Here is a 922746-nt window from a genome sequence, read left to right as displayed (position 1 = left end):
CTCGCAGCGCGCACAGCACTAACAAAAACCAGCCGGCACCGGTGAGAGTAAAGCTTTCGAACATCGAATCGACGGCGAGTGTTACCAGCACCAGGGGAGTCCAGGCATAAACAATCGAACGCCGGATGCTGGCTACCAGCCACGAGCGCACGAGTGCAATGCCGCCCAGCAGCAAAAAGAGTACAAGACCGGCGGCGCCCAGCTGCAGCAGAGTGTCGAAGTAGGCGTTGAGGGCTGAGGCGTGCCGGTCATCGGTGAAGTAGTTGATGGCGTTGAGTGGGTATTGGCCGGTCTGCCACGGCCCGTACCAGCCCCAGCCGTGGATGGGGCGTTTCTGCCAGTAGTCCAACAGCACATTCCACAGGTCGGCTCGGGTAGAGAAGTCTGACCCGGCGTCGAGCATCCGGATGATGGGGTGGCGCAGCACAAAGGCGACGATGAGACCCAGGGTCGTAACGATCGCTATCGTCCACTGCCAGCGGGGCCGGGTAGCGGTATCGGCGCGCCGTACGAGTGAGAGCGCAATAGTGGCGACACCCACGGCAACGGCCAGCACGAGCACGGTGGGCGAGGCCGACATGACGGCTAATAGCCCCGCCAGCACCACCGAGGGAACAGCAATAGCCTGCGGTACCGATAGCGTGCGTCGCTCGACTTCAAAGGTGATCACGGCGATCACCGCAATGAACCCCAGCATGTTACGGCTGCCAAAAATTCCCTGCAGCGGACCACCGAAAGCGAGGTTACCTTCAATGGCAAGAAACGTGATCGGCATGTCAATGAGAAGGCCCGAGAAAATTTCCATGCCGAGCGATATCGCCAGCATCCAGCGCAGGGCATCGCCCAGCGCCCGCACCGTTTGCAGGGTGTCTCGAATGTGCCCGACCACGATGGCGAGTATGGCTACGCCGACGAGGGCGCACCAGCCCTGGAACGATTTGCCGGCACCGGTCGACCACAGGGCGCTGGCGAGCGCCCAAACAACAAAGAACAGCAGCGTCGTGGGAGCGAGCCGCAAGAGTGTGAGTTCTTCGCGGCGCACGACCAGGATAAGAACCCCGATAACGCACAGGGCTGCTTCGGCGGCCAGGAGCGTCGGTAAACCCGACATGCTTTCGATGGCAAAAGAGCCAAGGATCGTCAGCATGACCGCGAGGGTGTAGGCCCGGGCCATCTCGACGGAGGCCAGCAGGCGTGTGAGCGCGACGGATGCGGCGGTCACGGCATCCTTATCGTTACTCGGCCATGCACGGGCAAAGCTGCGGCCTCACCAAAATCGGGGCTCATGAGTGGCACAGATTTGAGTTTAAAAGACAGCAGAACAACCAGTTGCCAGCCCCACAGCATTGCCGGCCCCGACTCGGTGAGCCCCTGCACGAGCAGAGCGACGACGATGAGGATCGGAGCTAGCGCGAGCGGAGAGTACGCGCGCTGTGCGTGGAGATCCCAGCGTGGGCGGTCGGTGGCAAAGAACCAGGATCGCCACGTGAGCGCAACCAGGGTAATGCCGAGCAGGATGACGCCCAGTGCACCCAGTTGCAGGCGGGTGTCGAGCCATATGGAGTGCGCGTGAATAACGGTAATGCCGTGGTCGGTAATCCAGCCGTCAAAACCGGGGTCCCACGGTACCCACGGCGAAGAGAAGCCGTGGCCAAAGAAGGGCCGTTCTACCGCGCGTTCGGCAACGGCGTTCCAGATGGCGCTTCTTCCGGTGAGGCTGTCATCGCGCCCGAGCAGTGCGGCCAGCGGCGAAAAAGCCAGCGTGGCGGCAATGACTCCGAGCAGCGCGCTGCAGGCAACTACGAGGCCGCGCCGCCAGCGTGCTGTCGCGTCGGCAGCGGTGCGCAAAAAGACGACGGCCGCAGCCGTGACCACAACGGCGACCAGGCACACCCACGCGGTGGCTGAGCCCGAGCGAACAAAGAGAAAGCCGGCCAGCACAATTCCTGCGCCGACGGGGGTGCGCATACGTGCGTGCCGTACAAAGAGCAGCGCAAACACAATGAGTGCTATCAGGCACAGCATTGCCAAGAGATTGGAGTTGCCGACAACGCCTTGAATGCGGCCGCCGTGCAGCAGGTTGCCGCGCACCCAGTACCAGTGGGGGTCGATGGGGCCGTCGGGAAAGTCAGAGAAGAAGGGAAGAACCGGATGCCGCACGACAGCCGCCACCCACAGTTCGAGTCCGAGCGATGCGATCAAAATGATCGTCAGGGCGGTCGCCATGGCGCGAATGATTTCTTCCCAGCTCACGAGCGCGGCGATGATGATTCCGGATGCAGCCATGGCTGCCTGTACTGGCCATGTCAACAGCGTGGCTTCGGGCCAGGCCGACCAGAGCAGCGAGATGAGGCCGAGCGCAGTCAGCGCCAGTGCTGTCCAGGGCAGCCGGCGCCAGCGAAACGCACGGGGGCCGGTGCGAATAAGCGCGGTGATGCCGGTGGCCACAAGGGCGAGAAGAAGCAGTGCACCGGTGGCGAGAGCGCCGACGGGGCCGGCAAGGTTGTAGAGGGCCGAGTGCGCGAAGGCCGCAATGAACACCAGTACGATCAGCGCGCGCAGGGCGATACGCCCCGTTGACTCCCGCACGGGAGCCCGCGGAGGATCGAATACGGCGATTCGCGAATGCTGCACCACGTACCCCAGGCTACCTGCCGCTTCGACCCGCCGCGGTCGAACTTACCCACGGTTGGCCAGCGAACACCATAGGCTGGCGGCATGCTGCATGCGGTAACGAATGTGCCTCGCGATTACGCCTGGGGTGACACGGAGCTTATTGCGCGCCTGCAGGGGCGCGAGCCTTCGGGGAAGCCGGAGGCCGAGGTGTGGTTTGGTGATCACCCTGGTGACCCTGCTGATCTTGCCGATGGGCGCGATTTACGGGCAGTTACGGGGGGTTCGCTGCCGTACCTGCTCAAGCTTTTGGCTGCGGGTTCGCCGCTGTCGATTCAGGTGCATCCGAATCTGCAGCAGGCGCGTGAGGGTTTTGCTCGCGAAGCACACCTCGAGGCCGATGACCCCACACGCAATTACCGCGACGATAACCACAAGCCCGAGCTGATTGTGGCGCTCAGCGATTCTTTTGAGGCTCTGTGTGGTTTGCGTCCGCTGGAGGACACCCGCCGTATTCTTTCTGCTCTGCCGCAGACCCCGGGCGTACAGGCGCTCGCGGCCGTGCTGAACGGTAACGACCCGGTTCGTGCCGCGTTGCGCTGGGTTCTGGCTGAGGCATCCGAGTCGGAGGTTGCCAGCGTTCATGAGGCGCTGGCAAGCGCTGATCTCGAGCAGTGGGATGCCCCGGATGCTGCAGATGTCGTGGCCCTGCGCTCGATTGCCGCGCACTATCCCGGTGATCGCGGCGTTATTGTGGCGCTCATGATGAACCGTGTGGTGCTTTCACGCGGCGAAGGATTGTTCTTGGGCGCGGGCAATGTGCATGCGTATTTGTCAGGCCTGGGCGTAGAAATTATGTCGGCCAGCGACAATGTGCTCCGTGGCGGGCTTACCCCCAAGCGCATTGATGTGGACGAGTTGCTGTCGATTGTTGATCCGACTCCGCTGCATGTTGATGTGCAAGATGCGGAGTCGGCCGCGGTGCAGGTGTACCGTATTCCGGTCGACGATTTTGCGCTGCGGAGAATCACGGTCGGTGAACAGAAGCACACCGTGATGGTGCATGCGCCGGCCATGGTGTTGGCGACGGCGGGTTCGGTTGTTGTGAGCGGAAACGATGGCGTGGAGCATCCGGTTGCCGTAGGCACTGCCGTTATGGCCGACGGTGATGAAACAGAGCTTGTGCTGTCGGGCTCGGGCGAGGTGTTTATTGCCGAGCCGGGTGGCGCTGTGAGACTCGGTATCGACGGCTAAGACACCCGGTTGCACGGCCGCGGGCACCCTTGCTGCGACACGCCGAAGGCGTCATGAAGCTTCAAGACGTACTTGAGGGTTTATCCTCTGCGACTTGACCCCAGCGAATGACACGAGTGTAATTAGTTGTGCCCGAGGGGGGGCAGACAGGGGTGAGATCGACTATGACGGAATACCGTTCGAATGTTCCGGACAACTGGTTCGTCGATCCGGTGAACCTGGGGGTACCGGGAGTACGGCAGAGCGAAGAAGACAGTGTTTTAGCCTGGCAGGCCGATGCTCTGTGCGCTCAAACTGATCCGGAGGCATTCTTCCCAGAAAAAGGTGGCTCAACACGCGATGCAAAACGCATCTGTTCTGCATGTGAGGTGCGTGATGAATGCCTCGAATATGCACTCAACAATGATGAGCGTTTTGGCATCTGGGGTGGCCTGAGCGAAAGAGAGCGTCGCAAACTCAAGCGCCGTGCCAGCTAGCGGGCACACCGGTGACACGGGAATGACAAACTGCGGCGAGGTTTCGCACGTGTCGACCCTCTGCCGCTTAGGCTGACCACGTCATGCCAGCTCGAGTTCACGCCATCATCGTCACCCGCACCAGTGCAACATCACTGGCGCGCCTTCTACGCACGGTCGATGCGGTAACGCAGCAGACCCGTAAACCCGACGCCATTACGGTCGTCGTATGTGGGGCAGCCGATGCCGTGCGCTCGAGCCCCACGATTGCCGCCGCCGTCGAAGGCATCATTGGTGCCCGCAGCACCACAACACTCACCACGGCGTTCTCGCTGGCCTACCCTCGCACTGCCGACGCCGATGTATGGCTACTCACCGACGACGCCGTACCCGAACCCCACGCTCTTGCCGTGCTGAGCGGCGCACTCGAGCGCTCGCCGTCGGCCGCTGCCGCAGCGCCCAAGCTTCTCGATGGCTCCGACACCGGAACCATTGCCTCCTTCGGTCAGAGTATGACCCGCTACGGACGCACCGTCGATCTGGCCCACGGCAGGCTTGACCAGGGCCAGCGCGATGGCATCGATGACACCCTCGGCTCTGACATCCGGGGTCTGCTGGTTCGCGGGGCCGACAAAAAGACACTGCTTCCGGATGCTGCGCTCCACGGCGCCGACGAAGGCCTTGACCTGGGTGTGCGTGCACGCCTGGCAGGAAAACGTGTCACGCTGGCAGCGGGTGCACGCATCGGTGTGGCATTAGAGACCCCGCAGGGTTCTGCCGCGCGGGCCTACGATGTGCGCCGATCACAGCTGCACCGACGGCTAGCGTATGCCCCTGCGTTCGCCGTGTTTGTGCACTGGCTGAGCCTGCCGCTGCTGGCACTGTGGCGAAGCATTGTGCACCTGATCGCGAAACGTCCGGCCGAGGTTATTCCGGAATGGTCGGCGGCCGTGGCAACCATGGTGAGTATTCCGAGTGTGGTGCGGGCTCGAGCGCGCATCAAACAGCACCGCACAGTCGGCTGGCACAGCGTCGCACCACTGCGCGTGAGCCGGGCGGAGCAAAAACAGCTGCTCGACGACGCCACCGACCACCCCGAAGCTGTCTCGGAGCTCGGTTTTCTCTCGGGTGGCGGCGCCTGGGCCGTGCTGACCGCCCTCGTCGTGAGTGTTTCGGCCTTCTTTTCACTGCTTGCCTGGCCGGCCGTCGGCGGCGGCGCACTCTTACCCCTCCGCAACACTGTTGCGGCGCTGTGGCGTGATGCCGCCTTCGGTGTACGCGGCGAAGGACTGCACCTGTTCGGCCCGGCTGATCCGTTTTCTGCCGTGGTCGCCATGCTCGGCACCTTCTCGGCGGCCACCCCCTCGTATGCCCTGATCGTGCTGTGGGTGTTCTCACTGCCACTGGCAATGCTCGGTGCCTGGTTTGCGGCAACACGGTTCACCAGCAGCAGCGGGCTGCGCATCGTTGCCGCTGCCGCCTGGACTCTCAGCCCCACATTTATTGCGGCACTCATCACCGGCCGCCCCGCAGCTGTGCTTGTGCACCTGCTGCTGCCCTGGCTTTTTCACACCGTGCTCGTCGCCCATCGTTCATGGGGGGCTGCCGGGGCAGCCTCGCTTCTTGCGGCAGCCGTTGCCGCATGCGCGCCGTCGCTCGTGCCCGCGCTTCTCCTGCTGTGGATCGTCGCTATCGTCATCGCAGCCGTCGGGCGCACATGGCGCGGAATCATGCGCGTGCTCTGGCTCATCGTGCCCACGATCGCCGCCTTCGTGCCACTGACTATCTACCAGCTGCGCAACGGCACCGCATGGTCACTGCTGGCCGACCCGGGCTTGACCGTGGTAGGAGCAGTGGCCTCGGCGGATCCGACCGGCAGGCAACAGATACTTGCCGGATACCCGCTCGGCAACAGCGGCGGCTGGCCAGAGATTATTGGCGCAGCAACGCCGTGGGCCCTGTGGTTGGCAGCCCCGCTGGCCGTGGTGGCGCTTGCCGGAGTCTTTAGCCAGCGGTGGGTTGCCGCAACAGTAGGGCTCGTGGTTGCGGCATCCGGGCTCGTTACTGCCCTCGCAGCGCCCTCGATCGCTGTCGCCGCCGACCAGTCCCAGCCGGTGGCACTGTGGCCCGGTAGCGGGCTGAGCCTTGCCTGGGCGGGCGCGATCGCGGCGGCCACTATTGCGCTGCACAACACGGCGGTTTCCGTGTGGTTGCGGCGTGGAGCAGCGACGGTGGTCGTTGTGGCGCTCGTGGCTACTGCGGTGCCAGGGCTCACAGCACTTATGCGTGGCACCAGCGATCTGCGCAACGGCCCCGCCAGCACGCTACCCGCCTACATCAGCGCGCACGGTGCAGGCGAGCAGAACATCGGAACCCTGCTTCTCGCCCCGCAAGACGAGGGCGACCTCTACGCGACGGTTATCTGGGGGTCAAGTCGCACGCTGGGTGCCCAGAGCACGCTGCGAGTAACGCCTGCCACAACTCCCGACACGGTGTTGGCAACCCTCGCGGTCGACCTCGTTTCGGGGCGCGATTTTGCCGCTGCCGAGCAGCTAGCAGACCATGCGCTCGAGTTCGTGCTGCTAGAAACACCGGCAGAAAGCGAAACAGAACAGGCCCGAGCGCTGCGCCTGCAAAGCATCGCGGCGCTCGACCGCCGCGCAGGCTTCGTGCGCGTGGGTGAAACCGCCAAGGGCGTGCTGTGGCGTGTCGACCATGAGGTTCAGCCGCGCCCGGCGGCCACGACGGCCCAGGCGCGGACAGCAACCACCGTGGTCACACTGCAACTGGTGGTGCTGGCCATTGCGCTGCTGCTGGCGGTGCCCACGCGAGCATCACGGCGTGCTGCGCGAGGCCGATCACGCATTGTGGGCGTGCGTTCGACACCCGTGATGGCGGCTCCCGAGCCGGATGCTGCGCGGGTGCCCGAGCCGGATGCTGCGCCGCTACCCGAACCGGATGCTATGCCGGAGCCCGAGCCCGCCGCTGAGTTGGCCGCCGCGCTGGAGCCCGAACCGACCGGTGATCCCGAACCGACGGACGACCCTGAACCGACGGACGGCAAGGAGCAGCAGTGAGAAAGCGCACCGGCACCACTATTGTCGCGACCAGCATTCGCGCTGTTGTGGGCGTTGTGATCGTCGGCGCTCTCGGCGTGGGGGGCGTGGCTGCCGCACAATCACCGTGGCCCCGGCTGCAGAGTGTGCCGACCCCGATCACGGTGGAGTCGGCGGCTGCCGATATGGTGGTGGCGTGTGCGGGCCCGCTCGTTGCTATGGGGCGCGACGCCGCAAACCCGACAGAGCTCACGGTTGCGGCGCAAGCGCAGATGACGGTGGGCGCTGAGGGAAGCGTGGATGAATCGGGTCTCATTACTTCGGCGCATTTGGCTGACTCGTCGTGGCCGTTGTACCGCGTTGATCGTTCCGATACCGATGCCATGCTGGGTGCTGCACAGTCGGCAACGATCTCGGCCGACGACCTTAAAGGTTTTGCGGCCTCTGCATGTCGCACGCCGCAGCTGGAGTCATGGATTGTGGGCGGGGCCACCGACCTGGGCACGAGTGATGTGCTGATGATCACGAACCCCGCCGAGGTTTCGGCGTCTGTCTCGCTGTCGATGTATGGCGTGAATGGTCGATCCACCCTGCCTCGCATCGCAGTGCCGGCCCGCACCCAGATCAGTGTTCCCCTCGCGGCAGGCGTCGCGGGCGAGAGCAGCCCGGTCGTGCGCATCACCGCCACGGGTGCTCCTGTGCAGGCGTCTCTGCAGTCGAGTCTTATCCGCACGCTCGATCCCAGTGGCATCGATGTACAAGACGCCACGGGTGCTCCTCGTACCCAGCAGTCGCTTCTGGGCGTACGCGTGATGAGTGAGCCGATCGATAACGCACCCAATGTGATTGTGCGTGTTCTTGTGCCCGACCGCGAGGCAAGTGACGGAGCAGAAGAGACGGATCCGGCAATTGTCGAGGGTGACGTACCCACCGTGCCCCTCACGATAGTTGTGCGCGATGCCGTCACCAACGACCCGGTAGGGGTGGCCCTTGATGTTGCGGTAACACCGGGGATGCCTGCAGAGATTGGTATTCCTTCGCTGGGCGCGGGCTACTACAGCATCGACGTTTCTAGCGCACAGCCGGCCGTTGCCGCGGTGTGGCAGGCAACAACACAGGCCCGGGGCATGGACTTCGCCTGGATGACGGCGGCACCCGTCATCGAAAACCCCACCGTGGTGGCCGTTCCGGCGGGCCCCGCACCACAGCTTCATATTCGTGCGGCGACAGCCAAAGAAACAGTCGTCACTCTGACACCGCTCGATGGCGGACAACCTATCGAGGCAACAATAGAGGGCAATGGCTCGGCGCTGATTCCTGTGACCGATCGCACCAGCTACGTGCTAGAGAGCAGCGAACCCGTCATGGCGGCTGTCACGATGTCGGCGACCTCGGCGCTAGCCGGGTGGCCCATCTGGCCGCAGCAGGAACGCGCAGAACCCGTCCGCGTGTACTCCTGAGCCCCGGCGCGACTTGCCGCGCAGGCTCAGTGGTCGTGGTCGCCGAAGGGTGGAATACCCAGATCCCACGGGTTTCTGCCGGCGTACTCGGCCGCGGCACGAAAAACGGCGCCCTCTATAGCAAAGCGGCGATGAAGCTCATCATCATGGCCCGGAATGAGTAGTCGCTCGATGGGAATACGAAACAGCACAATTCGACGTGCTTCGGTATCGATATGCCAGCGCGGAATGCCGCGTGGATCATGCATGGTGGGCATCATGGCCACTTCGAACTGCACATCGCGAAGCTCGGGCCACGCGCCACGCAGATATTCCACGGCCGTGGTCACCGTCATATCAAAAACTTCCATGCGGCCGTCAATAGCGGGCAGCGGAGGGCGAACCACAGGGCTGCGTCCTACGCGGCCATGACGGCCGTGACGAGAAAGCCGCGGTGCAGCACGACGCGAAGAACGACGGCGAGGCATGCAGGCAGTCTAATCGATGCCCTAGGCTGAGCACGATGCACGCACGTCTCTGCTCAAAGGTCGGGTGTAACCGTGAAGCGTTTGCAACGCTCACCTACGATTACCACGACAAAATGGCGGCACTGGGCCCGCTGGGCGCAGCCGGCTATCCGCATGCCCACGACCTGTGCTTTTGGCACTGTCACCGCATGACGGTGCCCGCTGGATGGGTCATTGAGCGGCACGAGAGCGTGCGCCAAGCACTCGACGCAACAGTGGCAGAGACCGACCCACCAGCTCTGGAAGAATAGCCGTATGCTCACGACAGCCGACTACGCGATTGCCGACATCACCCTCGCCGAGGCAGGACGCCACCAACTGCGCCTCGCCGAAAACGAAATGCCGGGCCTTATGGCACTGCGCGAAGAGTTTGGTGACAGCCAGCCACTGCGCGGGGCGCGCATTGCCGGGTCGTTGCATATGACGGTGCAAACCGCTGTGCTCATCGAAACTCTTGTGGCACTGGGGGCCGAGGTGCGCTGGGCCAGCTGCAATATTTTCTCCACGCAAGATGAAGCAGCAGCCGCTGTCGTAGTGGGCGTGAACGGCACGGTCGATAACCCGCAGGGCGTGCCCGTCTTCGCCTGGAAGGGCGAAACCCTCGAAGAGTACTGGGACTGCACAGCACGCATCTTTGACTGGTCGGCATCGGGTCACGAGGGTCCCAACATGATTCTCGACGACGGCGGTGACGCCACGCTTCTCGTTCACACCGGTGCGCGGTACGAAAAAGAGGGCGCTGTTCCAGGCCCCGAAAGTGCGCAATCGCACGAGCACGGCATTATTTTGCAGCTGTTGCGCACGAGCCTGGCCGATGACTCACAGCGGTGGACTCGTGTGGCATCCGGAATCCTGGGCGTGACAGAAGAGACCACAACGGGTGTGCACCGCCTGTATGAACTGGCTGCACAGCAGCAGCTGCTGTTTCCGGCGATCAACGTCAACGACTCCGTCACCAAGTCGAAATTCGATAATAAATACGGCATCCGTCATTCACTTCCCGACGGCCTCAACCGCGCCACCGATGTTCTCATCGGTGGCAAAGTCGCGTTCGTGTGCGGATACGGTGATGTGGGTAAGGGCGCGGCAGAAGCATTACGCGGCCAGGGCGCACGGGTGATCGTGAGTGAAGTCGACCCCATCTGTGCACTGCAGGCTGCCATGGACGGCTACCAGGTTGCGCGACTAGAAGATGTAGCATCCGGCGTCGATATTGTCGTCACCGGAACAGGCAACCGCGACGTCGTCACCGTCGACCACATGCTGGCGCTCAAACATCAGGCGATCGTAGCCAATGTTGGCCACTTCGATAACGAGATAGATATGGCCGGGCTCGAAAACCTTGCCGGTGCCAGCGCGATCGAGATCAAACCGCAGGTGCACGAATGGCGCCTCCCCACGGGCCGCAGCATTCTCGTGCTCAGCGAGGGACGACTGATGAACCTCGGCAATGCCACGGGGCACCCCTCCTTTGTCATGAGCGCCTCGTTTACCAATCAGGTGCTGGCACAGATCGAACTCTTCGCCCACCGCAGCAGTTACAGCCTGGGTGTGCACACGCTGCCCAAGGTTCTCGACGAAAAGGTCGCCCGCCTACACCTCGATGCCCTCGGTGTTCAACTGACCGAACTTACTGCGTCGCAGGCCGCGTACATCGGGGTGCCCGTGGAAGGGCCGTACAAGCTCGGCCACTACCGCTACTGAGCGTGCTGCGTCGTCGTGAACGATTCCGAATCGGGGACTCCCAGCGTCGCGCGGGCGAGCCGTTCCGCACGGGCATCCGCCACCATAAGACCGCGATACTCACGCTGCTGACGCACCGCCGCGATAGCCATCAGGGTCAGCTCCGGATGCCCCTCGGGCAGCGGAAACACGTATGGTGCCGCCTCGTTCACAAGCTCGGTAGCAATACGAAAGCGTGACGCAGGCGTCAGCGTGTGAGCGTGCGAAAGAAACTGGTTCACGCGGCGGGCGAGCCGGTCGGGCATACGCGCCACATCGGCAATCTCAGCCCAACCGGCCAGTTCGGAAGGCACCATACGAACAGCAACATTGACAGCGGGAGTACGTGTGCGCTGGCTATATGTTCCTGCCACCAGGTCGCCTAGGCGCTGCGAACGGGCCGAGAAGATAGCGGTCAGAAGAGCAATAGCACCCACGGTCATATAGGTTTCGAGCACACCCACCAGTGCGCGGATAAAAGCGTGCCGAAAACCAATAGCTCCGCCGTCCATACGCACAATGCGGCCGCCCACTGCCAGTTTTCCGATACTGCGCCCGCGAGAAAGCGTTTCGATGGTCACCGGAATAACGACGAGAATAAAAACGAGCATCGTAATCATCGCAATAGACTGCACACCCGAACTGCTGTAAGCCAGCGGTGTCCAGTTGAACAGTACGTACAGTGTGACCGCGAAAATTGCGACCGAGATGAGAACATCCAGCAGCGCGCCCAGTGTGCGCATGAATACACCCAGCGGCTGAGAGTCGATCGCGACGGCTTCGCCCGACAGCATCTCCTGCTCATGGGTTTCTACGACAGACATGAGTACAGTAAATCAGGTGGACGCTGATGCTTTAACCGCTGCACACCAGCACGAGTGGAAACGACTCGACGAACTCAGTCGTGCGCGCACGCTCGACGGAGAAGCCGTCGACGAAATGATCCTGCGGTATCGCGCAGCATCCGCCGACCTAGCCGAATTGAAAACCTCGGTGGGAGATTCCCCACAGGGCACATACCTGTCGACAATTCTGGCCCGCACACGACTGCGCATCACAGGAACATCCGACAGCTTCTTCGCGCAGATTCCACGCTTCTTTGTCGACCAGCTTCCGGCCGCGCTCTACCGTATTCGCTGGACAACACTGGCCATGGCCGCGCTGTTCTTTGCCGTCATGCTCACCGTCGCACTGTGGGTGGCATCCGATCCTGCACTCGTCGCCTCACTCGGCCCCGCCGACCTCCTCGAAGAATACGCAGAAGAATCGTTTACCGGGTACTACACCGACAACCCCGCCGCCGTATTTGCCGGCATGGTGTGGACCAACAACGCGTGGATCGCGCTGCAATGTGTTCTCTTTGGTATCACCGGCATTTTTCCTATCAGCGTCATCGTGCAAAATGCGGTGGGTGTGGGAACAGCAGCGGCCATCATGATTGCCCACGGCCGTGCCGACGTCCTTGTGCTTCACCTTCTGCCGCACGGCATGCTCGAACTCACCTGTATTTTTGTTGCTGCCGCAGCCGGTTTTCGCATCTTTTGGGCATGGGTCGCCCCCGGTGGTCGCCCCCGATCCACAGCACTGGCAGAAGAAGGACGCGCTCTGGCAACCGTGGCGATCGGTCTCGTGTTTGCTCTCGCACTGGCCGGACTCGTAGAAGGCTTCGTGACCGGCTGGTCACTGCCATGGCCCATCAAAATCGGCATCGGAGCGCTTGCTCTCGGAGTCTTCTTGGCCTACATGCTGGTGATGGGCCGCCGTGCCTACTACCGCGGTTTTACCGGTGACCTCACAGAATACGAGGCCGGCACAAGCCAGCTATACGCCGGATAGCGGCGGCGTAGGCTGCGTCGCATCCGGTAAGCGTCCGAGAAGCGGTGCGCACGCCCACCCAGCCGCAACCGCACCCAGCAGCGGGAAAACAATAAATGCCCACACCTGCATGATCGGCCCAAGACCACCGTATATCGCGGTCGCCAGCGAACGCGCCGGGTTGAGAGAGGCGCCATCGATCGGGATCATCACCAGATGCGCAAGCATCACCATCGTTCCCACAGCGACGGGAACCACAACGGCGGCAACAGACGAGCGGTGAGCAGAAACAAACACCAGCACAAGCAGCCCCGAGACGACAACCTCGGCGATGATCACGGCAGGAAGCTCAAAACCGGCGGGGGAGTACTCGCCCCAACCATTACTGGCAAAACCCGCATCTTGTAGCTGGGTCAACAAATTATCGCGACCGAAAGTGCCCACGAGTGTAAGGAGCGTTGCCGCCACAGCAGCACCCACGAGCTGAGCGACGACATAGGCCGGAACATCGCGCCACGGCAATTTTGCTGCGGCCGCTGCGCCCACCGACAGTACCGGTGTGAAATGACCACCCGAAATCGCACCAAAAGCGAACGACGAGACGACAAAAGCACCACCGAAAGCAACCGCGATAATGAGTGCGACCAGCATGGGGTGCGCGGTCTCCGTATGCAACGCCGGAATGAACAGCGCTGTGCCCACACCCACAGCAACGACTAGAAAAGAACCCAGACCCTCGGCCGCTAAGCGCACGCTCAACGGAGGACGCTGCATCGACACATTCGTTGTCACTGGTTTCCTCCCCAGAAAAACCTCTCGCACTCATCATCGAAGGTGCAGGCTGCGCAATGCCAAGGCGCGCCGCGATCAGACCGAGCAGAAGCCGAGCAGAACCACGTTGAGCACAAACAACGGGGGCCGGATGCAAGCATCCGGCCCCCTTTGTCTTTACCTCAGCGCCGACGGCGACACACGAATGGAGGATATGTGTCGCGTCGGCCGAGGCAAAGCTGTCGACATCGCGGTGTCAGGCGCCAACCCGAGCGCGAACGGCGTCTGCGGTGCCCTGGTCGATCTGGCCCCAGTACCACAGGAAGCGCTCTTTAATGCGGTCAAGAGTGAGGTTGCTGTACTGGCCCACGAGGGTGTCCACCAGACGAGCGCGCTGCTCGTCGTCCATGACCTCGCGGATGAGCGTACCCGGCTGACCGAAGTCGTCGTCTTCAGCATGCAGAGTATATGCCGAACGAACCAGTTCGCCATCCGACTCCCAGCTGGCCTCAACACCGGCCTGCGGATCAGCCTCAGGACCACCCTCGGCGCCGAACGAGTTCGGCGTGTAGACGCGGTGCTCGGCCGGGTTGAAGTGGTACTGCATCTGACCCTCGTGCATGTAGTTGTGCACCTTAGCAGCGTGCGGCTGGTTGACCGGCAGCTGGTTAAAGTTAGCGCCAATACGGTGGCGCTGTGCGTCGTTGTACGAGAACACGCGCGCCATCAGCATCTTGTCGGGCGAAATACCCGTGCCAGGAACCTGGTTGCCGGGCGAGAAAGCAGCCTGCTCGATCTCGGCGAAGAAGTTCTGCGGGTTGCGGTTGAGCGTGAACGTACCCACCTTGATGCGAGGGTAGTCCTTCTTCGACCAGGTCTTGGTGAGGTCGAAGGGGTTGAAGCGATAGGTCTTGGCGTCTTCGTACGGCATGATCTGCACGTAAACATCCCACGACGGGTAGTCGCCGCGAGAGATGGCTTCGAAGAGGTCGCGACGGTAGTAGTCGGCGTCTTCACCAGCGATCCGCTCGGCCTCGGCGGCATCCATGCGCTCGACGCCCTGCTGCGAAAGGAAGTGGTACTTGACCCAGAAGCGCTCACCCTCTGCGTTGAACCACTGATAGGTGTGAGAGCCGTAACCATTCATGTGGCGCCAGCTGCGGGAAAGACCACGGTCACCCATAATGTAGGTCACCTGGTGGGCCGACTCGGGCGAGAGAGTCCAGAAGTCCCACTGCATATCGGCGTCACGTAGACCCGAGTCGCCCAGACGCTTTTGCGAGTGGATGAAGTCGGGAAACTTGATGGCGTCGCGCAAGAAGAACGTGGGGGTGTTGTTACCCACGATGTCGAGGTTGCCCTCGGTCGTGTAAAAACGCAGCGAGAAGCCACGCACGTCACGCCAGGTGTCGGGCGAACCCTGCTCGCCGGCAACCGACGAGAAACGAATGAGGGTTTCACTCTTCGCGCCGGGCTGGAACACAGCCGCACGGGTGTACTGCGAAACATCCTCGGTGACTTCGAACTCACCAAAGGCTCCGGCGCCCTTGGCGTGCGGGTTGCGCTCGGGTACGCGCTCGCGGTTGAACGAGGCGAGCTTCTCGACCAGGTAACGGTCGTGTAGTGCCGTGATGCCGTTAGCGCCAACAGTCAATGAGTGGGCGTCGCTGGCGACCGGGGTGCCGGTCTGGGTTGTTGTGGCGGGTTTTTCAGCCATGTTTCTTCCTTTCGCAGTCGGAGCAAAGAGCACGGTAGGTCACGGCAGCTTCAAGAATGCGCATGCCGTGATCATGGTCGGGTTGCAGACAGGGAGCGGCGCCGATGGCGCAGGCTACGTCTTCTACGCGGCCGCACTCCACACACTGCAAGTGGTGATGGTTATCGTCGGCGTACTGCAGTTCATACAGGGCGCTGCCGATATCGGGCAGGTTGACCCGGCGAACGATACCTGCGGTGCGTAAGTCACTGAGCACGCTGTGCACGGTGGGGAGGGCAATGCCGGGCACAGCTTCGCGGACGGCCGTAAAAACAGCGTCGGCCGAAGCGTGGGGGTGCTGTCGCAGTGCCTCGATAATGGCCACCCGCTGTGCTGTTACGCGCAGACCAGCACTGTGCAGCCTTTCGGTGCTGGGAAATGCCGGAGCCGCAGTGGCCTCGGGTGAAGTGGTCATGCCACCATTCTAGCTTATTCTGAATGATTCACAAAAACGAAGCTTTATCTTTTATGAGCGATTCACCTATAAGCGGCCGGCTGCCTTGAGCGCCAGGTAACGATCGGCAATGCGTGGGGGGAGCAGTTCCGCATCGGCCGCCAGAGGCTCGGCGCCGGCCCGTCGAACAGCATCCGCCACCTGCTCAGCATCAAGCACAGCCTTTTCTGCCGCCGCCGCAAGATAAATCTCGTCGATGCTGTCGATCGACGTGCGCAGGCGATTCACCTCGGTGTCGGTCACCGAGCCCACAAGCACCGTTGTTGACCGATTCACTTGCGGGAAAGCACCCAAAAAGCTTCGAGCGCTTTCGGGGGCATCCTGTGCGGTGAGAACAACCAGAAGAGACGGTCGCGTCGTCAGTGTGCGAGTGGCAGCAAACGCCGCTTTCCAATCAGTGTCGATGAGGTTGGCGTGCACGGGGGCCATGGCGTCAGAGATCGCCGGTAAAAGGCCCGCGCCGTCGATTCCCGTCACGCGACCGCGCACTGCGCGGTCAAAGAGGAGCAGGTGAACATGGTCACCGGCTCGCGAGGCAAGCGCAGCAAGAAGCAGCGCCGCCTCGTACGCAGCGTCGAGGCGCGTACCATCACCGACACGGGCGGCGGCAGTACGACCCGTATCGATCAGGATCACGACGTGACGATCGCGTTCGGGCCGCCACGTGCGCAACATTGTCGTCGTGGCGCGGGCCGTTGCACGCCAGTCGATAGAGCGCACATCATCGCCGCGCACGTACTCCCGTAGCGAGTCGAATTCGGTGCCCTGACCCCGCACATTAATACTCGTGTTGCCATCGAGTTCGCGCAGGCGAGCCAGACGCGAGGGTAGGTGTTTGCGAGCGTGAAACGGCGGTAGTACCCGGATGCCACCGGCTATCGTGTGCTGCGCTTGGCGGCCCGCGATCCCTAAGGGACCCAAGGATCGAACGGCCACGAAATCGCTGCGAAGCTCGCCGCGTCGCCGCGGCTGCAACGGAAAACTGGTACGGCGTCTTTCGCCTGCAGGAACATCGATGCGCAGCGGCGCAGGTGGAGCCCCCGCCGTGGGTTGCCACGCATCACGCAGATAGCCACGCAGGTGACGCCGCCCCGTATTGTGTACGGCCACGCTTGTTTCGGTAAGCGCACCTAGTCGAGCACGTGCCGGAACCCGTCGCGAAACTCGCAGCTGTGTCAGATTTGCCGCCCGTGCGATATCCACCGCGCCCACCGCCAGGCACAGCCCCAGCCATACGACAAAAACTATCCATGGAGGAACCCCCGCGGCGCCAAAAAGAGCGATAGGGATGGCTCCCGCGGCGACGAGAATAACGAAACGGCCGGTGACGAACACTTTAGATCGGTACTCGCGTTTGCTGCACGACCGAAGACAAGACCGCGTCGGCGGTGATGGCTTCCATCTCGGCATCCGGTTGCAGTTGCAGGCGATGACGCCACACCGGAACAAGCATGGTCTGCACGTGATCGGGTGTGACGGCGGTAGAACCACTGAGCCAGGCCCATGCCTTTGCTGCCGCCAACAGCGCCGTGGCCGCACGCGGGCTTGCGCCCAACTGCACGGACGGCGAGTGTCTGCTGGCGCGGGCAAGATCGACAACGTAGCCGAGTACCTCGTCGGTCACCGAGACAGCATCGACGGCTTCTTGCGCCGCCCGTATTTCTTCTGCTGTCACAACAGCGCTCAGATCACTCAGCGCACGGGGCGAGAAGCCATCGGCGTGGCGGCGCAAAACAGCCACCTCGGATTCGCGGTCGGGCATATCGACGACGAGCTTCAACAAAAATCGGTCGAGCTGTGCCTCGGGCAGCTGGTAGGTGCCCTCGTGCTCGATGGGGTTTTGTGTGGCGGCCACAAGAAATGGATCGGGCAGACTGTGGGTGCCGCCGTCGGTCGACACCTGGCGTTCTTCCATAGCCTCGAGCAGCGCGGCCTGCGTCTTTGGGGGAGTACGGTTAATTTCGTCGGCCAGCAAAATATGTGTGAATACCGGGCCACGACGAAACTCAAATTCGCCGGAGCGGGCATCGTAAATCAACGATCCCGTGACGTCACCGGGCATGAGGTCGGGCGTAAACTGCACGCGCGTTGTGTCCAGCCCCAGCGCACGCGAAAAAGAGCGCACGACAAGAGTCTTAGCCACACCGGGAACTCCCTCGAGCAGCACGTGACCTCGCGCGAGTAGTGCTACCAGCAGGCCCGTGATCGTGCCACCCTGCCCGACAACGGCCTTCTCAACCTCGTCGCGCACCCGGTGCATCGCAGCACGCAGTGCATCGGTGCCGGATGCCGCTGACTGCTGCTGCGCACTGGCTGGTGCTGCCCCGCTCGGTGCGACACCGCCCGGTGCTGCCGCGCCCGGTGCTGCAGCCGCCGCGGGGCCAGACCCGGGAGTCGGAGGCGGGGGCGGAGCTGCGGGGGAGGGGGCCGTAGCCGGTGGCGGGGCGGAGTCGTGGTGATTGTTCACGATGTGCTCCTCTCGGTGGAGTCGGTCTGGTGTTGTGGCCGAGTAAGCCCTCGCGCTGAGTGGTCGACGGCCTGCTCGAGGTCGGCGAGGGCGCGCGCGAAGTCAACAAGTTCGGCGTTGGTTGTGGGTAGGTCATCGGCGAGTAGCCTGCGTGCCAGCTCGCGGGGTGTGTGTGCGCGGTCGGCGGCGGCGTCGGCAATCACGTGCGGCGAGGCCGACCCGGGCAGCGATAGCCGACGGCTGAGGCGGGCGTGTGCACCTCGGCGCAGCGCCGCAGCGGCATGCTCGGCGTCACGGGAACGAGCCGTCAACCGTGCTCTGCCATGCATGGTTTCGGATGCCCGCACCACAACGGGCAGTTTTTCGGGCACAAGGGGACCAAAACGGCGGCCTCGCCAGAATCCGGCGGCAGCGAGGGCAGTCAGCAGCATAATGATGCCGGGCGTTACCCACCGGGGCGTGAGCGTACCGAGCGTGACGGGTTCATTCTCTGCCAGGTCGGTGTCGCTCAGCGAGGGCACGTACCACACCACATGCGGGTGCTGACCTAGCAGCGCAAGCGCGAGTGCAGCATTGTGGTCGTCGGAGAGGTAGTCGTTGGTAAATAGGCGTGCGGCGTCGAGCATGCTGATGCGCTGAGTGCCGTTGTCGGCGGTGAGGAGACCGGCAGCTTCGTCGTCAACGTAGCATCCGGTAACCCCGTCGGCCGGCGTGAACCCGTGGGTAAACTGCAGCTGCGTTACCGAGCGAAGTTCGGGCCGTTCGCAGGCGTTGAATGTCGTTTTTTGTGGTGCTGTGGCCAGCTCGCCCAGGGTGAATAGCCGCAGGAGGCGACTGCTTCCGCTGAGGATAACAACCTCGCTGGCTGTATCTGCCATGGCCGTCACCGCATCGTCGCTGAGTGCAAAGGGATCATTGAAAACCAGTGTGCTGGAGTCGTCTACGGCGCTGGCGATTTTGCGATGATCACGAACGACGGTCACGTCAATACCCTCGTCTTTCAGCAGTGTGACGAGTGCACGCGTGCCGTTTGGGCCGTAACTGTCGGGGTCAAAGCCGTTATGTGCGCGCGGGGCGTCAACGGCAAACATGGTTCCCACCACGGCCACAGCAAGTACGAGTACAACCAGCACCCCCCATCCGAGCGTGCTGCGCAGACGACCGGGCTGGCGGCGAATAGTCGACGGTGCTACGCCCTGGGCCGAATCGTTGTCGTGCATTACCAGGCTCATGCGACAAGCTCCGGATGCAGCGACTGCAGCCGAACATCAAGTTCCCGCAGCATTTCTGCGTGCTGGCGCGTGGCCGGGCGGCGCAGGTATCGAACGTCGTCAAAAACTGTCGCAGCCATGGTGAGTGCGCGGGCCTCATCGGGGAAGGGCACGCTCGCTTCGCGCGCAATCGCCTGCGCTGTCGCACCGGGGGAAGGGGTGATGAGGTCGCGTTCGATGAGGTCGCGCGCCAGAGCCCTGTACCGGTGGGCTACTGCGTCGTCCCACTGGGCGTTCTTCTCCGCTGCGGCCGCGGCATCCCGCAGTTCCGCTGCTGTTCGCGTGTCATCGCCGAGGAGCGGTGGTGCCGTACGGCGGGTGCGGCGGAAGGTTCGTCCGGGACGCCCCCACACGATGATGATGACAATCACTGCAATGACGACCACGGCGGCGAGGATGAGAAAGAGAAGGTTGCCGACCCCCGCGCCATCGGAGGGTTGAAAAATCTTCAGAATGAATTCGACGACGGTGCGCGAGATTCGATCAAAAAACGTCGGCTCGGCTGCAGCGTAGGCGCTCTTAGTAAGTTCTTGTTCGGCGAGCCGCTGGGCTTCGTCTCCGTCGGGAATAAGCGGCGCGTTGATCTCGATGATCATGCACTACCTGCTGGCGGTGGCGTGGGTGGTGCTGGCGGCGCCGGTGGTGCCGGTGGCGCAGCCGGTGCCGGAGGTGTCACGGGAGCGCTCGCGGGAGGCGTGCCATAGGAAGGCCCTGCATAGGGCGCGCCCGTGTAAGGAGGCATGCCCTGCGGCTGCGCAGACGGTGGTCCCACGGGGTAGCCGTATTCGGTACCGGGATTGTGGTAGCCGGGAGGCGCGTAATACGTGATGCTGCTGGCCGCTGCTACGCGCGGTGGCGGTACTTTACCGACGGCGCGTTCTGCGACATAGGCGAAGGGGTCACCGAGGTCGTCGGTGGGGTTGCCGCTGTGGCGCCGCTCGACAAATGCCATGAGTGTCTGGTCGAGGCCTTCGTAGCGCATACGCGCGTCGGTGTAGAGAAACACGGATGCTGTTGCTCGCACGATAATCGATATTGATTCGACGATGACCGCGAGAATCTGTGCAACAAACATCATGATGATCGTGGCGACGATAGAACCGTTGACGTCGCCGCCGGTCGGCATCGTAACCGGGATGACCAGAGAACTGAGAAGCGACAGCGGTGTTGTCACGATCTGAGCAATCGTGCTCATGATGATTGCGATAACGGCCGAGACGCCGAACGTGAACCACCAGCGGCGGTTGGTCAAGCGCCAGGAGCGGCGTAGACCATCGCGAACGGTTGCTTTTTCGAGAACGATGACGGCCGGCGTGAGCGAAATTTTGGTGCCGATCCACAGCGCGACAAAAACTGTGGCGACGATGGTGAAGAAAAACAGCAGACTGCCGATGAATATGCCCGCCGAGCTGTCGCTCGCGGTGATAGAGAAGCCAACGATGAGCAGCGGGATTCCTGCTGCAAGAAGAACGAGCACAAACATGGCGGCTATCTGCAAGAAGCTCAGTCCAATGAGCCGCCACGCAACGGGCTTGACGCGGCGCCACAGTACGCCGAGCGTCAACTTGTCGCCGACAATCGCAGCCCCCGCGTCAGCGGCAACCACTCCCTGAACGATGGCCGTAAAAATGACGGAAATAATCGACAGTGCAAAGGCAACAAGCGCCATGAGAACCGCGCTGCCAATGATGATCGTTAAAAAGTCGTCGGATGCAGGGCTTACGCGGTCAAGTCGTGAGACAAGAAGTACGGTGACTCCGGCAATGACAGCGAGCATGACGACCGTGATGACCAACTGCACCACCACAGCAAAACCAAACAGAACCTTGGGGTTGCGTCGCAGCGCCGAAAAGGCTCGCCCCAAAATAGTGCCAAAGCTCAGCGGGCGCAGGGGAATAATGCCCGGCCGGGGCGCGGGTGTCCAGGTGGAATTGCTCACGGATGCTCCTCATTCCCTGTGGGTTTCACGTGTGCGGTCTCCATCGTGTCATACACTCATGCATGCTTCCCTAAGGAATCCACCTCGGTGAAGTACTCTGGAACGCACGCGCGTTTATTTCTCTAGTAAACCGCGCGTGTAAGCGAGTGAAGGACGGCTACGCACAATGACCTCACGAATTCTCGTGGTCGATGACGACACTGCGTTGGCAGAAATGATCGGCATCGTTTTACGAACAGAAGGCTTTGAGCCGTTGTTTTGTGCAGATGGCGCGGTCGCGGTCGATCAGTGGCGCACCCACCGCCCCGATCTTGTACTGCTTGACCTCATGCTGCCGGGTATGGATGGCATTGAAATCTGCTCGCGTATTCGTGCAGAGTCGGGTGTTCCCATCATTATGCTCACGGCCCGTAGCGATACCGCCGATGTCGTTCGTGGCCTCGAAGTGGGTGCCGACGACTATATGGTCAAGCCGTTTAATCCGAAAGAACTCGTCGCGCGAATTCGTACGCGCTTGCGCCCCACACCGCAGTCAACGAGCGAAATCTTGCGTGTGGGAGATTTGCAGATCGATGTTGACGCGCATGAAGTGCGACGAGGCAGCACCACGATTTCTCTGACACCGCTGGAGTTTCAGCTGCTGGTGGCTCTTGCCCAAAAGCCACAGCAGGTTTTTACCCGTGAAATGCTTCTGGAACAGGTGTGGGGATACCACTACAAGGCCGACACACGTCTCGTGAATGTGCATGTGCAGCGCTTGCGCGCCAAGGTCGAGCAAGATCCTGACAATCCCCGCGTAGTGATGACCGTGCGCGGAGTCGGTTACCGCGCCGGTACAGCCGGATAGGCCGCACATGTCGACAGCCGACGTCGGCGTTACCCGCGCCGTATGGGCGCACAAGTGGCGAACCTGGAACGATTCGTTCGCCGGACTCTGGCGCGGCTCGTTGCGGTTTCGCACCCTCGCGGCAACTCTGGCGCTCACGTCGCTCGCCATCATCATCACATGCGTCGTTATGGCGCTCGCTATCCAGGGCAACCTGTGGGAGTCCCGCAAGGGCCAGGTTTTAGAAGACGCACACCGTGCCGTCAATGCTGCGCAGGCTACCTTTTTGTCGGCCGAGGTGCGGGGTGACCGCACGGCTGTTCACGCCCTTATTCGCAGTGTCAGCAGCGACCTAGAGGCCGTGTCGTCGTCGGACATGATTGCCGTGTTGCGCACCGACGACACTCCCTCTGCCATTGCGCCGCCCGGTTTTTACACGGGGCCACTCACCGACGACATGATTTCTCCGGCACTGCGCCGACTGGTTTCTTCCACGCCCGACCGCCAGTGGTGGCAATCGATGGGGGTACCGGATGCAGCGGGAGCACAGCATCCGGCAATAATCGTCGGGCAGCAGATTATGGTGCCCGAAGCCGGGGCCTACGAACTCTACATTGTGTATGACTTGGCCGACACTGAGGCGACGCTGCAGCAGGTGCAAAAGATTTTGTGGGCGGCCGGCATCGTGCTGGTGGCAATCATTGCGGGCATTGCCTGGTTTGCCCTGCGTTCTGTCGTCTCTCCAGTAACCCAGGCTGCAGAGACGAGTGCCCGATTTGCTGCAGGAGACCTCACCGTACGACTGCCCGTTCAGGGCGAAGACGAACTGGCAACCCTGGCGCGATCCTTTAACGCGATGGCCGACAGTATTGAAGCGCAGATCAAAGAACTCGGCGAGCTTTCGCTCGTGCAGCAGCGTTTTGTTTCTGACGTCTCACACGAACTGCGCACCCCCCTGACGACGATCCGGCTGGCCGCTGACATGCTCAACGACCAGCGTGACACCTTCGATGCGACCACGGCGCGCACAGCAGAACTGCTTTTTGCCCAGGTGCAAAGGTTCGACACGATGCTCGCCGACCTGCTGGAAATTAGCCGCTACGACGCTGGCTCTGTCCAGCTTGAACAGGAGCCAACAAGCCTGGCGCAACTGGCTGAAGACATGGTTGAACAGCTCCAGCCGCTCGCTGAGCAGCACGCGACCGAACTGCGCCTGCTGGCACCGGGAGGCCACACGCCCGTCGACATGGATCCGCGACGGGTGCGGCGTATTCTGCGTAACCTCATTGGCAACGCAATCGAACACGGTGAGGGGCATCCGGTTGTCATAACAGTCGACAGCAACCCACACGCGGTAGCCGTAGGTGTGCGCGACTTTGGTCTCGGTATGCGCGCTGAAGACTCGCAGCGCGTATTTGACCGGTTCTGGCGGGCCGACCCCTCGCGCAAAAGAACGATTGGCGGAACGGGCCTGGGGCTTTCCATTGCACAGGGCGATGCGCGGCTTCATGGCGGTGTCTTATCGGTGTGGTCGGAGCTGGGCGTAGGAACCCACTTTGTGCTCACCCTGCCCCGCGGCACCGATTACGTGACAGGGCCGTCGCCCATTGCCGTTGAACCCGTTGAGGCACTGGCCGACATCGGCGAGGCCACCGAACCCATCACGGTGCTGTACCGCGATGCGCAGCGCTCATACACACAAGCGGAGGGGGAGCAATGACCGCCAGGGCAAGCGTTCGACCTCTGGCCCGCGCACGCCGTGTGGCAGCGCGAATGCTGATGCTCCTCGCCGCCGTGAGCCTGGCGGTTGCGTGCGCAAGTCTGCCGGTGAGCGGCGACGTACGCCCCGGTTTGAGCGCCAATGAAACACGCTCGGGTGCCGACCGCGTATGGGTTGTCGATGGGCCTGTAGAAGGAGCAGACCCCGAACGCATCGTGCAGGGCTTTATTGACGCAGCGGTCAGCCCCGCCGACAACTGGGCGATTGCGCGCGAATTTCTCACCGCCGACTTTGCTGAGGCATGGAAGCCACTGGCCGCGGTAACGGTCGATACGGCGGTGGGTGATCGGCGATTTACCGACACAGACCCGGATGCCGGCGACAGCGCCGATACGGCCGGCGTCCGCCTCGAACTCACACAGACCGCTGCCGTCGACGACGCCGGTGTGTACTCGGCGGTTTCGGGAGCTGACCGCAGCGCCGAAGTATTTTTTGAGCTGGAACGCGACGACAACGACCAGTGGCGCATCGCGCAGGCACCCGACGGCATTCTGTTAGACATCCAGGCGTTCTCTTCAGGAGACATTGTCAGCGCCTATGCACTGCAGTATTTTGATGCCACCTGGACACATCTGGTGCCCGATGTGCGCTGGCTGCCTAAACGCAAAAATACGCCCACGCGTATTGTGCAAGAACTTGTCGCTGGTGATCCTGCGGCATGGTTAGCGACGAGTGTGCGAACGGCGTTTCCTGAAGACGTGGGCCTGGCAAAAGACTCGGTGCTGGTGGAGGGGCAGGTGGCGCATGTCGAGCTGACGGCGTCGGCGCTGACGCTCGACGGCACAACCCTGGCGCGCATGCGCACGCAGATGGAGCGCAGCCTGATTTCGGCCGGTGTGCTCGAGGTGCAAATGACGGTGCGTGGCAGTGAATTGGATGCCGGGCTGGCGACGGTAAAAGAGGCGACGGTTGATAACCGTGCGCTCGTGTTAACCGACGACCAATTTGGTTATGTGATCGGCGGCGACATCACTGAAATTCCTGGATTGAGCGACCAGATTGTCAATTTCGAGGAGCCGCTGTCGTCAGTGATTGTGCAGTCCGACCAGTCACAGGCCGTCGTGCAAACCGACGAGGGCACGGTGTATCTGGTGGGGCAGGGGCGTATTGACGAGGTTGATGACCGACCGGGGCTGATCGCACCCACCGTTGATCCATTTGGCTATATCTGGACAGTGCCGGCTTACGACCCGACCGCTATGACTGCGTGGAACCCCGTGTTGAGCCCCACCGACGTCAACGCTTTTACCGATGCCTCGGCCGTAACCCATATGGCAGTGAGCCCCGATGGTGCACGAGTAGCCGCGGTGATCACGGTCGGCACCATCCATCAGGTGGTTGTGGCAGGGGTGCTGCGCGATGAACGCAACGCTCCGATTGGCCTCGGCCCGGCAACAACTGTGGCCACCCTTGTTGACCCCGCGGTGGACCTGATGTGGCGTGATGCGACGTCACTGGGCGTGCTCACACGCAGTGCCGATGAGGTTGGGGCGCTACTGTCGCTCCCCGTGGGTGGCCCGGGGGCAGCGTTGGGCGTGCCTGATGGCGCCGTGCGTGTCGCGGCAGGGAGCCCGGCAACGGCCGTGCGGCTGCTGGGAGAAAATGGCACGCTGTGGTTGCGGTCAGGGCCGATTTGGCAGTCGGAGTCGACCGGCATCCGGCTCTTGGGTCAGTCATTGCTTGATGGTTAGGTGCGCGCTGTCCGGGGTGTCGATTCCTTCACAGTAGGCGGTGCCGCTGTGTTTGCTGATTTTTGTGACGATTGACGGCGTCCTGTGACGCTTGCACGGCACGCTGGAAAAATGGCAGAGCACAACCGAGTGGTCGACGAGATAGCAGCGTTTGTTTTGGGTGCACACTGCGCCGGATGCCGCGCGCCGCACACCCTGCTGTGTGTCGCGTGCCGTGCCCGGCTGGCGCCCCGTGTGCACCGTATGCGTACCAGTGACGGCATCGAGGTGGTTGCTGCGCTGCCGTTCTCCGGTGTGGCAGCACGCATTGTGCGGGCCATCAAGCAGGAGGGCAGAACGGGTCTTGTGCACGCGTGTATGCCAGCGCTGCACGTCGCCCGCGCCGCAGCGTGCACGAATGGTGCTGTGTTTGTTCCCATCCCCACCCGTTACGCATCGTTTGTGCGGCGCGGATACCGTGTGCCGCATCTGCTTGTACGCCGCATGGGAAATCGACCTGTCTCGCTGTTGCGCACGGTAGGCCGGGTTGCTGATCAGCGCGGCCTTAACCGGGCGCAGCGAAGTAGCAATGTGCACGGCAGTATGGTCGCACGGTCTCGCGGACACGGCGACGTGATTGTTGTCGATGATGTTGTCACAACCGGGGCCACGATTGATGAGGCAGCGCGGGCGTTGGAGCACGCCGGGTACCGGGTACGTGCCGCCGTCGTACTGGCTGCTACACCACGAGAAGACGACACGGCAGCCACAGAAGGTGACAGAGAGCCTGTGAGGGGACTACGGTAGGTTTTCACAAGGCGACCACGGTCCGCCCTTGGCCGGTCGGACCGGGACAAGGAGGTCACGGATGGAAACGAACATTACGGGTGTCGGAGTAAGCATCTCCGATCGGTTCCGCACGGTGGTTGAGGAGAAAGTAGCGCGAATAGAGCAGTTAGCAACCCGCGCGCAACGCCTCGATATTAAAGTTACTCACCGCGCCTACCGTAACGGTCGCATGGAAGACGAAACGGTCGAGTTGACGCTTGTTGGCCGTGGTCCTGTGATCCGCGCCGAAGCACGTGATTCCGATAAATTTGCGGCATTTGATACGGCAATCGATAAGCTCACCGAGCAACTGCGGCGCGCAAAAGGTAAACGTGTGGGCGGTCGCAACCATCCGCGCGGAGCCCATTTTGAAAAGGGCAGTGGCGCGCTCTCGGGCATCGACGTGCAGCCCGCGCCCATTGACGTCTTACAGGCCGTGGCTACGGGTAGTGTCCCTGTAGCGGATGAGGCCGATGACGTCTATACACCCGTGGTTATTCGCACGAAGGAGTTTGACCCCGAGTGGATGACGGTAGAAGAAGCCGTTGACCGGATGGAACTGGTCGGGCACGACTTCTTCCTTTTCATCGACGTGCGCACTGACTACCCGAGCGTGGTTTACCGACGCAAGGGCTGGGACTACGGTGTCATTTCTTTGACGGCCACAGCACCACCCGAGGCGCTGGCCTCATAACATTCAGCACGACAGAGCGCGTCACCTCGAGCAGGTGGCGCGCTCTTGCGTTAGTCGAACAGTTTGCCAGCGCTGCGGCGAGGTCGGCCGTGGCTGTTTCGCCCAACTCGCTCCCAAAAACCAGCCATGAAGTGATTTTACGGTTGGAATTGCGTGGCCGCGTCGACGGTGGTGGCCGCAGCCTTTGTGGGGCGGCCGCGTTTGGGGCGCTCGGCACTCAGCGCGAGTCCGGCGGTGTGGTCGGGTAACTGCTGCAGGCGTTCGGCGATGCGGTCAAGAAAGCGCACTTCGGCTTCGGCCGCGCAAATCTTGGCCTCGGTGATGAGGGCGCTCGCCACGGCTTCGGGGGTGGGGTCGGCTTCAGCATCCGGATGCCGCAGAGCCTGCAGCGCGCGCACATGGTGCAGCGAAGCATGGCGCTGCGTGCGAATGATTTCGGTGACGTCGACACCCGGAAGAGTCGTGGCCATGGCTATTTTGATGGCTAATTCATCGCGTGTGGAGCGTTCGTGCGGGCGCGGTGTTGTCAGCCACTGACGTACGTCGGTCGAACCGGCGGGCGTGATGCGCCAATATACGTGTCCGTGTTCGTCGGTGTCGCCGCGGGTGACGAGGCCGTCGCGTTCGAGTCGTTCCAGAGTGTTGTAAATCTGGCCGACGTTGAGCGGCCATACCGATCCGGTGCGGCGGTCGAATTCGCTGCGTAACTGGTAGCCGTAGCAGGGGCCCTGGTCGAGAATGGCCAGCAAGCTCTGGCGAACAGACATGCACAAGCCTTTCGATGAGTGCGGGGGCGCGGTGTTGCTGTGAGTATAGACACAAGCGCGTCACCGGTTATCGACGGGGCCGCTATTGAGCATCCGGATGCTGCGCAAAAACGGTATGGCCTGTTCGCGAGTGGCGGATTATGCACACTCACATACAACACGCATGCCCAGCGCCGGTAGCATGGCAGAGGCGTCCGACGCGCGTACGCGCGGATGCTGCGATTTCACGCACCGATAGGGAGAAGAGTTCCGTGGCGAATCTTGTTGAGAAGCTGCTGCGCGCGGGAGAAGGGCGCATCTTGCGCCGACTCAACCAGGTTGTCAAAGCTGTGGGCGCGCTCGAAGAAGACTTTGAGAAGCTCAGCGACGACGATTTGCGCAACGAGACCACCGCACTACGTGCCCGCTATGACAAGGGCGAGACGCTGGATCAGCTCATGCCCGAGGCCTTTGCGGCCGTGCGTGAAGCAGCAAAGCGAACGCTGGGTATGCGGGCTTACGATGTGCAGATTATGGGTGGCGCAGCGCTGCACCTGGGCAATATCGCCGAGATGAAAACCGGTGAAGGAAAAACCCTGGTTGCGACCCTTCCTGCCTATCTGAATGCGATCGCCGGCAAGGGCGTGCACGTTATTACGGTCAACGACTATCTTGCCTCGTATCAGTCCGAACTCATGGGCCGTGTGTATCGTGCGCTGGGGATGACCACCGGCGTGATTGTTTCGGGGCAGAACCCGCAGGTTCGTCGAGAACAGTACGAAGCCGACATCACCTATGGCACCAACAACGAGTTTGGTTTCGACTACCTGCGCGACAACATGGCGTGGCGAAAAGAAGATCTCGTTCAGCGTGACCACTTCTTTGCCATTGTCGACGAGGTTGACTCGATTCTTATCGATGAGGCCCGTACGCCGCTGATCATTTCTGGGCCTTCTTCGGGCGAAGCGAACCGCTGGTTCACCGAATTTGCCAAGATCGTGCGCACGCTCGAAGCGGGGGTCGACTACGAGGTCGATGAGAAGAAGCGCACAGTGGGTGTGCTCGAACCCGGAATCGAAAAGGTCGAAGACTACCTCGGGATCGACAACCTGTATGAGTCGGCGAACACGCCGCTTATCTCGTTCCTCAATAACTCGATCAAGGCTATTGCGCTGTTTAAGCGTGACACCGACTATGTCGTGATGAACGACGAGGTCATGATCGTCGATGAGCACACAGGCCGTATTCTTGTGGGCCGACGCTATAACGAGGGTATTCACCAGGCCATCGAGGCAAAAGAGGGTGTTCCGGTTAAGGCCGAGAACCAGACCCTTGCCACGGTGACTCTGCAGAACTACTTCCGTCTCTACGACAAACTCGCCGGTATGACCGGTACCGCCGAAACCGAGGCGGGCGAATTCATGTCGACATACGATCTCGGTGTCGTACAGATTCCCACGAATAAGCCGATGATCCGCATCGATCAGCCCGATCTGGTGTACAAGAACGAAACGGCCAAATTTGCTCAGGTCGTGGAAGACATCGCGCAGCGACACGAGAAGGGTCAGCCCGTTCTTGTCGGTACTGTCAGCGTTGAAAAGAGCGAGTATCTGTCTCGCCTGCTGGCAAAACGTGGCATTCGACACGAGGTTCTCAACGCAAAAAACAATGCGCGCGAGGCCGAGATTGTGGCCCGAGCGGGGCGCCGGGGTGCTGTGACGGTTGCCACCAACATGGCTGGTCGAGGTACCGACATCATGCTCGGTGGCAACGCGGAGTTCTTGGCCGTGCAAGAACTCAAGAGTCAGGGTCTTGACCCGGTAGAAACTCCCGAGGAGTACGAGGCCGCGTGGGACACCACGTATGAGACCATGAAAGAAAAGGTCGCCGAAGAGGGCCGCGATGTCGCCGAAGCCGGAGGCCTGTATGTGCTGGGCACCGAGCGGCACGAATCACGTCGCATCGACAACCAGTTGCGCGGTCGTTCTGGGCGTCAGGGAGACCCGGGCGAGAGCCGGTTCTACCTGAGCTTGACCGATGACCTTATGCGCCTGTTCCAGTCAGCCGCTGTTGAGGCGATCCTTTCTCGCGCCAACTTCCCCGACGATGTGCCGATCGAATCGCGCCTCGTGTCGGGTGCAATCCGTAGTGCGCAGAACCAGGTCGAAGCGCGTAACGCCGAAATGCGGAAGAACGTTCTGAAATACGACGACGTGCTCAACCGTCAGCGTGAGGCGATTTACACGGACCGCCGTCAGATTCTCCAGGGCGATGACATCGCCGATCGCGTACAGCACTTTGTCGAAGACGCGCTTGTGGCCATCGTCGACGACCACACGGGCCGCGGTCACACGGAAAGCTGGGACTTCGACGCCCTGTGGACCGAGCTCAAGACGCTGTACCCGGTGGGCGTGACAATCGAAGAGGTTGTTGCCGAGGCCGGTGGCCGTAAGGGGGCAATCTCTGCCGAGGGGCTGAAACGTGAGCTCATTTCAGATGCCCGTATCGCCTACGAAACCCGAGAAGAAAAGCTTGGCGAAGAAGCGATGCGCGAGCTGGAGCGCCGCGTTGTCTTGCAGGTTCTTGACCGCCGCTGGCGTGACCACCTCTATGAGATGGACTACCTGAAAGACGGTATTGGCCTGCGTGCGATGGCGCAGCGAGACCCCCTGGTGGAATACCAGCGCGAAGGCTACGCCCTGTTCCAAAGCATGATGGACCAGATTAAAGAAGAGTCCGTCGGCTACCTGTTCAACCTTGAAGTCGAGGTGCGCCAGGCCGAGGGAGACAACGGTACTCCCGAGGTCGAGGCCAAGGGGCTCGTGAGCGACGGAGGCGACCAGAGGCTGCAGTATTCTGCACCCAATGACGCCGGTGAGATCGAAGTGCGCAATGACCGCGGGCAAGTGCAGCAGGCTGCAACAGCGCGCATGCGTCAGGCCAACGCCGCGCAAGCCCAGAGTCAGGCACCCGCTGCTGCCGAGCAGCCAGCGGCCCGTGGGGCTTTCGGACAACGCGTCGAAGGCACCGAAGACGCAGCGCCCATGAACCGTGCCCAGCGCCGCGCACAGAACCGACGCGGCTAACACCAGTACCGCAAAATCGTTCTGGCGGGTCATGGCCTAATACGATGGGGCCATGACCCGTCATTTCGATCAATCAGCCAAGCTAAAAAATGTTCTCTACGAGATTCGCGGCAACGCGCTCGCAGAGGCGGCGCGGCTGGAGGCCGACGGGTACGCGGTACTGAAGCTGAACACGGGCAACCCCGCAACTTTCGGCTTTGAGGCACCGCACCAAATCGTGCGCGACATGCTAGAAACACTGCCGACCGCGCACGGCTACAGCGACAGCCGAGGCATCATTTCGGCGCGCCGCGCGATTGTGAGCCGTTACGAACAAACCCCCGGGTTTCCTCACGTTGACCCCGATGATGTGTTCTTGGGCAACGGTGTTTCGGAACTCATCACGATGGTGATGCAGGCACTTCTTAATGAGGGCGACGAAGTTCTTATTCCCGCGCCCGACTACCCGCTGTGGACGGCCATGACCAGCCTCGCCGGTGGCACTCCCGTGCACTACCTGTGCGATGAAGAACAGGGATGGGAACCCAACCTCGAAGACATTCGCGAAAAAATTACTCCGCAGACGAAAGCTATCGTCATCATCAACCCCAATAACCCGACGGGGGCGGTGTACTCGCGTGAGACACTCGAGGGGCTCGTTCAGATTGCGCGCGAGCATGAGTTGTTGCTGCTCTCCGACGAAATTTACGACCGCATCTTGTATGACGATGCCCAACACATTCCAACGGCAACCCTTGCCCCCGACCTGCTGTGCCTGACTTTCAACGGTCTGTCTAAAACGTACCGCGTCGCCGGTTACCGTTCCGGGTGGCTCGTGATCACGGGCCCGCAAGACCACGCACACGGTTTTCTCGAGGGCATCATGCTGTTGGCGTCAACGCGGCTGTGCCCTAATGTGCCCGCACAGCATGCGGTCCAAGCAGCACTATCGGGAGTGCAGTCGATCGACGCCCTCATCGCGCCGTCAGGCAGACTGCACCAGCAGCGCGACGCCGCGTGGCAGGGGCTTGAGGCAATACCGGGCGTCTCCTGCGTCAAACCACAGGGTGCGCTCTATGCATTCCCGCGGCTTGATCCGAATGTGCATGAGATTCACGACGATCACAAACTTATTTACGACCTTCTCGTTGCCGAGCACATTTTGTTAGTGCAGGGCACCGGCTTCAACTGGCCGAACCCCGACCACCTGCGCGTTGTTACCCTGCCTGAACCACGGGTTATCACCGAAGCAATTGAACGACTCGGCAACTTTCTTTCTAGCTATCGTCAATGACTGCGCGACGCCGCGTCGTGGGCCGCTAAACGCCTCGCGACGCGGCGCATAGCTGCCACGAGCGCAGACTTTGCTGCGACGTCGCTGAGCGGACGCGCATGCAGGAGAGCAGCATCCGCAGCCTTCGGATCATCGGGGAGAAACTGCACGTCGCGAACACCGGCAAACCGCTCGAGCGATCGACGAATTTGGCCGCGGGCATCAAGACCAAGAGCCGACGACCGTAGGCGATTGACCAGCACTGTCGTGGGCGTGTGCGTGGCCAGGGCGCGCAGCTCGGCGTGGCCACGCAAAAACCGCGCTATACCCAGCGGATCAGCCGAAGCAACAGCAACAATATGGTCGGCCTGTTCTAGTGCACTTCGGGCGGCCGCGTTACGGCGCGGCACCTCGATATCGCTCATGAGCTCTTCGTCTGCCTCGAGCGGTGAGGCGATATCAACCACAATGTCGTCGGCCCAACCACGGCAAATATCCAACGTCTTTTTCAGCCGATCCGCCGATATCTCTGGCCAGCGCGAAGGACGATTGAGCCCCACCAGAACATCAAAACTGCCCCGATTGGTCTCAAAAACCTCGGCCAACCGAGTCAATTCATCGTCGTCCAGCGACCCTAGTTCTGCGCGGCGACACGCAGCGGCAATACCCGGGCCATCATCGATGAGCCCCAGCAGCAGAGCGATGGCAGGCGCGTGCGTATCGGCGTCGATCATAACCACGCGCCGGTCTCGTTCGCACAGCTGCGCCGCAAGCTCAATAGCAACTGTGGAAGAACCGGCAGCACCTTCCGCACCCCACACCGCCACGACCCGGCCCTGCGGAGCCCTCTCTGTTTTCGCTATCGCTGGCCCACCGGTGTCGAGGGCGTCCAAGACATCCCAGGCCGTCGCATCCGCCGGTAGAGGCGGTACGAGGCCTCGCCTGCGCGCACGGCGCAGTTCGGCGTCTCCGCCACCGATCAGCACGAGGCGTGTGCCCGCACGATCGCAGGCATCGATGAGGTCGGTCGTGAGAACCCCGCGTTCAGCCGTGAGAACGAGTGCATCGGCACCGCGAGGAAGGCGGACAGGCGGCAGCACAGCATCCGGAGCCACTTGCGCAACGATCTCAACGCCCTCGGCTTCGAGATCGGCAGCCATCGTCTCGGCACGCTCGCGCACGGCCAGAGCAATACGCATCATGATGCCCCGCCCGCAGGAACAACCCACAGCGCCGATCCCGCAGAGATCGCGGCAAGTACCCCAGGAATATCGCTGCGGTCAATGGCCAGCTCGATGCTGGCTCGTGACGAGCCCATCACAGACGACTCGCGGTTGACAGTAGAAACAACGGCCTCCGACACCAAAATCCGAGGCGCCTCGGCAGGGTCATCGCGCTGTGCAGGCGGCGTATGCCACACCTCGACGGCACTGCCCGCGGTAATGGTGCGCGAAATATCGACGGCGCTTTCGACAACAATCATGGTGCGCTGCCCGTCGTCAGCCTTCGCTGTTGCTGCTTGAGGGACGAGCTCACCCTTATCAAGCGTGCGAGTTGCCACCAGGTCTCCGGTGAGCTGTTCGGGCGACAAATATTGTCCGGCCACGGCACCCAATGAAACGTCGACCACCCGAAAATCCTGCGACTTCAACGACTCGCCCGCCACGATTGTTCGGGAAGCCTGAAGCATAGGGATGGTTGTTCGCGCTGAAGAAACCACGAACCATACGGCTGCTATTGACACCACGACCAGAGCAATACCAACGAAAAATCGCACATCATTCCATGCCCGGCGACGGGCTTTCGGGGGGAGGGCCATGTCCACATCGTCACAGAACTCGCGGCAAGCCCAGCGAAGTTATCCACAGCCAGCGACAGAAGAAGACGCGAGGCCCCTGCATGGGGAGAATGGGGTTATGCCCCAAGACTCAGCGGCCCCGGCCCGATATCTAGCGCCAGCCCAAGTGGCCGAGCTGCTCAGTATCGACGTCGACGAGGTAGTTGCCCTCGTGATGGAAGGGCGCTTGCGCGGAGCACGGTTGGGGTCGCCTGCCCGATGGCGAGTAGAGGCCGCCAGCCTCGATGAATACATCGCTGAGCAGGCAGAAGAAAGCCGGCGCATGGCGCTGTGGCACGAGGCAAACGCAGCAAGTTTTCCGGAGCTGTGGGGGCCACCCGCCGTCAGCACGGCCATGCACCTGTAGGTCAGTCGCCGTTACAGCAGCGGGGCAATCGCCTGGGCGGTCGTCGACAGCGCGGCAATGGCTGTCAAAGGAACAACTCGAAAACCTCGCACAGCGTTCGCGCGCCGCGGCTCAGAAAGATCATGCAGTGCAAGATCAAGGTGATCAGCGCCGGCTCGATCAACCGTGCCTGTCAATACCAGCCCCGTTCGCAGCCGCAGTGTGAGCGCACAGCGGCGTCGTGCAAGGTCGCGCAGTACAAACCCCAGAGTCATACGATCCCGCACAGCCGAAGCAGTACCCGTGGATCGCATACTCGATAAAAGTTCTCCATGGCGCATGTGCCAGATCACATCGCCAGCGAGCGGCACAACCTTCAATACCGACCCCCATGCGGGTGCCGAGTTCGTCATGACCAGCGCAGCCCAGTCGGCACCCACGCCGTGCACAACTCCGGTGATGACCGTGCCGTCTTCCAGGGTTGCCGAGATCTCGGCCTCGCGCCGAGCCAACTCGGAAAGACGTTCCTTCAGAGTGAGTCTCGCGATACGGACCCGCTCGGATTCGGCTTCTAGCGCCGCGCGCTCGGCCTCCCAGCCCGAAGCCAGCTGGTCTTCTAAGTCGTCAAAAAGGCCGTCCCAATCCACATAAGCGAGCGTAGGCGAGTCACGCCACCCGTGCGTACGTGTTATCCACATAGTCGCCAGCGAGGCCCGTGGCGAGCTTGAGCGCTGTGGTCTACTTCCTTCAAGGTTCCACGCTCGTCGATTGTCCCCCGAATCGAAAGTGCTCACAATGAGACCGCTCGTTGATTTTGCTCCCCAACACACGCCCACCAGCGACCTGCCCGACCCCACAGCGCTTCTGCAGAGCCTGACCCGAGGAGTGCTCGAGGTGCTCGCCGGCGTGCGTGAAGTAGATCAGCTCGCACGCTGGTTTACCGAAGACGCCTATCGCTCCATGCTCACTCGCGCCAATTTAGCCGCGCGCGCTCGCAGCGCACGCGGTGTCGTGCCCCAGCGCCTCACCTGCAGCATTCTCAGCACTCGCTGGTCAGCGCCCGCTGACGGCGTTGTCGAAGCGGCTGTTATCGTCGCCACCCCCGCGCGGGCGCGTGCCGTTGCGATCCGACTCGAGGGCATTGATCGGCGCTGGCGAGCGACCACGCTGGCCGTACTGTAGTCGCCGGGCAGCGTTGCATCCGGAACCCGTGCTGGTGACGTGTACATAAGCATGCCGCGCACGCTCTAGGCTGGCAGGGTGTCGACGCTCAGTGATCTTGTACATGCCGAAGGACTCCTCAACGACGCTGATGTGGAATGGCTGCATCGGCTATCGGGTGATGGACAACTGCTGGCAGACCTCGCATCAGCAGACATCGTCGTGTGGATAGCAACAGCCGATGGCTCTTTTGTTGCGGGAGCCCATGCGCGGCCCAGCGGAGCCGCGACGCTCTTCTACCGCGATATTGTCGGAGAACCCGTGCGCCCGCAGTGGCGCACACAGGTGCAAAATGCCTATGAAAGCGGCACAATCGTGGATAACTCCACGCCCGACTGGTTTGAAGAAACTCCCACGCGGGTGAGGGCTGTGCCGATCATTCGTGAACGTGCCGTCGACGGTGAACAGGCGCGAGTCATTGGCGTACTCACACGGCACACCAACCTCGGTGAAGCCCGTGCGCCATCACGACAGCAAATTTCATTCAACGAGTGTGCCGACGACCTTTTCGACATGGTGGCATCCGGTGAATTTCCCGATATGACCGCGCCCACTTCGCCCCGGAGAGGTGCTCCTCGCGCATCCGACGGTCTTGTACGCATCGACGTCGACGGTATGGTCACCTTTGCCAGCCCGAATGCGCTGTCGGCATTCAGCCGACTCGGGTTTGACGATGAGCTTGAGGGCGAGTCGCTGGTAGAAGTGGTGACCGAGATTATTCCCGCCACCCATCAGGTCGACGAGTCGCTGCCCGTTGTCGTTACGGGCCGAGCGCCCTGGCGCACCGACCTGGAGGCACGCGGAGTCACTGTTTCGCTGCGTGCCATTCCACTGCGCGATCATGGCACGCGCATCGGCGCAATTTTGCTTTGCCGCGATGTCTCTGAGGTGCGACACCAAGAGCAAGAACTCATCACCAAAGACGCCACTATTCGCGAGATTCACCACCGGGTGAAAAACAACCTGCAAACGGTCGCGTCGCTGCTGCGCATTCAAGCGCGACGCACCCACTCCGAAGAGGCGCGCGAAGCACTCACACAGGCCATGCGCCGAGTAGCCTCGATCGCGCTCGTGCACGACACCCTGTCGGAGGGGTTGGCGCAAAAAGTTGACTTCGACGAGGTCTTCGACCGTGTGCTCCAGCTTGTCGCAGAGGTGGCGGCATCACCCACCACGCGGGCACAGACACACTCAGAGGGGCGTTTCGGCGTGCTGCCGAGTGAATACGCGACACCCCTCGCACTCGCGCTCACTGAGGTGGTTACCAACGCTGTCGAACACGGCCTTGCCGGGCAGGAAGGGTTCGTGACCATCAATGCCGACCGCACGGATGACCATCTGCGCGTTACCGTTAGTGACTCTGGCCACGGCCTTCCCGAGGGCCGGGTAGGGCAGGGGCTTGGCACACAGATTGTGCGCACGCTGATTCATGGCGAACTCGGCGGCACCATTCAGTGGAAGGGTGCCGAGGGCGAAGGTACGCAGGTAACCATCGACATTCCGCTGCGATGGATGAACAGCGCCTAGTGTTTGGCCGTGTGACCGACACTCGTGCGATCGGCACATGCAACAGCCCGGAGCACATGCTCCGGGCTGTTAACACGAGTTATGAAGCGCGGCGAGCACGCGCAGCGCGACGCTTAAGAGCGCGGCGCTCGTCTTCAGAGAGCCCACCCCATACACCGGAGTCTTGGTTGGTCTCCAGTGCATACTGCAGACACACCTCGGTGACCGTGCATCGTGCGCACACGGCTTTTGCCTTCTCAATCTGGTCGACGGCAGGGCCTGTGTTGCCGACAGGGAAGAACAGTTCGGGGTCGACTGTTAGGCAGGCGGCTTTGTCACGCCAGTCCATAAGGAAGCTCCTCGGGTGGTTTTTTGTAGTCCTGCGCAGTTGCGCGGGCGTTATGGGTGCACGGTGTGTTCACCCTGTTGCGAGCAGATACTCGCCCCACGCCGCTGTGGGAGCACATGGCCGTGACTTATTCTCATACATGGAACACCGGGAATCAAGGGTTTGTTCATAAACCTTGCAAAATAGTTTTACCAGGAGGACACCGTGCCCGCATCCATCGCGTCTCGAGCCGCGGCCTATCTGCTCATCGCAGAGGGGGTTGCCGTCGCGACGTTGACGATTATGGAAGCCCGAAAACTCTTCGCTGGCGAAGCCACTTCACTGACCACGGCGCTGGCACTTATTGCCCTCACCCTCGTGGGTACGGTTGCGTTATTTGCCTTCGGAATCGCGGTATTACGCGGCGGATCCTGGGGGCGCTCCGGCGGAATCGTTCTTCAACTGCTGGGCTTGGGGCTGGTGCTCAGTGCGCTGTCTCTTCGTCCACTGCCCATCACGTTCATGCTCGCCATCGGCGTTCCGGCCGCCATTACCCTCGTGCTGCTATTAGCCGCAGTGCGCGCGAGCGGGCGCCCGAGTGGAGAAGACCACCTCGACGGCGAAGCATAAACTCTCAGGAGAAAGTCAGCTATCGAGCCCAACGAGTTTACGGATCCGGGCGACATGGCCGGTCGCTTTTACGTTGTAGAGTGCGTGCTCCACAGCACCATCTTCGTCGATAACGAAGGTGGAGCGGATGACACCCTCGACCTTCTTGCCATAGTTCATCTTCTCGCCCCATGTGCCGTAGGCCGAGTGCACGGCGTGATCGGGGTCACTCAGCAGCGGGAATGTGAGACCGTCGCGCTCACGGAAGCGGGCAAGCTTCGCGGGTTCGTCGCGAGAAATACCGAGCACGGTGTATCCGGCGCCCTGGAGTGCATCGAGGCTGTCCCGAAAGTCGCAGGCCTGCGTCGTGCATCCGGGAGTCATAGCCGCCGGGTAGAAGTAGATGATGACGCGCTTACCCCGAAGCTCCGAGAGCGATACCGATTTTTCGGTGTCGTCGAGCAGAGTGAAGTCGGGGGCAACAGAACCGGTTTCCAAGCGCGCGTTAGTCATACCATCAGCCTAACGGTGAGAAGTACGGGTTAGCTGCTGCGTTCGTTAAAGGTGTCGAGCAGGCGCTGCAGCGAGTCGAGGCGGGCTTGCTGAGCCTGACTGAGCTCACCGGCGGCACGGGCCTCATTGAGAGCGCAGTCGTTGGCGTTCACCAGATGCGTGCATCCGCGGGGACAGTTCTTCGCAATCGCTGCGAGGTCGGGGTATCCGCTGAGCAAATGCGTCGGGTCGACGTGCCCGAGACCGAAAGAACGAACACCCGGCGTATCGATCACCCAGCCCGAACCCGTGGCCGAACGGTAGCGCAGTGACACCGTTGATGACGAGGTGTGCCGGCCCCTCCCTGTTACCTGATTCACGTGGCCGGTGGCCCGCTCGGCGCCGGGCACGAGAGCATTCACAAGAGTCGATTTGCCCACGCCGGAATGGCCCACAAACACGGTGGAGTGGCCGATGAGGTGCTCGCCAATGTCGTGCAGTGGCACGTGCCCGCGCCCACTGGTAAACACTGTCAGGTCGAGGCCATCGAAGTGCGCAAGAAAATCGCTGGGGTCAGCGAGGTCGGTTTTTGTAACGACCAGAAGGGGCCGGATGCCGGCATCCAACGCTGCAATGAGGTATCGGTCAACCAGTCGCGCGCGGGGTTCAGGGTCGGCTGCCGCGACCACCACGAGCATTTGGTCGGCGTTGGCAACGATGACCCTCTCGACCTGATCGGTATCGTCAGCGCTGCGTCGCAGCAGCGAAGTGCGCTCAATAATGCTCACGATGCGCCCCAGCGTGCCTGCTTCTCCCGAGGTGTCACCGACGACGCGCACCCGATCGCCGGTGACAATCGGGGTGCGGTGGAGTTCGCGTGCGCGGGCTGCGGTAATGAAACGTTCGTCATCGGCATCTTCAGCCATGAGCACGGAATAGCGGCCGCGGTCAACCCCGACGATGCGCCCCTCTTGGGCGTCTTCATGGGCGGGGCGACGCTTTGTACGTGGGCGGTTGGCTTTCGGATTAGGACGAACACGGATGAGGTCTTCGTCAAACTCGTCGTATTCGTTGTCGTCGTCGGCCAACCAGCTCACGCGAATGTTCTCCTTACTGCCTGTTACTGGCCTGCAGCGGTTGCGGCCATGGCCTGCCACAGCTGCGCGAACTCGGGCAGCGTTTTTGCGGTTGTGCCAATGTCGTCGACCGTGACACCCGGCACACCCAGGCCCACGAGCGCGCCTGTTGTTGCCATACGGTGGTCGTGTTGCGCTTGCCACGTGCCGCCGTGGAGCGGACGAGGAATAATGCGCAGGCCGTCATCCAACTCTTCTGCTTCGCCACCCAGGGCACGAATATTGGTGACGAGCGCGGCGAGGCGATCGGTCTCGTGGAGTCGCGTGTGTCCGATACCGACGAGCGTTGAAGGGCCATCGGCAAACACCGCGAGCCCGGCCAGTGTGGGCGAGAGCTCGCTGGCTGCCGAGAGATCGAGATCAACAGCCCGGATGCGGTCGCTACCGTGCACCGTGAGCACACCGTTGTTGCGTTCAATGCGCGCACCGTAGGCACGCAGGAGCTCGGGCAGCAGTGCCCCCGGTTGCGTGGAGCGCGTGGGCCAGCGCGGTACCGATACCTGACCGCCGGTGACCAGCGCGGCTGCCAAGAACGGTGCGGCGTTTGAGAGGTCGGGTTCGATGACGATCGATTTTGCGCGAGGGGTGCCCGATTGAATAACCCATTCGTAGGGAGAGGGACGCTCGATGCGCACGCCCCGGCGACTGAGCGCCTCGACGGTCATATCGATGTGCGGAAGGCTGGGCAGGCGGTCACCAGTGTGGATGAGGTGAAGCCCCACGTCAAAGCGCGGCGCGCACAGGAGCAATCCCGAGACGAACTGGCTGGAGGTAGAGGCATCAACTTCGACCCGGCCGCCGCGAATTTGGCCGCGTCCGCGAACCGTGAACGGCAGCGACCAGCGACCTTCATCATCAACATCGACACCGAGATCGCGCAGCGCCGAAATAATGGCGCCCATGGGGCGGTGCAGCGCGGTTTCATGCGCGGTGATTAGTACGTCGTCGTCGGCAAGACCGGCCAGCGGGGCAACGAACCGCATGACGGTTCCGGCTTGACCGCAGTCAACGGTGCCTCCGCCTCGCAGGGGTGCGGGAGTGATGTGCCAGTCTGGCCCATATTCACTGTCTCCATCGACCTCGTCAATGCCCACCCCCAGTGCACGAAGAGCATCGACCATTCGCTGGGAGTCATCCGAATGCAGTGGAGCGTGCAGCGTGCCGGGGCCATCGGCGATGGCGGCAAGGATGAGTTCCCGGTTCGTCAGCGACTTAGAACCGGGGATAGAAACGGTCGCATTGACCGGGGCAGCGGCCGCGGGGGTTGAGTAGCCGTCAACCGGCGCGGGGGAATATTGGTGGGCAGTCATCGGTTTCTACCCTAGTGAACCCTGAGCGTACCCGTACTGATTTGGTGACAAGCCATAACAGGTGACACCGCGGGGCACGGTTGGCAGACGCTTGTGGCGGAGAAGAAAGGAGTGCCCGGTATGACAGCTGTGTTGCGTACGCGACCACTGATCGATGATCACGGCACTGCCGAAGACGATGCGGGCGCTCTAGACTGGCCGGTAATGGATGAGACGCTCACCGCTGATGACCATGCTCGGCGGGAATTCGAAGAACAAGCCATCCCGTACATGGATCAACTGTACGCGGCGGCGATGCGCATGGCCAGAAACCCGGCAGATGCCGCTGATCTGGTGCAAGAGACGTTTGTGAAGGCCTATGGTTCGTGGGGTTCATTCACGCAGGGCACGAATTTGAAGGCGTGGCTGTACCGAATCCTCACCAATACGTACATCAATATTTATCGTAAAAAGCAGCGCGAGCCATTTCAGGGTGCGATCGACGAACTCGAAGACTGGCAGTTGGGTGGCGCCGAGTCGACAACGGCGACCAGTAGTCGCTCGGCGGAGGCCGAAGCTATTGACCGGATGCCGGCGACGGCGGTGAAAGAAGCACTGCAGTCGATTCCCGAAGACTTTCGGCTCGCCGTGTACCTGGCCGATGTTGAAGGCTTCCCGTACCAAGAGATCGCCGAGATCATGAAAACCCCCATCGGCACCGTTATGAGTCGCCTGCACCGTGGCAGGCGGTTACTCCGGGAGCTGCTGGCAGACTATGCCGCCGAGCGAGGAATTGCCGCGGCCGAACCAAGGAGCACCACATGAGCGACTGCGGATGCGAGAAAGCTCGCCGCGATCTCGAAGAGTACTTACGCAATGAAGTGTGTAAAACCGAGCACGCCGATATTCGAGCACATCTAGAAAATTGCCCGTCGTGCCGTGACGAGGCGCTCGTTGCCACAACACTGACCGAGGTTATTTCGCGCGCCTGTAAAGAGACGGCTCCCGAAGAATTGCGTGACCAGGTGCTTGCACGCCTGCGCGAGGTGCAGGCCACGAAACACTAGGTAACGGCGGATCGGGTGGCTGGGGCCGGAGTGGGGCGGTTGTTAGGCTGGTCGAATGAGCAGCTCGACATCGCAGCAGCATCCGGTAGACCCTACAACTTTCGCTCGCCTCGCCGAGCAGAACCTCATATACAGACTCATAGATTCTGCGAATCCCGATGATCTGCGTGCTTTTATGCGCGCTGATGCCCGAGGATTCCTCGATGAAGAACCGACCGACAAAGAACTTTCGTCGTATGCCCCAGTAACTGCCGCGCGCCGCAACATCGGAGTATTTGATTCGGATGCCGCTGCGGGCGACCTACCCGTTGCCACGGTCAACTCATGGGTGACCCCTATGACCGTCCCCGGCGGGGAGATTCCACTGTGGGCTATTAGCTCCGTAACAGTTGCGGCGACCCGGCGGCGCCGTGGTATTGCCCGCGGTCTTTTGGAGGGCGAGCTGCGCGCAGCGGCGGCGGCCGGTATTGCTGTCGCGGGTTTAACGGTCTCCGAGGCCACGATTTATCGCCGCTATGGTTTTGCGTCGGCGGTTCCAGTAGCAGAGATTACCGTCGACACACAGCGGGCCGGCTGGATTGGACCGACAGACAACGGCGTACGCCTCGACTATGGCACCCCCGACGATCTTGCAGCCACGCTCAGTGACCTTCATGAGAAAGAACGCACGCAGCGTTCCGGACAAATCGCCGGGTGGGAAGGTCGTTGGCAGCAGTTCTCTGGCGCCGACGAAACGGTCAAAAACGCGCGCTCTCTTCGGGGCGTCATTGCCCGCGATGCCTCAGGAGAGGCATCCGGAGTCATGACCTACACGCTCGAAGAGGTCGCCGGAACATTCCGTTTCGAAATGCGCATTCGACACATTTCGGCGTTGACGCCCGAGGCACTACGCAGCCTGTGGCAGTTTGCTGTGCAGCACGACCTCGTCATTCGTGTGCACGCCGATCAGCGCCCCGTGGATGACCCACTGCCCTGGCTGGTTGCCGACCAGCGAGCCGTCACCGTGCGAGTGCATGATCACGGATGGTTGCGGGTACTCGACGTGCCGGCTGCACTGCAAGCACGAAGCTATCGCGCACCCCTGAATGTGACGATCAAGGTGACCGACTCGCTGGGCTTTGCCGAGGGCACATGGAATGTTTCGGTGACCGATGGTGCGGCCACCGTCGTGCCGGCCAGCGTCACCGATGCGGAAGCTGATGTGCGGCTTGACGCGCCGGCACTGGCGGCACTGTATGCCGGAGGAGTGAGCGCTCTTCGCCTGCGAGCAGCCGGGCACCTGCACGCCACGTACGAGGTTGCTGCCGCCGTCGACGACGCGTTCCGTGCGGTTCCTGCGCCCGTCCTGGGCATCTGGTACTAGAAGGCTTGCATGCTCGCCCAGCGCTGAGCACAACAACGGGTGGTGGCGATGATCTTTTATGATCGTCGCCACCACCCGTTCGTGTACTTCGAAGGGTTTACAGCGTCAGTGCCTGCTTAATAAGCTCGGCCTGCTCGACAGCGTGTACCTTCGATGAGCCCGTCGCGGGAGAAGCCGAGGCCGGGCGGGCAATAGCACGCACCTGGCGAGGGCCGTCGGTCTCCAGGAACGTGAGCGCCAAGAACGGCCAGGCACCCTGATTCTCGGGTTCTTCTTGCACCCACACGATCTCTGCATTCGGGTAGGTGTCGGTGATCGCCTTGATTTCATCGATGGGTGTTGGGTATAGCTGCTCAACACGCACGAGTGCAATCTGTGGGTTCGGGTTTTTCTCCAGCTCTGAACGCAGATCCCAGTGAACCTTGCCGGAGTGCAGAATCACTCGCTGCACAGCGTTGCGGTCAAGGCCGCGATCGTCATCAAACACCGGCTCGAAACGGCCCTGCGTGAAGTCTTCTACCGAGCTGGTCGCGCCGCGCAGGCGCAGCATCGCCTTGGGGGTAAAGACAACGAGAGGCTTGCGGGGGCGCGCATACGCCTGACGACGCAGCAGGTGGAAGTATGACGCGGGTGTGGAAGGCCGCGCAACAATCATGTTTTCCTGTGCACACAGCTGCAAGAAGCGCTCGATGCGGGCCGACGAGTGGTCGGGTCCTTGGCCTTCGTAACCGTGCGGCAGAAGCAGCACGACGCTGGATTGCTGGCCCCATTTCTGTTCGGCCGAAGATACATATTCGTCAATGACCGACTGTGCGCCGTTGGCGAAGTCGCCAAACTGCGCCTCCCAGAGTACGAGCGACTCGGGTGACTCAAAGGAGTAACCGTATTCAAACGCCATCGCTGCGTACTCGCTCAGCAGCGAGTCATACACGAAGAATCGTGCCTGGTTGGCGCTGAGGTTACTCAGTGGCAGCCACTCTTGACCATTTGCGCGGTCGTGCAAAACAGCGTGACGCTGCACGAAAGTACCGCGGCGTGAATCTTGCCCGGCAAGACGCACGGGGGTGCCTTCGACCAGCAGCGAACCGAATGCAAGGAGTTCGCCGAAGCCCCAGTCGATATTGCCCTTACGGCTCATATCGACGCGGCGGTCGAGCTGCTGTTGCAGCTTGGAGTGCACCGTGAAGCCTTCGGGTTTATTGGCGTGGGCATCCCCAATAAGGTGGATGACCTCGAGTGGCACACCGGTGACATCGGGTGCACCGGTCTGCGCATCGACGGTGTCGAGCTCGGGCGCGATCGGGGTCGCCCCGGTCTCGGCCGCGTGAGTCTCCGCAAATGCGATCTCGAGGCGATTCTGGAAGTCGGCCTTCGCCTGCTCGTATTCTTCTTTTGTGATGTCGCCACGACCCACAAGCGCCTCGGTGTACAGGCTTCGCACCGAGCGCTTCGCCTGAATCAGGTCGGTCATCAGCGGTTGTGTCATCGATGGGTCATCGCCCTCGTTGTGCCCGCGTCGACGGTAGCAAATGAGGTCAATCACGACATCCGAGTGGAAGCGTTCGCGGTACTCAAAAGCAAGCTGTGCCACGTGCACAACCGCTTCGGGGTCATCACCGTTTACATGGAAGATGGGTGCTTGGATCGTTTTTGCCACGTCGGTGGCGTACACAGAGGTACGCGCATCGGTGGGCGTGGTGGTGAAACCAACCTGGTTGTTGACGACGACGTGCACGGTGCCACCGGTGCGGTATCCGCGCAGCTGCGACATCTGCAATGTTTCGACAACAACACCCTGCCCGGCAAAAGCGGCGTCACCGTGCACAAGAATCGGCAGCCACGTGAATGTTCCGATAGGTTTGCGGTCTTGTTTCGCGCGAACAATGCCCTCGACAACACCATCGACTGTTTCGAGGTGTGAAGGGTTGGCAGCCAAATAGACGGGCAGTTCTGCACCATCCTGGGCGACGAATGTTCCCTCGGTGCCGAGGTGGTACTTGACGTCTCCTGAGCCGCGCTGGTTGCCAGGGGCAGTGGAACCCTCAAACTCGCGGAAAACCTGACCATAGGTTTTCCCGGCGATATTCGTTAGAACGTTGAGGCGACCACGGTGTGCCATACCGATCGCTGCGCCATCCAAGCCCGCCTGCGCTGCTCCCTGCAGAATCTCATCGAGCAGGGGAATGAGAGACTCTCCGCCCTCGAGTGAGAAGCGTTTTTGACCGACGTACTTGGTCTGCAAGAACGTCTCAAACGCTTCGGCCTCGTTGAGCTTGCGAAGAATACGCAGCTGCTCTTCATGGCCGGGCTTGACGTATTTAACCTCGACCTTTTCTTGGAACCAGCGGCGCTGCTCGGGGTCTTGAATGTGCATGTACTCAATGCCGAGCGTGCGGCAGTACGAGTCGCGCAAGACCCCGAGAATATCGCGGAGCTTCATGGTGCGCTTGCCACCAAATCCGTTGGTGACGAATTCGCGGTCGAGGTCCCAGAAGGTGAGGCCGTGTGACTCGATTTCGAGGTCGGGGTGCGAACGCTGCACGTATTCCAGCGGATCGATATCGGCCATGAGGTGGCCGCGTACGCGGAACGAGTTAATGAGTTCTTGCACACGCGTTGTCTTGTCGACGCGCTCGGCAACATCAACAGCGATATCGCCCGCCCACTGAATGGGGGCGTAGGGGATGCGCAGTGCACGGAAGATGTCTTCGTAGAACTCACGCTGACCAATGAGGAGTTCGTGCACCTTCTTGAGGAACTCACCTGAGCCCGCACCTTGAATGACGCGGTGGTCGTAGGTGCTGGTCAACGTGATGGTTTTGCCGATTCCGAGAGAGTTGAGCGTTTTCTCGTTCGCGCCCTGGAACTCTGCGGGATATTCGAGTGCTCCGGCTCCGATAATGCAGCCCTGTCCGCTCATGAGCCGCGGCACCGAGTGCACGGTGCCGATGCCACCGGGGTTGGTGAGCGAAATGGTTGTGCCCTGGAAGTCGCCGGCCGTGAGCTTGTTTGCCCGGGCGCGGGTAACCAGGTCTTCGTAGGCTGCCAGGTATTCCGTGAACGTCATCGTGTCGGCACGCTTGATGCTGGGCACCATGAGAGCGCGTGTGCCATCGGGTTTAGGGATGTCGATGGCGATGCCGAGATTGACGTGGGCCGGTGCTACGACCGACGGCTTGCCGTCAACCTCTGCGTAAAAGACGTTCTGGCTGGGGAAGTTCGTGAGAGCCTGAATGATCGCCCAACCGATGAGGTGGGTGAAGCTGACTTTTCCGCCGCGCGTACGTGCCATGTGGTTATTGATGACGATCCGGTTATCGATCATCAGCTTGGCGGGAATCGTGCGAACACTCGTTGCTGTGGGGACCGTGAGCGACTGGTCCATGTTTTTTGCAAGAGTCTTGCTCATTCCGCGCAGCGGCGTCACAACGTCGCCCGACTCTTCTTCTTCGTCGGTAGCGTCTTGTTTACCGTCGGGGACCTGAGCCGGGATGGGCGCCTGGGCCGCGGGTTTATTGGTGGTGCGCGCTACCGGCTGTGCGCCGATAACAGGGATCGGGGCGGTAACGGGGTGCGCGGTCGCGCTGCCGTTTCCGGATGCTGGTGCTGGTGACGCGGCGTCCTCGGGTTTGTAATTTTCGAGGATGGGCCACCATTCTTTATCGACGGAGTTACGGTCGGCTTTGAACTGCTGGTAGAGCTCGTCGACGAGCCACGAGTTCGCTCCGAACTCTTCGTCGTTAGATGCGCCGATGCCGGTCAGCTGGCTGGACACTCTTGTTCGCCCTCTTTCGTCGCTGAAGGGAGCATGCCGGCGGGTCTGTTCCCGCTCCTGTTCACACTCAGAACACAAGCCTAATGCCTTCAACGCCGTGAAGATGCATGTGAGCTTTGTACGGACAGCGGCGCGTGGTGTCGGGGAGAGGCGATAGCGTGAAGCATATGGACTTCATTGGTGCAGCCCCGACTGTTGACTTGACGTATTCTGACGTGTTTTTGGTGCCGCGCCGCTCGGCGCTCACGAGTCGTCTCGACGTTGATTTGTCGCCGAGAGACGGCACTCCGGCGACACTGCCGTTGGTGGCGTCGAATATGAATTCGGTGACGGGGCCGCGTCTTGCTGCGGTGCTGGCTCGGCGCGGAGGCATTGCGGTGCTTCCGCAAGACTCGGGGTTGCAAGAATTAGCCACGGCAATTACGCAGGTTAAGCAGCATCCGGTGCGGTGGGACACCCCCATGATTTTTGCTGAATCGGCGACGGTAGCGCAGGCGCGCGCCGTGGTGCCTGCGGTGCCGGGGTTTGGTGTTGTGGTGATCCGCGATGCGGGTTTCCCTCTCGGAGGGCAGGGCGCGGTGAGTTTTGCGCCTCATGGTCGGGCGCATGATTCCGAGTCGGTGCGTATTGCCGCAGGCGATGTTGTGGGTGTGGTGATGGCCGAGCGGCTGGCGACGGCGCTTCCGGATGCCACGCTGGGTGCGCTCGTGCATGAGGTGTCGGCGTCGCTGGAGGCCGAGGCGATCAGCGAGGGGCGCGAAGCTTTTGACACGCTGCATGCACTGGACGCCGAGATGGTGTGCGTTGTTGACCGCGGTTTTTTGGTGGGCACGCTGACCGCACGCAGTGCTCTGCGCAGCACGCTGTATCGACCCGCTCTCGACACTGAGGGTCGCTTGGCGGTGGGCGCTGCCGTGGGCATTAACGGTGATGTCGCGGCGAAGGCACGCGCGCTCGTGCAGGCCGGTGTTGACGTATTGGTTGTTGATACCGCGCACGGACACCAGGAGTCGATGGTGCGCGCGGTGGGGACGGTTGCCGAGCTTGACCTGGGTGTGCCTATCGCGGCGGGCAATGTGGTAACCGCAGAGGGGGCTCATGATCTGGTGGAGGCGGGCGCCACGATTGTGAAGGTGGGTGTGGGCCCGGGTGCCATGTGCACGACGCGCATGATGACGGCGGTGGGCCGGCCACAGTTTTCTGCCGTGCTCGATACGGCGCGGGCAGCTCGAGAGCATGGCGCGCATGTGTGGGCCGATGGAGGCGTTAAGTATCCGCGGGATGTGGCCCTTGCCCTGGCCGCGGGTGCCTCATCGGTCATGGTGGGCTCGTGGTTTGCTGGCACGGTGGAGGCCCCGGGAAGCATTCAGACCGATGCTGACGGGCGCGTGTACAAAGAGTCGTGGGGGATGGCATCGACGAAGGCAGTGCAGGAGCGGTTTGCGCGGCTGGATGCCTTTGACCGTGCCCGAAAAGAGCTCTTTGCCGAGGGCATCTCTTCTTCGCGCATTTATCTTGATCCGCTGCGCCCCGGGGTAGAAGACCTGCTCGATATGATCACCTCGGGTGTGCGTTCTTCGATGACGTATGCGGGTGCGGCCAGTCTCGCCGAGTTCCACGAGCGCGCCCACGTGGGTGTGCAGTCTGCCGCGGGTTATGAAGAGGGCAAGGCACTGGCTGTCAGCTGGTAGCCGGATGCTGCGCAACGACCCTGCGCGCGTGAAGGTTTTTTGCGGACAATCAGGCTACAATCATGCCCACAATGGACGACCCCCCTTCTTGTAGTACTTCGCCCCACAGTTTCTGTATTTTTCAGGCTCAGGATGTGTCATGAGCACCTGGATCTTGCTGAGTGTGGGGCTGCTGCTCACTATTGGCACTGGCCTGTTCGTTGCCAGTGAATTTGCCCTCGTCAATCTTGACCGTGCCGATGTTGAGGCGCGCAAGGCGCGAGGCGAGACTCGACTGTCACTGACTATTGAGGCGTTGAAGATCACATCGACGCACCTTTCGTCAGCACAGCTGGGAATTACTCTCACAACGCTGTTGACAGGCTTCACGATGGAGCCCGCGCTGACACGGTTGCTGTCGCCCGTGCTGGCATCGTGGGGTGTGCCCGAACCGGTGGTTCCTGCTGTGTCGGTCGTAGTTGCTGTGACGCTGGCGACGTTTTTGTCGATGGTGCTGGGCGAACTGGTACCGAAGAACTTCGCTTTAGCGCTGCCGCTTGCCACGGCCAAAGTGGTGATTCCTTTTCAGACGGCTTTTACGTTTGTGTTTAAACCTGCCGTCGTGGCGATGAACAGTAGCGCCAATGCCGTGCTGCGCGCCGTGGGTATTGAGCCGAAAGAAGAACTGTCCGGCGCGCGGTCGGCCGAAGAGCTGTCGTCGCTTGTGCGACGGTCAGCATCGGCCGGAATGCTCGAAGAAGACACAGCGACCCTGCTGGATCGCAGCATCAGTTTTGCCCGGCTGACAGCCGGCGATGTGATGACCGCTCGGCCCGCAATGCACGCGCTCCCGGCCGCGGATTCTGTTGCCGAGGTTATAACGCTCGCACGTCGCACAGGACTCAGCCGTTTTCCGGTGTACGACGAAGACTGGGACGACATTACCGGTGTCGTGCACGTGAAATCAGCGGTGGCCGTACCGCGTGATCGGCGAACCGAGGTTCCTGCCGGAGCGATCGCCACCGAACCCCTGCGGGTTCCTGAGACCGTCCACCTCGACACCCTGGTCGCTGAGCTTCGTTCACGTGGCTACCAGATGGCCATCGTGGTCGACGAATACGGCGGTACCGCGGGGCTTGTCACTCTCGAAGATCTTGTCGAAGAAATTGTGGGCGAGGTCTCCGACGAACACGACCGCTCCCGCGCGGGGATTGTGCGCAGCGGCGACTCGGTGATCTTTCAGGGCGGTCTGCGCCCCGATGAACTGCTGCGACTGGCCGGTGTTGCGGTGCCGGAGGGCGATGTATACGACACGGTCGGCGGCTTTATTATGTCAACCCTGGAACGCGTGCCGATGACGGGCGATGAGGTGGTTGTTGACACCGGCGTGTTGAGCGTTGTGCGCATGGACGGACGCCGCGTTGACCGCATCCGGTTTACTCCTCACCCTCAAGAAGAAACCGTCGGCGACAGCGAGGTGGCACGATGAGCCCCTGGATGGGCCTGGTATGGCTGGTCATTCTGCTGGTTATCAACGCGTTTTTTGTGGCCGCCGAGTTCGCTGTGATTTCGGCGCGGCGCTCGCAGATTGAGCCGCGGGCCGAAGAGGGCTCTCGCGCGGCCCGCACGGCGCTGTATGCCATGGAACATGCAACGCTCATGCTGGCAACATCGCAGCTGGGTATTACGGTGTGTTCACTCGTGATTTTGAATGTGTCAGAACCGGCGATCCATCACCTTATGCAAACGCCGCTGCAAGCATGGGGTGCCCCGGATGCTGTTGTAGCATCGGTCTCTTTTGCCGTGGCGCTCATTGTTGTTTCGGCACTGCACGTGATTTTTGGCGAGATGGTTCCCAAGAATATGGCGTTTTCTGTGCCCGACCGTGCTGTTTTGGTGTTGGCGACGCCGCTCGTGTGGCTGTCGAAGCTGCTGCATCCGGTGATTTGGCTGCTCAACACGATGGCCAACGGTGTTTTGCTGCTGTTTCGCGTGCAGCCGCGTAACGAGGCAGCGTCGGCGTTCACTATCGGCGAGGTGGCCACGATTGTTGACCAGTCGCGGCGTGAAGGTGTGCTGACCGATACGGCGGGCACGGTAGCGGCGGCGGTGGAATTTACCGATAAAAAGGCGCGCGATATTGCTGTGAGTCTTTCGGAGCTTGTGACTGTGGCCGAAAATGTGACGGCAGAAGACATTGAACGCGCGGTTTCGCGCCACGGTTTCTCGCGGTATGTCGTGGTCGATGGCGAAGGTGTGCCGGTCGGTTACGTGCATTTGAAAGATGTTTTGCGCGATGTTGAAGATCCGCTCAGCGAGCCTGTGCCGCTGCCATCCAAGCGCATTCACCACCTGATTCCCGTGCAAGAAGACACTGATCTTGAAGACGCGCTGGCGATTATGCGCCGAGCAGGCAGGCATCTCGCCCGAGTGCGTAATGCTCAGGGTGAAACAACGGCCGTGCTGTTTTTGGAAGACATTATTGAAGAGCTGATCGGTGAGGTGCAAGATGCCACGGCTCGCCGATTTGGTCGCTAAGTGCACAGGCATCGGCCAGGCGTCGGGGGTTGCCACTAGCGTAAAGGCATGACACTTTCGCAGCCGCATCAGTGCACGATAGCCTCGACCCGGATGCTGCTGCGCGCACCGACACCCGCCGACGACAAGTATTCGCGGGGCGTGGTCGGAATCCGCACGGGTTCACACAGGTACCCGGGTGCTGCAGTTATAGGGGTTGAGGGTGCGTGGCGGTCGGGCGTCGGAATGGTGCGCTATGTGGGCGAGGCTGCCGGCGAAGTATTGGCGCGCCGGCCCGAAACGGTGATCGGCACGGGACGATGCGAAGCCTGGGTGGTGGGTTCGGGCACGGATGCCGCCGAGCGATCGGCGAACGACACCGCGCAGTTGCAGCAACTCATGAGCGGGCACGCGCCCGTGGTCGTTGATGCGGGGGCCATCGACCTCGGCGTTCAGGCTGCCCTGCGCGGCGACGGCGCACCCCTCGTGTTCACGCCGCACGCAGGAGAATTCGCACGCCTGTGCGCGGCACAAAGCTGGACCGACTGCCAACTACCATCCGCAGAGAATGCATCGGCTGCATCACCTTCTGCGGTGCTCGCACAGCGGGCACAGGTCGTCGCGCGCGCTGCGGAACGCCTGCAACAGACCGTTGTGCTGAAGGGGTATTCCACGCTGATTGCCGCGCCCGGCGAGCACGTTTACTGTGTGGAATCGGCGACACCATGGCTGGCGGTGGCCGGGGCCGGAGACGTACTGGGTGGCGTTATAGGAGCGGTAATTGCGCAGCATCCGGATGCCGCTGTGCATGACGCTGCGGCGGCCGCCGTATGGTTGCACGGTCATGCTGCTCGTATAGCAGCGGGTGTGGCGGGCACCGATGCAGGAATTGGCCGACCGATTGTGGCGATGGATGTTGCCGAAGCGCTACCGTACGCGGTACACGAGGTGCTCACGCATGACGCAGAGTGAGCCCGTAACTCGGCGGTGGCGGGTGGTTGACGCGCGGTGGAATGCTGCTGCTCTGTGGCTGCTGTTTGTTGGGGCGCACGCTGTCGTGGCGGTGCTTGCCTGGGGAGTGCCGGGCGACGCCATGCACGATGTGTATGGCGTGTATGAGCCCTGGGTGCGTGATGCCGTCACGGGCGGCACCATCGTGGGAATTGATGAGCGCTGGGTGTACCCGCACCTGGCCATGCTGCCGATGCTTGTGGCGGGCGGCCTCGCGCAACTACTGGGCGCACTACTGCCCGCGCTTGGCCCTGCCGTTGCCTATGCGTGGGCGTGGGCGGGGTTGGTGACAATTCTTGACTGTGTCGCTTTTGCGCTGCTCATGGGCAGGCCATCGTCATCGATCGTGCTGCTCACTGTGCATCGTCGCCACGCGGCAGCACTCGTGTGGGCGCTGTCGTTTGCCGCTCTGGGGCCGGTAGGCATGTATCGCATTGACGCGATTGCAGTGCCTCTAGCCGTTATGGCGTCGCTGGCCCTTGTGCGGCATCCGGTACTTGCCGGTGTGCTTTTTGCGGTGGGTGCGTGGATAAAAATTTGGCCCGGCGCGGTGGCTCTTGCCGCAGTTGCGGTGCTGCGGGACCGGTGGCGGGTGCTGGTTGGAGCCGTGAGCGTGACCGGCGCCGTGATGCTGGCGATTGTCGGAATCGGGGGAGGATCGCACCTGCTCGGTTTTGTGGCCGACCAGGGAGAACGTGGCCTGCAAATTGAGTCGGTCGCAGCGACACCGTTTTTGTGGCTGGCTGCCCGAGGCCAGGCTGAGATTCATTTCTCGTTTGAAATATTGACGTTTGAAGTGACGGGCCCCGGCACTGCGGCTGCTTCGGCACTGCTGAACCCGCTGCTGATTGTCGCGGTGGCAGCAATTGTTGCGGTCGCCATAGTGTGCGCGAAACGCAGTGGTGATGCGACCGCGCTGGTTGCACCAACCGCATTGGCCTTGGTGGCCGCGCTGATTGTTGCGAATAAGGTGGGGTCGCCACAGTTTCATACCTGGCTGGTTGTGCCCACCATGATGGTGGTGGCGCTGCGCACCCCGGGGTACCGGATGCTAGCAGCCATGGTGATTACTGCCACTGCGCTCACCTTTGTGATCTACCCGCTGTCGTATGCGTGGCTTACCGCAGCTGTACCCTGGGCCGTTGCCATCGTGACGCTGCGCAACCTGCTGCTGGTGGCTGTGCTCGCAGTGGCCGTGCGGGGAATACACGCCACCTACCGGCAGGCTCTTTAAGCTTGTGGTAGCCCTATCAGGAGGATGAATATGCTCGTTGCTTTTTCTGTTGCACCCTCGGGAACCGGCCGTGCCGACGGCTCTGTACACGATGCCGTGGCCGCAGCCGTGAAGATTGTGCGAGACTCCGGCCTGCCCAACCGCACCTCAAGCATGTTCACTGAGCTCGAAGGCACATGGGACGAAGTTTTTGATGTTATTCGCCGCGCCACCGACGCCGTCGCCCCCTTCGGCTCACGTATTTCGCTCGTCATCAAAGCCGATATTCGCCCCGGCTACGAAGGCGAAATCGACGGCAAGATCGAGCGGCTCGAGAAGGCCGTCGGTGAGGTGGTTAGCTGAGCGCCGTCAGTACAGCATCCGAAAGTTCGGGCCAGAGTGGTTTCGCCCAGGCGCCAAAGTTTCGGTCGGTGAGGGCAACACAGCCGACCTGCGCCTGCGGGTCAACCCACAAGAACGTGCCGCTCTGCCCAAAATGGCCGAAGGTGGAGGCAGAGTTGTTCGCGCCCGTCCAATGCGGGGTTTTATTGCCGCGTAGCTCAAACCCGAGCCCCCAATCGTTGGGGCGCTGCGTGCCATAGCCGGGCAGCATTCCGTCAAGCCCCGGAAAAACGACCGTCGTTGCTTCGCTCAGAGTCTGCTCGGCAACAACAGTGGGCTGTTGCAATTCGGCCACAAAACGTGCCAGATCACTCACGGTTGACGTACCGGCAGCGGCAGCCGAGCCATCGAGAGAACTACCGGTCATTCCCAGCGGTTGAAAAAGTGCCTCCTCCATATAGGTGGCGAAAGGAATACCCGAACGCTCGTGCAGTGTGTGGGCGAGCACATCAAACCCGCGATTCGAGTAAATTCGGCGCTCGCCGGGCCGTGCCCACACCCGGTCCTCAGAAAAATCGAGCCCTGAAGCATGAGCCAGTAGGTGCCGAACCGTTGAGCCTTCTGGCCCCGCAGCGTCATCCAGTTCACACACACCCTCTTCCACGGCGACGAGCGCGGCAAAAGCCGACAGCGGTTTCGTGACGGAAGCCAAAGCAAAACGCCGCTGGGTGTCGCCATACTGAGCGAGCACCGTGCCATTGGCCGCAACGACGGCGGCAGCAGCATTATCAACGGGCCATTCTGCGATGCGGCCAAGTGCTGCTTCGAGCTGTTGTGTGGTCATGGATCCTCTCTCGCCTCGCAGGCATCCTCCCACATTTGGGTGTGGACGGCCGTAGGGTAAACACATGACGCAGCAGCCGGTGAGGGCCGGAACCACGGTTGTTATCCGGCAGGCTCCTGACGCCACAGCGATCGAGGTCTTGCTGCTGCTTCGCCCCGCTCGCGGATCATTCGCGAACGCCTGGGTTTTTCCGGGCGGAAAAGTGGAGACAAGCGACGGGCATGCGACAAACCCCGAGAACGAATTACTCAGCGCGCAGGCGGCCGCGCGTCGAGAAACCGTCGAGGAGTGCGGGCTTGTGCTGCACGACCTCGTACCGCTGTCGCGATGGATTCCGCCGATGGGTATTTCGCCGCGTATTCACACATGGTTCTTTCTTGCCCAGCATCCGGAAGCCGGCCACGCACAGCAGCAGCTCACCCTCGCCGCCGACGAAATTGTTGATGCTGTATGGCTCAGCCCGCAGACAGCACTTGACCAGCATGCGGCGGGGCAGTTGACATTGTTTCCGCCCACGTGGGTGACGCTGGCGAACCTGCGCGACTATACGAGCGTCAACGAAGCGCTCCGCAGCACACAGGCGCGGTACACGACACAGGGGATCGAGACCTTCACGACCGTGGCATTACCCGCACCGAACAGAACGCTTGTGTGGGAGGGCGACCATGAGCACACGAGCGGCAAAGATAATAATGCTCGGCACCGGCTCGACTACGAAACGCTGCCGTGGCGGTACGTCCGCACGCACCATCCGTAGCCTTCGCAGAGACCGCCGCTAGCCTCCGAGACTCCCGGATACCGTGTTTCCGGATGCTTCGCGACCAAGCAGCGCCTGTTTTACCGCGGTTCCCCACGCAAAACCGCCGAGTGAACCGTCGGCGCGCAGCACGCGGTGACAGGGAACGAACAGCGCCGGAGCGTTGCGAGCACACACGGATGCTGCGGGCCGCACGGCGCCCGGTTGCCCCAGCTGCACAGCGAACTCGGTATAGCTCAGGGGCCGCCCGGCGGGAATGTCGCGCAGCGCTGCCCAACCTCGCTGTTGCAGAGCGGTACCGTACTGCACAACAGGAATGGCCAACGGCGCATCGTGAGCGCCGGCATAGTACGCGCGCACCGCGGCGATAGCGGCACCCGCGTTGCCCAGTTCATCTGCGTCACCGGGGGCATCTGCGTCACCGGGGGCACCCGTTTCTGCCAGCTGTGCTGGGCGGTGCGCTGCTGCGATGCGGTGCAGCACGGCTTCGGGGTCGCTGCTCCAGCCCGATGCCAGTACAGCACCGGCGTCATCGACAATGACGGTGAAGGGCCCGTCGGGGGTGTCGATAGTGGTGAAAGTTGCCGTGGTCACCGCATTCTCCTCGTCGTCTGGTGCTGCTATTCACCGGGTTCTGCGCTCAGCAGGCGCTGCAGGTGCATGCCCACCTCATCGGTTTCGATGAGAAAACCATCGTGCCCGAAATCGCTCGTGACAACAACGGCTTCTTTGCCATCGAGTGTGTTGTGCACGCCCCGCGCGATACGGTGCTGCCCGTCAACAGGGAATAGTCGGTCGGTGTCGATACCGAGCACAAGCGTTGTGGCCGTCACCTGCTTTAACGCGTCTTCGACACCGCCACGCCCGCGACCAACGTCATGCGAATTCATCGCCTCAACCAGGGTGATGTAGCTGTTGGCGTCAAAGCGGCGCGTGAACTTATTTCCATGAAAATCGAGGTAGCTTTCGACCGCAAAACGGCCGCCGTGGCCCAGCGGAGAAAGATCGGACTGCCACGACCGCTGAAAACGCTGATTCAACTCCACCGGGCTGCGATAGTTCAGCAGAGCCATGCGACGGGCCAGCGCAAGCCCACGGTGCGGGCCATCGCCAATGACGGCATCGTAATACTCACCACCGGCAAACCGCGGATCCATGCGCACCGTTTCGAGCTGCACAAAGTTCATCGCCAGCTGGTCGGCGGTGGTTACCGGCGGAGACGAAAGAATAGCCAGCCGCGCCACCCGTTCAGGGTGAGTCACTGCCCACTCCAGAGCGTGCATACCACCCATAGAGCCGCCAATAATGGCAGCCCAGCGGTTAATTTCTAGTGCATCGGCCAGCAACACCTGAGCTGCCACCTGATCGCGCACTGTCAGATACGGAAAACGCGAAGCCCACTCATAGCCGTCGGGCGCAATGCTCGCGGGGCCCGTCGACCCCTGGCACCCGCCCAGAATATTCGGTGCAATGACAAACCACTGGTCGGTATCAATGGGGCATCCGGGCCCGATCATGCCCGACCACCACCCGGCCGTCGGGTGCCCCGGGCCTGCCTCGCCGACAACATGGCTGTCGCCCGTGAGCGCATGGCAAATGAGTACCGCATTATCGCGGGCGGCGTTCAGTTCTCCCCAAGTTTCGTAAGCCATCCGGATGCCGGGAAGCTCCCCGTCGTTTTCGGTACGAAACACACCAAAAGTAGCGAATTTTCGCTCGCCTGCGGGGTCGCCATCACGCCATGCTCCTGTCGCCGGTGGGCGCGCTCGCAGGAGCCGTACGTCGGCCTCGGTTACGCGTGCCGAGGGCACACTGTCTTCTGAGGTCGTCTGCCAGTCCATGCTTCCATTCTCTCCACTCCACGAGGAAGAGTCGGCCAGATTACGTTCGACGTGTCGGCAGGAGAACAAAAACGCCGGATGCTCTGCGCCACACGGGCACGGAGCATCCGGCAGTAAAGCAGCTTAGACGCGTGCTGATTCAGCGGCTGCACGAGCGGCAGCCAGCGCGTTTTCGAGGTCGGCTTTGAGGTCTTCGACGTTTTCGAGTCCGACCGACAGTCGCACGAGGCCCGGAGTGACACCGGCCGAGAGTTGATCTTCGGGCGAGAGCTGGGAGTGGGTGGTCGATGCCGGGTGAATCACGAGCGAGCGTACGTCACCAATGTTGGCGAGGTGGCTGAACAGTTCAAGGTTGTTGACGAATGCACGACCGGCTTCAACACCGCCCTTGAGCTCGAACGATACGACGGCGCCGACACCCTTGGGGGAGTAGCGCTGGGCTGCTTCGTACCAGGGCGACGAGGGCAGGCCTGAGTAGTTGACCGACGCAATGTCGTCGTGGTTTTCGAGCCACTCGGCGATGTGCTGCGTGTTCTCAACATGACGTTCGATGCGCAGAGACAGGGTTTCAACGCCCTGAATGAGGTTCCAGGCGCTCTGCGGCGAAATGGCCGAGCCAAGGTCGCGCAGTAGCTGCACGCGCGCCTTGATGATGTAGGCGAGCCCGTCGCCGACGGCGGTGGTGTAGCTGGCGCCGTGGTACGAGGGGTCGGGTTCGGTAAGGCCGGGGAACTTGTCGACGTGCTGCGACCAGGGGAAGGTGCCGCCGTCAATAATGACGCCACCGATCGTGGTGCCGTGGCCGCCCAAGAACTTGGTAACCGAGTGGGTAACGATGTCGGCACCGTGCTCGAAGGGGCGGATGAGGTACGGGGTGGCAATCGTGTTGTCAACAATCAGGGGCACGTTGTTTTCGTGCGCGATGTCGGCAATCGTACGAATGTCGAGCACGTTGATCTTGGGGTTGCCAATGGTCTCGGCAAAGAACAGTTTGGTGTTGGGGCGTACGGCCCGACGCCACTCTTCGGGGTCGTCTTGGTTCTCCACAAAAGTAACCTCAACGCCGAGCTTTGCCAGCGTGTATTTGAAGAGGTTGTAGGTGCCGCCGTAGATGGCGCTGGAAGCAACAAAGTGGTCGCCGGCGCTGGCGATGTTGAGAATCGCGAAGGTCGATGCGGCCTGACCACTGGCAAGCACGAGTGCGCCCGTACCGCCCTCGAGTGCGGCGAGGCGCTGCTCGAGCACGTCTTGCGTGGGGTTCTGAATGCGGGTGTAGATGTTGCCGAACTCGGCCAGCGCGAAGAGGTTGGCTGCGTGGTCGGCGTTATCGAACACGTACGACGTGGTCTGGTAGATGGGTGTTGCGCGCGACTTTGTTGTGGGGTCGGGGGCAGCGCCCGAGTGGATCTGTTTGGTCTCAAAGCGCCAGTTGTCGGCAGCAGACATGATTTCTCCCCTGGTGAAAAAGGTAGTCAAAGGTGTGTGTGAAAAACGCCGGGTGGGTGCGGGTAATGGTTCGAGCCTACGGAACTCTTGCTTTGTCAACAACGAATGGGAAATGTTACGTAACACGCGCGAGCACGTGGTGCGTGCGCGAGCACCCATACCGTCGTACGGTGGGAGACATGGTTAATAGGCGTGCCGTGGTAACCGGGGCAAGTTCGGGAATCGGTGCAGCGACCGTGCGGGCGTTGCGCAGCAGTGGATGGGATGTCGTGGGGGTTGCCCGTAGGGTCGATCGCCTCGAGCAACTCGCTGAAGAAACCGGCGCCGTCGCAGCACCCTGCGATCTCACAGATCCGGACGCCGTTGCGAACCTGGCCGACACTCTCTCCGCCAGCGGCCCGGTGCATGCTCTTGTGCACGTCGCCGGTGGGGCGCGCGGTACCGATCGCGTCGAAGACGGGGTGCCCGATGACTGGCAGTGGATGTTTGAGGCCAATGTGCTTTCGACTCAGCTGCTCATCGCCGAGTTTTTGCCGCTGCTTCGCGAGGCGGCGGCAGCGAGTGGTCACGCCGACACGCTGTTTGTTACGTCGACGGCAGCGCAGGTGGCATACCCCGGCGGCGGCGGATATAACGCGGCCAAGGCAGGACAGTCGATGGTTGTGCATGCGCTGCGGCAGGAACTCAATGGCGAACCGCTGCGGGTAATCGAGGTCGCACCCGGCATGGTGCATACAGAAGAGTTCACGCTTAACCGCCTGGGCGGTGACCAGGGTGCCGCCGACGCCGTCTACGAGGGTGTTGACGCCCCGCTGGTCGCCGACGACGTCGCCGGAGTCATTGCCTATGCGCTGAACGCCCCCGGGCACGTCAACCTCGACCTTGTCACGATGCGGCCTGTTGCACAGTCGGCCCAGCACCTCTTAGCACGTGGTCCGCTGCGTGTGGTCACCGAGGAGTAACAGTGCCGGGCCAGAGCCTGAAGCAGCTGGCGGATAACGGCGTTATTGATTCTTCGTGGGTGCCGGTGCTGCAACCGGTTGCGACCACTATTGCGCAGCTGGGCGACCGGCTGCGAGCAGAGCAGGACGCCGGGCGCCGCTATGCGCCCACGGGGCACAACGTGCTGCGGGCCTTTCGCCAGCCTTTTTCTGCCGTGCGGGTGTTGATTCTGGGGCAAGACCCCTATCCCACCCCGGGGCACGCGGTGGGGCTGTCATTTTCGGTGCATCCCGAGGTGCAACCGCTGCCGCGCAGTCTCAACAATATTTATCGCGAACTGCACGATGACCTCGGTATTTCTCCGGCTGGCCACGGTGATCTTTCTGCATGGACAGAACAGGGGGTGCTGCTGCTCAACCGTGTTTTGACCGTTCAAGAAAGAGCCGCGGGTTCCCACCGGGGTTGGGGATGGGAAGAAGTGACCGGATGCGCCGTGCAGGCGCTCGCTTCTCGCGGTATGCCGCTCGTTGCTGTGCTGTGGGGCAATGACGCCCGCGCAGCCGTGAGCCTTTTGGGCACGACCGCAACGGTTTCTTCGGCGCACCCATCACCCCTGTCAGCGCACCGCGGATTTTTCGGATCCCGCCCATTTTCTCGCGTCAACGACCTCTTGCGCCAGCAGTCCGCTCCGCCTGTGGATTGGCAATTGCCGGCCATCAATCTGGGCTAAGGTGACCCGGGAGATATCCGTCTCATAGCAAACGCACCCACTGCAACGACTGCACATGTGGCAAGGACAGGGAAGTTCGAAACGTCATGGCGCTTGATTTTGACCGCTATCCGCAAAAACCCCACGGAGGCACGCTCGTCGACCAGGTCGTACCGGCCGACCGGCGCGAAGCCGAGATTACACGGGCCCGGTCGCTGCCCAGCATCCGGGTCGATCTTGAAGCAATCATCACGATTGAGATGATTGCTACCGGTGTATTGTCGCCGGCGCGCGGATTTATGAATGAGGCCGACTATCTCTCGGTTCTTGAAAAAGGGCGGCTGGCCGACGGCACAGTGTGGCCTGTTCCCTTGAGCTTTGCGCCCATCGGTAAGGTCAACTCCGACATCATCGCGGGGCTTTCGGTCGGCGATGACATTGCGCTCACCGACAGCAATAACGATCCGGTGGCCATTCTCGCTATCGAAGACATCTTTGCTTATGACCGAGATTTTCGTGCCGAAAAGCTGTTCGGAACCACCGACCGCAATCACCCCGGCGTCGACTCGATCTATCGCCGCATGGGTGAAACAGCGCTCGGTGGCACACTGCACCTGCTCAATCGCGTCGACTGGGGCCCCTTCGAGGGTCTGCGCCGCGAGCCGAAAGACACCTGGCGGCTGTTCTACGAAGAGAAGAAGTTTGGCTCGGTCGCAGGTTTTATTACGGGGGCCAACCCGCTGCACCGCGGCCACGAATACATCCACCGCAATGCGCTCGAAGAGGTTGATGGGCTGTTCTTGCAACCGCTGGTTGAAATGGCCAAGCGCGAGTACGTGCGCCACGAGTACCGCATCCGCGGCTACCAAAACGTCATGGAGCAGTACTATCCCACCGACCGGTCGATTCTGTCGCCGCTGCGCGTCACCTACATTTTTGCCGGACCGCGCGAAGCCATTTTGCACGCGCTCATCATGAAAAATTACGGGTGCACGCACGCGCTCATCGGTCGTGACCATGCCGGAATTGGCGATTATTACGACAAGTACGCCAGCCACTCCATCTTCGATGACTACAGTCACGAAGAACTCGGGATTGACGTGCGGCTCTTTCACGAAGTGTTCTACGACGCCCGCGCATCCATTCACGCCACCGCACGCACAACCGCTAGCGACGACGTGCGCTATCGGCTCAATATTTCGGGCACCGGCATTCGAGAGCTGCTGCGCTACGGCTACATGCCGCCCAAAGAAATCGTTCGCCCCGAATCAGCGTTGGCCGCTATTCAAGGGATCCAGCCCAAGGGTGTCGACGAAGACGGGCGTGCCACGATCGACCCCATCGGCAAGGTTATTAAGAGCATGTTCCCCTTCTACCTGGAGTACACGCGCCTGGGTGGTGAACGCCGTGCGAGACCGCTCACGGTAGAAGAACTGACGCTCGACGACCTTGAAGCGGTCATTCGCGATGTGCGTGAGCACGCTGCTCTCATCTATCAAGATGTGTACGACGAATACAGTGCTGTGCTCGACCACAACCGGGCACTGCAACCTGCGTGGCGTGAAGAAGCCCGCGAGGGGCTGCGGGCCAAACAAGAGCAGTTGGTCAACGAGCTCGAACAAAAACTCAATCAGGCACCCGAAACCGCGTCGGATGAGTTCATGTATCAGGACCGCGACGAGGCCGAGCGTGAACTGGCCGCAGCGCGACGTCTGCTGGCCGAGATTCCCGGATGCCTCGAGCCCGACGCTCTCGCTGCACGCACCTGGAACAGCATGCCGTACCGTCGATACCGCGGAGCTGATGACGACGAGTAGACGGGGTTAGCGAGGAATAGTCGGAACGGCCGACAGGAGTCGCTGCGTATAGGCCTGTTGTGGGTTGAGCAGCACACTGTCGACCGTTCCGCGTTCGACGATGTGGCCGTCTTTCATCACGGCCACCGTGTCACACAGACTCTGCACAACACCGATGTCGTGCGAGACGATCACCAGCGTCATGTTGTCGTCGCGACGCAGCTGACGAATCAGGTCGAGCACGAGAGCGCGCACTGTTACGTCGAGGGCCGAGAGCGGTTCATCACCGATAAGAATGCGTGGCCGATGCACGATGGCCCGTGCCAGCGCAATACGCTGCCGTTGTCCACCCGAAAATTCGTGGGGGTAGCGCTGTGCCATATCGGCGTCGAGGCCCACCGTCTGCAAAACTTCGAGCACTCGCGCATCATGACTACCCTCTACTCCGAGCGCGCGCAGTGGCTGCCCGATACTGCGGGCAACAGTCATGCGCGGGTCGAGCGAAGCATAGGGGTCTTGAAACACAATGCCGGTTTCGCGGCGTAGCCAGTGCAATTCACGTGCCGAAGCACGCGCCTGTACAGGCCGACCCGCCACCTCGACCGTACCTGTTGTGGGGGTGTCTAAGCCCAGCAGCAGCCGAACAAGGGTCGATTTACCCGAGCCTGACTCGCCGACGACACCGAGCGCTTCGCCTGCATTGACGGAAAGATCGGTGGGGTGCAGTGCCACAGTTGATCGGCGCGGGTGAAACAGCGTGCGGCGGGGGAGCGGAAACTCTCGACCCAGCCCGACGGCGCGAATAATGCTCATAGTCCGGCCCCCTCAGCACCCGTGCTGTCGCTCGGCTTCCACAGCGTCGCAACCGCATCGCGCAGTAGTCCCTGCGTGATGGGCGATTGCGGGTCATGCAATAGCTGCTCGACCGAACCGGCCTCGGCAACCCGACCGTGTTCAAGAACAATCGCGTGTGTAGCCACCTGCGAGAGCACAGCCAGATCGTGCGTAATAAATAGCAGCGACATCCCCTCGCTATCAACAAGCGACAGAAGCAGCTGCAAAACCTCGGCCTGAATCGTGACATCCAGTGCCGTTGTTGGTTCATCAGCGATCAACAGTTGCGGGTGTGCCGCCAGGGCCATCGCAATCGCCACCCGCTGACGCTGCCCGCCAGAAAGCTGGTGCGGGTATCGCGTGACGATCGTTTCTGGGTTGCTCAGGCGCACACGACGGGCTTCTTCGAGCGCTCGTGTGCGAGCCTGGGATCGCGGCATCCGGTGATGAATACGTACGGATTCGGCAATCTGTCTACCCACCGTGCGAATGGGGTTGAGCGCTGTCTGCGGTTCCTGAAAAACCATACCGATTTCGCGCCCGCGCACCTGCGCCAATGCGTGGTCAGACAGCGTCAATAGTTCTCGATCATTCCACCGGATGCTGCCCGATACGTGCGCGCTCGCGGGCAACAGCCCCATGATGGCGAGCGCTGTTAACGATTTTCCTGACCCCGACTCTCCGATGATGCCCACGCGGGCGCCGTCGGGAACCGAGAACGACACCGCATCGACCACTGTGCGTGTGCCGAAGCGGATGGTGAGGTCAGAGACTTCGAGGCTCATGCGACCACCCCCGGAAGAGGTACGGGAGGTTCGGTGTCGGTGTGTGGTGATGCGTCGTTGGATTGCAGCGTGGGGTCGGTGGCTTCACGGAGGGCGTCGCCGAGCAGGTTGAGAGAGAGCACCGTGATGGTGATGGCGAGACCGGGCCACACAACGGAAAGCGGGTGCACCCGGATGTATCCCTGCAAGTCGGACAGCAAAATACCCCACGATGGGTCGACGACAGAGGCCCCAAAACCTAAGTACGACAGGCTCGCTTCGGCAAGCACGGCAACAGCCATCGCCCACGATAGTTGCACAGTGAAAACCGGTGCGACATTGGGCAGAAGGTGCTGAAACAGAATGCCGGTGCGGCCAAGACCCGAGGCACGCGCGGCAACAATAAAGTCGCTCTGCTGCACGCGGCGAAGTTCGGGGCGAGTGACGCGGGCAATATTGACCCCGAAACCGATACCGACGGCCCAGATCACCACCCACAGTGAGCCGCCCCAGATGGCAGAGATCATCATGGCGATGATGAGCACAGGAAAGGCAATGAGAATATCGACAAACACTGCGACGGTTTCACGCATCCAGCGTGGGGTTAACGCTCCCAGCGCGGCAAGACTGATACCGACGAGCGTTGCCACAATTCCTGCTCCTGCCGCAACAAAAATAGTCGTTTGCGCGCCCGCCATGATGAGGCTCAGAATGTCTCGCCCCGAACCATCCGTGCCCAAAACATGGGGCCATGACGGCCCTACCCAGCGGCGCGACACACTCGTTTCTTGCGGATTAAACGGAGTCCACACGGTGGAGAGCACGGCAACAACGCCGATAAAAACAACGACAAGGGCACTCCAGCGCCCGATCCGGATGCTCCACAGCGCACGAATCCACGCCGGTAGGCGGCCCGTACGCGCCTGCAGTTTTTGTGGCTGCGTCATGTTGCCTCCCGCTGACGGGGATCGATCGCGTGGTGTACGAGATCGACGAGGAATCCGATCACGAGCACGAATCCTGTGAGGACTAAGAGCTCACTCTGCACCTTCACTAGGTCTCGGTTGCCGACGTCGGTCACCAGCATCCGGCCGATACCGGGCAGTGAGAAGAGCTGCTCAATCACGACCGAGCCGACGACGATTCCGGCCACCTGGAGACCGAGCACGGTGATGATCGAGAGCCCAACCGCCGGGATACCGTGAGTGATGAGAGCGCGTCGGCGTGTGAGTCCTTTTGCGGCCGCTGTGCGAACAAAATCTTGTGAGGCTGCCTGCAGAGTGGCGCTGCGCACAAAACGCAGTAGCATAGCGCCCTCGACGATTCCGATCGTCAGCGCGGGCAGTATGAGTGCACGCAGTGCCAGCCCCGGCTGCGCCCAGCCGCTGCGTGGAAACCCCTGTGCTGGCAGAAGACCCAGCCACACAGCAAACACGACGACAAGCATCATGCCCGCCCAAATGACGGGTACGGCGGCAAGAAATTGTGCCCCGACACTGATGGCGGTACCGGTGCGCTTGCCACGGAGCATGGCCGAGACAATGCCGAACGGTAGCGCGATAAGAAGAGCAATCGTGAGCGCCATCAGGCCGAGCGGAACCGTGATTTGCGCCTTCGTCGCAATCTCTTGAGCTACCGGCACCCCGGTGAGCATCGACTTGCCGAGGTCGCCCACGAACACGCCGCTCATCCACGACGTGTACTGGGTGAGCAGCGGTTGATGAAGCCCCAGTGATTCGCGCAGCGCCGCAATTTGCTGCGGCGTTGCCTGTTCTCCGGCAAGAATCTGTGCAACATCTCCGGGAAAGACCCGCAGTACGGCAAAGATTATGATGCTCGACACGAGGAGCCCCGCCAGCAGCAGGGCCCCTCGGGTCAGAACGTAACGAATCACGGCCAGGTTCTTTTATCGGTCGTGGCTGGACTGTTACTCCGAGACGGTGACGCCACGAAGGTCGAGTCGCGCATTAATGCTGCCGGTGGGGAAGCCCGAAACCTCGGGGCGTACTGCTGAGGTGATCATCCAGTCGTACAGCCAGTCGGCCGCGTGATCTTCTGACACCAGGCGGGCTGCTTCTGCCAGCAGGGCCTCGGACTTTGTGACATCCGGTTCACTGCGCGACTGCTGATACAGCTCTTGCACCTTCGGGTTGTCGTAGCCGAAATAGTAGGTGGGGTCGGTAAAGTTCGAAAAATCACGCGGTTCAACATGCACAACAAAACTCAAGTCATAGTCGTGTTTACTGTAGACGGTGTCGAGCCAGGTAGAAAACTCCACTGCGCGCACCTTCAATTCCACGCCTACTTTCGCGTAGTCAGAGACCAGCATCTGCGGAATCGTCGTCGAATAAAAGTTGGGGATTGTGAGCGTGAGCGACAGGTTCTCGGCCCCGGCCTCGGTGAGGAGCTCTTGCGCTCGTTTCGGGTCGTGTGGTGCGACAGCAGAGAGGTCTTCGTAGCCGGGGTCGAGGGCAGGGATCGGGCCATACAGTGTTGTGCCGAAGCTGACAGTCTCGGTGCCGAGGGCTTCAATCAGACCCTCGTGATCAACGGCGAGGCGCAGTGCCTCGCGCACACGCTTGTCATCGAGCGGGGCACGAACGTTGTTAAACGCAAGGGTGCCCTTGTCGGTTGTGCGTCCCTGTACGAGCGTGAACTCACCGGTTTGTTCGATCTGCGAAGCAAGCTCGGGTTCGACGCGGGTCAGCACGTCGAGCGTGCCATCGATGGCGGCGTTGACCCCCGCGGTCGGGTCGGGAATGTACTCAAAGACGATCTCTGCCACACCGGCCGGCTCGCCCCAGTATTCTTCTGCCCGGTCAAACGTGATCGCTGCACCCTTGTTCCAACTCGAGAGCGTGAAGGGCCCCGAGCCGTTTTCGGCCGTTTTCATATCGGTCTTGTCGCCCTTGGCAAAAACGAGACCGGCGCGGCCGGTGAGTGCGAAAAGAAAGTTTTGGTCGGGTTCACTCAGGGTGATCGTAACGGTTGTGGCATCCGGGGCAGCTATCGAGGCCACAGAAGAAAAGTCGCTGTGTCCCTTGATTGTTTCATCGTCTTTTACAGCCTGGAACGATGCCAGCACATCGGCCGAGGTGAGCGCCGCACCGCTGTGAAAACTGAGTTCATCGCGCAGCGTGAACGTGTAGACCAGGCCGTCTTCTGAGACCTCATAGTCGTCGGCAAGCCGCGGCACGATCGAGTTATCGGGTGTGCGCGTGACGAGCCCCTCATAAATGTTGTCGATAAGAATTTGTTCGAGCGCAGCACCCGAAGTGTGACGGATATCAAGGTTGTCGGGTTCTGCGACAAGACCCACGGTGAGTGTGGCGTCGGGATTCACCTCGCCCGTCACAGCCTGGGTGGGGGTGGGCTCGGCAGAGCCCGAACAACCGGTCAGGGCTATTGCCGAAGCGGCGATGACAGCGAACAGCGCAAGGCCTCGGGGGTGGCGGATCATGCGGACTCGTTTCTCGTGAACAAAAAGGCAGGGGAAACAACAGGGGTTGGTGCGCTACTGCGCTGTGGGGTTACCGGATGCTGTGGGGTCACCGGATGCTGCGGGGCTACCGGATGCTTCAGGTGTGTACCGCGCTCGTACAAGAGCGGCTAACTCGTTGTATGCCGTCTCTTGTGCGTTGTGGGTGGCATCCAGTGCCGTGACGATGGCTCGTGGCACTCGTCGGGCAAACTCGGCGGCGTCGTCGGGAGTAACAAAGCCGTGCAGGGCGCGAACCAGGGTGATAGGAGCGCGCACGGCTGCTAGGTCGTGCCAGCCCTGTTCGCTCAGCAGTGCAGGAACATCGTCGTTCTGGTTGTCGAGTGCCTGGGCTGCGATATGGGCAAAGTGATGCTTCCACTCAACACGGCCGTCATCGCGCACACGCGTGTTCAAAAAAACTCCGCGTTCGGTGTCGGCGTGGCTGCCGCCCAGACCAAACTGCATGGCTTTATTGACGAGTTCTTCGCGTGAAGCAAAATCGGTGGGCCCGGCAAAGAACTGCCGCAGCATGGCGGGGCCGGCGCTCATGTCGACACCGGGAGTGATGTCGACGATCACAAGCTGTGCAACAAATTCCGGATGCCGCGCAGCCAGCGCTGCCGCCGCGAGGCCACCCAGTGAGTGCCCCACAAAAATCTGGGGTCGTGTGGTCCACGCGCGGCAGGCCTGGGCGATGTCATCGGCAAGGGTTGTGGGGGAGTAGTTGGCGTCGCTGCGCCACGAAGAGTCACCGTGCCCGGCCAGATCGATGGCGAGGGCAGGAAGCCCGAGTGAGAGGATGGTGGCGTCCCACGTGTGGGCGTTGAGCCCCGCGCCGTGTAAAAACAGTGCGACAGGTTCTTCAACGCCAAAGCGCAGGGCAGAGAGTTCGCGGCCGTCGGCGAGTGTGAGGTGTACACGAGCAACCGTCGGCGATTCGACCCCCAGCGCAGCAGCCTGGGCGTCGAGGTAGGAGAACTCGGTGGTCTCATTGGTCACGCACTTATTGTGCTCTGAATCAGGGGTAATAGGGAAATGCCAAAACAAAGTGCCAAGGAATTGGCGGTAATAATTGGGCAAACCGATTAGTTTACTCAGCAATTTTTGGGCAATATGATTTTGCGAGTCGTGTAGCGCGTGCAGTCGCCGGGGTAGTGCAGGAGTTGTTCTCGTGCGCGATTCGGCGCAAGAGTGAGGTTAGGCATGCCTATGTAAGTGGTACTATGGCTTCATCATGAACTCGATTGCCGCACCTCTCACGCCGCGCGCTCGCCGTCGTTCTCGCAATGCGACGGTGCAGCACCTTATTGCAGCCGATGAACACTCCTTCGCTCCGCTGCAGGCACTTTTGGCCACACTGCCACTGTGCAGCACGGGACGTATCTTCATTGAGGTGCCCGATCAATCAGCAATCGTGCCCATTGACGCCCCTGCACGCATGACGGTCACGTGGTTGACGCGCGACTCGCGTAGCGGCCAGCCAGGGAGCGGTAAACGCTGCCGCCGAGGCATGGCACTTACCCGTGCAGTAACAGCCTGGGCCAATGAAATGTTCGTGGCCGAGCACGACGCGGCAGAGTCGAGCACGCACATTACGCTGATGGGCGGTTATGTTTCGACCGCCGACATTACCGAGCATCTTGTCGACAACATGGGCGTTGACGCCGCAGTTATCGATACTCCCGCCGAATTCGGCATCTTGCCCCGCCACTGATTCGTTGCTGTCTACGCGCTATCAGCGACGCGGCAGATAGTAGCCGTCTTCGAGCCCCGCTTCGATTTCGAAACGGTTCGTGAGCGGATTGCGACCGGCAAAAAGATACATGATGGGTAGCATCATGCCGTAGCGCAGCCACTGAATTTTGTGCACTCGTTCGTGGTTGAGTACTCGGTCGTCGGGTTCGGTGTCGCCGGTGAGAAAGCATGCGCCCACACAGACACCGCCACGGGCATGTGTCCACGATGGCATGCCTCGAAAGATCCAGAGTCCGGCGCGACGTTCAATGCGCCCCGTGCTCCACAGGGCGCCCCACGCCCACCCGACAGCAGTGGCCCACAGGAATCCGGCACGGCTGAGCGGCGAACGCAGCAAGAAGCTGGGCATTCGGCGATCACGGCGTCGCCCCTCGGCAAGAATAACGGCCGCGCGTTCTTCAATCACGCGTCGATGCGCACCGGTGAGCGCAGAACGGTGTGTCATGCCAATGCTCCGATCAAGCGCAGAATCGAGCCCAGGTCATTCACCGCGTCGAGGGGTGAGGCAGGAGCAAAACCAGCAAGGCATGCGCCCGCTAGCGAGGTGTGTTCTCGTACGGTACGCAGCGCGGTGGCCAGCTCGCTGGGGGATGCCCCAAAGGGCGCAGGGGTAAAGACGCCCGAGAGCGATGAGGGATCAAGCACATCGACATCGATGTGCACGAACACGCGGGTTGCTCCGGTGCGTGCAACGGCCTGTGCCAGGCTGGCGGGGTCAGCGAGCTGATCGACGCCAACCGACGTCATTCGCTCTCTCAGTTGTGCGTCATCGTTTTCGGCTGATCGGGCACCCACGAGGATCACTTTTTCCGGGGCTATGCCGGGCGTTGCGGCCAGTGGCATCTTTTCGTCGGCCAGCATGGCGCGTACCGCCATATCGGTGAAGGCTCCCGAGACTGAGGTGGTGGGTGAGCAGAGCCCCGGCTGTGCGCTGCACCACAGCAGTGCTGTGTCGTCGGGGTCGACTGCGAGGGCCGACAGTACGGCGGGCGAAATACCGCTGTCACCGCCGATGACGACGGCATGGTCTTCCGGATGCCGCTGCAGAGTCTCGTGCAATGAATCAATAAGAACGTCGCGAACGCGCTGAAGCGAACTGAGCCTTTGCACGCCACTGTCGAGGGCATCGCCTGCTTCGAGTGGTACGTCGAGCACCTGAGTGCGAGCGCGCGGAAGATCGCCAGCGATTGCTGAAGCACCGTCGGCTAACAGCATGGCTCGTGGCGCAGAAGAACCCTGCCACTGGGGAACCACAACAAACTGTGCCATGAAAACCTCGCGTCATCGTCGTCGCGCTACGAAAGGGGATGGGTGGGCGGGCTTTTATAGGCCCGCCCATCACATTATTCTTCGATCGCTGCGGGAGGGTTGCCCGACTTGAGGGCAGCAAGTCGCAGTTCGACTTCGCTGAGTTCGCCCATGTCGTCGAGGCTTTCAAACTGGGCGTCGAGTGTAGACGCAGCAATTTCTGCCTTGCCCTGCGCGAGGGCTTCTTGACGGCGAATCTTGTCTTCGAAGCGACCAATTTCGCTGGTTGGGTCAAGAACATTAATCGACTTGACTGCGTCTTGTACACGGTTCTGCGCTTCGGCAACCTTGGCGCGTGCCAGCAGTTCACTGCGCTTTGACTTCAGCTCTTCGAGCTTCTGCTTCATACCGTTCAAGCCCGACTTCAGCTTGTCGACAATCTCGGTCTGTGCAGCGATCTGAGGTTGTGCCGACGATGCCTCGCGTTCCGAACCGATCTGGCGCTGGAGCGCGATTTTCGCAAGGTTGTCGAACTTGTCGGCGTCGGCAGTGTTACCGAGTCCGCGCAGTTCATCAGCCTTCGTGCTGGCGGCAATAGCCTTACGCCCCCATTCAGCGGCGGCCTGTACGTCTTCTTGGTGGTCACGTTCGAGCAGGCGCAGGTTGCCGATCGTTTCGGCAATGGCCGACTCGGCGTCGGCGATGTTGTTGGTGTAGTCGCGAACGAGCTGGTCGAGCATCTTCTGCGGGTCTTCTGCCGAGTCGAGAAGCGCGTTGATATTTGCCCTCATGAGGGTCGAGATACGACCGAAGATGGACTGCTTAGCCATGGGGTGGTCCTTTCCGTGAACCGAAGGTGTAACAACATTACGTAATAGGGATAAAGACAAGAAGAGCGTCAGCGGTTAGAAACGACCACCTCCTGGTCGTCCTCTGCTGCCACCAAAACTTGAAGGGCCTAGGCCACCGCTGCGGCGCCCGCCCGATGACCGCCACCCTGAGGAGCTACTGCGCGAAGAACCGCGGCGTGACGACCGGCCAGAACTCATGCCACCGGCGATGATGCCGCCAATGATGCCGCCAAGAATATCGCCGCCGACCGAGCCGCTCCTGCGCTGTCGTCGCGGTGCACCCCAGCCTCCTGCCATTCCTTGACCACCCCAGCCTGCGCCGGCCATCCCCTGGCCGCTCCAGCCGCCGACGCTGCCGAACTCGGCCTGCGCACTAATCGTTGCTTGCTGAGCCAGGTTGAGTGCACGCTGTGCGTGCGCGAGCGCCGAGGGCGGGTCGCTCAGCTGAAGGGCTGTGGCCTGCTGCAGCGACGCTTGGGCCTGGGAGAGCCGCGTGCGAGCAGTCGGGCCTAATACCCCTCGACGGGTGGCGATGTAGTCATTCGCCGTGGCCAGCTCGGCCTGAGCCTGGGCCATGGTTCCTGCCAGTTGTTGCTCGGCGCGAGCAATCTGTTCCTGCTCTGTGCGGACCCGAGCCACAATGTCGTCGATGCGCGTGTTGACGGCGGTCAGCGTCTCGAGGGTCTGTTGGGGTCGGCGCAGCGGCGAAGCAAGCTCTGCGCGTGCGCGGTCAACTTCGGCTTTGGTGCTGCTCATCACCGACGCCAGCCGCCCATCGGTATCGGGCAGGCTTGCGGCGAGTGCAAGGTCGTTGGTGATATCGGCAATAAGGTCGTGCGCCTGCTGTTCTGTGATCGCCAGATCGCGTCCTAGTGTGCCGATGGCGTGGCTGAGCTGCTCGCCCTGCGCAATCGCCTGCTCGGCCGTCCGAATAGCGAAGGCTGCCTGGGCGCGCTTACCTTTTGTGAGTAGCGTCGTCGCGCGACTAATTTCCGTGTCTGCGAGCGCAAGACGACTGCGGGCCTGCTCGGCGTTATCGGCGACTGTTGAAAGAGCACTCTGGTCATAGTTCTCATGCAGGCGCTGCAGATCATGCGGCGCCTGAGCCACAACCGCCTCGGCTTTTTCTCGCTGCGTTATGAGCTGCTGCAGTGCTTCGTCAGCACCCTGTTCCAGCTTGCGCAATTCATCGAATGCTGCCACATTCTCGTCGAGAATTTCATCGGCCTGCTCGCACAGTTCGATAATGGCGATGTGCCATGCGCGCCGCTGTTCGTCGGTGTCAGGAATCTCGTCATCAAGTTTTTGTCGATAGTCGAAAGCCTCGTCAACTTTTTCTTGCGCCGCAGCGATCACCTCAGAAAAACGCTGTGTGGCCTGATCGCCAAACTGGGCTGCGGCAAAGCCGAGGTCTTCGCGGCTGCCGACAATGTGATCGTCCATAGCAACAAGAGCACGCGCTGCTTCGCGTTCAAGTTCTTCATCACTGGTGTGCGCGAAGCGGCCGTCAGGCCCGCCAGCATGGGGAGTGAGTTTCTGCTGCGCAGGCCGCCGGCGCTTTTGCATAATGATCGCGACGACGATGATGATTCCGCCCACCACCAGCAGGCCGAGAAGAGCTCCCCAGGCTCCGCCACCCTCACCAGAGCCACTGCCCGTGGCACCAGCACGACTACCGGCAAGTCCATCGGCGGTAGCAATAATTGCTTCGCCCCATTCTCCCTGCGATAGCAGCGGGGCAATCGAGCGTTCCACCTCGCCGACACGGTCATAGGAAACCGGGCCGTCACTGTGCGCAGAAATGTAATAGTTGCGGCCCTCAACCGCAATGGCAAGCAGGTACTGATGCGTGCCAAGACCGTTATCGGCAGCGACAGCGTCGGCCCACTCCTGGGCATCACCGGGGTCGGTGAAGTCATCAACGAGCACAACGAAAAGGCTCATCGTGCCGTCGCTGTGAAGGTCGTTGAGTCGCTGCTCAGCAGAATCTTTTTCTGTCGCCGAGAGCACGTTTACCGTGTCGGTGATGAAGCCAGAACTGAGTGTGACAGGGCCTATAGCCGCCGCGGGAATCGCTGCCAGCGAAAGCAGCAGCACCACGGCTGCTGCAACTGCCAACCGGATGCCGTGCACCAACGTTAAAGCCCGTGTCATGCGTGCTCCCTCCGAACGCCGCTAACCCTGACGAGTCTATGCGTATCTTTCGACAGGGGAAAAAATTTTGATCGCGCCTGTGGAGGGCTTCCCGGCCAATGTCAGCGGATGCTTTTAAGGTGGAAGGGTGTGGAACGACAGGTACGGAAACGACGTGCTCGCCGACGGCTGGCGCGAGCGCGGCCGCAAGAAAATTGCGCAGGTCGCTGCCGATCGCGACCTGGTGGTTGAAGTAGCCAGTGACGGATTTTGCGGAGCCATCACGCGCATAGAAGCCGGGCATGTTGAATTAGAAGACCGCCGCGGTCGTCGCCGAATGTTCCCCATGGGGAGCGGTTTCCTGATCGATGGTGATCCGGTGCAGCTGGTTGCGCCCGCTGCCTCACAGCAGTCACGCCGTCGCACAGCATCCGGGTCATTTGCTGTTGAGCAGGCACGGGCGCGTATGGCGCTACCCAGCCGCATACTTGTCGAGGGGCGGCACGATGCCGAACTCGTCGAAAAAGTGTGGGGAGACGACCTGCGGCATGAGGGTGTTGTCGTCGAATATTTGCAGGGCATTGACCTGCTCGATTCCCTGCTCGTCGAAGCCCCGCCCGGGCCACGCCGACGCTATGGCGTGCTGGTTGACCACCTGGTTCCTGGCTCGAAAGAATCACGCATAGCTCAAGCGATTGCGCAGGGGCCGCACGGTGAGCACGTATTGATGGTGGGACACCCCTATGTCGACGTGTGGCAGTGCATTACCCCCACTGCCGTCGGTATTGCCGCGTGGCCCACTATTCCTCGCGGGCAAGACTGGAAAACTGGGATTTGCCGGGCATTCGGTTGGCCCCATGAATCCCAGGCCGACATTGCGCGGGCCTGGCAATTTTTGCTGTCAAAAGTCACCACCTTTCGCGATATTGAGCCGTCTTTGCTGGGCCGAGTAGAAGAGCTCATCGACTTCGTCACGGCTCCAACGGCAGCGCAATAGCCCACGCGCAGCAGCGAGGCTGGCGACGGTACGCTGGACGAATGCCTGAACCCCGTACTTTCCGTGATGAACCCGTGTCGTTTGTGCGCCGCAGTGGTCGTATGTCACAGGCGCAAGAGCGTGCTTTTGCCGAGCTTGCCGAGGCGTATCTGCTGGATCTGCCTCGCGCCGAAGCATGGACTTCGGTGCATCCGGATGCACGGCTCGACGTGGCCGCCGAGTATGGGCGTCGTGCGCCGCTCACCGTCGAAATCGGGTCGGGTCAGGGACACGCGATTGTTGCGGCCGCGTCCGCGCATCCTGAGCGCGATTTTCTTGCGGTTGAAGTCTTTCGGGCGGGCCTTGCCCGCACCATGCTCGATGCTGATCGTGCGGGTGCGAAGAATCTGCGGCTGGCAGAGGCGAATGCACCCGAGGTACTAGAAACCTTTCTTCCCGCCGGTGCCATAGATGAACTGTGGATCTTCTTTCCCGACCCCTGGCATAAGAAAAAGCACACGAAGCGGCGCATGGTCCGTGATGGTTTTCCGGGCATGGCAGCCCGTGCGCTGGCCGCCGACGGGATCGTGCGACTGGCCACCGATTGGGAAGACTATGCGCTGCAGATGCGCGAGGTGTTCGATAGCGACCCCGCTTTTGAGCGCGGCTTCGACGGCGAGTGGGCACCGCGTTTTGATGGCCGTGTCATGACGGCTTTTGAACGTAAAGGCAAAGAAAAAGGCCGTGCTATTCGCGATCTCACGTATCGTCGTCGCGTCTAGCACGGCCGTACAAAGGTGGCCTTTGTCGCCAGCAGCCCTATGCAGCCGCCAACAGTTCGCGCCACAGCTCGCCGATACCGGCCAGTACCGGGTCGGCCGCAATCGAGCTGCCGGGGTGTGAATTCAGGCGCACAAAAGCCCGCACTCCGTTGGCCGAGAGTTCGGTGAGTGCTGTCATTCCGCGGCGGTCCGAGCACACCACGCTGGCCACAGCCGCACCATCGATCGCCGTATCTTCGCGAGCGGAGTCGGTGCATCCGCCCATATCGTGGTCGAGGTGTGCAGAGTCGGGTCCTGCGGTGGCATCCGGTAGCACCTTGACGATCACCGCTCCGCGCTGCAGTACAGCCTTGCAGCCCACCTCGTCATCGAAAGCGATTGTTTTTGTGACGGGGGAGTCGACGGTCTGCTCGAGCGTTGCCGAGGCATCCAGGGCAGCACACAGTTCGGCCGACGTTGCCGAGGCCAGGGTTATGGGCGTGGCAGGCTTTTCGGGTTCGGGTGTGGCCTCGGGTGACGGCGATTCTGCGGCATCCGGGGCACTTGTTTCTACCGGAGCCGTCGGCTCGGGACTGGGCGCAGGTTCGGGGGCACATGCGGCAAGCACAAGCGCGGCAGGTAGAAGCAGTGCCGCTAGTGCGCGCGCCGCGCGGCGATGTGTCTGTGAGCTAGTCATGATTACTCGGAGATGTTCCAGCGCCAGCCCTTGGCACTGCCGCGCCGGCTGATCATCGGGGCGTCATAAACAATCTGGTCAATGGCGGCGTCGGCTTCGGTCGCGGCGAAGAGCTGGCAGGCCGTGACGGTCTCACCTGCTGCAAGCTTTTCTGCGTCGTCGCGCGTGAACATGTCGCATCCGGCGATCACGTCGTCCGAAAGAATTCCCGGCCGCACTGTTGCGATCTCGACCTTGTCGACACCCTGCGCTGCCCACTTGTAGTCGCTCAGGGTATACACGTCTCCTGCGTCGTAGTCACCTTCTGCCATGGTCGCGTCGAAAGTCACAAAGAACAGGGTGCCGGAGGCATATTCATCGGGCAGGCCGACCTCGTCGTTGTGTTCGGCGACGGTCGCGGTTTCGACCGAGGTCACCGTGATGTCGAGCGTGCCATCGGTGTCAAACGAACCGCTGCTGTCGACGGGTACAGACAGCGGTGCACCCAGTTCGGCAGTGCGTGCCGTGTCGGCACCGCATCCGGTGATGGTGACGGCAGCCACAGCAAGCAGGCTGACGGCGCTCCATTGGCGCAAACGCATAAGAATCCCTCCGGGGATCACACGAAGACGCACACTAAACGAGCGGCCAGTGACAGCAACGCGAGTGCGTCGCCGCTGACGGAAAATAAAAAAAGAGGGGCATCGGATGCTGCGGCCTAATCCAGCGCGCACACAAACGTTGTCCTCATTAACGCAAACACAGGATGATTGCAGTGCCCCCGACACGATTCGAACGTGCGACCTACGGTACCGGAAACCGGCGCTCTATCCACTGAGCTACGGAGGCGTACCGGTTGACTTTATCACTGACATCCTGGGAACGACGACCCGGCGTCGCTGGCGCGTCGGCAAGCGCTCTAGACTGGTGATCCTATGAACCCTGAAGCCCTTGCCGCCGCCATTTTTGCCGTTCTTGCCCCGCTTGTACAGCAGCGCCGACCGGACGAGCCAGTGGGTGTCACCGCGGCCGATATCGTTTTGGAGCGGCCGCGTAATCGTGACCACGGTGACTGGGCGACAAATATTGCTATGCGCCTGGCGAAACCCCTGGGACTGCCGCCCCGTGAATTGGCCGAACAGATCGCCGAACAGTTGCGTGCCACTGAGGGTATCTCGGGCGTTGAAGTGGCCGGCCCTGGCTTTATCAACATTCGACTCGATGCTGCAGCAGCGGGTGCTCTCGCTCGCACAATCGTCGAGGCCGGTGCTGGCTACGGTGCTAACCAGTCGCAGCAGGGTGTTTCGGTTAACGTCGAGTTCGTGAGTGCCAACCCGACGGGGCCTTTGCACATGGCGCACACGCGGTGGGCGGCTCTGGGCGACGCAGTGGTGCGACTCTTGTTGGCCAGTGGTGCCGATGCGGTGCGGGAGTATTACATCAACGATGCCGGTGCGCAGATGGGACGTTTTGCGCGGTCAGTGCTGGCGGCTATCCATAACGAGCCGCTGCCAGAAGATGGCTATCCGGGTGAATACATTCACGTTCTTGCCGAGCGGGTTGTGAAGGCGCGCCCCGACTTGTTTGACGTTGACCGGGTCGAACAGCTGCGGGTGACCGAAGAGCTCGCCTACGAGTATCAGCTTGCTGAGATTCGTGACTCGCTGCAGCGGTTTAATGTTCCTTTCGAGGTGTGGTTTTCAGAAAAGACCCTGCACGCGCCCGGTGCTGATGGTGGCCCGAGCCTTATTGCGCAGGCCATTGAGCGTCTGCGTGAGCAGGGTCATGTTTATGAGGCCGACGACGCCGTGTGGGTACGCACAACGACATTTGGCGACGATAAAGACCGTGTTGTGCGTCGCTCGAATGGCGAATACACCTACTTTGCCGCCGATGCCGCGTACTACCTGAGCAAGGGCGACCGCGGCTTTGGCAAAAAGATCTATCTGCTCGGTGCCGATCACCACGGTTATGTGCACCGTCTCAAAGCCCTCGCCGGTGCTGCGGGTGATAACCCCGACACTGACATCGAAGTTCTCATCGGTCAGATGGTGTCGATTAACGGTGCACGTCTGTCAAAGCGCGCCGGCAACATCATCGAGATGGACGACATTCTCGAATGGCTGGGCACCGATGCGCTGCGGTATTCACTCGCACGCTACCCTGCCGATTCACCGCTCGACCTCGATCCCGATCTGCTGCGCAAGCGTACCAACGACAACCCTGTTTTTTATGTGCAGTATGCGCACGCCCGCACTCACAACGCAGCGCGCAATGCCACCGATAGCGGTGTTGACCGATCAGTGTTCGAGCCGCAGACGCTCACGCACGAGACCGAATCGGCGCTGCTCGGTGCGCTACAAGAGTTCCCCCGCATTGTGGCCTTTGCGGCGCAGATGCGCGAACCGCACCGGGTTGCCCGCTACCTCGAAGAACTCGCGGGGCTGTATCACCGCTGGTACGACAACTGCCGCATTATTCCGCTCGGCGATGCGCCCATCGAGCCTGTGCATCACACCCGGCTGTGGCTCAACGACGCCACGGGTCAGGTGCTGCGCAACGGCCTCGACCTGCTGGGTGTTCGTGCACCGGAGCGTATGTGAGCGCAGCGATCGACGGGCACGAAGCATCCGGTTGGGGTGCCTCGCAACAGCCGGATGCCGCGCGGCGGCGTCGCTGGCCGTGGGTGCTGGCAATCGTGCTCGTCACCGTGGTGGCCGCGGCCGTTGTTGGTGAGTTGGTGGCGCGCGCGGCCGTAGAACGGACGATTCGCAGCGAGATTATCAACGCTCTTGACCTTCCCGACGATCAGCAACTGCAGATTGACATGGCCCCTGTGACACTGCTGCAATTGGCATCTGGGCACCTGCGCGACCTGCGTGTCGAGTCAGACAGCGTGACCGTCGGCCCGTTTACGGGGGCTGCAGCGGCATCGGCCGAGAGTGTTCCTCTGCGCGGCGGCACGGTGATGGGTGCCGAATTTTCGGTGCGCGCCGACAGCGAACAGCTGCTCGATCTTGTTCGTGATGGTGCTGAGCTTCCTATTGTTACCGACATCACTCTGGCCGATGAGCTCGTAACGGCAGCCGGAAGCATCGACGTTTGGGGCGCATCGATCCCTGTGTCATTGTCGTTCTCACCCGGTGCCGACAGCGGAGATGTCACCATCACCCCGGTTTCAGCGACGCTCGGCAGCGTAACGATCGACGCCGCAGCAATTCAGGAACGTCTCGGATCAACTCTCGGTGCTGCCGTAGCCACACAAAACGTGTGTATTGCCGACCGTATACCGGCCGGCATTGAGTTGGCGAAGCTGTCGGTAGAACAAGACAGCATCCAGGCATCTTTTACCGTAAACCCCGCGATTGCCGATGACGAGCGCCTGCGCGAACCGGGGACGTGTGAGAAGTAAATATCGTGTTGTGTCGGTGTGCTCTAGTATTTTGAGAGCCCGGCTGCATCCCCCTTTCCTGTGATTGGTGATCTGTGAACTCTGCCCTGCCTGTCGAACCGCTTGCTCCGGCCTGGTTAAGAGTCCCCGAAGACCCTAATTCTCTTGCCGCGCGGGTGTGGCCGCATTCTGCGCAGCGCGACACCGATGGTCAACTACACATTGGTGGTGTGGGTACTACGGCCCTTGCTGAAGAGTTCGGCACGCCGCTGTACGTGCTCGACGAGAACGAACTGCGCACGCGCGCCCGCACGGTGCGCGAAGCCTTCGATTCCGCGACGCAGCGACATGGCACGCGCGCACGTGTTTATTACGCCGGTAAGGCTCTTCTGACAACCGAGGTTGTTCGCTGGGTAACCGAGGAGGGCCTCGGTGTCGACGTTTGTAGTCGCGGTGAACTCGAGGTTGCGCTCGCAGCGGGCGCCGATGCGTCGCGAATGGGTTTTCACGGCAACAATAAGAGTGTCGCCGACCTTGAACGGGCCGTCGAGGTAGGAATCGGCAGCATTATTGTCGATAGCCACGACGAGATTGAACGGCTCGCGGCCATCACGCAGCAGCGGGGCGTGCAGCAGCGCGTGCTCGTGCGTGTGGTGAGCGGTGTGCATGCGCAAACCCACGATTTCTTGGCGACGGCGCACGAAGACCAAAAGTTTGGTTTTGCTCCGGATGCCGCCCGCCAGGCCGTCACGCGCATTCGCCAGATCGACGGTCTTGATTTTGTGGGCCTGCACTGTCATATCGGTTCACAGATTTTTGGGTCAGCGGGTTTTGCGGAGTCGGCCCGGCGCATGGTGCAGTTGCACGCCGAGTTGCTTACGGGCGGCGATATTCCGCTGCTAAACCTGGGCGGTGGTTTTGGTATCGCCTATACGTCGGTGGACGAACCCGAAGATTTTACGGTGTTGGCCGAGCAGATTGTTGACGCGGTCGCGCAGCAGTGTCAGGCGCGGGGCATCCGGATGCCGGAACTGGCGTTTGAACCCGGACGCTGTATCTCGGGGCCCGCAGGGGTCACCCTGTATCGGGTGGGTACAACAAAATCGGTGGCACTGGGGGAGCGCAGGCATCGACTCTACGTCAGTGTCGACGGCGGAATGAGCGACAATGCCCGCCCGAGCCTGTATGGCGCTCAGTATTCTGCACGCGTGGCATCGCGGCGCAGCAGCGCAGTACCCGCACTGGCGCGGGTGGTTGGTTCACACTGTGAATCGGGCGACATCGTGGTCGATAACGAGTATGTGCCCGCCGATATAGCTGCGGGCGACACGCTGGCTGTGCCGGCGACGGGCGCCTACTGTTTTTCTCTTGCCAGCAACTACAACTACATGCCGCGGCCCGCGGTTGTTGCCGTTCGTGACGGACACGCGCGCGTGATTGTGCGCGGTGAGACTATTACTGACGTGCTTGCACGTGACACGGGCATTGCCCACGGAGCCGGCGCTGCCGCCGGAGAAGGAGAACAATGACGCAGCAACGCACACTCCGCGTCGCCCTACTGGGTGCCGGTTCGGTCGGATCACAGGTGGCTCGTTTGCTTTTGGAGCACTCCGATGAACTGGCTGACCGCAGCGGTGCACGGCTCGAATTGGCGGGCATTTTGGTGCGCGATCTCGAGGCGCAGCGTGATGTCGAGCTTCCGGCAGAACTGCTCACCACTCAGGCCGACGAGCTCATTGCCGGTGCTGACATTGTTATTGAACTCATGGGTGGTATGGAGCCTGCTCGCACCCATATTCTTGCTGCGTTGCAGTCGGGCGCGGATGTCGTCACGGGCAATAAGGCGCTGCTGGCCACGCATGGTCCTGAGCTTTATGAGGCGGCCGATCAGGTGGGCGCTACCGTTTCGTATGAGGCTGCGGTTGCTGGGGCTATTCCTATTGTGCGACCCCTGCGTGATTCCCTCGCGGGTGATCGCATCATGCGCATTTTCGGGATTGTTAACGGCAGCACGAACTACATTCTTGACCGCATGGATCGCGACGGACTGAGCGCCGAAGAGGCCCAGCAGATCGCCACCGATCTCGGTTATCTCGAAGCCGACCCCACGCTTGACCTTGAGGGTTTTGATGCGGCGCAGAAGGCTGCAATTTTGGCGAGCTTGGCATTCCATACTCCCGTGTCGATCGATGACGTGTACCGCGAAGGAATCGGTTCGGTGACGGCCGACATGATCGCCGATGCCCACCGTGCCGGATACGTGATCAAGCTGCTGGCGGTGTGCGAGCGCATGATCACATCGTCGAAGGCACCGGATGCTGGCGCTGTCACCGCCGATGGCGATGCTATTTCTGTTCGCGTGTACCCCGCCCTCATTTCTCGCGAACATCCCCTCGCGAGCGTGCACGGTGGCAATAACGCCGTGTTTGTGGAGTCAGAGGCAGCAGGCCCACTGATGTTCTATGGTGCTGGTGCGGGCGGTATTCAAACAGCATCGGCTGTTTTGGGTGATGTTGTTTCGGCCGCTCGCCGTCATATCGCCGGCGGTGTGGGCGTGGGTGAGTCCACGCGAGCGAATCTGCCCATTACACCGATCGGACAGGTTACGACGCGCTACCACATTACGATCGAGGTTGCCGACCAGCCGGGTGTTTTGGCTACGGTGGCGGGCATTCTCAGTGAGCGCGGTGTTTCGGTGGCCACGGTCGAGCAGAAGGCCGTGGTCGATGCCGAGGGCACTGCTCGTCTTGTGATCGGCACCCACAGCGCGCGAGAAGACGCTCTGCAGGCAACCGTGCAGGCTCTCGAAGCGCTCGATGTTGTCGAGCAGGTGTCTTCGGTACTGCGTGTCGAGGGTGCTGCATGACGCTCGGCCGCACGGTTGCCGTGCACGTGCCGGCCACCAGCGCTAACCTGGGGCCGGGGTTTGACACTCTGGGCCTCGCGCTCAGTCTTTACGACGAATTAACCGTCACAGAGATAGAGCCCGGCCGCTGTGATATTGCCGTTCAGGGGTCTGGGGCCGATGAGATTTCTCGCGGCCCCGATAACCTCGTTGTGCAGTCAGCCCGGCGTGCTTTTGAGCATGTCGGCGAACCTTTTCCTGGTTTGCGGATTCGCGCTACGAACGGAGTGCCGCACGGCCGGGGGCTCGGGTCTTCGGCCGCCGCCGTGGCCGCGGGGCTTTTGGCCGCTCGCGGACTCATGCGGCCCGAAGTCGCCCTGAGCGACGATGATCTACTGACCCTGGCAACAGAAATTGAGGGTCACCCCGATAACGTTGCGCCGGCTCTGTTTGGTGGGCTGACCATTGCGTGGATGCACGATGGTCGCCCAGCGATGAAGAAACTGCTCGTGCACCGTGGTGTATCGCCGCTGGTGTTTATTCCCGACTACACGATGTCTACGGCTGTTGCGCGCACTCTCGCACCCGTACAGGTGCCCCGTGAAGACGCCGTGTTTAATGTTTCGCGGTCAGCGCTGCTGATTGCTGCGCTCACACAAAGCCCGGAACTGCTCCTGGCGGCAACAGAAGACAAACTGCACCAAAACTATCGGGCGCAGGCGATGCCACCCACGAGCGCGCTCATTGCGCGTTTGCGGGCAGCGGGACATGCAGCGGTTGTTTCTGGTGCGGGGCCCAGCGTGTTAGTGCTCGCTGACGGCCCGGGCGAGAGGCTCGATGCTGTGGCTATCGCCGAATCGGCGAACGACGCGCGCTGGCAAGCGCATATGCTCGCCGTCGATGTCAGAGGTGGTAGAGTAAGAGACATCACGGAGGATTCCACGCCACTGGCGTGATCTGGACCTTCGTCGCATTTCTGCGAATCCCCGCACTCCGGGTAATTGGCTATTGGTGTGTGTTTCTTGCGCATCTTTGTGTGGTCATTCCCGATGTTTATGGTGCGGTGGGAGACATTCCCCGATAAATCAAGGAGAACTCGTGGATCCTCTCTTCGAGACCACCGATGCACCGTCGACCCCAGCAGCGACGACCGCTGCTTCTGCGGCTGACGGCTCATCAACCACCCCCGACAGTGCCGAACAGGCACCGACCACGCCCGCACGCAAGCGTGCACCACGGCGTGCAACAACAGCCTCTGCCGCCGCTCGCGCGGAAGCGTCGACAACCGACGCCGATAGTGAGCCCACAGAAAAACCAGCAGCGACGACCGCTAAGAAGTCATCAGCGGCCGCAGACAAGACAGACCCTGCTGCCGCGCCGGTAGCAGAGTCAGCGGAGCCCGCAGCAGCACCCGCTCGCAAGCGTGCACCGCGCCGTGCAACCTCAGCCGAAACAAAGACCGCCGCACCGGAGACACCGGCGGCAGATACCGCGGATGAGTCTGCCAGCGACAGCGCCGATAAAACAGCAGAGGCACCGGCCGCAGCTAAGCGTCCGGTTCGTAAACGCACCACCAAAAAGACGGATGAGGCCGCTGCCGAATCAACGGCTGACGCAGCATCCGACAATAAAGACGCGGTGGCCGACAAAGCCGAGGCCGCCCCGAAAGCCGACAACCAATCTTCGGGCGACAGCGATAAATCCGCCGAAACAGATAAGTCGGCCGACAGCGACAAGGCGGCGGAGAAGCCGGCTGCCAAGCGTAAACCTGCTGCCAAGCGCACCACCAAATCGTCGGCCAAAAAGACTGCCGAGGCCGAAGGCCAGACAGACGCTGAAGGCCACAGTGCGGCATCCGAAAAAAATGATTCTGCCGACAGTGGCACAAAAGAAACAGCAGCAGACAACGACAACGCTGCAGGGTCTCAAGAAGCCAAAGAGCGCGAAAGCGCGGCAGACACTGACAAATCAGATGAGCAGTCAGACAACATCCACGATGGCAACCGCGGGCGTAACCGTAACCGCAGCCGCAGCCGTAATCGCAACAGCGATAACGGTTCGTCATCCGACGACGACCAGCACGGCGGCAACACGCGCACCCGGCAGCGCAACAAGCGCCGTAATAACTCCACGTCTGACGAATTTGAGCCCGAGATTGGCGCAGACGATGTTCTGATTCCCATCGCGGGAATCCTGGACGTACTCGACAACTACGCTTTTGTGCGCACAACCGGATACTTGGCAGGCACCAGCGACGTGTACGTTTCGCTCGGCCAGGTCAAGAAATACCACCTGCGCAAGGGCGATGCGATCGTTGGAGCCATCAAGCAGCCCCGCGAAGGCGAGCAGCACGGGCGTCAAAAATACAACGCGCTCGTCAAGGTCGACTCCATCAACGGACTCTCGGTCGATGACGCAGCATCGCGCGTTGACTTCAACAACCTCACCCCGCTGTACCCGCAAGAGCGTCTGCGGCTCGAGACAGCGCCAGAAAAACTCACGCAGCGCATCATCGACCTGGTGGCCCCGATCGGTAAAGGCCAGCGCGGGCTTATTGTTGCACCCCCCAAGGCGGGTAAGACGATCGTGCTGCAGCAGATTGCCAACGCCATCGCGCACAACAACCCCGAAGCCCACCTCATGGTCGTTCTCGTCGACGAACGACCCGAAGAGGTCACGGACATGCAACGCAGCGTCAAGGGTGAAGTCATCGCATCGACGTTTGACCGCCCCGCAGAAGACCACACCACCGTCGCCGAACTCGCTATTGAGCGAGCGAAGCGCCTGGTAGAACTCGGACGCGACGTCGTCGTGCTGCTCGACTCGATCACACGCCTCGGCCGCGCGTACAACATTTCGGCGCCGGCATCCGGTCGCGTACTCACCGGTGGTGTCGACGCCTCGGCACTGTACCCACCCAAGCGATTCTTTGGTGCGGCACGCAATATTGAAAACGGTGGATCGCTCACGATTCTTGCCACAGCCCTGGTAGAAACCGGCTCGAAAATGGACGAAGTTATTTTCGAAGAGTTCAAGGGAACCGGCAACAGTGAACTGCGCTTGTCTCGCCAACTGGCAGACAAACGAATCTTCCCCGCGGTTGACATCAACGCCTCCAGCACACGGCGTGAAGAAATGTTGCTGTCTGCCGACGAGGTCAAGATTACGTGGAAGCTTCGTCGCGCCCTTGCCGGACTCGACCCGCAGCAGGCCCTCGAGGTTGTGCTGGGCAAGCTAAAAGAAACGGGCTCTAACGTAGAGTTCCTCGTGCAGATGCAAAAATCAATCCCCACTCCGGGAGGCACGGGACACGAAAACAGCATCCGCTGATGAGCAACGTGAAGGTTTCTAATGTTTGAGTCGGTGCAGGGCCTCCTCGACGAACATCGCGAGATCGAGAAACAGCTCTCTGATCCCGAGGTGCACGCCGACGCAGCGCGAGCAAAAAGAATCAACCGTCGGTATGCCGAGCTCAACCGGATCGTGCGTGCCCACGACGAGTGGGTAACAGCCGGAGACGACCTCGAAGCAGCACAAGAATTGGCAGGCGAAGACGAAGCATTCGCCGAAGAAATTCCTGCGTTGCAGCAGCGGTGGGAGCAGGCGCAGGAGCGACTCCGACGCCTGCTCATTCCGCGCGACCCAGATGATGCTCGTGACGTGATCATGGAGATCAAAGCCGGTGAGGGCGGCGCTGAGAGTGCACTGTTTGCCGCCGACCTGCTGCGCATGTATGTGCAGTACGCAGCATCAAAAGGCTGGAAGACCGAGCTTCTTGAGCGGAACGAATCCGACCTGGGCGGGTACAAAGACGTTCAGGTGGCTATTAAAGGATCATCCGCCGACCCCTCACAGGGCGTGTGGGCTCATCTGAAGTATGAAGGCGGCGTGCACCGCGTGCAGCGAGTACCGGCAACGGAGTCGCAGGGCCGCATTCACACCTCAACCACGGGTGTTCTCGTGTTCCCGGAGGTCGACGAGCCCGACGAAATTGAGATCAGCCAGAACGACCTCAAAATCGATGTGTACCGCTCATCCGGTCCTGGCGGACAGTCCGTGAACACCACCGACTCTGCTGTTCGCATCACCCACGTACCCACCGGAATCGTTGTATCAATGCAGAACGAGAAGTCACAGCTGCAAAACCGAGAAGCCGGTATGCGCGTGCTTCGGGCACGACTGCTGGCCAAGCAGCAGGAAGAACGTGAAGCGGCGGCATCCGATGTCCGCCGATCACAGATTCGTGGGATGGACCGATCGGAACGTATTCGCACGTACAACTTTCCCGAGAACCGTATTGCCGATCATCGCACCGGATTCAAGGCATACAACCTGGACCAGGTGATGGACGGCGCCCTCGAGCCCCTTATCGAGTCGGCCATTCATGCCGATGAAGAAGCACGTCTGGCAGCGCTCGGGCACGACGAATAGGCTTCGCACTGACGCACTGACGCACTGACGCGCTGACGCGCCGGCGTCGATGTGCGTTAAATGACGTACTCGGGTGCGGTAAGAAGTGCCCGTGTGTCATCATCCTGCGTGCGCTGACGCGGTTTGGCCGGCACACCCACCAGAATGCTGTCGGCCGGGGCATCCTTGGTAACAACGGCATTGGCCCCAATGACGCTGCGGTCGCCCACCGAAATGGGGCCGAGTACCTTGGCCCCCGCGCCCACGGCGACGCCATCACCGAGAGTCGGATGCCGTTTGCCGCTTGTACGGGTGCGGCCACCGAGGGTCACGCCGTGGTACAGCATCACGTCATCACCGATTTCGGCGGTTTCGCCAATGACGATGCCCATACCGTGGTCGATAAAAAACCGTCGCCCAATGCGGGCTCCCGGATGGATTTCAATACCCGTGAGCATGCGTGTGATCGTTGCTCCTGCGCGGGCAATAAACCGTAGACGGCGACGCCACAGCGCGTGCCACAGCCGGTGTGCCCAGATGGCGTGCAAACCGGGATACAGCACGATTAACTCGAGGTAGTTGCGTGCGGCAGGATCACGCAACCGCGCGGCCGCGAGGTCTTCTCGCAGCCGCGCGTACACCATTCGTACAGCACTCACAGTAGTGATCTACCAATCGCGCAGGTCTTCGAAAAGCGCTGTCGACACGTACCGTTCACCCGTGTCAGGGGCAACGACAACAATCGTCTTTCCGGCATTTTCTGGCCGTGCAGCAACCTGCAAAGCTGCGTGCACCGCGGCACCGCTCGACATGCCCACGAGCAGGCCCTCGCGGGAGGCCAGCTCGCGCGCTACCCGAATCGAGTCGTCGTATTCGACGGCGACGACCTCGTCGAGCACACTGCGGTCAAGAACCTCGGGCACAAAGTTCGGGCCAATGCCCTGAATACGGTGAGGGCCAGGGTGCCCTTCGGTGAGCACAGGGGAGTCTTTCGGCTCGACGGCAATGACCTGAATGTCGGAGCGGGTTTCTTTCAGCACCTGCCCGGTACCCGTAACGGTGCCGCCCGTGCCCACACCAGCGATAAAGATGTCGACGTTGCCATCGGTGTCGCGCAGAATTTCTTGCGCGGTTGTCTCGCGGTGAATGCGCGGGTTTGCTTCGTTTTCAAACTGACGCACCCACACGGCTCCGGGGGTGTCGGCCACAATCTGCTCGGTGACTTCAATTGCACCCGACATGCCCTTGTGAGGGTCCGTGAGCACAACCTCGGCGCCAAAAGCCTTCAGCAATACTCGACGCTCTTTCGACATCGAGGCTGGCATCGTCAAGATCACACGGTAGCCGCGTGCCGCGCCCACCATAGCGAGGGCAATACCGGTGTTACCACTGGTTGACTCAACAATTGTGCCGCCCGGTTGCAGAGCACCCGCTTTTTCTGCCGCATCGACCATGGCAATGCCAATGCGGTCTTTGACGCTGCCCGCCGGATTATAGGCTTCGACTTTAACCAGCACGGTGGCGTCGAGCCCCTCGGTGATGCGGTTGAGACGCACAAGGGGAGTGTTGCCAAATGCGCTGGTGATATCGGAGTGGATTCCGGGCATGGGAAAGCCTTTCGGGGTTAAACTGCCAAGCCTGTGCATCATGCACAAAGTGCAGGGTGCATGCCCAGCCTAAACGCATGGGCGGTGTCGCGGCGCGAGTATGACGCCGATGGTCAATGCTCACTACGCTGGACTACTGTGCCGGATGCTTCGTATACCTATTCCACTGTGCTCTCTGACGCGGCCGATACTTTATCCGCAGCGGGCATCACCGATGCGATGGTCGATGCCGAACTTCTTCTCGGGTTTGTGACGGGACTGAGCCGCGGGGGAGTCGCCGCTGCCGCTATTCGCCGCGACACGTTAGACGCAGCCGCTCACGCGCAGTTTGTGCAGCTTGTTCATCGCCGTGCCGAGCGCGTTCCGCTGCAGCATCTCACCGGTCAGGCGCCTTTTCGTAACCTGGTGCTGTCGGTGGGACCCGGTGTTTTTGTACCGCGCCCCGAGACCGAGGGGGTGGCCCAGTTAGCGATCGATGCGCTGTTGGCTGCAGCACAGCCGACACCTATTGCTATTGACCTGGGCGCCGGTTCGGGTGCGATAGCTGCCGCGATGGCAACAGAGGTACCGCACGCACGGGTGTTTGCCGTCGAACTTTCTGAACAGGCACTGACCTGGGCGCGGCGCAACACGGCCGGCATTCACAACCTCACCCTCATCCACGGCGACCTGGGTGAAGCCTGTTCCGATATTGCAGGGCAGGCTGCGGTGGTTATTTCTAATCCACCGTATGTTCCGGATGCCGCCATCCCACGTGATCCCGAAGTGCGGCTGCACGACCCGCATATGGCACTGTACGGCGGGGCCGACGGCCTCGACATCGTGCGTGTCATTAGTCAACGGGCGCTGCAGCTGCTGCATCCGGGGGGTCTTGTCGTGCTCGAGCATGCCGAGGTGCAGGGTGCAGCTATTCGGGAACTGCTGAGTGCCGATGGGTGGGTGCAAACAGCCACTCATCAAGACCTGACCCGGCGTGATCGTGCCACCACGGCTATCAAACCGGTATAGCACGTGACCTGGCAGCGAAATGATGCGCGTGCCGCGTAGACTAAACGGGTCATGTCCTCTGTCTTCGACTGTCGCGCCCCCGAGGGTCTCCTCGCTGGAATGCGCCATGCCCGCCAAACCCTCGCCCGCGGAGAACTCGTCGTGCTTCCCACCGACACCGTTTATGGTGTTGCCGCCGATGCTTTTACTCCCGCAGCCGTCCAACGGCTCCTCGACGCGAAGGGCCGTGGCAGGCATCAACCACCGCCCGTACTGGTACCGGGCAGAGCGACACTCGGTGCGCTTGTCGAAGCCGTACCCGAGCCGGTAGAGCGCCTCGTCGAAGAGTTCTGGCCTGGTGCTCTCACGATCGTGCTACCAGCCCAGCAGTCGCTCGTGTGGGATCTGGGTGAGACCCGTGGCACAGTGGCCGTACGCATGCCGGCACAGCCGATGACGCTGGAACTGCTCGAAGAGACGGGCCCGCTCGCAGTGTCAAGCGCAAATCTCTCGGGCGAACCCGCGGCGCTCACCATCGACGACGCCCAGCGGATGCTGGGTGACAGCGTCGATGTCTATCTTGATCACGGGCCCAGCACCACCGGTATCGCCTCAACAATTATTGATGCCACCTCTCTCGTGCGCGCGGGTGACGACGACGCTCGCGTTCGCATCCTGCGCGAGGGCGCCATACCGCGGTCGGAACTCGTGCGCGTGCTGGGTGAATTGCTCGAAGTTCCGGACGATTCGGCGTGAAGCAGTATCTGTTCATCATCATCCTGACAGCGGCTGTCACGTTCGCTCTGACATGGGCAGTGTGGCAGCTCAGCTTGCGATTCCGGCTGTATCCCGGCATCCGGGAGCGTGATGTACACACCACTCCCACCCCCCGACTGGGTGGGGTGGCCATTTTTTTGGGAATGGTGGCCGCGCTGACTGTTTCTGCCGCGAACCCATTTTTTGGCAGCGTGTGGGTACGACCGCAAACCATGTGGGCTGTGCTGGGTGCGGCCGCTCTTATTTGCGTCGTGGGCGTCATCGACGACCTGTTCGACCTCGACTGGATGATTAAGCTCGGCGCGCAGTTCGTTGCTGCCGGGCTTATTACCGTCGTCGGAGGGCTGCAGATTCTGTCGCTGCCCATCGGCGAACTGGTCGTTGGGTCGAGCTGGGTCAGCATTGGGCTGACGACGCTCGCGATCGTCGTCGTGATGAACGCTGTAAATTTCATTGACGGTCTTGACGGCCTCGTAGCAGGCGTCTGCCTGATCGCCAACGGGGTGTTCTTCGCGTACTCCTATATTTTGTCGCGAGACACAGGTCAGTCGAGCTATTTCAACCTGGCATCACTGTTGGCAGCGGTGCTCGTGGGGGCATGTCTCGGGTTTTTACCGCTCAATTGGAGCCCCGCGAAGCTCTTCATGGGCGATTCGGGAGCCCTTGTGCTGGGGCTCCTGATGGCGACCTCGGCGGTAGCGATAACGGGGCAGATGAACCCCGCCATGCTCAACCCCGAACAGTTTGGGCGCTCGCAAATGCTGGGTGCCTTCATACCGATTCTTTTGCCCGTTGCCGTCGTCATTCTGCCACTGCTTGATTTCGGGCTGGCCGTGCTGCGGCGCATGCGGGCAGGAAAATCACCGTTCGCTCCGGATCGCCAGCATTTACACCACCGGATGCTTGACCTTGGCCACCGTGATCGCGATGCGGTCGTCATCTTCTACGCCTGGACCGCCGTCATCTCTTTGGCGGTCCTGTTGATGTATATCGGTACCAGCAGCGAATGGCCCGGCGACTACCTCTTCGGTGCACTTTTCGCCGTGGTGGGCATTGCCGCCTGCCTTGTAGTCACCCTTAATCCGCATCGGCGCGCAGCGCGCGCTGCTTCGAATGGAGAACATCAGTGACCGAGAAGGTTCAGCTCTCGAGCACCCCTGTGCTGCACACCACGCTGCGCTGGGGGGCCATTATCGGGGGAGTGGTGATTGTGCTGGCCGGGGCGACGGGATGGATTGTCGCGGAGTCGGCCGGTATGTGGAGCGGCGTTATCGGTGCCAGCGTGGGCGTGCTGTTTCCTGCCTTCACCGCGATCAGCATCGTTATTGCTAACCGCTGGTACGGCACGCCGACCTACCTCACGACCTTTTTTGCGATCGTGCTCGGGTTCTGGCTACTGAAATTTCTCATCGTGCTCGTGCTACTGCTGTCGTTGCAGAGCGTGTCATGGATCGTGCCGATAGTTTTCTTCTTTTCTCTTGTGGGTGCGGCCATCGCATCACTGGTCGTCGACCTGGTTGTTTTGCAGCGGATGCGGCTGCCTGCGGTCTCGGATATTACTCTTCCCGCGGTCAACCCCGAAGAGGAACAGGAGCAGAACCCGTGATGCGTTCACGAACGGCCTTAACCTTTGATAGGGTGGATCCCGGCCTTGTGGTCAGTGTTCGGCGGGAGCGCTGATGCGCTGCAAGGAGTACCCCTCACCTTTCACCGCGTTCCACCCTCGACGCAAGAAGCTGGAGCCAACCCGTTGACTCACGTGAAAATGTTCCTCACGGCTGCCTCTGAGATTGAGTTCCACCCACCGTCAATGGGTGACTTTTTCCCTCCGGTGCTATTCCTGGAGGGCACGCCCTTCGCTTTCACCCGTATCAACCTCGCACAGGTCATCGCGACTGTTGTGCTGATCATCGTTCTCTTGATCGGTACCCGGCGACTATCTGTTGTTCCCACGCGGGGTCAGAGCCTTATTGAGTTTTTCTTCGGGTTCGTACGCGACCAGATCGCTTTCCAGGTTTTAGGAGAACGCGACGGTAAGCGGTTCCTCCCGCTGCTGACTGCCATGTTCATGGGCATTCTGTTCATGAACCTCACGGGTGTCATACCGTTCATCAACATCGCAGGTACCGCCGTTGCTGGGGTGCCGATCATGTTGGCGGTTGTCTCGTATATCGCCTTTATCTATGCGGGAATCAAGAAGCACGGTGGGTTGAAGTACCTCAAGCTCTCTCTCGTTCCCAGTGGTGTGCCGATCTACCTCGTGCCCATCATTGCCGTGGTCGAACTGATCTCGACATTCATTGCTCGTCCGGTCTCCCTGTTCTTGCGACTCCTGCTGAACATGATGGTCGGACACATGATGCTCGTGCTGTTCTTCTCGGCAACACACTTCTTCCTGTTGAGCATGAACTGGTTCACGCCTCTCGCCGCGGGCACCTTTGCCCTAAGCATGGCGTTTACTCTCTTCGAGATTTTCGTTTATCTTCTTCAGGCCTATGTCTTCACTATCCTCACCGCGGTTTACATTCAGCTCTCAGTAGCGGACGAGCACTAATCGGGTCTCCAAGCGGAGCCCCGATCCAAGAAAGGAAAACACACAAGTGGACGCAACTACGGTTCTTGCCGCCATCGAAGGAAACATCGCCACGGTCGGTTACGGCCTGGCAGCCATTGGTCCTGCGATCGGCCTGGGCGTCATGATCGGAAAGACCATTGAAGCAACGGCACGTCAGCCCGAGCTTGCTGGCCGTCTGCAGACCACCATGTTTATTGGTGTTGCATTCATCGAGATCCTCGCGCTCATCGGTATCGCCACGCCGTTTATCTTCAACGCTATTTGATCCTCGAGCACGACTGAGACTAAGGAGGCAGCGTGAGCACCACGCTTGTCACTCTGGCGGCCGAAGAGCTGGGTAACCCACTTCTTCCGTCCGACTATGACATCATCTGGTCCAGCGTGTGCTTCATCATCATCTTCCTCGTTGTGTGGAAGGTGGCACTGCCGCGGTTGACTACTATTCTCGATGCACGTTCGGCCGCAATCGAGGGCAACATTGCCAAGGCAGATGAAGCGCAGAAGCAGGCAGAGGCAGCGCTTGAGGAGTACACAAAGCAGCTCGCTGAGGCCCGTGCTGAAGCAGGACAGATTCGCGATGCCGCCCGTGAGGATGGCAAGAAGATCGTCGCAGAAGCCAAAGAAGCGGCAACTTCTGAAGCTGCACGGGTGACCTCTGCAGCCCAGACGCAAATCGAGGCAGAACGTCAGGCGGCTCTGGTGTCGCTGCGCTCTGAGGTTGGCACGCTCGCCATTGACCTCGCGGGCGGCGTTGTTCAAGAGACGCTTACCGATGACTCGCGCGCTGCCGCGGTGGTCGACCGTTTCCTGGCTGATCTCGAGGCGGCCAAGTAATGGGTAGCGCGACCACTCAGGCACTTGCGACGTCGGCCCAGGCTCTCGCTGCAACACAGGGGATTACGGTCGGCGTCGGCGGTGAGCTCTTTGCTGCTGCACGCTTGATCGACAGCTCGGTGCAGTTGAGCGGCGCGCTCGTCGACCCTTCTGTGCCCGCTCAGGCTCGGCAGGATGTCGTCGGCAAGATTTTTGCCACGGTATCTGAGCAGGCCCGAGAGGCACTTCGTGTCGCAGCAGCACAGCGCTGGTCGCGGCCATCCGATCTGATCGATGGCATCGAAGAGCTTGCCATTCGTGCTGTTGCTATTGGCGCAAACGACACCGACCTTGAGGGAGAACTGTTCGCAGTTTCTCGCACGGTCGCCGAGAACCCCGACCTCGAACTGGCTCTGGGTAGTCGTATCGGCAATGACGAGGCGAAAGCTCAGCTGGCACAGAGTATTTTTGGCGCAGCGACGAGCCCGGCAACGGCGCTCATCGTTTCGTCACTGGTGCAGCACCCTCGCGGTCGTCGGGTCCGGCAACTTTTGAGCCGGGCGATCCACATCATCGCTACTCAGCGCGAGCACGTTATCGCAACTGTGCACACCGCTGTACCCCTCGGCGATGCTCAGCACAAGCGGCTGAGCGAAGCCTTGCACAAGCGATATGGCACGAACGTCTCGCTGAACATCGTCATCGACCCCTCAGTCGTCGGAGGCCTGCGCGTACAGGTTGCCGATGACGTCATCGACGGCAGCATCTCCGCGCGGCTTGCCGACCTCCGACAGAAGCTCGCGGGCTAACAGGACTTCGCGCGGCTTACCCGCGCAGACCCTCATCAGATATTTAAGGGAAGACAATGGCAGAACTATCGATCAGCCCCGACGTCATCCGTGACGCGCTGAAGGACTTCGCCGCTGCATACGAGCCTTCGGGTGCTTCGGCAACGGAGGTCGGCACCGTCATCGACGCCGCCGACGGTATCGCGCACGTTGAAGGCCTGCCGGGCGTTATGGCCAACGAACTGGTGACCTTCGCTGACGGCACGAAGGGCCTCGCCCTCAACCTCGATGAACACGAAATTGGTGTTGTTGTTCTTGGCGACTTCACCGGTATCGAGGCCGGTCAGCAAGTAACCCGCACCGGCGAAGTGCTCTCGGTACCCGTCGGCGACGGTTACCTGGGCCGTGTGGTCGACCCACTGGGTAACCCCATCGATGGCCTCGGCGAAATTGCTTCGGAAGGCGTGCGTGCCCTCGAACTGCAGGCGCCCGGCGTTATGCAGCGTAAGAGTGTTCACGAACCGCTGCAGACCGGCATGAAAGCCATTGACGCAATGATCCCCGTCGGCCGCGGACAGCGTCAGCTGATCATCGGTGACCGCCAGACCGGTAAAACCGCGATCGCCATCGACACGATCATCAACCAGAAAGAAAACTGGGAGTCGGGCGACACCAACAAGCAGGTTCGCTGCATCTATGTCGCTATCGGTCAGAAGGGTTCGACCATCGCCGCCGTCAAGGGCGCGCTGGAAGAAGCCGGTGCCATGGAGTACACAACCATCGTTGCGGCTCCGGCATCCGACCCTGCCGGTTTCAAGTACCTGGCACCGTACACCGGCTCGGCCATCGGTCAGCACTGGATGTACGACAGCAAGCACGTGCTTGTCATCTTCGACGACCTCTCTAAGCAGGCAGAGGCCTACCGTGCCGTCTCGCTGCTTCTGCGTCGTCCGCCGGGCCGTGAAGCGTACCCCGGTGACGTGTTCTATCTGCACTCACGTCTCCTTGAGCGCTGTGCAAAGCTCTCCGATGAGCTGGGTGCAGGATCGATGACCGGCCTTCCGATCATCGAGACCAAGGCCAACGACGTCTCGGCCTACATCCCGACCAACGTGATTTCGATCACCGATGGTCAGATCTTCCTGCAGTCCGACCTCTTCAACGCCAACCAGCGTCCCGCCGTCGACGTGGGTATTTCGGTTTCGCGTGTGGGTGGAGACGCCCAGGTCAAGTCGATCAAGAAGGTCTCGGGTACGCTCAAGCTCGAACTGGCGCAGTACCGCTCGCTCGAAGCTTTTGCCATGTTCGCCAGCGACCTCGATGCAGCATCGCGGCGCCAGCTGGCACGCGGTGCACGACTGACCGAACTGCTCAAGCAGCCGCAGTACTCGCCGTACCCGGTCGAAGACCAGGTTGTCTCCATTTGGGCGGGCACCAATGGCAAGCTCGACACGATCGAGGTCGAAGACGTCTTGCGCTTCGAACGCGAACTGCTCGACTACCTGCGTCGCAACACGAAGGTACTCGACACACTGCGCGAAACCAACGTTCTCGACGACGACACCGTCGCCGAGCTCGAAAAGCACACCGATGCATTCATCCTGGAATTCGCAGGCGGTAAGGGTCAGGCTCTCGGAGCCCCGGGTAACGAAGAACACTCGGCAGCCGACGCCGAAGACGTCAACCAGGAGAAGATCGTCAAGGGCCGTCGCGGCTGATCGCGCGGATAACGAATAATGGGCGCTCAACTCAGGGTCTACAAGCAGAAGATTAGTTCTGCTCAGACGACCAAGAAGATTACGAAGGCGATGGAGCTCATCGCAGCTTCGCGTATTCAGAAGGCGATGGCGCGTGTTCGCGCGTCAACACCTTTTGCGCGTGCTGTGACCCGGGCTGTATCGGCCGTAGCCACCTACTCGAACGTTGATCATCCGCTGACCCGGGAACCCGAGACAGTCCGGCGCTCTGCCGTTGTGATTTTCTCGAGCGACCGTGGTCTGGCTGGGGCTTTCAACTCGCAGATCCTGCGTGAAGGGCTCGAACTTGCGGAGCTCATTCGTTCCGAAGGTAAAGAACCGGTGTTCTACCTCGTCGGAAGAAAAGCCGTCGGCTACTTCCAATTCCGCAGCATTGCATCCGCTGCGGAGTGGACGGGCGACACCGATACTCCGCAGTTCCGTACGGCCGAAGAAATTTCGGCAACACTGTTGGAAGCCTTCGACCGTGGCGGAGAAGACGGCGGCGTCGACGAGATCCACCTTGTCTACAACCGCTTTGTCAGCATGATGACTCAGCAGCCCGAAACGGTGCGTTTGCTGCCGCTGGAGATCGCCGAATCCGACGAGACGGATGCAGCAGCTCCCGTATACCCGCTGTACGACTTCGAGCCGGATGCTGACACCGTGCTGGATGCCATTCTGCCGGTGTACATCCAGAGCCGAGTATTCAATGCACTGCTCCAGTCGTCTGCCGCTAAGCAGGCAGCGACGCAGAAGGCGATGAAGTCGGCCAGTGACAACGCTGACAAGCTCATCACCGACTACACCCGCCTGCGCAACAACGCTCGCCAGGCAGAGATTACGCAGCAGATCGCCGAGATCGTCGGCGGTGCCGACGCACTCGCGTCGAGCAAGTAGACCATCACGAAAGAGACGAAGAAATGACCCCTACCGCTACGGCCGAACAGGCCACCACCGCGGTCGTCGGGCGCGTTGCACGCGTCAACGGGCCGGTCGTGGACATCGAGTTTCCGCACGATGCGATTCCCGACATCTACAACGCGCTCAAGACGACGATCACCATCGGCGACGACTCGAACGAAATCACCCTCGAGGTTGCCCAGCACCTGGGCGACGACCTCGTACGTGCCATCGCACTGAAGCCAACGGACGGCATCGTTCGCGGGCAAGACGTACGTGACACGGGTGCGCCGATTTCTGTCCCCGTCGGGGATGTCACCAAGGGCCGCGTCTTTGACGTGACCGGTGAGATTCTCAACGCTGAGCCCGGTGAGCAGATTGAAATCACCGAACGCTGGCCCATTCACCGCAAGGCTCCCAGCTTCGACCAGCTGGAGTCCAAGACTCAGCTGTTTGAAACCGGTATTAAGTCGATCGACCTTCTGACGCCCTATGTTCAGGGTGGAAAGATCGGTCTGTTCGGTGGAGCCGGTGTGGGTAAGACGGTTCTTATCCAGGAGATGATCCAGCGAGTCGCGCAGGACCACGGTGGTGTTTCGGTATTCGCCGGTGTCGGCGAGCGTACCCGAGAGGGTAACGACCTCATCCACGAGATGGACGAAGCAGGCGTCTTCGACAAGACTGCGCTCGTCTTCGGACAGATGGACGAACCGCCGGGCACCCGTCTGCGCGTGGCGCTGTCAGCGCTCACGATGGCTGAATACTTCCGTGATGTGCAGAAGCAGGACGTGCTGTTGTTCATCGACAACATCTTCCGCTTCACGCAGGCAGGTTCTGAAGTATCAACGCTTCTGGGCCGTATGCCCTCGGCGGTGGGCTACCAGCCCAACCTGGCCGACGAAATGGGTATCCTCCAGGAGCGCATCACGTCGACGCGTGGTCACTCGATTACGTCACTGCAGGCCATTTATGTTCCTGCCGACGACTACACCGACCCCGCACCCGCAACGACGTTCGCGCACCTTGACGCAACGACCGAGCTGTCGCGTGAAATTGCATCGAAGGGTCTGTACCCTGCGATCGACCCGCTAACCTCGACCTCACGCATTATGGACCCTCGTTACTTAGGTGAGGACCACTACCGCGTGGCGACAACGGTGAAACAGATTCTGCAGAAGAACAAAGAGCTGCAAGAGATCATCGCAATTCTGGGTGTTGACGAGCTGTCAGAAGAAGACAAGATCGTTGTTTCGCGGGCACGTCGCATCGAACAGTTCCTGTCGCAAAACACCTACATGGCCAAGAAGTTCACGGGTGTCGAGGGATCAACAGTCCCGCTGAAAGACACCATCGAATCGTTCGACGCGATCGCTCGCGGTGACTTCGACCACGTTGCAGAACAGGCCTTCTTCAACGTCGGCCCCATCTCTGATGTCGAAGAGAAGTGGGCGCAGATTCAGAAGGAGAACGCATAACCATGGCTCTGCAGGTCAGCCTCGTGTCGGCCGATGCCGAAGTTTGGACCGGGAAAGCAACGCTTGTCGTCGCCAAAACGGTCGAAGGCGAAATCGGAATCATGGCCGGTCACGAACCGATGCTCGCAATCCTCGCCCAGGGTGAAGTTCGAATCACTCAGGAAGATGGCTCGAAAGTGCTCGCAAACGCACAGGACGGCTTTCTTTCGATGGAAGGCGACGAACTGACCATCGTGGCAGGGCACGCGGCACTCAGCGTTTAGCTTCGTCGGCAAGGGCGAGGAAGTTCCTAGGAGCTTCCTCGCCCTTGCTGCGTCTATGGGGGTCTTATGACAATGACAATCCTTTTACCGCCGTCGGAAACAAAACACCCGGGCGGCAATGACCCCGCCTGGCCCATCAACACCTGGGCGCTACCCTCACTCACACCACTGCGCCAACAAACTACCGATGCCCTCATCAACCTGAGTAGCAATCACGACGAGGCGCTGCGCACACTCAAGCTCGGACCGAAGAAAATCGGCGAGATTGAAAAGAACGCGCAGCTAAAACACGCGCCCACCATGCCCGCCATCGATCGCTATACGGGAGTGCTCTACGACGTGCTCGAGGCATCAACGCTCGACGACACGGCGCGCGAATGGTTGCGAGACCACGTGCTCGTCCACACGGCTCCGTGGGGCCCGATCGGCGCTCTCGACGGCATACCCGACTACAGGATGAGTGCGACAACGACTCTGCCGGGGGTAGGGCCACTGCGCCGAGCATGGTCGCAGTACGTGACAGCGGCGCTCGAAGCGCAGCATCCGGAATTCATTATTGATATGCGCTCAGAGGCCTATGTGCGGCTTGGCCCCGTGCCAACAACAACACACCACGTGTATGTGCACGTCGTCACCGAAACGGACGACGGCACGGTGCGAGCACTCAACCATTTCAATAAAAAGGCAAAGGGAGAGCTTGTGCGCGCCCTCGCACAAGAACAGGCGAATATTGCAACCGCAGATGAGTTGATGAGGGTTGCTCACACGCTCGGATACGTGATTCGCGCAACGCCCGAGAAAAACAGAGTGCAGCTGGTGGCTGTTGCTCCGTGACGACACGGGCTAGGGTGAATAAGGCACGGCGTGGAGGAAGTCGTGCCCAAGCAAACCCGACCCGGAGGGTCTCGTATGGATGACTATTACGCATTCAATGCGGCGTTTATTATCGGCATGGTCGTGCTGTGGTTCGTAATCGCAGCCGCTGGTTACGTGCTGTCATCGCTGTTTTTGATGAAGATTTTTGATAAGGCTGGTGTGCAGGGTAAGTGGCGCGCCTGGGTGCCGCTGTACAACATGATGATTTTCACCAAGCTGGGCGACTTGAGCCCCTGGCTTGTGCTGATTGCTATCGGGGCCAGCGCTGTGCTGGGTTGGATCCCGGTTATCGGTCAGCTCATCATGCTGTCGATGGCCGTTGTGGCAGCTATGGCTGCATGGCGCGTCGGCCTGAAGCTGCAAAAAGAGCCGGTGTGGGTAGTGCTTTATGTGCTGCTGAGCATCGTGTGGCTCGGTATTGCCGCCTACGACAAGTCGCGCTGGAACCCCAACATTGCCCCGGCCCCATGGGCAAACAATGGCTTCCTCGCCGACCGCACAGTATGGGACGGCGTGCCCCAGCAGCCCAGCGCTGTCGGAGCACCGCAGCAGGCGAACCCGGGCTACCCCCAGGGTTACCAGGCTCCCGGCCAGCCCGGTGGCTACCCGCAGGCTCCCCAGGGATACCAGCCCCCGGCGCAGCAGCCCGGTGGCTACCCGCAGGCACAGCCTCCCGCACAGCCTCCCGTGCCCCCGGCCCCTCCGGCAAACGGTGGAACCCCGCCGGTACCGCCCACGAATGGTGGTAACCCGCCCACCCCGCCGGCACCTCCCGCGCCTCCCGCGCCCGGTGCCTAAGAAGTAGCCGCAGGCCCTCGATGAATTTCATCGGGGGCCTGCGCCGTTGTACGCCATAGGGGCCCATGACGCGGTAGCGTGGAGGGATGATGGGTCATGAACGTCGGGTCGGGCAGTCGGGGCTAGTGGTTTCGGCAGTGGGCCTGGGATGCAATAACTTTGGTCGCGCCGGCACCGCCACGGAATCTCTGCAGGGTACACGGGCAGTGCTCGATGCTGCGATCGACAGCGGCGTGGTCTTTCTCGACACCGCCGATATGTACGGTCGTGACCCAGGTCTCAGCGAAACGCTGATGGGTGAGGCCCTGGAAGGCCGCCGTGACAGCGTCGTGCTCGCCACCAAGTTCGGCCATGAGCGCGATATGGAATACAACTTTCCTGCCGGGCGAGGCTCGCGTCGCTACGTGCGCCGGGCCGTTGAGGAGTCGCTGCGTCGTCTTCGCACGGACTGGATTGACCTGTATCAGCTGCATTTGCCTGATCCTCAAACACCGATCGCCGAGACTATTGATGCTCTCGACGAACTCGTCAACGAAGGCAAAATCCGCTATTACGGGCACTCAAACTTCACCGGCTGGCAGATTGCTGAAGCAGAGTTCACGGCACGGTCGCGTTCGACGGGCCGTTTTATCTCGGCACAGAACCACTACTCGTTACTGGCTCGCGGGGCAGAACGCGAAGTTCTTCCGGCATCCGAACGGTATGGCCTGGGTTTCTTCCCGTTCTTCCCGCTGTACAACGGCCTGCTGACAGGAAAGTTCACTCGTGAAGGCGGCCCCGCTGGCAGTCGCATTATGTCGACCCGCTCACACCTGTGGGAGCAGGCGCCCTGGGATGCGCTCGATGCCTATCGTGACTTCTGTGATGAACGCGGCATCACAATGCTCGAAGCCACGTTTGGCTGGTTGCTGGCGCAACCCGCCGTAGCAAGCGTGATTGCGGGCGCAACATCGCCCGAACAGGTGTCCGCTAATGCACGCGCCGGACAAGCCTGGTCGCCAACCGAAGAAGATCTGGCGATAATAGACGGGTTCTTCCCCTTGCCGGAAGACCCGGCCGCATAGTGAGTGGTTTATATTCGCAGCGGCTGAAGAAGCAGCGCTGCGCGCGCACGTTGGCAATCAGGGAGGCCCGAGGTGCATGAGGCAATACAGGTGAACCATCGCGATGTCACCCTGGGAACCGGCGACGCCGTGCGGCTGAGCTGGGCAGCCACCACCGACCGCGGTCGGCGCCGCGAGAATAATCAGGATGCATTTCTCGCCGAATATCCACTTTTTATCGTCGCCGACGGAATGGGCGGGCATGCCGGTGGTGAGGTGGCCAGCCAAAGCACAGTTGCTCGTATGCATGAACTCGTCGCGCAGGGTCTTGTCGATGGCGCTGGCGTAGAAGCGGCAATTAGTCGTGCAGTAGACGACATTATGCAGCATCCGGAAGCAACCGATGAGGGCACCGGAACAACCCTGACCGGCGTTTTCTTGCGCGCAGAAGATGCCCGATGGACATCGCTCAATATTGGTGACTCGCGTGTCTATCTCATGCGCGATGGCGCTCTGGCACAGGTAACGACCGATCACTCGGTTGTTCAAGAACTCATTGCGTCGGGTCGCCTGAGCCCAGAAGAAGCCGAAGCGCACCCGTACAGCAACGTGATCACGCGCGCTGTGGGCGTCACCGAGGTGTCACCGCCCGACTACCGCGAGATTGAGGTACGTGTCGGTGACCGTTTCGTTGTGTGTTCGGACGGGCTAACAAAAGAGCTCACCGACTATGGAATTCTTCATTTTCTTACGGAGAATGCCCAGGCCTCGGCTGCTGTAGAAGCCATGCTGACGGCAGCTCTCGAAAACGGCGGTCGCGACAACGTCACGCTCATCATTGTTGATGTGCTCGAGGCCACCTCGGAGCAGTCGCAGGGCGACATCGATGCTGCTGCCGCAACGGTTGACCCCGATCAGACGGCCGATTCCTCCCCGAACGAGGGATAAGAAGAGTTATTCTCGTCAGCTGTTTTTTGCCGGCGTGTACGGCGGCAAAGCAACAGACTGACAGACATGCACACTGACCCTGCCGATCCGCTCGTATTACCCGACGAACCTTCGCCGCCCAGTAAACGAGCGTTACCCATGGCAGGTGCTGTGGTTCCGGTGATCTCTGGTGTTGTGCTGTTGTTGGTGACGGGCTCACTATTCGCGCTGTGCTTTGCAGCTCTGGGGCCGGCGATGATGGGCGCATCACTCATCGATTCTCGTCGGCAGCGACGCCGCGAACAGCGTGAGTCGGCCCGTGAATACGAAGAAGCATGGCGGCGAACAACCCGGCAGTGGCAACAGCATCAACAGCGGGAACAAGACACGCGTCTGCGAGAGGCACCGGATGCTGCACTGTGCCTGGCCGATCCTCCGCTGCGTGGCATGCTCCTTGACGCTTCGACTGTGGTTACTGTTGCGCGCGGCACAGACCGCAGCCGCATCCGGTTGAGCGGTGGCACGGGGGAGCGGGCAGAGAAATTTCGTGAGCAGGCCGCAACCATTACGGGTGTGCCACTGGTTGTATCGCTCGGAAGTGGAATCGCTATTCGCGGATGCGGGGCCGTGACACAGGCCGTGTTGCGCGCAATCGTCGCCCAGTTGTGCCTACGATTCGGCGTGCGTGCACTGGCTGTGATTGGTGAGCCTGAGCACCTCGAACAGTGGGGGATCCACGCACTGCCGCATGCAGCCCACGCACGTTCGGGTGTATGGCGCGTGGGAGTGAGCGCGGGTGCAATCATAGGGCGCGCAGATAGCAGCATCGTGCTGCTGGATGAAGACGACAAGGTTCCTGAGGGTGTCTCGGTGGTGATCGACTGCAACGATCCGACATCCGCCGTCATCAGACACGGTGAACAGACCATGCGGGGCGAAGTAGAAGGAATATCACGCCAACAGATCGCTGTGCTCGCACAGCAGCTGGCACGCCACGACGACGGTGTCGTCGCAATGCCCGAGCGCATCGCGCTGCATGAGCTGGATCAACCCGCACTGTATTCCGACGGTCTCCTCGCGGCGATCGGCGGAGACGGAGCACACACGGCGGCTGTCGACCTGGTCGAAGACGGACCCCATGCGATTGTTACCGGCGTCACAGGAGCGGGTAAGAGTGAGCTCCTAGTCAGCTGGGTAAGCGCGCTCGCGACGGCCTATTCTCCGGAACAACTGCATTTTGTACTCGCCGATTTCAAGGGCGGTACTGCGTTTGACCCGCTGAAACAGCTACCGCACGTTGCCGCAGTGATGACCGATCTCGACGCAGAAGAAGCGGAGCGCGGCGTGCACAGTCTTCGTGCCGAACTGCGCAGGCGAGAACAACATCTCGCCGACCGAGGAGCACGGTCGATTGCCGACCCGAAGAGCGAACTCGCCCGCCTCGTCATCATCGTTGACGAGTTTGCTGCGCTGCTGAACGAACACCCCACCCTCGCCGAAGTGTTCACCGATATTGCCGCGCGCGGCCGTGCACTGGGCATGCATCTGATCATCGGAACACAGCGAGCAACAGGCGTCGTCCGTGACGCTCTCGCCGCCAACTGTCCGTTACGAATCACGCTGCGAGTCACTGACGCCGCCGATTCTCGCCTCATGATTGGTTCTGATGCTGCGGCCGAGCTATCGGGAGAAAGCGGTGCCCGAGGCCTTGCACTCATGCGGCGGCCTCGCGACGCAGAGCCGGTGCTGTTTCGAGTCGCTCTCACCGCAGAGTCGGATCTGCGCCGCATTGCCGCCCAGTACCCGGATGCCACTCGTGCGACGAGCCCCTGGCAGCCGCCGCTGCCGACCGAGGTCACTCTCGCCCAGCTGCGTGCTGCAGCACGCGGGCCGGGTCACGGTGGGGAATCGCAGATTCACCTGGCACTGATCGATGATCCCCAGCGTCAGCGCCGTGACGTGTTGAGCATTACCCCGGGCCGAGACCGCGGCATGATGATTGTTGGGGGAGCAGCTAGCGGTAAAACAACAGCAGTGCAGATGCTTGTCGACCAGTACCCGCACACGCTGGTCATCCCCGCCGATGAGGAACAGGCATGGTCGATCGTGCACGAGCTGGCGGCAGGAGAACGACCAGCAGCCCCGCTCATTGTGTGCGACGACATGGACGCACGGCTGGCAGCATTTCCGCCCGAATATAGCCAGGTGTGGGTCGAGAACTGGGAACGCATCGTTCGCTCGGCAGGCGCTTGGGGCAGCACAATCGTGTGCACAGCCACGCGACTGTCGGGCGGTACAACGAAGGTTGCCGACCTCTTACCGCGACGCGCGCTTTTGGCGCTGCCCAACCGCCACGATCATGTGGCAGCGGGAGGTGACTCCGCGCAGTACATCCCGCATCGCCCGGCCGGTCGGCTCAGTATCGACGGGTACTTCGCTCAGGTCGCATACCCCGATACCGATCACCGTGCGCGGTCGCATCCGACGCCAGCGTCGCCAACGAACGAACCTGCCTGGCAACCGTCAGCACGGCTGACCGTCGTTATCACACAGCGTCAAGAACTTACCGCCGCAGCATTGCGCCAGGCATGGCCGCAGCATCCGGTACTCACCCTCACCGACGTTCTTGCGCAGCACGATCCCCTCGCATTCACGCCGCAGACCGGTCCCGACCTGCCCGCGGGGGCCATTATTGTCGGCGAGGCAGAAGGCTGGCAGCGATCATGGCAGCTGTGGCAACATGCCCGCGGTGTGGCCGATATTGTGGTGCTGCCCGAGTGCACGACAGAGCTACGGACACTCGTCGGATGGCGTGGTCTTGCTCCCTACCTGCGGCCGCACGCCGGCCGTGCATGGCTCGTTACCGGCGGCCAAGACCCCCAGCGCATCGTCATTGCGGCTCTTGCGCCGCAACGGGCCGCTCCCGCCGAAACTGCGGCGTGGGCGCGGCACGAATGGGCGTAGACGATCGCGATTCGCGCGGCGGAGCCTGGCGGCACGACCCGGGCCACTAAGCCAGGGCAGCACCCGGGCGAATCATGCCGACCGTACGGCCGCCACCCTCGACCTCCAGCGGCAACACGGCGACGAGCTCCGACAAAGCCTTTTCATCAATCGCACCAGCCTGCGCCAACAGTGTTGCGGCAACCACGGTCGAAGCCCGCGGCGAACCATCGAGCATCTTCAATGCCACGGTTGTTCCATCCGGGGCCACCATGGTCATCACACCCTCAGCACCACCCTTAGCAAAAACCCCCAGGTGTTCAATCGCCTGCGTATCCGCTCGCCCCGGGCCGTCAATAGCCCACGGGTTCTCGCGAACGGCACGAACGAGCGCACCCGCGGTGCGATGCAGCGCAAAAGGCGAACGCTCCGAAGCCCCGCCCACACGGTGAATACCGTGCGCCAAAGCCTCCAAGCTCATAGCGTAAACAGGAGCACCGCAGCCATCGACTGCCGTTGCGACGACCTTATTGGCCGTCAAACGCTCCATTACTTCACGAATGTGCACCTGCAATGGGTGCTCACGATCGAGGTAGCCGCGCGTTGGCCACCCCGTCGCAACGCAGGCGTGAAGCATGGCGGCGTGCTTACCGGAGCAGTTCATGCGCACACGAGCAGGAGCACCGTGATCACGCACCAGTTCGTCTCGCGTCGCGGAGTCACTCGGCCACGCGGGCGGGCACTCCAGGTCGTCTTCTGTCAGGCCTGCACTCTGCAAAACTTCGCGTACAACGGTCACATGCCGGTCTGTTCCAGCGTGGCTGGCCGTGGCCATCGCTAACTGCTCACCCTCAAGTTCGGCACCGGCCGTGACACAGGCAATCGCCTGAAACGGTTTCAGGGTCGACCGGGGCAGGATGGGGGCGTCGGTAGGGCCTAGCTGGCGAACAACCTCACCATCGCTAGAAAGAACCAGCGCAGTACCGGCATGGCGCGACTCAATAAAACCGCTGCGTTCGACAACGGCCAATTCCACAGCGTCGGCAACAGAGAGCGTCTCGAGCATCCTGCCAGCCTAGCGCTGTGAACCGTCATATCCGCACTGGCACTCCTCCGAGGGGCCTGCGACGATAGAACCATGGCATGGGGGGAACATCATTACGCGCTCACCGCAACGTGGACGGGTAACAAGGGAACGGGTACGAGCGGCTACCGCGATTATTCGCGAGACATCACGGTGAGAATCGACGGCAAACCCGACAGCTACGGTTCAGCTGATCGCGTGTTTCACGGCGACGCCGAACGCTGGAATCCCGAAGACCACCTTCTCGCAGCGCTCAGCCAGTGTCATCTGCTGTCGTATCTTCACGTGTGCGTGCGAGAACAAATTATCGTGACCGCCTATCACGACCGTGCTGCCGCCGTTCTCCAGCAAGACAATAACGGCGGCGGTGCGATCACCGAGGTCATTTTGCGCCCGCACGTGACCGTCGCCGATGCCGCCATGATGGAGGCGGCCCTGCATGCCCACGAGCAAGCACAAAAATTATGCTTTATTGCGAACTCCGTCGCGTTTCCGGTGCGGCACGAAGCGACGGTAAGTACGGCGGATGCTGCGCAGCGCAGCATCCGGTAATTGTTAGCGCAGCCTCGCAGCCTACAGGCGTTCGCGTGGCAAGACCTGCTTGATGCGGTCGACCGTGCCCTGCGCAGGAACCTCGTTATAGCTACCGGCTAGTTCTTGCCCCGAGAGAGCGTGAATTGCCGCCATGATCTCGTCGGTGGCCTGCCTGCGTGCCCGCCCCGATGTGGCCGGGCCGTGGCCGGAGAGGTCGAGTGGCTCGCCGAACTTGACGGTCACGCGCTGGCGCAACGACGGCATTCGAGCACCCTTCGGCATAACTTTGTCGGTGCCAATAAGCCCGACGGGAACAACGGGGGCACCGGTTTGCAATGCGAGAAAAGCAACACCCGTGCGCCCTTTATAGAGGCGACCGTCGCTAGAGCGCGTGCCTTCCGGATACAGCGCAACAGCCAGACCCTCATCGATGAGTCGCCGCTGCTGATCCAGGGCGTCAAGGGCCGCCTGCCCGGCGCCGCGCCGGACGGGGATAGCGCCGATCGATTCGAAAAAGGTGCGCTTAAGCCATCCGCGAAAACCTTTGCCCTCGAAATAGCTTGATTTTGCGAGAAAGTGCACGGGTCTCGGCGCAGCGACCGGGATAGCAATCGAGTCGATAAACGAGAGGTGATTGCTGGCCACTATGACGCCGCCGCTGCGTGGCACGTTTTCTTTACCCTCGACGCGAGGTCGGTATACCAGGCGAGCCAGAGGGCTAATGGCCATCCGCCCGAGTCGGTACGTAGCGCCCGCTCGATGCACCTGTGTAGGTGCATCGGGGGTGGAGTTTGCGGGGTCGGTGCTGGTCACTCTTCGAGGGTAGTGGAGGATTCATACCTGCTTGGGCATGCCGCGTTCAGTGTTAGCCAAGGCGCGTAGAGGAAGATAGCTGTATCCCGTTTTTACTTTTTTGAGGTTTATTGTGCGTTTACGCCCCCTAACGGCACTCAGTGCCGTGGCCATTTCTGCTCTGCTGCTGACCGGATGCTCCGGCAGTGCCGACCCCGAACCCGACCCCACTGCCGATGCGAATGCTGACGCAGCCGACAGTCAGTGTCTGCTTGATGCGCAGCCCAGCGAGGCATCCGATGCGGTCACCGTGGAAGGCAGCGGTAACGATGCAGTTGTCTCCCTTCCCAGTGATTACGCGATCGACGATATAGCCCGCACGGTTGTTAACGAGGGTGACGGCGACGACGTGCACGCTGGTGACCTCGTTACCGTGCACTTCTCGATTGTTGACGCTGCCGACGGCAGTGTTCTTGATTCGAGCGACCGTGATGGCGAAGACGCATTGCCGATGCTGCTCGACCCGCAAAACTCTTCACTCTTTGTTGCCGCGCTAGAATGCCAGCCGCTGGGTAGCAGTGTTGTGTTGGCGTTGCCGAGCTCCGCTCTTGGTGGCGGTGACACCTCGCTCGTGGTGTACGCCGAGTCGGTCGAGAAGCTTCCGACGATCGCGCAGGGCACCCCGGTTGACCCGGTAGAGGGCATGCCCACCGTCGAGCTTGATGATGACGGTGCGCCCACCATCACCATTCCCGACGCCGACGCACCGACAGAAACGCAGATCGCTGTGCTGCAGCAGGGAGACGGTGCAGAAGTTGCTCCCGGCGACCTTGTCGCAGTGCAGTACCGCGGTGTGAAGTGGAGCGATGGCAGCGAGTTTGACTCCACATGGAGCCGCGGTGGCACGCCCACCCAGCTCCCGACCACCGGTGTCGTCACCGGTTTCCGTAAGGCGCTGGAAGGCCAAAAGGTAGGCTCGCAGGTGCTTGTCGCTATGCCGCCTGCCGAGGGCTACGGTGAACAAGAGGGCCACGAGCTGCAAAACGAAACTCTCGTTTTTGTTGTTGACATTGTGGCAACGGCGCCTATCGCACAGTAGTGGGTGATGTGTGGCATCCGGAATAGACAGTTGTTTCCGGATGCCACGCCCATCGCCCCGTAGGCTGGGCGCATGCGTCGCATCATCGTTCTTGGTTCTACTGGTTCTATTGGCACCCAGGCACTCGAAGTTATCCGGGCTCATCCGCGCCGGTTTCGACTGGTGGGTTTAGCCGCCGGAACAAATCGCGAGCAGGTGCAGCAGCAGGCTGAGCAGTTCTATGTCGAGCACACGGCGCTCGGTGCGAGCGAGGCGGAACAGCTGGTGCGCGACGTCGACGCCGATATTGTGCTCAACGCCATTACCGGCTCTATTGGCCTGGGCAGCACTCTGGCAGCCCTGGAGAGTGGCCGCACACTGGCGCTCGCCAATAAAGAGTCGCTGATTGTGGGTGGCGACCTGGTCACCGCGGCGGCACAAGAGGGGCAGATTGTGCCCGTGGACTCTGAGCACTCCGCTATTGCTCAGGCGATGCGTTCGGGCGGTGCGGGCGAAGTGCGGCGCCTCGTTGTCACTGCATCCGGCGGGCCGTTTCGTGGGCGTAGTCGGGAAGAACTCGCCAACGTCACCCCCGAACAGGCTCTGGCGCACCCGACGTGGAACATGGGGCCCATGGTGACCACCAACTCGGCGACGCTGGTGAACAAGGGGCTCGAAGTCATCGAAGCCCATCTGCTGTTTGGTACGCCGTACGACCAGATCGACGTTGTTGTGCATCCGCAGTCGATCGTGCATTCGATGGTCGAGTTTGTCGATGGTTCGACGATCGCCCAGGCATCGCCGCCCGATATGCGGCTGCCCATTTCGTTGGCATTGGACTGGCCCGACCGGGTGGGGGGAGTGGGCGTGCCGCTGGATTGGACACAGGCCACCAGCTGGACGTTCGAACCGGTCGACAACGAAGCCTTCCCGGCAATCACGCTCGCAAAACGAGTGGGGCGTGCGGGGGGCACCTATCCGGCTGTCTATAACGCCGCCAATGAGCAGGCCGTGCACGCTTTTCATGCGGGACGACTGCCGTTTTTGGGGATTGTTGACACGATCGAGCGGGTGGTTGGTGCGCACGAAGAGCCGGGCGAACTCACCGTCGAGGTGCTGAACGACGTCGAAACGTGGGCGCGCGCAGAGGCCGATCGCGTTATCGCTGAACGGCAATAGCAGGCCTCGTTGAGTTGTCGCGGCGTCGAATCGGCGGCTCTGAGAATATTCGAGGGTAAAGACGACTAACGTGTCAGCGTGGAGATGATGCTGTACATCGGTGGTCTGCTGTTCATGCTTGTGGGCTTAGCGGTATCCATCGCGTTGCACGAAGTTGGTCACCTTGTGCCGGCCAAACTTTTTGGCGTGCACGTGGGCCAGTACATGATCGGTTTTGGTCCGCGGCTGTGGTCGCGCCGCTGGGGAAGCACCGAGTATGGCGTAAAAGCTTTACCACTCGGCGGATATATTTCCATGGCCGGCATGTACCCGGCGACGGCGGATGGCGAAAAAGCGACGGGGATGTTTCGCACCCTCGTACAAGATGCTCGCGATGCTAATAACGAAACAATCGTCGACGACAATCGAGTTTTTTACCGGCTTTCCACCCTGAAACGCATCATCATCATGCTCGGTGGGCCGATCATGAACCTTGTTTTGGCGGTCGTTATTTTTACCGTGCTGCTCTCGGGCGTTGGTTTGCAGCAGGCTACGACGACCGTGTCGGCGGTGGCTGAATGTGTGCTGCCTGCCACTTCGCGGTCACAAACGTGTTCTGCTGATGATCCGGTTTCACCTGCCGCGCAGGCGGGCCTTCTCCCCGGAGACACAATCATCAGTGTGGGCGGTGAACCGGTCGCTACTTTCGCTGAGGCCAGCAGTATTGTACAGCGGTCACCGGATGCTGCTCTTGCACTGGTTGTTGAGCGCGGCGGCGAACAGCTCACGCTGACGCTCACACCGATCGCAGCGCAGCGCCCCGCTGTCGATGCCGACGGGTTAGCCGTGGTTGACGATAATGGCGATCCGGTCATGGCGACGGTGGGCTACGCGGGCATGACCTCGCAGGTCGAGTACGTGCGTCAGCCGATTCTCTCGGGCAGCCAGATGGCATGGGAAAACGCTGTCGCAGTGGGGCAGATTGTGGTGACGCTACCGCAGCGCCTGTGGGATGTCGGCGCGTCGCTGGTGACCGGTGGCGAGCGCGACCCCAACGGACCCCTGAGCGTTGTGGGCGTTGGCCGTATTGCCGGAGAGGTAGCGGCCACCGATGCTCCCGTGCTCAACCGGTTTGTGGTGATGCTCGGACTTTTGGGGTCGCTCAATATTGCGCTGTTCGTGTTTAACCTCATACCGTTACTGCCGTTGGACGGCGGTCACATTGCCGTGGCGCTGTGGGACGGCGTGCGTCGTGCCTGGGCCACACTGCGACGAGCGCCCGCACCGCGCCCGGTCGATGCCACCAAACTTGTTCCTATCACGGTGGTTGTTGCCGTGGCGCTGGTGGCGATGGGCGGGCTGCTGTTGATTGCCGACCTCATCAACCCGGTACGTATTTTCGGTTAGCTACTACTTACCTGTTTGCGGCTCGGCAAGGGCGTGGGCAACGAGACGCTCGAGCGTGGTGATGCCATCGTGAGAAAGAATCGACTCCAGGTGTCCCTGCACTGACGCGAAGTGGTTGCCGCGGAGCGCGTACACGTCACCGGTGACAGGATCGGCCGATACTTCGGCATCCGGAACCTGGGTCGTGCCCTGCGGTACTCGCGCCGTGAACGTGTTGTAGAAGCCGATCGACGCGTCGTGCTCAAAGATCGGCACCGTTTTTTGCACACCCTGGTGCGGTTCATCCAGCGGCTGCAGGTCGATGCCGAGGGTATCGGCCAGAATCTGGTGGCTGAGGCACACGGCAAGCAGCGCACGGCCGGCTTCGCGGCGACGCGCAACAACCTGTTGCATCCGGCTGATACGCGCAGAAGAATGATCGCGCGGGTCGCCAGGGCCAGGTCCTGCAATGACGAGGTCGGCCTGGTCGATCTGCGCGTCGGTGACGGCGTGCCAGTCAACAACCTCGGCCGTGCAGCCCAGGTGACGCAGCTGGTGGGCGAGCATGGTGGTAAAGCGATCTTCTGCGTCGATGACGAGCGCGTGCACCCCAACAAAGGGTGTGTGGTGGGCGGCATCGGTTTGCGGGGTGATCCAAAAATCGGCCAGGCGAGCGTTGCGCGAAGAAAGAAGAGCGGCGATCTCGGGGTCGTTTACCAGATCGTGCTCGGCAGCATCCGGGGCATCCGGATCACTGGCGGGGGTCGCAACAGCGCGATCAACAGCACCAATCGCGCCCAACACTCCCGCAGCTTTTCCGTGCGTCTCACTCACTTCTCCGTGCGGATCAGAATGCCGCACGAGCGTTGCTCCCACGGGTACGCGCAGTGTGTTGTTCTTGAGGTAGGCGGTGCGAATAAGAATGGGTGCGTCGAGATCGTATTCACCCCCGGATGCTGGTGTAAACAGCGCTGCCACGCCGGAATAGTAGCCGCGCGGTTCGGTTTCGTAGCGTTCGATGACGGTGCACGCGTTTTGCATGGGGGAGCCGGTCACGGTGGGGGCAAACATCGTTTCGCGCAGCACATCACGCGGATCCAGCTTGCTGCGGCCACTCAGCATGTACTCGGTGTGCGTGAGCCGTGACATGCGCTTGAGGTGGGGCCCCGTGATACGACCGCCATCGGAGCACACCGCACTCATCATCTTGAGTTCTTCGTCGACCACCATAAAGAGTTCTTCGGTCTCTTTTGTCGACGACAAAAACTCCGACAGCGCCTCTTTTGTCACACCCTCGGCCGGGTGCCGGAAGGTGCCCGAAATGGGGTTCATGGTCACGCTGCCGCCACGCTGCACAACGTGTGCTTCGGGGCTGGCGCCTACAGCGATGAGGCCGGGGGTGAGCACGGCAAAGGTCCAGTAGGCACCGCGCTCGTGCTCGAGAAGAGCGTGGAACCAGGTCAGTGCTGCCAGGCGTTCATCGGCGTCGATGCGCGCGGTAAAGTCGCGGCGAATAACAAAGTTGGCACCCTCGCCACGCCCAATTTCGTCGCGGATGACCTTCGACACGACGGCTGCATAGTCGTCATCGCTCACATCGAAGCCGGCATCGTGCAGGGCGATGGGTTCGGAGGGAAGATCGCTCAGCGCGCTCTGGCGTGCGTAGGTGTACCGTTCGTCGACAATAATGCAGCGCAGTGGCGCGCCGTCATCCGCGGCGGTGAAGCCACGTTCGCGTACCTGACGGTAGGGCACCATCGCAAAGATTTCTTTGCCGAGATCCAGCGGAATATCGGCTAATAGATCAACGTCGCGCACGTTCCCGGTGAGTACTTCGATGGGGGATGAGCCTGAGCGGGCCAGCAGAACAAGGGCCTGCTCGGGGTCGTGGGCGAGCGCCAGCACATCGTTGCTGCTGATGGCGGGGGCTGTGGCGTCGGTCATCGGGAATCTCCTGCGGGGTAGAACCGGTGCGGCACAAGACAACGAAGACCGCCCCGGAAGGCGGTCTGTGTTTCGTGGGTACGCGAACTCACCGCCTAGGAGGCGGGCCACCAGATGCGGGTCGCGGTCATGCGCTGAAACTATCACATACCGCGCTTCCAGCCTTACTGCAGTTGCACGCTAGTACTCTTAGAACGTGTCTGCTGTGAATCTGGGGATGCCCCGAATCCCCGAAACGCTTGCCCCCCGCCGCAAGAGCCGCCAAATCAAGGTCGGCAAAGTTCTTGTGGGCGGAGGTGCTCCTGTCAGTGTGCAGTCTATGACGACCACGCCCACGACCGATATCAATGGCACTCTGCAGCAAATTGCCGAGTTGACAGCATCCGGTTGTGAAATTGTGCGCGTTGCGGTGCCGACTCAAGACGACGCCGATGTGCTGCACATTATTGCCAAAAAGAGCCAGATTCCGGTGATTGCTGATATTCACTTTCAGCCGCGCTATATTTATGCCGCGATCGATGCTGGGTGTGCTGCCGTGCGGGTCAACCCCGGCAATATTCGTGAGTTTGATGGCAATGTGGGCGCGATTGCTAAGGCTGCGGCCGAGGCCGATGTATCGCTGCGTATTGGTGTGAATGCGGGTTCGCTCGATAAGCGTCTGCTCGAAAAATATGGTCGCCCCACGGCAGAAGCCCTCGTAGAGAGCGCGGTGTGGGAGGCCTCGCTGTTCGAAGAGCACGGTTTTCATGACTTTAAAATTTCGGTCAAGCACCACGATCCCGTTGTTATGGTCAAGGCATACCGGATGCTGGCCGAGCGCGGTGACTGGCCGTTACACCTGGGTGTCACCGAGGCTGGCCCTGCTTTCCAGGGCACGATTAAGTCGGCGACAGCCTTCGGTATTTTGCTCGCCGAGGGCATTGGCGACACGATTCGTGTTTCTTTGTCGGCACCTCCTGCAGAAGAAGTCAAGGTCGGCCACCAGATTCTGCAGTCGTTGAATCTGCGTGAACGCAAACTCGAGATTGTTTCGTGCCCCTCGTGTGGCCGTGCGCAAGTAGATGTGTATGAATTGGCTAACTCGGTCACGGAAGGGTTGAAAGACCTCACGGTGCCGCTGCGTGTTGCTGTTATGGGCTGTGTTGTTAACGGGCCAGGAGAGGCGCGTGAAGCCGATCTGGGTGTTGCCAGCGGTAACGGCAAGGGTCAGATTTTTGTGAAGGGCAAGGTTATTAAAACAGTGCCCGAGAACGAGATTGTGGCCACGCTCATTGAAGAGGCCAACCGTATTGCCGAAGAGATGGGGCTAGAAGCCGGCCTTGGTTCGGCGGAGGTTGTGACCGGCTAGCACCGAGAACGCGTACGTGTTTTCCACATAACGCTTTTTGTGCATTCTGGTGCATGCATGTCGACATTAGCGTCGTTCGCGACGGTGCTGCTGGGGGCGTAAAGCATGGCCCGTCATCCGTGGGGAAACAACTGCAAGGATGACAGAGGAGTCACCATGAAGCGTTTCCGTTCACTCGCGGTTGTGCTGGCGGTCGCCGCCGGCACGATCGTAGGAGGGGCGATGGCCACCAGTGCCAGTGCCCACGGTTGGATTACTGATCCGGGTAGTAGACAGCACCACTGTGCTGAAAGAGCTACCTCGTTTGACTGCGGTGCTATTAAGTATGAACCGCAGAGCGTGGAAGCACCCAAGGGTTCGATGCTGTGTAGCGGCGGCAATGACCAGTTCCGCATTCTCGACGACAATTCGCGGGCGTGGCCTCGTACCACGATCAACTCGACCACGACGTTTACGTGGAACATCACAGCGCGTCACGCCACAAGCACGTGGGAGTATTTCGTTGATGGTCAACTCTTTAAGACCTTCAATGACAACGGCGCACGCCCACCAGCAACCGTGACCCACACTCTGGAAGGGCTCCCTGCGGGCGATCACACGATTTTTGCTCGCTGGAACATTGCCGACACCGGTAATGCTTTCTACAACTGCATTGACGTGCGCGTAGGTTCGGGCGGCCAGCCCGACCCCGATCCCACACCCACACCGGACCCGACCACGGATCCGGATCCTGACCCCGAGCCCGGCGAGTGCACTGCAGCCGCCTGGGACAGCGGCACCGTATACACCGGTGGACAAACAGTCAGCCACGATGGCGTGGAGTACCGCGCCGCCTGGTGGACGCTGGGGGAAACCCCCGGCACCACAAGTGAGTGGGGTGTGTGGAAAGAAGTGGGAGCCTGCTAGACGCGATAGTTGAGAGGTAAACACCGGGGAGGCCTGCATGCGCGCGGGCCTCCCTTCTTACGTTTACGGTGCCCTCCGGCATCCGGTCGTTATCTCTACGTAATATCCACATGCATATAAAAACTCTGACTGAGTGGGGGCAAACGGCAGTTAGCCTCGCACAGATGGTTTCGCTGGGGAGAGACATACGAAACCGTCTTTCATGGGAAAAGGAAATGACAGGAGTCACAATGAAGCGTTTCCGTTCAATGGCTGTGGTGGTGGCAGTTGCTGCCGGCCTCCTCGCCGGCGGAGCAATGGCGACCAGCGCCAGCGCCCACGGTTGGGTTACCGACCCGGGTAGCCGACAGGACCACTGTTCAACGGGGGCAACCTCGTTCGACTGTGGTGGCATCAAGTACGAGCCGCAGAGCGTTGAAGCCCCGAAGGGCTCCATGCTGTGCAGCGGTGGCAACGAAGGCTTCGCGATCCTCGACGATGACTCGCGCCCCTGGCCTCGCACCACGATCGACTCGACCACGACCTTTACGTGGAAGATCACCGCGCGTCACTCAACCACCTCGTGGGAGTACTTCGTCGACGGTGAGCGGTTCAAGACGTACTACGACAACGGCAAGCGTCCCGAGGCTACCGTTCAGCACACCCTGCAGAACCTTCCTGCGGGCGACCACACGATCCTCGCACGCTGGACCATCGACGACACCATCAACGCGTTCTACAGCTGCATTGATGTGACCGTCGGCGAGGGCGGCAGCGTTACCCCCACGCCCGACCCCACCACCGACCCTGAGCCCACTCCCGACCCTGAGCCCACCACGGGCCCTGTCGAGGAATGCGACGCTGTTGCATGGAACTCGGGCACTATCTACACCGGTGGCGAGAAAGTTAGCCACGACGGTGTTGAGTACCGCGCCGCATGGTGGACCCTGGGTGAAACACCCGGCACCACCGGTGAATGGGGCGTGTGGAAAGAACTGGGCGAGTGCGCCTAAGCTGTCTCGCACCTAGTGCCGGGGCGTAACTGACTCTTGTCATTGCACCCGACACGAAGCGAAGGGGGTCGTGTTTACGAACACGACCCCCTTCTCACTGCCCACAAACAGCGCGCGCTAAGCAGGCGAAAAAGTGACGCGACCCGAAGCGATCGTGGCGCTTTCGAGACGCAGTCTGACGAGCGTTCCCGGGTCTGCCCCTTCGGGAACAGGTGCCCGAGCCGTGACCGCAGGGTCGGCAATCTGGATGGTTGCTTCACCGTCTCCATTGCGCGCCCGCAGGACCGTGGCAGTAAAAACCGTGCCGACTAACGGCGCCAAAACAGCGGCTTCGACACGGTCGACCGTCGCGGCGTTCAACTGACCCGACCGCGACGACGACTGCTGCATCAGCGTGGGTAGCTCGGCAAGACTCTCGCGGGCCCACTCCGGCACCGCTCGATCCTCGGCGATAGCCAGGCAGATCGTCAGAGTCCAACGATCAACAAGTCGACGCAGGGGAGCGGTGGCATGGGCATAGGGTGCACCAATCGCCGCCTGCATGGTTTCTTCGGGCAGGTCGCCATCAAAAGCGTGATAACCCGCGCCACGAAACAGTGCGCTCGCGGCATCCAGAATGGGCAGGGTGCTCGGATCTCGACGATCAAGCTCGCGCAAGTATCGGCCATAGCGGCCCTCGGTCCACGGATTACCCAGCGCGACAGTCTGCCGTCGGAACGTCTCAAACGCTTCATCATCGGGCTGCGGCATGGTGCGCAACACACCAATTTTTGCTTCGAGCATCATCTCTGCGGCGGCCATGCCCGTCAACAGAGACAGCTGCGCGTTCCAGTCTTCTATCGGCAGCGGACGACGCCGCCGAATGCTGTACACACCGTTGCCTTTAACAACTTCGTTATCGGGCAGATTCAAGCTCGCGCCACCACGGGCAGCCTCGCGGTCAATCCGCAAGCGTCCGATCCGCGGCAGCAGGGCGGCAGCAGAATCTTCACCGCGTTCCAGTCGATCCTGCTCGGTCTCGTAATCGAGCTTGGCGCGCGACCGGATGAGCGCACGCTGCAACTGTGTTGCGGCGAGGGCGCCATCAGAATCCAGTTGGAATGTCCAGACAAGCGCGGGGCGATCAGCATCCGGAAGTAGCGAAGCTTTACCCTCGCTGAGGCTGAGCGGATGCAGCGGAATCGAACCATCCGCCGCGTAGAGGGTTTGACCACGCTCGCGGGCGGCATGATCCAGCACCGAGCCGGCAGTGACAAAGCCGGGCACATCGGCAATCGCGTAGCGCACCGTGTAGCCGCGCGCAGCTTCTTCCAGATGAAAAGCCTGATCAAGGTCCATAGATCCGGCTGGATCAAGCGTGACAAAAGGAATATCGCGCAGGTCGAGTTCGGGAGCCGGAGCACTCGCCTGCTCGGCCTCCCGTAGCACCTCGGCGCTGAACGGGGTTTCATAGGGTTCGCGTAGCTCGGCCAATGCCTGGGCGAGTTCGCTCTGTGCAGCAGATTCAGAAATATGCGATCGGCGCTGTGGCATGTCGGCCAGCTTACGCACGTCACAACGGTCGTCATATTCGTGACCACGCGTGAGCATCACTAGACTTGGCACGTGGTCACCCGTCTTTCGCAACTCTTTGTCCGTACTCTTCGTGAAGACCCGGCCGAGGCCGAGGTCACCAGCCACCGCCTGCTTGTGCGCGCCGGATATATTCGCCGCCAGGCAGCCGGCGTATTCGCGTGGCTGCCGCTCGGGCTACGGGTACGCCGACGCATTGAACAGGTGGTGCGCGAAGAGATGGAAGCCGCCGGTGCGCAAGAGGTGCATTTTCCTGCCCTCATGCCGCGGGAGCCCTACCAGGCCACGGGCCGGTGGGAAGAATACGGCGAGCTGCTGTTTCGATTGAAAGACCGCAAGGGCGGCGACTATCTTCTCGCGCCCACGCACGAAGAAGCTTTTACCCTCATGGTGAAAGACCTGTATTCGTCGTACAAAGATCTGCCGCTGACCATTTATCAGATCCAAGACAAGTACCGTGACGAGGCGCGTCCGCGTGCCGGTCTTCTTCGCGGTCGCGAGTTCAGCATGAAAGATGCCTACTCGTTTGACATCGACGACGAAGGCCTCAATGTTTCTTATCAGGCACAGCGCGACGCCTATGAGCGTATTTTTCAGCGTCTGGGCATGGAATACGTCATTGTGCAGGCCGACGCGGGTGCCATGGGTGGTTCGCGCAGCGAAGAATTCTTGCACCCGACGCCCATCGGTGAAGACACCTTTGTACGCTCCGCAGGCGGTTACGCCGCCAACGTTGAGGCATACACAACGCCTGCTCCCGATGCCCTACCCATCGACAGCGCAGGGGCCCCCACGATTTTTGATTCACCGGATGCTGCCACCATCGACACCCTCGTGGCACAGGCCGCGACCGTGATCGACGGTGGGTGCACGGCCGCCGACACGCTCAAAAACGTGGTGCTCAAACTCACGTACCCCGATGAGACCACCGAGCTGGTTGTTGTCGGTATTCCCGGAGATCGCGACGTGGAAGAAAAACGCGCCGAAGTTGCTTTCGCACCGGCCGAAGTGTCGGCGGCGACCGACGATGACTTTGCCGCGCACCCCGCACTCGTTCGCGGATATATCGGGCCGTGGAGCGCACAGGGCCCGGTCCTGGGAGAAAAATCGACCAGTGGCATCCGGTACCTGGTTGATCCGCGGGTAGTGACCGGTACATCATGGGTTACCGGCGCGAATGAACACGAAAAGCACGCCTATAACGTGGTTGCCGGACGCGACTTTACCGCCGATGGCACGGTAGAGGTTGCGACCGTTCGCGACGGCGATGAGGCTCCTGACGGTTCGGGCCCCGTCACACTGGCTCGCGGTATGGAAATTGGGCACGTTTTTCAGCTCGGCCGCAAATATGCCGAAGCCCTGGGTCTGCAGGTGCTCGACCGCAACGGCAAACTCGCCACCGTCACCATGGGGTCGTACGGCATTGGTATCACTCGAATTCTTGCGGCGATCGCCGAGCTTAATAGCGACGACCGCGGCCTTATCTGGCCAGCGCAGATTGCGCCGTTCGACGTGCACGTCGTTGCCACGGGCAAAGACGAGCTTGCCTATCAGTTGGCCGAAAAACTGGTGACACAGCTCGAAACAACCGGGCGCGATGTGCTGTACGACGACCGCCCCAAGGTTTCCCCCGGCGTGAAGTTTGGCGATGCCGAACTGCTCGGCGTGCCCACGATCGTTATCGTCGGGCGCGGTGCAGCCGATGGCCAGGTTGAACTGTGGAACCGCAGCACCGGCGACCGTCAGACGATCGCCGCCGACGACCTTCTCGGGCAGCTGGGTTAGCAGCAGCGTGACACCCGCATCCGCAGAACCGCAGCCCGGCGATAACGCATCGGCGGGGTGCGGTTGCGGCTGCCAAGCCCCGTCGCGAGCGACCCCGCTAACGCTGTCGACGACCACACCGCGCGGTGAAGAAAACAGTGGCGTCCGGCACGCTGACGAAACCGAGCCCGCAGCAGGCGCGGCAGAACACGGCATTGAGCAGGCACAGATTCCTGACGGAAGCTTTGTGATGGGAGACTCCTCGGGCGATCGCAACCCTGCAGACGGAGAAGTGCCGCGTCACGAGGTCATTATTTCGTCGTTCCAGATCGACGCCACAACCGTCACCAACACCGCCTTTGCTCGTTTTGTTGCCGCGACCGGTTACCGTACCGAAGCCGAAGAGTTTGGCTACTCGGCCGTGTTTCATCTGGCACTTCAAGCACCAGAAAGCGACATTGTGGGGGTGCCGCCGGGCACACCCTGGTGGTACGGAGTGCGCGGCGCTGACTGGCAGCATCCGGGGGGAAAAAATTCTTCCCTCGACGGACTCGACGACCACCCCGTCGTACACATCAGCTGGAACGACGCCCAGGCCTACTGCGCGTGGGCGGGGCGACGCCTACCGACCGAGGCGGAGTGGGAATATGCGGCCCGAGGCGGACTCGAAGGCGCAAAGTACCCGTGGGGTAACGCCGAGGTCGATGAGGGCGGCTGGCGCGCCAACATTTTTCAGGGCGAATTTCCGGCCCGCAACACACAGGAAGACGGCTGGCTGACCACGGCACCCGTTCGCACGTTTGACCGCAACGGGTACGGCCTGTGGCAAATGGTGGGCAACGTGTGGGAATGGTGCGCTGACTGGTTTGACCCGCGCTACTACGGGCAGTCTCCCGACAGAAATCCGCAGGGCCCGCCACAGGGAGCCGCGCGTGTGCTGCGCGGCGGCAGCTATCTGTGCCACGACTCGTATTGCAACCGTTACCGCAACGCGGCGCGCTCGCAGAACACTCCCGATTCATCGATGGGTAACGCAGGGTTTCGCACCGTATCGCTGTAGTTCACTCCGGGATCGTGGCTGGTGGCGTATGTTGCCGCAGAATCATGTCAGGCTAGAGGCATGACCGATGTGACACTGTCTGATGACGTCCGCGCTGGTATTGACGAGCTTCTTTCCGAGGCCGACGTTCAAGAAAACCGCGCCTTGATTTCCCGGATGCTGCACACAGCCATTGCCATGGGGCAAGACCCAACGGCACGGCTTGACGCCAAGATCGCATCGGCGGCGCTGTCGGAAATGCGCGATGCTTTTCGCCTGTTCGCGCCGTTTTCTGAGGTGCCGAAGGCCACTATTTTTGGTTCGGCCCGAACGCAAGAGGATGACCCGCTGTACCGTCAGGCTCACGATGTGGCGCAGTCGCTGTCGCGTGCTGGGTGGATGGTGGTGACCGGTGCTGGCCCCGGCATTATGCAGGCGGGTGCCGAGGGTGCTGGTGGTGATATGTCGATTGGCGTGTCGATTCGCTTGCCCTTTGAAGAGAAACCCAATGACATCATTGCCGGTGAATCGCATGTTGTCTCGATGAAGTATTTCTTTACCCGCAAGCTCATGCTCATGAAAGAGTCGCGCGGATTCGTCTGTTTGCCGGGTGGTTTTGGCACGATGGACGAAATGTTCGAACTGCTCACACTGCAGCAGACCGGTAAGGCAGAACCCATGCCGATCGTGCTGCTCGATCGCGTCGGCGGTACGTACTGGCAGGCGCTGGATGCCTACGTGCGCGAGCACCTGGCCGGTGGCGGTTACATTGCCGAAGACGACATGGATCGCGTGCTCATCACCGATTCCGTCGATGAAGCGGTGGCCGAGGTGCTGGGCTTCTGGCACAACTATGATTCGCTGCGCTGGGTGGGTGATCAGCTGGTCCTACGGCTTAAGCACACACCCACCGATAACGAAATCACGGCGTTGAACGACCAGTTCGGCGATCTTGCGGTAACCGGCGGTATCACGCGCACCGAGCCTCTCGCGCCCGAGAAGAGTGACAACGACCTGCTGCACTTGCCGCGCATCATGCTGCAACTGAATCAGTTCCGGGTCGGGAGCCTGCACCGACTGGTGCGGGCGATCAACGCTCTGCCTTCTGCGCGATAAATCGTTGCGTCGTGGGCGTGATGAAACGCCGCGCGTAGATCGGTAGAGTTTCCGGTAATCTATTCGGATGCCTGTGCCACAGTTGCGGCACGGGTGAGAGCTGAATACGGAGGCGCCATGGACATCGATCTTTCGCTGCTACGCACAATCGAGCGCGAGAAAGAGATTCCCTTTGAGGAACTCATCACGATTATCGAGCAGGCGATCCTCACGGCCTACACGAAACACACGTCGGCTGAGGGCACGACTGCGGACGCCTCTGTGCGCGTCGATCTTGATCATCGCACGGGCCACGTGGCTGTCGTTCGGACTCTGACCGATGACGAGGGCGCGGTGATTGGCGAAGAAACCGTCACTCCCGCCGACTTTGGTCGCATCGCAGCCTTTGCTGCCAAGCAGGTGGTAACCCAGCGGCTGCGCGATATCGCTGATGACGCGGTGCTGGGTGAGTTCCGAGGGCGCGAGGGCGACATTGTTGCCGGAGTTGTGCAGCAGGGGCCTAATCCACGCATGATTCACGTCGACCTGGGCTCGGTGGAGGCCATTCTTCCACCAGAAGAGCAGGTGCCCGGCGAAGAGTACTCGCATGGTTCACGCATCCGGGTGTATGTCACTTCGGTGGCGAAGGGGATGAAGGGTCCGTCGATTACAGTTTCGCGGACTCACCCTGGTCTCGTGCGCAAGCTGTTTGCTCTCGAGGTCCCTGAGATCAACTCGGAGCTCGTCGAGATTGTTTCGCTGGCACGTGAGGCTGGTCATCGCACCAAGATTGCTGTGCGAGCACATGACCCCTCGATCAACGCTAAGGGTGCGTGCATCGGTGAGATGGGGCGCCGCGTGCGTGCTGTGACCGAAGAGCTTTCGGGTGAAAAGATCGACATCGTCGACCATGATCCCGATTTGGCGACCTTTGTGGCCAATGCGCTGTCGCCGGCAAAGGTGACCTCGGCTTTTGTACTCGATGAGGCAACAAAAGCTGTACGAGCGCTCGTGCCCGATTATCAGCTGTCTTTGGCCATCGGCAAAGAGGGCCAAAATGCCCGACTGGCGGCAAAACTGACGGGGGCCAAGATCGATATTCAGCCCGACAGCATCCTCGACTGATACGCGGCGGCGATGGGGTTCATCGCCGAACTGTCAGGCGCGGAGGTGTAAGATGGAACCTGTACGAACGTGCGTTGGCTGTCGTATGCCCGCATCTCGGTCTGCTCTGCTCAGAGTGGTTGTCAAAGATTCCACCCTCGTCCTCGACGAGGGTGCGTCAATGCCGGGACGCGGTGCATGGGTACATCCCACGCATGACTGTACGGATGCTGCACTGCAGCGCCGTGCATTTGCCCGTGCGCTTCGCGTGCCCGTCACTACGGACACGCAGACCCTCGAGAAACGGCTGAACGGCTATGGAAACAAAGTGAACGGCTCGAAATGAGACCCGTCCGCAACTAGATGGTCTGCCCTGCCTGGGCCGACCGACCCAGACAGGAGAATTGTGGCTGCCAAACCACGTGTGCACGAAGTTGCCGCCGAATTCGGCGTCGACAGCAAGCTTGCGCTTGCCAAATTGAAAGAGCTCGGCGAGTTCGTCAAGAGTCCTTCGTCGACTATTGAGCCTCCCGTAGCGCGCCGTCTGCGCGCCGCGATCCAGGCCGAGATCGATTCGCGTCCTGCGTCGAACGACGATAAGGGCAAGACCGAGGCTAAAGCTAAGGCCCCAGCAGCATCGGCTGCTAAGGGTTCTGCAGCGCCGAAGCCCGGGCCGAAGCCCGGCCCCAAGCCTGCCCCCGCATCGTCGGCTGCTCCCGCAGCACCGGCATCCGAGACTGCTCCCGCTGAGGCTGCAGCAGAACGTGCTGCGAAAGCGGATGCTGCACCTGCAGCACCCTCCGCTGCGCCGTCGACCGGGCCTCGTCCCGGGGCACCTCGTCCTGGTGGGAGTGCACCCAAGCCGGGTGCTTCGGCTCCCAAACCGGGTGCAAGTGCGCCGAAACCTGGGCCTAAGCCTGGTCCGAAACCTGGGCCTCGTCCGGGGAACAATCCCTTTGCGTCACAGCAGGGGATGGGTCAGCGCCCGGCTGGGCCTCGTCCGGGTAACAACCCCTTTGCTTCACAGCAGGGGATGGGTCAGCGGCCCACGCCCGGCAATATTCCTCGTCCGCAGGCTCCGCGCCCCGGGGCGCCTCGTCCGGGTGCACCTCGCCCCGGAGCAGGTCGTCCGGGTGGTGGCGGCGGTCGCGGTGGTCAGGGCCGTTCGAATGCTCCGTACCAACAGCGTCCGGGGGCTCCCGGTCGCGGTGGCCCTGGTGCTGGTGGCGGCGGCGGTTTCCCTGGTCGTCCCGGGGGTGGCTTCGCAGGTCGTCCCGGCGGCGGTGGCCGTGGTCGCGGGCCCGGCGGTGGTACCGCGGGTGCCTTCGGAAAGGGAGGCGGCAAGAGCCGGCAGCGCAAGTCGCGTCGCGCCAAGCGCCAAGAATTCGAGATGCGCGATGCGCCGATCGTTGGCGGCGTCAATGTGCAAAAGGGTAATGGCGAGATCATCCGCATGCGTCGCGGTGCTTCCATTTCCGATTTCGCAGACAAGATTGAAACGCTCACGGGCTACACCGTGCAGCCCGGCACCCTGGTAACGATTCTGTTTAACCTGGGCGAAATGGCTACCGCTACTGAGTCTCTCGACGAAGCAACGTTCGAGGTTCTTGGTGCAGAGCTGGGCTACAAGGTGCAAATTGTCTCGCCAGAAGACGAAGACAAGGAGCTCTTGGAGGGCTTCGGGCTCAACCTTGAAGAAGAGCTTGACGCCGAAAGCGAAGACGACCTTGAGATTCGTCCGCCCGTCGTGACTGTGATGGGTCACGTTGACCACGGTAAGACTCGTCTTCTTGACGCTGTTCGTAAGACCAACGTTATTGAGGGCGAAGCCGGTGGCATTACCCAGCACATCGGTGCGTACCAGATTTGGACGCAGCACGAGGGTGTTGACCGGGCACTGACATTTATTGACACCCCGGGTCACGAAGCGTTTACCGCTATGCGTGCTCGTGGTGCGCAGGTGACAGACATCGCCATTCTGGTCGTGGCTGCCGACGACGGAATCATGCCGCAGACGGTCGAGGCGCTTAACCACGCTCAAGCCGCCGGTGTGCCCGTGGTTGTGGCTGTGAACAAGGTTGACAAGCCCACGGCAAACCCCGACAAGGTTCGTCAGCAGCTCACGGAGTACGGAGTTGTCGCGGAGGAGTACGGCGGTGACGTTATGTTCGTCAATGTCTCTGCCCGCGAAGGCACCGGTATTCAAGAGCTTCTTGACGCCGTGCTGCTCACGGCCGACGCAGGTCTTGACCTGACCGCTAACCCCAATAAGGCTGCACGAGGTATAGCCATTGAGGCCAAGCTCGATAAGGGTCGCGGTTCTGTTGCTACCGTGCTGATTCAGTCCGGAACTCTCCGTATTGGTGACGCCATTGTGGCAGGAACCGCCTATGGTCGTGTCCGCGCCATGATTGACGAAAATGGCGACGCCGTTGAAGAAGCGGCTCCTTCGCGCCCCGTGCAGGTGCAGGGTCTCAACTCTGTGCCGCGTGCCGGTGATGTCTTTATCGTGACCGACGAAGACCGCACAGCACGTCAGATCGCTGAGAAGCGTGAAGCCGCCGAGCGTAATGCGCAGCTGGCCAAGGCGCGCAAGCGTATTTCGCTGGAGGACTTCACTCGTGCGCTGGAAGAGGGCAAGGTCGAAACGCTCAACCTCATCCTCAAGGGCGACGTCTCTGGTGCTGTCGAGGCACTGGAAGAGTCTCTTTTGAAGATCGAGGTCGACGATTCGGTTCAGTTGCGCATCATTCACCGCGCCGTGGGTGCTATTACCGAGAGCGACGTGAACCTGGCAACGATCGACAACGCGATCATTGTGGGCTTCAACGTGCGCCCCGACACCAAGGCGCGCGAGGCAGCTGCCCGCGAAGGTGTCGATGTGCGCTTCTACTCGGTGATTTACTCCGCTATCGACGAGATCGAACAGTCGCTGAAGGGTCTGCTCAAGCCAGAGTACGAAGAGGTTCAGTCGGGTGTTGCCGAGATTCGCGAGGTGTTCCGTTCTTCCAAGTACGGCAACATCGCCGGATGTGTTGTGCGCAGCGGTACCATCACACGAAACTCGAAGGCCCGCGTCATCCGCGATGGTGTCGTTATCGCTGACGCGCTGGCGATTGATTCGCTCCGTCGCTTCAAAGACGACGTCACCGAAGTTCGTACCGACTTTGAGTGTGGTATTGGCCTCGGCAAATACAACGACATTCAAATCGGTGACGAGATCGAAACCATCGAAATGGTCGAGAAGCCGCGCACCTAAGCGCAGCGGATCGCAGCAGGTTAGGAGAGATCATGGCCGGAGAACGGCAGGCACGGCTAGCCGACCGCATCCGGGTCATCCTCGCGGAGCGACTCGATAAGGGTCTGCGTGACCCTCGTCTGGGTTATGTGACGATCACTGATGTGCGTGTAACAGGAGACCTGCAGCATGCATCGGTGTTTTACACGGTTCTCGGAACCGAGGAGGAGCGCACGGCCAGTGCTGCCGCGCTCACCTCGGCCACGGGAATGCTGCGCTCCGAGGTTGGTCGTCAGCTCAATGTGCGTCTCGTGCCCACGCTGGAATTTATTCCGGATGCTGTGCCCGAGATCGCCGGGCACATTGCTGAGCTGTTGCAGCAAGCGCGAGAGCGCGACGCCGCTGTTGCCGGTCTTGCTGCATCGGCACAGTACGCCGGAGGCGACGATCCGTATAAGCGCGACGACGATAGCGACCGTGCTGATACGACCGAAGAGTAGCTTCTGATTCGTTAGGCCGGTGCCGCCTCACTCGACGGGTGAGGCGGCACCGGCTTTTTTCATCATGGTTTTTGACACAGAGCGACGCATACGAACTTACTTTGTAAACACTGCTAACATTTCCGTAGCGAACAACGACGTACGGGAGGAACGGTGTCGGCCACATTTGCAGTACCTCGCTCGACTTTGCTTTCCGCACCTCGCTATGACGCATTGAGCTCTCTCGCCGAGGTGCAAGAAGCGCTTGTGCGCGCCGATTTGATCGTTGCCCCGGCGGTTGTCACACGCTTGGCCGCCGTCTGCCAGGGAGACGCCGCCATCGTCATTGAATTGGCGCAGCGCCTCCATCGATCACAGCGCTGGGGTCTGCGTGCTCTTCCTGATCCACTGCCGCTTGTACCCGCTATTTCTCAGCGTTTCGCTGACGTGCATCTCGACGAAGAATCACACCGGATTCTGCTCGCTGCCGCCGTGTGTGTGGATGATCGTTTGGATGTGCTCCTCGAACTTTCGGGGCTCACGGCCGAGCAGCTTCTGCAGTCTCCCGTGAGCACGATGTTGACGTTTGTGGCCGCACGATTTGCCTTTAGTGACCCGTTGGCGCGCATCTGGATTCACGAGAACGCTGCGATCGCTGAGCGTACCCGTGTGCATGCCGCGCTTGCTCAGGTCTATGCGCGCGCGGGGGAGCGCACTCGTCATCTGTGGCATCACTGTCTGAGCACTCTGGCCGGAGATGCGGGCGTGACGGATGCTCTGCTGAGTCAATCGCGCCGTGCACTGCGGCGCGGCGACGCCGATATTGCCTATGCGATGGCGCGGGAAGCGGCTAGCCACGCTGATGCGCAGCGACTGCCCCTGGCGCGAGCTATTGCGGGGCGCGCAGCAGTTGGCGGCGGATGGCTTGACGACGCGATGGACTGGTTGGAGCCTGCGCTGACTGACGGCACCATGGCGGTGCGTGAGCTGGCGCTTCCGGCGTATGTGATCGCCTCGACGATGCGGCGCGGAGCCGTGCCCTCGGCCGAGATTGAACGATTCCGTCGCGACATCACCGAAGAGTTGCAGTGGGGTGTGTGGGGAAGGGCAACGGGTCTTGCCGCTGCACTCAGCGCCGAACGCGGTCTGCGCAGTGAGAGCCGCCAGTGGCTCGCGAAAGTGCGAGAGGCTGATGCGCGCAGTCGTGCCGGAGGTGTGCTGCGCACCTCTGCCGAAGCGTGGACGGCACTGTTCACCGGCGAAGAGGTTGATGTGCCGGGCGATGCCCCCACCGTGTCTGTTATCTGCCGAGGCTTACGGACGGGGCTGCACAATCGCCCCCATGAGGGCCTTGCTGCTCTTGCTCGCGATCTGGAAAACAGCGAAGAAGGCGAAGACGGACTGTTTTGCGGGTTCTCGCGAACACCCGTTGTGCGGGCGTATCGGGCTCTTGCTCGTGTGCTGTTACACACGTGGAGCGGCGACCTTACACAGGCCCGCCAAACGCTCGACGCCGCCGCGACCGACCTCCCCCTCGCTCTGCCATTTGCCGGCCTTGCCGTACCACTGGCGCGGCGTCTAGAAATCATGATGGATGGCCGCTGCGGTGCTCTCTCGGAGTCGATGAGCGCCACGGTTGCCGCCGGAGGCGTGCTAGCGCGACTCATGGAACGCGGAATGGAAGCGTATCTGCGCGGCGACGTTGACGACGCCGCCGCCCATGTGCAGCTGTGGACCGAGCGTTCGGCCTCACGGCAGAGCCTGGGTATTCCTACCCTCGACGAGGTGGGCCCACTTCACCCGCCCCGCGACGTCGAACCACCCGAAGCACGCCATGCTCACGAACTGCGTCGCCGTGTTCGTTCCGTGCGAGAGAATATCGGGTTCACGGAATACGAAACGATTGTCGACGAGGCGCGCAGCATCCGGTCACCGCTGGAACGCGGGCGAATTGAAGCGCTCCTGGGTGCTATGTGCGTGAGCCGCGGCGACACCGTCACCGGCCGTAAGCATTTGCGTGCAGGAGAAGCACTGTTGGGTGCCGCCGGTGCCACGGCCTGGCAAGAGGCAGTGCAGGCCCGGCTCGCGCGTTTAGGCGAGCACCTGGCCGAGGCCGCGCGGGAACCCACCGTGCCCATCGCCGTTGTCACGGCCGCCGACCCTCTTGCCCACTGCCGGGCTGCGTGGGAGCCCGTGCTTACCTCGAGAGAACTATCGGTTGCCATGCTCGTGGCAGAGGGGTGCACAAACAGGCAGATTGCCGAAAAACTTTTGGTTTCTGTACGCACCGTCGAAGTGCATATTGGCCGACTGTTTACGAAACTGGGTGTGCGTAGCCGCGGAGAACTGACGGCCCTGGCTCACCGCACAAATCAGCATATTTAGTCGCTGTTTGCTGCCATAGGCAGCCGTGCCCTGCCGTCGATCAGTTCGATAAGGCCATCCTGCGCGAGCGAATGCAGCGCCCTTAAACGCTGCGCGTCATCGGGCCACTCCGCGATAACGGCACTCTCTGGCTGATCATGACCATCGCTCTCGCGCAGCTGTTTTAACACGGCGCCGCGTGCCTGACGGTCGGAACCCTCGTAGCGCGCCTGGCGGGGGCGGCGATCACCCGTGTCAGGAAAACCGGCCGCTCGCCACGTGCAACAGTCGCTCAACGGGCACTGCTCACACCAGGCCGTTCGGGCCGTACACACCAGGGCTCCCAGCTCCATGAGCGCCGCGTTTACGGTGACCGACCGGGCAGTATCGTCGGGCAGCAGCGCGGCCATGTCATCGTGATCACGGCGGCGAGCGGCATCCGGGTGTGCCTTACCGTGCACAGCACGCGCAATAACGCGGCGAATATTAATATCGACTACCGGATGCCGCTGCCCATACGCAAACACGGCGACGGCGCGGGCCGTGTAATCGCCCACGCCGGGCAGCGCCAGCAGGTCATCGATGTGTTCCGGAACCACGCCGGCATGCTGATCGCGAATGGTAACCGCAGCCTGCTGCAAACGCAGTGCCCGACGCGGGTACCCTAAATTTGACCACTGGCGTAAAACATCGGCCGGGCGCGCCGCTGCCAGATCAGTGGGCGTCGGCCACAGAGCAAGCCAGTCGTGAAGCGCCGGTACGACGCGAGCGACGGGAGTCTGTTGCAGCATTGTCTCGCTGACCAGCACGCCCCACGCGCCAAAACGCGCATGAAACTCTGCCGACCGCCATGGTAAATCTCGCGCAGCACGCTCAAACCACGGGGCTAGGCGTGCATACAGCGAAGACGCAGATAGGTCACGAGCACTCACGTCACCAGCCTAGGCTGGAGCAATGGCATCATCCGGTATTCTGCTCGTCGATAAACCTGGCGGTCTCACCAGTCACGACGTTGTTGCCCGCGTACGCCGCGCTTTCGGAACCCGCAAAGTTGGTCATGCCGGAACGCTGGATCCGATGGCAACCGGGCTTCTCGTGATCGGCATCGAGGGTGCCACGCGACTGTTGACGTTTATCGTCGGCGCAACAAAGACCTATCATGCAACAATCTTGCTTGGACGAACCACCACGACAGACGATGCCGATGGCGATATTACGGGGCAGGCGGATGCGGCCCAGCTGCGGCGCGTAACGGCGGAAGCTATTTCGAGTGGCATCCGGGCTCTCACGGGCACTATTAAGCAGGTGCCCAGTGCTGTCTCGGCGATCAAGGTCGACGGACGCCGCGCTTATGATCGGGTGCGCGCCGGAGAAAACGTGAAACTGGCCGCGCGTGAAGTCACCGTGGCGCGTTTCGAGATCATCGACAAACGGGTGACCGATACACACATCGAAGTCGATGTAGAAGTCGACTGCTCTTCAGGCACCTATATTCGGGCACTTGCTCGAGATCTCGGAGAAACACTGGGTGTTGGTGGCCATCTCACACGTCTGCGACGCACACACGTCGGCCCTTTTGCGGTTGCCCACGCACGCTCTGTCGATGACCTTGCCGACGCACCATTGCTGACGCCGGCCGAAGCGGCCGCCGCCATCATGCCGAGCTTTGCGGCAACCGAAGAAGAAGCACGCGACCTTCGGCACGGTAAACGGCTCGTCGGGTACGCTCAGCAGGCACCGCAGTTACCGGCAGCAGCCATCGACCCGAGCGGGCACCTGATTGGCATTCTCGAACGGCGCGGAAGCGATCTGAAAAGCAGCATGAACATGCCGGAGGAGGCACCATGATCATGGCGTTTACGGTCATCCAACTGGTGATCGCCATTGCGGGCGGACTCTTTGCCCTTATCGCAGGGCTCGCAGGCCGGCGCCCCAGCGACTACACGGTGGGGGCTCTCGCGCTCGTCGAACTGCTGTTAATCGTGCAGGTTGTTATCGCCATTATTGCCCCCATGGTCGGCAACACTGCCACCGGCAGCCTGCTCGAATACTGGGTGTATCTTGTTTCGGCCGTTCTGCTGCCACTGGCCGGTGTGGCCTGGGCACTCATCGAGCGCAGCCGCTGGAGTACCGTGATCATGGGTGTTGTGGCGCTCTCGGTGGCCGTTATGCTGTGGCGCATGCAGGTCATCTGGGACGGTACGGCAACCGTGCTCGTCGGCGCTTAGGATAGAAGCGCTATGAGCACAGCGCCAACACCCACACACAGCCCGACACCAGCATCCGGAGTGCCTGTCGAACCTCGTCGCCGGATGACGGGAATCGGTCGAGTACTGGTGATTGTGTACACCGTCATGGCGCTGGCATCAACCGGGCGTTCTTTTGTGCAGATCGCTGAACGATACGACGAAGCACCCCTTGCCTACACGCTCTCGGCGGCGGCAGCGGTTGTGTATATTGTTGCCACGGTGGCGCTCGTTTTGTCGAACCGCACCGGCTGGTACATCGTCGCGTGGATCGCGATCGTATTCGAGCTCGCTGGTGTGCTCGTGATCGGAACCCTCAGCATCACTCACCCCGATCTCTTCCAACACCCCACGGTGTGGTCGGTGTTCGGCAACGGATACGTGTTCATACCGCTTGTGCTCCCCGTGCTCGGACTGTGGTGGCTCATAACCCATCGGAGCCGGCAGTCATGATCACACTGCGTTCACCCCAAGAAGTTCCCGACAACTATGGGCCTACGGTCATCGCAATCGGCAAGTTCGACGGCGTGCACCTGGGGCATCAGGCTGTGCTGCGTCACGCGATAGAACGCGCGCACGATAACGGTATGAAAGCTGTCGCCGTCACCTTCGACCGCAACCCGCTGCAGACCCTCAACCCCGCACAGTGCCCACCCGCGATTGGTTCGCTCGATAATAAGCTCACCCTTCTTGCCGAGGCAGGAGTCGACGCCACACTCGTGCTCACCTTCGACCAGGAACTAGCGGCGCTCTCGGCCGACGACTTTATTACACGCATTCTTATCGACGCTCTACGCGCCCAGCACATTTTTGTCGGAGCCGACTTCCGGTTCGGACACGGAGGCAAAGGCACCCCCGAACTGCTGCGCGAACGCGGAACCGACAGCGGCTTCACCGTGACTATCGTCGACGACGTTTATCGAGACGGAACAGAACGACGCATTTCGTCGAGCTGGATCAGAGAACTCATTAATACCGGTGATGTCTCCCAGGCCCACCAGCTGCTCGGGCGACCCTACAGCGTTGACGGCCCGGTCGTGCAGGGTATGCAGCGCGGACGCGAACTTGGTTTTCCGACCGCAAACCTGCCCACTATCCACGACCTGTGTCTGCCGGCAGACGGCGTGTACGCGGGATGGCTCATCGACCACGCCGATGGCGTGCGCCGGCAAGCAGCAATTTCTATTGGCACCAACCCGACTTTCGATGATGTGCTGGAGAGACAGGTCGAAGCCCACATTATTGACAGCGAATGGATCGACCTTTACGGCCACCAGGTCACGATCGAGTTCACTCAGAGGCTGCGTGGAATGGTCGCCTTCGAAGGCATAGAGGCACTGCGTATCACCATGGCCGACGACGTACGACGTACGCGAGAAATACTTGCGGCTGGCACACAGCAGTAAGAATGCTCTAAACTGGAGGTTGCTTTTTCAATCGCTCGATGCCGTTCGGCACCGCTGAGAAAGCAACACCCGCCAGTCCCGGTCCTACCGCCCGCGGGTAACCACCACAGAAAGCGCTTGATTCGTACCAGTTTCAAGCCAGGCTCAGGAGGAGCATGCCGACCACGGCGACCACCGCTCGACGGAAGAAGAATAGCCGTCGCGATGACGAGGCCCCACTCATTCCGATCCTCGCGCGCAAAGTGCGCGAGATCGAAGCAAAAGCACAGCGCGGAAAGCTCGGGCCCACCAACCGCGTCAAATTTCAAGTCATCGCTTTTCTCGTGCGAGAAGAACGCGCACGCGTCAAAACAGACACGGCAATCACAGAAAACACCCGAGCAGAACTGCTCAAGCGCCTCGACGGCATCGCGACAATCCTCGCGAAAACCGCAGCCCGCGACACCTCACTTATCCAACTGCTCGAAGCCGACCAGGCTGCAAGCCCCGTTGCACAGCGCATGCGCCGTGACTGGCTCATAGAATCGGGCGCTGAATTACCACCCGAAGAGCTGGTCATCACCGACCGGGCACCCGTCGTGCACACCGAAGTCGTACCGGCCGCACTAGCAGAGCGCCAGGTCACACCGCCATCTATTGAATCGCGGCTCATGGCCAATCCGTTCTTGGAGCCCGACCTCACCCCGCGCTCCACCAGCACGCCACGGCGTCGGCTCGACAGCTGGGAACTCATGGGGCCGCTGTACAAGGCATTCGAAAGCGGTGCCGGTGGCTCTGCCGCCAGCATGGAACTGCCTCCGCTCCCTGAATACGACCACGTTTCTCCGCGCGGCCTGGAAATGATGGTTCACCAGTCACGCCTCGTTGAAGCGGTTCGCGCAGGGCACCGATCGTTTTTGCTTGCCGATGAACCGGGCCTAGGAAAAACAGCCCAGTCGGTGCTCGCAGCATCCGTAGCCAACGCCTACCCACTGCTGGTTGTCGTACCCAATGTGGTCAAAATGAACTGGGCCCGCGAGGTCGAACGCTGGACACCGCAGCGACGAGCAACCGTTATTCACGGCGATGGCGACACTATCGATGCATTCGCTGACGTCTTTATCGTCAACTACGAAATACTTGACCGACACCTCTCGTGGCTCGGCAACATTGGCCTGCGCGGAATGGTGGTTGACGAAGCCCACTTCATCAAAAACCTCACCTCTCAGAGGTCGCAGAACGTGCTCGCGCTCGCCGGCCGAATCCGAGAAAACATGCCGGGCGGACAACCATTACTCATGGCACTGACCGGTACACCACTGATCAACGACGTAGAAGACTTCGACGCGATCTGGCGGTTCCTGGGCTGGAGCACGGGCGAAAAACCCACGGCACAGTTAATGGACCGGCTGGAAGCCACCGGTTACACGCCGGCCGATAAATCGTTCTATCCGGCGGCACGCGACGCGGTTATTTCGATGGGAATCGTGCGGCGCAAAAAGAAGGATGTCGCCGCCGACCTGCCCGACAAACTCATCGCCGACCTACCGGTCGAACTCGACGACGACTACGGCCGGAGCATTCGCGACGCCGAACGCGAACTGGGCGAACGCCTAGCCGCGCACTACCACCGCATCATCACAGCGCGCGGTACGAGCGGACGAGCAGCACTGTTCGAACCCGGTGAAATCGACGAAGATATCGTTCGCCTCGTCGCACAGAACGAGCTCGAGCTATCGCGTGCAGCCGGCACCTCGGGCGACAACGTTTTCACCATGGTGCGAAAAATCGGTCAGGCCAAAGCACAACTGGCAGCCGACTACGCCGCACAACTGCAAAGATCCGTCGGTAAAGTGGTGTTCTTCGCCAAGCACATCGACGTTATGGATCAGGCAGAAGCCCACTTTGCGGCATCCGGAATCCGCGCAGTATCCATTCGTGGTGACCAAAACTCCACCGCGCGTCAAGAAGCCATCGACGCGTTTAACGGCGATGAAGAAGTGGGTATCGCGGTGTGTTCTTTGACAGCTGCCGGAGTCGGGGTCAACCTGCAGGCAGCATCGAACGTGGTGCTGGCGGAACTCAGCTGGACCGCGGCCGAACAAACACAGGCGATCGACCGCGTTCACCGCATCGGGCAAGACGAACCCGTCACCGCCTGGCGTATCATTGCGGCCCATACGATCGACGCCCGCATCGCTGAACTGATCGACCAAAAGCAAGGTTTAGCGGCCCGCGCACTCGACGGTGAAGCCGTCGACGACACCGACACCGACTCGGTACAGCTCGGTGCGCTCATGCATGTGCTTCGAGAAGCATTGCGCCCAACAGTCGACTAGTCTCTTACCAGGCAACGTCGCCGCGCTCACACCCCCCTAAACAGCAAGGACGACCCATGAAAATCGGTATCCTCACCAGCGGCGGCGACTGCCCCGGCCTCAACGCGGTGATCCGCGGAATCGTGCTCAAAGGCACCACCACGTACGATCTCGAATTTGTGGGAATACGTGATGGCTGGCGCGGTGTGGTTGACGGCGACTTTTTTCCCCTGTCGCGCCACGAAGTAAAGGGCCTCGCAAAGGTCGGCGGCACCATCCTCGGAACCAGCCGCACGAACCCCTACGAGGGACCGCGCGGTGGTGCCGAAAACATTGCCCGAACGCTAGAAAAGCACGGCATTGACGGCATCGTTGCTATCGGTGGCGAAGGCACACTGGCTGCAGCAGACCGGCTCGCCCGCGACGGCATCAATGTGATCGGTGTGCCGAAAACGATCGACAACGACCTTCGAGCTACCGACTACTCCTTCGGTTTCGATACGGCGGTGAACATTGCCACCGACGCTATGGACCGTCTGCGCACGACAGGAGATTCGCATCAGCGGTGCATGGTCGCTGAAGTGATGGGGCGTCATGTGGGCTGGATCGCTCTGCACGCCGGTATGGCCGCGGGAGCACACGCCATTTGTATCCCCGAAGTGCCCATGTCGATCGAAGAAGTCTGCGCCTATGTCACCAGCGCACACGATCGGGGTCGTGCGCCGCTCGTTGTCGTATCCGAAGGTTTCACACTCACCGGTATGGATGAGGCCTACAGCGACAAAGGCCTTGACGCTTTCAACCGACCGCGGCTGGGCGGCATCAGTGAACTTCTTGCCCCGCAGATCGAAAAGATCACGGGCATCGAAACCCGCTCCACGGTGCTCGGCCACATCCAGCGCGGCGGGTCGCCCTCAGGTTTTGACCGGGTACTGGCCACCCGCCTCGCCCTGCACACGGCCGATGCCCTTGTTGAGCAAGACTGGGGTCAGATGGTGGCGCTGCGTGGAACCGATATCGTGCGGGTTCCTTTCGCCGAGGCGCTGGGTGAACTCAACACCGTGCCGCGCGAACGTTACGACGAAGCCTCGGCGCTGTTTGGCTAATACGCCGCCGATGGCACGACGACGAGCTTTCCCGCAGGCACACGAATCGGTGGCCTGCGGGAAGCCGTGATTAGGCGTCGGTGAGCCCGAGCCGATCGAGCATCCAGGCAAGCTCGTAGGCACGCTCGCGCCACGCGTTGTAGCGTCCGCTGACCCCGCCGTGGCCCGCCGCCATTTCACATTTGAGCAGCACGTGCTCGGCGCCGGCGTCGCGCAGTCGCGCAACCCATTTGGCGGGCTCCACGTAGAGAACGCGCGTGTCGTTGATCGAGGTCACGGCCAGAATGGGCGGATACGGGGCCCCATCACGCACGTTTTCGTACGGTGTGTACGACTTCATGTATTCGTACACTTCGGCGTCGTGCAGGGGGTCGCCCCATTCGTCCCATTCGACAACGGTGAGCGGAAGCGAGGGGTCGAGAATAGACGTGAGGGCGTCGACAAAGGGCACGACGGCGATAATCCCTGCGAACAGTTCGGGCGCAAGGTTGGCCACGGCCCCCATGAGTAGCCCACCGGCGCTACCACCCTCGGCAACCATCATCGTGGGTGCGGTAACTCCTGTGTCGACCAGGTGGCGAGCGCACGAAACAAAGTCGGTGAAGGTGTTGCGTTTGTGCAGCATTTTGCCGTGGTCGTACCATTGGCGGCCCATTTCACCGCCGCCGCGAACATGCGCAACGGCGAAGATTGCTCCGCGGTCGAGCTCAGAAAGTCGCATGGGCGAGAACGCCGGGTCAATTGAGTGCTCGTATGAGCCGTACCCGTAGAGGTGCAGTGGTCGGGGCCCGGCAGATGCGCCACCTGTTCCGGATGCCACACCCGGGTCGCCATACGACTTTTTCCACACCAGCGAGATAGGCACCTTGGTGCCGTCGTCGGCCGTGGCCCACTCACGGCGCTGCCCGTAGTCGTCGGGATTGTAGCCGCCGAGCACGATCTGTTGCTTGCGCACGTGCCGGGCTCCGGTGGCGGGTTCGAGTTCGAGCACGGTGCTCGGAGTGGTGAACGACCCGTATCCCATGCGCAGGAATGGCGAATGCCATTCGGGGTTGCTGCTAAAACCGGCCGAGTAGAGCGGTTCGTCAAACTCGATTTCGCTCACCGTGCCGTCGCTATACGACAAGATTCCTGCGCGTTGCAGACCTTCATGGCGGTATTCGACGGTCGCGTAGTCGCGGAAGCAGTCGATGTCGAGCAGACGCTGACCGGGCGTATGGGGGAGTACGACGCTGGGGTTGCGCTGCGGGTCACTGGCGTCGACGCGCACCAGTTCGAAGTCTTGCGCGTTGTCGTTGTGCAGAATGTACAGCACATCGCGGCCGTCGATAACGGCATGATCGGCGGTGTATTCAACCCCATCTTTCCGTGGCCACACCACTCGCGCCGGCGATGTGAGGTCGTTGGCGTCGATCAGGTGTTCTTCTGCCGTGATTTTCGACCCGACGTACACGATCAGGTACCGACGGCTGCGCGTGTATCCGGCACCCAGCCAAAAGCGATCATCGGGCTCATGAAAGAGCCGGATGTCGTCTGCCGTGCTGGTTCCTAGAGTGTGAAGCCAGAGGGTGTCGGGCCGCCAGGCTTCATCCCGGGTCGTGTACAGAATTCCTGTGCCGTCGACCGTGAAGAATGCCTGCGACGTGTTACGGATGATGTCGGTAAAGCTTTCACCCGTGACGAGGTCGCGGGCGTGCACGGTGTACAACTCGTCGCCCGAGGTGTCGGTTGACCACAGCATCCGGTTACCGTCGTCACTGATGTCGAAGGCGCCGAGCGCGAAGAATTCGTGGCCTTCCGCTTCGACATTGTTGTCGAGAAGAATTTCTTCGCCGTCGACGGGTTTGTCGGCCTCGAGCACCGGCGGGGTCCAGTCGTCGGCATCGCGAACGGCGGTGCGGCACTGGATACCGTACTGGGCACCCTCTTGTGTGCGACCGTAATACCACCAGTCGCCGCGGCGGGCGGGTACCGAGAGGTCGGTTTCTTGAATGCGCGAGCGCATTTCGGTAAATAGCTGGTCGCGCAGTGGCTCGAGGTGCTGCGTCTGTGCCTCGGTATATGCATTTTCGGCCTCGAGGTGAGCAACGACTTCGGGGTTTTCTTTGTCTCGCAACCAATCGTAGGGATCGCGGAACACGTCATTGTGGTGCGTGCGAATATGCGGTTTTTGTGCGGCGCGGGGTGCTGGTGGCAAAGACTGCGTCATGCCTCTACGGTAGTCGATCTGAGTTGACCGAAGCGGGATCGAGTGGAAGAATCCAGAGGGGCCGTTACTGGATTATGAACCCACGGTGAACTCTTCGTTCGTCACGCCGATATCATCGGCATTATTCCCGTTCCCTCTCTCGAAAGTGCACGGTGGAGACAGCAGCCCTCGTTGTCGTGCTTGTCATCGGACTAGCGTTATTTTTCGACTTCACTAATGGTTTTCACGATACGGCGAACGCTATGGCGACGCCTATCGCTACGGGTGCTTTAAAGCCCAAGACAGCGGTCACACTGGCCGCGATCCTCAACCTGGTTGGCGCGTTTTTGTCGACGGAGGTTTCTAAGACAGTGTCGGGTGGAATCGTGCGCGAGGATCAAATCGCGCATGAGATCCTCCCGTCGCTCATCTTTGCCGGTCTTATCGGTGCCATCACCTGGAACATGCTCACCTGGCTTCTCGGTCTGCCTTCGAGTTCTTCCCACGCTCTGTTTGGTGGACTCATTGGCGCGACGCTGGTGGGCGTTGGTCTGAGCGGTATTGACTTTGGTGTGGTGCTGTCGAAGGTTATTCTTCCGGCACTCATTGCGCCGTTGACGGCCGGGCTTATTGCTTTCGTCGCAACAAAAATTGCCTACGGCGTCACACGACGCTATGACGGCAAACCCGATGGCCGCGACGGTTTTCGGTGGGGTCAAATTTTGACGTCGTCGCTGGTGGCGCTGGCGCATGGCACGAACGATGCACAGAAGACGATGGGCGTGATCACTCTCGCGCTGATCACCGTCGGCTGGCAGTCGGGCGCACACCATGAGCCGCAGCTGTGGGTGATTGTTTCGTGTGCCGTCACTATTGCCCTGGGCACCTACCTGGGCGGTTGGCGCATTATTCGCACGCTGGGTAAAGGGCTCACCGAGGTGAAACCGGCGCAGGGCTTCTCGGCCGAGGCATCAACGTCTGCGACCATTCTTGCTTCGAGCGCACTGGGTTTTGCCCTGTCGACCACGCAGGTGGCGTCGGGCTCGGTCATTGGTTCGGGGCTGGGTCGTCGCGGCTCAACAGTGCGCTGGGGTACAGCCGGCCGAATCGCAATTGGCTGGGTTCTTACTCTTCCGGCGGCAGGACTCGTCGGTGGCTTTGCTGCGCTTCTTGTCGTCTGGTGGGGCTCGTGGGGTATCGGCATCGATGCGGTGCTGGCTGTCGCGGTGATCGTGGGGCTCTACCTGCGTTCACGCAGAAACGCTGTCACCGCACACAATGCTTTCAGTGATGTTGCGGCTTCTGGTCATGCGGTTGATGTTCCGGATGCACCACCGCCCACGCCGCGCCAGGCGCGAGCGATTCGTGCACGAGAAGAAGCACGCCGCCGGGCGGAAGAAAAAGAGGCTGCGCGCAAAGCAGCGAAAGAACGCAAAGACGCGAAGAAAAAATCGAGCGACGCGAAAAAGAAAACCAACGACGCGAAGAAAAAGTCGAAGAAAACGACCGCAGCCGTGCCTGTTCAGCCCGCACCCGACGCGTCGGCACCGCCGGAGAACATCACCGTTGAGGTACCCGTCGATGCCGCACCCGCGCAGCATGATTCGAGCGAGGAGCAGCAGCAATGACCATAGTTATTGACTGGGCAGCGTTCGTCAACGTCTTGGTGACCGCTCTCGCCGGTGCCACACTTCTCGTGACTTTTTATGCACTGGGGTTGCGCCTGCTGGTTCGCTCCGGCCGCGCACCAGTGGTAACGCCGGCCGAGTTCACCGACGCCATCACCGTTATTACGCCCAAAGAAGCCAAGAAGGCTGCCAAGGCGGCGGCAAAGGCCGCTAAGAAGAGCCCTCTCACCGAGGCGCAGAAGAAGTTTGCATTTGTGTGTGCCCTGGCCTGTTTTGCGCTGTGTGCAGCGGCGGTTATCGGCGGCATTCTCGTTATTGTGCTGCACCACTGACCGGCGTGTCTCGGTGCGCGTCGGTGGGTGTCGGTGCCTGCCTCTAGGCTGGCGGTATGGCGCAGCATCCGGTGAACTTTGGGCAGTATCCGTTGCCGACGCACACGATTGTGCACCTGAGCGACACGCATTTGCTTGCCGGCGGAGCACTGCTCGGCGGCCGCTATGACACCCGGGCCCGCCTGCAAGCGACGGTGGCAGCAATGCGCCGGATGCAGCTGCGCCCCGATGCCCTCGTTATTACCGGTGATCTCACCGACCTCGCCGAACCCGCAGCCTACGCCGATCTACGCAGCATTCTTGAACCGCTTGCGGCCGAATGGAATGCGCCACTGGTGTGGGTCGCGGGTAACCACGACGAACGCCCCGCACTGCACGAGCACCTGCTCGATGGCGAACCATCGCTTCGCCCCGTGACGGGCGTGTGGAATCTTTCTGGCCTGCGGCTCGTGGCCGTCGATACCAGCGTGCCCGGCTGGCATCACGGCGAAATCGATGACGACCAGCGGGAGTGGTTAGCGCAGGTTCTGCAGCATCCGGCACCACACGGCACTATTCTTGCCATGCATCACCCACCGGTACCGAGCCATATTCCGTTCTTCGACGTGCTCGAGCTACGTAACCAGCAGGCGCTCGCCGAAGTTGTGCGCGGCAGTGATGTGCGCGCCATACTGGCGGGGCACCTGCACTACTCCACTTTTTCGACGTTCGCAGGCATACCGGTGAGCGTGGCCTCTGCATCGTGTTACACGATGAATCTTTCACGCCCCGCATATGAGGTGAATGGGATGGATAGTGCGCAGGCTTTTCAGCTTGTTCATGTGCGGCCCGAAACGATTACTCACTCGGTGGTTCCGGCGGCAGAAACAGAGACGGCAGAAGTGTTTACGTCCGAGTGGGTCGAGAACATGGCGCGGTTGAGCGAGCAGGAACGCTTAGAAGCTTTCTCCCGCAAGAGGTAAGGGGCATTCTGCTCGGTAGACTGGGGGCATCCCCCCTCATCTATCAGCCACGACCCACGAGGATGTGACATGGCCGCCGAGGCGCCTGCAAGTACACGTACAGAAACCGATTCGATTGGGAGCATGGAGATTCCGGTCGATGCGTATTGGGGGGTGCATACGGCGCGTGCTGCCGAGAACTTTCCCATTACCAAGCGCCCGATTTCTGTTTACCCTGATCTTGTTCGAGCGTTGGCGATGGTCAAACAGGCCAGCGCGCGCGCAAATAAGCAGATTGGCGTGCTGGATGCCGAGCGTGCCGATCTGATCGATGCCGCATCGCAGCGCGTTATCGACGGCGAGTTTCACGAACAGTTCATCGTCGGGGTCATTCAGGGCGGTGCAGGCACCTCGACCAATATGAACGCGAACGAGGTGATCACCAACATTGCCCTCGAGATGGCGGGACACACCAAGGGCGACTATTCGTATTTGCACCCGATCGATCACACTAACCGCAGCCAATCCACCAACGACGTTTATCCCACAGCAATTAAAGTGGGCCTTTCGCTCAACCTGCACGACCTGCTCGACGAGCTCAACCTGTTGCGTGGTTCGTTTCTGACGAAGGCGACCGAGTTTCACGACATTTTGAAGGTGGGGCGCACGCAGCTGCAAGACGCTGTTCCTATGACGCTCGGCCAAGAGTTTCACGGTTTTGCCACGACGCTGAGCGAAGACCACAAGCGGCTCACCGAGAACGCATCGCTGCTGTTTGAAATCAATATGGGTGCGACCGCCATCGGTACCGGCATCACCACGCATCCCGACTACGCGGGCGCTGTGCTGCATCACCTGCGCGAGATCTCGGGGCTCGACCTGAAGACCGCCTCAGACCTGGTCGAATCAACGAGCGATACCGGGTCTTTTATGTCGTTCTCGTCGTCGCTGAAGCGCAATGCGATCAAGCTGTCGAAGATTTGTAACGACCTGCGCCTGCTGTCGTCGGGCCCACAGGCGGGCCTGGGCGAAATTAACCTGCCGGCAAAGCAGGCTGGTTCGTCGATTATGCCGGGCAAGGTGAATCCTGTTATTCCCGAGGTCGTGAACCAGGTGGCTTTTGCTGTGGCTGGTTCTGACATGACCGTGACAATGGCGGTCGAAAGCGGTCAGCTGCAGTTGAACGCTTTCGAACCGGTGATTGCCCACTCGATTTTCCAGTCGATCACGTGGATGCGGCAGGCGATGTGGACGCTGCGAGTCAACTGTGTCGACGGCATCACCGCCAACCGTGACCGCCTGGGGGCCATGGTTGGCTCATCGGTGGGAGTGATCACGGCGCTGACGCCATTTATTGGCTACGCGGCTTCGGCGGCACTAGCAAAAACGGCACTGTTGACGCACCGCAACGTTGCCGATCTGGTTGTTGAAGCCGGTCTTATGGAGCGCGACGAAGTGATGAAGCAGCTCTCGCCCGCGCGGCTTTCGGGCCTCGAAACAGCAACCGCGGCGATCCCGATCATCTCGGCCGAAGACCTCCCAGAGTAATCCGAGAAAACGGAGCATTCGAACGGAGTCACGGAACGGGCGTGATTGTCACGTGCACAGACGCCCGCACCGGACTCCGTTCGATGACCACCGCACGTTGTGGGGTGACGTACAGCACGGAGAGTCCGCGCGCTGTGCTACTCGTCGAGAATTCGGCAGTGGGTGGTGAGTTCGCCGATTCCGTCGATGCCGACGGTCACGGTTGAGCGGTCACGAAGAAAGATTTGCGGTTCACGTGAGTATCCGGCGCCGCCGGGGCTGCCGGTCGAGATGAGGGTTCCGGGCAGCAGTGTGATCGACTGCGAAAGGTGCGCGATGAGTGTCGCAACGGTGCGCACCATGTGGTCGGTGGAGGAATCTTGCACGGTGTGTCCGTCGATCACTGTCCAAATGTGCAGGTCTTGAGGGTTGGGGATTTCATCAGCTGTGACGACAACGGGGCCTGTCGGGGTAAAGCCGTCAAAAGACTTGCAGCGCGACCATTGCGCTTCGGCAAATTGAATATCGCGTGCCGTGATGTCGTTCACCACCGTGTAGCCCCACACGTGGTCGAGTGCGGTGTCGGGCGCGACGTCTTTTGCGGGAGCACCAATAATGACGCCGAGTTCTGCCTCGTAGTCGACCGATTCGCTGAGCGAACGCGGCCAAGAAATCGTTTGTTCATGCCCCGCAAGCGAATTGGGCCACAGGGTGAACACGGTGGGTGCGGCATCGGTTTTTAAGCCGAGCTCACTGGAGTGTGCTGCATAGTTGAGCCCGACGGCAATAATCGCGGGTGGTGCCAGCACAGCCGAGGCATAGGCGACGTCGTCGAGAGAGATCTTCGCGCGCTCGGGGGCTTCGGATGCCGCGTGTCGTACCTGTGCCAGCAGGGTGTCACCGCCCTGTATGAGTTGCTGCAGAGTTGAAGGGGCGTCGGGAAAGAGCGAGTTAACAACAATCGCGCCTGTGTCATCGATGACGGCCAGGCTTGCTGTTGAATCTTCGCTGCGGCGAAGGTGAGCAAAGCGCATGCTTCCACGCTACCCGGCTGCCGCGTTTGGTGGCTTAGGCTCGTGGATATGACTGTGGGCACGCCCTATCACCAACCGTTTCATGACCCAGCTTCGCAGGGTGGCGCCGTTGACCCGTGGGGGCGTGGGATGCAGCAACCCGTTCAGCAGCCGCAGCAGGCCATCGCACCGCTACCTGTTCCCGTGCGACGTGGTCGTTCGGCCCCGATCTGGGTGTTCGGTGTGCTCATCTTTTTACTGCTGGGAATCATCGGCTACTTTCTTACCTTCTTGGGCGCTGCAGCATCGATCGTGGGGCTTTTTGCCGCACTGATTCCGCTGGCAATTGTGATTTGTGGGGCCCTCGTTATTGACCGCTGGGAGCCGGAGCCGTGGAGTCTGCGCCTGCTGGCCCTCGGGTGGGGTGGGGTTGTTGCCGTGGGTATGGCGCTGATCGCGAGCCTGGCAACAAGTTTTGTTTTTGGGGCCCTGCCCGGCTACGAAGCCATGATGAGTATTGTGCAAGCGCCGATCGTTGAAGAGGTGGGCAAGGGGCTCGGCCTGCTGGTCATTTTTCTCATTGCCCGCCGTACTTTCGATGGCCCGATCGATGGCGTCGTTTATGGGGCGCTGATTGGCGCGGGTTTTGCGTTCGTCGAAAACATTCAATATTTTGCGGTGAGCATTATTGATGGCGGTGCTGTGCAACTCGGCATGACATTTGTATTGCGAGGCCTGCTTTCGCCTTTTGCCCATGCCATGTTTACCGCTGTTACGGGAGCCCTCATGGGAATCGCTGCGCGACGCCATGGCACAGCGGGAGCGGTTTTTGTTAGCGGGCTGCTCGGTCTTGCCGGCGCCATTGCGCTGCATATGTTTTGGAACTGGTCGGCAACATTTGGCTCATTTTTTGCGTTGTATTTCACGCTGCAGGTGCCGCTGTTCGTTGGTTTTATTGTGACGATCGTTCTTCTGCGTCGAGAAGAAGAACGTGCGACGCTGAAGAACTTTGCTGTGTATTCTGCGGCGGGTTGGTTTACTCCCGAAGAGGTCGCCATGCTGGCAACACCCACGGGCCGCCGTGCGGGAATGCAGTGGGCGGCGCATTTACGTGGTGACCGTCGTCCGCTGATGCGCACATTCATTCGCGACGCCACCGCATTGGCGAGCGTGCGGCAGCGCATAGTTAATGGCAGCGACCGGTTGGCTCCTGCCGATGAGCAGGCGTTACTGATCAGAATGACGGCAACCCGGGCACAGTTGCTGGCACCGTAGTACGAGCGGGCGTCGTAGCAAGAACAGACTCAGCGCCCGGTGCCGCGGCGATGCCTGCGTGTCTTCCGGGCGCTGAGTTGATCTAGTTCTGACTCTACGCCTGGTTTTTGTGGTGTCAAGACCTATTTTTGTTCGCTGTTGGCGCGCGCCGATACGTTGACCGATGCGTGCTGCTCGGGTTGGATAGAACGCATGACTGAGCGTACGAAGCCTGAATTTGATGCCCCCGAGGGTCCGGCCCCCAGCGAGCTTGTCGTTCGCGACATCATTGCCGGTACGGGCGAAGAAGCAAAGCCCGGCGACACGGTCACGGTGCACTATGCCGGGGTCGAGTATGACTCTGGCGAAGAGTTTGACTCATCGTGGGGCCGTGGCGAGACTATTCAGTTCCCTCTGCGGGGTCTGATTCAGGGATGGCAAGAGGGTATTCCCGGCATGAAGGTGGGCGGTCGACGCGAACTGGTCGTGCCTCCGCACCTCGCATATGGGCCAGCAGGCTCGGGACATTTCCTCAGTGGTAAAACACTTATTTTCATTATTGACCTGGTGGGGGTCGGCGCCTGAGCGCAATAGCCACAGGATCCCGGATGCCGCGCAGCATCCGGGATCTTTATTTTTCGGTCACCACACGGGAATATATGCGAGTGCATGCAAGTTGAGCCCTGTAGATCGCCGCACACGCGGCCTATGCACGCAAGGAGAAAATTCGTATGACCACCATTGACGTTCCTGGTTACCGCCCCGGCACCTGGGTTCTCGACCCCAAGCACAGCGAAGTGACCTTCAGCGTTCGCCACATGATGATCTCGAAGGTGCGCGGCACATTCGGAGTAAAAAGCGCAACCGTGTCGGCACCCGAGAACCCCTTAGAAGCACGCGTGCAAGCCAGCGTAGATGTGACATCGGTCGACACCAACGATGCCAACCGTGACGCCCACCTGCTCTCCGCCGACTTCTTTGACGCCGAAAACTATCCCACGATGGAGTTTGTTTCTACCGGTGCGCGCATCGAAGGTGATGACTTTATTGTCGACGGCGACTTGACGATTCGTGGCATCACCAAACCCGTTAGCTTTGAGCTCGAGTTCGGTGGTTTTGGGTCTGACCCCTACGGCAACTACAAAGCAGGAGCCTCAGCAACGACCGTTATTAACCGCGAAGACTTTGGTCTTACCTGGAACGCAGCTCTCGAGACCGGCGGTGTTCTCGTGGGCAAAGAAATCACGATCACGCTCGACCTGCAGGGTGCTCTTGAGAGGGAGCCCGAACTGGCCTCGTAGCACGCTGCCCGTGCGCTGCCGCCGATCCTGCCCGTTTTTATGGCGCGGGGTCGGCGGCGTCGTATTCGCGAAAGCGGGGTGTCAGCCGCGTGAGGAATGCCGCGAGGCCAATGACCAGTAGTCCGCCAAGAAGTGGCGGAAACCACAGTGCTGTCGCGGTCGCAAGGGCACCGGCATAGAGGGCCCCTACGCGGGGGCCGCCGGCCACCACAACAATAAACACCCCCTGTAGTCGGCCCCGCATGGTGTCGGGTACGGCCGCCTGCATCATCGTGTTGCGATAGATCGAGCTGACATTATCGGCCGCACCCGAGAGCGCAAGAGCCACACATGCAGCCGCGATGAGCACAATATTCGGTTGGGTTTCGGATGCCGGGGGAGCCCAGAGTCCGAGCAGAACGACAACCCCAAACAGCGCAATGGCCGCGCCGTATGCCTGTACGGCGCGCTGAATGCCGCGGCCGTGCCAGCGGTACTGCACAATACGGCCCGATAGCAGGCTCGATAGGAATGTTCCCACCGCTACGGATGCCGTGAGCAGGCCCGTTGTCACGGCTCCACCGCCGAGCAGTATCGTGCCGAGGGCGGGAAAGAGCGCGAGGGGCTGGCCAAAGGTCATGGCGCAAATATCGAGCAGATACTGCATGCGAATATTGGCGGCGCTGCGAAGAAACTTCCAGCCGTCGATGAGTGATGCAAGACCCGGGCGCACAATGGTGCCTTCGGGTCGTAGTGGGGGAAGCGTCCAGAGCCCCAGGAACATTGCGAGCATGAGGAGCACATCGATCGAGTAGGTCCAGCCGTACCCCGTTGCGGCAACGAGCAATCCGGCGGCAGCGGGGCCGACCATGACGGTGAGGCCGAAAGTGACGCCGTTCAGAGCAGAGGCTGAAGCCAGTAGCGAGGTAGGAATCAGCCGCGGCACGATCGCTGTGCGCGTGGCCATACCGACAGAGTTTGCTGCGGCCGTGATCATGCTCAGGGCATAGAGCCACCAGATGCTGACAAATCCGGTCCAGGTGAGCGTCGCTAGCAGGAGCGTGGATGAAAAGGCGATGGTGGCTGCGATGAGCGCGAGACGTCGACGGTCAAAAGCGTCGGCGAGCATTCCGCCGTAGAGCCCGGCCAAAATCATGGGAATGAGTCCGGCGAAGGCGATCATCGATACGGCAAAGGTGCTTCCCGTGAGGGCGAAAACATGCAGCATGACCGTGACGATCGTCAGCTGACCGCCGATTCCAGCTAATGACGAGCCGATCCACATGCGGGCGAAGGCGGGGCTTTCTCGCAGGGGGCGAAGGTCGATGAGCAGGCCCCGGGCAGGGCTCACAAGCCCTTCCTGTGACAGTGGTGCATACCTAGAGGTTATCGCTGATAGACTCGTTAGGTTGCCGTTTGATCGGCCGCGGATGAAGAGAGCCCACACAGAAGGTGCAGGGCGCCGCGCAACGGACGAAAGGGGATCGGTTCTATGGCACTGGAAGCAGACGTCAAGAAGGCGATCATTGAAGAGTACGCGACGCACCCCGGTGACACCGGTTCCCCCGAGGTGCAGGTTGCAATGCTGACGCAGCGCATCAAAGACCTCACCGAGCACCTGAAAGACCACAAGCACGACCACCACTCGCGCCGTGGCCTTTTCTTGCTCGTTGGTCAGCGCCGTCGTCTGCTCGGCTACCTCCAGGACGTCGACATCGAGCGCTACCGTGCGCTGATCGACAAACTCGGACTCCGCCGCTAAGCAGCGCAATTTGCGTTCAATCGCGCAAAACATTCTTGAGAAGGCCGCCCCAGGTGTGGGGCGGCCTTCTGGTTTTTGTCGTGCAGATTTTGTGCTGCGGGAATATTCTCAGCGGCCACTCGTTACAGTAGATGTATTCACATGAATGAAACATCGTGTGCGGTGTTCCCGCTCACAGAACAGGGAGAGCACGGTGAACAGTCAACCCCAAACCGGTGGGATGCAGTTCGGCATTATGTCGGTCAGCGACATCACACGCGACCCAGTGACGGGCGTAACACCGAGTGAGGCCGAACGCATTCGCAACACGGTGACAATCGCCAAGCACGCAGAAGAGGTGGGGCTTGATGTTTTTGCCATTGGCGAGCACCACAACCCGCCGTTTTGGTCGTCGAGCCCAACGACCGCTCTGGCGTACATTGCTGCGCAGACAGAGCGTCTGATTGTCTCGACGTCAACGACGCTTATCACAACGAACGACCCGGTAAAGATCGCCGAAGACTACGCGATGCTGCAGCATCTGAGTGATGGCCGGATGGACCTGATGATGGGTCGCGGCAACACGGGGCCGGTGTATCCGTGGTTCGGTAAAGACATTCGCCAGGGGCTGCCGCTCGCGATCGAAAACTACGCGCTGCTGCACCGGTTGTGGCGTGAAGACGTGGTCGACTGGGAAGGCCAGTTTCGTACGCCTCTGCAGGGATTCACTTCGACTCCGCGTCCGCTCGACGGTGTTGCGCCTTTTGTGTGGCACGGTTCGATTCGCACGCCCGAGATTGCCGAGCAGGCGGCGTATTACGGTGATGGTTTCTTTGCGAACAATATTTTCTGGCCCAAGGAGCACTACCAGCGTCTGATTGAGCTGTATCGTCAACGTTTTGCTCACTATGGGCATGGCACACCGGAGCAGGCGATTGTTGGTCTGGGCGGGCAAGCATTCATCCGCCCTCGTTCGCAAGATGCTGTCAATGAGTTCCGACCCTATTTCGATAACGCTCCCGTTTATGGCAATGGTCCTGCTATGGAAGACTTCACCGAGATGACTCCGCTGGTGGTGGGTTCACCGCAGCAGGTGATTGACCGTTATGCCGCTATGCGTGAGCATTTCGGGCACTATCAGCGTCAACTTTTCTTGATGGACCACGCGGGTCTTCCGCTGAAGATCGTGCTTGAACAGCTTGACCTGTTGGGCGGCGAGGTCGTGCCTGTTTTGCGGCGCGAGATGGCTGCGGATCGCCCCGCGAGTGTTCCGGATGCTCCGACCCACCAGGCGCGTGTGCAGGCTGTGTTTGGTGATGGACCAACGCGTCAGGCTCGCCCGGGCGCTAATCGCGGCGACAACTTGACGGCTGGTTCGCCGTATCAGGATGGCGGTATTTTTGGGCCGCAGGCCGCAGCCGATGACACAGTGAAGGAGAAGTGACATGACAACGCGGAAGCTAGCGGTGGTTTCGGCAGGGCTGTCGAATCCTTCATCGACCCGGATGCTTGCCGACCGTCTTGCTGCGGCAACCGTGGCCGAACTAGACGATCTTGTGGGTGCTGAGCCGGTGACGGTAGAGACGATTGAGTTGCGTGATCTGGCGCACGACATTACCGATAATCTGCTGACGGGGTTTGCCCGGCCGGCGCTGGAGGCTGCGCTAAAAGCTGTGGCTTCGGCGGATGGTCTGATCGTGGTGACACCGATTTTTTCGACGAGCTACTCGGGGCTGTTCAAGTCGTTTGTCGACGTTATTGACCGTGAGGCACTGACGGGTATGCCGGTCTTGATCGGCGCGAACGCTGGTACGGCACGGCATTCTCTTGCTATCGACTACGCCATTCGGCCGTTGTTTACCTATCTGCATGCTGCGCCGGTGTCGACGGGGGTGTTCGCGGCGTCGTCTGACTGGGGTGCCGATGCCGATACGGTTGCTCCGTTGAGTGCCCGTGTGCAGCGGGGGGCTGCCGAGCTTGCTGCCGCGATGGTGGGCGCGCATTCGCGTCGGCCGGTGGCTGATCCTTACGATCCGGCGACGTATGCGCAGCCGGGCCGGTCGTTTGAGCACATGCTGGGTGGTTTCTCGGGCGCCTAGGTTTTCCAACTGTCGAGTGTTGTCAGCAGTGCGTGCGTGGTCGCTTCTGGGGCGTCCCACGTGAGCATGTGGCCGGCACCGGCAATGACCTGTTCGCTGATTCCTTCTGCCGTGGCCCACCGGGACATGGCTGTAGCGATGTTTCCGGTGCGGTCGTCGGCGCCGCGAATGAGCGCGAGGGGCACGGGAGTGCGGTACCCCGGGTCGGGTGTTATCAGTGACACGGTGGCTTTCCACACGTCGATAAACGTGCGTTTAGGCATGCGCGCAAAGAGCTCTTCGGTTTTTTCGATCGCCGTGGCAGTGCTTGCCGAGGCGCGGGCCATAACCCTGGGTAGTGCGCGTGCCGGAACAGCACGGAGTGCGGGTGAAGCAAGTTTCAGCGCCCAGCGTTCGAAGGCTGATAGTGGCCCGGTGTTCCAGGTTGCGTCGAGCACAATGATGCCGCCTACTCGCTGAGGGTGGTGGCGTACGAGCGACTGGGCGAGGTTGCCGCCCAGTGAGTGCCCCACCACGATCGGGCGCGTGAGGCGGCATTCATCGAGGAGCGCGAGTAGGTCGTCGCGTGCGTTGTCGGCGGTAAATGGGGTGTTCCGGATGCTGACTGACTGACCATGTTCACGCATGTCCCAGGTGATTACACGGTAGCCGCATTCACTCAGTGCGGCTGCTTGTTCGTCGAACATAGAGTGATCGACACCGGCGCCGTGCGTGAAAACTATCGGGCGACCGTCGCCGCCCGAGTCGGAGAAAGAAATCGTGGCGGTGGGGCGGCGCAGCACATGCTCGACGGAAGCCATTTACCGACTATATTGCAGAGTCGCTAGCGTAAGAGCATGAGAATTGCGGTGGCGGGTGGTAGTGGAAAAGTCGGTGCTGAGGTGGTGCGGGTTGCTCACGAACGGGGCTGGGATACGCGTGTTCTCTCGCGCAGTGCAGGCGTTGATGTGCGAACCGGTGCGGGTTTGGCAGAGGCTGTTGCCGGATGCAGCGCCGTGATCGATGTGCTCGGTGTTGCAACGTTGAACGCTCGCCTGGCTGAAGAATTTTTTCTTACGACAACGAAGAATCTGCTGGCGGCAGAAGAGTCGGCGGGTGTGACTCACCATATAACGCTGTCGATCGTGGGGGTCGACCGCGCCCCCTATGGCTATTACGGCGCAAAGCTTGCTCAAGAACGCGCGGTAGAAGCATCGCCTGTCGCGTGGACGCTGCAGCGAACAACACAGTTTCACGATTTTGCGGAGCAGATGTTTCACCGCATGGGGCTGGGGGTGTTGCATCCGGTGCCGCGGATGCGCACACAACCCGTTGATGTGCATGAGGTCGCGGTGCGTCTTATTGATGCGGTAGATAATGGTCCGGTGGGGCGGGCGCGTGATCTTGCGGGGCCGCACGAAGAAGATTTAGGCACCATGATGCGCGCCTGGGCGCGGCATCGGGGCTACCGCGCGTTGATGCCGCGAGTGCCGTTACCCGGCGCTTTTGGTCGCGCCATGCGCAATGGCGACGTACTGCCGGGAAGTGACACCGATATCGGTGCGGTGAGCTTTGCTCAGTGGCTTGCCCGCCAGCCTCACAGCTAGTACCAGCCGACGTCTTCGGAGTGCTGCCAGGCAGCGCAGGGGGTGCCATACACGGTGCTGATGTAGCTCAAACCCCAGTCGATCTGCGTGCGACCGTTTGTGCGCCAGTCGGCTCCGGCCGATGCCATCTTTTCTCCCGGTAGTGCCTGCGGAATTCCGTAAGCACCGCTGTACGGGTTTTCGGCATCGGCCCGCCACCCCGACTCGCGATTCCACAACCACACAAGACAATCAAACTGGCCGCCACCCCAGCCGTAAGCGCCGATGGCACCGCGCGCATAGGCCTGCGCTGCCGCCGGATCAACAATTACATCACCCGGGCCAGGGTTGGGTGCGGGGTCGGGGGAGGGCTCCGGTTGAGGTGCTGGAGGATCGGCAGGCTGTGGCGCATCCGGATGCTGCTGCCCACCGCCATCGTTCTCATCGTCATCGATGTTCTGCCCAATCCACCACAGACGCTCCAACTCGGCCGTTGTGTTGTTGAGCACAGCCAACTGCTCATACATGGTGGCGATGCGGCCGTTGAGATCGGCAACAGTCGCGGCCTCTGTTTCCAGCGCCGTCTGCGCCTGTGCCGCGGCCCTTTCGGCCTCGGCCGCTAAACGGTCATATTCGGCGCGTGCTGCCTCAGCCTGGTCATTGAGTGAAGCAGCAACATCGTGCGTCACCCGGGCATCGCGATACAGGTTGCTCCAGGTGGCACTGATGCGGTCCCAACGGCCCAGATCAGCCAGCAGGTCGTCGGGGTTGGAGGCAGTCAACACCCGCACACCCGTGGGCGCGGCAGCCTCGCTGCGGTAACGCTGTGCTGCCACAGCACCTATACCCGTTGTAACATCGGCGGCGCGGTCGGCAGCCTCATCGCGTGATTGCCCCAGCGCGTTTACTGTTGCTTCAGCACGGTCAGCGTCATCGCGCGCCTGTGTGGCCATGCGCTCGGCCTGCTGCGCGGCAACGGAAACTGTTGCTGCCTTCTGCTGTGCTGTCTCGAGAGCCGTGTGAATAGCTGCCACCTGTTGCTCGGCTGCATGCTCATCGGCACGAGCCTGCTCCACTTCTTCCCACGTGGGATAGTCGTCGGCCGCTGCCGACGCGGGGCTCACACCGGCCACCAGCACAGCCGCCACAGCGACAGAGCACAGCGCACCGCGCGTTAACTTTTTGCGTCCCCAGAGCATAGTTTTACGGTAGTCGCCCCGCGGCCTGCCTGCCACATCGATCAAAAAAATGCCGGATGACAGGGAATTGTGCGATGACGCTGATAGGGTTCACAGTAGGAGCGGTCAACGCAGAAGCTGGTCTCCTGTGGTGGGTTCCTCGACACACGGTCGGGTGATCTTCTACTGGTGGCCAGCACCGGCAGCGGGCGCAAGAAAAACCCGCATGCTTCCCTCTGTTTTTTACTGCTCCTTCACGATGCTCGCGCCCACACGGGGTGCGAGCCTAAACAAAGAAGGAGAGACCTCTTGGAAGGTCCAGAAATCACGGCAACAGAAGCCGTACTTGATAACGGCCGTTTTGGCACCCGTACCGTCCGTTTCGAAACCGGACGCCTCGCACAGCAGGCCCAGGGAGCAGTCGCTGCCTACCTCGACGACGAAACTATGCTGCTGTCGGCGACAAGCGCCAGCAAGCACCCGCGTGAAGGCTTTGACTTCTTTCCGCTGACCGTCGACGTAGAAGAGCGCTCCTACGCCGCAGGCAAGATTCCGGGCTCGTTCTTCCGCCGCGAGGGTCGCCCCTCTACCGAGGCGATCCTGGTCTGCCGTCTGATCGACCGTCCGCTGCGCCCGTCGTTCGTCGACGGCTTACGTAACGAAGTGCAGATTGTCATCACCGTGCTGTCTATCGCACCCGGTGAGTACTACGACGCACTCGCTATCAACGCGGCATCCGCGTCGACCCAGATTTCGGGTCTGCCGTTCTCGGGTCCCATCGCTGGTGTGCGCATGGTGCTCATCCCCGGCCAGGGCGAACACGACGACCAGTGGGTTGTCTTCCCCAACGCCGAACAGGTAGACCAGGCAGTCTTCGACCTCGTTGTCGCCGGCCGCGTTGTTACCAAGGCTGATGGCACAGAAGACGTAGCCATCATGATGGTCGAAGCAGAAGCAACCGAGCACAGCTGGGAACTCATCAAGGCCGGTGCCACCAAACCCAACGAAGACATCGTTGCGGCAGGTCTGGAAGCCTCCAAGCCCTTCATCCGTCAGCTGGTGCAGGCACAGGCCGAGATGGCTGCTTCCGCCTCGAAAGAACCCGGCATTTACCCCGTGTTCCCGCCGTACGCCGACGAGGTTTACAACTTCGTGGCCGAGCGCGCCGAGAACGAACTCGTCTCGATCTACCAGATCGGCGACAAAGTTGAGCGTCAGAACGCCGACGACGCCGTTAAGGAGCGCGTCAAGGCTGAGGTTGCTGCGGCTGTTGAAGAAGGCAAGCTTCCTGACAGCGCAGCAGCAGAGTTCTCGAACGCCTACAAGGCAGTAACCAAGAAGATCGTTCGCGGTCGCATTCTCACCGAGGGTGCCCGCATCGACGGCCGCGGCCTGGCAGACATTCGTGCGCTCGACGCCGAAGTTCAGGTCATCCCGCGCGTGCACGGATCAGCCATCTTCCAGCGTGGTGAAACGCAGATTCTGGGTGTTACCACGCTCAACATGCTCAAGATGGAGCAGCAGATCGACTCGCTGTCACCCATCACCAGCAAGCGCTACATGCACCACTACAACTTCCCGCCCTACTCGACCGGTGAAACCGGCCGCGTAGGAAGCCCGAAGCGCCGCGAGATTGGCCATGGTTTCTTGGCCGAGCGCGCACTGGTGCCGGTGCTCCCGACGCGCGAAGAGTTCCCATACGCTATTCGTCAGGTTTCTGAGGCGCTCAGCTCGAACGGCTCGACATCGATGGGATCGGTCTGTGCATCGACGCTGTCGCTGCTCAACGCCGGTGTTCCGCTGCGCGCCGCTGTTGCAGGTATCGCGATGGGTCTTGTCTCGGACGAGGTCGACGGTCAGACTCGTTACGCGGCACTCACCGACATCCTCGGTGCAGAAGACGCGCTCGGCGACATGGACTTCAAGGTTGCCGGTACGAGCGAGTTCATTACCGCCATCCAGCTGGACACCAAGCTCGACGGCATTCCTTCTGAGGTGCTGACGGGCGCGCTGACGCAGGCGAAGGAGGCACGCTTGACCATCCTCAACGTGCTCAACGCCGCCATCGACACGCCTGATGAGATGGCGCCGACCGCGCCGCGCGTGATCAGTGTGCAGATTCCCGTCGACAAGATCGGTGAACTGATCGGCCCCAAGGGCAAGACGATCAACTCGATTCAAGACGAGACCGGCGCACAGATCTCGATCGAAGAAGACGGCACCGTGTACATTGGCGCGACCGATGGTCCTTCGGCCGAGGCAGCTCGTGCACAGGTCAACGCCATCGCCAACCCCACCAACCCTGAAGTGGGCGAGCAGTTCTTGGGCACGGTGGTGAAGATCGCCAGCTTTGGTGCCTTCGTCTCGCTGCTGCCCGGCAAGGACGGCCTGCTGCACATCAGCGAGGTACGTAAGCTGACCGGTGGCAAGCGCGTAGAGAACGTCGAAGACGTTCTGAACGTTGGCCAGAAGATTCTTGTCAAGATCACCAAGATCGACGATCGCGGCAAGCTGTCGCTCGAGCCTGTGCTCGAAGAGGCCGAGGCTGCCGACGAGGTTGCTGCAGCAGAGTAGTAGCGAATTTCAGAACCCGCTTGTCCTCCAAATGGGGGACAAGCGGGTTCTTTTTGCAAACTGAAACGGCAAGCGTTACCAAAATGTCATAGAAAAGCCGAGAAATAGGGCAGAGCCACCTATCTCGTCACCTACGCTCGAATTACGTGCTCAATGGTGCAACCATTGTGCGGCGTATAGGGGGTGGGGTATATGCGTAGTTCTGGTGTAGGCACAGTCGAAGGTCCAGCACAGACGCCAACGCGCGCGCAAAAAGGCCCAACACCCGCATCCGAAATCACGCAGAACCGCGATGCCGACTCAGTGTGGCAGCACCCGTCAGCACCCATACCCGTGCAGGGACCCGGCATCGGCTCGAGGCTGCGAGTCTCGCTGGGCCAGAGCGCGCATCGAATATTTCCACTCATTTTGGGTGGTGCAGAATTCGGTTGGAATACCGACACAGCAATGAGTCACCGCATTCTCGACCGGTATGCCGAGTTTGGCGGCAATATGGTGCACACCTCCGACGGCTTCTCCGGTGGCCGTAGCGAGTACATCATCGGCGAGTGGCTGGCCCAGCGCCGCCTACGCGATGACATCGTTGTTGCTGCGCGCGTAGGCACCCACCCCGATAATCCGGGACTCGGGCCTGTTAACCTGGTGCGCGCGGTCGAAGCGACCCTGACCCGCATGAACATCGACACCATCGACGTGCTGTACCTGCATGCGAAAGACGACGCCACCGCGCTCGACGACACGTTGGCGACCGCAGAGTGGCTGGTCGAAGCAGGTAAGGTGCGCACGATTGGCGTGCGTGGTTTTGACGCCGTTCGACTGGTCGAAGCCCGCATCCTGGCATCGGCAGGATACCCGCTGATCGAGGTTCTTGATGCCCCGTATAACCTGTTGCGTCGGGCAGCGTTTGACGGCGACCTACGCCTCGTTGCGGCTGCGCAATCACTGGCCGTTACGCCCTCGCATGCACTGGAACACGGTTTTCTGGCGGGTCACCACCGCACACGCGCCGACACACGGCAGGGCGCGCGAGGTCTGCAACTGCGTGAACACGTCAACCGGCGCGGCCTCAAAACTCTGAAAGCGCTCGATGCGATTGCCCACGACGTGCAGGCCACTCCCGCGGCGGTCGCCGTCGCGTGGCTGCTGCACCAGCGCACGATCACTGCACCCATCGTTAACGCTCGCAGCGTCGAACACGTTGACGAGCTTATGAAGGGCGTCGGTATCGACCTCACGCGGGCACACATGAGCGACCTCCAGCGCGCAAGCGCCTAAGCGCAGCACTGCGGACCGCGACATTTTGAGTCATACGGGCTGCTGTGTGGCGTGCGTGCCGTAGGGTAGAAGAACGTGAGCAGACGAAGTGAGCAGCAGTGACGCACTACATTTATCTGGTTCGGCACGGCGAGCATCAAGACGCCGAGCATGGTTTGGTTGACGGCCCTCTTTCGCCTCGGGGTATTCGTCAGGCTGAGCACATTGCCGACCGGCTTTCGGGGCTCCCACTGGATACGGTGTGGCATTCTCCGCTGCTGCGTGCAGCCGAGACCGCCCGTGCCATCGCTGAGCGGCTTCCCGCCGTTGACCCCATGCCGTCAGCATTGCTGTTTGACTGTGTGCCGACGGGTATGACCGAAGATACCCCCGCAGCATACGAACCATTTTTTGGTTCGATTTCGGATGCCGAGATCGAGGCCGGGCGCGCGCAGATGGCCGACGCTGTCAATGAGTTTCTGCAGCGTAAACAGGGCGAAGTGCATGAGGTGCTCATCACCCACAACTTTGTGATCGCGTGGTTTGTTCGTGAGGTTCTAGGAGCCCCCGACTGGCGTTGGATGACGCTTAATCAGGCCAACTGTGGTTTGACGGTGATCGCGCAAAAGCCCGGTCGGCCATGGTCGTTGTTGACGCACAATGATCTGGGCCATCTGCCGATGGAATTGCGCACCGGTATGCCCGACCCCATTCCCGCCTAAGCAGGCCGGCGCCGTCTACAGCTGTTTGCGATACCAGCGGGTGGCATTGCTGTTGTCGTTATAGGGTTCGGTCGGTTCAAAACCGGCACGGTCATACAGGGCGCCCGCTGCCGTGAGTGTGTGATGGGTGTCGAGCACGAGTTCTGTCGCCTGCCAGGCGCGGGCCCTCTGCTCGAGGTGGTCGAGGAGGTCACGGCCGATATGTGCGCCGCGAAAATTCGGGTCGACAAACAGATGCTTGACCTCAAAGCGCACGGTAGGTGCTTCAGCAGCAAGACTTCGGATGCCGCCACACCCAACAACGCGCTCGTCGTCGGTCGTTGCCACAACAAACACTCCGTGCGGCGGTGTGAACACAGCAGGGTCGGGACGGGCTGGCCGATAGGTGCCGCCGGGGAAGGCCGCCGCCCGCACAGAGAAATAGTCATCGAGAATGCGGACAGCAGCAGCATCCGTCACCGGAACATCGCGGAACTGAACCATGAGCAAAACGTACTGCCGAATGGTTCACGGCGTTGACACCACGCGCCGACGGGCACGGTATGCGGCAAGAAGACACCGTATGCCGCGGGCGGAATAGACTGGTTACATGACGACACGTGTGGCCCTCGTGGGTGGTACCGGCAAACTTGGTTCGATTATTCGCGACGTTGTTGCCGAGACACCGGGGTTCGACATTGCGTCGGTGCTGACTTCGAGCAGCGATCTATCAGAGCTCTCGGGTGCCGACCTGGTTGTTGATGCCTCCACCCCGGCGGTCAGTATTGATGTTGTGCGCACCGCCATCGACCAGGGTGTTAACGTGCTCGTGGGCACGTCGGGATGGTCGGCAGAACGCATAGCTCTCGTGCGCCCGCTTGTTGAAGCTGCCGGTACCGGTGCGGTCTTTATTCCTAATTTCTCGCTTGGTTCTGCGCTGGGCACGGCACTGGCGGCCCTGACTGCACCGTTTTATTCTTCCATCGAAATTATCGAAACACACCGCGATACGAAGATTGATTCTCCCAGCGGAACCGCGGTGCGCACCGCAGAACTCATCACCCAGGCACGCAGTGGACAAGAACCCGTCGACACACCGTACGTTGATCAAGAAGCCCGCGGAGAAGTTGTTGCAGGAGTGCCCATCCACTCGCTTCGCCGCCCGGGCGTTATTGCCCAGCAGCAGGTACTGCTTTCGGGTCCGGGCGAAACCCTGTCGATTGTGCACGACACTTTTGATTCCGCGCAGGCGTATAGCCCCGGCATCCGGCTCTCTTTGCCTTTTGCCCGCGATGCGCGCGGCGTGACGGTGGGACTGGAGAACATCATCGATCTTGGACTGCAGCGGCGCGCATGATGTCACGAATAAGCGTCGCGATCATCGCCGTCTGCCTGCTGCTGTATATCGGTGCGGTGGGTTGGCTGGCATTCATTATGTTTCGCGTCGCCCAGCCCGTCTCTATTGCGATGGGCGCAGGACTCATTGTTATCGCCGCAATCGGAGCCTGGGCACTGTGGCGAGAAATAGTGTTCGGTATGCAATCGACCCGCATAGCGCAGCAGCTCGATAGCGAAGGAGGTATGCCCTCCACCGATGCGCCCTTATCGCCGACGGGGCGCCTCGCACCTGCCGATGCAGAACCGCTCGTACAGCAGCTGCGAGAAGAAGTCGACCGGATGCCACAGCAGTGGCGTGCGCACCTGCGGCTCGGCATCGCTCTTGATGCCGCGGGCCGTCGCCGCGAGGCGCGCGGCAGCATAGTTACGGCCACCCGCCTGTATCGCACAGAGAGCGCGAAAGAGACGTAGTGGCCGTAACCGCGAGAACGTAAAACCTAGGCGAGCGTGGCCTCGAGGGTAATGTCAATACCCGCGAGAGCCTGCGACACGGGGCAGCCGGCCTTTGCTTCTTCAGCAAAGCGCTGGAACTCCTCGGCCGAGAGGCCAGGAACACTGGCGTTTACGTTGAGGTGGCTCCCGGTGATTCCCTCACCGGGATTGAACGTAACGGATGCCGTGGTGTCGACGCGCTCCGGGGGAGTGCCGTTGCCAGCCAGGGCGTGCGAGAGAGCCATGCTGAAGCACGAAGAGTGTGCGGCAGCGATGAGTTCTTCGGGGGTGAGGGTGGCTTCAGCACCCTCGGAACGTGCCTTCCAGTTCATCGGAAAAGTACCGCCGCCAGAAGATGAGAACGCGACTGTTCCCGATCCCTCGGTCAAACTCCCCGTCCAGGTGGCAGCGGCTTCACTCGTTACAGCCATAATTTTCTCCTCATCGTTGCGGAAACAAATACGCAGCATCCGACAGAGAGGACGCTGAATGTCAGCCTACCTAACTGCGCCCCGCCGGGTATCGTGGCAGGCATGAGTGCCACCACAATTGCCACACCCTATGAAGACCTCCTTCGCGAGGTGCTCGAACACGGCACCCACAAGGGTGACCGCACCGGCACGGGCACCCGCAGTGTCTTTGGGCGGCAGATCCGATTTGATCTTGACGAAGGGTTCCCCCTCGTGACAACAAAACGGGTGCACTTTAAGTCGATCGCCTATGAACTGCTGTGGTTTCTCCGGGGCGAATCGAATGTGCAGTGGCTGCAAGAAAACGGCGTGCGCATCTGGAATGAATGGGCTGATGCCGATGGCGAGCTCGGGCCCGTGTACGGCGTGCAGTGGCGCTCATGGCCCACGGCAGACGGCGCAGCGATCGACCAGATCACCGAGGTCGTTGACGCTATTCGTCGCGACCCCGACTCGAGGCGCCTGATCGTATCGGCCTGGAACCCTGCCGATATTCCGGCGATGGCACTCGCACCGTGTCACGCGCTGTTTCAGTTTTATGTTGCCGATGGCAAGCTCTCCTGCCAGCTCTACCAGCGCAGCGCCGACCTCTTTTTGGGCGTGCCATTCAACATCGCCTCCTATGCGCTTTTGACACTCATGGTTGCACAGCAAACCGGCCTTGAACCCGGCGACTTTGTGTGGACCGGCGGCGACTGCCACATTTACGACAACCACGTTGATCAGGTGCGCGAGCAGCTCTCACGCACACCATTTCCGGCACCCCGCATGATTTTTGCTCGCCAACCTGCGTCGATCCTCGACTACGAGTACAGCGACTTTGTGCTCGAAAACTACCAGCACCACCCGACCATCACAGCGGCGGTTGCTGTATGAGTCTGATCGGCCTGATCTGGGCACAGGCACACGGCGGCGTTATCGGTGCCGACGGAGGAATGCCCTGGCACGTGCCCGAAGACCTCGCCCACTTTAAACAGACCACGCTCGGTAGCCCCGTGGTGATGGGCCGCCGCACGTGGGAGTCCCTACCGCCAGCGTTTCGGCCCCTGCCGGGGCGCCGCAACATTGTCGTCACTCGCAACAGCGAGTGGGCTGACGAAGGTGCAGAAACGGCGCCATCGATGGACGACGCACTGGCGCAGGCCGCAGCCGATAGCCCCGACACAATATGGGTGATTGGCGGGGGAGAAATATTCCGTCAAGTGCTACCGCACGCCACTATCGCGAGCGTGACAGAGCTCGACCTCGCAGTCACGGGTGCCGACACATTCGCACCGGCCCTTGACGACTTTACCGTGAGCGATGAAGGCCCGTGGCAGACGTCGCGCACCGGCATCCGGTATCGATTTTTAACCTACCAACGCTGACCGGGGAGGAACCCTGTATGCCCATTGCCCTGATCACCGGAGCTTCTGCTGGCCTTGGTGCGGAGTTTTCGCGCCAGCTAGCGGCCCGCGGCGCCGACCTCGTGCTCGTTGCACGCCAGCGTGAACCGTTAGAAGAGTTTGCTCAAGAACTGCGCCAGCAGCACGGAGTCGCCGTAGAACTCATCACCGCCGATCTTGCAGAACCCGATCAGGTAGCCACCGTCGTTGAGCGTCTGCACAACACCGACGAACCCGTTGACCTTCTCGTCAACAATGCCGGTTTTGGTTTGCCGCTGCAGTTTGCCGACAACAATATTGACGATGAAGTGCGGCACCTGCGCGTACACGTCGAGGCCTCCATGCGACTCATGCACGCGGCGCTGGCAACCATGCGGGGGCGGGGCGGAAGAATCATCAACGTCGCCTCGGTGGCCGGCTTTATCTCGCGGTCCACCTACTCGGCCTGCAAATCGTGGCTGATTGGGTTCAGCCAGTGGGCCAACTCCGAATACGCCGCCGATAACGTTAGCGTCACCGCCGTATGCCCCGGGTTTACCCACACGTCGTTCCACGAGCGCATGGGGCTGGCGCCTGGCGAAGAGGGGATCCCCACATTCATGTGGCTCCAGGCTCCCGCAGTCGTGCGGGAGGGTCTGCGCGACGCATCTCTGGGACGCGCTGTATCAATCCCCTCGTGGCGGTACAAAGCCATCGTGGCACTGACAAAACTGATGCCACGGTCACTGGCTGCTCGAGCCGCCCGCCGCGGGCGCGTATAAGTGGCATCCGACAGAATGCACACACCCCGCGAACCTTCGCCGGTGCAACGCGATACGCTGAGAAGCATGACCAAGACCGCGAACCCTTTCGGACAGGTACTCGTTGCGCTCGTTACCCCTATGACAGCAGACGGCGAAGTAGATTGGCCCGCGGTAGAAAAACACGTCGAAGCGTGTGTGAGCGACGGCGCCGATGGCATCGTGGTGACGGGCACGACGGGTGAGACTTCTACTCTGACCGACCCCGAAAAGATTCGCCTCGTTGAGGTCGCTAAAGACGTCGCGGGCGACCGCGCAAAGATTATTACGGGTGGTGGCTCGAACGAGACCGCTCACGCGATTGAGCTGTATCGCGCCAGCGAGAAGGCCGGTGCCGACGGCATCATGATCGTCACGCCCTATTACAACAAGCCCACGCAGGCCGGTATTCTCACCCACTTCCGGCTCGTTGCCGATGCCACCGATCTGCCCGTCATTCTGTACGACATTCCGGGCCGCACGGGTGTTCCCATCCAGTACGAAACGATTCTGCGCCTGGCGAACCACCCCAATATCCTTGCGATCAAAGATGCCAAGGGCGACTTCAGCGAGGTTAGTCGGGTGCTCAATCAGACCGACCTCATGTACTTCTCCGGCGATGACGCCAATGTGCTGCCGCACCTGGCTATTGGGGCCACAGGAATGATTGGCGTTACCGCGAACATTACGGCTGCTCCGTACCGCACGATTATCGATGCCGTGAACCGCGGAGACCTAGCAGCTGCGACAGCCGAGCATCGCCGACTCGAGCCACTGGTGCGTGCGGTCATGACGCATGTGCCCGGTACGGTCTCGGCGAAATATATTCTTCACGGTCTCGGCCGCATCGGTAGCCCCCGCGTGCGTCTTCCGCTGGTGGGTCCTGAAGAATCAGAAGCAGCAGTGATTGAAGAAGACCTCGCGCTGGTGCACAACGTGCCTGGCGCTGACTTTTCTAACTTCCGGCCCGACCGCAATGCGGCAGCCGGCGGCGCACTTCCTAAGGTGCCCGGAACGACGCGATAACAACCGCAGGAGCGGACACATTCACGGGCAATTGCGGCCCGATTGAGGGAGGAACCATGTCAATTCCGATCGCAGCGCCCGAGCCGCTGACCGACGGCACTTTACGAGTCACACCGCTGGGAGGGCTCGGCGAAGTCGGTCGCAACATGACCGTTTTTGAGTTTGACGGCAAACTCTTGATCGTCGACTGTGGCGTTCTCTTTCCCGAAGAGCACCAGCCCGGAGTCGACCTCATTCTGCCCGACTTCGAGCCGATCAAAGACCGGCTCGACGACATTGTTGGAGTCGTGCTGACGCACGGTCACGAAGACCACATCGGCGCTGTGCCGTACCTGCTGCGGCTCAAGCAAGACATCCCGTTGATCGGGTCGAGCCTGACTCTGGCGCTCGTCGAGGCGAAGCTGAAAGAGCATCGCATCAAGTCGTATTCGCTCACGGTAAAAGAAGGCGATAACGAAGAACTCGGGCCTTTCCAGCTTGAGTTTATTGCGGTCAACCACTCGATTCCGGATGCCTTGGCCGTGGCGATTCGCACGCCTGCGGGCCTTGTTCTCGCTACCGGTGACTTCAAGATGGACCAGTTGCCGCTCGACGGCCGACTCACCGATTTGCGTGCATTTTCCCGCTTGGGCGAAGAAGGAATTGATCTCTTCCTGGTGGACTCCACCAACGCCGATATTCCTGGCTTCACCCCGCTGGAGAGGTCGATCGGGCCTGTACTAGAGCAGGTTATTGCGCAGGCGCCGCGCCGCGTGATTGTGGCAAGCTTTGCCAGCCACGTTCACCGCGTACAGCAGGTGCTCGACGCTGCTCATGCACACGGGCGCCGCGTGGCGCTTCTCGGGCGCAGCATGGTGCGCAATATGACGATTGCAGCCGACCTGGGCTATCTCCATGTTCCCGACAATGTGCTGATCGACTACCGCAAGGCGCGCGACCTCCCCGATGACAAGATCGTTTATATGTCGACGGGTTCTCAGGGTGAGCCCATGGCTGTGCTGAGCCGAATGGCCAATCTCGACCATGCGATTGAACCGGGGCCGGGCGACACGGTGATTTTGGCTTCGAGCCTGATTCCTGGCAACGAGAACGCTGTTTATCGCGTGATTGACGGGCTCACGCGGCTCGGTGCCGATGTTGTGCACAAGGCGAACGCGCAGGTGCACGTTTCTGGTCATGCTGCTGCTGGCGAGCTGCTGTACTGCTACAACATTTTGAAACCGAAGAACGTTTTGCCAATTCACGGTGAATACCGTCACCTGATCGCGAATGCCAAGCTCGCGCAAGACACCGGAATTCCGCAGGAGCGAACCCTGATCGCCGATAACGGTACGGTCATCGATCTGAAAGACGGCGACGCACGCATTGTCGGTCAGCTCGACCTGGGCTTCGTGTACGTCGATGGCTCCACCGTGGGTGAGATCACCGATGCCGATCTGAAAGATCGTCGCATCCTGGGGGAAGAGGGCTTCATCTCTGTGATCGTTGTTGTCGATCCCTCCACCGGGTCCATCGTTTCGGGGCCGGAGATTCACGCTCGTGGCGTTGCCGAGGATGATGCGGTCTTTGACGATGTTGTGCCGAAGATCACGGCGGCGTTGAAAGAGGCCGTCGGTAACGGTGTGCGCGATAACCATGCGCTTTCGCAGGTGGTTCGTCGCACGATTGGTCGCTGGGTCAACCAGAAGTTGCGCCGCCGCCCCATGATTGTGCCGATGATTATCGAAGCGTGATTGCAGGCAACTGTTTCGGTCGAGAGCACGATTGTACGGTGAAATATCGGGGTTTTCCGCGTGGGTCCGCACAATGTCAGACGAGCGTCGTAGCGTGGGAGCATGGCTAGGAGTACGAACGCGCCCGCGAAGGGGCGCACAGCAGCGAAGTCGTCTGCGCGCACTCCTTCCTCTCGTGCGCGTAAACCGGCTCCTGCGCCGAAGAAATATGTCGATGAGCTCGAAAGGCCCCCTGTTGTGGCTCGCGCCTGGTTGGGCCTTGCACACGCCACGGGTGGGCTTTTTCGTGCCTTTGGCCCCGAGACTTTAGAAAAAGATCAGCGTCGCGACGGACTACCGTTCTTTCTTGTGCTGTTGGCCGTTGTCGGCGTGGTTGTCGAGTGGTTTTTAATCGGCAACCACATCGCGGCGCTCGTGAGTGCATACTCCTTTGGCGGTCTTGTTGGGCGCGTCGCCTTTGTGCTCCCTGTTCTCCTCATCATGCTGGCGGGGTGGCTGTTTCGTCACCCACCGACGGTGAACGACAACGGCCGTATCGGTATCGGCTTTGGTCTCCTCATTCTTGCCGTCGCTGGTTTTTGCCATGTGATCGCCGGTGAACAGGCCGGGGGAGTCCGGGTGCAGCCGCGCTCGGGAATGCCGGCGCTGAGCCAGGCCGGTGGCCTCTTTGGGTGGATGATCGGTGAACCACTGGCATTTTTGACGCCGCTTGTGGCGTGCATCGTGCTCGGTCTTTTTGCGCTGTTGAGCGTGCTTATTATCACCAAGACACCGCCTAATCGCATCGGCCGCCGCCTGGGTGAGCTTTATGACTGGATGTTTGGTGCCGATCGCACGGCAGACAAAGAATCGCGCGAGGCCGCCGATGCTGCAAGCGTAGGCGAGGATGCCGATGCCGAAACCGATGCCGACGAATCGGTGCCGTGGTGGCGGCGTAATCGCACGGGACGAGAAGAAGACCCGGATGCCGGTGCTCTGGGGTCCGACGATCTGACAGCGCTTCTGCCCGCAGACGGCACGGTCGACGGCGATACCCCTGCGTATGACCAGGCCGTGATTGTGAGCCATTCGGCAGAAGATCCGGCCGAGGCCGCAACAGAGATTCTTGACGATGTTCGTGCTGTGGCCGATTCGCTGTCGGACCAAAAATCAACGGCCCTGCTTGACGATGGCCCGACGGGTGAGCAGCCGGAGCTTCCTGGCCTTGATGGTTTTGGCACCGTTGGCCCGGGCGCCTCGGGTATGCAGGCGCCGTCGACGCCGTACAGTTTGCCGCCAAGTTCTACTCTGAGCGAGGGGCCACCCGCTGTTGCTCATTCGGAGGCGAACGATCACATCGTTGAGCAGATCACGAGTGTTCTGACGCAGTTCAAGGTTGATGCGAAGGTCACCGGCTTTTCGCGCGGCCCCACAGTGACGCAGTATGAGGTCGAAGTGGGTCGTGGTGTGAAGGTTGAGAAGATCACACAGCTGACCAACAATATTGCGTACGCCGTGGCGTCAAACGATGTGCGTATTCTGTCGCCCATACCGGGTAAGAGCGCGATCGGTATTGAGATTCCGAATAGCGACCGCGAAAAGGTTGCGCTGGGCGATGTTTTGCGGTCACCTGCCGCGCATAAGAGTACGCACCCCCTCACTATTGGCGTCGGTAAAGACGTGGGCGGCAACTTTGTTGTGGCGAACCTCGCCAAGATGCCCCACCTTCTCGTGGCAGGATCAACCGGATCGGGTAAATCGAGTTTCGTGAACTCGATGATCACAAGCCTGTTGATGAGGGCGCGGCCCGCCGATGTGCGCATGGTGCTGATCGACCCGAAACGGGTAGAGCTGACGAGCTATACCGGCGTTCCGCACCTCATCACACCCATCATCACGAACCCAAAAAAGGCCGCCGAGGCCCTGCAGTGGGTCGTGAAAGAGATGGATATGCGCTACGACGACCTCGCGTCGTTTGGCTTCCGTCATATTGACGACTTCAATAAAGCTGTTCGCAACGGCGAAGTCAAGCTTCCGGAAGGAAGCGAGCGTGTGCTTAAGCCCTATCCCTACCTGCTGATCGTGGTTGATGAGCTCGCCGATCTCATGATGGTGGCACCGCGCGATGTCGAAGACTCGATTGTGCGCATTACCCAGCTGGCCCGGGCTAGCGGCATCCACCTGGTGCTGGCAACGCAGCGCCCCAGCGTTGACGTCGTCACCGGCCTTATTAAAGCGAACGTACCCTCTCGCCTCGCCTTTGCGGTCACCAGTGTGACCGATAGCCGAGTCATTCTCGACAGCGCCGGGGCCGATAAACTCATCGGTCAGGGTGATGCGCTGTTCTCTCCCATGGGCACCTCCAAGCCGTTCCGCTTACAAGGAGCGTGGGTAGAAGAGAGCGAAATCGACGCCGTCGTCAAGCACGTGACGAGGCAAGCACAGCCGGAATACCGCGCGGATGTGCAAGAGGCGATAGAACCGAAGAAGCGCGAAATCGATGAAGACATCGGTGACGACCTCGAAGTGCTCCTTGCCGCCGCCGAGCTCATTGTCTCGACGCAGTTCGGCTCTACCTCCATGCTGCAGCGTAAGCTGCGCGTAGGGTTTGCCAAGGCTGGTCGCCTCATGGACCTTCTGGAGTCGCGCGAAATAGTTGGCCCCTCTGAGGGTTCCAAGGCACGCGATGTACTGGTGGGTGCCGAGCAACTCCCCGCCGTCTTGGCACGACTACGCGGCGAAGACGTACCGGGGGAGGCGGCTTCGCCACGACCGGCATCCGGGGTTGAAGACGCAGCCCATGACCCGGTTGAGCAGCAGTATGAGGGGCTTCCCGTTGTCGAATCGGATGACGACGGTGAAGAAGACGCCTGGGGTCTTACCGGGCGTGACTGACTAGAGGAAAGCACATGACAGTGCCACGCTGGCTGCCCAACGCCATCACAATCGCTCGAATTTTCTGTGCCCCCGCAGTGCTGTGGTTGCTGCTGGCGGATGCTTCCGCCGGCGGCGTGCTGCGATGGTGGGCGGCTGTGCTCTTTATCGTCGCCATCGCCACCGACGGTGTGGATGGCTATCTTGCTCGCAAATATGATCTGGTGAGCGACGCCGGAAAACTCCTTGATCCCATCGCCGATAAGGCTCTGACAGGAGTCGCATTTGTGGGGTTGTCGATCCTGGCCGAATTGCCCTGGTGGGTGACCGGTCTTGTGCTTATTCGCGAGCTCGGTATTACAGTGCACCGGCTGGTGGTCGCCAGCGACCACGTGGTGGCTGCGGCATGGATGGGTAAGCTGAAAACGGTTGCGCAGGCCGTGGCACTATCGCTTGCGCTCCTTCCTCTTCCTGCCCTTGTGGGGTCGTGGATGGTTATCGTCAATATCGTCACGATGACGATAGCCGTGGTGCTGACGGTGGCGAGCGGGATCGATTACGTTGTCGCCGAGGTTCGGGGCGCAAAGAACGATCGGACGGCGAATGACTAGCCCGGTCGACCTGGTCGCTCGCCTGCGACAGCGCGGATGGCAATTGGCCACGGCAGAGTCTCTGACCGGTGGGGCACTGTGCTCCACTATCGTCTCGGTGCCGGGGGCGTCTCAGGTGTTGGTGGGCGGGGTCGTGGCCTATGCGACCGAGATTAAGCAGCACCTCTTGCGCGTTGACCCGGGGCTTCTTCGAGAACACGGGCCGGTGCACGCCGATGTTGCCCGACAAATGGCCGAAAACGTGGGTGCTGTTCTGGCTCCGGATGCCGCTGTTACACCTGTTGGTCTATCGACCACGGGTATCGCCGGGCCAGACTCGCCCGATGGTCAGCCTGTTGGCACGGTGTATATCGGTGTGAGTACAGCGAATGACACGATTGTGCGCCGATTTCTCTTCGAAGGCGATCGTGCCAGCATCCGGCAACAGAGTGTCGACGCGGCCATTGCGTTGGCTCAGGAACATTGCTGATCGGGGAATAGAAGCGTGCCGACTGAAGTTGAGTCGAGTGTGCTCACATTTAATGCACAGGTGAAGAACGTACATTGGAAGAGTCGGAAAAGGGTTAGACTAACCGTCCGACCGGAATCGAATCTGACTAATATTCGGAGCGAACGAGAGGGGAGGTTCCCATGATCCTGGTAAGGCAAGAAATCGGTGATGTACTGCGGGACTTCCGTCTGCAAAAGGGGCGCACGCTGAGGCAGGTGGCTAGTAAAGCGTCAGTGGCGCTGGGCTATCTGAGCGAGGTGGAGCGCGGGCAGAAGGAGGCCTCCAGCGAGATCCTTGCTTCGGTTGCCGAGGCGCTCGATGTGCCCATTTCGACCATCATGCGTGAGGTTGGTGATCGCATTTCGGTGCTCGAGGGCCTGCACGTTATTCCCGATGTTGTGCCCGACGACCTCGTTGCCTCGGTTGAGCCCGAGCTGTCGCTGCGCTAACCGCATCGGTCTTTAATGCGCCGCAGTGAGTTTCTTCGTGCTGTAGAAGACGAGTTCGGCTCTCGGGCACGGTTTGTCACGGCTGATCTCAGTCTTGGGGCACTTCGCGGCCTTACGGCCGACGAAGCCATGCGTGAGGGCATTGACCCGCGTGTTATCTGGACTGCCCTGTGTGATGAGGCTGAGGTGCCTGCTCACCGTCGATATGGTGTGGGCAGAATTGAGCCCGCCCGGTAGCGTGGCACTCGGTGACGTTATTCGAAACTTTGTCGCGGCGTGTCTTCGAAAGTGTGTTCGATAGCGGCGTAGTGTTATCCACAGGTGGCGCAAAGCCAATGTTTATCCACAGTGACGACTTCTGCCGCTGAAATGTCAGAGGTCGAATCTAGTGTGATGGGCATGGCAGCACGCCACACGCCTTGTCGATATCTCTGCTGAAACCGGCAGTGCTCGACAGCCTATAGGCGGCCGATAAACACACTAAAGGAGCACCCTCCATGGCATCACCCACTAACCGCGAAAAAGCGCTGGAGTCTGCTCTTGCGCAGATCGACCGCCAGTTCGGTAAGGGTTCCGTTATGCGTCTCGGAAGCGACGAGCGCGCACCCGTCGAAGTTATCCCTACCGGCTCGATCGCCCTCGATGTGGCACTGGGTGTGGGCGGCCTGCCCCGGGGGCGAATTATCGAAATCTATGGGCCAGAGTCATCGGGTAAAACCACGCTGACGCTGCATGCGATCGCCAACGTGCAAAAAGCGGGTGGCATTGCTGCCTTCGTCGATGCGGAGCACGCGCTGGATCCTGACTACGCCAAGAAGCTCGGTGTTGATATCGATCAGTTGCTTGTGTCGCAGCCCGATACAGGTGAGCAGGCTCTCGAGATTGCCGACATGCTGATTCGCTCTGGAGCGATCGACCTGGTTGTCATTGACTCGGTTGCGGCGCTTGTTCCGCGCGCCGAAATCGAGGGAGAAATGGGCGACTCGCACGTGGGCCTTCAGGCTCGCCTAATGTCGCAGGCGCTGCGAAAGATTACCGGTGGCCTCAACCAGACAAAGACCTCGGCCATCTTTATTAACCAGCTGCGTGAAAAAATTGGCGTGTTCTTTGGTTCACCCGAGACCACAGCCGGTGGTAAAGCACTCAAGTTCTATTCATCGGTCAGACTCGATATTCGTCGGATCGAGACCCTCAAAGACGGGACCGAAGCGGTTGGTAACCGCACGCGCGTGAAGGTCGTAAAGAACAAGATGGCCCCGCCATTCAAGCAGGCAGAGTTCGACATCCTTTACGGCACGGGAATCTCTCGCGAAGGAAGCCTCATCGACTTTGGCGTGGAGCACGGCATCGTAAAGAAATCGGGCTCGTGGTACACCTACGACGGTGATCAGCTGGGTCAGGGTAAAGAAAACGCCCGCAATTTCCTGCTTAAAAATGTCGACATTGCTCTAGACATCGAGACAAAAATTAAACAGAAGCTGGGCATTGGTGGCCTGAGCGAAGCCGATGCTCCCGCCGACGAACTGGCAGAGCGTAGGCCTGCGTGAGTATGAACGAGCGGAATGATGGGGGCGAGGCTCTCGCTCCCATCATTCCCATATTCGGGCGCACGTCGAGCACAAAAGAGGCCGGCGACGAACAGGCCGGCACTCCCAGCAGCCGGCACCCCGCAGCACGCGCTGTGCGGCTTAGCCGCTCTATCGCCGATATCGCCCCGACAGCGGCGACAGAGGACGATACAGAGTCGGGTGATGCTGAGGCTCTCGATGCTGACTCTCATGACACTGCGGCTATTGACGCTGATCAGGCGCATGCGGTTCTTGTTAAAAAGCTTCGCGGCCGTCAGCTTTCGGTCAGCGAGGCGACGCGGGTATTGAACGACCTGGGTGCTGCTCAGACCACAATTGAAGAGGTGATTGTCGACTTTATTGAACGGCGATACCTCGACGACTATGGGTTAGCGCGAACCCTTGTGGCAGCGGGCATCGAAAGAAAACATCAGGGGCGACGCGCCCTTGCTCAGACACTGAAGCAGAGAGGCTTATCGCACGAGGTCATTGACGAAGTGCTCGAAGAAACGGGCGATGACGAAGCTGCCCGAGCACTCCAGTACGCACAAGAAAAGGCTCGTTCGCTCAGCCGCTACGACGACGAGGTTGCGCTACGCCGACTCGTCGGTCAACTCGCTCGCCGTGGCTACAGCGGGGGTATTGCGGTTTCGGCTGCAAAACAGGCACTCGCGCATAACGCAGCATCCGGTGGCGTACGGTTCGAGCCCAGCTAGAGCGGCGTAGAGTCATCTGACTGTATACAGCGCTTATTCTGCAAACCAACCGTAGAATGGCATGCATCATGACTTCTCCAGCCAGTGAACCGACGATCATCGCGCCTTCGCCCGCCGCGTTGACGAACGACGGCAGGCCGCGTACCTACGAAGTACGCACCTTCGGGTGCCAGATGAACGTGCACGACTCCGAACGACTCTCCGGATCTCTCGAGAGCGCCGGATACATCCGTGCTGACGACGACAATGACGCCGACGTCATCATCATCAACACGTGCGCCGTGCGGGACAACGCCGCCGGCAAACTGTATGGCACGCTCGGCCACCTCAAATCGCGGAAAGACAAACACGAGGGCATGCAGATCGCCGTCGGCGGTTGTCTCGCGCAGATGGACCGCCAGGCTGTCATTGACAAAGCACCCTGGGTCGACGTGGTTTTCGGCACCCACAACATGGGCTCCCTTCCCGGCCTGCTTGAACGCGCACGGCACAACGGAGAAGCAGAGCTCGAAATTCTCGAATCGCTCGAAGTGTTTCCGTCAACACTGCCCACCCGCCGAGACTCAGCGCACAGCGCCTGGGTGTCGATCTCGGTTGGTTGTAACAACACGTGCACGTTCTGCATTGTGCCGAGCCTGCGAGGGAAAGAAAAAGATCGCCGACCCGGAGACATCCTCAACGAGATTCGGCTGCTTGTCGAAGACGGTGCCATCGAAGTGACTTTGCTGGGCCAAAACGTTAACTCGTACGGAGTTGAGTTTGGTGACCGGCAGGCGTTCAGCAAACTTCTGCGCGCTGCAGGAACCATTGAGGGCCTGGAAAGAATTCGCTTTACGAGCCCGCACCCGGCCGCGTTCACCGACGACGTGATCGAAGCGATGGCAGAAACACCCACGGTTATGCCCCAGCTGCACATGCCACTGCAGTCGGGCAGCGACCGCATTCTGCGGGCTATGCGCCGCTCATACCGCAGCGATAAGTACCTGGGGATTCTCGACAAAGTGCGTGAACGCATTCCGTATGCAGCGATTACCACCGACATCATCGTCGGTTTTCCCGGTGAAACCGAAGAAGACTTTGAAGACACCATGCGCGTTGTCGAACAGGCTCGTTTTGCCAGCGCCTACACGTTCCAATACTCCATTCGTGAAGGCACCCCCGCCGCCACCATGGACGACCAGGTGCCCAAAGAGGTCGTACAAGAACGCTACGAACGACTTCTCGCACTGCAAGAACGCATCAGCGTTGAAGAAAACCACAAACAGGTGGGCCGCGAAGTCGACGTACTCGTCTCGGCCGGTGAAGGCAAGAAAGACGCCGCCACCCACCGGCTTACCGGCCGTGCTGAAGACAACCGGCTCGTGCACTTTCAGGTGCCCGAAAACTCACCGCGCCCGCGACCGGGCGATGTCGTGACGGTAACGATCACGCACGCAGCTCCCTTCCACCTGCTGGCCGACGACCCCACCGGGGCACCGCTGCGCATTCGCCGCACCCGCGGTGGCGACGCTTGGGACCGCGCGCAGGCAGAAAGCTGTAGCGTGCCCGAGCCCGGATCAGCGGGGCCACGCCCCGTCGCGCTGGGGCTTCCTTCTCTGCGCACTCAGGCGTGACCGTGCCCGCACGGGCCAACACCGGCTCACGGCGGGTATGGGCGGTCATCGGGGCCACAGGTACCGGTAAGAGCGATCTGGCCGTGCGGCTCGCCGAACATCTGCGCAGCACAGGCAACCCGGCACAGATCGTCAACAGCGATGCCATGCAGTTCTACCGCGGCATGGACATCGGTACAGCGAAGCTGTCGATGCGCGAACGTCGCGGAATACCGCACCACCTCTTTGATGTGCGCGATGTGTCAGAAGAGGCCGCCGTGGCCTGGTACCAGCCTCTTGCACGAACCACCATTGACAAGATTCACCAAAGCGGTGGCGACGCAATCGTCGTTGGAGGTTCGGGACTTTACGTCTCGAGCGCCATCTATAACTTTCGTTTTCCGCCCCGCGACGCCGCGGCTCGTGCACACTGGGAACAGCAGCTTGCCGAGTGCGGCCCCGGGGTGCTCTACGCCGAGCTGCAGAAGCAAGACCCAGCGACGGCCGAACGCATCGACCCTCGTAACGTTCGCCGCCTCATACGTGCACTCGAGGTGCTCGCACAGGGCCAAAAAACGCACGGTGCTGCACTGCCGCAGCATCCGGAACCCTGGTATCCCATGACCACGATCATTGGTCTGCATGTAGAACGCGCCGAGCTTGTACAGCGGCTCGATGAGCGCGTGCGCCGCATCTGGCGCGACGGCATTGTTGAAGAAACAGCACGCTTGCGCACTCTCGGGCTCGAGCAGGGAGTGACCGCGAGTCGCGCAATCGGCTACGCCCAGGCGCTCGCACAGCTTGACGGACACATGACACAGGACGAAGCAATAACGCTCACCCAAACACTCACACGTCGCTATGCGCGACGCCAGGTGTCGTGGTTCCGGCGGTATCCCGGCATCCGGTGGCATGAGCCAACCGTTGCACCAGAAACTCTCGTGTCAGAAGCAGCCGACGAAGCTTCGTAGACTGACAGCATGGTGGCTTTTAGCAAAGGACACGGCGGCGGCAGCGACTTTATCGTCATCGCCGACCCCGAGGGGCAACTCGAACTCACACAGGCTCAAGTGCAGGCACTCTGCCACCGTAAATACGGTGTCGGGGCCGATGGAGTACTCCGGCTTGTGCGCACGAATGCCACCGTTGAAGGCCAAGCGCTCGCGGCTGAAGAGCCCGACGCGGAATGGTTTATGGATTCGCGCAGCGCTGACGGCACAGCAACCGCTATGTCGGGCGACGGTATTCGGGTAGCAGCCCACTATCTTTTGGCCGCAAGCCTCGCCCGCGCCGAAAATGGGCGCACACTGCCGATCGCCACGCGCGCCGGCATTCGTGATGTTGCACCCAGCGCGACCGGATACAACGTTGACCTTGGCCGCTGGCGTATGACAGAGGGCGAACCCCTCGCAAAAGCCGATGGTCTCGATGTGCCACGGCCCGGCCTCGCACTCACGGTCGACGGCCCGCACATTGTTGTTGCCCTGGCTTCGAAGGCCGAACTCGACAGCATCGACTTGGCTCGGCCTCCGGCGCTGTCCGTCGACCCCGACCCCACGACAAGTATTGAGTTTGTGGTACCGCACGACCCGCTGGTCAAAGACGGGGTCGGGCACGTGAGTATGCGGGTATTCGAGCGGGGTGCAGGCGAAACCCTGGGTGGCGGTGCCGGAGCCGCGGCAGCAGCGCTGGCGGTGCGGCACTGGGCGGGTGCTTCAGCACCGGATCACTGGCGTATCGAAACACCCGGCGGCGTGCTTGCTGTGCGCATGTTCCCCACCGAAGAGGGCGAACATGTGGCACTGTCCGGACCGGCGCAGCTCGTTTTTCACGGCGAGGTTGACCTCGGCTAGTTAATTTGCCGGATGCTGCTTAGCCAGCAGGACGCGAAAACCACGCGAGGTGGCTGCACGCTGCACGGTAAAAGTGGGCATGGTGGCGGCGAGCCAGCGTTGCAGAGAGTCGGATCCGAGGTTTCGGGCTACGACCAGCCAGGCGTCGCCGCCGGGCTCGATGCGGGGCATCCAGTGTTCGAGCATGGCGTGCAGCACATTTTTTCCGACGCGGATCGGTGGGTTCGAACGGATGCTGCGAAAAAGCACGTCGGCAGGTACGTCGTCGGGGTGGACGGCCCGAATGTTTTCGAGTTCGAGAGCGCTGGCGTTACGCCGCACAAGATCGAGGGCTCGTTCGTTGACGTCAACGGCCCATAGCGTAGCATCCGGTGACCGCAGTGCGATATCGATGCTGATCGGGCCCCACCCGCAGCCGAGGTCGAGAATATTGCCGTGGGGCGGTGGCGGGGGAGTGTTGCCGAGAAGAACAGCGGTTCCGGTGTCAAGGTGTTCGGGACTAAACACACCACCGGCAGTGGTCACTTCGAGTTCGCGTTCAGCGAGCGTGACACGTATGCGGCGCAGGTTTTCGGGGCTTGCCGGAGACGCCGTGAAGTAATGATCAGAGCCCATGGGTCGAGCGTAGTCGACAGCACGACTATGGTTAAGGCACTCCGGATGCTTGGAGCCGAACGAAAGGTGCGGATGACGCAGTCAACGCAGCATAGCGACAGTTTTGACGACGACAACGAGACCGAAGACGCAATGAAGCGGATTCTGGCCGCGGGGCAGGAGCGTGTGCGCACACGTGTGTTCGGCGAAGACCGGGCACAGGCGTTGCAGCACGATGATACGGCTGCGCATAGCGATGCCGACGGTGATCAGTGGGATCTCGATGAGCGCCATGCGCTGCGAAGAATTTCAGGTCTCTCTACCGAGCTCGAAGATGTTAGCGATGTGGAGTATCGGCAGCTACGGCTAGAAAATGTTGTGCTGATCGGTGTTTATCCGCAGGGGGCTGAAGAAGAGGCCGAGAATTCGTTGCGGGAGCTTGCCGCGCTGACAGAAACGGCGGGCGCTCAGGTGCTCGATGGTGTGTTGCAGCGTCGCCCGCACCCCGACCCGGCAACCTATCTCGGGCGAGGTAAAGCAGAAGAGCTGCGTGATCTGGTGGCGACGCTCGGCGCCGACACGATTGTTGCCGACAGTGAACTGGCACCCAGTCAGCGCCGTGCACTCGAAGACGTGGTCAAGGTTAAGGTGATTGACCGCACGACGGTGATTCTCGATATTTTCAGTCAGCACGCGAAGAGTCGTGAGGGTAAGGCGCAGGTCGAGCTGGCGCAGCTGGAATACTTACTGCCGCGGTTGCGCGGCTGGGGTGAGTCGATGAGCCGGCAAGCCGGTGGGCAGGTTGGTGCGGCCGGGGCCGGGATGGGCTCGCGCGGTCCGGGTGAGACGAAGATCGAACTCGACCGTCGTAGAATTCGCACCCGTATGGCACAGCTGCGTCGCCAGATTCGTAGTTTTGGCCCTGCGCGCGATGCGAAGCGTGCCGAGCGTCGGCGTAACACCATTCCTTCTGTAGCGATCGCCGGGTATACAAACGCCGGAAAGTCGAGTCTGCTTAATCGGCTCACGGGCGCGGGCGTGCTCGTGCAGAACGCGCTGTTTGCCACGCTCGACGCCACGGTGCGACGGGCAGAGACATCCGATGGCCGCGTCTACACACTGACCGACACGGTCGGTTTTGTGCGCAGTTTGCCGCACGAGTTGGTGGAGGCGTTTCGGTCGACGCTGGAAGAGGTGGCCGAGTCTGACGTGATTGTGCACGTTGTTGATGCGGCGCATCCCGATCCCGCAAGCCAATTGCAGACCGTGCGCGATGTGATCGGCGATGTTGGCGCGCGTGACCTGCCCGAGATCGTGGTGTTCAACAAGGTTGATCTTGTCGACGACAGTGAGCGCATGGTGCTGCGCGGTCTTGTTCCGGATGCCGTATTTGTGTCGTCGCGCACGGGTGAAGGCATTGATGCGTTGCGTGACGTGATCGAGCAAACCCTGCCGCAGCCCGCTGTCGAGTTGAGCGCTCTCGTACCGTACGACCGCGGCGACCTTGTGGCTGCGATCCACGAAACAGGAATGCTGTTCTCGTCGGAGCACCGGGAGACGGGCACTTTTGTACACGCGCGTGTCTCGGAGCGGCTGGCAGCAGACCTCGCGGAGTTTATCGTCGCTCCCTAGAGATAACTTGCCGTTACTGCGCGATGAAGCGGGCTTCCACCGTGGCGGAAACGATGATGTCTTCGGGTTCGAGCTCGAACTGAGGTGCTGTGGAAGCGCCAACGGCACTGGCCCGTGCACTCATCATACGGGGCTCGTGTCGAGGTTCGTTCCGCGAGAGAAGGCCAGTGTCGGCGATTTCTTGTGCTGTCACGGTTGTGAGCCCGAGGGCGCGAGCGTAAGCCTCGGCGCGCACAATCGCGACTGCGACGGAGCGCGTAGCGACCTCGCGTTCAACTTCTTCGCGGGTGGTTTCGGTGAGTGACCACTGCACAGAATAGATGGTGATGCCATCCCGAACGCTCACTTCGCTGATCCATGTAGAGAGCTCAGTAGCGTCACGAAAAACGACCGTGAACTCTACGGTTGCCGTATACACCACGGGCAGCCGCTTGCCCTCGTTATTCCATGGGCGTTCAGCTCGAACTGTGACATGTGAACTCGACCAGCGCTCGAACCCTTCCGTGTTTTCTCGCTGCTGAAGGCTATCGATGACGGGTGCTGCCCAGTTGTGCGCACGTGCTACGGCATCGGCGCGTTCATGGTGTTCGCTGCGCACCGCCAGATGCACGGTTGCTCGTTCGGGCGCATGCCGCGTTTCATGTTCACCGCGCACGGTGATTATTACTTCTTTCGTCATGAAAGCGACTCTACGGCAGGTGTGGTTCTTGCATGCACACAGCGGAACCGGAAAAATGCTCGATTTCTGCGGCGCGCTCTGGTACTGTCCAGTACTAATCCCAGTGGGGACATTGTGGGAGTGGGGGGACGCCGTCACGGCCAGACGGTGTGCCAGACATCGTTGCAAGGGCCTCTCAACAACGAAAGTAGATCACCAGACATGAGTGAAACCACACAGCAGATCGAGCGCCGCACGGTATTGAGGGGCGCTGTTTGGTCGGCTCCCGTTATTGCCGCTGCCGTAGCTATGCCCATGGCATCTGCATCGACCAACAATGCCGGTGTCACATGGACTGACAGCACGACGTCCCTCGCGGATCTCCGGCTTCTTGATTCCGACACCGTGCTTACCGCGAACGTCTTGCCGACTCTACCGACGGAATACACGATCACTAACGGCGAAGGTGCCATTTCTGCTGCCGCAACGGTCTCGATTCGTGTAGGACGACCTTCGGGCATAAACCTGCCGGTTGGGCGCGCACGCGGCTTTGGCGTGTACTCGGTCGATGGTGTTGTTACTCCGCCGAGCGAGCGTTCCGTGCAGTACGAGAGCGCGCCTCTGATTGGCGATGTTGGCTTCCCCATCACCAACTGGACCGGCACACGTAACGTGTCGATCTCTTCGAACGGTGCCCTTGTGGTTCCTGTCGAATTCGGTCTGACCGGCACGAACTCGGGTATTACTGTGCAGCTGCTCAGTAACTTCCCGGTCACGCTCACCGTCGACTTTGGTGACGGAGCCGCATACACAGCCTCATCAAACATCTCGGTACCTATCGGCGCTGGAGTCCTGTAGCAGCCTCACCGCGGAGGCAAACGTCTGCACGTTTGCCTCCGCGGAATAGCTTCGCGAGCGAATTCGTTGTATCCTGTGATGCTGCGATGCGTAGCATCCGGTTGATAATTCCACAGAGTGACAGCGGTCTCTTCGCACGAAGACCACGGGGCTGATCGGTTTCGACAGCGCCTGTGAATCTACGAGAAGCGGGCCGAGGATGCAGGGTTATCTCGTGAACGCTCCCTGTAAACCAATAGTTGCCAATTCAAAGCGCAACGACTTCGCCCTCGCTGCATAAGCGAGCCCGATAGTCCGTCAGACCGTATGTGATTCCGGTACGGATCCTGGCGTCATTGAGGGATCTTGCTGCGTGGTGGCGTCTGGACGCCACGCGGGACTTTTCCCAGACTGGGCCTGTCAACTTAGGTGTCTGTGACAAAGGTTGGGGCCAAGCAGAACGCTCGCACAGACTGCGCCCGGAGAAGGCGTGGAGACTCAGCGCTGGACGGGGGTTCGATTCCCCCCAGCTCCACTGATCGCTGTCACAGTGTTAAACCCCCGCGTTCCCTTACGAGAGTAGGGAACGCGGGGGTTTCTTTTTTGTTCCGGTGCCTGTGGATAACTGCCGTTTGCCCACACTTTGCCCACATTTGAAAACAGAGTGAGTGCTCGCTGGGGCTGTTTCGTGTGGTTATGCGATGTCTTCGAGGGCTTGTAGCGCGTTGGTGGCTGCTGCGCCTGCACGGTCGTGGAGGCGTGCTGCGACGTCGTCGAGGTCGTCGTCGAAGAGGTCGGCGTAGGTGTCGAGGGTCATGGATGCTGACTTGTGTCCGAGCATCCGCTGAACGGCTTTGACGTTTGCGCCGGAGCTGATTGCGAGTGATGCGGCGGTGTGTCGTAGGTCGTGTGGTGTGAGGCGTTCGAGTCCGGCGGCTTTGATGGCTTTCGCGAACCAGGAGTTTGCGTCTTCGTCGGTTTTCGCTCGGCGTAGGTAGTTGCCGGATGCGTCGGAGAATACGAGTGCGTTTTTTGGTTTGCCTTCGCATTGGGTTTCGAGCGCTTTTGTGAGGAATGCCGGGTAGGGGACTGTTCGTTTCTCCCACGTTTTTGGTGCGCCGACTTCGATGTTGCCGTCGACTTCGACGGCTGCGCGGTTGATGTGGAGTCGACGGCGCAGCTGGTTGATGTCGGAGACGCGGAGGCCGACTGCTTCGGACCACCGGATGCCGCAGTATGCGAGTACGAGCACGAGGGTTGCGTGCGTGTGGTTTTTGGTGGCGGAGGCGAGTCGGATGACTTCGTCGTCGGTGAGGTATCGGCGTTGTTTTTTCGAAATCTTTTGGGGGAGGTTGCGGGCTCCACGTGCAGGGTTCTTGGGTATGCGCCGGTCACGTACGGCACCATCGAGTATCCCGGCGAGCACGCCGAGTGCGCGCAGGACGACGGTCGCGGAGCGTGGCCCGCGGGTATTACGGCGTTCGCGAGAGCGTGCCGTGATGGCTGTGCCCGCAGACATTTCGGTGATCCATGCTTCGACCGCTGATGGTTTGATATCGCCGATTTGGGTTGTGCCCCAGCGCGGTTTGACGTGCACGCGCCATGCGACTTCGAGGGAGTGGTAAGAGGAGGGTTTGAGGTTCTTTTTTGTTTTGAGCCACGCTTCGCCCAGCACACCGACGGTGATCCTTGCCGCTTGTGGGTCGATGTATTCGCCGCTGGCTTTTGAGACGGTGATCGAGGCGAGAAACAGTTGGGCTTCTTTCTTGGTCTTGAATCCGCGTTTGTCAGTCTGGGACTTATCGGGTTTGCGATATCGGACGCGGTAGCGTTTGCCTGCTGCTGTGTCGTATGCGGTGATGGAGCCTGCCATGGTTATGCCACTTCGAGTCGGTGTGCAAATTGTCCGACGCCCATGCGTGGTGCGACGTACACGGACGTGTCGGTGCGGAGGAGCGCTTCACGGTAAACGAGCACGAGTTCTGTTGAGACGCGCAGGTCGTGTGCCATTGAGGGAACATGCCCGTCTCGGATGTGTTCGGCTTCGGCGTAGTCGCTCGGGCTGATTAGGGCGTGTGCGGCCCAATCTTGTGCTGCGGTCTCCTGGCGTGCGCGCAGTATGCGATCAGTGGTTGGGTGGTGCCCGAGTTGGTGGTGGCCAATTTCGTGCGCCAGGACGGAACGTAGGCTGCGCTGTGACATGCCCGGGGTTAGTCGGATGATGTGTTCGTCAGGGTAGTAGCCGGACACGTGCGCTCCGTGGTATTCGATGACTCGGAGTCCTAATTGGTCGGCGAGATCCCACATCTCGTTGTCCAGCCCCATCGCTGTTCCACCCCTTACTTAGGCGCCGTCGAAGTCGGCGTCCGTCTCCTGCGGCTGTTCGTTGATGCTCTCATTAGCGACCATCGGCAGATCGTGAGCGCCGAATGATGCGTGGATGACATCGCCCGGAGGCGTGTCGAGCGCCAAGCGAGTGCGGCGCGCGAGCTCGATCATGAGCGTCTTACCGGTCCATCCGCTAACGAGCATGGCAAGTGCATCAATGTCTTCGGTGTCAAGTGGGCGGCGACCATTGGCGCGCTCTGATACGTAGCCGTCATTGCGATCGAGTTTCTTCGCGATTTGCAAGTTGGTGATCCCGTTGGCGCGCATGAAGCCTTTGTATTCGGCGGCGAATGCGGCAGCGAAGTCGCTGAGGGGTCGGTAACGGTCAGCCATGCCCGAAAGTCTTGCATATGCGCTAGACGCTAGTCAATAGCAAGAATCAACTGGAAACTAGCCATTGCATATGCAAGACTCTTGCACATGCAAGACGCACAGACTCTGGCCGAGAAGGCGATCCGCCTCCACCTGGCCGCACGCAACAAGAACCAGGCATGGCTCGCCGCACAGCTCGGAGAGTCCACGTTCTGGGTGGGTCGCCGACTGAATGGAGCGATCGCTTTCAAGATCACCGACCTCGAGCGCATCGCGGCGCTGTTCGGTCGCACAGTCGACGAGCTGCTTACGGATGCAGACAAGATCCCCACTGGTCCACAGGCGGTGGCGTCATGAGCAGCATCTTCACGGGACCTGTGCCGACGATCATCGGCGCCACGGTTTACGCGCTCAACCGAACCTTTGGTCTCGCCCCAGCGCGCGATGCAGGGTCGCCCGAGATCGTCGTCGAGGTGATCGATGGCTACAGCGGCCTTATCAAGACCAACGCCGGAAAGGTCTACTCGAATGGCGACTTCGGCATCCTGCGATTCGCTGAGGCGGTGGCGTCGTGAGTAACGTCACCGCCATATCAAGCACACCCACACCAGAGAGCGTGTGGCTTTCACCAGAGCAGGTCTGTGACCTCATCCCCGGGATGACCGTCACCCTGCTGCAGCGAATGCGTGACACCGGTAAAGGGCCACGGTATGCGAAGCCGTCACCGAAAACGGTCGTCTATTCCCGGGCCGACGTCGACGCATATGTGCGCTCAACGCTCGTGCCTACCCGGGAGCAGGCATGAACGGTTTTCGCGTGGTTATCGCGTGGGCCGCATTGGTGTTGGCGCTGCTGTGTCTGGTGCTTGTGGTCGTGTCTTTGCGGGCGAATGGGGTGCTGCTTTTGGGTACGGGTTTCGTTGCGGTTTTTGTGTGGGCCGTGGGTGGGTTCACGCGTGATTTTTGGTCTCGCTAAGTAGCGAAGGGGAATGGGAATGAGTTTTACAGCAAGTAATGGGGTGGTTCTCTCGGGCTATGGTACGCGGCTCGCAGATGTCGGTTGGGCGAAGCTGCCAGCCATTCATGAAGCGCGGAAAGAGATGTATCAGCTGCTGCGTGACAAGGAGCTCGGTCGGTGGCGGTGGCCGGAAAGCTCCCGCTACGTCGTCTATTACCACGACTCACACGCCGACGTGCTCGATGAGGTCAGCGGGCGTATTCGTTCTTATACGCGTTCCGAAGCCTACGCAGTATCGAATTCCGACAGCAGGCAAGCAGCCAGGGCGTATTTCGAGGCGCATCGCCAGAAGATCCCGGCGACCGCTGAATACATAACGTGGCTCGATGACGGCGTCTCCCAATATGCGCGGCGGGCTCCCTCGGGATGGTGGATCGCAAAAGTCACCGAGGGTGAGTTTGTTTCCGAGCACGAGCTTTTAGACCAGGTTGGCGCGTCGGAGATCACCGTGCTGCAGGTGACGTCATGACCGCGCCCAGGCACATCGAATCAATCCCTACCGTCACACAACCACTTGATATTCCAGAGCCTGAACAGCCGATGCCGACCGTGTGGTTTGTCGCCGCAACGGTGGCCGGTGTTGTCGCAGCTGTGACATTGATCGTCGGTCTGGTGATCGCGTGAAAGTCTCATTTTTCGTTCCCGGGATACCAGTTCCTCAAGGGTCTATGACAGGCCGGGTACAGGGCAAACGGGCCGTGATCTATGCGAGCAACGAGAAGAAGCTGCGCCCATGGCGGGAGGCAGTAACGCGGATGGCTCGCGCGTCGTGGCTGGATCGCACGCAATTGGAAGGGCCGGTGCGTCTGGATGCCGTGTTCGTGTTCGCCCGTCCAGCGACTGTGAAGCGGCGACTGCCGTCTGTCTTCCCCGATTTGGACAAGCTCGTCCGCGCGGTCGGCGATGGGGTCACAGAGGCAGGGATTTGGAAGGACGACGGCCAGGTGATCCGGATCGTCGCGGAGAAGGTTTACGGCGCTGCGCCCGGAGTGCATGTGTCGGTTTCAGAAATGTCGGCAGATGTGCCGACGCGAGGCGAGCGCCTGCTCGCAGGAATGGGGAAGTAATCATGGCTGAGATCATGCCTGCGTCGTTCAAGAACGGCGTACCGAAAGCTGAACGTAACGGCATGTTCGGTAACGAATCGCAGCTGATTGAACTTGCGAGAGCAAGTAAGCGCGTGACCGCGATCGTAACCTATTCGGTTCCGTCTGTGGTGCATGACGAGATCGCTGATGAACGTCGGCCCGTGCTCGCGATTGAGCATATTGAGCCGTTGTTCAATGCGGAGCGGGCGTCAGCCGCGGAGGATCTGCGTGATGCCGAGTTCAAGGCGCGGACGGGTGCGGATGCGCTCGATCTCGACAGTCTCGACGACGAGGGTGATGAGTGATGGCTGTTCAAACATATCTACCGCAAGTGTTGATTGACCTTGAGGGCCGTGCGGGCGCGTCGGATCAAGACCGTGAAGCGTGGCTTGCTGAACGACGTGCAGGGATTACAGCGACAGAAGTACGTGACCTGTACCACGGCAAGATCAGGCAGCAAGATCTGATCGATTTGAAGCTTGGCCGCAAGACCGACACGTTCACCGGCAACGCCTACACGACATGGGGAACAGTCCGTGAACCGGTGATTGCGGAGCAGCTGCGCGGTGAAGGGTTCGAATCCGAATCGCGCGTGTTCCACCATCCGGATAATTCGCGTCATCTGGCGTCGCCTGACGGTATTCAGGTGACGTGGGACGAAGCGCTCTGGGTGCTCGAGATCAAAACAGCCGGCTATGACTTGCCTCCCGGATCGAAGGCTTTGGACGAGAAGGGCTACGTGGCTCAGGTCCAGTGGGTCATGTGGGTGATCGGTGCTGTCAAGTGTCGGTTCGTTGTTGAAGAACGTCATCCGGAGCAGGGCGCGGTTGAGGGCGAGTTGCCGTTCGTTGCTGGCCCGTTGCACCGTCACTGGATCGAACGTGACGACCAGCTGATCGCGGAGCTGATCACGGTTGCTGACGAGTTCCTCGCTGAGCTGGATCGGCAGCGGGAGGATGGGCCGCCTGAGATTGATGAAGAGGTCGACACTCACGCGGTGAATTATCTGCGGGGTCTTGCTGCCGAGAAGGAGGGCAAGGCGCTGAAAGAGAAGTCCTATAAGGCGCTTGTCGCGGCTGGGGTGTCTCAAGAATCGCCGCTGGCTCGGGTGACGTATAGCCCAGGGAAACCTGCGGGTGAGTTCACGGAAGACGTGATTGATCTGGACGCGGCCGAGAAGGCATTGCCGAAGGAGGCGGCGCAGCTTGAGCGGGCGAAGGCGCGGGTGGTGAAGCTGCAGGCCGCGTGGGATCAGCTCGCAAACGGCTTCACGAAGACAGTCACGACAGTGACGAGGGGTACGGCGGCACGGGTGACCGTAACTGCCGGTAAAGCGACAAAGGAGCAGAAGAAGTGAGTACGGCAGTTGCAACGCGCGAGGGTGCGGGGACGAACCTCGTTATCGCATCGGATCAGACGTTTTTCAACGACGCGCAGCGTGCGGCGCTGGTGCAGATGGGCCTTGGGGATGCGCCACGGGGCGACATCGAAGCGTTCTTCCACCAAGCGAAACGTTCAGGGCTGGACCCGTTCGCGCGACAGATCTACATGATTGGCCGTCGGTCGAAGCAAGGCAACCAGTGGGTGACGAAGTACACGATCCAGACGTCGATTGACGGATTCCGGGTCATCCGGGACCGCAAGGGCACGTTCCGTGGGATGGAAGAGCACTGGTGTGGGCCTGACGGGGTATGGCGGGAAGTGTGGCTCGAGGAGGGGCCTCCTGCTGCGGCACGGATCACTCTTTATCTGGATGGGTTTGTGAAGCCTGTGACCGCTGTTGCTCGGTATGACGAGTACGTGCCGTTGAAAGATAATCGGCCAACCGGACAGTGGGGCAAGATGCCTGCGTTGATGACGTCGAAGGTTGCTGAGGCGCTTGCTTTACGGAAGGCGTATCCACAGGACTATTCGGGTCTGTATACGAGTGATGAGATGGCGCAGGCCGATCGTGGTGACGTTGCGCCTGAGGCCGTTCCGGTGCCGGTCGTTACGCAGGAGGCCGCTCAGCCTGCTGGTGATGGGTTGGAGCGTCGTCGGCCGTCGCGTGATTGGTTGAAGGATGCTGCTGCGGCGCCGACGCAGGCCGCGCTCGGGGATGTGTTCCATGCGGCTCAGGATGCGGGTGATCTGAATGTGGCTGTCCGTAACCCTGTGACGGGTGAGGGGCATCCGGAGTTCATTGCGCTGGGGGCGTATTTGCGTGGTCTTAAGGGGTCGAAACCTGTTGAAGATGTGGTTGATGCCGAGGTTGTTGAAGAGCCGGTGAAGTCGTGGCCGGTAGCTGATATCCCGAACGGTGTCGAATCATGAGCGTCCGGATCGATCACGCCGCGTCGGCGCTGGGGCACATGGCGAACGCCGTAAAAGTGGCGAACAGCGGTGGTCGCGAGAGCGCACGCATTGAGCTTCAGATGGCGCAGATAGATGCGCTGCTGGCGCAGGTAGAACAGATGCGCATCGCGAATCTCATCGCGCTTGCCGGACTCCCGGACATCAACGGGTTCGAGAACGAAACCCATGACGCCGCCACCGAAGCGCTTATGGCGGGTCTCCTGGGCTCAAGGACGGTGCCAGCGGTTGCGGGGTATGGGCTGGCTGGGGGCTTTGAGCACGTGTTCATCCGCTCCGAGATCCGGGAAGCGCTGGGCCTGTCATGAGCACCCCGGTGACTTCTATCCCGCGTGATGAACAGGAGACCACGATCTCGTGGGGTCGTGATGACGAGCATGTGAGCATCTACACATCGAACAGAACACACCTGGATCGGTTGCGGAAGCTTAGTTCGGATCGCGATTACGTGAATGAAGTGCGTGGTGGCACTACCTGGGGCGAGTTCGAGGTGAACGCGGATTCTTTCAAGTTGTTTAGTGCGATCCGTGCGAAACGAACGCTAACACCGGAACAGCGTGCGGCTGCGGGGAAACGTTTGGCTGCTGCGAGGGCTGTGGTATGAGTCCCCTTGAGCGCTTCCTCGCGCGCCTCGGCATCACCCCGCTCGACCGCAACAATGAGCTGCACGCTCGATTGTGGGAAGCGCTCAAGGACACCGGCCACGAAACGCACATGGAGCGGCTGATCCTCACCCGCGGTGTGCTGTCTCGTGCACACGAAGACGCAGCGCTCGCAGTAGGCAAAACACGTGCCCTGTATGAGACGAAGCTACGCACGGTGAAGCGGGCGCAGACCGACGCAGGGAAAAGCGGGGTCGCTGCGACAGCTGTTGCTGAAGCTGAAGCGCAGCACTACCGGAATCAGATGCATGAAGCAGAAGCGTGGTGGCGCGGTGTGAAAGAGCATTTGCGGACGGTCGATAAAGACATTGACAAGACGCGCTCGGATCTGGTGGATGCCAGGCAGATGCGTGCAGCGGAAACGTATGGAGGACAACCATGAGCACCCTGCTCGATGAAGAAACGGTCCTGACCGAGCAGCTCGATGAACAGCCGCCATGTGAGGTCGCTGAATCGGACGGCGCGGTAGTAGCTGTGTTATGTCGTGGATGTCGGCACACGATTCTGCTGTGTCGCTCACATTGCGCCAAGGTGCTGGCCGCGTTAGCGCGAAGGCTGCTTGAGCGCCCGCTGAAGTGTAAGCACTGCGGACACGTGTCGCGTTCGCTACACGAGACGATCGAAGTGGTGGACCTGTGATGGCCGCTAAAGGATTCAGCACTTCGACGGTGCACCGGATTGTGGCTCGTGATCGTGGGGCGTGTGTGCGCTGCGGGCTGCTCGTCGCTCACTTGCCGCGCGGTGTCGCATGGTCGGTGCACCACAGGCGTGCACGTGGTGCCGGGGGCACGTCTGTTGTGTGGGTGAACGCGGCATCGAACGGGGTCGTGCTGTGCGGCTCGGGCACGACGGGCTGTCACGGCTGGGTGGAGTCGCATCAGCGTGAGGCGATGACTGCGGGGTGGGTGGTGTCGATGAATGGGCGGCTGCGGGCTGACGAGGTCGTGGTGCGCCACCGGGTATTGGGTGTCGGGTATTTGACGGATGACGGGGGATGGGTGCCGGTCGTTGAGGGGCCGACTCCGGAGAGTTGGGAAGGAGAAGCAGCATGAGCATGCAGACAGAAGGACAGAAGCCGCTCAGTCCGTTCGAGCGAGTGGCGCTCGAGCTTACGAAGGACACCGCTGCCTATGCGGCAGCGCGATCACTCGGGGCTGTGCTGCACGAGGCGTGCAAGCGGATCGCGCACAAGGGCGGCGATCTGCCTTTCGACAGCGTCATGGCTGAGGTCTATGCCGAGGTGTTGCGCCGCGAGGGATGGGTGGACGCAGAGCCTGGGCAGTTCACAGAGGCAAGCTTCCCCGTGGCGGTGACGTGGCCATGAGTGTCAAAGTGACGAACTGGGTCTGGCATGACCCACGCTGCGCCGATCTCCGAGGCAACACCGCTATGGCGATGCTCGCTCTCGCAGACATTGCAGACGATGACGGGCATGTGGTTTTCGCTCGTGGCCGGTCGAGGTCGCAGGAGGCGCTGGCAGCGAAGGCCAGGATGTCGGTGGCGACGTGGCGGCGAGTAACTGAGGCTCTGGTGTCTGATGGGCTGCTCGAGGTTTCTCGGGCATCACAGACCTCGGAGAATGAGTACCGAATCTTGGTGACCGCTCAGCCTGAGCGGTCGGATTTGAGCGGTCAGAACGGCGATTTTGAGCGGTCACACCGCTCACCCATGAGCGGTCACACCTCTTATATACATAGTTACGTAAATACAGACGTGTCGGAAGTCGCTGACGCGCCTCTCCGAGACGACGTCGTAGCTCTTCTCGATCTGCTGGATGAAGAGATTATCCGCAACGGCGGCAAAGCGCCTGCGCGGTCGAAGAAGAACATCGACGCAGCACGGCTGTTGCTTGACCGTGATGGCAAGACAGTCGAACAGGTGTCAGCGGCTATCCGTTGGTGCCAGGCGGATGAGTTCTGGCGGTCGAACATTTTGAGCATGTCGAAGCTGCGGCAGCAGTACGACCGGCTGCGGCTGCAGGCATCACGGTCGCGGCGCATGTCTGGTCTTGATCTTGGGCGTGCAGCCGATGCATTGCTCGCAGAAGAAGAGACCCGTGCGTTGGAGGTGGCGTCGTGATCGCCCGTGAAGCGAACGTGCTGCTGACGAAGATCAACGCCCGTGACAAGTTCCCTCGCTGGTCGACTCCGGAGGAGATGGCGTTCGCCGCTCGAGAGTGGGCGGAAGACCTTGAGCATGTTGCTTTGGGTGACGCTGTTGCGGCAGTGCGTCAGCATTACGCGGTGTCGTCGGAGCGGATCACGGTCAGTGACCTGTTGGATGCGTGTCCTGTGCGTGATTCGTCGTGGGCGGGAAACATCACCGAGCAGCGTCTCGCGGCCGAAGCAGCGGGGCGACGGGCTCTCACTCCGGAGGTGGATGGTGTCTGACGCGGAGCAGTCTGTGCTGGGGGCGATCATGCTTTCCCGCAACGCGATGATCGAGGTCGCGGAGATCCTACTGCCCGCCGATTTCGGGGCGCCGATGCACGAGACGATCTTTGCTGCCGCGCTGCAGCTGCTGGACGCGGATGCGCCGACTGATGTGGTCGCTGTCACGGACGCACTGATCAAAACGGGCGAGTTGACCGGGAACCTGACGGCGGAGTATCTGCACCAGCTGACGGATACTGTCCCGACCGCGGCGAACGCCGGCTACTACGCGAAGATCGTCGAGTCTGCTGCTATTCGGCGCCGGGTGCGGGCTGGGATCGACAAGGCGACCGGTGTTGTGGCGGATGAGACCATCCCTGCCGAAGACATCGTGGAGATGGTACGGGCTGCGTTCGATGATGTGGATGCGGCCACGTCGCGCGGTGTGGAGTCGATCGGGGACTGGTACATGGACTTCCTCACATCGTTGGAAGAGAAGCCGTCCTACACACCGACCCCCTGGTACGACCTGAACCAGATGATCTTCGGTGTTCGTGACGGCGGCATGTATGTGATTGCCGCGGCCACAGGCGGCGGTAAGTCCGTGATGGCTATCCAGATCGGCGCAGCGCTGGCACAGCGTCGACCAGTGCTCTACGTCTCGCTTGAGATGGATCGCACAGAGGTCGCTGGCCGCTTAGCAGCCGCCACCGGGCAGGTGTTCTTGGGCGCGATCAACCGCCACCAGTTAGGGAAGACGGAGTGGGAAGCGCTGGCCAAGCACAGGCCCACGATCGAAACGCTGCCGTTGGTGATCGTCGGGTCGGATGAGGTGTCTACGATCCCGCAGCTGAAAGCGAAGGTCAGGGCGACCGCGCGGCGGTACAAGCGGAACCCTGTGGTGATTGTTGATTACCTGCAGCTGCTCACGTCGCATGAGCGGGTGGAGAACCGTCAGCAGGAGGTTGCCGGGTTCTCTCGGGCGTTGAAGCTGGCTGCTCAGCAGTGGCGTGTGCCGGTCATTGCGTTGTCGCAGCTGCGGCGGCCTCAGAGTGGGCCGAAGAAGGCACAGCCGCCGTCGATGCATGACCTTCGTGAGTCAGGGCAGATCGAGAACGACTCGGACGTGATTCTTCTTCTTGACCGAAAACCGGTAGCGGGGGCTGCAGATGAGTTGAAGGTCATCGTGGCGAAGAACAGGCAGGGACAGACGGGTGAGGTGGGTCTGGTTTTCCAGGGCCAGTTCGCGCGGGTGTTGTCGAAATATCAGGTGAATGAACATATCGATTTTGGGAGGAAAGCATCATGAGTGTGAAGACGATCGTGGGCCGTTTGGGTCGTGCCCCGGAAGTGCGCGCTACAAGCTCGGGCAAGCAGGTTGTGTCGTTCAGCGTTGCTGAGACGAAGCGGAAGTTTGACCGTGACCGGAACGAGTGGGTGGATGATTTCACGATCTGGCATGACATGGAGTCGTGGCGCAACGTGAACGCGATCGCTGCCCTCGGTCAGGGTGCGTTGGTGATTGTGCACGGCGAAGAACGGGATGCGTCATATACGCATCGGGAGACCGGGAATACGGTGCGCCGCATGGTGGTGCGTGCCGAGACTGTCGGGGAGGTCGTTAAAGACACTCACAATGGCGGCCAGCAGGCTACAGGTGACTCGTGGGCGACCTCAAACAGTCACGAAGCACCCGAACCGCAGGAGGCCGGTTTCGAGACGTGGGGGAGTGATACGCCGTGGTGATCGAACAAGACGTTATCGAGTTCGTTGCGGCCGCTGATTGGACGGATGACTGTCGGGTGCGGGTGGAGTTGAAGAAGCGTGTGGCGACGTTGACGATCAGTCAGGCACGCGCGCTCGCGGACGAGATTACGGCTGCCGCAACGGAGGCAGAGAAAGCGGCGGAGTCAGCCGGGTGGGTGTCATGAGGTCCCATTCAGAAGTCACATGTATCTGTCGGAATCAGCACCCCGAGTATAGAGACCCGTCAAAGCACGTGTGCACGATACAGGTAGAGGCTAACCAAAGTTACTCGTGGATGCTGCCGGCATCTTGGATGTGTTCCGATGAAAGTGCCTCATCGAAATGTGTCTTCGTTTTCTTTGTATTTCGCCGGATCCGCACGTGTAACGCGCCATCTGGTCCTACGGGGCCAATCTGGCGACGGCGAAAATACCGATATAGGGGTATTAACCTCGCCAAAAATGACGGTTGCGCCTCTCTGCTCTGTTCTACCTGTCTATCGCGCAAACGTCCTGCAGCGAGTGCGGTCCAGGTCACATGGAGCCATCGAGAATCCGCCGAGTCGATATATACGATCACTAGCCAGACTGAACTTGGCTCACACGGCGCGACTTGTATATCGACGGTTCGACCGGCCGGGAACGCGCCGCCGGGCACCTTGTTATTGACAGTCAAGCGTGATGTTCCGACCAGAAATGTCCCAATTATCGTTGCCGATGTAGTACCGACATTTGCTAAACGCACGAGGTGTGCAATTGGGCGGTTGTTTTGTAAGACCTCTCCCGCATATTTGAAAGACCACATCACCGTGGTCAGTGACCTGGACTTCTCGACTCTGTCAAGAATCCCCAGAACAAGAGTTGATACAGCGGCGATGAGGGTGAGGGCGACTGCGATGTCTTGCCACTTGAAGGAGTGCAGGAAGTCCATGCACTTCACTCTAGGGACACCAGCATGACGTTTCGAATGCAGTCATGGTCGTCGTCGCGTGCTGAGTGGACGGCGATGGACGAGGGTCCTGCCAAGAGCGTGTGGAAGCCTCGCCGCACCCGCGAGGAGGCTGTACACAAGTGCATCGAATGGACCGGCGCGATCCTGATTCCGGCGATGCGCGTCATCGATCTCGATACCGGAACGGTTATCTGGCAAGACACCTCCCGCTACCCAGAAGGTGGGGAACGGATCGTGCCGGATTGGGCCGCGGTGTTGTATGAACAGGTGCGAGCCGAGAACCGTCGTCGCGCCGAGGCCAACCGGTGCGAGTGCGGGATGCCTTGGGGGTCGATGGCATGTCGGGATAACCACGCCGGCGGAATCCCGCCAAATCGCGCAGCCGAACAAGAGGCTCCTGCCGATGATGGAGTGTTGTTCTTTCTCGCGGAGGAGTCGTCGTGAGCCGTTCGAAGACGCTTGCGGTCGCTGACCGTGTCCATCACCCATCCCTCCACCCGAATCGTGGGTATTGCGGGACGACAGACAACCGCCACCAAGCGGCTGACTGGGCGAATGTCACCTGTCCCAATTGCCTAGCCGCACGACGAGCAGACGAGGAGACCAGATGATGGATGCACTCTTCACAATGTTCGACTTCGCTGAGCCGAAGCCCCGCTATGCCGACGACTGTTTCTACTGTCACCAGGACGCAAACGGTGAGTGGACAAGCCTCGAGCACCATAGCGAGAACCACGTGCCACTCACGTGCGATGTGTGCGGCGACACCGACCCGAACCGACTGCTGTTTGAAATGTCTCACGGCATCACCCTCGGCGGCTCGTGGGATCGGGGCAAGCTCGTCTGCGTCCGCCTCGACCTGAATTTGAACCACTGGCGTTACGCGATGTTCCACGGAATCAAAGAACCCGTGTCACCAGCTGGCGATCTGTGTCTCCGGTTGGGGTGGCGGTTCGGCCCCGACGGGTACGCAATCGCACCCGAAGGGTGGCCGTCTGGTGACGTCGATTCGAACGATCCGATTGTGAGAACAACACCATGAATCCGATGGCTGTGTCAACGGAGAGCATGCTCACCCCACAACCATGGATGCGAGATGCGCTCTGCGCCGAAACAGATCCCGAAGCCTTCTTCGCAGAGAAAGGCGAATCCGTCACACCCGCACGCACAATCTGCGCCAGCTGCACCGTACAACCCGAATGCCTCACCTACGCGCTAGAAACCCGTCAACAGTACGGCATCTGGGGAGGCCTCACAGCACGCGAACGTGCAGACATGCGACGCCGCATGAAGAAGGAGGCAGCATGATCACCGCATACGAGATCGCCGACGTCGAACAGAAGCAGTGGACTCAGCAGCTTGAGTTCCATCTCGACCTAATCCCGAAACTGCTCGGCGCGATGCTCGACCTCGCAGCACCTGATGTGCGTGCAACCCAACTGGATCAGCCGAGGGTGACCGGTGGTGGGTATCGTGCGACTGTTCCTGTGACTGATGAGGGGGCAGGGGCCGACGCAACCTATCTGTGGTCGCTGTTCGCTGATTACACGCTGGCTGTGGCTGAGTGGCTGGGTGTTGATGCTGTCGTGCCAGACCGGTGCCCGGACACATCACAGGCCGCGTTTGGGGCAGCCCTTGTGGTTGTTGACACGCTGATCCGTCACGCGCATTTGATCTATGTGCATCGTGAGCTTGAGGGGTTTGAGCGGGAGATGTGTCGGGAGATTCGTCGGTTGCAGCGGCGTTATCTGCCTGCTCATGAGGGTGTGCAGCAGCATGCTCGAACGTGTGTTTTGTGTGGTGCGGTGAAGGCTGTCCGGGTGGTGTGGGCGGATGGGGTGGGTGGTTCACCGAGGCCGCGCATGGTGGCCGTTTGTCGGGTGTGTGGGAAGGAGTACACAGAACAGGAGCGCAGCGACCCGCGAGAGCGCTCTGAGTACGTTGCGGCGAGCAAGGCAGAGAGGGCGATGGCCGAATGGCGACCGAGCACCAACCACGAGAACGGGAGCGAGTAATGAGCGATACGCCGAGATTAGACCTCACTACCGATACGGCGAAGCGAGACGCCGCTGCCGCGCTTCCCGCGCTCATCCTGGGGAGCGCACTGGGGAGCCGTGCTGCGTCGCAAATGGGTGGACAGATTTTAGGGCAAATAATTTCTGATGCCCTCGCTCCCAGCTTTGCTGCACTCGGGCGGCTGCGCGCCACCAACCACGAGAACAGGAGTGAGACATGACTAGGTTAGAACCGGCAGAAAAAATAGAACGCACTGTGGGGACGGAGCGGCACCCAATTCAGCACATTGCGCGCGCAGTTAGTAGCGAACAACGTGTCTACATTATGCACTCTGAGCAATGCAAAACAAGCAGTATCGATCTGCGGGACTGCCCGTATTCTCGGGCGCTGGATAACGGGATCGACGTTGGCGAATGGGCTGGGTCTGAGGATCAAGCTGTCACTGTTGCCATCGGAGAGGAACGACTGGCGCCAGTTTCTCCCGCCAGTAACGGGAGCGAGCAATGAAGAACTGGTTGTACCAGCTCGTTGTAAGGACGTGGCTAGGTGACTGGCTCGGTTTGGTGTCGCCGTCTGGACTCAAGCGCCGGACGCAGAAGGCGAGAGACTAATGCGCTCCGACAAGCGCCGTGCTGGACGCGTGATCCGACGAGCACGCCAACGTGAAGCACGCACCCTCCGTGGGCTCACTCTCATAGCGGTAGGAGGCATCAACGCAGCCCAGGCGATAGCTGGCATGAGTGCCGCGTTCGCATCGTTCAGTCACGGCATCGAATGGGCACGACGTGCAGAAGAGACAGGAAGCCCACCCGATGGCTGAGTACCTCACCTACCGTGAAGCAGCGAAACGAGTCCGCCGCAGCGTCCGATCGATCAACCGGTGGCGTCGCGGCGGAATGCCCATGGAGTGGGCGAAGCGAGACGGGCAGCGAGTCCGCGTCGTCCGCGAGGACATCCTCCTCAAATGGTGGCGGGAACGACTCACTGCATGGCCTCCACACCAGTACCGGATGCGCAAAATGCTCACATCGCATCCACCACCAGACAACGACACGCCGTAATGCTTAACAATTGCCAACGAGTACTGTCATACCGCAAAGTAATGATCAGACAGGAATGACAGAAGCGCCCAGAGCAGGTTCAAACCCTAGCGGGCGCTTCGTCGTTTCCTGTGGGGCCCAACCCTTCGGGCGGCTGGCCCGTTCCCAGACCGGCCGCCCACCTCAAAGGCTTACTTCGACTCAGCGACCTTCTCAACCGTGACCACGTGAGCGGACGCCACCGCGTACGTCTTCACCTCACCCTCCCCGTAGAAGATGAAGTAGTCGCCCTCGTGGCGAAACTTCACGGCTTCCACCGTCGTACTGAACACCGCGTTGATACCGTCGTTGATCTTGAACTGAGCCATGTGTCACTCCCATCGTCTGGTCGAACCCAGCGCTCGACACTTAGTCCATCATGACGAGCACCTACGACATCGGACTCTGTTGATCACCCCTTGTACTTCGGGTTCGGTTTACGGAACGTCACCGTCGTCGCCCGAGTAAACGCCGTCTTCGTCTCAGACACCACTTCGTATCCGTCGTTCAGCATCTTCTCCATGTACTTCCGACCGGGACGGTCGCTGACAACAAAGTTTTTCACGACCACAATGTACGGATCTCTCTTGCTAGCCATGCCCGCACAATAGCGTGCAGCACGCATCAGCACTAGAGGAGGTGACACGTGCGAACTCTTACCCACCCGAAAAAACACCAACAGATCACTGTTCCTAACGAAGTTGTCGAGTCGTATGTCTCGCATGGATCGGTGGCCACTACGGCCTAACTCAAAGCTTCGCTACTCTCAAGGTGTGAGGGACGCATCCTATTGGGCAACGATTTTGCAGATTGTTCCTGTGTTTATGCTCGCGCTTGTTGTCGAAGGCCGTTTTTTCGCATCCAAGCGAGCGCGAAAGCAGCAGTTCCAACGCACGTTCATGACTCGAACCGCATATGCCATTCTGTTCACCTTCAGCTGTATAGCAATGCTGATTGTCTTTGTGATTGCACTAGAAGGCGCGCAGGGACAACCGTTGACGCAGTTACAGACTCAGATCGCAGAAACGTCCCTACTTACCGGTGTTACGGGGGCCTTCACTCTCCCAGGACTGGACCTGTCGGGAGCGCTATTAGTGGAGGCTGTTGTCCGTCTGCACCGGAAAATGCCATATTCCAAATTCAGCCGTGATGCACGGTTCCGCAAGCGCCGCCGTGACGAGGCCGATGCCCTGGAGCGAGAGCTCCGAACGGTTCAGCTGTCCGCGCGCATCAACATCTCCCGTGCTTGGGTGCGGAACTACCAGTGTCTCCGCGAAGACCCGTCGAATCCGGCGACAGTCGCTAGGTTTGAGGCAAATAGGGCAGAACTGAACTACCTCACGCGAATCGCCAACGAACGTAGTGCACGCATTGAACAGGAGATAGCCCGTCTACAGAGAAAACTCGCCGAACCCCGTCAAGTCCTCGAGCATCACGAGCTTGACAGACTTCGGATGATACTGAAAGACGCATCGGGCTAGTCAGACAACCAGGGTACGGGCTCAAGTCTCTGCGTGGACTCGGTCATCCGCCGACAAGCTCACCACCCAGCACGGACTGCAGCTCAGCACCAATGGTCGAATTGATCACCCAGTTCTCCCCAACAAGAAGAGCATTCTCGGAGAAACCCATAATCTCATCCGCCCGCTGCTGCGCAGCTGCACTGTCAGAAAACATCATGAGAACAGCAGTGTCGCTACATACACCGGAAGCCACAGCGTCCTTAACTTTGTCCGTCTGCTCCCAGTTACACACCATCCCGGCATCGACAGCCGCATCAACCAGCTGGTCAATCGTCGTGATCTTCCCTAGCCCGGTGGGTTCTTCTGAACCACCCGGCACGGAGCATCCGGTCAGTACGAGCAAAATGACGAGGGCAGCGGAAGAAAACAGTCGGCGCATAACCACAGAGTAGCGCTGGCCTGCGCCGTTACCACCCACGGATAACCAATCAGACTCGTGCGCGCCTCAATAGCACGGTGTGCTTCCCACCGACGTTGTACTTCTTAATGTCTTTAGACACAATTTCCCACCCGTCAGCAATGTACGGCTCAAGCTTCTTCTCTACGTTCGTACGTCCGTGCACAAGATCCACCTGTGAGAACTTTAATGTTTTCGTCTCGTAGCCCGACACTCCACGCGGAGATGCTGCGCGTGCCTTCAACGCTCGATCGTCTGCACGCCGCTGCGCCTCATTCTCCCGCTCGTCATCTGGCACACGTATCGCACGCCTCCGCGCAGCCTCTGCCGCCGACGAATGGTATTCCTCCCGGTCACGCTTGAGCTTCGCACTGCTGTACCCCGCATATGCAATAAAACCAACGACAAGCACAGCAATGACGATGACTACCCACATGGCGCCCTCCTCAGCCCCCGGAATGCCTCATCGTACCGCGCCGATATTCCCGACATGGTGCTCGCTCCCCCACAGACCCGCGACCAGCGAAGGGGCCACCGTGAACACACCACACCCACGCACCCAACGCAACGAACACCTACGCCAACGCCACCGCACAATCATCGCCCGCACCAAACCACCATGCGCAATCTGCGGCAAACCCATCGACTACACCCTCCACTGGCCAGACCCATGGTGCTACGTCGTCGACCACATCAAACCCATCCACCACGGCGGCACAGACACACTCAACAACAAACAACCCGCACACAACCATTGCAACTCAAAGAAGAGAGCACGCAAACACGCACCAATCATCAAACGCTCAGGCAGCCTCAAATAAACACACCCCACAACCCACACAAACCCCACCACCCAGGGGGAGGCCCCCCACACGCACCCACGAAGGGTCTCCGGGGCTTGCGTTGGTCTCTCCCCGACTTTTTTCTTTTCTCGTCTTTGTGTTTGGTTTCGTTTGTTTGGGGGTGGGGTCGTGGCTGTTTGCGTGTCGTGTGGTGGTGATATTGGGTCGGCTGATCGGCGGCGCCGGTATTGCTCTGTTGAGTGTCGTTCTCGCGGAAAGTCGCGGGTTTCGTTGTCGGGTATGAGTCTGGTTGAGGCGGTCGAGTCGGGCTCGTATCTGGATATTTTGAAGGCGCAGCGTCGGGAGATAGTGAACGCGTTGCCCACGGAAAAAGGGCCGGCGAAAGCTGCGTTACATCGGCAGTTGGCTCAGTTGTCTAAGGAGATTGAATCTCTGACACGGACGCCGGGTGAGCAGGATGCCGGGGGCGCGAATGTCGATGACGAAGAGTTCGACCCGGAAGCTATCTGATGTAGCTCGGCATGTTGTTTATCCGAAGGGGATCGTCAAGACGGCGTGGCCGCGGGTTGTGGCTCAGTGTCGTTTGATGGGGGTCGAGTTTGATGAGTGGCAGCACGGTATCGGGTCGCTTGCTCTCGGGTTGAAGCGTGACGGTAAGTATGCGGCGACTGTTGGTGGTGTCGTGTTGTCGATTCCTCGGCAGGTGGGTAAGACGTTCCTTGTCGGGATGATCATTATCGCGCTGTGTACGTTGTTTCCGAATATGACGGTGCTGTGGACTGCGCACCGTCAGAAAACGTCGGATATGACGTTCAAGAATATGCAGGCGCTCGTGACCAGGCCGAAGGTTCGTCGGTTTCTTGCTCCGAACCGTAACGACGGTATTCGTACGGCCAATGGTCAACAGGAGATCCTGTTCCGTAACGGCAGCGTGATTATGTTTGGTGCCCGTGAAGGTGGATTTGGTCGTGGCTTCGATGAAGTTGATGTAGAGGTTTTTGACGAAGCGCAGATTCTGTCAGAGAAGGCGCTCGAGGACATGGTGGCCGCTGCGAACCAGTCGCGGCAAAAGTCGGGTGCGTTGCTGTTTTTCATGGGGACGCCACCGCGGCCGTCTGATGCGGGTGAGGAGTTCTCTAGTCGTCGCGATAAGGCGTTGGCGGTGAAGCCGCATGAGCAAGTCGTCGGCGTTGGTGGGAAGTCGGTGTATGTCGAGTTTTCGGCCGATGATGATGCTGACCCGGACGACCCCGAGCAGTGGGCTGTAGCGAATCCGTCGTATCCGGAGCGGACGCCGCGTGAGTCGATTGAGCGGTTGCGGGAGCAGCTGACGAACGATGATTCGTTTAAGCGTGAGGCTCTCGGGATTTGGGATGCTGCTGACACTGGCCGGGTTATTGACGAGGATTCATGGGCTCGAGTGGCTGACGAAGCATCGATGGCTATAGAGCGTTTGTCGCTTGGTATCGATGTTGCGCCTGGGCGTAAAACTGCGTGTGTGTTCCTTGCGGGTCAGCGTGCTGATGGCCGGTGGCATGTCGAGATGGACGACCACCGTCGCGGGGTTGATTGGGTGATCCCGTGGGTCAAGGAGCGTGTGTCGAAGAACCGGCTGTATTCGGTCGTGGCTGATGAAATGTCAGGTCTGGTGGAGAAGCGGCGTGGCCGCTATTACCTGACTGGCACAGAGATTCTGGTGACCTTGGCTGCGGCTGAAGGCCGAGATATGGCGATCGCGTCAGCAAAGTTTTATGACGCTGTGATCGGTGAGACGCTGCGCCACACTGATCAGCCCCAAATGAACGTGGCTCTTGCGCAAGCCTCCAAGCGTCCTCTCGCTGGGGGCTGGGCGTGGAATCGTCGCGACGAGTCTTCAGATATCACTCCTGTTGTGGCGGCGACGCTCGCCTTGTGGGGTGCGCAGAGCACGAATGTTAAACAGCCGACTGCACCGGTAGAGGATGCGGCGGCGATCATTTTTTGACCAAGGGGGTGCGGTGTGAACGAACTGGCCCACCTGCGCGGGTTCACGGATGACGAGCAACGCGAGATCGGGATGCTTGTTGCCCAGTTGAAGGCGAGGAGCCGACGCAACATGTTGCGGTCGTCGTTCTATGACGGGAAGAATGCAGTCCGGGATATTGGACTAACGATCCCAGATTCTTATCTGAACATCGGTTTGGCGTTGGGTTGGGCGGCGAAGGGAGTTGATGGGCTCGCCCGACGTTGCAACCTGAATGGATTCGTCGATAAGGGCGGTGCTGACCTTGCTGCGCTGGGGCTTGACGAGTTGGTCGAGTCGAACTACCTCTTTTCCGAGTTGTCGCAGGCGCGTACTGATTCTTTGATTCACGGAGTCTCGTATCTCATTGGTTCCCGAGGCGATGTAGATCGGGACGAACCGAAAGCGCTGGTAACAGCAAAGAGCGCTCTCGACGGTACTGGGGAATGGGACGTTCGCGCGCGCCGATTGCGGTCGTTCTTCTCCGTCAGTGAGCGACAGGGGCGGGACATAGTCGCGTTTACCCTTTACATACGCGGCCTCACCGTATCAGCGCGTCTTGACGGTACTAGGTGGGAAATTGAGCGGGCAACGCCGACGTTTGATGTTCCGGTTGAGCCGTTGGTGTATAAGCCGCGGCAGTCACGTCGTATGGGGAAGTCTCGGATTACTCGGCCGGTCATGTCTGCCCAGATGGCTGCACTTCGTGCGTTGCTGCGTGTCGAAGCACATATGGACATTTATGCGATTCCGCGTCTTGTTGTTCTTGGGGCGCGGGAGGGGATGTTCAAGAACGCTGATGGCTCGCAGAAGGCTGCCTGGCAGGTTGTTTTCGGGCGTGTGCTCGGACTGCCTGACACTACGGACAGCAGTGTGGAAAATCAGCGGGCTGATGTGCAGCAGTTTGCAGCTGAATCGCCGAAACCTCACTTGGATCAGTTGAGTATGCTCGCGAAGCTAGTTGCTCGTGAAACTGACTTGCCTGATACAGATTTCGCGCTCGAAAACCTGGCGAACCCACCATCAGAGGGTTCATATGTGTCGTCTCGGGAAAACCTTTTGGCTGAGGCTGAGGGTGCGATGGATGACTGGGCAATGCCGATCCGTCGGACGGTTCAGCGTGGCCTGGCCACATTGAACGACTACGACACAGTGCCGAACGAATTTCTTTCGATCGACACGAAGTGGCGTTCTCCGATGCATTTGTCCCGGTCCGCTGAGGCGGATGCGGGAGCAAAACAGGTTGGGGCCGTGCCGTGGCTGGCTGAAACACGCATTGGACTTGAGCTTCTCGGTCTGACAACGCAGCAGATTGATCAGGCGCTCAATGAGCGGCAAGCCGGATTCGGGCGCAGTCTTGTGTCGGCTTTAGTGAATCGAGGTCGCAATGGTGACCGTCTTGCAATCGAAACAGTTGTTCGAAACGACAATCACGGAGGCTGAGACGGATCTCATCGGCATGCTGGCCGATGCAGGGCCTCAGCGATTGCTGATCCAACAGTTGATGCCAGAAATCATTATGTCGCTGAGTACGGCGACAGCGGCACTTGCTGTCGATCTGTACGACGCCGAACGAGCCCGTCAGGGTGCGGCTGGCCGTTATTTTGCTGTCGCGACGGTGAACGATCGTGGACACACTCTAGAGAACGCACTTGGTTGGGCATTCCAGGACGACACAGGTGCTCGATTGCGCACCGTGATCCGATCGGAGCTAGGTCGCCCATATCGGGACACGATCATCCACAACCGGCGCCGGGACCCTGCGTCAGTGGGGTGGAAGCGGATCACAACGGGTGGTTGCGGATTCTGCCGTGGGTTAGCGGCTCGTGGTGCCGTGTATCGACAGAGCACGGCGCACTTCGCGGCGCACGACAACTGCATGTGTACCGTCGCGCCAGTCTTTCGCGGCGGAGAGATCGGTCCTGAGGCTGACGTTATGCAGTACATGGCGTCAGGTCGGACGCGCACAGCTGCCGAGAAGGCGCGGATCAATGGTTGGGCGTCTTTGTACGCAGTCAAGTAAGGCTTCCTGCCGTGGTGGCAGGCCGAACCCGACGGCTTCGGGGTGTCCTACTCGGGACGGAAACGGGGATCAGAAATGAACACGATTGGGGCTTTCGGGCTTGGATCTGCACCGGGCTGGCACCGGCCATGGCTGCGTTACGTCGACGTAGTGGACGGCGCTGGGGGTGGTGGGGCATCTGGCGGCGAGAAGACGTTCACGCAGGCCGAGCTTGACCAGATTGTTTCTAGCCGGTTGGCAAAGCAGGAGCGTGAAAAGTTCGGAGATTACGCCGATCTGAAAGCGAAAGCTGAAGGCGCGAAGACGGTAGAGCAGCAGCTTGCCGATTTGACCGCAAAACATGAGGCCGCAGAACTGCGGGCTCTGCAATCGGACGTGGCAACACGCTACAAGGTGTCCGCCGAGGATCGTGACCTGTTCATGACAGGTACGGACAAGGCAACTCTCGAAGCGCAGGCTAAACGTCTTTCTGAGCGGGCGCATGAAAAGCGCCGAAGCGGTGATGTCGCCCCTTTGGAGGGCGCACCGTCAAATACCGGTAGCGGCGACGACAAGATGCGTGAGTTTACGCGTCAACTCTTCAACCGCCAAGACTAAGGAGTAACGAAAATGGTCTCTCTTCTGACCACCGGGGAGCTCAACCTTCCCGACCACATCATTGATCCTTGGCTGACTAAGGTCAAAGCCGGATCAACCATTGCGGCGCTGTCGAATGCGATCCCGATGAAGTTCGGAAAGTCGACTGCAACGACTCTTGACATCGGCGAGGCCGAGTATGTCGGTGAAGGTGCCAATAAGGGCCCATCCGACATCACCAAGAAGATCGCTTCGATCAATCCTTACAAGTTCCACAAGACGGTCCGTTGGACGGACGAAGTTAAGTGGGCGGACGAGGAGTACCAGTTAGGCGTCGTCGCTCAGATTCTCGAGCAAATCCAGCCTGCGCTTGCGCGAGCTTTGGATTATTCGGGCTATCACGGCATTAACCCGACAGGCGGTGCACCTGTCGCGGCGATGACTGATCGTATCGCTGGGGGCAGCAACGTTGTTACCGTCGGGTCAGGTAAGGCGTATGAGTACATCGACGCAGCTGACACTCTGGTGCTCGCTGCTGGTTATGTGCCTTCGGGCATCGCTCTCGCACCTTCGCTGGCTGCCCGGTTTGCGACGGCTCGTGCGGTGCAGACCGAACAGAAGCTGTACCCCGGCTTCCGTCTTGACGTTGCGCCGTCGGAGCTCGAAGGCCACCGTGCCTCGGTGTCTCGTACGGTCTCGGCGGTCGGTGTCGCCGCAACTCCGACCAACGTTGAAGGCGTCGTTGGTGACTTCGACTCCTTCGGTTGGGGTGTGCAGCGTTCGATTGGTCTGCGGATGATCGAATACGGCGACCCGGATGGGCAGGGCGACCTGCAGCGCAACAACCAAGTGGCGTTCCGTGCCGAGATTGTTTACGGCTGGGGTATCGCGGATGAGAAAGCATTCGCCGTACTCAAGAGTTCGGGATCGGGCGACTGATGGTCGATCGCGTGAACGAATCCGGGGTGCGCGTGTCGGTCTCCGACGAGATCGCCGCGCGCCTCGGCATCGGATGGATTGCCCCGACCGACGTGAAGTCGGAATCCGAGATACCGGGGAAAACGGACTCCTCGGAAGATCCGGAGACTGCGGATGCTTCCGAATCCGACGAGATCGAAGAAACCGACGTGAAGTCGGAATCCGAGATACCGGAGGTTCCTGAAAAACCAAAGCGCAGCCGGTCGAACAAGTCGACCAAATAGTCGAGAGGGGCGGCCATGAGCGATGTCACACCAGAAATGATTGCGGTAGCACTCGGTCAGGCCGCCCCGCTCGAAAATTCGCCACAGTGGAAACAGTGGCAAATGTGGATCAAAGATGCCGAGATGCTTATTGAAGCTCGACGTGTCGAGCTGGACGCAACCGCGCCGGCTCCGGAAAAGATTGACTATGTCGTACGCGAAGCTGTTGTCAGCCATGTGCGGAAACCTGATGATGCAACACACGTGACAACACAAGTCGATGACGGCATGACGTCGAAGTCATATAAATCGTCGAAGGGCCGCGTGACCATTGTCGACGAATGGTGGGCGCTGCTGGGACTCGTGGACGAGTCACAGGCGTTCTCGGTCGATACCGCGCCCGATTCTCGCCGTGTTCATGCTGCGACCTGCTCTTTACGGTTCGGTGCGACGTATTGTTCGTGCGGCACTGATATTGCAGGTCGTCCGATCTTTGAGGACGTGCTATGAGCCTCGGAAGTGATATTGAGGCTGAACTGCCCGCGTTGAGGGCTGAGGCCGAATCGCGGATGACGGAGACGGTCGAATTCTTCACTGTCACGCCGGGGCACGATCCGGTGACACTGAAAGCCATCAAGATCGAGACGGTCCTTAAAACTAGTGTTCGTGCTCGTGTGAAGGCTGCGAAGCGTGATGCGCGTGACGTTGCTGTCGGCGGGCAAACGCCTGTGCTGTCACAGACGGTGCTGTCCGTGCCTGTCGGGTCACACAAGACGGCCCCATCCGAATGGGTGCGGGTTACCGCGTCGACGGCGGATGACGGGCTCGTGGGGACGACGTATCGGGTAGCGGATTATCCGACTCTCGGGCAGGTGACCGCATGGCGGTGCCCTATAGAGCAGACATCGTAAGGAGCCGTCATGGAGTTTGATTTCTCTGAGGTCGATGAACTTATCGCAGACCTCGGCGCGGCTGAAGGAAAGATGGCCATGAACGTTGCTAAAGCGGTCGAGGTCACCGCCCGCCATGTTAAAGATGGGTGGCAAGAAAAGGCTGCACGAACCGGTCTCACGGATTATGCGTCGACGGTCGACTACGACGTCGAACATCACGAACGTGGTGTCGAAGCAGAGATCGGCCCGAACCTTTCCCGGCGTCCTGCACATGCCCCGTTCGGTCTCGTGGAGAGGGGTGGGTCTGGTGTGTTCTCGGCACCGCAGCATGCGGGGCGTGACGCGCTTGAGGACGCGAAAACGGATTTCGTTCAGGGCATTTTGAAGGCCGGGACGGATGCACTGTCATGATCGCCGAACATATGGCGGGGCTGCGTGCCTGTCTTGAAACTGTTGTGCCAGTGCACGATTCGGCTCTGGTCACACCGCATGACGAGTTCGTTCAAGAGGGTTACATCGTTATGTTTCCGTCGACGCCGAAAGATCGAGTCGAACGGTACACAGCCGATCGGGTGTCGGATGGGCCAGCTGACTTCGATGTCGACATAAAAGTGTGCGGGGTCACTCCCGGGCAAGTGATCGCAATACTCGACCGAATACGCACTGTCTTTCTGGGCAGTGCGTTTGTTGTTCCCGGGCGTGCAGTTTCGGGGCGGCAGGTCGAGGGCGGTGGCGTGGTTCGTCGCGACACGTCGTTGAAACCTGGCATCTACTACGCCGATGTTGGGCTGCTGTTCACCTCAAGGAGGGGCTGATGGCTGATCAGGTACGAGTCCGCTCGAAGAACGGGCCGAAACGTGTTTATTGGGTGCCGCGCCGATTGGTCGAGCGGTTCCCTGACCGATATGTGCTCGTAAAGAAGAGCACCCCTAAGGAGGGGGACAAGAATGAATGAGCCAGTCCAGATGGGACAGTCGGCGGCCGGTCACGGCATTGTGATCTTGGCGCCGTTTGACTCTGTCGAAGACCCGAGCAAACCGACTGTTGCCGAGCTGTCGGCGTCGGGGAACATCCGTATCACCTATGGGCTGATGCGTGACGGTTTCCGGCATGAGCCAACGATCAACAAGGTCACGGTGGGTCGGTACACGATGGCGCAGGATTTGTCGTATGAGGGCACGATCACTGAGTCGTTGACTATGAAGTATCCGTACAACCGTCAGACGCCCACGGAAGCGGAACTTGCTCTCGGCGAAAAGGGTGTCGATTACTACGTGTTCCAGCTGCTCGGGTATCCGAATGACCACGAGATCACAGCTGGCGACAAGATCAACACGGTCACGCCGATCCGTACGGCGACGTCGGTTGATGTGCCGGACGAGTCTAACGATTCCAACAGTGAGCTGCAGAAGCAGATGGTGCCGGACATCATCGGCCAGGTGCTGCGTGAAGTTGAGGTTGTCAGCGCTTAAGACCGCCTGGGGTGGGCTCTCCTGCCTGCCCACCCCAGGTTTCACGTAGGGCAGGACACACAGTCTTCAGGCGGGAGAAACAGATGAGTAGGGTTCAGGCGCTTATCGCGGCGCAAAAGCAGAAGCACGAGAACGTTAAACCGACAATTGTTGAGATCAGGTTCGGCGATGAACTTGTGGATATCCGATTTTGGCCGCTCACGGGGCAGCAGTGGCGTGATCTGACTGCACGGCATCCGTACCGGCCTGACAGTGAGTTTGATAACGCTCTGGGTTACAACCTTGCCGGCGTACTCGTGGGGTATCCGACGGCGACAGAGCAGTCGCGCGTATATCTGGTTGATGGTGACAATGCAGAACAGCTGAGTCCGGATGACTGGGCCGACATGTGTGCCGTGTTGGACGGGCCCGAGTTGCAGAAGCTTGAGCACACGATCTGGGCGATGCACGAATATGACCGTGCCCAAGAGACGGTCGCGGCGGGAAAAGCCCGAGCGGGCGAGCGGCAGAAGAAGCAGCATTAGCCCGCGAGCTTGGTGTCACCGTCCGGGAACTCAACGGATGGGCACCTGCACAGGTCACTTGGGGTCCGGACGGTGAACTGATCTCGATCGTCACAGTGGAGCCCCGTTTTACGCCTGCCGAGGTTGAGTTGTTGTTGGCATCGCGTCGTGCCGAGCAAGTGCCGCGTGGCGCGCATGGTTTCACGATTGCGGAGGCGACTGATCCGAAGAATCAGTATGCGTTCAAGGTCACGTCGGTGGTTGATTATGCCGAGCGAGCGAAGCACTGGGCGATTAAAGAGCATGAAGAGCGGTTTGGGGAGAACTCGGGGTCGGAGTATCGCCTGTGGCGTACCGAGCTAGCTACTCCGACAGTTCTTTAAACGATTTCTTCAAGCTGATCGACATGATCCAGAACACGGCGGCGAACACGAGCCCAATGATCGCCATCACCGGCTCTGCGGCCATTAGACCGACGAGGCCGACGCCGACTGCGATTAGTGCGAGCACGCCAAAAAAGATCATCACGCCGAACGTGAACTTTTTACTCATACCCGGATCGTAGCGGGAATAGGGGGTGGTCGTGTGGCTGATGAGCGCGTAACCACCGTCCGACTAAGCGCAAAAGTCAACGAGTACATCGAAGGACTGCGACAGGCCCGCCAGGAGACCGAGCGCCTCAACGCGGAAGCCAAAGCTGTCGCGGAGCGCAAAGAGGCTTTCAAACAGTTGGGCCAGGTGATGGTTGGCATCGGCGGCGTGATGACTGCTGTCGCTGTGAGTGTCGCTAAAACCGGTATTGAGTACAACACGCTGCAACAGCGCACACGCGCAGCACTATCGACCCTTCTGGGTGGTGCACGTGCCGCGAATGCTCAGATGGACAAGCTCGATGAGTTCGCACGTACGTCCCCGTTCGCTAAGCAGACGTTTATTACGGCTCAGCAGCAGATGCTCGCGTTTGGTATCGAGGCGCGGAAGGTTGTCCCTTATCTTGACGCAATCCAGGATGCTGTGGCGGCTGCCGGTGGGTCGAACAAGGAGATCGCGGAGATCGCGTTCATCATGTCGCAGATCAGCGCTGCTTCGAAGATCACCGCAACGGATCTCATGCAGCTTGGTCAACGTGGTGTGAACGCTGCTGAGTTGATCGGCTCGCAGATGGGTATGACAGGTGCCGAGATCCGCGCGTCGATCACTGCAGGTACGCTCGACGCGGATGCTGCTCTCGACGCTCTAGCTGCGGGTATGAAGGAGCGTTTTGCTGGCGCGGCCGCGAACGTGAAGCTCACCTTCGAAGGTGCTATTGATCGTGTACGTGCCGCGTGGCGTGACATGTCCGCTGACTTGATGAAGCCGATCGTGAACCCTGAAGGCGGGGGAGTGCTGGTTGACCTGCTCAATTGGACAGCCGACGTCATGCGAAACATGCAGAAGCTACCTGAGCCGATTAAGAACGTGATGGGGTTGACGTTTGCTCTCGTCGGAGTTTTTGCACTCGTGGGTGGAACAGCGATTCTCGCGATCCCGAAGGTTGTGGCTTTCAACGCTGCTTTAGCGACTCTGGGTATTACTGGGGCGTCGGTACGGTCACGGCTCTCGGGCATTACTGGGTTCCTTGGTGGGCCGTGGGGTATCGCATTGCTGGCTGCCACTGCGTTAGTAATTACTTTCAACAAGGCGATTGAAGCTGGGGTGCCTACGCAGGCGAAGATCATTAATGCGATCAAGACCACTCGGAGCAGCGTTGATGGACTGAAGTCTGCGTTCGAGCGCGGGAAATTAGAAACAACCTGGGCTGGTGACTATGCGCGGGAACTGGAGAATCTGCCGGAGCTTCTGGATAGGGCTGCTGGTGCTGGTTGGCGGTGGGCTGAGCTCACGTTCCAACAACAAGGTGCACTGGATTCGCTGAGTAAGTATGGTGATGCGCTTGCGGAGGTTGCGAACACCGACCTGCCTATGGCGCAGCTTCGGTTTCGTGAACTCGCTGACGCGTACGGGCTGAACGAAGCGCAGATGATGCAGCTGCTTGACGAGATGCCCGCGTTCCGTGACGCGCTGGTGGGTGTTGCAACCGAGATCGGGTTAACGGCTGATGATTCCACCCTGTTGGGTCTCGCGCTTGGCAAGATTGGTCCGGGGGCGGATGACGCTGCTGGTGCGTTAGCGAAGGTCGAAGAGGCTGCGGGGAATGCCGAGGATGCGCTCACTGAAGCATCGCGAGCGCTGCGTGATTTGAGTGATGCATCCATCCAGGTTGGTGCGTCGCATGACCGGGCTCTGTCGTCGATCAACGCGATGGTTGAGGCGGCGAAGGTCGAGGGTGTCACGCTTGATGGCACAAATGATGCATCGATCCGGTTCCGTGATTCAGTGCGTGATGTCGAGCAGCGTCACCGAGATAGTGCAGAAGCGATTATCGAAAACGGTGGTGCTCTCGAGGATGCGCAGGCTGAGTGGGAGGCTGGCCGGGAGAAAGTCATCGAGATGGCAGAATCTCTCGGTTTGTCTCGGGATGAGGCTGTTGCTTGGGCGGAGACCAGTACTACGAAGGCGACCGAGGTGGCGTCTCACTTGAAGAAGGTGAAGACGGCATGGGATGCGCTTGAGGAACAGAAGCGGTTGAAGCTTGAGGCCGAGACGAAGGCTGCTCAGAGCGCAATTGATCTCTTTGTTGAGCGTAATGATGGTCGCACTGTTTCTATTTATGCGAACACTATTGGGTTCAATGATGCGACCGGCTACCGTCAGCCGGGTATGCCCGGGTCTACTAACAATGAACGTGGCGGTTTTTACGCGTACGCGAATGGTGGCATTGTTCGGAACCTGCGTTCGGGTATTTATCCAGGCGGGGCTGAGATCCATAAGTTCGCTGAGAAGTCGTTGCCGTGGGAGGCCTATATTTCTCCGAAGCCGGATGAGCGGGAACGCAATTTCGGTGTTTGGCAGACCGCTGGTCAGTTACTTGGTTTCTTGCAGAAGGAGAAGCCGTCGGCGCCGGTGTCACTTGATGGGGTCGCTATTAGTGGTCGGCTCGATTTGGGTAACGGTTTGGTCGGGTTCATTGACGGTCGGATAGAAGAAGCGTTTCCGTCTCAGGGTGGGCTGATTTCTGAGGTTGGCCACTAATTTCGGATGCATGCGTGACCCCCTTTCTGGGGGTCTTTCTCGTTAAAGGGGGTCTCGCATGGTGGACTACCGTCACCCGTCTACGAGCGTCGCGACGCTAATTATTCGTGATGAAGACGGCTATGTGTCTTTCTGGATTGAGGTCGACGACTCGCCTGCGACAAATACTGGTGATGCTGGCTGGTCGGGTCGTGTCAACGGCACGAATGTTTCCGGTCGGTATTCGTGGCCTGCCGCATCGGGGAAGGTTGTCCGCCAGATTGCTGGGCGGTGGACGGTCACTAAGACCCAGGATGTGACTTTCGCTATCGCGGCGACAGGCACCCAAGGGCTGGGTGGGCCGACGAGCTTTACGCAGCGGATTACGCGGGCGGTGCCTGGTACGCCGTCTGGGTTGTCTCCTGTATGGCAGTCGGACAAGCAGATCTATATGACGTGGGTGCGTAATGGAACCTACACGGGTTTTATTGTGCAGCGTCGGACCGATGGTGGCGCGTGGCAGACGATCGCGACTGTCGCGGGCTCTGCAAATAGCTACACGGACAAATCGACGGGGGCGAATCGTCGGTACGAGTATCGTGTGGCGGCGACGAATGCGGCTGGTCAGTCTGGCTGGTCGAATGTTGGGACGGTGTATACGACACCTGCGGTGCCGACTGGTGTGACTGCGGTGCGTCAAGGCTCAGGCATTCTCGTGGATGCTTCGGGGAAGCCGCCGTATGCGACCGCGTTTGATGTTCGTGATGGTGATTCTGTGGTGGCGTCGGATGTGACGCTTCCATGGGTGCACACGAGTCCGGATCCTGCTGTGCCGCATACGTATCGTGTGCGTGCGAAGCGTGGAACTCTTGTGTCGGGGTGGTCGGATGCTTCCAATACGGTGCAGCTGATTGCTCGGCCTAATGCGCCTGCGAGTTTGTCGCCGAATGGTGTGGCCCAGTTGGGTGTGCCGTGGGTGCGGTTTTCGTGGCAGCATAATCCGGTCGATTCGGCTGAGCAGACGGCTTTTGAGTTGCGGTATCGGCCTGTGGGTGGGTCGTGGGTGACTGTTTCGGGCGGGTCGGGGAACTCTTATGCGTCGGCGTTTGTGCCTGATGTGTATGAGTGGCAGGTGCGTACGAAGGGTGCGCACCCGGACTGGTCGCCGTGGTCGGTTGTGGCGACGGTGGATGTGATTGATCGTCCTGGTGTTGCTGTTACTCAGCCTGTTGGCGTGTGGTCGTCGTCGGTGTTGTCGGTTGAGTGGACGTATTTTCAGGCTCAGTCGCGGCCGCAGTCGTCGTGGCAGGTGGAGTTGTTGGACTCTGCTTTGGTTGTGGTGGAGTCTCGGTCTGGTCAGGGGTCGGGGTCGGCTGTGTCGTTTGGTCGTCGGCTTGTGCCGGGGTCGTGGACGGTGCGTGCGCGTGCGGCGTCTGGTGATGTGTGGTCGGAGTGGGCTGAGGTTCCGTTTACTGTCGTGTTTGATCCGCCTGCGCCGCCGTCGCTGGATGCGGTGTGGGATGAGTCGCAGGGCGGTGTGCCGATCACTGTGGGGTCTGGTGACCCTGACGTGTCGGTGCCGGGTGTGACGAACTTGCTCACAAACCCTCGTTTTGTCGCATCAGGAGCACGAGTAGAGGTCTATCGGAACCGGATCAAAAACCCACAGTCCACCCTTGCAGCGCGTAATGCTGTGTGGGGAACGGGCGGCGCGGGGACGGTGGGAACGGTCGGTTCTGGCGCTGATCTGACGTTTACGCAAACGTGGACAACCGCGCCGACTGGCGGGGATGCGAAGACAGACATTATTTGGGGTTCGGGCGCATATGTTGTGCCGGTAACGCCGGGTGAAACTCTGTCGTTCCAGGTGGATGCTGCGCGCGCGTTGGGCGGGCAAGCTCGGTTGACGCTCGCGTGGGATACCTCGTCAGGAACGTTTATTCAGTTGGTGCGGAGTGCTGACACCGTTGTGTCCACGGATTGGCGTAACCCGACGATGCTCACGGTCGGTGGTGTCGCACCTGCGAATGCGGGACGTGTTCGCCTGTCGGTGGACATGGTGGGTGCTGTGCAGTCGGGTGACACGTTGTATTCCCGTAAGCCGCGCATGAATGGTCGTCCGTACTCGGATGGTGGCTTCTCACCTATTGAGGGTGTACAGGCAGCATGGGCCGGGCCGGTCAACGAGAGTGAGTCAACGTTGCACGGGTTCGCGCCACGAAACGTGTCAGGTGGCAATGGTCGGTTCTTAGTGTCCGGTAATGAGCTGGTTCGGATCATTTCAACCGGTAACACGAACGATGTTGCGGCGGGCGCTTCGTTACCGATTGAGGGGTTTACTGTCGGTCAGGTTTATACAGTGCTGGCAACGTTGCATGTACCGGAAGGGCTCGCGGCGGAGGGTTCGTATGCGTCGGATCGGTATCCGCGTGCGATCTATATGCTCGGTGATCGTGCAACGTCGGTGCGTGCACCGGATGGGCCAGGTACGTATGATCTGCGGCTAGTGTTCACGGCTAAGCCGTCACATGATCCAAGCGTTCGACTTGGCGGTGGGGGCGGGGCATGGGGCGATGCTGTTGTCTGGTCAAACCCAACGGTTGTGGAAGGCGAATACACAGGCCCAGCATTCAACGGCTCTACGGGCACTGTCTTCATAGACGGTATCCCGCGCCGCACCATCTGGGACGGGCCAGAAGACGCCTCCACATCATCCACCACCGATTTCCCTCCCACTGTCCAAGTGATCGTGGAACGGTCAATCACCGGTGGAGACACATGGGAGCCAGTAGCCGAAATCACTGAGGCCACCACCCTCATCGATTGGGAATCCCTGTCGTATGGCGTGACTCTATATAGAGCCACCGCAGCCACGATCGAGGGCGCAACAACAAGCACCACCGTCGAAGTGAATGCACGATCAGACGCGATCTGGCTATCGTGCGGGTCGAACTACGAGATGACCGCACGTCTCCCACACGACCCAGTGCCGCAGATATCGGGTGGTCGTGAGCGAGTGTCCCGTGAATGGGCAGGCCGGAAATATCCGGTGTCATATCACGGGGAAATGCTGGCTCATGCAGTGACGATGACCGGCAAAATCACTGACCGTGACATTGGGGCTCCGGGAACTGAGACTGCAGACATCCACCGGCTGATGGAGATCGTCCAGGCAGAAACTGACCAGTTCTTGCTGCGGATACCGGCCTACGGGCGGGTGTACGGGGGCATCAGTTCCGTGTCGATGCCTCGCCTGCTGTCGACTCACCACCCCGAAGGTTTCAACGGGTGGTGGCGATACTCGTTCACGATCACTGAGGCGGTGAGGCCGTGAGGATATGGTCATACGAACTCCTTGACCACCTCGACCAGTCCCTAGGGATGCTCGACGGGGTGACCGGAGGGCGAGGCGAGATCGTCGCCCAATCGCCACTAGGTGGTTCGGCGTCGATCTCCCTGGATCACAGGCAAGACATCGATTGGATGTCACATCGTGTGCGCGTGATCTTCACAGAAACCGATCAGGAGCCCGGTCCGTGGTGGGAAGTTGACGCCGCCGACCGGGCTCCTCGCACAGTACAGTCTTTCGCCTGGGGCACCTATCTGCTCACGTCTCCAAAAGAAAAGCACACGCCGTTCCACCTCGGTTACGACGTCGGATTGCTCACGAAGATGAGCATCCTCCATGAAGACACTGTGGAAGGACGCTACTCTCTCGCTGAGAGCACGCCGATCATCCCCGCAGTAGTCGAGCTGATCCGGTCGACTGGGGAAGCACGCATCGCCGTCACACCCTCCGATGCCGTACTGACGGCAGGGATGACGTGGGAAGCAGGTGAAACCAAGCTCCGGATCATCAACGACCTGCTGCAGGCGGCAGGCTATTGGAGCCTATGGTGTGACGGCAGCGGCCAGTTCCGGGTGGAGCCATATGTTGATCCGAGCCTGCGTCCGGTCGCGTTCACTTTTGAGCATGGCGAACGGTCGCTGCATCTTCCTGACTGGGATCGGGAACAAGACCATACCTCTGTGCCGAACCGGTTCCTCGCGGTCGGTGTCGGCGACGAAGAGCACGAACCGCTCGTCGGTGTCGCAACGAACGAGAACCCTAACTCCCCGTACTCGTTCCAAGCACGTGGTCGATGGATCACCGCGAAAGAAGAGGGTGTCGAAGGAGAGGCGCAAGACGAGTTTGATGCGTATGCGGAGCGGAAACTACGGGACGCGATGAATCCAGTGTCGCGACTGCGTGTCAGTCACGATCTGATGCAGTTGAACCCGAATGATCTTGTCGCGTTCACCCCGGAGGACCAACGTCAACGGCTCGCGACCGTGCAACGCATGTCCACGTCTTTCACGTTCGATGCAGTGATTGCTGCGGAGTGGAGGCAAGTCAATGACTAGACCTGCACGCCCCCTGGTGAATCTCATCGCAGAGACAAGAAAGCTCGCCGCCGATGCACCCGTGGTGCGGTGGGCGACGGTAACGCAGCCGTCCCCGCTCCGTATCCGTATGGACGGTGACGCTGATCCAATGCTGATCACTCCACAGTCGCTCGTGTCTGGCTTGACGGTTGGCGCACGCGTGCTGTGTGTGGAGCAACATCGTCGGATGATCGTCGTAGGCACACGCATGGACATTGGCCGGTCGGATGCGTCGGGCGTTGCACTGTCGGGCGCGAACGATGGCAGTGCAGCCCCTGTGTATTGGGATGCCGGCGTCACAGTCACACTGCCTACTGGCCGGTTCGACGCGCCACCAATTGTGACGGTCACGCCGGAAAGGTCCGCGCAAGTGCTCTCGGCGAACCTCATCGCTCGGACGGCTACTAGCTTCGTGGTGCGCACGATCCGTTTTGGTGCAGCCGTATCGGCAGGCACACAACTGTTGTGGCATGCAGTGCCGGATGAAGGGGCGTAATGGACGAACCGAACCTGATCGAAGTTGAAGTCACCTGCACGTGCCCGGGCTGCCCGAATGAGGGTGCCGTGCTCGTGGTGCTTGTGAATGCTGATTGTCCTGCCGTGATGTGCGGGCCGTGTGGTGAATGGATCATCGCACCGCCTGCCGAGCCTGAGTGAAGGAGTGTTGATGCGGTATCCGAATGGGCGTATCCCGGTCAGCTTGCTAGTACGCAGGCCGGCTGCGGGGAAGAGCTTTTGTCTCATGATGCCCGGCACAGCGGTCAAACATGACCGGCTCGTGAAGCTTGCGCGGGCCCGATTCAACGGGTGGGAGCCTGTCGTGTCTGGCCCTGATGACGCATATAGGACGTATGCGGTGCAGGAGCACTATTACCGGACGTTTCCCCCGGGTATGGCCGCATGGCCTGGCACAAGCTCGCACGGCGGTTCATATGAGGGCGAAGAGTGCGGTGCCGTCGACTACGGCAACTGGGGCCAGGTGGGGAAACAGCCGTGGTACCAGCTGCTCAGAGACGCCGGGTTTGAACCCGGCTTTTTTGATGGCCAATACGGGCGGCCAGTCGAACCCTGGCACGCGATCGACCGTACACCGTGGCATGTGCCGGCGGCACCGAAGCCGAGACCACCGATCGATATAGAAGATGAGGACACCATGACTCGCACATTCATCCAAGAATCACGCCAAGGCTCGAAATATGAGTTGCTACGGGACGGCACCAAGCGGCTTATCCCGACGCCGGAATGGAACGCTATCCGCTCCCTCGAGGCAGAAGCCAAAACTCGCGGTCAAGAGTTTCAAGTGGTCGTCGCCACAGTCACGGCAGCGGATCTGAAAAAGATCCCGACCTACAAGTGATAATCATGCGTTGGCTACAGCGCGCGTGGGAATCGATCACCGAACCGCGTCATCTTAAAGTCGCTTACCTCGCGATCTACAGTGTCGTGCTCGCTACGGGTGTTGCGACATTGCTTGATCCGCCACGGTCGATCGAGGGACAGCTCGGCGCAGTGCTCACCGTCGTATGGTCGGTGTTTCTCATCGTCGGCGGGTTCGGTGGCATGCTCACAGTTCTGCCTGGCTGGTGGTGGGCCGAGCGTCTCTCGATCATCCTCGCACTCGGGGGCGTCACCATCTACGGCACTGTCGTGATCAGCCTGCACCTCACCGCCGAGGGGTCACGCCTCACACAGCTAGGCATGATCGCGCTCGCGGTATCTACCTTTGTCGTCCGATGGGTGCTTATCCGTACATACAGCTTTGAGCCACGTCGGGGGTGACCAATGGAGCCCGCGCAGCTGATCACGCTGATCCTGTCGTCTGGTCTCGTATCTGGGGTCGCAGTAAAGCTCCTGGACTGGGTGCGGGATGCCCGTGCTGGGCAGCTACAGAAAAGACGTGCCGAGGTCGACCGAGCCCTGAAAGAGCGCGACCGGGCGAAGGACCGCGCCGAATCGGCTGAGGCAGCCGAAGACATGCAAGCACGGCGTGTGCGCATCGTCGAAGAATCGCTTGCCGTGCATCGTCGCGTCATCATCGACGCGCCTTGTCTCGGCCCCGACTATCTACCCATCTACCCTTACCGAAAGGAGTAGCCCCATGGTTACTTTCACACTCGACCCTGCACTCATCGTGCAGCTGCTCATCTCCACCGTTCTACCGCTCGCAGTTGGGCTGGTGACCAAGACCATCACACGCCCGGGCACCAAAGCAGTACTGCTCGCGTTGCTTTCTCTGGCCACGTCGATGCTGACGGCGTTCGCTGATGCGCTCGCATCCGGCACCGTCTACGACATCGGTCTCGGTCTGCTTCTCGCGTTACCGACGTTCCTTGTCGCGGTGGGTATGCATTACGGCATCTGGAAACCCATCGGCGCATCCACGCGGGCGCAGCAGCTGTTCGACAAGAACACGATCACAGTTCGCGAAGCACGATAACTATCAACACATAGAGCCCCTCACCTAGCCACACGGCCGGGTGAGGGGCTCTTTTTGTTGTTTACTGGTGGCCTTTGCGCCACCGTCGAACCATCGACGCAGACACACCGGACGCGTTGTTCCTCGTCGTGAACACCGCCTTCGTTGTTCTGGATACTTATGTGGCTAGGATCATCGATATGCCCCGGTATGATCAAGCCTCACGATGTAGTGGTGCCGCCGAAGTAGTTTTCCGCTGGTATGGAAATCCTCAGTGTGAGTCAAGTGCAGATAACGTTGAAGCGGCAGTAAGCGCCCTGATGGGGGCAATTTCAGGTAACGGACGAATCTGGAATCCGTGGAATGAGACCATGGCTCGACGTGAGTTCCGGTCGCGGATCGTCAAAGCTAGCCAAGGCGCTCTAGTCCCGGTCGATCATGTAAAGCCTGTAGACATCCGTAATCCTCCGCCGATGTATGAGATCCGCTGGCAGGATGTCGCCGTCGCTGAACTGGAGCCCGGCGGTAGCCAGCGCTTCCGGCAAGTGCTGGTGCGAATGTACCACTCGGAACCCTATGAGGTTCCGTCTCACTTTATCGGTCATCACGCGCACGAGAAGGACGTCACTGTAGTTGATATCAATGCACAACAGAACGAGGAGATCGCGACTGCTGTCGGCTGGTACGAGCACGGTCGTGCTTCACGATGGGGAATTGCTGGATATCCCTGTTCAGTATAGAGTTCGATCTATGGCGGAAGCGGATGGAGTAGACGTCACGCACCTCGAACAGCTCGCGGACTCGCTGATCGAGTCCCACGACGCGCTACTCGAGGCGTTGATCAGACTGCGCGAAAAGCATAATCTGTCACAAAACGACATTGCAGAGCGCATGGGGGTCAGCCTTCCGACCGTGATAGCGTTTGAGCGCTATGACGCAAACCCCAAACTGAGCACGATCCGTCGGTACGCACTGGCAGTCGGCGCGAGTATTTCGCATAGTGTCTCTGACGCCTGCTGTGACGTTTCCGAGAGTCGGTTCGACTCAATTATTGGAAACGGCGATCGTTGGCGGGCAGGAACTCGGCGCAGTCCTGCCAAGTGGCCTGCCGGCGCAGTGAATGGTCAGGCGCGTGTCGTCGCCTAAACAAATAGTGACCGATGTACATCAGATGGTGGAAGCCACCTCACTGAGCAGCATCGAGTACTTCAAGATGCATGCGGAACGCGATCTTAGTTTCTCTCCGGATGCCCCCGTCGAGGTGTCTCCGAGTTACATTCTCACGGTCGACTTTCAACCGGATGGCGAGAGGTTTCGGGTTCTGTTTGAGACTGATATTGAGACTACAGCCGGTCACATCTCTTGCGGAGTCGCTGCAGAGTATGCCCATCCATCAGTCATTTTGCGTCAAGCGTCGGGGGAAGCTATTAGCGAGTTCGTGAATAACGTCGCGCTGATGCATCTGATCCCCTACGTGCGCAACGGCGTCGCAGATATCACTCAGCGAGTCTTCGAGGCTCCTTTACTGATGCCGATCTTCCAGCGTGGTGAGCTTAACTTTGATGTTCTCGCGTCGCTCCCTAAGCTGGACGCCTAGAACGCTGGTTAGGTGAACGCATAAGGTTCCACGAGAACAGTTTCGGTGAATCCTTGGTGTGGCCTCCGTGCGCAACGGCATTGGCGCGATATGGACGCCAGAACATCGGGGTTACTGCTCGTGGTCATCAATATTGCTTTTATCATGTTGGCGGCGATCAGCAGTCTGCTGATGTGCTGTGTCGTCATCCCGTGGAAAGTTCCGCAGGCCATATTGTTAAAGCTGCCATGCACCACGCCCGTTCGTCTTCCCTATTATCGGAAAGAGTCGTGCTCGAGGTCCTCGCGGCTACGTTCTAACGCCATTTATCCGGTCGCTTGAAGGTGCGCGCGCCGACGCGGAACTCGTCTGGCAGTTGCATGCTCGTTAGCTTGCCCGGGTCGATAGGGAAGGACGCCGGCAGGAGTTTGCGAAGGTGGTTTGACTGACGCTTAGGTGGGAAAGCCGCAGTAACGAATAGCTGTGGGTTGATCTTTTGTGCGGCGACGACGGCCGGTACCATGTCGCTGTCGGCAGAAACAACAATCGCCGTGTCCATGTTCTGAAGTGCTGCGTCCGTGAGGATGGATGTCGCGATGTTGACGTCTGTCTCTTTTTCCTCATAGCGAGGGTGTTTCTTGCCGCAAGTGCAGATGAGCGGTCGTTTCTTCTGGTATCTGCCCCAAACTGGACGGAACGTATGGGGATATTTATGCTCAAGCGCCGCTACGTAATGTGCCTGTCTGCTCTGTGCTTCCGGTTCGTTGAGCACCGCTGCAGTGAAGTATTTCACACGCACCAGATCTTGTCGGGGACGGAAGCTCCCGGCAAGTTGGACGAGATCGAGCCATAGGGTGCTGTGCCCGAACTTATCGTGCATGCCATGGTAGAGGTTGAATCCGTCAACATAGACGATCATGCGATCACGAGAGGGTTCGGCAACTGGGTCCATGCCTATACCGTAGCGACACGCGCGAACCTTAGTGTTGCACGTAGGGAGCGTTATGCGTAGCATTGTGCTACCTCACCTGGTTGTCCCACTCCAGCCAGGCCCGGCGGCCCCACTTTAGGGGCCGTCTTTGTTTTCGCTTGCGATGTTCTTGACACATGGAGTGGACGAGTTGCTGAATGTAGCCACTCGTTTCAAGTCGGAGCAAATGAAACGCTACTGTTCGTGAAGGACCGACGATAATGTCGCGCGGCTTCCCCGCTGCTTCAGTTTGCCCACATTTTGCCCACAGGTACTCATATCTAGGGGTAGTTTTCGGGGGTTCACGGTGTCTATCCGTGCCTGTAAAGACGCGGGTTTAACATAATCACCGGTCCATGGATAGAATTCGATTCCCCCCAGCTCCACTGATCGCTGTCACAATAGTGAACCCCCGCGTTCCCTTACGAGAGTAGGGGACGCGGGGGTTTCTTTGAATCGGGCGTCTACAGATCTCTGTTGTGAACGTTGGGACCGCGGCAAAGTCTGACTCAGCAGGCACTCTTCTATGTATGTTCCTGCGAGGCTGCAACAAAAGGGAGAAGGCGATGAGTAGGTTTCCGATCACGGTGAGTGGTACCGCATCGTCGGTGCTTGCGTGGTCAGATGAGACAGATATCGAAACCGCCGCTTTGCAGCAGTTGCGGGATGTTTCTCAGTTGCCAGGTCTCCACGGTTTGCGGGTGATGCCCGATGTGCACTTCGGTAAAGGCGCCACGGTGGGCTCGGTCATCGCTATGGAGCAGGCCTTGGCTCCGGCGGCCGTGGGGGTCGATATTGGTTGCGGCGTGAATGCCGTCAAGACATCATTGATGCTCAACGATCTTGCCGCCGCCGATTTACGACAGCTTCGCAGCCGGTTCGAAGCCGTGGTTCCTGTGGGGTTTGCTGCGCACGATCCCCGCAGAGATAGTCGTGATGCGCTGCCCGCGGCATCCGGATTCACCGAATTTTGGTCGCGGTTTGGCGACCTCCATGCACCGGTCGCCAACCAAGAGACTCGAGCTGCTCTTTCGCTGGGTACTCTCGGCAGCGGTAACCACTTCATCGAACTGTGCACCGATTCGAGCGGCTACGTGTGGATCACACTGCATTCAGGGTCGCGCGGAATCGGCAACCAGATCGCCCACCACCACATGGGCGTCGCGAGAGATTTACCGTCGAATGCCGACCTGCCCGATCACCTTCGTGAACTGAGCCTGTTCTATCGCGGCACGACCGAAATGGAACAGTATCTGCATGATCTTCGATGGGCGCAAGAGTACGCTATGCGGTCGCGCACGATCATGATGGAACTGATCAAACGCGAACTGCTGGTACATATGGGTGACCGCGTCGAGGTGCAATTCGCCGATGAGATCAACTGTCACCACAACTATGTCGCCGAAGAGATCATCGATGGTAGGTCGATGATTGTGACGCGAAAAGGGGCGATCAGCGCAAAAGAAGGTGAACTGGCTCTTATTCCAGGAAGTATGGCTACGGGGTCGTACATTGTGCGCGGAAAAGGAAACCCGGCCTCGTTCCAATCAGCGTCACACGGTGCCGGACGTCGGATGTCACGCAATCAGGCTCGAAAAAACTACACGGTTGATGATGTACAGCGCACGATGGCAGGCATCGAGGCGCGCACCGACGCCGGTGTGATCGACGAAATCAGCCTCGCCTATAAAAACCTTGACGACGTTGTTGAGGCACAGCGCGACCTGGTCCAGGTGATCGAAAAACTTGAACCGATACTTAACGTGAAGGGATGAGAACCTGAACGCAATGATCACGTCGAATGCATCAGCACCGTGTATTGTGGCTGTCCCACACAGAGAAGGGGACACAATGGGAATCTTCGATGACGCTAAAGAAACGATCGGCGAAGCCGCCAAGCAGGCCGGACGTGCAGTAGATGACGCTGTTGACCGTGTGAAAGACAAAGCCGACGAAGTGAAAGCAGAAGCCGACGTGAAGAAGGCTGAAGCCGAACGTGACAGTGTGAAGAAACGCAACGAAGCGAAAGAAGACCTGCGCGACTAACCTCAGCACAGCAAAAGACCGGCATCCCACGGGAGCCGGTCTTTTGCTGTATTAGGCGAGCGAGGCCACTACTGTTTGCTGAGTTTTGAACGGATAAACCCGAAAATCACCGTGACAACAAACAGGATGATTCCCACCCACGCGAGCCACAGCAGTCCTTTCACCACGAAACCGAGGATTGAAAGAACCGCCCACAGCACTAAAAGAAAAATAATGAATCCGACCATGGCGACACACTATGCCGACACGGCCGTAAACAAAAGGGGGTTGCGTTAACTCGGTCGGTCTTCCCACCGTAGTGAGAAGACCGACCCTTGTAGTAGCTAATTATCAAATGATGCTGCGGTTTTCTGCCTTAGCTTTCCGTGCTTCTTTAACGAAGGCACGAACAATAACCGTGAGCGTACCCGCTACGATCACAGGCCAGATCAGCACATAGGTCGTCAAAGCGACTGTTGATGCATCCATGATTGTTCCTTTCTGTGTAGCGAGGTTATTTACCGGTAGTGACGTCGACGTCGGCGTTGTCGACCAGGTCGGTTGCTTCGGCGACGACGCCGGCGGCAGCTGCAGCATCCGGAGCCTTTTTGCTTTCGGATGCCGGATCGAAGTCGCCCGTGCGTTCTTTAATGACATCGAAGTCGAAACGCTGCTTGCTGGGCAGGGTAAGCGCGACGCACACGATAGTCGACACGGCGTAGGCGATGAGCGAGCCCGACAGCACTGGGTAGGTGTGCAGGAATCCGATCGCGAACGGCGCCGAGGCGACGATCGAAACGATACCTACGGTCAACGCAACACGCTTTCCGAAGAAACCGAACGCCATAAGACCCAACACGACACCGATACCGATCGTCGACAGGATGTCGGAGGCGATAGCGACACCACCCTCGAGTGCGATCCACTCGAACCGTACGGGCAGGAATGCCAGCAGCGCCACAGCAACCGAGACCGAGAAGGCCAGGTTGGTAACGCGGTTCCAGTAGAAGCTCGAAATGACGGGGAACACGAGCGCGCCCCACAGTGCACCAACAAACACGAGCAGGTCGAGAATGTTGAAGTGTGATCCGGCAAAGTAGAGGCCGGCGACCATTGCCACAATCATGGTGATGCGGCCAACGAGCACCATCGTGCGCGGGTTTGCCTTCTTTTTGCCGGCAATGTTCTGACCATAAATGTCGGCCATAACAATCGACGACAGTGCCGTGAGGTCGGCGTCGGCAGTTGACGACAGCGAACCGATAATCATCACGAAGAACACGCACAGCAGCAGCGGCGGCAGGTAGGTGGCTGCCATCTGCGGAATCAGGTTGTTGACGTCGCCATCAAGAGGGGTGATACCGGCGTACAGGGCGATAACGCCGAGCATGCCGATACCAATAATGGTTGCCCCGTACCCGAATGTTGCCGTGATGAATGTCTTCTTGATGAGGTCTTCACGCACAGCAAAAAGACGCTGGGCAATGGTCTGGTTACCGATCGCATACGCCAGCACAGCTGCAATATACGGAGCACCCTGGTTAAAGAATGCATCCGAAGAGAAGAAGTTCGCCTGCTGCGGAGTGAGGTTGTGGGCACCGGTTTCGAACAGTGACGGACCACCGGCAGCAAAGAACACGATCGGGATGATCACGATGACCGCACCGAGCATGGCGCATACCTGCGCGAAGTCGGTGAGTACTGAGGCGCGGAAACCCGACCACAGCGTGTACAGCAGCACACCGGCACCGATCGCGAGGATTCCCTGCGTGAAGGTAAACGGTGACAGTAGCGAAATCAGCGCGCCACCGGCGATGAGGTTCGAGGTGAGGCTGATGACACTACCGAGCACGTTCGAACCCGCCAGCATCATCTGGCTCGAACGGCCGTGGCGAGCAAACATGACCTCGGCAATCGTGTGCGCGCGTGGTGCTACCTGGCGAATGCGTCGACCAAAGGGGTAGATCAACAGAATCATGAGCGCGCCCCATAGTCCGTAGTGGATGGGGCCCGAGATTCCATAGGTGTAACCGGATGTCGCTGAGGCATACATTGACGACGCCCAGATCCAGGTGGCTGTCATCGAGGCTGCAGAAATTCCGAACCCGATGCGGCCACCGCCGGTCATATAACCGTCGGCGTTTTCTTTGCGTTTACGGATACGCAAAGACATATAAAGGCTGCCGCCGAAGAACAGCAGAATAAGCAGAACCGTAATCGGCCCGCCCAGTTGTTGAAGATTATCCACGTTGTCTCTTTCTTCTCGTTGGCACCGGCTTCGGTGCCGGGTCACAGGGAAAGAAAGAAGACGCTAACGGTTAGGCAAAACGCCTTTGAGTGGCGCTTGTGGGAGCGCCGATAACAGTGGAGTGTGCGGGAGTGTCGTGGCGTACGAAAACGTCACGGGGTTCCTTTCGTGAAGTGGGCACACGCGCAGCCATCGCTTCCGCGCCGCTCGGGTAACGACGCGCGTATGCGCAGTCACCGGGGGAGTGACCGCGCGTAACCGTGAACGCACAACCCTCCACAACGACGCGGCAGTGTCGTGCTCATTCGGGCATTCTCATGCCCAGAGAAGCATCATCACAGGGATGCGGTGGGAGCCGTGCGGACTCCCGGTCCGCTCTTTCACCTTAGCGAGGTGACAGGGCAAGTCAAATATTCCGGATGCTGGATCCAAATGCGCGTGCCCGGGTCGTGCGTTATCCGTCACCCGGGTCGATATTTTCTGGCCGTAGTGGCGCTGCTCTCCCGGTCGCACGGTTCTCATGCCTAATATCGAGGGCTACAGCAGGCAATCGAAAGGTAGGTGAATCGGGTGAGTAAAGAAACTCAACCTCAGGTCGCCGTATGGTTTTTTGTGGCTGCGACTTTTGTGTTCGCGTCGACAAGCCTCTTCTTTCCTGACGCGGAGACCTGGCTGCGCATTACGACGGTCGTCGCTGGCCTCGTGCTCGTGGTGTTGGGCGGAATCCAGCTGAGCCGCGAGTTCGCGCAACGCAAGAAATAGTCCGCGCAACAGAAAATCTGCGCAACAGATGACATAACCGGTAGTGGTGCACCCCCCGGGGCTCGAACCCGGAACCCACTGATTAAGAGTCAGTTGCTCTGCCATTGAGCTAGAGGTGCAGTGCCAGGAAAGAAGAAGTTCTTGTCTGGCCGAGGAACAACATTACCAGGTGATCGTCAGCATGTGAAATCGAGTGGAAGGGCTGTGAACGGGTATCCTGGACTCGTGCCAAAAACCCCTGTTTCTGCTGATGTTTCCGGTGCTGCGCCGGTGCGGGATGCGGCTGCGGTGCGCGCCGATCGTGAGTTTGCTCTGCGGCTGGCCGATGCGGCCGATCAGCAGTCTCTGCCGCGGTTCGATGCGGCCGACCTTGACGTCTCGGTGAAGGCAGATCACTCATTTGTGACCGATGCCGATTTGGCCACCGAACGCGCTATCCGTGAGCTGATAGCGAGTGAGCGGCCCGACGACGGAATCTTTGGTGAAGAGTTTGGTGTCGAGGGCTCATCGGCGCGCCAGTGGATTATTGACCCGATCGATGGCACGTCGAACTTTTTGCGGGGTGTTCCTCTGTGGGGCACGATGATTGCGCTCGCCGTCGATGATCAACCCCTTGTTGGTGTTGTTTCAATGCCGGCACTGCGCCGCCGTTGGTGGGGGGCGGTGGGAATAGGCGCTGCGACGACAGATGCGGGGCAGGAGCGCAGCATCCGGGTGTCAGAGGTTTCTTCGCTCGATAACGCGAGCGTGAGTTTTCAGAGCATCGCACAGTGGGATGAAGCGGGTAAAACCGACGAACTTCTTGCCCTAAGCCGTCGCGTATGGCGCGACCGCGGCTACGGCGACGTTTTTGCGTACATGATGCTCGCCGAAGGGCGACTCGAGATGGTTGCCGAGTTTGATGTGAAGCCCTACGACATCGCTGCCGCTGCCGCGATTGTGCACGCTGCCGGAGGCAGGCTCACCGCCTTTGACGGCGCCAATACTCTTGCCGCCGGTTCTTCACTGGCAACCAACAGTATTTTGCACGACGATTTTCTTAGCCTCTTCCACAACAACTCGACCGGTTCGAGTTGATTCGCCCACGACAGATAAGGACAGCGATGGCCCCCCGCTCGCTCGCCCGACTCCTGCCCGCCATCACCATCACGGCCGCCATGCTGCTGCTCGCCGGCTGCAGCGACACACAACCTCCCGCTTCAGACGCAGAAACCGCCGCTCCCGTGGTCGACCCCACCGAGCAGCCCAATAGTCCTGATGAGACAGACACCGACGCCAACAGCGACGACGAACCTGCTCCGGATGCTACCGAGCAGCGTGACTGTGAATCGCTGGTCACCGCTGGTACCGTCACCGCCCTCACCGATGCCGGATGGAGCGTTGTGCAAAAAGAGTTTCGTATTCTCGGCAAGCCCGTCAAAGACGGTATCGAGTGCATGTGGGGCAACTATGATGTTCCCTCCGACCACGTGCAGGTATACGGGTGGGCGCCCATGAGCGCCTCAGAAGCCCGCGACCACCAAGAGGGTTTGCGTGCGGCAGGCTGGCAGCGAGAAGAAGACCCACGCGGAATCATTCTCACCGCCGACCCAAACTATTCCATGTCGGTCGACGAAGACGGCTACGGCATGACCTACCTGTTTCGCGACAACGACGTGATTTTCGCCGACACCCGGCAGGGGCTCCTGCTGATTCAGACGCCCTAGCCTGCTAGTGGCGTGCCCGGGCAATGCGTGTGGATAGTTCGTGCGCATGGGTCATGAGCGTGCGACCAAGCATGGTCTGCCGGTCGGCACCGAAACGAAACTCCACACCCGTTAGGCTCAACGCCCATTCGGGTTGCCCATCGCGATCAAAAACAGCGGCACCCATACCCCAGCTGCCCTCAACAATGAGCCCCGGGTTGACAGCAAAACCGCGCGACTGTGTCTCACGCAGCCGGGCACGCAGGGGAGTGGTGGCGTGGGCTGACCCCCAGCGCTGCGGAATCTCGGGATGCCGCGCCAGGTAGGCATCCACATCGTGGTCAGGCAGAAACGCCAATATTGCGATTCCTGCGCTGGCGACACCCAGCGGAAAACGCACCCCCTCGCTGAGCACAAAAGAGCGGATCGGAAACGACCCCTCTTCCCGCAGCAGACACACGGTCTCATCGGCTCGACGCACCGACAAAAATGCGCTCTCTTCTGTTGCTACCGCCAGCGACCGCACAATATCGCGCGCAATCTCGGTGACGTCGTAGCGCGCGGCGGCGACTGTGCCCATCAGATAGAGCTCGGGGCCCGGCATCCAGCGCGATGTTGCCGTGTCTTGGTCGACCAAGCCCTCTGCGCGCAGGGCACTGAGTAACCGATGCGCTGTCGAACGGCTGAGCTGGGCCGTCTGGGCAAGGTGCTGCAGCGCAGCCCCGTCACTACCGGATGCTGTGACCAGGCGTAGCAGGTGAGCGGCGCGTGATACTGCCTGAGCGCCGGGCACGGTACGACGAGCACGCTGATGTTCCACAATGTGGACGCTACCGGCCTGGGCGACCATATCGCAAGCGCGACCATTGCGTGAGGAGCAGGGGAGGCGGATGCTAGAGAGTAACGACTCACCACAAAGGAGTGCAGCGTGATTGATAAACAGTGGGCCAGTGCCGAGCAGGCTGTGGCCGATATCGCCGATGGCTCAACCCTTGCCGTAGGTGGTTTTGGTCTCTCGGGTAACCCCATGGCGCTTATTGAAGCTTTGCTTGCCCAGGGCACGAAAGATCTCAGCATCGTCAGTAACAACTGCGGTGTTGACGACTGGGGTCTGGGAATATTGCTCGGCGCGCGTCGCATCCGAAAAATGACGTCGTCGTATGTGGGTGAAAACAGAGAATTTGAGCGACAGTTTTTGACCGGTGAACTCGAACTCGAACTCACACCCCAGGGCACGCTGGCTGAGAAGCTTCGTGCCGGTGGCGCAGGAATCGCCGCGTTTTATACCCAGACGGGTGTGGGCACACAGGTGTCGGAGGGCGGATTGCCGCGCCGCTACCATGCCGACGGATCGATCGATATAGCGTCACCGCAAAAAGAAGTGCGATCGTTCTCGGTTGCCGGTGAGACCCGCGAATTCGTCTTAGAAGAGGCCATCACAACCGATTTTGCCTTCGTGCATGCCGCCGTAGGAGACCGCCACGGCAACCTCGTCTTTAATAAGGCCGCGCGCAACTTTAACCCGCTCGCGGCCATGGCTGGCCGCATCTGCATTGCCCAGGTTGAGCAACTGGTTGAACCCGGCGACATCGACCCCGACCACGTACACCTGCCCGGTGTTTTTGTGCACCGCGTCGTCGAAGTGGGCCCCGACATCGAAAAACGCATTGAGCGGCGCACCGTTGTCGCCACGACGACAGAAGGAGCCTGACATGGCACGCACACGCGATCAGATGGCAGCGCGGGCCGCAGCCGAACTCAGCGACGGCTCATACGTCAACCTGGGAATTGGCCTGCCTACCCTCGTGCCCAACTATGTGCCCGAAGGTGTGACCGTCGTCTTGCAGTCTGAAAACGGCATCCTGGGGGTGGGACCCTACCCGCAGGCCGACGACATCGACGCCGACCTCATCAACGCCGGCAAAGAAACCGTGACAACGCTTCCCGGCGCCGCATTTTTTGACTCGGCACTCAGCTTCGGCATGATCCGCGGCGGCAAAATCGACGCAGCAATTCTTGGCGCCATGCAGGTTTCTGCCACCGGCGACCTGGCCAACTGGATGATTCCCGGAAAAATGGTCAAGGGCCCCGGCGGAGCCATGGACCTCGTGCACGGAGCCGGGCGCGTGATCGTACTCATGGAACACGTAGCCAAAGACGGCTCCTACAAGATCGTGAACGACTGCTCACTGCCCCTCACCGGCAAGCGTGTTGTCCACCGAATTATTACCGACCTCGCCGTTATCGACGTGACCGACGAAGGCCTCGTACTGGTAGAAACAGCACCCGGCGTGAGCGTTGACGACGTCATCGCCGCCACCGAACCACCCCTCCGAGTGGCCGACGACGTGAAGGAGCAAGCATGAACGACATCGTTATTGTGGCGGCAGCCCGCACCCCGCAGGGGCGACTGAAAGGCCAACTGGCCGGATTCACCGCACCACAACTGGGCACCTTCGCCATCCGCGGCGCACTCGAACAAGCAGCCATCGACCCCACCGACATTGATGCCGTCATTATGGGACAGGTGCTCGCCGCAGGCTCGGGTCAAAACGCTGCCCGACAGGCTGCGATCGGTGCCGGTATCGAATGGGACACCCCCGCACACTCCGTGAACAAAGTGTGCCTCTCGGGCCTCACCGCCATTATCGACGCGGCCCGCATGATTCGCTGCGGCGACGCCACCACCGTCATCGCCGGTGGCATGGAATCCATGACCCGAGCCCCGCACCTGCTCATGGGTTCACGCAACGGCTGGACGTACGGCAGCGTCGAAGTAATCGACCACATGGCCTACGACGGCCTCACCGACGCCTACGATAACGAGAGTATGGGGGCCTCTACCGAGCGGCACAACGCCCGCTACGAACTCACACGCGATATGCAAGACCAGGTTGCAGCCCTCTCGCACCAGCGTGCAGCCGCCGCCACAGAAGCCGGCATCTTTGAAGCAGAAATCGTGCCCATCGAAGTAGCACAGCGGCGAGGCCCCGCCGTCACCATCGTCACCGACGAAGGTATCCGGCCCGACACCACCGTCGAAACACTCGCACAACTGCGCCCCGCGTTTGCCGAAGGTGGCAGCATGACAGCCGGCAACTCGTCACAAATCTCCGACGGCGCATCCGCCGTCATCGTCACCACCCGTGACAACGCCGAAAACCGCGGCTGGCCCATCCTTGCCACCATCGGAGCCAACGGTCAAACGGCCGGCCCCGACAACTCACTGCAGGCACAGCCCGCCCGGGCCATCGACGAAGCATGCCGCAAACACGGCATCAACCCCAGCGACCTCGACCTCGTCGAAATCAACGAGGCATTCGGCGCTGTCGTTGCGCGCTCGCAGCAAGAGCTGGGTCTCAGCGAAGACATCGTCAACATCCACGGCGGCGGAATCGCGATCGGCCACCCCATCGGCGCGAGCGGCAACCGACTCGTCGTGCACATGGCTCACGAGCTGGTGCGACGAGGAAGCGGCACCGTCGCCGTAGGACTCTGCGGTGGAGGCGGCCAGGGAGAGGCCCTTATTCTGTACCGCTAAGTATCGAGCCAAAGGTGAGGGTGCGGCATCCGGGGCTGTTATATTCCGGATGCTGCGTCACCATTACCGATTGCGGTAGCGGCTCGCCGTACGACCCTTCTTTGCGGCCTTCTGCGTTTTTGATTCACGCTTGGCCATCTTTTTTGCCTCTTTGAGCTGCTTGTCGGCAACGGGGGAGTCGAGCGGAACCATAACGCCCTGTTCGTCGCGGCGCATATCAACAATCGTGCCGATAGCCAGCGCAAGAGTGATCGCCCAGCTGAGCCACGCAAGAACTGCGCGCCAGGTGATCGGGGCATCACGGGTGCCCTTCAACAGTGAATACCCTGCCGTGATTGCTCCGATAAGGCCGGTGCCGAAGAGGTAACGCATGACCCCACGCTACCCGCATATGGTGCGCAGGTGCACCCTTTGCTCAGTGTTGCGCATTACGATGGTCGAGATGCTGTGAGCATCATTTCGTCGTGCATCTACCGGCCGTCGCCTTTGTGACGGACAGCGGCGGCACCTCACCACCGCGGTGGCGGATGGAGCCATGACACCTCATTCTTTCAATTCTGCGGGTGAGCCTGCACCCAAGCTCATATCTATTGCGGGCGTTCCCTATTTTGTGATCGCCTTTATGGCGCGCTTGCCGTTCGCCATGATGGTTGTGGGCGTGCTCACTCTTGCGGTCACGGCGCGGGGTTCGATCGCGCTGGGCGGTCTTACATCGGCAGCAGTCGGTGTAGGTACGGCACTCTTTGGCCCGCTTCTGGGGGCTGCAGCCGACAGGTTTGGGCAGCGGCCCGTGCTGGTGATTGCTGCCGTGCTGAACGGCACTTTTCTTGTGCTGTTCTGTTTCGTTTCTTACAGTGCGCTGCCGGATGCCGCTCTGCTACTTTCTGCCGCGGCTATCGGTGCGACCGCGCCTCAGGTGGCACCCATGTCGCGGTCGCGCCTGGTGATGATGATCACCGAGCAGATGCCGAAAGAGCGCCATAGCCGCACGATCGGCTCGATGATGGCGTATGAGTCGGCCGCCGACGAAACCGTTTTTGTTTTCGGGCCGTTTATTGTGGGACTGCTGGCATCGTTTTTGTCGCCGTGGGCTCCGCTGGTTATCGGCGCTGTGCTGACCGTTATTTTTGTGGGTGCTTTTGCGCTGCACCCGAGCGGGAGCCATATTTCTGCGGATCGGGATGCCGCAGGGCAAGCACCGTCGTCGGTGCGCGAACTTTTTCGCGCCCGACTCATGGTTGTTGTTGTGGGTATGCTCGCCGTCGGCTTCTTTTTTGGCACGATGCTCACGGCACTTACCTCGTTTATGGATGACCGTGGGGCACCCGAACAGGCCGGTCTTCTTTACGGTGTGATGGGCATCGGTTCGGCTGCGCTTGCTCTGGGAGTTGCGCTCTTGCCCGCACGGTTTAGTCTTCGGGCACGCTGGCTCGTGTTCTCGGGCATTCTGTTTGGTGGCACGCTCCTTTTGCCCGTGGTGCATTCGGTGCCCACCATGCTGGCCGCGCTCGCCGTGATGGGTATCGGTATTGGTCCCACTCTTGTCACGCAGTTTTCTTTTGGTGCTGCGCACAGTCCGCGGGGGCGTTCTGCCACGGTCATGACCATGCTCGGCTCGAGCATTATTGTGGGGCAGTCGGCGGGAGCAGCAGCTGCCGGTGAGGTGGCAGGCACGTGGGGTACGGCTCCTGCGCTGCTTTTACCGCTCGCTGCGGGCGCGGTAGCACTGCTGAGCGGTGTTGTGAATGCGCTACTTAATCGGCCACAAACGGGCATCGTCGCACAATCTCGATAACCTTAGGGTGACTTCTGTCCGTTCGGCCCGCTCAGCGGGTAGAGAAGAGGAGCCCCATGGATCAAGCGGAGTTCGTTGTTGTTGCGAATCGCCTGCCGGTCGACCGCATCATTGAGCCCGATGGTTCTTCACACTGGCGTACTTCTCCGGGCGGGCTCGTTGCAGCGCTCGAACCCGTTATGCAGGCCGTCGATGGTGCATGGGTGGGTTGGCCCGGCCAGGCCGATGTTGCCCTCGATCCTTTTGTTGCCGATGATATTCGTCTTATTCCCGTGACGCTCAGCGAACAAGAGGTCGCCGAGTATTACGAGGGTTTTTCGAACGACACGATCTGGCCGCTGTATCACGACGTTATTTCACCGCCCCAGTTTCATCGTGAATGGTGGGATGCCTTCACCACCGTCAACCGTCGCTTTGCTGAAGCCGCGGCTGCGGCCGTCGTGCCCAACGGCACCGTCTGGGTGCACGACTATCAGCTGCAGCTTGTGCCGCAAATGCTGCGTGAGCTTCGTCTCGATGTCACGATTGGCTATTTTCACCACATTCCTTTTCCGGCCGACGGCCTGTACGCGCAGTTACCGTGGCGCAAACAGGTGCTGCAGGGTCTTTTGGGCGCCGATGTTTTGGGCTTTCAACGGCCCACGGATGCCACGAACTTTCTTAATGCTGTTCGTCGGCGTCTGCGCTACGAGGTTAAATCGTCAACCGTTTCTGTTCCGGCCGACGAAGAAACCGGGGTGCCTGCACATGCGGCGGTTGCCCGGGCCTTCCCGATCTCGATCGATACCGAGCCGTATCGCACACTGGCTGATGATCCCGCCATCCAGGCCCGTGCGGCAGAGATTCGGCAGAGCCTTGGTGATCCAACAACTATCTTGTTGGGAGTAGACCGACTCGACTACACGAAGGGCATCCGCCACCGGCTCAAGGCCTATGGCGAGTTGCTTGATCAGCAGCGCATCGAAGGCGAAGAGGTCACGCTCATTCAGGTGGCAAGCCCCAGTCGTGAGCGCGTTGACGCCTATGTGCACCTGCGCGACGAGATTGAACTGACCGTCAGCCGCATTAATGGCGACCACGACACCGTCAGCCACTCGGCTATTCGCTATCTGCACCAGGGTTTTCCTCGCGAAGAGATGGCGGCGCTGTACCTTGCCGCCGATGTCATGCTCGTCACCTCTCTGCGCGACGGTATGAATCTTGTGGCCAAGGAGTACATTGCAACTCGCCGCGATTCGACCGGAGTGCTCGTGCTCAGTGAATTTACGGGCGCTGCCGATGAACTCAAACAGGCACTCCTGGTCAACCCGCACGACATCGAAGGTCTGAAAGACACCATGGTGCAGGCCATCGAGATGCCGCGCGCCGAGCAAACAAAGCGCATGCGGGCACTGCGTAAGCGCGTTTTTGAGCACGATGTTCAAGCGTGGTCGCACGCATTTATGACGGCGCTGGCCGCTGCCCGTGAAAACCAGTAAAATAAGGAGTTTGAGCACCATGACACGCACGTGGGATGCCCAGCATCCGGATGCTGCTATAGCTGCCATTGCCGAGACCGAACGACTGCTCATCGCACTCGATTTTGATGGCACAGCCTCGCACCTGGTGGCCGAACCTATGGCCGCCCGAGCACTACCGGCAGTGAGTGAGCAGGTGAGGCGCTTAGCGGCGCTCCCCGACACGATCGTCGCCTACGTTTCGGGGCGCAGCCTCGTGCACCTGCGTGAAATCGCTGAACACGATGATGCTTCTCCGGTCGTGCTGGCCGGATCCCACGGGGCCGAATACTGGCTGCCCGGCGTAGGTGACGTACCTGTTGACCACAGCGATGACGATGAACAGCTGCGTCAACGTATCGTGGCCGATGCGGCCGAAGCCGTGGCACCCTTTAGCGGCGTTGTGCTCGAAGAGAAAACGTACGGCATCGGTATTCACGGCCGTCGCACCGACCACGAAACTGAGGAGCGGGCTTTCGCTGCCGTCGACGCCTTCATGGCCGAACGTGCTCCTCAGTGGCGCAGGCGCACGGGCGACCGCATTCTCGAATTCTCGTCACGCCACGAAGGCAAAAACGTGGCGATCGACGAACTCAAGAAACGCTTCGCGCCCACCGCGGTGCTTTTCGCCGGAGACGACGTGACCGACGAAGACGCCCTCGCCGTGCTGGGGGCGGCCGATCTTGGCATCCGGGTGGGGGAGGGCAACACGCATGCTGCGGTGCGCGTGCGCAACCCCGAGCAGATGGCAGAGGTGCTCGCTGCCCTCGCTACCATGCGGGCAGGCACACGGGAATAGACTGCCAGTATGCCTTTTACGCCGCTTTGTGATGCCGCGCGCTCACGTTCTGTGCGACGAGGCCCGCAACGTGTATTACGCTGGAGGTACGGGTTTTTCGTGGGCGGCACAACCAGCACCGAAAAAACCCACCGAGCCACCGAGGTTCAGCACGACGATGCTAAGAATTTCGTGAGCGATGGTGATCTGATACGGGTCGATATCGCGGCTCGCACTCTCGAGCTACTCATCGATGAGAGCGAGCTGGGTGAGTCAACGTCTTTATGCTCACCATATTCTCCGCGCTGCACCCGAAGCGTTTCTCCCTTCACTCTTTATTGTGTGTATTCCCATTCACCACTAGCAAGGAAGACTCATGGTTGCTGATCCTGCCTCGGCCGTGCCCCGGCCCCCGGCGCGCCCCGCATCCGCCCCCGAGATGACAGGAGCGCAAGCTGTCGTGCGGACGCTCGAGCTTCTCGGTGTCACCGACGTCTTCGGCATTCCCGGCGGCGCCATTATGCCGGTGTACGACCCGCTTCTTGACGACCAGTCGGTGCGGCATATTCTCGTGCGCCACGAGCAGGGCGCAGGCCACGCGGCCGAGGGCTATGCATCAGCCACGGGGCGCACAGGCGTTGCGCTGGCTACCTCGGGCCCGGGGGCAACCAACCTCGTCACCGCCATTGCCGACGCCTATATGGATTCGGTACCACTGGTGTGCATTACCGGTCAGGTGTTTAGTCACCTGATGGGTACGGATGCCTTCCAAGAGGCCGACATCGTGGGAATCACGATGCCCATCACCAAGCATTCGTTCTTGGTACGCCGTGCCGAAGACATCCCTGGCGCACTGGCAGCCGCATTCGAAATCGCCGGCACAGGCCGCCCCGGCCCCGTGCTGGTAGACATCACAAAAGACGCCCAGCAAGCCACGGTGCCATTTGTCTGGCCAGCCAAGTTTGATCTGCCGGGGTATCGCCCCGTGACAAAAGCACACGGCAAACAGATTCAGGCTGCCGCGACCATGCTCGCCGAAGCCAAGAAACCGGTTCTCTATGTGGGTGGCGGTGTGATTCGCGGCCGAGCATCAGAAGAACTCAAGGCTTTTGCCGAATCGACCGGTGCACCTGTTGTTACTACGCTCATGGCCCGCGGCGCATTTCCCGACTCGCACCCGCAGCAGTTGGGTATGCCAGGCATGCACGGCACGGTTCCGGCGGTGTTGGCGCTGCAGGAGTCGGATCTGATCGTTGCCCTCGGTGCACGCTTTGACGACCGCGTGACTGGTAAGTCAGAGTTTTTCGCACCGAACGCTAAAGTCGTGCACGTCGATATTGACCCGGCCGAGATCTCTAAGATTCGCACGGCCGATGTGCCGATTGTGGGCGACCTGCGCGATGTGCTTGTTGACCTCGACACCGCCTATCGCAGCACGATCATCGACACCAAGCCCGACATTGCTGACTGGTGGTCGTACCTCGACGGGCTCCGTAATGAATTCCCGCTCGGCTATACCCCCACCGAAGACGGCCTGTTGGCTCCGCAGTATGTTATTCAACGTATTGGTGAACTCACGGGGCCCGAAGCCATCTACGCGGCAGGTGTTGGTCAGCACCAGATGTGGGCGGCGCAGTTCATTAAATATGAGCGCCCTAACTCGTGGCTGAACTCGGGCGGTGCCGGAACCATGGGGTATTCGGTTCCCGCGGCTATGGGAGCCAAGGTTGCTGAGCCCGACCGCGTGGTGTGGTCGATTGACGGCGACGGATGCTTCCAGATGACCAATCAGGAGCTCGCGACGTGTGCGATCAATAACATTCCCATCAAGGTCGCCATCATTAACAACTCTTCACTGGGCATGGTGCGTCAGTGGCAGACACTGTTTATGGGTGGCCGCCACTCAAACACCGACCTCAACACGGGTCACGACACGGTCGGTATTCCCGACTTCGTCAAACTTGCTGAAGCCTATGGCTGTCTGGCAATTCGCGTCGAAAAAGAAGAAGACGTCGACGCGGCCATCCTCAAAGCGCTCGAAACAAACGATCGCCCCGTGGTGATTGATTTCGTTGTCAGCGCCGACGCGATGGTGTGGCCGATGGTGCCGCAGGGTGTCAGCAACAGCTACGTGCAATATGCGCGCGATCACGCGCCCGAGTTTGATGAGGAGATCTAAGCCATGACTTCCCACGTGCTGAGCATGCTGGTAGAAGACCGCCCCGGTCTTCTCACCCGCGTGGCAGGCCTCTTTGCCCGCCGCGGCTTTAACATTGAATCGTTGGCGGTCGGTGTCACCGAGGTTCCCGGACTTTCACGCATCACCGTTGTGGTCGATGTAGAAGGCCAACCGTTGGAGCAGGTCACCAAGCAGCTGAACAAGCTGGTGAACGTGATCAAAATCGTGGAGCTCGATCCGGCAGCGTCCGTGCAGCGTGAACACATGCTCATCAAGGTGCGCACCGATAACGCGACACGCTCCAATGTGCTCGAGGTCGTCAACCTTTTCCGTGCTTCGGTGGTTGACTACACCGCAGACGCCCTGGTTGTTGAAGTAACCGGCGACAAGGGCAAGGTTCAGGCGCTGCTTCGTGCACTCGAGCCCTTCGGAATTAAAGAACTCGCGCAGTCGGGCCTGCTCGCCATCGGGCGCGGCAGCAAGAGTATTACTGAGCGCATCCTGCGCAACTAACCCCCGTTCGTTTCGGTCCTCTCCGGGCCGACCCCACACCGCAATCAAGGAGAGAAACAACAGTGAGCACCGAGATCTTCTACGACGACGACGCCGATCTGTCGATCATTCAGGGCAAAAAGGTCGCCATCGTCGGCTATGGCTCGCAGGGCCACGCCCACGCTATGAACCTGCGCGACTCGGGTGTTGAGGTGACTATTGCCCTGAAAGAGGGCTCGAAGTCGATTGCCAAGGCTGAAGAGGCTGGTTTTTCGGTGAAGTCAGTGGCGGATGCTGCTGAGTGGGCCGACCTCATCATGATCCTGGCACCCGACCAGCACCAGCGCACCATTTTTAACGAGTCGATCAAAGACAAACTGACGCCGGGTAAGACCCTTGCTTTTGCCCACGGCTTCAACATTCGCTTTGGCTACATCGAAGCACCCGAGGGCGTTGACGTGATTCTTGTTGCGCCCAAGGCTCCTGGCCACACAGTGCGCCGCGAGTTTGTTGCAGGTCGTGGGATTCCCGACATCATCGCGGTAGAAAGCGATGCGACCGGTAACGCCTGGGCAACGGCGCTGTCGTACGCGAAGGCCATTGGTGGCACGCGCGCCGGAGTCATCAAGACCACGTTCACCGAAGAGACCGAGACCGACCTCTTTGGCGAGCAGGCTGTGCTCTGCGGTGGCATGAGCCACCTGGTGCAGGCTGGTTTCGAGACCCTGGTTGAGGCGGGTTACCAGCCGCAGATTGCCTACTTCGAGGTGCTGCACGAGCTCAAGCTCATCGTTGACCTCATGTGGGAGGGCGGCATTGCCAAGCAGCGCTGGTCGATTTCTGACACCGCCGAGTTTGGTGACTATGTGTCGGGCCCGCGTGTGATCGACGAAAGCGTGAAGGAGCGCATGCAGGGTGTTCTGGCTGACATTCAGTCGGGTGCTTTTGCCAAGCGTTTCATTGACGACCAGGACAACGGTGGTGCCGAGTTCCTCGAGCTTCGTAAGAAGGAAGAGGGCCACCCCATCGAGACGACCGGTCGCGAACTGCGCGCACTGTTTGCTTGGCAGCAGCAAGACGAAGACTACGTCGAAGGTACTGCAGCACGCTAAGTGATGCGTTTTTGTGAGTGGCGGGTGTTTCTGCGGAAGCACCCGCCACAAGCTTTTTATTGCAGAGGCACGCCGCGCTTAGCGCAGTGATTCTACGTGGGCACCCAGCGCTATACCCGCTGCACCCGCTGCAGGAAAGGTGTCATCCCAGTCGTTCACTTCTACCGTCATCTGTTCTGACAGCGTCGGCGTTGATGATTCCAGCGCGGCGAGGAATGCGGGGGCGATCACCGGCCAGTATCCGGTTGTTCTGCCGGTGATACGTACGGTGGTGATTCCGAGCAGGGTTGCCACGGCACCCACGCCGTGCCCGACTATTGCTGCTCGCTCTTGCAAAATGGATGATGCCGGATGCTGCGCGTCAATCCCGAACGGTGGCAGGCCTCCGGGGCATGCCGCGTCGAGTTCATACCAGCCGAATACGGTTTGCATGCAGCCTTTGTTGCCGCAGCCGCACGGCGCTCCCTCGGGGTCGAGTGATGTGTGACCAAATTCTGTGCTGTCGCGTGTGATGCCCTGCATGACGCGACGCCCGGTCACGATGCTCATGCCGATTCCTTCGTCGAGATGCAGGAGAAGAAAGTCGTCGGCGATCGAGGTGGCGAATGCCAGTTCGCGGGTGGCCAACGCGATCACGTCGTTCACCAGGTAGGCGCGCAGGCCGGTGGCGGCGGCGAGTTCGTGGCCAATGGCTCTTCCGGTCCATCCCATAACGACCGAGAGCAAAACTACGCCGCGCTGCGGGTCGGTGGCGCCCGATATGGCGATGCCGATCGCGAGTGCGGGCAAGTGCGTGAGCTCGTGACGCAGCTGCTGGATGCCTTCGACGATGGGGTCGAGGGGGTCGGTGGTGGGAGCAAAGGTGAGGTTGCGGCTGCCGATAATGATGCCATCGATCGTGACTGCCGTGATAAGAGCTGATCCGTGGTGCACAGAAACACCGATGAGATAGCCGCGGTCGGGAACAACTTCGAGCGGGATACTGGGTCGGCCGTGGCCGCTGGTGTCAGGGGTTCCCTCGCGAACAAAACCGTGGTCGATAAGCTTTTTTACCTGCGTTCCCACCGTGGCAGGAACAATACCGAGGGCCGTGGCAACGCTGCGGCGGCTGCATCCGGGGGAGCGTAAGATTTCGCTCAGAATGCGACTACGGCTGGATGACGCCGAAGAGGGTCTGGCTGCGTCCATGCGACTCCTTTGTTTGATGGCCTGCTCGGATGCTACTGCACGGTGCTTATTCCTTGGGCTCATCCCTCGAGCTAATTCTTGTGCTGACTTGGGATGTACAGTTTCACAACCATCTATTAGTATGGGGGTAAATTTACTGCGCACATAACTCATAGCGTGAATGTTATGAAGCGTAGATGTCGGTGTTGTGAGGAGTAAGGCGATGTACGCACAGGTCACTGCGAAAGATGGCGCAGCTACCGTTGGCATTGACATCGGCGGTACAAAGATTGCCGTGCTCGTGGTGGCGAACACCGGAAAAATTCTGGCTCGTGGCAGTGTGCCCACGCCTGCCCAGGAGGGCGGCGCAGCCATCGCTGACGCGGTTGCTGATCTGGTGCACCGACTGGTTGCCCATGCAGGGGTAGCAGTCTCGGGTGCTGGGGTTGGCTCGGCCGGTGTATTCGACCGCAGCGGCACGGTTCGCGCCGGATCCGACTCGTTTCGCGAATGGGTTGGTTTCGCACTCGGGTGCGAACTCGAACTGCGGCTGGGGGTTCCCGTGCATGTCGAGAACGACGTCAACGCGTTTTTGTTGGGCGAGGCTACACAGCACTCCGACGACGACCTCTTTGGCATTATGCTCGGCACGGGTGTGGGCGGGGCAATGATTCTGGGCGGTCAACTGCGCCAGGGCATGAACGGCGGAGCCGGTGAAATCGGCCACACGCCGGGCTTTGGCGACTTGCCGTGCACCTGCGGTCAGAGTGGTCATCTGGAAACCATCGCGGCGGGCCGTGCCATTGCACACCGCTACGCCATGCGTACCGAGCGTCAGCTGACGACTCCCGAGATCGCGCAGGCGGCACGCGCGGGCGACCGTGATGCGCAGCGGGTGTTTGACGATGCAGGTCGTGGCCTCGCTGTAGCTAGCGTTATGGTCGCTACTCTCCTCGACATTCCGCGCGTCATTGTTGGGGGCGGAGTGGCGGCGGCCTGGGACCTACTGCAGCCTGCCATCGACGACACACTAGTCACTGATTTTCCCGTTACGGGAGAACCGCTTTCGATTGAGCGGGCAATTGTGGGCACCGACGCTGTGGCGCTGGGGGCAGCTTCGGCTGTTCGCCGCATGCCGGTGCTCGTAGCCGCATAGTCCGTAGGGGTACGGATACGGCGGCAGAGAACAGGGGCCCGCGGCACGTACTGTGCGGCGGGCCCCTGTATCGTGGCTGCTATTTAGTCCTGCTGTTCGGCATCGTCGCCGGTGTCGTCGGCAGGCGCCTGGTCGTCGCCATCTTCGGAGTCGACTTCGGCGTCGTCGCCCGTGGTGTCGTCAGCGGGTGCTTCGAGCCCAGCCTTTACAGCGTCGACCTGCTCTTGCGTGTAACCACAGTGCTTCGTCGCCTCCGACTCCCACTTCTTCGTGAGCCGGTCTTTACCCTCGGCATGCGCTTCGGCAACGGTTCCTACATAGATCTGGCCGTCTGCTGACTCCTTGTTGACGTCGGGCACGGCTTCGCACACGTGGAATACCGAACCGCTCTTGGTCCAGTACACCTCGTCCTGGCCGGTCAGCTGCTGAATAATGTTTTGCTCTTCGCTGTACTGTTCGACCGACGGAGGGTTCCAGTCGGCACTCAAAAGAGCGGCAGCCACAGCCACAACTACACCGATAGAGCCCGCGATTGCTTTTTGCTTGCCATCCATGTTCTTGTTCGTAAAGATCAGGATGATCAGCGGCAGGAAAGCAATAATCGCAATGATGACGCCCAGTTGATTCTGCACCCAGAACCGCACGGGTTCTTTTCGCGACGCCGGGTCGAGGTCGTTTGCCTTCTTCCACAGCAGTGCGCCCCCCACCGCAAGCGCGCCGATAACGACGATGAGCGCGATCAGCGTAATAAGTAGTGCGGTAGTGAAGGGGTCTTGGCGCAGCAGCCAGAAAATAGCGAATGCTTCGCCCGCAATGGCTACGACCCATAGCGCAGCAGCGATCCAGCGCAGTTTTGTTGCCTGTGCTTTTGCCTCAGGGCTTGCGCTCCATGTGGGGGTAGCTTCGGCGGTACTCGATGCCGTACCCGTCGAGTTCTTCGCCTTGCTGGTCGCCGCGTTGCTGGCGCGTACGATCTTCTTGCGTTGTTCGGCCACGTTGTTCCTCTTTCTTGGTGCCTGGCCATGAGCCTAGTGGGCTTCGACGACACGCCGCTACAATCGTGGTCGGTGCGGGGATAGATGATGCATTCACACCTGGTATCTGTACCGGTGGTGGGTACGCTAGGGGAATGAGCTCCGATAGTAACGACGACGCTCTCCAGTGGGAGGGCGACGAAGAGGCTGCCCCGTCGCTGCCGACGGGATGGCGGGCCGTGGGCAAGGGTAGTGAGCGGGTTGAGCACGAGACTGATGTCGAGCCTGCGGTGGTCACTGCGCAGCATCCGGATGCTGGTGATCACGACACCGTTGTTGACGATTCTGAGCCTGCGCCGCCGATAAGCACCGCCGGTCTTGTGGGGCTGGGCGTTGTGTCGGGCGTCTATTTGCTGTTCGCGGTGGGGTGGCTCATCGGCGGTGTGCGGTTGCGCGCGGTTGCGCAGCTGATCGTAAATGACGCGATGTTTACTCCGTGGCTGTGGTTGGCCGTTGCTGCACCGTTTTTGTGGTTTGCTGCCGCATGGTTGTTGACTCGTCGGCAGCGGTGGTGGGTTCGCGCACTGGCTTTGGTGGCGGGCATTGTTGTTATGGTGCCGTGGCCGTTTGTGATGGTGGGGGCGATTGGCGTATGAGCGAGGCAGTGGAAACCGGTCGTCAGCACCGTGCGGCACCCACGTGGGTGCGCATTGGAATCGTAGGGCTCTTTGGGCTGTTCTATGCCTATGCCGTATGGAACACGATTGCCGAGATCATCTCGGTTTCACAGATGGGTTTGAGTGGCACGGGGTGGGCTCTGCTGATTTTTGCGGCTGTTTTTCCGCTCATCATATTTACCGCCGCTGGTTCTTTGGGCTGGAAGCGGCCCGTGAGTGAGCTCGCTGTTGCACTGCTTGCCGGCTTGGGCGTTGTCGCTGTGTTTTGGTTGAACATGGTGGCGTATTTGGCAACGAATTTGCAGGTTTTCTTGCAGTAATTATCGAAATCTGCGTCGTTGCGCCCTGAAGCCTCCGCTAGAGTGGCAGTGATCGCGCCCCGACGGTGTGCGGCGCATCGGCCCTCTCGGTCTCACCTGCCCTATCGCGTCGCCCCGAAGGAATCATTGTGCCCGCAACCCCTGCGCCGAAGCCCGTTGTTCTGATTGCCGAAGAACTTTCGCCCGCCACCATCGAAGCACTTGGTCCTGACTTTGATGTGCGTCATGTTGATGGCACCGATAGAGAAGCGCTGTTTGCGGCCCTGGCCGAAGCGCATGCCGTGCTTATTCGTTCGGCGACTCGTATGGACGACGAAGCGCTGGGGCATGCTGCTCAGTTGAAGGTTGTTGCTCGTGCCGGTGTGGGGCTCGATAACGTCGATATTGCCGCTGCAACGCGCCGCGGTGTCATGGTGGTCAATGCACCGACCTCGAACATTATTTCTGCTGCCGAACTGACCGTGGGTCACATTGTGAGCCTGGCACGTCATATTCCACAGGCGAATGCTTCGCTTTCTGCGGGGGAGTGGAAGCGCAGCAGCTTTACCGGCACCGAGCTGTTTGAAAAAACCGTGGGCATTGTGGGCCTTGGGCGTATTGGTGCGCTCGTTGCTGCGCGTCTTGCCGGTTTCGATGTTCGTATTGTGGCGTACGACCCCTATGTCACCAGTGCGCGGGCGCAGCAGCTTGGTGTACAGCTGGTGTCGCTCGAAGAGCTGGTGGCCGAGGCCGACTTCCTCACGATTCACATGCCGAAGACCCCAGAAACTACGGGCATGATTGGTGCGGCACAGTTGAAGGCTATGAAGAAGAGCGCATATGTCGTCAACGTTGCCCGTGGTGGTCTTATTGACGAGCAGGCGCTGTATGAGGCTCTGCAGGCAGGTGAAATTGCCGGTGCTGGTCTTGACGTGTTCTCTTCTGAGCCCCCGCACGATTCGCCATTGCCCGCGCTGCCCAACGTTATTGTGACCCCGCACCTGGGCGCCAGTACTGCTGAGGCGCAAGAGAAAGCCGGGGTCTCGGTGGCCCGCTCGGTGCGTTTGGCGCTGGGTGGCGATCTTGTTCCGGATGCTGTGAACGTGGCCGGCGGCATTATCGATCCTTATGTACGCCCGGGTATTGCTCTTGTTGAAAAGCTTGGGCAGGTGTTCTCAGCCCTGTCGAAAGCGCCGCTTACCAGCCTTGACGTTGAGGTGCACGGCGAGCTCAATGACTACGACGTAAGCGTATTGAAGCTCGCGGCTCTTAAGGGCGTTTTTAGCGCGATCGTGAGCCAGACGGTGTCGTATGTGAATGCGCCGCTCTTGGCGGAGCAGCGCGGTGTTGCCGTGCGCCTGCTGAAAGACGACGTGAGCGAAGAGTACCGCAACGTTATTACGCTGCGCGGTGCACTATCGGATGGCACGCAGCTATCGGTGTCGGGCACGTTGACCGGGCCGAAGCAGATCGAGAAGCTCGTGGGCATCAACGAGTATGCGCTGGAGTTGCCGCTCGAGACGCACCACGTTGTGATGGTCTACGACGACCGCCCCGGCATTGTGGCGGTGTACGGCCAGAAGTTTGGTGAAGCAGGCATCAACATTGCTGGTATGCAGATTGCACGCCAGGGCGAAGGCGGTAAGGCGCTGAGCATCTTGACGTTGGATTCGCCGGCGAGCGACGACCTGCTCGAGCAGGTGCGTGAGGCGCTCGATGGCGACCTCTTTGCGCGGATTCAGATCACCGAGGTCTAAACGGCAGCGGCTGAGCCTGTAGCCTCTGAGGGCGCGCTGCTTGTTTGCACGAGTGCGATGAGCGCGTCGAGTTCATGCCCGCGGGGCACGGGGCCGCCCAGGTTTCCGGCGTCGAGCGCGTTGTTAAAGTACAGACCGTCGCTCACGAGCATGACGAGGGCGAGGGCTGCTTCGTCGCGCACATGCGGGCGAATGGTATCGGCCCAGCGTGCGCGCACTCGCCGCAGTGCTTCAGCGGCGCTTTCGTCTCCGCCCTGTGCCAGGCGCGTCACAGCGATGAAGCAGCGGTCGAGCGGGTGTTCGAGCGGATTGTCGTTGATGACCGAGGTGCGCAGGTAATAAGCAACGACGCCTTCGGGTGCTGTGTTCATGGCCGTGACGTCGGCTTCTAGCTGGTCGTCAAGACGCTGAATGAGCCCTGCGACGAGGTCGTCTTTTGAGGCAAAGTGGTAGAGCAGGCCGCCTTTAGAGACATCGGCTGCTCGAGCCGTGGCGTCGAGGGTGGCTGCTCTTTCGCCCTCGTCGATGAGGATGACCTCGTAGGCGTCGAGGACGCGTTCTCGTGCGTGGGGTGGGCGTGCCATAGTGCTCCGTTCGGGGTAGGAGAGGCATCCGGATTCTAGCGAAGCTGTGCTCAGCGTGCGCTCAGCTATCTTCCTGTTACTATACCAACCAGACGGTTTAGTTACTGGGTATTTTGTGTGTGCCCATCGATGTCTTTCGAACACGCATACACCGCCCCGCACCACAGGAGACACAGCTATGGCCCGCACCGGGGCTATTCCCATTCTTGAAACAGACGCACCACGCGCCGGAGCCAAAGCCTGGTTCGCGCTCGCGGTACTCATGCTGCCCGTGCTTCTGGTGTCGATCGACAACACGGTGTTGAGCTTTGCGCTGCCCGAAATCTCGCTCGCCCTTGATCCCACGGGTGCCGAGCAACTCTGGATCATCGACGTCTACCCGCTCGTGCTTGCCGGGCTTTTAGTCACCATGGGCACGCTGGGTGACCGCTTTGGACGACGCCGGATGCTGCTGATAGGCGCCACAGGCTTCGCCGCGGTATCAGCACTTGCAGCCTTCGCCTCAACAGCCCTGCTGCTGATTGCCGCTCGCGCTCTGCTCGGCTTTTTTGGTGCCATGCTCATGCCCTCGACCATGTCGCTGCTGCGCTCTATCTTTACCAACCGCGACCAGAGGCGCATGGCGATTGCGGTGTGGGCGGCCGGTTTTTCTGCCGGAGCCGCACTCGGCCCCATCGTGGGTGGGTTCTTGCTGGAGCACTTTTGGTGGGGCTCGGTGTTTTTGATGTCGGTGCCGGTGCTGGTGCCGCTGCTGATCTTTGCTCCCATGCTTGTGCCTGAAAGCCGTGACCCGAACCCGGGGCGCATCGATACGCCGAGCATTCTGTTGTCGATGCTGGCCATGATCCCCGTCGTCTACGCGATTAAGTCGATCGCGGTGGACGGACCCACCATGATGGCTGCACTGTGGGCAGTGGGCGGAGTGGTGATGGGCGTGCTGTTTGTGCGCCGTCAGCGACGCATTACCGACCCCATGCTCGATATGGAGCTTTTTCGCCGCGGCGCGTTCTCGGGAGCCATCCTGGTTAATCTGCTGAGCGTTGTGGCGCTGGTCGGGTTCTTGTATTACGTGTCGCAGCATTTGCAGCTGGTATTGGGGCTCTCGCCCATGGTGGCGGGGCTGGCGCTCGTGCCGGGCATGGTCGCGATGATTATTGCGGGCCTTGCGATCGTGCCCATTTCGCGCCGTGTGTCACCGCACATTCTGATTCCCGTGTCACTGATTTTGTCGGTGCTCGGATACGTGATCGTTGCTGTCAGCACACAGACATCGGCGCTTGTGGCGCTGATCGTGGCGTTCGTAGCCCTCGGTATCGGAATCGGTGCGGCCGAAACGGTGTCGAATGAGCTCATTTTGAGCACGGCACCCGCTAACAAAGCAGGCGCTGCCAGCGCTGTTTCTGAGACGGCCTACGAGGTGGGCGCAGTGTTGGGAACAACGGTGCTCGGTGGAATCATCACCGCGTTTTATCGGAGCGCTCTCGTGTTGCCCACCGAATTGTCTCCGGATGCTGCGGCAGCAGCACGCGAAACACTCGCCGGCGCTTACACCGTTGTGCATGGCCTGCCACAACCGCTGGCCGATCAGGTGTGGGCGGCGGCAACCGGCGCCTTTGAATCGGGCGTTATGGTCACATCATTCATTGGTGCAGGGCTGGTTGTGCTGGCGGGTGTGGTTGCTGCCGCTACGCTGAAAGAGCGCACGCCCACGTCGTAACAGGGTGCAGCGCTTGTTGATCTGAGCAAGGAGAACCATGTCGCGTGTGGTGAAGCTGGCCGTTATTCCTGGTGATGGCATTGGCCCCGAAGTTATTGCCGAGGCAGAGAAAGTGCTCGAGGCGGCGACCGCCGGCACCGGCACGGCATTTGAACGCACCCACTTTTCACTCGGAGCCGGGCGCTACCTCGAAACCGGCGACACCCTCACCAACGACGACCTGGCCGCCATTAAAACCCACGACGCGATCCTCCTGGGTGCCGTGGGCGGCCAACCCGGCGACCCACGTCTACACAACGCCAACATCGAACGCGGCCTGCTGCTACGCCTGCGCTTCGAACTCGACCACTACGTGAACCTGCGGCCATCGAAGCTCTACAGCGGAGCCCCTGGACCCCTGCGCGAACCCGGCGATATCGACTTCGTCGTGGTTCGTGAAGGCACAGAAGGGCCGTACGTGGGCAACGGCGGCGCGATACGCCGTGGCACAGCCAACGAAATCGCCAACGAGACCTCGGTCAACACCGCCTTCGGAGTCGAACGCGTCGTGCGCTACGCCTTCGAACTAGCAGAACGCCGCAATAAGAAACTGACTCTCGTGCACAAGACCAACGTGCTCGTGCATGCCGGGGGCATGTGGAAACGCATCGTCGACGAGGTAGCTGCGGAGCATCCGGAAGTCGCCGTAGACTATTTGCACGTCGACGCGGCGACGATCTTCTTGGTCACAAACCCGTCACGCTTTGACGTCATCGTCACCGACAACCTTTTTGGCGACATTCTTACCGACCTGGCCGGAGCAGTAACCGGCGGGATCGGACTAGCCGCATCGGGCAACATCAACCCCACAGGCGCCTTTCCCTCGATGTTTGAGCCCGTACACGGATCAGCTCCCGACATCGCAGGACAACACAAGGCCGACCCGACCGCAGCAATCCTGTCGATCTCGTTACTGCTTGACCACCTCGGTTTGCACGATGCCGCAACAGCGGTAGCCACGGCCGTAGAAGCCGATATTGCCGAGCGTGGCACAGCACCACGAACAACAACCGAAATTGGTTCGGCTATCGCCGCCCGACTATAACGACGCAGCAGGCGTAGGCTGAGAGCGCGCACCGCCGCGCACGAAGAAACGGAACACCACATGACCACCACCGAGGCCCCGGCACCGCTCGACTTTGCCGTCACAAAAAATCTGGTCGCTACACCACCACAGCAGCGCGAAGAAATCTTGCACAACCCCGGATTCGGCACGCACTTTACCGATCATATGGTCGACATTTGCTGGTCGCAGAAGGGCGGCTGGCACCGGCCTCGCGTGCAACCCTACGGCCCGATTTCGCTCGACCCCGCCGCCGCCGTGCTGCACTATGGCCAAGAGATTTTTGAGGGCATTAAGGCCTACCGGCATGCCGATGGCTCGATCTACACCTTCCGGCCCGAACAAAACGCACTACGCTTTCAGCACAGTGCCCGGCGCCTGGCACTGCCCGAACTGCCCGTCGAATACTTTCTGCAGTCGCTGCGCGAACTGATTGCCGTCGACGGAGCGTGGGTGCCCTCGGGCGATGACCAGAGCCTGTACCTGCGGCCCTTCATGTTCGCTAAAGAAGCATTCCTCGGGGTGCGCCCCGCACACAAAGTGGCGTACTACCTGATTGCCTCACCCGCAGGCGCCTACTTTAGTGGCGGAGTAAAACCGGTCAGCATCTGGTTGTCAGAAAAATATGCGCGTGCCGGGCGAGGAGGCACCGGAACAGCAAAAACAGGTGGCAACTATGCCTCCAGCCTGCTGCCACAGGCAGAAGCCGCGGCACAGGGCTGCGACCAGGTGGTATTTCTTGACGCCGACCGCAACATCGAAGAACTCGGCGGCATGAACGTTGTCTTCGTCTACAAAGACGGCCGCATCGTCACCCCCGAATCCGACAGCATTCTCGACGGCATCACCCGCAACTCGCTGCTGCAACTAGCCGCCGACCGTGGCTACACGGTTGAGCGACGCCACGTCTCGCTCGACGAATGGCGCTCGGGTGTGGCATCCGGAGACATCGTCGAAGTGTTTGCGTGCGGAACGGCAGCCGTCGTGACCCCCATTGGTGTGCTGAAGGGCGAAGGTTTCGAGCTGCAGCAACCCACCGGCGAACTCGCGCTGTCGCTGCGCCAAGAGCTGACCGATATTCAATACGGCCGCGGTGACGACCGGCACGGCTGGCTATACCGACTCGACGCGTAGAACGAGGCTGATCACGTGAAAATCGCACGTTTCAACCACGACGATGGTATTCACTACGGCATCGTCGACGACAACGACCTCGTCGTCTTGGCCGCAGACCCCATGTTTGCAGGGTTCGAAACCACCGGCACCCGCGTGCCACTGGCCGACGCAGCGCTTCTCGCGCCCGTGATTCCGCGGTCAAAAGTGGTGTGCGTCGGAAAGAACTACCACGACCATGCCCGTGAAATGGGCGGCGAAGCACCCGCCGAACCACTGCTGTTTATCAAACCCAACACGGCAGTCATCGGCCCCGGCGACACCATCGTGCGACCAACCCTCTCGGAACGCACCGAGTACGAAGGCGAACTGGCCGTCGTGATCGGTCGGATCGCCAAAAACGTGGCCGCCGACAACGCCCTCGATTATGTGTTCGGCTACACGATCGGAAACGACATCACAGCGCGCGACCTGCAGCGCAGCGACGGCCAGTGGACAAGAGCCAAAGGCTTCGACACGTTTTGCCCCCTCGGGCCCGTGATCGAAACCGAGTTCGACCTCGCCACCGCACGCTTACGCACACGCCTCAACGACACCGTCACGCAAGACGCACCCCTCACCGACATGATCCACTCCGTCGCCGACATCATCGCCTACGCCTCGGCCGTATTCACACTGCTACCCGGCGACGTCATCATGACGGGCACCCCCGCGGGCGTCGGCGGCTTCGTTGCGGGAGATGTGATCGAAGTCGAGATCGACGGCATCGGCACACTGCGAAACCCCGTGCGTGACGCGCTGCCGTCGCCATGACCACGACGCAAACCTCCGATGCTCCAGGAGCAGCAGATACAGCCGCGGTTGCTGTGATCCAGCGACGCACCGTGCGCATCCTCGCCCTCGGGCAGGTGCTCGGCGGTATAGCCTTCGGATCGACCGTCTCGCTCGGAGCACTGCTGGCCGCAAAAATATCCGGCGATGATGCACTGTCGGGCCTAGCAACAGCATCCGTCACCCTCGGCGCAGCCCTGTGCGCCATACCACTGGCCCGCTTCGCCGCCCGCTACGGCCGCCGTCGATCCCTCACGCTCGGAAACCTACTCGCGCTCATTGGCGTCGGCATCGTCATTACCGCGGCCTCGGTGTCGAGCTTTGCCACATTACTCATCGGCATCATCCTCATCGGCATGGGCAATGCCGGCAACCTGCAATCACGCTTCGCCGCCACCGACCTCGCCGCACCCGAACACCGCGGGCGCGACCTCTCGATCGTCGTCTGGTCAACAACGGTCGGGGGAGTAGCCGGACCTTTTTTGCTGACACCCGGTGAAAACCTCGGCAGACTCATCGGCATGCCCGAATACACGGGCTCGTACCTGTTCTCGCTCGTCGCGCAATCACTCGCCCTCACGCTCTACCTCATCGCCCTGCGACCCGACCCACTGCTCACCGCTCTACGCCTCGCCAGCCAACCCGAAGCGCACAGTACGAAAACTAGCACCACAGCCGGCGCCGCCATCGTGGAAGGCACCGACCGACCCGCCGCCGCCCGCTACGCCATCGTCGCCGTCGCAGGATCACACGCAGTCATGGCCTCCGTCATGGCCATGACACCCATCCACCTCGCCCACATGGCCGCCGACACCACCAACCACGCAACATCCAGCGACGTCACAACCCTCGTCGGCGTGACCATCGGACTCCACGTCGCCGGAATGTATGGACTCTCGCCACTATTCGGCATGCTCGCCGACCGCTGGGGACGCATCCGGGTCGTCATGCTCGGGCAAGCCGTGCTCACCGCCTCACTACTGTGCGCGATCGTTGGCGGGCAGCATCCGGCGGGAGTCATGGCCGCCCTCATCTTGCTGGGCCTCGGCTGGAGCGCCGCGACCGTTGCCGGAGCAGCACTGCTCACCGAATCATCGACCGTGCACCAACGGCCCCGACGGCAGGGCATCAGCGACTCACTCATGAGCCTGACCGCCGCACTCGGAGCAGCAGGAGCAGGCATTGTGCTCACCGGCTGGGGTTACGCAGGCCTTAGTGCGATTGCGCTCGCCGTGGTTGCCGTGATCGTGGTGCTCGCTCCGGTAGCCGCACGGGCACGGGCACGCGTAGCTGATGAGCGCCGCATAGCCGACTAGACTCGTAGACGCTATGGCTACTCCTGATCCTCGTACGACAACGGCAACCGGTTCTGACGTCAGGGTGCGTTTTTGCCCCTCGCCCACAGGAACCCCGCACGTTGGTCTCATTCGCACCGCGCTGTTCAACTGGGCTTATGCCCGCCACCACGGCGGCAAGATGGTGTTTCGTATTGAAGACACCGATGCCGCGCGCGACAGCGAAGAAAGCTACGAGCAACTGCTCGATGCGCTGCGGTGGCTCGAGATTGACTGGGACGAAGGTGTTGAGGTGGGCGGCCCGCACGCGCCGTACCGGCAGTCGCAGCGGCACGATATTTACCGTGAAGTGATCGACAAGCTCATGGCTACCGGGGCGCTGTACGAGAGCTATTCGACGGCCGAAGAGATCGATGCTCGTAACGAAGCCAATGGTCGCGCGAAGCAGCTGGGTTACGACAATTACGATCGTGATCTGACCGACGACCAGAAGGCAGCATTCCGAGCCGAGGGTCGCAAGCCTGCGCTGCGGTTGCGGGTGCCCGACGAAGACGTCACCTATGTTGACCTCATTCGTGGCGAAGTGACTTTTCCGGCCGGGTCTTTTCCCGACTTTGTTGTGGTGCGCCCCAACGGCATTCCTCTCTACACATTTGTGAACCCTGTCGACGATGCACTTATGGGTGTGACGCATGTGCTGCGCGGTGAAGACCTCATGCCGTCGACGGCACGCCAGCTGGCTCTGTATGCGGCGCTGATCGGCGCGGGTGTGACCACGTTTATTCCCCGCTTCGGGCACATGCCGCTCGTGCTGGGCGATGGCAATAGGAAACTGTCGAAGCGTGACCCGCGGGCCGACTTGTTCTTGCAGCGTGAGAAGGGCATGATTCCCGAGGGGCTGCTCAACTATTTGGCTCTTCTGGGCTGGTCGATTGCGGCCGACCGCGACGTGTTTTCGCGCGACGAGCTGGTTGAGGCGTTTCGCATTGAAGACGTCAACCCGAACCCGGCTCGTTTTGACCAGAAAAAAGCGGAGTCGATTAACGGCGACCACATCCGGATGCTGGAGCCCAGCGATTTCGCTGCCCGCATTACTCCGTACCTGCAGGCCGCCGGTGTCGTGGGGGAGCAGGTTACCGAGCGTGAGCAGCAGCTGATTACGGCGGTTGCCCCGCTCATCCAGGAGCGCCTTCCTGTTTTGAGTGATGCTCCAGGACTCGTGAGCTTTCTGTTTGCCGACGACATCACACCGGATGCTGATGCGCTGAAGGTGTTGCCCGACAACACGGCCGACGTACTTGCTGCCTCGGTTGCCGCACTCGAACCGCTCGCTGCCGACGCATTCACAGCCGAAGGCATCAAGCAGGCGCTGTCGAGCGCACTCATTGACGACATGGGCCTGAAACCACGTATCGCCTTTGGTCCACCGCGCGTGGCCATTACGGGCCGTCGTGTTTCGCCACCCCTGTTCGAGTCGATGGAACTGCTCGGTAAAGACGAATCGCTGCGCCGGTTGCGCGGGTTGCAGGTATAGCCGCAGCCGCGGACCGCGAGTAGTGTGGACCTCTCGGAACCAGTGGAGGTCTGTCATGAGTTCATCACGCAACGCGGTGCAGTCGGTCACCGAATTTGATCTTGCCCGCTATCTCGGCCTGTGGTTCGAGATTGGTCGACTACCGCTGCGCTTTGAAGACGACGGAGCACGCGACGTGACGGCACACTATTCGCTCAACGACGACGGCACCGTGCGAGTAGATAATCGTTGCATCGATGCATCCGGAGATGCTGTGCAAGCAGAGGGTAAGGCAGAAGCCGACCCTGATCATGCGGGGCGACTGCGTGTAACGTTCTTGCCGGCAGCGCTACAGTGGATTCCCTTTACCGAAGCCGACTATTGGGTGCTGCGCATTGACAGCAACTATCAGCACGCGCTCGTCGGCACCCCTGATAACAAGCACCTGTGGTTGCTGAGTCGCGAGCCATCTATGCCTGCGGAGCTCGAACAGTCATTTCTTTCGACAGCCCGGATGCAGGGATACAACCTCGACCACTGGATTCGACCCGAACAGTCAGGAAGCACCGTCGAAATAGCGTAGGCGCACCGTATTCCACGGCGGCACGAAGCGGCGCGCGCGGGAGCCCGCGTCGGTTTTGCTCACGCACTGATGTCGGCTAAGCTTGTCTCTCGGTGCACGGCTGCGGCTGATGCCCATGGGGTATGGTGTAATTGGCAACACGGCTGATTCTGGTTCAGTTGTTCTTGGTTCGAGTCCAGGTACCCCAGCAAGATTGAAACCCCCGGTTGACCGGGGGTTTTCTTGTTTCTACTCGGGTTCAGCGTGCTGTCTCTTTTCTTCTTCTCTTCCGCGACCGGACGCAACACGCCGTTGCCACTTGATGCTTCGCGGCATGTCGCGTCCGGTGGCGATGGGGTGCACGCACTGGCCCTGCGCCACCGGGCACAACACGCCGTTGCCACTTGATGTTTCGCGGCATGTCGTGTCCGGTCGCGGTGGGGCGCACGCACTGGCCCTGCGCCACCGGGCACAACACGCCGTTGCCACTTGATGTTTCGCGGCATGTCGTGTCCGGTCGCGGTGGGGCGCACGCACTGGCCCTGCGCCACCGGGCACAACACGCCGCATCCGGGTGTATCGATACGGCATGTTGTGACCGGCGGCGCCAGAGGTGGCGCAGTGACCGGCTGTGCCAAAGAGAACACAGTGACCGGCCGCGCCAAAGGCAACACGGGAACCCGCTGCTGATGCGGGTACAGCCGTGCCGCGCAGTGCAGCCACCTTCGGTGTCCACAAACGCCGGATACCTGGCATAGTCATGAGAGGAATGACAGGGGCAGATATGCAACAACACCGCAGGGCGTGGGGGAGAAGCTTGTCGGTGGTTGTGCTTGCGGCCGCGGCAATGATGCTGGCGTCGTGTCTTCCCGAACCTATCGAGGCGCCCCGGCCACCGACGGCGACGCAGGTCGCGCACGATACATCACGAACGACGCCGTCTCCGACACCTTCTTCGTCCCCGGATGCGACACTGATTTCGGTCACCGATGGCGACACCATTGTTACGAGTGACGGCATCGTAAGAATCATTGGGATCGATGCACCCGAACGTGGCGAGTGTGGTTATCGGGCGGCTACCGATGCGATTCGTGCGCTTATTGCCGTGGGCGATCCGGTGGTTTTGGAGCATCCGGAGGGTCAGAATGATCGCGACCGTTACGACCGGATGCTGCGCTACGTCGCCGCACACGATGGCACCGACATTGGTCTCATGCAGCTGGAGGCGGGTAATGCGGTCGCGCGGTATGACTCGCTCGACGGCTATCCGCGGCATCCGAAGCAAGAAGAGTATCGAGCCGTAGAGAAGGCCAGACTCGACTCGAGCGGCCGGGTGGTCACCGCCGAGTGTGCCCTGGCTGTCTCAGCAACACCCACGCCCGCTGCCTCGGCAACAGCAAGCCCGACACCGACACCGACACCGGTAGCGACTGCGTATACCGAACCGTGGTACATGAAATATCCCTCGTGCGCGGCGCTCAAACGTAACACCGTGGGTGATCCGACAGGCCCGTTCAACCGTGATGATCCAGCCGAAGCCGACATTTACGACTGGTTTCAATACGGTACTGGGTTTCGTGGCGACGGAGACTTCGACGGGCTCGCCTGTGAGTAAGTAGCGTGATGTCTGTCTGAAGGATGCCGCCAGCCGATTGCCGGAGCGCAAAAATATGGTTAGCCTAACCTTAGCTACGTGTTTTTTGTGGATGTTCCACGAGCGACAGAAGGCGGTAGAAATGGCGAAACGAGGAATGGTCGGGGTCATTATGCGTGCCTATGGAGCGCGTGATCATAACGCGACGGTCACCCGCACCGAAATGCTCGCCCCGCACTTTGTCCGCGTACACCTGCATTCACCGACCCTGTTGGAATCGGCAGCCGTCGCACCGGCGGCCTTCTTACGGTTCTGGTTTCCTGACCAGGCCAATCCCGATCACGAGTATCAACGCGGATACACCGTCTCTCATGTTGACGCAGCCACCGGCAACTTTGCGATTGACATGCTGCTGCACACGCCCGAAGGGCCTGCGTCAGCCTGGGCGCGCCGAGCGAAACCCGGAATGAATGTGCAGGTCACGCCATTCGGGTCGACACACTTCGCACCGCCCGTCGATGAACCCCGCGGCTACCTACTCATCGGCGATGCCGCAGCAACCCCGGCGATCAACGCCATTATTGCCGCCGTGCCTGCGCAGACGCCCATCCGGTTGTATCTGGAACAGCACAGCAGTAACGACCGGATGCTTCCCCTGGCCGATCACCCGCAGTTGCAGACGCACTGGGTGGCACGCGACGGCGAAGCTTCACTTGCCGGGGTCATAGAGAATCGTGACTGGACCGGCTGGTATGTGTGGGCGACACCCGAATCGGGCAGCCTCAAGCATGTGCGTAAAAAGCTACGTGACCAGGGCGGATTCTCTCGGAGCCACAGGCATCTACAGGCGTACTGGTATTACGGACGAGCCTTCGGTAAACATCGCTCACTCGCCACAGAAAACGAGCAGACGGAATCGGGAAAGATACATATACACGATGAGGCATAGGCACTGCCGTACCGTGAAAGAAACACGAGGCAACCGCCGAGAATGTTTCACCCAGGCCAATGACGGCCAGCCACAGAAAAGACGCGTCTATCTCAACTCTTACTGCTGACACAGTCAGCACGCTCGGACCCATCCGCCAAACGTACGCTCGAAAAGAAGACTTTCCCTCGGTGGGGCGAGCATTCGTGCAACTGTCACAGGTTGTGCAAGAAACAGGGTTGCTGCGGCGCACGCCGCTGTTCTACCTCGGCACCGGCCTCGCCCTCGCTCTTGGCTTTGGGGGAGCAATAACCGGGTTCATCCTGTTCGGTCACAGTTGGTATCAACTGCTGATCGCAGCAGCCCTCGGCATTCTTTTCACACAGGTAGCGTTTCTCGCGCACGAGGCGGGTCACCGCCAAATTCTTTCCGGCGGGCCGAACAACGACCGCCTCGCACGCATTCTCGCGGCCGCAGTAGTCGGCATCAGCTACTCCTGGTGGGACTCCAAACACAGCCGCCACCACGCCAACCCCAACCGGGTCAACAAAGACCCCGATATTGAGGTTGACACGATCTCGTTTCTTGACGAAGACGCAGCTCAGGCCCGTGGCATCCGGAGACTCATTACCCGCAAACAGGGTTGGCTGTTTTTTCCGCTGCTCACGCTCGAAGGTCTCAACCTGCACGCCCACAGTTTCCGCTACCTTGTTCGGCGCGAACCCGTCAAGGCTCGCTGGACAGAAATCGGCATGATTACGCTGCGTTTTGCGCTCGTATTCACGCCCATTTTCCTTCTGCTTCCTCTCGGAATGGCATTCGCTTTTACCGGCGTCATGCTCGCGGTCTTTGGTGTTTACATGGGTGCATCATTCGCCCCCAACCACAAAGGAATGCCGGTTATCGCGCCTGAAGCGCGCCTTGATTTCTTTACCAAACAGGTGCGCACCTCACGCAATATTCGTGGCGGCTGGTGGGCCACAATCCTCATGGGTGGCCTGAACTACCAGATCGAGCACCACCTCTTTCCAAGCATGGCGCGCCCCCACCTGGCAAAGACACGCGAGATCGTCCGCGACTACTGTGCAGCACACGACATCCCGTACACCGAAACTTCGCTGTGGAAGTCGTACGCCATCGTCATCAACTACCTCAACCGGGTAGGGCTTGCGGCGCGCGACCCCTTCGACTGCCCCATGGTTTCGGAGTACCGCCGCGGGTAGTCTGCGTCGGCGAGCTAGCCTCAGTCGAGTGGGGTTGCCGAAGACAGGATAATTGCCGAAAGGCGCACGTTTTCATGTGAATCATGCGTCTTTCGGCAATTGTGCATCTTTCGGTAACTTTTTCGGCCCGCGCACCATATTTGGCCCGCGCACCATATCGTCGAGCGTTTTATCGGGGCGCAGGCCGCGCCACACCGGCTGTCGAAAATGGCCACCGTCAGTTAAACCCTTCGACGTCACCTCCCCAATCAGTTCGAGGCGCACCCAATGGGCGTCACGGCGAATATCGGCCGGTACGCCATGCAGCGCAGCATCCGGCGCAGTGCTGTGTGCGGCATCCGGATGCAACGACTCCAGACGCGTACGCAGGGTGCGGCGCTCGTCCGCGCTAAACCCCGTCCCTACCCGACCCCGGTAGCACCACGCGCCGTCTACCCACTGCGCCAACAGCAGTGAGGCGAAACCGCGCGGGTCTGCCTCACTATCGCGCCATCCGGCGATAACGACCTCGTCGGTGTTGATGAGCGGAAACTTTAACCACTCGGCCGAACGCTCGCCCGACAGGTACGTGCTTGCGCGGCGCTTTGCCACAACGCCCTCCAGCCGCAGTTCTCTGCTCGTCTCTATGGCGTCTGTGGCCGAACCTTCTGCGGCATCCGGAACAGCCACCGGCACACCTCGTCGCGGCTCGATCAGTTGCGCGAGTAGTTCGCGGCGCTGCGTATAGGAGAGCGCACGGCAGTCGCGTCCGTTAATGCTCAGCACATCGAACGCCAAAAAAGATACGGGCGCCGCCTGCCGCGCACCGTCAATGGCGGCCCGGTCGGTAACACCAAAGCGATGCTGCAGACGACTAAAACTGGGTGCACCACCGGCGTCGAGCGCCACAATTTCGCCGTCGAGCACCGCCTGATCAGCAGCGACGACCGAAGGAACCGCGGCGAGCTCCGGATAGGTGTCGGTAACATCAGCACCCGACCGTGTGCGCACCGTGCACCGTTCGCCGTCGAGAGAAACGATCGCACGAATGCCATCCCACTTCATCTCGAACGCCCACTCGTCAGCATCAAGATGGTGAAGGCGAGAAAGGGGAGCGCGCACGGTGAGCATCGGTGTGAAGGGTGCAGAAACGCTGCGGGGGCGGGGCGGTGCTGAGTGGGTGGTATCCGGCATTTGCGCATTCGCTTGCGGTTGCTTGCCGTGCGCTGGCTGCTGCTCAGCCATGAGATGGATCATCCACCGCGGCTTGCCGTTCTGTTCACCTGCGCGAAACAGCGCGAAACGGCGCGTGCCTCCCAGGCCCCCATCGGGTTGCCCGGTGAGCGTGGCGATAACCTCATCGTCACGCCACTTCTCGAGCTTGTACGTGCCGGAATCCCAGATGCGAACCTCACCGCCGCCATATTCTCCTTTCGGAATACTGCCCTCAAAATGGCGGTATGACATGGGGTGATCTTCGGTCGGTACAGCTAGATGATTCACTTTCGTGTCGGTAGGTACGCCCTTGGGAAGCGCCCAACTCACGAGCACACCCTCATGCTCGAGCCGAAAGTCCCAGTGCAGGCGGCGTGCATCGTGCCGCTGGATCACGAAGATGGGTGCACGCGCTGGGTCGTCCTCCGCATCATCGTCGCGGGCACCCGGTTGCGGAACAGGCTCAGGCGTGCGGTCGGCACGACGCTTTGACCGGTAGGTGCTCAGCCGGTCGGCAGCATCCGGAGCATTTTTGTCGTGATAAAGCTCGGTGAGTGGGTCGCCGCGGCGCGCAACACGATCAAGCACCTCATGAAATTCCAGGTGGCGCACATGCGGCGAGGCCAGTTCGCGCCAAGTGCGCGGCGTTGCCACTGTCGGGGTCGCACGGCCACGGAGCGAATACGGTGCGACGGTTGTTTTTGCGGCGTTGTTTTGGCTCCAGTCAATAAATACGCGCCCGCCGCGCACGTCGCGCTTCATCGAGCTCGTCACAAGATCGGGGTGGTCTGCCTCTAACGCCCGCGCCAATTCATGTGCCACGGCCGACGACTGCTGCGACGACTGCGTGCCGTCGAGCGCCGCATACAAATGGATTCCCTTACTACCACTGGTGACCGGCACGGTCGTCAACCCCATATCCGCCAGAATGTCACGCACCATAAACGCAACCTGAGCACAGTCACGCAGCGTCACGCCCTCGCCGGGATCAAGATCGAAAACCAGGCGATCCGGATGCTGCGGACGACCGGCGTCGTCGAACCTCCACTGCGGCACGTGAATCTCTAGCGCCGCTAACTGCGCAAGCCACACGAGGGTTGCCTCATCATTGACGAGCGGATAAGTGTTGACGTGATCTTTATGCTCAATTTCGGCGGTCGAGACCCATTCGGGAGCCGAGTCGCCAATGTCTTTCTGAAAAAAGAACGACCCCTGCCCTTCGTCGCCCACACCATTGGGCCACCGTTTGCGCGTCGCCGCACGATCACGACAGTGCGGCAGCATGGTCGGCGCGATAGCGCTGTAGTAGCCGATAACGTCTGCTTTGGTCGTACCGGTCTGGGGGTAAAGCACCTTATCTAAGTTCGAGACCCGGATGCTGCGCCCACCAGCCCGCACGCTCTGCTCTTGCTTAGCCATCACTACATGATTGTCCGGATGCCCCGCAACCGGTAGCCCTTTGACACCGTGGTGAGTTGTACTGTAACCATGAGAGCTATTTGGACCGGAGCGATCTCGTTCGGGCTTGTCAACGTGCCTGTCAAGCTCTACAGCGCCACCGAAGACCACGATGTTTCCTTGCACCAGGTGCACGACGCTGACGGCGGCCGTATTCATTACGAGCGTCGCTGTGAAGTGTGTGGGCGTGTTACTCCTTACGAGCACATCGATAAAGCGTTCGTTGATGGTGACGAGACGATCGTGCTCACCCGCGACGACCTGGCGTCGATTCCGCAGGAGCGGGACCGCGAAATATCGGTTGCCGAGTTTGTGCCCAGTGACCAGATCGATCCGCTTCTTTTTGACCGCAGCTACTATCTTGAGCCCACCGGAAAAACAACCAAAGCGTATGTTTTGCTGCGTCAAACGCTCGAGAAAACCGACCGCACAGCCATCGTTGAATTTGCGTTGCGACAAAAAACACGGCTGGCTGCACTGCGCGTGCGTGGAAAAGTGCTCGTGCTCCAAACTCTTTTATGGCCCGACGAAGTTCGTACTGCCGATTTCCCGGTGCTCGACCAGACCACGCGCATCACAGCAAAAGAAATGCAGTTGTCGGCAGCGCTCGTCAAAAGCTTCTCCGACGACTTCGAACCCGAACGCTTCACCGACGAATACCAAGAACAACTGCGCAAGCTGATCGACGCCAAACGCAGCGCCGGGGGAGCTATCGACACAGAATCAACTTTCGGTGAAGCAGAAGACGAGGGCGGCGAAGTGATCGACCTCATGGAGGCACTCAAGCAGAGTGTGCAGCGCAGCCGCGCCACCAAGAAGCGGGCTGCTGGGTCGCGCCGCTGACGCGCGGTGCTTTTCGCTACCGCTTTGCCGAGAACAGGAGAATTTTTGCCGAGAATAGGAAAGTTTTTGCTGAGAACAGGAAAATTGCCGAAAACAGGAAAATTGCCGACAACAGGATGTTTGACGCGAAATCATGCGCCATTCGGCAATTTTCCTGTTCCCGGCAACCCTGCAACCTGGCAACCTGGCAACCTGGCAACCCGGCAACCCGGCAACTCGAGAATGTCGCGCACTTCGCTGCGTTGATCGCAAACGAAGATATTGCAGAGAACGGCTACAACATCGTCGTTTCCACTTAGGTTCAGTGGGAAGACATACGTGAGGTCCTTGACATTACCGAGCTGAATGTTGAGATTGCTGAACTATCTGAGAGTTGGCGTGAGAACATCTCGATGCTCGTGCGCAACATCTATGAGCACGTTGAGCATAGCCTCGAGGCAACTAGTAAGTATTTCTTACAGGTTCGCCAAGAAGAGTCCTGCACGGTTCGACGTGAAGTCAGTCACTAAGTGCGATTCGACGAGCGCACGTCAAAAGTATTTGGACAAGTGGCGCCGGAGCGGCTCATCGACTACGTAGATGTATGTTCCATAAATTCCCCTCGTCAGGAGAACGACATAAATATTGCGAACATACGTAAGCAGGTCTTCGTCGGAGTAACTGATACCGCGTTTAGGGTTGTTCTCGCGTCCCTTTTTGTCGTAGTACTCATCGCGATCAAAAACGATGCACTGTTTTTCAGGGTCGTAACGAATGTCTTTCCCGATGATGACGCCGGCGTAGTTCAAGTCGTACCCCTGCACGGTGTGAATTGATCCAACCTCACCGCTTGATCCAGGGGAGTTGATCCAGTCACGCTGCGTCGAGTTCCAGCACATGCGCTCCCCGTCGAGCTCAATATCGAAGGAGCTCTTATCAGTCTTGCTGTGCCATGGCCACGCGTAACCCGCGACAATCCGGGCGAGACCATGATCTTCTTCCCGCTGATGTATCTCGCGACGCATCTCGGCGAAGTTCGTAAAGAATTGCAGATCGTAATCGCTGAAATGCTCGCGCACAGTCGGTGGATCGTCGCTAAGAACGGCTCGAATGTAACCGACATAGTCTTGCTCTGCGGCGATGCGCATCTGAGAACGCAGCGGGTAGAGCCGACCGCTTTCTGAAGCTTCAGACAACAGAGCGTTTGTTGTTGTCGTGGATAGATCCGCCGGGCGTACACTCTGCCCGGTGTCGAGCATGAGGATCGTGTGTGTGCTCTGCTTACGAATCCAGTCCAACTGAGTGAGATTCGGGTCATCAACGCCGAAAAGCTTCTTGTTGATATCGGCGAACTTCTTGTTGAGTGGGCCGGATGGTTGATTAGCGCGCTGGTTTAACCGATGCGCTTCATCCACAATGAGCAGATCGAATGGTTTATCGGCTTCACCAACGCCGAATGGAGTGAAGACTGAACTCTTATGCAAACCAGGAGTTAAGTCAAATACTTTGGAAATTGATTCGCGGAGCGATTGTTGTGGGACGACGATACCTACCCGTAGTGGCGCGAGAAGTTCTGCATATCCGGGAGTAAAGAAGTCACTGAAGATTGAATCGCTCTCCAGCGGTTCCTCTGGATTATGTCTGCGGATGTCCTCCAACAGTTTCAAGAGATAGATCCCGACTACAGTTTTTCCGGTTCCCGGATTTCCTTGCACGACGACTGTACTAGGGGTTCCACTTTCAATGTCGGAGAACAGCCCCTCTAAGATGTCTTCGATGGCGATGGCCTGATCGTGATTTAGCGCCTTAAACGGTGAGAGCTTGAATAGGTCACTGTTGATAATCTCAGGCAGAGATCGCTGGAACAGATGCTCATGTGTACGAAGTTTCTCAAATACTGCGTCGAAAGTCTTCTTATACATCTCTCTGTTGTAATAGTCGGCATCGGTGATACCTGCGTTGTGATTAAGCACTTGCAGGTGGCCGTCGCCAGAAAACATGCGAATGAGAAAAGACTCAAGATCGAGACAGGCCGATTTATTGAACGTTTCGTCTAAGACAACGCGTACCCAGCGGAGGTTTTTCTTCTCGTGAGAATCGAGATGTTGACGTATGCGTCCTTCAGCGTTGAGCGACTCGCCAACATACACCTCGTTTTCGTTGTTGAGCACGTACACGACTGGCCAGTTCCGATGCTTCGGACTAGCTGAGCCCCAAGCGCGGATATGGTCAGTGGCAAACGGGAACCGTTCTAACTCAAAGGCGGTCATATTTGTCACTCCGACCGCGCGCCTTTTCGACCGGGTATTTTTCACGCGTGAGAGCGAGTTTTTCCAGGACAATTGCGTTCGGCTCAAGACCAAGGTGATCAGCGAGTAGCAAACAGTAAGTGAGTACATCTGCTAGCTCATGCTTGGCAGAATCGACATCTGCGTCGCCCCACTGAAAACACTCCAATAGTTCACCGGCTTCGATACTGATGCTCTTAGCCAGATTTTCAGCGGAATGGAACTGTTGCCAGTTACGTTCTGCAACGAAATCGCGCAGGGCGTCACGAACGAGTTTCTCCGTCATAGCTATAAAGCTATCAATCACCAAGACCATTCTCTGCTCGCACCCACCGATGTTCACTTGAACGTTGAGGTTAAAAACCTCTTACGGCCATACCCCGGCATTGTCGAGGTGTTGCTGGCGTCGATTGCTCAATCGCACATGTCGGACCGCATTGTGGTGTCGTCTTTTCACCACAGACTCTTGCGCGAACTACGCGAGCAAGACAGGCAAGTAGCCCTCGCGGCTCTGTACGCTGACGGCCTCATTGACCCGTGGGTGTACATGGAGCGGATCGGGGTTTCAGAGGTGCATCCGCATTAGTCTTCACTGGCTGAACCCGGCATTATTGAGGGCTTTCACAAAGCCGGAATGACAATGCGCGCGTGGACCGTGGATGACCCCGCAACCTGGGTCACGCTCATTAATTCTGGCGTTCACGGCATCATCACCAATCTTCCGGTCGAGGCGTTGGAAACCCGTACACTCGTGAAGACCACCGGTTAGCAGCGCCCGATACTTTTCTGGTGCAGGTATCCGGGTGAGAGAGGGGAAGGTCGATGCCTGATCTCGACACCGAATATCCACGCGGTTCAGGGATGAAGCCTGCTATTGACGCGGCGGCATGGGCCATTCTGGGCCCGGCACTTCGCGGCGAGCCGTCACCCATCGCGCGCACTGATACGACTTGGACGGCCGCCGCGGCGAAGTCGCTGCGTGAGGCCATTGTGGAAAGATATAGCACCGCTCTCCGTTGGCTCATGCCAGTTAGTCGTAAATTGAGAGTCCGCATCGTTGGTGTTGGACTGAAAGCGTGGCCTTCGGAAGCCTGTCGGCTCCAGGTGACCAGTTGCTTAGCTAAGAATGAGACAGGATGATCACCATGGTGGTTCCTTCGCAGTCGGTATTGCGTGACTATATTCTCCGGGCATTAATTGCGCTTGGAGGAAGCGCAACGAAGCGCGATGTGTTGACGTGGATTGATAACGCTTTCGGCGAAACCTTCACAGACGAAGATCGACAAAGCGTACATTCCCGAAACGAGCCTAAATGGGAGAACCAGGTGGCATGGGTTCGACATCAGATGGTGGACGCTGGATTGATCGCGCCGTTCAGTGCGGGGAAGTCAGAACGCGGCCTCTGGGCGTTGACGGAAAATGGGTGGGCTGCTGCAGCTGAGATCGTATCCGTAGACGAGAGCAGTCAAAGTGCTCAAATACCCAGTGTCTCAGGTGAGGAGTGGGGGCGCACACGCGGCCGAGCCAAGCATGCGGTGGGCGGGCGCGCATGGCTCATTCGTCCAGGACAGGGCGGCAGCACGCTCGCCAAAACATGGCGCCGTGAATCATTCGTCTCGCTTTCTGCACAGAACCTCTCCATCGATACCGAAACGGCAACCGAGACCGATATCCGCGAGGCAGTCGATTCTGGGTACCCCCATCTTGACTACGCGCAACGCCTGCAGATCACGCAGGCTGCACAAGCCTTTATTGTGCGCATGAGCGCCGACGATATTGTGCTCACCGTGTCGGACGATCACGCGTGGATCGGGACACTCGTGGGCGAACCGTACGAGAGTACTCATGAACAGTCCATGCTGCGCAGAAGCGTCGACTGGCTCGCCGAGCCTGTTGCACGCGCCGACCTACCCGTTCCGGTGCCCGGGCTGCTCGACAAACCAGGCGACGTCGTCGACCTGACTATCGCTATCGACGCGCTCGCAGCGCTCGCGGCCGCTTTTACCGATACAGCTGACGACATCGATGCCGACTCGCTGCAGGTTGCCAGCTCAGTGATGATTCCGGATGCTTCCGACAGTCTCGCCGCCGACCTTTTCATGCCGCGTGCCGTGCTGCAGGAGTGGCTCGACGTGCTGGCCGATCGCCGACAGATGGTGTTCTACGGCCCGCCCGGAACGGGTAAGACGTTTGTGGCGGAAGCTCTCGGGCGACACATCGTGGGCACCGAGACAGACCGAGTGCAAACCGTGCAGTTTCACCCTTCGTACTCGTATGAGGATTTCTTTGAGGGGCTTCGGCCGGTGGTAGAAAACGGCAATCTAACCTATAGCGTCGTGCCAGGACCGCTGCGAAAATTGGTTGCTGAGGCGACGACACCCGGTAATGAGTCGCAGGCGTATGTTTTGATCATCGACGAGATGAATCGTGCCAACCTGGCCAAAGTGTTTGGCGAGTTGTACTACCTGCTGGAGTACCGTGACCAGGCGATTAGTCTGCAATACAGCCCTAGCAAAGACTTCCGGTTGCCGAAGAACCTCTTCATCATCGGAACAATGAACACTCTCGACCGTTCGATCGCTATGGTCGATGCCGCGATTCGGCGGCGGTTTCCGTTCGTTGAGTTGCATCCGTCGATAGAACCGGTATCGGGTGTGCTCGACGCGTACCTTTCTGCGCAGGGAAGCACACGCTACCGCGCGCGCCTGCTGGCGGCATTGAATGAGGGTATTGACGAACGCGATCTTCAGGTCGGACCGTCGTATCTGATGACGTCGTCGGCGGCGACGCAACCGGGTCTGGAACGTATCTGGAAATACGATATTTTGCCGTTGCTCGACGACCACTTCTACGGCAGGATCACGCCCGAGCAAGTGCGGGCACAGTTTGGGTTAGCAGCGCTCTCGCGCAAGGCTCGCAGGGGAGAGCCGAGATTAACAGACGATGGTGATGCGGTTGAGTTCGGCAGAGAACACGAGCGCGTGAGTGACGAAGGGCTCGCCGACATCTCGTGACACACATTCGACGATTTACGCTTCGCGAGTCGTTTGAACCGTTCGCGCTTCCTCTCACGGAAGCCCAGCTGCATGCGCTCAAAACAAGCCAACTGGTGAAAGTAGTGAGTGCTGGTAGTGAGGCTGTGTTGCAGTCGAACGGGCGGGTCGGTGCAGTACGCGTCGGCGACCTGCAGATCGAGGTATGGCCGAAGCAGAAAGTGAAACTCTCCCACCTTATTTTTATGCTCGGCTATGCGACCGATCCCGGTTTTCGTTCCGACGTTGTTGAGGCAGAAGAGTATGACGAACTCTGGCCGCTGCTCGCAGAATCGTTAGCACGGCAGACCGAACAAGCACTTCTGGCCGGCGTACTGCAGGGATATGAGACGAAAGAAGAATCTTCGCTGGTCGTACGCGGCCGAATTCGAGTAGTTGACCAGTTGCGCCAGCATCCGGGTCATATCTGGCCCATCGAGATCAGCTACGACGAATACATGGCCGACATTCCCGAGAATCGCATCGTACGCACGGCGTTACGGCGAATGCGAGCCGTGCCACGTCTGAACCCAGCATTGGCATCGCGACTAGCGCATCTCGATAACCGACTAGACGGGGTGTCGGTATTGCGGCCAGGGCTGCGTCTACCATCGTGGCGACCTAGCCGAATGAACGCCCGGTATGTTTCGGCGCTGCGCTTAGCCGAATTGGTTTTGCGCAACATGTCGGCACAGGTGGGCGACGACGGGGTAGAAATAGCGTCATTCGTGGTCGAGATGTGGCGCGTGTTCGAAGATTTTGTCACGGCAGCATTGCGTGAGGCTATTGCCGCGCACGGAAGGCGGGCTGAGTCGCAACGAGAATGGCTTTTTGATACCGACCGCACCGACAACCGTGCGCGCATCGCCATGTCGATCGATCTTTTGGAGTACGACGGTCAGCGTCCTGTCATGGTGTACGACGCCAAATATAAGGCAGCCTCTAACACCGGACGCTACGCAAACGCCGATCTCTACCAAATGCTGGCCTACTGCACGACAGTGGGCCTCGAACGAGCGGTATTGGTGTATGCACAGGGCGGTGATCCCGTCGACAGACGCGTGATGAACTCTGCTGTCACGATTCGAGAATGGCCACTTGACCTTTCGGCTTCTCCAGACGAAATGTTGAGATCTATGTGGCGGGCCGTTGCCGGTGCCTCACAGCCTCTGGCACGAGTATCGGCGTCGAGAAACGAAACCGGTTTCACGCATGCGTAGCGGTGCTCGGCGCCATGCCGGTTTAGGCTCGTTACAGTCTGTTGACGAAGACTTCTTTGAATGATGGCGGCTATGGAAACAAAATATCTTGACGGTGAGCGTGGCCGCTTGGCGTGGGATGAGCACGGTGAAGGCCCGGTCGTCATTGTTGCCCACGGAATGGCGCGGAGCCGTCGAGCCGATCGACAGTACCCGCCGCTGTGGGACGACATGGCTGAGTCGGGGTTTCGGGTGGTTAGCTACGATGCACACGGCCATGGTGAATCGAGCTCGCGCGCTGTAGAGCACGATTTTCGTTGGCCTCAGTTAGCTCACGACCTTCTAGCGCTTGCCGACGCGGTATCGCCCAGCGAACCCGTGTATGCCGTCGGTACGTCGATGGGCACGGGTACTATCGTGCACGCACTCACTCAACGCCCCGAGCGCTTTCGCTCCGTAACCCTCGCTGCCCCGCCAACTGCGTGGAGCACTCGGCCTGCACAAGCTCGCGTATACCGCACGATCGCCAGTGACGTCGCCACGAAAACAGAGACCGAGTTTCACCAGGAATGGGTCTCGGGCCCGCGCGCCCCCATTTTTACTGAAGCACCTCCCAGCATCGTGCCGCACGTGGCTTTCGACCTCATCGCCACCATGATGCATGGGTGCGCCAATAGCGACCTGCCCGCGCCAGAGCTGGTGGCACAGATCACAGTGCCCGCGCTCATTCTCGCCTGGGCTACCGACCCCGCCCACCCGCTGTCGACGGCGCAAGAGCTTGCGCGACTCATGCCGCACGCCACCATGCGTGTGGCAGAAACGCTCGAAGCCATCAGCGCGTGGCCTGCGCAAGCCGCCCAGTTTTTCGGCCGCGTCGCGAGCTGATATTCAGGCGCTGAACAGGTCCGCGGTGCGCGCTGTCGCCTACGAGCTAACGCAGGCATGAAATCGATTGCAAGATCAGCGCGAAATGGGTACTGTGTCGGAGACGCTCCGTTATCTACGACACGAGGAAGTGCACGAATGTCTGATCTGAAATCACTTGCTGCATTGCGTTCCGTTCGCACGCGGTCTATTTCACCTGAGAACTTCGATGGCTCTGCCGGTGGAGGAGGCCGCGCAACGGAAGGAACCGGGGCCGACTGCGCGCGCGACCTCGGCCAGGGGTGGAAAATCTCGCCGAGCGTCGACATCAAGGCCGGTGAAACATTTGACCTCGCCAATATCGATGAGCCTGGCGTCATCACACATATCTGGATCACGACGCACACCGACAACTGGCGCACACTCATACTGCGCGCCTACTGGGATGGCTCGGACGAGCCCGCCGTCGAAGTGCCATACGGCGACTTCTTTTGTAATGGCTGGGGCGTGTTCTCGCAGGTCAACTCGCAAATGATCGCCGCCAACCCTCACGGCGGTTTCAACTCCTACTGGCCAATGCCTTTCCGCGAGGGTGCCAAGCTCACGATTGAAAACACCTCGACCGTCGATGCCCGTGTTTACTACCAAATCACCTACGAAACCGGTGGTGACTACAGCAACGACGCATACTTTCATGCGCAGTGGCGCCGTTCCAACCCCCTCGAAGACCGCACCCCGCACGTCATTGTCGAAGGCATTGAAGGTCAGGGCCACTACGTCGGCACCTATATCGCGTGGGGGGTGAACTCCAACGGCTGGTGGGGTGAAGGCGAAATTAAGTTCTACATGGATGACGACACCGACTACCCGACCATTTGCGGAACCGGCACCGAAGACTACTTTGGTGGCGCCTGGAACTTCGATATTCCGGGTCAGGGATATACCGAATTTTCTACCCCGTACCTCGGCATGCCACAGGTGATCCGACCCGATGGCCTCTACGTGAGCCAGCAACGCTTCGGGATGTACAGGTGGCACGTGACCGACCCGATCCACTTCGCCACAGGGCTCCCCAAGGTAGACATTCAGGCTCTTGGTTGGCGCAGTGGATGGCGTTATCTGCCCTTGCGTGACGATATCGCCTCGACTGCCGTGTTTTACCTTGATCGCCCCACAGCCAAGCGGCCGTCTACACCGTCGGCCGACGATATGGAGGTACACCTAGGTAGTGCCGCTGTTCCCGACATTGGTGCCACACCACCACGCGCGCCGCAAGGCGAATAATGGCTTACGCCACCTACCCTTCTCTGGCCGGCCGCCTCGTCGTCGTCACCGGCGGCGGGCGCGGTATCGGCCTGCGAACCGTGCGACGGTTCGTCGAGCAGGGAAGCCGTGTCGTGGTGCTCGACCTGGCGATGACCGACAATTATTCCGATGTTGAGTTTATGAGGGTTGATGTGACGGATGCCGCTGCTGTGGCATCCGTCACATCCGACATCGTCACTCGCTGGGGCGCCCCAGATGTGGTGCTCAACGCCGCCGGAATCGTGCGATCAGCCAGCGCTGAAGAGATGACACCCGACGACTGGCAGCGCGTGGTCGACATCGACCTTTCGGGCACGTTCTATGTGTGTCAAGCGTTCGGCCGATACATGCTCGAAGCGGGGCGCGGCTCGATCATAAATATCGCCTCTATGAGTGGCAGCGTCAGCAACTTTCCCCAAAAACAGGTGAGCTATAACGCTGCGAAAGCCGGGGTTGTGCACCTGACCAAAACACTCGCGGGGGAGTGGGCCGACCGCGGCGTGCGCGTGAACAGCGTCTCGCCTGGTTATATCGGCACCGACCTCACCGCCCAGGTGCTTACCGACGACCCTCAACTCGGTACTATCTGGCAAGAACGCACCCCTATGGGGCGCATTGGCACACCTGATGAGGTTGCATCAGTGGTGCTCTTTCTGGCCTCTGACGATGCCAGTTTTATGACCGGCTCAGACGTTATTGCCGACGGCGGCTACACGGTGTGGTGAGCAATGGTGAACGCGCGTCTTGTTGCGGCATCCGGAGCCCTCATCGTCGGCTCACTCGTTCTGGGTGGCTGCACTGGGTCACCTACGCCACTGACCGTCGCCCATATCGACAACGCCCCCTCAGCGATCGGCATTTCTGACGGCGACCTGTGGCCGAACTGCTGGTCAGATGACGACGCGCTCTACACCGCCAACGGTGACGGCGCCGGGTTTGGCGATGAATTCAGCGACATCGTGATGAACCGAGTCACCGGCACTCCCACCAATAACGACCTCGACGGCGAAGCCCTCGCCTATGGTGACGACCTGGGCCAAGTGTGGTCGGGTGAAGGGTTTACCCGCAAACCCACCGGGATGCTGTGCATCGACGGCGCGCTGTACCTCGCTGTGCAAGACCTTGGCCCCGACTTTAACGAAGCGCCCGCATCGACCATCGCACGCAGTGACGACCACGGAAACACATGGGAGTGGAACGACACAGCGCCGATGTTCGACAACGGAGTCTTCACCACCATATGGTTCGCCGATTACGGAAAAGACGCCCAGCACCGCCCCGACGATGCATACGTATACGCCTACGGACTCGATGGGAATTGGCGTGACTCCTATACCGACATAGCACCCGACCCGACCGAACTGTTCCTGGCACGCGCCCCGGTCGATTCCATACAAGATGCCGCCACGTGGCAGTTCTATGCGGGCAACCCAGGCGACCCAACCCCTGCCTGGACGACCGACATCGTGCAGAAACAACCCGTGCTCATCGACGACCGGCGCGCCCACGGTATGAGTGTCTTATCGCAAGGTGGCGTAACGTACCTACCCAAACACGACCGCTACCTCTACACCTCGTGGACTGAGTTCACCTTCGAGTTCTACGAAGCTCCGCAGCCATGGGGCCCTTGGCAGAGCATTCTGTCGGAAGACTTCGGCGAATACCCGTGGACCGGCGAACGCATCGGCGGTTACGGAACAACCGTGCCATCAAAATATGTCTCCGACGACGAATCCATCGTCTGGGTGCAATCGAACGTGTGCCCGTGTGCCCCAGCAGGAGTCACATCGTACTGGTTCGGGCTACGAGAAATGAGGCTCGGTGATGAATGAGCAGCATCCGGTTATTGATGGTGTGCCGATAAGTTTGTCTCCGGATGCTCTTCGTCTGCGCGTCGCCCACGTCGACCAGGCCAATACCGTGCTCACCGCCAGTGATGGCGACTTATGGCCGTCAGCGTGGGCTTCCGACGGTGCACTGTATGCAGCCGCGGGTGATGGAACAGGATTTGCTCGCCACAACTGGAGCGACATTCTCGTCAACCGCATCGACGGAACGCCCGACACGGGCCTCGTCGGCGAACGCCTGGCCGACGGCGATGCTGTTGCGCCCATCTGGGATTCGAGTCGGTTTAACCGCAAACCCACTGGCATGGTGTGTGTCAATCTCGACGGCAAAGACGTGTTGTTTTTGGCGGTACAAGACCTCTGCTGCGACGGTACGGCCGACATGTTTAATGAGGCACATGCTGCGACCATTGTGCGCAGCGATGACCAAGGACGCACCTGGACCTGGGGCGGAAACCCTATGTTTTCTGACCATGTTTTCACGACCGTCATGTTTCTTGACCTCGGGCAGGCTAACGGCAACTCTGCCTGGGTATACGCGTTCGGCATCGATGGCAACTGGCGCACGTCGTTCTCGAAGAAAGTTGCTGATCCTACGGCGCTCTACCTGGGCCGTGTTCGCGCCGAAAACGTACAAGATATTGCTGCGTGGGAGTTCTATGCCGGCACCGCCACCGATGGCACCCCGCAGTGGAGCAGCAGCATCGACCATAAGCGGCCCGTACTGGTCGACGAACGTCGCTTTTATCCCACACCGGCATTCGGTATGACCGCGCATAACTTCACCTGTATCGCTCAGGGATCAGTGGTCTGGAACCCTGGGCTCGGCAGATACATCTATTCAACGTGGAGCGAATACACCTTCGAATTCTTCGAAGCACCCGTGCCGTGGGGGCCGTGGCGGCATCTGCACAGTCACGACTTCGGGCACTTCCCGTGGCACGGTCCGCGATCGCCACTCGCCAAACACGGCGGATATGCTCCCACGATTCCGTCGAAGTTTATTTCTGTCGACGGCACAGAAATGTGGCTGCAAAGCAATTGGTTCGTGCCCGCTTCATCACGTGGCGGACGCGCCTACTGCTTTGGCTTGCGTCGCATACGCTTTGAACCGGGTACCGACGTTGAAGCCGTAGCATCCGGAAACCTTGCGCTCGACGGAGCATCGCCCGTGGTCTCTCGAGTGCGTGAGGGGCAAGAAAGCGTGCTCAATGACAACGACCGCACTATCGCCGAAGACTCAGCCTTCGGGCCCGGCAGCGGAGAAGACGTGTGGGGTTATGAGTGGGCATCACCACGGCGGATGTCGCGCGTTGTTTACGTGCCGGGCGGTCAAGACTCGCTCGGCGGCTGGTTTGCTGAGGGACCGCGTGTCGAAGCCCGCATCGACGGCCAGTGGCACCCTGTTACCGGTCTCACCTGCGAACCGGCATACCCCCATGACTTCACAGCACTAGAACACGACGAGTACACATTCACATTCGACACCATCGTTGCCGACGGTATTCGCCTCATTGGTGAACCGGGCGGCCCCATGCGTTTTACCTCTATCGCCGAACTCGAAGTGTGGCCATAGTGCCGGGAACCTAGTGCGGCTGTTTGGCCAAACCGAGGTCTTTGATGACCTTCTCGATTTTCTGGTTGGCCTCGGCCATGGCTTCGTCGATGTCTCCGCCGAGCATGGCTTTTTCTAGCGCGGTGCCGACCGCCAAGCTCACCTGCCAGTCGTAGGTTGGTTCGAGAATCGCGGTTGCTGTTGATTCGGTCAACACGTCATAAAACGGATTCACTGAACTGTCATCACCGGCGGCTAGTGCTTCATCAACCGAAATTCGGGGTGAGAGCTTGGTGTACATGGTGCCGGTGAAGTACGCCTTTGGCACGTCGATGTCGCCCGCCAGCATCCAACCGATGGCATCCGATGCTTCGGCAACATGCTGTGACCGGGCGTCAACGCCAATGGTCCATCCGCCGAGAGTTGAAGTCGTTCGGGTCGTGTCGCCGTCGACTGTCGGCATCGGGGCAACACGAAGCTTTCCGACCATATCGTCGTAGTCGGCAAGCAACTGGCTAATAGCCCACGAGCCGGCGGCCATCATGGCAAGTTTGCCTTGACCCAGGGGAGTGGCATCACCGTACGCCGAGAGAGCCTGTTTGGCGATGATCTTTTTTGCGTAGAGATCTTGATAGAACTCAAACAACGGCTTGTAATCGTCGGTTACGGTGGCTTGTGACCAGTCATCGGAGATAGCTAAATGCCCGGTCGTACCTTTTTGCGCACCCCATGTTGACCACGAGAGTTCGACAGCGTTCTGTGCTATTTGAAACGGTATCGTCTTTGCATCGGTGGCTTGTAATGTTTCGCCCGCTTCGATGAGTTCTGCCCAGGTGGTGGGCGGAGAGTCGGGGTCGAGGCCTGCTGCGGTAAAGAGGTCTTCACGATAGAACAGCAGCGCACTGGGCTCGTAATAGAGCGGATAGGCGTACTGCTTGCCTTCTACCGTCACCGCGTCGAGGAATCGCGGGTCAAGGTCGTCCCATGCTGCCGCGTCAATGTGCTCGGTGATTGGCGCGAGCTGTTGGTTGCGCGCATTCATGGGTACGGCCGAGTAGTTCATGGTGTACATGTCTGGCGCTTTACCAGCGGCCTGCGCTGCTTTCAGCTTCTGATCCCACGCATCGCCGGGCACGACCGTGAGTTCGACACGAATACCGTCTTGAGACTTGTTGTAGTCATCGACAGCCTTCTTGAACCACGCATTGTCTTCGTTTGAAAACTTGTTTTGCCAGAAGGTGACGGTGATGCGGCCATCGTCGGCGGGGGCCCCGCCGCCACTTCCGCACGCAGTAACAGCGCCGAGCGATCCGACAACGCCAATGACCAGAATCATTTTTGTAAGCCTGCGCATGTTACTTCAGCCCCGCCATCTTGATGTTGCCGATGATCTGGCGCTGGAAGATCAGGAACAAGATGATCACCGGAGCAGCTGCCAACACCGAGCCGGCCATGAGCAAACCCAGCTCGGTGCTGCGCTCTGAACGGAACGTCGCCAGATACTGCTGCACAACGAACCTCTCCGGCGTTGTGATCGTCATGATGGGCCATACGTACGAGTTCCAGTACGCCAAGAATGCGGTAATTCCCATCACAATGAACGGTGGCTTCGATAGGGGCAAGAATATGCGCACGAAGATCGCGAATCGACCGCAGCCGTCAAGCATTGCTGCTTCTTCAAGACTGGCGGGGATGTTCAGATAGAACTGGCGAATAAAGAAAACGGATGCCGCGGCAGCAGCGCCGGGCAGAACCAGAACGGCGAGGGTATCGAGCATTGACAATCGTGTAACGACGATGAAGCTCGTCAACAAAATTGTCATACCCGGAATAAACATGGTCGTAATAACGAGCACCCACATGGTGCGCTTGAACCGGAATTCGAGACGAGCGAACGCGTAGGCGGCGAAAGAGTTGATCGTCAAACTCAGCGTGGTAAAAAGTACGGCGCCGAGGAAGGTCCACAGCATCGTGCGCGAAAATGTGGGATCTGCGAGAATCTGCGCATAGTTTTCCCATCGCCACACTTCGGGAAAGAACTGGAACGGCGTTTGGATAACCTCAGTCTTCGATTTGAAACCGGCAATGACCATCCACGCCAGCGGGAAGAGCGCAGCGAGGATGAAAATGAGCCCGACTACTGTCTTTCCTGCCAGTGCCAGCCAGCCCCCGGTTGTGCGGGGCAGACGGCTACGCCGCGTGGGTTCTTTTCCGGCAAGAACAATGCGTGTGGTTTCGCCCTGCAAAATGGCCATTAGTCCACCAGCCTCTCGGAGTTGACGAACTTAAACACCAGCGCCGAGACTGACCCGAGCACCACGAACAGCAACAGTGCCGCAGCGATCGAGTAGCCGACGTTAATGTCGTTACGGAAATGGTTGAAGATAAAGAGGTTGGGCAGCGTGGTTGAGTCAAGCGGGCCACCGCCGGTCATCACCAGGGGTAGTTCGAACTGTTGGATCGCTGCTACAAAACCGGTTACGAGCAGATACAAGAAAACGTTCTTCATCTGCGGGATTGTGATGTAGAGGGTCTTCTGCCACCAACCTGCGCCCTCCATGGCCGCAGCCTCGTAATACTCATTGGGGATATCGACCATCGCGGCGACCATGATCAGTGATGTCAGCCCCATTCCGAGCCAGATGGCCGGTACGGCGATCGCCAGGAGAGCCCATGCGGGGTCACCAATCCACGCGATGGGGTCGATTCCGAACGCACCGAGTACGGCGTTGAGCAGACCGCCCGAGTAGTTATAGATGAGCACGAAGATGATCGAGGTGATCACCGCCGAGATGATGGTTGGCAGATAGATGCTCACTTTAAGAATGCTCGCGAAGCGACGAGACACGGCAACAACGAGGCTCGAAAAAAGATATGCCAATACGAGCATAGGCGGCACGGTCATAAGCACGAACATGAAACCGCGACCGATCGTGGCGGTAAAGAGCGGATCGGTGAGCACATCGGTGAAGTTCTTCCAGCCGACAAACTCCGGATCTTTATAAAAGCTCCAGTCGTGAAACGAAAGATACCCGGCATATATCGCCGGCCAAATGACGAAGATGCCCAGCAACACCACAACCGGTGTCAGCATAAGAAAGGCGAGCTTCGTGTCGCGATAACGAAATTGCGTGTGCCGTTTGCGCGTGTGAGAACGCGCGGTCGATTCGACCGTAGTCATCGTGGTTCCTGCCGTCTTCGTGAAGGGAGATGTCGGGGGCCGGGATCATCGGCCCCCGACATAAGGCGATCAGTTCTTCGGAGCCTTGTCAGGCAGGTTCTCGCGATCGATCACGGTCTGGATTGCTTTCTCAGCGGTGGCAATCGCAGCATCCGGTGACGTTGCGCCCTTCATGACCGACTCCATCGCTGTCCCTACAGCCAGCGACACATCCCACGGGTAGGTGGGCTCGGGAATCGAGGTGGGAATGATCTCGTTGACGACAATGTCTGACCATGGAGCATCCGCAGCGGCTTCGTCGTCGGCGACGGCGTCTTGCACAGCGGTGCGAACGGGAACCTTGGTGAACTGTGTCTCGACGAAGAACGGCACGAGTACTTCCGGATCCCCGGCCAGCACCCAGGTCATGAAGTCCGCAGCTGCCTGAGCATTCTGCGTCTTCGCGTCGATAACCCAGCGGAAGTTACCGAGGGTCGTAGCACCGCGACCATCGGCGTCTTCTGAGTTCACGAATGCGCCAACGCCGGTGTTCGTGAGCATGTCAGGGTAGTCCGAACCAATCTCTGACATCATCCATGAACCCGACACCTTGAACGCGACCTTCTGTTCGCCGAAGTCTTTACCTTCAACATAGGCAGCCAGGGCTTGCTTGGGCATATAGCCTTCGTCCCACAACTGCTTGTAGCGATCCATGAGGTTCTTGTAGCCGTCGTCGTTGATGTTTGGCTTTGTCCAGTCATCCGACAGGGCAGTGTGGCCGGCAAAGTTCCACTGTTGACCCACTGTCGACCAAGCGAACGTCGGGGCATCGGATGCTGGAGAGATGCAGTATTGGCCCTTATCGAGTGTGGGCTGAATCTTGGCGCAGGCTGCCATGAGGTCGTCCCATGTCTCGGGGCCGTTGGCGGAATCTACGCCAGCATTATCGAGCATCTCTTTGTTCCAGAACAGCACCGTTTGCGGCTCGAGCAGCAGTGGATACGCGTAGTACGTTCCATCGATCTGCGAGATCGGCTGCGCCTGCTCGATAATCTCGTCGAGCTTGTCTTGCGGCACGATGTCGTTGAGTGCATGCAGCTGACCGGCGTTCACGGCGTCGTTAATGCTCGCCGAGAAGGTATAAATGTCGGGTGCCTTACCGGCGGCCTGGGCAGCCTTCATCTTTTGATCCCACGCGTCGGCGGGAATCTCGGTGTCGACAACCTTGATTTTGTCTTGCGCCTCGTTGAATTTCTTTACGACATCGGCGTACCACTCGTTCTCCACGGGGGTGAAGGTGCGGTGCCAGAACTCAATTGTGGTCACGCCATCGGCGTTTTGTTTGCCATCGTCGGCACTCTGACCCGGTGTGCTTGAGCCGCAGCCAGCTAGCATGCCTGCCGCAGTAAGAGCACCAAGTGCAGAGAGAACGATGCGCCTCTTCTTTGATGTGTTGATTGCCATGGGTTCCTCCTCAGGAACACGACTCTTCGTCGAATCGGGCTGTGATCGGCTGGTGCCGGGTCTTGGTTGAACGAAGCAAGTGCCGGTTTAACCAAGTAGACGACACGTTAGACGAAATCGATTTCAAGCACAAGGGACGCGGCTGCAGAGGCTGAAAAACCCCTGCAGCCGCGCACTGATTAAGCGTCGCGCTGACGGCGTCGCAAAACAGTGAGTGCCACGCCCGCAATGAGCAAGAGCGCTCCGGCGCCAAGTGGTGCAATCAAAGCCGCACCGTCGGCACCCGTGGTAGCGAGCGGGTCGCCGCCGGGGGAGTCACCAGAGTCGTCGGGGTCAGACGGACCAGGGGTAACCGGCCCGGGTGTGGCATCCGGGTCTGGATCATCCGTGGGCTCGGGCGTCACCTCGGGGTCGGTCGGTTCTGGTGTGGGCTCCGGCGTCGGCTCAGGGTCGGGTGCCGAGGAGTTGGGATCAGCCTTGACCACGGCGAGGTCGTCAATCTGCACCCAGCGGTCGCCCTCAAGATCGGTACCCACGAACGCTTCTACCGTTGTAGCCGTGCCCGAGTTGAACGTGATCTCAAAACGCTGATACGGAACAACGTGTTCAAACGTCGTCGAACCGAGCATTTGTGCTCCAGGGCCCACCTCACGCACGCCGAACGTGCCCACAGCAGGAGTGCCACCGGTAACGACAAAACCCGAGAAAACATACTCGGTGTTCGGTTCGACCGGTACCGGCTGGTGCACGTCGATCGTGCCTACATTGTTACGCATCCACGCCTGGCGGCTGCCCGCATACGCCCAGGCATAGTTGGTGTCGATGCCACAGTTGCCATTGCACGCCCACGGCTCTTGCATTTCGGCGCTGCGCTCAAAGCTGGAGTTCACGATGAGGTTGGGGTTAATGAGCGACCCGTCTTCATCCAGCTGCACGCGAATGAGGAACACGTTGTATGGATCCCACTGAGACATAGCGATGTAGAGATCGGGCCCTGACGACCACGGGTGGATGTAGCCGCCGTAAAGACCGGGGTAGTCATACGAGTTTGCTACGCCCTCGCCTTCTGTCCACGGGCCTTCCGGGTTGTCGGCCGTGCGCAGCAGCATTGTGCCGTCGGCCTTGCCGTCGAGTGTGACCATGAGCCACTTACCGGTGTACTCGTTGTATAGCACCGAGAGCTCAGAGTTCATGGGCGGCACAATTTCGGCGGCCTCAGAGCCATCACCAGCGATCCAGTCGGTGCCATCCCAATAGCGCCATGCAGCCTTATCGAGCATGTCGGCTTCGGCAACGCGGGCCACATGCACGGCACCGAGGCGTCCGTTGGGCGTGCCAAACATGTAAACAAAGCCGTCACGTTTTTCGAACGCAACCATCTGGAACGGATGCTGGTTCTGGCCGTCTTCCCATGTGGGGCCCGTTGAGGTGTTCTCCCACGTGGGGCCATCGGTGTGGTTCCACGTCTCACCGTTGTCGTCCGAGTAGGCGATGCGGCTGAAGTTGGTGTCCCATTGACCTGCCGGACCCCACTGCTTCACCGACATAAATGCCATGTACTGGCGGTCACCGATGGCAACTCCCGCGGTGGGGATAGTTGTGTGTTCGTCGCCGGGAATCTTCTTCGAGGGAATGAGTTCGCCAGCGTGGCCTGGCTCATCTTCGACGGCAGAATCGAATGTCATGCCGTCGCTGAGATCGGTGTCGGTAGAGCGCAGCAAGACGTTCGAACGCCAGTCGCCACCGCCTCCGCCGGGTCCCGACCAGTTGCCGAAGGTATCGCCGAGGGCTGTGAGAATTTCTCCTTTGCCGTTGTCCCACATGATGCCGAGGTCGGTGCCGGTGACGCGCCATTTCTCGGCGGTGTCTGTTGTGGCCGATGCGCCCGTCATCTGAGCAATCATGACGGCGGGCGATGGCGGTAGTGGCTCGGGGTCATCAGCCATGGCAGGAGCACCGCTGACTCCCAAGGCTGCGAACGCGACTATCGCGCTAAGCGCACCAGAGACCCGGGCTCGCGCCGTGCCTCTCGGTGATCGGGTAACTGCAGAATCCACTGTGATCCTTTCGCTGTGCCGCGCCCACCCGCACGCGTGAGGCGGGTAGGTGAGCGAGGAACGTTGGGCGCTCGGGAGACATCTCTGTCTCCCGAGCATTATGAAACCGATTTCATGTCAGGATAAGGAGCAAGGTTTATTCCGTCAAGACTCTGAGGGAGAACTTATGTCACGCCACTCGTTGTCCGACGACGTTGTCGAGGCGACTACACAAGGCCACTGGCTCCGACCCAGCGGTCACACGCCAGGGGAGCCTCGATGGGGCCATGCCCGCGGGATGCAGGTGGGTATTCACCCCATCCCCGGCCCACGAGGTTTATTGCGTATTTTCACGCCCTATCTGGATCATCCTCGCGATCGCCTGGTCAACTTCATAGCCGTTGAACCGATCCCTGAGGGCGTTTCAGAGCGCGGTTATTCGGAGCTCGAACCCAGCACCCTCGATGCACAGCAGCAGGGCAAGCGATTCTGGTCGGCCTATTCACAAGAGGCCGCCCGCACACCAAGCGACCCGCTTTCGCCGTCCGAAGGTGTTGTCGAAACCATTGACGGCGTCGAGCACCTCACGGTATGGATTGGGGTTGAGCCGTTCGACAACGGCGCGGATGTGTGTGTGCGCGTACGTTTTCGCCATGATCGCCCACACGAGGTCGAGGTCGCTGGTTTTCGACATGACACATCGGTGCCGCTGCGCAACCTCGTACTCACCGCAACGATGGGCAACTGGGCGCGCCTGCGATTGCTCGAGCTCGAGCACAGAACCGTGCATCCGAAGCAACTGTGGCCCGACTTCTCTGGCACAGGGTTCACTCAACACGCTCGCTTTGGGCTCAACGAGCTTCGTCGCGAGGGCGATACCGCCGTCGTCAGTGCTATAGGCGACGAAGACGACCCGATGAACGTGCAGTATTCGGCAGACACCGCACAACACTGGCACTTTCTTGGTCAGCGTGCGCGTCAAACCTGGCGCGTTGATAACCCGCATCCGCAACTGCAAGTGCTGGTCAACGCGCGCTGGTCATACTGGGCGAGCGCTTCCGAAATTCCCGGTGGCCCCTCATTCGAAAACTTCGAAATCGTTGAACCGTTTCGTCAAGGCGCCGCATACCGATTCGCCATCGACCCTCTCGACTAACGACGCCGGTGTCGTTGCTCTCTAGCATCCGGATGCTACACAGCAACGACACGCGACGCCGAGCGTTTAGTTGAACTTCAGCGCTGGCCGCTTGAAGTCGGGCGCGTGCGGCTGTTCGACCTGCTCTCGGTATGAGCGAGGAGTAAGGCCGAACGAGACCAGTTCACGAGCACGCTGAGGGTAGCCAAAAACGGCGGGTAGCGAACCGGCTCGCAACTCTTGCAAGGCTTCGGCACGAACCTGCGAATTGGGGTGAACGAAACCGGTGGGTTCGTAGTGAAAAAGGTTCCAGCACCAGGCCTGTGCGTCTCCGCGCGTAAAACCCGCCCATGGTCCGTCGGGTACAACGTCGGTAGCATCTGGTGCAGAAAGCGCTTCTTCGACGAGTTTCCACCCGGCCGCGCGCTCGTCAGCAGGGCGCGACTCTTCTTTGCGTTTGAGGGTGGTCTCGGTTTCTTTTGACACCGACTGCAGGCGATCCCGCAGCTCATCGAAGGTGAGCGTCTCGCCCTCAGCATCACCCTTAAATGCCACCGGCGGGTGCTTGGTGAGAAACGCCGCCACCGCCTTCGCTACGGCCATACCCATGTTTGGGGAGAGCGGAAACCGGTCGGCGACCGCGAGTCCGAGCTCATTGGGCCAGAAGTCAGTGCGGAACTTAAAATAAGAAGCAGACATAAAAACTGCCCCTCTCTGGGGCAGAGCCCCATCGAAACTTGCATCACGAGGATTCGTGAGCCCGTTCTTCCCCTGGGACACCCGGGAATCGATGGATTCGGGTTGTCGCGTGACTAGCCAGGTACTTAGCGTCACGACTCTTGAACGTGAGAATGACTGTAGCACAGTCGGTACGAGGTGCGACCTAACGCTGAGTATTCGCCGGCCAATCATCGATCCTGCTCATAGCGCCATCAGGTGCACGATGCCGGTGGCGGCGAAGTCGACCGCGTGGAGGCCGTCCGGCGAAGCGTGCAACGTAGTCGGGCGAGCAAGAAGCGTGCAACGCAGCCGCGCCACCAAGAAACATGCTGTTGGGGTGCGCCGCTGATGCGCGCTACTTTTTGCTGCGACGAGCGCTACTGCTTTGCCGAGAACAGGAAAATTGCCGAGCGCAGGACGTTTGACGCGAAATCATGTGTTGCTCGGCAATTTTCCTGTTTCCGGCAACCGGGCACCCCGGCACCCCGGGCACCCCGGCACCCCGGGCACCCCGGCACCCCGTGCAACCCTGCAACCCGGCAACCCCGGCAACCCGGCAAACCCGGCACCCCGGTTCCTAACTCACCGGCACGCGCACGCCGGGAAGAGCCCACGCCGCGAAGGCCGGGCCGGGCGCAGTGAGCACGGCGCTTCCGTCGGTGGAGGAGGCGAGTGTGGCTTGACCGTAGAGCAGCGTGGCGGCACCAGCATCCGGAATCGCCGAAGCAGCAATGGCAATATCGGCGTCGCCTCGCGTGGCTAGTACCAGTACTGTTTCTTGCGGTGACTCGCGTACGAAGACCATCGACTCGTTATCGACGTAAATCCAGCGCAACCCGCCGGTGCTGAGGGATGTGTGTTCCCGGCGCAGCGCGATGAGCTCGCGGTAGGTGTTGAGGCGTTCGGCCACGCCGGGTTCGTTTTCGGTGCCCCACGGCATGGGGGTGCGACTGGCTTCACCGTCGGCACCGAGTTCACCGAATTCGTCGCCCGCAAAGACCACGGGTACGCCCGGCAGGGTCATTGCGAGTCCGACAGCGACAGGCACGGTGCCTTCTGCGGCGACGGTCGCAAAGCGCCCCGTGTCGTGTGTGTCGAGGGCCTGCATGTTGCCCAGCCGCACCCGCCACGGAATTCCCGCGGTAAATCGCGTGATCGCCGCCACCACGTCGGCGGCAGAATAGTGCGGAATGGTGCCGATCGGTTGGCCAAAGAACCAGGGTTCTGTGCAGGTTTCTCCTTCGGCATTCACCCACGGCTCGTAGGTTCCTGACTGCAACCAGCCCCACACGGGCCGAGTGAAAGATGGGTAGGTCATGGCGCCGTGCCATCCGTCGCCCTGCAGGTCGCTCGCGGCATCGTTGGTTGATTCGCCCAGCAGCGCGGCATCCGGATTCAACTCGTACATGGTTTCGCGAAACAGGTTGCGGACCTCGGCGTTGAGGTCGATATCGCCGTACCGGCCGGTCATATTTGCCACGTCTATGCGCCAGCCGTCGATAGAAAACGGGGGCTTGAGCCACTGGGCGACGACAGAGTTCTCGCCGGTCACAAATTTTTCGCGCAGCTGCGGCGAGGCCCAATCAAACTTGGGTAGTGAGCGGGCGCCGAGCCACGATACATAGTCGGTGTTGGTGTCGTTGGTGAAGTAGTAAAACGACGCGGTTTCGGCGTCGGGGTTGCCGTATGCCTGCTGGAACCATTCGTGTCCGTCTCCGGAGTGGTTGCTGGTGAGGTCACCAATAATCCGGATGCCGCGTGCATGCGCTTGTTCGATCAGGCGAATGTAGGCTTCGTCGCCGCCCAACAGAGGGTCGACCGTATCGAAACGTGAAGCGTCGTAGCGGTGGTTAGAGCGGGCAGGAAAAATGGGGGTGACATAGAGCAGGTTCACCCCGAGTGCAGCAAGGTGGTCGAGCCGTTCGATGATGCCGGGGATATCGCCGCCATAAAACTGTTGCGACCGGCCGGGCATGGCAGGCTCGACAGGGTCGTCCCATGCGGCGGCAATGGCCCAGTCGGGTACCGGGTGCTGGTCGGCTTCGGCCGAACGCGCAAAACGATCGGGGAACACTTGATACATGACGCTCTCATGTAGCCATGCCGGGGGTGCCGGATGCGCCACAAGAGCGAAATCGTCGTAGTCGAGGGTTTCGCCGCTGTGAACACCGGACTGGTTCACCCACACGACCGAATCGTCGTCACGCACCACGACAAAACGGTACCCATGACGCCGATTGCGTACTGTGATGGGCGCTTGCCACCATTGCCAGGCGTCGATGGCTCCGAGGTTTTCGGCCGTACTCCATTCCGGCTCGTGGTCGGGGTTTGACCGGGTGCGTACCGCCTTCACCGGTCCGAACTCTGCAGGTATGCGCAGCCGGACCATCACGGTTTCACCGAGTTCGGGTGCCTGGTTCGACACATATAGCGGCGAGCCGTCGTGATGAGGTAAGAGCATCGTCATCGTTATTTCACGCTTCCTGCGGTGAGTCCGCCCACAATGTATTTCTGCAGCGACAAGAACAGTGCCACGGGCAAGATCGCCGCGAGCACGGCACCGGCGGCAAACACACTCCAGTTCTTGGAGAACTCGTCAGAGACAAACTTGTACAAGCCGACCGCGAGAGTCTGCTTATCGGGGTCGATCAGAATAACGCTTGCGAGAATAAATTCGCTGCTGGTGCCGATAAAACTCAGCAGTCCAACGACGGCCAGAATGGGTGCGACCAGCCGCAGAATGATCGTAAAGAAAATACGAGCGTGCCCGGCGCCGTCGATTTTCGCGGCCTCGTCGATCGAGGCTGGAACCGTGTTAAAGAACCCGTACATGAGGTAGGTGTTGGCACCGAGCGCGCCACCGAGATACACCATGATGAGGCCGATCTGCGAGTTGAGACCGATCGCGGGAAAGATGTCGCCAATCGTGACCATGAGCAAAAAGATGGCGACCATGGCCAACATTTGCGGAAACATTTGAATAACCAGCAGGGCAGTGAGGCTAAAACGACGGCCAGTGAACCGCATGCGCGAAAAAGAATACGCAGCTAGCGCCCCCAGCAGCACAGTTCCTGCCGCAGTGATGAGCCCGATCACGAGCGTATTGACAAACCACGCGCCATACGGGTGCCGCGGAGTAGTAAAGAGTGTCACATAGCTGTCGATATTGAAGTTGCTAAACAGCGAATTAGCGGTCAGCAGCGTACCACCCGGGTTGAGTGAGGCCGAGACAACATAGAGCAGCGGAAACAGCGCGAATGCGCCGACCACGATGCCGACAATGTGACGCCAACCGGTTTCTTTGAAGTACTTGGAGAAACGGCGACGCGGTGGCTTGGTTGCATCCGGACCACCGGAGTTTCGCGTGATGATCGCAATCGTTGACTGCGGCTGAGTCGTGCTCATATCAGTTCAACTCCTCAAGCGCCTTGGTCTGGCGGAATGCGACGACCGAAATCGTAGCGACGAGCAAGAAAATAATGATCGAGAAGGCGCTCGCCAACCCGTAGTCAGACTTTGATCCGACGAAGGCAACCTTGTAAACCATCGTGATCAAAATGTCGGTGGAACCCACATTGACACCGGCTGAGGCGTCACGCGGTCCGCCACCGGTGAGCATGTAGATAAGGCTGAAGTTGTTGAAGTTAAACGCAAACGACGAGATCAACAGTGGGGCCACCGAGACGAGCAGTAGTGGCAGTTTGATTGCGCGGAAGATCTGCCACGTGCTGGCTCCGTCGACGCGGGCTGCCTCTTGAACATCTTCGGGGAGTGCCTGCAACGCGCCGGTACAGATTAAGAACATGTACGGAAAACCAAGCCACAGGTTCACCAGCAGAATGGAGAACTTGGCGAGCCATTCGTTGGTGAGCCAGGGGATATCGGCACCACCGAAGAGTACGACGTTTAAGAAACCAAACTCCTGGTTCATCATGCCCGCCCAGACCAGCGCCGACAAGAAGCCGGGGAAGGCGTAGGGCAAGATCATGAGCACGCGGTAATACTTTTTCGACTTCATGCGTGGGTCATTAAAAACGATCGCAATAAAAAGCCCGAGAGCAAAACAGGTGAAGACTGAGAAGAACGCGAAAACGAAGGTCCACGTGAGTACGGCAAAGAAGGGGCCGCGGATGGACTGTTCGGTAAAAGCACGCACAAAGTTGTCGGCACCCACCGTGATTTTCCAGCCGGGCATGAGTTCGCGGCCGTCATCGGCGGTGAACGCGCCCGTGCCGATATCTGAGTACACAACGCCTGTGCGTGTGTCGGTCATCGTGCCCGCTGCCTCGTCGTAGACGAGCTTCGACACATACACGTAGGCCTGCGAGCCGTCGGGTGTGCGCAGAACGCCGTCGTTGGGGTCGTCGCTGAGGGGCACAGCGATGTCGGCGATGGCTTTCTGGTTGCTGACAATGTCAGAAAAGCCCAGCGACGTAAAGCCAGGCACTGCAACCGCTTTGCCGCCATCAATATCAGCATTCGAGACCCGCTCGAGCGGCCGTTCGTCGCCGCCCAAAAAGACTTCGCCGTCGGGGTCGGTGACGAGGAATGAGAATTCGCCCAGTTGCTCAACAATTGTTAAACCGTAGGCGGGGGAGTCGGGTACGCGCTCTTGCGCAGAAAGCATAAGCGAGTTGACAGCACTGTCTTTATCGCTGTTGTGTCCTGTGCCGTAGTTGGTAAAGGCGACATAGCCGGTATAGATCGCCGCAAAAACTTGAAAGACGAAGAGGAAAATGAGGCCAGGCAGCAAATATTTCGCCGGTAGTTTGCCGCGACTAAAGTAAATCCAGGTGGCAAACGCAGCGACCGCGAGCACAATAATGGCAGGCACAAGCTGGTCGCTGCGAAACAGCACGAATGCCGCATACAGTGCGAGGGCGTCGATCAGGCCCACGAGCACAATTTTTGTCAGCACCATTTTCCAGCCACCGCTGGCGGCATCGGCCATCGCGGCAGCACGTCGCTGGCGGCCTGACGGCGGCGTTACTGAAGCTGGTGCTTCGGGGTTGATTGTCATGGGCTTACCTCACGCAGTTGATCGGCCAAAAATGTTGCGGGGTGGCATCTGCAGCATCCGGATGCCACCCCACAGCACTACCTATTCGATAGCCGCCTGAATATCGGCGGTCATCTTGGCCCACAGGCCTGCGGGGTCGCTCGCGCCGTTAATGATGGCGGCCTCGGTGACGCCCCAGTACTCCCACACGGCACCCATCTCGGGAATGCTCGGCATCGGCACGGCGTTTGCGCCCACCTCACCAAAGCCCGCGGTGATCGGGTCGGAGGCAACAGCTGCTTCGAACGCACTCGTGAGCGCGGGTGCACGGCCACCGACCTCGTACAGTGCTTTCTGCACCTCTTCGCTGCCGATGTAGTTCACCATGAATTCGTTTGCGGCCAGGCGGTTCTCGCTTTCGGCGCTCAAGAAGAAGCCCTGTACACCAGCGAAAGGCTGTGCGTCGTCACCACCGGCCGAGGGGATCGGGTCGACAGCGATGGAAAGGCCGGCGGCAACAGCATCCGGAGCATTCCACGGCCCCGTCAAGAAGTACGGTGACTTACCCGCGAGGAAGTTTTCTTTTGCCAGGTCACCGGTGATGTTGGTGTTAAAAACACCTGCCTTGCCCTGCTCGCCGAGCCACTCGGCAAAAGCTGTGCCGCCGTCGTTGCCGATCTGCAGATCGGTGGCGTCGTAGCCGTCGGGGCCGCTACCGAAAACGGGTGCGCCGAACGAGGTCTGGAACGGGTACAGGTGGTACGGGTCGGCTTCTTCGGGGTCGAGTCCGACAAGGAATGCGTAGTCGGTTCCGGATGCCTTGCCTTTGGCGACCATGTCGTCAAAATCGGTGGCTGCTTCGGCAACCAGGTCGGTGTTGCGCAGCAGCGCAATGTTTTCGATGGCGTACGGGACGCCGTAAACCTGGCCGTCGTAGCTCCACGCGTCGACAGCAACCTGCTCAAAGTCGCCCTTGCGGTCGCCGAGTTCGACGGGTGCGACTACACCGTTGGTGGCAAGAACCCCGAGCCAGTCGTGCGCGCCCACCGCAATATCGGGACCCTCGCCCGTGGGAACCTGCTGCACGAACTGGTCGCGAATTTCGCCAAACTCTTTTTGTACCAGGGTGACTTTTACGCCCGTATCTTGTGTGAAAGCATCGGCGGCGTCTTCGAGAACGCCCGCCCGGTCGGCGTCGACCCAGACCGTGATTTGTCCAGAAAAGTCGGCGCCGTTTTGTGCATCGTTGTCGGGTGCTGGCTCGCCCGAGTTGCCGCTTGAGCACCCTGCCAGGGCCAGCGACGAAATAGCGGCGATAGCGCCCAGTGTTGCAATCTTCCTCTTGTTCACCCTCATTGGTGTGCCTCTCATTGCAGTCGTTAGTGCATTGCTCGAGAGCCGAGGCTAACCGCCGTTGGCTCGCTGCTGCCTACATGCTGTAAGCGCTTACAGTATGCATGGTGAGGCCTGTGACGCGCAACGGTTTTTGTCGCCGATACCAATCTGTGACCTTGGCGGGGGGCATCCGGGAGCCGTTGCTTGACTGCGCTGTTGCGCTGCTGCGCTGTTGCCGAGAACAGCAAAATTGCCGAATATCGGATGAAACCGGCCGAATCATCCTGTTCTCGGCAATTTGGTAGTTTTCGGCAACGGAACTGGGGCGGCAGGATGGACTGCCTAGCCCCTGTCGCTGCAGGTCGATCGTTACTGCTGCGCGGTTAAATGAGTGAGAATCCGCCGTCGCTGGTCATAACCTGCCCAACTATCCACGAACCTTCGCTACTCACAAGCCAACCGACAAGGTTGGCGGGATCCGTGGGTTGCCCGTATCGGCCAAATGGAGTTGATGCTCGATATTCCTCCAGCGCATCAAGCGACCGGTCGGTCGTTTCGGGATCCATGTATCCGGTATTCACAGGCCCGGGATTGATCGTATTGAGCACAATCCCTAGTTGCAGCAGCTCCGCCGCAACTGTTGCGGTTACCCCTGCCAGCGCGGCTTTGCTCGCAGCATACGCGACCTCGCCCACCATTGGACCATGCAATTGCCCTGATGTTAGCCAGATAACGTGCCCGGTTGGTTGAGAAAACTGCTCCGTCTTCGTGATCTTTTCACCCGGATGCCGCGGACTATCGCCGTCGTGTACACCGGCCTTCCTCCGTGCAAACTCGCTCGTGAGTAAGAGGGTGGCTCGTGTATTAACGCTCCAGTGTGTATCAAGGCGCGACGGGGTCATATCGAGAATGCTTCCATCGGTTCCACTCACCGCCTGATTACAAACAAGGATCTCAATAGTTCCGGTGAGTGTTGTTGCACGCTCGATGACCGCGGTCACAGAAGCGGAGTCAGAAAGGTCGGCGGAGACGTCAGTAAAAGTAGCGCCGTCGACCTGTGCCGACCGTAGTTCGGCGCGCACAGCGTCTAGCTGATCACCTCCCCACGGCTGCTGACGGTCATGATCTGCAAAGTGATGGATGCACAGGTTCGCGCCAAGCGTGGCCAGTCGGCGGGCAACAGCAAAACCGATGCCGCGTCGGCGCGAAACACCCGTAACAAGCGCTGTTTTTCCTAGAAGAGGCAGATCGTCATAGTTCATGAGGGTTCCAACCTATCTAGTCCGCTTTACTTGCGGGCAGGTGCGCTAGCGTTGTGGAGAGTCGCACCTGCGTCATCCGGAGGAAATAATGAGCTCGCCCGTGCGTGATGACGAGAAGGCTCGTTACCGTGACGAACCGTCCGTGCTGACGGCGTTAAAGTCGCCGCGGATACTGACGCGTGAGGCGTTGGCCGGTCTCGTAGTGGCCCTGGCTCTTATTCCTGAGGCGATCTCGTTTTCGATCATTGCGGGTGTCGACCCGAAGGTGGGTCTTTTTTCGTCGTTCATTATGGCGATCACGATCGCATTTGTGGGTGGCCGACCGGCAATGATTTCCGCCGCGACGGGTGCTGTCGCGCTCGTTATTGCGCCGGTTGCTCGTGAACATGGCATGGACTATTTCATTGCCACGGTGCTGCTTGCCGGGGTTTTTCAGATTCTGTTGGCTGCTTTTGGTGTGGCAAAGCTGGTTCGTTTCATTCCCCGCAGTGTGATGGTCGGTTTTGTTAATGCTTTAGCGATCCTCATTTTTATTGCACAGTTACCGCACCTGATCGACGTGCCATGGATCGTATATCTGCTTGTGGCACTGGGGCTGGCGATTATGGCGTTCACCCCTCGAATAACGAAGGTTGTTCCGCCGCCGCTCATTGCGATCGTTATCGTGACGACTATCGTCATCGTTTTTGCCGTCAACGTGCCCACGGTGGGTGATCAGGGTGAACTGCCACGCAGCCTGCCGGAGCTGTTCATTCCGCAAATCCCACTCACGTGGGACACCTTTGCCACGATTGCGCCCTATGCGTTGGGGGTTGCGCTCGTCGGGCTGATGGAATCGCTCATGACCGCGAAACTGGTCGATGACATCACCGACACCCGCTCGAATAAGACACGCGAAAGTTGGGGGCAGGGCGTTGCCAATATTGCATCCGGGCTCTTCGGTGGCATGGGTGGCTGCGCGATGATCGGTCAGACGATGATCAACGTTAAAGTTTCGGGCGCCCGCACCCGAATTTCTACTTTTCTTGCTGGGCTGTTCCTGCTCATTTTGGTTGTTGTTCTTGGCGACCTTGTTGCCATTATTCCGATGGCGGTGCTTGTTGCAGTGATGATTATGGTGACCGTGGGCACCTTCGACTGGCACTCCATCAAGCCGTCAACGCTCAAGCGTCTTCCTAAGAGCGAAACGTTCGTTATGGTGTCGACGGTCGCTGTGGTGATCGCCACCAATAACCTTGCCATTGGGGTTGTTGTGGGCGTGTTTGTCGCCTCGGTTTTGTTTGTGCGTCGCGTCGCGCATTTTGTGAATGTTGAGCGAACAGTGGTGAACCGTGACGGACATGATGTCGCCCACTATGTGGTCAGCGGCGAACTGTTTTTCGCCTCCAGTAACGACATCACGACGCTGTTTGAATACAGTGACGACCCCGATGTCGTGGTCATTGACCTCACTCATTCGCACGTGTGGGATGCCTCTTCTGTTGCTGCTCTCGATGCGATCGTGACCAAATACGGCCGCTATGGCAAGAGGGTCGAATGGGTGGGTATGAATGATTTCACTTCGGCTTTTCATGGTCGCCTCACGGGCACGCTGGGTGCCGAGTAGTACGCACCCACGACTGGCATCCGGATGCCGTTGCTTGCCGCTGCGGGACTGTGCTGCTGCGCTGTTGCCGAGAACAGCAAAATTGCCGAATGGAGGATGAAACCGGCCGAATCATCCTGTTCTCGGCAATTTGGTAGTTTTCGGCAACGGAACTGGGGCGGCAGGACGGAATGCAGAGGGCTAGGCGCGCCGAGTCGAAGTCGATACGCTGAAATGACTGCTCGCTTGCTGCCCGTGTTGTGCAGCTCTGAGCTGAGAGGAAAGGCAGCATGTCGACGATGACGGCGGGCCTGTACCGCTGGGCGTTCGCGGCCGGGGCGATCATGGCGTTGAGTGTGGGTGGGTGTGCAGGCGCGGGTGAGGCTTCGCCGAGTGACACGCCAACACCGGCCGCAGAAACAGTGCCGACTGAAACTGCGCCGCGTGACACGACAGAACAAACACCGGATGCTGTGCCCCAGGCATCCGGCGATGATAGTGACGCGGGTTGTCAAAACGTCATGTTTGACGATGCGGCAGAAATACCGGCGATCTTGGCAGAGAACGATGTTCCGTTTTATCCGTGCACACACAAAATGACTGGTGTGCAGGCAGACGACCCGCTTTTTGTGGGTGAGTTTGTTACCGAACATGAGTTGACGATTGTCAACATGGTGGTTCGTGACCAGTTTGAGGCTTCGGGGTGGGAGATCGTTGACCGAACCGTAGACGGACAAAACACGGTCAACCAGGCCCGCAAAGACGGCCTTTTTCTGGTGCTGGTGGTTGGCCCCGAACGCACGGATGACTTTATAACGAGCCTGCATTACACGCTTCGACGAGAATAGAAGAGCACACATCGTGCCCGTTCGACCCAGAGAGAGTATGCATGGCCCATAAATATGACGACTTCAATGAGTCGGTTGTTGCTAAGTTTCGTGCCAATAACGGGGTAGTTCAGGGGTGGGGCGATGGTCTGCTTCTCGTGCACCATCGTGGCGCGAAGAGCGGAATTGAACGCATCAGCCCGGCAATGAGCCTGCGCGACGACGATGGGTCGTGGCTGATTGCGGCGTCAGCGGCGGGTGCTGCGAAGCATCCGGCCTGGTATTTCAATCTCAGGGCCAACCCCGACACGGTTGTTGAAGCGGCGGGTGAGGGAGAAGTGGCTGTGCACGTGACCGAACTCGAGGGCACTGAACGTGACGCCGCCTGGGCGCGGTTTGAACAGTTGAGTCCTGGGTTTGCGCAATACCAGTCGCGTACCGAGCGCACGATTCCGGTATTACGGTTGCAGCGACGGTAACAGCTCGCTGCGCTATCCGATGATTCCGGCGCCGTCGCGCCGCTCGAACACTAACTGGGTTTCGGTGGCGCGAACGACATCGTGCACGGTGATGCGTTCGAGCACAATATCGCGCAGTGATGCGGCGTCACGCACGGCCACGTGCACAAGAAAGTCGTCGGCACCGGCAATATGAAAAACCTGCAGTACGCCGCGGGTTTGGGTCAGGGAGTCAAACAGCGCGTTCACGGCAGTCTTATTGTGGCTGCCGAGGCGAACACGAATGACTGCCTCGGTCGGTACTCCGAGGGCTGCAAGGTTGAATTGTACGCGCGTGCCCACGATGACGCCGCGTTCGCGCAGCAGACGCAGGCGGTAGGCGCAGGTTGATTCGGGAATGCCCAGGCGTTGCGCGAGGGTGCGCACCGTGGCATCCGGATGCTGCGCATAGGCCGCCAACAGTGCCACATCGGTCGTGTCGAGTGCGACGGTTTCGTGAGGTGGTCGAGTCATCGTGCTCCCGCGGCGAGAGGTTTGCTTGGTCAACAATGTGCACCAGATAGTGCGCACTGTTATTGCGAGAATAACAATCAGTATGCCGATGATTCGTAAAAAACGTAACCAAGATCGCTACTTTATGGTGGGGCATGCACAGTAGAGATATGGCCGACAACCCTCTTCACCCCGACACTCTTGCCGTGCATGCCGGACGCGCTGATTTTGCTGAACTGGGTGTGCATGCCTCGCCCATCGATCTGTCGTCAACAAACCCGCTGCCCGATATCGAGCACGGCGGCGACTCGTATGAGTCAATGGCCACCGGCGGGCACCCATTGGCCATGGGTGGCAACGTGTACGGCCGACTCTGGAATCCGACGGTTGCCCGTTTTGAACAGGCCTTGGCAGAACTTGAGTACGCCGAAACTTCTGTAGCGTTCAGTTCGGGAATGGCGGCGGTGACGGCGGCGATTCTCGCGCACACGACATCCGTGGGTAAAAAACACGTGTTGGCGGTGCGGCCACTCTACGGCGGCACCGACCACCTGCTCGACTCAGGCCTACTGGGGGCAGAGGTCACCTTCTGCGACGCCGATGAGGTGGGAGCCCACGTGCGTGACGAGACCGGGCTCATTGTTATTGAAACACCGGCAAACCCCACACTCGACCTCGTCGATATCGCAGCCGTCGTGGGGCAGGCAGGCAGCGTTCCGGTGCTGGTCGACAACACTTTTGCGACGCCTGTGCTACAAAATCCGCTCGACCTGGGCGCAACCATGTCGCTGCACAGTGCAACAAAATACATTGGCGGCCACGGTGACGTGATCGCCGGTGTTATCGCGTGCACCGAAGAAACAGCTATCAGGCTGCGCAGTGTGCGTGCGATTACGGGTGCCGTGCTGCATCCGCTCGCCGCCTATCTTTTGCATCGCGGGCTTGCCACTTTGCCGTTGCGAATGCGGGCACAACAAGAAAATGCTGTTCGTCTGGCGGAATGGCTCAGCACTCACCCGGGTGTCTCTGCCGTGCGTTTTCCTGGCATCGACGGCGACCCACAGGGGATTATGCAACGCCAAATGCGGGGTCCGGGCGCCATGGTGTCGGCGCATCTGCACGGCGGCTATGAGGCCGCAGCCCACGTCGCGACGAACGTGAAGCTCTTTACGCATGCCGTTTCGCTCGGCGGGGTTGACTCATTAGTGCAGCATCCGGCATCGCTCACGCACCGCCCCGTCGCTCCCGAAGCGCGGCCCGGGGCAGACCTGGTGCGGTTGTCGATTGGCCTCGAAAATATCGACGACCTTATTGCCGACCTCGATCAGGCACTGCGCCGCTAGCCGCTACGGTTCCGGAGGCCCGGGTTCGCCTAGGCGACCGTGGTTACGGTGCCGCTGGTGAGGTTCACCAGTTCGTCAAACGTCATGGGCATGACCGAACTGGGTGTGCCGCCTGCTGTCCAAATTTGTTCATAGGTGCGCAGGTGTTCGTCGACCAGTGTTGTGAGAGGTACCGGATGCCCCACAGGGGCCACCCCACCAATCGCCTGGCCGGTTGCAGCCCGCACTTCGTCGGGCGTAGCCATGCGCACTTCATTTGCCTGCACCGCCGCCGCAATAACGTCGGTATTGGCACGGTGATCACCGCTAGTCATCACCAGCAGGGGAGCACCATCGGCCATAAATACGAGACTGTTAGCGATAGCACCCACGGTGCAGCCTAGCGCTGCCGCAGCAAGTTTCGCGGTGCGTGCAGAATCAGGCAATACGCGCACCTGCGAAGAAAGACCGGCTTTTGTCACCTGCTCTTGTACTTGCCGACTACGTTCGGGAAGGGTAGGGGCTTCAGAACTCACGGGGCTCCTCTCTGAGCACACTGTTGTGGCCGCGATTCTCGGACCACGATTGTTCCATTATCCACAATGCGTGAAACGATAGATTTATGTCTTCAGCGAATCTAGCGCGCGACGAAACAGCGGCACGTTCCGCACAGGTGTCACTGCGCAGCATCCGGGTTGAGCTTGATCTGACAACAGCAACCGACCCGCAACAGCCGGGATTTCGTTCGGTCACAGCCCTCGAGATTGACAGCACAACTGACACCACGTGGGTCGACTTTATTGGCTTGGCAGTTAACGAAGTGACCGTTAACGGCACGCCCCGGCCGGTGGAATGGGACGGAGCCCGCATCGCCCTCACCGGTGTTTCTGGCGTCAGTACGGTTGTTATCGACGCGACAGCCGCCTACAGCCGTTCGGGCGAGGGCATGCACCGATTCATTGACCCGGTCGACAATCGGACTTATCTGTACACACAGTACGAACCCGCCGACTCACGGCGGGTGATGGCCTGCTTTGAGCAGCCCGATATGAAGGCACCCATCACATTTACTGTGCACGCACCCAGCGGTTGGCACGTGCTGTCGAACCAGAGCGCGAGCACCACCGACGTCAACGGCGCAACCCAAACCGTACAGTTTGCTCCCACGCTGCCCATTTCGAGCTACATCACCTGCATTTGCGCGGGCCCCTACCATCGGGTCGATGCCAGCCATACGGTGGGGGAGCAGACTATCGATCTCGGCGTGCTGTGCCGCGCATCGCTGGCCGAACACCTCGACGCAGAAGAAATACTTAACGTCACACGCCAGGGCCTCGACTACTTTACGAACGCGTTTGACTACGACTATCCGTGGGGCAAATACGACCAAATTTTTGTTCCCGAATATAATCTCGGCGCCATGGAAAACCCGGGGCTCGTCACGTTTACCGAAGCCTACGTTTTTCGGGGTGCCGCCACCGAAGCACAGCGTGAAGCACGTGCCAACACGATCCTTCACGAGATGGCCCACATGTGGTTTGGTGACCTCGTCACCATGAAATGGTGGGACGACCTGTGGCTCAAAGAATCGTTCGCCGACTATATGGGCGCACACGTCTCGGCAGCAGCAACCCGGTTCACCGAGGCTTGGGTGAGCTTTGCTAACCGCCGCAAAGAATGGGCGTATACGCAAGACCAACTGCCCACAACGCACCCGATCATTGCCGACATCACCGACCTCGAAGCCGCAAAACTCAACTTTGATGGCATCACCTACGCCAAGGGCGCATCGGTGTTGAAACAGCTCGTAGCGTTCGTGGGCGAAGACGCATTTTTTGCTGGCGCACGCACCTATTTTCGGGCGCACGAGTTTGGTACAGCCACGCTCAATGATCTGCTCGTCGAACTGGAACAGGCATCCGGTCGCTCCCTGCGCGAATGGGCCGAAGCGTGGCTGCAACGCTCGGGGGTGAGCACCCTGCACCTCGAAACCGGCACCGACGGCGGTCTTGTGCTGTGCCAAACCGACCCGCGGCCGCACCGCCTACGCCTGGGCCGCTATGCGCTGAGCGATGGCCGGATCGTGCACCAAAACACGCTCGACCTCGACATCGATGCCGAACGCACGCCGATCGACGCCGAGCCTGCCGACCTGCTGCTGATCAACGAGGGCGACCTCACCTACGCCAAAGTGCGCCTCGGCGACCGCTCGCTTGACACGGTCGAACAGGCACTGTCGACACTCGACGACACGCTGGCACGTGGAATTATCTGGTCGTCGCTATGGAACGCCACGCGCGACGGCGAACTCTCGGTCGCCCGTTACCTGCGCATCGTGGCGGCCCACGCACCGGCCGAAACCCACGTCGGAATTCTCGATGGCGTGCTCAACCACGCCGCCTATGCTGCACGCGAATACCTCGCCGACGCCGCAACAGCCCTCGCCCGCGCCGACTGGCTCGAAGCCGTCTACCGGGCGCTGCAGGGTGCCGAGGCAGGCAGCGGCCAGCAGCTGGTGTGGGCGCGGGCACTTGCCCATGCCGCCGCCTACAGCGACGGCCACATCCACGACATCCGTGGCTGGCTCGACGGCACAACTCCAGCGCCGGAGGGACTACCGCTCGATGCCGACCTGCGCTGGGCACTGTGGACGGCGCTCGCAGCCCGCGGGGCTGCTGGCGACGCAGAAGCACAGGCCGAATTGCAGCGTGATAACACCGCGAGTGGCCGTATTGCTTACCGCCGGATGCTGGCCGCCCAGCCGCTGCACGAGGTGCGTGACGCTGCGGTCGAGACCGCATGGACCGACACAACACTCAGCAACAATGAGCTCGACGCCGTCATCGCAGGATTCATGGCCGGTGGGCGCCGCGACCTGATTTCGCGTCATGACGCACGCTATTTCGAGTCCATCGCCGAGGTGTGGAACACCCGCAGCATTGAGATTGCGCGCCGGCTTGTGCTGGGGCTTTTCCCGAACAGCGACTCAACAACCCTCGTCGATACGTGGCTCGAGTTGCATCCGGATGCCCCCGCAGCCCTGCGCCGTCTCATTATTGAGCAGCGTGATCACCTGCATCGCAAAATTCGTGTGCGGGCCGCGCAGCCGGGTGTTGCCGTGCCCGAGGTGGGGTAGCGCTGGGGGAGTGCCGGATGCTGCGCCGCGGGCCTATTCGATTTCGACGGCGTCGCCCGCATCGAGGTCATAAAATTGGCCGCCGTTGTGTTCGGTAGCCCAGCGGAGCCGTTCGCGGTGCATAGGTTTTCCATGTCCGACAGCGTCGCGTCGTGTGTGCCGAAGGCGTGGCGGGGTGCGACGGCGAGCACAAAATCGATCGCTTCGCCGATTTTTAGCCAGGGTGCGCCGAGGGGTGCAGCCAGCAGTGTCACGTCGATTCCTTCCGGGATCGCATACGAGTCGCCGGGGTAATACAGCTGGTCATCGACGAGAACGCCCACGTTTTCGACCACGGGAATCGACGAGTGAATAATGCAGTGTTCGCCACCAAAAAATGTCAGCGTAAAGTCGCCGACCTGGTGCGTGTCGCCTGCAGCTACCGGATGCATCCGAAAATCGGGCGCCTGCTGCACCACCGATTGCGGCGCATAAATCGGCACGCCGGGGGCTGTGGTGCGCAGCTGGTCGAGGTGTCCGGGAGTCCAATGATCGGGATGCTCGTGCGTGATCACAATGCCCACAAGGTTGTCGACACCGGACAGCGGTGGCGTGAACGCTCCCGGGTCGATGATGAGCGTTTGGCTGTTTTTCTGTACGCGGAGGGCCGCGTGTTCGTGTTTGGTGACGCGCATGGGTCGAGTCAACTCTGTAGAACGCTGGGCGGCAAGCATCCGGGGTGCTGGTGGCGTGTCGGTGGAGGCGACACTCCCGGATGCTGCTCGCACAGCATCGATTTTGTGCGATTGCGTGCCCGTGTCATAATTATCTCTGTCGCTGCGAGCGTTCGCGCGATAAAAGTATGCGGCCCCATCGTATAGCGGCCTAGTACGCCGCCCTCTCACGGCGGTAACGCGGGTTCGAATCCCGCTGGGGTCACCAACAAGAAAACCCCCGCTCAGGCGGGGGTTTTCGCATTCCTGCTTTCGGACGCTATGAGGCGCTACGCGGCTTTTGGCAACAGATTGGCAACATCCGATTGCATCGCTGCTTGGTCGAGCGCCGTGGCAACACTGTCGAGGTCGTCATCGAACAGGTCGGCGTACACGTCGAGGGTCACAGCGGCCGAGGCGTGCCCGAGCATGCGCTGCACCGCCTTGACGTTCGCCCCGGCGCTGACCGCGAGCGATGCGGCGGTGTGCCGTAGTTCGTGGGGCGTGAGTCCTTTGAGGCCGATTGCGGTTGCGGCAGTGTCGAACCAGCCGACGCGGTAGACGTGGTTGCGCAGCCAGGTGCCGGTGCGGATGCCGTAGAACACGGGAGCGTCGGCGTCGCGTCCTGCGATCTGTGCACGGAGCAGGCGGACGAGGAACGCAGGGATCGGGATGCTCCGGTGCTCGTAGTCCTTCGGCGGCTCGATGCGCTGGTAGCCCTTGTCGGCGACGACGGTCTGTTCGACGGTTAGGCGCGGGTGTTTCGCGTCGAGGTCGAGGTCGCAGATTCGCAGTCCGGAGAGTTCGCCCCAGCGCAGGCCGCAGTACGCGAGGGTGAGCACGACCAAGCCGTACCCGTAGTCTCGACCGTCTTTCATTTCGTCAATGGCCTGGGCGAGCGCCGCGACCTGATCGTGCGATAGATACCGCTTGCGCGTCTTCGTCGGCTTGGGGAGTTTGAGGCGGGCGGCGGGGTTCGACGGCAGGCGCTCGTCCTCGACCGCGAACCGTAGCGCTCCTGAAAGTACATTGACGATCTTTCGCACTGTCGCGGGAGCGCCTGGCAGTGCGGATGCCCATTCCTGTACTCGGAGCCGGGTGAGGTTGCCGATCGGGATGCTACCGAGTTCGGGCGTGATGTGCTTGTCGATGATGTTCTCGACACGGCTGCGCGTGGTTGCCCGCAGATCGCCTCGGGCGGCGAGCCAGGTCTGGAGCCAGTCGGCTACGGTGACCCTCGCCAGCGAGGGATCGAGGTAGCGACCTTGGGCGATGTTGACCTCGGTCGTCGCCAGGAACAGCTCAGCGGCCTTCTTCGTCGTGAAGCCGCGCTTCTGGGTCTGCTTCTTGTCGGGTCGGCGATAGAGGGCACGGTAACGACGCCCTTTCGTCGTCTCATACGCCTCGATGCTGCCCATGATGCTGTCGCCTACTTCTCCAGCCCGGCGAGTCGCTGCACGTCGATGCGACGGTAGACACGCTTGTGCTGGGTGAGCCGAATCGGCTCCACCGGCGACGTGCCCGCGAGAGCGAGGGTGCGCAGCGTCGTGCGATGGATACCGAGCAGTGCGGCGGTCTCTTCCTCGGAGTAGAACAGCGGGGCACGCTGGTGCTCGTCTGTGGGTGCGGTGCTCTGGCCCATCGTGTCCTCCGATCTAGCTCAGATGGTAGCTGCTATGGCAGCGAGTGTCTTAGATTAGATCACAACACGCCGATAACAGCAAGTGTTTTAGTTGCTCGTGTTGCTCGCTAGAATCGGGACATGCCCACATCCTCCGGTCATCGCCCCGGCGACCAGTCCTATGACGGACTGCTCGTGCCGGACGACCTGCCCGACGGGTGGCACCTGCCCGACCGCTTTCCGGGGGAGCGGGCCGAGGATGCGAGCGCGTTTCTTGATGAAGCGCTCGGCTATAACGATCAGGTCGTGACTGCCGAGGATCGGCAGGCGCAGCTCGACTCGGAGCAGAATGAGACGATCGACGGCCGGTGGCGTTACATCGAGCATGCAGCGACCGCGACTCGCGTGTTCATTCGGCTCCAGCGTCAGCAGTTCGCGGTGCCGGAGGAAGTGAAGATCACGGGCGTCGTGTACCTTCCGTGGCGACCTGGTGATCCCATCTCCAGTCAAGACCTTCGTGCGTTGCCGACCGCTCGTATCGAGGCGGCGATCAACGAGCGGCTGTTCGCTATGAAACGGACAGTGACGATCACGGGCGGAAAGATCGTGCTGCCGTCTGGCCGGAAGATCAGCGAGCGCGATCTGCTCAAACCGCTTGGAAACCCGAAGCAGACGCCGGACTTCTACGAACTCGTCGCGCTCCAGTACGGCAAGCTCTCATCCCAGGGCGATGAAGCTCCGGCGGTCACCATGGCGAAGATCAATGATGTTGCTCACGCCACGGCGCAGGGCTGGCTCGTTCGCACCCGCGCTCGCGGGCTGCTGCCTCCCGGTCGCCGGGGATAGCTCGCTGCGCAGGCCGCTCAGAGATCCTTGAGCCGTTGTCGCCAGTACCCAGGGCGGCGGCGCTCGTGCGCGTACGCAACGACGATGACCTCGTCGTCTCGAACGAAGTAGATGATGCCGTACGGGAACACGTCGGTGCCCTTGCGTCGAAGACGAGGGATGCGCTGGCGACCGCGATAGAGCGGCGCGGAATCCGGCCATTCCCTGATGAAGTCCACGCCGTTATCGAGGTCATCGCCGAGACGGTCGCCGAGTCCTGCTTCCTGGTCGTCATACCAGGCGAGGGCATCCAGATACTCTTCGCGAGCGGCCGGATGCTCGCGCCAGCGCAACGCGCTCACTTGCGGCGAGCCGCCAGCATTGCTCGGGCCATGCGTCGAGTCTCTTCGCCATCGACGAGTTCGACCTTGCCGGTCAGAATCTCATCCACCCGAAGGTCGATCTCTTCATCCCACGCGGCATCGACTTCGGCCTGCTCCGTGTCGCTGATCTGCTGGAGCGCGAGCGCGGCAATCTCGCGCTCATCGGCAGAGAGGGTTCGACCCTCTGCGATGTAGTCTGCGAGCTTCGGCGTCATGCCCAAAGTCTACCGCTGAGGCCTGACGTTCGGGGGAAAGCTCGCTACAGCCTCGGCACGTCGTTGTGCGGGCCAGTGCGACGACGACTTTCGCTGAGAAGATCGTGGGAAGCGTGGAGCTTGCGCGCTCGGGCCTCTCGGGCGAGCCGTGCCCGTTCTGCGGCCTCGCGCTGGGCACTGATCCGGGCGGCGGCGTCCTGCACGGACATGCCTCGCAAAGTGGCTGCCTCTTGTCGTGCTGTTGCGGCAGTGCGGTGGGCGTTGGCGGCTTCTCGGTCGGGGTGGGTGAACTCGTAGCGCAGCGGGTCGCGTCGTACTTGTTCGGCTCCGAAGATGTCGGCGTGGAGCGCGCGGCGTTCGCTGCGGTGTCGCTTGTCCATCTCCTCCCCGGCAGTACGGGCCGCTTGGGCGTGCTGTTCGGCTTCGATCACGCGAGGGTCGCTGGCGGCGACCCGTTCTGCTGCGCGTGAGGCCCAGCCGGTGAGCGTGTCGGCGTCGTCAGGTGTTGTGCCCCAATGGTCTGCGAGACGGCCGCGACTCTTGCCCGCGAGTGTGGCGGCGGCCTGGTGGTCTTTGCGTGCGCCGCGTCTTCCAAACCTTCCTGCTGCGTTGAGCTTTCTCTGTGCGGCTGTCTCTTGGTCGAGCGCGGCCAGGTGCTCGGCGCCTTCCTCCAAGGCGGCCACCGTGAGCGGTTCCTGCACCTCGGCGCGCACTCGAACTGCCGCCTCCGTCACGGACTGGATGACGGCGGCTTGCTCATCCTTCTCCGCCTGCTGGTGCTCGTGCTGCTGGTCGAGGCGCGCGCCGACGCGCTCCCACCACGCGGCGCGGTGCTCGGCCTTCTCCGCATCCTGGATGAGTTGCGCGACGCAGGTGTTCACGAGCTTCACCGGGCCAGCGTCAACGAGACCCCGCACGGCCTCCGCTGCGCGCTCGGTCGCATCGGCGAGGCCGCGGTCGGCGTGGTCGCGTTCCATCGCGTCGATGAACTGCGCCCTCGCCTCAGCGCGGCTCTCCGCGATGACGTGCAGGGCGTTCTCGCCCCTACCTCTCGTCATGCCGACATACACCGCCGCACCGTTGATGCCGTCGCTGAGGATCGTGTGCGAAGCGGGTGCGGTGACGCCTTGCACTCCGTAGGCGGTCGCTGCATAGGACAGGTGCGCGTGCTCGCTGACGTATTCGGCGGGCAGGTGTCGCGTGTGCTCCCGTTTACGTTCGTCGTTGGCGTCGCGCATCCAGACCGACCCGTCGGGTTCGACGCGTTGCACGATCCACTGCTGCCGGTTCGCCACACCCAGCGCAGTGTCGTTGCGACGAGTCTGGATCAGATCGCCCGCACCGATGCTCAGCCCATCACTGCCCGTCGTCGGGGCAGTGTCATCGACCAGGCCGCGAGCGATCCGCTCATCCCGGATGCGCTCATTCAACCGCGCCGCCTCCTCGTTGCCAACGACAGTGATCGTCTCGCCGTCGCGGGCATTTTGCGCGATGTGTTCTTGCAGTTCGTCGCCGTCTGCGTGCAATCGGATCAGGCCGAACCGGTCGAGCTGGTCGAACACGTCGCCAGGGTTGCGGCGGTCACGCATGCGCACGGTGAGGTCGGCATAGTCCGGGTCGGTGAAGCGATGCACCTCGGCCATGTCGAAGGTACGACCCCGAATCTGCGCCGCCATGTCGAGAACGCCACCGCGACCAACAGCGGCGAGCTGCGCGCGGTCGCCCACGAGCGCGACCGTTGCGCCCGCTTCTGCGGCAACGGTGAACAGTGCGAGGGCTGCGTCTTGGTCGAGCATCCCGGCCTCGTCGACCACGATCCGATCCCCGCGCCGCAACGCAGAGCCCGTTGGCGGTCCGGTGAACGTCGTACCCGTCGTCGGATCAGTCGCTCCCGGTGTGATTCGCGTCCATACGCCGTCCTCGTTCCACCGATAGCCATGCGCGTGCACGAGAGCGGCAACCGATGCGGCGGGCACGCCGAGTTCCTGCTGCGCAACGTCGGCGGCGCGCTTGGTCGGCGCAACGACGCGCACGCGCCTGCCGTGATCGTTCGCGGCGGCGATCGCCGTGGCAAGCATCGTGGTCTTCCCCGCACCCGCTGCGCCTTCCACGATCACCAGCGGATCGGTCGATGCGACTGCTGCGGCCGCATCGAGTTGACCGGCGTCGAGACGCTGCCCGAGTCGTGCAGCGATGTGCGACACGTCACGATAGCGCTGCTCGTTCTTCGGCAGGCGGACGGTGAGCAGGTCGCGCAACTCGCTCTCGACCTGCACCACGCGCAACGATGTGAGATGCGCCACATGCTCCGGTGCGGCTGCGCCGGTCGGCAGGATCGAGAAGCAGTCCTCGAGTGCGAGCGCCGTCGACAGTGCGATCAGCTCCCGCAGCTCTTCGCGGGTAGCGCGCACGCCGTGCCCGGTGATAATCCGGGTGGCATGCTCCTGCACATCGTGGCGCGTCCACGCCGATGATCCGGCGGCGCAGCGATCCAGCGCGCGCGACGCAATCTGCTGCACCGAGAGTTCGTTGGATCGCGTCGGCGCGCTGACGAGCTTGCGGGTGAGGGGTTCGAGGTCGTAGCCGGCCTCTCGGAGCTCGGTCAGCCATTCGGCTTCTTCGCGGGTCGTGGTCGGCTTCTTCGCGGGTCGCTCGAACGCCCACGCCTTCGCCGTCAGCCGGGAGGACACCACTGGCCCCATTGTCTCGCCTGGATGCGCGGCCTCCCATTCGGCTTCGAGCCGTTCCAGGTTCTTCCGCACCTGTGCGCCGCGCTTGCTCATCAGCGCGTTGAACGGCTCCAACTCCGTCACCTCTCCCGTTACCGGGTCAAGGGTGAGGTCGTGTCTGTTGAGCACCGTCGCAAGCTCAGGGCTGGCGGCGATCACGGCAGACCCGAGCGCCCGGATCGCGCTCTGTTGCTTGAACATCGCCGCCGTATCCAACGCCCGCCACGCACCTGCAGCCCAAACCCTGGTGCCTACCTGCATATGGATGTGGCGGTGCGGGTCACCTGCGCGGGAAGTGCGGTGCGTGATCCCGACGACCTGCATGCGCTCGATTGGCGCGACTTCCTGCTGCCCGCGCGGGCCGACGCGCGTCACCGAGTGCTGAGAGAGCCACCGCTGAATCTCCGACAGCGCGCCCTGCTGCGCCGCGTCCAGGGCCTCGGACACTTCGGGGTGGAGGGCAGCGGCGATGGAGAGCGACTTCGGGGTATTGATGACCATCTCTGCGAACCGAGGCGAGCCTTGACGATCCGACCCCGCAAGCCGTGGCCTGCCCATTCGTTCTTGGGTGTCGGGGTTGATCCAGTCCACCCAGCCCGCATAGTCCTCAGCGCTGAGTGGACGGACGATCGCCTCACCGGACGCGTCGAGCACGGCGTAAGAGATGCCGGTGGCGTCGCTAAGGTAGTAGTCGTCCGCTCGGGAGCGGTCGGACTCGACATAGCGCATGGCATCGGCTCCGGTGCCCCGGAACAGAACCACGCCGCCATGCATCCCGACTCCTATCTAAGATGACTGCTGGCATCGTAGCATACGTCCATTCAAGAAAGATTGCTCAGCGGTGGACAGTGTTGAAGTGAGCGGTCATGTACTTGTTAGAAGGTTTTGTTGGGGAGGTGGGTCCATGGACGATGACGAGTTCGAAGCGCGGCTTCGAAGGTCGGCTCCGACGGCGAGGGTGCCTCTAGGTTTGGCCGAGCATCGTGCTCGCATTCTTGCTGAGGCTCGGGCGCGTCGCTGGCGACGGCTGCGGGTCTTGGGCGCGGGGACAGCGGTGTCGGTGCTTCTGGTCGGCGGTGGAGCCACCGCGATTGCAGGAAACGGCAACGAAACCCCCTGGGGTTGGGTTGCCGACAACGTGTTCTCCATCGAACGAGAATCCGCTCCCATCTGCTTCCAGGGGATGCGGGTCATGCTTGATGGTGTGGCTGATGACTCCGAGATGGCGCAGGATGCTCGCCAGATCGTCGGAGACATGAATCTTGAGGAGGTCGATACTGCGGCGGCGGAAGCAGAGATCAGGAGGCAGAATGCCGAAGAGCCTGATGGCTCCCTCGCCGAGATGAGCGACGCGCAGATCAAGCAAGACGCACTACATCAGATCGTCGCTAACACGCTCTTCGCCGAGCTAGAGGCACGGGGGTATGACCTTGTTCCTGGAGCTTGGGTGAGCTTGCAGTCCACCACTGAGTGCGCTGATGAGTAGACACAGAGTGCTGTTTGATGAGGTGATTCGCGAGAACGAGGATGATCTTCTCCGCTACTTCCAACGGCGGCTGACAAACAGTGCTGATGCGGCAGAGGCATTCGGGGAGTTCCTTCTCACGGCGTGGAAGATCAGCCGAAGAATGCCTACTGATCGCGTCGAGGCGCGGATGTGGTTGTTCGGTGTGGCCCACAAAGTGCTGTCGACCGCACGGCGCACGCTCGCGCGTCGTTCTGCTGCCCTTGAACGGTTCATGGGTGAAATGAGCACCGTAGAGCAGTCGCCTCCTGATGATTCGAGCTTCGAGATTCGTGATGCGATCAACCGGCTTGCTGACGCCGACGCAGAACTGGTCCGATTGGTCTATTGGGATGGCTTGCGTTCTCACGAGGCAGCCGCGGCTTTGGGTATAAACCCCTCCACAGCCCGGTCGCGACTCTCGAAGGCGAAGCAGCAGCTGCGCGCCGCTTTGGAGGCGCCTGACCCTGAGCTCATCCGCTCTCGGGGCCCAGACTGACCGCACGCCCAGACGTAACCCTGTCGCGTCGCTCGCGGCCACGTGCATTTTCTACTTAGGCATTGCCAACGACCCGGAACTCCAGCATTGACTTGCAGGTTCCAGTGCGTCGTATCCACAGCACCGTCGATTGGTGCTGCCCAAAACAAAGCTCACTTCACACATTCTCAGGAGAGATGATGCAGGGAAAAGGGAAACTCGGGATGTTAGTGCTGCTCGCCGTCCTCGGTGGGAGCGTTCTCGCTGGATGCAGTTCAGGATCAAGTTCAGCCCCGATCACCTATGAACCGGGCGAACTCAGTGGCACGGAGCAGGACTTCGCAAGCGAGATGGCAGCGTGTTTGAAGGAGTCCGGTTGGGAGGTCGAAGTGCGCCCGGACAACTCGTACGGCATCACTCTTCAGGAAGGGCAAGAAGCTGCGTACGATGCGGCCGATGCTGCGTGCTCAGAGAGCCTCGGGTTTGACAAGCAGCCGGAGCCTCTCACTGATGCGCAGAAGAAGCGCCTCTACGAGGGGCTCGTGTCTCTCACAGCGTGCCTCCGTAACGAGGGTCATGAGGTGCAGGACGTCCCGAGCGAACAAGCCTTTCTCGATGATGCCATGTTCGACCCGTACGGCGAGCTCCGCGATCCCCGACGGTCCGACGCGCTCAGCGACGACGAGTACTACGCACTACTCAAGACCTGCCCTCAACCATGACACAGCAGAATGGGAACAAGCATGAGCAAGCGGAAGTCGACGCGTTGACGACACTGAAAAGCGCTCGGCGGTACCGATGGCAAGGTGCCGTGCTCGGTGCTGTAATCGCGGCTGTCCTCGCTGGTGCTGGCGTGTGGGCGGGGCTCACGGTGCTGCAACCGGCGGAGGATCCGCTTGCGGCAAAGCAATACACCTACGTTGAAGTGTCTGAGGGCGAGGTTAGTTCTCAACTCGCGCTGAACACGATCGCACAATGGCGCACACAGCCGGTGGGCGAGAACCGTGCCGCAGGGGTTGTGACTTCGGTCAACATTACTGCCGGTGATGAGGTGAACGTCGGCAGCACGTTGTATTCAGTGAATCTGCGGCCCGTCGTCATCGGTCAGGGGTCCATACCTGCTTTCCGTGCCATCGGTGAAGGCGCTGAGGGGCCCGACGTGACGCAGCTTCAGGAGATGCTTGGCGCGCTCGGCTTTTACCACTACGCCGCGGATGGCAAGGCGGAAGGCGGAACCGTGTCCGCGATCCGTGCGTGGCAAGAATCGCTCGGTCTGGAGCAGACCGGGCAAGTGGACTTAGGCGATGTGGTATTCGTGCCAAGCCTCCCGGCCCGGATCGCGCTCGACACAGAGCACGTCGCCACGGGCAACACACTCAACGGCGGGGAACCCGTCATACGCGGCCTATCGAGCACCCCAGCTTTCACACTGCCTGTCACCGATGCGCAGGCGGCAATGATTCCGACCGGCACTCGGGTCGAACTGACATCCCCGGAGGGCAACACCTGGACGGCCTTTTCTGCGGATCAGGAGCGTGACAAAGAAACCGAAGCGCTCACCGTCACCCTCCGCGGTATGGACGGCGCATCGATCTGCGGTGATGGCTGCGGGCAGATACCCGTATCCGGGCAGGCACAGTTGGTCTCCCGAATCATCACCGTCGAACCGGTCACTGGACTGGTCGTGCCCTCCGCGGCCCTGGTTACCGACGCGAACGGCGACACCATGCTCATTGATGCGAACGACAAACGGCATCCCGTCACCGTCATTGCCGCCGCAAAGGGCATGTCTGTGATCGAAGGTGTGGACGCGGGCCTGCGTGTGCGCGTACCGGCTGAGACATCGGATAAGAAGCCGTGACGGGTGAGGAAGGGGAGCTTCTGCTGGAGGCAGACCAGATCACCTTCGAATACACCCCCGGCACCCGAGTTCTCGATACCTGGTCGGCACAGTTCTTCGCGGGCACGACGACCGCGCTCACCGGAAGATCAGGGCGAGGAAAGTCCACGCTGCTATATCTGCTAGGACTCATGCTGAACCCCACATCAGGGAACGTCATTGTCGACGGGGAAACAACCGCCCATCTCCGTGATGCTGATCGGGCCAGGCTCCGCGCGAACAAGTTCGGCTTCGTGTTCCAGGACGCCGCCCTTGACTCAACTCGCACCGTCATGGACAACATCACCGAGACCGCCCTCTACCGGCCAGGGAAACGATCGGCACTCTACCCCCGAGCAGAAGAACTCCTCGACAAGTTCGGCGTGAAGCTGCCTGCTCACCGTAAGCCAGGACAGGTCTCAGGAGGACAAGCGCAACGCATTGCTCTGTGCCGCGCGCTCCTCACCGAGCCGATGATCCTCCTCGCTGACGAACCCACTGGAAACCTCGACCCCGACAGCACCAAAGTCGTCGTCGCCGCGCTGCGCGAACATGCTCACACGGGTGCAGCCGTCATCGTGGTCACCCACTCCTCAGATGTCGCCGCGGCCTGCGACCGAGAAATCGTCCTATGATCCTCAAGACAATCCGTGAAGCCCTGCTATCCGCACGCTCTCAACCCGTCGCCTCAATCGTCACCTTGCTGACGATCGCTGGGATGATCCTCGCAGTCATGCTCACCACAGGCCGCACCGTCGGAGCCGAACAGCAAGTTCTCGGCTCCATCGACTCCGCAGGCACCCGATCGATCACTGTCCGCGCCGACCCCGCCTCGGGCATCACGACCAGCGTTCTCGACCGTCTCTCCGCTATCGAAGGCATCGAATGGGCAACAGCCTTCGCAACCACGGTCGACGCGACCAACAGCGAAGTACGCGACGGAACCCGCGTACCCACCAGGATCACCTACGGACACCACCTCGACCTGCTCGGTATCCCGTCCTCGATCTCCGCCGCCGAACCGCATGGCTACGCCTCACACAGAGCACTCGAACAACTCGGAATGATCGACAACACCGGAGCAATCACCCTCACCACCGGTCCCACCTACAGCATCGTCGGGCAGATCCAGCCGCCGGACTTCCTTACATCGTTCGAACCCCTCGTGCTCTTGCCCGCCTCCGACTGGGACGGGACCGAGAACGTCGCACTCATCATCGTCATCGCCAAGACCCCTGAACTGGTCGCACCCATCGCAGAAATTCTCGGCACCGTCCTCGCCGCAGAAGACCCATCCCAGGTGCAGATTCACACCAGCGAAGCCCTCGCCGAACTCCGCGGACTAATCCAAAACCAACTCGGCTCGTTCTCACGCGGACTCGTCCTCGCCCTCATGGGCCTCACCGGAACACTCGTCGCGATCCTCTTGTATGGCCTCGTCATGATGCGCCGGAAAGACTTCGGACGCCGCCGAGCACTCGGCGCAACACGCACCCAAATAGTCACCCTCCTCCTCATCCAGACAACCTTCCTCGCCGTCATCGGCATCACCGCAGGAACAGCGATCTCCGCCGCTCTCCTCATAGCCGCACACGACCCGCTCCCCGGACTCGCGTTCTCCGCAGCCCTCGCGACACTCACCCTCATCACCACCCTCGTCGCAGCCCTCATCCCAGCCCTCATCGCCAGCCGACGAGAACCCATCCGCGAACTCAGAATCGCGTAGTCCCCACTCGATGTGCCACACACTGCCTGGCCGCGAGGTGACGGGGACTATAAGACCGGCGCTCGGACTGAACGGGGTGGACTGCCTCGCGCGTCCCTTATCCTCCGCCATTGAAGGGCGGCAACGTGGCAACATTCTGGCAACGAACGCTGGCGACAAGGCCTTCCGCGTCGCACTCCACGCACGCAGAACCCTTGTAAACACGGGTCGAAACGAGGACAGTCACGCCGTTTCGGGGGAGCCGATTCCCCTCTCACGGCGGTAACGCGGGTTCGAATCCCGCTGGGGTCACATCGTGAAAGCCTCCGGATTTCCGGAGGCTTTCGTTGTTTCCCGCCGCGTTGTCGGTGCCTGGCGTTACTGCGTGTCGTGCCTGGTCGTTGTGGTGGTTGCGGCGGACTGACGTTTGCGATGGCGTTGCGCGTTGACGCGGTTCGCGCATGCGACGGAGCAGTATCGTCGTGATTGGTTGCGGGACTGGTCAAGGTAGTAGTCGTCGCACCGGTCGGCGGAGCAACGCTTGAGTGACGTCCACGTGTCGTCATCAATGAGTGCGGCAAGGCTTGCGGCGGCTTTCACCGTCATCTTGGCTACTGCATCGGCGTTGGTGCTGTGCAGGTGTAGGCCCCATCGTCCGTTCGCATCTGCAGACAGTGCCGGAGCGGCAGCGGCGTTGCGGAGTAACCCGTTGAGTATGTCGCTCGCTTCGGCAAGACCTGGCGCATCCAGTGCGGCTCGCAGTCGTGAGCACAGGTGAGCGACATTTGGGTCATCGGGGCTGGCCGGGGGCTCTTTTGGTATCACCGGCGCTCCCTGGCGAGCATTACTCACGCTGTTCGCCAGAGTGAGAGCAAGTTCGATGCCCTCATCGAAGTAGGTGGCCAATGATCGCATGGCTCGATGGTAGCGTAAGTGGCGTAACTGTTTTTGCCACTGACGGAGATGCGAATGCTTGTTGACCTCGAAACCGATGACCCTCGCTGGGACGAGGCACTGCCGGTCCTGCAAGAACTACGTACCGCACTCACTCCTGAGCTGCTTCACCAGGTGCTCACCGAAGGCGCACCGCAGGGTCTGCGATTCTCTGCCTGGTACGACGACGGGCGTTGTGTTGCGGTCGCAGGCTGGCGAGTCGTTGCCAACACCAGTGCGATCCGTAAGTTCTACGTCGACGACCTGTCGACAGCTCGGAGCAATCGATCACGCGGCTACGGTGCCGCGTTACTAGATGCCTTGACCAGCCGCGCCCGTGAGCTCGGCTGCTATCTCATCGAGCTTGACTCCGGCACTCAACGTCACGAAGCACACCGTTTCTACCTGCGCGAGCGAATGAACATCAACGCCTTCCATTTCAGCAAGGCGTTGTGACTCGGTGGCCGTGATGTCTCCGTCATGGCAAAGGCCGGCCTCTTCGGCGTCTGCCGCATCGACTGGGGCTTGCTCGCTGTCAGCTATGTAGCTGGCACCCTCACCCGGCGCGGCCGGTCACGACACGCCGTGGCGGTGCGCCACTGTACGGCGTGTCGTGACCGGCCGCGTTGTCGGTGCCTGGCGTTACGGCGTGTCGTGCCCGGTCGTCGAGCCGGTCGTCCCGACCGAGGCGCCCGTGGCCGTCGAGCTGGTCATCTCGCCCGAGGTGTTCGCGCCACCCGACGCACCCGCGCCACCCGCACCACCTACCGCCCGCTGGCGTTTGCGGCGTCGTGCTCGCACGACGAGCCAGACGAGGGTCCACACGATGGCGATGGGGATGAGCCAGGGGAGTGCGAAGCCGAGGGCGACGACGAGTCCGTTGAGGGTGGCGATGACGGTGTTCCAGCCGGTGGCGAGGCCGTTGGTGAAGCCGATGGGGTCGGCGGTGGCGGGGGTGCTGGTGCGGTTGAGTTCGACGGTGAGCGTTGACATGGCTACTTGGTCGCTCAGTGCTTTCAGTTGTTGTTCGTACGATTCGAGTTCGGCTTGCCGTTGGGCGAGTACCGATTCTGCTTCGACGAGGTCGGCGACGCTGCCCGATTGCGCCATGAGTTCAGTGAGTCGTTCGACCGATGCTCGTGCAGAATCAACCCGGGCTTGCAGGTCGATGCTCTGCATGGTGACGTCTTCTCGTTCGATCGACGACGAGGTCACGGTGCCAATGTCGCCGAGCGCCCCGGTGGTGCTTGTCATGCTGGTGGCGGGAATGCGGATGGTGATCCAGCCGCTGACCACTTCGGCGTCGGCATCCGGCACTGTTGCGCGGGAGTCACGTGAGGCAATCCGCTGTGCTTCTACGTAGCCGCCCTGTTCCTGTGCAAGTGCGGCGATGGTTTCGGCGCTGGCGGCAATGTCGTCAACGCGCAGTGTGACGGTTCCTGTTGTGATGATTTGGCGTTCGGCGGCGATATCGCTGGCCATGTCGGCGCCCATGTCGGCGGTGCCATCGGCAGCTCGCGATTCCTCCGAAGAGCTACGGGGTGGCACGGCGTAGTCTCCCGCCGAATCACTGCTGCTCAACGACATGCTGTTCATGACGATCGCCGGCGAGATGACAGCGCCCACAACAAAGGCTGCTGCGACCCCCAGGCCAACGGCCCATCCGCGCATGCGTCGACGGGGGCGACGCCCGGTCGCAACGTGCTGCGACCCAGTCATACGTCGTGCTGCGTCATCCGATGCGTCGATGCGCGCAAAAATGTTGTCTTCCATTGTTCGAATGCGTTCCTCATGGAGTTCGGGCAGAGCAGGGGCAGCATTACCGGGTATGGGTGCCGGCGTGGGTGTGCTGCCGGAGTGTGGTGTGCCGGATGCAGCAGTCATGGTGTCTCCGTCTCGTTGACCGTGGTCTCGTTGACCTTTTCGCGTAGGCGGCTGCGTACGCGCGAGAGGCGGTTGCGAACCTGCCCGTGGGTGAGTTGCAGAGTGTCGGCGGCGGCATCGTACGAGTAGCCTTCGCAGGCGCACAGCACAAAGATCTGCTGGTCGATATCGCTGAATCCGCGCAGTTCATCGATGATGCGTTCGGCCCAGTCGCGTGTGATAACGAGATCTGCGACATCAATGCTGTCGGCGAGTTCGTCGTCAACGGACTGTTCATTCTCGCGGGTGCGTGCGCGCTGCCGCATCCGGTTGGCAGTATGAAACCGACATATTGTTGCCAGCCACGGCAACAGTGAGTCGCCCGAAAGAAGGAGCCCTGGCAGTTTTCGCCACGCGGTGACAAAGGTCTCTTGAACGATTTCTTCGGCATCGGCGGGGGTTCGCACAATGCCGTACGCAATCCAGTACACCGGTGTGACATGCGCGCGGTAGAGCAGACGAAACGCCTGTTGGTCGCCGGATGCTGCACGCGTGACAAGTTCGGCATCGGTTGTCGTGGGTGGCATGGGGGTCCTCCTCAGCCTCTCACTTGTTAAGTGTCGGTACCCACGGAATCGTCTCAGATGTTCTCGAACTTTCTACAAAACCCTGTAACATCGTGCAGGCGAGGGGGAGTATCCCACACACATCGCACCCGTCATCACGGTGACCGTCGGAGGCCACCCGGGTGCGTGCCGCAGAAATGCGGGGGAGAGACTTTCGGTCACTATCGACCGCTCGAAAGGCCCCCGTGCATATTCCTCTCTGGTTCGAGATCACGGCTTATGTCGTGCTCAGCCTCATCCTTATTGGCGATCTTTTATTGGTCCGGATGCGGCCCCACATTCCTTCCACCCGAGAATCCACACTCTGGGTCGTCTTTTATGTCACACTCGCGGTGCTTTTTGCCGGGGCACTGTGGTGGGTGACCGATGTCGGCACGGCAGGAGAATTTCTCACTGGTTGGGCACTGGAATACAGCCTGTCGATCGACAACCTGTTCGTGTTCATTTTGATCATGGCGCAGTTCTCGGTGCCTCGACGCCTGCAACAAAACGTGCTCATGATCGGTATTTTGATCGCGCTGGTATTGCGTGGGCTGTTCATTATTGCCGGGGTCGCGATCATCGAGCACTTCTCGCCGGTGTTCTATATTTTTGGTGCGTTCTTAGTGTGGACCGCTATTCGACAGGTACTACCCGAAAAAGACGACGATGTCGAAAAGCAGAGCCTGATGGTTCGAGTGCTGCGCAGGTTTGTGCCGATCGCTGATTCTTATGACGGTAACCGGATGCGAACATCGGTCGACGGTGTTCGCATGTTCACGCCGCTCGTGCTGGTGTTCGTCACGATCGGCGTGACCGATCTGATGTTCGCGATCGACTCGATCCCCGCGATCTTTAGCATCACGCAGGATGGCTTCATTGTTTTCACCGCGAACATTTTTGCGCTGATGGGTCTTCGGCAGCTGTACTTTTTGCTCGGCAATCTGCTCGACAAGCTGCGATACCTCTCTTATGGCATCGCGGTGATCCTCGGATTTATCGGGATCAAATTGATTTTGCACGCTATGCACGTGAACGAACTGCCGTTTATTAACGGTGGTGAATCTATTGAGTGGGCACCCGAGATTCCGCTGTGGTTGTCGCTCGGTGTCATCGTGGTGGCGATGGTGGGGGCGACCGGAGCGAGTCTTATTGCCTCACAGCGTGACCAGAAGCGTGACAAAGCAGGGTCGCCGACAGGTGTAGACTGACGCGCATGCAGGCGGTGGCGCTTCTCCTTAGCAGCCGCGACGAGACCTCGATTAGGTAGGCCATCCTCGTCGCGGAGTTCCGCATGGGCCGTCCGCCGAATCTTTGGAGAAAGCGACAGATGACCACTGACGTAAATGCTGCACCGTCTCGCCCTCGTACCCTGGCAGAAAAACTATGGGACGACCACCTTGTTGTTAAGGGCGAAGACGGACAACCGGATCTGATTTATATTGACCTGCATCTTGTGCACGAGGTCACCAGCCCGCAGGCTTTTGATGGTCTGCGCGCCGAGGGGCGTCCGCTGCGTCGTACCGATCTCACGATTGCTACAGAAGACCACAACACACCCACGCTCGATATCGACAAGCCCATCGCCGACCTCACCAGTCGTACACAGATAGAAACGCTGCGTCGCAACGCAGAAGAGTTCGGTGTTCGGCTGCATCCACTCGGTGATGTCGAGCAGGGCATTGTGCACGTGATGGGCCCGCAGCTGGGCTTGACCATGCCCGGCATTACCGTGGTGTGTGGCGACTCGCACACGTCGACACACGGTGCTTTTGGTGCGATGGCCTTCGGCATTGGTACGAGCGAGGTCGAGCATGTCATGGCCACGCAGACACTGCCGCTGAAACCGTTTAAGACGATGGCCATCAACGTTGACGGCGAACTCAAGCCCGGCGTCACCGCAAAAGACATCATTTTGGCTGTGATCGCCAAGATCGGCACGGGCGGCGGCCAGGGATACGTGCTCGAGTACCGCGGCAGCGCCATTCGCGCCCTCTCGATGGAGGGGCGCATGACGATCTGCAATATGTCGATCGAGGCTGGCGCCCGCGCCGGTATGGTTGCACCCGACGAAACAACCTTTGAGTATGTCAAGGGGCGCCCGCATGCACCGAAGGGTGCCGACTGGGATGAAGCGGTTGCCTACTGGCGCACGCTGCCCACCGATGAAGGCGCGGTTTTTGACGCCGAAGTGTTCATCGACGCCAATGAGCTCGAGCCTTTTGTCACGTGGGGCACGAACCCGGGCCAGGGCCGTTCGTTGTCGTCGAGCGTGCCGCATCCGGAAGAATTTTCTGACCCGAATGCACAGGCTGCCGCCCAGCGCGCGCTCGAATATATGGACCTTGCTCCCGGCACGCCGCTGAAAGACATTGCGGTCGACGCGGTGTTTATGGGGTCGTGCACCAACAGCCGCATAGAAGACCTGCGCGCATTCGCCTCGATCATTGAGGGCCGCAAGAAAGCCGACGGCGTTCGCGTCATGGTCGTACCAGGGTCTGCCCGGGTGCGTCTTGAAGCTGAAGCCGAGGGCATCGATAAGATCGTGACCGATTTCGGTGCCGAATGGCGTTTCGCAGGCTGCTCGATGTGTCTAGGGATGAACCCCGACCAGTTGGCTCCCGGCGAGCGCTGCGCATCCACATCGAACCGAAACTTTGAGGGACGCCAGGGCAAGGGTGGCCGCACGCACCTGGTCTCGCCGCTGGTTGCCGCCGCTACCGCTGTGCGAGGCACGCTATCGAGCCCGAGCGACCTGGAGGGGAGCATCTGATGGAAAAGTTCACAACACACACGGGTGTGGCTGCACCGTTGAAGAGATCGAACGTCGACACCGACCAGATCATCCCGGCTGTTTACCTCAAGCGCGTAACCAAAACCGGTTTTGACGACGCGCTGTTCTCGGCGTGGCGTCAAGATCCCGATTTTGTGCTCAATCACGACGCATTTCGCCATGCGAGCGTGCTTGTTGCCGGGCCTGACTTCGGTACCGGATCAAGCCGGGAACATGCCGTGTGGGCACTGCGTGACTATGGGTTCCGGGTTGTGCTCAGCCCGCGCTTCGCCGATATTTTTCGCGGAAACTCCGGCAAGCAGGGGCTGCTCACCGGCGTCATCACAGAAGACGACCTCGAAGCGATCTGGGCAGTCATTGATGCCGAGCCGGGTGTCGAGATGACGGTTGATCTTGTTGAGCGCACAGCAACCATCGGAAGCCTCCAGGTGCCCTTCGAAATCGATGACTACACTAGGTGGCGGCTCCTCGAGGGGCTCGATGACATCGGGCTCACGCTGCGCAACGAAGAAGCAATCGCGCAGTTCGAGGCCCGCCGCGCACCGTGGCGGCCACGTACACTGCCTGTGGCGTGAGCAAGGGGAAAGAATTGTTCCCCCGCGGCACAACCGCGATCCCCTGATGAAGTGAGGCCCTTGTATGACGACAACCGCGCGCGAAACCCGTTCCGGAGCCGTCTCAGCACCGCGAGGTGACGTACTAACGATCCGTGGAGGCCGACCCCTCGACGGGCGAGTAGATGTCAAAGGTGCGAAGAACCTAGCCACAAAAGCGATGGTGGCGACGCTGCTCGGTGAGACCGTCAGCACGCTGCGCGATGTGCCGGCCATCAGCGATGTCGCCGTTGTGCGCTCGCTTCTTGAGGTACACGGTGTGCGAGTGAGCGACGGCGACGAACCGGGCGCTCTGGTCTTTGACCCGAGTGATGTCGAATCGGCCCACTTTGAGCAGATCGATGCGCATGCGGGTGCCTCACGTATCCCGATTCTTTTCTGTGGCCCGTTGCTGCACCGTCTGGGTCAGGCGTTTATTCCTGACCTGGGCGGATGCCGCATTGGTGACCGCCCGATTGACTTTCACCTCGACGCGCTGCGCAAATTTGGTGCCGTGGTCGAGAAGCTTCCCAGCGGCATCCGTCTCTCAGCACCTGATGGCCTGCGCGGGGCGAACATCCACCTGCCATACCCGAGCGTGGGTGCTACCGAGCAGGTACTGCTGACCGCCGTGCGTGCAAAGGGCGAGACAGAGCTGCGTAACGCGGCCATCGAACCCGAAATCATGGACCTCATCGCGGTGCTGCAAAAAATGGGCGCGATTATTTCTTATGAGCCCAACCGCGTGATTCTTATCGAGGGTGTCGAAACGTTGCGCGGCTACGACCATCGTTCGATTTTTGATCGCAACGAGGCAGCGTCGTGGGCAAGCGCGGCACTGGCCACCGACGGCGAGATTTTTGTGGGCGGCGCACGCCAGCAAGAAATGCTCACGTTCTTGAACGTGTTCCGCAAGGCGGGCGGCTGGTTCGATGTGCAAGAAGACGGCATTCTCTTCCGCCGCGAAGGCGAGTTGCATCCGGTGATTGTCGAAACCGATGTGCACCCCGGATTCATGACCGACTGGCAGCAGCCGCTGGTGGTTGCGCTCACCCAGGCACATGGTCGATCGATTGTGCACGAAACTGTGTATGAGAACCGCATGGGCTTTACCGACGCACTCGTCAAGATGGGTGCCGATATTGTTGTTCACCCGCATGGCCTGCAAGATGGCCCTCGTCGTGTGCCGCGCCGTGACCTGGAACAGGCCGCTGTTATTACGGGGCCCACACCGCTGCACGGAGCAAACATTGTTGTTCCCGACCTGCGGGGTGGTTACAGCCACGTGATTGCCGCACTTACAGCGCAGGGAGAATCAACCGTATCGGGCGTTGATATTTTGAGCCGCGGCTATGAAAAGTTCCTCGACAAACTCGAAGTCTTAGGCGCCGACTTCGACGTCATCGGATAAGCCATGCCGGCCTGGTCATCCGAAAAGGCCCGGCCGGGGTTGTTTTGGCCTCTGGCAGCCCTCGTCGTTCCTCCTGTATCACTGCTTGCCCGCATCGAGCGCGGTGGTGCTGAGCATCTGCCCCGGAAGGGTGCATTTGTGCTCGCGCCCAACCACTACTCTGAGTTTGATCCGTTGATCGTTGCTGTCGCCGTATGGAAAATGGGGCGGCTGCCGCGGTTCATGGCTAAAGAGAGTCTGTTTCGCGTTCCCGTGGTCGGCTGGGTGCTCAAGCACACCGGAATGGTGCCTGTGGCACGCAGTGCTTCGGCCAGCAGTGCCCGGCAGACTCTGCAGCAGTCAGAAGAACTGGTCAAGCACGGCCGCGGCGTCATTGTGTATCCGGAAGGGTCGCTCACACGCGATCCCGACCTGTGGCCTATGCGTGGAAAGTCGGGGGCCGTACGTTTGGCTCTCGAGGGAAATATTCCGCTGATCCCCATGGCCCAGTGGGGAACCCAGCAGATCATGGGCCGATATGGCAAGGGCATAAAGCTGTGGCCATGGCGGCGCCGCGTGCAGGTGCTTGTCGGCCCACCGGTCAACATCGACGACCTGCGGGGCCGCGGTAACGATCGTGCTGTTATTAATGAGGCCACAGAGCGGTTGATGACGGCGATTACTGCTCTTCTGGAAGAATTGCGTGAAGAAAAAGCGCCGCCCGTGCGCTGGAACCCTCATGACCACGGCCAGAAGGAGACCGGACGCCTTGAGCCGTAGAGTATCTTCCGCAAAACAGCGCGTCACCGTTATCGGTGCCGGCAGCTGGGGCACGACCTTTGGCAAGATACTGGCCGACGGCGGCGCCCAGGTGACCATGTGGGCCAGACGGCCCGAGCAGGCACAAGAAATTGCCGAGGCCAAAAGAAACTCGCAGTATCTGCCGGGTATCAACCTGCCTCGAACCATGACGGCCACCCACCACCTGGCACAGGCACTCGACAGCGCCGACCAGATATATCTGTCGGTGCCCAGCCAGTCGCTGCGAGAAAATCTGAAGGCGCTGCGACCGATTCTCTCAGCCAGCGATGCCCCCATCATCAGCCTCATGAAGGGTGTCGAGCGGCGCACAGGGCAGCGAATGAGTCAGGTTATTGAGCAGGAGCTCCGCTGCGACCCAGCGCGTATAGCGGTAGCATCCGGTCCCAACTTGGCTCTCGAGATCGCCCGCGAGCAGCCCACCGCCGCGGTGATTTCTTCGCACGACCTCGAAACAGCCGAGCTCGTCGCGCGAACCGTGCGCAACAACTATTTTCGTAGCTTTGTGAACACCGATGTTCCCGGCACAGAATTTGGTGGCGTGCTCAAAAACTTGATTGCGGTAGCTATCGGCATCGTCGATGGCGTGGGCTATGGCGAGAACACCAAGGCCGCGATTATTACCCGCGGGCTCGTAGAAATGACCGACTTTGCTGTGGCCTACGGTGCGCAGCCCGAAACCATGCACGGCCTCGCAGGACTCGGCGACCTTATTGCCACGTGCCAATCGCCCCTGAGCCGAAACAATACGGCCGGGCGGCTCTTGGGGCAGGGATACAGCTACCAAGACGTGGTCAAACAAATGCACCAGACCGCAGAAGGGCTGGCGTCTGTGGCGCCCATCTTGCAGCTGGCGCACGAGGCCGACGTACACATGCCTATTGTTGAACAGGTAAAAATGGTGCTCGATGGCACTCTTCCTCCGCGCGACATTGCGCCGCATCTGACGACCGACGACGACACCCCGCAGGGTGAGAGGACCAACAATGGACAAGCAAGCGGTGGTAGTGCTCTTCGGCGGGCGTTCCAGCGAACACTCGATCAGTTCCGCAACGGCGGGCGGGGTACTGCGGGCCATTAACCGCGACCGCTACCGGGTGATACCCGTCGGCATCACCCGCGAAGGGGCTTTTGTTCTCGAAGAAGACAACCCCGACAAGTTTCCGCTCGACGCAGAACACCTGCCCGAAGTCGTCGACAACGGCACGCGTGTGCTGTGGCCTGAGCCGGGCGGCGAAGCAACCCTGCGGGTGATAGCCACCGACAACACCGTGCGGTCGCTGGGCCCGATCGACGTTGTTCTTCCGCTGCTGCACGGCACCCACGGTGAAGACGGCACCATCCAGGGCTTTTTCGACACGCTCGGTATCGCCTATGCCGGTGGGGGAGTACTCGACTCGGCGCTGTGTCTCGACAAACACTTTATGAAGATGGCTCTGCAGGCCGAGGGTATTGCCGTGGCACCGTGGGTGACCGTGCGTGCGCAGGAATGGGAAGACGACCCGGATGCCGTGCGCGCGGCGACCGTGCAGCTTGATCTGCCGGTTTTCGTGAAACCTGCCCGCGCAGGTTCGAGCGTGGGTGTTTCGCGCGTGAGCGGGCTTGCCGAACTTGATGAGGCACTGCGTATCGCTTTTGCTGAAGACGACAAGGTGCTGATCGAAACAGGGATCACGGGCCGTGAGATCGAGGTCGCGATTCTTGAGACTGCAGAGGGCGTGCGGGCCTCGGTACCGGGCGAGATTGTGCTGACCGAGCGCGGTTTTTACGACTTTGAGGGCAAATATCTTGGTGGTGACGGCGTTGATGTCGTGTGCCCCGCTTCACTCGCTCGCGAAGAGGCCGAGGCGATTCAGCGGATTGGTGTTGCAGCGTTTCACGCCGTTGATGGTCGTGGCTTGGCTCGCGTCGACATGTTTCTCACACCCGAGGGCACGCTCATCGTCAATGAGCTGAACACGATGCCCGGGTTCACACCGATTTCTATGTACCCGAAGTGCTGGGTGGCATCCGGCCTGAGCTACACCGACCTGATTACCGAACTTATTCAGACGGGGCTTCGTCGGCAGCAATACAGCGCGCATCGGTAGGCAGCCGACCGACAGCAGACGTGAGCCGGTCGAGCACCGAGTCGGCGCTGATAACGCTCGAGTTCACCGTTACCTGCACGGCAGGAGTACGCCCATACGTGGTGATGCGCAGCCATGGCCGATCTTCGGAGTCAACCAGCCAGTCAACACCACCAAATGTGACGCACTGCAGAGTGCTGGGCCCGGGCGGTTCGACACCGCAGCGCAGGTATACCGACTCGGGGTCGCCCCAGGCGCCCGTGGCTTGTGCGTTGGTCCAGCGCCGCTGTTGCGGTTCTGATCCGCCCACGCTCTCAAAAGATTTGGGTAGGCGCACCGACACTTCGGCGCACAGGGGATTGTTGGCATCGGCGGCAGGTTCGAGCGCAACGGTACCGGCGCCGCATCCGGTAAGAATGGTGGCGGCAGCAAGCACAAGGCCGATCAGGCCATAGCGACGAAAACGGGGCATGCATCCAGGCTACCTTTGGTGCATGACCCATTCTGCATCGCCCGACGACCCGCGGCTCAGTGAGATCTCTGAGGGCACCGTTTTGCGTACGATTTTGCAGAGAACACCGGATGCCGCTGCCGCGCTGATTGGCCCGGGCGATGACGCAGCACTCATCTCGGCAGCTTCGGGCGCGGTTGTTGCCACGACCGATACTCTCGTGCACGGCCCTGATTTTCGGCTCTCGTGGTCCAGTGGTTTCGATCTGGGGTGGAAGGCGGCCGCCGTCAACCTTGCTGATGTTGCGGCGATGGGCGCGCGGCCGACTGCGCTGCTGGTGGCATTGGCGGTGCCGGGCGAGATTCGGTTGTCGTTTGTGGCACAGCTCGCTGATGGACTGCGCGAGGCCTGCGCGGCGCTGGCTCCCGGATGCTCGGTGGTGGGCGGCGACCTTACGATCTCGGACACTCTCATGATCGCTGTGACGGCGCTCGGCGACCTTGAGGGGCGTGCGGCTGTTACTCGGGGTGGTGCTCAGGCCGGTGATGCCGTGGCACTGTGTGGCGACATGGGAGTGGCGGCTGAGGGACTGCGGCTGCTTTTTGAACGGTATGGTCGGGCGCAGCATCCGGGATCTTTAGACGACGCAGAGTGGACGACCGACGAACTGCGGGCGGTCATGGCACAGCTGCGGCCCGATCCGCCCATCGCTGCGGGACCGCATGCGGCACGGGCGGGGGCGACAGCCATGATGGATGTCTCGGACGGCCTGGCGCTGGATGCACATCGGCTCGCCGAGGCCTCGCACGTGACGATCAACTTTGACAGCGCGGCTCTGGGGCCGCAACCGCAGCGTGCCCTGGCGGGCGGCGAAGATCACGCACTGCTGGCCACTTTTGCTCCGGATGCTGTGCCCGACGGTTTTCGTGTGATCGGCCGGGTGCGTGAACGCGGCGAACACGGCATTCTGTGCGACGGTGCGCCGATTGATGCCGCCGGGTGGGATCCCTATCGCGACGCGGAATCGGCGGAGTCGACGGGCAGCACGGGGTCGACGGGAAGCACGGAGTCGACGGGAAGCACGGCGTCGACGCGCGGCTGAGCCCACCACAGGGCCGTGTCGCCATACGATCGGTGGCGATATTTTTCGAGCCCCGCGGCGTCCCATTCGGGTTCTGCAGCTCGCGAGGCACGCTCAATAATCACCAGCGCATCGGGCGAGAGCAGGGGAGACAGCGCCACGAGGTCACCGGCCAGGTCGGTGTCAGAAATATCGTACGGCGGGTCGCAAAACACGAGGTCGTAAGGGCCGGTGGCACGGCCCAAAAAGCCGCGCACCGAGCTCTCATGCACGTGTGCGGCATCCGGTGCTTGCAGTGCGCGAGTAACAAGACGCATGTTTTCTCGAGCGATACCGGCCGCTGCCCGCGCTTTTTCGACCATGTCGATGCTGGCAGCGCCACGGCTGAGGGTTTCTAAAGCGAGGGCTCCCGAACCCGCATAAAGATCGAGCACCCGCGCGCCGTCAATAATGTTTTCTGTTTCTAAAGAAGCAAAAAGTGACTCACGAACCCGGTCGCTGGTCGGCCTGGTGCCCGCTTTGGGTACGCGTAACCGGATGCCACCTGCCCGCCCAGCAATGATTCTTGTCACGGCAACACACTAGCCGCTCACGGGACGGACGGTGGTGCGGGCTGCGGTGTCGGGGCTCGTGCCTAGACTTTGTTTATGCCCATTGGTCTGGATGACAACCTTGCTGCGGTCATTGGCGTTAAACCTGCCCAGACTCTCGAGCGCGCTTTTGGCATGCACGACGTTGGCGACCTGCTGGCGCATTATCCGCGCCGTTACGCGAGCCGTGGTGAACTCACCCCCATATTTGATCTGCCGGTAGGAGAACAGGCGACCATTGTTGCCGAGGTGGTATCGGCGTCGATTCGTGAAATGCGTCAGCGGCGCGGGGCCATGCTCGAGGTGACGATTGGTGACGGCCGAGGGCGGATGAACCTCACGTTTTTTGGCAAGAGCCGGTACGCCCTCGAATGGCGTGTGAATGAGCTTCGCCCGGGCAGGCGCGGTGTTTTCTCGGGCAAGGTGGGCAAATATCGTGACAGCCTGCAGTTTGCGCACCCGCAGTACGAACTCTTTGACGACGAAGAATCGGCCCGCACCCACGCCGACGAAGCGGTCATAACACCCATACCGCTCTATCCGGCCACGTCGACCATCGCCAGTTGGCAGCTGCAGAAAATTATTGGTGACGTGCTGGATCGCCTCGGCGACGTGCCCGACCCGCTGCCGCCGGATATTCGCCGCGAGCACCGGATGCTGCAGGCCCGCGCCGCGCTCGAAGCGATCCACCGGCCCCGCACCCGAGACGACATATCACCGGCCATTCGTACGCTGCGTATGCACGAGGCGCTCGTGTTGCAGACGGCGCTACTGCAGCAGCGAGCAGACGTGCAGGCACTTGCCGCACGGGCGCGGCCCGCGGCATCCGGTGGTCTTCTCGAACAGTTCGACCACGCACTGGCATTTACTCTCACGCCCGACCAGCAGCAGGTGGGTGCAACGATCGCTGCCGACCTGGTGGGCGATTCACCCATGAACAGGCTTGTGCAGGGCGAGGTGGGCTCGGGTAAAACACTTGTGGCTGTGCGCGCCATGCTGCAGGTGGCTGAGTCGGGCGGTCAGGCAGCACTCATCGCACCGACCGAAGTGTTAGCGGCCCAACATTTGCGTTCCATTACCCGAATGCTGGGGCCCAACCTTTCTGCCGAACTCATGCCCACTCTGCTCACCGGCCAGTTGTCGGCAGCCGATCGGCGCAGGGCGGCACTGCGCGTTGCCGCAGGCCAATCCCGCATCGTGATCGGTACGCACGCACTGCTGGGCGAGCGCACAACATTCGCCGATCTGGCGCTTGTTGTGGTCGACGAACAGCACCGGTTTGGTGTGGAGCAGCGCGAGGCACTGCGAGCCAAAGGCAAAAACCCGCACGTTCTTGTGCTCACCGCCACCCCGATTCCGCGCACCGTTGCGATGACGGTGTTCGGTGACCTCGACACGTCGGTGATCCGCACCCTGCCTGCTGGGCGCGCCGGCATACAAACATTTGTCGCGCCGCTGGCGGAGCATCCGGCATGGTTTGTGCGGGTGTGGGAGCGCGCGGCAGAAGAAATAGCGCAGGGCCGCCAAGTTTTCGCCGTGTGCGCGGCGATCGACACCGACAAAAACTTGCGAGAAGAAAACTCTGACCCCGTCGTCGATAGCGACGCAGCCGGTGAAGAAACTGAGGGGCGAAAGGGGCCTCGCTGGGGTGTGGTTCAGCTACTCGAATTGCTCTCGACGCACCCCGTGCTGGGCAAGCACCGTCTTGCCGCACTGCACGGCAGCATGACATCGGACGAAAAAGACGCCGTTATGCAGTCCTTTGCGCGCGGCGAGATTGATCTCGTCGTGGCAACCACCGTGATCGAGGTGGGTGTTGACGTGCCCAACGCCTCGACCATGATCGTGATGGACGCCGACCGCTTTGGCGTATCGCAACTGCACCAGCTGCGCGGTCGCGTCGGTCGCGGCAGTGTTCCGGGTCTATGCCTTCTGGTGACCGAGGCCGAAACGGGTAGCCCCGCACGAGAACGTGTCGATGCCGTGGCTGGCACAACAGATGGTTTTGCGCTCGCCGAGGTTGATCTCGAACTGCGCGGCGAGGGCGATGTTTTAGGGGCTGCACAGGCCGGAGCCCGGTCGTCACTCAAGCTTTTGCGCGTGGTAAAAGACGCCGATGTCATTGAGCAGGCGCGAACACTTGCCGAACACATTCTTACCGGCGACCCTGAGCTTCGCGAGCACACCGGGCTGGCCCTGGCGATTGCGCGCCGGGTGAGCGAAGCCGATCGTGCGGCGCTGGCAAAAAACTAGATTGTTCCGGATGCTGCTTTTCGACGACGTTCGTGTGTGCAGTTTTCTGGTGTGCGGCCAGTACAAAGAAACTCGGCGATAGGGTGGGTGGCATGAGTAGTCGGATCGCCGTTGTCCCGGGGTCTTTTGACCCGCCCACGCTGGGTCACCTCGACGTGATTCGTCGCGCAGCGGCGCTGTACGACGAACTGCACGTACTCGTGGTGCATAACCCTGACAAGGCAGCGATGCTGCCGATTGCCCAGCGCCTGACGCTGCTCGAAGAATCGATTGCTCAGGCCGGAGTGGCCGGCAACATTATTGTCGGTTCGTGGAGCATGGGTTTGTTGGTCGACTATGCCCGTGACGTTAATGCCGGGGTGCTGGTAAAAGGCATTCGCTCGCAGATTGATGTGTCGTATGAGTCACCCATGGCGATTGTGAACAAGCATCTGGCCGATATCGAGACCGTATTTTTGCTTACCGACCCGGCACACGCCATGGTTTCCAGTTCTCTTGTGCGGCAGGTTGCGGCACTCGGCGGCGATGTCTCGGCGTTTGTGCCTACCGTCGTAGCTGAGTTTCTCGACACCGGTGCACGCGATATCTAATCGCTCACTCAGGCGCCGCTCAGCGGCAGCGCCGATAGGATGACGTGGTGAAGAACCGACTGAATGGCCCATTTGTTGTGCCTGTGCGCGAGATCGTGCGGCTTCCTGGCCAGATGCGGGAGCACGAACTCTCGGTACCCATTCGTGAACGCTGGGGCGAAGGCATTGTTTCGGTAGAACAGGGAACAACCGTTGATGTCGACGTACGTTTAGAGTCCGTCCACGAAGGTATTCTCGCTACCGGCGAAGCCGATACTCGTTACGATGGCGAGTGCGGGCGATGCCTGCGTGCCGTGTCTGAGCCTGTCGAAGTCGAATTCCAAGAACTTTTCGCATATCCTGGAGAAGAAGCGAGTGACTTCGAGGTTCAAGACGACCACGTGGATCTTGAAACTCTTGTCCGGGATGCGGTCGTATTATCGCTCCCGTTTCAACCGGTGTGCGAGCCGGATTGCCCCGGTCTCGATCCTGAGACCGGTGAGCGTTTCGATTCGTCCGCTAGCAAGGAGACCGCGGCACCCATCGATCCTCGATGGAGCGCGCTCCAGCAGATTATTGACCAAGGGAGCACGGCAGAAGACCGTGACTCCACCAACACAGAAGGTAGTTAGGCATGGCCGGTAACCCCCCGAAGCGCAAGCTTTCACGCTCGAACACTCGCTCGCGTCGCGCGCAGTGGAAGGCCGAAGCGCCTGCACTGGTAAAGACCGTGGAGAACGGCAAGGTTGTTTACAGCCGTCCCCACCAGGCAAAGGTGGTCACTGACTCGCAGGGCACTGAGCTGTTCCTCGAGTACAAGGGCCGCAAAGTCGCCGACATCTAAGCGACACACGCGACCATGACCGACGTCTCAGGGGAAGGCGCCGGGCTGTCTGAGCGACTCGGTGTCGATATCGATGCCGAGTTGCTTTCGCGTGCCCTCACTCATCGCTCCTTTGCGTATGAGAACGGCGGTATTCCGCACAACGAACGTCTCGAGTTTCTGGGAGACTCAGTGCTCGGGCAAGCGGTAACCGTCATGCTGTACACCACCCAACCCGATCTGGACGAGGGCGAGTTAGCGAAGCGCCGCGCCAGCGTTGTTTCTACCGTGGCGCTGGCCGAGGCTGCCCGCGGTATTGGGCTTGGTGAGTACCTGTTACTGGGCCGCGGTGAAGAACAGACCGGCGGCCGCGATAAAGACTCCATCTTGGCCGACACGATGGAGGCCGTTATTGGTGCTGTCTATTTGTCGGCCGGGCAAGATGCTGCCACCGACCTGGTTTTGCGGTTGACTCAACCGCTGTTAGAAGATCCGGAACGGTATGGCGCTGCTATTGACCCCAAGACGAGTCTGCAAGAGATTGCTGCTCGTTTAAGTTTTGACCCGCCGCGCTATTCGGTGCAGTCGTCGGGCCCCGATCATGATCGTCGGTTTACGGCGACGGTTGTTGTGGGTGACCTATCGCAGACGGGCGTGGGAACAAGTAAGAAGACAGCAGAAATGGCTGCGGCTCTGAGCGCATGGCATGTGCTGAGCGACCGTGCCTGAGCTTCCTGAAGTTGAGGTTGTTCGCCTTGGGTTAGCGCCCGCACTGGTGGGAGCGACCATAACTGCGGTGAGCGTTTTTGATGAGCGGTCACTGAAACGCCATGTTGGCCCCGCTGCTGATTTTGTTGAGCGCCTTGAGGGTGCCGATATTGACGCGGTGGTTCGACGAGGCAAATTTTTGTGGATGCCGATTCGGGGCCGGGCTGAAGCGATCGTTGGCCATTTGGGGATGAGCGGGCAGTTACTGTTGCGCATGCCCGATGTGCACGGCGATAAGCATGAGCGTATTCGGCTGGATATTCGGCATCCGGACCATGATCGTTTAAGCATTGTTTTTGCTGACCAGCGTATTTTTGGGTCGCTCGCTGTTGATGCTCTTGTTGAGACCGGTGATGGTTGGGCGGCAGGGCACGGTTCGGCATCGACACTTGTGCCCACGCAGGTGGCGCACATTGCGCGGGACGCTCTTGACCCTGGCTTTGATGACGACGCGTGGGTCGCGGCGGTTCGGCGACGCCGCAGCGCCATCAAACGCGTGCTACTTGACCAGACTCTGGTGAGCGGCATCGGCAACATTTATGCCGACGAAGCACTGTGGGCGGCACGTATTCACCCCGAAACCGAAGCACAACATCTAACGCCGAGGGCACTGCGACGCCTGCTCGCCGAAGTACGAGCCGTGCTTCATAAAGCACTCGCCGAGGGCGGCACCAGCTTCGACGCCCAATACGTGAACGTGAATGGCGAGGCCGGTTATTTTGCGCACTCGCTCAATGCCTATGGCCGCGGGGGAGAGCCGTGCCCGCGCTGCGGGTCTTCGATCAAGCGCGTCCCGTTTGCGGGGCGGTCGTCCCATTTCTGCACGAGGTGTCAGCGACGGCGGTGATGGTTTTGGGAGCGAGGGGCGTGTGCTGAGCATGGAGCTGCTCGCCTGGTCCCCAACGTGACTCATCATCGGTGACATTGGATTTGAACACGCGAAGATAATACGGCTGCAACGATCATTCTCTCGTTCCGAACCATTGTGTTCATCTTGTACAACTAGTACCATTTAGGCATGACTTCCGTGACGCTTTCCCAGTTCCGCAAGCAGCAGAGCGACTACATTGCGGCTGCGCAGCGTGAACCCGTTGAAATTACATCTCGTGGCGTGGGGCGTCGCGCGGTGGTGGTGTCGCCGGAATTTTATGATCGTGCGATCGAAGCACTGGAAGACCTCGCGGACATTCGTGCGGCTGAGGTGGCACGGGGTGAACCCGCCATCTCGTTCGATGATCTTGTTGACGAGCTCGGGCTGTAGCAGAGCTGTCGATGGCGTATCGCATCACCATCACTTCTTCGGCCGCGAAGGTCTTTCGTAAGATGCATCCGCAAGCAGCGAAGCGGCTTAAAGAAGCGATCTTTGCGCTTGCTGATGAGCCGCGCCCTGCCGGGAGTCTGAAGTTGAGTGGTGGCGCTGGTGAAATGCGCATCCGCGTTGGTGACTACCGCATCGTGTACGAGATTGTTGACGATGAATTGATCCTTCTCGTTCTGCGCGTCGGGCACCGTCGTGAGATCTATCGTTGAAACGAGCGTTGACCTTGTATCGATTGCTGGGCTACTGAGATTCGGGCATGGGACATGTCGCAAGCGATTAACATGTCATTCCCTTTCGAGGGTGACTGGCTGGTTCAGCACAGCCCTGCGAACCGCGTGCCGAGTCACGGTACTGAATTGTTCGCCTCGTCGTATGCAATTGACTTCGTTCCTGTATCGCGCAGGCGTACTGCGCCCTTCACAATTCGCTCGATGTTCCGTTCAGAGAGCCCGGAGCTGTTCCCTGGGTTCGGTCGCCCTATCCTCGCGCCCGTAGAGGGCATAGTCGTCGCAGCCCATGATTGTGAACCCGACCACGACGCGTATCGCGGGCTGCCATCGATCAGGTACGCGTTGACGCAGCGGCGGCGGGTTGCAGCGGGGTGGTCAGCGCTCGCGGGTAATCACATTTTCATCGCTCACGAGGGCGCGGTCGTGGCGCTGTGCCATTTGCATCAGGGTTCTGCGACTGTGAGGCCGGGCCAGCGTGTGCAACGGGGCGACGTAGTTGGGCACTGCGGGAACTCGGGCAATAGCACTGAGCCGCATGTTCATGTGCAAGCGTTCAGAGGAGATGATGTTCGAGGTGCAAACGCTGTGCCTCTGCTGTTCAACGGGGTGCTCCCTCAAAATGGGGATATCGTCACAGGTCTTCTTCCCGGATAGCGAGAACCGGAGCCGTCATTCGCCGCTCCTGAACCAAGAGCGGTCATGTTCGGACACTGCCGGGTGTCAACATAGATAACTGTGGGAGTTGACTACTTCGCACATTCCCTCAACGCCTATGGACGCGGGGGAGAGACGTGCCCGCGCTGCGGTGCTTCAATCAAGCGCGTCCCGTTTGCTGGGAGGTCGTCCCATTTCTGTCCGAGCTGCCAGCGGCGGCGGCGAGACGTGTTGATAACTTCGTTCGACTTTACCAATTATTGGCATACTCGCCCCATGGCAACCAATACCTCGGTCAGCTTGGATGACCATTTCACGGAATTCGTCGCACGGGAGGTCGAGAGCGGGCGTTACCGGTCTGCGAGCGAGGTGGTGCACGCGGGGTTGAGACTGCTCGAAGATCGCGAAACTCAGATGCGGGCTCTGCGAGAAGCGCTCGTTGCCGGCGAAGCGGGTGGTGTCCCCGAGCCGTTTGATTTCGACGAATTCATTGCCGCGAAGAAATCGTGAGCATTCATCCGTATCTTGCATCAGTGAATGGATCCGAGTAAACACTTCTAGCGTTCAGTGCAGTATCGGTTGCATCCGAATATGAACGTGTCTAAGTGCTGTTCATGAACCGGTCGTCACATTTTGCCCGCGGCGCCAGCGAGAGCGCACTTCGTCGTCGCCGGTTCGACGGTTACCGCTGGAACACCAGCAGTGCGTCGGCGACAAGATCGTGGGGGAGTCGGTCCCAGTTGATTTCTACGGTGCCGACCGCGGTCAGGTGACGACTGAGTACATCATGGCAGGCCTGGATGAGCCGGGTCGTGTGGTTCATGTGGTGGATGTCGGCGACATTCCACACCACATATCCGCCCGGTTTCACAGCCCGCGCGCACTGGGCTGCGACCAGACCGAGCTCGGCAAGGTAGCGATCATAATCGCCGCCGTCAGTTTCGTAGGCCATCAGCGGGTCGGCCTCGTGGTGCGTTGCCGTCATGTACGGCGGGGAACAAAGAACCAGGTCAATACCGGCATCCGGAACATTATTAATCAGCCGCAACAGTTCGCGGGCGTCGCCCTCAACAACCCGAGCCTGCGGCACACGCGCGGCAATATATTCCACACGTTCGGGTAGCAGCTCGATCCCGAGAGCGCGACGGCCGAGAGCGACGGCTCGTGCCAGTGTCGTACCAAACCCGGCGAACGGGTCGAACACCACGCCACCGACTGGGCTACACGCGTGAATGACCTCGTCGACCACCGACTGCAGCATGTGCACGCTCTCGTCCGCTCCCGGCGGGTGCTCGTGAACAAACTGTGCATGCGTGGCATCGAGCCGAGCAGGCAAAGGTAAGGGCATGAGTCGAAGCGTACAGTGCGAGTGCGTCTATCCATCGTTCACGCCCCGCATCGGGTGGTGCATGATAGTTCGTGGCAGCCGCCAGACCTCAGGGAGGAACACGCTGTGACCATGCCATCCGACCTCGCAGGTCCACCGCACGAACGCACTCCTATACCCGAGAGTCTGCGAGGGGCACTCGAGTCGTGGGGCCTGGGCTCTGCTCACCTGCGCCCGGTGTGGCAAAACAGCATGGGCGGGTTGACATTTGCGGTCGCGCCGGGTGGTGCGCAGCATCCGGTTGACTATTACGCAAAATGGAATCCGCTCACCACGGGCGAGTCACTAGCAGACGAAGCAGAACGACTGGCATGGCTTGCTGGAAAGCATCCGGCTCCGCAGGTTGTGGCATTGACTTCGGATGCCGCAGGCGAAGTGCTACTCACCCATGCCCTGGCCGGTGACTCTGCTGTCTCTGCGCGGTGGCAGCACGAACCAGAAACGGCACTGCGTGCACTAGGGCACGGCCTGAGACAGCTGCACGAGGTCGCAATCGACCAGTGCCCTTACAGTTGGCGAGTCGAAGAACGGCAGCGTCACGCCACAACCACAGCAGTGGTGGGGGCCGAACCTCCCAGCATCGACAAGCTCGTGCTGTGCCAGGGCGACCCGTGCGCACCCAATACTCTGATCGACCCCGAGGGGGAATTTCTGGCACACGTTGATCTTGCGCGGCTCGGAGTCGCAGACCGTTGGGCCGACCTGGCAGTGATGTCGATGTCGCTCGAATGGAACTATCGCGACTACGACGAACAAGTATTTTGGGACGCCTACGGAATCGACCCCGATCGTGAACGCCTCGCCTACTACCGTGACCTGTGGAACGCGGAGGAATGACACGCTGCTCAGCCATAGTCAGCACTTCGGCGCTCGCAGCCCGTGCCTGGGTGCGGGTTACCGCACGGGGCGAGCGACCTCACAGATGATGGTTGACAGCACCTGCGGGTTGGTGAAAGGAATATCGTGCGCCGACCCGGGGACCACAACGAGACGACTATTCTTCGCTGCTTCGTGCGTGGCCCGTGCGGAGCGCACCATGAGGCCCCGTTCTTTCTCGCCCACGACGACACGCACAGCCCCAGGGTATGCGCTCCAACCATCGGGAATCACGAAACGGATATTCTCGCCGACACTGTTGACAACCGTTTCGCTCGAAAGGCGACCGCTATCGCGAACGTACTCATCGATGAGTGCGGCCGGGACTGCAAGTGCCTGCGCTTGCGCCCGAGCGAACCAACGGAACCTGGCGAGGGGGAGGAAGATTTTTATGAGCGCGAGCGTTGCCCGCGGCATCCGGGTGGGGATCGTTTCGCCGCTGACAATCACCGCGCTCTTAACAAGCTGGGGAAAACTGCTCGCAAGAGATAGTGCAAGCTGTGCTCCTAACGAAAACCCGACCACATGAACGCCATCCGGATGCGCCGCTCGTATCCACTGCGCGAGTTCGTGCGTGGTCGAGTCGTGACTGCGATAGGTTTCGTGTGCGCGTGCGCCGTGCCCCGGCAGGTCGAGCATGACCGGTGTGATCGACGGGTCGAGAAAACCCGTGAGCGGCCTCCACATCCAGCAAGAAACACCTCCGCCATGCAAAAAGAGCACGGGAGACGCTGCGGGATCAGAGGAGGGTTGCACATTCGTGACCCTACCGGAAGCCTGCGTTACCGTGACCGCGACGATGGTGGCCATAGTGTGGCGGTTCCAGCGTGCTAGTGCTCGCCGACAAGCGATGCCAGACGTGTGCTAAATGCTTCGGGGTGGGTGACAAACCCGGTGTGGTCGCCCGGAAAGAGTACCGGATGCCGCCCGAGCAGCCGGCACAGGGCTCTGCTTGTGCGGTCGCACTCTTGCCCTGTGGAATCTTCGCCAATTCCAACCTCGATGCGCATTGTTACCGTGCGTTCTTGCAGGACTGCCACATCGGGATGCCACCATGTCGACGGGCGTAATTCCCGCGCAAACCAGTAGTGTTCATCGGCGACGTCTTGCGGATCCCGCTCACCACCGAACATGTGCTCGACGGCTTCCGGGGGTACCGGAATGTTGGCAGTGGCGAAAAACATTCTCCACGCGCCGATGATGTCTCCGGCAAGGTACCGCTCGCACATTTGCTGGGTCGTGCGCCGCAGATCGTCGCGATCGTCAAGAAGTTCATTCAGCGGTGGCTCGTGAGCTACCACGGCGCGCAGCAGGTCGGGGTGAGACTGAGCAAGCGCTAATGCGGTTACTGCTCCGCCACTCGAACCGAATACTGCCGCACGGCCACGGTCAACATGCTCGATCAGGCGGGCAAGATCGTTCGCACGTAGTTCTGGGGTCGAGTCGATGCTGCGGTCTTTCACAGTGCTGTGCCGGATTCCGCGCGGGTCTAGCGTGAGAACACTGTGCTCGTGCGAGAGCAGATCGGCAAGTGGCGCGAAAGGTTCAGCGTGCATGGGCGACCCCACCAAAACGATAACGGGGCCTTCACCGCGTAACTCGTAGTACAGCGTGCCATCTGGCGTTTCTACTGAATTGGTGATGCGAGGGGTGGCACTGCGTGATGGTTGATAGGGCACTGGCTCTCCGACCTTTAGACTGTACGGTCTAGTCTAAATAAGCCTAGGGGTCGTATTCCCATAATGTCAACGGCAAGCGAGCGTAAAGGAAGAAACCGAATGTCGTCACACCTACGTGAACGCAAACGCGATGCGATTCTCGATGCCGCACGAACCGTATTTTTTTCTAACGGCTACCTCGGCACCTCAATGGACGCAATCGCAGCGGCTGCAACCGTCTCAAAACAGACCGTCTACAACCATTTCGGCGATAAACGATCGCTATTCGAGCAGCTTCTTGCGCGGGATATGGGACAGTCCGACCACACAGTGCAGACCCTGGTAGACCAGGTGGATGCTGCAGCCCCGCTACAGAGTCAGCTGGTGCAGATCGCGCACGTGTACCTTCGCTCGGTGCTGCAACCGCACCTCTTGCGTCTTCGGCGTCTCGTTATTGGCGAAGCCGAGAGGTTCCCTGAACTTGCCGTCGCCTGGCATAAAAACGGACCGGAACAGGCCTACGCAATGTTCTCCCAGCTATTCTCGCGGCTGATTGATCACGGAGTTTTGCGTATCGATGACGTGAACGCAGCCGCTGAGCAGTTCAACTGGCTCATTCTTTCTGTGCCGCTTAACCGGGCAATGGCCTATGTTGACGAGCCCATGCCTCCGGCCGATGCGGAAATCGACACGATTGTGCAGTCGGCAGTGCTGGTTTTTCTCGCGGCATACAGCACGAGCCACAGTGCCTCGCGGGGGACTAACTCTCGTCAAACGTGAGAGCCGTAAGCGCATCGTCGTTGAGCTCCAGCACCAGATGAGGGTGCAGCCGCCGCAAAAAGTCGTCATCGTGGCTCACGACAATAACCGCGCCACGATAGGCGGCAAGCGCATCGAGAAGCTGATCGACAGTCTCCAGGTCGAGGTTGTTGGTCGGCTCATCAAAGACGAGAAGCTCCGGCGTGGGGTCTGCCAGCAGCATCCGGGCAAGCGACACGCGAAAACGTTCTCCACCCGAGAGGTCGGCAAGCCGCCGGTGAGCTTTGTCTCCCCGCAGCAAAAAACGTGCCAGCTGGTTCGTTACCTCACGGTCAGGCATGTGTGGGGCCACCGACTTCACGGCCTCGTAGGCTGTTACCGAGTCGTCTTCGCCGCTCACGCTCTGCGCAATATGAGCCACCCGCTCGGTATGCAAACGCGACGCCGATCGCACGCGGTCGCCGGTTGCGGGGTGGGCAGCTAGCTGTTCCTGGCCGAGAAGATGCGACAGCAACGTTGTCTTGCCGCTGCCATTCGCGCCCACCAACGCTACTGTTTCCGCACCCTGCAGCACCCACGTATGGTTGCCATCACCCAGTTCGGCGATGCGCCGCGACGCAGAAATCTGGGGATCCGGCAGCTCAATATGCAGTGATGTGTCGGCACGCACGACCGCTTCAGCATCGGCGAGTGACGAGCGCGCCAACAACTCTTTCTGCTGCGCTTGGCCACGCAGTTTTCCGGCAGAAACCTGGGCCTCCTGCCCGCGCAGCTTCATGATCATGCGGGGTCTGCGCTTGTTCTCAAAGTCGTTTCGCGCATAGCGGGCACGGCGCGCCAGCTTTGTTTCCGCATCGATCCGCTGCTGCTTCTCGTGCGTCAGCGACTTTCTTGCCTCACTCGCCGCAGCCCGCGCGGCTTGCTGTTGTATCTCGAGCCAATCGCGCCACGCATCGTAGGGGCCGCCAAAAGTGGTGATAGAGCCGTCATAAAGCTCGGCCGTTTCATCCATCAGGTTGAGCAGCGTGGCATCATGCGACACCACGATGAGTGTTCCGCGCCAGGCCGCCACTAGGTTGTAGACGGCCGCACGCGCTGCACGATCAAGATTGTTGGTCGGCTCATCGAGCAGCGTTATGGCAGCCCGCTGCATCCGGATGCCGGTGAGCGCGGCGAGCATCGCTTCGCCACCCGAGAGTTCACCAACAGTACGGTCGAGCATGGTCGGCGCCAACCCCACCGCCGCGAGGGCAGCGTGGCTGCGTGCTTCGATATCCCAATCGTCACCGATCGCCTCAAAATGGGCATCGGAGACATCACCCGCGGTCACCGCACGCACTGCGTCGAGAGCAGCCGATACACCCAGCAACTCCGACACCCGGGCGTCGGCCGCGGCAGTGATGGTTTGCGGCAGATAAGCAACTGTGCTGCCGGCGAGGTCTGTGCCGTCAGCAATGATGGTGCCGTCGGTGGGCTGAAGTTTTCCGGATGCTAGCCGCAGCAGTGTGCTCTTGCCTGAACCGTTGCGCCCAACAAGGCCCGTGCGCCCGGCCGAAAATGAGCCCGATACTTCGGTGAGTGCCGCGGTGCCATCGGGCCAGGTAAAACTAACGCGATCGAAAGTGAGCGTAGACAAAGTTTCTCCAAGATCAGAACAGGAATGCACTGATCTCAGAAGCACGTGCCCAGGAGTGTTCCCGGTCGCAAAGTATCGACGAGTCAGCGCGTATTACGCGAGTGCGTCGATGGTCTTCACCGGAAGGACTCCGTTCATGAGGGACAAGGCTGTGAAACTCTAACAGAATCTCGCGCGCTTTTGGTTCGTAGGTACGAGGGATTTACGTGATTCACCGGCATACTGAAACTATGACTGAGGGCTTTCACCCGTATCCGAGGGCTGTGCGTCGCTATGCGACCGAGCGCTATCCTCTCAAAGGCAAGGCCTATGCTGCGTCAATTTTCATCGCATTTATCGGCGCATATTCGTCGTGGGTAAACGTCGAGCAGGGGAATCGGTTGCCTGCACTCGTCGTACTCTGGCTTACCGCCACACTTTCTATCGGCGGCATAGGCGTTGGCCGCATGAACCGAAAACCGCGGAGCAAGTTTCGCTACATTAACGCGATCGTCATGACCCGCGCCGAAAAACCGCCGCTCGACTCGTGGGTGTACCTGGCGCAAATGCGGCGCTTGCCTGTCCCCATTCTCATCAGCGCAGGGCTCTTTGTTGTTGCCATGCTGGTTGTCGGTGTTTACGGTGTTTTGCAACTCATCGGAGTCTTCCCGCCGCTTAACCCCGACGCTTCATTCATGAACAGACTGGGCGCCACTGTCATTGCTCTAGCACTGATGGGCGCTGGCGGCTGGCTGCTGTGGCTTAACCTTGCGGTTGCTTGGCGCAACGGCCGGGTTGCGGCCGCCCCGAGCGGTATTGCTTTAGGCGTCAACGGTGTAGCTTTACACATGCCATCGCGCGATGCTGAAGTGCGTTGGGAACACATTCGCTCGGTCGGTTCAACAACGAGTAGCGGCAAGCGCCCCCTCCTCATTTTGGTTATTCAGACGGCTCCCGAGGCGGGTCTGCCCGGTAACGTTCTTATGATCGGGGCCGACAAGTTTGTCGTACCGATGGACGCCCTGCATTCTGCCCTGCAGTGGTATTTTGCTCATCCGCACCTGCGGTGGGAACTCGACAGCACGGTTGGCCGCGACCGCCTCGACGGTTGGCGGAAGGACGCCATCGAACTGCAAGCGACAGAGAAAACGTCGATTGTGCGTCGCGCACTGCAGTAAGAAGGCGCGCGGTGCAGTAAACAGGTCGCGTAACGGTAACCCGCATACCGCCGTCTAGCGGCGCACGCGAGAACGCGACTTGGCCACACTGCTCAGGGTCACGCGTACGGGTGTACCCAGGTAGAGGCCCAGAGAGACCCCTGCGGCAAGCCCGATGCCAACCGTGGTCGCTAAAACGAGCGGTGTTGTGCCAACGAGCAGGCTTTCGGCCGAGCCATCCGAGTCCATAAGACCGAGCAGCCCTCGAAATACGGCGAGCCCGGGCACGAGCGGAACAATGGCCGCTGTTGTTACCGCAACCGACGGCACATGCAAGCGGTGCGCCACCAGAATGCCCGCAAAACTTGCCAGCAGCGCTGCGACCGCGCTGGCTGCTGCCGCATGAAAACTCAAAGCTATAAGGCCGCTGTATGTTGAGATCGCGATGAGGCTGAGCGCTGCGCTTACAGCAACGATTCGCAGCCCTGCGCCGTTGAACACGGCAACAGCGATAGCAACTATTGCCGCGCCGCCCAGCTGTGCAGGCAGTGGACCGAGGGGAATAGGGTCAATGGGCGACATCATTCCAAAGCCAAGAACACGCGCGAGTTCGAGACCGATAAGAATACCGAGCACAACGCCGATCGTTTGCATGGTGAGGTCAAGAATTCTGCCGCTGGCCGTGAGCGCGAATCCGTCGATCGCGTCTTGTGCAGCACCGACGACGGTGAGACCGGCGAGCATCAGCACGATTCCGGCCGCAACAATAATCGATGGTCGGATGCCAACAAAAGGCGCAATTCCCGCTGCTCCCAGCGCTGCCACGACCGTGGCGACGACGGTCGTGACGAATGCGCCGGCAATCTGACTAAAAAACGAGGGCACTCGTAGTCGCGCAAGACCGGCCTGTACCAGCGCGGCGGCCAAAGCGGCAAGAAAGCTCAGCCCAATAATGACGAGAGAGGCATTGAACATTAGCGCGACACCGGCGGCCAAAAGTGCCTGCGAAACAATGACGACCGGCATCCGGTAAAGAAAAGGAGTACGCCGGATGCTGCGAAATTGCGCTCGGGCGGCATCAAGCTCGAGCCCGCCCGTGATGTCAACAAGTAGGGCCTGCAGTCGCTGCAGTTTGGCGTGATCGGGCGAGGCGACTCGCACAACCCGGAGCATGGTGGTGGGGCGAGCCTCGTCGCCGTGATGATACGACGCTGTAATGGAGTTGTAGGTCACATCGACGTGAACTCCCGACAGGTGATAGGCGCTGGTGACCGAGGTGATGGCATAGGTTACATCGTGTGCAGAAGCACCCACGGTAAACATTGCTTCGCCAATGCGCATGGCAAGGTCAAGAATTTTGACCGTCAGTGCGTCGGAAATCACCGGGAGAGCCTCGGTGGGTGCAACGCGCGAAGGGTCACTGCGTAGCACGCTGTGCACGCTAGCGATCAGACGGTGATGGCGGTGAGCAAACATGGATTCCTGCGGGGGAGAGGGTCGTTGACCGTAACTTATCAGTCACTCGTCTGCACGTAGCACCGCCGCAGCAGAACGCTGTGAGGGGCTGCGACGACGACCCGTCGCAGCCCCTCACAGAACTTCAATTCATTACGCGTCGCGGCGCTTGAATACGAACAGCGCCGGAACAACCGTGGCGACAGCCCACACAACCATTGCGATCACAGCCGTGAGATAGCTGACGCCGGAAGGCCCCTCGGTCGAAAGGTCGGCGAGCGATGACACACCCACCGACAGCGTGTTGCCCAGGTCAGTAGGAAAGTAGGGGGCGATGGTGGGCACCCACTCCCAACTGGTCATCAGCAGCATCGACAGCACGATGGGGGCAACAAAAACCACACCCACCACGATTCCGATGGCCGCTGCGGTGCTGCGCAACAGTGCCGCGCAACCGTAGGCAAACAGCGTCAGCAGTGTGAGATAGCCGATCATGCCCACAAGACCCGAGACAACACGGGCGGAGACGAGTTCAGCAGCGGCATCCGGAGCAAAAATCAGTGATGCGATGAGCGCCGCAGCAACGATGAGCACGGCCGTGACCAGAGTGACAGCGATCAGCACCAGGCCCTTGGCAACAAAAACGCTGCCACGTCGCGGCGCACTCACGAGCGTCGACTGAATGAGTCCGCTGGAATACTCATTGGAGATCACCAGCACACCCAAAATGCCAAAAATGAGCGCGAGGAAAGGCAACGAAACAGTTGTCGCCATCATCAGATACTGCTGAAGCTCTTCGCTCGTACGGCTAGCGGCATCCGACTCGAGCATTTCACGCGACCACATCAGTGCAAGCAGAAAACCCAAACCAATACCGGTTGCCAGGCTTGCCGCGAGCACCCACCGGATGCTGCGCAGCGAAAAAATCTTGATGAACTCTGACCGCACAAGCCCGCCCAGCGTGACACCGCGGCCCGGCTGGCTGTTGCGCGTGGTTGCGCGCAGGGGAGCAGAGGATTCTGTAACAGTTGTCGTAGTCATCATCGTCGTCCTAGTTCTGTGCGGCAGGGGTCTCGGAGTCGGCAGCCGAATATTCGACTGTCCCCTGGGTGAGTGAAAGATAGGCGGCCTCTAACTGGCCCACATGCGGGGTCAGTTCATGCAGTTCAACACCGTGCTGGAAAGCGAGTGATCCCAACACCGGCGCGGTGACGCCGCGCACCGCGAACCCGTGGTCGGTGGTGTGTTCGATGATCGCGTCAGGAACCTGCTGCATCACGACCGAGGCGAGCCGTGCGGCATCCGGTGAGCTAATCGACACCGACGACTGTGTTTGTGCCTGCAACAGATCGCTCAGGGGAGCGTCGGCAATAATTTCACCCTGCGCAATAACAATCACGTGGTCGGCGATCTGTGCCATCTCGCTCATCAGATGGCTCGACAGCAGCACAGTGCGGCCCTCGTCGGCAAGCCCACGCAAAAGACTGCGCACCCACATCACGCCGTCAACATCGAGTCCGTTGACCGGCTCATCAAGAATCAGCACACGCGGGTCACCCAGCAGCGCGGCAGCGATTCCCAGCCGCTGCCCCATACCGAGCGAGAATCCGCCGACGCGTTTGCCCGCCACAGGAGTAAGCCCCGTCAGCTCGAGGACCTCATCAATCCGGCTCTCGGGAATACGGTGTGTGGCGGCAATAGCCCGCAGGTGGCTGCGAGCGCTCCGACCCGGATGCACCCCTTTAGCGTCGAGCAGTGCACCGACCTCGTGCAGTGGCGCGCGCAGTGAAGCATAGGCCTGTCCGTTGATGGTGACGTTGCCGGATTGGGGGCGGTCAAGGCCGACAATCATGCGCATGGTGGTTGATTTACCTGCACCGTTGGGGCCGAGAAAGCCTGTTACTTTACCGGGTTGCACGGTAAATGATGCGTTGTTGACGGCGACCTTGTGGCCGTAGGTTTTGGTTAAACCCTGGGCGGTAATCATGAGAACTCCTTGATGGAATCGGTAAAAGCGAGCGCTAAAAAGTGTGAGTGGCAGTGTGGGTCAGTGGGCGAACTCCCGAGCAATGAGGGGGCGCGTGGCGACGGTGCCGAGCCATACGAGGGCAATTCCTGCAGTAACCACCGCTGCGATCGTAGCCAGTGATAGTGGGGCAACGATGAGAGTGATGCCCAGGAGTGGGAACACCATGAGCGCTGCGCACAGGGCGGAGCCGAGGGATGTGATGAGTAGGGGTGACATGACGGCACGGCGGCGGGCGCGCATCACGGTTTCTGCGGGAACGCCGAGGGCATGCAGGCTCTGGTGCAGCTCACGCTGATCAAGAACTTCGGATGCCTGTGTTACGCCTACCGATGCAGCAACCATGAGGAAGGAACCCACGAGTGTGATGATCAGCCCCGTGCGCATATCGCTGACGAGGGCAAGATCTTCGGGTGTTGCGAAGTCGGATTCGACAAGGTTCATGAGAGCCACTCCCGTGCCGGCGAATACGGCCATAAAGCTTGCCATGGCGATGCCTCCCACTTGACGCCATGCGGCCTTGGGGTCGTCGGTAATCACTCGGGCTGCCAGCATCCGGTCGACGGTTTTTGCTCGGCGTGCTTTGCGCTGGGCAGTAACTTTGAGAACCCATGGCCCCACGACCGAGAGCACAGCGAGTACTCCGGCGAAGAGGCCGCCAAGAATAGCGGCGGTGGTGACGGGGGTGGCGATTGCAGGGACGAGTTTGGCGAGAACAAAAGCCAGCACGAGTGCTACGAAAGTGAAGGTGGCACGGTGTTTGCTCAGCGGCATTGCCATTTGGCGGGTGCGTACACCCAGTGGCGAGATGGCTACGCGGCGCAACGCAACCACGGCACTGATGGCGGCAAGTGCAATGGTCGCCACGGAGATACCGATCAGCATGAGGGGTGGAAGGATGACGGCCGAAGCCCCCAGCGCGCTGCCGCGAAAAGGAATGAGACCGACGAGGGGTACAAGAACAAAGTAGAGCCCGATACCCACGAAGACGCCCAGTGCCGCGATGAGCGTTGATTCGATTACTGCTGCAGCGGCCACACCGCCAGGGGTAACACCGAGCAGTCGCAGGGTTGAGAGGCGTTCGTCGCGGCGGCGTGCGGACAGCCGTGCGGCGGCACCTCCCAGTGTGCTGAGGGGAACAATCAACAGGGCTAAAGCGACTGAGGCGAGCACCTGATAGAGCAGGGCATAGTCGTCGGTCCAGGTCCAAAAGGTTTGCGCACCACCAACAACGGTAAGTACGAGCGCTGTGACCAGTGCAAAAGCGGTGGCAGGAATGATGACCGTGCTACGTGAGCCCGCTCCAGGTCGCAAAAGCATCCGCATGGTTGCCGCGTTCATGCTGCCACCTCGTGAGACTCGACCCGGCCATCACGCATCTGTACGGCGCGGTCACACTGTGCCGCAACCTGCGGGTCGTGTGTTACGACGACAAGAGTGCGTCCCTGCCCCGTGGTTGACCACAGCAGCGCGTTCATAACATCTGTCGAAGTGTGTGAGTCCAGGGCGCCTGTCGGTTCGTCGGCAAAAACAATGCTTGCACCGGTCACCTGTGCGCGTGCGATAGCTACCCGCTGGGCCTGGCCACCCGAAAGCTCACCGATCCGGCGCTCCTCCATACCCACCAACCCCAAACTGTGCAGCCAGCCCGAAGCGTGCGCCATCGCTGCAGCACGCGACGTGCCATTAATCATGAGCGCCAGCGCCACGTTCTCTACGGCCGTCAGTTCAGGAATCAGCAGACCCTGCTGAAAAACAAACCCCAAACGCTCACGCCGTAAACGCGAACGGTCGGCCTCGTTCAGCGCCGTCACCTCTATTGGGCCCGTGGGACCAGAAAAAGTTACGCGACCAGCATCCGGAGTAATAATTCCCGCCAGCACATGCAGGAGCGTCGTTTTGCCCGAACCAGAAGCGCCCATGATAGCCACAGACTCACCCGCGGCAACCGACACATCAACACCGGCAAGAGCCTGCGTTGAACCATAAGCCTGAAAAAGCCCCTCGGCCACCAGAACCGGGGCAGTTGTGAAATCGTTCATACATCTAGCATCTGCAGCGCGCGCCCGGCCGTCATCGCCCCACAGAATGATCACGGCCCACCCGGCGTCATCCCAGCGGATGATTCCGGCCCTCCCGCCCGCCACTACAAGAAAACGCGTCTATTCCGCTAGCGTGGGATACGTGAAACCCCACGCCACCGTCACGCCACACGAGGTGCCTCCATGCACCTGAAAAGCCTGACACTCAAAGGGTTCAAATCGTTCGCCCAACCCACCAGTTTTGTATTCGAACCCGGCGTCACATGCATTGTCGGACCCAACGGGTCGGGAAAATCGAATGTTGTCGACGCACTCGCCTGGGTCATGGGCGAACAGGGCGTGAAAACCCTGCGCGGCGGCAAAATGGAAGACGTCATCTTCGCCGGCACCTCGACCCGCGGCCCACTGGGCCGAGCAGAAGTACAGCTCACCATTGACAACAGCGACGGTGCACTCCCGATCGAATACGCCGAAGTCACCATCAGCCGCACACTCTTTCGCAACGGCACCAGTGAATACGCCATCAACGGACAAAACTGCCGACTCCTCGACGTACAAGAACTCCTCAGCGACTCCGGCCTCGGCCGCGAAATGCACGTCATCGTCGGCCAAGGACGCCTCGACAACGTACTACAAGCAACCCCAGAAGACCGCCGCGGCTTTATCGAAGAAGCCGCAGGAATACTCAAACACCGCCGCCGCAAAGAAAAAACACTCCGCAAACTCCAGGCGATGGAAACCAACCTCACCCGCCTCAGCGACCTCGCCGGAGAAATACGGCGACAACTAAAACCCCTCGGCAAACAGGCACAAATCGCTCGCGAAGCACAAACCATCGCTGCCATTGTGCGAGACGCAAAAGCACGCCTGTACGCCGACGACATCGTTGCACTGCGCTCAGCACTTGCCGACCACACCCGCACAGAACAAGAACGACACTCCGAACGACTCGTACTCAGCGACCAACTCGACGGCATCAAACGAGAAATCACACGCCACGAAACAGAACAAAACAGCGCCGCCGTCGACCAGGCACGCTCCATCAGCTTCAGCCTCGAACAAGCCCAAGAACGCATGCGAGGCCTCTACACCCTCGCCAATCAAAAACTCGCACTCCTCGGCAACGACGACGACACCACCGTCACCATCACCGTCACCCAGGCCACCATCGACGAAGCCCGCAACGACATCACCGCGATCACCGACGGACTCGGCAACGCACAAGAAGCCGCCCACCAGGCCAGCCGCGAACTGCTCCATGCCCGCGCCGAACTCGACGCCCTCGACGCCGACATCGCCGAGCAAAGCGCCCTCGTCTCGGCCCACGAGATGCGCATCACCACCCTGCGCGGAAACGCCGAAGCAGCAGCATCCGCGCTCGCAGCCATACGCGGCGGCGTACTGCGACAAGAAAACGCCCTCGAAGCCGCACACGCACGCCGCCGAGAAGCATCCGAAGCTCTCGACGCCATGCAAGACACAGAGGCGCCCCAGGGCACCTCAGAAGAACACGCAACAGCCTACGAAAACGCGCAAAAACAGGTACAACTCAACGAAACAGCACTAGAAACCGTTCGCGAACAACTCCACGCAGCCGAACGCGAACTCGATGCCCTCACCGCAAAAGCAGCCGCGCTCAGCAGCGCCATAGCCGTCACCGGAGGAGCAGCCAAACTCGCACAAACCCGAGCCACAGGCATCGAAGGACTCGTCGGCGACGCCATCCACGTCACCGCCGGATACGAAGCAGCCATCGCCGCCGCCCTCGGCCCACTCACAGAAGGCCTCCTCGTCACCACAAGCGACACCGCCTACGACATTGCCGCATCGCTGAACGACAGCGAATACGGCACTGTCGACATTGTCGTCGCCCAGCCCCACCACAACCGCCCGCACGACGACGCCGCGCTACCCGCCCAATGCCGCTCCGCACGCGACGTAACACAGGCCCCCGAAGGCATACTCGCCATCCTCGACCACATCGTCATCGCCGACGACCTTGAACACGCCCGACACGTCTTCACCACGCTCGAGAGCACCGGCAGCAACATCACCGTCGTCACCCGCCAAGGAGAAGTCGTCACCGCCACGACACTGCGCGCAGGCGCTGGAGGAGAACGCTCACGCCTCGAACTCGTCGCCGAACGCGACGCAGCCGAAGAACGAAAACTCCAGCTCACACAGACCGCACAAAACCTCCGCACCGAACGCGACGAACACAGCCGCAACCTCGATCGCGCCCGCACCACCGCCCGCGAAGCATTAAACACACTACGACAACACGACGCAGCGCTCGCCGCCTACGCCGAACAGCTCAACCGCGTCACCGTCAAACACGAATCGGCAGTCGCCGAATGCGAGCGGCTACAAACCGCGCTCGACCAGGCACAATCCACCGTCGCTGAAGCACAAGCAAAAGCAACCCAGGCAAAAACAGAACTCGAAACAGCCGAAGCAGAACCACGACCACAACTCGACGCCTCCGCACGAGACGGACTGCTCGAGGCCCTCGACCGCGCACGCGAAACAGAAGTACAGGCACGACTCGAAGTCGAAACGCTCCGCGAACGCATTCGCGCTGCCGAAGCCCGCGTGGCAACACTTGAACGCCAACGCGAACAAGAAAAAGAAGCCGCAGCACAGGCCGCACGCCGTGCCGTCATCCGACGCGCACAGCGCGAAACAGCCGCATCCGTCGCCGAAGAACTACCCCGCGTGCTCGACTCCCTAGACCGCTCCGTCGCAGAAGCACGAATAGCGCTCGCAGAAGCCGAAGCGGCTCGCAGCGAACATAACGAACAGCTCATCACCCTGCGCGCACAAGAAACACAGGTGCGCGAACGGCTGACAGCGCTCACCGAGAGCGTGCACGGGCTTGAACTGCAAATTCATGAGAAGAAGCTGCACCTGACCGGCGTGCTCGAACGAGCCGCATCCGAACTTGCCCTCGACGAAGACATACTCATTGCTGAATATGGCCCCGATCAACCCGTGCCCGTCGACGACGAATCCACGACGAACGAACCCCATGCCGACGACGATGCCGGTGAAAGTGACCCGGCAACGCAGCCCTATGATCGCGCGCAACAAAAGAAGCGCCTGGCGGCCGCTGAGCGCAAACTAGCCCAGCTGGGGCGCGTTAACCCGCTCGCCCTCGAAGAGTTCGCAGCACTTGAACAGCGGCACGCGTTTTTGACTGAGCAGCTTGCCGACCTGACAAAGACTCGCGAAGACTTGCTGACGATCATCGCCGAACTTGACGAGCGTATGCAAACAATCTTTGTTTCTGCATTCGAAGACACCAGGCAGGCGTTCTCCGAAGTCTTTCCCGTATTGTTTCCCGGTGGCTCCGGCAGCATTTCTCTCACCAACCCCGACGACCTGCTCACCACCGGAATCGAAGTGGCGGTTCGTCCAGTCGGTAAAAAAATTGAGCGCCTCTCGTTGCTGTCAGGAGGCGAACGCTCTCTTGCCGCAGTGGCTCTACTCGTCGCGATCTTCAAGGCGCGGCCCAGCCCCTTCTATATTCTCGACGAGGTCGAGGCGGCGCTCGACGACGCCAACCTCGGGCGACTCCTGGCCGTGTTTGAGCAGCTGCGCGAGAGCTCACAGCTGCTCATCATCACCCACCAAAAACGCACGATGGAGATCGCCGACGCGCTCTACGGTGTATCCATGCGCCAAGACGGTGTCTCGGCCGTTGTGGGGCAGCGGGTAGGCGATCGTGCAGCTTCATAAACTCACGAGCGCCTAAACTGGAGCCATGGCGGAAAAGTGGTCACTCGGGCGCACACTGCGCGGAATGTTCGTCAAACCCACAATCGACGAAGAAACGTGGGACGACCTGGAAACGGCACTCATCACGGCCGACTTCGGCCCCGATGTGACCGAAAAAGTTATTACCGACCTGCAAGAAAAAGTTGAGCGTTACCGCACGACGGATCCGCACGACCTGCACCGGATGCTGCGCGAAACACTAGAAGAACATTTTGCGCGTTTTGACACAACACTCAAGCTGTCAGAACGGCCCGCCGTCGTGCTTGTTGTGGGCGTCAATGGGGTGGGAAAAACAACCACGATCGGTAAATTCACCAAGTTCCTTCGAGGCTATGAGCGCAGCGTGGTTGTCGGCGCAGCCGATACATTTCGTGCCGCGGCCGTCGAACAGCTTGCCACCTGGGCACAGCGAGCCGGGGCAGCGATTGTGCGGCCGCAACAGGAAGGCCAAGATCCGGCATCCGTAGCCTTCCAAACCGTCGACTATGCCAAACAGCACGGCATCGAGATCGCGATTATCGATACCGCTGGCCGCCTACACACAAAAGGTGGGCTTATGGACGAGCTCGCCAAAATACGTCGCGTGGTAGAAAAACAGGCACCCATTAGCGAGGTGCTTCTCGTTCTTGATGCCACAACCGGTCAGAACGGTGTTGTGCAGGCCGAAGCATTCCTCGAACACGCGGGCGTGACCGGTCTCGTGCTCACAAAACTTGATGGTTCCGCCAAGGGCGGTTTCGTGCTTTCTGTGCAGGAACGCACCGGTATTCCGGTGAAGCTGCTCGGTATGGGTGAGGGCATTAACGACCTCACCGGCTTTACCCCGCACGTGTTTGTGCAATCGTTACTGGCCGAGAAGTAGCGGGCTCTTTCGCGCAGCGGCAACTGCTGGTTTTATAGAATTATGGCAATTGAGCACGACTACTTCGGAGTACTGACCGCGGGGCCCGACGGCTCAATTTTTTGGACCGACGAGGTTGAGTTCGGTGATCACGTTGTGACTGTTGACCTCACAGCACCCGACGAAGATGCCGTGGTCGCCGAAGCGCTCGATCTTGCGGCAGCACTCATTACCGGCATTGAAAACATCGATATGGCAGCACGTCGTGCCATGCTTGCCGAGATTGATGACCGCACGAGCGAAGTGACCGAGTTTGTTTTGCAGCAGCAAGAAGAACTCGGCGAAGACCTCTACGATTTTCTCGTTGACATTAGCGGTGACGACGCCGTAGATATTATTCGTTCGCTACGCATGCTCACAATGACGATTCTTGCCGACGAACACGACGGCAGCGATGCCTTTGCGGTGCTCGAATATTTGCTCGACCAAGATAGCGACGAGAGCACACTGCTCGTCAACTTCTCGGCTGACGGCAGTGTGCTCTCGGTCGTGAGCTCTGAATAAGCGGCTCTGAATAAAAGCGCGCGCGGCTCGCTATACGGCTTGCGCAAACCCCTCGTCGATACTGTCGGCAATGTGCGCGAGGTGCTCAGGAATCGGCAGCCCCTTCGAGAGCATCGACTGTGCCCACAACCTTCCGGCACGGTACGACGAACGCACGAGCGGGCCAGAAAGCACGCCCAGAAAACCGATGCGCTCGGCCTCTTCTTTAAACTCGACGAACTCCTGCGGCTTCACCCAGCGCGCCACCGGAAGGTGTCGGGGCGAGGGGCGCAGGTATTGCGTGATCGTGACGATGTCGCATCCGGCGTCGTACAGATCGTGCAGAGCCTGCGTTACCTCTTCGGGCTCTTCACCCATACCCAAAATCAGGTTCGACTTCGTGATGAGCCCCGCCTGCCGCGCCTGCGTGAGCACACCGAGTGAGCGGTCGTAGCTGAACGCCGGGCGCACCCGCTTGAAAATTCTCGGCACCGTCTCGACGTTGTGGGCAAAAACCTCGGGGCGTGACGAGAACACTTCACCAAGCTGAGCGGGATCGCCGTTAAAATCGGTGGCGAGCAACTCAACCCCCGTATTGGGGTTAAGCTCGTGAATCTTGCGCACTGTTTCGGCATTCAGCCACGCGCCACCATCCGGAAGATCATCGCGCGCGACACATGTGACCGTGGCATAGCGCAGCTGCATCTGCTGCACACTCTCAGCCACACGACGCGGTTCGTCTGTATCGTATTCTGCCGGTTTGCCCGTGTCGATCTGGCAAAAGTCACAGCGTCGGGTGCACTGTGAACCGCCGATCAGGAACGTTGCTTCGCGGTCTTCCCAGCACTCGTAAATATTGGGACAGCCTGCCTCTTGGCACACCGTGTGTAACCCCTCGTTCTTCACGAGCGAATGCAGAGCCTGGTATTCGGGCCCCATTTTCGCTTTCGTGCGAATCCACTCGGGCTTGCGCTCGATCGGCGTCTGCGCGTTGCGAATTTCTAGCCGCAGTAGCTTGCGACCCTCGGGTGCAGTGCTCATGCTGCCTCCTGTACAGAGTAAGCGGCGCGAAAGGCCGTAGAAACAGAATCGATAAGGTCACGGGGTGCTACGTCGTTGCCGGTTACTTCGCTCACGGTCGTCACACCGGCGTCGGTAATTCCGCACGGGATGATTCCGTCAAAGCCTCGTAGCGTGTTGTTGCAGTTGATGGCGAAGCCGTGCATAGTGACACCGCGCTGAACCCGAACACCAATGGCCGCCACTTTGTCTTCAGACAGCGGGCGTCGTACCCACACGCCGCTGCGGCCGCTGATCTGGTAGCCATCCACACCCCACGGGCGCAGAACCTCGATGAGGAGAGTTTCGAGGCGTCGCACATGCGCAACCACGTCGATCGGTTCGTGCAACCGAAAAATGGGGTAGCCGACCAGCTGCCCGGGGCCGTGCCACGTAATTTTGCCGCCACGATCAACATCGATCACTTCTGTGCCGTCACGCGGTCGTTCGTGGTCTTCGGTGCGTTTACCTGCGGTATAAACCGGATTGTGTTCGAGGAGAATGAGCGTGTCTTTGCGTTGCCCGCTCACAATTTCTGCGTGGATGCGGCGCTGGAGATCCCATCCGTCACGGTAAGAAACGAAATACGGATCAAGTCCAGCCACCTGGATATCGAGCATGCGTGGCCCTTCGTGGGGGATTATTGGATGCAGTCTAATAATATGCATGAGTCTTCGAGGTATCGCAATTACACGCGGTGTGGGTACGGTAAAGACATGTCTGCTGACATCCGTGCCGGGCGCCCTCGCGTGTCATCCCGCGAAACCCTCGCAGAAGCCGCCTGTGAGTTGTTTCTCGAACAGGGGTACGAAGCAACATCGGTAGCCGATATTGCCCAGCGAGTCGGTGTGAGCCGGTCGAGCTTTTTTAACTACTTCGACTCAAAATCACACGTGCTGTGGGCTGCGTTTGACGAACGACTCGACGACGCAATAACACGGTTGCGAGCGCTGCCTACTCCGGCAACTGTTGACGACGTGAGCACGGTGCTGCGTGCAGCGGTTGCGGGATTCACTCCCGACGCGCTCGCATTGGCGATGCGCAACGCTGCGGCCATGGGTCTTGAAGAAGAACTGCGATACGAATCAGCGGTGCGCCATGCTCGTCTTGCCGGTGTTGTGGCACAGGTTATTCGCGCCAGCGGCGGCGAATCGCTGATTGCTGAGGTGAGCGCGGCCGCATTAGCCGCGACCGTCACGGCAGCCCTGTGGCAGTGGGCCGCCGAGGGCGCGGGCGTGACCGATCTCGAGAGCCTGGTGACGCGAGCACTGTCAGCTGCGGCTGCGCTTACCTGGTAACAGCCGATTCCGGATGCGGCTGCCCGGTCGGCACCGTAACTACGCGCCGTGACTGTAACGCCACGCGGTGTCACCACAGGCGAAGACCTCGCGTAAACTCGAAGCCACCATGGCTACTTTTGGAACCCTTTCTGATCGCCTCACCGAAACCTTCCGCAATCTGCGGACAAAAGGAAAGCTGAGCGCGGCTGACGTTGACGGTACTGTTCGCGAGATTCGGCGTGCCCTGCTCGACGCCGACGTTGCGCTGCCGGTGGTGAAAGAGTTCACTGCCACCGTGCGCGAGCGGGCTCTGGGTGAAGAAGTGAGCCGTGCGCTAAACCCGGCGCAGCAGGTCGTGCAGATAGTTAACGATGAACTCGTCGGCATTCTTGGTGGCGAGCAGCGGCGTCTAGAGTTCTCGAAGACTCCGCCGACGGTGATTATGCTGGCCGGGCTGCAAGGGTCGGGTAAAACAACATTTGCCGGCAAGCTTGCCAAGCAGCTACGTGGCGAAGGTCACACTCCGCTGCTGGTTGCCTGCGACCTTCAGCGGCCCAATGCGGTTAACCAGCTTTCTGTTGTGGCAGAGCAGGCAGGCGCAACGATTTTTGCGCCCGAGCCAGGCAATGGTGTGGGCGACCCCGTGCGGGTTGCTCGTGACGGTGTCGAGCATGCCCGCAGGCAACAGCACGATGTTGTCATCATTGACACCGCTGGCCGCCTGGGTGTCGACGAAGAACTTATGCGGCAGGCATCCGATATTCGCCGTGCTGTGTCACCCGACGAAGTGCTCTTCGTTATTGACGCCATGATTGGTCAAGACGCCGTCAACACCGCCAAAGCTTTCCAAGAGGGTGTTGACTTTACCGGCGTTGTGTTGTCGAAGCTCGATGGTGACGCCCACGGTGGTGCCGCGCTTTCTGTTGCGTCGGTCACCGGCCGACCGATTATTTTTGCGTCCACGGGCGAGACCCTCGACGACCTCGAGCCTTTCTACCCCGACCGCATGGCGAGCCGTATCCTCGACCTTGGTGATGTGCTCACGCTGATTGAGCAGGCACAGCAGGCGTTTGACGAAGAAGAAGCCGCCAAGGTTGCCGAGAAACTGGCGACGGAAACCTTCACGCTAGAAGATTTTCTTGACCAGATGCAGCAGCTGAAAAAGATGGGCTCCATGAAAAAGATGCTCGGCATGCTGCCGGGTATGGGGCAAATGAAGCAGCAGCTCGACGACTTTGATGACCGCGAGATTGATCGCACCGAGGCGATTATCCGCTCGATGACTCCGGCCGAGCGCCGCAATCCGAAGCTGCTGAATGGGTCGCGTCGTCTGCGTATTGCTCAGGGTTCGGGCATGACCGTCACCGACGTTAACCAGCTGGTGGCGCGCTTTGAGCAGGCCGCGAAGATGATGAAAACCGTTGCGCGGGGCGGAACCCCACAGATTCCGGGTATGGGTCCCATGCCGGGGATGGGTAAGCCCGGGGCTTCGGCAAAACGCAAGGGTAAAGGCAAAGGAAAAGCCAAGAGTGGCTCGCGATCGGGTAACCCCGCAAAGCGGGCTGCCGAGAACGCGGGTCTCGCGGTCAACAACACCCAGGCCACCGGGTCGGGCTTTGGTCTCGGCGCGGCGAAAGAACCCAGCGAGGCCGACCTTGCCGAAATCCAGAAGCTCTTCGGCAAGGGCTAAACCACGCCCGCGTTACTGCGGCGCCCGTTACTGTGATGACGCCGCGGTAACTTCGTCGACCGTGACGCCATGGTAGCGGCATAGCTGGTCGACGACGAGACCTATTTCTTCGTCGACGCGGTCAGCATCCCAGTCGAGTGCAACCGCCATGGCTTCGGCGACCGCGCGGAGAGTGGCGGCATCCGTATGGCCAGTGAACGCCAGGTCTGTGCGGCGAAAGATGATGTCACCGATGTGTCGTGCATCTTCGTGGTCGATCATCCACAGAACTTCGCGGGTCGAGAGCGTATCGCCCAGCAGGGGAGCATCATCGCCCTCGGCGAGAAACTCTCCTACATGCGCGGCACGCGTGCCATAACGCTCCAGCAGCACATGACCGCGAGGCGTATCGCCTACCGTCTCGTTAAGCCACTGACGTCGGCGGCGCGGCGTGCGCGGAAAGCCGTTGCCGCCACCAATACGCACGCCCTTTGTGCTGCAGCGGCGCGGCGCCCCGAGTTCTTCGAGTACACGGTCAGCCAGGCTTTCGCCGAGCGCCCGGAACGTGGTCCATTTACCGCCCACGAGGCTGAGGACAGGGGGAGTGCCGGCATCGTGTCGATGCTCGATCCGGTAGTCACGCGACACAAAGCCCGGCGCGGTGTCGTCATGATGCGGGAGTGGGCGAATGCCCGAGAACCGATAGACGATCTGCGAACGGTCGACTTCGATGGCCGGAAACACGTGCCCGATGAGATCAAAAAAGTAGTCGATTTCTTCTTCGGTGCACACGGCGGGTTCGCGCGGGTCAGCATTGATGTCGGTTGTTCCGACCAGCACACGCCCCTTCAGCGGATAAATCAGCACGATGCGGCCATCCGAGTGTTCGAAGAATATTTCGCGCCCCGCCGTTGCCTCTAAGAGCTCTGGATGATCCAAAACAATGTGCGAACCCTTTGTGCCACCCATAAATGCTGTCGGCGTGCCGAGAGCCTCATTAGTGATATCTGTCCAGGGGCCGGACGCATTAACAACAATGTCTGTGCCGACGGTAAAGCGTTCGCCCGACTCGTGGTCGAGTAACTCCACGCCGTCGCTCGAAAGCCCCACGGCCTCGACATAGTTGAGTGCGACACCACCAGCACGGCGGCCATCGTGCAGCACATCGAGCGCGAGCCGTTCGGGGTCGTGCGCCGAGGCATCGTAATAAGTGGCCGTGTACTTGACCCGCGGGTCGAGCTTCGGCAGCTGTCGCAGCGACTTTTCGTGTCCGACAAAGTGATGCCGAGGCACTGTTCCACCATCGCGCGAGAACGTGTCGTACAGCACAAGGCCGGTCTTAATGAGCAGAGCACCGCGCTCACGCGGTTTTCCTTGCCCGTGGGTCAAGAAACGCAGTGGGGCCGAGAGAATGCCCGAAAAAGTGGAGTAGATGGGAATCGTCGTGCGAAGGGGGCGCACATAGTGGGGTGCTGTGCGCAGCAGGTCGTTGCGCTCCTGTACCGACTCTTTTACCAGCCGGAATTCGCCATTTTCCAGGTACCGGATGCCGCCGTGAATCATGTGGCTCGAGGCCGATGACGCACCCGAAGCAAAGTCGGCGCGCTCGACGAGCAGCACGTCGATGCCCTGCATCGCCAGGTCGCGGAATGCTGCAATGCCGTTAATACCGCCGCCGATAATGACGACGCGCGCGTGACTACTCTCGCGCACTCGTGCGACGGATTCTCTCTGTGTTGTCTGTGCCACTGTGTCGTCCCCTTCTTGCCCTCTCGGGAAAACTAGCAGGAAGAACTGCACATTCCAGCTACGCCGCTGCAATCTGCAGCATCCGGAATCTATGCTGGCACAGAGCGCCTTTGCTTGCGCGTGGAGCCAGCCCGCTAGGAGAACTGATGTACATCGTTGCTATCGACCAGGGAACAACCAGCACCCGCGCGATCATTTTTGATCAGTCCGGAAAAGCGGTCGGGTCGAGCCAGCGTGAACACGAACAAATTTTTCCTCACGCAGGATGGGTCGAGCACGATGCCAACGAAATCTGGTCGCACACGCGAGAGGTCATCGACCGAGCCGTGGACGACGCACGGGTGTCTGCGAGCGACATTGCCGGGATCGGTATAACGAACCAGCGTGAAACAACCGTCGTGTGGGAAAAATCGACGGGCCAGCCGATTGCTCCAGCACTCGTCTGGCAGGACACCCGCACGCAACCACTCATTGACCGTTTGGCCGACGACGGCGGAAGCAACCGATTTGCTGACATTACCGGTCTACCGCTGGCCGCATACTTTTCGGCCTCAAAAATTCACTGGATTTTAGAAAACATCGACGGCGCCCGCGAACGCGCAGAACGCGGCGAGCTTCTTTTCGGCACGATCGATACCTGGTTGCTGTGGAATCTGACCGGTGGTGCCGACGGCGGCGTGCACGCCACGGATGTCACCAATGCCAGCCGCACACTTCTCATGAATCTGCGCACACTCGACTGGGACCAGAAGATGCTCGACATTTTTGGTGTTCCGCGTGCGATGCTGCCGCACATTCGTTCGTCGTCTGAAGAATACGGTGTTGTTCGCGGTACAGCTCTCGACGGTATTCCCGTGGCGGCTATTCTCGGTGATCAACAGGCGGCCACATTTGGCCAGGTCGGTTTTTCGCAGGGCGAATCAAAAAACACGTATGGCACCGGCAATTTTCTGCTGGTCAACACCGGTGAAGACATTGTTGCTAGCAGCAACGGGCTCATCACCACGGTCGCGTACCAACTAGAAGACGAACCCGCACGCTATGCGCTGGAGGGCTCAATCGCTGTGAGTGGTTCCCTCGTGCAGTGGCTGCGCGACAACCTCGGAATCATTGCGCACTCACCCGAGGTGGAAGAGCTTGCACTGACCGTTGACGATAACGGGGGAGTAGTGATTGTGCCGGCGTTTTCTGGCCTCTTCGCCCCGTACTGGCGCCCCGATGCCCGCGGAGCAATTATGGGGCTCACCCGCTACGCCGATAAAGGACACATTGCGCGCGCAGCATTGGAATCGGTCGCATTGCAGTCGCGTGATGTTATCGACGCTGCCGTGGCCGATACCCAGGTACCTATTTCTGAGCTGCGCGTTGATGGCGGCATGGTGGGCAACAGTACGTTGATGCAGTTTCAGGCTGATGTTCTGGGTGTTCCGGTGGTGCGGCCCGCGATTATCGAAACAACAGCCCTCGGGGCAGCCTATGCTGCCGGGCTCGCTGTGGGCGTGTGGAAAGACCGTGACGAGTTGCGCGGCATGTGGCGTGAAGACCGCCGGTGGGAGCCCCAGATCACCGACGCTGAGCGCACGACCATCATGGCGCGCTGGCATAAAGCTGTCGAGCGCACGTTCGACTGGGTTGATGCTGACGCGACGGAGTAGTCTCGGCCGTTACGGTGCTGAGCGCACGGCCGAGTGCGGACCCGACCGAAACTCGTTGATCAGATGCGCAACAACACGCCGAAGATCACCGTCTTCTGCGGCCACCGCCAATTGCCGTTGGTAACTCGCACCGTCACGCACAATGTCGGCAATACCGCGAAACTCCTGGTCACAGCCCAGGTCAGTGGCAACAGAGGCAAGGTCGGCAACAAGCATCCGGATATGTTCAGCCACCGGATGCTGCGTCCCACGCCGGTCAACAATCACTGTGGCGTCGAGCCCGTATCGCGCCGCCCGCCACTTATTTTCACGGTGATACCACGGCTGCAGAGGCTGCAGCGTTTCACCCGCATCGAGACGACGAGAAAGATGCTCGACAAGAACTTGAACGAGCGCAGCAATCGACGCGAGCTCGGGCAGTGTCGATAGGCCGTCACACGCACGAACCTCAATCGTGCCCCACCGCGGGGCGGGGCGGATATCCCACCGAATTTCGGTGGCATCGGCGACAATACCTGCCGTCACCATGTCGTCGAGGTAGTTTTCGAAATCTGCCCACGATTCCAGGGTCCACGGTAAACCTGCGGTGGGCAGTTGTTGAAAAACGAGCGCTCTATTGGATGCGTATCCGGTGCGTTCTCCCGCCCAAAACGGGCTCGACGCAGCGAGAGCCTGCAGATGCGGCAAATATGTGGAGAGCGCGTTGACGAGAGGAATCACTTTGCGGCGATCTTCTACGCCAATATGCACGTGAATACCCCAGATCATCATGTTGCGCCCCCACCACTGGGTGCGATCAATCATGGTGTGATAGCGCGAATGTTCACTGACATCTTGCTGATACCACTGTGCAAAAGGGTGGCTTCCGGCCGAGAGTAGTTCCACCCCGATGGGGTCGGTTGCAGCTCGAACCTCGCGAATAGCCTGGGCAACATCGTCGATCGCTTGGCTGACGGTCGCGCCGACCCCACTGGTAACTTCGATCGTGTTGGTGAGCAGCTCACCCGTGACCGTATGTCGACTGTGCTGCGAGGCGGCCTCCAGCTCGCTCAGCAGTTCAGGAGCTCGCCCCACAAGCTCACCGGTGCGCGGATCAGCCAGCATCACTTCCCACTCGACACCCACGGTTGATCGAGCAGACTCGGCAAAGGTAATGGCCACGTGCACAGTTTGGCATGCTCAGTGGCTCGATATTCTTTCGACACGTTCACCGTGAGCACCCTCACTGGTCGCAGGCACAGAAATGTTCTGGCAGAATAGAAGGCTGGACGGCGCGCTCGACCCTCTATCTGGCGTGTCCGGCCTCCTCAGAGCTCCCGCCGGATGTGCACCCCACTCTCCAGGCGTTACAGTTCATCCGCTTTAACCACATCATTCAGGAGAATCGTGGCTGTCAAGATCCGTCTCAAGCGCTTCGGAAAAATCCGTGCGCCTTACTACCGCATCGTTGTGGCCGACTCGCGCACCAAGCGTGATGGTCGCGTGATCGAAGAGATCGGCAAGTACCACCCCACAGAAGAGCCCTCGTTCATTGAGGTCAACTCTGAGCGCGCACAGTACTGGCTTTCGGTCGGCGCACAGCCGAGCGAGCAGGTCCTTGCTCTGCTGAAGCTCACCGGCGACTGGGGCACCTTCAAGGGTGAGAAAGACGCAAAGTCGACGGTGAAGACCGCCGAAGCTAAAGAGGCTTTCGAGGCCGACACCGCAAAGAAGTCGGTTATCAAGCCCAAGGCTGAGAAAAAGGAAGAAGCCCCTGCAGAAGAGGCTTCGACCGAGGCAGCTGACGCGGAGGCCCCTGAGGCCGCCGCTGACGCCGAGTAGTCTGCCGTGCTGGCCGCCGCGCTCGAACACATCGTCAAAGGGATCGTTGATAACCCCGACGATGTCAGCATCACAGAATCATCGTCATCTCGAGGTGAACTCCTCGAGATTCGAGTGCACCCTGATGACCGGGGTCGCGTGATTGGGCGCGGTGGCCGTACCGCAAAGGCTCTGCGCACACTCATCAGTGCTCTTGCCGACGGGCGTCGCGTTCGCGTCGATGTCACGGACGACTAAGTTGGCAGGGCAGGAACGCAGCGGAACCCGCAACCAGTTGCGCGTAGGGCGTCTGGTAAAAGCCCACGGGCTCAAAGGCGGGCTCAAGCTTGAGCTGTACACCGATGACCCCCAGCGACGGTTTGTCTCCGGGGCAGAGTTTACGCTTCAGGTTCCTGAAGCCTCGCCGTGGCACGGTAAAACAGTCGTCGTTCGTGAGTACCGCGTCATGAATGGTCACTCCGTCGTGTTCTTCCGCGACGTTGACGACCGCAACGACGCGGAAACGCTCGTGAAAGCCATCCTGTGGGTTGATCACACAGGAGACGAAGAACCCGAAGACGACGCCTGGTACGACCACCAGCTCGTCGGTCTCGAGGTTGAGCGTGAAGGCGTTGTCGTCGGTCGCGTGAGCCGCGTTGATCATTTGCCTGCGCAAGACCTGCTGATTGTTCAGGTCGACGACCGCGAGGTGATGGTCCCCTTTGTAAAAGCGATCGTTCCGCGCGTCGACGTGAAAGCCGGGCGCGTTGTGGTCACACCACCCGAAGGTCTCTTCGAAGAGATCGATGCAGCCGGCGACTAAGCCCGGCTACGATCAACGCATGCGCATCGACATCGTTTCTATCTTCCCCTCATATTTTGACGGGTTGACGCTGTCACTGTTAGGCCGCGCACAAGACAGCGGGCTTTTGCAGCTACGTACGCACGACCTTCGTGACTGGACGCACGATCGCCACCGTACAGTCGACGATACGCCGTATGGCGGCGGTGCAGGCATGGTGATGAAACCCGAACCGTGGGCACAGGCGCTCGACGCTCTTACGGCGAATGCTGAGCAGCATCCGACAATCATCTTTCCTTCTCCGGCCGGAGAAGTGTTTACGCAAGAAAAAGCTCGAGAGCTCGCTAGCACGCAGCACCTCATCTTTGGATGTGGGCGTTACGAAGGCATCGACGAGAGAGTATTCGACTATGCCTCTTCACTCGGCTCTGTGCGGTTGATGAGCCTGGGCGACTACGTGCTTAACGGCGGAGAAGTTGCCTCGATGGCCATGATCGAGGCCATAGTTCGGCTCATTCCCGGCGTCGTCGGCAACCCCGACAGCCTGGTCGAAGAGTCACACGAAGACGGACTACTCGAGTATCCGTCATACACGAAACCCAGCACCTGGCGAGACCGCCCCGTGCCCGAGGTTTTGCTGAGCGGCAATCATGCTGCGATTGCCGCCTGGCGCCGCGAACAGCAGTGGGAACGAACCCGCACTCGGCGCCCCGACCTTATCGACGGTGCTGCCAGCGATCAGTAGCCGCTAGTTCACCCCGAGAAACGAGCGGTCCGTCAGAATAATCGGGCCATCAGCGGTCACAGCTACAGTGTGCTCGGAGTGCGCACCACGAGACCCGTCGGCACTGCGCAGCGTCCAGCCGTCGGCGTCGGTGCGCAGCTTGTCAGTCGATGCTAAAAACCATGGCTCGATAGCAAACACCAGCCCCTCGCGCAGCGGAAATCCGCGTCCTGCGCGGCCATTATTGGGGATGTGAGGGTCGCCATGCATCTCGCGTCCTACACCATGTCCACCAAAGTCAGTGTTGATTGTGTAGCCCTCGCCGTGGGCAACCTCCGCAATTGCGGCAGAGATATCGCCGATACGCTTGCCCACCGTCACCTGTTCGATGGCGGCTGCCAGAGCGCGTTCTGTTGTATCGATGAGGCGGAGATCTTCGTCTCGGGCAGTGCCGACGACGAACGACACCGCAGAGTCAGAAACCCAACCGTCTATCGCCACAGCGAAATCAAGGGTCACAAGGTCGCCATCGCGCAGGTTGTAGTCGTGGGGTAGGCCGTGGAGGACAGCGTCGTTAATAGACGTGCAGATGACCTTGCCGAAGGGGCCATTGCCAAAAGACGGTGCGTAGTCGATGTAGCACGAAGTTGCACCCGCGCGACGAATGAGGTCATGCGCCCGACGATCAATATCCAACAGGTTTGTACCGACCCGGGTGTCTTCGCGAAGAGTCGCCAGGGTCTCTGCGACAAACCGGCCGGCCGCGCGCATCTGCTCAATCTCGGCCGGGGTGCGCAATTCGATCATTAGGGTGTCCTCTCGTCGTGTCTATTCTCTCGTACGTGTACGTGAGCGATTGCTCACAGCGAAAACAAGAGTCAGGGCGTCATCAAGGGCGTACCATCAGGACATGGTGGTCAGACAAGGTTTTTATCGCTGGATGCTACCGGCAGCGTTCCTGTTGCCGCTGTGGTTACTCGTAGGTTCCGCTATTTTTCGCGCCAGCGGGTGGGCGTTCATCTCGGTTCTTTTCATTGCTCTGCCCACAGTATTTTTTGGGCAGTTGGCGGTAACGCTGCTGGTTCGTTCTCGTCCTACGGTGCGAAGCTGGCGAGCCCTGTCATGGCCAGACGTCGTCATCATTGGCCTCTGGCATGCGTTGATCATCGCGCTGGGGTTTTATCCTCGCGGAGCGTTTGCGTTCCTCTTCTTTGCCGCAGCGCTGATGGGTGCCGCAGTCATCGTGTGTTCCATCGTGCAGTTGAGTCGTGAAGGGCGGGCGGTATGGAGTATCAACGCTGCCCGTTGGAATAGCGCTGGCGGGCAGCATCCGGAAACCTATGATGCTTCGTCAGACGACGGCGCTTCGGCCGGACGCGGCCCTCGGCATGATCGAGTGATTCGGCCCGACGTCATCATCATCGACGAAAACCGTCGTCGCCAGCCCAGCAATTAATTTTCTTCAACAGCCACCAGTCACTTTGCTGTTGCGCGCTTATTCGTGGCAGAATAGACGCTTGTGCCGGTGAAGGCTCTGCCTCAGGGGAGTCCTGCCAACGCTGAACGTTGCGCGGCACACTCAAACCTTATTCCTTTATACCTATGCACCCGACCTGTGGCGAGTGCAGAGAGAGACGATCATGCAGATCCTCGACGCCGTCGACGCGGCTTCACTCCGTTCCGAAGTTCCCGAGTTTGGCCCCGGTGACACCGTCAAGGTGCACGTCAACATTACTGAGGGTAACCGCTCGCGTGTTCAGATCTTCCAGGGTGTTGTGCTCGGTCGCCAGGGTGATGGCGTACGCGAGACCTTCACCGTCCGCAAGATCAGCTTCCAGGTGGGCGTTGAGCGTATGTTCCCCGTGCACAGCCCATCGGTAGAGCGCATCGAAGTTGTTTCCCGCGGTGATGTACGCCGCGCCAAGCTGTACTACCTGCGCAACCTGCACGGCAAGAAAGCCAAGATCCGCGAGAAGCGCGAAAACTAAGTTCACGACTGTTCACCACCCCGGGGCGAGATGCTCCGGGGTGGTGTCTTTTTCTCTAGCCAAAAAATGTGCGACTCTGGTAGTACCGCCACGAGGCGGCACGGCCCCTCGTGAAGGACGACGAATGAGCAAAGAGCCCGCATATCGCGCTGCTGATGGTATGGGTGTTCCAGTATCGCGGAGCAAAGGGTTGCTCTCGTTTCTGCGCGATATCGTCGTCGTTATTTTGATAGCCCTTGTCGTATCGTTCCTCGTGAAAACGTTCCTGGTTCGGAGCTTCTTCATTCCCTCCGGGTCGATGGAAGACACTCTTGCCGTTGACGACCGCATCCTGGTTGACGAGCTCACACCGCGTTTCACCGGTTACGACCGTGGCGACGTTGTTGTTTTTCGAGATCCTGGTGGCTGGTTGCCGCAAATATCGCCGCCGTCGCGGTCACCGCTCGCTGATGGTTTTGACCGGTTTTTGACCGTGATTGGCTTGAGCGCTGCTGATTCGGACGAGCACCTGGTTAAGCGCATCATCGGGCTTCCGGGCGACCACGTGGAGTGCTGTAACTCTCTCGGTCAGATCACCGTTAACGGCTCACCCATTGACGAGTCGGCGTACATCAAACTTCCATCCGACTCAGCACCAGCCTCCGCGTTGGAGTTCGACGTTGTTGTTCCCGACAATGCGTTGTGGGTGCTCGGCGATAACCGCAACCGTTCACAAGACTCGCGTTATCACCAAGAGGAACCTGGTGCAGGGTTCGTGCCGTTAGAAAACGTGGTGGGCCGATCCTTCATCATTACGTGGCCATTCGAGCGGTGGAGCACGATCGACAGCCACCCCGAGGTCTTCAATAGCGTGCGAGACGCTACGACGAACGACGACGGTGAATGATGGCAGTGGTAGAGCCGACACTGCAGTTAGAACACCGGATGCTGCACACCTATAGTCACCTCATTGCGCTTGACGAGGTCGGTCGCGGCGCGCTTGCGGGGCCGGTTGCTGTGGGTGCCGTTGTGGTCGACCGGAGGTGCGCGCAGTTGCCCATTCCGCAGGGCCTGCGGGATTCGAAGCTTGTGCCTCTTAAGCAGCGAGATGCGGTTGCGCAGCGCGCACAAGACTGGGTGGTGGGGTTTGCTGTGGGGCGGGCAGAGGCCCCAGAAATTGATGAGGTCGGGATCATCCGCGCCCTGGGCTTAGCTGCTTCGCGTGCCATCAGCGCCGTTGTTATGCATGTGGCTGATTCTGACGGTGTGGGTGTTTTGCTCGATGGCACGCACGATTATTTGTCGAGCGTTCACCCAGAAAAAATGAACGTGCATACCGTGGCAAAGGGCGACCGTGATTGCGCATCGATTTCGGCCGCATCGATTGTGGCTAAGGTCACTCGTGATGCAGTTATGGCGAGCCTCCACGATGAATACCCGGCTTACGACTGGCAAAGCAATAAAGGGTATGCGAGTGCCCATCATCGTGCTGCGATTCGCGGTCTGGGGCTTACCCCGTACCATCGCGCCTCGTGGACGATTCGTGATGCACCGGCACTCTTTTAAACCACTCATAACGAGCCGCTGTTCGCTGGCGGGGAATCGGTCTGCAATTGCGACGGCAGACTCATAGGATGGAGGCACCATGGACGACGATGCTTTCGAGGACTACGACCGCGAGCTAGAACTGGCTCTGTATCGCGAATACCGCGATGTTGTCGGGCAATTCCAGTATGTGATCGAGACGGAGCGCCGTTTCTATCTGGCCAATGACGTCAGTATTGTGCGGCGTGACACCGAGGCAGATTTTTATTTCGAAGTCACCATGGGCGACGTATGGGTGTGGGACATCTATCGTGCAGACCGTTTTGTGAAGGCTGTGCGCGTCATCACCTACAAAGACGTCAATATCGAAGAGTTGTCTCGTCGGGAGTTTGAGCTTCCGCAAGAGTTGTCACTCGACGGAGAATAGCTCGACGGAGAATAAGACGCGGGGGGCGTCTGCGCGACACCGCACTCATTGAGCGATTCCTGCACGACGACGCCACAATGTGCGTTATCCGCAGATGGTGGAGAAAACACTCGAGACCTTCGATAACAGTCCGCGCGAAGCGGCAGTGTTGTGCGCATGGCACACAAAGACGACCTGGGTCGCGCGGGTGAACAGCGAGCTCGTCACTATCTTCTCGAGTGCGGATACCGCATCCTTGACCACAATTGGCGATGCTCTCTCGGTGAGATCGACATCGTGGCCCAGCGCGGAACCGCACTGGCTTTTATTGAGGTTAAGACGCGTTCATCGCTCGATTTTGGTCACCCGTTCGAGGCGATTACCGAACCCAAAAAGCAACGGTTGTGGCGCCTCGCGCATGAGTGGGTAAAGCAGCATCCGGATGCCGCACGTGGGCGATCACTCCGTGTGCACGCCATCGGAATAACCGGCCGTGACCCCTGGGCGGGCACGCTCGAGCACCTGGAAGACGTGCGATGACCACCGCGCGTACGTGGACCGTCGCCGTGACCGGGATCGTCGGAAACATGATCGAGGTCGAAGCGAATCTCTCTTCGCAAACACCCGGTTTCTTCTTGATCGGCCTTGCCGATAAGGCACTCAGTGAAGCCGTCAGCCGCGTGCAGAATGCCTGCCAAAACAGCGGTATGCAGCTGCCGCGACGCCGATTGACGGTGAATCTGTCGCCGGCCAGTTTGCCTAAACACGGGGCAGGGCTCGATTTATCGATCGCGATCGCAGCGCTTGCGACCGAACATCAGCTCGACCAACGCAGTGCGGCGAGCACGGTACACCTGGGAGAACTGGGTCTCGATGGCCGCGTTCGCCCTGTTGCGGGAGTTCTGCCGGCGGTGCAGGTAGCGCGAGATGCCGGTTTTTCACGCGTGGTGGTGCCCTGGGCCAATAGAAAAGAAGCAGAGCTCGTTGACGGCGTCACTGTGCACGCTGTGAAGAGCCTTGCCGAGGCGGCTGTTCTGCACGGTGCATCCGTGGCACCGGCAGACGTCACTCCGGTTGACCACGCGGGTGTCGCCGCCGCACCATCACAGGCAGCAGAGCTTGCCGACGTGGTAGGGCAGGCCGATGCCGTAGAAGCTTTGATTGTCGCCGCTGCTGGCGGTCACAACATGTTGCTGTCTGGCCCGCCAGGAGCCGGTAAGACGATGCTTGCTCGACGACTGCCGGCTGTCTTGCCGCCTCTGAGTGATGAAGAAGCGCTCGAGGCAACGTCGGTGCGCTCTATCAGTGGCGAGCCCGTTACGGCGCTTGATAGAGATCGCCCGTTTGTTGCTCCCCATCATGGAGCATCTCTGGCGGCGCTGGTTGGGGGAGGATCACGTACTATTCGGCCCGGAGCGATCGTGCGTGCTCACCGCGGAGTGCTATTTCTCGATGAGGCCGCCGAATTCACCCGTTCTGCTCTTGATGCCCTGCGTCAACCACTGGAGGCCGGGCATATTGAGATTCATCGTGCAGGTTTTACCGCGGCCTTTCCGGCGCGTTTTCAACTGATCCTTGCCACAAACCCCTGCCCCTGCGGAGCCTATGGGGTGGTGGGCGAAGAGTGCCTGTGCACGCCCATGGCGGTACGCCGCTATGCGTCACGGCTTTCCGGGCCGCTGCGTGACCGTATCGATATTGAGTTGCACGTGCGCCGCGTGCCAGCAGCCATGGTTACGCAGCCGGCATCGGGCACAACAACGACCGCGCAGGCGGCGGCGAAGGTCGTGCTGGCACGCGATCGATCGCGTTTTCGTTTGCGAGACACGCCGTGGCAGGTGAACGCTGATGTGCCAGGAACCTGGCTGCGGCGACCCGATAACGCTATCCCTGCGCAGGCACGAGCGCCGCTCGATATCGCTCTGCAACGGGGGCTGTTGACTCTGCGCAGCTACGACCGCATTGTGCGGCTGGCGTGGTCGATTGCCGACCTTGATGCGGCCGACATTCCCACGATCGATCACGTCGGCCGAGCACTGTTTTTCAAGAAGGGTTTACACACATGATTCATGACTACCTCACCCGTGCAGATGCACAGCAGTGGGCTTCTGAGCTGCGCCCCGATCGAGACGCTGCAACGGTATTGGCACGAATAGCGTGGAGCGTGATCACCGAACCGGGTGACGGCGTTGCAGGAACCCTCATCGCCCACCTCGGACCTGTCGAAGCGCTACGTGTCGCGGCGGGGGTACAGGCTTTGCCCGATGCGCTCCCGGCTGCTCGTGACACTCTGGTAGAAGCGCAAAAACGCTGGCGACTTCGGCTCGATAGGAATACGCTGTGCGATGCAGTCGCCGCGGCGAATAGGCTCAAGGTCGGCGTGCTGTTTCCTGATGACCCGCTGTGGCCGAAAGCGCTCGATGACCTGGGAAACCATGCACCGCACATGCTGTGGCTTCGTGGCAACCGCGAAGTCCTCACCGCACAGACCTCCATTGCGATTGTGGGGGCACGGGCTGCTACACGCTATGGCGAACATGCGGCAGCAGAGATCGCCGGAGACCTGGCCTCTTCAGGCATCACCGTCGTGTCCGGAGGTGCTTACGGTATCGACGGTGTTGCCCATCGCGCCACACTGGGTGTCGACGGACAAACTGTCGCTTTTCTGGCCGGCGGAGTCGACCGTCTCTACCCTGCAGGCCACAGTCAGCTGCTCGAGAGAATCGCCGCTACAGGAGTACTCGTGAGCGAGGTGCCGTGCGGTACCGCACCGACAAAATGGCGGTTCCTCGCCCGCAATCGTTTGATCGGAGCAGCCAGCAACGCCACGGTCGTGATCGAAGCGGGTCAACGCAGCGGATCTCTCAATACTGCCGGACACGCAGCAACACTGGGTCGACCTCTCGGTGCCGTTCCTGGCCCGATTACTTCGGCTGCCTCTGCCGGGTGCCACCGGCTCCTACGAGAGTACGACGCAGCGTGCATACGGCATGCGGCCGATGCCCGTGAGCTACTGGGCCTGAGTGAAGCATCCGGACCCATCACGACACTGACTGACAAAGACGTTCTGCGTCTCACCGACGCATTAAGTTCGCGGTCACCGCGCACGACCGAAGATCTTGCTCGGCGTTCGGGCCTGGCGGTGGCTCGCATACAGACGCTTCTGGGGCTTCTGCTCATGCAAGGAGTGGTTGCGGAGTCACACAACGGCTGGAGGCGACTGCCAACGTAAGTGCGGGTAGCATCCGGAAGCATAGTGCGGGTCGCACCTCGACACTTAGTGCGACAGCGGCGAGGCTTCCGGATGCTGCGGGTGCCCACGCGCACACTAGAACCATGAGCATCACCGCGGCCATCGAGCACTACCTCGACTATGTGGCAACGGTGCGCCGACTCTCACCCGCCACGGTGCGCGCCTATCGTTCTGACCTGAATGATTTTCAGGCGAGTCTTGCCGACGAAGATCTCGACAGCATTGATATTGAGCACCTGCGTGACTGGCTGTGGAAGGCCACGCAGCGAGGCGATGCCCGCTCAACACTGGCTCGCAGAACTGCATCCGTGCGCTCTTTCTTTGCGTGGGCTCACGAAAATAATCACACTGCGCACGACCCCAGCCTGCGGTTGGTTGCGCCCCGCAAAAGCCGGACGCTTCCCACCGTGGCTTCTGCCGCAAGCATCACCGAGCTCTTTACCCAGCTGCAGCTGACAGCGACTCAGGGGGACCCCATTGCGTTGCGCGACCACGCTGTCATGGAACTGCTCTATGGCGCTGGTATTCGAGTCTCTGAACTGTGCAGCATAACTGTTGACGACCTCGACCTGGATCGCTGCACCGCACGTGTGCACGGAAAAGGCAACAAAGACCGCGTTGTTCCGTTCGGGATTCCGGCTCGAGACGCCGTCAGTGCGTATCTGCGGCGTGGGCGACCCGTGCTTGCTGCACGGGCACGTGAGAATTCAGTGGCATCCGGAGCCACCGTTTTTTTGGGTGCACGAGGCGGAGCACTCAACCCACGCGCGGTACACACACTCGTGTCGCGGCTGCTCGGCCCCATTATTGGTGAAGAAAACGTGGGAGCGCATGCGCTGCGGCACTCGGCGGCAACGCACCTGCTTGACGGGGGAGCCGACCTGAGAACAGTGCAAGAGATCCTTGGCCACTCGAGCCTGGGCACGACACAGATTTACACTCATGTGTCGGCCGAGCGTCTCGAAGCCGCATATCGACTCGCCCACCCTCGCGCCTAGCCTGCCCCGCTGCAGCATGGCAGTAACACGGCACGCGGTACATCACCGAACAGCAGCATGGGGTTAACGTAAACGCCGTGCCACCGCACCCCAACATGCAGTGATCCCGCAGATGCATGCCCGCCAGTGGCGAGGGTCCCTACCTGTTCGCCGGCACGTACCGACGACCCTGCCGGATGCTGCGAAAGAACCGGTTCGAGGGTAAACACGACTCCGTCGCCCGTGTCGATCGTTACCAGTGGCCGGTCAACTACCACGCCGCTAAACGCGACTGTGCCGCCGATTGGCGCACGCACCTCGGTCTCGAACGACGCCCCGATATCGACACCACGATGGCCCGGGCCATACTCGTGAGCAGGAGCAATAAATTCACGTACAATCTCACGGGCATCGGAGACTGGCCACGTGGCGCGCGGCCACTCCTGCTCTGTACCTTTACGCCCAATACCCACACTCTCTGTGCCCACACTCTCCGCCATGGCCTGTTCGGCGCGTGCTGGCGTCGCGCCCATGAGCCAGGCGAGCACGATAACCACGACCACAAACATGCTCACCCGGATGCCTGTGCTCCTGCGGTCACCGCGTTCTTCACCCGTTCTCATCCTCATAGGCCCATCGTGCCGAGTGCCGGGTTGCCGGGAGTGGACGCACAGGCTGCTGGTGCAGCATCCGGGGATAACTGTTTTATGAAACACGGCGGGGAGGAATGAGCAGCCTTCGGTGGAGACTGCCGATGATGGCGCAGATGCCGGTGCAGATTCTCAGGTATGTGGTGAAGAGAGGTCGCCGCACGCTGGTAGACTTGAGGCGCATCCCCCATGGGATGACTACGCGTGCCCATAGCGGTTATCCGTGACATTTACTCCCCGCGGTCCCTTTTATTAGGGCGGGAGTGTGTCGGGCACCAGGATCACCGGTTTCTGCCGGTACAACAACCCAGAGGGCGCTGAGGCGCCAGAATAAGGAGACGACCATGGCAGTGGTCACTATCCGTCAGCTGCTCGACGCTGGCGTTCACTTCGGTCACCAGACCCGTCGCTGGAACCCGAAAGTCAAGCGCTTCATTCTTGCGGAGCGTAGCGGCAGCCACATCATTGACCTGCAGCAGTCGCTCGGTTACATCGAAAAGGCCTACGACTTCGTGAAAGAGACCGTCGCACACGGTGGCACGATTCTCTTCGTCGGTACCAAAAAGCAGGCTCAAGAAGTACTGGCAGAGCAGGCCGCTCGCGTGGGTCAGCCCTACGTGAACCAGCGCTGGCTCGGTGGTCTGCTGACCAACTTCTCGACCGTGTCGAAGCGTCTGGCACGCATGAAAGAGCTCGAAGAACTCAACTTCGATGACCCCGCAGCAAGCGGCTTCACCAAGAAAGAACTGCTGCTGAAGAAGCGCGAGCTCGACAAACTGCACAAGTCGCTCGGTGGTATCCGTAGCCTCACGCGCACACCATCCGCCATCTGGGTTGTCGACGCCAAACGCGAGCACCTCGCTATCGACGAGGCGAAGAAACTCGGCATCCCGGTGATCGGTATTCTCGACACTAACGCCGACCCCGACGACTTCCAGTACCCGATCCCCGGTAACGACGACGCTATTCGTTCGGTATCGCTGCTCACGCGCATCATTGCTGACGCAGCGGCCGAAGGCCTGCAGCAGAAGCACAACCCCGAGGGCGACGCCGAGCCGCTGGCCGAGTGGGAACGTGAACTGCTCGAACAGGGTGGCGAAAAAGCTCCGGCTACGGAAGAAAAGACTGAAACAGCAACCGAGGCAGCAGAAGCTGCTGAGGCTCCCGCTGACACCGCAGCTGAGACCGTGGAGGCACCGGCTGCCGAGGCACCCGCTGCTGAAGCGCCTGCCACCGACGCAAAATAATCCCGCGTACATCGCAAACAGACATACGAAGCAAGGAGCCACGACACATGGCCAACTTCACTATTGCTGACATTAAAGCTCTGCGTGAGCAGCTCGGCACCGGTATGGTCGACACAAAAAAGGCCCTCGAAGAAGCCGATGGCGACCTCGAAAAGGCAACAGAGATTCTTCGCCTCAAGGGCGCAAAGGGTAACGCCAAGCGCGCTGACCGCTCGACCAGCGAGGGACTCGTCGTCGCTCGCGAGAGCGATGGCGCTGTGACGCTGCTCGAACTCGCGTGCGAGACCGACTTCGTCGCGAAGAACGAACGGTTCATCGCACTGGCCGAAAAGGTCGTCGACGCTGCCGCTGCTGCAGGAGCCGACAACGTAGAAGCCGCGCTGGCCGCAGCATCCGGAAACCAGACTGTTGGCGAACTGATCTCTGATGAGGCCGCCATCATCGGTGAAAAGGTAGAACTACGCCGTGTTCGCACGGTCAAGGGTGACGCCACGCAGGTGTACCTGCACCGCACGAGCAAAGACCTGCCGCCGCAGATCGGTGTGGTTGTTGCCTACTCCGGTGACGACGCAGAGACCGCGCGCAGCATTGCACAGCACATCTCATTCGCCAACCCTTCGTACCTGACTCGTGACGACGTTCCCGAGGCAGACGTAGCGAAAGAACGCGACATCGTTACGGAAATTTCGCGTAACGAGGGCAAGCCCGAAGCAGCATTGCCCAAGATCGTTGAAGGCCGTATCACCGGCTACTTCAAGCAGGTTGCGCTTCTTGAGCAGGACTACGCGAAAGACAACAAGCTCAGCGTTGCCCAGGTAACCAAAGACGCAGGTATTGAAGTCACCGACTTCGCCCGCTTCAAGGTTGGAGCCTGACAGTGAATGAAGGGGTTCGGATCTCGCGATCCGAACCCCTTCATTGTGCCTACGGGCGCTATGTTGAATGCGAGGAGAGGAATCGCCCATGACCAAGAAGAGCCAACGTCGAGTCGTTCTCAAACTTTCCGGTGAAGCATTCGGTGGAGGGCAACTCGGCGTAAACCCCGATGTTGTGAGCCAAATCGCCCGTGATATTGCAGCAGCCGTCGACCGGGTGCAAGTGGCTGTTGTCGTCGGAGGCGGCAACTTCTTTCGCGGTGCAGAACTCAGCCAGCGAGGTATGGACCGCGGGCGGGCCGACTACATGGGAATGCTCGGCACAGTCATGAATGCACTGGCACTGCAAGACTTTCTTGAACAGGCTGGCGCAGAACCACGAGTGCAGTCCGCTATTTCCATGACCCAGGTTGCGGAGCAGTACATTCCGTTGCGAGCTGAGCGGCACATGGAAAAGGGACGAGTAGTCATCTTTGGTGCCGGCGCCGGACTGCCGTATTTCTCTACCGACACGGTTGCTGCCCAGCGCGCTCTAGAAATCAACGCCGATGAAGTGCTCGTAGCAAAAAACGGTGTCGACGCCGTATACACGGCCGACCCGAATAAAGACGCGAGCGCCACTCGAATCGAAAAAGTTACGTACCGAGAAGCTCTTCAGCGTGACCTACGGGTGGTTGATTCGACTGCATTCAGCCTGTGCATGGACAACAGCATGGATATGCGCGTGTTCGGAATGGAGCCAGGTGGCAACATTACCCGGGCGCTGCTCGGCGAGCAGATAGGTACTTTGGTTACCGCCTGAGTGCCACGACGGCGGGTCACCGGGGAGCTTTCAGCGAGCTGGTGACCGTGCCCATTAGAATTGTTGCAACACTTTCAAAGCTAAGGAGCCACCGTGATCGCGGATGTCCTGTCAGAGACCGCTACTCGAATGACCCGGGCTGTCGAGGCAGCGAAAGAAGACTTTGCCACAGTGCGCACGGGGCGCGCTAACCCTCAAATGTTTCAAAAACTCATGGTTGAGTATTACGGGACTCCCACCCCGCTGGCACAGCTTGCGTCGCTGGCCAACCAGGAAGCACGCACGCTGATCATCACTCCGTACGACAAATCAGCGTTGAAAGACATCGAGCAGGCCATCCGAGACATGCCAAACCTCGGCGTCAACCCCACGAACGACGGCAACCTGGTTCGTGTGACCATGCCGGAACTGACCGAAGAGCGTCGCAAAGAGTATGTGAAACTCGTGAAGTCGAAGGGCGAAGACGCGCGTGTGCACGTGCGCGGTATTCGTCGCAAGTCAAAAGACGAGCTTGATGCCCTCAAAAACGAGGTTGGCGAAGATGAAGTCGCACGCGGTGAAAAGGAACTTGATGCGTTGACTCGTCAACACATTGACCTGATCGACGAGGCACTCAAGCGCAAAGAGGCCGAGCTTCTCGAGGTATAAGCTATGTCCGCATTCGAGGGGGGCGACGGCGGTGATAGCCGCCCCTTAACCCGCCGTGAGATGCGTCTGCTGCGGGAAGGGACCGCAGCAGAACAGCAGCATCCTTCCGAGCCGGAACAGCTGCCATCCGACGATGATCCTGCGGTCATATTCGGTTCGGTCTTATCGGAAGTAGATGAGACCGATGATGCTCGCCACGATGGCGCTCGTCTGAGCGGCCAGTGGCATGTTGCGCGCACAGAAATTGAGTCGCACGTCTCCCACGCCAGGGATCAGCTCGATCAGGCCAATGAGCGCATCAAGGCGCGCGCCGGTCGCAACCTCATCGGTGCGATAGCTATCGGACTCCTCATCGGAGCACTTGTGCTGGCATCGTTGCTGATCGTCAAATGGGCCTTCGTTGTCTTTGCCCTGTTGGCGGCAGGCCTTGCTGTTTATGAACTTGCCATCGCGCTGCGTGGCGGTGGGCGCAAGATTGATCTTGTGCCGCAGCTTCTCGCCGCAGCACAGCTTATTATCGCCGGCTACTTTGCCGATGCGTGGCTGGTGTGGGTTTCGCTATTCACGGCCATCATGATCGTGCTGGTGTGTCGAATCATCGGGCAAATGATCGCTGGCGACGGGCGAACATATGGTGATGTGCTGTCCGACCTATTGGTGGGCAGCTTCATTCAGGTATATGTCCCGTTTTTGGCCGCTCTGGCGATGATTCTGCTGAGGCAAGACGGCGGTGAACTGTGGATTCTCACGTTTCTTGCCGTTGTTGTCGCCGCCGATACGGCCGCATATGCCTCGGGTCTTCTGTTTGGGCGTGGCGGCAAGCATCCGATGGCACCAAAAATTAGCCCGAAAAAGACCTGGGAAGGTTTTGCTGGGGCTGTCGTCGGCTCGGTTATCGTGGGCGTCATATTGAGCGTATTTCTCCTCCACCTGCCCTGGTGGGCAGGGATCATCGTGGGAATCGTGTTGGTATGCACGGCAACGATGGGAGACCTGTGCGAATCGCTCATCAAGCGCGATCTAGGAATTAAAGATATGAGCTCGTTCTTGCCTGGACACGGCGGTGTTCTCGACCGGCTCGACAGCATTTTGCCTTCGGCTGCCGGTGCGCTCATGCTCTTCTTTGCCCTGTCATCATTGGCGGTGGCATGAGCGTGACGGAACAGCAGCGAGTACGACGCAGTGGACGACTATTTCCCGTGACCGAGAAGCGAGCTCGCGGCTACGAGCCCACTGAGGTGGAAGACTTCTTGCGGCGGGCACGGGCGAGCTTTGATGAACGCGATGGCGCCGTGACTTCTGCCGATATTCGTTCGGCTTCTTTTCGGATGGTTCGTCGTGGATATCAGCCCGAAGCGGTCGATGCAGCTCTGACGAGGATCGAAGACGCGCTCGCACAGCGTGAACGCAGCGCAGCGATTGCACAGCGCGGTGCGAGGGCGTGGGTGGATGATGCACGCAGCACCGCGCAGGTTATTGTGGAGCACTTGCAGCGTCCTGCGGGGGCACGCTTCGCACGCACCGGAATATTGGGTTACGGATACGACCGCGCCGAAGTTGACCATGTGTGTGAACGCATCACCGCTTTTCTTCGTGACGGCGAAGAGATCACGGCAGAACAGCTGCGTTCTGCCGCCTTTCGAATGAAGCTGCGCGGCTATCGAGAAGAACAGGTAGACGCACTTATCGATGCAACGATCGACGTTGTTTTGGCCGTGAAATGATGTTCTCGGTGAATTCTCACACTCATTCACGAGGTCGCGGGCTACAATGGCTGACATTGTGACACCGGATAACGACTTGATCTTAAAGGCGAAGCACACTCTTTCTGCTTCGCTGCGCGGTACTTCTACCGCAAAATCACAGACCGGCGCAGCCGCAAATTCGCGGCACCAGCCCCGTCGTCGTGCGACAGGAATTCTGGCCGGTCTTGCGGTAATGGGCTTCTCTGCGGCAATCATTGCCCCAACCGGCCTGGCACTTGCTGGTTCATCAAGCACCGCAACAGCAGCCGATGCAACGACAGCTTTTAGCGTTGCCAGTAACGAGGTTCAATCTCTCAAAATTTCGGTCGAGGGGTCGTCGGCAGAACCACTTGCACGCGGCACCTTCGAAGTGTACGTGCCGCCGCCCCCCGAACCCGAGCCCAAACCTGCTTCTGCCGACAGCGACGACAGTGGCTCGGATAGTGGCGGTGGAGACGTGGGTCCGGTCTACTATGACGGCGGCGGTGATCCTGCAGCGTGGATGGCTGCAGCAGGAATTGCTTCGTCCGACTGGGGATACGTCGACTACATCGCTACTCGCGAGAGTGGGTGGAACCCCAACGCAACCAACCCGTCTTCAGGAGCGTGCGGGTTGATTCAGGCTCTGCCGTGTTCCAAGGTTCCCGGCAACGGTTACGATCCTGTCGATAATCTTCGCTGGGCGAATGGTTATGCCATGGAACGCTACGGCAGTTGGTACGACGCCTACGTGTTCTGGGTTAACAACAGTTGGTGGTAAACCACTGTCATGGCTCGCTCGTCTCGTCGTCGTCGCGGTCAGCGGCGACCCCATGACCACGTTGACGAATCTCTGGACCGGCTCATTGCCGGGTGGAAACGTACCGAGATTCGCCGAGGGACAGAGTGGTGGGTGCAGCCGCTGAGCGCAGCGCAGGCTCATAAGGAATACACCTGCCCTGGCTGCACTCGTATGATCGTGGCGGGAACAGCGCACGTCGTTACCTGGCGTGCTGATGGAGTGCTCGGCGATGAAGCTGACCTTGCAGCACGCCGCCACTGGCACACACACTGCTGGAATATTCCGTAGGCCGGGGCTCAGAGCTCGTTCATGCGGGGGATGAGCACCTGCCGGTAAATTATCAGCACGCTCGCGGCCACAGGAATAGCGATCAGCGCCCCCAGTAGGCCCAACAGTGCACCGCCCGAAAGGGCTGCGATCACAACAACAGCGCCGGGAACAGACACCGCTCGACTCATGACGCGGGGCGACAAGAAGTACGCTTCGACCTGCATGTAGACCAGGTAGTAGATGGCGGCAACGAGCGCCGTCGTTGGCGAGCCGAGCCCCGGAACGAGACACAGAAGCACAATGAGAGTTGAGCCCGTCAGTGTTCCGACGAGCGGAATAAGCGAAAAGAAGAATGCGATAACCGCCAGCACGGCGGGAAACGGTGCGCTGATGATCGATAGGAAGATCATGCTGAGTACGCCGTTAATGACACCCATCGTGACCTGTCCGATGACGTAGTAGCCCACGGAATCGCTGATCTGCTCGGCAAGGTCGATAAATCGTTCACGCTTAGACGAGGGCACGAGCTGGTAGACCGAGCCTTTGAGCGACGGAATAGCTGCGGTGAAATAGATCGTCAGGATGAGCACGATGAATGCTCCCGCGAGACCGCCGAGCACCGCCCAGCCGACAGTGAGAAGACCCTGGCCAATCGAGCCACTAATCTGCGTAACGTTCTGGGTGAGCCATTCCTCAAACGATGTAAAGACCACGTCGACCTGTAGCTGCGGAAAAGCCTCTGTTAGCCATGCTTTGAGATCGTCGATGGCGGTGCCGCGATTAACGATCGTTGTCACCTGCACGAAAAGTTGTGAGATCTGATCGATCAGCACGGGCAGAACGATGAGTACGACGCCGCTAAAGAGTGCAAGCACACCCAAAATTGTGACGAGCACCGCTGCCCACCGTGGTAACTTGCGCCGCTCTAACCAGCTGACAAGGGGGTCAAGGCCCAGCGCAAGAAAGAGAGCTGTTCCAACGTAAAGCAGGATCGTGGAGAGTGCGTCGACGCTGCCGATGAGTAAAACACCGAGCCCGACACCGAGGGTGGCGATCAGCGCGGTGCGAAACGGGTTGTGGATCTTCATCGAGGTTGTCTCCCTACGTCTCCATAAGTATGGATTGTGAGGGGCACGAGCAGCGAATGAATCGCGGTTTATTGCATTCGTGGTTAATCTTCAGGTGCTTTTCGCTAATCTGAAATGTCGAGCGAAGACCCGGGAGCCCCCTTCCCGGCCGCAAGAGGAGACTATTCGTGCGTTTTGTCTGGGCCATCGTGGCCTTTGTGCTGGCGACGTTCATGATCGGAGCGGGTATCGCCCAAAGGACCGTCTTCCTCGGCCCGGCGGAGCTACGAACCGAACTGAGCGTTGGTCAGCCAGAATCATTCACCCTTATTGATGGCGACGTTTTGCGTTCGCAGCCCGGCGAGCAGACGCTGATCGCTCGTGGTGAGGGATCCATTGTTTTTGCGGTTGCGCGCAGTGCAGATGCCGAGGCCTGGCTGGCTGACGCGCGCTACAACCATATTTCCCTCGACGACGAGGGCGAGATTGTTTCGACGCTGGTACTGCCGAGCATTTCTGAATCACCGGATGCCGAAGATGACGCAGCATCCGAAAGCGATGATGAAACTGCAGAGGAAGGCGAAGAATCGCCGAGCAGTACGGAGGGCTCCCACAGGAATCCCGCGGGCTCGGACCTCTGGCTCGATGAATTCACCGACACCGATTCGCTGTTTGCCCATACGCGGCTGCCCGAGGGCGTGAGCGTGGTTATTGCTTCTGATGGCACAGAACCTGCACCCAGTGATGTGACCGTCACATGGCCGCTCGACAACTCAACTCCCTGGGCGGGGCCACTCATGGTGGGCGGAGCGATCCTGATGGCGCTGGGTGTGATTTTGTATATTCAAGCGGTTCGTCATGTGCGTCGCGGGCGTGGTCCTCGTCGTAAGGGGCCGCCGCCGCTTCCGCCGACCGAGCCGATCGATATCGCACTCGAGACAGGTTCGCGCCGCGCTATTGGTTCGCAAACGTCGGCGCCGCAGCGCCGTAGCCGCGGCCGACGCTCACTGATTGCTCTTCCGGCTCTGGGCATGTCTGCCGTGCTCTTGGCAGGCTGTACTGCTGACTCATGGCCACAGTTTGATAGCACCCCAACGCCGACTCCGACAGAGACGGTGGTTGCCCCAGAAAACCAGCAAGACCCCGCGATGACCGAGGCGCAGGCGATTCGGGTGTTGCAGCGTATCGCCGATACGGTCGAGCAGGCTGATGAAGAGATGGATGCCGATCTGGCAGCGACGCGTCTGGATGGGATGGCGCTTACGACGCGCAAGGTCAATTATCGACTGCGCTCTTCTATTGCCGACACGGAGATGCCGCTGGCTATTCCGGGCAGCACGGTGCGAATTCTGGTTCCTCAGGCTTTCCAGGCGTGGCCACGCACGACAATGCTGCTGGTCGAAGACAGTGAAGACGAGACTGTTCCACCGATCATTTTGACCATGACGCAGCAAGATCCGTGGTCGAACTACAAGGTTTCGTACCTGGCCGAAATGCAGGCCGCTGCTGAGCTTCCTGATCTACCACCGGCGTGGATGGGTGCAAAGCTGACGCCGCCCGATTCCCCGTTCCTTGTTTTGCCGCCGGGTGAACTGGCTGAGGCCTTTGCCGATGTGGTCGATAACGGTGATTCCAGTCAGTGGCGCGGTCTCTTTGGCAAGTCGGCGATGGAGTTCGCCGAAACGGTGCAGGCGAGCCGGGCAAGCATTACGAAGGCACTGGCCGATAGCGGTGCCGCTGAGACAACGAAGACATCGTTTTCTATGATCGTGAGCGGCGAAGAACCTGTGGGGCTGGCCGGAATCGATAGCGCTGCCGTGGTTGCTGTATCGCTGCGTGACGTGGAGCAGGTTACACCCACCGATAAAGATGCGGTTATCCGTCTCGGTAGCAATGAACCGGCAAAATTGCTCACGGGTGTTGATGAGTCGGCAGAGGGTTTCCAGACGTCATATTCGATTCAACTGTTTTTCGCCGTGCCCGCTCAGGGTTCTAACGGACAAATCCAGCTCTTGGCGGTTTCGCAAGATCTGCTGTCAGTGAAGGAGATTGAAAAGTGAGTGATATTTCCGCCGCAGCGATGCGTGGTGCTGTCGATCTTTCGGCTTTGCGTAATCGGCCCGCTGCCGAAGCGCAGGGGGGACAGCAGCATCCGGATGCAGCAGGTAATACTCCTGCGTCGGCACCTGGCGTGATTTTTGATGCTACCGACGCGGGTTTTCAAGACGTCATCGAGCTGTCGCGTCAGGTTCCTGTCGTCGTTGATCTGTGGGCGGAATGGTGCGGACCCTGCAAACAACTGGGCCCGATATTAGAAAAGGTTGTGCGCGAGCAGAACGGTCGCGTTGCCCTTGCCAAGGTCGACGTGGATGCAAACCCGCAGTTAGCGCAGGCTTTTCAAGCGCAGTCGATCCCCATGGTTGTTGCGCTTATTGCCGGTCAGCCGGTGCCGATGTTTAACGGTGCTGTTCCGGAAGAGCAGGTGCGGCAGGTTGTTGCGCAGTTGCTTCAGGTAGCGGCACAGAACGGCGTCAGTGGCCAACTCTCCGTGCAAGAAGAAGACACTGTTTCTGAGGCAGACGAGGCGGAACCAGAAGAAAAGCCGCTACCGCCACTGCATCAAGAAGCCTATGACGCGATTTCGGTCGGCGACTATGCTCGGGCAATTCACGCCTATGAAAAGGCTCTGGCTGAGAACCCGCGTGATGACGACGCAGCCGCAGGGCTCGGCCAGGTGCGGTTGCTGCATCGCACACAGGGTGCTGATTTGCAGCAGGTTCGGGATGCTGCCGCACAGAACCCGGATGATGTTGCCGCGCAGCTTGCCGTTGCTGATCTCGACGTCGCTGGTGGCCACGTCGACGATGCTTTTGCGCGTCTTCTTGATCTTTTTGCTCGAGCAGACTCGGAAGAGCGCACGCAGGTACGTGAGCGGCTCGTGGAGTACTTTGGGCTCGTTGGTGATTCCGATCCGCGCGTTGGGGCAGCACGAGCGCGGCTAGCGTCACTGCTCTTCTAAGAGCGCCGATTCGAGAGAACTACCGGAGCGCTGTTCCTGGTTGATACCGTAACCACAGCGTGGTGAGCGCCGGAATCATGAGCGTTGCCCGCGGTGAAGTTCGGGAGGCGTCGTCAAGGAGCGCCTTTTTGGGAGTGTTGTCGTGAGCGTACACGGCCCCGAGGTTTCCTTCACCGTGACCCCCAAATTCGAGCGCATCGGTGTTGAGTATCTCTTGCCATGTACCGGCGCGGGGCAGGTCGAGTTCGACACCGTGGAGTGCCACTCCGGCGAAGTTGGTGATCGAGACGACCTGTCCGCCGTGTCCGTCGCGCCGCGCAAAAGCGACGATATTGGGGTCCCAGCCGGGAGCCCCGAGACGGCTGAAGGAGGTGGCGTCGTTGTCACGCACCCAGAGCGGGGCCGTGACCTTATACAGACGGTTGAGTTCAGAAACCAGATGAATGAGCTGCTGGTGCAGGGGCTGCTCTAACAGCCACCATTCGAGCTCGTTCGATTCTGCCCATTCTGAGAGCTGCCCGAATTCTTGACCCATAAACAGTAGTTTCTTGCCCGGGTGGGCCCACATATAGGCGAGATAAGCACGCACGGTGGCGAGTTTTTGTTCGTGGCTGCCGGGCATTTTTGCCAGCAAACTGCCTTTGCCGTGTACGACCTCGTCGTGGCTGATGGGCAAAATATAGTTCTCACCAAAGGCGTAAACGAACGAGAACGTGATTTCGCCATGATGGTGGGCGCGGTGGAGGGGGTCGCGGCGAATGTATTGCAGGGAGTCGTTCATCCATCCCATGTTCCATTTGAAGCCGAATCCGAGTCCGGCGTGGTTAGTGGGTGAGGTCACGCCGGGGAAACTGGTTGACTCTTCGGCAATCATCATGATTCCCGGATGCTTGCGGTAGGCCGTCGCGTTGAGCTCTTGAAGAAATCGGATGGCTTCGAGGTTTTCGCGACCACCATGAATATTGGGCTCCCAGTCGCCGTCGTCGCGTGAATAGTCGAGATACAGCATGGATGCTACGGCGTCGACGCGGAGCCCGTCGATGTGGAACTCGCGTAGCCAATACAGTGCGTTGGCGACGAGAAAGTTGCGTACTTCTGGGCGGCCGTAGTCGAAAATGAGCGTGCCCCAGTCGCGGTGTTCGCCGCGTCGTGGATCGGGGTGTTCATAAAGCGGGCGGCCGTCGAACTGGGCGAGGGCAAATGCATCGCGGGGGAAGTGGGCCGGTACCCAGTCGAGGATGACGCCGATGCCGGCCTGGTGGAGTTGGTCGATAAGAAAACGTAGGTCGTCGGGGGAGCCGTATCGTGCTGTTGGCGCATAGTAGCCGGTGACCTGATAGCCCCACGAACCTCCAAAGGGATGTTCGGCGAGGGGGAGGAATTCGACGTGGGTGAAGCCGGTTTCTTTTATGTGGGCGATCAGTTCGGTGGCTGCTTGGCGGTAGTCGAGTCCGCGTCGCCAGGATCCCAGGTGCAGTTCGTAGATCGATAGCGGTTGCGCAACAGCGTGTGTGGCTGCGCGTCGTGTCATCCATGCGCCGTCGTTCCATCGGTATTCTGAGCGCGTGACGATGGAGGCTGTGGCTGGGGGCGCTTCGGTGTGCTGAGCGAGCGGGTCGGCGCGGAGCACCCATTCATTGTCGGGCGTGAGGATTTCGTACTTGTAGCGTGTGCCGACGCCGGTGTCGGGGATAAAGATCTCCCACAGGCCACTGGCACCCATGGATCGCATAGCGTGGCCTTCTCCGCTCCAGTCGTTGTGGTCGCCAACAACGCGTACGGCTCGGGCGTTGGGTGCCCATACGGCAAATGCTGTGCCCGGTTCGCCCTCGTGAGTTTGAGGGTGGGCACCTAATACTTCCCAGAGTCGTTCGTGGCGTCCTTCGGCGATGAGGTGAAGGTCGAGTTCGCCGATTGTTGGTGTATGCCGGTAGGGGTCTCCGGCGAGCCAGTCGGGGCCATCGGGGTAGGTGGTGCGGATGCGGTATTTTCCGACGGGCGCGGGAACACCTGCTATCCACATGCCGTCGGCGATGTGTTCCATATCGATGGTTTCGCCGTTGGTGAGCAGCAGGCTGACGGATTCGGCGAGTGGTCGTCGTACGCGGACTATCGCTCGCGCATCGTTGTCGGGGTCGGGGTGGGCACCGAGGAATGCGTGCGGGTCATAGTGCGATCCTGTAGAGACTGCTTCGATGACTCCTTTGTCATACGTGATCATGATGTCTACTCCTTCACCACCCGCAAAATATGGACAGGTTGGCTGAATGCGTCCAGCCGTACGTAGTTGTGGTCTTTCCATCGCCAGAGCGAACCGGTGAGCAGGTCTTCGACGCCGTATTCTTCGCCGGGTTCTACGCCCCACTGTCGGGTGTCGAGGTGCACGGTTGTTTCTCGTACGGAATGGGGGTCGACGTTGACGACGACAATGATGGTGTCGTCGTTGCCGTCGTCGGTGTAAAACCCGTCAAGGTGTTTGCTGTAGACGAGGATGCTGTCGTCGTCGCTCCAGTGGATGCGGGTGTTGCGTAGTTGGCGTAGTGCCGGATGCTGCTGGCGGATGCTGTTGAGTTGGCGCAGGTAGGGGGCAAGCGAAGTGCCCTCGTGTTCGGCCTGCTGCCAGTCGCGTAGCTTGTATTCATATTTTTCGTTGTCGATGTTTTCTTCGGCACCGGGGCGGGCAACGTTTTCAATCAGTTCGTATCCGGCATACACGCCATAGAGGGGGCTGGCGGTGGCGGCGATGGCAGCGCGAATGCGATAGGCCGCGGGCCCTCCGTATTGCAAATATTCAGTGAGAATATCGGGGGTGTTGACGAACAGGTTGGGGCGAAGATAGTCGGCCGTCTCGGTGGCTATCGAGGTGAGAAATTCTTCGAGTTCTGCTTTTGTGTTGCGCCACGTGAAGTAGCTGTAGCTCTGGTGGAATCCGACTGCCGCTAATGCACGCAGTGGGGCGGGGCGCGTGAAGGCCTCGGCGAGAAAGATTACTTCGGGGTGGGTGGCGTTGATTGTTGCCAGCAGGCGTTCCCACAGCCAGAGCGGTTTTGTGTGGGGGTTGTCGACGCGGAATATTTTTACTCCGGCAGCAATCCAGTGCTCAACGATCCGGACGATCTCGGCGAAGAGTCCTTCCGGGTCGTTGTCAAAGTTCAGTGGATAAATGTCTTGATATTTTTTGGGTGGGTTCTCTGCATAGGCGATAGAGCCATCGGGCAGTGTGGTAAACCATTCCGGATGCCGCTGAACCCACGGATGGTCGGGCGAGGCCTGGAGTGCGAGGTCGAGTGCGATTTCGATTCCGTGGTCGGCTGCGGCGTTGATGAAGCGACGAAAGTCGTCGAGGGTACCCAGATCAGGATGGATGGCATCGTGGCCACCGGCGCTGCTTCCGATCGCCCACGGTGAACCGGGGTCGTTCTCCTGTGCGTCGAGGGTGTTGTTGCGTCCTTTGCGGTGGGTGCGGCCGATGGGGTGAATGGGGGGTAGATACAGCACATCGAAGCCCATAGCGGCAACACCGGGGAGGCGCTCGGTGGCGGTCGCGAAGGTGCCGCTGATAATGGTGCCGTCTTCGGCTTGCTGCGCGCCTTCGGAGCGGGGAAAGAATTCGTACCATGCGCCGATACCGGCCCGCTCTCGTTCGACACGTAGCGGATGCCAGGGTGTGGCAGAGGGAAGGGATGTGAGCGGCTGCGCAAACATTGCCGCGGCAAGGTCCGGATCTGTTGTGATGGCGAGCGCGGCGTCGACGGTGCACTGGGCATCGGCGAGAGATGCGGCGAAACGCAGCAGCATGCGTCGCTGCGGGCTCGGCCGGGAATCGTCGCTGGCTGCTCGTTCGAGCAGTTGCGAGCCGATGCGACACATGAGTGGCACGTCAACACCCGCACGGAGCTTGAGGTTAGCCGCGTGAGCCCACGTGCCAAACTCATCGGCATAGGCTTCGCAACGGAAGGTCCAGTCGCCGGTGCGGTGAAATTGAATATCGGCCTGCCAGCGATCTGTACCGTCGTTAAGGGGTAGCATCCGGTGCAGCGTTTCGCCGTTATCGGGGTCGCGGAGTCGAACAAACACGGCGATGTGTTCATGTCCTTCACGGAATGCGATGGTGCTGAATGGCACCACGTGCGACACGGCCGTCGTGGGGATCCAGCCACCGGGAACCATGGGATGTACGTCGGTGAGTGGGATGCGTGGCGTTTTCGTGTGGGTCGCTGCGCCCTCTCGCAGTGGCCGCACGGGTACCTGGGTCGGGCTGCGCAGAGCGGTCGACTCGAAGTTTGATTCAGAAGGTGCTACCACATCTCTGAACTTACCCCTCAGAAGCGTGCAGGCCTAGAGGTGAGCGGGCAGTGTCGCGTCGCGCACGCCGGCACTACTCGGCTCGAAACAGGTGCATCGAGGTTCCTGGCATGGCGACGGTGTCACCGGCGGCATGCACGGTGTGCCGTGTGTGTGGAGTTTCATCGGCACTCGACCACAGCGACACATACTGGCTGACGTCGTCGGCGCGGGGGAGGCGCACGTCGACCGCACGCTCGACACCGTGAACGATGAGCAAAACGCGGTTCGGATTATCTTCTGCCTCGGCAACCGCCAAGTATTGCAGCGTGCGGTGGGCGGCATCGTTCCACTGCTCGATCGACATCGTGTCGCCCTCGTGATCGAACCATTCCATCAGCGTTGCGCCCGGAGTCTGCTCACCCAGGCGAGCAAAGTGTACGGGGCGCAGGGCACGGTTTTCCCGTCGCAGCCGCGTAAGCATCGAAACATGTTCGCGCAGGTTCTCTTGCCATGGCTCCCACTCCCAGTCGAACCAGGTCAGAGCAGAATCATGGCAGTAGGCATTGTTGTTGCCGCCTTGTGTGCGGCCCACTTCATCGCCGGCGGTGAGCATGGGAACCCCGGCAGAAAGCAGCAGCGTACCCACGAGGTTGCGCATCGCTTTGCGCCGCGTGGCTTCAATAACGGGGTCGTTGGTGGGCCCCTCTGTGCCGTGATTAAAGGCACGATTGGTTTCTGCGCCATCGCGGTTGTCTTCACCGTTGGCTTCGTTGTGCTTGACGTTGTATGACACCAGGTCACGCAGCGTGAAGCCGTCGTGAGCAGTAACGAAGTTGATACTGGCTAGCGGGCCGCGCTCGGCAGAAAACGTATTCGATGACCCGGCAAGCCGCGTCGCGAAACCGCCAATACCCACGGGCGATGTCGAAGCCCGACGTGCATAGTCGATATCGCTCAGCCAAAAGTTGCGAACTCGATCACGGTAGCGGTCATTCCACTCATGCCACCGTTCACCAAAGTTCCCCGTTTGCCAGCCGCCCAATCCGATATCCCACGGTTCAGCGATCAGCTTCGTTTCTTGCAAGACAGGGTCGCTCTCGATCGCTTGCAGCAGAGGATGCTGTGCCGTAAACGTGTGCTGCGCATCACGCCCCAGCGCCGTCGCTAAATCGAACCGAAATCCGTCGACTTGAACGTCGTCGGCCCAGTAACGCAGCGAATCAAGAATCAGTCGGGCAGCAGCATCCGTCGACGTATCGATCGTGTTTCCGCACGCCGTTGTATCGACATAAGAACCATCGTCAGCGTGCCGATAGTACCGGGCGTTGTCGAGCCCACGCAGGCTCTGCACGGGGCCACCCGGACCGCCCTCAGCCGTGTGGTTATAGACGACATCAAGAATTACCTCGATCCCCGCCTCGTGCAGCAGCCGCACCATGCCCTTAAACTCACGCAGTACAGCATCCGGCCCACCCCTGCGGGCCTCTTGCGTGGCATAGGGCACATGGGGTGCGAAAAAGCCCACCGTGTTATAGCCCCAATAGTTCACGCGGCCGTTTTGTGCCAACCAGGGCTCCGACATAAACGCATGCACCGGCAACAGCTCTACAGCAGTGACGCCCAGCGACTGGTAATGCTCAATCATTGCCGGATGCGCCACCCCCGCGTACGTGCCATGAAGAGCAGGCGGCACCTGCGGATGCCGCTTCGTCAAGCCCTTCACATGTGCTTCGTAAATCACCGTGTCAGCGAACGATGTGCGTGGTTTCTTGGCGCCACCCCAGTCAAAGGAGCCATCAACAACCACCGAACGAAAGTGATCCACATGCTCCACCGTGCCGGCCCGCACAAGACCCCGCGCATAAGGGTCAAGAAGCAACGCCCCCGGATCAAAAGCATTGCCGCCACCGCCCGGGCCCGTCACGTGCAACCCATATCGGGCCCCGGCAACAAACAGAGCCGACGAGACCTCCCACACTCCATCGCCGACGGGCTGCAGGGCCACACGATCAACAACCCAGTCGACATCGTCACGATCAAAAAAGACGACGTCGATAGCCGTAGCATTACCCGACCACACCCGTAACGTGCCGCCCCCGTCATGCAAACAGACACCCAAATCATCAAAGCTCGGGCGGCAGAACGAGCACGCACCGGCGCGAGACCCGTCACCGGCGATATCAGAAGTATGCGGACACATAAAGCACAGCCTACGGCCGACAAGTCGACTCACCCGCCACGACAGTGCGAGCATAGAAGCATGTCCGTCTACCTGGATCACGCAGCAACCACCACGCTGCGCCCGCATGCAGCCCAGGCCTGGCTAGAAACAGCCCAATACACAGCCAACGCCTCATCAACCCACCGCAGCGGACAACACCAACGCCGCATTCTCGAAGAAGCCCGCGAAAAGATTGCCGCACACCTCGACTGCGAACCCATCGAAGTGATCTTCACCTCGGGCGGCACAGAATCCATCAACCTCGCGCTGACGGGCCTCAGCAACTCCACAGCGCCCATCATCGTCATGCCCGATGGCGAACACCGCGCCACCATCGATACCGTGGCAGCGCTTGCAGCGCGGGGTGCGACGGTGCGGCAGGTACCGCTGACACCTTCTGGCGCGATTGACACGGCTGCTTTTTCGCGGGCGCTGCCGGATGCCACTGTGGCCACCGCCGTGATCGCCAACAACGAGGTGGGCACGATTAACGATGCGGCGGTGCTCTCGGCGGCTGCAGCCGAGCATGGTGTGCCCTTGCATTTTGACGCTGTGGGGGCTGTGGGTGTTGTGCCGCTGTCTTTTCGTGCTCTGCGCGGTGATGCGGCGGCGGCAACGGGTCTCGTTGCGATGAGTATTGCCGGCCACAAACTGGGTGCGCCGGTGGGCACGGGTGCGTTGGTTGCGGCGCGTACGGCTAAAATCTCTGCTCTTATGCACGGCGGTGGACAACAGCGAGGTTTACGGCCGGGTACCTCTGATGTTGCGGGGGCTGTGGCGTTGTCGGTGGCGCTCGATGAAGCCATGCGTGAACAAGAGGCAGAGGGAGCACGGCTACGGTCGCTGCGCGATGAGTTGATTGCGGGCGTGATGCGGGCTGTGCCCTCTGCCCGACTGCTGGGTGACGCGCACGAACGTTTGCCAGGTAATGCTCACTTCTTGTTTCCGGATGCTCCGAGCGAGAGCCTGCTCTTCTTGCTCGACCTTGCCGATATTTCTGCCTCAGCCGGGTCAGCATGTCAGGCGGGTGTCGCAGAACCTTCGCACGTGGTTACCGCCATGGGGTACAGCGATGCGCAGGCGCGGAGCGTCGTGCGTTTCACCCTGGGGCACACGTCGACGCGCGGCGATGTAGAAGCACTCGTTGCCGCCATTGGACCCGCCTATTCACAGGCATCCGGAGCTTTACGGCGCCAGCAAACGTAAACTAGACCACATGCGTGTTTTAGCAGCAATGAGTGGCGGTGTGGACTCCGCGGTAGCAGCGGCCCGAGCAGTAGATGCGGGGCACGACGTGGTGGGTGTTCACCTTGCGTTATCTCGAGCCGGTGGCACCCTGCGCACGGGGAGCCGCGGCTGTTGCACGATTGAAGACGCTATGGATGCGCGACGGGTGTCTGACCTGTTGGGTATTCCCTACTACGTGTGGGATTTCTCGGAGCGTTTTCGTGACGACGTCATCGACGACTTTATTGCCGAATACCGCGCCGGTCGTACACCGAATCCGTGTCTGCGGTGCAATGAAAAGATCAAGTTTGCGGCGCTGTTAGAGCGCGCGCTGGAACTCGGTTTCGACGCTATTTGCACGGGCCACTATGCATCGCTCGTGGATGGCCCCGACGGACTCGAACTTCATCGGGCATCGGACGCCGCAAAAGACCAGTCCTATGTACTGGGTGTGCTCAACGCCGATCAGCTTGCCCACACCTACTTTCCTCTGGGCGACACACCCTCGAAAGCACTCGTGCGTGCAGAGGCCGCTGAGCGCGGAATTACTGTTGCGCAGAAGCCCGACAGTCACGACATCTGCTTTATTCCCGACGGTGATACGCGCGGCTGGCTCGCCGAGAAGGTCGGTGCCGAGGCGGGAGAGATCGTTGACCGCGAGGGAACCGTTGTCGGTGAACACGATGGCGCGCATGCATTTACGGTGGGCCAGCGCCGAGGGCTTCGCATCGGAACACCCGCTCCCGACGGAAAACCGCGGTTTGTGCTCGAAGTGCGCCCGGTCAATAACACGGTCGTGGTGGGCCCGCGCGAGGCACTTGCTATTGCAGAGATTTCTGGTGAGCGCTTTTCTTGGGCGGGGCCTGCGCCGCGTGAATCAGAGTTTGCGTGCGAGGTGCAGATTCGCGCTCACGCCGACCCTGTCTCGGCGCGCGCATGGGTGAGTGACGACGGCGTGCGAGTGGTTCCTGACGAACCGTTTGATGGGGTAGCCCCGGGCCAGAGCGCCGTGCTCTATATCGGCACACGGGTGCTGGGGCAGTTCACGATCGATTCCACTGTTTCGGCTGTTCCTGTAGAAGCATAGGTGCTGTGTGACTCCGGATGCTGCGCAGCAGGCGCGCGATGAAGTTCGCGAACTGACGGCTCGCATTGTTGACGCGAAAGAGGCCTATTACGGTCGCGACTCATCGCTGGTAGATGACGCGACCTATGACGCCTGGATGCGGCGGTTAGAAGAGTTAGAAAGGCTGCATCCAGAACTCAGCAGTCAGGATTCACCCACGCAGCAGGTGGGGGCAGCGCAAGCAACCGAACTTGCCACGGTCGAGCACGCGGAGCGAATGCTGAGCCTCGACAACGTGTTCTCGCTCGACGAACTGCAGGAATGGGCGGCAAAGACACAGGTTGCGGCGGGTCGGCCAGTTGAGTGGCTGTGCGAGGTCAAGATCGACGGTCTTGCCATCAATTTGCGGTACGAGCACGGCGCGCTGGTGTCGGCGGCGACACGAGGAGACGGCCGGGTCGGCGAAATTGTGACCGAAAATGCGCTGCGGGTGGCCGGTATTCCGCAGCAGCTGTCGGGCACGGGGCATCCGGCGAGAGTCGAGGTGCGCGGCGAAGTATTTATTCCAGTTGCCGCGTTTCATGCATTGAATGCTGCGCAGGCCGATTTTCGGGAGCGAGCATATGCCGACGCACTTGCTAAGTGGAATGCGCGGTCTGGAGCAAAAAAAGAGTTTGATCACGAACGCGCGCGCACTGCGGCAGCACGACGATTTCCGTCGTTCGCGAACCCGAGGAACGCCGCCAGCGGTGGTTTGCGACAGTTGCTCGACAAAAAAGAAGGTCTTGAGCACGAGGCAGGGCTGTTGCGACTGGAGTCACTCGCGGTCTACGTGCACGGTATTGGCGCCTGGCCTGACCCACCCGTAGCTACACAGAGCGAGGTGTACCGGATGCTGGTCGAGTGGGGTCTACCCGCCAGCCCGCACACGCGCGTATGCGACACGGTTGATGACGCCCTCGACTTTGTGCGCTATTTCGGTGAGCATCGACACGATATTGAGCATGAGCTCGACGGCGTCGTCGTCAAGGTTGATGAACTGGCACTGCACGACGAACTCGGTATTACCAGCCGGGCACCGCGGTGGGCGATTGCCTATAAATATCCGCCCGAAGAGGTGCAGACCAGGCTTCTCGACATCGTGGTGTCGGTGGGCCGCACAGGGCGCGCAACCCCGTTTGCGGTAATGGAACCGGCGCATGTTGCCGGTTCTGTCGTGCGCCAAGCCACCCTCCACAACCAAGACGTCGTAAAAGCCAAGGGCGTGCTGATCGGTGACACAGTGGTGCTGCGCAAAGCAGGCGATGTTATCCCCGAAATACTGGGTCCGGTCGTCGAAAAGCGAGACGGCACCGAGCGCGAGTTCGTTATGCCGCGCGATTGTCCCGAGTGCGGGTCGCCATTGGCGCCGTCAAAAGAGGGTGATATCGACCTGCGTTGCCCCAACACGCGCTCGTGCCCCGCGCAGGTGCGTGGACGAGTGGAACACATCGGTTCGCGAGGTGCTCTCGACATCGAGGCACTGGGCGAAGTAACCGCGGCCGCTCTGACGCAGGCTCAAGCGCCCGCATCCGCGCCTCTCGAAACCGAAGCCGGGCTGTTCTCGCTCAAGATCGACGACCTTGTACCCATCACAGTGACAGTGCGCGATGCCGAAACAGGCGAACCGCGCCGCGACGAACGCACGGGAGAACTGGTAACGCGCTCGCCGTTTCGTCGGCAACCGACGGCAGAAGAACGACGCGAAGGCATCACCACACCGCAGCCGTCGGCCGCTGCGGTCACACTCATTAATGAGTTAGAAAAAGCGCGGACAAAAGAACTGTGGCGGCTTCTTGTTGCCCTCAACATTCGCCACGTCGGCCCCGTGGCTGCACGGGCACTGGCCCAGTGGTTTGGTTCCCTCGACGCTATTCAGAAGGCCACAGAAGAAGACTTGGCGGCCGTCGACGGCGTGGGGGCAATCATCGCCGATTCGGTCAAACGCTGGTTTGACATCGACTGGCATCGCGAGATCGTCGACGAGTGGGCGGCAGCGGGCGTGCAGTGGCACACACCGGGCCATCCCGGCCCGGGCGCATCACAGAACGCCGGGGGAGTACTCGACGGAATCACGGTGGTTGCTACCGGCACTCTCGACGGCTACACGCGTGACGGCGCGAAAGAAGCAATCATCGCCGCGGGGGGTAAAGCTGCATCGAGTGTGTCAAAAAAGACCGATTTTGTGGCGGCCGGACCGGGTGCTGGGTCAAAGCTCACGAAGGCCGAAGAACTCGGCATCCGGATTCTCACCGCGCAGCAGTTTCATGTGCTGGTAACCGAAGGGCCGGATGCACTCGACTAACGAGTAGCATCCGGCCCTTCGATCTGCTTATTTGCGGTGGCGCGGTTTGCGCGGAGGCCTGTCGTCGGAACCGTGCGAAGAGTGACCCCTATCGCCGTATCGCTTGCCGCCATCGCGTTTACCACCCTCACGACCCGGGCGACCACGATCAGGCTGAATCTGAATCGGACGACCCGAAATCTGGGTGTTGCGCAGGCGATCAAGAACGCCGCGGTCAAGATCCACCGGTAGTTCGACAATCGAGAACTCGGGGCGAATGGTGATGGCCCCGAAGTCGTCGCGGCTCAAACCGCCCTCATTGGCGAGTGCGCCAACAATTTGTCGTGGTTCAACACGGTGCCGCCTACCCACCTCAATGCGGTAGGGAGCATAATCGTGGCGACCTCGGCGTTGAGCCCGCGGTCGGTCAGAGTCGTTGCGACCGCCGCGCTCGGAGCGCTGTCGGGCAGGCTTGTCGTCGTTAATCACCCGGGCCAGTGGATCGTTTTCTGGGTCGAGCAGCAGGGGTGTATCACCCTGGGCCACAATGGCTAGCGCCGCGGCAACATCGTGTTCGGGAACATCATGATTACGCACATAGTGCGCGATGATGTCGCGGAAACTCTCAATGCGGCTCGTCTCTTGCAGAGCAGCCGTGATGGCGTCGTCAAAGCGCGCAAGGCGGGTTGTGTTGACATCGGCCGTGCTGGGCAACTGCATGCGCACCGGCTGCTGTCGGGTGGCCCGCTCGATGTGCTTGAGCAGATAGCGTTCGCGCGGGGTGATAAAACTAATCGCGTCACCCGTGCGACCTGCTCGCCCCGTGCGGCCAATGCGGTGCACGTACGACTCGGTGTCGGTGGGGATATCGAAGTTGATTACGTGGCTGATGCGCTCAACATCAAGGCCGCGGGCTGCCACATCGGTGGCGACGAGAATGTCGAGACGGCCCTCTTTCAGGTGATTCACCGAGCGCTCTCGCTGCACCTGAGGAACATCGCCGTTGATGGCGGCGGCCGAATAACCACGGGCGCGCAGTTTCTCGGCCAGAGTTTCGGTCTCGTTCTTGGTGCGCACGAACACGATCATGCCGTCGAAGTTTTCGACCTCGAGTATGCGGGTGAGGGCGTCAACCTTCTGCTGGTACGAGACCACCAGGTAACGCTGGGTGATGTTCTGGTTCGTGGTCGTCTGCGACTTGATACGAATCTCTTGCGGGTCGCGCAGATATTTCTCGGCGATGCGGCGAATCGGTGCCGGCATGGTGGCAGAAAACAGTGCCACCTGTTTGTCGTCGGGAGTGTCAGCAAGAATCTGCTCAACATCTTCGGCGAAACCCATGCGAAGCATCTCGTCGGCTTCGTCGAGCACCAGATAGTCGAGTTCAGAGAGATCGAGTGTGCCCTTGGCCTGGTGATCCATGATGCGGCCCGGTGTGCCGACAATAATGTGCACGCCACGGCGCAGCGCAGAAAGCTGCACGCCATAACCCTGACCACCGTAAACAGGCAGCACCCGCACGTCGGGCAGGTGTGCCGAGTATGCCTCAAAGGCTTCACACACCTGCAGCGCGAGCTCACGGGTAGGCGCCAGCACGAGTGCCTGCGGTGCCCGTTTATTGGTGTCGAGCCGTTCAAGAATGGGCAGCGCGAACGCCGCGGTCTTGCCTGTTCCGGTCTGAGCCATACCCACCACGTCGCGCCCGGCGAGCAGGGGAGGGATCGCCGCTACCTGAATAGCAGACGGTGTTTCATAACCGAGCCCTCGAATAGCTTCGAGTACAGAACCGCTTACTCCGAGGTCTTCGAAGCGCGTAAGATTTTTGTCGGCAGTCGCCGAATCGTTGTCGGCGGGTGCCGAGGAGTCGACGTTTTGATCGTCGGAAGAAAGTGCATCTGATGGAGCCACTTCCCAACCGTAGCGCTTTCATCCTGCATGAGTGCCCTATACGCAGCATCCGGGGCATTTTTTGTGTAAAAACCCCGGATGCTGGTGGCCTAACCTTCGCTCGAGGTCAATTGCACAAGCTTTTCGCGCACTTCGCGGCGCAGAACCTTGCCGATAAGCGACTTGGGCAGTTCGTCGACGATGAACAGTCGGCGGGGAACCTTGTAGGGCGTGAGGATGCCGCGGGCGTACTCACGAATTGCTTCTTCGTCGATCGTCGCACTGGGCTCGACGACGAGCGCTGCCACGACTTCTTCGCCCGAGTGAGGGTGGGCAAGCCCGACAACTGCGGCGTCAATAACGTCGGGATGCTGTCGCAAAACGCCTTCGACCTCGGTGGGGGCGACGTTGAACCCGCCCGTGATGATGAGTTCTTTAATCCGGTCGACAATGCGCACGAATCCGTGCTCGTCGATCGTGACAATATCGCCCGTGCGAAACCAGTCGTCAATGAATACGGCGTCGGTGGCTTCGGGTTTGCCGTAGTAGCCCGAAAATACCTGCGGCCCGCGCACAAGAAGCTCACCGGCGCTGCCGGGTTCGACATCAACGGTGGGGTTTTCGGGGTCAACGACGCGACATTCTGTGCCGGGTAACGGCAGGCCTACGGTACCGGGTACGCGGTTATCGGCAACCGGGTTAGCCATGAGCACGGGCGAGCATTCGCTCAGGCCATAACCCTCAACCAGAAAGCCTTCGGTGGCCTGTTCAAAGGGAACGACGAGTTCGTGCGGCAGTGCCATAGCGCCCGAAATGGCAACCTCCGTGCCGCGGAGCGAGACACCTTTTTCTTGTGCGGCGCTCAAAAGCCGGTCGGCGATGGGTGGCACAAGGGGCAGGAATGTTGCCGGATGCTTGCGTGCCACGTCGAGCACGAGATCAGGGTCGAACTTAGGAAAGAGCACGAGGCGCGCGCCCATCGACATCGCAAATGTGAGGCACAGCGTGAGCCCATAGGCGTGGAACATGGGTAGCACGGCATAAACAACGCATCCGTCGCCGCGCGTGATCGAGGGGACCCATGCACGCGACTGGGCGGCGTTGGCGAGCAGATTGCGGTGGGTGAGAGAGGCGCCCTTGGGCGAGCCGGTTGTGCCCGAGGTGTATTGAATAATCGCGAGGTCGTCGGTTGCCGGTCGCTGATGCGATGCTGGCAGAGGTGGAGAGGCAAGCAGGTGTTCCCACTGTTGCACCCCGCGCACGGCAGATGTGAGCGCCTGGCGCGATTCGCGAGCCTTGGCGATGGGTAGCCGCAGCGCCCACTGCATCCCACGTGGCATGGAGCGGGTGATGTCTACCGAGATGAGTGTGTCAACCTGCAGGTCATCAGGAAAATTCTGCACGGTATCGACCACTTTGCTCCACACAATGGCGTGGCGTGCACCGTGGTCTTCAAACTGGTTGCGTAGTTCTCTTGGCGTGTACAGAGGGTTGTGTTCGACTACGACAGCACCCAACCGCAGCACGGCATAAAACGCAATGATGTGCTGCGGACAGTTAGGCAGAACGATAGCGACGAGGTCTCCGGCTTCGACGCCGCGTTCTTTTAACCCGGCCGCAGCCTTGTTAATCGCCGCGTGCATATCGCGATAGCTGGTTTCGCGACCAAAAAATTGCAGCGCCGGTGCGTCGGGATAGTCGCGCACCGAGGCTTCGACAATGTCGATCAGCGAACCCTCAACGGGGTCAAGGTCGGCAGGAACACCGGCGGCATAGCTGGTGATCCATGGGCGAGGAGGGTCGTATGTGGTCACCATGCCAGCATATTCTGCTTGTTAGCGACACGATCTGCTCGCAGCCTCTTCTACACTGGAGGGGTGTCTGAAATCACTCCCGAACTGGTGCGTCATCTTGGTGTGCTCGCACGTATTGAACTCTCTGACGACGAGATAACTGAGCTGACAGGTCAGCTTGGGGTCATCGTCGACAACGTCGCCAAGGTTGCCCAGGTGGCCACCGACGAGGTGGAGGCTACCAGCCACCCGGTTGCGCTGCATAACGTCTTCCGGCCCGACACGGTGGGTGAAACACTCACCACCGAGCAGGCACTGCAGAATGCTCCGGATGCTGATGACAACCGATTCCGTGTGACGGCGATTTTGGGAGAAGAACAGTGAGCGACATTATTCGCATGCACGCGGCGCAGTTGGGCGAAAAGATTGCTGCCGGAGAAATTTCGAGCGTCGAAGTCACGCAGGCCCACCTCGACCGCATCGCGCAGGTCGATGGTGAGTTGAACGCATTCCTGCACGTTAACGACAGCGCGCTCGATGCTGCTCGTGCGGTTGACGAACGTCGGGCATCCGGAGAAAAACTCGGGCCTCTTGCCGGTGTTCCACTGGCGATTAAAGACGTGCTGGTCACCAACGACCAGCCGACAACCAGCGGATCACGCATTCTCGAAGGCTACATGTCACCGTTCGATGCCACGGTGGTTGCGCGTGCACGCAGCGCCGGGCTCGTTGCGCTGGGTAAAACCAACATGGATGAGTTCGCCATGGGCTCATCAACAGAGCACTCAGCGTTCGGGCCCACGAAAAACCCGTGGGACACAACGCGTGTTCCCGGTGGCTCGGGCGGGGGATCAGCCGTTGCTGTGGCCGCCTACGAAGCTCCGATCGCGCTCGGCTCTGACACCGGCGGGTCGATTCGGCAGCCCGCGCACGTTACAGGCACGGTAGGGATGAAGCCCACGTATGGCGGAGTGAGCCGCTATGGCGCGATTGCTATGGCTTCGAGTCTTGACCAGGTTGGCCCCGCGAGCCGTACGGTGCTCGACGCCGCACTCTTGCACGACATTATTGGGGGGCACGACCCCCACGACTCAACTTCGCTGCCCGAGACGTGGCCGTTGTTTGCGGATGCTGCTCGCGAGGGGGCCACCGGCGAAGTTTTGCGCGGTCTGCGCGTGGGCGTTATCAAAGAGCTCTCTGACAGCCAGTTTCAGCCGGGCGTCGCGGAGTCTTTCCGCCAGACTCTCGAGCTGCTGCAGGCTCACGGTGCAGAGATTGTCGAGATTTCTACACCGCACTTTGAATACGGAGTTGCCGCGTACTACCTGATTCACCCTGCCGAAGCATCGAGTAACCTCGCAAAATTTGACTCGGTGCGTTTTGGTTTGCGTGTCACACCGGAGGGTTCTCCGACGGTCGAAGATGTGATGTCGGCCACTCGTGCAGCAGGCTTTGGTCCCGAAGTTAAGCGGCGTGTGATTCTGGGCACGTATGCGCTTTCGGCCGGCTACTACGACGCCTACTACGGCAGCGCTCAGAAGGTTCGCACGCTGATTCAGCGCGACCTCGATCAGGCGTTTAGCGCCGTTGACGTGATCGCGTCGCCTGCGGCCCCGACCACGGCGTTCCGCATCGGTGAGCGGATCGATGATCCGCTGAAGATGTACCTCAACGACCTCACGACGATTCCGGCGAACCTCGCTGGAGCCCCCGGTATCTCGGTGCCATCGGGCCTTGCCAGCGACGACGGCCTGCCCGTGGGCGTGCAGTTTATTGCGCCCGTTCGTGAAGACGCGCGCCTGTACCGGGTTGGCGCAGCTCTTGAGGCGCTCCTGGTCGATCAGTGGGGTGGCCTGCTGCTGGATAAAGCTCCTCGACTGGCATCAGAGAACGACGACCGCGGAGGCAACAAGTAATGTCGAACGTCAAAATTATGGACTACGACCGCGCTCTCGAACTCTTTGAGCCGGTGCTTGGTTTTGAAGTGCACGTTGAACTCAACACCGAAACCAAAATGTTTTCGGCCGCACCCAACCCCGCTAACGAAGCGCACCACAGTGCCGCACCCAACACGCTGGTTGCGGCCGTAGACATGGGCCTGCCGGGTGCACTGCCCGTTGTTAACGAGAAAGCTGTGCGCTCGGCCATAAGCCTGGGGCTCGCTCTGGGCTGTACCATCGCCGAATCGTGCAGGTTTGCTCGCAAAAACTATTTCTACCCCGACCTCGGCAAGAACTATCAGATCTCACAGTCCGACGAACCGATCGCTTTCGATGGCTCTGTCGAGATTGAGCTCGAAGACGGCACGCTCGTGACAGTACCGATTGAGCGTGCTCACATGGAAGAAGACGCGGGCAAGCTCACACACGTTGGTGGTTCCACGGGCCGCATTCAAGGCGCAGAGTACTCGCTTGTCGACTACAACCGTGCAGGTGTCCCGCTGGTTGAGATCGTGACGCGACCCATTTTTGGTACGAACCACCGCGCACCCGAAGTGGCAAAAGCGTATGTTTCAGCCATTCGCGACATCGTGCGCGCACTCGGTGTCTCGGAGGCGCGACTGGAGCGCGGAAATCTGCGCTGCGACGCGAACGTTTCTCTGCGCCCACGTGTGGCAGAGGGCGAAGAGCCTGCGCCCCTGGGCATTCGTACCGAGACAAAAAACGTCAACTCGATGCGTTCGGTGGAACGCGCCGTACGATACGAGATTCAGCGGCAGGCCCAAATATTGGCCGATGGCGGAACCATCACACAAGAGACCCGCCACTGGCACGAAGACACGGGAGTCACCTCTCCTGGCCGACCAAAATCGGATGCCGACGACTACCGTTACTTCCCCGAGCCCGACCTCTTGCCCGTCAAGCCTGCACGCAAGCTGGTAGACGAACTGCGCGCCGCACTGCCCGAACAGCCGGTCGCGCGCCGTCGGCGCCTGAAAGCCGAGTGGGGCTTTACCGACCTCGAATACCAAGACGTACGAAACGGCGGGCTGGTCGAACTCGTTGAAGCAACAATCGCGGCAGGAACAACCCCCGCCGCGGCACGCAAATGGTGGACCGGAGAGGTGAGCCGACTCGCGAATGCCGAAGGCCGCGAGCCGTCAGAACTGATCACACCCGCAAACGTGGCTGCGCTGCAAAAACTTGTCGACGAAGGCACCCTCACCGACAAACTGGCCCGCCAGGTGCTCGAAGGCGTTATTGCTGGTGAGGGAACACCCCAAGAGGTCGTTGATGCGCGCGGCCTGGCCGTTGTCTCTGACGACGGTGCACTCATCGCTGCTATCGACGATGCACTTGCTGCCCAGCCCGATGTGCTGCAGAAAATCCGTGACGGCAAAGTGCAGGCAGCCGGAGCCATTATTGGCGCCGTCATGAAAGCTATGCGGGGCCAAGCCGACGCGGCTCGCGTGCGCGAGCTCATCCTTGAGCGAGCAAACAGTGCTGAATAACAGCAGCGCCGAATAACAGCAGCGCCGAATAACAGCAGCGCCGAATAACAGCAGCGCCGCATAGGTGGTCCGCGGCGGTCGGCGGAGTCCGGTAGCAACAGCGCTGCCGGACTCTGACGTTTTTGGGTGCGAACACGCAGAATAGAGATATGTACGACGTCGACGATGCACGCACCGGCATTCTGCACGTCGATATGGACGCGTTTTATGCCTCGGTAGCGGTACTTGACGACCCGACTCTGCGTGGACTGCCGATCATTATTGGCTCACCCGAAGGACGCTCGGTGGTCTCTAGTGCCTCGTATGAGGCGCGCCGTTACGGTGTGCGATCGGCGATGCCCGTTGCTCAGGCAATACGGCTGTGCCCTGCGGCCCGGATTGTGCGGCCCGACTTTGAGCGATACCGAGAACTCTCACACCGGGTCATGGCCATTTTTGAGTCCATAACCCCGCTCGTTGAACAGGTGTCGATTGACGAAGCGTTCCTTGATGTTCGCGGTGCGCAACGTTTATGGGGCAGCCCCGCTACGATCGCGCGTCTCGTGCGTGAGCGCATTCATGCCGAGACAGGGTTGACCTGCAGTGTCGGAGTGGCAGCGACCAAGCACATCGCCAAAATGGCGTCGACCATGAGTAAACCCGATGGGCTCCTGGTGGTTCCGGGTGACGCCACACAGGAGTTTCTCGACCCGCTCTCGGTGCGGGCACTGTGGGGAGTCGGGCCGCGGTCGGCAGAACAGCTGGAAGCCCGCGGCATCCGGACCATTAAAGACGTGCGCCTGAGCGCACCCGATATGCTGCGACGCGCCGTCGGCGCAACGGCAGCCCACAAACTGCAGCAGCTTGCTCGCGGACACGATGACCGGCAGATAGAAACCGAAAGGCAAGAAAAGAGTGTCGGCCACGAACACACGTTTCAGCAAGACGTTGCCGATCACCGGGAATTAAAGTTTCACCTGCAGCAACTATCTGACCGGGTCGCGGCGCGGTTGAGACAGAGCAACTATGAGACCGCGGCGGTCGCGATCAAAGTGCGTTTTGCCGACTTCACCACCGTGACGCGCACGCAAACTCTGCCCGAACCCAGCTCTGTGGGACAAAGGATCGGCAGTGTTGCGCAAGCCCTCTGGGAAGCACTGGATCGTCACGATCCCGTGCGGCTGATCGGGGTACGAGCAGAACGGCTCACCGCGGCATCCGGCCCAGCAGGATTATGGGACGATGACGCATCGTGGCGCAGCGTGGAACACGCGCTCGACGCTGCCCACAGCAAATTCGGTGACGGCGTTATTCGACGGGCCCGCTATCTCGACGAAAAAACTCGCGACTGAACAGCACATTCACCGGCATTTCAGCTAGCGTGGAAACATGCCCAACCTCGCATTAGATCTCGGAAAGAACGCCGCTTCGCTGGGCGTTACCAATGCCTACGGCAAGCCGGCTGAACTCGACGGCGCCCAATACACACCCGTGGCCCTCACCCTCTCGGGTTTCGGTGGCGGCGACGCAGAAGGCGCAGAGGGCGGCGGAGGCGGAGCCGTGTCGATACCACTGGGCGTATATGTGCGCCGTGAAGAAGGCCTGCGTTTTGAACCGAACATTGTCTCGCTTTTGGCCGTCGCGATTCCTTTCGTCTGTGTGACGGGGCGTGCGCTGAGCCGCATTATTCGTGCACTCAAAAAGTAGCGACCCGGTCGATATCGCCTTAGGCCGGGGCGTCGCCGCGATCCGCGAGCGTGTGCAGGCTATTGCCGCGGCCAACCCCGTCGTACTCATTGATGGTCGCAGTGGTGCCGGAAAAACATCGCTGGCACAGCGGCTTCACGACCACTGGCCGATGCGCGGGGGAGTGCAGCTGATCGCGATGGATTCGTTTTACCCCGGCTGGGACGGCCTCGACGCGGGCATCACGATCGCTATTGAACGAATTCTCCGCCCGCACGCCCGCGGCCTCATCAGCACGTGGGCCCGCTGGGATTGGGAGAAACACGAAGAAGCCGAACACTTTGGCGTGAACCCTGCGCGCGGCATCATCCTCGAGGGGTGCGGAGCAGTAACGAGCACCAGCGCTGCCTTAGCGGATGTTACGGTGTGGGTGCAGTCTCCGGATGCCTCACGGCAGCGCCGCGCTCTTGATCGCGACGGTGACACATACCGGCCCCATTGGGAACGCTGGGCAAAGCAAGAAGCGCGCCATATCGCGCGCGACATGCCCCACGAGCAAGCCGACATCGTCGTCGAGGTTCCCTAGAGGTCTGCGGCCTACAGTTGTTGTGCTTCAGCGGCCTCAACCAGCCCATCTAAGCGGTAACCCAGCCAGTCGTACACGCCAAAGCGCGGATCATCCGGGTCAGAATCAGTCTCATCGGTGATCCCCAGCCGCGACGCAATAACGAGCCGGAGCGCTGTGAGCGTGCGTAGCCAGGCGTCGAGTTCATCGGCGGCGATGACAACATCGCGGGGTGTTAGCGCAGCATCCGGGTCGTCGTTCAGACTCTCGGCGTCGACGGTAAACGACTGGAGTGCGTGGCGAACGAGGCGAGCGTCTGCTGCGCGTCGTTCGAGCAACATTTTTTCGGAGGCCTCGTGAAACTCTTGCGAGGCGTCGGCGTCGTCGGGGTAAGGATCGGGCGCGAGCCGCGCGACAGCCGGGTCATCGTTGGTGTCGGCCTGAAGGAGGCTCAAGAACTCATCGACAAGATTCGCCAGGTGCACGCCTTCGAGGCGGGCCAGCGGCAAGAGGACTGTTGAGGCGTTCACGATGATGCCTTTCGGATGGTGGCCCACAGGCCGTAATCGTGCATGGCTTGCGCATGCACCTCCATGGTTTCGCGGGGCCCAGTCGCAACAACGGCACGGCCCTCGTGGTGCACGGCCAGCATCAATTCTGTGGCTTTCTCGTGCGAGTAGCCAAAATATTGCCGAAAAACACGCACCACATAGCTCATGAGGTTGACGGGATCGTTCCACACCACAACCTGCCAGGGTTCGAGCGGTGCGGCAGACAACTGTTCTTCGTGGGTTGACTCGGGAGCCAGCAGCGGAGTACTCACGCCCACCCCCACTCATGAAGCTGTTCATCGGTGATGCCATAAAAGTGTGCGATTTCGTGAACCAGCGTCGTATGGATCTCGCTCCGCAACTCGTGCTCGGTTTCGCAGACAGCTAAATGGGGTTCACGAAAAATAATGATGCGGTCGGGTAGTTCGCCACCGCCATAAAGATCGCGATGCGTCAGCGCGATGCCGTCATACAAGCCCAGGGTGTCTAAACTGCCGTCTTCTGGCCGATCTTCGACAACAAAAACCACGTTGTCGAGCCCTTCGACCATGTCATCGGGCAGGCGATCAAGCTCGTTAATCACGAGCTGTTCAAAAGCTTCTGCATCCATCTCCATCACGTTCCAGCCTACGGTGTGCACGAGCAGCATGCTGAGGTCGGTACGCTATACGTGACCCCCAGTAGCTCAGCGGAAGAGCATCGACCTTCTAAGTCGCCGGTCGCACGTTCGAATCGTGCCTGGGGGACTCGGCTCGCCTGTGATGCTGGGCGGTGAATACTGTGTACGAGGCATCGCTAAGATGGCTCCTATGGTTGTTGCCTCGGAGAATGATCGTCTCGTTTGGATCGATTGCGAAATGACGGGGCTTGACCTCTCAGTCGACGAACTGGTCGAAGTGGCCGTTGTTATCACCGACTTTGAGCTTCGCCCTGTCGACCCCGGGTTTCAGATTGTTATCTCGGCGAGCCAACAGGCCATGAACAACATGGGTGAGTTCGTGACAAATATGCATGAATCATCCGGTCTGCTCGAAGAGATACCGCACGGGGTGTCCTTAGCCGAGGCCGAAAAACAGGTGCTCGACTACATTAAAAAGTTTGTGCCGCAGGAGCGCAAAGCACCCCTGGCCGGCAACACGATCGGCACCGACCGCATGTTTCTCGCCAAATACATGCCCAGCGTCGACAACTGGTTGCACTATCGCAACGTTGATGTCTCGAGTATTAAAGAACTTTCTCGACGCTGGTACCCGCGAGTGTTCTTCCAAGCGCCCTCAAAAGACGGCGGACACAGGGCCCTCGCCGACATTCTCGAATCGATCCGCGAACTGCAGTACTACCGCGAAGCAGTGTTCGTTGATGAGCCCGGACCCAGCAGCGATGAAGCCCGAGACACTGCCGGACGCGTCGTGGCAAACTTCGCCCCAAATATGTAATACACTCTAGGGGTTGCCTTCTTCGGAACGGCCAACATGGTGGGTGTAGCTCAGGTGGTAGAGCACCTGGTTGTGGTCCAGGTTGTCGCGGGTTCAAGTCCCGTCACTCACCCCATATGGGCGAGGTTCAAACCTTCGACAAGAGTCTCCACTCTTGAAAAGGTTTGGACCTCGTCCTTTTTCTTTGCCTCAGCTGCCCAGTTCAGAGCGTTCGCCTGAGACTGCACATCACACAGCGCCTCGTACGACGGCTGGTACTCGACCTTCACCTCCCGATCCTCATCGATGAAGATCTTGCGGAAAAACGCCTGATTGCACAGTCGCCTGTTCTGGTTGTCACACCGGCTGTAGATCAACGCGATGTTCGCGAGCAACGCCAGACAGTCATCGAGATTCGCGCGCGCCGCGGCGTACTCGTCGTGATGCGCCGACAGCCTCCCCTTGATGTCATCGAGCCGCGCTTCGATGCGCATCTGCTCTTCTTTGAGCAGTTCGAGCGAGATTGCGCCCGAATAGTGTGCGCGCAGCACGACGAGCCGCTCCTCTTCCAGAGCGGCGCGTTCCTTCGCCAGAGATTCCAGCTCGCCCGAGTCGGAAGCCAGCAACCTGTCGAACTCCGCGTGGATCATCCCGGCCAGCGACTGGCGCAGCTCGGCGGAGATCTGGATCGTCTCGTAGTACTTCTCGACCATCCGCTCGACATCCTCGATGAGGATCGCCTGCCGAGTGCACCCGGTCTTCTTCGAATGACGGCCATTGCACACGAAGTACGGGTAGATCTTGCCCTTGCCGTTGTTCGCGTTCACGATGATGAACCGCGAGCCACAGGCCCCGCAGTAGATCGTGCCCTTCAGGTAGTGGGCATGCAGTTGGGTTGCGTCGGCTGCAGAGACGTGAGACTCGAGCACGTTCTGCACCTGGTACCAGACCTCTTTCGGCACCAACGCTTCGTGCGATCCCGGATACACCGCGCCTTTGAAGCGCACCATGCCCCGGTAGTACGGGTTCGTCAGCATTCTCTGGACGCTTGTCTTGCCGAGCGGCTTCGACGCACGCTTCGGCGTCGGCGGCGTGGTCAACCCGCGCGCTTCGAGCTCGCGCTGCATCTGCGACAGCGTCCACCGGCCCGATGCGAACTGCTCGAACGCCCACCGCACCAACGGCGCACGCTCCTCGTCCACCACGACAGTCCGGTTCTCGCGGCCCCGCTCATCGCGCACGCCGACGTTCAGATAGCCGATCGGCGCCCGGTTCGTCGTGCCGCCCTGCGCGGCCTTCTGCGAGAGGCCCTTGACTGTCTCGGTGGCGAGGTTGCGCGAGTAGAACTCCGCGATCGACGACATGATGCCGTGCAGCAGCATGCCCGACGGTGTCTCGTCGATGTTCTCGCTCGCCGATACAAGCGTGACCCCGGCGTCACGCAGCGCCAGGTGGATCGCGACGTCGTCGGCTCGGTTTCGTGCGAGGCGGTCTACTTTGTGGACGATGCAGTAGTTCACCTGGTGTGCGGTGACGTATTCGATCATCTTCATCAGCTGCGGCCGGTCGGCCTTGCGCGCTGATTCGCCCGCGTCGACGAACTCCTCGATCACCGTCGCCCCGAGAGCCTCCGCCTTGCGCAGATTCGCTTCGCGCTGCGCTGGGATCGAATATCCCTCGTCGGTGCCGCCCTTCTCCGCCTGCTCCTTCGTGGAAACGCGCAGGTACATGACGGCGACCGGGCCTCCGGTCGCGTAGGCAGGATGGATCAACCCGCTCGATGGGGATACGGCATTGGTGGTCGTGGTCGTGGTCATGGCTCTTCTCCGCGTGTGCTTGACAGCGCCCGCCGCGGAATCGTCAACTGCGAATGTTGATCGTGAGAAGAGCCCGAAGGCTGTAGGCCTAGGTCCTGTAGGACCACGTTTACGTGCCCCATGCCGAAGCTCGGGGGTTTAAGAACCACAACATCCGCTACTACGGCGGACGGTTACATTCTACGCTTGCCCCACCTGGCTCGCATCGAAAATCTTGTCGCCAGATTCTGCTGCGCGGCGTTCGCCGAGATCCTGGAGGGCAAAGCGAATCATGAGCTCAGTCAGAAGGTTCAAGTCAGGCTGCTCTCGGTGGACCGCGCGAACGGTCAGTCGGCGCTCTTCACGGCTCCGACGGTCCGTCTGCTTCTCGTAGTGCCCGCTCACGATTCCTGCACCTCTCCCGTGTCGGGGTCGGCGTTCGCGAAGAACGCGTCCTCCGCCGCTTGGCGAGCGGACACCACGTCGAGAACGAACTGCACGAAGTCAGCGTCACGGTCGGTGATCACTTCTTCCACGATCTCCTGCTCGCGGTTTTCGCCCGGCCACGGTGTCTGCCGTGTGGGGCGATCTCGATCCCGCTTGGTGCCGCAGGCGGCAACCCAGTCGCGGAGACGCCCGCGGGCATCAGCGAAGTCACGGTGCCACCCGAACGGCGCTGAACCGTCCTGGTCGGGGTCATAGGCGCAGAGCCAGTGCAGATGCAGCGCTGAGAGCTCCCAGAGGAGTTCTGGGTGCCGATGCCAGTACGGCGGGATCTCTGAGGCCGGAAGCCCGTACTCGATCCGTAGCCAGTTGACCCACCGGTTCAGCTCCAGTAGCTCCTGTTCGAGATCGTGAGCTGTGAGCAGGTTCCAGTTGATCGGGTGCGGCGGCCCAGCTTGGGGTTCAGGCTCGTAGTTCGACTCCGGCACATCGTCGATGCCCTTCTGGTCGTTCATCATCACAGCCCGATCCCACGGGAGTCAGCGCTCGGCCGCGACACGGGCGCATCGAACGCACGACTCTGGTTCCGCTCCGGCGCATTGCGAGGAGCTCGGTCGACCTCATACTGCGTTCGGGCGGTATCGTGACCGATCTTCTTCGCGACGAACTCTTCGCCTTCGATTTTCTGGCCGTCACGCTCGTAGGTGTACGGGTGCTGGTAACCCTCCGCTACGAAGTTGTCGCCCTTGATGAAGCGTTCGTAAGCGCGCTCAGCACTCGTGCGATACATCACGAGACTGTGGAAGCTGGTCTCGAGCTTGGTAAAGCTCCCGTCTTCCTCCCGGCGGTAGTTCTCCTGCCCAAACCGTGCGTAGAAGCGAGCGTCACCGTTCTCGGTGCGCGTGAGCTGCGGGTCATTGGCGATGAAGCCAGAAACTGACTCTTGCGTGCGGATAGCCATGGGACTGTCCTCCTGACGAATCGTGAGCCGCTCCCGTCGAGCCGCTCGTACAGGTCAGGTGCACGCCCCTATCCAGCGGAAAGCCCGCCGACTCAGTCGGCGGGCTTCTGCTCAAGTAATGCTTCGATCTCGGCTCTCTCGTGCTTGAGCCGCTTCGCGTCCGGTCGCTTCGGCCACGGGATCAGATCCGTGATGATCGGCGGTGCAGACCGCAACAACACGACGCCGGTGCCGAACGGCATTGTGCGGATGCGATCCGGTGGCAAGATCGGCACCCGTCGGATCGAACGCTGGTTCGTGCGCGAGCCGTAATCGCCGAGCGTCACCGAGTCGGTGAACTCGTCCCGCTCACCGATCAGGGTCGAAAGGTCTTGCAGATCACGAGAGTTGGAGGCACCGCCGAGGATGATCTTCGTGATGCTCGCGTCCCAGATCGCAGATGCTTGGTCGTCGCTCCACTTATCCCTTGCCTGAGCGAGCGACTGGAGCACCGGCATCGTCGTGATCCCGGTACCGCCGCCCTCGGCCATGAGGGTCGGAAGCGACGGCAACGGCGCGAGGTTCCCGATTTCGTCCAACGCAAGCAGCATCGGTGGATCGAGCCGTGCGCCGGGCATCCTGGCAGCCATGCGTCGTGCCGTCTCGACGAGATCTTCCACGAACGCAGCGACGAGCGCTGCGCTATTGCCCGCGCCTGCACCGGTGGCGAGCAGATACAACGTGCCCTTGTCGCGGATGAAGGCCTCCGGGTCGAAGGCCTCATCTTCGCCGGGGCTGACGGCATCGAGCACACGTGGGTCAGCCAGTGCTGCCAGTGCGAGTGAGACGCCCTGCCAAATCGAGTCCCGCGTGCGCGGGTCGGTCTCGATCATCGCTTCGAGGCCTTCGGCCCACCCCGTCGCGGCGTGTGGTGAGGCGTTGAGGATCGCGACGGCATCGGCGGCGGCCGACGGGTCGAGCGTCCAGCGGAAGAGCTCGGCGGGGCTCCGCCTGTCGATGGCTGCCGCGTGCAGGAGCGCTTGGAGCGCGACGCGGGTCTTGCCCTCCCAGAATCCGCCGCCGTCGACACCGCCGTCGGCGAGTCCTGTCGCTGCGGCGAGTCCGGTGGCGCGGATCATCGCGGTGAGCGGGTCCTCGCATCCACGGATCGGCGACCACCGGAGTCCCGCGGGTACGCCCTCGGCGAGGTGTTGCGGGTCGAACACCATCACCGGGCCGACCCGCCGCCGCGCGCGCAGTGTCGCGGTGAGGTTGTCGGGCCGGGTCGAAGTGGTCACGACAGCTCCGGGAGCGTCGAGGATCGCGTTGATCACGATGTGCAGGCCTTTCCCGGAGCGTGGCGGTCCGATCAGCAGGATCGAGTCCTCCACGCTCGCCCACACGTCCTTGCCGCGCGCCTGCCCGAGCCGATAGCCGACTTCAGACGCGCCTGGACTCTCAATCGATGGACGTAGCGTTCCAGCACGACGGAGAAGTGCTCGGCTTGATGCGGCGAGCGCGACTTCGTGTCCGGTGGCGGTTCCGGCGAGGCGGTGTGGGTCGGTCTCGGTCTTGCGTGAGTGTCTGCGCCAGAGCATCCAGAGCCATGCGATCAGTGCGCCGAGTCCGAGAAGCATGACGGCAGCGACCGCCCAGTAGACGACGGCGTTGAGTTCCTCAGAGCCGAGTGCCGCGCCGGGGCTGCCGGGGTGCGCGAGGACGCCGAGGCCACCGGCGATCCCAGCGTCAGGTTGCTCGTTGCTCGTGATGAACGCGGCAATCGATCCGGCGGCGCGCAGGATGAGGGTGAGGCCGAAGAGCGCGACGAGCCCGGCCATGAGGATGTTGGTGAGTTCGTCGCCGAGTGACCCGGTCTGACGGCCCGGCGCGTTCACGAGATCCTCACCTCCTGCGTGTGGCCGGAGACGTCACCGATCAGCACGGCCTCGGTGACGTGTTCGCCGATCTGGTCCAGGTCGATGAGCGCGCGGGCATTACCCTGTCGATCGCTCTCTGTGCCTGTGACGACGACAGCGACGGTGATGTCTTCGCCTGGGACGAAACCAGAACCGCGGAACTCTATGAGACGCCGCTGCTTCGAGCGCCGGGCACGTCGTGTCTCCGGCTGAGGAGGTTCAACGGGCTCCGTGGCCGTCGTCTTCCTTCGCGCCTCGATGATGTCGGTGTAAATGGTGCCGTCGTTCTCACGAACTTCGATGCGGATCGTTCGACTCCGGTGTTCGGTCAGTGCATCGAGAAGTGTGCCGAACGAAGCTCTGGTCCAGGGCGGTGCGAAGGGTGGCGGCAGAAAGTCGTCACCGTCGTAGCTGACGGTGACGACTCCCATGTCGCCGACGGTGATGACCGCGAGCGGCAGACTCACTGGCGACGGTTCGGGTGCTGAAGGGTTCTGGGCGTTGCTCATACCTCCAGGTGCGCTCGGAGTCCCACGGGGTCGGCGTGGATCGGCGTGGAATCGTGGCAGAAGCCGCCGGTGTCGTACCCAATGAGAAGCACGGCTTCGGCGTTCCGAGGGATTTCGGACATCGCGACTTTGGCTCGCACCTCGCCGTGCCGGTCGGCTTCGACTTCGCGGAGCAGGAACGCGACGGCGACGGTCTCGTCGGGTGCGAAGTATCGTCCTTCGACGAAGTAGACCGGCTGACCGGTCTCTTCATCCCAGTCGAGCGGATAGATCGATGGTCGTTCATTAGGCACGGGCACTGGGCGTGCTCGGTTCTTTCGCTTGCTCATGATGAGCTCCTTTCGTTGGTCATGCGGCCGGTCGTGTCGAAGAGTTTCAGCTCCGCCGGGTGCAGCTGGTGCTGGCAGACGAACGAGCGATCCTTGATCCGCCACAGCCCTTGCCCGACGCCGAGGCCTGGCAGGAGCTTCTGCTCTGTGCCGGTGAGGCCGAGTGCGTTCGCGGTGACGCCGAGCTGGTCGGTCTCCTGGCGGTAGATGATGCGGGTCTCGGCGTTCGCGAGCAGGCTGTTCGCGAGTGACCGCATCGCCGATCCCTGGTCGCCGACGTTCTCGAGGTCGGTGAGCTTGTGGAAGATGAGCATGTTCGCTATCCCGTACGCACGGGCAAGACGCCAATGCGCATCCATACGACGAAGAAGTGCCGGATGTTGCATGAGCCGCCACGCCTCGTCGTAGATGCACCACCGCTGCCCGCCATCCGGGTCGAGCAGCGCCGACTCCATCCACGCCGAAGAGCACGTCATCAAGACCGAGATCAACGTCGAGTTCTCCGCCACCCGCGACAGATCGAGGGAGATCATCGGCAGGCTCGGATCGAACGTCACCGTCGACGGCCCATCGAACAGCCCGGCCAGGTCACCGGCGACGAGTCGACGCAGTGCATGCCCGACGAGGCGACCGTCTTCGGCGAGGCGGTGCTCCGGGTCAGAGGTCTGACTCGGGTTGAGGACACGGTCGACAACCATCGGAAGGATCGGCACGTCGTTCTGCGCCACGGTCTCCGTCAGTGCCGTATCGATCGCGGTGTGCTCCAGGGGCGTGAGCAGCCGGTCAAGCACCGTCTCCGCGAGAGCACCAATGAGATCCCGACGGCGCGAGGCGACAGTGCTGATCCACGTCTCATCACTGAGCCCCGCGGGCCGGTACCCCTCATCGAGAGGGTTGAGACGAGTCGAGAGGCCGTGACCGAGCACGATCGCACGGCCGCCGACCGCTTCAGCGACGGCAGTGTGCTCGCCTTTGGGGTCGCCGGGTACGTAAACGCGCCGCCCGAACGGCAGCGATCGCGTGTAGAGGCTCTTCGCCAGTGACGACTTCCCAGAGCCCACGATTCCGGCGAGAACCACGTTCGGGGCAGTGATGAGGCCTCGGGAGTACAGCACCCACGGGTCGTAGACGAACGAGCCGCCAGAGTAGAGATCCTGACCGACGAAGACACCGTCAGAGCCGAGGCCGCCTTCGGCGAGAAACGGATAGGCCCCGGCCAGCGTGGCCGAGGTGTCCTGATGCCTCGGTACTTTGAACCGGCCCGGCGACCGCAACATTGCAGGCCCCACCTCACCAGATTTCGGCAGGTAGGTCGTCGCTCGGCGTTCGGCTTTCTCAGCCTCGAACTTCGCGACGGCTGCTTCCTTCTCGGTGGCGCGCTTCTGAGCTTGGACCTGCTGGGCCGCCTTACGGCGCTCCTTGCGAAGACGCCGCTTCTCGCTCGCCGGTGCGACGAGAACAGACGTGTGGAGGCGTTCGCTGTCTTCTCGGCTCATCGTCCGAGCCCTCGCTCACGCTTGACCGCAGCGATACCGGGATGTTCGAACCAGTTCGTCGGTCCCGACTGCGCGAGCTCGGCTTGCTTGTCGACCGCATCGTCGGGAGGGATCTCGTGGAGTCGGTACAGGCCGACGTGCCCGAACGAATGGCTATAGGTCATGTCGTAGTCGCCGTCACGGACCTCCTGCTCCAGCGGCCCGGTCGGTGGCAGGTCATACACGTACCCGTTCTCGAGTGCCGCGTCGGTGGTCTCGTCGCCGTAGTCCCAGTTCTTCAGGAAACTGATCGCAGCATCCACACCGTCGTCATCGATGAGCTGGAGCACTTCATCTGCTTCCTCACCCTGGAGGAAGCAGATGCTGACCCACCGCTTCACCGTCACCGGCTCGACCGCGGGCTCATCACGCCAAGCAACCCGGCCGCTGGCGGCATGCGCCTTATCGAGGCGGTCCTCGACCTGGTCGATCAATGTCGCGGCCTGGTGCAGCTCATCGGCGGCGTCGAGCGCCGCCTTCGAACCTGGCTCGTGGTCTCCGTAGTCATCGAATGCACGTGGCCGGTTGTCGACGTGTGCGCGGGCGAGCTGATCGAGCACTTGCCGAAGTGAACGGACGCCGTAGAGCACATCACCGAGGACCCCGTACAGGTCTCGCGGATGCTCGAACGTGCGGCTGGCGTGCGCAAGGCCCCGGAGCGCCTCCGAGGCCTCACCGGCGTCAGCACCGGGATCGTAGAACGTGGGCATGAGCTGCTCCCTTAGTTGGTGTCGGATGAACTACCCGACAGGTGCGCCGCAGTCTCCATCAACGTCTGACCTTCCCGATAAAGTCACCACATGAGCTCACAGGCCGTCGCCCTTCTGATCTCCGCAATTTCCCTTACAGTTGCGGGCACCTCCCTTGGCTGGCAAATCGCACAATGGCTTCTCTCCGCAGGCCGACCAAAAGCCATATTGCGTCATGGAGTTCAAGGAGGTGGAGGCGCTGTTACGGGACCAGTCGGGAAAGACGGCAAGCAGTTCCGTATAGATCGGCTTAGAGCGCAAGGATTCAATGGGCCCGAACTGATCGGCGTTCAGATCACCAATCACGGTCGTGCACCGGTGACCATCGAATCTGTTTCAGTAGCGCCACGTGGTGGTAGTGCTCGCTTCGTTCCACAAGCGCAACTCATGGGGCCGGACCTTCCACATCGCATTGATGCAGGTACAAATGCGAGCTGGTATGTAGATGTAGAAGTCGGGCAGCTATTGGTAGAAACATCGCGAACTGCGCTCGAAGAACGCGTAACTGGTGTCTATATGACAGCAACTTTGGGCACGGGGAAAGAGATCTCAACTCCTACGACCTTGAGAATCTGACAGCAGCCGCTAAATGGCCCGACACAACGGCAGCGCTGCCGCCGTGAACGCCTGTGCCTGCTGACCGACGATCAGCCGCGTTTCGCACGAGGCCTGAATTGCGGCTTGCTCGATCGCCGCGACCGCCGCATCGAGATCCTCCGCGCTCGCCGCCGACACCGAGACAAGCCCCGTGTAACGCAGGACGCCGTGACCCGCGGTGAGATCGGCCTCCTGCTGGAGCACGTCCTGAAACTCGGCGGTCTGTGACGCGTCTTCGATCTGTCCGATCCGCTGGCGCTGGTGGGCGTCGGAGATGTACTCGGTCTTCTTCTTGCGAATGTCACGGGCAGCCTGGTCAGAGCGCATCGGCGTACACAGCAGCGAGAACGAGCGCTGGATGCCCGTCGAGAGCAGCACCGGGGCGAGGAACCCCGGGTAGACCATCGAGCGCGGCCACTCGCTGATCCACAGCACCGCGTGATGCGCGGAGTCGGTGCGCAGGTGATCCCACGACTCGTTCACCGCGACCGGCCCTGCCGTAGCGAGCGACTGCCCGAGCTCACCGTGCCGTTCGAGGCTCGCCGCGACTGCCGGGTCATACGCCGAGCGGAGGATTACGGCGATCTGCCCACACGTCAACCATGCCGATGGAGCGAGATCCGCGGACCGGAGCGCGGCGATGAGCGTCGACATCTCTTGACGGAGCACAGCTGCGGCTCCCTTGATACCGCCGCCCGCGGTACGGATCTGCCGGGCCGCTGCGTGCATGTCGAGCGACAGCGACAACGTCGTCGCGTGACGTTCCCCAGCAGGTCCCGCTCGATCAATGAGCTCTGCATAAGTGGTGGCCGCCCACGAGGTGTCGCCTGTGCCGTGGGAAGCCCACCATTCGGCGAGCCCGCTGCCGGAGTCCGGGAGGGTACGTTCGAGCACTTGCAACATCGACACCCGCCCCGACCGGCACACCGTCGCGAGCACGCGCCCCCACGATGCGACGCGGCGTTCCTGCTCGCCCGGGTCGAGGAGCACGAACGCCGGATGCGACACCGACACCACTGCCGTCAGCGTCGCAGCCGTCGGATCGTGGATCATCCCGGCCCTGGTTGTCGGATCGGTGTACTCGCGCAGTCTCGCCATGTCTCCAGGGAGTGCGAGGGTGCCTTCGGGCCGTGGCTTCACGATGCGGCGACGGTAGAGCGCCTGGCCGCCGGTCTGCTTCCATACCCACCAGAACCCGACCGGAATCCACTCGACGATCGGACGCCGCGCGATCGGCACCCACGTGAGCACCGCCGCGACCGCCCATACCGGGGCCGAATACGCGAGGAGCATCCCGCCGCCTGCGTAGAACGCCCACACGAACGCCGCAACGCCGACGCTCAACGTGACCAGCTGTGAGACAGAGAGCCCGAGGAGAACACCGCGGCGGGTGAGACGAGAGAACTTCACCGGCCGAAGCTCGCCCTCTGCACGGTGCTGCGAAGCGTTCTGAGACATCACATTTCCTTCGGCATCGGCGGATTGTTCGGCGGCGCAGGATCAGCCGCAGGAGGACGCGGAGCCGGGTTCGACGGCGGAGGCGGCGTGCCCTGCTTCGGAGCGGGCGAAGACGGAGCCTCGGCTCCAGGTGAGGAGGGATTCAGCTCAGCACCGGCCGCTTCACCAGCCGCCTTCTCACCAATCGCGCCACCGATCTTCGGACCAGCCTCTGCCGCACCCTTCACGACCTCAGCACCGATAATCACCGCAGCGGCAGGGCCTGCAGCCGCGGCACCTGCGCCCGCACCTGCGCCTGCTCCGGCTCCTGCGCCGGTTGCCGCGGGAGCTTCTGCGGCAGGCGCGGCCGCGGCAGGTGGTCCGCCAGGAGGCGGCGTCCCACCACCGCCACCGCCACCGGGTGGCGGCCCGTCGGGACCACCGCCACCGTCGAGGACTTTCTTCACGCCGTCGCCCTGCGGCTTCGACGGCATCGGCCACGGACGATCGACCGCGCCCTTGGCCTCTTGCTCGGAGCCCATGGCGTGGTAGAGGTCGAAGCCGAGGAACGAAATGAACCGGTAGACCATGTACGGCGCGAACGCGGCGATGAACAGCAGCACGATGCCCACGATCGGCTCCGTCACCGCCGCGAGGTCCACGGAAATCGGCGTGGAGATCTGCGTGATCGCGATCAGGAACACCACAACGAGAACCAGCTTGGAGACGATCAGCGCGATGACGAACGCCGCCCATTTCCCGATCCAGCTGCGCGTCACATCCCACGCGGAGCCCGCGAGTGCGACCGGGGCGAGCACGATCGCCACCAGCAGCAGCGCCTTGCGGATGAGGAGAGAGAACCAGACGATCGCGACGGCGCAGATCATGAGTCCCGCGAGGAAGATCGTGATGATCGCCCCGACGCCGGGAGCGGCAATGTTCAGGGCGGTGAGCCCTGCGGTGAGGAGGGCGATCTTGTCGCCCATCGACCCGGTCGTCTCACCCGCTGCCTGCACGATCCCGATGCAGAGTTGATCGACGATCTCCAGCAGAGTTCCTGTCAACGTGATCACGACGAACGAGCCGAGCACGGCTTTCGCTGCCCCTAATGCGGCGCGTGAGAGCGCCGAGGGTTCTCGTCGGATCAGGCCGAGGACGAGCTGGAAGGTGAAGAACAGCAGCACGATGAACACGCCGATGCCGAACAGCAGGTTGTAGACGGCAAGGTAGCCGGGCTGGGTGACGTCGACCAGGGTGGTCGAGTCGAACACCTGCCACATCGTCTCGATCAGCCATCCGGCGGCTTGCCCCATCGCGGAGGCGAGCCAGTCGAATGGTGCCGAGATGAGCGTGGCGGCGGCTTCACCGGCCACGTCGCAGACGTTAGAAATGATGGGAATGTCGCAGACGCCCATGCTTACCCCTCCTCTGGGATCTCAGTGGGCGGTGCTTAGACCTGCTGGCCGACGCCCCAGAAGAAGTTGATGAGCGTCACCGCCGCACCGCACAGCACCGCGGCACCACACGAGACGAGGACGCCGACCTTGCCGCGTGAGGCGAGATGCGGGTTCGAGGAGTTCGAGCCGAAGCCCCACACGATCGCCGAGACGATGAGTGCGAGCACGCTCAGGATGAGGCCGACGGTCATGACGGCACCGACGATGGTGCGCAGCTGCGCGATCCCGGGCAGGCCGGAGTCGTTCGGGGTGATGCTGATGTCCATCGGCGCGATGACCGGCATGGTGATCAGTTGGGCGGCGAGTTCGTACACGGCGTGCTCCTAGCGGTACCCGCCCAAGACGTGGGCGGAGGCGATTGAGGGTCGCCAGCAAGGTGCACGGGCGCTTCCGTGCTTCCCGCCAACCTTCGGTGCCTGGCAAACTCGATGTATCGGCAGTTCGCCGGAGCACCACATTCGGCGAAAGGGTCAGTGCAGATGGTTGATTATCACCAGTCCAGGAAATCGTTGCAGGACGAGGTCCTCTCCGTCGTGGAGTGGCCGACATCCGAAAGCGACAGCACTGTATTCGATCTCGGATGGCTGGACCGGGGCACCAAGAAGCCGGTCTCGCTGAAAGAACAAGCACATATTGACGGCGCGCTGGCTGTCTCAGATCCAGGGGCACTCCTCTATGCACCTGGCGTCGAGTCGTATGTGCGCACCGAGTACCAGCGACAGCTGAAGCTACATTTCTGGGGCACTCACTTTTTGCACCAGCCCATGAACGTGCTCGAAGCCGGACTTGTCCGGGGAGCGTTCTATCTTGAATGGGGCGACCACATTGAGCAGATGAAGCGAGAGGGATTCCTCGAAGAAGCTTTAGTGCTTGTTTACGAGGTCATCGACGCTGCGGAGTCGGTGGATCGTGTCGAGGGTTCCGGCATGGGCGCAGCGGGCTGGTATTCCCGGGCTTGCATCATCTTGCGCAAGCTCAAGGACCCGGAGTCCGAGGTTCGACTTATTGAGCGGGTGCTTGAGGAGTACCCGCGTATGAAGACTCTCGCCGACCGTCTTCCGGCTGCTCGCAAACTGGCTGAGAAGGAAGCGCGAAAGTACGGCAAGTAACAGCGGTTTGGCTACAGCTGCCCACCGACACCGATCAGCCAGTTGATCCACGCCACTCCGGCTCCAGCGAGCGCGGCTGCGCCGACGGCGACGAGGACCCCGGTCCGTCCTTTCGAGGACAGGCCGGGGTTTCCCGTTGAAGAGGCGATGGCCCAGATGATGGCGCAGATGATGAGCATGAGTACGGCGACGATGAGGATGATGGTGAGCATCGCACCGATGGCTGTTTTGAGGTCTCCAATGCCGCCGAGGCTGTCGAAGTCTGGGAAGACGTTCATCGGGGTGCTCCTCACAGTTCGCAGCCGGTCGGGCCGGTGGTGGCTTCGGGCAGGTCGGCCGCGTCGTGGTCGTTGAGCCACTTCGCCGGATCGACCGGGTCGCTGTTCGTGCCGCCAGGGCGGACCTCGAAGTGCAGGTGCGGCCCAGTCGAGTGCCCGGACGAGCCGACATCGCCAATGTGCTGGCCCGCGGCGACGTTGTCGCCGACCTGCACGTGGATGCCGTGAGCCCACATGTGCACGTATCCGGTGGCGACCGTTTCCCCGTCGAGCGGGTGCTCCATCACGATGTGCCCGCCCCAGGTCGCATCGAACTGCGCGACCGTGACGACCCCGTCGGCGGCGGCGAGGATCTGCGTGCCATCGGCCGCGGATAGGTCGATCCCGGCGTGCGTGGTCGCCTCTCCCGTGATCGGGTCAGTGCGCGGGCCGAAGTCGTCGGTCTGCACCCACGTGCCCTCCGGCAACGGGAACACCACCTGTTCGGTCGACTTCTTCGCCGTCGCGGCACTGCGCTTCGAGTCGACGGAGACTGCAGCCGCTGAGGCATCGGCCCCGTTGCCGGTGGTGAGAGTGGTGAGGATCTTCTCGGCGACGGGTTCGTAGTTGTCGTAGCGGTCTGGGTAGGCGGAGACTTCGACGGCTTGGGCGACTTCGCCGAGGCCCATCTGCTGCCATCCGGGGATGTCGAGGAGGCCGCGGGGTGAGGGGTAGTTCGGGCCGTCGAAGCCGCCGTAGAAAGCCTTCGCCTGGTACTCCGGGGCCATGAGCTCTTCGACGGTGCCCCACCCGGATTGCGGGCGCATCTGGAACAGGCCGAGCGAGTCATGATCTGAACCGTTGCCGTCGTTCGGGTAGTCGCCGGACTCGGGATACGTGCCGGTGTTGGCGAGCATCCGCAGCGTCGACTCGGTGAGCGCTGCCATGAGGGCGATTTTCGTCGCGGTGCGGTCGATGCCGTCGACCTGCGATCCGACGGTAATGATCGTCGCCGCGTGCGTGAGTTGCTGCTTGTTCAACGTGAACGTCACGCCATCCGCCGTCGTCACGGTGAGCTCGTCGGGCACGTTCACGACGGTGACGCTGTTGATGGTGCAGGTGGCGTTGGCACCGGGGTTGGCGATCAGGCCGATGCTCACGAGCCCGAGCGTCGGTGCGAGGAAACAGAACGCGAGCGCCGCGATGGCGAACTTCTTGAGCATGACCGTCCCACCGCCTACATCAACGGATTGTTCAACTGCGACAAGCGCAGCAGGTAGCAGTCGTCACCGCGCGGGCAGGCCATGAAGATCGTGAACGACACCTGCTCGCTCATCGCCTGCTCGGCTCCGTCCCAGACGCCGTCTCGATGACGCGTTCCGGTGACGGTGTATGCAGTCGCGCCTGGCGGGAGCTGCCCCGGCCGCGCCTGGGCGATGGCTTCGCTCCACTCGACCGGGATGTTGACGGTGTCGATATCGATGCGCTGACTGGTCTCGTACTTGCGCAGCTGGACCCAAGCGTCGCGCGTGGGCAGGTAGCCCGCGATGTCGGAGGCGAGCCCTGCTTGTTCGATGCCGGACGGGTCGCCAACGTTCACGAGAGCGGCGGTGTAATCCAGCGGATACAGGCCGAGCGTCGTGTCCCATGTGAACAGGCCGGTGGCGACTCGGCGGGCGAAGGTCTCAGCATTCCGCGTCGGAATGATCGATGGCGCTTCCGGCCGCGGTGCGGTCGTCGGCGGCACGGTCGGAACCGCAGTCTCCGGCGCAACAGGCGGCGCCTCCTGGCCATCCTGGCGCGGCCCGGTGATGAGCCCGTAGGCACCGATGCCGATGAGTGTGAGCATGACGACGCCGCAGGCGATCAGAAGGATTAGCCTGCGGCGTGCGTGTGGATCTGATGAAGCAGTCATATCCGACAGGTGCGCGGGCCGCCCCACGCCCCAGGTCGGTCAGATTGCCCGGAGCTGCCGTGGAGTAGGAGCGGCGGAATCGTCGCGGAGCGCGGCGCGGAGCCGGTCGGCGAAGTCGTTCCATTCGCCGATGGCGGTAAAGAACGTGTCAGCCTCGGGGCGGGTGATCTTGACGGCGATCTCCGCGGGGTCGGTGCTCGCGTAGAGCGTGTGGAGTTCCGACCAGGTCAGCACGAAGGCCCTCGGCGTCATCGGTGCGATCGCCACGGGTCCACCGGCGCTGCGCTTCTTCGGCTTCTTGCCGCTTCGCACCTCGGAGAGTTTCGCTTCGGCCAGCTGGTGCAACATCAGGTCGCGCTCGGCTTCCGCCGAGGCAACGAGCTGCTTGACCTGCTGCCACCTGGGGTGCGTGGGTGCATCGTCGTGGATCTCGTCGAGGAACCTTCCCGCGACCTCCCGGATCTCCTCGGGCTGTGCCTGGTCTTCGGCGGTGCGCTGGATGAAGTTGATCTCTTCCAGCCGCGTGTACGACGAGGTGCCGGTGACCATCTCGGCGGCCTGACGGCGCGCGTCACCGAGCGGCTCCTTCAACGGTCCCGCCGATTCGGCGGGACCGTTCCACCGTGGCTGATTTTCTGGCGAAAGCTGCGTTGACGCCTTCCGTTGGGCGGCGTCAGCGGCGAGGAGTTCCTTCATCTCGCGATACAAGGTTGCCGCTTCGACAGCGGTGAGGGGCTTGTGGAACGCGTTGTCGTCTTGCTCAGCGAGCATGAACTCGAGATCCGTGGAGATGCCCGAGCGCACCCATACTCGTGCCTCGGACCATCCGAGCTGTTTGTATGCCGCGAGCCTCCGCGCCCCGCACACGAGCACCCCGTCCGGGGTGACCGTGATCGGCTGCAGGACCCCTTCGTTGTCGATCGACTCGGCAAGGGCGTCGATGTCGCCGAGGTCTTTGCGGTGACGCGCGCCGACATGAATCGAGTCGATGGTGCGGATCACCACCACGTTCTCGTTCTTCTCCTCGGTAGCCACGGTTCAGCCCTTCCGGCCGGGAGCTGCGAGGGCGATCTGGAACACGAGCTCGTCATCGTGCAGCAGTGAGTGCACCGTGTCGCCGAGCAGCAGCCGCATCAGTAGCCCGCGTCCGGCGGTCGAGGCCTGGAGGGCTGCTTGGGTGTTGCCGAGGAGCACGCGGACGACGGCCTTCCATGACTCGGCGGGCAGGTCGAGCAGAATCGGGGCCTGCTTGTCGTGTCGGAGGATCTCGTAGGCGTTCGCGCGAGTGCCTGCGCGTTCGGTGGTCTCGCAAACCCGGTCGATCGTGACCTGTGCTGCCGTCTTCGGCCAGCCCAGCAGCACGAACAGCTGCACCGCATCCGCGATCGCCGCCCGCGCCGTGGCCTGCGGCGTCACCACACCCGGCACGCCTTCGGCGGGCTCGTCGTCGAGGTCGTCCTGGTGCCGGTCGGTGACACGGAAAGCGGGGTGATAGTCCGAGAGCGGCGTCTCGCGATCGGAGATCCGCTCGGGGTCGTGGAGCTCAGAGATATGCGGGCGACGGGCCTTGTTCGTCGAGCAGAGCAGCCCTTGGCCACGTTCTTCAGCGATGCAAGTGATTTGCACGGCCCGGGTCACGACACCCCACGGGTCGTTCGCGCGGCGCGTGGACGCCATCCGCATCACCTCGAACGCTGCCGATGCCGCTTCCCAAGGGTCTAAACCGTGCCTGCGCGCGAGAGCCGCATACTTGCAGGCGGCGTGCGCCATGAGTTGCCCGGCGATCGGGTCGTGCTGCCACGCGCCCGGCCCTCGCTGGTGGAGTCGTGTGAGAACGTGCCGGAGCCCTTCACCGGTGGTGAAGTCGTCGGCCGGACCTGCTGTCAGAGTCGTCATGTCGGAAAACCTCCTGAAGACCAGGTGCGCGCCGCTTCCCAGAAACCAACGGTCCCGAAAAACGGCACACGCACCGACGTCTCCAGCAGTCGCTTATGCCATGCCGACCGGGCCGCGTTCCGCACCGGTGCGCGTGCCGGAGCGTCCGAAAGCGGAGATCGGCGGGAGCTGCCGTGCCCGATCAGCCAGGTAGCGTGCAGAGTCGGCGGTCGCAGTGCGGGTGCGGCGCATGAGTTCAGTGTGGAAGTCGATGCCCGCCCCGGCCACACGCGACCCGGCGCGCATCATGAGATCGCGGGGCCTGACCCATTCGACGCCGCGTGCGCGCACCGCCGCGGGATCGAAGGCGAGATCCCGGCGATGCTGCCCGATCGACGCTGCCTCGATCGCGTCAGGCACACCGTCCATCCCGGCGCGGTCGACCGGCTCGATTCCGCTCGTGCGGGGCGTATCGGTGGTGGTGTTCATGATTCCTCCTTGGATTCATTCGTCTCTGCCGCCTGATCTGGCGCAGAGGTGGTCGTGATGTCGTCGGCGTTGGTGAGCCAGCGGCCGATCGTCGAGGGGTGAACGTCGAGTTCGCCTGCGATCTGCTTGTTGCTCCACCCCATGCCGCGAAGTGCCGCCGCGAGCTCGCGCCGATCCACCGTCTCAATCTCGGACTCCTCCTCGGCAACCGCATCGATGACGGTCAGCTCGTTGAGCGGTGCCGGTGCGGGAGTGGATGCGGTGTCGTTACGGGCGAGGATGACGGTGAGGTGCGTGATCGCGAGCAGTACGACCGGCGGTACCGCGGCGACGGCTCCGGCGAGGCTTCCCGGGACATCACTGTCGGCGGCGATGATCGCGTGGATCGCGTTCGCCGTCACTGATACGAGCGCTCCGCCGATGAGCAGCGCCCACGGGTACCAGGCGGCAGGCTTCCCGGCGAGGGCAACGACAGCGACGGTCGCGACGACGATGATGCCGTCAACGATCAGCGGCCACGCCCACGCCTGCCCGGCACCGATGCCGGATCTTCGGGCGAGATCCGCGAGCGAGGTGAACGAGAGCCAGAACGCACCCGCGGCGATGAACACCGTTCCCGCGACAGCCGTGATCACCGCCCAACGCCGCTGCCGCATCACAGTGTCCTGACCGGTGCCGAGATTGCCGGTGCGCGATTCGCCCACCGGCGGGCGGTCTCGTTCGGGCTCGTGGATAACGACCCGGTGACCGTGCGGAACGCGGAGCGCACCGTCGTCGACACCTCACGCTCGCTGAGCCCTGCCTGCCCGCCCGCGACGGTGAGCGCGTCGAGTGCGTCGGCAGCGCCGACGCCGTGTTCGGCCATCTTGCACGCGGCCCAGAACAGGCCGTGATTGCGTTCGCCCTCCTGAAGCCTGGACACCCATCCGGCGAGCCGCTCCACCTCGCTCGGCGCATACGACGTCGCCACCCGCGGCAGTACGACCGGGCGCGGGTCGAGGAAGTTCCGCAACCGATCCGTTTCGAGCGGCATCGCGCGCCCCGACGCAAACTCGATCGCCCGATACGGGACGCGGTCGCCGTCGATGCCGCGGCTCGTGGGAGGTACGACGATGTAGCCGCCGTCTCCTCGGAAGTCGATGCCCGCCTTCGCCGCCTGCCAACAGCTCTGCGGACCGTCCGGCGATGCCGGGTAGTACAGGTGACGACCTCCCGAGGGCGTATCGACAGCGAGCTCCCACCCGTCGAGGAAGTGCCGAGACGCCGCACGCTGGAGCGCGTCGTAGCCGTTGACGCCATGCACGTCGACATCGACGACCACAACGCCCGACGGCATGCCGGTCGGGATCGCGAGCCCTGCCTGCGGGAACCGCTGCCACCAGCGCTCCACCTGCGCTCGCTCGGTGCTGGCGTCGTGAAAGCCGTGGCGCGTCAGCGGACGTTTGTCGTCGCCGACCGGGAACACCGGCACCTTCACGTTCGCGAGCTCGACCGCCGCTTGAGCTGGGGTCGCCCACTCGGGCATCCGGTGCATCACGGAGGCGAACGAGCCCGGCAGCGCGCTCATGACAGGCTCCGAACCGCCACCTGATCCGCAGCGCGGGCCGCCGCGACGGGCTCTGCGAACCGCGCACCGCGCTCAGGCGTGTGCGCTGCTTCAGGGGTGCGGCGCTTCGGCGCATCGCGATCGAGCCCCGGCGGGACGCCGTTACTCACCTGTGCGGTGTCGAGCTGGTCGAGAATCTTCAGTGCGGTGGCACGGACGCGTTCGCCGGTGGCTTTGACGATCTCGGCGGGCTCTTTCCCGTCGACGTTCGCCGCCCACGACGACACATACGGAATCGTGTAGGCGCTCGTGTCCATGCCGTGTGCGGCACCAATCATCAGCGCCACCGACTCGGCCTCCACCTCACCGATGCCGCGATGTTGCCGGGCATCAACGTTCTCCGGATCGTGCATCAGGACGTGCCCGAGCTCGTGCGCAAGCGTCTTCACCCGTGCCGCATCATCCATATCTGAGCGCACCTGCACCGTCCGAGACCCGTAATCGGTGACCCCGTTTGCGCCGTAGATCTCGGACGCGCTGGCGGCGTCTGCGAGCGTGAATCCGGCCGCTTCGACCTGCTGTTTGAGGCCGTCCCAGAGACCCGTCGGGGCCTCGCCGGTGAGGAGTTGCGCGCGCGGGAGCTCCGGGAGCGGATCGCCATCGGTCTGGGAGACATCCCACACGTAGGCAGGGCGCACGCCGATCATCTTCGACCGCACAACCTCACCGGGGCGAGGCTTCTCGAACTTGTTCAGCCGCCGCCACGACTCCGGGTCTGCCGGGTTCGGAGAGGCGAACCGACCGGTGACCGGGGCGAGAATCTGATAGCCGGGCTGACCCTTCATCACTTGACGGCCGAGATCCTGCCACTGCTTATACCCAGCGACATACGTCGGCACCGGTTCCGTGACGTGGCCCTGCTCGTAGGCTCCCTGGTGCTGGAGCCAGATCAAGAGCGTGTTGTTGAAGGAGCGGCTGCGGAAGTTCGCCGCGAACGCGATCGCCTGCTTCCAGTCCTCACCCGTCACGAGCTGCTCAACCGCGCCGGTGAGCTTCTCGTGCAGCTCATCAAGCTTTGCGTCCCGTGCCGCTTTGCGGTCTTCGACAGTAGCCATCACCCGGCCTCCTCTTCGCCGTACCGCCGCGAGTCGAAGTGCGGCGATATGACTTAGAGGTGCGCACCAGCTCCCGCCGGGGCGCGTCGTGGGCCGGTTTTGGGCATGGGGGTATCGCAAGGTGCACCTCCTCGGTGCAGTGGCGCGAGCATGCCCACATTTCCCTCGTTGAGCATGCTCAAACGGAGCGGGCTTACCGTTCTACCACCAGATTTGAGCATGCGCAATGCTTGTGTTGAGCATGCTCAAGGTTTAGATTGATCATGTGCAACAACCGACGATGGTCGTGGCACGTAACTGCCAATCCCTACCTGAATGGAAGGGGCGTCATGCACACAGCCGAAGAAGAGACCCGCACCGCAGCAGCACTGCTCGCGAAGCGTCTGCGGTTATTGCTTGACGTCAAGACAGCCGAGTCCGGCTCGGAACCTGCCTATTCAGAGATCGCCGCGTTCCTCAAAGAGCGCGATACGAACCTGTCCCGTTCCCGTTGGACGTACATGCTCAATGGGACTCGCAAAGTTGACGACCCCGATGTGTTCGCTGGCCTCGCGGAGTTCTTCGACGTCGATGTCGACTTCCTCACCGGTGATAGTGACGTGTCCACACCCGAGAAGGTTTCAGCCCAGCTGGATCTTGTGCGGGCGATGCGTGCAGCGAAGGTGAAGTCCTATGCGACTCGCACCCTCGGTGACCTGTCACCACAGACCCTGGAAGCAATCACGCAGTTCCTGGATCACGAGATGACGAAGTAACCGAGCAGCTCCGGCGTCACGCCTCACCAGACGGACACCGCGGATGTTCTCGAGTAGACAGTGAGACACCGTGAATATCGACCAGACCGTCGCCGCAGCCATCGCGGCGCTCAACTTGGGCGAACATATCTCGTTCGACGCGCTCACCCAGGCGATCGAACACCAGCGCGGCCGCAGGATTCAAGTCTCCGAACTCAAGGAACTCGGAGAGTACGACGGCCTGTGCGCGTTGCTGTTCTACGCGCAAGATCGTGACCTGATCCTCCACGCGCATTCCGACTCGCAGCTGCATACCCAGCAGTTCATCCTGCACGAGTTCGCGCACATCATCCTCGGTCACTGCGACGACGACGGCACATCGCATGATCTGTCCGCCCTCGATGGGCTCCTGCCAGACATCCCGGCAAGCGTGCGCTCCCGTGCACTGGCACGATCCGACCTCACCTCTGAACAAGAGATCGCCGCAGAGTCGCTCGCAGACATCCTTGCAGCACGGATTCGAGGATCGGCATTCGCCGATACCAGCTACACGGAGATCTTCGGATGACACAGCTGCTCGTCGCGGCCGTGATGTGGCTGCTCGTCATCAGCCTGCTCATCCTGCGCAGACGCCGCACCGACCGCAGCATCACCTACGCATCCCTCGCGATCGCAATCTCGATGACCTTCAACGTCGACGAGATCTACTTCGGGATCGACCGCGCACTCGGCAGCACGAACATCACCACCCTCATCGGCGACGGCCTCCTCATGGTCGGTCTGTCGTTCCTCGGCCGCGGCGTTATGAAAGCTGGCGAGTACCGGCCACGCCTCGCGAAGATCGCCGTCGGCCGCCCCGCACTTGCCGTCGCTCTTGCCGCGGTCATCATCTGCTTCATCTTCATCGACCGAGGCACAACGACTGACGCCTTCATGCACGATGTCGGTGACCAGCTCGCGGCCTGCGCGTACTCGCTCACCGTGTTCACGTACTGCGCCATCGTCGTCGGCGCGATGCACGTCCTCGCCATCAGCCAATGGCGCGCAAACCGCGGCCTCCTGCGCATCCCCGCGATGCTGCTGACCTACGGGTCACTCTGCGGGATCGCGCTGTGCATCACCGTCTGGGTGATGGACATCTCCCACGTCACCGGCCACATCATCATCCTCGAAGCCGCCATCCCGTTCTATGGGCCGCTCATGCTCGCCGCATTCGTGCTGCTGTGCGCAGGATTCATCGCGCAACCCCTCACCAGGCTCCTGCGTAGGCGCTTTCACCACGTCCGCACTGTCGTACTCATCGCGCAGCTCGAACCTATCTGGCGAGAGGCGAACGTCCTTCGCCCGGGCCTCAGCAACCGGCAAGCCGCGACCGACTTCCTCGATGACCCCGAAGCGAGGTTGCACCGGCAAGTCGTCGAGATCCGCGACGCCATGATCGATCCGCGCGTGAAATTCACGCTCACCCGTTGCGAACTCGCCGTCGTCCAACGCGCCGAGCGCCACCTCCTCGGAGCAGCCCCAGTCCATCGGCCCGCGCCGGAGCCCGCATGAGACCCGCACGGATCTTCACCGCCGCAGCGGCAATCGCGGTCGCCGTCTGCGGTGCAGCAGCTGCACTGGGGTGGATCGTGGCACGAACACTCACCGCGCCGGTGAGCGGGCGACGCTTCGACCTGCGTGTGCATGACATCGAGCACGACGGTCAGCGGGCCTGGGTCGTGCTCGACCGCACCAGCGACACCACCGCAACAGGGGTCTACAACCTCTGGTTCGAACACGGCGGATGGGCACAACTGGGGACCGAGATCGAACGCCGCGATTCTGACCGAGTCGCCCGTGTCATCACCGGAATGCCCGATGGACTCGTACCTACGCCTGGCGATCGCGTCTCTTGGAGCGGGATCTACTACGCCACACCCGCCGACGCCGGGCTCGACGCCCACGAAGTCAGCATCCAGGCTCCGGCAGGACCGTGCCCGGCGTGGCAGGTCGATGGCTCCTCAACGTGGGCGATCCACATTCACGGCCTCGGCGGCACCCGTGCCGGAACGGTCCGCGGCGTTCAAGTCGCCACCGAGCTCGGCTTCACATCACTCGCCGTCAGCTACCGCAACGATGGCGAGGGCCCCACCGTCGGTACCGGACGCTCGACGCTTGGATGGACCGAGGCCGACGACGTCGAAGAAGCCATCCACTACGCGCTCAGACGCGGAGCGGAGCGGATCGTGCTATTCGGATGGTCGATGGGCGGAACCATCGCGATCCAGCTCGCGCTACGGCCACACCTGACACAGCAAATTGATGGTCTCGTGCTCGACTCACCGGTGCTTGATTGGCGACGCGCGATCCGAGCGAACTGCAAGCGCGCAGGACTGCCTGACTTTGCAGAGAGGCTCGCGGCCCTATGGCTCCAATACACGCCGCTCGCACAGCTACTCGGATTGCCGAACGTTGTTCCGATCGACGCGACGAGCTTCAAGGCCTGGGCAGCGGTGCTCACGACGCCCACGCTCATCGTTCAAGGCGCTGCCGACCAATCCGTTCCCGACAGTGCTGCCATCGAACTCGCTGAGCTCAAACCAGGCGTCATCGAGCTGCATCGGTTCGACGCAAGTCACACGGTGAGCTGGAATCGAGATCCCGTCGCCTGGCGCGCCGCCGTGATGGATTGGCTCCAGCAGGCGAACCGACACCAGTAGCCATGCACCCCACAGCTGGCCTGACCAGTTGAGGACCGGAAAAACCCGGCTCCACAGGGCCTGCACCGATATGATCAATGAGTAGCCATAGGTGGCCCACAAGGAGGAACGCGCATGACCGAGCCCTGGCTCTCCGCCGACGACATCGCCGCGCACCTCGGCGTCACCAAAGACACCGTCTACACCTGGATCGCCGAGAAGCACATGCCCGCCCACAAGGTCGGCAGACTCTGGAAGTTCCAGGCTTCAGAGATTGACGACTGGGTCCGCAGCGGCGGTGCCGCACAGGACGAGCCGGAGGCGCACGCATGAAGTTCATCGACAACGTCTCAGACCTGCTCGGCGATGACCTCAAATCTCAGCTGCGGCCGGGCTCGAAAGTAAGGATCGCCGCGTCAACGTTCTCGATCTACGCCTTCGAAGCGCTGCGCAAAGAACTGGAACAGATTGATGAACTCGAGTTCATCTTCACGTCTCCTTCCTTTGCGCCGGACAAGGTGACGGACAAGCTTCGCAAGGAGAAGCGCGAGTTTTTCATCCCGACGAAGGGCCTCGCCGAGACCACGCTGGCGGGCTCCGAGTTCGAAGTTCGACTCCGCAACAAACTGACCCAACGCGCCATCGCACGAGAATGTGCCGAGTGGGTCCGTAAGAAGGTTAAGTTCCGTTCGAACGCCACCGGCAAGTCGATGCAGCAGTTCGCCGCCATCGACGATCGCGCCGTGTACGCGCAATTACAGGGCTTTACGACCTCTGACCTCGGGTACGAACCGGGCGCAGCAGTGTCGAACATGCTGAACCGTTTCGATGAAGCCCCCATGACGACCACGTACATGGACGTGTTCGACCAGATCTGGAACAGCCCCGAGCAGGTCATCGAAGTTACGCAGGCAGTGCACGACCACATCGCCACGGTGTACGCGGAGAACTCGCCTGCACGGATCTACTTCGTCATCCTCTACAACCTGTTCTCTGAGTTCCTCGATGACATCAACGAGGATGTCCTCCCGAACGACCGCACCGGCTACCTCGACACGAAGGTGTGGCAGAGCCTCTACAACTTTCAGCGAGATGCCGCGACGGGCATCATCAACAAGCTCGAGACTTACAACGGCTGCATCCTCGCCGACAGCGTCGGCCTGGGCAAAACGTTCACCGCGTTGGCTGTGATCAAGTACTACGAGCTCCGCAACAAATCCGTGCTCGTGCTATGCCCGAAGAAGCTCGCCGAGAACTGGACGAACTACAACGCCAACCTCACTACGAACCTCTTCGCGCACGACCGCTTCAACTACGACGTGCTCGCCCACACCGACCTTTCCCGCACGAAGGGCGAGTCGCTCGGCCTGCGGCTGGACCGGATCAACTGGGGAAACTACGACCTCGTCGTCATCGACGAGTCCCACAACTTCCGCAACGCCGACTACTCGGAAGAGAAAGAATCGCGGTACCAGCGGCTCATGCGTCAGGTCATCAAGGAGGGTGTGAAGACCAAGGTCCTCATGCTCTCCGCGACGCCGGTGAACAACCGCTTCAACGACCTCAAGAACCAGCTCCAGCTCGCCTACGAGGGTGAGTCGGAGAACCTCTCAGAGCACCTAAACCTGTCGACCTCGGTCGAGAAGGTCTTCTCTGATGCGCAGAAGGTCTTCAACGAGTGGTCCAAGCTGGACGCGGAGCACCGCACCACGGATCGTATTCTCCAGATGCTCGACTTCGACTTTTTCGAGCTCCTCGACTCCGTCACGATCGCAAGGTCACGCAAACACATCCAGGCGTTCTACGACACCACCGAAATCGGCGCATTCCCGGAGCGGCTCGCACCTCAATCGATCCGCAAGCCGCTCACTGACCTCGAAGGCGTGCCGAGCTTCAACAACATCTTCGAGCAGCTCCAGTCGCTCACTCTCGCCGTTTACACGCCACTGGCATACGTCTTTCCAAGTCGGCGCTCGAAGTATGAAGTCGACACTGGTAACGGTAAGAACACTGATAACTTCCTGGCGGGCAAGGGCCAGTTCGGTCGCGAGCAGGGTCTGAAGAAGCTCATGACCGTCAACCTGCTGAAGCGCCTTGAGAGCTCAGTAGAGGCATTCCGGCTCACCCTGCAGAAGATCCAGGACTCCGCGAGCACCACACTCGCGCGCATCAGCGCGCACGCCGGGAACCTTGCAGAGATGGTTCCCAACCTGGACGACATTGACTTCGATCTTGACGATGAAGACGATGCAAACATCGAAGCGCTCTCGTATGGCGAGAAGCTGAAGATTGATCTACAAGACATCGATATCGAGTCGTGGCAGCGCGATCTCTGGAACGATCAGGAGACGCTTCGCGAGTTGCTCGAAGAGATGCACCGCATCACGCCTGAACACGACACGAAGCTCCAGGAGCTCAAGCGCCTGCTCCAGAACAAGTCAGACCACCCGCTGAATGACGGAAACCGCAAGGCACTCGTCTTCTCGGCATTCGCAGACACCGCCGAGTATCTCTACCGTGAGCTGGGGCCGGAGTTCGCGAAGGCGGGGCTAGAATCAGCGGTCATCACTGGTGGAAGCCACGGCGCGAAAACAACGCTAGGTACGGGCTTCGACTTCCAAGAAGTCATGTCGCTGTTCTCGCCGCGGTCAAAGCAGCGCGACGTGCTGATGCCGGGAGAAACTCGCGAGATCGACGTGCTCATCGGTACGGACGTCATCAGCGAGGGCCAGAACCTTCAGGACTGCGACTACCTCGTCAACTACGACATCCACTGGAACCCGGTCCGCATCATCCAGCGCTTCGGTCGCATCGACCGCATCGGCTCGACCAATAAGGTCATCCAGCTGGTCAACTTCTGGCCGGACATCACGCTCGACGAGTACATCAACCTCAAAGACCGTGTCGAGAGCCGCATGGTGATCGCCGACCTCGCAGGTGTCGGCGACGACAACATCCTCGACCCCAACAGCGCAGACGCGACCTACCGCAAGGAGCAGCTCCGCAAGCTCCAGGATGAGGTCATCGAACTCGAAGACGTACGCGCGGGCGTCTCGATTACGGATCTCGGCCTCAACGACTTCCGCATGGACCTCCTTGGCTACGTCAAGGAACATGGCGACCTTGCCAACGTGCCGAAGGGGCTTCACGCCGTCGTACCCGCAGCACCTGAGCAGGGTCTCGTTCCCGGTGTGATCTTCGCGCTTAAAAACATCAACGCGAGCGACGAGATCAACCGAGGCAACCGGCTCCACCCGCACTACCTGGTCTACCTAGACGAAGAAGGAAACGTGGTCGCGGATCATACGGAAGCTAAGCACCTCCTCGATCTGTTGCGGGCTGGGAGTCGACCATATGAGGAGCCTGTCGCGGAAGCTGTGCGGAACTTCAATGAGCGCACCCGAGAAGGCGTTGCTATGGAGCGTTACTCGGAGCTCCTTACTGATGCGATCAAGTCGATGATCGATGTCACCGAGGAACGCGACATCGACAGCCTATTCAGCGCAGGTCCGACTACCGCGCTCACCCAGTCGATCGCAGGCTTGGACGACTTCGAGTTGCTCGCGTTCGTCGCCGTCGTCGACACGCAGTCTGAGAAATCTGGCCGATGAGTGACATTCTGTATCGATGGCCTGAAGCTGCTCGAGTTGGTAGTCGTGTGCCGAAGGAGAAGCTGTACGAGCATGGCAATGTCTCGACAGCGCTGCGCGAACAGTTCGTTTCGGACATTGCCCGCATCACGTGGGCGTACAAGCTCGCAAAGTCCACGGTCAACTTGCCTGCTACTGATGAGGTCTCTGAGATCCAGGTTTTCCGCATCGACGCAAAGGACGGCGCTGAAGTATCGGACCAACTTCTCGCGGTGATCGACAGAGCGATCTCTTCCCCGATCATCTTCGAGATCGCCCGTGAGACCGCAAGCGGAATCGAGCTGCGAACGGTAGCCCAGCTCAAGCAGCAAGGGCCGAAGTCGACACAGCCTGGTCGTTACTCCAATACCGCGTGGGTGACTGAAGACCATGAACGTCAGCCACTGCCGCCAGCAATCAACTTGTCCGCGCTATACGTTGCACTGTTGGAGCCTCTGGCCGAGGTCAGAGCGCGACCGGGTGAAGCGATGTCAGAGGTTGCTGCCAGGCTCAAAGAGATCGGCAAGCTCGAACGAGACATCACCGCGTTGCAACGAAAACTAAGAAACGAGAAGCAGTTCAATCGCAAGGTAGAGCTGCAGCAAGCACTTAAGACCAAACAGGCCGAACTGGAACAGCAGAGGTAATCCCGTGGAGAAACTACGCATGACGTCGCCTGATCTGACCGAAGCTAACATTGCGAAGATCACTGAGATGTTCCCGACTGTGGCGACAGAGACGATTGGTGCCGACGGAACCCCCTCGCGGACTATCGACTTTGACCTCCTTAAGCAAGAACTCTCTAATTGCATTGTCGAGGGTCCGCAGGAGCGCTACCAGCTTGATTGGCCAGGCAAGCGAGCAGCTGCCTTCGCCGCAAACGCACCGATCGCCAAGACGCTGCGACCAGTACGAGAAGAGTCGGTCGACTTTGACACGACGAAGAACCTCTTCATCGAGGGTGACAACCTCGAAGCATTGAAATTGATGCAGGAGTCGTACCTTGGAAAAGTCAAGCTAATCTTTATCGATCCGCCATACAACACTGGTTCAGATCGCTTCGTATATGAAGACGATTTCGCGGAGGATACTGAAACGTACCTACAGCGCTCCGGGCAAACTAATGAGTTCGGAGAAAGAATCAAGGCCAATGTTGACTCGAGCGGAAGATTTCATTCCGACTGGCTCAGCATGATGTACCCGAGACTCAAGCTCGCACGGAACCTACTTTCTTCAGAGGGCGTGATCTTCGCTTCGATTGGCGACGCCGAGGCTTCGACGTTCAAACATCTTCTTGACGAGGTGTTTGGCGCTCACAATTTTGTAGCTACGGTGATTTGGCAGAAAGTATATTCGCCGATGAACAGCGCTACGCAGTTCGCCTCCGTCCACGATTACATCCACGTGTATGCTCGCAATGCGGCGACGTGGACTTCAAATCTTCTTCCCAGAACCGCTGATCAAGACGCTGCATACAAGAACCCCGATAACGACCCGCGCGGACGTTGGAAAGCAGTTGACGCCACAGCAGCAGGCGGTCACGCAACCCCAAGCCAGCATTATGAATTGGTCACTCCAGCCGGAAAACGCTTTACGCCGCCCCCTGGACGAGCCTGGCTTTATACTGAGCCACGTTTTCAAGAAATGGTTTCTGACAATCGTGTTTGGTTTGGAAATGATGGCCAAGGTCGCCCAGCAATCAAACGTTTCCTGACTGAAGTCAAGCAGGGGCGCGTCGCGCAGACGTTCTGGCCTTACGATGAAGTAGGCCATAATCAGGACGCAAAAAAGGAACTTCTTTCGCGAGTTTCTTTTGCGAACGGCGACACCGTCTTCGACACGCCCAAACCAACCAAGCTCATTAGGCGTATGCTAGCGCTGGCCACGGACCCCAATACAGATGACATCATTCTGGACTTCTTTGCAGGTTCAGGTTCCACCGCAGACGCGGTGATGCAACAGAATGCGGAAGATGGAGGTTCGCGGCGCTTTATTCTTGTCCAGCTTCCGGACGACGGAGATGGACGGCGGAAGAGTATCCCAGACGTCGCCCGCGAACGAATTCGAAACGCAGGACAAGCAATCTTGTCAGCTGCGGGGTTGGAGGCGGCGCGGCTCGACACCGGTTTCCGTTCGTTGCACATCGACACAACCAACATGGCTGACACCTTCACTGGTGCTGACGACTTGGTACAGGCCGCTCTGTCGGACTCCATCGACAGTGTGAAGCCAGATCGCACGGATGAGGATCTTCTTTTCCAGGTTCTACTTGACTGGGGCATGGACCTCACGGAGTCGGTCAAGCTCGAGACCATACATGGCCGACGCGTGATGTCTGTATCTGATGATGCCTTGATTGCTTGTTTCGCTACCGATGTCCCGGCCGATCTTTTGCAAGAGATCGCATATCGTCGTCCGCTGCGCGCGGTATTTCTCGACTCTGGGTTTGGTACCGACGCTGCACGTATCAATGCTGAGCAGATCTTCCGCGAGGTGTCGCCCGAAACTGAAGTTAGGACGGTCTGACTCGATGAAGCTCCAGTTCAAAGTCCAGAAGTATCAGTCTGATGCTGTCGATGCTGTCGTGGATGTCTTTACCGGACAGCCATTTGCTGACGGTGTGAAGTACCGCGTTGACCCAGGGAAGGGTACCGCTCCAACTCTGTTGGAGGACGCTGGATTACGCAACGCCGAAATCGCGCTCACACTCCCGCACCTTCTCACCAATATCCAACGAGTGCAGCGTTCCCGTGCTCTGCCCCTGTCGCCCGACCTCAATGACCCCGCGAAGGTGTCCGCAGCTCCACTCAATCTCGATATCGAGATGGAGACCGGCACTGGCAAGACGTACGTGTACACGAAGACGATCATGGAGCTCCACAAGCGCTACGGCTGGTCGAAGTACATCGTGGTTGTGCCCTCAATCGCGATCCGTGAGGGCGTGAAGAAATCCTTCGACATAACAGCTGATCACTTCCAACAGCTTTATGGAACAAAGCCACGCACGTTTGTCTACAACTCGTCTCGGCTGCACGAGATTGAACGTTTCTCATCAGACGCTGGTGTGCAGGTGATGATCATCAACACCCAGGCGTTCAACGCCACGGGTAAAGATGCGCGTCGCATTTACGAGGTACTGGATGACTTCCAGTCCCGAAAGCCGATCGATGTTATTGCAGCGAATCGCCCCATCCTCATCATCGATGAGCCACAAAAGATCGAAGGAGATGCGAAGAAGCCGTCGAAGTCTCTGAAGGCTCTGGGCCTCTTCAACGCATTGTTCGCACTTCGTTACTCTGCGACTCACAAGATTGAGCGCACTAAGGTACACCGTCTCGACGCGGTCGATGCTTACAACCAGAAGCTGGTGAAGAAGATCGCTGTGCGTGGCATCACGGTCAAGCACCTGGCTGGAAGCAGCGCGTATCTCTACGTAGACGGCTTGGAAGTTGGCAAGGGGCCGGACTATCCGAAGGCTCGAGTAGAGCTCGAGGTCCAGACCGCTCAAGGCATCCGACGTCAGGTCAAGCGACTGAGCCAAGGTAGCAACTTGCATGACATCTCGGGCGGCATTGAGGCGTATAAGGGCCTCTTTATTCGCGACGTAGACGCTAACCGTGACATCATCGAGCTCAGTAACGGGGACGTCCTCGGGGCAGGTGAGGTCAGCCAGGACGTGACCGACGATCTCAAGCGGCGTATCCAGATCCGAGAAGTGATCCGTGCTCACCTCGAGAAAGAACGCGAACTCTTCGCGCAGGACATCAAGACACTCTCGCTGTTCTTCATCGATGAAGTCGTGAAGTATCGCGATTACGAACGTGAAGACACTCTTGGCGAGTACGCGCGGATCTTCGAAGAAGAGTACGAGTCAGTGTTGGCCGACTACCTTGGGCAGCTGGATGTTGATGAGGCTGCCGAGCGGTTCCGCGAGTACGTCGAGGCCATCCCAGTGCGTTCGACACATGAAGGCTACTTTTCAATCGACAAGAAGACAGGGCATTCTGTCGACGGTAAAATCGCAGCGCGCGGCGACTTCGCTGGTCAGTCAGACGACGTCGACGCGTACGACCTGATCCTCAAGGACAAGGAACGGCTCCTCTCCTTTGAAGAGCCGGTGCGTTTCATCTGGTCACACTCAGCGCTCCGCGAAGGCTGGGACAATCCGAACGTCTTCGTTATGGGCATGCTCAAGAAGAGCGACAATACGACAACTCGCCGACAGGAAATCGGCCGTGGTCTCCGCCTGGCGGTCGACCAGCATGGCGAGCGGATGGATAACCCGGTCACTGTGCATGAGATCAATGAGCTCACCGTAGTGACGGACGAGTCCTACACCGACTTCGTCACGGCCCTACAGAAGGAGATCGTCGAGACGCTCTCTGCACGCCCCCGTAAAGCAAGTGTGGACTACTTCGAGGGCAAGCAGATCACGCTCGAGGACGGCTCCACGAGCGTCCTTGAAAAGGCGCTCGCGCAGGCGCTATACAACCACCTAATTCGTCACGACTACATCGACGACGACGGTGTAGTCACTCAGGCATATAAGGACGCCCGAGCCGAAGGAACCTTGGCCGAGCCCTCGTCCGAAGTCCTCAAGCCTGTCGTTGATTTCGTCTGGCCGCTCGTCGATGCTCTGTATCTCGACGTTCCCACGCCGAAGGACGGCCGCAAGCTCAAGAAGATCCCGTTCAACGAGGCGAACTTCAAACGGCGGGAGTTCCAAACTCTGTGGAACCGCATCAACCACAAGGCCGTCTACCAAGTCGAGTTCGACTCTGAAGAGCTGATCCGCAATTGCGTGCAGGCGCTCGACAAGTCTCTCAACGTCACGGTCATGCAGTACGTGGTGGAGAGCGGACAGCAGGTAGTCGGGCTCGATGTCGAGCAGCTGGAAGCAGGTACTGGTTTCAAGGTCACCGAAACTGAGGTGGCAGAGTCCGCGGTGTCGGCTGGTTCCACGGTCAAGTACGACTTGCTGGGCGAGATCGCCGAGAGGACGCAGCTGACACGGCGTACCTGCGCGGAGATCCTGACAAGGATCAACCCGGCGACGTTCGCGAAGTTCAAGCAGAACCCCGAACAGTTCATCACCGAGGCGGCGAAGCTCATCAACGAGCAGAAAGCCACTGTGATTGTCGAGCACCTCGCGTACAACGCCTTGGACGACACCTTCGACTCAGCGATCTTCACCGAGAACCAGTCGGCGCAGGACTTCTCCAAGGCTGGCGAGAAACTGAACAAGCACGTCTACGACTACGTCGTGACGGACTCCAAGATCGAGCGCGAGTTCGTGAAGAAGCTCGACGTGAGTACCGAGGTCGCCGTCTACGCGAAACTTCCGCGTGGGTTCTTCATCCCGACGCCTGTCGGGGATTACAACCCTGACTGGGCGATTGCGTTCAACGAAGGCAGCGTGAAACACGTTTACTTCGTCGCAGAGACCAAGGGCTCGCTGTCGACGCTACAGCTCAAGGGGGCCGAGAACGCGAAGATCGAGTGCGCTCGCAAGTTCTTCGAGCAGGTCAACCAGCGCAACAGCGACGACGTGAAGTACGACGTCGTGACCAACTACGACGAACTTCTACAGTTGGTGACGACTGCATGAGTGAGGGATGTCAGGCGCATGTTCCACGCGGGTCGGAGTTGTCGGCTCCGTTAAGCCAGCGTCGTTCGGCAGTAGTCCGAACTTTCGTTAGGCGCGGACGCCTCTTGGAATGGAGTATTAATGGCAGTTGAGATGGGGCTGTGGCGAGCCGACGGTGACCGCCTCAGCCGAATCACGCCCACGGCGATCAGTCTTGATCCCAACTCGAGTCCTACATCGAGTCTGACCCGTCGATGCTTGGTGAAACTCTGTTGGTCATCGGACGGCAGGTCGCCACCGCGTTCGGCGGGTTCATTGACCTTCTCGCGCTCGATGAGACGGCATGTGTGCACGTCATCGAGCTCAAGCGCGACAAAACACCACGTGATGTCACTGCGCAGGCGCTCGACTATGGGTCGTGGGTGTCGGGCCTTGGCCGTGCCGAGATCCAGAGCATCTTCGAGGCCTACAAGCCTGGCGTGGCCATTGAGGAAGCATTCGCTGAGTGCTTCAACGAGACTTTGCCCGAGGAGGTTAATGCCTCCCAGACGTTCACGATCGTTGCAGCTAGCGTCGATGCTGCGACTGAGCGGATCGTCCGATTCCTCAATGAAGACTTCGGCGTGCCGATCAACGTCGTCTTTTTCCGGCACTTCGAAGACAACGGAGCGAAGTACCTCGCCCGGACCTGGCTCGTGGAACACGAGGGCCAGCAGCCCACGGCAACCTCTCCTGCACGGCAGACGAAGACGCGAGAGGCATGGAACGGCACCGACTGGTACGTGTCCTTCGGTGAAGACTCGGGTACACGCCAGTGGGCTGATGGGCGCAAGTACGGCTTCGTCTCTGGCGGAGGCGGGAAGTGGTTCTCTCAGACGCTGAAGAATCTCCCTGTCGGTGCGCGCGTCTTCGTCCACATCCCGAAGACTGGCTATGTCGGTGTCGGCACCGTCACAGGCGAAGGCCGCAGATTCGATCAGCTCCAGGTCGAACTCGATGGTGCCGAGCGCTTCGTCAAGGACCTGCCGTTGACTGGTTCGTACGCACACGAAGGTGACTCAGAAGACGAAAACGCTGAATGGGCAGTAGCAGTCGAATGGGTTCACACAGTGCCTCGTGAGAACGCGATCTGGAAGAACGGCATGTTCGCGAACCAGAACACCGCGGCCAAGCTACGCCAGAAGTTCACGATCGACCAGGTCACCGAAGCGTTTGGCCTTGAAGACTGACCCTTCTCGCCACTCACACGCGCGATGAATCGAACAGCCAGACGCTCAAGAGAGGAAGTTCTCCAGGACATGCTCCCAGACCGGTACGAGATCAAAGAGATTATCCACGCGACTGAGATCTCGCGAGTTTGTGTCGTCGAACGAGACGGCCAGGAGTTCGTCGCCAAGCTCCCTCCGCTCGGTAATGAGCATGCGGAGAAGAGGTTCGCGCGAGAGATCCTGGCTCTTCAGCGCGCCGCTGGCCTCAATACGATCCCGCTGATCGACTTTGACGATTCCCTCTCTTGGTATGTGATGCCACGCGCCGTTGGTAACCTCGCGAGTTTTCCTGCACCCTTCACCGTCGATGCTGCGATCGCTGTGCTGGAAGCCATTACCTCATCGCTGGCCGCACTGCATGCGGCAGGAGAAGTGCACCGTGATCTAAAACCGGGAAACATACTGTGGCTGCATGATGCTCAAGGTGGTAGGTGGGTTGTTGCCGACTTTGGGATCGTGCGCAATCCCGCCGGTCTCACGACGACCGGGCTCACGCGTACAGGCCGATTCCTCGGAACTGACGGTTGGGCTGCACCGGAACAAAGCGTCGACGCTCACGCAGTCACACCAACGGCGGACGTATATGCGGCAGGTCTTATCGCGGCCTGGATGCTTACTGGCGTGCACCCGTCCGCTGGCGCTGTGGACCACCTGGTCGGCAAGCCTCTTTCGTCGGCAATCAGTCGGGCCGTGAGTGAGAAGCCCCACCGTCGCCACGCGAGTATGGACGCCTTCATGGAGGCGTGTCGAGCTGAGCTGGTGCAAACGAAGCCCAGCCTTGCATCGCTGATAGCGCAGGGTGCATTCAACGAAATTACGTCCGTGGGCATCGCGCAGCCTGGAGTCCGAGATGCTCAGCTCGATGCGCTCGCAGCGTTGACTCCCCAGGAGCGTGACCGGTGGTTTTCGGCAGAACGTGAAGGCCTCACCGACGTTCTCACTAAGGCGATTGACGGTTTGGTTGACGACGTGAACATGATCTCGTTCAGCGCGACTGTCGATCCAATCCTGAAGCACGGGGTCGAAGTGCTCCACAAGCTCGCACTGTCGCAGCTGCCTGGAACGAGGCAGTTCGCCGTGACGGTGTTCGGTGGTATCGCGGACATTCACCAGTTCGCTCCGGCCAGCTTGGCACTCGATCGAATCGACGCTTTGCCGATACAAGCCCAAGAGACAATTCGTGCAGCCCTTCACGAGGCCGGAGCCTGGGACTTCTTCGCACAGATGGCTTCTGACCGGTTCCCGTCTCGTCGCCGTACACCACTGCTTATTGAACTTGCAGGCCAATAGCGCCTCCAGCCAGCCGAGATTGAGCCACCACGCGTCTGGCAGATCGAGGACGCCGGGCGCGGCCGCGCACCTCCTTCCTAACGGGAGGAGGTGCTGCGGTGACCGTTTCGATGCGAGTCATGTCCGCTGGCGACGGCTACAAGTACCTCCTGCGCACCGTCGCCACCGGCGACGTCGACCGTTCCCTCTCCACCCCACTGACCCGCTACTACAACGCCGAAGGCACCCCTCCCGGACGCTGGATGGGCGCAGGCCTCCCAACCCTCGGCAACGGCACCCTCGTCGAGGGCTCCGCGGTGTCGGAGGCGCAGCTTCAACTCCTCATCGGCATGGGCCGCGACCCCCTCACCGGCCAGCCCCTCGGCCGCGCATACCCCGTCTACAAGAACCCGGATGAGCGCGTCGCCGACCGCGTCAACGCGCTCGAACCGAGCCTCAGCCTGCAGGAGAAGGCCACCGCGATCACCCAGATCGAGGCCGAGGAGGCCACGAAGTCGCCGCGGCGTGCGGTGGCGGGATTCGACTTCACGTTCTCGGTTCCGAAGTCCGCGAGCGTGCTCTGGGCCGTTGCTGACGCACGTACCCAGCAGATCATCGCTGATGCTCACCACGCTGCGGTTGCGGAGATGCTCGCGTACATGGAGCGCGAGGTTGCAACAACGAGGACCGGTGCAACTGCGGGCGACGGCGCGGTTGCACAAGTCGACGTCCGCGGACTCATTGCAACCGCCTACGATCACTTCGACTCGCGTGCCGGTGATCCACATCTGCACACGCACGTGGTGATCAGCAACAAGGTGCAGACGGTGCTGGATGGCAAGTGGCGCTCGCTCGACTCCCGCCCGATGCACGCCGCTACCGTCGCGATCTCCGAGATGCACGAGGCTGTGTTCGCCGACCACCTCACCCGTGCCCTCGGTCTCGCCTGGGAGACCCGCGAGCGCGGCAAGGACCGCAACCCCGCATGGGCGATCGCCTCCGTACCCGAGGCATTGACGGCGGAGTTCTCGTCTCGGTCGCGGATGATCGATGAGGAGAAGGATCGCCTCATCGCCGACTACGTCGCCACCCACGGGCACCAGCCCACGGCCCGCACGATCATCCGCCTGCGCGCGCAAGCAACACTGTCCACACGTCCGGAGAAGACGCTGCATTCCTTGGCCGAGCTGACGGCGGTGTGGCGTGCACGCGCGAGCAAGCTCCTCGGCCGTGACGCGACGGCCTGGGCTGCCGATGCAATCCCAGCCGAGGAACCGCTCCTGCTCCGCGCGGACGACGTGCCACTGGACGTGGTCAAGTCAATCGCTGCGCGCGTAGTCGAGGTGGTGAGTGAGAAGCGGACGACGTGGCGGCGTTGGAATCTCACCGCTGAAGCTGCCCGTCAAACCAAGGGTTACCGCTTCACCAGCTTCGAAGATCGCCAGGCCGTTACCGAGTTGATCGCTGATGCTGCCGAGCACGCCTCCCTGCGGCTTACGCCGGTAGAGCTGGCGTCCTCTCCGCTCGCGTTCCGTCGTGAGGATGGGACGTCGGTGTTTCGGCCGAAGCACTCGACGATCTACACCTCAACAGAGCTCATTGAAGCCGAAGACCGGCTGCTCGACCACTCCCGCGCGTTCACCGCGCCCACGGTCACCGTGAACACGGTTGCACGCGTGTTGCAGCACCCGCGCCGAGGCGAGCACGCTCTCGGAGAGGATCAGGCCGCCGCGCTCACCTCGATCGCAGCCTCGGGCCGAGTGCTTGATCTCCTCGTGGGGCCGGCTGGAGCGGGCAAGACGACCGCGATGCGCGCCCTGCGCACCGCGTGGGAAGCCGAGCGCGGTAAGGGCTCCGTCGTCGGCCTCGCACCGTCCGCTGGTGCGGCCGAAGTCCTTGCGATGGATCTCGGGATCGCGACGGAGAACACTGCGAAGTGGTGGCAGAACCACCTCACCCACGGCGACACCTTCCGTCCCGGCCAGCTCGTCATCCTTGACGAGGCCTCTTTGGCCGGAACGCACACGTTGGATCGGATCACCGGGCTCGCAGCCGAGGCAGGCGCGAAGGTGCTGTTGGTCGGCGACTGGGCGCAGTTGCAGTCCGTCGACGCGGGCGGCGCATTCGGGCTCCTCGCACACGCTCGCGAGGACGTGCCCCAGCTCACCGACGTGCACCGCTTCACCCACGACTGGGAGAAGCACGCCTCCCTCCAGCTCCGCCACGGCAACACCGAGATCATCGACACCTACGCCGAGCACGACCGCATCACAGACGGCGACACCGAGCAGATGATCGACGACGCCTACACCGCGTGGAAGGCTGACCGCGTCGCAGGGCTCGCGTCGATCCTGATCTCCGACTCCAACGAGTCCGTCACCGCCCTCAACGAGCGCGCCCGCACCGACCTCATTCTCGACGGCGTCGTCGGAGGCCCGCGGGAGGCGCTGCTTCGCGATGAGGCCCGTGCGGCGGCTGGGGACACGATCATCACGCGCAAGAACGACCGCCGTCTCACTGCCGGGCACGGGTGGGTTCGCAACGGCGACCGTTGGACGGTTCTCGACGTTCGCACTGACGGGTCGCTTCTCGTGAAGCGCGCCGGTGCCGAGCGGGGCTCGAAGGTGGTGCTGCCTGCTGAGTATGTGGCCGAGCACGTTGACCTCGGCTACGCGGTGACCTCGTACCGTGCGCAGGGCGTCACCGTCGATACCGCCCATGTGCTCGTGGATGCGTCGATGACGCGGGAGAACCTCTACGTCGCCATGACCCGCGGACGCCAGCTCAACCAGGCCTACGTCTCCGTCGATCGGCCCGATGACGCGCACGAGATGGCTCACCCCGCTGACAACGACGCAGCCACCGGCCGCAGCGTCCTCTACGGAGTACTCCAGCATCAGGGCGGCGAGCTCTCGGCACATGAGACGCTCACGGTTGAGCAGGAGCGCTGGGGCACGATCGCTCAGCTCGCAGCCGAATACGACACCCTCGCAGCCGCCGCCCAACACGACCGCTGGACAGACCTCATCCGCCATTCCGGCCTCACCGACACCGAAGCCGAGTCCGCACTCAGTTCGGATGCGTTCGGACCGCTCACCGCGGAGCTGCGCCGAGCCGAAGCCCACAGCCACGACCTCGATTCCCTGGTGCCGCGGCTGGTGGCGGCACGACAGTTCGATGATGCCGACGACATCGCCGCCGTCCTGCGCTACCGCCTCGCCGCCGCGACCAGCAGATACACGGGCTCCGGCCGCGCACGCACCACGCCGCGATTGATCGCCGGGCTCATCCCCGAAGTAACCGGGCCGATGCCCGAAGACATGCGGCGAGCTCTGACTGAGCGTCGGGAGTTGATCGAGATGCGGGCCGACGCAGTACTCGATCGCGGATTGGGCAACAGCGAGGGCTGGGTCGCCTGGCTCGGGTCGGTGCCGTCTGATCCACGGCGACTCGCGGCATGGCGGCGTTCGGCCAGGGTCGTTGCTGCGTACCGTGACCGCTACCGGGTCGAGGTAGATGCGACTCTTGGTGCTCCGGCGGAGTCGACGTCGCAGAAGCGCGACCGTGCCGCAGCCGAGGCGGCGTTGAAGGCGGCGCAGAGCGTGGCGCGGAAGCCGTGGCAGGAGCCGCCGTTGCGTCAGCGCGAGGCTCCTGGTCTTCGGCTCTGACGCTTCCTGAGTGTTGTCTTCACTGCGCTTGACCGGATGACGAGGGTCGCATAAAGTAGGGGTCAATACGACAGGCTCGCTTCTCTAAATGAGACGCGGGTCTGTTCTCTTTTAGTCGAGGTACTCCAACGTGGCACGCCTCGTGAGGATACCGAGTGCATGCAGAATCTGGACAGCTCCTACGCGAAACCCTTTCTGTCGATCCCTGCCCAGATCCGGCGGCTGCGCACGCGCGGCATGGACTGCGGCTCGGACGAATTCGCCACAGCCGTGCTGGAGCGGTACGGATACTACAGGCTGTCCGGCTACTGGCATCCCTACCGCCAGTTCCAGCCCGCACCTGCACCGGCGCTGAACGATGAAGGTCGCGAGAACCGCCTCGATACCTTCCGCCCCGGAGCCAAGCTGGCACAGGTGGTCTCGATCTACGATTTCGACCAGCAGTTGCGTACCAGGTTGAGCGCCTTGCTGAGCCAGTTGGAGATCTCGTTACGGTTCTTCATCGGCCACCGACTCGGTGCGATCGACCTGTTCGCGCATCGCAAGCCCGAAGTCCTCGGAGCGCTCCGCCCTGCTGAAGCGGATAAAGCACCAGAACCAACGACGACATACACCGACTGGCTCGATGAATACGAACGGCACGAGTCCCGAGCCCGAGACGAGTTCGTGCTGCACTTCCGCGGAAAGTATGGGCCGCACTTGCCCATCTGGGTTGCGACCGAGGTGATGTCGTTCGGTGTCCTCAGCAATCTCTACACGTTGATGCCGCAGCTCGACCAAGAGATCCTTGCAGCCCGATTCCAGGTGAATACCGCGGACGGGAAGGGAGACCGCGGTGCGTTCTCGAACTGGCTCAACGCGCTCCGCGTGGTCAGGAACATCTGCGCCCACTACGGCCGCGTGTGGAACCGCGTCTTCGACGTCATCATCGACACTCCCGGAGACACCCGCAACGACGACCAGCACCTGCTCCATCAGCTCGGAACAAGCACCGTGTCGAATCGTCTCTACGGTGTCCTGTCGATCCTGCGCTACCTCATCCTGAGCATCGCGCCCGATGACCGGAGCGTGCTCGATGTGGTGGAGTTCATCACGAGCCAGGCCCAGCAGATCGGTTTCCGCCTCCACCAGCTCGGTTTCCCAGAAAGATGGGAGAACGAGAAGCTGTGGGACCCGAGCTTCAGGTTGGACTCGCGACCAATGAAGGCGGCAAGTCTTCTCGACCAGGCGAAGTCCCTGACAACGGCTCAAGTGCGCGCTTCGCTGACCGGGGCAGAAGTACTTCCTGAGAAGCTCTCGAATGATGAGCGCAAGAACGAGCTGGCCCACAAGGCGGCTCGCTACCAACTGCTACGGACCTACCTCCGCTACGGCTGTCTCATCGAGATCGACCTCGGCAAGACCAAGCACTATCCTCAGTTCCAGTTCCGTGACGGCAAGATGATCGACGCCGTCGGCGATACCAACCAGCAGCTCACCCGCAGAGCCAACGGTGCGGAGAAAACAGCCCTGGCACAGGCGCTCATCACTTGGTGGCAGACACCCAACCCAGACCTACCGGTATCGTCCAACGGCCAAGCCACGTCTCCGGAACAGTTGCTTGAGCGCGTCACGGAAGGCAAGTTCCGGGAAGCCGTCGATCGTGTGAACGCCACAGACACATTCATTCTCTGACCGTCGCCCTCACCTCAAGCGCTGCGCGTGATCCCAACGTCGCTTCGAGGCAGCCAGCTCCAGTAGGCTGACAGCAATACGACAGGCTCGCTTCTCTAGATGAGACGCGAGCCTGTTCTCTCCCGGCCGACCGATGTTTATTCGTTTCGATCGTCAACGGGCGATCGCGATGAAGGAGGTCAACATGTCGACGGTGATTGACGTGTATCCGTCTTCAGCGCATGTGCCGACGTTCAAGCAGTTCGCCGACACGGTGCAGGCAGTCTTGATCGAACACCGGGCCGACCCGCACTTGGCGGAGATCGTCGGCGGCGTCTCAGACGCGGAACTACGGCCTCACATCGAGCGTGTCATGGAAATGCCCGGCGGGAAGCACTGGGCCAGGTTCGACGACGAGACAGAGACCCTCGACTTTCGTGGCGACGATTACGGGTGGCTGTCGTTCCCCGTCATCGAGTACGCCTTCGACTTCTACTTCGATGATGATGTCAACGAGTTCGAAGATCTCCCGCACACGGCCGTGATCGCTGAGTACGCTGAGCGGGCAGCCCTCATCGGCAGCCTGCAGGGGTTCCCGTTCGAGAAGACCGCACGGATCGAACATTCCTGGTTCTTGCGTATGCAGGCAGCGCAGCCTCTGCAGACTCGGATTCTGGCCGGGTACGTGGCAGTGGCGCTCGCGCGTCTCACCGAGGGGTTCCTCTACTCCGACGATGGCGGTATCGACTACGACCGCGCCCCGGCAGACCCAGCCACGTTCCTCTCCTGGTACCCAGAGTGGATTACACACGACATGCTCGGACCGTCCACTGACGATCCGAGCATGAAGAAGGAGCAGCGTTAGAGAGAACGTTGCTGCGGGGTCTCCCGCGTCGCTGATGCCGAAGGGGACCCGAAGTACGGAAGCTGGCGGGTGAACTGGCCATGCTCGATGAGGTCCCTCACGTCGGCCGCGTTGGTCACGAGCTGAGCGCGGCCCTGCTGAAGGAGCAAGTTCGCGCCCGTGCTCGCAGCGCTCGTAATCGGCCCCGGTACCGCGCCCACCGTCCGCCCCAGGTCGCGGGCCTCGACCGCGGTACAGATCGATCCGGAACGGGCACCTGCCTCGACGATGACCGTGGTTTCGGAGAATGCCGCGAGCAGGCGTGAACGGTCGAGGAACCGCTGCCGGGTCGGTGCGACACCGGGCGCATGTTCGGAGACGACGACGCCGTTCTGTCTGATCCGCTCGAACAGATCCGCATGCCCCGACGGGTAGGTCCGGTCCACGCCGGAGGCGAGCACCGCGATCGTGCCACCGCCGGCAGCCAGCGCGCCCCGATGGGCGGTGCCTTCGATCCCGTACGCGCCACCGGAGACGACCGTGTATCCCGCATAGGCAAGCTCGCCCGCCATTGACCGTGCCGCTTCCTCGCCGTAGCCGGTCGCGGCCCGCACACCATCGAACGTGACCATCGTCCGGACACCGCCCGCGAGCTGGTCAATGTTTCCGTGTGCCCAGAGGCCATAGGGCGAGCGACTGCCGAGGTCGCCCAGTTGCACGGGCCACTCCGCGTCAAGCGGCGTGATGAACGAGTACTGCTCGCCTTCGGCAAGGCGATACGCGATGGTCTCTGCGCTTGCTCGGATTCGTGCTTGCTCGCGCCAGACGGCCGCCTGTACCTCGTCCACGCCGGGGATCTCGGCGTCGTTCTGGATGAATGCGACGGTGTCGACTGCGCCGACGCGTGCGATGAGGTTCCCGGTCGGGACGTCGTTCGGTGTGCCCACGATGGTGAGCACCATGCGAGCTGATCGCTCGTCCTTGGCGAGATCAGTGAGAGTGGGCATGAGCGGGGCTCCTTCGTGGTCGACGATCACCCCACAGGTGCACCCGTGCTTCCTCGGCTACTGAGAGCGCTTCCATTCTTCGAAGATGTGTTCGATACGATGTGTGCGTGCAACATCCTCAGTCCCTGGCCTTCGCGCCCACGCTCACCCTGCCGGTCGCTCCCGAGGTGGCCCAGTGCGGGTTCCCGTCGCCGGCGCAGGACTATCCCACCGAAGAGCTCGACCTCACCGCGCGCCTCATCCGCGACCGCGTCGCCACCTACATTTGGAAGGCTGCCGGCCACTCGATGGAACCCGTCGTGCCCGATGGTTCCATGCTCATCGTCGACCGCGGCATCGCGCCGGCACCGGGGCGGATCGTCGTCGCGATCGTCGACGGCGAGTACACCGTCAAGCGTCTCCATGTCGACAACGACGGCCGAGTCACGCTCCAGGCGGAGAACCCCGAGTATCCGGACATCGAGCTGCCCGAGCTGAGCGAGATGACGATCTGGGGCGTCGTGACCTACATCATCAGCCCCGCGACTTGACCCGGCCGGCCCGCTTCAAATGTCGGACGTCGCTTCTACCGTGAGGGGGTGCCTGAGCCCCGTTCCATTGCGCTGATCGACGCCGAGAGTTTCTACGCGTCCTGCGAGGCCGCGTTCGATCCGAAGCTGCGCGGCAAACCCATCGTGGTGCTCTCCAACAACGATGGGTGCGTCGTCGCTGCGAACACGCTCGCGAAGCGCATCGACCCGGACATCATGTTCAAGCCCTACTTCCAGATCAAGAACTGGGCACGCGCCAAAGGCGTCGCCGTCAGGTCCTCCAACTACGAGGTCTACGGCGCGGTCTCCAACCGGATCTCCAACCATCGACTGTTGCAGTGAATGCAACTGTCTACACCTGCTGGCGAGGACTACTGGGATTTCTCAGGCCTTGATGCTCCGACCGTATCAGCGGAATGTCGGGAATCTGTCCGTTCGGCTTGACTCGGTGATGCACCCTGTCGTACTTTGTTGCATCTAATGAAAGATTTTGGTGGTTCTCCTGCGTCTCTTCGACTGCTCACGTCGGCGTCGAACATCGCGTTGGCGAACCCGGAGCAGCAGGTCTTCGACGCGATGGTGGAGGGGTGGCGCAGCCAGCAGCGTTCTCGTGGGTTGCGTGACCAGACCATCCAAAATCGACTGGCAACTGTCACGCGGTTTCGCGACTTCGTCGACAAGCCGCCTTGGAAGTGGACCGTCGCAGACGTCGATGAGTTCACTGCCGATTCGATGGGCCGGGTTCGAGCGTTGTCGACGCTGCGGAACAACCACGGTTCAATCCATGGATTCTGCGAGTACCTGACGAGCCCGTTGTATGACTGGATGGAGATCTGCGAGCGAGAGTTCGGGGAGATTCCGTCGCAGGTGTGCTTGCCGTGGAACACCGTCGCGCATCGGTTCGAGTTCGAGGGGGATGGAAAGCGTCGCCCGTTGACCTATGACGAGGTGGAGCGTCTCTTCGACACGGCTGATGCGCGCGTTGAGGCGCTGGTCGGGTCAGGCCGGAAAGGGGCGCTCGGCGCGCTACGCGATGCGCAGTTGTTGAAGACGGTCTACGCGTTCGGGTTGCGGCGCACAGAAGCGGTGATGCTCGACACGGTTGACTTGCACTACAACGCGAAGATGCGGCAGTGGGGCCGCTATGGCGCGATTCACGTGCGGTGGGCGAAGGCCGCGGGAGGTGGCGCGCCACGACGACGGACCGTGCTGTTGGTGCCGGAGTTCGATTGGTGGGTGACGGGTATGGAGCAGTGGGTGGAGCAGGCGCGCGATCGTTTCGCCCCGGGCAGTGATCTTGACGCGCTGTGGGTGACGGAGCGCCGCACCCGGCTGTCGGCCGGCTATCTCGACCGGCGGTTCGCGGAGCTGCGGGACGAGGCCGGCTTGTCGAAGGCCCTGACGCTGCACAGCCTCCGGCATTCGTACGTGACGCACCTGCTCGAGTTCGGCTACGCCGACCGATTCGTCCAGGAGCAGGTCGGGCACATGCATGCTTCGACGACCTCGATCTACGCCTCCGTCAGCTCGGACTTCAAGAACCGGGTACTCGCGGACGCGTTGAAGGCCCTCATCGAAGGAGAAGCAGATGACCGTTGAGCTCGAGACCGCATGGAACCTCCGCAGCGTGATGGCCTCGCGCGGGATCTTCCAGACCTCCAAGCTGAAGCCGTTGCTCGAGGAGCGGGGCGTCGACCTGTCCCGGGAACAGGTGTACCGACTGGTGACGCAAGCACCGCAGCGGGTTCGCATCGACGTGCTCGCCGCGCTGTGCGACGCGTTGGAGTGCTCGCTCGACGACCTCGTGCAGGTCACCCGCCGGGAGGCTGCGGCCCCGGTCGCGGTGGGTGAAGAGGCGACGCGGGGTGCGATCGGCGATCTGCGGCCCGTGCGGGCCACGATCCGTCGCCCGCGCTCGAAGTAGGCCGCGGTGGCGAAGCCTCCGCAGGAGCCCAGGGTTGCTGAGGTCGCCGGGCTCGTCCACGCGATCGCGCCGGAGATCCCGGTGGAGCGCCTTGTTGAGATCGTGGCTGAAGTCGCACCCGTGCCGCTCACCCAACGGCGTCTCGAACTCGCACTCCTCAAACAACCTGGAGTCCTCGAAGGGCGACACCGGAACGTACCGGTGACGGTGCAGGATCTGGCCCACGCTCTCGTGAACGAGGGGGCCGGGCAGGTCGTCTTGCCGACATGCGATTCCTGTGGACGTGCCGTTCGGATGCCTCACAAGACGCCGAGCGGCGGTCGCCACTGCTCGCGCTGTGAACGGAATGCCCGATCGGTCGCGTGCGCCGGCTGCGGACGAGTTCAGCCCGTGCAGCGCACCGTCGACGGGCAACGGTTCTGCCGGGACTGCTGGCGAGCCGATCCGCGGTCGTTCGGAGACTGCTCGCGATGCGGGCAGCACGCCACGATTATCGTCCGTCGCCCCGCGCTCGTCTGTCTCGCGTGCTACACCGCGCCGGTCAAGATGTGCGAGCTCTGCGGGGAACCGGGTCGCGTAGCGACGCACCTGGACGGCCGACGGGTCTGCGCCCGCTGCTACTACGCGATGCGACGCCCCCAGCCGTGCCCGGAGTGCGGGCGGAAAGTGTTCCTCACTGGCTTCATGAACGGGCACAAGGTCTGCGCCGAGTGCGCAGGAGCTCCCGTCACGATGGCCTGCCCCGGATGCGGGACGATCGAAGAGGTGCGCAAGCACCGGCTATGCGTGGAATGCCGGCGACCCATCGCCATCCAGCAACTGCTTGCTGACGACAGCGGAGAGATCCGCCCCGAGCTGCACCCGCTCGCGGAGTATCTGGTGACGCACCACGGCAGTGCGATCTCCCTCGAGCGGTGGCTGCACAAGAGCCGCTGCGCGGTCGTCCTCCGCGAGCTCGCCGATGGCACGCTGGCCCTCACCGCGGACGCGATCATGACCAGAGCGCAAGCCGGGCAATCCGTGGCATTCCTGCTCTCGCTCCTCATCCGCTCAGGCGTGCTGCCCGATTTCGACATCCAAGCGGCGAGGTTCGAGCACTGGTTCCAACGGTGGCTTCCCACCGTCCCCCATCCCGAAGACCGGCTCCTCCTAAGGCGGTACTGCAGCTGGGAGCTGCTGCCGTCGGGAAGATCGCTCAGGGGCAGGCCGGAAACGGCCGTCCGATCCGGCTCCACCTATCAGAAGGTGCGGGCGGCGCTGAAGCAGTGCGCGGCCCTCCTGCAGCAGATCCGCACGAGCGGCGAAACGCTGACGACATACCCGCAGCGATCGCTCGACGGCTTCCTCACCGGTTCGCCCTCACAACGGGACGCCCTCGCGCCGTTCACCAGGTGGCTGCGACGGCACCGCCTGAGCCGCCTCCGGGTCGAGTTCCGCAGTCATCGCCTCGAAGGGCGCGACTACGCCGCCGACCATCGGTGGACGATGGCGCGCGCGTTCATCACGCGAGACGACATGGATCCCGTGACGCGAGTCAGTGGATTGCTCGTCCTGTTCTACGGACTCCACCTGACCCGCATCGCCGCGATCACCCGTGCACAGGTCGATGCGACCGTGCGCCCCATGACGCTGACGGTCGGAACCGAACCGATCGAGCTGCCCGAAGTCCTCGCCGAAGCAATGGTCCAGCTGCTCGACGGCAACCGCTCCGACACTTGGCTCTTCCCGGGCAGGAACCCCGGCCGGCCACTCACCCCCGGACCACTCAGCCGTCGACTCCGCAAAGAAGGGCTCCTCGCCGGCAGCGCCCGTGTCACCGCGCTGATGGACCTCACTCGTCAGTTGCATCCTCGGATTGTGTCCGACCTGCTCGGGATCACGCCTTCATCAGCTGCCGCCTGGGCGCGACTGTCCGGAGGCGAGTGGTCGGAGTACCCAGCCCTGCGCTCAACACCGACCTAAGCGTCCCATAAGCTCGCCCCCTCTCACTGCTCACGCGGTTCGTGAGCTCAACGCCGCTTCGATCTGCTCCTGACGGGGAGCTCCGGCGAACCCGCCCTCCGTCGCGTAGACCCGGCACGCCAGCGAGCGAACCGGTGTCGTCGGGAACAGGTCGACGCCGTCGACGAGGACCGTGGGTGAGCCTCCGAACCTGGTGTTCGCCGCCTCGGCCTCGCTGTGGATCGTGACCAGCTCGACGGGCACGTCCGTGAGTCCCAGCGAGTCCAGCGCGGCGCGCGCGTGCTGCTCGGCGACGGCGGTGTTCGGGCAGTCGACGATGTGCAGCAGTTCGACCTTCATGAAGCGGGCTCCGTTCGGTCGGTTTCGGCTGTCGTGCGAGGAGTCGGTAGGAGCAGGTTCACGCAGACCAGCCCGACGCCGGCGACGACGAAGACGTCGGCGACGTTCCCAACGAACAGGTTTCCGTAGGCGAGGAAGTCGGTGACGTGCCCCTGCCCGAACGAGGGTGGATTCACGAGCCGGTCGATGAGGTTGCCGACCGCGCCACCGAGGACCATGCCCAGCGCGACGCCCCACCGGGCACCGCGCAGCCGCACGGCGAAAACGACCACCATCACGGCAGCGAGCAGGCCGACGGTCGTGAAGATCCAGGTGGCCCCGGAGCCAAGCGAGAACGCGGCCCCGGGGTTGAAGACCAGCGACAATCCGAACAGGTCGCCGAGCAGTGGCATCCGCTCGCCCGGCGTCAACTGCGCCACGGCGAGGGCCTTCGACCCTTGGTCCACGGCCAGGGCAAGAACGGCCACGATGAGCGCAAGGCCGAGGGCACGTCTGCCCCCTGCCGATGGGTTGTGCTCCTGCGTGCTGGTCCCTTCGACGGCGGCGTCCTGCGCGGTCACGCGACGCTCTTCCGAGTCCGGGCGGCGCGCAGGCCGTTGAGGATCACGACGACCTCTGCGATCTCGTGCACCAGCACCACGGCTGCGAGGCCGAGGACGCCGAACAAAGCGAGCGGCAGCAGCGCGGTGATGATCAGCAAGGACAGGATGATGTTCTGGTTGATGATGCGCCGTCCGCGTCGAGCGTGGTCGAACGCGCGCGGCAGCAGCCGCAGGTCGTGGCCGGTGAACGCCACGTCGGCGGACTCGATCGCGGCATCTGACCCGGTCGCGCCCATCGCGATGCCGATGTCCGCCGCCGCGAGGGCCGGGGCGTCGTTGATGCCGTCGCCGATCATCGCGACCTGCCCGTTCTTGCCGAGTTCGCCGATCGCAGCGGCCTTGTCCTCCGGGCGCAGCTCGGCGCGCACGTCCTCGATCCCGGCCTGCGCGGCGAGGGCGCGGGCGGTGCGGGCGTTGTCACCGGTGAGCATCGTCACGCCGATGCCCTGGGACGCGAGAGTGCGGACGACCTCGGGGACCTCGGGGCGCAGCTCGTCGCGGACGCCGATCGCAGCGACAGGCGAACCGTCGCGGTGCACGATCACGACCGTCATGCCCTGCTCCTCCAGGACTGCCACCTGGTCGCCGAGCGTCCCGGCGTCCAGCCAGCGGGGACTGCCGACGGTGATCCGCGCGCCGTCGAGCTTGCCTTCGATGCCGTGCCCGGCCTGCTCGGTCACGGCATCGGCCGCAGGGGCATCCGGCGCGGCGGCGGTGATCGCTGCCGCGAGGGGGTGGGTGCTGTGCTGCTCGAGCGCGGCGGCCCAGGCCAGCGCCTGCGCCTCGGTGATCCCGTCGGCGGTGAGCACGGCTGTGACGGCCGGTTCGTTGCGGGTGAGGGTGCCGGTCTTGTCGACGGCGATGTGGCGGATCACGCCGAAGCGTTCGAACACGGCACCGGACTTGATGATCACGCCGAACTTGCTCGCCGATCCGATCGCGGCGACCACGGTCAGCGGGACCGAGATCGCCAGCGCGCACGGCGACGCGGCCACGAGGACGACGAGGGCGCGGGTGATCCACAGCTCGGGGTCGCCGAACAGCGAACCGATCACGGCGACCAGGACGGCGAGGATCAGCACGCCGGGCACGAGGGGGCGGGCGATGCGGTCGGCGAGGCGGGCGCGGTCGCCCTTCTCCGCCTGCGCCTGCTCGACCAGGTCGACGATGGTGGTGAGCGAGTTGTCGGTGCCCGCTGCGGTCGTCTCGACTTCCAGCGCTCCCGCGGTGTTGATCGCGCCGGCCGAGACCGTGTCCCCGGGCTCGACCTCCACCGGGATCGACTCACCGGTGATCGCGGAGGTGTCCAGGCTGGAGCGCCCCGTCCGGACGACGCCGTCGGTCGCGATCCGCTCGCCCGGCCGCACCAGCATCAGCTGACCGACAACGAGGTCTTTCGCGGCGACCTCCACTGAGGATCCGTCCTGGCGGATGGTCGCGGTCTCCGGGACGAGCTTGAGCAGCGCCCGCAGTCCACCGCGGGCGCGGTCCATCGCCTTGTCTTCCAGTGCCTCGGCGATCGAGTAGAGGAACGCCAGCGCGGCGGCTTCTTCGACGTAGCCGAGGATGACCGCGCCGATCGCGCTGATCGTCATCAGGAGACTGATGCTCAGTTTGCCCTTGAACAGCTTCCGGATCGCGCCCGGCGTGAACGTCGACGCGCCCAGCAGCAGACCAATCCAGAACGCCACCAGCGCCGGGATCTCCAGCCCGGACCACTCCAGGACGAGACCGGTCAGGAATGCGACGCCGGAGAAGACCGGGACCATGATCCCGCGGTCGGTCCACCAGGGGCCGTCGTGGTCGTCATCGTCATCGTCCAGTTCGACGCCTTCCACCTGGGACTTCGTCACATCACACATGCGCTCGCTCCGACTCCGCAGCAGCCCGGCACAGTGCAGTCGGCATCGACGCACGGCGCGCTCTCGTCCACAGCGAGCGTCACATCCACCAGCGTGGTCAGTGCCGCCGCGAGGTGCGGGTCGGCGATCTCGTAGCGCGTCTGTCGCCCCTCCGGCTCGGCGACCACGATGCCGCAGTCGCGCAGGCAGGTCAGATGGTTCGAGACGTTCGAGCGGGTCAGTTCCAGCTCGCGCGAGAGCACGGCTGGGTAGCTGGGGCCGTCAAGCAGGGTCATCAGGATGCGGGAGCGCGTCGGGTCGGCCATGGCCCGGCCGAGCCGGTTCATAACGTCGAGGCGTGAAGCAATGGTCAGCATGCACTGATCATACAGTGCTGACTGAACTAACCCCAAGGCTAATAGTGCACCCTGCGACATTCGGCCCTACCAGTACGCTCTTGGGACGATACTCCGCCTGGCAAACGGTCGCAAGTTGCAGTGAATGCAACTGTCTACGCTTGCAATCGAGGCTTATTGGTCGCACCCGATGCCGAGCACCTCCGACCATAACAGCGTGATCTCGCGGATGTTGGGATCAGAGTTGACAGGGTGATGCACTGTCTCGTACTTTGTTGCATCTAATGCAAGATTTTGGGGCCTCTCCTGCCGCGCTTCGGCTGATCACTTCGACGTCGAACGTCGTGTTGGTGAACCCGGAGCAGCAGGTCTTCGACGCGATGATCGAAGGCTGGCGGAAGCAGCAGCTGTCGCGAGGCCTGCGTGAGCAGACCATCCGGAATCGGGTGGCCACCGTGGTGAGGTTCCGCGACTTGGTGGATAAACCGCCGTGGAAGTGGAGCGTCGCGGATGTCGACGAGTTCACCGCTGAGTCCGGCGGGCGTACGCGGACGCTCTCGACGATGCGCGCCAATCATGGTGCGATCCGTGGGTTCTGCGATTACCTCACGAGCCCGTTGTACGACTGGATGGAGATCTGCGATCGGGAGTTCGGAGAGTTCCCGTCGCAGGTGTGCCTGCCATGGAACACGGTCGCCCACCGGTTTGAGTTCGAAGGTGACGGGAAGCGTCGTCCGTTCACGTATGACGAGGTCGAGCGCCTGTTCGACACGGCCGATGCCCGTGTCGAGCTGCTGGTCAATTCCGGGCGGAAGGGCGCGCTCGGAGCCTTGAGGGACGCGCAACTGCTGAAGACCGTGTATGCGTTCGGGCTGCGCCGGACCGAGGCGGTCATGCTCGACACCGTCGATCTGCATCACAATGCCAAGATGCGCCAATGGGGGCGCTACGGCGCGATCCACGTGCGATGGGCGAAGGCGGCGGGAGGCGGTGCGCCTCGTCGTAGGACGGTCCTGCTGGTGCCGGAGTTCGATTGGTGGGTGCCAGGCATGCAGCAGTGGCTCGAGCAAGCGAGGGAGCGTTTCGCCCCGCGTGCCGACCTCGACGCGCTCTGGGTGACCGAGCGGCGTACGCGCCTGTCCGCCGGGTATCTCGACCGGAGGTTCGCAGAGTTGCGCGACGAGGCTGGCCTGTCGAAGGATCTAACGCTGCATAGCCTCCGGCATTCGTACGTCACGCACCTTCTGGAGTTCGGCTACGCGGAGCGGTTCGTCCAGGAGCAGGTGGGGCACATGCACGCGTCGACGACTTCCATCTACGCCTCTGTCAGTTCGGACTATAAGAACCGGGTGCTCGCGGAGGCGTTGAAGGCCCTGATCGAAGGAGAAGCTGATGGTCGTTGAGCTCGAGACCGGTTGGAACCTGCGCAGCGTGATGGCATCGCGCGGGATCTTCCAGACGTCGAAGCTGAAGCCGCTGCTCGAGGAGCGCGGCATCGACCTGTCACGGGAGCAGGTGTATCGGCTGGTGACGCAGCCGCCACAGCGCGTCCGCCTCGATGTCCTCGCAGCACTCTGTGATGCGCTGGAGTGCACACTCGACGATCTCGTGACGATCACCCGCCGTGAGGCCGGGATCCCGGTCGCCGTGGGCGAGGAAGCGACGCGCGGATCCATCGGCGATCTCCGGCCGGTTCGTGCCGCCATCCGCCGGCCGCGCACGAAGTAGCGTGGCGGCGAAGCCTCCGCAGGAGCCGAGGGTCGCGGAGATCGTCGCTCTCGTCCGTCCTCTCGTTCCTGAGATCTCACCCGAGCAACTGGCCGAGATCGTGCATTCGGTCGCGCCGGTACCCCTCACGCAACGGCTTCTCGAACTCGCATTGCTGAAGCAACCCGGGGTGTTGGAGGGCCAGCACCGGAACGTGCCAGTAACCGTCCAAGACCTGGCCCACGCACTCGTCGCAGAAGGAGCGAGCCGGGTGGTGCTGCCGACATGCGAGTCATGTGGGCGAGCAGTCCGGATGCCGCATAAGACCCCGAACGGCGGGAGGCATTGCTCGCGCTGCGAGCGGAACGCCAGATCGGTCGCCTGCGCGACCTGCGGACGGGTCAGGCCAGTGCAGCGCACCATCGACGGGAAGCGGTTCTGCCGCGAATGTTGGCGAGCTGATCGTCGATCGTTCGGCCTTTGCTCCCGGTGCGGTCAGCAGGCAACTATCGTCGTCCGCCGTCCCGAGCTCGTCTGCCTGAACTGCTACACCGCACCGATCAAGACCTGCGGGCTCTGCGGCGAACCGGGACGTGTCGCTTCCCATCTCGACGGGCGGCGAGTATGCGCTCGTTGCTACTACGCGATGCGCACCCCGCAACCCTGCCCTGAGTGCGGACGCAAGGTGTTCCTCACCGGGTTCATGAACGGGCAGACGGTCTGCGCCGATTGCGCCGGCTCGCCGATCACGATGGCATGCCCCAGCTGCGGATCAATTGAAGAAGTGCGTAAGCATCGCCTCTGCGCCGAGTGTCGACGACCGATCACCATCCAGCGGCTCCTCTGCGATGACACAGGCAATGTCCGTCCCGCACTCCAGCCGCTCGCGGATTACCTCCTCACACATCACGGCAAGGCGAATTCTCTCGAGCGGTGGCAGCACAAGAGCAAATGCGCCGCCGTGCTCCGTGAACTCGCAGACGAAACCCTGCCTCTCACCGCGGACGCGATCATCACGAGGGCCCGGTCTGGCCAGTCGGTCGCCTTCCTTCTCTCACTGCTGGTCCGCTCCAACGTGCTGCCAGAACTCGACGTCGAGACCGTGCGTTTCGATCACTGGGTTGAAGAATGGCTGGCGAGCATCGAAGCTGCCGACGATCGGCTGATCCTGCGTCGATACTGCACCTGGGAGCTTCTTCGGTCCACCAGAGCGTTCCGGGCTGTGTCGCAGGGCCCCTCAAGCCCCGCGGCCGGCTTCCAGAGACAGCGGGCAGCACTCAGGCATTGCGCCGCGCTCCTGCACGAGATCCGATCGCAGCACGAGACGCTGGCCACCTTCTCGCAGCGCGGACTCGACGCATTTCTCACGGGCTCACCGAGCCAGCGCGACGCCCTCGCCCCGTTCACACGCTGGCTGCGACGGCACCGGCTCAGCACACTCCACGTAGAGTTCCGCACGAGCCACCTCGAGGGCCGGCACTACGAATCCGACCATCGGTGGCAGATGGCTCGCAGGTTCCTCTCGGACCTGGACATGGATCCCAAGACGCGTGCCGCTGGGTTGCTCGTGCTCCTCTACGGCCTCCACCTCACTCGCATCGTCGCGCTCACCCGTGATCAGGTCGACCTGACAACGCGACCGGTGAAGCTCACCATCGGAGCCGAGCCAATCGAACTGCCCGAGGTCCTCGGGAATGCGATCGCCGAGCTCGCTGACACATCGAGACACCGACCCGAGGGATGGCTCTTTCCCGGCAGGAATCCGGGGCTGCATCTCACGCCAGGCCCACTCAGCCGACGTCTGCGCCAGCAGGGGCTGCGTTCAGGAAGCGCTCGGACGACCGCGCTGATCGAATTGACCCGGCAGATGCACCCACGAATCGTCTCCGATCTCCTCGGCATCACAGCAGCGTCAGCAGCTGCCTGGTCGCGCCTTGCCAGTGGCGACTGGACGGACTATCCAAAGCTCCGTGCAGAACCCTGATTAAACCGCGACCGCCATTGCCTCCTGCAGGTCAGTGACCGTTCCCGAGCCCGCCGGTGAGTCGGGCGTGGAACGCGTTTGTGTAGTCGTTCATTCCGACGAACTCGACGGTCTTGCCGTGATGCTCATACTTCGTCTCGATCGCATCGAGCGCCGCGACGGTCGATGCGTCCCAGACGTGCGACCTCGTGAGGTCGATGACCACCCGTTCGGGATCTTCGGTGTACTCGAACATCGTGGTGAGGTCGTTGCTGGAGGCGAACAACAGCTGCCCCTCGACGGTGTAGTGCGCGACCTGAGCGCCGTCGCGGTCGCTGACCTCGCGGGTGACGTCCACGAGGTGCGCCACTCGGCGCACGAACATGATCGCCGCAACGAAGACGCCGACAATCACGCCGATCGCAAGGTTGTGGGTCGCGACGACGACAGCGACGGTGATGACCATGACGGCGGTCTCGCTCTTCGGCATCCGCTTCAGCGTGGAGGGCTTGATGGAGTGCCAGTCGAATGTCCCGACCGAGACCATGATCATCACCGCGACCAGCGCCGCCATCGGGATGATCGCGACGACATCGCCGAGCACGACGATGAGGATCAGGAGGAAGACGCCCGCGAGGAACGTCGAGATGCGGGTGCGCGCACCGGACGCCTTCACGTTGATCATGGTCTGGCCGATCATCGCGCACCCGCCCATGCCGCCGAAGAAGCCGGACGCGATGTTCGCGACGCCCTGGCCCCAGCCTTCACGAGTCTTGTTCGAGTGAGTGTCGGTGACGTCGTCCACGAGCTTCGCGGTCATCAGGGACTCCATGAGACCGACGAGCGCCATCGCCAGCGCGTACGGGGCGATGATCGTCAGCGTCTCCCACGTGAAGGGCACGTTCGGGATGAACAGCTCCGGCAGACTGCGGGGCAGCTCGCCCTTGTCGCCGACCGCAGGAACGTTGATCGCGAAGACCACGACCGCGGCGGTGACGAGCACGATGGACACCAGCGGAGCCGGGACCACCTTGGTGATCTTCGGCATGAACACCATGATCGCCAGCCCGACCGCGACGAGCGGGTACACCATCCATGGCACCCCCACGAGCTCGGGCACCTGAGCCATGAAGATCAGGATCGCCAGGGCGTTCACGAAGCCGACCATGACGCTACGCGGGATGAACCGCATCAGCTTCGCGACGCCGAGCACCGCGAGCACGATCTGCAGCACGCCCGCGAGCAGCACCGTCGCGATGAAGTAGTCCATGCCGTACTCACGCGCCACGGGCGCAATGACCAGAGCGATCGCACCGGTCGCCGCCGTGATCATGGCCGGGCGTCCACCGACGAACGCGATCGTCACCGCCATGATGAACGACGAGAACAGCCCGACCTTCGGATCGACCCCTGCGATGATCGAGAACGAGATCGCCTCAGGGATCAGCGCCAGCGCGACGACGAGGCCAGCTAGGACCTCGCGGGTGAGGATCCGCGGGGTCTTCAGTGCAGTCAGCACCGAGGGCTCGGGTCGGTATCGCGTCTTGTCGTCGGTCATGGTCGTCATGAGGCAGGCCTCCCAGGGGTCGAGATGGGTCGATGTGACACCATCGAAAGCGTGAGTGCGCGTCTGCGCGCGCCCGACGGTGCACCCCGGTCAGGGGTGGCAGTCGGAATGAAACCCGCTAGAAGATGCGAGCCAACCACAACTCTAACGTAACGTGAGAGTTGGGGGCGAATGAGAAGGAGCTGCGCCGTGCCTGGAACCGCGATGATGCACATTGGTGAGCTCGCCGAGCGCACCGAGCTGTCCCTGCGGACGCTGCGCCACTACGACGAAATCGGCCTCCTCGAGCCTTCCGGCAGGTCCGAGGGCGGGTTCCGCCTCTACACCGAGGACGACTACGAACGGCTCATGCTCATCCGCCGGATGAAGCCGCTCGGGTACTCGCTGGAGCAGATGGGCGATCTGCTGCGGGCGCTAGACGCCGGCCAGGTCGAAGGCTCCGTCGGGACTGAGGCCACTCAGCTTCTCTCCGAGTTCCTTATTGACGCGGAGCAGCGGCGGGCGAAACTCGAGAAGCAGCTCGCCGCGGCCGATGAGTTCATCGGCCTGCTGGGCGACCGCATCAGGGCATGATCATGCCCAGGCGAGGCCGATCCCGGCGACGCTCGCGATGATGCCTGCCGCCGCGCCGGCGAGCACAGCGATCCATGCCGGCAGCTTCCAGACGGTGAGCATGAGGAAGCACCCGAGCGCGATGATCAAGGGGGCGAGTCCGGTCACTCCGGATGTGATCACGGGCGTCCACAGCGCGGCGGCGAGAATCCCGACCACCGCGGCGTTCGCGCCTGCCATCGCTGAGCGGACCGTGGGGTTCCCGCGAAGGCGCTCCCAGAAGGGAAGCACACCGAGCAGGAGCAGCAGGCCGGGCACGAAGACAGCGGCGAGGGCGAGGAGCGCCGCGAGCGGTGCCGCCCATCCGTCCTGCATCTCGAAGCCGAGGTAGGCGGCGAAGGTGAACAGCGGACCAGGCACGGCCTGTGCCGCACCGTAACCTGCGAGGAACTGGTCGTGGCTGAGCGCGCCCGCGACGGCAGGCTCCGCCTGTAGCAGCGGCAGGACGACGTGCCCGCCCCCGAAGACGAGCGCTCCTGCTCGAGTGAATGCGTCCGCGATCCCGAACCAGGCGTTGCGCGTCAGCGCGGTGGCCACGGGAAGTGCGACGAGCAGAACGCCGAGCACGACCAGGCACGAGGCCCCGAGACGCCGCGAGACGCGCACGGCAAGCGGCTCGGAGGCTGCGACGTCGATCCGCCGGCACCAGAGGATCCCCGAGGCCAGGCCAATGAGGATCGCGGCGAGCTGGCCAAGGTTCCCCGTCAGCAGCAGCGCCAGCACCGCGGCGGCGACGCCGATCAGGGCGCGGCGGACATCGGGCGTGAGCGTTCGGGCCATCCCCAGCACGGCGTGCGCGACAACCGCCACGGCGACGGCTTTAAGACCCAGAAGTAACCCCGCACCCACGGAGCCGTCCAGGGACACCGCGCCGATGGCGAAGAACACCAGCAGCACCGCGGACGGCAACGTGAACGCCGCCCATGCCGCCAGCGCCCCGCGGAAGCCTGCGCGAACGAGGCCGAGCGCGAAGCCCACCTGGCTCGACGCCGGCCCGGGGAGGAACTGGCACAGGGCGACGAGCTCCGCGTACTGCGCGTCGCTCACCCACTTCCGTCTGGCGACGAGCTCCTCGCGGAAGTATCCGAGATGCGCGACAGGGCCGCCGAACGACGTCACGCCGAGCTTCGCGAACGCCCGAAACACCTCCCCGACGCGACCACGCTCGGACGAAGGTCGTGCGCTCACCACCCGGCTCACTGTCCGATCAGCTCGGAGAGGAGCGCTTCGATGCGGCGTTTGATCTCGTCGCGGATCGGGCGCACCGACTCGATGCCCTGCCCTGCCGGGTCGTCGAGCTTCCAGTCCTCGTAGCGCTTGCTCGGGAAGAACGGACAGGCGTCGCCGCAGCCCATCGTGACCACGACGTCGGAGTCCTGCACCGCCTCCGTGGTGAGCACCTTCGGCTGCTCGCCGGTGATGTCGATGCCTACCTCACGCATCGCCTCGACGGCGACGGGGTTGATCTGGTCGGCGGGCATGGACCCGGCGGAGCGGACCTCGACGCGGTCCCCGGCGAGCTCGCGGAGCCAGCCGGCAGCCATCTGGGAGCGCCCGGCGTTGTGGACGCAGACGAAGAGGACGGAAGGCTTCTGATCAGTCATCGTTGTTCGCTTCTTTCAGTCGGTGAGGGTGGCGAGGAGCTCGCGCACGCGGCCCTCGATATCGTCGCGGATCGCTTCGACCCCTTCCGGGGAGGCCAGCGCTGGGTCTCCGACGGCCCAGTCCTCGTAGCGGACGCCGGGGATGATCGGGCAGACGTCGCCGCAGCCCATCGTGACCACCACGTCTGCGGCGCGCACCGCGTCGTCGGTGAGCGGCTTCGGGAACGCCGTATCGGCCTCCTGCGCGCCCTCGATCTCGGTGAGCAGCGAGCGCACGTGCGGGTGCACATCCACCGCAGGCGTCGACCCGGCGGAGCGTGCGACGACCTTGCCCCCGGCGAGCCGGTTGACGATCGCGGCGGCGAGTTGCGAGCGGCCCGCGTTCTGCACGCACACGAACAGTACCTGCGGCACGCCCGCGCTGCGATCACGGGTCAGGTCGGCCAGGCGCTGTCGGGCGAAGCGTTCGGTGAGCGGGATCAGGTGCGCCGTCAGCTTCGCCGAACGCACCAGGCCCGCGTAGGACTCGCGCACGATCGCGACCACGAGTTCCCGGTTCAGCCCGGTCAGCTCGTCCGTAAGTTCCTCGGCGAGGCGGGTCACGCGGGCGTCCATCTGCTGCAAGGCCTCGGCCCGTGCCGCGGTGTCTTCAGGCTCGTCCGTGACGGCTGCGGCGGGAGCGAACGCGTCAAGGAGAGCCGCGACCGCGCGCTGCCTGCCCGGCGCGATGCGGTAGTACACCCAGGTACCCCGCCGCTCGGACAGCAGCATCCCCGTCTCCTTCAGCACCTTCAGATGGTGGGAGACCGTCGGCTGTGACACCTCGGCGAGCTCGGCGAGGTCGCACACGCAGGACTCTCCGCGCGGGTCGGTCGCGATCGCGGAGAGCATCCGCAGACGCAGCGGATCAGCGAGCGCCTTTAGCGCGCCGGCCACGGTAGTCGCGGCCTCGGTGCCGATGGCATGCGTCGCGGACGGCGCGCACGCCTCCGTGTCGGAGTTGACGGCGGTATCGGTCATGACGTCCTCGATTCGACGGCGTAGGGGTCGGTGCGGAACCAGGCCTTCGCGGCCCAGAGTGAGACGTAGACGAGGCCGACCAGCACGGGCACTTCGATCAGGGGGCCGACAACGCCCGCGAGGGCCTGCCCGGAGGCCGCGCCGAAGGTGCCGATCGCGACCGCGATGGCGAGTTCGAAGTTGTTGCCCGCCGCGGTGAACGCGAGCGTCGTCGACCGTGCGTAGCCGAGGCCGAGCGCTTTGCCGAGCAGCAGCCCCGCGAACCACATCAGGCCGAAGTAGATCAACAGCGGCAGCGCGATCCGCGCCACATCCAGCGGGCGGGACGTGACCTGCTCACCCTGCAGCGCGAACAGCAGAACGATCGTGAACAGCAGCCCGTACAGCGCCCATGGTCCAACCGCGGGGAGGAACTTCTCCTCGTACCAGGCGCGGCCGCGGCGCTTCTCGCCGATCCATCGCGACGCGAAGCCCGCCACCAGCGGCACGCCGAGGAAGACGAGCACGTTCAGCGCGATCTGCCAGACGGAGACCACCAGGCCCTGCGCGTCCAGGCCCAGCCAGCCCGGCAGCACCGTGAGGTAGAACCAGCCCAGCACCGAGAACATCACGACCTGGAAGACCGAGTTGATCGCGACGAGCACCGCCGTCGCCTCACGGTCACCGCAGGCCAGGTCGCTCCAGATCACGACCATCGCGATGCACCGCGCCAGGCCCACGATGATCAGCCCGGTCCGATACTCGGGCAGATCCGGCAGGAAGATCCAGGCGAGCGCGAACATCACCGCGGGGCCCGCCAGCCAGTTCAGCACCAGCGACGAGACCAGCAGCTTCTTGTCCCCGGTGACAGCGGCGACCTTGTCATAGTGGACCTTCGCGAGCACGGGATACATCATCACCAGCAGGCCCAGCCCGATCGGGATCGAGATCCCGCCGACCTCCATTGCGGAGAGCGCGTCGGAAAGCGCTGGCACGAATCGTCCGAGGAGGAGGCCCGCGACCATGGCGAGGCCGATCCACAGCGGCAGCCACCGGTCGAGTGCGGAAAGGCGCTTCGGCGCGGCGCGGGTCAGAGTGTCGGTCATGCGAACAGATCCTCGATCTTCGCCGAGTAGACGGGCTTCGGGTGCGCGCCAATCAGCACGTCCACCCGTTCCCCGTTCCGGTAGAAGCCAAGGGTCGGGATCGATGTCACGCCCGCGGCGGCCACAGTCTCAGGATTCTGATCGGCGTCCAGCTTCACGATCTTCACACGCCCCGCGTACTCGCCGGCGAGCTGATCCAGGATCGGAGCGATTGCCTTGCACGGCCCGCACCAGGTCGCCCAGATGTCGACGACGACGGGCAACTCGGAGTCGAGGACCTCGTCCTGGAAAGTGGCGTCGGTGACGGGGGTGACGGTGCTCATGCGAAGACCTCCAGAACAGGTGCGGAAACGGTAGCGGGTGCGAGGTCCGACAGGTAGTGCTGGGCGTCCTGCGCGGCCGCGCAGCCGGTGCCCGCGGCGGTAATCGCCTGCCGGTACGTGTGATCGACGAGATCCCCGGCCGCGAACACCCCAGCCAGGTTCGTCCGCGTGGACGGGTGCGCGACACGAACGTAGCCGTCCGCGTCGGTGTCTACCTGATCCGCGACGAGCTCGGAGCGCGGATCGTGCCCGATCGCGACGAACACCCCCGTCGCGTCGAGCGTGCGCTCGGCCCCGGTGACGGTGTCGCGCAGCATGAGCCCGGTGACCTGCTCGTCGCCGAGGATCGCGGCGACCTCGCTGTCCCACGCGACCTCGATCTTCGGATCGTCCAGCACGCGCTGCGCCATAATCCTCGACGCGCGGAACTCGCCCCGCCGGTGCACGACGGTCACTTTCGACGCGAACCGAGTGAGGAACAGAGCCTCTTCCATCGCCGAGTCCCCGCCACCGATCACGGCGATCTCCTTGTCACGGAAGAAGAACCCGTCGCACGTCGCGCACCAAGACACTCCGTGCCCGGACAAGCGCTCCTCCTCGGGGAGGCCGAGCTTGCGGTACGCCGAGCCCATCGTCAGGATCACTGTCCGCGCCAGGTACGTCTCGCCGGCACCGGTCTCAACGGTCTTCATGTCGGCGTCAAGATCGACGCGAATCGCGTCGTCGTAGACGATCCGAGCACCGAACCGCTCCGCCTGCGCTCGCATCGACTCCATCAGCCCCGGACCCTGCACACCGTCAACGAAACCGGGGAAGTTCTCCACCTCAGTCGTCGTCATCAACGCCCCGCCCGCGGTGACCGAACCCGCGATCACGACCGGAGCGAGACCCGCACGGGCTGCATAGACCGCCGCGGTATACCCGGCGGGACCGGACCCGACGATAACCAGCTCCACCTCTTGATTTGACATGCTTCTATATTGACATTCATCGAATCAGACCGCGAGTCCATGATGGCTTCGTCACCCGATGTTCACCTACCGTGGTCGAATACGGCCTACCAACGCGCTTCGCGGCGAGCCCGCGTCGTCGCTGAGCCGCGCACAAAAGTGCACTCTTCGACAATCGGACCTACCAGTAGAGATCATCTCCCGCTACTCGGCCTGGCAAGAGGTCTACTCGGTCGACGAATCCTTCGTCGGACTCCGCGGCACACCCGAGGAGCTGGAAAGCATCGGGCACGAGATTCGCCGCACCGTCCGCCAGCTCACGGGCGTGCCCGTCCGTGTCGCGATCGGTGCGACAAAGTCGCTCGCAAAGGTCGCGGCGATCGGGATCAAGAAGGCCTTCGCCGAGATCGGCGTGCTCAACCTCGCCCGCTACGACGCCGCACAGATGGATCGCATCCTCGACAGCATCGACGTCACCGACCTCTGGGGCGTCGCCGGCAGATCCGGCAAGCGTCTCGCCGCGATCAACATCCATACGGCGCGGGAGCTGCGGGACATGGACCCGAAGTGGGCGCGCAAGCGGTTCAAAGTGAACATGGAACGCATTGTCCTCGAACTGCGCGGCGTGCCGTGCATCCCGCTCGAGATGGTGCCGCCCGCAGTGAAGGACCAGCTCATCTTCTCCCGCTCGTTCGCGAAGAAGATCACCACCGAGCCTGACATGGAGCAGGTGATCTCGCTCTACGCGCAGTGCGTCTCCGCAAGGCTCCGCGCACAGGGCTCGGTTGCTCAACACCTCTCGGCATGGGCGGCGACCGGCTGGGCGGATACCGGCACGGTTAGCCACAGCGCGCAGGCCACTGTCGCACTGCCAACGCCGACGGATGATCCGATTACTCTCACCAAAGCTGCCCGTGCGCTACTGCCGAAACTGTTCCCCGTCGACGGCATCCGCTACGCCCGCGCCGGGGTCGTCCTCACCGACCTGCGCCAGGCCGACGGCGTGCAGCCGCTCGATCTGTTCCGGCCGGAGTTCGAGGGCCGCGGTGTCGGGCAAGCGCTCGACGAGATCAACCGCAAGTTCGCCACGACCGCAGTCGGCGTCGGACTCGGCGGGATAAAGACACCACCGGGTTGGGAGATGAAACGTGAGCTGCTCTCGCCGAGGTGCCTCACGAACTGGGATGAGCTACTGGTCGCGGCGGCGTGATCGTTACGCGGCCGCGCACTGAGGCTCACGACGGTCCACAGTCCGCCGCGCTCGTCGCTCGGCAGCGCGCACGCGCATAAGCTGCACGAGCGACACTGGCCCGAAGACCAGGAACTTGAACGCGTTCCAGATGCACACGAGCATCACGACGTAGAGCCACTTCGAAGCGCCATCGTCGATAAGCACGCTCATGAGTGTGGCGAGGTAGAAGTAGGCGACGCTGAGGAGCATCGCCGGGACGCCCCACTTGAGACCGCTGCGGGTGCGGAGCTTGTCGAGCGCGATGTTCGTCGGCATGAACCGGCGCATGAACGCTCGGACGTAAAGGCTGGCGATCCAGATGGTGCGAAGCATGAGTACAGTCCTCTCCTGTCGGGAGGCGACAGGTAGTAGAAGGACCGTTCGACCGAAGCCGCACGTCGTGCCATCACAACGAGTGAGGGCGTAGCAGGTAGAGGTCGCCTACCTCCAAGCTACGCTTCGCCGCAGACTTTCGGAAGGGCGACTTGAGCGTCAGTAGTTCGGACACCGTTCGAATGTCAGTGGTCCCTGCCAAAATGAGTCTTGCCGCCGCGTTACGACCAGATCGGGGATCAAATGGCACGACTTATCCAGCAGTTCAAAGATGCGCTGAGCTCGATCGAGCCTGGCGATGACAAGGCTAATGCGCCTGAAGCGCACCAGCTCGTGCGTGCCGCGCTGCTGTCTGATTCGAAATTGACAGAGTACGGTGCTGATCCCGTCTTGATCGGCTCGTATAAGCGCAATGTGTCGATCAAGCGAATCAAGGATGTCGATGTGTTCGTGCGGCTTCCGGAAATTCCCGACGGTGTTACGTCCCAGCAGATCCTCGATCGGTTCTTCCGTGTGCTGCACGATGAGTTCGGCTTGGATGATGACGGACATCGTCGTACCAAAAGGCAAGACCGTAGCCTGCAGGTGAGCTTTCCGGAGTACGACATGTATGTCGATGCTGTGCCGGCTCGCCCGCACGCCGACGGTGAGACGTGGCAGATTCCACAGCGCGGCGAGGACGACAAGTGGGTGCAGACGAACCCCGAGAAACTGACTGCACTGTCGAGCGAGATGAACGCGGCCCATGACGGTTACTACGTGCCCATCGTGAAACTGATCCGACAGACCCGTCGGTCGCTACTTGGGACGTCGAAGCCCGGCGGTTTCTTCTTCGAGCTCGCGACCTACCAAGCATTCGCCTCGGGCGCAGTTTCCGGCACTGATCATGCGTCCTACTACGCGTCGGCACTCGATGAGATCAGCCGTATTGTCACGGACTTCGTCACCTATGGCATCGAGCTTCCCGACCCTACTGTCGCAGGGAATAGCATTCGTATCCGAGCTACTGACGAAGAGCTCGCGGCAGCACGTGATCAGTTCGCAGCAGCGGCCAATACAGCCAAGGTCGCTCTTGATGAGGAAGATGAAGGGCAGGCTGCCCTGGCCTTCCAGGGGCTTCTCGGGAAAAGCGGGGACGACGAAGACGTGTTTCGGATGCCTCCTGGGTTCAATGAGGATGGCACCCGGAAGGCGAGCGCCGTGTCTGCAGGAGCCCGCGTTGTGCCGGCAGGCAGCAGGACATTCGGTTGAGCAACGACTACTGGGACGAGTTCGTCGCGTACAGTCAACTTCATTTCGAGGAAGGCCTCATCCGTGCTGGCTTTACGACAACACCGGTGGGCTGGTCAGGGTCGGTAGGTCACGGGCAAGGTGTAACCCGCGTGGTCATCACCTTGCCCGCCCGCTTTCCCTTTAGGCCCCCGCGCGTAGTTCCTGAAGATAGGGAGGCCGTCGCCTGGTCTTGGCATCGTGAACGGGACGGTGCACTGTGCCTGGTGGCAGAGGACGATCACGATGACCTCTGGTGGACTGACAGCGCCGCGTTCTTGAAGCACATTTCGGCCTGGTTTGAAGAAGCGGATGCCGGGTGGCCGAGCGATCGTCCTGATCTCGACTTGGAGCGCTACTTCGAGCCGTCCCGCGATCACCGGATCTATCTCTACGACGAGACCGAAGGCTTCAAGAATGCGTTTGTACGCTTCAAACCAGCCAAGAACGACACCATGATCATGATGCGTGGGACGCGAGTCCCAAAGGCACACAAGAGCCACAAGGATCGCTACGGCTACGTCGTCGAGCTGGCCGATGTAGCAACTCCGCCGCGAAATTGGGATGACCTCGAGACGCGTCTCCCAGAAGAACTGTCGATCGGCCGAAAGATCCGAGACCGTTCTATCTCCATCTTGATGGTTACTTACCACCGCGGCGATTCGCTGGGTGTGCTCGCACTGGACGTGTCTGTTGACGCGGAGCGGTCAATTACGGCGAGAGTCCTCACGTCAGCATCAACGAGTGCAGACACCCGGAACTTGCGAGCGGGGCTCCTTGCCCCGTCGCTCGGTGATAGAAAGATTGCCATTGTCGGTGCCGGTGCAATCGGATCATTCGTTGCCGACGCGCTTGTTCGTTCTGGCGTGCGCAACCTCACTCTCATTGATCCCGACACGATTCTGCCGGGGAACCTCGTTCGGCACCTGGTTGGTCCGAGCTGCGTTGGACTCACCAAAGTCGAAGCAGTCCGCAGGCACCTGCTTGAGCGAAACGAAGATCGGAACCTCACACTGGACGCTGTAGTCCAGCGGCTGGACACTGGTGCCGACGCCTATGACCTGATCGATTCACACGATCTTGTCATCAACGCGAGTGCCGATTTCTCAACGACTGCACTGCTACGTGTCGCCGCTGAGTCACGAGGAGAGCACGTCCTGTCTGTCGCGCTTGTGGATCACGGAGCGACTTTTCGAATCGACGTATTGCCGCCACTATCTGATGTCGATGCCACGCCAGTCCTCGACACTCCCGATTTGCAAGAGGACGTCGCTGAGCTGTTCGAGCCCGGCTGCGGGAGCCCCATTTCTCCGGCACCTCCCCATGCGGTGATGGAAGCGGCGTCTGCAGCAGTCCGACATGCCATCGGGATTCTGAGCGGTCGACCGCTTGACGATGCTGGCGAGACTCGAAACGTAGCGCCCCAGGGAAAGGCCCACGAATCATGACAACGGCCAACAACCTTCCGCACATTGAACTGTCTGCTGAAGCACACGAGACCATCGCATCGTCGACTGCTAAGGCGTTGCCGGATGAAACGGGCGGCATCCTCCTCGGCTACCGTGTTGGCAGAGACTTCACCGTCACGAACGCCCTCGTAGTCGAGGGGAAGCGTACGAATACCTCGTACGTGCGCGACGACGTCGAAGCGAACCGCCTGCTGGCTGAGTTCCTGAAGGATCGCGCGCCGTCCGACCCCGTTGGGTACATCGGTGAGTGGCACACCCACCCCGGCGATGTTGGCCCAAGTCCACAGGACATCAGTGCCATTCGTGACATCTCTAAACAGCAGCAAGACCCACTGATCCTTCTTGTCTACTCCATCGGCGCGTCCTGGACGTATTCAGGGCGAGTGACCAAACGCCGTCCGCTACTTCAACCTAAGACGACACGTGCGAAAGTCTCCTACCCTCCATCGCGATTCCCGGAGCTCGAACCGCTTCCCGCAGATGCCGTTCGTGGAGATGGACCTGTCTTCATCTCCTACCGGCAAAGTGATGGAACGAAGCTTGCCGACTCGTTCGAAGAGCTGGCACGCGCAGCAGGACTAGTCGTATGGCGTGATCACACAGATCTACGCGGTGGCACCACGACCGATCGACTTGAACGCGCCCTCACCCAGGGGCTGTCTGGTGCCGTGCTCATCGTTACCCCTGACATTGCATACAGTGAGATCGTTCGCGAACGCGAACTCCCGCGACTCCTCGCACTGGATGAAGCAGATAAATTCTCGCTGTGCATTGCCAACGCCATCCCTGAAACAGCGGACAGTCAGGAGTGCGAATTCAAGGCGCCAGACCGTTTGCTTCGCTTGGCACCTCGTCCAGTGCTTGCGGACAAGAAGCAGACCAACGTGCTTCAAGCAGATGGCAAGCTCAAGATCGTCCGGGACCTTGTTATGCACCGAATCGAGGAACGAAAGCCGATCATCAGTAGGGATGGACGCCCCTTCACGATCAAGATTCAAACGAGGCCCGCAAGTTACGCAATCGACGCGGGAACAGAGGACCTGCACATCCGCGTGCAAGCACCTGATAGTGGGCGTTTGCCTCACCCCAATGGGCTGAGACTGCTCCAGCAGACTTTTGGTTTGCTCGGGGACGCAGCCCACGCCTCGGGAGCGCAGAAGATTGCTGTATCGGGCGGAGCCCACCTATCCGTCGCACTTGCGCTAGGGGCAGCGTTACCGGCAACGGAGTTCTACGAGCTCGAAGTAAGCGACACCAACGGCCAGACTTGGCAATCGTCTAGCACGGAACACGAACAGGTTTCGTCAATCCGCACTGAAACGTTGGTCCAGTCGGATTTGCCTAGTGCTTATTCCCGCGTTGCAATCTTCGTCACATTGTCCCCGCACGCGGACCACGTCGCGTTCCAGAAACTGGTCGAGCACGGGCCAGCCTTCGACATCGCCATCACGTTGAGCGCCGGTGACGGACACATCGACTCGTCTGCGGCAGGCAGCCTCAGCAAAGAGCTCATTTCGAAGGTGCGCGAGATTGCTTCGACGTTCGGAAGATCGGAGGTCCACTTCGCCTATCACGGTCCATACGGGCTCGGCGTACTGCTTGGCCGTCATCTGAACACGTTGCGCACTGTCGTCTACGAATGGAACGGCGACCCAAGCAGCGAGACGAAGTACGTGCCTGTAATGACACTCGAACCCGGAGTCGGCGGAGGCCCTATCGTCGAGGTGCACCTCACCGACGAGTGACAACATCGTTGGAAGACTGCTTGTCGGTACGACGGCAAGCTAGTGCGGGAATCTCACGAACTCGCTCCAACGTCTTGCGAACCGAATCCCGGCTGGCTCCGATCGTGCGGGAGATCCCTCGAAGCGATTCGCCCTGTCGGAACAATCGAACAGCTTCGGCCGCCTCCCATCCGTGGAGCCCGGCCGGGCGACGCACGACGCCCTTGTCGGTGAGGTGGCGCGAGATGGTGGCGCGGTGCACCTCGTACTTGACGGCGAGGTCGGTGACGGTCGCGCCGGCGAGGTAGTCATCGACGATCTGGTCGACCTGAGCGGGCGTCAGAAAGGTTTGAACAGTTGCAATCGTCCCCACGACCGGCCCCCGAAGGTCGCGAATCGGGGGCTCGGAGACCCTATGAGAGGTGCGATAGACACCCCGTTTCCACCGCTTGATCAGGGCATTAAGCCCAGGGAAAAGGTTTGTGAAGAGATCACGCAGGGACCCCAAATGTGCGAGGTGTGAACTTTCGACTGTTGAACCAGTCGAGGTTCGCACCTCGCTCTCGTTTCGGGCGTCCTCCGCCCAGGCCAGCGCGTTCCTGTGCAGCTGCCGGTCGGTCAGTGCATCGAACGGTGTGGCGTATCCGACCGGCTCTTCGGATTGGAGCGGGGTCGATGGGAATCGCCGTGAAGAACGCCTGGTTGCACAGACGCCTGTTCTGGATTTCGCACCGACGATAGATCAACGCCACACTTGCCAGTAACGCCAAGCAATCATCGAGAGTCGCTCGTGCTGCCGAATACTCATCGTGATGGGCCGAGAGCATCCCCTTGAGATCATCTAGGCGCGGCTCGATCTGCATCTGCTCTTCCTTGAGTAACTCCAATGAGATCGCGCCCGAATAGTGAGCGCGCAAACCAACGAGCCGCTCCTCTTCCCACTCGGTGTGCCGCTTCGCCAGAGATTCCAACTCACCCGAGTCCTCAACCAGCAACCGGTCGAACTCCGCGTGGCACATCGCCCCGAGAGCTTGCCGCACTTCGCTGCTAACCTCGATGCGCTCGTAATACTCCTCGACCAGCCGTTCGATGTCATCGATCAGCATCGCCTGCCGTGTGAACCCAGTCTTCTTCGAATATCGACTTCGGTTCCTCACAAAGCAGGTCGATGTTGCCTAGTGCCCAGAGCCCGTACGGGGTGCGGCTACCCAGCTCCTCCAATTGCCTCGGCCACTCCGCATCGACCGGGGAGATGAACCGAAACGCTGCACCGTCGGCGATCACGTGGGCGACAGTATCGACGCCCATGCAGCTCTGCGCATGCTCCCGCCAAAGCGCCGCCTGCACTGGAGTCATGCAGGGGACGTCGGTATCGCTCTCCATGAGGGTGACGGTCTCTACAGCCCCGACATGTGCGAGGAGGCGGCCCGTCGGTGCATCGTTCGGCGTGCCGACGGTGGAGAGCACCATCCGAGCGGAATTCTCCTCACGAGCGAGATCAGTGAGCATAGACATCAGCGGGGCTCCTTCACAACCGGTCTTCACCCCACAGGTGCACAGCAGGTTCCGTCCGCTGCCTAACCGAATGACGCGACGCTTACCCTCCGGCAGATGCGACGTTCATTCCCTCGCGCCCGCGCCAGAAGCACCAGCGATACCGGGCCGTAGATAAGGAACTTGAACGCGTTCCAGACGCACACGATCATCATCAGGTAGAGCAATTTGGAAGCACCGTGCTCGCGGAGCATGGTCGTAGGCGTTGCGAGGTCGAAGTAGACAGCGGCGAGCAGCATCGCCGGGACGCCCCACTTCCAGCCTCGGCGGGTGCGAAACTCGTCGAGCGGTATGTTCGTCGGCATGAACCGGCGCATGTACGCGCGGGCGTAAAGGCTCGCCATCCAGATGATGCGAAGCATGGGAACAGCCCTCTCCAGTCGAGAGGCGATAGGTAGCGGAAGGACCGTTCGACCGGAGCCGCAGGTCGTGCCATCACAACGAGTGATGGCGTAGCAGGTAGAAGGTCGCCTGCTGCCAAGCTACGCGTGAACTCCTACCGAGCCAAGAGCCGCCGATACACTGACCGCATGGGCGCGGAAGATACTCACGACAGCGGCGCAGAAAGCAAAGGGTCGTCACAGATGAGTGGCTGTTCTGCATACGTGTCGCCCCAGCTACAGGCACAGATCAACCGCTCGATCGGCATCATCAAAGGCTCCGTGCTCTCGAGCGTGAAAACGCCGAATCTAAGTCTCAACGCTTCCCTGTTCAGAGACATGAGCTCGACGGCCAAGATCATCGAGTCGCAACAGAAGATATTTACCTCGATTCTCAAGACAAAGCCGGATTCTCTGGCACTCATCAATGGTGCAGGCATCAAGATGCCACAAGGTGCATTGTCTGCGCTTAAGCTGAACCAGGATTTCCTCGGCTTATACACGGAGTCAATCCTCAATAACGTCAATCTTGGAATCTCGGACACCGTTAGCCGTGCCGTTGCGCAGTTCGCGTCGATACAAGCTGACTGGCTCAAGCATCTTGCACCTACGCTGACGAGGCTGAAACGGAGCTTCTATCCCGAGAATCTTCAGCCCATCGATGGTCTTCGGTTTGAATCTGTCCAAGAGGTCGTCATGTCGGATGGAATCCCGCTGTATGGAGTTCCACGGACGTCGATTGCGCAGTCCCTACTCAAGGCGGATGGTCGCGGAAAGCGACGCGAGATACTTGGACGTCGGTGGCGATCAATCTCTGAAGACTGTCGCGTCGCGATCGATAGCTGTCAGTCCTCGGCGACTAAGACGTTCCGAGATTCGGCGCGGGCCGCGTTGGATGCTCTGGATGCTGGTCATCACCAGGCAGCGCAGGCACTTGCCGGGTCGGTCATCGATGCGATCCTCAACATGTACTTCGGCGACAAGAGGTCGAAGTACACCCCGCACCCCTCCGGAAAGCGCACAACGGCAGCCTACGAAGAATTCGGTAGCCGCCAGTTCATCGCGTTCGCCCCAATCTGGACTACCTACCAGCAATTCCACGTCGCTCAGGGCGACAGCGTGCCGACCACTTTCAGTCGAAACGCGACGGCCCATACGGTGAGCCCACGTCAATACAGCCGGCGCAATGCGATTCAGGGTTTGATGGTCGCGTGCAGTCTAATCCTCCGCGTACATGAGGAAAACGGGGCGATCCAGGGCTGAGTCTCACGCTCATTGAGCAATGTGAAGTCAGTGACCCAAGAAGAGCTTGCCGATTTCGACTAACGAACCGGAAATCACTTCCGAGGAGATGGATAGCCCGAGCGCAACGGCTCCCGTGCTCACCTTCGACAAGAATCCCCGTGTCCGTTCTGAGTCGACCGATTGCTCGCTGGCAACAATTTCAACGAACTCTTCCGCATCTTCGGCAGAGAGCCCAAGCTGTGTAACTTGGCGAAGGAACTCGTCCTTATTGCCGAGCAGCTTGGCTTTCTGCGAAATGTTTGAACCTGTGGCTACACTATTGCCGCTCCCGTAGATGTGATTCGTCGTGTTGAACACTACTGGAGCCAGAGAAGGCTCCGTAGACAACGACGGCCCACCGACAGTTCCCGCATCGGGAAACTGAGTCTGGAGCGCGAGAGCGAATTCCATCGACTTATTGCGGATCGTATCGATGATCCCCATCAAGGACTGCCGCGGGATGGAGTTCCATGCGCTGAACAGTCCATAATGCTGGATCCCGAAGATCTCCGCGTCTTCATAACGCTTGACTTCCCAGGCAGGCCACTTCAGCTGCGGATCGTCGTCTCCCGACGCGAATGCTTGCAGCTCTGCCAACGGCTGTCGCATTCGAATTGTGAACTGGTCCATGAAGTCGGGATGAGGCGGGAGCTGCTGCCTGATCTGACTCTGCATAGGCCCGGTAAAAAGACCAGTTACTGAAGTGACCTTCGTGCGGTAAACGGGAAGGTCCGTCTCATCGTCGTATCCCGCGAGCTCGCGCTTCGTCCACTCTGAAACATCCTCCGCTCCGACTCGTGTAGCCGCAATCTGTACCTTGCGGAGAAGATTGATTGTGCTGACAGAATCATCCGTCGCACCATCAATGATCTGGTCGAGAAGCGTCTTCACTGATGTCCTCCTGTTGCGGTGAGCGGGCGGTCTCAGACTACTTGGCACCTACGACATTCAAGCTGACTCCGGGCAGGCCGTCGGTGTTTCCCGGCACGCGAGCTTCGACATCTCGCGGACTCGCTCCAGCGTCTTCCTCGCCGAGTCTCGACTAGCACCGATCATTCGGGAGTTCCCTCGAAGCGATCCTCCCTATGAGTTCAGACACCCAACTGCGTCCGTTCTAGATCTGGCTCGATTAGAGTTTATGTATGGCCAGAGAACCTGCGATGCGTCCGTCGGATACGCCTGTAGCCGAAGTGCTCGACAAGGTGACTGGACCTCGGCGGGCCGAAGCGGAGCATCTGGTTGAGTTGCATCGTGAATTGAGCGGCCATGAGCCTGTCGTATGGGCTGGACGCATCATCGGTTTCGGTGAGATGAGTTACCAGTATGAGAGCGGTCACGGCGGCGTCATGCCCGAACTAGGCTTTGCGACGAGCCAATCAAAACACACGCTCTATCTTGCAACTGGCTTCGCAGAGAAATGGCCTGAGCTACTCGAGCGCCTCGGTAAGCATAAGGCCAGCAAGGCGTGTCTTTATTTGAGTCGACTCATCGACGTAGACGATGAAACGTTACGCGAACTGCTGCAGCTCACACTGGTTGAGGCCCGCAAATGAGTACTGTTGATCGAGGGGCGCAGGTCGCTAGTTCTCACGAAATACTTGGCGGCCGGTCGACTGTGCGCCACTTCACAGCAGCCACTATTGAGCGTGTCGATTGAAGCCATTCCGAGCTCGGCGCACTCAGCAATTCGACAGCACGGCTCTACAGGCCGACTGATTTGGAGCTGTGGAGTTCGAGCTGCCGCCTGTCTATGAACATTGGCAGAGTCCCGAATTTATGGATTGCGTGTGATCCATCAGTATGTTCACGTTCTCCTTGGGTTCTTGTGTCACAGCAGGCCGGGTTCGCGCAGGAGGAGGGGCATTTTCATCGACGGTGAGCGTGACGTCGGCCAGGGCTATTAGCGCTGTGCCGGATGCGGCACGGCTATCGCCCGGCCCGGCCTATTCACCACGTTCACGCGCGAAGCCAGCACCAGAGTGCGTTGACTACACAGCGATCAATGACTGATGGGGGCTTCTGGGAGAATCGGACATATGCGTGCAGTGGTGGAGTGGATGGAGCGATACCAGGTTCCTCTTTACCTTGCCGCCCTGGCCGCGGGTGCCGGGATCGGTCTGCTCGTCCCTGAGGTTGCGCACCCGGCTGAGCTAGCGATCAATCCGGTGCTCGGGCTGCTGCTTTATTCGACATTCCTCGGCGTCCCGTTCACCCAGATGCGGCAAGCGTTCTACGACTGGCGTTTCGTTGCCACGGTGATGGGCGTGAACTTCGTCGTCGTGCCGATCGTGGTCTGGGTGCTGTCGCGGATCGTCGCCCACGATCAGGTGCTGCTCGTCGGGGTGCTGTTCGTACTGCTGACCCCGTGTGTTGACTACGTCATCGTGTTCACCGGCCTCGCCGGCGGAGCCAAGGATCGGCTGCTGGCCGCCGCACCGCTGCTGATGCTCGCGCAGATGCTGCTGCTGCCGCTCTACCTCTGGCTGTTCATTGGGGCAGAGTTCGTCGCTAGCGTCGACCTCGCCCCCTTCATCGAGGCGTTCGTGCTGCTCATCGTCGTGCCACTCGTCGCGGCCGGGCTTACCCAGTTCGCTGCTGCCCGCACGCGCTGGGGCGTGGTGCTCCAGGAGGCCGTGCTGGGGGCGATGTCGCCACTGATGATGCTCACCCTCGCCGTCGTCGTGGCCTCCCAGATCGTCGCAGTCGGAACCAGAATCGGTTCGCTCCTGCTCGCGGTCATTGTCTACGTGCTGTTCGCTGCTGTCATGATCCCGATGGGCACGGCTGCTGGTCGAGCCGCCAAGCTGGACGCGAGCGGCAGACGTGCGATTGTGTTCAGCGGCGCGACCCGTAACTCACTCGTCATCCTTCCGCTCGTGCTCGCCCTTCCCACGGCATTCGACCTCGCCTCGCTGGTCGTCGTCACCCAAACCCTCATCGAGCTCATCGTCATGGTCATCTTCGTCCGTCTCATCCCACGCCTGATCCCTGAGCGTGCCGAGGAAATCACCGCGGCCTGACCGCCGAAACTTACGGCCCTAAGCCGAGACGAGGCCGGAGGTTCTGCTCGGTGCTGGTGAGACCGAGTGATTCCGCTGTCATGCCGAGCTGATCGGACTCTTGCCGGTGGGTTATCCTGGACTCTCCATTCGCGAGCAGACGCAGGGCCGTAACGCCGTGGAGCGAGGCTTCAACGAAACCAAGCAGTGGCGCGGACTAGCGACATGATATGACAAGCTCGCGCTCACCTATCGCGGCTGCGTCGTTCTAGGAGCGATCACGCTCTGGCTGAACGCAACCGCTTGCTGAGTGCTCGGCCCGCGGTCACGACTGGTCCGCGACGATCTCTGCTTTGAAGCCGGCGGAGTTCTCCAACCACCCTGCGTAGTGCGCAGAGCCACCTGCGTGCGGATAACGCTCTTGGTAGAGCGGCAACCAGCCGTGCTGCGGCGCGTTCGCCATGATCGTGTCGACCCGGTCGGCAACGCCACCCTTGAATGCCAGGTGGTTTACGCCTGGACTCCGGCGGTCATGCGTCGACCCCGTGAGATTCGGTGATGTCGTCAACGTGAGATATGCGCCGCCCGCGGCCCAAGACTGACCCTCGGGCCATTCCTTCTCGAGAGTGAAGTCCAGTTGCTGCAGTAGCCAACCCCACTCAGCCCGCGCCTCCTCGAGGTCCGCGATCCACACCTCGATATGATGAAAACCCGCCACCCGCCAAGTCTCTCAGAGAAACGTCATCGAACTTTGGGAGACATCTCCTAGGTCGAGCATCAGATATCCGAGGTTCTGTCGTCCGGCGTTGATCTCGATAGATCTCACGCGTCCAGGGTGGGGATAAGGGTTTGCAGTCTGGAGCGACTGTCCTTCTCCTTCCGCTTCTTGCCGCCCGAATCGTTCTCCTTCGTGTCGCCGAACATACGTCACCGTACTCCCGAGGGAGTTTGAATGTCGGAAGTAAGACCTAACCTCAACCCATGAGAATCGGTGTCTATATCGATGGATATAACCTCTATTACGGAGGTCGAGGAATCTGCGGTCGATCCACGGCTGGATGGCGGTGGCTCGACATCATGTCGTTAGCTAAAAATCTTGTTTCGGCTCATTCGCGATGGATTGATCCGACTATCGAGATGGTGACCTACTGCACAGCCAGAATCAGCGGTGCGAGCAACCCCCAAGGTCAGCGTGAACAGGACGTGTACTTGCGGGCACTGGAGCAATCCGGTGCGGTGACACACATCGCCGTTGGCAACTATGTTGCACGAATCGCGACGGCGCCCCTCGCCGTTGCTTCCCACCTACTCATTGACGTTCTCACGAGAGCCATCGGTGCGGCTCTCGCTATTTCGAGTGACAGCGACCTGGCGTTTCCGATCAACTATGTGCGTGACCTAGTTCCAGTGGGGCTGATCAGCCCGAAGAGCAGGAAGCCGCCAAAGTGGTGATCCGTGCTAATCTCGACCCACACCACCCGGTCCCTCAGGGGCCGGGTTTTCTTTTCTTAGAGAAGCAGAACGCCGCATAGTTACTCCCCGGACTAACGGGCCGCGAGCATCAGTTACCCGAGGTTCTGCCGCTCGGCGTTGACACAATAGATTTGCGGCGGCTGGCCGCTTGGCGCCGGTAGGATGGTGAGACGCACGCGAGCTACGCGAGCCGGTCGGGACGACCCGACTGCCTTTTCTCATCCGGAGACGACTCCGGCGCCGGGAAAACGCTCATGTCACACGCTGTTCACAAGCGCATCGTCACCCTCGCAGACATCAGTCGTGTCGCGCTCGGGTGGAGCCTGTTTGGTGCACTGCTCATCGCAGCCCCCATACTGCAGGGCGGGTTAGCAACCCCCATAGTCATCGCCGTATTGGCTGTGATCATCGCAACCATTATCGTCTGCGCGTTTGGCGTCGTGAAACAGGCCGAAGCGCTCGCCGCACGCCTCGGTGACCCCTATGGGTCACTCGTATTGACCCTCTCTGTCGTGATGATCGAGGTGATCCTCATCTCAGCGGTCATGCTCGGGCCGGGGGAGCACCCCACAATCGCCCGCGATTCAGTCATGGCCGTGTCGATGATCATCATGAACCTGGTAGTCGGCCTATCGCTACTAGCCGGCGGACTACGCCACGATGCCATGAAACGCGACGCCATGAAACACAACCGCACCGGCACATCCCTTTACCTGTCGATGTTGATCGTGCTGGTAGCGCTCGCATTCGCCCTTCCAGCAGCCATCGGAACCGAAGGCTCGTACACGGCCGGGCAAGCCATACCGATCATCGTGCTCACCCTGCTCGTTTACGCGTTCTTCCTCTACCGACAGATGGGGGCACAGGCCGACGACTTTCGTGAAACCGACGAACACCTCGCACACACCCCGCAGGTACACAACAACAGTGCCCGATCGGTGTCGGTCATCCAGGTGATCCGCGAACACCGCAAAGAGATCATCATCCGTCTACTACTGCTTGTGATAACCATGACGCCCATCGTGTTGCTCTCGCACGATATGGCAACGCTGCTCGACGACACTCTCACCGGACTCGGTGCTCCTGCCGCGCTCGCCGGAGTGCTCATCGCCATGATCGTGTTTCTGCCCGAATCAATCACATCCGTGCGCGCCGCCCTCGCCGGCGAAGTGCAACGCATGGTCAACCTCTGCCACGGTGCTCTCGTCTCCACCGTCGGCATCACCATCCCGTCGGTGCTGACCATCGGGTTCATGACGGGGCAGACAGCGGTTTTGGCCGAATCACCGGCCAACCTCGTCATGCTCGCCCTCACCCTGCTGGTTGCTGTCGCAACGTTCGCAGCCCGCAGGGTTACCGTCATGCACGGTGTTATACACCTCATGCTGTTTGCCGTCTACGGCATCGTTCTGTTCAGCTGACTCGGTTCTCGAACCCGGGGCTCGCGCAGCCTTACTGCGACGCCCATACTCCCGATGACCCGCGACGATGCGACCCCACAAGATGCGTATCAACAATGCCCACTGCTTCCATGAGCGCAAACATTGTTGTCGGTCCAACAAAACGAAAACCCGCAGCCTTCAACGCGCGAGCAAGCGCTACCGACTCCGCCGACTGCGTGGGCACATCAGCAATCGTGACCGGCTGGGGAGTGCTCGAAGGCTGAAAAGACCACAGCAACTTTGCCAGCCCGTCACCGTCACGCAACCGCACTGTTGCCTGCGCATTGTTAATGGTCGCCAGAATTTTGGCACGGTTACGCACGATCTTTTCGTCGGCGAGAAGCCGTGCAACATCGTCATCGGTGAACGCAGCAACAGCATCCGGAACAAACCCCGCAAAAGCCTCACGAAACGCAGGCCGTTTACGCAAAATCGTTGCCCACGACAACCCCGACTGAAAACCCTCCAGGCTCAGCCGCTCAAACAAACCCCGCTCATCACGCACAGGCATGCCCCACTCGGTGTCGTAATAGGCCATCAACAGCGGATCTTTACTCGCCCAGACAGGACGAGCCTTACCGTCACTGCCCACAATCAGCGATGATGCCGCCATTTTTCTGTGACCTCCTTGCCCGACGCAATGCTTCAGCAGGACCGCAGCGCCGCAACTGCGCTATCGGCACTCCCGAAAGTCTCCCACGAGCCAAAACGGAGAAGAACGCACGTGCAAACGCTCGGAACGGTATCGCACACCCGGCGGATGAGCCTGCGCACGAACGAAGCCACATCAGCGTGGCGGGCGTACCGTAGAGAAGAGGCGCGTGCACTATCACCCGCGCCACGACGACAGCGAGGAGCAGCTATGGAAACCTTTATTCTTGCCGGCGGTTGTTACTGGTGCCTCGACGCCGCCTACCGCACCCTCCGCGGCGTCACCGCCGTCGAATCCGGTTTCATTGGTGGCTCCACCACGGCACCCACATATGAGCAGGTGTGCACAGGCACAACAGGGCATGCCGAAGCAGTCAAAGTCACCTTCGACCCCCAAATCATTCCCGCAGACGTCATCCTCGACGCCTACTTCACCATGCACGACCCCCGCCAACTCAACCGTCAAGGCCACGACGTCGGCACGCAGTACCGCAGTGCCATGTTCCCTGCCAACGACGAACAGAAAAAACTGTTCGAAACTGCACGCGAACGAGCCGCCGAAATATGGGGAACACAACCAGTCACCACAATCGAACCCGCGACAGAGTTCTATCCCGGCCCCGCCGAACACCAAGACTTCTTCGCCAACAACCCCGAACAGCCCTACTGCCTTGCCGTAGCCCTCCCCAAAGTCAACAAAGTGCGCGCCGCATTTTCGCAATACATCCGGTAACGATTCCTCCCCACACACCAACAACCGGATGCTGTCCACCGTCACTGCGTTGTGAACCCACAGCCTCAACCACGCCAGCCATTCTGAGAAACATCAGAAACACACTGACCGGAGGTTGAACACCATGACCGACATGATCACTCTGACCGGAAACATCGCCAACGAACCAGCCGTCAACCGAACAGGAGCAGGAACACCGCTCGTACGGTTCCGCCTCGCCACAAGCAACGGCTACCGCGACAACCGCACAGGCGCATGGGTCGACGCAGGAACAAACTGGTACACCGTCACCGCATTCCGCACACTCGCCGAAAACGCAGGGGGAGTACTCGCCAAAGGAGACGCCGTGATCGTGCAGGGCCGACTACGACTACGCGAATGGGAAGCCAACGGCGCAACCGGACTAGCCGTCGACGTCGAAGCCACAACCATCGGACACGACCTGCGCTGGGGCACGAGCGGAACCTACCAGCGACGCCGACGCACAGAAAACACCAGCGACCATAACCAGGAACCACAAGAAAACACTCCTACCAGCACCGACACCGACACCACACAGCATCAGCAACCCGATGCAACAGCGGAATGGCCCGTAGCGCTCGCAGCCGAAGCCACCCCGTTTTAGACACCCGGGATTTTTGGAGCAGTGACCTCATAGAATCGCTTCGTGCTCACAACAGAGACTCGTCTTGCCCCAAAAGTTCGCGCCACGCTGCTCAGCCTCAGCGGCATCATTGTCGCTGCAGCACTCACCGGGTGCTCGATTCTTGGTTGGGATGGGGCAGAGTCGACGCCAACTCCCACGGCCGCACCAACGAGTGCGACCGATGACGACGCCACACCGGATGCGGGGCCTACCCTGCATCCGGATGGCACGGCCGAAGACAACCTTCCCCTGTTCACACAGGTTGTCGAAAAAGTATGGGCCTCAGAAGACCAGGCCCGGAACCTGGCCTACGTCGATGCTCTCGTCGAGGCCGGGTTTGACAGGTCGCACATGGAGATGACGCACGATATCTCGACGGTGCAGTACCCGGCGGAAAGCTTTCAGGTGGCGGTGCGCTGGAGCGATGGCCAGTGTCTTATGGGCCAGATGGGGCCGTCAACGGGCGACCCCGTGACCGCCGTCATGCCTCAGATGGCAGAGGGTAACTGTCTCATCGGCGAAACGCCTCCTGTCGGAGAATAAAGGTTCAGAATTTTCTGCGAGCCTGCGTAGAGAAACGAGACGGTAGGCTGGAGAGTTGATTCACCGCGCCGAAAGAAGGAGCATTCCCGGTGGCAGAGTACATCTACTCCATGGTTCGTGCCCGCAAGGCTGTGGGCGAGAAGCTCATTCTCGATGACGTCACCATGGCATTTTTGCCCGGTGCCAAAATCGGTATGGTCGGCCCTAACGGTGCCGGAAAATCAACCATCCTCAAGATTATGGCCGGGCTCGACACGCCCTCCAACGGCGAGGCAGTTCTTACGCCGGGCTACAGCGTGGGCATCCTCATGCAGGAGCCCGAGCTCGACGAAGACAAAACCGTTCTGGAAAACATCCAAGAGGGCATCGCCATTAAAGCGAAGCTTGACCGCTTTAACGAGATCTCGGCACTGATGTCCGACCCGGATGCCGACTTCGACACGCTTCTGGCCGAAATGGGAACCCTGCAAGAAGAGATCGACGCGGCCGACGCGTGGGATCTCGACTCGCAGCTTGCGCAGGCCATGGATGCGCTGCGCACCCCTCCCGGTGATGCCTCGGTCGAGCACCTCTCCGGTGGTGAGAAGCGCCGCGTAGCGCTGACACGACTACTGCTGCAAAAGCCAGACCTGCTGCTGCTTGATGAGCCGACAAACCACCTTGACGCAGAAAGCGTGCTGTGGCTTGAACAGCACCTGAAGTCGTACAAGGGCGCTGTCATCGCGATTACACACGACAGGTACTTCCTCGACAACGTGGCGGAATGGATCGCAGAAGTCGACCGCGGACGCCTCATCGGTTACGAAGGTAACTACTCGACCTACCTCGAAAAGAAAGCCGAGCGGCTGAACATTCAGGGTAAAAAAGACGCCAAGCTGGCCAAGCGTCTGGCCGACGAACTTGAGTGGGTACGCGCAAGCGCCAAGGGTCGCCAGGCTAAGTCGAAAGCACGTCTTGCCCGGTACGAAGAGATGGCTGCCGAAGCAGAACGCACCAGGAAGCTTGATTTCGAAGAAATTCAGATCCCTGCGGGCCCCCGACTGGGGAACGTGGTTATCGAAGCCAAGAACCTGAAAAAGGGCTTTGACGGTCGCTCGCTCATCGACGGCCTGAGCTTTAGCCTCCCACCCAACGGAATTGTTGGTGTTATTGGTCCCAACGGTGTGGGAAAAACCACGCTGTTTAAGACGATCGTGGGGCTTGAACCGCTCGACGGCGGAGATCTGAAAATCGGTGAGACCGTGAAGATCAGCTACGTCGACCAGTCACGCGCCAATATCGACCCCGAAAAAACGCTGTGGGAAGTCGTCTCCGACGGACTCGACATCATCACCGTCGGAAAAACAGAGATTCCATCGCGAGCATACGTCTCGAAGTTTGGGTTCAAGGGACCCGACCAGCAGAAAAAAGCTGGCGTACTCTCGGGCGGTGAACGCAACCGGTTGAACCTGGCACTCACCCTGAAAGAGGGCGGCAACCTGCTGCTGCTCGACGAGCCGACAAACGACCTCGACGTCGAAACCCTGCAATCGCTCGAAAACGCTCTCCTCGAGTTCCCCGGCTGTGCGGTAGTGATCACACACGACCGGTGGTTCCTCGACCGTATTGCTACACACATCCTCGCCTACGAGGGCACCGACGAAAAGCCCGACCAGTGGCACTGGTTTGAAGGGAACTTCGAAGCCTACGAGAAGAACAAGATCGAGCGCCTCGGGCCGGATGCTGCTAACCCTCACCGGTCCACACACCGCCGCCTGACGCGCGACTAACCTCACTCCGCGAGCACGGGCCTCAACCACCGAGAAGGACAAGCGTGAACGATCGACTCCACCTGCCGATCCACCTGCGCTGGGGCGACCTTGACGCCTATAACCACGTCAACAACGCCACCATGCTCAAACTTCTCGAAGAGGCCCGTGTTCGCGCTTTCTGGCAACCACTTCCCGGAGAAAGTGCGCCACCCACCGCAGTACTGGCATCACAACCCGAAGCCGGCGTGCACACACTCATAGCCCGACAAGAAATCGAATACCTCGAACCCATCCCGTACCATCGCGACCCACTCGAAGTACAGATGTGGTTCGGCAAACTCGGCGGCTCAAGTCTCGAAGTCTGCTACGAAATCTACAACAACCCTGGTCACCCAGCGCGCGTGCTGTACGCGCGATCAACCGCAATCATCGTGATCGTCGACGCCAACACAGGAAAACCCACCCGGCTCACAGAAGCCATGCGAGAAGCATGGGAACCCTACCGCGGCGAACCCATCCAGTACCGCAGGCGCTAAACCGCCCGGCCAGCAGCATCCGGTGCATTCGCAGCATCCGGCACGCGAACCATCACCTCTTGCGCAACACTGGCCACGAGCATGCCGTCACGCGTATAGAGGCGACCGGTCGCCAGACCGCGGCCACTGCGCGCATTCGGCGACTCCTGAACATACAACAGCCACTCGTCAGCCCGCGCTGCACGGTGCCACCACATCGCATGATCGAGGCTCGCAACCTTTAACCCCGGTAGCGACCAGCTCACACCATGGGCGCGCAAAATCGACTCTTGAATAGTCATATCGCTCATATAAGCCAGAGAAGCACGATGAATCAGCGGGTCATCAGGCAGTTCGCACCGCATCTTCATCCACACCGCCTGGCTCGATTGCTGCTGCGGAGCAGGCGACAAATAAATCGACCCCTCAACGTGTCGAACATCAACCGGACGGTCAGTCAGTAAGCGGCGAGACAAAGGATGCAAACGCTGCGCCGTCGCAGCATCCGAAGGTAAAGATTCCGGTTCGGGAATACCCTCGGGCATGGTGGCAGCATGCTCGACACCAGGATCTTCGTCTTGTGATGAGGCGATCATAGAAAAAATTGGCACACCCTTTTGATATGCCTGCACACGCCGTGTCGAAAAAGAACGCCCGTCATGAATACGATCCACCGAGAACGTTAAGCCTTCCGAGGCATCGCCGGGGCGCAAGAAGTAACCATGCATGGAATGCACCGGGCGGCCAGCGGTGAGCGTACGTTCGACCGCGATCAGCGACTGCGCCAAAACCTGTCCGCCATAGATACGCCCCGTCGGCATCGGCTGCGAGATACCGGTAAAGATGTCTTCTGTTGTTCGAGCACCGGTCGAACCCAGAGCTAAAACGCCAAGAAGCGCGTCGACACTACGGCGATCCTGCTCGGCATCGGTCATGAACTTTCCTTTCGGCGCCCACACTGCATACCCTTGGTAGTTTAGGGCTCGTGTCTCCTCTGCTACGACTTGCCGACGCCCCCACCGCCCGCGATGTGCTCACGTTTGTTGGGCGCGCAGCACGAATCTCTGATGAAGGGGTTCGGATGCAGGCATCCGGCGGAACACTCGCATTGACCGCGGGCGTTTTGGCACCCCAGGGGCTCTTTGACCAAACACCCACGATCTTAGGCATGCGCATCGTGCATGCTGATCCCGAACTGACCTGTGACATTGTTGTCGACAGCGTCGAAGAAAGCTCCGACGAGACCGCTCTGCAACTGCCCGCCACAGGTCTGTCACCAGCATGGGCCGGTGTGTCGCCGCCGCAGGGGGAGTGGGAACAGGTTGGGCTGCTCGAGGCAGCTGTCGTTGCGCAGCGGGCACAGTGGGGCATCTCGGCCGTCGCCCATGGCACCCCCGATGTTGCGGGCGAAGAAGCCGTACGTTCTCTGCGCGCACGCATCTGGGGAGAACCCGATGACGACCTGCTGCAGTTGCCCCGCGGCGTAGCGTTCGCAGCGGATTCTCTCGGCTTCATCGGCGGAGAAGAAGAGGTGCGCGTTTTGCAGTCGGGCAGGTGGACGCGACTGGCTTTTCGGCGCGGACATGTGCTGTCGCGGGGACCAGCAGTCAGCGGACTCACCCCCGTGCGCCACACCGGTGCGACAGAGTAGGCCGCTACCGCGCCGCTGCGCGCCCTGCCTGGCGACCAGAAAAAATACAGCCGCCCAAAAATGTTCCCTCTAGCGCTCGGTACCCGTGCACGCCGCCGCCGCCAAAGCCGCTCGCTTCTCCTGCCGCAAAAAGCCCGTCGATAGGAGCGCCTTCGGGAGTAAGCACGCGGCCATCCAGGTCGGTGGCGATGCCACCCAAAGACTTTCGGGTGATCACGTGCAGCTTCACAGCCACCAGGGGGCCAGCATCCGGGTCTTGAAGGCGGTGCGGAGCGGCAGTGCGAATCAGCCGATCGCCGCGGTAACTGCGCGCAGAACGCAACAGGGCAATCTGCGCGTCTTTCGTGAAATCATTGTCCATTTCGCGGTCACGGGCCTGCACTTCGCTGCGCACTCGATCATCGTCGAGAGCCTCGGCACCGGGAATGTCGTGCATGCGTTCGAGCAGTTCGTCGAGAGTGTTGGCAACAACAAAGTCGTCGCCGTGATCGAGAAATGCTTGCACAGGACCGGTAGGCCCCTTTGCTAGCCGTGATTTCATGAGCAGTGGAATATCGCGGCCCGTAAAATCAGGGTTTTGTTCGCTGCCCGACAGCGCAAACTCTTTTTCAATGATGCGTCGCGAAGTAATAAACCACGAGTGATCGTGCCCTGTCGTGCGCAGATATTCGAGTGTGCCAAGAGTGTCGAAACCGGGAAACAGCGGCACCGGCAACTTTTTACCGGTGGCGTCGAGCCACAGTGAGCTGGGGCCGGGCAGAATCCGGATGCCGTGCCCCGGCCATATCGGATCCCAATTGGTGATGCCCTCGACGTAGTGCCACATGCGGTCGCTATTGATCAGCCTGGCACCTGCCTCGTGCGCGACGTCGTGCATCGATCCGTCGACATAGGCGGGGACACCCGTGAGCATCGACGCAGGGGGCGTGCCGAGACGCTGTGGCCACGCTGCACGCACACGATCGTGATTACCGCCGATGCCACCCGAGGTGATAATTGTTGCCTGCGCAGTAATGACGAAGTCGGCTGTCACGGTGCGTTCTGTCGCCTCACCTCGCGGCGCGAACGAGGGCGTCAAAATCTCGCCCGCCACACCGGTAACCGTGCCGCCCTCCTTGGTGATGGTAGAAACCCTGTGCCTCGCAAGAATCTTTAGTCGACCGGATGCTTCTGCCTCTTCGACCTGTCGCACAAACGGTTCGATAATGCCGGGCCCCGTACCCCACGTGATATGAAAACGCGGAACCGAGTTTCCGGGGCCGAGAGCCCCGTATCCGCCGCGTTCTGCCCACCCGACGATGGGAAAGAAACCGACACCACGCTCGCGCAACCAGGAGCGTTTCTCACCGGCTGCGAACTGAAGATACGCCTGCGCCCATTGCCGCGGCCACGCATCCTCTTCGCGATCGAAACCGGCCGCGCCCATCCAATCCTGCTCAGCGAGTTCGTAACTATCTCGAATTCCCATCCTCCGCTGCTCGGGAGAATCGATAAGAAAGAGCCCACCGAACGACCAAAACGCTTGACCGCCGAGATTACTGCGGGCCTCTTGATCGACGATTGTCACCTGGCGACCGGCAGCCAGGGCCTCGCATGCAGCGACGAGCCCGGCCAGACCCCAGCCGACGATGACAACATCTGTTGACGTGGAATGTGAATCCTGAGACATGGCGACTCCTTTGTCGTTGCTGAATTCGGGACGCGGGTGGCTGAGCCCGCTGCGGCTAGTGGCTGAGTCCGAGGTCGGGGCGTTGCTGCGGGTCGGGGCCAATGGCCGGTGTGGGCTCGAAGGTGTTCACGAGCGCATGGGCTGCACGGTCGACGTACTCCCAGAAGATAGCGTCGTGCATGGGCGACAGCTGGGCTTCGTCGAGCGCTGTGCGCATATGGGTGAGCCAGCGGTCACGGGCATCCGGATTCACATGGAAGGCTACGTGGCGCATGCGTAAGCGTGGGTGTCCGCGTTTTTCTTGGTACGTCGACGGCCCACCCCAATACTGTTCAAAAAACCATCGCAGCCGATCGGCGGCAGGCCCTAAATCTTCTTCGGGGTACATGGGGCGCAGCACAGGGTCGTCGGCAACTTCGCGGTAAAAAACTTTTACGATGCGATCGAATGTCTCGTGGCCGCCAACCTCTTCGTAGAATGTCATTCTTCTGTCTCCTCCCGCGGGCTCTGTGACGATTTTCGTTTGCGCCATACACCGCGCTCCGGTACGGCAACGCCGGCGACGGGCGTCGGCAGGGTGCGGGGCGGGTTTGCTCCCCGCACGCGACGCGAGCCTTCGGGGCCGGTGGGAAACACGGCCGTGAGCCGCGGGGCATCGAGGCCGAGCTGTTCGATTTCGTTCTTTAAACGCAGCCGGAGTTCTTGCGCGACATCGTCGCGAGCGTTGGCGCGGGTTTTTATAACGATGCGCACGTTGATGGTTTCGCCATCAATGGATTCCAGGCCCCACAGTTCGGGCATGTCGACGATACGGGTGCGCCAGCGCGGATCATGCGCGATGCTTGTTGCCGCGTGCAGCATCGCTTCTTCTACCTCGTGCAGGGGTGCGTCGGGTGCGACTCCCACGTCGGTGATAACTCGCGCCCAACCCTGCGACATGTTTCCGATGCGCAGCACTTCACCATTGCGTACGTACCAGAGCGTGCCGTTGGCGTCACGAACCTGCGTGATGCGCACACTCACGTATTCGACGACTCCGGATGCTAGCCCCAGGTCAACAACGTCGCCAATGCCGATCTGGTCTTCGGCGACAATAAACATGCCGTTGAGTACGTCTTTGACGATGTTCTGTGCCCCGAAGCCGAGGCCGGCCCCGACCGCTGCGGTAATGAGGGTGAGAGAGCCGAGGAGTCCTTCATTCAGAATATTGACGATCAGCGCGAGCGCCACAATGAGCAGCCCAACATTGACGATGTTCTGCAGAATGGTGCCGAGCGTGCGGGTTCTTTGCACGAGGCGCATTTCGGCCAGCGGTGAACGTTCAAGAGCGATGGTATCGGCCACTTTGGCCCGCTGTTTGGCGTTGTTGACGATGCGTCGCACGACCCTGCGAATAATGATTCGCAGGAGAAACGCCACCCCCACACAGATAGCGATGACGATGGCGATCTGCAGCAGGTTCGAGCCGGCTTCAATAAAAAATTGCAGGATCGTTTGCCACAGGCCCGAGAGGTCCTCGGCTGTGGTGTCACCGTCTTCGAGAGGTAGGCCCATCATTGCTACCGATCCTAGCGGTGGGGGTTTTGCTCTTGCTCAGCCTTGTTCTCTTAGTCTTCGTCGTAGACCTGAGCGGCAAGTGCCCGCTCGACCTCTGCCAGGTTCTCGTGCACGAGGCGTCGTAGCGCTGTGGGCGCGTCGGTATTCTCTGACAACCACGCACGTGTTGCATCGCGCAGCTGCGTACTTGCCAGGCATCCGGGGTAGAGGCCAACGATGAGATAGTTGGCGATCTGGTAGGTGCGGTTGTGCCAGATGGGCAGGAGTGCTTCGAAATATTTGTCGATGTAGGGCAGGAGAAGGTCTCGGCCGGTCGGGTGAACGAAGCCCTGTGTGGCGGCTCTGATGACGGTGTTCGACACGGTGGTGTCGGTCACGAGCGTGTTCCACACGCGTGCTTTGGCTTCTGCCGTGGGCAGAGCAGCACGGGCCGCGGCAGCGAACTCCGCGCCCGATGCCGTGTTATCGGCGGCCAGTGCCGCATCGATGGCTGCTTCATCGGTGTGCCCTGCGGCGGCGAGTCCCATGAGTAGCTGCCACGACAGGTCGAGATCGACAACGAGGCCGGGGAGTGTGTCTTCGCCCGCACGGATGCGGCCAATGATTCCGGCGTGTTCGGTCGTGACGATCGATCGTGCAAACGCGGTGACCAACTGAAGCTGGCTGTCGCTGCCTTCTGCTGCCTGCTCCGCGAGCCGCCATAGGCCATCGGCAACGCGTTCACGAGCGTGTTCGCGCTGTGAAGGCGTTACATAGTTGTTGGCTGCGAGCTGCAGCTGCGTCAGCGTGCTGCGGATAGTGGTCGACTCTGTTTCTGCTCCCAGGTTGCCGAGCACCAGGTCGATGTAGTCGCTGGCACGCATTTCGGCGTCACGGGTCTGATCCCATGCGGCACCCCAAATGAGGGAGCGGGCAAGTGGATCGCTGATTTGTGACAGGTTTTCTACGGCCGTGGTCAATGAGCGTTCGTCGAGACGGATTTTGGCGTAGGTGAGGTCGTCGTCGTTGAGGAGAACGAGGTCGGGCCTGTGGCGGCCTTTGAGTTCGGGGATTTCGGTGAGGTCGCCGTCGATGTCGACTTCTTCGCGGTGGGTGCGCACCAGCTCGTCGCCTTCGATGTTGTAGAAACCGATCGCGAGCCGGTGCGGCCGGATAGTGGGGTAGTCGGCCGGCGCTGTCTGAGTAATGGCGAAGCGGCGAATCGTGCCATCGGCTGCTTCATCGATAACGGGCGACAGCGTGTTCACACCTGCTGTTTCGAGCCATTTGCGTGACCATTCCGAGAGTTCACGCCCGCTGGTGCGCTCGAGTTGCACGAGCAGGTCGGAGAGCTCGGTGTTGCCCCATGCGTGTTCGCGGAAGTATGCCGAGACTCCCTCAAAGAAGGCCTCTTGCCCCACCCATGCGGTCAGCTGTTTGAGCACGGAGCCGCCCTTGGCATAGGTGATGCCGTCAAAGTTGACCTGCACGTCGTCGAGGTCGTTGATTTCTGCCACCACCGGATGCGTCGAAGGAAGCTGATCCTGTCGGTATGCCCAGGTTTTTTCTAGCGCGTTAAAGGTGGTCCACGCGTGCTTCCATTCGGTGGCTTCGGCCGTGGCGATGGTTGATGCCCACTCGGCAAAAGACTCGTTGAGCCACAGGTCGTTCCACCATTTCATGGTGACGAGGTCACCGAACCACATATGAGCTAGTTCGTGCAGAATCGTGACGACACGTCGCTCACGGATGGCATCGGTCACGTTGCTACGAAACACGTAGGTTTCTGTAATGGTCACGGCGCCCGCGTTTTCCATGGCACCGGCGTTGAACTCTGGTACGAACAGCTGATCGTACTTTTCGAAGGGGTAGGGCACGCCGAAGCGTTCTTCGAAGTAGGCGAAGCCCTGCCGTGTCTTCTCGAAGATGTAATCAGCATCTACGTGTTCCCACAGGCTGCGACGTGCATAGACACCGAGGGGAATGATGCGACCCGAAGAGCTGGTGAGCTCGGAGAACGTAGAAACGTACGGGCCCGCGACGATGACGGTGATGTACGACGAAATGCGCGGGGTTGGTTCGAAGCCCCAGGTGGCTGTTTCTGCACCTTCGCCGTTAGAGGCGTGCACGATGGGCTCAGGCGTGGGCGAGTTTGAAACGACGGTCCATGCCGCTGGTGCCGTCACCGTGAACTGGAACGTGGCCTTCAGATCGGGCTGCTCGAAGACGGCAAAGACGCGCCGTGAGTCAGGAACTTCAAACTGAGAGTACAGATATGTTTCGCCATCGACGGGGTCAACGAAGCGATGCAGTCCTTCGCCGGTGTTGGTGTACTCGCAGTCGGCGTCGACAATGAGCACGTTGTCTTCTGCCAGTGACGGAAGAACGATTCGGGAGTCTGCGTACACGGCACTCGGATCGAGTGGTTCGCCGTTGAGCGTCACTTCGCGCACCTCGCGCGCGATCAGATCAATAAACGTCGATGCGCCCGGTGTGGCACTAAATCGTACGACGCTGCGCGACCCAAAGACTTCGTCACCCTTGGTGAGATCAAGGGAAACCTCGTATGACTGTGTTTCAACAACGGTCCGGCGTTCGGTCGCTTCAACGCGGGTGAGGTTTTCTCCAGGCACTTTTCTGACTCCCAATGATTGTGTCAAGCGGGTGAACCGACAGGAACTACACAAGCCTACGCCAGACCTCCAGCAGGCTCATGGAATCAGGGTGCAATGATGTGCCTCGTGAGCATCGATACTTCTTCTTCGTTGAATACGCCAGTGGTTTTATACGCTTCACCCGCGGCCGCATCCGGGCCCGAGCACGTCGAAGTGCCTGTTGATTACGATGCCGTCATTTTGGCGAGCTTTGGTGGCCCCGAAGGCCAAGACGATGTCATCCCTTTTCTGCGCAATGTGACCCGGGGGCGCGGTATCCCCGATGAGCGGCTTGAAGAGGTTGCTCATCACTATCGGGCGTTCGGGGGAGTGAGTCCCATCAATGAGCAGAATCGCGCGTTGAAAGCGGCCTTAGAGACCGAGTTGACCGAGCGGCGGATTGATCTGCCCGTGTATTGGGGTAACCGCAACTGGGCACCATATTTGCCGGATGCTTTCCGTGCAGCAGCATCTGCCGGGCATAAAACGTTGCTGGTGTTGGCGACCAGTGCGTACAGCTCTTATTCCAGCGACAGACAGTACCGAGAAGACATCGCGAATGCGATCGAGTCTGCACAGTTGCAGACGGTGGTTACCGCCGACAAAGTGCGGCTGTTTTTTGATCACCCCGGCTTTGTTGAGCCGTTCCGCGAGGGTGTCGAGACGGCGTTGCGTACGCTGATCGCTGAGGGCCATGATCCTTCGGCGGTCTCTGTTCTGTTTACGACGCACAGTATTCCCACCGCCGATGCGCAACTGTCGGGGCCGAAAGGGCGCGCCTGGCCCGAGGGCGGCGCTTATCAGGCGCAGCACATGGCAGTTGCCGAGTATGTGATGTCAACGGTGGCGCAAACAGTGCCTGTGGCACGAGACGTTGCATGGGAACTCGTGTATCAGTCGCGGTCAGGGCCTGCGTCGCAACCCTGGCTGGAGCCCGATATCAATGATGTGATTGCCGGGCTTCCTTCTCGGGGATCAACGGCGGTTGTTGTCGTTCCGCTCGGTTTTATTAGCGACCACATGGAGGTTTTGTGGGATCTCGATACCGAGGCGCAAGAGACGGCTGACAATGCTGGCATCCGGATGCTCCGCACACCGACGCCCGGTGTTCACCCGGCGTTTGTGGCGGGCCTTGTCGATCTGATCATTGAGCGCCTGGAAGGCACACCGGCGGCAGAACGCCCCCGTGTCACAGAACTTGGCCCGTGGTATGACGTGGCCCGCGCTGGCGACTGCAAGAATGCGCGTCGCGACTATGCCCCTGCTGCAGGCGGTGTTGCGCCGTGAGCGTGACTGCCGAGAACGCTTCGTGCGAACTCTAGGATGGAGCCATGCGCATTCACATCGCCACCGACCATGCCGGTCTTGAATTTTCTACCCAGCTGCAGCACCACCTGGCCGAAGCCGGGCACGAGGTTATTGACCACGGGCCCCTAGAGTTTGATCCGGTCGACGACTATCCAGCGTTTTGCATTCGCGCAGCGCAGGCCGTCGTCGCAGACCAGAAGGCGGGCATCACAGCGCTCGGCGTCGTGTTTGGCGGCTCGGGTAACGGTGAACAGATCGCCGCTAATAAAGTCGACGGCGTTCGTGCCGCACTGGTGTGGAGCATTGCCACGGCCGAACTCGCTCGCGAACATAACGACGCCAACGTTATTGCTATCGGTGCACGCCAGCACACCTTTGCCGAGGCCGTCGGTTTTATCGACCGGTTCATTGGCACACCGTTTTCGGGTGAGGAACGCCATGTGCGCCGAATCGGCCAAATTGCCGACTTCGAAAACGACGGCTCGCTGTTGCCCGACCCCCGCGCATAGCTATGCCTGAGGGACACTCCGTTCACCGCATCGCGCGCCAATTTGATCGCAACTTTGTCGGGCACGCTGTACAGGCCTCGAGCCCACAAGGACGCTTTGCCGAGGGCGCCGAGCTGCTGAGCGGCCGCGAGATGACACAGGCGCGGGCCGTGGGCAAACAGATGTTTCTCGAGTTCGAAGGTGACCTGTGGTTGCGCGTACACCTCGGACTCTACGGAGCGTGGGATTTCGCCGGAGAGATTCTCGTCGACCCCACAATCGCCTCCGCTAATGGGCGTATGGGCCAAACAAATCAGCGCGGCACCGATGCAGACGCTATTCACGATGTCGACGGCGAAAACTCGTTAACCTCTATTGGGGCACCACGAAAAGCCCGCGGACACGTTCGCATGTCGGAACAAACGACCGGCCTGAGTGACGACGACGAATGGCCACCACCCGTCGTCGGCCAGGTGCGCCTGCGGCTACTGACACAGAACACCTGCGCCGACCTTCGTGGACCCACCGCATGCGTCATCCAAACACCAGAAGAAATGCTTGCCAGCGTCGCGAAACTCGGTCCCGACCCGCTCGTGGGCGATGTAGCCGAGGGCGAGGAACGCTTCGTCGCAACAGTTCAGCGCAAACGTACCGCCATCGGGCTTCAGCTGATGGACCAAGCAGTCGTCAGCGGAATCGGCAATGTCTATCGCGCCGAGATGCTTTTCCGCGCCGGTGTCAACCCTCATACCCCCGGTAAAGACCTACCCGAAGAAACAATTCGCGCACTGTGGCGAGACTGGGTGCAGCTGCTGAACATAGGCGTAGAAACCGGGCAAATGATGACCATGGACAACCTCGGGCCAGACGAGTACCGGGCAGCCATGGCACACCGCGACGACCGCCACTGGGTATATCACCGCGCAGGTTTACCCTGCCGCGTTTGTGGCACGAACATCGCACTCGAAGAGCTCAGCGCACGAAAGCTGTACTGGTGCCCTACCTGCCAGCGCTAACAACTCGTGTCAGCGCTCGTAGTCGGTAGCATCCGGGTGGAGTGAGCCTAGGCTGTCGAATATGTCAGAGAATATGACCATCGTCGGCGCTCACCTCAGCGGCGCGCGCTCGGCAGTGTTGTCGAAGCCGGGTGCGGTAGACATTTTTGTGCAGGGCGGCCGTATCACCGATATTGCGCCCCAGGGTGCTAAAAAACCTCGCGGTCATATTATTCATGCCGATGGAGCCTGGGCGCTTCCTGGGCTGTGGGATCACCACGTGCATGTGGTGCAGTGGGCGCTGTGGTCGCAGCGAGAATTTTTGGGTGATGCACAGTCAGCGCGCGAGGCCGCCTATCGTATGGCCGCCGCCCCGATCCTGCCCGACGGACGCAAGGTCGGCGCCGGTTATCGAGACGCGCTCTGGCCCGATGCCCCGAGCCGGATGCTGATCGACAGCCACACGGGCGAGATCCCCACCTACCTCATCAACTCCGATGTCCACAGCGTATGGCTGAACAGTGCCGCCCTACGCCGTGAACAGTTCTCCGGCCTTGATGACGACGGTGTGCTCCGCGAAGAACTTGCCTTCGAAGTATCTCGTCGCCTCAACGCAACCGATGACCACACCGCCGACGCCGCAGTCATACAGGCTGGCGAACACGCCGCCGCACGCGGAGTCGTGGGCCTGGTTGATTTCGATATGGCCTGGACACCGGATGCCTGGGCGCGGCGCATCCGGAATGGTTTTCATACGCAACACGTGTCGTACTCGATTTACCCACAAGACCTCGATCGCGCAATCAGCGAAGGGCTGCGCACGGGTGACGCACTGCGCGACACGCAGCTGACACCCCAACAGCGAACACAAGCACTGATGGGCTCGCTAAAAATTATCAGTGACGGTTCTCTCGGAACACGAACCGCAGCATGCACACATGCCTATGATGATGATCCCGACAACCGCGGCGTGCTCACCGTAGCGCCCGAAGACCTGCGTGAACTACTCGTGCGCGCCGCAACACACGCAATCACCGTGGCCGTACACGCGATTGGTGACGTCGCAGCATCCGCCGCCCTTGATGCGTTTTCATACAGCAAAGCCCAGGGCACCATCGAACACGCACAGCTGCTTCGACACAGTGACATCGTCCGTTTCGTCCAACTAGGTATCACTGCCAGCGTGCAGCCACAGCACGCCGTGGACGACCGCGAACTGGCAGCACTGCTGTGGTCGCAGCAAACCTCGCTCGCCTACCCCCTGCAGAGTCTCGTGAACACCGACGTCACACTCCGCTTCGGTTCTGACGCACCCGTCTCTCCACTCGACCCCTGGCTCGGGATCGCCGCCGCGACCAGTACCGACGAGCAGGGTCGAGGCGCACGTCCGGCACAGGAGTCGGTCAGTATCGACACAGCACTTGCCGCAACAACGCGTAACGGCACAGCAAACCCAGCCGCTCTCGCAGCCGGTGACGAGGCCGACATAGTGCTGTGCGAAACAAACCCTGCCACGGCAACAACACAAGAATTAGCGTCAATGGGCGTTGTCACAACGATCATGCGCGGAGCCGTGACCTATCAAAAATGATCGAGATAAAAACTCCGCGGCGTCGGTCACGCCCTCGAGGGGTATGACCGACGCCGCGAAGCTCGCAGAATTCTTAGACAGCGACGTGTGAGACGAGGAACCAGCGGTCCTTCTCCAGGCCGCGCATAATCTCGATCGCGATGTCTTGGCTGGTGAGGTCGATTTCGTCGAGGCCATCGATAGCGGCCTTGACATCAACGAGAACAGCATCGATATCGGCGATAACAGCACGAATGGTGTCTTCCGAAGCGCTGAAGCCTGCACTTACCTGCGTGGGTTCAATCTTGTCGGCAATGGTGCCCAGGCGTGCATCGATAGGAAGACCCAGAGCGACGATACGCTCTGCGGCTGAATCGGCGAACGCCATAGCATTCGCAACAACCGTGTCAAGAAACTCGTGCACACCAATGAAATTTGCGCCACGCACGTGCCAGTGTGCCTGCTTGCCATTAACAACCAGTGCCTGCAATCCGTGAACGAGCGGAGAGAGGAACTGTGCCGCTGCAGCTGCGACTGTGGGGTCAGTAGCCGTGGTAGCAATGCTCTGGGACTTACTCATATTGTCCTCCCGGTGGTGAGTATAGGAGCGGTTGCTCGGGTTCGAGTTTCCGCCTGATGTTCTCCACGGTACTCTTCTGAATTCAGAGTGCAAGCAAGCTGAGGCTCGTCTAACGTGTGCTGCTGAGAGCGTTTTTCACTCAGGCGCGTTACCTTCTAGAGGTGCCTTCTGTTGATCACACTGTCGCCCCGCAGCAATCGTCTGCACCTCGCCCAGAAAAAAAGGCTTCTGTTAGCTCGGGATTCATCCCGCACGTACAGGGGTTGCGGGCCATTGCCGTACTGTTCGTGGTGATCTATCACTTCTGGCCTGCGCGTCTTTCTGGCGGTTACGTGGGTGTTGACGTCTTCTTCGTTATCTCCGGTTTTTTGATTACCGCGCATATTGCGCGTGAACTCACATCCACAGGAACCATTAAGCTGGCACGATTTTGGGCGCGCCGCGCACGAAGGCTGCTGCCGGCGTCACTGCTGGTGCTGCTCGTGTGCGTTCTCATGGTTGGTTCGCCGTATCTCATGCCCACGTCAGCATTGCCGCAAGAGCTGAAAGAGATTGCAGCATCAACGTTCTACGTGCAGAACTGGTTCCTCGCGGCCGGGTCTACCGATTATTTGGCGCTCTCGGGTAATCCCACAACGGTGCAGCACTACTGGTCGCTCTCTCTCGAAGAGCAGTTCTACGTCATGTGGCCGCTTCTGCTTCTGTTGGCCGCATGGCTTGGAGTGAAGTTTTTTCGAGGCGATCGGCTGCGTGGGGTACTCACCGTAATTGGCGTGATCACGGTCATTACCTTTATTTACTGTGTCTGGCTGACACTCACCGACCCTGCCCCGGCATACTTTGTCACCTTTGGTCGAATGTGGCAGTTCGGTGTGGGTGGGCTCATCGCCCTGGTGCCGCGGCTTCGAGTGCAGAACGTTGTGGGCAGTTTTATTGTGGGCTGGGCCGGTATCGCGGCGCTGCTGTACTCGGCGGTCACTTTTGATGGCAAGACTGCGTTTCCGGGCTACGCGGCCCTTATTCCTACTCTGGGTGCTGCGGCAGTCATCGCGGCATCCAATACCGATCGCTGGTGGTATCCGACCCGTCTGCTTTCGGTGAGGCCTATGACATTTACGGGCGATATTTCTTACAGTCTGTACCTGTGGCACTGGCCGCTCATTGTTGTTGCCCCCTCGGTGCCGTTCTGGGGCTTGACGATCTACCACCGCCTTACGCTGCTGGTGCTGTGTTTTGTTTTGGCCTGGTTGACCAAGAAATATGTGGAAGACCCGGTGCGGCTGTGGAGGCCATTGGCCGACCGCAAGGCCCGAGTAAGCCTGTGGGCATCGCTGGCAGCGATGCTCGTGGTGGCGGGTTCTGCAGGGGGAGCGTGGGCGGTCAACGCACCGGCGTATAACGCGGGGCTCCAAGCCATTGAAGACTTGCGCAACGACCCGCCACCGTGTTTCGGCGCGCTTTCGGTGCTTGATCCGTCGTGCGCCGACACACCGCCCACCGACGAGATTTTGCCGGCGCCGGGTTTCGCGATTGTTGACCGACCCACCAACGGCGGATGTTTTGTACAGTTGAACGATTCCACTCCCGCACAGTGTGACTTTGGTAGTGATGACCCGGATGCCCCTCGTGTGCTGTTGATTGGTGACAGCCATGCGTTTCAGGTGCTTTCGGCGTTCCGCAGCATGGCCGAAGACGAGGGCTGGCACCTGACCACGTTCTTCAAGGGCGCGTGCCCGTGGAACGAAACTCCGTTGGCAGGGTCGGGATCATTCCAAACCGCGTGCCAAAAATGGCGGGATGGTGTGACCGAAAAGCTCGCTGATCAAGAGTTCGATGTTGTGTTTACCGCGTCGCTTGCCACCACGTCATATACCGCGCGCGACCACGACACGGCTTATCAGGCTGCTGTAGAGGGCTACCGCAACACGTGGAAAACAATGACCGATAAGGGCACGCCTGTCATCACGGTCATCGACAACCCGGTGTGGGACACCGACCCGAACAAGTGTCTGCGTACACGCGACGCCAGCACGTGCACCATCGACCGCACCGATGTGCTGGTTATCGATGATCCGTTGCGCACGGCGGCAGCCGATATGCCGGGTGTGACTCTGCTCGATTTCACCGATGTCTTTTGTGACGATGACACATGCTTCCCGGTTATTGGGGGCGCGAACGTCTACCGCGACCAAGACCACCTGACAGCAACGTTTGTGGGCACTCTTATTCCGCAGTATCGCGAAGCAATTACGGCGGCGCTGCGTGATGGCGTGCAATAGGTGAGAAAGCGCTGCTGCCGGGTTATCGTCGAGACATGAGTATTGACGCCCATGCTTCTGTTCTCGGTCTACCCCAGCAGCAGCCCGCTATTGCTGATTCAGCGCTTGTTGCCGCCGGTGCACGCATTGTTGGCGACGTGACGCTCCACGAAAACTCGAGTGTCTGGTACAACGCTGTGCTGCGCGGCGACTCTGCACCCATCACGGTCGGGGTCGGTAGCAACGTGCAAGACAATGTGTCGGTGCACGTGGATGTGGGGCATCCGGTGGTGATCGGAGACAACGTTTCTATCGGGCACAACGCTGTTGTGCACGGCTGCACGGTCGGTGATGGCTCGCTGATCGGAATGGGAGCGGTCGTGCTGTCGGGTGCTGTTATTGGTTCCGGATGCCTGGTGGCCGGCGGCGCTGTTGTGCTCGGTGGCACCGTTGTGCCCGACGGTTCTCTTGTTGCCGGTGTCCCCGCGAAGGTGCGGCGCGAACTCACCGAAGAAGAAAAAGAGGGTATTCGTCGCAATGCGCAGATTTACCTCGGCCATCGAGAAACACATGCTCAAGCGACGCCGATGAAGTAAGCAAACGGGCCGCGGGCACGATAGGATTTTGTGAGCGGGGCGGTGGCCAAGCTGGTCAAGGCAGTGGGCTCATAACCCAACGATCGCGGGTTCAAGTCCCGCCCGCCCCACGCTTTTTCTGAGTCGCGACATCGATCATTCGGGTCGCGACTCAGGCGTTGTGCGCAGCATTCGTGCTACTAGCGTGCAACCTTTTTGCTGGTGAGGTCGAAAAGCTTCTGCAACACGCCTCCCGAACGCAAACCATTGTGCTCGTGTTCGCTGGTGATGAGCAGATGCAGATCGGGCATGAGCCGTGCGGTTTCTAGCGAGAAATCCATGGGCACAAAAACGTCGTTGACGTAGATCGCGGCCGCGCCTCGAGCACCTGCTGCAGCAATGGCATCCGGATTATACAGGCGTGGCCACTCGTGGGTCGCCAAAATTTCGGTCACTTCACGCCACGGCATAAGTGCGGGGACACTGCTCGACCACGCCCGGTGAACATGCTCGCCCGTGAACAGCGTCGGGTCATCGGCAAATTCTGTGGGCATGACGCGCTGCGCTGCCCAGTTGGTGACACTACCGTCGGCATAGCACGACTCATGAAAAACGTAATACAGCGGGTTGCGCCCAGAGTAGGGGAGCGCCGCCGCCAAATCGTAGGCAAAAGCATTTGTTTCCGGATGCTGCTCTAGCAGCGACCACAGAATCTGCCAGCCGTCGTTCGCACCCAACAGTGACCCCAGCGAACGCAAACGCGAAACAGAGACTACTTCACCGTCGGGCAGACGAATGCTTCCGGATGCTGCCGCCTCCACCAGCGCCCGCATCCGCTCACGGTGCTGCGGAAAACGGTGATAGTACCGCTCTGAAGCATCGTGCATGAGCGTATACGTGCGGCGATAAACATCGTCGGGCGAGAGACCAATCGCACTGAGACCGCCGGTAAAAAATACGCGATCGAGAGAATCAGCGTAATTCGAGAGGTAGGTGAGCGTTGTGAACCCGCCAAACGACTGGCCGAGCACGTTCCACGATTCGACGCCGAGTTCTTCGCGCACGGCCTCACAGTCACGCACGATCGAATCGGCACGCAGATGAGTAATGTGATCGGCCACGGCTTCGGCGCCGTCTACCAGCATCCGGTCACCCACGGGTGTCGAACGCCCGGTGCCGCGCTGATCAAGCATCACCACACGAAACTGCGACAGAGCGGTGTCGAGCCAGGCAGGCGACGAAGGCGCATGAAAAGCACGCGGAGCCTCAAACCCCGGGCCGCCCTGCAAATACAGCAAAAACGGCAGATCGTGCCCACCCTCGCGTGAAATAACGCTGGCAGCAACAGAGATGGTGCGCGAATCAATTGGGTCGTCCCACACCAAAGGCACGTCTACTGTGAGATCAGAAACGGTGAGATCTTGCATCGCACGCACAGTCATAGACATCGTCATCACATCACATTGCCGATATACGAATACTTCACGAAGACCTCCGAAGCAATACCCGACTCCTCGAGAACCCCCTGGATAGCGGTCATCATGTAGTTGGAATCCCAGCCCATATACAGATACGTGCCCTCTGCCAACTCATCCCAGTGACCGTTCCACGCACGTTCGTCATACAGGGGGCCGCCATTCTTACGGCTAAACGACATCGCCGCGTCGCGGTTATCAGTCCACGCACGCCGAAACACCCGGTTAAACAGGTAGCGTACGTCGGGCACTTCCCAGTGCTCACCGCGGTACTCGACGTAATCGAACTCCTGCTCCCAGCCAGCCGGCCAGCCACGGCGCAGCACCGCATCAAGAACCGGGGTTAGACCGTCATCATCAATCTCCGGCACCTCGGGGCGCCGCCAAATCTGCACGAACTGGTCAGACAAAGCCGTCGTGCGAGCAGTAATCGCCGCTGTTGACCACTCTGCGGCGTCAGCGAGCGCTTGTGTTGCCTCTACGCTGCTGCGGCCGTAAGCATCGGCCTGTTTGTCAACAAACGCGGCACCAAAAACACGCTCCGACAGCGCTGGTTCTAACAGAGTCAGATTACCGAGCGTCGGCGCCAAAGCACGGAAGCTGTTCTGCTGATCGTCACTGTACTCCGCCCACTCGTGAACGCCATCACCCGACCATGCGTCGCCCGGTGAGAGCGGAACAATATGCTCCACATCGAAAGCAGCCGGCTCATCCACATCCATCAGGCGCCCCAGCACGTAGGCCGCATGAGGTAGCTCCGAAAACTTCAATGCAATCCGAACGCGCTCATCCGACGGCGTGATACGAGCAATCGCATGCACAAACGAATCCCATCCCTCTGAGCGCGCACGACAGAGGCGGGCGATCAGACGGTCAGTCGGCAAACCGACCACGGTGCGGCGCAGCAGCATCGACTGCAACAATTCGAGGGTCTGCACGAACTCCGAACGAGAAATCGTGCCATCGGCATGATCTCGATATGCCGCCATGACGAGTGGGAACGACGAACGACCGAACGTTGCCACAAACTGCAGCTGACGCCGGATCTCGGCATCCGGGGCCTGTGATGGGTCGAGGAGCGTGGCATAAACAGCCGAGTACTCACGCCACACCGCCGCATCGCGACGAAGCGTCTGCGTATCAAACCGAGGAAAACAGCGCCGGAATGCGGCATACACACCATGCTCACCGGATGCCGCCACCTCACGACCCGTCAGCATTACCAGGTAGTGGCGCCAAAAGTTTCTGATCGACTCGCCCGTGTTGCGCTCAATAGCAAGCCAATAGTTTTCTTCGATCTCGCTCTGCTCCGCATGAGACAAACCCATGAGAATGTAGTTGTGAATGAGCTCATGATCGCGCAAAGGCTCGCCTGTTGAGTTGAGGCTCTCAAAGATCTGCTGAGCATTGGCTTCAGCGCCCAAAGTGATCGAGACGTGCTCGAGTTTTTGCAAACCGCGCCAAATACGCGCAGCTTCGTCGGCATGCACCTGCGAACGAAAATACGCATAGTTGTCGTCGAAACGCGACTCGACTTCTCCTGCGGCTCGGCGCTCGAGAACGACGGCTTCAAAGAGATCGGCCCACGCATGATGCGGCCGCAGCCGTGTGCGATCCGGGTCATCAGACCGAACGAGAACACGACGAAGCTCTTCTGCCGTAGACGGATCATGATCGCGCAGAGAATGGTGCAGAGCAGCGACCAGCAACATAATCGTGGTGATGCGCTGTTGACCATCAATCAAAATGAGGTCGCCCGCAGCACTGGAGTCAGAGGCATCGTGTGCCGACAAAATAGAGCCGATGAAATGCCGATGATCATCGTCTTCGCGAGCAACCGCCCGAATATCAGCTAGGAGCTGTTCGCAACCGCCGATATCCCACCGATACTGCCGCTGATACACCGGAACGACAATGTTGTGCCGAGGAGCAGAAAGCCACTCGATCGTGTTGACAGCGGTTGCCTCGACGTTTGTGGCCGTGCTCATACCCTGTTTTCGCCTCCGGAACCCTCAAAACAGGCAGCGAAAAAACACTGCCCGGCGTCCAGTGTAGTGCGGGAAGCTTTTCACGGTTCGTTACCCGGCATCCCGAGAGTCGGATGTTAGGCTTACCTAAGAAGGGCCTGTAAAAACTTCGCTGGCCCCCAATGAAAGGAACATGACTCGGATCATGGCATACATCAAGTCTGCTGCACTCGAGGAAACCGGTTTCGTTATTCTCGACAGCTACAACGAGGAAATCGACCCGAAAGAATGGCTCGACGTCGAATACGTCGACTGGAAATCGTCGGGTGACACTCGATTTGCGCCGCTGGCCTCGGCTAAGGGTGAGATTGAGTGCAACGGTTTCTGGAACCACCAGCCACCCCGCACCGACAAAGACGGTGTGTGGATCCAGTCTCAGGTCGACAAAGCACCCACGCTGACTCGCCGCGCGCAAGAGCCCGGTGCCAACGTTGGTCGCTGCCGCATCATTGAGCTGCAACCGAACTCCTACGGCGACTGCCTGTACAACCTGCACCAAGATGACAACAACCGTCTGAACCCCGACGGCACGGGCTGGGTTGTTCGCGGCTTCTTCAACCTCACCGACGACAAGAACAGCTTCTTCGTTCTGCGTGAGAACCGCACCGACCCGAGCATCGAGTACCGCATTGCTCTTCCGGCCGGCGCACAGTTGATCGTTGACACGCAGCGCCTCTGGCACGCGGCAGCACACTACGGTGACGACCCCCGCTACTGCCTCATCACGTCGTGGACATCGGGCCCTGAGCTTGACGCCTACATGGAGAAGTACAACGCGACCACCGAGTACACCCAGTTCGAGCTCTCGCAAGAGGTTCTCGAAGCCGGGTATGCCGAGCAGGCTCGCCGTGACGCCGCACGCGCCGCCTACTATGCCGCGAAAGGCCAGCAGGCTAAGCAGGCCATGAGCGAAGCATAAGCACGCGCATATTTTGTGGACGATGGCCTCCGCACCCGCTCGGGTGCGGAGGCCATCGCCGTTTGTCCTTCGTCGCCGGATTCGCGCCACGCCCTTGTCAATCCACGGAATTTGGGTGAGAATGGCCCCATAACCGCATACACGCCACGGATGTCCGGATCAGGTCGTAGGGGAAGACGCACCTGATGAAACGGAGAAAACATGGCGACTGCACAAGCACGCGGAGTGGTTTATATCCACTCGGCGCCTCGCGCGATCTGCCCGCACCTGGAGTGGTCGGCAGGCCGCGCTCTTGGTCGCGCCGTCAACTTTCGGTGGAGTGACCAACCTGTCCAGCAGGGAACACAGAGAACCGAATTCTCGTGGGATGGCCCCGCTGGCACCGGCGCTGCCCTGGCAACCGCTATGCGTGGTTGGGATCATTTGCGGTACGAAGTAACCGAAGAACCGACGCCCGGCAACGATGGGGGCAGATGGATGCACACACCAGACCTCGGAATCCATTACGCTCAGATCGACAACGCCGGAAACACGGTTATTGGTGAAGACCGAGTGCGATATGCGCTCGAAATCGCGGCCGGTGACGCTCATGAAATACAGCGGGAGCTCGACATAGCCCTCGGTAGTGCGTGGGATGAAGAACTCGAACCATTCCGCCATCCCGGCGAAGGACCACGCGTCGTTTGGCTTCATAAAGTCGGCTGACGCGGCGAGACCGGGGCACCGAGGCGCCAATACCGGAGGTCGGCGGGGAACACCCCGGCAACTGGGAAAACGAATCGATGCCCCACAAGAACGAGGCCCCGGAATATTCCGGGGCCTCAGGGTTTTATCGTCATACGAAACGATTAGTCGTCAACGCTGGCAAATGCTGCGACCGCATTGTGTCCGCCAAAGCCAAACGAGTTGCTGATCGCCAGCTGCGGGCCGTCATCGAGAGCGACCGGCTCTGTCGATAGACGGAACGGTACTTCTGGATCCTGCTCCGTCATGTTAATCGTCGGGGGAGCGATTCGGTCACGCAGAGCCAGAACCGTGAACACGGCTTCGAGTGCCCCGGTACCACCTAAGAGGTGACCGGTTGATGCCTTCGTACCCGACACGGGGATCTCACGAATCCGATCGCCAAAGACATCGTGCAAAGCCGTGAACTCGTTAGGGTCTCCAACCGGTGTCGAGGTGAGGTGTGCATTCACGTGCGTCAGTTGATCGGGCGTTGCTCCCGCAGATTCCAAGGCCAAACGAACAGCACGCGCAGCCCCAGCCCCTTCAGGATCATTCGCCGTGATGTGATACGAGTCTGCTGTCACACCGCCACCGACGACTGCGGCATAAATCTTGGCACCGCGCGCCCGAGCGTGTTCTTCGGTCTCGAGAATGAGAGCAGCCGCACCCTCACCCATCACAAAACCATCGCGGTCAACCGCCCCAGGACGCGAAGCGGTCTCCGGCGAGTCATTACGGCGCGAAAGTGCCTGCATGGATGCGAATGACGCAATCGTAATGGGGTGAATAGCTGACTCGGTGCCACCCGCGATGACGACATCGGCGAGCCCTGCACGCAAGTGTTCGACAGCATTCACGATCGACTCGGTGCTCGAGGCGCAGGCGCTAGCGACGGTGCGAGCATAAGCACGGGCATGAAAGTGCAAAGAAAGGTTACCGGCCGCCGCGTTGGGCATGAGCATCGGTACTGTCATCGGCAATACTCGGCGTGGGCCTTTTTCGCGCAGCGTATCCCAGGCGTCGAGCAGGGTCCACACGCCACCAATACCGGTCGCGAAATCAACACCGAGGCGTTCCGGAGCGACATCCGGAGTGCCTGCGTCTTCCCACGCCTCCATTGCTGCGACCATGGCGAACTGTGACGACGGATCGAGCCGTTTTGCCACGGGTCGCGGGAGTACGGTGTCGGGGCGAACCTGGGCCTGCGCGGCAAAAGTGACGGGGAGTTGTGTTTCTTCTACCCAGTCGTACTCAAGACTGCTGGCACCCGAAACACCGGCGAGCAGATTCTTCCAGCTCTCCGGAGCCGTACCGCCCAGGGGTGTAGAAGCACCGATACCGGTGACAACGATGCGCTTGGTCATGTTGGTTCCTTGTTGGGGGAGAGGTAATGGACACGGATGCCACGCCCCGCTTACACGGGGGTGGCATCCGTAGAGGTCTTATTCCTGACCGTTGACGATGAATTCAACCGCGTCAGAAACGGTTTTGAGGTTCTTAACCTCGTCGTCGGGAATGGTGACACCAAACTTTTCTTCGGCGTTGACAACGATGGTCATCATCGAGATGGAGTCGATGTCGAGGTCATCGGTGAAAGACTTCTCCAGAGCAACCTCTGATGCGTCAATACCGGTCTCGTCTGTCACGAGTTCAGCGAGGCCCGAGAGAACCTCTTCTTTGGTGAAAGCCATGCTTTTCCTCTTTCTAGCGGGTGAATGGTTCGGAACCGATGATCAGTCTAGAGAACGATCACAGTTTTTTATGGCAGTACAACAACTTGTGCGGCAAAAACGAGCCCGGCGCCGAACCCAATTTGCAGTGCGAGCTTTCCGCTCAGCTCGGGGTGCTCGCTCATGAGCCGGTGGCTTGCTAAGGGAATAGAAGCCGCCGAGGTGTTGCCTGTGGTTTCAATGTCACGAGCAATCACGGTGGTTTCGGGCAGTTTCAGCTGCTTAGCAAACTCGTCGATGATGCGCAGATTCGCCTGGTGCGGAATAAATGCGGCGATATCGGATGCCTCGACACCAGCCGCTTCGAGAGCTTGGCGTGCGACCTTTGCCATCTCCCACACAGCCCAGCGGAAAACCTTCGGCCCTTCCTGCCTCAGCGTGGGCCAGGGGGCCTCTCCGTCACGGAACTGGGTGAGGGTGGCATTCATTCCCACGGCCTCGGCATTAGAGCCGTCTGAGCCCCACACAGCAGGTCCGATGCCGGGAGAATCGCTGGGGCCGACCACTGCTGCGCCTGCGCCATCGCCTAACAGGAACGAGATACTACGGTCGGTGGGGTCGACGACGTCTGAAAGCTTCTCGGTACCGATAACAAGTGCGTAGCGGGCGGCGCCGGCTCGCAAGAGTGCGTCTGCCTGTGCGATGGCATAGGCGTACCCGGCACATGCCGCGTTGATGTCGTACGCGGCGGCCGGGTTTGCCCCCACCCGGTCGGCGACAATCGCCGACACCGACGGTGTTTGCTTGGGGTTGCTGATGGTGGCCACGATGACAAGATCAATTTTTTCGGCTGCCACACCGGACGCCTCGATAGCTTCTTTCGCGGCATCGCTGGCCAGGTCGATAGCATCCGTCGTTGCGACGGCGCGCGTGCGCGTGATGATTCCCGTGCGCTGGCGAATCCACTCATCGCTGGAGTCGATGGGGCCAATGAGGTCGTCGTTCGGGACAGCGTTTTCACCGCGAGCGGCACCGTATCCGTAGATACGGGTATAGCGCGTGCCCTCTGTTTGGTTCAGTGTCGCGGTCATGCTGCGGTTTCTCCGTTCAAAAGTGCGCGTGCGGCATCGAGGTCGTCGGGTGTCTTGACGGCGACCGAGGGAATGCCTCGCAACGCGCGCTTGGCAAGGCCTACGAGCGCGCCGGCGGGAGCAAGCTCGATGAGACCGGTAATTCCGTGCTCGCCGAAGGATTCCATGCACAGATCCCAGCGCACCGGCGCAGCAATCTGACGCACAATCAGCTCGAGTGCACGGTTGCCGTCGGTCACGACAGAACCATCGCTATTGGTCCACAGCAGCGGGCGTGGTGTGCGGACACTCTGCTCGGGGATCGCATCAATGACGGTCTGCAGCACCGGCTGGGCGGATTGCATGTACGAAGTGTGGAAAGCTCCAGCAACCTGCAGTGGAATCACCCGCACGCCTCGGGGAGCATTTTCGCCAAGCTTCGCGAGGGCATCGAGCGCACCAGCGGCAACAATTTGCCCGCCACCGTTGTAGTTGGCTGCGGTAAGACCAAGGTTTTCGATAAGTGGCACAACGTCGTCGGGTTTGCCGCCGACGACGGCACTCATACCCGTCTGTGCTTGTGCGGCAGCATCGGCCATAGCGCGACCGCGCGTGCCGACGATGCGCATCGCATTGTTGTCGTCAATCACACCGGTTGCAGCGAGTGCGGCGAGTTCGCCGACGGAGTGACCAGCAACTCCGGCGACTCTGCTTTCGTCTCCGAGTGCGCGCCAGGCGAGAAGGCTCGCGGCCACGATGAGTGGCTGCGCCACGCGGGTGTCGCGAATGGTGTCAGCATCCGATTCCGTACCGTGGGCGATGAGGTCAACGCCGGATGCATCGGAGTAGGCCTCCATGCGCTCGCGCGCACCATCCAGTTCGAGCCAGGGGGATAAAAAGCCGGGGGTTTGAGAACCTTGCCCGGGGCAGACGACGACAATCACGCGTCTAGTCTGCCAATGAATGAACAGAAATGGTGGAGTATTCCTTACAAGAATGAAGAAATGTGTTGTGGATGTCGGTGAATTCTTGTCATCGTGCGCGTCGGATAGGTGTTCGACGGCGGAGCGGGTCGGCGGCTCCGATGGATCCGAGCACGAGAGCTGTCTGCAAAATGAATGCTTCGCGGGGCCCTGTTGCGTCCCAACCGATCACGTCGCTGACGCGTTTGAGGCGGTAGCGCACCGTGTTGGGGTGCACAAAGAGTTCGCGTGCGGTGGCTTCCAGCGAGCGCCCGTTGTCGAGATAGCTCCACAGCGTTGTGATGAGGTCGGTGGAGTGGGTTTCGAGCGGCCGATAAATTCGCTCGATGAGCGTGTGTTTTGCCAGTGCATCACCGGCGATTGCCCGTTCGGGCAAGAGGTCGTCGGCTTCGACCGGTCGTGGGGCGCCCCGCCAAGCGCGGGCGACGGCAAAGCCGGCCAGGGCTGCTCGGGCGCTTTGTCCGGCATCGACGAGTGCTGGTACAGCGGGGCCGAGCACGAGGTGGCCTGTACCGAATGATGATTCGAACGCATTGGCGATCTCGGTAAAGGTGAGCTCGTCGCGGGGTTCTTCATCGGGCCTGGGCGGGCGGGCGCGTCCGAGTACGAGTACGAGGCGCGAGCCCTGTACTCCCACGAGAACGTCGACGTGCATTTTGCGCGCTAGGCGGCGCACCTGGTCGATATCGAACTGTGGGGGTGTGGTGCCGACAATGACGCTGACTTCGCCGTGGCCGTGCCAGCCGAGTGCGGCAATGCGGCTGGGGAGTTCTTCGTCGGCCTCACCGGTCAGTATCGAGTCGACGACGAGGGCTTCGAGTCGGGCATCCCAGAGGCCGCGGGCTTCTGCCGCACGCGCATAGACGTCGGCGGCAGCGAATGCCACGTCGCGTGAGTAGAGCAGTATTGCTTCGCGAAGGTGATCGTGTTTGGCTGCGACGCGTTCTTCTGTCACCTCGACAGTGACGCGGATAAGCTGCAGGGTTTGCTGCAGGCTAACGCTGCGCAGAAGTTCGCGCGGTGCGGCAGCAAAAATGTCGGCCGCGATCCACGGTGTTGACGTGGGATCTTCGTACCACTGGATGAACGATGTAAACCCGGCCTGGGCCACCAGCCCGACGGCTGAGCGTCGGGCCGGTGGCATTTCGGCATACCAGGGGAGTGTTGCTTCCAGGCGTTGAAGTGTCGCAGTTGCAAGGTCCCCAGACATTCGCCGCAGCCACGCGAGCGTGGCGGCTTTGTCCATTGGTTTTTGTTGTGACGGGCTCACGGCTGACGAGTTAGCTTTCGCCGCCTGCGTTGCCGGTGGTTCCGGCGTTGACATCGTGCAGGCGGTATTTCTCAATTGCCTGTGCTGCCAGTGCGCGGTCGACGACGCCTTCTTCAGCGAGCGACTGCAGCGTGCGTACAACGATCGACGGCCCATCAATCTTGAAGAAGCGTCGCGCTGCGGCACGGGTATCAGAGAAGCCGTATCCGTCGGCGCCGAGCGTCGCGTAACGTTGCGATACCCACGGGCGAATCTGGTCTTGTACCGCGTGCATGTAGTCGCTCACGGCAACAACAGGGCCCTGCGCGTCGCGCAGTTTCTCGGTGATGTATGCCGTGCGCGGTTCTTCTTCGGGGTGCAAGAAGTTGTGTTCGTCGGCGGCAAGGCCGTCGCGGCGCAGTTCGCCCCACGAGGTCACCGACCAGACGTCTGCACTTACTCCCCAGTCTTTCTGCAGCAGTTCCTGTGCTTCTAGGGCCCAGGGAACAGCGACTCCGGATGCTAGCAGTTGCGCCTTGGGTCCTTCGGCACTGCCCGCAGAAACTTGGTGGATTCCGCGAATGATGCCATCGACATCGACGCCTTCGGGTTCTGCTGGCTGTACATAGGGCTCGTTGTACACGGTGATGTAGTACATAACATCGGGGTCCGGATGCTCGCCGCCATACATGCGCTCAAGGCCAGACCGAACGATGTGGGCGATTTCATAACCGTAGGCGGGGTCATACGACACCGTGGAGGGGTTTGTGGATGCGAGCAGTGGTGAGTGGCCATCAGCGTGCTGCAAGCCTTCACCCGTGAGGGTTGTACGCCCTGCTGTGGCTCCGATGATGAACCCGCGTGCCATCTGGTCGCCGGCCGCCCATTGGCCGTCGCCCGTGCGCTGGAATCCGAACATCGAGTAGAAGATGTAGATCGGAATCAGTGGTTCGCCGTGCGTGGAGTACGAGGTGCCCGTCGCTGTGAATGCTGCGACAGCACCGGCCTCGTTGATGCCGACGTGCATAATCTGGCCCTGGGGGCTCTCTTTGTACGCCAGGAGAAGTTCGCGGTCGACAGAGGTGTACTGCTGGCCGTGCGGGTTGTAGATCTTTGCGGTGGGGAAGTAGGCATCGATACCGAATGTGCGTGCTTCATCGGGAATGATGGGCACGATGCGGTGACCGAAGTCTTTGGCCCGCAGAAGGTCTTTCAGCAGACGCACGAACGCCATGGTTGTGGCGATCTCTTGTGACCCGGAGCCCTTCTTCGGTAGCGCGTATGTGTTGTCGCCGGGCAGCGCGAGCGGAACATGCGTGGTGCGACGCTCGGGCAAAAAGCCACCGAGGTTGCGGCGACGCTCCAGCATGTACTGGATCGTTTCGTCGTTTTCACCCGGGTGATAGTAGGGCGGCAGGTAGGGGTTCTCTTCCAACTGGGCGTCGGTGATCGGAACCTGCATGGTGTCGCGGAACGTCTTGAGGTTGTCCAGCGTCATCTTCTTCATCTGGTGCGTTGCGTTGCGACCCTCGAAGTGGGGGCCGAGGCCATAACCCTTCACCGTCTTCGCCAGAATCACGGTGGGCTGCCCCTTGTGTTCGAGGGCGGCCTTGTATGCGGCAAAGACCTTGCGGTAGTCGTGTCCGCCGCGACGCAGGTGCCAGATCTGGTCGTCGGTGTAGTCGGCCACGAGTGCTGCGGCACGCTCATCACGGCCGAAGAAGTGTTCGCGAATGAAAGCGCCCGACTCTGCTTTGTACGTCTGGTAGTCGCCGTCGGGTGTCTCATTCATGAGATTGAGGAGGGCACCTTCGGTGTCGTTGGCGAGAAGGTCGTCCCACTCGCGGCCCCACACGACCTTGATGACGTTCCAGCCAGCACCACGGAAGAAGCTCTCGAGTTCCTGAATGATCTTGCCGTTACCGCGCACCGGGCCGTCGAGGCGCTGAAGGTTGCAGTTGATAACGAAGGTGAGGTTGTCGAGGCCTTCGTTGGCGGCAACCTGTAGTTGTCCGCGGCTTTCGATTTCATCCATTTCGCCGTCGCCGAGGAATGCCCAAACGTGCGAATCAGAGACGTCTTTAATGCCCCGGTTGGTGAGGTACCGGTTGGCCATCGCCTGATAGATGGCGTTGATCGGACCGAGCCCCATCGACACCGTCGGGAACTGCCAGTATTCGGGCATAAGGTGCGGGTGCGGGTACGAAGGAATTCCCACGGGAGCATGCGATTTCTCTTGACGGAAACCATCAAGCTGCTGTTCGCTGAGTCGCCCTTCCAAGAACGACCGTGCGTAGATTCCTGGGGATGCGTGACCCTGGATAAAAATCTGGTCGCCGCCATTGGGATCGTCGAGGCCGCGGAAGAAGTGGTTGAAACCCACCTCGTACAGCGATGCAGACGAAGCGTATGTCGAGATGTGTCCGCCGACACCGATTCCGGGTCGTTGTGCGCGGTGCACAGTCACTGCTGCGTTCCAGCGGATCCAGTGACGATAACGACGTTCTACCTCTTCTTCGCCGGGGAAGTCGGGTTCGTTCTCCGGCGCGATGGTGTTGATGTAGTCGGTGGTGGGCACCATGGGAACACCCAGGTGCAGTTCTTTAGACCGCTTGAGCAGGCTCAGCATAATCTCGCGCCCTCGTCCACGTCCCTTGACGTCGACGAGTTCATCGAGCGACTGTTGCCACTCTCCGGTCTCCTCTGGGTCACTATCGAGCGGCCCCTGCGAGTACGGATCCTGATCGTGAACGGTCACGGCCAGCCTTTCGTCGTGATGGCAGATCATGCCAAGGAAACGGGAAACGCCGTCACAGGCCTTGTCGGCTTTGTACAACGGGCATTGCACTCAGCCTATCGCTGTTCGACGACATCGGTGCGCAATGTGCATCGAAACGTCAGATAGTATTAGACTGCTTCAGTCGGGCCTTTAGCTCAGTTGGTTAGAGCATCTGGTTTACACCCAGAGGGTCGGGGGTTCGAGTCCCTCAGGGCCCACTTCTATCGTTTCACTACGAGAACAACACACCGCCTGTAGCACCGTCACAGCACGAGAGCAACGGTCTGGGATGGGTTTTGTGGGCGACGTAGCGTCGGATGCATGTCTGGTGAACCACGTATCACCGAGCGGGCGGCGGCCTTCCAGCGCCGGATAACTTCGTCGGCGCGTGTTTTGCTCCAGCCTGCCCACTTGTTACTGGCAGCAAAATCAGCGGCTACCGCGACACTCGGCTGGGCATTGGGCGGCCTTTTGCCGGGCGATTTCGCGGACTATGCGTACTACGCGCCCCTCGGGGCACTCGTCGCGATGGCTCCGACGGTCGCTTCATCGGTGATCTCGAGCGTGAAAGCCATTATTGGGGTCGGTGCAGGACTTGCCGTGGCGTGGACACTGATTTTTTCTGGCGTTCACGGAATTGTGGCTCTCTTTCTTGCTATCGCTATCGCCAGTATCTTGTCGGGTATAGCCTGGCTCGGCCCCGGCAAGGCATACATCCCGTTTACTGCGGCGTTTGTATTTCTTAGTGGTGGTTCTGAACCGGGCGAGTTTTCGATAGGGCTCGCTGCGCAATTTGTTCTCGGGGCAGGGCTCGGAATCATCGCCAACGTGCTGTTGCCTCCGCCTGTCCGGCCTCAGGAAGTTCATGAGAAGGTGTTGCAGGCTCGCTATGCGTTCGCTTCGTGTGTTCAGGGAACAGGCGATGTGGTGGCATCCGGGGTTTCGCAGGCAGCACAGACCGACCTTGTGCAGTTCTATGAAGCAGCTCAAAGCGCACTTCATGAAGCACGTGACGCGGTGCAGTTTGCTGATCATAATCGTCGCGGGAATGTGCGTGCGCGCCGTGCAGACACGGACTTGTCACGCGACAAATACGAAATCACTGCCATTGACGACTCGCTTCACGATCTTCTTTCGATCACAAAAACTCCTGGCGATCTGCCCGACCATGATTCAGGTGCCGATGATCCGGATGCAGCACAGCTGCAAGGGATCAGCAAAGAATATCGGCGCCTTTTTACCGACGGCTGCCGGATGCTAAAAACCTGTATCGAACGTGGTGCCTGGGCGCAGCCACATCGTGACGCTCAAATGCCGGGGAAAATGGACGAGGTGTGGCACAGCGTGCACGAACTCACGCTCGAAGGCGAATTGATGGAGCCACGTGCGAGGGAATGGCTGTTCACGGCGGTGCGAGCCATGCGTCGCACCGCGCAGAAGTGCCACGATAGCTAGATGAACAGTGCCAGAACCATGCGCTGCCCGTGCTTGAGTGGCGACGTGTATGAGTCGTGTTGTGGGCCGGTCATCGCCGGACGCTCAGCGCCGTCGGCTGAACGATTGATGCGGTCGAGATACACGGCATTTGCGCACCGCGACACCGCATATTTGTTGAAGTCGTGGCATGCCTCCACACGGCCAGAGACGCTGGATCTTGATGATTCTCTCGAGTGGCGAGCGCTAGAAATTGTTTCCGTCGTGCAAGGTGGACCGTTCGACTCAGCAGGGACGGTCGAATTCCGTGCGCATTTTCGCGACGACGGCGTGCGTGGTGTGCTGCATGAACGGAGCACGTTTGTGAAAGAAAACACGCACTGGTTTTACGTTGACGGTGTGATCAGCGACTAATGCATGAGGTGCCGGCACGGCGCGATGAGTGTTCCGGATGCCTGTTCCTGGCGTAGGTTGGAAACCGTGAATGCAAACCCCGACCACCAGCGTATTTTGCTTGACGTTGCCGACCTTGATCGCCGCTTGGCTCAGACAGAGCATGCTCGCAAGCATCCGGAGCAGGCAGCTCGAATCTCGGAGCTTGCAGCACAACGGAATGAACAGGTGCGCGAACTGACCGTTGCCACCGGAGCACGCGACGATGCTCGCAGTGAACTTGCCCGTATCGAGTCTGATGTGGCGCTCGCGCAACAGCGGAAAGAACGAAACGCTCAAAGACTCACGAGCGTCACAAATCCGAAAGATGCCGTTGCTTTAGAGCACGAAATCGTCAGCATTGAGAGAAGGCTTCACTCGCTCGAAGACACCCAGCTCGATGCGATGGGTGCGCTCGAAGAGACCGAAGCGCGCCTCGCAGCACAGCAGGCATTGGTCGACGCGACAACTGCGGAAGGTCAAGAACTCACCCGCCAGGCCAAGGCTGCCGTCGCTGCCGCAGAAAAAGAAGCCGACAACATTCGTCGCGACCGCGAAGCAATCACGGGAGGAATCTCGCCGGAACTGCTTGCCGATTACGATCGCCGCGCAACCCGAGGAATAGGGGCAGCGCTCTTGCGCGCTGGCACATGCGGTGGCTGCCACATGATGCTGTCCAGTACAGATATGGCACAGATTCGACGCCTCGCAGCCGACGCAATTGCAACATGCCCCGAGTGCGGCTGCATTCTTGTGCGCACAGAAGAGTCAGGCCTGTGAGCGCACGCTTCATCGTCGAAGCCGATGGTGGTTCACGAGGAAACCCCGGAAAAGCAGCGGGCGGAGCCGTCGTTATCGACGAAACAACAGGGACCCTCCTTGCCGAATGCGGTGTGTGGGTGGGCATAGCCACCAATAACGTCGCTGAATATCGTGGCATGATCGCCGGGCTCGAAGCAGCCCTCGGCCGTGACCGTACCGCACAGGTACGAGTGCGTATGGACTCCAAGCTGGTGGTCGAGCAAATGTCGGGCCGGTGGAAAATTAAACATCCCGACATGCAAGAACTCGCCCGTCATGCCCGTGCACTCATCAGCACGGCAAACGTTACGTTTGAATGGATTCCCCGCAACGACAACGCTCGCGCTGATGCACTCGCAAACGAGGCCATGGACGCCGGTGCCAGCTTTACTCGCAACTTCGACAGCCACGAGACCGAGCAGGCACCGGCGCCTGAAACACTGTTCTAAACCGCTGCTCTATAGCTCTTCGTGCGTAGCCGGGTCTGCGCCAAAAAGGCGACCATCGGCCCTGCCGAGAGCCGTGATCGCGGCGACCTCATCATCGTTCAGAGTGAGATTGAGCGCGGCGAGATTTTGCTTCTGATGCGCAGGGTCGGCGGCCTTGGGAATCGCGACGACCCCGCGAGCCTGGTGCCACGCGAGAATCACCTGCACCGGCGTTGCCCGATGTGCTTCAGCGATCTCGACAATGACGTCGTCGGCGACGACGTCGCGCGCTCGGCCGATAGGGCTCCACGCTTCGGTAATAATTCCGTTCTCGCGGTGATAGGCAAGAGCATCGGCCTGCGGAAAATGTGGGTGCAACTCAATCTGGTTGACCACGGGGCGTACACCGGTAGCCTTTTCAATCCGTTCGAGATGCTCAGGGAGAAAGTTAGAAACACCGATCTGACGAACAAGACCACGCTCGCGTGCGTCAATCATCGCGCCCCACGCATCAACATATTCGTCGCGCTCAGGATTGGGCCAGTGAATGAGCAGCAGGTCGATGGATTCGACAGCCAAACGAAATCGGCTCTCTTCAATCGCTACGCTTGCCCGGTGAGCCGGATGGTGGCGTCCTGCCAGTTTGGTGGTGACCACCAACTCTGATGGATCAATAGCAGCACCGGATACGCCCCAGCCGACAGCGCCCTCGTTTTCGTAGTTGAATGCCGAGTCAATAAGGCGATAGCCCGATTCGATGCCGTTTCGTACAGCGTCTGCTCCGTCTTCACCGCGCAGGTTATAGGTGCCCAGACCCTGCGCAGGCAGAGTAAAACCGTTGTGGGCGGTAAAGGCCGAGTCGGGGTTGGTCATGGTGACTCCTCTCGTGGCGTTGCTGACCACGCTAGACCGTTGCACCGACACTGTGCGAGTTTTTGTCACGGTGGGTCATGCATTGAAACAGTGGGTAAATGCGCGTGACAGGGAAGAAACGCATGACGGCGTATTGTCATAGGTGTGTCGGTGAGTGCAGATGTGTCGGCGAACGCGGCGCCATCAAAGCCCGCCAGTGTCGTTATCGGGCACGAAGATTCTGGCGACATGACACTCGTTTTTCTCAACGAAAATGGTCACGAGTATCATCGCAAAACGTATAGCGAACGTCAGGCACATGCCGCCATACGCCATTACGAACAGCACAGCGCGCCGCGATGGATATTTCGCAGCATCCGCGACGACTATCCGACGCTGCTGGCCGACGGAGTACGGGTAGCTCGCGCGTGGGATCTCCTGCTGTGCCACCAGATTATTCGCGATTCCGCGCTCATACCGAAACAATTGCCGGATGCTGCGCACTGGCGTCGCTCACAGCCAGTGAGCGACGCACACGACACCCAGGCAGCGCTATTTGCCTGGATCTCGCCGCACGCCCGTAACACGCAGGACAGCGACGAGCTGTACGGAGAGTACTCGCGGCAGCGGGACGCCTTGGCGTCCAGTCGCGACGGTCGTGTGGAGATGCTGTGTCGTTTGGAATCGGCGGGCGCTCTTGTCGCCGAAGAAATGACGGCGGCCGGAGTGCCATGGAATACGGCCGTTCATGAGCAGATTCTTGAGGATGCTCTCGGGCCCCGTGGCGTTGGTGGCATACCGCAGCGTATGCGCGACACAGCAGCACAGATCCGTACGCTTCTCAATGATCCGCAGTTGAGCATCGATAGCCAGCCGAAACTGTTACGAGCCTTACAGCGGGCGGGGGTAGCTGCGCGATCGACATCGAAACACGAACTCGTGCAACACCAGCATCCGGCTATTGTTCCTCTTTTGGAATATAAGCGGATGGCGCGCCTGTTTGCAGCGAATGGTTGGACGTGGCTAGCCGAATGGGTGCATGACGAACGATTCCGCCCCGTCTACCTGCCCGGCGCTGTTGTGACAGGGCGCTGGGCATCGTCGGGTGGCGGCGCACTACAGATTCCGCGACAGCTGCGCCCGGCCGTACGTGCCGACGACGGGTGGGTGCTCATTATGGCCGACGTCGCCCAGCTCGAACCCCGCGTATTAGCGGCTATGGCGGCCGACTCTGCCATGGCGCAGGCTGCGGCGGGAGGCGACCTCTATGAGGGTATTGTGCGCACGGGAATCGTCGCTACTCGAGAAGAAGCAAAATATGCTGTTCTCGGCGCTATGTATGGCGCGACCACCGGAGACAGCGGCCGACTCGTGCCGCGACTGCGCACCGTGTTCACTCGCGCCATGCGGCTGGTCGACGACGCAGCGCGCACCGGCGAAGAGGGCGGCCACGTGATGACTCTTCTGGGCCGAACATCACCGACAGCACAACCGCCCCCAGCCCAAGACATGCCGGATGCCGCATATGCGGCGCGTGACCAACAGCGAGTCCGGCGCGAATTCGGCCGGTTCACCCGTAACTTTATTGTGCAGGGCACAGCAGCCGAATGGGCCTTGGTCTGGCTGGCCGAAATACGCCAGCGGCTGTGGGCACTACCTCAGACGCAGGTGCCTGCAGCAGCATCCGGCTCCGTGGCGAACCACCGCGCCCACCTCGTTTTCTTTTTGCACGACGAAGTAATTGTGCATTGCCCCCGCGAACTTGCCGACGCGGCAAGCACCGCTGTTCACGAAGCAGCACAGGCAGCCACACGGCGACTGTTTGGCGATTTTCCGATCACCATGCCACTCGATCTCACAGTGTCGTCCGATGCACACGTGTAACACGCTAAGAACGGTAAACCTGGGCCGGCGATAACCGTAGACTGGAAGAGAACGGGTCGGCTGGACGGTCGCGTGGCAGGAAACTGCACCGAGGAACGTCCGGGCTCCACAGAGCAGGATGGTGGGTAACACCCACCCGGAGTAATCCGCGAGAAAGTGCCACAGAAAGCAGACCGCCCGGCTCAACCCAGTTGAGACGGGTAAGGGTGAAAGGGTGGTGTAAGAGACCACCGGGTGTGCGGTGACGCACATCGCACGGTAAACCTCGTCCGGAGCAAGGCCAGACAGAGAATGATGACGCTGCTCGCGAAGTTCTCGGGTAGGCCGCTAGAGCGGCACGGTAACGTGTCGCCGAGAGAGATGACCGTCGAAGGGGTGAGAGCCCCGGCACAGAACCCGGCGTACAGGCCGGCCCGTTCCTCTGCACGACCATCCTTCTGTACAAAGGGCGACTGCGCCGCCCCATGAGGCGACGCAGTCGAAGTAACCCGGAACGAGTGGTTCTAGTCGGCAGCGAGCGACGCTGCGCCGATAATGCCCGAAGAGTTGCGGTGAATTGCCGGAACAATCGGCGTGCGCAGGTTGAGCAGCGGAATAAAGTTTTCCGGATGCTTCGACACACCGCCGCCCACAACAAAAAGGTCGGGCGTGAATAAGAACTCTACGTGGTCGTAAAACACCTGCAGACGGGCGGCCCAGTCTTGCCACGATAACTGTTCGCGCTCCATGGCAGAGTAAGCGGTCCACCGTTCGATGGAGTCGCCCTCATAGTTGAGGTGACCGAGTTCAGTATTCGGTACGAGCGTGCCGTTGTACAGGAACGCTGAGCCAATTCCTGTGCCGAGGGTCGTAAGAATCGTGAGCCTGCGTGCACCGCGAGCCGCACCATGCCGAGCTTCAGCAACACCTGCGGCATCCGCATCATTCACAAAGGTGATGGAGCGGCCCAGGCCATTTTCGAAAAACTTTTCGGCCTCAAAACCGATCCATTCCTGCGCGATATTGGCGGCCGATAGTGTGCGGCCCTCTTTAATGCTCGCGGGAAAAGCAACACCGAGGGGAAGAGATGAGTCGCTCACACCGAGCATGTCGAGCACCTGCTGCACAGTGGCCAATACATCTGCTGGTTGTGCTCCCCGCGGGGTGGGAAGCCGCACCCGGTCGGATTCTAATTTTCCGTGTTCCAGGTTGACAACCCCGGCCTTAATGCCGGTGCCACCGATGTCTACGCCGATCGCTGAAGTCATGTCGATAGCCTAGCGCCACGGCGGCAGGCGGATAGAATCGAAAGCCACCCAGGCCGAAGGAGGCACCGTGTCAGAAGAGCGCAAGTACTGGTTCAACATGAACACCAGGCAGGTCGAGCACGGCATGCTCTCGCCTGCTGCATACCGAGTCGGGCCGTTTGATACTGCCGAAGAAGCTGAGCGCGCACCGCAAAAACTACAGGAGCGTGCGCAAGCGTGGGAAGAAGAAGAGCAGGCGGAAGATGACTGGGGTGCTCCGGCGGGCGGTGAACAGTGAGCACAAACAAACAGCGCGATTTTGTGCTGCGCACGATTGAAGAGCGCGGCGTTAAGTTTGTTCGGCTGTGGTTTACCGATGTCATCGGAACATTGAAGTCGGTGGCGATCGCCCCGGCAGAGGTGGAAGGTGCCTTTGCTGAGGGGATGGGTTTCGATGGCTCGGCCATCGAGGGTTTTACGCGCACGTACGAGTCTGATTTGTTGGCGCAACCCGACCCGACCACGTTTCAGCTTTTACCGTGGCGCGGAGATGTCGATCCGACGGCCCGCATGTTTTGCGATCTGACTACGCCCGATGGCAGGCCCGCCGCTGCCGATCCGCGCAATGTGTTGCGTCGCGCACTGGCTCGGGCCTCCGACGCCGGATTCACGTTTTACACGCACCCCGAGATTGAGTTTTATCTGCTGAAGTCGTCGGCATATGGCCCCGAGGGTCCAGAACCGGTCGACCATGCCGGATATTTCGATAATGTTCCCGGGGGCACCGCCCACGACTTTCGACGGCGATCGGTGCGCATGCTCGAAGACTTAGGCATCTCTGTCGAGTACAGCCACCACGAAGCAGGCCCCGGTCAGAACGAAATCGACCTGCGCTACTCTGATGCGCTGTCGACGGCCGATAACGTCATGACGTTTCGTACCGTGGTCAAAGAAGTAGCGATCGAGCAGGGCGTGTATGCCACGTTTATGCCCAAGCCGCTGAGCGGGCATCCCGGAAGCGGTATGCACACGCACATGTCGCTCTTTGAAGGCGATGTGAACGCTTTTCATGAGGAGGGCGCTGAGTATCACCTTTCACTCACGGGGCGTCGCTTTATTGCTGGCCTGCTGCGCCATGCGAACGAGATCGCGGCGGTCACTAACCAGTTTGTGAACTCGTATAAGCGCATATGGGGTGGCGATGAAGCCCCGAGCTTCGTCACCTGGGGGCACAACAACCGTTCAGCGCTGGTGCGGGTTCCCATGTACAAGCCCAATAAGGGCCAGTCGACAAGAGTCGAATATCGGGCGCTCGATTCGGCCGCAAACCCGTACCTTGCCTATGCGCTGCTGTTGGCAGCGGGCCTGAAGGGCATCGAAGAGGAATACGAGCTGCCGCCCGAGGCCGAAGACAATGTGTGGTCGTTGAGTGATTCCGAACGCCGTGCTCTCGGTTATGCGCCGCTGCCTGCCAGTCTTGATCACGCGCTCGAATACATGGAAGAGTCAGAACTCGTTGCCGAAACGCTCGGCGAACAGGTGTTCAACTTCGTGCTGCTCAACAAACGAAAAGAGTGGGAAGCTTATCGTTCGCAAGTGACACCCTTTGAACTCAAGAGCAACCTCGGAATGCTCTGACACACATGCCTGCACTACCGGGAATTCCTCCGACCGCGCGCGCCCGCGCATCCGGACTCAGCGCTCTCGCCCGTCGTGGTTTCACCGAACTTACCGCGGCGTCGACGGGACTCGGAGAACTCGCCGACCTCACCGGTCTCACGCGTGAAGAGCTCATCGACAACGCGCACGGAGCCGACCTCGATACCGCGCTGCAGAGCCTGCTCCATATTGGTCGCAGAACCCCGGCGGCCGTCTACGACGTGCTCGCCGATGAAGAACGGCGTCGCCGAGCGTGGCTGCTGTTGGGGGCGTCGGAGGGCCTGGGGAACTTTTTTCTGCGGCATCCGGAACACCTCGACGTTATCGATAGCGCCCCGCCCTGGTTGCCGAGTCGTGGACAGGCAGAGACTGCTCTGCGAGCGGCGCTTCCGGATGCTGCCCGGGCCACGGATCATGCCTCGGTCGTGGCGTTGCGCGCGGCATACCGGCGACTCCTCGCGCAAACGGCGCTCTACGATTTGCTGGCAGACACCGCGCAGGACGCCGTGGAGGCGGTGTCGGCGACTCTTGCCGACCTCGCGTCTGCAGCGATGACCATAGCGTTAGAACTTGCGCGCGCCACGGTTGCCGACACAGTCGGACGCGACGCGGTCAGCAACGTGCGGCTGGCGATCATCGGTATGGGCAAGACGGGCGCACGAGAACTGAACTATCTCAGCGACGTTGACGTCATTTTTGTTGCGGGCACCCGCGACGAAGAGTCGCTGCCTGAGCACAGGGCAATCGACCTTGCTACGCGGATGGCACAAAAAATAGTGCAGGTTCTTTCAGGCGTAGAAACCGAGCCGCCGCTGTGGGAGGTCGATACGGCACTGCGCCCCGAAGGAAAACAGGGCGCGCTCGTGCGTTCTCTGGCCTCGCACCGCGCGTATTACGAACGGTGGGCGCAAAGCTGGGAGTTTCAGGCTCTGCTCAAGGCCCGACCCATCGCCGGCGACGCAGAACTCGGTGCCGACTATATGGCGGCGATGAGCCCGTTTGTTTGGGAGAGCTCGGCACGCAACGACTTCGTCGACAGCGTACAGCGCATGCGCGAAAGAGTCACCGAACACTTGCCCGCCGAAGAAGCCCCCTACGAAATTAAGCTCGGGCCGGGCGGTATTCGCGACATCGAATTTACCGTGCAGCTTTTGCAGCTCGTGCACGGTCTCAGCGACACCAGCATCCGGCAACCGTCCACTCTTGACGCCCTCGAGGCGCTCGTTGAAACCGGATACATTGGCCGCGATGACGCCGCAGCATTTGGTGACCACTACCGAGCCTTGCGCTTGCTCGAACATCGCCTACAGCTGCAACACCTCAGCCGCACCCACCGGATGCCCGATACCGACGCCGAGCTGAGGATTTTGGCACGGGCAACAGGCCTTGCCTCAAGTGCCGACGAGCTTCGTGCCGTGTGGGAGACGATTCGGCGCGAAGTGCGCGATATTCACGTGCGACTGTTTTATCGTCCGCTCTTGAGTGCCGTTGCCGCGCTTCCTGAAGCCGAAAGAACACTGTCGACGGATGCCGCGCGCGGGCGACTAGCTGCCATCGGATTCAGTGACCCGGCAGGCGCCCTGCAACATATTGGTGCGCTCACGAGCGGTATCAGTCGTAAATCAACCATCCAACGCCATCTGATGCCCGTCATGGTGCACTGGTTCGCCGAGGGAACAGACCCCGATTACGGACTGTTGGCGTTCCGCAGAATCAGCGAACGGCTCGGCAACACCCCGTGGTTTTTACGCATGCTCCGCGACTCATCAGGCGCAGCAAAACGCATTACTCGCGTGCTGACCTCATCACGGTTCGTCGGCGAACTGATGGAGTGGATTCCCGAATCGGTAGCCTGGCTTGACAGCGCCGAGCGCCTACAGCCACGCCCGTGGTCGGCCCTTGACGAAGAAGCGCGGGCCATACAAACACGCCATCGCACGACCGAAGGTGCACTGCGCGCTGTGCGAGCGCTGCGACGACGCGAGCTATTACGCACCGCCATGGGCTCGGTACTCGACGTCGTGACGATTGATCAGGTCGCTCAGTCGCTCACCGAAATCACCGAGGCAACCATCCAGGCTGCCCTTCGTGCAGTGCGACGCGAAATTGTTCCGCCCGAACACGCAGCACTCGATTTCTCGGTCATCGCCATGGGGCGCTTCGGCGGTGCTGAGCTCGGGTTCGGCTCCGACGCCGACGTGCTGTATGTGTACGACGCCAACGGTGTCGACTCCGCAGTCGCCCAAGAGCTCAGCATCCGGATCGTGCATCTGCTGCGCGACCATCTCGTCGACCCGCTGGTGCCTCTTGAACTCGATGCCGATCTGCGCCCCGAAGGTCGCAACGGACCACTGGTGCGCTCGTTTGACGCATATGAACGCTACTACCGCAAGTGGTCACTGACGTGGGAAGCGCAGGCTCTGCTGCGAGCCCGCGGCATTGCCGGCAGCGCCGCACTCATCGCTCGTTTTGACGAGCTCGCTGACAGTGTGCGCTACCCAGCACAGTTGGCACTCAACGATCTTCGTGAGATTAAGCGCATCAAAGCCCGCGTAGAAGGCGAGAGGCTGCCGCAGGGCGTCGAACCACGGCGACACCTCAAGCTCGGGCCCGGCACTCTCAGCGACGTGGAATGGCTTGTGCAACTGATTCAGCTGCAGCATGCTCATCAGACTCCGAGCCTGCAAACCACATCGACACTGCAGGCACTGGCTGCCGCGGTCGACGAGGGGTTCGTGTCGGCAGCGTCCGCAAAAAAACTTCAGGATGCCTGGATATTGGCCAGCCGACTACGCTCGGCCAACACGCTAATTACCGGCCAAACCAGCGATGTTTTTCCTTCCGACCGCGAACGTCTTGATGCCATGGCACGCATCCTGGGTTTCCCGGAGCGGTCCGCCGGGGCGCTCGAAGAACAGTACCTTCGCACCACCCGGCGGGCCCGCAAAACCTTCGAAACGCTCTTTTACGGTGAGACGACTGCCCGAGGCGGTTACACGCCGTAATAGAGCTCGAACTCGAACGGGTGCGGGCGCTCAGCAAGAGGCTGAATCTCGTACTCGGTCTTGTAGGCGATCCAGGTTTCGATGAGGTCTTCGGTGAAGACACCACCGTCGAGCAGAAACGCATGATCGTTACGGAGTGCTTCCAATGACTCCTGCAGCGAACCCGGCACCTGAGGAATGTTCTTGGCTTCCTCGGGCGGCAGCTCGTAGAGGTCTTTATCAATCGGTGCGAGAGGCTCGATCCGGTTCTTGATGCCGTCAAGGCCAGCCATCAACTGCGCCGCAAAAGCGAGGTACGGGTTGCTTGCGGCATCCGGCACCCGAAACTCCACACGCTTAGCCTTCGGGTTAGAGCCCGTGAGGGGAATACGGATCGCTGCCGAGCGGTTACCGGCCGAATACGCCAGGTTCACCGGCGCCTCATAGTGTTTCACCAGGCGACGATAGCTGTTGATCGACGGGTTGGTGAACGCCAAAATAGCGGGCGCGTGGCGCAACAGCCCGCCGATATACCAGCGTGCAACGTCGCTCAGCTGCGCATAACCGGTCTCGTCATAGAACAGGGGAGTGCCATCACGCCACAGTGACTGGTGCGTGTGCATACCCGAACCGTTGTCACCCGAGAGCGGCTTGGGCATAAACGTTGCCGTCTTGCCCCACTGCTCAGCAACATTTTTCACAATGTATTTGAACTTTAAAACGTCGTCGGCGGCGTGCACGAGCGTGTCAAAGCGGTAGTTGATTTCGCCCTGCCCGGCCGTTCCCACCTCATGATGGGAGCGCTCCACCTGCAGGCCCACCTCTTCGAGGTGCACGACAATGTCGTCACGCAGATCGGCATGCTTATCGACCGGCGCGACAGGAAAGTATCCGCCCTTAAACGGCGTTTTATTCGCCAGGTTGCCACCGTCTTCACGACGCCCCGTGTTCCATGCGGCCTCGTCCGAGTCGAGCCGGTAAAACGTGTGCTCGGGGCGCACCTGGTAACGCACGTCGTCGAAGATGTAGAACTCGGCTTCGGGCGCAAAAAACGCGGTGTCTGCGATACCGGATGCCGCCAGATGACGCTCTGCCTTACGTGCCACCTGTCGCGGATCTTTCGGATAAATCTCGCCCGTGTGCGGAGAGTGAATGTCAAAGACCATGACGAGCGTCCGCTCGGTGCGGAAGGGGTCGACATATGCCGTTGTGACATCCGGAATCAACTGCAGGTCAGACTCGTGAACGCTGGCAAAACCGCGAATAGACGAGCCATCAAAGAGCTGACCGTGCACGAAAAAGTCGTCGTCGACAGTTGACGCCGGCACGTTGAAGTGTTGCTGCACCCCCGGAAGATCGGTAAAACGGATGTCGACGAAACGAACGTCGGTCTCCTTGATGTAGGCGAGCACCTCGGCGGGCGTAGTGAACATTCGCGGCTCCTGATTCGCGTGCAGCGGTTTTTCTCTATCTAGCAGACTATGTCTTTCTGACACCCACGCGGTATCTGAGAAATTTTCGGCGTGTTCATAACGCCGATAGTCTGAGGGGCGTGGCACACGATGATTCTGCTTCCTATCCCGGTGAGCGACTGGGGCTTCCTGCAACCGATTCCGGCAGTATCGGCCGTATCGGCCGCCGCCTTCTCGCGTTGCTGATCGACTGGGTGGCGTCGTCACTCATCGCGACGCTGTTCTTCGGTTACGACCAGTGGGCGCTACCGGCCGAAGCCGGTGTGACGCTCTTTAGCCCGGTCATGGTGTTTATTGCGCTGCAGATTATCTTTATTCCCACCCTCGGCGGCAGTCCAGGACATCGCCTCGTCGGGCTCCGGCTAGAAATGCTCGACGGCGGATGGCCGGGCCTGTGGCGACCCATCGTCCGTACGGCACTTCTCGTGCTCGTGATTCCGGCTGTTGTGTGGGACGCCGATCAGCGGGGCCTGCACGATAAGGCTGTGGGTACGATGCTCGTGCGGCGGTAGCATCCGGCATAAAAAGCCCCGGATGCCACTGACTAGCCTTCGCGGTTGCGACGCCGAATGGCTCGCTCGGGCCGACCCCCCATAAACGACCGTGCAGGGTCAACCACGAAGCGTTGTCGAAGTGCCTCGCGGCCGATCAGCATGCGAAAACCCATTGCGTCACGATTAGTAAGTGTCACCTCACACGGCACATCCTCGCCGAGCAGGCGCACCGTGGCGATAACAACGATACGGCTCTGCTGGTGCCCGGTTGAACTACGCACCATGCGCCGGTCGTGCACCGCTAGATCGGCCTCCACCGAGTCGTCGTCGTTGTTTTGCCAGGGATGCACCCGAAACCGTACGCGAGGGCCGTCCGGCGACTCGTATTCATGAATGTCGAAAGCATGAAGCGCTGAGGTGCGTGCTCCGGTGTCGATTTTGGCCTTCAGCCACGACACCCCGAGGTCGGGCAGGCTCACCCATTCTCGCCAGCCCAGAATGGTGTTTGAATAAGAAGACCTTTGCACAACTTCTATCATGGCAGGAACCCCCGAACGTGAAAATCGCGGTTCTCTCACGCGCACCCCAGGCATACTCAACGCAGCGGCTTCGCGCCGCGGCTCTTCAACGCGGTCACCAGGTGAAGGTACTCAACACGCTCCGCTTTGCCATTGACCTCACAGCTGATGAGCCCGATCTGCATTACCGCGGCAAACCGCTCAGTGACTACGACGCAATCGTGCCGCGCATCGGTAACTCCATCACGTTCTTCGGTACCGCGGTCGTGCGGCAGTTTGAACAGATGGATGTGTACACACCCAATACGGCGAATGGGATCACGACCGCGCGCGATAAGTTGCGCGCGAATCAAATTCTTTCGCGTCACGGTATCGCGATGCCACCCACGGCATTTGTACGCAACCGGGCCGATGTGCGACCGGCGATCGAACGAGTAGGTGGTGCCCCCGTTGTTATCAAACTATTGGAGGGTACGCAGGGGATAGGTGTGATCCTTGCGCCGCAGGTGAAAGTGGCCGAGGCCATCATCGAGACACTGCACTCGACAAAGCAGAACGTGCTGATTCAGAAATTTATTGCCGAGAGCCGAGGCCGTGACATTCGGGCTCTCGTGGTGGGCGATCGGGTTGTTGCTGCTATGCGACGAGTCGCGCACGGAGACGAGTTCCGCTCGAACGTGCATCGCGGTGGACGGGTCGAGCCGGTCGATCTTGATCCGGTGTATGAGCAGACGGCCGTGCGGTCGGCACAGATCATGGGCTTGCGTGTAGCCGGCGTAGACATGCTCGAAAGCGATGACGGACCCATGGTGATGGAGGTCAACTCGTCGCCAGGGTTGCAGGGGATCGAAGAGGCCACAAAGCTCGACGTGGCCGGGGCCATCGTCGATTACATTGCAGGCCGAGTCGCCTTCCCCGAAATCGACGTGCGCCAACGTTTGGCCGTATCAACCGGTTATGGCGTCGCAGAGCTTCTCGTCCATGGCGCCGTCGACCTCGTCGGCAAAACACTGGGAGAGTCGCAGCTGTGGGAGCGCGATATTACGGTGCTTACTCTGCACCGTGGGAGCACCGTGATTCCTAATCCACGCAAACACGTCGTGTTAGAAACTGGCGATCGGCTTCTGTGCTTCGGAAAGCTCGAAGAGATGCGCTCGATGGTCCCTGAACGTCGTCGGCGCCGTGCAAAGGTGCGACGCTTGCCCTCGCAGCCGCTGGAATAGTGAGCGGCCGCGCAGGCATGGTGGCGCGAAGTAATGCTCGTTAGCGTGGTCGGGGAGCGCGAGCCTTGAGAGGGTCGATTCCCTTCGGAATCGGCAACGATGACAGCGACTGGGATACCGATTCGAGCCGCTTGATGACGGCCGCTTGCGTCGGCTTGTCAATTGACTTGGGCAGCTTCTTGACGGTTTTGGCGAGTGCGTCGATCGGTACTTCGTCTTCGCCGTGCCCCAGATACAGTACGGTGACGGGAACACCGTGAGCCACCCGCTTTGCCTTGACCTTCTCTTCATTGACCAGACGGGTAAGTCGCCCGCGCGAGCCTTCTCCGACCACGACGATGCCGCCACGGCCGACGGCGCGGTACACGGCTTCCTGCGTCTTGGGGTTTACTCCGACGGGCGAGTCTGCGGCCTGCCAGCTACGGCCAAGGCTCGTGCTAAGCACGTGTCCGGCGGCGCCCGGCATCCCATCAATCTTTTGATACATCGCCTTTGTTGACAGCCGGGTCATGATGAACATGGCCGCCAACACGCCGACCATGAGGCCTGTGACTGCCCAGAGCACAACGGTGATCCAGCTGAACGGCCGCATGAGAAAGCCGACGATAAGTCCGCCACCGATACCCAAGAGCAGAACACTGATCTGTAACCATGGCAGCCATGGGTAGATATCACGCGTGAAACGGAACAGTGATCGAATTTGAGAGAAGAAGCCCGGGCGCTTTTCGGGTTCTGACGAACGCTTTGCCATAGATTCCAGCCTACCCACTCTCGTCGACTCTCGACGCGCGTTTCCTCCCCAAGAGCAGTGATCGGTTCACTATTGTGTCCATCGCCGGTGCGGGCAGAGCGGAGCAACGTCATAGCGTGCAATAGATGCATGACTGATGGCGAGGTATCTTCGACGCTGCTGCTACCGGAGGCGCACCGGATAATCCGCACAATTCTGCCAGACGAGGGCCCCTACCCAGGATTACTCATAAGGGTCGATTCCTCGGTCGCAGTTCTTTCTGATGCTCTCGTATGGCGAGGGGCCGACCTGTGGCACTTTTGTGGGGCTGAGCATATAGCGGCTCCCACTGATCTTGTGTTGCGTGACAACGGCACCAGCGTGGTCTTGCCCTGGTGCACGCAAACAATCGACAAGTTTTTGGCGGAGCGTGAACTTGTTCGGCGGCCGCTTGAACCTGGCGAAGCCGTAACTCTCATCATTAGCCTGCTGCGTGGCGCGGGGGAATGGTTAGAGAAAGACGCAACAGCACCTGCCTCGGGCGAGTGGTGGCTCACTCACGAGAGCAGACCCGTGTTTGTCATCGGCGAGGGGCCGGCATTACTCGACGGCGTGCGGACGCTTATTCAACACCCCATGGTGGCGACGAATGACCGTTCGCTACGACGCGCTATTGCCGACATCGTGCTCGATACCCAGGAACCCCGTCGCTTTTATCGCAGTATCGCTCGCCACGAGCACGATCTGCTTGAACTGGCTGCCCCGCGGCCGCTACACAGCGACCTTTATGGGCCAGAAACCGCACGGTCGGCGGCTGTACCCGCCCGGCTATTCGACCCCGTAGCGTTGCGCGACGGCTCGATTCGTGAAAGCAGCGTGAGACACAATTCATGGTTGGTGCAGGCGTGGACTCGTGCTCATGAACAGTTTGCCGAATGGCGTGACGCACGTGCACGCACGGCTCCTGATTCCGTTCCGGCCGGTGACGTCGAGGGGGAGTGGGGCCCATCGTGGTCGCTCAACGAAAAGTCACAGGCGGCGCCCCCGCGGCGCAAACGGGTGTTCGCTGTGGCTCTTGTTGTCGCCGGCACAATTCTGGCCGTTGGCCTCCTGTGGCCGACAAATGCGTCGACGTCGCCGCCAGAAAACGCACCCGAGGTAATCGAGATCGACGCTGCCGAAACTCCTGGTACCGATGTGCTCGGTGGCGACTTGCTCAGTGACGATTCGCCCAATGCCGAGTCTCTGAATACCGAGAATCCGGATGCCGAGACAGAACCGCCTGCCCCGGCTTCGCCATCGTTCCCTCCGCGCAATGCCGACCCTCTCGCGGCCGTTCCGGCGCTCATTGAGCTGGCTAGTTACTGCTGGGAGTCCGGAGACACGGTGTGCGCGGCTCTTGTCGCTGACGAAGGAACGACAGCTGTCATAGCGGCGCTGGCAGCCCGATCGTCGTCGTCGACGAGCCCGACTCTTGTTGATGACTATGGCGATGTGGCAGCCGTACGGCTTCCGGCCGAGAGCGGTGTAGAAGAGCAGATCGTTGTTGTCGTTCGTGAAGAAAATGAGTGGAGGGCCCGCGACGTCTACGACGTCGCGGGCCCTCCTAACAATACGAACTAGAGAGTCACATTCCTAGCTGGCCCTCAAACTGCGCTGCTTCCAGGCGGCTCTTGACGGCGCCGAGGAACCGCGCTGCATCCGCTCCGTCAATCGTGCGGTGATCGTACGACAGTGCCAGGTACACGTAGGAGCGTACGGCGATTGCGTCGACGCCATCGACGTTGACCAGCCCGGGTCGTTTGACAACGATGCCGGTGCCGAGAATTGCCGACTGCGGCAAGAACACGACAGGGGTGTCGAAGAGCGCACCGCGTGAACCGGTGTTGGTCAGCGTGAATGTGCCGCCCGCAAGCTCGTCGGGCTTGAGTTTGTTCTCACGGGTTCGCGCGGCAAGGTCGGCAATCTCGTGAGCAATTTCGGCGATATTCTTCGATGCGGCGTCGCGCAGTACCGGTGTAAGAAGGCCACGCTCTGTGTCGACAGCGATCGATAGGTTCTCTGTTGCCGGGTACACGATTTCATTGCCGTCAACCGTGGCGTTAATAATCGGGTACGCCTGCAAGGCCTCAGCGGCAGCAAGCGCAAAGAACGGCATGAACGACAGTTTGTTGCCTGTCTTGTCGAGGAACGACTGTTTCATGCGCTCACGGTACTGGGCGAGGGCCGTGACATCGACCTCAACAACCGTGGTCAGCTGAGCTGTTTGCTGCATCGAGGCAACAGCACGCTCGGCGAGAACCTTACGCAGACGCGACATCGGCTGCTTAGTACCGCGCAGCGGCGACACTTCGAGCGGCTCATGTGCCGGGGCAGCAGCCGGTGCGGATGCGGATTCAGCTGCCGGAGCAGATGCTGCGTTCAGCACGTCTTCCTTGCGGATGCGACCACCGACGCCGGTGCCCTTAATCGTGGTGAGGTCAACGCCCTGCTGGGCTGCCAAACGGCGAACGAGGGGAGTCACATAGAGACGGTCTGCATTGCCATCGCTCGTTGCGGTCGCTTCGCTTGCGGGTTCGGCTGTCTTAGCGGCAGGGGCGGGAGCCGGTGCCGCCTGGGCTGCGGGTGCCGGAGTGGGGGCAGGTGCAGCGGCAGGTGCCTGTTTCTGCTCGGGTTCGGCGGTCTGTGCCTGCTCAGGCTCGGCAGGTGCTTCTGCCTTGGGAGCAGCGGGTTCAGGAGCGGCAGCCCCGGAACCTACGCGGGCAAGAACTGCGCCAACTTCGACGGTCTCATCTTCGGCGGCAACAATTTCTTGCAGAACACCGGCCACGGGCGAAGGAATCTCGGTGTCAACCTTGTCGGTCGAGATCTCAAGGAGAGCTTCATCGACGGCGACCTCTTCGCCCACCTGTTTGAGCCAGCGAGTAACCGTTCCTTCGGTGACGCTTTCGCCGAGTTCCGGAAGAACGATGTCGGTGCTATCACCGCTTGCGGGGGGAGCAGACTCTGCAGGAGCCTGTTCTGAGGTAGCAGCGGGTGCTTCTTCCTCAGCTGGAGCAGCCGGAGCTTCCGGAGCAGGGGCCTGCTCGGCCGATTCAGCTGCAGGAGCTGAGTCTTGCCCACCACCACTGCCATCGCCGATCCGGGCAAGAACTGCACCGATTTCAACGGTCTCGTCTTCGGCCGCCAGGATCTCTTCGAGCACACCAGAAACGGGTGATGGAATCTCGGTGTCGACCTTATCGGTAGAAATTTCGAGCAAGCCTTCATCGGCTTCAACAGTGTCACCGACCTGCTTGAGCCAGCGGGTGACCGTACCCTCGGTGACACTCTCTCCGAGAGCGGGGAGGACCACGGATGTGCTCATGACGGAGTCTCCTTAAGAAGTTTCGTATTGTCTTCAGCTTATCTACCGAAGAGCTAATTAGTCGGGTTTTGGTTTACAAAGCGTGCAATGGTTTTCCAGCAAGTGCCAGAAAAGCCTCACCCAATGCTTCGCTTTGGGTGGGGTGGGCGTGAATAAGAGGGGCAATGTCTTCGGGGTGCGCTTCCCAGCCAACAGCGAGCTGGCCTTCAGTGATGAGTTCTCCTACACGATCTCCGACCATGTGCACGCCGACGACGGGCCCATTGGTTACCCGGACGACCTTAACCGTCCCTCCGGTACCAATGATCTCACTCTTTCCATTACCGGCGAGATTGTACTCGTAGGTAGAAACACCAGACTCGCCGTATTCGGTTCGGGCTGCCTGTTCCGTGAGCCCGACCGAGGCAACCTCGGGGGTGCTGTATGTCACTTTCGGGATGTGATGCTCCGGCACGGGCGTAACTTCTTGCCCGGCGATGAGTTCGGCTACCGCGATCCCGTGCATAAAACCACGGTGCGCCAGTTGAAGCCCCGGCACAATATCGCCCACGGCCCATACATGAGGCGCCGACGTGCGTAATTGTTCATCGGTGACGACAAATCCGCGTTCGCGGTTAATTCCTGCCTCGTCGAGCCCGAGGTTATCGGTTGCTGGCCCACGCCCCACGGCAACGAGAAGGTAATCGGCTTCGTGTGTGCTGCCATCGTCAAGGGTGACAACAACGGACGACTCGGTTTGTTCGGCCTGCTGAAAGCGCACACCGAGCGAGTAGGCAATGCCTCGACGGCGGAATGCACGCTCCAAACCCTTGCTTATTGTGGGGTCTTCCAGCGGGACGAGGTTCGGAAGGGCCTCAATGATGCGTACTTCAGCGCCAAAGGCGCGCCACACACTCGCGAACTCAACACCGATGACACCGCCACCGAGAATCAATACCCGCTGAGGGATTTCGTCGAGTTCGAGGGCCTGTTCGCTCGTGATAATACGGCCACCGATATCGAGTCCGGGCAGCGTTCGACTATACGATCCTGTCGCCAGTACGACGTCGGTGCCGACATAGGTGTCGTCGCCTACGGTTATGGAACGATCGGGGTTGAGCGTGCCCTCTCCCGATACGACAGTGATGCCACGAGTGCGCAGGAGCCCTTCGAGCCCCTTAAATTTTCGAGCAACAATGCCGTCACGAAACGCACGCACCGCGGCTGCATCAACGCCGTCAAACGTGGCGCTGATACCCGCCTTTGCTGCGGAGCGAACGGTATCGGCGACCTCTGCCGAGTGCAGGAGCGCTTTGGTCGGAATGCAGCCGCGATGCAGACACGTGCCTCCGACGCGGTCTTTCTCGATCAATGCCACTGATTTGCCCAGCTCGCTGGCGCGTATTGCGGCAGCGTAGCCGCCGCTTCCTCCGCCGAGAACGACAACGTCAAAGGTGTGTGCGCTCATCATGCCCCCTGTGCGGCGTTCTCCACGAATGTTAGTAGTGATCGAACAGTAGCCCCTGTCGGGCCCTTATCGGTGTAACCGTGGGGTGCCCCTTTATGTTCCGACGAGCCGGCAATGTCGAGGTGAACCCACGGAATACGGGGAGAGTTCTCGTCGTCTCCGGTGCGTCCAATAAAACGCTGCAAGAACAGCCCGGCAAACATCGAGCCCCCGCCACGCTCGCTCATGTTGGCATTGAGCATGTCGGCAATGGGGGAGTCAAGCGTTTCTTCCATGTACTCCGGAAGAGGCAGTGACCACGCGAGTTCATCGGCCTGCTGCGCTGATTCGAGATAGCGCTTCACGGCGTCGTCGGAACCCATAACTCCGGTGTGGCGGTTTCCGAGCGCAATGATGATGGCACCCGTCAACGTGGCGATATTCACGATGACATCGGGCTTTTCGCGACTGGCCGCTACCAGGCCGTCTGCGAGAACCAGGCGCCCTTCTGCGTCGGTGTTGTGTACTTCGACGGTTTGGCCGTCAAGCATCCGGAGCACATCGCCCGGTCGGGTGGCTCGGCCCGATGGCATATTGTCGGCGATGCACAGCCACGCGCTAACTCGAACCGGAAGGTTGAGCGTTGCTGTCGCACGAACGACACTCAGTGCCGTTGCTGCACCGGCCATGTCGAACTTCATGCCCATCATGGCTGCCGCGGGCTTCAACGAGAGCCCGCCGGTGTCGAAGGTTATTCCTTTACCAACCAGAGCGATATGGCTGGTTGCGTTACTGGGCGTGTAATCGATGCGCACCAGGCGAGGCGGGCGGTCGGAGCCCTTACCGACGCCGATTATGCCGCCATAGCCCTGTTCTTCGAGCTGGTGTTCGTCAAGAACCTGAACCGAGACATTGTCGAGATCGGCCAGTGACGACACCGCGCTCTCAGCTAATTGCTGGGGGCTTTGCCACTCAGCAGGCGTCGAGATGAGGTCTTTCACGAGCGCGACGGCGTCGGCTGCCGCGTGTGCGCGCCGAAGGGCTTCCTGCTCGATGTCGGCCACCAGAATGACTGTGCTGGCGCGGCTCGGCTTTTTCTTCAATCGATAGTCATCAAATTGGTAGCCACCCAACAGAGCGCCCTCGGCTGCGGCCGCTGCGTAAGCGTGCAGTTCTTCGGTGAGCGCAATAGCGACGCGATCAAAGCCGGTCAGGGTGCGCAGGGCGGTGCCCGCTGCGTCTCGCACGCTGTTTTCGTCGGCATCTTTACCGGCGCCGACGACGAGCAGTGGCCGTGCTGTGATCTCGGGCGCATGAACCCGGATGCTGCTGCCGGCCGCTCCCGTAAATCCGACGGCAGTGAGCGTATCTGCCAAAGAAGCGAATGGTGCTAGTGGGGTGGACGATTCTGCGATGTCAGACACCAGAAGCACAGTGGCGTCGGCGTCGACATCCGCCAGAGCGGCCGTGGACAGCTCAATTGCGGGAAAACTCATGTGATCCATCCTACGTACCCCAGCGACACTGCTGGTGTGAGCGGTGCGTGTTCGCTCATAGCGCTCCTGCGCGACGGTATCAGCTCGGACTCGTAGCATGGGGGTATGCCTTACTCGGGTGATCTTTTTGAACGTGTCGCGAATGCACCGGAAGTGCCGCAGGGGCTACCGCTGATCGTTTTATTGACGGGCTTTACGGATGCCGGAGGCGCCGTGGCCGGGCTCATGGAGCATCTGCACGAATTGCCCGACAGTGCGCCGTTGTTGGTGTTCGATAACGATGCTTTACTCGACTACCGCGCACGTCGTCCTGTTATTTCTTTTGAGCACGACCATTTGACTGACTATCGGCCCGCTCGGCTCGAACTGGCACTCATGAAAGATGCACTGGGGCAAAAGTTTCTCGTGCTGTCGGGATATGAACCCGATTTTGCATGGAACTCGTTCACCGATGCAGTGCTTGATCTCGCAGAGCAGTATCGGGTGTCGGGTATGACCTGGGTGCATGCAATTGCTATGCCCGTACCGCATACCCGCGCGATGGGTACCACGGTAAGCGGTAATCGTTCAGAGCTTGTCGCTGCGCACTCCGTCTGGAAGCCACGCACGCAAGTGCCAGCGACCGTTGGTCACCTACTGGAGTATCGCTTCGCGGAGCGTGGCGACACCGTCGTGGGCTTTGTGCTGCTGGTTCCGCACTACCTGGCAGAAACGGAGCATCCGGGTGCCGTTATGGTTGCCGCAGATCGCGTCATGACAGCCACGGGTCTGGTGTTTTCTATGGACTCGGTGCGTGAGCGCGAAAAGGGATACCTCACGCGTGTGCAGGAACAGGTAGAGCACAACGACGAACTGCAGGCGATGATCGCAACCCTCGAGCAGCGCCACGACGCCTATATGGCCGGGCGTGATTCGAATGCGGCTGAGCAGATCGACGAAGAATCACTGCCCAGTGCCGATGAACTGGCCGCTGAACTTGAGCGGTATTTGGCGAACCGGCGCCCGGGTGACGAAGGAAAAGATAGCCACTGATTGTGACGAAACGGCGCCGATAACGCTATATGGCCTGCAGTGTGAGATACTGGATGCCCGACCCGTTGTCAATGCCCTACGCTCACGCGAAGACTTGACAAGGGTCTTACTAGTGTCCGAAACGGCCCAGGGAGCCGGCGCAGCCCCTGTGAAAGGCGAGACGTGACGACTGCCACGAAGAAAAATACCCGGACGACCGCGGCAAAGAGCAAGGCCGAGGAGGCCGCTGAGGTCTCCGAAAAGGCTGCGGACGCCAAAACCGCTACCACTGAGAGCACCGCTAAGAAGGCTCCAGCGAAGAAGACTCCTGCCAAAAAGGCTCCGGCGAAGAAGTCCGCCGCGGCCAAGCCCGAAGCGGACGAGGCTGTTGCAGCCCCCGCTAAGAAGGCTCCCGCAAAGAAGACGGTTGCTAAGAAGGCGCCCGCCAAAAAACGCACGAAGAAAGACGACGACATCGTCGATGACATCGAAGAAACCGATGCCGACGAGGTAGAAGAGTCGTCAGAAGACGAAGAAGAAACCGAAAAGAAGCCAGAGTTCACGGAGCCCCTACCCACGGGCGCCATCGTTATTACGTCGAAAGACGAAGACGATGTTCCGGTGTACTCGACGCAGATTACGGGTGCAACAGCCGACCCTGTTAAGGACTACCTGAAGCAGATCGGTAAGGTTGCGCTGCTGAATGCAGCCGAAGAGGTTGAACTGGCCATGCGTATTGAAGCAGGTCTGTTTGCCGAAGAGAAGCTGTCGACCATGAGCGCAGAAGAGAAATCGGCGCAGCTCGGACTCGACTTGCAATGGGTCGCTCGGGATGGACAGCGGGCTAAGAGCCACCTTCTCGGTGCAAACTTGCGTCTTGTGGTGTCGCTTGCCAAGCGATACACCGGCCGCGGGATGCAGTTCCTCGACCTCATTCAAGAGGGAAACCTGGGTCTCATCCGTGCTGTAGAGAAGTTTGACTACACCAAGGGCTTTAAGTTCTCGACCTATGCCACGTGGTGGATTCGCCAGGCGATTACTCGCGCGATGGCCGACCAAGCCCGCACGATTCGTATTCCCGTGCACATGGTCGAAGTTATTAACAAGCTCGCGCGTGTTCAGCGACAGATGTTGCAAGACCTTGGCCGCGAACCCACGCCCGAAGAGCTCAGCCGCGAACTCGACATGACACCTGAGAAGGTTGTTGAGGTGCAGAAGTACGGCCGCGAGCCAATCTCTTTGCACACCCCACTCGGCGAAGATGGCGACAGTGAATTCGGTGACCTCATTGAGGACACCGAGGCTGTTGTTCCTGCTGATGCCGTCGGTTTTACAATGCTGCAGCGTCAGCTCGAGCAGCTGTTGGATTCGCTGTCTGAGCGTGAAGCCGGTGTGATTCGTATGAGGTTTGGCCTCGGCGATGGCCAGCCGAAGACCCTCGATCAGATTGGTGACACTTTCGGGGTGACCCGTGAGCGTATTCGCCAGATCGAGTCGAAGACGATGGCTAAGCTGCGTCACCCGAGCCGCTCGCAGTCGCTGCGGGACTACCTTGAGTGATGTGACACCCCATGCTTCCCGAGCCCGGAAAGCAGGCTTGCGCTATGTCTTTCCGGTGCTCGTTGGCAAGCTGGCTCGCTTCGCTACGCGTCTGCGTGGCGGGGGCTCAGCTTTTCCTGGTTATGTCACCAACAAGCTAGCCCCTTCTCTGCTGCCGACACTGGCAGGTCAGTTTCCTGACGGGGTCGTGTTCGTTTTGGGGTCGAACGGTAAGACCACGACCACCCACATGATCAGTGAGGTGCTGCGCGCGCATGGCCTGAAGGTCTTCACCAACCCGACCGGAGCCAACCTCCCTCAGGGGGTAACGAGCGCTCTGCTGGCCGATGCCACGCTCACCGGGCGCGTTCGGGCCGACGTAGCAGTGCTTGAGGTGGATGAAGGATACGCCTCAGAGCTCGCTGATGTGCTGTCACCATCAGTGATTTTGTCTCTCAATGTGCAGGTCGATCAGCTGTACCGCTTTTATGAGACCGAGCGCGTCGCCGACATGATGCTCGATGCGTCGAAACGGGCCTCAGAACACGTTGTGATCAACCGAGACGACCCGTACCTCAGCAAGATCGACAGCAGCGCTATGAAAGGCAAGGTGTCGTTCTTCGGCATTGCGGAGCCGATCGTTGCGGCGTCGGCGCACGGCCTGGCCAATGCGGTCGATACACGCAGCGGCGCTGCAGGCGCAATCTTGCACGACGCCTACGCAGAAGTAACAACGGTTTCCGGCCACGACATCACGGTCGCCGTTGCCGATACCGACGTAGAGCTACGGCTGCCAGCACGAGGGTTGCATTACGCTGCCGACGCTGCCGCGGCCTTGGCTGTTACGTCTCGAGTACTAGGCACGCGGTTTCAATCGCAGGCATCGGCACGAGGCTTTGCTCAGATGGCTCCCGCCTACGGCCGCGGTGAGGTGATTCCTCTGCGCGGTGATGAAACCGGCGAACAGGTTGAGTTCGTGATGTTTAAAAATGGCCCGAGTCTGCAGATGAACCTCGATGCATTCGACACGGCCCCCGAACGTGTTCTTATGGCTATCGATGAGGGAACCCCCGACGTATCGTGGCTCTATGACGTTGATGTTTCGGTGCTGGACCACGTCGATGTCGTGACGGGAGAGAAGGCGTACCAGTTGGCGCTTCGCTTGGAACACGCCGGTATTCCTATCGGACTCGTTGAGCCCGACATGGAAAAGGCTGTCGCGCGGATGCGAGAGCTCGATGCGTCGTCAACCGGACGCCAAACGTGGCTCGTCAACTACGAACTGATGATGCTCGGACGAAAAATTCTCGGCCATGGTGACCAGGAGGTTGCTCGGCGATGAGTACAACCATGCGGATTACGCAGCTGTATCCGGAACAGCTCGGTCTTACGGGTGACCGCGGAAATGTACGGGCTCTCGAAGTGCGTCTTCAACGCGCCGGTATTGCCGTGCAGGTCACGGCGATAGACCAGGGAACACCGATACCTGAAGACACCGACATTATCGTCGTGGGTAACGGCCCACTTTCGGCGCTGCGGGGTGTGCTTGACGATCTTTATGGACGCCGTGATCAGCTGATCCATCACGTTGAGTCGGGCAAACCTCTTCTCGCCATGGGCGCGGGTGCCGAGGCGCTGTCGGGCGGTATTGATCTGCTCGACGGATCCACAGTCGAAACCCTCGGGGTCTTTCCCTTCCGCGTGGAACGCACGCGGGACCGCCGAGTCGGTTACATTATCGCCGATACGGCCGATGGACAGATCGTAGGTTTTGAGGATCACGCTTCGACGTGGCATCCGGACGCAGGTGTGCAGCCTTACGGTGCTGTTACAGCCGGCGTCGGAAGCTTTGTGCGCGATGGCAAACGGTTCGAGACGATTCAGCACCATGCGGCTTTTGCCACGAATGTGCAGGGGCCGGTTCTTCCTCTCAACCCGCAGTTGAGCGATGTTCTTTTGCGTGCGGCTGCCGAACAGCGCGGTCTGTCTTATGAAACAACGGCCGAGCACGCAGCGCTTGATTCGCTTGCTCAGGGGGCACGCAGCGCCATTGGCACCTACGTGGACCGCGAAGTGTTTACCTACATGCAGGTGTGAGCTATGCAGCAGGCCAATAGCACCCTATTGCGCTGCGCCATTTCTGTTTCGGTGCTGCGCGCGGGTGCGGTGCGTCTCATGCAGGGTTCGGGCCGCACGGTCGATCTGCGCCGTGACGCACGTGGCCATGGGCTTATCACTGTGGCGCGTGTGCTGCATGAGGTATCGCAGGAGTTCCGGATGCTGGTCGACAGCGATCACGAGGTGGAGCAGCTGGCTCGGCACGGTATCGGCGCCGATACGGCGGGTGTAATAGACACTGACGTGGGCGTACTGCTCGGGTTGCCGCACAGCACAGGCACTGCGGGCCAGCGGCCCGCCATGCGTGTTTTTGGCACCGTTTTGTCGGTCAAACCGATTGAACAGGGCGCGGGTGTGTCTTATGGGTACACGTATCGTGCCCCACGTGATTCACAGGTGGCCCTGGTTACCGGCGGTTATGCGCAGGGTCTCGTGCGATCTCTGGGCAACAACATCACAGTCGATATTGCGGGCACGCTACACCCCGTTGTCGGTCGGGTTGCCATGGATGTGTGCGTTGTCGATGTGGGCGACGCGCCGGTGAGCGCGGGGGACACCGTGACATTTTTTGGTGGCACAGGGCCGACGGCACCGCATTTGCAGCAGTGGGCTGATGTTTCGGGGCTGTGGCCGGAAGAACTTGCGACGACTATTGGTCTTGCCGCCGCGCGGGAGGTCGAGGAATGACCGGCGCGTATCTCGAGGTCGATGAAACGGTACTGCAACGAAACATTGCCGCTATCCAGCAGCATGTGGCACCGGCTGAGCTTATGTGCGTTGTCAAAGACGACGCCTATGGGCTGGGGCTTGCTGCTGTTGTGCGCGCCGCACAGCAGCAGGGGGTGGACTGGATCGGAACCTATGATGTCGCCACGGCACTGCACACTCGCACAGCAGCAGGTGAACAGGTGCGCATCTTCGCATGGGCAACGTCGACATCGACCGAAGTAGAAGGGGCTTTGCGTTCTCGCATCGACCTGGGCGTGGGCAGCGCCGATTACTTGCGCACGGTGATTCGTGTCGCAGAAACTATCCGCGTATCCGCCCGAGTTCACCTGAAGATTGATACGGGCCTGCACCGCAACGGATTCTCACCCGAACAGTGGACTGATGCTGTGGCACAGGCCATGCAGGCTGAGCGCCGTGGCGTCGTGCAGTTGGTGGGCGTGTGGAGCCATCTATCTGAAGCAGACGACAGCGCCGACGATGCGTCACAGCTGATTTTTCAGAGCGCTGTGGCTGAGGCGCAGCGTGCTGGAGCGGCCATTGAGCACACGCATTTGACCGCGTCTGCTGCGAGCTGGCTGCGTCCTGAACTTCGTGGAAACCTCGTGCGCATGGGCGGATATTGCTATGGCGTGCGCTCGACCGACGGCCCCGATATCGAAGGAATAGTGCCGGCCGCGAGCCTGTGTGCACCCGTTGTCGCGATCGCAGACGACACCGTCACTGTCGCGATCGGATACCTCGATGGCATTCCTCACACTCTTGCCGGCCGCGTCAACGCCGGTACCCCGGGAGGGGGGCAACCCGTGCTCGCTATCGACGCCACGACCACCACCATCCAACGCTGGCCTCATGCACACATCGGAGACCGCGTAGTGATATATGGCCCAGGAACGCAGGGTGAACCCAGCCCCACAACGGCTGCCGAAACCATTGGCACCGTCGGCGAAGAAATGATGACGAGAATATCGCCGCTGTTACCGAGGCGATACGTGGTGCAGCAGCATCCGGAACCTGCGTAGCATCCGGAGCGGGCACAAAACATAGCCAGAGACAGAAAAGGAGGCCAGCTCCGTGCGGATTGGCCTCCTCGCGATGGTCGTTGCGACGTTAGACGACGTCGACCAGACGTGCGCTCTCATCGTGCCAACTCGTGGCTACCGCGCGAAGCTTATCTTCGTACTTGCGACCGTGGTGCGCGCAAAACAGCAGCTCGCTGCTATTAACTTCGGCAGCAATATAGGCTTGCGCACCGCAGGCGTCGCACCGGTCTGCCGCGGTGAGCCGGTAGTCAACGGTGGACGTCTCGCGTTCGGTGATGGCGTTCATCTCGTGTCCTCCTCGGATGGTGACGGCGTGATCGGTTTCGATTAATACAACCATGCCCGACGGTGGTGTATGCCCGCACAGCGGCGTGTTTCGCTGTGCGCGTACGCACCGACCGTGGTAAGGCGAAGTGAAGGCTTGATCTGTGAGTGTCTGCGCTGGGGCGTCGGTGCCCGCCGGTAGGCTTGAGTGTTGTGAGAAACGCCGAGTATTCCGCCCATCATTTGCAGGTTCTTGAGGGACTAGAAGCGGTGCGTAAGCGTCCCGGTATGTACATCGGGTCGAACGGTTCACCGGGTCTCATGCACTGCCTGTGGGAGATCATCGACAACTCTGTTGATGAGGCCGTTGCCGGCAATGGCGCGCGCATCGACGTAGTACTGCACAGCGACGGCAGCGTGACCGTGGCCGACCAGGGGCGCGGTATTCCCATTGACGTTGAACCACGCACCGGCCTGACCGGCGTAGAAGTGGTGTTTACCAAACTGCATGCAGGAGGCAAATTTGGCGGTGGCTCCTACTCAGCGTCGGGCGGACTGCACGGTGTCGGAGCCTCGGTTGTCAACGCACTCTCGGAGCGCCTCGATGTAGAAGTCGACCGAGCAGGACGCACGTATGCCATGTCGTTTCGTCGTGGCGAACCAGGTATTTTTACCGACGATGGCGAGCCGCGCTCGGACGCACCATTCACGCCTTTCGAACGCAGTAGCGAACTGCGCGTCATCGGCAAAGCACCACGAGGTGCATCCGGAACCCGAGTGCGTTACTGGGCAGACCGACAAATCTTTACCAAAGACGCCACCTTCCAACTCGGCGATCTCGAAAACCGTGCACGGCAGACGGCGTTCTTGGTTCCTGGTCTCGAAATTGTCGTGCGCGATGACCGCGGAGACGAGCCACAAGAAACGTCGTACCTCTACGAGGGTGGTATTTCGGAGTTCGTCGACTTTCTCGCTGTCGACCCGCCGATCACTGATACGTGGCGTCTGCAAGGCACCGGCAGCTACACCGAAACCGTGCCCGTGCTGCAACCGGACGGCACCATGAAAGCCACAGATGTAGAACGCGAGTGCGCCGTTGACATTGCACTGCGCTGGGGCACCGGTTACGAAACGGCCCTGCGTTCTTTCGTCAACATCATTGCTACGCCCAAGGGTGGAACTCACCAGCAGGGGTTTGAGCAAGAGCTTCTCAAGTCGATTCGTGGGCAAGTCGAGCAAAATGCGCGTCGCCTTAAGGTGGGCAACGACAAGCTAGAAAAAGACGACGTTCTTGCGGGACTCTCGGCAGTACTTGCCGTGACGGTTCCCGAACCCCAATTTGAGGGGCAGACGAAAGAGGTCTTGGGCACACCGGCCGTTCGTTCGATAGTTGCGAAGGTTGTTCGGCAGGAGCTGGCTGCGCGGTTCACCTCCACAAAACGCGACGACAAATCGCAGGCGTCGATGCTTCTCGACAAGGTAGTTTCTGAGATGAAAGCCCGTGTTTCGGCGCGGGCCCATAAAGAGACGCAGCGCCGTAAAAATGCTCTCGAGTCGTCATCCCTACCCGTCAAGCTTGTTGACTGTCGCGCTCGTGATGTCGCGCAGTCGGAGCTATTTATTGTCGAGGGTGACTCGGCGCTGGGAACTGCGCGGCTTGCTCGCAATAGTGAGTACCAAGCGCTTCTTCCTATTCGAGGAAAAATTCTCAACGTTCAAAAAGCCTCGGTCGCCGACATGCTCAATAACGCCGAGTGTGCCGCGATTATTACGTCGGTGGGTGCCGGTTCCGGACGCACATTTGATCTGTCTGCAGCCCGCTATGGCAAGGTCATTCTGATGAGCGACGCCGACGTCGATGGCGCACACATCCGCACCCTGCTGCTCACCCTGTTCTTCCGCTATATGCGGCCACTGGTTGAGGCCGGGCGTGTGTACGCAGCCGTGCCACCACTGCACCGGGTTGTCGTGATGCATCCGGGATCTAAACCTAATGAGACGATTTACACGTACTCAGAAGCCGAGCTTCACACGCTGTTAGCCAAGCTGTCAAAGAGCGGCAAACGCTGGCAAGATCCGATCCAGCGGTACAAGGGCCTCGGAGAAATGGACGCCGACCAGCTGGCCACCACCACCATGGAAAAATCCGGTCGGCTACTGCGTCGCGTCACGCTTGATGACGCCGAAGGCGCAGCGCGTACCTTTGAACTTTTGATGGGAAGCGAAGTCGCACCACGGCGCGACTTTATTATGAGCTCGAGCGATCAGCTGTCTCGCGAGGCTATCGACGCCTAAGCAATAGCAGTACCCACCGAGGCTAGGGGAGCAGCCAGCACCACACCGGATGCATCGCGCCGCGCCCCAACCTCGGGCAGTTCGCGCGCCGCACCGTCGGTGGCCAGGGCACGCGGCTCAACGCCAGCCCAGGCGAGAACGAGTGCTGTCTCGCCCTTCAGCAGTGACTGCGAGCGCACTCCTCCTGTTGCTCGCCCCTTGTGGGGGAATTCGCTGAGGGCCGTCACCTTGCCACGTCCAGCAGCAGTGCCATCGAGTGCACCGTCAACGTCGGCGACGGTCACTACAACAGCCTCGTCGCTTGCCTGTGGGGGAATAGCGGTGAAGAACAACACTCGGGCGTCTGCGGCCAGCCTGATGCCTGCCATACCCCCTGCAGCTGCACCCTGCGGTCGCACAAGAGACGCAGAGAACCGGAGCAGCTGAGTATCGGTGGCGATAAACACGAGGTCAGCATCGTCGGCGGCCTCGTGGGCGCCCACCACTTCGTCACCCTTCTTCAGTCCGATGACCTCGACCTCGGGCCGTTCGGTCAGAGCAGAAGGCACGAACCGCTTCACGATACCGCCGCGCGTACCCAGCGCTACAGGAACATCAGAATCGAAGCGAACCAACGCGAGTACACGCTCTTTTTTATCGCTGAGCCCAAGGTAATCGTGCACGCGCACACCCGCGCCCAGCTGCACGGAGGCAGGTGGTACGGCGGGCACATCAACGGGCGAGAACCGCACAACACGGCCGGCACTGGTGAGGGCACCAATTTCGCTCCGTGTTGTTGTGGTTATTCGCGCAAGAACCGCGTCGTGTTTGCTGCGGCGGCGCGGCGGCGTCAACTCCGCCGTTTCGTCGTCGATGCGCACCATCCGGCCGGTTGTTGAAAGCAAGACCTGGGTGGGGGCATCCGCGATCTGCAGGTCGGCTGCCGCTTTTGCTGTGCGTGGGCGCGCAGGCGCAGCGTTCAACAGCAGGGTGCGGCGCGGCGAACCATACTTATCGGCCGCTGCTTCGAGTTCTGAGGCAACCTGTGCATGCAGCAGGGATTGGTCACCCAGCAGTTCTTCGAGTTCTGCGATTTCTTGCAGCAGACGATCGCGCTCAGCTTCGAGCTCAATGCGCGAAAACTTTGTCAGTCGGCGTAGGCGGAGTTCGAGAATATATTCGGCCTGTATCTCGTCGAGATCGAACACCTGCTGCAATCGGGCACGGGCCTCTTCGGAGTCTTCTGACGACCGAATAACCTGAATAACCTCGTCAATATCGACGATGGCCAGTAGCAGACCACGCACAAGATGCAGCCGTTCGCGACATCGCGCGAGACGATACTGGCTGCGTCGCGTAATGACTTCGATTCTGTGATCGAGGTAAACCTGCAGCAGTTCTTTAATGCCGAGAGTTTTCGGTTGGCCATGCACAAGCGCCACGTTGTTGATCGAAAAAGAATCTTCTAGCGGCGTGTAACGAAAAAGCTGTTCCAGGACAGCTGCAGGATCAAAGCCCGTCTTGATTGTGATGATCAGACGCAGACCATTCTTACGGTCTGTGTAATCTTGCACATCGCTGATGCCCTGCAGCTTTTTGGTCGTTACCGCATCCTTCATTTTTTCAATGACGCGTTCCGGACCAACCTGGTACGGCAGTTCTGTAACAACAATTCCTTTACGCCGCGGACCCAGCGACTCGATCGAGGTCTTGGCACGAACCTTGAAAGCGCCCCGGCCCGAACGGTAAGCGTCTTTGACACCGTCAAGCCCCATGAGTATTCCGCCCGACGGAAAATCGGGGCCGGGCATAAACTCCATGAGTTCGTCGACGGAGGCATCCGGATGCTGCAGCAAATGAATCGCGGCAGCCACAACCTCGTTCAGGTTGTGCGGCGCCATATTGGTCGCCATACCCACGGCAATACCCGAGGCGCCGTTGACCAGCAGATTGGGAAACGCCGCTGGAAGAACCGCAGGCTGCTGAAATTGACCATCGTAGTTAGCGACGAAGTCGACGACATCTTCGTCGAGATTCTCGGTCATCGCCAGGGCAGCCGCATCGAGACGCGCCTCGGTGTATCGGGAGGCTGCCGGGCCGTCGTCGAGCGAACCAAAGTTGCCGTGGCCATCGACCAGCGGCACCCGCAGCGAAAAGTGCTGGGCCAGACGAACAAGAGCATCGTAGATGGGGGCATCGCCGTGAGGGTGGAGTTTACCCATCACCTCGCCCACGACGCGCGCGCTTTTGACGTGTCCGCGGTCGGGCCGAAGACCCATTTCTGCCATCTGATACAGAATGCGCCGCTGGACGGGTTTTAAACCATCGCGGGCATCCGGGAGTGCTCGGGAATAGATGACGGAATAGGCGTACTCCAAGAACGACCCCTGCATCTCTTGCGAGAGATCGATGTCGTGAATGCGTTCATCTACCGGCTCAGCTGGCGTAGTGCGGGCCATGGGGCTCCTGCGGACGAAGGGACGATCGGGCACTGTGCCGCGGAGACAGCCGTCTCAACGCAGCATCCGGACGCGGCCACATGTGCGAGACTGGCCCGGATGTCTCTCATGCTACCCGTCGATTCCGCATCCACCCGCAGCATTACCGGGGTGGCGGACGACTTACTGACCGCCCTCACCGGTGCGCAGGGCAATTTACGGCCGTGCCGTTCTGCCGTGTTGATTGTTGTTGATGGACTCGGTGCGCTGCAGCTTCGCGAGCATGCGGGCCACGCGCGCTGGTTGAGCGCGGGCCTGGGCAAAAAAGATACGGCGCGATCGGTGACCCCCACCACGACCGCCGCCGCGCTGACATCGCTGCTCACGGGTGTGGGGCCGGGCCGCCACGGACTCGTCGGCTACCGCGTGCGCGATCCAGAATCTCGCGCGGTTGTGAATGTGCTGAGCGGTTGGGAAGAATCTCGGGCCGATCCCGTTCAGTGGCAGCAAGCCCCCACTATTTTTGAGCGCGCCTCGCGTGACAACCACCCGACGCTCGCTGTGGGGCTGCCCATGTACGCGGGAACGGGCTTTAGCGCGGCAACGCTTCGTGGTGCCACATTCGCCGGATACAAGCAGCCAGAAGAGCGTGTAGCAGCCGCGTTTGCTTTTGCGGAAGCCCACGAGGGCGCTTTGGTCTACTGCTACTTGCCTGAGGTTGATAAGGCGGGGCACCGATACGGAGTCGACTCCCCGCAGTGGCGGGCCGCTCTCGAACAGATTGACGCTGCACTGGATCAGCGAATTCCTCCTGGTGTGGGCGTGCTGGTGACTGCCGATCACGGCATGATCGATGTGCCTGCGCACCGCCACCTTGTGATCGATGAGGATGACCGGATGCTAGACGGCGTTGCCGCGCTCGGCGGTGAACCACGCTTTTTGCACGTCTATCTCGAACCCGATACCGATGCCGAAGAAGCCCTTGAGCGCTGGCGCGAAGGCTGTGGCGATTTTGCCGAAGTAATGTCACGTGAACACACCGTGCGCGAGGGGTACTGGGCCGACCTTGCTATGAATGTGCAGGACCGCATTGGTCACCTTGTTGTTGCCGCGCGCGGGCGCTGCGCGCTCTACGACGGCAGAGAAGACCCTGGCCCTCGCGGCATGATCGGGCAGCATGGCTCGCTGACGCCCGAAGAAGTTCTTGTTCCCTATATTCGTCGGGGTACGTTTGCGTCGTAGCAGCACCGACCCGTTGCATCCGGCCCTACTCTTCGGTGCGTGCCCCAAAAACAATCTCATCCCACGACGGGAGCTCTCGGCGCCGACGTCTACTGGTCGATGTCTGCCGAGAACCCTCTTGCTGATCACCAGTCGCGGAGTTCGCCTCGAGGGGCTCAGACTCCGGAGCAGGCTCGTGGGTGGTGTCGACGGGACCGTTATCGACGTCGCCAAATAGCGACTCGCTGAGCTGAGGCTGACCGAGCTGCTCATGCTGTTCTTCGTCGGCGACAGGAGCCTCCGGGGCAGAGTCACCGGCGGTATCGTCGGTGCCGTCGACAGGTTCGTCGTTGATAACGCTGATGGGCCACCGTGGCGTTGTTCGCAACTCGTTGCCATCGGCTTCTGTATCGGAATCACGCTGGCCCCGGCGACGGCGTAATGCTTCCAGCAAATCGGCCGTATCTGACGAAGGAGCAGAGTGATGGGGGGCTCGTTTTGTCGCAGCTTCTTGCACTGCCGGATCAGAGCGTTCGGGTTCAGTCTCAGAGGCCGCGGCGTTGACGTTGTCATCAACCGGAGCAGCGGGCAGCTTTCGCGGCCCGAACGCACCAGAGTCAAAGCGCGAGGTGTCTTTTAACGGCGAAGTGCGCTCACTGTCGAGGGCACGAAGCCGGGGGATGAGTCCTTCGGGAAGAGGGCCAGGCCGCGAAAGTTTCTCAGCATCCGAATTGATTGCGGTTAATGCGCTGCGGCGTGGGTCAAAACGCCACCGTGCGTCGTGCTGAATATCTTCCGCCGCAAATTCAAGTTTGACGACCCAGCCTTCGTCGTCTCGCCAACTGACCCATCGTTCTTTCGACGCCGCGAGATCGGACAAGCGGGCTCGCACGGCCTCACCGAAAGTGGGCTGAGCATCGGGTTCGATTTCATTTCCGAGAGCAACAGAAACCGAAAGAGCTTGCGACACGATGTGTTCACGTTCTGCGAGCACCGGTCCCTCAAAGCGCTCCACCACTTCACGATCGACACCCAGGAGCTCAGCGGTCTCAGAAGCTGAGAGTCCGCTGCGAATATGCTGCTGGATTTCCCGGGGGCTCGCGGCCAGCGGGGCTGTGCGAGACGACCGCTGGGCGCGACGAATTTCTGCATGCAGCACATCGTCGATGGGCAGCGCAAAGCGCTCACCCGCCTCTGTGGCAAGCACCAGCAGGTTTTCTTCGGTTCCAACGATCGTGATGTGTTCCATCCGCCCGCCCCTCATAATGGGTTCGACCTATCGTGCCATGACCTCGCGGTGCGAGCCGGGAATACGGTGGGCGCGCCGCGAGTTTGTTCAGTGATGGCCGCAACATTTGCAAAATCTGCGCGCGTCATGCAAACTAGCGCCCGCCGATTACCCGACGGCACCCCACCACTGATCAAGGAAAGTCGAGATCCATCCCATGGCAACCGACTACGACGCACCTCGTAAGAGCGAAGACGAGAGCGAGTCGATCGAGGCGCTCAAAGAGCGGGTGCCCGACAAGCTGTCGGGCTCGGTCGACGTCGAAGACGCCGACAACCCAGCTGGCTTTGAGCTGCCCGGCGCAGACCTTTCTGACGTCGAGCTGGACGTTGTTGTTCTTCCAGCCCAGCAAGACGAATTTACGTGCGCCAGTTGCTTCCTCGTGAAGCACCGCTCGCAGGTCGACCATGAAGAGTCATATGGTCTCATCTGCAAAGAGTGCTCTGCCTGACCGCTCGACAAACGCGCCCGAACCCTCGTGGTTACGGGCGCGTTGTAGTGCCGTCTGTGTAACGCTCACTCGATGAAGCCTGCTGCGCTGCAATAATCGCCGCTGCGAGGCGGTCGGGGGTTCGTGAAGAGATTGTCCACGTGTCGACGGGATCGTGGGAATCGACATTCGGTATCACAACGAGGCCGTCAATACCGCCGCGGATGAGATGCCATCCGCGAGCGGAAAGCTGATGGCCGCGCCCGGCCCTGGCTTCGTCACCGGTAAGCACGCGCGGCTGGCCGAGCCAGCGGACGTCGATATGTGCCCGGCCCGCATACAGAGTGCTACCCACAACGGCCACACGGGGCGACAGTGCGACGAATAGAACGATGATCGCGACGGTGGCTGCAAAACCGAGTGTCATAGCAATCGCTGCGCCCACAGGGATGAAGCTGAGAGTGACCATCGGGCCGGCGATTGCAGCAGCCAACAGCGCCCAGAGACTGGGTGTGAGGTGCTCGCGGTACACAGGGCGCACCGGTTGCTCGGGATTCTGCATTAGCCTCTATTCTCGTGACCGACAAAGTCGACATTCCCATTATTGCCCCTGCCGTACCCGTATACGCGCATCCCGGTGATGCCGGTGCAGACCTCGTAGCCACACACGCGGTGGCGCTACAGCCAGGTGAGCGCGCCCTCGTTGGCACCGGAGTGCGTATCGCCCTGCCCGAAGGTTTTGCCGCGTTCGTTGTTCCGCGCAGTGGCCTGGCTGCCCGCCACGGCATTACCGTAGTGAACGCGCCCGGCACCGTTGATGCGGGTTATCGTGGCGAAATCAAGGTGTGTTTACTCAACACAGATAGGCACGAGGCGTATGAGGTAGCCGAGGGTGATCGCATCGCGCAGCTGATAATTATGCCGGTGGTTCACGCGCGGTTTATTCCGGTAGAAGACCTCGACTCCACGACTCGTGGCGACGGCGGTTTCGGCTCGACCGGATACCAAAAATAAGGATTCAGTACAACAGCACGTGGATGCGGAGCGAAAACAATGAACGAAGCAAATAATGCGCGCGAAGCCCTGACCGGCGATCGCGCTGTCGACGGACCCTTCGACGACTCGGAGGCTAACCGCGTACGGCCGTACATCGACCTCGGCGGCATCAAGATTCTTCCGCGCGAAGGATTAAACCTTCGACTCGAGGTTGAAGAGCAAAATAAGCGGATCGTTGCCATCGGACTTGATTATGCGAATTCATCGCTGCAGGTACAGCCCTTCGCGGCACCTCGCTCAACAGGCCTGTGGGATGAGACCCGCGACCAGATCCGCGAACAGATCACCAAGCAGGGCGGTACTGTTCGTGAAAACCAGGGCAACCTCGGCGTCGAACTTATTGCCAGCATTCCCACGGCCGGCGGCGAAGGAGCCGCGGCCGCGCGGCCAGCACGATTCGTGGGCGTTGATGGGCCACGATGGTTCCTGCGCGGTGTTATCGGTGGTGCCGCAGTAGATGACCCTGCTGCCGCCGCGCAGATAGAAGACCTGTTTCGCTCCATCGTTGTTGTACGAGGCAGTGCACCCATGCCTCCGCGTGACCTGATTCCCCTCAAAATGCCGTCAACGCCGGGGGCCGCGTGAACTCGACGTCTGCGGAGCATCCGGATCCGGATGCTGAAACAGGAGACGACAAAGCCACCGCGGAGGTTGTCGGCGAGGCGTTGAGCGCGGCGGCGCGCAAGGCAGGGATTGATCCCGACAGCGATGCAACAACAGGCGCCATGGTGTGGGCTGTCATGGGCCGTTGGCGTGGTGTGATGGAATCGGTCCTGCCGCTTCTCGCCTTCATCGTTTGTTATACGGTGACAAAGCAGCTCGTGCTGTCTCTGGGCATCTCGGTGGGAATCGCGGCGGTATTCACGCTCGTTCGCCTGGCCAAGAAGTCGCCCCCTATGACCGCGCTTTCGGGCCTATTTGCGGCCATCGTTGCGGCGATTATTCCTTTACTCACCGGGCGAGCAGAAGATCAGTTCATTGTCGGTTTTATTACGAACGCTGCCTACGGATCGGGCATTGCTCTGTCGGCGATCATCGGATGGCCGCTGATAGGCCTGATCGTCGGCTACCTCAAGGGCGAAGGCCTGGCATGGCGGCATAATAAACGACGTAAGCGTGCCTTCATCGGGCTGACTCTTGCGTGGGCTGGCTTGTTTTTTATGCGCCTGGCTGTGCAGCTGCCGTTCTATTTTTCTGGGGATGTGGCGCTACTGGGGACGGTCAAGCTCATTATGGGGCTACCGCTGTTCGGTGTGCTGTTAGCAGCAACCTGGTGGGTTTCCCACTCTCTTTACCGCGCGTCGGGCACGCCATCCGCGAAGGAATCATGATAGATTTATCTTGACGTCAAGATAAATCTTCCTCTTTCGTTGTGTCGTCGAAAGCGGCACACTGGTAAGGCAGACCTTGCTAGCCCTCGCCAGAGTTGACGAGGAAGATGGAGGCGTCGCGTGCCCCATCAGACCAAGAAGGAGACGGATACGTGTCCACGGTGAATAGCTTCGGTGCTCAAAGCACCCTGACGGTCGGCAGCACCGACTACGAGATCTTCCGGATCGACTCCGTCGCCGGATCAGAAAAGCTGCCTTTTAGCCTTAAGGTGCTTCTGGAGAACCTGCTTCGAACAGAAGACGGCGCCAACGTTACTCGCGAGCAGATTGAAGCTCTCGGTAACTGGGACGCCAACGCCGAGCCCGATACAGAGATTCAGTTCACGCCCGCACGCGTGGTCATGCAAGACTTCACGGGCGTTCCCTGCATCGTCGACCTCGCAACGATGCGCGAGGCAGTGACCGAGCTTGGTGGTGACCCCAACCGCATCAACCCGCTCTCGCCCGCCGAAATGGTTATTGACCACTCGGTGATCGCCGACCTCTTCGGTAGCCCATTGGCCCTTGAGCGCAACGTTGAAATTGAGTACGAGCGCAACGGTGAGCGTTACCAGTTCTTGCGTTGGGGGCAGACCGCATTCAACGACTTTAAGGTCGTTCCCCCGGGCACGGGAATCGTGCACCAGGTCAACATCGAACACCTCGCCAAGGTCATCTATGACCGCGACTTCACCGATCCTGCATCCGGAAAATCGGTACTGCGGGCTTACCCCGACACCTGTGTGGGTACTGACTCACACACGACGATGGTCAACGGTCTGGGTGTGCTCGGCTGGGGCGTTGGCGGTATCGAAGCAGAGGCCGCCATGCTGGGGCAGCCCGTATCGATGCTGATCCCTCGCGTTGTCGGATTCAAGCTGTCGGGTGAAATTCCTGCCGGTGTCACGGCAACTGATGTCGTGCTCACCATTACCGACATGCTGCGTCAACACGGTGTGGTGGGCAAGTTTGTCGAGTTCTACGGCGCTGGTGTGGCCTCGGTGCCGCTGGCTAACCGTGCAACTATCGGAAACATGAGCCCTGAGTTCGGCTCGACCGCGGCGATCTTCCCGATCGACGATGTCACGACCGACTACCTGCGACTGACCGGGCGCGACGAAGAGGCCATTGCTCTCGTTGAGGCGTATGCCAAAGAACAGGGTCTGTGGCACGACCCCAGCAGCGAGCCGGTCTTCAGCGAATACATGGAACTCGATCTGTCGACCGTTGTTCCTTCGATTGCTGGACCGAAGCGTCCGCAGGACCGCATTCTGCTGTCCGAGGCCAAGAAGCAGTTTGAGAAAGACATTCTCGACTACGCCTCAGCGTCGACCACCGACGACATCGTTGACCTTGAGTCGAAGCACTCGTTCCCAGCCTCCGACCCCGGTAGTGTTCCCGGTGAAGAAGAGAGCCACACCCGCGCGGTTCACGTCTCGAGCGGTGTGAACGGTTCTTCGAAGCCGGTGACGATCAACCCACCGAGTGGCGCCCCATACGTCATCGATAACGGTGCCGTGACGCTGGCTGCGATTACCTCGTGCACCAACACCTCTAACCCCTCGGTGATGGTTGCAGCAGGCCTGCTGGCACGTAAGGCTCTCGCCAAGGGGCTGAAGCAGAAGCCGTGGGTGAAGACGACGTTGGCACCCGGCTCGAAGGTTGTTACTGACTACTACGAGAAGTCGGGCCTCAACGAAGACCTCGAAGGCCTCGGTTTCTACACAGTGGGTTACGGCTGCACCATCTGTATCGGTAACTCTGGTCCATTGATCGACGAAGTATCCGCGGCGGTCAACGACCACGACCTTGCTGTGACAGCGGTGCTCTCCGGTAACCGTAACTTTGAGGGCCGGATTAGCCCCGACGTAAAGATGAACTACCTGGCCTCGCCGCCACTCGTCGTAGCATACGCCCTGGCTGGGACGATGCACTTCGACTTTGACAACGACCCGCTCGGTCAAGACAACGACGGCAACGATGTCTTCTTGAAAGACATCTGGCCCGCGCCAGAAGAGGTACAGGAGATTGTCGGCACCGCGATCTCGCGGGAGCAGTTCATCAAGCAGTACGCCACAGTGTTCGATGGTGACGAACGGTGGAAGACACTGCCGACGCCGACCGGCCCGATTTTTGATTGGGACGAAAAGTCGACCTACGTGCGCAAGCCCCCATACTTCGACGGTATGACCATGGAGCTGACTCCGGTCACCGACATTAGTGACGCACGTGTGCTGGCAACGCTGGGCGACTCGGTCACCACCGACCACATTTCGCCTGCCGGAGCCATCAAGATTGGTACGCCCGCTGCGCAGTACCTGCGTGCACACGGTGTGGCGCAGAAAGACTTCAACTCGTACGGCTCACGCCGTGGTAACCACGAAGTCATGATCCGTGGCACCTTCGCGAACATTCGTTTGAAGAACGCTCTCGTCAAGGCCGTCAACGACGGCCAGCAGATCGAGGGTGGCTATACGCGTGACTTTACGCAGGCAGACGGACCTCAGGCGTTCATTTATGACGCCAGCCAGAACTACCAGGCTCAGGGAACTCCGCTGGTGATCTTTGGTGGTAAGGAATATGGTTCGGGTTCATCGCGTGACTGGGCAGCAAAGGGCACCCGCCTGCTCGGAGTCAGTGCTGTTATCGCTGAAAGCTTCGAACGAATTCACCGCTCGAACCTGATCGGTATGGGCGTTGTACCACTGCAGTTCCCCGAAGGGGAGAACTGGGAATCGCTGGGTCTGGATGGCACAGAAATTGTGTCGATCTCTGGCCTCGAGGAACTCAACAACGGATCGACACCCAAGACGGTGCACGTGACGGCGAAGCCGAGCGAGCACTCTGCCGAAGGTAAGGAAACGATTGAGTTTGATGCGATCGTTCGTATCGATACGCCGGGAGAAGCCGACTATTACCGTCACGGTGGAATCCTGCAGTACGTATTGCGTTCACTGGTCTAACCAGTAGGCGTCTGTGTGGCTTCGGCTCACTCTCGATGAGGGGCCGAAGCCACACGGGTTTCACCGGGCGTATGCACGGCCACGCGGTACACTGGGCAGGGTTGCACGCAGTCACATCTGTGAATAGTCGAGTCGAAGAGGAGTGCCGATGCCGATTCTTTCGAGCATCCATGGTCCCCGTGATCTTGATGCGCTCTCGGTGCACGAGCTCACGCAGCTAGCAGCTGAGGTTCGTGGTTTTCTTATTGAAAATGTTGCGCGCACAGGAGGACACCTCGGGCCGAATCTCGGCGTCGTCGAGCTAACCATTGCTCTGCACCGAATTTTTGAATCCCCGGACGACCCCATCATCTTCGATACCGGGCATCAGTCGTATGTGCACAAACTGTTGACCGGACGACAAGACTTCTCGCATCTTCGTTCCCGCGGGGGACTAGCCGGCTACCCACAGCGTAGCGAGAGCCCCCATGACGTGGTGGAGTCGTCACATGCATCCAGCTCTCTCAGTTGGGCTGACGGTATTTCACGAGCGCTGACCGCTACCGGAAGATCGGACCGCCACGTTGTTGCCGTGGTTGGAGACGGCGCGCTCACTGGCGGCATGACGTGGGAAGCACTCAACAACATCAGCGATGACAACGACCGCAACCTTGTCATTGTCGTCAACGACAACGGCCGCTCGTATGCGCCGACTATTGGCGGTATGTCGCGCTACCTCAACCGGGTACGGACGGCTGCGACCTACCGTCAGCTGCATCACCGCTCAGACCGACTTTTTCGCGCACTCGGCCCGTTCGGCCGGGCACTGTTTCGTGGCGTGCGCGGTGGTACCCACGGCTTCCTCTCGCGCTTTACCGATAACGCAGCGCTGTACTCCAACCTCGATATTAAGTATCTCGGGCCGGTTGACGGCCACGATATTGAAGCGTTGCTCGAGACCCTTGCGCTGGCAAAATCATATGGTGCTCCCGTTATTGTTCATGCCATCACGGAAAAGGGCCGCGGCTACGAGCCGGCACTCAAGGATGTTGCTGACCAGTTTCATGCCGTTGGGCGCATAGACCCGCAAACAGGGAATTCGCTCTCGTCGGGAGGGCGCAGCTGGACTGATGTCTTCTCTCAGTCGCTCGTGAACGCAGGAGAGCGAGACGAACGCGTTATTGCTATGACCGCCGCTATGCTCCGGCCCACGGGCCTGGCGGCGTTCGCTGAAAGGTTTCCGTCACGCGTCTACGACGTTGGTATTGCCGAGCAGCATGCGGTTACCTCTGCCGCAGGTTTGGCGTTTGGTGGGCTGCATCCGGTTGTGGCTCTGTACTCAACCTTTATGGGACGAGCGCTTGACCAGGTGCTCATGGATGTGGCATTGCATAAGGCCGGCGTCACTTTCGTGTTGGATCGTGCTGGCGTGACCGGTCCGGACGGGCCGAGTCACCACGGTATGTGGGATCTCGCGATGCTGCAGATCATTCCCGGGATTCGCATTGCTGCGCCGCGCGACGCCACACGGCTAGAGGAAGCGCTTAATGAGGCGTTGGCCGTTGACGATGCCCCCACCGTCATTCGTTTTCCGAAGGGCAGTGTCTCCGACGATATTCCCGCCGTCGAGCGCTTGGACGACGGCGCAGAAGTGCTTTACCGCAGTGACAGCAACGACGTGCTCATCATGGCGATAGGGCCATTTGCGTCGTTGGCTCTTGATGTTGCCGAGAGGCTGCAGGCGCAGGGGATTGGCGCCACCGTTGTTGACCCGCGGTGGGCGATTCCGGTACCGACGTCGATCGTGACACTGGCCGCTGACCACCGTCTTGTTATTACATTGGAAGACGGCATTCGCGTCGGTGGTATCGGTACCCGTGTGCGGCAGGTTCTGCGCGAGGCCGAGGTAGATACTGCGGTCGATGAGTTGGGGCTGCCCGATGAATTTATCGACCATGCCTCGCGTGAAGAAATTCTGGAAGATGCAGGGCTGACTGCTTCGAAGATTGCTCGCGACGTAGTCGCTCAGGTTTTGGGTACGCGGATTCCTGTTGCCCGAGGCGCGGGCGACCCCGAGGTGACCGGCACGGGCAGTGTCGACCTGTCTTTCCACGATCATTCTTGAGTGCTGCCCATACACGCCAGCACGAATGAGAAAGAGGCTGGGTAGAGAACTTGTCTCTACCCAGCCTCTTCGCTTACGGCGACGCTGTTTTAACGCACCTTAAGCATGCGCAATGCCGCGGATCGGTGGGTTGTGGAAGGTGTCGCCGAAGACCCGCTCCGAGGCCCCCTCACGGTCAAGATAGGGCGACGCGCCTCCGTCGATAAACGGCCAACCCGCGCCCAGAATCAGGCACAGATCGATGTCTTCGACTTCGGGCACGACACCCTCATCGAGCATGGTACGAATTTCTTGAGCGAGCCCGTCTTGCACCCGCTGCAAGATAGTCTCTGCACTCACCGGTGCAGAGCCGACTGCAGGGCGCAGTGTCTTCTCTGCTGCCTTGGTCCACCCCGTGACCCGACCCGCCTTGTCTTTTTCGACCACGCGATCGAGCTCCGCCAGTGCGTGGAAGTTGTCGTTGGCATAGAACCTTTCGGGGAATGCCCGCACCATGGTGTCTTGCACGTGGGCGGCAACCTTCCAACCGACAAGGTCGATCAGTTGGAACGGGCCCATCGGTAGGCCGAGCGGCGCAAAGGCCTTCTCGACATCGACGATAGGGGTGCCCTCGTAGACGGCACGCGCTGCTTCGCCCATCACTTTGGCGAGCAGCCGGTTGACGACAAACCCGGGCGCGTCAGCGGTCAGCACAGCGTTCTTTCGCAGGGTTTTCGCGACAACGAACGCTGTTGATAGCGCCTGTTCATTTGTGACCGGTGTCTTGACGATCTCAACCAGTGGCATGACGGCCACGGGGTTAAAGAAGTGAAAACCTACCAGCCGTTCCGGATGCTTAAGAGCGCGCCCGATTTCTTCGACCGACAGCGATGACGTGTTCGTGGCAAGAACGGTGTCTTCGCCGACGATGCCTTCGATTTCCGTGAATACCTGTTGTTTGACGCCGACTTCTTCAAACACTGCTTCGATAACGAAATCGCAGTCGGCGTAGTCGTTTTTATCGACGGTGCCGTGCAGGAGTCCGCGTAGACGGTTCGCGCCGTCCGAGTCGAGCCTGCCCTTGCTGTGGAGCTTCGCGATTTCGTCGTGAATGTACGCGATGCCCTTGTCGACGCGTTCCTGGTCGATATCTGTGATGAGCACCGGCACTTCAAGGCGACGCAGAAACAGGAGTGCGAACTGGCTGGCCATGAGACCTGCGCCTATAACGCCCACCTTGGTGACCTTCTTGGCGAGTTCTTTATCGGGTGCGCCCACCGGTCGCTTTGCACGCTTTTGTACAAGGTCAAAAGCGTACATAGATGCAGCGAACTGATCGCCCGTGACGAGTTCTGCTAGGGCTTCGTCTTCGCGCGCAAAGCCTTCGGCTTTTGTGCCACTGCGGGCTTTGTCGAGCAGGTCCAGCGCGACATAGGGCGACCGCGGCATGGTGCCGATCTTTGATTCCAGCATGCCGCGAGCCATCTTGATGGCGATGGGCCACTTGGTGAGCCGCTCCATTTTGCCGGGCTCGTTCTTGCGTTCCACTTTGGTTTTGCCGGTGATAACACTGTCGGCCCAGCGCAGCGAGTCTTCGAGGTAGTTCGCGGCAGGAAAGATTGCGTCCATAATCCCCAGGTCAAATGCCTGCTGGGGCTTAAGCATGCGGTTTTGCTTGAGGGGGTTGGAGATAACCACCTCGAGTGCGTTTTCAATTCCAATGAGGTTGGGCAGTAGATATGCCCCGCCCCAACCCGGAATGATGCCGAGGAATACTTCGGGCAGCGCAATGGCAGCCGCTGATGCATCGACCGTGCGGTAGGTGGAGTTGAGGGCAATTTCAAGCCCACCACCCAGTGCGAGGCCGTTGACAAAAGCGAAGCTGGGGACTCCGAGGTCGCCCAGCATGCCCAGTACTTTGTGGCCGAGCTGAGCGATAAGCCGCGCGTTGTCTTTTGAGCCGAGCTTGGTGATGTCTGACAGGTCGGCGCCTGCCGCAAGAATGTATTGCTTGCCGGTGATTGCCACAGCGTCGATTTCGCCTGATGCTGCGCGTGCACGCAGCTGCGCGAGCGTCTCACCAAGTTCGATGAGGGTGGCGGGCCCAAGTGTGTTCGGTCGGGTATGGTCACGCCCATTGTCGAGTGTGATGAGCGCCAGTGTTTTTCCGGATGCAAGACGGATATCTTGCACAAGGGAGTGGGTAATTACTTCGCCCTCAGCCAGTTTCTGGAGAGGCGAAAAGTCGATTGCTTCATAGTCAGTCATCTCGATGCCCTCTCTTATTTGCGCTTCTTCTTACCGTTGTAGTGGGGGTTTTCCCATACAACAGAGCCACCCTGGCCGAGGCCCACGCACATAGCGGTGAGACCGTACTGCACGTCTGGGCGCTGTTCAAACTGAGCAGCCAGTTGAATCATGAGACGCACTCCAGAGGCTGCCAGCGGGTGTCCGAGAGCAATGGCTCCGCCCCAGGCATTGACGCGGGGGTCGTCGTCGGCGATGTCGAAGTGGTCGAGGAGCGAAAGAACTTGAATAGCAAATGCCTCGTTCAGCTCGAATAGTCCGATGTCGTCGATCGTGAGTCCTGCTTTGCGCAGTGCCTTTTCGGTCGACGGAATCGGACCGATTCCCATGATCTCTGGTTGGACACCGGCGAACGCAAAAGAGACCATGCGCATTTTTGGCTTGAGGTCGAATTCTTTCACTGCGTGGCCGCCCGCGAGTAGTGACATAGTCGCGCCATCGGTCAAGGGTGATGACGTACCGGCGGTGACGCGTCCGTGCGGACGGAAAGGTGTTTTTAGCCCAGCGAGGTCTTCCATGGTTGTTCCGGGGCGTCGACCTTCATCTTCCGTCGCGAGGCCCCATGAACCGTCGGCCGTCTTGATGGCGACGGGAACAAGGTCGGACTGGATGTGCCCCGCGTCATAGGCTGCCTGCACTTTGTGCTGGCTCAACATGCCAAAGCGGTCGGCACGCTCTTTTGTCAGGTGCGGAAAACGGTCGTGAATACGCTCGGCGGTCACACCCATGTTGAGAGCGCCCGGGTCAACCATTTTCTCGGCAACAAAGCGCGGGTTGGGGTCGGCGTTGGAACCGATGGGGTGGTGCCCCATGTGTTCAACGCCGCCTGCCAGAGCTACGTCGTACATTCCCATGGCGATGGACGCGCCCATTGTGGTCACACTTGTCATGGCGCCCGCGCACATACGCTCGACGGCAAGGCCGGGAACAGTCTGCGGGAGACCCGCCAAGATAGCGACAGAACGCCCCAGGGTCAGACCCTGGTCTCCGGTTTGCGATGTCGCAGCAATAGCAACGTCGTCGACACGGTCGAGGGGAACCTCGGGGTTCCTTTCCATGACGCCGATGGTGGCTTTTACAGCCAGGTCATCTGCGCGGGTATTGAAGTACATGCCCTTCTCGCCGGCGCGCCCAAAGGGGGTACGCATGCCATCGACGAAGAAGACGTCAGAGATTTCGGCCACTCTGCCTCCAGTTTTCAGGTTAATAACAGCCTAAGAGGCGCACCGGGGCCGGGGGAATCCCTTGGGCCGAACCTACGAATCGGAGTCGGTGGCCTCTTCCAGGTCTTGCACGGAATCAACAAAGGCTTGGGTGATCTTCTGTGCAGTGTGCTCAATTTGCCACGCACGGGCGCCGCGTTCACGCAGTGCCTCGGCAATAGCATCCGGTGTCAAAGCAGGCGGCTCCCACGCGATACGCCGCAGAGTATCAGGGGTAAGAAGGTTCTCAACCGGCATGCCCAGTTCTTCGGCAACGGCCAAAACAGCTGGCTTAGCACGCTGTAGACGCGCGGCTGCTTCGGGGTTGCGATCTTTCCACGCCCGCACCGGGGGAGGGGCATCGCTGGGAACACGTTCGCGCGGTAGATCGTCACTCGCGCGTCCCTGTTCGATAGCTGCCCACCAGCGACTGAGCTGTGTACGGCTCGCACGACCCGTGAAAGCCGAAAGCCCTGCGAGCGCACCCTGCGAACGCGGTTCGGCAAGCACAGCAGCAATCAGCGCCCTATCTGGAACAAGGCGGCCAGGAGCAACATCTTGTTCACGCGCATAGTCTTCGCGCGCCTGCCAGAGCGCACGAGCGACCGCGAGGTTACGTGCGCCACGCACCTGGTGGAGTCCACTCAATCGGCGCCATGGCTCTGCTCGCGGTGCTTTTGGCAGCTTTATCCGCTCGGCCTCAAACTCTTCGGCCGCGATCGACGTTTTGCCCTGTTCAGCCAACTCTTCGGCAAGAGCATCACGTACATCGATCAGATGCACAACATCTAAAGCGGCGTATTCCAACCAAGAATCAGGAAGCGGGCGGGTCGACCAGTCTGCCGCGGAATGCTCCTTCGCCAAATGGATGCCAAGGGCATGCTCAACAGCAGCGGCAAGCCCAACCTTTTCATGCCCCGCCAGCCGAGCACCCAGTTCGGTGTCAAAAAGTGACGGCGGAGAGAGATCGAGCTCATGCAGTGAGGGTAAATCCTGGCTGGCGGCGTGAAGAACCCACTCTGCTGAGCCAATGGCCGCCTGCAACGGAGAAAAGTCAGCGATCTGCGTGGGATCAAAGAGAAAAACACCGCTGTTGCGGCGAAAAACTTGAATGAGATACGCCCGCTGCGAATAGCGAAAACCCGACGCGCGCTCGACATCGACAGCGGTTGGTCCTTCGCCGCGCACGAGCTCTTCGCACGCAGCTTCAAACTCCGATGCCGTGTCGATGACGGTGTATTCAGTCACGTGTCCTTCTCCTGGCGCCAAAAACGGCGATGTCTTCTGAACCCGGCGGAAGCCCCGCGAGCATCCCCACTAACTCAGCCCACGCCTCGGCATGAGGCGCCAATGGACCCGAAGGCGACCATGAGGCACGCAACTCAATCTGTGCGCCTTCGCCCTCTGCCGCCAATGAGCCGAAGCCCTTCGACAGCGTTTTGGTGCTTGTTCCGGATGCCGCGTGATAGCGCGCCCCCCGAGAATCTAATGCGTCAATGAGCCATGACCATGCTACGTCGGTCAGCAGCGGATCCGTACCGATCTCGGGCTCCAGTGGTGCCTGCGCAAAAGTAACGATACGCCACGGGCCGTCCCAGGCGCTCGGCTGAGCAGGATCGTGGAGAAGAACGAACCTGCCTGTGCCGTAGATCGACTGGCCCGAGGCATCCGGGCGAATGTCAGCAGCCAAAGCAAAAGCCTCGGGAGCGAGCCCCGTTGGCGCCGGAATTTCATGCACAACGATGTCGCGCCGGAACGTGTGCGACCGCAAAACGGCGAGCACTTCTGAGAAGGAAGAGTCGCTGCCGGGATGATCTGTCACGCGGACAGACTAGAGTCAGGAAGCGATGAAGAGTCTCAGGCACGCCGCAGCATTAAGCGGCATTGCAATTGCCGGCGCCCTCGTCGCCGGTGTCGTGGCAGGAACAGCGGCCGTTTTTGCGGTCGCTCGACGCGTTGTTACGCCCACAGAACGTGTGGCCGATACCGAAATTCTTGCGGTAGACACGACTTCCCAAACAGTCGAGCTGAGCCGCACACTCGATACCGAACTACCCGGCCGGTACGGATTATTCACCACCGGTTCTGTGGACTACGTCAAAATAGGCGCGGTACTGAGTGCCGACAAAACTCGAGTGCGCCGCAAACTGCTCACGCAAATAAAACCCTCACACGAACTCGGTTCGCGCGCGGCGTTCAGCGGCTGGTACTACACCGAACCAGAAGAACTGCACCTGCCGTACTCGTCGGTGCTGATCGGCACGCCGCACGGGCCCAGCCCCGCATGGCTGTTTCCTGGCAGCGGTGACACCTGGGTGATCCACGTGCACGGCCGGGGCGCATCACGCGCCGAATGCCTGCGTGGTGTTCCACCACTGCACGCAGAAGGCTGCACGAGCCTCGTCGTGTCATACCGCAACGATGGGGAAGGGCCACGCACACGCGCCGGCGCATATGGCCTGGGAGCCACGGAATGGCACGATGTGGAAACAGCGGTCGGCTATGCCGTACGGCACGGCGCCGAACGCGTTGTGCTGATGGGATGGTCAATGGGTGGAGCCATCGTGTTGCAAACAGCCCTTGGCTCGGCCCACAAAAACCGGATCGCCGGAGTGATACTTGATTCACCCGTTGTCGACTGGGAACGCGTACTGCGCTACCAAGCAAAAGAAGCAGGATACCCAGAAGCCATGACACGCCTGGTGATGGGCGCGCTTTCACGGCCATGGACGGCACGGTGGGGCGGCGCAGAGCAGCCGATTCCCTTCCATGAATTGAACCTGGTTGAGCGCTCGGATGAACTCGAAGTGCCGATCCTCATCCTGCACAGCGACGACGACGGCTTTGTTCCCTCTACGGGTTCCCATGCACTTGCACACGCTCGCCCCGACCTGGTAACAATGCCAACGTTCGCTGCGGCCCGACACACCAAGATCTGGAACTACGACCAGCAGCGTTGGACACAGGCCATTAGCGACTGGGTGCGACAACACGAACTGCAGGCGAGTGACCCGGCAGAAGCGGAGCATCCGGAAAACGATCACACTGCGTAGCAGCAGCGCGCGGTAGCAGCCACGCACATAGTGAACGGGGCCGTCACAATAACTGTGACGGCCCCGTTCCTGTGAACAACAGCGTTAGAAGTTGATAGCGACGGCTTCGCGCACTTGCCGTTTCACACGCCGAAGCATGCCGGTCATCCCGCCGATACGCAGCGGAGAAACAGCTCGGGTCAGCCCGATGCTCTGTGCATAGTCGTCGGGAATCGCAAGAACTTCATCAACGCTCAGCCCCGTAATACCCTGAACAAGGATGCTGGCAAACCCGCGCGTTGTGGGGGCCTCCGGGGGTGCCGTCGCATGCATAGTCACCGTGTTGTCGTGCACGATAGTGCGCACATAAACGGGTGACTGGCACTCTAAGACGCGCTCGTTGAATTCGGGGTGTGCAGCAATTTCTGCGGGAACCTCGGGGAGCTCCGACGAAAATTCTAGGAGCAGCTGCAGCCGTTCGGGCTCGGGAAGCTCGAGGAAATCGTCGCGAATAGCGGCGAGAGTTTCGGGTAATGCTGACTCACTCATCACGGCTATTCTTTCATGCTCTTGTTTCTCGGGCTCGCTGTGGGCTTAGATCGTGCCACGTTCGGTGCCGGTAACGATGGGCACACGTACAGCGCTGCCCCATTCGGTCCACGAACCGTCGTAGTTGCGAACATCGTTAAACCCGAGCAGGTGCTTGAGCACAAACCAGGTGTGGGCCGAGCGCTCACCAATACGGCAGTAGGCGACGATGCTGTCGTCGTCTTTCAGACCGAGCTCTTCGCGATAGATCGTCTCGAGTTCGGCACGGGTCTTGAAACCACCCTCTTCGTCGACGGCACGACCCCACGGAACACTGTGTGCGGTAGGAATGTGGCCTGCTCGCAGCGCACCCTCGTCGGGATAGTGCGGTGCGGTGGTGCGCTGGCCTGAATATTCTTCGGGCGAGCGGACATCGACAAGCGGGTTGCCGAGGTGCTTGAGCACGTCTTCTTTATAGGCACGCAGCACGCTGTCGTCGCGCTCAACGACGGGGTACTCAGTGGGCTCGGGTGAAGGAACATCGGTCGTGATCTCACGGCCCTCCGAAATCCACCGGTCACGGCCACCATCCAGCAGGCGAACATCTTCGTGACCAAACAGTGAGAACACCCACAGCGCGTAGGCGGCCCACCAGTTGTTCATGTCGCCATAAATAACCACCGTGTCGTCGCGTTTGATGCCTTTTCGGCTGAGAAGTTCGGCAAATCCTTCGCCGTCAAGGTAGTCGCGCACGACCGGGTCGTTAAGTTCGGTGTGCCAGTCGATCTTGACCGCACCGGGAATGTGACCGGTTTCGTACAGCAGAACGTCTTCGTTGGACTCGACAACGACGAGACCAGGTGTGCCAAGACGATCGGCCAGCCACTGCGTGGAGACAAGCCGACCAGGCTCGGCATACTCCGAAAATTTGTTGTTAGAAGTGTCGAACTCGATGCTCACGAGATCTCCGTTCGGGGGTAAATAGGGCGGGTACGAGGCTGGCGGCGTAGTGTTGAGCCGTCCCCTCGACCATAGATCGCTGTGCCGCGCTCTGCACGCGATGCGTAAAACTTTGACACAGGACCCGCATGACATCTACGACGACCGCGACCGGTATCGTTCACCTCACCGACCGCCAGCCGCAAGTTACGGGTGCAGAAATGCTCGCCGGGCTTGTTCCTCCGCCGCAGTTCGCTGACGCAACTTTTGATAGTTATCGGGCCGATGACGCCTATCCTTCGCAAGAAGAAGCAAAGCAGACTCTTATCCGGTTTACAGGGGGCTCCGCCGGCGTCGCAAAGCGCACCGGGCTTTTTCGGCGCGCACCGAAACAGGCACCCGTAAAACCAGGCGTCTACTTGGATGGTGGTTTTGGTGTCGGAAAGACACACCTGTTGGCTGCCACTTTTCATGCCATGCCGGCGCGTCGCAAATATTTTGGCTCTTTTATTGAATACACGGCGCTCGTGGGCGCGGTCGGTTACAAAAATACGGTTGATCTGCTGCGCGGGGCGGCGCTGCTGTGCATCGACGAGTTTGAGCTCGACGATCCTGGCGACACGATGGTGATGACCCGGATGCTGGGTGAACTTGTTGCATCCGGAACCAAACTCGCCGCCACATCAAACACACCGCCGAATGCTTTGGGCGAGGGGCGCTTTGCGGCGCAAGACTTTTTGCGGGAAATTCACAAAATGTCGGACAGCTTTCAGACGCTGCGTATTGACGGCACCGACTTTCGACAGCGCGCCGTCGACGGCAATGCACGAGTGTGGACTCCGGATGCCTATGACGCAGCAATCTCTGCATGCAGCAGCCGGTCACTTGCTTCTGATGACGCATTTGACGCCGTTATTAAACATTTGGCTGTTGTGCACCCTTCGCGTTACATCCGGCTGCTTGATGGACTTGCCGCTATTGGAATGCGCGATGTGGCGGTTATCACCGATCAGTCGGAAGCGTTACGCTTTGTGGCATTTGTTGACCGCGCTTATGACGCACAGATTCCGATTGTTGCCACCGGAGAACCATTGAGCCAGGTATTTTCTGACGACATGCTTGCCGGCGGATACCGTAAGAAGTATTTGCGCGCCGTGTCGCGGCTAGGAGCACTGACTCACATGGAGGGGATGGAGTGAGCGGCAAAAACACCAACCGCTGGCTGCCCATCATCGGCAATGTCGCGCGCGTATTGCTGAACGCCCTCAGCTCTGGGGGAGGGCAACAAACCCGCCCCCGAAGCGGTGGCGGCAAAAAACAGCGCGCGCGATTGCGGTCAGCGCCGCGTCCGGGCGCAGCATCCGGAAACATACCGAAACCGGGCCCTGCGTCGGGCGTCGGCACCGTCATCTCGGATGACACCGCAACACCCGGCCAAGCCGGGCCGACCGCGACCGTAGAACTTTCTCCGCACGGCGTGAACAACCTGGTGATCACGTATGCGCCACAAAAAGATGGCACACCGGATGCCGGTGAAGTTATTTGGACCTGGGTGCCGTACGCCGAAAATGACGGCCGAGGCAAAGACCGGCCCGTGCTGGTTATTGCCCGCCACACCGAAGACCGTGTTTACGTGGTGAAACTCACCAGCCAGCCCCACGATGGTGACCGCGACTTTTTACCGATCGGTTCGGGCGCCTGGGATTCCCAAGGCCGCGAATCGTGGGTTGATGTTGACCAGCTGTACAGCGTGCACCACGACGGTATGCGCCGTGAAGCCGCCGTGCTTGATCGCGCTCGTTTTAACGACGTTGCCGAGCTGCTCGAACGCCGCTTCGGATGGCGGCGCGGCTAACACTCGCGGCCGTATTCACTACGGCAAAATATCGAGGTTACGGAAGGTAGACCCGTCGTCGACCCACCGCTCGCTGCGGTTGGGGCGTTCAGAAAAGTAGACGACCGTGCCCGCCACGACAAACAGTGGCCCCAGCGTGAAACCCGCAGGCGCAAACCCCTCCGACACAGGAACACCAAAAAACAGTTGCGGAACCCCGGCAAGCACCAAAAGAGCACCCGCACACAGCAGTATGACCCCTAAACGACGGTAAGGTCGGCGTCTTCTCGACATACAAGAATGCTAGGGCAGGGGTGTACGGCTGCCCTGTAGATTTAGTCAGGTGACAGTCTCCGTCTCGCAACGTCCACGGGTGTTCCGTGCACTCACAAGCCGCGAGTTCCTCCCACAACTCTCTGTCCGCGATCGTGCTCTCCAAGCTCTCAGAAGAGGTGACCGATGAAGACGTCCAAGAGATCAATCGTGTTGCTTGGTGGTGGGTTCTCGGATAACGAGTACCCGGAGCTGGATCAGTTTCTCCTCGAGACGTCGGGCGCTCAACGACCACGTGTGTGCTTTATCCCTACCGCAAGCGGAGACTCTCGCGGCTACATCGAACGTTTTTACAACGGACTGTCCGACTACAACTGCGATCTCGCTCACCTCGAACTCTTCCGTCGCGACGTCTCGGACTTCGACGACTTCCTCGATCGGATGGACATCATCTACGTGGGTGGTGGAAATACCGCGAACATGCTCGAGATCTGGCGGCTACACAAACTGGATGCGGCTCTTTGCAGGGCCTATGAACGTGGAACTGTGCTTGCCGGCATCAGCGCAGGCGCTGCGTGCTGGTTTGAGGCCTGCCTGACCGATTCTTTCGGACCGCTAGCAGTTCTGAACGATGGGCTGGGTCTCATTCCGGGGAGCTTTTGCCCCCACTACGATTCTGAAGTAGACCGCGCAGCGACGTATTCCGACTTCATCAGGCGTGGACTCCTTGCCCCGGGCGTTGGACTCGATGACGGCGTCGCCATTCGCTACATCGATGAGACTGTGGCCGACGTGTTCAGCGCGCAAGAGGGGCGTTCAGCCCATTTCGTCGACTCACCTGCAGAGCAGCAACACCAAGAAGGAACTCGATGAGCCGCCCTGCCCAGCTGAAGCTATATCTGCCTGCCTTCAGGTTCCACGTTGAGCATTGGGAATAGCCCGCCGAGGGCATTGATATGGACGATGCGCCCGGCGAACCTGAGGCGCTCATCGAGCTGCTTTCGACGCCGTCGGATGTTGCTGCAGTTGCGACGGCGATGACCGGTCGAGCTGAGATCGATGCCGAGGGGCCGCGAGAGATAATCGCTCAACTGCAGGCCAAGCTGCCGGAGCCGGAGCGCTTCGGTCGCAGCGCAGTATCGCCCAGCGCGGGGGCGAGGCCTGGGGATCTAGCGCACGAGCGATGTGGCAGGCGTCAAAGATTGCCAGGGGTAATTTTGGGGTGATTCTGCCGCAGCCACCCGCGAAGCCGAACTCGAGATGAAAAACGAAAACCCCCGGCTTGACCGGGGGTTTTCTCACCTGTGGGCGATGCCGGACTCGAACCGACGACCTCTTCCGTGTGAAGGAAGCGCGCTACCAACTGCGCCAATCGCCCCCGCACTGATGTGCATGAGTGAGATCTCATGTGCATAGGCACAAGAAGAGAGCATACCGGATGCCGCAGGTCACGGTTGTGCTCGCTTTTCCGGGCGTGGCGCGGACACGCCCGGATGCCCTGCAAGGTTTTGCGATCGAGCCAACCCTGAGCTAATGTTATGCAAGTGCCCGGCACGCCGGGACTAACACAAAATGCGGATGTAGCGCAGTTGGTAGCGCATCACCTTGCCAAGGTGAGGGTCGCGAGTTCGAGTCTCGTCATCCGCTCGAGTCCAGTAATTCCTTTCGGGATTGTGGCATGTGGCGTTCGATCCACACGCGGTGGCGTGGCCGAGAGGCGAGGCACCGGCCTGCAAAGCCGTTTACACGGGTTCGAATCCCGTCGCCACCTCTCTGAAATATCAAACTTAATAGCCTAACTAGGCGCGATTGGCGCAGCGGTAGCGCGCTTCCCTGACACGGAAGAGGTCACTGGTTCGATCCCAGTATCGCGCACTCCCGAAGACCCGCAGATTTCTGCGGGTCTTCTCTAGTTTATGGCCAGGAACATCCTTGTGGGGAGCATCGGCCTTCTCAGAGTGCTCGGTCAGCTGGTGTGCTGAATGGCATTACGGAGGAATTCGATGGCTTCGATCAGGTCCGTTTCATATACAGCCCACCGCTCGAGTTGAGATAAGGCCCACGCCCAATCAGCGTGACTCAGACCCACCGTCAGAAGAGCGTCGTCTGGGGGCCAGCTGGAAGTCTGCACCGTGGTGGGGTGAGCAGTTGCCGCCTCCCATCCTGCCTGCATCACACGGTTGCCGTGCTTCGAGGTCTCATCGGCAGCACCTTCGCAGCTTTGGACATCAACCGCTATGGAGTTATCAACGCAGCCATTCACACGATGCCAGAACGACATCGGCACTTCGATAACCACACGCTCGCCCTGGTTTTCACAACCTTTCATGCTCGAAGCGTAGCCCTTCCCGCGACTCTCCGAACGCCGGGCTGCTGAGCTGCCGGGTCTGCTTCACGTTGCATCCGTGGATTGCGTCATGACCATCGCGATGTCCAGCGGCGTAGCCACGGCAGGCCGCGCCCAGCGGGGGACGAGCAGCGTGCAGGGGAGAAGTCGCTTTCGTTGAGCGAGGCATGCAGCACAACCATTGCGGGCTCGGGCTCGATCCACGGGGCGACCGGTTTCATCGCACTCATGCCGACGACTTTGCTCCGCAGACCGGAATATTGTCGTGTTGACATCCCACGGTTCGCTACTCTGGCGCGACTCGTTCTAGCATGGGAGCGACCACAGCGTAAGGGTGCGCTTAACGATGCGGCGATTCTGGGGAACGCCGCCCAGCAAATGAGAACCACCAGGGCAGGTTCTTTGCTGGGTCATTAACCGGAGAATTTGATCATGAACCACCCGCGCCTTGCCTTGGCGGTACACCGTGCCCACGACGCGCCGTCGCATCGACGCTTACTTGCCGGGCTGCTGGCTGTGCTGGTCGCCGTAGCGATTGTGATTGTTGTGCCCGTTATTGCTTCGGAAAATGCACACGCGCAGGCGTATGACGCGCATGAACAAGCGAGCAAACAGGTCGAAGCCGCCTACGGTACTGCCCACGCACAAATGCAACTGCTCGACGCAGCTATTGAGCGAGCGCGCGACGACTATTCGTTCGCCGCAGCCATGGTCTCCGACGCCGGCGAATCTGTTATTGCCGATATCTCGACACGCGACGAGGTTATTCACGCCTATGAATTGCTTTCGGATGCTGCGCAATTACAGGTCGACGACTCTGGCGCCATCGTCACCACACCTGCGGTGCATACGAGTATCGATAAACCCGCGATACCCCCGGCAGCGGACGAGCTGAAAGAACTACGCCAACAGACCGCTGATTTACGCAGTGAAGAAGAAGATCTCAGCAGTACCACTGGTGCAACAACTACACGCACAACAGCGATCGAGGAAGCATCGCAGGCCCTCACCGAGGCAGTTGATGAGTTTATGGCGTCGGCCGCCGCAAAAGGCGTCACTCTGCACTATGCGAAAGCACTGCAAGAAACCCAGAAGGTACATGCAGCCGCTGCAGCGCTGATCACCGACGATGCCCGCAACGCAAAAATGCGGGGCAAGGCAGCACTAGTAAAGACCTATGTTGATGCGGTCCGAGAGGCATCCGGGCGTCATAAGGCTGCAGGTACGGCCGACGATAAAAAGAACAGCGACGGCCCCGATAGCGTTCGTGACGAACCGGGTGATGATATGCACGGTGATGCACCGCAACCACAGCCGCGCCCTAACCCCGCACCCGATAACGGTTCGCGTGGGCAGATTGTGTATGCCGATACTGCGTGCACAGGGTGGGGCGGAAGCGCATCGGCATCATGGGGTAGCAACATTAGTGTGCCGTCGGCCGCGACGAGCGTGTGGGTTGACTTTGAAAACCCGAACTCAGCGTGGGGAGTGGCATGGACCTGCCCCGGTGGGTGATGGAACGACAGCAGACCGGCGTAGACTCTACGTCTATGGAGAAACTGCCGAACGACACCCCTCGTGTGTGCGTGCACGGTGGTACGCGAACGTCGGGCGCCTGAGCGGGCAAGACGCTGTGTGCGTCTACAGCTGAGCCAGTCCGATAACCCACATACTCTGGAGAACCCTTCGTGTCCGACAACGCCCAGCCCTCGTACCCCACCGATGGCTTCGCCCTGTTTACCGACCGTTCCGTCGTTGCCATGCGTGTCAACGGTGACCTCAAAGATCTTGCCGCGACCGTCGTAGAATCCGACACGGTCGAAGCCGTCACCATCGACAGCCCCGATGGTCTCGACATTCTTCGCCACTCCACCGCCCACGTGCTCGCACAGGCCGTGCAACGCATCCGCCCACAGTCGAACCTGGGTATTGGCCCGCCCATCACCGACGGTTTCTACTACGATTTCGACGTCGACGAGCCCTTCACCCCTGAAGACCTCAAAGCAATCAGCAAAGAAATGCAGCGCATCGTTCGTGAAGGGCAGCGTTTTGTTCGCCGAGTGGTGACCGACACCGAAGCGCAGGAAGAACTGCACGATGAGCCCTTCAAACTCGAACTCATCGGACTGAAAGGCCCGGGGGCAGCCTCGGCAGCAGAAGGTGCATCGGTCGAGGTGGGCGAAGGTGAACTGACCATCTACGACAACGTGCAAAAAGATGGCACGGTCGCCTGGAAAGACCTCTGCCGTGGCCCTCACCTTCCCAACACCCGCATGATCGGCAACGGCTGGGACCTCACCCGAGTTGCTGCTGCCTACTGGCGCGGTAGTGAAAAGAACCCGCAGCTGCAGCGAATTTACGGCACAGCGTGGCCAACAAAAGACGAACTGCGTACCTACCAGGAGCGCCTGGCAGAAGCAGCTAAGCGTGATCACCGTCGCCTCGGCGCCGAAATGGACCTCTTCTCTTTCCCCGACGAAGTGGGCCCGGGGCTTGCCGTTTTCCATCCGCGCGGAGGAATCGTGCGGTACGAAATCGAACAGTACATGCGTGAGCAGCTGCTCGTACACGGCTACGAAATGGTGAACTCACCCCACATCACCAAAGCTGACCTTTTTGCGACCAGCGGGCACCTACAAACCTACGCCGAAGGCATGTACCCACCCATGCACCTCGACGAAACAACCGACGACGAGGGCAACATCACACGGCAGGGCCAGGATTACTACCTGAAGCCCATGAACTGCCCATTCCACAACCTCATTTACCGTTCGCGTGGTCGCAGTTACCGTGAACTGCCGCTGCGACTTGCCGAGTTCGGCACCGTCTACCGCTACGAAAAGAGCGGAACCCTCTCGGGCCTCACCCGCGTTCGTGGTCTTACACAGGACGACGCTCACATCTATGTCGCGCACGATCAGGTAGAAGAAGAACTCACCCGTAACCTCAACTTTGTGTTGAAGGTTTTGCGCGATTACGGACTCGACGACTTCTACCTCGAACTCTCAACACGCGATGACGACAGCGACAAGTTCTTGGGCGAACCTGAACAGTGGGAGGCCGCAACCGAAACACTGCGGCGTGTGGCAGAGGCATCCGGACTCGAACTGGTGCCCGACCCCGGTGGTGCAGCATTCTATGGCCCCAAGATTTCTGTGCAGGCCCGCGATGCCATCGGCCGCACCTGGCAGATGTCGACCATTCAGCTCGACTTCAACCAGCCAGAACGTTTCGAACTGGAATACACGGGCCCCGACGGCCACAAACACCGCCCGGTCATGATTCACCGTGCTCTGTTTGGCTCGATCGAGCGCTTCTTTGCCATTTTGCTCGAGCACTATGCCGGCGATTTTCCGCTGTGGCTCGCCCCCGCTCAAGTTGTGGGCGTGCCGGTGGCAGAAGAATTCTCTGCCTACCTCGACGACGTCATCGCGCAACTGCGCGCACAGGGTATTCGCGCCGAAGTCGACCACTCCGACGACCGGATGCAAAAGAAGATCCGTAACCACACGACCGCCAAGGTTCCGCTCATCATGATCGCGGGTGAACAAGACCGCTCAGCGGGCACAGTCTCGTTCCGGTTCCGTGACGGCAGCCAGCAAAATGGTGTGCCCATCGCCGAAGCCGTCGCGCGTATCCGAGCCGCAGTAGAAAGCCACGCACGAATCGTGAGCGCTGAGGACTTCGTATGACCTCACCCTCCGACCACGAGCCGGATGCCCCGCATTTAGCGGGCGTGCCCGATGAATTTCAGCGGCTATGGACGCCCCACCGCATGGTGTACATCCAGGCAGGACGTGAGCCGCTACGCCAAGACTGCCCGTTCTGTGCTGCCCCCGAAGGAGAAGACACCGACACGCTGATCGTGGCACGAGGAAAGACAGCCTATGTGCTGCTCAACCTCTTTCCGTACAACTCGGGCCACCTGCTTGTATGCCCGTACCGGCATATTGCCACGTATGACCAAGCGACGCCCGAAGAAGTGGCGGAGATCGGTGCGCTCACGCAGACCGGCATGCGGGTGCTGCGCGATGTGTCGCACTGCGACGGCTTCAACCTGGGTATGAACCAGGGAGCCATCGCCGGTGCTGGCGTCGACGCTCACCTGCATCAGCACATCGTTCCGCGCTGGGCCTCCGACGCCAACTTCTTTCCAATCATCGCCAAGACCAAAGCATTACCGCAGCTGCTCGGCGAAGTCAGGCAGGCCATCGCCGACGCCTGGCCCCAGTGAAGACGAGGCGCCGGGGCGATGCGGCACAGCACGGCATCCGGATGCTGTAGCTAGCGCACCTGCGAGACTTCGAACTGTTCGCGAGGGTGGGCGTAAAACTCTTGCGCCTGAACCAGCTGTAATTCACGTTCACCCGAATCGAGCGTGAGGGTCAGCAGATCGAACACGCTCGATACCGTGCGGCTCAGAGCCTGCGCCGCACTCGATGTTTCGACATAGTGAGCCGTAAACAGTGCGGCGGTGACATCACCAGAACCGTTGGCTTTAATTGGGAGATGCGGTGTCTGCACAATCCAGGCACCCGTCTCGTCGGCAGCGATCATTTCGATCGTTCCCTCAGGGCGGTCCGGCCGCTCAACACTCGTGACCAACACGGTCGACGGGCCCAGGGCCATCGCAGCATCGATCGAACGCAGGGTCGAAGGAAGGTCACTCGCCTCGGTGTCGGTGAGATAACCGAGCTCAAACTGATTCGGGGTGATGATATCGGCGACGGGCACAACACGATCGCGCAGCAAATCGGGAATAGCCGGGGCTACGAAGCATCCGGACTTTGCGTTACCCATGACCGGGTCACAGGCATACACGGCGTTCGGGTTCGCCTGTTTGACGCGTGTGACAGCGTCGATCACGACGTCGGCGATACCCTCGCTGCCCTGATATCCCGACAAAACGGCATCGGTCGACGCAAACGCATCACGTTCTTCAATACCGGTAATGACCTCGGCGACATCGTCGGGTGCAATGAGCGGACCGCGCCACGCGCCATAACCGGTGTGGTTAGAAAAATTAACGGTGTTGACGGGCAGCACTTCGACACCGATGCGTTGGAGTGGAAACACGGCGGCGGAGTTGCCGACGTGCCCGAAGGCCACCGCCGACTGGATCGACACGATTTGCATGTTTCGATCTTGGCACTAACAACGTCGTGCCGGCGACAGAAAAGCGCCATGTCTGAGATTGAAATAAGAAAGATGCAGACGCGCTATGCTTTGTCCTATGACAAACTCTTCGGATCAGCAAACCTCTCGCTCGTCACTCAGTGAAGCGCTGCGTGGCGGCGTAATCATGGATGTCGTCACCGCAGATCAGGCGCGAATCGCCGAAGACGCCGGTGCTGTCGCCGTGATGGCACTCGAACGCGTGCCCGCCGACATTCGTGCTCAGGGCGGCGTCGCGCGCATGAGTGATCCCGACCTGATCGATGGCATCATCGCAGCGGTTGACGTGCCGGTTATGGCTAAAGCTCGGATCGGTCACTTTGTCGAAGCGCAGGTTCTGCAAGAACTCGGCGTCGACTGGATCGATGAATCAGAGGTGCTTTCGCCCGCCGACTACGTCAACCACATCGACAAGAGCACGTTCTCTGTGCCGTTCGTATGCGGTGCGACACACCTGGGCGAAGCGCTGCGCCGCATCACCGAAGGCGCTGCCATGATTCGCTCCAAAGGCGAGGCCGGAACCGGTGATGTCTCGGAAGCAACCAAGCACATTCGCAAGATTCTGAGCGAGATTCGTGCGCTTTCGGCGCTGAGCACCGACGAACTGTATGTCGCTGCCAAAGAACTCCAGGCACCGTATCCTCTCGTTGCTGACGTAGCGAAGAATGGAAAACTACCCGTACCGCTCTTTGTCGCCGGAGGTGTGGCAACGCCCGCCGACGCCGCCATGATGATGCAACTCGGGGCCGACGGTGTGTTCGTGGGCTCCGGCATCTTTAAATCCGGCAACCCCGAAGCGCGCGCCGCCGCAGTCGTTGCCGCTACGCGCAGCTTCAATGACCCCGCAGCCATCGCCCGCGCCTCACGCGGACTCGGTGAGGCCATGGTCGGCATCAACGTTGCCGACCTGCCCGCGCCCCACCGACTCGCCGAACGAGGCTGGTAAAAGACAGCGACGCCGGGGGAGTAGCATCCGGATGCTCCGCTGCCCCCGGCGCGCAACTTCTCTTACAATAGACATGCCCTGCGGGGGACTCCGCAGGTAGATGACGAGCGGAGAACTATGGCCGGGCATTCCAAATGGGCAACGACAAAACACAAAAAGGCCGTTATTGACGCGCGCCGCGCAAAGTCGTTCGCCAAGCTCATCAAGAACATCGAAGTAGCCGCAAAAATCGGCGGCGCCGATCTTGATGGCAACCCGACCCTGTACGACGCCGTCCAAAAAGCAAAAAAGACCTCGGTACCCAACGACAACATCGACCGGGCAATTAAACGCGGCGCAGGAATTGCCGGCGAAGCGGTCGAATATCAGACGATCATGTACGAGGCATACGGCCCCAACGGTGTTGCGCTCATGGTCGAGTGTCTGACCGACAACAAGAACCGTGCCGCGGCAGAAGTGCGCACAGCGCTGACCCGCAACGGTGGCACGCTGGCCGACCCGGGCAGCGTGGCCTATAACTTCACCCGCAAGGGTGTCATCGTGGTCGGTAGCGAAGGCACCAGTGAAGACGAAGTGATGTTGGCCGTGCTCGAAGCCGGTGCAGAAGAAATTGAACCGCATGCACAGGGGTTCGAAGTCATCACAGAGGCTTCCGACATCGTCTCTGTGCGCACAGCGCTGCAAGACGCCGGAATCGACTACGACTCGGCCGACGTCGAGTTTGTGCCTAACCTTAAAGTTGAAGTTGATGCAGACACGGCGCGGAAAGTATTCCGCCTCATTGATGCGCTCGAAGACAGCGACGACGTGCAAAACGTCTACAGCAACTTTGACCTCACCGCCGAAGTGCAGGCCGAACTCGAAAACGACGAGTAGACCGTATGAGCACCAGCATCCGGCGCATCCTTGGGGTTGATCCCGGTCTCACCCGTTGCGGGGTGGGGATCGTCGATGTCGACCGGAGTCGCCGGGCTCAGCTGGTGCACGTCTCTGTAGTACGCAGCGCAGTCGATGACGCAATTGGTGACCGACTCGTCGCCATCGCCGAGGGCTTGCGGCGTGCGATTCGAGAGTTTCAGCCGGATGCAGTAGCAGTTGAACGGGTATTCGCTCAGCACAACAGGCAGACCGTTATGGGCACAGCACAAGCAAGCGGCATTGCGCTGCTCGTCGCCGCTGAAGCAGGGTTGCCAGCGCAAACACACACCCCCAGCGAAGTGAAAGCCGCTGTCACCGGCTACGGCTCTGCAGATAAGCGACAGGTGCAAGCCATGATCGCCCGGATACTCAAGCTAGAAAAACCACCACAACCCGCCGACGCTGCCGACGCTTTAGCCATAGCGCTCTGCCACGCCTGGCGCGGGGGCACCAGCCGTGCAGCGGAAGCAGCAGAAGAAATGACGGCTGCACAGCGCGCCTGGCATGAGGCGGAGCGTGTCGCTCGAACAAAGGTACGATCTCGCGCCTAGGCTTAGAGATATGATTTCTTCCCTCCGTGGCTCTGTTTTGTACACCGCACCGAGCCTCGTTGTTATCGACGTGGGGGGCGTGGGATTCTCAGTTTTTGTACCCGCGGATGTTGCTCACACAGCACACGTCGGAACAACCATTGAGCTGCATACGTCACTGATTGTTCGCGATGACGCTCTCACACTGTACGGCTTTATTGAACGCGAAGAACTTGACGTTTTCTCGCTGCTTCTGGGAGTGACAGGCGTTGGCCCGAAATCTGCGCTCGGCGTTATATCGCACCTGTCGGTCGACCAGATCGCGACCGCCGTCACCAACGACGATGAAAAAGCATTCCGTAAAGTCTCGGGGATCGGACCGAAGACCGCGAAGCTCATCGTCGTGCAACTGGCCGGCAAGCTCCATGCGGCACCTGCATCCGGGACAACCACGGCCAACCCAGAAGCAACGGCACAGCTGCTCGAAGCGCTCGTGGGCCTTGGCTGGAACGAAAGCGTTGCCGACGATGCTGCGCGGCGCACCGTCGCCGAGGCAACAGCAAAAGAGCAGAACTCAGTCTCGCTGCTCCTTCGTCGCGCTCTAGCGTCGCTCGGCACCGCACGAGGGGGCGACCGTGCCTGAAGCACGCGATATCAGCGAGCCCATAGATGAGGCGGAACTAGCGATTGAAGGCGCACTACGCCCATCGAGTCTTCTTGAATTCGTCGGGCAGACAAAGGTGCGCGGCCAACTGGAACTCCTGCTGCGGGCCGCGCAGCTACAGTCGCGCACGCCCGACCACATTTTGCTGGCTGGCCCTCCCGGTCTGGGTAAAACAACTCTCGCGATGATCGTGGCACACGAGAGCGAACGACCCCTTCGGTTGTCGAGTGGCCCAGCCATTCAACACGCCGGAGACTTGGCCGCGCTGCTGTCCAGCCTTGTTCCCGGCGAAGTGCTATTCATCGACGAAATTCATCGGATGGCTCGCTCGGCAGAAGAAATGCTCTACCTAGCCATGGAAGACTTTCGCATCGACATCATGGTGGGGAAAGGCGCTGGGGCAACGAGCATTCCGCTAGAACTATCGCCATTTACACTCGTCGGAGCCACGACGCGCTCCGGCCTCTTACCGAATCCGCTGCGCGATCGATTCGGTTTCACGGGTCATCTCGAGTTCTATGAGACGGCTGAGCTCGAGCAGGTAGTTGAGCGCTCGTCCGCAGTTCTCGGCGTCGATCTTCCAGAAAAAGCGCGCACAGAAATCGCTCGCCGTTCACGTGGAACACCACGAATCGCCAACCGACTGCTGCGTCGCGTGCGCGACTACTGGCTCGTGCACGGCGAAGGAACCGATGCATCAATCGACCACGTACGCTCAGCCCTCGAGCTTTACGACGTCGATGCACAGGGCCTCGATCGCCTCGACCGAGCAGTCGTCGAGGCACTGGTCACTCGATTTCGTGGGGGCCCCGTTGGGCTCAGCACACTCGCTGTCGCAGTCGGCGAAGAAGCAGAAACCGTCGAGAGCGTGGTGGAGCCCTACCTCGTTCGTATCGGTTTTCTTGGCCGCACGCCTCGCGGCAGAATCGCCATGCCAGCCGCATATGAACACCTCGGACTTCCGGTCGGAGACAATGGCACTCTGCTCAATGACCTATAATCGCTGAGGACTTCTACCCACCTCTACGCCGTCATGCCCCATCGTTGGTGTGTGCACATTTGAAAGGCTCATCCCCGATATGAACCAGTTCTTCCAGCAGTACGGCCTCTTTCTCATCCTCGGCCTGCTCCTGGTGTTCATGATCTTCAGCACCCGCCGTCGTAACCAGAAACTCAAAGCCGAACAGGAACAGAAACAGCGCAACACTGTTCCCGGCGCACGCGTGCTGCTGCAGGGTGGAATTTACGGAACGATCGTCGACATCGACCCCGACGATCTCGATGCCCCGGCCCGTGTCGAGATCGCGCCCGGAGTTGTCATGGAAGTGCACTCACAGGCGGTACTGCGGGTCGTCGACTCGCCCGCTGACGCTCTTGACAGCCCGTTCGACGAGCAGCCGCTCGACGACCGCGTGCACGAAATCGACAACGGTGACGAAGCGGCAGCATCCGAAGCCCTTCCCGACCGTGACGACACGCCGGAAGACAAAAAAGACGACAACTGAGAGCTGATTCTCCGCCTCTCTGACTCTCAGCACAGAAAGCATTAACCCCCGTGGCCCCTTCTTCTCCGACCCGCCGTGCCTGGCAAGTTCTGCTCGGGCTCCTTATCGTTACCGTCGGTCTTTTCGGTATCAACGCATGGGGGGTGTATGGGTTCGAGAAGAGCTCCTGGGCGCCCGAGCTTGCGCTTGACCTGCAGGGTGGTACACAGATCATCCTGGGTGCTCAAACTGAAGATGGCGCCGCGCCGACACAGGAACAACTCGATCAAGCCGCCGCGATTATCCGGCAGCGTGTTGATGCTTCGGGTGTAGGTGAGTCGGACATCGCCACGGAGGGCGGCCGCAATATTGTGGTGCAGATCCCCGGTAAAGCCGATGAAGAGACGCGTCAGCGGATCGAAGCCAGCGCCAAACTTGAACTGCGCTCGGTGATTGCAGCAACTGACGCAGCAACATCCTTTGTGGGTGAAGACGGCCAGCAAACAGCTTTCCCAGCCCCCGACCCCTCACTGGAATCAACCCCCACGCCGGCGCCCACCGACGGCAGCGACCTGGCCTGGATTACACCGCACCTCGAAGCAGAATTTCTGCACTTTGACTGTGCCGATCAGTCGGCGCGTCTAGAAAGCCCTCCGGCTGACCAGCCGCTCATCGCCTGTGATCCCGACAACCAGGTGCGCTACCTGCTCGGACCAGTTGAGCTCGACGGTGGAGCGATCGATGATGCACAGTCTGGCCGCGAGCAACAAACAGGCCGCTGGGTCGTTAACCTTCGTTTTAACGCCGACGGTGCAAAAAAGTTCGGTGAAGTCAGCCAGCGTCTCTACGGTGCACAGTCGCCCCGCGACCAGTTCGCTTTCGTACTCGACGGCGATGTGATCTCGGCACCGGCAATGCAGGGCGTCATCATGGATGGCAAGCCCAGTATTAGCGGTACTTTCACTCAAGAGACAGCAACAACTCTCGCCGACCAGCTGCGTTACGGTGCGCTACCGCTGAACTTCAACGTTCAGAGTTCGCAAACAGTCACCGCAACACTCGGTGCGCAACAGTTGCAGATCGGTTTGATCACAGGACTTATCGGTCTCGCTTTAGTGGCTGTGTACGCACTTCTCAGCTACCGTGCGCTCGGATTCGTCATTATCGCGTCGCTCGCAGTGATGGGTGTTCTCACATACATCATCGTGTGCATTCTTGCGTGGCGGATGGGCTTCCGACTGTCGCTTGCAGGTGTCGCCGGTCTTATCGTGTCGATTGGGTTCACCGCTGACTCATTCATCGTTTATTTCGAACGAATACGCGATGAGCTTCGCGATGGTAAATCCATTACCGCTTCTGTCGAAGACGGCTGGGACCGCGCAAAGCGTACGATCTATATTTCTAAGTCGATCAACATTCTTGCCGCCGTGGTGCTGTATGTGTTGGCGGATGCCACCGTGAAGGGTTTCGCCTTCACACTGGGGCTCACAACACTCATCGACGTGTTCATCTTCGTGATCTTCACGCACCCGGTTATGCAGATTCTCGCTCGTACGAGGTTCTTCGGTGAGGGGCATCCGCTGTCGGGAATGGACCCCGAGGCGCTGGGTGCGGTTTATCACACGCGAACCGCGTTCCGTGAGGTCGCAACCGGGTCGGCGGGTAAGGCCGCACGTGCCCGTCGATCACGCGGTGAAGCAGAGCGGCGCCAAACAATCGCCGAACGTAAACGTGCTGAACAGCTACTGACAGCCGAGCGCGACAGCGCAAGAGAGGAAGACGCCTGATGCGCTCCATGAATCAGCTCGGAAACGACCTTTACAGCGGAAAAACGTCTTTTCCCTTCGTAGGAAAGCGCCGTCTGTGGTTCATTATTGCGATCGCACTCGTCATCGCCTCGGCGCTCGTGCCGCTGATCAGGCCCGTGCAGTTCTCTATCGAATTTACCGGTGGATCACAGTTCACGGTTGAAGCCCCACAAAACCACGACCAAGCGCTGGCCAGTGATGCCGTACGCAGCGTGGTACCCGGCGCGGGCGCACGCGTTACCGTCGTTGGGGGCCAAGACATTCGTGTTCAGACCGACCAGATGTCGTCTGAACAGACGCACGCCGTCGCCGAAGCTCTTGCCGAGGTCTACGAGGTACCCGTTGATGCTGTTAGCCCATCATTTATTGGGCCGACGTGGGGTGAGAACGTCACCAAACAGTCACTGTGGGGTCTCGTGATCTTCCTTCTGCTGACCTTCTTAATTCTGGCGATTTACTTTAGAACGTGGAAGATGTCGGCAGCCGCGATCGTGGGTCTGCTCGACGTGCTCATCATCACAGTTGGTGTGTATGCGCTGTGTGGGTTTGAAATATCACCGGCCGCTGTTATCGGATTCTTGACGATTCTCGCGTACTCGCTCTACGACACAACCGTGGTATTCGACAAGATTCGAGAAAACACCACGGGCGAAGAGGCACGGATGGACCTCACATTCGCTGAGTCGGTCAACCTCGCCGTGAACCAGACACTCGTACGGTCGATCAACACGTCGGTCGTGGCTGTTTTGCCCGTCGGCGCAATCCTCTTCTTGGGTGCCTTCTGGCTCGGTGCTGAAACACTCAGCGATATCTCGCTGTCGATCTTTGTCGGAATTATCGTGGCCGCCTATTCGACGCTGTTCGTCGCGGCACCGCTATATTCGCTGTTCCGAGAGAACGAGCCAGATATTCACGAACATGACGCCCGTGTATGGAAGGCCCGTGAAAAGGCCGCAAGCGCAGTAGACGCCTGACCGGTGCGACGTCGATGACGGCGTAGGATGTGGATGCGGGAAGGGGGAGTGCATGAGCGATGCCGTTACTAACCAGGGTTCGAGCCTCAGACGCCTTGTCCCGCGCATTTTCTCGCGTGCACCCCGAGCTAACGATGTTGACGGCCTGGTTCGCACCGTGCGGGTCAATCACCCGCGCGGTGACCTCAGCATTATTCCGCAGGCGTATGCTGTCGCGGCAGAGAAGCATCGCGGTCAAAAGCGTCAGAGTGGCGAACCATACATTACGCATCCGCTCGCGGTGGCACAGATCTTGGCCGATTTGGGCTTGGGCCCGCGGGCCATTGCTGCAGCACTCCTGCATGACACCGTCGAAGACACCGGCTATCCCATAGGCGACCTGACAGCAACGTTCGGCGACGAAGTTGCCATGCTGGTTGATGGAGTCACCAAGCTCGACAAAGTTAAATACGGCGAGAGTGCCCAAGCCGAGACTGTTCGAAAAATGATCGTGGCGATGTCGAAAGACATCCGGGTTCTGCTCATTAAACTTGCCGACCGGCTGCACAATGCGCGCACGTGGGGTTTTGTACCGCCCGAGAAGGCCAGCCGAAAGGCACGAGAAACCCTCGAGATCTATGCGCCGCTAGCGCATCGCTTGGGTATTCAGACCATTAAGTCTGAGCTCGAAGACCTATCGTTCGCAGTCTTGCACCCCAAAATTTACAGCGAGATCGACAGCCTGATTAAGCAGCGCACTCCTCAGCGAGAAAAATATATTCGGACGGTCGTGCAGGCGATAGAAACCGATCTTCGTGACCTTAAAGTGCGCGGTAGTGTCGCGGGGCGACCGAAGCAGCTTTATTCCGTGTACCAAAAGATGGTCGTACGCGGCCGTGAGTTCGACGACATTTATGACCTGATTGGCATTCGTGTTCTCGTCAACACGGTACGAGACTGCTATGCGGTGCTCGGCGCGATTCATGCGCGCTGGACGCCGCTGCCCGGCCGGTTCAAAGACTACATTGCGACTCCCAAGTTCAACCTTTACCAGTCGTTGCACACGACCGTGATTGGCCCCGAGGGGCGCACCGTCGAGATTCAAATCCGCACGCACGAGATGCATCAGCAAGCAGAGTTCGGTGTTGCGGCTCACTGGATGTATAAAGAACGGGTCAACGGCAGTAAGTCTCCGTCGCGAACCAGTGAGTCAGAGATGGCGTGGTTGCAACACATCTCTGATTGGCAGGCGGAGACGGCTGATCCCAGTGAGTTTCTTGACTCGCTCCGTTTTGAAATTGGGGCGAAAGAGGTTTACGTTTTCACCCCGAAAGGCCGAGTCATTGGACTGCCAGCGGGTGCGACCCCGGTTGATTTCGCCTACGCGGTGCACACCGAAATTGGGCACCGAACCATGGGCGCTAAGGTCAACGGCCGACTGATGCCGTTGGAGTCGGAACTGCGTAGCGGTGACGTCGTCGAAGTATTTACATCGAAGAACCCGGATGCTGGTCCTAGCCAAGACTGGTTGACGTTTGTTAAAAGCACGCGGGCACGCAACAAGATCCGCGGCTGGTTTACCAAAGAACGCCGCGAAGAAGCCGTTGAGCAGGGTAAAGAAGCGATCGCCCGTGCCATGCGGCGGCAGAACCTGCCACTGCAGAGGTTGATGAACCAGGCGTCGTTTGCGGAGGTTGCCCGGCAACTGCGGTACGAAGATGTCTCGGCACTGTATGCCGCGGTCGGCGAAGGCCATGTTTCGACACAGTCGGTGCTGGAGAAGGTCACGGCACTGGTTGCCGATGTTGACACCAACACGGGAGCAATCGATCTGCCGACCCAAGAGACGCGCTCTCGTGGGAGCGATTCGGGCGTTCTCGTTCGTGGTGCCGACGACATTCTGGTGAAGCTTGCCAAGTGTTGTACGCCCGTGCCCGGCGACGAGATCATTGGTTTTGTGACTCGTGGCAGCGGTGTTTCTGTGCATCGCACCGACTGCACAAACGTGAAATCTCTGTCGTCGAACACGGATCGTATTATCGATGTGGAATGGGGCACGACGAGCCGCAGCGTTTTTCGCGTCCAGATCCAGGTCGAGGCACTGGACCGTTCGGGGCTACTGTCGGACGTCACCCGTATCTTGAGCGAGCACCACGTTAATATTCTGTCGGCAACCGTGACGACAACGACAGACCGTCTAGCGCTCAGTCGTTTTGTATTCGAAATGGGCGACACGGTTCACCTGGATCGAGTGCTCAACGCCGTACGACGTATCGATGCGGTGTACGACGTTTATCGCGTTACTGCAGCGTAAAAAGCGCGTCGCTCTGCTGAGTCTGAACGGCAATAGACTGCAGCAGTTCGCGTGCTCGCACGGAGCCCGGTTGACCACGCCATGCGCGGGTCCGCTCTGCCGCGGGAGCGACTGTAGTGGGGTCATACTCGGCAAGCAGCCACGCCCAGTGCTCATACACCGGCGACTTGTTTGCTGAGCGAGCGAGATCAAATAGTGTGCGATCGGGCGTGGTTACCGAAACGCGACCAACCAGCATGACATCCGACGACGGAAGCGGTGTGTCGTGCACAGTGAGTCGTGGCCGACCGACATCCGTTGTGCGCCGCTTACCGGTACGGCGAACGGCATGTTCATAGGGCGCGCCATCACCTGCCCCGTGAATCCATGCGGCACTCGGGCCTACGAAGGCGAAGGAGTCGAGCGAGGGTAGCAGCGTACTAATGCTGGCCGCGCGCCAGACTTCAGTATCGATGGAGTCAGCGGGAGTGTAGCCTTCTCCGAGCTCGACGACATCGCCGTCAAGTCGAGCCGCACAGAGCTCGGCGAGGGAGAGCTTCTCGCCAGGAAGATAGAAGAAAACCGGATGCACGACATCAGTGTGCCCGATCGTACGATCGGGCACACTGATGTTTGATGCTTCTGTGGAGAAGAGGCCAGCGCTCCGTCAGGACGGTACTAGCGGCCGAGGGCCTGCAGCCAGGAGCGACGAGCGTTAAGCGCTTCTTCTGCTGCTGCGATGGCCTTCTTATCGCCTGCTTTTTGAGCTGCGGCCAGTTCTGCTTCGAGCTTCTCGATGGCCTCGTTTAACTGGCGGGTCATGCCATCGGCGCGAGCCTTCGTCTCGGGGTTGTTGCGCTTCCAGTCCACCTGCTCACGCGACTTGAGTGCCTGCTCAATAGCGCGGAGGCGATCGTCAAGGGCACGTTCCTTATCGCGTGGGAAGATGCGACCCACTTCATCCCATTGACGCTGTAGCCGTGTGAGCAGCGCCCGTGCCTTGGCCAGATCTTTCTCATCGGCCACCGCCTGTGCCTGCTCCAAAAGTGCTTCGCGGGCCTCAATGCGGGGGAGAGAGTCGGCGGCTTCGGCAGCATCACGTTCAGCGCGGGCACCGTAAAGTACATCACCGGCCGCTTTGAAGCGAGCCCACAGCGCGTCATCGGCTTTACGTCCGGCACGCCCGGTCGTCTTCCACTCGTCAAGCAGCGTGCGATAGGCAGGAATGCCTTCTTCGCCACGTGGTGCTAGCGCCTCGGCGCGTTCGATGAGTCGGTTTTTCGCCTGCCGTGCTGCTTTATGTGTTTCGTCGAGCTCTGCGTAAAAAGCGCGACGATGACGATCGATTGTTGCTCGAGCATTACGGAACCGCTTCCATAGCTGCTGAGCTGTGTTCTTCGGCAGGCGTGGTGCTGTTTGCTGGTGGCTTTGCCATGCAGTAAACAGGTCGTTGATCTCTGCGGTGACCGCTTTCCATTTCACAGAACCGAAGTCTTGTGCCGCAAGTGCCTCTGCGCGTTCCACGATCGTCGTGCGTTCAGCAATAGCCTGATCGAGAGCAGCCTTTGCCTGTCGCGCTTCTTCTTCGCTTGCTTCAGCGAGAGTAGCGATGAGCGCGTCAACACGACTGCGCAAAGCGGCGAGGTCACCGACAGCTGCTGGCTCAACCAGTTCTTCGCTGAGTGATTTGGCCTGCTTGGTGAGTTCGGATGCTGCGGCTCCGCCACCCTGGTGTCGCTGCTCAAGCGTCTGCACCTTGAATGCTAGGTCGTCGTATTTACGCTGGAAATAGGCGAGGGCTTCAGCCGGGGTTCCATCGGGGAACTGACCCACAACGCGCCATTGGTCATTGTCGTGCACCGAGACTGTGCCGTCGTCGGTGACCGTACCCCATTCGCTGGCTGTTGCTGTCGGGGTGGAAGCCGTATCGGGCGTGGTCGCGGCGCTGTCGCTCGCGGGCTCAGCTGCGGCAGGAGGCGCAGGAGACACAGGAGGGGCCGGAGGAGCAGGAACAGGCTTCTTGGGCGGGCCGGGAACGGGCATGGACGAGGGCGTGGGCTGTTCAGCAGACACGTGAACTCCTAGAGCGGTGATGGACCGACGGAGGCGGAAAGGACAGTGTTCAGCCTAGTATGCGCGCGCGCAATACAGCACCCCTGCCTAAGGGCAGTTACGCCTGTGCAACAAAAAACTGACTAACAATGGCGGCAAGTACCACGACTGAACCACAGACAGAGGCAATAATTGTGTCTCGTTGCCGACGTAATTCAACCTTCTTGTTCCATTGCACGCGCGCAGAATATAAGCGTGCACGGTCTTTTTCGGCGCGTGCACGCTGATTGCGAGAATTCTGTGGGCTACGAGACATCCGGGATCTCCTTACTCGTTGCAGCGAGCATAGCGGCTGATCCTGCCACATGTCAGGGGCTGCGGTTAGCCTGGGGGAGTGGAACCTGCAGCTGCTCTTCTCACGAGCCAAACGCCGTTGGCTGTGCGTATGCGTCCTACCTCGCTCGATGAAGTAGCGGGGCAGTCGCACCTTTTGCGTACCGGTTCTCCCATCCGGATGCTTGCCGAAGCCGACACTACGCGCGCCGGTGCCGTTTCGATGATCCTGTGGGGTCCGCCCGGAACAGGCAAGACCACGCTTGCGCAGGCCATTGCGCGCACTTCAGGCCGTCGTTTCGTGGAGCTATCTGCGATTACAGCGGGTGTAAAAGACGTGCGCGAGGTTATGCAAGACGCCATGAACCAGCGCGACCTGTATGGGCAAAGCACTATTTTGTTTCTCGACGAGATTCATCGGTTTACGAAGGCTCAGCAAGACGCGCTGCTACCCGGGGTAGAAAATGGTTGGGTCAACCTCATTGCGGCGACCACCGAGAACCCGTCGTTCTCAGTTATCTCTCCGTTGCTATCACGTTCTCTGCTGCTCACACTGCAACCGCTGACCGACGACGACATCGCTCTGCTCATCACACGTGCGGTGACCGATGCGCGAGGTCTGGCCGGCACCGTCACACTCGACGACGATGCCCGAGCGGCACTGGTTCGACTAGCATCCGGCGATGCCCGACGCGCACTGACCGGTCTCGAGGCCGCGGCGGCCGTGGCCATGAGTCCTGACGAAGAAGACAGTGTTGCGCCGATCGTTGTGACGGCCGATCACGTGGCGCAGGCGGTTGACCGTGCTCTGCTTCGCTACGACAGGCAGGGCGATGAACACTACGACGTTATTAGCGCGTTTATTAAATCAATACGGGGCTCTGATCCGGATGCTGCGGTGCATTACCTTGCCCGTATGGTCGAAGCCGGTGAAGACCCAAGGTTTATTGCCCGCCGCCTCGTTATTTCGGCTGCCGAAGACATTGGTCTCGCCGACCCGCAAGCGCTTGTTATTGCAACGGCTGCGGCAGATGCCGTGGCGTTTATCGGTATGCCAGAGGGGCGCATACCGCTGGCCGAAGCAACGATCTACTTGGCGACAACGGCAAAATCCAATGCCGCCTATACCGCGATCGATGCTGCCATTGCTGACCTTCGCGCGGGCGGGTTTGGTCGGGTTCCGCTGCACTTGCGTGATGCGCACTATCCGGGTGCTCGAAAACTCGGGCACGGCAAAGGCTATGTCTATCCGCATGATGCCGAGGCCGGTATTGTTCCGCAGCAGTATTTGCCCGACGAGCTTGTTGGTCGGCAGTACTACAACCCACCCGAACGCGGGGCTGAGCGCGAGATCGCTGCCCGTCTCGACAAGATTCGCCGTATTGTGCATGGTCGACGTGCGCAGGGCTCGTGAAATCTGTTAGCATTGACCGGCTCGAAACTGGGTTTTTGGGCATCTCTCTCTTCCTGTAGTTCCCGTTGTAGCGCTCCGGCGTGCGTGGCAATTGGGGCGGAAACGAGACGATACGTCCGCGAGTCGTGAAAGTCATGGCCGCGTTATGGAAGGAATACTTCGTGGCATCGAAGGCACAGGACCGACGTAAGGTCCGGCTCAGCCGCGCACTGGGGATCCCGCTGACCCCCAAGGCGGCTCGTTATCTTGAGCGTCGTCCGTACGCACCGGGCGAGCACGGGCGCACCAAGCGCAAGGCCGACAGCGACTACGCTGTTCGTCTGCGCGAAAAGCAGCGTCTGCGCGAGCAGTATGACATCCGCGAAAAGCAGCTGCGTATTGCATTCAACGAGGCTCGTCGCAAAGACGGCCTGACGGGTGAGAACCTGGTCGAGCTGCTGGAAATGCGTCTGGACGCGCTGGTACTGCGCGCCGGTTTCGCACGCACCACAGCACAGGCTCGTCAGATGGTTGTGCACCGCCACATCCTTGTTGACGGTCAGCTTGTCGACCGTCCCTCTTTCCGGGTGAAGCCCGGTCAGCTGATCCACGTAAAAGAGAAGAGCGAAGGCTTGGAGCCTTTCCAGGTTGCCGCAGCGGGTGGCAACGCCGAGGTTCTTCCTCCGGTTCCTGGCTACCTCGAGGTAGAGCTCGACAAACTTCAGGCTCGCCTTGTGCGCCGCCCGAAGCGTGTTGAGGTTCCTGTCACGTGTGATGTGCAGCTGGTTGTTGAGTACTACGCCGCACGCTAAGCGACGACTTTTCAGAAGAAGGCGTCGGGGAAACCCGACGCCTTCTTCTGTTTACGCATACGATGGACGGTGGCACGCGAACAGTTCGTTAGCGAAGGTGGCGACATGAAAAACCTGCTCTGGTTTCTGATCGGTGTGATTGGCGGCTTTGTGGCTGCTCACTTTATGAACAAAGACCCTCGGGGGCACGAGCTGCTGTCAGAAGTCGATGCTCGTATTACCGAGTTCACGGGAATATTAAGCGATGCTTATCGTTCGGAAGCCGCGCGACTGACAGCGCCAGATCGTTCTGACTCCTAATTTCCTGCTCTATCCGTTTCGCACACAAGGACACACTGCACTCGTATGAACACCGCCGAGATTGCCCAACGCTACCTCACGTACTTTGAGAAGAACGGGCACACCATTGTTCCTTCGGCGTCGCTTGTTAGCAACGATCCGACGGTGATGTTCACAATTGCCGGCATGGTGCCTTTTGTTCCTTATCTCACGGGTGTTGTGCCGGCCCCGTATTCGCGCGTTGCCGATGTGCAAAAGTGCATTCGAACGAACGACATCGAAGAGGTCGGCAAGACTGCTCGTCATGGAACGTTCTTTCAGATGCTCGGGAACTGGTCGTTTGGCGACTATTTCAAAGAGGGCGCAATTAGCTATGCATGGGAGTTGCTCACCAGTTCCGAAGCCGACGGCGGACTAGGTTTTGCAGAACGTGACATTTGGGTCACCGTGTATGAGACCGATGATGAAGCAGCTGCGCTGTGGCAAAAAATCGCAGGCTTACCCGCAGAGCGCATCCAGAGGATGGGCAAAGAAGACAACTACTGGCACACCGGTCAGCCTGGTCCCGGTGGTCCGTGCTCTGAAATCTATATTGATCGTGGTGCTGCATACGGACCCGACGGTGGCCCGATCGTTGACGACAACAGGTTCACCGAGATCTGGAACCTCGTTTTCATGCAGGAGCTGCTGTCGGATGTGCGCTCCAAGACCGACTTCGACATAGCAGGACCACTACCCAAGAAAAATATTGACACAGGTATGGGTCTCGAGCGCGTCGCCATGTTCAAGCAGGGCGTCGACAACATGTACGAGACCGATCAGGTGCGTCCGGTGCTCGATCGCGCGATGGAACTGTCGGGACGACGATATGGCGCTGTGAACGAAGACGACGTGCGTTTTCGAGTTATTGCCGACCATGTGCGTTCCTCTCTCATGCTGCTCTCCGACGGCGTTCGCCCCTCCAATGAGGGTCGCGGCTATATTCTGCGACGCCTCATGCGACGCACCGTTCGTGCCATGCGTCTGCTCGGCGTTGAGGGCGCATCATTCCCCGAACTCTTTTCGGCCTCGCGCGACGCTATGAAAGCCAGCTACCCAGAACTCGAAACAAACTGGTCACAGCTTTCTACTGCTGCCTTCGCAGAAGAAGAAACGTTTTTGCGTACGCTCTCGCAGGGGTCGACAATTCTTGATCTCGCGCTCCAGGAGACGAAAACGGCCGGCGAACGTCGCTTGAGCGGCAACGAGGCGTTCCTCTTGCACGACACCTACGGTTTTCCTATCGACCTGACGGTCGAGGTGGCAGAAGAGGCCGGACTGAGTGTTGACCGCTCAGCCTTTGACACGCTCATGCAAGAGCAGCGTGATCGTGCCAAGGCCGACGCCCGCAGCCGCAAGCGCCAACTTGCCGATCTCTCGGTGTATCGCGATCTGCGTGCACAGGGAGAAACCTCATTCGTGGGATACGACGAACTGCAAACGACCACTCGCGTGCTCGGGATCCTGGTCGACGGACACTCGGTGGTAAAGGCCATAGCAGGGCAAACCGCAGAGGTTATCGTCGCGGAAACTACCCTGTATGCAGAGTCGGGGGGCCAGGTTGCCGACAAGGGCACCATTGTAGGCAATGGCTTTCAACTCGAGGTCATTGACGTTCAAAAGCCCGTGGCAGGGCTTATTAGTCACACCGTTCGTGTTGTTGAGGGCGAAGTTGCCGTCGACGACGAAGCGACCACCGTGGTCGATGGTGCCAATCGACACGCCGCTCGCCAAGCCCACTCGGCAACACACCTCGTGCATGCCGCGCTGCGGGACACACTCGGGTCGGATGCTACGCAGGCAGGATCACTCAACCGCGCTGGCTATCTGCGTTTCGACTTCGCATGGGGCCAAGCGCTCTCGTCCGATACACGCAGCGAGATCGAAGAAATCGCCAACCGTGCCGTCGATGACGCCCTCGAGGTGACGACGAGGGTCGTGACGCTCGATGAGGCGAAGGACGCTGGAGCAATGGCTCTGTTCGGCGAAAAATACGGCGATGTCGTGCGCATGGTCGATATTGGCGGTCCGTGGTCACGCGAACTGTGTGCCGGGACACACGTTGCTACCAGTGCAGAAATCGGACTCATCAACCTCGTGGGAGAGTCTTCTATCGGAGCAACCAACCGGCGCGTAGAAGCTCTCGTCGGTCGCGACGCTTTCCGTGATCTGGCCGTGGAGCGCACGATCGTCTCGCAGCTGAGCACCTCGTTGAAGACTCCGCGGGAACAGCTGCCTGAGCGCATCGCCGAACTCGTCGGTCAGTTGAAGACCGCTGAAAAACGGATCGCGAAGCTGGAATCGCAGCAACGCTCTGCGCAGGTGCCTGCTATCGCGCAGGAGGCCGTCGCACTGAACGGTATGCAGTTTGTGGCACATAACGCGGGTGTAGTGGCGTCGGCCGACGACGTGCGCGACACGGTCGTGAAGGTGCGTGAACTTCTTGGTAACCAGGCGACTGTTGTTGCGGTGACCGGTGTAACTAACGATCGACCGATTGTTGTGATTGCCACGAATGAAGGCTCGAGGGAGCGTGGTGTGCGCGCCGGCGCACTGGTCAAAAAAGCCGCGGGAGTGCTCGGCGGTGGTGGGGGAGGCCGCGACGATATTGCGCAGGGCGGTGGCACGAATGCCGCGGCGATTCCTGAAGCACTGATCGCCATCGAGCAGGAACTGCGCGCTCTATGAGCGAGTTTCGACGCGGTGTCCGTCTCGGAATAGATGTGGGCCGTGCGCGTATCGGTGTAGCCCGCTGTGACCCCGACGGCATGCTTGCGGTGCCGGTAGAGACTGTACCCCGTAATGAACACTCGCTGATGCGGCTCCGCGAACTGATCGACGAATACGAGCCCATCGAGATTGTCATCGGACTACCCATCAATCTGCGAGGAGACTCGACGGCGTCAACAGACGATGCGATCGCTTTTGCGCGCCAAGTCGAAGAAAGCGTTCGTAAGCCCGTGCGAATGATCGATGAACGTCTCAGCACTGTCACGGCTCACAGTGCTCTGCGTTCTTCAGGGCGAAGCCAGCGCGGTTCGCGTAGCATTGTCGACCAGATAGCGGCCGTTGTGCTGCTGCAGCATGCTATTGATATCGAAAAGAGCACCGGAAAACCCGCCGGCACACTGCTCGAACCCGATGAGGATTCACGCGCACATGACTGACCCGAGCAACCAGCACCCTGTTGATCCGTCTCAGCCGCTGTCGCGGCGTGCGGCCCGCGAGGCAGCGGCACGCGAACAAGCACAACGCGAGGCGGTATCAGCGCCGGATGCGCGCCAGCATCCGGAAGCTGAAGATAGTCTCGCCTTTTTGCACGATATCCCTGTCTCAGAACCGCATGAGGTTGCGGCTATGGGCGAGGACGCTGTTCCTGAAGCCGCCCAGAGCGATGAGCAAGCCCCGGAGAACGAGGGCGAAGCACTCGACGACCTTTTTGATGTGTCTGCAGAAAATACAGCACGGCAAACGCCGGTGGTCAAACCGCGACGGCGTGGCGGATGCCTGATTCTTGTCATCATTCTTGTGCTCGTACTCGGTGGCATCGGGGCCGGTGGGGTATACGTCATGAATGAATACGGTGACCGCATCGGAGAGATATTCGGCTGGGGTGAGCCGAAAGACTGGGACGAAAGCGACGCTGAAGGCGAAGCGTATGTGACGATTCGCTCAGGTGACGCAGGTGCCGAGGTTTCTACGGCTCTGTTTGACGCCGGCATAACAAAAACCGACAGCGTCTTTTACGACATGCTTCTCAAAGAAGCACCTGACGAGCCATTCTTTCCTGGTGTCTACCGGATGCAGCAGAAAATGACGGCCGCCGCTGCACTCGAGGCGCTGCGCGATCCCGAGAGCAAATTGGAAGATTCAGCAGCGCTTCCCGAAGGACTCACGGTGGACGCCACGCTCGAGCGGGTATCGATCGGCCTCAATATTCCCAAGGAAGAACTAGAGGCGGCTGTTGCTGACCCGAGCGCTTATGGCGTGGATGCTTCTTCGCTCGAAGGATGGCTGTTCCCCGCAGTGTACGAATTTGATCCGGGAACCACTGCCGAAGAAGTTATTACGGCAATGGTCGACAGAACCCGGGACTCGTTAGAAGCGGCCGCGGTACCAGCGGGTGACGAGCAGCGTGTGCTGACGATTGCGTCGATTATTCAGCGTGAGGCACGGTTTGAAGATGACTTTTATAAGGTGTCGCGAGTAATTCAGAACCGGCTAGACGACGACATGATGCTGCAGATGGACTCGACATCGCAGTACGGATACCGCGAACTACACGATGGTTCGGTCAGCACTTCGGATGCTGCCCAGCACGATGACAACCCGTGGAACACATACGTGCATACGGGCCTTCCCGTCACACCGATCGCCAACCCTGGCGACCTCGCTATCGATGCAGCAATGAACCCGGCCGATGGCCCGTGGTTGTACTTCGTGACGGTCAATCTCGACACCGGAGAAACTGTCTTTACGACCGATTACGAAGAGCATCTTCGCGGGGTTGAACAGTGGCAGGCATGGTGCTCCGACAACCCCGATTCCGGATGCTGATGACACAGTGATCACACAGCCACCAACGCACCTTGCCGTATGGGGAGACCCCATTGAGCATTCGCGTTCGCCTCAACTGCATGCGGCAGCGTACCGCGTCTTAGGCGTCGACTGGCAGTACGGCCGCCAGCAGGTGTCGGCCGAGGGGTTTTCAGAGGCGCTGCAGGCCTGCGACGGGTCATGGCGCGGGCTGTCACTGACGATGCCACTGAAAGAAGTGGCGTATCGGGCGGCGCACTGGCTCGATGAGCATTCGCGGCTCACGGGCGCGACCAACACTCTTCTGCTGAGTGCAGACGGAAAACATCGAGGTTTTAATACGGATATAGCAGGGCTGGTCGCTGCTCTTCGTGAAGGATCCGTCGCCTCGGTGTCGTCGGTACGAGTTCTGGGTGTGGGTGCTACGGCGGCCTCGGCGGTTGTGGCAGCCAGAGAATTAGGCGCAGACCGCGTATTTTTTGTTGCACGACAACCGCACAAGGCAACTGCTGTTATCGACGTGGCCGACCGTTTAGGGGTACGCAGCAGCGTCACCACTTTTGACGACGACTGTGGCGCTGTCGATCTCACAATTTCAACGATCCCGAGTGCGAGCGTACTGGCACACGACACTGCACAGCGATTAGCGGATGCGGGAGGTGTGCTTTTCGACGTTGCTTATTCACCGTGGCCATCGGCGTTAGCGCAGCAGTGGAATGCGCAGCATCCGGTGCTCTCGGGACTGGGAATGCTTTTGCATCAGGCCGTACGGCAGGTGCGAATCTTTTACCACGGTGAGCCCGACGTGCCGGTTCCCACAGAAGATGACGTGGTGGCGGCAATGCGGTGCGCGCTCATGGGAGACTAGAGCAATGCTTCGAGTGCTCACAGCCGGCGAATCGCACGGCCCCGAACTGATTGCTGTTATGGAAGGCCTTCCGGCCGGAGTTCCGGTATCACCGGCCGCCATTCAGGCCGATTTGGCGCGCCGCAAGCTCGGCTATGGGCGTGGCTCGCGCATGAAGTTCGAAGAAGACGAACTTTCGCTATCGACCGGCATCCGGCATGGCTTCACTCTGGGCAGCCCCATTGCGCTGCGCATTGGCAACACGGAGTGGCCCAAATGGGTAGAGGTGATGAACCCCGAGCCCGTCGAACTGACTGATCGCTCACGCGGCCGCGGCGCACCCCTCACCCGACCACGGCCCGGACACGCCGACCTGGTCGGTATGCAGAAATACAACTTTGACGAAGCGCGGCCGATTCTCGAGCGTGCGAGCGCACGAGAAACAGCTGCGCGCGTTGCTCTTGGGGCGGTTGCGCGCGCATTCCTCGGGGAACTCGGCATCACCCTCGTGAGTCACACACTGTCGATTGGGCCGGTGCAGGTGCCCGAAGGTGCCCGGCTGCCTACCCCCGACGACGTTGATACCCTCGACGCTGATCCGTTACGGTGCTTTGATCCCGAGACGTCAGCCCGCATGGTCGAAGAAGTAGACGACGCCCGTAAAGCAGGCGACACGCTCGGCGGAATCGTCGAAGTACTGGCCTATGGGCTGCCCCCGGGGCTTGGCTCACACGTACAGTGGGATCGCCGCCTCGATGCCCGCCTTGCCCAGGCTTTGATGAGTATTCAGGCCATGAAGGGCGTGGAAATTGGTGACGGCTTTGAGACGACCCGTCGACGCGGCTCCGACGCCCATGATGAGCTCCATGTCGCCAACGATGGCATCACTCGCTCATCGGATAAAGCGGGCGGAACCGAAGGCGGAATGTCGACCGGAACGGTTCTGCGCGTTCGTGCCGGGATGAAGCCGATTGCGACTGTGCCGCGCGCCCTTCGCACAGTCGACGTGAGCTCGGGAGAAGCCGCCACGGCACACCACCAGCGCTCTGACGTCTGTGCGGTACCCGCCTCGGGCGTCGTCGCCGAAGCCATGGTCGCGATTGAAATCGCGCGATCGGTGCTCGAAAAATTTGGTGGCGATCACGTAGACGAAACCCGCCGCAATCTGCAGTCGTACCTCGACGCAATTCCGCACGACCTACGAACGGCCGCGCTGTCAGACTCCACGCTCGCGCACGATGAATGATCGAGACGGCGCTGCCGTAGTGCTTGTAGGGCCAATGGGTGCTGGGAAAACCAGCATCGGCAAGAAGATTGCCAAACTCCTCACGATGCCCTTTATCGACACTGACAACGTTATTGTGCAGAAGCACGGCCCCATTGCCGACATTTTTTCGCACCACGGCGAAGAACAGTTTCGAGCATGGGAACACGACGCTGTACGCGACAGCATCCGGCAAAAAGCAGTCGTTTCTCTGGGCGGTGGCGCTGTTATCCACAGCGAAACGCGCCTGCTGCTCAAGCCGTTGCCCGTGGTGTTTTTAACGGTAGATGAGACAGCCGTCAGTCGGCGGATCGGGGGAGGCAGTCGGCCGCTGCTCGCTGGAGCGAACCCTCTTGAATCGTGGTCGCAGATTTTTCGGAGCCGTGAGTTGTTCTACCGCGAGGTGGCGAACACTGTCATCGATACATCACGCAAACCGATGACAAAAATCGCCGAACAGGTGGTGGAGTGGATGAAAGGGAAACAATGAGCCAGCAGACGCTACTCTCTGTGCGTGGCACAGCGCCGTACGACATCACGATCGGGCGAAATATTCTTGACCACGTTTCGACGGCGCTAGACCCCGACGTGCGCAAGGTTCTCGTTGTGCACCCACCGACGCTGGCTGATCGGGCCGCAGAACTGCGGGAACGATTACTCTCGGATCATTCACACGGACAGCGCGAAGTACTTCTTGCCGAGGTGCCGGATGCTGAACAGGGCAAACGCATCGAAGTTGCTGCATTCTGCTGGCAGATTATGGGCCAGGCCGACTTTACGAGAACCGATGCGGTCATTGGCTATGGCGGGGGAGCCGTGACCGACCTTGCCGGATTCGTTGCTGCAACCTGGTTACGGGGCGTACAGGTCGTACACGTGCCCACCACAGTGCTGGGTCTTGTTGACGCAGCTGTCGGGGGGAAGACCGGAGTCAATACCAACGAGGGTAAAAACCTGGTCGGGGCTTTTTGGTCGCCCCGCGCGGTCATTGGTGATCTTGATGAACTGGGATCACTCACCGCCAATGAAGCAACGGCCGGCTATGCCGAAGTCGTGAAGGCTGGTTTTATCTGGGCACCAGAAATTCTGGACATTATTGAGGCAGACCCCCGCGCTGCTGTTGATCCGTCAACGGATGCCTTCCGCCGCACGGTCGAACTAGCTATCCACATGAAAGCGGAGGTTGTTTCCGAAGACTTCCGCGAGGCGGGACAGCGCGAGATTCTCAATTACGGTCACACTCTCGGGCACGCCATCGAACACGCGGAGCGGTATCGCTGGCGCCACGGTGCAGCAATCGCTGTGGGCATGACCTACGCCGCTGAACTTTCTCGCTTTGCCGGTCGGCTCTCAGACGACAGCGCCAATCGTCACCGCACAATATTGGAAACACTCGGGCTTCCGACTACGTATCGAGCAGGAGCCTGGCAGCAGCTACTGGCGACAATGCAGCGCGATAAAAAGGCTCGCGGTGGCATGCTTCGGTTTATTGTGCTTGATGAAATTGGGAAACCGACCGTACTGCGCGCCCCCGATGAGTCGCTGCTGTTCGCGGCCTACCAAGAGGTGGCTGACGCGTGAAAAAATTGCTGCTCGTCAACGGCCCAAACCTCAACCTTCTCGGCACGCGAGAGCCGGAGATCTACGGCACGAGCACTCTGTCTGATGTCGAAGAATTGAGCGTTGCAGCCGCCGCCGAACAGGGATGGCAAATGCAGGCCGTGCACAGTAATCATGAGGGCGTTCTTATCGATGCCATTCATGCCAGTCGGTACGAGTGCCAAGGCATCGTCATTAATCCTGGTGGACTCACACACACATCAGTCGTCTTGCGCGATGCTCTGACGGGCGTCGGGCTACCTTTTGCTGAAGTGCACATCTCTGATGTTTCAGCCCGAGAAGAGTTTCGGCGCTTTTCATACCTGGCCGACGTGGCCCGCGTGCGGGTCTCCGGTGAAGGAATAGCCGGGTACGCCACGGCAGTGCGTAGGCTTATCGCATTGATCGCGTAGAATCACACCTTGGGCCAACCGGCCACGAGAACCTAACGAAACGGAATTTGGATCGTATGGCAACCACGGCAGACATCAGAAATGGCGTAGTCCTTCGCATTGACGGACAGCTTTGGAACGTCGTGGAGTTTCAGCACGTCAAACCCGGTAAGGGCGGGGCATTCGTCCGCACCAAGCTAAAGAACGTTGTCACCGGTAAAACCGTTGACCGCACGTACAACGCCGGTGCCAAGATCGAGATCGAAAACGTTGATCGCCGAGACTACACATATCTTTACACCGACGGCGACGGCTTCGTGTTCATGGATACCGAAGACTATGACCAGATCACGGTGCCTGCAGAGACAGTGGGCGACGCGAAGAACTTCATGCTGGAAAACCAGCAGGTAACCATCGCTATGAACAACGGCCAGCCGCTGTACCTTGATCTGCCCGCGTCGGTGGTTCTCGAGGTCACATATACGGAGCCTGGCCTGCAGGGTGATCGCTCGTCAGCGGGCACAAAACCAGCCACGGTCGAAACCGGCTACGAACTGCAGGTTCCGTTGTTTCTCGAGACCGGAACAAAGATCAAGGTTGACACCCGTTCGGGCGACTACCTCGGCCGTGTGAACGACTGACCTTGAGCGCACGGACGAAAGCGCGTAAACGCGCACTCGACATGCTCTTCTCTGCAGATATTCGCGGAGAAGAGCTGTCTGTTGTTTTAGCGGCTGAAGCAGCGCGGGCAATCCACGAACCAGAACGCGAAGCCTCGTGGCTGTACGCCCGAGAGATTGTTGATGGAATCATCGACCACGGTGATGAGATCGACGAGCACATTACGACCCACAGCCGAGACTGGCGTCTGGAGCGTATGCCCGCCGTTGACCGTGCGATATTGCGGGTTGCCGGATGGGAACTGTTATTTAACGAGCAGGTGCCGGTAGCAGTCGCCATCGATGAGGCGGTTGAACTGGCCAAAGAGTACTCAACAGACGAATCTGGCGCCTTCGTTCACGGTGTTTTGGCGCGCGTTGCGCGTGCGCGATAACCGACGGCGACTCTGCCACGCCTTCATTCAGGGCAGCCCATTAGAATTGTGCCTGTTCCATACGGGAGGAAATACTTATGCGGATCACTGGCCTCGGCCACGCCGGGATGTTCATTGAAACCAAGGGTGGAAACATTCTCTGCGACCCCGTAGTAAAACCTTCGTTTTACGGGTCATGGTTCGTTTTTCCAGACAACAGAAGCCTGGATTGGGAGCGGTTCGCTCAGGCCGATTTTCTGTATATTTCTCACCGCCACCGCGATCACTTCGACCCGTGGTTTCTCCAGACTTACGTGTCGAAAGACATCGAGGTTCTTCTCCCTGAATATCCCACCGATGATTTGGAACAGGATCTTCGCAAGCTCGGTTACAACAACATCACCTATACCGAAGCGGGGAAGGTTATCGAGCGGGGCGAACTGCGCTTGATGATCACTCCGCTGCGGGCCCCTAGTGATGGCCCCATTGGTGACAGTTCTCTGAGCATTGACGACGGAACGGCATCGATCCTCAACCAAAACGACTCCCACCCGCTCGACCTCGAGAAGCTGTTGTCATTTGGTAAACCTGAGGCATACTTCACACAGTTCTCCGGAGCAATCTGGTGGCCCATGGTCTACGACCTGCCGCTGGAGTCAAAGCAGAGTTTCGCGCAGCTAAAACGCGAAGCCCAGCATAAGCGAGCAATGTTTTACATCGAAAAGGTCGATGCTCCGCACGTATTTCCTATGGCCGGGCCGCCGATGTTTTTGCGCGATGAGCTGTTTGACTTCAACGGCCTCGGTAAAAACGGTGACGGTATCTTTACCGATCAGGCAGAGTTTCTCGATCGTTTGAAAGAAGAAGCACCGCAGTACAGTGGGCACATCTTTATTCCCGGCACGGTCGTCGAGATTGACTCCGGTGAGATGACGGTATCTCAGACGCTCTATAGCGATGCAGAGATAGAAGAAATGTTCCATGACAAGTGGACCTATCTGGAGCGTCAGCGCGCGACCCGCCAAGAAGAACTGCGGGAAGAGGAAGCATCGCGCGCCGCGGTCTTGCCGCCCGATGAAATGTTGGCAGCGCTCAAGGCCTGGTGGGAGCCGCTGCTACGTAAATCGCGCACCATCCGCAACGGCGTTGGTGGCCCCGTACGCATGACGATCGGTGACCTCGACCTCGTGGTTGATTTTCCACGAGCAAAAGTGCGCGCGTACGACGGCGAGGACTGCGAGTTCTGGTACACGATTCCGGCCGACCTCGTATCGACAAATATCCGCGATCATGAGATCGACTGGTCAAACTCGATCTTCCTGTCGATGCAGTTCACCGCCGGACGCAAAGGCAAGTTCAACGAGTTTATTTACACGTTCTTCAAATGCCTGTCGACTGACCGCATTGAGTACGTCGAGAACTGGTACTCCGAGCAGACCGACCAGACCGAAGAAACCCAGATTGGCGACTGGGTCGTGCAACGCCGTTGCCCGCACCTGCGCGCTGATCTTTCGAAAACCGGCAAGGTTGATGAAAACGGAATTCTCACGTGCAGTATGCACGACTGGAAATGGGATCTCAAAACAGGTCGATGCCTGACCACGAGCGGTCACGCTATTCGTGCAGAACAGTGTGAGGCGACGCAAGACGCCATGCGACCGGCCTGATCGCTGTAAGATAGCTACGACCACCTTTAACACCGTCCTGTGAGGCGGAGAAGGGAGGATCGGATGACTGCCCGCACAGTCTTGCAGGAAGCCGATATCTCACGGGCTTTGACCCGTATTGCCCACGAAATCCTGGAATCTAACCGGGGTGTTGATGGCCTTGTTCTTCTCGGTGTGCCTACTCGAGGCGTTAATCTAGCTCGTCGCCTGGCAGCAATCATTGCGCGAATCGCCGAGACGACCGTGCCTTGCGGTTCGTTGGACGTCACCCTCTTTCGTGACGATCTCTCACGACAACCCACGCGCTCACCACAACCGACCGAGATCCCCGCAGGCGGTATTGACGGCAAGACGGTCGTACTCGTTGACGACGTGCTGTTCTCGGGTCGGAGCATCCGGGCAGCGCTCGATGCGCTGCAGTCGATTGGTCGGCCGGCAGTTGTGCGGCTAGCAACACTTGTTGACCGGGGGCATCGCGAACTACCGATTCGGCCCGACTTTGTCGGAAAAAATATTCCCTCGTCACGGCAAGAACGTGTGAATGTGCGGCTTCACGAAACCGACGGTATTGATGCGGTGACGATCGAATCATGAGACACCTGCTCGATACACAGACGCTGTCGCGCGAAACAGCGTTGCGCATTCTCGATGTTGCCGAAGACATGGCAGACACGCAGTCGCGTGAGATTAAAAAGCTACCCACTCTTCGCGGACGCACCGTCGTCAACCTCTTTTTTGAAGACTCCACACGTACGCGAATCTCTTTTGAAGCAGCTGCCAAGCGGTTATCTGCCGACGTCATCAACTTCGCAGCCAAAGGATCCTCGGTCTCAAAGGGTGAGAGCCTGCAAGACACGGCGCAAACACTCGAGGCTATGGGAGCCGATGCGGTGGTCATTCGCCACTCAGCCTCCGGAGCGCCTCGTACACTGGCCAGCAGCGGCTGGATTAGCGCCGGAGTGATCAACGCGGGAGACGGTACTCACGAGCATCCGACTCAGGCCCTTCTCGACGCATTCACCATTCGGAAGCGTCACTGGGGCGAAGACAGTCGCGGACGCGATCTTGAGGGGCTCTCGGTAACTATCGTCGGCGATGTTTTGCACTCACGTGTCGCACGCTCCAACGTTTGGCTACTCACTACGCTGGGGGCCCAGGTGACACTGGTCACGCCGCCGACTCTTGTTCCTCAGAACGTGAATCGGTGGCCGGTGGATGTGCAATACAACCTTGATGACGCAATCGATAACAAACCGGATGCCATCATGATGCTGCGCATTCAACTCGAGAGAATGCAGGCGGCGTTCTTCCCCAGTGAACGCGAATACACGCGTCAATGGGGGCTCGACTCGACACGGTTGGCTCGCCTGCCGGCCGATAGCATAGTTATGCACCCCGGCCCCATGAACCGCGGTCTGGAAATTAGTGCGGAGGCTGCTGATTCTGCGCAGTCAACCGTACGAGAACAGGTTGCCAACGGAATCTCCGTGCGTATGGCTGTTATGTATCTCCTGCTTGCGGGCGACCGCGACCAGGCTGTGAAAGGAGTAGACCGTTGAGCTCAACCGTTATTACCGGGGCACGGTTAGTGACCGGAGACATCGTCGACATCGTTATTGACGGTGACCGCATCGTAGAGGTTGGCGCGGGGCTCAGTCGTGCGGGAGCGCGCCACATTGACGCCGATGGACTGCTTGCGCTGCCTGGCTTAGTTGACCTCCACACGCATTTGCGCGAGCCGGGATACGAAGCATCCGAAACCGTCGAAACCGGCACGCGTGCGGCCGCAGCGGGAGGGTTTACGGCAGTTTTTGCCATGCCCAATACGTCTCCTGTTGCCGATACCGCGGGAGTGGTTGAGCAAGAGCTAGCTTTAGGTGACACGGCGGGTTTTGTGCGAGTGCAGCCCATTGGTGCGGTCACTGTCGGTCAGAAGGGCGAACGTCTGGCAGAGCTGGGCGCGATGGCCGACTCGCGTGCTCAGGTGCGGGTGTTTAGCGACGACGGATTTTGTGTATGGGATCCGTTGATTATGCGACGCGCTCTGGAATATGTGAAGCGTTTTGACGGTGTTATTGCGCAGCACGCACAAGATCCACGACTGACCGAGGGTGCACAGCTGAACGAGGGCGCCGTCTCGGCAGAGCTGGGGCTCACCGGATGGCCCGCTGTTGCGGAAGAATCAATCATCGCGCGAGATGTTCTACTGGCCGAGCATGTGGGATCACGCTTGCACATTTGTCATCTGTCAACGGCAGGATCGGTCGATATTATTCGGTGGGCAAAGAAGCGTGGCATCAATGTCACGGCCGAGGTTACTCCTCACCACCTGCTGCTCACCGACGAAATGGCCCGCGGTTACGATGCGCGCTACAAGGTCAACCCGCCGCTGCGCACGGCAGAAGATGTACAGGCGGTACGCGACGGCCTTGCCGATGGCACGATTGACATTGTCGCGACCGACCATGCTCCGCACCCCGCCGAAGCGAAAGCATGCGAGTGGCAGGCTGCAGCCAATGGAATGGTGGGGCTCGAGAGCGCACTGCGCGTTGTCCACACCACCATGGTCGACACCGGGCAACTGTCGTGGGAAGACATCGCTCGCGTTATGAGCTATGCGCCAGCGAAAATCGGAAGCCTGACGACGCACGGCACTCCGATCGCCGCAGGACAACCCGCAGAACTGGCACTGTACGACCCGTCTGTGCGCGGCGTATTTACAGAAGCCGATTTGCGCGGACGTAGCAAAAACTCGCCCTACCTCGGTCAAGAACTACCCGGCCGCGTGGTCTGGACCATTCACCGCGGCGTACCCACTGTTGTGGATGGAGAAGTTGTAGAGAAGGTCGGTGCATGACTCACGAGGCGATCATCGCACTAGTGGTTCTGCTCGTTGTCGGACTACTCGGCCTTATGGCTTGGGGCTGGATGCGTCGGCGACGACGTGACTCGGCTCTTCGCGCACCGTTGGGTGTTCCGGAGCACGCTGAAACGCTCAGCCGATATGAAGTCTTATACGTTGCCACGACACGTCGTGCGCAGCCCTTAGAGCGACTGCTGGTTCGGCCGCTGGCGTTCCGGGCACGGGGAGAAATCGCCGTCACGGATCGCGGTATTGCAGTGAGCCTGGACGGTACACCAACAGTTTTTATTGATTCCGCTCGTTTTGTTGGGATAGAGCGCGCGAGCGTCACCATCGATCGAGTAGTGGAACGCGGCGGTCTCGTTTGTATCGCCTGGTCTGTTGCCGACGACACAGTGGCGGACAGCTATTTCCGGATTGTTTCTCGTGATCCGGCAGAGTTTATTGAAGATATTCAGCGCAATTGCGCTGCACCCGAGGTGGGAGCACACACATGATCCATTCAACACCGGCCGTGCTCGTTCTAGAAGACGGCTCACGATTCGAAGGGCACGCTTATGGTGCGCACGGCACGACCGTCGGCGAAGTTGTTTTTGCCACGGGTATGTCGGGCTACCAAGAGACGCTGACCGATCCGTCCTACGCCGGTCAAATTGTGCTGCAGACGGCACCGCACATCGGCGTCACAGGGGTCAACGACGAAGACAATGAGTCTTCTCGCATCTGGGTGGCCGGTTACATCGTGCGTGACCCTTCTCGTAGAGTTTCTAACTGGCGCGCAACGGGCTCTTTGGACGACGCTCTCGAAGCCCACGGCATTATCGGAATCAGCGGCATCGATACTCGTGCAGTGACGCGCCGAATCCGCGATGCTGGCGCGCTACGCGGTGGAATTTTCTCGGGTGACGACGCCGCACGCTCACATGACGAACAGCTACAAACCGTCATCGAGTCGCCGCGAATGGCCGGTCAGAATCTCTCCGCTCGCGTGTCGATTCCTTCCGCGTCGCTTATTCCTACAACGCAGCGCAAGCTGGGCAATCTCGCCGTTATTGACCTGGGGATCAAGCAGTCCACGATCGATAACTTGACGGCGCGAGGCTTCGATGTGCACCTGCTGCCAGAAACCGTGACGATCGATGACGTGCTGGCGATTCAACCCATCGCCGTCTTCTATTCGAATGGACCAGGCGACCCTGCCGCATCCGATAGGCATGTCGAGCTTCTGCGTGCGGTGCTCGACCTCGGTCTGCCGTTTTTTGGAGTCTGCTTCGGTAACCAGCTGTTTGCACGGGCACTTGGTCTGGAGACATATAAGTTGCCGTTTGGTCACCGCGGCATTAACCAGCCGGTTCTTGATAAACAGAGCGACCGGGTGGAAATTACCGCGCACAATCACGGTTTCGCTGTGAGTGCACCTCTCGATGGCCCCTTTGATAGCCCACACGGGTATGGGCGCGTTGAGGTAAGCCATATCGGGCTCAACGACCAGGTGGTTGAGGGACTGCGAGCCCTGGATAGGCCCGCATTTTCTGTGCAGTTCCATCCCGAGGCGGCTAGCGGGCCGCACGACGCCAATACACTCTTTGACCGTTTCCGCGATCTTGTCGTCGCGACACTGCGCCAGGCTCAGGAACAGAGCCAGAACGGAGCCTTCTAATGCCAAAGCGCGACGATATTCAGTCGGTACTTGTTATCGGGTCTGGCCCGATTGTGATCGGTCAGGCATGCGAGTTCGATTACTCGGGTACGCAGGCATGCCGTGTGCTGCGTGAAGAGGGAGTACGGGTCATTCTCGTCAACTCCAACCCGGCCACAATTATGACCGACCCCGACTTCGCAGACGCCACGTACGTCGAGCCGATCACGCCTGAAGTGATCGAATCAATCATTGTCAAAGAGAAGCCGGATGCCATTCTTCCCACGCTCGGTGGGCAGACAGCGTTGAACGCCGCAATGACTCTGCACGAGCGGGGCATTCTCGAAAAGTATGGCGTTGAACTTATTGGTGCTCGGGTCGAGGCGATTCAGCGCGGCGAAGATCGCCAAATCTTTAAGGAGCTCGTCATTGAGGCCGGTGCAGAGGTGGCTGACAGCCGCATCTGCAACTCAATGGACGAAGTTCTTGCCGGGGCTGCTGAGCTCGGGTATCCACTTGTCGTTCGCCCTTCCTTCACGATGGGTGGTCTGGGCTCAGGTTTTGCCTATGACGAAGATGACCTGCGTCGGATCGCCGGTGCGGGCCTTCACGACTCGCCCACGCACGAGGTGCTTCTTGAAGAATCAATCCTCGGATGGAAAGAGTATGAGCTGGAGCTCATGCGCGATAATGCAGACAACACGGTCGTGGTGTGTTCTATCGAGAACTTTGACCCGGTCGGTGTGCACACCGGTGACGCCATCACGGTTGCTCCGGCACTCACCCTCACCGACCGCGAGTATCAGCGCATGCGCGATATCGGTATCGATATTATTCGGCGCGTCGGAGTCGACACAGGCGGTTGCAACATTCAGTTTGCCGTTGACCCTGCGACGGGCCGCATCATTGTTATCGAGATGAACCCCCGTGTTTCGCGCTCGTCGGCGCTCGCTTCGAAGGCGACCGGCTTCCCGATCGCGAAGCTCGCCGCGAAGTTGGCGCTGGGGTACCGGCTTGATGAGATTCCGAACGACATCACGCAGGTGACTCCCGCCAGTTTTGAGCCGACTCTCGACTACGTGGTTGTCAAGGTTCCGCGCTTTGCTTTTGAGAAGTTCCCCGCTGCCGACACCACACTGACGACAACCATGAAGTCCGTGGGTGAAGCGATGGCGATTGGCCGTAACTTTACGACGGCGCTGCAAAAGGCACTGCGTTCACTAGAAAAGCGCGGCTCAAGCTTTCATTGGGGTGAAGAGTCTCGCAGTGTAGAAGAATTGCTCGAACTTATTAAGACGCCAACCGATGAACGAATTGTTCAGTTGCAGCAGGCTCTGCGCAAGGGTGCAACGATCGAGCAGGCGTTTGAGTCGACTGCTATTGATCCGTGGTTCCTCGATCAGGTTGTTCTTATCAACGAGGTTGCGGAGCACGTGCGTGCTGCAGCTGAGCTTGATGCGTCTGTGCTGAAACTTGCTAAAGACCATGGTTTTTCGGATGCACAGCTGGCGCAACTGCGAAACATCAGTGAGACCGAAGTGCGTGACATCCGTCGACAGTCGGGTGTGCGTCCTGTGTTTAAGACGGTCGACACCTGTGCGGGTGAGTTCCCCGCGTTGACGCCCTATTACTACTCGAGCTACGACAGCGAGAGCGAGGTTCTTCCCTCGGATCGCACCAAGGTCGTAATCATTGGTTCTGGACCTAACAGGATCGGGCAGGGTGTCGAGTTCGACTACTCATGCGTGCATGCGTCTTTTGCGCTCGGTGATGCTGGTTATGAAACAGTCATGATCAACTGCAACCCCGAAACGGTTTCGACCGACTACGACACGTCTGATCGACTGTATTTCGAACCGCTCACGCTCGAAGATGTGCTCGAGGTACTTGATGCTGAAGCTGCTAATGGCGAAATTCTCGGCGTTATTTGCCAGCTTGGTGGGCAGACTCCGCTGGGGCTTGCAAAAGGCATCGAGGCTGCCGGGTACCGTGTCTTGGGCACGAGCCCGGATGCTATTGACTTGGCCGAAGAACGCAGTCTGTTTAGCGGAATTCTCGATGCGGCCGATCTGGTGGCGCCCCGTCATGGCACCGCAATTGACGTTGATGGTGCCGTAGCTGTCGCGGATGATATTGGTTACCCGGTGCTGGTTCGCCCGAGCTTTGTGCTGGGCGGTCGCGGTATGGAGATCGTCTATGACGCCGACAGCCTGCGCGACTATTTTGTGCGAATCGCCGATCAGGCGATCATTGGGCCTGGGCAGCCGCTCCTTGTCGATCGTTTCTTAGACGACGCCATTGAGATCGACGTTGATGCGTTGTACGACGGTGAAGATCTGTTCATCGGCGGCATTATGGAGCACCTGGAAGAAGCCGGTATTCACTCGGGAGACTCCAGTTGCACGCTGCCACCCATCTCGCTCGGTCGAAACGAAGTTGAGCGAGTCCGTGAGGCTACCCGTGCTATCGCCGATGGCGTTGGTGTGCGTGGCCTGCTTAATGTGCAGTTTGCCGTCAGCGCCGGCGTTCTGTACGTGATTGAAGCGAACCCGCGCGCCAGCCGCACCGTACCTTTTGTCTCCAAGGCTTTGGGTATTCCGCTGGCAAAGGCAGCGAGCCGCGTGATGGCCGGCGCGACCATCAGTCAGTTGCAAGAAGAGGGCCTGTTGCCGGATGCCGATGGCACTCATATTCCTTTGACAGCCCCGGTTGCGGTAAAAGAAGCAGTTCTACCGTTTAAGCGTTTCCGCACGCGCGATGGGCAGACTGTCGACTCGGTGCTGGGGCCGGAGATGCGATCGACCGGTGAAGTGATGGGCATCGACCGTGACTTTCCGACCGCATTCGCGAAGAGCCAAGCTGCGGCTTACGGCGGGATGCCGACATCCGGCACTGTCTTTATCTCTGTTGCCGATGCCGATAAACGCGACATTATTTTGCCCGCGCACCGGCTGAATCAACTGGGTTTCACGATTGTGGCGACCGAGGGTACGGCGGAAATTCTTACCCGTAACGGTATTCCAGTGAGCGTGGTGCAAAAGTTCAGTGCTACCAAGCAGACCGGTGAACGCAACATCGTTGATCTCATCAACGACGGAGAGATCGATATCGTCGTGAACACGCCCTCGGGTGGTGCTGCTCGCGCGGATGGATATGAGATTCGCGCGGCAGCGGTAGCGGCAGATAAAGCGCTGTTTACCACAACGGCTCTGCTGGGTGCTGCGGTGAGCGGGATGGACGCGGCAGAGGCAGGCTTTGAGGTGCGCAGCCTGCAGGAGTATGACCGTGACCGAAAGGTTGCGGTGTGACGGTACCGTTTGGCGACCGGCTGCACGCGGCCCTCAACACGTGGGGGCCGCTGTGCGTCGGCATTGATCCGCACCAAGAACTACTGGCTGCGTGGGGGCTGTCGCACGATGCTCGAGGAGTAGAAGAGTTTTCTCTGCGTGTCGTTGAAGCAGCGCACGGCCGCGTCGGTGTTGTAAAACCGCAGGTTGCTTTTTTTGAGCGCTTCGGCGCGGCGGGCTTCGCGGCACTCGAAAAGACGTTGACCGCTGCCCGCCAGGCCGGGCTTCTTGTCATTGCCGATGCTAAGCGTGGCGATATTGGCAGTACGATGCGCGGGTACTGCGATGCATGGTTGAGCGCTGGTTCTCCCCTCGAGGTCGATGCCCTCACCGTAAGCCCGTATTTGGGGCCGGCATCGCTGCAAGAAACCGTAGATACCGCATATGCCGCGGGCAAAGGTTTGTTTGTTCTTGCGGCAACGAGTAATCCTGAGGCGGTCGGATTACAAACATCACAGGGTAGCGAGCAACTCACCGTGGCCACTCAGGTGGTGCGAGAGGCGGCGCGTGCGCGCGAGGATAACCTCGCCAGCGACAGCGGTTGGGGGAGCGTCGGTCTGGTGATTGGCGCGACCGTTGACCCGGCCCCCTATGGTTTGACACCGGAGGGACTCACAGGGTTACCGATTCTTGCGCCAGGTTTTGGTGCGCAAGGTGCGGGGCCCGAAGATATACATCGAGTGTTTGCCGATGTATCCGATCAGGTGATTGCGAACGAGAGCCGCAGTATTTTGCGTTCTGGACCATCCCTCATTGCAGGCACGATTGAGTCAGCGGCAGCGCGGTACCGGGAGGTTCGTCATGGGTGAAAAGCGTACGGTTCCCGAGGTTGATCGTGAGGCAGCCGCTCGGCGCGCTGTTCAGATGCGTCGCGCGCGAGCAGCGGTGAAGCGTGATTTGGCAACGCGCGTCGTAACACCGCAGCAGATTGCTCAGCAGGCTTTCGCTGAACCCCGCTCAGTGCCAGGATCGCTTCGGATTACCGACTTTCTTACGGCGCTTCCGGCCATTGGGGCAGGTAAACGCGACCGTATTCTGCAGCAGCTCAGCATCTCGGATGTCAAAAGGCTCGGTGGTCTTGGTCGACGCCAGCGCCATGACTTGCTGGAGTGGTTAGACGAACGTTTTCCGCCCGCCGCGCCGCGTGATAACCGCAGCCGTCTGCTTGTCTTAGCAGGGCCGACCGCGGTCGGCAAAGGGACCGTGGCGGAGAAGATTCGTCAGGAGCATCCGGATATCGTTCTCTCGGTTTCGGCCACTACTCGGGCGCCTCGCCCCGGTGAAACAGACGGGGTGCACTACTACTTCGTGAGCGATGCCGAGTTTGATCGTCTTATCGCCGATAACGAACTCTTGGAGTACGCGACCGTACATAATCGGCATCGTTATGGCACGCCTCGCCGACCCATTGAAGAAGCATTGGCAGCGGGCAAAACTGTGCTGTTGGAGATCGATCTTCAGGGAGCACGGCAGGTGCGAAGAGCTGAGCCCTCGGCAACGCTCATCTTCCTGCTTCCTCCCTCATGGGATGAGCTGGTGCAGCGGCTGGTCGGCCGAGGCACAGAAGACGCCGAAGAACGGGCGCGTAGACTTCGTACAGCGAAAGTCGAACTCGCCTCACAAGCCGAGTTCGACTACCGCATCGTGAATGCTGACGTCGCCGCTGCGGCGCAAGACGTCGTAGACTTGAGCACAGACTCTGCGCAGCCGACGATCTAGTTGCGCATTCACACCACTTTTGACCGCGACAAACTGTCGCTCGACCAGGAGGTCACCCTATGGCTGGAACCAATGAGGGGATTATCGAGCCCCCCATCGATAGTTTGCTCGAGCGCGTTGAGTCCAAGTATGAACTGGTAATTTACGCCGCCAAACGGGCTCGCCAGATCAATGACTACTACTCGGACCTGCACGAGGGAAACCTCTTCGACAACGTGGGCCCGCTGGTTGATAGCACGATTGAAGACAAGCCTCTGACTATCGCGTTGCACGAGATTAATCAGGACAAGCTGCGGCTGCGTCACGCAGAGTAACTGACTCCGTGGCCTCCGACATACTGATGTCGGAGGCCACTGTCATACTGGCCCGTATCGCTACTTTTATCCCCCGAGCTGGAGCACGAATGAGCACGCTGCGTCTTTTCACATCGGAATCCGTTACCGAGGGGCATCCCGACAAAATCTGTGATCAGATTTCAGACAGTATTCTCGATGGTCTTCTCGAGAAAGACGTTCATTCCCGCGTTGCCGTAGAGACTATGGTGACCACGGGACTCGTGCACGTTGCAGGAGAAATTCGCACATCGGCGTACGTCGATATTCCCACTATTGTTCGCGAGGTTGTCAACGGCATTGGCTACACCTCGAGCGATATGGGTTTTGACGGCGCGTCGTGCGGTGTCAGTGTCTCGGTGGGGGAGCAGTCGAGCGATATTGCCGGTGGCGTCGATAGAGCTTTCGAGCAGCGGGTAGGCGGATCGACTGACCCGCTCGACCTCCTCGGTGCCGGCGACCAGGGCATGATGTTCGGCTACGCCACCAACGAGACCCGTGAGCTTATGCCCATGGCCGCGTGGACTGCGCACAGACTAGCTGAGCGTCTGGCAGCAGTGCGTCACGATGGTACGGTGCCGTTTTTGCGTCCCGACGGCAAGACTCAGGTGACACTGGGGTATGAGGGCGATATTCCCAAGACGATTGAGACCGTACTGGTCTCGACCCAGCACCACCCGGATGCAACGCCCGATGACATCGCCGACGCTGTTCGCGAGCATGTCGTCGATGTTGTGTTGCCAACGACCGGACTGGATGTTTCGGCCAATCTGCGCTGCCTCATTAATCCCGCCGGGCCTTTTGTTACGGGTGGCCCGCAGGGGGATGCGGGGCTGACCGGACGCAAAATCATTATCGACACCTATGGTGGAGCGGCTCGCCACGGGGGCGGAGCCTTTAGTGGCAAAGATCCGTCGAAGGTTGACCGCTCGGGCGCATATGCGACGCGCTGGGTGGCAAAGAATGCTGTGGCGGCGGGGCTTGCCGACCGTGTCGAAGTACAGGTGGCATATGCCATCGGTGTCGCCGAACCAGTGGGGCTCTATGTTGAGACTTTTGGCACGGGACACGTGAGCGATGACGCCATTACTGCAGCGATTAATGATGTGTTTGACCTGCGACCGCAGGTCATAATCAATGAACTCGACCTGCTGCGGCCCATTTACCGCCAGACGGCAACCTATGGTCACTTCGGTCGAGACCATCAAGATTTCACATGGGAACGCACCAACCGCGTCGACGAACTGCGTCGCGCGGCCGGAATTTAGCATGGTAAGGCGTATCGCGCGAGTAATGCTCGATTCGCCACTGCCACAGCTTGACCGCCTTTTTGACTACGAACTCACAGAAGAACAGCGCGAGCAAGCACGGCCTGGGCTTCGAGTGCGCGTGCCTTTACGCACCGCCGGTCGGCTCGTTGACGGTTTTATTATTTCCTGCGACGACGAAGCAGACGACACACGTGTGCTCGCGGCTGTCGAAACAGTAGTCTCGGATGTTCCCGTGCTCCCGAAGCGCCTCTACACGCTTGCACGACGACTTGCCGACCGTGCGGCGGGCAGCGCGATCGACATTGTTCGTCTGGCCGTACCCAAACGTCATGTTCGCGTCGAGAAGGACTGGCGTGCAGGTGGTGAGCCCGAACCGATACCACTCGACGATGCGGTTGTTCATCGCTCTTACGAGGTGCTCGGCAGTTATGGAGACCTCGATCAGCAACTGCGCGATCACACACGTGTCGCTGTCGAGGCAGTACCCCAGGTCGACTCGCAAGGGCGTCCGCTGTGGGCCAGCCTGTTCGCCGCGATAGCGGTTGCTACCCTCGACCGTGGTCAGTCCAGCATTCTGGTGGTCCCGGACCACCGTGACCTGACTATGTTGCGGAGCGTGCTCAGTGAATGGCTTGATGAAGCCGTCATTGTTCGTGTCGATGCCGGGCAGAGCAACGTGGAGCGCTATCGCGCTTACTTGCGCACGCTCGATGACGCCCCGTGTGTTGTTGTCGGCAACCGCTCGGCCGTGTACTCGCCCGTGCGCGCCGGTGTAATCGCTGTATGGGATGAAGGCGATTCGCTGCTGGCCGAACCTTTGGCACCCTATGTGCACGCGCGAGATGCCGCTCTTATACGGCAGGAGCAAGAAGATAGTGCTCTTATTTTTGCCGCACATGCGCGAAGCACCGATATCGAACGACTCGTCAGCGGTGGGTGGATGTCTGAGACCACAGCACAGCCCCGGCGTCCGTCACGAGTGGTGCTTGATGCGGGAAGCGAAATCGATAAGGGCGGCCAACGCATACCCTCACGGGCATTTACCACGGCACGCGAAGCAGCACGAGAAGGACCCGTGCTCATCCAAGTAGCACGCCCGGGCTTTGCGCCGTCGCTGGTGTGCGCACAGTGTCGGGCTCCCTCACGCTGCCTTCACTGTGCTGGGCCGCTGCAGGCCGCGTACCGAGGTGCTGTGCCGTCGTGCGGCTGGTGTGCGCGCCCCGCACACGCGTGGGAGTGCACGCATTGCCAATCGCATCAGTTTCGTTGGGCAGCATCCGGCAGCCAGCGCACAGCCGAAGAACTGGGGCGTGCTTTTGCTGGCACCCGAGTTATTGTGTCTGACGGCGACCACCCCGTAGAGCAGGTTGATGCCCGACCGTCACTAGTGGTGGCTACGCGCGGAGCCGAACCTATTGCCGAGGGAGGCTACCGTGCGGTCGTGCTCTTAGACGGCGCACGCATGCTGCAGGCACCCCAATTGCGCATCGGCGAATCGTGCCTGCGATGGTGGGCCAACGCGGCAGCACTGGCTGCCCCGGGCGCTACCGTGCACCTGGTCGGGGTGGATGGACCCGTGGCGCGTGCGTTGGCAACGGCCAATCATGCGGCGTATCTGCGTGAAGAACTGCGAACGCGAGCGCCGCTCATGATGCCTCCCACCGCCCGTACCGCCACGCTCGAAGGCACACCCCGCGGCATTGAGCGTGCGCGAGAAGCGCTCGAAAATGCGGGGGTCGGTCGCGACGGTTTTCTTGGCCCTGTTCCGGTTGATTCTGCCGACGGTACAGAGCGACTCGAGAACAGAGAACGACTACTGGTGCGATTTCCGTACGCGGCTGGTGAGAGGGTGGCTACGGCCCTGCGTGGTGCGGTTATTGCCGAGGCATCCGGTAGCCGCCGCGGGCGTGGCAAGAATCGCAAAACAACACTCACCGTGCGCCTCGACTCGCGAGAACCCGACCTTTAGAGTCCGGCACCCCACAATGACCCGAGCACCCCACAATAGCCAGAGCACCCCACAATAGATGGTGCAGCGATAAGCACCGCAAGCATTTCACGCAGCAGGGAGAAAACGTATGCGTTTGATATTCGCCGGAACACCGGAGGTAGCAGTACCAACGTTACGTGCCCTTGCTGCGGCGTACGAGATTGTCGCCGTGATTACACGACCGGATGCCCCTCTGGGGCGCAAGCGGGTGCTCACGCCGTCGCCCGTGGCTGTCGCTGCCGAAGAGCTGGGTATTTCGGTGATTCGTGCCGCACGGCTAGACGACGACGTGACGATGATGGTGCAAAATTATGAGGCTGATCTGGGAGTGATCGTGGCATACGGCGGGCTCGTGCGTGAGCCGCTGCTGAGCACACCGCGCTGGGGGTGGATTAATCTGCATTTTTCGTCGCTGCCCGACTGGCGCGGCGCGGCACCAGTGCAACGCGCCATTATGGCAGGAGAGACCTCGCTGGGAATGAGTGTTTTTCAGCTGGTTGCTGAGCTCGATGCCGGCGACGTATTTGCTCAACGAGAGGTCAACGTTGGTGGCGACGCGACGGCCGACCAGGCGTTTGCGATTCTGGCGCATGATGGAGCCGAGCTTGTAAAAAACGTGGTCGCAGCGATTGGAGACGGCAGCGCACAAGCTACTCCGCAAGAGGGCGAGCCCCGCTACGCGGCCAAGCTGGCTCTGAGCGATGGCGTTATTGACTGGACACAGTCAGCGAGCAGTGTGTATGCCCGTTTCCGCGGAGTGACGACGGAGCCGGGTGCCTCGACGACTGTCCACGGCGAGCGCCTAAAGATTATCGAGATGCAATCGTATGACGGGCCGGAGAACGCTGCGCCCGGAGAGGTGATTGCCGACAAACAGACTGTGCTCGTCGGCACCGGTACGTCGCCCATTCGGCTTGTGCGCGTGCAGCCCGCCGGACGCGGCGCCATGGCCGCGGGTGACTGGTGGCGAGGCCGTCGCGACACAGCGCGGTTGGGGGAGTGATGTCGACCAGAAAGCCACAGCGTGTGCAGCCTGCCCGATCTGTTGCCTACTCGGTTATTCGTGCGGTTGCTGATAATGACGCGTATGCGAACCTCGCGTTACCGGCTGCTTTGCGAGCAGCCGATGTGCAGGGGCCGGATGCTGCGCTGGCCACCGAGCTGACGTATGGCACGTTGCGCGGCTTAGGCACTTACGATGCCATCATTTCGCATGTCGCTCGGCGTCCTGTCGATCGCATCGATCCGCCGGTGTTAGATGCGCTGCGGTTGGGGGTGCATCAGTTATTGTCTATGCGCGTGGCAACACATGCTGCGGTTAACGAGTCCGTGGCATTGGCCTCCTTTTCTGGGCGCTCAGCCGCCGGGTTTGCTAATGCGGTGCTGCGAAAAGTGGCGGGAGCCGACCGAGATTCCTGGATGCTCACGCTACGTGAATCTGCACGATCAGACGATGAAAAGCTGGCGCTAGAGACGTCGCATCCGGTGTGGATCATTCGTGCTCTGCGGCGAGCGCTGCGGGCCGAGGGACGCGAACTCGAACTTGCAGACCTACTGGCGGCCGACAACGCATCACCGAGCGTCACTCTTGCTGTGCTGCCCGGACTGGGCGAGCCCGTGTCTGAACCGCGACCGTATGCGGCGACGGCCTACGAGTGGCGAAGCGGAGACCCGGCCGAAATTGTTGAACAGAGCGACGGCCGTGTTCGTGTTCAGGATGAAGGGTCGCAGATAGCAGCGTGGTCGCTCGCGGAAGCTGCTCCTATCCGTCACGGTGAACGCTGGCTCGATCTGTGTGCGGGCCCGGGGGGTAAGACTGCGTTACTGGCAGCGATAGCACTACAAAGTGGTGTGGCACTGGACGCGAATGAGGTTGTTCCGGCGCGGGCGGGTCTGGTGCGTCGTGCCGTAGCTGCGGTGCCGCTACCGGTTGCTGTGCACGAAGAAGACGGGCGTGAGTTTGCGGAGGCGCATGCGAAAACCTACGACCGCATTCTCGTCGACGCACCGTGTACAGGTCTCGGTGCTCTGCGTCGCCGCCCAGAGGCGCGATGGCGCAAACAACCCAGTGATATTCCGGCTCTTGTTACGTTGCAAGAATCATTGTTATCGGCGGCTGTGACCGCGCTGGTACCGGGGGGAATCGTGGCTTATGTCACGTGCTCGCCCCATCAGGCTGAGACTCGTGATGTTGTTGCTGCGGTGCTACGAAAACACGATGATCTGGTTGAGCTTAATGCGCGTGAGATCGTTGCTCGCGTGGCGCAGAGTCCTATCGATGTGGCTCCCGGCGTCGATGGTAGCGGTAGCGCACAGTTGTGGCCTCACCGGCATGGAACCGATGCCATGTTCATTGCGGTGCTGCGTCGGGGCGACGGACCAAAGTCAGAAGCCAGGGGATAATGAGAACCATGACTCGTGCGCAAGACCCCCGTGTGAACCCCAGTATTTTGGCTGCTGATTTTGTGAACATGCAGGCCGAGCTTGAGCGCATCAGCACAGCAGACTTTGTGCATGTGGATGTGATGGACAACCATTTTGTTCCTAACCTCACCTTTGGCCCACAAATGGTGGAGCGTATTCAGGCGACGAGTCCTGTGCCTCTCGATGTGCATCTCATGATTAGCGACGCCGACCGCTGGGCTCCCGGCTATGCGGAGATCGGAGCGGCAAGCGTGACCTTTCACTGGGAGGCCACGAGCAACCCGGTAGAGCTGGCGCGAAAAATCCGTGACATCGGAGCTCGAGCAGGAGTAGCCATTAAGCCGGGTACCGCTGCCGAACCACTGTTTGATCTTCTTGACGAGTTTGATCAGGTTTTGGTGATGACGGTCGAACCAGGATTTGGTGGACAAGGATTCATGCCCGAAACCATGCCGAAGCTTCGCGCCCTCTATGATGCTGCGCGGCGACAGGGATCGGATGTGTGGTTGCAGGTTGACGGTGGTATCTCTGATCGCACGATTGAGCAGGCTGCTGCCGCGGGAGCCGATACGTTTGTGGCTGGATCGGCCGTCTATGGCTCCGACAACGTCGAAGCAGCCATCACGCGTCTGCGTGAGCTAGCTAGAACCGCTAGCCTGGACAGGTGAAAACGTTCGAGGAACTGTTTGCCGAGTTGAGCAAGAAAGCCCAGACCCGCCCCGCCGGATCGGGAACCGTTGCACAACTGGATGCAGGCGTGCATGCGATCGGCAAGAAGATCGTTGAAGAAGCAGCCGAGGTGTGGATGGCTGCCGAATACGAGAGTGATGACGCGACGGCAGAAGAGGTATCGCAGTTGCTGTACCACGTGCAGGTGCTGCTGCTGGCCAAGGGGCTGACTCTGGACGACGTGTACCGACATTTGTGAGCGCACCGCCCGTACACCAATCCATTCTCAACGGAAAGAACCCGCAACCCATGCTGCGCATTGCTGTTCCCAACAAGGGATCACTGTCAGAAACTGCAACAGATATGTTGCAAGAAGCCGGATACACCGGCCGTCGCGACTCGAAAACATTGCACGTTATCGACTCAGAGAATGATGTCGAGTTTTTCTACCTGCGCCCCCGAGACATCGCCACCTATGTTGCATCCGGTGCGCTCGATGTTGGCATAACGGGGCGTGACCTGCTGCTGGATGTTCGTCAACCGGCGCGTGAGATTGAACAACTGGGCTTTGGTGCATCAACGTTTAGGTTTGCTGCTCCGCCCGGACAGTTCCGTGACGTCGCCGATTTGGCTGGCGTTCGAGTAGCAAGCGCCTATCCTGGTCTCGTCGGCGACTTTTTACACGAGAACGGTGTCGATGCAGAGCTAGTCACCCTCGATGGTGCCGTTGAATCTGCCATCCAGCTGGGTGTTGCCGATGCAGTGGCCGATGTTGTAGAAACCGGCACAACCCTCCGACAGGCAGGGCTTGAAATTTTTGGTCCCGTAATCTTGCAGTCCGAGGCGGTGCTCATTTCGCGTCCGGAAGAAGCTGCCGGCACGCAGACACTCCTGCGCAGGCTGCGCGGTGTGATGGTTGCACGCCGCTTCGTGCTCCTTGACTACGACCTTCCTGTTTCACTGGTCGATCAGGCTGTTGCGATTGCACCGGGGCGTGAATCGCCCACTATCTCACCATTGCGTGACCCGGAGTGGGTTGCTGTGCGCGTGATGATCCCACGGTCAGGCGTAAACCAGGTGATGGACGCCCTGTACAACCTGGGCGCCCGTGCGATTCTTGTCACTGCTATCGACGCTGCGAGGCTCTAATGTCACTTGCTGTTCGGGTTATTCCCTGTTTAGATGTGGCCGCAGGCCGAGTGGTGAAGGGTGTCAACTTTCGCGACCTTCGCGACATGGGCGACCCGGTAGAACTCGCCCACCACTACACCGAGCAGGGCGCCGACGAAATTACCTTTCTTGATGTCACTGCCACCGTCGACGAACGCGCGACAACATATGACATGGTGCGCAGAACAGCGGAAGAAATCTTCGTACCGCTCACCGTTGGTGGGGGAGTCCGCTCGGTTGACGATGTCGATCGACTACTCTCCGTAGGAGCCGACAAAATCGGTGTCAACTCAGCCGCTATCGCTCGCCCTGGTCTTATCGATGAGATTGCTGCAAAGTTTGGTAATCAGGTCATCGTGCTTTCGCTTGACATCACAAGGTCACCGGATGCCGCGTCGGGTTTCATAGTGACGACCCATGGTGGACGCACCCAAACCTCTCTGGATGCGCTGGAGTGGGCGAAAGAGGCCACGGAGCGTGGGGCTGGAGAACTCCTGGTCAACTCGATCGATGCTGACGGCACACGCGATGGTTTTGACCTCGAGCTCGTTCGCAAAGTTCGCGAGGTTGCTGCTGTACCGATCATTGCTTCGGGCGGCGCGGGCGAAGCAGAAGACTTTCCTCCGGCCATCGGTGCCGGGGCCGACGCCGTTCTTGCCGCGAGCGTATTTCATTCCGGACACCTCACCGTCGGCGATGTCAAACAGGCGCTGAAACAGGCAGGCGTTGAGGTTCGATGACAAACAGAGCCGTAACCCTTGACGAGATCGTCTGGAATGATGACGGACTAGCTCCGGTGATTGTTCAGCAGTGGGACACCCTCGAGGTCCTTATGCTTGCCTGGGCCGACCGTGAAGCACTTCATCGCACACTGACAGAAAAACGGGCAACCTACTGGTCGCGGTCACGTCAGCAGTATTGGCGCAAAGGTGACACCTCCGGTCATGTGCAACACGTGAGAGGCGTGCACGTTGATTGCGACGGTGACACGATCCTCTTTCTTGTTGACCAGACCGGGGCAGCTTGCCACACGGGTACTCGCACGTGTTTCGACGACAGAGAGTTAGTGCTCCGAGAGGGGGCTGCCTCGTGACGCGGTACTCGCAGCGCGGCCGCTCGCTAACAGCGAGCGGATTCGTCATCGCTGGTGGGCTCTCGCTTATTGCCGGAACCCAAACCTGGTTGACTGTCGCGCGCACAGACTCTCCAGAAACCATCGACGTTATCGGCAGTCAGGCACTCGCACTGCTTGTGCCGTTGAGTCTTGCAGCTCTTGCGTTGGGGGCGGCAATTGCGCTAGTCGGTATCGTGCTACGAAGAGTTTTCGCCGTCGTTGGAGTTGCTATCGGTGCGGCAATTGCTGTTGCAACCCTCACCGTTATTGTGGCTCAACCTTTGAGCTCCCTCGCACCCGCGATGACTGAGGTCACGGGCCTCGCCGGAGACGCGACGCTGGAGGCACTCATTGCCACCGTGACGGTTTCGGTGTGGCCGTGGATCGCAGCCATTGGCGGACTGTTGTTGGCCGTAACCGGCGCATTCGCGTTTATGACAGCTCCATCGTGGAGCAGCGCCGGACGCCGCTTTGAAAGTGCTGCGACGGCACATGAAGGACCTGTGGATGCCGTGGATTCGTGGGACGACCTCAGCCACGGTACCGACCCTACGGGTTGATCCGCTCAGACACAGAAGAACTAGATAGACTTGGGGGACCACCCCCACCTGTACCTTTCGGAGGAGAACATGACCAACCCCATCGCCGATCCCGGCCACGGACATTCGCCTGCTGCCTGGACCGCCGTGGTCATCATGTTGTTGGGCGTGGCTATCGGAACCTTTGCCTTCTTTATGGCCTATGAAGTTATCGTCTGGGCTTCGGCCGGACTCGTTGTCGTCGGTCTTCTTGTCGGCTGGATTATGGCGAAGGTCGGGTACGGCGTTAACGGACCGAAGTACAACCCGAAGGGCCACTAATGGTACTCGCCGCCCTCACGGCCGGCGCAGTAGAAGACGCGGAACGCCGCGCGCTGACGCGACCTCTCGCTGAGGTTGAACGCGACGCGCTGGCTCGTCCTGCGGCTCGTGACGCCGTTGCTGCCCTTGCGCCCACCGATCGAGTCAAGATTATTGCCGAGGTCAAACGCGCGAGTCCGTCCCGCGGCGTTCTCGCCGAAATACCAGACCCCGCGTTACAGGCAGGGCTGTATCAACAGGGCGGGGCATCTGCCATCAGCGTTCTCACGGAGGAACGCCGTTTTGGCGGGAGTCTCGCCGATCTCGAAGCAGTAACTGCTGCTGTCCAATTACCGGTACTGCGAAAAGACTTCATTGCCTCGGCCTACCAGGTGTTCGAAGCTCGCGCGGCGGGGGCCGACCTTGCGCTGCTTATCGTCGCGGGGCTCGAAGACAAACTACTGCGCGAGCTATACAACCTCATTCTCGAACTCGGAATGACCCCGCTGGTAGAAACCCACGCAGAAGACGAACTTGAACGCGCTATTGACCTGGGCGCATCGCTCATTGGCGTCAACGCGCGCAATCTGCACACACTCGAGCTTGATCGTGACCTGTTTGGTCGACTCGTTGACCGGATTCCCGCATCGGCTGTGAAGATCGCCGAGTCGGCTGTGCTCTCACCCGACGATGTTCGTCGGTACCGGAGTGCTGGTGCCGATGTGGTTCTCATCGGCGAAGCACTCGTCACGAATGACCCGGTAGAAACCCTCGCTGCATATTTGGAGGCAGGTGCATGAGCCTACGGTCAGAGCGCGGCCCTTTTTTCGGCGACTATGGCGGACGCTACATGCCGGAGTCTCTTATCGCGGCGATTGATGAACTCACCGCAGCCTATGAAGAGGCCATTGCTAGTGAGCAGTTTCGTGCCGAACTGAGCGAGCTCTTGCATTCTTACGCAGGGCGTCCGTCTCCGATCACCGAGGTGCCACGGTTTGCTGAGCATGCTGGCGGAGCACGAATTTTCCTCAAACGCGAAGACCTCAATCACACGGGCTCGCACAAGATAAACAACGTGCTCGGTCAGGCCTTGCTGACGCGCCGTCTCGGTAAAACGCGTGTGATCGCCGAGACCGGGGCCGGGCAACACGGGGTGGCCACAGCAACAGCGGCAGCACTGTTCGGTTTGCAGTGCACGATTTATATGGGCGAGGTTGACACGGAACGCCAAGCGCTCAACGTTGCCCGAATGCGACTCTTGGGCGCCGATGTTGTCGCGGTAAAGACAGGGTCGCGCACACTGAAAGATGCCATCAATGAGGCATATCGTGACTGGGTAGCATCGGTCGAGAACACGAACTATATTTTTGGCACCGCGGCAGGCCCTCACCCGTTCCCCGCGATGGTGCGTGATTTCCAGAAAATTATTGGCGAAGAAGCCCGCCAACAGTTGCTCGATAAGGTTGGTCGACTTCCGGATGCTGTTGTGGCCTGTGTTGGCGGTGGGTCGAATGCGATCGGTATGTTCGACGCATTTCTCGACGACGCCGAGGTGAAGCTGTATGGCGTTGAGGCCGCCGGCGACGGCGTGGATACACCGCGCCATGCCGCATCGATCGGACGAGGGCGCCCGGGCGTGCTGCACGGATCACGCACATATGTGCTGCAAGACGAAGACGGACAAACTTTAGAGTCGCATTCGATTTCTGCCGGCCTCGACTATCCAGGAGTAGGCCCGGAACATGCGTGGTTGGCCGATATCGGCCGTGCTCAGTATGTTCCCGCTACCGATAACGAGGCGATGCAGGCACTACGACTGTTGAGCCAGACAGAAGGAATTATTCCTGCAATTGAGTCGTCGCATGCTCTGGCTGCGGCTCTGCGCTTGGGACGCGAACTTGGCTCCGATGGAATCGTTGCGGTGAGTCTTTCTGGACGCGGCGATAAAGATATGGAGACGGCCGCTCGTTATTTCGAACTGTTCGATGAGGAGCCTTCGTGAGTCGCGTAACAGAAGCTATTGATCGGGCACGCCAAGCAGGCAGGGGTGCGCTTATCGGCTACCTGCCGGTGGGGTTTCCTGATTTAGAAACAAGTATTAATGCGGCGATTACTCTTGCGCGTAATGGCGTCGACATCATCGAGCTTGGCCCGCCATACAGCGATCCCGTGATGGATGGCGCAGTGATCCAAGAGGCCACGGCCGCTGCACTAGCCGGTGGCTTTCGTATGCGTGATCTCTTCACCGCTGTGAAGCGGATTACGGCCGAAGTTGATGCACCGGTTGTCGTTATGACCTACTGGAACCCGGTCGTGCAATACGGTGTCGCCCGATTCGCCGACGATCTGCTGGCAGCAGGCGGTGCCGGACTAATTACTCCCGACATCACGCCTGAAGCTGCCGGGGAATGGATTGCCGAAAGCAAGCGCACGGGGCTCGACCGTATCTTCTTGGCAGCGCCTACGTCGTCCGACGAAAGGCTTGCTCTTATTTCTTCGTCAACAACCGGGTTTGTTTACACGGTATCGACCATGGGAATTACGGGCGAGCGGCAAGCTCTCGACCAGGCTGCTCGTGATGTCGTTGGCCGGCTCAAACAGCAGGGTTCAGGCTACGCGTGCGTCGGGATCGGTATTTCTAATCCCGATCACGTAGCTGGCGTGATGGAATATGCCGACGGCGCCATCGTCGGCACAGCACTGGTGAAGTCTCTGCGCGACGGTGGCCTGACGGCGCTGGCGGAAACGACACGCGCGTTGGCTGCCGGCACTGCCCTGCGTTCTTGATCATCGACTCGACCCCGTAGACTCATAGTTATGTCCCTTGCGTTCTTCCACGCCCTTGCCGCTGTGCCCGCAAGTCTCCCGAGTCCCGCGATCAGCGAGATCACCCTCGGGCCGATCAGCATCCGGGTATATGCGCTGTGCATTATCACCGGCATTATCGTGGCGGTGTTGCTCACTAATAGCCGACTGACTCGTCGAGGCGCAGAGCCATGGGTCGTGGTTGACATCGGGCTGCTCGCTGTGCCGCTCGCGATTATTTTTGCGCGGTTTTACCACGTGTTTACCCATGCCGACTACTACTTCGGAACGGGTATCGAATGGTGGAACCCGTTTGTCAAAGATGCGATCTGGAACATTTGGGACGGCGGAATCGCCATTTATGGAGCCCTGATTGGTGGCGCCCTGGGTGCCTGGCTGGGCTGCCGGTGGACAGGCATCCGATTCACAGCATTTGCTGACGCACTCGCTCCCGGCCTTCTTCTTGCTCAGGCGATTGGGCGCTTTGGCAACTGGTTTAACCAGGAGCTCTTTGGGCTTCCCACCGATCTCCCGTGGGGACTCGAAATCGATCCCTCCAACCCCGCGATTCCCGCAGGGCTCGAGCCTGGCACACTCTTTCACCCGACATTCTTGTATGAGGTGATCTGGAACACTCTCGGTGTGATCGCGTTGCTGTGGATTGGTGGACGTCTACGACTGCAGTGGGGTAAGTTGTTCGCGCTCTACCTCATTTGGTACAGCGCAGGCCGGATCGTCTGGGAGTCGATTCGTATCGACCCGAGCGACATTATCCTTGGGCTGCGCACCAACGTATGGGCGGCAGTGCTCGGTGTGATTCTCGGCATCATCGTGCTGATCGTGCAGACGCGTCGTCACCCAGGAATGGAGCCTTCACCGTATGTTCCTGGACGCGGGCGCCCGGATGCTGCGGAGCCAGGCGACATCAGCTACGTCGATATCAGCGAGCCACCGGCATCCGCCGATAAACAAAAGGTGTCGGCGGTAACGCCCACCTAAATTATTTGTTCCCTATTTGGCGGTGCACTGCCGCAAAAAGCGTTGGCCCGATAGGCTAGCCAAGCGGCAATGGCGCCGATTCGATATCCCCCTGACCCTGGAGTAATACGTGAGACGCGCGAAAATCGTCGCCACCCTTGGTCCCGCCACATCGACCTATGACACGGTTCGTGCTCTGATCGAGGCGGGCGTAGATGTGGCTCGACTCAATTTGAGCCATGGCGACCACTCGGTGCACGACGCCAACTATGCCAATGTTCGTCGGGCAGCCGAAGACGCTGGCCGCCCGGTGGCGGTTCTTGTCGACCTGCAGGGACCAAAGATTCGACTCGGCCGTTTTGAAGACGGGCCTTATGAGCTTGCCGTCGGTGACATTTTCACGATCACGACGGATGACATCGTGGGCAACCGCGAGATTTGCAGCACAACGTTCAAGGGCCTGCCGAACGACGTTAAGCCCGGTGACTTTCTACTCATCGACGATGGCAAGGTTCGCGTCGAGGTAGAGACGGTTGAAGGCAACAACGTCGTCACGCGCGTTATCGTTGCTGGCGCTGTATCAAACAACAAGGGCATTAACCTGCCGGGTGTTGCCGTGAGTGTTCCTGCGCTGAGCGAGAAAGATGAGTCTGATCTTCGCTGGGGCCTGCAGACGGGCGCCGATCTCATCGCACTCTCGTTTGTTCGTGATGCGAAAGATGTTGAGCGGGTACACGAGATCATGGCCGAGGAAGGCGTGCGTGTTCCGGTTCTCGCCAAGATTGAAAAGCCTCAGGCCGTCGATAACTTGGAAGAGATTGTCGACGCTTTCGACGGCATTATGGTCGCGCGAGGTGACCTCGGTGTCGAGCTTCCTCTTGAGGCAGTGCCGATCGTGCAGAAACGTGCCGTTGAACTTGCACGCCGAAACGCGAAGCCCGTGATTGTGGCAACCCAGATGCTCGAGTCGATGATTTCGAGCCCGGTGCCCACTCGTGCAGAAACATCTGATGTCGCCAACGCCGTGCTTGACGGCGCCGACGCTGTCATGCTCTCGGGAGAAACCAGCGTGGGCGACTACCCGACGGTGGTTGTTGAGACGATGGCTCGCATCGTGGAATCGACGGAAGAGCACGGGCTGGAGCGCATCGCTCCGTTGACTTCACAACCTCGTACGCAGGGCGGAGCAATCACGCTTGCTGCTCTCGAGGTGGCCGAGTTTGTCGGCGCGAAGTATTTGTGCGTGTTCACACAGTCGGGTGACTCTGCGCGGCGTCTATCGCGTCTGCGTGCCCGGATTCCTATGCTCGCGTTCACGCCGGTGCCCGATATCCGTCGCCGCATGGCATTGACGTGGGGAATCACATCGACCCTGGTCGATGAAGTGCAGCACACCGACCTCATGTTCCTGCAGGTTGACAACTATCTTCTGGGCAACGGGCTCGCAGCTGAAGGCGAGAAGGTTGTTGTAATCTCTGGGTCGCCCCCTGGAATTGTGGGGTCGACCAACGATATCCGCGTGCATAAAGTTGGCGACGCGGTGGGTGGAGCAGCACCGGTATACAAGTCTGGGCTGTAGTCTGCCTATGCCGGGGCAGTAGATGTGAATGTACTGGCCTGGCAGCGCACGGGGGATTTCGAGGCCACAAACCTGCGGTAGTCTCAAGTGCGTACCTTGCCGGTGTGGCGGAATGGTAGACGCGGGGCACTCAAAATGCTCTGTCCGAAAGGATGTGTGGGTTCGAGTCCCACCACCGGCACAAAATAGAAAGCCCCGACTTCCCAGTTTTTATCAGAGAAGTCGGGGCTTTTTTGGTTTAGTAAGTCAGATTTGCCCACGTTATGCCTACGCGCGCCGCACACGCAACGCTCTCTGTACGAGTTGCGACGGTGTCCTGGTGCATGTTCGCAGTAGTGTCCCCTAGAATGGACGAGTGACCGAGGAAGAAATGGCAGAACAGCCCACGCCCCCCGCGCCGCGCCGCGTTGTCGTTGCGGAAGATGAGTCACTCATCCGGCTCGATATCGTCGAGATACTCCGTGACCACGGCTTTGATGTTGTCGGCGAAGCGGGCGATGGCGAAACCGCTGTTCAGTTGGCGACAGAACTGCGCCCTGATCTTGTAATTATGGACGTCAAAATGCCACAGCTTGATGGCATTAGCGCAGCCGAGCGTCTGCACAAGGCGAATATTGCGCCTGTTGTGCTGTTGACAGCGTTCAGTCAGAAAGAACTTGTTGAGCGGGCTAGCGAGGCTGGTGCGCTGGCCTACGTAGTGAAGCCATTTACTCCGAACGACCTCTTGCCTGCCATTGAGATTGCTCTTGCTCGCCACGAGCAGATCATCACGCTCGAGGCCGAGGTTGCCGACATGGTTGAGCGCTTTGAGACTCGCAAGCTGGTTGATCGTGCAAAGGGTCTTTTGAACGAAAAAATGGGCCTGACAGAGCCAGAAGCGTTCCGCTGGATTCAGAAAGCTTCTATGGATCGCCGTCTGACGATGCAAGACGTAGCGAAGGCCATTATCGAGCAGTTAGCACCCAAAAAAGACTAGTTTTCGTCACTGCGTCGTAGCGGTGGATAGCGGAGGGCCTCAGCTGAAAAGCTGAAGCCCTCCGCTTTTTTATGCAGACTCTGTCGAGCGCTGATCTTTAATCATGTTGGTGATCCGGATTGTCGAGCACCGTTTGCCCTCGTCATCAGTGACCACAATTTCGTGCACGGTCATGCTGCGACCCAGGTGAACAGGCGTGCATACCCCGGTAACGATGCCGCTGGTAGCCGAGCGAGTGTGCGTGGCATTAATGTCGACACCTACCGCCAAACGCCCGGGGCCGGCGTGCAGGTTGGCGGCCATCGACCCCAGCGACTCGCCCAACACAACATAGGCGCCGCCATGAAGGAGGCCTGCCGGCTGGGTGTTACCTTCGACGGGCATGGTGGCAACGCATCGCTCAATACTGAACTCGGTGAACTCCATTCCCATCTTTTCAGCAAGAGCACCCATACCGCGCTGGGTTGCCCACTGCATTCCAGCGCTCATATTGGTCTGATTCACTGTTCCTCCTCGGCGAGAGTGCGTCGTCATCGTTAGGCTGAGAGTGTGACGGACTCCGCAAAGCCTACCCTTCTCATTGTCGACGGCCATTCTTTGGCATACCGAGCGTTTTTTGCGCTGCCGGTCGAGAACTTCACGACGAAAGACGGACAACACACGAACGCCATCTATGGTTTTCTGTCTATGTTTGTCAACCTCGTGAAGGCCGAGCAGCCCACGCACCTTGCCGTAGCTTTCGATACGTCGCGGCATTCGTTCCGGACGCGCGAGTATGAAGACTACAAGGCTAACCGAGCCGAGACTCCCGAAGAGTTCCGCGGTCAGGTGCCGCTGCTGCAGGAGGCTCTCACTGCGTTGTCGGTGCCCGTGCTGACTAAAGAAGACTTCGAGGCCGACGATATTCTGGCCACTTTGGCACAGCAGGGCGCTGAAGAGGGGTATCACGTGCTTGTGGTGTCGGGTGATCGAGACACCATTCAGCTTGTTAATGATGACGTTACTCTGCTGTATCCATCGGTGCAGGGTGTGTCGAAACTGAAGCGGTATGACCCGGCTGCGGTCGAGGAGCGCTATGGGGTTCCTCCTGAGCAGTATCCGGATATCGCGGCTCTTGTGGGGGAGACCAGCGATAACTTGCCCGGCGTGCCCAAGGTGGGTGAAAAGACGGCGGTGAAGTGGCTGAAACAGTTTGGGTCGCTCGATGAGATTCTGGCTCGGGCTGATGAGATTAAGGGTGTTGTGGGTGGCAACCTCCGTGAGCACCGTGATGCGGTTGTTCGTAACCGTACGCTCAACCGGTTGGTCAACGATGTCGAGCTGCCGTTGAAGCCCGGTGACCTCGAGCGCACAGCAATGGAGACAGCTGCTGTGCGAGATATTTTTGCTCGGCTTGAGTTCCGTGCGCTCGTTGATCGGGTGTTTGAGGCTTTTGATAGCGATGGTGCTGCTGGCGAAGAAGAGCAGGCTTCGGCGGTGGCGGTTCCGGATGCCCGTGAACTGACTGTTGCGGAGTGCGCTGCGTGGCTGAACCAGGCGTCGGAACCTGTTGGGTTCACTGTTGTTATCCGTGATGGCGTACCCGTTCGGGTGGGGGCTGCCCGCGCAGATGATGTGATCGAGGCGACGTGGAGCGATGCACTCGCACAGGCGATTGGGCCGTGGGTGGAATCGTCGGCGCCGAAGATTATGCATGATGCGAAACCGCAGGTAAAAGCGTTGCTGCGCGTAGGTGTGCGGGTGAATGGGTTGGCTGACGACACGCTGCTGTCGGGCTGGTTGTTGCGGCCGAGTCTGCCGGATAAGACTCTGGGTGACCTGGTGAGCCGTTACTTGGGCGAGTCGTTACCCGAGGCTGATCCTTCGCAGCTTGTGCCCGAGAATGATGGTGCCACTCCCGGGCAGCTGGCGTGGTTTACTGCTCGGGTGAGCGCACAGTTGCGTGAGGAGCTTCCCGAGGGTGTTGTTGGTGTGCTCACAGAGATTGAGTTGCCGACGCTGACTGTGCTGGCCGATATGGAGTTGGCGGGCGTCGCCGTTTCGCATGACGAGCTGGCAGGTTTTTCTCGCGAATTAGGCGAGCGGGCGCATACGATCGCGCAAGAGGCTTTTGTCGTTATTGGTCGCGAAACAAACCTTGGTTCACCGAAGCAGTTGCAGCAGGTGCTTTTTGAGGATCTGGGGCTGCCGAAGACCCGCAAAACGAAGACGGGCTATTCCACGGATGCTGCGGCTCTCGCCGATCTGCAAGAAAGGAGCGATCATCCGTTTTTGGCGTTGCTTTTGCAGCATCGTGAGGCGACGAAGCTGCGGCAGATTATTGAGTCCTTAGATGGGTCGATTGCTGACGATGGCCGCATTCACACGACCTATCTACAAACGGGAAGCCAGACGGGGCGTTTGTCGAGTACGGATCCGAACCTGCAAAATATTCCCGTGCGGACGGCCGAATCGCAGCGTATTCGTGGTGCTTTTCAGGTGGGCGAAGGCTACGAGTGCCTGCTGACTGCCGACTACTCGCAGATTGAGATGCGCATCATGGCGCATTTATCGGGCGATGAGGGGCTTGTTGAAGCTTTTCAAGCCGGTGAAGACCTGCACCGTTTTGTTGGAGCGCGGGTGTTTAATGTTGACCAGGCCGATGTCACACCGGCGATGCGCACGAAGGTGAAGGCGATGTCGTACGGACTCGTGTACGGACTGTCAGCTTTTGGCCTGTCGAAGCAGCTGCGTATTGAGCAGTCTGAGGCGAAGCAGTTGATGCTGGAGTATTTTGCGCGTTTTGGGGCCGTGCGTGATTATTTGCGCGCATCGGTGATGGCGGCGAAAGAAGCAGGTTACACAGAAACAATTTTTGGTCGTCGTCGACCATTTCCTGATTTGAACAGCCCTAACCGTGTGCTTCGTGAGAACGCTGAGCGCGCGGCACTGAATGCTCCTATTCAGGGTTCGGCTGCCGACATCATGAAAATTGCTCTTGTGCGCATTGCCGACGACCTGCGCGAAAAGGGTCTCGGGTCGCGCGTGCTGCTGCAGATTCACGACGAACTCGTTGTCGAAGTGGCATCCGGGGAGTGGGATGCCGTCGAAGCGATTGTGCGGGAACGCATGGGGAGCGCAGCGGAACTGTCGGTTCCGCTCGATGTGCAGGTGGGGCGAGGCTCGAATTGGAACGAAGCCGCGCACTGATGGGTGTAAGGACAACACAATGACAGAACAAACTTCAGCACGTATTCCGAGCGCCATCGACGCCGTGGCTGAGCGCTGGGTCGACACTCTCACAACGCTGTCGCCGGTGCTTGCGACATATATTGGTCGCGATGATTCTGGTGGCGCGCTCGATGATGTGAGTCCTGCCGGGCATGAACAACTCATTGCTGAGGTTCGCCGGACTCTGCGTGAGCTAGAGTCTGCAGAGCCGGTTGACCACGTTGATGTGGTGACGAAGGCTGATCTGAGCAGTGAGCTTCAGCTGTCGCTGGATCTCCATGACGCACAGTGGCATTTGCGTGACCTCAATGTGTTGGCTTCTCCGGCGCAAGATTTTCGGCAGATTTTTGATCTCATGCCCACGGCGTCCGAACAGGACTGGGCTGTGATTTCCGCGCGTCTGGGTGCTGTTGCGGGTGCTGTTGATGGTTATCAGCAGACGCTTCGTGAGGGTATAGCGCAGGGGGTTGTTCCTGCTGTTCGTCAGGTGTCCGAGGTGGCGCAGCAGGTTGCGCGCTATGGTGCGGCTGATGGTTTCTTTGCCACGTTTATTGGCCAGACAGTAGCTCCGGATGCTGCGCTTTCGGAAGGCCTTTCTCGTGATCTTGAGAATGCGGCGACGGCTGCCGCCACCGCCTATGGCCAGCTGGCAGAGTTTTTGACCACCGAGTTGGCGCCTGCGGCAACAGAGCATGACGCTGTGGGGCGTGACGTTTATGCTCTGCATTGTCGGCGTTTCTTGGGCGCTGTGATCGACCTCGATGAAACGTATGAGTGGGGCCGTGAAGAGCTTGCCCGCATGGTGGCAGAGCAAGAAGCCACGGCGCACGAGATTCTTCCGGGTGCAACGGTAGAAGAGGCTGTGGCACATCTTGAGGCTGACTCTTCGCGCAAGCTGGTGGGTACGGCCGCGTTGCAGGAGTGGATGCAGCAGACCAGTGACCGTGCGGTGCAGGAGCTGGGCGAATCGCACTTTGATATTCCGGAACCTATTCGTGCTTTGGAGTGCATGATTGCGCCCACCCAGGAGGGCGGAATCTATTACACGGGCCCGACGGACGATTTTTCGCGACCGGGACGCATGTGGTGGTCGGTGCCCGAGGGTGTGACAGAGTTCGACACGTGGCGCGAACTGACGACCGTATATCACGAGGGTGTGCCCGGACATCATCTGCAGATCGCGCAGGCCGTGTACAACCGAGACACGTTGAACTCGTGGCGTCGCCTGCTGGCGGGTACGTCGGGGCATGCTGAGGGCTGGGCGCTGTATGCCGAGCGGTTGATGGAGGAACTGGGATATCTGAATGACCCTGCCGACCGTCTGGGCATGCTTGATGGGCAGCGGATGCGGGCGCTTCGCGTTGTGCTCGATATTGGTGTGCACCTGGGTAAGCCGCGGCTGGATGGCGAGGGCGTGTGGGATTACGGTTATGCGCGCGAAATGATGCGCGAGCACGTCAATATGCCCGAGGAATTTCGACGCTTCGAGGTGTACCGCTATTTGGGCTGGCCTGGTCAGGCGCCGTCGTATAAGGTCGGCCAGCGCATCTGGGAACAGGTACGTGATGCTGTTCGTGAACAGCAGGGCGCTGCGTTTTCGATGAAGAAGTTTCATCAGCAGGCGCTCAATGTTGGTGGTGTCGGGCTCGACACTCTGCGTACTGCGCTGCTGCAATGAGCGAGGTGCGTTTTGTTGCCATTGGTGACTCTTTCACCGAGGGTGTGGGGGATGAGCGTGCCGACGGCACGGTGCGCGGCTGGGCTGACCGTGTGGCGCAGCAGTGGGCCAACAATGTGGGCACACCAATCGAGTACGCCAACCTTGCGATTCGTGGCCGTTTAGCGTGGCCGATCGTTGAGGAACAGTTAGAGCCTGCCCTGGCGCTAAATCCGACGCATTTGTCGTTTAACGCGGGTGGCAACGACATGCTGCGACCCCGCGCCGACATGGAGCACATTGTTGATGCCTATAGCCGGGTGGTGCGGCGCTGCGATGAGCAGGGTGTGGCCGTGATACTCCTGTCGGGAGCGAATCCCTCGCGCCAGCTGCCGTTGAGTACGACTATTCAGCGTCGCGGTGATGTGTTGTCGGCGGCGGTGCTACGCAGGTTTGCTCACCGCGACGATATTGTGCGGGCATTGAACTGGCCGGATGCCGAGCTTTCGCGTCCGCCCTACTGGTCAAGTGACCGGCTGCACATGAATGCTCTGGGGCACCGTCGGGTGGCCGCTCGCGTACTGACCGAGCTGGGCCAACAGGCTCCGGCCGACTGGTGGCAGGAGCCTGCCGAGCGGTTTGAGGGCCCATCAGGATGGGCGTATTACCGCGAGTTCGTGGGCCCGTGGGTGCACAGGCGACTGACCGGTACGTCGTCGGGGGATGGGCGTGCTGCGAAGCATCCGGAGTTTATTGCTGTTTCTCCTGAAGCTGCAGCATGAGCGGGTGGCATGTTCGGCGGCCTGTGCGACGGTTTATTCAACTGTTCGTGGGGCTGTTTTTGTATGGCGTTGGTATTGCATTTATTTTGCGTGCCGAACTGGGTGCCGCACCCTGGGATGTGTTGGCTCAGGGTTTGAGCCTGCATATTCCGTTGACGTTTGGCATGGTCACGATTGTGATTAGTGGCCTGGTGTTAGTGATGTGGCTACCGCTGCGTCAAAAAATGGGACTGGGTACCATTTTGAATGCGTTGCTGGTGGGGCCATCGGCCGATATTGCGCTGCTCGTGTTGCCGACGGCGGAGTCGTGGTGGCTGCGGGGGATCTTTTTGGCGCTGGGTATCACTGTGCTCGCTGCCGCCACGGGGCTGTATATTGGCGCGCAATTTGGCCCCGGGCCTCGCGACGGGTTAATGACGGGTCTGCATGATCGCACCGGATGGCCGATCTGGGTGGTGCGGACGGGACTCGAGGTGACGGTTGTCGTGATCGGGTGGCTGCTCGGCGGCACCGCGGGTGTAGGAACAATAGCGTTTGCGTTGCTGATCGGGCCGCTGTGCCAGTTCTTTATGCGGATTTTTGCTGTGCGATTACCGCAGTCGCCGGATGCTACGGCAGCACCAACTACTGGTTAGCGCCGCGTGAGTCCCATGCGTTTGCGGGTTTTGTAGCGGGTGATGAGGATCGACACAACACCGAGCAGCCACAGCGGAACCTGCATAAAGAACGCGATCTGGAACGCTTCGAGACTATAAGCATCCGGTGTTCCTGCGCCCTGGAGGTCGAGGGCCGCGCCAATGAAGAAGATGGCGGTGAGCGCGGCAAGGAACCCACCCGAGTTGGTGACCCCGGTTGCCGTACTGAGTCGCTGGGCAGGGTTGTGGGTGCGGGCGTGGTCGAACGCGATCATCGATGCGGGGCCGCCGGTAGCAAGCGCTATCGCGAGGATGACGAGCAGCCAGGTGGGTGCGGGCCCCGGCCACACAATCACGGCTAGCCATGCGGTTGCCTGCAGAGTGATCGAGGGCAACACGAGCGCCATGGAGCGCTGATTGGGAAGGCGGCGTGAAAGCTCGCCGAGAATGGGACCGAAAATCATTCCGACAACAACATAGAGCGAGATGAGTCCTGCTCCCTGCGCAGAGCTCAGCCCCTGTCCGGCGGTGAGAAAAGGCATTCCCCACAGCAGTACGAAGGCGGTGCCGGCAAACGGGGCGGTGAAGTGCGACCAGAATGCGAGCCGGGTGCCGGGATGTTTCCAGGCCGCCCGGATGCCGGTGCCGGTGTCGATGGCGCTGGTAACGACGCGAATGACGCCGGTGTCGGTGTTGACGGTGACGTCGGCACCGGTCTCGGGCGGGTGGTTTCTGATGATGACGGCGATCAGTACTGTGAATACGACGCCGAGGCCCGCGATGCTCCCGAACGCAATACTCCAGCTTGTTGCATGCAAGAACGCGGCGAGGGGAACGAGGGCGATCAGCTGACCGGTTTGCCCAACAATTCCCGTCATCTGCACCATTAAGGGGCCTCGCTGTGCAGGAAACCACGTGGCGATCAACCGCAACACGCCCGGAAAGATCGCGGCGTCACCGGCACCCAAAAGGATGCGCGCGATGATCGCAATGCCGATGCTGGGGGAGACCGCCATCAGCAGCTGCCCGACAGCCATAAGAATCATGCCGATCACCATGATCGGCCGCGCCCCGTAACGGTCCAGAAGCAGACCTATCGGCACCTGTGCGCCACCGTAGACCGCCAACTGCACGACGGCAAACATCGACAGCGTTGAGGCGTCGGCCATAAACCTGTCGGCAGCTTCGACTCCAACAGCCGCGAGCGATGTACGGTTGGCGATGGCCAGCACATAGCCTGCCACGCCGACGATCCAAATCATCCATGCACGCCAGCCAGGTGTTGCCAGCCTGATGCTAGATGTAATGGTCATACCACTACGGTAGTGGTTGAGGGCATGTTGGCCGTGAAAGGAATCACCGTATGACGCAGCATCCGGAACCTTCTGTGAGTCTTGAGGTCATCGAAGGCACTTTTGACCTCGCGCGCGAAGGACGCACGGGCCCCGTGGGCGAGATGATCGACGCGGGCTTTCCCATTGATGTGCGCAACCCGCGCGGCGACACGCTGCTGATCGTGGCAACCTATGCCGAACGCACAGACACTGTTGCCGAGCTTATTCGGCGCGGTGCCGCTCTGGACACAGTGAACGGCATGGGACAGACCGCTGTTGCCTGCGCTGTGTTTCGCAAAAATGCTGAACTGTTGCGCATGCTGCTCGACGCAGGAGCGAACCAGGATGCCGGTGGCCACACCGCCACCGAAATCGCTACACAGTTTCGCCTCGACGACATGCTTGCCGTGCTCGACGAATACTCGGGCTAATGCGGCCTAGAACAAGCTAGACAGCGGAATCGTTGCGTTTCTTGATAGTGACGTAGCCGGCAGCCCACGCGGCGCCAACAACAGCCGCACCGGAACTTGCGGACACCATAAGTGGCGCCGAGCCCGAAACAATCCCATAAATAAATAAGGCTATGAGTGCAAGAAGCACGACAACAGCGACACCAGCCAGCCAGCGCTGTGCCAACCGTGCGTTCGTGCGGGTGTTCGTCGGTGAAGTTGCGTGAGTCACAAGTGGACCTCAATCGTTTCGCATCGTTATAGACGACGACGCCTGCTGCGCCGACACCTGGCTGGATGGGTAGCATCCGGCAGTGCAATAAATTCTTGCACAGCGTCGATCAACTCCCCAACGCGCACGCGATACTTAGTGTGCAACCGGGGGAGTGGGCAGCGAGGTGGCCATCTCTACCTCGTTACCGTGCGGCCCCGACTGGACCACTCCCGTACGAATGAAACCACATTTTTCGTAGGCGCGCTGAGCACGATGATTGTCTTCGTGCACGTAGAGGCGAACAAAGCTGAGATCAAGTCCGGTGAGCCACGCCGTGCATGAAGCGAAAAGGCGAGTAATCAGCCCTGCAGCGCGATATTCAGGTTTGATATATACACCGACAAGATGACCGCCATCCTGTTCGACTACGCCGTCAAAGTAGTCGGTGTCGCCCTTTCGCTCGATCAGCACCGTTGTCGTACCGACCCATTCGCCATCAGCAGCAACCGCCACAAACTGACGCGCGCCCGCTGCCACACCGGCATCTTCTGAAGAGCGAACGGTGCGCTCAATCCAGTACGAATCGGGGCGTGCAGCAGCATCGGCATGAGAGTCAAGAAACGCCAGGGCGGCAGCCTCATCCTGAAGAGCATGAAGCCGTAAAGCGCGAACCTCTTTCCAATCAGCAGATCGGATTGCTCGGATAGTGCAGGCAGTCATCGAATAACTCTACAGATGCGTAAACAGCTGTCACCAGTCGACAGCGTGCCGTACTGCGGCCGCCGCGCTCACTACCGATAAGCCTCGTGTTTGCACGCACAACTCATGCTCACGAGAGGGCCGGGACAACTGTGAGCCAGCGGACGGAACAAGTCGCACGAATGAGACATGTGACCTAGGCAGTGCAGAAGCGTGCTGCCGTGGGATCAACCTCGAATGGCGCGACGACAACACAACGATCAGTGTCGATACCGCGGAATTCTTTGTGAAGTCGTGCGAGGTTCGCGAAACCTACGGGCCTGTCGTTATTCCAGACGAATGACAACTGCGCGAGGTCAATGAATCCTGCGCGCCGACCTTCGCTCCACTCGCGGCTCACGATTTCCCAGCCGACTCGTGACGCGCCGGCCAAACGGGGTCCGGTGATCCAAAGCACTCGATCCGCCGGCGCAACGGCCGGGCTTTTGTCTGGAAGAAAATCGACGAAATCGTTAGGCGCAACCGATAGTTGCCACCATGCGAGTACCTTCTCGACGGTTTCGGTCTCAGAGAGACCATGCGGTAGCGAGACGTTCCCAGACCGGATTCACCCGCGCCGATTCAGCAGTACCAGCGGAAAGCAACCGTAGGAGCTGTTCCTCGCTGGAACCGCGGTTCCACAGTCGTCTGCGCCGAGTCTCTTCGGAAGCATCCAGCCATAGCGATTGCACCGCCACGCCCTTGATGCTCGGGGGAGGGTCGTCGGGCCACGCGACTCCCGAAACGACGAGGCGATGGGCTCCTGCTCGCCGAAATTCGTGAGCAATAGCAGCGAGCGCGCGTTCCTTGAGCGCCCAGCGATCGGGATCATCATCCGGTGCGGGATAGCACATACCCAATTGATCGATGGCGACATACCCTGATGCCGCACCATCAGCCACCAACATCGTTGCCAGTGCCCAAGCTGTCGTTGATTTTCCGACGCCCGGAGGGCCTGCAAGCCTCAAAACCTCCATTTGTGGAGCCTACCCTCGACGTGAATCCTCAACCGTATGGCTGCCGGAAACCATCGGTTTCGTTCCGTGAGGGAGCGGTGATCGTGAGCCAACGAGAGGGCAGCATTCGCGATGGCTTGGAGCGAGGTGCACTCTTTGAGATAGTGGAACGCGTGCTCGACGACTCAATACGACCCCTCCTTGCTGCGCTAGCCAACCCGGTTGCCCGACAGACGTTTGCTCGAGTGGTATTGAACACAACTACTGATGCTCCCTCCAGCCGCGAACGACGAGCGCTAACACAGCTGGAATCTGCGGGCCTCATCACAGACTCCCACGGAAGCTGGGTCGTCGATGAGGAGAGGCTTCGAGCTCTGCTGCAGCACGGCGCACGCCGCCGCCAGAAAGACGGCCCAGAAAGATTCCTCACCACCGACGGACGCATAGATCGATACCCATCGCGGCACGAAGAACGCGACGAGCTTCTTCTGGCGCTCCTGCCGCGCATCATGAGCGATTCAGAGGTCGTGAGCGAAGCCGAGCTTGGAAACAGGCTCTCGACCTTAACCGACGATACGGCGCGCCTGCGTCGTGCGCTCGTCGACCACGGCTTCTTAGACCGTGATCGCGCCGGAACGGCATACCGACTCGCAGCCCGCAGTGACGGCCCTCAGTGAGACATCCACAGAAACCATCTGATCGCGCCTGTTAGGGAGCAGGGAACGGACTGCTCATGCCGCACCGCGTTAATAGCGCTCACGTAAACTGACATAATGTACATTATCGGCACTATCGCTATGAGGTTCAGTTGTGGCTTACTGCGCAAGATACTGGGCAAGATATTGGCCGGTGAGTGTGCTGCCGTCTGCTGCCAGTTGCTGCGGCGTGCCCTGAAACACGATGTTCCCGCCGTCGTGACCAGCACCAGGACCCATGTCAATCACCCAGTCAGCGTGAGCAATAACAGCGAGATGATGTTCGATCACAATCACTGTGCGACCATCGTCCACAATGGCGTCGAGCAGCCGCAAGAGGTTGTCGATGTCAGCGAGGTGTAGGCCGTTTGTTGGCTCATCGAGAATGACAACGCTGCTGTTTTCGGTGAGCGCCTGAGCTAAACGAATGCGTTGACGTTCGCCCCCAGAAAGCGATGACAGCGGCTGGCCGAGTGAAACATAACCCAAGCCCACATCGTCGAGTCCTCGCAGACTCTTCACCACAGCTGGAATATGCGAGTCTTTATTGCCAAAGAAATCTTTCGCCTGCGCGATCGACATGTCAAGCACATCGGCAATGTTCTTTCCATTCAACTCATAATCAAACACTGCAGGCTGAAAGCGACGCCCGCCGCAGTCTTCACACGGTGTTTCCACCGTCTCCATAAACCCGAGCTCCGTGGTAATAACTCCCGCGCCTTTACACGACGGGCAAGCTCCCTCTGAGTTTGAGCTAAACATCGAAGGCTTCACGCCGTTGGCCTTCGCGAAAGCCTTACGAATTGGGTCAAGAACTCCGGTGTACGTTGCCGGGCTACTCCGTCGCGAACCACGGATCGTGCTCTGATCAATTGCTACCGTGTCGGGCTCATGTGCAACGTATCCGTGGATCAGCGAACTTTTGCCCGACCCTGCGACTCCTGTGACAACGGTTAATACACCCCGAGGAACGTCAACGCTCACATTCCGTAAATTATTGAGAGTCGCATCGATCACTGAAATGACGCCCTCGCCCACGCGAACAGAGCCTTTGACGCTACCCCGGTCGCTTAAATGGCGCCCGGTGATCGTGTCGCTGGCACGAAGTTTCTCGAGGCTTCCCGTGAACGTCACCTCTCCCCCGTTTGCGCCACCGCCAGGACCAATATCAACAATATGGTCTGCAATGGCAACGACTTTAGGTTTATGTTCAATAACTAAAACCGTATTGCCTTTATCGCGCAATTCTAATAATAGGTTATTCATGCGCTCAATATCATGGGGATGAAGGCCGATAGTCGGTTCATCAAAAACATAGGTGATATCTGTTAACGCTGATCCCACATGGCGTAAAAGTTTAATTCTCTGAGCCTCTCCCCCGGACAAGCTTCCCGAGGGTCGATCGAGACTCAAATAGCCCAGCCCCAGCGACACAAAACTATCGAGAGTGGCCTGGAGCGCGCCAAGAAGCGGGGCAACGCCGTCGAGCGAGAGGCTCTGCAGCCATTGGGCTGCGTCTACCACCTGCATCCGGCTCACATCAGCAATGCTCACACCATCAATAGTCGCCGAGCGTGCCGCCTCAGTCAGCCGAGTTCCCTCACAGTCCGGGCACGCCCCGAACGTGGCCGACTGCTCGACGAAGCGCCGAATATGGGGCTGCAAAGAGTCGTGATCTTTCGAGAACATCGACTTCGTGATCTTAGGAATTAACCCTTCATAGGTTAAATTAACCGCCTGAATCTTAATCTTCCGAGGCTTGCCATAGAGAAATTCATCCAGTTGCTTCTTAGTGAATGACGAAATCGGTTTGTCGGCGGGATAAAGTCCGGATTCGGCATAGAGACGCACCGCCCAGCCGTCGGCGGTATATCCCGGCACCAAAATTGCGCCTTCGTGCAGCGAAAGAGAGCGATCAATAACGCGGTCAATATTGACGGACGACACCTCTCCCCGACCCTCACAGGTCGGGCACATTCCGCCCACATAGACAGCCTCACGAACAATCTTCTTTTCGCCCTTAGCCGAAGTCATAATGCCGCTGGCCGTTTGAGTCGGCACATTAAACGAGTACGCGGTCGGTCCGCCAATATGTGGTTGTGCGCAGCGACTAAACAGTGTGCGCAGCATAGCGTTGGCATCGGTGACGGTACCCACGGTCGATCGCACATTGGCGCCCAATCGCTCCTGGTCAACGATGATTGCGGGCGTCAAACCTGCTAACGCGTCCACATCTGGCCGAGGAATGTGGGGCATAAATCCCTGCTCAAAAGCGGTATAGGTCTCGTCAATCAACCGGCGCGACTCAGCCGCAATCGTGTCAAAAACCAACGAGCTTTTTCCCGAACCCGAAACTCCCGTAAAGACCGTCAGACGCCGTTTCGGAATATCAACGTTGATGTCACGCAGGTTGTTTTCGCGAGCCCCTCGCACCCGAATAACATCATGAAGGTCAGCCGGATGCTGCGCCATTATCGATCTCCTCTGCGACTGCCGTGTCGTATGCCAGCCACCCCGTGCCGGACATACGTACTACGCTAGGCACACTATTGTGCCAGTGCTCAGAGCGCCGCGGAGGATTTTATGTCGGAATACACAACGATAATTCGTCCCCTGGGTCGGGCACTGCGTGCGGTTCTCGCGGCGATGGGAATCATCATGATCGCCATCGGTGCTGCGATCATGTTCTGGCCAGAAAAAACAGCCTTCGTTGTTACCGCGCTGTTTGCCGTGCAACTGTTGATCGCCGGTGTCGCCTACATCGCTATCGGCGCGGCCGGCCGTGGGTACGGCGGTTGGGTGCGGGCGGGGCACATGATTTTAGGGCTCATCTATGCTGCCGGTGCCGTACTCATATTCTTGAACCTGCGGCTGGCAACACTCACGCTCATCGTCTTCATCAGCGTTGTGATCGGTATTGCCTGGATCATCGACGGAATTGTGGCGCTCACACTCGTCGGGCACGCACGAGCCCGAGCCTGGACGATCATCTATGCCATCATCAGCATCGCTGGCGGAGTCGTGCTCATTTTTGTGCCGATGACCCTTGCGATCCTGTTCTGGATGCTGGGCGCTGTACTCGTGCTGCTGGGTGTGCTCCACATTATCCGTGCGATCAGGCTCAAACAGAGCGCTCAAGAAATGATCGTCACCGAAACCGGATCAATTCCCATCATCCGCTGAACCGCGAATGGGCTGTGCCCGCCACTGCTCACTCCGCAGAGAAACTGCTGATGTCACCCACGAGACGCGTATTATCGGCTGGCACCGGCTCTACTGCTGCACGGGCGACCTCAGCCGCAAACTCCGACACGTTGTAGAGCTTGCCGGCTTCTTCGCGCCGGGAAGCGATGGCTCCGGGGTTAGCGCGCTCCAGTAGCGTGGCCGTGATGGTGCCCTCGATCATGTCGCCAGAGACAACCACGAACTCGATACCGCGCTCGGTGAGCTCAGGAATGCGCTCACGCAGTGCATCTTCACCTGCACGCTTCGAGAGCGCAACCGGCTCGTACTCCGGCATGGTGGGCGTCGTACGAATGAAGTGTGCCTGATGGCTCGTGACAAAAACGACACGGCTCCCGGAGCCCAAGAGCGGCATGGCCGCGTCGAGTACACCTAGCTGTGCATCACGGTTGAGCTTGAGCGCATAGTCTTCACCCATATTTGCTTCCATACCGCCAGAGGCATTGAGCACCAGGATGTCGATCCGGCCATATTCGTCGTTCACCGACTGCATCATGGCCGACACAGAGTCAGCATCGGTGAGGTCGGCCCCCACAACCAGAGCTTTTCTGCCTCCCTCGCGGATCTCATCGGCGAGTTTCTGGGCACGAGGAGCCTTGTTGCGAAAGTTAATAACGACATCGGCACCCGCTGCAGCCAGCCAGCGAACAGTGTCGGCACCGATCCCCCGTGATGAGCCTGTTACGAGAGCGATCTTGTCGTTCAGCGATGCTTCGGGTAATGGCTCGGACACTATGACTCCTTGGAAGATTCGAACAGATGGCAGACATTGCGCCTGGCTAGGTAGACACTACCAACTACTCACCGGATGCCCCATAAACCGCGTGGTAAGTTGACCACAGGAGGCGGAATGGTCGCAGTAGCGCTGATGGTGACAATCATTGGTGAATGGTCGTGGTGGGGCTGGGTTGTTGCACTGACTATTTCTGTCGTGCTCATAGGTTTGCTCGTTGCGTTCATTCTTCGAACTCGTCGTCAGCGTGCGCGTGACCGTGCGCAACAAGTATCCTCCGCTGTCGTTGGTGTTGCCGGAATGTCGGGCACCGTTCTCATGCCTGTCAGCGATTGGGCAGGCCAGGTGAAACTGAGCAACGGAGACACCTGGATGGCCCGCTCCACACATGGACAGCGATACGCGATCGGTTCCATCATTGTCGTCGAGTCGATTGAAGGCGCGACCGCGGTTGTCAACGACGGCACGAGACGACGAAACGACTCATGACCACGCGCCAGAAACACCCTTTTCTGCCGACTGACACGGCACCGGTGATACTCGCTCACCGCGGGCTTGTTGATGCAGAGGGCGCGGCATCCGGAGTATGGGAAAACTCTGCACTCGCATTTGCTGCCGCTCATGCATCCGGTGTGGAATATATAGAAACAGACTGTCGCATGACAGCCGATGGTGATGTGGTTCTCTTTCACGACGAAACACTGCAGCGCCTCGCAGGAATCCCCACGGCCATCAGCGATATGCGCACACGAGAACTTTCCGCGATCTTCGCCGACCACGGCGGCCTGCTCACGCTCGCAGAAGCCCTGTACTCGTTTCCGACATCGAAATTCAACGTTGATGTCAAAGAAGGCCCAGCAGCCGATGCGGCCGGAGCGGCAGTTGCCGCGCACGCTACGCGGGTACTGTTGACGAGCTTTGATGAGACAACGCGACTGCGCGCGATGGCGTCAGCAAGTCTCAACGGTGCAGCTACTCCCCCGGCAACCTCGCCCGGAAAATCCGGGATCATGCAACTTCTGTTGGCACTCTCGGTGCGGTCACAACGCCGTATGAACACTCTTTTACGCAGCTACGACGCACTCCAAATTCCGGTGCGGCATGCGGGCATAAAAGTTCTGCGGCCCCGACTGCTCGCAGCAGCCCACGCGGCCAACGTCGATGTTCACGTTTGGACCATCGACGATGAACAGCAGATGCAACAGCTGGTAAACCTTGGCGTTGATGGCCTCGTGACGAACCGAGCCGACAATGCGGTGAGACTCTTTCCTCAGTCATAAGAGTCACTGTTATACAACCGGGTGATCCCCGTGAAACCGCCGCTCGCCAGGCGATTCTTTGATCTTGTATACAGATTGAAGCGATATACATGAGGGCGACGAGAGGACCACACAATGGCAGATCGCAGCCTTCGCGGTATCCGACTTGGCGCCCAAAGCTTACAGAGTGAAGAGGGCGTCGTCTTTATGGAACGTCGCGAGACGTTCTATCACTGCCCCGCGTGCAACCATGAAACGAAGCTCATGTTTGCACTCGATGCCGAAGCCCCCCAGACCTGGGAGTGCCGTGCATGCGGTGAGCAAGCTGTACTGCAGGTTGACGGTAAAAGCGTTGATCTAGAAGAAACCGAAGAAAAAGCGGGGCGCACCCACTGGGATATGCTCCTCGAGCGTCGTTCTCGTGAAGAACTCGAAGAGTTGCTTCAAGAACGTCTCGCTTATATTCGAGCTCGCCGTGGCGAGGGCAATGACCCTACGCACGAACAGATCGGCGCATAACAGCGTTTATCGAGTGCCTGAATGTTTCACGACATTCAGGCACTCTTTTTCTTGCGTGCGCGGCTGCGTAGACCCGCAGCCGCGGTCAGCCCCAGACCAGTCACGACAAATCCTGCATCGAGCCATGCGCCCAGCATGATCCCGGCGGTTGTGCCTGTGCGCAGTTCGACGTCTTCAATGAGCACACCAGCAGTATCGGCAGCAAGAGTGGCGACGCTGGTGCCGTCAGCGCGAATCACCTGACTCGTTCCCACCGTTGACACATTGACAACCCAGCGACCCGTCTCAATTGCTCGCATACGGGCGATTGCTAGTTGCTGCAGGTTTTCTTCTGTGCCACGGAAGTCAGCATTGTTTGTTTGAAAAACGAAGGCTTCTGCGCCGTCGCGTATCCCCTGCCGAATAACAGGGTCATAGATCACGTCAAAACAGATCGCCAGGCCTATATGGGTATCCGCAACAGCAAACACGGGGCTATCCGTTCCCGGCGTATATTCACGCTGAATCAGATCAATGAGATCAGGAGCGAAAAATCGAAAGAAGTTTCGCCACGGCACGTATTCACCGAACGGAACCGGGTTGCGTTTCGCATGCGTCTGCACATCGGCACGAGTCACAGGCCACTGCCCATTTTCAGGCCACAAAAATGAGGTGTTGAAGTAGCGACCCTCGAACTCGGTTGCTGCGTTGGCCAGCACGGGAGCTTGGGCGCGATACGCAGTCTGGCTGAGCGCACGGGCAATTCCGTCGTTCATAAACGGGTCGCCGTCGACGCCGCCTTCCGGCCATGCAATGAGGTCAACACGGTCGTCAAATATTGGTTCTGTTGCCGCCAGTTGCGCATCAATAACGGCGTAGGGCTCACGGTGGTCAAAGTACCCTGTCGGTCCGTTTCCCTGCACAGCGCCGATACGAATCGAGCCCACCGGTGATGTTGGAAAGAACGGCACGATGACGAGTATGGCGACGATGACCGCAGGAATAAGCGCCGAGTGCGCCAGCATCCGGAATGAGTGCCTGTAGTGCGGTTCGCGCACGATTTCTAGGGCAGCAGCAACAACAGCAACCAGAAGAAAACCGAGCCCAGAAACACCCACCCAGCTGGCTCCGGATGCAACCGCAGTATCAACCTGCGTGTAGGCAATGCGGGCCCAAGGAAAACCACCAAAAGGCATTGTGCCCACGGCGAATTCACGCACACTCCACAGCGCCGCTACCGTGACTACCGTGATCAGGCTGCGCAGCCAGCGCACACGAACAAGCTGCGGGATCCAGCGGTAAGCAAGAGCGGTGGGCAGAAACAGCACGGCTGTAAAAAGTGCTTCAAAGGATGCCAAAGCAATCCACGGCAGTGGGCCGAGATAGCGCGCAGTCCACCACACGAGCGGAAAATACAGTCCCAGCCCGTAGAGCAACCCGATGAGCACTGCCACTCGAGTGCGTCGCCCCACCACCGCCGCAAGAATGCCGAACACGCTGATGTACGCTCCTGCCCACAGTGATACAGCCGGGAAGGCAAGGGCGAACAATACTCCGGATGCCGGTGCTACGGCCAGTGCCAGCCACAGTGGCATAAGCGCCCGAACACGGGGCGTGGGCGTGCTGTGCACGTCGTTGTCCCTTCTCACAGCGATGAGTGGGCAACGATGCCACGGCGAACGCCGTCGAGCGCAGCGCGTGCGGTGCGGGCGAGCTCTGCATCGGGCGCCACAATCGACAACTGATCGAGCAGGTCAATGGTTTGTTTGGCCCATCGAACAAAGTCTCCGGCAGCCATGTCTGCTTCGAGCAGAACATGATGAAGTGACTGCCCCTTGGCCCAGTCGTACATAGCCGGTGAGAGTCCGCTCGCGAGCGGTTCTGAACCCGGAAGATGATGCATTTGTTCGAGGTCATCGAGTTCGGCCCACAGTGTACGCGTGCTGTCCATAGCGGTGCGGAGCCGCCGACCCTGCAGACCGTAATCATCGATGACCGCTTCGTCGCGTCGCGGCTCGTAGACGAGTGCACATGCCATGGCTGCCAGCCCAGGGGCATCAAGCCCCTTCCACAGGTTTCGCCGGAGTGCTTCAGCAACAAGCAGGTCACGCTCGCCGTAAATTCGCTGCATGGTCTTGCCTGCTTCGGTGAGTTGCGTATTACTTCCGGTGCCCGAAACATAGTCCACCGCCTGCAAGACATCGAGTACGCGGTCGAAACGTCGAGCAATGGTTCCTGTACGCGACTCGATTTGGCGGCGAAGCTTGTCGGTGTCGCGGTTGAGGGAAAAATATCGCTGTGCCCAGCGGGCGTGGTCTTCCCGGTCGGGACAGTTATGACATGAATGCCTTTGTAGACTGCGTCGCAGTTTTGCGATGCGCTCGGTCCTCTTGTCTCGCACCGCACGAGGAGCATTCACGTCGCGGCTGGCTTTTTTCTCCAGATCGCTCAGTTCGCGGCGAAGGCGCGCATAGTCAAAGAAATCGCCGCGCTCGCACTCCATGGCGCTGCGATAACCTGCCAGAGAATCTTCTGCATCGCGTACTTTGCGTGCCAGACCAACGACAGCACGGTCGGCTTGGAACTGTGCGAACGACGCCTCGAGAATATTACGCGCACGATCGCGCCCAAAACGGTCGACCAGGTTTACGGCCATGTTGTAGGTGGGGCGGAAGCTCGAGTTGAGCGGATAGGTGCGGCGCGATGCCAGGTTGGCTACTTCGTGCGGATCGAGTCCGTCATTCCACTGAATGACAGCGTGGCCCTCCACATCGATACCGCGTCGGCCGGCACGTCCGGTCAGCTGCGTGTACTCCCCCGGTGTGATGGCAACTCGTGCTTCTCCGTTAAACTTTTCTAGTTTCTCGAGCACCACAGTGCGCGCAGGCATATTGATGCCCAGCGCGAGTGTCTCCGTAGCAAAAACAACTTTTACTAGCTTGCGTTGGAAGAGCTCCTCAACAACCTCTTTGAACGCAGGAAGTAAACCGGCATGGTGTGCTGCGACGCCGCGCTCCAGATTATCGCGCCACTCCCAAAAGCCGAGCGCCGAGAGATCATCCTGTTCGAGTCGATCCAGGCGGCTGCGCACAATGCGGCGAATTGTGGCTCTTTCACTGTCATTGGTGAGCTGCACGCCACTACGACGCACCTGCTGAACCGCTGCATCGCACCCCATGCGACTGAAAATGAAAAAGATTGCCGGTAGCAGCTGGGTGTTTTCGAGAAGACGAACGATGTCGCCGCGATTAACCCGTTCCATGCGGGCTGCCGGTGCTCGCCCTACTCCCCTGCCGCCGGGGCGTCCGCGTCGCGAGGAGCCACGGTATCCGCCGCGATGCCGTGCACTGCTGCCACCGCTATTGCGCTGCGCCAGCCGCACGAGTTCTTTGTTCACCTTCTCGCGGCCTCTGCTGCCGGAGCGATCGTCGAACAGCGGCATGAGGTCGTGTTTCACAAGAACGTGCTGCTCGAGTGGTACCGGGCGAGTTTCTGACACAATCACCTGTGTATTGCCGCGCACGGTATCGAGCCAGTCACCGAACTCTTCAGCATTCGAGACGGTGGCACTTAAAGAAACGAGTCGGACTGATTCAGGAAGATGCAGAATTACTTCTTCCCATACCGGGCCACGAAATCGGTCGGCTAAATAGTGCACTTCGTCCATAACCACGAACTGCAGGTCGATGAGCGCCGTCGAGTTACCGTACAGCATGTTGCGCAGCACTTCGGTTGTCATCACGACAATTCGTGCTGAACCATTGACGTTGGTGTCGCCGGTGAGCAAGCCAACGTTCTCAGCGCCGTATACATCAACCAGTTCACGATACTTCTGGTTCGATAACGCCTTCATGGGTGTCGTGTAAAAAGCTTTACCGTTCTGGGTTTGCATCGCTAGGTAGATAGCGAACTCGCCGACAATAGTTTTGCCGGCCCCTGTGGGAGCCGCAACCAGCACGCTATCGCCGTCTTCGAGAGCATGACAGGCGGCGACCTGAAACGGGTCAAAATCAAAAGAATGACCACTCGCAAAAACCGTCGATACCGGATGCAAAGATGCGGCCTGTGCGGCAGCATAACGGTCAGCGGGTGAAGGCTCGATCATGGACTGAGTCCTGGAAACTCCTTCGCGGCTTTCTTTGCCTTTCTTCGGTCAAAGAGAAGGGCAACCCCCGCAGCAGCAAAGTAGAGAACCACCAAGATTCCACCGAGGAACAGCATACTTATGACGTCGGCGGCGGGCGTAGCCATGGCGGAGAAGAGAGTCGCGATCAAAATGGCTGCACGCCATCCCTTAATAATTGTCTTACCCGACATCACGCCGGCGAAGTTAAGGGCAACGAGAAATACGGGGAGCACGAAAGCTACCCCAATAACAATGAGCAGCTTAAAGACAAAATCGTAATACTCTTTGGCGCTATAAAGGTTCTTGGCGCCGTCTGGGGTGAAGCTCCACATCAGCTCAATGATGTGCGGCATGATTTGCAGACCCGTCCAGCATCCGGCAAAAAATAGCGGCACAGCAGCGGCTACAAAACCCAGAGTGTATTTGATCTCTTTACGGGTGAGACCGGGCATAATAAATGCCCAAATTTGCCACAGCCACACGGGTGCTGCCAGAAAGAGACCGATAGAAAACGACATGCGCAATCGCATATCGAACGCCGACGTTACCGTACCAAAGTTCAGCGCAGCGAAGTCGTCGCCGCGTTTTTCTGTGATGACGTCGATCGGAATCGTGATGTATCTAATGATGGGATCGGTAATGATAAATGCGATCACCATCGCTACGACCACCGCAATGGCCGAGATCACGAGTCGTTTACGAAGCTCAACCAGATGCGCGCCCAGCGTCATCCGGCGATCACGGCGCGGGCGGTTCTCGGCTTCCACCGAATCTACCGCTGCCACGGCGCTCAGTTCGTGTTATCGCTGTCGGACGAGGGCTTCTTTACCTCCGAAGCCGAATTTCCGACAACACCATCTTCGGCTGACTCTTTGTCAGCCCGGGCGGCATCTTCCTGCTTCATTGTGTTCATTTCATCCTTGAACACTCGAGCAGACTGTCCCATACTCTTTGCCAGTCCCGGGAGCTTTGCTGCGCCGAAGAGCAGAAGGATCACGGCAAGAATGACAATGAGGTGTACGCCTGTCAAACCAGCAAACACGTTTCTTCTCCTCACATCGACGAATGTCGTTTCATAGTCTAACTGATCGATGGCCGGGTATCTCGGAATACAGAGCAAGAGCGTCGCGCGCCCATTCATATGTTGCTCGACGAGCTTGCCCGGGGCTAAGCACTTCTGCTTCATCGCCCCAGCGCGAAACCCACCGTCGTACAGCCGATGGATCACTCAGCTGCATACTTACGATCACGTGGTCGCCGTCAGCTTGCTGGTCGACCATCGAGAATTGATCAGACATCAACACTGCCCAGGTGCGTGAAACACGGATATGCACGATCGAGCGCTCCACAGGCGCTTCTTCTGCATCAGATCCGGCTTGATGCGTCACCGGGATCGTCGTAACGCGTGCGTCAGTGACGCGATCCAGGTGGAATGTGCGCACCGCCTTGCGCAGATGGCACCACCCCTGCAAATACCATTGGCCGTCGTTAACAATGATCTGAAAGGGATCCACCGTTCGCGTCGATGCTGCAGCATCCGGTGCCTGATAGCGAAACGAGACCGCCACCCTATTCTCCAGGGCCGTACTGACAGTCGTATGAACATCGCTGACAGTTGTTGGCACAATAAGCACCTCTGCGGGAACCCCGGATGCGCCGCGAGCGAGCTTGCTCATGAGCCCAGCCACCAGTTGCGAATCAGCGATCTGCGGCAGAGCCGTTGTCATTTTGAGTCCGGCAAGCAGAGCCGCAGCTTCACGACTGGTAAGACGAGGAACACGATGCAGAGCCACATCATTAGTGATCTCGATAATGTCTTCGTTTTCGAGCAGGCTCCAGTTAATATCAAACAGTTCGTGTGGCTGCTGCCAGTGTCCACTTTCGCCGGGTAGCCCGATGAGAGTCAACATGTGAACCATCTGCCGCATCTGGGTCGGGGTGACGTCAAAATCAGCGGCAGCTTCACTCACACTCACCTCACCGCGTTCGAGAAGATATGGCACCAGCGTGAGGTAGACCCGCACGCGGTCTGCCGACAAAAGTGGCTTACGAATGCTACTCATGATCGTCTCTCTCATGGCGGAGCATGATGGTACGCAGGCGCAAAATAACTAATTCGCGCAGATCTTCGGGCTCGACAACGCGAACTTCCGGTCCGTACGAGGCAAGTTCGTCGGCAAAAATATTGCGGTCAACGTACCCGACGTAAATGCCCTGGAGTGCCGGCGTCGCCCTTCGGCCAAGACGCAACGATGCTTCGCTGCCCGGCGTTACCTCCAATAACGCGGTTTGGCGCTGGGCGAGTTCGGTGAGCCCCTGCAATGCTCGTTCTGCGGCACCCTCGTGGAGCGACCTGTCAAACGGACGCTGATCATCGACCTCGACATTCGACATGCGCGACAGCAGAAATGTGCGTTCGCCAGCGGCATCCGGATCATAGGCATGGAGATGCCAGCGGGCCTCGTAATCAACCAGCGCGAGTGGAAAAACTGTGCGAGTGGACGCCTGTGTTTCGCCCGGTTTTATATACGAGAAAGTGACCGCGGATGCACTGTCCATGGCGTCTTGCAGCGGTGTGAAAGCCTTCTCTCGAGCGGTGACGCGCGGTTGGAAGCCGATGATGGGCTCATCGATCTCCATCCCAAGAGTGCGAAGCTTTCGCATACCGGAGCGCGCCTGCTCCGACATTGATTCTTCTTCCCACACGCTGCCAGCGAGTCGGAGCAGCGCGAGTTCGGCAGCGGAGAACTCGATGTCATCGGGAAGGTCATATTCCGACCGCGGGATCCGGTAGCGAGCTTCACGAAGATCGGCGGGATCGGCAGGATTAGCCAGCGTTTCTAACGGAACGCCGAGCCCTCGAAGCTCATCCTTGTCGCGCTCGAACATGCGCTCGAGCGACGCAGCGGACACCCCTGTTTCATACCGCTGGCGATAGCCCGAGACGCTCTGAAAGATTTGTGCGCGCGTAAGCCCACCGTGTGTGGCCATCAACGCCACCACGAGGTTAGTGAGTCGCTCTTCTGGGGCAATCCTCGCGGCCATATATTGACCCTACTGAGTACCCGCCTCAAGACCGACGATGTCGATAACGAACACCAGAGTCGAGTTGGCAGGAATCGTCGCATTGTCATCAGAGCCGTAACCCAGCTCTGGCGGAACCACCACCATTACCTGCGAGCCGACTTTCTGCCCTACAAGCGCATCGGTAAAGCCTTGTATGGTCGAGCTCAAATCGAGAAGACGTGCGGGGCCGTCCCACGATGTGTCAAAGATTGAACCGTCGTCCCACAGCAAACCCGTGTAGTGCACGCGTACCGGGGTGTCGAGAGTGACCTCTTCACCTTCTCCTTGGATCAGCGTCTCGACGACAAGATCGGTGGGCGCATCGGCCGTGGGAATAGTGACGCCCGGACGACCGTCGGGCGCGCGGACGACAGAGGGTAGGCCGGTACCGGCATTAAAACGCAGACGACCTTCGGCGTGCGGGAGGAAAACTTTATTGACATCGATGACGGCAATGGCGCTTTCGTCGCTCATAAACCCGAGTCCGCCTGCAGCAGACTCGCCGAGGCCTTCGGGCGCAATAGCGGCGATAATTCGTGAGCCCTCGGTTGCACATTCGAGAGCTTCAGCGATGCCGGGAATCTGAGTACGCCATGAATCGAGGTTGCTCAAACGCGAGAGGTCGCCGTTGAATTCGGTAGCGACGACGCGTCGCGCATCCGAACCGCCGTACAACACCAGGTCGATGGAAAAAAGCTGGTTGTCGTCGGTGATGGCTGTTCCTTCGCCCGTGACGGCATCGCTCAGCTGTGTGGAAGAAACATGGATGGGAGAACCGAGATCGACTCGGGGCTCGGCACCCAATTTTCCTTCGGCATCAACGAGACTGCCGATCGTGTCGGAGGGGCGTTCGCACGCAACTCCATTAATAGAGGCAGCCGGTGCGCAGCCGACAAGGGCTGCGGCGGACAGGGACAGGGCGATGAGGGCAACAGGTGTCTTGCGCACGAAACATAGTCTATTCGTAAGTGCCCGGATGCTTCCTGTTTGCCGTGGCTGTTCGCGCAGCCTCGGCAGCTTTTTGCGCTTCGCGTACACGTTTGCGAAGGTTTTTATCGCTGATGTCGCGGTCCCCTACCGCGCCTGGGGTCCACAGCTCGATATCTTCGTTCGAAAATTCGGTCTTCTTTGTGGCCCGCCGCTTGACAGCTGGTGGCACGGTGCCGGGGGCTAGGCGGCGCGCAGAGATTAAGAATCCGGTGTGCGCAACCATGCGGTGGTCGGGTCGCACGGCCAGTCCTTCAACGTGCCAGCTGCGAACCATTGTTTCGCTGGCTTCAGGCTCGGTAAATTGCTCCGACAGTCGAATTCTTTCTGCAACCCGTGAAAGCTGCGTGGCGGTCGCGACATAACACACGAGTACGCCGCCGGGCGTGAGAGCTGTCGCAACCTCATCGATGCAGTCCCACGGTGCGAGCATGTCGAGCACGACGCGGTCAACGCTTCCGGCAGGACACTGTTCTGGAAGAGCCTGGGCAAGGTCACCGACGTGCACACGCCAGGTTGGCGGTAGTTCGCCAAAGAATGTTTCGACATTGGCTTGCGCGACTTCGGCGAACTCTTCCCGCCGCTCGAACGAGTGGAGCGTCCCCTCATGACCAATGGCACGCAAGAGTGTCAGTGACAGAGCGCCAGAGCCCACCCCTGCCTCAACCACCACGGCACCAGGAAATATGTCTGCCTCCATGATGATCTGCGCCGAGTCTTTGGGATAGATGATGGCGGCACCTCGCGGCATCGACATGGTGAAGTCGCGCAACAAGGGGCGCAGCGCCAGGTACTCAAAGTCGCCACTATTGGTGACCACAGAACCGTCGGGTAGGCCGATAATGTCGTCGTGGTACAGGGCACCATGATGCGTGTGTAGTTCTCCGCCTGCTATCAGCGAGACCGTGTGCAGACGCCCTTTGGGACCGGTGAGTTGCACGCGGTCGCCAGCGCAGAATAGGCCCTGCGGGCGCGACTTCACAGGTTCTCCTGTGCGCCGACCGCGGGCGAACGGTGCTCGGCAAACAGTTGTGCGATATCGGTGTGGTCTCTGCCATCGAGTGTGGGCCAGATTGCGTGGGCCCCTAGATCATCGAGACCCAGCAGGTTAGGAATTCCCAAAGCCACAGCACCGGATGCAACAGCCGAAGTCAGACCCGTTCGTGAGTCTTCGAGGGCAACGGTGTCTTCAATATTGACGGCGAGGCGTTCTGCGGCCTTCAGATACGGATCGGGGTGAGGCTTGGGCCTTTCTACGTCGTCGCCGCCGAGCACAAGATCGAAGCCTTCGAAGCCCAGGAGTTTAACGACGTCTTCGGCCATACGGCGCATCGACATCGTTACCAGCGCGGTCTTGTATCCCGCCTCGCGGAGCGAAAGAAGTAGCTCGCGAGCCCCGGGGCGAAAGGGAAGACCCCGAGACACAAGTTGTTCACGCACAGATTCGGTGAGGTGGTCAACAATTTCTGCAACACCCAGATCAACACCTGCTTCTTGCAGGATCACGGCGCTGTTTTCAAGTCCTTTGCCAATGAGTGCAAGGGCTTGATCATCGCTCCAGGTGCCACCATAAGACTCAACCAGTACGGTCTCGGCGTGCATCCAATAGGGTTCGGTATCGACAAGTGTGCCATCCATATCCCACAGGACGGCTTGCGGCTGAAAAGTCACAACTCCATGCTAGCTGGCACAGAGACGCTGCCACCTCTGCCTCATCGCGATAGCCTGGAATGATTCAGCGGTGCAGGGTGTACCGCGGAAAGGGTCTTCGTGCAGGCACTCGGCTCCCGCATTCTTGTCGTCGCTTTCGACGGCTGGAACGACGCCGGTGAGGCAGCAACGTCCGCCATCGACTTGATTAGGCACGACCACGAGTATGAGCGTGTTCATACTGTCGACCCTGAGTTGTACTTCGACTACCAGTACACTCGCCCGATGGTTTCGTGGGGTGCAGATGGCCAACGCACGCTGCGGTGGCCCGAGGCTGGTCTATGGCGACCATTGCAAAAATCAGAACTCAACGATGCCGATGTGCAGGTACCGGAGGCTTGGCTTCTGACGGGCTCGGAGCCCGCTCGGGCATGGCAGGCATTTACAGCAGAGTTTATGGATCTTGCTTTGCGTGACGATGTGACAGGCGTGGTCACGATCGGTGCAATGCTGTCGGATGTGCCGCATACTCGGCCTATCTCTATATTCGCCAGTAGCCAAAATGAACAGGTTCGTGAAGAGCTGGGGCTCGAGAAATCGCTCTACGAGGGGCCAGTGGGTATTCTCAGCGCCATCGAGCATGCTGCCGAGCAGGCAGGTCTGCCTACGGCCAGTCTCTGGGCCAGTGTTCCTCACTACGTGGCGTCAACGGCGCCCTCCCCGAAAGCAACGCTCGCGCTTCTTGACCGTTTTCACGAGATGTCAGGAATCGACGTTCCGCGAGAAAATCTTCGTACACAGGCAGCGACGTGGGAAGCATCAATTGATGCGGCTGCCGCGGAAGATGATGAAATGGCCGACTACATTCGCCACTTAGAGCGGGCGCGCGATACCTGGGATTCTCCAGAAGCATCCGGCGACGCCATTGCTCAGGCCTTTGAACGCTATCTGCGTCGTAACGACCCGAACTCTGGCGACCATAAGCGGTAGCTGACATCGCCAGCGTCGGCTAGGGCTGGACAACACCCATGTTCAGCAGAACGAGAAGCGTCGCACCCAGCAGAATCCGGTAAATAACAAACGGCAAGAAGCTGCGTTTTGAGATCCAGTTCATAAAGAACGCGATCACAGCCAGTGCTACCACGAACGCAATACCTGTCGCAGCAAGAGTTTCACCGGGTGAAAACACCTGAGGCTCACCCATGCTCTTAAACAGTTGGTAGAAGCCGCTGCCAAACACTGCAGGGATTGCGAGCAGGAACGCGTAGCGGGCCGCTGCAGCGCGTTCATACCCAAGAAAAAGCCCCATCGTGATCGTGCCGCCCGAGCGAGAGACACCAGGAATCAGCGCGAGTGCTTGAGCAAAGCCATACAGCACACCGTGCGGATATGTCAGGTTGTCGAGCCGACGCATTTTCGTACCGAACCAGTCGGCAATCCCGAGCAGAACACCGAAGGCGATCAGCATGATCGCAACGATCCACATCGATCGGAACACTGTTTCGATCTGGTCTTCAAAAAACAAGCCCAATACAACGATCGGCACGCTACCGAGAATAATCAGCCAGCCCATGCGCACGTCAGGGTCGTGGCGAAGCGATTTGTCGCCGAAAGACCGGAACCACTGCGTAATAATTCGCACAATGTCACGCCAAAAAAACACGACGACGGCCGCTTCTGTACCGATCTGCGTAATGGCAGTAAAAGCGGCTCCCGGGTCGGTCGCAGAGGGCAAGAAGGAGCCGAGAATACGCAGGTGGGCACTCGATGAAATCGGCAGAAACTCCGTGAGTCCTTGAACAATTCCAAGAATGAGCGCTTCGATCAGATGCATACGAAAACCTTCAACGGTCAGAACAGCGTGAGAGCCGGATCAGTAGGTGCGAAATAGATCGGCCAGAACCTGCTGACCAAAACGCAATGAGTCTACGGGAACACGTTCGTCGACGCCGTGAAACATCCCCGTGAAGTCTAAATCGGCGGGTAACTGCAGCGGTGCAAATCCATAGCCGGTAATTCCGAGAGACGCGAGCGACTTATTGTCTGTGCCCGCACCCAAAAGGTAGGGAATGACGGGAACACCAGGATCATGGCGGCCGAGGGCTGCGACCATAGCGTCAACCAGGTCGCCCCGGAACGGTGCCTCCATACCAATATCGCGAACCACTGTTTCTATCTCGATATCGGGTCCGGCAATTTCTCGAAGCTGCGCAAGAACATCATCTTCTGTACCCGGAATAACCCGCACATCAATGAGTGCTTCAGCATGCTCCGGGATGACATTGTGCTTATACCCGGCGTTCACGACAGTCGGGTTACTCGTCGTGCGCCACGTCGATCGCAGAAACGCCTCTGCAGGGCCTGTGGCGCCGGCAACAGCATCCGGATCATCACTGGAGAGCCCCGACAAAGTTGCAAGCCCATCGACAAGCTGCCGAGTGGTGTCGGTCATGTGAATCGGCCACTGCGTACTGCCGATGGCAGTAAGAGCTGTCGCCAGTTTTGTAATTGCGTTATCCGGATGCAGCCTGCTGCCATGGCCTGCACGCCCCTTGGCGACGAGCTTTAACCACAGAAGAGCTTTCTCTCCGACCTGCAGAAGATACGCGCGGCGCCCCGCAACATCAATAGAGTAACCGCCTACTTCGCTGATCGCCTCGGTGGCACCATCAAACCATTCGGGTCGATCGCGAACCACAAGCGCGGAGCCCTCTACTCCCCCGTTTTCTTCATCAGCAAAAAACGTCAAAATAAGATCGCGCTCGGGGTGCTCCCCCGCGCGGAGGAGATCGGCCACGGCAGTGAGAATCATGGCGTTCATGTTCTTCATATCCACCGCGCCGCGCCCCCACAGCATGCCATCACGAATCTCGCCAGCAAAGGGGTCAACCTGCCACTCCTCGGCCACCGCAGGAACGACGTCGAGGTGACCGTGCACAACGAGGGCCGGTTTGCTGCGATTACGGCCCGGCACCCGTGCCATCACGTTCGTGCGACGCGGAATAGGCTCGTAATACTGCGTCGTTAACCCCAGGCCCTGCATGTAGTCACCCACGTACTCGGCCGCTTCGCGTTCTCCCCGAGCGTTACCGCCACCAAAGTTTGTGGTGTCAATACGAATGAGATCAGCGGCAAGCTGAGCAACCTCAGGAACAGAAGCATCGTGCGCGGGCATAGCATCAGGCTAGCCGACGCGAGCGACGCGCCCGACAGCGCCGTCATGTTTCACCACGCACGCCAGACGTGCTAATGTCATTCTTCGGTTGGCAACAACCAATTCATCACCTGCGCGGGTGGCGGAATAGGTAGACGCGCTAGCTTGAGGTGCTAGTGCCCGCATAGGGCGTGGGGGTTCAAGTCCCCCCTCGCGCACTCAAAGAAATGACCCCTGACCTGGAACGTTATGTTCACGGACAGGGGTCATTTCTGCGTCTCGCGCCGATAGCTAAAACTTTGATTCGTAATCGGAACGTGCCGATCGATCAGTGTCACGCACCTGGTCAGGAACGAGTGCAGCAAATAGCCGGTCGCGTACAGGCAAAGGCAGGATGTTGATAAGCCGAGTAAGTGGGCCGACGTAACCAGGAAGCGTGACCTCGAATTTTCGTTTCCCCACGGTCTTGGCAACAACCTGCGCAACGTCCTCCGCGGTGAGTAATTTCGCGGAACCACTCGATGTTCCTGCTGCCAATTTCGTGTCCACCACGGTGGGCATAATGACCGAAATCGTGACGCCCGAGCCTTTCAACTCAGCACGCACCGCCTTAAGATATCCGAGCACACCATGTTTGGTTGCCGCATACGTGGCTTCGCCCGGAGTCGCTAATAGCGATGCTGCAGAAGCAATAGTGATTATTTGACCCCGACCGCGCTCTCGCATCGTTTGCGCACTGAGTTTGACTCCAAGAATCGCTCCCCGCAGGTTGACATTCAGCTGAAGGTGAAGAGCACTGTCGGGTTCTTCGTCAAACGACCCGACCCACATGACTCCGGCATTGTTGACGACGAGGTCAATCGCGCCAAGATCCTGCGTAGCACGGTCGAGAAACGATTGGAATGACTCAGGCTCGGAGACATCCAGGGGCAGACCGATCGCATTGCGCCCAATTTTTTCTGCTGCGACACGTGCGGCCTGCGCATCGAGGTCGCCGAGTGCCACAGAAAACCCGTGACGAGCCAGTTCTTGAGCGATAGCTAAGCCGATTCCCTGTGCAGCACCGGTGACAACGGCAACACGCTGAGCGTTGCTGTTTTTTACCATGACTACCCACCCTTCCGAATACGAGCTCGACGACGACCTCGCTGTAGTTCTCGCCCGATTTTCCATAAGAAATTGTCGAAGTCGACTTCCATTGTGTGCCGGGCTGATTGATAGAAGCGGCGCAAGTATCGGCGATGCTCCTGTGCCATTTCGTGTCGAATCACCTCGGCCTCAGGGAGCACATAATCGCCCCGCAGTAGAGCTGCAAGCAGTTTGCTCTGAGCTTCGGCCAGCGGCATAACCGCACCTACGGGCTGCAGAAGACCGATAAAAAACAGACCCTCATGTTCAGGGTGGATAGTGCGGTGCCAGAGCGGAAGATCGTTATTGGGAACAGTAAGAAAATCAGGATAAAAGAAGGGAAACGACACTCGATACCCCGTTGCCCACACGATGAGGTCAGCAGCTGTGCTCGTGCCATCGGTAAACACGACCCGATCGTTCTCGAGCCGCTCAATTCCGGGCCGAATAGTGATCGATTTTGTTTTGAGTCGTTCGCGAATCGTCTGCGATTGCACAGGGTGGGATTGTCCTGGAGCGTGCGACGGAACAGGAAGACCGTACGAGCGTAGACCGCCCGAAAGCAACGCTCCAATGCGTAACCGTATGCGAGTGGCAAACCATGGCATCCAACCGGGAAGTGCCAACTGATCAAACACCACAGGACCAATAAGTTTTTTCATGACCCACTGGCCACGACGTATCGATAGCGTTGCGCTGCGTGCGTGGTACGAGGCTTCAACGGCGATATCCATGGCCGAGTTGCCTGCACCGACAACCACCACATCCTGGCCCTCCAGTTGCCGCGCATGACGATACTCATGAGCATGCATCTGACGCCCAGCAAACGAGCCCGGATACACAGGATCTGGCCATGATGGATCCCAATGGTGGCCATTGGCGACAAAGACTGCGTCGTAGTGACGCACGGTGGGCGAAGTATCGGCCGAAAGGGAGCAAACCGTTACGTTTCATCCCCCGCCGGAGGCAGGCGCGACGTTTTCCACCCTGGTGTCAAACGTGATTTTATGGCGAAAGCCAAAGTAGTCAACGTAGCTCTCAAAATAACTGTGCACCTGACTATGCGATGCATAAGCCGGATAGTCGTGCGGCATCGGAAAATCGGAAAACGCCATCCTTGGGCAGGAAGTGTTTATCTGCAATGTTTCATAACAGGCAGACTGGCCGTTCGGATTGTCATATAACCAGTTACCGCCAATTCGTGTGCCCTGCTCAAAGCAGTCGAATGGCACACCAGCTACGTACAGCGTCTTCGCTACGGCCAGACCCGATGAACCTGCACCAATAATGCAGACCCGCGGAAGGCGCGGGTCTGCATCTATAGGCTCCGTTATTGGTTTTGCGCGATGACGCTCTCGCACCTTATAGACCATGTGATCATCTTTGTGCGTGCGCTTGAGCAGTACAAGAACTTTGTGCGAGAAAGCAACGTAACCGCCCTCTACCGAGGGCGGTCTTAGTGGTCACACTGCAGGCGTGTCCGTCTGCATTCGATCACGCACGTCCATCGCGTTCTTCGCCTGGCAGTGCTGTTCGAGCTGTCACATTCATCCGGTTCCACACATTGATCGCCGCGATAGCCATGAGTAGATCGATCGATTCCTGTTCTGAGAACGATTGTCGCAGTCGCTGCCACACATCGTCGCTCACCCCACCATCGCTCACTAGCGTTACTTGCTCAGTAAAAGCGAGGGCAGCCTGCTCCCGTTCAGAAAACAGGTCACCTGCCTCCTGCCACGCTGCAACAAGGTCAATGCGTCGCTGCGACGAACCTGCCTCACGTGCCTGAGCGACATGCATATCCAGACACCAAGCACAGTTGTTGATCTGTGACGCTCGAATATCGACAAGAGCGAGGAGCTCTTTATCGATACTGCTGGAATTCACGTATTTCTGCAGTGGGAACACGGCCTGGTAGGCCGCAGGGGCACTGGTTTGAATATTGATGCGTTGGTGATGCGTCACGTTAACCATCTCCTTGACAGGCGACGCACGAATGAAATTGGTGAACCGGTGTGCTTAGCGCCAGTAGTTGTTGGCTGTGGCAACAGTCTGAAAGTTCAGCGCCACAACCTGCGATGCTGCCGTAAGACTGTTGGCGTCTTCGGCATACTCAGGGCGCAGCCGGTGCAGAACCTCGGTATCGGGCTGCGTCGTTTTGACACCCATGCGCGACATTTTTACCGCGAGCTGGAAGCCATCTTCAGGAGTTTCGGTAATCAGTGAGGGCAGCCATGAATCGGCCATAACAACCTCCAGGTTGGTGTCAGTAATAAGGCAACTGCCGCTAGGTGCGGCCGGTTGTCATGCTACTCCTGCGCAACAGAGGAGGCTCGAGTTCTCCACATTCGCGTCGCTAAACACCAACATTGAAGACGAGCCCCAGAACATATGTCACAGCTGCTGCTCCAAAACCAATGACAAGTTGGCGAAGCGCCCGGCGCAGTGGCGGGCCGCCGGAGAGAATTCCCACAAGGGCGCCGGTAGTCATGAGGGCGATTCCTACGAGCACAAGTGCGGTAACAAGCGCCACGACACCGTCGAGCCCAAAGATCCACGGCAACACAGGAATAATCGCGCCCGACGAGAACAGCAAGAAACTAGAAATTGCTGCGCCCCAGTCGCTCCCAACCACCTCGGTCGTGCCGTGAGCAATGTGTACAGGGCCGGTAGCGGTAGCTTCGCTCCCCCGCCGCGCTGCCTCTACGACCCGTTGTGCACGGCGTAACGCTTCACTCTCATCAACACCGCGGGCCCGATAGACGAGCGCCAACTCATTGGCATCAATATCGAGGTCTCCGGCGGCAGCATCCGCGTCACCATTTGCTTCCGTCGCCGACAACAGTTCACGCTGCGATCGCACCGAAACAAACTCACCCGCCCCCATCGAAAGCGCCCCGGCCAACAGCCCCGCAATACCGCTAAATAGCACGAGGCTGGCGCTAACACCGGTCGCACCGATTCCCATAACGAGCGCCAGGTTGCTGACAAGCCCATCATTAGCGCCAAAGACCGCTGCCCGAAAAGAACCGGAGAGGCGTCGACGGCCGCGTGCTGCCAAGCCTCGCACAACCTCATGGTGCACCTTTTCGTCAGCACGCATAGCGGGTGTTGCGTATGCCTCGCGGTCGTAGGGCGACCGCGCCTCAGCACTCTGGGCCAGCGCAAGTACAAATATCGACCCGAACCGACCCGCCATCATGCTGAGGACCCGTGAACGCAGACCCGCACGGGGCAGCCGACGAGGTTCTTCACCCAAAAGATCAAGCCAGTGCTGTTCATGGCGTCGCTCGGCTTCGGCCAGAGAAAGCAGAATCTCGCGCTCTTCACCTGTTCGGCGTGCAGCTAATCGTTCATATACTTGCCCCTCGTGGCGTTCTTCCACGAGGTAACGGGCCCAACGGCGTCGATCGGCGTCAGTGGGCTGTGACATTGGTCCTCCTCAGGGCAGAACCCTTACGTTATCGGCGCAACATCACAGCGGTGCAGTCAAACTGACAGCATTTCGGGGCTCCGAAGCATTCTCCACAGTGACCACGTGCACTGCTAGGAATGCAAGCGACGCCGCAACCGATCGATGCGTGCCTGCAGCTGCGCCACCGTGGCCTGCGCCACGGCTGGGCCACCGCACAGTCGACGAAGCTCTGCGTGCACTGCGCCGTGGGGCTGGCCACTCTGTCGTGCATACAAGCCGACCAGACTGTTGAGCACCTGACGCTGCTCCTTGAGTGTTCGGTGCAGCGGCGCAGGAAGCGTCGTTGTGGGCGCACCGGTGGCTTGCTCTTTTGTTTCGCGGGCTTCGCGCAGTCGGCTCTGCCGTGCTTGCCTTTGCATCAACATCTCATGCACTGCTTCTGGTTCGAGAAGCCCGGGCAACCCGATGAATTCTTCTTCTTCAGGGGTTCCGGGCTCGGCCAGTTGACCAAACTCTCGACCGTCAAAAACAACGCGATCAAAGTGCGCCACAGAAGAAATAGCTTGATAGCTGAACTCTTCTGTCAGCGCATCGGATGCTTCTTCTTCACGCTGCGCGCTCTCGAGCAGTGAGTCGTCAAGGCCGTCATCGTCTTTGTCTCGCCGATCGAGAGCGTGATCACGCTGCTTCTCCATCTCATTAGCGAGCGTCATGAGCACCGGAACATGAGGGAGAAAAACACTCGCGGCTTCACCACGACGGCGCGCCCGCACAAATCGGCCGATGGCCTGCGCAAAAAACAGTGGCGTCGACGACGATGTTGCATAGACACCAACGGCCAGACGCGGTACGTCAACGCCTTCCGACACCATACGAACAGCAACCATCCACCGTGAAGTGTCGTCGTTAAACTTTTCGATGCGCGAAGAAGCCTCTGCTTCGTCGGAAAGCACCACTGTCGGCCGCTCGCCCGTGATCTCATGCAGCAGTGTGGCATAGGCACGCGCGTTGGTCTGATCGGTCGCGATCACCAGGCCACCGGCATCCGGAATATGCTGCCGAATTTCGGTGAGGCGACGATCCGCTGCCGACAGCACCGCGGGCATCCATTCGCCGCCGGGGTCAAGCGCCGTGCGCCATGCCTGCGATGTGACGTCTTTCGTGTTGTCTTGTCCGAGATGCGCTTCGAGTTCGTCGCCGGCGCTCGTGCGCCATGCCATTTTGCCCGCGTACATATGAAACAGCACAGGCCGTACAACCCCATCAGCAAGAGCACGGCCATAGCCATAGTTGTAGTCGGTGCGTGAAATACGCACGCCGGATTCGTCGGGATGATATTCAACGAACGGAATAGGCGCGTCGTCGGAGCGGAAGGGCGTACCCGACAGCAACAGGCGTCTCTTTGCCGAAGAGTATGCCTCGCGAATGGCATCGCCCCAGCTCAGGGCGTCGCCACCATGGTGCACCTCATCAAGAATGACGAGGGTGCGTCCGGATGCCGTGAGATCACGGTGCACCCAGGCTTTAGCCGCCACCTGTGCATACGTCACCACCGCACCGTGGTACTGCGATGACGGCGCGTAGTGACTATTACGAAAACGTGGATCGAGGCGAATGCTGACCCGCGCTGCTGCATCGGCCCACTGTGTCTTGAGGTGCTCGGTCGGAGCAACCACAATGATGCGGTCGATCTCTGCCATGCGCAAAAGTTCAACAGCGAGCGTGAGCGCGAAAGTTGTTTTACCGGCGCCAGGGGTCGCGGCGACAAGAAAGTCACGCTGGTCGGCCTGAAAGTAGGCGTCAAGAGCTTCGCGCTGCCAGGCTCGAAGCTTGTCGGCTGTGCCCCAGGGGGCGCGCTGCGGATAGGAGGGGGAAAGCATCGCCTCCACGATAGACGCTATCGGTGACACTGCTCATTCAACGACCCCGGGTAGGCTCGTAACCTGGTGAAGGAGAACCAATGAATGAGCACGATCGATCTCGCACACCGTACGTACCGAATGAAACGCAGCATCCGTGGCGCCGATTTGTTGCGCTGGGTGATTCTTTCACCGAGGGCATAGGCGACCCCGACCCCAACCATCCGGGTGTGCACCGCGGGTGGGCCGATCGTGTGGCCGAAGTGCTTGCGAGCCAGGTCGATGGTTTTGCCTATGCCAACCTTGCTGTTCGTGGCAAGCTGATCGCACAGATCGTGGCCGATCAGGTTGCCCCGGCGGTTGAACTCCGTCCCGACCTCATTTCTATCTGCGCGGGCGGTAACGATGTTATTCGTCCAGGAACCGACCCCGACGATATCGCCGGCCAATTGGAGGCAGCCGTCGTTGACCTTGCAGCGACCGGCGCAGCCATCATCGTTTTTACCGGAATCGACACGAACTTTACGCCCGTATTTCGACCATTCCGGGGCAAGGTTGCTATTTATAACGAGAATGTGCGAACCATCGCCGATAAATACGACTGCATCGTTGCCGACCAGTGGGCATTAAAAGCTGTGCAAGATGCCCGGTTCTTTGACGATGATCGGCTGCACTACAACGCACTGGGACACCACGAGATTGCGCGCATGGTTTTGCGTGCACTCAATGTTCCCAACGACTTGCTGCCCATGCAGCCCGATCCTTTGCCACAGCGATCGTGGCGAGAAGCCCGTGCCGAAGATCTATCGTGGGCACGAGAGCACCTGGTGCCCTGGGTTTTACGTCGGCTGCGTCATCAGTCGTCGGGCGACAATATTGTGCCCAAACGGCCCGAACCGTTACCCGTGTCGCTGCACGAGGCCCCGGATGCCGCGCAGCCCGGCGAGCACACGACGCCATAGCGTTTCATACGGCGTGCTACTCCCCTATTGCCCACAGTGTGATGGCGGCGGCCGTTGCAACGTTGAGCGAGTCAACTCCCGAAAACATGGGGATTGTCACGGTCGAGTCGGCCGCGGCGATAACGTCGGTATCGAGCCCCTCTCCTTCCGTTCCTAAGACCACAGCTACACGGTCGGGCCGGGAGCGACTGAAGACGCGCAGGTCTGAAGCATCCGGTGTGAGAGCAAGCGCAGCCACATGTATACCGTCCGCCTGCAACGCCGCGATGACGTCTTTGACTGGGCCTGAGCGGGTCCAGGGAATATTAAACACGGATCCCATGCTCACTTTGACGGCACGGCGGTACAGCGGGTCGGCACAGGTGTTCGTCACAATGACCGCATCGGCACCCAGGGCAGCAGCACCGCGAAAAGCACTGCCCACATTCGTGTGTTCAATGAGGCCGTCCAGCACGACGACGGTGCGTGCTCGTGCGCACAGTTCGGTAACGCTGGGCAGGGCGGGTCGGTGCATTGCGGCGAGAGCCCCTCGATGCACGGGAAACCCGGTCACGCCCTCGGCAACGTCATCCGAAACCAGATATACCGGCGCGGTGTTGTCGTTCAGTAGCGGTTGCAGCGCGCTCAGCCACCGCTGCTGAGTCATGATTGATCGCGGACGATGACCAGCGCGCAGCGCTCGTTCAATCACCTTGAGTGACTCTGCAATATAAAGACCCTCGCGCGGTTCATGTACGCGGCGAAGTGCTGTGTCGGTAAGTTTTCGATAGTCGTCAAGCCGCGAGTCTTCTGGATCGCTAATCACTACCGGATGCATCATCCCATCGTCTCACTCTTGGCGAGAGCGCTTCGTGCTGGCGGGCGAGTCTCAGCGAGTGTCGTTAGGGTTGAGTTTGTGACTCTTCTCACTCTTGTACGCCATGGCCAAACGGATTGGAATCTCGCCCGTCGCATTCAGGGCGCTACCGATATTCCGCTGAACGATACCGGACGCGATGACGCACGCCGAGCCGCGGCGGAGCTCAGTGGCGGCTACCATCACCGGGTGTGGGCGAGCCCACTATCGCGCGCTCATGAGACCGCGCAAATCATTGCGCAGTCTCTCGGGCTAGCAGAACCGGAACTTCATGCGGGGCTGCGTGAGCGCACCTTCGGCGAGGCAGAGGGTATTCCGGTCGAAGAATACATTGAGAAATACTCGACCTGGCACACGACGGTGCCCGGTTCAGAAACCTTCGATGAGGTCACCGATCGGGCACTTACCGCGCTAGAAGAGATTTCTCGTGAGTCTCGTCGCCGTGCCGCGCCGGTCGCCGAATCGCTCATTGTGGTTGCTCATGGCGGTGTGATTCGCGCGCTGCTCGAGCATGCCTCCGGCGGGAGTCTCCCCGCCGAAGGCCAGCGTATTCTCAATGGTTCTCTGCACCGGTTCGTGATGGATCCCGATGGGTTGCGTTGCATTCACTCCTACGACGCCCAGTCGGTAGACGCCTAGTACAGCATCGCCCGCGCGGGGTTTTCTAGCATTTGGGCAACCGCGAGCAAGAAAGAGGCTCCTTCTGATCCATCGACGAGGCGATGGTCGAACGACAAACTGAGTGTCATAACGTCGCGCAACGCAATTTCGCCACGGTATTCCCAGGGCTGTTTGCGTACCGCACCCACTCCCAGAATGCCGGATTGGCCGGGGGGAAGAATGGGGGTGCCGGTATCGACACCAAAAATACCGATGTTAGTGATCGAAAAATTACCCCCCTGCATGTCGGCGGGCGCGGTTTTTCCCTGGCGCGCTGTTGCGGCGAGCTGACGAATGGCGTCCGAGAGTTCGCGCAGGTTCATCGTCTCAGCGTTGCGAATAATGGGCACGACTAGGCCACGGTCGGTCGCGGCAGCGATTCCAAGATCAACAAAATGGTTCTCGACGATTTCGCCGGCTGTGTCATCCCAAAAACCATTCACACCCGGATGCTGCGGCAGAGCCAGACACACGGCCTTAGCCACGACCGCGAGCGGGCCGATGCGGTGCTCTCCCCACGCTTTGTCGGCACGGAGTGCCGCCACAAACTCCGACATAGCTGTGACGTCGACCGTATGAAACAGTGATGCGTGCGGGGCGGTAAACGCGCTGCGCACCATGGCGTCTGCCGTGTGTCGTCGCACGCCGCGGATGGGAACCCGTGTGGTTTTACGCTCACCAACTGTGCGCGTGTGTGGCTGTGCCGCTGACGGGGCTGAGGGGGTGGCGTTGGCGGCTGCCGCGCGTTCACCGATCTTTTTTCGGTACGCATCGACGTCTTCGCGGGCAATAACGCGGTCACCCACTTCAGCGGCAACCAGGGCGAGGTCGACCCCGTGGTCTTTGGCATATTTGCGCACGGGCGGTGTCGATCGGGGGCGGTCCGCAGGTAGTTCTTCCGGTTCGATACTCACCACTGCATCATGTGGTGCAGCCGTCAGCACGGGGTCGGCGGCGGGCTGAGCCGGAGCTGAGCGCTTTTGTCTCCTCGCCGGGCGTTTGCCAGACGTGGGTGCCGCGCCATAGCCCACCAGGTTCGGTTGCGCTTGTTCTTCACCGTCAGCCTGTCCATCGCTTGTGGTGTCGCTCGGGCTATCGGCTGCTGCATCCGGAACAATAAACTCGATGAGTGGAGCACCCACATCAACTGTTTGACCGGGTTCAGCGTGCAGTGCGTGCACGGAGCCTTCGTACGGTGAGGGCAGTTCGACGACCGCTTTTGCCGTCTCTACCTCGGCCAGTGTCTGGTTGAGAGCGACAGTATCGCCCGGCTTGACCATCCACTGCACGATCTCGGCTTCTGTCAAGCCTTCTCCGAGGTCGGGGAGTAAAAATTCTTTTTTCACTGGGCTTCCTCCATGACGCTGCCCGGCTGTTCTCGCACGCGGTCGACGGCGTCGAGAATGCGATCGAGGTCTGGAAGATGATATTTCTCGAGCTTTGCAGGCGGGTAGGGAATATCGTGTCCGGTGACACGCTGTGGTGCGGCTTCCAGGTAGAAGAAGCACTGCTCGGTAATGCTGGCAACAATTTCTGCGCCCAGACCTGCTTCACGCGATGCCTCATGAACCACGACGACGCGGCCAGTCTTTCGTACCGATGCGGCGACCGTGTCGTAGTCAACCGGTGAGAGCGATCGCAGGTCGATCACTTCGAGCGAGATTCCTTCATCGGCAGCGGCTTCGGCGGCGTCCATGGCCGTCTTCATCATTCCGCCATAGGCGACGACGGTGGCATCGGTGCCGGCGCGTGCGACAGTAGCAAGCCCCATAGGAACAGCATCGTCGAGAGGCGCATCAAGATCGACCTCGCCCTTGCTGTGATACAGCCGCTTGGGTTCGAGAAATACAACCGGGTCATCGCTGGCGATAGCTTGACGAAGCACCTGGTATGCGTCTTGTGGCTGAGAAACAGCAACTACACGCAGCCCCGCGGTGTGTGCGAAGTAGGCTTCGGGCGACTCTGAGTGGTGTTCGGCTGCCCCTACTCCCCCGGCCCATGGAATACGGATGGTGATGGGCATGCGCAGTTTTCCTTGCGTACGGTAGTGCAGCTTTGCCACCTGCGACACGATCTGGTCGAATGCCGGGTAGACGAATCCGTCGAACTGTATTTCAACAACGGGCCGGTACCCACGCATGGCAAGCCCCACTGCGGTGCCGACGATTCCCGACTCAGCAAGGGGGGTGTCGATAACCCGCTCCGCACCGAATTCGTCGAGCAGACCGTCGGTGATGCGGAACACTCCGCCCAGTTGGCCGATGTCTTCGCCCAGCAGAATCACGCGGCTATCGTCGGCCATGGCGCGGCGCAAACCGGCATTAATGGCTTTACCCATAGTAAGAGTGGTCATTTTAGGCCTCCTCAAACGATGCAAGATAGTCGGCAAACGCTGTGCGTTGCGCTTCCAATCCCGGATGCGGCGCCGAATACACGTTGTCAAAAACAGCGAGGGGTTCACGTGTCACCATCGACAGGCAGGCTTCGCGCATGGACCGCGCCATGTCGTCGGCTTCTTTCTGGATCGCGGCGCGGTGTTCGTCGGTGAGCGCATTCTTTGCTGCCAAATATGCTTCGACCCGAGTAAGGGGATCTCTTTGCCGCCAGAGTTCGAGTTCGTCGGCATCGCGATAGCGCTTGGGATCATCGGCGGTGGTGTGTGGGCCCATGCGATACGTGACGGCTTCAAGAAACACGGGTCCCTGACCGGTACGTGCGTGCTCAAGGGCCCACCGCATAGCCGCCAGTGACGCAAGAACATCGTTGCCGTCAAACCGCAGACTCGGAATACCGAAGCCGGGGGCTCGCCCCGCGAGCGGAAAACGAGACTGTACGGTTACAGGCTCAGAAATAGCCCAGTGGTTATTTTGACAAACAAAAACGACGGGTAGTTGAAAAGCAGAGGCAAAGATGAGGGCTTCGTTGACATCGCCCTGACTCGTCGCACCGTCACCAAAGTAGGTGACCGCGACTTCATCGGCACGCTCGTGCTTAATACCCATGGCGTAGCCGACCGCATGCAGGGTCTGAGCACCGATGATGATTTGTAGGGGGGCCATAGAGAGCGCCGCCGGATCAAAAGCAGCGCCTTCTTCGCCCCGCCACATGCGCACATAGTCGCCGGGTTGTGCTCCGCGAACGTAAACGAGTCCGGTTTCGCGGTAGCTCGGAAAAACGTAGTCTTTTGCGGCTAGTGCGCGGCCCGTCCCGATCTGAGTTGCTTCCTGACCTTCGCAGGGAGCCCACAGTCCCAGCTGGCCTTGACGTTGGAGTGCCACACCTTCTCTGTCAATGCGGCGTAATACGACCATGTCGCGGTAGAGACCGCGGAGCTTCTCGTCGTCGACGTCGCCAAGATGCGGGTCAAGAACTGGGTCGGGGTGACGGGTTCCTTCAGGGGTCAGTACCTGCAGGATCGTGTTAGGTTCGGCCCCGGTATCGAGGTGCCGGGTGATGCTGAGTGACATCGTCGTCCTCCTTCATCAAGCAGGCCCTTGTGGGGCCACACTGGAGTTCACGGCGTCTTCGCCGCTACTGTGATGCTACGTCGGGTTATCAGCTAGCCCAAGCATCCACGAATGCGGCGAGCATGTTGTCAATCTTTTGCCCCGATGCTGCTGCTAAAGTTGGGCATTATGCCAACCCTTGACCGGATTGACCTTGACCTCATCGATGCTCTTGCCGATGATCATCGCGCTACCGTGGTCGCTCTGGCCGAGAAGCTGGGGCTTTCACGCAACACGGTGCAGGCTCGACTGGCGCGTTTAGAGCAGACCGGCATTTTTTTATCGTTTGAGCGGTCACTTTCTCCTGCGGTGCTGGGTTTTCCTCTGCAGGCTTTCGTGAGTATCAGTGTGCGTCAGACTGATTTACCGCGCATTATCTCTGAACTGGCGCGTGTTCCCGAGATCGTTCAGGCGCATGGCCTGAGCGGCACGGTCGATATTTTGGCGCGCGTGGCGTGCCGTGATGCGCGGCACCTTTTTGACACGGATGCGCGCATTCTTTCGATCGATGGTGTTGAACGCACCGAGACCTCGCTCGCTATGGGCGAAGTTATTCCGTTCCGGACGGGTGGACTTGTGGGTCTTGCTCGTCGCGAGAACCTATAAAACGGTCGATAGCCGCTGCCGCTTCGGCCGGCGCCTCGTAATGGATGAGGTGGCCTACATGGGCTATCTCGATAAGTTCTGCCTGATCAAACATCTGTCGGAGTTCGCGCACAGCGTGGATGGGCGTAATATCATCGTTCTGCGCGGCAATGAGCAGAGTAGGAACAGCGATCGCACCGGCATATTCACGAACGTCGTGAGAGACACTGGCTATGAAGGCCTCATGAAGCACAGTGCGGTCAGCAAACAGTGAGAAATAACGATCGTGCTGCTCGTGAATGAAGCGACGCAGGCGACGGTTTTTTGTTTTTGCCATTGCGGTGCTCATGAGCCGCACGATGAGGGGGCTGCGAAGAAGCGCTGTCCCCCACTTTTCCGGTAGGCGGGCGCCGAGAGCGTAGTACAGCACCGCTGCTCGGGTGAGAATGCCGCGGGGCCCCTCTAATGCCGGGGCACCGATGGGGTTCACCAGAATAAGACTTGAGGTGGCAAGCCCGCCCGATAGCGCAGCCGAGGCAACGATGGAGCCAAAGGAATGCCCGAGTACGGATGCGCCAGGAGCTACTGCATGCGTGAATTCACTGAGCCACTGCGCATACGCATCTATCGTGTGCGGCGTGGCTCGCAGCGGCGGTGAGAGCCCAAATCCGGGGAGGTCGGGTGCAATGAACCTGACGTCTGGGGCATAAGCAATCACGGGCTCGAGCCCGTGATGATCTCCACGGAAGCCATGCACAACGACGATCGTGGTGAGGGCGTCGGCGGGGCCGTATTCCCAGTAGTGCGTCGTACCGGTGCTCAGCGATACCTGGTGCTGCTTGACGCTGGTGTCTGCTAAACGGGGTGCGTAGGGCGAGGTCACCCGTTGAGTCTACGGTGGGCCGAATCTGCAGTGTCACAGGTACGCCGTAGTCTCGATATATGACCACTTCTGCTTTGCGTGCGCTTCCTAGTTGGATGCGCACGGTCGGTGTTTTTGACCTCGAAACCACGGGTGTTCAGCCCTCGACAGACCGAATAGTCACGGCGTACGTGGGTGTACTCGACCATGAGGGGCGTCGGGTGTCTGCGCGGCACTGGCTGCTTGATCCGGGCATTGAGATTCCGGATGCAGCGGCTGCGGTCCACGGCATTACAACAGACCACGCGCGCAGCCATGGTGCTGCTGCTGCTGAGAGTGTGGCAGAGATCGTTGCGGCTCTCGCCGAACTTTTTGCCGCAGGCACACCGGTGGTTGCCTACAACGCACCGTTTGATTTCACCCTTCTTCACCATGAGGCTCTCCGTCACGGCCACACACCGCTCGATTCACCGGGACCGATTATCGATCCGCTCGTGGTTGATAAAGCATGCGATCAGTATCGGCGTGGTAAACGAACCCTCGCGCTGGTTGCCGAGCACTACGGTATCGAGCTCACGAACAGTCACGAAGCCTCGGCCGATGCTGAGGCAGCCGGCCGTGTTGCTCTGGCTCTAGCCCGGGCATTTCCCGAGCAGCATGATGGCGATGCGCACGCATTTCACCGCGCACAAATGGAGTGGGCACGCACGCAATCAGCGAGTCTGACCGACTACCTCATTCGTGTGGGCCGAATGGCTCCGGGTGAGAGCGTCAATGGAGCATGGCCCGCGCATGTATAAAATCCCGATGCGCATATAAAACATAGTGCGCATATAAAACATAAGGAGGGGCTCGCAGCTGCGAGCCCCTCCTTATATGGCGTGACTTACTTTCCGCCGAAGTTCTTGAAGCGCTGGTTGAACTTCTCGACACGACCGGCCGAGTCCATAATGCGCTGCTTGCCCGTGTAGAACGGGTGCGATGCCGACGAAATTTCTACGTCGATAACGGGGTATTCGACACCGTCGAGCTCAATCGTCTTGTCGCTTGAGACGGTTGAACGTGTCAGGAAGGTCTCGCCCGAACCGAGGTCGCGGAAAACAACGGCCTGGTAGTTGGGGTGAATGTCAGTCTTCATGCGAAATCCTTGCGAGCGGTTGATAGGGGAAAAGTCTCGTGGCGCAACAAGCACCAACGAAGAAGCTTACCAGACGTGATGCGGTGCGCGCGCACGAAAAGGTGCACGGAACGCCCCGGCCACGTGCGGCAGCTTATTCTTGGGCGCGGGCAGAATAGCGGCCCGCATGTTCACGCAGTGCGATGGGCATGCCGAACGTCTCGCTCAGCGACTCTTCCGTCAGCGACTCTGCGATGGGCCCGGCAGATACGACTGCACCATTTTTGAGCAGCATCACGTGTGTGAAGCCCACGGGAATTTCCTCGACGTGATGCGTGACCATCACCATGGCAGGGGTTGTCGGTGACTGAGCGTAACCGCTGAGCATAGCGAGCAGTTCTTCGCGTGCACCCAGGTCAAGGCTTGCCGTCGGTTCGTCGAGCAGCAGCAGTTCGGGATCGGTCATCACGGCACGGGCAATCTGTACCCGTTTTTGTTCACCATCGCTGAGCGTTCCGAACGCACGATCGGCAAGGTCAGCGAGACCCCACTGTTCGATAACTCGCTTCGCACGCCGTTCATCGATCGGGTCATACTGCTCACGCCAGCGACCCACCACAGAGAAAGCAGCAGTCATAACGGTGTTGAGCACACTTTCCTGTGCGGGTACGCGACGAGCCATGGCCGACGAAGCAAAGCCGATACGCGGCCGTAGTTCGAAAACGTCGGTGCGGCCGAGCGTTTCATCAAGCACATCGACCCGGCCCGAGGTGGGGTGCATCAAACACGCGGCCATTTGTAGCAGGGTGGTCTTTCCTGCACCGTTAGGGCCCAACACCACCCATCGCTGGTCATCGTGTACCGACCACGAGACATTATCGACAATGTTTTTGCCGTCGCGACGCACGACGACATCCGTAAATTCGAGGACGCCAGGCATGTGGTCAGCCTATCGGGTCATGCGCGAAGTTCGCGGTACAGCGCCGCGGTGGTGTCGGCGATTGTCGACCAGCTGAACGCCGATTCTGCGCGCTTTCGACCAGCCGCACCGAATTCATGGGCCCGGGTGGGATCAGAAACAAGTTCGGTAATTCCGGCTGCGAGAGCCTGAACAAAAGCATCCGGATCCAGCGGTGTGCCCGTTCCGTCGTCGTGCTGTTCAATGGGCACGAGGAGTCCGGTTACGCCGTCGGCAATGACCTCAGGAATTCCCCCCGTGGCGGTTCCCACCACCGCCGCCCCACATGCCATGGCTTCCAGATTCACAATGCCTAAAGGCTCATAGATCGATGGGCACACGAACACCGTTGCCGAGGTCAAAATTGCCGAGAGTTGTTCGCGCGGCAGCATTTTATCGATCCACACAACGGATTGGCGCGTGGTTTGCAAACTCTGAACAAGGCTTCGAACCTCATTCATAATCTCCGGGGTGTCTGGTGCTCCCGCGCAGAGCACCAGCTGAACCTCGGGTGGCAGCAGTGCTGCGGCGCGCAACAGATAAGGCAGACCTTTTTGCCGCGTGATTCGGCCGACAAAAACAACAGCGGGGCGATCCGGATCAATACCGAGCGAGCGCAAGAAATCGGGGTTGTCAACGGGACGCCACTTCTTTGTGTCGATGCCGTTATGAATCACGTGGATCTTGTCGCGATCGATGTCGGGGTAACAGCGTTCAATATCACGCCGCATACCGTTACTCACCGCGATGACGGCGTCAGCATGCTCAAACGAAACCTTTTCTATTCCGCTCGAGACCCGATAGCCGCCGCCGAGCTGCTCTGCTTTCCACGGGCGCAGAGGTTCAAGACTGTGCGCCGTCACAACATGCGGCACTCCATGAAGCTGTGCTGCGATATGCCCGGCAAAATTCGCGTACCAGGTATGGCTGTGCACCAGATCGGTTCCTTGAGTGTCAGCCACAATCTCAATATCGGTGCCCAGAGTCTGCAGCGCAGGGTTGGCATCGCGCAGTTGTGCCGGCGTTGAATACGACGATGTGCCCGGCTCGTCGCGCAAGGATCCAAAGGCTCGAACGCGAACATCGAGCCGGGTGCGCAGTGCGGCGACCAGTTCTGAAACATGAACTCCCGCGCCGCCATAAATTTCTGGCGGGTATTCCTTCGTGATGATGTCAACTCGCATGTCTGAACGCTAGTACAACAGTGCCCAGGGGATCTATGGTGGAGCCATGTCGATACCAAAGAAGGTTTTCGGGATCATCCTCGCCGGCGGTGAGGGAAAACGGCTCATGCCCTTAACAATCGATAGGGCCAAACCGGCTGTGCCGTTTGGTGGCCAGTACCGACTTATCGACTTCGCGATATCCAACCTCATAAATTCTGGGTTGCGTCAGGTGGTCGTACTCACCCAGTACAAATCGCACAGTCTTGACCGGCATATTTCGCAGACGTGGCGGATGTCTGCGCTGCTGAACTCGTATGTTGCATCTGTTCCCGCGCAGCAACGCCTCGGTAAGCGATGGTTCTCAGGCTCTGCTGATGCGATCCTTCAGAGTCTCAACCTCATCAATGATGAGCGTCCCGATATTGTCATTGTCATCGGTGCCGACCACGTGTATCGGATGGATTTTCGTCAAATGCTCGAAGCCCACATTGCTTCGGGGGCGCAAGCAACCGTGGCAGGCATCCGGCAACCGCTCGCTATGGCAGACCAGTTTGGTGTGATCGACGTTGAGCCCGATGGTTCAGGGCGGATCCGCGAGTTTCTCGAAAAACCTTCGGATGCGCAGGGCCTCCCCGATTCTCCTCATGAAATCTTGGCCTCGATGGGGAACTATATTTTTGACACCGATGCTCTCATCGCCGCGGTGGAACACGACGGGAACAACGAATCCTCCGACCACGATATGGGCGGCGACATCATTCCCTACTTCGTTTCTCGCGGAGAAGCAGGCTTCTACGATATGCGTGACAACGAAGTGCCGGGATCATCGCCACGTGACCGTGCGTACTGGCGAGACGTGGGTACCATCGACTCGTTTTTCGATGCGCATCGGGATCTTATTTCGACCCTGCCGATTTTTAACCTGTACAACATGGATTGGCCTATTTACTCGCAGGCAATCAACTCGCCACCGGCGAAGTTTGTTCGCGATTCTGTAGGCCGCATCGGTAATGCCATTGACTCCATCGTCTCGCTCGGTTCCGTGCTGTCGGGCACTCACCTCGAGCGCAGCGTTGTGGGGCCGTGGACGCTAGCCGCAGGAGGATCGACCATCACAGATTCGGTGCTTTTCGACCACGTTCGTGTGGGCGCCGGCGCGCGCGTGCACCGTGCAATCCTCGATAAAAATGTCGAACTGGCTGACGGCGCAACCGTCGGTGTTGATCGAGAGCGCGATCGTGAACGAGGGTTTACCGTGACCGACTCAGGAATCACGGTCGTTGGTAAGGGCGTTCGAATCGATCCCTAGCGACCCGGTACTCTCGTAGGGTGACCGCTGCTCGTTTTCTTGTCGTTCTCGACGCTGATTCCACCCTGCTCCACGACGAAGTTATTGAACTCATTGCCGATGAGGCCGGACGCCGCGAAGAAGTTCAGGCCGCCACTGAGGCGGCCATGCGTGGCGAGATTGACTTCTCTGAGAGCTTGCGTTCACGAGTTGCAGCACTGCAGGGCGTGCCTCTTGCAGCATTCGACCGTGTACGCGCCCGTGTTCGTCCGACACAGGGGGCAGCAGAACTCATCTCGTCCGTGCACGAGCGCGGCGGAGTCGTTGGCGTGGTATCGGGCGGATTTCATGAAGTTCTCGACCACATTGCACCGGAGCTGGGTGTTGACCGCTGGCGGGCAAACCGACTGATGGCCAGCGATGGTGTGCTCACAGGAGCCGTCGACGGCCCCATCGTCGATGCCGAAGCCAAAGCTCACACCCTACGCGAATGGGCCGAAGAACTCGGTGTGGCTATAGGCAGCACGTTCGCGATCGGTGATGGCGCGAATGATCTTCGCATGATGGCCGCTGCCGGGCTTGGCGTTGCCTTTAACGCCAAGCCTGCCGTGCGCCAGGCCGCCGATGTGGTCATCGGTCCGCGCGACCTCCGTGCTGTGATCGCGCTGCTTCCGTAGCATCCGGATGCCGCGGGGGCTTCAGTGCCCCATGCCGAGACCCCCGTCAACAGGAATAACGGCGCCAGAGATATAGGCGGCGTCGTCGGATGCAAGCCACGTGACAACCCCTGCTACCTCATCGGGGGTAGCGAAGCGTGCCGCGGGAATACTCTGGCGGTACTGCTTCTGTGTTTCTTCGGGAAGCTCTGCCGTCATGTCTGTTTCAATAAATCCCGGGGCAACCACATTGGCGGTGATTCCGCGTGCTCCGAGCTCTCGTGTCAACGAGCGGGCAAAGCCCACGAGTGCGCTCTTGGAAGCGGCATAGTTTGTTTGGCCTGCCGAGCCGTAGAGGCCCACGACACTCGAGATCAGAATGACTCGCCCGAAACGTTGGCGAATCATTCCCTTCGAGGCGCGCTTGACCACACGAAACGTACCGCCGAGGTTGGTCGCAACGACGCTGTCAAAATCATCTTCACTCATGCGCAATAGCAACGTGTCTTTCGTGATGCCGGCGTTGGCGACGACGACTTCGACAGGCCCGAGTTTTTGTTCAACCTCAGAGAATGCAGCGTCTAATGAGGCAGAGTCAGTGACATCGGCCCGCACAGTCAGCGCGCCCTCGGGGCCTTCGCCGCTGCGTGCGGTGACCGCTACAGCGTAGCCATCGCGCACGAAGCGTTCCGCGATTGAGTAACCAATTCCACGGTTGCCGCCGGTAACCAATACGACACGCTGTGTGCTCATGAACTCTCCCGATAAGACAAATGTGAACAACCTGCCCCAGCCTAGCGACCTTGAATGTTTGCTGGGGGCTGGGTCAATGGTGCGCCGTCATAGCTTGCCCGGCGTAGGCTGGAAGCATCATCGAAAGGGCATCGTGAAAAGGTCGAAAAACGCACCCTCGCTGACGTCTTTGCCGCAGGCACCACAAGAAGAGGCGCAGCATCGTGTACGACAGTACGTCATTACCATGACGATCCGTGTCGTGTGCTTTGTGTTGATGGTGGTTGTCACGCCGTATAGCTGGTACACGGTGGTGTTTGGTTTGGGCGCGGTCTTTTTGCCCTACTTTGCCGTGGTGATTGCTAACGCAGGCGCCGACTCATCCGAGACACCGATCGAGTCGCCCGAGCTCATGCTCGACGCTGGCACCTCAGCACCCGAGACGACAGCACAACCCCCGATCATTACGGTGCAGGAATCATCGCGTTCTGACCGCACGGACGGTAGCGCGTGAGCGTTCAGTGTTCACGAGCCGGATGCCGCGCAGCAGCCGTGTGTCGTGTTGTTTGGCGTAACCCGCGTATTCACAGTGCCGACCGCGAAAAAGTTTGGTTCGCGTGCGAGGAACACCGCACTTTTTTGTACGACTATTTGCGTAACAGAAACTTTCCCGTCGAGGTTCGTGAAGGAGTCGCGGAGTGAAAAACACGGCGTTACGGTGGACGGGCTATATCGTTATCGCCGTTGTTTTTGCGATCCTGTGCGCTTTTTTAGCAAACTGGCAGTTCACTCGTAATGAAGAGCGAGCCTCGCAAATCGCCCTGGTCGAGCAGAACTACGATGCTGTACCTGTGCCGCAGTCGGAACTCATTTCTGTTGATACGCCGCTGGACGCCGACGATGAATGGCGTCCCGTCCTATTGCACGGTGAGTATGACGCAGACGCGGAAGTTTTTGTTCGGAACCGTCCGCATGGCGGGACGAGCGCTTTCGAGGTGCTAACACCTTTTCGCTCCGACGATGGCACTACGTTCATTGTTAATCGGGGTTGGGTTGCTCCCACCGAAGACTCCCAACCTCAGCCTCCTCCGGCGCCTCCGTCCGGTGAGGTAGAGGTTGTTGTGCGGCTGCGTCAGAGCGAGCCACTTCCGCCTTCGGGACGCTCGGCTCCGCAGGGCCAGGTTCCGACCATTCACGTTGCTACCGTGGCGCAGCAGGTGGGCGGCGATGTCGTCACCAGTGCTTATGGCGAACTTGTGAGCGAGACTCCGGCTGCTGCCGAACGGCCGCAGGCTTTGGCTTCGCCGACGGAAGACCCAGGGCCACACCTGTCGTATGCGATCCAATGGATTCTGTTTGCAATCATGGGTTTTGCGTTTATCTCGTACGTCATTCGCACTGAGGTGCATAATCGACGTGAAGGTAAAGAACACAACGCTGTACGCGAACGTCGCCGCCGTGACGCCGATGCTTCGGCCGAAGACGAGTTACTTGATGCAGCCGAGGGCGGCTAGTCTGTGCCGCGGCATCCGGTCGTGAATCCTGGTGTTAGGCCAGTTCAATCAGTTCTTGATACTCCTGGTTCCAAATGTCTTCAACCCCGTCAGGAAGAATCAAGACACGTTCGGGGTTGAGCGCCTCAACAGCACCGGGATCATGCGAAACCAGCACAACAGCACCCTCGTAGTGCGCGAGAGCACCCAAGATTTCTTCGCGTGAGGCGGGGTCAAGGTTGTTTGTTGGCTCATCGAGCAAAAGAACATTCGCAGAAGAAACAACGAGCGTCGCCAAAGACAGGCGCGTCTTTTCTCCGCCCGACAAAACCCCCGCAGGCTTCAAGACGTCGTCACCTGTAAAAAGAAACGAGCCAAGAACTTTTCGTGCCTCGGTCGCCGTAATATTAGGGGCTGCCGACATCATGTTGTCGAGCACAGATCGAGAGACATCAAGGTTCTCGTGCTCCTGGGCGTAATAACCAATTTTTAATCCGTGACCGGGTTCAAGCTGCCCGGTATCGGGATTATCGTCGCCCGCGAGTATGCGCAGCAGTGTTGTTTTTCCGGCACCGTTAAGGCCCAGCACAACAACCTTCGAGCCGCGGTCGATAGCAAGATTGACATCGGTGAAAATCTCTAGAGACCCATACGATTTTGACAGACCGGATGCCTGTAACGGCGTTTTTCCGCATGCGGCGGGCTTGGGAAAACGCAGCTTTGCTACCCGGTCTTCTTGACGTACGTCGTCGAGCCCGGCGAGCAGCTTTTCTGCCCGCGCCATCATCTGATGAGCAGCGGCAGCCTTCGATGCTTTAGCACCAAATCGGGCGGCCTGCAGCTGCAGCGATGAGGCCTTCTTTTCAGCGTTCGCGCGCTCTTTTTTGCGGCGTTCTTCGTCGGCTGCGCGCTGACGAAGATAATGCTTCCAGCCCATGTTGTAAATATCGATCGCCTGTCGGTTGGCGTCAAGATAGAACACCCGGTTGACAGTTTCTCCGACAAGTTCAACATCGTGGCTGATCACAATCAGACCACCCCGATAGTTCTTGAGAAACTCCCGGAGCCACACAACACTGTCGGCATCGAGGTGGTTCGTGGGCTCATCGAGAATCATCGTGTCGGCCTCAGAAAACAGGATGCGTGCCAGTTCGATGCGGCGACGCTGGCCTCCCGAAAGCGTTTTGAGAGGCTGGTTCAAAATGCGATCGGGCAGCGAGAGGTTGTGGGCAATGGATGCTGCCTGAGCTTCAGCGGCATAGCCGCCAGCGGCTTCGAAGCGCTCGGTAAGCTGGGCGAAGCGTCGCATGGCTTTTTCTGCCACGGCGGTATCAGAAGACCCCATCTCTTCGGTTGCCTGCGCGATTCCCAGCGTGAGTGTGCCCAAACCTCTCGCGTCAAGAATTCGTGTGCGCGCCAGCATTTCGGGATCTCCCGAGCGAGGGTCCTGCGGTAAATACCCCAGTTCACCGGAGCGTTCAACTTTGCCTTCCGAGGCCAGAACGTCACCGGCAAGCACTTTAGTGAGAGTCGTCTTACCCGCACCATTGCGCCCAACAAGACCGATTTTGTCTCCTGCCGCGACACGAAACGAGACGTCGGACATGAGCAGGCGTGCACCGACGCGAATGGCGAGGTCATGCACAGCAAGCACGGCATGCTCCGATCAGCAGAGAAGAAGGAAAAATGGCGAACGCCAACCCTCAACTATATCGCTCACCCGTCGACACCAGCACACCACGGGCAACCAGTGCATCGCCGACGTCGTCGGCGTATCGCATGGCCATCACCAGAAGCGGAATAACAGCTCGGATGCGCAGCCGTACTCCTCGAGCCTGCTGTGCTTCTCGTGTTGCGGCGTGAAATCCCGCCACAACAGGCACGACCGTGAGCGTCAGCGAAATCGTTAGCGCGACAGCATCCGGGCTCACTCCCCACCGTTCGAGCGGACGCACAACCGCCTGAATAACCTCCATGGTGTCGCCCATGCGAGTTGTTGCCGTGTAAAGCGAAGCCAACACGAGCACCGTGGTGATTCGCAGCACAGCAACTGCCGCAGCCTCTGCTGAATCAAACACCCACAGCAACACTGTGAGCAGAAGCAGCAACCACTTCAGCTGCCACAGCGGAACAGCACATGCAGCAAAAGACACGCGCGCCAGAGGATACAGCAGTAGCGCGACCCCCATCGCCACCCAGGCAACCAGAGCCGATTGCGATACAGCAACGGCAACCACCGTGGCCGCGACAAGAAGGGCAAGCTTGACACCAGCCGATAGGCGATGCAAAAACCCGCTACCCGGACGGTACAGCGCAATCATGCATAGCTCCGGCGATACTGCCCAATGACGTCACCGACTTCTCCGTGAGCGGTCACGGTGCCGCCGTCAAACAGAATGGCCTCGTCGCAGCGAGCAGCAAGTTCTAGGTCGTGCGTCACAATAATCCGCTGTGCGGTGACCGAATCAATCAACAAATCACTCATCATGGTGGAATGTGCGAGGTCTAACAGCGTTGTGGGTTCATCAGCCACGAGGACTGTGGGTGAGGTCGACAGCACAGCGGCCAAAGCGAGCAACTGTTTTTGACCACCAGAAAGACTGTACGCAGGCTGATCGGCATGCTCGTGAAGGCGAAAGTTTTCGAGCACCCGCTGGGTTTGCTCATCGATAAGGTTTTTGGCAACCCCGTGGCTACGCAGTGACAGTGCAATGTCTTCTCGGGCGGTCGGCATAAGAATCTGCGCCTCGGGGTTGGCAAAAATAAACCCGACGTGAGAACGCACTCGTTCGCGGGCGTGCTGTGTATCGTCACCGTGCACCACGACATTACCTGTTGTCGGCAAGACGAGTCCGTTGAGTAGTCGCGCAAACGTCGACTTTCCTGATCCGTTAGCCCCGATCACGGCGGTGGTGGGGGCCCTCAGCGTCACACTGACGGCGTTCAGTACGCGGTGCCCATCAGCAGTCACACCCACATCGCGCACATCAATAACGTGCTCTGTGGGGTCTGCTGATTCCGGATGCTGCGCAGCAGCGCCCGCCGCTAGAGTTCTACGCCGACGCCACATGTTTCTCCTGCTCGACTGCTTTTGACGAGAACGGAAATGCCCGTGGATAGGCGCGGTACAGAGCAGAAACGAGCACAGCGGTTGCGACGGCTTTGATGAGATCGCCCGGAAGAAACGGCACCGCGGCCAACAGCGCAGCATCCGGTGGAAGGTTCATCATGATGGTCTGTACGGGAATGCCGAAGGCGTACACCGCAAGCACTCCCCCAATGACGGCACCCGCCAGCGTGCGTAGCCACGAAATTTTTGCGCCGCTGTGCGCGATGAGTCCGGTGATGAATGCGCCGGCAAGCCAACCAATGAGGTACCCCGACGTGGGGCTGACGAACACGATCAGTCCGCCCCGACCGCCGGCGAGTACGGGCAACCCGATAGCCGCGAGCACGAGAACGACAGTAACCGCGAGAGTGCCACGCCGCGCCCCCAAAATGGCCCCGGCAAGCATCACCCCGAGCGTTTGGCCGGTAATGGGAATACCCCCGGGAAGAGGAATAATAACCGCCCCCAACGCGATGATGATGGCGGCAAATACTGCGATACGAGCGATGTCACGCGGCTCAAAGGGGGTCGAAGAAGACATGGGGCTCCTGATGCACAATCGTCCTGAACGACGTTCAGGTGAACGGTGTTCAGTATACTCAGACTATGACTTCTGGTCGCAACTTTGCTCCACAGCGTCACGATCGAGCTGCTGTCGTCACGGCAGCGCTCACCCTGCTCGACGAAGTGGGTCTTGCCGACCTGTCTATGCGGCGTCTTGCCGCCACCCTGCACGTGCAGCCCAGTGCCCTGTACTGGCACTTCACGAATAAGCAAGAACTGCTCGGCGCAATTGCCGACCGCATACTCGAAGGTGTCGTGCCCGAGGCCCAGGCAGCAACACCCGAAGACCGTGTGTATACGACCGCTCACAGCATTCGCGACGCCCTCTTGGCGTATCGCGACGGCGCAGAATTGGTCTTAAGCTCACGAGCGTTACGCCACGGCGCCGTGCGGGCGCACGGTGCTCTCGTCACAGCACTCGGCACAGACATAGACGCTGCGAATGAACTCGCAGCCGCACTATTTGAATTCATCCTCGGGCACACGACACTTGTGCAGCAACGCATGCACGCAGAAAGCTATGGCGCTGCTGCCGAGGCCGGTACGCACGATCACTCAGCGCCAGAAACCACCGTCTTCGATACAGGAATCCGAGCTATGACTCTCGGCGCCTCTAGCTCTCGCCTATCTGTTTAGGGTTCTAGCGGTTTCTGCAAACGCAAGCCCGGCACAAAAGCCACCAGCGCTACGATTGCGGCAAAAATATAGACAGCGCCAAAACCGTTACCCACCTGCGGCATGCTCAGAGCGACGAGACCGGCAAGCGCGATCGTTGCTGACGACCCCGCTGCATCAGAAATAGTGAGCGCGGCCGAGTTGAAACCCTGCTCCTGCGGTAGTGAATATGCCAGTGTGAGCACAGTCAGCCGCGGGTAAATGAGCCCCATTCCTCCGCCGCCTATCCCCCAGCCAATGACTAAGACCCACGGTGCCGTCAGCGTCACTGCACACCACAGCACCGAACCTATGGCCACGAGAACCAACACAATGCTCACGGTCGCCATGCCTCGACTGCTCCAGCGATCGCCATAGCGACCCTGAAGCGCTGAGCCCGTCGCCCATGACAGAGCAGCGGCCGTCAGAGCAAGGCCTGCCCAGGTCGGCGTAAAATCAAAGTTCTCCATCAGCAGGTACGGAATATAAGCCTCGCCGGCAAAGAATGATCCCGCAACGATTCCGCGCATGAGTACAACGCTGGGTAGCCCGCGAGCTGCTCGCAGTGTGCCGCGCGGTACCAGGGGCCTTATGCCCCACACAATAAACGCCGCTCCTAAAGCTGCAATAGGCCACCCGGATGCTGGTGGTAACTCTGGCGTGATCCCGATAATCACGGCGCCTACCGAGACCAGTACGGCAAACATAAGACGCAGCAGAAGAGAGCTGCCTGCCGTCGGGTCTCCCCCGCCTAAATCAATATGAGAGAGCCGAATGGCGATCGTAAGGAACGCGATCGCCGTAAGAATCGCCACGCCCAAGAATGCCCAGCGCCAGTGCAAATACTGTGCAACGGCCCCGGCCAGGAAAGGACCAACCATCGAGGGAACAACCCATGCCGCTGCGAAAGCGGCGAAAACACGTCCGTGCAGAACTGGTGGGTATACCCGCGCGACGACAACATAGAGCGCCACGGTTTGTCCGCCGGCGCCCAAGCCCTGCACGAGCCTTCCGGCAATGAGCAGCGGCATAGACGTGGCAAAGCCTGCGAGCAACAAGCCAATGAAGAACAGCGTCACCGCAGCATAGAGCGGCTTTCGAGGACCGATGCGATCACACAGGGCGCCCACCGCGACCATTCCGATAACGCTGGTGGCGAGCGTCCCGGCAAAGGCCAGGGCATAGAGCGCTTCACCGTGGAGGTCGGCGGCCACAATCGGCATCACGGTCGTGACAGCGAGTGCCTCTGTCGCCGCCAAAAATATGAGGGCGACGGCTCCGGCGGTGATCCAGCGCAGGTGCGGCGACCAAATAGTCTCGCGCTGGTCGGCGCTGGGGAATGTGCTCACTGCGGCGTCCTCTGCCGGTTCGGGTGCTGCGGTAATACGGAATGCTGAGGCCCGCATCCGAAAGCCGGATGCGGGCCTCATATGTCGGTGGCGACTAGATGGCGAACCCGAGGGCGCGCATTTGGTCACGACCGTCGTCGGTGATGCGCTCAGGACCCCATGGAGGCATCCACACCCAGTTGATGCGGAACTGTTCTACCACGGCGTCAAGAGCCTGCGCTGTTTGCTCCTCGATGACATCTGTCAACGGGCAACCAGCGCTGGTGAGCGTCATATGAACGACGAGGGCGTCGTTTTCGTCATCCCACGAGAGGTCGTAAATGAGACCGAGATCGACAACGTTGATTCCCAGTTCTGGGTCCATCACGTCTTTCAGGGCCTCGGTGACCTCTTCGTATCTCTCAGCAGTCAGTGTTGCCGTCATAGCGCCAGCTTACGCCTCTGCACCCACGGCTGGGGCCGCAAAGCGGTCATAGCCTTCTTCTTCGAGTCGTTCGGCCAGTTCGGGGCCGCCTTCTTCGACGATGCGTCCGCCCACGATGACGTGCACGAAGTCGGGCTTAATGTAGCGGAGAATTCGCGTGTAGTGCGTGATGAGCAGTACGCCAAGGTTAGTGTCGGCTTTCGCGCGGTTGACTCCTTCAGAGACGACCTTGAGCGCATCAACATCGAGACCTGAGTCGGTCTCGTCAAGAACAGCAAACTTCGGCTTCAAAACCTCAAGCTGCAGAATCTCGTGGCGCTTCTTCTCTCCACCGGAGAAACCCTCATTCACGTTGCGCTGGGCGAACTTGGGGTCCATGCGCAGGTTGTCCATAGCGCTGCGGACATCCTTCATCCACTGCCGCACGGAGGGTGCTTCGCCGTCGATCGCGGTCTTGGCCGTACGCAAGAAGTTCGTGACGGTAACGCCAGGAATTTCCACCGGGTACTGCATAGCGAGGAAGAGTCCGGCGCGTGCACGCTCATCAACGCTCATTTCGAGTACGTCTTCACCGTCAAAGGTGATGGAGCCGCTGGCGACGGTGTACTTGGGGTGACCAGCAATCGTGTAAGCGAGGGTGGACTTTCCAGAGCCGTTGGGGCCCATGATCGCGTGGGTTTCGCCCGTGTTGATGGTGAGATCGATGCCGTTAAGAATCGGAGTGGTTCCGGCATCCGTCTCGACCGTCACATGCAGGTCACGGATTTCGAGAACAGACATTCAAATTTCCTTTGTCACTGTGGGATCAATGAGCACGTCGTCGCCGTTGATTTCAACAACATAAACCGGGACGGGCTCGTAAGCAGGGAGGTTAAGGGGTTTGCCGGTACGGAGTGAGAACTGTGAGCCATGTGCCCAGCATTCCAACGTGTCGTCTTCAACAAAACCCTCAGAAAGCGAGACTTCGCCGTGGGTGCAGGTATCACCAATCGCGTGGATTTCTCCCGCGGAGTCTTTGACAATGGCGATAGGCACATCGTCAAGAACCACGCGCAGCGGGGTGTCTTGCTCGAGTTCACTCGCGCCGCAGGCGCGATGCTGACTCATGCGTCTACCTCCGCCAGTTCAGCCTCGATCGCTGCTGTCAGTTCTGCCTCGAGTTCGGGCAGAGCCAGTTTCTGCACTACCTCGGTCAGGAAGCCCAAAACCACCAAACGGCGTGCTTCTGCTTCGGGAATACCGCGGGCCTGCAGATAAAACAGCTGCTCTTCGTCAAAGCGACCCGTGGCACTGGCGTGGCCTGCACCCGCGATGTCGCCGGTTTCAATTTCGAGGTTAGGAATCGAATCAGCTCGGGCACCCTCGGTCAACAGAAGGTTACGGTTGGCCTCATAGGAGTCGGTTCCGACGGCTTCGCGGCCGATGAGAACATCGCCAATCCACACACTGCGGGCTGTTTTACCCTGGAGCGCACCCTTATAGAGAACGTCACCATTCGTGTAGGCACCCTTGTGGTACATGTACACCTGGCTCTCCAGGTGCTGACCGGTGTCTCCGTACGACAGGCCGTAGAGACGGCCGTGCGAGCCAGAGCCCGAGAGCTCCATGTTCGTGTTGACACGAACGATGCCGCCACCAAAACTCACGACAAAGTGTTCGAGGAATGCATCGCGATCAACACGTGCTTGGTGAGCCGAAACATGCTGAGCATCGTCGTCCCACTCCTGCACGGTGACGACCTTCAACCGGGCGCCGTCACGCACGAGAATCTCGACGTTCTGTGCGTACTGTGCTGTTCCGGTGTGGCGGAGAATAATCGTCGCCGAACTGTTGGGCAGAGCTTCGATGACCAGGTGGCCATCAGCGCGACCGCCCTGACCTGTCACGGTCAAAAGCAGGGGCTGCTCAACAGTCTCGTTCTGCGGGATTTGCACGTGCAGAGCCTGCTGGGCTCCCTGCCATGCAACTGCGCCAACGATATCTTCGGGGACAAAGAACTCTCCCCGCGGTGCAGCACCGATTTCTAGGCCCTCAGCGACATATTTTTGGTCGCTCAAGCTGAGCGCAACCCCGTTATTGGGTTCCGCGGGTGCGAACAGCGCGGTGAGCTTGTCGACCGGGGTGTGCTTCCAGTTGACTTCGCGCCCGTGCGGATGACCAAAGTCTTCGGGAACGAAGGAACGCGGGCGCTCCGAGCGGGTCTGCACCGGCACAAATGAAGTGTCGTGCAGCTGAGCTGCCGGGTCTACGTGGGCGTGCTTATTCTCGTCGGTCTGAACCGACGCTGTTGTCGAGGCCGTCATTTAGCCGACCGATCCTTCCATACCCATCTCGATGAGCTTGTTCAATTCCATTGCGTATTCCATCGGAAGCTCGCGCGCGATCGGTTCGATGAATCCTCGAACGATCATCGCCATCGCTTCGTCTTCGGGAACACCGCGAGACTGAAGGTAGAACAGCTGCTCTTCGCTCACCTTCGAGACGGTTGCCTCGTGGCCAAGCTCAACATCATCAACACGGATGTCGATGGCCGGGTAGGTATCGGAACGCGAAATGGTGTCGACCAGTAGGGCGTCACACACGACGGAGTTCGCCGAGTGGTGGGCGTTGGGCTCCACGCGTATTTCGCCGCGGTAACCCGTGCGGCCGCCACCCCGTGCAATCGACTTCGAGACAATTGACGACTGCGTGTAGGGGGCCATGTGAACCATTTTGGCGCCGGCATCCTGGTGCTGGCCGGGTCCGGCAAAGGCCACCGACAGCGTTTCACCCTTGGCATGTTCACCCGTCAAGAAAATCGACGGGTACTTCATGGTGACCTTCGAGCCGATGTTGCCGTCGACCCACTCCATGGTTGCACCCTCGTGAGCAACGGCTCGCTTGGTAACCAGGTTGTAGACGTTGTTCGACCAGTTTTGAATGGTTGTGTAACGAACACGTGCATTCTTCTTTACGATGATCTCGACGACCGCTGAGTGCAGCGAATCGCTCTTGTAGATCGGAGCCGTGCAGCCTTCGATGTAGTGCACATAGCTGTCTTCATCGGCAATGATCAGGGTGCGTTCGAACTGTCCCATGTTTTCCGTGTTGATACGGAAGTACGCCTGGAGAGGAATTTCTACATGCACGCCCTTGGGGACATACACGAACGAACCACCCGACCACACGGCGGTGTTTAGTGCAGCGAACTTGTTGTCTCCCGCTGGAATAACTGTTCCGAAATACTCTTCAAAGAATTCCGGATGCTCGCGCAGTGCAGTATCGGTGTCGAGGAAGAGAACTCCCTGCTGTTCCAGATCTTCGCGAATCTGGTGGTACACGACCTCGGATTCATACTGAGCAGCAACACCGGCAACGAGCCTTTGGCGTTCTGCTTCAGGAATGCCCAGCCGTTCATAAGTATTTTTAATGTCGTCGGGAAGATCTTCCCAAGACTGAGCCTGTTTCTCAGTAGAGCGCACAAAGTATTTGATGTTGTCAAAATCAATGTCGCTGAGATCTGCTCCCCATGTAGGCATGGGTTTACGATCAAAAAGCTGAAGCCCCTTCAAACGAGTTTTCAGCATCCATTCCGGTTCATTCTTCAAACCGGAGATGTCACGGACGACGGCCTCACTGAGGCCACGCTTTGCACTAGCGCCCGCAGCATCGGGATCGTGCCAGCCGAATTCGTACACCCCCAGACTGTCGAGTTCGGGGCGGTCGATCAGCACTTCCGACATCACACACTCTCCTTATCGGGCCGCAACGGTTTCATCCGCCCCAGCACGCCTGACCCCCGTCGAGTTTTCAAGGGAAGGAGTGCCGCTGGTGGGCCCTCTCACGACGCGTTCCTCGCGTCTAGACTGTTGGTGATGATTCTCGCGCCGAATGCGCGCGAATCCCAACAATCCGATTCTACAGGTTCCCCCTGACCTCCGGGTGAGCATCCCCAAAGTGTTGAGGAAGCATCAGTGAGCACAGGCGTGAACCGGAGGACTCATGCACGCCACCACATCTGCCCAGCGACACGGCACACTGCAGCGCATTCAGCTGTTCTTTCGCGATCTATGGCAGCGGCTTCCCACATCAATCGGCAAGCCGCTCATCGTCTTCGCGTGGTTTTCCTTTGCCGCCGAAGTGCTCATTATTGGCACAGGAGGCGCCGTTCGCCTTACGGGTTCTGGTCTGGGCTGCTCGGAGTGGCCGCTGTGCACTCCCGACTCTTTAGTCCCCACACCCGAGCAGGGGTATCACGGACTGATCGAGTTTGGAAACCGCACGGTCACGGGTGTGGTCGGCTTGTTGGCACTGGCTGTCTATCTGCTCGTCGTTCGCTTTCGGCGGTCACGCCCCGATCTTCATGCACTGGCAGTGACCGTTGTCGTTGGGGTAATCGCTCAGGCCATTGTTGGCGGAGTCACGGTGTGGACGGGGCTCAATCCGTTCATTGTCGGCTTCCACTACACAGCATCGCTTATTTTGGTCTGCGTCACCGCCGCTTTCCTCGTGCGGGTGTATCCCGAACCGGCCGCGGTTCACGGTGCTCCGCGCTGGTTTCGGATGCTGGTATACATCACCGCTGTGCCGATGGCGGTCACGGTGCTGTTCGGAGTTCTCACAACAGCATCCGGCCCGCATTCTGGCGACGATAACGTTATCCGTAACGGATTTGATGCCACGTTCATGGCGCACGTGCACTCGTGGCCAGGGTACGCACTTGTTGCCCTGCTCATCGTGATGTTGGCCGTCGCCCTCGTGCAGCAGCTGCCGCTACGCGGGTGGGTAGCAACAGTAGCCGCTCTGGTTGCCGTACAGATTGTTGTGGGCGTGCTCCAGGCTCGTCACGGTCTGCCGGCGCTGCTCGTTGGCACGCACATGGTACTGGCCGCTCTATCGGCTGCGGTCTATCTCGTGGTCATGATGCGTGCGGCACAGGCACACACGACCATTCGGACTGTTAGAACGGCAGCAGAGGATCAACTGCAACGGCAATAAACAGCAGGGTCAGGTAGGTGATCGATGCGTGGAATACGCGCATCGGTTTCGCCTGACGGCCCCGCACTGCCTGGTTGTAGAGACGGTGGGACTCGTACAGGAACCAGCCACCGAAAACAACGGCCGAGATTGTGTACGTGAGTCCCATGTGGCCCACCGGAATCAGCAGCAGCGAGCATACGATGGTTGCCCACGCGTAAAGAATGATCTGCAAGCCCACCTGTACGGGTGAGCGCGTGGCACCCAGCATCGGTACGTCAACATCGGCGTAATCGTCGCTGTACTTCATCGACAGCGGCCAGTAATGCGGTGGCGTCCACAGGAAGATAACGACGAACAAAATAAACGGCGGCCAGTCGAGGGATCCGGTCACGGCTGCCCAGCCAATGAGCACAGGGAAGCATCCGGCAATACCTCCCCAGATGATGTTTTGTTCGGTGCGCCGCTTCAGAATCATCGTGTAGATGACGACGTAGAAGAAAATCGCAAGAACCGACAGCCCAGCAGTCAGCAGGTTCGTAAAGGCCACCAGCACTGCCGTGGAAAGCACGGCAAGAACCCAGGCAAAAACCAGGGCGCCACGGTCAGAAACTTCTCCCGTCACAAGCGGGCGATTCAGCGTGCGATGCATGTGTCGGTCGATGTCTCGATCCAGATACATATTGAACGTTGCCGCCGACCCGGCGCTGAGCGCGCCGCCGAGCACTGTGACGAAAACAAGCCATAGATTAGGCATTCCGCGCTCCGCCAAAAACATGACAGGAACAGTGGAAACGAGCAAAAGCTCCATGACACGCGGCTTAGTTAGTGCAACATAGCCCTTGATCGTCGTCGAAAGCGAACGATCTGCTTTCACCGACTGCCGAATCGTCGAGATGCCGATCGCCTCCTCAAACACCAATTAATAACCACCGCTCATTCTAAGTCATCCCAGCGATACAAGATCCGAATGACGACATATGCCGCTGGAGGTGCCATCTAGGCGCCACCCGCACTATGCTGAAACTCACTCGCGCGCCCGGCGCCGCATCTGTGCGCCCCTTGTCCGTGACGAAGCGGAACGCGCAAGCAACACACCACGGGCGCGCTTTCCCAGCGTCAGAAAGGCCATGCCCGTGTCAGAACTCCAGTGGGATGAGATCGACCGCCGTGCGGTAGATACGGCCCGTATCCTCGCCGCCGATGCCGTTGAGAAGGTCGGTAACGGTCACCCCGGAACAGCTATGAGCCTCGCTCCCCTGGCTTACCTGCTCTACCAGCGCGTCATGCGCCATGACCCCCGCGACACCGATTGGCTGGGCCGCGACCGCTTCATCCTCTCGGTGGGGCACTCCTCACTCACCCAGTACGTGCAGCTTTACCTCGGTGGTTTCGGTCTCGAACTCGACGACTTAGAAGCACTGCGCACGTGGGACTCGCGTACACCGGGTCACCCTGAGTACGGCCACACCAAGGGTGTAGAAATCACCACCGGACCGCTGGGCCAGGGGCTCGCTTCTGCTGTGGGCTTCGCCTACGCAGCGCGGTACGAACGGGGACTTTTTGATCCGGATGCTGCTGCAGGCGCCAGTCCCTTTGACCACTTTGTCTACGTTGTTGCCGGTGATGGCGACCTGCAGGAGGGTGTGACCTCTGAAGCCTCGTCGCTCGCCGGTCATCAGCAGCTGGGCAACCTCATCACCATTTACGACTCGAACCAGATTTCGATCGAAGATGACACAAACATCGCCTTCAGTGAAGACGTCGCCGCGCGGTACGAGTCGTATGGCTGGCAGGTTCTTGAGGTTGACTGGAAGAAGACCGGCGAGTACGTCGAAGACGTTGCCGAGCTTTATGCAGCCATCGAAGAGGCCAAGAAGGAAACATCAAAGCCTTCACTCATCATTCTGAAAACTATTATCGGTTGGCCTGCCCCCAATAAACAGAACACCGGGAAGATTCACGGCTCGGCTCTGGGTGCTGACGAGCTCGCCGCAACGAAGAAGGTTCTTGGATTCGACCCAGAAGAGCACTTTGTCGTTGCCGACGACGTCATCGCGCACACGCGTGCGCTCGCCGAGCGCGCCGAACAGGATCGCGCACAGTGGCAGAAGTCGTTCGACGCATGGGCTCAGGCTAACCCTGAGCGCAAGGCGCTTCTGGACCGTGTTGAATCCGGCGAACTTCCGACCGGTATCGAAGAGTCGCTGCCCGTGTTCGAGGCTGGTAAAGACGTCTCAACGCGTGCAGCATCCGGCCAGGTCATTAACGCTCTCGCCGAGCACATGCCCGAACTCTGGGGCGGTTCCGCCGACCTCGCGGAGTCGAACCTCACCACCATTAAGAGTGCTGCATCGTTTGTACCCGAAGAGTGGTCAACCAGCGAATGGCAGGGCAACCGTTACGGCCGCGTACTTCACTTTGGTATTCGCGAACACGCGATGGGCGCGATCGTCAACGGCATTGTGCTGCACGGTAACACCCGCGCGTTCGGTGGCACCTTCTTGATCTTCAGCGACTACATGCGTCCGGCTGTGCGTCTGGCCGCACTCATGAACGTTCCCAGCATTTTCGTGTGGACGCACGACTCCGTTGCGCTCGGTGAAGATGGGCCTACGCACCAGCCGATCGAGCAGCTTGCCTCGCTGCGCGCAATCCCCAACATGACAATGGTTCGCCCCGCCGATGCCAACGAAACCGCAGCGGCATGGCTTGAAATCTTGCGTCGCCGCGGTGGCCCTACCGGTATTGCGCTGACACGACAGAACATTCCCGTGTTCGAACGTGGCAGCGACGCAGCATCCGGCAATGAGCTGGCCTCGGCAAAACACGTCGCCAAGGGAGCATATGTGCTGGCCGAAGCGGCCAATGGCAACCCCGACGTTATTCTGATCGCCACCGGCTCTGAGGTGCAGCTCGCACTCTCTGCTCGCGAGACGCTGGCCGCAGAGGGCGTACAGGCGCGTGTTGTTTCTGCACCCTCTCTCGAATGGTTTGCTGAGCAGGATGCCGAGTACCGCGAAGCTGTTCTGCCCCGAAGCATCCGGGCACGTGTGGCCGTAGAAGCCGGATCGACTCTCAGCTGGCAGGGAATTGTTGGGGACGCTGGTCGTGTTGTAGGTATTGACCACTTTGGTGCATCGGCCGATTACAAGACCCTGTTTGAAAAGTTTGGCATCACCGCCGAAGCCGTCGTTGAGGCGGCTCGCGAGACCCTGAAGGAGAACGCATGAGTACCCCCACCGCACAACTCAGTGCCGCCGGCGTCAGCATCTGGCTCGACGACCTCTCGCGACGCCGTATTGAGTCGGGCAACCTGGCCGACCTCATCCAGCAGCGCGATGTCGTCGGCGTCACGACAAACCCGACCATTTTTGCCAACGCTCTGACAGACGCGAACGACACGTCGTATGACGAGCAGGTCGAACAGCTCGCGAAGTCGGGTGCCACAGCCGAAGAAGCTGTGTTTGCTGCGACGACGCAAGACGTCGGCAATGCACTCGATGTCTTCCGCCCGGTATGGGAGCGCACTAACCACGTTGACGGTCGCGTTTCGATCGAGGTTTCTCCCGACCTTGCGCACGACACCGAAGGCACCGTCGCTCAGGCTAAGCAGCTGTGGGAAACGATTAATCGCCCCAATCTCCTGGTCAAGGTGCCTGCCACCAAGGCCGGTCTTCCTGCCATCGAAGAGGCAACTGCCGCCGGCATCAGCGTCAACGTGACACTGATTTTTAGTCTCGAACGGTATGCAGAGGTTATTGAGGCTTATCTGTCGGGTCTAGAAAAGGCTCGCGATGCAGGGATCGACCTGTCGACGATTCACTCGGTTGCGTCGTTCTTTGTTTCTCGGGTAGACACCGAAACAGATAAGCGTTTGGAAGCTATCGGGAGCGACAAAGCCACGGCGCTGCGTAGCAAGGCCGGGCTTGCTAATGCCCGGTTGGCCTACGAACTGTTTGAGAAATCTTTTGCGACCGAGCGTGCCCGGGCACTTCTTGACGCCGGGGCCAACGTTCAGCGTCCACTGTGGGCATCGACGGGAGTGAAAGACCCGGCGCTGCCGGACACCCTGTACGTTACGGAGCTCGTGGCAGACGGGGTCGTCAATACCATGCCAGAAAAGACGCTCGAAGCGACGTTTGACCACGGCACGGTCACCGGTGACACGATCACCGGCGGTTACGACGAAGCCCGCGCCGTGTTTGATGGCCTTGCCGAAGTCGGTGTTGATTTTGCCGATGTAACGCAGGTTCTCGAAGACGAAGGGGTCGCGAAGTTCATCGACTCGTGGCACGACCTTCTTGGTCAGGTATCGGCAGGCCTCGACGCCCGCCGCTAAACACGTTCTTCCGGTGTCGGCCGCATCTTGCTGATGGGGCCGACACCGGAATTCACATGTAGGAGACACCCTTCCCCATGCCCGTCCCCATCTCCCGCGGTCACAACCCGCTCCGCGATCCTGCTGATCGTCGTCTGAGCCGCATTGCCGGCCCCAGTGCACTGGTCATCTTCGGTGTTACCGGCGACCTTTCTCGCAAAAAGCTCATGCCCGCGGTCTATGACCTTGCTAACCGCGGCCTCCTACCTCCCGGATTTGCTCTCGTCGGGTTTGCCCGCCGCGACTGGGAAGACCAAGAATTCGCCCAGGTTGTTTATGAGGCCGTAAAACAGCACGCCCGTACACCGTTTCGCGAAGAGACCTGGAAACAGCTTCTTCAGGGCATTCGCTTTGTCTCCGGTGAGTTCGGCGACGCCGATGCTTTCCGTCGCCTGCGCGACACGGTAGAGAAGCTCGATGTCGAACGCGGCACCATGGGCAACCATGCGTTCTACCTGTCGATTCCGCCGAAGGACTTTCCTACCGTTGCACGTCAATTACGCGAGTCGGGTCTTGTCGCCGACGAAAACAGCGACGACTGCTGGCGTCGTGTGGTCATCGAAAAACCATTCGGTCACGACCTAGCATCTGCTCGGGCGCTCAACGAAACACTGGAATCAACCTTCCCTGCCGACTCGATCTTCCGTATCGACCACTACCTCGGCAAAGAGACGGTACAAAACATCCTCGCGCTGCGGTTCGCTAATGAGCTCTACGAACCGATTTGGAACCGCAACTACGTGGATCACGTACAGATCACGATGGCCGAAGATATCGGTGTCGGCGGCCGAGCCGGTTACTACGACGGCATCGGCGCAGCGCGAGACGTCATCCAAAACCACCTTTTACAGCTCTTGGCACTGACAGCCATGGAAGAACCAATTTCATTTTCAGCCGCTGATTTAAGGGCAGAAAAAGAGAAGGTGCTTGCTGCCGTCAAACTTCCCGCTGACCTCTCGCAGGCCACTGCACGCGGCCAGTATGCCGGGGGTTGGCAGGGCGGCGACAAGGTGACCGGGTTCCTTGACGAAGACGGAATGGATCCGCAGTCGCGTACAGAAACCTACGCGGCAATCAAGCTCGAAATCGGTACTCGACGATGGGCGGATGTGCCGTTCTACCTGCGCACAGGCAAGCGCCTGGGGCGCCGCGTGACAGAGATCGCGGTGGTGTTCAAACGGGCGCCACAACTGTTGTTCGGTGGCGACCAAACAACCGAGCTCGGTCAGAATGCGCTGGTCATTCGAGTGCAGCCCGATGAGGGTGTCACGATTCGATTTGGCTCCAAGGTTCCTGGAACCGCGGCTGATGTTCGCGACGTCACGATGGACTTCGGTTACGGGCATGCCTTTACTGAAGCCAGCCCTGAGGCCTACGAGCGCCTTATTCTCGACGTGCTCTTGGGCGATCCGCCACTGTTCCCTCGCCACGAAGAGGTCGAATTGTCGTGGAAGATTCTCGACCCCATTGAGCAGTATTGGGAGAACCAGTCAGGAGCAATTGAACAGTACGCACCCGGGTCGTGGGGGCCGGCGTCTGCTGATGCCCTCCTTGCCCGCGACGGACGAGTGTGGAGACGCCCATGATTATTGATCTACCGGACACAACCGTCAGCCAGGTTGCTAAGCAACTCGTTAAAGTACGCGAAGAGGGCGGCGCTGTTGCCCTCGGGCGAGTGTTAACGCTCGTTATCTCGGCGCGTAACGGTGTTGCCGAGGCAGCAATCGATGCGGCTAACGATGCCTCTCGCGAGCACCCCATGCGTGTGATCGTTCTTACGACGGGCGAGGGAGAACCTCGCCTTGATGCGCAGATCCGCGTGGGCGGAGACGCAGGAGCCAGTGATGTTGTGGTGCTGCGTGCCTATGGTGAGGCAGCAAGCAACCAGGAGAGTCTCGTTACGGGGCTGCTGCTTCCGGATGCACCGGTTGTCGCGTGGTGGCCCGAACAAGCCCCTACTGATCCGGCGTCATCGCCGATCGGTCGCATCGCCCAGCGGCGTATTACGGATGCAGCGACATCACCGGATGTCCGTGACCGTCTGGCGCTGCTCGGGCGAACGCATGCCCCGGGAGACACAGACCTGGCGTGGACGCGTCTGACGCACTGGCGTGAACAGTTGGCCGCTGTGTTGGACCAGCCTCCCTACGAGTCAGTGACGGCTGTGGAAGTGCGTGGCTCAGCGACCTCGCCGTCGACCGCACTGCTGGCAGGTTGGTTGCGGCTAGCGCTGCGTGTTCCCGTGCGCTGGTCGTTTGAAGACCTTGGTGAGTGGAAAGACGGGATTAAGTCGGTGCGACTCACCCGAGCAAGTGGCGACATTCTGCTGGAGCGTCACTCCCCCGATCTCGCGGTGCTCACCCAGCCTGGCCAGCCCGACCATGAGCTGCATCTGCCGCGCCGCACGCTGCGGGAGTGCCTCGCAGAAGAACTCCGGCGATTGGATCCCGATGTTCTCTACGGTCGTGTGATTACCGAGGGTTGGGAGCAGGTCTCGCCCACGGAGTCGGTAGGGTGACAAGTATGACGAATGATGCCACTGCCAAGCGTGTTGTGATCGGTGCCGATCCAGACGCTGTTGCCCTCCAGGTGGCCGAGCGTTTCTTGACTCGTGTTCGCGCACGGGTTTCGAACGGTCGGCAAGCACACATCTGTCTTACGGGCGGATCCATGGGTGCGCGCGTGCTCGCACAAGTTTTGCGCCTTCCAGACGTCCACAATGTCGACTGGTCGCTCGTGCACTTCTGGTGGGGAGACGAACGATTTCTCAATGCCGATGATCCCGAGCGTAACGCGGTACCAGCGCGCGAGGCTTTTCTGAACCATCTCGACATCCCGCAAGAAAACATCCACGAGATCGCCGCTGCCGATTCCGGTGTCAGCCTTGACGAAGCAGCTCGTGCTTATGCGGCTGAGCTCGCTCAGTTCGGTGAGGGCGACCAACAGTGGCCCTCTTTCGCTGTGTGCTTCTTAGGTGTTGGCCCCGACGGCCACGTCGCTTCGCTTTTCCCTGACCGGGCAGAGGTGAATGTTACCGATGCGGCGGCTTTGCCTGTGCGGGAGTCGCCCAAGCCGCCTCCCGAGCGAGTGACACTGACCCGTCCGGTAATTAATGCATCGAAGCGTGTGTGGCTCGTGCTCACGGGTGCAGACAAAGCACCGGCACTCGGACTCGCACTCGCGGGAGCCAGCTACACCAGTGTTCCGGCAGCGGGAGCCAAGGGTCGTAAGCGCACCGTATTTTTTGTTGATGAGGCTGCGGCGGCCGAGGTTCCGCCCGAGCTGATCGACCCGAACTACTAGGCACTCGACCACAATTCACGAGCCAGGGTTTCGGATGCAGCACACGACCAGCATCCGAAATCCTGGCTTTATTCGTTGTAGGGCGGAAACTCTTCGTGACGCTGCACAGGGTCAGTCTGTGGCGCTGCGGGTCGTTGTGGCGGAGTCGATGGTGTGCTGCCGCGAGTAATGGGAAGCTCGGTACTTTCGCTCACCACCTGTGGGTGATACCTCGCCAGTGTGACCACGCCCCACACTGCCACCGCGCCCACGAGAGCGAAGGCAACCATGACACTCCACGGTGCACGGGCGGCCTCACCCAGCACGATGATTCCAATGAGTACTGCGATGAGCGGGTCAACCACTGTAAGCCCCGCAATCACGAGATCGGGCGGCCCAGAGCTATAGGCGGTCTGAACAAAGTAGGCCCCGACCGCAGCGGCAGCGATGAGTGCGAGCACGCACACGATCAGCACCCAGCCGATTTCTCCTGACTGCAAACGTTTAATAACGACCTTGGCGAGCGTGGCGACAAAGCCGTAGAGAATACCGGCGCCAGTGATATAAAACAGCGCAGTCATCTTGTGTCGCAGCAGAAGCCACGCTGCGCCTAAAAGAATGATCACCACGAGCAGGATCACCAGCACGACGAAAAGTTCACGCTCCGTAATGTTTTTTTCGGTGGCAAACAGAGCGGCGAGGGTGACAAAAACAAATATTCCGCCAACGCACGCGATGATCGAGGCTAGCGATTTGCCGGTGGGGGCATGGCCCGAAATATGCCAGTTCAACAAGGTTGTGATGACGAGTGCGACCGCTCCCAGCGGCTGCACGACAATCAACGGTGCCTGCGATAACGCTGCCAACTGGCACACAATCGCTAATCCCAACATGATCGTGCCGATTACCCACGAGGGTCGCCGAAGCAGATTCTTTATCTGCGTGGCCGAGAGTCCCTTTGTCGCTGATTCGCCGCTAATTCTTTCTACTTTGCCGACTCCGCGGTGCTGGTACTGGGCGCCCAGTGACATAAACACGGCACCGGCGAGGGCGAGAGGAATGCCCAAAAGAATGCCGGGGTTGCGAAACGCCCCGACTAGTTCATCGCCCACTTCACCGGGCACAGTCAAGCTCGCCCCCACGATCGACATCACACTCTGAGATTACCGGCACAAGCTGTCCGAGTAGTGTTAGTGCGTGGCTGTGCTTCCGATTCGAATAATGGGCGACCCTGTATTACACGCGCCTGCTGACCCTGTCTCTGAAATTAACGATGATATTCGCATTCTCATCGCCGATATGTACGAAACGATGGATGCTGCTCCCGGCGTAGGCTTGGCCGCCCCCCAGGTCGGCGTGGGGCTGCGCATCTATACATATTCGTACGTTGACGACGACGATCAACCCTGGCGCGGAGTAATTATCAACCCCCAACTGCTCATGACCCCGCCTGTTCCCGGTGAGCCCGACCCGGATGAAGAGTCAGAAGGATGCCTGTCGTTTCCTGGCGAGCGTTTTCCGCTGCGCCGTGCCGACCGTGTGGTTGTGACAGGCATCGACCTCGACGGTGACGAGGTACGGATTGACGTGGATGGCTGGCGTGCCCGCATCATGCAGCACGAGTTTGATCATCTTGACGGAATTTTGTATATCGATCGGCTGGGCGAAAACGACTGGCGAACGGCCCAAAAAATTTCCCGTAAGCGTCGCTGGGGAGTACCCGGTCTCAGCTGGACGCCCGGCGTAGATAATCTGGAAGGATAAGTTTTTAATGGCGGCAAACATCCGGATAGCAATCGTCGGCTACGGCAACCTTGGTCGCGGTGTCGAACGAGCCATCGATAGCACTAGCGACATGTCTCTCGTTGGTGTATTTACCCGTCGTGAACCGGCGCAGGTAACGCCGATCAACGACGAAACGAAAGTATATTCTCTCGCCCAACTGCATGATTTTCACGATGAAATTGACGTCGTGGTGATCTGTGGTGGCTCGAAATCTGATCTGCCCGTACAAAGCCCACAGCTGGCATCAACCTTTACAATCGTCGACAGCTTTGACACCCACGCGAAGATACCGGAACACTTTGGTGCTGTCGACGAAGCCGCCCGTGCCGGCAAAACAACAGCCGTTATCTCGACCGGGTGGGATCCCGGTCTGTTCTCGGTGCTGCGACTGCTCGGTGAAAGTGTCGTTCCCCAGGGCGAAACCTACACATTTTGGGGTCGTGGTTTGAGCCAGGGACACTCGGATGCGGTCCGCCGTGTACCGGGTGTTGCTGCGGGTGTACAGTACACGCTGCCATCCGAGTCGGCCATCGAACAGGTACGTGCGGGAGAGCAACCGACATTGTCGACACGAGACAAGCACACACGAGAGTGCTTCGTCGTGTTAGCAGAGGGTGCCAACGCTGATGAGGTGCGCGAAGCCATTGTCACTATGCCTGACTACTTCGAACCCTACGACACCACCGTGCACTTTATTTCGGCCGAAGAGCTTGCTCGCGACCATGCCGGGGTTCCCCACGGCGGTTTTGTTATTCGTAGCGGAGAATCATCGCCGGGAACCCAGCAGACGGTTGAGTTTCGACTCGCGCTCGAGTCGAATCCTGAGTTCACCGCCAGTGTTCTCGTGGCCTATGCACGGGCAGCTGCAAGGCTGGCCGCTGCAGGAGACTATGGAGCAAAGACACCGTTCGACATTGCTCCAGGACTCCTCTCCCCCGAATCGGCCGAACAGCTCCGTGCCCGACTGTTGTAATAGCTGGCCCGTGAAAACCACACCTTGGATGGCTGCCGGTGGTCAGGCAAGATAGATCTATGCTCGAAGACGCACCCCCGCCCCCAATCATTCAGTGTGATGATCTTGTGGTTGATCGGGTCGGCCGCAGTGGCACGGTCCGCGCCGTCGACGGCATAACGTTTACGTTGCAGGCACGCCGCATCATTGGCATCAGTGGTGCGGCGGGTTCCGGTAAATCTTCCCTGGCAGCAGCGCTTGCGGGCCGAGCAGATTCCACTGTTCGTATTGTTGGTGGCGATGCGCTCGTGCACGGTATATCAGCGCGGCATCCGGGGCGTCGGCGGCGAGAGCTGGAGGCGCTTTCAGGGTATCTTCCGCAAAACGCAGGTGCGCGGCTTGATGCCGATCGTACGGTGCATGATTTGGTTGCCGAGCCCATTATGCAGCGACAGCGTCGTGTAAATATGAAGGCGCTGCAGTTGCGTGTGGTGTCTTTACTGGATGAGCTTCGTCTATCGCTGGGTACAGCAGCAAAGTTTCCGTATGAACTGAGTTCGGGCATGAGACAGCGAGTCGCGATTGCGCGTGCGCTTATTCTTGACCCGCATCTGCTGATTGCTGACGGGCTGCTGTCGAACCTTGATATTGATGTTCGCCCCATCGTGATTGACGCTATCGTGCGGCGCCAAGAAGGCCACGGTATGGCTGCTCTTATTCTCAGTAATGACCCGGAGCAGTTCATCAGTTTGGCTTCTGAGTCGTTTGTCATGCATAACGGTCACGTCATTGGCCATGCCACAGAGGAACAGGTTCGGTGGACACCGAATACGGCGTCGATACCGACACGCGCGGGAACTTAGACAGACGCTGCCGGATGCCGCATCTGCGCCAGAATTTGCTAAGCTAAACGAGTTGCCTGCACGGCGGGCACATTCCCCTGTAGCTCAATGGCAGAGCAATCGGCTGTTAACCGATAGGTTGTTGGTTCGAGTCCAACCGGGGGAGCAAATTAGCCTTCAGTACTACGTGTCTGAAGGCTTTTCTCTTCCTCTCCCCTGGTCGCCGTCGGCTTTATCGGCCTCACGTGGGTCGCAGCTGATTAAATGGCAAACTGCTGTCGCTCGCGGTCGAGATCGCGCAGTCGCACGCGCAGCGCGCGACCCCCCGGCGAGTCGGCGGGTACGCGTTGCACAGCGCCGAGCAGTTCTTGCTTTTCGCGTTCTAGGCTGCGCACAACGAGTCGTCGAGTGAGAGACTCGGCCGAGTGCGCAGCCGATTCCTCGTCGCGCGCTGGGAACGGTGACATGAGTAGTTCACCGGCGAGAGCCCGATACGGCTCACGCACGCTCTCGATCGCTTGCAGTGCCCATCCTGGTCGGCTCTTATCGTTTGCGGCAGCCACAGCATCACGCACGGCTTCGAGAGCGGGAGTGTGAAACGGCTCGGCCAGTGCTTTGGCCAAAAGTTCGGCATCGATACGGTGACCATATTGCAGCACACCCATAAGCGCTTGGCGCTCCAGCACAGACTCGGCGTTGACCGGTAGTTGTGCGAGTGTTACTGCCGGGGGCGCCACCGGTGTGGCTTCGGCATCCGGATGCTGCTGTGGAGCGACTGACGTAGGGGTGTGCGCTGCGCGGTTAGGCGAATGTTTTGACTGGCCCCTGCGGCGACGCACCTCGTGGTGCACATCGACCGGGTCGATACCCAGTCTGCGGGCGAGGACACGCTCATACTCGGGACGCAGAAGTCGGTCGCGAATCTCGGCAACAACGGGTGCTGCCGCTCGTAAAGCCCCGACTCGCCCTTCTACCGTTGCGAGATCGTAGGGGGCGATGCGTCGGTCGATGACAAACTCAAACAGTGGCACCTTGGTGTCAAGAAGGCCCTGGACCGCGTTGTCGCCGCGCTGAAGGCGAAGGTCACAGGGGTCCAGCCCTTCGGGCGCGACGGCAACAAAGGTTTGTGCGGTAAAGCGGTCTTCTTCGGCGAATGCCCGAAGCGCTGCCTTTTGCCCTGCCTCGTCACCGTCGAACGTGAAAATAACTTCGCCCGAGGTGGAATCGTCTCCCATCACTCGCCGTAGCACTTTAATGTGTTCGGTTCCGAAAGCCGTGCCGCACGTGGCAATAGCCGTGGTCACTCCAGCAAGATGACAGGCCATAACGTCGGTATAACCCTCAACAATGACCACGCGCCGTGGCTCGCTACGGGCGATGTCGCGCTTGGCGAGGTCAAGCCCGTAAAGAACCTGATTCTTGCGGTAGATCGGGGTTTCGGGAGTGTTGAGATATTTGGGGCCTTGATCTTCGTCGTAGAGTCGGCGGGCCCCGAAGCCAATGGTTTGCCCTGTGACGTCGCGAATGGGCCATACGAGGCGTCCGCGAAACCGGTCGTAAACGCCGCGCTGTCCCGTCGATACGAGCCCGGCGGTAGAAAGCTCGTCGCGAGTGAATCCCTGTTTTGTCAGCGCGTCGAGCATGGTGTTCCACCCCTGAGGCGCGTAGCCGACACCGAAGTGTGCGGCCGCTCCGGCGTCGAAACCTCGCTCGCCGAGAAATCGGCGGGCGATTTCTGCTTCGGGGCTCAGTAACTGTTGGCGAAAATAGTCTGCTGCGGCAGAGTTAGCGGCAAAGAGCCTGCTTCTTCCGGTGCTTTCGGGAGCTGGACCTGCTCCTTCTTCGTAGTGCAGGGTGTACCCGATGCGTCCGGCTAGCCGCTCCACCGATTCGGCGAAGCTCATGTGGTCGATTTCACGCAAGAAAGTGTAAACATCGCCGGATGCCCCGCATCCGAAGCAGTGGTAAAAGCCCACCTGCGGTCGCACATGAAAGCTCGGGGTCTTTTCGTCGTGAAAAGGGCACAGGCCCTTCATAGAACCAATGCCCGCTGACTTTAGTGCGACTCGTTCTCCGATGATGTCGGCGATATTGGTGCGCGCCTTGACTTCTTCGACGTCGGCCTGACGAATGCGTGCCATTAGTTCGCCCCGCGGGTTGTTCCCAGTTGTGAGGGCCATACGCCGATAGCAACGGCATCGACCTCACCGATGAGCCGGCGGTGCCATTCGACTGCAACCTGATCGGTCAGGCTCGCCACCTGGTCAACAACAACCCGCTGCCGTGCGGCGTCGGAGTCAGCAGCGGCAAAGTCGAGCGCAAAGGCGGCGTCGCAGCCTGCAGCGCCGCGCTCCCAGATCGCATCTGCAAGGCGGGTGAGTACACGGCGCTGTTCTTCGTAGACCTCTCTGCGATCATCAATCGTCACAACCGTTGCGCCGATTGTGCCTTTCAGCACGGCGATCTCTGTTTCAATTTCTCGCGGAACCACCACGTGTGCTCGATACCTGGTCAGTTGCGCCCCGGCATAGGCTGCCCGGGTTGCTGTGGTGGCTGCGCTGGCAAAACGACCAATGAGCTCTGAGGTGAGGTTTTTTAACTGCGCCAGGTGCGCGCGGCTGCCACTGTATTCCTTGAGCCACAGCGGTAGCTGTAACAGGCGGTCGAGCGCTGCAGCAAGTTCTTCGTGCGAGAACTCTTCGCCCACCCACTGCCGGATTGCCACCACCAGCGCTTCGTGCTCGTCGGGGTCGCTCATGCGGGCAGGGTTGAGGTAGCCGTTGGTCACGGCGTCTTCAAAGTCGTGAACGGAGTACGCAATATCGTCTGAGAGGTCCATAACCTCGGCTTCGACACAGAGCACACCGACGGGTGCGTCGCGACGCATCCATTGAAACACCTCGGCATCATCGGGATACACGCCGAATTTCGCCCGACCGCCGGGATCGTCAACAGCATCCGTGCTTCCCCACGGGTATTTACAGACCGCGTCGAGGCTGGCTCTGGTCAGGTTGAGCCCGACGCTATTGCCAGCGTTGTCGGTCACTTTCGGCTCGAGCCGCGAAAGGATTCGCAGGCTCTGCGCGTTTCCTTCAAAACCACCGATGTCACGTGCCCAGTCGTTCAACGCACGTTCACCGTTGTGCCCGAACGGCGGATGACCCAGGTCGTGCCCCAAACACGCGGTATCGACGATGTCGGGCGAAAGTTGCAACCGTGTGGCCAGTTCTCGGCCAACCTGTGCGACCTCGAGCGAATGAGTGAGCCTGTTGCGGGCGAAGTCGGCGGCGTTTGCCGGGCTGAGCACCTGAGTTTTGGCCGCGAGTCGACGCAGTGCCGCTGAGTGTAAAACTCGGGCGCGATCGCGCGCAAAATCATCGCGTTCCGAGCGGTGAGTCTCGCTCATAAATCGTGCCGTGTCGTTGTGGTCGTAGCCATCTGACCGTTCACGGCGCGCGCCATTAGCCTCCATCGTTGTCGATCTCCGCTTCTTGCAACATCTCTGAGGCATCGGCGTTAACGTCGCGGGAATCGAGCCAGCCGTGCGGCAGGATTGTGCGCTTGGGCGAACCAGCGCGTCCGCGCTGCCCCTCTGCTGCTGCTCCCGGATACGGGGCATCCCACTCCAGGTCGGCCAGCAGATCGTCGATCTGGGCAAGACTCTCTGACCGGGCTAGTGCCGCTCGTGTGTCGCCGCCGACCGGATAACCCTTGAAGTACCAGGCGACGTGCTTGCGGATGTCTTTGCAGCCGCGGTCTTCATCATCAAAAAATTCGACGAGAAGTTCTGCGTGGCGGCGAAACGCCTGCGCAACAAAACCCAGGGTGGCGTCGACACCGGATGCCTCTCGCTGACCTGCGGGGTCGAGAGCTGCCGCGAGGTCGCCGAACAACCAGGGCCTACCCAAACAACCCCGGCCGACAACAACACCATCGCAGCCGGTCTGTTCCATCATGCGAACGGCGTCGTCGGCGCTCCAGATATCGCCGTTGCCGAGCACGGGAATCGATGTGACAGCCTGTTTCAGTTCACCTATGGCGCTCCAGTCAGCATGGCCCGAATAATATTGCGCCGACGTGCGAGCGTGCAGTGCCACCGCTGCCGCGCCCGCGTCTTCGGCTGCTTTGCCGGCATCAATGAAAGTCAGGTGATCGTCGCTAATTCCCTTGCGCATTTTGACGGTGAGGGGAACACCATCGGCGGCCTGTACAGCCTGCGTCACAATATCGGCAAACAGGCCGGTCTTCCACGGGAGTGCTGCTCCCCCACCCTTGCGAGTGACCTTGGGCACGGGGCATCCGAAATTCAAGTCGATGTGGTCAGCATGATCTTCTGCCACGATGATGCGCACCGCCTCGGCAATTGTCGTGGGGTCGACCCCGTAGAGCTGGATCGACCGAGGGGTTTCGCTCTCATGGTGCTGAATAAGCCGCATCGTGATCTCGTTGCGTTCCACTAGCGCCCGTGACGTAATCATCTCGCTCACGTAGAGCCCCGCGCCATACTCACGACACAGCCGACGAAATGCGGTGTTGGTAATACCGGCCATGGGCGCGAGCACGACCGGTACATCGATCGTAAGGTTGCCCAAGCGCAGTGGTTGCGGTGGCGTGTTGAGCGTGGGCTTGTCGAGGGTGCTTGCAGTGGTCATCGCCTCTATTCTCCCAGATCCCGGCGCGGATAGTGCGCTATCCACCTAGGCTGGGTATATGGCTGATACGAACCTGCACGACATCGTTTTTCTCGACGCCGAGGGCAAAGAGCGCACGCTAGCCGCTTTTGATTCTCGTGCTGTTCTCGTCGTCAACGTTGCGTCTCGCTGCGGTCTGACACCGCAGTACGAGCAGCTCGAAGAGTTGCAGAAGCAGTACGGTGAGCGCGGGCTCACCGTGATCGGTTTTCCGTGCAACCAGTTCCTTGGCCAGGAGCCCGGGTCGATGGAACAAATTCTTGATTTTTGTTCCACCACTTACGGCGTGACTTTTCCCATTATGCAAAAAACAAAGGTTAACGGACGTAACGCTCACGAACTGTATAAGTCGTTGAAGACGACTCCGGATGCTGCCGGAAAATCTGGCCGGGTCGAATGGAACTTTGAAAAATTTCTTGTAACTACCGATGGTGCCGTCGCACGTTTTCGGCCTCGCCAGCGCCCCGACGACGCTGAAATTATCAGCGCCATCGAGGCAGCGCTTTCTTAGACCTCTGGCTGCAGCGGCGTCTCTTCGTCGCGCTTGCTCCACAGGTCACGCAGCACGTTCTCGAATGCTTCGGCCGGCTGTGCTCCGCTGATGCCGTATTTTCCGTCGATCACAAAAAACGGTACGCCCTGGATTCCGTACGCGCGTGCCTGCTCTTGGTCAGCGCGTACGGCCTCGGTAAATTCTCCCGCCATCAAAGCCTGCCGAGCAGCATCCGGGTCGAGTCCTACCGAGCCAGCAAGCTGCGCCAGACTGTCGATGCGTCCGATGTGCTCGCCCTCCGAAAAATAGGCGCGAAGCAGGCGCTCTTTCATTTCATGCTGCTTACCGTGCTGGAGCGCAAAGTGCAGCAGCTCGTGAGCCTTCACCGTGTTGGTGTGCTGCAATTTGTCGAAGTTGTAGGTGAGCCCCGCCTGCGCCGCCACCCCGGTGACATGCGCCAGCATCTTCTCTACCTGTTCGCGAGCCATCCCCTTGTGGTCAACAAGAAAATCAATCTCATCGCCGTCAAAGTCAACGGGGGTATCGGGTGATAACTCAAAGGAGTGATACGTGATCGCCACTTCGGGCGCATCGTCGCCCGTGAGAGCCGCTAACCCTTTCTCGAGGTTGCGTTTGCCGATATAGCACCACGGGCACGCAATGTCTGACCAGATGTCAATAGAGATAGGTTTCGTCACACTGCGGTTAACACTGGTGTTGGCAGCACTATTCCGTCACTGCATCCGGAGTGTCTATTGCGCCACCAAAACGACGGTCGCGCGATAAATAAATCTCTATCGCACGCCACAGTTCACGGCGCGAGAAATCGGGCCACAGCGTGTCAAGAAACACCATTTCGGCGTACGCCGACTGCCACAGCAGAAAGTTGGAGGTGCGCTGTTCACCGGAGCTGCGCACAAACAGATCAACATCAGGCATCTCAGGAATATAAAGGCGCTTGCGCACACTGCGTTCAGTGATAGCCGAAGGCTTCAGTTTCCCTGCCCGCACATCTTCGGCGATCGAGCGCACCGCATCAACCAGCTCAACTCGTCCGCCGTAGTTGATGCACATCGTCAGGGTGAGCGTCGAATTGCTTTTTGTTAGTTCCTCGGCAAACTGTAACTCTTTAATAACCGACCCCCAGAGCCGAGGCTTGCGTCCCGCCCAGCGAATCCGCACCCCCCACTCATTCAGCTGGTCGCGGCGGCGGTGCAACACCTTACGGTTATAGCCCATGAGGAACCGCACTTCTTCGGGTGACCGTGCCCAGTTTTCGGTGGAAAAAGCATAAACGGACAGGTGTTTCACGCCGATCTGAATCGCGCCGGCAACGACGTCTAAAAGCACTTCCTCGCCCGCTTTGTGCCCCTCGATACGGTGCAGGCCTCGACGATTCGCCCACCGACCATTGCCATCCATGACGATCGCCACATGGTCGGGTACGGCACGAAACTCCGGCGGATGATCTCCGGTCCAATCCAGAGGACGAAACGGCACGGCATCACGGTGCGTATACGGCTTCGGTGTCACTGTGCTCCTTCAATGTGCGCGAGAGACCGAATGCCTCGCTCCATATGCCACTGTGCGTAGGCAGCGACGAGTCCTGAAGCACGGTGTGCCACCGCAGGTTGGGCGGCATCGACGTAATCCCACTCCCCCGCAAGCAGGGCCTGCAGCATCCGGTTACTGTCGTAGTCCATCCGTGGAGAGCCAGCGGGAGCGCACGAGGCGCAGACGGCGCCTCCCATGGCAGCGGCAAAGAATTGTTGTGTTCCGGATGCCCCACATCGCGCGCAGTCATCAAGTGCCGGTGCCCACCCTGAAATCGCCATAATGCGCAGCAAATACGAGTCAAGAATTGCTCGCGACGCGTGATCCCCCCGCGACAATGCCCGCAGAGCACCAATCAACAGCAAATAGTGCTGGGGGGTGGCTTCGGCCTCGGCGATCCGGTCGGCTGTTTCTACCATCGCGTTTGCGGCGGTAAAGCGGTCATAGTGGGCAGCGATCGTTGCGCCATACGAAGCGAGTGAGACGGCCTGCTGCACAATATCGAGGCTGCGCCCTTCATAGAGCTGCACATCGGCAACCATGAAGGGTTCCAGCCGCGCCCCAAACTTCGAGGAAGTTCGCCGCACACCCTTCGCAACGGCGCGCACCCGACCATAATTGCGCGTGAGCAACGTGACGATGCGGTCTGCTTCGCCCAGCTTGTGTGTGCGAAGCACAACGGCTTCGTCCCGATAGGTCGGCATACCTCTTATTATCGCGGTCTTCGCCACGACGAGGGTGCACCCGAGCACAAACCCCGGCACACCCTCATCACGCTAGCGGACTGAGCCGCGAGGCTAAGCAGAAATGAGCTCTGCGTCGCGTACCCGAATCGCGCGGTTGACTCCTGAAACAATTGCCTTGAGCGATGCGGTCGAGATGTCGCCATCAATGCCTACGCCCCACAGCCGCTGCTCTTCTACCTGCAGTTCTACATAGGCGGCCGCATGCGCGTCACCGCCCGAACTCATAGCGTGCTCAACATAGTCGTAGACCGTGACGTCGATACCCTGCTGCTGCAAAACGGCAACGAACGCTGCGACCGGACCATTACCTGTGCCGGATGCTTCGATAGTGGTTTCGCCGTCACGCAATACAACGTCGAGGGCAACCTCACCGCTCATGTCACTGCGGGTTTCTGTGCCGAGAAGTTCGAACCGGCCCCAGCGCTGCTCTTGCACCGGGGAAGGCAGATATTCGTCGCTAAAGATGTTCCAGATCTGTTCGCTGGTAACTTCGCCACCCTCTGCATCGGTCTTGGCCTGCACGACTCCCGAGAACTCAATCTGCAGTCGACGAGGCAGGTCAAGCGCGTGGTCAGTTTTGAGGAGGTACGAAACACCGCCCTTACCGGACTGCGAGTTAACACGAATAACCGCTTCATAAGAACGGCCGAGGTCTTTAGGGTCGACCGGTAGATAAGGCACGGCCCACTCGATGTCATCGACGGTGACGCCCTCGCTTTCTGCACGGGCGGCCATAGCTTCAAAGCCCTTCTTGATGGCGTCTTGGTGCGAGCCGCTGAAGGCCGTAAACACCAGGTCTCCTGCCCACGGACTCCGTTCTGGCACGGGCAGCTGGTTGCAGTATTCGACGGTGCGTTTCACCTGATCAATGTCGCTGAAGTCAATCTGCGGGTCGACCCCTTGCGAGAAGAGGTTGATTCCCAGCGCGACGAGGTCGACGTTGCCGGTGCGTTCTCCGTTACCAAAGAGGCACCCTTCAATGCGGTCGGCGCCAGCCATGTATCCGAGTTCTGCCGCTGCCACCGCGGTTCCGCGGTCGTTGTGGGGGTGCAGCGACAAAATAACGTTTTCGCGGTGTGCCAGATGCCGGTTCATCCACTCGATGGAGTCGGCATAAACGTTGGGGCTTGCCATCTCCACCGTGGCCGGCAGGTTGATGATCACCTTGCGTTCCGCGGTTGGCTGCAAAACATCCAGTACTGCGTTGCATACTTCGGCCGCGTATTCGAGTTCGGTGCCCGTGTAGCTTTCTGGCGAATACTCGTAGTACACCTGTGTGTGCGGAATTGTCTTTTCAAACTGTTTGCAGAGCCGTGCACCCTCGAGCGCGATCTGTTTGACGCCTTCGCGGTCGCTACGAAAAACGACTTCGCGCTGCAGCACACTCGTCGAGTTATAGAAGTGAACGATAGCCTGCTTGGCGCCTGCGATTGCTTCATAGGTGCGAGCAATCAGGTGCTCCCGGCACTGGGTAAGTACCTGGATCGTGACGTCGTCAGGAATGAGGTTCTCGTCGATCAGCTGTCGTACAAAGTCAAAATCAGTTTGGCTGGCAGAGGGAAACCCGACTTCGATTTCCTTGTAACCCATGCGCACCAACAGGTCGAACATGACTCGTTTGCGTTCGGGTGACATCGGGTCGATGAGGGCCTGGTTGCCGTCGCGAAGATCAACTGCGCACCATCGCGGTGCCTGGGTAATGCGCTTACTCGGCCACGTGCGATCGGGCAGGTCAATCGAAATCTGTTCGTGGAACGGACGATACTTGTGCACCGGCATGGTAGAGGGGCGTTGGTGGTTCTTCATGTTTCTTTTCTCTTACTCGTCATCTCACCGTAGGGAGGAAGGGCCAACGCGACCACCGCGACGAGGAAGGCCCTTAGATCTGGGACTCGCCGCGGCAGATAAGCAGAAGAACCGAGCCTGCGCGCATGCGGTTACCTTAGCAGTAATTTTTGCTGCCACTCAAGAAAGCTCAGCCAACATGACGGCTTTCTCGGTGTGCATCGTTACGCTAGAACACATGCGCACACGTATGGTGGCTCTTTTCTCGGTGCCGTTCGCACTGCTATTAGCAGTGCTGTTTCCGTCGGCTGCAGCGGGCAGCGTCAATGATTTTTCTTATTCATCGTGGCACTCCGAGTTTCAGGTCGGCGTTGACTCCGATGGTCGTGCGACCCTGCACGTAACAGAAACGATCGTGGCAGAATTTCCCGACTTCGACCAGAATCGCGGAATCATTCGCGGTCTTTCCGAGCGCTATAACGGTGTGCCGCTGCATCCGAAGGTCATTTCTGTCACCGATGAGTCGGGCAATGCCGTGCCCTACGAAACCGACAGTGACGACGACGTGTTGTCGCTGTTGCTCGGAGACGACAGGTACCAGCACGGTGCCACCACGTACGTGATCGAATACACAATGCGCGATGTTATTTTGCAGCCGGATGACTCCGATGACGACGAGTTCTACTGGGATCTTTTGCCACTGGACAGTTCGCAAGACATCGCACAATTTAGCGCCGACATTGTGTTTGATAACACGCTCACAAAGAACCTGCTCGATCGCCAAGCCTGCTACGTCGGCTCGTATGGCTCTGACCAGAAGTGCTCATTCGAACAGCCCGAGCCCGGTCATTACCGCGTGAGCGCAACGAATCTTTCTGCTCGCCAGGGCGTCACGGTCGCTATCGCTCTGCAGGGCGGTGTGGTCACCCCTGCACCGAAAAACGTTCCGAATTTTGCTAATGATCTCTTTCCAGGCCTGCTCTCGCTCGGTGCTGCCGGCACTGCCCTCGGCGGAACCATAACCAACAGCGTGATGGCGCGTCGTGCGCGGCAAAAAGGGCGCGGAATCATCGTGGCCGAGTACTCGGTACCCGATCAGTGGTCGCCCGTCATTGCCGCCGACCTCGTTGGTGCACGCTCGATTGGTCCTCAGGCCCACATTGTGCACTTGGGTGTGCGCAAAGTGCTGCAGATTATTCCTTCAGAAAAAAAGTCAAAGAAACCTACCCTGCGCTTGATCAACCCGGATGCTGCGCCCACGCAGTCTGACAAAACGATGGTGCGGGCACTCTTCGGCTCCGTAGAGCCGGGCAGCACTCTTGATCTTGAAAAAACAAATGACAGTTTGGCGCGGGCCCTCAAGATAGAAGAGGCCGCCGCAGCAAAAGCCAATGATGCAGCGGGTTATTTTTATCGCCGCCGCTCCGTAGTTTCTATGGTTTTTGTGGCACTCTCGGTGCTTCTCCTTGTCGCGGGTATCATTTTGGTGATTCCGGGTGCGTCCGCCGAACGCGGAATGGCAATATTCTCGGCGTTTGGGCTCGGAGCTTTCGGTATCTTCCTTGTTATACCCGCTGTCGCAGCGCTTCTGAGTGGCACACGGATTCACACCAAGCAGGGTGCTGAGGCGTGGGAGTATCTGCAGGGTGTGCGTGAATTTATTCGCGTAGCAGAGACCGACCGCATCGCTATGCTGCAGTCTTATTCCGGTGCGGAACGCCGCTCTGATGGCTCAGTTGACGTTATTTTTCTCTACGAGAAGCTCCTGCCCTATGCCATGATTTTTGGGCTTGAAAAAGAGTGGGGGGCGGTGCTTGAGACTACCTACTCCACCTACAACACACAGCCCGACTGGATCACCGTGGGAACCACGATGCACCTGTCCCGCACACTGCGCACTCTCAACAGTGGCCTCACGCCCACGGTCACGAAGGCGACGTCGTCATCGAGTTCGTCGAGCGGATCATTTGGCGGCGGGTTCTCGGGTGGGGGCGGCGGAGGCGGGACTTCCGGCGGACGTTAGAAGCCGAGGCGCCGGAGCTGCTTGGGGTCGCGCTGCCAGTCTTTCGCCACGCTCACATGCAAACCTAAATACACCCGCTTGCCGATAAGTGTTTCGATCTGCGCGCGGGCTTGCGTACCCAGCTCCTTCAGTCGCGTGCCCTTTCGACCGATAATGATTGCCTTTTGGCTGTCACGCTCCACGAGCACGGATGCATGAATATCCGTGATTTCTGCGTCTTCTCGTTCGCTAATGTCGTCGATAACCACAGCGATAGAGTGTGGAAGCTCGTCGCGCACTCCTTCGAGTGCTGCCTCACGAATAATTTCGGCGATGCGGTCATCGATGCTCTCGTCGGTCACCGTTTCGCTCGGGTATAGTGCCGGCCCCTCGGGCATAAGTGCGAGAAGCTCATCGGCGAGAACATCGATTTGGGTTCCAGCGAGCGCCGAGAGCGGAATGACTGCTGTCCAGTCGTCGCGTAGTGCATCGACTTCCAGAAGTCGCTCTGTCGTCTCTTCACGTGTGGCTTCGTCAACCTTCGTGACAATAGCGATCTTCTTGGCTCGTTCGTAGCCGTCCAGGCTCGCAGCAATCCTTCGATCACCAGGACCAACTTTTTGCGTTGCCGGAACACAGAACCCGATGACATCGACGTCTCCAAGCACTTCATCGACGAGGTCATTGAGCCTCTGGCCGAGCAGAGTGCGTGGCCTGTGTATTCCCGGGGTGTCGACAATGACAAGCTGCCCATCGGGGCGGTGCACAATGCCGCGAATGGCGCGCCGTGTTGTTTGTGGTTTGTCACTGGTAATCGCGATGCGTTCACCGACGAGCGCATTCGTGAGAGTTGATTTTCCGACGTTCGGTCGACCAACAAAAGTGACGAACCCGCTGCGAAAAGTCGTATTGTCAGGCATCGTCCTGCTCGTTTCTTTCGATCATGCTGTCGGTTCTTTCAACAAATACTGTGGCGATACCGCGGCCTCGACCACGCGAGGCTCCGCCTGTCAGGGTGAGGCCGTGCACGACGGCGGTCGAGCCGGGCTGAGGAACCCGGCCGAGAACCTTGGCCAGAAGGCCGCCGATAGAGTCAACCTCGTCGTCTTCGAGTTCGAGTCCGAAGAGGTTGCCCACGTCGGTGAGCGCCAGACGTGAGCTCACACGGTAACGGCCGTCAGGAAGCTCGACGATCTCATTGGTGGCTTGGTCGTACTCATCGTCGATTTCACCGACCAGCTCTTCGATGAGGTCTTCCATTGTGACAAGGCCCGCAACTCCGCCGTGTTCGTCTACCACCATGCACACATGCACAGCATCATGTTTCATCTGCTGGAGTAGTGACTCCGCCCGCATAGATTCCGGAACAAATACAGCCGCCCGCGCAATTGTTTCGACGGCGGCATCGCGCCACGACTGTTCATCGCGAAAGGCAAACTGCACGAGATCTTTCAGATAAACGATACCGACGATGTCGTCGGGGTCTTCGCCGATGACCGGCATTCGGGAGACCCCGCGGTCGAGAAAGATCTTCATCGCTTCGCTGGTGGTTTTTCCGGCGTCGATGCTCACCATGTCGGTTCGATGCACCATCACGGCACGCACAAACTGATCGGTGAAATCGAACACTGAGTGGATAAGCGCGCGATCGTCAGCCTCAATAAGGTCGTGCGATGCTGCTTCGTCGACCATGCTCAGCAGTTGTTCCTCCGAAGCAAAGCTGCTGCGGCTGGTGGCCCCTGGTGTCACGCGCTTGCCGAAGGTTGTCAATGCCTGAGCCAGCGGCCCAAGAACAACGCGCACAGCGCGGATTGTTGGCGCGCATGCGCGCAGCATCGCATCGGCGTGGACTCGCCCAAATGACCGTGGGCTGGCACCCACAAGAACAAAAGTCGTGCCACTCATGAGCACGGCGGCGGCAAACGTTGCCCATCCAACGCTGTCGATGAGCAGTACAAAGGCCACCGTCACAAACACCGCCGCGGTTGTTTCTGCAAATACGCGCATAAATGCGACGGCGTTGACGTGGGGTTCGGGCGCAGCAGCAATTTTTGCTAAAGCGGCTGCACGCTTGCCCTGCTGCGACATTTCAGCCAGGTCGGCCTGAGATGTAACCGATAGCGCGGCATCGATGGCTGCCATGAGCCCGCCGAAGGCAACCAGGAATACGGCCGCGATGAGCACAATGATCGCTGTAATCATGATCGTCGGCGACGTTCCTCCATCGCAAACGAAACAATTAGGTCGCGCTGGAGCGCAAACATTTCTCGTTCTTCTTGCGGCTCAGCGTGGTCAAAGCCCAGCAGGTGAAGCAGTCCGTGGGTGGTGAGCATGACGAGTTCGTCCAGCAGTGTATGGCCGGCTGCTGCTGCTTGAGTTTCAGCGACCTGCGGGCACAGCACAATGTCTCCCAGAGTTCCGGGCGGAGTGGGTCGATCAATAGTGCCCGGGCGCAGTTCATCCATCGGGAAACTCAGCACGTCGGTGGGTCCGGGTTCATCCATCCACTGCACGTGCAGCGACTCCATGGCTCCTTCATCAACGAGCAATATCGCTACCTCAGCGTCGGAGCTCACGTTGAGCTGCGCCAAGTTGTGCGTTGTCAGTCGCAGGAGTACGGCTTCGTCCACGTCGATGGCGGATTCATTATTTACTTCGATCATGCGGATCCTCGCTGCTCGTCATAAGCGGCATATGCGTCAACGATGCGGCCGACCAGGCTGTGCCTGACGACGTCTTCGCTGGTAAGTCGAGAAAAATGGATGTCGTCAATGTCGCTGAGTACGCGCATGACGACTCGTAGCCCGGATGCTCCGTGGGGAAGGTCGATCTGCGTGGCATCGCCAGTGACGACCATTTTCGTTCCGAATCCCAGGCGGGTAAGAAACATCTTTATCTGTTCGGGTGTGGTGTTTTGTGCTTCATCGAGCACCACGAACGAGTCGTTGAGTGTGCGCCCGCGCATGTATGCCAGGGGAGCTACTTCGATGGTTCCTGATGCCATCAGACGCGGCACGATTTCGGGATCCATCATCTCGTTGAGCGCGTCGTAGAGCGGTCGCAGGTAGGGGTCAATCTTGTCAATAAGGGTGCCGGGTAAAAATCCGAGCCGCTCCCCTGCCTCTACTGCCGGGCGTGTAAGAATAATTCGGTTCACTTCTTTGCGCTGCAAGGCTTGCACGGCCTTGGCCATTGCTAGGTAGGTTTTACCCGTTCCGGCCGGCCCCAGACCGAAAACTATGGTGTTGAGGTCGATGGCGTCGACGTACTCTTTTTGACCCTGGGTTTTCGGTCGAATAGTGCGGCCTCGCGACGACAGAATGGGTTCACCGAGCACTTCGCTGGGGCGGGGCCCTTCGCCGCGGCTCAGGTGCAGCGCCGAGCGTTCAATGTCTCGGGGGGCGATATCGTATCCGTCGCGGGTCATAGCGATGAGTTCTTCTACGAGCGCCCGTGCAGCGGAAACACTCTCGGGGCTGCCGGTGAGTGTGACTTCGTTGCTTCGCACGAGCACCTCGACGTCCGGATGCTGATCTTCTAGCACTCTCAGGAGGCGATCGTTGGGGCCCAGTAGCTGCACCATCGCAACGCCGTCGGCATAGAGGCGTTCGGTGATGGTGGACTTTTCTGAATCAGGCACCGACACTCTGTTCTGTCAGTTGTCCCGCTAATACGTGGGCGTGCACGTGAAAAACGGTCTGGCCAGCACCGGCACCGGTGTTAAATACCAGTCGGAATTCTCCGTCGGCGTGATTATCGGCTAACTGCTGTGCTGCTGCAACCATCTCTGCCAGAAGGCTCGGGTCGCTTGCAGCGAGCTCTGTCACGTTGCGGTATTGCTCGGTTTTGGGGATCACCAGCAGGTGCACGGGCGCTTGCGGTGCAATATCGCGAATTACAAACACGCGATCGGTTTCGAAAAGAATCTCGCCGGGAATATCACCGGCGAGAATGCGCGAGAAGATCGAGGGTTCGGTCATGCGTGCCAGTCTACTGCGCGGCGTTACCAGCGGCCTAGACGGGCCGAAAGCACGGCGATGGCCGCGGGGCCTGCGGTCGAGGTGCGCAGTACCGTGTCTCCGAGGCGTACGGGGCAGGCTCCGGATGCCTCACACAGCGCGAGTTCTTCGGGTGTAATACCGCCTTCGGGTCCCACGATGAGCGTAATGTTGCGACCATCGAGGTCGACAGTAGATACTCGTTCGCTCGCTGTGGGATCGAGAACAAGAACCTGCCCTGTTGTTGTCGACAGTGCCTGCTCGAGCGTGGTGACCGGGCTCACCTCGGGAATCCATGCACGATGCGCCTGTTTTGACGCTTCTCGAACGATGGTTGACCAGCGATCGTGTCCTTTACGAGCCTTTGGGCCTTCCCAGCGCGAAATGCTGCGTGATGCTTGCCAGGGCACGATGGTGTCGACGCCAAGTTCGCATGCTGCTTGAATCGCCAGCTCGGCACGGTCTCCTTTAGCCAGTGCCTGCACGAGGGTTATCTGTGGGTTCGGCCGTCGCGTTTCGGTGCGGTTCTCAATCAGAATGTGCACCTGTTGTGCGGCAACTTCTTGTGCCCGCCCCTCGAGCCATACACCGGCTCCGTCTCCGACCGTGACGGGTTCACCGACTCGCAGTCTGCGAACGACGGCGGCGTGTTTTGCTTCGCTCCCCGTGAGTGTCACGGTGTCTCCGGGGTGCGCTGCCGTAACGTCGTCAGACACAAAATGCAGCGCCACGACTAGTTTCCTCGGAATCGATCACGAAGTTTAGAGAATATTCCCTGGTGGAACTCGGCAAGCTTAGGAGCGGGAGATTTTGTGCGGCCAGCGAACTCTTCGAGCAGTGCACGCTGTTTGGCGTCGATCTTTGTTGGTGTAACAACCTGTACGCCCACTCGTAGGTCTCCGCGTTGCGGCTGACGCAGTGGGGTAATTCCTCGCCCCTTGATTGTCAGTACGTCGCCGGATTGCAGTCCGGCGCGGATCTCGAGCTCGACGGGGCCGTCGAGTGATTCAATGGTTGTTGTTGTACCCAGCACAGCGTCGGTCATAGACACTTCGAGCGTCGCGAGAAGGTCGTCGCCTTCGCGACTGAAGACCGGATGCGGCGCGACGGCAATTTCGACATACAGGTCGCCGTGCGGGCCACCGGCGCGCCCAATTTCTCCGGATCCGGGCAATTGCAGACGCAAGCCGGTCTCGACGCCCGAGGGAATATCTAAAGAAACGGTGCGCCGTGCGCGCACGCGGCCCTGTCCGTTACAGGTGGGGCAGGGGTGCGGGATTGTCGTGCCAAAGCCTTCACAGGCGCCACAGGGTGCTGTGGTCACAACATTACCCAGCAGGCTTCGCACCTGCTGCTGAACATGGCCGCTCCCGCCACAAACGTCACAGGTGACCGGTCCGGTACCTTGCTGACAGCAGGAGCCTTCGCACGTCTCGCACAGCACGGCCGTATCAACGTCGATGTCGCGGTGAACACCGAAGACAACGTCACCGAGTTCGAGATTGACTCGCACGAGGGCGTCTTGTCCTCGCTCGCGGCGGGAGCGAGGACGCGCAGCGCGTGGCCCGCCAGCTGCACCAAAGAATGTTTCAAAAATATCGCCGAAGCCACCGAATCCGGAGAAACCGCCGGCTCCGTCGCCACCCATGTCATAGCGCTGGCGCGATTCAGGGTCACTAAGCACATCGTAAGCGTGTGTTACGAGTTTGAAGCGTTCGGCAGCGTCTTCACCGGGGTTAACGTCGGGGTGCAGCTGACGAGCCAGCTTGCGATACGCCTTTTTGATCTCCTCTTCGCTCGCATCGCGCGAAACGCCGAGGGTTTCATAGTGGTCGACCACAGTCACCTTTCCCTGCGAGATTTATTCTCGCTTTTGTCTCCGTTGCTTTCACTGACTCTTCTCATCGTCGTCAAGAAGGTCAGACAAATAGCGTGCCACGGCTCGCGCCGCCGCAAAGTTGCTGGGGTAGTCCATGCGGGTTGGCCCCATAACACCTACGCGCGCCGTGCCCGTCGCACTGGCGTAGTTGCTCGTGACGATAGACGCCTCGGGCAAACCAAAAGCCTCGTTTTCGGTACCGATGCTGGCTGCAAGACCGTGTTCATCGACCACCATCTCGCTCATGAGCCGCAACAGCGTCACTTGCTCCTCAATGGCTTCGAGGAGCGGGTGAATGCTGCCCCGAAAATCATGTTCGCGTCGAGCCAATGTTGCAGCACCGGCCATAACAAGACGTTCCTGGCGAAACTCGGCAAGTTCTTCGCCGATGACTCGCGCGAGCGTTGCCAGCGCGGCGGTTATTCGTTGCTCGTGAGGCACCTCGGCCAGTTGAGACAGGAGTGCCGAAGCCTCGCCGACGGATTCACCGGTGAGTAATGAAGAAACCCGGGTGCGAATAATTGCCATATCTTGCTCGTCGAGCGATCCATCAAATACGGCGATACGCTGTGAGACCGCGCCCGAATCCGTAACGAGAACGACCAAAAGCCGGTGTGGACCAAGGGCAACGATTTCGACATGCGTAATGTGCGCACGAGCAAATGACGGATACTGCGCCAGCGCTACTTGCCCTGTGAGTCGGGTAAGTACACGAACAGTGCGCGCCATAAGGTCGTCAAGGTCGGTCGGCTCAGCAAGGAAAGCGGTGATGGCGCGGCGTTGAGCAGACGACAACGGACGCAACTGGGCGAGATGGTTAACAAAGACTCGATAACCCTTATCGGTGGGCACGCGCCCCGATGACGTATGGGGTGCCGTAATAAGCTCTTCGTCTTCGAGCTGCGCCATATCGTTGCGAATCGTCGCTGCCGAAACCCCGAAAGCATGGCGTTCAACAATCGCACGACTGCCTACAGGCTCGCGAGTCTCCACGTAGTCCTGCACGATGGCACGAAGTACCTGCAGGCCTCTCTCGCTAACCACCGGTCCTCCTTGTTCGCTCTCATGCTCAGCACACACCGAGAAGCAATATTGGCACTCGTCGATGCTGAGTGCCAATTCTACCGTGTCAGTTCGCGAACAACCGCGTCTGCTAACAGTCTCCCCTTGCGCGTCAGCACAACCGTACCCGTCAGCGCTTTGACGGGGTCAACAAGTTCGCGCGCAATGAGGTCGGCGACGCGCTGGCGAGCAGCATCCGGCAAACCAGAAATTTCGAGTCCCTCGGCCATGCGCGAGCGCAACAGTACATGCTCCAAATAGCGGGCCTCGGCATCGGGGCGTTCACGGCCAGCAGCGGGCGACTCCCCCGCGGCCAGTCGTGCTGCATACGCGGCCGGATGCTTAACGTTCCACCACCGCAAGCCCGCGACGTGACTGTGAGCACCGGGACCATAACCCCACCAGTGCGCGCTCTGCCAGTAGGCCATATTGTGCTGTGACCGATCACTATCGCTCCGCGCCCAGTTGCTGACCTCGTACCAGGAATAGCCGGATGCCGCGAGCACACTGTCTGCGAGCTCATACATGTCGGCCTGGAGATCGTCGTCGGGGGCAACGACCTCGCGGCGACGAATCTGACGGGCTAACTTTGTCCCCTCTTCGATGATGAGCGCATAGGCAGAAATATGATCGGGCTGCAATGCGAGCGCCTGATCGAGCGATGCGCGCCAGTCATCGAGTGATTCTCCCGGGGCACCATAGATGAGGTCGAGACTCACATGAAGGCCACTGTTTCGAGCCGCGGCGACAGCTGTAGCAACGTTATCGGGGTTGTGTGTACGGTCGAGTGCCGCAAGCACATGGGGCACCGCCGACTGCATACCGATCGACAGTCGATTGACCCCCGCCGCTGCCAGCAACTCTGCCGTCTGCTGCGTCACCGTATCGGGGTTCGCTTCGACAGTTACCTCGGCATCCGGAACAACACCGAAGTGATCGCGCACAGCATCGAGCATTTTTTGCAGGTCGCTGGGGGGCAGAAGAGTGGGCGTGCCTCCCCCAAAAAATACCGTCGACGCGCGGCGGTGCGCCCCCGATTTCTGCATGATCTCTGCCGACATCGCAATTTCGCTCACAAGAACGTCAGCGAACGCGTCTTGACGCAGGCCACGAAGCTCTGTGGCCGTGTAGGTGTTGAAGTCGCAGTATCCGCATCGCACGGTACAAAATGGCACGTGCAGATATACAGAAAACGGTGTTGATGAGTCGACAGCGAGGTCAGTGGGTAGCCGACCGTCCAGTGGTGCTGGGGTTCCCAGCGGTAACGCACCGACCATTACACACTGGTCGCGTACATCGGTGAAATCGCGCGCAGGTACTGGCCGAAAAGTGCTCGTCGGCGGCGTTTTACCAGGCCGGGAACGATGCGATACAGCATCGACTGCGCCGTATCGAAGGCGCGGACGCTAAACCACACTTCGTCATTGTCTTCGCGCCATACGAGATCAAAGAGTTCTTCGCCGCTCACCACCGAGTCGTCAACGGTGCCCAACACAAGCGTCACCTGTCGTGCGCTTTCGATGACCGAAATCACACGAATTTCTGCATCACCGCGCATGCCGTTAACACGCCCGTGCAGCCGCAGTGTCATCCCCGGAGCAGCATAGGGTGTGCCTTCGGCGTCGAACCGCTGCTCCGGTTCGTCGCGGTTCGGCGCAATCGGGTTTCCGTCAGCGTCAAAACTCACGCCCGAGTAAACGGGGCCGGCTGCGGGGCGCACGTCGGAGACCTGTAACCCCGCGACTCGCTGTGGTTTCCACGACAGCAGGGCGTCTGCAGCGTGACGAAAACGGTCTTCACCGCTGCCAATCCGCCACGACTGTTCTGCCGGAGTACTGCCCTCCGGTGGATAGTGCATGAGATCAGGTGCACTGGTGGCTCCCACGGCTGCATAATTAACCGTGCCTTCTCGGAACGTTCCGCGGCGCATGGTGATTACCTTACTGGCACTAACTGGACACAACCTTACCGAGGGGCCCTACTTCTTGCCCTCAACATCACCCGACAGTGCAGCGATGAAGGCTTCTTGAGGCACCTCAACGCGTCCTACCATCTTCATGCGCTTCTTGCCTTCTTTTTGCTTCTCCAAGAGCTTGCGCTTGCGCGAGATATCGCCGCCATAACACTTGGCCAGCACATCTTTTCGTATCGCTCGAATGTTCTCTCGGGCAATAATGCGAGCGCCAATAGCGGCCTGAATAGGCACTTCGAACTGTTGGCGCGGAATCAGCTTGCGTAGCCGTTCCGTCATCATTGTGCCGTAGGTGTATGCCTTCTCGCGGTGCACGATCGAACTAAACGCGTCAACCTTCTCGCCCTGCAGCAGAATATCGACCTTGACAAGATCGGCTTCCTGCGAACCACTGGGCTCATAATCCAACGAGGCGTAACCCTGTGTGCGTGACTTCAACTGGTCGAAGAAGTCAAAAACAATTTCGCCCAGCGGAATATTGTAGCGCAGCTCAACGCGGTCTTCCGATAAATAGTCCATCCCGAGCAGCGTTCCGCGCCGCGACTGGCACAGTTCCATCACCGTGCCGACGAATTCTTTGGGCGTCAGCATTGCTGCGCGAACCATGGGTTCCGTTACGGATGCCACTCGGCCATCCGGATACTCACTGGGATTCGTCACCGTCACTGTTTCGCCTGTGTCGGTCAACACCTCATAAACGACGCTCGGAGCAGTGGTGATCAGATCGAGTCCAAACTCGCGTGCCAAGCGTTCTGTGATGATTTCTAAGTGCAGCAGCCCCAGGAACCCACAGCGGAATCCGAATCCGAGTGCCACCGATGTTTCGGGTTCATAGACCAGCGAAGCATCCGAAAGCTTCAATTTGTCGAGCGATTCGCGTAGCTCCGCATAGTCACTACCGTCGATCGGATACAGTCCCGAAAAAACCATCGGTTTGGGTTCGACGTAACCAGCGAGTGGTTCTTCGGCAGGCTTTTGGGCATTGGTAACGGTGTCGCCGACTTTCGACTGGCGCACATCTTTGACACCGGTAATGAGGTAACCGACCTCGCCCACCCCGAGGCCTTCAGAGGGCCGCGGTTCGGGGCTGGAAACACCGATTTCAAGAAGTTCGTGATTCGCATGCGTCGACATCATCTGAATCCGCTGGCGCGGTTCAAGGTGGCCGTCGATCATACGAACGTAAGTCACGACGCCGCGATACGTGTCGTAGACCGAGTCAAAGATCATGGCGCGTGCCGGTGCTTCCGGGTCGCCCTCAGGTGGCGGGATTTCACGCACAATACGGTCGAGCAGGTCTTCTACACCCTGCCCTGTCTTTCCAGAAACACGCAGCACATCATCCGGGTCACCGCCGATAAGGTTCGCAATTTCGAGCGCAAACTTCTCAGGATCAGCAGCCGGTAAGTCGATCTTGTTCAGCACAGGAATGATCGTGAGGTCATTCTCGAGCGCAAGATACAGGTTTGCTAACGTTTGTGCTTCGATTCCCTGTGCGGCATCGACGAGCAAAACTGCGCCTTCGCACGCGGCCAGAGAACGCGACACCTCGTAGCTAAAGTCAACGTGGCCCGGCGTGTCGATCATATTGAGTGCGTACGGCACCGGCTCACCACCGTCATCCGACTCGCTCGCCCACGGCATACGCACCGCCTGGCTCTTGATCGTGATGCCTCGCTCGCGCTCAAGATCCATCCGGTCGAGATACTGCGCACGCATGTCACGGTCGGCAACCACGCCCGTGATCTGCAGCATGCGGTCAGCAAGGGTTGATTTGCCGTGGTCAATGTGCGCGATGATGCAGAAGTTGCGAATCTGCGTCGGCGGGGTCCCGGCAGGGGTCAAGGGTGTGGAAACTCGTGGTGACATGTTCCCCTGATTGTAGGCTCACCCCAGCCATATGTTCGATTCCGCCACGACAGTGATAGTCTCACCCGGTCGCTCGGGACAAATGAGGAGCGTTTTCTTCATCTGTTCAGCAGTATTGGCGGCTTCATCGTGCCCTACATCGCAAAATGGAGCTTCCAGTGCTTGAATAGCCTGCGACCCAGCGTTGTGTCGGAGACCCCGTGCGGCGTCTGTGAGAGAGAAAGAGCACAATCTTGATCAAGTACTTGGTGCGACGCACCCTCGGCTGGTTGTTGATGATTGTCATCGCAACCAACCTCACGTACTTTTTGGCATGGGCCTTTTTAGACCCACGAAGTAACTACGTGGGTAGAAGACCGCCGTTATCGCCGGAAGCGATTCATAATCTCCTGGTTCCTCGAAACCTCAGCGACGAGGTGCCGCTCCTTCAGCGGTGGTGGAACTGGTTCTCCGGCATCCTTTTTCGATGGGACTGGGGAGTGAGCCCGGTTGGTCAATCCATCAACGACCAGATTTCTTACCGCATGTGGATTTCCGCCGAGCTTGTTCTTGGCGCAACAATCATCGCGGCAGTGATCGGTATCGCACTGGGTGTGTACACCGCATCACGCCAGTACAAGCTCGCTGACCGCATCGGCCAAGCCACATCGATCATCACGATGAACATCAACATCGTCGTTGCTGCTCTCGGCATCGTGCTGCTGGCCATTGGGTTTAACGAGCTGGTGGGCACTCGCGTGTTCTTTGTCACTGGCTCGGGCAGCAAAGATGTTTCAGGCTTCTTTCCGTTCATCATCGACAAACTGCAGCACATTACGCTGCCCACCATTGCCCTGGTGATCGTAGGCTACGCCCAGTATCACTTTTTGCAGCGCTCACTTTTGCTCGACAACATCAAAGCTGATTATGTGCGCACCGCCAGAGCTAAGGGCCTCACCAAACCGCAGGCTGTGCGCAAGCACGCACTGCGCCCATCACTCATTCCTGTTGCCACGCAGCTGGCCTTTACGATTCCCGCCGTTTTTACCGGGGCGATTCTGACCGAGTCAATCTTTGGCTGGAACGGAATGGGTAAATACTTCGTCGACACGATCGCAAAAAATGACATCCACGGTGTCGTAGCAATTGCAGCATTCGGCGCCGTACTGACTGCCATTGGAGCAATCTTGGCTGATATCGCCGTTGTCGTTCTCGATCCGCGCGTAAGGGTGAGTTGATATGAGCACCGCATCCACTGTTCAGCCTCCCGTAGGCCCCGAAACAACGGCGACGCGTATTCCTCGCCGTAAGCGTGTGTCGGGCTTCCAGTTGTACTATCGCCGTTTTGTGCGTAACCGCCCCGCGGTCGTTGGCGTATTCATCTTCATCGCTCTCGTACTTTTCGCTGTAATAGGACCATTTTTTGCAAAGTACGATCACATCGAGCTCGACTTCCTTAATCTAGGAACACCGCCATCGGCCGAACACTGGTTTGGAACCAGCAGCGCGGGGAACGACAACTATGCGCAGGTTGTGATCGGCCTGCAGCGTTCGCTCATGATTGCCCTCGCGGTGTCGATCGGCACGACGGTAATTTCTGCCGTGGTCGGCACGGCAGCCGCCTATTTTGGTGGCATGTTTGAGCGCGTAACACTGCTCATCATCCACTTCCTCATGGTTGTTCCCACTTTTCTTATTCTTGCCCTGGTATCGAACAGCGCCGGTGGCGACTGGCGTGTTATCTCGCTGGCGCTGATTTTTACCGGATGGTTTTTTACTGCTCGTGTGATTTGGACCATGTCGTTGTCGCTGCGTGAACGCGAATTCGTGCATGCGGCGCGGTATATGGGTGTTCGCGGCATGACGATCGTTATGCGCCATATGCTGCCCAACATTGGCTCCCTGCTGGTAATTAACTTTGCTTTCGGCGTTGTCAGCGCTGTCATGGCCGAAACAGGGCTGTCATTTATTGGTTTTGGTGTGAAGATTCCGGATGTCTCACTCGGTTCACTGATCGGTTCTGGCGCCAACACGATCACGAGCGCCCCCTGGTTGTTCTATTTCCCTGCCGGTGCGCTCACTCTGCTTACCGTCTCTATGGCCCTCGTCGCCGACGGCCTGCGTGACGCCCTTGACCCGACGTCGGCGGCGGGAGGACGAGCATGAGTGCCCCCATTCTTTCGGTCCGTGACCTACAGGTCAGTTTTCCTTCTGAGGCAGGACGCGTCGACGCGGTGCGCGGCGTATCTTTTGACCTCGAAGCTGGTCGAACTCTCGGTATAGTCGGCGAGTCAGGGTCGGGTAAATCAGTAACGTCGCTGGCCATCATGGGTCTGCTCGACGACAACGCAAAGATCAGCGGCTCCGTCACCTTTAACGGACAAGAGCTCCTCGGCAAGACCGATAAGCAAATGTCAGTTATTCGAGGCAACGGTATGGCGATGATCTTCCAAGATCCGCTGACTTCACTGACCCCCGTCTTCACCATTGGTGACCAGCTGGTTGAGGCGCTCACTGTTCACGGCGGAATGTCGATCAAACAGGCTTCTGCTCGTGCGATTGAACTCATGCGTCTCGTGGGTATCCCCAGCCCCGAAAAGCGCATGAAAGCGTTTCCGCACGAGTTTTCTGGCGGCATGCGCCAGCGCATTGTTATTGCCATCGCTATGGCCAATAACCCGAAGCTCATCATTGCTGATGAGCCAACTACCGCGCTCGACGTCACAATTCAGGCGCAGATTCTTGATCTCATCGGCACAGCGCAAAAAGAGACGGGCGCGGCGGTCATCATGATCACGCACGATATGGGCGTCGTCGCAAAAACAGCCGACGACGTTCTCGTCATGTATGCCGGCAAACCGGTTGAGCATGCTCCTGTGCGCGAACTTTTTCACAAAACGCGCATGCCGTACTCCATTGGGCTGCTAGGAGCAATACCGCGCGTCGACAAGGTAGAAAAGCAACCGCTCATTCCCATTAAGGGCAATCCTCCGCTGCTGGTTAATTTGCCGGATGCCTGTCCTTTCGCGCCGCGCTGTCCTATTGCAATCGACGCGTGCCACGCGAAAGAACCGGCGCTGGAGAGCATTCACACCGGTGGTGGCAGCGATCACCGTGTGGCATGCATCCGGGCCGAAGAAATTGACGACGACGGCATGATCAACGGGGCTCCGGTGTACCCCGCACCGGAACTACCTGAAGACTCGCTCGAGAAAGTTCCGCGCGCCGAGCGACCCACAACGCTCGAAGTACGCAATATGAATAAGACTTTCCCGCTGCAAAAGGGAGCCTTCCTTAAGCGCACGGTCGGCGAGGTGCAGGCTGTGCGGGGCGTGTCGTTCGATGTTCGCGAGGGCGAAACGATGGCAATTGTGGGTGAATCCGGATGCGGTAAAACGACCACGCTATTGCAGATCATGGACCTCGTTAAACAGGTTGATGGTGAAATTACCATCGCCAATACACCGGTCTCGGATATTCGCGGCGGTCGCGCTGAACGTGAGCTACGACGCAATATTCAGATTGTTTTCCAAGACCCCATGGGTGCTCTTGATCCGCGAATGACGGTCACCGATGTTATTGCTGAGCCGCTGCGAGCCATCGGCACATCTCGTGAAGAAGCCGAAGCGCGCGTTGAAGAACTCATGGATCTTGTCGGGCTTGACCCGGCACACTCCAACCGCTTTCCGGGTGCATTCTCGGGCGGTCAGCGTCAGCGCATCGGTATCGCTCGAGCCCTCGCCACGAACCCGAAGATCGTCGTGCTCGACGAACCTGTTTCGGCGCTCGACGTGTCGATCCAGGCAGGTGTTATTAACCTCCTCGATGAACTAAAAATCAAACTCGGCCTTTCGTATTTGTTTGTCGCACACGACCTTTCGGTTGTGCGTCATATTGCCGATCGTGTGGGTGTTATGTATCTCGGCTCCTTTGTCGAGTACGGCGATGTTGATGAGGTGTTCGATAACCCTCAGCATCCGTACACTCAGGCGCTTCTCTCGGCTATTCCGATTCCCGACCCCGACATTGAGCGAAACCGGGAACGCATAGTGCTCCAGGGTGACCTGCCGAGCCCCGCCGAGCGCCGCACGGGTTGCTCTTTTGTGAGCCGGTGCCCGCTGTACCGCACGCTCGACCCCGAGAAACAGAAGTTGTGTACGACCGAAGAGCCGACACTGCACGGTGTAGAGGGCAAGCACACCAATGCTTGCCACTACCGGTGAATCATCGATCAATCCGATAACGGTTCGGAGTGATTCACCAAAGGGCACAGAATCGAGAGTTATTCTGCCCTCATTCCCCGACAGCGCCGAACACGGCGATTAAGGAGCACCACACCATGAAAGGCACCAAGAAGCTGATGGGCGTTGTCGCCCTCGGCGGCGCCCTCGCACTCGCAATTACAGGGTGCGGCACCGGCGACGGAGGCAACTCGTCCGACGGTGGCAACAGCAACGGTGGCTCGGCCACCGAAACGAAGGCGGCGGACTACAACCCGCAGCCGCGTGAAAACCTGCAGGAAGGCGGTGTCGTCAACTTCGGGATTAACGAGGTGACGCCGCAGATGAACCAGTTCCACAGCGACGCCTCGGCAGACACAGCGCGCCTGGCCGCGTGGTACATGCCGCAGGTTCTGCTCATGGAAGAAGATGGCACACCGTACAAGAACGACGCCTACCTTGATGACTGGAGCTACGGAGTGGAAGACGGCAAAACCGTCATCAACTTCACGGTCAACGAAAAGGCAACGTGGAACGACGGCACGCCTATTGACTGGACAGCGTTCGAAGCCACATGGCAGTCAAACCGCAGCAACGACGAGTACAACCCGAACGCAACAGACGGCTGGAAAGAAATCGAGTCGGTTGCCAAGGGCGACACCGATAAAGACGTTGTTGTCACGTTCAAGGGCGAATTCGCCTGGCCGCAGATGCTCTTCACGAGCCTCGTGCACCCCGATGTGAACACGCCTGAGCTTTTCAACGAGGCGTTCATTGAAGACCCGCACAACGAATGGGGTGCTGGCCCGTACAAGATCACCGATTACGACGTGAAGGGACAGAGCGCAACGTTCGAGCCCAACGAAAACTGGTGGGGCAACAAGCCACTGCTCGACAAGGTTACGTTCACAGGCCTCGATGCCTCGGCTTCGATTAACGCCTTCAAGAACGGCGAAATCGACATGGTCGGTACCGGCACCAAGGACCGTCTGGCACAGGTTGCCGACATGGAAGGTGTTGTCACCTACCGTGCGCAGCAGACAGCCAACACCCTGATTCAGGTGGATGCCGAGAAGCCGCAGTTCGCAGACCTCGATGTTCGTCAGGCGTTCTTCAAGTCGATCGACGTTGAACAGCAGAAGCAGATTGCCTGGAACGGACTCGACTACGATGAAGAGCCCGCTGGCTCGTTCACGCTGTATTCCTTCCAGCCGCACTATGTCAACGCATGGTCAGAAGCCGGTGGCGACTACGACGCTGATGCAGCAAACGAACTACTCGACGGTGCCGGCTGGGAGCCCGGTGACGACGGCATTCGCGAGAAAGACGGCGTTCGCCTCGAGGTGGTCTACCCCATCTTTGGCGACGACCCCACAACCGAAGCCCTGGCCAAGGCTCTGCAGCAGCAGCTGAAGGCTACCGGCTTCGACGTGAAGATCGACAAGCGCGCACCCGCCGACTTCTCGACCGACTACACGACGAAGAACTGGGACATCATGTCTTTGCGCTTCACGTCGTCTGACCCCTTCGGTGCAGCCTGGTTCTGCCAGCTGTACTGCTCCGACAGTGGCCTGAACCTTTCGGGCACGAGCACGCCGGAGATCGATGAGCGCATCCACTCGGAGCTCGAGTCGATCACCGACCCAGAAGAGCAGACCAAGAAGGCCATGGAAATGGAAGCCGAGATCTTCGCCGAGACGTGGGGCATCATGCCTCTCTACAACGGCCCGTCGATCTCGACCGTTAAGGAAGGCCTTGCCAACCTGACGCCTGAGCCCTACGTGGGTCTTGACCTCTTTGCGGTTCACCCCGTAGAGAACGTCGGCTGGGAGAAGTAAGTCTTCTACAACCACTGAGGGGGTCGGATGCGTTGCATCCGACCCCCTCTTTTCCTTAAAACGCCGTAGTTGTCCCCAAATTGTGGTGCGTACTCTGTCGCTAGCGCCATAAAATCGCTACACTCTGCCTGTCGACTGCAACCATCAAGTGACTTGGGGACACAACCACTATGACTACCAACACATCGCATCGATCGTGGCGAGCCCGACTAAAGCATCTCGCTTCCTTTACGGGAACAGCCGCCCTGCTTGGCGCCATTTCTATTTCTGGTGCTGCAACCGCAAGCGCCGACACCTCGATTGTGAGCGAAGGCCCGCTCACAACAATCACTATTTCTGATGACCTCAACTGCGATGTGCGCCATGCGCAAGATACCGAGCCGGAGTGGTTCAATGGCACCGCCTGCGGCACCTTTGTTGCAGTCGGAGACGAACTGTTTGGCCCGCGCTATGTTCCTGCCGGATCAGGTGCAACCCTCGCCAGTGGATACTCCGCATTCACCCCGCTCAACCAATCATCCGTTTCTGGCGCGGGAACAGCAGCCGACCCGCTTACTACGACAACTCGCGTGGCACTCGGTGATACCGGTATTGAACTGACGCAGACAGACTCGTATGTTGTCGGCGAGGAGTCGTACCGTACCGACATCCAACTGGTCAGCACAGCTGGCTCTGACCACGACGTCGTCTTGTACCGTGGCGGCGACTGCTATCTGCAAGACAATGATTACGGTCTCGGACGTGTCGACCTCGGTTTCGTTCCCGTCTGCCAAGCCTCATCCGACGGTGCCGACCCTAACCGTATCGAACTGTTCTACCCGCTCACAGCGGGTAGCAACTACTTCGAGGGGCACTATTCCAGCATGTGGGCGGCCATCGGTTCGAAACAGCCGCTACCTGATGAATGCAACTGTGATGGCGACGAGCACGATAACGCTATCGCTATCAGCTGGGCGCTAACGCTCGCAGCATCCGGTGCACCGGCGGGAGCCTCGAGCCTGACGTCTTTCTCGCCCATCGGTGTTACCCCCGTGCAGCTGACGAAAACCGCTGACGATGATGAACTCACCATCGACACCGGTGAAACCGGAACCACCGGATACACGATCACCGCCACCAACGGGGGTGCTGTACCGGTAACTCTGAACTCCCTGACCGACACACTGCCCTCGGGCTTCACATACATCGACGGCAGCACAACAGGCGTAACCACAGCTGACCCGACTGTATCGGGCAGCGATATCACGTGGGCAGGACCCTTTGAGGTTCCCGCTGCGGTTAATGGAGAAGCCGGAACGATCACGCTGCACTTTGAGGTAACGGTGCCCGCAACGGCCGGAACTTTCACCAACAGCGTCAGCGGTGTTGGTGAAGGAGCAACGGTTATTCCCGCCATTGATACTGCACCGGTCACCGTCATTGTCAACGAGGTAGAACCGACGCCGGAGCCCACTCCGACGGAAACACCTGAGCCCACCCCAACACCGACGGTGACTCCAGACCCCACTCCGACCAGCGAGCCCACACCAGAGCCGACACCGACAGAAACAGCCGAACCTACCCCTGTCCCCTCGGCTACACCCGGTGACCCCGACACGGGTCTACCCACAACAGGTGCTGACCCCACCGTTCCTCTGCTGATCGGTGGCGGACTCTTGGTTGTCGGTGCCGTGCTCTACGTGCTGTACCGCCGCAAGATGCACCGAGAGTAAGAGTGTCTCCCGCACGCAGCCGATAACTTTCCTGGTATGATCGTTTATTGGCTTGCGTGTGGGAGTAACCCTCACGTCCGTCGCATCGGTACCCCTCTCTTGCCTGCGACACAAACAACCCGTACCTCGGAACGAAAGTTAGACCACACGTGGCAAACATTAAGTCGCAGATCAAGCGCAACAAGACCAACGAAAAGGCTCGCGAGCGTAACCGCGCTGTCAAAACAGAGTTGAAGACGGTTATCCGTCAGACTCGTCAAGCAGTTGCCGGTGGCGACAAGGCAGCTGCCGAGTCGGCCCTGAAGGTAGCAACGCGCAAAATCGACAAGGCCGTCAGCAAGGGTGTCATTCACCGCAACCAGGCGGCTAACCGCAAGTCGGCTATCGCCAAGCAGGTTGCTTCGCTGTAAAGCTCTTTCTCACGAGGGTCCGTCACAGAATATTTCTGTGACGGGCCCTCGTTTTTCTGTGCGCGCTCCACTCCGGCCAGTTTTCCTCGTGACCGGACACAACATGCCGTTGTACACGCACGCGTAACGGCGTGTCTCGTCCGGTCGCGGAGAGAAAGCGCACCGCGCAACGTGAACAGCACGCACAGCCCGCGGCGGTAGAACGCGTAGCTTGCGGCAGAGAACGCACAGCCCGCAACAGAGCCTGCTGCGGCGTCAATTATCGGGCTGGTCGGCGAGCACAGAGTGGTCTTCGCGCGGTATCAACGGTATGGCAGCGGCCGGTGCGAGTGTGAGCGCAGCAAAAGCCCATGGCGTGCCAACAGTAGCGATAAGCGCACCAAAACCCGGCCCCACAACGGTGGCGAGAAGAAATTGTCCGGTGTTCTGAACACCCAGTGCACGACCTGCCCACCAGTGCCCTGCCGCCTCGGCTACCGCAATAAAGGCCACGCCGTTATCGGCCACGCTCACGACTGTGGCCGCGATAAAGACAACGACGACAATGGCGTCGATACGCAGCAGGCCTGCAGCGGCGACGGCGAGCATTGTGAGGCATCCGGCAAACGCGATTATTCGAATGACGCCAACGCGCGTACCGACGCGGTCACTGATCGCCCCGATCACCATACGACTGACCGCACCCGTAAACTGCGCCACAGTAATGAGAAGCCCGGCAGCGGTGGGGTTCCACTGCAGGTCGGTGACAAGCCACACGATCCCAAAGATCGAGAGCGCGAACTGCGGAATCACCAGCAGAATAGACACGGCATGAATGCGCCACAGAAAACTGTTGACACGGTAGGGGTTGGTGACCGTACGTGCAGCAGCCTCACCCTGCGCCGTGTTTTCTGTTCGCGGTGCGGGTGGATTCTTAATAATGACGGCACACAGCACAGCGAAAACCGCATTCAGCACGGCCGTCACGGCCAGCGCCATACCAATGCCGTGGTGCTCGAGAAGCGGCGGAATAAGAAGAGCTGCGCCCGATATACCGAGCGGCGGCGACATTTGACGAATCCCCATCGCTAAACCTCGACGATGCCGCGGAAACCAGCCAATAACCACCCTGCCACTGGCCGCATTGACGCTGGCCGACACAGCCCCGCCAACAAAAAACCAAACCGCCAACGGCCACAGTTCGGTCGTCGTCGAGGCACCCCACGCGGCGATAGCGGTGAGCGCAAGCCCCACGGCAATCACTACGCGCTCGCCATACCGGTCGGCGATACTCCCCCATACAACGAGCGTGAGCACCAGGCCGAGCGTCGGAGCTGAGGCCACCATCCCGCCGGCGGCCAAACTGATCCCCTGCTGCTCATGCAGGTGGGGAATGAGAAACGCGGGGGCGCTGACGAACATTGTTGCGCTTGCCTGCGCGATCACACTGACGACAAGCATGATCCACGCGCGAGCAGAAGCCTGCCGCATGGGCTCAGTGAGTGGTGTTCCGGATGCTGCCATGAGCGACGCGGCTACCCGCCGAATGGCTGTCGGGTAGCGACGACAGTGACGAGCTTCTCGACGGCAAAAACCGGGTCGCGCGAAGCACCCTTTACTTCGGCGTCTGCGCGGGCTGCAGCCTGGATGGCAAGCCCCAGCGAGTATTCGTTCCAGCCTGTGAGGTCGCGTTTGGCGCGATCTACCTGCCACTCTTTCATGCCGAGCCGTGTAGCCAGGGCAGAGTTAGATTCTCGGGCACCGGCAACACGCGCCATGCCGCGTAGTTTCATGGCAAACGCCGCAACGATCGGTACCGGATCCGCTCCGGAGGCCAGAGCATGCCGTAGAGCGACGAGTGCCTCGCCGTGTTTTCCGGCAATAGCGGTGTCGGCCACCACAAAAGACGAAACCTCAACGCGCCCGCCGTAGTAGCGTTCAACGATCTCGTCGGTGATGTCCGTCTCGACATCGGCGATCAGCTGTTGGCATGCAGCTGCGAGCTCTGTCACATCGTCAGCAAACGCTGAGACCAGTGTGCGCAGGGCCGTGGGGGCAATTCGGCGCCCCGCAGCACGAAACTCGCCCATAGCAAAGTCGTGCTTTTCACTGTCTCGTTTAATAGCGGGGCAGGCGATCTCGATGCCACCTCCGGTGCCCTGACGAATAGCGTCGAGCAGCTTTTTTCCGCGCACGCTCGAGCCAGTGTGGCGCAGGAGTACGGTTGCTCCTTCTTGCGGCTGCTCAATATAGGCGAGAGCCTCTTTCAAAAACGCGTCGTTACAGCGCTCAACACCCGATATTCGCACCAGGCGCGGCTCCGCAAACAGTGACGGTGCTGTGAGAGCCAGAAGCAAACCCGACTCATAGTCATCAGCACGGATGTCATGCACCTCGAGGGCGGGATCTTCGGCGCGCAAATAGTTACGGATGCCCGCCTGTGCGCGTTCCGCACACACCTCTTCTGGTCCGGAAACCAGCACGATCGGGGCCGGGCGTGGTTCGCGCCACGAAACCTGGGCAATAACGCTGGCCGTTTTACCGCGGCCGCGGGTGCCGGTCGAACGGGATGATCGTGCTGCAGCCATAATCTTTAGCCTACTGGCCTGATGTGACATCGTCGGCGCGCTCCTGCCATAGGGTGACCGTGGTTTCGTCGCGGCTGACCAGTGCTAGGCCTGCGCGGTCGCTGCGGACAGTGTGGGTGGCGAGGCCCTGCAGCATCCGGAGTGTATCGGGCCGCGGGTGCCCATAACGGTTGCCGTCCCCTACACCGATCAGACTGATGCGGCCACGCAGCACCGCATATAGGCCCGGATCTTGGTCGGCGCTACCGTGATGGGCAACCTTAACAACATCGTAGGGAGGCTGTAATACTCCGGATGCCGCTAAAAAGCGCTGCGGTGTAGCTGCCAGATCACCGAGCGCCACAAGCGACGGCCCAGCGTTGTCGACAAACTCAATGACAACGCTTGCGTCGTTACCCGCTGCAAAAACTCGGTCATCGAGCCGTGGCCAGAGTATGCGCCAGCGGGCAGAGCCTAGTGTGCCGCGGTCGCCGATACTGACCTGTTTGATCACAGCACCGGAGGCCTGAAGACGATCAAGCATGCGTTGTTCATCGGGGTCACTGATGGGGCCGTGAATAACGCTGGCCACTCTGCCCTCCACAGCCGAGGTTCCGGCTACATGGTCAAGATCGAAATGGGTGAGGACGAGCAGGTCAATATGGTGCACGTCGAGGGTGCCGAGGCATCGTTCGAGCGCCTGTGCGTCGGGACCCGTATCAATAAGTGCAATCTGTTCGCCGCTACGCACCAGCACGGCATCACCCTGCCCCACATCGCACTGAGCAATAGACCACTGATCGGGTCGATCGCGCGCCGCCAGTGGACCATGCACCAGCAACGCGGCAATGAGCCCGCCGCCCGCAATGCTGACAACTATCACCGCAAACAGCCCCGCAAGGCGTGTTCGTCGAGAACTTTTGCTGGTGCCGGCCACGAGGCGACCTAGCGCTGTCGATACGCCTGCCACAACCAGCGCTGTCACGGGGCCTGGCACCACTGTTATCGTGCTGCCTGGCAGTGACGCTGTCACCGTGGCGGTCATAGCTATCCACGATGCTGGGAGCCAGGCCGAAGCGGCAAGAAGGTCGGCCAACAACGGGACAGGGGCTGCCAGACACGCTAAAAGCCCGAGCACCGTGGCGGGTGGAGCAGCAAGATCGGCGATCAGGTTGGCAATAACACTGACAAACGACTGCTGAGAGGAAAACAGCGCAATGATGGGGCTGCACGCCAGCTCTGCCGATAGTGGCACGGCGATAGCGATGGCCAGGGGTCGCGGCATGATGCGCTCCAGGCCCCGAGCGAGCGGGGGCGCCAGCACAATGAGCGCGGCCGTGGCAGCCACGGAGAGCGCAAACCCGGCAGACCACGCAATCCAGGGATCAACAATGAGAAGCCCGGCCACAGCAAGCAGCAGCATGGGCACCCCTGCCGAGGGCCGTCCCACCAGCAGAGTGAGCATGGCCAGGGTGGCCATCGTGGCTGCGCGCACCACACTGGGTTCGAAAGTAACAAGAACAACGAACGCAAACAGCGCCAGCAGAGCAACCAGGATGCGCAGCATCCGGCCACCGCCCACCAGTGCCACGAGACCGAACATTGCGGCGGTCACTAGCGCACAGTTACTGCCCGAAACAGCCGTGAGGTGACTGAGCCCGCTGGCGATCATTGCGTCGTTCAGTTGCGGGCTGACGGCACGGGTGTCTCCGACAGCAAGACCGGGCAGCAACGAGGCACCGGGGCGGGGCAACCGCAAAGAGCGCTCAACGAAGGTCTCGCGAACATGGGCAGCAAAAGCAAATATAGGATGACGCGGTGCTTCTATCGTTACCGGATCACGGGTAAAAAATACCAGCACAGCGCGTTCGCCGGGGTCTGCCGTGCGGGCTTGCGCGGTAAATGTCACGCGTGCTCCTGGAACCACCTCGCGCGCCTGCTCGCCATCGGCAGTAATGCCCACGCGTATCGGCACGTTATGGGCAAGCGTGTTTTCGTTCGCCGCCGGTGCTTCGGTGACGGCATCGACCCATAAGCGTTCGTCGGCACCAATTTTTGGCGCCGACGTTATGCGCGCTGTCACCTCGACCACATGCCCAGCGGTCTCGGTCGCGGCGTGGCTTCGGGATGGTTCAGCTGCGGCCACAACAGCCGCCGGTGCCAGCGCAACCGTGACCGTCAGCACCGCGAGCCCAATAAGTCCCTTCTGCCACGGAGCATGCAGCAGTGTCACCGCGATCAATACAAGAAGAATAAGACCGGCTGCGATCAGCAGTGTGCGCGACAGCGCAGGCCACTGTGTGCAGGCCAGGGCTGACACCCATGCCATGATCGCTATGGGCAGCATCCGCAAGTCATATTTTTGCCAGAGAGCCGCGCGTTCGGGTTCTGTCACGGTCACACCGTCACTTTGTCGCGCACGCCCGCAAGCAGCTTTTCGCCAATGCCCGACACGGCCATGAGGTCGTCAACCGAGCGAAAACCACCGTTACTCTCGCGCCATTCAATGATGCGTTGGGCGAGGGCCGGGCCAATGCGCGGCAGCTGTTCGAGTGTTGCGGCGTCGGCCGTGTTCAGGTTGATCAACCCCGAAGACGCAGTGCCCGTCGTGCCACTGTGCACGCCGATATCGCCATCGTTTTCGCCGACCTCGGCAACAACAATCTGTTCTCCGTCGACCACGGCGCGCGCAAGGTTGACGCTGCGCAGCTCGGCATGAGCGGTGGTTCCGCCAGCGGCCAAGAGTGCATCGGCCACCCTCGTTCCTTCGCTGAGCCGATACAGCCCCGGAGCGTGCACGGCGCCGAGCACATGAACAAAAATGTCGCTCTCTGCGCTCGCAATCACTGCGTTGTCGCTGCCGGCTGTTGCATCCGGATGCAGGGGTTCGACGTGCTCCCCCGGTGTCGCGCCACCGTCGTCGTCGAGCACTGTTTGCACACCGGGTGAGCGCAGTAACGCGATTCCTACTGCTATCGAGACGGTGACAAGCCCAACGATGATCGCTGCCCCGAGGCTCATTCTCAAACGAGCTCTGAGCGAGTCAGTGGAGGGAGGATCCGAGGGAGCGTGCGTCACACACCCACGCTAAAGTGGGCCTCGGATGATTCTCGTGTCATCCCCAGCGTTCGTGTGGGGGTTGCTCAGGAGCCGTTTCGGGGAGGAAACGGCTTTTCTACTTAGCCTTTCACCGCGAAGTTCACGATCTTTGGTGCACGAACGATAACTCGCACAATCTCTTTACCGTCGAGCGCTTTCTGTATCCGTTCATCAGCCCGCGCGCGAGACTCAAGCTCTGATTCGCTGATACCGGCGGGAACATCGATCGTCGCGCGCACCTTACCGTTCACCTGAATAGCGGTCGTGACGGTCGTGTCAGCCGCGAGTGTCTGATCGGCGGCGGGCCACTCCACCAGCCCTACCGATGGCTCGTGGCCGAGAATTTCCCACATTTCTTCTGCCGTGTGGGGAGCGACCAGGTCGAGCATCATGGTGAGCACTTCAACGGCTTCACGCACGGCCGGGTCACCCGGTCCTGCCTCGCCGTCAATTGCTTTGCGAGTGTGATTGACCAGCTCCATGAGGCGAGCCACGAGCACGTTGAACTTTGTTTGCTCGACAAGCTCCGGAGCCTCGGCCAACAGACGGTGGGTGTCATGGCGAAGAGCAGCAAAGCCACCATCTGCCGGTGTGCCCACGGGACTCGTGACCTCTGTTGCTACGCGCAATGCCCGTGCCAAGAATTTTTGAGCACCTGTTGTCGAGACATCAGCCCAGTCTTTGTCGTCTTCGACGGGGCCCGCAAAAGCGAGGGCTACGCGCAGTGCGTCGGCGCCAAAACGCTCGAGTTCTTCGTGAAAGAGCACCAGGTTTCCCTTGCTCTTCGACATTTTTGCGCCGTCAAGAATCACCATGCCCTGATTGATGAGGCTCGAGAACGGTTCGTTAAACGATACGAGTCCCATATCGTGAAAGACCTTGGTGATAAACCGCGCATACAGCAGGTGCAAGATGGCGTGTTCGACACCACCAATATAAAAGTCGACCGGTGCCCACTGCGCCGCCGCTTCGGGGTCGAATGCGACCGTATCGCTTGTTGACGACAGGAAGCGCAAGAAGTACCACGAACTGTCGACGAAGGTGTCCATGGTATCGGGGTCGCGCCGCGCTGGCGCACCCGTGGTGGGATCGGTCGTTGTGACCCACGATTCTGCAGCACCCAGGGGTGAGGTTCCCTTGGGTGTCAGATCGAGCCCGTCGATGCTGGGCAGTGTGACAGGCAACTCGGAGTCAGCAACCGGCACGACGTCGCCCTCGGCAGTGTGCACCATGGGAATAGGCGTTCCCCAGAACCTCTGGCGAGAAATGAGCCAGTCGCGCAGACGGTAATTCTTTGCTTGGCGGCCTGTTCCACGTTCCTGCAGAGTGGCCGTCGCCTGTGCGATAGCTTCGGCACGACCGAGTCCGTCGAGCTCGGCCGAGTTGACCATGATTCCGTCGCCGGTCAGTGCCTGCCCCGTGTGTTCCGGATGCAGCGCAGCGATGTCTTCGCCCTCATTCGAACCACCCGTGACGGTAGTGTCAACAACCAGACGCACAGGAAGGTCGAAGGCCCGCGCGAAGTCGAGGTCGCGCTGGTCGTGGGCAGGAACAGCCATGACTGCGCCGTGACCGTAGTCGGCAAGAACGTAGTCGGCGGCCCAGATGGGTAGACGCTCACCGTTGAGCGGGTTGACCGCATACCGATCAAGGAATACACCTGTCTTGGGTCGGTCGGTGGACTGACGCTCAATTTCGGTCTGCTTCTGCACTTTTGTCAGGTACGCGGCAAACTCTGCCTGCACCTCGGGAGTTGAACCGGCCGCGAGTTCTGCGGCAATGTCGGAGTCGGGTGCAACGACAAAGAACGTTGCACCGGCCAGGGTGTCGGGGCGGGTGCTGAAGACCGTGACCACTCCCTCGCGGCCTTCAATAGCAAAGTCGATATCTGCACCGGTCGAGCGCCCGATCCAGTTGCGCTGCATCTGCAAGACTTTTTGGGGCCAGTGTCCTTCAAGCTGGTCCAAGTCGTCGAGCAGCCGATCGGCATATTCTGTGATGCGGAAGTACCACTGCGTCAGTTTTTTCTTAACGACTTCTGCGCCGCATCGTTCACAGCGGCCGTCCACGACCTGCTCATTAGCCAGCACCGTTTGGTCGTTCGGGCACCAGTTGACGGGGCTTTCTTTGCGGTAGGCCAGGCCGCGTTCGTAAAGCTTCAAGAACAGCCACTGATTCCACCGGTAATACTCGGGGTCTGACGTGTGCAAGACACGACTCCAGTCAAAAGACACCCCGTAGGAGCGGAAGCCTGCCTTCTGCTGATCAATATTTTCGTAGGTCCATTCGCGCGGGTCGGCCCCGCGGCGAATGGCGGCGTTTTCTGCGGGCAGACCAAAGGAGTCCCATCCGATCGGATGCAGCACGTTGTAGCCCCGGTGACGCCAGTACCGCGCAACGATGTCGGAGTAGAGATAGTTCTCGGCGTGCCCCATGTGCAGGTCGCCCGAAGGGTACGGGAACATCGCGAGTACATATTTGTGCGGACGCTCGGTGTCGTCGGCATCGGCTTCGAACGTATTGTTGTCTGCCCAGTACCTTTGCCATTTGGCCTGTAACGCAGAGAACGAGCGTGCGTCATCGCTGGGCAGGGCTGTGGCAGACAGATTCTCAGACAACGAAGGTAACCAATCTAGAAACTAGAAACGGGAATGACCCCAAAAAGCGTCATCTCCCAGATTATCCGAGATCCCAGGGCACACGTGCCCCCACGGCGGCAAGCGGTCCCTGTGCCTTCAGTGCGACCTCTGCTGTTTCGGCATCCGGATCAGAAAGCGCCGTAATTCCACCGCCGGCACCCACCGTTGCTTCTGTGGCGGTGACGACAACACTGCGAATCACCATCCCGAGGTTCATACCCCCGCGGGCCCCTATGTAGCCAAAGCAGCCGCTATACACTCCGCGCGGGCCTGCCTCGGCCTCGTGCAGCAGTGACATTGCCGCCGACTGGGGCGCACCCGTCATACTCGCGGCCGGAAAAACGGCTGCGAGTAACTCGCGAACGCTCACGTCGGCCCGCAGGGTGCCCTGTACGGTACTCACCAGTTGATGCACTGTCGCGTAACTGTGAATCTGCTGCTGTTGCCCACGATGCACGCTCGCCGGCACACACACGCTGGCCAGTTGCTGCTGCAAACCAGCCGTAATGAGCTCATTTTCTTCTCGTTCTTTGCGACTATTGCGCAGTTCGTCAGCGAGTGCTTGATCGCGGTGCGGATCAGCGTCGCGCGGCCTTGTTCCTTTAATAGGGCTGCTGTGCACTGTTGTGCCCGATATGCGCAAAAACTGTTCGGGGCTCGCGCTCGCAAGTCCTGTTGCGTCCACCCGCACATAGCCACCGTGGGGCGCCGACATTGCCGACCGCAACCGTCCATATATTTCTGCAGAACAGTGCTGTCCAGGAACAGTAAAAGTTGTCGTTGGACACAGCTGTGCCACGTCTGCGCGAGCGATCGCAGCCATGCACGCGCGCACAAGAGCTGTGTATTCAGCGGCGCTGTGGCGGGCCTCAGCGGCAATCAGCGCATCACGATCCAGATCGGGCGTTGCTCGCGACCCCAGCGCAATGGTCGCTTCGACCTCGTCGGCCCATGCTTCGATGTCATCGATGCCGGCAAGCGCCCACACTGCTCCGGTCGCGTGATTAATGGCCACCGCCTGTCGCACCGCGAGCCACGCCGAACCGTCCGTTGACCTGGTGTTGACACCTTCGCGGTTGTTGCGTAGTTCGCGACCCGTTTCGTACGACCACCAGCCCACCCAGCCGCCGGTGAAGGGCGGCAGCGCAGCATCCGGAGTATTCTGTTCTGCTGCAGGAACAGCAAGTATTCGCTCCGGATGCTTCTCTTGCTTGCCCCACCCCACCAGGCTCCAACCTTCGTGCGCATGAGGCCCCGAATCGAGCCAGAACACGTCGGCATGGCGGTCGTTCACATACCAGAACACGGTCTCGAGATGGATCTCTGACGAGACAAGACGAGCATGAAGACGCACGGGGGAAGCCACGTTCACAGAATACGGTCTGCATCACGCCGTACGCTCATTATGTGGATGAATTTCTGCTCGGGTTTCTCGACCTCGTCCAGTCTGTTGACCCCGTTCTGCGCACCATTATTGCCGGTGTTGCCATGATGCTCGAGACGAGCATTCTTATCGGTCTGATCGTGCCCGGTGACACCATTGTGCTGGTGGCCGGTATCGGTGTCACCAACGTTGTTGAGGCCCTAGCGCTGGCGGGAGCCATTGTTATCGGAGCTCTGGCCGGAGAAAGCTTCGGGTTTTGGATGGGCCACTGGGCAGGACCCTATATTCGGCAGTCATGGGCCGGTCGCAAAATAGGTGCAGAAAACTGGAACAGGGCAGAACGTTATCTTCAGCGACGCGGCGGTCTGGCAATTTTTCTCTCCCGCTTTCTACCGGTGTTGCACTCGGTAGTGCCCATGACTGTCGGCATGAGCCGGTACAGCTACCGGCGCTTTTTAGCGTGGACGACGCCCGCCTGCATTCTGTGGGCGGCAGCATATGTTTCTGTCACGTGGGCCGCGGCCGACAGCTATCGTGAACTTGCGCGTCGCTTCCACTTCGCCGGATACGTGTTCGTCGGCATTATTCTTGCGTTCCTTCTGCTGGCCCTACTGGTGAAGAAACTGATTGCGCGTGCCGAAGCTCGCCATATGGACGCGGTAGAAGACAACGAGAACGTGCAAGACTGACTCTATGCCCGCTGTTTCTTCTGGCCCCGGACACGGCCGGATCCACTGGTTCGCTCGACTTGAGCACCGTCTTCATGCCTGGCGTGAAGGACGCGCTCGCCGGCGCGGACACCAACCGACCATTGTTCCTTTTCCGGGTTATGGGGGCCCAGGCTGGGTGCGGGTTGTTGGGCGCGTGCTTATTCTTCCGCCGCGGCGTCGGCCACGGCAGGGTTCTCCCGCGCGGGGCTGGCGAAGCTTTGCCGGTATTCCCGTGAGTTCTGCCACGGTCACCATCCATATTGACGGTGTTGATCACGATGTCATTGCCGACCGCGGTGGTGTGATTGACACGGTCATACCTGCCGAACTTGCTGCGGGCTGGCAAACGATTTCAATGAGCGTCGAGAACCGTACCGCAGCCGAGACTTCCGTCTTCGTCGTGTCTGATGACACCACTTTCGGTGTTGTATGCGATGTTGACGACACCGTGATGGTCACCGCGCTGCCGAGGCCGCTGGTAGCGGCATGGAACTCTTTTGTGGTCGACGAACACGCCCGCATGCCCGTGCCGGGTATGGCTGTGCTACTCGACCGGCTCATGACCGAGAATCCCAATGCACCCATGGTGTATTTATCGACGGGCGCATGGAATGTTGCCCCGACGCTGTCTCGCTTTCTCTCACGCCACCTGTTTCCGCGGGGTGCTTTCTTGTTGACCGACTGGGGTCCCACGCACGACCGCTGGTTTCGCAGCGGACAAAAACACAAGCTCGATAACCTACGGCGTCTCGCGCAGCAGTTTCCTCATGTGCGATGGCTCTTGATCGGTGACGACGGCCAGCACGACCCCGCTATCTACACAACGTTCGCCCGCGAGTACCCTGAGCAGGTTGCAGGCATTGCTATTCGCCGCCTTCTTCCTGCCGAGGCAGTACTAGCCGGGGCTCGCGGAGCCGAAGACACTCCGGCCGCACATACGCCGTGGGTGAGCGGTCATGATGGCGCACGGCTTCATGAACGCCTGATAGAAGAGGGCATCATGCGCGCGAGTGGATCTTCGTAAAATCATGCACCACACAGTTCTTGACCGCGACGAATGGCAGACACGTGCGCACGCCCACCGCGTGCGGGTAGACGAATTGACTGCTGCGCATCGCGAGCGCGCGGTGCGGGGCGAGAAGCATCCGGTGTGGGATTTTCTTTTCACCTACTACAGCTATAAACCCTCGCTGCTACGCCGCTGGCATCCGGGAGCCGGTGTGGTGCTGCTTGACGCGCCAGAACGTGCCGAATGGCGCTGGTATGCCGCGGGCCCGAACCCTGATTCTGTTGTTCCGGATGCTGCGGCTTTTACCGCCGACATGCCACGCTTGGCATCGCTGGTCGATCACATGCTGCGCCGCGTTCCACAGCAGGCAGCCCGTTTTGACTGCTTTGGGTTGCACGAGTGGGCGATGGTGTATCAGGCCGACGAGCGTCGCCACGAAGTCGCGCTACGGTTGGGGCAGAACGGCACCGACGAAGTGGTCGAAAGCCATCGGTTACGCTGCACCCACTTTGATGCTTTTCGGTTCTTTACCGCGCCTGCCCGGCCCCGCAATGAACAGCCGCTGCGGCGCGATGATCAGGTTCGTTTCGAACAGCCCGGATGCCTGCACGCCGGAATGGACGTGTACCGGTGGGCGGTCAAGCTGGGCCCTCTGGTGCCCGGAGATCTGCTGCTTGACGCATTTGAGCTGGCCCGCGACATCCGGCTGCTCGATATGAAGGCCTCGCCGTACGATCTCTCGGCCTGGAACATCGCGCCCGTGCGTATTGAAACACCCGAGGGCAAAGCCGAGTATGTTGAGGCCCAACGCGTCTTTGCCGAGCGAAGCAATACACTGCGCCGGATGCTACTGCACGCGTGGACAGCCACACCGCATGCTACTCGGCCACCGGCTGCCACCGAGAAGCATCGGCAGCACCCACCTGTAACCGCAGCATAGTCACACGCGTCGCGGCGTCACGAAGCCGCTCGGCAGGTATCTCACCGCGGTCAACCGATGCCGCAATTTCTTGCGCGATCGCTGTGGCTGTGGTGGCGTCGGTGCCCATCATGGTGAGCACAATGTCGGCTCCGGCTGCCAGCGCCCGCGCGGCATTTGCTGTCGGGTCTGCAAGAGCCGGCTCGCCCGTAGCCATGAGCATGCCGAGATCATCGGTCACGAGCACGCCGTCAAAACCCAGTGCTTCGCGGGCGATGCCGTACCACTGTGGCGATAGGGATGCGGGTTGCGCATCGACCGACGAGTATTCGAGGTGCCCCACCATCAGCAGCGACGCACCGGCCCGCACACCGTCAACAAAAGGTTGACCATCGTGACCGAACCAGTCGTCGTAGCCGAGCGTTGTGGTTGGAATCATGTCGTGCGAATCGCCCTCAGCAGCGCCGTGGCCAGGAAAATGCTTGAGTGTCGACGCGACGAACGGCTCTTGCCCGCGGGTTGCTGCCGCCGTTGCTGCTCCCGCTTCGCCCGCATTGGTTCCTAGTGCACGGCCATAAATAAACGACGATCCGGATGCCGGCACATCGGCGACCGTGCCAAAATTCACGGTGATTCCATCGCGAGCGATGACTGCCGCGCGAGCCGAAAAAGCCTGTTCCACAGTGACACCGTCGGCACCCTTCAGGTTCTGCGCTGAAGCAAAAACATCCCAGGGTAAACGGCTCACATCGCCGCCCTCCTGGTCGATCGCAACGAGAGCAGGCAGCAACGGATTGTCACCGCGAATAGCCTTCGTGAGCGCCCGCAGTTGTTCTTCATCGGCAGGGATGTTTGCGCCCATCAGCAAAAAACCGCCCCAGCCCTGACTCATGTACTGGCGTGCTTCGTCGGGGTCGGTCGTTGAGATATGTCCCATCACGACCATGGCGGCCTGTTCCTCCACCGAGAGCTCTGCCACGAGCGACTCGGCATGCGCACGCAGATCATCACGGGTCTCAGCCTCGATATGCACGTCTCCGGCAGCAATGGCGTCGCTTTCGGCGGCGGTGGCTGGCGCAGCATCCGGTACTCCAATGCCGAAGCCGAGAAGAACCGCAGCGGAGACGGCGACGGTGCGAAAAATTCGGCGCATGCCTCCACACTATGTGGTCGGTGAGACAGCGATGGCGGCCGATGCGACAGCGGGGATCGTGGCAGTCGCAGCAGAGGTGCTGACACTGTTGTGGCGCTGCAAAAAGTTACGCACCCCAATGGCCGCGCGCCTGCTTGCACGGTTCGCACCGATCGTGCTCGCCGAGGGGCCATAGCCGACAAGCTGCACGCGGGCATCGAGCGCCGCCTGTGTGCCTCTCCCCCGCTGTGTTAGCTGGATTCCACCGTGTTCACTGCGCAGCCGCAGCGGCGCCAGGTGCGCCACGGCCGGCCGAAAGCCCGTGGCCCACAGAATCACATCGGCCGCCAAAAACGTGCCATCGGCCCAGCGCACCCCCGTCGGTTCGATGCTGCTAAACATGCGTCGCGGTGATCGGTATGCGCCGAGCGCTGCGGCTTCCTTTTCTTGTTCGCGCAGCTGCAGGCCCGTAACGCTCACGACACTCGCCGGTGCAAAGCCCTGCGCTACGCGCTCTTCGACGCGTGCGACTGCGGCAGCGCCGATCTCTGGCGTGAATTCGTCCGTACGCCATTCGGGTTCTCGCCGGGTCACCCAGGTTGTGCGGGTTATAGGTGCAAGCTGCCCTGAAAATTGCACGGCCGACGCCCCCGCACCCACGACGATCACGTGTTTGCCGCGCAGATATTCGCGGCCCGGATACGTGGCGGTGTGAAACTGTTCTCCCGCAAACTCGCGGATTCGCGGTATGTGCGGCACAAACGGCTGCGTCCACGTGCCCGTGGCGTTCACGAGGGTTTGGGTCAGCCATTCACGCCCATCCGCGGCATGCACCTGCAAGAGCCCCCGTTGGTTATTCACGCGCGTCACGGTCACCGGGCGCAGAATCGGCAGGGCGTGTAGCCGTTCGTAGTCGTCAAAAATCGTGGGTACGGCGGTGCGGGCAGGCTCACCGGATGCCGCAGGCGCAACGCCATCGGGGAGTTCTGCCACCCTGTGCACATCGTTCATAGTCAACTCGGGCCACCGGTGCTGCCACGCTCCCCCGGGCGCGGCGTTGTGGTCGAGCACAACGTGGTGGATTCCACGCTGCTGCAGGTGATACGACGCTGAAAGGCCTGCCTGCCCGGCGCCGATCACAATACTTTCGTACACATGTGCTGTAACCGTGCGATGATGCAAATGCTTCCCCCGCGCATAATTCTTCGCACCGGATACAAGGAGACCTATGACACGCATTGGAATCATCGGCGGGGGCAACATCGCTGTCGCGCTGGCACAAAATATTGACTCACACGACTCCCTCAGCCTGTCGTGGTGGCGTGCTCGCTCCCAGCGCGAGCATGCAGCGTCGGCGTCGGTTCCGCTCCGCACGGGCACCCCGGATGACGCAGAACTAGCCCGCACCGACCTCGTTGTTGAAGCCGCGCATCCGACTGTTGTCGCAGAGTGGGGCGAGCGGATACTACGCACAAGCAACATGATGGTGGTGTCGGTGGGGGCCCTGGCCGATGCTGCACTGTATGAACGTCTGCGTGCCACCGCCACCGAGTACGGCACGTCGTTGATTGTTCCGTCCGGTGCCCTCGTGGGGCTTGATGGAGTGCTGGCGCAGCAGTGGGATTCGGCGGTCATCACCATGACGAAGGCACCGCAGCACCTCGAGCCTTCCCCCGTGGGTATCGACGCAGTAACGACGCTGTTTGACGGCTCGGTAGCAGAGCTTGCCCAGCAGTATCCGCGCAATGTGAATGCCATGGTGGCGTTTGCTATCGCATCCTGCGGCCTCGATGACACGGTGGCTCGTCTTGTGTGTGATCCGGATGCCACTCATGGCAGCATCCGGATGGAACTCGCACAGCGCACCGGAGCACGCCTGACGGTGGAGAAGCGGCAACCGATGGTGGGCGTTTCGGGTAGCGAAATGATGCAGTCGATTATCGACTCGGTACACCGGGTGTCGTCTCCGACCCATCCCGGGGTTGTTTTCGCGTAGCTTTTCATCGGCATTGTGGTGGTTAACCCTGGTCGGGAGCTAAAAAACCTGGTAGAAGTGGCCAAGGAGGCATAGCTCTTTCATCGACAAGAGCTTGTGAAACTATGCATCGTAATTATTGTGCGCCGACGAAAGAACGTGCCGTTCGTGCTGCCCTGACCCTTTTTCTCGCCCTACCCGCGCTCGTTCTTACCGTGGGGTGCGCGCCCACAAAGAGCGCAACGCCAGAGCCGGTGCCGACAGACACCGCGAACGCTGCCGATGACCGAGAAACACAAGACAGCACGCCAACTCCGCAGGCTCAGGAGGTAGACACGACGGAGTGTGTTGTGGGTACGTGGCTGTTTTCTCATGACGAGATGCAGGCCTACTACGACTCGATCGCACCGGAGGGTTCAACCATCACGGTCGACGGTTCAACAACGCTCTCGTTCACCGAGAGTGAATACGAGTTTCAGCCCGACTTCTCGCTCACGATCGATTTTGGGATGGAGGCAACAGCCACCGTGACGGGCGCAATCGGCGGCACCTATATTGGGCTTGACGTGCAGGTCACCACCGAACAGGAATACAACGATCTCCAGCTCGATGGCGAAGTCATGGGACAAAAGGTCGACCTTACCGAGCAGGCGGCGGCCTATATGGAAATGTATCGTTTGGTCGATATTCCGTGGGAATGCTCAGGCGACACACTCACGCTGTACTACCTCACGGCAGACAACACGACGTTTCCAGCCCAGCTGACTCGCATGTGACGCGCAAGCGGCAAGTACCCGTGTTCCGAGGTTTCCACTCTTGACGAGTGTGTTCAGAATGCTAGGGTGTCAAGAAGATTGTTACTGAAACCCGAAAATTGCCCTTGACCGGGCAAATTTTAGACTGAGTGTATTATTTGCCGGTGTGGGGCTCCTCCAATGGAGAAGAACACAACATGTCTAAAAAGGCCGATCAAGCCTCTTACCCCCATACTGAACCGCAGCGTTCTGTGTCGCGCCGCAGCGTCGTGAAAGGCGCTGTCTGGGCAGCTCCTGTAGTCGCACTGTCGGTGACGGCACCAGCTCATGCTGCTTCGGAGTGCACGAATTTTGTGCAGGTTTTAGGCTCGTGCTCGCTCCATGACAACAGTGCCCCCGGATACGTCACGCCATCGTTTAGCTTTAGCAATTACACGTGCCCTCTGAATAGTGGTTCACGTTTAGCGATCACGGGTCCTGGTGCCGGTAATCCTTCGCTGTGGGATTTCTCGGCCCTCAATCAGGCAGGAATCACTCAGTACGTCGTAACCGCCGATGATCCCGACACTCTCGTGATTCTTTTCACGGCCGACACCCCGGGCGTTTTTAATGTCCCTTCCATTAGTGCTGTACTGCCGTTTGATTCAACTCCTGTCAGTTACACCATGAATTGCACGATTATTAACGCGACTTTAGAGCCCGGATCGAACCTCATCGATGTGCTGAGTTTCGATGAGAATGGCGAATGCAGCACTATCTTTGGAGAGGGATGAGACCGCGCAGAATTTCACTCCAGTCGATGCTGGGAAGAAGCGGCGCAACAATCTCGTAAAATGCGGCAGCCTGGTCAATAAACTGCTGCCACTCGCCGAGTATTGCCTGCACGTCGCCGGTTGCTACTTCAAGCAGTACGCCCACGGTTGATGTGACGAGGTCTCCGTTGTCGTTAACGTCGGTGTCTTGGCTCATGGGTGAGAGCATGGCGGTGATTGACGAGGGTGTGACAGTACCGGCGATATTGAGGGTCACAGCAACGGGGTTATAAACCAGTGGTTGACTAAAAATCACGGCGCCGACGGGAATTTCTGTCGCGGTGGTGTGGGTGAGCAGTGTCGTGCCGCCGGTATTAATCGCCTGCACCGCGCCGATCTCGGGCAGGTGTGCGTTGATGAGATTGATGTCGGAGGTCACCTGAACGGTCACGGTTGTTCCTGCCGGGATAGCGGAGGGTCCGTTGTTTACTGCCACGATCGATCGGGGGTAGGTGGCCGAGGCGAAGAATAGGCCTTCGCTTTGTACTGCCAGGTCGCGGAATCGGTCCATGAAAGCCGAGACAGCAAGGTCCCACGCAGAATAGATGGCAAGTTCTTGCAAATATTCTGCGACTCGCTCTAAATACTGTGTGTTTGCCAGTCCGACATCAACACCCCATTGTGCGTAGTCGATGCCATATTGTGTCCATCCGCTGGGGTTGGTGAAGATGTTGCCCCACGGTTTGGGTGGTTCTGGTGGCAACACAAGTTCGGGTGCCTGAGGTTTTTGTGGGCCGAGGCTTCGAACTGCTCCTTCAATGAAGTCGATAACAGCGAATGAAACGTCGCGCGTTGACCCTTCAATGATGTCGCCGAATCGCAGCACAATGTCGCTGGTGATGGGAGCTGATGCTGAGGCCAGTGGTGCTTGAACCGACATCATGATGACGGGCGCGGCCCACGCTGCCGCTTTTACGACGGTGCGACGACTCGGCTCGAAAACAGATATTTGTCGCGCCCCATTATCAACAGCATTTGTCATGCTTTTCTCCCCAGAAAATGCCAGACGTATGCTCTCTGGCCGAGCTCGGATATTCCGCTGAAATTAGCAGTCGTCCAGACAGCGGGGCAACGAAAGATTAATCTTTTCGGGGTCATCTGATTGTCGCTTATCTCAGCGTCATTTTCGCCATTGAATCAAGCCACGCTCATGACAATGCTGAGTTCGCCCGCCGGAGCGTTGACGCCGGGGGTATGCAGTCACTGGCCCAGTTGGCGTGAAGCCCCGGTGAATAGCCGTGTGTACCTATCGAAGGAAAAGTGGAACCGCCACGGGGACTGTCACAAGCGCGAATGCGAACGTGACGGTGTAGTGAGTTCGAGTCTGCTTCGCTCTGCGAATCGAGACTGGGAGGAAGAACATCGACGAATCACCGAACGTGCAAGTCTTCACTTCCGAAGAAAGAAGAAAAACCCTGGGAACCAGGGTTTTTTGTGGACCTGAGGGGACTCGAACCCCTGACCCCCTGCATGCCATGCAGGTGCGCTACCAACTGCGCCACAGGCCCAAACTTGTTGCGGCGGCTTCCGCGGCAACTCATTTAGAGTACTACATTCGTCGAGACAACAGCCAATCGTGCTGCGCGCTGTGCCGGGTCGGGCGTGTTGTCGCCACGCCCGATGCGCTTACTCCCCTGCGGCTGTTTCGACGACCGGGATCGGCACTGCAGGGCAATCTTTCCACAGCCGCTCAAGACCATAAAAAGCGCGCTCCTGCTCGTGGAAAATGTGCACAACAAGGTCACCGAAATCCATGAGCACCCAGCGTGCCTCCAGACGCCCTTCACGCAGGGTGGCCTTAAAGCCCGCGCGAATCATACGCTCGTCAATTTCATCGGCGATCGCGGCAACACCGCGCTCACTAGCGGCACTCACGATCAGAAAAATATCAACAAGCGGCAATGGCTCCGAAACGTTTAACGCAACAAGCTCCTCGCCGCCCTTAGCCTCTGCAGCTCCCGCTGCAATACGCAGCATCTCCATCGCTGATTCCGGCGATTGCATCAAGAGAAAACACCCGTCGTAAAGGCAACAACAACAACACCGACCAGAGCCAAAGCCAAACCGCCCGCAGTGATCGTCAACGCCAACATCATCCGGTTACCCTTATCGGGCTGCGGCGGCCGAATAACCTCGGCAGCAGGCTTAATCGTACTGATCGCCGAACTCGCCGCAATCGGTGTGGGCGACGACGTTGGCGGAAGCTCATTATCAATCAGAACAGCATCTGCTTCTTTACCGTCGGTGGTACCCGGAGCAGACCCGGTCGAACCCAAACCCATCGGCAAATCATACGAACCAGTAACAAGCACCTGGCCTGCCTGACCAATAGGGCCAGATAGCGAAGGAATCCCCGGCTCCCCAGCAAAAATCAGCGCATTTGGAGAACTGCTCGACCCGCTGCCGTCCTGACCAACAAGATCATCATAAGAATGCGTCAGAGCCCGAGCCTGCTGCTTTTCTGGCCGCTGCAGAGGCGGAACATCTTCGGGCGTCGGAGCCACAGGAACCTGCAAAGGAGCAGCATCCGGCGTCGTCACTCTCGAAGCAGCAGCCCCGGAATGAGTGACAGGCTGGGCCGCACCCGTCAGCGGAGTATGCTCCACATCGGTCGGGGGCACCGGAACCTGAGGATTAGTCCACAGTCCAGTCGGCTGCGGCACCACGGGAGCTGTGTAGGAATGCTGCGGTGCTGGTCGCGAAACAGGCGCCTGCGGAGCCGCAGGGCTCTCATACGACGGAGTCGGGTACGCAGGAGCCGCATGACGACCAAAGGTCGACGGTGCAGCGCCCGACGGGGTGGGTGCACCAACACCGACCGGAGTGGGCGTGTGCTCGGGCACAAGAGGAACGGATGCTGTTCGCACGCGCTCCTGCTCACGAATTTGCCGGCGCGTCAACGGTGTTTCTGGCTGGGCAGGTGCGGTAGAAGGCACCTCAGGGAGCACGACCGGCTCGGCAGCACGAGGCAAAGGTGCAGCTGGAGCGCTACCGCCTCCCGGACTCCCGCCCTCCGGCGGCCCCTGGGTAGCGGTGCCTTCGGTTAGTCGACGCTCACGCAACTGTTTGCGCGTTAGCTGACCAACCCCCTGCTCCGATGTGCTCATGAATTGCTCCGATACAGATGATGCTTCGCGATGTACTGGACGACGCCGTCCGGAACCAAATACCACACAGGCTCCCCCTCCTGCACTCTCTCACGACACGCGGTCGACGAGATCGAAAGAGCGGGAATCTCAAGCTGACTCACAACATCACTGGGCAAACCCGTGATGTTCAACACATGCCCGGGTCGTGAAACCGCAACGAAGTGAGCCAAGTCCCACAACCCATCATGGTCTCTCCAACTGAGAATCTGCGCTATGGCATCAGCACCCGTAATGAAGAAAAACTCTGCATCCGGTCGCTCACGACGCAGATCACGCAGAGTGTCAATCGTATAAGTGGGGCCCTCACGATCAATATCAACCCGACTGACCGTAAACTGCGGGTTTGATGCAGTCGCAATCACCGTCATTAAATAGCGGTGCTCGCTATGAGAAACACCACTCTTTTGCCACGGTTGACCGGTCGGTACAAACACGACCTCATCAAGACCAAAAGAATGGGCGACCTCGCTGGCAGCCACAAGGTGGCCGTGATGGATGGGATCAAACGTCCCACCCATCACTCCAATACGAGGAGCGCCCTTCGCAGTCGTCATGCGATATGGCCTCAGTGGCCCTGCTGGGCTCCGCTGTCGGTTTTGCCGTGAGCCTTCGCCCACGCCTCGGCCTTTTCAGGATGGCGGTTCGCGACACTCCGGTACGACAGTGTTACGCATCCCAGCAGCGCAAAAATTGCCGCCGCAATGAGACCCGCTGGAAGGGTCTGCAGGGCGATGTTCCCGTGCTCCGCCTCGGCGGCGGCAGCGAGCAGGATCTGAGCGGCAGCGTTCATCGTCTCTCCAATATCAGCGGGCGAACGTACGTCAACATGTAAGTCTACCGCTACGCACGCGTCTGGCCCGCACCACGCGCCAACCACTTGGTGCTGGTCAGCTCGGTAAGACCCATCGGTCCGCGCGCATGCAGCTTTTGCGTGGAAATTCCCACCTCGGCACCGAATCCAAACTCGGCCCCGTCGGTGAAGCGCGTCGACGCGTTCGACAGCACAACAGATGCGTCCACTTCGGCCAAGAAGCGCTCGACATTACGAACATCCGTCGAAACAATCGATTCGGTATGCCCGGTTGAATACTGGCGAATATGCGCGAGCGCTTCGTCGAGCGACGACACGACGCGCATAGCAAGGTCAAGACTGAGATACTCTGCTGCCCAATCATCGTCGGTGGCAGCAACAGCATCCGGAGCCAAAGACTGCACGGTGTCATCGCCGTGCACGGTAACACCATGTGCACGAAGCTCCGAGACAAGACCAGGCACGAGCCGCTGTGCAGCCGCCTGCACCACCAACACTGTCTCGACTGCATTACACACGCTCGGCCGCTGCACCTTGGCGTTGATAACGATGTCGCGCGCCCAGTCATCCGGAGCCGACTCATCGAGCACAATATGCACAACCCCCGCACCCGTCTCAATCACCGGTACGGTCGACTCCGTTACCACCGTCTCGATCAGCCCGGCACTCCCCCGGGGAATAAGAACATCGATAAACCCGCGCCCCTGCATGAGTGCCCGTGCACCCTCACGCCCAAAATCATCGACCGTCTGCACGGCTTCGGCATCAACACCAGCACGCGCCAAAGCTTCGCGCATGACATCGACCAACACACTGTTGGTTTCTCGTGCAGCACTGCCGCCACGTAGCACAACAGCGTTGCCCGACCGCAGTGCAAGCGCAGCAATATCGACTGTCACGTTGGGGCGGGCCTCATAAATAACACCCACCACACCGAAGGGAACTTGTACCTGCTCGAGCGCAACGCCGTTGGGCATACGATGCCCGCGAATAACACGACCCACCGGATCGGGCAGAGCAGCCACCTCGCGAACAGCCGCAGCCAAAGCCGCCACACGCTGCTCGTCCAGACGCAAACGGTCGGTGAGCGCCTCGGTCAAACCCTCACTGCGACCACGAACAATGTCTCGCTCATTCGCCTCAATGATTTCTGCTGTGGCCTGCTCAATCGCCTCGGCGATCGCATGCAATGCTGCATGTTTATCGTCGCTCGTGAGCTGGGCGATCGCACGCGAAGCATCTTTTGCGCGATGTAAACGGTCATGCACCGTATCGGTCGCAGCGGCAGCAGAAACAGTGGCAACAGCATCCGGGGTCATGGCCTCAGTGTACCGAGCCTGACGCGCCTGATGCGCGTGTGCGTCAGATCGTGACAGTCGGTTCTGTTACTGGTTCGAACCAGGTTCCGATAGAGTCACCGGCCAAAGCGCGAGCCACCAAATCGGCATGCGTTACCAAGACACCGATACCGGATGCCGCAGCCATACGCGCTGCCGAAACCTTGGTCGCCGCTCCCCCCGTGCCCACACTATTGACCACCGATGCACCAAATTCAAGGCCACCGAGTTCTGCACCGGCAGGAATAATATCGATGGGTTCGGCCGTCGGATCGGTCGGAGGCTTCGTGTACAAATTGTCGACATCGCTCAGCAGTACGAGCGCTTCTGCACCGGTCAACTCAGCAACCAGCGCACCCAACCGATCGTTATCACCAAAACGGATCTCTTGCGTGGCGACGGTGTCGTTCTCATTCACGATAGGAATCACGCGAAGTTTAAGTAGACGGTCCATTGCACGGCGGGCGTTACTGCGTGAGGTTGGATTCTCGAGGTCACCTGTTGTCAACAGCACTTGACCGGCAACAATGCCGTGCTCTTGAAAAGCCTGCTGATACCGGTAAACCAGATAGTTTTGCCCCACGGCCGCGGCAGCCTGCTGCGTCGCGAGATCATTCGGGCGACCTTCGAGCTGCAAAAACGGTATTCCTGTGGCAATAGCACCCGAAGAAACAAGCACAACCTCGGTGCCACGGGCATGAGCCTGAGCAAGTGCATCAACAAGCACAGGAATCCGCCACGCGGCATCACCACTGATGGATGATGAGCCCACCTTGACAACGATACGTCGTGCTGTGGCGATATCTTCGCGCCGATGTGCGCTCATTCTTGTGCTGTTCCCTCCGCATTACTATTTCGTGCCTGCTTTTCCGCTTCGCGCTCTGCTTCTAGCTCTGCACGGGCCTCAGCCTTGGCATCCATCAGCGCGTGATACTCCTCGCGTCGCTGTGCAGTGGTACGCCGCGTGCGTTCGTCGAGTCGGGCATCCGCTCCACGAGGCCCGACCATCAACTCAGCAGTCGAGCTGACAGACGGCTCCCAGTCGAAGACGACTCCGTCGCCTTCACCGATAACAACGGTTGCTCCCGGTGTTGCACCGGCACGAAACAGTGCGTCTTCCACGCCCAGCTTCTGCAGCCGGTCGGCCAAATATCCGATGGCTTCGTCGTTGCGAAAATCGGTCTGATGCACCCAGCGCACAGGCTTTTCACCCAGCACACGGTACAGATTGCCGTACGTGCCGCCCTCTACACGCACGCGGAACGGGGCCTCGGCACTGCGGGGGCGGATAACTACCCGCTCGGCGGGTTGCGCTTCGGCGGCCTGCGCCACAGCCGCGCGGTGTTCATTGACCAGTGTGGCCAGCGCAAAAGTTAGCGGCCGGAGCCCTTCACGAGCGACCGCAGAAATTTCGAAAACGGTAAACCCGCGGGCCTCAAGTTCAGGGCGAACCATCTGTGCCAGTTCGCGGGCATCCGGCACATCAACCTTGTTCAAAGCGATCAGCTGCGGTCGGTCAAGGAGCGGCACTTGCCCTTCGGGAACCTCATAGGCGGCCAATTCCGCCAGAATTACGTCGAGGTCAGAGATCGGGTCGCGATCAGATTCGAGCGTTGCGCAGTCGAGAACATGCAGCAGCGCAGAACAGCGCTCCACGTGTCGAAGAAAATCGAGGCCCAGGCCGCGCCCTTCGCTTGCACCCTCGATGAGACCGGGCACATCGGCCACAGTAAACCGCGTATCGCCGGCCTCAACAACACCCAAATTCGGATGCAGCGTGGTAAACGGGTAGTCAGCGATCTTGGGCCGCGCCGCCGATACGGCCGCAATCAGACTCGATTTTCCGGCCGAGGGGTATCCGACGAGGGCTACATCGGCGACGGTCTTTAGTTCAAGAACAACATCGCCTTCAAAACCCGGAGTTCCCAGCAGGGCAAAGCCCGGGGCCTTGCGCTTGGTGCTGGCCAGTGCAGCATTGCCCAGGCCGCCTCGACCGCCCTCAGCAATAACAAGCTTTTCGCCCGGCGTCACCATGTCTGCGATTACTTCGCCATCCGGACGCTTCACAACGGTGCCCACCGGAACCGGCAACTCAAGATCTTCGCCCGTGATACCTGCACGCAGATCGCCCATACCGAAGCCACCGTTGGTGGCGCTGCGATGCGGCGAGTGATGGTACGACAGCAGCGTGGTCTCTTGCGGGTCGGCCACAAGAATAATGGCGCCGCCGTTACCCCCGTTACCGCCGTCCGGACCACCCAGGGGCTTAAATTTTTCGCGACGCACCGACACGCAGCCGTTGCCGCCCTTACCGGCACGCAGATGAAGTGTCACGGTGTCAACAAATGTGACCACAACCACATCTCCTCTCGGCTGCTTACACCATCAGCAGATACGCAGACGGGGCGAGCATATAGCCCGCCCCGTACTGTAAAAATTAAAAAGTAATTATTCGGCAGCTACGATGCTGACAACCTTGCGGCCAGCCTTCGAGCCGAACTCCACCGAGCCCGATTCCAACGCGAACAGCGTGTCATCCTTACCACGGCCAACGTTAACGCCGGCGTGGATACGGGTACCACGCTGACGGACAAGGATTTCACCCGCGTTGACAACCTGACCGCCGAAGCGCTTCACGCCAAGTCGTTGTGCATTAGAGTCGCGACCGTTACGGGTCGAACTCACACCCTTCTTTGATGCCATTGTTCTTGACCTCTCGCGATTACTTGATGCCGGTGACCTTGACGCGCGTCAGCTCCTGGCGGTGACCAATGCGCTTGCGGTAACGGGTCTTGTTCTTGTACTTCTGAATGACGATCTTGGGGCCGCGAAGATCGCCGATAACCTCTGCCGTGACCTTCACCTTTGCCAGCTTTGCAGCATCGGTGGTCACCGCGGAGCCGTCGACGAGAAGCACGGCGGGCAGCTCAATCGTCTCGCCCTGGGCAGCCTGAACGCGATCGAGTTGAACAATTGTTCCAACCTCGACCTTCTCCTGCCGTCCACCGGCGCGCACTACTGCGTAAACCACTTCACACCTGTTTCGTTGGGGAGCCGAACGGCTCCATAATCTCACGGTAAGACTGTGCTTGCATCGGAGCTTCAACGGGGGTCCGCGGGGCGATCGCGATGGCAAGTCTGGTCCGCGGCGTCCGACCACAGTCGACGCGCGTTGCACCAAGGAGCTACTTTACCGGATGATTCCCTCATCTCGCAAAAGCATCGCGCTGCGTGTTGAATCGGGTCCGCGTAAGATTCCCACCATGGTGATCCTCGTTGACGACCCGATCTGGCCCGCACATGGCATGCTGTGGGCACACCTCGTTAGCGACCACTCGCTCGAAGAGCTTCACAGCTTTGCACGCCGCACGAAAATTTCTCCGCGCGCGTTCGACCGTGACCACTATGACGTCCCCGCACGTGAAGTGCCCCGGCTCATTGAGGCCGGGGCACAGCAGGTGGCAGGAAAAGAACTGGTACGACGACTTATTGCCTCAGGAATCCGAGTCCGCGCCCGCGACCGATGACGCCGGATCGTGCGACGATGAAGCCTCAGAACTAGCGTTATCCGTAGCATCCGGAGTCTTTAATAGCTCGGTGACCGGGGCATGAACCACCGGGGTTCCCGTCAGGGCTGCGGTTGTTACCCTGCGGCGATTACGACCTTGCCCCGGAGCCTTGGGCTCAGGAAGGGCATCGAGCACGGAGTCCAATAGCTGCTCTGCCTCGGTTTTCGGTGCCGAGCGCTCTGGAGTGCGACGCTTGCGCGACTTGCGCGGGCGTTCCGTGGCCGCGACAGCCTCTTCGGATGCTGCTTCTACGGCAGCAGTCTCTTCGCCATCGGCAGTGGCCACAATAGTCGACGCCGCAATCTGGGCCAGAGCAGACTTTGCGCCCTCAGAAATCACATGCGCATTGCCATTCGATGGCGCAGAAGTACTGTTTGCGTGGCTCTGCGACGAGGCGTTATTGGAGTTATTGGAGTTATTGCGACGGCGATTCGAGCTGCTAGAACGATGTTTGACCACCGGATCGTGATGCACAATGACACCGCGGCCCGCACACACCTCACACGCCTCACTAAACGTTTCGAGCAGACCAAGACCCAGCTTCTTACGGGTCATCTGCACAAGCCCGAGTGATGTCACCTCGGCCACCTGATGCTTCGTGCGGTCGCGACTGAGGCACTCAATAAGACGGCGGAGCACGAGGTCACGATTCGACTCCAGCACCATATCGATAAAGTCGACCACGATAATGCCGCCGATATCGCGCAGACGCAGCTGACGAACAATTTCTTCTGCGGCCTCGAGGTTGTTCTTCGTTACGGTCTCTTCGAGGTTTCCCCCCGAGCCGACAAACTTACCCGTGTTCACATCGACCACCGTCATGGCCTCTGTACGGTCGATGACGAGCGAGCCACCGGAGGGCAGCCACACCTTGCGGTCAAGCGCCTTCTCGATCTGTTCGGTAATGCGATAGGCGTCAAAGGGATCTTGCTCACCGGAGTACGCCTGCACACGCTCCAGCAGGTCGGGAGCAACGCTTTCCAGATACCCGCGAATTGTACGCAGTGCGTCATCGCCCTGGATAAACATCTTCACAAAGTCTTCATTGAAGACATCGCGAACAATCTTTACCAGCAGATCGGGTTCAGCATGCAACAGCGCAGGAGCATTTTGCGTCTCTACCTGCTTCTGAATGTGCTCCCACTGCGAAGTCAACCGCTGCACGTCACGAGTCAACTGCTCTTCTGTCGCGCCCTCGGCAGCCGTACGCACGATAACGCCCGACGATTCTGGCAGCACCTCTTTGAGAATGCGCTTCAAGCGCGCCCGTTCGGTGTCGGGCAGTTTGCGAGAAATACCATTCATCGATCCACCCGGTACATACACCAGGTAACGACCGGGAAGAGAAATCTGGCTCGTGAGCCGGGCACCCTTGTGCCCCACCGGGTCTTTTGTGACCTGCACCAGCACTTTGTCGCCGGGCTTTAACGCCAGTTCAATACGGCGAGGCTGGTTTCCCGTCTCTACCGAGTCCCAGTCGACCTCGCCCGAGTACAGCACGGCGTTGCGGCCGCGACCAATATCAACAAAAGCCGCCTCCATGCTCGGCAGCACGTTTTGCACACGACCCAAATAAACGTTGCCGATTAGCGACGCATCTTGCGAACGAGCAACATAGTGCTCGACCAGCACGTTGTCTTCGAGAACCGCGATCTGCGTGCGCCCATTTTTCGAGCGAACCACCATTTCGCGTTCTACCGACTCACGACGCGCTAAAAACTCTGCCTCGGTAACGACAGGACGCCGCCTACCTGCATCCCGCCCGTCACGACGACGCTGCTTTTTCGCCTCGAGGCGGGTCGAACCCTTGATAGCTTTCGGCTCGGTAATGTACTCTGTCGTGCGCTGCCGCGACCGTGATTCGTCGCGACTGTCATCGTCGCTCCCGCCAGAAGAACCGTTGCGGCGCCGGCGCCCACGACGACCAGACGCGCCATCGTTATCGCTATGGCGCGGCGACAGCGCAGGCAGCGGAACAATCTCCGGCGCGTAAAAATGCAACTGCGTCGAAACCTTCGAAACAAAGACTTCGGGCAAAAGGCCCAGACTCACGGCTGTGACTGCCGCGGGTTCGGTCTTTTCTTCTGTCGCGGTCTCGGCATCGTGTGGTGCGTTCTCGGCGTCACCGTCAGCTACAGCGGTAGAACTATCGGGCTCATTCGCTTCAGCCGTGTCGGGCTGCTCTGCACGAGGATGGGTAGGGGTGGTCTGGTCATCTTTTTCATCGGCCATCTCTGGCGTACTCCCTGCACGGGCACTGTGTGCTCCGCAAAATCTGGCGCGGTAGTCCATCACCGCGAACTCAATCGGCCTGCGGCCGGCTCATAAGCCCGTACCGCTGGGGTCACGACCCCGAAGTCTCATTGACACCGACTGTGAACCATCACAGTGGGTATCCACAGACATTATCTCACCTTGATCGCCAGAATGTGGCATCCGGCTCTGCTCATTCTCTGGCATGGGGAAAATTTCAGATCGCGCATAGCCATCACTGGCATAATCTGCGCATGACCGCTCCACGCATTCGGCACCCATATTTCGCTGTCTGGCTGATCGTCGCCGGCATCATAGGGTGGTGGGCGGCTTTTCAGCTCACGATAGAAAAATTTGTGCTTCTGGCCGATCCTTCGTCAGAACTCGGCTGTGATTTCAGCGTTCTTGTGCAGTGCGGCGCGAATCTCAACTCGCCGCAGGGCGCAGTGTTCGGCTTCCCGAACCCGATTATTGGACTCACCGGATGGATGGCACCCATCGTGGTTGGAGCCGCACTTCTTGCTGGCGCTCGTTTTCGCCGCTGGTTCTGGCTGCTGTTTGGTGTGGGAATGACAGGAGCACTCGCCTTCGTTGCCTGGCTCATCGGACAGAGCATCTTCGTGCTGAACACGCTGTGTCCATGGTGCATGGTGACCTGGGCCGTCACGATTCCGACCTTCTTTGCCACCATGGTTCATATTTTTCGAGAGGGCGCTGTGCCGATTTCTTCGAGCGCGCGGCGCCGTGCCGAAAAATGGATGACCTGGGTGCCCCTCATGACAATTGCGGGGTTTGCCGTTATCGCCGTGCTTGCGCAGATTCGCCTCGACTGGTTGGCCGAGATAGCACGCCTGTTCGCCTAGAACGTGGCTACGAGAACCAGATCTCTAGTTCGCGGGTCGCCGACTCTACGCTGTCAGAACCATGAACGAGGTTCTGCTGCACGGCAAGACCCCAATCGCGACCGAGGTCACCACGGATCGTGCCCGGTGCCGCCGTGGTCGGATCAGTCGTACCCGCCAAAGAACGGAAACCTTCAATAACCCGGTCGCCCGCCAGACGAATCGCTACGCTCGGGCCCGACATCATGAATTCCAGGAGCGGCTCATAAAAAGGCTTGCCCTCGTGCTCGGCATAGTGAGCAGCGAGGCGGTCACGGTCGGGCTGAACGAGCCGAAGGTCAGTGACGACATAGCCCTTCGCCTCAATACGGGCAAGAATGACGCCCGTGAGGCCTCGCGCTACGCCGTCGGGCTTTACCAGGACAAGTGTCTCTTCAGCGGTCATAGTTTCACTCTCTCTCAAACTGTTCTAGGCCGACTCAGACGCGGTATTAGAGCCAGACGATGAACCACCGCGATCAACGCGGGCCCCCACGATCATCGCATATACCCACATACCGCCGAACACCAGTGCCACGATGAGCATGGCAGGCACGAGAAACGCCGATAGCGCAACAATGACCTGCAGCACCCATCCGGTAATAACGCCTGCCCGAGTACCCACAAACCCGGCTGTGACCACCATGGCAATGCCAACAACGGCACCACCGACAATTCCCCACCACGGCGCAACGCCCTCGGGCAGTGCTTTCAGGCCGTAGACGGTGAGCCCTCCCAAGCCGACAACAATGGCTTCAAAACCAAGCACCACCGAACCCAGCTTTTGGGTAAGGGTGCGCGCTGGACGAGGGCGTGCATTCTGCGAACTCATACTCCCTCTTCTTTCCACTGCTCATCGGCCGCCAACGAAAGAGCTTCTCCTGCCAGCACAATCGAACCGGCAATAATGACGGCTCGTCGCGCGCTCTCTGCCGCCCATTCACGAGCAGTTCGGGCAGCGTCATCCAGGTGCGGGTGCACCGTTACCGAAACACCGAAGTGTTCTGCTGCATCGGCGACAGCATCGGCATCTGTGCTGCGATCAGACTGCGGCACAGTAGCGAAAATATGTGCTGCGCGGGGGGCCAACTGTTCGACAATGCCAGCAGCGTCTTTATCCGCCAGTACTCCCAGCACGACTCCCCACTCATCAAAATCAAAGTAGTCGTGCAGTGCCCGAGCCAGAGCCGCCGCACCGTGCGGGTTGTGCGCCGCATCAACCAGCACCGTGGGCGCAATACCAATCAGCTGCAGCCGGCCGGGTGATGTGGCTTCGCTGAGCCCCTGCGTAACAATATCGGCGGGAATTTTGCGTTCACCACCCCCGATAAGCGCTTCGACTGCTGCAACAGCAAGCGCGGCGTTGTGCGCCTGGTGTGCGCCATACAGCGGCACATATTCGTCGTCGTACCGGCCTGCGAGTCCGCTAATGCTCACCTGTTGTCCACCGACAGCAAGCTTGTGTTCGGCAACACCGAACTCCGATCCTGCTACAGCCAGGGTTGCTGTGTTCTCGGCGGCGGCGCGACGAATCACCTCGGCCGCGGCATCCGGTTGCTCGGCAGAAACCACATACGCCCCGGGCTTGATAATGCCCGATTTCACCTCGGCGATCTTGTCGATCGTGTCGCCCAGTCGGTCGGCATGATCCATGGCGATGGGGGTAATAACGGCAACATCGCCATCGGCAGTATTCGTGGAGTCCCATGAACCCCCCATGCCCACTTCGAGCACGAGCACATCAACGGGGGTGTCCGAGGCAGCAACGAAGGCAAGCACGGTGAGCAGTTCAAAGAAGGTCAGCGGTGCATCACCGGATGCCTCGAGCTCGGCATCAACAATGGCAATAAACGGTTCGACCTCGTCCCACGCGTCGGCCACCGCGGCATCCGGGATCGGCTCGCCGTCGATGAGGATGCGTTCGGTGAAGCGCTCAAGGTGCGGGCTGGTGAACAGACCGGTGCGGAGCCCATGGGCGCGCAGGAGGCTTTCGATCATGCGTGCCGTGGAGGTTTTACCGTTTGTGCCCGTGATGTGAACGACGCGATAGTTTTTTTGTGGGTCGTCGAGTAGCTCGAGAATACGCGCCGTGCGTTCTTTTCTTGGCTGCACCCAGCGTTCGCCTGCGCGCTCGAGCAGTGCCGTGTAGACGGCGTCTGCGCGCTCACGATCATCAGTCATTGCTGTTCTCCGTGGGATTGGTGTCGATCCTGGCGACAATCGGCAGCTTGTTTGTGCCGAGCGCCGCGGCAGCGCTGACAAAAACGCCATCAGCCGGTGTCAGCCAGGGTGTCTCACGCACAACGGCGTCGAGGTGTTCGCTTGCATCGATACGTAGCTCGTAGGCAAGTGTTTCATGCGCGATGAGTTCGCTGTGCGACCGCAGTGCCTCCGCAGCGGCCGAGTCGGCGTTGAGCACAAGAAGAATGCGGTCGCTGACATCAAGCTGTGCTTGTTTGCGTGCTTCTTGTACGACGCGGATGGCATCGCGCGCCATCCCTTCGGCTTCAAGCTCCGGGGTGGTTGCGGTGTCAAGCAGTACGAAACCGCCGCTGGGCACAATCGCCAGCGCTTCACCCTCGGGGCGGCCTGAAGTCTCGAGTGCAAGTTCGTATTCTGCCGGTTCCAGCGCAATGCCACCGGCGGTTATCACGCCGTTCTCTTCTGACCAGTCCCCCGCTTTTGCCGCTCTAATAACGGTCTGTACGTTCTTGCCAAGGCGAGGGCCGGCGGCACGGGCGTTGACACTCAGCCGGTGGTTAATGCCGTAGTCACGAGTTGCCTGTTCGGTCAGTGCCACAAGCTCAACCTGTTTGACGTTGAGTTCGTCGCGAAGAATGTCTTCAAACCGTTCGAGGTCGGCCGCCGCTGCCGTAACAACCGTGAAGCGTGACAGCGGCAAACGCACACGAAGTTTCTCTTTTTTGCGCAGGGCATTCCCGACGCTCGAGAGCTCACGAACAGCATCCATGGCGTCACGAATGTCGTTCGCGGCCGGGAACGCATCGGCATCGGGCCAGTCGGTCAGGTGCACACTGCGTTCGCCTGTAAGGCCCTGCCATATTCTCTCGGTCACCATGGGTGCCAGGGGTGCTGCCACACGGCACAGTGTTTCGAGCACGGTGTACAGCGTGTCGAAGGCTTCGCGGCTGCGAGGGTCGTCGGTTACTCCCACCCAGAAGCGTTCGCGCGAGCGACGGATGTACCAGTTCGTAAGAATCTCCACAAACTCGCGCAGGTGTGCTGCGGCCGTAGTCGAGTCGAGGTTTTCGAGGTCGCGTTGCACGTCACGCACGACGTCTCCTGTGCGTGCCAGAATGTAACGGTCGAGCACGTCGGTGGAGTCGGTACGCCACTGTGCTTGATAACCGGATGCCGCGGCCTCAGCCGTCGTCATGGCGGCATTCGCGTACGTGGCAAAGAAGTACCACGAGTTCCAGAGCGGCAGCAAAAACTCGCGTACTCCCGCACGGATGCCTTCTTCTGTGACGGCGAGGTTTCCACCGCGCAGCACGGAGCTTGACATGAGGAACCAGCGCATAGCGTCGGAACCATCGCGGTCGAAAACTTCGGCAACATCGGGATAGTTGCGCAGCGATTTCGACATTTTGTAGCCGTCGTTTCCAAGCACAATGCCGTGGCAACTCACACCGGTAAACGCGGGGCGACCAAACAGTGCGGTCGAGAGTACGTGCATCACGTAAAACCAGCCGCGGGTTTGCCCGATGTATTCGACGATGAAATCGGCTGGCGCGTGAGAGTCGAACCATTCATGATTGTCGAAGGGGTAGTGCACCTGGGCAAACGGCATGGAGCCGGAATCAAACCACACGTCAAACACGTCTTCGATGCGGCGCATAGTGCTGGCACCGCTCGGGTCGTCGGGGTTCGGGCGTGTAAGAGAGTCAATGTACGGACGGTGCAGGTCAACTTCTCCGTCGGCGTTGCGCGGCAACGTGCCGAAGTCTGCTTCTAGTTCTGCCAGCGAACCATAGACGTCGACCCGCGGATATTCGGGGTTGTCGCTCTTCCATACGGGGATGGGTGAACCCCAGAACCGATTGCGACTGATCGACCAGTCGCGTGCACCTTCCAGCCACTTGCCGAACTGACCGTGCTTGACGTTTTCTGGCACCCAACGAATCTGTTCGTTGCCAGCCAGCAGGTCGTCCTTAATGTCGGTAACGCGAATAAACCAGCTCGAAACAGCCTTATAGATGAGCGGGTTGCGGCAGCGCCAGCAATGGGGGTACGAGTGCTCGTAGCTTTGCAGACGCAACAGCTTCTGGTTGTTGCGGATGATCCGCACCAGCGGTGTATTGGCGTCGAGCCAGAGTTGCCCGGCAACATCGCTCACGTGCGGCAGAAACCGCCCGCCTTCATCGAGCGAGAGGATCGTGGGAATACCCGCAGCATCCGAAACCCTCTTGTCGTCTTCACCATAGGCGGGTGCCTGGTGCACAATGCCCGTACCATCGCTGGTCGTGACGTAATCGTCAACCAGTACCTGCCACGCGTTTTCGGTGCCCCAGGTTTCGGTGTCGCTGTAGTAGTCAAACAGTGGTTCGTAGCGCACCCCGGCCAATTCAGCCCCGATTACCGTGCGTTCAACAGCTTCGGCCGCTTCGGCGGCGTTTTCGTATCCGAGATCGGTAGCGTATCCGGCGAGCAGATCACTGGCGATAAGGTATCGAGCTCCGGATGCCGCCGCATCGGCCGAACCCTCGGGGCCTGCCGGCACCACGACATAGACAATCGCGGGGCCGACCGCCAGAGCAAGGTTGGTCGGCAGCGTCCACGGTGTCGTCGTCCACGCCAGTGCGCGCACGCCCTCAAGTTCGAGCCCCCGCGCCTTTTCTCCGATCAGCGGGAAGGACACGGTGACCGACGGATCTTGACGCGTCTGATACACGTCGTCGTCCATACGCAGTTCATGCGCCGACAGCGGTGTTTCATCGCGCCAGCAGTACGGCAACACCCGGTGCCCTTCATAGGCCAGCCCTTTGTCGTGCAGTGTTTTGAACGCCCACAGCACACTTTCCATATAGTTCAGGTCGAGCGTTTTATAACCGCGCTCAAAGTCAACCCAGCGTGCTTGACGAGTGACATATTCTTCCCACTCGCGCGTGTATTCCAACACCGACGACCGAGCTTTGGCATTGAAGACGTCAATGCCCATCTCTTCGATCTCGCTCTTCTCGGTGATACCGAGCTGCTTCATCGCCTCAAGCTCGGCCGGAAGACCGTGGGTATCCCACCCGAATACGCGATCCACCTTTTTGCCGAGCATCGTTTGAAAGCGCGGAAAAACATCTTTGGCATACCCGGTCAGCAGGTGGCCGTAATGCGGCAGACCATTAGCGAAGGGAGGACCATCGTAGAAAACCCACTCATCGCAGCCTTCACGCTGACTGATCGACGCGGCAAAAGTATTATCGGCGCGCCAAAAAGACTGGATCTCTTCTTCGATCTGAGGAAACCGCGGGCTGGCCGGAAGCGTGGGCCGATCGGCGGCGGCGTCATGAGCCGACGATGATTCGGGTCGCGGTGAGGGCTGAGGGTAGGTCATCGTTTCTCGCAGTGGTCGAAGTGGCTATTGCTGCGAGGACGACCCTACGGCCGCGGTACCACCCCACGTGCACAGCATTCTTACTCCGTGCCTCTTTCACTGCGGCGATAACGGGCCTGCCCCGCCCAGTTCTAATAACCACGTGCGTGGCGTTCTTCTGGGAGCTCCCCGGTGATGGCCGGATCACAGCTGCTGCCGTCTAGTCTACGCTTCTTTTTGCTCGCTGCCTCGGAGCACCCGAGCCACGCTGCTGAGCCCCGAAAGCCCGGCTACTTCTTCAGCCATGAGGGGTACCTCGATGAGCGGGATCGCAGGGCTGTGGGCCTTCAGCATCTGAAGATAGTGGTCTTCTTGCGCTCGCCGCCGGGCGAGCAGCGTGCCCGCATTGAGTGGCGAACGCCGGTTCACCACAAGGCCCGCAATATCCACGTGCAGGGCAGTCAATGCGTCGATCACCTCGATTGTTTCGGCGACGGGCATTGCTTCGGCCGTCGAAACAACAACGAACCCGGTAGAGCTTGCGTCGGTGATGGCTGTTCGTAGCCCCTCAAAACGTTCTTTTCGCTGGTGCAGCACCCGGCGCAGCTGTGCGTCGGCGTCAGATTCCGGATGCTGACGCCCGGCCAAACTCCGCATAGCTGCGCTGTATCTCTCGGACCTGTCGCGGTTGCGCAGCAGAGTTTCGGTCCAGTCGGTGAGCTGCCCGGGTAGAGCGAGCAGGCGCAAGGTGTGCCCCGAGGGCGCCGTGTCAAAAATGACGACGTCATACTCGCCGCGTGACGTCGCGGCAGCCTCAGCGATGCGCTCAAGTACTGCCGATTCGTGACTACCCGGCGCGTGGCGGGCCCTTTCGAGGTGGGCCCGGGTTTGAGAATGCAGGCGTTCGGGCAGCATCCGGATCATGGTGGCTTCAACAGCGGCGAGGTGGCGTTCAACCGTTGCTGCGGGGTCAATTTCGACGCCATCAATGGCCCCCGCGCCCTGCCAGCCCGGCGTCGTAGCGTCGACGAGTCGTACCGGCATGTCGCCAACGCTGTGGTGCCACAGGTGTCCGAGATTATGGGCGGGGTCGGTCGACACAACCAGCACCCGCGCCCCCTGCTGAGCCCGGGCGACTGCGAGAGATGAGGCAATGGAGGTTTTGCCAACACCACCCTTGCCGCCAACAAAAATAATGCGGCGATTATCTATATTCAGCAGCATGCGATGTGGTCCAGCGGCGAGCGAGGCATGCCCATGCGGCGATGCCAGTCATGAAATTCTTCGGCCAGTGCGGGGAGAAATTCCACGCTGTAATACGCGGCAGGGTCGGGTACGCCGAGTGCCTCGCCGAGCATCATGATCATAAAAAAGTCGTCTTCGTCGCGCTGCTCTCGTGCGAGCATCTGACGGTAAGGCCCGGCGTAGTACTCGGCGAGTCCTTCGCGGAAGGCGGCCCAGCGCTGAGAAAAGCGCTGGGCCGCCGAGCGGTCTGTCACGAGATCAGACGTCCTCTCGTACCGCTTCGAGCTGCGAATCTTCGTGTTCGCTTTCTGGCGGGCTGGTTGCGGCCCTGCGCATGGCGATAATGGCTTCGACCGCAACCCAGACGCTGGAAATGATGATGATGACATCAAGCACGAACAGCAACCAGTCAGGGTTGGACGCATCGGCAAACGAAGCCAACTGGTCGATTGCTGCCCAGAACGACATCACGAACACAATCACCAACGGAATGAGTGCCGGCCACGGGTTACGCCGCTTGCGAATGAGCATGACAGCGATGATCGATAGCGTGAGCGATGCCATCAGCTGGTTTGTCGTGCCAAACAGCGGCCAAATGCGCAAGCCACCGTCTCCGCCAAGACCCTGCGAGAAGGTCAAACCGATTCCCACCACAACCACGATGATGGTGGCCGGGAACTTCGTGATGCGTACCTTCAACGAATCGCCGATCTCTTGCACGACAAATCGCAGCAGACGCATACCCGTGTCCATTGTGGTTGCTGCAAACAGCACCGCCATCGTTGCCAGCACGGTCGCACTCAGCGAAGCCGGTAGACCGATGCCGTTTTGCATGAGCATTCCACCACCGCGAACAAAGGCGTCGACTCCCCCGGCTCCGAATGCGCTGTATACCTCTTCCCATTCGGCGATGGTGCGGAAGCCACCGACAACGGCAAGAATCGTCCCGAGTGAGAGCAGGCCCTCACCGACAGCACCGAAGTAGCCAACAAAGCGGGCGTCGGTTTCTTTATCGAGCTGTTTCGAGCTTGTGCCCGAAGACACCATGCCGTGGAAACCAGAAATGGCACCACAGGCGATCGTGACAAACAGCAGCGGCACCATGCTGGGCGTCCCATCGGGCACTGCCATGTTGATTGCCGGTGCCGCCATGATGGGTTTGTTGGCAGCAAACAGAGTTCCAACAAGCACCGCACTGTACAGCAGCGCCAGACCCACAAACAGCTGCACGCCATTGATGTAGTCACGCGGCTGCAGCAGCACCCATACGGGCAGCAGCGAAGCAATAGCACCGTAAACGAACAGTGCAACGATCCAGAATGTGGCCGGGCTCATACCCAAGAACGACTCGGGCAAAACAACAGGAACGTTATCGCCCAGCACGATCAGTGCGTACAGCGCGGTAACACCCACGACCGTGACGGGTAGCAGCGGCCAGCGCAGACGATAGACGGCCACACCCACCAGCAGTGCCACGACAATCGCGCCCCACGTGGGAATCACAGATGTTGGTGTGCTGATGAGCAGGTTCTTAATCACCACGGCAAACGCTGCGATCACCATGAGCAGCAACAAGAAGATGACGATCAAGAACAGGTTGGCGCCGCGCTTACCGATGTATCGCGCCGACAGTGCTCCAATCGACCGCCCCTTATTGCGGGCTGAGGCCCACAGCGCACCAAAGTCGTGCATACCGGCAAAAAACACCGTGCCCAGGGTGACCCACAAAAATGCTGGCACCCATCCCCAAATAACGGCGATTGCCGGCCCAACAATGGGTGCTGCTCCGGCTACCGAGGTGAAGTGGTGGCCCCACAGAATGAACTTGTTCGTCGGCACGTAGTCGACGCCGTCTTTAAGTTCGTGTGCCGGGGTGACAAAGCTCTCGTCGAGCTTGTATATTCGCCGCGACAAATACTTGGAATAGAACGCATAACCGAGACCAAATATCGCTAGTCCGATCAGCATTAAAAGCAATGGACTCATGAAACGAGTGCTCCTCTCGTGCGGGACAACGCCGTCTCCGCTGGGTTCACCGTAGCAAACCTGCGAGATTGCTGATAGTCGCCACGACGCGGCTGTGCAAAGTCGCGCACGGGCGCAGCACAGCAGCAGCATCCGGATGCCACCCCTGCCGGTTAGACTGTCGGTCATACCTCACACTCAGGCACGCTCACACAGTGCCGTACACATCGCGCAAGGAGCCTTCATGTCAGCTATTCCCGATAAACCCGCTCTCGAAGGCCTGGAAGCGAAGTGGGATGCCCAGTGGTCTGAGCAGGGAACCTATCTTTTTGACCGCGATCGTGCAGTAACGCAGGGGCGCGCCGGTGTTTATTCCGTCGACACCCCCCCGCCCACGGCATCCGGAAGCCTGCATATTGGGCACGTGTTCTCGTACACGCACACCGATGTGCGTGCACGGTTTGAAAGAATGCGCGGCAAGGCCGTGTTTTATCCCATGGGCTGGGACGACAACGGCTTGCCCACCGAGCGTCGCGTGCAGAACTATTACGGTGTGCGCTGCGACCCTTCGCTGGCCTACGACGCCGAATTCACTCCGCCATTCGAAGGCGGTTCGCAGAAGGCCTCGCGCGCTGCCGACCAGGTGCCCATCAGTCGCCGTAACTTTATTGAACTGTGCGAGAAGCTCACAGTAGAAGATGAGAAACAGTTCGAAGAACTCTTCCGCCAGCTCGGACTCAGCGTCGACTGGACGCAAACGTACCGCACCATTTCTGACGAAACGATGCGACAAAGCCAGCTGGCTTTCCTGCGCAACCTCGACCGCGGTGAGGCCTACCAGTCACTAGCCCCCACGCTGTGGGATATCGATTTTCGCTCCGCGATCGCGCAGGCCGAACTCGAAGACCGTGACCAGCAGGCCGCCTACCACCGACTCGCTTTTGCCCGCACCGACGGCAACGGCACGATCGATATCGAAACGACACGGCCCGAGCTTCTCGCTGCCTGTGTAGCCCTTGTCGCCCACCCCGACGACGAGCGCTACCAGCCGCTGTTCGGCTCAACCGTGCAGACTCCCCTGTTTGGCGTTGAGGTTCCCGTACTCGCGCACCACCTTGCCCAGCCCGATAAAGGCTCGGGAATCGCCATGATCTGTACGTTCGGTGACGTCACAGACATCGTGTGGTGGCGGGAACTCGACCTACCCAACCGCACGATTCTGGGTAAAGACGGCCGCATCATGGCTGACGCACCCGACGTTATTGCCTCGCCCGAGGGGCAGGCAGCCTATGCCGAACTCGCGGGCAAAACCGTTTTTAGTGCGCGCAAACGCATCGTCGAACTGCTTGAAGAATCGGGGGCTCTACTGGCGGTATCGGCACCCTTCCAGCACGCCGTGAAGTTTTTCGAAAAGGGTGACCGTCCGCTCGAGATCGTTTCGACACGCCAGTGGTACATCCGCAACGGGGCCCGCGACACAGACCTGCGCGACACGCTCATCGAAAAGGGTCGCGAAATGCAGTGGCACCCCGACTTTATGCGCGTGCGCTACGAAAACTGGGTGGGCGGCCTTACCGGTGACTGGCTCATTTCGCGTCAGCGCTTCTTCGGCGTACCTATTCCTGTGTGGTACGCGCTCGACGAAAACGGTGAACGCGACTACAGCCGCGTACTGGTTCCGGATGCCACACAACTGCCCGTCGACCCAACAATTGACGTCCCTGCCGGCTACACCGAAGACCAGCGTGGCGTACCCGGTGGCTTTGACGCCGAACGCGACATCCTCGACACCTGGGCAACGTCGTCACTGACACCGCAGCTGGTCGGCGGATGGCAGCGCGATGAAGAACTGTGGAACCTCGTAGCACCCTTCGACGTTCGCCCCCAGGGCCAGGACATCATCCGCACGTGGCTGTTCTCCACCATGCTGCGCAGCGTTCTTGAAGACCAGCGCGCACCGTGGACCGACGCAGCCATCTCGGGCTTTATCGTTGACCCGGACCGCAAAAAGATGTCGAAGTCGAAGGGCAATGTCGTAACACCCGCCGACATTCTCGATAAGCACGGCTCCGACGCGGTTCGTTACTGGGCTGCGTCGAGCAGGCTTGGTGCCGACGCCGCCTTTGATCCGCAAAACCCCACGCAGGTGAAGATCGGGCGCCGCTTGGCAATTAAGGTGCTCAACGCCGCGAAATTCGTGCTGTCTTTTCCTGTGCCCTCGGGTGCAGAGATCACGCATGATCTTGATGCCTCGATGCTGACAGCCCTCGACACTGTCGTGCGCGAAGCAACCACGGCATTCGACGCCTACGATCAGGCACGCGCTCTTGAAATTATCGAGGCGTTCTTCTGGACGTTCTGTGACGACTACCTCGAGCTCGTGAAAGAGCGTGCCTACGACGAAAGCAACACCGGTCAAGCTTCTGCCGCACTCGCTCTGCGCCTAGCCCTCTCGACGCTACTGCGACTTCTCGCGCCCGTATTGGCTTTTGCTTCCGAAGAGGCCTGGTCGTGGTTCGAGGAGGGCTCCGTGCACACAGCTCCCTGGCCCGAGCCACGCGATATTGCCGGCAACGCGGCAGTGCTCGACGCCACAAGCACCGCACTTATCGGTATTCGCGGAGCAAAAACCGAAGCAAAAGCTTCGCAGAAGACACCGGTCTCGCGTGCCGTGATCGCAGCTCCCGCCGCAGCGATCACCCTGCTCGAATCAGCCGCCGATGACCTGCGTGCCGTGGGCCGTATCGAAACCCTCGAGTTCGTTGAGGCCGAAGAGTTCGAGGTCCGTACGATTGATCTCGTTATCCCTGAGGAGGCGTAATGCAGCTGGGAACACGGTGGAAGGCGGGGGAACAACCGCCACGGTCAGTGCCGGAAACTTTGCACAGCGCGATCGCCCAGGTCGAAGCATCCGGCAACAGCGGCCACTGGACGCTCACCTGGCTCGAGGGACGCCCCATCGCCGAGCTGGACTCCGGCTGGGAAGTGCTGGTGACCGCCGAGGGCACTGTTCTCGCCCAGCCCTTCGACGACTAAGGTCGCCAACAAAGCCATCTTTTATGCTCGCAGCAGCGGCAGGGCTTTCAACCATGTCAACTGGTGATAGCTCTGCCGCAGTCGCTGCCCGCATTCTTCTTGTGACATGAGCCGCACGGCAATCGACTCTGTGTCATCCAGCTGTTGAGTCGAGGTGCGTGTGCAGTCCAGCGCGAGAAAATGGTGTGATCGGCTCGACTGGTTCGACCAGTTTGCCCATGCCCACCCAAGATCGATCAGACGCCCGGCCGTGAACCCCGTTTCTTCGCGCAGCTCACGTTCGGCAGCAGCCGCCGCTGTCTCGCCATCGTTGACGCCCCCGCCGATGAGCCCCATATCGACAAGCCCGGCACCATGGTGGTATTCCTCAACGGCCACCACTTCTCCGCCGGGGGTCAACGCCAGCACCGTCACCCAGTCGGCATAGTCAAGAACGTAGTACGGTGCGACCGTACGCCCGTGCTGGTCAACGCAGTCATCGGCTCGCAGGTTGATCCAAGCATCCTGTACGACACTCTCACTGCGCACAACCCTCCACGGCTCGGGCTGCGAAGAATGCATGCTCATCGATCTCTTAAGTAAACGACAGCTATGCGCTCTTACGCTTGCGTGCGAGAACGACCGTGGGGGCATCGCCGTCTTCTACCGCAGCGCGGGTCACAATCACACGGCGCACATCATCAGCCGAGGGAATCTCGAACATGATGGGTCCGAGCACGTCTTCCAAAATCGCACGGAGCCCTCGCGCGCCGGTTTTGCGCTCAACCGCGAGGTCAGCAATGGCACGCAGCGCTTCTTCTTCAAACTCCAGTTCGACGCCGTCAAGTTCAAACATGCGCTGATACTGCTTCACGAGTGCATTACGCGGCTCGGTCAAGATTTCCATGAGTGCCTCCTGGTCCAGCGGCGACACGGTAGCGATGACCGGGAGACGACCAATGAACTCGGGAATCAACCCAAACTTGTGCAGATCTTCGGGTAGTACCTCAGCGAACAGGTCGAGATCGCGTGACTTGTCATGCAGCGGTGCACCAAAGCCGATGCCAAACTTGCCGACGCGGGAGGAGACAATCTCTTCAAGCCCAGCGAAAGCACCGGCCACGATGAAAAGCACGTTCGTGGTGTCGATCTGTAAGAAGTCTTGATGCGGATGCTTGCGTCCGCCCTGTGGCGGGACTGAAGCGACAGTACCTTCCAAAATCTTCAGAAGAGCCTGCTGCACGCCCTCGCCCGACACATCACGCGTGATCGAAGGGTTCTCTGCTTTACGGGCAATCTTGTCGATTTCGTCGATATAAATAATGCCGGTTTCTGCACGCTTGACATCGTTGTCGGCCGCCTGAATGAGCTTGAGCAAAATATTCTCAACGTCTTCACCCACATAGCCGGCCTCGGTGAGCGCTGTCGCATCGGCAACCGCAAAGGGTACATTCAGACGCTTCGCGAGCGTCTGCGCAAGATAAGTTTTACCGCAACCTGTCGGGCCAATCAGTAAAATATTGCTCTTGGCAATCTCGACATCTTCTGCCTTTTGTTCCGCTGGCTGCAGCGTGCTGTGTGCCCGCACACGCTTGTAATGGTTATAGACGGCCACAGCAAGCGCACGTTTAGCCGGATCTTGTCCGACAACATACTCCTCGAGAAACGCAAAAATCTCGCGAGGTTTGGGCAAATCAAACTCGGCAACTTCGGCATCCGGAGACTCTGCCATACGTTCGGCGATGATCTCGTTGCACAGTTCTACGCACTCGTCGCAGATATACACGCCCGGTCCCGCAATGAGCTGCTGCACCTGCTTCTGGCTCTTTCCGCAGAACGAGCACTTAAACAGGTCGGCGCTTTCGCCTATACGGGCCATGCGCGTCCTCCTTCGAGACCAAACCGGTTGCTTCGAGCCTAATCGCAACCACACCCACGCGGTGGCATTGCGCGCCGTTCTGTGTCAAACGGCGCGCAATATCAGCATCCGGATGCCGTTGTTACACCATGCTCTTAGGGTGCCACACGGTCTTGATCTCGGTGAATGCTGCGATCCTCTGCGGTGACGGCGTGGCTTCACCGGGCTCCACCACCCGTTTGAGCGTCTGAGCTGCCCGCACCTGGAGATCAACCCAGTCAATGTCACCGGCACCCGTGAGGTCTACAGCGTTGACATCAGCATGGTCGGCTAACCATGGCCCCAGCTCTGCAGGCGAACCCGTGAGCACATTGACGACACCGCCGGGCACATCACTGGTTGCCAGTACCTCGGCAAGGCTAATCGCAGAGAGTGGATGTTTTTCACTGGCCACGACTACGACCGTGTTTCCAGCCACAAGAGCTGGCGCAACAACCGACACCAGGCCGAGCAACGCAGTATCTTGCGGCGCGATCGTTGCGACGACCCCGCTCGGCTCCGGCGCTGAAATATTAAAGTATGCGCCAGCGACCGGGTTCAAGTTACCGGCCACCTGAGCATATTTGTCGCACCATCCCGCGTACCACACCCAGAGGTCGATCGCGTCGTCGACCTGCTGGCCGGCGGCTGCTGCGCTGAGCCCCTGCTGCGCCACGATCTCGTCGACGAACTGTGCCCGTCGCCCCTCAAGAATCTCGGCGACCCGGTACAGCACCTGACCACGGTTATATGCCGTCGCGCCCGCCCACGCCGACTGCGCAGAACGTGCGGCCTTCACAGCGTCACGGGCATCTTTGCGGGATGCCCGTGCTGCGTTCGCCAAAAAGGCGCCCTTCGCAGACCGAATCTCATATGTGCGACCCGACTCACTGCGCGGAAAAGCCCCGCCAATAGCAAGCTTGTAGGTCTTAGGAACCGTCAATCGTGCACTCATGCCCCTGCTCCTTTCAGGTATGCAGCCAAACCGTGGCGGCCACCTTCACGGCCATATCCCGACTCCTTGTAGCCGCCGAACGGGCTCGCTGGGTCGAAGCGGTTGAATGTATTAGCCCACACAACTCCGGCCCGCAAACGGTCGGCGACGGCCAAAATACGAGAACCCTTATCGCTCCAAATACCGGCCGAGAGGCCGTAGGGGGTGTTGTTCGCTTTTGCGATTGCCTCTGCAGGGGTGCGGAATGTCAGAACCGACAGCACCGGGCCAAAAACTTCTTCGCGGGCGATACGGTGCGAAGCCTCGACTCCGGTAAACACGGTGGGTGCAAACCAGAAACCCTTGTCGGGAATGGCGCACTCTGCTGTCCAGCGCTCGGCACCTTCTGCCTCACCAATGTCGCTGAGCTCACGAATACGGGCCAACTGCGCTGACGAGTTAATGGCGCCGATGTCGGTGTTCTTGTCGAGCGGATCGCCCAGACGCAGCGTTGAGAGCCGCTGCTTCAGGCGGTCAATGACCTCGTCGTGAATCGATTCCTGCACAAGCAGTCGGCTACCGGCGCAGCAGACATGCCCCTGGTTAAAGAAAATACCGTTCACAATGCCCTCGACCGCCTGGTCAATCGGGGCATCATCAAACACAATGTTCGCGGCCTTACCGCCCAGTTCAAGAGTGAGCGACTTACCCGTACCAGCCACGGTACGAGCAATTTCACGACCCACAGCTGTCGATCCGGTAAACGCCACTTTATTGACATCCGGATGCCGCACCAGTGCCTGCCCCGTTGCACCGGCGCCGGTCACGATATTGACGACACCGGGCGGAAGATCAGCCTGCTGCACAATCTCGGCAAACAGGAGGGCCGTCAACGGGGTGGTTTCAGCGGGCTTCAGTACCACCGTATTTCCAGCGGCTAACGCTGGGGCAATCTTCCATGCCAGCATGAGCAACGGAAAGTTCCACGGAATAATCTGACCGGCAACACCGAGAGCCTTCGGATTTGCGCCCAGACCGGCATAGTCGAGCTTGTCGGCCCAGCCGCCGTAATAGAAGAACCAGGCTGCGACGAGAGGCACATCAACATCACGGCTCTCTTTAATGGGTTTACCGTTGTCCCAGCTCTCGGCAACCGCTAGTTCACGCGCGCGCTCTTGCACGAGGCGAGCAATGCGAAAAAGATACTTGCCACGGTCACGGCCACTCATTCGTGACCACACTTTGTCGTGGGCACGGCGCGCCGCAGCCACCGCACGGTCAACATCTTCTTCGGTTGCCGCAGCAATCTCGGCAATCGGTGACTCATCGGCCGGCGAGATCGTCGTAAACGGATCTCCCGAACCATCCACGAACTCTCCATCAATAAAGAGCCCGTAATGTTCCTTCAGTGAAACTACGCTGCGCGATTCTGGCGCAGGAGCATAATCGAGAAAACTCATCGTCGTTAAGACCTTCCCTTAGTCCAGCGTCACGTAATCGGGGCCCGAATATGCGCCCGTCGTCAATTTTTGGCGCTGCAACAAAACATCGTTCAGCAGACTTGACGCGCCGAATCGGAACAGGTGCGGCTGCAACCATTCCTCACCCACCGTTTCCGCGACGGTCACGAGGTATTTGACGGCGTCTTTCGATGTGCGAATACCACCGGCAGGTTTAACGCCAATGCGCTCGCCGGTCAAGCGATACCAGTCACGCACCACTTCGAGCATAAGTAGCGTGACCGGCAGTGTGGCTGCGGGCTGCACTTTGCCGGTTGACGTCTTAATAAAGTCTCCCCCGGCAAGAATTGCTAACCACGAGGCACGCTTAATGTTGTCGTATGTTGTCAGCTCGCCGGTTTCTAAGATCACCTTGAGTGAAGCGTAAGAGCCATCTGTACGCGCACAAGCTTGTTTCACGTGCGCGATCTGCTCAAAAACTGTGGCGTAGTCGCCGGCCAAGAACGCTCCGCGATCAATAACCATGTCGATTTCGTCGGCGCCGGCAGCGACTGCCTCCGCCGTGTCGGCGAGTTTAATCTGCATCGATGCACGTCCGCTTGGAAAAGCTGTCGCCACCGCCGCCACCGAAATACCGCCATCATCGGGGTCACCATGGCGCTCCCCCAGTGCCTCGATGGCCGCGGCGACCATATCGCCATACACGCACACAGCTGCCACCGCCGGACACGAAGGGTCGGAGGCATCCGGATGCTGCGCCTTAGCCACCAACGAACGCACCTTGCCCGGTGTGTCGGCGCCCTCGAGCGTTGTCAGGTCAATCAGTTCGATGATGCGGTCAAGCGCCCACGCCTTCGACGTTGTTTTAATCGAACGCGTGCCGAGTGCCGCGGCACGCTGCTCCAGCCCCACGGCGTCAACGCCCGGCAATCCGTGCAAAAAGCGTCGCAGCGTGGCGTTATCGGGCACGCCCCCTAAAACATCCGTCGCGCTACGACGGATAAGTTCTTGCGTCTGTGTCACTGCTCCTCCAACAGGGCTCGGGCCGTCGCCTCATCGGTCACGATGACGCTGCACAGGCCACTTCGAACAACGGTACGCGCGAGGTCGTGCTTGCTCTCCCCCGCGCAGACAAAGATTGCTGTCGACGCGTCTTTTAGCTGGCTCAGAGACATACCAACGGTTCTCGCGTCGAGCGAGGGATCAACGATGTTGCCCTCCGCATCGATATATCGGCCAAGAACATCGCCGACGGCTCCGCGTTCACGCAGCACCGTAATGTCTGCGGTCGACAAGTAGCCCTGGGCGACATGCGCCGATGTTTCGTCGCACACACCGGCGGTAAAAAGAAAAGCGTCGGCGGCGGCGGCCTGGCCAATAACCGAAGCGACCGTGCGGTCACTCACAATGGCGCGCGCGGTGGCCTCGTGTTCGAGGATTGCCGGGCTGGGGAGCAAAACCACTTCTCCTGCGGCGCGATCCGCCATCGTCGCCGCTACGTGCGCCGCACCACCGGGCTGGCCGTTAACACTGACCCCGCCGTTCATCTGCACCACCGTGGTACCGCGCGACCAACCGTATGGCAAATGATCGGCAACGGCGGTCAACGTGCGGCCCCAACTGACAGCCAGAGTGCGAGGCACCGGCCGAAACGACCGCAGATAGTCGGCGGCCGCTTGGGCAACCCGGTCAAGGATTTTTGGAGCTTCGCCCTCTGCGGCATCCGGCACTACAATGGCTTCTTTCAATACCGGATGCTGCTGAGCCAGGCTGTGCTCGAGGGCGAGCCGGCGCGCACTCGGGTGTGCAATCTCAATGCGAACAATGCCTTCATCGCGGGCGCGAGTGAGCAGACGACCAACTTTCCAACGAGAAATGTTGAGAAGTGCCCCAATTTCATGATGCGTACGGCCAACGTCGTAATACAGTTCAGCCACGCGCACCATCATCAGCTCTTCGTCCACGGCACCTCCCTCAGTACTGAGAATAAGGGTAGTTACGCATTCGCGCGCTGATATGCGCATAAGTGCAGACTTCTTTGCTGCGCTGCACACTTGATGAGGGTGATCCTTGCCGCCTCATGCACAAAGCCCCGAGGCATAAGCTCTCGGGGCTCCGTACTGCTTTAACGCAACAACTAGTTCGTGCGCTTGCGAGTAGTCAAAACCTGGTCGACCAGACCGTAGTCTTTTGCTTCGGCAGCCGACAAGATTTTGTCGCGATCGATGTCTTGGTGCACCTGCTCGGCGGAACGATCCGTGTGGTGCGCCAGCGTGTCTTCCAGCCAGGTGCGCATCCGCAGAATCTCTGCCGCCTGAATCTCGATGTCGGAGGCCTGGCCGTGCCCCGCCTCACCCATCGCGGGCTGGTGAATGAGCACGCGCGCGTTCGGCAAAGCCAAACGCTTACCGGGCGTGCCCGCCGCGAGCAGTACGGCAGCAGCCGAAGCCGCCTGCCCCAACACCACCGTCTGAATCTGTGGTGCCACATACTGCATTGTGTCGTAAATCGCGGTCATGGCCGTAAACGAGCCACCGGGCGAGTTGATATACATCGTGATGTCGCGCTCGGCGTCTTGGCTTTCCAGCACAAGAAGCTGCGCCATCACGTCGTCAGCCGAGGCATCATCAACCTGAACGCCCAAGAAGATCACACGGTCTTCAAACAGCTTGTTGTACGGGTCTTGACGTTTGAAGCCGTAGGCGGTGCGCTCCTCAAACTGAGGAAGAATATAGCGGCTTGACGGAAGGTTACCGGCAGCGCGGAATGTGGGTGTATACATAGGTTTCTCTCCCCTGCCTTACTTCGCCGATGTTCCGCCGCCACCGTGAACGTCACTAGCGTGTTCACGAATGTGGTCAACAAAACCGTATTCCAACGCCTCATCGGCAGTAAACCAGCGGTCACGGTCACCATCGGCGTTAATCTGCTCGACGGTCTTACCGGTCTGCGATGCCGTGATCTCGGCCAGACGACGCTTCATCGACAGAATCAGTTGGGCCTGCGTCTGAATGTCGCTCGCTGTTCCCCCAAAGCCACCGTGCGGCTGGTGCAGCAGCACGCGCGCATTCGGAGTGATGTAGCGCTTACCCTTCGTGCCGCTAGTCAAGAGCAACTGCCCCATCGATGCAGCCATACCAATGCCCACGGTCACGATGTCGTTGGGCACAAACTGCATGGTGTCGTAGATAGCCATGCCGGCTGTAATCGATCCACCCGGTGAGTTGATGTAGAGGTAAATGTCTTTTTCGGCATCTTCTGCTGCGAGAAGGAGAATCTTGGCGCAAATCTCGTTTGCGTTCTCATCACGCACCTCAGAGCCCAACCAAATAATTCGATCTTTAAGTAGCTTGTCGAAGACGCTGGTCGCCATCAGAGGTTCAGCCATGTCAGCTCCTGTTTCCGTGTTTCGGTGATTCGAATCTACCGGCGCTGCAGAGCCTGTTCTGCCGTGTTCGCCGTCGGCATAGCTGGTGTGCGCAGCGCCGATCGCATCACATCGTTATATAACAAGGGAGGGCGAATGCCGCAGCATCCGCCCTCCCTGAAAAAGTGCACAAAAATTATTTTGCGGTTTCGGTGTCTTCCGCAGCTTCGGGTGCCTCGTCGGATTCTTCGGCCTCTTCTTCGACGTCGTCGATGTCACCGATGAATTCCGTAAGATCAACAGCATTTCCTGCTGTGTCCACCACAGAAACCTTGCTGAGAGCAATAGCGAGGGCCTTGTTTCGGGCAACTTCGCCGACCAGTGCAGGAAGCTGGTTGGCCGACTGAATTGCCTCAACGAACTCTTGCGGTGCCATGCCGTACTGCGCAGCCGACTGCACAAGGTACTGCGTGAGCTCTTCTTGCGAGACTTTAACGTCGGCCTGCTCCGCCAGTGTGTCAAGCAGAACCTGCGTACGGAACTGACGTTCGCTTGCTTCTTTAACCTCGGCGCGGTGCTCATCGTCTTCCAGACGGTTCTCTGACTCAAGGTGATTGTGCACCTCGTCTTCGATGAGCTGCTCCGGTACCGGAATCTCGATCTGCTCGAGAAGCGTCTCGATGAACTTGTCGCGCGCAGCATTGCCCTGCGCGAAGACACCCTGCTGTGCAACCCGCTCATTCAGGCTCTCGCGCAGCTCGGCCAGCGTATCAAACTCACTTGCCATCTGGGCAAAGTCGTCGTCAGCTTCTGGAAGCTCACGCTCTTTCACTGCCTTTACGACGACAGAGACCTCAGCCTCTTTACCGGCGTGATCGCCGCCCACGAGCGTGGAGTTGAAAGTGGTTTCTTCATCGGCGGTCAAAGAGTCGATGGCCTCGTCGATGCCCTCGAGCAGTTCGCCGGAACCTACCTCGTACGAAACCCCCTCGGCGCGGTCAATCTCTGCTCCGTCGATGGTGGCCACAAGGTCGAGCTCAACGAAGTCGCCCTTAGCAGCCGGACGGTCAACCGGAACCAGGGTGCCGAAGCGCGCACGAAGGCGGTCAAGCTCTTCATCCACAGATGCCTCATCGGCCTCTACTGCGTCGACTGTGAGCGTTACGTCTTCGAGTGCAGGGAGTTCGATGTCGGGGCGAACGTCAACCTCAACCTCGACCAGCAGGTTGCCGGAGAAGTCTTTGTCGCTGGGCCATTCCACAACATCGGCCGAAGGGCGACCAACAATACGCAGGTTGTGTTCGGCCGCGGCCTCACGGAAGAAGCGATCAAGCCCTTCGTTGACAGCGTGCTCAATGACGGCGCCGCGGCCAATACGCTGATCGATGATCGGCGCAGGAACCTTACCCTTCCGGAAGCCGGGAATCTGAACATCTTGAGCAATGTGCTCATACGCGTGTTCGATGCTGGGCTTGAGATCTTCGGGGGTGACCGTGATCGTCAGCTTTGCCCGCGTGGGGTTCAGCTTCTCGACGGTGCTGTTCGCCATTCTGGTCTGTCTCCTTGGTCTGAACCGCCATCACATAGCGGCTTCGAGTCTGTAAGTCTGGAGTCTGCGGGGGCCTAATGGTCGGGGCGACAGGATTTGAACCTGCGACCTCCCGCTCCCAAAGCGGGCGCTCTACCAAGCTGAGCTACGCCCCGATCGCTCCACGCTAAAGCGGAACGGCCTCCATGAGTCTAACGGACAGCGGGAGTGAAAATGTCCGCTATGATCAATAAGGTCGTTTGACACCCCTCGGGGGCGTAGCTCAATGGTAGAGCCCCAGTCTTCCAAACTGGTGGTGCGGGTTCGATTCCCGTCGCCCCCTCCATCTGAGGCTCCCGTTGCGATTCGGGAGATTGTTTACTTTTAGCATCCGGAACCACGGTCATCACTTTCCGGAATAACCGTGAGAGCATGGTCACCATGTCGCATCCTGACAGGCTTTCCGCCGCTTCTACCGCCCCGCAAGACGGTAATGTCGCGGCTCCTCCGGTCGGCGATCACTCGTTTGCCACTCATCTGAGCGGCCACAGTACGCACGGTGCCGCAGGTTCTCACTCCCTGCACCTCATGGGTCACACCGACGCCTATAGCCAGCACTCTCCTGGAGCCGCGCAACAGCAGAATCCACCCGCCCCTGTTTCAGGTCATTTCACCGACCCGGGCGTGTCGCCGCTACCAGCACGCAAAAATCGTAAAAAAATCTGGCTGCTGTGCGGTGTCATTATTGTCGCCGCCGGCGTTACGGTAGGCGGTTTTACCCTCGCAACCGTGTCGGCCCAGAACGACTATGCCGAAGCGCACGCTCAGTTCGGCAAGCAAACCAAGACCACCCAATCGGCCTGGCGCGAACTCGCGCGAGATCGTGCAACCGCAGAAGAGTACCTTGAGCGAGCTGCCGAACTCGGCACCATCGGCCTTGCGCAATTGCGCGACGACGATGCTTTCGATCAGTTTGATTCTGACGTCGCGGCACTTCAGGCATCGTTCGATGAGACGTCCGACCTGACTGAGACGCGTAAACGTGCGCCACAAACAAGTCCGGGCTGGCTGTGGGAATACAGAGAAGCAACGGGCGAGCTCGAATCGTCAATCACATCGCTGAAATCAGCGGTGAGCACGTATGAGACCTATAGTTTAGCGATCCATGAACAGACTTCGGCGCTCGACGAAAGCGGTATCGACGTGCAGACTCAGGCACACGCGGCCATACCCGCTATCGAAAAGGCCATTGTTGACGCACGCATCGATGATTTTGTGGCCATGCGCCAGGCACTCGATAACGCCTCTTTTGCACTCGACGAGTTTACCGATGACTCTGTTGCTGCTGTGCTGAAACTCGACACCGCCACAGCTGCGTTTATTGCGTCAGAAAAAGCAGAGGATGCAGAGAAGCAAGGTCCACTCTACGAGACCAAATTGCAGGTGGAAGCCTACGCCCGCTCTCTCGCCCCCGATGTCCGGATTGAATTTGACTGGGCCCGTATTGTCAACAATTTCGGTGACAACGGTTCGGCCGGAGGCACCGCCACATGGCAATCGGCATACGGCGGTTACTCCCTCATCTCTCTGTCGAACTCGGTCGCCGAATACTGGCCGGAAGAACGCATGAAAGCGCTGGTCGCCCACGAAGTTGGGCATGCGATTGCTTCACTGTGCTACGACCAGTTCGATTGGGAGTCTCGTGAAGAAAACGAAGCCTGGGCGACAGCGTGGGCGATGAGTTGGGGCTTCAATGCCGATGATTCCGGAGCCTGGCTCTACGGTGTGCCATCGAAAGACCTGCAGCAGAAGGCAAAAACGTGTCGCTAGTCGCATAACCACGCAACGACGCTAGTACCGGATGCTTCGATAGGCCCGCGCACTCAACCCCAACCGTGCTGTGGATAACCTGCACACCGAACTCGTCGCAGTAGCTACAGTCATCGACGTGACAGTACTCCCCCGACTCGCCGCCACTCTCACCACACTCACACTCTCTTTACTGTTCGCAGGCTGCACCACCGCACCCGAACCGACACCCACCCCCACACCCGAACCAACCTTCACCGAAGAAGAAGCATTCGCCCTCGCCGAAGAAACATTTCGAGCTTTTCATCGCGAACAACAAAAGATCAACTTCCGTGACCCCAAGCAGTTTGAACGACTACGGCCGTTCACAACTCACACGCGTTTTTTAGCGGAGAAGAAGTCACTGACGAACGCATTCGCTCGTGGAGAAACTTTGGTCGGAACACCAGAAATAGTTTGGTTCAGGCTCCACGAGATGATCTCTTCGACCGAGCTCACAGCACGTGTGTGTGAAGACATCACAGACGTCGATGTCATTGACGAGGCCGGTAACTCTATCGTGACCGCTGAAAGGCCAGATCTTTTTGCTAGTTACTTGACTTTTACCTACGAGAACAACGCATTTAAGATCTCGGATTCCAGAGCAGTGAAGGACCCCGAATGTTAGATCAACTTGCACTTTTACTCGGCCTGATAGCACTCGATCCTTTTGAAGCCACCTGCGAAGTTGGCGGACGGTATGCGGGTTCGTGTCCGTGGGCAGATATTAACGATGACGGGAGCGTCGATGTCGGCGACGACATCACCTGGCCCGGCGACCCCGGCACCCCACCCAGCCCCGACTCGCCCGGTGACAACCACCACGACAACGACAACAGCGACGACGGCGACGGCACCCTCAAAGACTGCCTCGACAAATACAACGACTCCCGCTTCTGCTTCACACCCCAACCACCAACTGAACCCGGCGAACCAGCAACACCCACGATCACCATCACTGACCTCGCCACTTTCCTCCCCACACCAGCACCCCTCACCGCAGAACCCGACAACATCGGCATCACCGGAAAACACACCAACCTCTACACCACAACCACCACCCACACCGCCCACGGCACCCTGTTTGACCACCCCATCACCGTCCGCTTTACGCCCATCGAACACCACTTCGACTACGGCGATACCACCACTCTCACCACCACGAACGCCGGCAGCAGCTGGACCAGCCTCAACCTACCTACCTTTGCCCCCACTCCCACCAGCCATATCTTCACTGCCCGCGGTACCTACACCGCCACCCACACCCCGACCTACACCGCCGAACTCAACCTCGGCAATGGCTGGTACACCATCCCCGGCACTCTCACCGGCCCCACCAGCCAACAAACCATCATCATCTACACCACCAGCACCACGCTCGTCACCGGCCCCTGCACCACCAAACCCACAGCCCCCGGATGCTAAACAGCACACCGAGCACAGCATCCCTCGCGCACAGTCGACAAAACAAAGGAAGCCGACTGCGTTCCACTCACGCTCGAGGAGCGGCGTTATGGAAAGCGCACGAAACCGTTTCCGATGACTCTGGTGCGGGGGCAATAACCGCTGGCTAGTAATCAACGAAGTATTAGCCAGCCCGCGCGAAAACATCCGAACAACAAAAGAGGTAGGTGTCGAAACACCTACCTCTTTGAGAAAACTTACACGGCTATGCCTGACCTCGCCGCTCACGCAGCTGAGTCAGCGCATCATCAAGAAGCTGCTCGGCCTCTTCATCCGTACGGCGCTCTTTCACATAGGCGAGATGAGTCTTGTACGGCTCTGCCTTGGCTTCGGCAGGAGGGTTATCTTTATCGCGTCCGGCAGGCAAACCGCTCTGCGGGTGATCAATAATGTCAGGAATGTCATCATCAGAAAGCCCCGCAGCGAAATACCGCACTGCACGGTTGCCCAATGCATCCCAGTACTCGACGGCAACACGATCCGTGTGATAGCCGTGGTCTTGTTCACCCATGGGGCCAGAACCCACGCGGGTGCCGCGAATAGCGCTTCCACCCACTGACATCACATCACCTCAAACTTTGTCACCAAGCCAAGCGCAACGATAGCTAAGAACCACACCAGCGCCAGCGCAATTGTAAAACGGTTGAGGTTCCGTTCCGCATACCCTGAAGAGCCTGCAGACGAAGTCATCCCCCCACCAAACATGTCGGAAAGACCCCCACCTCGACCCTTATGGAGAAGGATCAAGAGGCAGAGCAGAACACTGGTGATGCCGAGGATAACCTGCAGCACGAACTCGAGAATTTGCACGAGAATTGGCCTTTCGATCGGGCCGGGCGGCCCGTGTAACGCTCCAGTATAAACGCGGATGGACGACGGCGCCGTCAAACCCCCACGTGCTTCTGGAAACGGATGATAGAAGCAAACTCGTCAACGACAAGGCTCGCTCCCCCAACCAGAGCACCGTCTACGTCGGGTTCACGCATAAAACCAGCAATATTTGCTGCCTTAACACTGCCACCGTAAAGAATACGAGTACGAGCAGCAGCGTCGTCGTTGAGAGCTGAGGCAAGAACACCGCGCAGTACTGCACACACGTCTTGCGCCTGCTGCGGAGTCGCGGCTTGACCGGACCCGATCGCCCACACGGGTTCGTAAGCGACCACGATGTCGGCAGAAGCAGAAACTCCTGCAAGAGCACCTTTGAGTTGTTCAGCAGGAACAGCGCTAGCGCCAAAACGCTCAAGGTCGTCAGCAGTTTCGCCCACACAAATCACGGGAGTAAGCCCGTGCTTCAACGCAGCCTTGACCTTCGCGTTAACAATCTCATCCGTCTCAGAGTGATATTCCCGGCGCTCCGAGTGCCCAATAATGACGTACCGCGCGTCAAGCTGAGAAAGGAACGATCCCGAGATCTCTCCTGTATACGCCCCTGAATCGTGAGCAGACACATCTTGCGCGCCCAGGGCGAAAGGAATCTTGTCAGCATCAATCAAAGTTTGCACGCTACGCAGATCAGTAAACGGAGGGAAGACCGCAACCTCTACGGAGTCGTCTTCATGCTTCGCTTCTTTCAGCGTCCAATGCAGCTTCTGCACAAATGCGACCGCCTGCAAATGGTCAAGATTCATCTTCCAGTTACCCGCGATTAGCGGGGTGCGTGTGTTTACGCCCATCCGAGTACCTCCAGCCCGGGAAGCTTCTTCCCCTCAAGGAATTCGAGGCTGGCGCCTCCACCAGTAGAAATGTGTCCGAATTGATCATCAGAGAAACCAAGTTGACGGACAGCGGCCGCCGAATCGCCACCGCCGACTACTCCGAGCCCGGAAACAGACGTCAGAGCTTCAGCAACAGCCTTTGTGCCGGCAGCAAACGACGGGAATTCAAAAACTCCCATCGGGCCGTTCCAGAACACGGTTGACGACTCGGCGATCAGCCGCGCGAATCTGGCTGCCGTGTCGGGGCCAATGTCAAGACCCAACCCTGCCGAACCAAAAGAGCTGGATTCGATGGCGTCAGCGGCAACAACCTCATGGGCGGCATCCGGAGAGAAAGAATCAGCGACCACGACATCAGTGGGCAGAACTAACTCGACGCCGCGCTTTTCGGCCTCTGCCATATAGCCACGAACAGTATCAAGCTGATCTTTCTCTAACAGGCTTGCGGCAACACTGTGCCCCTGCGCGGCAAGAAAAGTAAAGAGCATTCCGCCGCCAACCAAAATCCGGTCGACGCGAGGAAGCAGGTGAGAAATAACACCCAGTTTGTCGCTCACCTTCGAACCGCCCAACACCACGGTGTACGGGCGCTGTGGGTTTTCGGTGAGCTGATCAAGAACACGCAGTTCGGTCTCAATCAACTGACCAGCAGCTGACGGCACCAACTGTGCAAGCTCATAGACGCTGGCCTGCTTGCGGTGGACAACACCGAAGCCGTCTGAAACCAAAGCATCACCAAGAGCAGCAAGCTGCTCGGCGAAGCCCCTGCGCACCGCAGAATCTTTCGATGTCTCGCCCGCATTAAACCGCAGGTTCTCGACCACGACCACGCCGCCGTTTTCAACAGCAGCGACCGCGTCGTGGGCAGACTCTCCTACCGTGTCGCGTGCAAAAGTCACCGGAGCGCCGAGCAACTCCGCGAGACGCTGAGCGACCGGCGCCAGGCTGTACTGCGTGTCATTGGCGTCAGCCGGCCTACCTAAATGCGAACACACGACCACCCGAGCGCCCTGATTGATGAGGGCATTCAGGGTGGGCAGTGATGCACGTACGCGGCCATCATCCGTGATCACGCCATCGCGAAGCGGAACGTTGAGATCACAGCGGACAATGACTCGTTTTCCTTCGAGGGAACCGAGAGATTCTAAGGTGCGCAGGGTCATATCGTCGTAATTAGAGGCGCTCTGCCACGTACTCGGTCAGGTCGACCAAACGGTTGGAGTAGCCCCACTCGTTGTCGTACCAGCTCGACACCTTCACCAGGTTGCCGCTGACGTTGGTCAGCTCAGCGTCAAAGATCGACGAGTGCGGGTTGAGCTGAATGTCAGAAGAGACAATCGGATCTTCGTTGTACTGCAGGATACCGCTCAGACGGCCTTCAGCGGCCGCTTCACGGTATGCAGCGTTGATCTCTTCTACCGTCAGGTCGTCACGGCCCGACACCAGAGTGAGGTCAACGATCGAACCAGTAGGAACAGGAACTCGGTAGGAAGAACCGCTGAGCTTACCGTTCAACTCAGGGAGAACGAGACCAATCGCCTTCGCTGCACCCGTCGAAGCAGGAACAATGTTGACAGCCGCGGCACGAGCACGACGCAGATCGCTGTGCGGACCATCTTGCAGGTTCTGGTCTGCGGTGTACGCGTGCGCAGTCATCATAAAACCACGCTCGATACCGAAGCGGTCGTTAAAGACCTTAGCCAGCGGTGCAAGACAGTTCGTCGTGCACGAAGCGTTAGAAATAATGTTGTGGTTCGCAGGGTCGTACAGATCTTCGTTCACGCCGACGACGAATGTGCCATCTTCACCGCTCGCGGGTGCCGAAATAATAACCTTCTTCGCACCGCCAGCCAGGTGCTTACCGGCGTCAGCCGCCTTGGTGAAACGACCCGTCGACTCAATGACGATGTCGACACCAAGGTCGCCCCATGGCAGAGCAGCAGGATCGCGCTCTTCAAACACACGAATGCTTTTACCACCGACGGTGATGACATCACCCTCGTGTGAAACCTCGTGACCAAGCGGGCCACCAACTGAGTCGTACTTAAGTAGATGCGCAAGCGCCTTATTGTCGGTGAGGTCGTTTACCGCAACAATCTCGATGTCTGCGTTCTGTGCGAGCGCTGCACGAAGGTAGTTGCGTCCGATACGGCCGAAGCCGTTAATGCCGATCTTGACAGCCAAGAGATATCTCCTGAGGGTGATGTGCGCGAATGCGCGTTTCAAGGGGGATGGAACATCGGCGTCCCGACGGGCTATCCGTCGGGACGCCCGTTCTAGTTACGACAGTACCAGGAGTCCCTTGGTCTGCTCGCGAGCAGCATCGAAACGCGCGGCAACATTCTGCCAGTTCGCGATATTCCACGCTGCCTTAATGTAGTCGGCCTTGACGTTGAGATAGTCAAGATAGAAGGCGTGCTCCCACATGTCGAGCTGGAACAGTGGAACAGTGCCCTGTGCTGTGTTGGAGTGCTGATCAAACAGCTGCTGAATGATCAGACGCGCACCAATTGGATCCCAGCTCAGCACTGCCCAGCCAGAACCCTGAATGCCCGCAGCGGCGGCAGCAAAGTGGGCCTGGAATTTATCAAATGAACCAAAGAACTCGTCGATAGCAGCACGCAGCTCGCCCTCAGGTTCTCCGCCGCCCTCGGGTGAAAGGTTGGTCCAGAAGATGGAGTGGTTAACGTGGCCACCAAGGTTAAAAGCCAGATCCTTTTCTAGCTTGTTGACATTGGCAAGGTTGCCACTGTCGCGGGCTTCAGCCAACTGATCCAGAGCGGTGTTCGCCCCGGTCACGTAGGCCTGATGGTGCTTAGAGTGATGCAACTCCATAATCTTTGCGCTGATGTGCGGTTCGAGCGCCGCGTAGTCGTAGGGAAGCTCGGGGAGCGTATACGTCGCCATGTCGATTTCATCCAATCCGCGCCGCGCTCGCGGCGCTTGCCGGTGCTTCACGGCATTCGTTGTGACCGTAAAGCGGACACCTCTATCCTAGTGATCCGGTACCGGATCAGAGCCAAAAGTCGCGTATTGCCTGTGGCAAGTTTTTTAGTGCCGTGGTAAATCAGTCGTCGAGACCCGCGGGAACTGCCGACTCTGTTCCCGGTATTCCTTCGTGCGCGGCACGCTTGTCAGCCATCGCGAGCAGTCGACGGATGCGACCTGCCACGGCGTCTTTGGTCAGCGGCGGGTCAGCATGATGCCCCAGTTCATCCAGGCTTGCTTCACGATGTGCCAGACGAAGTTCACCCGCTGCACGCAGATGGTCAGGCACGTCGTCGCCAAGAATTTCAAGCGCACGGTTCACCCGGGCACAGGCGGCAACGGCTGCCTGCGCCGAACGACGCAGGTTTGCGTCGTCGAAGTTCACTAGTCGGTTCACACCGGCGCGGACTTCACGCCGCTGTCGCATTTCTTCCCAGGCGACTGCGGTACGACCGGCACCGATAATGGTCAGCAGCTGTCGGATCGCTTCCGCGTCGCGTACGACAACGCGCGGCATTCCTCGCACTTCGCGTGCTTTTGCTGTGACGCCCAGTCGGTGTGCCGCACCCACCAGCGCCATGGCCGACTCGGATGACGGGCACACAACTTCAACCATGGCCGAACGACCTGGTTCATTCAGTGTTCCCGCGGCAAGAAAAGCACCCCGCCACAAGCCAGCCAGTTCTTCTTGCGATCCTGTTGTCACGCGGTTGGGTAGGCCCCGTACGGGTCTGCGTCGCTGGTCGAGAAGACCAATCTGCCGGGCCAAGGTCTCGCCGGCGCCGATGACACGTACGGCGTAACGAGCAGCGTCATGTCCGGATGCTCCCTGTATTTGAGCAATTTCAGGACGCACACCGAAGAGTTCAGCCAGGTCACGTGCAACCCTGCGTGCCAATACTTCGGCGTCGACTTCGGCTTCCACGGCAATACGGCCAGCAATGGAGTGAAGCCCACCGGCAAACCGGAGCACAGCGGTCACCTCCGCTACCCGCACCGTTGGTGGTGCATTCCGGATGTTGACCAGCTCAGCCTTGACATCGGTGGTTAGTGCCACGAATCTCCCTCACGCTCACGCGCCGACAGCAGGCGCGAAGGAATAGCCTACTCGTGATGTCCGAGACTTTACTCCCGACCGAGGTCTCGGTGCCGGATGCTGATGGCAACTCCAGGAACGTCTGCTAGGCGCCGCGCCAGTTCTTCGACCATAGCAACTGAGCGGTGCTTACCTCCGGTGCAGCCGATAGCGATGGTTGAGTGACTCTTATTTTCTCGCTGATAGCCAGCAAAAACGGGCTGCAGAGCCTTCACATAGTTGTCAAGAAATTCTTGAGAGCCTTCGCGGGTAAGCACGTAGTCACGGACCTGTTCATCTTGGCCGTTAAAACTTCGCAGTTCATCGATCCAAAACGGATTCGGCAAAAATCGCATATCGGCAACGAGGTCGGCGTCTGTGGGCGCCCCATATTTAAAACCAAAACTGAGGAGCGTCAACCTGTGTCGCGCGTCATCGTCGTCAGCAAACATGGCCGACACCTTGTTCGCCAACTGATGAATGTTGAAGTCCGAAGTGTCAATAAAAAGGTCGGATGCCTCACGAATGGGCGCAACTCGGTGGCGTTCTGCGCGGATTCCATCCAGGAGCGTGCCGTCTCCCTGTAACGGGTGGGGGCGTCGTACAGCTTCGTACCGCCGCACGAGTACGTCATCGGCGGCATCGAGAAACAGAACCTTCATTGAACCGTGGCCCCGCAGCGCGCGAGCAACCTCAGGAAAATCGTCAAACAAATTACGCCCACGAACGTCGACGACGACGGCAACCTTGGGAAGAGCATCACCTCCGAGATTCGCCAGTTCCAGCATGGGGCGAAGGATTTGCGGCGGCAGGTTGTCGACGACGTACCAGCCGAGATCTTCTAGCGCATTCGCGACCGTTGATCGCCCGGCACCCGACATACCTGTGACGATAAGAAATTCGCCGTGACCACTCAATGATCCTCCCCCGGGTTTGTGTATCTCCAGCCTATCGAGATGAAAGGTGGTCGTGGATGGTCGAAGCCAGTGCTTCACCTATTCCAGAGACTTCGCCTATCTCGTCCGAGGTGGCTGCACGCAGCGCCGTTACTGAGCCGAAGTGGCGCAGGAGCGCTCGAATTCTTGCCGGTCCCAGGCCTGGGATCTCTGATAAAACTGTCGAGATATCTCTTTTTCTTCGCTTTTTCTGATGGGTCAGTGCAAACCGATGCGCTTCATCCCTCAACCGTTGAACGAGGTAAAGGGCTTCGCTTGTCCGAGGTAATATCACCGGGAATTCGTCATCTGGTAACCAAATTTCTTCCAGTCTTTTTGCGATTCCGCACAGTGCAATGCCGGATGCTCCGCTTTCCTGCAGTGCCCGCGCTGCAGCCTGAACTTGCGGGCGCCCACCGTCAACAATCAGCAGTTGTGGCGGGTAGGCAAAGCGTCGTTTTGTGTCGCTCGACGCAGTCGCTTCAGAGTCATCGACGGGATCGCTGAGGTGCGCGAGTCGGCGAGACAGCATTTGGTACATCGAATCGGTGTCGTCTGTTGTTGTGGTGATTCCAAACGATCGGTACTGGTCTTTGCGCGGCAAGCCGTCTTCAAACACAACCATCGAACCCACTACGTTGGTCCCGCCCAGGTGCGATACGTCGTAGCATTCAATGCGCAGCGGCGCCTGGCTCATACCCAGTGCCTCCTGCAAGTCGGTCAGTGCTTGGGTGCGTGCAGTGTAGTCGCTGCTGCGCCGTGTTTTGTGGCGCAGCAGTGCCTGTTGTGCGTTGAGCGTTGCCGTGCGCATAAGGTCGGCACGTTGGCCTCGGCGCGCCACAGCAATCTCGACTCGCCGACCGCGTCTTTCACGTAACCATTCTTGAAATTCCTCGACGCCGTCGGGCAATGTTGGCACGAGTATGCGCCGGGGAATGTCGCTATCTGTCGCATCACCATACGTGCGCTGCAGCACCTGCTCGACGAGGTCTGCACTCGAGATGTCGAGTTCTTTTTCGATCGTGGTGGCACGCACTGCTCGCACCCGACCTCCTCGAATAGCGAAGTGCTGAACGGCTGCTGCGAGCTCATCTTCAGCAATTCCGAAGAGGTCTGCGTCTTCATCGTGCGGGAGCACGAGAGCGCTACGGCCGAGCACGGCCTCGAGTGATGCGCGCTGATCACGCAAACGCGCGGCGGTCTCAAAATCAAGTGCGGCGGAGGCTTCCTGCATCCGGTGTGTGAGTTCTTTGGTGAACCGTTCATCAGCGCCCTCCATGAAGGCGATGTAATCGTCAACGATTTTTCGGTGCTCTTCGACAGACACCTTCATAGAACATGGTCCACCGCATTTTCCGATCTGACCGGGAAAACACGGGCGGCCCGATTGCATGGCGCGTTTATAACTGGCGTCGCTGCACGTGCGTATAGGAAACGCACGAATCATCAGGTCGATCGTGTCGTGCACCGCCCATACTTTCGGGTAAGGCCCAAAATATCGGGCTCCACGAATTTTTCTATTACGGGTCACGAGCACGCGCGGGGCTTCATCGGCGAGGGTGATTGCCATAAATGGATACGACTTATCGTCTCGGTAGCGAACGTTAAATGGTGGATCAAACTCTTTGATCCACATATATTCCAGCTGTAACGCGTCAACATCGGTGTTGACAACCGTCCACTCTACGGAGCTCGCGGTAGTGACCATGCGACGAGTTCGTTCATGCAGCGTATGCAACGGTGCGAAATAGTTCGCTAAGCGCTGCCGAAGATTCTTCGCTTTTCCAACGTAAAGTACGCGGCGTTCGGCGTCTCGAAACCGGTAAACACCGGGATTCGTCGGAATTTCTCCCTTTCGTGGACGATATGGCAACTCTGTAGTCATTACCCGGCTTGACGTTCTTCTCGAGCTGCTATTTCGAATACCTCCGACAAGAACCTTCCGGTGTGACTGTCCGCGTATTCCGCAATCTGTTCCGGCGTACCTGTTGCCAGAACGGTGCCGCCACCCGATCCTCCTTCAGGTCCAAGGTCGATAACCCAGTCGGCGGACTTAATGACATCGAGGTTGTGCTCGATCACAATCACGGTGTTTCCCTTGTCGACAAGCCCACCCAAAACCTCGAGAAGTTTGTGGACGTCATCAAAATGGAGTCCGGTCGTCGGTTCATCGAGCACATAAATGGTACGACCGTTGCTTCTCCTTTGTAACTCTGTCGCCAGTTTGACACGCTGCGCTTCACCGCCCGACAGTGTGGTCGCCGACTGACCCAGGCGCACATAGCCCAGACCGACATCGACAAGGGTCTGCAGGTATCGGTGAATCGCCTGGATAGGCGCAAAGAACTCTGCTGCTTCTTCTATGGGCATAGCAAGAACTTCCGCAATATTTTTGCCCTTGTATTGCACTGTCAGAGTGTCGCGGTTATAACGTTGTCCCTGGCATACCTCGCAGTCGACATAAACGTCGGGCAAAAAGTTCATCTCGATCTTTATCGTGCCGTCACCCGAGCATGCCTCGCAGCGACCCCCTTTAACGTTGAAACTAAAGCGCCCGGGCCGGTAGCCACGAACCTTTGCTTCGGGAGTCTCGGAAAAAAGAGTACGGATACGATCAAAAACGCCCGTGTATGTTGCCGGATTCGACCGAGGCGTACGCCCAATAGGTGCCTGATCAACATGCACAACTTTGTCGAGGTCGTCGAGCCCCGTCACTCGTGTGTGCTTTCCCGGTACCGTACGAGCCCCATTGAGCTTGCCTGCGAGTACCTGGTACAGAATGTCGTTAACGAGCGATGACTTTCCCGAACCACTCACCCCCGTGACAGCGGTCAGTACGCCCAGCGGAAATTCTGCAGTAACGTCACGAAGATTATTTTCTCGGGCTCCGACAACCCGAATTACTCTTTTCGGATCAATAGGGCGACGACGCCCCGGCACAACGATCTCGCGTCGACCGGCTAAGTAGTCGGCTGTGATAGACGCCGTATCAGCGAGGAGCTCCGCATAGGGCCCCGAATGCACGACTTCGCCACCGCCGACGCCCGCTCCCGGTCCGATGTCAACAATCCAATCGGCCGCCTGAATCGTCTCTTCATCATGCTCGACCACGATGAGCGTGTTTCCTAGATCACGCAGGGTCTGCAAGGTATCGATAAGTCTGCGATTATCTCGCTGATGAAGCCCGATTGACGGCTCGTCGAGCACATAGAGAACACCGGTGAGACCTGAACCAATCTGCGTGGCTAGCCGGATTCGTTGCGCTTCCCCTCCTGATAGTGATCCCGCAGCTCGTCCTAAATTGAGGTACGACAAGCCCACCTGAACGAGAAAATCGAGCCGAACGCGAATCTCTCGCAGCACCTGCGCCGCGATCTTTGCTTCTCGCGTAGTGAGAGTCAACGTCTGCATGAAATCCTGCGCATCGGCAAGACTCAAGTTCGCAACATCGGCGATTGAGTGTCCCTGCACCAGCACCGCGAGGACTTCTGGTTTCAGCCGCGCACCCTGGCAGGTAACGCACGGAACTTCACGAAGGTATTCTCCCCAGCGCGCACGCTGATTGTCGCTCTCTGCTTGCAGGTATTGCCGCTCAATATAGGGAACAACGCCCTCAAAACCCGATGTGTACCGCATTTCACGGCCGTAACGGTTCTTCCATTTCACGGAAACCTTGTAGTTGTTGCCATGCAGCACTGCCTCTTGCACCTCGCGGGCGAGCTGGTTCCACGGTGTGTCAAGAGAGAAATCAAGATCACGAGCAAGACCCTCTAAAAGCCGCTCATAATATTGGAACAAACCCTTACCCTGCGTGGTCCAGGGAATAATGACGCCCTCGCTGATTGATAACTCTTCGTCGCCCAGCATAAGTTCGCTGTCGACCGACATCCGAGTTCCCAAACCCGAGCAAGTGGGGCAGGCCCCAAATGGTGCGTTAAACGAAAACGTGCGTGGCTCAATTTCTGTCAGAGCAATTGCGTGTCCGTTCGGGCACGCAAGTTTCTCTGAGAAAGACTGCCAGGCTGAGTCTCCTTCTTCATCGACAAAATTGATGTCGACTACCCCATCAGCGAGCCCTAGCGCTGTCTCGACTGAGTCGGTGACCCGCCCCAAAATGTCGGGCGACGCCACCAGCCTGTCAATCACAACCGCAATGTCGTGCTTATAGCTCTTCTTGAGCGCGGGAGGTTCGGCCAACTGAATAAGTTCGCCATCGACGATGGCACGCGCATAGCCTTTCGCCGCGAGCTCTCGAAACAGATCGACGAACTCTCCCTTTTTCTGCGATACAACAGGTGCCACGATCTGATAGCGGGTGCGCTCTGGAAGCGCCATCAGTTGATCGGCGATTTGTTGCACTGTTTGCCGCTGAATCGGCTCGGCACAAACCGGGCAATGCGGAACACCGATGCGTGCCCACAGCAAGCGCATGTAGTCGTAGATCTCGGTAATCGTGCCGACCGTCGACCGCGGGTTTCGGTTGGTTGACTTCTGATCGATCGATACGGCCGGGCTCAGACCCTCAATAAAATCAACATCAGGGCGATCGACCTGACCAAGAAACTGACGCGCATAGGCGCTCAGCGACTCGACGTATCTCCTCTGCCCCTCAGCAAAGATCGTGTCAAAGGCCAGACTTGATTTTCCAGAACCCGACAGCCCCGTAAAAACAACGAGCGAGTCTCGAGGAATCTCGAGATCGACGTTCTTGAGATTGTGCACGCGGGCACCACGAACACTGAGACGACCGGCTTGGGATACGGGAACAATAGGCACGCCCCAATTCTAGAAGCCTCCTCTGACATTGGGGCTGCGAGCCGGATGCTTCTCAGCCAGCGCTCTGTTTCACCATACGGGTGAGCACAACAGCCAACGCAATAGCCGCTGCTGCACCAACCGGTGCCAGCCACCACCAGCCGGGGCCCGTAACCCATGGCAACGAAAAAACGCCAAGAGAAAGCGCCTGTGCCACAAGTTGAACGCCAATAAATCTTCGCAGTGTTGCGCGAAATATTTGCCACTGCACGCGTGAGAAGACGGGAATAACACTGATTACTGACGCCACGATATGCATGGCGTGAACGATCACGAGAGCGATCGCGGTGGTTGCGGCATCCGCTGGTTGCGCAAGAACAGCAATAACAACCGCGACAATCGGGGCCCAGCAGAGCAGCGTTTGAGGAAGAATCACGCCAACGACAACCGCTATCAGTGCTGTCGTTCGCAGTACGGGAAACATGGGGATGATAAGAACCGCTACAAACGTGAGAGCGACAGCCACGATCCTGAGAATCACGGCCGGTAACGCCGCAGAAACAACGACTCGGCGGGTCCACCGCGGCGTGCGCTGCGTCATCGTTGCTCCCTTCGCGAACGTGTGACTTCGCGCATCCGCCACAGAAACTCTTCGCTGTCGCAGCGCACAACATCAATTCCGGTGTAGGCGAGATCCTGCAGTATCTCGGTGCGCTCGGCCTGAACAATACGCAGCGCGATCTGTTGCTGTGGGCTCAGCCGAGTCTCATCCAACACCGGCAGAGTGTCCATGGCAATCACGCGGTGGCCTGCTGCGCGCCAACGCTGCGACAGCGCTGCAGCTGCGCCGTCGAAAAATGTTGACAGTACAAAAATTGTGGCTCGTGGTGCCACCGGCGGTGTTCGCCGATACATTGCTGTCTGCGTGCTGACCGACATCCCCGCGATGGCGGCGATCACGCGCGCTTGGTGTCGCAGACCGGAACCCTCACGAACACTCACTCCCCCCGGCTCCAGGGCATGCACAGCAACGCGGTCGCCCTGTCCAACAACAGATTCCGCTAAAAAGCGAGCCGTTTGACGGGCAAGGTCGAGCGAAGTCACACCGCTGCGCTCTGTATCCGCTGTGCCCCATGTAGTAACAACTGCACCCAGGTCTTCGGCCGTGTCGACAACAATAACCACCGATGCGTCGCTGAGTGTATCTGTGCGTCGAACAAAGAGGTCGTCGGCGCGGCGCGCAAGCCGCGCTGTGGCGCGCCAGTCAATCCTGCGTAGCTCATCACCGGGCGCAAAGGGATGAATATCACGAAACAGTCCGCCGTCACCTGCCCGCGCTCCGCGGTGGTTTCCATGCAGACCGGTGAGACGTGCGCCGACGGGCACCGTATCGATGACGGTGGAAGGCGGGGCCGCATTCCACACCAGTTCCACGGGCGGTAACACCGCGCTCGCCGCTGCCCCATCGCTGTCGATGAGCCGCGCCTGAACTTTCATCGCTTGTAGCGGGCCAGAGTGAATCAGGCGCAGGAGTCCACGCACACGCGGCGACTCTTTTTCCGAACCCCACACGGCATCCACAAGAGCTGTCCTCCGACCGGCCTCATCGATACTCAGTTGCACCCATTGCGAAGTAGTCGCAACATGCACACGAGAAACAAGGACTGTTTCCGATTCAGGGGACGTGTGAATCGTCGTTTCTACCTGCTCGTCACGGCGAAACCGACTCGATGCAGCTACCGCCCACAGCGCGCTCGGAATACCCAGCACAATTGCGTCAGGACGCGAAAATAGCAGCCCCAGCACTGTCATGGCCACAACAGTGACGACCGCAACCATCCAGGCCACTGACGGACGAAAATGCGCTGTAGCCGTAGCGCTGACGCTTCGGATAGCCACCGCTATTCCTGTCGGTCGGCCGTGGGTGGCACTGGTGTCTGTGCCACCGCACTCGCAACAATCGACGCCGGGTCAACACCCTGTGCCCAGGCTTGCGTTGTCAGAGTCAGTCGGTGTGCCAGCGTTGGCGATGCACATTCCTTGACGTCGTCGGGGAGCACATAGTCACGCCCCGCAAGCACCGCTTTACCTCGACTCACCAGCATCAGCGCCTGCGCTGCACGGGGCGAAGCACCGACAGACACCGACGTTGATGCGCGCGTTGACCGACAGATATCGACGCAGTACTGGGCGATGTCTCGTTCAACATGCACCTTTTCCACACGACGTTGCAGTTGCGCCAGTTCTCCGGGTCTCAACACCGGGTCAATCGTGACATCCGGATGCTGCCGTTCGACCCTGTGCATCAGCACATCGACTTCCTCATCGCGGGTCGGGTACCCCATGGTCAGCCGCACCATAAAGCGGTCAAGTTGGGCTTCTGGCAGCGCATAGGTGCCTTCGTATTCGATCGGATTTGAGGTGGCTAGCACGTGGAAAGGGCGCGGCAATGGAAACTGCTCGCCTTCCACCGTCACTTGCCCCTCAGCCATGGCTTCTAATAACGCTGACTGAGTTTTGGGGGTTGTGCGGTTAATTTCATCGGCAAGAAGCAATCCAGCAAAGATGGGGCCTGCCCGGAACGAAAATTCTCCGGATGCCGGTGAATACACGAACGTACCGGTAACATCTCCCGGCAACATGTCGGGCGTGCACTGCATGCGCCGAAAGTCGAGGCCAAGCGCTGTGGCTAAACTGCGCGCTGCCAGTGTTTTGCCGAGTCCCGGCACGTCTTCAAACAGCACGTGCCCACCGGCGATTATTGCTGCAAGTGCGAACGTCAGTGGACGCCGCATTCCTACTACCGCAGTGTCAACGGCATCGAGGATTCTATTTCCGACATCGGCTGCGGTCTCGGTCGAGTGTTCTGTCATCACTATTCCTGCTTCGTTGCTGACTGCATTTTCTCAACAAGTGCCACGATGTCGCTCACTTGCTCTGTTCTTATGACCGGTTCGGTCAACCATTCGTCTATCGGCGCGTTCCACTCTCGTGAAGCTCTCGTGTGGTCACTCGGTGACTCCGGGTCGAATCCCTGCCGCACAAGCGCTCGGTTCAACACCTTCTGCACTCTGCGAGCCATTCCGGGTGATACTTCACCGGTGTGCTTATTAATCGCCCACGCTAAGCGAGACACTTCCGACCCCCGGTATGTCGTGTGTTGCACGGGCGGTGGCCACGTCGTGTGCGTTTGCGTGTCTACACCCGTGACAACCGCATGCACAATACCGATGGCGACAGTCATCAAAACAAGTGTCAGGCTGAACGACAGCGGTACACCCATAGTGAAACGTAGAAACAGTGCGATGCCGGCCGCGGCTGTCCCGCCCAGTGCAATAAGAATGAGCCGCTGTTTCACTGCTCTTGCCACCGTTCATCGAGCCGTTCTAATGCCCGACGTGCGGCTTTTCGGTCGAGCTCATTCGCCGTGTAGCCTGCAAACCGAACTCTTTGGTAGAGGCCGAGCAGGGTGTTTGTGTCGCCTTCGATTCCATCGCGCGAGGTCACAATTCGCACAACAAATTCGCTCGGTGTTTCGGCGACACCACGCACGTACCCAAATCGCGCCGCGGCCTCTTCGAGTCCCATCCAGGCTGCAACAATGCTGTCGCTGACGTGCCCCGGCCGGTTGATGGAATGAAGGGCGTCGGCAATCCCCTGCCGTACAACCTGGGCATCAATACTTTCTTGGTCGTGTGCGGCAACGACTTCGTCGCTCGCATGAGATTCCGTACGCACCGGTGGGCGCCGTGCCCGCCAGGCTTCAATCAGGCGAGTGATGATGCGGCTGATGAGCCTGATCACGATCACGCTGAGTACGAGTACCGCGATGACCGAAACAACAATGGCAATAATCATGGCGACGCGGTTGTCACCCGGGGGCACCAACTCAGGAGGAGGTGATTCTACGGTTTCGTCGAATACGCTCTCGTTGCTCAACTGAGAGCCACGGCCCCACGACACCGGATGCAGCTGCGGATACCCCTGCACGGTGGCTATCGCCAGCACGATAACCAGTAGCCCGAGCGTCGTCCCATACGGTCGCACATTAGCCCACCGGGCAGATCTGTGGCGATCAGGTGGCGACTGTACAGACTCCTGCGCGGCAGTGGATGGTTTCTCTGTCATGACGCGGTGTTTTAGGCGTGCCCGGCTTTTTCCATGGCCCGCAACTCTTTTTTCAGATCTTGTACTTCATCTCGAAGACGCGCGGCGAGTTCGAACTTTAATTCGCCTGCGGCAGTCATCATTTGTTCTGATAGCTCAGCGATTGTCTCTTCGAGTTGCTGCGCCCCCTCTGCTGCGAGGCCTTCACGTTTCGCGCTCTTCTTCGACGATCCCAAACGACCACGGTTCTTACTTGAGCGCGCAGCGAGCATGTCTGCAGTATCTGCCCCTTCACGCGCCAGCACCTCCGTGATATCGGCTATGCGTTTACGGAGCGGCTGTGGGTCTATACCGTGTTCAGCATTGTAAGCAAGCTGTTTCTCGCGTCGTCTCTCCGTTTCGTCGATTGCTGCGCGCATCGAGTCGGTGACTCTATCGGCGTACATGTGCACCTGCCCGGAAACGTTTCTCGCGGCACGTCCGATGGTCTGAATCAACGAGGTACCGGAACGCAAAAAGCCTTCCTTGTCGGCGTCCAGTATCGCAACCAGTGACACTTCCGGCAGGTCAAGACCTTCACGAAGAAGGTTGATGCCAACCAGCACATCGTAAACACCGGCACGTAGTTCGGTCAGCAATTCCACGCGCCGCAAAGTGTCGACATCCGAGTGCAGATATCGCACGCGCACGCCATGTTCCCCAAGAAAATCAGTGAGCTCTTCAGCCATCTTCTTGGTCAGAGTCGTCACCAAGACACGTTCGTCTCGCTCGACACGGAGTCGAATCTCTTCGAGCAGATCATCAATTTGTCCCTTACTGGGTTTCACCACGATTTCGGGGTCAACGAGCCCGGTCGGGCGAATGATCTGCTCGACGACGCTGTCGGCAACTCCCATCTCATACTTGCCGGGAGTCGCAGAAAGATAGACAGTCTGACCGATGCGCTGCGTGAACTCATCCCACCGCAGAGGTCGATTATCCAGCGCACTGGGCAGTCGAAAACCGTGCTCCACCAGCGTTCTTTTACGAGATGCATCGCCTTCATACATGGCACCAATTTGAGGGACCGTAACGTGCGATTCATCGATGACCAACAAGAAGTCATCCGGAAAAAAATCCAGCAGCGTGTGCGGTGGCTCGCCTGCCTGACGTGCATCAAGGTGTCGTGAATAGTTCTCGATGCCCGAGCAGAAGCCCAGCTGCTGCAGCATCTCTAAGTCGAACGTTGTGCGCATCCGTAGACGCTGCTCTTCAAGAAGCTTGTTTTGTCGCTCAAGCTCTTGCAGCCGTTCTGCTAGTTCGTCTTCTATCGTGCCGATGGCGCGTTGAATAACGTCTGTTCCTGCCACGTAGTGCGAGGCAGGAAATATCGGAACGGCCTCTAAGTTCGCAATAACTTCGCCAGTCAACGGATGCAGCGAGTACAGCGCCTCGATCTCATCGCCAAAAAGTTCGATCCGAATAGCGTGTTCCTCGTACACGGGAATGATCTCGATCGTGTCGCCGCGCACGCGAAAGTTTCCTCGCGAGAAGTCAACATCATTCCGGTTGTACTGCATCCCGATGAACTGGCGAATAAGAGCGTCGCGGTCGTAGCGCTCGCCCACTTGCAACGCGACCATGTTGCGTAAATACTCCTCGGGTGCCCCCAAGCCGTAAATACACGAAACAGTAGAAACAACGACAACATCGCGGCGGCTCAGCAGCGAGTTCGTCGTCGAGTGACGCAGCCGTTCCACCTCAGCGTTAATCGATGAGTCTTTCTCGATGAAAGTGTCAGTCTGCGGAACATATGCTTCAGGCTGGTAATAGTCGTAGTACGAAACGAAATATTCCACCGCGTTGTGGGGCATAAGCTCACGAAACTCATTAGCCAACTGTGCTGCAAGGGTCTTATTGTGCGCGAGTACAAGCGTCGGGCGCTGCACCTGCTCGATCAGCCACGCAGTAGTCGCAGACTTGCCCGTCCCTGTAGCTCCCAACAGCACCACATCGGTCTCGCCCGCGTTAATCCGTGCTGCCAGCTCAGCAATAGCCTGCGGCTGGTCACCGGACGGTTCGTAGTCACTAACCACCTCGAACGGGCGCACACTACGTGTTGGTTCCATGCCTCCAGACTACGGCGCACTTCTGACACTGGCTCTCCGCGGCAATAACAAAAGGCTCGTCTCCGCCATCGTAAAGAGATAACGGAGACGAGCCTGCACGACGGGCGTGTACTACTTGTTCATGTTGCCGCGTGTCTCGTCGGGCGCATTCGGGTCACGAGGGCCTACTACAGGCTCATAGTTATGCACCGCGCCCACGAGGCCGCCAATCTGCACGGAGCCATCTGTGCTGACGCCGGTAATGTCGACCGTCAGACTGTAGAGTTCGGGCTTAGCCGCCTCGGGAGGCAGGTTGTAGTCGAAGTGGATACCCGGCACACCCTCCCGGCAACCGAACGTGTGCTGGCCTGTCACTGTCACGAGGTTACGAGTTGCAACGACAGAACTCACATTCCACGCAGCAGGCGCCGTGACCGTCGTGTGTTCCAGAGTGAAATCTGGGTTGTTGCCGGCATAGACAAGAGTCGCGACAAGGTTGAACGTCGGGCGAGTAACACCGTCATATTCACAGTCATCGAGGTACGGTGCCGACAAGCGGGTGTCACCGTCGTGCACAGCATCCGACGACTCGACTAGGTACCAGGTCTTAACGTCTTCCAGATCATCACTGGCCGCAGCGGTGGGCACGGCGACAGCGGCCGCAATAACAGGAACAGACCAGGCTGCTCCCTTGATGACGCTACGACGTGAAAGAGCAGTGTTGTGCTCGGGCATAGTTGTTCTCTCCTGCATTAGGCGAGCCGACGGCTCGGGGGTGCATGTGTCGGATATCCGGCGCAGGGTACGCCGAGGGGAAAGCGGTAAAAGTACCGCCGAGAACATCCCAGAAAGTTGTCTAGCTTGTCCCCAGAAATGGGCCACAGGGCGACCCACTTTTTCTCCCCACAGAGACGCTAACAAAAACAAAGTTTGACAGCTAAACTTACTAATTTTTGTGAGGACACTTGCGCATTACATTCCGCAATCACGCACCAGTAATCACCTAAAGCTGAAGTTGCTCCCACACTTCGTCTGCCTGAGTAAGCGTCGCCGACAACTCGCCCGAAGTGTCAACCACGTAATCAGCTAAAGCCAGCCGCGCATCATCGGAGGTCTGTGACGCAATGCGCTGCTGAGCCGCGTCTGCTGCCATCCCCCGAAGACGTATAAGTCGCTGCAATCGCACGTGCTGCGGTGCGTGTGCCACGATAACAGCGTCCCACTCTCCTCGGGCACGCGTCTCGGCGAGCAGTGGAACATCGTAAACCACGACGGCGTCCGGGTCTCGCGCGAAGGCCTCGTTGAACTGCCTCTGCGCCTCTGCTTGCACGGCCGGGTGCACGATGGCATTCAGTCGGGCCAAGGCCTCCGGGCGGCCGAACACCCGCTCGGCCAGAGCAGCCCGATCCAGCGCGCCCTCGTCCGTAATAACGTCATTACCGAACGCGGCCGCAATCGCGTGCAACACGTCACTGCCCGGTGCCTGAACAGTTCGAACAATACGGTCAGCATCAACAACGACAGCACCCAACTCCGCAAAACGGCGTGCGATCGTTGTTTTACCCGAAGCAATCCCACCGGTTAGTGCAATGAGTGGCATCCGGACAGTCTCCCACAAACGCGACTGCGGGCCGCCACAAACAAGTGGCAGCCCGCAGTCTTTAACGTTAGAGCTTAGGAGTTACCGCCCGAAAGCTTCTCGCGCAGTGCTGCGAGAGCCTCATCGTCGGCGAGCGTACCGCCCGCACCGGACTCGGACGAGAAAGCCTGAGCAGCGTCGAACTCTTCGGCGACAGTAGCTTCGACTTCGGCGATCTTGGCAACCTGTGTCTTGTGGGCTTCCCAACGAGCCTGTGCGGCAGCATATTCCTGCTCCCACTTCTCGCGCTCGGCGTCGAAGCCTTCCTTCCACTGGTTGGTCTCCGGGTCGAAGCCCTCGGGGTACTTGTACTCGCCGTTCTCGTCGTACTCGGCCACCATGCCGTACATGGTCGGGTCGAACTCCACGCCAAACGGGTCAACGGAATCGTTGGCCTGCTTGAGCGAGAGCGAGATGCGACGACGCTCGAGGTCGATGTCGATGACCTTGACGAAGAGCTCTTCGCCAACAGACACGATCTGCTCGGCCAGTTCGACGTGCTTGTTCGACAGCTCCGAGATGTGAACCAGTCCCTCGATGCCGTCGGCAACGCGAACAAAAGCACCAAACGGTACGAGCTTGGTGACCTTTCCAGGCGTAATCTGACCAATAGCGTGCGTACGTGCAAACACCTGCCACGGGTCTTCCTGCGTTGCCTTCAGCGAGAGCGATACGCGCTCGCGATCGAGGTCAACCTCAAGAATCTCGACCGTCACTTCTTGGCCGACTTCGACAACCTCAGAAGCGTGCTCAATGTGCTTCCACGACAGTTCGGAAACGTGCACGAGGCCGTCTACGCCGCCCAGGTCGACGAACGCACCGAAGTTGACGATCGAAGAAACAACACCCTTGCGAACCTGACCCTTGTGCAGGTTGTTGAGGAAGGTTGTGCGCGACTCCGACTGTGTCTGCTCGAGCAGTGCACGACGGCTGAGCACAACGTTGTTGCGGTTCTTGTCGAGTTCAAGAATCTTCGCTTCAATCTCCTGCCCCAGGTACGGAGTCAGGTCGCGAACGCGGCGAAGCTCAATCAGCGATGCGGGCAGGAAGCCACGCAGGCCAATGTCGACGATGAGGCCGCCCTTGACGACCTCGATGACCTGGCCAGTAACCACGCCATCGTCTTCTTTAATCTTCTCAACGTCGCCCCAAGCACGCTCGTACTGTGCGCGCTTCTTCGACAGGAGCAGGCGGCCTTCCTTGTCTTCTTTCTGAAGAACAAGTGCTTCCACCTGGTCACCAACGGAGACAACCTCATTGGGGTCTACGTCGTGTTTGATAGAAAGTTCACGGGAGGGAATAACACCCTCGGTCTTGTAGCCGACGTCGAGCAGAACTTCATCGCGGTCGATCTTCACGATCGTGCCTTCAATGATGTCGCCGTCGTTGAAGAACTTCAGGGTCTTCTCGACCGCGGCCAAAAAGTCCTCAGCAGATCCGATGTCGTTAATTGCGACCTGCTTGGTGGCCGGGGCGGTCGTTGCGCTAGTCATGTAGTGGGTTGTCCTTGTTGGTTGGAAAATCGGGCACCAGTGCAACGGAATACCGCTCACAAGCACTGGAGCAATGCGGAATGGGATAGTTGAACACGCGCACGCAAGGGTAAACCCGCCTGCGGGTGACACTTCAGGATAACAGAAGTATGGCGCGAATCTCGTGATCGCCGGCGCCATCATGGCGGCGCTCGCGACCTGCTCCTGGCAGACTGTGGTGATGACCAGTTCGTCACTGTTACTGCTTGATACGGCCTCGCTGTATTTTCGCGCGTTTCATGGGGTTCCTGACCGCTTCACGTCACCGGATGGCACTCCTGTCAATGCTGCCCGAGGCCTGCTCGATATGGTCGCCAAGCTCATCGACGAGTTTGCCCCCAGTGACGTCATTGCCTGCTGGGACGACAGTTGGCGCCCTGCATGGCGAGTCGCGCTCATCCCGTCGTACAAACAGCATCGAGTGGCGGGGGTCGCAGCCGATGGTTCGGATCGCGAAGACGCCCCTGAGCGTCTGGAAGTGCAGCTGCCGCTTATTCGTGAGGCTTTTCGTCTTTTAGGTATTCCCGTTGTGGGGGCACCCGATTACGAAGCCGACGACATTATCGGTTCATTGGTGGCGCAGAGTCGGATGCCTGTCGATATCGTAACGGGCGATCGCGACCTCTTTCAGCTCGTCAACGACACACGCTGTGTTCGCGTCATCAACACAGCTCGTGGAATGAAGAACCTTGACATTGTGTCGGAGCACTCGCTTGTTGATAGATATGGTGTGACGGCGGCTCAGTACGTTGATTTCGCAGTGCTGCGCGGTGACGCTTCAGACGGACTTCCGGGTGTGGCGGGCATCGGCGATAAGACTGCGGCGGCGCTCTTGCACGAATTTGGCTCACTTGAGGCCATCCGGCAGGCGGCGGAACAAGAGAAAGCTTTGAGCCCCGCCCGTCGCGCAGCTCTGAAGGCGTCGAGCGACTATCTTGATGTTGCTCCGCGTGTCGTTCGCGTAGCAACTCAGCTGTCTCTTCCTGCTGTCAACAGCAGACTCCGTGAGCCCGACGACGAATCGGCAGTGCTGTCATTTGGTGAGAAGCACGGCCTAGGCCAGAGCATGCTGCGGGCACTGTCGGCCGTTCGCGCCGCGGCATAGGTTTTTCGGCACCGGCGTGCGGCGGCTACCGGATGCTACTGTCCCGCTGCCAACTCTTGCGATACAGAGATCCACTCGTCCAGGCGGCGCAGCGCTCGCCCGTCATCAATCGCCTCCGCTGCGCGCGCGTACGCATGGCGAAGTCGCTCCACGATCGGCACCTGCGTCTGAGACGCATCGTGAGACAGCTCATAGGCTACGATTCCGGCTGCTGCGTTGAGGAGCACAATATCTCGAACAGCCCCCTTCTTCCCGTCGAGAGTCTCGCGCAGCACGCGAGCGTTGTGGTGAGGGTCTCCACCAATGAGCTCCGAGATGTCGGAGAGAGGAATGTCTAGGTCTCTGGGGTCGAGATCATGCTCGTGGATGTCTCCGCGAGTAACTTCCCAGATACGGCTGTGACCGGTCGTGGTGAGTTCGTCGAGACCGTCGTCTCCACGGAACACGAGCGCTGTAGCTCCTCGCGTGCGAAACACACCTGTGATGAGCGGGACACGGTCAAGGTGTGCGACGCCAACAGCATTTGCTTCCGCGCGCGCCGGGTTACACAGCGGACCCAACATGTTGAACACCGTTGGTACACCGAGCTCCGATCGCACTGTCGCTGCATTGCGGAACCCTGGATGAAAAGCGCCTGCCCACGCAAAAGCGATTCCCGTACGCTCGAGCGTGGCGGCTACCGATTGCGGATCGAGCGTCAACGCAAGACCCAGAGCACTGAGAACATCAGAGGATCCGGATGACGAACTGGCAGCGCGGTTACCGTGTTTCACCACGGGTACACCTACTGCGCTGATAATGACCGATGCCGTTGTCGATACGTTGACGGTCCCAATCCTGTCGCCGCCCGTGCCCACGATGTCAAGAACGTCGGACGAAACGGGAAGCGGCACAGCCGCCTCAAGAATTGCGTCGCGAAAACCGACGACCTCGTCCACTGTTTCGCCTTTTGACCGCAAACCCACGAGGAACCCGGCCAGCTGCGCGTCTGTGGCGTCTCCCCGCATAACCTGCCGCATCGCCCACGTCGATTCATAAACGCTCAGATCGCGGCGCTCAAGAAGCGTGGAAAGGATGTCGGGCCAGCTCAGGGGATTGATCATATGAGCGATCCTATCGGCGCTCAGGGCTCCGTAAAAAAGTTTTGACCGACCGTTATCGAGCAATCCCAAGCTCTTGCATCACGAACTCTCAGGCCATTCTCGGCGGGTTCACAAGCCCCATCAAGACGCGTCTTCACGAAACGGGCCCGCCGGTGTGCGTACTCACCGAAATAATCAGCCATAATGGAAGGGTGACAACCTCAGCGACGCATGCCCCGGCAGCAAGAACTATTAAGCGACCCAATCCGGTGGCCGTCGGCACCATCGTGTGGCTGGGCAGCGAGGTGATGTTCTTCGCGGGCCTCTTCGCGATTTACTTCACGCTGCGCAGCACCTCCCCCGCTTTGTGGGCGGAGCGCACGGAGTTGCTGAACGTGCCCTTTGCGACAGTAAACACACTCATTCTTGTGCTGTCGTCCTTCACCTGCCAGATGGGGGTGTTTGCAGCAGAGCGCCTCCAGCCTTATTCCACGAAGAAACGTGGATGGCTCGGTTGGGGCATGGTCGAGTGGTTCTGGCTTACCTTTATCCTCGGAGCGATCTTCGTTTCGGGCCAGGTTTGGGAATACGCTCAGCTCGTAGCTGAGGGGATGCCCATCTCGGCCGATTCGTATGCATCCGCCTTCTACCTCACGACAGGGTTCCACGCCCTGCACGTTACTGGCGGCCTCATCGCATTCCTGCTTGTCATCGGACGCGCATATGCGGTCAAGAACTTCACTCATAAGGAAGCAACCTCATCGATCGTTGTGTCGTACTACTGGCACTTCGTTGACGTCGTATGGGTTGCGCTGTTCCTCATCATCTACTTCCTGCGATAGAAACGGAGCGGTTTTCCGACATGGCACGAGAGAAAAAGCACCGCTCGCGCGGCCGCCGCAGTCCTTTGGCAGCCGCCGCGCTCATAGGAGCAGGTCTTCTCATTACCGGTGGCGTCTACGCCGGCGCAACAGCGGCTTTTGCTGCTACCGACCAGTCAACGGTCACGGCACAAGTATCGGTGGATGAAGGTGAAAAACTCTTCGTCGCTAACTGTGCCACCTGTCACGGATTTGATCTTGAAGGCACCGAAAATGGTCCAAGCCTCTACGGTGTTGGTGAACTGGCGACTGAATTCCAGTTAGCCACTGGCCGTATGCCGCTGCAGATGCAGGGTCCCCAGGCTCCACAGAAACAGCCACAGTTCACCGATGAGCAGATTCGCTCAATGGCTGCTTACGTGCAGTCGGTAGCACCCGGCCCCACCTATCCCGACGAGCGCATCCTCGACGGCGGCGGCGATGTCGCTCATGGAGCCGAACTGTTCCGCATCAACTGCGCAATGTGCCACAACGTTGCCGCTGCGGGTGGTGCGCTCACAGAGGGCAAGTACGCTCCTCCGCTGATGGAAACCAGCGAACTGCACATCTACGCAGCGATGGTCACAGGTCCACAGAACATGCCTGTCTTCGGCGACATGAACCTCTCTGCAGAAGACAAGCGCGACATTATTTCGGCGCTTGTGTTCCAGCAGAACGCCGTTGAAGTCGGTGGACTCACACTCGGTTCGCTCGGGCCCGTCTCCGAGGGCCTCTTTGTTTGGATCTTCGGTATTGGGATCCTCATTGGGGCGACCGTCTGGATCACCGCCAAATCAAACTGACGCTTGCATACAGAAGAAAAACGTACGAGGAGCACCATGGCAAACGACGACGACTCTCAGGCTCTTGAACGGGCCTACCAGCCCTCCCCTGGGCTGGCCGTCGCAGTCAGCGATCCCGTGCAGAACCCTGGTCTGCCGCCGCATCGTGAGCGGATTACCGATAAAGATCCCAAGGCAGAGAAGCGCGCCGTTCGCACGGTCTATACGCTTTTCTACCTCTCTCTCGCAGGAAGCATCTGGGCGGTTGCCGCTTATATGCTCTTCCCCATCGAGAGCGGCGAACTCATCGATATCCGCCACAACAACCTGTACATCGGGCTCGGAATTGCTCTAGCCCTACTCGCAATCGGCATCGGTGCAATCCACTGGTCCAAAGCACTGATGTACGACGTTGAACAGATTGAGGAACGCCACCCAACGCGCGGTAGCGAACCCACCCGAGAGGCAGCGATCCAGGCTTTCGCCGACGCGAACGAAGAGTCTGGCTTTGGCCGACGCACAATGATCCGCAACTCGCTGATTGCTGCTCTTGTGGCATCGGTAGTGCCGGGCATCACGCTGTTCCGTGGCCTCGCTCCGTTCAAGTCACCCGATGACCCTCTGGCGGGCGACCCGGTAGCGCTCCTTCACCGCACGATGTGGGATAAGGGCGTGCGCCTTGCCCGCGACCCCGACGGCACACCTATTCGCGCCGCCGATGTCACTCTGGGTTCTGCTGTTCACGTGATCCCCGAAGGCCTCGCCTCGATGGGACACGCCGACGGCTACCTCGAAGAAAAAGCTAAGGCCATCGTGCTTCTCATGCGCCTGCTCCCCGAGCAGCTGATCGAAGAGGAAGACCGAAAAGACTGGTCGTACAACGGCATCGTCGCATATTCCAAGGTCTGCACCCACGTGGGCTGCCCCGTGGCCCTCTACGAGCAGCACACCCACCACCTGCTGTGCCCCTGTCACCAATCTCAGTTTGATGTCAAGGAGCACGCCAAGGTTATCTTCGGCCCCGCGGCGCGCCCGCTGCCGCAGCTACCTATCACCGTCGACGATGAGGGCTACCTCGTCGCGAAGAGCGACTTCACCGAACCTGTCGGCCCGAGCTTCTGGGAGCGTCATTGAGTACCGCAACGATCAACGAGGACAAAAAGTCCAAGCCGCTCGGCGGACGCTTCGTCGGCGCAACGGCTAACTATATTGATGAACGAACCAGCATTTCGGGCTTTATCAAAGAGCTCGGCCGAAAGATCTTCCCCGATCACTGGTCATTCATGCTGGGTGAGATCGCACTCTGGAGCTTCGTCGTCGTACTGCTTTCCGGTACGTTCCTGACGTTCTTCTTCCAGGCGTCGATGGTTCCCACCCACTACGACGGCGCCTACCCGCTCATGCGCGGTGTAGAAATGTCCGCAGCTCTAGAGTCAACGCTTCGAATCTCATTTGACCTGCGTGGCGGTCTCCTTGTCCGGCAGATCCACCACTGGTCAGCGCTTGTCTTTGTAGCCGGAATCTCGGTTCACATGCTGCGCGTTTTCTTCACGGGTGCTTTCCGTAAGCCTCGTGAACTGAACTGGGTTATCGGTTTCGTTCTCTTCATCCTGGCGATGGCCGAGGGTTTCACTGGCTACTCGCTGCCTGACGACCTCCTTTCGGGTAACGGTCTGCGTATTATTGACGGCATGATCAAGGGTCTCCCCCTGATCGGAACATGGACCTCCTTCCTTCTCTTCGGCGGCGAGTTCCCCGGTAGCGACATTGTCGGACGCCTGTACACGCTGCACATTTTGATCCTTCCGCTGCTTGTGATCGGTCTCATTGCCGTGCACTTGCTGCTGATGATTGTTAACAAGCACACGCAGTTCGCCGGCCCAGGCCGCACGAACAACAACGTTGTCGGATACCCGATGATGCCCGTGTACATGTCGAAGATGGGCGGTTACCTGTTCATCGTGTTCGGTGCGATCGTGTTGATTGCGTCGATCTTCCAGATCAACCCCGTCTGGGGCTACGGTCCATACGACCCCTCGCCTGTTTCTGCGGGTACGCAGCCGGACTGGTACATCGGTTTTGCTGATGGCGCTCTGCGTCTGGCTCCTCCGAACTGGGACGTCGTGTTCCTCAACCGCACCTGGTCGTTCGGGATTTTGGTACCTGTCGCGGTACTCGGCCTCTTCATTGTGACGGTAGCGATCTATCCGTTCATCGAGGCATGGATTACGGGCGACAAGCGTGAGCATCACCTCGCCGAGCGCCCCCGCAACGCTCCTACCCGCACCGCAATCGGCGTCGCCGGCGTTCTGTTCTACGCCGTCATGTGGGCTGCTGCTTCTTCTGACCTCATGGCTACGCACTTCCATCTCACGATGGAGGGAGTGATCCACACTCTGCAGGCTCTGCTGTTCATCGCTCCTGTCTTGGGCTACTTCATTACGAAACGTATCTGTATCGCCCTGCAGCGCAAAGACCGCGAGATCGTGCTGCACGGATACGAGTCAGGACGCATCGTCCGCATGCCCGGTGGCGAGTATGTCGAGGTTCACCGCCCAGTCGACGAATATGACCGTTGGCGTCTGGTCGACTACACAACGTATGAACCGCTTGTTGTTCGCCCGAACAGCGACGGCCGCATCCCCTGGACACAGAACCTCCGTGCTTCGCTGTCGCGCTGGTTCTTCGAGGACCGCATCCAGCCCCTCACCCAGGCGGAACTCGATGCAGCAGACCAGCATCAGAGCTCTGCGCTGACAGATATCGAGCAGACCACTGCCGGTGAAGTTGCGGGCGCCCATGCTCGCGCCGGCGTGGCTGACAGCGAGATCGTATCTGAGAGCGACACAGTTTCGGAGACAGCAAACAAGCCGAGTTCGGTAGTTGCCAAGGAGTCTGAGAAGAAGAAGGGCTCGAAGAAGCCCAAGGACGACTCCAACGAGAAGTAACACTCTCTCATAAAGGTGGGGCCGGGTCATATGATCCGGCCCCACCTTTATGTTCTCTCCGCTCCCCCACGCAACATTCACACCCATGCCGACGCGATCGTCGTAATCTAGCCTCATGATCGATCGCGCTACCTACTTTGCTGCCAAACTCGCCTACGAAACCGACGCCACAGACGTCTATCTTGCTCAGAAGGCCGGAGAAGACATCACCGTCGTCGATGTACGCTCCGAGCAAGCGTGGGCTCAGGGCCGAATTCCTGGCGCGATCCACATGCATTACAGCGATATCGCCGTGCGTGCGCCCAAGACGATTGACGACGGCAGAGCAATTGTTGTCTACTGCTGGAGCCCCGGGTGCAACGCGGGAGCAAAAGCGGCACATGTCTTCGCCTCGCTGGGCTACGAGGTGCGAGAAATGATTGGCGGGTTCGAATACTGGGTCCGCCAGGGGCTCCCAGTCCAAGACGCGGATGGTGTTCACCGCCGCCCGATCGACCCGCTCACGAACGTACCGCGCATTCGCACCCACGCAGACTCATGACTCCGTTGGGGGCTATAGGCAATAAATAGTGGATGGGATCGTGATTTTAGTTGCGTGATCATGCGGTAAAACAGGGTTCGTTATCGTCGCTCATGCTTAGTCATGACCCAACGGCAACAGCTCACCCGCTTCCTGACCTGGCTAACCGGGAAAGCATCTCAGAGCGAGGTCAGGGTGGTACCGGCCGAACCTTCCGACATCAGACGGCGTGGTGCTGGCAGTTGCAACCCCACATGCCGATGACCGGCGAGGTCCATGATGCTGTCCTTGTCGACGGCATGTGGATCGGGTCCTGGTGCCTGCTGATCGCGCTTTCCGACACCGAACACGTGGTCGCATGGCAAACGCTGCATCTTCCACCTGCAAATGAACGTCACCCGTGAGCTGACACGCAATCCCCGACTGGCCACTGGGAAAGCATTACGGCAGATCGCAATGCGCCTAAGCGATGTCCGTAGCGTCAGTGATGCAATCTACTTAGCGGTTGACTCTGGAGGCGTGGTGGCAACGATACGGGCACATGACGCGCAAACGAACCATATATGACAACGGAAAGTTCGGGTTCACGCACCTGCGGTTACCCAAAGCCTGGGCGGTGCTCCATCGCGCCACGCAAGCCCGACACACCTTCACATTCCTCGAGCACAGCAACCCCCGCACCACCAGCAGTCTCGAAGGTCGCATCAACGCACAACTGCGATACCTCCTCCGCCACCACACAGGCATGAGTATCGAACACCGCCGCATAAAACAAGCCCACCACTATGCACACACACCCATCAAGACCCGCCCCACACCCATCAAGACCCGCCCCACACCCATCAAGACCCGCCCCACACCCATCGACGAATCCCTCGGGCAAGCCCTCTACGACACCAGCCTCGACGCCGCAGAAAGACTCCGGACCCGCCAAAGCTGGGCAGGCAAAGGATGACACGCCCAAACCATCCACTATTTATTGCCTATAAGACTCCGTTGGTGCGCTTCCGTAAACAGTTGATGGCCGCGAGTTCTTCGGAACTCGCGGCCATCAATCTCTGACCTAGGGTTAGCTCTGCTTAGCGAGCGAAGTAACCGCGATAGTACTCGTACGTCCAGCCGACAATGGCGACAACAAAGATCGCCAGACCGATGGGAAGCATGAACTGCCCAACAGCCAGACCAATAGCAAATACCGCCGCTGATCCAGCCAGTACGATCGGCCACCATGACCAGGGAGCGAACTCACCGATCTCAGGGTCACCGTCGTCGATGTCTGCAGTGAGCGTGTCTTCAGGGAGCTCCCCGCCCTGAGCGCTACGGACGCGCCCAAGGTAGAAAGCAACCATTATCGCCATGAGGGCGGTGAAGTACAGGCCTACTGTACCCACCCATTCAATCGCCTCATTTACCGGAAGCTCCGGGTAAGCGATGAGATGCCACACCGTGTAGACGGTGCCGATAAGGGCGAAGAAACCGGCGATCACCCAAAAAACAACGATATTTGAACGCATGACTTAGCGGGCCTCTCCCTGCGCGTCAACGGCCACCGGAACTTCAGCGGCTTCGGGGTGGTTCAGGTCGAACGCCGGGCGCTCGCTACGGATACGCGGGATCGACGTGAAGTTGTGTCGCGGTGGCGGGCAGGATGTTGCCCACTCCAGTGACCCACCAAAGCCCCACGGGTCGTTCACTGTAACCTTCGGTGCCTTACGTGCTGTGATCCACACGTTCAGGAAGAACGGCAGCATCGAAGCACCCAACAGGATTGCTCCCACCGTCGAAACCTGGTTACCCCACGTCCAGTTGTCGAACTCCGAGTAGTCGGCGTAACGACGCGGCATACCATCGACACCCAACCAGTGCTGAACGAGGAAGGTCATGTGGAATCCGATAAAGAGCATCCAGAAGTGGATGTAGCCCAAACGCTCGTTGAGCATACGGCCTGTCCACTTGGGCCACCAGAAGTAGAACCCTGAGAACATTGCGAACACGACGGTTCCGAACACCACGTAGTGGAAGTGCGCTACGAGGAAGTAGGAGTCCGACAGGAAGAAGTCCAGCGGCGGTGACGCAAGGATGACTCCCGTGAGTCCACCGAATACGAAGGACAGCAGGAATCCAAGCGCAAACACCATCGGGGTCTCGAATGTTATCGAACCTCGCCACATGGTGCCGATCCAGTTGAAGATCTTCACGCCCGTGGGCACCGCGATGAGCATCGTCATAATTGCGAAGAACGGAAGCAGAACGCCACCAGTCACGTACATGTGGTGAGCCCATACCGATACCGACAGGGCAGCGATCGCGATCGTCGCGTACACCAGAGTCTTGTAGCCGAAGATGGGCTTACGGCTAAAGACCGGGAAGACCTCTGACACGATGCCGAAGAACGGCAACGCAATGATGTAGACCTCAGGGTGACCGAAGAACCAGAAGAGGTGCTGCCACAACAGAACACCGCCGTTAGCCGGATCATAGATGTGGGCCCCCAGCACACGGTCGGCTGCCGAGGCAAGAACCGCAGCGGCCAGCACAGGGAACACCATGATAATCAGAAGGCTCGTGATCAAGGTGTTCCAGCTGAAGATCGACATGCGCCACATCGTCATACCAGGCGCTCGCATAGTAATGATCGTGGTGATGAAGTTCACTGCACCAAGAATGGTTCCGAAGCCCTGAACGCCCAACCCGAGCATCCACAAGTTTCCTCCGGCACCCGGTGAGAACGTGGCATTCGAAAGCGGTTGATATCCAAACCAACCGAACGATGCTGCACCCTGAGGGGTAAGGAACCCGGCAACGGCGATCGTCGATCCAAACAGGAACAGCCAGAAAGCGAAAGCGTTTAGTCGCGGGAAGGCGACGTCCGGCGCACCAATTTGCAGCGGCAAGATTGCGTTGGCAAAGCCAGCGAAAAGCGGTGTTGCAAACATCAGCAGCATGATCGTGCCGTGCATCGTGAACAGCTGGTTGTACTGTTCCTTCGTCGGTACGATCTGCATGCCCGGCGCAAATAGCTCGGCGCGAATGATCAACGCCATCACACCGCCGAGCAGGAAGAAGAGTACGGACGCGAGGAGATACAGGTATCCGATCGTCTTGTGGTCAGTCGAGGTGATCCACTTGACGAGGATGTTGCCCTTTTCGTCGACACGGCTCGATGAGAGCAGCGCGGCCTGTCGGGCGGGAATCGTTGTGGGGCGCTCAGCTGTCTGCTCAGTGCCCGGAAGCGTAGTCGTCATGATTACTTCCCTTCCTCCTCGGAGCTTCCGCCGGTGCCGGGGAAGTTGGAGAGACGGTCGTAGGCCTCAGTGATGCTGCCGGTCTGGCCGGAGTCGCGCAGGTCAGCAAGGTACTGCTCGTACTCAGCCTCGCTGACAACCTCGACGTTGAACAGCATCATCGAGTGATACTCGCCGCAGAGCTCAGCGCATTTGCCCTGATAGGTGCCCTCGCGGGTGGGGATGAAGGACCATGAGTTGTCCTTACCGATGTACATGTCTTTCTTGTAAAGGAAGTCAATGATCCAGAACGAGTGAATAACATCACGTGATCGCAGATCAATACGAACTTCTTTATCTACAGGCAAGACAAGCGTGGGAAGCGTTTCTTGGTCGATGTTGCCATCAGCATCAGGCTGGGCCTGAATACCCATGGTCCATACGGCGTCGGACTCGTCATCGTTATCGCCGTTGTACTGGAAGTCCCATGCCCACTGCTTGGCAATGGCGGTGACGGACACCTCTGGGTCTTCGTATTGGGTTTCAAGAATCGTTTGATCACGCGCGGTGAAAGAGAAGAAACCGAGAACCAAGATCAACGGCACAACCGTGTAAAAGATCTCGATCGGCATGTTGTACCGCAACTGCACGGGAAGGCCGGTCTGGCCCTTACGGCGACGGTACATAACGACCGCCCACCCCATAAGGATCCAGGTCACGAGACCGACGGTCAGAAGTACGATCCAGGAGTTCACCCAGAGCGCTGCGACGCGTTCGGTGTGGTTGGTGGCCGGCGTGCCGTCCTCCACGAACCCGGGGAGGTAACCGTGAAGCTCGCGCGGGGTACACCCCACGAGAACCACGGCCGCCGCGATCCCTAACGGGATGGCGGCCCAACGAAGGCGGCGTTTCGAGGGCACGATGCACCTTTCATGTTGTGGATATGGGCGCCCTTCAGTCTAGGGCACTCTCACACCTGATTCATGCCAACCACGCAGGTTGAGCACAGTAAATGGTCGGTTAGATCAGTGGAAGCTATCGCCGCACGCGCAGGAGCCGGCGGCCTGGGGGTTGTCGATGGTGAAGCCCTGCTCCGAAATCGTGTCTTTGAAGTCGATGGCTGCACCGTCAAGATACGGGACGCTCATCTCGTCAACGATGACCTCGACACCCTCAAAGTCAACGGTTTCGTCACCCTCGAGGTAGCGCTCGTCAAAGTAGAGCTGATAGATCAGCCCGGAGCATCCGCCGGGCTGCACAGCGATACGCAGGCGCAGGTCGTCACGACCTTCTTGCTCAAGCAGACTCTTGACCTTGGCAACAGCCGCCTCAGTCAGATTGACGCCGTGTGCTTTTTCGGTTTCAGGGGTTGTCGTCAGTGTTGTGTCGCTCATGGTTTTCCTCCGCGCAGCCGGTTCGGCTCGGCCACTGCTTGTAATTCTACCGCTGTCCGCAGCGTGCGGGTCCGCGACTAGCGCTGATAGCTGTTCATCCGCGCTAGAAGCAGCGCCTCCGCCGAAATTGCGTGTCGCAGGGTGTCGATGTGGAGAGATTCGTTCGGGCTGTGGGCGCGCGAATGCGGGTCTTCCACACCGGTGACGAGTATTTGGGCCTGTGGGAAGCGATCAACAAGATCGGCAATGAAGGGAATCGATCCTCCAACGCCAATATCGACAGGCTGCTGGCCATATCCGTCCCGCAAGGCCTCGCGTGCGAGCTTGACCGCCCAACCATCGGTGTTGACGAGGAAACTCTCCCCCAAGTCGTGATCGGTGAAGGTGACCGTCGCCCCAAATGGCACATGCTCACGAAAATGACGTTCCAGCGCTGCCGCAGCGTCCGGAGCTGATTGTCCCGGCGCCACTCGGGCACTAATAACGAAGGAAACCTCGGGCTGCAACGTGTTGGAGGCTTCAGCGATGGGCGTGAGGTCTGATCCGATAACGGTGATTGCCGGTTGATTCCAGATCCTGCTCAATAGTGAGCCTGTACCGATGGGTGTTGCTCCGGGCAGAAGACCTGTCTCTTCACGCAGTTGTGTTTCACTGTACGAAGGTGTCGGTTCGTCGCGCATCGTGAGCCCCTCGACAGCAACAGAACCGTCTTCGCGCCACAGCGTCGAGAGCAGCCGGATGCCTGCCATCGCCGCATCCGGAACAGCACCTCCGAACATACCGGAGTGTGATCCGTGCTCGAGCGTTCGCACAGTAACTGTCATGCGCACGGCACCGCGCAATGACACTGTCAGCGCGGGCGTCGCAGAGTCCCAGTTACCCGAGTCAGCGACGACAATCGCATCGGCCTGCAGTGCTTCCGCGTTGTCCTCTAAGAACTGGCTGAACGACCGCGAACCGTATTCCTCTTCACCTTCAATGAAAACCGAGATTCCCAGCTCACAGTCATCGCCGAGCACCTCATGCACCGCGCGCAGAGCACCGATATGCGCCATAATGCCGGCTTTATCGTCGGCGGCACCGCGCCCATAAAGCCTTCCGTCACGCACCGTGGGCTCAAACGGTGGGGATTCCCACAGTTGCTCATCACCCGGCGGCTGCACGTCATGATGGGCATACAGAAGAATTGTCGGCTTGCCGTTTCGTGCCTTGCGGGTAGCAAGAACAGCTGGCTGCCCGAGCTCGCTCGTTCCGGGAATCGATGCACGCACCACCTCGACTCGATCAAAAATACCGATCTGTTCGGCGAGTTCGCGGACTCGTTCAGCGCTGTGCTGCAGCTGTCTCTGGTCAAAAGATGGCCAGGCAATACCCGGGATACGCACCAGCTGACCGAGATCGGCGAGCGTGGCAGGAAAGTGTCGAGATACTGCGTCAATGAGGTCGTCTTCAAGAGAAGAGAGTGCGCCCTGAGAAGGAGTCGAGGTCATGCGGGTAATCTTAGAGCGTTCCCATTTCCAAGATCTTCAGGACGATGACACGTGGCCAACACTGACCCCTCTTCTTCGAGCAGCGACGACACCACGACCGAGCGTGTCGGAAAGGGGCGCCCTACCCCTACCCGCGCCGAGCGCGAAGCCGCTCGCCGTCGCCCGCTTGTCGATAATTCCAAAGAGGCTCGAGCTCGCGCCCGCGCTGAACTCCGTGAAAAGCGGGAGCGCGCACGAATCGGCATGGCCAACGGTGAAGAACGGTTTCTACCGGAGCGTGACCGGGGTCCGCAACGGCGCTGGGTACGCGACTATGTTGACGCGGGCTGGCATGTGCAGGAATGGATTATGGCGATGATGATCGTGGTGATTGTCGCATCGATCATTCCCGTCATGGAAGTCGCCTACTGGTCGTTCGTGGTGCTGTGGGCGTATGTGCTCGTGGCCATTCTGAGCATGATTCTTCTCGGTATTCGAGTAAAACGTAAGGCTGCGATTCGGTTCGGTGCTGATAAACGCGAGAAGGGTCTGGGATGGTACGCCGCTATGCGATCGATGCAGATGCGTTTTATGCGCACGCCCAATGCGCAGGTTAAGCGCGGACAGTACCCCGACCTGCAGGCGTAGCAGTCACTGCCGCGCTATCTGTTTCCGGATGCCACCCGAGCCTGCGACGCGCTAACGCTGTACACCGCGGTTTATGTTGCGCGCCCATAGCGGGCCCTGGTAGATCAGTGCGGTAAAGCCTTGAACGAGCGTCGCACCTGCCTGTAAGCGCTCGGCAACATCGCTGCTGGTCTCGACTCCACCGACAGAAATAACACAAAAACCGTCGGGCACAGCCGCACGAATAATTCGCAGTACAGCGAGTGATCGTTGACGAAGAGGTGCTCCTGATAGTCCTCCGTCACCAGCCGCCTGCACAGTTTCTGCCGGCGTGTTGAGTCCGTCACGCGAGATCGTTGTGTTGGTCGCAATAATCCCGTCGAGACCTTCCGATACCGCGAGTTCTGCGATCGCCGGAATTTGATCGTCGGGTAGGTCTGGCGCAATCTTCACGAGCAGCGGGGTCGACCCTGCTGCTTCTTTCACAGCCCGAAGCAAAGGCCGCAGCGTTTCCACAGCCTGAAGGCCGCGAAGGCCGGGTGTGTTCGGCGATGACACGTTGACCGCGAGGTAATCGGCTAGGGGTGCGAGCCGCACCGCTGATGCAACGTAGTCGGCTGTGGCGTTGTCAACGTCAACGACTCTGCTCTTACCGATGTTCACGCCTATGATCGCGTCAGGGCGCCGACGACGCAGCTTAATGAGGCGCTTTTCTGCAGCTTCTGCCCCTGCATTGTTGAATCCCATGCGGTTCACAAGAGCGCGGTCCGGAATAAGCCGGAACAGACGCGGACGCGGGTTTCCGGCTTGTGGGAGCGCCGTTATGGTACCGACCTCGATGTGGCCAAAACCGAGTGCTGCCAGTCCGCGTACGCCGACGGCGTCTTTGTCGAATCCTGCCGCAATGCCAAACGCTGACGGAAACGTGAGTCCGAGGGTCGACACAGCATCGGCGGGATCGGGTGCTGTCCACCGGCGAAGAACGTTTGCGAACGGGCGTACACCTGCCAGCCGGATGACGCTCATCGCGGCATGATGCGCGAATTCAGGGTCGAGGCGTGCAAGAACGGTACGAAAAAGCAGGGAATACATCCCTGCCAGATTACTCGTGTTTAGTGGCGCCCTGTGACCGATTGTGGTCAGCGCGGAGTTCTTCGATGGCTGCTTCGAAGTCTTCCAGCGACTCAAACGCTCGATAGACACTGGCGAAGCGCAGATAAGCCACTTCATCGAGGTCGCGGAGCGGACCCAAAATGGCGAGACCTATCTCATTCGTGTCGAGTTGCGAAGCACCTGTCTGCCGAATGCTTTCTTCTACCCGCTGCGCCAAGATAGCCAGGTCAGCTTCGGTTACCGGCCTCCCCTGACAGGCTTTGCGCACGCCGCTAATGACTTTTTCGCGGCTGAACGGTTCGATAACTCCTGAGCGTTTGATGACCGCAAGGCTGGCCGTCTCGGTTGTCGTAAAACGTCCCCCGCACTCCGGGCACTGTCGACGTCGACGGATCGATAAACCATCGTCGCTCGTGCGGGAGTCAATGACTCGCGAGTCGGGATGCCGACAAAAAGGGCAGTGCATTCTCGTAAGACTACGCGTTGTGCGTAGTCTTCCCTTCGCGGTGACCGGCGTTGTTCGTTTTATTCATGGTGTACATCAACAAACCGTTGTTGCACGGCATCGCCATGGGCCGGTAGTTCTTCTTCGTCGGCGAGTGTTCGAATCGCGGCGCTTACTTGGCTGAGGGCCTCTCGGTCGTATTCAACGACCTGCTGCGGCCGCAAAAACGTGTATGCACCGAGTCCTGGCGCATATCGGGCTTGTCCACCCGTGGGTAACACGTGGTTGCTGCCGGCAAGGTAGTCGCCGAGGCTGACAGGTGAGTACGGGCCAACAAATATTGCTCCGGCACTGGTGAATTCTTTGACACTGTGCGCGGCGTCGCGGGTGTGCAGTGACAGGTGTTCGGGTGCATAAGCATTGCTAAAAGACACGGCTGCTGCATGGTCGTCGACGAGTACGATCGCTGACTGTTGCCCTGCTAGTGCCTGAGCGACGCGTTCGCTGTGCCGCGTGCGCGCTGTCTGCCGCGTGACCTCACGAATTACTTGCTGTGCGAGCGTTTCTGAGTCGGTCACGAGCACAGCGGAAGCTTGTTCGTCGTGCTCTGCCTGGCTGATCAGGTCTGCGGCCACGAGACGCGGGTTTGCTGTGTCGTCGGCAACGATGAGAATCTCTGTGGCTCCTGCTTCCGAGTCCGTGCCCACGACACCAGCCACAGCGCGCTTTGCTGAAGCAACATAGTTGTTACCGGGGCCACTGACCACGTCTACCGGGTCGAGTTGGAGACTCTCCACTCCCCACGCAAAGGCACCGACTGCGCCGGCGCCACCCATGGCATAAACTTCGGTGACGCCCAGGAGCGCTGCCGCTGCCAAGATCGTGGGATGGATGCGTCCTTTGTGGTCGCTTTGTGGTGGCGAGGCCAACGCGATCTGTGTCACTCCGGCAACCTGGGCGGGCACGACGTTCATGATGACGCTCGATGGGTAAACGGCCTTCCCACCAGGAATATAGACACCGACACGGTGCACGGGCTGCCAGCGTTGAACAATACGTGCTCCCGCACCGAGGTGTGTCTCTTGCCGGGCTGGCACTTGAGCCCCGGATGCCTGTCGTACACGCGAGATCGCTTCTTCCATCGCGGCTCGCACATCGGGGTCGACCCGTTCGAGCGCTTCGGCGAGGTGCGACTGTGGGACACGAATCGTGTGATCGGTCACGCTGTCGAATTTGCTGGCCTGTTCACGAAGTGCTTCCTCACCGCGTATTCGCACGTCGTTAACAATGTCGTGCGCTGTCGTGAGTGCGGCGGCACGAGCCTCGGTTGCTCGCGGTACCACGGCCAGAAGCTGTGCGGGGGTAAGTGTTTGCCCGCGAAGATCAATCGTCTTCATGCGTCTTTTGTTCACTCTCGGGTGCAGATTCTTCGGTGTCGAGTACAGGCTCTTCGGTCTCGGGTACAGATGCTTCCACTTCAGGCGCAGACTCTTCTGCCTCGATCACGGGCTCTTCGCCCAATTCCGGTTCGTGGGTAGCGTCCGCAGCGGACGCTGCTGGTCGGGCGGCAATCGGACGCACGGGATTGGCGTTGCGATGCGCGAGACTCTCTGTTCGATGCTCGAAGTCGTCTTTGAGGCCAGGGATGATGGGCGCTGCCACTGTCAGAACGACGAGGAGCAGAAGCGTCGTCAGCAGCACCCACTCCGCCCACCCAACGATGCTCGTACCCAGACCCGTATCAACCATCAGACCCTGCCACAGGGATATTGACCAGTGAAGGGCAGCAACGCTGAACACAACGGAAGCAAACTGGTCGATTCCCAATGAGCCCACCCGGCGAATACCCTCGGGAGAGAATCGACGAAGCACGATCAAGAAGACCGCAACTGTTGGCAGACCGAGTGGAATCACCCAGGTAAGAGCCCCCGACCATAGTTGAGCGCCGATGCTTGCTGAGGGAATAAACGAGGCGATCATGCTCGCCGCCCACACGACCACTATGAGCAGTTCTCGCAGAGTCACAGGCCCTATACCCGCTTGCGGTCGACCGTCATATTCACCAAAGTCGTCTGCCACTATCCACGCAGTTTCGTCATCGGTTTCTGGAAGCATAGTGTCGCGGGGTTCTGGGGATGTCATCGGGGTCCTTCCATCGCGATCGAACATTTTCGATGTGGGCACCTGGGGCGCCCCATGATCTTATCGAGCTAGTTTTTTGTGGTCTGTCAACTAGCCGAGACACTGCGGACCCAGGAGTGATTTTAGGTCGCCAAAGAGGTCGGCAGAAACGTTGACGGCCATGGGAACGTCAAATATTTTTGCCGTGGATCCTCGATGAACCTTCAGCGTCACTTCGGTTTCTCCTGCGTGCCGACGCAGTACGTCCGCAAGATCGTGCATAACTTGCTCGGTCGCTCGTTGTTCAGGCATGACCAAAGAAAGCGGACCCGCCGCATCAAACGCTCCGATATCGGGCGTGAAGGCTGATTGTGCATGCAGGTTAAGGCCGTCGTCACGCCGCGACACCCTGCCTCGCACCGCAAGAATACTGTCTTGCTGCAGGATGTGTTGAAACTCCGTATAAGTTTTTCCCATGAACATGACGGTCACTTCGCCGTTAAAGTCTTCGACTGTCACCATGCCGTAGGGGTTACCGCTCGTTTTCGCAACGCGGTGCTGCGCGCTGGTCACTAGCCCCGCAACGGTCACCTGATCACCGTCTTGTAAGTCTTCCGATTGCAGAAGATCATGAATGCTGATGGACGCATGCTTGGCCAGAGGCACTTCGAGGCCAGCAAGCGGATGGTCAGAGACGTAGAGTCCCAGCATTTCGCGTTCAAACGCCAGCTTGTCTTTCTTTGTCCATTCCGGGCGCTCCGGCACCTTTTGATCCTGTTGCGGTTCGTCCCACAGACTGTCAAAATCAAAGCCGACTTCACCCTGTGCTTCTCGACGCTTGTCGAGCACGGCGGCCTCGGTTGCGTCTTCGTGGATCTCGAGCAGCGCTCGACGAGTGTTTCCGAGTGTGTCGAAAGCACCGGCTTTGATCAGCGATTCGACCGTACGTTTGTTCGCGACGTGGATCGGCACCTTCGAGAGAAAGTCGTGAAATGAGGTGAACTCACCTTTCTCTCGTCGCGCACTAACGATGCCTTCCACCACGTTCGACCCGACATTACGAACGGCTCCGAGGCCAAATCTAATATCTTCACCTACGGCTGTGAAAAAGTTGATGGATGCGGTGACATCGGGGGGCAAAACTTTAATCCCCATCCGGCGACACTCGTTGAGGTATACCGCGAGCTTGTCTTTGGAATCACCGACGCTTGTCAGCAGCGCTGCCATGTACTCGGCCGGATAGTGCGCCTTCAAGTATGCCGTCCAGTACGAAATCAATCCGTACGCGGCTGTATGCGCTTTGTTGAAGGCATAATCGGCAAATGATTCCAAAACATGCCATAGTGCCTCTTGCGCTTTGGCGGAGTATCCGTTTGCCGTCATTCCGGCAAAGAAGTCGGCCTGCTGTTTATCGAGTTCACTTTTTTTCTTTTTACCCATGGCACGGCGCAAAATATCGGCCTGCCCGAGCGTGAATCCCGCAAGCTTCTGTGCCGCGGCCATTACCTGCTCCTGGTAAACGATAAGACCGTAGGTGCCGTCGAGAATTTCTCGCAGCGGCTCTTCGAGCTCGGGGTGAATGGGCGTAATTTCTTGTTGCCCGTTTTTGCGTAGGGCGTAGTTGATGTGCGAGTTGACGCCCATGGGGCCTGGCCGATAAAGCGCCAGTACGGCGGAAATGTCTTCGAAGTTGTCGGGCTTCATGAGCCGGAGCAGGCTGCGCATTGGCCCGCCGTCCAGCTGAAAGACGCCGAGTGTATCGCCGCGAGCGAGAAGGTCATACGATGCGCGGTCATCGAGGTCGAGGTCTTCGAGCACCAGTTTGGTGCCGCGGTTCATCTCGATGTTGTCGAGGGCGTCATCAATAATGGTGAGGTTACGCAGACCTAAGAAGTCCATCTTGATGAGGCCGAGAGTCTCACACGCTGGATAATCGAACTGTGTGACGATTTGGCCGTCTTGTTCACGCCGCATGATCGGAATGATGTCGATCAGTGGGTGCGAAGACATGATGACGCCGGCGGCATGCACACCCCACTGGCGTTTAAGGTTTTCTAGACCTATAGCCGTATCAAAAACCGTTTTTGCTTCGGGGTCCGAGTCAATAAGTGCACGGAATTCGCTGGCTTCTTTATAGCGCGGATGCTTGGTGTCATACATCCCATCCAGGGGCATGTCCTTGCCCATCACGGCCGGGGGCATAGCTTTTGTCAGCCGCTCCCCCATACTGAAGGGGAAGCCGAGCACGCGTCCGGCGTCTTTCAGCGCCTGCTTTGCTTTGATGGTTCCGTAGGTGACGATCTGGGCCACACGCTCATCACCGTATTTTTCGGTCACGTACTGAATCACTTCGCCGCGGCGACGGTCGTCGAAGTCGACGTCGAAGTCGGGCATCGAAACGCGATCAGGGTTCAGGAAGCGCTCAAAAATTAGGCCGTGCTGGAGTGGATCGAGGTCGGTGATTTTCATGGCGTACGCGGCCATTGACCCGGCTCCGGAACCGCGCCCCGGCCCTACCCGGATGCCATTATCTTTGGCCCAGTTAATGAAGTCCGCCACGACCAAAAAGTAGCCGGGGAAACCCATCTGAGTAATGACAGATGTTTCGTATTCCGCCTGCTGACGCACATCGTCAGGGATTCCTGCGGGATAGCGGTCATGAAGGCCTCTCTCGACCTCTTTAATGAACCAGCTCTCTTCGGTCTCGCCCTCCGGAACCGGAAAACGAGGCATGTAGTTGGCGCTCGTGTTGAACTCGACGTTGCAGCGCTCAGCAATGAGTAGTGTGTTGTCGCACGATTCCGGCAGGTCTTTAAAGACCTGCCGCATTTCTGCGGCTGACTTGACGTAGTAACCGTCTCCGTCAAATTTGAACCGGTTCGGGTCATCGAGAGTGGACCCTGATTGCACACACAGGAGCGCTGCATGACTTTTTGCGTCGTGCTGGTGAGTGTAGTGCAGGTCGTTGGTGGCTACCGGTGGAATATCGAGATCCTGTGCGATTCGCATGAGGTCCTCGCGAACACGTCGCTCAATAGAGAGCCCGTGATCCATCAGTTCGAGAAAATAGTTTTCTTTACCAAAGATGTCTTGAAATTCGGCAGCTGCGGCACGGGCAGCGTCATATTGCCCGAGGCGCAGGCGCGTTTGAATTTCACCGGAGGGGCAGCCCGTCGTGGCAATAAGACCTTTCGCATATCGCTGCAGCAGTTCTCGGTCCATGCGGGGCTTAAAGTAGTAGCCCTCCATGCTCGACAGCGATGAGAGCCGAAACAGGTTGTGCATGCCCTCGGTTGTTTCGCTGAGAAGTGTCATGTGCGTGTATGCACCCGAACCAGATACATCGTCGCGCTGTTGTTCTGCGCTTCCCCAGCGCACGCGTGTTTTATCGCTGCGGTGTGTTCCCGGAGTGACGTACGCTTCGATTCCGATGATCGGTTTGATACCTGCGTCTTTGGCTGCGCGGTAGAACTCGAAGGCGGCGAAGGTGTTGCCGTGGTCGGTCACGGCCACGGCCGGCATGTCTTGTTTCACCGCCTCTTGGATGAGGGATCCGATGCGGGCGGCGCCGTCCAGCATCGAATACTCGCTGTGCACGTGCAGGTGTACGAAAGAGTCAGATGCCACGCCTTCGAGCCTACCCGGGGCTGGCGACACCAGCATCCGGCGTGTCGCGCAGAACAGCTAGTGCGTGGTCAAAGTCAGCGGGATATGGCGAAGAAAACTGCACCCACTCCCCTGTTCCCGGATGCTGGAATCCGAGCCCGCGCGCGTGTAACCACTGGCGAGCAAGCCCGAGTCTTTTTGCCATAGTGGGGTCGGCCCCATAGAGCGGGTCACCAACGCAGGGATGGCGATGTGCTGCCATGTGCACGCGAATTTGATGGGTGCGGCCAGTCTCGAGGTGGATCTCGAGCAGGGAGGCGCCGCGAAAGGCTTCGAGCGTCTCGTAGTGTGTGACCGACTCTTTGCCCTCCGGCACGACGGCAAATTTCCATGAGTGATTGGGGTGTCGGCCGATGGGTGCGTCGATGGTTCCTACGAGCGGGTCCGGATGCCCCTGAACGACGGCGTGGTAGATCTTTTCGACCGTCCGCTCTTTGAACGCGCGCTTGAGGTGTGTGTATGCACGCTCGGTTTTCGCGACGACCATGAGTCCGCTGGTACCGACATCGAGGCGGTGGACTATTCCTTGGCGCTCGGGTGCCCCGCTGGTGGCAATACGAAAACCTGCGGCAGATAGCGCACCAACAACGGTGGGTCCGTCCCATCCGACGGATGGGTGGGCAGCAACCCCCGTAGGTTTGTCAATCACAACGATATGGTCGTCGTCATAGATGATTCCCAGGTCGGGAACCGCGAGCGGCACAACGCGGGGCTCTTCGCGTGGTTTCCATTCAACATCGAGCCAGGCGCCCGCGTGCAATCGATCCGATTTACTGAGCGTGACGCCGTCTTGCATCACTCCGCCGGATGCCGCGATCTCTGCGGCAAAGGTACGAGAAAAGCCGAGAAGTTTCGATAGACCAGCATCGACCCGCATGCCTTCCAAGCCATCGGGCACCATGAGAGAACGCGACTGCATACTTTCTACTCCGGATGCTCCGCAGAGGCCTCAGACTCATGATGAGCGCGCGTGCCGTCAAGTTGCAGGCCGAGGATGATCATGAGCGCGACACTGATCATTCCGGTGACGATAAAGATGTCGGCAACGTTAAATATCGCTGGCATCAGCCACGGCAAAGAAAGCATATCGACGACATGACCGACACCGAAGCCTGGCTGCCGAAACAGTCGATCTGTGAGGTTTCCGAGAACGCCGCCGAGCAGCACGCCCAAGACAACGGCCCATAGCCGTGATCGTACGGCGAGCGACTTCCAGATAATAATGATCGCAACGGCCGCGAGAGCAAGAGTGAACAACCACGTTATTTCCGACCCGATGGAGAATGCTGCACCGGAGTTACGAACGTAATAGAGCTGAAATACCCGTCCCCACACGGGAACGACCTCTTGTGGTGGAAGGAAAGTAATGGTCGCATGCTTCACACACTGATCGGCGACCAGCACGATCGCTGCGAAAACCGCAATGATGGTACCGGCCGCCGATCGGCGAAGCGGAGAACGCCCCGGCAAAGAGGGCCTCAGAGCCCGATTGCCGAAACGGGTGTTTCTGGTGTTACTGCTCCCTGGCTGTCGAGATCACGCAGCTGGGTTTCAATGTAGCTACGCAATTGGCCACGGTAGCTACGCTCAAAGTCGCGCAGCTCAGAAATACGACCCTCGAGCTGGGTACGCTCACGCTCGAGACGGGCAGTGTCTTCACGGTACTTGTTCTCTGCCTCAGCAACGATCTTTGTTGCCTGGTTGCGAGCCTCTGCCACGATCTGATCACGCTGAGCCTGGCCTTCAGCAACGTGCTCGTCGTGAAGACGCTGAGCCAGCTCCAGAATGCCTGCGGTAGCGGCGGGTCCAGCGTTCTGCTGTCCAGCGTTCTGCAAACCAGCGTTCTGCAGTACAGGAGCGGTGGGTGTCAGCGGCTGCGGGGCCGGAGTCGGCGTCGCAGCCGGTGCTGCGTGACGCTGCTCCCCTGACTCAAAGGCTGCGAGCCGTGCCTTCAGTTCAGTGTTTTCTTCAATGACTTTGCGCCACTCGACAACGATTTCGTCAAGAAAGTCATCAACCTCATCGGGGTCGAATCCATCTTTAAAACGAACATGCTGGAACTGTTTGGTGACGACGTCATCCGGGGTCAGTGCCATGGTGGCTCCTCTTTCGGTGAGTTCTCTTCGGCCGGTGGAAGATGCTCCAACCCGGGGTCGGCATCTTGAAAGTAAGCATAGTCTCCTGCAGCTGCAATAGTGCTCCAGGCAACACCCAGGTTGGGCATACGGAAGGAAACTAAATCAGGCTACGGGTGATCGACATGAGTATCAGCACGAGAATCATGACGACGGTAAAACTAAAGTCAAGCAATGCATCGCCAACCCGCATGGGGCGAATGAAGCGTCGAAAGAACTTAATGGGCGGGTCGGTCAACGTATAAACAATTTCGCCAACCACAAGCATTGCTCCGCGAGGACGCCATCCACGCTGGAACAGTGGGATATAGCCGAACACAAGCCGGACGAGCAGCAACATGAAATAAATCAGCAGCGCAAAGTTAGCAATCGCTGCGATCAGCGACACGGGGTGCACGTGTCAGGGCTGCGTGAAGCCGGATTCTGGATCAGCGGTAGCAATACCACCCTGCCCAGACACTTCAACGCTCTCTGGCGACAGCAAAAATACTTTGCTCGTTACTCGCTCGATTCGACCGTAGAGCCCCAGCGAGAGTCCGCTGGCAAAGTCGATGAGCCGCCGCGCATCAGCATCACTCATCTGCGAAAGGTTGATGATGACGGGAATCCCCTCGCGAAAACTCTCGGCAATCGTTTGAGCGTCTCGATACTGCTTGGGGTGAACGGTAAGAATTTCGTTGACCGCACCTGCCGCAGGCTGTCGTACGGCCTGCGGTCGACGAAGTGGTGTGACCGGAGCCGGTGCGGATTTAGCGGTGTCGTCACGGTGCTGGCGAACGGCAGGGGCCTGTGCGACCTCGTCTTCGTAGACCTCTTCTTCGTCAGCGAGGCCCAAGTACACCATGGTCTTTTTCAGCGGGTTCCCCATCGTCTCCTCCGGATTCGTGAGGGGTATGTGTATGTCGAGGTTAACCCCGGTCAGGGCGTGATCCTGTGATTGCTGAACCGATTCGAAGGTGTGTCGCACCCGCGTTAATCGCCTCAACAAAGTCAGCGGTCATCCCGGCCGAGATCCAATCAGCATCCGGCACCACCGTAAGAAGCTGTTGCGCCATGCCGTGCAAACGGGCAAATGCCCGGGCCGGCTCTTCGTCTAGTGGTGCCACGGCCATGATCCCGCGCAGGCGCAGGGTGCTCAAACCAGCAATGTGCTCAGCCAGCGACTCAATGCCATCGGGGTTCACTCCGCCGCGACCCTCGTCGTCGGTGAGGTTGACCTGCATGAGCACATCGAGCAACCGGTCGTCGTCCGCTACGCGTTCGAAGGCATCGGCCAGTCGTTCTCGGTCTACCGAATGCACAACGGCAGCAGACTGCCTGATGGCGCGTGCTTTTTTGGTTTGTGCTTGGCCGACAAAGTGCCACCGGAGCTCACCAAGATCAGCCGTCTCGGCGGTCTTTGCGCTGAGCTCTTGCTGCCTGTTTTCTCCTACATCGCGCACACCACAGGAGTGCAGCTCACGAATGAGTGAAGCCGGATGGAATTTGGTCACAACAATGCGCGTGATGCTGGATGGATCACGGCCAGCACGGCGCGCGGCCGCGGCGATCGACTCATCGACCGCCGCGAGCCGTGCGGAGAGATCCGTGCTGTCAGAGGCTTGAGACACGGTCACTTGAGGAATTCAGGAATATCGATGTCGTCTTCATCAAAAGACGGCTCGAGTGTTGTGGCAGCAACAATAGGAGTCACGGTGGACTCGTCACTGCGTGCTGGCTGCTCCTCGTCACCGGTTTTCTTCGTAGAGTTCTCATCGTCGCTCGCCGATGGAGTCGACGCCGGTCGCGAAACGATAACCGGGTCGAGCCGCGCGGTGGGCTCCCCGCCGTCGAACCCTGCCGCAATCACAGTAACGCGCACTTCGTCGCCGAGCGTGTCATCGATGACTGTTCCGAAGATAATGTTCGCTTCAGGGTGCGCTGCTTCTTTCACCAGCTGCGCGGCATCGTTGATCTCGTAGATACCCAGGTTCGATCCGCCCTGGATAGAGAGCAGCACGCCGTGGGCACCTTCGATACTGGCTTCCAGAAGCGGTGATTCCACCGCCAATTCCGCGGCCTTAATGGCACGGTCGGCACCGCGGGCAGAACCAATTCCCATGAGCGCCGAGCCGGCCCCCTGCATCACGGACTTGACGTCGGCAAAGTCAAGGTTGATGAGCCCGGGGGTCGTAATCAGATCGGTGATGCCCTGCACACCGGCCAGGAGAACCTGGTCTGCCGTAGCAAAGGCTTCAATCATCGAGATTCCGCGGTCGCTGATCTCGAGAAGTCGGTCATTCGGTACGACGATGAGCGTATCGACCTCTTCCTTCAGCTTGGCAACTCCGGCCTCTGCCTGGCTTTGACGTCGGCGTCCTTCAAACGAGAAGGGCTTGGTGACAACACCAATCGTGAGGGCGCCAATTGATTTCGCGATGCGGGCGACAACCGGCGCACCGCCTGTTCCGGTGCCACCGCCTTCGCCGGCGGTGACGAACACCATGTCGGCTCCGGTCAGTGCCTGCTCGATCTCTTCGGCATGGTCTTCTGCAGCGCGTCGTCCCACTTCGGGGTCGGCACCGGCTCCCAGTCCTCGAGTGAGTTCACGCCCAACGTCAAGTTTAACGTCAGCGTCGCTCATGAGTAGGGCTTGGGCGTCGGTGTTGACGGCAATAAATTCAACGCCGCGCAAGCCCAGGTCGATCATGCGGTTGACGGCGTTGACGCCGCCGCCGCCCACGCCGACCACTTTAATGACGGCGAGGTAATTCTGGTTATGGCTCATTCCGGCCTCCGATGTCGAGCCTTAAAGAAAACCTTCAACCTCTACTTGAGGTATAAAGTATTTTCCGGTATTGTTTTCTCTCGCTTCGAACGTATGCGGCACAGCCCACACAATCAGCAATGATCTGCGCGTGTCGCACAGATATCGTCAATAATTCGGCGTCGGCGCTCTCAGCGCACAACAACAGCCTGCGGAGAAGAGACATCGTAGACATCGGCGTTGGGATGCGCCTGCATGGTTCTCTCCAGCGCGATGCCTTTACGCACCGACTCGTGCGCACTCCCCCACACCACCTGCGTCCTGTCGTCCAGGGTCAGCGTGACGTCGTCCACCGACGATGCTGCAACCTCAACCAACCGCGCAGCGATCGATTCCGGCAGCGACCGCACAACGTTTCCGGCTGAAACAAAGGCACGCGTACCGATCCCGCCCTCGATCGTGAGCAGCGCGTGCCCTTCAGGGCGCTGCTCCGAAGTAGAAAGCGCCACTCCAGCCGCATCAATAACGGTAAAGCCCGCATCCGTTGCCACGACACCAACCGGTGTGCGCTCAACAATCTTCACCATCAGTTCATGCGGAGGATGCGCTTCCAGCGTGTACGTCTCAATAAGCGGAAAGGCAACGAGCGCCGCCTTCACTTCGCCGCTGTCGACAAGCGCTAACGGGCGACCACGCTGCTGCTCCAATGCGCTCTCAATCGTCGCGGGATCAAGCTGTTGCACACCCGTGACGGTAATCGTGTCTACCGCGAACAGCGGACTGTATGCCACGGCAAAACTTGTCACCGCCACCACCACGGCGGCACCCAACCAAGCGAGTATCATCCGACGACGACGCCGGGCACGATGGGTGAATCGCCGGATCTCTGCCCGCAATGCTCGTCGCCGCGCGCGTGCCGCCTTCCAGACATCCCACGTGCCAACAGCGGCACGATCGGCGGGTTCGTCACCACTGCCATGAGTGACGTCGTCGCCCGGCAGCGGCTGCTGGCTTTCGGCATCCGGTGCCGAAGAAGAATGATGTGCCGCGCTACCCTCATGCGACGCCGAGGTCAGCGGCAGAATCGGTGCTACCGGAACCGTCGGTTGATCATCCTGCGCCACGGCATCATCCGCAGCGTCGCCACCACGGTGCGAAACAGGCAGCAGCGAGCGAGTATTCGCTAGAACCGGCTCCGGATGCGGCTCAACCTCGGGCCGCCGGGGCGACGAGGGTATCGGCGACGGACGACGCATAACTCACTTACCCCTGAGCAGAAGCCTTCAATGCTTCGAGTACCTGCGGAATGATGAGGTACACGTTGCCGCAGCCCAGAGTGATAACAAAATCATTCTCTCGCGCTACCGATGCGGTGTAGTCGGCAGCCTCTTGCCAGTCGGCAACAAAGTGCACAGCGGAGGGGTCACGGAAAGCGCCGCTCACCAGCTCGCCGGTGACACCGGGCACCGGATCTTCCCGCGCGCCATAAACGTCGAGCATCACTGTGTGGTCGGCGCACTCCTCTAAAACCTCAGCAAACTCTTGATACATATGCTGCGTTCGCGAATATGTGTGCGGCTGTTGAATCGCAATAATGCGCCCAGAACCCACAACCCCCCGGGCAGCTTCGAGAGCCGCACGCACCTCAGTGGGGTGGTGCGCATAATCGTCATACACGCTCACACCGCGCTCCACACCGTGCAGCTCAAAGCGACGAACGGTACCGGCGAACGCGGCCATGGCAGCCGCAGCATCCGGAAGCTCATATCCAAGAGCAAGAAGAACACCGATAGCACCCACCGCGTTGACAACATTATGCACACCCGGCACGGCCAACTGTACGCGTGCGCTCTGCCCGCGATATGTGACGGTACACGAGGCGGGAGCCACGGCACTCAATTCGCTGATGCGCAGATCAGCTGCCTCATCGGCTCCGAAAGTCAGGACATTCGGATGCTGCAGCGCCCTGTAGACCCGCTGTGCTCCCGGGTCATCGATCGAAATGACAACGGCTTCGCTCGCCTCGTTTCCAAAGCGCACAAAAGCATCGAAGAACGCTTCTTCCGTGCCAAAAAAGTCGAGATGATCGGCATCAACATTGGTGATCAGGGCAATTGCTGTGTTGTACAGCAAAAAGGTGCCGTCGGACTCATCGGCCTCAACAACAAATAGGTCATCGTTGCCGGTGGCGCTCGACACGCCCGACTGTTCGATCACTCCACCACTGACAAAGCTCGGTGACGCCCCCAGCTCGTGCAACCCGGTAACAAGCATTCCGGTCGAGGTGGTCTTACCGTGCGCACCGGCCACTGACACCAAACGGCGCTGACCGATCAGCCAGTGCAGCGCTTGCGAACGGTGAATAACTTGCAAACCACGCTGCTTCGCCGTGACATACTCGGGATTTTCTGGCCAGATCGCCCCCGTGTGAATAACGGTGTCAGCCTCACCCAGATGAGCGGCATCGTGGCCCACGTGCACGCGTGCACCACGCTGGGCAAGTTCACGCAGTGTCGTGCTGTCGTCGCGGTCTGATCCCGAAACCGGAATTCCGGCGTCGAGAAAGATACGCGCTAAGCCGCTCATTCCCGATCCACCGATCCCGATGAAATGGGCGCAGTCGATGGTCTCGGGAATGGGAAGAGAAAGGTCAGGTCTGATCATGTCGTATTCATCCTAATTCGCACGCTGCGCATCGAAGCCTTTATTCTCCGGATGCCCCGGCTAAGGCGTCATCCACCAGAGCAATAAGATTCTCGGTTCCGCGCCGCGAGCCTACGCGCTGTGCTGCGCTTGCCATTCGTTCTCGCGCCGCACTGTCGGCGAGCAAAGGAATGACGCTCTGACGGATTCGCTCGGCCGTAAAACTGCTGTCATCTTCCAGTATTGCTGCTCCGGCTGCCACGGCGGACGCCGCATTCAGGCGCTGCTCGCCGTTACCTACGGCATACGGTACGTAAATGGCGGGAATTCCCAGAGCACTAAGCTCACTGACCGTCGCGGCGCCCGAACGACACAGAGCCATATCAGCAACAGCGAACGCCCGATCCATCCGGTCGATATAGGGCCGGATCACGTACCCATCGTGCCCCGGATCAGTAATCTCGTCTCGTTCACCACAGACGTGGAGCACCTGCCAGCCGATGTCGAGAATGTCGCGCCATGCTCCGCGTACTGCCGTATTAATCTGCCGCGCCCCCAGAGAGCCACCAAAAACTAGCAGCACCGGCTTGTCGGACGACAAACCAAACTCTGCTAGTGCTTCTTCGCGCAGCGTAGCTCGGTTCCCGTCAACAATCTCGTGCCGCAACGGCATGCCCACCAGTTGCGCACCCTTCAGTGGGGTGTCGGGAAAAGCAACACCGACCGCAGCCGCCCGCCGTGCCCCCAACACATTCGCTAACCCCGGCCGAGCATTGGCCTCGTGCACGATAAAAGGAATTTTCTCTTTCTTTGCAGCCGTGTAAGCCGGAGCCGACGCATAACCGCCGAAACCGACGACGGCATCGACCCGGCGTTCACGCAGAATATCGCGCACACTCTGCACGGCTTTGCGGTAGCGCGCAGGAAATGCCACCGCGGCACGGTTGGGTCGACGAGGAAAAGGAAGCCGTGGAATGAACAGCAACTCATATCCGCGCTGCGGCACCAGTCGTGCTTCTAAACCTTCGCGGGTGCCGAGCACGAGCACTTCTGCTTCCGGATCTCGAGAGCGTAGACCATCGGCAACAGCGAGCAGCGGGTTAACGTGGCCTGCCGTACCACCGCCGGCAAGAAGATACGTAGTCACTCAGTGACTCTATCGCGTGAGGCCGCGGGAAGACTGCGCGCAAAAGAAAGCAGAACTCCGGTGGCAAAGAGTATCGATAACAGTGCTGTTCCGCCCTGAGACATGAAAGGAAGGGGCACACCTAAGACGGGCACGATACGGAGAACAACGCCGATGTTGATGAGTGACTGCCCCATGACCCAAACAACGATGGCGCCGGTAACGATACGAACAAAGGGGTCATCGGTGCGGCGTACGACATGAAAAGCTCCGACAGCGAAGAGAGCAAACAGCGCCAACACCACAATGCAACCGATGAGTCCCAGCTCTTCGCCCACAATCGCAAAAATATAATCATTGGCCGCGGCCGGTAGCCAGCCGTATTTCTCTTGTGAATTGCCAAGACCGACCCCAAAGATTCCGCCCGAGGCCATGCCCCAAATTCCGTGCAGCTGCTGCCAGCAGCCGTGAAAATAGCATGCGTCGTCGTCCGGGGCGAGCACGGCTGTAATCTGCGACATCCGGTGCGGGCTCGTGATCGCGAGAATAACGACTGCCGCTACCGACAGCAGCACCGGAAGCACAAACAGCCGGAGGCGCACATTAGAGAAGAACAGCGCCCCCAAAAACACCAGAAACAGAATCATGGCGGTACCCAGGTCTTTACCGGCCAACACTGTTCCGATCACCAATGCTGTTCCCGGAACAATCGGGATCATGACGTGTTTCCACAGCCTCAGTAGGTTTTGCTTGCGCGCGAGAACAGCACCTGCCCACAGGGCCAGGGTGAGCTTCATAAACTCCGACGGCTGTAGGTTTTGACCTGCAATGTGAATCCAGTTACGGTTGCCGTCATTTTCTACACCGAGACCGGGCACAAACACGAGCAACTGCAAAACGATCGAGACACCCAGCGCCGGCCAGGCAATACGTTTCCAGAATGCCACCGGCATACGACTGGCAATAAACATGAGGGGAACGCCGAGGAGCGCAAAAATTGCCTGGCGAGCGAAGATCGCATACGGGCCCTGCCCATGCTCTACACCCTCCGCGCTCGTAGCGGAAAGCACCATGACGAGCCCAAAAATAGTCAGCAGTAGCGCTGTCGATGCAATAACAAGAAACTCGGAGGGAACAGGCGTAAAGATTGTGCCCAGCGACACACGAGCAGCTAGTCCGTGGCGCGAAGAATCAGGCTTCGTGTGTGTCTGTGCCACGGCTGCTCTCCCCGCTAATCCAATCCTGCACCGCCTCGGCGAAGCGGCGGCCGCGATCCTCGTAGCTCGTGAACTGGTCGAAGGAAGCCGCTGCGGGGGCCAACAGCACGGTGTCCCCTGCACGTGCAATCTCGGCCGCCAGTTCGACGACCCGGACCATGACTTCTTCAGTGTGACCGGGCTCTACCTCGTACAGGGGTACCTGTGGCGCGTGTCGGCGGAATGCCGCGGTAATAGTCGATCGTTCTGTTCCAATAACGACGGTGGCACGCACCCGACCCCCGATATCGGCGATGAGCGGATCAAGGTCAATACCCTTCAGATCGCCCCCTACCACCCAGATAGCGTCAGGGAACGCCTGCAACGACGACCGCGCCGCGTGCGGGTTCGTGGCTTTCGAGTCATCGACCCACACAACGCCTTCGTGCGTGGCGACGATCTCAATCCGGTGCGAATCAAGCCGGAACGAAGCCACAGCCTTCGCAATGGCAGCGGGCGCCACATGAAGTGAGCGCGCCAGTGCGGCTGCAGCAAGAATGTTGCTCACCATGTGCGGTGCGGCCAAGCCTGCTTCGTGCAGCGCGGTCACAGTTGTCAGTTCAAGGGCCGACGTGCGGCGGTCATCGAGAAAAGCGCGATCAACAACAATGTCATCCACGATTCCCAGGTCGCTCGGGCCAGGAACCCCCAGTCCAAAGCCAATGGCACGCGCGCCCTCAACGACATCGGCTTCTTCGACCATGGCCATGGTCGCGGCATCCGATTTGTTATACACACAGGCTACGCGTGTGCCGCGATACACGATGGCTTTGGCGTCACGGTAGGCGTCACGAGAACCATGCCACACCAGGTGGTCGTCGGCCAGGTTGAGGCACACACTCGCGTAGGGTGTGATGGCCTCCGCGCTCGTGCTCTGCTGTAAATACCACAGCTGATGGCTCGAGACTTCGATGACAAGCGCATCAAAACCGGCGGGGTCGCGCACCGCATCCAGCACAGGCACACCAATGTTGCCGCAGGGTGCTGCACGCAGGCCCCCCTCGACCATCATGGTGGCCGTCAACTGTGTCGTTGTTGTCTTACCGTTCGTGCCGGTAATAAATACCCAGTCGGCGGCCGAGCCATCATTCCGCACCACTTTGTCTCGCACGCGCCACGCAAGTTCGATATCGCCCCACAGTGCGGCATCCGACTCTTCACGAACCCAACGAATAACCGGATGCTGCGGTGAAAACCCGGGCGATGCCACAACCACGTCCGGGCTAAACGCCACCAGTTCTTCGGGAGCCTGTTCTAGCGGCCCTATCAGCAGACGCGCGCCAATTACAGGTATCAGCGTGCGATGCTCAGAGGATGCTCCCTCGCTGAATACATAAACGTCGGCGCCCAGCTCTGTCAGCGTGTCAGCAACCGAAAAGCCGGTTACTGACAGTCCCAACACAGCAACCTTGAGACCACGCCATGCTGCGTGCCAGCTGGTCAGTTCGTCTAAACGCGTGTTCATGCGAGAGTAAGCCACTCTACGTAGAACAACCCGATCGCACTGACTGCGAGCATCCCCGCAATAATCCAGAGCCTGACCACGATGGTCACCTCTGCCCACCCTCTCATCTCAAGATGGTGATGAAACGGACTCATAAGAAACAGCCGATTACCGCGCGTGAGCTTGAAATATAGGCGCTGCAGGATGACCGAACCCGACGACAGCACGAAGACACCGGCGATCACGATGAGCAACAGTTCGGTGCGCGTCAAAATAGCCATAGCGGCAACCACACCACCGATAGCCATCGAGCCTACGTCACCCATAAACACGGCGGCTTTCGGGGCGTTCCACCAGAGGAACCCAACCAGCGCCCCGACAAATGATGCCGAGATCACCGCCAAGTCAAAGGGATTAGATACCGTGTAGCACGCACTCACCACAGCATCCGAGGGGCCAGAGCCCACGCAGGCCTGCTTAAACTGCCAGAAACTGATGAGGCTATAACCGCCGATCACAAAAATTCCTGAGCCCGCCGCAAGTCCGTCGAGGCCATCGGTGAGGTTGACACTGTTCGAGGTGGCAATTCCGATGAGTGACAGCCACAGCATGTACAGCAGCCAGCCAATAATGGGCCCGAGTAAGAAGAACTGCAGCATCGGAATATCTCGAAACAGTGATACCGCAGGGCTCGCGGGGGTAAGGCCCCACTCGTCTTTTGCGAGCAGTGCAACGACCCCAAACGGCACAATCACTAGGATCTGCCCGATAACCTTGCGCCAGCCCGAAAGGCCGAGGCTGCGCTGGCTGCGCACCTTCATAAAGTCGTCGATAAAGCCGACGATGCCGAAGCCAACCATCATCCAGATCACGAGCAGGCCCGACACCGTCGGATAACTACCGCCCGTATACGCGCCCACAAAATAGCCGACGAGTGCCCCGACAATAAATATCGTGCCGCCCATGGTCGGCGTACCGCGCTTGGCGTGATGGCTCGGGTTCTCAATCGCCTCGGGCGTGCGAATAACCTGGCCCCAGCCCCAGCGACGGAAGAGACGCAAAAAGACCGGTGTCAAAAAGAGAGTAAACGCCAGAGAAATTGCAGCGGCGGTAAGAAGAGACCTCACGTGAACAATTCTCCCAGACGATCACCGAGCATCCGAAGCCCGGCAGAATTCGATGATTTGACCAGAACACGGTCGCCCGCACGCAGTTCAGAACGCAGGTACGTGAATGCCTCTTCGGCATCCGGGAAAAATACAGCTTCGCCGTCCCATGAGCCCTCTCCGATCGCCGACAGAAACAGGCGGCGAGCATCCGATCCGACAACAACAATGCGCTTGATATTCAGACGCACCGCCAGCAAGCCGATGCGATCGTGCTCTTCGCCTGCATTTTCGCCGAGTTCGCTCATGGCACCCAATACAGCAACGGTGCGTTCCGTGGACGAGCTGATCTGCGCGAGAGTACGCAGCGCGGCAGCCATAGAGTCGGGGCTCGCATTGTACGCATCGTTAATAATGCGCACATCATCATTGCCCAGCGGTTGCATACGCCAGCGCTCAGCAATATCGATCGTTTCGAGCACCGTGACTGCATCCGCATACGAAACACCCAGCGCTGCCGTCGCAGTGATCGCCGCGAGAGCGTTGTACACGTGATGTGCACCCAGCACCCGTAGTCGCAGGGCATAAACGCCGTCATCAGTATGCACGTTGCAGGTGGTTCCAGACGCGGAAACCTCTATCTCGGCAGCACGCACATGCGCGTTTTCTCCCTGACCAAAACCGATCACGGTCATGCCGCGTGCCTGAGCCTGCTCGCGCATAGCCCACACACGCGGGTCGTCAACATTAAGAACGGCGACGCCGGATGCACTCGCAGCAGTAATCAGCTCGGCCTTAGCCCGTGCGGTCGCCTCGATACTGCCGAACCCGCCGGCATGGGCAAGCCCCACCATCAGCTCAACAACGACATCCGGCTCAACCAGGCCCGCCAAAAATGCGATCTCGCCCGCTGCGCTCGCCCCAAACTCACACACCAAGAACTGTGTGTCGTGCGTGATGCGCAGCATCGTGTGGGGCGCCCCAACCTCGTTGTTATACGAAGCAATGGGCGCAACAGTTTCTGCCGAGGCCGACAGAATTCTTGCAATAAAATTCTTCGTGCTCGTCTTACCGTTCGATCCGGTAATACCGACAATGCGCAGTGTTCCCGCTGCTCGCACACGAGCGACCACCTCGCGGGCGAGGGCGGCAAGAGCGGCAACCGCATCCGGAACAATAATTTGCGAAACAGGTGTGTCCACACGGCGCTCTACCAGTGCCAGTACGGCACCGTTGCTATACGCCGCGCCGACAAAGCGGTGCCCGTCGGTTTCTTCACCCGGCTTAGCCACGAAAATGCCGCCGGAGACGATCTCGCGAGAATCGGTTTCGACCGGTCCGTCGACAACAGTTTCTCGTGTGTGATCGGCGGCGAGAACGAGCTCACCCCCCACACAGTGAGCAATCTCAGCCAGACGAAGTGCGATCATGACAGCATTAATTTCCTTTCGGTGCGCGGCACCGATCAGCGGTATTTAGGAAGCGGCTCTTCCATCGGGATAGAGGAGGGCATCACTCGGAAACTCTTGAGCACCTGCGTCATAGCCTTATGAAAAGCCGGTGCAGTCGCCGCAGACGAGGTTACCCTAGTGGGCTCATCAAGCGTCACCATCACGACGTATTGGGGATTATCGACGGGCGCGTAGCCAAGCATGCTGGTGAAATATACGCCGCCTTTATATCCGCCGTTCACGAGGTCGGGCTTTTCTGCGGTTCCGGTTTTTGCTGCCACCCGGTAGCCGGGGATCGCAATGTCGTCGGCAAGGCCGCCCTGTGTTGCCACATTTTCGATCATGCGCGAGAGTTCTTGCGCTGTCTTCTTCTTGATCACACGTTCGGGATCGGCTGATTCGGGCACAATCTCGTCGCCCGCGGCCGTAGTGCACGATTCCACCAGGGTCAGCGGCAGTTTGACGCCGTCATTGGCAATCGCCTGGTACGCGCTCACGGCCTGCGGCACGGTTACCGTGTAGTACTGACCAAAGGTCGTGGTGTAACGCGACTGCGAGTCCCAGTCGTCAACCGGGTGGATCACGCCCGGCTCTTCGCCAGGAAACTGCAGGCTCGTTTCTTCTCCTACCCCAAACTTCACGAGGTAGTCGTAGCGCACCTGGGGGGAAACCATGTCACCAAACTTCGACAGCGCAACGTTTGATGAGTCGATCAGGGCACCAGCGAGAGTGTATTCGTATTCCGGATGCGGGAAGGCATCGTTGACCTCGGCACCGTTCGGAAACATCTCGTGGCTCGCAGCAGTGACCGTCGACAGTGCGGTGGCTCCGCCCTTCTCCATGATGGCCGCCGCGGTGATCGCCTTAAAGGTTGACCCCGGTTCGAACGTGGTCGTAAAGAGCCGAGATCCACGATCACCGGCATCCGATGCCCCCGGATCATTGGGGTCCACCGCGGGGAATTCGGCGGCAGCACGCACCTTTCCGCTATCGACTTCGACAACAAACACGGTGCCGCTGAGCGCATTTTGAGTCGCCACTTCTTCGGCAATCATCTGCTGCATATACCACTGCAGTTCGAGGTCGATCGTGAGTGTGAGCGTGCCGCCGTCAACGGCTTCTTTCACCTGATGGCTGCCGGGAATCACAACGCCGTCTTGTCCACGCAAAAATGACTCTCGGCCGTTTTCGGGCGCCAGACACTCGTTCTCTTTCATTTCTAGTCCGGCTAAGGCGTCGCCATCAGAACTGAGAAAACCTAGGATGTTTCCGGCAACAGCTCCATTGGGATACACCCGGATGCTGCGCGGAATAAGCGCCAGATAAGGTAGGCCCAGTTCTCGCAGCTGAAGAAACTGTTCTGTGCTGAGTCCCTTCTTTAATTCTGCATATTGGCTTGAAGGATTCTCTTCGCGGGCATCATCAACGACGCGACGCACGTCTTCGGGCTTCTGTCCCGTCACGCTCGCAATTGCGGCGGACGCTTCTTCCCACGGCATGGGCGGTGGTCGAAGCTCGTCGTCTTCTAGTTCAAATATCGTCAGTGGGTCGAGTTGCGCGTCGTATACGACTGTTCCCTGAGCAAGTACTTCGCCATCGGTGTCGACGATGCTGCCGCGAGCACCAGCAATTTCCCGCGACTCCCCCAGTTGCCCGAGGTTGTGTGATTCTTCGATGTGAGCATCGGCGTTCACAACCTGGATATCAACGAGCCGAAAAACAAAACCGGCGATGACCGCGAGGAGAACGGCCAACGCCATCGTTGTGCGTCGTCGCGGGCTCTTCTCTGACGTTATAGCCATGGGTCTCCTCTCTCATGAGCCGCCGATTCGCTGTCTTGTCACGCTGTTGCTAGCGCGTTGCGGGGCTTGGCAGGCCTTCCGCAGCTGGTGGCAGTTGTGGTTCTGCAGGCCCCGAAGCTTCTTCTGGTTTTACATCGTTATCGGCTGTATCTTCTGTTGCCGCGCCGGAGGTTGGAAGCAGCAGCGCGTTGGGAATCCCGCCTGCACGGTCGGGATTCACAGAAGAAACACCCTGCGCCTCGGTGCCAGCGCCAATGACGGCGCCGTCACTCAGGCGAATGTAGCTGGGCGAACCATCAACAACCATGCCCAGTTCTGCGGCACGCAGTGCGAGCTGCTGAGGAGAACTGGAGCCTGCGATTGCTTCGGATGCCGCCTGCGCCTGCCACGTGAGCTCACGGTTCTGCTGAGTGAGTTCGGCAACCCGGAAAGAGTCTTGTGTGATTGCGATCGACAGCACGATTTGTATCAGTGCAATGACGGCCGCGCCCACCAAAGCGACAGCTGCGTAAGCCAAGCGCGGCCGACGTTTACTGCGCGGTGCGTCCAGTGCTCGTAAGTGCGGTGGTGTTTCCGGTTGGTTTCTCGACCGTAACGGAGTGTTTGTCGTTGCAAGGCTCATGCGATTTCCCCCTTTGTCGCGGAGCGCAGTCGTTCAGCGGCTCGGAGCCGCACGGGAATCGCGCGCGGGTTCACCGCGCGCTCGTCGTCAGAGGCCAGTTCTGCTTTGCGTGTCAGCAAACGAAACTGCGGCGCGTGTTCAGGAAGCTCAACCGGTAGCCCCGCCGGTGCCGTCGATTGCGATGCTGATGAGAAGGCCCGCTTAACCAGCCGGTCTTCCAGGGACTGATAGGCCATAACAACAATGCGTCCGCCGACGGCCAGTGACTCGAGCGCCGCAGGAATAGCCCGTTCCAGCACTCGCAGTTCGGCATTGACCTCAATACGTAATGCCTGAAATACGCGTTTTGCAGGGTGCCCCGCCCGCTGCGCAGCCGCGGGCGTTGCCCGCACGATGAGGTCAACCAGATCGCTCGAGCGTTCCAGGGCTTGTTTTTGGCGCTCAGCGACAATAAACCGCGCGTATCGTCCTGCAAGTTTTTCTTCGCCGTAACGTTCAAAGATGCTGCGCAGCTTGCCTTCGCTGTATGTGGCTAGCACCTCGGCTGCAGTGATGCCCTGCGTCTGATCCATGCGCATGTCCAGTGGCGCATCCTGTGCATAAGCGAACCCTCGGTGCGCCTCGTCTAACTGCAACGAAGAAACACCGAGGTCGAAAAGAATGGCCGAGGCGCCCTGGGCATAGTCGCCGATCGCGTCGTACACGGTATGGACAAATTTTGTTCGGTCACTAAATCGTGCGAGTCGCTCGCGCGCGATCTGCAGCGCATCGGTGTCGCGGTCGAGGCCGACGAGTTGTATATGAGCGAAACGCTCGAGGAACGCCTCTGCGTGCCCGCCCATACCCAGAGTGGCATCAATGAGTACGGCGCCGTCATGCTGCAATGCCGGAGCAAGCAATTCAATACAGCGGTCCCTGAGAACGGGAATGTGAATGTCTGATAGTGCCATGGTGTGTGGGTGAGATACCGGCTCCGATTCCCCTCCGTGTCGACCCGGCGCCGGGGAAGTGCGTCGGGGCGGCAGCGGCTGGGAATCGCAACCGGCATCAGAACAAGCCCGGAATCACCTCCTCCTCGAGTTCTGCGTATGCATCCTCGTGACTTTCTGCATAGGAATTCCAGGCGGATGCGTCCCAGATTTCTGCGTGTGCTCCTACTCCCGTAACCACCAGCTCACGGTTGAGACCGGCGTAGGAGCGTAGGTGCGGAGGAATTGTGATGCGATTTTGGCTGTCGGGCATTTCTGCGCTTGCCCCGGAAAGAAACATGCGTAAGAACGCTCGCGCTTCTTTGTTGCTGAGAGGTGCTTGACGAATACGTTCGTGCACGCTTTCAAACTCAGCCGAACTGAACACGTAGAGGCAGCGGTCTTGGCCGCGGGTGATCACCACTCCTCCGGCCAAATCTTCACGAAATTTGGCGGGCAGAATGACTCGACCCTTGTCGTCGAGCTTCGGTGAGTGGGTACCCAACAGCATCGGCCTTTTCCCCCCTTCGCGGTCGGCCTCCGTGAAGTACGCTCCACTTTACTCCACTTCTCCCCACTTTCCTACGCCTTGCGCGTGTTGCTGCGATCACGGGCACGAAAAAACCCCGCTACTTCCGCATGATTTCAACGGAGGCGGGGTGGTGGAGAAGAGTGGAGCAAAAAAGACCCGGATGCAGCGCATCCGGGTCTTGCTAAAGAAGTTTTTACTTAGGCGCCGTCCTGGCGGCGATCCCAACGGTCGTTCATGCGGTCCATAAACGAGGCCGACGATGTGGCGCGAGACGGTGATCCCGACGTAGGGTGTCCTGCGACTTTATCGCTGTCATCGCGCTTCGCATCAGAGGCAACAGCGACCATGACACCAGCAACCATGGCTGCAAAAGCGATCACTCCGATCACGACCCCTATGGTATTGCCGACGGCGACGCCAGCAATGAGCCCTCCCAGTCCTACAAGCAGCAAAAGCGCTCCGTAGACCAGGTTGCGGTAGCTGAGCGTACGATTACCAGAGCGCGCACTGACAACATCGGTGTCATTGCGCATGAGATGACGTTCCATCTCCTCGAGCAGACGTTGCTCCTGTTCAGAGAGTGGCATTCGTCCTCCCTTCGGTCGGCGTGTGTTTCATTCTACGCCGTTTATTCTGAGAGTGGCCAGCATTCTGTGCCCAATAGCTTGCCCGGCCTGGCGTGCACATGCACCGCCGCGCTCACAGCATCGAGTAGCTAGGCTAGAAGCGTGCCACACACCTTATCTGTTACCGAAGAAGTGGCTGCGCGTCTCGACGATTTTGTGCTCTCCGCGAGGGCAGAAACGGGCGCTTATGGCCCGGATGCCGCACGCTTTATTTCTGCCGCTGAGAGAATGCTCGCGGGAGGCAAACGTCTTCGCGCTCGCTTCTGTGTTGCCGGGTGGCAATGCTTTACGCACAACAACACCGACACGGCCGCCCTGTGGTCAGTGTGCGCTGCTCTAGAAACATTTCAGTCAGCCGCGCTCGTACACGACGATCTTATTGATAACTCCGATCTGCGGCGCGGCCACCCCGCTGCTCACCGCGCCTTCGAACGCGAGCACCGAGAGTCCGGTTGGCACGGAGACGCAGCATCGTTTGGTCGTTCTGCGGCGATACTGCTGGGCGATCTTCTTGTGGCATGGAGCGACGACCTCCTCGAAGAGGGAGTGGCCACGAGCGCATATGCGCGAGAAGTTCGCGCCGAATATGCCCGTATGCGTCGAGACGTCACAACGGGCCAGTTTCTTGACATTGCTGAGGAACACGCGTGGGTCGTGAACGACGACAGTGTGCATGCCGAGCGGGCGCTCCGGGTCATATCGCTGAAGTCCGCACGGTACAGCATCGAGCAGCCACTGCGCATAGGTGCAGCTCTTGCCGGCGCTTCGGCAGAGCAGCGTGAAACTCTCAGCCGCTTCGGACAACCGCTTGGTCTCGCTTTTCAGCTGCGCGACGATGTTTTGGGTGTATTTGGCGACCAGTCAGTAACCGGTAAACCCTCCGGAGACGATTTACGTGAGGGCAAACGCACACTACTTATCGCGTGGACGCGTGATCGGCTCAGCATGGCACAGCGCCAATGGCTCGATGACCGTTTAGGGGACCCCGGCCTTACGGCTGACGACATCGCAGCAATGCAAAATGTCATCACCGATACGGGCGCGCTTGACCGAGTAGAAGAACTCATCGCTCGCTATACGAGCGAGGCCGAGCACACGCTTGCTGAGGCATCGTTTCCGGATGCAGCAGCGGCCCACTTGCAGCAGCTGGCGGCGGCGGCGACACAGCGCGCAGCGTAGACACGCTTAGTCACAGCATCCGGAGTCGCATGCTGCAGCCCGTTAGAGCAGGGTTCGTGCTATCCGCCGCACTTCGCTCTTGTGGCCATCAAGGAGCGCCGCGATTGGCTCGCGACCCATCGTGTCGTCAACGCTGAGGAGCCAGTCAATCGATTCGTCGTCGCTGAGACCGACATCTCGAAGCGCAATGAGTGTTCCTCGCAGAGACCCGAGTGGGCGACCTTCGCGAATAAAGACCGATGGAATCGTCACAGTTCCCGTGCGGCGAGTTGCAACAAGATATTGCTCTGTCAGCAGACGCCGCACTCGTCCTGGTGTTTCGTCGAGAAGTTCTGCGACGTCAGGAATCGACAACCATTCGGTCGGGTACTGATTCTTTTCCGGCTCTACCACCTGCCAACTATCTCATGTTCTCAACATAAGCATGCCTTTTCGGCACTGTTTCTCTGCTGCGGGGCGAGCCGGTCAGCGCGAACGCAGCACAATTCTCTAGAATTCACACGTGACGACTAGCCAGAGAGCCGATCCCCTCATTGGGCGGCTTGTCGACGGCAGATACCGCGTGCGGGCTCGAATCGCCCGCGGCGGTATGGCTACCGTCTATGTCGCCACCGACCTTCGACTTGAGCGCCGGGTGGCGCTGAAGGTTATGCATGGCCATCTGAGCGACGACTCCGTTTTTCAGAGTCGCTTCATTCAAGAGGCCCGTGCCGCAGCACGGTTGGCCGATCCGCATGTCGTCAACGTTTTTGACCAGGGCCAAGATTCTGACCTCGCGTACCTCGTCATGGAATATCTGCCGGGAATTACTCTCCGACAGCTCCTGCGCGAACAGCGTCGGCTCACAGTGGAGCAGACGGTGTCGATAATGGACGCCGTTCTCTCAGGTCTTGCTGCCGCGCATCGAGCAGGCATCGTGCATCGCGATGTGAAGCCCGAAAATGTGCTCCTCGCCGAAGACGGTCGCATAAAGATTGGCGACTTCGGTTTGGCGCGTGCCACAACCGCAAACACCGCAACGGGTCAGCAGCTGATGGGCACGATCGCCTATTTGGCCCCTGAGTTAGTAACGCGCGGCACCGCCGATGCCCGCAGCGACATCTATGCGCTGGGCATCATGCTGTACGAAATGCTCACCGGCGAGCAGCCGTATAAGGGCGAGCAGCCCATGCAAATTGCTTTTCAGCACGCCACGGAGTCAGTGCCTCGCCCGAGCACACGCAACCCGTCTGTGCCCGAGCAGCTCGACGAACTCGTTTTGTGGTCGACCGAGCGCTCCCCCGACGAACGCCCGAATGATGCCGCGGCAATGCTTGCGCGGCTACGCGAGATCGAACGCGACCTCGATATTCGACCGCAGGCTCCCCCGACAACCAAGAGTGCACCCACGGGTCAAATTGAAACTACTGACCCAACCATGGTCATACCGAGCCCCGGCACAATGCCGGTAGCCCCTACGGCTGTGCTCGAGGCTCCCAGCGACAACGCAACAGTACTGCGTCAGAAGAGTGTGCGCCGTCGTGCTCGGGGCCGGCTGCTGCTCTCTCTCGTCTTGCTACTGGCTGCTATGGCTGCCACGGTCGGCTGGTGGTTTGGTTCGGGCCCGGGCTCGCTCATTGCTGTTCCGGATGTTGCAGGTAGTACCTTCGCTGAGGCAAGCGATGTCTTGGGCGCCCAGGGCTTGTCTGCCGAACAACTCGACGCCCATTCTTTAGAAGTGCCCGAAGGCGCGGTTATTCGCACCGACCCGGAAGCAGGTAGCCGCGTCGATAAGGGTACGAGTATCGATGTGGTTGTCTCTCTCGGGCCCGCTGAAGTCGATCTCAGCGGACTCAACGGCATGACAGAAGAGGCTGCCCTGGCATGGCTGGCCGAGAACGGTGTGGAGTCGATGGATTCATTTCGACTCTTCTCGGGTGCAGATGACGGCATAGTCATTAACGCAGAAATCACACCACGAGGATCAGAAGAAACGTACGTGTGTGGCGGCGATTGCAGCGCATACCAGGGCGACACTGTTGAGCTGTATGTTTCGCTCGGCCCCATGCCCGATGTCGTCGGCATGACCTTTGATCGAGCGGCAGAAGTCTTGCGTGACAAGGGTCTCGAAGTCGCAGAACCCGAACGCGAATACAGCGATGATGTCGACCGCGACACCGTCATTTCCATGAACGAGCGTGGGGGTGGCAACTGGCGCCCAGGAGACACGGTCGTGCTCGTTGTTTCCGATGGGCCAGCACCCATCGAGGTGCCCGATGTCATCGGCATGAACTTGCGCGACGCTATGGCTGAGCTCGAAAGCCTCGGACTCTCGCCCAAAACCACGTTCCCTGAGTTGCTGTGGTCTCTGCTAGAAGTCGTCAGTCTCGACCCCGGCCCCGGAGAGTTCGTGGAGCGCGGCTCAGAGGTTCGCGTGCGTGCCACCGGATAACGTACAGGACTCTGAGTAGCTGAAGCTCAACAACGGCCTGCCTCAACGGTGATGGCCCCCATCCACCGATGAGGGCCATCACTATCAAAAATCGAAGCTAGCGCTTTTCGAGTTCTTCTGCCACGAGAAAAGCGAGTTCCAGCGACTGCTTATGGTTGAGCCGCGGGTCACACAGCGATTCGTAGCGTGTTGCTAGTCCTTCTTCGTCAATCTGTTCGGAGCCCCCTAGGCACTCGGTGACGTCGTCTCCTGTGAGCTCAACGTGTATTCCACCGGGGAACGTGCCTACTGCTCGGTGGGCTTCAAAGAAGCCGCGGACTTCGTCAATGACGTCGTCGAACCGGCGGGTCTTGTAACCGGTCGCCGAAGTAATCCCGTTTCCGTGCATGGGGTCGGTAACCCACAGCGGGCGTGCTCCGGAGTCACGGACCGCTTCAAGCAGCGGCGGCAGAGCGTCACGGATCTTTCCGGCACCCATGCGAGTAATAAACGTCAGTCGTCCCGGTTCGCGCTGGGGGTCGAGCTTGTCAATCAGTGCCAGAGCGGTTTCTGGTGTGGTGGTCGGCCCGAGCTTAACGCCGATGGGGTTACGAATGCGCGAGAAGTAGTCGACATGCGCTCCGTCAAGGTCACGCGTGCGTTCACCAATCCACACGAAATGTGCCGACGTGTTGTACGGCAGATCTGTGCGTGAATCAATGCGTGTCATGGGACGCTCGTAGTCCATGAGCAGTCCCTCATGGCCCGTGAAGAATTCCACGCGCTTCAGTTCATCAAAATCAGCACCCGCTGCTTCCATGAACTTGATGGCGCGATCAATTTCCACCGCCATCCGCTCGTAGCGCTGGTTGGCGGGGTTTTTGGCAAACCCCTGATTCCACGAGTGCACCTCGCGGAGATCAGCAAAGCCACCCTGAGTGAAGGCTCGAATCAGGTTGAGCGTCGATGCGGCCGTGTGATAGCCCTGCAGCAACCGGTCGGGGTCAGCACGGCGCGACCCCTCGGTAAAGTCAAAACCGTTCACGATGTCTCCGCGATAGGCGGGCAGCGTGACGTCGCCTCGTGTTTCGGTGTCGCTGGAGCGCGGCTTGGCAAATTGCCCAGCCATGCGCCCCATTTTCACCACTGGCATCGAGGCACCATAAGTCAGCACAACCGCCATCTGAAGGACGGTTTTAATGCGATTACGGATCTGATCGGCAGTAGCGCCCGCGAACGTCTCAGCGCAGTCCCCACCCTGCAGCAAGAAAGCCTTGCCATCGGCGGCACGGGCCAACCGATCACGAAGGTTATCGACCTCACCGGCAAATACCAGGGGCGGAAGACTGGCGATCTGTGCCGTAACTTCTGCTACCCGGGCGGTGTCGTACCACTGAGGCTGCTGTTTGATGGGAAGCGAGCGCCACGCGTCGAGGGCGTCGAGGTGCTGGAGCATTCCTCAATCCTAGTCGTGCCTGAGCACCCTGCTGTCTCGTGTGACAAACGACTGTGGGTAAGTGCTACTTGCGCACCGATTTTTCGGGGAGACGATGTTTCACCGTCGAAGCGTAAACATCGTCGTACGTCTGCTCTCCGAGTCGCTGCAGCGCGACCATAATCTCATCCGTGACCGACCGCAAGATATAACGGTCGTTTTCCATCCCGGCATAGCGCGAGAAGTCCAGCGGCTCGCCAATCACGATTCCTACGCGTACGAGCCGCGGAACGCGCTGGCCAATGGGCATAGCCAGGTCGGTATCCACCATGATGACCGGAATAACCGGAACCTTGGCTTCGAGCGCCATGCGAGCAATTCCGGTGCGCCCGCGGTATAAACGACCATCGGGGCTTCGGGTGCCTTCCGGATAGATGCCTAAGAGGTCTCCCCGCCCCAAGACCTGCAAACCGGTATTCAGAGAGGCCTCTGAGGCCTTCCCGCCCGAACGATCAATGGGCAATTGGCCCGTTGCCTTCATAAAGAAACGCGTGGCCCACCCTTTTATCCCTCGTCCGGTGAAGTAGTCACTCTTAGCAAGAAAAGACATGGGCCGGTCGAGCATGAGTGGCAGAAAAATCGAGTCGGCAAATGAAAGGTGGTTGCTGGCAAGAATTGCCGCACCCTCCTGGGGAACGTTTTCGCGCCCCGTCATCCAGGGGCGGAAGATTGCCTTCACCCACGGGCCGATCGCCACATACTTCATGAGCCAATAGAACATCGCGGGAAGTCTATCGCTCCCTGCGACTTTCTACCGGATGCCACCCGCATAAGCGCGTGCGGTGCCCTAGACTCAGAAGACAGCCGTACCCGTATCGGTGCCGAAGGAGTTACCGTGGTTCAGTTCGAAGTGCCAGCCATTGTGCCAGCCGACCCCCAAGCCAATATCACTGATCTTTTAGAAGACCGCTTGGTGAAGACTCCGAACCTCGCCTTATTCTCTGTGCCAGAGGGCGAGGGATGGCGTGATATTTCAACCAAAGATTTTCACGCTGCCGTTATCGCGCTGGCGAAAGGTTTTGTCTCGGCGGGAATCGAGCCGGGCGAACGAATTGGTTTTCTTGCGCGCACCACTTACGAGTGGACGCTTATCGACTTCGCGTTGCTTTATGCCGGCGCCGTGATGGTACCGATTTACGAGACCAGTTCTCCGTCACAAATCCAGTGGATTCTTGAAGACTCCGGCGCGACAGCAGCCATTGTTGAATCCCCGGAGCATTTCGCGCGGATTGATGAGGTGCGCAGTGATCTTCCGCTCATTCGCGAAGTGTGGCAGATGCACCTTGGGATGATCGACACTCTCGTTGCGCAGGGCCGCGACGTCGATGATGCTGAGATTGACCGCCGCCGGCAACTCGCTGTTGGTGATGACATGGCAACGCTCATCTACACATCGGGATCAACCGGTCGCCCCAAAGGCTGTGTTATGACGCATAGCAACTTTGTTGAGCTGTCGCGAAACTCTGCCGCTGCTCTGAACGAAGTGGTGACCACACCGGGCGCTTCAACCGTGCTGTTTATTACAACAGCGCATGTTTTTGCTCGGTTTATTTCCATCCTCAACGTTCACGCCGGGGTGCGTACCGGGCATCAACCCGACACTAAGCATTTGCTCCCCGCACTCGGCTCGTTTAAGCCCACCTTCTTGCTGGCGGTGCCGCGCGTTTTTGAAAAGGTGTACAACTCGGCCGAACAAAAGGCTGAGGGCGGAGGCAAAGGAAAAATCTTCCGCGCCGCCGCCGACGCTGCCATCGAATATTCTCGTCTCCAGGAGCAGGGAAAGAAAATTCCTTTCGGCCTGCGCATGAAGTTCGCACTGTTCGACAAACTCGTCTATTCGAAGCTGCGCGAGGCCATGGGCGGAAACGTTGTTTACGCCATTTCCGGCTCCGCACCGCTGGGTGCGCGCCTCGGCCACTTTTTCCACAGCTTGGGAGTGGTTATTTTGGAGGGATACGGTCTCACCGAAACAACAGCTCCAGCAACGGTCAACCTGGCTGATAAGTCGAAAATCGGCACAGTGGGCCCCGCGCTCCCCGGTGTTGGCGTGCGGCTGGCTGACGACGGCGAGATCGAAATCCGCGGCATCAATATCTTCAAAGAATATTGGAACAACAAAGAAGCCACTGACGAGGCTTTCGATGACGGTTGGTTCCGCACAGGCGACCTTGGCACCTTCGATGATGAGGGCTTCCTGACTATCACGGGACGAAAGAAAGAAATCATTGTCACGGCCGGTGGCAAGAATGTTTCTCCTGCGGCCCTCGAAGATCCGATACGGGCTAATCCTGTTGTCAGCCAGGTTGTTGTTGTTGGTGATCAGAAGCCGTTTATCTCTGCGCTGATCACACTCGACCCTGAAATGCTGCCCACCTGGCTGGCGAACAATGGCCTGCCCGCCGATATGTCGCTCGCCGATGCGGCAAACAACGATGCCGTGCGCGCGGAGGTGCAGCGCGCGATCGATGTGGCCAACTCGCGCGTCTCGCGAGCTGAGTCCATCCGCAAGTTCTATATTCTTCCCGTCGAATGGACAGAAGACAGCGGACACCTCACGCCCAAGCTTTCCATCAAGCGGCATGAGATCCTCAAGGACTTCGCGGCAGAGATCGATTCGATCTACAACGAAGCAGTGCACACCACCAACGTGGCTCTCGGCTAAACCTGAATAAACGAAACGCCGGCGGCTCTTCTCGAGGAGCCTCCGGCGTTTCGCATTCGATCGCGAATTGTTCGCCTAAAACCAATCGCTTTCACGAACCTGCCGCATAGCAATCTTGCGAACCTCAGGAGTGAGCCTGGTTAGATACACCTTGCCATCGAGATGGTCGGTTTCGTGCTGTAGCGCCTGCGCCAAGAGGCCGTCGCCTTCGAGCACTACCCGCTGGCCATCAAGATCGATGCCCTCTACCCGTGCCCACGGGTACCGTGGCGTCTCGTGCCAGAGACCAGGCACCGAGAGGCACCCCTCACCGACGAGCTCTGGTTCTCCTCGTACTTCTACCAGGGTGGGGTTGAGCACGTAGCCGATGTCGCCATCAATGTTGTAGCTAAATGCTCGTAGCGCGACCCCGATTTGTGGGGCGGCGACACCTGCGCGCCCGGGCAGCGCAACAGAGTCGAGCAGATCACTCACCAGGGCATGCACGCCTTCGTCAATGGTGTCGATGGGTGCGCACACCGTGCGCAATACCGGGTCGCCGTATAGGCGAATATCACGTGCACTCACGAAGAGTTCCCAGAACGAAGGCCGTCGACGACGGCTGCTGCCAGTTCGCGGGCTGCGCGGCGTGTTTCAGGCCGTAACGCCGCGAAACCGACGGAGCTTCCCGAGGCCAGGCTTGCGTCATAGGGAACACGAACAACCGCTCGCACTCGAGAGGCGAAGTGCGACTCGAGTTCTTCAACCCGCACGGGCGATGCGCCCGGCACAACCTGATTGAGTACAACAACGGCCGACCGTGCCAAATCGCGGTGCCCGTTTGTTTCGAGCCACGTGAGGGTTTCGGATGCCAGTCGGGCCTGATCAACACTGAGACCAGCAACAACAACCAGTTGATCAGCGGTGTTTAACGTTGCATCCATCACCGAGTGCACAATACCTGTGCCCGTATCGGTCAGCACGAGCGAGTAAAAGCGCGCCGCAACATCGGCCACCTTACGGTAGTCTTCGTCGCCGAAGGCTTCAGAAACATGCGGGTCAGAGTCGGAAGCCAACACATCGAGGCGCGTTGCATCACGGCTAACGATCGCCGAAATATCGGCAAAACCATGTACCTGGTCGTGAATACGCACAAGGTCGCGCACCGTACGGTTGCTGGGGCGCTCCACGCGATCCGCCAACGTGCCTCGGTCAGGGTTAGCGTCGACTGCGACGACCCGGTCTTCGCGGGCGTCGGCCATCGCCATACCCAACAGCGCCGTTACTGTGGTTTTTCCTACTCCGCCCTTGCGTGAGAGAACAGGAACAAAATGTGCCCCGCCCGGCAGCGCTGCCGAGATACGAGACGTAAGTTCTTTACGTTGCCGTGCGGCTCTACTGTCACCGAGGTTAACCTTGCCTCGCGTGAGGGTATACAGCAGCTGCTGCCACATACCTTCGGGCTCAGGACGCACCTGGTGATGAGGATCGAGAAGACGGTCAGCAGTGAGCCGATCAGCGCCCTCACGGTCGCGTTCACCGAGGTCGTTGAGACGCTTGGATGCCAAATGAATATCTGGTCGAGACGAAGGGGTCGAGTCGTTGTTCACCACGGTTACCTCTGCCTTCTGAGCACCGACGGGTGCTGGAGTGATTGTCTCATCGGCATCGACGACCACGGCGTCTTCGATGTCTTCATCAGCGCGCGCATGGTTAACAACACGAACAGCGCCCGTAGACAGTGCGGCGACGACTTCGGCTACGAAGGCGCCATGACCAGCGTCATCGCTATCTGCATCATTGACGGCGTCGGCGACTTCATCGGCACCCTCGTCGGTCGCCTCATCGGTCACCTCGACTCCGGTTTCATCCGCGCTCTCCTGCCCTGCGCCGTCCGGGGGCGTCGTCGATACTTCGGGCTCGCTGCTTTCTACCGCAGCATCCGGCTCTGTCGCCGTGTCGTCAGCGAGGTCAAGGAACGCAAAGGGGTCGTCTTCGCCAACGCTGTCTTCAGCAACACTGCCTTCAGCGGCACCGACATCAGCGCCGTGGAGCGAATCGTCGGCGTTTACTTCGATATTGCCGTCGACTGACGTATCTACGGGGTCGCCGTCGCCTCCAGCGCCGCTGTCTTCGCCCTCGGCAGCGTCAGAGCGTTCGGCCTCAGCAGTATCGGCGGAGTCATCGACGACGTCATCATCGCGATCGACCTCGCCTGGCTCCGCATCATCGTGATCGGTATTGTCGTGCCCGTTCAACGATTCATCATGTGCTGGCACGATGATGACCTCGTCTTCAACGACGTCATCATCGTCCAGTTCATCGTGCGATTCAGGCAAAACCACGCTGACCTGCGCCGTCGCGTTACCAAGCAGGTTGATCGTTGCAGCGTCAACGCTCGCGGCGTCCTCAGAAATATCTAAGGGATCGTGGTCATCAGAGACTGGGTTCAACCGGTCTGAGGTCATTATGCACTCCAAGCTCGGGCGATCGTCTCGCCCGCACAAGGTTAGTGTGCCGGACGAATAACGAGCAAAAGGTCGCCCGCATCAACCTGCTGTGTGGGGCCGATTGCCAGCCGTTCCACCACACCATCGATGGGCGCGGTAATAGCTGCCTCCATCTTCATAGCCTCGATAGAACAGACAGCATCACCGGCGTTTACCGTATCACCGACGGCAGCCTTCACGGTCACAACACCAGAAAATGGTGCTGCCACCTGCCCCGGCTTCGTTGTATCGGCCTTCTCTACCTCATGAATATCGACCTTAATCGACGCGTCGCGAACCATAATGGGTCGCAGCTGTCCATTCAGTGTCGTCATCACAGTGCGCATGCCTCGATCATCGGCGTCGCCGATGGCTTCGAGTCCGACATACAGGAGCACTCCGCGATCGATTTCAACGACGTGCTCCTGCCCCGGGACAAGCCCGTAGAGGTAGTCGCAAGTGTCGAGCACCGAAAGATCTCCGTACTGGTCGCGTACGCGCGCAAACTCTTGCGTGGGGGCAGGAAACAGCAGTGTGTTGAGCGCTTGGCGCCGCTCACCACTGTCGGTGCTTTCGAGGGCTTTTGCTTGCTCATCAGGCACGTCTGTTTCTGCAAGACGTACGTCGCGACCGGCCAACACCTTACTGCGGAATGGCTCCGGCCAACCGCCGGGAAGCTCACCCAGCTCGCCCGCCATAAACGCAACCACCGAGTCAGGAATATCGTACTTATCGGGGTTCTGTTCAAAGTCTTCGGGGTCGGCCCGCACTGCTGTGAGGTGCAGTGCGAGGTCTCCCACAACTTTGGACGAGGGCGTTACTTTCGGCACCCGGCCAAGAATACGGTCGGCCGCGGCATACATGTCTTCGATGAGTTCGAAGTCATCCACGAGTCCGAGTGCCTTCGCCTGCTGGCGCAGGTTCGAGAGCTGGCCACCGGGGATCTCGTGTCGATAGACGCGCCCTGTCGGGCCGGGCAGCCCCGCTTCAAAGGGCTTGTACAGTCGACGCACCGACTCCCAGTAGGGCTCCAGCTCAGCAACAGCGTCTTCGCTGATTTCGGTGTCACGCTCGGTGTGGGCAAGTGCTGCCACGAGCGCTGAAAGAGAAGGCTGGCTGGTTGTTCCTGATAGCGGAGCAGAGGCCGCATCGACGGCGTCAACCCCCGCGGCGCTGGCGGCCAACAGCGTCGCCAACTGCCCGCCCACCGTGTCATGCGTGTGCAGGTGCACCGGTAGGTCAAAGTTTTCGCGCAGTGCCGTAACAAGCCGTGCCGCCGCAGCGGGCCGCAGCAGGCCAGCCATGTCTTTAATGGCCAGAATGTGGGCACCGGCCGCAACCATCTGTTCGGCAAGCCGCAGATAGTAGTCGAGTGTGTACAGCGGCTCCTGCGGGTTGAGCAGATCGCCCGTGTAGCACAGCGCTACCTCGGCAACGGCGGTGCCTGTAGCCCGCACAGCATCAATGGCGGGTCGCATCCGGTCAACATCGTTCAAGGCATCAAAAATGCGGAAAATATCGATGCCGCTCCGCGCAGCCTCAGCGACAAACGCGTCGGTCACCTGTGTCGGGTACGGGGTATAGCCCACCGTGTTTTTGCCACGCAGAAGCATTTGCAACGGGATGTTGGGCAGAGCCTGCCGCATCCGGTCAAGTCGCGCCCAGGGGTCTTCTCCCAAGAACCGCAGCGCCACATCGTATGTGGCTCCGCCCCAGGCTTCCACCGACAGCAACTGCGGCGTCATACGTGCAATATGCGGTGCGACGTCAACAAGGTCACGAGTACGTACGCGCGTCGCCAACAGTGACTGGTGGGCATCGCGGAATGTGGTGTCGGTAACGGCAAGGGCTTTCTGTTCACGCAGTGCGCGCGCAAAACTCTCTGGGCCCTGCTCATCGAGGCGCTGCTTGGCACCCGCAGGTGCTTCGGCGCGCACATCGAGGGCGGGCAGTTTTGTGCGGGGGTCAGCAAACCCCGGATGCTGCCCATGAGGTTTATTGACGGTGACATCCACCAGCCAGTTCAGCACCTTGGTGCCGCGGTCTTTCGACTTACGCCCCTGCAAGAGTTCCGGCCGTTCATCAATAAACGCGGTGCTCACATCGCCGGCGACAAAAGAGCTGTCGTCGAGCAGTGCCTGCAAAAACGGGATATTCGTGGCAACCCCGCGGATGCGGAACTCTGCCAGTGCACGACGCGCCCGGTCAACCGCGGCCGTGAAGTCGCGCCCACGACACGTGAGCTTCGACAGCATTGAGTCAAAGTGAGGGCTTACCTGCGCGCCCTGATGCACGGTACCGCCGTCGAGGCGCACGCCGGCACCACCCGGTGAGCGATACGTGGTGATCTTGCCGGTGTCAGGGCGGAAACCCTGCGTGGGATCTTCTGTTGTAATCCGGCACTGCAGTGCGGCACCGCGCAGCTGAATACTGTCTTGATGCAGACCAAGCTGATCAAGAGTCTCGCCGGCCGCAATTCGGATCTGAGCCTGCACCAGGTCGACATCGGTAACCTCTTCGGTCACAGTGTGCTCAACCTGAATACGCGGATTCATCTCGATGAATACGGCTTCGCCTGCGCGCTCCCCTGCTGTCTCAAGAAGGAATTCGACTGTTCCCGCGTTTTGGTATCCGATGGATCGGGCGAATGCGATCGCGTGCTTATGGAGCTGCTCTCGCACGCTGTCATCAAGATGCGGTGCGGGAGCAATCTCCACAACCTTCTGGTGGCGGCGCTGCACCGAACAGTCACGCTCAAAAAGGTGAACGGTTTCTCCCGTGCTATCTGCTAGCACCTGCACCTCAATGTGCCGGGGGCGCAATACCGCCTGCTCAAGAAACATCCGCGGGTCGCCGAAGGCACTCCCCGCCTCACGCATCGCCTCGGCCAGGGCAGGCGCAAGTTCTGCCGCACTATCGACGCGACGCATGCCTCGGCCACCGCCACCGGCGACGGCTTTCACAAAGAGCGGAAAACCAATGTCTTCGGACTGGGCTACGAGCGCATCGACGTCGTCAGAAGCATCCGTCGACCGCAAGACCGGAACACCGGCCTCGACGGCGTGCCGCTTGGCCTCAACCTTGTCGCCCGCCATTTCAAGCACCGAGGCGGGAGGGCCAATAAACACGATTCCGGCAGCCGCGGCTTTTTCAGCAAGTTCGGGGTTCTCTGAGAGAAACCCGTACCCGGGGTAAATCGCATCAGAACCACTCTCGACCGCCACGCGCACGATCTCATCGACATCCAGGTACGCCCGCACAGGATGCCCGCGCTCGCCGATCTCATAGGCTTCATCAGCTTTCAGGCGATGCAAAGAACCGCGATCTTCATAGGGATACACCGCAACAGTGCGGGCCCCGACTTCGTATGCGGCACGGAAGGCACGAATGGCGATTTCGCCACGGTTGGCCACCAGAATTTTCTGGAACATGAAGAACCTCGAAAAGCTCATCGGGCATATCAAAAGACACGCAATGGGTGGAGCTGAGTGTCTCTCCAGCCTAGGGGACGGTAACGTTGTGTTTGTGCACGTACTCAGCGTCAGTTCTCTTAAAGGTGGAGTAGGCAAGACCACGGTGACTCTGGGCCTGGCCTCTGCGGCCTTCGCCCGCGGAATCCGCACACTGGTTGTCGACCTCGACCCACAGTCCGATGTGTCCACAGGGATGGACATCCAAATCGCCGGACGGCTTAACATTGCCGACGTTTTGGAAAACCCGAAAGAAAAAACCGTTCGGCAGGCTATTGCCACCAGCGGCTGGGCCAAGGTGCATCCGGGGGCCATCGATGTGCTCATCGGCAGCCCCTCTGCCATTAACTTTGATGGCCCACACCCGACAGTGCGCGACGTGTGGAAGCTGGAAGAAGCTCTCGCCGCCGTCGAAGCCGAATACGATCTCGTCTTAATCGACTGTGCCCCGTCGCTCAACGCACTTACCCGTACGGCATGGGCCGCGAGTGACCGTGTTCTTGTTGTGACCGAACCCGGCCTATTTTCGGTCGCGGCGGCCGATCGTGCTCTTCGCGCTATTGAAGAGATCCGTCGTGGTCTTTCTCCGCGCCTACAGCCACTGGGTATCGTGGTCAACCGTGTACGGCCGCAGTCGATCGAGCATCAGTTCCGCATTAAAGAGCTGCGCGACATGTTTGGTCCGCTCGTCTTGAGCCCGCAACTTCCTGAACGCACTTCGCTCCAGCAGGCACAGGGTGCGGCAAAGCCGCTGCACATCTGGCCAGGAGACTCGGCGCAAGAACTCGCCGCTGACTTCGACCAGCTGCTCGACAGAATTGTGCGAACCGGCCGCGTGCCCGTACCCGAGACTCCGCAGGCCTAACCAGCCGCCAAAAAGCTATGCGGTTCGGCGTGCGCGCCGCACAGCCAACTCATCAAGAGCATCCGGTTCTGCCGCGTCAAACTCGACCAGTGTCGACTCGACCTCGCGCAATACCTTACCCACCGCAATACCAAACACGCCCTGACCGCGGCTGACCAGGTCAATAACTTCGTCATTAGAGGTGCAGAGATACACCGAGGCACCATCGCTCATCAGCGTTGTACCGCTAAGATTCCGGATGCCGGCGGCACGCAACTGCTCGACAGCTACGCGAATCTGCTGCAAAGAGATTCCCGTATCAAGCAGGCTCTTTACGAGACGCAAAACCAAGATGTCGCGAAAACCATAGAGCCGCTGTGATCCCGAACCCTGTGCGCCGCGAACCGTAGGCACCACCAGTTCAGTGCGAGCCCAGTAGTCGAGCTGGCGATACGTGATGCCAGCGGCCTTCGCCGCTACTGCCCCGCGATAACCAACCTCGTCGTCCATAGCGGGTAAACCATCGGTAAAAAGCAGCTCATCACTGAACGACGAAATTTCCTCACGCTCATCGACACCCATGGCCACCCCTCTTTTTGAACCGATACCTCCACGCTAGAGCAGAGGCGCACAGTGATCAACGACATCACCCAGCATGCAGGGGTGTGTCGCAACCTGTTTGTTACGACAGCAGTCGGTCAAGCGCTTCTTTCACGAGCGCTTGACGCACCTCACCCATCTTTGCCGCGAGCTCAGGAGCCGTTTCGGCAGCCCGCTCGCGCGAAACCGAATCAGTACGACGCAGGAGCGGTGCCAAGGCAGATTCAACCAGCGTGATTTCACGCTGCACGCTCTGCGACAAAACTCGCAGATGACGCGGCTCGATACCGTGGCGGTCAAGAGCGACAAGAGAACGTAAAAGCGCCACCGTGCGCTCTGAGTAGGTCTCTACCGCGGCTATGAGCCCCGTGCTAATTGCATCGTTGAGCAGCTGTGCATGAGCACCCGATTCACGCAAAACGTCGTCGCGACGATAGTGACGTGCCTGCGGAGTTATCGACACCGGCAGTGTAGGGGCGTCGGGTGATCGTCCTGCATCAATGTCATCGAGATGCTCGCGAATAACGCTCAGCGGCAAATAGTGGTCCCGCTGAAGTGTCAAAGCAAGACGCAAACGATCGACATCCGGAGTAGAAAACTTGCGATAGCCGCTCTCTGTTCGCGAAGGGCTCACAATGCCCTGCACCTCAAGAAAACGCAGTTTGCTCGACGTCAATTGCGGAAAATCCGGGGTGAGCCTGGCCAATACCTGACCAATACTCAACAGACCCGAGGACGCCGTGCGCTCCCGGGCTTTTGCCGCTGCCATTACTCTGCCGCCGCGAGATCTGCCGGAGACGCGAAGAAATTCATACGAAACTTACCGATACGCACTTCGTAACCGTCGGCAAGAAGCCCCTGGTCAACGCGCTCGCCGTTAACGTATGTGCCATTAAGTGATCGCTGGTCAACAATTTCGAATGATGTGCCCGAGCGAATGATTTCTGCGTGACGTCGTGAAACAGTGACATCATCGAAGAAAATATCGGCCTCGGGATGACGGCCCACCGTCGTGACATCCGCCGACAACAGGTAGCGGGCACCAGCCATAGCGCCTGAGCGCACCAGTAACAGAGCAGAGCCACTGGGTAGAGCAGAAATCGCTGATTGCTCAGCAGAGGAAAGCTCTGCGCCAAACGGAACGAAAGACAAATCGGAATCATGCCCGAACGTCTGAGTCGTGTCGTGCCTGTCTTCTCCGGGACTCCGGAAAGCGCCCGGACCGCCCCCGCGGTTTTCACTGTCTGTCACGATGCCCTCCTAGACAATCAAGACTATCGGAAATATAGGAGGGGCAGACGGCAGTTTCTCAGTCCGGAATCAGTGATAGTTTTCGCCCGGCCACCGCATGTGCATGAGGCGCGATAAGCTTGCAGGCATGCCACATTACGATGTCGTCATCCTCGGCGCTGGCCCTGGCGGCTACGTCGCCGCTGTCCGTAGCGCACAGTTGGGTCTGTCAACGGCCATTATTGAAGAGAAGTACTGGGGTGGTGTGTGTCTGAACGTAGGCTGCATCCCCTCCAAGGCACTCCTGAAAAATGCTGAATTGGCCCACACCCTCCAGCACAAAGCAGATTTCTTTGGAATCTCCGGAGACATCACCATGGACTTTGGGCGGGCGTGGGACCGAAGCCGTGAAGTAGCCGATGGCCGCGTCAAGGGCATCCACTACCTGATGAAGAAGAACAAGGTCACCGAGTACGAGGGTCGCGGAACCTTTACCGGGCCCACAGCGATTTCTGTGGCACGCACCGACGGCACAACAGAAGAAGTGACATTCGACAACGTCATCATTGCCACCGGTTCACAGGTTCGCCTTCTTCCCGGTGTCACGCTCAGCGATAACGTCGTCACCTACGAAGAGCAGATTCTTTCTCGCGAGCTTCCCGAATCCATCGCCATCGTCGGTGCGGGAGCCATTGGCATGGAATTTGCCTATGTGATGACAAACTACGGCGTCAAGGTCACCATCATTGAGTTCCTTGACCGTGTTCTTCCCAATGAAGACGCCGACGTGTCAAAAGAAATTGCTAAGCAGTACCGCAACTACGGCATCGAAGTGCTCACATCTACCCGCGTCGAAACGATTACCGACAACGGATCCTCTGTCACTGTCTCTTATGAGGCAAAAGACGGCAGCAAAAACTCGCTCGAGGTCGGCAAGGTTCTTATGTCGGTCGGCTTCGCACCCAACGTCGAAGGCTTCGGTCTCGAGAACACCGGTGTAGAGCTCACCGACCGCGGTGCCATCGCCATCGACGACCACATGCGCACTAACGTTGACGGCATCTATGCCATTGGCGATGTCACGGCCAAGCTTCAGCTCGCTCACGTTGCCGAAGCGCAGGGTGTTGTCGCCGCTGAAACTATTGGTAAAGCCGAAACAATGACGCTGGGCGACTACCGCATGATGCCGCGGGCAACTTTCTGCTCACCCCAGGTTGCTTCCTTCGGGCTCACCGAACAGCAGGCCAAAGACGAAGGCCGCGAAATTAAAGTTGCGACCTTCCCCTTTATGGCCAACGGTAAAGCCCACGGTTTGGGCGAGCCAGTTGGTTTCGTCAAGCTGATCGCCGATGCCGAACATCTCGAACTCATCGGTGCGCACATGGTCGGTCCTGATGTCTCTGAACTCTTGCCCGAACTGACGCTTGCTCAGAAGTGGGATCTCACCGCACTCGAACTGGCACGCAACGTGCACACGCACCCCACGCTGTCAGAAGCAATGCAAGAAGGCTTCCACGGCCTAGCGGGGCAGATGATCAGCTTCTAATTCATCCCAGCGATAAAGGAACGACGAAGACGCATACCACGCATCTTCGTCGTTCTTTTTCTTTGAGGGCGCACGGTTAGGCACCCAGCGCGCGGGCCAACTTTGATCCGGATGCCGAGGGCCTGCCGCCGACCGCCATGACCACCTGTTCGACAGCGGCAAAAAGCTCTCCTTGCTGCTGAGTAGTTGTTGGAGCAGCAGGCCCCAGTTCGATCTCCCACTCGCGCCACTGCCGCTGCACACCGGTGCGAAGATCGGTGGCGGTGACGTGGTCGTCGACGAACTCCGCAATTACTCCTGCCGCTGTGCTCAGCTGAAAAGCCACGCGATCATTCTGAATACGGGCGAGAGGAGTCAGCGTTTCGGCGTCGATCGGGTGAATATGGGCAATGAGCCCCTGTGGCAGTTGCTTCTCATCACTGAGCGGCCACTGCACCTCTACTCGTCCGTCTGCACGGCGCGGCCCCTTCACATGCCAGCCCTCGTCGGGCCCTCCTGTGCGTCGACGCACAGCCGTACCTGATTGCGCGAGAGCAGCATCCGGAGTGTCAAAATATACGGCGTCGAGGTGCCGCTCTTCGGCTTCAGACACCGCGCTGATGCCAGCGCATCCCAGCCAATCGGGCAAGGCTGTTGAAGGGTCGACGTCGTACTTGCGTTCTATTTCAATACTGCGCTCACCCGAGGTGTGCGCAGAGTTGTCGTGGGGTTGCACGCTTGCCATGGCACTACCCTACTGGCGTTAGTAAGAGTGCATAGCGGGCGCTACGCTGCGGCGATGCCGATGGCTGCCCCCATGATCATCCAGGGCCCAAAGGCGATCATGGTGTTCTTATCGGCTCGATGCCGCATCATAAGAAACAGGGCAAAGGCAGCGCCCACCACAAAAGCCGCAGCCGCCCCGACGAGCAGGGGAAGCCAGCCGTGCCAGGCCAGCATAAGCCCAATTCCGGCGGCCAGTTTTACGTCTCCCCCTCCTATTCCTCCGCGGCTCAGCATGCGAAGAAAGTAATAGAAACCGCCCAGTGCAAGCAGGCCGATGAGCCCCCGGTAAGCACTGCTCTGCTGCCCGGTAACGACTGCGTCGAGGCCAATGAGCACAAGAAGGCTCATCGTGGCAGGGATCACAATACGGTTGGGCAGACGATGCTCGTGAATATCGATCCAGATCAGCAGCAACCCCACTGCTACAAGGGCCACGTAGACAAGTGTGAGTGCGGCCGTATAAATCGCAGAGGTGATCACGAGACTCAGAGTAGACATGCAGCGCCACCGGATGCTGCTGTTTTACGGCCGCTGTGGACAACCCCCTTTTGCGTGTCAGATGTACGAACTACTATGCCATTTATCGTTGTTACTATCGAATAAATGTTCGAAGGTGGTTTTATGGGAGCATCCGCGCGGGCAGCGCTGGCGACGCCTGATGGGGGCAATAAGTTTCAGGCGATTGCCCACTTACAGCGCGAGATTGGGCGGCTGCAGCGACGCCGCAGCGATCTGCCTATTGTGCCGCTGCTTCCGGCGCTCGCACCTTTGATGCCTGAGGGCGGGCTTCAGTCCGGCGCTGTCTACACGTTTACCCCCTCGCTGCGCTTAGCCAGTGCACTCATTGCGGCTGCGACGCAGCAGGGGGCATGGTGCGCTGTTGTTGGTTTACCAACCTTCGGAATCGAATCGGCTGAGGCCCAGGGTGTTGACCCTGAGCGCCTTATTGTTGTTCCTCATCCGCACCAGCGCTGGTTCAGTGTTATTTCTGCTCTTTCTGAAGTTGTTTCGCTGATTATGGTGCACCCTTCAACACCTATTTCTGCGGCTGAGGCCCAGCGTTTTCAGGCTCGTCTTCGCGATCGTGCCTGCACTGTGCTCATTGCGTCAGAGAACTACGAGTGGCCCAATAAGCAGGGAGAACTGTGGCTCAGCCAACCCGAATGGAGAGGCCTGGGTAATGGCTGGGGTGTGATTTCTGAATGTGAAGTCACTGTTTCTGCCCGCATCCGGGGGTTACCGGCTCCTCGCCATCAGAGAGTAATCATGCCTAATGCTCAGGGGCAGGTGCAGGCGGTCAGCACCGTTGTTGATGCTGCTCACCGGTGGAGGACAGCGGGATGAACGAAGAAGTACCTCGAGTTATGGTGGTGTGGTTTCCGCGGTGGCCGGTGCAGGCAGTGTGGGGCTTTCCGCCGCATCCGACAGCTGCTCTTACTCATGCAGGAAAAATTGTTGAGTGTAGTAGCGCCGCACAAGAACAGGGTGTTTATTCTGGCCAAAGTCTGCGGGCAGCTCAGGCTTTGGTTCCCTCACTACAACTATTACCGGTCGATACCGACCGCGATATGCGCGCTTTCCTGCCGGTTGTTCGGCGTGTTGAACAGCAGATTCCCGGCACACAGATTGTGCGTGCAGGACTCATTGCCCTGCCCCCTCGAGGTGCTGCACGGTATTACGGCGGCGAAGATGAGGCAGCGAAATGGTTGCTGCACATGCTGGCCGAAGCCGGTTTTACCCACACTCGCATAGGAGTGGCCGACGGAATTTTTACCGCAGAGGTTGCTGCCCGTAAAGCCCCGCAGAATGAGCGTTTACTTGTGGTTCCCCCCGGTCATGCTGGCAGTTTTCTTGCCCCTTTTTCTGTTAATGAACTGGGCGATAACGCGCTTTCAGGATTTCTGCGGCGCTTAGGCGTACATACGCTGCATGATTTTGCTTCTTTTACCTCTCAGCAGGTGATTGATCGCTGGGGCATATCAGCAGTGTCTTTGTATGACCGGGCGCGCGGAGCCGATTCTCGCCCCCTCTTTTCTCAACCGCCTGCCCCTGAGTTGATCCGTGAGATTGATTTCGAGGCGCCACTCATGGCCAGTGATCAGCTTGCTTTTGCTGTTCGCTCAACGGTTGATGAGGTTATCGAGCTGCTCGATGCAGCAGAGCTGGTGTGCACCCAGGTGCGCATTGATCTGGTTGATGATGATCTTCAAACATGGTCGCGCACATGGCTGCACCCCACCTTCTTCCGTGCAGCAGAGGTTGTCGATAGGGTGCGGTGGCAGTCGGAATCTTTAGCCTCTCATCCGGATGCTACTGCCGAGGGTTCTGCTGCCAGAGGCATTACCACCGTACGTATTGTGCCCACCGGTGTTGATGATGCTAGCCATCACTATGTTGGTCTTTTTGGTGCTGGCTCTCATGAACGACTGCACCATGTTGTTTCTCGCGTGCAGACACTACTCGGTCATGAAGGCGTTGTGCACATGGGAGTAGGCGGTGGCCGATGGCTTCATGAGCGCCAGGTCAGTGTGCCTTTCGGTGAGCGCCTGATGTTTCCTTATGACCCGACACAGCCCTGGCCCGGGCACCTGGAGAGCGCTGTTCCCTCCGAGGTTTTTGTTCCCGCTCGCCGCATTAGCGTTCATGACCATGGAGGTGAGCCTGTTTCTGTGAGTGAACGCGGAGTGGTCTCTCGCGCCCCTGCTTTTCTTGATCACCGCCCCATCGTGTCTTGGGCAGGCCCCTGGCCTGTTTCTTCTCGCCGCTGGAGCGAAAGGGCTCAGGAGGGATTCCGGTTTCAGTTTGTCGATGACCAGCAACAGGCCTGGCTTGCTGCGCTCATTGGTCACCGGTGGTGGGCAGAGGGGCGATATAGCTAATGGGGGGCTGGAACAATCCCCCGTTGCCCTGGTCAACGGTAGAGAGGCTCTTGAGCGGAAGAGAGAGTTCTTTTGCCGAGCGAGAAGAATCCTCTGAGTTTTTGCTCTGCCGCAACCAGGCAGAATCCTTCTCTTCAGTGGGCAGAGAAGACTCAACCACAGCTGATGAGGCGACCTATGCAGAATTGCATGCACACTCATCTTTTTCTTTTCTCGATGGGGTCTCTTCTCCCGAAGCTCTTGTGCGGGAGGCCGAAAGACAAGGACTCTCTGCACTGGCGCTTACTGACCATGATGGGTTTTATGGGGCAGTTCAGTTTGCTGAAGCAGCAGAGCAGAGCCCGGTACGCACCATTTTTGGGGCTGAACTATCACTCGATCTTTCTGCACCTCAGAATGGAGTCGCCGACCCTGAAGGAGAACATCTCCTCGTGCTGGCACGAGGTCACGAGGGATATCACCGCTTAGCTTCAGCAATAACACGGGCCCACTTACGCGGTAAAGAAAAGGGGCGTCCGGTCTATGACCGCGATGATCTTGCTGCTAGTGCTGATGGCCACTGGATGATTCTTACCGGATGCCGCAAAGGTGCTGTTCGTCGCGGACTCCGCCGCGGCAACGCCCAGCAGCCTCTGCGACACCTTGTTGATCTTTTTGGTCGTGACAACGTTGTTGTTGAACTGATCGACCACGGCAATCCTCTCGACACCGTGCACAACGATGCTCTTGCGGAGCTAGCCCACCAGCATCGGCTCCCTGTCGTAGCCACCAATAATGTGCACTATGCCACCCCGTCCGAGGCTTCCCAGGCAGAGCTTGTTGCGGCCATCCGTGCCACACGCAGCATGAATGAGCTTGACGGGTGGCTGCCTGCACATGGTTCCGCCCATATACGTTCCGGAGCAGAAATGGCGGCTCGGTTCTGGCGGTATCCCGAGGCTATTAGGCACACTCTTCGAGTGGCTGAAGAGTGTGCCTTTCCGTTGCGGCTTGCTCGGCCCCAGCTTCCCCAGATGAAGGTTCCTTCAGGCCACTCCCCTATGAGCTACCTGCGATTTTTGGTGTGGCAAGCAGTGCCGCACAAGTATCCGAAACTCAGTGCTGAGGCTCGCTCACGCATTGAACGAGAACTCGCGGTGATCGAAGAAAAAGATTTTCCCGGCTATTTTCTTATCGTGCACGATATCGTGCGAGAAGCGCGCAGGCGCAACATTTTGTGCCAGGGCCGTGGTTCGGCAGCGGCAAGCGCCGTGTGCTTTCTGCTCAACATCACTGCCATTGACCCTATTTTTTATGATCTTCCTTTTGAACGGTTTTTAGCGACCACGCGCGAAGAAGAACCCGATATCGATGTCGATTTCGATTCAGACAGGCGCGAAGAAATCATCCAGTGGGTTTATCACACCTACGGCCGAGATCGCGCAGCGCAGGTTGCGAACATTATTCAGTATCGTCCTAAGAATGCTGTGCGTGACGTAGCTCGCGCTCTCGGATTCTCTGCGGGCCAGCAAGACTCGTGGTCGCGCCAGATAGAACGACATACTGGCTTAAAGGAGGCATCCGGTGAGCACGATATTCCTGCTCAGGTCACCGCCTATGCCTCTGCCCTGCTAAAAACACCGCGCCATTTAGGTATTCATTCGGGCGGCATGGTTCTTACACGCAGGCCCGTGGGCGAAGTTGTTCCGGTAGAGCATGCCCGTATGCAAGGGCGCACGGTTATTCAATGGGATAAGGATGACGCGGCCTGGATGGGGCTGGTGAAATTTGATCTTTTGGGTTTAGGCATGTTGGCAGCGGTGCAGCACTGCTGCGACATGATTGCTGCATCAACAGGAGAAAAATGGACTCTGGAAAGCATCCCGAAAGAAGAAGCAGGGGTGTACGACATGCTGTGTCGGGCCGATGCTATTGGGGTATTTCAAGTGGAGTCACGAGCACAGCTGAGTCTGCTGCCCCGACTGCGACCACGGAGTTTTTACGACCTAGCGATTCAGATCGCGCTTATTCGCCCCGGCCCCATTCAGGGAGGTGCCGTGCACCCTTTTGTGCGCCGCAAACTGGGGCAAGAAAAAGTAACCTACGTGCATCCTCTAGTAGAACCCATCCTGGCTCGAACTCTAGGGGTCCCGGTGTTTCAAGAGCAGCTCATTCGTATGGCCACCGTGCTGGGTGACTGCACAGCTGACGAAGCCGACCTTTTACGCAGGGCAATGGGCTCCCGGCGCGGTCATGAACGTATCGAAAAGATTCGTGTTTCGCTCTATGCGGGCATGCGAAGAAATGGCCTCAGCGATGAGACTGCTGATCGTGTGTACGCGCAGATTCAAGCGTTCTCGCATTTTGGTTTTGCCGAGTCTCACTCCCTCTCTTTTGCACTCCTGGTCTACGCCAGCTCCTGGTTAAAACTGCACTATCCCGCAGCGTTTTTAGCGGCACTGCTGCGTTCCCAACCCATGGGCTTTTATTCATCAGCAACGCTGGTCGCTGATGCCCGCCGACATGGCGTGCAGGCGCTTCGCCCTGACCTTCATACCTCTGCCGTGCACACCGATCTGGAGCCGTTGGCCGAGAGTGCCTGTGCCACGGGTCGTGACGAGTGTGTGGGTTACGAGCAGCATCCGGTGCCCCCTTATGATCCGGATGCCGCAGCTGACAGCGCCACCCACCGCCGAGACGGTCACTATGCTGTGCGTTTGGGTCTCACTGAGGTTGCGGGTGTGAGCGAACAGGTGGCCGCACGAATTGTGTCCGAGCGACAGCACGGAGGCCCCTATCGCGATTTGCATGATCTGGTGCGACGCACCGGTATCACTGAGGAGCACGTAGCAGCCCTTGCTGAAGCAGGAGCCTGTGAGAGTCTGGGGTTGAACCGCAGGGAGGCACTGTGGCAGGCAGGGACTGCTGCACAGGATCGTCCGGAGCGTTTAGAAGGAACAGTAATGGCCGTGCAGCCGCCACTTTTTACGGATCAGAGCATTCTTGACGAACTCGTCTCTGACCTTCAAGCAACGGGTATGAGCACGACAGATCATCCTCTTGCTCATGCTCGCGCCAGCCTGCAACAGCGAGGTGTGCTTTCTACCCAGCAATTGGCTCTGCACGAACCCGGACGTCGAGTCGAAGTGGCCGGGGTTGTTACGCACCGTCAACGGCCCTCTACAGCCGGAGGAATCACCTTTTTGAACCTCGAAGATGAATTCGGGATGGTGAATGTGGTGTGCTCCCCCGGCTTATGGTCTCGCTATCGCAGAATTGCTCGCGAGTCTTCAGCGCTGCGAGTAAGAGGTATCTTGCAACGGTCAGCGGAGGGGGTTATTGCTCTTGTCGCCGATGCCCTCGATGACCTGCCCCTGGGTGTACCCCACATATCGCGCGATTTTCGTTGAGAACACCTATTGCGTTTCTACAGCAGAAGCAAGGCGATCAAAACGACGATCGTGGTAGAGCAGTGCGTCACTGACACGGCCCGGAAGCACATCAAGCACATCGGCCAGAATCAGCGCCGACCCGCCCACAGCCACCGTCTGCCGAATGCGACACCGCAGAGCAGCACGGGCAGAAGCCAGATAGGGTTCTCCCGTAGGAAGCTCCTGCCACTGCTGTTCGGGAGTAAAGCGCGGCGCGCCTGTGCGCGCAAATGCCTCAGCAAGTTCGGCCTGATCGTGGTTAAGAAAATGGACGAGCATGCTGGGCGCATGCAGCACTCCCCCGGCACTACCCGTGGCACGTGTGACCGAAAAAACGAGCACAGCAGGGTCGGCACTCACAGACGCAACACTCGAAAGAGTAAGCCCCACCGGGCCCCGCGGAGTTTGCGCCGTTACCAGAGCAACACCTGCCGGATGGTGCCGGAATGCCGCTTTAAACTTTGCGTCGAGGGTTTCTTCTGCTTCCTGCTGATCGCTGGGCTCAGTCACATCGTCTTCTTTCTTTTGTCCACAGCACCCGACAGGCGCTACCTCTACGCTAACGCCCCGTGTGACGCGCGGCGTTTAGTCGCTGACTGCCCCCGAGGTTAGTTGCAGCGTGGTCAGACACGTTGCGGCATCCGGATCAGAGGTGTCTATCGATGCCACTGCGCTCATGCCGGCACTCGTTATTGTCATTGTCATTTCTTTATCGCGGGGCAGCCACAAACCCACGAAGCCGTTATCGAAAGTTGTGCGCTGTTCGTCGAGAACAATCTCACCTGAGGCGTCGTCGATAACTGTGACATGAACCTCCGTGTTTCGTAGCTCCCCGACGCACGTCGTCAGGCTGTGGTAATAACAGTCATGCGTCTGCGTAATAAAGGGCGCTGCCGACACATAAAACATGTCGTCGATCGGTATCTGCGCTTGCTGCTGCCGTGCGTCCATAACAATCAACTCATCGCCGCGCACCGACACCATAAGGTCGGTGGGGCGCTCGGCCAGAGGCAGCGCATCGAGCGTATCGACCAGGTCGCGTGGACTGAGATCGTTCCACCCGTACGCGGCCAGCATGGCATCTGCCGAGATCCTAAGGGTCGCATCCGGAGCTGACACTGCCCCATCGCTGTCGGATGCCGGTGACGAAACGCAAGAAGTGAGCAGAGCCGTAACAGCAATCAGTGATGCAGCAACAGCAGTGGTGTATCGCCGACGCATGAGCGACCTTTCGCAGAGAGAAACGAGCGTCAGTAAACCGCTCGGTCGCCATCGTAGTGTGGGCCACTATGCTGCGCCTGAGACATGTGTCGCGCCGAATGTTTCATGAATGTTTCATCTGCCCGCGTACGGTAGAAAACTGTTCTTCATTCATAGACAGTTTCAGGGAGCATCATGACCGGTACCGTCGTCTTTCGCGCGCTGGGCGCCACGTGCGCTCTGGCCCTGGGCTTGAGTTTGGCAGGCTGCGCTAACCCCATCGAATCCATCGTTAAGGGTGGAGTAGAAAAGGTTATCGGTGAGGCAAGCGGTGGCGACGTCAGTTTCGATACCGGGTCGGGCGCATCATTGCCCGATGGATGGCCCGATCTGCCGGTGCCCGATAAAGCTCCGAGCATGTCAATAAAATCAGAGAACGGCTATAGCGCCACCTTCGCGGTCAACGCGGCCGAGGCCGAGAAAGTATTGGCCGCCTTTGAGAATGACTCTGCGTACACCGCAACAAACACCTTTGATATGGAGAATCTCAAAAGCGCCACCTTCGAAAGCAACGACTGGAATGTGGGCCTAACGATTCTTATCGATGACGAAAGCAACGACGTCATTCTGCAGTACATCGTCTCGGTTCACGAAGAATAAAGTACGCGCCAGCTAGATGGCGCTCAGCAGATACAACGGTCGGGCTTGATACGGTCAAGCCGATGGATATCGGTTACGTTGGTGCGTTCTTTGGCGGTGTTCTTTCTCTGCTGAGCCCCTGCTCGGTCATGCTGCTGCCGGCATTTTTTGCCTACGCGTTTACGTCACCGAGCCGCCTGCTTTCGCGGGTGGGGCTCTTCGCGCTCGGGCTTTTGGTCACTCTTATTCCGCTCGGTGTTTTTTCGGGAATATTTGGTTCTCTGCTGGGTGAGCATCGAGGTGTGCTCATCACCGTGGTTGCAATCGTGGTGATCGTGCTGGGCATTTTGCAGACGACGGGCGTACCTTTACCAGGAATCACGCGCCGCAGTCAGACCGGTCGTGACGAGGCATCCGGGCTCTCAGTGTTTCTGTTGGGCACGGTGTATGCCGTTGCGGGTGTGTGCACCGGGCCCATTCTGGGTTCTGTGCTGATGCTTGCTTCGCTGGGTGGTTCTGCCGCCTATGGTGCTGTTTTGTTGGCTATCTATGCTGCCGGGATGGTTCTACCGCTCCTTATTATTACGGTGTTGTGGCAGCGTTTTGGCGGCCGCATGGTGCGATGGCTTCGACCCCGCACGCTCACGATTGGCCGCTGGCAGAACTCATGGTCACTGATTGTGACGGGCCTGCTGTCGGTTGCTCTCGGGGTTGTGCTTCTTCTGACCGATGGCACGGCGAAGCTGGCCGGTTTCGTATCGATTGGCACCCAATACCGGTTGGAGTCGTGGCTGAGTGTTGTGACTTCGACGGTGTCTGATACATGGTTTATTGCCGGCGCTGCGGTAGTCATCGTGGTTATTGCTGCTCTCGTGTGGCTTCGCCGTGATCGCGGGGGCGCTGTTTCTGCTGACCATGAGGCTCCGGTGCGCGAATGACGCGTTTGCGGCAGACATTCGGTGCCCTCGTTCTTGTGACCGCAGCGGTAACGCTTGCGGCGTGCACTTCGTTTGCACCGTCGGCGAGCCTCGGACCTGTTGCGGTCGAACCAGCTGTTATCACGGTTGATCAACCGCCAGCGGTGTCGTTACCTCCTGGTGCCCACTCCGTGCGGACGGTGGCCGTCAGCACGCCCCCGCGCGCTGTGGGCGACGTCTTCATTTCTGCTGTGTTTCCGGATGCTACGCACGACGACCTTCGTATCGTTGCCTTCGACGACTCCTCGACTCGGTGGACGCTAGCGACGAACCCCTCATGTTCGGGCTGGGCTGATTCTGTGACTGCTGCGGGTGTGCGTGTGGTCGTTGTGTTGGATTCGGATGCTCGGGTCGATGATGGCGTCATTGCACAGACGACTGTTGCGAGCGGTTTTCGTGCCGATTCGGGCGGGCAACTCTGGAGTGGGCGCGGTGTTATTGGTCCGGTGCGGGGAACGGGTGTGATTTTTACCGGCGCGGTGGGCTCGGTGTTGAGTAATGCAACGGCGGCCACGCAGACGTTACGGGGTGACGATGGTGGTGCTGTTGAGCATCCGCACGAGGCGGAACTGGCGCCTGTTTTTGAGCATGCGGGCGTTGTTGTCTTGTCGGGCGGCTCGGATTTTGTCGGTTTCGACAGTCAGACAAACCGTGAACTGTGGCGGCAGGGTAGTGCGGGCACGCTCGACACTGCGCGCAGCCATGGCCATGTCTTTGCGACCCTGCCTGAGGGTGAACTCAGGCATGTCTTTACCGGTGCGGTGCTCGCGCAGGGCGCCGTAACCAGCGCTGCGGTCTCGGCCGATGCCTCACTCACCGCGCTGACCATGACCATGGACGGCGCGACGCACGTGATGCTCGTCGATGGTGAGGGAATCAGGTGGCGGCAGCCCGTGGATGCGGGTTCGCGCGTAACTGCGGTAGCCACCGAGCAACTGTTTATCGATACCGGTCGGCAGCGCCGAATTCTGGCCACTTTGGACGGCAGCCTGCTCGCCGAAGGAAGCTTTGCCGCACCAGTAGCGTTGACGACGCAGGGAGTGGCCGTTGTTGCCACCGACGACCCGCAACTGTATGAGGTGATTCGTTTTGACAACGACGGATGAGCGCCCAGCCGCTGCTACACAGCGTTCGCTGTGGCAAGAGCTTGCTACCTGGCCACTGCGGCGGTGGATTTTTGCTGCGGCGATGGCGACGGGCACCGTTGTGGTTGTGGCGATCGTTACCGTGCTTATTCCGAATCCCTGGTTTGTTCGCGAGATTCCTCCGACTCCGTGGGCGTGGCCTGTTCTCATCACAACGGGACTGCTCTCGGGTTTGGTGGCGGCCACGTATGTGGCCCGCAAAGATGAGGCGCAGCAGCGCCGCTCGGGCGTGCTGGGGATGACGGGCACTATCGCGGCGTTTTTTGCTGTCGGATGTCCGGTGTGCAACAAGCTCGTGCTCATCGCTCTCGGCTACGCGGGCGCACTGCAGTTTTTTGAGCCGCTGCAGCCCTATTTGGCCGGGGGTGCGATCGTCTTGTTGGGGATTGCTTTTGTGCAGCGGGTACGTCGAGAGAGTGCGTGCCCACTGCCTTCTGTCCGGGCATGACTGTAAAAAATCTGGTGTCGCATCATCCGAATGGTTGATCTCGAGATCATGCCTGGGCCCGAAGATTCGCGGCTTCCGTGCTGCTGAAGTGGGAGCATGGATGTTTTCGATGCGCGTCGGCGTTTTTCTGATCGGCTGACGTCGCGCCGAGGTGCTTGGGTTGCCCTCGGTGTGACGTTGCTGGGTTTTATCGTTCTTTTTGGTCTCTTCTCGGGCGCTTCGGCTCCTGTGCTGTCTGATCAGGCTCCCGCTGATTCGGAGTCGGCACAGGCTGCGGCACTGCTCAAAGACTTTCCGGATGCCGATAAACAGTCGGTTCTTCTCGTTGCGTCACGCACCGACGGATCGCACCTCACTGACGCCGACCGCGCAGGTCTGGAGCGGGTGAAGGATGCCGTTCGTTCCGTTGCGGCAGACGATGTTTCGGGCCCGATCATGAGTGAAGACGAGGAGGCAGCCGTCATGGTTGCCCCCATCACCGTGGGCGATTCGAATTCAGAAACGGCCACTGTGCTTGCTGATGTGCGAGCGAGTGTGGCTGAGGCACCGGTTGACGGGGTCACTATTTTTGTGACGGGCGGCCCTGCGTTTGGCGCCGATATTGCTGCGGCGTTTGACGGCGCCGACTTTACGCTTCTGGCGGTCACGATTCTTATCGTTGCGGTGCTGTTGATTGTCACCTACCGCTCCCCTGTGCTGTGGTTATTGCCGTTGACTATTGTGGCGCTGGCTGATGGTGCGGCGGGAAGAGTCACAGCGGCTGCAGCGCAGGCGTGGAATCTGCAGTTCGACGCAGGCATTATTAGCGTTCTTGTTTTTGGTGCGGGCACCAACTACGCGCTGCTGCTGATCTCTCGGTACCGCGAAGAGCTCGAGCGCCACGAGAACCATCGTGATGCACTGTCGTCGGCGTGGCGTGCAACGGTGCCGGCTATTGTGGCGTCGAACCTCACCGTGGTTATTGCTCTGCTGTCGCTGGCGCTCGCTGTTATTCCCGGCACGCGCGGGCTCGGTGTGTCATCTGCGCTGGGGCTCGTGCTGGCTTTGGCTGCTGTGCTGTTTGGTTTGCCTCCGCTGTTGGCCGTGTGTGGCCGCCGGGTATTCTGGCCGTTTATTCCTCGGCCTGGCGGCACAGCCGCAACAGGTCGTGTATGGCGTCGTGTGGCGACGGGTGTTGTTCGCCGTCCGGTGATCAGCGCGGTGGCCGGCCTCGCGCTGCTGGGAGTCATGGCTGCTGGTCTTATCGGCACAACGGTGGGTCTTGACCAAATGGAGAAATTCCGTGTGCAGTCAGAGTCGGCGACCGGGCTCGAAGTGCTCGCGGAGCATTTCCCTGCTGGTGAGGCACAGCCCGTCATGATTGTTGCCCGCAGCGGGCAGGCCGATGAGGTCGTCGAGGCTGTGCGCGACGTCTCGGGTGTTGTTCGTGCACACCCCGCCGGTACCAACGACTCTGCTGGCCTCACGTCGATTATGGTGACGGGCGAGTATGCGCCGGGCACCCCCGAGAGTCTCGCCCAGATCGCGCACTTGCGTGATGCCGCGCATTCGGTGGCCGATGCCGACGCTCGTGTGGGTGGCGCGGTCGCGACCGATGTGGATGCCCGGGCAGGTAACGTCCGTGACCTGTGGGTGGTTGCGCCGCTGGTGATCGTCATCAGCTTTATTGTGCTGACGATTTTGCTGCGCTCGCTGGTTGCGCCGGTGCTGCTATTGGTCGTCAACGTTCTCAGTGCTGTGGCCGCCATCGGTGCCGGGGCATGGTTGAGCCGGATGCTGTTCGATCAGCCCGCCCTCGATCTGCAAGTGCCGCTGCTGTCGTTCTTGTTCCTCGTGGCGCTCGGGATTGATTACACGATCTTTCTCGTCCATCGAGCACGCACAGAAGCTGCCGCTGTGGGTACGCGCGAGGGCATGATTCGTGCCGTTGCAGGCACGGGTAGCGTCATTACCAGTGCTGGTCTGGTTCTGGCCGGTGTTTTCGCTGCGCTGGGAGTCTTGCCGTTAGTCACGCTGGGGCAACTGGGGCTCATTGTGGGCGTGGGGGTCGTTGTCGACACGATTGTGGTGCGCACGATTATTGTTCCCGCACTGTTTAGCCTGCTCGGCGATACCGTGTGGTGGCCGAAGAATCCACGGCGCGTGCGAGTGGCATCCGGCGCTTCACAGCAGCACAGCACAGAATCGAATCATGAGCATCGTCGCAGCACCTCTCTCGCACGATGATCGGCCGGGCCTGACGGTCATCGCATCGTCAGGCTCCGCCGTGCGTGCCATGCAGGTGGGTCAGCATGTTATTGCGGCACTGCTGATTGTGATCGGGGTTGTCCGCGCCGTGGGCACGGGAACCCCCGTGGTCACGGCCGTGATGACGGGAATCGCGGTGCTGGGATGGCACACCCTGGGCGCCGCCATTTCTCCCCAGCCCCAGCAGTACAGCCGTGCTGTGTGGTGGCTGGTGGGGTTTGCTGTCATATGGGCAACGACCCTGCTGGTCTCGGCCGAATTTATTTGGCTGGCATTTTTGCTGTGGCTGCTGGCCGGTCATTTACTGCGCACCGGCTGGGCGCTGCTGTTTTCAGCCGTTGTGTATGCCGCGGTGATAGCAGCGCCGCTCGTTCATCACGGCACTACCAGCTATGCCAACGTATTTGGCCCGCTCATCGGGGGCGTCTTTGCGTTCGGTATTTCACGCGGCTATCTCGAACTGCTGCGTGAAGCGGCTCAACGCGAGCGGCTGGTAGCCTCGCTACGCCGAGCTCAAGAAGAAACCGCCGCCGTGCAAGAAGAGCTTGCTGTGGCACAACGGCACGCCGGAGCAATGGAAGAGCGCACCCGCATATCTCGTGATATTCACGACACCATTGCGCAGAGCTTGTCGTCGATCAAACTTCTGGCCCACGCGGGCACAAACTCATCGACCGATGATTTGTCGAACACTCTGCACCACATCGAAACCCTCGCAGCCGACAGCATCGGCGATGTGCGGCGTATCGTTGCTGCTCTGGTGCCTACGCAGTTGGAAGAAGCAGCGCTAGAGAGTGCATTGGCACGGCTGCTGGACCGACTAAACGACGAAACCGGTGCGGTCACGCAGCTGCGTGTTGATGATGACATGCCTGCGCTGGCGATGTCGACAGAGATTGCGCTTCTCCGCATGGCGCAGTCAGCTCTAGCCAATGTTCGCCTGCACGCCCACGCGAACACCGTCGTTGTAACACTGGCCACGACGGGTGACACTATTCGTCTTGACATCCACGATGACGGACAGGGTTTTGATGTGGCGGCGTGGGCCGCCTCCAGCAATGAACGGTCGTCGAGCTTTGGCCTGCGTATTATGAGCGATCGCTTGGCTGAGCTCGGTGGTGGTCTGGATATTGAGAGTACGCCGGGTGAGGGCACAGCGCTTTCGGCCTATATTCCTCATACTGCTTCGGAGGAATCATGACTATTTCTGTTCTGCTCGTCGACGATCACCCCGTGGTGCGCACGGGGTTGCGTGCGGTTTTGTCCGAGCATAAAAAAATCAGCATCGTGGGCGAGGCCGCAACAGGAGAAGAAGCGATCGCTCTCGCCACCGAGGTGCGTCCCGATGTTGTGCTGTGTGATCTGCGCCTGGGTGAAGGTATCGATGGTATTGCTACGACGGCGGCCCTGCGTTCCTCGATGCATCCTCCGGCGGTCATCATTATTTCTACCTTTGATCGCGATGCCGAAGTAATCGGTGCCATCGAGGCAGGCGCAGCCGGATACCTGCTCAAAGACGCCGACCCGGAGGTCATTGTCGACGGCATTGTCCGGGCAGCATCCGGACAGACCGCGCTCTCGCCCGAACTCACAAGCCGCGTGCTGCAGGGCATGAGCAGGCCGCTTCCGCGGCTGACCGACCGCGAACGCGAAGTGTTGCAGTGGGCAGCGCAGGGATCGTCGAACCAGCAAATTGCCCGAGGACTTTTTGTCACCGAAGCGACCGTGAAGAGTCACCTCGCACACATTTTTACCAAACTCGACGTTGATAGTCGCTCGCGCGCCATTCACCGTGCCCAAGAGATGGGTTTGTTATGAACATGAGTTATTCGCCGGATGCCGCACAGCAGGCCCCCACTCGCCGCGACTGGCTGGGGCTCGCCGTTCTTGCCGTGGGGCTCGGGCTTATTGTGCTCGACGGCACGATCGTGGGAGTTGCTCTGCCCGCAATCATTACCGACATTGGTTTGACACTCACTGATGCACAGTGGGTCAACAGCCTCTATGCGGTTGTGCTCGCGGCTCTTTTGTTGTCGACCGGGTCACTTGCCGATCGATGGGGGCGTCGCCGCACGTTTCTGCTGGGCCTTGTGATTTTTATTGCTGGCAGTGTTGTGGCGGCGACCTCGGCGGCCGCGGCGCCGCTCATTGGTGCTCGTGCCGTGCAGGCGGTGGGCGCCGCACTCATCATGCCGTCGACGCTGTCGACCGTGAACGCTGTCTTTCGAGGCCGCTACCGTGCGGCAGCATTTGGCGTGTGGGGGGCGGTTATTTCGGGGGCGGCCGCGGTCGGCCCTCTGGCCGGCGGTGCGCTCACGCAGTGGGCGTCGTGGCACTGGATTTTTCTGGTCAATGTGCCGCTGGGCATCGCTGTCGCGGTGGCGGCCGTGTTTACGGTGAAAGAGACAAAGGGCAGTAAGCCTCTTCCTGGTGTCGATGTCGATGGCGCGCTGTTGAGCGCCATCGGCTTTGGTGCGCTGGTCTTTGCTGTCATTGAGGGGCCCGATCTGGGGTGGTGGAAGCCCGACGGCGAGTTTGCTGTCTTTGGCTGGGCGTGGCCGCACGATGCAGCGATCTCGGTGGTGCCTATTGCTTTCGCTGTTGCCGCTGTGGCGATTGTGCTGTTTATCGTGTGGGAGCGCCACCGCGAGAAGGTGCAGCGGGCTGCGCTGCTTGATCTTCGGCTGTTTTCTTTTGCTACGTTTTCGTGGGGCAACACTACGGCGGCGATGGTTGCGATCGGCGAGTTTGCGCTCATTTTTGTTTTGCCGCTGTATCTCATCAACGCGCTGGGCTTTAGTGTGATGAATGCGGGTCTGGTTCTGGCCGCTATGGCTATTGGCGCATTTGCTTCGGGGGCAATGGCTCGACATCTTGCGGCACGACTGGGCGCGCCTGGAACAGTTGTGCTGGGGCTGGGCCTTGAGGTGGTGGGCGCTCTCGCACTTGCACTGTTCTTGCGGCCCAATAGCGCGGGGTTTGTTCTTGCAGTGCCGCTTGTTGTCTATGGCTTGGGCCTTGGTTTAGCGTCAGCGCAGCTGACGGGTACTGTTCTGCGCGATATTCCGGTGGGAGTATCGGGACAGGGTTCGGCGACGCAGAGCACCGTGCGACAGATCGGTTCGGCGCTGGGTACAGCGATTTCTGGCGCTGTGTTGTCTGTTGCTCTGGCCGTCACTCTGCCCGCGGCACTGGCCAACGCTGGGGTTTCGGGTGCACAGGCTGATCAGGTTGCCGAAGCTACGCGGCAATCAGCAGGAACCATGATTCCCCAGTTACGTGCCCAGGGCTCACATAGCAGTCTCGGCACAGAGACTGCCGCCGCTGTGGATGCTCTTGCGGCAGGGTTCACGGATGCCACGCGCTGGGCGATCCTTTTTGCCGTCGCGTTTCTGTTGCTGGGCCTTGTCGGCGCCCTGCTACTGCGTCGTGCAGCTGATCGGGTCGACGCGCGGCCTCCCGAGTCAGAGCAGCACGCCTAGCGTTCGGGCGTCGGGTGGCCGGTGGCAGACACGGCAACGGCCAGTTTGGTGCCGAGCACGGTGCAGACCCCCACGAGGCAGGTCGCAGAGGCGGCGAAAACAGCGGCGGCCAGTTTGGCTCCGAAGGCGGCGCCGATCCCCACGAAGCTGGGCGTAAGGGTGGCGAACACTAGTCACAGCATGGGTTCCAACGCTCCGTGAAGTTTCCGGGTGGGGTCATTCGCAGTCTGACCCCACCCGGTTCTCGTGTGCGGTGTCTTGTACTAGCCAAACGCTGGAGAGTCAACGCCCTTGGGCGTGAGCGCGCAGGGCATAAGACTCAGCGTAACGATCGGAGTCTTCATGGTTTCAGTTATCAGCCCCGTGGCAATGCGGTTGCCATTCATGGCGAGAGGACCGTTGAGCGAATGGGTTATTCACGTTCTGACGGGTGTGCGAGATATCGATGATGAGGGCGCATCGCTGGCCCGTACGTGTGCGGCGAATACGTCCGACGCCGTGCGCGACGACGACCTTCACACGGCGCTTTACGTGTTGTACGCATCGATGTACGGAAGCTTTGACGCCCTGGATGCCGCCTTGGAGTGGCATCCGAAACTCATTGCCGTGCGCTGCGAGCTGGAGGCACGTTTTGAGCATGATCTGCGAGCCGAAGTCGGTCGCCCTGGTGCTGAAGAAGTGGCTCCGACCCTTGACGCCGTAGCACGCGCACTCTTCGCAATGACGGGGGCCGACAGCGGCCCGAGCCTTTCACGCTACGTGGCAAAAAAAGCGAATGCTGACCAGGTACGCGAATTTCTGATTCAACGTTCTGTATACACGTTGCGTGAGGCAGACCCTCATTCGTGGGCGATTCCGCGTTTACAGGGGCGGCCGAAGGCTGCCCTCGTCGAAGTACAAGCGGATGAATATGGTGGCGGTCGACCCGACCGTGTACACGCAACGCTTTTCGCGATCGCTATGGAGGGAGCGGGTCTCACCAGCACGTACGGCGCCTATGTCGATGATGTGCCGGCGATAACGCTCGCTAATCACAACATGATGTCGATGTTCGGTCTGCAACGGCGGTTGATCGGTGCGATAGCCGGGCATCTGGCAGCTTTCGAAATGACCTCATCGATTCCCAACCGTCTGTACGCCGATGGAATGCGCAGACTCGGTTTTAGCTCTGCCGTCACCGACTACTTTGACGAGCATGTCGAAGCGGATGCCGTGCACGAGCAAATCGCAGGGCGTGACCTGGCCGGCAGTCTGGTAGAAGACCGGCCGGAACTGCGCGACGATGTGCTCTTCGGTGCTGCAGCATGCCTCTATATGGACGGCTGCGTGGGCCGCCACATTTTGCAGGCGTGGGAGCATGGCGCTTCGTCACTGCGTGGCGCGGGAGCTGACTGGAACCAGCATGATCGGCAGGCAATGTAATGGCAGAAGAAAAAGGCACGATTACGCCGTACCCCGATGGCCCACTCATTGTTCGTGGCGACGTGCAACTGTGTACCCCCGACGGTGAACCTATGGAACATCACCGTCGCACGATTGCGCTGTGCCGCTGCGGTTTGTCCATGCTGAAGCCACTGTGTGATGGTTCACATAAAACCACAGGCTTTCGAACGGACGACTAATGCCGAACCCTGCGATAGCTGAATACGTTTTACCGCTACGGTGGAGCGGCGGAGCAGCCGACGATGAGCCGCTGCTCGATTTAACGCGCTATCTAGCGCAGCTGCGTCGATGGGTCGACGTGACGGTGGTCGATGGCTCGGTCGACGACGAGTTCGCTCTGCACTCGCGTCTGTGGTCGCACCTGGTGCGCCACGTACGCCCCACCGTATCGGTCGGGCTCAATGGCAAGACACGCGGCGTGCTGAGCGGTGTTGATATGGCCCGTCATGAACTGATCATCATTGCCGACGATGATGTTCGATACGACCGTCAGTCGCTATTGGCCGTCGTCGACCGATTGCGTGCAGCAGATCTCGTGCGACCCCACAATTATTTTCACCCGTTACCCTGGCATGCGCGATGGGATACAGGGCGCACTCTGATGAACCGTGCCGTGCTGGGTGACTACCCGGGAACGTATGGCCTGCGTCGATCAATCATGCGACGCATCGGCGGCTACGATCCCAATGCGCTATTTGAAAACCTCGAACTTGAACGCACGGTGCGGGCCGCGGGCGGCATTGTTCACCACTCCCCCGAAATTATTGTGGCGCGGCGTCCGCCCACCGTCACGCATTTTTTGGGACAGCGGGTGCGCCAGGCCTACGACAGCTGGGCTCAGCCGCTGCGTCTTGTCGCAGAGGCCGCTCTACTGCCGACCATTGTGTGCGCTCGCAGGCATCCGGCGGTACTCACTCTCTGTGCAGCCAGTGTCATCGCCATTGCTGAATTCGGGCGGCAACGCCACAGCGGGCGCGCTGTTTATCCAGCCAGCAGCAGTCTGTGGGCTCCGCTATGGGTTATGGAACGCGCAATCACGAGCTGGATGGCCATTTTCTTGCGGCTGCGTGGCGGCCCACGATACAGCGACGGCCGGATGCCGCTGGCCGCGCATCAACCTCGAACCCTACGCCGTCTGCTCACAAACGTGCAGAGGCGCACCTACGCCCTCTATTCCCCTCAAAGAAAGGAAGAACAATGGCCTCTATCGAAAACAAGCGGATAGCTTTTTTGGCCACCGACGGATTTGAAGACAGTGAGCTGACTTCGCCGTGGAAGGCTGTCACCGATGCGGGGGCACAGGCGGTGATGATTGCTCCGCGCGGCGAAGAAATCACCGGCAAGAATGGACACCGGCAGCACGTCGACTACTCCGTCACCCAAACGGCATCCGATGAATATGACGCTCTTGTCTTGCCCGGCGGTGTGGTCAATGCCGACCATCTGCGTATGGACCATGATGCTGTGGCCTTTGCTCGCGCATTTTTCACCCAGCACAAGCCGGTGGGTGTGATCTGTCACGGTTCGTGGATTCTTATCGAAGCCGATGTGGTTGATGGCCGACGTATGACGAGCTACCCGAGCCTGCAAACCGATCTTCGCAACGCCGGAGCCGACTGGGTAGACGAAGAAGTTGTCGTTGACCAGGGCCTGGTATCGAGCCGTACGCCTGATGACCTACCGGCCTTTAACGACAAACTTGTCGAAGAAATCGGTGAAGGAAAACACGGCGGGCAAACCGCGTAGCATCCGGCATGCCAGCTAGACCTGGCACTGTCAAGGCCCTGGGGTCGTCGGTGTGCTCGCTCGTAGGGTGCAACTATGACCGAGAACCTCATCGACCCCAGGACCAAGTACCAACAGAGCGGTTTTCCGCAGGGCGATGGCGAGCAGCCAGGCTTGACGGATGAGACCGTGCCGCGGCCCGACCACGGCGAAGACACCTATCGCGGTTGCGAGAAGCTGGCAGGTCGTCGCGCGCTGGTCACAGGAGGAGACTCCGGGATCGGGCGCGCAGTGGCTATTGCCTATGCTCGCGAAGGCGCTGATGTCGCCATCAACTATTTGCCCGAAGAACGGGCGGACGCCGAGAGCACAGCACACCTCATCGAAGCAGCCGGTCGGCGCGCAGTGCTGCTGCCCGCCGACCTCACCGACGAAGATGCGGCCACGGGCGTTGTGCGTGATGCGCGCGAGGAACTCGGTGGTCTCGACCTGCTCGTGCTTAATGCCGGATACCAGAAGCAGCGTGAAACTGACGCCGACTTTTCGACAGAAGAGTTTGATCGTGTGATGCGCACGAATCTCTATGCCGCGTTCTGGATGAGCCGTGAGGCTCTGCCCCATATGGCCGCGGGCTCGTCAATTATTGTGACGACGTCAATTCAGGCGTTTTCTCCCTCCCCCGGGTTACTCGACTACGCGATGACCAAGGCTGCGCTCGTAGCTTTTGTGCAGGCGATGGCCGAGCAGCAGGGCGAATCGGGCATTCGCGTGAACGGTGTTGCTCCCGGCCCGATCTGGACGCCGCTGATTCCGGCCACCGGATGGCCCAAGAAGTTGCCGCACTTTGGGCAAGACACGCCGCTTGGGCGCGCCGGGCAACCCGCCGAACTCGCCGGTGCCTATGTATATCTGGCGTCGGATGACGCATCATACGTATCAGGGGCGATCCTTCCTGTCACCGGAGGACGCCACCTATAACCATGCGGGGTGACCGACGGATACCGAAGGGAGTAACCGCCATGCAATACAACACAAGGGATCCAGAAGAACCAACAACGACCCACGCGGGATGGGGTGAGGGTAATCCGCAGCTGCTCGTTTCGTCAGCCGATAAACGTTTTGCTTTTGATCTGACACAAGACACCGTGACGATTGGATCTGCGGCCGACTGCGTGCTTCGTCTGCCCTCCATTGACCCACATCACGCCACGGTGACTCACGACTCTCGCGATGAGTACGTTGTGACGTTGCACGGCGAGGGCGAAATGAATGCCAGTCCTGCCACAACGGCTACTCCCCAGGGTGAGCGCAGCGAAATCATGCGCACGGGCGCACGTTTTACTGCGGGCCCGTGGACGTTTGTGTTTACCCGCGAAGAGTTTGCCGACCACGGCCGCCCCTTTGGGGGCCGAGAGGGTGGTGAGCTCTCTGACCAGAAGCCGCAACCGGAACGCCCCGATTACACGACGGCGACCGGCGATGAACCACGCGACTGGGAAGTCCGCGACGCCTAGTGAGTGACGTACACAAAGAGGTTGTGTAAAAAGGTGAGGGATGTGCAGCAGTGACTGCCATCCCTCACCTTTGTGCGTTGGGCATTCAGCTGTTACGCAGAGCTTTAATCAGCTCACTCTTCTTTTTGTTCGAGTAGCCGTGCAAACCAATTTCTTTTGCGCGCGCTTTGAGTTCTTTCACTGTCCAGTCTTCGTAACTCTGCGATGTGCCGCCGCGATGCCCCACGGTTGATCGGCCGTCGCGCGCCGCGGCATTAGCGATGCGCGCCGCTTTCTGTTCCGAAGCGCCCGATTTGCGAACGCTCTGGTAAACCTCTTCGTCTTTAATGCTGGAGCGGGGCATGGTCATCCTTCCTTCCGTGTTAGTCGACCGGTTCTTGCTGAGTGGCAATAAAGTCAATGTCTTGCTGAGAAAGACGGTCGGCATCGCTGACTTCGTGGCCGGTGACACGAGCGATCTCGCGTTGAACTTCGCTGGACAGAGTGGCATCCGGATGCTCACGAATAGCGTGTTTCGCTTCGATAGAGAGTTTCGGCCACCACGTGTGGATATCAGGAAGCGTCATCGTTTTCTCCTTGCTCGCTCTCGTGCGTGCTGTAGCTGGGCCAGTCACCATCAGCCTCGGCGGACGGCTCAAAGTGCTCGGACACCAATCGGATTCCGCCGGTTGAGTGAGCAGAGTTCGCCAGCTCATCGAGCCACGCAGGACTAATCTCTGGGTTTTCAGGGCTGTCGAACGTAAATCGCAGCGGGATCGACGGATGCAGCCACACCGTGCTGCGTCCGCCGGCCTGGTCTTCCGGGTGTTTCCACGACAGAGTAAAGCTTTCACCTCGCCGCAGTTTCGTCGTGATAACAATTTTGAGGTGCGCTAGCGCGGTGTCTTCGATCTCGATGGGCCCGTAAGGACCGCCATAGAACAGTACGCCCATGTCTGTGCCTAGCCCGCTACCGACGACGGACGACGGGCCTCGAGTTCGGAGGGTTCGGGAACCAAGCGGAGCCCCGAAGGAGAGTTCGCGGTGTACGCCAAAGCATCGATCCATGCCGTGTTGAGTGCTGGCCTACGACTGCCGTGGTATTTATATACCAGCGGTACGGCCTGGTGAAGCCAGACGCTTGTGCGGCCTCCCCCCACGCTGGCGTCTTCACGCCACGTAAAGTAGAACGACTCGCCGCGGCGGAGTTTGGTGCCGATCACAATCTGCAAATGAGCGAGCGTACGGTCTTCCACCTCTACTTTGACGGTCTCGTCATAAATAAACTTGCCCATAAAACACCTCAATCCATAAAAAAGACCGCGGTGGAGGAATGCATGCTCCCCAGCCGCGGTCTTCGTTTTTTATAACCATTGCAGTCTTTCCCCGTGCTGGCAATGATTATGCGTGAGTTTTCGGCGCTCTCTCAGTCAAATGCCTATTATCGGACGGTGAACACTAATGTGACGCTGCTGTTGAATTAGCGTTCACCAATCGACCCGCGCCACCCTCCCGTGGCCGTGCCGCGTTCGTTCATAAATTCCTTGAACCGTTCGAGGTCGCGCTCCGCGGCTCGCTCGTCAAGGTTGAGCGCTGCGCCTACTCTCTCCATGATCCCTTCGGGTACCCAACCCATCATGAGAGAAACACGCGTGCCCCCGGCCGCGTTTTCAAACTGCACCTCGCCGATGTGAAGCTGCTCGTCCTGGCTCTCCCATCGAATGAGCTGATCGGGCAGCTGCTCGGTAATAACTGCATCGAAAGCGCGTTCGACGCCCGCGATGTCGACTTCCCAGTGCGTGCGTTCGTCTCCCAACTGCGTCACGCTCTTTACTGCTTCCATGAACCGCGGAAAGTCTTCAAACTGCGTCCACTGGTCGTAGACCTCACGCAGTGGTGCATCGACGATCGTGCTAGCGGTAACTTTGGTGATCATTGTGTGCCCCTTCACTCATGAGTCTTGGTCACTTGCTGGGAACGGGTTCTGTTTCAAAAGACGCGCCAGATGTACGGCATTGGCTGCAGCGGCGGTAACTGTTTGCTGAGTAACACTCGGGGTTTCGTCGAGGTCAATAAAGTCGACCTTGTGCATGGCTTCGCCGTTCCAATACACCCCTGCCTGCGCGGGGATAACAAAGCCGACATCAGAAAGAGATTGTGAAGCAATGCCAATAATGTGGTGAGCACCGTCTTCGTTACCAACAACAACGGGTACCGCCACTTTGTCATACAGCGAGGGGCGACCCTGCTCGTCGGTTTCTGCGAGCTCGGCGTCAAGGCGTTCGAGCACGCGCTGCGCGACGCTGGAATGCTGCCCCATCCAGGTGGGCGTAGCAAAAACGAAGATGTCGGCAGAGAGAATCTGGTTGAGTAGCTCCGGCCAGGCGTCACCCTCACCCATGTTGCGTTCGACACCGGGAAAGATGTCGTGGTCGACAACCCGCACACTCGTCATCGAGCAACCTCGGGCCGCCATAGCTGTTGCGACGAGGCCGCTCAGGCGATCCGTGCTGGAGGCCGCCGGAGACGGTTTGAGTGAGCAGTTAAAAACCACGCCACGCAATGGCACGTCTTGGTTTGACTGCTGCTCGCTATGTGGGGAGGGGAGAGAAGTCTGATCAGTCATAGTTGCACACTATGGCGGGGTGTTTCTCGGCGCACGGGGGTAGCGCAACCGCGATGAATGATGTAGGTCACCGGCTAGACAATGGTGTGTGATTCTCGAGGTTGGCCATGCGGGTCGCGAGAAATGATCAAACCGGATGCCGCCATAACGGCGGCCAACCCGATGTGCAGCCAGTTATCGGCGGGGTTGATGGCAAGAAAATTCACCTCTGGGTGCCCGACCGCATACAGGCCAAAGATCCATAAAACAACGAAGAACGCGGCTCCCCAGAGAAGAAACTGTCGTGATGACCGTGGTCGCATAGCGCACACGATGCCGAGCACTCCTGCGACGATGTGCACGACGTTGTGCACCACTGAGACTCGAAAAACAGTAAAAATGTATGCTTCTGAACCGTTACCGGTCACGGCAAGCTGATCGATCCCACGCGTGATTCCGGGAATAAACCCTGCCACGCCGAGCAGCACAATAACGATTCCTATGGTCATAGAAATTTTTTGCAGCCGCGTCGTCGCGAACTCTGCGGCACGAAATTCCTCGCTCATTGATCTTCTCCTTATTCGCCGTCGTTATTGCTGTGCATAGTGAGGAGCACCCACGGGTTTTGACTCGCTGGACCCTCGTTGACGCAGGTAAATCGCAAACGCGATCATGACGCCGACGGCAAGAAACTCCGACTGCCAGTTCTGCAGCGTGCGGTCCCAAAAGTCGGGCGAGGCAAGGTACTGTGCCCACGAGAGCGTGCTTTGGCCGTGCTGCATCCGGTCACTGTTCATAACGATGTGTCCAGCAACCGACTGCGCAAGCCACGACAGCATGAACAGGGTGCCCATCACGAGCAAGAGAGAGTTTGCATATACCCACTGGCGAAAACCACGGCTACGAGCCCATTGCGGCGAATCGTTGTCGGCAAACCGGCCAACTTTCTGCTGTCGATCGCTCTGCGTGCCTTCGTCTCGCGGCGCTTTCGACTCTGGGGATGACTGCTGCACAAACCACACCGTCGCGGCGATAAACACAAAGAACTGCAAGAACTCCGACTGCCAGTTCTCGGCCACGTCGACAACAAACTCTGATGACCACAGATATTCCCAGTAGCCAGGAGCCGGTTCACCATGCTGCAAGTTTTCGGCTACGGTGACGGCGTGACCGGCAAACGATTGTCCGATCAGTGCGCCAAAAAAGAGCACGAGAAAGACGATGCTCAGAGCGCTGCGCGTGATTCCCTTTTTCACCGACATCATCATCGCCCAAGGCCGGGAATCAGAAACATCAGTGCGAGTCCGACGATCACAGTCAGCATCCAACTCCAAAATATGACTGCCTGCGCCAACATGGGCGTTTTCGTGCTCATCACGGCATCCTTTCTCGACACCACTACGGTGTCTGAAGTGCCGCGCAGCAGGTAGGGGCTTGACTTTGCCGGTGTCGCATGGTGACCGCTTAATGTCAAGGCTCTGGCGTGACTGAGCAGCATCCGGTGCTATCGGATTACCGATCTGAGGAGGAAGCAATGCACGACAACAGCACGGCCGATTTTGCCGATCAAGAAGCACCCGCCGAAGGCAACGACCTCGGTGCCAACACCAGTGACTATGTCGCCGAGCGTGAAGAGTTCGACCGCGATGCCGCAGCGAGCAATGACGATCGTGAAATCGATGAAGAAGCGGGCGAGTTCTATGACGACCTCAATGATCTTGACGACCTCAGCGATCTCAGTCCACTCGATGACGACGACGAAGAACTGCAGGTTGAACGCACCGACACAGAAGACGCCCACCGCGACACAGGAGACCCCAACACCGACCGCGAGTACCTGCAAGACATGCCGCCCGCGCAAGTAAACGAAGACGCCGTCGAACGTAATTAGTACCGCGCCGCGCTGACTCCCATGCGCCAGGTCACTCGAGACGAACCGGGGCTGCGTCGAATACGACGCGGCTCCGGTTTTGAGTACCGCACGGCCACCGGGGCGCATATTGTTGACGATATTGAACGCAGTCGAATCCGTTCGCTGGCCATTCCACCGGCGTGGAACGATGTATGGATTTGCTGCGAGCGCAGCAGCTATATTGACCCTCGCGTATTCGAAAAGTTTGACCGGGGACTCACGGTAGACATCAGTGGGCGCAGCATCGAAGCTCAACTACCCGCATTTTTCGCCGCCGACTAAACCCGGACGGTAGCCTCGATAACGGGCAACGAAAGCGAGGCCAACAATGGCACAGGTAACGATCCCTCAGCATATGCGCGCGGTCCTCTACGACGGCGCCGGCGGTTCGGAAGTCATCACAGTGCGCGATGTTCCCGTGCCCAAACCCGCGCGCGATGAAGTTCTTGTGCGAGTCGCAGCATCCGGAATCAACCGTGCTGATGCCGCACAACGCCGAGGCGTTTACCCTCCTCCCCCGGGTGCGAGCGATATTCCTGGCCTCGAAGTGGCGGGCACGATTGTTGCGCACGGCGAAGCGGTCGACCCAGACGTCTGGCCTCTTCACGCGCCCGTGTGTGCACTGCTAGCGGGCGGTGGCTATGCCGAATACGTGGCGGTACCGGTGGGGCAACTACTTAAGCTGCCCGAAGGTATGTCGCCGCGCGATGCTGCAGCGATCGTTGAGGTCGCCGCCACCGTTGTGTCAAACATGAGCATGACCGTGCAAGTGGCTGAGGGCGACTGGGTGCTCGTGCACGGCGCGTCGGGCGGCATCGGCACATTCGCTGTGCAGTATCTCGCGGCACTCGGTGCACGAGTGATCACCACCGGGTCGTCGGCAGAGAAATTGCAGTGGGCTCGCGACCTGGGTGCTCACCACACCATCAACTACCGCACAGAGAACTTCGCCGACCGCGTGCACGACATCACGGGCGGCCACGGGGCCGACTATATTCTCGACGTGGTCGGCGCAGACTATCTCGCCGACAACCTGGCTGCCCTCGCTGTCGGTGGCCGACTGGTTGTTATTGGCTTAGGAAGCGGCAGCCAGGCTCCGCTTGATTTGGGGCTTCTGCTGCGCAAACGTGCCGGAGTCATCGCAACGTCTCTGCGTCCTCGCCCGACAGAAGAAAAAGCGCGCATTATTGCCGAGGTGCAGCAGCGCGTGTGGCCTCTTCTTACATCGGGTGCTCTGTCTGTTCCGGTGGATCGCGCATTTTCACTGGAGCAAACTCGCGAGGCACACGATTACTTTGATTCAGGGGAACACCGCGGCAAAGTGGTGCTCCTGGTAGGCGAGAGCGATGACGACGAATAAGCCGACCGAGCAGCCTGCGGTGCAACTGCTTACCGTGGGACATTCCACTCACCCCATCGACGAGTTCATTGAATTGCTGCGCGATGCCGGAGCAACCAGACTCGTTGACATTCGCACGCTTCCCGGCTCACGGCATAATCCGCAGTTCAATGAAGAAGAGCTTGCCCCCGTGATGGACGAGGCGGGCATCCCGTATGTGCGCGAAAAGCGTCTGGGCGGGCTCCGTCGCGTGAGTCACGATGTCGATAAATCAACAAATGGTTTTTGGGAAAACGCGAGCTTTCACCGCTACGCCGACTATGCGCTCGGAGAAGAATTTAACGAGGGCCTGGAATGGCTCGTGTCGCTTCTCGACCGCGACGCTAGACCGGCCATCATGTGCTCCGAGGCTGTATGGTGGCGCTGCCATCGGCGCATTGTTGCCGACTACCTCATCGCGCGAGAAATCCGTGTCGGCCACCTTATGCCCGATGGCCGCGTGACACCCGCGACTCTCACTCGCGGCGGGCAGGTTCGCGACGACAAATCAATCGTTTATCCGGCCACCACGATTTAGTGCAGCATCCGGATGCTACAGGTTCATGTCAGGGCGCAGTTTTTGGCCCTCTGCCCAGAGTTCGCGTTCTTTTTCTTGCTTTTTATCGATGCCACGGGTGTCGCGGCGCGGTAGTTGCACCGTCTTTTCGGCGGCGATGCCTGCCTGTAGTTCGCGGCTGCGTTCGAGTTCAACATCGAGTTCTGCGCCGAACAGCAGCGCGAGGTTGGCGATCCACACCCACAACAAAAACACGATCACACCGGCGAGAGAACCATAGGTACGGCTGTAGTTGGCAAAAGTTGACACGTACAGACCGAACCCGGCGCTGGCGGCAATAAGCACAATGATCGCCACAAGCGCACCAGGGCTTACCCAACGAAACTTGGGCAACTTTACGTTGGGGGTGAAGTAGTAGAGCACGGCCACCCCGAGAACGATCACAACAGCCAGAACGGGCCATTTCAGAATGCTCCATGCCGTCTGTACGGCGGCGCTGGCACCAATGCGATCACCGATGGCCTGGGCGATATCGCCGGAAAGCGCGAGCGACACTGTCGCGATAGCTAAACCCACCACGCCCATAACCGTGACGAGTAGTTGCATGGGGCGCAGTTTCCAGATGGGTCGCCCTTCCGCCACACCATAGATGCGGTTTATGGCACGGCTGAATGCCCCCACATATCCGGATGCCGACCACAGGGCCACAACGATTCCAAACACCAGCGCGATACCGGCGCCGGGTGCCTCGGCGAGCTGTTGCAGCGGCCCCCGCAACGTTTCGGCCGCTTCGCCGGGCGCAACCTCGTCGATGAGCGACAGGAGGGTGTTCGTGGCCTCACCTTTTTGCCCCAGCAGTCCCAGAATCGAGAAAAATGCCACGATTGCAGGGAAGATCGCCAAGATTGCATAGTAGGTGAGGGCCGCCGCGGCATCCGTGCACTGATCAGCAGTAAATTCTCGGATCGTGCGTTTTATGACGTACCGTAACGCCTGCTTGGTGGGGCGGTGGGGTGCTTCTTCGACCGGGGTGGTGGCGGTGGTCATCGTCGTCCTCTCGTCGCAATGCCTTCGAGGTAATGTCTTATTCGAGGCTTGCACGGTCAGCACACAAACAGCAATAGGGTTGCGGGTACGCTGAGGCTATGTCTGTTTCTGAGCTGTCAGCGAGTGCGCAGAACTACGTCAAAGCGATCTGGAGCTTGACGGAATGGTCAGCAGATCCGGTCACCCCCACTCTGATTGCCGAACGAACAGGCCTAAAACTCTCTTCCGTCTCCGATGCCGTTCGACGGCTCTCTGCGCAGGGTCTCGTAACGTATGCGCCCTATGGTGCGATTGAGCTCACCGAGATGGGTCGTACCTATGCGCTTGCCATGGTCCGACGTCATCGACTCATCGAGTCATTCCTGGTGCGCGCCCTGGGATATACCTGGGATCAGGTTCACGATGAAGCCGAAAACCTCGAGCATGCGGTGTCAGACTTCATGGTCGAGCGAATTGACGCGTTCCTTGGTTTTCCCAGTCGAGATCCGCATGGTGACCCTATCCCTCGCGCCGATGGCACTATACAGATACCGAAAGCTCAACGGCTCAGTGACGTTCCGCACGATGAACGGACCGTAGTTGTTGAGAGAATTTCTGACGCTGATCCTGCGCTGCTGCAGTTTTTTTATCAACACAGCATTGTGGTCGGTGCTCAGCTCACGATTTCGGTCGGAGACGCATACTCAGACACAATCAACGCGCGCGTGAGTGGTGCGGAGAAAGCAATTGCTTTGGGGCGCGCTGCTACAGACGCCCTGTACGTCTCGCATAATCATCACTGAGACATCGCGGGCTTGTGGCCGGGAGGAAACCTCGTGAGCCATACGTTTGAAGCAACCATCGCTGCGCAAGGTTCATGAGAAATCAGGCCACGATCAAACAGCATGATGTCATCAAAATATTCTTCGACAGTGCGCGGATTGTGATGTACAGCAAGCACGGCTGCGCCGTCGTCGGCGCGTGCACGCAACTCTTCAACGATAATTCTTTCACTCGCGTGGTCAACGCCTGCGAACGGCTCATCAAGGACTATGAGATCAGCCTCCTGTACGAGAGCGCGAGCAAGTAACACCCGCTGGCGCTGACCCCCCGACAGCGCACCGATCTGGCGGTGTGCCAGTTCCGTGAGCGCGAGTTTATCGAGCACATGAGCTATCGCAGTCTTCTTGTCACGTCGCCGACGCCTCCACTGCTTTCGTCGTGGGTATGTGCCAAGTGCAACCACGTCAAACACCGTGATCGGAAAATTCATGTCTGCGCTGCTGTTCTGCGGCACATAGGCAATGCGCTCACGCACGCCTTTGATGTCCTCGCCGAAGAAGCTTACCGTTCCCTCCATTAATGAGATAACGCCGAGCAGTCCACCGATAAGTGTTGACTTTCCGGCCCCGTTTGGCCCCATCAGTGCCGTCATACCGCCTTTGTGCAGGCTAAACGATACTCCGGATGCCACCGTGTTCCCGGGATATCCGATGGCTAAATTTACTGCCTGTACGACGGGCGCAATGCTGAGATTAGTCATCGCTATGTTCCCCGCCGAGCCCTTGCTCGATTTGTCGAAGGTTTGAGCGCAGCATCCGTAGATACGAAGCGCCCTCTGTGTCGGCGGCCCCTAATTCATCGGAAAAGACTTCGCCAAATATTGGAATGCCTGTCTCTTGCGAGACAGTTTGCATAGGACGCGTGTCAACGTTCGATTCGATAAACAGCGCCGGAACCGGCTGTTGTTTAAGGGTTTCAACGAGGTGTGCGATTTGCGACGGCGATCCTAGATCGCCCGTATCGATCGCCCATATATACAGCCCTGTGAGACCATACCGTTCGTTCATATACTGAAATGCGTTTTCGCTCGTAACGAAAGTACGGTGGTGCGGTGCGATTCTCTCGATGGCAGCAGCGTATTCACGATCAATTGCAGACAGTTCATTGATGTACGCATCGGCGTTGTTTGTATATGCGTCTGCGTTCTCTGGATCTGCTTGAATCAGGCCATCGCGAATATTTTCGGTGTAGATAATGCCCACGTTGGGGTCAAGAAACGCGTGTGGGTTCATTTCGTCGTCCGTACCGTCGAGATCCGAAAGATATAGGGGTTCTACCCCGAGGCTCGCCTCAACGACGTGGTCGTCAACCAGCGCGTGGCCGGTGGTTTCGAGCAAGCTCTCTAGCCAACCATCGCCGAGTTCCATATTCAGCCCATTCCAGACAATGAGATCTGCCTCGGCAGTGGCTTTCACATCGTTAGGCAGAGGCTGGTATTCATGCGGATCGGTCCCAAGCGGCACAATACTGTGCACGTCCACGTACTCTGCACCGACTTCGTTCACGATGTCTTCGAGAATGGAGAAGGTCGTCACAACCTGCAGCGCGTCAACCTGAGACCCCTCTGACGACGCGGCTTCACCCTGGTGAGCGACCACGTCTGGTCCCGAAGCGGCGCAACCGCTTAATACGAACGACGCAAGCGAAAGTGCTGCTATTGGTCCAATGAGTTTGTTCATTTATTGCTGCTTTCTCTGTGGAGTAATAACACGGATTCGTCGGCGAGAAACAAGCTTTGTCACTGCAAGCACAGCGAGAAACAGTAGTGTTGCCGCAATTGCAATAGCCGGCCCTGATGGCACGTTGAGGTAAAAACTCGCGATAAGGCCAACCACACTCGCTGCAGCACCAAGGGATCCTGACCACAGCATCATCCCTGCCAGGGAGCGCGCGACGAGAAACGCTGTAGCTGCCGGCGTGATCAAAAGAGCCACAACCAAGATCACACCCACAGCTTGCAGTGACGCCACCGTGACAACGGTCAGCAAAGTCATGAGCACGTAGTGCATCGCATTTGGCGAGATACCGTACGTTGCCCCCACTGCAGGATCAAATGTGGAAATAAGAAACCTGGTGAAGAGAAGCACAATGACGAGTGTCACAAGTGCGGCAACCACGAGAGTCACGAGCATGTCTGATTGGTTGACCGCCATGACATTCCCAAAGAGGATTTTTGTGAGGTCGGTCGAGGCGGGCCGCAGGGAAATCATAATGACGCCGAGCGAAAACATGGCGGTAAAAACGACGCCTATCAGCGCATCATTGCGCACCTTGCTGTGGCTACTGAGAAAACTAATACCCACGGCAGTAAGAAGACCCGCAACAAGTGCGCCAGGAAAGAACCCCAATCCGATCGCACTGGATGCCGCAATACCAGGCAACACAGCGTGTGAAACAGCATCGCCGATCAGAGAAGCACCTCGCAGCAGAGTCAGAGTGCCCACCGTTCCACACACCATCCCCACGACGAGTGCGGTTATTAATGCGCGTCTCATGTACGCATAATTCGCTAGTCCATCGATAAATTCCACGCCCGCCAGCACTCCCAATCGCTACATGTTCGCCTCACCGTAGCATACAAGTACGTTGCAACGTAGTTCTTAAGCGTTGCCATGCTGAACTGTCGAAGGGCCGCTCCGTGTGAGTGCGTTCACCGCACAGTAAGCTGACATGCGGCTCGCTAATTTCTGAGAATTAGTGACCAAGATTTTGCTATCGCGGCTTCAGCCCGCCCAAGCACGAACGGATGACGCCCATGAAACCGGTGGACGACAGCGAATGGCAAACACACGACGGTGGCACGCTCAAGGCCTACACGTTTGGTTCGGCCGATGCACCACCCGAGCGTCGTATCGTGATCGTGTGCGGGGCGTTTCTTCCGGCACTCGTCTATGCCCCTTTTGCCTCGGCGCTGGCCAAACAGTTTGACGATGCGTGGGGCATTTATGTGTACGACCGACGCGGCAAGGGTGGTTCTTCGCCGGTTGATAGCGACTACAGTTTTGACACCGAAAAACACGATGTGGCCACGGCGCTTCAGCATTCGAATGCTCGTCATTTGGTCGGGCATTCTTTGGGCGGGTCTATTGCGCTGCACGCTACCCGGATGCTGTGCGAAAGCCCATCGCTGCAGTCTGTTATGCCGTTGACGACAACGGTGTACGATCCGGCCATCAACGTTGATGGTTCGATGGAGACAGAGTGGGTTACGCAGTTTCAGTACCACTACGAGAGCGGACAGTTCGGCCGAGCAATGGCCCTGGTCGAGCGCAATATGGGGATGTCGCGAACGCTGTCATATGCGCCGTCGTGGATGGTGGCCGCAGTGCTCGCCCTCACAGTTCGTTCGGGCCTTGCTCGCACAACAAAAGCTGTCTTTCCGGCCGGCGCCGCAGAGCTTGCTGCGGCTTTTAAAGAGGAAGCACACGCGTCTGAATTCGCTGACCTTGCCACGCGACTGTGTCTTATGACGGGTGAACGCAGCGCCGACTATTTTCACGCGACCACGGCAGCGTTAGCGCGATCGGTTCGTGACGCCGACGTGGTTGTTTCACCGCGCGGCCTGCACGGTTCGGTGCCGGCCGTACGGCACCGCATTGTTGAGTCACTCGCGCTCTGGCTGCAAGATAAACCACTGGGCGAGTTGAATCTTGGTGCACAGGCACTCAAAGATTCCGTGCAGCCGGTGAATGAAGAGCAAACGGGCACCCACCCGCAAGGGGTGAGTGCCCGTAAGAAGTGAGGGGTTAGAGGCCCTGCACGTTGGCTGCCTGCATGCCCTTTTGTCCGGGCTCTGCGTCGTACGAGACTTTCTGGTTCTCTTCGAGGTTGCGGAAACCGCCGCCTGTGATCGCGCTGAAGTGCACGAACACGTCGGCAGAGCCGTCGTCGGGTGCGATAAAGCCGAAGCCTTTGTCGGAGTTGAACCATTTGACGGTGCCTGTGGCCATGACGTCATTCCTTTTTTGTCGTGGACCACGAATATGATCCGGAAAACCGCGGCGGGTTCGTCGCGGTGACTGTGGGGCTCGTGCTCGCGCAGCACACAGCGGTGCTGCTGCCGAACTCAGATGTTCGGCTGTTACGGCATAAGCATGATCAAGAGAATTAGCGACGCCCAAGAGTTGGCCGTGTGAACCGTATACGCGGAATCGTTTGCCATCGTGGACAGCAAACCCGCCGAATTCTCCATTGATAGTTACGGCGTGCACGTCGTCAGCGGCCTGACGCCAAACTATGGGGTTATGAACGGTGGAACAAGAAACAGAAGAGAAAGAGATAACTAACCAATCGAAAAACTAATGCACGCGTGGTCACAGTGACCGCGCGGCCTGCGGCGCTGAATCGAATACCCGCTCGAAACAGTGGTTCGAGCCCAGAAGCCGGTCTGAAGCAAGTGCTTCAGCAGAAACGCAACTTCAATCGCCGTCACCCAGCCTACACGATGAAGCCCCTCCCCGGGCACATTCGCGCGAATCCCGCGCACCGGGCCGCCGCGCTATATGCTCGGTATCATTCACCGCCCACCGTGCTGATTTCAGACAACGCCAGCGCGCGAGGGCTATCCTTCTCAGCAGAATCGACAATACGATGCAGCGCAGCATGTTAAAGCCCTTTGCCTCCGCCATAGTGGCCGCTCTGGCCGCCGTTGTTCTCGTTGGTTGCGCACCGGCCGCCACGAACACAGAGCCAAAGGATTCAGATACCGACGTCGCCGAGAGTGCCGCGGAAGAAACAACCACGCAAGAAGAGTCATCGTCTTCTGCCGGTGCGAGCGGCGAGGCCTCACTGGACTACGGCGACACAGAATATTCGGCCGAGTTACAGTTCTGCTCGTTGAGCACCGACAATGACGCACTGTTTCACGGCGTAGCTTTTGATGCATCCGGAGAAGTCGTCGGGTACCTCGATGGCGATTTTGGCGATCTCGGCAACGCTCCCTACGGTGAGGTGCGGATCGATTTTGGAGCAACAGAGCAGTTCGAAAGCACCGACGAATTCGTGGCCATGGGTGATGCCTCGGCACATATTGTCGTCACCGACTCGAGCGACACCAGCCTGATCATCATTGGTGGCATCTGGGACAACACCGGCGCGCAACTTGGCACGGCAACGTTGCGGGTCAACTGCGAATAAAAAACATAGTGCTGCGGCGTGGGCGCGCGATACGATCAGCGTGTGCCCACGCCCGAGTCGATTGTTGCCTTCGCTATCGCCGCGATCATTTTGATCGTAATTCCGGGGCCGAGCGTGCTATTTGTCATTGGCCGCTCGCTCTCTTATGGTCGCCGCGGAGGCCTGCTCAGCGTAGTGGGTAATACGCTCGGCACTATTCCCCTCGTTATCGCTGTGGCATTCGGGGTCGGTGCTGTGGTCGCCCAGTCGATCATGCTGTTCACGATCGTAAAAGTTCTCGGCGCTGCCTACCTGGTCTATTTGGGTGTTCAGGCATTTCGTCACCGGGCTAGCCACACAGAATCTATCGCGCATCGACACCGCCGATCTACATTCACGATGCTCGGCGAGGGTTTTATTGTCGGCATCACCAACCCTAAGACGATCGTCTTTTTTGTTGCGGTACTCCCCCAGTTTGTTTATTTCCCAGCGGGCAATATTCCGTTCCAGATGATGCTGCTCGGTTTTGTCGCCGTCACCATCGGTCTCGTGTGCGACACTGCATGGGCGTTGCTGGCAGGTACCGCGCAGGTCTGGTTTGCCAGGTCTCCCCGCAGGCTTTCCAGCATCCGCGGCACCGGCGGCATACTCATGATCGCTCTGGGTGGCACGCTCGCACTCACCGGTAATCGCGGCTAACTCGCGACGCTAAGCCATCGGCAGAAACTGCGGTCTGCGGCATCCGGAATCTGTTGATTTTCTGCGGTATACAAGAACCCTTGCACACCCGAGGTCTGCGTTTTACCGTCGTAGGCGTGGAAGACATTTCTGTTATTACGGCGGTTCATCATCCGCTTCGACGACGCATTATTGACCATCTTCTGCTGCACGAGACAGCACAGGTTGGGGCCATCGCTCGCGCATTGAATGCGCAAGTGGGCAGTATTAGTCATCATTTGCGGATGCTGCAGAGGGCCGGAGTTGTCGAGCAGGCTGAGACTCCTGACGGCGACGGGCGTGCCAGTTGGTGGCGCCTGATCCGTACGTCGCTAACGTGGTCGAGCAGTGACTTTGCCGATTCGCCGGCCGATGCCTATCTTGCCCGGCAGGCTGAGCGCGCCAATATTCGCCACCAGCTCGACCGTTTACAGCGGTGGCACCGGGTGCAGCACGACACCGACATAGAGGGTTTTGCTACTGATGCGCTCGCCTGGGCCACGCCCGAAGAGCTCGCCGATCTTGGCCAGCGTGTGAGTGCGCTCATCGACCAGTGGCGTGCCGAAATTGATCGATCTGATGGACACGAACGCATGCCCGTGTTTTTCTTCGCCCACGGTTTTCCGACCCAGGTTTAGCATGACTATTTCTTCACCTCGGATGCTGCGCACACCGCCACCGTTCCGCCGCGATTATCGTGTGCACCTGTGGCTTGTGATCAAGGGGTTCTCTGACGCCGGCGATGCCGCCTGGACGATCGCTGTCGCGTGGACGGCGGTGAATATTGCCTCCCCCGCCGTGGCCGGGCTGATCGTTGCCGCCGGTACTGTTCCGCGAGCGCTCGTGCTGCTGGTGGGCGGGGCGGTTGCTGATCGGGCCGATACCCGGCGAATGATGGTGGTGGTCAATAGCCTGCGTGTCGTTGTGCTTATCGCAACGGCAGTGTGGCTGCTGGGTAATACGCCCACGGTTGCCGTGCTGTTGGTGGCGACGGTTGCTTTCGGTGTGTGTGATGCGTTTTTTGAACCAGCGGCGGGCACTCTTCCGCGCCAGCTGGTGCATGCTGCCGACCTGCCTGCGTATTCGGCGCTGAGTCAGACGCTCAGCAGAATCGGCACGATGGTGGGTGCGGCGGCGGGTGGTTTTCTTGTCGCCTGGGCGGGGATTCCGGGGAGCACCGGCGCCAACACGGTGACGTATGCGCTGGCTATTGCTTTTATCGTGTTGTGGCTGCGGCCCCGGTTTACGCTGCACACGACTGCGGCGCAGCGGTCGGTGCTGAGCGATGTGGCATCCGGCTTTCGGCATCTGAGCACCGATTCAGCAACCCGCACGCTCGTGATTGCCCTGTCGGGTTTGAACCTCGCTGTGGGCCCGGCGATTGCGATCGGTGTCGCGCTGCAGGCAGCGCACCATGGCTGGGGTGCGGGTGCTGTGGGAATTTTCGAATCCCTGGTGGGTGGTGGCGCGATGCTGGGTGCGATTGCGGTGATGCGCTGGCGTCCGCGCCGTGAGGCCGTGGGTGGGCTGTGGGCGCTGGTTGGGCAGGGCATAGGGATTATTGCGCTGGGTGTGGGTTCGCCTTTTGCTGTGGGGGCCGGATGCTTGCTGATTGGTATCACCGCGGGTTTTGCGTCGGTGCTGCTGAGTGCCACCTTCGCGGCCACGGTAGCGCCCGAGTATTTAGGTCGCATGTCGTCGATCACACGGCTGGGCGACGACTGCCTTATGCCGCTCGCGATGGCAGCGTTCGGCGGTTTAGCGTCGGTTCTGCCACTATGGGCGCCGTTCGCTCTGTATGGCAGTGCGCTTGCATCGCTCATGATTATTCCGCTGCGCAACCCTCGCTTGCGGGCCATCGCGCTGCGCGACGCTGCCTAGCGGTTACGGTGTCTAGCGGTTACGGCTTGGGCGCGCCGTCACCCAGAGAGTCGCCGAGCCTGCCCAGTTGCACGCGTGATGCGACGCCCGTTTTTGTGTACAGCGCGCCCACGTGTGTTTTTACCGTGGTGACACCGACGGCAAGGTGGTCGGCGATCTGCTGGTTGGTGAGCCCCGCGGCAACCAGCCGCAACACATCGCGTTCACGCCGCGTCAATCCCTCGAGCGCCTCGCGCACGGTGGCGTCGAGCGGGTCGTCGGCGGCCGCGGATGTTTGTGCGTTGAGGCGCGCAATGATTCCGCCGGCGATGGCCGGGTCAACAACGTGGCGGTCTTCGGCCACGTGCCGCACGGCCTGAATCAGTTCCACGCCCCGCACCGTTTTCAACAGGTATCCCGAAGCCCCTGCCGCGAGCGCTTGGGCGATGAGGTCGTCGGAGTCGAAGGTGGTGAGTACGAGTACGCGGGTGGTGGTTTCGCGGGTGATGCGCTGTGTTGCCCAGGTGCCGTCGGTGCCCGGCATCCGGAGGTCGACCAGTGCGACGTGCGGGTTTTCGCGGGTGCAGAGGGCGAGGGCGTCGAAGCCGTTTTCTGCTTCGCCTGCGATGGTGATGGTGGGGTCCGTGGAGAGTATGGCGGTGATGCCGCTGCGTACTGTTTCGTGGTCGTCGACGATCACGACGCGAATGATGTCACTCATGGTGGTTTTCTCGGCTGGGCGGGAGGGTGATGGTGGCGTGCCACTCGGTGGGGTCACCTGCGGAGGCTTGTGTGGCACCGGTGGTGAGGGTCGCACCGGTTTCGCGCAGTAGTGCGGTTGAGGTGGTGAGGCCGATGCCGTTGCCGCGGTGCCGGTCGGGCCGCGCCGTTCCCCCGGTTGTCGTGGCAATGGAGTTGCTCACCCGTATCTGTTCGGCCGTGGTGGTGAGTGTGACGTCGCCGGTGCCGTGTTTGATGGCGTTCATGACAAGTTCGCGCACGACACGGTCGAGGGCTTCGGGGTCGATTCCTGTGTGCTGTGCGGCATCCGGTAGCGCCCTGTCGCCTCGGCGAATAAGGGTGCGGCCCTGGGGCATGAGGCTTTCGAGGGGTGGTGTGCCGGATGCCGGTGTTGGGCGTTCGGGCCCTGCGGTGAGTACGCCGATCAGTTGGCGTAGTTGCTCGTGGGCGCGGTCGGTGCCCTCGGTGGCCAGCTCCAGACTGCGGTCGATAGTGGGATGGTTCGACTGGTCGATGCGGAGGCGGGCGGCTTCGATGTGGAGGCCTGCGACCGAGATTTCGTTGGCGACCTTGTCGTGCAGGTCGTGGGCGATCTGGCGGCGAAAAGCTTCGGTGTCGCGGGTGTGTTCGAGCAGCATCAGGGCGCGGGTGCGTTGCCTTTCTGCCCTCACGCTCCAGCCCCACAACCCGGCAAAGAGGGTGACGAGCAGCCACTGGGCGATCACGATCAGCACGATCGGTTCGTGGGGTCGGGTGAGAAGCACGGTGAGTGCGGTGCCGAGCACTGTTGCTACGAGTAGGGCGAGTAGCATCCGGAGCCCTTTATCGCTGCCGTAGCGAAACGCGCAGTAGATGAAGTCGGCGAACAGAAAGACAACGCCGATGCTGCCGCCCATCGAGAGGTCGACGGCGGCGAGCGCCGTGCCGATGCCGAGTACGAGGAAGGGGCGTGAGGAGCGTTGGGTGGCAAGCAGCGACATGGCAGCGAGCACGGCGATGAACGCTGTGCCGGAATACCAGAGGGCGATGTCGGCCCAGAGTCGGTAGCCGCCGAATTGGAGGGCGGCGAGGCCGAGCAGAAAGTAGCCGCCGGCGGCGAGGCCGTCGCGGGCGCGCGGGTGGTCGCTGAACCATTGCAGGGTTGCTCTGGTGTGTGAGGCGGCCATGTTCTTAGTGTGCCCGAGTGTGGTGCGGTGTGCCTCGTTCGTTCGGAGGAGAAAACTGCGGCCGGGTGCACGATGTGGCCGGTGGTGCCGGGCGGTGACGCTAGAGGCATGTTGATTGTGACTGCGATTATTGCCTGCGAGGTCGGGTTTTGGGTTGTGCTGGTGGCGGGGCTCGGGTCGCGCTATTTGCTAAAGCGCCGCACGCTATCGAGTGTGCTGTTGGCGCTGGTGCCGGTGCTCGATGTTGCGTTGTTGGCGTTTATCACGTGGGATCTGGTGATTAACGGTACCGCCGCCGACTTTACGCACGGGCTGGGTGCGGTGTATCTGGGGTTCACGGTTGCGTTTGGTCGCCAGATTATTCACGCGGCCGATGTGTGGGCGGCGCACCGTTTTGCCGACGGCCCTCCCCCGGTAACGGTAGAGAAGCATGGGCCGCGGCGGGTGTCTTATGAGTGGAAAAGCTGGTTCCGGATGCTGCTGTGCGCCGTGATTACCACTGTCGTGCTGGGCGCGATCATTCTGCTCGTTGCCGATACCGCTCGCACCAGCGAACTGGTGTCGTGGATTATGCGTATTTGGCTGATCGCTGCCGTGTGGCTTGTTGGCTGGCCGGTGTGGGAGAGCGTGCGCTATGCGGTAACAGGGCGGGTGGAGCCTGCCGCACCGCGGCACCGCGAATCCTTATGACGAACGGGTGAGGCGCTCAACGTTTCGATGCGCTCGCTCGTTGCAGTACCGTATCTGGCAGCCTCAGCAACATTCTTGACACAACTATTCCGCGCGACATATGAAGTTCACCTGTCTTGCTAGCCTCGTGACATGCGAGTCGTGCAGTGGCTGATCGTGATTCCGCTGTTTCTGTTCGCTGCGGCCCCTGCTCACGATTGGTCGAGCAGCATGGCCGTCGTCTTCATCACCCCGCTGCTATGGGTTCCGCTCGCAGTCACGGTGAGGCTTCAGCGTTACCCGCGGCCGCGGGTTGCCCAGTTATTTACCGTCAGTTGGTGGGTCTGCTTCGTCGGTTACGGTGCGACTGTTGCAGCAGCGGGGTTCCTCGGTGAACCCAACGACACTGTGCGCACAGTGCTCACCACGGTCATGTTCATCATGCTGGCAGCGTGGATCGCTTCGCTAATTACTGGTGTGGTCTGGCAGATCATGGGCCGCAAGGAGCGGTGATTCTTCGCAGCCTCACACAGGGCTCGGTGCCGCGTCTACCGACCCTTCATATCCGTTGAGAAATCGGCGATACATCACCTGGTTACGAAATGCATCGCGCATGTGCGTGCCAACAACATGGGCCAGTTCTTCGGCGGGCTCTCCGTTGAAGCCCCAACGGTTCTTACCCTTGTCCCACGGCATTTGTGAACGAAACCATGAATCAATCCGGTATGCGCCACGAACAAGGTTAGTGAGCGGATGCCCGTCGACAGCAAAAGCATCAATAACTGCTTGTTCGACAACATACGCTGTTGCTTCGTCGTCAATCTCTGTCCGCAAAAACAGGAGATCTACCGCTGCACCGCTTACTTCAATCTCGTGAATTTTTATGTGTTTAGCCCGCTCAGAATGCGGATCGGCCGCGGCCTCACCCACATGCGAATTAATGCGGTCAGCTTTCCCTTTGCCAACACAAAACACCCTGCCGTCGCGTGGATCGCGCAACGCATACACGTAATACTTCAGTACCTCAGCAACCTCGCTCGGGATACGCGTATCAAGCACAGACATGGCCTCATCGTACTCATGTCCATTTCTGTGGCCAACGGCGCTCACGCTTCCTGAAATATCAACCCTGCGTTGACGTTTTCTAACGGTGTCGGTCGTTACGGATATGGCTCAGTGCACCCGTATCTCCTGCAGCCTTCGGATTCGCTAACATCTGCCGCCAGACGACAGCTCTGCTTACAGTTACGACGGCTCGACACATTGCCCCCCACAGTTGTGATTAGCTCCCTGGGCAGCACGTAGAAGCCTAAGCTCTCTTACATGTCTGTTCCGTTGTCGGCTGCGCTTGCCCAACGCATCATCGACCTCGCGTCACCGAATGTTCCGTTCAACATAAACATCATGGACAGTACTGGGCTCATTATTGCGGCAGTGGACCCGGCCCGCGTCGGAACAATACATCCGGGTGCGCGACGTGCACTCGAACGCGGTGACGAGTATCACGTGCATGTCGCCGATACAGTGTCGGGTATCCAACCTGGCGTGAATCTCCCCTTTCGAAGCGGGGATCGCGTCGTCGGTGTTGTCGGCGTTACTGGTCCTCCTGCTGAAGTCGAAACCGTTGCTCGAATCTTGCGCGTCACTGTCGAGCTCACCATCTCGATAGAAGCTGACCAAAGCTCAGCGGAGCTACGCGAAGCACGTGACAGAGCGTTCCTGTCGCGCTTGGTTCACGACCCGCATGCTATCTCAGGGGGTTCCCTCGAACACGAGCTCGCTCGAATACATGGGCCGTGGCGGCTGACTGTTTACTTCGTGCGCGATGCGGCATCCCCCAGCACTTGGCCCGCGAGTATTCTGCGAGAGATTGAAGCCGAATACCCGCATGTTCCACGGCGATGGGCAATATTTGAAGATGCGCTGTGGGTATTCGGGGCCGAACTCCGAGGGATAGGCTCCCGGGAGGGCAGTAGGACCATGTCGATCTCTACCGTCCCCACTCACGATGTTGCCTACCTCGCCTCGGCGACTCACATTGCACGGGCAATCATGTCGCAGCCGTCTGTACTGTCGACAGAGCGCACACACTGGAGTACCGATGAGCTCGCCGCCGAGGCCGCCGTTGCCACAGCTAACAGCTCCGAAGTGAACGCACTAGCTTTTCCCCTCCGCCGTGTGAGCAGACGACACCGAGAAATCCTGCTCTCATATATCGAGGCAAACGGAAACATTGCCGCGATAGCGCGAAAAGTTGGAGTCCACAGAAACTCAGTAACACGTCGCCTCGACACTCTTTACGAACTGACCGGACATGACGCACGCAGCAGTACGGGAATCGTCGCTCTGACTCTTGCGTTGGCAGCTGAGCGTCGGCTCAGTGGAGAAAATGCTGCACGACCATAGCCACGTTGGCTGCTGTTTCTCGCACACGCACCTTGGCCGTCTCGACCAGCGATGTCAACGTTGTAGGGCCCTCGGCAATGGAAAACGCCGCAGCAATACCGGCCGAACGGATCTCACTAGCCGCCAATTCCACACTACCCGCAATAACAATGATTGGAATGCTGCTATCGGCGGTCTTTCGAACAAGATCCACGACCTTTCCGTTGAGAGATTGCTCGTCAAACGAGCCCTCACCCGTAATGATGAGGTCCGTATCTGCGAGCATTCTGGTGAGATCGACAGCGTCACTCACGAGTTGAGAACCCAGCACCATATCCGCGCCTAGCAGAGCAACCGCGCTGAGAGGAAGCCCACCCGCAGCTCCCATGCCCGGGGTATCCGCCCGCACGGGAATTGCTGACGGCGTCAACCCCAGTTGCGCGATGAGGTTTCTGAGTCCCTTGTCGAGCACCTGAATATCGTCGGTGCTCGCACCTTTTTGTGGACCATAAATACTAGCCGCACCAGTTTCTCCGACCAACGGGCTCTCGACGTCGACGGCAAGGCGCCACTCCACTTGCCGAGCTCGCGGGTGAAGTCGGGATAAGTCGATGTCTGCCACTCGTCCAAGATCGCCGCCACCCGGCCGTACCTCGACATCGTTTTCATCTAAAAATCGTGCACCGAGAGCACGCAGGAGTCCGGTTCCCCCATCTGACGAGGCGGACCCACCAATACACAGCAGGATCTGCTCAACACCATTTTCAATGGCGTCAAGCGCCAGCAGCCCGACGCCGAAACTGTCTGCTCTGAGGGGTTGGAGTTCGGTATCACTGACGGCGGGGAGACCATTCGCTTGAGCGGCCTCAATAATCGCCGATTTTCCATCGTTGCTGATGCCATAGCTCGCGATACACGGACGGCCGATCGCATCGACGGCTTCGATCGTCTTCACGGTTCCGTTCCAGTTGGCCAAGAGTGCATCGAGAGTGCCTTCACCACCATCTGCAAGCGGAAGCTCGATGAGTTTGACGTCGTCACCGAACACGTCAACGAAACCCGCTGACATAGCAGCGACGACCTCCGGTGAGGTGAGACTGCCTTTGAAGGAATCGGGTACAAACGTCACGGTCAGACGAGGGTGAGCTTGAGACATAAGCCCAGGCTACGCAGGCTCGTTGCTGTCTAGCGCGCGCACTTTGCCTCATTTTCAGTAACAAAAACGCAACAAACAGGTGCCTTTCGCTCGCACATGAGCGCGAACCTGCATACGAAGCGCGCAACGACGCACCTTCAACTAAACGACGAGATTTACCCGTCGGTTGACAGATCCGCTGCACGTTGTCATGCTTTTGAACATCTCTTCAACGCCGAAAAGACTTTCCGGAAAGCGAAAACATATGGACAGGGCAGTCACAATTCTCGAGGCCGTAGCGGCCTCACAGACACCGATCGGGGTTTCGCACCTTAGCGAGTCACTATCGCTGCCTCTTGCATCCACCTATCGCCAGTTGCAAAAACTCACCGACTCCGGACTACTCGTCCAAAACCCCGCAACGAACAAATATTCACTCGGCGAAAGAGCCATCCATCTTGCCAACAAGATCGTTGTACACCGGGGTGGAGAGCGCAGCCGTGCGGTACTGCGAGAGGTCAACGAGGAAACAACCTTCTCAACCCTGGTAGGTAGGTTCAGCGGGACGAGTTTCACCTACGTTGAAAACCTTCCGTCAACGAGTTCGATGAGTGTAAGCGGAGTCATAGGCACTCCTGCTCCACTACACGCGACGTCAATCGGCAAGGGCATTCTGTCCCTCCTTGACGAATCTATTTACCGGCAGACGGTTGCCCAGCTTTCTTTGGACAGTTTCAGCAAGAGAACGATCACCACGGTTGCACAACTCGATGCTGAGATCGCGCGAGTGCGTGACATCGGATTCGCGCAGTCGCATGCCGAGTACGAAGCACGAGTCGGCTCCGTTGCCGTTCCTTTTCGGGTGGAACAAGGTCCTCAGTCCGGCATATACGCCTTGTGTATCGCCGGTCATATTTCAGAAATGGATCAACTCATGGCGTGTTTAGACAAGCTTCGTGATGCGGCTTATCGCTTGGGAGGTTTGATGTGAACGAAAACAAAACTGCTCTCGTTACCGGCTCTGGAGGCGGCATCGGGCAAGCCATTGTCGAGCACATGCGTCGAGCAGGGTTCCGTGTCATTGGCGTCGATCTATTGCCCTCCCCACAAGCCGACATCAGCATTGAAGCGGACTTGACCAAATGGAGCGATCATGTTCAAGCGGTAACCGATGCACTACTCGATGAGCCACTGGACGCTCTCGTGAACTGCGCCGGCGTACAGATTGAACGGGGCCCGGTCGAAGACCTCCAACTTTCTGATCTCGACCGTCTCTACTCGCACAATGTGCGACCCGTCTTCGAGGTGACCAAATGGGCGCTGCCACTTCTCCGAAACGGGTCCGGCATTGTGAACATCGGGTCAATTTCGGGTGCAGCTTCGGTCGGCAACCTGGCTACCTACGGTGCGATGAAAGCTGCCGTACACAGTTTGACCCGTTCGCTGTCACGCGAACTCGGCCCGCGCGGAATCCGCGTCAATGCGATTGCTCCCGGATATGTACGCACTCCTTTGACAGAAACAATGCTCGCCGACCCAGCCCGTAACGCGGAGGTAGTGGCCAAGGTTCCACTGGGCTATATCTCGACAGGCGATGACATCGGCGCCGCCGTAGCCGCGCTTTTTTCCGACCATTTCCGATACATGACCGGTGCCATCGTGCCCGTAGATGGAGGGTATCTTGCGTAGTTCGATTCAATGGGGAACCAAGCCTGTACTTGGTCTCGATGACGTTGCCTCGCTGATCCCAGATTCATCGACTGTCTTCGTGGGCGGCTCGGGCGGCGGTCTCCAAGAGCCCACCAATCTCCTTCGAGCCCTCGGCGGCCACATAGAAGGAGGAGCAAACCCACACGACCTAACGGTGTGGCACTGCAGCGGCATCGGCGATAAAGAAGGGGGCGGTCTCGCGCTCCTGAAGGCACCAGGCAAACTACGCCGCGTAGTCGGAGCCCACTGGGGAATGAGTCCAGAGCTTGCGGAGTTGGCTGAGCAAAACAAGCTCGAGGCGTACAACTTGCCGCAGGGTGTCATTTCTCACATGCTCCGTTCAGCGGGCGCAGGCGAACCCGGACTTTTCACGCAGGTGGGATTGCGCACGTTCGTCGATCCTCGCCTGGACGGTGGCAAACTCAACGAAATTACGACTGAAGAAATCGTGGAGTTGGCTGTCGTTGACAACCAAGAGTTTCTCTACTTCCCCGCACCGAAGTTCGACGTCTGCCTTCTGCGTGCGACCACGGCCGATGAGTACGGCAACCTAACCTTCGAGAACGAAGCCGCCCTTCTCGAGCCGCTCGAGGCAGCAATGGCAACACGTCGATCAGGCGGCATCGTCATCGTCGAGGTACAGAAGTATGTGCTCGCCGGCTCACTTTCTGCGAGGGAGGTTGGTGTTCCCGGTGTACTCATCGACTACATCGTTATCGCAGAAAACGCGATGCAAACGTCAAAGAATCGGCTCGAGCCGGGCTTCACAGGTGACTACCGAGTTCCCGTCGGATCCATGCCGCCGCTTGATCAAGGTCTGCGTCGGATTGTCGCCGAACGTGCTTACCAAGAAATCACCCCTGGTCAGCTAGTCAATCTTGGTGTAGGTATGCCCGACGGGATCTCCAAGCTAGCTGCTGAACGTGGGGAGCTCGACACGATTGCGTTTGCCGTAGAGCAGGGCCACATTGGCGGGACGCCAGCCGGCGGTATTGAGTTCGGTGCGGTATACAACGCTGCTTGCACGCTTACTGCACCGCAGCAGTTCGATCTCTTCGACGGTGGCCATCTCGACATCGCGTTCCTCGGAATGGCAGAAGTCGATGAAACCGGAAACGTCAATGTCAGCATGCACGGAGGCGGGATCTCCGGCGCCGGTGGCTTCATTAACATCACACAGGGCACCAAGAAGGTTGTGTTTTGTGGATCATTCACAGCTGGTGGGCTCACCGTTTCTCATGACGGTAACTCAGTCGTGATTGAACGCGAAGGCAAGCACCAAAAATTCGTCAAGAAGGTACGCCACGTCACCTTCTCCGGCGAGCGCGCGCTAGAGCTCGGACAAGAAGTTCTCTACGTGACAGAGCGCGCAGTATTCCGTCTGACAGCCGAAGGACTTGAGCTTGTTGAAGTCATGAACGGCATCGATATCGACCGTGACATCCGCGGCCATATGCAGTTTGAACCCGTTATTAACGACATCACGACGATGACCCTCAAAGGAGAAGGAAAATGAAGTTGCGTAATGTAATCAAGCTCGGTGCAGCGCTGACCGTGTCAGCCCTGGCACTGACGGCCTGCTCATCCTCAGGCGCAGGAACCAACGGTGGCAATGGGAATTCTTCGTCAAGCGGAGCCATCGTCCTTACCGCGGGCCATCAACTTGCTGCCGGAACCCCTTTCGACGAGGGCATGAACCATTTTGCTGAGCTCGTGGCAGAAAAAACCGACGGGCGTGTCGAAGTTCGTGTGCATCCTAACGCTCAGCTTGGCAACGAAACTGAAATGTTCCAGGCTCTACAGTCAGGAACCGTCGACGTCGGAATCTTCGCTCCCGGCTCCATCGCCGAGTACTTCCCGGGAATCACCCTCGTCTCGATGCCCTTCCTCGTCGAAGACCGCGACCACCGTGATCGCATTCTCGATTCCGGGGTTCTGGCACCGATTGAAGAATCAATTGTTGATACGACCGGAACCGAAGTACTCACCTACTTCGGCGGAAGCCAACGTCAAATGTTCTTCACCAAGCCCGCCACCAGCTTTGATGATGTCCAAGGCCGACTGTTCCGTGTCCAGCCTTCTGAAATGCTGACGGAGTCGTACAGTGCGATGGGTCTTGAGCCTACCGTCGTCGCGTACACGGAGCTATACAACGCACTGCAGCAAGACGTCGTCAACGGCGCAGAAAACGAAGCGGTGTTCATCGAAAGCCAACGCTTCTATGAGCCGGCGCCTCACCTGCTCATGACCAATCACGAAGTGACGTTCCGTCCACTCATGATCTCGTCGAGGACGTGGGACAAACTCGATGATGAACTTGCTGATCTGGTTCGTGAAGCCGCTGACGAAGCCGGCATCTTTCAGCGCGATGTTGAAGGTAAAGCCGACGAAGACACTCTGAAGAGGCTCAGCGAGCTCGACGGTGTCACGGTGTCCACGGTTGACACCAAGTCATGGGCTGGCGAAATGGAATCCATCTGGGCCAAGTACGCAGCGCAGTGGGGCGTCGACGATGTTCTTCAGGGAATCAAGGAAGCTCGGTAACTCATGAATGCACTGAGGAAGACCAACCGCGTGCTCTATAACGCATCCAAGTACGCCATTGCTGGTGTACTGATCGTGCTGACGATCGCGGTGTCGTACCAGGTTCTCAGCCGATATATCGCGGCAGTCCCGCGCATCATGTGGACTGAAGAACTTTCCCGAGCCGGTCTGATCTGGTTGGTCTTCCTCGGGGCGTCATTCGCCTATTACGAGAGTGCCCACTTTCGGATCGAGCTCCTCCCTGCAAAACTCAGCCGCACAACGCTCCTCAACATCGAACGTGTCTCGCAGGTGATCGTGTTTATCACCATCGTCCTGCTGACGATCGGCTCATTCACATTCTTTCAGTCCGGTTTCGGACGCACCTCTGTGATGTCTCACGTGAGTTTGGCATGGAGCTACCTTGCCGTCGCTGTTTCGTTCAGCATCATCCTGCTTCGAGCTGCTGAAGAACTCATCGGCGTATTTACACCGAGCACATCGCGCCAGCATGTTGCGACCCAGGAAGAGGAGGTCTAGTAATGATCACCCTCGACCCCGGCATCATCGCCATCATCATGCTTGTGATCTTCTTTGGCACAGTGATCATCCGAGTACCAGTCGCGCTTGCGCTTGTCTTGGCGTGCGTACCGTTTGTGCTGTTCGACAGTAGGTTTGACCTTGAGCTGCTCGTACAGCGCATGTATGCCGGTCTCGACTCATTCGTTTTGCTTGCTGTTCCGTTTTTCATCCTCGCGGCCACGATCATGACGGTCTCGGGTGTCACCGACAAGCTCATCGATTTCGCCCGCGCAATTATCGGCTGGGTACGCGGCGGTCTCGGAGTCGTGAACGTGGCTAGCTCTATCGGTTTCAGCGGCATGTCTGGGTCATCGACTGCCGATGTATCAGGCACCGGATCGATGCTCATCCCCCAGATGGTCAAACGAGGATACTCTGCTGAATACAGCGCTGCCGTTACAGCATCCGCTGCGGTCATCAGCTCGATCATCCCGCCGAGTATTCAGCTCATCGTGTGGGGCTCGCTCACTAACACGTCGATCGGGTCACTTTTCCTCGGTGCGATCATCCCGGGTATCAGTGTTGGAATCGCTCTGATGCTCGTCGCCTACCTGCTCGCAATTCGAGCGGGATACAAACGGGACCGAGCTTTTGGCTGGGGGTTTTTCTTCTCGACATTCTGGAAAGCTATCCCGGCGTTCGGAATCCTTGCGATCGTCGTCATCGGATTCCGTTTCGGGCTCGTCACCGCGACAGAAGCAGCCGTCACAGCAGTCATCTACGCCATCATCGTTGCAACATTTATCTACCGTTCATGGACCTGGAAGGACTTCTTCCAGTCACTTATCACCACGGCACGGTTGACGGGTGTCGCGCTTCTCGCGCTGGCGGCAGCCTCAGTTCTTGGCTATTTGCTCGCGATCTACAACATTCCTTCGATGTTCCAGTCACTGCTTTCCGGTGTGCCTGGGTGGGCGGTACTTGCTGTTATCGTCCTCGTGCTGTTGATCATGGGATGTTTCCTCGACGCACTTCCTGCGATGGCGATCATGATCCCCGTGTTTGCACCGTTCGTCTTGGCCGCCGGCATTGATCCTGTTCAGTACGGTGTCGTCGCGATTATGACTCTCGCACTCGGCCTCATCACTCCGCCTGTTGGAATCTGTCTCATGATTGCGGCACAAATCGCCGAAGTGAACATGGTGAAGGTCATCAAACCACTGTTGCCATTCATCGCGGCCATTCTGTTCATCATTGGGATCGCCGTAGCGTTCCCCCAGTTCGTGCTGTGGCTACCTGGATTGGATTGATCATCATGACAAGTCGTGACTTTATTGAGTGCGAACGCAATTCTGAGATCGCGATTATCAGGCTCAACCGCCCGCGAGCCCTAAATGCGCTTAGTCAACAGATGATGGGCGAACTCCTCTCTTACCTGGACAAAGTTCAAGCAGATCCCACCATTCGCGGGGTAGTCATCTCGTCGACCTCCGAACGAGCGTTCAGTGCCGGGGCTGATACCAAAGAGATCGCAACGTTGAGCCGTAACGAATTCTTGCTCGCTAATCGACGGGGCGCGGAGGTTTTTCAACGCATCGAGGAGTACCCCCTACCGGTCGCAGCGGCGATCCGCGGGTTTGCCCTCGGTGGCGGGCTTGAACTCGCGCTTGCATGTGACTTTCGGTTCGCCGATGAAACCGCTGTCGTTGGTCTGCCAGAAGTCTTGGTTGGGTTCATCCCCGGTTGGGGCGGCATCCGCAGGCTCTCTGCCATCGTCGGGGTGGCAAAGGCAAAAGAACTCGTACTCAAGGCGGTCAAGCTTGACGCTCACGAAGCCCATCGACTGGGGCTGTTTACCTCGCTCCCGGCGGCCAACCCAGAGGAAGCAGCTGTGGCGCAACTGCGCGAGCTTCCCGCAACAGCTAGCGCTTCCGTCGCGCATATTAAGCATCTTTTTTCTCGAATTATTGACGAATCAGATTCAGCCTCTGTCAGCACGATGTTTGTGGCAGAACTGATTGACCGTGACCGGAGGTCCGACTCATGACCAATATCTTGCACCCCGAGCTCGCTAACGATGAGTTCCTGGAATCATTGCGGAACTATGCGCAGCGCTCACTACAACCCCGAGCAGCAGATATTGACCGTACCGACGACTTCATCATCGACGTTCTCGGCGACCTCGCCGCGCTCGGCACTCAACGGTTACATCTCGACGGCAAATCAATCAGCCCAGACCCATCCGCGTGGATGCGTATACACGAGTCCAGCAAGATTTTGGCGAAATATTCAACGGCAACAGCAGTTGCGGTGAGTGTGGCACGGTTACACTCCTACCTGCTCGTGAAATATACGCCAGCCCCCCTTCGTGATGCATGGCTCGAGCCGACTCTTACTGCGAGTGCATTTGGATCATTTGGCATTACAGAACCGGATGCCGGTACTGACGTTCGAGCAATGACGACAATCGCACGGAGAGTAGACGGCGGCTATCGGCTCAGCGGGCATAAGTGCTGGATTGGGCTAGCCCCGATTGCGAACTACTGTTTTGTTCTTGCCAAGGTTGATACCGACGACAGAAACGCTGAAACCGTAGCACTTTTTGTAGACCTGTCGAGTGCGGGAGTGAGTCGTCCAGAACAGGCTCCGCTGTCCGGTCTACGCGGAATGGCAAACGGTCAGCTTGTCTTCGACGATGTCTTTGTACCTTCTGCTAATCGCCTCAATTGCGACGGCTTCTACGGGATGATGGACGGGCTTAACCTCGCTCGCATAGAAGCCGGGTCATATTCGTGCGGTCTCATTCTGCGATCGATAGAGCTCTCGGTTGAGCGTTCATCTCATCGAATTGTCATGGGTGAGCCGCTACTGAAAAAACAGATCACGCAGCAGCGCATCGGCCAGATGTATGCCGACTATCTCACCGCAGACATGATCACTCAGCGCGCTGTTGCATCCTTCGCCCTCGGTGACGGTGGCGACCAAGAGCTCATCTCAGTCGCCAAACTATTCGCGACAGACAAGGCCCGGTTTCACACGGACGTCGCCATGCAGTTGTGGGGAGCAGCCGGGCTCATCATGCACTCCGACGTTGAACGTATCCACCGAGATGCGAAAGTCATGCAGATTTTCGATGGGACCAGCGAAATTCATCAGCTTATGCTTGCCAAGCATGCGGTGCGCGCCGTAAACGAAGCGGTGTGACCATGGTGACAACGACAGCAAAACAGATCTCAACGCAACGGTCCGCATGGTACCGATCACGTCCCGCTACCAGTGGCTTCGGGTCGCTTAATGAGCAAACCGTGATGTTGACAGGCAGCTGTGGTGGACTCGGGCGCGCCATGGCAAAAATGATCATCGAGGCCGGTGGTTTTGTTATCGGAACAGGACTCGATGAGTCTGCGTGTTCCGACCTCGGCGATGGTTTTACGTTCGTGCGAGCCGACCTTCGAGATATGAACGCGATCGGTCAGCTTGTGGAAACAGTGACCGAAACGGGCGTCAACGCACTGATTAACAACGCCGGCATCATGGCCGAAGAACCACTCGAAGAAACAACAGACGAAATGTGGGCCGCTACGCTCGACATTAATCTCACGGCTGCTTATCGTTTGTCTCGCGGGCTTCTTTCGGCTCTCCGAAACAGCACGCCCGCATCAATTGTGAACATCAGTTCTCAGCTCGCCTATACGGGCGGGGCAACGCTCACCGCATATGGTGCGTCAAAAGCGGGATTATTGGGCTTCACCAGAAGCCTTGCCCGTGAAATCGGTCCCCAGGTGCGGGTTAACGCGGTGGCGCCTGGACCAACTGCAACACCGATGACCGATGCTCACCTCACAGACGAGTGGGTCGCACGCAAGACGGCGCACCTCATCGCTCAACGTATGGGCGAAGCCCATGAGATCGCAAGTGTGGTGAGGTTTTTGCTCAGCGCAGACTCTTCGTTTGTGAACGGCCAAACAATTTCAGTGAATGGTGGAGGGTATCTTTCGTGACCACTCCCGTGTTCCCCCTCCACAGCGCTGAGGCGCAGCAGCTGATCGGTCGCACATTTTCCATGTCGCGCACTGTCGGGGAGTTCGATGTGCTGTCGTTCGCTGGTGTCACGGGTGACCTCGCCGCGAACCATACCGACCACGACTACATGCTCGGTCATGGTTTTGAAGGACGCATTGCCCATGGGGTGCTACTTCTTGGATACACATCGAGTTTGAGTACACGCGTCGCTGACCAGATTGATGGTGCTGTCGTCTCACTCGGATACGACAGAGTCCGTTTCACGTCACCCGTCGTAATGGGAACCACCATTACTTCTCACTACACAGTGCGCGAGATCGATACGCACAAGCGTCGAATCATTTCCGAAGCCGTCGTAAAGATTGCAGCTACCGGAACCACTGCCCTCGTCGCAACACACATTATGAAAGCGGTCTGAGTATGACGAACCCTGATCTGAATCTTGCCAACCTCCGTGTGCTAGTCACCGGTGCCGGACACAGCATTGGGTTTGGCATTGCCCAACACTTTCTCGCATCCGGCGCCCAGGTGACCCTGCACACACGAGCATCGGCGGTAGAAGGTGACCTGGGCGAGTTCCGCGAGAGGGCGCACTTCGCCACCGGTGATTTCACTCAAGAGTCTGATGTCGAAAAGGTCGTTGCCGAAGCAGCATCTGCCATGGGGGGTCTCGATGTTGTCGTTGCTAACGTTGGAGGTCTCCTCGCGCGTGTACCTCTGACTGAGATGACGGGAGAACACTGGCAGAACGTCATGAATGTAAACGTCACATCGACATTTTTGACGATGAAGCACTCACATTCCCACCTTGTCACGTCGAACGCCGGTGCCATTGTTACCTTGGCGTCGCTCGCTGCGCACAACGGTGGCGGTGCGGGAGCCGCGGCCTACGCTGCGTCGAAGGCAGCCGTTGTCGGGCTCACTAAGGGTGCAGCGAAAGAGTTCGCGGCCGATGGTATTCGCGTCAATGCGGTGGCTCCCGGCTTTATTGGCGAGACGCGCTTTCACGACACGTTCAGTTCTGAAGCTGCCCAAGAATCAATGATTGCAAACACAGCGTTACGTCGAGCGGGAACAGTCAACGACGTCGCCGCACTCGTCGGTTTTCTGTCAAGTTCAGCGTCATCGTTCATCACTGGTGAAACCGTTGATATCAACGGCGGCCAATGGTTCCGGTAAAACCACCGACTGAGGAGGCATCATGACTTCGCATCTGGCCCTTGTCGCGCCGTCGGGCGAGCGCGGTACTTGTGAACTACACGAAACCTCGCAATTCGTGCGGCCCACCACGCCTCTACAAAGCCGCGTGGTCTATGCAGCTGCTCATGTAATTCCACGCACGACAGGAGAAAATACACCAGGCTCGCCTGCCGATATCGACTGGGACGCGACGCTTGACTTTCGTCGTAACCTGTACTCGTGGGGTCTCGGGGTCGCTGATGCCATGGATACCGCACAACGCAACCTTGGACTTGATGCTCTCGCCACGAGAGAGCTCATCGCGCGGTCGGCGACTGTGGCGCATGAGAGCGACGGCAACGTCGTGGTCGGTGTGAACACCGACCACCTTGACGAAGAAGTCGTGTCACTCGATACGGCCATCGACGCATACAAATCCCAACTGCACTTCACCGAAGAGCAAGGTGCAGGCGTTGTGATTATGGCAAGCCGTCATATTGCTCGCGCTGCCACGAGCGCGGCAGACTACGCGCGGGCGTACCGTGAAGTGCTCGAGGCAGCAGACGGTCCTGTCATTTTGCACTGGCTCGGAGAAGCATTCGACCCAGCCCTTGCTGGATACTTCGGTTCTCGGCAGTGGAAGGACGCCGCTGCGAACGTGATCGAGATCATTGAAGATAACGTCTCAAAAGTTGCTGGAATCAAGATGAGCCTCCTTGACGCCGCATCCGAAGTGTACGTGCGTGAGCGTCTGCCTGAGAGTGTTCGTATGTTTACGGGTGACGACTTCAACTATGTCGGCCTCATCGGAGGTGCAGATGTGCCAGCAGCTACGCAACCGTCTCTCGGCGTGACAGAGCGTCGGCATTCCGATGCTCTATTGGGTGCTTTCGCTGCGATTGGTCCCGCAGCTTCAGCTGCCGTACAAGCACTCGACAGAAGAGATCCCGACGAATATCTCGCAATACTGGGTCCGACAGAGCCACTCAGTAGACAAATTTTCGCCGCACCAACCTACTTCTATAAGACCGGTGTTGCGTTCATGTCCTGGCTCAACGGTCATCAGGACGCGTTCCAGATGGTTGGTGGGCAACATGCGAGCCGCAGCCTGCCGCATCTTTCGCGCATTATTGAACTCGCCAATGAAGCCCGCGTGTTGGAGCGTCCGGATCTCGCTGCGCAGCGCTGGCACGCGATGCTACGTATCAACGGTCTCGACACATAGAGATGACGTTCACCGAGTATCACCGTGTCGCGGCTATCACCGGTGGCGCCACTGGAATCGGTGCCGCCACCGTCTTACGACTCATCGATGAAGGTTTCGATGGGGTTGTGATTGGTTACCGAACCTCTGCTTCCGATGCCGAGGCAGTGGCCGACACAGTTCGTCGTCGTGGAGGTGCGGCTCTCGTCGTACCCGTCGATGTCTCCGACGAGGCAAGCGTGCGCAATTTTGCTGACGCCTGCGCCGAACGTTTTGGGCGTTGTGATGCCGTCGTCAATTCGGCAGGCATCACTCGGTGGATTGACCTTACCGATCTCGACGCTGTGACCGACGACGATTGGATGACAATATTCACTGTCAATACGGTCGGTTCATTCCGGGTGGCACGGGCGTTTCGCGCACTGCTCGACACGACCGCCGGTGTCGTCGTCAACGTTGCATCGGCCGCCGCTCACGTGGGGGCGGGCTCGTCTATGCCGTATGCGGTGAGCAAGGCTGCAGTGGTGCGTCTGACGCAACAACTTGCTATCGCGATGGCGCCGAATATTCGTGTGGTATCGGTCTCGCCGGGAACAGTCGATACTCCGTGGCATAATAAACGACTCGATACTGGAACAATCGAGACTTACTACTCGGCGGTGCGCAATGAAACGGCACTCAGTCGTGTCACAGAAGCTAACGACGTAGCCGATGCTATTGCGTGGCTTGTGCAGTCACGTGCCATCACGGGGATTGACGTTCTTATCGATGGCGGTAAACATGTTTGCGCTGATATGGATCTCTTTGGGTGAACACGCGCGCCAGTTCGTGGAGGCCAGTGGCGCCCCCTTTTTCGTCCTATCTACCCCTCCCCTAGTTTTCCCGTTTTCTCCGATACTGTTTCTCCATGACCTTCGCTGCCGTTCCCAGCGTTCCTCGCAGGCGTACTCCGTTCTGGGCCAAGCGTCTTCTCACGATGGGTATGACCGAGAATCTTGTTGAGCGGGGGGTGTCTCAAGATGTTTGGTTGGTTTGATATTCCGGGCACGGAGTGCCAGAAGCTGATCGGTTTCGACTTCGCCCCTCCGGCTTCCGCTCCTTCTTCTGAGTGAAAGGCATCGACATGACTAATACTCCGGATGCTGGTGCCGAGCGTTCTCCCGAGATTGATGAGCGTCCGTTCCTCGAAGCAAATTCGACAGCAAAGTCGCGGTATGGCCGTTTTAATCTCGCGATTGTTGGCGGTACCGGGGTGGGTAAGTCGTCGCTGGTGAACACAGTTTTTGGTCGCGATCTTGCGAAGGTGGGCAAGGGTCTTCCGGTCACGCGTGGTGCCGACTATTTTTATGACGATTCTCTCGGTATTTGGGATCTTGAGGGTTTCGAGATTGGTTCCACAGTGACGCCTGCCGAGAGCCTGCGCACCAATCTTGAGACGATCGCTCAGCGTCCGGCATCCGAACAAATTTCTGTCGTCTGGTATTGCGTTCTCTCGAATTCTGATCGCCTCACGCCACCCGATATTGCGATGATTCGCGAGCTCGACGCTGCGGGCCTGCCGGTGATTCTGGTGCTCACCAAGGTCGACTGGTCAAAGAACCCGGTCACGGGTAAACGTAGTGTTCCGCGCGATGTTGACGAGTTTATGTCGTGGCTGGAGAACCCGGTCGATGCCGACGGTAACCCGATTCATTTGCCGATTCAGCGGGTTATTCCTACGTCGGCTCGCGATAAGCATGGGAAGGGTACGGGGCATGGTCTCGGTGAGCTCGTCGCGGAAACCCTCGCTCTTTCGCCGGAAGACGAGAAGGATGCCTTTCGTATCGCTCAACGACTCAACCTCCCGTGGAAGCGAGAGATGGCCCGGCCCGTTGTCGCTACTGCGTCGGCTGCGGCAGCAGCGGCCGCGGCGGTTCCGATTCCCGTCGCTGACGCGGTTGCCTTGGCGCCGATCCAAATGACCATGATGGGCAGGATCGCCGCGATCTACGACCTCGACCTCACTGTCATGATGTCGGCCTCGGCACTCGCACAGTTGGGTGCACAGATCAGCGGCCAGGCTCTGGCTCGCAGCTTTCTCAAACTCATTCCGGGAGCCGGTAGCGCTATCGGCGCAAGTGTTGCTTTCGCGTTGACTGCGGCGATGGGCGAAGGCTGGATTCGGTTGTGCGAAGGCGTGCACACCGGAAAGATCGACGCCAACAAGATCACCGAAACCTGGGGCGCCTACGCCCCCAGCTTCACCGACGTCATCCGCAAAATGGTTGGCCAGCGCCTCAAGGGCAAGTGATTCACTAGCACCGCTCATCGCTTATTGCAGCAGGAGCCGTATCACCCGGTTTCGTGCATGCAACGTTCTGTTACGTCCGGCAATGCATCGACGGGCAAGGGAAACTAACCTTTGCGGCAATGGAAACCCGGAGGTGTGCCCCTCGTGAAGGATGAACATCCACTCGCTGAGAAAACTAAGCTGCCACGATGGCTAGGGTTCGTGGTCGGAGGCGCCTGGCTAAACCGGCGACACACACGAGTTGCATCAAGCATCATCCTCGGACTCGTTCCCGCAATCACTCTCTTTGCGATAACGATCAACTCCGGAGCTGAGCGCACCACCCGCATACCAAGCGTGTTGATAGTCATAAATACGCTATTGTTCCCCTGCACACGCGAGGTCTATTACAGGCTCCGATATCCATTCCGAGAGGGGCTCGGAGTCTTCATGTTTAGCGGGATCCTGATTCTTTTCGTGTTTGTTGCACGGGTAACGGTCTATGTCTTGCTTTGGATGCTCTCGTTCCTTATCGGACCATTAGCATTTCTCTACCTTGGCTTAACAGAGGTCACCGGGCGAGGTTGGCGGGTAGAAGGTTAGGTTCACGCCGCATGGACACATACGTGATGCCATACACAAGTAACTGTTTCGACCCCAACGCAGTAAACTGCCGTTCGACTCGGTCACTAGGCAGCTGATCTTCGGGTTGCTATAAACACGGCAACCGCCGCGTTGCGCAGACCGTCACCAACACCGCCCGCACCAGCGAAGTCACCCTCCGGGTCAGCTGCGTCTGGCTCATCACCACCATCTGGCTCATCGGCTGGTCCATCTGGAAAACCGTACACTCCCTCGTTACTAGAAGGGCGGAGGTAGGACGGGTAGAGGCAGGGCCATGAGGGGCAATCGGCATGACCCACATTCGCATCCTGCCGGGCGGCTTTTCTCTGCTCAGAAAGTTGTCGTGCGGTCGATGTAGCGTGCCTCCCGGTGATCGCGGTCCTCTGCAATGAGGTTCGCGGCTCCGATCTCTACATGTTCACTGATGACTTACAACGCTGATGAAGATAATGGGAATTATTCAGGACCTTCAGACGTAAATTTCTAGATTTAGCCGCTTAGAGCGGGCTGGTGAAACACTCCGCCGAAGATCCTCTGTTCAAGACCCTCCTCACGTAGACAGAGCGCACCAACCGCTACCTGCTCTATCCACGAGATTATCGAGGCTGATGCGTACCCGTATCTGTCAACGCCGGTGGAAGATCGCATCCACTTCAATCGCGGCCCCGTTGGCAGGATTCGGGATCGTCACTGCAGTGCGTGCGTGGGCGCCATATACAGAACCGAAGACGTCAACGAGAAGCTGCGATGCCCCAGTGGCACACTTGCCGAGCTCAGTGAAGTCCGGGGCGACCGCACCATAGACCGTGATGCGAGCAGGCCGCCACAAGCGAAGGTCACCGGTATCTTCGTGGATTAGACCTAGAACATTCAGCATCGCCTGCTGCGCACTCGCATACCCCTCGTCCACTGACAGCTCAGCACCAAGCCGTCCGCGAGCGACCGGCTCCGTGCCGATCGTCGAAATTTGTCCAGAGGTGAACAGCATGTCACCGACCTGATGGGTGCGTTCGAACCAATCGAAGCTCGATTTCCACGTCGGCAATGCGAGACCGAGCTCAGCGATTCGGGCATAGGGATCAAATACAGCGCACATGCTCGTCCTTTCAATCTGTTACTGTTGCTCTGCGTCGTCGGCATGACGGCCGACCTGCGAGGGGTTGAGATAAAAGCGTGCGGGACGCATTGCCGCCAATTCCGGCACTGTCTCACTGTGCAGAATTTCTTTTGCCGCGCACCATGCCCACATTGGACCCCAGCCAATTCCGCCGTGCGAAATCGTGTGATAAAAATTCGGCAGCCAAGGCAACGCTCCGACAACCGGTCCGCCGGGCGGGATGGGCCGGATCCCAACGGTCGAGCGCACAGGTAGTGTACCCGCCAGCGAGGGGATGACCTTGGCGATATCGATCATCATCTCTTCGGTATTGTCGATATTCTCGCCGTGGCGAGCAGTTTGTGAATGGCCTCGCCAATGTATCGCAAGCCCCCCCGATGGATCCGGTCGGCCACACCATCCGGGCGTGTTTATAATGCGTTGTGGCGCCTCGCCGTCCTTGAACGGTTCTGTGTAGACCACGACCCCGGGCACCAGGTCGAGCGGAATAGCGAGCCCCGCGAGTGCAGAGATGTGCGAGCCCCAACTGCCTCCAGCGTTGACAAATTTATCGGCTTCAATCACTTCGCCCGAATCAAGGGTGACACCGGTCACTCGGTCTGAAGTACGTCTGACGGCGACGACTCTGGCACCCTTGCGCAATACCCCGCCCAATTCCTCGAAGCGCTCAACGAGAGCATCGACGATGGCGGGCCCATCCACCCACCCAGCGTCGGGCTCGATATACACAGCCGCACACTCAGGAAACCTCACATTCGGCTCTAGCGCGCGCGCTGTCTCAGGATCGACGACCTCGAGGTTAACCCCTCGCTTGATCGCCACCCGAGCAAGTTCGTCGAATTCCTCTTGCTCCTCTGGGGAGACCCACAGCAACGCCCCACTCGTGTGCATGTAGTCTCCGGGCACCTCTTCAGCGAGCCGGCTCATCATCGCGTCAAGCCGCGGGCGCAGCGCCGCACGGCCCTCCTCTTCATGCCACGCGCGCTGCGGAAATTCCGAGTGCATCGCAATCGATGACGAGGTCGTTCCCCCGCCCGGTCGGGAGGCATCCAGCAGGGTGACTTCTGCACCCTGCTCCTGCAACCGATACGAGACATGTGCTCCCACCGATCCTGCTCCGATGACGACGATCTTCATTGCTCTCCTTTCACGCGCCATCATGGGCGCTGACCAGTTCTGTGACAAGCTCCGGATAAAAACACGCGGTTTGGTGGCGGGTCTCGCTAAGACGTGGTTGCTCGCTCTCACACCGCATCTTTTGCTGCTCGGTCAAGAAAGTGGCGTAGACAGGGCATCGTGTCCGGAAGGCGCACCCGTCCGGACGATCCAGCGGTGACGGCAGATCGCCTGTCAGACGGATCCTGTTACGCTCACTCTCGGTCTTCGGGTCAGGGATCGGCACCGCCGACATGAGGGCGGCTGTGTAGGGATGGTGCGGGCGATGAATGACATCGTCAGCCGCACCGAACTCGACAATCTCTCCGAGGTACATCACCGCAATGCGGTCAGAGATATGGCTGATCACCGCAAGATCGTGCGCGATGAACAGGTAGCCCATCCGGCGCGTGCGGATCAGATCTTCAAGGAGATTAATGATTCCTGCCTGCACGGAGACATCGAGCGCAGAGACCGGTTCATCAAGGATGAGGATGTCAGGATCGGATGCCAGGGCACGGGCGATTCCAATCCGCTGGCGCTGCCCGCCTGAGAACTCATGAGGATAGCGCTCAGCCATACCTCCAGACAGACCCACCATACGAAGGAGTTCCGCGACCCGCCCCGCACGAGCCGAGCGCGGCACGCCAGCCAATGCCAAGTGTTCGCCGATGATCTGTTCGACAGACATCCGCGGATCGAGCGAAGAGTATGGGTCCTGGAACACCATCTGCATGTTGCGCTTCATCTCCGCACGCGCACGCCCGCGCAGAGATGCTGTATCAACACCCGAGACAGTAATCGAGCCGGAATCCGCCGCATGCATGCCAGCGATAGCACGGCTTACGGTCGTCTTACCACTACCCGATTCCCCTACCAACCCCACCGTCTCGCCGACGGCGACTGAGATGTCGACGCCGTTGACCGCGAACACAGTGCGTTTTTTGCCCTTGGCGCGCACACGGAATGTTTTCACGAGTCCCTCGACGGTCAGCAAAGGGTCGCCGACACTTTCGTGATCGGCAACGGGTACCACGTCCTCCGCCGCGATCGCGGTCATCGAGTCAAGGTATGCATCATCTTCGGCGAAGTGACAGGCCGAAGAATGCCCCTCGGCAACGGTGATCAGTGCAGGCTCTTCGGCACGGCAGATATCCGTGGCCAACACGCATCGTGCAGCGAAGGGACAAGAGGTGCCGTTCAACATCGTGAGTGCGGGCGGTGAGCCTGGGATGGGGACCAGACGCTCGTGCCGGGAATCGATACGAGGAATCGCTCCCAGTAATCCCCGCGTGTACGGCATCCGCGGCCGGTAAAACACGTCTTCGACTGTGCCCTGCTCGACGATACGCCCCCCGTACATCACGGCCACGCGATTGGCGACGCCCGCGACGACCCCCAGATCGTGAGTGACCAGTACAAGTGCGGCGTCAGCGAATTCCCTCGCTCTTTCCAATGCCTCCAGCACCTGGGCCTGGATCGTTACGTCCAAGGCCGTCGTCGGCTCATCGGCGATGATCACACTGGGATTGTTCGCCAATGCAATTGCAATCACAACACGCTGTCGCATGCCCCCTGAAAACTCGTGCGGATAGCTGCTGAGGCGCTCCTCAGCTCTCGGGATCCCGACCACATTCATCAGTTCGATGGCACGATTCCGAGCCTCGACTTTGCTGACACGATTATGGATCGTGACGGCCTCGATGATCTGCGCACCGATGGTGAGCACAGGGTCAAGGGACGTCATCGGGTCCTGGAAAACCATTGAGATCTTCGATCCACGCAGGCGATTCAGATCTCGTTCATGAGCACCGACAAGCTCTTTACCGTCCAGCACGATGGAACCGCGTACAGTGGCTGTCTCATGCAATCCCATGATCGCATTCGCGGTGACCGATTTTCCCGAGCCGGACTCACCGACAATGGCTAGCACATCACCCCGAAGCACGTCGAAGTTCACGCCACGTACCGCCTGGAGTAGCTGCCGCTTCGGACCGAAGGACACGGTGAGGTCGCGAACCTGGAGGATAGGCTCGGTCACCATCGTGGTTACTGTTGTCATTGTTGTGTCCCTCCGCTCTGGCGTGGGTCGAGTGCGCGGCGAAGACCATCACCGATGAAACTAACCGTGATGGCGATAAGGATGATGAATAGGCCGGGAAAGTAGAATAGCCACGGACGCGTGGTAACCGCGCTCTGCGCCTGCGCGATGAGCAATCCTAACGAGGTGTCAGGAGACTGTACGCCGAAGCCTAGGTAAGACAGCGCGGTCTCAGACAGGATCGCGGTGGCCGTCAGCACCGTGACCGCCACCAGAATCGTGCCCATCGCATTTGGCACCAAGTGTCGGACGATGATCGAGAAGTCTGAAGCGCCCGCGCCTTTGGCTGCGGCAACGTAATCCGACTGCGTGATCGACAGCACGTTGGCGCGGACGATGCGGGCGACCACCGGCCAGGCGAGGAACGCGAGGACGAGACCGATCGTGAACCAGCTCGTATCTGTCCCCATCGTCATATATGACAGCACCGCCGCGACCGCGATCGAAGGGAAGACGAGAATCAGATCAATCAGGCGCATGAGGAGGCCATCGACAAACCGGCCGTAATAGCCGGCCAGCGCGCCGACGAAGGAGCCGACAAGGGTTGCGCTCAATGCGACGAAGAGGGCGATCTGGGCAGAGCGCTGCGTTCCTCGCATCACCTGAGCTAAGCCATCGTACCCGGTACTGTCGGTTCCAAATGGGTGCTCCCATGATGGGGGTACCGAATTATCCGGTGTGTAGACATCGAAACGATAGTGCCATAGGTAGGGGCCAACGAAGGCGAAAACCAGCACAAGCACGAAGACGATGAGGGCTGCGGTGGATGTCTTACTACGGAAATATCGACGCACGAAGGCCGGAACTTTGGATCGCGACGCGACCGCCATGCCCTCTCGGGCGTCGATGACTGCAGTTGATGGGAATGATTTCAGCGGATTAGTCATGTCGATGTCCCCAGGTCAGTGTTGACGGATTCGTGGGTCGAGCAACCCGTACAGCAGGTCAGCGACGAGGTTGAGGAGGATAGTGGCCGTGGCGAACACGAGCATCCATGCCATCACCACATTGACGTCAATATTGCGAATACCAGTGAGCAACATGTCGCCCATACCGCGCCACTGAAAGACGGTTTCCGTCACCACCGCGCCGCCGACGAGTGCCGAGAAGTCCATTGCGACCACGGTAATGAACGGAAGTAGCGCATTTCGCAGCCCATGCCGGGTCAGGGTCTGTCGCCGGCTCAACCCCTTGGCGCGCGCGAGACGCATGTAGTCAGAGCTCAGCACCTCGATCATGGACGCACGGATGTACCGGCTCCATGAGGCAAACTGGTTGATGACGAGAGCGATGGTCGGGAGCACCATGAACCCCAGGAGCGCCATGCCCGTCGCTCCCGAGCTAACTCCGTCGCCAATCGTATATATCAGCGTGCTGCCGACGGCTTGATTGAAAACAATCGCACCCTGCTTGAGCAGAATCGCGAACCAGAAGACTGGAATAGCCAAGGCAATGTAGGTGATGACGCTGAGCGTCATGTCAATCGTGCCGTACTGCCGCAGCGCACTAACGATTCCCACAATGATGGCCAGAATGGCCGCGATCACGATCGCCGCGATGATCAGTCGAAAACTTACGATCATCCTGCTGCCGAGTGTGGCTTCGATATCGATGTTCTGGGTCGATACACCGAAATCACCTCGGAACAGCCCAGCGAGCCAGACAAAATACCGCTCGAGCAGCGGCTTGTCGAGACCAAACTGGACCTCCAGCGCCTTCAAAGACGCTTCAGGCGGTGGCGGATCGATGTCGCGGAATCGTGCCATCGGGTCACCAGACAACGAGACCATCATGAACATCAGAAACGATGAGAGCGCGATCATCGGGATGGCGATCGCCGTGCGTTTCACGGCATATCTGAGCATCACATCACTCCTATGCGAAGGCGTCGGGGAGGGGAAGTGATTGGGTCGGGAGAGAGAAAGAGACACTCCCCCGACCCAACTGCTTAGCCTGCTGGGGCGATGATGCCCCAGTCGAGGATGTTGTACGTCGGTCCGCTGACTGTGGGGTTGTCGCGCATGTTGCCGTACTCGTTGTAGTACATAAAGAGGCTCGGCTTCTGGTAAATCGGGATGATATACACGTCATCCAATACCAGTTTGTCGGCCTTGTTGATGAGTTCGATAACCTTGTCATCAGACGTCGATGCCAGTGCTTCGTCAACGAGGCGGTCCACCTCTGCGTTCGAGTAGTGCTGGTTGTACCCGGTACCCGTGGTATATCGCTTGAAGGCGTTGGAACCGAGGAAAGGCGAGCCGGTGTAGCCGACTACGACGATGTCGTATCCGTAGGGTGACTGCTCAGCGGTGGTGCTGCCAAGGGAATCCGTTGTTTCGAGGCGAAGGGTCACACCGATCTTCTTCGCAGCGGCGGCGAAGATCTCTGCTGTCGTCTCGCGTACTGCGTTGCCGACGCTGTACACCGTACGGAGCGGTGCCACTTCGGCGCCGTCAGGGGTGTGGAGCTTCTCGTTCTTGATCTCGTAGCCGGCATTCTCGAGCAAAGCGATCGCGCCATCCACGTCACCCTGACCAAAGCCGAGTTCTTTGGAGTGGTCCTCGTACCCGGCTTGCTGCTGCATAATCATTGCGTTACCCAGAGGTTCAACCGTCGGATCGAACTGGCCGACGCTCTTGTCGATGATCTCCTGCGAGTTGACTACCATCGCCAGAGCTTGTCGCAGCGGCTTGTCTGAAAGGAAGGAATTGGAAACGTTGACCAGGAAGGACTCCATGACAAGCGTCTGGTTCATCTGATGCCTCACACCAAGAGGCGCCATCTCTTCGACCTGCTTGAGCAGGTCGACCTGAGGCTGCGGGTACGAAGCTTGGATCTCCCTGTTCTGCATGGCGATCGGCGTCTGTTGAGTGTCGGTGATCATGCGGAAAACGACCTTCTTGAGGTGAGGCGACTGCCCCCACCACTTCGGGTTCGGCTCCAGCGTGACCGATACGTCCTTCTGGAAATCGGTGATGATGTACGGGCCTCCTGAGAAGGTCGGGACGGTGTCAGCGAAGTAACCGTTGAACGATTCGAGGATGCCGCCATTCTGCTCGACCAGGTGCGCCGGAAGTAGGCGGTTGAACGGGCGCTTCCACTCGGCGAAGCTCTCGCCATACGTGACAGTGACCGTCTTACCGTTATCGCTGCCCTCAACGGAGACTACTTTGTCGAGACCATCCGAGTCGTGTGTGATGCACTCAGAGCAGTCGCGGGTGTTCAGCGCTTTCCAGTGGAAGACGAAATCGTCGGCGGTGATCGGAACACCATCAGACCAAACCGCTTCCTGTCGGATCTTGTACTCAATGACCGTGGGAGAGTCTTGAATCATCTCGGCGCTCTCGAGTAGATCCTCATTCATCTTGATCGTCGAGCCATCAGGCTCGAGGACAAAGACCGATGGGTAGATCGGCATTGTGACCCACACCGTCTCGGAAAGGTCTCCAGCAGCGGACAAAGTGTTCCAGTTCGAGATGGTCTTCTCGATAGCGAAGGTGACCTCACCGTCTTCGAGATTGTCATACTCGAACGAGTTGACCGTATTTAGGTCACCGATGACACGGCCGTTGACGGGCTGATCGCCCTCTCCACCATCACTGCCGTTCTCGATGCCAGGGCCGGAGCATCCTGCAACGAGTGCCACTGCCGCGACCATTGCGGCGAGGGCAGTAAGTTTTCGCTTCTGCATAGCCTCCTACTTCCTTGATAATTACTATTACGTCAGGGGTTGTTGGTTAGAATGTCTTTCGAAAGACGTGCGGTCCGAGTTCTTCGACTCGGGAGCAGCCGAGGTGTCCCAGGGTTTGCCAAAACTCCTCGCGAAGGATCTGCAGTGCGCTGCGGACCCCTTCTTCACCATCAGCGGCTAGGCCCAGAGCGGTCACACGGCCAATCGCGACCGCATCCGCACCCAACGCGATTGCCGCGGCGATATCGCTTCCGCGACGGATACCCGAATCCAGTACGATCGACATGTCCGCACCCACAGCGGCGCGGACCTCAGGAAGAATCTCAATCGTCGACAGAGTGCGGTCGATGGTTCGCCCGCCATAGTTCGACACGTAGAGTCCGACAGCACCGGCTTTCACAGCCTCGATCGCGTCAGCGGCCGACTCGATTCCCTTGACGATCACCGGTAAGGGTGACTTCTTCATGAAGGATTCAGCCTGCTGCCATGTCCAACGCGGCTCGGTGAAGTCGATGAGTTCCTGCAGACCGGCAGGATCGGAAGCGTCCGGACCGAAGTTCACGTTATCCCGGGTCGTCCGCGACGTGAAGCGGTTCTCGATCAGTCGTTCACGCCACTGACGAATCGGCGAGTACGTGGCGATAATGTACCGGTAACCGGCATCCTTCGCCCTCTGAGCCATATCAAGGGCCAGATTCTCGTCGCCGACAAGTGTCATCTGATACATCACCGCTGCGGGGGACTGCTGCGCAATCTCCTCCAGCGTGTACGAAGCCGCAACGGGCACCATCTGATGCACACCCATCGACTCCACCGCACGCGCAATCGCCAGATGACCATCCGGGTGGAAGGTTGCCTCCTGACCAAAAGGTGCGGTAAACAACGGAAAGCTCAAATCCAAATCCAAAAACTGCGTATTCGTCGTCGGATTGCTCACACCCGTGAAAATGCGCTTCTCCCACAACAACTCGTCGAACTTCTCCGTATTACGACGCAACGTGGTCTCATCACCCGTACCGGTCCACAAGTAGTCCCACGCCGAATCACTCAACTGATGACGCGCCGCAGCCGTAATTCCCCGCATCGACACGAACTTCTTTTCCGTAACGAAACGATCATCCAGAATCGCTGACGTCTGCTTCAACTTCTCCACCATCGTCATCTCCTTATATCTTTTACTTCGAGGTCGCGTTTAGGGTGTCGAGCACTTCTGCAAGTGAGCGCACTCGACCGATCTGCGGGAAGATCTCCGCCAGAGCAAACTGGTGGTTCGTTGCGGTGTTCGTTGACATGGCTTCTTCGACGAAAACAATGTCGTAATAGTGTTCATAGGCAGCGCGGGCGGTGCCCTCGACTCCGAAATTTGTCGACATGCCCGCCATGATGACGGTCTTCACGCCATGTCGGCGCAACTGCAAGTCGAGGTCAGATCCGTGGAACGCGTTCCAACTACGCTTCACAATGACGGGCTCGGAAGGCAGCGGTGCGACTTCCGGAACGAGCTGATCCCAACCTTCGGGGCGTTCGGGGTTTGCCGCGCGCATTTTCTCAATGACCAGGGGCTGGAGGGAATCTGACTCATCTGGTAGGAAGCTCGTCCGTACGTGCACGACAAGACCACCAGCGCGACGAGTCGCATCGATAAGTTTCACACACCGCTCAATGACCTCGTCGGGGCTGTAGGGCTCGGCCCCATGGGTGTGAACGGCCCCCTGCAGGTCGATCATGACAAGAGCGCTAGTGCGAGGGTCAAACAGGCTCATGGTGTCCTCTCAATCGTGTTGTGGGTTCAATATTGCGTTGACGCTGTTGCGTCAGGGGTTGTTGGTTAGAATGTCTTTCGAAAGACGTGCGGTCCGAGTTCTTCGACTCGGGAGCAGCCGAGGTGTCCCAGGGTTTGCCAAAACTCCTCGCGAAGGATCTGCAGTGCGCTGCGGACCCCTTCTTCACCATCGGCGGCTAGGCCCAAAGCGGTCACACGGCCAATCGCGACCGCATCCGCACCCAACGCGATTGCCGCGGCGATATCGCTTCCGCGACGGATACCCGAATCCAGTACGATCGACATGTCCGCACCCACAGCGGCGCGGACCTCAGGAAGAACCTCGATCGTCGACAAAGAACGGTCAAGATCACGATCGCCGTAGTTCGACACGTAGAGTCCGACAGCACCGGCTTTCACAGCCTCGATCGCGTCAGCAGCCGACTCGATTCCCTTGACAATCACCGGCAGCGGCGACCGTACGATAAACTGCCGAACTTCGGACCACGTCCAGCGCGGCTCGGTGAAGTCGATGAGTTCCTGCAGACCGGCAGGGTCCGACAGCTCCGGCCCATAATTGACCTGGCCGCGCGATCCACGCGACGTGAAGCGGTTCTCGATCAGTCGTTCACGCCACTGACGAATCGGTGAGAAAGCCGCGATGATGTACCGATAACCGGCATCCTTCGCCCTCTGAGCCATGTCGACGTTCAGCTGGACATCCGCAGCGATGGTCATCTGAAACGATGACGCTGCGGGGGACTGCTGCGCAATCTCCTCCAGCGTGTACGAAGCCGCAACGGGCACCATCTGATGCACACCCATCGACTCCACCGCACGCGCAATCGCCAGATGACCATCCGGGTGGAAGGTTG

901 protein-coding genes, 18 tRNA genes, 2 other RNA genes, 5 pseudogenes and 1 riboswitch (1 of these 927 only partly in view) are annotated in these 922746 nt (G+C 59.8%); of the genes and pseudogenes, 532 read left to right on the top strand and 394 right to left on the bottom strand.

The window, feature by feature from the left end; genetic code table 11:
- Together ACQUSW_RS04625 and ACQUSW_RS04620 are read right to left on the bottom strand one after the other, a co-directional pair.
- Positions 1-1222, bottom strand: the 5' portion of a protein-coding gene (locus tag ACQUSW_RS04625; protein WP_428931072.1) for an O-antigen ligase family protein. Its footprint begins 110 nt before the window's first position; 1222 of the gene's 1332 nt are visible here — the first part of the coding sequence; it begins with the start codon at positions 1220-1222; its stop codon lies off the left edge, out of view.
- Positions 1219-2637: an O-antigen ligase family protein gene (locus ACQUSW_RS04620; protein WP_428931071.1), complete on the bottom strand. Its 1419-nt coding sequence runs from the start codon at positions 2635-2637 to the stop codon at positions 1219-1221. Before ACQUSW_RS04620 ends, ACQUSW_RS04625 begins: the two co-directional genes overlap by 4 nt.
- A gap of 81 nt (positions 2638-2718) precedes the next feature.
- On the opposite strand from ACQUSW_RS04620, the gene manA reads away from it, so the two are divergent.
- From manA to ACQUSW_RS04600, 4 genes are all read left to right on the top strand, one after another.
- Complete coding sequence (gene manA / locus ACQUSW_RS04615; protein ID WP_428931070.1) at positions 2719-3867, top strand: mannose-6-phosphate isomerase, class I; 1149 nt, start codon at positions 2719-2721, stop codon at positions 3865-3867.
- Between the two features lie 164 nt (positions 3868-4031).
- The gene (locus ACQUSW_RS04610; RefSeq protein ID WP_428931069.1) at positions 4032-4343 is read left to right on the top strand and encodes a WhiB family transcriptional regulator; all 312 of its coding nucleotides are present in this window, start codon (positions 4032-4034) and stop codon (positions 4341-4343) included.
- Positions 4344-4426: 83 nt separating this feature from the next.
- Positions 4427-7399, top strand: a complete 2973-nt coding sequence (locus tag ACQUSW_RS04605) for a glycosyltransferase (RefSeq protein ID WP_428931068.1) — start codon at positions 4427-4429, stop codon at positions 7397-7399.
- A complete protein-coding gene (locus tag ACQUSW_RS04600) occupies positions 7396-8838 on the top strand; it encodes a DUF5719 family protein (RefSeq protein WP_428931067.1) in 1443 nt (480 codons plus the stop codon). Before ACQUSW_RS04605 ends, ACQUSW_RS04600 begins: the two co-directional genes overlap by 4 nt.
- 26 nt (positions 8839-8864) lie before the next feature.
- Here the strand turns inward: ACQUSW_RS04600 and ACQUSW_RS04595 are convergent, their stop codons facing one another.
- Positions 8865-9305 carry a metallopeptidase family protein gene (locus tag ACQUSW_RS04595; protein WP_428931066.1) on the bottom strand — a complete coding sequence of 147 codons (441 nt, stop codon included), beginning with the start codon at positions 9303-9305 and terminating at the stop codon, positions 8865-8867.
- Positions 9306-9340: 35 nt separating this feature from the next.
- On the opposite strand from ACQUSW_RS04595, the gene ACQUSW_RS04590 reads away from it, so the two are divergent.
- Both ACQUSW_RS04590 and ahcY read left to right on the top strand, forming a co-directional pair.
- A complete protein-coding gene (locus ACQUSW_RS04590) occupies positions 9341-9595 on the top strand; it encodes a DUF3499 family protein (RefSeq protein WP_428931065.1) in 255 nt (84 codons plus the stop codon).
- A gap of 4 nt (positions 9596-9599) precedes the next feature.
- Complete coding sequence (gene ahcY / locus ACQUSW_RS04585) at positions 9600-11048, top strand: adenosylhomocysteinase (RefSeq protein ID WP_428931064.1); 1449 nt, start codon at positions 9600-9602, stop codon at positions 11046-11048.
- Here the strand turns inward: ahcY and ACQUSW_RS04580 are convergent.
- Entirely contained in the window at positions 11042-11890 is an 849-nt protein-coding gene (locus tag ACQUSW_RS04580) for an RDD family protein (RefSeq protein WP_428931063.1), read from the bottom strand. The two genes, ahcY and ACQUSW_RS04580, sit on opposite strands and share 7 nt — an antisense overlap.
- A gap of 16 nt (positions 11891-11906) precedes the next feature.
- Here ACQUSW_RS04580 and ACQUSW_RS04575 point away from each other — a divergent pair, with 16 nt between their 5' ends.
- Positions 11907-12902 (top strand): stage II sporulation protein M, encoded by a 996-nt coding sequence (locus tag ACQUSW_RS04575; RefSeq protein ID WP_428931283.1) that lies wholly within the window; start codon positions 11907-11909, stop codon positions 12900-12902.
- Here ACQUSW_RS04575 and ACQUSW_RS04570 read toward each other — a convergent pair.
- From ACQUSW_RS04570 to ACQUSW_RS04535, 8 genes are all read right to left on the bottom strand, one after another.
- A complete protein-coding gene (locus ACQUSW_RS04570) occupies positions 12888-13673 on the bottom strand; it encodes an aquaporin (protein ID WP_428931062.1) in 786 nt (261 codons plus the stop codon). The genes ACQUSW_RS04575 and ACQUSW_RS04570 overlap by 15 nt on opposite strands.
- A gap of 235 nt (positions 13674-13908) precedes the next feature.
- Positions 13909-15369, bottom strand: coding sequence for a catalase (locus ACQUSW_RS04565; RefSeq protein ID WP_428931061.1), 1461 nt, complete (start codon positions 15367-15369; stop codon positions 13909-13911).
- Positions 15362-15823 carry a Fur family transcriptional regulator gene (locus ACQUSW_RS04560; protein WP_428931060.1) on the bottom strand — a complete coding sequence of 154 codons (462 nt, stop codon included), beginning with the start codon at positions 15821-15823 and terminating at the stop codon, positions 15362-15364. Before ACQUSW_RS04560 ends, ACQUSW_RS04565 begins: the two co-directional genes overlap by 8 nt.
- A gap of 66 nt (positions 15824-15889) precedes the next feature.
- A complete protein-coding gene (locus ACQUSW_RS04555; RefSeq protein ID WP_428931059.1) occupies positions 15890-17197 on the bottom strand; it encodes a DUF58 domain-containing protein in 1308 nt (435 codons plus the stop codon).
- Position 17198: 1 nt separating this feature from the next.
- Positions 17199-18122 (bottom strand): AAA family ATPase, encoded by a 924-nt coding sequence (locus ACQUSW_RS04550; protein ID WP_428931282.1) that lies wholly within the window; start codon positions 18120-18122, stop codon positions 17199-17201.
- Positions 18123-18325: 203 nt separating this feature from the next.
- Complete coding sequence (locus tag ACQUSW_RS04545) at positions 18326-19561, bottom strand: DUF4350 domain-containing protein (RefSeq protein WP_428931058.1); 1236 nt, start codon at positions 19559-19561, stop codon at positions 18326-18328.
- Entirely contained in the window at positions 19558-20196 is a 639-nt protein-coding gene (locus tag ACQUSW_RS04540; protein ID WP_428931057.1) for a DUF4129 domain-containing protein, read from the bottom strand. Before ACQUSW_RS04540 ends, ACQUSW_RS04545 begins: the two co-directional genes overlap by 4 nt.
- Positions 20193-21539: a DUF7847 domain-containing protein gene (locus ACQUSW_RS04535; protein ID WP_428931056.1), complete on the bottom strand. Its 1347-nt coding sequence runs from the start codon at positions 21537-21539 to the stop codon at positions 20193-20195. The genes ACQUSW_RS04540 and ACQUSW_RS04535 overlap by 4 nt, the downstream gene beginning before the upstream one ends.
- Before the next feature lie 166 nt (positions 21540-21705).
- On the opposite strand from ACQUSW_RS04535, the gene mtrA reads away from it, so the two are divergent.
- The 5 genes from mtrA (at position 21706) to hpf (ending at position 27337) form a co-directional block, all read left to right on the top strand.
- A complete protein-coding gene (gene mtrA, locus ACQUSW_RS04530; RefSeq protein WP_428931055.1) occupies positions 21706-22386 on the top strand; it encodes an MtrAB system response regulator MtrA in 681 nt (226 codons plus the stop codon).
- 7 nt (positions 22387-22393) lie between these two features.
- Positions 22394-24085 (top strand): MtrAB system histidine kinase MtrB, encoded by a 1692-nt coding sequence (mtrB, locus tag ACQUSW_RS04525; RefSeq protein WP_428931054.1) that lies wholly within the window; start codon positions 22394-22396, stop codon positions 24083-24085.
- Positions 24082-25836: an LpqB family beta-propeller domain-containing protein gene (locus ACQUSW_RS04520; protein ID WP_428931053.1), complete on the top strand. Its 1755-nt coding sequence runs from the start codon at positions 24082-24084 to the stop codon at positions 25834-25836. Before mtrB ends, ACQUSW_RS04520 begins: the two co-directional genes overlap by 4 nt.
- Before the next feature lie 111 nt (positions 25837-25947).
- A complete protein-coding gene (locus ACQUSW_RS04515; protein ID WP_428931052.1) occupies positions 25948-26622 on the top strand; it encodes a ComF family protein in 675 nt (224 codons plus the stop codon).
- A gap of 61 nt (positions 26623-26683) precedes the next feature.
- The gene (hpf, locus tag ACQUSW_RS04510) at positions 26684-27337 is read left to right on the top strand and encodes a ribosome hibernation-promoting factor, HPF/YfiA family (protein WP_428931051.1); all 654 of its coding nucleotides are present in this window, start codon (positions 26684-26686) and stop codon (positions 27335-27337) included.
- 137 nt (positions 27338-27474) lie between these two features.
- Here the strand turns inward: hpf and ACQUSW_RS04505 are convergent, their stop codons facing one another.
- Positions 27475-28104, bottom strand: a complete 630-nt coding sequence (locus ACQUSW_RS04505; protein ID WP_428931050.1) for a helix-turn-helix transcriptional regulator — start codon at positions 28102-28104, stop codon at positions 27475-27477.
- Between the two features lie 39 nt (positions 28105-28143).
- On the opposite strand from ACQUSW_RS04505, the gene ACQUSW_RS04500 reads away from it, so the two are divergent.
- From ACQUSW_RS04500 to ACQUSW_RS04490, 3 genes are all read left to right on the top strand, one after another.
- On the top strand, positions 28144-28284 hold the full coding sequence (locus ACQUSW_RS04500) for a hypothetical protein (protein WP_428931049.1): 141 nt from the start codon (positions 28144-28146) through the stop codon (positions 28282-28284).
- Positions 28285-28355: 71 nt separating this feature from the next.
- Positions 28356-31169 (top strand): preprotein translocase subunit SecA, encoded by a 2814-nt coding sequence (gene secA, locus ACQUSW_RS04495; RefSeq protein ID WP_428931048.1) that lies wholly within the window; start codon positions 28356-28358, stop codon positions 31167-31169.
- Positions 31170-31221: 52 nt separating this feature from the next.
- Positions 31222-32442, top strand: a complete 1221-nt coding sequence (locus tag ACQUSW_RS04490; RefSeq protein WP_428931047.1) for a pyridoxal phosphate-dependent aminotransferase — start codon at positions 31222-31224, stop codon at positions 32440-32442.
- Here the strand turns inward: ACQUSW_RS04490 and ACQUSW_RS04485 are convergent.
- Complete coding sequence (locus ACQUSW_RS04485; RefSeq protein ID WP_428931046.1) at positions 32436-33623, bottom strand: CpaE/TadZ family protein; 1188 nt, start codon at positions 33621-33623, stop codon at positions 32436-32438. The two genes, ACQUSW_RS04490 and ACQUSW_RS04485, sit on opposite strands and share 7 nt — an antisense overlap.
- Positions 33620-34240: an SAF domain-containing protein gene (locus ACQUSW_RS04480; protein ID WP_428931045.1), complete on the bottom strand. Its 621-nt coding sequence runs from the start codon at positions 34238-34240 to the stop codon at positions 33620-33622. The genes ACQUSW_RS04485 and ACQUSW_RS04480 overlap by 4 nt, the downstream gene beginning before the upstream one ends.
- A gap of 97 nt (positions 34241-34337) precedes the next feature.
- Here ACQUSW_RS04480 and ACQUSW_RS04475 point away from each other — a divergent pair, with 97 nt between their 5' ends.
- On the top strand, positions 34338-34625 hold the full coding sequence (locus tag ACQUSW_RS04475) for a helix-turn-helix domain-containing protein (RefSeq protein ID WP_428931044.1): 288 nt from the start codon (positions 34338-34340) through the stop codon (positions 34623-34625).
- Positions 34626-34636: 11 nt separating this feature from the next.
- Here the strand turns inward: ACQUSW_RS04475 and ACQUSW_RS04470 are convergent, their stop codons facing one another.
- Positions 34637-35302 carry a hypothetical protein gene (locus ACQUSW_RS04470; RefSeq protein WP_428931043.1) on the bottom strand — a complete coding sequence of 222 codons (666 nt, stop codon included), beginning with the start codon at positions 35300-35302 and terminating at the stop codon, positions 34637-34639.
- A 97-nt stretch (positions 35303-35399) separates the two neighbouring features.
- On the opposite strand from ACQUSW_RS04470, the gene ACQUSW_RS04465 reads away from it, so the two are divergent.
- On the top strand, positions 35400-35786 hold the full coding sequence (locus ACQUSW_RS04465; protein ID WP_428931042.1) for an Rv3235 family protein: 387 nt from the start codon (positions 35400-35402) through the stop codon (positions 35784-35786).
- Between the two features lie 78 nt (positions 35787-35864).
- A complete protein-coding gene (locus ACQUSW_RS04460; RefSeq protein ID WP_428931041.1) occupies positions 35865-37352 on the top strand; it encodes a sensor histidine kinase in 1488 nt (495 codons plus the stop codon).
- Between the two features lie 79 nt (positions 37353-37431).
- On the opposite strand, the gene ACQUSW_RS04455 is transcribed toward ACQUSW_RS04460, so the two are convergent.
- Positions 37432-37680 (bottom strand): WhiB family transcriptional regulator, encoded by a 249-nt coding sequence (locus ACQUSW_RS04455; protein ID WP_428931040.1) that lies wholly within the window; start codon positions 37678-37680, stop codon positions 37432-37434.
- A gap of 204 nt (positions 37681-37884) precedes the next feature.
- Here ACQUSW_RS04455 and ACQUSW_RS04450 point away from each other — a divergent pair, with 204 nt between their 5' ends.
- Positions 37885-38289 (top strand): hypothetical protein, encoded by a 405-nt coding sequence (locus ACQUSW_RS04450; RefSeq protein WP_428931039.1) that lies wholly within the window; start codon positions 37885-37887, stop codon positions 38287-38289.
- Positions 38290-38304: 15 nt separating this feature from the next.
- Here ACQUSW_RS04450 and bcp read toward each other — a convergent pair whose 3' ends face one another.
- The 3 genes from bcp to aroA are packed head-to-tail and all read right to left on the bottom strand — an operon-like array spanning position 38305 to position 41206.
- Positions 38305-38781 (bottom strand): thioredoxin-dependent thiol peroxidase, encoded by a 477-nt coding sequence (bcp, locus tag ACQUSW_RS04445; RefSeq protein WP_428931038.1) that lies wholly within the window; start codon positions 38779-38781, stop codon positions 38305-38307.
- Positions 38782-38810: 29 nt separating this feature from the next.
- Positions 38811-39857: a ribosome small subunit-dependent GTPase A gene (gene rsgA / locus ACQUSW_RS04440; RefSeq protein WP_428931037.1), complete on the bottom strand. Its 1047-nt coding sequence runs from the start codon at positions 39855-39857 to the stop codon at positions 38811-38813.
- Positions 39858-39880: 23 nt separating this feature from the next.
- Positions 39881-41206 carry a 3-phosphoshikimate 1-carboxyvinyltransferase gene (gene aroA / locus ACQUSW_RS04435; RefSeq protein WP_428931036.1) on the bottom strand — a complete coding sequence of 442 codons (1326 nt, stop codon included), beginning with the start codon at positions 41204-41206 and terminating at the stop codon, positions 39881-39883.
- A gap of 204 nt (positions 41207-41410) precedes the next feature.
- On the opposite strand from aroA, the gene ACQUSW_RS04430 reads away from it, so the two are divergent.
- Genes ACQUSW_RS04430 through ACQUSW_RS04420 form a run of 3 tightly spaced genes read left to right on the top strand, consistent with a single transcriptional unit; the run spans position 41411 to position 43615 of the window.
- Positions 41411-42010 carry a sigma-70 family RNA polymerase sigma factor gene (locus ACQUSW_RS04430; protein WP_428931281.1) on the top strand — a complete coding sequence of 200 codons (600 nt, stop codon included), beginning with the start codon at positions 41411-41413 and terminating at the stop codon, positions 42008-42010.
- On the top strand, positions 42007-42252 hold the full coding sequence (locus tag ACQUSW_RS04425) for a zf-HC2 domain-containing protein (protein WP_428931035.1): 246 nt from the start codon (positions 42007-42009) through the stop codon (positions 42250-42252). Before ACQUSW_RS04430 ends, ACQUSW_RS04425 begins: the two co-directional genes overlap by 4 nt.
- Positions 42253-42307: 55 nt before the next feature.
- Positions 42308-43615, top strand: a complete 1308-nt coding sequence (locus tag ACQUSW_RS04420) for a GNAT family N-acetyltransferase (RefSeq protein ID WP_428931034.1) — start codon at positions 42308-42310, stop codon at positions 43613-43615.
- A 97-nt stretch (positions 43616-43712) separates the two neighbouring features.
- Here ACQUSW_RS04420 and ACQUSW_RS04415 read toward each other — a convergent pair whose 3' ends face one another.
- Positions 43713-47390 (bottom strand): multifunctional oxoglutarate decarboxylase/oxoglutarate dehydrogenase thiamine pyrophosphate-binding subunit/dihydrolipoyllysine-residue succinyltransferase subunit, encoded by a 3678-nt coding sequence (locus ACQUSW_RS04415; protein WP_428931033.1) that lies wholly within the window; start codon positions 47388-47390, stop codon positions 43713-43715.
- Positions 47391-47557: 167 nt separating this feature from the next.
- Here ACQUSW_RS04415 and ACQUSW_RS04410 point away from each other — a divergent pair, with 167 nt between their 5' ends.
- The 6 genes from ACQUSW_RS04410 to ACQUSW_RS04385 all read left to right on the top strand — a co-directional run bounded on the left by ACQUSW_RS04410 (position 47558) and on the right by ACQUSW_RS04385 (position 54164).
- On the top strand, positions 47558-49081 hold the full coding sequence (locus ACQUSW_RS04410; RefSeq protein WP_428931280.1) for an IMP dehydrogenase: 1524 nt from the start codon (positions 47558-47560) through the stop codon (positions 49079-49081).
- A gap of 139 nt (positions 49082-49220) precedes the next feature.
- Positions 49221-50549, top strand: coding sequence for a hemolysin family protein (locus ACQUSW_RS04405; RefSeq protein WP_428931032.1), 1329 nt, complete (start codon positions 49221-49223; stop codon positions 50547-50549).
- The gene (locus ACQUSW_RS04400; RefSeq protein WP_428931031.1) at positions 50546-51598 is read left to right on the top strand and encodes a hemolysin family protein; all 1053 of its coding nucleotides are present in this window, start codon (positions 50546-50548) and stop codon (positions 51596-51598) included. The genes ACQUSW_RS04405 and ACQUSW_RS04400 overlap by 4 nt, the downstream gene beginning before the upstream one ends.
- A 48-nt stretch (positions 51599-51646) precedes the next feature.
- Positions 51647-52549: an ADP-dependent NAD(P)H-hydrate dehydratase gene (locus tag ACQUSW_RS04395; RefSeq protein ID WP_428931030.1), complete on the top strand. Its 903-nt coding sequence runs from the start codon at positions 51647-51649 to the stop codon at positions 52547-52549.
- Complete coding sequence (locus tag ACQUSW_RS04390) at positions 52536-53822, top strand: hypothetical protein (RefSeq protein ID WP_428931029.1); 1287 nt, start codon at positions 52536-52538, stop codon at positions 53820-53822. Before ACQUSW_RS04395 ends, ACQUSW_RS04390 begins: the two co-directional genes overlap by 14 nt.
- 30 nt (positions 53823-53852) lie before the next feature.
- On the top strand, positions 53853-54164 hold the full coding sequence (locus ACQUSW_RS04385) for a thiamine-binding protein (protein WP_428931028.1): 312 nt from the start codon (positions 53853-53855) through the stop codon (positions 54162-54164).
- On the opposite strand, the gene ACQUSW_RS04380 is transcribed toward ACQUSW_RS04385, so the two are convergent.
- Positions 54157-54987, bottom strand: a complete 831-nt coding sequence (locus ACQUSW_RS04380; RefSeq protein WP_428931027.1) for a serine hydrolase domain-containing protein — start codon at positions 54985-54987, stop codon at positions 54157-54159. The genes ACQUSW_RS04385 and ACQUSW_RS04380 overlap by 8 nt on opposite strands.
- A 64-nt stretch (positions 54988-55051) precedes the next feature.
- On the opposite strand from ACQUSW_RS04380, the gene ACQUSW_RS04375 reads away from it, so the two are divergent.
- Entirely contained in the window at positions 55052-55744 is a 693-nt protein-coding gene (locus tag ACQUSW_RS04375) for an NUDIX hydrolase (RefSeq protein WP_428931026.1), read from the top strand.
- Between the two features lie 18 nt (positions 55745-55762).
- On the opposite strand, the gene ACQUSW_RS04370 is transcribed toward ACQUSW_RS04375, so the two are convergent.
- The 3 genes from ACQUSW_RS04370 to ACQUSW_RS04360 all read right to left on the bottom strand — a co-directional run bounded on the left by ACQUSW_RS04370 (position 55763) and on the right by ACQUSW_RS04360 (position 59031).
- Positions 55763-56338, bottom strand: coding sequence for a methylated-DNA--[protein]-cysteine S-methyltransferase (locus ACQUSW_RS04370; RefSeq protein ID WP_428931025.1), 576 nt, complete (start codon positions 56336-56338; stop codon positions 55763-55765).
- Positions 56339-56364: 26 nt separating this feature from the next.
- Positions 56365-57585 (bottom strand): homoserine O-acetyltransferase MetX, encoded by a 1221-nt coding sequence (gene metX / locus ACQUSW_RS04365; protein ID WP_428931024.1) that lies wholly within the window; start codon positions 57583-57585, stop codon positions 56365-56367.
- Between the two features lie 123 nt (positions 57586-57708).
- The gene (locus ACQUSW_RS04360) at positions 57709-59031 is read right to left on the bottom strand and encodes a bifunctional o-acetylhomoserine/o-acetylserine sulfhydrylase (protein WP_428931023.1); all 1323 of its coding nucleotides are present in this window, start codon (positions 59029-59031) and stop codon (positions 57709-57711) included.
- Between the two features lie 179 nt (positions 59032-59210).
- On the opposite strand from ACQUSW_RS04360, the gene ACQUSW_RS04355 reads away from it, so the two are divergent.
- From ACQUSW_RS04355 to ACQUSW_RS04345, 3 genes are all read left to right on the top strand, one after another.
- A complete protein-coding gene (locus tag ACQUSW_RS04355; protein ID WP_428931022.1) occupies positions 59211-59993 on the top strand; it encodes an SDR family oxidoreductase in 783 nt (260 codons plus the stop codon).
- 2 nt (positions 59994-59995) lie between these two features.
- On the top strand, positions 59996-60703 hold the full coding sequence (locus tag ACQUSW_RS04350; RefSeq protein ID WP_428931021.1) for a uracil-DNA glycosylase: 708 nt from the start codon (positions 59996-59998) through the stop codon (positions 60701-60703).
- Between the two features lie 86 nt (positions 60704-60789).
- Entirely contained in the window at positions 60790-62499 is a 1710-nt protein-coding gene (locus tag ACQUSW_RS04345) for a hypothetical protein (RefSeq protein WP_428931020.1), read from the top strand.
- A 6-nt stretch (positions 62500-62505) separates the two neighbouring features.
- On the opposite strand, the gene ACQUSW_RS04340 is transcribed toward ACQUSW_RS04345, so the two are convergent.
- Genes ACQUSW_RS04340 through ACQUSW_RS04315 form a run of 6 tightly spaced genes read right to left on the bottom strand, consistent with a single transcriptional unit; the run spans position 62506 to position 68556 of the window.
- Positions 62506-63291 (bottom strand): ABC transporter ATP-binding protein, encoded by a 786-nt coding sequence (locus tag ACQUSW_RS04340; protein WP_428931019.1) that lies wholly within the window; start codon positions 63289-63291, stop codon positions 62506-62508.
- Positions 63288-64097: an ABC transporter ATP-binding protein gene (locus ACQUSW_RS04335; RefSeq protein ID WP_428931018.1), complete on the bottom strand. Its 810-nt coding sequence runs from the start codon at positions 64095-64097 to the stop codon at positions 63288-63290. The genes ACQUSW_RS04340 and ACQUSW_RS04335 overlap by 4 nt, the downstream gene beginning before the upstream one ends.
- On the bottom strand, positions 64094-65023 hold the full coding sequence (locus ACQUSW_RS04330) for an ABC transporter permease (protein ID WP_428931017.1): 930 nt from the start codon (positions 65021-65023) through the stop codon (positions 64094-64096). Before ACQUSW_RS04330 ends, ACQUSW_RS04335 begins: the two co-directional genes overlap by 4 nt.
- The gene (locus ACQUSW_RS04325; protein WP_428931016.1) at positions 65020-65970 is read right to left on the bottom strand and encodes an ABC transporter permease; all 951 of its coding nucleotides are present in this window, start codon (positions 65968-65970) and stop codon (positions 65020-65022) included. Before ACQUSW_RS04325 ends, ACQUSW_RS04330 begins: the two co-directional genes overlap by 4 nt.
- A gap of 33 nt (positions 65971-66003) precedes the next feature.
- Positions 66004-67536 carry an ABC transporter substrate-binding protein gene (locus ACQUSW_RS04320; RefSeq protein ID WP_428931015.1) on the bottom strand — a complete coding sequence of 511 codons (1533 nt, stop codon included), beginning with the start codon at positions 67534-67536 and terminating at the stop codon, positions 66004-66006.
- A gap of 54 nt (positions 67537-67590) precedes the next feature.
- The gene (locus ACQUSW_RS04315) at positions 67591-68556 is read right to left on the bottom strand and encodes an alpha/beta fold hydrolase (protein ID WP_428931014.1); all 966 of its coding nucleotides are present in this window, start codon (positions 68554-68556) and stop codon (positions 67591-67593) included.
- Positions 68557-68791: 235 nt separating this feature from the next.
- On the opposite strand from ACQUSW_RS04315, the gene ACQUSW_RS04310 reads away from it, so the two are divergent.
- Complete coding sequence (locus tag ACQUSW_RS04310) at positions 68792-69271, top strand: SIP domain-containing protein (RefSeq protein WP_428931013.1); 480 nt, start codon at positions 68792-68794, stop codon at positions 69269-69271.
- 21 nt (positions 69272-69292) lie between these two features.
- Here the strand turns inward: ACQUSW_RS04310 and ACQUSW_RS04305 are convergent, their stop codons facing one another.
- The 4 genes from ACQUSW_RS04305 to ACQUSW_RS04290 all read right to left on the bottom strand — a co-directional run bounded on the left by ACQUSW_RS04305 (position 69293) and on the right by ACQUSW_RS04290 (position 73565).
- Positions 69293-69661: a Fe-S oxidoreductase gene (locus ACQUSW_RS04305; protein ID WP_428931279.1), complete on the bottom strand. Its 369-nt coding sequence runs from the start codon at positions 69659-69661 to the stop codon at positions 69293-69295.
- 92 nt (positions 69662-69753) lie between these two features.
- Positions 69754-70581 (bottom strand): arginase family protein, encoded by an 828-nt coding sequence (locus ACQUSW_RS04300; RefSeq protein ID WP_428931012.1) that lies wholly within the window; start codon positions 70579-70581, stop codon positions 69754-69756.
- A 74-nt stretch (positions 70582-70655) separates the two neighbouring features.
- Positions 70656-71390 (bottom strand): PspA/IM30 family protein, encoded by a 735-nt coding sequence (locus tag ACQUSW_RS04295; protein ID WP_428931011.1) that lies wholly within the window; start codon positions 71388-71390, stop codon positions 70656-70658.
- A 75-nt stretch (positions 71391-71465) separates the two neighbouring features.
- Positions 71466-73565 carry a TPM domain-containing protein gene (locus ACQUSW_RS04290; protein ID WP_428931010.1) on the bottom strand — a complete coding sequence of 700 codons (2100 nt, stop codon included), beginning with the start codon at positions 73563-73565 and terminating at the stop codon, positions 71466-71468.
- A gap of 127 nt (positions 73566-73692) precedes the next feature.
- On the opposite strand from ACQUSW_RS04290, the gene ACQUSW_RS04285 reads away from it, so the two are divergent.
- Together ACQUSW_RS04285 and trmB are read left to right on the top strand one after the other, a co-directional pair.
- Positions 73693-74541: a DUF3097 domain-containing protein gene (locus tag ACQUSW_RS04285; RefSeq protein ID WP_428931009.1), complete on the top strand. Its 849-nt coding sequence runs from the start codon at positions 73693-73695 to the stop codon at positions 74539-74541.
- A gap of 41 nt (positions 74542-74582) precedes the next feature.
- Positions 74583-75302: a tRNA (guanosine(46)-N7)-methyltransferase TrmB gene (trmB, locus tag ACQUSW_RS04280; RefSeq protein WP_428931008.1), complete on the top strand. Its 720-nt coding sequence runs from the start codon at positions 74583-74585 to the stop codon at positions 75300-75302.
- Between the two features lie 37 nt (positions 75303-75339).
- Here trmB and ACQUSW_RS04275 read toward each other — a convergent pair whose 3' ends face one another.
- The 3 genes from ACQUSW_RS04275 to ACQUSW_RS04265 all read right to left on the bottom strand — a co-directional run bounded on the left by ACQUSW_RS04275 (position 75340) and on the right by ACQUSW_RS04265 (position 76806).
- Entirely contained in the window at positions 75340-75978 is a 639-nt protein-coding gene (locus tag ACQUSW_RS04275; protein WP_428931007.1) for a hypothetical protein, read from the bottom strand.
- Between the two features lie 2 nt (positions 75979-75980).
- Positions 75981-76691 carry a hypothetical protein gene (locus ACQUSW_RS04270; RefSeq protein WP_428931006.1) on the bottom strand — a complete coding sequence of 237 codons (711 nt, stop codon included), beginning with the start codon at positions 76689-76691 and terminating at the stop codon, positions 75981-75983.
- Positions 76692-76733: 42 nt separating this feature from the next.
- Positions 76734-76806 (bottom strand) — tRNA-Arg (locus tag ACQUSW_RS04265).
- Between the two features lie 86 nt (positions 76807-76892).
- Here ACQUSW_RS04265 and argS point away from each other — a divergent pair.
- From argS to prfA, 7 genes are all read left to right on the top strand, one after another.
- A complete protein-coding gene (gene argS / locus ACQUSW_RS04260) occupies positions 76893-78560 on the top strand; it encodes an arginine--tRNA ligase (RefSeq protein WP_428931005.1) in 1668 nt (555 codons plus the stop codon).
- On the top strand, positions 78557-79369 hold the full coding sequence (locus tag ACQUSW_RS04255; protein WP_428931004.1) for an LmeA family phospholipid-binding protein: 813 nt from the start codon (positions 78557-78559) through the stop codon (positions 79367-79369). Before argS ends, ACQUSW_RS04255 begins: the two co-directional genes overlap by 4 nt.
- Before the next feature lie 74 nt (positions 79370-79443).
- The gene (lysA, locus tag ACQUSW_RS04250; protein WP_428931003.1) at positions 79444-80877 is read left to right on the top strand and encodes a diaminopimelate decarboxylase; all 1434 of its coding nucleotides are present in this window, start codon (positions 79444-79446) and stop codon (positions 80875-80877) included.
- Positions 80874-82214: a homoserine dehydrogenase gene (locus ACQUSW_RS04245; RefSeq protein WP_428931002.1), complete on the top strand. Its 1341-nt coding sequence runs from the start codon at positions 80874-80876 to the stop codon at positions 82212-82214. The genes lysA and ACQUSW_RS04245 overlap by 4 nt, the downstream gene beginning before the upstream one ends.
- A complete protein-coding gene (gene thrB / locus ACQUSW_RS04240) occupies positions 82211-83149 on the top strand; it encodes a homoserine kinase (RefSeq protein WP_428931001.1) in 939 nt (312 codons plus the stop codon). The genes ACQUSW_RS04245 and thrB overlap by 4 nt, the downstream gene beginning before the upstream one ends.
- A 142-nt stretch (positions 83150-83291) precedes the next feature.
- Entirely contained in the window at positions 83292-85523 is a 2232-nt protein-coding gene (gene rho, locus ACQUSW_RS04235) for a transcription termination factor Rho (RefSeq protein ID WP_428931000.1), read from the top strand.
- Between the two features lie 21 nt (positions 85524-85544).
- Positions 85545-86624: a peptide chain release factor 1 gene (gene prfA / locus ACQUSW_RS04230; RefSeq protein ID WP_428930999.1), complete on the top strand. Its 1080-nt coding sequence runs from the start codon at positions 85545-85547 to the stop codon at positions 86622-86624.
- Between the two features lie 56 nt (positions 86625-86680).
- Here the strand turns inward: prfA and epsC are convergent, their stop codons facing one another.
- Positions 86681-87247, bottom strand: coding sequence for a serine O-acetyltransferase EpsC (gene epsC, locus ACQUSW_RS04225; protein WP_428931278.1), 567 nt, complete (start codon positions 87245-87247; stop codon positions 86681-86683).
- 24 nt (positions 87248-87271) lie between these two features.
- Positions 87272-88210: a cysteine synthase A gene (cysK, locus tag ACQUSW_RS04220; protein WP_428930998.1), complete on the bottom strand. Its 939-nt coding sequence runs from the start codon at positions 88208-88210 to the stop codon at positions 87272-87274.
- Positions 88211-88270: 60 nt separating this feature from the next.
- Here cysK and prmC point away from each other — a divergent pair, with 60 nt between their 5' ends.
- The 17 genes from prmC to ACQUSW_RS04135 all read left to right on the top strand — a co-directional run bounded on the left by prmC (position 88271) and on the right by ACQUSW_RS04135 (position 105135).
- Positions 88271-89218, top strand: a complete 948-nt coding sequence (gene prmC, locus ACQUSW_RS04215; protein WP_428930997.1) for a peptide chain release factor N(5)-glutamine methyltransferase — start codon at positions 88271-88273, stop codon at positions 89216-89218.
- A 51-nt stretch (positions 89219-89269) separates the two neighbouring features.
- The gene (locus ACQUSW_RS04210) at positions 89270-89953 is read left to right on the top strand and encodes an L-threonylcarbamoyladenylate synthase (protein WP_428930996.1); all 684 of its coding nucleotides are present in this window, start codon (positions 89270-89272) and stop codon (positions 89951-89953) included.
- A complete protein-coding gene (locus ACQUSW_RS04205; RefSeq protein WP_428930995.1) occupies positions 89950-91104 on the top strand; it encodes an MraY family glycosyltransferase in 1155 nt (384 codons plus the stop codon). Before ACQUSW_RS04210 ends, ACQUSW_RS04205 begins: the two co-directional genes overlap by 4 nt.
- Positions 91101-91580, top strand: coding sequence for a Cg1360 family ATP-synthase-associated protein (locus ACQUSW_RS04200; RefSeq protein WP_428930994.1), 480 nt, complete (start codon positions 91101-91103; stop codon positions 91578-91580). Before ACQUSW_RS04205 ends, ACQUSW_RS04200 begins: the two co-directional genes overlap by 4 nt.
- A gap of 204 nt (positions 91581-91784) precedes the next feature.
- Positions 91785-92528, top strand: coding sequence for a F0F1 ATP synthase subunit A (atpB, locus tag ACQUSW_RS04195; protein ID WP_428930993.1), 744 nt, complete (start codon positions 91785-91787; stop codon positions 92526-92528).
- A 46-nt stretch (positions 92529-92574) separates the two neighbouring features.
- Complete coding sequence (gene atpE, locus ACQUSW_RS04190) at positions 92575-92814, top strand: ATP synthase F0 subunit C (RefSeq protein ID WP_428930992.1); 240 nt, start codon at positions 92575-92577, stop codon at positions 92812-92814.
- Positions 92815-92846: 32 nt separating this feature from the next.
- Positions 92847-93383, top strand: coding sequence for a F0F1 ATP synthase subunit B (locus tag ACQUSW_RS04185; protein ID WP_428930991.1), 537 nt, complete (start codon positions 92847-92849; stop codon positions 93381-93383).
- Complete coding sequence (locus tag ACQUSW_RS04180) at positions 93383-94171, top strand: F0F1 ATP synthase subunit delta (protein WP_428930990.1); 789 nt, start codon at positions 93383-93385, stop codon at positions 94169-94171. Before ACQUSW_RS04185 ends, ACQUSW_RS04180 begins: the two co-directional genes overlap by 1 nt.
- A 56-nt stretch (positions 94172-94227) precedes the next feature.
- A complete protein-coding gene (gene atpA, locus ACQUSW_RS04175; protein WP_428930989.1) occupies positions 94228-95868 on the top strand; it encodes a F0F1 ATP synthase subunit alpha in 1641 nt (546 codons plus the stop codon).
- Positions 95869-95886: 18 nt separating this feature from the next.
- The gene (locus tag ACQUSW_RS04170; RefSeq protein WP_428930988.1) at positions 95887-96786 is read left to right on the top strand and encodes a F0F1 ATP synthase subunit gamma; all 900 of its coding nucleotides are present in this window, start codon (positions 95887-95889) and stop codon (positions 96784-96786) included.
- A 23-nt stretch (positions 96787-96809) separates the two neighbouring features.
- Positions 96810-98264 carry a F0F1 ATP synthase subunit beta gene (gene atpD, locus ACQUSW_RS04165; protein WP_428930987.1) on the top strand — a complete coding sequence of 485 codons (1455 nt, stop codon included), beginning with the start codon at positions 96810-96812 and terminating at the stop codon, positions 98262-98264.
- Positions 98265-98266: 2 nt separating this feature from the next.
- A complete protein-coding gene (locus ACQUSW_RS04160) occupies positions 98267-98527 on the top strand; it encodes a F0F1 ATP synthase subunit epsilon (RefSeq protein WP_428930986.1) in 261 nt (86 codons plus the stop codon).
- Between the two features lie 66 nt (positions 98528-98593).
- Entirely contained in the window at positions 98594-99361 is a 768-nt protein-coding gene (locus tag ACQUSW_RS04155; protein WP_428930985.1) for a YaaA family protein, read from the top strand.
- A 42-nt stretch (positions 99362-99403) separates the two neighbouring features.
- Positions 99404-100201: a large exoprotein gene (locus ACQUSW_RS04150; RefSeq protein ID WP_428930984.1), complete on the top strand. Its 798-nt coding sequence runs from the start codon at positions 99404-99406 to the stop codon at positions 100199-100201.
- 86 nt (positions 100202-100287) lie between these two features.
- Entirely contained in the window at positions 100288-101265 is a 978-nt protein-coding gene (locus ACQUSW_RS04145; protein WP_428930983.1) for an aldo/keto reductase, read from the top strand.
- Positions 101266-101355: 90 nt separating this feature from the next.
- Positions 101356-102192, top strand: coding sequence for a PP2C family protein-serine/threonine phosphatase (locus ACQUSW_RS04140; protein ID WP_428930982.1), 837 nt, complete (start codon positions 101356-101358; stop codon positions 102190-102192).
- 66 nt (positions 102193-102258) lie between these two features.
- Positions 102259-105135, top strand: coding sequence for an FtsK/SpoIIIE domain-containing protein (locus ACQUSW_RS04135; RefSeq protein ID WP_428930981.1), 2877 nt, complete (start codon positions 102259-102261; stop codon positions 105133-105135).
- A gap of 46 nt (positions 105136-105181) precedes the next feature.
- On the opposite strand, the gene ACQUSW_RS04130 is transcribed toward ACQUSW_RS04135, so the two are convergent.
- Positions 105182-106180, bottom strand: a complete 999-nt coding sequence (locus tag ACQUSW_RS04130) for an asparaginase (protein ID WP_428930980.1) — start codon at positions 106178-106180, stop codon at positions 105182-105184.
- 72 nt (positions 106181-106252) lie between these two features.
- Here ACQUSW_RS04130 and ACQUSW_RS04125 point away from each other — a divergent pair, with 72 nt between their 5' ends.
- The gene (locus ACQUSW_RS04125; protein WP_428930979.1) at positions 106253-106750 is read left to right on the top strand and encodes an OsmC family protein; all 498 of its coding nucleotides are present in this window, start codon (positions 106253-106255) and stop codon (positions 106748-106750) included.
- 21 nt (positions 106751-106771) lie between these two features.
- On the opposite strand, the gene ACQUSW_RS04120 is transcribed toward ACQUSW_RS04125, so the two are convergent.
- Positions 106772-107461: a lysophospholipid acyltransferase family protein gene (locus tag ACQUSW_RS04120; RefSeq protein WP_428931277.1), complete on the bottom strand. Its 690-nt coding sequence runs from the start codon at positions 107459-107461 to the stop codon at positions 106772-106774.
- Positions 107462-107657: 196 nt separating this feature from the next.
- Here ACQUSW_RS04120 and ACQUSW_RS04115 point away from each other — a divergent pair, with 196 nt between their 5' ends.
- The 3 genes from ACQUSW_RS04115 to ACQUSW_RS04105 all read left to right on the top strand — a co-directional run bounded on the left by ACQUSW_RS04115 (position 107658) and on the right by ACQUSW_RS04105 (position 111167).
- Positions 107658-108623: an FKBP-type peptidyl-prolyl cis-trans isomerase gene (locus ACQUSW_RS04115; protein WP_428930978.1), complete on the top strand. Its 966-nt coding sequence runs from the start codon at positions 107658-107660 to the stop codon at positions 108621-108623.
- Positions 108624-108695: 72 nt separating this feature from the next.
- Positions 108696-109781, top strand: coding sequence for a 1-deoxy-D-xylulose-5-phosphate reductoisomerase (dxr, locus tag ACQUSW_RS04110; protein ID WP_428930977.1), 1086 nt, complete (start codon positions 108696-108698; stop codon positions 109779-109781).
- Between the two features lie 78 nt (positions 109782-109859).
- Entirely contained in the window at positions 109860-111167 is a 1308-nt protein-coding gene (locus ACQUSW_RS04105; RefSeq protein WP_428930976.1) for a M50 family metallopeptidase, read from the top strand.
- Between the two features lie 3 nt (positions 111168-111170).
- Here the strand turns inward: ACQUSW_RS04105 and ACQUSW_RS04100 are convergent, their stop codons facing one another.
- On the bottom strand, positions 111171-113090 hold the full coding sequence (locus ACQUSW_RS04100; RefSeq protein ID WP_428930975.1) for an anthranilate synthase family protein: 1920 nt from the start codon (positions 113088-113090) through the stop codon (positions 111171-111173).
- 217 nt (positions 113091-113307) lie between these two features.
- Here ACQUSW_RS04100 and ispG point away from each other — a divergent pair, with 217 nt between their 5' ends.
- The 3 genes from ispG to ACQUSW_RS04085 all read left to right on the top strand — a co-directional run bounded on the left by ispG (position 113308) and on the right by ACQUSW_RS04085 (position 116336).
- The gene (gene ispG / locus ACQUSW_RS04095) at positions 113308-114438 is read left to right on the top strand and encodes a flavodoxin-dependent (E)-4-hydroxy-3-methylbut-2-enyl-diphosphate synthase (RefSeq protein WP_428931276.1); all 1131 of its coding nucleotides are present in this window, start codon (positions 113308-113310) and stop codon (positions 114436-114438) included.
- A gap of 156 nt (positions 114439-114594) precedes the next feature.
- Positions 114595-115344 (top strand): lytic polysaccharide monooxygenase, encoded by a 750-nt coding sequence (locus ACQUSW_RS04090; RefSeq protein ID WP_428930974.1) that lies wholly within the window; start codon positions 114595-114597, stop codon positions 115342-115344.
- 230 nt (positions 115345-115574) lie between these two features.
- Positions 115575-116336, top strand: coding sequence for a lytic polysaccharide monooxygenase (locus tag ACQUSW_RS04085; protein ID WP_428930973.1), 762 nt, complete (start codon positions 115575-115577; stop codon positions 116334-116336).
- 117 nt (positions 116337-116453) lie between these two features.
- On the opposite strand, the gene ACQUSW_RS04080 is transcribed toward ACQUSW_RS04085, so the two are convergent.
- A complete protein-coding gene (locus ACQUSW_RS04080) occupies positions 116454-117869 on the bottom strand; it encodes an RNB domain-containing ribonuclease (protein WP_428930972.1) in 1416 nt (471 codons plus the stop codon).
- Positions 117870-117941: 72 nt separating this feature from the next.
- Here ACQUSW_RS04080 and ACQUSW_RS04075 point away from each other — a divergent pair, with 72 nt between their 5' ends.
- The 8 genes from ACQUSW_RS04075 to ACQUSW_RS04040 all read left to right on the top strand — a co-directional run bounded on the left by ACQUSW_RS04075 (position 117942) and on the right by ACQUSW_RS04040 (position 129012).
- The gene (locus ACQUSW_RS04075) at positions 117942-119693 is read left to right on the top strand and encodes a proline--tRNA ligase (protein ID WP_428930971.1); all 1752 of its coding nucleotides are present in this window, start codon (positions 117942-117944) and stop codon (positions 119691-119693) included.
- Positions 119694-119700: 7 nt separating this feature from the next.
- Complete coding sequence (locus ACQUSW_RS04070) at positions 119701-120732, top strand: formylglycine-generating enzyme family protein (RefSeq protein ID WP_428930970.1); 1032 nt, start codon at positions 119701-119703, stop codon at positions 120730-120732.
- Positions 120733-120792: 60 nt separating this feature from the next.
- Complete coding sequence (locus ACQUSW_RS04065) at positions 120793-121827, top strand: LOG family protein (RefSeq protein WP_428930969.1); 1035 nt, start codon at positions 120793-120795, stop codon at positions 121825-121827.
- Positions 121828-121944: 117 nt separating this feature from the next.
- Entirely contained in the window at positions 121945-122931 is a 987-nt protein-coding gene (gene nusA, locus ACQUSW_RS04060) for a transcription termination factor NusA (protein WP_428930968.1), read from the top strand.
- Between the two features lie 52 nt (positions 122932-122983).
- Complete coding sequence (locus ACQUSW_RS04055; protein WP_428930967.1) at positions 122984-123256, top strand: YlxR family protein; 273 nt, start codon at positions 122984-122986, stop codon at positions 123254-123256.
- 60 nt (positions 123257-123316) lie between these two features.
- Complete coding sequence (infB, locus tag ACQUSW_RS04050) at positions 123317-126169, top strand: translation initiation factor IF-2 (protein WP_428930966.1); 2853 nt, start codon at positions 123317-123319, stop codon at positions 126167-126169.
- A gap of 32 nt (positions 126170-126201) precedes the next feature.
- Positions 126202-126648, top strand: coding sequence for a 30S ribosome-binding factor RbfA (gene rbfA / locus ACQUSW_RS04045; protein WP_428930965.1), 447 nt, complete (start codon positions 126202-126204; stop codon positions 126646-126648).
- Positions 126649-126801: 153 nt separating this feature from the next.
- Positions 126802-129012, top strand: a complete 2211-nt coding sequence (locus ACQUSW_RS04040) for a response regulator transcription factor (protein ID WP_428930964.1) — start codon at positions 126802-126804, stop codon at positions 129010-129012.
- Here the strand turns inward: ACQUSW_RS04040 and ACQUSW_RS04035 are convergent.
- Positions 129009-129923 carry an HhH-GPD family protein gene (locus ACQUSW_RS04035; protein WP_428930963.1) on the bottom strand — a complete coding sequence of 305 codons (915 nt, stop codon included), beginning with the start codon at positions 129921-129923 and terminating at the stop codon, positions 129009-129011. The two genes, ACQUSW_RS04040 and ACQUSW_RS04035, sit on opposite strands and share 4 nt — an antisense overlap.
- 22 nt (positions 129924-129945) lie before the next feature.
- Between ACQUSW_RS04035 and truB the strand changes: the two genes are divergently transcribed.
- The 6 genes from truB to ACQUSW_RS04005 all read left to right on the top strand — a co-directional run bounded on the left by truB (position 129946) and on the right by ACQUSW_RS04005 (position 136046).
- A complete protein-coding gene (gene truB, locus ACQUSW_RS04030) occupies positions 129946-130839 on the top strand; it encodes a tRNA pseudouridine(55) synthase TruB (protein ID WP_428930962.1) in 894 nt (297 codons plus the stop codon).
- Positions 130836-131219: a hypothetical protein gene (locus tag ACQUSW_RS04025; RefSeq protein WP_428930961.1), complete on the top strand. Its 384-nt coding sequence runs from the start codon at positions 130836-130838 to the stop codon at positions 131217-131219. Before truB ends, ACQUSW_RS04025 begins: the two co-directional genes overlap by 4 nt.
- A gap of 84 nt (positions 131220-131303) precedes the next feature.
- Complete coding sequence (locus ACQUSW_RS04020) at positions 131304-131690, top strand: hypothetical protein (protein ID WP_428931275.1); 387 nt, start codon at positions 131304-131306, stop codon at positions 131688-131690.
- Entirely contained in the window at positions 131687-132643 is a 957-nt protein-coding gene (locus ACQUSW_RS04015; RefSeq protein ID WP_428930960.1) for a bifunctional riboflavin kinase/FAD synthetase, read from the top strand. The genes ACQUSW_RS04020 and ACQUSW_RS04015 overlap by 4 nt, the downstream gene beginning before the upstream one ends.
- A 155-nt stretch (positions 132644-132798) precedes the next feature.
- Positions 132799-134961 carry a DEAD/DEAH box helicase gene (locus tag ACQUSW_RS04010; RefSeq protein WP_428930959.1) on the top strand — a complete coding sequence of 721 codons (2163 nt, stop codon included), beginning with the start codon at positions 132799-132801 and terminating at the stop codon, positions 134959-134961.
- 56 nt (positions 134962-135017) lie between these two features.
- A complete protein-coding gene (locus ACQUSW_RS04005; protein WP_428930958.1) occupies positions 135018-136046 on the top strand; it encodes an ATP-dependent 6-phosphofructokinase in 1029 nt (342 codons plus the stop codon).
- A 70-nt stretch (positions 136047-136116) separates the two neighbouring features.
- On the opposite strand, the gene ACQUSW_RS04000 is transcribed toward ACQUSW_RS04005, so the two are convergent.
- Positions 136117-138255: a S9 family peptidase gene (locus ACQUSW_RS04000; RefSeq protein ID WP_428930957.1), complete on the bottom strand. Its 2139-nt coding sequence runs from the start codon at positions 138253-138255 to the stop codon at positions 136117-136119.
- Between the two features lie 152 nt (positions 138256-138407).
- Here ACQUSW_RS04000 and ACQUSW_RS03995 point away from each other — a divergent pair, with 152 nt between their 5' ends.
- The 4 genes from ACQUSW_RS03995 (at position 138408) to ACQUSW_RS03980 (ending at position 142683) form a co-directional block, all read left to right on the top strand.
- A complete protein-coding gene (locus ACQUSW_RS03995; RefSeq protein WP_428930956.1) occupies positions 138408-139862 on the top strand; it encodes an inorganic phosphate transporter in 1455 nt (484 codons plus the stop codon).
- Positions 139859-140194, top strand: a complete 336-nt coding sequence (locus tag ACQUSW_RS03990; protein ID WP_428930955.1) for a peptidase — start codon at positions 139859-139861, stop codon at positions 140192-140194. Before ACQUSW_RS03995 ends, ACQUSW_RS03990 begins: the two co-directional genes overlap by 4 nt.
- A gap of 56 nt (positions 140195-140250) precedes the next feature.
- A complete protein-coding gene (locus ACQUSW_RS03985) occupies positions 140251-141156 on the top strand; it encodes a phosphodiesterase (protein WP_428930954.1) in 906 nt (301 codons plus the stop codon).
- Between the two features lie 69 nt (positions 141157-141225).
- Positions 141226-142683, top strand: a complete 1458-nt coding sequence (locus ACQUSW_RS03980; RefSeq protein WP_428930953.1) for an aspartate ammonia-lyase — start codon at positions 141226-141228, stop codon at positions 142681-142683.
- 137 nt (positions 142684-142820) lie between these two features.
- Here the strand turns inward: ACQUSW_RS03980 and ACQUSW_RS03975 are convergent, their stop codons facing one another.
- Positions 142821-143696 carry a fumarylacetoacetate hydrolase family protein gene (locus ACQUSW_RS03975; protein WP_428930952.1) on the bottom strand — a complete coding sequence of 292 codons (876 nt, stop codon included), beginning with the start codon at positions 143694-143696 and terminating at the stop codon, positions 142821-142823.
- Positions 143697-143744: 48 nt separating this feature from the next.
- On the opposite strand from ACQUSW_RS03975, the gene ACQUSW_RS03970 reads away from it, so the two are divergent.
- The 3 genes from ACQUSW_RS03970 to ACQUSW_RS03960 all read left to right on the top strand — a co-directional run bounded on the left by ACQUSW_RS03970 (position 143745) and on the right by ACQUSW_RS03960 (position 146230).
- Entirely contained in the window at positions 143745-144950 is a 1206-nt protein-coding gene (locus ACQUSW_RS03970) for a PrsW family intramembrane metalloprotease (RefSeq protein ID WP_428930951.1), read from the top strand.
- Between the two features lie 192 nt (positions 144951-145142).
- Positions 145143-145514, top strand: coding sequence for an FKBP-type peptidyl-prolyl cis-trans isomerase (locus tag ACQUSW_RS03965; RefSeq protein ID WP_428930950.1), 372 nt, complete (start codon positions 145143-145145; stop codon positions 145512-145514).
- A 146-nt stretch (positions 145515-145660) separates the two neighbouring features.
- Complete coding sequence (locus tag ACQUSW_RS03960; RefSeq protein WP_428930949.1) at positions 145661-146230, top strand: YceI family protein; 570 nt, start codon at positions 145661-145663, stop codon at positions 146228-146230.
- Positions 146231-146267: 37 nt separating this feature from the next.
- Here the strand turns inward: ACQUSW_RS03960 and ACQUSW_RS03955 are convergent, their stop codons facing one another.
- Positions 146268-147560: an MFS transporter gene (locus ACQUSW_RS03955; RefSeq protein WP_428930948.1), complete on the bottom strand. Its 1293-nt coding sequence runs from the start codon at positions 147558-147560 to the stop codon at positions 146268-146270.
- Positions 147561-147701: 141 nt separating this feature from the next.
- Here ACQUSW_RS03955 and rpsO point away from each other — a divergent pair, with 141 nt between their 5' ends.
- The 3 genes from rpsO to ACQUSW_RS03940 all read left to right on the top strand — a co-directional run bounded on the left by rpsO (position 147702) and on the right by ACQUSW_RS03940 (position 150049).
- Entirely contained in the window at positions 147702-147971 is a 270-nt protein-coding gene (gene rpsO / locus ACQUSW_RS03950) for a 30S ribosomal protein S15 (protein WP_428930947.1), read from the top strand.
- A gap of 220 nt (positions 147972-148191) precedes the next feature.
- Positions 148192-149394: an LLM class flavin-dependent oxidoreductase gene (locus ACQUSW_RS03945; protein ID WP_428931274.1), complete on the top strand. Its 1203-nt coding sequence runs from the start codon at positions 148192-148194 to the stop codon at positions 149392-149394.
- 1 nt (position 149395) lies between these two features.
- Positions 149396-150049 (top strand): FMN reductase, encoded by a 654-nt coding sequence (locus ACQUSW_RS03940; RefSeq protein WP_428930946.1) that lies wholly within the window; start codon positions 149396-149398, stop codon positions 150047-150049.
- Here ACQUSW_RS03940 and ACQUSW_RS03935 read toward each other — a convergent pair.
- Positions 150046-150849, bottom strand: a complete 804-nt coding sequence (locus ACQUSW_RS03935) for an alpha/beta fold hydrolase (RefSeq protein ID WP_428930945.1) — start codon at positions 150847-150849, stop codon at positions 150046-150048. The genes ACQUSW_RS03940 and ACQUSW_RS03935 overlap by 4 nt on opposite strands.
- Positions 150850-150885: 36 nt before the next feature.
- Here ACQUSW_RS03935 and ACQUSW_RS03930 point away from each other — a divergent pair, with 36 nt between their 5' ends.
- A complete protein-coding gene (locus ACQUSW_RS03930; protein WP_428930944.1) occupies positions 150886-151635 on the top strand; it encodes an SDR family oxidoreductase in 750 nt (249 codons plus the stop codon).
- On the opposite strand, the gene ACQUSW_RS03925 is transcribed toward ACQUSW_RS03930, so the two are convergent.
- The gene (locus tag ACQUSW_RS03925; protein WP_428930943.1) at positions 151632-152813 is read right to left on the bottom strand and encodes a coiled-coil domain-containing protein; all 1182 of its coding nucleotides are present in this window, start codon (positions 152811-152813) and stop codon (positions 151632-151634) included. The genes ACQUSW_RS03930 and ACQUSW_RS03925 overlap by 4 nt on opposite strands.
- 288 nt (positions 152814-153101) lie before the next feature.
- Here ACQUSW_RS03925 and ACQUSW_RS03920 point away from each other — a divergent pair, with 288 nt between their 5' ends.
- From ACQUSW_RS03920 to ACQUSW_RS03910, 3 genes are all read left to right on the top strand, one after another.
- On the top strand, positions 153102-155366 hold the full coding sequence (locus ACQUSW_RS03920; RefSeq protein WP_428930942.1) for a polyribonucleotide nucleotidyltransferase: 2265 nt from the start codon (positions 153102-153104) through the stop codon (positions 155364-155366).
- 192 nt (positions 155367-155558) lie between these two features.
- The gene (locus ACQUSW_RS03915) at positions 155559-156641 is read left to right on the top strand and encodes an aldo/keto reductase (protein ID WP_428930941.1); all 1083 of its coding nucleotides are present in this window, start codon (positions 155559-155561) and stop codon (positions 156639-156641) included.
- 98 nt (positions 156642-156739) lie between these two features.
- A complete protein-coding gene (locus ACQUSW_RS03910) occupies positions 156740-157342 on the top strand; it encodes a histidine phosphatase family protein (protein WP_428930940.1) in 603 nt (200 codons plus the stop codon).
- Between the two features lie 15 nt (positions 157343-157357).
- Here ACQUSW_RS03910 and ACQUSW_RS03905 read toward each other — a convergent pair whose 3' ends face one another.
- Positions 157358-157825 carry a GNAT family N-acetyltransferase gene (locus tag ACQUSW_RS03905; protein WP_428930939.1) on the bottom strand — a complete coding sequence of 156 codons (468 nt, stop codon included), beginning with the start codon at positions 157823-157825 and terminating at the stop codon, positions 157358-157360.
- A 106-nt stretch (positions 157826-157931) separates the two neighbouring features.
- On the opposite strand from ACQUSW_RS03905, the gene dapB reads away from it, so the two are divergent.
- Both dapB and ACQUSW_RS03895 read left to right on the top strand, forming a co-directional pair.
- Positions 157932-158678 (top strand): 4-hydroxy-tetrahydrodipicolinate reductase, encoded by a 747-nt coding sequence (gene dapB, locus ACQUSW_RS03900; RefSeq protein WP_428930938.1) that lies wholly within the window; start codon positions 157932-157934, stop codon positions 158676-158678.
- Positions 158675-159130: a hypothetical protein gene (locus ACQUSW_RS03895; protein WP_428930937.1), complete on the top strand. Its 456-nt coding sequence runs from the start codon at positions 158675-158677 to the stop codon at positions 159128-159130. Before dapB ends, ACQUSW_RS03895 begins: the two co-directional genes overlap by 4 nt.
- A gap of 26 nt (positions 159131-159156) precedes the next feature.
- Here ACQUSW_RS03895 and ACQUSW_RS03890 read toward each other — a convergent pair whose 3' ends face one another.
- Positions 159157-159582 carry an OsmC family peroxiredoxin gene (locus ACQUSW_RS03890; protein ID WP_428930936.1) on the bottom strand — a complete coding sequence of 142 codons (426 nt, stop codon included), beginning with the start codon at positions 159580-159582 and terminating at the stop codon, positions 159157-159159.
- Positions 159583-159684: 102 nt separating this feature from the next.
- Between ACQUSW_RS03890 and ACQUSW_RS03885 the strand changes: the two genes are divergently transcribed.
- The 15 genes from ACQUSW_RS03885 (at position 159685) to dapF (ending at position 174676) form a co-directional block, all read left to right on the top strand.
- Positions 159685-160497 (top strand): thymidylate synthase, encoded by an 813-nt coding sequence (locus ACQUSW_RS03885; RefSeq protein WP_428930935.1) that lies wholly within the window; start codon positions 159685-159687, stop codon positions 160495-160497.
- Positions 160494-160988 carry a dihydrofolate reductase gene (locus ACQUSW_RS03880; protein ID WP_428930934.1) on the top strand — a complete coding sequence of 165 codons (495 nt, stop codon included), beginning with the start codon at positions 160494-160496 and terminating at the stop codon, positions 160986-160988. The genes ACQUSW_RS03885 and ACQUSW_RS03880 overlap by 4 nt, the downstream gene beginning before the upstream one ends.
- 17 nt (positions 160989-161005) lie before the next feature.
- The gene (locus ACQUSW_RS03875; protein WP_428930933.1) at positions 161006-161767 is read left to right on the top strand and encodes an SDR family NAD(P)-dependent oxidoreductase; all 762 of its coding nucleotides are present in this window, start codon (positions 161006-161008) and stop codon (positions 161765-161767) included.
- A gap of 66 nt (positions 161768-161833) precedes the next feature.
- Positions 161834-162811 (top strand): 4-hydroxy-tetrahydrodipicolinate synthase, encoded by a 978-nt coding sequence (gene dapA, locus ACQUSW_RS03870; RefSeq protein ID WP_428930932.1) that lies wholly within the window; start codon positions 161834-161836, stop codon positions 162809-162811.
- 56 nt (positions 162812-162867) lie between these two features.
- Positions 162868-164544, top strand: coding sequence for a ribonuclease J (locus ACQUSW_RS03865; RefSeq protein WP_428930931.1), 1677 nt, complete (start codon positions 162868-162870; stop codon positions 164542-164544).
- A 102-nt stretch (positions 164545-164646) separates the two neighbouring features.
- Positions 164647-167418 carry an FtsK/SpoIIIE family DNA translocase gene (locus tag ACQUSW_RS03860; RefSeq protein ID WP_428930930.1) on the top strand — a complete coding sequence of 924 codons (2772 nt, stop codon included), beginning with the start codon at positions 164647-164649 and terminating at the stop codon, positions 167416-167418.
- A gap of 14 nt (positions 167419-167432) precedes the next feature.
- Positions 167433-168008, top strand: coding sequence for a CDP-diacylglycerol--glycerol-3-phosphate 3-phosphatidyltransferase (gene pgsA / locus ACQUSW_RS03855; protein ID WP_428930929.1), 576 nt, complete (start codon positions 167433-167435; stop codon positions 168006-168008).
- Positions 168001-168477 carry a CinA family protein gene (locus tag ACQUSW_RS03850; protein ID WP_428930928.1) on the top strand — a complete coding sequence of 159 codons (477 nt, stop codon included), beginning with the start codon at positions 168001-168003 and terminating at the stop codon, positions 168475-168477. Before pgsA ends, ACQUSW_RS03850 begins: the two co-directional genes overlap by 8 nt.
- A gap of 161 nt (positions 168478-168638) precedes the next feature.
- On the top strand, positions 168639-168947 hold the full coding sequence (locus ACQUSW_RS03845) for a helix-turn-helix domain-containing protein (protein WP_428930927.1): 309 nt from the start codon (positions 168639-168641) through the stop codon (positions 168945-168947).
- Positions 168948-168962: 15 nt separating this feature from the next.
- Positions 168963-169184, top strand: coding sequence for a DUF3046 domain-containing protein (locus ACQUSW_RS03840; RefSeq protein WP_428930926.1), 222 nt, complete (start codon positions 168963-168965; stop codon positions 169182-169184).
- A gap of 260 nt (positions 169185-169444) precedes the next feature.
- A complete protein-coding gene (recA, locus tag ACQUSW_RS03835; protein WP_428930925.1) occupies positions 169445-170494 on the top strand; it encodes a recombinase RecA in 1050 nt (349 codons plus the stop codon).
- Positions 170495-170496: 2 nt separating this feature from the next.
- Positions 170497-171231 (top strand): regulatory protein RecX, encoded by a 735-nt coding sequence (locus tag ACQUSW_RS03830; RefSeq protein ID WP_428931273.1) that lies wholly within the window; start codon positions 170497-170499, stop codon positions 171229-171231.
- 68 nt (positions 171232-171299) lie between these two features.
- The gene (miaB, locus tag ACQUSW_RS03825) at positions 171300-172844 is read left to right on the top strand and encodes a tRNA (N6-isopentenyl adenosine(37)-C2)-methylthiotransferase MiaB (protein WP_428930924.1); all 1545 of its coding nucleotides are present in this window, start codon (positions 171300-171302) and stop codon (positions 172842-172844) included.
- Positions 172841-173794: a tRNA (adenosine(37)-N6)-dimethylallyltransferase MiaA gene (gene miaA / locus ACQUSW_RS03820; protein WP_428930923.1), complete on the top strand. Its 954-nt coding sequence runs from the start codon at positions 172841-172843 to the stop codon at positions 173792-173794. Before miaB ends, miaA begins: the two co-directional genes overlap by 4 nt.
- Before the next feature lie 9 nt (positions 173795-173803).
- Complete coding sequence (gene dapF / locus ACQUSW_RS03815; RefSeq protein WP_428930922.1) at positions 173804-174676, top strand: diaminopimelate epimerase; 873 nt, start codon at positions 173804-173806, stop codon at positions 174674-174676.
- On the opposite strand, the gene ACQUSW_RS03810 is transcribed toward dapF, so the two are convergent.
- On the bottom strand, positions 174677-175291 hold the full coding sequence (locus ACQUSW_RS03810) for a class I SAM-dependent methyltransferase (protein WP_428930921.1): 615 nt from the start codon (positions 175289-175291) through the stop codon (positions 174677-174679).
- 72 nt (positions 175292-175363) lie between these two features.
- Between ACQUSW_RS03810 and hflX the strand changes: the two genes are divergently transcribed.
- Positions 175364-176902 (top strand): GTPase HflX, encoded by a 1539-nt coding sequence (gene hflX / locus ACQUSW_RS03805; RefSeq protein ID WP_428930920.1) that lies wholly within the window; start codon positions 175364-175366, stop codon positions 176900-176902.
- 13 nt (positions 176903-176915) lie between these two features.
- Here hflX and ACQUSW_RS03800 read toward each other — a convergent pair whose 3' ends face one another.
- Entirely contained in the window at positions 176916-177581 is a 666-nt protein-coding gene (locus ACQUSW_RS03800; protein ID WP_428930919.1) for an SIMPL domain-containing protein, read from the bottom strand.
- Positions 177582-177782: 201 nt separating this feature from the next.
- On the opposite strand from ACQUSW_RS03800, the gene ACQUSW_RS03795 reads away from it, so the two are divergent.
- Together ACQUSW_RS03795 and ssrA are read left to right on the top strand one after the other, a co-directional pair.
- Positions 177783-178418: a hypothetical protein gene (locus tag ACQUSW_RS03795; RefSeq protein WP_428930918.1), complete on the top strand. Its 636-nt coding sequence runs from the start codon at positions 177783-177785 to the stop codon at positions 178416-178418.
- 147 nt (positions 178419-178565) lie between these two features.
- Positions 178566-178935: a transfer-messenger RNA gene (gene ssrA, locus ACQUSW_RS03790) on the top strand.
- 156 nt (positions 178936-179091) lie between these two features.
- On the opposite strand, the gene ACQUSW_RS03785 is transcribed toward ssrA, so the two are convergent.
- Genes ACQUSW_RS03785 through ACQUSW_RS03775 form a run of 3 tightly spaced genes read right to left on the bottom strand, consistent with a single transcriptional unit; the run spans position 179092 to position 181118 of the window.
- On the bottom strand, positions 179092-180270 hold the full coding sequence (locus tag ACQUSW_RS03785; RefSeq protein ID WP_428930917.1) for a site-specific integrase: 1179 nt from the start codon (positions 180268-180270) through the stop codon (positions 179092-179094).
- Positions 180271-180272: 2 nt separating this feature from the next.
- Positions 180273-180722 (bottom strand): ImmA/IrrE family metallo-endopeptidase, encoded by a 450-nt coding sequence (locus ACQUSW_RS03780; protein WP_428930916.1) that lies wholly within the window; start codon positions 180720-180722, stop codon positions 180273-180275.
- 18 nt (positions 180723-180740) lie between these two features.
- Positions 180741-181118: a hypothetical protein gene (locus ACQUSW_RS03775; RefSeq protein WP_428930915.1), complete on the bottom strand. Its 378-nt coding sequence runs from the start codon at positions 181116-181118 to the stop codon at positions 180741-180743.
- Positions 181119-181205: 87 nt separating this feature from the next.
- Between ACQUSW_RS03775 and ACQUSW_RS03770 the strand changes: the two genes are divergently transcribed.
- From ACQUSW_RS03770 to ACQUSW_RS03675, 20 genes are all read left to right on the top strand, one after another.
- A complete protein-coding gene (locus ACQUSW_RS03770; RefSeq protein WP_428930914.1) occupies positions 181206-181454 on the top strand; it encodes a helix-turn-helix domain-containing protein in 249 nt (82 codons plus the stop codon).
- Positions 181451-181672: a hypothetical protein gene (locus ACQUSW_RS03765; protein ID WP_428930913.1), complete on the top strand. Its 222-nt coding sequence runs from the start codon at positions 181451-181453 to the stop codon at positions 181670-181672. The genes ACQUSW_RS03770 and ACQUSW_RS03765 overlap by 4 nt, the downstream gene beginning before the upstream one ends.
- Positions 181669-181902, top strand: coding sequence for a helix-turn-helix transcriptional regulator (locus ACQUSW_RS03760; RefSeq protein WP_428930912.1), 234 nt, complete (start codon positions 181669-181671; stop codon positions 181900-181902). Before ACQUSW_RS03765 ends, ACQUSW_RS03760 begins: the two co-directional genes overlap by 4 nt.
- The gene (locus ACQUSW_RS03755; RefSeq protein WP_428930911.1) at positions 181899-182072 is read left to right on the top strand and encodes a hypothetical protein; all 174 of its coding nucleotides are present in this window, start codon (positions 181899-181901) and stop codon (positions 182070-182072) included. Before ACQUSW_RS03760 ends, ACQUSW_RS03755 begins: the two co-directional genes overlap by 4 nt.
- Before the next feature lie 19 nt (positions 182073-182091).
- Positions 182092-182583 (top strand): hypothetical protein, encoded by a 492-nt coding sequence (locus ACQUSW_RS03750; protein WP_428930910.1) that lies wholly within the window; start codon positions 182092-182094, stop codon positions 182581-182583.
- A complete protein-coding gene (locus tag ACQUSW_RS03745; RefSeq protein ID WP_428931304.1) occupies positions 182580-182738 on the top strand; it encodes a hypothetical protein in 159 nt (52 codons plus the stop codon). Before ACQUSW_RS03750 ends, ACQUSW_RS03745 begins: the two co-directional genes overlap by 4 nt.
- The gene (locus tag ACQUSW_RS03740) at positions 182666-183181 is read left to right on the top strand and encodes a RusA family crossover junction endodeoxyribonuclease (RefSeq protein WP_428930909.1); all 516 of its coding nucleotides are present in this window, start codon (positions 182666-182668) and stop codon (positions 183179-183181) included. Before ACQUSW_RS03745 ends, ACQUSW_RS03740 begins: the two co-directional genes overlap by 73 nt.
- A gap of 2 nt (positions 183182-183183) precedes the next feature.
- Positions 183184-183507 (top strand): hypothetical protein, encoded by a 324-nt coding sequence (locus ACQUSW_RS03735; protein WP_428930908.1) that lies wholly within the window; start codon positions 183184-183186, stop codon positions 183505-183507.
- On the top strand, positions 183507-184559 hold the full coding sequence (locus ACQUSW_RS03730; protein WP_428930907.1) for a YqaJ viral recombinase family protein: 1053 nt from the start codon (positions 183507-183509) through the stop codon (positions 184557-184559). Before ACQUSW_RS03735 ends, ACQUSW_RS03730 begins: the two co-directional genes overlap by 1 nt.
- Complete coding sequence (locus tag ACQUSW_RS03725) at positions 184556-185515, top strand: RecT family recombinase (RefSeq protein WP_428930906.1); 960 nt, start codon at positions 184556-184558, stop codon at positions 185513-185515. Before ACQUSW_RS03730 ends, ACQUSW_RS03725 begins: the two co-directional genes overlap by 4 nt.
- Positions 185512-185862: a hypothetical protein gene (locus ACQUSW_RS03720; RefSeq protein ID WP_428930905.1), complete on the top strand. Its 351-nt coding sequence runs from the start codon at positions 185512-185514 to the stop codon at positions 185860-185862. The genes ACQUSW_RS03725 and ACQUSW_RS03720 overlap by 4 nt, the downstream gene beginning before the upstream one ends.
- Positions 185863-186154: 292 nt before the next feature.
- Positions 186155-186598 (top strand): hypothetical protein, encoded by a 444-nt coding sequence (locus ACQUSW_RS03715; protein WP_428930904.1) that lies wholly within the window; start codon positions 186155-186157, stop codon positions 186596-186598.
- Positions 186595-186855 (top strand): hypothetical protein, encoded by a 261-nt coding sequence (locus tag ACQUSW_RS03710; protein WP_428930903.1) that lies wholly within the window; start codon positions 186595-186597, stop codon positions 186853-186855. The genes ACQUSW_RS03715 and ACQUSW_RS03710 overlap by 4 nt, the downstream gene beginning before the upstream one ends.
- Complete coding sequence (locus ACQUSW_RS03705; RefSeq protein ID WP_428930902.1) at positions 186855-187268, top strand: HNH endonuclease; 414 nt, start codon at positions 186855-186857, stop codon at positions 187266-187268. Before ACQUSW_RS03710 ends, ACQUSW_RS03705 begins: the two co-directional genes overlap by 1 nt.
- The gene (locus ACQUSW_RS03700; protein WP_428930901.1) at positions 187265-187540 is read left to right on the top strand and encodes a hypothetical protein; all 276 of its coding nucleotides are present in this window, start codon (positions 187265-187267) and stop codon (positions 187538-187540) included. The genes ACQUSW_RS03705 and ACQUSW_RS03700 overlap by 4 nt, the downstream gene beginning before the upstream one ends.
- Positions 187537-188295 (top strand): hypothetical protein, encoded by a 759-nt coding sequence (locus tag ACQUSW_RS03695; protein ID WP_428930900.1) that lies wholly within the window; start codon positions 187537-187539, stop codon positions 188293-188295. Before ACQUSW_RS03700 ends, ACQUSW_RS03695 begins: the two co-directional genes overlap by 4 nt.
- On the top strand, positions 188292-188606 hold the full coding sequence (locus tag ACQUSW_RS03690) for a hypothetical protein (protein WP_428930899.1): 315 nt from the start codon (positions 188292-188294) through the stop codon (positions 188604-188606). Before ACQUSW_RS03695 ends, ACQUSW_RS03690 begins: the two co-directional genes overlap by 4 nt.
- A complete protein-coding gene (locus ACQUSW_RS03685) occupies positions 188596-189897 on the top strand; it encodes a replicative DNA helicase (protein WP_428930898.1) in 1302 nt (433 codons plus the stop codon). Before ACQUSW_RS03690 ends, ACQUSW_RS03685 begins: the two co-directional genes overlap by 11 nt.
- Positions 189894-190334 carry a single-stranded DNA-binding protein gene (locus ACQUSW_RS03680; protein WP_428930897.1) on the top strand — a complete coding sequence of 147 codons (441 nt, stop codon included), beginning with the start codon at positions 189894-189896 and terminating at the stop codon, positions 190332-190334. Before ACQUSW_RS03685 ends, ACQUSW_RS03680 begins: the two co-directional genes overlap by 4 nt.
- Entirely contained in the window at positions 190328-190519 is a 192-nt protein-coding gene (locus ACQUSW_RS03675) for a hypothetical protein (RefSeq protein WP_428930896.1), read from the top strand. The genes ACQUSW_RS03680 and ACQUSW_RS03675 overlap by 7 nt, the downstream gene beginning before the upstream one ends.
- 100 nt (positions 190520-190619) lie before the next feature.
- On the opposite strand, the gene ACQUSW_RS03670 is transcribed toward ACQUSW_RS03675, so the two are convergent.
- On the bottom strand, positions 190620-191264 hold the full coding sequence (locus ACQUSW_RS03670) for a hypothetical protein (protein WP_428930895.1): 645 nt from the start codon (positions 191262-191264) through the stop codon (positions 190620-190622).
- A 24-nt stretch (positions 191265-191288) separates the two neighbouring features.
- On the opposite strand from ACQUSW_RS03670, the gene ACQUSW_RS03665 reads away from it, so the two are divergent.
- The 7 genes from ACQUSW_RS03665 to ACQUSW_RS03635 all read left to right on the top strand — a co-directional run bounded on the left by ACQUSW_RS03665 (position 191289) and on the right by ACQUSW_RS03635 (position 194362).
- On the top strand, positions 191289-191729 hold the full coding sequence (locus tag ACQUSW_RS03665) for a hypothetical protein (protein ID WP_428930894.1): 441 nt from the start codon (positions 191289-191291) through the stop codon (positions 191727-191729).
- A 163-nt stretch (positions 191730-191892) separates the two neighbouring features.
- A complete protein-coding gene (locus tag ACQUSW_RS03660) occupies positions 191893-192327 on the top strand; it encodes a hypothetical protein (RefSeq protein ID WP_428930893.1) in 435 nt (144 codons plus the stop codon).
- A gap of 5 nt (positions 192328-192332) precedes the next feature.
- Complete coding sequence (locus tag ACQUSW_RS03655) at positions 192333-192593, top strand: WhiB family transcriptional regulator (protein ID WP_428930892.1); 261 nt, start codon at positions 192333-192335, stop codon at positions 192591-192593.
- Positions 192590-193300: a hypothetical protein gene (locus ACQUSW_RS03650; RefSeq protein ID WP_428930891.1), complete on the top strand. Its 711-nt coding sequence runs from the start codon at positions 192590-192592 to the stop codon at positions 193298-193300. The genes ACQUSW_RS03655 and ACQUSW_RS03650 overlap by 4 nt, the downstream gene beginning before the upstream one ends.
- Entirely contained in the window at positions 193300-193521 is a 222-nt protein-coding gene (locus tag ACQUSW_RS03645; RefSeq protein ID WP_428930890.1) for a hypothetical protein, read from the top strand. Before ACQUSW_RS03650 ends, ACQUSW_RS03645 begins: the two co-directional genes overlap by 1 nt.
- Positions 193522-193911: 390 nt before the next feature.
- On the top strand, positions 193912-194121 hold the full coding sequence (locus tag ACQUSW_RS03640; protein ID WP_428930889.1) for a hypothetical protein: 210 nt from the start codon (positions 193912-193914) through the stop codon (positions 194119-194121).
- On the top strand, positions 194114-194362 hold the full coding sequence (locus tag ACQUSW_RS03635) for a hypothetical protein (protein ID WP_428930888.1): 249 nt from the start codon (positions 194114-194116) through the stop codon (positions 194360-194362). Before ACQUSW_RS03640 ends, ACQUSW_RS03635 begins: the two co-directional genes overlap by 8 nt.
- Positions 194363-194532: 170 nt before the next feature.
- On the opposite strand, the gene ACQUSW_RS03630 is transcribed toward ACQUSW_RS03635, so the two are convergent.
- Complete coding sequence (locus ACQUSW_RS03630) at positions 194533-194709, bottom strand: hypothetical protein (RefSeq protein WP_428930887.1); 177 nt, start codon at positions 194707-194709, stop codon at positions 194533-194535.
- An 83-nt stretch (positions 194710-194792) separates the two neighbouring features.
- Positions 194793-194978 (bottom strand): hypothetical protein, encoded by a 186-nt coding sequence (locus tag ACQUSW_RS03625; protein WP_428930886.1) that lies wholly within the window; start codon positions 194976-194978, stop codon positions 194793-194795.
- A gap of 175 nt (positions 194979-195153) precedes the next feature.
- Here ACQUSW_RS03625 and ACQUSW_RS03620 point away from each other — a divergent pair, with 175 nt between their 5' ends.
- The gene (locus tag ACQUSW_RS03620) at positions 195154-195861 is read left to right on the top strand and encodes a hypothetical protein (RefSeq protein ID WP_428930885.1); all 708 of its coding nucleotides are present in this window, start codon (positions 195154-195156) and stop codon (positions 195859-195861) included.
- Positions 195862-195904: 43 nt separating this feature from the next.
- Here ACQUSW_RS03620 and ACQUSW_RS03615 read toward each other — a convergent pair whose 3' ends face one another.
- A complete protein-coding gene (locus tag ACQUSW_RS03615) occupies positions 195905-196282 on the bottom strand; it encodes a hypothetical protein (RefSeq protein WP_428930884.1) in 378 nt (125 codons plus the stop codon).
- 49 nt (positions 196283-196331) lie between these two features.
- The gene (locus ACQUSW_RS03610; protein WP_428930883.1) at positions 196332-196736 is read right to left on the bottom strand and encodes a hypothetical protein; all 405 of its coding nucleotides are present in this window, start codon (positions 196734-196736) and stop codon (positions 196332-196334) included.
- On the opposite strand from ACQUSW_RS03610, the gene ACQUSW_RS03605 reads away from it, so the two are divergent.
- From ACQUSW_RS03605 to ACQUSW_RS03540, 15 genes are all read left to right on the top strand, one after another.
- Complete coding sequence (locus tag ACQUSW_RS03605; RefSeq protein WP_428930882.1) at positions 196717-197121, top strand: HNH endonuclease; 405 nt, start codon at positions 196717-196719, stop codon at positions 197119-197121. The genes ACQUSW_RS03610 and ACQUSW_RS03605 overlap by 20 nt on opposite strands.
- A gap of 261 nt (positions 197122-197382) precedes the next feature.
- Entirely contained in the window at positions 197383-197613 is a 231-nt protein-coding gene (locus ACQUSW_RS03600) for a hypothetical protein (RefSeq protein WP_428930881.1), read from the top strand.
- Positions 197614-197689: 76 nt separating this feature from the next.
- On the top strand, positions 197690-199087 hold the full coding sequence (locus ACQUSW_RS03595) for a hypothetical protein (RefSeq protein ID WP_428930880.1): 1398 nt from the start codon (positions 197690-197692) through the stop codon (positions 199085-199087).
- A gap of 15 nt (positions 199088-199102) precedes the next feature.
- Positions 199103-200548: a phage portal protein gene (locus ACQUSW_RS03590; protein ID WP_428930879.1), complete on the top strand. Its 1446-nt coding sequence runs from the start codon at positions 199103-199105 to the stop codon at positions 200546-200548.
- A complete protein-coding gene (locus ACQUSW_RS13715; protein WP_489672326.1) occupies positions 200493-201128 on the top strand; it encodes a VG15 protein in 636 nt (211 codons plus the stop codon). The genes ACQUSW_RS03590 and ACQUSW_RS13715 overlap by 56 nt, the downstream gene beginning before the upstream one ends.
- 150 nt (positions 201129-201278) lie before the next feature.
- Complete coding sequence (locus tag ACQUSW_RS03585; RefSeq protein WP_428930878.1) at positions 201279-201725, top strand: hypothetical protein; 447 nt, start codon at positions 201279-201281, stop codon at positions 201723-201725.
- Between the two features lie 12 nt (positions 201726-201737).
- Entirely contained in the window at positions 201738-202643 is a 906-nt protein-coding gene (locus ACQUSW_RS03580; RefSeq protein WP_428930877.1) for a phage major capsid family protein, read from the top strand.
- 11 nt (positions 202644-202654) lie between these two features.
- Positions 202655-202906, top strand: a complete 252-nt coding sequence (locus ACQUSW_RS03575) for a hypothetical protein (RefSeq protein WP_428930876.1) — start codon at positions 202655-202657, stop codon at positions 202904-202906.
- A 15-nt stretch (positions 202907-202921) separates the two neighbouring features.
- Entirely contained in the window at positions 202922-203395 is a 474-nt protein-coding gene (locus tag ACQUSW_RS03570; RefSeq protein ID WP_428930875.1) for a hypothetical protein, read from the top strand.
- Entirely contained in the window at positions 203392-203796 is a 405-nt protein-coding gene (locus tag ACQUSW_RS03565) for a DUF6093 family protein (RefSeq protein WP_428930874.1), read from the top strand. Before ACQUSW_RS03570 ends, ACQUSW_RS03565 begins: the two co-directional genes overlap by 4 nt.
- 9 nt (positions 203797-203805) lie before the next feature.
- Positions 203806-204189, top strand: coding sequence for a hypothetical protein (locus ACQUSW_RS03560; RefSeq protein ID WP_428930873.1), 384 nt, complete (start codon positions 203806-203808; stop codon positions 204187-204189).
- A complete protein-coding gene (locus tag ACQUSW_RS03555; RefSeq protein WP_428930872.1) occupies positions 204186-204593 on the top strand; it encodes a hypothetical protein in 408 nt (135 codons plus the stop codon). The genes ACQUSW_RS03560 and ACQUSW_RS03555 overlap by 4 nt, the downstream gene beginning before the upstream one ends.
- A gap of 132 nt (positions 204594-204725) precedes the next feature.
- A complete protein-coding gene (locus tag ACQUSW_RS03550) occupies positions 204726-205250 on the top strand; it encodes a phage tail tube protein (protein ID WP_428930871.1) in 525 nt (174 codons plus the stop codon).
- 83 nt (positions 205251-205333) lie between these two features.
- Positions 205334-205774 (top strand): hypothetical protein, encoded by a 441-nt coding sequence (locus tag ACQUSW_RS03545; RefSeq protein ID WP_428930870.1) that lies wholly within the window; start codon positions 205334-205336, stop codon positions 205772-205774.
- 95 nt (positions 205775-205869) lie between these two features.
- A complete protein-coding gene (locus ACQUSW_RS03540) occupies positions 205870-206136 on the top strand; it encodes a hypothetical protein (RefSeq protein WP_428930869.1) in 267 nt (88 codons plus the stop codon).
- Here ACQUSW_RS03540 and ACQUSW_RS03535 read toward each other — a convergent pair.
- A complete protein-coding gene (locus tag ACQUSW_RS03535) occupies positions 206117-206305 on the bottom strand; it encodes a hypothetical protein (RefSeq protein ID WP_428930868.1) in 189 nt (62 codons plus the stop codon). The two genes, ACQUSW_RS03540 and ACQUSW_RS03535, sit on opposite strands and share 20 nt — an antisense overlap.
- 33 nt (positions 206306-206338) lie before the next feature.
- On the opposite strand from ACQUSW_RS03535, the gene ACQUSW_RS03530 reads away from it, so the two are divergent.
- The 12 genes from ACQUSW_RS03530 (at position 206339) to ACQUSW_RS03475 (ending at position 217302) form a co-directional block, all read left to right on the top strand.
- On the top strand, positions 206339-208885 hold the full coding sequence (locus ACQUSW_RS03530; RefSeq protein WP_428930867.1) for a tape measure protein: 2547 nt from the start codon (positions 206339-206341) through the stop codon (positions 208883-208885).
- 58 nt (positions 208886-208943) lie between these two features.
- Complete coding sequence (locus ACQUSW_RS03525) at positions 208944-212198, top strand: hypothetical protein (RefSeq protein ID WP_428930866.1); 3255 nt, start codon at positions 208944-208946, stop codon at positions 212196-212198.
- On the top strand, positions 212195-213268 hold the full coding sequence (locus ACQUSW_RS03520; protein WP_428930865.1) for a hypothetical protein: 1074 nt from the start codon (positions 212195-212197) through the stop codon (positions 213266-213268). The genes ACQUSW_RS03525 and ACQUSW_RS03520 overlap by 4 nt, the downstream gene beginning before the upstream one ends.
- Entirely contained in the window at positions 213261-213785 is a 525-nt protein-coding gene (locus ACQUSW_RS03515) for a hypothetical protein (RefSeq protein ID WP_428930864.1), read from the top strand. The genes ACQUSW_RS03520 and ACQUSW_RS03515 overlap by 8 nt, the downstream gene beginning before the upstream one ends.
- A complete protein-coding gene (locus ACQUSW_RS03510; protein WP_428930863.1) occupies positions 213785-213946 on the top strand; it encodes a hypothetical protein in 162 nt (53 codons plus the stop codon). Before ACQUSW_RS03515 ends, ACQUSW_RS03510 begins: the two co-directional genes overlap by 1 nt.
- Before the next feature lie 85 nt (positions 213947-214031).
- Positions 214032-214646, top strand: coding sequence for a M15 family metallopeptidase domain-containing protein (locus ACQUSW_RS03505; protein ID WP_428930862.1), 615 nt, complete (start codon positions 214032-214034; stop codon positions 214644-214646).
- A gap of 5 nt (positions 214647-214651) precedes the next feature.
- On the top strand, positions 214652-215068 hold the full coding sequence (locus tag ACQUSW_RS03500; protein ID WP_428930861.1) for a hypothetical protein: 417 nt from the start codon (positions 214652-214654) through the stop codon (positions 215066-215068).
- A gap of 3 nt (positions 215069-215071) precedes the next feature.
- Positions 215072-215383 carry a hypothetical protein gene (locus ACQUSW_RS03495; protein ID WP_428930860.1) on the top strand — a complete coding sequence of 104 codons (312 nt, stop codon included), beginning with the start codon at positions 215072-215074 and terminating at the stop codon, positions 215381-215383.
- Positions 215384-215387: 4 nt separating this feature from the next.
- Complete coding sequence (locus tag ACQUSW_RS03490; RefSeq protein WP_428930859.1) at positions 215388-215726, top strand: hypothetical protein; 339 nt, start codon at positions 215388-215390, stop codon at positions 215724-215726.
- A 179-nt stretch (positions 215727-215905) separates the two neighbouring features.
- Positions 215906-216445: a hypothetical protein gene (locus ACQUSW_RS03485; RefSeq protein WP_428930858.1), complete on the top strand. Its 540-nt coding sequence runs from the start codon at positions 215906-215908 to the stop codon at positions 216443-216445.
- Between the two features lie 10 nt (positions 216446-216455).
- Positions 216456-216851, top strand: a complete 396-nt coding sequence (locus ACQUSW_RS03480) for a helix-turn-helix domain-containing protein (RefSeq protein WP_428930857.1) — start codon at positions 216456-216458, stop codon at positions 216849-216851.
- Between the two features lie 7 nt (positions 216852-216858).
- Complete coding sequence (locus ACQUSW_RS03475) at positions 216859-217302, top strand: hypothetical protein (RefSeq protein ID WP_428930856.1); 444 nt, start codon at positions 216859-216861, stop codon at positions 217300-217302.
- Between the two features lie 295 nt (positions 217303-217597).
- On the opposite strand, the gene ACQUSW_RS03470 is transcribed toward ACQUSW_RS03475, so the two are convergent.
- Positions 217598-218233 carry an NYN domain-containing protein gene (locus ACQUSW_RS03470; RefSeq protein WP_428930855.1) on the bottom strand — a complete coding sequence of 212 codons (636 nt, stop codon included), beginning with the start codon at positions 218231-218233 and terminating at the stop codon, positions 217598-217600.
- Between the two features lie 584 nt (positions 218234-218817).
- Between ACQUSW_RS03470 and ACQUSW_RS03465 the strand changes: the two genes are divergently transcribed.
- Positions 218818-220026, top strand: coding sequence for an RtcB family protein (locus ACQUSW_RS03465; RefSeq protein ID WP_428930854.1), 1209 nt, complete (start codon positions 218818-218820; stop codon positions 220024-220026).
- A gap of 76 nt (positions 220027-220102) precedes the next feature.
- Positions 220103-220297: a hypothetical protein gene (locus ACQUSW_RS03460; protein ID WP_428930853.1), complete on the top strand. Its 195-nt coding sequence runs from the start codon at positions 220103-220105 to the stop codon at positions 220295-220297.
- A 68-nt stretch (positions 220298-220365) separates the two neighbouring features.
- Here ACQUSW_RS03460 and ACQUSW_RS03455 read toward each other — a convergent pair whose 3' ends face one another.
- The 3 genes from ACQUSW_RS03455 to ACQUSW_RS03445 form a co-directional block, all read right to left on the bottom strand.
- Positions 220366-220524, bottom strand: a complete 159-nt coding sequence (locus ACQUSW_RS03455; protein ID WP_428930852.1) for a hypothetical protein — start codon at positions 220522-220524, stop codon at positions 220366-220368.
- 103 nt (positions 220525-220627) lie between these two features.
- Positions 220628-220765 (bottom strand): putative transporter small subunit, encoded by a 138-nt coding sequence (locus ACQUSW_RS03450; RefSeq protein WP_428930851.1) that lies wholly within the window; start codon positions 220763-220765, stop codon positions 220628-220630.
- A 25-nt stretch (positions 220766-220790) separates the two neighbouring features.
- Positions 220791-222449 (bottom strand): sodium:solute symporter family protein, encoded by a 1659-nt coding sequence (locus ACQUSW_RS03445; protein ID WP_428931272.1) that lies wholly within the window; start codon positions 222447-222449, stop codon positions 220791-220793.
- A gap of 645 nt (positions 222450-223094) precedes the next feature.
- Between ACQUSW_RS03445 and ACQUSW_RS03440 the strand changes: the two genes are divergently transcribed.
- Positions 223095-223286 carry a hypothetical protein gene (locus tag ACQUSW_RS03440; RefSeq protein WP_428930850.1) on the top strand — a complete coding sequence of 64 codons (192 nt, stop codon included), beginning with the start codon at positions 223095-223097 and terminating at the stop codon, positions 223284-223286.
- A gap of 44 nt (positions 223287-223330) precedes the next feature.
- Here the strand turns inward: ACQUSW_RS03440 and ACQUSW_RS03435 are convergent.
- Positions 223331-223405: transfer RNA gene (locus ACQUSW_RS03435), tRNA-Lys, on the bottom strand.
- 151 nt (positions 223406-223556) lie between these two features.
- Between ACQUSW_RS03435 and ACQUSW_RS03430 the strand changes: the two genes are divergently transcribed.
- Positions 223557-224363: an inositol monophosphatase family protein gene (locus tag ACQUSW_RS03430; protein ID WP_428931271.1), complete on the top strand. Its 807-nt coding sequence runs from the start codon at positions 223557-223559 to the stop codon at positions 224361-224363.
- A 26-nt stretch (positions 224364-224389) separates the two neighbouring features.
- On the top strand, positions 224390-224992 hold the full coding sequence (locus tag ACQUSW_RS03425) for a hypothetical protein (RefSeq protein WP_428930849.1): 603 nt from the start codon (positions 224390-224392) through the stop codon (positions 224990-224992).
- Positions 224993-224996: 4 nt separating this feature from the next.
- Here the strand turns inward: ACQUSW_RS03425 and ACQUSW_RS03420 are convergent, their stop codons facing one another.
- Entirely contained in the window at positions 224997-225821 is an 825-nt protein-coding gene (locus ACQUSW_RS03420; protein WP_428930848.1) for an IclR family transcriptional regulator, read from the bottom strand.
- Positions 225822-225899: 78 nt separating this feature from the next.
- Between ACQUSW_RS03420 and ACQUSW_RS03415 the strand changes: the two genes are divergently transcribed.
- Genes ACQUSW_RS03415 through ACQUSW_RS03405 form a run of 3 tightly spaced genes read left to right on the top strand, consistent with a single transcriptional unit; the run spans position 225900 to position 228512 of the window.
- Positions 225900-226682 carry a CoA transferase subunit A gene (locus tag ACQUSW_RS03415; protein ID WP_428930847.1) on the top strand — a complete coding sequence of 261 codons (783 nt, stop codon included), beginning with the start codon at positions 225900-225902 and terminating at the stop codon, positions 226680-226682.
- Between the two features lies 1 nt (position 226683).
- The gene (locus ACQUSW_RS03410; RefSeq protein WP_428930846.1) at positions 226684-227337 is read left to right on the top strand and encodes a CoA transferase subunit B; all 654 of its coding nucleotides are present in this window, start codon (positions 226684-226686) and stop codon (positions 227335-227337) included.
- Positions 227334-228512 carry an acetyl-CoA C-acetyltransferase gene (locus ACQUSW_RS03405; RefSeq protein ID WP_428930845.1) on the top strand — a complete coding sequence of 393 codons (1179 nt, stop codon included), beginning with the start codon at positions 227334-227336 and terminating at the stop codon, positions 228510-228512. Before ACQUSW_RS03410 ends, ACQUSW_RS03405 begins: the two co-directional genes overlap by 4 nt.
- 63 nt (positions 228513-228575) lie before the next feature.
- Here ACQUSW_RS03405 and ACQUSW_RS03400 read toward each other — a convergent pair whose 3' ends face one another.
- Positions 228576-228884 carry a hypothetical protein gene (locus ACQUSW_RS03400; protein ID WP_428930844.1) on the bottom strand — a complete coding sequence of 103 codons (309 nt, stop codon included), beginning with the start codon at positions 228882-228884 and terminating at the stop codon, positions 228576-228578.
- A 163-nt stretch (positions 228885-229047) separates the two neighbouring features.
- Between ACQUSW_RS03400 and ACQUSW_RS03395 the strand changes: the two genes are divergently transcribed.
- The 6 genes from ACQUSW_RS03395 (at position 229048) to ilvC (ending at position 236364) form a co-directional block, all read left to right on the top strand.
- A complete protein-coding gene (locus ACQUSW_RS03395) occupies positions 229048-230307 on the top strand; it encodes an MFS transporter (RefSeq protein WP_428930843.1) in 1260 nt (419 codons plus the stop codon).
- A 56-nt stretch (positions 230308-230363) separates the two neighbouring features.
- Positions 230364-231785, top strand: a complete 1422-nt coding sequence (locus ACQUSW_RS03390; RefSeq protein ID WP_428930842.1) for an alpha,alpha-trehalose-phosphate synthase (UDP-forming) — start codon at positions 230364-230366, stop codon at positions 231783-231785.
- Between the two features lie 19 nt (positions 231786-231804).
- Positions 231805-232602, top strand: coding sequence for a trehalose-phosphatase (gene otsB, locus ACQUSW_RS03385; RefSeq protein WP_428931270.1), 798 nt, complete (start codon positions 231805-231807; stop codon positions 232600-232602).
- A gap of 355 nt (positions 232603-232957) precedes the next feature.
- Positions 232958-234760, top strand: coding sequence for an acetolactate synthase large subunit (locus ACQUSW_RS03380; RefSeq protein WP_428930841.1), 1803 nt, complete (start codon positions 232958-232960; stop codon positions 234758-234760).
- Between the two features lie 3 nt (positions 234761-234763).
- Positions 234764-235273, top strand: a complete 510-nt coding sequence (gene ilvN, locus ACQUSW_RS03375; protein WP_428930840.1) for an acetolactate synthase small subunit — start codon at positions 234764-234766, stop codon at positions 235271-235273.
- 62 nt (positions 235274-235335) lie between these two features.
- Positions 235336-236364 (top strand): ketol-acid reductoisomerase, encoded by a 1029-nt coding sequence (gene ilvC, locus ACQUSW_RS03370; RefSeq protein ID WP_428930839.1) that lies wholly within the window; start codon positions 235336-235338, stop codon positions 236362-236364.
- 78 nt (positions 236365-236442) lie between these two features.
- Here the strand turns inward: ilvC and ACQUSW_RS03365 are convergent, their stop codons facing one another.
- Positions 236443-237552, bottom strand: a complete 1110-nt coding sequence (locus tag ACQUSW_RS03365; RefSeq protein ID WP_428930838.1) for an ROK family protein — start codon at positions 237550-237552, stop codon at positions 236443-236445.
- Between the two features lie 202 nt (positions 237553-237754).
- Between ACQUSW_RS03365 and ACQUSW_RS03360 the strand changes: the two genes are divergently transcribed.
- Positions 237755-238687, top strand: a complete 933-nt coding sequence (locus ACQUSW_RS03360) for an ROK family protein (protein ID WP_428930837.1) — start codon at positions 237755-237757, stop codon at positions 238685-238687.
- 83 nt (positions 238688-238770) lie between these two features.
- On the opposite strand, the gene ACQUSW_RS03355 is transcribed toward ACQUSW_RS03360, so the two are convergent.
- The gene (locus tag ACQUSW_RS03355; protein WP_428930836.1) at positions 238771-239682 is read right to left on the bottom strand and encodes a hypothetical protein; all 912 of its coding nucleotides are present in this window, start codon (positions 239680-239682) and stop codon (positions 238771-238773) included.
- Positions 239683-239816: 134 nt separating this feature from the next.
- On the opposite strand from ACQUSW_RS03355, the gene ACQUSW_RS03350 reads away from it, so the two are divergent.
- The 3 genes from ACQUSW_RS03350 to serA all read left to right on the top strand — a co-directional run bounded on the left by ACQUSW_RS03350 (position 239817) and on the right by serA (position 242394).
- Positions 239817-240317, top strand: coding sequence for a hypothetical protein (locus ACQUSW_RS03350; RefSeq protein WP_428930835.1), 501 nt, complete (start codon positions 239817-239819; stop codon positions 240315-240317).
- Complete coding sequence (locus ACQUSW_RS03345; RefSeq protein WP_428930834.1) at positions 240314-240658, top strand: hypothetical protein; 345 nt, start codon at positions 240314-240316, stop codon at positions 240656-240658. The genes ACQUSW_RS03350 and ACQUSW_RS03345 overlap by 4 nt, the downstream gene beginning before the upstream one ends.
- A 128-nt stretch (positions 240659-240786) precedes the next feature.
- Positions 240787-242394 (top strand): phosphoglycerate dehydrogenase, encoded by a 1608-nt coding sequence (gene serA / locus ACQUSW_RS03340; protein ID WP_428930833.1) that lies wholly within the window; start codon positions 240787-240789, stop codon positions 242392-242394.
- Here serA and ACQUSW_RS03335 read toward each other — a convergent pair.
- Positions 242391-242978, bottom strand: a complete 588-nt coding sequence (locus tag ACQUSW_RS03335; RefSeq protein WP_428930832.1) for a TetR/AcrR family transcriptional regulator — start codon at positions 242976-242978, stop codon at positions 242391-242393. The genes serA and ACQUSW_RS03335 overlap by 4 nt on opposite strands.
- A 178-nt stretch (positions 242979-243156) precedes the next feature.
- Here ACQUSW_RS03335 and ACQUSW_RS03330 point away from each other — a divergent pair, with 178 nt between their 5' ends.
- The 11 genes from ACQUSW_RS03330 (at position 243157) to ACQUSW_RS03280 (ending at position 254856) form a co-directional block, all read left to right on the top strand.
- Entirely contained in the window at positions 243157-244695 is a 1539-nt protein-coding gene (locus tag ACQUSW_RS03330; protein WP_428930831.1) for an MFS transporter, read from the top strand.
- A gap of 37 nt (positions 244696-244732) precedes the next feature.
- Positions 244733-245779 carry a 3-isopropylmalate dehydrogenase gene (locus tag ACQUSW_RS03325; RefSeq protein ID WP_428930830.1) on the top strand — a complete coding sequence of 349 codons (1047 nt, stop codon included), beginning with the start codon at positions 244733-244735 and terminating at the stop codon, positions 245777-245779.
- Between the two features lie 60 nt (positions 245780-245839).
- Positions 245840-246931, top strand: coding sequence for a branched-chain amino acid aminotransferase (locus tag ACQUSW_RS03320; protein ID WP_428930829.1), 1092 nt, complete (start codon positions 245840-245842; stop codon positions 246929-246931).
- A gap of 15 nt (positions 246932-246946) precedes the next feature.
- Entirely contained in the window at positions 246947-247723 is a 777-nt protein-coding gene (locus ACQUSW_RS03315; RefSeq protein ID WP_428930828.1) for a fumarylacetoacetate hydrolase family protein, read from the top strand.
- Positions 247720-249057 (top strand): MFS transporter, encoded by a 1338-nt coding sequence (locus ACQUSW_RS03310; RefSeq protein ID WP_428930827.1) that lies wholly within the window; start codon positions 247720-247722, stop codon positions 249055-249057. Before ACQUSW_RS03315 ends, ACQUSW_RS03310 begins: the two co-directional genes overlap by 4 nt.
- 13 nt (positions 249058-249070) lie before the next feature.
- Entirely contained in the window at positions 249071-250570 is a 1500-nt protein-coding gene (gene gltX / locus ACQUSW_RS03305) for a glutamate--tRNA ligase (RefSeq protein WP_428930826.1), read from the top strand.
- 55 nt (positions 250571-250625) lie between these two features.
- A complete protein-coding gene (locus ACQUSW_RS03300) occupies positions 250626-251132 on the top strand; it encodes a lipocalin family protein (protein ID WP_428930825.1) in 507 nt (168 codons plus the stop codon).
- A 116-nt stretch (positions 251133-251248) separates the two neighbouring features.
- Positions 251249-251320 (top strand) — tRNA-Gln (locus ACQUSW_RS03295).
- Positions 251321-251934: 614 nt separating this feature from the next.
- Positions 251935-252726, top strand: coding sequence for a thermonuclease family protein (locus ACQUSW_RS03290; RefSeq protein ID WP_428930824.1), 792 nt, complete (start codon positions 251935-251937; stop codon positions 252724-252726).
- Between the two features lie 121 nt (positions 252727-252847).
- Complete coding sequence (locus ACQUSW_RS03285; protein ID WP_428930823.1) at positions 252848-253654, top strand: siderophore-interacting protein; 807 nt, start codon at positions 252848-252850, stop codon at positions 253652-253654.
- A 59-nt stretch (positions 253655-253713) separates the two neighbouring features.
- Complete coding sequence (locus tag ACQUSW_RS03280; RefSeq protein ID WP_428930822.1) at positions 253714-254856, top strand: fatty acid desaturase family protein; 1143 nt, start codon at positions 253714-253716, stop codon at positions 254854-254856.
- 81 nt (positions 254857-254937) lie between these two features.
- Here ACQUSW_RS03280 and ACQUSW_RS03275 read toward each other — a convergent pair whose 3' ends face one another.
- Positions 254938-257469: an ATP-dependent DNA ligase gene (locus ACQUSW_RS03275; RefSeq protein WP_428930821.1), complete on the bottom strand. Its 2532-nt coding sequence runs from the start codon at positions 257467-257469 to the stop codon at positions 254938-254940.
- A gap of 69 nt (positions 257470-257538) precedes the next feature.
- Here ACQUSW_RS03275 and ku point away from each other — a divergent pair, with 69 nt between their 5' ends.
- Positions 257539-258351: a non-homologous end joining protein Ku gene (gene ku, locus ACQUSW_RS03270; RefSeq protein WP_428930820.1), complete on the top strand. Its 813-nt coding sequence runs from the start codon at positions 257539-257541 to the stop codon at positions 258349-258351.
- 530 nt (positions 258352-258881) lie between these two features.
- On the opposite strand, the gene ACQUSW_RS03265 is transcribed toward ku, so the two are convergent.
- Both ACQUSW_RS03265 and ACQUSW_RS03260 read right to left on the bottom strand, forming a co-directional pair.
- The gene (locus ACQUSW_RS03265; RefSeq protein WP_428930819.1) at positions 258882-260600 is read right to left on the bottom strand and encodes a DNA/RNA helicase domain-containing protein; all 1719 of its coding nucleotides are present in this window, start codon (positions 260598-260600) and stop codon (positions 258882-258884) included.
- Positions 260587-260904, bottom strand: a complete 318-nt coding sequence (locus ACQUSW_RS03260; RefSeq protein ID WP_428930818.1) for a nucleotide pyrophosphohydrolase — start codon at positions 260902-260904, stop codon at positions 260587-260589. Before ACQUSW_RS03260 ends, ACQUSW_RS03265 begins: the two co-directional genes overlap by 14 nt.
- Positions 260905-260961: 57 nt before the next feature.
- Here ACQUSW_RS03260 and ACQUSW_RS03255 point away from each other — a divergent pair, with 57 nt between their 5' ends.
- The 9 genes from ACQUSW_RS03255 to ACQUSW_RS03215 all read left to right on the top strand — a co-directional run bounded on the left by ACQUSW_RS03255 (position 260962) and on the right by ACQUSW_RS03215 (position 270441).
- Positions 260962-261204 carry a PI-PLC domain-containing protein gene (locus ACQUSW_RS03255; RefSeq protein ID WP_428930817.1) on the top strand — a complete coding sequence of 81 codons (243 nt, stop codon included), beginning with the start codon at positions 260962-260964 and terminating at the stop codon, positions 261202-261204.
- Positions 261205-261210: 6 nt separating this feature from the next.
- Entirely contained in the window at positions 261211-261387 is a 177-nt protein-coding gene (locus tag ACQUSW_RS03250) for a glycerophosphodiester phosphodiesterase family protein (RefSeq protein ID WP_428931269.1), read from the top strand.
- 376 nt (positions 261388-261763) lie between these two features.
- Positions 261764-263632: an AAA family ATPase gene (locus tag ACQUSW_RS03245; RefSeq protein ID WP_428930816.1), complete on the top strand. Its 1869-nt coding sequence runs from the start codon at positions 261764-261766 to the stop codon at positions 263630-263632.
- Complete coding sequence (locus ACQUSW_RS03240; RefSeq protein WP_428930815.1) at positions 263629-264870, top strand: McrC family protein; 1242 nt, start codon at positions 263629-263631, stop codon at positions 264868-264870. Before ACQUSW_RS03245 ends, ACQUSW_RS03240 begins: the two co-directional genes overlap by 4 nt.
- Before the next feature lie 60 nt (positions 264871-264930).
- Positions 264931-265734 (top strand): alpha/beta fold hydrolase, encoded by an 804-nt coding sequence (locus ACQUSW_RS03235; RefSeq protein WP_428930814.1) that lies wholly within the window; start codon positions 264931-264933, stop codon positions 265732-265734.
- Between the two features lie 138 nt (positions 265735-265872).
- On the top strand, positions 265873-266997 hold the full coding sequence (locus ACQUSW_RS03230) for a glycoside hydrolase family 172 protein (RefSeq protein ID WP_428930813.1): 1125 nt from the start codon (positions 265873-265875) through the stop codon (positions 266995-266997).
- Positions 266997-267743 carry an SDR family NAD(P)-dependent oxidoreductase gene (locus ACQUSW_RS03225; protein WP_428930812.1) on the top strand — a complete coding sequence of 249 codons (747 nt, stop codon included), beginning with the start codon at positions 266997-266999 and terminating at the stop codon, positions 267741-267743. The genes ACQUSW_RS03230 and ACQUSW_RS03225 overlap by 1 nt, the downstream gene beginning before the upstream one ends.
- A 3-nt stretch (positions 267744-267746) precedes the next feature.
- Positions 267747-268850: a DUF4185 domain-containing protein gene (locus ACQUSW_RS03220; protein WP_428930811.1), complete on the top strand. Its 1104-nt coding sequence runs from the start codon at positions 267747-267749 to the stop codon at positions 268848-268850.
- On the top strand, positions 268843-270441 hold the full coding sequence (locus ACQUSW_RS03215; protein ID WP_428931268.1) for a DUF4185 domain-containing protein: 1599 nt from the start codon (positions 268843-268845) through the stop codon (positions 270439-270441). The genes ACQUSW_RS03220 and ACQUSW_RS03215 overlap by 8 nt, the downstream gene beginning before the upstream one ends.
- Positions 270442-270451: 10 nt before the next feature.
- Here ACQUSW_RS03215 and ACQUSW_RS03210 read toward each other — a convergent pair whose 3' ends face one another.
- From ACQUSW_RS03210 to ACQUSW_RS03190, 5 genes are all read right to left on the bottom strand, one after another.
- Positions 270452-271756, bottom strand: coding sequence for an ABC transporter substrate-binding protein (locus tag ACQUSW_RS03210; protein ID WP_428930810.1), 1305 nt, complete (start codon positions 271754-271756; stop codon positions 270452-270454).
- 19 nt (positions 271757-271775) lie between these two features.
- Positions 271776-272675: a carbohydrate ABC transporter permease gene (locus ACQUSW_RS03205; RefSeq protein ID WP_428930809.1), complete on the bottom strand. Its 900-nt coding sequence runs from the start codon at positions 272673-272675 to the stop codon at positions 271776-271778.
- Positions 272675-273601, bottom strand: coding sequence for a carbohydrate ABC transporter permease (locus tag ACQUSW_RS03200; RefSeq protein WP_428930808.1), 927 nt, complete (start codon positions 273599-273601; stop codon positions 272675-272677). Before ACQUSW_RS03200 ends, ACQUSW_RS03205 begins: the two co-directional genes overlap by 1 nt.
- A 69-nt stretch (positions 273602-273670) precedes the next feature.
- Positions 273671-275044: an ABC transporter substrate-binding protein gene (locus ACQUSW_RS03195; RefSeq protein WP_428930807.1), complete on the bottom strand. Its 1374-nt coding sequence runs from the start codon at positions 275042-275044 to the stop codon at positions 273671-273673.
- Positions 275045-275223: 179 nt separating this feature from the next.
- A complete protein-coding gene (locus ACQUSW_RS03190) occupies positions 275224-277101 on the bottom strand; it encodes a glycoside hydrolase family 183 protein (protein ID WP_428930806.1) in 1878 nt (625 codons plus the stop codon).
- Positions 277102-277267: 166 nt separating this feature from the next.
- On the opposite strand from ACQUSW_RS03190, the gene ACQUSW_RS03185 reads away from it, so the two are divergent.
- A complete protein-coding gene (locus ACQUSW_RS03185; protein WP_428930805.1) occupies positions 277268-278236 on the top strand; it encodes a hypothetical protein in 969 nt (322 codons plus the stop codon).
- A 66-nt stretch (positions 278237-278302) separates the two neighbouring features.
- Here the strand turns inward: ACQUSW_RS03185 and ACQUSW_RS03180 are convergent, their stop codons facing one another.
- From ACQUSW_RS03180 to ACQUSW_RS03155, 6 genes are all read right to left on the bottom strand, one after another.
- The gene (locus ACQUSW_RS03180; RefSeq protein WP_428930804.1) at positions 278303-278914 is read right to left on the bottom strand and encodes a hypothetical protein; all 612 of its coding nucleotides are present in this window, start codon (positions 278912-278914) and stop codon (positions 278303-278305) included.
- Between the two features lie 29 nt (positions 278915-278943).
- Positions 278944-279060: riboswitch (SAM riboswitch) on the bottom strand.
- 452 nt (positions 279061-279512) lie between these two features.
- Positions 279513-281402: a glycoside hydrolase family 13 protein gene (locus tag ACQUSW_RS03175; RefSeq protein WP_428930803.1), complete on the bottom strand. Its 1890-nt coding sequence runs from the start codon at positions 281400-281402 to the stop codon at positions 279513-279515.
- Between the two features lie 2 nt (positions 281403-281404).
- The gene (locus ACQUSW_RS03170) at positions 281405-282340 is read right to left on the bottom strand and encodes a sugar ABC transporter permease (RefSeq protein WP_428930802.1); all 936 of its coding nucleotides are present in this window, start codon (positions 282338-282340) and stop codon (positions 281405-281407) included.
- A gap of 1 nt (position 282341) precedes the next feature.
- The gene (locus tag ACQUSW_RS03165) at positions 282342-283955 is read right to left on the bottom strand and encodes an ABC transporter permease subunit (RefSeq protein ID WP_428930801.1); all 1614 of its coding nucleotides are present in this window, start codon (positions 283953-283955) and stop codon (positions 282342-282344) included.
- Between the two features lie 81 nt (positions 283956-284036).
- Positions 284037-285290 carry a sugar ABC transporter substrate-binding protein gene (locus ACQUSW_RS03160; protein WP_428930800.1) on the bottom strand — a complete coding sequence of 418 codons (1254 nt, stop codon included), beginning with the start codon at positions 285288-285290 and terminating at the stop codon, positions 284037-284039.
- A 362-nt stretch (positions 285291-285652) separates the two neighbouring features.
- Positions 285653-286531 (bottom strand): SDR family oxidoreductase, encoded by an 879-nt coding sequence (locus tag ACQUSW_RS03155; RefSeq protein WP_428930799.1) that lies wholly within the window; start codon positions 286529-286531, stop codon positions 285653-285655.
- Positions 286532-286619: 88 nt separating this feature from the next.
- Between ACQUSW_RS03155 and ACQUSW_RS03150 the strand changes: the two genes are divergently transcribed.
- From ACQUSW_RS03150 to ACQUSW_RS03140, 3 genes are all read left to right on the top strand, one after another.
- Positions 286620-288137, top strand: coding sequence for a SulP family inorganic anion transporter (locus ACQUSW_RS03150; protein WP_428930798.1), 1518 nt, complete (start codon positions 286620-286622; stop codon positions 288135-288137).
- A 269-nt stretch (positions 288138-288406) separates the two neighbouring features.
- Entirely contained in the window at positions 288407-288964 is a 558-nt protein-coding gene (locus tag ACQUSW_RS03145; protein ID WP_428930797.1) for a hypothetical protein, read from the top strand.
- 41 nt (positions 288965-289005) lie between these two features.
- A complete protein-coding gene (locus ACQUSW_RS03140) occupies positions 289006-289422 on the top strand; it encodes a nitroreductase/quinone reductase family protein (protein ID WP_428930796.1) in 417 nt (138 codons plus the stop codon).
- 12 nt (positions 289423-289434) lie between these two features.
- Here ACQUSW_RS03140 and ACQUSW_RS03135 read toward each other — a convergent pair whose 3' ends face one another.
- A complete protein-coding gene (locus tag ACQUSW_RS03135; protein WP_428930795.1) occupies positions 289435-289914 on the bottom strand; it encodes an Lrp/AsnC family transcriptional regulator in 480 nt (159 codons plus the stop codon).
- A gap of 149 nt (positions 289915-290063) precedes the next feature.
- On the opposite strand from ACQUSW_RS03135, the gene ACQUSW_RS03130 reads away from it, so the two are divergent.
- Entirely contained in the window at positions 290064-291236 is a 1173-nt protein-coding gene (locus tag ACQUSW_RS03130; RefSeq protein WP_428930794.1) for a trans-sulfuration enzyme family protein, read from the top strand.
- A 29-nt stretch (positions 291237-291265) separates the two neighbouring features.
- On the opposite strand, the gene ACQUSW_RS03125 is transcribed toward ACQUSW_RS03130, so the two are convergent.
- A complete protein-coding gene (locus ACQUSW_RS03125; RefSeq protein WP_428930793.1) occupies positions 291266-291751 on the bottom strand; it encodes a YbaK/EbsC family protein in 486 nt (161 codons plus the stop codon).
- 86 nt (positions 291752-291837) lie between these two features.
- Between ACQUSW_RS03125 and pepN (ACQUSW_RS03120) the strand changes: the two genes are divergently transcribed.
- Positions 291838-294351, top strand: a complete 2514-nt coding sequence (pepN, locus tag ACQUSW_RS03120; protein WP_428930792.1) for an aminopeptidase N — start codon at positions 291838-291840, stop codon at positions 294349-294351.
- Between the two features lie 33 nt (positions 294352-294384).
- Here pepN (ACQUSW_RS03120) and ACQUSW_RS03115 read toward each other — a convergent pair.
- Positions 294385-295025: pseudogene (locus ACQUSW_RS03115) on the bottom strand (MBL fold metallo-hydrolase).
- Positions 295026-295196: 171 nt separating this feature from the next.
- Between ACQUSW_RS03115 and ACQUSW_RS03110 the strand changes: the two are divergent.
- A tRNA-Glu gene (locus ACQUSW_RS03110) sits at positions 295197-295272 on the top strand.
- Positions 295273-295333: 61 nt separating this feature from the next.
- Here the strand turns inward: ACQUSW_RS03110 and ACQUSW_RS03105 are convergent.
- Together ACQUSW_RS03105 and ACQUSW_RS03100 are read right to left on the bottom strand one after the other, a co-directional pair.
- On the bottom strand, positions 295334-296461 hold the full coding sequence (locus tag ACQUSW_RS03105) for a site-specific integrase (protein ID WP_428930791.1): 1128 nt from the start codon (positions 296459-296461) through the stop codon (positions 295334-295336).
- 11 nt (positions 296462-296472) lie between these two features.
- On the bottom strand, positions 296473-296685 hold the full coding sequence (locus ACQUSW_RS03100; RefSeq protein ID WP_428930790.1) for a hypothetical protein: 213 nt from the start codon (positions 296683-296685) through the stop codon (positions 296473-296475).
- 120 nt (positions 296686-296805) lie between these two features.
- On the opposite strand from ACQUSW_RS03100, the gene ACQUSW_RS03095 reads away from it, so the two are divergent.
- Positions 296806-297510: a hypothetical protein gene (locus tag ACQUSW_RS03095; RefSeq protein WP_428930789.1), complete on the top strand. Its 705-nt coding sequence runs from the start codon at positions 296806-296808 to the stop codon at positions 297508-297510.
- 17 nt (positions 297511-297527) lie between these two features.
- On the opposite strand, the gene ACQUSW_RS03090 is transcribed toward ACQUSW_RS03095, so the two are convergent.
- The 3 genes from ACQUSW_RS03090 to mobF (ACQUSW_RS03080) are packed head-to-tail and all read right to left on the bottom strand — an operon-like array spanning position 297528 to position 301590.
- Entirely contained in the window at positions 297528-297851 is a 324-nt protein-coding gene (locus ACQUSW_RS03090; RefSeq protein ID WP_428930788.1) for a hypothetical protein, read from the bottom strand.
- Positions 297848-298087, bottom strand: a complete 240-nt coding sequence (locus tag ACQUSW_RS03085; RefSeq protein WP_204963414.1) for an addiction module protein — start codon at positions 298085-298087, stop codon at positions 297848-297850. The genes ACQUSW_RS03090 and ACQUSW_RS03085 overlap by 4 nt, the downstream gene beginning before the upstream one ends.
- 44 nt (positions 298088-298131) lie before the next feature.
- Positions 298132-301590, bottom strand: a complete 3459-nt coding sequence (gene mobF, locus ACQUSW_RS03080) for a MobF family relaxase (RefSeq protein WP_428930787.1) — start codon at positions 301588-301590, stop codon at positions 298132-298134.
- 130 nt (positions 301591-301720) lie between these two features.
- Here mobF (ACQUSW_RS03080) and ACQUSW_RS03075 point away from each other — a divergent pair, with 130 nt between their 5' ends.
- The 6 genes from ACQUSW_RS03075 to ACQUSW_RS03050 all read left to right on the top strand — a co-directional run bounded on the left by ACQUSW_RS03075 (position 301721) and on the right by ACQUSW_RS03050 (position 306403).
- Positions 301721-302302 carry a hypothetical protein gene (locus ACQUSW_RS03075; protein WP_428930786.1) on the top strand — a complete coding sequence of 194 codons (582 nt, stop codon included), beginning with the start codon at positions 301721-301723 and terminating at the stop codon, positions 302300-302302.
- Positions 302295-302819: an RNA polymerase sigma factor gene (locus ACQUSW_RS03070; RefSeq protein ID WP_428930785.1), complete on the top strand. Its 525-nt coding sequence runs from the start codon at positions 302295-302297 to the stop codon at positions 302817-302819. The genes ACQUSW_RS03075 and ACQUSW_RS03070 overlap by 8 nt, the downstream gene beginning before the upstream one ends.
- 176 nt (positions 302820-302995) lie before the next feature.
- Positions 302996-303520, top strand: coding sequence for a hypothetical protein (locus ACQUSW_RS03065; protein WP_428930784.1), 525 nt, complete (start codon positions 302996-302998; stop codon positions 303518-303520).
- Positions 303517-304659, top strand: a complete 1143-nt coding sequence (locus ACQUSW_RS03060; RefSeq protein WP_428930783.1) for a peptidoglycan-binding protein — start codon at positions 303517-303519, stop codon at positions 304657-304659. The genes ACQUSW_RS03065 and ACQUSW_RS03060 overlap by 4 nt, the downstream gene beginning before the upstream one ends.
- The gene (locus tag ACQUSW_RS03055; RefSeq protein ID WP_428930782.1) at positions 304656-305312 is read left to right on the top strand and encodes an ABC transporter ATP-binding protein; all 657 of its coding nucleotides are present in this window, start codon (positions 304656-304658) and stop codon (positions 305310-305312) included. The genes ACQUSW_RS03060 and ACQUSW_RS03055 overlap by 4 nt, the downstream gene beginning before the upstream one ends.
- On the top strand, positions 305309-306403 hold the full coding sequence (locus ACQUSW_RS03050) for an ABC transporter permease (RefSeq protein ID WP_428930781.1): 1095 nt from the start codon (positions 305309-305311) through the stop codon (positions 306401-306403). Before ACQUSW_RS03055 ends, ACQUSW_RS03050 begins: the two co-directional genes overlap by 4 nt.
- Positions 306404-306760: 357 nt before the next feature.
- Here the strand turns inward: ACQUSW_RS03050 and ACQUSW_RS03045 are convergent, their stop codons facing one another.
- A complete protein-coding gene (locus tag ACQUSW_RS03045; protein ID WP_428930780.1) occupies positions 306761-307297 on the bottom strand; it encodes a CGNR zinc finger domain-containing protein in 537 nt (178 codons plus the stop codon).
- Positions 307298-307351: 54 nt separating this feature from the next.
- Here ACQUSW_RS03045 and ACQUSW_RS03040 point away from each other — a divergent pair, with 54 nt between their 5' ends.
- Positions 307352-307771, top strand: a complete 420-nt coding sequence (locus tag ACQUSW_RS03040) for a GNAT family N-acetyltransferase (RefSeq protein ID WP_428930779.1) — start codon at positions 307352-307354, stop codon at positions 307769-307771.
- Between the two features lie 186 nt (positions 307772-307957).
- Here ACQUSW_RS03040 and ACQUSW_RS03035 read toward each other — a convergent pair whose 3' ends face one another.
- Complete coding sequence (locus ACQUSW_RS03035; RefSeq protein WP_428930778.1) at positions 307958-309199, bottom strand: DUF4349 domain-containing protein; 1242 nt, start codon at positions 309197-309199, stop codon at positions 307958-307960.
- Positions 309196-309765 carry an RNA polymerase sigma factor gene (locus tag ACQUSW_RS03030; RefSeq protein ID WP_428930777.1) on the bottom strand — a complete coding sequence of 190 codons (570 nt, stop codon included), beginning with the start codon at positions 309763-309765 and terminating at the stop codon, positions 309196-309198. Before ACQUSW_RS03030 ends, ACQUSW_RS03035 begins: the two co-directional genes overlap by 4 nt.
- A gap of 224 nt (positions 309766-309989) precedes the next feature.
- Between ACQUSW_RS03030 and ACQUSW_RS03025 the strand changes: the two genes are divergently transcribed.
- From ACQUSW_RS03025 to ACQUSW_RS02995, 7 genes are all read left to right on the top strand, one after another.
- Entirely contained in the window at positions 309990-310994 is a 1005-nt protein-coding gene (locus ACQUSW_RS03025; protein WP_428930776.1) for a TerC family protein, read from the top strand.
- Positions 310995-311113: 119 nt separating this feature from the next.
- The gene (leuC, locus tag ACQUSW_RS03020; protein ID WP_428930775.1) at positions 311114-312556 is read left to right on the top strand and encodes a 3-isopropylmalate dehydratase large subunit; all 1443 of its coding nucleotides are present in this window, start codon (positions 311114-311116) and stop codon (positions 312554-312556) included.
- A complete protein-coding gene (gene leuD, locus ACQUSW_RS03015) occupies positions 312556-313152 on the top strand; it encodes a 3-isopropylmalate dehydratase small subunit (RefSeq protein ID WP_428930774.1) in 597 nt (198 codons plus the stop codon). The genes leuC and leuD overlap by 1 nt, the downstream gene beginning before the upstream one ends.
- A 64-nt stretch (positions 313153-313216) precedes the next feature.
- Positions 313217-314581 carry a UDP-N-acetylglucosamine 1-carboxyvinyltransferase gene (gene murA / locus ACQUSW_RS03010; RefSeq protein WP_428930773.1) on the top strand — a complete coding sequence of 455 codons (1365 nt, stop codon included), beginning with the start codon at positions 313217-313219 and terminating at the stop codon, positions 314579-314581.
- Positions 314582-314584: 3 nt separating this feature from the next.
- Positions 314585-315340, top strand: coding sequence for a lysophospholipid acyltransferase family protein (locus ACQUSW_RS03005; RefSeq protein ID WP_428930772.1), 756 nt, complete (start codon positions 314585-314587; stop codon positions 315338-315340).
- The gene (locus ACQUSW_RS03000; protein WP_428930771.1) at positions 315330-316460 is read left to right on the top strand and encodes an NAD(P)H-dependent glycerol-3-phosphate dehydrogenase; all 1131 of its coding nucleotides are present in this window, start codon (positions 315330-315332) and stop codon (positions 316458-316460) included. Before ACQUSW_RS03005 ends, ACQUSW_RS03000 begins: the two co-directional genes overlap by 11 nt.
- Complete coding sequence (locus ACQUSW_RS02995; protein WP_428930770.1) at positions 316366-317469, top strand: D-alanine--D-alanine ligase family protein; 1104 nt, start codon at positions 316366-316368, stop codon at positions 317467-317469. The genes ACQUSW_RS03000 and ACQUSW_RS02995 overlap by 95 nt, the downstream gene beginning before the upstream one ends.
- Here ACQUSW_RS02995 and ACQUSW_RS02990 read toward each other — a convergent pair.
- On the bottom strand, positions 317423-317920 hold the full coding sequence (locus tag ACQUSW_RS02990) for a DUF3515 family protein (RefSeq protein ID WP_428930769.1): 498 nt from the start codon (positions 317918-317920) through the stop codon (positions 317423-317425). The two genes, ACQUSW_RS02995 and ACQUSW_RS02990, sit on opposite strands and share 47 nt — an antisense overlap.
- 22 nt (positions 317921-317942) lie before the next feature.
- Between ACQUSW_RS02990 and thiL the strand changes: the two genes are divergently transcribed.
- Positions 317943-319001 (top strand): thiamine-phosphate kinase, encoded by a 1059-nt coding sequence (gene thiL, locus ACQUSW_RS02985; RefSeq protein ID WP_428930768.1) that lies wholly within the window; start codon positions 317943-317945, stop codon positions 318999-319001.
- On the opposite strand, the gene rsmD is transcribed toward thiL, so the two are convergent.
- A complete protein-coding gene (rsmD, locus tag ACQUSW_RS02980) occupies positions 318908-319552 on the bottom strand; it encodes a 16S rRNA (guanine(966)-N(2))-methyltransferase RsmD (RefSeq protein WP_428930767.1) in 645 nt (214 codons plus the stop codon). The genes thiL and rsmD overlap by 94 nt on opposite strands.
- Positions 319553-319627: 75 nt before the next feature.
- Here rsmD and ACQUSW_RS02975 point away from each other — a divergent pair, with 75 nt between their 5' ends.
- The 11 genes and pseudogenes from ACQUSW_RS02975 (at position 319628) to ACQUSW_RS02925 (ending at position 326698) form a co-directional block, all read left to right on the top strand.
- On the top strand, positions 319628-321823 hold the full coding sequence (locus ACQUSW_RS02975) for an ATP-dependent DNA helicase RecG (protein ID WP_428930766.1): 2196 nt from the start codon (positions 319628-319630) through the stop codon (positions 321821-321823).
- A 92-nt stretch (positions 321824-321915) separates the two neighbouring features.
- Complete coding sequence (gene coaD, locus ACQUSW_RS02970; protein ID WP_428930765.1) at positions 321916-322413, top strand: pantetheine-phosphate adenylyltransferase; 498 nt, start codon at positions 321916-321918, stop codon at positions 322411-322413.
- A 59-nt stretch (positions 322414-322472) separates the two neighbouring features.
- Positions 322473-323024 carry a YceD family protein gene (locus tag ACQUSW_RS02965; protein ID WP_428931267.1) on the top strand — a complete coding sequence of 184 codons (552 nt, stop codon included), beginning with the start codon at positions 322473-322475 and terminating at the stop codon, positions 323022-323024.
- 2 nt (positions 323025-323026) lie between these two features.
- A complete protein-coding gene (gene rpmF, locus ACQUSW_RS02960; protein WP_428930764.1) occupies positions 323027-323236 on the top strand; it encodes a 50S ribosomal protein L32 in 210 nt (69 codons plus the stop codon).
- Between the two features lie 15 nt (positions 323237-323251).
- Positions 323252-323944: a ribonuclease III gene (rnc, locus tag ACQUSW_RS02955; RefSeq protein ID WP_428930763.1), complete on the top strand. Its 693-nt coding sequence runs from the start codon at positions 323252-323254 to the stop codon at positions 323942-323944.
- The gene (gene mutM, locus ACQUSW_RS02950) at positions 323937-324830 is read left to right on the top strand and encodes a bifunctional DNA-formamidopyrimidine glycosylase/DNA-(apurinic or apyrimidinic site) lyase (RefSeq protein WP_428930762.1); all 894 of its coding nucleotides are present in this window, start codon (positions 323937-323939) and stop codon (positions 324828-324830) included. The genes rnc and mutM overlap by 8 nt, the downstream gene beginning before the upstream one ends.
- A gap of 171 nt (positions 324831-325001) precedes the next feature.
- Entirely contained in the window at positions 325002-325244 is a 243-nt protein-coding gene (locus tag ACQUSW_RS02945; protein ID WP_428930761.1) for a type II toxin-antitoxin system Phd/YefM family antitoxin, read from the top strand.
- A gap of 11 nt (positions 325245-325255) precedes the next feature.
- The gene (locus tag ACQUSW_RS02940) at positions 325256-325513 is read left to right on the top strand and encodes a type II toxin-antitoxin system RelE family toxin (RefSeq protein ID WP_428930760.1); all 258 of its coding nucleotides are present in this window, start codon (positions 325256-325258) and stop codon (positions 325511-325513) included.
- Between the two features lie 54 nt (positions 325514-325567).
- Positions 325568-326188: a M23 family metallopeptidase gene (locus tag ACQUSW_RS02935; protein ID WP_428930759.1), complete on the top strand. Its 621-nt coding sequence runs from the start codon at positions 325568-325570 to the stop codon at positions 326186-326188.
- A gap of 93 nt (positions 326189-326281) precedes the next feature.
- Positions 326282-326410 (top strand): annotated as a pseudogene (locus tag ACQUSW_RS02930) (zinc finger domain-containing protein); the annotation flags it as partial.
- A 54-nt stretch (positions 326411-326464) separates the two neighbouring features.
- Positions 326465-326698, top strand: coding sequence for a type II toxin-antitoxin system ParD family antitoxin (locus tag ACQUSW_RS02925; RefSeq protein ID WP_428931266.1), 234 nt, complete (start codon positions 326465-326467; stop codon positions 326696-326698).
- Positions 326699-326870: 172 nt separating this feature from the next.
- Here ACQUSW_RS02925 and ACQUSW_RS02920 read toward each other — a convergent pair whose 3' ends face one another.
- Entirely contained in the window at positions 326871-327536 is a 666-nt protein-coding gene (locus ACQUSW_RS02920) for a DNA methyltransferase (protein ID WP_428930758.1), read from the bottom strand.
- A 111-nt stretch (positions 327537-327647) separates the two neighbouring features.
- Here ACQUSW_RS02920 and ACQUSW_RS02915 point away from each other — a divergent pair, with 111 nt between their 5' ends.
- On the top strand, positions 327648-328412 hold the full coding sequence (locus ACQUSW_RS02915) for a phosphotransferase (protein WP_428931265.1): 765 nt from the start codon (positions 327648-327650) through the stop codon (positions 328410-328412).
- A gap of 57 nt (positions 328413-328469) precedes the next feature.
- Here ACQUSW_RS02915 and ACQUSW_RS02910 read toward each other — a convergent pair whose 3' ends face one another.
- Both ACQUSW_RS02910 and ACQUSW_RS02905 read right to left on the bottom strand, forming a co-directional pair.
- Complete coding sequence (locus ACQUSW_RS02910; protein ID WP_428930757.1) at positions 328470-329261, bottom strand: alpha/beta fold hydrolase; 792 nt, start codon at positions 329259-329261, stop codon at positions 328470-328472.
- Between the two features lie 20 nt (positions 329262-329281).
- Entirely contained in the window at positions 329282-330130 is an 849-nt protein-coding gene (locus tag ACQUSW_RS02905; protein ID WP_428930756.1) for an alpha/beta fold hydrolase, read from the bottom strand.
- A 99-nt stretch (positions 330131-330229) separates the two neighbouring features.
- On the opposite strand from ACQUSW_RS02905, the gene ACQUSW_RS02900 reads away from it, so the two are divergent.
- Complete coding sequence (locus ACQUSW_RS02900; RefSeq protein WP_428930755.1) at positions 330230-330889, top strand: TetR/AcrR family transcriptional regulator; 660 nt, start codon at positions 330230-330232, stop codon at positions 330887-330889.
- Here the strand turns inward: ACQUSW_RS02900 and ACQUSW_RS02895 are convergent.
- Entirely contained in the window at positions 330870-332504 is a 1635-nt protein-coding gene (locus tag ACQUSW_RS02895) for an ABC-F family ATP-binding cassette domain-containing protein (protein ID WP_428930754.1), read from the bottom strand. The two genes, ACQUSW_RS02900 and ACQUSW_RS02895, sit on opposite strands and share 20 nt — an antisense overlap.
- Positions 332505-332734: 230 nt before the next feature.
- Here ACQUSW_RS02895 and ACQUSW_RS02890 point away from each other — a divergent pair, with 230 nt between their 5' ends.
- Positions 332735-333661: a hypothetical protein gene (locus tag ACQUSW_RS02890; RefSeq protein WP_428930753.1), complete on the top strand. Its 927-nt coding sequence runs from the start codon at positions 332735-332737 to the stop codon at positions 333659-333661.
- Between the two features lie 54 nt (positions 333662-333715).
- Here the strand turns inward: ACQUSW_RS02890 and ACQUSW_RS02885 are convergent, their stop codons facing one another.
- The 5 genes from ACQUSW_RS02885 to ACQUSW_RS02865 form a co-directional block, all read right to left on the bottom strand.
- Positions 333716-335116, bottom strand: coding sequence for a threonine/serine exporter family protein (locus ACQUSW_RS02885; protein WP_428930752.1), 1401 nt, complete (start codon positions 335114-335116; stop codon positions 333716-333718).
- Positions 335117-335248: 132 nt separating this feature from the next.
- A complete protein-coding gene (locus tag ACQUSW_RS02880) occupies positions 335249-336139 on the bottom strand; it encodes a DUF2705 family protein (protein ID WP_428930751.1) in 891 nt (296 codons plus the stop codon).
- A gap of 7 nt (positions 336140-336146) precedes the next feature.
- Positions 336147-337082, bottom strand: a complete 936-nt coding sequence (locus ACQUSW_RS02875; RefSeq protein WP_428930750.1) for an ABC transporter ATP-binding protein — start codon at positions 337080-337082, stop codon at positions 336147-336149.
- A 60-nt stretch (positions 337083-337142) separates the two neighbouring features.
- Positions 337143-338462, bottom strand: a complete 1320-nt coding sequence (locus ACQUSW_RS02870) for an FtsX-like permease family protein (RefSeq protein ID WP_428930749.1) — start codon at positions 338460-338462, stop codon at positions 337143-337145.
- Positions 338459-339163 carry an ABC transporter ATP-binding protein gene (locus tag ACQUSW_RS02865; RefSeq protein ID WP_428930748.1) on the bottom strand — a complete coding sequence of 235 codons (705 nt, stop codon included), beginning with the start codon at positions 339161-339163 and terminating at the stop codon, positions 338459-338461. Before ACQUSW_RS02865 ends, ACQUSW_RS02870 begins: the two co-directional genes overlap by 4 nt.
- 183 nt (positions 339164-339346) lie before the next feature.
- Here ACQUSW_RS02865 and smc point away from each other — a divergent pair, with 183 nt between their 5' ends.
- Genes smc through ACQUSW_RS02850 form a run of 3 tightly spaced genes read left to right on the top strand, consistent with a single transcriptional unit; the run spans position 339347 to position 344345 of the window.
- Positions 339347-342901, top strand: a complete 3555-nt coding sequence (smc, locus tag ACQUSW_RS02860) for a chromosome segregation protein SMC (RefSeq protein ID WP_428930747.1) — start codon at positions 339347-339349, stop codon at positions 342899-342901.
- Between the two features lie 25 nt (positions 342902-342926).
- Entirely contained in the window at positions 342927-343802 is an 876-nt protein-coding gene (ftsY, locus tag ACQUSW_RS02855; RefSeq protein ID WP_428930746.1) for a signal recognition particle-docking protein FtsY, read from the top strand.
- Positions 343803-343844: 42 nt separating this feature from the next.
- Positions 343845-344345 (top strand): DUF2004 domain-containing protein, encoded by a 501-nt coding sequence (locus ACQUSW_RS02850; RefSeq protein WP_428930745.1) that lies wholly within the window; start codon positions 343845-343847, stop codon positions 344343-344345.
- Positions 344346-344375: 30 nt separating this feature from the next.
- On the opposite strand, the gene lipA is transcribed toward ACQUSW_RS02850, so the two are convergent.
- On the bottom strand, positions 344376-345365 hold the full coding sequence (lipA, locus tag ACQUSW_RS02845; protein WP_428930744.1) for a lipoyl synthase: 990 nt from the start codon (positions 345363-345365) through the stop codon (positions 344376-344378).
- The gene (gene lipB / locus ACQUSW_RS02840; RefSeq protein ID WP_428930743.1) at positions 345362-346003 is read right to left on the bottom strand and encodes a lipoyl(octanoyl) transferase LipB; all 642 of its coding nucleotides are present in this window, start codon (positions 346001-346003) and stop codon (positions 345362-345364) included. Before lipB ends, lipA begins: the two co-directional genes overlap by 4 nt.
- A gap of 96 nt (positions 346004-346099) precedes the next feature.
- Between lipB and ACQUSW_RS02835 the strand changes: the two genes are divergently transcribed.
- Together ACQUSW_RS02835 and ffh are read left to right on the top strand one after the other, a co-directional pair.
- Positions 346100-346681, top strand: coding sequence for a TetR/AcrR family transcriptional regulator (locus ACQUSW_RS02835; protein WP_428930742.1), 582 nt, complete (start codon positions 346100-346102; stop codon positions 346679-346681).
- Positions 346682-346790: 109 nt separating this feature from the next.
- Entirely contained in the window at positions 346791-348353 is a 1563-nt protein-coding gene (ffh, locus tag ACQUSW_RS02830; protein ID WP_428930741.1) for a signal recognition particle protein, read from the top strand.
- Positions 348354-348380: 27 nt separating this feature from the next.
- On the opposite strand, the gene ACQUSW_RS02825 is transcribed toward ffh, so the two are convergent.
- On the bottom strand, positions 348381-350081 hold the full coding sequence (locus tag ACQUSW_RS02825; protein WP_428930740.1) for a glycerol-3-phosphate dehydrogenase/oxidase: 1701 nt from the start codon (positions 350079-350081) through the stop codon (positions 348381-348383).
- A gap of 146 nt (positions 350082-350227) precedes the next feature.
- Between ACQUSW_RS02825 and glpK the strand changes: the two genes are divergently transcribed.
- Positions 350228-351736: a glycerol kinase GlpK gene (gene glpK / locus ACQUSW_RS02820; RefSeq protein ID WP_428930739.1), complete on the top strand. Its 1509-nt coding sequence runs from the start codon at positions 350228-350230 to the stop codon at positions 351734-351736.
- Between the two features lie 9 nt (positions 351737-351745).
- On the opposite strand, the gene ACQUSW_RS02815 is transcribed toward glpK, so the two are convergent.
- On the bottom strand, positions 351746-352897 hold the full coding sequence (locus ACQUSW_RS02815) for a glutamate--cysteine ligase (protein WP_428930738.1): 1152 nt from the start codon (positions 352895-352897) through the stop codon (positions 351746-351748).
- Positions 352898-353122: 225 nt separating this feature from the next.
- Here ACQUSW_RS02815 and rpsP point away from each other — a divergent pair, with 225 nt between their 5' ends.
- The 4 genes from rpsP to trmD are packed head-to-tail and all read left to right on the top strand — an operon-like array spanning position 353123 to position 355083.
- Positions 353123-353557 (top strand): 30S ribosomal protein S16, encoded by a 435-nt coding sequence (gene rpsP, locus ACQUSW_RS02810; RefSeq protein WP_428930737.1) that lies wholly within the window; start codon positions 353123-353125, stop codon positions 353555-353557.
- Positions 353558-353563: 6 nt separating this feature from the next.
- A complete protein-coding gene (locus ACQUSW_RS02805) occupies positions 353564-353794 on the top strand; it encodes an RNA-binding protein (protein WP_428930736.1) in 231 nt (76 codons plus the stop codon).
- Entirely contained in the window at positions 353778-354359 is a 582-nt protein-coding gene (gene rimM / locus ACQUSW_RS02800; protein ID WP_428930735.1) for a ribosome maturation factor RimM, read from the top strand. The genes ACQUSW_RS02805 and rimM overlap by 17 nt, the downstream gene beginning before the upstream one ends.
- Before the next feature lie 19 nt (positions 354360-354378).
- Positions 354379-355083, top strand: a complete 705-nt coding sequence (trmD, locus tag ACQUSW_RS02795) for a tRNA (guanosine(37)-N1)-methyltransferase TrmD (protein WP_428930734.1) — start codon at positions 354379-354381, stop codon at positions 355081-355083.
- A 3-nt stretch (positions 355084-355086) separates the two neighbouring features.
- On the opposite strand, the gene map is transcribed toward trmD, so the two are convergent.
- The gene (map, locus tag ACQUSW_RS02790; RefSeq protein ID WP_428930733.1) at positions 355087-355869 is read right to left on the bottom strand and encodes a type I methionyl aminopeptidase; all 783 of its coding nucleotides are present in this window, start codon (positions 355867-355869) and stop codon (positions 355087-355089) included.
- Positions 355870-355972: 103 nt separating this feature from the next.
- Between map and ACQUSW_RS02785 the strand changes: the two genes are divergently transcribed.
- The 9 genes from ACQUSW_RS02785 to ACQUSW_RS02745 all read left to right on the top strand — a co-directional run bounded on the left by ACQUSW_RS02785 (position 355973) and on the right by ACQUSW_RS02745 (position 363231).
- A complete protein-coding gene (locus ACQUSW_RS02785) occupies positions 355973-356518 on the top strand; it encodes an MFS transporter permease (protein ID WP_428930732.1) in 546 nt (181 codons plus the stop codon).
- Between the two features lie 184 nt (positions 356519-356702).
- Complete coding sequence (gene rplS, locus ACQUSW_RS02780; RefSeq protein ID WP_428930731.1) at positions 356703-357050, top strand: 50S ribosomal protein L19; 348 nt, start codon at positions 356703-356705, stop codon at positions 357048-357050.
- A gap of 124 nt (positions 357051-357174) precedes the next feature.
- Positions 357175-357936 carry a signal peptidase I gene (gene lepB / locus ACQUSW_RS02775; RefSeq protein ID WP_428930730.1) on the top strand — a complete coding sequence of 254 codons (762 nt, stop codon included), beginning with the start codon at positions 357175-357177 and terminating at the stop codon, positions 357934-357936.
- Complete coding sequence (rnhB, locus tag ACQUSW_RS02770) at positions 357933-358595, top strand: ribonuclease HII (RefSeq protein ID WP_428930729.1); 663 nt, start codon at positions 357933-357935, stop codon at positions 358593-358595. The genes lepB and rnhB overlap by 4 nt, the downstream gene beginning before the upstream one ends.
- Before the next feature lie 79 nt (positions 358596-358674).
- On the top strand, positions 358675-359001 hold the full coding sequence (locus tag ACQUSW_RS02765) for a DUF2469 family protein (protein ID WP_428930728.1): 327 nt from the start codon (positions 358675-358677) through the stop codon (positions 358999-359001).
- A gap of 156 nt (positions 359002-359157) precedes the next feature.
- Positions 359158-359520, top strand: a complete 363-nt coding sequence (locus ACQUSW_RS02760) for a YraN family protein (protein WP_428930727.1) — start codon at positions 359158-359160, stop codon at positions 359518-359520.
- The gene (locus tag ACQUSW_RS02755; protein ID WP_428930726.1) at positions 359517-361046 is read left to right on the top strand and encodes a YifB family Mg chelatase-like AAA ATPase; all 1530 of its coding nucleotides are present in this window, start codon (positions 359517-359519) and stop codon (positions 361044-361046) included. Before ACQUSW_RS02760 ends, ACQUSW_RS02755 begins: the two co-directional genes overlap by 4 nt.
- Entirely contained in the window at positions 361043-362212 is a 1170-nt protein-coding gene (gene dprA / locus ACQUSW_RS02750) for a DNA-processing protein DprA (RefSeq protein WP_428930725.1), read from the top strand. The genes ACQUSW_RS02755 and dprA overlap by 4 nt, the downstream gene beginning before the upstream one ends.
- 104 nt (positions 362213-362316) lie before the next feature.
- Positions 362317-363231 (top strand): tyrosine recombinase XerC, encoded by a 915-nt coding sequence (locus ACQUSW_RS02745; protein WP_428930724.1) that lies wholly within the window; start codon positions 362317-362319, stop codon positions 363229-363231.
- On the opposite strand, the gene ACQUSW_RS02740 is transcribed toward ACQUSW_RS02745, so the two are convergent.
- The gene (locus ACQUSW_RS02740; protein ID WP_428930723.1) at positions 363228-363839 is read right to left on the bottom strand and encodes a murein hydrolase activator EnvC family protein; all 612 of its coding nucleotides are present in this window, start codon (positions 363837-363839) and stop codon (positions 363228-363230) included. The two genes, ACQUSW_RS02745 and ACQUSW_RS02740, sit on opposite strands and share 4 nt — an antisense overlap.
- Positions 363840-364204: 365 nt before the next feature.
- On the opposite strand from ACQUSW_RS02740, the gene rpsB reads away from it, so the two are divergent.
- The 8 genes from rpsB (at position 364205) to ACQUSW_RS02700 (ending at position 370246) form a co-directional block, all read left to right on the top strand.
- Positions 364205-365107 (top strand): 30S ribosomal protein S2, encoded by a 903-nt coding sequence (gene rpsB / locus ACQUSW_RS02735; RefSeq protein WP_428930722.1) that lies wholly within the window; start codon positions 364205-364207, stop codon positions 365105-365107.
- Positions 365108-365154: 47 nt separating this feature from the next.
- Positions 365155-365982 carry a translation elongation factor Ts gene (gene tsf, locus ACQUSW_RS02730; protein ID WP_428930721.1) on the top strand — a complete coding sequence of 276 codons (828 nt, stop codon included), beginning with the start codon at positions 365155-365157 and terminating at the stop codon, positions 365980-365982.
- A gap of 88 nt (positions 365983-366070) precedes the next feature.
- Positions 366071-366784: a UMP kinase gene (gene pyrH, locus ACQUSW_RS02725; RefSeq protein ID WP_428930720.1), complete on the top strand. Its 714-nt coding sequence runs from the start codon at positions 366071-366073 to the stop codon at positions 366782-366784.
- 93 nt (positions 366785-366877) lie between these two features.
- Positions 366878-367432 (top strand): ribosome recycling factor, encoded by a 555-nt coding sequence (gene frr, locus ACQUSW_RS02720; RefSeq protein ID WP_428930719.1) that lies wholly within the window; start codon positions 366878-366880, stop codon positions 367430-367432.
- Between the two features lie 3 nt (positions 367433-367435).
- Complete coding sequence (locus ACQUSW_RS02715) at positions 367436-368584, top strand: phosphatidate cytidylyltransferase (RefSeq protein WP_428930718.1); 1149 nt, start codon at positions 367436-367438, stop codon at positions 368582-368584.
- A gap of 47 nt (positions 368585-368631) precedes the next feature.
- A complete protein-coding gene (locus ACQUSW_RS02710) occupies positions 368632-369156 on the top strand; it encodes a DivIVA domain-containing protein (RefSeq protein ID WP_428930717.1) in 525 nt (174 codons plus the stop codon).
- A 46-nt stretch (positions 369157-369202) separates the two neighbouring features.
- Positions 369203-369937: an aggregation-promoting factor C-terminal-like domain-containing protein gene (locus ACQUSW_RS02705; RefSeq protein ID WP_428930716.1), complete on the top strand. Its 735-nt coding sequence runs from the start codon at positions 369203-369205 to the stop codon at positions 369935-369937.
- Positions 369938-369946: 9 nt separating this feature from the next.
- Positions 369947-370246: a hypothetical protein gene (locus tag ACQUSW_RS02700; RefSeq protein ID WP_428930715.1), complete on the top strand. Its 300-nt coding sequence runs from the start codon at positions 369947-369949 to the stop codon at positions 370244-370246.
- An 8-nt stretch (positions 370247-370254) separates the two neighbouring features.
- Here the strand turns inward: ACQUSW_RS02700 and ACQUSW_RS02695 are convergent, their stop codons facing one another.
- Positions 370255-371316 carry an AI-2E family transporter gene (locus ACQUSW_RS02695; protein ID WP_428930714.1) on the bottom strand — a complete coding sequence of 354 codons (1062 nt, stop codon included), beginning with the start codon at positions 371314-371316 and terminating at the stop codon, positions 370255-370257.
- Positions 371317-371483: 167 nt separating this feature from the next.
- Here ACQUSW_RS02695 and ACQUSW_RS02690 point away from each other — a divergent pair, with 167 nt between their 5' ends.
- Complete coding sequence (locus ACQUSW_RS02690) at positions 371484-373355, top strand: DUF8094 domain-containing protein (protein WP_428930713.1); 1872 nt, start codon at positions 371484-371486, stop codon at positions 373353-373355.
- Positions 373352-374314 carry a tetratricopeptide repeat protein gene (locus ACQUSW_RS02685; RefSeq protein WP_428930712.1) on the top strand — a complete coding sequence of 321 codons (963 nt, stop codon included), beginning with the start codon at positions 373352-373354 and terminating at the stop codon, positions 374312-374314. The genes ACQUSW_RS02690 and ACQUSW_RS02685 overlap by 4 nt, the downstream gene beginning before the upstream one ends.
- A 19-nt stretch (positions 374315-374333) precedes the next feature.
- Here ACQUSW_RS02685 and glgB read toward each other — a convergent pair whose 3' ends face one another.
- From glgB to glgX, 3 genes are all read right to left on the bottom strand, one after another.
- Positions 374334-376535, bottom strand: coding sequence for a 1,4-alpha-glucan branching protein GlgB (glgB, locus tag ACQUSW_RS02680; protein WP_428930711.1), 2202 nt, complete (start codon positions 376533-376535; stop codon positions 374334-374336).
- Between the two features lie 5 nt (positions 376536-376540).
- Positions 376541-378619, bottom strand: a complete 2079-nt coding sequence (locus ACQUSW_RS02675; RefSeq protein WP_428930710.1) for a maltotransferase domain-containing protein — start codon at positions 378617-378619, stop codon at positions 376541-376543.
- A gap of 73 nt (positions 378620-378692) precedes the next feature.
- A complete protein-coding gene (glgX, locus tag ACQUSW_RS02670; protein WP_428930709.1) occupies positions 378693-380801 on the bottom strand; it encodes a glycogen debranching protein GlgX in 2109 nt (702 codons plus the stop codon).
- 60 nt (positions 380802-380861) lie between these two features.
- On the opposite strand from glgX, the gene ACQUSW_RS02665 reads away from it, so the two are divergent.
- Genes ACQUSW_RS02665 through ligA form a run of 3 tightly spaced genes read left to right on the top strand, consistent with a single transcriptional unit; the run spans position 380862 to position 385459 of the window.
- Positions 380862-382028, top strand: a complete 1167-nt coding sequence (locus ACQUSW_RS02665) for a cysteine desulfurase family protein (protein ID WP_428930708.1) — start codon at positions 380862-380864, stop codon at positions 382026-382028.
- Positions 382029-382038: 10 nt separating this feature from the next.
- Entirely contained in the window at positions 382039-383136 is a 1098-nt protein-coding gene (gene mnmA, locus ACQUSW_RS02660) for a tRNA 2-thiouridine(34) synthase MnmA (RefSeq protein ID WP_428930707.1), read from the top strand.
- 7 nt (positions 383137-383143) lie between these two features.
- On the top strand, positions 383144-385459 hold the full coding sequence (gene ligA, locus ACQUSW_RS02655; protein WP_489672325.1) for an NAD-dependent DNA ligase LigA: 2316 nt from the start codon (positions 383144-383146) through the stop codon (positions 385457-385459).
- Between the two features lie 27 nt (positions 385460-385486).
- Here ligA and ACQUSW_RS02650 read toward each other — a convergent pair whose 3' ends face one another.
- A complete protein-coding gene (locus ACQUSW_RS02650; protein WP_428930706.1) occupies positions 385487-387346 on the bottom strand; it encodes a DEAD/DEAH box helicase in 1860 nt (619 codons plus the stop codon).
- Positions 387347-387435: 89 nt separating this feature from the next.
- Entirely contained in the window at positions 387436-389142 is a 1707-nt protein-coding gene (locus tag ACQUSW_RS02645) for a long-chain-fatty-acid--CoA ligase (protein ID WP_428930705.1), read from the bottom strand.
- A 60-nt stretch (positions 389143-389202) separates the two neighbouring features.
- On the opposite strand from ACQUSW_RS02645, the gene gatC reads away from it, so the two are divergent.
- The 6 genes from gatC to ACQUSW_RS02615 all read left to right on the top strand — a co-directional run bounded on the left by gatC (position 389203) and on the right by ACQUSW_RS02615 (position 394820).
- A complete protein-coding gene (gatC, locus tag ACQUSW_RS02640) occupies positions 389203-389502 on the top strand; it encodes an Asp-tRNA(Asn)/Glu-tRNA(Gln) amidotransferase subunit GatC (protein ID WP_428930704.1) in 300 nt (99 codons plus the stop codon).
- Positions 389499-391034, top strand: a complete 1536-nt coding sequence (gatA, locus tag ACQUSW_RS02635) for an Asp-tRNA(Asn)/Glu-tRNA(Gln) amidotransferase subunit GatA (protein ID WP_428930703.1) — start codon at positions 389499-389501, stop codon at positions 391032-391034. The genes gatC and gatA overlap by 4 nt, the downstream gene beginning before the upstream one ends.
- A complete protein-coding gene (gene gatB / locus ACQUSW_RS02630) occupies positions 391034-392569 on the top strand; it encodes an Asp-tRNA(Asn)/Glu-tRNA(Gln) amidotransferase subunit GatB (RefSeq protein ID WP_428930702.1) in 1536 nt (511 codons plus the stop codon). Before gatA ends, gatB begins: the two co-directional genes overlap by 1 nt.
- 149 nt (positions 392570-392718) lie before the next feature.
- On the top strand, positions 392719-393900 hold the full coding sequence (gene dinB, locus ACQUSW_RS02625) for a DNA polymerase IV (protein WP_428930701.1): 1182 nt from the start codon (positions 392719-392721) through the stop codon (positions 393898-393900).
- Between the two features lie 37 nt (positions 393901-393937).
- Positions 393938-394255, top strand: coding sequence for a hypothetical protein (locus ACQUSW_RS02620; protein WP_428930700.1), 318 nt, complete (start codon positions 393938-393940; stop codon positions 394253-394255).
- Positions 394239-394820: a sigma 54-interacting transcriptional regulator gene (locus tag ACQUSW_RS02615; RefSeq protein ID WP_428930699.1), complete on the top strand. Its 582-nt coding sequence runs from the start codon at positions 394239-394241 to the stop codon at positions 394818-394820. The genes ACQUSW_RS02620 and ACQUSW_RS02615 overlap by 17 nt, the downstream gene beginning before the upstream one ends.
- A gap of 11 nt (positions 394821-394831) precedes the next feature.
- Here ACQUSW_RS02615 and ACQUSW_RS02610 read toward each other — a convergent pair whose 3' ends face one another.
- Genes ACQUSW_RS02610 through ACQUSW_RS02600 form a run of 3 tightly spaced genes read right to left on the bottom strand, consistent with a single transcriptional unit; the run spans position 394832 to position 395966 of the window.
- Positions 394832-395329, bottom strand: a complete 498-nt coding sequence (locus ACQUSW_RS02610) for a DUF2017 family protein (protein WP_428930698.1) — start codon at positions 395327-395329, stop codon at positions 394832-394834.
- Positions 395326-395607 carry an ATP-dependent Clp protease adapter ClpS gene (clpS, locus tag ACQUSW_RS02605; protein WP_428931263.1) on the bottom strand — a complete coding sequence of 94 codons (282 nt, stop codon included), beginning with the start codon at positions 395605-395607 and terminating at the stop codon, positions 395326-395328. The genes ACQUSW_RS02610 and clpS overlap by 4 nt, the downstream gene beginning before the upstream one ends.
- 11 nt (positions 395608-395618) lie before the next feature.
- Positions 395619-395966, bottom strand: coding sequence for a metallopeptidase family protein (locus ACQUSW_RS02600; RefSeq protein WP_428931262.1), 348 nt, complete (start codon positions 395964-395966; stop codon positions 395619-395621).
- A gap of 58 nt (positions 395967-396024) precedes the next feature.
- Here ACQUSW_RS02600 and ACQUSW_RS02595 point away from each other — a divergent pair.
- The 3 genes from ACQUSW_RS02595 (at position 396025) to ACQUSW_RS02585 (ending at position 396901) form a co-directional block, all read left to right on the top strand.
- Positions 396025-396096: transfer RNA gene (locus tag ACQUSW_RS02595), tRNA-Arg, on the top strand.
- A 63-nt stretch (positions 396097-396159) separates the two neighbouring features.
- Positions 396160-396786, top strand: coding sequence for an oligoribonuclease (gene orn, locus ACQUSW_RS02590; RefSeq protein WP_428930697.1), 627 nt, complete (start codon positions 396160-396162; stop codon positions 396784-396786).
- A 39-nt stretch (positions 396787-396825) separates the two neighbouring features.
- Positions 396826-396901, top strand: a tRNA-His gene (locus ACQUSW_RS02585).
- On the opposite strand, the gene ACQUSW_RS02580 is transcribed toward ACQUSW_RS02585, so the two are convergent.
- From ACQUSW_RS02580 to ACQUSW_RS02545, 8 genes are all read right to left on the bottom strand, one after another.
- Complete coding sequence (locus ACQUSW_RS02580; protein WP_428930696.1) at positions 396894-398582, bottom strand: recombinase family protein; 1689 nt, start codon at positions 398580-398582, stop codon at positions 396894-396896. The two genes, ACQUSW_RS02585 and ACQUSW_RS02580, sit on opposite strands and share 8 nt — an antisense overlap.
- A gap of 380 nt (positions 398583-398962) precedes the next feature.
- Entirely contained in the window at positions 398963-399520 is a 558-nt protein-coding gene (locus tag ACQUSW_RS02575) for a hypothetical protein (RefSeq protein ID WP_428931261.1), read from the bottom strand.
- Between the two features lie 2 nt (positions 399521-399522).
- Complete coding sequence (locus ACQUSW_RS02570) at positions 399523-399966, bottom strand: single-stranded DNA-binding protein (protein ID WP_428930695.1); 444 nt, start codon at positions 399964-399966, stop codon at positions 399523-399525.
- 92 nt (positions 399967-400058) lie between these two features.
- Positions 400059-401783, bottom strand: coding sequence for a type IV secretory system conjugative DNA transfer family protein (locus ACQUSW_RS02565; protein WP_428931260.1), 1725 nt, complete (start codon positions 401781-401783; stop codon positions 400059-400061).
- A gap of 53 nt (positions 401784-401836) precedes the next feature.
- Positions 401837-402370: a hypothetical protein gene (locus ACQUSW_RS02560; RefSeq protein WP_428930694.1), complete on the bottom strand. Its 534-nt coding sequence runs from the start codon at positions 402368-402370 to the stop codon at positions 401837-401839.
- Entirely contained in the window at positions 402367-402699 is a 333-nt protein-coding gene (locus ACQUSW_RS02555) for a hypothetical protein (RefSeq protein ID WP_428930693.1), read from the bottom strand. Before ACQUSW_RS02555 ends, ACQUSW_RS02560 begins: the two co-directional genes overlap by 4 nt.
- Complete coding sequence (locus ACQUSW_RS02550; RefSeq protein ID WP_428930692.1) at positions 402696-404195, bottom strand: ATP-binding protein; 1500 nt, start codon at positions 404193-404195, stop codon at positions 402696-402698. The genes ACQUSW_RS02555 and ACQUSW_RS02550 overlap by 4 nt, the downstream gene beginning before the upstream one ends.
- The gene (locus ACQUSW_RS02545; RefSeq protein WP_428930691.1) at positions 404192-404944 is read right to left on the bottom strand and encodes a hypothetical protein; all 753 of its coding nucleotides are present in this window, start codon (positions 404942-404944) and stop codon (positions 404192-404194) included. Before ACQUSW_RS02545 ends, ACQUSW_RS02550 begins: the two co-directional genes overlap by 4 nt.
- Positions 404945-405034: 90 nt before the next feature.
- On the opposite strand from ACQUSW_RS02545, the gene ACQUSW_RS02540 reads away from it, so the two are divergent.
- On the top strand, positions 405035-405559 hold the full coding sequence (locus tag ACQUSW_RS02540) for a phosphoribosylamine--glycine ligase (RefSeq protein ID WP_428930690.1): 525 nt from the start codon (positions 405035-405037) through the stop codon (positions 405557-405559).
- Positions 405560-405568: 9 nt separating this feature from the next.
- Here the strand turns inward: ACQUSW_RS02540 and ACQUSW_RS02535 are convergent, their stop codons facing one another.
- Genes ACQUSW_RS02535 through ACQUSW_RS02525 form a run of 3 tightly spaced genes read right to left on the bottom strand, consistent with a single transcriptional unit; the run spans position 405569 to position 408758 of the window.
- A complete protein-coding gene (locus ACQUSW_RS02535; RefSeq protein WP_428930689.1) occupies positions 405569-407038 on the bottom strand; it encodes an SCO6880 family protein in 1470 nt (489 codons plus the stop codon).
- Positions 407038-408432 (bottom strand): conjugal transfer protein TrbL, encoded by a 1395-nt coding sequence (locus ACQUSW_RS02530; RefSeq protein WP_428930688.1) that lies wholly within the window; start codon positions 408430-408432, stop codon positions 407038-407040. The genes ACQUSW_RS02535 and ACQUSW_RS02530 overlap by 1 nt, the downstream gene beginning before the upstream one ends.
- Positions 408433-408467: 35 nt before the next feature.
- Positions 408468-408758 (bottom strand): DUF6112 family protein, encoded by a 291-nt coding sequence (locus ACQUSW_RS02525; protein ID WP_428931259.1) that lies wholly within the window; start codon positions 408756-408758, stop codon positions 408468-408470.
- A gap of 195 nt (positions 408759-408953) precedes the next feature.
- Here ACQUSW_RS02525 and ACQUSW_RS02520 point away from each other — a divergent pair, with 195 nt between their 5' ends.
- The gene (locus ACQUSW_RS02520; RefSeq protein ID WP_428930687.1) at positions 408954-409583 is read left to right on the top strand and encodes a hypothetical protein; all 630 of its coding nucleotides are present in this window, start codon (positions 408954-408956) and stop codon (positions 409581-409583) included.
- Between the two features lie 11 nt (positions 409584-409594).
- On the opposite strand, the gene ACQUSW_RS02515 is transcribed toward ACQUSW_RS02520, so the two are convergent.
- The 9 genes and pseudogenes from ACQUSW_RS02515 to ACQUSW_RS02475 form a co-directional block, all read right to left on the bottom strand.
- Entirely contained in the window at positions 409595-409861 is a 267-nt protein-coding gene (locus ACQUSW_RS02515; protein ID WP_428930686.1) for a DUF6112 family protein, read from the bottom strand.
- Between the two features lie 17 nt (positions 409862-409878).
- Positions 409879-411063, bottom strand: a pseudogene (locus ACQUSW_RS02510) (M23 family metallopeptidase); the annotation flags it as partial.
- Positions 411064-411077: 14 nt separating this feature from the next.
- Complete coding sequence (locus tag ACQUSW_RS02505) at positions 411078-411689, bottom strand: hypothetical protein (protein ID WP_428930685.1); 612 nt, start codon at positions 411687-411689, stop codon at positions 411078-411080.
- Positions 411690-411794: 105 nt separating this feature from the next.
- A complete protein-coding gene (locus tag ACQUSW_RS02500; RefSeq protein WP_428930684.1) occupies positions 411795-412790 on the bottom strand; it encodes a ParB N-terminal domain-containing protein in 996 nt (331 codons plus the stop codon).
- 3 nt (positions 412791-412793) lie between these two features.
- On the bottom strand, positions 412794-413651 hold the full coding sequence (locus ACQUSW_RS02495; RefSeq protein ID WP_428930683.1) for a hypothetical protein: 858 nt from the start codon (positions 413649-413651) through the stop codon (positions 412794-412796).
- 93 nt (positions 413652-413744) lie between these two features.
- Complete coding sequence (locus tag ACQUSW_RS02490) at positions 413745-414119, bottom strand: hypothetical protein (RefSeq protein ID WP_428930682.1); 375 nt, start codon at positions 414117-414119, stop codon at positions 413745-413747.
- Complete coding sequence (locus ACQUSW_RS02485) at positions 414116-414775, bottom strand: DUF2637 domain-containing protein (protein WP_428930681.1); 660 nt, start codon at positions 414773-414775, stop codon at positions 414116-414118. The genes ACQUSW_RS02490 and ACQUSW_RS02485 overlap by 4 nt, the downstream gene beginning before the upstream one ends.
- Positions 414775-415686, bottom strand: coding sequence for a bifunctional DNA primase/polymerase (locus ACQUSW_RS02480; RefSeq protein ID WP_428930680.1), 912 nt, complete (start codon positions 415684-415686; stop codon positions 414775-414777). Before ACQUSW_RS02480 ends, ACQUSW_RS02485 begins: the two co-directional genes overlap by 1 nt.
- Entirely contained in the window at positions 415683-416780 is a 1098-nt protein-coding gene (locus ACQUSW_RS02475; RefSeq protein ID WP_428930679.1) for an ArdC-like ssDNA-binding domain-containing protein, read from the bottom strand. The genes ACQUSW_RS02480 and ACQUSW_RS02475 overlap by 4 nt, the downstream gene beginning before the upstream one ends.
- Before the next feature lie 329 nt (positions 416781-417109).
- Between ACQUSW_RS02475 and ACQUSW_RS02470 the strand changes: the two genes are divergently transcribed.
- From ACQUSW_RS02470 to ACQUSW_RS02405, 14 genes are all read left to right on the top strand, one after another.
- Positions 417110-417535 carry a hypothetical protein gene (locus ACQUSW_RS02470; RefSeq protein WP_428930678.1) on the top strand — a complete coding sequence of 142 codons (426 nt, stop codon included), beginning with the start codon at positions 417110-417112 and terminating at the stop codon, positions 417533-417535.
- 70 nt (positions 417536-417605) lie between these two features.
- A complete protein-coding gene (locus ACQUSW_RS02465) occupies positions 417606-418082 on the top strand; it encodes a hypothetical protein (RefSeq protein ID WP_428930677.1) in 477 nt (158 codons plus the stop codon).
- Positions 418079-419068: a hypothetical protein gene (locus ACQUSW_RS02460; protein WP_428930676.1), complete on the top strand. Its 990-nt coding sequence runs from the start codon at positions 418079-418081 to the stop codon at positions 419066-419068. Before ACQUSW_RS02465 ends, ACQUSW_RS02460 begins: the two co-directional genes overlap by 4 nt.
- Entirely contained in the window at positions 419065-420216 is a 1152-nt protein-coding gene (locus ACQUSW_RS02455; protein ID WP_428930675.1) for an alpha/beta hydrolase, read from the top strand. The genes ACQUSW_RS02460 and ACQUSW_RS02455 overlap by 4 nt, the downstream gene beginning before the upstream one ends.
- A 114-nt stretch (positions 420217-420330) precedes the next feature.
- Positions 420331-420528, top strand: a complete 198-nt coding sequence (locus ACQUSW_RS02450) for a helix-turn-helix domain-containing protein (RefSeq protein ID WP_428930674.1) — start codon at positions 420331-420333, stop codon at positions 420526-420528.
- On the top strand, positions 420525-423806 hold the full coding sequence (locus ACQUSW_RS02445; protein WP_428930673.1) for a helicase-related protein: 3282 nt from the start codon (positions 420525-420527) through the stop codon (positions 423804-423806). Before ACQUSW_RS02450 ends, ACQUSW_RS02445 begins: the two co-directional genes overlap by 4 nt.
- Complete coding sequence (locus ACQUSW_RS02440; protein WP_428930672.1) at positions 423803-424471, top strand: DUF4391 domain-containing protein; 669 nt, start codon at positions 423803-423805, stop codon at positions 424469-424471. Before ACQUSW_RS02445 ends, ACQUSW_RS02440 begins: the two co-directional genes overlap by 4 nt.
- 19 nt (positions 424472-424490) lie before the next feature.
- Complete coding sequence (locus ACQUSW_RS02435; protein WP_428930671.1) at positions 424491-426350, top strand: site-specific DNA-methyltransferase; 1860 nt, start codon at positions 424491-424493, stop codon at positions 426348-426350.
- 4 nt (positions 426351-426354) lie between these two features.
- Positions 426355-429432: a type III restriction-modification system endonuclease gene (locus ACQUSW_RS02430; RefSeq protein WP_428930670.1), complete on the top strand. Its 3078-nt coding sequence runs from the start codon at positions 426355-426357 to the stop codon at positions 429430-429432.
- A gap of 233 nt (positions 429433-429665) precedes the next feature.
- On the top strand, positions 429666-430640 hold the full coding sequence (locus tag ACQUSW_RS02425; RefSeq protein WP_428930669.1) for a DUF8606 domain-containing protein: 975 nt from the start codon (positions 429666-429668) through the stop codon (positions 430638-430640).
- A 69-nt stretch (positions 430641-430709) separates the two neighbouring features.
- The gene (locus tag ACQUSW_RS02420) at positions 430710-431969 is read left to right on the top strand and encodes a protein kinase domain-containing protein (protein WP_428930668.1); all 1260 of its coding nucleotides are present in this window, start codon (positions 430710-430712) and stop codon (positions 431967-431969) included.
- 110 nt (positions 431970-432079) lie between these two features.
- Positions 432080-435616 (top strand): MobF family relaxase, encoded by a 3537-nt coding sequence (gene mobF / locus ACQUSW_RS02415; RefSeq protein ID WP_428931258.1) that lies wholly within the window; start codon positions 432080-432082, stop codon positions 435614-435616.
- A gap of 159 nt (positions 435617-435775) precedes the next feature.
- On the top strand, positions 435776-437290 hold the full coding sequence (locus ACQUSW_RS02410; protein ID WP_428930667.1) for an Abi family protein: 1515 nt from the start codon (positions 435776-435778) through the stop codon (positions 437288-437290).
- 184 nt (positions 437291-437474) lie between these two features.
- Positions 437475-438134, top strand: a complete 660-nt coding sequence (locus ACQUSW_RS02405; protein ID WP_188700228.1) for a hypothetical protein — start codon at positions 437475-437477, stop codon at positions 438132-438134.
- Here the strand turns inward: ACQUSW_RS02405 and ACQUSW_RS02400 are convergent.
- Positions 438131-439120 carry a DNA-processing protein DprA gene (locus tag ACQUSW_RS02400; protein ID WP_428930666.1) on the bottom strand — a complete coding sequence of 330 codons (990 nt, stop codon included), beginning with the start codon at positions 439118-439120 and terminating at the stop codon, positions 438131-438133. The genes ACQUSW_RS02405 and ACQUSW_RS02400 overlap by 4 nt on opposite strands.
- A 107-nt stretch (positions 439121-439227) precedes the next feature.
- Between ACQUSW_RS02400 and ACQUSW_RS02395 the strand changes: the two genes are divergently transcribed.
- From ACQUSW_RS02395 to ACQUSW_RS02375, 5 genes are all read left to right on the top strand, one after another.
- Positions 439228-439650: a LexA family protein gene (locus tag ACQUSW_RS02395; RefSeq protein WP_308423399.1), complete on the top strand. Its 423-nt coding sequence runs from the start codon at positions 439228-439230 to the stop codon at positions 439648-439650.
- A 48-nt stretch (positions 439651-439698) separates the two neighbouring features.
- A complete protein-coding gene (locus ACQUSW_RS02390) occupies positions 439699-439992 on the top strand; it encodes a Y-family DNA polymerase (RefSeq protein ID WP_428930665.1) in 294 nt (97 codons plus the stop codon).
- Between the two features lie 201 nt (positions 439993-440193).
- Positions 440194-441249 carry a tyrosine-type recombinase/integrase gene (locus ACQUSW_RS02385; protein WP_428931257.1) on the top strand — a complete coding sequence of 352 codons (1056 nt, stop codon included), beginning with the start codon at positions 440194-440196 and terminating at the stop codon, positions 441247-441249.
- A complete protein-coding gene (locus tag ACQUSW_RS02380) occupies positions 441239-441574 on the top strand; it encodes a helix-turn-helix domain-containing protein (RefSeq protein ID WP_017828522.1) in 336 nt (111 codons plus the stop codon). Before ACQUSW_RS02385 ends, ACQUSW_RS02380 begins: the two co-directional genes overlap by 11 nt.
- 684 nt (positions 441575-442258) lie before the next feature.
- Positions 442259-443536: a hypothetical protein gene (locus tag ACQUSW_RS02375; RefSeq protein WP_231579237.1), complete on the top strand. Its 1278-nt coding sequence runs from the start codon at positions 442259-442261 to the stop codon at positions 443534-443536.
- Positions 443537-443566: 30 nt separating this feature from the next.
- Here the strand turns inward: ACQUSW_RS02375 and ACQUSW_RS02370 are convergent, their stop codons facing one another.
- Genes ACQUSW_RS02370 through cmtR form a run of 4 tightly spaced genes read right to left on the bottom strand, consistent with a single transcriptional unit; the run spans position 443567 to position 446695 of the window.
- Positions 443567-443875 carry a hypothetical protein gene (locus tag ACQUSW_RS02370; RefSeq protein ID WP_045263231.1) on the bottom strand — a complete coding sequence of 103 codons (309 nt, stop codon included), beginning with the start codon at positions 443873-443875 and terminating at the stop codon, positions 443567-443569.
- Positions 443872-444435, bottom strand: coding sequence for a signal peptidase II (gene lspA, locus ACQUSW_RS02365; protein WP_045263232.1), 564 nt, complete (start codon positions 444433-444435; stop codon positions 443872-443874). Before lspA (ACQUSW_RS02365) ends, ACQUSW_RS02370 begins: the two co-directional genes overlap by 4 nt.
- Entirely contained in the window at positions 444432-446339 is a 1908-nt protein-coding gene (locus ACQUSW_RS02360) for a heavy metal translocating P-type ATPase (protein WP_428930664.1), read from the bottom strand. The genes lspA (ACQUSW_RS02365) and ACQUSW_RS02360 overlap by 4 nt, the downstream gene beginning before the upstream one ends.
- Positions 446327-446695 carry a Cd(II)/Pb(II)-sensing metalloregulatory transcriptional regulator CmtR gene (gene cmtR / locus ACQUSW_RS02355; RefSeq protein ID WP_428930663.1) on the bottom strand — a complete coding sequence of 123 codons (369 nt, stop codon included), beginning with the start codon at positions 446693-446695 and terminating at the stop codon, positions 446327-446329. Before cmtR ends, ACQUSW_RS02360 begins: the two co-directional genes overlap by 13 nt.
- 263 nt (positions 446696-446958) lie before the next feature.
- On the opposite strand from cmtR, the gene ACQUSW_RS02350 reads away from it, so the two are divergent.
- The 3 genes from ACQUSW_RS02350 to ACQUSW_RS02340 all read left to right on the top strand — a co-directional run bounded on the left by ACQUSW_RS02350 (position 446959) and on the right by ACQUSW_RS02340 (position 450365).
- Positions 446959-448077: a tyrosine-type recombinase/integrase gene (locus ACQUSW_RS02350; protein WP_428930662.1), complete on the top strand. Its 1119-nt coding sequence runs from the start codon at positions 446959-446961 to the stop codon at positions 448075-448077.
- A complete protein-coding gene (locus ACQUSW_RS02345) occupies positions 448067-448402 on the top strand; it encodes a helix-turn-helix domain-containing protein (protein ID WP_045263234.1) in 336 nt (111 codons plus the stop codon). The genes ACQUSW_RS02350 and ACQUSW_RS02345 overlap by 11 nt, the downstream gene beginning before the upstream one ends.
- A 388-nt stretch (positions 448403-448790) precedes the next feature.
- Positions 448791-450365, top strand: a complete 1575-nt coding sequence (locus ACQUSW_RS02340) for a hypothetical protein (protein WP_231579238.1) — start codon at positions 448791-448793, stop codon at positions 450363-450365.
- A 31-nt stretch (positions 450366-450396) separates the two neighbouring features.
- Here ACQUSW_RS02340 and ACQUSW_RS02335 read toward each other — a convergent pair whose 3' ends face one another.
- A complete protein-coding gene (locus ACQUSW_RS02335; protein WP_045263236.1) occupies positions 450397-451911 on the bottom strand; it encodes a SulP family inorganic anion transporter in 1515 nt (504 codons plus the stop codon).
- Between the two features lie 189 nt (positions 451912-452100).
- Here ACQUSW_RS02335 and ACQUSW_RS02330 point away from each other — a divergent pair, with 189 nt between their 5' ends.
- Entirely contained in the window at positions 452101-452484 is a 384-nt protein-coding gene (locus ACQUSW_RS02330; protein ID WP_045263237.1) for a helix-turn-helix domain-containing protein, read from the top strand.
- On the opposite strand, the gene chrA is transcribed toward ACQUSW_RS02330, so the two are convergent.
- The 6 genes from chrA to trxB are packed head-to-tail and all read right to left on the bottom strand — an operon-like array spanning position 452485 to position 457526.
- Entirely contained in the window at positions 452485-453711 is a 1227-nt protein-coding gene (chrA, locus tag ACQUSW_RS02325; RefSeq protein ID WP_231579239.1) for a chromate efflux transporter, read from the bottom strand.
- Positions 453712-453719: 8 nt separating this feature from the next.
- The gene (locus tag ACQUSW_RS02320) at positions 453720-454127 is read right to left on the bottom strand and encodes an arsenate reductase ArsC (protein ID WP_045263239.1); all 408 of its coding nucleotides are present in this window, start codon (positions 454125-454127) and stop codon (positions 453720-453722) included.
- A gap of 15 nt (positions 454128-454142) precedes the next feature.
- Positions 454143-455147 carry a metalloregulator ArsR/SmtB family transcription factor gene (locus ACQUSW_RS02315; protein WP_428930661.1) on the bottom strand — a complete coding sequence of 335 codons (1005 nt, stop codon included), beginning with the start codon at positions 455145-455147 and terminating at the stop codon, positions 454143-454145.
- Positions 455144-456232 (bottom strand): ACR3 family arsenite efflux transporter, encoded by a 1089-nt coding sequence (arsB, locus tag ACQUSW_RS02310; protein ID WP_045263241.1) that lies wholly within the window; start codon positions 456230-456232, stop codon positions 455144-455146. The genes ACQUSW_RS02315 and arsB overlap by 4 nt, the downstream gene beginning before the upstream one ends.
- Entirely contained in the window at positions 456229-456555 is a 327-nt protein-coding gene (gene trxA, locus ACQUSW_RS02305; protein ID WP_045263242.1) for a thioredoxin, read from the bottom strand. The genes arsB and trxA overlap by 4 nt, the downstream gene beginning before the upstream one ends.
- Positions 456552-457526 (bottom strand): thioredoxin-disulfide reductase, encoded by a 975-nt coding sequence (gene trxB / locus ACQUSW_RS02300; RefSeq protein WP_045263243.1) that lies wholly within the window; start codon positions 457524-457526, stop codon positions 456552-456554. Before trxB ends, trxA begins: the two co-directional genes overlap by 4 nt.
- Before the next feature lie 58 nt (positions 457527-457584).
- Between trxB and ACQUSW_RS02295 the strand changes: the two genes are divergently transcribed.
- Positions 457585-458715 carry a DinB/UmuC family translesion DNA polymerase gene (locus tag ACQUSW_RS02295; protein WP_428930660.1) on the top strand — a complete coding sequence of 377 codons (1131 nt, stop codon included), beginning with the start codon at positions 457585-457587 and terminating at the stop codon, positions 458713-458715.
- Positions 458716-458718: 3 nt separating this feature from the next.
- Here ACQUSW_RS02295 and ACQUSW_RS02290 read toward each other — a convergent pair whose 3' ends face one another.
- Entirely contained in the window at positions 458719-459069 is a 351-nt protein-coding gene (locus ACQUSW_RS02290; protein ID WP_188700222.1) for a sulfate permease, read from the bottom strand.
- A 243-nt stretch (positions 459070-459312) separates the two neighbouring features.
- On the opposite strand from ACQUSW_RS02290, the gene ACQUSW_RS02285 reads away from it, so the two are divergent.
- The 3 genes from ACQUSW_RS02285 (at position 459313) to ACQUSW_RS02275 (ending at position 463552) form a co-directional block, all read left to right on the top strand.
- The gene (locus ACQUSW_RS02285) at positions 459313-460320 is read left to right on the top strand and encodes a nucleotidyltransferase domain-containing protein (RefSeq protein WP_188700221.1); all 1008 of its coding nucleotides are present in this window, start codon (positions 459313-459315) and stop codon (positions 460318-460320) included.
- A gap of 245 nt (positions 460321-460565) precedes the next feature.
- Positions 460566-461786: a ThiF family adenylyltransferase gene (locus ACQUSW_RS02280; RefSeq protein WP_428930659.1), complete on the top strand. Its 1221-nt coding sequence runs from the start codon at positions 460566-460568 to the stop codon at positions 461784-461786.
- On the top strand, positions 461783-463552 hold the full coding sequence (locus ACQUSW_RS02275) for an SAVED domain-containing protein (RefSeq protein WP_188700219.1): 1770 nt from the start codon (positions 461783-461785) through the stop codon (positions 463550-463552). The genes ACQUSW_RS02280 and ACQUSW_RS02275 overlap by 4 nt, the downstream gene beginning before the upstream one ends.
- Here the strand turns inward: ACQUSW_RS02275 and ACQUSW_RS02270 are convergent.
- From ACQUSW_RS02270 to ACQUSW_RS02255, 4 genes are all read right to left on the bottom strand, one after another.
- On the bottom strand, positions 463539-463904 hold the full coding sequence (locus tag ACQUSW_RS02270; protein WP_188700218.1) for a hypothetical protein: 366 nt from the start codon (positions 463902-463904) through the stop codon (positions 463539-463541). The two genes, ACQUSW_RS02275 and ACQUSW_RS02270, sit on opposite strands and share 14 nt — an antisense overlap.
- A 118-nt stretch (positions 463905-464022) precedes the next feature.
- On the bottom strand, positions 464023-464637 hold the full coding sequence (locus ACQUSW_RS02265) for a hypothetical protein (RefSeq protein WP_428930658.1): 615 nt from the start codon (positions 464635-464637) through the stop codon (positions 464023-464025).
- Positions 464624-465046 (bottom strand): hypothetical protein, encoded by a 423-nt coding sequence (locus tag ACQUSW_RS02260; RefSeq protein ID WP_428930657.1) that lies wholly within the window; start codon positions 465044-465046, stop codon positions 464624-464626. Before ACQUSW_RS02260 ends, ACQUSW_RS02265 begins: the two co-directional genes overlap by 14 nt.
- A 62-nt stretch (positions 465047-465108) precedes the next feature.
- Positions 465109-465447 (bottom strand): sulfate permease, encoded by a 339-nt coding sequence (locus ACQUSW_RS02255; protein WP_428930656.1) that lies wholly within the window; start codon positions 465445-465447, stop codon positions 465109-465111.
- A 168-nt stretch (positions 465448-465615) separates the two neighbouring features.
- Between ACQUSW_RS02255 and ACQUSW_RS02250 the strand changes: the two genes are divergently transcribed.
- Positions 465616-466728, top strand: a complete 1113-nt coding sequence (locus ACQUSW_RS02250) for a hypothetical protein (RefSeq protein WP_428930655.1) — start codon at positions 465616-465618, stop codon at positions 466726-466728.
- Between the two features lie 27 nt (positions 466729-466755).
- Here the strand turns inward: ACQUSW_RS02250 and ACQUSW_RS02245 are convergent, their stop codons facing one another.
- On the bottom strand, positions 466756-467640 hold the full coding sequence (locus ACQUSW_RS02245; RefSeq protein ID WP_428930654.1) for an AbiTii domain-containing protein: 885 nt from the start codon (positions 467638-467640) through the stop codon (positions 466756-466758).
- 251 nt (positions 467641-467891) lie between these two features.
- On the opposite strand from ACQUSW_RS02245, the gene ACQUSW_RS02240 reads away from it, so the two are divergent.
- Complete coding sequence (locus ACQUSW_RS02240) at positions 467892-468302, top strand: DUF1801 domain-containing protein (RefSeq protein ID WP_428930653.1); 411 nt, start codon at positions 467892-467894, stop codon at positions 468300-468302.
- Positions 468303-468785: 483 nt separating this feature from the next.
- On the top strand, positions 468786-469769 hold the full coding sequence (locus ACQUSW_RS02235) for an arsenic resistance protein (RefSeq protein ID WP_428930652.1): 984 nt from the start codon (positions 468786-468788) through the stop codon (positions 469767-469769).
- Between the two features lie 304 nt (positions 469770-470073).
- Here ACQUSW_RS02235 and ACQUSW_RS02230 read toward each other — a convergent pair whose 3' ends face one another.
- The gene (locus ACQUSW_RS02230) at positions 470074-470466 is read right to left on the bottom strand and encodes a VOC family protein (protein ID WP_428930651.1); all 393 of its coding nucleotides are present in this window, start codon (positions 470464-470466) and stop codon (positions 470074-470076) included.
- Between the two features lie 263 nt (positions 470467-470729).
- Here ACQUSW_RS02230 and ACQUSW_RS02225 point away from each other — a divergent pair, with 263 nt between their 5' ends.
- Both ACQUSW_RS02225 and ACQUSW_RS02220 read left to right on the top strand, forming a co-directional pair.
- Entirely contained in the window at positions 470730-471200 is a 471-nt protein-coding gene (locus tag ACQUSW_RS02225; RefSeq protein WP_428930650.1) for a PIN domain-containing protein, read from the top strand.
- Between the two features lie 275 nt (positions 471201-471475).
- Positions 471476-472642 (top strand): calcium:cation antiporter, encoded by a 1167-nt coding sequence (locus ACQUSW_RS02220; protein ID WP_428930649.1) that lies wholly within the window; start codon positions 471476-471478, stop codon positions 472640-472642.
- Positions 472643-472673: 31 nt separating this feature from the next.
- On the opposite strand, the gene ACQUSW_RS02215 is transcribed toward ACQUSW_RS02220, so the two are convergent.
- Positions 472674-473276, bottom strand: a complete 603-nt coding sequence (locus ACQUSW_RS02215) for a DNA-3-methyladenine glycosylase I (protein ID WP_428930648.1) — start codon at positions 473274-473276, stop codon at positions 472674-472676.
- 249 nt (positions 473277-473525) lie between these two features.
- Here ACQUSW_RS02215 and msrA point away from each other — a divergent pair, with 249 nt between their 5' ends.
- The 5 genes from msrA (at position 473526) to ACQUSW_RS02190 (ending at position 477523) form a co-directional block, all read left to right on the top strand.
- Complete coding sequence (msrA, locus tag ACQUSW_RS02210) at positions 473526-474047, top strand: peptide-methionine (S)-S-oxide reductase MsrA (RefSeq protein WP_428930647.1); 522 nt, start codon at positions 473526-473528, stop codon at positions 474045-474047.
- Between the two features lie 124 nt (positions 474048-474171).
- Positions 474172-474672 (top strand): single-stranded DNA-binding protein, encoded by a 501-nt coding sequence (locus ACQUSW_RS02205; RefSeq protein ID WP_428930646.1) that lies wholly within the window; start codon positions 474172-474174, stop codon positions 474670-474672.
- A gap of 42 nt (positions 474673-474714) precedes the next feature.
- Complete coding sequence (locus ACQUSW_RS02200) at positions 474715-475236, top strand: DUF6993 domain-containing protein (protein ID WP_428930645.1); 522 nt, start codon at positions 474715-474717, stop codon at positions 475234-475236.
- An 89-nt stretch (positions 475237-475325) separates the two neighbouring features.
- On the top strand, positions 475326-477005 hold the full coding sequence (ettA, locus tag ACQUSW_RS02195; protein WP_428930644.1) for an energy-dependent translational throttle protein EttA: 1680 nt from the start codon (positions 475326-475328) through the stop codon (positions 477003-477005).
- Between the two features lie 44 nt (positions 477006-477049).
- A complete protein-coding gene (locus ACQUSW_RS02190) occupies positions 477050-477523 on the top strand; it encodes an acyl-CoA thioesterase (RefSeq protein ID WP_428930643.1) in 474 nt (157 codons plus the stop codon).
- On the opposite strand, the gene ACQUSW_RS02185 is transcribed toward ACQUSW_RS02190, so the two are convergent.
- On the bottom strand, positions 477520-478437 hold the full coding sequence (locus ACQUSW_RS02185; protein ID WP_428930642.1) for an acyl-CoA thioesterase: 918 nt from the start codon (positions 478435-478437) through the stop codon (positions 477520-477522). The two genes, ACQUSW_RS02190 and ACQUSW_RS02185, sit on opposite strands and share 4 nt — an antisense overlap.
- A gap of 50 nt (positions 478438-478487) precedes the next feature.
- Between ACQUSW_RS02185 and ACQUSW_RS02180 the strand changes: the two genes are divergently transcribed.
- On the top strand, positions 478488-479153 hold the full coding sequence (locus ACQUSW_RS02180; protein WP_428930641.1) for a DUF8185 domain-containing protein: 666 nt from the start codon (positions 478488-478490) through the stop codon (positions 479151-479153).
- A 4-nt stretch (positions 479154-479157) separates the two neighbouring features.
- Here ACQUSW_RS02180 and ACQUSW_RS02175 read toward each other — a convergent pair whose 3' ends face one another.
- The 4 genes from ACQUSW_RS02175 to pepN (ACQUSW_RS02160) are packed head-to-tail and all read right to left on the bottom strand — an operon-like array spanning position 479158 to position 484991.
- Complete coding sequence (locus tag ACQUSW_RS02175) at positions 479158-480822, bottom strand: FAD-binding dehydrogenase (RefSeq protein WP_428930640.1); 1665 nt, start codon at positions 480820-480822, stop codon at positions 479158-479160.
- Positions 480823-480877: 55 nt separating this feature from the next.
- Entirely contained in the window at positions 480878-481306 is a 429-nt protein-coding gene (locus tag ACQUSW_RS02170; protein ID WP_428930639.1) for a globin, read from the bottom strand.
- A complete protein-coding gene (locus ACQUSW_RS02165; RefSeq protein WP_428930638.1) occupies positions 481303-482379 on the bottom strand; it encodes a mechanosensitive ion channel family protein in 1077 nt (358 codons plus the stop codon). Before ACQUSW_RS02165 ends, ACQUSW_RS02170 begins: the two co-directional genes overlap by 4 nt.
- Before the next feature lie 50 nt (positions 482380-482429).
- A complete protein-coding gene (gene pepN, locus ACQUSW_RS02160; RefSeq protein WP_428930637.1) occupies positions 482430-484991 on the bottom strand; it encodes an aminopeptidase N in 2562 nt (853 codons plus the stop codon).
- A gap of 99 nt (positions 484992-485090) precedes the next feature.
- On the opposite strand from pepN (ACQUSW_RS02160), the gene ACQUSW_RS02155 reads away from it, so the two are divergent.
- From ACQUSW_RS02155 to ACQUSW_RS02140, 4 genes are all read left to right on the top strand, one after another.
- Positions 485091-486299, top strand: coding sequence for a ferrochelatase (locus tag ACQUSW_RS02155; protein WP_428931256.1), 1209 nt, complete (start codon positions 485091-485093; stop codon positions 486297-486299).
- A 44-nt stretch (positions 486300-486343) separates the two neighbouring features.
- The gene (locus ACQUSW_RS02150) at positions 486344-486829 is read left to right on the top strand and encodes a ribose-5-phosphate isomerase (protein ID WP_428930636.1); all 486 of its coding nucleotides are present in this window, start codon (positions 486344-486346) and stop codon (positions 486827-486829) included.
- Positions 486830-486831: 2 nt separating this feature from the next.
- Positions 486832-487824 (top strand): Fpg/Nei family DNA glycosylase, encoded by a 993-nt coding sequence (locus ACQUSW_RS02145; protein WP_428930635.1) that lies wholly within the window; start codon positions 486832-486834, stop codon positions 487822-487824.
- A gap of 61 nt (positions 487825-487885) precedes the next feature.
- On the top strand, positions 487886-489394 hold the full coding sequence (locus tag ACQUSW_RS02140) for an amidohydrolase (protein WP_428930634.1): 1509 nt from the start codon (positions 487886-487888) through the stop codon (positions 489392-489394).
- Positions 489395-489467: 73 nt separating this feature from the next.
- On the opposite strand, the gene ACQUSW_RS02135 is transcribed toward ACQUSW_RS02140, so the two are convergent.
- Positions 489468-489953 carry a Dps family protein gene (locus tag ACQUSW_RS02135; RefSeq protein WP_428930633.1) on the bottom strand — a complete coding sequence of 162 codons (486 nt, stop codon included), beginning with the start codon at positions 489951-489953 and terminating at the stop codon, positions 489468-489470.
- 161 nt (positions 489954-490114) lie between these two features.
- Between ACQUSW_RS02135 and ACQUSW_RS02130 the strand changes: the two genes are divergently transcribed.
- The 3 genes from ACQUSW_RS02130 (at position 490115) to ACQUSW_RS02120 (ending at position 492917) form a co-directional block, all read left to right on the top strand.
- Complete coding sequence (locus tag ACQUSW_RS02130; protein WP_428930632.1) at positions 490115-492232, top strand: acyltransferase family protein; 2118 nt, start codon at positions 490115-490117, stop codon at positions 492230-492232.
- A 35-nt stretch (positions 492233-492267) separates the two neighbouring features.
- A complete protein-coding gene (locus ACQUSW_RS02125; RefSeq protein WP_428930631.1) occupies positions 492268-492807 on the top strand; it encodes a gamma carbonic anhydrase family protein in 540 nt (179 codons plus the stop codon).
- A gap of 36 nt (positions 492808-492843) precedes the next feature.
- Positions 492844-492917, top strand: a tRNA-Ile gene (locus ACQUSW_RS02120).
- 69 nt (positions 492918-492986) lie between these two features.
- On the opposite strand, the gene ACQUSW_RS02115 is transcribed toward ACQUSW_RS02120, so the two are convergent.
- Positions 492987-494240 carry an alpha/beta fold hydrolase gene (locus ACQUSW_RS02115; protein ID WP_428930630.1) on the bottom strand — a complete coding sequence of 418 codons (1254 nt, stop codon included), beginning with the start codon at positions 494238-494240 and terminating at the stop codon, positions 492987-492989.
- A complete protein-coding gene (locus tag ACQUSW_RS02110; RefSeq protein ID WP_428930629.1) occupies positions 494240-496249 on the bottom strand; it encodes a DUF262 domain-containing protein in 2010 nt (669 codons plus the stop codon). Before ACQUSW_RS02110 ends, ACQUSW_RS02115 begins: the two co-directional genes overlap by 1 nt.
- Positions 496250-496433: 184 nt before the next feature.
- On the opposite strand from ACQUSW_RS02110, the gene ACQUSW_RS02105 reads away from it, so the two are divergent.
- Together ACQUSW_RS02105 and ACQUSW_RS02100 are read left to right on the top strand one after the other, a co-directional pair.
- Positions 496434-497207 carry a hypothetical protein gene (locus ACQUSW_RS02105; protein WP_428930628.1) on the top strand — a complete coding sequence of 258 codons (774 nt, stop codon included), beginning with the start codon at positions 496434-496436 and terminating at the stop codon, positions 497205-497207.
- A 201-nt stretch (positions 497208-497408) separates the two neighbouring features.
- Positions 497409-497912: a DUF3145 domain-containing protein gene (locus ACQUSW_RS02100; RefSeq protein ID WP_428930627.1), complete on the top strand. Its 504-nt coding sequence runs from the start codon at positions 497409-497411 to the stop codon at positions 497910-497912.
- Between the two features lie 143 nt (positions 497913-498055).
- Here the strand turns inward: ACQUSW_RS02100 and ACQUSW_RS02095 are convergent, their stop codons facing one another.
- The 6 genes from ACQUSW_RS02095 to aceE form a co-directional block, all read right to left on the bottom strand.
- Positions 498056-499297: a beta-ketoacyl-[acyl-carrier-protein] synthase family protein gene (locus ACQUSW_RS02095; RefSeq protein ID WP_428930626.1), complete on the bottom strand. Its 1242-nt coding sequence runs from the start codon at positions 499295-499297 to the stop codon at positions 498056-498058.
- Positions 499298-499375: 78 nt separating this feature from the next.
- Positions 499376-499624, bottom strand: a complete 249-nt coding sequence (locus tag ACQUSW_RS02090; protein WP_428930625.1) for an acyl carrier protein — start codon at positions 499622-499624, stop codon at positions 499376-499378.
- A 68-nt stretch (positions 499625-499692) separates the two neighbouring features.
- Entirely contained in the window at positions 499693-500694 is a 1002-nt protein-coding gene (locus ACQUSW_RS02085) for a beta-ketoacyl-ACP synthase III (protein WP_428930624.1), read from the bottom strand.
- Complete coding sequence (locus ACQUSW_RS02080) at positions 500691-501617, bottom strand: ACP S-malonyltransferase (protein WP_428930623.1); 927 nt, start codon at positions 501615-501617, stop codon at positions 500691-500693. The genes ACQUSW_RS02085 and ACQUSW_RS02080 overlap by 4 nt, the downstream gene beginning before the upstream one ends.
- Before the next feature lie 88 nt (positions 501618-501705).
- Positions 501706-502902, bottom strand: coding sequence for a PucR family transcriptional regulator (locus ACQUSW_RS02075; protein ID WP_428930622.1), 1197 nt, complete (start codon positions 502900-502902; stop codon positions 501706-501708).
- Between the two features lie 34 nt (positions 502903-502936).
- On the bottom strand, positions 502937-505663 hold the full coding sequence (gene aceE / locus ACQUSW_RS02070) for a pyruvate dehydrogenase (acetyl-transferring), homodimeric type (protein WP_428930621.1): 2727 nt from the start codon (positions 505661-505663) through the stop codon (positions 502937-502939).
- Between the two features lie 165 nt (positions 505664-505828).
- Here aceE and ACQUSW_RS02065 point away from each other — a divergent pair.
- The 5 genes from ACQUSW_RS02065 (at position 505829) to ACQUSW_RS02045 (ending at position 508800) form a co-directional block, all read left to right on the top strand.
- Positions 505829-505902, top strand: a tRNA-Val gene (locus ACQUSW_RS02065).
- 103 nt (positions 505903-506005) lie between these two features.
- The gene (locus ACQUSW_RS02060) at positions 506006-507139 is read left to right on the top strand and encodes an FUSC family protein (protein WP_428930620.1); all 1134 of its coding nucleotides are present in this window, start codon (positions 506006-506008) and stop codon (positions 507137-507139) included.
- Entirely contained in the window at positions 507140-507532 is a 393-nt protein-coding gene (locus ACQUSW_RS02055) for a YchJ family protein (protein ID WP_428930619.1), read from the top strand.
- A 66-nt stretch (positions 507533-507598) separates the two neighbouring features.
- Positions 507599-508330 carry a zinc ribbon domain-containing protein gene (locus ACQUSW_RS02050; protein ID WP_428930618.1) on the top strand — a complete coding sequence of 244 codons (732 nt, stop codon included), beginning with the start codon at positions 507599-507601 and terminating at the stop codon, positions 508328-508330.
- On the top strand, positions 508327-508800 hold the full coding sequence (locus ACQUSW_RS02045; protein WP_428930617.1) for a reverse transcriptase-like protein: 474 nt from the start codon (positions 508327-508329) through the stop codon (positions 508798-508800). The genes ACQUSW_RS02050 and ACQUSW_RS02045 overlap by 4 nt, the downstream gene beginning before the upstream one ends.
- A gap of 9 nt (positions 508801-508809) precedes the next feature.
- Here ACQUSW_RS02045 and ACQUSW_RS02040 read toward each other — a convergent pair whose 3' ends face one another.
- Positions 508810-509652 (bottom strand): aldo/keto reductase, encoded by an 843-nt coding sequence (locus ACQUSW_RS02040; RefSeq protein ID WP_428930616.1) that lies wholly within the window; start codon positions 509650-509652, stop codon positions 508810-508812.
- Between the two features lie 150 nt (positions 509653-509802).
- On the opposite strand from ACQUSW_RS02040, the gene ACQUSW_RS02035 reads away from it, so the two are divergent.
- Both ACQUSW_RS02035 and rnpB read left to right on the top strand, forming a co-directional pair.
- Positions 509803-511515 (top strand): bifunctional 3'-5' exonuclease/DNA polymerase, encoded by a 1713-nt coding sequence (locus tag ACQUSW_RS02035; RefSeq protein ID WP_428930615.1) that lies wholly within the window; start codon positions 509803-509805, stop codon positions 511513-511515.
- Positions 511516-511567: 52 nt separating this feature from the next.
- Positions 511568-511935: RNase P RNA component class A (rnpB, locus tag ACQUSW_RS02030), an RNA gene on the top strand.
- 83 nt (positions 511936-512018) lie between these two features.
- Here rnpB and ppgK read toward each other — a convergent pair.
- A complete protein-coding gene (gene ppgK / locus ACQUSW_RS02025) occupies positions 512019-512762 on the bottom strand; it encodes a polyphosphate--glucose phosphotransferase (protein ID WP_428930614.1) in 744 nt (247 codons plus the stop codon).
- 67 nt (positions 512763-512829) lie between these two features.
- Between ppgK and ACQUSW_RS02020 the strand changes: the two genes are divergently transcribed.
- From ACQUSW_RS02020 to ACQUSW_RS02010, 3 genes are read left to right on the top strand one after another with little or no spacing between them, the layout of a single operon-like run.
- A complete protein-coding gene (locus ACQUSW_RS02020) occupies positions 512830-513039 on the top strand; it encodes an SPOR domain-containing protein (protein WP_428930613.1) in 210 nt (69 codons plus the stop codon).
- Complete coding sequence (glnA, locus tag ACQUSW_RS02015) at positions 513036-514379, top strand: type I glutamate--ammonia ligase (RefSeq protein ID WP_428930612.1); 1344 nt, start codon at positions 513036-513038, stop codon at positions 514377-514379. The genes ACQUSW_RS02020 and glnA (ACQUSW_RS02015) overlap by 4 nt, the downstream gene beginning before the upstream one ends.
- A 5-nt stretch (positions 514380-514384) precedes the next feature.
- On the top strand, positions 514385-517405 hold the full coding sequence (locus tag ACQUSW_RS02010; RefSeq protein ID WP_428930611.1) for a bifunctional [glutamine synthetase] adenylyltransferase/[glutamine synthetase]-adenylyl-L-tyrosine phosphorylase: 3021 nt from the start codon (positions 514385-514387) through the stop codon (positions 517403-517405).
- On the opposite strand, the gene glnA (ACQUSW_RS02005) is transcribed toward ACQUSW_RS02010, so the two are convergent.
- Positions 517393-518817, bottom strand: a complete 1425-nt coding sequence (gene glnA / locus ACQUSW_RS02005) for a type I glutamate--ammonia ligase (RefSeq protein ID WP_428930610.1) — start codon at positions 518815-518817, stop codon at positions 517393-517395. The two genes, ACQUSW_RS02010 and glnA (ACQUSW_RS02005), sit on opposite strands and share 13 nt — an antisense overlap.
- 119 nt (positions 518818-518936) lie before the next feature.
- Here glnA (ACQUSW_RS02005) and ACQUSW_RS02000 point away from each other — a divergent pair, with 119 nt between their 5' ends.
- The gene (locus tag ACQUSW_RS02000; RefSeq protein WP_428930609.1) at positions 518937-519368 is read left to right on the top strand and encodes an RDD family protein; all 432 of its coding nucleotides are present in this window, start codon (positions 518937-518939) and stop codon (positions 519366-519368) included.
- 32 nt (positions 519369-519400) lie between these two features.
- Here the strand turns inward: ACQUSW_RS02000 and ACQUSW_RS01995 are convergent, their stop codons facing one another.
- On the bottom strand, positions 519401-519877 hold the full coding sequence (locus ACQUSW_RS01995) for an ATP-dependent zinc protease family protein (RefSeq protein WP_489672324.1): 477 nt from the start codon (positions 519875-519877) through the stop codon (positions 519401-519403).
- Between the two features lie 29 nt (positions 519878-519906).
- On the opposite strand from ACQUSW_RS01995, the gene ACQUSW_RS01990 reads away from it, so the two are divergent.
- A complete protein-coding gene (locus ACQUSW_RS01990) occupies positions 519907-521091 on the top strand; it encodes a RimK family alpha-L-glutamate ligase (protein ID WP_428930607.1) in 1185 nt (394 codons plus the stop codon).
- A gap of 40 nt (positions 521092-521131) precedes the next feature.
- On the opposite strand, the gene ACQUSW_RS01985 is transcribed toward ACQUSW_RS01990, so the two are convergent.
- A complete protein-coding gene (locus ACQUSW_RS01985) occupies positions 521132-521842 on the bottom strand; it encodes a DUF4191 family protein (protein WP_428930606.1) in 711 nt (236 codons plus the stop codon).
- A gap of 129 nt (positions 521843-521971) precedes the next feature.
- Between ACQUSW_RS01985 and ACQUSW_RS01980 the strand changes: the two genes are divergently transcribed.
- Complete coding sequence (locus ACQUSW_RS01980; protein ID WP_428930605.1) at positions 521972-523444, top strand: hypothetical protein; 1473 nt, start codon at positions 521972-521974, stop codon at positions 523442-523444.
- 4 nt (positions 523445-523448) lie between these two features.
- On the opposite strand, the gene sucB is transcribed toward ACQUSW_RS01980, so the two are convergent.
- The 3 genes from sucB to ACQUSW_RS01965 form a co-directional block, all read right to left on the bottom strand.
- A complete protein-coding gene (sucB, locus tag ACQUSW_RS01975; RefSeq protein WP_428930604.1) occupies positions 523449-525188 on the bottom strand; it encodes a 2-oxoglutarate dehydrogenase, E2 component, dihydrolipoamide succinyltransferase in 1740 nt (579 codons plus the stop codon).
- A gap of 73 nt (positions 525189-525261) precedes the next feature.
- Positions 525262-526635: a dihydrolipoyl dehydrogenase gene (lpdA, locus tag ACQUSW_RS01970; RefSeq protein ID WP_428931255.1), complete on the bottom strand. Its 1374-nt coding sequence runs from the start codon at positions 526633-526635 to the stop codon at positions 525262-525264.
- Positions 526635-528110 (bottom strand): leucyl aminopeptidase, encoded by a 1476-nt coding sequence (locus ACQUSW_RS01965; RefSeq protein ID WP_428930603.1) that lies wholly within the window; start codon positions 528108-528110, stop codon positions 526635-526637. Before ACQUSW_RS01965 ends, lpdA (ACQUSW_RS01970) begins: the two co-directional genes overlap by 1 nt.
- 105 nt (positions 528111-528215) lie before the next feature.
- On the opposite strand from ACQUSW_RS01965, the gene ACQUSW_RS01960 reads away from it, so the two are divergent.
- From ACQUSW_RS01960 to ACQUSW_RS01935, 6 genes are all read left to right on the top strand, one after another.
- Entirely contained in the window at positions 528216-529142 is a 927-nt protein-coding gene (locus ACQUSW_RS01960) for a proteasome assembly chaperone family protein (protein WP_428930602.1), read from the top strand.
- 162 nt (positions 529143-529304) lie between these two features.
- The gene (locus ACQUSW_RS01955) at positions 529305-530681 is read left to right on the top strand and encodes an RNA polymerase sigma factor (RefSeq protein ID WP_428930601.1); all 1377 of its coding nucleotides are present in this window, start codon (positions 529305-529307) and stop codon (positions 530679-530681) included.
- A 1-nt stretch (position 530682) separates the two neighbouring features.
- The gene (locus ACQUSW_RS01950; RefSeq protein WP_428930600.1) at positions 530683-532002 is read left to right on the top strand and encodes a MurT ligase domain-containing protein; all 1320 of its coding nucleotides are present in this window, start codon (positions 530683-530685) and stop codon (positions 532000-532002) included.
- Complete coding sequence (locus tag ACQUSW_RS01945) at positions 531999-532757, top strand: type 1 glutamine amidotransferase (RefSeq protein WP_428930599.1); 759 nt, start codon at positions 531999-532001, stop codon at positions 532755-532757. The genes ACQUSW_RS01950 and ACQUSW_RS01945 overlap by 4 nt, the downstream gene beginning before the upstream one ends.
- Before the next feature lie 3 nt (positions 532758-532760).
- Positions 532761-533465, top strand: a complete 705-nt coding sequence (locus ACQUSW_RS01940; RefSeq protein WP_428930598.1) for an alanine racemase — start codon at positions 532761-532763, stop codon at positions 533463-533465.
- Positions 533462-534526: an alanine racemase gene (locus ACQUSW_RS01935; RefSeq protein WP_428930597.1), complete on the top strand. Its 1065-nt coding sequence runs from the start codon at positions 533462-533464 to the stop codon at positions 534524-534526. Before ACQUSW_RS01940 ends, ACQUSW_RS01935 begins: the two co-directional genes overlap by 4 nt.
- An 88-nt stretch (positions 534527-534614) precedes the next feature.
- Here ACQUSW_RS01935 and ACQUSW_RS01930 read toward each other — a convergent pair whose 3' ends face one another.
- Positions 534615-534833 (bottom strand): DUF7455 domain-containing protein, encoded by a 219-nt coding sequence (locus ACQUSW_RS01930; RefSeq protein WP_428931254.1) that lies wholly within the window; start codon positions 534831-534833, stop codon positions 534615-534617.
- A gap of 191 nt (positions 534834-535024) precedes the next feature.
- On the opposite strand from ACQUSW_RS01930, the gene ACQUSW_RS01925 reads away from it, so the two are divergent.
- Positions 535025-537106 carry a DNA gyrase/topoisomerase IV subunit B gene (locus ACQUSW_RS01925; protein WP_428930596.1) on the top strand — a complete coding sequence of 694 codons (2082 nt, stop codon included), beginning with the start codon at positions 535025-535027 and terminating at the stop codon, positions 537104-537106.
- Here ACQUSW_RS01925 and ACQUSW_RS01920 read toward each other — a convergent pair.
- On the bottom strand, positions 537103-539544 hold the full coding sequence (locus ACQUSW_RS01920) for a DNA gyrase/topoisomerase IV subunit A (protein WP_428930595.1): 2442 nt from the start codon (positions 539542-539544) through the stop codon (positions 537103-537105). The genes ACQUSW_RS01925 and ACQUSW_RS01920 overlap by 4 nt on opposite strands.
- 99 nt (positions 539545-539643) lie before the next feature.
- Here ACQUSW_RS01920 and ACQUSW_RS01915 point away from each other — a divergent pair, with 99 nt between their 5' ends.
- On the top strand, positions 539644-540765 hold the full coding sequence (locus ACQUSW_RS01915; RefSeq protein ID WP_428930594.1) for an alkaline phosphatase family protein: 1122 nt from the start codon (positions 539644-539646) through the stop codon (positions 540763-540765).
- 25 nt (positions 540766-540790) lie between these two features.
- Here ACQUSW_RS01915 and sepH read toward each other — a convergent pair whose 3' ends face one another.
- On the bottom strand, positions 540791-541993 hold the full coding sequence (gene sepH, locus ACQUSW_RS01910) for a septation protein SepH (protein WP_428930593.1): 1203 nt from the start codon (positions 541991-541993) through the stop codon (positions 540791-540793).
- Positions 541994-542189: 196 nt separating this feature from the next.
- On the opposite strand from sepH, the gene ACQUSW_RS01905 reads away from it, so the two are divergent.
- Positions 542190-542483 carry a DUF4193 domain-containing protein gene (locus ACQUSW_RS01905; RefSeq protein WP_428930592.1) on the top strand — a complete coding sequence of 98 codons (294 nt, stop codon included), beginning with the start codon at positions 542190-542192 and terminating at the stop codon, positions 542481-542483.
- A 31-nt stretch (positions 542484-542514) separates the two neighbouring features.
- On the opposite strand, the gene ACQUSW_RS01900 is transcribed toward ACQUSW_RS01905, so the two are convergent.
- Positions 542515-543024, bottom strand: a complete 510-nt coding sequence (locus ACQUSW_RS01900; RefSeq protein WP_428930591.1) for a DUF3093 family protein — start codon at positions 543022-543024, stop codon at positions 542515-542517.
- 14 nt (positions 543025-543038) lie between these two features.
- On the opposite strand from ACQUSW_RS01900, the gene dut reads away from it, so the two are divergent.
- From dut to dxs, 5 genes are all read left to right on the top strand, one after another.
- The gene (dut, locus tag ACQUSW_RS01895; protein ID WP_428930590.1) at positions 543039-543476 is read left to right on the top strand and encodes a dUTP diphosphatase; all 438 of its coding nucleotides are present in this window, start codon (positions 543039-543041) and stop codon (positions 543474-543476) included.
- A gap of 39 nt (positions 543477-543515) precedes the next feature.
- Complete coding sequence (locus tag ACQUSW_RS01890; RefSeq protein ID WP_428930589.1) at positions 543516-544103, top strand: DUF3710 domain-containing protein; 588 nt, start codon at positions 543516-543518, stop codon at positions 544101-544103.
- On the top strand, positions 544100-544849 hold the full coding sequence (locus ACQUSW_RS01885; protein WP_428930588.1) for a DUF3159 domain-containing protein: 750 nt from the start codon (positions 544100-544102) through the stop codon (positions 544847-544849). The genes ACQUSW_RS01890 and ACQUSW_RS01885 overlap by 4 nt, the downstream gene beginning before the upstream one ends.
- 107 nt (positions 544850-544956) lie before the next feature.
- Entirely contained in the window at positions 544957-547851 is a 2895-nt protein-coding gene (acnA, locus tag ACQUSW_RS01880) for an aconitate hydratase AcnA (protein WP_428930587.1), read from the top strand.
- 148 nt (positions 547852-547999) lie between these two features.
- A complete protein-coding gene (dxs, locus tag ACQUSW_RS01875) occupies positions 548000-549955 on the top strand; it encodes a 1-deoxy-D-xylulose-5-phosphate synthase (RefSeq protein ID WP_428930586.1) in 1956 nt (651 codons plus the stop codon).
- Between the two features lie 99 nt (positions 549956-550054).
- On the opposite strand, the gene ACQUSW_RS01870 is transcribed toward dxs, so the two are convergent.
- From ACQUSW_RS01870 to ACQUSW_RS01855, 4 genes are all read right to left on the bottom strand, one after another.
- Positions 550055-552202, bottom strand: coding sequence for a 3-hydroxyacyl-CoA dehydrogenase NAD-binding domain-containing protein (locus ACQUSW_RS01870; RefSeq protein ID WP_428930585.1), 2148 nt, complete (start codon positions 552200-552202; stop codon positions 550055-550057).
- 14 nt (positions 552203-552216) lie between these two features.
- Positions 552217-553425: a thiolase family protein gene (locus tag ACQUSW_RS01865; protein ID WP_428930584.1), complete on the bottom strand. Its 1209-nt coding sequence runs from the start codon at positions 553423-553425 to the stop codon at positions 552217-552219.
- A 72-nt stretch (positions 553426-553497) separates the two neighbouring features.
- The gene (locus ACQUSW_RS01860; protein ID WP_428930583.1) at positions 553498-554691 is read right to left on the bottom strand and encodes a ribonuclease D; all 1194 of its coding nucleotides are present in this window, start codon (positions 554689-554691) and stop codon (positions 553498-553500) included.
- A complete protein-coding gene (locus ACQUSW_RS01855; RefSeq protein ID WP_428930582.1) occupies positions 554684-555265 on the bottom strand; it encodes a DUF3000 domain-containing protein in 582 nt (193 codons plus the stop codon). The genes ACQUSW_RS01860 and ACQUSW_RS01855 overlap by 8 nt, the downstream gene beginning before the upstream one ends.
- A gap of 25 nt (positions 555266-555290) precedes the next feature.
- Here ACQUSW_RS01855 and ACQUSW_RS01850 point away from each other — a divergent pair, with 25 nt between their 5' ends.
- Positions 555291-556496 (top strand): alpha/beta hydrolase family protein, encoded by a 1206-nt coding sequence (locus ACQUSW_RS01850; protein WP_428930581.1) that lies wholly within the window; start codon positions 555291-555293, stop codon positions 556494-556496.
- Positions 556497-556580: 84 nt separating this feature from the next.
- Here the strand turns inward: ACQUSW_RS01850 and ACQUSW_RS01845 are convergent, their stop codons facing one another.
- Both ACQUSW_RS01845 and ACQUSW_RS01840 read right to left on the bottom strand, forming a co-directional pair.
- On the bottom strand, positions 556581-557024 hold the full coding sequence (locus ACQUSW_RS01845; protein WP_428930580.1) for a SufE family protein: 444 nt from the start codon (positions 557022-557024) through the stop codon (positions 556581-556583).
- A 45-nt stretch (positions 557025-557069) separates the two neighbouring features.
- The gene (locus tag ACQUSW_RS01840; protein WP_428930579.1) at positions 557070-557963 is read right to left on the bottom strand and encodes a sulfurtransferase; all 894 of its coding nucleotides are present in this window, start codon (positions 557961-557963) and stop codon (positions 557070-557072) included.
- A 128-nt stretch (positions 557964-558091) separates the two neighbouring features.
- Between ACQUSW_RS01840 and zapE the strand changes: the two genes are divergently transcribed.
- Positions 558092-559141: a cell division protein ZapE gene (gene zapE, locus ACQUSW_RS01835; protein ID WP_428930578.1), complete on the top strand. Its 1050-nt coding sequence runs from the start codon at positions 558092-558094 to the stop codon at positions 559139-559141.
- On the top strand, positions 559138-559797 hold the full coding sequence (locus ACQUSW_RS01830; RefSeq protein WP_428930577.1) for a type II toxin-antitoxin system PemK/MazF family toxin: 660 nt from the start codon (positions 559138-559140) through the stop codon (positions 559795-559797). The genes zapE and ACQUSW_RS01830 overlap by 4 nt, the downstream gene beginning before the upstream one ends.
- Positions 559798-559815: 18 nt before the next feature.
- Here ACQUSW_RS01830 and ACQUSW_RS01825 read toward each other — a convergent pair whose 3' ends face one another.
- A complete protein-coding gene (locus ACQUSW_RS01825; protein ID WP_428930576.1) occupies positions 559816-560070 on the bottom strand; it encodes a hypothetical protein in 255 nt (84 codons plus the stop codon).
- Positions 560071-560235: 165 nt separating this feature from the next.
- Here ACQUSW_RS01825 and ACQUSW_RS01820 point away from each other — a divergent pair, with 165 nt between their 5' ends.
- Positions 560236-560922, top strand: a complete 687-nt coding sequence (locus ACQUSW_RS01820) for a Type 1 glutamine amidotransferase-like domain-containing protein (protein WP_428930575.1) — start codon at positions 560236-560238, stop codon at positions 560920-560922.
- A gap of 432 nt (positions 560923-561354) precedes the next feature.
- Here the strand turns inward: ACQUSW_RS01820 and ACQUSW_RS01815 are convergent.
- Positions 561355-561427 (bottom strand) — tRNA-Val (locus ACQUSW_RS01815).
- A gap of 196 nt (positions 561428-561623) precedes the next feature.
- Here ACQUSW_RS01815 and ACQUSW_RS01810 point away from each other — a divergent pair.
- From ACQUSW_RS01810 to ACQUSW_RS01800, 3 genes are all read left to right on the top strand, one after another.
- A tRNA-Gly gene (locus ACQUSW_RS01810) sits at positions 561624-561696 on the top strand.
- A 53-nt stretch (positions 561697-561749) separates the two neighbouring features.
- Positions 561750-561820 (top strand) — tRNA-Cys (locus ACQUSW_RS01805).
- A 32-nt stretch (positions 561821-561852) separates the two neighbouring features.
- Positions 561853-561924 (top strand) — tRNA-Val (locus tag ACQUSW_RS01800).
- 91 nt (positions 561925-562015) lie between these two features.
- On the opposite strand, the gene ACQUSW_RS01795 is transcribed toward ACQUSW_RS01800, so the two are convergent.
- Positions 562016-562378 (bottom strand): hypothetical protein, encoded by a 363-nt coding sequence (locus tag ACQUSW_RS01795; protein WP_428930574.1) that lies wholly within the window; start codon positions 562376-562378, stop codon positions 562016-562018.
- 86 nt (positions 562379-562464) lie between these two features.
- Positions 562465-562626 carry a hypothetical protein gene (locus ACQUSW_RS01790; RefSeq protein ID WP_428930573.1) on the bottom strand — a complete coding sequence of 54 codons (162 nt, stop codon included), beginning with the start codon at positions 562624-562626 and terminating at the stop codon, positions 562465-562467.
- 202 nt (positions 562627-562828) lie between these two features.
- On the opposite strand from ACQUSW_RS01790, the gene ACQUSW_RS01785 reads away from it, so the two are divergent.
- From ACQUSW_RS01785 to ACQUSW_RS01775, 3 genes are all read left to right on the top strand, one after another.
- A complete protein-coding gene (locus ACQUSW_RS01785; protein WP_428930572.1) occupies positions 562829-563911 on the top strand; it encodes a hypothetical protein in 1083 nt (360 codons plus the stop codon).
- A 173-nt stretch (positions 563912-564084) separates the two neighbouring features.
- On the top strand, positions 564085-566088 hold the full coding sequence (gene thrS / locus ACQUSW_RS01780) for a threonine--tRNA ligase (RefSeq protein WP_428930571.1): 2004 nt from the start codon (positions 564085-564087) through the stop codon (positions 566086-566088).
- A complete protein-coding gene (locus tag ACQUSW_RS01775; protein ID WP_428930570.1) occupies positions 566085-566630 on the top strand; it encodes an HIT family protein in 546 nt (181 codons plus the stop codon). Before thrS ends, ACQUSW_RS01775 begins: the two co-directional genes overlap by 4 nt.
- Positions 566631-566680: 50 nt before the next feature.
- On the opposite strand, the gene pdxY is transcribed toward ACQUSW_RS01775, so the two are convergent.
- The gene (gene pdxY, locus ACQUSW_RS01770; protein WP_428930569.1) at positions 566681-567532 is read right to left on the bottom strand and encodes a pyridoxal kinase PdxY; all 852 of its coding nucleotides are present in this window, start codon (positions 567530-567532) and stop codon (positions 566681-566683) included.
- A 97-nt stretch (positions 567533-567629) separates the two neighbouring features.
- Between pdxY and pdxS the strand changes: the two genes are divergently transcribed.
- The 9 genes from pdxS (at position 567630) to ACQUSW_RS01725 (ending at position 577188) form a co-directional block, all read left to right on the top strand.
- On the top strand, positions 567630-568517 hold the full coding sequence (gene pdxS, locus ACQUSW_RS01765) for a pyridoxal 5'-phosphate synthase lyase subunit PdxS (RefSeq protein ID WP_428930568.1): 888 nt from the start codon (positions 567630-567632) through the stop codon (positions 568515-568517).
- Positions 568518-568634: 117 nt separating this feature from the next.
- Positions 568635-569393, top strand: coding sequence for a YebC/PmpR family DNA-binding transcriptional regulator (locus tag ACQUSW_RS01760; RefSeq protein ID WP_428930567.1), 759 nt, complete (start codon positions 568635-568637; stop codon positions 569391-569393).
- Between the two features lie 5 nt (positions 569394-569398).
- Entirely contained in the window at positions 569399-569986 is a 588-nt protein-coding gene (ruvC, locus tag ACQUSW_RS01755; protein WP_428930566.1) for a crossover junction endodeoxyribonuclease RuvC, read from the top strand.
- Positions 569987-569996: 10 nt separating this feature from the next.
- A complete protein-coding gene (gene ruvA / locus ACQUSW_RS01750; RefSeq protein WP_428930565.1) occupies positions 569997-570608 on the top strand; it encodes a Holliday junction branch migration protein RuvA in 612 nt (203 codons plus the stop codon).
- Positions 570601-571629, top strand: coding sequence for a Holliday junction branch migration DNA helicase RuvB (gene ruvB / locus ACQUSW_RS01745; protein WP_428930564.1), 1029 nt, complete (start codon positions 570601-570603; stop codon positions 571627-571629). Before ruvA ends, ruvB begins: the two co-directional genes overlap by 8 nt.
- A 79-nt stretch (positions 571630-571708) precedes the next feature.
- The gene (locus ACQUSW_RS01740) at positions 571709-572134 is read left to right on the top strand and encodes a preprotein translocase subunit YajC (RefSeq protein WP_428930563.1); all 426 of its coding nucleotides are present in this window, start codon (positions 571709-571711) and stop codon (positions 572132-572134) included.
- Positions 572135-572184: 50 nt separating this feature from the next.
- A complete protein-coding gene (gene secD, locus ACQUSW_RS01735) occupies positions 572185-573900 on the top strand; it encodes a protein translocase subunit SecD (RefSeq protein ID WP_428930562.1) in 1716 nt (571 codons plus the stop codon).
- Complete coding sequence (gene secF, locus ACQUSW_RS01730) at positions 573900-574895, top strand: protein translocase subunit SecF (RefSeq protein WP_428930561.1); 996 nt, start codon at positions 573900-573902, stop codon at positions 574893-574895. Before secD ends, secF begins: the two co-directional genes overlap by 1 nt.
- 52 nt (positions 574896-574947) lie before the next feature.
- The gene (locus ACQUSW_RS01725; RefSeq protein WP_428930560.1) at positions 574948-577188 is read left to right on the top strand and encodes a RelA/SpoT family protein; all 2241 of its coding nucleotides are present in this window, start codon (positions 574948-574950) and stop codon (positions 577186-577188) included.
- Here ACQUSW_RS01725 and ACQUSW_RS01720 read toward each other — a convergent pair.
- The 3 genes from ACQUSW_RS01720 to ACQUSW_RS01710 all read right to left on the bottom strand — a co-directional run bounded on the left by ACQUSW_RS01720 (position 577175) and on the right by ACQUSW_RS01710 (position 579535).
- A complete protein-coding gene (locus ACQUSW_RS01720; protein ID WP_428930559.1) occupies positions 577175-577792 on the bottom strand; it encodes a type IV toxin-antitoxin system AbiEi family antitoxin in 618 nt (205 codons plus the stop codon). The two genes, ACQUSW_RS01725 and ACQUSW_RS01720, sit on opposite strands and share 14 nt — an antisense overlap.
- 53 nt (positions 577793-577845) lie before the next feature.
- Positions 577846-579240: a DUF349 domain-containing protein gene (locus ACQUSW_RS01715; protein ID WP_428930558.1), complete on the bottom strand. Its 1395-nt coding sequence runs from the start codon at positions 579238-579240 to the stop codon at positions 577846-577848.
- Positions 579241-579337: 97 nt separating this feature from the next.
- Positions 579338-579535 carry a hypothetical protein gene (locus ACQUSW_RS01710; RefSeq protein ID WP_428930557.1) on the bottom strand — a complete coding sequence of 66 codons (198 nt, stop codon included), beginning with the start codon at positions 579533-579535 and terminating at the stop codon, positions 579338-579340.
- 129 nt (positions 579536-579664) lie between these two features.
- On the opposite strand from ACQUSW_RS01710, the gene ACQUSW_RS01705 reads away from it, so the two are divergent.
- The 41 genes from ACQUSW_RS01705 to ACQUSW_RS01505 all read left to right on the top strand — a co-directional run bounded on the left by ACQUSW_RS01705 (position 579665) and on the right by ACQUSW_RS01505 (position 619128).
- Positions 579665-580966, top strand: coding sequence for a replication-associated recombination protein A (locus ACQUSW_RS01705; RefSeq protein ID WP_428931253.1), 1302 nt, complete (start codon positions 579665-579667; stop codon positions 580964-580966).
- Positions 580967-581100: 134 nt separating this feature from the next.
- The gene (gene rpsD, locus ACQUSW_RS01700; protein WP_428930556.1) at positions 581101-581757 is read left to right on the top strand and encodes a 30S ribosomal protein S4; all 657 of its coding nucleotides are present in this window, start codon (positions 581101-581103) and stop codon (positions 581755-581757) included.
- A gap of 105 nt (positions 581758-581862) precedes the next feature.
- On the top strand, positions 581863-582057 hold the full coding sequence (locus tag ACQUSW_RS01695) for a hypothetical protein (protein ID WP_428930555.1): 195 nt from the start codon (positions 581863-581865) through the stop codon (positions 582055-582057).
- Positions 582058-582102: 45 nt separating this feature from the next.
- Positions 582103-584763 carry an alanine--tRNA ligase gene (alaS, locus tag ACQUSW_RS01690; protein WP_428930554.1) on the top strand — a complete coding sequence of 887 codons (2661 nt, stop codon included), beginning with the start codon at positions 582103-582105 and terminating at the stop codon, positions 584761-584763.
- Positions 584760-585242, top strand: a complete 483-nt coding sequence (ruvX, locus tag ACQUSW_RS01685; RefSeq protein ID WP_428930553.1) for a Holliday junction resolvase RuvX — start codon at positions 584760-584762, stop codon at positions 585240-585242. Before alaS ends, ruvX begins: the two co-directional genes overlap by 4 nt.
- On the top strand, positions 585235-586632 hold the full coding sequence (gene mltG / locus ACQUSW_RS01680; RefSeq protein ID WP_428930552.1) for an endolytic transglycosylase MltG: 1398 nt from the start codon (positions 585235-585237) through the stop codon (positions 586630-586632). The genes ruvX and mltG overlap by 8 nt, the downstream gene beginning before the upstream one ends.
- On the top strand, positions 586583-587479 hold the full coding sequence (locus ACQUSW_RS01675) for a shikimate dehydrogenase family protein (protein WP_428930551.1): 897 nt from the start codon (positions 586583-586585) through the stop codon (positions 587477-587479). Before mltG ends, ACQUSW_RS01675 begins: the two co-directional genes overlap by 50 nt.
- A gap of 4 nt (positions 587480-587483) precedes the next feature.
- A complete protein-coding gene (gene aroC / locus ACQUSW_RS01670; protein WP_428930550.1) occupies positions 587484-588704 on the top strand; it encodes a chorismate synthase in 1221 nt (406 codons plus the stop codon).
- A 34-nt stretch (positions 588705-588738) separates the two neighbouring features.
- Positions 588739-589212: a shikimate kinase gene (locus ACQUSW_RS01665; protein WP_428930549.1), complete on the top strand. Its 474-nt coding sequence runs from the start codon at positions 588739-588741 to the stop codon at positions 589210-589212.
- Positions 589209-590303 carry a 3-dehydroquinate synthase gene (gene aroB / locus ACQUSW_RS01660; RefSeq protein WP_428930548.1) on the top strand — a complete coding sequence of 365 codons (1095 nt, stop codon included), beginning with the start codon at positions 589209-589211 and terminating at the stop codon, positions 590301-590303. Before ACQUSW_RS01665 ends, aroB begins: the two co-directional genes overlap by 4 nt.
- Entirely contained in the window at positions 590300-590734 is a 435-nt protein-coding gene (locus ACQUSW_RS01655) for a type II 3-dehydroquinate dehydratase (protein WP_428930547.1), read from the top strand. Before aroB ends, ACQUSW_RS01655 begins: the two co-directional genes overlap by 4 nt.
- A gap of 56 nt (positions 590735-590790) precedes the next feature.
- Entirely contained in the window at positions 590791-591354 is a 564-nt protein-coding gene (gene efp, locus ACQUSW_RS01650; RefSeq protein ID WP_428930546.1) for an elongation factor P, read from the top strand.
- 2 nt (positions 591355-591356) lie between these two features.
- Positions 591357-591767 carry a transcription antitermination factor NusB gene (gene nusB / locus ACQUSW_RS01645; protein ID WP_428930545.1) on the top strand — a complete coding sequence of 137 codons (411 nt, stop codon included), beginning with the start codon at positions 591357-591359 and terminating at the stop codon, positions 591765-591767.
- A gap of 77 nt (positions 591768-591844) precedes the next feature.
- Complete coding sequence (locus ACQUSW_RS01640; RefSeq protein ID WP_428930544.1) at positions 591845-593413, top strand: Rieske 2Fe-2S domain-containing protein; 1569 nt, start codon at positions 591845-591847, stop codon at positions 593411-593413.
- A 63-nt stretch (positions 593414-593476) separates the two neighbouring features.
- Entirely contained in the window at positions 593477-594007 is a 531-nt protein-coding gene (gene pyrR / locus ACQUSW_RS01635; RefSeq protein ID WP_428930543.1) for a bifunctional pyr operon transcriptional regulator/uracil phosphoribosyltransferase PyrR, read from the top strand.
- Positions 594004-594972 (top strand): aspartate carbamoyltransferase catalytic subunit, encoded by a 969-nt coding sequence (locus ACQUSW_RS01630; protein WP_428930542.1) that lies wholly within the window; start codon positions 594004-594006, stop codon positions 594970-594972. The genes pyrR and ACQUSW_RS01630 overlap by 4 nt, the downstream gene beginning before the upstream one ends.
- Entirely contained in the window at positions 594969-596270 is a 1302-nt protein-coding gene (locus ACQUSW_RS01625; protein ID WP_428930541.1) for a dihydroorotase, read from the top strand. The genes ACQUSW_RS01630 and ACQUSW_RS01625 overlap by 4 nt, the downstream gene beginning before the upstream one ends.
- Positions 596267-596773, top strand: a complete 507-nt coding sequence (locus tag ACQUSW_RS01620) for a PH-like domain-containing protein (protein ID WP_428930540.1) — start codon at positions 596267-596269, stop codon at positions 596771-596773. The genes ACQUSW_RS01625 and ACQUSW_RS01620 overlap by 4 nt, the downstream gene beginning before the upstream one ends.
- Positions 596770-597936 carry a glutamine-hydrolyzing carbamoyl-phosphate synthase small subunit gene (gene carA, locus ACQUSW_RS01615; protein WP_428930539.1) on the top strand — a complete coding sequence of 389 codons (1167 nt, stop codon included), beginning with the start codon at positions 596770-596772 and terminating at the stop codon, positions 597934-597936. The genes ACQUSW_RS01620 and carA overlap by 4 nt, the downstream gene beginning before the upstream one ends.
- Positions 597936-601223, top strand: coding sequence for a carbamoyl-phosphate synthase large subunit (gene carB / locus ACQUSW_RS01610; protein WP_428930538.1), 3288 nt, complete (start codon positions 597936-597938; stop codon positions 601221-601223). Before carA ends, carB begins: the two co-directional genes overlap by 1 nt.
- Positions 601220-602071, top strand: coding sequence for an orotidine-5'-phosphate decarboxylase (gene pyrF, locus ACQUSW_RS01605; protein ID WP_428930537.1), 852 nt, complete (start codon positions 601220-601222; stop codon positions 602069-602071). Before carB ends, pyrF begins: the two co-directional genes overlap by 4 nt.
- Positions 602064-602981 (top strand): guanylate kinase, encoded by a 918-nt coding sequence (gene gmk, locus ACQUSW_RS01600; RefSeq protein ID WP_428930536.1) that lies wholly within the window; start codon positions 602064-602066, stop codon positions 602979-602981. Before pyrF ends, gmk begins: the two co-directional genes overlap by 8 nt.
- Positions 602982-603040: 59 nt before the next feature.
- On the top strand, positions 603041-603295 hold the full coding sequence (gene rpoZ / locus ACQUSW_RS01595) for a DNA-directed RNA polymerase subunit omega (protein WP_428930535.1): 255 nt from the start codon (positions 603041-603043) through the stop codon (positions 603293-603295).
- An 89-nt stretch (positions 603296-603384) separates the two neighbouring features.
- Entirely contained in the window at positions 603385-604581 is a 1197-nt protein-coding gene (gene metK / locus ACQUSW_RS01590; RefSeq protein ID WP_428930534.1) for a methionine adenosyltransferase, read from the top strand.
- Between the two features lies 1 nt (position 604582).
- Positions 604583-606553 (top strand): primosomal protein N' family DNA-binding protein, encoded by a 1971-nt coding sequence (locus ACQUSW_RS01585; protein ID WP_428930533.1) that lies wholly within the window; start codon positions 604583-604585, stop codon positions 606551-606553.
- Between the two features lie 109 nt (positions 606554-606662).
- Positions 606663-607577 carry a methionyl-tRNA formyltransferase gene (fmt, locus tag ACQUSW_RS01580; protein ID WP_428930532.1) on the top strand — a complete coding sequence of 305 codons (915 nt, stop codon included), beginning with the start codon at positions 606663-606665 and terminating at the stop codon, positions 607575-607577.
- Positions 607577-608977: an RsmB/NOP family class I SAM-dependent RNA methyltransferase gene (locus tag ACQUSW_RS01575; RefSeq protein ID WP_428930531.1), complete on the top strand. Its 1401-nt coding sequence runs from the start codon at positions 607577-607579 to the stop codon at positions 608975-608977. The genes fmt and ACQUSW_RS01575 overlap by 1 nt, the downstream gene beginning before the upstream one ends.
- Before the next feature lie 8 nt (positions 608978-608985).
- Positions 608986-609666, top strand: a complete 681-nt coding sequence (gene rpe, locus ACQUSW_RS01570) for a ribulose-phosphate 3-epimerase (protein ID WP_428930530.1) — start codon at positions 608986-608988, stop codon at positions 609664-609666.
- Positions 609663-609926 carry a phosphoribosyl-ATP diphosphatase gene (locus ACQUSW_RS01565; RefSeq protein WP_428930529.1) on the top strand — a complete coding sequence of 88 codons (264 nt, stop codon included), beginning with the start codon at positions 609663-609665 and terminating at the stop codon, positions 609924-609926. Before rpe ends, ACQUSW_RS01565 begins: the two co-directional genes overlap by 4 nt.
- Positions 609927-609976: 50 nt before the next feature.
- Entirely contained in the window at positions 609977-610816 is an 840-nt protein-coding gene (gene hisG, locus ACQUSW_RS01560; protein WP_428930528.1) for an ATP phosphoribosyltransferase, read from the top strand.
- Complete coding sequence (hisF, locus tag ACQUSW_RS01555; protein ID WP_428930527.1) at positions 610816-611577, top strand: imidazole glycerol phosphate synthase subunit HisF; 762 nt, start codon at positions 610816-610818, stop codon at positions 611575-611577. The genes hisG and hisF overlap by 1 nt, the downstream gene beginning before the upstream one ends.
- The gene (gene hisI, locus ACQUSW_RS01550) at positions 611574-611930 is read left to right on the top strand and encodes a phosphoribosyl-AMP cyclohydrolase (protein WP_428930526.1); all 357 of its coding nucleotides are present in this window, start codon (positions 611574-611576) and stop codon (positions 611928-611930) included. Before hisF ends, hisI begins: the two co-directional genes overlap by 4 nt.
- A complete protein-coding gene (locus ACQUSW_RS01545) occupies positions 611927-612511 on the top strand; it encodes a Trp biosynthesis-associated membrane protein (protein ID WP_428930525.1) in 585 nt (194 codons plus the stop codon). Before hisI ends, ACQUSW_RS01545 begins: the two co-directional genes overlap by 4 nt.
- A gap of 69 nt (positions 612512-612580) precedes the next feature.
- Entirely contained in the window at positions 612581-612811 is a 231-nt protein-coding gene (locus ACQUSW_RS01540) for a DUF6704 family protein (RefSeq protein ID WP_428930524.1), read from the top strand.
- Positions 612811-613590, top strand: a complete 780-nt coding sequence (gene trpC, locus ACQUSW_RS01535) for an indole-3-glycerol phosphate synthase TrpC (RefSeq protein WP_428930523.1) — start codon at positions 612811-612813, stop codon at positions 613588-613590. The genes ACQUSW_RS01540 and trpC overlap by 1 nt, the downstream gene beginning before the upstream one ends.
- The gene (trpB, locus tag ACQUSW_RS01530; protein WP_428930522.1) at positions 613587-614792 is read left to right on the top strand and encodes a tryptophan synthase subunit beta; all 1206 of its coding nucleotides are present in this window, start codon (positions 613587-613589) and stop codon (positions 614790-614792) included. The genes trpC and trpB overlap by 4 nt, the downstream gene beginning before the upstream one ends.
- Complete coding sequence (trpA, locus tag ACQUSW_RS01525; RefSeq protein ID WP_428930521.1) at positions 614789-615577, top strand: tryptophan synthase subunit alpha; 789 nt, start codon at positions 614789-614791, stop codon at positions 615575-615577. Before trpB ends, trpA begins: the two co-directional genes overlap by 4 nt.
- 30 nt (positions 615578-615607) lie before the next feature.
- On the top strand, positions 615608-616594 hold the full coding sequence (lgt, locus tag ACQUSW_RS01520; protein WP_428930520.1) for a prolipoprotein diacylglyceryl transferase: 987 nt from the start codon (positions 615608-615610) through the stop codon (positions 616592-616594).
- Between the two features lie 109 nt (positions 616595-616703).
- Positions 616704-618152, top strand: coding sequence for a pyruvate kinase (gene pyk, locus ACQUSW_RS01515; protein WP_428930519.1), 1449 nt, complete (start codon positions 616704-616706; stop codon positions 618150-618152).
- Positions 618153-618250: 98 nt separating this feature from the next.
- Positions 618251-618333: transfer RNA gene (locus tag ACQUSW_RS01510), tRNA-Leu, on the top strand.
- Positions 618334-618522: 189 nt separating this feature from the next.
- Positions 618523-619128: an ANTAR domain-containing response regulator gene (locus tag ACQUSW_RS01505; RefSeq protein ID WP_428931252.1), complete on the top strand. Its 606-nt coding sequence runs from the start codon at positions 618523-618525 to the stop codon at positions 619126-619128.
- Between the two features lie 69 nt (positions 619129-619197).
- Here the strand turns inward: ACQUSW_RS01505 and ACQUSW_RS01500 are convergent, their stop codons facing one another.
- Positions 619198-619617 (bottom strand): PaaI family thioesterase, encoded by a 420-nt coding sequence (locus ACQUSW_RS01500; RefSeq protein ID WP_428931251.1) that lies wholly within the window; start codon positions 619615-619617, stop codon positions 619198-619200.
- A gap of 60 nt (positions 619618-619677) precedes the next feature.
- Here ACQUSW_RS01500 and polA point away from each other — a divergent pair, with 60 nt between their 5' ends.
- From polA to yczE, 4 genes are read left to right on the top strand one after another with little or no spacing between them, the layout of a single operon-like run.
- Positions 619678-622317, top strand: a complete 2640-nt coding sequence (polA, locus tag ACQUSW_RS01495; protein ID WP_428930518.1) for a DNA polymerase I — start codon at positions 619678-619680, stop codon at positions 622315-622317.
- 19 nt (positions 622318-622336) lie between these two features.
- Positions 622337-624016 (top strand): DUF885 domain-containing protein, encoded by a 1680-nt coding sequence (locus tag ACQUSW_RS01490; protein WP_428930517.1) that lies wholly within the window; start codon positions 622337-622339, stop codon positions 624014-624016.
- A complete protein-coding gene (locus ACQUSW_RS01485) occupies positions 624013-624777 on the top strand; it encodes an SGNH/GDSL hydrolase family protein (protein WP_428930516.1) in 765 nt (254 codons plus the stop codon). The genes ACQUSW_RS01490 and ACQUSW_RS01485 overlap by 4 nt, the downstream gene beginning before the upstream one ends.
- Entirely contained in the window at positions 624774-625412 is a 639-nt protein-coding gene (yczE, locus tag ACQUSW_RS01480; RefSeq protein WP_428930515.1) for a membrane protein YczE, read from the top strand. The genes ACQUSW_RS01485 and yczE overlap by 4 nt, the downstream gene beginning before the upstream one ends.
- Here yczE and ACQUSW_RS01475 read toward each other — a convergent pair.
- Positions 625409-626725, bottom strand: coding sequence for an MFS transporter (locus tag ACQUSW_RS01475; protein WP_428930514.1), 1317 nt, complete (start codon positions 626723-626725; stop codon positions 625409-625411). The genes yczE and ACQUSW_RS01475 overlap by 4 nt on opposite strands.
- A 50-nt stretch (positions 626726-626775) precedes the next feature.
- On the opposite strand from ACQUSW_RS01475, the gene ACQUSW_RS01470 reads away from it, so the two are divergent.
- Positions 626776-627177 carry an ankyrin repeat domain-containing protein gene (locus ACQUSW_RS01470; protein ID WP_428930513.1) on the top strand — a complete coding sequence of 134 codons (402 nt, stop codon included), beginning with the start codon at positions 626776-626778 and terminating at the stop codon, positions 627175-627177.
- 16 nt (positions 627178-627193) lie between these two features.
- Here ACQUSW_RS01470 and ACQUSW_RS01465 read toward each other — a convergent pair whose 3' ends face one another.
- The 4 genes from ACQUSW_RS01465 to ACQUSW_RS01450 form a co-directional block, all read right to left on the bottom strand.
- Positions 627194-627427: a hypothetical protein gene (locus ACQUSW_RS01465; protein ID WP_428930512.1), complete on the bottom strand. Its 234-nt coding sequence runs from the start codon at positions 627425-627427 to the stop codon at positions 627194-627196.
- A 135-nt stretch (positions 627428-627562) separates the two neighbouring features.
- Positions 627563-628129 (bottom strand): GNAT family N-acetyltransferase, encoded by a 567-nt coding sequence (locus ACQUSW_RS01460; RefSeq protein WP_428930511.1) that lies wholly within the window; start codon positions 628127-628129, stop codon positions 627563-627565.
- 175 nt (positions 628130-628304) lie between these two features.
- Positions 628305-628508, bottom strand: coding sequence for a hypothetical protein (locus ACQUSW_RS01455; protein WP_428930510.1), 204 nt, complete (start codon positions 628506-628508; stop codon positions 628305-628307).
- Positions 628509-628674: 166 nt separating this feature from the next.
- Complete coding sequence (locus ACQUSW_RS01450; RefSeq protein WP_428930509.1) at positions 628675-629124, bottom strand: AAA family ATPase; 450 nt, start codon at positions 629122-629124, stop codon at positions 628675-628677.
- An 83-nt stretch (positions 629125-629207) separates the two neighbouring features.
- On the opposite strand from ACQUSW_RS01450, the gene ACQUSW_RS01445 reads away from it, so the two are divergent.
- Positions 629208-629780, top strand: a complete 573-nt coding sequence (locus tag ACQUSW_RS01445) for a DUF2087 domain-containing protein (protein WP_428930508.1) — start codon at positions 629208-629210, stop codon at positions 629778-629780.
- A gap of 138 nt (positions 629781-629918) precedes the next feature.
- On the opposite strand, the gene ACQUSW_RS01440 is transcribed toward ACQUSW_RS01445, so the two are convergent.
- Positions 629919-632270: an ATP-binding cassette domain-containing protein gene (locus tag ACQUSW_RS01440; RefSeq protein ID WP_428930507.1), complete on the bottom strand. Its 2352-nt coding sequence runs from the start codon at positions 632268-632270 to the stop codon at positions 629919-629921.
- A 111-nt stretch (positions 632271-632381) separates the two neighbouring features.
- Here ACQUSW_RS01440 and ACQUSW_RS01435 point away from each other — a divergent pair, with 111 nt between their 5' ends.
- A complete protein-coding gene (locus tag ACQUSW_RS01435; RefSeq protein WP_428930506.1) occupies positions 632382-632981 on the top strand; it encodes an HdeD family acid-resistance protein in 600 nt (199 codons plus the stop codon).
- Between the two features lie 28 nt (positions 632982-633009).
- Here ACQUSW_RS01435 and ACQUSW_RS01430 read toward each other — a convergent pair whose 3' ends face one another.
- Positions 633010-633774, bottom strand: coding sequence for an SDR family oxidoreductase (locus ACQUSW_RS01430; protein ID WP_428930505.1), 765 nt, complete (start codon positions 633772-633774; stop codon positions 633010-633012).
- A gap of 117 nt (positions 633775-633891) precedes the next feature.
- Here ACQUSW_RS01430 and ACQUSW_RS01425 point away from each other — a divergent pair, with 117 nt between their 5' ends.
- The 3 genes from ACQUSW_RS01425 (at position 633892) to ACQUSW_RS01415 (ending at position 635552) form a co-directional block, all read left to right on the top strand.
- Positions 633892-634263, top strand: coding sequence for an NfeD family protein (locus ACQUSW_RS01425; RefSeq protein ID WP_428930504.1), 372 nt, complete (start codon positions 633892-633894; stop codon positions 634261-634263).
- A complete protein-coding gene (locus ACQUSW_RS01420) occupies positions 634260-635054 on the top strand; it encodes a glycerophosphodiester phosphodiesterase family protein (protein ID WP_428930503.1) in 795 nt (264 codons plus the stop codon). The genes ACQUSW_RS01425 and ACQUSW_RS01420 overlap by 4 nt, the downstream gene beginning before the upstream one ends.
- Before the next feature lie 114 nt (positions 635055-635168).
- Positions 635169-635552, top strand: a complete 384-nt coding sequence (locus ACQUSW_RS01415) for an RNA polymerase-binding protein RbpA (protein WP_428930502.1) — start codon at positions 635169-635171, stop codon at positions 635550-635552.
- Between the two features lie 35 nt (positions 635553-635587).
- Here ACQUSW_RS01415 and lnt read toward each other — a convergent pair whose 3' ends face one another.
- The 9 genes from lnt to ACQUSW_RS01370 are packed head-to-tail and all read right to left on the bottom strand — an operon-like array spanning position 635588 to position 645381.
- Positions 635588-637162: an apolipoprotein N-acyltransferase gene (lnt, locus tag ACQUSW_RS01410; RefSeq protein ID WP_428930501.1), complete on the bottom strand. Its 1575-nt coding sequence runs from the start codon at positions 637160-637162 to the stop codon at positions 635588-635590.
- Between the two features lie 14 nt (positions 637163-637176).
- A complete protein-coding gene (locus tag ACQUSW_RS01405) occupies positions 637177-639636 on the bottom strand; it encodes a DEAD/DEAH box helicase (protein WP_428930500.1) in 2460 nt (819 codons plus the stop codon).
- The gene (tatC, locus tag ACQUSW_RS01400; protein ID WP_428931250.1) at positions 639633-640388 is read right to left on the bottom strand and encodes a twin-arginine translocase subunit TatC; all 756 of its coding nucleotides are present in this window, start codon (positions 640386-640388) and stop codon (positions 639633-639635) included. Before tatC ends, ACQUSW_RS01405 begins: the two co-directional genes overlap by 4 nt.
- Before the next feature lie 59 nt (positions 640389-640447).
- Positions 640448-640699 carry a twin-arginine translocase TatA/TatE family subunit gene (tatA, locus tag ACQUSW_RS01395; protein WP_428930499.1) on the bottom strand — a complete coding sequence of 84 codons (252 nt, stop codon included), beginning with the start codon at positions 640697-640699 and terminating at the stop codon, positions 640448-640450.
- Positions 640700-640730: 31 nt separating this feature from the next.
- Positions 640731-641720 (bottom strand): helix-turn-helix transcriptional regulator, encoded by a 990-nt coding sequence (locus tag ACQUSW_RS01390; RefSeq protein ID WP_428930498.1) that lies wholly within the window; start codon positions 641718-641720, stop codon positions 640731-640733.
- Positions 641713-642702, bottom strand: a complete 990-nt coding sequence (locus tag ACQUSW_RS01385) for a helix-turn-helix transcriptional regulator (protein WP_428930497.1) — start codon at positions 642700-642702, stop codon at positions 641713-641715. The genes ACQUSW_RS01390 and ACQUSW_RS01385 overlap by 8 nt, the downstream gene beginning before the upstream one ends.
- A gap of 9 nt (positions 642703-642711) precedes the next feature.
- Positions 642712-643671 (bottom strand): FKBP-type peptidyl-prolyl cis-trans isomerase, encoded by a 960-nt coding sequence (locus ACQUSW_RS01380; RefSeq protein ID WP_428930496.1) that lies wholly within the window; start codon positions 643669-643671, stop codon positions 642712-642714.
- A gap of 10 nt (positions 643672-643681) precedes the next feature.
- The gene (locus ACQUSW_RS01375) at positions 643682-644692 is read right to left on the bottom strand and encodes a tRNA (adenine-N1)-methyltransferase (RefSeq protein WP_428930495.1); all 1011 of its coding nucleotides are present in this window, start codon (positions 644690-644692) and stop codon (positions 643682-643684) included.
- A complete protein-coding gene (locus ACQUSW_RS01370) occupies positions 644689-645381 on the bottom strand; it encodes an HAD family hydrolase (protein ID WP_428930494.1) in 693 nt (230 codons plus the stop codon). The genes ACQUSW_RS01375 and ACQUSW_RS01370 overlap by 4 nt, the downstream gene beginning before the upstream one ends.
- Before the next feature lie 99 nt (positions 645382-645480).
- Here ACQUSW_RS01370 and ACQUSW_RS01365 point away from each other — a divergent pair, with 99 nt between their 5' ends.
- Positions 645481-646350, top strand: coding sequence for a PAC2 family protein (locus ACQUSW_RS01365; RefSeq protein ID WP_428930493.1), 870 nt, complete (start codon positions 645481-645483; stop codon positions 646348-646350).
- A gap of 19 nt (positions 646351-646369) precedes the next feature.
- On the opposite strand, the gene ACQUSW_RS01360 is transcribed toward ACQUSW_RS01365, so the two are convergent.
- Together ACQUSW_RS01360 and ACQUSW_RS01355 are read right to left on the bottom strand one after the other, a co-directional pair.
- Positions 646370-647194, bottom strand: coding sequence for an undecaprenyl-diphosphate phosphatase (locus tag ACQUSW_RS01360; protein WP_428930492.1), 825 nt, complete (start codon positions 647192-647194; stop codon positions 646370-646372).
- 39 nt (positions 647195-647233) lie between these two features.
- On the bottom strand, positions 647234-648535 hold the full coding sequence (locus ACQUSW_RS01355; RefSeq protein ID WP_428930491.1) for a M20/M25/M40 family metallo-hydrolase: 1302 nt from the start codon (positions 648533-648535) through the stop codon (positions 647234-647236).
- Positions 648536-648647: 112 nt separating this feature from the next.
- On the opposite strand from ACQUSW_RS01355, the gene ACQUSW_RS01350 reads away from it, so the two are divergent.
- Positions 648648-648732, top strand: a tRNA-Leu gene (locus ACQUSW_RS01350).
- 73 nt (positions 648733-648805) lie between these two features.
- Here ACQUSW_RS01350 and ACQUSW_RS01345 read toward each other — a convergent pair.
- From ACQUSW_RS01345 to ACQUSW_RS01320, 6 genes and pseudogenes are all read right to left on the bottom strand, one after another.
- Positions 648806-649621: an SDR family oxidoreductase gene (locus tag ACQUSW_RS01345; RefSeq protein WP_428930490.1), complete on the bottom strand. Its 816-nt coding sequence runs from the start codon at positions 649619-649621 to the stop codon at positions 648806-648808.
- A gap of 2 nt (positions 649622-649623) precedes the next feature.
- Positions 649624-651015: pseudogene (locus tag ACQUSW_RS01340) on the bottom strand (flavin-containing monooxygenase).
- Positions 651016-651136: 121 nt separating this feature from the next.
- On the bottom strand, positions 651137-651607 hold the full coding sequence (locus ACQUSW_RS01335) for a carboxymuconolactone decarboxylase family protein (RefSeq protein WP_428930489.1): 471 nt from the start codon (positions 651605-651607) through the stop codon (positions 651137-651139).
- 54 nt (positions 651608-651661) lie between these two features.
- Positions 651662-651889: a hexameric tyrosine-coordinated heme protein gene (locus ACQUSW_RS01330; RefSeq protein WP_428930488.1), complete on the bottom strand. Its 228-nt coding sequence runs from the start codon at positions 651887-651889 to the stop codon at positions 651662-651664.
- Between the two features lie 109 nt (positions 651890-651998).
- Positions 651999-653075: a VIT1/CCC1 transporter family protein gene (locus tag ACQUSW_RS01325; RefSeq protein ID WP_428930487.1), complete on the bottom strand. Its 1077-nt coding sequence runs from the start codon at positions 653073-653075 to the stop codon at positions 651999-652001.
- A gap of 113 nt (positions 653076-653188) precedes the next feature.
- The gene (locus ACQUSW_RS01320) at positions 653189-654937 is read right to left on the bottom strand and encodes a DEAD/DEAH box helicase (protein WP_428930486.1); all 1749 of its coding nucleotides are present in this window, start codon (positions 654935-654937) and stop codon (positions 653189-653191) included.
- A gap of 80 nt (positions 654938-655017) precedes the next feature.
- On the opposite strand from ACQUSW_RS01320, the gene ACQUSW_RS01315 reads away from it, so the two are divergent.
- Entirely contained in the window at positions 655018-655878 is an 861-nt protein-coding gene (locus ACQUSW_RS01315) for an SGNH/GDSL hydrolase family protein (RefSeq protein WP_428930485.1), read from the top strand.
- Positions 655879-655894: 16 nt separating this feature from the next.
- Here ACQUSW_RS01315 and ACQUSW_RS01310 read toward each other — a convergent pair whose 3' ends face one another.
- On the bottom strand, positions 655895-656695 hold the full coding sequence (locus ACQUSW_RS01310) for a TrmH family RNA methyltransferase (protein WP_428931249.1): 801 nt from the start codon (positions 656693-656695) through the stop codon (positions 655895-655897).
- A gap of 78 nt (positions 656696-656773) precedes the next feature.
- On the opposite strand from ACQUSW_RS01310, the gene ACQUSW_RS01305 reads away from it, so the two are divergent.
- Positions 656774-657373, top strand: a complete 600-nt coding sequence (locus ACQUSW_RS01305; protein ID WP_428930484.1) for a histidine phosphatase family protein — start codon at positions 656774-656776, stop codon at positions 657371-657373.
- On the opposite strand, the gene ACQUSW_RS01300 is transcribed toward ACQUSW_RS01305, so the two are convergent.
- From ACQUSW_RS01300 to pdhA, 3 genes are read right to left on the bottom strand one after another with little or no spacing between them, the layout of a single operon-like run.
- On the bottom strand, positions 657370-658740 hold the full coding sequence (locus ACQUSW_RS01300; RefSeq protein ID WP_428930483.1) for a dihydrolipoamide acetyltransferase family protein: 1371 nt from the start codon (positions 658738-658740) through the stop codon (positions 657370-657372). The two genes, ACQUSW_RS01305 and ACQUSW_RS01300, sit on opposite strands and share 4 nt — an antisense overlap.
- The gene (locus tag ACQUSW_RS01295) at positions 658737-659747 is read right to left on the bottom strand and encodes an alpha-ketoacid dehydrogenase subunit beta (protein ID WP_428930482.1); all 1011 of its coding nucleotides are present in this window, start codon (positions 659745-659747) and stop codon (positions 658737-658739) included. The genes ACQUSW_RS01300 and ACQUSW_RS01295 overlap by 4 nt, the downstream gene beginning before the upstream one ends.
- Position 659748: 1 nt before the next feature.
- Positions 659749-660861, bottom strand: coding sequence for a pyruvate dehydrogenase (acetyl-transferring) E1 component subunit alpha (gene pdhA, locus ACQUSW_RS01290; protein ID WP_428930481.1), 1113 nt, complete (start codon positions 660859-660861; stop codon positions 659749-659751).
- Between the two features lie 168 nt (positions 660862-661029).
- On the opposite strand from pdhA, the gene ACQUSW_RS01285 reads away from it, so the two are divergent.
- Positions 661030-661506, top strand: a complete 477-nt coding sequence (locus tag ACQUSW_RS01285; protein ID WP_428931248.1) for an Lrp/AsnC family transcriptional regulator — start codon at positions 661030-661032, stop codon at positions 661504-661506.
- On the opposite strand, the gene ACQUSW_RS01280 is transcribed toward ACQUSW_RS01285, so the two are convergent.
- Positions 661451-662368: an alpha/beta fold hydrolase gene (locus ACQUSW_RS01280; protein WP_428930480.1), complete on the bottom strand. Its 918-nt coding sequence runs from the start codon at positions 662366-662368 to the stop codon at positions 661451-661453. The genes ACQUSW_RS01285 and ACQUSW_RS01280 overlap by 56 nt on opposite strands.
- Before the next feature lie 59 nt (positions 662369-662427).
- Here ACQUSW_RS01280 and ACQUSW_RS01275 point away from each other — a divergent pair, with 59 nt between their 5' ends.
- Positions 662428-663147 (top strand): exonuclease domain-containing protein, encoded by a 720-nt coding sequence (locus ACQUSW_RS01275; RefSeq protein WP_428930479.1) that lies wholly within the window; start codon positions 662428-662430, stop codon positions 663145-663147.
- Between the two features lie 86 nt (positions 663148-663233).
- On the opposite strand, the gene ACQUSW_RS01270 is transcribed toward ACQUSW_RS01275, so the two are convergent.
- The 3 genes from ACQUSW_RS01270 to glgA all read right to left on the bottom strand — a co-directional run bounded on the left by ACQUSW_RS01270 (position 663234) and on the right by glgA (position 665606).
- Positions 663234-663485 carry a type B 50S ribosomal protein L31 gene (locus tag ACQUSW_RS01270; protein ID WP_428930478.1) on the bottom strand — a complete coding sequence of 84 codons (252 nt, stop codon included), beginning with the start codon at positions 663483-663485 and terminating at the stop codon, positions 663234-663236.
- 133 nt (positions 663486-663618) lie between these two features.
- The gene (locus ACQUSW_RS01265) at positions 663619-664404 is read right to left on the bottom strand and encodes an ABC transporter ATP-binding protein (protein WP_428930477.1); all 786 of its coding nucleotides are present in this window, start codon (positions 664402-664404) and stop codon (positions 663619-663621) included.
- A gap of 17 nt (positions 664405-664421) precedes the next feature.
- Positions 664422-665606 carry a glycogen synthase gene (glgA, locus tag ACQUSW_RS01260; protein ID WP_428930476.1) on the bottom strand — a complete coding sequence of 395 codons (1185 nt, stop codon included), beginning with the start codon at positions 665604-665606 and terminating at the stop codon, positions 664422-664424.
- Between the two features lie 46 nt (positions 665607-665652).
- Here glgA and ACQUSW_RS01255 point away from each other — a divergent pair, with 46 nt between their 5' ends.
- A complete protein-coding gene (locus ACQUSW_RS01255; RefSeq protein ID WP_428930475.1) occupies positions 665653-666897 on the top strand; it encodes a glucose-1-phosphate adenylyltransferase in 1245 nt (414 codons plus the stop codon).
- Between the two features lie 20 nt (positions 666898-666917).
- Entirely contained in the window at positions 666918-667553 is a 636-nt protein-coding gene (gene serB, locus ACQUSW_RS01250) for a phosphoserine phosphatase SerB (RefSeq protein ID WP_428930474.1), read from the top strand.
- Between the two features lie 21 nt (positions 667554-667574).
- On the opposite strand, the gene ACQUSW_RS01245 is transcribed toward serB, so the two are convergent.
- Complete coding sequence (locus ACQUSW_RS01245; RefSeq protein ID WP_428930473.1) at positions 667575-668285, bottom strand: beta-ketoacyl-ACP reductase; 711 nt, start codon at positions 668283-668285, stop codon at positions 667575-667577.
- A gap of 133 nt (positions 668286-668418) precedes the next feature.
- Between ACQUSW_RS01245 and ACQUSW_RS01240 the strand changes: the two genes are divergently transcribed.
- Both ACQUSW_RS01240 and ACQUSW_RS01235 read left to right on the top strand, forming a co-directional pair.
- Positions 668419-668778: a DUF3099 domain-containing protein gene (locus tag ACQUSW_RS01240; protein ID WP_428930472.1), complete on the top strand. Its 360-nt coding sequence runs from the start codon at positions 668419-668421 to the stop codon at positions 668776-668778.
- Positions 668779-668962: 184 nt separating this feature from the next.
- Positions 668963-669778, top strand: a complete 816-nt coding sequence (locus ACQUSW_RS01235) for an SURF1 family cytochrome oxidase biogenesis protein (RefSeq protein WP_428930471.1) — start codon at positions 668963-668965, stop codon at positions 669776-669778.
- Positions 669779-669812: 34 nt separating this feature from the next.
- Here ACQUSW_RS01235 and ACQUSW_RS01230 read toward each other — a convergent pair whose 3' ends face one another.
- The 4 genes from ACQUSW_RS01230 to ACQUSW_RS01215 are packed head-to-tail and all read right to left on the bottom strand — an operon-like array spanning position 669813 to position 673407.
- Positions 669813-671411, bottom strand: coding sequence for an ABC-F family ATP-binding cassette domain-containing protein (locus tag ACQUSW_RS01230; RefSeq protein WP_428930470.1), 1599 nt, complete (start codon positions 671409-671411; stop codon positions 669813-669815).
- A gap of 49 nt (positions 671412-671460) precedes the next feature.
- Positions 671461-672078, bottom strand: a complete 618-nt coding sequence (locus ACQUSW_RS01225) for an energy-coupling factor transporter transmembrane component T family protein (RefSeq protein ID WP_428930469.1) — start codon at positions 672076-672078, stop codon at positions 671461-671463.
- Positions 672075-672827 carry an energy-coupling factor ABC transporter ATP-binding protein gene (locus ACQUSW_RS01220; protein WP_428930468.1) on the bottom strand — a complete coding sequence of 251 codons (753 nt, stop codon included), beginning with the start codon at positions 672825-672827 and terminating at the stop codon, positions 672075-672077. Before ACQUSW_RS01220 ends, ACQUSW_RS01225 begins: the two co-directional genes overlap by 4 nt.
- A complete protein-coding gene (locus tag ACQUSW_RS01215) occupies positions 672811-673407 on the bottom strand; it encodes a biotin transporter BioY (protein WP_428930467.1) in 597 nt (198 codons plus the stop codon). The genes ACQUSW_RS01220 and ACQUSW_RS01215 overlap by 17 nt, the downstream gene beginning before the upstream one ends.
- A gap of 65 nt (positions 673408-673472) precedes the next feature.
- On the opposite strand from ACQUSW_RS01215, the gene ACQUSW_RS01210 reads away from it, so the two are divergent.
- Positions 673473-674066, top strand: a complete 594-nt coding sequence (locus ACQUSW_RS01210; protein ID WP_428930466.1) for a TetR family transcriptional regulator — start codon at positions 673473-673475, stop codon at positions 674064-674066.
- Here the strand turns inward: ACQUSW_RS01210 and ACQUSW_RS01205 are convergent.
- The 6 genes from ACQUSW_RS01205 to sufB all read right to left on the bottom strand — a co-directional run bounded on the left by ACQUSW_RS01205 (position 674063) and on the right by sufB (position 679579).
- Positions 674063-675433: an MFS transporter gene (locus ACQUSW_RS01205; protein ID WP_428930465.1), complete on the bottom strand. Its 1371-nt coding sequence runs from the start codon at positions 675431-675433 to the stop codon at positions 674063-674065. The genes ACQUSW_RS01210 and ACQUSW_RS01205 overlap by 4 nt on opposite strands.
- Positions 675434-675527: 94 nt before the next feature.
- Positions 675528-675857 carry a metal-sulfur cluster assembly factor gene (locus ACQUSW_RS01200; RefSeq protein ID WP_428930464.1) on the bottom strand — a complete coding sequence of 110 codons (330 nt, stop codon included), beginning with the start codon at positions 675855-675857 and terminating at the stop codon, positions 675528-675530.
- Positions 675858-675866: 9 nt separating this feature from the next.
- Positions 675867-676637, bottom strand: a complete 771-nt coding sequence (gene sufC, locus ACQUSW_RS01195; protein ID WP_428930463.1) for a Fe-S cluster assembly ATPase SufC — start codon at positions 676635-676637, stop codon at positions 675867-675869.
- Entirely contained in the window at positions 676638-676964 is a 327-nt protein-coding gene (locus tag ACQUSW_RS01190; RefSeq protein ID WP_428930462.1) for a non-heme iron oxygenase ferredoxin subunit, read from the bottom strand.
- The gene (gene sufD, locus ACQUSW_RS01185; protein WP_428930461.1) at positions 676961-678160 is read right to left on the bottom strand and encodes a Fe-S cluster assembly protein SufD; all 1200 of its coding nucleotides are present in this window, start codon (positions 678158-678160) and stop codon (positions 676961-676963) included. The genes ACQUSW_RS01190 and sufD overlap by 4 nt, the downstream gene beginning before the upstream one ends.
- Positions 678161-679579 carry a Fe-S cluster assembly protein SufB gene (sufB, locus tag ACQUSW_RS01180; RefSeq protein WP_428930460.1) on the bottom strand — a complete coding sequence of 473 codons (1419 nt, stop codon included), beginning with the start codon at positions 679577-679579 and terminating at the stop codon, positions 678161-678163. It lies immediately after the preceding gene.
- Between the two features lie 259 nt (positions 679580-679838).
- Between sufB and ACQUSW_RS01175 the strand changes: the two genes are divergently transcribed.
- Positions 679839-680834: a COX15/CtaA family protein gene (locus ACQUSW_RS01175; protein ID WP_428930459.1), complete on the top strand. Its 996-nt coding sequence runs from the start codon at positions 679839-679841 to the stop codon at positions 680832-680834.
- On the opposite strand, the gene ACQUSW_RS01170 is transcribed toward ACQUSW_RS01175, so the two are convergent.
- The gene (locus ACQUSW_RS01170) at positions 680797-681702 is read right to left on the bottom strand and encodes a heme o synthase (RefSeq protein ID WP_428931247.1); all 906 of its coding nucleotides are present in this window, start codon (positions 681700-681702) and stop codon (positions 680797-680799) included. The two genes, ACQUSW_RS01175 and ACQUSW_RS01170, sit on opposite strands and share 38 nt — an antisense overlap.
- 247 nt (positions 681703-681949) lie before the next feature.
- Here ACQUSW_RS01170 and tkt point away from each other — a divergent pair, with 247 nt between their 5' ends.
- The 5 genes from tkt to pgl all read left to right on the top strand — a co-directional run bounded on the left by tkt (position 681950) and on the right by pgl (position 688497).
- Complete coding sequence (gene tkt, locus ACQUSW_RS01165) at positions 681950-684046, top strand: transketolase (RefSeq protein ID WP_428930458.1); 2097 nt, start codon at positions 681950-681952, stop codon at positions 684044-684046.
- A complete protein-coding gene (gene tal, locus ACQUSW_RS01160) occupies positions 684043-685155 on the top strand; it encodes a transaldolase (RefSeq protein WP_428930457.1) in 1113 nt (370 codons plus the stop codon). Before tkt ends, tal begins: the two co-directional genes overlap by 4 nt.
- A gap of 77 nt (positions 685156-685232) precedes the next feature.
- On the top strand, positions 685233-686780 hold the full coding sequence (zwf, locus tag ACQUSW_RS01155) for a glucose-6-phosphate dehydrogenase (RefSeq protein ID WP_428930456.1): 1548 nt from the start codon (positions 685233-685235) through the stop codon (positions 686778-686780).
- Entirely contained in the window at positions 686777-687712 is a 936-nt protein-coding gene (locus tag ACQUSW_RS01150; RefSeq protein WP_428930455.1) for a glucose-6-phosphate dehydrogenase assembly protein OpcA, read from the top strand. The genes zwf and ACQUSW_RS01150 overlap by 4 nt, the downstream gene beginning before the upstream one ends.
- Before the next feature lie 5 nt (positions 687713-687717).
- A complete protein-coding gene (gene pgl, locus ACQUSW_RS01145; protein WP_428930454.1) occupies positions 687718-688497 on the top strand; it encodes a 6-phosphogluconolactonase in 780 nt (259 codons plus the stop codon).
- Between the two features lie 68 nt (positions 688498-688565).
- Here pgl and ACQUSW_RS01140 read toward each other — a convergent pair whose 3' ends face one another.
- Positions 688566-689627, bottom strand: a complete 1062-nt coding sequence (locus ACQUSW_RS01140; RefSeq protein WP_428931246.1) for a DMT family transporter — start codon at positions 689625-689627, stop codon at positions 688566-688568.
- Between the two features lie 46 nt (positions 689628-689673).
- Here ACQUSW_RS01140 and def point away from each other — a divergent pair, with 46 nt between their 5' ends.
- The 4 genes from def (at position 689674) to ACQUSW_RS01120 (ending at position 692221) form a co-directional block, all read left to right on the top strand.
- The gene (def, locus tag ACQUSW_RS01135; RefSeq protein WP_428930453.1) at positions 689674-690240 is read left to right on the top strand and encodes a peptide deformylase; all 567 of its coding nucleotides are present in this window, start codon (positions 689674-689676) and stop codon (positions 690238-690240) included.
- Positions 690241-690247: 7 nt separating this feature from the next.
- A complete protein-coding gene (locus ACQUSW_RS01130) occupies positions 690248-691234 on the top strand; it encodes a diaminopimelate dehydrogenase (protein WP_428930452.1) in 987 nt (328 codons plus the stop codon).
- A gap of 59 nt (positions 691235-691293) precedes the next feature.
- Positions 691294-692076, top strand: coding sequence for an ATP-binding cassette domain-containing protein (locus ACQUSW_RS01125; RefSeq protein WP_428930451.1), 783 nt, complete (start codon positions 691294-691296; stop codon positions 692074-692076).
- Positions 692077-692149: 73 nt separating this feature from the next.
- Positions 692150-692221, top strand: a tRNA-Asn gene (locus ACQUSW_RS01120).
- A gap of 94 nt (positions 692222-692315) precedes the next feature.
- Here ACQUSW_RS01120 and dnaG read toward each other — a convergent pair.
- Genes dnaG through dusB form a run of 3 tightly spaced genes read right to left on the bottom strand, consistent with a single transcriptional unit; the run spans position 692316 to position 696707 of the window.
- Positions 692316-694196: a DNA primase gene (dnaG, locus tag ACQUSW_RS01115; RefSeq protein WP_428930450.1), complete on the bottom strand. Its 1881-nt coding sequence runs from the start codon at positions 694194-694196 to the stop codon at positions 692316-692318.
- A complete protein-coding gene (locus tag ACQUSW_RS01110) occupies positions 694196-695527 on the bottom strand; it encodes a deoxyguanosinetriphosphate triphosphohydrolase (RefSeq protein ID WP_428930449.1) in 1332 nt (443 codons plus the stop codon). Before ACQUSW_RS01110 ends, dnaG begins: the two co-directional genes overlap by 1 nt.
- Complete coding sequence (gene dusB, locus ACQUSW_RS01105; protein ID WP_428930448.1) at positions 695517-696707, bottom strand: tRNA dihydrouridine synthase DusB; 1191 nt, start codon at positions 696705-696707, stop codon at positions 695517-695519. Before dusB ends, ACQUSW_RS01110 begins: the two co-directional genes overlap by 11 nt.
- 58 nt (positions 696708-696765) lie before the next feature.
- Here dusB and ACQUSW_RS01100 point away from each other — a divergent pair, with 58 nt between their 5' ends.
- A complete protein-coding gene (locus ACQUSW_RS01100) occupies positions 696766-697257 on the top strand; it encodes a glutathione peroxidase (RefSeq protein WP_428930447.1) in 492 nt (163 codons plus the stop codon).
- Here the strand turns inward: ACQUSW_RS01100 and ACQUSW_RS01095 are convergent.
- The 4 genes from ACQUSW_RS01095 to leuA all read right to left on the bottom strand — a co-directional run bounded on the left by ACQUSW_RS01095 (position 697254) and on the right by leuA (position 701345).
- Positions 697254-697937, bottom strand: a complete 684-nt coding sequence (locus ACQUSW_RS01095) for a DsbA family oxidoreductase (RefSeq protein ID WP_428930446.1) — start codon at positions 697935-697937, stop codon at positions 697254-697256. The two genes, ACQUSW_RS01100 and ACQUSW_RS01095, sit on opposite strands and share 4 nt — an antisense overlap.
- 28 nt (positions 697938-697965) lie before the next feature.
- Entirely contained in the window at positions 697966-698772 is an 807-nt protein-coding gene (locus tag ACQUSW_RS01090) for an isoprenyl transferase (RefSeq protein WP_428930445.1), read from the bottom strand.
- On the bottom strand, positions 698769-699497 hold the full coding sequence (gene recO, locus ACQUSW_RS01085) for a DNA repair protein RecO (RefSeq protein WP_428930444.1): 729 nt from the start codon (positions 699495-699497) through the stop codon (positions 698769-698771). Before recO ends, ACQUSW_RS01090 begins: the two co-directional genes overlap by 4 nt.
- A gap of 93 nt (positions 699498-699590) precedes the next feature.
- Positions 699591-701345, bottom strand: a complete 1755-nt coding sequence (leuA, locus tag ACQUSW_RS01080) for a 2-isopropylmalate synthase (RefSeq protein WP_428930443.1) — start codon at positions 701343-701345, stop codon at positions 699591-699593.
- Between the two features lie 217 nt (positions 701346-701562).
- Here leuA and ACQUSW_RS01075 point away from each other — a divergent pair, with 217 nt between their 5' ends.
- Entirely contained in the window at positions 701563-703347 is a 1785-nt protein-coding gene (locus tag ACQUSW_RS01075) for a DUF2207 domain-containing protein (RefSeq protein ID WP_428930442.1), read from the top strand.
- Here ACQUSW_RS01075 and era read toward each other — a convergent pair.
- The 11 genes from era to lepA all read right to left on the bottom strand — a co-directional run bounded on the left by era (position 703344) and on the right by lepA (position 714106).
- Positions 703344-704246: a GTPase Era gene (era, locus tag ACQUSW_RS01070; protein WP_428930441.1), complete on the bottom strand. Its 903-nt coding sequence runs from the start codon at positions 704244-704246 to the stop codon at positions 703344-703346. The two genes, ACQUSW_RS01075 and era, sit on opposite strands and share 4 nt — an antisense overlap.
- Entirely contained in the window at positions 704239-705528 is a 1290-nt protein-coding gene (locus ACQUSW_RS01065; RefSeq protein WP_428930440.1) for a hemolysin family protein, read from the bottom strand. The genes era and ACQUSW_RS01065 overlap by 8 nt, the downstream gene beginning before the upstream one ends.
- On the bottom strand, positions 705525-705989 hold the full coding sequence (gene ybeY / locus ACQUSW_RS01060) for an rRNA maturation RNase YbeY (RefSeq protein ID WP_428930439.1): 465 nt from the start codon (positions 705987-705989) through the stop codon (positions 705525-705527). The genes ACQUSW_RS01065 and ybeY overlap by 4 nt, the downstream gene beginning before the upstream one ends.
- On the bottom strand, positions 705986-706909 hold the full coding sequence (locus tag ACQUSW_RS01055) for a PhoH family protein (protein WP_428931245.1): 924 nt from the start codon (positions 706907-706909) through the stop codon (positions 705986-705988). Before ACQUSW_RS01055 ends, ybeY begins: the two co-directional genes overlap by 4 nt.
- A 49-nt stretch (positions 706910-706958) precedes the next feature.
- Positions 706959-707306, bottom strand: a complete 348-nt coding sequence (locus ACQUSW_RS01050; protein ID WP_428930438.1) for an HIT domain-containing protein — start codon at positions 707304-707306, stop codon at positions 706959-706961.
- Between the two features lie 23 nt (positions 707307-707329).
- Positions 707330-708055 carry a 16S rRNA (uracil(1498)-N(3))-methyltransferase gene (locus tag ACQUSW_RS01045; RefSeq protein WP_428930437.1) on the bottom strand — a complete coding sequence of 242 codons (726 nt, stop codon included), beginning with the start codon at positions 708053-708055 and terminating at the stop codon, positions 707330-707332.
- A 2-nt stretch (positions 708056-708057) separates the two neighbouring features.
- Positions 708058-709164 (bottom strand): molecular chaperone DnaJ, encoded by a 1107-nt coding sequence (gene dnaJ / locus ACQUSW_RS01040; protein WP_428931244.1) that lies wholly within the window; start codon positions 709162-709164, stop codon positions 708058-708060.
- 48 nt (positions 709165-709212) lie between these two features.
- Complete coding sequence (hrcA, locus tag ACQUSW_RS01035; RefSeq protein WP_428930436.1) at positions 709213-710247, bottom strand: heat-inducible transcriptional repressor HrcA; 1035 nt, start codon at positions 710245-710247, stop codon at positions 709213-709215.
- 77 nt (positions 710248-710324) lie between these two features.
- Positions 710325-711542, bottom strand: coding sequence for a radical SAM family heme chaperone HemW (hemW, locus tag ACQUSW_RS01030; protein WP_428930435.1), 1218 nt, complete (start codon positions 711540-711542; stop codon positions 710325-710327).
- Positions 711542-712195, bottom strand: a complete 654-nt coding sequence (locus ACQUSW_RS01025; RefSeq protein ID WP_428930434.1) for a DUF1990 domain-containing protein — start codon at positions 712193-712195, stop codon at positions 711542-711544. Before ACQUSW_RS01025 ends, hemW begins: the two co-directional genes overlap by 1 nt.
- A 48-nt stretch (positions 712196-712243) precedes the next feature.
- Positions 712244-714106, bottom strand: a complete 1863-nt coding sequence (gene lepA, locus ACQUSW_RS01020) for a translation elongation factor 4 (protein ID WP_428930433.1) — start codon at positions 714104-714106, stop codon at positions 712244-712246.
- 233 nt (positions 714107-714339) lie between these two features.
- Here lepA and ACQUSW_RS01015 point away from each other — a divergent pair, with 233 nt between their 5' ends.
- From ACQUSW_RS01015 to rpsT, 6 genes are all read left to right on the top strand, one after another.
- Positions 714340-715323 carry an ABC transporter permease gene (locus ACQUSW_RS01015; RefSeq protein WP_428930432.1) on the top strand — a complete coding sequence of 328 codons (984 nt, stop codon included), beginning with the start codon at positions 714340-714342 and terminating at the stop codon, positions 715321-715323.
- Between the two features lies 1 nt (position 715324).
- Entirely contained in the window at positions 715325-716251 is a 927-nt protein-coding gene (locus ACQUSW_RS01010; RefSeq protein WP_428930431.1) for an ABC transporter permease, read from the top strand.
- Entirely contained in the window at positions 716248-718308 is a 2061-nt protein-coding gene (locus tag ACQUSW_RS01005; protein ID WP_428930430.1) for an ABC transporter ATP-binding protein, read from the top strand. The genes ACQUSW_RS01010 and ACQUSW_RS01005 overlap by 4 nt, the downstream gene beginning before the upstream one ends.
- A gap of 116 nt (positions 718309-718424) precedes the next feature.
- On the top strand, positions 718425-720143 hold the full coding sequence (locus tag ACQUSW_RS01000; RefSeq protein ID WP_428930429.1) for an ABC transporter family substrate-binding protein: 1719 nt from the start codon (positions 718425-718427) through the stop codon (positions 720141-720143).
- A 170-nt stretch (positions 720144-720313) separates the two neighbouring features.
- On the top strand, positions 720314-721855 hold the full coding sequence (locus ACQUSW_RS00995; protein WP_428930428.1) for an LPXTG cell wall anchor domain-containing protein: 1542 nt from the start codon (positions 720314-720316) through the stop codon (positions 721853-721855).
- 149 nt (positions 721856-722004) lie between these two features.
- The gene (rpsT, locus tag ACQUSW_RS00990) at positions 722005-722265 is read left to right on the top strand and encodes a 30S ribosomal protein S20 (protein ID WP_428930427.1); all 261 of its coding nucleotides are present in this window, start codon (positions 722005-722007) and stop codon (positions 722263-722265) included.
- 255 nt (positions 722266-722520) lie between these two features.
- On the opposite strand, the gene ACQUSW_RS00985 is transcribed toward rpsT, so the two are convergent.
- From ACQUSW_RS00985 to ACQUSW_RS00960, 6 genes are all read right to left on the bottom strand, one after another.
- Positions 722521-723735 (bottom strand): MFS transporter, encoded by a 1215-nt coding sequence (locus ACQUSW_RS00985; protein ID WP_428930426.1) that lies wholly within the window; start codon positions 723733-723735, stop codon positions 722521-722523.
- A 44-nt stretch (positions 723736-723779) separates the two neighbouring features.
- On the bottom strand, positions 723780-724832 hold the full coding sequence (gene holA, locus ACQUSW_RS00980; protein ID WP_428930425.1) for a DNA polymerase III subunit delta: 1053 nt from the start codon (positions 724830-724832) through the stop codon (positions 723780-723782).
- A gap of 10 nt (positions 724833-724842) precedes the next feature.
- Complete coding sequence (locus ACQUSW_RS00975) at positions 724843-727212, bottom strand: ComEC/Rec2 family competence protein (RefSeq protein ID WP_428930424.1); 2370 nt, start codon at positions 727210-727212, stop codon at positions 724843-724845.
- Complete coding sequence (locus tag ACQUSW_RS00970) at positions 727209-727832, bottom strand: ComEA family DNA-binding protein (RefSeq protein ID WP_428930423.1); 624 nt, start codon at positions 727830-727832, stop codon at positions 727209-727211. Before ACQUSW_RS00970 ends, ACQUSW_RS00975 begins: the two co-directional genes overlap by 4 nt.
- A 158-nt stretch (positions 727833-727990) precedes the next feature.
- Positions 727991-730528 (bottom strand): leucine--tRNA ligase, encoded by a 2538-nt coding sequence (leuS, locus tag ACQUSW_RS00965; protein WP_428930422.1) that lies wholly within the window; start codon positions 730526-730528, stop codon positions 727991-727993.
- A 61-nt stretch (positions 730529-730589) separates the two neighbouring features.
- Positions 730590-731915 (bottom strand): anthranilate synthase component I family protein, encoded by a 1326-nt coding sequence (locus ACQUSW_RS00960; RefSeq protein ID WP_428930421.1) that lies wholly within the window; start codon positions 731913-731915, stop codon positions 730590-730592.
- Between the two features lie 41 nt (positions 731916-731956).
- Between ACQUSW_RS00960 and ACQUSW_RS00955 the strand changes: the two genes are divergently transcribed.
- The 3 genes from ACQUSW_RS00955 to ACQUSW_RS00945 are packed head-to-tail and all read left to right on the top strand — an operon-like array spanning position 731957 to position 734592.
- Positions 731957-732622 (top strand): DedA family protein, encoded by a 666-nt coding sequence (locus ACQUSW_RS00955; protein WP_428930420.1) that lies wholly within the window; start codon positions 731957-731959, stop codon positions 732620-732622.
- 4 nt (positions 732623-732626) lie between these two features.
- Entirely contained in the window at positions 732627-733667 is a 1041-nt protein-coding gene (locus tag ACQUSW_RS00950) for an App1 family protein phosphatidate phosphatase (protein ID WP_428930419.1), read from the top strand.
- A gap of 4 nt (positions 733668-733671) precedes the next feature.
- A complete protein-coding gene (locus tag ACQUSW_RS00945; RefSeq protein ID WP_428930418.1) occupies positions 733672-734592 on the top strand; it encodes a 3-methyladenine DNA glycosylase in 921 nt (306 codons plus the stop codon).
- Here ACQUSW_RS00945 and ACQUSW_RS00940 read toward each other — a convergent pair.
- Together ACQUSW_RS00940 and ACQUSW_RS00935 are read right to left on the bottom strand one after the other, a co-directional pair.
- Positions 734531-735724, bottom strand: coding sequence for a glycoside hydrolase family 3 N-terminal domain-containing protein (locus ACQUSW_RS00940; RefSeq protein WP_428930417.1), 1194 nt, complete (start codon positions 735722-735724; stop codon positions 734531-734533). The genes ACQUSW_RS00945 and ACQUSW_RS00940 overlap by 62 nt on opposite strands.
- 9 nt (positions 735725-735733) lie before the next feature.
- On the bottom strand, positions 735734-736858 hold the full coding sequence (locus ACQUSW_RS00935; protein WP_428930416.1) for a flavin-containing monooxygenase: 1125 nt from the start codon (positions 736856-736858) through the stop codon (positions 735734-735736).
- Between the two features lie 73 nt (positions 736859-736931).
- Between ACQUSW_RS00935 and ACQUSW_RS00930 the strand changes: the two genes are divergently transcribed.
- The 3 genes from ACQUSW_RS00930 (at position 736932) to ACQUSW_RS00920 (ending at position 739206) form a co-directional block, all read left to right on the top strand.
- On the top strand, positions 736932-737699 hold the full coding sequence (locus ACQUSW_RS00930) for an aspartate dehydrogenase domain-containing protein (protein ID WP_428930415.1): 768 nt from the start codon (positions 736932-736934) through the stop codon (positions 737697-737699).
- 104 nt (positions 737700-737803) lie between these two features.
- The gene (locus tag ACQUSW_RS00925; protein WP_428930414.1) at positions 737804-738454 is read left to right on the top strand and encodes a hypothetical protein; all 651 of its coding nucleotides are present in this window, start codon (positions 737804-737806) and stop codon (positions 738452-738454) included.
- 176 nt (positions 738455-738630) lie between these two features.
- Positions 738631-739206 carry a hypothetical protein gene (locus tag ACQUSW_RS00920; protein ID WP_428930413.1) on the top strand — a complete coding sequence of 192 codons (576 nt, stop codon included), beginning with the start codon at positions 738631-738633 and terminating at the stop codon, positions 739204-739206.
- Here the strand turns inward: ACQUSW_RS00920 and ACQUSW_RS00915 are convergent.
- The 11 genes from ACQUSW_RS00915 to rplU form a co-directional block, all read right to left on the bottom strand.
- The gene (locus tag ACQUSW_RS00915; protein WP_428930412.1) at positions 739187-740227 is read right to left on the bottom strand and encodes a hypothetical protein; all 1041 of its coding nucleotides are present in this window, start codon (positions 740225-740227) and stop codon (positions 739187-739189) included. The genes ACQUSW_RS00920 and ACQUSW_RS00915 overlap by 20 nt on opposite strands.
- 453 nt (positions 740228-740680) lie before the next feature.
- A tRNA-Ala gene (locus ACQUSW_RS00910) sits at positions 740681-740753 on the bottom strand.
- Between the two features lie 118 nt (positions 740754-740871).
- Positions 740872-741249, bottom strand: a complete 378-nt coding sequence (gene rsfS / locus ACQUSW_RS00905; protein ID WP_428930411.1) for a ribosome silencing factor — start codon at positions 741247-741249, stop codon at positions 740872-740874.
- Positions 741249-742352 carry a hypothetical protein gene (locus ACQUSW_RS00900; protein WP_428930410.1) on the bottom strand — a complete coding sequence of 368 codons (1104 nt, stop codon included), beginning with the start codon at positions 742350-742352 and terminating at the stop codon, positions 741249-741251. Before ACQUSW_RS00900 ends, rsfS begins: the two co-directional genes overlap by 1 nt.
- A complete protein-coding gene (gene nadD, locus ACQUSW_RS00895; protein WP_428930409.1) occupies positions 742349-742948 on the bottom strand; it encodes a nicotinate-nucleotide adenylyltransferase in 600 nt (199 codons plus the stop codon). The genes ACQUSW_RS00900 and nadD overlap by 4 nt, the downstream gene beginning before the upstream one ends.
- An 11-nt stretch (positions 742949-742959) precedes the next feature.
- Complete coding sequence (locus tag ACQUSW_RS00890; protein ID WP_428930408.1) at positions 742960-743184, bottom strand: hypothetical protein; 225 nt, start codon at positions 743182-743184, stop codon at positions 742960-742962.
- A 50-nt stretch (positions 743185-743234) separates the two neighbouring features.
- Positions 743235-744581, bottom strand: a complete 1347-nt coding sequence (locus ACQUSW_RS00885) for a glutamate-5-semialdehyde dehydrogenase (RefSeq protein ID WP_428931243.1) — start codon at positions 744579-744581, stop codon at positions 743235-743237.
- Positions 744568-745368: a glutamate 5-kinase gene (gene proB, locus ACQUSW_RS00880; protein ID WP_428930407.1), complete on the bottom strand. Its 801-nt coding sequence runs from the start codon at positions 745366-745368 to the stop codon at positions 744568-744570. The genes ACQUSW_RS00885 and proB overlap by 14 nt, the downstream gene beginning before the upstream one ends.
- Entirely contained in the window at positions 745365-746897 is a 1533-nt protein-coding gene (obgE, locus tag ACQUSW_RS00875; protein WP_428931242.1) for a GTPase ObgE, read from the bottom strand. The genes proB and obgE overlap by 4 nt, the downstream gene beginning before the upstream one ends.
- A gap of 93 nt (positions 746898-746990) precedes the next feature.
- Complete coding sequence (gene rpmA, locus ACQUSW_RS00870) at positions 746991-747245, bottom strand: 50S ribosomal protein L27 (RefSeq protein ID WP_428930406.1); 255 nt, start codon at positions 747243-747245, stop codon at positions 746991-746993.
- A gap of 19 nt (positions 747246-747264) precedes the next feature.
- Entirely contained in the window at positions 747265-747573 is a 309-nt protein-coding gene (gene rplU, locus ACQUSW_RS00865; protein ID WP_428930405.1) for a 50S ribosomal protein L21, read from the bottom strand.
- A 232-nt stretch (positions 747574-747805) separates the two neighbouring features.
- Between rplU and ACQUSW_RS00860 the strand changes: the two genes are divergently transcribed.
- Entirely contained in the window at positions 747806-748069 is a 264-nt protein-coding gene (locus tag ACQUSW_RS00860; protein ID WP_428931241.1) for a DUF4031 domain-containing protein, read from the top strand.
- On the opposite strand, the gene ACQUSW_RS00855 is transcribed toward ACQUSW_RS00860, so the two are convergent.
- Positions 748037-750343 carry an Rne/Rng family ribonuclease gene (locus tag ACQUSW_RS00855; protein ID WP_428930404.1) on the bottom strand — a complete coding sequence of 769 codons (2307 nt, stop codon included), beginning with the start codon at positions 750341-750343 and terminating at the stop codon, positions 748037-748039. The two genes, ACQUSW_RS00860 and ACQUSW_RS00855, sit on opposite strands and share 33 nt — an antisense overlap.
- A 275-nt stretch (positions 750344-750618) precedes the next feature.
- On the opposite strand from ACQUSW_RS00855, the gene ACQUSW_RS00850 reads away from it, so the two are divergent.
- The gene (locus ACQUSW_RS00850; protein WP_428930403.1) at positions 750619-751227 is read left to right on the top strand and encodes a vitamin K epoxide reductase family protein; all 609 of its coding nucleotides are present in this window, start codon (positions 750619-750621) and stop codon (positions 751225-751227) included.
- A gap of 7 nt (positions 751228-751234) precedes the next feature.
- Here ACQUSW_RS00850 and ndk read toward each other — a convergent pair whose 3' ends face one another.
- The 7 genes from ndk to ACQUSW_RS00815 form a co-directional block, all read right to left on the bottom strand.
- Positions 751235-751651, bottom strand: coding sequence for a nucleoside-diphosphate kinase (gene ndk, locus ACQUSW_RS00845; RefSeq protein WP_428930402.1), 417 nt, complete (start codon positions 751649-751651; stop codon positions 751235-751237).
- A gap of 24 nt (positions 751652-751675) precedes the next feature.
- On the bottom strand, positions 751676-752077 hold the full coding sequence (locus ACQUSW_RS00840) for a DUF4233 domain-containing protein (protein ID WP_428930401.1): 402 nt from the start codon (positions 752075-752077) through the stop codon (positions 751676-751678).
- Positions 752074-753426: a bifunctional folylpolyglutamate synthase/dihydrofolate synthase gene (locus ACQUSW_RS00835; protein WP_428930400.1), complete on the bottom strand. Its 1353-nt coding sequence runs from the start codon at positions 753424-753426 to the stop codon at positions 752074-752076. Before ACQUSW_RS00835 ends, ACQUSW_RS00840 begins: the two co-directional genes overlap by 4 nt.
- On the bottom strand, positions 753419-756814 hold the full coding sequence (ileS, locus tag ACQUSW_RS00830) for an isoleucine--tRNA ligase (protein ID WP_428930399.1): 3396 nt from the start codon (positions 756812-756814) through the stop codon (positions 753419-753421). The genes ACQUSW_RS00835 and ileS overlap by 8 nt, the downstream gene beginning before the upstream one ends.
- A gap of 204 nt (positions 756815-757018) precedes the next feature.
- Positions 757019-758017, bottom strand: a complete 999-nt coding sequence (locus ACQUSW_RS00825) for an ArsA family ATPase (protein ID WP_428930398.1) — start codon at positions 758015-758017, stop codon at positions 757019-757021.
- Positions 758008-758292 carry a cory-CC-star protein gene (locus ACQUSW_RS00820; RefSeq protein WP_428930397.1) on the bottom strand — a complete coding sequence of 95 codons (285 nt, stop codon included), beginning with the start codon at positions 758290-758292 and terminating at the stop codon, positions 758008-758010. Before ACQUSW_RS00820 ends, ACQUSW_RS00825 begins: the two co-directional genes overlap by 10 nt.
- A 4-nt stretch (positions 758293-758296) precedes the next feature.
- A complete protein-coding gene (locus ACQUSW_RS00815; protein WP_428930396.1) occupies positions 758297-760024 on the bottom strand; it encodes a carbon starvation CstA family protein in 1728 nt (575 codons plus the stop codon).
- 223 nt (positions 760025-760247) lie between these two features.
- On the opposite strand from ACQUSW_RS00815, the gene valS reads away from it, so the two are divergent.
- A complete protein-coding gene (gene valS / locus ACQUSW_RS00810) occupies positions 760248-762824 on the top strand; it encodes a valine--tRNA ligase (protein WP_428930395.1) in 2577 nt (858 codons plus the stop codon).
- Positions 762824-763039, top strand: coding sequence for a hypothetical protein (locus ACQUSW_RS00805; protein ID WP_428930394.1), 216 nt, complete (start codon positions 762824-762826; stop codon positions 763037-763039). The genes valS and ACQUSW_RS00805 overlap by 1 nt, the downstream gene beginning before the upstream one ends.
- Before the next feature lie 21 nt (positions 763040-763060).
- Here ACQUSW_RS00805 and ACQUSW_RS00800 read toward each other — a convergent pair whose 3' ends face one another.
- From ACQUSW_RS00800 to ACQUSW_RS00755, 10 genes and pseudogenes are all read right to left on the bottom strand, one after another.
- Positions 763061-763606, bottom strand: a complete 546-nt coding sequence (locus ACQUSW_RS00800) for an NUDIX domain-containing protein (RefSeq protein ID WP_428930393.1) — start codon at positions 763604-763606, stop codon at positions 763061-763063.
- A 22-nt stretch (positions 763607-763628) separates the two neighbouring features.
- Positions 763629-764897, bottom strand: coding sequence for an ATP-dependent Clp protease ATP-binding subunit ClpX (clpX, locus tag ACQUSW_RS00795; protein WP_428930392.1), 1269 nt, complete (start codon positions 764895-764897; stop codon positions 763629-763631).
- Between the two features lie 121 nt (positions 764898-765018).
- Positions 765019-765870, bottom strand: coding sequence for an aldehyde dehydrogenase family protein (locus ACQUSW_RS00790; RefSeq protein ID WP_428930391.1), 852 nt, complete (start codon positions 765868-765870; stop codon positions 765019-765021).
- Positions 765867-767309, bottom strand: coding sequence for an aldehyde dehydrogenase family protein (locus ACQUSW_RS00785; protein WP_428930390.1), 1443 nt, complete (start codon positions 767307-767309; stop codon positions 765867-765869). Before ACQUSW_RS00785 ends, ACQUSW_RS00790 begins: the two co-directional genes overlap by 4 nt.
- Positions 767310-767327: 18 nt before the next feature.
- Positions 767328-768311: a deoxyribose-phosphate aldolase gene (gene deoC, locus ACQUSW_RS00780; RefSeq protein ID WP_428931240.1), complete on the bottom strand. Its 984-nt coding sequence runs from the start codon at positions 768309-768311 to the stop codon at positions 767328-767330.
- 17 nt (positions 768312-768328) lie between these two features.
- Positions 768329-769273 (bottom strand): sugar-binding transcriptional regulator, encoded by a 945-nt coding sequence (locus tag ACQUSW_RS00775; RefSeq protein WP_428930389.1) that lies wholly within the window; start codon positions 769271-769273, stop codon positions 768329-768331.
- A gap of 173 nt (positions 769274-769446) precedes the next feature.
- Positions 769447-770091, bottom strand: coding sequence for an ATP-dependent Clp protease proteolytic subunit (locus tag ACQUSW_RS00770; RefSeq protein WP_428930388.1), 645 nt, complete (start codon positions 770089-770091; stop codon positions 769447-769449).
- Between the two features lie 18 nt (positions 770092-770109).
- Positions 770110-770709: pseudogene (locus ACQUSW_RS00765) on the bottom strand (ATP-dependent Clp protease proteolytic subunit); the annotation flags it as partial.
- Between the two features lie 163 nt (positions 770710-770872).
- On the bottom strand, positions 770873-772225 hold the full coding sequence (gene tig, locus ACQUSW_RS00760; protein WP_428930387.1) for a trigger factor: 1353 nt from the start codon (positions 772223-772225) through the stop codon (positions 770873-770875).
- A gap of 78 nt (positions 772226-772303) precedes the next feature.
- Positions 772304-772380 (bottom strand) — tRNA-Pro (locus ACQUSW_RS00755).
- Between the two features lie 96 nt (positions 772381-772476).
- Here ACQUSW_RS00755 and ACQUSW_RS00750 point away from each other — a divergent pair.
- The 4 genes from ACQUSW_RS00750 to ACQUSW_RS00735 all read left to right on the top strand — a co-directional run bounded on the left by ACQUSW_RS00750 (position 772477) and on the right by ACQUSW_RS00735 (position 775477).
- A tRNA-Gly gene (locus ACQUSW_RS00750) sits at positions 772477-772550 on the top strand.
- Positions 772551-772645: 95 nt separating this feature from the next.
- Positions 772646-774034, top strand: coding sequence for a hypothetical protein (locus ACQUSW_RS00745; RefSeq protein ID WP_428930386.1), 1389 nt, complete (start codon positions 772646-772648; stop codon positions 774032-774034).
- Between the two features lie 118 nt (positions 774035-774152).
- Positions 774153-774680, top strand: a complete 528-nt coding sequence (locus ACQUSW_RS00740; protein WP_428930385.1) for a hypothetical protein — start codon at positions 774153-774155, stop codon at positions 774678-774680.
- Positions 774674-775477, top strand: coding sequence for a hypothetical protein (locus ACQUSW_RS00735; protein ID WP_428930384.1), 804 nt, complete (start codon positions 774674-774676; stop codon positions 775475-775477). Before ACQUSW_RS00740 ends, ACQUSW_RS00735 begins: the two co-directional genes overlap by 7 nt.
- Before the next feature lie 244 nt (positions 775478-775721).
- Here ACQUSW_RS00735 and ACQUSW_RS00730 read toward each other — a convergent pair whose 3' ends face one another.
- The 19 genes from ACQUSW_RS00730 to rpsA form a co-directional block, all read right to left on the bottom strand.
- Entirely contained in the window at positions 775722-776078 is a 357-nt protein-coding gene (locus ACQUSW_RS00730) for an RNA polymerase-binding protein RbpA (RefSeq protein WP_428930383.1), read from the bottom strand.
- A complete protein-coding gene (gene secG, locus ACQUSW_RS00725; RefSeq protein WP_428930382.1) occupies positions 776078-776326 on the bottom strand; it encodes a preprotein translocase subunit SecG in 249 nt (82 codons plus the stop codon). Before secG ends, ACQUSW_RS00730 begins: the two co-directional genes overlap by 1 nt.
- Positions 776327-776400: 74 nt before the next feature.
- Positions 776401-777192: a triose-phosphate isomerase gene (gene tpiA, locus ACQUSW_RS00720; RefSeq protein ID WP_428930381.1), complete on the bottom strand. Its 792-nt coding sequence runs from the start codon at positions 777190-777192 to the stop codon at positions 776401-776403.
- A complete protein-coding gene (locus tag ACQUSW_RS00715) occupies positions 777183-778397 on the bottom strand; it encodes a phosphoglycerate kinase (protein WP_428930380.1) in 1215 nt (404 codons plus the stop codon). Before ACQUSW_RS00715 ends, tpiA begins: the two co-directional genes overlap by 10 nt.
- Before the next feature lie 10 nt (positions 778398-778407).
- Complete coding sequence (gene gap, locus ACQUSW_RS00710) at positions 778408-779418, bottom strand: type I glyceraldehyde-3-phosphate dehydrogenase (RefSeq protein ID WP_428930379.1); 1011 nt, start codon at positions 779416-779418, stop codon at positions 778408-778410.
- 96 nt (positions 779419-779514) lie between these two features.
- A complete protein-coding gene (locus ACQUSW_RS00705) occupies positions 779515-780141 on the bottom strand; it encodes a superoxide dismutase (protein ID WP_428930378.1) in 627 nt (208 codons plus the stop codon).
- Between the two features lie 160 nt (positions 780142-780301).
- Positions 780302-781279: a DNA-binding protein WhiA gene (whiA, locus tag ACQUSW_RS00700; RefSeq protein ID WP_428930377.1), complete on the bottom strand. Its 978-nt coding sequence runs from the start codon at positions 781277-781279 to the stop codon at positions 780302-780304.
- Between the two features lie 68 nt (positions 781280-781347).
- On the bottom strand, positions 781348-782214 hold the full coding sequence (rapZ, locus tag ACQUSW_RS00695; protein WP_428930376.1) for an RNase adapter RapZ: 867 nt from the start codon (positions 782212-782214) through the stop codon (positions 781348-781350).
- Between the two features lie 31 nt (positions 782215-782245).
- Entirely contained in the window at positions 782246-784117 is a 1872-nt protein-coding gene (uvrC, locus tag ACQUSW_RS00690; RefSeq protein WP_428930375.1) for an excinuclease ABC subunit UvrC, read from the bottom strand.
- Positions 784117-787008, bottom strand: a complete 2892-nt coding sequence (gene uvrA / locus ACQUSW_RS00685; RefSeq protein WP_428930374.1) for an excinuclease ABC subunit UvrA — start codon at positions 787006-787008, stop codon at positions 784117-784119. Before uvrA ends, uvrC begins: the two co-directional genes overlap by 1 nt.
- 52 nt (positions 787009-787060) lie before the next feature.
- Complete coding sequence (locus ACQUSW_RS00680; RefSeq protein WP_428930373.1) at positions 787061-787588, bottom strand: hypothetical protein; 528 nt, start codon at positions 787586-787588, stop codon at positions 787061-787063.
- Positions 787585-788886: a DUF58 domain-containing protein gene (locus ACQUSW_RS00675; protein ID WP_428930372.1), complete on the bottom strand. Its 1302-nt coding sequence runs from the start codon at positions 788884-788886 to the stop codon at positions 787585-787587. Before ACQUSW_RS00675 ends, ACQUSW_RS00680 begins: the two co-directional genes overlap by 4 nt.
- Before the next feature lie 2 nt (positions 788887-788888).
- On the bottom strand, positions 788889-789860 hold the full coding sequence (locus ACQUSW_RS00670) for an AAA family ATPase (RefSeq protein WP_428930371.1): 972 nt from the start codon (positions 789858-789860) through the stop codon (positions 788889-788891).
- Between the two features lie 2 nt (positions 789861-789862).
- Positions 789863-790345 (bottom strand): hypothetical protein, encoded by a 483-nt coding sequence (locus ACQUSW_RS00665; RefSeq protein WP_428930370.1) that lies wholly within the window; start codon positions 790343-790345, stop codon positions 789863-789865.
- Positions 790342-791034: a DUF4129 domain-containing protein gene (locus tag ACQUSW_RS00660; RefSeq protein WP_428930369.1), complete on the bottom strand. Its 693-nt coding sequence runs from the start codon at positions 791032-791034 to the stop codon at positions 790342-790344. Before ACQUSW_RS00660 ends, ACQUSW_RS00665 begins: the two co-directional genes overlap by 4 nt.
- A gap of 92 nt (positions 791035-791126) precedes the next feature.
- Positions 791127-793202, bottom strand: coding sequence for an excinuclease ABC subunit UvrB (uvrB, locus tag ACQUSW_RS00655; RefSeq protein WP_428930368.1), 2076 nt, complete (start codon positions 793200-793202; stop codon positions 791127-791129).
- Positions 793203-793313: 111 nt separating this feature from the next.
- Entirely contained in the window at positions 793314-793916 is a 603-nt protein-coding gene (locus tag ACQUSW_RS00650; protein WP_428930367.1) for a hypothetical protein, read from the bottom strand.
- Positions 793917-794184: 268 nt separating this feature from the next.
- Positions 794185-794781: a dephospho-CoA kinase gene (gene coaE, locus ACQUSW_RS00645; RefSeq protein ID WP_428930366.1), complete on the bottom strand. Its 597-nt coding sequence runs from the start codon at positions 794779-794781 to the stop codon at positions 794185-794187.
- A 74-nt stretch (positions 794782-794855) separates the two neighbouring features.
- Positions 794856-796313 carry a 30S ribosomal protein S1 gene (gene rpsA, locus ACQUSW_RS00640; protein WP_428930365.1) on the bottom strand — a complete coding sequence of 486 codons (1458 nt, stop codon included), beginning with the start codon at positions 796311-796313 and terminating at the stop codon, positions 794856-794858.
- Positions 796314-796533: 220 nt separating this feature from the next.
- Here rpsA and ACQUSW_RS00635 point away from each other — a divergent pair, with 220 nt between their 5' ends.
- The gene (locus ACQUSW_RS00635; protein ID WP_428930364.1) at positions 796534-797457 is read left to right on the top strand and encodes a 5'-3' exonuclease; all 924 of its coding nucleotides are present in this window, start codon (positions 796534-796536) and stop codon (positions 797455-797457) included.
- Positions 797458-797492: 35 nt separating this feature from the next.
- On the opposite strand, the gene trpD is transcribed toward ACQUSW_RS00635, so the two are convergent.
- Entirely contained in the window at positions 797493-798560 is a 1068-nt protein-coding gene (gene trpD / locus ACQUSW_RS00630; protein ID WP_428930363.1) for an anthranilate phosphoribosyltransferase, read from the bottom strand.
- Between the two features lie 191 nt (positions 798561-798751).
- Here trpD and ctaE point away from each other — a divergent pair, with 191 nt between their 5' ends.
- From ctaE to ACQUSW_RS00600, 6 genes are all read left to right on the top strand, one after another.
- Positions 798752-799381 (top strand): aa3-type cytochrome oxidase subunit III, encoded by a 630-nt coding sequence (ctaE, locus tag ACQUSW_RS00625; protein ID WP_428930362.1) that lies wholly within the window; start codon positions 798752-798754, stop codon positions 799379-799381.
- Between the two features lie 20 nt (positions 799382-799401).
- Positions 799402-800202 carry a cytochrome bc1 complex diheme cytochrome c subunit gene (gene qcrC / locus ACQUSW_RS00620; RefSeq protein ID WP_428930361.1) on the top strand — a complete coding sequence of 267 codons (801 nt, stop codon included), beginning with the start codon at positions 799402-799404 and terminating at the stop codon, positions 800200-800202.
- Positions 800203-800238: 36 nt separating this feature from the next.
- Positions 800239-801315: a cytochrome bc1 complex Rieske iron-sulfur subunit gene (gene qcrA, locus ACQUSW_RS00615; RefSeq protein WP_428930360.1), complete on the top strand. Its 1077-nt coding sequence runs from the start codon at positions 800239-800241 to the stop codon at positions 801313-801315.
- Positions 801312-803129 carry a cytochrome bc1 complex cytochrome b subunit gene (gene qcrB, locus ACQUSW_RS00610; protein WP_428930359.1) on the top strand — a complete coding sequence of 606 codons (1818 nt, stop codon included), beginning with the start codon at positions 801312-801314 and terminating at the stop codon, positions 803127-803129. The genes qcrA and qcrB overlap by 4 nt, the downstream gene beginning before the upstream one ends.
- A gap of 115 nt (positions 803130-803244) precedes the next feature.
- Positions 803245-803670, top strand: a complete 426-nt coding sequence (locus ACQUSW_RS00605) for a rhodanese-like domain-containing protein (protein ID WP_428930358.1) — start codon at positions 803245-803247, stop codon at positions 803668-803670.
- A gap of 520 nt (positions 803671-804190) precedes the next feature.
- Positions 804191-804604 (top strand): hypothetical protein, encoded by a 414-nt coding sequence (locus ACQUSW_RS00600; RefSeq protein WP_428930357.1) that lies wholly within the window; start codon positions 804191-804193, stop codon positions 804602-804604.
- A 124-nt stretch (positions 804605-804728) separates the two neighbouring features.
- Here the strand turns inward: ACQUSW_RS00600 and ACQUSW_RS00595 are convergent, their stop codons facing one another.
- The 5 genes from ACQUSW_RS00595 to ACQUSW_RS00575 all read right to left on the bottom strand — a co-directional run bounded on the left by ACQUSW_RS00595 (position 804729) and on the right by ACQUSW_RS00575 (position 809757).
- Positions 804729-805163 carry a cytochrome c oxidase subunit 4 gene (locus ACQUSW_RS00595; RefSeq protein ID WP_428930356.1) on the bottom strand — a complete coding sequence of 145 codons (435 nt, stop codon included), beginning with the start codon at positions 805161-805163 and terminating at the stop codon, positions 804729-804731.
- A 3-nt stretch (positions 805164-805166) separates the two neighbouring features.
- On the bottom strand, positions 805167-806894 hold the full coding sequence (ctaD, locus tag ACQUSW_RS00590) for an aa3-type cytochrome oxidase subunit I (RefSeq protein WP_428930355.1): 1728 nt from the start codon (positions 806892-806894) through the stop codon (positions 805167-805169).
- Positions 806895-806896: 2 nt separating this feature from the next.
- Entirely contained in the window at positions 806897-807793 is an 897-nt protein-coding gene (ctaC, locus tag ACQUSW_RS00585; RefSeq protein WP_428930354.1) for an aa3-type cytochrome oxidase subunit II, read from the bottom strand.
- Positions 807794-807898: 105 nt separating this feature from the next.
- Positions 807899-808267, bottom strand: a complete 369-nt coding sequence (locus ACQUSW_RS00580; RefSeq protein WP_428930353.1) for a HesB/IscA family protein — start codon at positions 808265-808267, stop codon at positions 807899-807901.
- Positions 808268-808344: 77 nt separating this feature from the next.
- The gene (locus ACQUSW_RS00575; RefSeq protein ID WP_428930352.1) at positions 808345-809757 is read right to left on the bottom strand and encodes a dipeptidase; all 1413 of its coding nucleotides are present in this window, start codon (positions 809755-809757) and stop codon (positions 808345-808347) included.
- Between the two features lie 51 nt (positions 809758-809808).
- Between ACQUSW_RS00575 and ACQUSW_RS00570 the strand changes: the two genes are divergently transcribed.
- Entirely contained in the window at positions 809809-810384 is a 576-nt protein-coding gene (locus tag ACQUSW_RS00570; RefSeq protein WP_428930351.1) for a DUF3043 domain-containing protein, read from the top strand.
- Positions 810385-810435: 51 nt separating this feature from the next.
- On the opposite strand, the gene ACQUSW_RS00565 is transcribed toward ACQUSW_RS00570, so the two are convergent.
- The 24 genes from ACQUSW_RS00565 to ACQUSW_RS00450 form a co-directional block, all read right to left on the bottom strand.
- Positions 810436-811455 (bottom strand): quinone-dependent dihydroorotate dehydrogenase, encoded by a 1020-nt coding sequence (locus ACQUSW_RS00565; RefSeq protein WP_428930350.1) that lies wholly within the window; start codon positions 811453-811455, stop codon positions 810436-810438.
- Positions 811456-811465: 10 nt separating this feature from the next.
- On the bottom strand, positions 811466-811942 hold the full coding sequence (nrdR, locus tag ACQUSW_RS00560) for a transcriptional regulator NrdR (RefSeq protein WP_428930349.1): 477 nt from the start codon (positions 811940-811942) through the stop codon (positions 811466-811468).
- Positions 811943-812001: 59 nt separating this feature from the next.
- Positions 812002-813318 carry a histidinol dehydrogenase gene (hisD, locus tag ACQUSW_RS00555; RefSeq protein WP_428930348.1) on the bottom strand — a complete coding sequence of 439 codons (1317 nt, stop codon included), beginning with the start codon at positions 813316-813318 and terminating at the stop codon, positions 812002-812004.
- Positions 813305-814063, bottom strand: a complete 759-nt coding sequence (locus tag ACQUSW_RS00550) for a hypothetical protein (RefSeq protein WP_428930347.1) — start codon at positions 814061-814063, stop codon at positions 813305-813307. The genes hisD and ACQUSW_RS00550 overlap by 14 nt, the downstream gene beginning before the upstream one ends.
- Positions 814064-814153: 90 nt before the next feature.
- Positions 814154-817705 carry a DNA polymerase III subunit alpha gene (dnaE, locus tag ACQUSW_RS00545; RefSeq protein ID WP_428930346.1) on the bottom strand — a complete coding sequence of 1184 codons (3552 nt, stop codon included), beginning with the start codon at positions 817703-817705 and terminating at the stop codon, positions 814154-814156.
- Positions 817680-818627, bottom strand: coding sequence for an RluA family pseudouridine synthase (locus tag ACQUSW_RS00540; protein ID WP_428930345.1), 948 nt, complete (start codon positions 818625-818627; stop codon positions 817680-817682). Before ACQUSW_RS00540 ends, dnaE begins: the two co-directional genes overlap by 26 nt.
- 5 nt (positions 818628-818632) lie before the next feature.
- Positions 818633-819178: a signal peptidase II gene (lspA, locus tag ACQUSW_RS00535; protein WP_428930344.1), complete on the bottom strand. Its 546-nt coding sequence runs from the start codon at positions 819176-819178 to the stop codon at positions 818633-818635.
- An 8-nt stretch (positions 819179-819186) separates the two neighbouring features.
- Positions 819187-819804 carry a DivIVA domain-containing protein gene (locus ACQUSW_RS00530; RefSeq protein WP_428930343.1) on the bottom strand — a complete coding sequence of 206 codons (618 nt, stop codon included), beginning with the start codon at positions 819802-819804 and terminating at the stop codon, positions 819187-819189.
- 139 nt (positions 819805-819943) lie between these two features.
- Entirely contained in the window at positions 819944-820231 is a 288-nt protein-coding gene (locus ACQUSW_RS00525) for a YggT family protein (RefSeq protein WP_428930342.1), read from the bottom strand.
- A 12-nt stretch (positions 820232-820243) separates the two neighbouring features.
- Positions 820244-820711, bottom strand: coding sequence for a cell division protein SepF (locus ACQUSW_RS00520; protein WP_428930341.1), 468 nt, complete (start codon positions 820709-820711; stop codon positions 820244-820246).
- Between the two features lie 40 nt (positions 820712-820751).
- Positions 820752-821453, bottom strand: coding sequence for a YggS family pyridoxal phosphate-dependent enzyme (locus ACQUSW_RS00515; protein ID WP_428930340.1), 702 nt, complete (start codon positions 821451-821453; stop codon positions 820752-820754).
- Between the two features lie 2 nt (positions 821454-821455).
- Positions 821456-822610: a cell division protein FtsZ gene (ftsZ, locus tag ACQUSW_RS00510; protein ID WP_428930339.1), complete on the bottom strand. Its 1155-nt coding sequence runs from the start codon at positions 822608-822610 to the stop codon at positions 821456-821458.
- A 170-nt stretch (positions 822611-822780) separates the two neighbouring features.
- Positions 822781-823845 (bottom strand): cell division protein FtsQ/DivIB, encoded by a 1065-nt coding sequence (locus ACQUSW_RS00505; protein ID WP_428930338.1) that lies wholly within the window; start codon positions 823843-823845, stop codon positions 822781-822783.
- Between the two features lie 7 nt (positions 823846-823852).
- Positions 823853-825253 carry a UDP-N-acetylmuramate--L-alanine ligase gene (murC, locus tag ACQUSW_RS00500; RefSeq protein WP_428930337.1) on the bottom strand — a complete coding sequence of 467 codons (1401 nt, stop codon included), beginning with the start codon at positions 825251-825253 and terminating at the stop codon, positions 823853-823855.
- 40 nt (positions 825254-825293) lie between these two features.
- Entirely contained in the window at positions 825294-826379 is a 1086-nt protein-coding gene (murG, locus tag ACQUSW_RS00495; protein WP_428930336.1) for an undecaprenyldiphospho-muramoylpentapeptide beta-N-acetylglucosaminyltransferase, read from the bottom strand.
- The gene (gene ftsW, locus ACQUSW_RS00490; protein ID WP_428930335.1) at positions 826376-827575 is read right to left on the bottom strand and encodes a putative lipid II flippase FtsW; all 1200 of its coding nucleotides are present in this window, start codon (positions 827573-827575) and stop codon (positions 826376-826378) included. Before ftsW ends, murG begins: the two co-directional genes overlap by 4 nt.
- Positions 827550-829079: a UDP-N-acetylmuramoyl-L-alanine--D-glutamate ligase gene (gene murD / locus ACQUSW_RS00485; RefSeq protein WP_428930334.1), complete on the bottom strand. Its 1530-nt coding sequence runs from the start codon at positions 829077-829079 to the stop codon at positions 827550-827552. The genes ftsW and murD overlap by 26 nt, the downstream gene beginning before the upstream one ends.
- Positions 829076-830185, bottom strand: coding sequence for a phospho-N-acetylmuramoyl-pentapeptide-transferase (gene mraY, locus ACQUSW_RS00480; protein ID WP_428930333.1), 1110 nt, complete (start codon positions 830183-830185; stop codon positions 829076-829078). The genes murD and mraY overlap by 4 nt, the downstream gene beginning before the upstream one ends.
- Complete coding sequence (locus tag ACQUSW_RS00475; protein WP_428930332.1) at positions 830182-831594, bottom strand: UDP-N-acetylmuramoyl-tripeptide--D-alanyl-D-alanine ligase; 1413 nt, start codon at positions 831592-831594, stop codon at positions 830182-830184. The genes mraY and ACQUSW_RS00475 overlap by 4 nt, the downstream gene beginning before the upstream one ends.
- A 35-nt stretch (positions 831595-831629) precedes the next feature.
- Entirely contained in the window at positions 831630-833417 is a 1788-nt protein-coding gene (locus ACQUSW_RS00470; RefSeq protein ID WP_428930331.1) for a peptidoglycan D,D-transpeptidase FtsI family protein, read from the bottom strand.
- 49 nt (positions 833418-833466) lie between these two features.
- On the bottom strand, positions 833467-833934 hold the full coding sequence (gene ftsL / locus ACQUSW_RS00465; RefSeq protein WP_428930330.1) for a cell division protein FtsL: 468 nt from the start codon (positions 833932-833934) through the stop codon (positions 833467-833469).
- 101 nt (positions 833935-834035) lie between these two features.
- A complete protein-coding gene (rsmH, locus tag ACQUSW_RS00460) occupies positions 834036-834989 on the bottom strand; it encodes a 16S rRNA (cytosine(1402)-N(4))-methyltransferase RsmH (protein ID WP_428930329.1) in 954 nt (317 codons plus the stop codon).
- 97 nt (positions 834990-835086) lie between these two features.
- Positions 835087-835518 carry a division/cell wall cluster transcriptional repressor MraZ gene (gene mraZ, locus ACQUSW_RS00455; protein WP_428930328.1) on the bottom strand — a complete coding sequence of 144 codons (432 nt, stop codon included), beginning with the start codon at positions 835516-835518 and terminating at the stop codon, positions 835087-835089.
- 218 nt (positions 835519-835736) lie between these two features.
- On the bottom strand, positions 835737-836126 hold the full coding sequence (locus ACQUSW_RS00450) for an SCO2097 family morphological protein (protein WP_428930327.1): 390 nt from the start codon (positions 836124-836126) through the stop codon (positions 835737-835739).
- 141 nt (positions 836127-836267) lie between these two features.
- Here ACQUSW_RS00450 and ACQUSW_RS00445 point away from each other — a divergent pair, with 141 nt between their 5' ends.
- Positions 836268-837344, top strand: a complete 1077-nt coding sequence (locus tag ACQUSW_RS00445; protein ID WP_428930326.1) for a polyprenyl synthetase family protein — start codon at positions 836268-836270, stop codon at positions 837342-837344.
- A 42-nt stretch (positions 837345-837386) separates the two neighbouring features.
- On the opposite strand, the gene ACQUSW_RS00440 is transcribed toward ACQUSW_RS00445, so the two are convergent.
- Positions 837387-837737, bottom strand: coding sequence for an Rv2175c family DNA-binding protein (locus ACQUSW_RS00440; protein WP_428930325.1), 351 nt, complete (start codon positions 837735-837737; stop codon positions 837387-837389).
- Positions 837738-837846: 109 nt separating this feature from the next.
- Here ACQUSW_RS00440 and pknB point away from each other — a divergent pair, with 109 nt between their 5' ends.
- A complete protein-coding gene (gene pknB, locus ACQUSW_RS00435) occupies positions 837847-839775 on the top strand; it encodes a Stk1 family PASTA domain-containing Ser/Thr kinase (RefSeq protein ID WP_428930324.1) in 1929 nt (642 codons plus the stop codon).
- 97 nt (positions 839776-839872) lie between these two features.
- On the opposite strand, the gene ACQUSW_RS00430 is transcribed toward pknB, so the two are convergent.
- A complete protein-coding gene (locus ACQUSW_RS00430) occupies positions 839873-841210 on the bottom strand; it encodes a class II 3-deoxy-7-phosphoheptulonate synthase (RefSeq protein ID WP_428930323.1) in 1338 nt (445 codons plus the stop codon).
- 64 nt (positions 841211-841274) lie between these two features.
- Positions 841275-841970 (bottom strand): lysophospholipid acyltransferase family protein, encoded by a 696-nt coding sequence (locus tag ACQUSW_RS00425; protein WP_428930322.1) that lies wholly within the window; start codon positions 841968-841970, stop codon positions 841275-841277.
- Between the two features lie 114 nt (positions 841971-842084).
- Between ACQUSW_RS00425 and ACQUSW_RS00420 the strand changes: the two genes are divergently transcribed.
- Positions 842085-843911: an AMP-dependent synthetase/ligase gene (locus ACQUSW_RS00420; protein WP_428930321.1), complete on the top strand. Its 1827-nt coding sequence runs from the start codon at positions 842085-842087 to the stop codon at positions 843909-843911.
- 75 nt (positions 843912-843986) lie between these two features.
- On the opposite strand, the gene ACQUSW_RS00415 is transcribed toward ACQUSW_RS00420, so the two are convergent.
- From ACQUSW_RS00415 to ACQUSW_RS00405, 3 genes are read right to left on the bottom strand one after another with little or no spacing between them, the layout of a single operon-like run.
- Positions 843987-844478, bottom strand: a complete 492-nt coding sequence (locus tag ACQUSW_RS00415; RefSeq protein ID WP_428930320.1) for a peptide deformylase — start codon at positions 844476-844478, stop codon at positions 843987-843989.
- The gene (locus tag ACQUSW_RS00410; protein WP_428930319.1) at positions 844475-846358 is read right to left on the bottom strand and encodes a MinD/ParA family ATP-binding protein; all 1884 of its coding nucleotides are present in this window, start codon (positions 846356-846358) and stop codon (positions 844475-844477) included. Before ACQUSW_RS00410 ends, ACQUSW_RS00415 begins: the two co-directional genes overlap by 4 nt.
- A 41-nt stretch (positions 846359-846399) precedes the next feature.
- Positions 846400-849810 carry a pyruvate carboxylase gene (locus ACQUSW_RS00405; RefSeq protein ID WP_428930318.1) on the bottom strand — a complete coding sequence of 1137 codons (3411 nt, stop codon included), beginning with the start codon at positions 849808-849810 and terminating at the stop codon, positions 846400-846402.
- Positions 849811-849904: 94 nt separating this feature from the next.
- Here ACQUSW_RS00405 and ACQUSW_RS00400 point away from each other — a divergent pair, with 94 nt between their 5' ends.
- Positions 849905-850714, top strand: a complete 810-nt coding sequence (locus ACQUSW_RS00400; protein WP_428931239.1) for a ParA family protein — start codon at positions 849905-849907, stop codon at positions 850712-850714.
- Between the two features lie 15 nt (positions 850715-850729).
- Here the strand turns inward: ACQUSW_RS00400 and ACQUSW_RS00395 are convergent, their stop codons facing one another.
- The 3 genes from ACQUSW_RS00395 to ACQUSW_RS00385 form a co-directional block, all read right to left on the bottom strand.
- Positions 850730-851275: a MerR family transcriptional regulator gene (locus tag ACQUSW_RS00395; RefSeq protein WP_428930317.1), complete on the bottom strand. Its 546-nt coding sequence runs from the start codon at positions 851273-851275 to the stop codon at positions 850730-850732.
- A gap of 100 nt (positions 851276-851375) precedes the next feature.
- Positions 851376-852062, bottom strand: a complete 687-nt coding sequence (gene ftsR, locus ACQUSW_RS00390; RefSeq protein WP_428930316.1) for a transcriptional regulator FtsR — start codon at positions 852060-852062, stop codon at positions 851376-851378.
- Positions 852062-852544: an FHA domain-containing protein gene (locus tag ACQUSW_RS00385; protein WP_428930315.1), complete on the bottom strand. Its 483-nt coding sequence runs from the start codon at positions 852542-852544 to the stop codon at positions 852062-852064. Before ACQUSW_RS00385 ends, ftsR begins: the two co-directional genes overlap by 1 nt.
- Positions 852545-852671: 127 nt before the next feature.
- Here ACQUSW_RS00385 and lpdA (ACQUSW_RS00380) point away from each other — a divergent pair, with 127 nt between their 5' ends.
- Positions 852672-854069 (top strand): dihydrolipoyl dehydrogenase, encoded by a 1398-nt coding sequence (gene lpdA / locus ACQUSW_RS00380; RefSeq protein ID WP_428930314.1) that lies wholly within the window; start codon positions 852672-852674, stop codon positions 854067-854069.
- Positions 854070-854145: 76 nt separating this feature from the next.
- Here the strand turns inward: lpdA (ACQUSW_RS00380) and ACQUSW_RS00375 are convergent, their stop codons facing one another.
- Together ACQUSW_RS00375 and ACQUSW_RS00370 are read right to left on the bottom strand one after the other, a co-directional pair.
- Positions 854146-854793, bottom strand: a complete 648-nt coding sequence (locus ACQUSW_RS00375) for a CYTH domain-containing protein (RefSeq protein WP_428930313.1) — start codon at positions 854791-854793, stop codon at positions 854146-854148.
- Between the two features lie 41 nt (positions 854794-854834).
- Positions 854835-855332 carry a prepilin peptidase gene (locus ACQUSW_RS00370; RefSeq protein WP_428930312.1) on the bottom strand — a complete coding sequence of 166 codons (498 nt, stop codon included), beginning with the start codon at positions 855330-855332 and terminating at the stop codon, positions 854835-854837.
- 105 nt (positions 855333-855437) lie between these two features.
- Between ACQUSW_RS00370 and ACQUSW_RS00365 the strand changes: the two genes are divergently transcribed.
- Genes ACQUSW_RS00365 through ACQUSW_RS00355 form a run of 3 tightly spaced genes read left to right on the top strand, consistent with a single transcriptional unit; the run spans position 855438 to position 861102 of the window.
- On the top strand, positions 855438-856178 hold the full coding sequence (locus ACQUSW_RS00365; protein ID WP_428930311.1) for a hypothetical protein: 741 nt from the start codon (positions 855438-855440) through the stop codon (positions 856176-856178).
- Complete coding sequence (locus tag ACQUSW_RS00360; RefSeq protein ID WP_428930310.1) at positions 856175-857713, top strand: DNA polymerase Y family protein; 1539 nt, start codon at positions 856175-856177, stop codon at positions 857711-857713. The genes ACQUSW_RS00365 and ACQUSW_RS00360 overlap by 4 nt, the downstream gene beginning before the upstream one ends.
- Positions 857713-861102 carry an error-prone DNA polymerase gene (locus ACQUSW_RS00355; protein ID WP_428930309.1) on the top strand — a complete coding sequence of 1130 codons (3390 nt, stop codon included), beginning with the start codon at positions 857713-857715 and terminating at the stop codon, positions 861100-861102. Before ACQUSW_RS00360 ends, ACQUSW_RS00355 begins: the two co-directional genes overlap by 1 nt.
- A 6-nt stretch (positions 861103-861108) precedes the next feature.
- Here ACQUSW_RS00355 and ACQUSW_RS00350 read toward each other — a convergent pair whose 3' ends face one another.
- Both ACQUSW_RS00350 and ACQUSW_RS00345 read right to left on the bottom strand, forming a co-directional pair.
- On the bottom strand, positions 861109-861633 hold the full coding sequence (locus tag ACQUSW_RS00350; protein ID WP_428930308.1) for a flavin reductase family protein: 525 nt from the start codon (positions 861631-861633) through the stop codon (positions 861109-861111).
- A 75-nt stretch (positions 861634-861708) separates the two neighbouring features.
- Entirely contained in the window at positions 861709-862344 is a 636-nt protein-coding gene (locus ACQUSW_RS00345; RefSeq protein ID WP_428930307.1) for a CueP family metal-binding protein, read from the bottom strand.
- Between the two features lie 174 nt (positions 862345-862518).
- Here ACQUSW_RS00345 and ACQUSW_RS00340 point away from each other — a divergent pair, with 174 nt between their 5' ends.
- The 8 genes from ACQUSW_RS00340 (at position 862519) to ACQUSW_RS00305 (ending at position 871261) form a co-directional block, all read left to right on the top strand.
- Positions 862519-862983 (top strand): hypothetical protein, encoded by a 465-nt coding sequence (locus ACQUSW_RS00340; protein WP_428930306.1) that lies wholly within the window; start codon positions 862519-862521, stop codon positions 862981-862983.
- 62 nt (positions 862984-863045) lie between these two features.
- Entirely contained in the window at positions 863046-863900 is an 855-nt protein-coding gene (locus tag ACQUSW_RS00335; protein ID WP_428930305.1) for a cytochrome c biogenesis CcdA family protein, read from the top strand.
- Positions 863897-865045: a hypothetical protein gene (locus ACQUSW_RS00330; protein ID WP_428930304.1), complete on the top strand. Its 1149-nt coding sequence runs from the start codon at positions 863897-863899 to the stop codon at positions 865043-865045. The genes ACQUSW_RS00335 and ACQUSW_RS00330 overlap by 4 nt, the downstream gene beginning before the upstream one ends.
- Positions 865029-865532: a hypothetical protein gene (locus ACQUSW_RS00325; RefSeq protein WP_428930303.1), complete on the top strand. Its 504-nt coding sequence runs from the start codon at positions 865029-865031 to the stop codon at positions 865530-865532. The genes ACQUSW_RS00330 and ACQUSW_RS00325 overlap by 17 nt, the downstream gene beginning before the upstream one ends.
- Positions 865533-865628: 96 nt before the next feature.
- On the top strand, positions 865629-867758 hold the full coding sequence (locus tag ACQUSW_RS00320; RefSeq protein ID WP_428930302.1) for an MMPL family transporter: 2130 nt from the start codon (positions 865629-865631) through the stop codon (positions 867756-867758).
- On the top strand, positions 867724-868980 hold the full coding sequence (locus ACQUSW_RS00315) for a sensor histidine kinase (protein WP_428930301.1): 1257 nt from the start codon (positions 867724-867726) through the stop codon (positions 868978-868980). Before ACQUSW_RS00320 ends, ACQUSW_RS00315 begins: the two co-directional genes overlap by 35 nt.
- A complete protein-coding gene (locus tag ACQUSW_RS00310) occupies positions 868977-869597 on the top strand; it encodes a response regulator (RefSeq protein ID WP_428930300.1) in 621 nt (206 codons plus the stop codon). Before ACQUSW_RS00315 ends, ACQUSW_RS00310 begins: the two co-directional genes overlap by 4 nt.
- 2 nt (positions 869598-869599) lie before the next feature.
- Positions 869600-871261 carry an MFS transporter gene (locus ACQUSW_RS00305; RefSeq protein ID WP_428931238.1) on the top strand — a complete coding sequence of 554 codons (1662 nt, stop codon included), beginning with the start codon at positions 869600-869602 and terminating at the stop codon, positions 871259-871261.
- On the opposite strand, the gene ACQUSW_RS00300 is transcribed toward ACQUSW_RS00305, so the two are convergent.
- Complete coding sequence (locus ACQUSW_RS00300; protein ID WP_428930299.1) at positions 871258-871431, bottom strand: hypothetical protein; 174 nt, start codon at positions 871429-871431, stop codon at positions 871258-871260. The two genes, ACQUSW_RS00305 and ACQUSW_RS00300, sit on opposite strands and share 4 nt — an antisense overlap.
- Before the next feature lie 172 nt (positions 871432-871603).
- Between ACQUSW_RS00300 and ACQUSW_RS00295 the strand changes: the two genes are divergently transcribed.
- From ACQUSW_RS00295 to ACQUSW_RS00270, 6 genes are all read left to right on the top strand, one after another.
- Positions 871604-872683 (top strand): iron-containing redox enzyme family protein, encoded by a 1080-nt coding sequence (locus ACQUSW_RS00295; protein WP_428930298.1) that lies wholly within the window; start codon positions 871604-871606, stop codon positions 872681-872683.
- Positions 872683-872883 (top strand): CDGSH iron-sulfur domain-containing protein, encoded by a 201-nt coding sequence (locus ACQUSW_RS00290; RefSeq protein WP_428930297.1) that lies wholly within the window; start codon positions 872683-872685, stop codon positions 872881-872883. Before ACQUSW_RS00295 ends, ACQUSW_RS00290 begins: the two co-directional genes overlap by 1 nt.
- Positions 872883-873929, top strand: a complete 1047-nt coding sequence (locus ACQUSW_RS00285) for a glycosyltransferase family 2 protein (protein ID WP_428930296.1) — start codon at positions 872883-872885, stop codon at positions 873927-873929. Before ACQUSW_RS00290 ends, ACQUSW_RS00285 begins: the two co-directional genes overlap by 1 nt.
- Positions 873902-874450, top strand: a complete 549-nt coding sequence (locus ACQUSW_RS00280; protein ID WP_428930295.1) for a type 1 glutamine amidotransferase domain-containing protein — start codon at positions 873902-873904, stop codon at positions 874448-874450. The genes ACQUSW_RS00285 and ACQUSW_RS00280 overlap by 28 nt, the downstream gene beginning before the upstream one ends.
- A 75-nt stretch (positions 874451-874525) precedes the next feature.
- Positions 874526-875407 (top strand): SDR family oxidoreductase, encoded by an 882-nt coding sequence (locus ACQUSW_RS00275; RefSeq protein ID WP_428930294.1) that lies wholly within the window; start codon positions 874526-874528, stop codon positions 875405-875407.
- 41 nt (positions 875408-875448) lie between these two features.
- Entirely contained in the window at positions 875449-875943 is a 495-nt protein-coding gene (locus ACQUSW_RS00270; protein WP_428930293.1) for a hypothetical protein, read from the top strand.
- An 85-nt stretch (positions 875944-876028) separates the two neighbouring features.
- On the opposite strand, the gene ACQUSW_RS00265 is transcribed toward ACQUSW_RS00270, so the two are convergent.
- The 8 genes from ACQUSW_RS00265 to ACQUSW_RS00230 all read right to left on the bottom strand — a co-directional run bounded on the left by ACQUSW_RS00265 (position 876029) and on the right by ACQUSW_RS00230 (position 879783).
- The gene (locus ACQUSW_RS00265) at positions 876029-876292 is read right to left on the bottom strand and encodes a DUF7218 family protein (protein WP_428930292.1); all 264 of its coding nucleotides are present in this window, start codon (positions 876290-876292) and stop codon (positions 876029-876031) included.
- Between the two features lie 13 nt (positions 876293-876305).
- Positions 876306-876509: a hypothetical protein gene (locus ACQUSW_RS00260; protein ID WP_428930291.1), complete on the bottom strand. Its 204-nt coding sequence runs from the start codon at positions 876507-876509 to the stop codon at positions 876306-876308.
- Positions 876496-876876, bottom strand: a complete 381-nt coding sequence (locus ACQUSW_RS00255) for a DUF7882 family protein (RefSeq protein ID WP_428930290.1) — start codon at positions 876874-876876, stop codon at positions 876496-876498. Before ACQUSW_RS00255 ends, ACQUSW_RS00260 begins: the two co-directional genes overlap by 14 nt.
- Before the next feature lie 8 nt (positions 876877-876884).
- A complete protein-coding gene (locus tag ACQUSW_RS00250) occupies positions 876885-877217 on the bottom strand; it encodes a DUF7882 family protein (protein WP_428930289.1) in 333 nt (110 codons plus the stop codon).
- Between the two features lie 185 nt (positions 877218-877402).
- The gene (locus tag ACQUSW_RS00245) at positions 877403-877858 is read right to left on the bottom strand and encodes an SRPBCC family protein (RefSeq protein ID WP_428930288.1); all 456 of its coding nucleotides are present in this window, start codon (positions 877856-877858) and stop codon (positions 877403-877405) included.
- Positions 877859-877873: 15 nt separating this feature from the next.
- A complete protein-coding gene (locus ACQUSW_RS00240; RefSeq protein WP_428930287.1) occupies positions 877874-878548 on the bottom strand; it encodes a flavodoxin family protein in 675 nt (224 codons plus the stop codon).
- Positions 878549-878622: 74 nt separating this feature from the next.
- Positions 878623-879093 (bottom strand): DUF4383 domain-containing protein, encoded by a 471-nt coding sequence (locus ACQUSW_RS00235; RefSeq protein WP_428930286.1) that lies wholly within the window; start codon positions 879091-879093, stop codon positions 878623-878625.
- Positions 879094-879117: 24 nt separating this feature from the next.
- Positions 879118-879783, bottom strand: a complete 666-nt coding sequence (locus ACQUSW_RS00230) for a DUF6766 family protein (protein ID WP_428930285.1) — start codon at positions 879781-879783, stop codon at positions 879118-879120.
- Between the two features lie 278 nt (positions 879784-880061).
- Here ACQUSW_RS00230 and ACQUSW_RS00225 point away from each other — a divergent pair, with 278 nt between their 5' ends.
- The 4 genes from ACQUSW_RS00225 (at position 880062) to ACQUSW_RS00210 (ending at position 882355) form a co-directional block, all read left to right on the top strand.
- On the top strand, positions 880062-880418 hold the full coding sequence (locus ACQUSW_RS00225) for a hypothetical protein (protein ID WP_428930284.1): 357 nt from the start codon (positions 880062-880064) through the stop codon (positions 880416-880418).
- Positions 880419-880439: 21 nt separating this feature from the next.
- Positions 880440-880721, top strand: a complete 282-nt coding sequence (locus ACQUSW_RS00220) for a hypothetical protein (RefSeq protein ID WP_428930283.1) — start codon at positions 880440-880442, stop codon at positions 880719-880721.
- 73 nt (positions 880722-880794) lie between these two features.
- Positions 880795-881799, top strand: coding sequence for an NAD(P)H-quinone oxidoreductase (locus tag ACQUSW_RS00215; protein WP_428931237.1), 1005 nt, complete (start codon positions 880795-880797; stop codon positions 881797-881799).
- On the top strand, positions 881786-882355 hold the full coding sequence (locus tag ACQUSW_RS00210) for a DUF488 domain-containing protein (protein WP_428930282.1): 570 nt from the start codon (positions 881786-881788) through the stop codon (positions 882353-882355). The genes ACQUSW_RS00215 and ACQUSW_RS00210 overlap by 14 nt, the downstream gene beginning before the upstream one ends.
- A 15-nt stretch (positions 882356-882370) precedes the next feature.
- On the opposite strand, the gene ACQUSW_RS00205 is transcribed toward ACQUSW_RS00210, so the two are convergent.
- Positions 882371-883381, bottom strand: coding sequence for a YihY/virulence factor BrkB family protein (locus ACQUSW_RS00205; protein WP_428930281.1), 1011 nt, complete (start codon positions 883379-883381; stop codon positions 882371-882373).
- Between the two features lie 98 nt (positions 883382-883479).
- On the opposite strand from ACQUSW_RS00205, the gene ACQUSW_RS00200 reads away from it, so the two are divergent.
- The gene (locus ACQUSW_RS00200; protein WP_428930280.1) at positions 883480-884163 is read left to right on the top strand and encodes a metal-dependent transcriptional regulator; all 684 of its coding nucleotides are present in this window, start codon (positions 883480-883482) and stop codon (positions 884161-884163) included.
- Here the strand turns inward: ACQUSW_RS00200 and ACQUSW_RS00195 are convergent.
- The 3 genes from ACQUSW_RS00195 to ACQUSW_RS00185 are packed head-to-tail and all read right to left on the bottom strand — an operon-like array spanning position 884157 to position 886698.
- Positions 884157-884903, bottom strand: a complete 747-nt coding sequence (locus ACQUSW_RS00195; protein WP_428930279.1) for a metal ABC transporter ATP-binding protein — start codon at positions 884901-884903, stop codon at positions 884157-884159. The two genes, ACQUSW_RS00200 and ACQUSW_RS00195, sit on opposite strands and share 7 nt — an antisense overlap.
- On the bottom strand, positions 884896-885882 hold the full coding sequence (locus ACQUSW_RS00190) for a metal ABC transporter solute-binding protein, Zn/Mn family (RefSeq protein WP_428930278.1): 987 nt from the start codon (positions 885880-885882) through the stop codon (positions 884896-884898). The genes ACQUSW_RS00195 and ACQUSW_RS00190 overlap by 8 nt, the downstream gene beginning before the upstream one ends.
- On the bottom strand, positions 885883-886698 hold the full coding sequence (locus ACQUSW_RS00185; RefSeq protein WP_428930277.1) for a metal ABC transporter permease: 816 nt from the start codon (positions 886696-886698) through the stop codon (positions 885883-885885). It abuts the gene before it with no gap.
- Between the two features lie 251 nt (positions 886699-886949).
- Here ACQUSW_RS00185 and ACQUSW_RS00180 point away from each other — a divergent pair, with 251 nt between their 5' ends.
- Positions 886950-887945, top strand: coding sequence for an alpha/beta fold hydrolase (locus tag ACQUSW_RS00180; RefSeq protein ID WP_428930276.1), 996 nt, complete (start codon positions 886950-886952; stop codon positions 887943-887945).
- Positions 887946-887949: 4 nt separating this feature from the next.
- On the opposite strand, the gene ACQUSW_RS00175 is transcribed toward ACQUSW_RS00180, so the two are convergent.
- Positions 887950-888153 (bottom strand): cold-shock protein, encoded by a 204-nt coding sequence (locus tag ACQUSW_RS00175; RefSeq protein WP_428931236.1) that lies wholly within the window; start codon positions 888151-888153, stop codon positions 887950-887952.
- 652 nt (positions 888154-888805) lie between these two features.
- Here ACQUSW_RS00175 and ACQUSW_RS00170 point away from each other — a divergent pair.
- The 4 genes from ACQUSW_RS00170 (at position 888806) to ACQUSW_RS00155 (ending at position 891916) form a co-directional block, all read left to right on the top strand.
- On the top strand, positions 888806-889339 hold the full coding sequence (locus ACQUSW_RS00170) for a hypothetical protein (RefSeq protein WP_428930275.1): 534 nt from the start codon (positions 888806-888808) through the stop codon (positions 889337-889339).
- Between the two features lie 42 nt (positions 889340-889381).
- Positions 889382-890017: a LysE family translocator gene (locus tag ACQUSW_RS00165; RefSeq protein ID WP_428930274.1), complete on the top strand. Its 636-nt coding sequence runs from the start codon at positions 889382-889384 to the stop codon at positions 890015-890017.
- Positions 890018-890133: 116 nt separating this feature from the next.
- Positions 890134-890673, top strand: coding sequence for an ArsR/SmtB family transcription factor (locus ACQUSW_RS00160; protein ID WP_428930273.1), 540 nt, complete (start codon positions 890134-890136; stop codon positions 890671-890673).
- A 1-nt stretch (position 890674) separates the two neighbouring features.
- Entirely contained in the window at positions 890675-891916 is a 1242-nt protein-coding gene (locus ACQUSW_RS00155) for an MFS transporter (RefSeq protein WP_428930272.1), read from the top strand.
- 19 nt (positions 891917-891935) lie between these two features.
- Here ACQUSW_RS00155 and ACQUSW_RS00150 read toward each other — a convergent pair whose 3' ends face one another.
- A complete protein-coding gene (locus ACQUSW_RS00150; RefSeq protein WP_428930271.1) occupies positions 891936-892616 on the bottom strand; it encodes a response regulator in 681 nt (226 codons plus the stop codon).
- Positions 892609-893802: a sensor histidine kinase gene (locus ACQUSW_RS00145; RefSeq protein WP_428930270.1), complete on the bottom strand. Its 1194-nt coding sequence runs from the start codon at positions 893800-893802 to the stop codon at positions 892609-892611. Before ACQUSW_RS00145 ends, ACQUSW_RS00150 begins: the two co-directional genes overlap by 8 nt.
- Positions 893803-893910: 108 nt before the next feature.
- Between ACQUSW_RS00145 and ACQUSW_RS00140 the strand changes: the two genes are divergently transcribed.
- Together ACQUSW_RS00140 and ACQUSW_RS00135 are read left to right on the top strand one after the other, a co-directional pair.
- Entirely contained in the window at positions 893911-894492 is a 582-nt protein-coding gene (locus ACQUSW_RS00140; RefSeq protein ID WP_428930269.1) for a hypothetical protein, read from the top strand.
- Between the two features lie 132 nt (positions 894493-894624).
- Positions 894625-894984, top strand: coding sequence for a hypothetical protein (locus ACQUSW_RS00135; RefSeq protein ID WP_428930268.1), 360 nt, complete (start codon positions 894625-894627; stop codon positions 894982-894984).
- Between the two features lie 12 nt (positions 894985-894996).
- Here ACQUSW_RS00135 and ACQUSW_RS00130 read toward each other — a convergent pair whose 3' ends face one another.
- Positions 894997-895536 carry an LEM-3-like GIY-YIG domain-containing protein gene (locus tag ACQUSW_RS00130; RefSeq protein ID WP_428930267.1) on the bottom strand — a complete coding sequence of 180 codons (540 nt, stop codon included), beginning with the start codon at positions 895534-895536 and terminating at the stop codon, positions 894997-894999.
- 258 nt (positions 895537-895794) lie between these two features.
- On the opposite strand from ACQUSW_RS00130, the gene ACQUSW_RS00125 reads away from it, so the two are divergent.
- The gene (locus ACQUSW_RS00125) at positions 895795-896877 is read left to right on the top strand and encodes a sugar diacid recognition domain-containing protein (RefSeq protein WP_428930266.1); all 1083 of its coding nucleotides are present in this window, start codon (positions 895795-895797) and stop codon (positions 896875-896877) included.
- Here the strand turns inward: ACQUSW_RS00125 and ACQUSW_RS00120 are convergent.
- Positions 896849-898012: a glycerate kinase gene (locus ACQUSW_RS00120; RefSeq protein WP_428930265.1), complete on the bottom strand. Its 1164-nt coding sequence runs from the start codon at positions 898010-898012 to the stop codon at positions 896849-896851. The genes ACQUSW_RS00125 and ACQUSW_RS00120 overlap by 29 nt on opposite strands.
- Before the next feature lie 190 nt (positions 898013-898202).
- Here ACQUSW_RS00120 and ACQUSW_RS00115 point away from each other — a divergent pair, with 190 nt between their 5' ends.
- The 14 genes from ACQUSW_RS00115 (at position 898203) to ACQUSW_RS00050 (ending at position 911442) form a co-directional block, all read left to right on the top strand.
- Positions 898203-898982: an IclR family transcriptional regulator gene (locus ACQUSW_RS00115; protein ID WP_428930264.1), complete on the top strand. Its 780-nt coding sequence runs from the start codon at positions 898203-898205 to the stop codon at positions 898980-898982.
- Positions 898979-899680, top strand: coding sequence for an SDR family NAD(P)-dependent oxidoreductase (locus tag ACQUSW_RS00110; RefSeq protein WP_428930263.1), 702 nt, complete (start codon positions 898979-898981; stop codon positions 899678-899680). The genes ACQUSW_RS00115 and ACQUSW_RS00110 overlap by 4 nt, the downstream gene beginning before the upstream one ends.
- Positions 899673-901217, top strand: a complete 1545-nt coding sequence (locus ACQUSW_RS00105) for an acyl CoA:acetate/3-ketoacid CoA transferase (protein WP_428930262.1) — start codon at positions 899673-899675, stop codon at positions 901215-901217. Before ACQUSW_RS00110 ends, ACQUSW_RS00105 begins: the two co-directional genes overlap by 8 nt.
- On the top strand, positions 901214-902245 hold the full coding sequence (locus ACQUSW_RS00100) for a TRAP transporter substrate-binding protein (protein ID WP_428930261.1): 1032 nt from the start codon (positions 901214-901216) through the stop codon (positions 902243-902245). Before ACQUSW_RS00105 ends, ACQUSW_RS00100 begins: the two co-directional genes overlap by 4 nt.
- A 3-nt stretch (positions 902246-902248) precedes the next feature.
- Positions 902249-902764, top strand: a complete 516-nt coding sequence (locus tag ACQUSW_RS00095) for a TRAP transporter small permease (RefSeq protein WP_428930260.1) — start codon at positions 902249-902251, stop codon at positions 902762-902764.
- A 2-nt stretch (positions 902765-902766) separates the two neighbouring features.
- A complete protein-coding gene (locus ACQUSW_RS00090) occupies positions 902767-904056 on the top strand; it encodes a TRAP transporter large permease (protein WP_428930259.1) in 1290 nt (429 codons plus the stop codon).
- The gene (locus ACQUSW_RS00085) at positions 904035-904793 is read left to right on the top strand and encodes an enoyl-CoA hydratase/isomerase family protein (protein ID WP_428930258.1); all 759 of its coding nucleotides are present in this window, start codon (positions 904035-904037) and stop codon (positions 904791-904793) included. Before ACQUSW_RS00090 ends, ACQUSW_RS00085 begins: the two co-directional genes overlap by 22 nt.
- A complete protein-coding gene (locus ACQUSW_RS00080; RefSeq protein ID WP_428930257.1) occupies positions 904790-905950 on the top strand; it encodes an acyl-CoA dehydrogenase family protein in 1161 nt (386 codons plus the stop codon). The genes ACQUSW_RS00085 and ACQUSW_RS00080 overlap by 4 nt, the downstream gene beginning before the upstream one ends.
- Positions 905951-906054: 104 nt before the next feature.
- Positions 906055-906747, top strand: coding sequence for an SDR family NAD(P)-dependent oxidoreductase (locus tag ACQUSW_RS00075; RefSeq protein WP_428930256.1), 693 nt, complete (start codon positions 906055-906057; stop codon positions 906745-906747).
- Complete coding sequence (locus ACQUSW_RS00070) at positions 906744-907187, top strand: MaoC family dehydratase (RefSeq protein ID WP_428930255.1); 444 nt, start codon at positions 906744-906746, stop codon at positions 907185-907187. Before ACQUSW_RS00075 ends, ACQUSW_RS00070 begins: the two co-directional genes overlap by 4 nt.
- 2 nt (positions 907188-907189) lie before the next feature.
- The gene (locus ACQUSW_RS00065) at positions 907190-907948 is read left to right on the top strand and encodes an SDR family NAD(P)-dependent oxidoreductase (RefSeq protein WP_428930254.1); all 759 of its coding nucleotides are present in this window, start codon (positions 907190-907192) and stop codon (positions 907946-907948) included.
- 22 nt (positions 907949-907970) lie between these two features.
- Positions 907971-909173, top strand: a complete 1203-nt coding sequence (locus ACQUSW_RS00060) for a DUF993 family protein (RefSeq protein WP_428930253.1) — start codon at positions 907971-907973, stop codon at positions 909171-909173.
- A gap of 2 nt (positions 909174-909175) precedes the next feature.
- Complete coding sequence (locus ACQUSW_RS00055) at positions 909176-909964, top strand: SDR family NAD(P)-dependent oxidoreductase (protein ID WP_428930252.1); 789 nt, start codon at positions 909176-909178, stop codon at positions 909962-909964.
- Between the two features lie 311 nt (positions 909965-910275).
- On the top strand, positions 910276-911442 hold the full coding sequence (locus ACQUSW_RS00050) for a GTPase family protein (protein ID WP_428930251.1): 1167 nt from the start codon (positions 910276-910278) through the stop codon (positions 911440-911442).
- Positions 911443-912670: 1228 nt separating this feature from the next.
- On the opposite strand, the gene ACQUSW_RS00045 is transcribed toward ACQUSW_RS00050, so the two are convergent.
- The 9 genes from ACQUSW_RS00045 to ACQUSW_RS00005 all read right to left on the bottom strand — a co-directional run.
- Positions 912671-913141, bottom strand: coding sequence for a RidA family protein (locus ACQUSW_RS00045; RefSeq protein ID WP_428930250.1), 471 nt, complete (start codon positions 913139-913141; stop codon positions 912671-912673).
- An 18-nt stretch (positions 913142-913159) separates the two neighbouring features.
- On the bottom strand, positions 913160-914299 hold the full coding sequence (locus ACQUSW_RS00040) for an NAD(P)/FAD-dependent oxidoreductase (RefSeq protein WP_428930249.1): 1140 nt from the start codon (positions 914297-914299) through the stop codon (positions 913160-913162).
- Positions 914300-914309: 10 nt separating this feature from the next.
- A complete protein-coding gene (locus ACQUSW_RS00035) occupies positions 914310-916379 on the bottom strand; it encodes a dipeptide ABC transporter ATP-binding protein (RefSeq protein WP_428930248.1) in 2070 nt (689 codons plus the stop codon).
- Complete coding sequence (locus ACQUSW_RS00030; protein ID WP_428930247.1) at positions 916376-917305, bottom strand: ABC transporter permease; 930 nt, start codon at positions 917303-917305, stop codon at positions 916376-916378. Before ACQUSW_RS00030 ends, ACQUSW_RS00035 begins: the two co-directional genes overlap by 4 nt.
- Positions 917306-917320: 15 nt before the next feature.
- Positions 917321-918283, bottom strand: coding sequence for an ABC transporter permease (locus ACQUSW_RS00025; RefSeq protein ID WP_428931235.1), 963 nt, complete (start codon positions 918281-918283; stop codon positions 917321-917323).
- Positions 918284-918366: 83 nt separating this feature from the next.
- On the bottom strand, positions 918367-920109 hold the full coding sequence (locus tag ACQUSW_RS00020) for an ABC transporter family substrate-binding protein (protein WP_428930246.1): 1743 nt from the start codon (positions 920107-920109) through the stop codon (positions 918367-918369).
- 46 nt (positions 920110-920155) lie between these two features.
- The gene (locus tag ACQUSW_RS00015; protein ID WP_428930245.1) at positions 920156-921271 is read right to left on the bottom strand and encodes an alpha-hydroxy acid oxidase; all 1116 of its coding nucleotides are present in this window, start codon (positions 921269-921271) and stop codon (positions 920156-920158) included.
- A 13-nt stretch (positions 921272-921284) separates the two neighbouring features.
- Positions 921285-921872 carry an isochorismatase family protein gene (locus ACQUSW_RS00010; RefSeq protein WP_428930244.1) on the bottom strand — a complete coding sequence of 196 codons (588 nt, stop codon included), beginning with the start codon at positions 921870-921872 and terminating at the stop codon, positions 921285-921287.
- A 65-nt stretch (positions 921873-921937) separates the two neighbouring features.
- The coding region (locus ACQUSW_RS00005) for an alpha-hydroxy acid oxidase (RefSeq protein WP_428930243.1) at positions 921938-922746 on the bottom strand (809 nt) is incomplete at its 5' end.

Source organism: Microbacterium luticellae, from assembly GCF_050408645.1.
Taxonomy (GTDB): Bacteria; Actinomycetota; Actinomycetes; order Actinomycetales; family Microbacteriaceae; genus Microbacterium.
This window is presented reverse-complemented; position numbering and strand designations above follow the sequence as displayed.

Bases quoted from the DNA above. Each gene is read 5' to 3' on its own strand.
- carB (WP_428930538.1), top strand. From the start codon at position 597,936: ATGCCAAAGCGCGACGATATTCAGTCGGTACTTGTTATCGGGTCTGGC.
- ACQUSW_RS01985 (WP_428930606.1), bottom strand. From the start codon at position 521,842: ATGGCAAAGCGTTCGTCAGAACCCGAAAAGCGCCCGGGCTTCTTCTCT.
- ACQUSW_RS03050 (WP_428930781.1), top strand. From the start codon at position 305,309: ATGATCCTCAAGACAATCCGTGAAGCCCTGCTATCCGCACGCTCTCAA.
- ACQUSW_RS04505 (WP_428931050.1), bottom strand. From the start codon at position 28,104: ATGTCTGTTCGCCAGAGCTTGCTGGCCATTCTCGACCAGGGCCCCTGC.
- acnA (WP_428930587.1), top strand. From the start codon at position 544,957: ATGGAGGCGTCGCGTGCCCCATCAGACCAAGAAGGAGACGGATACGTG.
- ACQUSW_RS03905 (WP_428930939.1), bottom strand. From the start codon at position 157,825: ATGGTTCAGTTCCGCGATGTTCCGGTGACGGATGCTGCTGCTGTCCGC.
- ACQUSW_RS01405 (WP_428930500.1), bottom strand. From the start codon at position 639,636: ATGATCGAGCCTTCACCCGCTGACCGTTATGCTGCCGCACAGGCCGCA.
- ACQUSW_RS02505 (WP_428930685.1), bottom strand. From the start codon at position 411,689: ATGCTCACACTCATCGGCATCGGTGCCTACGGGCTCATCACCGGGCCG.
- ACQUSW_RS00245 (WP_428930288.1), bottom strand. From the start codon at position 877,858: ATGATCACCAAAGTTACCGCTAGCACGATCGTCGATGCACCACTGCGT.
- ACQUSW_RS01270 (WP_428930478.1), bottom strand. From the start codon at position 663,485: ATGAAGACTGACATTCACCCCAACTACCAGGCCGTTGTTTTCCGCGAC.
- ACQUSW_RS03665 (WP_428930894.1), top strand. From the start codon at position 191,289: ATGACGTTTCGAATGCAGTCATGGTCGTCGTCGCGTGCTGAGTGGACG.
- ACQUSW_RS02115 (WP_428930630.1), bottom strand. From the start codon at position 494,240: ATGACGATGTCTATGACTGTGCGTGCGATGCAAGATCTCACCGTTTCT.
- ACQUSW_RS03045 (WP_428930780.1), bottom strand. From the start codon at position 307,297: ATGCGATCATTGGCCACCTACTTCGATGAGGGCATCGAACTTGCTCTC.
- ACQUSW_RS00050 (WP_428930251.1), top strand. From the start codon at position 910,276: ATGACTAATACTCCGGATGCTGGTGCCGAGCGTTCTCCCGAGATTGAT.
- ACQUSW_RS01010 (WP_428930431.1), top strand. From the start codon at position 715,325: ATGAGCACCGCATCCACTGTTCAGCCTCCCGTAGGCCCCGAAACAACG.
- ACQUSW_RS03330 (WP_428930831.1), top strand. From the start codon at position 243,157: ATGGCCCGCACCGGGGCTATTCCCATTCTTGAAACAGACGCACCACGC.
- ACQUSW_RS03730 (WP_428930907.1), top strand. From the start codon at position 183,507: ATGGCTGTTCAAACATATCTACCGCAAGTGTTGATTGACCTTGAGGGC.
- ACQUSW_RS03235 (WP_428930814.1), top strand. From the start codon at position 264,931: ATGATGGCGGCTATGGAAACAAAATATCTTGACGGTGAGCGTGGCCGC.
- hisG (WP_428930528.1), top strand. From the start codon at position 609,977: ATGCTGCGCATTGCTGTTCCCAACAAGGGATCACTGTCAGAAACTGCA.
- dapB (WP_428930938.1), top strand. From the start codon at position 157,932: ATGACGACACGTGTGGCCCTCGTGGGTGGTACCGGCAAACTTGGTTCG.
- ACQUSW_RS04470 (WP_428931043.1), bottom strand. From the start codon at position 35,302: ATGTGGATAACACGTACGCACGGGTGGCGTGACTCGCCTACGCTCGCT.
- ACQUSW_RS03705 (WP_428930902.1), top strand. From the start codon at position 186,855: ATGGCCGCTAAAGGATTCAGCACTTCGACGGTGCACCGGATTGTGGCT.
- ACQUSW_RS03840 (WP_428930926.1), top strand. From the start codon at position 168,963: ATGCGCCGCAGTGAGTTTCTTCGTGCTGTAGAAGACGAGTTCGGCTCT.
- msrA (WP_428930647.1), top strand. From the start codon at position 473,526: ATGGAAACCTTTATTCTTGCCGGCGGTTGTTACTGGTGCCTCGACGCC.
- ACQUSW_RS02480 (WP_428930680.1), bottom strand. From the start codon at position 415,686: ATGAGCGCGCTGCCGGGCTCGTTCGCCTCCGTGATGCACCGGATGCCC.
- ACQUSW_RS04085 (WP_428930973.1), top strand. From the start codon at position 115,575: ATGAAGCGTTTCCGTTCAATGGCTGTGGTGGTGGCAGTTGCTGCCGGC.
- ACQUSW_RS03160 (WP_428930800.1), bottom strand. From the start codon at position 285,290: ATGAGGGTGAACAAGAGGAAGATTGCAACACTGGGCGCTATCGCCGCT.
- ACQUSW_RS01075 (WP_428930442.1), top strand. From the start codon at position 701,563: ATGCGCACACGTATGGTGGCTCTTTTCTCGGTGCCGTTCGCACTGCTA.
- smc (WP_428930747.1), top strand. From the start codon at position 339,347: ATGCACCTGAAAAGCCTGACACTCAAAGGGTTCAAATCGTTCGCCCAA.
- ACQUSW_RS00365 (WP_428930311.1), top strand. From the start codon at position 855,438: ATGTTCGAAGGTGGTTTTATGGGAGCATCCGCGCGGGCAGCGCTGGCG.
- ACQUSW_RS03155 (WP_428930799.1), bottom strand. From the start codon at position 286,531: ATGAACTATGACGATCTGCCTCTTCTAGGAAAAACAGCGCTTGTTACG.
- otsB (WP_428931270.1), top strand. From the start codon at position 231,805: ATGACACGCACGTGGGATGCCCAGCATCCGGATGCTGCTATAGCTGCC.
- ACQUSW_RS00595 (WP_428930356.1), bottom strand. From the start codon at position 805,163: ATGCGTTCAAATATCGTTGTTTTTTGGGTGATCGCCGGTTTCTTCGCC.
- ACQUSW_RS03335 (WP_428930832.1), bottom strand. From the start codon at position 242,978: ATGGCACGCCCACCCCACGCACGAGAACGCGTCCTCGACGCCTACGAG.
- ACQUSW_RS04560 (WP_428931060.1), bottom strand. From the start codon at position 15,823: ATGACCACTTCACCCGAGGCCACTGCGGCTCCGGCATTTCCCAGCACC.
- ACQUSW_RS03560 (WP_428930873.1), top strand. From the start codon at position 203,806: ATGGAGTTTGATTTCTCTGAGGTCGATGAACTTATCGCAGACCTCGGC.
- ACQUSW_RS00995 (WP_428930428.1), top strand. From the start codon at position 720,314: ATGACTACCAACACATCGCATCGATCGTGGCGAGCCCGACTAAAGCAT.
- ACQUSW_RS02420 (WP_428930668.1), top strand. From the start codon at position 430,710: ATGCTCCCAGACCGGTACGAGATCAAAGAGATTATCCACGCGACTGAG.
- ACQUSW_RS04355 (WP_428931022.1), top strand. From the start codon at position 59,211: ATGGTTAATAGGCGTGCCGTGGTAACCGGGGCAAGTTCGGGAATCGGT.
- ACQUSW_RS04245 (WP_428931002.1), top strand. From the start codon at position 80,874: ATGACGCAGCAACGCACACTCCGCGTCGCCCTACTGGGTGCCGGTTCG.
- pgl (WP_428930454.1), top strand. From the start codon at position 687,718: ATGACGAATGATGCCACTGCCAAGCGTGTTGTGATCGGTGCCGATCCA.
- ACQUSW_RS04320 (WP_428931015.1), bottom strand. From the start codon at position 67,536: ATGATCCGCCACCCCCGAGGCCTTGCGCTGTTCGCTGTCATCGCCGCT.
- ACQUSW_RS02135 (WP_428930633.1), bottom strand. From the start codon at position 489,953: ATGAGTAAGTCCCAGAGCATTGCTACCACGGCTACTGACCCCACAGTC.
- ACQUSW_RS01740 (WP_428930563.1), top strand. From the start codon at position 571,709: ATGAACCAGTTCTTCCAGCAGTACGGCCTCTTTCTCATCCTCGGCCTG.
- ACQUSW_RS01540 (WP_428930524.1), top strand. From the start codon at position 612,581: ATGACCAACCCCATCGCCGATCCCGGCCACGGACATTCGCCTGCTGCC.
- ACQUSW_RS01475 (WP_428930514.1), bottom strand. From the start codon at position 626,725: ATGACCATTACATCTAGCATCAGGCTGGCAACACCTGGCTGGCGTGCA.
- ACQUSW_RS00600 (WP_428930357.1), top strand. From the start codon at position 804,191: ATGACGCGCAAACGAACCATATATGACAACGGAAAGTTCGGGTTCACG.
- ACQUSW_RS02205 (WP_428930646.1), top strand. From the start codon at position 474,172: ATGACCGACATGATCACTCTGACCGGAAACATCGCCAACGAACCAGCC.
- ACQUSW_RS00190 (WP_428930278.1), bottom strand. From the start codon at position 885,882: ATGAACAAACTCATTGGACCAATAGCAGCACTTTCGCTTGCGTCGTTC.
- ACQUSW_RS03890 (WP_428930936.1), bottom strand. From the start codon at position 159,582: ATGGCTGTAACGAGTGAAGCCGCTGCCACCTGGACGGGGAGTTTGACC.
- nrdR (WP_428930349.1), bottom strand. From the start codon at position 811,942: ATGCACTGCCCTTTTTGTCGGCATCCCGACTCGCGAGTCATTGACTCC.
- ACQUSW_RS03745 (WP_428931304.1), top strand. From the start codon at position 182,580: ATGACCGCGCCCAGGCACATCGAATCAATCCCTACCGTCACACAACCA.
- tal (WP_428930457.1), top strand. From the start codon at position 684,043: ATGAGTACCCCCACCGCACAACTCAGTGCCGCCGGCGTCAGCATCTGG.
- ACQUSW_RS03285 (WP_428930823.1), top strand. From the start codon at position 252,848: ATGGCGAAACGAGGAATGGTCGGGGTCATTATGCGTGCCTATGGAGCG.
- ACQUSW_RS03490 (WP_428930859.1), top strand. From the start codon at position 215,388: ATGGTTACTTTCACACTCGACCCTGCACTCATCGTGCAGCTGCTCATC.
- ACQUSW_RS01790 (WP_428930573.1), bottom strand. From the start codon at position 562,626: ATGAGTGCGATGAAACCGGTCGCCCCGTGGATCGAGCCCGAGCCCGCA.
- ACQUSW_RS02520 (WP_428930687.1), top strand. From the start codon at position 408,954: ATGGTTGATTATCACCAGTCCAGGAAATCGTTGCAGGACGAGGTCCTC.
- ACQUSW_RS02285 (WP_188700221.1), top strand. From the start codon at position 459,313: ATGGCACGACTTATCCAGCAGTTCAAAGATGCGCTGAGCTCGATCGAG.
- murC (WP_428930337.1), bottom strand. From the start codon at position 825,253: ATGATCAGACCTGACCTTTCTCTTCCCATTCCCGAGACCATCGACTGC.
- uvrC (WP_428930375.1), bottom strand. From the start codon at position 784,117: ATGACTACAGAGTTGCCATATCGTCCACGAAAGGGAGAAATTCCGACG.
- ACQUSW_RS00635 (WP_428930364.1), top strand. From the start codon at position 796,534: ATGACCAGTTCGTCACTGTTACTGCTTGATACGGCCTCGCTGTATTTT.
- ACQUSW_RS03400 (WP_428930844.1), bottom strand. From the start codon at position 228,884: ATGCGTTACCTCTTCGGCACCGGCCTTATCGGAGCAATCACGGCAGGG.
- ACQUSW_RS01000 (WP_428930429.1), top strand. From the start codon at position 718,425: ATGAAAGGCACCAAGAAGCTGATGGGCGTTGTCGCCCTCGGCGGCGCC.
- ACQUSW_RS02515 (WP_428930686.1), bottom strand. From the start codon at position 409,861: ATGAACGTCTTCCCAGACTTCGACAGCCTCGGCGGCATTGGAGACCTC.
- mtrB (WP_428931054.1), top strand. From the start codon at position 22,394: ATGTCGACAGCCGACGTCGGCGTTACCCGCGCCGTATGGGCGCACAAG.
- ACQUSW_RS01325 (WP_428930487.1), bottom strand. From the start codon at position 653,075: ATGTCACAGCCCACTGACGCCGATCGACGCCGTTGGGCCCGTTACCTC.
- hisD (WP_428930348.1), bottom strand. From the start codon at position 813,318: ATGAAGACGATTGATCTTCGCGGGCAAACACTTACCCCCGCACAGCTT.
- ACQUSW_RS00115 (WP_428930264.1), top strand. From the start codon at position 898,203: ATGCTTTTGAACATCTCTTCAACGCCGAAAAGACTTTCCGGAAAGCGA.
- pdxY (WP_428930569.1), bottom strand. From the start codon at position 567,532: ATGCAAATCGTGTCGATCCAGTCGGCGGTGGCCTTCGGGCACGTCGGC.
- tpiA (WP_428930381.1), bottom strand. From the start codon at position 777,192: ATGGGCGTAAACACACGCACCCCGCTAATCGCGGGTAACTGGAAGATG.
- ACQUSW_RS02910 (WP_428930757.1), bottom strand. From the start codon at position 329,261: ATGGCCACCATCGTCGCGGTCACGGTAACGCAGGCTTCCGGTAGGGTC.
- ACQUSW_RS02275 (WP_188700219.1), top strand. From the start codon at position 461,783: ATGACAACGGCCAACAACCTTCCGCACATTGAACTGTCTGCTGAAGCA.
- ACQUSW_RS02185 (WP_428930642.1), bottom strand. From the start codon at position 478,437: ATGACCGATGCCGAGCAGGATCGCCGTAGTGTCGACGCGCTTCTTGGC.
- ACQUSW_RS03630 (WP_428930887.1), bottom strand. From the start codon at position 194,709: ATGGCTCAGTTCAAGATCAACGACGGTATCAACGCGGTGTTCAGTACG.
- ctaD (WP_428930355.1), bottom strand. From the start codon at position 806,894: ATGACGACTACGCTTCCGGGCACTGAGCAGACAGCTGAGCGCCCCACA.
- ACQUSW_RS02530 (WP_428930688.1), bottom strand. From the start codon at position 408,432: ATGGGCGTCTGCGACATTCCCATCATTTCTAACGTCTGCGACGTGGCC.
- ACQUSW_RS03595 (WP_428930880.1), top strand. From the start codon at position 197,690: ATGGGGGTCGAGTTTGATGAGTGGCAGCACGGTATCGGGTCGCTTGCT.
- trpD (WP_428930363.1), bottom strand. From the start codon at position 798,560: ATGATCAATCCCCTGAGCTGGCCCGACATCCTTTCCACGCTTCTTGAG.
- ACQUSW_RS03320 (WP_428930829.1), top strand. From the start codon at position 245,840: ATGACCACCACCGAGGCCCCGGCACCGCTCGACTTTGCCGTCACAAAA.
- ACQUSW_RS00010 (WP_428930244.1), bottom strand. From the start codon at position 921,872: ATGAGCCTGTTTGACCCTCGCACTAGCGCTCTTGTCATGATCGACCTG.
- ACQUSW_RS02600 (WP_428931262.1), bottom strand. From the start codon at position 395,966: ATGGAGATGGATGCAGAAGCTTTTGAACAGCTCGTGATTAACGAGCTT.
- ACQUSW_RS02765 (WP_428930728.1), top strand. From the start codon at position 358,675: ATGGACGACGATGCTTTCGAGGACTACGACCGCGAGCTAGAACTGGCT.
- tig (WP_428930387.1), bottom strand. From the start codon at position 772,225: ATGGCGAACAGCACCGTCGAGAAGCTGAACCCCACGCGGGCAAAGCTG.
- ACQUSW_RS03765 (WP_428930913.1), top strand. From the start codon at position 181,451: ATGAGCAGCATCTTCACGGGACCTGTGCCGACGATCATCGGCGCCACG.
- ACQUSW_RS00345 (WP_428930307.1), bottom strand. From the start codon at position 862,344: ATGCGTCGGCGATACACCACTGCTGTTGCTGCATCACTGATTGCTGTT.
- ACQUSW_RS01175 (WP_428930459.1), top strand. From the start codon at position 679,839: ATGCACGCCACCACATCTGCCCAGCGACACGGCACACTGCAGCGCATT.
- ACQUSW_RS00335 (WP_428930305.1), top strand. From the start codon at position 863,046: ATGGATATCGGTTACGTTGGTGCGTTCTTTGGCGGTGTTCTTTCTCTG.
- ACQUSW_RS03985 (WP_428930954.1), top strand. From the start codon at position 140,251: ATGGCGCAGCATCCGGTGAACTTTGGGCAGTATCCGTTGCCGACGCAC.
- ACQUSW_RS02380 (WP_017828522.1), top strand. From the start codon at position 441,239: ATGACCGTTGAGCTCGAGACCGCATGGAACCTCCGCAGCGTGATGGCC.
- ACQUSW_RS02555 (WP_428930693.1), bottom strand. From the start codon at position 402,699: ATGAGCAAGCGAAAGAACCGAGCACGCCCAGTGCCCGTGCCTAATGAA.
- ACQUSW_RS03850 (WP_428930928.1), top strand. From the start codon at position 168,001: ATGACTAGCCCGGTCGACCTGGTCGCTCGCCTGCGACAGCGCGGATGG.
- ACQUSW_RS02345 (WP_045263234.1), top strand. From the start codon at position 448,067: ATGGTCGTTGAGCTCGAGACCGGTTGGAACCTGCGCAGCGTGATGGCA.
- ACQUSW_RS00255 (WP_428930290.1), bottom strand. From the start codon at position 876,876: ATGGGCGTACTGTTCTATGGCGGTCCTTACGGGCCCATCGAGATCGAA.
- ACQUSW_RS03365 (WP_428930838.1), bottom strand. From the start codon at position 237,552: ATGGACGCAGCCAGACCCTCTTCGGCGTCATCCAGCCGTAGTCGCATT.
- ACQUSW_RS00375 (WP_428930313.1), bottom strand. From the start codon at position 854,793: ATGGCAAGCGTGCAACCCCACGACAACTCTGCGCACACCTCGGGTGAG.
- rnc (WP_428930763.1), top strand. From the start codon at position 323,252: ATGACCGACGTCTCAGGGGAAGGCGCCGGGCTGTCTGAGCGACTCGGT.
- pyrR (WP_428930543.1), top strand. From the start codon at position 593,477: ATGACTGCCCGCACAGTCTTGCAGGAAGCCGATATCTCACGGGCTTTG.
- ACQUSW_RS03695 (WP_428930900.1), top strand. From the start codon at position 187,537: ATGAGTGTCAAAGTGACGAACTGGGTCTGGCATGACCCACGCTGCGCC.
- ftsZ (WP_428930339.1), bottom strand. From the start codon at position 822,610: ATGAGCCATAACCAGAATTACCTCGCCGTCATTAAAGTGGTCGGCGTG.
- ACQUSW_RS02495 (WP_428930683.1), bottom strand. From the start codon at position 413,651: ATGACGACTCTGACAGCAGGTCCGGCCGACGACTTCACCACCGGTGAA.
- ACQUSW_RS01320 (WP_428930486.1), bottom strand. From the start codon at position 654,937: ATGCTTTCCCCCTCCTATCCGCAGCGCGCCCCCTGGGGCACAGCCGAC.
- ACQUSW_RS01345 (WP_428930490.1), bottom strand. From the start codon at position 649,621: ATGGTAAAAAACAGCAACGCTCAGCGTGTTGCCGTTGTCACCGGTGCT.
- ACQUSW_RS01505 (WP_428931252.1), top strand. From the start codon at position 618,523: ATGGCAGAACAGCCCACGCCCCCCGCGCCGCGCCGCGTTGTCGTTGCG.
- ACQUSW_RS04210 (WP_428930996.1), top strand. From the start codon at position 89,270: ATGTCCTCTGTCTTCGACTGTCGCGCCCCCGAGGGTCTCCTCGCTGGA.
- ACQUSW_RS04475 (WP_428931044.1), top strand. From the start codon at position 34,338: ATGCCCCAAGACTCAGCGGCCCCGGCCCGATATCTAGCGCCAGCCCAA.
- mltG (WP_428930552.1), top strand. From the start codon at position 585,235: ATGACTGACCCGAGCAACCAGCACCCTGTTGATCCGTCTCAGCCGCTG.
- ACQUSW_RS01220 (WP_428930468.1), bottom strand. From the start codon at position 672,827: ATGTGGCGTCGGCGTAGAACTCTAGCGGCGGGCGCTGCTGCGCAGCAT.
- ACQUSW_RS03915 (WP_428930941.1), top strand. From the start codon at position 155,559: ATGCGTAGTTCTGGTGTAGGCACAGTCGAAGGTCCAGCACAGACGCCA.
- ACQUSW_RS04310 (WP_428931013.1), top strand. From the start codon at position 68,792: ATGAACTCGATTGCCGCACCTCTCACGCCGCGCGCTCGCCGTCGTTCT.
- zwf (WP_428930456.1), top strand. From the start codon at position 685,233: ATGCCCGTCCCCATCTCCCGCGGTCACAACCCGCTCCGCGATCCTGCT.
- ACQUSW_RS03990 (WP_428930955.1), top strand. From the start codon at position 139,859: ATGACCATAGTTATTGACTGGGCAGCGTTCGTCAACGTCTTGGTGACC.
- ACQUSW_RS01295 (WP_428930482.1), bottom strand. From the start codon at position 659,747: ATGACCACTCTTACTATGGGTAAAGCCATTAATGCCGGTTTGCGCCGC.
- mnmA (WP_428930707.1), top strand. From the start codon at position 382,039: ATGCGTGTTTTAGCAGCAATGAGTGGCGGTGTGGACTCCGCGGTAGCA.
- ACQUSW_RS03230 (WP_428930813.1), top strand. From the start codon at position 265,873: ATGTCTGATCTGAAATCACTTGCTGCATTGCGTTCCGTTCGCACGCGG.
- ACQUSW_RS04145 (WP_428930983.1), top strand. From the start codon at position 100,288: ATGATGGGTCATGAACGTCGGGTCGGGCAGTCGGGGCTAGTGGTTTCG.
- dinB (WP_428930701.1), top strand. From the start codon at position 392,719: ATGTACGACGTCGACGATGCACGCACCGGCATTCTGCACGTCGATATG.
- ACQUSW_RS04100 (WP_428930975.1), bottom strand. From the start codon at position 113,090: ATGACCGACGCCACAGCCCCCGCCATCAGCAGCAACGATGTGCTGGCG.
- ACQUSW_RS03570 (WP_428930875.1), top strand. From the start codon at position 202,922: ATGAGCGATGTCACACCAGAAATGATTGCGGTAGCACTCGGTCAGGCC.
- ACQUSW_RS00100 (WP_428930261.1), top strand. From the start codon at position 901,214: ATGAAGTTGCGTAATGTAATCAAGCTCGGTGCAGCGCTGACCGTGTCA.
- ACQUSW_RS03645 (WP_428930890.1), top strand. From the start codon at position 193,300: ATGAGCGATACGCCGAGATTAGACCTCACTACCGATACGGCGAAGCGA.
- ACQUSW_RS00900 (WP_428930410.1), bottom strand. From the start codon at position 742,352: ATGAGCACATCGGAGCAGGGGGTTGGTCAGCTAACGCGCAAACAGTTG.
- ACQUSW_RS01355 (WP_428930491.1), bottom strand. From the start codon at position 648,535: ATGCCCGCGCACGATGCTTCTGTTCCTGAGGTTGCTCAGCTTGCCGCT.
- rpsB (WP_428930722.1), top strand. From the start codon at position 364,205: ATGGCAGTGGTCACTATCCGTCAGCTGCTCGACGCTGGCGTTCACTTC.
- ACQUSW_RS01360 (WP_428930492.1), bottom strand. From the start codon at position 647,194: ATGCATCTGATCGAAGCGCTCATTCTTGGAATTGTTCAAGGACTCACG.
- ACQUSW_RS03135 (WP_428930795.1), bottom strand. From the start codon at position 289,914: ATGACTCGACCACCTCACGAAACCGTCGCACTCGACACGACCGATGTG.
- era (WP_428930441.1), bottom strand. From the start codon at position 704,246: ATGCCTGACAATACGACTTTTCGCAGCGGGTTCGTCACTTTTGTTGGT.
- ACQUSW_RS02550 (WP_428930692.1), bottom strand. From the start codon at position 404,195: ATGAGCCGAGAAGACAGCGAACGCCTCCACACGTCTGTTCTCGTCGCA.
- ACQUSW_RS02865 (WP_428930748.1), bottom strand. From the start codon at position 339,163: ATGAACGATTTCACAACTGCCCCGGTTCTGGTGGCCGAGGGGCTTTTT.
- ACQUSW_RS04515 (WP_428931052.1), top strand. From the start codon at position 25,948: ATGGCAGAGCACAACCGAGTGGTCGACGAGATAGCAGCGTTTGTTTTG.
- ACQUSW_RS02525 (WP_428931259.1), bottom strand. From the start codon at position 408,758: ATGCCGGTCATCGCGCCGATGGACATCAGCATCACCCCGAACGACTCC.
- ACQUSW_RS01825 (WP_428930576.1), bottom strand. From the start codon at position 560,070: ATGTCGAGAAGACGCCGACCTTACCGTCGTTTAGGGGTCATACTGCTG.
- trxB (WP_045263243.1), bottom strand. From the start codon at position 457,526: ATGTCAAATCAAGAGGTGGAGCTGGTTATCGTCGGGTCCGGTCCCGCC.
- ACQUSW_RS03720 (WP_428930905.1), top strand. From the start codon at position 185,512: ATGAGCGTCCGGATCGATCACGCCGCGTCGGCGCTGGGGCACATGGCG.
- ACQUSW_RS03410 (WP_428930846.1), top strand. From the start codon at position 226,684: ATGGCACGCACACGCGATCAGATGGCAGCGCGGGCCGCAGCCGAACTC.
- ACQUSW_RS02335 (WP_045263236.1), bottom strand. From the start codon at position 451,911: ATGACGACCATGACCGACGACAAGACGCGATACCGACCCGAGCCCTCG.
- ACQUSW_RS02575 (WP_428931261.1), bottom strand. From the start codon at position 399,520: ATGAACGACCAGAAGGGCATCGACGATGTGCCGGAGTCGAACTACGAG.
- ACQUSW_RS03580 (WP_428930877.1), top strand. From the start codon at position 201,738: ATGGTCTCTCTTCTGACCACCGGGGAGCTCAACCTTCCCGACCACATC.
- ACQUSW_RS03935 (WP_428930945.1), bottom strand. From the start codon at position 150,849: ATGGCTTCCGTCGAGCATGTGCTGCGCCGCCCCACCGCCACGATTTCT.
- ACQUSW_RS00985 (WP_428930426.1), bottom strand. From the start codon at position 723,735: ATGCGGCAGGCTTCTGCTCGCGCGTGGATCATGCTTGTCGTCAGTGTG.
- ACQUSW_RS02545 (WP_428930691.1), bottom strand. From the start codon at position 404,944: ATGCCCACGTTCTACGATCCCGGTGCTGACGCCGGTGAGGCCTCGGAG.
- ACQUSW_RS00320 (WP_428930302.1), top strand. From the start codon at position 865,629: ATGGATGTTTTCGATGCGCGTCGGCGTTTTTCTGATCGGCTGACGTCG.
- ACQUSW_RS00265 (WP_428930292.1), bottom strand. From the start codon at position 876,292: ATGACCATGCCCCGCTCCAGCATTAAAGACGAAGAGGTTTACCAGAGC.
- ACQUSW_RS00925 (WP_428930414.1), top strand. From the start codon at position 737,804: ATGCATCGTAATTATTGTGCGCCGACGAAAGAACGTGCCGTTCGTGCT.
- ACQUSW_RS04485 (WP_428931046.1), bottom strand. From the start codon at position 33,623: ATGATGCGTATTGCTCTGGCCGTGCGCGAGCGTGCCGAGACGATGGCT.
- ACQUSW_RS03735 (WP_428930908.1), top strand. From the start codon at position 183,184: ATGGCTGAGATCATGCCTGCGTCGTTCAAGAACGGCGTACCGAAAGCT.
- ACQUSW_RS03280 (WP_428930822.1), top strand. From the start codon at position 253,714: ATGACGGCCAGCCACAGAAAAGACGCGTCTATCTCAACTCTTACTGCT.
- ACQUSW_RS13715 (WP_489672326.1), top strand. From the start codon at position 200,493: ATGGTGACCGTCTTGCAATCGAAACAGTTGTTCGAAACGACAATCACG.
- ACQUSW_RS00680 (WP_428930373.1), bottom strand. From the start codon at position 787,588: ATGACGCAGCGCACGCCGCGGTGGACCCGCCGAGTCGTTGTTTCTGCG.
- rpe (WP_428930530.1), top strand. From the start codon at position 608,986: ATGACTCGTGCGCAAGACCCCCGTGTGAACCCCAGTATTTTGGCTGCT.
- ACQUSW_RS02700 (WP_428930715.1), top strand. From the start codon at position 369,947: ATGGCTCGCTCGTCTCGTCGTCGTCGCGGTCAGCGGCGACCCCATGAC.
- metX (WP_428931024.1), bottom strand. From the start codon at position 57,585: ATGGACTGGCAGACGACCTCAGAAGACAGTGTGCCCTCGGCACGCGTA.
- ACQUSW_RS03810 (WP_428930921.1), bottom strand. From the start codon at position 175,291: ATGGGCTCTGATCATTACTTCACGGCGTCTCCGGCAAGCCCCGAAAAC.
- prmC (WP_428930997.1), top strand. From the start codon at position 88,271: ATGCCCAGCCTAAACGCATGGGCGGTGTCGCGGCGCGAGTATGACGCC.
- ACQUSW_RS02565 (WP_428931260.1), bottom strand. From the start codon at position 401,783: ATGGCCGGGCTCGTCGCGCTCTTCGGCCTCACCCTCATCCTGCGCGCC.
- ACQUSW_RS00015 (WP_428930245.1), bottom strand. From the start codon at position 921,271: ATGACGATGGTGGAGAAGTTGAAGCAGACGTCAGCGATTCTGGATGAT.
- ACQUSW_RS00915 (WP_428930412.1), bottom strand. From the start codon at position 740,227: ATGACAAATGCTGTTGATAATGGGGCGCGACAAATATCTGTTTTCGAG.
- ACQUSW_RS03450 (WP_428930851.1), bottom strand. From the start codon at position 220,765: ATGGATGCATCAACAGTCGCTTTGACGACCTATGTGCTGATCTGGCCT.
- ACQUSW_RS00835 (WP_428930400.1), bottom strand. From the start codon at position 753,426: ATGACTGATGATCGTGAGCGCGCAGACGCCGTCTACACGGCACTGCTC.
- ahcY (WP_428931064.1), top strand. From the start codon at position 9,600: ATGCTCACGACAGCCGACTACGCGATTGCCGACATCACCCTCGCCGAG.
- ACQUSW_RS04155 (WP_428930985.1), top strand. From the start codon at position 98,594: ATGACAATGACAATCCTTTTACCGCCGTCGGAAACAAAACACCCGGGC.
- ACQUSW_RS00040 (WP_428930249.1), bottom strand. From the start codon at position 914,299: ATGAAGATCGTCGTCATCGGAGCAGGATCGGTGGGAGCACATGTCTCG.
- lipA (WP_428930744.1), bottom strand. From the start codon at position 345,365: ATGAGCACTGCACCCGAGGGTCGCAAGCTACTGCGGCTAGAAATTCGC.
- ACQUSW_RS00315 (WP_428930301.1), top strand. From the start codon at position 867,724: ATGAGCATCGTCGCAGCACCTCTCTCGCACGATGATCGGCCGGGCCTG.
- fmt (WP_428930532.1), top strand. From the start codon at position 606,663: ATGCGTTTGATATTCGCCGGAACACCGGAGGTAGCAGTACCAACGTTA.
- ACQUSW_RS00180 (WP_428930276.1), top strand. From the start codon at position 886,950: ATGACGCCCATGAAACCGGTGGACGACAGCGAATGGCAAACACACGAC.
- ACQUSW_RS01500 (WP_428931251.1), bottom strand. From the start codon at position 619,617: ATGAGCGCTGGAATGCAGTGGGCAACCCAGCGCGGTATGGGTGCTCTT.
- ACQUSW_RS00840 (WP_428930401.1), bottom strand. From the start codon at position 752,077: ATGAGTTCGCAGAATGCACGCCCTCGTCCAGCGCGCACCCTTACCCAA.
- ACQUSW_RS00295 (WP_428930298.1), top strand. From the start codon at position 871,604: ATGGTTTCAGTTATCAGCCCCGTGGCAATGCGGTTGCCATTCATGGCG.
- ACQUSW_RS00940 (WP_428930417.1), bottom strand. From the start codon at position 735,724: ATGCGCCGAATTTTTCGCACCGTCGCCGTCTCCGCTGCGGTTCTTCTC.
- mraZ (WP_428930328.1), bottom strand. From the start codon at position 835,518: ATGCTGTTGGGTACCCACTCACCGAAGCTCGACGACAAGGGTCGAGTC.
- ACQUSW_RS00155 (WP_428930272.1), top strand. From the start codon at position 890,675: ATGACTATTTCTTCACCTCGGATGCTGCGCACACCGCCACCGTTCCGC.
- rpoZ (WP_428930535.1), top strand. From the start codon at position 603,041: ATGGCTGGAACCAATGAGGGGATTATCGAGCCCCCCATCGATAGTTTG.
- ACQUSW_RS03465 (WP_428930854.1), top strand. From the start codon at position 218,818: ATGAGTAGGTTTCCGATCACGGTGAGTGGTACCGCATCGTCGGTGCTT.
- ACQUSW_RS03105 (WP_428930791.1), bottom strand. From the start codon at position 296,461: ATGGGCAGCATCGAGGCGTATGAGACGACGAAAGGGCGTCGTTACCGT.
- ACQUSW_RS03965 (WP_428930950.1), top strand. From the start codon at position 145,143: ATGACTGAGCGTACGAAGCCTGAATTTGATGCCCCCGAGGGTCCGGCC.
- ACQUSW_RS02890 (WP_428930753.1), top strand. From the start codon at position 332,735: ATGACTGAGGGCTTTCACCCGTATCCGAGGGCTGTGCGTCGCTATGCG.
- ACQUSW_RS02140 (WP_428930634.1), top strand. From the start codon at position 487,886: ATGTCAGAGAATATGACCATCGTCGGCGCTCACCTCAGCGGCGCGCGC.
- ACQUSW_RS00850 (WP_428930403.1), top strand. From the start codon at position 750,619: ATGACCGCTCCACGCATTCGGCACCCATATTTCGCTGTCTGGCTGATC.
- ACQUSW_RS04025 (WP_428930961.1), top strand. From the start codon at position 130,836: ATGATCATGGCGTTTACGGTCATCCAACTGGTGATCGCCATTGCGGGC.
- rpmF (WP_428930764.1), top strand. From the start codon at position 323,027: ATGGCCGGTAACCCCCCGAAGCGCAAGCTTTCACGCTCGAACACTCGC.
- ileS (WP_428930399.1), bottom strand. From the start codon at position 756,814: ATGACCTACCCTCAGCCCTCACCGCGACCCGAATCATCGTCGGCTCAT.
- ACQUSW_RS02075 (WP_428930622.1), bottom strand. From the start codon at position 502,902: ATGGACAAAGCCGCCACGCTCGCGTGGCTGCGGCGAATGTCTGGGGAC.
- ACQUSW_RS01890 (WP_428930589.1), top strand. From the start codon at position 543,516: ATGAACGAAGCAAATAATGCGCGCGAAGCCCTGACCGGCGATCGCGCT.
- ACQUSW_RS03785 (WP_428930917.1), bottom strand. From the start codon at position 180,270: ATGGCAGGCTCCATCACCGCATACGACACAGCAGCAGGCAAACGCTAC.
- ACQUSW_RS03755 (WP_428930911.1), top strand. From the start codon at position 181,899: ATGAACGGTTTTCGCGTGGTTATCGCGTGGGCCGCATTGGTGTTGGCG.
- ACQUSW_RS00705 (WP_428930378.1), bottom strand. From the start codon at position 780,141: ATGGCGACGTATACGCTCCCCGAGCTTCCCTACGACTACGCGGCGCTC.
- ACQUSW_RS03100 (WP_428930790.1), bottom strand. From the start codon at position 296,685: ATGGGCCAGAGCACCGCACCCACAGACGAGCACCAGCGTGCCCCGCTG.
- ACQUSW_RS02145 (WP_428930635.1), top strand. From the start codon at position 486,832: ATGCCTGAGGGACACTCCGTTCACCGCATCGCGCGCCAATTTGATCGC.
- ACQUSW_RS01245 (WP_428930473.1), bottom strand. From the start codon at position 668,285: ATGAGCACACAGCGTGTCGTATTGGTTACCGGCGGCAACCGTGGAATT.
- ACQUSW_RS03260 (WP_428930818.1), bottom strand. From the start codon at position 260,904: ATGACGGAGAAACTCGTTCGTGACGCCCTGCGCGATTTCGTTGCAGAA.
- ACQUSW_RS01920 (WP_428930595.1), bottom strand. From the start codon at position 539,544: ATGGCCCGCACTACGCCAGCTGAGCCGGTAGATGAACGCATTCACGAC.
- ACQUSW_RS01695 (WP_428930555.1), top strand. From the start codon at position 581,863: ATGAAAAACCTGCTCTGGTTTCTGATCGGTGTGATTGGCGGCTTTGTG.
- ACQUSW_RS02410 (WP_428930667.1), top strand. From the start codon at position 435,776: ATGCAGAATCTGGACAGCTCCTACGCGAAACCCTTTCTGTCGATCCCT.
- ACQUSW_RS04170 (WP_428930988.1), top strand. From the start codon at position 95,887: ATGGGCGCTCAACTCAGGGTCTACAAGCAGAAGATTAGTTCTGCTCAG.
- ACQUSW_RS02360 (WP_428930664.1), bottom strand. From the start codon at position 446,339: ATGTGTGATGTGACGAAGTCCCAGGTGGAAGGCGTCGAACTGGACGAT.
- ACQUSW_RS02040 (WP_428930616.1), bottom strand. From the start codon at position 509,652: ATGACCAACCCCGACTCGGCCTTTACCGCCCACAACGGTTTTACTCTG.
- ACQUSW_RS00035 (WP_428930248.1), bottom strand. From the start codon at position 916,379: ATGACAACAGTAACCACGATGGTGACCGAGCCTATCCTCCAGGTTCGC.
- ACQUSW_RS01285 (WP_428931248.1), top strand. From the start codon at position 661,030: ATGCCAACCCTTGACCGGATTGACCTTGACCTCATCGATGCTCTTGCC.
- tatC (WP_428931250.1), bottom strand. From the start codon at position 640,388: ATGACGCTGGGCGCGCATCTGGTTGAGCTTCGTAAACGACTCGTGATC.
- ACQUSW_RS01980 (WP_428930605.1), top strand. From the start codon at position 521,972: ATGACTGATGGCGAGGTATCTTCGACGCTGCTGCTACCGGAGGCGCAC.
- ACQUSW_RS02100 (WP_428930627.1), top strand. From the start codon at position 497,409: ATGGCGACTGCACAAGCACGCGGAGTGGTTTATATCCACTCGGCGCCT.
- ACQUSW_RS00890 (WP_428930408.1), bottom strand. From the start codon at position 743,184: ATGAACGCTGCCGCTCAGATCCTGCTCGCTGCCGCCGCCGAGGCGGAG.
- ACQUSW_RS01415 (WP_428930502.1), top strand. From the start codon at position 635,169: ATGGCAGATCGCAGCCTTCGCGGTATCCGACTTGGCGCCCAAAGCTTA.
- ffh (WP_428930741.1), top strand. From the start codon at position 346,791: ATGGCTACTTTTGGAACCCTTTCTGATCGCCTCACCGAAACCTTCCGC.
- ACQUSW_RS02215 (WP_428930648.1), bottom strand. From the start codon at position 473,276: ATGGCGGCATCATCGCTGATTGTGGGCAGTGACGGTAAGGCTCGTCCT.
- ACQUSW_RS01820 (WP_428930575.1), top strand. From the start codon at position 560,236: ATGAAGACGTCCAAGAGATCAATCGTGTTGCTTGGTGGTGGGTTCTCG.
- ACQUSW_RS04565 (WP_428931061.1), bottom strand. From the start codon at position 15,369: ATGGCTGAAAAACCCGCCACAACAACCCAGACCGGCACCCCGGTCGCC.
- ACQUSW_RS00235 (WP_428930286.1), bottom strand. From the start codon at position 879,093: ATGAGCGAGGAATTTCGTGCCGCAGAGTTCGCGACGACGCGGCTGCAA.
- ACQUSW_RS02085 (WP_428930624.1), bottom strand. From the start codon at position 500,694: ATGACCGCGACACTGAACCAAACAGAGGGCACGCGCTATACCCGTATC.
- nadD (WP_428930409.1), bottom strand. From the start codon at position 742,948: ATGACGACTGCGAAGGGCGCTCCTCGTATTGGAGTGATGGGTGGGACG.
- ACQUSW_RS02110 (WP_428930629.1), bottom strand. From the start codon at position 496,249: ATGAGCACGGCCACAAACGTCGAGGCAACCGCTGTCAACACGATCGAG.
- ACQUSW_RS04000 (WP_428930957.1), bottom strand. From the start codon at position 138,255: ATGACGCAGTCTTTGCCACCAGCACCCCGCGCCGCACAAAAACCGCAT.
- ACQUSW_RS02315 (WP_428930661.1), bottom strand. From the start codon at position 455,147: ATGACCGATACCGCCGTCAACTCCGACACGGAGGCGTGCGCGCCGTCC.
- ACQUSW_RS02350 (WP_428930662.1), top strand. From the start codon at position 446,959: ATGCAAGATTTTGGGGCCTCTCCTGCCGCGCTTCGGCTGATCACTTCG.
- ACQUSW_RS00425 (WP_428930322.1), bottom strand. From the start codon at position 841,970: ATGTTCTATTGGCTCATGAAGTATGTGGCGATCGGCCCGTGGGTGAAG.
- ACQUSW_RS01900 (WP_428930591.1), bottom strand. From the start codon at position 543,024: ATGCAGAATCCCGAGCAACCGGTGCGCCCTGTGTACCGCGAGCACCTC.
- ACQUSW_RS03885 (WP_428930935.1), top strand. From the start codon at position 159,685: ATGAGTGCCACCACAATTGCCACACCCTATGAAGACCTCCTTCGCGAG.
- ACQUSW_RS04590 (WP_428931065.1), top strand. From the start codon at position 9,341: ATGCACGCACGTCTCTGCTCAAAGGTCGGGTGTAACCGTGAAGCGTTT.
- rsmH (WP_428930329.1), bottom strand. From the start codon at position 834,989: ATGGCACTATCAGACATTCACATTCCCGTTCTCAGGGACCGCTGTATT.
- ACQUSW_RS01850 (WP_428930581.1), top strand. From the start codon at position 555,291: ATGAAGAGTCTCAGGCACGCCGCAGCATTAAGCGGCATTGCAATTGCC.
- ACQUSW_RS02220 (WP_428930649.1), top strand. From the start codon at position 471,476: ATGTCACACGCTGTTCACAAGCGCATCGTCACCCTCGCAGACATCAGT.
- qcrA (WP_428930360.1), top strand. From the start codon at position 800,239: ATGGCAAACGACGACGACTCTCAGGCTCTTGAACGGGCCTACCAGCCC.
- hpf (WP_428931051.1), top strand. From the start codon at position 26,684: ATGGAAACGAACATTACGGGTGTCGGAGTAAGCATCTCCGATCGGTTC.
- ACQUSW_RS01845 (WP_428930580.1), bottom strand. From the start codon at position 557,024: ATGAGTGAGTCAGCATTACCCGAAACTCTCGCCGCTATTCGCGACGAT.
- ACQUSW_RS03420 (WP_428930848.1), bottom strand. From the start codon at position 225,821: ATGGTCGCCCAGGCCGGTAGCGTCCACATTGTGGAACATCAGCGTGCT.
- dnaG (WP_428930450.1), bottom strand. From the start codon at position 694,196: ATGGCACGCATTCGTCAGGCCGACGTCGAAGAAGTCAAGGCGCGCACC.
- ACQUSW_RS02560 (WP_428930694.1), bottom strand. From the start codon at position 402,370: ATGAGCAACGCCCAGAACCCTTCAGCACCCGAACCGTCGCCAGTGAGT.
- ACQUSW_RS00175 (WP_428931236.1), bottom strand. From the start codon at position 888,153: ATGGCCACAGGCACCGTCAAATGGTTCAACTCCGACAAAGGCTTCGGC.
- ACQUSW_RS04020 (WP_428931275.1), top strand. From the start codon at position 131,304: ATGACGGGAATCGGTCGAGTACTGGTGATTGTGTACACCGTCATGGCG.
- coaD (WP_428930765.1), top strand. From the start codon at position 321,916: ATGAGTAGTCGGATCGCCGTTGTCCCGGGGTCTTTTGACCCGCCCACG.
- ACQUSW_RS02915 (WP_428931265.1), top strand. From the start codon at position 327,648: ATGCCATCCGACCTCGCAGGTCCACCGCACGAACGCACTCCTATACCC.
- ACQUSW_RS03150 (WP_428930798.1), top strand. From the start codon at position 286,620: ATGAGCTCGCCCGTGCGTGATGACGAGAAGGCTCGTTACCGTGACGAA.
- thrB (WP_428931001.1), top strand. From the start codon at position 82,211: ATGACGCTCGGCCGCACGGTTGCCGTGCACGTGCCGGCCACCAGCGCT.
- rsfS (WP_428930411.1), bottom strand. From the start codon at position 741,249: ATGCAATCGCCGGAATCAGCGATGGAGATGCTGCGTATTGCAGCGGGA.
- ACQUSW_RS03140 (WP_428930796.1), top strand. From the start codon at position 289,006: ATGGCCCATAAATATGACGACTTCAATGAGTCGGTTGTTGCTAAGTTT.
- ACQUSW_RS00330 (WP_428930304.1), top strand. From the start codon at position 863,897: ATGACGCGTTTGCGGCAGACATTCGGTGCCCTCGTTCTTGTGACCGCA.
- ACQUSW_RS00045 (WP_428930250.1), bottom strand. From the start codon at position 913,141: ATGTGCGCTGTATTTGATCCCTATGCCCGAATCGCTGAGCTCGGTCTC.
- ACQUSW_RS03770 (WP_428930914.1), top strand. From the start codon at position 181,206: ATGCAAGACGCACAGACTCTGGCCGAGAAGGCGATCCGCCTCCACCTG.
- ACQUSW_RS04465 (WP_428931042.1), top strand. From the start codon at position 35,400: ATGAGACCGCTCGTTGATTTTGCTCCCCAACACACGCCCACCAGCGAC.
- ACQUSW_RS02745 (WP_428930724.1), top strand. From the start codon at position 362,317: ATGAGCATCACCGCGGCCATCGAGCACTACCTCGACTATGTGGCAACG.
- ACQUSW_RS04130 (WP_428930980.1), bottom strand. From the start codon at position 106,180: ATGCTCGAGACGCTCTCTGTTGCCGACGCTGTGGAATTGGCCGTTGTC.
- ACQUSW_RS00125 (WP_428930266.1), top strand. From the start codon at position 895,795: ATGTCTGTTCCGTTGTCGGCTGCGCTTGCCCAACGCATCATCGACCTC.
- ACQUSW_RS01470 (WP_428930513.1), top strand. From the start codon at position 626,776: ATGACGCAGCATCCGGAACCTTCTGTGAGTCTTGAGGTCATCGAAGGC.
- ACQUSW_RS03795 (WP_428930918.1), top strand. From the start codon at position 177,783: ATGAGTGAAACCACACAGCAGATCGAGCGCCGCACGGTATTGAGGGGC.
- pepN (WP_428930792.1), top strand. From the start codon at position 291,838: ATGTCTTCAGCGAATCTAGCGCGCGACGAAACAGCGGCACGTTCCGCA.
- ACQUSW_RS00930 (WP_428930415.1), top strand. From the start codon at position 736,932: ATGACACGCATTGGAATCATCGGCGGGGGCAACATCGCTGTCGCGCTG.
- ACQUSW_RS04055 (WP_428930967.1), top strand. From the start codon at position 122,984: ATGGAACCTGTACGAACGTGCGTTGGCTGTCGTATGCCCGCATCTCGG.
- ACQUSW_RS03425 (WP_428930849.1), top strand. From the start codon at position 224,390: ATGGCCCCCCGCTCGCTCGCCCGACTCCTGCCCGCCATCACCATCACG.
- holA (WP_428930425.1), bottom strand. From the start codon at position 724,832: ATGGCTGCAGCACGATCATCCCGTTCGACCGGCACCCGCGGCCGCGGT.
- ACQUSW_RS02880 (WP_428930751.1), bottom strand. From the start codon at position 336,139: ATGATGACTACGACAACTGTTACAGAATCCTCTGCTCCCCTGCGCGCA.
- ACQUSW_RS00150 (WP_428930271.1), bottom strand. From the start codon at position 892,616: ATGAGTGACATCATTCGCGTCGTGATCGTCGACGACCACGAAACAGTA.
- ACQUSW_RS01420 (WP_428930503.1), top strand. From the start codon at position 634,260: ATGACCACGCGCCAGAAACACCCTTTTCTGCCGACTGACACGGCACCG.
- ACQUSW_RS02155 (WP_428931256.1), top strand. From the start codon at position 485,091: ATGTGCCTCGTGAGCATCGATACTTCTTCTTCGTTGAATACGCCAGTG.
- ACQUSW_RS03035 (WP_428930778.1), bottom strand. From the start codon at position 309,199: ATGACTGCTGCATCCGGCACACCACACTCCGGCAGCACACCCACGCCG.
- ACQUSW_RS00185 (WP_428930277.1), bottom strand. From the start codon at position 886,698: ATGAGACGCGCATTAATAACCGCACTCGTCGTGGGGATGGTGTGTGGA.
- mtrA (WP_428931055.1), top strand. From the start codon at position 21,706: ATGACCTCACGAATTCTCGTGGTCGATGACGACACTGCGTTGGCAGAA.
- ACQUSW_RS02535 (WP_428930689.1), bottom strand. From the start codon at position 407,038: ATGTCTCAGAACGCTTCGCAGCACCGTGCAGAGGGCGAGCTTCGGCCG.
- ACQUSW_RS00920 (WP_428930413.1), top strand. From the start codon at position 738,631: ATGTCTAAAAAGGCCGATCAAGCCTCTTACCCCCATACTGAACCGCAG.
- ACQUSW_RS01265 (WP_428930477.1), bottom strand. From the start codon at position 664,404: ATGCCTGGCGTCCTCGAATTTACGGATGTCGTCGTGCGTCGCGACGGC.
- ACQUSW_RS01150 (WP_428930455.1), top strand. From the start codon at position 686,777: ATGATTATTGATCTACCGGACACAACCGTCAGCCAGGTTGCTAAGCAA.
- ku (WP_428930820.1), top strand. From the start codon at position 257,539: ATGAGAGCTATTTGGACCGGAGCGATCTCGTTCGGGCTTGTCAACGTG.
- ACQUSW_RS00140 (WP_428930269.1), top strand. From the start codon at position 893,911: ATGTTGATTGTGACTGCGATTATTGCCTGCGAGGTCGGGTTTTGGGTT.
- ACQUSW_RS02935 (WP_428930759.1), top strand. From the start codon at position 325,568: ATGTCGCAAGCGATTAACATGTCATTCCCTTTCGAGGGTGACTGGCTG.
- dxs (WP_428930586.1), top strand. From the start codon at position 548,000: ATGCCGATTCTTTCGAGCATCCATGGTCCCCGTGATCTTGATGCGCTC.
- ACQUSW_RS03325 (WP_428930830.1), top strand. From the start codon at position 244,733: ATGTCGCGTGTGGTGAAGCTGGCCGTTATTCCTGGTGATGGCATTGGC.
- ACQUSW_RS04290 (WP_428931010.1), bottom strand. From the start codon at position 73,565: ATGACACGGGCTTTAACGTTGGTGCACGGCATCCGGTTGGCAGTTGCA.
- ACQUSW_RS00730 (WP_428930383.1), bottom strand. From the start codon at position 776,078: ATGTCAGTGGGTGGAAGCGCTATTCGCGGCACCCGCGTGGGTTCTGGC.
- ACQUSW_RS02920 (WP_428930758.1), bottom strand. From the start codon at position 327,536: ATGCCCTTACCTTTGCCTGCTCGGCTCGATGCCACGCATGCACAGTTT.
- ACQUSW_RS03405 (WP_428930845.1), top strand. From the start codon at position 227,334: ATGAACGACATCGTTATTGTGGCGGCAGCCCGCACCCCGCAGGGGCGA.
- ACQUSW_RS01870 (WP_428930585.1), bottom strand. From the start codon at position 552,202: ATGACTGACTATGAAGCAATCGACTTTTCGCCTCTCCAGAAACTGGCT.
- ACQUSW_RS02665 (WP_428930708.1), top strand. From the start codon at position 380,862: ATGTCCGTCTACCTGGATCACGCAGCAACCACCACGCTGCGCCCGCAT.
- pgsA (WP_428930929.1), top strand. From the start codon at position 167,433: ATGACAGTGCCACGCTGGCTGCCCAACGCCATCACAATCGCTCGAATT.
- ACQUSW_RS00135 (WP_428930268.1), top strand. From the start codon at position 894,625: ATGCGAGTCGTGCAGTGGCTGATCGTGATTCCGCTGTTTCTGTTCGCT.
- ACQUSW_RS01215 (WP_428930467.1), bottom strand. From the start codon at position 673,407: ATGTCTTCTTCGACCCCCTTTGAGCCGCGTGACATCGCTCGTATCGCA.
- tsf (WP_428930721.1), top strand. From the start codon at position 365,155: ATGGCCAACTTCACTATTGCTGACATTAAAGCTCTGCGTGAGCAGCTC.
- recA (WP_428930925.1), top strand. From the start codon at position 169,445: ATGGCATCACCCACTAACCGCGAAAAAGCGCTGGAGTCTGCTCTTGCG.
- ACQUSW_RS03515 (WP_428930864.1), top strand. From the start codon at position 213,261: ATGACTAGACCTGCACGCCCCCTGGTGAATCTCATCGCAGAGACAAGA.
- ACQUSW_RS03445 (WP_428931272.1), bottom strand. From the start codon at position 222,449: ATGTCTTTGCGTATCCGTAAACGCAAAGAAAACGCCGACGGTTATATG.
- ACQUSW_RS03360 (WP_428930837.1), top strand. From the start codon at position 237,755: ATGTACGCACAGGTCACTGCGAAAGATGGCGCAGCTACCGTTGGCATT.
- ACQUSW_RS03715 (WP_428930904.1), top strand. From the start codon at position 186,155: ATGAGTCCCCTTGAGCGCTTCCTCGCGCGCCTCGGCATCACCCCGCTC.
- epsC (WP_428931278.1), bottom strand. From the start codon at position 87,247: ATGGTGTACGCGCGGCTGCGAGAAGACCTCGCGGCCGCGCGGTTGCGT.
- ACQUSW_RS02715 (WP_428930718.1), top strand. From the start codon at position 367,436: ATGTCCGCATTCGAGGGGGGCGACGGCGGTGATAGCCGCCCCTTAACC.
- ACQUSW_RS00120 (WP_428930265.1), bottom strand. From the start codon at position 898,012: ATGTCTCAAGCTCACCCTCGTCTGACCGTGACGTTTGTACCCGATTCC.
- ACQUSW_RS04395 (WP_428931030.1), top strand. From the start codon at position 51,647: ATGACACTTTCGCAGCCGCATCAGTGCACGATAGCCTCGACCCGGATG.
- ACQUSW_RS01065 (WP_428930440.1), bottom strand. From the start codon at position 705,528: ATGATTACAGCGATCATTGTGCTCATCGCGGCCGTATTCCTGGTTGCC.
- ACQUSW_RS03615 (WP_428930884.1), bottom strand. From the start codon at position 196,282: ATGCGCCGACTGTTTTCTTCCGCTGCCCTCGTCATTTTGCTCGTACTG.
- ACQUSW_RS00340 (WP_428930306.1), top strand. From the start codon at position 862,519: ATGACCGGTACCGTCGTCTTTCGCGCGCTGGGCGCCACGTGCGCTCTG.
- ACQUSW_RS02925 (WP_428931266.1), top strand. From the start codon at position 326,465: ATGGCAACCAATACCTCGGTCAGCTTGGATGACCATTTCACGGAATTC.
- ACQUSW_RS03600 (WP_428930881.1), top strand. From the start codon at position 197,383: ATGAGTCTGGTTGAGGCGGTCGAGTCGGGCTCGTATCTGGATATTTTG.
- ACQUSW_RS04390 (WP_428931029.1), top strand. From the start codon at position 52,536: ATGACGCAGAGTGAGCCCGTAACTCGGCGGTGGCGGGTGGTTGACGCG.
- ACQUSW_RS00450 (WP_428930327.1), bottom strand. From the start codon at position 836,126: ATGCCACTCTCTGAACAGGAGCAACGTCTGCTCGAGGAGATGGAACGT.
- ACQUSW_RS01940 (WP_428930598.1), top strand. From the start codon at position 532,761: ATGCAGCAGGCCAATAGCACCCTATTGCGCTGCGCCATTTCTGTTTCG.
- ACQUSW_RS02990 (WP_428930769.1), bottom strand. From the start codon at position 317,920: ATGCCCCGTTTTCGTCGCTATGGCCTGATCGGCCTTGTGCTTGCTGCC.
- ACQUSW_RS00240 (WP_428930287.1), bottom strand. From the start codon at position 878,548: ATGACTGATCAGACTTCTCTCCCCTCCCCACATAGCGAGCAGCAGTCA.
- hisF (WP_428930527.1), top strand. From the start codon at position 610,816: ATGTCACTTGCTGTTCGGGTTATTCCCTGTTTAGATGTGGCCGCAGGC.
- ACQUSW_RS03275 (WP_428930821.1), bottom strand. From the start codon at position 257,469: ATGGCTAAGCAAGAGCAGAGCGTGCGGGCTGGTGGGCGCAGCATCCGG.
- ACQUSW_RS02785 (WP_428930732.1), top strand. From the start codon at position 355,973: ATGGTGGTCAGACAAGGTTTTTATCGCTGGATGCTACCGGCAGCGTTC.
- ACQUSW_RS02055 (WP_428930619.1), top strand. From the start codon at position 507,140: ATGAACAGTGCCAGAACCATGCGCTGCCCGTGCTTGAGTGGCGACGTG.
- coaE (WP_428930366.1), bottom strand. From the start codon at position 794,781: ATGCCACTCATTGCACTAACCGGTGGGATTGCTTCGGGTAAAACAACG.
- ACQUSW_RS02440 (WP_428930672.1), top strand. From the start codon at position 423,803: ATGAGTGACATTCTGTATCGATGGCCTGAAGCTGCTCGAGTTGGTAGT.
- ACQUSW_RS00250 (WP_428930289.1), bottom strand. From the start codon at position 877,217: ATGGGCAAGTTTATTTATGACGAGACCGTCAAAGTAGAGGTGGAAGAC.
- ACQUSW_RS02885 (WP_428930752.1), bottom strand. From the start codon at position 335,116: ATGTTTGCTCACCGCCATCACCGTCTGATCGCTAGCGTGCACAGCGTG.
- ACQUSW_RS00470 (WP_428930331.1), bottom strand. From the start codon at position 833,417: ATGGCTATAACGTCAGAGAAGAGCCCGCGACGACGCACAACGATGGCG.
- ACQUSW_RS01310 (WP_428931249.1), bottom strand. From the start codon at position 656,695: ATGCATCCGGTAGTGATTAGCGATCCAGAAGACTCGCGGCTTGACGAC.
- ACQUSW_RS04335 (WP_428931018.1), bottom strand. From the start codon at position 64,097: ATGAGCCTCGAAGTCTCTGACCTCACCATCCGCTTCGGCACACGCACA.
- ACQUSW_RS01425 (WP_428930504.1), top strand. From the start codon at position 633,892: ATGGTCGCAGTAGCGCTGATGGTGACAATCATTGGTGAATGGTCGTGG.
- ACQUSW_RS01705 (WP_428931253.1), top strand. From the start codon at position 579,665: ATGCGTCCTACCTCGCTCGATGAAGTAGCGGGGCAGTCGCACCTTTTG.
- ACQUSW_RS00060 (WP_428930253.1), top strand. From the start codon at position 907,971: ATGACTTCGCATCTGGCCCTTGTCGCGCCGTCGGGCGAGCGCGGTACT.
- ACQUSW_RS01005 (WP_428930430.1), top strand. From the start codon at position 716,248: ATGAGTGCCCCCATTCTTTCGGTCCGTGACCTACAGGTCAGTTTTCCT.
- ACQUSW_RS01795 (WP_428930574.1), bottom strand. From the start codon at position 562,378: ATGAAAGGTTGTGAAAACCAGGGCGAGCGTGTGGTTATCGAAGTGCCG.
- ACQUSW_RS03750 (WP_428930910.1), top strand. From the start codon at position 182,092: ATGAGTTTTACAGCAAGTAATGGGGTGGTTCTCTCGGGCTATGGTACG.
- ACQUSW_RS03455 (WP_428930852.1), bottom strand. From the start codon at position 220,524: ATGGTCGGATTCATTATTTTTCTTTTAGTGCTGTGGGCGGTTCTTTCA.
- ACQUSW_RS01915 (WP_428930594.1), top strand. From the start codon at position 539,644: ATGTCTCTCATGCTACCCGTCGATTCCGCATCCACCCGCAGCATTACC.
- ACQUSW_RS03660 (WP_428930893.1), top strand. From the start codon at position 191,893: ATGATGGATGCACTCTTCACAATGTTCGACTTCGCTGAGCCGAAGCCC.
- ACQUSW_RS02060 (WP_428930620.1), top strand. From the start codon at position 506,006: ATGTCTGGTGAACCACGTATCACCGAGCGGGCGGCGGCCTTCCAGCGC.
- truB (WP_428930962.1), top strand. From the start codon at position 129,946: ATGGCATCATCCGGTATTCTGCTCGTCGATAAACCTGGCGGTCTCACC.
- ACQUSW_RS00205 (WP_428930281.1), bottom strand. From the start codon at position 883,381: ATGACCACCGCCACCACCCCGGTCGAAGAAGCACCCCACCGCCCCACC.
- ACQUSW_RS02165 (WP_428930638.1), bottom strand. From the start codon at position 482,379: ATGATGGGCCTACCTCTCGAAGACGGTGACACCACAGCCGAGGACCTC.
- ACQUSW_RS00505 (WP_428930338.1), bottom strand. From the start codon at position 823,845: ATGCGTCGTCCGTCGCCGATACCCTCGTCGCCCCGGCGGCCCGAGGTT.
- yczE (WP_428930515.1), top strand. From the start codon at position 624,774: ATGAGCGGGTGGCATGTTCGGCGGCCTGTGCGACGGTTTATTCAACTG.
- ACQUSW_RS01785 (WP_428930572.1), top strand. From the start codon at position 562,829: ATGAACCACCCGCGCCTTGCCTTGGCGGTACACCGTGCCCACGACGCG.
- ACQUSW_RS02295 (WP_428930660.1), top strand. From the start codon at position 457,585: ATGTTCACCTACCGTGGTCGAATACGGCCTACCAACGCGCTTCGCGGC.
- ACQUSW_RS01775 (WP_428930570.1), top strand. From the start codon at position 566,085: ATGACCTCACCCTCCGACCACGAGCCGGATGCCCCGCATTTAGCGGGC.
- alaS (WP_428930554.1), top strand. From the start codon at position 582,103: ATGAACACCGCCGAGATTGCCCAACGCTACCTCACGTACTTTGAGAAG.
- ACQUSW_RS00650 (WP_428930367.1), bottom strand. From the start codon at position 793,916: ATGCCCGAGCACAACACTGCTCTTTCACGTCGTAGCGTCATCAAGGGA.
- ACQUSW_RS03775 (WP_428930915.1), bottom strand. From the start codon at position 181,118: ATGGCTGACCGTTACCGACCCCTCAGCGACTTCGCTGCCGCATTCGCC.
- ACQUSW_RS01050 (WP_428930438.1), bottom strand. From the start codon at position 707,306: ATGACCGAACCCTCGATCTTCTCGCGCATTCTCGCCGGTGATATTCCC.
- ACQUSW_RS01190 (WP_428930462.1), bottom strand. From the start codon at position 676,964: ATGAGTCAGCATCGCGCCTGCGGCGCGAGTGAACTCGAGCAAGACACC.
- ACQUSW_RS04425 (WP_428931035.1), top strand. From the start codon at position 42,007: ATGAGCGACTGCGGATGCGAGAAAGCTCGCCGCGATCTCGAAGAGTAC.
- ACQUSW_RS03220 (WP_428930811.1), top strand. From the start codon at position 267,747: ATGGTGAACGCGCGTCTTGTTGCGGCATCCGGAGCCCTCATCGTCGGC.
- murD (WP_428930334.1), bottom strand. From the start codon at position 829,079: ATGAACACGCGTTTAGACGAACTGACCAGCTGGCACGCAGCATGGCGT.
- ACQUSW_RS01440 (WP_428930507.1), bottom strand. From the start codon at position 632,270: ATGGCGCAGCATCCGGCTGACCTTCATGATGTTATTCGGGTGCGAGGG.
- ybeY (WP_428930439.1), bottom strand. From the start codon at position 705,989: ATGATCGAAGTAAATAATGAATCCGCCATCGACGTGGACGAAGCCGTA.
- ACQUSW_RS04135 (WP_428930981.1), top strand. From the start codon at position 102,259: ATGCACACTGACCCTGCCGATCCGCTCGTATTACCCGACGAACCTTCG.
- rnhB (WP_428930729.1), top strand. From the start codon at position 357,933: ATGATGGCAGTGGTAGAGCCGACACTGCAGTTAGAACACCGGATGCTG.
- lpdA (WP_428930314.1), top strand. From the start codon at position 852,672: ATGCCACATTACGATGTCGTCATCCTCGGCGCTGGCCCTGGCGGCTAC.
- ACQUSW_RS00075 (WP_428930256.1), top strand. From the start codon at position 906,055: ATGTTGACAGGCAGCTGTGGTGGACTCGGGCGCGCCATGGCAAAAATG.
- ACQUSW_RS02010 (WP_428930611.1), top strand. From the start codon at position 514,385: ATGCCTGCACTACCGGGAATTCCTCCGACCGCGCGCGCCCGCGCATCC.
- hflX (WP_428930920.1), top strand. From the start codon at position 175,364: ATGACGCAGTCAACGCAGCATAGCGACAGTTTTGACGACGACAACGAG.
- ACQUSW_RS04120 (WP_428931277.1), bottom strand. From the start codon at position 107,461: ATGGCCATTAGCCCTCTGGCTCGCCTGGTATACCGACCTCGCGTCGAG.
- uvrB (WP_428930368.1), bottom strand. From the start codon at position 793,202: ATGGAACCAACACGTAGTGTGCGCCCGTTCGAGGTGGTTAGTGACTAC.
- ACQUSW_RS00170 (WP_428930275.1), top strand. From the start codon at position 888,806: ATGTTAAAGCCCTTTGCCTCCGCCATAGTGGCCGCTCTGGCCGCCGTT.
- ACQUSW_RS02425 (WP_428930669.1), top strand. From the start codon at position 429,666: ATGCTTGGTGAAACTCTGTTGGTCATCGGACGGCAGGTCGCCACCGCG.
- ACQUSW_RS00280 (WP_428930295.1), top strand. From the start codon at position 873,902: ATGGCCTCTATCGAAAACAAGCGGATAGCTTTTTTGGCCACCGACGGA.
- ACQUSW_RS04540 (WP_428931057.1), bottom strand. From the start codon at position 20,196: ATGATCATCGAGATCAACGCGCCGCTTATTCCCGACGGAGACGAAGCC.
- ACQUSW_RS03480 (WP_428930857.1), top strand. From the start codon at position 216,456: ATGGCGGAAGCGGATGGAGTAGACGTCACGCACCTCGAACAGCTCGCG.
- ACQUSW_RS01905 (WP_428930592.1), top strand. From the start codon at position 542,190: ATGGCAACCGACTACGACGCACCTCGTAAGAGCGAAGACGAGAGCGAG.
- ACQUSW_RS03800 (WP_428930919.1), bottom strand. From the start codon at position 177,581: ATGACGAAAGAAGTAATAATCACCGTGCGCGGTGAACATGAAACGCGG.
- ACQUSW_RS03680 (WP_428930897.1), top strand. From the start codon at position 189,894: ATGAGTGTGAAGACGATCGTGGGCCGTTTGGGTCGTGCCCCGGAAGTG.
- ACQUSW_RS03175 (WP_428930803.1), bottom strand. From the start codon at position 281,402: ATGACGATGCTCTTACCTCATCACGACGGCTCGCCGCTATATGTGTCG.
- ppgK (WP_428930614.1), bottom strand. From the start codon at position 512,762: ATGACTTCAGCGATCGGCGTAGACATCGGTGGCACCGGCATTAAGGCC.
- ACQUSW_RS03845 (WP_428930927.1), top strand. From the start codon at position 168,639: ATGATCCTGGTAAGGCAAGAAATCGGTGATGTACTGCGGGACTTCCGT.
- ACQUSW_RS00275 (WP_428930294.1), top strand. From the start codon at position 874,526: ATGACCGAGAACCTCATCGACCCCAGGACCAAGTACCAACAGAGCGGT.
- ACQUSW_RS03860 (WP_428930930.1), top strand. From the start codon at position 164,647: ATGGCTAGGAGTACGAACGCGCCCGCGAAGGGGCGCACAGCAGCGAAG.
- ACQUSW_RS01710 (WP_428930557.1), bottom strand. From the start codon at position 579,535: ATGTCTCGTAGCCCACAGAATTCTCGCAATCAGCGTGCACGCGCCGAA.
- mobF (WP_428931258.1), top strand. From the start codon at position 432,080: ATGCGAGTCATGTCCGCTGGCGACGGCTACAAGTACCTCCTGCGCACC.
- ACQUSW_RS04360 (WP_428931023.1), bottom strand. From the start codon at position 59,031: ATGTCTGCTGCCGACAACTGGCGCTTTGAGACCAAACAGATCCACTCG.
- ACQUSW_RS00805 (WP_428930394.1), top strand. From the start codon at position 762,824: ATGCAGCTGGGAACACGGTGGAAGGCGGGGGAACAACCGCCACGGTCA.
- leuD (WP_428930774.1), top strand. From the start codon at position 312,556: ATGGAAAAGTTCACAACACACACGGGTGTGGCTGCACCGTTGAAGAGA.
- ACQUSW_RS03510 (WP_428930863.1), top strand. From the start codon at position 213,785: ATGGACGAACCGAACCTGATCGAAGTTGAAGTCACCTGCACGTGCCCG.
- ACQUSW_RS03395 (WP_428930843.1), top strand. From the start codon at position 229,048: ATGACACCTCATTCTTTCAATTCTGCGGGTGAGCCTGCACCCAAGCTC.
- lpdA (WP_428931255.1), bottom strand. From the start codon at position 526,635: ATGAGCGCACACACCTTTGACGTTGTCGTTCTCGGCGGAGGAAGCGGC.
- ACQUSW_RS03625 (WP_428930886.1), bottom strand. From the start codon at position 194,978: ATGGCTAGCAAGAGAGATCCGTACATTGTGGTCGTGAAAAACTTTGTT.
- ftsR (WP_428930316.1), bottom strand. From the start codon at position 852,062: ATGGCAGCGGCAAAAGCCCGGGAGCGCACGGCGTCCTCGGGTCTGTTG.
- rpmA (WP_428930406.1), bottom strand. From the start codon at position 747,245: ATGGCATCAAAGAAGGGTGTGAGTTCGACCCGTAACGGTCGCGACTCT.
- map (WP_428930733.1), bottom strand. From the start codon at position 355,869: ATGATCGAATTGCGCACCCCGGCCGAGATTGAGCAGATGCGCGCGGCC.
- ACQUSW_RS04580 (WP_428931063.1), bottom strand. From the start codon at position 11,890: ATGTCTGTCGTAGAAACCCATGAGCAGGAGATGCTGTCGGGCGAAGCC.
- ACQUSW_RS02250 (WP_428930655.1), top strand. From the start codon at position 465,616: ATGGGCGCGGAAGATACTCACGACAGCGGCGCAGAAAGCAAAGGGTCG.
- ACQUSW_RS04090 (WP_428930974.1), top strand. From the start codon at position 114,595: ATGAAGCGTTTCCGTTCACTCGCGGTTGTGCTGGCGGTCGCCGCCGGC.
- ACQUSW_RS01575 (WP_428930531.1), top strand. From the start codon at position 607,577: ATGTCGACCAGAAAGCCACAGCGTGTGCAGCCTGCCCGATCTGTTGCC.
- rplS (WP_428930731.1), top strand. From the start codon at position 356,703: ATGCAGATCCTCGACGCCGTCGACGCGGCTTCACTCCGTTCCGAAGTT.
- ACQUSW_RS00095 (WP_428930260.1), top strand. From the start codon at position 902,249: ATGAATGCACTGAGGAAGACCAACCGCGTGCTCTATAACGCATCCAAG.
- ACQUSW_RS03710 (WP_428930903.1), top strand. From the start codon at position 186,595: ATGAGCACCCTGCTCGATGAAGAAACGGTCCTGACCGAGCAGCTCGAT.
- ACQUSW_RS03565 (WP_428930874.1), top strand. From the start codon at position 203,392: ATGAGCCTCGGAAGTGATATTGAGGCTGAACTGCCCGCGTTGAGGGCT.
- rpsO (WP_428930947.1), top strand. From the start codon at position 147,702: ATGGCACTGGAAGCAGACGTCAAGAAGGCGATCATTGAAGAGTACGCG.
- ACQUSW_RS00080 (WP_428930257.1), top strand. From the start codon at position 904,790: ATGACCAATATCTTGCACCCCGAGCTCGCTAACGATGAGTTCCTGGAA.
- ACQUSW_RS00745 (WP_428930386.1), top strand. From the start codon at position 772,646: ATGTCGCATCCTGACAGGCTTTCCGCCGCTTCTACCGCCCCGCAAGAC.
- ACQUSW_RS00055 (WP_428930252.1), top strand. From the start codon at position 909,176: ATGACGTTCACCGAGTATCACCGTGTCGCGGCTATCACCGGTGGCGCC.
- ACQUSW_RS03265 (WP_428930819.1), bottom strand. From the start codon at position 260,600: ATGACCGCCTTTGAGTTAGAACGGTTCCCGTTTGCCACTGACCATATC.
- zapE (WP_428930578.1), top strand. From the start codon at position 558,092: ATGACATCTACGACGACCGCGACCGGTATCGTTCACCTCACCGACCGC.
- ACQUSW_RS03960 (WP_428930949.1), top strand. From the start codon at position 145,661: ATGACCACCATTGACGTTCCTGGTTACCGCCCCGGCACCTGGGTTCTC.
- ACQUSW_RS01390 (WP_428930498.1), bottom strand. From the start codon at position 641,720: ATGAGTAGCATTCGTAAGCCACTTTTGTCGGCAGACCGCGTGCGGGTC.
- glgB (WP_428930711.1), bottom strand. From the start codon at position 376,535: ATGATCACGTATGACAAAGGAGTCATCGAAGCAGTCTCTACAGGATCG.
- ACQUSW_RS00800 (WP_428930393.1), bottom strand. From the start codon at position 763,606: ATGAGCATGCATTCTTCGCAGCCCGAGCCGTGGAGGGTTGTGCGCAGT.
- ACQUSW_RS03345 (WP_428930834.1), top strand. From the start codon at position 240,314: ATGAGCGAGGCAGTGGAAACCGGTCGTCAGCACCGTGCGGCACCCACG.
- ACQUSW_RS03875 (WP_428930933.1), top strand. From the start codon at position 161,006: ATGCCCATTGCCCTGATCACCGGAGCTTCTGCTGGCCTTGGTGCGGAG.
- ACQUSW_RS02490 (WP_428930682.1), bottom strand. From the start codon at position 414,119: ATGAACACCACCACCGATACGCCCCGCACGAGCGGAATCGAGCCGGTC.
- ACQUSW_RS02265 (WP_428930658.1), bottom strand. From the start codon at position 464,637: ATGCTGATCGATGACATCGAACGGCTGGTCGAGGAGTATTACGAGCGC.
- ACQUSW_RS03640 (WP_428930889.1), top strand. From the start codon at position 193,912: ATGCGCTCCGACAAGCGCCGTGCTGGACGCGTGATCCGACGAGCACGC.
- ACQUSW_RS02105 (WP_428930628.1), top strand. From the start codon at position 496,434: ATGGCATACATCAAGTCTGCTGCACTCGAGGAAACCGGTTTCGTTATT.
- orn (WP_428930697.1), top strand. From the start codon at position 396,160: ATGGTTGTTGCCTCGGAGAATGATCGTCTCGTTTGGATCGATTGCGAA.
- hemW (WP_428930435.1), bottom strand. From the start codon at position 711,542: ATGGTCGGTGCGTTACCGCTGGGAACCCCAGCACCACTGGACGGTCGG.
- ACQUSW_RS04340 (WP_428931019.1), bottom strand. From the start codon at position 63,291: ATGAGCATTATTCGCGCCGTCGGGCTGGGTCGAGAGTTTCCGCTCCCC.
- ACQUSW_RS00405 (WP_428930318.1), bottom strand. From the start codon at position 849,810: ATGTTCCAGAAAATTCTGGTGGCCAACCGTGGCGAAATCGCCATTCGT.
- ACQUSW_RS04295 (WP_428931011.1), bottom strand. From the start codon at position 71,390: ATGGCTAAGCAGTCCATCTTCGGTCGTATCTCGACCCTCATGAGGGCA.
- ACQUSW_RS02435 (WP_428930671.1), top strand. From the start codon at position 424,491: ATGACGTCGCCTGATCTGACCGAAGCTAACATTGCGAAGATCACTGAG.
- leuA (WP_428930443.1), bottom strand. From the start codon at position 701,345: ATGAAGAACCACCAACGCCCCTCTACCATGCCGGTGCACAAGTATCGT.
- ACQUSW_RS03655 (WP_428930892.1), top strand. From the start codon at position 192,333: ATGGCTGTGTCAACGGAGAGCATGCTCACCCCACAACCATGGATGCGA.
- ACQUSW_RS03075 (WP_428930786.1), top strand. From the start codon at position 301,721: ATGGACGATGACGAGTTCGAAGCGCGGCTTCGAAGGTCGGCTCCGACG.
- ACQUSW_RS01760 (WP_428930567.1), top strand. From the start codon at position 568,635: ATGGCCGGGCATTCCAAATGGGCAACGACAAAACACAAAAAGGCCGTT.
- ACQUSW_RS04385 (WP_428931028.1), top strand. From the start codon at position 53,853: ATGCTCGTTGCTTTTTCTGTTGCACCCTCGGGAACCGGCCGTGCCGAC.
- sepH (WP_428930593.1), bottom strand. From the start codon at position 541,993: ATGGAACACATCACGATCGTTGGAACCGAAGAAAACCTGCTGGTGCTT.
- ACQUSW_RS03610 (WP_428930883.1), bottom strand. From the start codon at position 196,736: ATGTGGGTAGTCATCGTCATTGCTGTGCTTGTCGTTGGTTTTATTGCA.
- glgA (WP_428930476.1), bottom strand. From the start codon at position 665,606: ATGCGAGTTGACATCATCACGAAGGAATACCCGCCAGAAATTTATGGC.
- ACQUSW_RS04480 (WP_428931045.1), bottom strand. From the start codon at position 34,240: ATGGCCCTCCCCCCGAAAGCCCGTCGCCGGGCATGGAATGATGTGCGA.
- cmtR (WP_428930663.1), bottom strand. From the start codon at position 446,695: ATGCTGACCATTGCTTCACGCCTCGACGTTATGAACCGGCTCGGCCGG.
- pdxS (WP_428930568.1), top strand. From the start codon at position 567,630: ATGACAAACTCTTCGGATCAGCAAACCTCTCGCTCGTCACTCAGTGAA.
- ACQUSW_RS03605 (WP_428930882.1), top strand. From the start codon at position 196,717: ATGACGATGACTACCCACATGGCGCCCTCCTCAGCCCCCGGAATGCCT.
- pdhA (WP_428930481.1), bottom strand. From the start codon at position 660,861: ATGTCACTCAGCATCACCCGGCACCTCGATACCGGGGCCGAACCTAAC.
- ACQUSW_RS04610 (WP_428931069.1), top strand. From the start codon at position 4,032: ATGACGGAATACCGTTCGAATGTTCCGGACAACTGGTTCGTCGATCCG.
- ACQUSW_RS04015 (WP_428930960.1), top strand. From the start codon at position 131,687: ATGATCACACTGCGTTCACCCCAAGAAGTTCCCGACAACTATGGGCCT.
- glgX (WP_428930709.1), bottom strand. From the start codon at position 380,801: ATGTGTCCGCATACTTCTGATATCGCCGGTGACGGGTCTCGCGCCGGT.
- ACQUSW_RS00025 (WP_428931235.1), bottom strand. From the start codon at position 918,283: ATGCTCAGATATGCCGTGAAACGCACGGCGATCGCCATCCCGATGATC.
- ACQUSW_RS00860 (WP_428931241.1), top strand. From the start codon at position 747,806: ATGGTGATCCTCGTTGACGACCCGATCTGGCCCGCACATGGCATGCTG.
- trpC (WP_428930523.1), top strand. From the start codon at position 612,811: ATGGTACTCGCCGCCCTCACGGCCGGCGCAGTAGAAGACGCGGAACGC.
- ACQUSW_RS00215 (WP_428931237.1), top strand. From the start codon at position 880,795: ATGCGCGCGGTCCTCTACGACGGCGCCGGCGGTTCGGAAGTCATCACA.
- ACQUSW_RS02940 (WP_428930760.1), top strand. From the start codon at position 325,256: ATGGCGTATCGCATCACCATCACTTCTTCGGCCGCGAAGGTCTTTCGT.
- arsB (WP_045263241.1), bottom strand. From the start codon at position 456,232: ATGACCGACACTCTGACCCGCGCCGCGCCGAAGCGCCTTTCCGCACTC.
- ACQUSW_RS04430 (WP_428931281.1), top strand. From the start codon at position 41,411: ATGGATGAGACGCTCACCGCTGATGACCATGCTCGGCGGGAATTCGAA.
- trxA (WP_045263242.1), bottom strand. From the start codon at position 456,555: ATGAGCACCGTCACCCCCGTCACCGACGCCACTTTCCAGGACGAGGTC.
- ACQUSW_RS04160 (WP_428930986.1), top strand. From the start codon at position 98,267: ATGGCTCTGCAGGTCAGCCTCGTGTCGGCCGATGCCGAAGTTTGGACC.
- dusB (WP_428930448.1), bottom strand. From the start codon at position 696,707: ATGACCACTGCAAGCACCCTCGACAAGCCCACGCTCAACACGCCACCG.
- ACQUSW_RS03070 (WP_428930785.1), top strand. From the start codon at position 302,295: ATGAGTAGACACAGAGTGCTGTTTGATGAGGTGATTCGCGAGAACGAG.
- dapA (WP_428930932.1), top strand. From the start codon at position 161,834: ATGACCAAGACCGCGAACCCTTTCGGACAGGTACTCGTTGCGCTCGTT.
- ACQUSW_RS00785 (WP_428930390.1), bottom strand. From the start codon at position 767,309: ATGAGTTTTCTCGATTATGCTCCTGCGCCAGAATCGCGCAGCGTAGTT.
- gltX (WP_428930826.1), top strand. From the start codon at position 249,071: ATGGCTACTCCTGATCCTCGTACGACAACGGCAACCGGTTCTGACGTC.
- ACQUSW_RS02620 (WP_428930700.1), top strand. From the start codon at position 393,938: ATGCCCAACCTCGCATTAGATCTCGGAAAGAACGCCGCTTCGCTGGGC.
- ACQUSW_RS02095 (WP_428930626.1), bottom strand. From the start codon at position 499,297: ATGACCAAGCGCATCGTTGTCACCGGTATCGGTGCTTCTACACCCCTG.
- ACQUSW_RS04455 (WP_428931040.1), bottom strand. From the start codon at position 37,680: ATGGACTGGCGTGACAAAGCCGCCTGCCTAACAGTCGACCCCGAACTG.
- ACQUSW_RS01965 (WP_428930603.1), bottom strand. From the start codon at position 528,110: ATGAGTTTTCCCGCAATTGAGCTGTCCACGGCCGCTCTGGCGGATGTC.
- ruvC (WP_428930566.1), top strand. From the start codon at position 569,399: ATGAGCACCAGCATCCGGCGCATCCTTGGGGTTGATCCCGGTCTCACC.
- ACQUSW_RS00290 (WP_428930297.1), top strand. From the start codon at position 872,683: ATGGCAGAAGAAAAAGGCACGATTACGCCGTACCCCGATGGCCCACTC.
- manA (WP_428931070.1), top strand. From the start codon at position 2,719: ATGCTGCATGCGGTAACGAATGTGCCTCGCGATTACGCCTGGGGTGAC.
- ACQUSW_RS02255 (WP_428930656.1), bottom strand. From the start codon at position 465,447: ATGCTTCGCATCATCTGGATGGCGAGCCTTTACGCCCGCGCGTACATG.
- argS (WP_428931005.1), top strand. From the start codon at position 76,893: ATGAACCCTGAAGCCCTTGCCGCCGCCATTTTTGCCGTTCTTGCCCCG.
- ACQUSW_RS00090 (WP_428930259.1), top strand. From the start codon at position 902,767: ATGATCACCCTCGACCCCGGCATCATCGCCATCATCATGCTTGTGATC.
- ACQUSW_RS02290 (WP_188700222.1), bottom strand. From the start codon at position 459,069: ATGCTTCGCACCATCTGGATCGCCAGCCTTTACGTCCGAGCGTTCATG.
- ACQUSW_RS00550 (WP_428930347.1), bottom strand. From the start codon at position 814,063: ATGACATCCCCAGAACCCCGCGACACTATGCTTCCAGAAACCGATGAC.
- ACQUSW_RS03185 (WP_428930805.1), top strand. From the start codon at position 277,268: ATGTCACGCCACTCGTTGTCCGACGACGTTGTCGAGGCGACTACACAA.
- ACQUSW_RS00770 (WP_428930388.1), bottom strand. From the start codon at position 770,091: ATGTATACACCCACATTCCGCGCTGCCGGTAACCTTCCGTCAAGCCGC.
- ilvN (WP_428930840.1), top strand. From the start codon at position 234,764: ATGACTTCCCACGTGCTGAGCATGCTGGTAGAAGACCGCCCCGGTCTT.
- ACQUSW_RS03550 (WP_428930871.1), top strand. From the start codon at position 204,726: ATGAATGAGCCAGTCCAGATGGGACAGTCGGCGGCCGGTCACGGCATT.
- ACQUSW_RS00305 (WP_428931238.1), top strand. From the start codon at position 869,600: ATGAGTTATTCGCCGGATGCCGCACAGCAGGCCCCCACTCGCCGCGAC.
- ACQUSW_RS02470 (WP_428930678.1), top strand. From the start codon at position 417,110: ATGCACACAGCCGAAGAAGAGACCCGCACCGCAGCAGCACTGCTCGCG.
- ACQUSW_RS03195 (WP_428930807.1), bottom strand. From the start codon at position 275,044: ATGGCAATCAACACATCAAAGAAGAGGCGCATCGTTCTCTCTGCACTT.
- murA (WP_428930773.1), top strand. From the start codon at position 313,217: ATGACGACAACCGCGCGCGAAACCCGTTCCGGAGCCGTCTCAGCACCG.
- ACQUSW_RS01110 (WP_428930449.1), bottom strand. From the start codon at position 695,527: ATGGAGGCTAATGGCGCGCGCCGTGAACGGTCAGATGGCTACGACCAC.
- ACQUSW_RS02995 (WP_428930770.1), top strand. From the start codon at position 316,366: ATGGACAAGCAAGCGGTGGTAGTGCTCTTCGGCGGGCGTTCCAGCGAA.
- trpB (WP_428930522.1), top strand. From the start codon at position 613,587: ATGAGCCTACGGTCAGAGCGCGGCCCTTTTTTCGGCGACTATGGCGGA.
- miaB (WP_428930924.1), top strand. From the start codon at position 171,300: ATGACTTCTCCAGCCAGTGAACCGACGATCATCGCGCCTTCGCCCGCC.
- ACQUSW_RS02755 (WP_428930726.1), top strand. From the start codon at position 359,517: ATGACCACCGCGCGTACGTGGACCGTCGCCGTGACCGGGATCGTCGGA.
- ACQUSW_RS00020 (WP_428930246.1), bottom strand. From the start codon at position 920,109: ATGCAGAAGCGAAAACTTACTGCCCTCGCCGCAATGGTCGCGGCAGTG.
- ruvX (WP_428930553.1), top strand. From the start codon at position 584,760: ATGAGCGAGTTTCGACGCGGTGTCCGTCTCGGAATAGATGTGGGCCGT.
- ACQUSW_RS02260 (WP_428930657.1), bottom strand. From the start codon at position 465,046: ATGTCTATGCTCACTGATCTCGCTCGTGAGGAGAATTCCGCTCGGATG.
- lipB (WP_428930743.1), bottom strand. From the start codon at position 346,003: ATGCTCGATATCCAGGTGGCTGGACTTGATCCGTATTTCGTTTCTTAC.
- ACQUSW_RS04605 (WP_428931068.1), top strand. From the start codon at position 4,427: ATGCCAGCTCGAGTTCACGCCATCATCGTCACCCGCACCAGTGCAACA.
- ACQUSW_RS04410 (WP_428931280.1), top strand. From the start codon at position 47,558: ATGGACTTCATTGGTGCAGCCCCGACTGTTGACTTGACGTATTCTGAC.
- ACQUSW_RS02235 (WP_428930652.1), top strand. From the start codon at position 468,786: ATGCGTGCAGTGGTGGAGTGGATGGAGCGATACCAGGTTCCTCTTTAC.
- ACQUSW_RS00575 (WP_428930352.1), bottom strand. From the start codon at position 809,757: ATGACCTCGACTCCTTCTCAGGGCGCACTCTCTTCTCTTGAAGACGAC.
- ACQUSW_RS00825 (WP_428930398.1), bottom strand. From the start codon at position 758,017: ATGCTGCTGAATATAGATAATCGCCGCATTATTTTTGTTGGCGGCAAG.
- ACQUSW_RS03180 (WP_428930804.1), bottom strand. From the start codon at position 278,914: ATGTCTGCTTCTTATTTTAAGTTCCGCACTGACTTCTGGCCCAATGAG.
- ACQUSW_RS04375 (WP_428931026.1), top strand. From the start codon at position 55,052: ATGACGCAGCAGCCGGTGAGGGCCGGAACCACGGTTGTTATCCGGCAG.
- ACQUSW_RS03040 (WP_428930779.1), top strand. From the start codon at position 307,352: ATGCTTGTTGACCTCGAAACCGATGACCCTCGCTGGGACGAGGCACTG.
- ACQUSW_RS04520 (WP_428931053.1), top strand. From the start codon at position 24,082: ATGACCGCCAGGGCAAGCGTTCGACCTCTGGCCCGCGCACGCCGTGTG.
- recO (WP_428930444.1), bottom strand. From the start codon at position 699,497: ATGCCGACCTATCGGGACGAAGCCGTTGTGCTTCGCACACACAAGCTG.
- ACQUSW_RS00195 (WP_428930279.1), bottom strand. From the start codon at position 884,903: ATGACTAATCTCAGCATTGCGCCCGTCGTACAGGCAGTAAATTTAGCC.
- ACQUSW_RS01665 (WP_428930549.1), top strand. From the start codon at position 588,739: ATGGGTGCTGGGAAAACCAGCATCGGCAAGAAGATTGCCAAACTCCTC.
- dxr (WP_428930977.1), top strand. From the start codon at position 108,696: ATGCGTCGCATCATCGTTCTTGGTTCTACTGGTTCTATTGGCACCCAG.
- ACQUSW_RS01725 (WP_428930560.1), top strand. From the start codon at position 574,948: ATGAGCGATGCCGTTACTAACCAGGGTTCGAGCCTCAGACGCCTTGTC.
- ACQUSW_RS01255 (WP_428930475.1), top strand. From the start codon at position 665,653: ATGTCGATACCAAAGAAGGTTTTCGGGATCATCCTCGCCGGCGGTGAG.
- ACQUSW_RS03210 (WP_428930810.1), bottom strand. From the start codon at position 271,756: ATGATTCTGGTCATTGGCGTTGTCGGATCGCTCGGCGCTGTTACTGCG.
- ACQUSW_RS03880 (WP_428930934.1), top strand. From the start codon at position 160,494: ATGAGTCTGATCGGCCTGATCTGGGCACAGGCACACGGCGGCGTTATC.
- ACQUSW_RS02475 (WP_428930679.1), bottom strand. From the start codon at position 416,780: ATGGCTACTGTCGAAGACCGCAAAGCGGCACGGGACGCAAAGCTTGAT.
- ACQUSW_RS01630 (WP_428930542.1), top strand. From the start codon at position 594,004: ATGAGACACCTGCTCGATACACAGACGCTGTCGCGCGAAACAGCGTTG.
- ACQUSW_RS00355 (WP_428930309.1), top strand. From the start codon at position 857,713: ATGGGGGGCTGGAACAATCCCCCGTTGCCCTGGTCAACGGTAGAGAGG.
- ACQUSW_RS00950 (WP_428930419.1), top strand. From the start codon at position 732,627: ATGCCCGCTGTTTCTTCTGGCCCCGGACACGGCCGGATCCACTGGTTC.
- ACQUSW_RS00370 (WP_428930312.1), bottom strand. From the start codon at position 855,332: ATGTCTACTCTGAGTCTCGTGATCACCTCTGCGATTTATACGGCCGCA.
- ACQUSW_RS01435 (WP_428930506.1), top strand. From the start codon at position 632,382: ATGTCGGAATACACAACGATAATTCGTCCCCTGGGTCGGGCACTGCGT.
- sucB (WP_428930604.1), bottom strand. From the start codon at position 525,188: ATGAGCACATCCGTGGTCCTCCCCGCTCTCGGAGAGAGTGTCACCGAG.
- ACQUSW_RS03145 (WP_428930797.1), top strand. From the start codon at position 288,407: ATGTCGACGATGACGGCGGGCCTGTACCGCTGGGCGTTCGCGGCCGGG.
- ACQUSW_RS00395 (WP_428930317.1), bottom strand. From the start codon at position 851,275: ATGGGTGTCGATGAGCGTGAGGAAATTTCGTCGTTCAGTGATGAGCTG.
- ACQUSW_RS02125 (WP_428930631.1), top strand. From the start codon at position 492,268: ATGAGTATTGACGCCCATGCTTCTGTTCTCGGTCTACCCCAGCAGCAG.
- ACQUSW_RS03095 (WP_428930789.1), top strand. From the start codon at position 296,806: ATGCCCACATCCTCCGGTCATCGCCCCGGCGACCAGTCCTATGACGGA.
- ACQUSW_RS03030 (WP_428930777.1), bottom strand. From the start codon at position 309,765: ATGCCACCCACGACAACCGATGCCGAACTTGTCACGCGTGCAGCATCC.
- ACQUSW_RS02375 (WP_231579237.1), top strand. From the start codon at position 442,259: ATGAACGGGCACAAGGTCTGCGCCGAGTGCGCAGGAGCTCCCGTCACG.
- ACQUSW_RS03970 (WP_428930951.1), top strand. From the start codon at position 143,745: ATGACTGTGGGCACGCCCTATCACCAACCGTTTCATGACCCAGCTTCG.
- ACQUSW_RS02405 (WP_188700228.1), top strand. From the start codon at position 437,475: ATGTCGACGGTGATTGACGTGTATCCGTCTTCAGCGCATGTGCCGACG.
- ACQUSW_RS00855 (WP_428930404.1), bottom strand. From the start codon at position 750,343: ATGGCCGATGAAAAAGATGACCAGACCACCCCTACCCATCCTCGTGCA.
- carA (WP_428930539.1), top strand. From the start codon at position 596,770: ATGATCCATTCAACACCGGCCGTGCTCGTTCTAGAAGACGGCTCACGA.
- ACQUSW_RS03830 (WP_428931273.1), top strand. From the start codon at position 170,497: ATGAACGAGCGGAATGATGGGGGCGAGGCTCTCGCTCCCATCATTCCC.
- atpB (WP_428930993.1), top strand. From the start codon at position 91,785: ATGGGTGACTTTTTCCCTCCGGTGCTATTCCTGGAGGGCACGCCCTTC.
- ACQUSW_RS02850 (WP_428930745.1), top strand. From the start codon at position 343,845: ATGGCAATTGAGCACGACTACTTCGGAGTACTGACCGCGGGGCCCGAC.
- ACQUSW_RS00145 (WP_428930270.1), bottom strand. From the start codon at position 893,802: ATGGCCGCCTCACACACCAGAGCAACCCTGCAATGGTTCAGCGACCAC.
- ACQUSW_RS03925 (WP_428930943.1), bottom strand. From the start codon at position 152,813: ATGCTCTGGGGACGCAAAAAGTTAACGCGCGGTGCGCTGTGCTCTGTC.
- ACQUSW_RS00715 (WP_428930380.1), bottom strand. From the start codon at position 778,397: ATGACCCTGCGCACCTTAGAATCTCTCGGTTCCCTCGAAGGAAAACGA.
- ndk (WP_428930402.1), bottom strand. From the start codon at position 751,651: ATGACCGCTGAAGAGACACTTGTCCTGGTAAAGCCCGACGGCGTAGCG.
- ACQUSW_RS03170 (WP_428930802.1), bottom strand. From the start codon at position 282,340: ATGAGCACGACTCAGCCGCAGTCAACGATTGCGATCATCACGCGAAAC.
- ACQUSW_RS00540 (WP_428930345.1), bottom strand. From the start codon at position 818,627: ATGCAGTCGCGTTCTCTCATGGTGCCCGATGGCTTGGAAGGCATGCGG.
- cysK (WP_428930998.1), bottom strand. From the start codon at position 88,210: ATGCCCGGAATCCACTCCGATATCACCAGCGCATTTGGCAACACTCCC.
- thiL (WP_428930768.1), top strand. From the start codon at position 317,943: ATGACCCATTCTGCATCGCCCGACGACCCGCGGCTCAGTGAGATCTCT.
- ACQUSW_RS02645 (WP_428930705.1), bottom strand. From the start codon at position 389,142: ATGGTGACCACATACGACCCTCCTCGCCCATGGATCACCAGCTATGCC.
- glnA (WP_428930610.1), bottom strand. From the start codon at position 518,817: ATGTTCACTACGCCCGCCGAGGTGCTCGCCTACATCAAGGAGACCGAC.
- ACQUSW_RS03685 (WP_428930898.1), top strand. From the start codon at position 188,596: ATGGTGTCTGACGCGGAGCAGTCTGTGCTGGGGGCGATCATGCTTTCC.
- trmB (WP_428931008.1), top strand. From the start codon at position 74,583: ATGCCTGAACCCCGTACTTTCCGTGATGAACCCGTGTCGTTTGTGCGC.
- ACQUSW_RS04305 (WP_428931279.1), bottom strand. From the start codon at position 69,661: ATGCCCAGCTTCTTGCTGCGTTCGCCGCTCAGCCGTGCCGGATTCCTG.
- ACQUSW_RS01935 (WP_428930597.1), top strand. From the start codon at position 533,462: ATGACCGGCGCGTATCTCGAGGTCGATGAAACGGTACTGCAACGAAAC.
- ACQUSW_RS03555 (WP_428930872.1), top strand. From the start codon at position 204,186: ATGATCGCCGAACATATGGCGGGGCTGCGTGCCTGTCTTGAAACTGTT.
- ACQUSW_RS02485 (WP_428930681.1), bottom strand. From the start codon at position 414,775: ATGCGGCAGCGGCGTTGGGCGGTGATCACGGCTGTCGCGGGAACGGTG.
- ACQUSW_RS04080 (WP_428930972.1), bottom strand. From the start codon at position 117,869: ATGCCACAGCGCCGATCGCATATTTCTGAATCTGCTGCACAGAGCGAA.
- ACQUSW_RS03350 (WP_428930835.1), top strand. From the start codon at position 239,817: ATGAGCTCCGATAGTAACGACGACGCTCTCCAGTGGGAGGGCGACGAA.
- ACQUSW_RS03130 (WP_428930794.1), top strand. From the start codon at position 290,064: ATGGCCGACAACCCTCTTCACCCCGACACTCTTGCCGTGCATGCCGGA.
- ACQUSW_RS03470 (WP_428930855.1), bottom strand. From the start codon at position 218,233: ATGGACCCAGTTGCCGAACCCTCTCGTGATCGCATGATCGTCTATGTT.
- ACQUSW_RS04330 (WP_428931017.1), bottom strand. From the start codon at position 65,023: ATGACGCAGCCACAAAAACTGCAGGCGCGTACGGGCCGCCTACCGGCG.
- ACQUSW_RS01210 (WP_428930466.1), top strand. From the start codon at position 673,473: ATGACTTCTGGTCGCAACTTTGCTCCACAGCGTCACGATCGAGCTGCT.
- ACQUSW_RS02445 (WP_428930673.1), top strand. From the start codon at position 420,525: ATGAAGTTCATCGACAACGTCTCAGACCTGCTCGGCGATGACCTCAAA.
- ACQUSW_RS04180 (WP_428930990.1), top strand. From the start codon at position 93,383: ATGGGTAGCGCGACCACTCAGGCACTTGCGACGTCGGCCCAGGCTCTC.
- ACQUSW_RS03245 (WP_428930816.1), top strand. From the start codon at position 261,764: ATGGTGGTTCCTTCGCAGTCGGTATTGCGTGACTATATTCTCCGGGCA.
- ACQUSW_RS00530 (WP_428930343.1), bottom strand. From the start codon at position 819,804: ATGGCACTGACCCCGGATGACGTCGTCACCAAACAGTTCCAGCATGTT.
- ACQUSW_RS04300 (WP_428931012.1), bottom strand. From the start codon at position 70,581: ATGGCACAGTTTGTTGTGGTTCCCCAGTGGCAGGGTTCTTCTGCGCCA.
- sufD (WP_428930461.1), bottom strand. From the start codon at position 678,160: ATGACGGCCTCGACAACAGCGTCGGTTCAGACCGACGAGAATAAGCAC.
- ACQUSW_RS02150 (WP_428930636.1), top strand. From the start codon at position 486,344: ATGCGCATTCACATCGCCACCGACCATGCCGGTCTTGAATTTTCTACC.
- aroB (WP_428930548.1), top strand. From the start codon at position 589,209: ATGAGCCAGCAGACGCTACTCTCTGTGCGTGGCACAGCGCCGTACGAC.
- ACQUSW_RS03700 (WP_428930901.1), top strand. From the start codon at position 187,265: ATGAGCATGCAGACAGAAGGACAGAAGCCGCTCAGTCCGTTCGAGCGA.
- qcrC (WP_428930361.1), top strand. From the start codon at position 799,402: ATGGCACGAGAGAAAAAGCACCGCTCGCGCGGCCGCCGCAGTCCTTTG.
- ACQUSW_RS02430 (WP_428930670.1), top strand. From the start codon at position 426,355: ATGAAGCTCCAGTTCAAAGTCCAGAAGTATCAGTCTGATGCTGTCGAT.
- ACQUSW_RS03895 (WP_428930937.1), top strand. From the start codon at position 158,675: ATGATGTCACGAATAAGCGTCGCGATCATCGCCGTCTGCCTGCTGCTG.
- ACQUSW_RS01100 (WP_428930447.1), top strand. From the start codon at position 696,766: ATGGCTGATACGAACCTGCACGACATCGTTTTTCTCGACGCCGAGGGC.
- ACQUSW_RS02320 (WP_045263239.1), bottom strand. From the start codon at position 454,127: ATGACTGATCAGAAGCCTTCCGTCCTCTTCGTCTGCGTCCACAACGCC.
- ACQUSW_RS04125 (WP_428930979.1), top strand. From the start codon at position 106,253: ATGGCATGGGGGGAACATCATTACGCGCTCACCGCAACGTGGACGGGT.
- aroC (WP_428930550.1), top strand. From the start codon at position 587,484: ATGCTTCGAGTGCTCACAGCCGGCGAATCGCACGGCCCCGAACTGATT.
- ACQUSW_RS01640 (WP_428930544.1), top strand. From the start codon at position 591,845: ATGCGGATCACTGGCCTCGGCCACGCCGGGATGTTCATTGAAACCAAG.
- ACQUSW_RS02975 (WP_428930766.1), top strand. From the start codon at position 319,628: ATGCCCATTGGTCTGGATGACAACCTTGCTGCGGTCATTGGCGTTAAA.
- clpX (WP_428930392.1), bottom strand. From the start codon at position 764,897: ATGGCCCGTATAGGCGAAAGCGCCGACCTGTTTAAGTGCTCGTTCTGC.
- ACQUSW_RS01460 (WP_428930511.1), bottom strand. From the start codon at position 628,129: ATGACTGCCTGCACTATCCGAGCAATCCGATCTGCTGATTGGAAAGAG.
- ACQUSW_RS03380 (WP_428930841.1), top strand. From the start codon at position 232,958: ATGGTTGCTGATCCTGCCTCGGCCGTGCCCCGGCCCCCGGCGCGCCCC.
- atpD (WP_428930987.1), top strand. From the start codon at position 96,810: ATGACCCCTACCGCTACGGCCGAACAGGCCACCACCGCGGTCGTCGGG.
- bcp (WP_428931038.1), bottom strand. From the start codon at position 38,781: ATGACTAACGCGCGCTTGGAAACCGGTTCTGTTGCCCCCGACTTCACT.
- ACQUSW_RS03975 (WP_428930952.1), bottom strand. From the start codon at position 143,696: ATGCGCTTTGCTCACCTTCGCCGCAGCGAAGATTCAACAGCAAGCCTG.
- ACQUSW_RS03225 (WP_428930812.1), top strand. From the start codon at position 266,997: ATGGCTTACGCCACCTACCCTTCTCTGGCCGGCCGCCTCGTCGTCGTC.
- rimM (WP_428930735.1), top strand. From the start codon at position 353,778: ATGTCACGGACGACTAAGTTGGCAGGGCAGGAACGCAGCGGAACCCGC.
- ACQUSW_RS03085 (WP_204963414.1), bottom strand. From the start codon at position 298,087: ATGACGCCGAAGCTCGCAGACTACATCGCAGAGGGTCGAACCCTCTCT.
- ACQUSW_RS04065 (WP_428930969.1), top strand. From the start codon at position 120,793: ATGACCGATGTGACACTGTCTGATGACGTCCGCGCTGGTATTGACGAG.
- ftsY (WP_428930746.1), top strand. From the start codon at position 342,927: ATGGCGGAAAAGTGGTCACTCGGGCGCACACTGCGCGGAATGTTCGTC.
- ACQUSW_RS00790 (WP_428930391.1), bottom strand. From the start codon at position 765,870: ATGAGTGCACGATTGACGGTTCCTAAGACCTACAAGCTTGCTATTGGC.
- ACQUSW_RS02740 (WP_428930723.1), bottom strand. From the start codon at position 363,839: ATGAGGATGAGAACGGGTGAAGAACGCGGTGACCGCAGGAGCACAGGC.
- ACQUSW_RS00410 (WP_428930319.1), bottom strand. From the start codon at position 846,358: ATGACCTCAGACCGGTTGAACCCAGTCTCTGATGACCACGATCCCTTA.
- ACQUSW_RS01485 (WP_428930516.1), top strand. From the start codon at position 624,013: ATGAGCGAGGTGCGTTTTGTTGCCATTGGTGACTCTTTCACCGAGGGT.
- ACQUSW_RS01945 (WP_428930599.1), top strand. From the start codon at position 531,999: ATGAGTACAACCATGCGGATTACGCAGCTGTATCCGGAACAGCTCGGT.
- ACQUSW_RS02370 (WP_045263231.1), bottom strand. From the start codon at position 443,875: ATGAAGGTCGAACTGCTGCACATCGTCGACTGCCCGAACACCGCCGTC.
- ACQUSW_RS02170 (WP_428930639.1), bottom strand. From the start codon at position 481,306: ATGACATTCTACGAAGAGGTTGGCGGCCACGAGACATTCGATCGCATC.
- ACQUSW_RS02760 (WP_428930727.1), top strand. From the start codon at position 359,158: ATGGCACACAAAGACGACCTGGGTCGCGCGGGTGAACAGCGAGCTCGT.
- mobF (WP_428930787.1), bottom strand. From the start codon at position 301,590: ATGCATGGCGGCGTGGTTCTGTTCCGGGGCACCGGAGCCGATGCCATG.
- ACQUSW_RS03940 (WP_428930946.1), top strand. From the start codon at position 149,396: ATGACAACGCGGAAGCTAGCGGTGGTTTCGGCAGGGCTGTCGAATCCT.
- lepA (WP_428930433.1), bottom strand. From the start codon at position 714,106: ATGTCACCACGAGTTTCCACACCCTTGACCCCTGCCGGGACCCCGCCG.
- ACQUSW_RS04380 (WP_428931027.1), bottom strand. From the start codon at position 54,987: ATGACCACACAACAGCTCGAAGCAGCACTTGGCCGCATCGCAGAATGG.
- ACQUSW_RS01620 (WP_428930540.1), top strand. From the start codon at position 596,267: ATGACTCACGAGGCGATCATCGCACTAGTGGTTCTGCTCGTTGTCGGA.
- dapF (WP_428930922.1), top strand. From the start codon at position 173,804: ATGGTGGCTTTTAGCAAAGGACACGGCGGCGGCAGCGACTTTATCGTC.
- hisI (WP_428930526.1), top strand. From the start codon at position 611,574: ATGACAAACAGAGCCGTAACCCTTGACGAGATCGTCTGGAATGATGAC.
- ACQUSW_RS00065 (WP_428930254.1), top strand. From the start codon at position 907,190: ATGACGAACCCTGATCTGAATCTTGCCAACCTCCGTGTGCTAGTCACC.
- ACQUSW_RS00225 (WP_428930284.1), top strand. From the start codon at position 880,062: ATGCACGACAACAGCACGGCCGATTTTGCCGATCAAGAAGCACCCGCC.
- ACQUSW_RS01125 (WP_428930451.1), top strand. From the start codon at position 691,294: ATGCTCGAAGACGCACCCCCGCCCCCAATCATTCAGTGTGATGATCTT.
- ACQUSW_RS01450 (WP_428930509.1), bottom strand. From the start codon at position 629,124: ATGGAGGTTTTGAGGCTTGCAGGCCCTCCGGGCGTCGGAAAATCAACG.
- ACQUSW_RS02900 (WP_428930755.1), top strand. From the start codon at position 330,230: ATGTCGTCACACCTACGTGAACGCAAACGCGATGCGATTCTCGATGCC.
- ACQUSW_RS01585 (WP_428930533.1), top strand. From the start codon at position 604,583: ATGGTAAGGCGTATCGCGCGAGTAATGCTCGATTCGCCACTGCCACAG.
- ACQUSW_RS00360 (WP_428930310.1), top strand. From the start codon at position 856,175: ATGAACGAAGAAGTACCTCGAGTTATGGTGGTGTGGTTTCCGCGGTGG.
- prfA (WP_428930999.1), top strand. From the start codon at position 85,545: ATGTTTGAGTCGGTGCAGGGCCTCCTCGACGAACATCGCGAGATCGAG.
- ACQUSW_RS04550 (WP_428931282.1), bottom strand. From the start codon at position 18,122: ATGCACCGGGTGCGCGACGAGGTTGAGAAGGCCGTTGTCGGGCAGGGT.
- ACQUSW_RS01025 (WP_428930434.1), bottom strand. From the start codon at position 712,195: ATGCGCCGCGGAACGTTCCGAGAAGGCACGGTTAATTATGCAGCCGTG.
- ACQUSW_RS03300 (WP_428930825.1), top strand. From the start codon at position 250,626: ATGAGTTCATCACGCAACGCGGTGCAGTCGGTCACCGAATTTGATCTT.
- ACQUSW_RS03060 (WP_428930783.1), top strand. From the start codon at position 303,517: ATGACACAGCAGAATGGGAACAAGCATGAGCAAGCGGAAGTCGACGCG.
- ACQUSW_RS00030 (WP_428930247.1), bottom strand. From the start codon at position 917,305: ATGACTAATCCGCTGAAATCATTCCCATCAACTGCAGTCATCGACGCC.
- ACQUSW_RS04595 (WP_428931066.1), bottom strand. From the start codon at position 9,305: ATGCCTCGCCGTCGTTCTTCGCGTCGTGCTGCACCGCGGCTTTCTCGT.
- ACQUSW_RS03390 (WP_428930842.1), top strand. From the start codon at position 230,364: ATGGATCAAGCGGAGTTCGTTGTTGTTGCGAATCGCCTGCCGGTCGAC.
- ACQUSW_RS02240 (WP_428930653.1), top strand. From the start codon at position 467,892: ATGGCCAGAGAACCTGCGATGCGTCCGTCGGATACGCCTGTAGCCGAA.
- ACQUSW_RS01225 (WP_428930469.1), bottom strand. From the start codon at position 672,078: ATGATTGCGCTGTACCGTCCGGGTAGCGGGTTTTTGCATCGCCTATCG.
- ACQUSW_RS04545 (WP_428931058.1), bottom strand. From the start codon at position 19,561: ATGAGCCTGGTAATGCACGACAACGATTCGGCCCAGGGCGTAGCACCG.
- ACQUSW_RS03205 (WP_428930809.1), bottom strand. From the start codon at position 272,675: ATGGCCATTTTGCAGGGCGAAACCACACGCATTGTTCTTGCCGGAAAA.
- ACQUSW_RS04400 (WP_428931031.1), top strand. From the start codon at position 50,546: ATGAGCCCCTGGATGGGCCTGGTATGGCTGGTCATTCTGCTGGTTATC.
- ACQUSW_RS01315 (WP_428930485.1), top strand. From the start codon at position 655,018: ATGAATGAGCACGATCGATCTCGCACACCGTACGTACCGAATGAAACG.
- ACQUSW_RS03505 (WP_428930862.1), top strand. From the start codon at position 214,032: ATGATGCCCGGCACAGCGGTCAAACATGACCGGCTCGTGAAGCTTGCG.
- ACQUSW_RS03545 (WP_428930870.1), top strand. From the start codon at position 205,334: ATGAGTAGGGTTCAGGCGCTTATCGCGGCGCAAAAGCAGAAGCACGAG.
- rpsA (WP_428930365.1), bottom strand. From the start codon at position 796,313: ATGACTAGCGCAACGACCGCCCCGGCCACCAAGCAGGTCGCAATTAAC.
- efp (WP_428930546.1), top strand. From the start codon at position 590,791: ATGGCAACCACGGCAGACATCAGAAATGGCGTAGTCCTTCGCATTGAC.
- ACQUSW_RS04420 (WP_428931034.1), top strand. From the start codon at position 42,308: ATGAGCAGCTCGACATCGCAGCAGCATCCGGTAGACCCTACAACTTTC.
- ACQUSW_RS00200 (WP_428930280.1), top strand. From the start codon at position 883,480: ATGTCTGTTTCTGAGCTGTCAGCGAGTGCGCAGAACTACGTCAAAGCG.
- ACQUSW_RS03005 (WP_428930772.1), top strand. From the start codon at position 314,585: ATGCCGGCCTGGTCATCCGAAAAGGCCCGGCCGGGGTTGTTTTGGCCT.
- ACQUSW_RS03495 (WP_428930860.1), top strand. From the start codon at position 215,072: ATGGAGCCCGCGCAGCTGATCACGCTGATCCTGTCGTCTGGTCTCGTA.
- ACQUSW_RS00260 (WP_428930291.1), bottom strand. From the start codon at position 876,509: ATGACGCTTCCTGATATCCACACGTGGTGGCCGAAACTCTCTATCGAA.
- ACQUSW_RS01055 (WP_428931245.1), bottom strand. From the start codon at position 706,909: ATGGTGCAGCTACTGGGCCCCAACGATCGCCTCCTGAGAGTGCTAGAA.
- secF (WP_428930561.1), top strand. From the start codon at position 573,900: ATGCGCTCCATGAATCAGCTCGGAAACGACCTTTACAGCGGAAAAACG.
- ACQUSW_RS02460 (WP_428930676.1), top strand. From the start codon at position 418,079: ATGACACAGCTGCTCGTCGCGGCCGTGATGTGGCTGCTCGTCATCAGC.
- ACQUSW_RS04405 (WP_428931032.1), top strand. From the start codon at position 49,221: ATGAGCACCTGGATCTTGCTGAGTGTGGGGCTGCTGCTCACTATTGGC.
- valS (WP_428930395.1), top strand. From the start codon at position 760,248: ATGTCAGCTATTCCCGATAAACCCGCTCTCGAAGGCCTGGAAGCGAAG.
- ispG (WP_428931276.1), top strand. From the start codon at position 113,308: ATGCCCCGAATCCCCGAAACGCTTGCCCCCCGCCGCAAGAGCCGCCAA.
- ACQUSW_RS02450 (WP_428930674.1), top strand. From the start codon at position 420,331: ATGACCGAGCCCTGGCTCTCCGCCGACGACATCGCCGCGCACCTCGGC.
- ACQUSW_RS04345 (WP_428931020.1), top strand. From the start codon at position 60,790: ATGGCGCTTGATTTTGACCGCTATCCGCAAAAACCCCACGGAGGCACG.
- ACQUSW_RS04490 (WP_428931047.1), top strand. From the start codon at position 31,222: ATGACCCGTCATTTCGATCAATCAGCCAAGCTAAAAAATGTTCTCTAC.
- ACQUSW_RS03460 (WP_428930853.1), top strand. From the start codon at position 220,103: ATGGGAATCTTCGATGACGCTAAAGAAACGATCGGCGAAGCCGCCAAG.
- ACQUSW_RS01930 (WP_428931254.1), bottom strand. From the start codon at position 534,833: ATGAACGCCATCACCGAACGCGAGACGTCCACCGTTGACTACCGGCTC.
- ACQUSW_RS01330 (WP_428930488.1), bottom strand. From the start codon at position 651,889: ATGGCCGATTCATGGCTGCCCTCACTGATTACCGAAACTCCTGAAGAT.
- ACQUSW_RS03650 (WP_428930891.1), top strand. From the start codon at position 192,590: ATGATCACCGCATACGAGATCGCCGACGTCGAACAGAAGCAGTGGACT.
- ACQUSW_RS03670 (WP_428930895.1), bottom strand. From the start codon at position 191,264: ATGGACTTCCTGCACTCCTTCAAGTGGCAAGACATCGCAGTCGCCCTC.
- ACQUSW_RS02090 (WP_428930625.1), bottom strand. From the start codon at position 499,624: ATGGCTTTCACCAAAGAAGAGGTTCTCTCGGGCCTCGCTGAACTCGTG.
- ACQUSW_RS00475 (WP_428930332.1), bottom strand. From the start codon at position 831,594: ATGATCGCACTTCGTCTGGCTGAGATTGCTCACTGTGTGGGGGGTGAG.
- lepB (WP_428930730.1), top strand. From the start codon at position 357,175: ATGAGCAAAGAGCCCGCATATCGCGCTGCTGATGGTATGGGTGTTCCA.
- pyrH (WP_428930720.1), top strand. From the start codon at position 366,071: ATGACCAAGAAGAGCCAACGTCGAGTCGTTCTCAAACTTTCCGGTGAA.
- ACQUSW_RS02835 (WP_428930742.1), top strand. From the start codon at position 346,100: ATGTCTGCTGACATCCGTGCCGGGCGCCCTCGCGTGTCATCCCGCGAA.
- proB (WP_428930407.1), bottom strand. From the start codon at position 745,368: ATGAGCGCACATCGGCGCGAAGATATCGCCACAGCACGACGTATCGTT.
- ACQUSW_RS00310 (WP_428930300.1), top strand. From the start codon at position 868,977: ATGACTATTTCTGTTCTGCTCGTCGACGATCACCCCGTGGTGCGCACG.
- ACQUSW_RS01130 (WP_428930452.1), top strand. From the start codon at position 690,248: ATGGCGGCAAACATCCGGATAGCAATCGTCGGCTACGGCAACCTTGGT.
- ACQUSW_RS01200 (WP_428930464.1), bottom strand. From the start codon at position 675,857: ATGACGGCAACACTGACTGCTGAGAGATACGAAGAGGTCACCGAGGCC.
- ACQUSW_RS03535 (WP_428930868.1), bottom strand. From the start codon at position 206,305: ATGAGTAAAAAGTTCACGTTCGGCGTGATGATCTTTTTTGGCGTGCTC.
- ACQUSW_RS00970 (WP_428930423.1), bottom strand. From the start codon at position 727,832: ATGAGCCTCGGGGCAGCGATCATCGTTGGGCTTGTCACCGTCTCGATA.
- ACQUSW_RS02945 (WP_428930761.1), top strand. From the start codon at position 325,002: ATGACTTCCGTGACGCTTTCCCAGTTCCGCAAGCAGCAGAGCGACTAC.
- ACQUSW_RS03485 (WP_428930858.1), top strand. From the start codon at position 215,906: ATGCCCCGGTATGATCAAGCCTCACGATGTAGTGGTGCCGCCGAAGTA.
- ACQUSW_RS02540 (WP_428930690.1), top strand. From the start codon at position 405,035: ATGAGCTCACAGGCCGTCGCCCTTCTGATCTCCGCAATTTCCCTTACA.
- aroA (WP_428931036.1), bottom strand. From the start codon at position 41,206: ATGACTGCCCACCAATATTCCCCCGCGCCGGTTGACGGCTACTCAACC.
- gatB (WP_428930702.1), top strand. From the start codon at position 391,034: ATGTCGAACGTCAAAATTATGGACTACGACCGCGCTCTCGAACTCTTT.
- ACQUSW_RS00735 (WP_428930384.1), top strand. From the start codon at position 774,674: ATGTTAGATCAACTTGCACTTTTACTCGGCCTGATAGCACTCGATCCT.
- ACQUSW_RS04275 (WP_428931007.1), bottom strand. From the start codon at position 75,978: ATGACTAGCTCACAGACACATCGCCGCGCGGCGCGCGCACTAGCGGCA.
- ACQUSW_RS00285 (WP_428930296.1), top strand. From the start codon at position 872,883: ATGCCGAACCCTGCGATAGCTGAATACGTTTTACCGCTACGGTGGAGC.
- ACQUSW_RS02870 (WP_428930749.1), bottom strand. From the start codon at position 338,462: ATGAACGCGGCAACCATGCGGATGCTTTTGCGACCTGGAGCGGGCTCA.
- ACQUSW_RS02225 (WP_428930650.1), top strand. From the start codon at position 470,730: ATGAGAATCGGTGTCTATATCGATGGATATAACCTCTATTACGGAGGT.
- ACQUSW_RS02455 (WP_428930675.1), top strand. From the start codon at position 419,065: ATGAGACCCGCACGGATCTTCACCGCCGCAGCGGCAATCGCGGTCGCC.
- ACQUSW_RS03310 (WP_428930827.1), top strand. From the start codon at position 247,720: ATGACCACGACGCAAACCTCCGATGCTCCAGGAGCAGCAGATACAGCC.
- ACQUSW_RS02175 (WP_428930640.1), bottom strand. From the start codon at position 480,822: ATGTCTCAGGATTCACATTCCACGTCAACAGATGTTGTCATCGTCGGC.
- ACQUSW_RS03525 (WP_428930866.1), top strand. From the start codon at position 208,944: ATGGTGGACTACCGTCACCCGTCTACGAGCGTCGCGACGCTAATTATT.
- ACQUSW_RS02570 (WP_428930695.1), bottom strand. From the start codon at position 399,966: ATGGCTATCCGCACGCAAGAGTCAGTTTCTGGCTTCATCGCCAATGAC.
- ACQUSW_RS04005 (WP_428930958.1), top strand. From the start codon at position 135,018: ATGAAAATCGGTATCCTCACCAGCGGCGGCGACTGCCCCGGCCTCAAC.
- glpK (WP_428930739.1), top strand. From the start codon at position 350,228: ATGTACATCGTTGCTATCGACCAGGGAACAACCAGCACCCGCGCGATC.
- ACQUSW_RS03200 (WP_428930808.1), bottom strand. From the start codon at position 273,601: ATGACTACGGTCGAATCGACCGCGCGTTCTCACACGCGCAAACGGCAC.
- rpsD (WP_428930556.1), top strand. From the start codon at position 581,101: ATGGCCGCGTTATGGAAGGAATACTTCGTGGCATCGAAGGCACAGGAC.
- ACQUSW_RS03980 (WP_428930953.1), top strand. From the start codon at position 141,226: ATGGCCGCCGAGGCGCCTGCAAGTACACGTACAGAAACCGATTCGATT.
- ACQUSW_RS03945 (WP_428931274.1), top strand. From the start codon at position 148,192: ATGCAGTTCGGCATTATGTCGGTCAGCGACATCACACGCGACCCAGTG.
- lgt (WP_428930520.1), top strand. From the start codon at position 615,608: ATGTCCCTTGCGTTCTTCCACGCCCTTGCCGCTGTGCCCGCAAGTCTC.
- ACQUSW_RS00565 (WP_428930350.1), bottom strand. From the start codon at position 811,455: ATGTATTCCCTGCTTTTTCGTACCGTTCTTGCACGCCTCGACCCTGAA.
- ACQUSW_RS01140 (WP_428931246.1), bottom strand. From the start codon at position 689,627: ATGTCGATCGTGGGGGCGAGCTTGACTGTGCCCGGTGAAGTGGGCGAT.
- ACQUSW_RS00130 (WP_428930267.1), bottom strand. From the start codon at position 895,536: ATGTCTGTGCTTGATACGCGTATCCCGAGCGAGGTTGCTGAGGTACTG.
- leuC (WP_428930775.1), top strand. From the start codon at position 311,114: ATGACCACTGACGTAAATGCTGCACCGTCTCGCCCTCGTACCCTGGCA.
- ACQUSW_RS02875 (WP_428930750.1), bottom strand. From the start codon at position 337,082: ATGATTACCGCCCAGGGTTTAACCAAAACCTACGGCCACAAGGTCGCC.
- ACQUSW_RS02705 (WP_428930716.1), top strand. From the start codon at position 369,203: ATGGCTGACATTGTGACACCGGATAACGACTTGATCTTAAAGGCGAAG.
- ACQUSW_RS00945 (WP_428930418.1), top strand. From the start codon at position 733,672: ATGCACCACACAGTTCTTGACCGCGACGAATGGCAGACACGTGCGCAC.
- rbfA (WP_428930965.1), top strand. From the start codon at position 126,202: ATGGCCGGAGAACGGCAGGCACGGCTAGCCGACCGCATCCGGGTCATC.
- ACQUSW_RS00580 (WP_428930353.1), bottom strand. From the start codon at position 808,267: ATGAGCGACACAACACTGACGACAACCCCTGAAACCGAAAAAGCACAC.
- ACQUSW_RS00605 (WP_428930358.1), top strand. From the start codon at position 803,245: ATGATCGATCGCGCTACCTACTTTGCTGCCAAACTCGCCTACGAAACC.
- ACQUSW_RS03165 (WP_428930801.1), bottom strand. From the start codon at position 283,955: ATGACAATCAACCCCGAAGCACCAGCTTCAGTAACGCCGCCGTCAGGC.
- ACQUSW_RS01960 (WP_428930602.1), top strand. From the start codon at position 528,216: ATGCCTTACTCGGGTGATCTTTTTGAACGTGTCGCGAATGCACCGGAA.
- gmk (WP_428930536.1), top strand. From the start codon at position 602,064: ATGGGTGAAAAGCGTACGGTTCCCGAGGTTGATCGTGAGGCAGCCGCT.
- dprA (WP_428930725.1), top strand. From the start codon at position 361,043: ATGATTCATGACTACCTCACCCGTGCAGATGCACAGCAGTGGGCTTCT.
- atpA (WP_428930989.1), top strand. From the start codon at position 94,228: ATGGCAGAACTATCGATCAGCCCCGACGTCATCCGTGACGCGCTGAAG.
- ACQUSW_RS03930 (WP_428930944.1), top strand. From the start codon at position 150,886: ATGAGAATTGCGGTGGCGGGTGGTAGTGGAAAAGTCGGTGCTGAGGTG.
- ACQUSW_RS00220 (WP_428930283.1), top strand. From the start codon at position 880,440: ATGCGCCAGGTCACTCGAGACGAACCGGGGCTGCGTCGAATACGACGC.
- metK (WP_428930534.1), top strand. From the start codon at position 603,385: ATGAGCACGCTGCGTCTTTTCACATCGGAATCCGTTACCGAGGGGCAT.
- ACQUSW_RS01490 (WP_428930517.1), top strand. From the start codon at position 622,337: ATGACAGAACAAACTTCAGCACGTATTCCGAGCGCCATCGACGCCGTG.
- ACQUSW_RS03500 (WP_428930861.1), top strand. From the start codon at position 214,652: ATGCGTTGGCTACAGCGCGCGTGGGAATCGATCACCGAACCGCGTCAT.
- ACQUSW_RS00270 (WP_428930293.1), top strand. From the start codon at position 875,449: ATGCAATACAACACAAGGGATCCAGAAGAACCAACAACGACCCACGCG.
- ACQUSW_RS01385 (WP_428930497.1), bottom strand. From the start codon at position 642,702: ATGGCCGCGAGGATTGCCCCAGAAGAGCGACTCACTAACCTCGTGGTG.
- dnaE (WP_428930346.1), bottom strand. From the start codon at position 817,705: ATGCTGGTGTCGCCAGCCCCGGGTAGGCTCGAAGGCGTGGCATCTGAC.
- ACQUSW_RS00210 (WP_428930282.1), top strand. From the start codon at position 881,786: ATGACGACGAATAAGCCGACCGAGCAGCCTGCGGTGCAACTGCTTACC.
- ACQUSW_RS03065 (WP_428930784.1), top strand. From the start codon at position 302,996: ATGATGCAGGGAAAAGGGAAACTCGGGATGTTAGTGCTGCTCGCCGTC.
- ACQUSW_RS00520 (WP_428930341.1), bottom strand. From the start codon at position 820,711: ATGGGGAACCCGCTGAAAAAGACCATGGTGTACTTGGGCCTCGCTGAC.
- sufB (WP_428930460.1), bottom strand. From the start codon at position 679,579: ATGTCGGAAGTGCTGATCGACCGCCCCGAACTCGACAGTCTGGGGGTG.
- ACQUSW_RS01275 (WP_428930479.1), top strand. From the start codon at position 662,428: ATGACCACTTCTGCTTTGCGTGCGCTTCCTAGTTGGATGCGCACGGTC.
- trmD (WP_428930734.1), top strand. From the start codon at position 354,379: ATGCGCATCGACATCGTTTCTATCTTCCCCTCATATTTTGACGGGTTG.
- ruvA (WP_428930565.1), top strand. From the start codon at position 569,997: ATGATTTCTTCCCTCCGTGGCTCTGTTTTGTACACCGCACCGAGCCTC.
- ACQUSW_RS04010 (WP_428930959.1), top strand. From the start codon at position 132,799: ATGCCGACCACGGCGACCACCGCTCGACGGAAGAAGAATAGCCGTCGC.
- sufC (WP_428930463.1), bottom strand. From the start codon at position 676,637: ATGTCTGTTCTCGAAATCCGTGACCTGCATGTGACGGTCGAGACGGAT.
- ACQUSW_RS03865 (WP_428930931.1), top strand. From the start codon at position 162,868: ATGTCAATTCCGATCGCAGCGCCCGAGCCGCTGACCGACGGCACTTTA.
- ACQUSW_RS02580 (WP_428930696.1), bottom strand. From the start codon at position 398,582: ATGACCACGACCACGACCACCAATGCCGTATCCCCATCGAGCGGGTTG.
- ACQUSW_RS02400 (WP_428930666.1), bottom strand. From the start codon at position 439,120: ATGCCCACTCTCACTGATCTCGCCAAGGACGAGCGATCAGCTCGCATG.
- ACQUSW_RS00815 (WP_428930396.1), bottom strand. From the start codon at position 760,024: ATGAGTCCATTGCTTTTAATGCTGATCGGACTAGCGATATTTGGTCTC.
- ACQUSW_RS03780 (WP_428930916.1), bottom strand. From the start codon at position 180,722: ATGGGGCTGGACAACGAGATGTGGGATCTCGCCGACCAATTAGGACTC.
- ACQUSW_RS00430 (WP_428930323.1), bottom strand. From the start codon at position 841,210: ATGCTCCAGCACCTCGACGCCCTCGACGCGTGGCGCTCGCTTCCCATC.
- ACQUSW_RS03635 (WP_428930888.1), top strand. From the start codon at position 194,114: ATGGCTGAGTACCTCACCTACCGTGAAGCAGCGAAACGAGTCCGCCGC.
- nusA (WP_428930968.1), top strand. From the start codon at position 121,945: ATGGACATCGATCTTTCGCTGCTACGCACAATCGAGCGCGAGAAAGAG.
- ACQUSW_RS02695 (WP_428930714.1), bottom strand. From the start codon at position 371,316: ATGAAGATCCACAACCCGTTTCGCACCGCGCTGATCGCCACCCTCGGT.
- ACQUSW_RS03215 (WP_428931268.1), top strand. From the start codon at position 268,843: ATGAATGAGCAGCATCCGGTTATTGATGGTGTGCCGATAAGTTTGTCT.
- ACQUSW_RS00670 (WP_428930371.1), bottom strand. From the start codon at position 789,860: ATGACAGAACACTCGACCGAGACCGCAGCCGATGTCGGAAATAGAATC.